At 66.7% G+C, this 922,746-nt stretch carries 730 protein-coding genes, 3 tRNA genes, 6 pseudogenes and 3 riboswitches (2 of these 742 only partly in view); of the genes and pseudogenes, 426 read left to right on the top strand and 313 right to left on the bottom strand.

The annotated features are described in order from the left end of the window. Nucleotides 1-1,549, top strand: the 3' portion of a protein-coding gene (locus V6Z91_RS28265; RefSeq protein ID WP_338764210.1) for a pectinesterase family protein. Its footprint begins 782 nt before the window's first position; 1,549 of the gene's 2,331 nt are visible here — the last part of the coding sequence; its start codon lies beyond the left edge, outside the window; the stop codon is at nucleotides 1,547-1,549. Here V6Z91_RS28265 and V6Z91_RS28260 read toward each other — a convergent pair. Further along, nucleotides 1,501-2,385 carry an MBL fold metallo-hydrolase gene (locus V6Z91_RS28260; RefSeq protein ID WP_338764208.1) on the bottom strand — a complete coding sequence of 295 codons (885 nt, stop codon included), beginning with the start codon at nucleotides 2,383-2,385 and terminating at the stop codon, nucleotides 1,501-1,503. The genes V6Z91_RS28265 and V6Z91_RS28260 overlap by 49 nt on opposite strands. Nucleotides 2,386-2,492: 107 nt before the next feature. Here V6Z91_RS28260 and V6Z91_RS28255 point away from each other — a divergent pair, with 107 nt between their 5' ends. From V6Z91_RS28255 to V6Z91_RS28240, 4 genes are all read left to right on the top strand, one after another. Continuing rightward, nucleotides 2,493-3,488, top strand: coding sequence for a helix-turn-helix domain-containing protein (locus V6Z91_RS28255; protein ID WP_338764205.1), 996 nt, complete (start codon nucleotides 2,493-2,495; stop codon nucleotides 3,486-3,488). A 34-nt stretch (nucleotides 3,489-3,522) separates the two neighbouring features. After that, nucleotides 3,523-4,164, top strand: a complete 642-nt coding sequence (locus tag V6Z91_RS28250; protein ID WP_338764203.1) for a glutathione S-transferase — start codon at nucleotides 3,523-3,525, stop codon at nucleotides 4,162-4,164. Nucleotides 4,165-4,313: 149 nt separating this feature from the next. After that, nucleotides 4,314-8,147, top strand: a complete 3,834-nt coding sequence (locus V6Z91_RS28245) for a beta-galactosidase (protein ID WP_338764201.1) — start codon at nucleotides 4,314-4,316, stop codon at nucleotides 8,145-8,147. Between the two features lie 278 nt (nucleotides 8,148-8,425). Continuing rightward, nucleotides 8,426-8,620 carry a hypothetical protein gene (locus tag V6Z91_RS28240; RefSeq protein ID WP_338764199.1) on the top strand — a complete coding sequence of 65 codons (195 nt, stop codon included), beginning with the start codon at nucleotides 8,426-8,428 and terminating at the stop codon, nucleotides 8,618-8,620. A gap of 61 nt (nucleotides 8,621-8,681) precedes the next feature. On the opposite strand, the gene V6Z91_RS28235 is transcribed toward V6Z91_RS28240, so the two are convergent. Continuing rightward, on the bottom strand, nucleotides 8,682-9,950 hold the full coding sequence (locus tag V6Z91_RS28235; RefSeq protein ID WP_338764196.1) for an SGNH/GDSL hydrolase family protein: 1,269 nt from the start codon (nucleotides 9,948-9,950) through the stop codon (nucleotides 8,682-8,684). 226 nt (nucleotides 9,951-10,176) lie between these two features. Between V6Z91_RS28235 and V6Z91_RS28230 the strand changes: the two genes are divergently transcribed. Both V6Z91_RS28230 and V6Z91_RS28225 read left to right on the top strand, forming a co-directional pair. Next, nucleotides 10,177-13,167, top strand: coding sequence for a TonB-dependent receptor (locus V6Z91_RS28230; protein ID WP_338764193.1), 2,991 nt, complete (start codon nucleotides 10,177-10,179; stop codon nucleotides 13,165-13,167). A gap of 70 nt (nucleotides 13,168-13,237) precedes the next feature. Then, a complete protein-coding gene (locus tag V6Z91_RS28225; protein ID WP_338764191.1) occupies nucleotides 13,238-16,345 on the top strand; it encodes a TonB-dependent receptor in 3,108 nt (1,035 codons plus the stop codon). A gap of 162 nt (nucleotides 16,346-16,507) precedes the next feature. Here the strand turns inward: V6Z91_RS28225 and V6Z91_RS28220 are convergent, their stop codons facing one another. From V6Z91_RS28220 to V6Z91_RS28210, 3 genes are all read right to left on the bottom strand, one after another. Next, complete coding sequence (locus tag V6Z91_RS28220; RefSeq protein WP_338764188.1) at nucleotides 16,508-17,350, bottom strand: arylamine N-acetyltransferase; 843 nt, start codon at nucleotides 17,348-17,350, stop codon at nucleotides 16,508-16,510. A gap of 84 nt (nucleotides 17,351-17,434) precedes the next feature. Continuing rightward, nucleotides 17,435-17,557: a hypothetical protein gene (locus V6Z91_RS28215; RefSeq protein WP_338764185.1), complete on the bottom strand. Its 123-nt coding sequence runs from the start codon at nucleotides 17,555-17,557 to the stop codon at nucleotides 17,435-17,437. Nucleotides 17,558-17,645: 88 nt separating this feature from the next. Then, nucleotides 17,646-18,746, bottom strand: coding sequence for an NADH:flavin oxidoreductase/NADH oxidase (locus V6Z91_RS28210; protein ID WP_338764182.1), 1,101 nt, complete (start codon nucleotides 18,744-18,746; stop codon nucleotides 17,646-17,648). A gap of 94 nt (nucleotides 18,747-18,840) precedes the next feature. On the opposite strand from V6Z91_RS28210, the gene V6Z91_RS28205 reads away from it, so the two are divergent. From V6Z91_RS28205 to V6Z91_RS28145, 13 genes are all read left to right on the top strand, one after another. Beyond that, nucleotides 18,841-19,764, top strand: coding sequence for a LysR family transcriptional regulator (locus V6Z91_RS28205; protein ID WP_338764180.1), 924 nt, complete (start codon nucleotides 18,841-18,843; stop codon nucleotides 19,762-19,764). Beyond that, nucleotides 19,757-20,530, top strand: a complete 774-nt coding sequence (gene hisN / locus V6Z91_RS28200) for a histidinol-phosphatase (RefSeq protein ID WP_338764178.1) — start codon at nucleotides 19,757-19,759, stop codon at nucleotides 20,528-20,530. Before V6Z91_RS28205 ends, hisN begins: the two co-directional genes overlap by 8 nt. A gap of 88 nt (nucleotides 20,531-20,618) precedes the next feature. Further along, nucleotides 20,619-21,227 carry an antitoxin Xre/MbcA/ParS toxin-binding domain-containing protein gene (locus V6Z91_RS28195; RefSeq protein WP_338764175.1) on the top strand — a complete coding sequence of 203 codons (609 nt, stop codon included), beginning with the start codon at nucleotides 20,619-20,621 and terminating at the stop codon, nucleotides 21,225-21,227. Next, a complete protein-coding gene (locus V6Z91_RS28190; protein WP_338764172.1) occupies nucleotides 21,224-21,679 on the top strand; it encodes an RES family NAD+ phosphorylase in 456 nt (151 codons plus the stop codon). Before V6Z91_RS28195 ends, V6Z91_RS28190 begins: the two co-directional genes overlap by 4 nt. 264 nt (nucleotides 21,680-21,943) lie before the next feature. Then, nucleotides 21,944-23,140: a DNA-binding transcriptional regulator gene (locus V6Z91_RS28185; RefSeq protein ID WP_338764169.1), complete on the top strand. Its 1,197-nt coding sequence runs from the start codon at nucleotides 21,944-21,946 to the stop codon at nucleotides 23,138-23,140. A 5-nt stretch (nucleotides 23,141-23,145) separates the two neighbouring features. Further along, nucleotides 23,146-24,180 (top strand): aldose epimerase family protein, encoded by a 1,035-nt coding sequence (locus V6Z91_RS28180; RefSeq protein WP_338764166.1) that lies wholly within the window; start codon nucleotides 23,146-23,148, stop codon nucleotides 24,178-24,180. Between the two features lie 122 nt (nucleotides 24,181-24,302). Further along, entirely contained in the window at nucleotides 24,303-27,644 is a 3,342-nt protein-coding gene (locus tag V6Z91_RS28175; protein WP_338764163.1) for a GDSL-type esterase/lipase family protein, read from the top strand. Further along, entirely contained in the window at nucleotides 27,641-30,001 is a 2,361-nt protein-coding gene (locus V6Z91_RS28170) for a glycoside hydrolase family 95 protein (protein ID WP_338764160.1), read from the top strand. The genes V6Z91_RS28175 and V6Z91_RS28170 overlap by 4 nt, the downstream gene beginning before the upstream one ends. Nucleotides 30,002-30,071: 70 nt before the next feature. Continuing rightward, entirely contained in the window at nucleotides 30,072-33,077 is a 3,006-nt protein-coding gene (locus V6Z91_RS28165) for a TonB-dependent receptor (RefSeq protein ID WP_338764158.1), read from the top strand. A 10-nt stretch (nucleotides 33,078-33,087) separates the two neighbouring features. Beyond that, nucleotides 33,088-34,758 carry a DUF5597 domain-containing protein gene (locus V6Z91_RS28160; RefSeq protein ID WP_338764155.1) on the top strand — a complete coding sequence of 557 codons (1,671 nt, stop codon included), beginning with the start codon at nucleotides 33,088-33,090 and terminating at the stop codon, nucleotides 34,756-34,758. A 5-nt stretch (nucleotides 34,759-34,763) separates the two neighbouring features. Beyond that, nucleotides 34,764-37,634: a TIM-barrel domain-containing protein gene (locus V6Z91_RS28155; protein WP_338764152.1), complete on the top strand. Its 2,871-nt coding sequence runs from the start codon at nucleotides 34,764-34,766 to the stop codon at nucleotides 37,632-37,634. Further along, on the top strand, nucleotides 37,634-39,808 hold the full coding sequence (locus V6Z91_RS28150) for a glycoside hydrolase family 3 C-terminal domain-containing protein (protein ID WP_338764149.1): 2,175 nt from the start codon (nucleotides 37,634-37,636) through the stop codon (nucleotides 39,806-39,808). Before V6Z91_RS28155 ends, V6Z91_RS28150 begins: the two co-directional genes overlap by 1 nt. Nucleotides 39,809-39,886: 78 nt before the next feature. Then, nucleotides 39,887-40,642, top strand: coding sequence for a ThuA domain-containing protein (locus V6Z91_RS28145; RefSeq protein WP_338764146.1), 756 nt, complete (start codon nucleotides 39,887-39,889; stop codon nucleotides 40,640-40,642). 151 nt (nucleotides 40,643-40,793) lie between these two features. On the opposite strand, the gene V6Z91_RS28140 is transcribed toward V6Z91_RS28145, so the two are convergent. The 5 genes from V6Z91_RS28140 to V6Z91_RS28120 form a co-directional block, all read right to left on the bottom strand. Then, nucleotides 40,794-41,882: a DUF4214 domain-containing protein gene (locus V6Z91_RS28140; RefSeq protein WP_338764143.1), complete on the bottom strand. Its 1,089-nt coding sequence runs from the start codon at nucleotides 41,880-41,882 to the stop codon at nucleotides 40,794-40,796. 98 nt (nucleotides 41,883-41,980) lie between these two features. Then, nucleotides 41,981-43,132 carry a matrixin family metalloprotease gene (locus V6Z91_RS28135; RefSeq protein WP_338764141.1) on the bottom strand — a complete coding sequence of 384 codons (1,152 nt, stop codon included), beginning with the start codon at nucleotides 43,130-43,132 and terminating at the stop codon, nucleotides 41,981-41,983. 117 nt (nucleotides 43,133-43,249) lie between these two features. Continuing rightward, a complete protein-coding gene (locus V6Z91_RS28130) occupies nucleotides 43,250-45,607 on the bottom strand; it encodes a beta-galactosidase (RefSeq protein ID WP_338764139.1) in 2,358 nt (785 codons plus the stop codon). Continuing rightward, nucleotides 45,604-46,977: an MFS transporter gene (locus V6Z91_RS28125; protein WP_338764136.1), complete on the bottom strand. Its 1,374-nt coding sequence runs from the start codon at nucleotides 46,975-46,977 to the stop codon at nucleotides 45,604-45,606. The genes V6Z91_RS28130 and V6Z91_RS28125 overlap by 4 nt, the downstream gene beginning before the upstream one ends. Then, nucleotides 46,974-47,990, bottom strand: coding sequence for a LacI family DNA-binding transcriptional regulator (locus V6Z91_RS28120; protein ID WP_338764133.1), 1,017 nt, complete (start codon nucleotides 47,988-47,990; stop codon nucleotides 46,974-46,976). The genes V6Z91_RS28125 and V6Z91_RS28120 overlap by 4 nt, the downstream gene beginning before the upstream one ends. Nucleotides 47,991-48,228: 238 nt before the next feature. On the opposite strand from V6Z91_RS28120, the gene V6Z91_RS28115 reads away from it, so the two are divergent. The 6 genes from V6Z91_RS28115 to V6Z91_RS28090 all read left to right on the top strand — a co-directional run bounded on the left by V6Z91_RS28115 (nucleotide 48,229) and on the right by V6Z91_RS28090 (nucleotide 56,712). Continuing rightward, the gene (locus tag V6Z91_RS28115; protein WP_338764130.1) at nucleotides 48,229-51,156 is read left to right on the top strand and encodes a TonB-dependent receptor; all 2,928 of its coding nucleotides are present in this window, start codon (nucleotides 48,229-48,231) and stop codon (nucleotides 51,154-51,156) included. Nucleotides 51,157-51,161: 5 nt separating this feature from the next. Continuing rightward, nucleotides 51,162-52,523 (top strand): BNR repeat-containing protein, encoded by a 1,362-nt coding sequence (locus V6Z91_RS28110; protein ID WP_338764127.1) that lies wholly within the window; start codon nucleotides 51,162-51,164, stop codon nucleotides 52,521-52,523. After that, nucleotides 52,520-53,683, top strand: coding sequence for a glycoside hydrolase family 88 protein (locus V6Z91_RS28105; RefSeq protein ID WP_338764124.1), 1,164 nt, complete (start codon nucleotides 52,520-52,522; stop codon nucleotides 53,681-53,683). The genes V6Z91_RS28110 and V6Z91_RS28105 overlap by 4 nt, the downstream gene beginning before the upstream one ends. Further along, nucleotides 53,683-54,951: a DUF2264 domain-containing protein gene (locus V6Z91_RS28100; protein WP_338764121.1), complete on the top strand. Its 1,269-nt coding sequence runs from the start codon at nucleotides 53,683-53,685 to the stop codon at nucleotides 54,949-54,951. The genes V6Z91_RS28105 and V6Z91_RS28100 overlap by 1 nt, the downstream gene beginning before the upstream one ends. A 184-nt stretch (nucleotides 54,952-55,135) precedes the next feature. Continuing rightward, complete coding sequence (locus V6Z91_RS28095) at nucleotides 55,136-56,239, top strand: branched-chain amino acid aminotransferase (RefSeq protein ID WP_338764118.1); 1,104 nt, start codon at nucleotides 55,136-55,138, stop codon at nucleotides 56,237-56,239. 86 nt (nucleotides 56,240-56,325) lie between these two features. Continuing rightward, nucleotides 56,326-56,712 carry a cupin domain-containing protein gene (locus V6Z91_RS28090; protein ID WP_338764115.1) on the top strand — a complete coding sequence of 129 codons (387 nt, stop codon included), beginning with the start codon at nucleotides 56,326-56,328 and terminating at the stop codon, nucleotides 56,710-56,712. A 208-nt stretch (nucleotides 56,713-56,920) separates the two neighbouring features. On the opposite strand, the gene V6Z91_RS28085 is transcribed toward V6Z91_RS28090, so the two are convergent. Further along, nucleotides 56,921-59,383 carry a glycoside hydrolase family 95 protein gene (locus V6Z91_RS28085; protein WP_338764112.1) on the bottom strand — a complete coding sequence of 821 codons (2,463 nt, stop codon included), beginning with the start codon at nucleotides 59,381-59,383 and terminating at the stop codon, nucleotides 56,921-56,923. Nucleotides 59,384-59,744: 361 nt separating this feature from the next. On the opposite strand from V6Z91_RS28085, the gene V6Z91_RS28080 reads away from it, so the two are divergent. Next, nucleotides 59,745-62,825, top strand: a complete 3,081-nt coding sequence (locus tag V6Z91_RS28080; protein ID WP_338764110.1) for a TonB-dependent receptor — start codon at nucleotides 59,745-59,747, stop codon at nucleotides 62,823-62,825. 287 nt (nucleotides 62,826-63,112) lie between these two features. On the opposite strand, the gene V6Z91_RS28075 is transcribed toward V6Z91_RS28080, so the two are convergent. Then, nucleotides 63,113-64,831, bottom strand: coding sequence for a pectinesterase family protein (locus V6Z91_RS28075; protein WP_338764108.1), 1,719 nt, complete (start codon nucleotides 64,829-64,831; stop codon nucleotides 63,113-63,115). Between the two features lie 122 nt (nucleotides 64,832-64,953). Between V6Z91_RS28075 and V6Z91_RS28070 the strand changes: the two genes are divergently transcribed. Beyond that, nucleotides 64,954-67,056, top strand: a complete 2,103-nt coding sequence (locus tag V6Z91_RS28070; protein WP_338764106.1) for a hypothetical protein — start codon at nucleotides 64,954-64,956, stop codon at nucleotides 67,054-67,056. A 49-nt stretch (nucleotides 67,057-67,105) separates the two neighbouring features. On the opposite strand, the gene V6Z91_RS28065 is transcribed toward V6Z91_RS28070, so the two are convergent. The 4 genes from V6Z91_RS28065 to V6Z91_RS28050 form a co-directional block, all read right to left on the bottom strand. Beyond that, complete coding sequence (locus tag V6Z91_RS28065; RefSeq protein WP_338764104.1) at nucleotides 67,106-68,572, bottom strand: aspartate aminotransferase family protein; 1,467 nt, start codon at nucleotides 68,570-68,572, stop codon at nucleotides 67,106-67,108. Nucleotides 68,573-68,645: 73 nt separating this feature from the next. Then, complete coding sequence (locus tag V6Z91_RS28060) at nucleotides 68,646-69,272, bottom strand: LysE family translocator (RefSeq protein ID WP_338764102.1); 627 nt, start codon at nucleotides 69,270-69,272, stop codon at nucleotides 68,646-68,648. Nucleotides 69,273-69,482: 210 nt separating this feature from the next. Beyond that, the gene (locus V6Z91_RS28055) at nucleotides 69,483-70,283 is read right to left on the bottom strand and encodes an HDOD domain-containing protein (protein WP_338764099.1); all 801 of its coding nucleotides are present in this window, start codon (nucleotides 70,281-70,283) and stop codon (nucleotides 69,483-69,485) included. Nucleotides 70,284-70,428: 145 nt separating this feature from the next. Next, nucleotides 70,429-71,751 carry a GGDEF domain-containing protein gene (locus V6Z91_RS28050; RefSeq protein ID WP_338764097.1) on the bottom strand — a complete coding sequence of 441 codons (1,323 nt, stop codon included), beginning with the start codon at nucleotides 71,749-71,751 and terminating at the stop codon, nucleotides 70,429-70,431. A 228-nt stretch (nucleotides 71,752-71,979) separates the two neighbouring features. On the opposite strand from V6Z91_RS28050, the gene V6Z91_RS28045 reads away from it, so the two are divergent. Next, complete coding sequence (locus V6Z91_RS28045; RefSeq protein ID WP_338764095.1) at nucleotides 71,980-73,416, top strand: M28 family peptidase; 1,437 nt, start codon at nucleotides 71,980-71,982, stop codon at nucleotides 73,414-73,416. 89 nt (nucleotides 73,417-73,505) lie between these two features. Here the strand turns inward: V6Z91_RS28045 and V6Z91_RS28040 are convergent, their stop codons facing one another. The 6 genes from V6Z91_RS28040 to V6Z91_RS28015 all read right to left on the bottom strand — a co-directional run bounded on the left by V6Z91_RS28040 (nucleotide 73,506) and on the right by V6Z91_RS28015 (nucleotide 84,743). After that, the gene (locus V6Z91_RS28040) at nucleotides 73,506-75,857 is read right to left on the bottom strand and encodes a DNA polymerase II (RefSeq protein WP_338772091.1); all 2,352 of its coding nucleotides are present in this window, start codon (nucleotides 75,855-75,857) and stop codon (nucleotides 73,506-73,508) included. A 94-nt stretch (nucleotides 75,858-75,951) separates the two neighbouring features. Beyond that, nucleotides 75,952-76,854 (bottom strand): diguanylate cyclase, encoded by a 903-nt coding sequence (locus tag V6Z91_RS28035; protein WP_338764093.1) that lies wholly within the window; start codon nucleotides 76,852-76,854, stop codon nucleotides 75,952-75,954. Then, nucleotides 76,851-80,324: a response regulator gene (locus V6Z91_RS28030; RefSeq protein WP_338764091.1), complete on the bottom strand. Its 3,474-nt coding sequence runs from the start codon at nucleotides 80,322-80,324 to the stop codon at nucleotides 76,851-76,853. The genes V6Z91_RS28035 and V6Z91_RS28030 overlap by 4 nt, the downstream gene beginning before the upstream one ends. 13 nt (nucleotides 80,325-80,337) lie before the next feature. Beyond that, nucleotides 80,338-81,693 carry an oxygenase MpaB family protein gene (locus V6Z91_RS28025; RefSeq protein WP_338764088.1) on the bottom strand — a complete coding sequence of 452 codons (1,356 nt, stop codon included), beginning with the start codon at nucleotides 81,691-81,693 and terminating at the stop codon, nucleotides 80,338-80,340. 2 nt (nucleotides 81,694-81,695) lie between these two features. Then, the gene (locus tag V6Z91_RS28020) at nucleotides 81,696-82,502 is read right to left on the bottom strand and encodes a carotenoid biosynthesis protein (RefSeq protein ID WP_338764086.1); all 807 of its coding nucleotides are present in this window, start codon (nucleotides 82,500-82,502) and stop codon (nucleotides 81,696-81,698) included. Between the two features lie 15 nt (nucleotides 82,503-82,517). Next, on the bottom strand, nucleotides 82,518-84,743 hold the full coding sequence (locus tag V6Z91_RS28015) for a TonB-dependent receptor (RefSeq protein ID WP_338764083.1): 2,226 nt from the start codon (nucleotides 84,741-84,743) through the stop codon (nucleotides 82,518-82,520). 249 nt (nucleotides 84,744-84,992) lie between these two features. Here V6Z91_RS28015 and V6Z91_RS28010 point away from each other — a divergent pair, with 249 nt between their 5' ends. Further along, nucleotides 84,993-87,224, top strand: a complete 2,232-nt coding sequence (locus V6Z91_RS28010; RefSeq protein WP_338764080.1) for a TonB-dependent receptor — start codon at nucleotides 84,993-84,995, stop codon at nucleotides 87,222-87,224. A 115-nt stretch (nucleotides 87,225-87,339) separates the two neighbouring features. Continuing rightward, on the top strand, nucleotides 87,340-87,723 hold the full coding sequence (locus V6Z91_RS28005) for a tautomerase family protein (protein ID WP_338764078.1): 384 nt from the start codon (nucleotides 87,340-87,342) through the stop codon (nucleotides 87,721-87,723). A gap of 7 nt (nucleotides 87,724-87,730) precedes the next feature. On the opposite strand, the gene V6Z91_RS28000 is transcribed toward V6Z91_RS28005, so the two are convergent. Beyond that, on the bottom strand, nucleotides 87,731-88,159 hold the full coding sequence (locus tag V6Z91_RS28000) for a group III truncated hemoglobin (RefSeq protein ID WP_338764076.1): 429 nt from the start codon (nucleotides 88,157-88,159) through the stop codon (nucleotides 87,731-87,733). An 80-nt stretch (nucleotides 88,160-88,239) separates the two neighbouring features. Between V6Z91_RS28000 and V6Z91_RS27995 the strand changes: the two genes are divergently transcribed. Then, complete coding sequence (locus V6Z91_RS27995; protein WP_338764074.1) at nucleotides 88,240-89,607, top strand: MATE family efflux transporter; 1,368 nt, start codon at nucleotides 88,240-88,242, stop codon at nucleotides 89,605-89,607. Between the two features lies 1 nt (nucleotide 89,608). Here the strand turns inward: V6Z91_RS27995 and V6Z91_RS27990 are convergent, their stop codons facing one another. Further along, a complete protein-coding gene (locus V6Z91_RS27990; RefSeq protein ID WP_338764071.1) occupies nucleotides 89,609-92,632 on the bottom strand; it encodes a TonB-dependent receptor in 3,024 nt (1,007 codons plus the stop codon). Between the two features lie 306 nt (nucleotides 92,633-92,938). Then, entirely contained in the window at nucleotides 92,939-95,254 is a 2,316-nt protein-coding gene (locus tag V6Z91_RS27985) for an ATP-binding protein (protein WP_338764069.1), read from the bottom strand. Between the two features lie 147 nt (nucleotides 95,255-95,401). Between V6Z91_RS27985 and prs the strand changes: the two genes are divergently transcribed. From prs to V6Z91_RS27970, 3 genes are all read left to right on the top strand, one after another. Then, nucleotides 95,402-96,370 carry a ribose-phosphate diphosphokinase gene (gene prs / locus V6Z91_RS27980; protein WP_338764066.1) on the top strand — a complete coding sequence of 323 codons (969 nt, stop codon included), beginning with the start codon at nucleotides 95,402-95,404 and terminating at the stop codon, nucleotides 96,368-96,370. Between the two features lie 81 nt (nucleotides 96,371-96,451). Further along, complete coding sequence (locus V6Z91_RS27975) at nucleotides 96,452-97,117, top strand: dienelactone hydrolase family protein (RefSeq protein WP_338764064.1); 666 nt, start codon at nucleotides 96,452-96,454, stop codon at nucleotides 97,115-97,117. A 69-nt stretch (nucleotides 97,118-97,186) separates the two neighbouring features. Then, on the top strand, nucleotides 97,187-98,683 hold the full coding sequence (locus V6Z91_RS27970) for an AMP nucleosidase (RefSeq protein WP_338764061.1): 1,497 nt from the start codon (nucleotides 97,187-97,189) through the stop codon (nucleotides 98,681-98,683). Between the two features lie 12 nt (nucleotides 98,684-98,695). On the opposite strand, the gene V6Z91_RS27965 is transcribed toward V6Z91_RS27970, so the two are convergent. The 3 genes from V6Z91_RS27965 to V6Z91_RS27955 form a co-directional block, all read right to left on the bottom strand. Further along, a complete protein-coding gene (locus V6Z91_RS27965) occupies nucleotides 98,696-99,031 on the bottom strand; it encodes a hypothetical protein (RefSeq protein WP_338764058.1) in 336 nt (111 codons plus the stop codon). A 7-nt stretch (nucleotides 99,032-99,038) separates the two neighbouring features. Then, on the bottom strand, nucleotides 99,039-102,017 hold the full coding sequence (locus V6Z91_RS27960) for a CHASE domain-containing protein (protein WP_338764056.1): 2,979 nt from the start codon (nucleotides 102,015-102,017) through the stop codon (nucleotides 99,039-99,041). Nucleotides 102,018-102,082: 65 nt separating this feature from the next. Then, a complete protein-coding gene (locus V6Z91_RS27955) occupies nucleotides 102,083-102,721 on the bottom strand; it encodes a response regulator transcription factor (RefSeq protein ID WP_338764054.1) in 639 nt (212 codons plus the stop codon). 181 nt (nucleotides 102,722-102,902) lie between these two features. On the opposite strand from V6Z91_RS27955, the gene V6Z91_RS27950 reads away from it, so the two are divergent. From V6Z91_RS27950 to V6Z91_RS27830, 25 genes are all read left to right on the top strand, one after another. Beyond that, nucleotides 102,903-104,249, top strand: coding sequence for a winged helix-turn-helix domain-containing protein (locus tag V6Z91_RS27950; protein ID WP_338764052.1), 1,347 nt, complete (start codon nucleotides 102,903-102,905; stop codon nucleotides 104,247-104,249). A 417-nt stretch (nucleotides 104,250-104,666) separates the two neighbouring features. Continuing rightward, complete coding sequence (locus tag V6Z91_RS27945; RefSeq protein ID WP_338764050.1) at nucleotides 104,667-106,022, top strand: glycoside-pentoside-hexuronide (GPH):cation symporter; 1,356 nt, start codon at nucleotides 104,667-104,669, stop codon at nucleotides 106,020-106,022. 24 nt (nucleotides 106,023-106,046) lie between these two features. After that, nucleotides 106,047-107,003 carry a glycoside hydrolase family 43 protein gene (locus V6Z91_RS27940; RefSeq protein WP_338764047.1) on the top strand — a complete coding sequence of 319 codons (957 nt, stop codon included), beginning with the start codon at nucleotides 106,047-106,049 and terminating at the stop codon, nucleotides 107,001-107,003. Between the two features lie 104 nt (nucleotides 107,004-107,107). Further along, nucleotides 107,108-108,091: a glycoside hydrolase family 43 protein gene (locus V6Z91_RS27935; RefSeq protein WP_338764044.1), complete on the top strand. Its 984-nt coding sequence runs from the start codon at nucleotides 107,108-107,110 to the stop codon at nucleotides 108,089-108,091. 20 nt (nucleotides 108,092-108,111) lie between these two features. Continuing rightward, entirely contained in the window at nucleotides 108,112-109,176 is a 1,065-nt protein-coding gene (locus tag V6Z91_RS27930) for an aldose epimerase family protein (RefSeq protein WP_338764042.1), read from the top strand. Between the two features lie 229 nt (nucleotides 109,177-109,405). Then, nucleotides 109,406-111,151: an IlvD/Edd family dehydratase gene (locus tag V6Z91_RS27925; protein ID WP_338764039.1), complete on the top strand. Its 1,746-nt coding sequence runs from the start codon at nucleotides 109,406-109,408 to the stop codon at nucleotides 111,149-111,151. A 117-nt stretch (nucleotides 111,152-111,268) separates the two neighbouring features. Next, nucleotides 111,269-112,249 carry an AraD1 family protein gene (araD1, locus tag V6Z91_RS27920; protein ID WP_338764036.1) on the top strand — a complete coding sequence of 327 codons (981 nt, stop codon included), beginning with the start codon at nucleotides 111,269-111,271 and terminating at the stop codon, nucleotides 112,247-112,249. Then, nucleotides 112,246-113,832 (top strand): aldehyde dehydrogenase (NADP(+)), encoded by a 1,587-nt coding sequence (locus V6Z91_RS27915; protein ID WP_338764033.1) that lies wholly within the window; start codon nucleotides 112,246-112,248, stop codon nucleotides 113,830-113,832. Before araD1 ends, V6Z91_RS27915 begins: the two co-directional genes overlap by 4 nt. 63 nt (nucleotides 113,833-113,895) lie before the next feature. Beyond that, nucleotides 113,896-114,675: an SDR family oxidoreductase gene (locus V6Z91_RS27910; protein ID WP_338764030.1), complete on the top strand. Its 780-nt coding sequence runs from the start codon at nucleotides 113,896-113,898 to the stop codon at nucleotides 114,673-114,675. Between the two features lie 252 nt (nucleotides 114,676-114,927). Further along, complete coding sequence (locus V6Z91_RS27905; protein ID WP_338764028.1) at nucleotides 114,928-116,841, top strand: glycoside hydrolase family 97 catalytic domain-containing protein; 1,914 nt, start codon at nucleotides 114,928-114,930, stop codon at nucleotides 116,839-116,841. A 22-nt stretch (nucleotides 116,842-116,863) separates the two neighbouring features. Further along, a complete protein-coding gene (locus V6Z91_RS27900) occupies nucleotides 116,864-118,411 on the top strand; it encodes an alpha-L-arabinofuranosidase C-terminal domain-containing protein (RefSeq protein WP_338764025.1) in 1,548 nt (515 codons plus the stop codon). A gap of 57 nt (nucleotides 118,412-118,468) precedes the next feature. After that, nucleotides 118,469-119,491: an arabinan endo-1,5-alpha-L-arabinosidase gene (locus tag V6Z91_RS27895; RefSeq protein WP_338764023.1), complete on the top strand. Its 1,023-nt coding sequence runs from the start codon at nucleotides 118,469-118,471 to the stop codon at nucleotides 119,489-119,491. A gap of 231 nt (nucleotides 119,492-119,722) precedes the next feature. Further along, nucleotides 119,723-122,065, top strand: coding sequence for a glycoside hydrolase family 127 protein (locus tag V6Z91_RS27890; protein WP_338764021.1), 2,343 nt, complete (start codon nucleotides 119,723-119,725; stop codon nucleotides 122,063-122,065). Nucleotides 122,066-122,201: 136 nt separating this feature from the next. Beyond that, a complete protein-coding gene (locus tag V6Z91_RS27885; RefSeq protein ID WP_338764019.1) occupies nucleotides 122,202-123,179 on the top strand; it encodes an ABC transporter substrate-binding protein in 978 nt (325 codons plus the stop codon). Nucleotides 123,180-123,181: 2 nt separating this feature from the next. Beyond that, a complete protein-coding gene (locus V6Z91_RS27880) occupies nucleotides 123,182-124,732 on the top strand; it encodes a sugar ABC transporter ATP-binding protein (protein WP_338764017.1) in 1,551 nt (516 codons plus the stop codon). Continuing rightward, entirely contained in the window at nucleotides 124,729-125,820 is a 1,092-nt protein-coding gene (locus V6Z91_RS27875; protein ID WP_338764015.1) for an ABC transporter permease, read from the top strand. Before V6Z91_RS27880 ends, V6Z91_RS27875 begins: the two co-directional genes overlap by 4 nt. After that, nucleotides 125,817-126,821 carry a galactofuranose ABC transporter, permease protein YjfF gene (gene yjfF / locus V6Z91_RS27870; RefSeq protein ID WP_338764012.1) on the top strand — a complete coding sequence of 335 codons (1,005 nt, stop codon included), beginning with the start codon at nucleotides 125,817-125,819 and terminating at the stop codon, nucleotides 126,819-126,821. The genes V6Z91_RS27875 and yjfF overlap by 4 nt, the downstream gene beginning before the upstream one ends. 9 nt (nucleotides 126,822-126,830) lie before the next feature. After that, nucleotides 126,831-127,811 (top strand): glycoside hydrolase family 43 protein, encoded by a 981-nt coding sequence (locus V6Z91_RS27865; RefSeq protein ID WP_338764010.1) that lies wholly within the window; start codon nucleotides 126,831-126,833, stop codon nucleotides 127,809-127,811. Nucleotides 127,812-127,873: 62 nt separating this feature from the next. Next, entirely contained in the window at nucleotides 127,874-128,839 is a 966-nt protein-coding gene (locus tag V6Z91_RS27860) for a glycoside hydrolase family 43 protein (protein ID WP_338764007.1), read from the top strand. Nucleotides 128,840-128,935: 96 nt separating this feature from the next. Further along, nucleotides 128,936-129,877 carry a LysR family transcriptional regulator gene (locus V6Z91_RS27855; protein ID WP_338764005.1) on the top strand — a complete coding sequence of 314 codons (942 nt, stop codon included), beginning with the start codon at nucleotides 128,936-128,938 and terminating at the stop codon, nucleotides 129,875-129,877. Beyond that, entirely contained in the window at nucleotides 129,877-131,166 is a 1,290-nt protein-coding gene (locus tag V6Z91_RS27850; RefSeq protein ID WP_338764002.1) for a DUF3422 domain-containing protein, read from the top strand. Before V6Z91_RS27855 ends, V6Z91_RS27850 begins: the two co-directional genes overlap by 1 nt. Nucleotides 131,167-131,391: 225 nt before the next feature. After that, nucleotides 131,392-132,531 carry an esterase-like activity of phytase family protein gene (locus V6Z91_RS27845; protein ID WP_338764000.1) on the top strand — a complete coding sequence of 380 codons (1,140 nt, stop codon included), beginning with the start codon at nucleotides 131,392-131,394 and terminating at the stop codon, nucleotides 132,529-132,531. Between the two features lie 68 nt (nucleotides 132,532-132,599). Continuing rightward, complete coding sequence (locus V6Z91_RS27840) at nucleotides 132,600-134,135, top strand: PAS domain S-box protein (protein WP_338763998.1); 1,536 nt, start codon at nucleotides 132,600-132,602, stop codon at nucleotides 134,133-134,135. Nucleotides 134,136-134,559: 424 nt separating this feature from the next. Then, the gene (locus V6Z91_RS27835) at nucleotides 134,560-136,968 is read left to right on the top strand and encodes a penicillin acylase family protein (RefSeq protein WP_338763996.1); all 2,409 of its coding nucleotides are present in this window, start codon (nucleotides 134,560-134,562) and stop codon (nucleotides 136,966-136,968) included. A 57-nt stretch (nucleotides 136,969-137,025) separates the two neighbouring features. After that, nucleotides 137,026-137,970 carry a sensor domain-containing diguanylate cyclase gene (locus V6Z91_RS27830; RefSeq protein WP_338763993.1) on the top strand — a complete coding sequence of 315 codons (945 nt, stop codon included), beginning with the start codon at nucleotides 137,026-137,028 and terminating at the stop codon, nucleotides 137,968-137,970. On the opposite strand, the gene V6Z91_RS27825 is transcribed toward V6Z91_RS27830, so the two are convergent. The 5 genes from V6Z91_RS27825 to V6Z91_RS27805 all read right to left on the bottom strand — a co-directional run bounded on the left by V6Z91_RS27825 (nucleotide 137,963) and on the right by V6Z91_RS27805 (nucleotide 144,023). Beyond that, entirely contained in the window at nucleotides 137,963-139,141 is a 1,179-nt protein-coding gene (locus tag V6Z91_RS27825) for an acyltransferase family protein (RefSeq protein WP_338763990.1), read from the bottom strand. The genes V6Z91_RS27830 and V6Z91_RS27825 overlap by 8 nt on opposite strands. A 140-nt stretch (nucleotides 139,142-139,281) precedes the next feature. Next, nucleotides 139,282-140,013, bottom strand: a complete 732-nt coding sequence (locus V6Z91_RS27820; RefSeq protein WP_338763987.1) for a LytTR family DNA-binding domain-containing protein — start codon at nucleotides 140,011-140,013, stop codon at nucleotides 139,282-139,284. Next, nucleotides 140,001-141,101: a histidine kinase gene (locus V6Z91_RS27815; protein WP_338763985.1), complete on the bottom strand. Its 1,101-nt coding sequence runs from the start codon at nucleotides 141,099-141,101 to the stop codon at nucleotides 140,001-140,003. The genes V6Z91_RS27820 and V6Z91_RS27815 overlap by 13 nt, the downstream gene beginning before the upstream one ends. Next, nucleotides 141,101-142,741, bottom strand: a complete 1,641-nt coding sequence (locus tag V6Z91_RS27810) for a Na+/H+ antiporter (RefSeq protein ID WP_338763983.1) — start codon at nucleotides 142,739-142,741, stop codon at nucleotides 141,101-141,103. Before V6Z91_RS27810 ends, V6Z91_RS27815 begins: the two co-directional genes overlap by 1 nt. Nucleotides 142,742-143,084: 343 nt before the next feature. After that, nucleotides 143,085-144,023 carry a PEP-CTERM sorting domain-containing protein gene (locus V6Z91_RS27805; RefSeq protein WP_338763981.1) on the bottom strand — a complete coding sequence of 313 codons (939 nt, stop codon included), beginning with the start codon at nucleotides 144,021-144,023 and terminating at the stop codon, nucleotides 143,085-143,087. A gap of 243 nt (nucleotides 144,024-144,266) precedes the next feature. On the opposite strand from V6Z91_RS27805, the gene V6Z91_RS27800 reads away from it, so the two are divergent. The 3 genes from V6Z91_RS27800 (at nucleotide 144,267) to V6Z91_RS27790 (ending at nucleotide 146,188) form a co-directional block, all read left to right on the top strand. After that, nucleotides 144,267-144,342, top strand: a tRNA-Gly gene (locus V6Z91_RS27800). A 188-nt stretch (nucleotides 144,343-144,530) separates the two neighbouring features. Further along, a complete protein-coding gene (locus tag V6Z91_RS27795; protein ID WP_338763979.1) occupies nucleotides 144,531-145,493 on the top strand; it encodes a chemotaxis protein in 963 nt (320 codons plus the stop codon). A 113-nt stretch (nucleotides 145,494-145,606) separates the two neighbouring features. Next, on the top strand, nucleotides 145,607-146,188 hold the full coding sequence (locus tag V6Z91_RS27790; protein ID WP_338763977.1) for a DJ-1/PfpI family protein: 582 nt from the start codon (nucleotides 145,607-145,609) through the stop codon (nucleotides 146,186-146,188). 2 nt (nucleotides 146,189-146,190) lie between these two features. Here V6Z91_RS27790 and fghA read toward each other — a convergent pair whose 3' ends face one another. After that, nucleotides 146,191-147,027: an S-formylglutathione hydrolase gene (gene fghA, locus V6Z91_RS27785; protein ID WP_338763975.1), complete on the bottom strand. Its 837-nt coding sequence runs from the start codon at nucleotides 147,025-147,027 to the stop codon at nucleotides 146,191-146,193. Nucleotides 147,028-147,222: 195 nt separating this feature from the next. Here fghA and V6Z91_RS27780 point away from each other — a divergent pair, with 195 nt between their 5' ends. Beyond that, a complete protein-coding gene (locus tag V6Z91_RS27780; RefSeq protein ID WP_338763972.1) occupies nucleotides 147,223-148,404 on the top strand; it encodes a cation:proton antiporter in 1,182 nt (393 codons plus the stop codon). A 3-nt stretch (nucleotides 148,405-148,407) separates the two neighbouring features. Then, nucleotides 148,408-149,529 (top strand): YbdK family carboxylate-amine ligase, encoded by a 1,122-nt coding sequence (locus V6Z91_RS27775; protein WP_338763969.1) that lies wholly within the window; start codon nucleotides 148,408-148,410, stop codon nucleotides 149,527-149,529. A 141-nt stretch (nucleotides 149,530-149,670) separates the two neighbouring features. On the opposite strand, the gene V6Z91_RS27770 is transcribed toward V6Z91_RS27775, so the two are convergent. Both V6Z91_RS27770 and V6Z91_RS27765 read right to left on the bottom strand, forming a co-directional pair. Further along, nucleotides 149,671-150,606: a type 1 glutamine amidotransferase gene (locus V6Z91_RS27770; protein WP_338763966.1), complete on the bottom strand. Its 936-nt coding sequence runs from the start codon at nucleotides 150,604-150,606 to the stop codon at nucleotides 149,671-149,673. Nucleotides 150,607-150,631: 25 nt separating this feature from the next. Beyond that, a complete protein-coding gene (locus V6Z91_RS27765; RefSeq protein WP_338763964.1) occupies nucleotides 150,632-151,141 on the bottom strand; it encodes a MarR family winged helix-turn-helix transcriptional regulator in 510 nt (169 codons plus the stop codon). A 243-nt stretch (nucleotides 151,142-151,384) separates the two neighbouring features. Between V6Z91_RS27765 and V6Z91_RS27760 the strand changes: the two genes are divergently transcribed. Continuing rightward, the gene (locus V6Z91_RS27760) at nucleotides 151,385-151,705 is read left to right on the top strand and encodes a hypothetical protein (RefSeq protein WP_338763962.1); all 321 of its coding nucleotides are present in this window, start codon (nucleotides 151,385-151,387) and stop codon (nucleotides 151,703-151,705) included. On the opposite strand, the gene V6Z91_RS27755 is transcribed toward V6Z91_RS27760, so the two are convergent. Then, on the bottom strand, nucleotides 151,683-153,215 hold the full coding sequence (locus V6Z91_RS27755) for an AMP-binding protein (protein ID WP_338763960.1): 1,533 nt from the start codon (nucleotides 153,213-153,215) through the stop codon (nucleotides 151,683-151,685). The two genes, V6Z91_RS27760 and V6Z91_RS27755, sit on opposite strands and share 23 nt — an antisense overlap. 201 nt (nucleotides 153,216-153,416) lie before the next feature. Between V6Z91_RS27755 and V6Z91_RS27750 the strand changes: the two genes are divergently transcribed. The 7 genes from V6Z91_RS27750 to V6Z91_RS27720 all read left to right on the top strand — a co-directional run bounded on the left by V6Z91_RS27750 (nucleotide 153,417) and on the right by V6Z91_RS27720 (nucleotide 165,576). Next, nucleotides 153,417-157,553 carry a CheR family methyltransferase gene (locus tag V6Z91_RS27750; RefSeq protein WP_338763958.1) on the top strand — a complete coding sequence of 1,379 codons (4,137 nt, stop codon included), beginning with the start codon at nucleotides 153,417-153,419 and terminating at the stop codon, nucleotides 157,551-157,553. A 70-nt stretch (nucleotides 157,554-157,623) separates the two neighbouring features. Then, the gene (locus V6Z91_RS27745) at nucleotides 157,624-158,670 is read left to right on the top strand and encodes a chemotaxis protein CheB (RefSeq protein WP_338763957.1); all 1,047 of its coding nucleotides are present in this window, start codon (nucleotides 157,624-157,626) and stop codon (nucleotides 158,668-158,670) included. 280 nt (nucleotides 158,671-158,950) lie between these two features. Further along, complete coding sequence (locus V6Z91_RS27740; protein ID WP_338763956.1) at nucleotides 158,951-159,922, top strand: manganese catalase family protein; 972 nt, start codon at nucleotides 158,951-158,953, stop codon at nucleotides 159,920-159,922. Between the two features lies 1 nt (nucleotide 159,923). Then, complete coding sequence (locus tag V6Z91_RS27735; RefSeq protein WP_338763954.1) at nucleotides 159,924-160,808, top strand: ZIP family metal transporter; 885 nt, start codon at nucleotides 159,924-159,926, stop codon at nucleotides 160,806-160,808. Nucleotides 160,809-160,950: 142 nt separating this feature from the next. Continuing rightward, on the top strand, nucleotides 160,951-163,095 hold the full coding sequence (locus V6Z91_RS27730; protein WP_338763952.1) for an ATP-binding protein: 2,145 nt from the start codon (nucleotides 160,951-160,953) through the stop codon (nucleotides 163,093-163,095). A 113-nt stretch (nucleotides 163,096-163,208) separates the two neighbouring features. Beyond that, nucleotides 163,209-164,012: an alpha/beta hydrolase gene (locus V6Z91_RS27725; RefSeq protein ID WP_338763950.1), complete on the top strand. Its 804-nt coding sequence runs from the start codon at nucleotides 163,209-163,211 to the stop codon at nucleotides 164,010-164,012. 4 nt (nucleotides 164,013-164,016) lie between these two features. After that, a complete protein-coding gene (locus tag V6Z91_RS27720; RefSeq protein WP_338763947.1) occupies nucleotides 164,017-165,576 on the top strand; it encodes an ATP-binding protein in 1,560 nt (519 codons plus the stop codon). A gap of 59 nt (nucleotides 165,577-165,635) precedes the next feature. Here V6Z91_RS27720 and V6Z91_RS27715 read toward each other — a convergent pair whose 3' ends face one another. Together V6Z91_RS27715 and V6Z91_RS27710 are read right to left on the bottom strand one after the other, a co-directional pair. Next, nucleotides 165,636-166,151 carry a ferritin-like domain-containing protein gene (locus V6Z91_RS27715; protein ID WP_338763944.1) on the bottom strand — a complete coding sequence of 172 codons (516 nt, stop codon included), beginning with the start codon at nucleotides 166,149-166,151 and terminating at the stop codon, nucleotides 165,636-165,638. Nucleotides 166,152-166,286: 135 nt separating this feature from the next. Then, nucleotides 166,287-166,925, bottom strand: a complete 639-nt coding sequence (locus V6Z91_RS27710) for a phosphoribosyltransferase family protein (RefSeq protein WP_338763942.1) — start codon at nucleotides 166,923-166,925, stop codon at nucleotides 166,287-166,289. A gap of 153 nt (nucleotides 166,926-167,078) precedes the next feature. Here V6Z91_RS27710 and V6Z91_RS27705 point away from each other — a divergent pair, with 153 nt between their 5' ends. Further along, complete coding sequence (locus V6Z91_RS27705) at nucleotides 167,079-167,498, top strand: hypothetical protein (protein WP_338763939.1); 420 nt, start codon at nucleotides 167,079-167,081, stop codon at nucleotides 167,496-167,498. Nucleotides 167,499-167,513: 15 nt separating this feature from the next. Here the strand turns inward: V6Z91_RS27705 and V6Z91_RS27700 are convergent, their stop codons facing one another. Next, nucleotides 167,514-169,214, bottom strand: a complete 1,701-nt coding sequence (locus tag V6Z91_RS27700) for a histidine kinase famiy protein (RefSeq protein WP_338763936.1) — start codon at nucleotides 169,212-169,214, stop codon at nucleotides 167,514-167,516. Between the two features lie 161 nt (nucleotides 169,215-169,375). Here V6Z91_RS27700 and V6Z91_RS27695 point away from each other — a divergent pair, with 161 nt between their 5' ends. Further along, nucleotides 169,376-170,233 carry a phytanoyl-CoA dioxygenase family protein gene (locus tag V6Z91_RS27695; protein ID WP_338763934.1) on the top strand — a complete coding sequence of 286 codons (858 nt, stop codon included), beginning with the start codon at nucleotides 169,376-169,378 and terminating at the stop codon, nucleotides 170,231-170,233. Nucleotides 170,234-170,243: 10 nt separating this feature from the next. On the opposite strand, the gene V6Z91_RS27690 is transcribed toward V6Z91_RS27695, so the two are convergent. Further along, nucleotides 170,244-170,927, bottom strand: a complete 684-nt coding sequence (locus V6Z91_RS27690; protein WP_338763931.1) for an HAD-IA family hydrolase — start codon at nucleotides 170,925-170,927, stop codon at nucleotides 170,244-170,246. 241 nt (nucleotides 170,928-171,168) lie between these two features. Then, nucleotides 171,169-171,519: a hypothetical protein gene (locus V6Z91_RS27685; RefSeq protein ID WP_338763928.1), complete on the bottom strand. Its 351-nt coding sequence runs from the start codon at nucleotides 171,517-171,519 to the stop codon at nucleotides 171,169-171,171. A gap of 513 nt (nucleotides 171,520-172,032) precedes the next feature. Between V6Z91_RS27685 and V6Z91_RS27680 the strand changes: the two genes are divergently transcribed. The 3 genes from V6Z91_RS27680 (at nucleotide 172,033) to V6Z91_RS27670 (ending at nucleotide 176,585) form a co-directional block, all read left to right on the top strand. Further along, nucleotides 172,033-173,220: a CocE/NonD family hydrolase gene (locus tag V6Z91_RS27680; protein ID WP_338763925.1), complete on the top strand. Its 1,188-nt coding sequence runs from the start codon at nucleotides 172,033-172,035 to the stop codon at nucleotides 173,218-173,220. A 123-nt stretch (nucleotides 173,221-173,343) separates the two neighbouring features. Next, nucleotides 173,344-174,042: an SOS response-associated peptidase gene (locus V6Z91_RS27675; protein WP_338763923.1), complete on the top strand. Its 699-nt coding sequence runs from the start codon at nucleotides 173,344-173,346 to the stop codon at nucleotides 174,040-174,042. Further along, nucleotides 174,039-176,585, top strand: coding sequence for an excinuclease ABC subunit UvrA (locus V6Z91_RS27670; RefSeq protein ID WP_338763920.1), 2,547 nt, complete (start codon nucleotides 174,039-174,041; stop codon nucleotides 176,583-176,585). Before V6Z91_RS27675 ends, V6Z91_RS27670 begins: the two co-directional genes overlap by 4 nt. On the opposite strand, the gene V6Z91_RS27665 is transcribed toward V6Z91_RS27670, so the two are convergent. Beyond that, a complete protein-coding gene (locus V6Z91_RS27665; protein ID WP_338763917.1) occupies nucleotides 176,570-177,001 on the bottom strand; it encodes a hypothetical protein in 432 nt (143 codons plus the stop codon). The two genes, V6Z91_RS27670 and V6Z91_RS27665, sit on opposite strands and share 16 nt — an antisense overlap. Before the next feature lie 347 nt (nucleotides 177,002-177,348). Here V6Z91_RS27665 and V6Z91_RS27660 point away from each other — a divergent pair, with 347 nt between their 5' ends. The 6 genes from V6Z91_RS27660 (at nucleotide 177,349) to V6Z91_RS27635 (ending at nucleotide 181,221) form a co-directional block, all read left to right on the top strand. Continuing rightward, nucleotides 177,349-177,942, top strand: coding sequence for a phasin family protein (locus V6Z91_RS27660; protein WP_338763914.1), 594 nt, complete (start codon nucleotides 177,349-177,351; stop codon nucleotides 177,940-177,942). Between the two features lie 219 nt (nucleotides 177,943-178,161). Continuing rightward, nucleotides 178,162-178,428 carry a hypothetical protein gene (locus V6Z91_RS27655; RefSeq protein WP_338763911.1) on the top strand — a complete coding sequence of 89 codons (267 nt, stop codon included), beginning with the start codon at nucleotides 178,162-178,164 and terminating at the stop codon, nucleotides 178,426-178,428. Further along, complete coding sequence (trxC, locus tag V6Z91_RS27650) at nucleotides 178,425-178,868, top strand: thioredoxin TrxC (protein ID WP_338763909.1); 444 nt, start codon at nucleotides 178,425-178,427, stop codon at nucleotides 178,866-178,868. The genes V6Z91_RS27655 and trxC overlap by 4 nt, the downstream gene beginning before the upstream one ends. Nucleotides 178,869-178,916: 48 nt before the next feature. Further along, nucleotides 178,917-180,125, top strand: coding sequence for an MFS transporter (locus tag V6Z91_RS27645; protein WP_338763907.1), 1,209 nt, complete (start codon nucleotides 178,917-178,919; stop codon nucleotides 180,123-180,125). Nucleotides 180,126-180,138: 13 nt separating this feature from the next. Further along, complete coding sequence (locus V6Z91_RS27640) at nucleotides 180,139-180,810, top strand: metalloregulator ArsR/SmtB family transcription factor (RefSeq protein ID WP_338763904.1); 672 nt, start codon at nucleotides 180,139-180,141, stop codon at nucleotides 180,808-180,810. Between the two features lie 150 nt (nucleotides 180,811-180,960). Beyond that, nucleotides 180,961-181,221: a hypothetical protein gene (locus V6Z91_RS27635; protein WP_338763901.1), complete on the top strand. Its 261-nt coding sequence runs from the start codon at nucleotides 180,961-180,963 to the stop codon at nucleotides 181,219-181,221. A 188-nt stretch (nucleotides 181,222-181,409) separates the two neighbouring features. On the opposite strand, the gene V6Z91_RS27630 is transcribed toward V6Z91_RS27635, so the two are convergent. Next, nucleotides 181,410-182,576 carry a multidrug effflux MFS transporter gene (locus V6Z91_RS27630; protein ID WP_338763898.1) on the bottom strand — a complete coding sequence of 389 codons (1,167 nt, stop codon included), beginning with the start codon at nucleotides 182,574-182,576 and terminating at the stop codon, nucleotides 181,410-181,412. 193 nt (nucleotides 182,577-182,769) lie between these two features. Here V6Z91_RS27630 and epsC point away from each other — a divergent pair, with 193 nt between their 5' ends. Further along, on the top strand, nucleotides 182,770-183,690 hold the full coding sequence (gene epsC, locus V6Z91_RS27625) for a serine O-acetyltransferase EpsC (RefSeq protein WP_338763895.1): 921 nt from the start codon (nucleotides 182,770-182,772) through the stop codon (nucleotides 183,688-183,690). Here the strand turns inward: epsC and V6Z91_RS27620 are convergent, their stop codons facing one another. From V6Z91_RS27620 to V6Z91_RS27585, 8 genes are all read right to left on the bottom strand, one after another. Then, nucleotides 183,691-183,960 (bottom strand): DUF2007 domain-containing protein, encoded by a 270-nt coding sequence (locus tag V6Z91_RS27620; RefSeq protein WP_338763892.1) that lies wholly within the window; start codon nucleotides 183,958-183,960, stop codon nucleotides 183,691-183,693. It abuts the gene before it with no gap. Between the two features lie 71 nt (nucleotides 183,961-184,031). Then, nucleotides 184,032-184,751: an ABC transporter ATP-binding protein gene (locus V6Z91_RS27615; protein ID WP_338763889.1), complete on the bottom strand. Its 720-nt coding sequence runs from the start codon at nucleotides 184,749-184,751 to the stop codon at nucleotides 184,032-184,034. Beyond that, nucleotides 184,748-185,599 (bottom strand): ABC transporter permease, encoded by an 852-nt coding sequence (locus V6Z91_RS27610; RefSeq protein WP_338763887.1) that lies wholly within the window; start codon nucleotides 185,597-185,599, stop codon nucleotides 184,748-184,750. The genes V6Z91_RS27615 and V6Z91_RS27610 overlap by 4 nt, the downstream gene beginning before the upstream one ends. A 14-nt stretch (nucleotides 185,600-185,613) precedes the next feature. Next, the gene (locus V6Z91_RS27605) at nucleotides 185,614-186,594 is read right to left on the bottom strand and encodes an aliphatic sulfonate ABC transporter substrate-binding protein (RefSeq protein ID WP_338763884.1); all 981 of its coding nucleotides are present in this window, start codon (nucleotides 186,592-186,594) and stop codon (nucleotides 185,614-185,616) included. 19 nt (nucleotides 186,595-186,613) lie between these two features. Continuing rightward, nucleotides 186,614-187,429, bottom strand: a complete 816-nt coding sequence (locus V6Z91_RS27600; RefSeq protein ID WP_338763882.1) for a MetQ/NlpA family ABC transporter substrate-binding protein — start codon at nucleotides 187,427-187,429, stop codon at nucleotides 186,614-186,616. An 11-nt stretch (nucleotides 187,430-187,440) separates the two neighbouring features. After that, entirely contained in the window at nucleotides 187,441-188,106 is a 666-nt protein-coding gene (locus V6Z91_RS27595) for a methionine ABC transporter permease (RefSeq protein ID WP_338763879.1), read from the bottom strand. After that, the gene (locus tag V6Z91_RS27590; protein WP_338763876.1) at nucleotides 188,099-188,887 is read right to left on the bottom strand and encodes an ATP-binding cassette domain-containing protein; all 789 of its coding nucleotides are present in this window, start codon (nucleotides 188,885-188,887) and stop codon (nucleotides 188,099-188,101) included. Before V6Z91_RS27590 ends, V6Z91_RS27595 begins: the two co-directional genes overlap by 8 nt. A gap of 9 nt (nucleotides 188,888-188,896) precedes the next feature. Then, nucleotides 188,897-190,084 (bottom strand): acyl-CoA dehydrogenase family protein, encoded by a 1,188-nt coding sequence (locus V6Z91_RS27585; RefSeq protein WP_338763873.1) that lies wholly within the window; start codon nucleotides 190,082-190,084, stop codon nucleotides 188,897-188,899. Between the two features lie 195 nt (nucleotides 190,085-190,279). Here V6Z91_RS27585 and ssuE point away from each other — a divergent pair, with 195 nt between their 5' ends. The 8 genes from ssuE to V6Z91_RS27545 all read left to right on the top strand — a co-directional run bounded on the left by ssuE (nucleotide 190,280) and on the right by V6Z91_RS27545 (nucleotide 197,859). Continuing rightward, on the top strand, nucleotides 190,280-190,873 hold the full coding sequence (ssuE, locus tag V6Z91_RS27580; RefSeq protein WP_338763870.1) for an NADPH-dependent FMN reductase: 594 nt from the start codon (nucleotides 190,280-190,282) through the stop codon (nucleotides 190,871-190,873). Beyond that, nucleotides 190,870-191,835: a sulfonate ABC transporter substrate-binding protein gene (locus tag V6Z91_RS27575; RefSeq protein ID WP_338763867.1), complete on the top strand. Its 966-nt coding sequence runs from the start codon at nucleotides 190,870-190,872 to the stop codon at nucleotides 191,833-191,835. Before ssuE ends, V6Z91_RS27575 begins: the two co-directional genes overlap by 4 nt. A 24-nt stretch (nucleotides 191,836-191,859) precedes the next feature. Continuing rightward, complete coding sequence (ssuD, locus tag V6Z91_RS27570) at nucleotides 191,860-193,002, top strand: FMNH2-dependent alkanesulfonate monooxygenase (protein ID WP_338772088.1); 1,143 nt, start codon at nucleotides 191,860-191,862, stop codon at nucleotides 193,000-193,002. A 1-nt stretch (nucleotide 193,003) separates the two neighbouring features. After that, nucleotides 193,004-193,816: an aliphatic sulfonate ABC transporter permease SsuC gene (gene ssuC, locus V6Z91_RS27565; protein WP_338763864.1), complete on the top strand. Its 813-nt coding sequence runs from the start codon at nucleotides 193,004-193,006 to the stop codon at nucleotides 193,814-193,816. A 20-nt stretch (nucleotides 193,817-193,836) separates the two neighbouring features. After that, nucleotides 193,837-194,637, top strand: coding sequence for an ATP-binding cassette domain-containing protein (locus V6Z91_RS27560; RefSeq protein WP_338763862.1), 801 nt, complete (start codon nucleotides 193,837-193,839; stop codon nucleotides 194,635-194,637). 392 nt (nucleotides 194,638-195,029) lie between these two features. Further along, nucleotides 195,030-195,596, top strand: coding sequence for a YceI family protein (locus V6Z91_RS27555; protein ID WP_338763859.1), 567 nt, complete (start codon nucleotides 195,030-195,032; stop codon nucleotides 195,594-195,596). An 80-nt stretch (nucleotides 195,597-195,676) separates the two neighbouring features. Beyond that, nucleotides 195,677-197,437 carry an amidohydrolase gene (locus V6Z91_RS27550; RefSeq protein ID WP_338763856.1) on the top strand — a complete coding sequence of 587 codons (1,761 nt, stop codon included), beginning with the start codon at nucleotides 195,677-195,679 and terminating at the stop codon, nucleotides 197,435-197,437. Between the two features lie 17 nt (nucleotides 197,438-197,454). Then, a complete protein-coding gene (locus tag V6Z91_RS27545) occupies nucleotides 197,455-197,859 on the top strand; it encodes a DoxX family protein (RefSeq protein WP_338763854.1) in 405 nt (134 codons plus the stop codon). A gap of 3 nt (nucleotides 197,860-197,862) precedes the next feature. Here V6Z91_RS27545 and V6Z91_RS27540 read toward each other — a convergent pair whose 3' ends face one another. From V6Z91_RS27540 to V6Z91_RS27490, 11 genes are all read right to left on the bottom strand, one after another. Beyond that, nucleotides 197,863-198,459: a chromate transporter gene (locus V6Z91_RS27540; RefSeq protein WP_338763852.1), complete on the bottom strand. Its 597-nt coding sequence runs from the start codon at nucleotides 198,457-198,459 to the stop codon at nucleotides 197,863-197,865. Then, on the bottom strand, nucleotides 198,456-199,019 hold the full coding sequence (locus tag V6Z91_RS27535) for a chromate transporter (protein ID WP_338763850.1): 564 nt from the start codon (nucleotides 199,017-199,019) through the stop codon (nucleotides 198,456-198,458). Before V6Z91_RS27535 ends, V6Z91_RS27540 begins: the two co-directional genes overlap by 4 nt. Before the next feature lie 72 nt (nucleotides 199,020-199,091). Continuing rightward, nucleotides 199,092-199,256, bottom strand: a complete 165-nt coding sequence (locus tag V6Z91_RS27530; RefSeq protein WP_338763848.1) for a hypothetical protein — start codon at nucleotides 199,254-199,256, stop codon at nucleotides 199,092-199,094. Nucleotides 199,257-199,699: 443 nt separating this feature from the next. Further along, nucleotides 199,700-200,416 carry a hypothetical protein gene (locus V6Z91_RS27525; RefSeq protein WP_338763847.1) on the bottom strand — a complete coding sequence of 239 codons (717 nt, stop codon included), beginning with the start codon at nucleotides 200,414-200,416 and terminating at the stop codon, nucleotides 199,700-199,702. Between the two features lie 355 nt (nucleotides 200,417-200,771). Next, nucleotides 200,772-201,362, bottom strand: a complete 591-nt coding sequence (locus V6Z91_RS27520; RefSeq protein ID WP_338772086.1) for a phosphohydrolase — start codon at nucleotides 201,360-201,362, stop codon at nucleotides 200,772-200,774. Between the two features lie 124 nt (nucleotides 201,363-201,486). Continuing rightward, entirely contained in the window at nucleotides 201,487-202,038 is a 552-nt protein-coding gene (locus tag V6Z91_RS27515; protein ID WP_338763844.1) for a YceI family protein, read from the bottom strand. Nucleotides 202,039-202,269: 231 nt separating this feature from the next. Beyond that, nucleotides 202,270-204,276, bottom strand: a complete 2,007-nt coding sequence (locus V6Z91_RS27510) for a Cache 3/Cache 2 fusion domain-containing protein (protein WP_338763842.1) — start codon at nucleotides 204,274-204,276, stop codon at nucleotides 202,270-202,272. 603 nt (nucleotides 204,277-204,879) lie between these two features. Continuing rightward, nucleotides 204,880-205,743 (bottom strand): CheR family methyltransferase, encoded by an 864-nt coding sequence (locus V6Z91_RS27505; RefSeq protein ID WP_338763839.1) that lies wholly within the window; start codon nucleotides 205,741-205,743, stop codon nucleotides 204,880-204,882. After that, a complete protein-coding gene (locus V6Z91_RS27500) occupies nucleotides 205,743-210,668 on the bottom strand; it encodes a HAMP domain-containing protein (RefSeq protein ID WP_338763837.1) in 4,926 nt (1,641 codons plus the stop codon). The genes V6Z91_RS27505 and V6Z91_RS27500 overlap by 1 nt, the downstream gene beginning before the upstream one ends. Before the next feature lie 10 nt (nucleotides 210,669-210,678). Next, on the bottom strand, nucleotides 210,679-212,547 hold the full coding sequence (locus tag V6Z91_RS27495; protein ID WP_338763835.1) for an EAL domain-containing protein: 1,869 nt from the start codon (nucleotides 212,545-212,547) through the stop codon (nucleotides 210,679-210,681). A gap of 243 nt (nucleotides 212,548-212,790) precedes the next feature. Then, on the bottom strand, nucleotides 212,791-214,848 hold the full coding sequence (locus V6Z91_RS27490; protein WP_338763832.1) for a prolyl oligopeptidase family serine peptidase: 2,058 nt from the start codon (nucleotides 214,846-214,848) through the stop codon (nucleotides 212,791-212,793). Nucleotides 214,849-214,980: 132 nt separating this feature from the next. Here V6Z91_RS27490 and xth point away from each other — a divergent pair, with 132 nt between their 5' ends. From xth to V6Z91_RS27470, 4 genes and pseudogenes are all read left to right on the top strand, one after another. Further along, entirely contained in the window at nucleotides 214,981-215,793 is an 813-nt protein-coding gene (gene xth / locus V6Z91_RS27485; protein WP_338763830.1) for an exodeoxyribonuclease III, read from the top strand. 215 nt (nucleotides 215,794-216,008) lie between these two features. Next, a complete protein-coding gene (locus V6Z91_RS27480; protein WP_338772084.1) occupies nucleotides 216,009-217,382 on the top strand; it encodes an NCS2 family permease in 1,374 nt (457 codons plus the stop codon). Nucleotides 217,383-217,727: 345 nt separating this feature from the next. Then, nucleotides 217,728-217,874: pseudogene (locus V6Z91_RS27475) on the top strand (transposase); the annotation flags it as partial. Between the two features lie 84 nt (nucleotides 217,875-217,958). Next, the gene (locus V6Z91_RS27470; protein ID WP_338763827.1) at nucleotides 217,959-218,480 is read left to right on the top strand and encodes a hypothetical protein; all 522 of its coding nucleotides are present in this window, start codon (nucleotides 217,959-217,961) and stop codon (nucleotides 218,478-218,480) included. Between the two features lie 206 nt (nucleotides 218,481-218,686). Here V6Z91_RS27470 and udk read toward each other — a convergent pair whose 3' ends face one another. The 5 genes from udk to V6Z91_RS27445 all read right to left on the bottom strand — a co-directional run bounded on the left by udk (nucleotide 218,687) and on the right by V6Z91_RS27445 (nucleotide 222,912). Next, nucleotides 218,687-219,328: a uridine kinase gene (gene udk, locus V6Z91_RS27465; protein WP_338763825.1), complete on the bottom strand. Its 642-nt coding sequence runs from the start codon at nucleotides 219,326-219,328 to the stop codon at nucleotides 218,687-218,689. Between the two features lie 161 nt (nucleotides 219,329-219,489). After that, nucleotides 219,490-220,161, bottom strand: coding sequence for an aquaporin (locus V6Z91_RS27460; protein ID WP_338763823.1), 672 nt, complete (start codon nucleotides 220,159-220,161; stop codon nucleotides 219,490-219,492). Nucleotides 220,162-220,284: 123 nt separating this feature from the next. Next, nucleotides 220,285-220,482: a hypothetical protein gene (locus V6Z91_RS27455; protein WP_338763821.1), complete on the bottom strand. Its 198-nt coding sequence runs from the start codon at nucleotides 220,480-220,482 to the stop codon at nucleotides 220,285-220,287. Between the two features lie 65 nt (nucleotides 220,483-220,547). After that, nucleotides 220,548-221,321: an MOSC domain-containing protein gene (locus V6Z91_RS27450; protein WP_338763819.1), complete on the bottom strand. Its 774-nt coding sequence runs from the start codon at nucleotides 221,319-221,321 to the stop codon at nucleotides 220,548-220,550. Between the two features lie 19 nt (nucleotides 221,322-221,340). Next, on the bottom strand, nucleotides 221,341-222,912 hold the full coding sequence (locus tag V6Z91_RS27445; RefSeq protein ID WP_338763817.1) for a phosphotransferase: 1,572 nt from the start codon (nucleotides 222,910-222,912) through the stop codon (nucleotides 221,341-221,343). A gap of 357 nt (nucleotides 222,913-223,269) precedes the next feature. Between V6Z91_RS27445 and V6Z91_RS27440 the strand changes: the two genes are divergently transcribed. From V6Z91_RS27440 to V6Z91_RS27415, 6 genes are all read left to right on the top strand, one after another. Then, a complete protein-coding gene (locus V6Z91_RS27440) occupies nucleotides 223,270-226,440 on the top strand; it encodes a CHASE domain-containing protein (RefSeq protein ID WP_338763815.1) in 3,171 nt (1,056 codons plus the stop codon). Nucleotides 226,441-226,528: 88 nt separating this feature from the next. Then, the gene (gene recC / locus V6Z91_RS27435) at nucleotides 226,529-229,906 is read left to right on the top strand and encodes an exodeoxyribonuclease V subunit gamma (RefSeq protein ID WP_338763813.1); all 3,378 of its coding nucleotides are present in this window, start codon (nucleotides 226,529-226,531) and stop codon (nucleotides 229,904-229,906) included. Beyond that, nucleotides 229,903-233,553 carry an exodeoxyribonuclease V subunit beta gene (gene recB, locus V6Z91_RS27430; protein ID WP_338763811.1) on the top strand — a complete coding sequence of 1,217 codons (3,651 nt, stop codon included), beginning with the start codon at nucleotides 229,903-229,905 and terminating at the stop codon, nucleotides 233,551-233,553. Before recC ends, recB begins: the two co-directional genes overlap by 4 nt. After that, on the top strand, nucleotides 233,550-235,493 hold the full coding sequence (recD, locus tag V6Z91_RS27425; protein ID WP_338763808.1) for an exodeoxyribonuclease V subunit alpha: 1,944 nt from the start codon (nucleotides 233,550-233,552) through the stop codon (nucleotides 235,491-235,493). The genes recB and recD overlap by 4 nt, the downstream gene beginning before the upstream one ends. A 318-nt stretch (nucleotides 235,494-235,811) precedes the next feature. After that, nucleotides 235,812-235,985, top strand: coding sequence for a hypothetical protein (locus tag V6Z91_RS27420; protein WP_338763805.1), 174 nt, complete (start codon nucleotides 235,812-235,814; stop codon nucleotides 235,983-235,985). Nucleotides 235,986-236,018: 33 nt separating this feature from the next. Then, nucleotides 236,019-236,312 carry an FxDxF family PEP-CTERM protein gene (locus tag V6Z91_RS27415; protein ID WP_338763803.1) on the top strand — a complete coding sequence of 98 codons (294 nt, stop codon included), beginning with the start codon at nucleotides 236,019-236,021 and terminating at the stop codon, nucleotides 236,310-236,312. Nucleotides 236,313-236,382: 70 nt separating this feature from the next. Here V6Z91_RS27415 and V6Z91_RS27410 read toward each other — a convergent pair whose 3' ends face one another. Further along, nucleotides 236,383-236,811, bottom strand: a complete 429-nt coding sequence (locus V6Z91_RS27410) for a VOC family protein (RefSeq protein ID WP_338763800.1) — start codon at nucleotides 236,809-236,811, stop codon at nucleotides 236,383-236,385. 227 nt (nucleotides 236,812-237,038) lie between these two features. On the opposite strand from V6Z91_RS27410, the gene V6Z91_RS27405 reads away from it, so the two are divergent. Further along, nucleotides 237,039-239,813, top strand: a complete 2,775-nt coding sequence (locus tag V6Z91_RS27405) for a glycosyl hydrolase (protein WP_338763797.1) — start codon at nucleotides 237,039-237,041, stop codon at nucleotides 239,811-239,813. A gap of 58 nt (nucleotides 239,814-239,871) precedes the next feature. Here V6Z91_RS27405 and V6Z91_RS27400 read toward each other — a convergent pair whose 3' ends face one another. Both V6Z91_RS27400 and V6Z91_RS27395 read right to left on the bottom strand, forming a co-directional pair. After that, nucleotides 239,872-240,831, bottom strand: coding sequence for a serine hydrolase (locus tag V6Z91_RS27400; protein WP_338763795.1), 960 nt, complete (start codon nucleotides 240,829-240,831; stop codon nucleotides 239,872-239,874). Between the two features lie 334 nt (nucleotides 240,832-241,165). Further along, the gene (locus V6Z91_RS27395; RefSeq protein WP_338772081.1) at nucleotides 241,166-242,113 is read right to left on the bottom strand and encodes a sulfate ABC transporter substrate-binding protein; all 948 of its coding nucleotides are present in this window, start codon (nucleotides 242,111-242,113) and stop codon (nucleotides 241,166-241,168) included. Nucleotides 242,114-242,391: 278 nt separating this feature from the next. On the opposite strand from V6Z91_RS27395, the gene V6Z91_RS27390 reads away from it, so the two are divergent. Then, on the top strand, nucleotides 242,392-242,913 hold the full coding sequence (locus tag V6Z91_RS27390) for a GNAT family N-acetyltransferase (RefSeq protein ID WP_338763793.1): 522 nt from the start codon (nucleotides 242,392-242,394) through the stop codon (nucleotides 242,911-242,913). A 5-nt stretch (nucleotides 242,914-242,918) separates the two neighbouring features. Here the strand turns inward: V6Z91_RS27390 and V6Z91_RS27385 are convergent, their stop codons facing one another. Together V6Z91_RS27385 and V6Z91_RS27380 are read right to left on the bottom strand one after the other, a co-directional pair. After that, complete coding sequence (locus V6Z91_RS27385; RefSeq protein WP_338763790.1) at nucleotides 242,919-243,785, bottom strand: protein phosphatase 2C domain-containing protein; 867 nt, start codon at nucleotides 243,783-243,785, stop codon at nucleotides 242,919-242,921. 91 nt (nucleotides 243,786-243,876) lie between these two features. Then, nucleotides 243,877-244,566 carry a class II glutamine amidotransferase gene (locus tag V6Z91_RS27380; protein ID WP_338763787.1) on the bottom strand — a complete coding sequence of 230 codons (690 nt, stop codon included), beginning with the start codon at nucleotides 244,564-244,566 and terminating at the stop codon, nucleotides 243,877-243,879. Between the two features lie 275 nt (nucleotides 244,567-244,841). Between V6Z91_RS27380 and V6Z91_RS27375 the strand changes: the two genes are divergently transcribed. Further along, nucleotides 244,842-245,666: an EAL domain-containing protein gene (locus tag V6Z91_RS27375; RefSeq protein ID WP_338763784.1), complete on the top strand. Its 825-nt coding sequence runs from the start codon at nucleotides 244,842-244,844 to the stop codon at nucleotides 245,664-245,666. Between the two features lie 143 nt (nucleotides 245,667-245,809). Further along, nucleotides 245,810-246,439, top strand: a complete 630-nt coding sequence (locus tag V6Z91_RS27370) for a DUF882 domain-containing protein (RefSeq protein WP_338763781.1) — start codon at nucleotides 245,810-245,812, stop codon at nucleotides 246,437-246,439. A gap of 382 nt (nucleotides 246,440-246,821) precedes the next feature. Here the strand turns inward: V6Z91_RS27370 and V6Z91_RS27365 are convergent, their stop codons facing one another. Next, nucleotides 246,822-247,010 (bottom strand): DUF3460 family protein, encoded by a 189-nt coding sequence (locus tag V6Z91_RS27365; RefSeq protein ID WP_338763779.1) that lies wholly within the window; start codon nucleotides 247,008-247,010, stop codon nucleotides 246,822-246,824. 67 nt (nucleotides 247,011-247,077) lie between these two features. On the opposite strand from V6Z91_RS27365, the gene V6Z91_RS27360 reads away from it, so the two are divergent. Both V6Z91_RS27360 and V6Z91_RS27355 read left to right on the top strand, forming a co-directional pair. Beyond that, complete coding sequence (locus V6Z91_RS27360; RefSeq protein WP_338763777.1) at nucleotides 247,078-247,482, top strand: hypothetical protein; 405 nt, start codon at nucleotides 247,078-247,080, stop codon at nucleotides 247,480-247,482. Between the two features lie 120 nt (nucleotides 247,483-247,602). Next, nucleotides 247,603-249,792 carry an EAL domain-containing protein gene (locus tag V6Z91_RS27355; protein ID WP_338763775.1) on the top strand — a complete coding sequence of 730 codons (2,190 nt, stop codon included), beginning with the start codon at nucleotides 247,603-247,605 and terminating at the stop codon, nucleotides 249,790-249,792. Nucleotides 249,793-249,935: 143 nt separating this feature from the next. Here the strand turns inward: V6Z91_RS27355 and V6Z91_RS27350 are convergent, their stop codons facing one another. The 12 genes from V6Z91_RS27350 to flgB all read right to left on the bottom strand — a co-directional run bounded on the left by V6Z91_RS27350 (nucleotide 249,936) and on the right by flgB (nucleotide 260,119). Further along, nucleotides 249,936-250,997 carry a hypothetical protein gene (locus V6Z91_RS27350; protein WP_338763772.1) on the bottom strand — a complete coding sequence of 354 codons (1,062 nt, stop codon included), beginning with the start codon at nucleotides 250,995-250,997 and terminating at the stop codon, nucleotides 249,936-249,938. Between the two features lie 37 nt (nucleotides 250,998-251,034). After that, complete coding sequence (gene flgL / locus V6Z91_RS27345) at nucleotides 251,035-251,931, bottom strand: flagellar hook-associated protein FlgL (RefSeq protein ID WP_338763769.1); 897 nt, start codon at nucleotides 251,929-251,931, stop codon at nucleotides 251,035-251,037. 10 nt (nucleotides 251,932-251,941) lie between these two features. After that, on the bottom strand, nucleotides 251,942-253,312 hold the full coding sequence (flgK, locus tag V6Z91_RS27340) for a flagellar hook-associated protein FlgK (protein WP_338763767.1): 1,371 nt from the start codon (nucleotides 253,310-253,312) through the stop codon (nucleotides 251,942-251,944). Between the two features lie 88 nt (nucleotides 253,313-253,400). Continuing rightward, the gene (locus V6Z91_RS27335) at nucleotides 253,401-253,805 is read right to left on the bottom strand and encodes a rod-binding protein (RefSeq protein WP_338763764.1); all 405 of its coding nucleotides are present in this window, start codon (nucleotides 253,803-253,805) and stop codon (nucleotides 253,401-253,403) included. Then, complete coding sequence (locus tag V6Z91_RS27330; RefSeq protein WP_338763761.1) at nucleotides 253,805-254,911, bottom strand: flagellar basal body P-ring protein FlgI; 1,107 nt, start codon at nucleotides 254,909-254,911, stop codon at nucleotides 253,805-253,807. The genes V6Z91_RS27335 and V6Z91_RS27330 overlap by 1 nt, the downstream gene beginning before the upstream one ends. 8 nt (nucleotides 254,912-254,919) lie before the next feature. Further along, nucleotides 254,920-255,585: a flagellar basal body L-ring protein FlgH gene (flgH, locus tag V6Z91_RS27325; RefSeq protein ID WP_338763759.1), complete on the bottom strand. Its 666-nt coding sequence runs from the start codon at nucleotides 255,583-255,585 to the stop codon at nucleotides 254,920-254,922. 32 nt (nucleotides 255,586-255,617) lie between these two features. Next, nucleotides 255,618-256,409: a flagellar basal-body rod protein FlgG gene (flgG, locus tag V6Z91_RS27320; protein WP_338763757.1), complete on the bottom strand. Its 792-nt coding sequence runs from the start codon at nucleotides 256,407-256,409 to the stop codon at nucleotides 255,618-255,620. Nucleotides 256,410-256,554: 145 nt separating this feature from the next. Then, complete coding sequence (gene flgF, locus V6Z91_RS27315; RefSeq protein ID WP_338763755.1) at nucleotides 256,555-257,286, bottom strand: flagellar basal body rod protein FlgF; 732 nt, start codon at nucleotides 257,284-257,286, stop codon at nucleotides 256,555-256,557. 12 nt (nucleotides 257,287-257,298) lie between these two features. Continuing rightward, nucleotides 257,299-258,501 (bottom strand): flagellar hook-basal body complex protein, encoded by a 1,203-nt coding sequence (locus V6Z91_RS27310; RefSeq protein WP_338763752.1) that lies wholly within the window; start codon nucleotides 258,499-258,501, stop codon nucleotides 257,299-257,301. 12 nt (nucleotides 258,502-258,513) lie between these two features. After that, nucleotides 258,514-259,227 (bottom strand): flagellar hook capping FlgD N-terminal domain-containing protein, encoded by a 714-nt coding sequence (locus V6Z91_RS27305; RefSeq protein WP_338763749.1) that lies wholly within the window; start codon nucleotides 259,225-259,227, stop codon nucleotides 258,514-258,516. 2 nt (nucleotides 259,228-259,229) lie between these two features. Then, nucleotides 259,230-259,646 (bottom strand): flagellar basal body rod protein FlgC, encoded by a 417-nt coding sequence (gene flgC, locus V6Z91_RS27300; RefSeq protein WP_338763746.1) that lies wholly within the window; start codon nucleotides 259,644-259,646, stop codon nucleotides 259,230-259,232. A 110-nt stretch (nucleotides 259,647-259,756) separates the two neighbouring features. Beyond that, on the bottom strand, nucleotides 259,757-260,119 hold the full coding sequence (flgB, locus tag V6Z91_RS27295; RefSeq protein WP_338763743.1) for a flagellar basal body rod protein FlgB: 363 nt from the start codon (nucleotides 260,117-260,119) through the stop codon (nucleotides 259,757-259,759). A 128-nt stretch (nucleotides 260,120-260,247) separates the two neighbouring features. Between flgB and flgA the strand changes: the two genes are divergently transcribed. Then, on the top strand, nucleotides 260,248-260,958 hold the full coding sequence (flgA, locus tag V6Z91_RS27290; protein ID WP_338763741.1) for a flagellar basal body P-ring formation chaperone FlgA: 711 nt from the start codon (nucleotides 260,248-260,250) through the stop codon (nucleotides 260,956-260,958). A 163-nt stretch (nucleotides 260,959-261,121) separates the two neighbouring features. Continuing rightward, entirely contained in the window at nucleotides 261,122-261,748 is a 627-nt protein-coding gene (locus V6Z91_RS27285; protein WP_338763739.1) for a PEP-CTERM sorting domain-containing protein, read from the top strand. Nucleotides 261,749-261,978: 230 nt separating this feature from the next. On the opposite strand, the gene V6Z91_RS27280 is transcribed toward V6Z91_RS27285, so the two are convergent. After that, on the bottom strand, nucleotides 261,979-262,431 hold the full coding sequence (locus tag V6Z91_RS27280; protein ID WP_338763737.1) for a nuclear transport factor 2 family protein: 453 nt from the start codon (nucleotides 262,429-262,431) through the stop codon (nucleotides 261,979-261,981). 80 nt (nucleotides 262,432-262,511) lie between these two features. On the opposite strand from V6Z91_RS27280, the gene V6Z91_RS27275 reads away from it, so the two are divergent. Together V6Z91_RS27275 and V6Z91_RS27270 are read left to right on the top strand one after the other, a co-directional pair. Next, nucleotides 262,512-262,847, top strand: coding sequence for a helix-turn-helix domain-containing protein (locus V6Z91_RS27275; RefSeq protein ID WP_338763734.1), 336 nt, complete (start codon nucleotides 262,512-262,514; stop codon nucleotides 262,845-262,847). Nucleotides 262,848-262,921: 74 nt separating this feature from the next. Continuing rightward, nucleotides 262,922-263,167, top strand: coding sequence for a hypothetical protein (locus V6Z91_RS27270; RefSeq protein WP_338763732.1), 246 nt, complete (start codon nucleotides 262,922-262,924; stop codon nucleotides 263,165-263,167). A 130-nt stretch (nucleotides 263,168-263,297) separates the two neighbouring features. Here V6Z91_RS27270 and V6Z91_RS27265 read toward each other — a convergent pair whose 3' ends face one another. From V6Z91_RS27265 to V6Z91_RS27185, 17 genes are all read right to left on the bottom strand, one after another. Next, complete coding sequence (locus V6Z91_RS27265) at nucleotides 263,298-264,056, bottom strand: glucosaminidase domain-containing protein (RefSeq protein ID WP_338763729.1); 759 nt, start codon at nucleotides 264,054-264,056, stop codon at nucleotides 263,298-263,300. A 1-nt stretch (nucleotide 264,057) separates the two neighbouring features. After that, nucleotides 264,058-264,459 carry a flagellar export chaperone FlgN gene (flgN, locus tag V6Z91_RS27260; RefSeq protein ID WP_338763726.1) on the bottom strand — a complete coding sequence of 134 codons (402 nt, stop codon included), beginning with the start codon at nucleotides 264,457-264,459 and terminating at the stop codon, nucleotides 264,058-264,060. Nucleotides 264,460-264,499: 40 nt separating this feature from the next. Then, complete coding sequence (gene flgM / locus V6Z91_RS27255) at nucleotides 264,500-264,769, bottom strand: flagellar biosynthesis anti-sigma factor FlgM (protein ID WP_338763723.1); 270 nt, start codon at nucleotides 264,767-264,769, stop codon at nucleotides 264,500-264,502. Between the two features lie 38 nt (nucleotides 264,770-264,807). Further along, nucleotides 264,808-265,782: a flagellar motor protein MotB gene (locus V6Z91_RS27250; protein ID WP_338763720.1), complete on the bottom strand. Its 975-nt coding sequence runs from the start codon at nucleotides 265,780-265,782 to the stop codon at nucleotides 264,808-264,810. Continuing rightward, nucleotides 265,766-266,659, bottom strand: coding sequence for a flagellar motor stator protein MotA (motA, locus tag V6Z91_RS27245; protein WP_338763718.1), 894 nt, complete (start codon nucleotides 266,657-266,659; stop codon nucleotides 265,766-265,768). Before motA ends, V6Z91_RS27250 begins: the two co-directional genes overlap by 17 nt. A 31-nt stretch (nucleotides 266,660-266,690) precedes the next feature. After that, nucleotides 266,691-267,362, bottom strand: a complete 672-nt coding sequence (locus V6Z91_RS27240; RefSeq protein ID WP_338772078.1) for a FliA/WhiG family RNA polymerase sigma factor — start codon at nucleotides 267,360-267,362, stop codon at nucleotides 266,691-266,693. 124 nt (nucleotides 267,363-267,486) lie between these two features. Further along, nucleotides 267,487-267,981: a flagellar basal body-associated FliL family protein gene (locus V6Z91_RS27235; protein WP_338763716.1), complete on the bottom strand. Its 495-nt coding sequence runs from the start codon at nucleotides 267,979-267,981 to the stop codon at nucleotides 267,487-267,489. A gap of 7 nt (nucleotides 267,982-267,988) precedes the next feature. Further along, nucleotides 267,989-269,176, bottom strand: a complete 1,188-nt coding sequence (locus V6Z91_RS27230; protein ID WP_338763713.1) for a flagellar hook-length control protein FliK — start codon at nucleotides 269,174-269,176, stop codon at nucleotides 267,989-267,991. Then, nucleotides 269,173-269,484 (bottom strand): hypothetical protein, encoded by a 312-nt coding sequence (locus V6Z91_RS27225; RefSeq protein WP_338763711.1) that lies wholly within the window; start codon nucleotides 269,482-269,484, stop codon nucleotides 269,173-269,175. Before V6Z91_RS27225 ends, V6Z91_RS27230 begins: the two co-directional genes overlap by 4 nt. Beyond that, complete coding sequence (fliS, locus tag V6Z91_RS27220) at nucleotides 269,477-269,866, bottom strand: flagellar export chaperone FliS (protein ID WP_338763708.1); 390 nt, start codon at nucleotides 269,864-269,866, stop codon at nucleotides 269,477-269,479. Before fliS ends, V6Z91_RS27225 begins: the two co-directional genes overlap by 8 nt. A gap of 29 nt (nucleotides 269,867-269,895) precedes the next feature. Further along, the gene (gene fliD, locus V6Z91_RS27215; protein ID WP_338763705.1) at nucleotides 269,896-271,284 is read right to left on the bottom strand and encodes a flagellar filament capping protein FliD; all 1,389 of its coding nucleotides are present in this window, start codon (nucleotides 271,282-271,284) and stop codon (nucleotides 269,896-269,898) included. 97 nt (nucleotides 271,285-271,381) lie between these two features. Further along, nucleotides 271,382-271,816, bottom strand: a complete 435-nt coding sequence (locus tag V6Z91_RS27210; RefSeq protein WP_338763702.1) for a flagellar export protein FliJ — start codon at nucleotides 271,814-271,816, stop codon at nucleotides 271,382-271,384. Next, a complete protein-coding gene (fliI, locus tag V6Z91_RS27205) occupies nucleotides 271,813-273,123 on the bottom strand; it encodes a flagellar protein export ATPase FliI (protein WP_338763699.1) in 1,311 nt (436 codons plus the stop codon). The genes V6Z91_RS27210 and fliI overlap by 4 nt, the downstream gene beginning before the upstream one ends. Continuing rightward, nucleotides 273,120-273,809, bottom strand: a complete 690-nt coding sequence (gene fliH / locus V6Z91_RS27200) for a flagellar assembly protein FliH (protein ID WP_338763696.1) — start codon at nucleotides 273,807-273,809, stop codon at nucleotides 273,120-273,122. Before fliH ends, fliI begins: the two co-directional genes overlap by 4 nt. Then, nucleotides 273,806-274,831, bottom strand: coding sequence for a flagellar motor switch protein FliG (locus V6Z91_RS27195; protein ID WP_338763693.1), 1,026 nt, complete (start codon nucleotides 274,829-274,831; stop codon nucleotides 273,806-273,808). The genes fliH and V6Z91_RS27195 overlap by 4 nt, the downstream gene beginning before the upstream one ends. A 1-nt stretch (nucleotide 274,832) precedes the next feature. Further along, nucleotides 274,833-276,617 carry a flagellar basal-body MS-ring/collar protein FliF gene (gene fliF, locus V6Z91_RS27190; RefSeq protein WP_338763690.1) on the bottom strand — a complete coding sequence of 595 codons (1,785 nt, stop codon included), beginning with the start codon at nucleotides 276,615-276,617 and terminating at the stop codon, nucleotides 274,833-274,835. Between the two features lie 60 nt (nucleotides 276,618-276,677). Beyond that, nucleotides 276,678-277,034 (bottom strand): flagellar hook-basal body complex protein FliE, encoded by a 357-nt coding sequence (locus V6Z91_RS27185; protein ID WP_338763687.1) that lies wholly within the window; start codon nucleotides 277,032-277,034, stop codon nucleotides 276,678-276,680. A gap of 555 nt (nucleotides 277,035-277,589) precedes the next feature. On the opposite strand from V6Z91_RS27185, the gene V6Z91_RS27180 reads away from it, so the two are divergent. Genes V6Z91_RS27180 through flhA form a run of 7 tightly spaced genes read left to right on the top strand, consistent with a single transcriptional unit; the run spans nucleotide 277,590 to nucleotide 283,976 of the window. Then, nucleotides 277,590-278,453, top strand: coding sequence for a FliM/FliN family flagellar motor switch protein (locus V6Z91_RS27180; RefSeq protein ID WP_338763684.1), 864 nt, complete (start codon nucleotides 277,590-277,592; stop codon nucleotides 278,451-278,453). Nucleotides 278,454-278,458: 5 nt separating this feature from the next. Further along, a complete protein-coding gene (locus V6Z91_RS27175) occupies nucleotides 278,459-278,839 on the top strand; it encodes a FliM/FliN family flagellar motor switch protein (RefSeq protein ID WP_338772075.1) in 381 nt (126 codons plus the stop codon). Next, nucleotides 278,839-279,669 (top strand): flagellar type III secretion system pore protein FliP, encoded by an 831-nt coding sequence (fliP, locus tag V6Z91_RS27170; RefSeq protein ID WP_338772072.1) that lies wholly within the window; start codon nucleotides 278,839-278,841, stop codon nucleotides 279,667-279,669. The genes V6Z91_RS27175 and fliP overlap by 1 nt, the downstream gene beginning before the upstream one ends. A gap of 17 nt (nucleotides 279,670-279,686) precedes the next feature. Then, entirely contained in the window at nucleotides 279,687-279,959 is a 273-nt protein-coding gene (gene fliQ / locus V6Z91_RS27165; protein WP_338763681.1) for a flagellar biosynthesis protein FliQ, read from the top strand. A gap of 9 nt (nucleotides 279,960-279,968) precedes the next feature. Further along, nucleotides 279,969-280,763 carry a flagellar biosynthetic protein FliR gene (gene fliR, locus V6Z91_RS27160; protein WP_338763678.1) on the top strand — a complete coding sequence of 265 codons (795 nt, stop codon included), beginning with the start codon at nucleotides 279,969-279,971 and terminating at the stop codon, nucleotides 280,761-280,763. Then, nucleotides 280,756-281,889: a flagellar type III secretion system protein FlhB gene (locus tag V6Z91_RS27155; RefSeq protein WP_338763675.1), complete on the top strand. Its 1,134-nt coding sequence runs from the start codon at nucleotides 280,756-280,758 to the stop codon at nucleotides 281,887-281,889. The genes fliR and V6Z91_RS27155 overlap by 8 nt, the downstream gene beginning before the upstream one ends. Further along, nucleotides 281,886-283,976, top strand: coding sequence for a flagellar biosynthesis protein FlhA (gene flhA, locus V6Z91_RS27150; protein WP_338763673.1), 2,091 nt, complete (start codon nucleotides 281,886-281,888; stop codon nucleotides 283,974-283,976). The genes V6Z91_RS27155 and flhA overlap by 4 nt, the downstream gene beginning before the upstream one ends. A gap of 219 nt (nucleotides 283,977-284,195) precedes the next feature. On the opposite strand, the gene V6Z91_RS27145 is transcribed toward flhA, so the two are convergent. From V6Z91_RS27145 to V6Z91_RS27060, 18 genes are all read right to left on the bottom strand, one after another. Further along, a complete protein-coding gene (locus V6Z91_RS27145) occupies nucleotides 284,196-285,113 on the bottom strand; it encodes a hypothetical protein (RefSeq protein WP_338763671.1) in 918 nt (305 codons plus the stop codon). Nucleotides 285,114-285,207: 94 nt separating this feature from the next. Then, the gene (locus V6Z91_RS27140; protein ID WP_338763669.1) at nucleotides 285,208-286,062 is read right to left on the bottom strand and encodes a flagellin; all 855 of its coding nucleotides are present in this window, start codon (nucleotides 286,060-286,062) and stop codon (nucleotides 285,208-285,210) included. Nucleotides 286,063-286,261: 199 nt separating this feature from the next. Beyond that, nucleotides 286,262-287,122 (bottom strand): flagellin, encoded by an 861-nt coding sequence (locus V6Z91_RS27135; protein ID WP_338763666.1) that lies wholly within the window; start codon nucleotides 287,120-287,122, stop codon nucleotides 286,262-286,264. A gap of 244 nt (nucleotides 287,123-287,366) precedes the next feature. Further along, a complete protein-coding gene (locus V6Z91_RS27130) occupies nucleotides 287,367-288,227 on the bottom strand; it encodes a flagellin (RefSeq protein WP_338763663.1) in 861 nt (286 codons plus the stop codon). A 221-nt stretch (nucleotides 288,228-288,448) separates the two neighbouring features. After that, nucleotides 288,449-289,309 carry a flagellin gene (locus V6Z91_RS27125; protein ID WP_338763660.1) on the bottom strand — a complete coding sequence of 287 codons (861 nt, stop codon included), beginning with the start codon at nucleotides 289,307-289,309 and terminating at the stop codon, nucleotides 288,449-288,451. Nucleotides 289,310-289,506: 197 nt separating this feature from the next. After that, entirely contained in the window at nucleotides 289,507-290,367 is an 861-nt protein-coding gene (locus tag V6Z91_RS27120; protein ID WP_338763657.1) for a flagellin, read from the bottom strand. Between the two features lie 103 nt (nucleotides 290,368-290,470). Then, nucleotides 290,471-293,284, bottom strand: coding sequence for a tetratricopeptide repeat protein (locus V6Z91_RS27115; RefSeq protein WP_338763654.1), 2,814 nt, complete (start codon nucleotides 293,282-293,284; stop codon nucleotides 290,471-290,473). 56 nt (nucleotides 293,285-293,340) lie between these two features. Further along, nucleotides 293,341-294,450, bottom strand: coding sequence for a class I SAM-dependent methyltransferase (locus V6Z91_RS27110; protein WP_338763651.1), 1,110 nt, complete (start codon nucleotides 294,448-294,450; stop codon nucleotides 293,341-293,343). Between the two features lie 59 nt (nucleotides 294,451-294,509). After that, the gene (locus tag V6Z91_RS27105; protein WP_338763648.1) at nucleotides 294,510-295,571 is read right to left on the bottom strand and encodes a fatty acid desaturase; all 1,062 of its coding nucleotides are present in this window, start codon (nucleotides 295,569-295,571) and stop codon (nucleotides 294,510-294,512) included. 6 nt (nucleotides 295,572-295,577) lie between these two features. Next, a complete protein-coding gene (locus V6Z91_RS27100; RefSeq protein WP_338763645.1) occupies nucleotides 295,578-296,309 on the bottom strand; it encodes a class I SAM-dependent methyltransferase in 732 nt (243 codons plus the stop codon). A 1-nt stretch (nucleotide 296,310) separates the two neighbouring features. Continuing rightward, nucleotides 296,311-297,414 (bottom strand): FkbM family methyltransferase, encoded by a 1,104-nt coding sequence (locus V6Z91_RS27095; RefSeq protein ID WP_338763643.1) that lies wholly within the window; start codon nucleotides 297,412-297,414, stop codon nucleotides 296,311-296,313. Continuing rightward, nucleotides 297,411-297,665, bottom strand: a complete 255-nt coding sequence (locus V6Z91_RS27090) for an acyl carrier protein (protein WP_338763641.1) — start codon at nucleotides 297,663-297,665, stop codon at nucleotides 297,411-297,413. The genes V6Z91_RS27095 and V6Z91_RS27090 overlap by 4 nt, the downstream gene beginning before the upstream one ends. Nucleotides 297,666-297,681: 16 nt before the next feature. Continuing rightward, nucleotides 297,682-298,839 (bottom strand): Gfo/Idh/MocA family oxidoreductase, encoded by a 1,158-nt coding sequence (locus V6Z91_RS27085; RefSeq protein ID WP_338763638.1) that lies wholly within the window; start codon nucleotides 298,837-298,839, stop codon nucleotides 297,682-297,684. Then, nucleotides 298,836-300,386: a class I adenylate-forming enzyme family protein gene (locus V6Z91_RS27080; protein ID WP_338763635.1), complete on the bottom strand. Its 1,551-nt coding sequence runs from the start codon at nucleotides 300,384-300,386 to the stop codon at nucleotides 298,836-298,838. Before V6Z91_RS27080 ends, V6Z91_RS27085 begins: the two co-directional genes overlap by 4 nt. Nucleotides 300,387-300,389: 3 nt before the next feature. Next, nucleotides 300,390-301,058 (bottom strand): acetyltransferase, encoded by a 669-nt coding sequence (locus tag V6Z91_RS27075; RefSeq protein WP_338763632.1) that lies wholly within the window; start codon nucleotides 301,056-301,058, stop codon nucleotides 300,390-300,392. Nucleotides 301,059-301,064: 6 nt separating this feature from the next. Continuing rightward, nucleotides 301,065-302,183: a DegT/DnrJ/EryC1/StrS family aminotransferase gene (locus V6Z91_RS27070; protein ID WP_338763629.1), complete on the bottom strand. Its 1,119-nt coding sequence runs from the start codon at nucleotides 302,181-302,183 to the stop codon at nucleotides 301,065-301,067. Between the two features lie 203 nt (nucleotides 302,184-302,386). Beyond that, a complete protein-coding gene (locus V6Z91_RS27065; RefSeq protein WP_338763625.1) occupies nucleotides 302,387-305,092 on the bottom strand; it encodes a tetratricopeptide repeat protein in 2,706 nt (901 codons plus the stop codon). Nucleotides 305,093-305,225: 133 nt separating this feature from the next. Next, nucleotides 305,226-306,893: an electron transfer flavoprotein-ubiquinone oxidoreductase gene (locus V6Z91_RS27060; protein WP_338763622.1), complete on the bottom strand. Its 1,668-nt coding sequence runs from the start codon at nucleotides 306,891-306,893 to the stop codon at nucleotides 305,226-305,228. A 182-nt stretch (nucleotides 306,894-307,075) separates the two neighbouring features. Between V6Z91_RS27060 and V6Z91_RS27055 the strand changes: the two genes are divergently transcribed. Further along, nucleotides 307,076-307,852: an SDR family oxidoreductase gene (locus tag V6Z91_RS27055; RefSeq protein WP_130188776.1), complete on the top strand. Its 777-nt coding sequence runs from the start codon at nucleotides 307,076-307,078 to the stop codon at nucleotides 307,850-307,852. 1,276 nt (nucleotides 307,853-309,128) lie between these two features. On the opposite strand, the gene V6Z91_RS27050 is transcribed toward V6Z91_RS27055, so the two are convergent. Beyond that, nucleotides 309,129-310,016 carry a LysR family transcriptional regulator gene (locus tag V6Z91_RS27050; protein ID WP_338763617.1) on the bottom strand — a complete coding sequence of 296 codons (888 nt, stop codon included), beginning with the start codon at nucleotides 310,014-310,016 and terminating at the stop codon, nucleotides 309,129-309,131. Between the two features lie 125 nt (nucleotides 310,017-310,141). On the opposite strand from V6Z91_RS27050, the gene V6Z91_RS27045 reads away from it, so the two are divergent. Further along, nucleotides 310,142-310,534: a Rid family hydrolase gene (locus V6Z91_RS27045; RefSeq protein ID WP_338763614.1), complete on the top strand. Its 393-nt coding sequence runs from the start codon at nucleotides 310,142-310,144 to the stop codon at nucleotides 310,532-310,534. 10 nt (nucleotides 310,535-310,544) lie between these two features. Here V6Z91_RS27045 and V6Z91_RS27040 read toward each other — a convergent pair whose 3' ends face one another. Further along, entirely contained in the window at nucleotides 310,545-311,105 is a 561-nt protein-coding gene (locus V6Z91_RS27040) for a PAS and helix-turn-helix domain-containing protein (RefSeq protein ID WP_338763612.1), read from the bottom strand. Between the two features lie 156 nt (nucleotides 311,106-311,261). Between V6Z91_RS27040 and V6Z91_RS27035 the strand changes: the two genes are divergently transcribed. Together V6Z91_RS27035 and V6Z91_RS27030 are read left to right on the top strand one after the other, a co-directional pair. Beyond that, nucleotides 311,262-311,960: a CoA transferase subunit A gene (locus tag V6Z91_RS27035; protein ID WP_338763610.1), complete on the top strand. Its 699-nt coding sequence runs from the start codon at nucleotides 311,262-311,264 to the stop codon at nucleotides 311,958-311,960. A gap of 10 nt (nucleotides 311,961-311,970) precedes the next feature. After that, a complete protein-coding gene (locus V6Z91_RS27030; RefSeq protein WP_338763608.1) occupies nucleotides 311,971-312,621 on the top strand; it encodes a CoA transferase subunit B in 651 nt (216 codons plus the stop codon). 89 nt (nucleotides 312,622-312,710) lie between these two features. Here V6Z91_RS27030 and V6Z91_RS27025 read toward each other — a convergent pair whose 3' ends face one another. Beyond that, nucleotides 312,711-313,598, bottom strand: a complete 888-nt coding sequence (locus tag V6Z91_RS27025) for a LysR substrate-binding domain-containing protein (RefSeq protein WP_338763605.1) — start codon at nucleotides 313,596-313,598, stop codon at nucleotides 312,711-312,713. Nucleotides 313,599-313,696: 98 nt separating this feature from the next. On the opposite strand from V6Z91_RS27025, the gene V6Z91_RS27020 reads away from it, so the two are divergent. Next, a complete protein-coding gene (locus V6Z91_RS27020; RefSeq protein ID WP_338763603.1) occupies nucleotides 313,697-314,416 on the top strand; it encodes a glutathione S-transferase N-terminal domain-containing protein in 720 nt (239 codons plus the stop codon). A gap of 48 nt (nucleotides 314,417-314,464) precedes the next feature. Here V6Z91_RS27020 and V6Z91_RS27015 read toward each other — a convergent pair whose 3' ends face one another. After that, entirely contained in the window at nucleotides 314,465-315,793 is a 1,329-nt protein-coding gene (locus V6Z91_RS27015) for a dicarboxylate/amino acid:cation symporter (protein WP_338763601.1), read from the bottom strand. 308 nt (nucleotides 315,794-316,101) lie between these two features. On the opposite strand from V6Z91_RS27015, the gene V6Z91_RS27010 reads away from it, so the two are divergent. Continuing rightward, on the top strand, nucleotides 316,102-318,279 hold the full coding sequence (locus V6Z91_RS27010; protein ID WP_338763599.1) for an ATP-binding protein: 2,178 nt from the start codon (nucleotides 316,102-316,104) through the stop codon (nucleotides 318,277-318,279). Between the two features lie 3 nt (nucleotides 318,280-318,282). Here the strand turns inward: V6Z91_RS27010 and V6Z91_RS27005 are convergent, their stop codons facing one another. Further along, nucleotides 318,283-319,065: a 3-hydroxybutyrate dehydrogenase gene (locus tag V6Z91_RS27005; protein WP_338772070.1), complete on the bottom strand. Its 783-nt coding sequence runs from the start codon at nucleotides 319,063-319,065 to the stop codon at nucleotides 318,283-318,285. Nucleotides 319,066-319,218: 153 nt separating this feature from the next. Here V6Z91_RS27005 and V6Z91_RS27000 point away from each other — a divergent pair, with 153 nt between their 5' ends. From V6Z91_RS27000 to V6Z91_RS26985, 4 genes are all read left to right on the top strand, one after another. Then, nucleotides 319,219-320,115, top strand: coding sequence for an alpha/beta hydrolase (locus V6Z91_RS27000; RefSeq protein WP_338763596.1), 897 nt, complete (start codon nucleotides 319,219-319,221; stop codon nucleotides 320,113-320,115). Between the two features lie 35 nt (nucleotides 320,116-320,150). Next, a complete protein-coding gene (locus V6Z91_RS26995; protein WP_338763594.1) occupies nucleotides 320,151-320,501 on the top strand; it encodes a RidA family protein in 351 nt (116 codons plus the stop codon). Between the two features lie 81 nt (nucleotides 320,502-320,582). Further along, nucleotides 320,583-322,826: a bifunctional (p)ppGpp synthetase/guanosine-3',5'-bis(diphosphate) 3'-pyrophosphohydrolase gene (locus tag V6Z91_RS26990; RefSeq protein WP_338763591.1), complete on the top strand. Its 2,244-nt coding sequence runs from the start codon at nucleotides 320,583-320,585 to the stop codon at nucleotides 322,824-322,826. Nucleotides 322,827-322,909: 83 nt separating this feature from the next. Continuing rightward, nucleotides 322,910-323,455: a hypothetical protein gene (locus V6Z91_RS26985; protein WP_338763588.1), complete on the top strand. Its 546-nt coding sequence runs from the start codon at nucleotides 322,910-322,912 to the stop codon at nucleotides 323,453-323,455. Nucleotides 323,456-323,464: 9 nt separating this feature from the next. Here the strand turns inward: V6Z91_RS26985 and V6Z91_RS26980 are convergent, their stop codons facing one another. After that, nucleotides 323,465-324,394 carry a cation diffusion facilitator family transporter gene (locus V6Z91_RS26980; protein ID WP_338763586.1) on the bottom strand — a complete coding sequence of 310 codons (930 nt, stop codon included), beginning with the start codon at nucleotides 324,392-324,394 and terminating at the stop codon, nucleotides 323,465-323,467. Between the two features lie 195 nt (nucleotides 324,395-324,589). Here V6Z91_RS26980 and V6Z91_RS26975 point away from each other — a divergent pair. The 13 genes from V6Z91_RS26975 (at nucleotide 324,590) to V6Z91_RS26915 (ending at nucleotide 337,085) form a co-directional block, all read left to right on the top strand. Next, nucleotides 324,590-324,666: transfer RNA gene (locus tag V6Z91_RS26975), tRNA-Val, on the top strand. 73 nt (nucleotides 324,667-324,739) lie between these two features. Continuing rightward, nucleotides 324,740-324,816, top strand: a tRNA-Val gene (locus tag V6Z91_RS26970). A 258-nt stretch (nucleotides 324,817-325,074) separates the two neighbouring features. After that, a complete protein-coding gene (thrS, locus tag V6Z91_RS26965) occupies nucleotides 325,075-326,982 on the top strand; it encodes a threonine--tRNA ligase (RefSeq protein WP_338772068.1) in 1,908 nt (635 codons plus the stop codon). Between the two features lie 108 nt (nucleotides 326,983-327,090). Continuing rightward, complete coding sequence (gene infC, locus V6Z91_RS26960) at nucleotides 327,091-327,561, top strand: translation initiation factor IF-3 (protein WP_338763583.1); 471 nt, start codon at nucleotides 327,091-327,093, stop codon at nucleotides 327,559-327,561. A 409-nt stretch (nucleotides 327,562-327,970) separates the two neighbouring features. After that, nucleotides 327,971-328,168, top strand: a complete 198-nt coding sequence (gene rpmI / locus V6Z91_RS26955; RefSeq protein WP_057262756.1) for a 50S ribosomal protein L35 — start codon at nucleotides 327,971-327,973, stop codon at nucleotides 328,166-328,168. Between the two features lie 24 nt (nucleotides 328,169-328,192). Next, the gene (rplT, locus tag V6Z91_RS26950) at nucleotides 328,193-328,552 is read left to right on the top strand and encodes a 50S ribosomal protein L20 (RefSeq protein WP_145873696.1); all 360 of its coding nucleotides are present in this window, start codon (nucleotides 328,193-328,195) and stop codon (nucleotides 328,550-328,552) included. A gap of 221 nt (nucleotides 328,553-328,773) precedes the next feature. Then, nucleotides 328,774-329,790 (top strand): phenylalanine--tRNA ligase subunit alpha, encoded by a 1,017-nt coding sequence (pheS, locus tag V6Z91_RS26945; RefSeq protein WP_338763540.1) that lies wholly within the window; start codon nucleotides 328,774-328,776, stop codon nucleotides 329,788-329,790. Between the two features lie 13 nt (nucleotides 329,791-329,803). After that, on the top strand, nucleotides 329,804-332,230 hold the full coding sequence (gene pheT / locus V6Z91_RS26940) for a phenylalanine--tRNA ligase subunit beta (protein WP_338763538.1): 2,427 nt from the start codon (nucleotides 329,804-329,806) through the stop codon (nucleotides 332,228-332,230). 392 nt (nucleotides 332,231-332,622) lie between these two features. Beyond that, on the top strand, nucleotides 332,623-332,970 hold the full coding sequence (locus V6Z91_RS26935) for an integration host factor subunit alpha (RefSeq protein WP_131149008.1): 348 nt from the start codon (nucleotides 332,623-332,625) through the stop codon (nucleotides 332,968-332,970). 12 nt (nucleotides 332,971-332,982) lie between these two features. Then, nucleotides 332,983-333,369 (top strand): MerR family transcriptional regulator, encoded by a 387-nt coding sequence (locus V6Z91_RS26930; protein WP_338763533.1) that lies wholly within the window; start codon nucleotides 332,983-332,985, stop codon nucleotides 333,367-333,369. A 228-nt stretch (nucleotides 333,370-333,597) separates the two neighbouring features. After that, complete coding sequence (locus V6Z91_RS26925; RefSeq protein WP_130188797.1) at nucleotides 333,598-334,230, top strand: response regulator transcription factor; 633 nt, start codon at nucleotides 333,598-333,600, stop codon at nucleotides 334,228-334,230. Nucleotides 334,231-334,386: 156 nt separating this feature from the next. Next, nucleotides 334,387-335,340, top strand: coding sequence for an IS1595 family transposase (locus tag V6Z91_RS26920; RefSeq protein WP_338763527.1), 954 nt, complete (start codon nucleotides 334,387-334,389; stop codon nucleotides 335,338-335,340). Nucleotides 335,341-335,561: 221 nt separating this feature from the next. Continuing rightward, nucleotides 335,562-337,085: a CHASE3 domain-containing protein gene (locus tag V6Z91_RS26915; protein WP_338763525.1), complete on the top strand. Its 1,524-nt coding sequence runs from the start codon at nucleotides 335,562-335,564 to the stop codon at nucleotides 337,083-337,085. Here V6Z91_RS26915 and V6Z91_RS26910 read toward each other — a convergent pair. Further along, nucleotides 336,982-337,770 carry a Crp/Fnr family transcriptional regulator gene (locus V6Z91_RS26910; protein ID WP_338763523.1) on the bottom strand — a complete coding sequence of 263 codons (789 nt, stop codon included), beginning with the start codon at nucleotides 337,768-337,770 and terminating at the stop codon, nucleotides 336,982-336,984. The two genes, V6Z91_RS26915 and V6Z91_RS26910, sit on opposite strands and share 104 nt — an antisense overlap. A gap of 610 nt (nucleotides 337,771-338,380) precedes the next feature. Between V6Z91_RS26910 and V6Z91_RS26905 the strand changes: the two genes are divergently transcribed. From V6Z91_RS26905 to V6Z91_RS26875, 7 genes are all read left to right on the top strand, one after another. Continuing rightward, complete coding sequence (locus V6Z91_RS26905; RefSeq protein ID WP_338763521.1) at nucleotides 338,381-338,803, top strand: type IV pilin protein; 423 nt, start codon at nucleotides 338,381-338,383, stop codon at nucleotides 338,801-338,803. 8 nt (nucleotides 338,804-338,811) lie between these two features. Beyond that, a complete protein-coding gene (locus V6Z91_RS26900) occupies nucleotides 338,812-339,414 on the top strand; it encodes a prepilin-type N-terminal cleavage/methylation domain-containing protein (RefSeq protein ID WP_338763519.1) in 603 nt (200 codons plus the stop codon). After that, nucleotides 339,411-339,821 carry a hypothetical protein gene (locus V6Z91_RS26895; RefSeq protein ID WP_338763517.1) on the top strand — a complete coding sequence of 137 codons (411 nt, stop codon included), beginning with the start codon at nucleotides 339,411-339,413 and terminating at the stop codon, nucleotides 339,819-339,821. The genes V6Z91_RS26900 and V6Z91_RS26895 overlap by 4 nt, the downstream gene beginning before the upstream one ends. A 4-nt stretch (nucleotides 339,822-339,825) precedes the next feature. After that, the gene (locus V6Z91_RS26890) at nucleotides 339,826-340,971 is read left to right on the top strand and encodes a PilW family protein (protein ID WP_338763515.1); all 1,146 of its coding nucleotides are present in this window, start codon (nucleotides 339,826-339,828) and stop codon (nucleotides 340,969-340,971) included. Next, complete coding sequence (locus V6Z91_RS26885; RefSeq protein WP_338763513.1) at nucleotides 340,968-341,555, top strand: hypothetical protein; 588 nt, start codon at nucleotides 340,968-340,970, stop codon at nucleotides 341,553-341,555. Before V6Z91_RS26890 ends, V6Z91_RS26885 begins: the two co-directional genes overlap by 4 nt. 4 nt (nucleotides 341,556-341,559) lie before the next feature. After that, nucleotides 341,560-346,152 (top strand): PilC/PilY family type IV pilus protein, encoded by a 4,593-nt coding sequence (locus tag V6Z91_RS26880; protein WP_338763511.1) that lies wholly within the window; start codon nucleotides 341,560-341,562, stop codon nucleotides 346,150-346,152. 254 nt (nucleotides 346,153-346,406) lie between these two features. Further along, nucleotides 346,407-348,083, top strand: coding sequence for a peptide chain release factor 3 (locus V6Z91_RS26875; RefSeq protein ID WP_338763509.1), 1,677 nt, complete (start codon nucleotides 346,407-346,409; stop codon nucleotides 348,081-348,083). A gap of 16 nt (nucleotides 348,084-348,099) precedes the next feature. Here V6Z91_RS26875 and V6Z91_RS26870 read toward each other — a convergent pair whose 3' ends face one another. The 5 genes from V6Z91_RS26870 to V6Z91_RS26850 form a co-directional block, all read right to left on the bottom strand. Continuing rightward, a complete protein-coding gene (locus V6Z91_RS26870) occupies nucleotides 348,100-349,425 on the bottom strand; it encodes a glycosyltransferase (RefSeq protein ID WP_338763506.1) in 1,326 nt (441 codons plus the stop codon). Between the two features lie 377 nt (nucleotides 349,426-349,802). Then, a complete protein-coding gene (locus V6Z91_RS26865; RefSeq protein WP_338772066.1) occupies nucleotides 349,803-350,195 on the bottom strand; it encodes a cupin domain-containing protein in 393 nt (130 codons plus the stop codon). Nucleotides 350,196-350,343: 148 nt separating this feature from the next. Continuing rightward, nucleotides 350,344-350,595: a hypothetical protein gene (locus tag V6Z91_RS26860; RefSeq protein WP_338763503.1), complete on the bottom strand. Its 252-nt coding sequence runs from the start codon at nucleotides 350,593-350,595 to the stop codon at nucleotides 350,344-350,346. A gap of 171 nt (nucleotides 350,596-350,766) precedes the next feature. Continuing rightward, nucleotides 350,767-350,922 carry a hypothetical protein gene (locus tag V6Z91_RS26855; RefSeq protein WP_338763500.1) on the bottom strand — a complete coding sequence of 52 codons (156 nt, stop codon included), beginning with the start codon at nucleotides 350,920-350,922 and terminating at the stop codon, nucleotides 350,767-350,769. Between the two features lie 5 nt (nucleotides 350,923-350,927). Further along, the gene (locus V6Z91_RS26850) at nucleotides 350,928-354,092 is read right to left on the bottom strand and encodes a winged helix-turn-helix domain-containing protein (protein ID WP_338763498.1); all 3,165 of its coding nucleotides are present in this window, start codon (nucleotides 354,090-354,092) and stop codon (nucleotides 350,928-350,930) included. A gap of 223 nt (nucleotides 354,093-354,315) precedes the next feature. Between V6Z91_RS26850 and V6Z91_RS26845 the strand changes: the two genes are divergently transcribed. Both V6Z91_RS26845 and V6Z91_RS26840 read left to right on the top strand, forming a co-directional pair. Next, on the top strand, nucleotides 354,316-355,032 hold the full coding sequence (locus V6Z91_RS26845) for a hypothetical protein (protein WP_338763496.1): 717 nt from the start codon (nucleotides 354,316-354,318) through the stop codon (nucleotides 355,030-355,032). Between the two features lie 10 nt (nucleotides 355,033-355,042). Beyond that, nucleotides 355,043-356,089 (top strand): hypothetical protein, encoded by a 1,047-nt coding sequence (locus V6Z91_RS26840; protein WP_338763494.1) that lies wholly within the window; start codon nucleotides 355,043-355,045, stop codon nucleotides 356,087-356,089. A gap of 241 nt (nucleotides 356,090-356,330) precedes the next feature. Here V6Z91_RS26840 and gcvP read toward each other — a convergent pair whose 3' ends face one another. From gcvP to V6Z91_RS26820, 4 genes are all read right to left on the bottom strand, one after another. After that, on the bottom strand, nucleotides 356,331-359,225 hold the full coding sequence (gene gcvP, locus V6Z91_RS26835) for an aminomethyl-transferring glycine dehydrogenase (RefSeq protein WP_338763492.1): 2,895 nt from the start codon (nucleotides 359,223-359,225) through the stop codon (nucleotides 356,331-356,333). Nucleotides 359,226-359,282: 57 nt separating this feature from the next. Next, a complete protein-coding gene (gene gcvH, locus V6Z91_RS26830; RefSeq protein WP_338763489.1) occupies nucleotides 359,283-359,666 on the bottom strand; it encodes a glycine cleavage system protein GcvH in 384 nt (127 codons plus the stop codon). 33 nt (nucleotides 359,667-359,699) lie between these two features. Continuing rightward, entirely contained in the window at nucleotides 359,700-360,833 is a 1,134-nt protein-coding gene (gene gcvT, locus V6Z91_RS26825) for a glycine cleavage system aminomethyltransferase GcvT (RefSeq protein WP_338763486.1), read from the bottom strand. An 84-nt stretch (nucleotides 360,834-360,917) separates the two neighbouring features. Next, nucleotides 360,918-361,038, bottom strand: a riboswitch (glycine riboswitch). A 9-nt stretch (nucleotides 361,039-361,047) separates the two neighbouring features. Then, a riboswitch (glycine riboswitch) is annotated at nucleotides 361,048-361,135 on the bottom strand. Nucleotides 361,136-361,308: 173 nt separating this feature from the next. Then, on the bottom strand, nucleotides 361,309-362,268 hold the full coding sequence (locus V6Z91_RS26820; RefSeq protein WP_338763483.1) for a LysR family transcriptional regulator: 960 nt from the start codon (nucleotides 362,266-362,268) through the stop codon (nucleotides 361,309-361,311). A gap of 110 nt (nucleotides 362,269-362,378) precedes the next feature. On the opposite strand from V6Z91_RS26820, the gene V6Z91_RS26815 reads away from it, so the two are divergent. The 6 genes from V6Z91_RS26815 to V6Z91_RS26790 all read left to right on the top strand — a co-directional run bounded on the left by V6Z91_RS26815 (nucleotide 362,379) and on the right by V6Z91_RS26790 (nucleotide 367,812). Continuing rightward, complete coding sequence (locus tag V6Z91_RS26815; RefSeq protein ID WP_338763480.1) at nucleotides 362,379-363,476, top strand: porin; 1,098 nt, start codon at nucleotides 362,379-362,381, stop codon at nucleotides 363,474-363,476. Between the two features lie 17 nt (nucleotides 363,477-363,493). Then, nucleotides 363,494-364,609 carry an aryl-sulfate sulfotransferase gene (locus tag V6Z91_RS26810; RefSeq protein ID WP_338763477.1) on the top strand — a complete coding sequence of 372 codons (1,116 nt, stop codon included), beginning with the start codon at nucleotides 363,494-363,496 and terminating at the stop codon, nucleotides 364,607-364,609. Nucleotides 364,610-364,611: 2 nt separating this feature from the next. Further along, nucleotides 364,612-365,574, top strand: coding sequence for an ABC transporter substrate-binding protein (locus tag V6Z91_RS26805; protein ID WP_338763474.1), 963 nt, complete (start codon nucleotides 364,612-364,614; stop codon nucleotides 365,572-365,574). After that, nucleotides 365,571-366,320: an ABC transporter ATP-binding protein gene (locus V6Z91_RS26800; protein WP_338763471.1), complete on the top strand. Its 750-nt coding sequence runs from the start codon at nucleotides 365,571-365,573 to the stop codon at nucleotides 366,318-366,320. The genes V6Z91_RS26805 and V6Z91_RS26800 overlap by 4 nt, the downstream gene beginning before the upstream one ends. Continuing rightward, nucleotides 366,320-367,117, top strand: a complete 798-nt coding sequence (locus V6Z91_RS26795) for an ABC transporter permease (protein ID WP_338763469.1) — start codon at nucleotides 366,320-366,322, stop codon at nucleotides 367,115-367,117. Before V6Z91_RS26800 ends, V6Z91_RS26795 begins: the two co-directional genes overlap by 1 nt. Before the next feature lie 134 nt (nucleotides 367,118-367,251). Then, the gene (locus tag V6Z91_RS26790) at nucleotides 367,252-367,812 is read left to right on the top strand and encodes an ATP-dependent Clp protease proteolytic subunit (RefSeq protein WP_338763466.1); all 561 of its coding nucleotides are present in this window, start codon (nucleotides 367,252-367,254) and stop codon (nucleotides 367,810-367,812) included. A 110-nt stretch (nucleotides 367,813-367,922) separates the two neighbouring features. On the opposite strand, the gene V6Z91_RS26785 is transcribed toward V6Z91_RS26790, so the two are convergent. After that, nucleotides 367,923-368,102 (bottom strand): hypothetical protein, encoded by a 180-nt coding sequence (locus tag V6Z91_RS26785; RefSeq protein ID WP_338763465.1) that lies wholly within the window; start codon nucleotides 368,100-368,102, stop codon nucleotides 367,923-367,925. A gap of 423 nt (nucleotides 368,103-368,525) precedes the next feature. On the opposite strand from V6Z91_RS26785, the gene V6Z91_RS26780 reads away from it, so the two are divergent. The 8 genes from V6Z91_RS26780 to V6Z91_RS26745 all read left to right on the top strand — a co-directional run bounded on the left by V6Z91_RS26780 (nucleotide 368,526) and on the right by V6Z91_RS26745 (nucleotide 381,289). Beyond that, nucleotides 368,526-369,170, top strand: a complete 645-nt coding sequence (locus V6Z91_RS26780) for a phosphatase PAP2 family protein (protein ID WP_338763463.1) — start codon at nucleotides 368,526-368,528, stop codon at nucleotides 369,168-369,170. Between the two features lie 163 nt (nucleotides 369,171-369,333). Next, nucleotides 369,334-372,858 carry a chromosome segregation protein SMC gene (gene smc / locus V6Z91_RS26775; RefSeq protein ID WP_338763461.1) on the top strand — a complete coding sequence of 1,175 codons (3,525 nt, stop codon included), beginning with the start codon at nucleotides 369,334-369,336 and terminating at the stop codon, nucleotides 372,856-372,858. After that, nucleotides 372,855-374,201 (top strand): cell division protein ZipA C-terminal FtsZ-binding domain-containing protein, encoded by a 1,347-nt coding sequence (locus V6Z91_RS26770; RefSeq protein ID WP_338763459.1) that lies wholly within the window; start codon nucleotides 372,855-372,857, stop codon nucleotides 374,199-374,201. Before smc ends, V6Z91_RS26770 begins: the two co-directional genes overlap by 4 nt. Nucleotides 374,202-374,214: 13 nt before the next feature. Next, nucleotides 374,215-376,557, top strand: coding sequence for an NAD-dependent DNA ligase LigA (gene ligA, locus V6Z91_RS26765; RefSeq protein ID WP_338763457.1), 2,343 nt, complete (start codon nucleotides 374,215-374,217; stop codon nucleotides 376,555-376,557). Nucleotides 376,558-376,729: 172 nt separating this feature from the next. After that, nucleotides 376,730-377,614: a UTP--glucose-1-phosphate uridylyltransferase GalU gene (gene galU, locus V6Z91_RS26760; RefSeq protein ID WP_338763455.1), complete on the top strand. Its 885-nt coding sequence runs from the start codon at nucleotides 376,730-376,732 to the stop codon at nucleotides 377,612-377,614. Next, nucleotides 377,611-378,147: a peptide deformylase gene (def, locus tag V6Z91_RS26755; RefSeq protein ID WP_338763453.1), complete on the top strand. Its 537-nt coding sequence runs from the start codon at nucleotides 377,611-377,613 to the stop codon at nucleotides 378,145-378,147. Before galU ends, def begins: the two co-directional genes overlap by 4 nt. 310 nt (nucleotides 378,148-378,457) lie before the next feature. After that, nucleotides 378,458-380,449 (top strand): oligopeptide transporter, OPT family, encoded by a 1,992-nt coding sequence (locus V6Z91_RS26750; RefSeq protein WP_338763451.1) that lies wholly within the window; start codon nucleotides 378,458-378,460, stop codon nucleotides 380,447-380,449. Nucleotides 380,450-380,458: 9 nt separating this feature from the next. Then, on the top strand, nucleotides 380,459-381,289 hold the full coding sequence (locus V6Z91_RS26745; RefSeq protein WP_338763449.1) for an aldo/keto reductase: 831 nt from the start codon (nucleotides 380,459-380,461) through the stop codon (nucleotides 381,287-381,289). A 174-nt stretch (nucleotides 381,290-381,463) separates the two neighbouring features. Here V6Z91_RS26745 and V6Z91_RS26740 read toward each other — a convergent pair whose 3' ends face one another. After that, nucleotides 381,464-382,237 carry a MipA/OmpV family protein gene (locus tag V6Z91_RS26740; RefSeq protein ID WP_338763446.1) on the bottom strand — a complete coding sequence of 258 codons (774 nt, stop codon included), beginning with the start codon at nucleotides 382,235-382,237 and terminating at the stop codon, nucleotides 381,464-381,466. A 130-nt stretch (nucleotides 382,238-382,367) separates the two neighbouring features. Here V6Z91_RS26740 and V6Z91_RS26735 point away from each other — a divergent pair, with 130 nt between their 5' ends. Both V6Z91_RS26735 and V6Z91_RS26730 read left to right on the top strand, forming a co-directional pair. Beyond that, nucleotides 382,368-383,036 (top strand): response regulator, encoded by a 669-nt coding sequence (locus V6Z91_RS26735; RefSeq protein ID WP_338763444.1) that lies wholly within the window; start codon nucleotides 382,368-382,370, stop codon nucleotides 383,034-383,036. After that, on the top strand, nucleotides 383,033-384,415 hold the full coding sequence (locus V6Z91_RS26730) for an ATP-binding protein (RefSeq protein ID WP_338763442.1): 1,383 nt from the start codon (nucleotides 383,033-383,035) through the stop codon (nucleotides 384,413-384,415). Before V6Z91_RS26735 ends, V6Z91_RS26730 begins: the two co-directional genes overlap by 4 nt. A 73-nt stretch (nucleotides 384,416-384,488) precedes the next feature. On the opposite strand, the gene V6Z91_RS26725 is transcribed toward V6Z91_RS26730, so the two are convergent. From V6Z91_RS26725 to V6Z91_RS26690, 8 genes are all read right to left on the bottom strand, one after another. After that, the gene (locus V6Z91_RS26725; RefSeq protein ID WP_338763440.1) at nucleotides 384,489-385,394 is read right to left on the bottom strand and encodes a PilZ domain-containing protein; all 906 of its coding nucleotides are present in this window, start codon (nucleotides 385,392-385,394) and stop codon (nucleotides 384,489-384,491) included. A gap of 103 nt (nucleotides 385,395-385,497) precedes the next feature. Beyond that, a complete protein-coding gene (locus V6Z91_RS26720; protein ID WP_338763438.1) occupies nucleotides 385,498-386,247 on the bottom strand; it encodes a pseudouridine synthase in 750 nt (249 codons plus the stop codon). A 7-nt stretch (nucleotides 386,248-386,254) separates the two neighbouring features. Beyond that, nucleotides 386,255-388,837 (bottom strand): [protein-PII] uridylyltransferase, encoded by a 2,583-nt coding sequence (locus tag V6Z91_RS26715; protein ID WP_338763436.1) that lies wholly within the window; start codon nucleotides 388,835-388,837, stop codon nucleotides 386,255-386,257. A gap of 4 nt (nucleotides 388,838-388,841) precedes the next feature. Next, nucleotides 388,842-389,660: a type I methionyl aminopeptidase gene (gene map / locus V6Z91_RS26710; RefSeq protein ID WP_338763434.1), complete on the bottom strand. Its 819-nt coding sequence runs from the start codon at nucleotides 389,658-389,660 to the stop codon at nucleotides 388,842-388,844. A gap of 241 nt (nucleotides 389,661-389,901) precedes the next feature. Then, nucleotides 389,902-391,248, bottom strand: coding sequence for a PHB depolymerase family esterase (locus V6Z91_RS26705; protein ID WP_338763432.1), 1,347 nt, complete (start codon nucleotides 391,246-391,248; stop codon nucleotides 389,902-389,904). Nucleotides 391,249-391,441: 193 nt separating this feature from the next. Next, nucleotides 391,442-391,849: a CopG family transcriptional regulator gene (locus V6Z91_RS26700; RefSeq protein WP_338763431.1), complete on the bottom strand. Its 408-nt coding sequence runs from the start codon at nucleotides 391,847-391,849 to the stop codon at nucleotides 391,442-391,444. Nucleotides 391,850-391,993: 144 nt separating this feature from the next. Next, nucleotides 391,994-392,740, bottom strand: a complete 747-nt coding sequence (locus tag V6Z91_RS26695) for a hypothetical protein (RefSeq protein ID WP_338763429.1) — start codon at nucleotides 392,738-392,740, stop codon at nucleotides 391,994-391,996. Between the two features lie 141 nt (nucleotides 392,741-392,881). Beyond that, nucleotides 392,882-393,205, bottom strand: coding sequence for a hypothetical protein (locus V6Z91_RS26690; RefSeq protein WP_338763427.1), 324 nt, complete (start codon nucleotides 393,203-393,205; stop codon nucleotides 392,882-392,884). A 179-nt stretch (nucleotides 393,206-393,384) separates the two neighbouring features. Here V6Z91_RS26690 and V6Z91_RS26685 point away from each other — a divergent pair, with 179 nt between their 5' ends. The 18 genes from V6Z91_RS26685 (at nucleotide 393,385) to V6Z91_RS26600 (ending at nucleotide 413,120) form a co-directional block, all read left to right on the top strand. Further along, nucleotides 393,385-395,499, top strand: coding sequence for a TonB-dependent siderophore receptor (locus tag V6Z91_RS26685; RefSeq protein ID WP_338763425.1), 2,115 nt, complete (start codon nucleotides 393,385-393,387; stop codon nucleotides 395,497-395,499). A gap of 488 nt (nucleotides 395,500-395,987) precedes the next feature. Next, the gene (gene rpsB / locus V6Z91_RS26680; RefSeq protein ID WP_338763423.1) at nucleotides 395,988-396,740 is read left to right on the top strand and encodes a 30S ribosomal protein S2; all 753 of its coding nucleotides are present in this window, start codon (nucleotides 395,988-395,990) and stop codon (nucleotides 396,738-396,740) included. Between the two features lie 155 nt (nucleotides 396,741-396,895). Further along, entirely contained in the window at nucleotides 396,896-397,810 is a 915-nt protein-coding gene (tsf, locus tag V6Z91_RS26675) for a translation elongation factor Ts (protein WP_338763421.1), read from the top strand. Between the two features lie 231 nt (nucleotides 397,811-398,041). Beyond that, nucleotides 398,042-398,758, top strand: coding sequence for a UMP kinase (gene pyrH, locus V6Z91_RS26670; RefSeq protein ID WP_338763418.1), 717 nt, complete (start codon nucleotides 398,042-398,044; stop codon nucleotides 398,756-398,758). Nucleotides 398,759-398,793: 35 nt separating this feature from the next. Then, nucleotides 398,794-399,354, top strand: a complete 561-nt coding sequence (gene frr / locus V6Z91_RS26665; protein WP_338763415.1) for a ribosome recycling factor — start codon at nucleotides 398,794-398,796, stop codon at nucleotides 399,352-399,354. Between the two features lie 316 nt (nucleotides 399,355-399,670). Next, nucleotides 399,671-400,414: a polyprenyl diphosphate synthase gene (gene uppS / locus V6Z91_RS26660; protein ID WP_338763413.1), complete on the top strand. Its 744-nt coding sequence runs from the start codon at nucleotides 399,671-399,673 to the stop codon at nucleotides 400,412-400,414. Nucleotides 400,415-400,420: 6 nt separating this feature from the next. After that, nucleotides 400,421-401,254 (top strand): phosphatidate cytidylyltransferase, encoded by an 834-nt coding sequence (locus V6Z91_RS26655; RefSeq protein ID WP_338763411.1) that lies wholly within the window; start codon nucleotides 400,421-400,423, stop codon nucleotides 401,252-401,254. A 14-nt stretch (nucleotides 401,255-401,268) separates the two neighbouring features. Beyond that, nucleotides 401,269-402,471 carry a 1-deoxy-D-xylulose-5-phosphate reductoisomerase gene (gene ispC / locus V6Z91_RS26650; protein WP_338763409.1) on the top strand — a complete coding sequence of 401 codons (1,203 nt, stop codon included), beginning with the start codon at nucleotides 401,269-401,271 and terminating at the stop codon, nucleotides 402,469-402,471. A gap of 25 nt (nucleotides 402,472-402,496) precedes the next feature. After that, nucleotides 402,497-403,855, top strand: a complete 1,359-nt coding sequence (gene rseP / locus V6Z91_RS26645; protein ID WP_338763407.1) for an RIP metalloprotease RseP — start codon at nucleotides 402,497-402,499, stop codon at nucleotides 403,853-403,855. Between the two features lie 120 nt (nucleotides 403,856-403,975). Next, on the top strand, nucleotides 403,976-406,309 hold the full coding sequence (gene bamA, locus V6Z91_RS26640) for an outer membrane protein assembly factor BamA (protein ID WP_338763404.1): 2,334 nt from the start codon (nucleotides 403,976-403,978) through the stop codon (nucleotides 406,307-406,309). Nucleotides 406,310-406,372: 63 nt separating this feature from the next. After that, a complete protein-coding gene (locus tag V6Z91_RS26635) occupies nucleotides 406,373-406,894 on the top strand; it encodes an OmpH family outer membrane protein (RefSeq protein ID WP_338763401.1) in 522 nt (173 codons plus the stop codon). 73 nt (nucleotides 406,895-406,967) lie between these two features. Then, a complete protein-coding gene (gene lpxD / locus V6Z91_RS26630; RefSeq protein ID WP_338763398.1) occupies nucleotides 406,968-408,038 on the top strand; it encodes a UDP-3-O-(3-hydroxymyristoyl)glucosamine N-acyltransferase in 1,071 nt (356 codons plus the stop codon). Then, entirely contained in the window at nucleotides 408,035-408,508 is a 474-nt protein-coding gene (fabZ, locus tag V6Z91_RS26625) for a 3-hydroxyacyl-ACP dehydratase FabZ (RefSeq protein ID WP_338763396.1), read from the top strand. The genes lpxD and fabZ overlap by 4 nt, the downstream gene beginning before the upstream one ends. Before the next feature lie 29 nt (nucleotides 408,509-408,537). Next, nucleotides 408,538-409,326: an acyl-ACP--UDP-N-acetylglucosamine O-acyltransferase gene (gene lpxA, locus V6Z91_RS26620; RefSeq protein ID WP_338763394.1), complete on the top strand. Its 789-nt coding sequence runs from the start codon at nucleotides 408,538-408,540 to the stop codon at nucleotides 409,324-409,326. Between the two features lie 67 nt (nucleotides 409,327-409,393). After that, entirely contained in the window at nucleotides 409,394-410,497 is a 1,104-nt protein-coding gene (lpxB, locus tag V6Z91_RS26615; RefSeq protein ID WP_338772064.1) for a lipid-A-disaccharide synthase, read from the top strand. Nucleotides 410,498-410,502: 5 nt separating this feature from the next. Further along, a complete protein-coding gene (gene rnhB, locus V6Z91_RS26610; protein WP_338772062.1) occupies nucleotides 410,503-411,114 on the top strand; it encodes a ribonuclease HII in 612 nt (203 codons plus the stop codon). Then, nucleotides 411,111-411,905: an RNA methyltransferase gene (locus V6Z91_RS26605; RefSeq protein ID WP_338763393.1), complete on the top strand. Its 795-nt coding sequence runs from the start codon at nucleotides 411,111-411,113 to the stop codon at nucleotides 411,903-411,905. Before rnhB ends, V6Z91_RS26605 begins: the two co-directional genes overlap by 4 nt. Nucleotides 411,906-411,917: 12 nt before the next feature. After that, nucleotides 411,918-413,120, top strand: a complete 1,203-nt coding sequence (locus V6Z91_RS26600) for an EAL domain-containing response regulator (RefSeq protein ID WP_338763391.1) — start codon at nucleotides 411,918-411,920, stop codon at nucleotides 413,118-413,120. 162 nt (nucleotides 413,121-413,282) lie between these two features. Here the strand turns inward: V6Z91_RS26600 and ggpS are convergent, their stop codons facing one another. The 3 genes from ggpS to V6Z91_RS26585 form a co-directional block, all read right to left on the bottom strand. Then, entirely contained in the window at nucleotides 413,283-415,592 is a 2,310-nt protein-coding gene (gene ggpS, locus V6Z91_RS26595; protein WP_338763389.1) for a glucosylglycerol-phosphate synthase, read from the bottom strand. Nucleotides 415,593-415,836: 244 nt separating this feature from the next. Next, a complete protein-coding gene (locus V6Z91_RS26590; protein WP_338763387.1) occupies nucleotides 415,837-416,964 on the bottom strand; it encodes a mechanosensitive ion channel family protein in 1,128 nt (375 codons plus the stop codon). Nucleotides 416,965-417,249: 285 nt separating this feature from the next. Beyond that, entirely contained in the window at nucleotides 417,250-418,149 is a 900-nt protein-coding gene (locus V6Z91_RS26585; protein WP_338763384.1) for an RNA polymerase sigma-70 factor, read from the bottom strand. A gap of 253 nt (nucleotides 418,150-418,402) precedes the next feature. On the opposite strand from V6Z91_RS26585, the gene V6Z91_RS26580 reads away from it, so the two are divergent. Beyond that, nucleotides 418,403-419,311 carry an SDR family oxidoreductase gene (locus tag V6Z91_RS26580; protein ID WP_338772060.1) on the top strand — a complete coding sequence of 303 codons (909 nt, stop codon included), beginning with the start codon at nucleotides 418,403-418,405 and terminating at the stop codon, nucleotides 419,309-419,311. A 137-nt stretch (nucleotides 419,312-419,448) separates the two neighbouring features. Here V6Z91_RS26580 and V6Z91_RS26575 read toward each other — a convergent pair whose 3' ends face one another. Together V6Z91_RS26575 and V6Z91_RS26570 are read right to left on the bottom strand one after the other, a co-directional pair. Continuing rightward, nucleotides 419,449-420,090 (bottom strand): hypothetical protein, encoded by a 642-nt coding sequence (locus V6Z91_RS26575; protein WP_338763381.1) that lies wholly within the window; start codon nucleotides 420,088-420,090, stop codon nucleotides 419,449-419,451. A gap of 193 nt (nucleotides 420,091-420,283) precedes the next feature. Then, on the bottom strand, nucleotides 420,284-421,123 hold the full coding sequence (locus tag V6Z91_RS26570) for a pyruvate, water dikinase regulatory protein (protein WP_338763379.1): 840 nt from the start codon (nucleotides 421,121-421,123) through the stop codon (nucleotides 420,284-420,286). Nucleotides 421,124-421,382: 259 nt separating this feature from the next. Between V6Z91_RS26570 and ppsA the strand changes: the two genes are divergently transcribed. The 5 genes from ppsA to V6Z91_RS26545 all read left to right on the top strand — a co-directional run bounded on the left by ppsA (nucleotide 421,383) and on the right by V6Z91_RS26545 (nucleotide 427,156). Next, nucleotides 421,383-423,743: a phosphoenolpyruvate synthase gene (gene ppsA / locus V6Z91_RS26565; protein ID WP_338772057.1), complete on the top strand. Its 2,361-nt coding sequence runs from the start codon at nucleotides 421,383-421,385 to the stop codon at nucleotides 423,741-423,743. A gap of 449 nt (nucleotides 423,744-424,192) precedes the next feature. Next, complete coding sequence (locus V6Z91_RS26560; RefSeq protein ID WP_338763376.1) at nucleotides 424,193-424,609, top strand: NfeD family protein; 417 nt, start codon at nucleotides 424,193-424,195, stop codon at nucleotides 424,607-424,609. Nucleotides 424,610-424,626: 17 nt separating this feature from the next. Then, on the top strand, nucleotides 424,627-425,574 hold the full coding sequence (locus tag V6Z91_RS26555) for a stomatin-like protein (RefSeq protein ID WP_338763374.1): 948 nt from the start codon (nucleotides 424,627-424,629) through the stop codon (nucleotides 425,572-425,574). Nucleotides 425,575-425,588: 14 nt separating this feature from the next. Continuing rightward, a complete protein-coding gene (locus tag V6Z91_RS26550; RefSeq protein ID WP_338763371.1) occupies nucleotides 425,589-426,011 on the top strand; it encodes a DUF4259 domain-containing protein in 423 nt (140 codons plus the stop codon). 8 nt (nucleotides 426,012-426,019) lie between these two features. After that, nucleotides 426,020-427,156, top strand: coding sequence for a hypothetical protein (locus tag V6Z91_RS26545; RefSeq protein WP_338763368.1), 1,137 nt, complete (start codon nucleotides 426,020-426,022; stop codon nucleotides 427,154-427,156). A 63-nt stretch (nucleotides 427,157-427,219) separates the two neighbouring features. On the opposite strand, the gene V6Z91_RS26540 is transcribed toward V6Z91_RS26545, so the two are convergent. The 4 genes from V6Z91_RS26540 to V6Z91_RS26525 form a co-directional block, all read right to left on the bottom strand. Further along, a complete protein-coding gene (locus tag V6Z91_RS26540) occupies nucleotides 427,220-427,891 on the bottom strand; it encodes a TorF family putative porin (RefSeq protein WP_338763366.1) in 672 nt (223 codons plus the stop codon). Nucleotides 427,892-427,971: 80 nt separating this feature from the next. Further along, nucleotides 427,972-429,207, bottom strand: a complete 1,236-nt coding sequence (locus tag V6Z91_RS26535) for a S8 family serine peptidase (RefSeq protein WP_338763364.1) — start codon at nucleotides 429,205-429,207, stop codon at nucleotides 427,972-427,974. Continuing rightward, nucleotides 429,204-429,848 carry a hypothetical protein gene (locus V6Z91_RS26530; protein ID WP_338763362.1) on the bottom strand — a complete coding sequence of 215 codons (645 nt, stop codon included), beginning with the start codon at nucleotides 429,846-429,848 and terminating at the stop codon, nucleotides 429,204-429,206. The genes V6Z91_RS26535 and V6Z91_RS26530 overlap by 4 nt, the downstream gene beginning before the upstream one ends. Beyond that, complete coding sequence (locus V6Z91_RS26525; RefSeq protein ID WP_338763359.1) at nucleotides 429,845-430,447, bottom strand: sigma-70 family RNA polymerase sigma factor; 603 nt, start codon at nucleotides 430,445-430,447, stop codon at nucleotides 429,845-429,847. The genes V6Z91_RS26530 and V6Z91_RS26525 overlap by 4 nt, the downstream gene beginning before the upstream one ends. Before the next feature lie 110 nt (nucleotides 430,448-430,557). On the opposite strand from V6Z91_RS26525, the gene V6Z91_RS26520 reads away from it, so the two are divergent. Then, nucleotides 430,558-431,388, top strand: coding sequence for an NAD-dependent protein deacetylase (locus V6Z91_RS26520; RefSeq protein WP_338763358.1), 831 nt, complete (start codon nucleotides 430,558-430,560; stop codon nucleotides 431,386-431,388). On the opposite strand, the gene V6Z91_RS26515 is transcribed toward V6Z91_RS26520, so the two are convergent. The 4 genes from V6Z91_RS26515 to smpB form a co-directional block, all read right to left on the bottom strand. Then, nucleotides 431,381-431,959 (bottom strand): DUF1349 domain-containing protein, encoded by a 579-nt coding sequence (locus tag V6Z91_RS26515; RefSeq protein WP_338763356.1) that lies wholly within the window; start codon nucleotides 431,957-431,959, stop codon nucleotides 431,381-431,383. The two genes, V6Z91_RS26520 and V6Z91_RS26515, sit on opposite strands and share 8 nt — an antisense overlap. A 51-nt stretch (nucleotides 431,960-432,010) precedes the next feature. Next, entirely contained in the window at nucleotides 432,011-432,559 is a 549-nt protein-coding gene (locus V6Z91_RS26510; protein ID WP_338763353.1) for a FlgO family outer membrane protein, read from the bottom strand. Then, a complete protein-coding gene (locus tag V6Z91_RS26505) occupies nucleotides 432,559-433,236 on the bottom strand; it encodes a hypothetical protein (RefSeq protein ID WP_338763351.1) in 678 nt (225 codons plus the stop codon). Before V6Z91_RS26505 ends, V6Z91_RS26510 begins: the two co-directional genes overlap by 1 nt. 338 nt (nucleotides 433,237-433,574) lie before the next feature. Then, the gene (gene smpB, locus V6Z91_RS26500; RefSeq protein ID WP_338763348.1) at nucleotides 433,575-434,024 is read right to left on the bottom strand and encodes an SsrA-binding protein SmpB; all 450 of its coding nucleotides are present in this window, start codon (nucleotides 434,022-434,024) and stop codon (nucleotides 433,575-433,577) included. A gap of 125 nt (nucleotides 434,025-434,149) precedes the next feature. Here smpB and V6Z91_RS26495 point away from each other — a divergent pair, with 125 nt between their 5' ends. Together V6Z91_RS26495 and V6Z91_RS26490 are read left to right on the top strand one after the other, a co-directional pair. Continuing rightward, nucleotides 434,150-434,581 (top strand): type II toxin-antitoxin system RatA family toxin, encoded by a 432-nt coding sequence (locus tag V6Z91_RS26495; RefSeq protein ID WP_338763345.1) that lies wholly within the window; start codon nucleotides 434,150-434,152, stop codon nucleotides 434,579-434,581. After that, entirely contained in the window at nucleotides 434,574-434,888 is a 315-nt protein-coding gene (locus V6Z91_RS26490) for an RnfH family protein (protein ID WP_338763342.1), read from the top strand. Before V6Z91_RS26495 ends, V6Z91_RS26490 begins: the two co-directional genes overlap by 8 nt. Here the strand turns inward: V6Z91_RS26490 and V6Z91_RS26485 are convergent. The 3 genes from V6Z91_RS26485 to V6Z91_RS26475 form a co-directional block, all read right to left on the bottom strand. Beyond that, on the bottom strand, nucleotides 434,819-435,691 hold the full coding sequence (locus V6Z91_RS26485) for a hypothetical protein (protein WP_338763339.1): 873 nt from the start codon (nucleotides 435,689-435,691) through the stop codon (nucleotides 434,819-434,821). The two genes, V6Z91_RS26490 and V6Z91_RS26485, sit on opposite strands and share 70 nt — an antisense overlap. Nucleotides 435,692-435,784: 93 nt before the next feature. Further along, complete coding sequence (locus V6Z91_RS26480) at nucleotides 435,785-436,117, bottom strand: helix-turn-helix transcriptional regulator (protein ID WP_338763336.1); 333 nt, start codon at nucleotides 436,115-436,117, stop codon at nucleotides 435,785-435,787. Between the two features lie 119 nt (nucleotides 436,118-436,236). Beyond that, complete coding sequence (locus tag V6Z91_RS26475) at nucleotides 436,237-436,740, bottom strand: DUF4124 domain-containing protein (protein WP_338763333.1); 504 nt, start codon at nucleotides 436,738-436,740, stop codon at nucleotides 436,237-436,239. A 146-nt stretch (nucleotides 436,741-436,886) separates the two neighbouring features. On the opposite strand from V6Z91_RS26475, the gene guaB reads away from it, so the two are divergent. The 4 genes and pseudogenes from guaB to V6Z91_RS26455 form a co-directional block, all read left to right on the top strand. Further along, nucleotides 436,887-438,347, top strand: a complete 1,461-nt coding sequence (guaB, locus tag V6Z91_RS26470; RefSeq protein ID WP_338763331.1) for an IMP dehydrogenase — start codon at nucleotides 436,887-436,889, stop codon at nucleotides 438,345-438,347. 76 nt (nucleotides 438,348-438,423) lie between these two features. After that, entirely contained in the window at nucleotides 438,424-440,034 is a 1,611-nt protein-coding gene (guaA, locus tag V6Z91_RS26465; protein ID WP_338763329.1) for a glutamine-hydrolyzing GMP synthase, read from the top strand. Nucleotides 440,035-440,583: 549 nt separating this feature from the next. Beyond that, nucleotides 440,584-441,135 (top strand): hypothetical protein, encoded by a 552-nt coding sequence (locus V6Z91_RS26460; protein WP_338763326.1) that lies wholly within the window; start codon nucleotides 440,584-440,586, stop codon nucleotides 441,133-441,135. Nucleotides 441,136-443,013: 1,878 nt separating this feature from the next. After that, nucleotides 443,014-443,214, top strand: a pseudogene (locus tag V6Z91_RS26455) (2Fe-2S iron-sulfur cluster-binding protein); the annotation flags it as partial. A 169-nt stretch (nucleotides 443,215-443,383) separates the two neighbouring features. Here V6Z91_RS26455 and V6Z91_RS26450 read toward each other — a convergent pair. Then, a pseudogene (locus tag V6Z91_RS26450) lies at nucleotides 443,384-444,189 on the bottom strand (IS3 family transposase); the annotation flags it as partial. 319 nt (nucleotides 444,190-444,508) lie between these two features. Between V6Z91_RS26450 and V6Z91_RS26445 the strand changes: the two are divergent. The 6 genes from V6Z91_RS26445 to V6Z91_RS26420 all read left to right on the top strand — a co-directional run bounded on the left by V6Z91_RS26445 (nucleotide 444,509) and on the right by V6Z91_RS26420 (nucleotide 449,041). Continuing rightward, nucleotides 444,509-445,564, top strand: a complete 1,056-nt coding sequence (locus V6Z91_RS26445; protein WP_338763323.1) for an NAD(P)-dependent alcohol dehydrogenase — start codon at nucleotides 444,509-444,511, stop codon at nucleotides 445,562-445,564. Continuing rightward, nucleotides 445,561-446,757, top strand: coding sequence for an MFS transporter (locus tag V6Z91_RS26440; protein ID WP_338763320.1), 1,197 nt, complete (start codon nucleotides 445,561-445,563; stop codon nucleotides 446,755-446,757). Before V6Z91_RS26445 ends, V6Z91_RS26440 begins: the two co-directional genes overlap by 4 nt. Before the next feature lie 36 nt (nucleotides 446,758-446,793). Then, the gene (locus tag V6Z91_RS26435; RefSeq protein WP_338763318.1) at nucleotides 446,794-447,687 is read left to right on the top strand and encodes a LysR family transcriptional regulator; all 894 of its coding nucleotides are present in this window, start codon (nucleotides 446,794-446,796) and stop codon (nucleotides 447,685-447,687) included. A gap of 178 nt (nucleotides 447,688-447,865) precedes the next feature. After that, nucleotides 447,866-448,219 (top strand): cyclophilin-like fold protein, encoded by a 354-nt coding sequence (locus V6Z91_RS26430; protein ID WP_338763316.1) that lies wholly within the window; start codon nucleotides 447,866-447,868, stop codon nucleotides 448,217-448,219. 9 nt (nucleotides 448,220-448,228) lie between these two features. After that, nucleotides 448,229-448,351, top strand: a complete 123-nt coding sequence (locus V6Z91_RS26425; protein ID WP_338763314.1) for a hypothetical protein — start codon at nucleotides 448,229-448,231, stop codon at nucleotides 448,349-448,351. Nucleotides 448,352-448,537: 186 nt separating this feature from the next. Continuing rightward, a complete protein-coding gene (locus V6Z91_RS26420; protein ID WP_338763312.1) occupies nucleotides 448,538-449,041 on the top strand; it encodes a cupin domain-containing protein in 504 nt (167 codons plus the stop codon). 188 nt (nucleotides 449,042-449,229) lie between these two features. On the opposite strand, the gene V6Z91_RS26415 is transcribed toward V6Z91_RS26420, so the two are convergent. Beyond that, on the bottom strand, nucleotides 449,230-449,655 hold the full coding sequence (locus V6Z91_RS26415; protein WP_338763309.1) for a cupin domain-containing protein: 426 nt from the start codon (nucleotides 449,653-449,655) through the stop codon (nucleotides 449,230-449,232). A gap of 125 nt (nucleotides 449,656-449,780) precedes the next feature. Here V6Z91_RS26415 and V6Z91_RS26410 point away from each other — a divergent pair, with 125 nt between their 5' ends. Continuing rightward, nucleotides 449,781-450,425 carry a response regulator transcription factor gene (locus V6Z91_RS26410; RefSeq protein ID WP_338763306.1) on the top strand — a complete coding sequence of 215 codons (645 nt, stop codon included), beginning with the start codon at nucleotides 449,781-449,783 and terminating at the stop codon, nucleotides 450,423-450,425. 36 nt (nucleotides 450,426-450,461) lie between these two features. On the opposite strand, the gene V6Z91_RS26405 is transcribed toward V6Z91_RS26410, so the two are convergent. Beyond that, nucleotides 450,462-451,430: an alpha/beta hydrolase gene (locus V6Z91_RS26405; protein WP_338763303.1), complete on the bottom strand. Its 969-nt coding sequence runs from the start codon at nucleotides 451,428-451,430 to the stop codon at nucleotides 450,462-450,464. 121 nt (nucleotides 451,431-451,551) lie between these two features. Next, nucleotides 451,552-455,070 carry a two-component regulator propeller domain-containing protein gene (locus V6Z91_RS26400; RefSeq protein WP_338763300.1) on the bottom strand — a complete coding sequence of 1,173 codons (3,519 nt, stop codon included), beginning with the start codon at nucleotides 455,068-455,070 and terminating at the stop codon, nucleotides 451,552-451,554. On the opposite strand from V6Z91_RS26400, the gene V6Z91_RS26395 reads away from it, so the two are divergent. From V6Z91_RS26395 to V6Z91_RS26385, 3 genes are all read left to right on the top strand, one after another. Then, entirely contained in the window at nucleotides 454,952-457,468 is a 2,517-nt protein-coding gene (locus tag V6Z91_RS26395; RefSeq protein ID WP_338772055.1) for a M1 family aminopeptidase, read from the top strand. The two genes, V6Z91_RS26400 and V6Z91_RS26395, sit on opposite strands and share 119 nt — an antisense overlap. Nucleotides 457,469-457,729: 261 nt before the next feature. Then, complete coding sequence (locus V6Z91_RS26390) at nucleotides 457,730-458,227, top strand: cupin domain-containing protein (protein WP_338763297.1); 498 nt, start codon at nucleotides 457,730-457,732, stop codon at nucleotides 458,225-458,227. A gap of 370 nt (nucleotides 458,228-458,597) precedes the next feature. Next, complete coding sequence (locus V6Z91_RS26385; RefSeq protein WP_338763294.1) at nucleotides 458,598-458,888, top strand: cytochrome o ubiquinol oxidase subunit IV; 291 nt, start codon at nucleotides 458,598-458,600, stop codon at nucleotides 458,886-458,888. A gap of 117 nt (nucleotides 458,889-459,005) precedes the next feature. Here the strand turns inward: V6Z91_RS26385 and V6Z91_RS26380 are convergent. Next, nucleotides 459,006-459,353, bottom strand: a pseudogene (locus V6Z91_RS26380) (efflux RND transporter permease subunit); the annotation flags it as partial. Between V6Z91_RS26380 and V6Z91_RS26375 the strand changes: the two are divergent. The 6 genes from V6Z91_RS26375 to V6Z91_RS26350 all read left to right on the top strand — a co-directional run bounded on the left by V6Z91_RS26375 (nucleotide 459,352) and on the right by V6Z91_RS26350 (nucleotide 467,637). Further along, on the top strand, nucleotides 459,352-460,542 hold the full coding sequence (locus V6Z91_RS26375; RefSeq protein WP_338763291.1) for a non-reducing end alpha-L-arabinofuranosidase family hydrolase: 1,191 nt from the start codon (nucleotides 459,352-459,354) through the stop codon (nucleotides 460,540-460,542). The pseudogene V6Z91_RS26380 and the gene V6Z91_RS26375 overlap by 2 nt on opposite strands. A gap of 111 nt (nucleotides 460,543-460,653) precedes the next feature. Further along, the gene (locus V6Z91_RS26370) at nucleotides 460,654-461,289 is read left to right on the top strand and encodes a flavin reductase family protein (protein WP_338763288.1); all 636 of its coding nucleotides are present in this window, start codon (nucleotides 460,654-460,656) and stop codon (nucleotides 461,287-461,289) included. A 430-nt stretch (nucleotides 461,290-461,719) separates the two neighbouring features. Continuing rightward, nucleotides 461,720-464,536, top strand: coding sequence for a TonB-dependent receptor (locus tag V6Z91_RS26365; protein WP_338763285.1), 2,817 nt, complete (start codon nucleotides 461,720-461,722; stop codon nucleotides 464,534-464,536). A gap of 68 nt (nucleotides 464,537-464,604) precedes the next feature. Then, nucleotides 464,605-466,146 (top strand): tryptophan halogenase family protein, encoded by a 1,542-nt coding sequence (locus V6Z91_RS26360; RefSeq protein ID WP_338763283.1) that lies wholly within the window; start codon nucleotides 464,605-464,607, stop codon nucleotides 466,144-466,146. 30 nt (nucleotides 466,147-466,176) lie between these two features. Next, nucleotides 466,177-466,890 carry a SapC family protein gene (locus V6Z91_RS26355; protein ID WP_338763280.1) on the top strand — a complete coding sequence of 238 codons (714 nt, stop codon included), beginning with the start codon at nucleotides 466,177-466,179 and terminating at the stop codon, nucleotides 466,888-466,890. Between the two features lie 3 nt (nucleotides 466,891-466,893). Then, nucleotides 466,894-467,637, top strand: a complete 744-nt coding sequence (locus tag V6Z91_RS26350) for a DUF6445 family protein (protein ID WP_338763278.1) — start codon at nucleotides 466,894-466,896, stop codon at nucleotides 467,635-467,637. 28 nt (nucleotides 467,638-467,665) lie between these two features. On the opposite strand, the gene V6Z91_RS26345 is transcribed toward V6Z91_RS26350, so the two are convergent. Both V6Z91_RS26345 and V6Z91_RS26340 read right to left on the bottom strand, forming a co-directional pair. Then, nucleotides 467,666-469,315, bottom strand: a complete 1,650-nt coding sequence (locus V6Z91_RS26345) for an alpha-L-fucosidase (protein ID WP_338763276.1) — start codon at nucleotides 469,313-469,315, stop codon at nucleotides 467,666-467,668. 277 nt (nucleotides 469,316-469,592) lie between these two features. Continuing rightward, nucleotides 469,593-470,756, bottom strand: coding sequence for a helix-turn-helix transcriptional regulator (locus V6Z91_RS26340; protein ID WP_338763274.1), 1,164 nt, complete (start codon nucleotides 470,754-470,756; stop codon nucleotides 469,593-469,595). A 477-nt stretch (nucleotides 470,757-471,233) separates the two neighbouring features. Here V6Z91_RS26340 and V6Z91_RS26335 point away from each other — a divergent pair, with 477 nt between their 5' ends. The 3 genes from V6Z91_RS26335 to V6Z91_RS26325 all read left to right on the top strand — a co-directional run bounded on the left by V6Z91_RS26335 (nucleotide 471,234) and on the right by V6Z91_RS26325 (nucleotide 477,187). Beyond that, a complete protein-coding gene (locus V6Z91_RS26335; protein WP_338763271.1) occupies nucleotides 471,234-473,699 on the top strand; it encodes a cellulose binding domain-containing protein in 2,466 nt (821 codons plus the stop codon). Nucleotides 473,700-473,756: 57 nt separating this feature from the next. After that, nucleotides 473,757-474,347 (top strand): PEP-CTERM sorting domain-containing protein, encoded by a 591-nt coding sequence (locus tag V6Z91_RS26330; protein WP_338763268.1) that lies wholly within the window; start codon nucleotides 473,757-473,759, stop codon nucleotides 474,345-474,347. Between the two features lie 62 nt (nucleotides 474,348-474,409). Further along, nucleotides 474,410-477,187 (top strand): glycoside hydrolase family 2 TIM barrel-domain containing protein, encoded by a 2,778-nt coding sequence (locus tag V6Z91_RS26325; RefSeq protein WP_338763265.1) that lies wholly within the window; start codon nucleotides 474,410-474,412, stop codon nucleotides 477,185-477,187. A gap of 37 nt (nucleotides 477,188-477,224) precedes the next feature. Here V6Z91_RS26325 and V6Z91_RS26320 read toward each other — a convergent pair whose 3' ends face one another. The 3 genes from V6Z91_RS26320 to V6Z91_RS26310 all read right to left on the bottom strand — a co-directional run bounded on the left by V6Z91_RS26320 (nucleotide 477,225) and on the right by V6Z91_RS26310 (nucleotide 482,849). After that, nucleotides 477,225-480,158 (bottom strand): TIM-barrel domain-containing protein, encoded by a 2,934-nt coding sequence (locus V6Z91_RS26320; RefSeq protein ID WP_338763262.1) that lies wholly within the window; start codon nucleotides 480,156-480,158, stop codon nucleotides 477,225-477,227. A gap of 11 nt (nucleotides 480,159-480,169) precedes the next feature. Then, nucleotides 480,170-482,077 (bottom strand): glycoside hydrolase family 97 N-terminal domain-containing protein, encoded by a 1,908-nt coding sequence (locus V6Z91_RS26315; protein ID WP_338763260.1) that lies wholly within the window; start codon nucleotides 482,075-482,077, stop codon nucleotides 480,170-480,172. Between the two features lie 64 nt (nucleotides 482,078-482,141). Next, a complete protein-coding gene (locus V6Z91_RS26310; protein ID WP_338763257.1) occupies nucleotides 482,142-482,849 on the bottom strand; it encodes a polysaccharide deacetylase family protein in 708 nt (235 codons plus the stop codon). A 474-nt stretch (nucleotides 482,850-483,323) separates the two neighbouring features. Here V6Z91_RS26310 and V6Z91_RS26305 point away from each other — a divergent pair, with 474 nt between their 5' ends. The 3 genes from V6Z91_RS26305 (at nucleotide 483,324) to V6Z91_RS26295 (ending at nucleotide 490,508) form a co-directional block, all read left to right on the top strand. After that, nucleotides 483,324-486,311: a TonB-dependent receptor gene (locus V6Z91_RS26305; protein WP_338763254.1), complete on the top strand. Its 2,988-nt coding sequence runs from the start codon at nucleotides 483,324-483,326 to the stop codon at nucleotides 486,309-486,311. Between the two features lie 64 nt (nucleotides 486,312-486,375). Continuing rightward, nucleotides 486,376-487,629 (top strand): glycoside hydrolase family 27 protein, encoded by a 1,254-nt coding sequence (locus V6Z91_RS26300; protein WP_338763251.1) that lies wholly within the window; start codon nucleotides 486,376-486,378, stop codon nucleotides 487,627-487,629. Between the two features lie 194 nt (nucleotides 487,630-487,823). Next, nucleotides 487,824-490,508, top strand: a complete 2,685-nt coding sequence (locus tag V6Z91_RS26295) for an EAL domain-containing protein (RefSeq protein WP_338763248.1) — start codon at nucleotides 487,824-487,826, stop codon at nucleotides 490,506-490,508. 81 nt (nucleotides 490,509-490,589) lie between these two features. Here the strand turns inward: V6Z91_RS26295 and V6Z91_RS26290 are convergent, their stop codons facing one another. Further along, a complete protein-coding gene (locus V6Z91_RS26290) occupies nucleotides 490,590-492,554 on the bottom strand; it encodes an NPCBM/NEW2 domain-containing protein (protein WP_338763245.1) in 1,965 nt (654 codons plus the stop codon). A gap of 376 nt (nucleotides 492,555-492,930) precedes the next feature. Here V6Z91_RS26290 and V6Z91_RS26285 point away from each other — a divergent pair, with 376 nt between their 5' ends. The 5 genes from V6Z91_RS26285 to agaR all read left to right on the top strand — a co-directional run bounded on the left by V6Z91_RS26285 (nucleotide 492,931) and on the right by agaR (nucleotide 498,256). Next, nucleotides 492,931-493,875 (top strand): DMT family transporter, encoded by a 945-nt coding sequence (locus V6Z91_RS26285; protein ID WP_338763242.1) that lies wholly within the window; start codon nucleotides 492,931-492,933, stop codon nucleotides 493,873-493,875. A 2-nt stretch (nucleotides 493,876-493,877) separates the two neighbouring features. After that, nucleotides 493,878-495,203: a D-tagatose-bisphosphate aldolase, class II, non-catalytic subunit gene (locus tag V6Z91_RS26280; RefSeq protein WP_338763239.1), complete on the top strand. Its 1,326-nt coding sequence runs from the start codon at nucleotides 493,878-493,880 to the stop codon at nucleotides 495,201-495,203. Beyond that, the gene (locus V6Z91_RS26275; protein WP_338763236.1) at nucleotides 495,191-496,387 is read left to right on the top strand and encodes an SIS domain-containing protein; all 1,197 of its coding nucleotides are present in this window, start codon (nucleotides 495,191-495,193) and stop codon (nucleotides 496,385-496,387) included. The genes V6Z91_RS26280 and V6Z91_RS26275 overlap by 13 nt, the downstream gene beginning before the upstream one ends. Next, a complete protein-coding gene (locus tag V6Z91_RS26270; protein ID WP_338763234.1) occupies nucleotides 496,371-497,339 on the top strand; it encodes a BadF/BadG/BcrA/BcrD ATPase family protein in 969 nt (322 codons plus the stop codon). Before V6Z91_RS26275 ends, V6Z91_RS26270 begins: the two co-directional genes overlap by 17 nt. 134 nt (nucleotides 497,340-497,473) lie before the next feature. Further along, complete coding sequence (gene agaR / locus V6Z91_RS26265) at nucleotides 497,474-498,256, top strand: transcriptional repressor AgaR (protein WP_338763231.1); 783 nt, start codon at nucleotides 497,474-497,476, stop codon at nucleotides 498,254-498,256. Between the two features lie 61 nt (nucleotides 498,257-498,317). Here the strand turns inward: agaR and V6Z91_RS26260 are convergent, their stop codons facing one another. Continuing rightward, the gene (locus V6Z91_RS26260; RefSeq protein WP_338763229.1) at nucleotides 498,318-499,745 is read right to left on the bottom strand and encodes a diguanylate cyclase; all 1,428 of its coding nucleotides are present in this window, start codon (nucleotides 499,743-499,745) and stop codon (nucleotides 498,318-498,320) included. 211 nt (nucleotides 499,746-499,956) lie between these two features. Between V6Z91_RS26260 and V6Z91_RS26255 the strand changes: the two genes are divergently transcribed. Continuing rightward, complete coding sequence (locus V6Z91_RS26255) at nucleotides 499,957-500,616, top strand: response regulator transcription factor (RefSeq protein ID WP_338763227.1); 660 nt, start codon at nucleotides 499,957-499,959, stop codon at nucleotides 500,614-500,616. After that, nucleotides 500,609-502,057, top strand: a complete 1,449-nt coding sequence (locus V6Z91_RS26250) for an amidase family protein (protein ID WP_338763225.1) — start codon at nucleotides 500,609-500,611, stop codon at nucleotides 502,055-502,057. Before V6Z91_RS26255 ends, V6Z91_RS26250 begins: the two co-directional genes overlap by 8 nt. 31 nt (nucleotides 502,058-502,088) lie before the next feature. Here V6Z91_RS26250 and V6Z91_RS26245 read toward each other — a convergent pair whose 3' ends face one another. From V6Z91_RS26245 to V6Z91_RS26215, 7 genes are all read right to left on the bottom strand, one after another. After that, the gene (locus tag V6Z91_RS26245) at nucleotides 502,089-505,025 is read right to left on the bottom strand and encodes a triple tyrosine motif-containing protein (protein ID WP_338763223.1); all 2,937 of its coding nucleotides are present in this window, start codon (nucleotides 505,023-505,025) and stop codon (nucleotides 502,089-502,091) included. Nucleotides 505,026-505,180: 155 nt separating this feature from the next. Then, nucleotides 505,181-507,865, bottom strand: coding sequence for an alpha-galactosidase (locus tag V6Z91_RS26240; protein WP_338763221.1), 2,685 nt, complete (start codon nucleotides 507,863-507,865; stop codon nucleotides 505,181-505,183). After that, a complete protein-coding gene (locus V6Z91_RS26235; RefSeq protein ID WP_338763219.1) occupies nucleotides 507,862-508,974 on the bottom strand; it encodes a hypothetical protein in 1,113 nt (370 codons plus the stop codon). The genes V6Z91_RS26240 and V6Z91_RS26235 overlap by 4 nt, the downstream gene beginning before the upstream one ends. A 25-nt stretch (nucleotides 508,975-508,999) precedes the next feature. Then, nucleotides 509,000-511,846, bottom strand: coding sequence for a TonB-dependent receptor (locus tag V6Z91_RS26230; protein ID WP_338763216.1), 2,847 nt, complete (start codon nucleotides 511,844-511,846; stop codon nucleotides 509,000-509,002). Between the two features lie 681 nt (nucleotides 511,847-512,527). Then, entirely contained in the window at nucleotides 512,528-514,210 is a 1,683-nt protein-coding gene (locus V6Z91_RS26225; protein ID WP_338763214.1) for an FAD-dependent monooxygenase, read from the bottom strand. Further along, nucleotides 514,207-514,710 (bottom strand): helix-turn-helix domain-containing protein, encoded by a 504-nt coding sequence (locus V6Z91_RS26220; RefSeq protein WP_338763211.1) that lies wholly within the window; start codon nucleotides 514,708-514,710, stop codon nucleotides 514,207-514,209. The genes V6Z91_RS26225 and V6Z91_RS26220 overlap by 4 nt, the downstream gene beginning before the upstream one ends. Before the next feature lie 81 nt (nucleotides 514,711-514,791). Next, nucleotides 514,792-516,786: a sialate O-acetylesterase gene (locus tag V6Z91_RS26215; RefSeq protein ID WP_338763208.1), complete on the bottom strand. Its 1,995-nt coding sequence runs from the start codon at nucleotides 516,784-516,786 to the stop codon at nucleotides 514,792-514,794. 269 nt (nucleotides 516,787-517,055) lie between these two features. Here V6Z91_RS26215 and V6Z91_RS26210 point away from each other — a divergent pair, with 269 nt between their 5' ends. Beyond that, entirely contained in the window at nucleotides 517,056-518,738 is a 1,683-nt protein-coding gene (locus tag V6Z91_RS26210; RefSeq protein ID WP_338763205.1) for a hypothetical protein, read from the top strand. Nucleotides 518,739-518,835: 97 nt separating this feature from the next. On the opposite strand, the gene ppc is transcribed toward V6Z91_RS26210, so the two are convergent. The 6 genes from ppc to V6Z91_RS26180 form a co-directional block, all read right to left on the bottom strand. Beyond that, the gene (gene ppc / locus V6Z91_RS26205) at nucleotides 518,836-521,679 is read right to left on the bottom strand and encodes a phosphoenolpyruvate carboxylase (protein ID WP_338763203.1); all 2,844 of its coding nucleotides are present in this window, start codon (nucleotides 521,677-521,679) and stop codon (nucleotides 518,836-518,838) included. A 737-nt stretch (nucleotides 521,680-522,416) separates the two neighbouring features. Next, entirely contained in the window at nucleotides 522,417-524,030 is a 1,614-nt protein-coding gene (locus V6Z91_RS26200; RefSeq protein WP_338763201.1) for a PQQ-binding-like beta-propeller repeat protein, read from the bottom strand. Between the two features lie 105 nt (nucleotides 524,031-524,135). Continuing rightward, nucleotides 524,136-525,428, bottom strand: coding sequence for a sorbosone dehydrogenase family protein (locus tag V6Z91_RS26195; RefSeq protein ID WP_338763198.1), 1,293 nt, complete (start codon nucleotides 525,426-525,428; stop codon nucleotides 524,136-524,138). Continuing rightward, entirely contained in the window at nucleotides 525,425-525,856 is a 432-nt protein-coding gene (locus V6Z91_RS26190; protein ID WP_338763195.1) for a DUF2231 domain-containing protein, read from the bottom strand. The genes V6Z91_RS26195 and V6Z91_RS26190 overlap by 4 nt, the downstream gene beginning before the upstream one ends. Nucleotides 525,857-525,995: 139 nt before the next feature. Continuing rightward, entirely contained in the window at nucleotides 525,996-527,441 is a 1,446-nt protein-coding gene (locus V6Z91_RS26185) for an NAD-dependent succinate-semialdehyde dehydrogenase (protein ID WP_338763192.1), read from the bottom strand. 70 nt (nucleotides 527,442-527,511) lie between these two features. Then, complete coding sequence (locus V6Z91_RS26180) at nucleotides 527,512-528,405, bottom strand: LysR family transcriptional regulator (RefSeq protein WP_338763189.1); 894 nt, start codon at nucleotides 528,403-528,405, stop codon at nucleotides 527,512-527,514. A 122-nt stretch (nucleotides 528,406-528,527) separates the two neighbouring features. Here V6Z91_RS26180 and V6Z91_RS26175 point away from each other — a divergent pair, with 122 nt between their 5' ends. Next, nucleotides 528,528-528,959, top strand: coding sequence for a PACE efflux transporter (locus tag V6Z91_RS26175; RefSeq protein WP_338763186.1), 432 nt, complete (start codon nucleotides 528,528-528,530; stop codon nucleotides 528,957-528,959). A 9-nt stretch (nucleotides 528,960-528,968) separates the two neighbouring features. Here V6Z91_RS26175 and V6Z91_RS26170 read toward each other — a convergent pair whose 3' ends face one another. Beyond that, nucleotides 528,969-530,120: an ATP-binding protein gene (locus V6Z91_RS26170; RefSeq protein ID WP_338763184.1), complete on the bottom strand. Its 1,152-nt coding sequence runs from the start codon at nucleotides 530,118-530,120 to the stop codon at nucleotides 528,969-528,971. A gap of 168 nt (nucleotides 530,121-530,288) precedes the next feature. Further along, nucleotides 530,289-530,516, bottom strand: a complete 228-nt coding sequence (locus tag V6Z91_RS26165) for a hypothetical protein (protein WP_338763181.1) — start codon at nucleotides 530,514-530,516, stop codon at nucleotides 530,289-530,291. A 616-nt stretch (nucleotides 530,517-531,132) separates the two neighbouring features. Between V6Z91_RS26165 and proV the strand changes: the two genes are divergently transcribed. Genes proV through proX form a run of 3 tightly spaced genes read left to right on the top strand, consistent with a single transcriptional unit; the run spans nucleotide 531,133 to nucleotide 534,518 of the window. Beyond that, on the top strand, nucleotides 531,133-532,368 hold the full coding sequence (gene proV, locus V6Z91_RS26160) for a glycine betaine/L-proline ABC transporter ATP-binding protein ProV (RefSeq protein WP_338763178.1): 1,236 nt from the start codon (nucleotides 531,133-531,135) through the stop codon (nucleotides 532,366-532,368). Then, nucleotides 532,365-533,453 (top strand): glycine betaine/L-proline ABC transporter permease ProW, encoded by a 1,089-nt coding sequence (gene proW, locus V6Z91_RS26155; RefSeq protein ID WP_338763176.1) that lies wholly within the window; start codon nucleotides 532,365-532,367, stop codon nucleotides 533,451-533,453. The genes proV and proW overlap by 4 nt, the downstream gene beginning before the upstream one ends. Nucleotides 533,454-533,468: 15 nt before the next feature. Continuing rightward, the gene (gene proX / locus V6Z91_RS26150; RefSeq protein ID WP_338763174.1) at nucleotides 533,469-534,518 is read left to right on the top strand and encodes a glycine betaine/L-proline ABC transporter substrate-binding protein ProX; all 1,050 of its coding nucleotides are present in this window, start codon (nucleotides 533,469-533,471) and stop codon (nucleotides 534,516-534,518) included. Nucleotides 534,519-534,547: 29 nt separating this feature from the next. Here proX and V6Z91_RS26145 read toward each other — a convergent pair whose 3' ends face one another. Next, a complete protein-coding gene (locus V6Z91_RS26145) occupies nucleotides 534,548-535,687 on the bottom strand; it encodes a GAF domain-containing protein (RefSeq protein ID WP_338763172.1) in 1,140 nt (379 codons plus the stop codon). A gap of 55 nt (nucleotides 535,688-535,742) precedes the next feature. Continuing rightward, nucleotides 535,743-536,669: a LysR family transcriptional regulator gene (locus V6Z91_RS26140; RefSeq protein ID WP_338763169.1), complete on the bottom strand. Its 927-nt coding sequence runs from the start codon at nucleotides 536,667-536,669 to the stop codon at nucleotides 535,743-535,745. A 102-nt stretch (nucleotides 536,670-536,771) separates the two neighbouring features. Between V6Z91_RS26140 and V6Z91_RS26135 the strand changes: the two genes are divergently transcribed. From V6Z91_RS26135 to V6Z91_RS26105, 7 genes are all read left to right on the top strand, one after another. Continuing rightward, the gene (locus tag V6Z91_RS26135) at nucleotides 536,772-537,098 is read left to right on the top strand and encodes a nuclear transport factor 2 family protein (protein WP_338763168.1); all 327 of its coding nucleotides are present in this window, start codon (nucleotides 536,772-536,774) and stop codon (nucleotides 537,096-537,098) included. 106 nt (nucleotides 537,099-537,204) lie between these two features. Next, nucleotides 537,205-537,354, top strand: a complete 150-nt coding sequence (locus V6Z91_RS26130; protein WP_338763165.1) for a hypothetical protein — start codon at nucleotides 537,205-537,207, stop codon at nucleotides 537,352-537,354. 176 nt (nucleotides 537,355-537,530) lie between these two features. Continuing rightward, nucleotides 537,531-539,144: a GMC family oxidoreductase N-terminal domain-containing protein gene (locus V6Z91_RS26125; RefSeq protein ID WP_338763163.1), complete on the top strand. Its 1,614-nt coding sequence runs from the start codon at nucleotides 537,531-537,533 to the stop codon at nucleotides 539,142-539,144. Between the two features lie 710 nt (nucleotides 539,145-539,854). Continuing rightward, a complete protein-coding gene (locus tag V6Z91_RS26120; protein ID WP_338763161.1) occupies nucleotides 539,855-542,821 on the top strand; it encodes a TonB-dependent receptor in 2,967 nt (988 codons plus the stop codon). Between the two features lie 81 nt (nucleotides 542,822-542,902). After that, nucleotides 542,903-544,087 (top strand): hypothetical protein, encoded by a 1,185-nt coding sequence (locus tag V6Z91_RS26115; protein ID WP_338763158.1) that lies wholly within the window; start codon nucleotides 542,903-542,905, stop codon nucleotides 544,085-544,087. 434 nt (nucleotides 544,088-544,521) lie between these two features. After that, on the top strand, nucleotides 544,522-545,259 hold the full coding sequence (locus V6Z91_RS26110) for a helix-turn-helix transcriptional regulator (protein ID WP_338763155.1): 738 nt from the start codon (nucleotides 544,522-544,524) through the stop codon (nucleotides 545,257-545,259). A gap of 39 nt (nucleotides 545,260-545,298) precedes the next feature. Beyond that, nucleotides 545,299-545,739 carry a VOC family protein gene (locus tag V6Z91_RS26105; protein WP_338763153.1) on the top strand — a complete coding sequence of 147 codons (441 nt, stop codon included), beginning with the start codon at nucleotides 545,299-545,301 and terminating at the stop codon, nucleotides 545,737-545,739. 47 nt (nucleotides 545,740-545,786) lie between these two features. Here V6Z91_RS26105 and V6Z91_RS26100 read toward each other — a convergent pair whose 3' ends face one another. Beyond that, nucleotides 545,787-546,380, bottom strand: a complete 594-nt coding sequence (locus tag V6Z91_RS26100; RefSeq protein ID WP_338763151.1) for a cyclase family protein — start codon at nucleotides 546,378-546,380, stop codon at nucleotides 545,787-545,789. A 6-nt stretch (nucleotides 546,381-546,386) separates the two neighbouring features. Beyond that, entirely contained in the window at nucleotides 546,387-546,761 is a 375-nt protein-coding gene (locus V6Z91_RS26095) for a hypothetical protein (protein ID WP_338763149.1), read from the bottom strand. Nucleotides 546,762-546,954: 193 nt separating this feature from the next. Between V6Z91_RS26095 and mrtJ the strand changes: the two genes are divergently transcribed. Genes mrtJ through dsbD form a run of 7 tightly spaced genes read left to right on the top strand, consistent with a single transcriptional unit; the run spans nucleotide 546,955 to nucleotide 554,141 of the window. Continuing rightward, nucleotides 546,955-547,326, top strand: a complete 372-nt coding sequence (mrtJ, locus tag V6Z91_RS26090) for a JDVT-CTERM system glutamic-type intramembrane protease (protein WP_338763146.1) — start codon at nucleotides 546,955-546,957, stop codon at nucleotides 547,324-547,326. Between the two features lie 15 nt (nucleotides 547,327-547,341). Then, on the top strand, nucleotides 547,342-549,510 hold the full coding sequence (locus V6Z91_RS26085) for a choice-of-anchor D domain-containing protein (RefSeq protein ID WP_338763143.1): 2,169 nt from the start codon (nucleotides 547,342-547,344) through the stop codon (nucleotides 549,508-549,510). Next, entirely contained in the window at nucleotides 549,507-550,010 is a 504-nt protein-coding gene (locus tag V6Z91_RS26080; RefSeq protein ID WP_338763139.1) for a TlpA disulfide reductase family protein, read from the top strand. Before V6Z91_RS26085 ends, V6Z91_RS26080 begins: the two co-directional genes overlap by 4 nt. Further along, nucleotides 550,007-550,222 (top strand): DUF4266 domain-containing protein, encoded by a 216-nt coding sequence (locus V6Z91_RS26075; protein ID WP_338763136.1) that lies wholly within the window; start codon nucleotides 550,007-550,009, stop codon nucleotides 550,220-550,222. Before V6Z91_RS26080 ends, V6Z91_RS26075 begins: the two co-directional genes overlap by 4 nt. Nucleotides 550,223-550,231: 9 nt before the next feature. Further along, complete coding sequence (locus V6Z91_RS26070) at nucleotides 550,232-551,395, top strand: DUF3570 domain-containing protein (RefSeq protein ID WP_338763133.1); 1,164 nt, start codon at nucleotides 550,232-550,234, stop codon at nucleotides 551,393-551,395. After that, the gene (locus V6Z91_RS26065; protein WP_338763130.1) at nucleotides 551,389-552,300 is read left to right on the top strand and encodes an FAD:protein FMN transferase; all 912 of its coding nucleotides are present in this window, start codon (nucleotides 551,389-551,391) and stop codon (nucleotides 552,298-552,300) included. Before V6Z91_RS26070 ends, V6Z91_RS26065 begins: the two co-directional genes overlap by 7 nt. After that, the gene (gene dsbD / locus V6Z91_RS26060) at nucleotides 552,297-554,141 is read left to right on the top strand and encodes a protein-disulfide reductase DsbD (RefSeq protein ID WP_338763127.1); all 1,845 of its coding nucleotides are present in this window, start codon (nucleotides 552,297-552,299) and stop codon (nucleotides 554,139-554,141) included. Before V6Z91_RS26065 ends, dsbD begins: the two co-directional genes overlap by 4 nt. Before the next feature lie 15 nt (nucleotides 554,142-554,156). Here dsbD and V6Z91_RS26055 read toward each other — a convergent pair whose 3' ends face one another. The 3 genes from V6Z91_RS26055 to phaP form a co-directional block, all read right to left on the bottom strand. Continuing rightward, entirely contained in the window at nucleotides 554,157-555,035 is an 879-nt protein-coding gene (locus V6Z91_RS26055; protein WP_338763125.1) for a MipA/OmpV family protein, read from the bottom strand. Between the two features lie 81 nt (nucleotides 555,036-555,116). Continuing rightward, entirely contained in the window at nucleotides 555,117-558,260 is a 3,144-nt protein-coding gene (pulA, locus tag V6Z91_RS26050; protein ID WP_338763123.1) for a pullulanase-type alpha-1,6-glucosidase, read from the bottom strand. A 362-nt stretch (nucleotides 558,261-558,622) separates the two neighbouring features. Then, complete coding sequence (gene phaP / locus V6Z91_RS26045) at nucleotides 558,623-559,234, bottom strand: TIGR01841 family phasin (protein ID WP_338763121.1); 612 nt, start codon at nucleotides 559,232-559,234, stop codon at nucleotides 558,623-558,625. A gap of 294 nt (nucleotides 559,235-559,528) precedes the next feature. Between phaP and V6Z91_RS26040 the strand changes: the two genes are divergently transcribed. Continuing rightward, a complete protein-coding gene (locus tag V6Z91_RS26040) occupies nucleotides 559,529-559,894 on the top strand; it encodes a nuclear transport factor 2 family protein (RefSeq protein WP_338763119.1) in 366 nt (121 codons plus the stop codon). A gap of 232 nt (nucleotides 559,895-560,126) precedes the next feature. After that, nucleotides 560,127-560,660 (top strand): hypothetical protein, encoded by a 534-nt coding sequence (locus tag V6Z91_RS26035; protein WP_338763117.1) that lies wholly within the window; start codon nucleotides 560,127-560,129, stop codon nucleotides 560,658-560,660. A 52-nt stretch (nucleotides 560,661-560,712) separates the two neighbouring features. Here the strand turns inward: V6Z91_RS26035 and V6Z91_RS26030 are convergent, their stop codons facing one another. Both V6Z91_RS26030 and V6Z91_RS26025 read right to left on the bottom strand, forming a co-directional pair. Then, complete coding sequence (locus V6Z91_RS26030) at nucleotides 560,713-566,325, bottom strand: YDG domain-containing protein (RefSeq protein ID WP_338763115.1); 5,613 nt, start codon at nucleotides 566,323-566,325, stop codon at nucleotides 560,713-560,715. Between the two features lie 50 nt (nucleotides 566,326-566,375). Continuing rightward, on the bottom strand, nucleotides 566,376-568,022 hold the full coding sequence (locus V6Z91_RS26025; protein ID WP_338763113.1) for a ShlB/FhaC/HecB family hemolysin secretion/activation protein: 1,647 nt from the start codon (nucleotides 568,020-568,022) through the stop codon (nucleotides 566,376-566,378). A gap of 561 nt (nucleotides 568,023-568,583) precedes the next feature. On the opposite strand from V6Z91_RS26025, the gene V6Z91_RS26020 reads away from it, so the two are divergent. Further along, entirely contained in the window at nucleotides 568,584-569,135 is a 552-nt protein-coding gene (locus V6Z91_RS26020) for an OmpA family protein (RefSeq protein ID WP_338763111.1), read from the top strand. Nucleotides 569,136-569,201: 66 nt separating this feature from the next. Here V6Z91_RS26020 and V6Z91_RS26015 read toward each other — a convergent pair whose 3' ends face one another. Then, nucleotides 569,202-571,115 (bottom strand): protein kinase, encoded by a 1,914-nt coding sequence (locus V6Z91_RS26015; protein WP_338763108.1) that lies wholly within the window; start codon nucleotides 571,113-571,115, stop codon nucleotides 569,202-569,204. Between the two features lie 770 nt (nucleotides 571,116-571,885). Between V6Z91_RS26015 and tssA the strand changes: the two genes are divergently transcribed. The 22 genes from tssA (at nucleotide 571,886) to V6Z91_RS25905 (ending at nucleotide 601,864) form a co-directional block, all read left to right on the top strand. Next, on the top strand, nucleotides 571,886-572,920 hold the full coding sequence (gene tssA / locus V6Z91_RS26010) for a type VI secretion system protein TssA (RefSeq protein WP_338763105.1): 1,035 nt from the start codon (nucleotides 571,886-571,888) through the stop codon (nucleotides 572,918-572,920). A 30-nt stretch (nucleotides 572,921-572,950) separates the two neighbouring features. Continuing rightward, entirely contained in the window at nucleotides 572,951-573,451 is a 501-nt protein-coding gene (tssB, locus tag V6Z91_RS26005; RefSeq protein ID WP_338763103.1) for a type VI secretion system contractile sheath small subunit, read from the top strand. A gap of 19 nt (nucleotides 573,452-573,470) precedes the next feature. Next, on the top strand, nucleotides 573,471-574,958 hold the full coding sequence (gene tssC / locus V6Z91_RS26000; protein WP_338763101.1) for a type VI secretion system contractile sheath large subunit: 1,488 nt from the start codon (nucleotides 573,471-573,473) through the stop codon (nucleotides 574,956-574,958). Between the two features lie 73 nt (nucleotides 574,959-575,031). After that, nucleotides 575,032-575,529: a type VI secretion system tube protein Hcp gene (locus V6Z91_RS25995; RefSeq protein ID WP_338763099.1), complete on the top strand. Its 498-nt coding sequence runs from the start codon at nucleotides 575,032-575,034 to the stop codon at nucleotides 575,527-575,529. 48 nt (nucleotides 575,530-575,577) lie between these two features. Next, nucleotides 575,578-576,366: a type VI secretion system accessory protein TagJ gene (locus V6Z91_RS25990; RefSeq protein WP_338763097.1), complete on the top strand. Its 789-nt coding sequence runs from the start codon at nucleotides 575,578-575,580 to the stop codon at nucleotides 576,364-576,366. Further along, complete coding sequence (gene tssE, locus V6Z91_RS25985) at nucleotides 576,359-576,862, top strand: type VI secretion system baseplate subunit TssE (RefSeq protein ID WP_338763095.1); 504 nt, start codon at nucleotides 576,359-576,361, stop codon at nucleotides 576,860-576,862. Before V6Z91_RS25990 ends, tssE begins: the two co-directional genes overlap by 8 nt. Next, on the top strand, nucleotides 576,859-578,760 hold the full coding sequence (tssF, locus tag V6Z91_RS25980) for a type VI secretion system baseplate subunit TssF (protein WP_338763093.1): 1,902 nt from the start codon (nucleotides 576,859-576,861) through the stop codon (nucleotides 578,758-578,760). Before tssE ends, tssF begins: the two co-directional genes overlap by 4 nt. Beyond that, on the top strand, nucleotides 578,745-579,752 hold the full coding sequence (gene tssG / locus V6Z91_RS25975) for a type VI secretion system baseplate subunit TssG (protein ID WP_338763090.1): 1,008 nt from the start codon (nucleotides 578,745-578,747) through the stop codon (nucleotides 579,750-579,752). The genes tssF and tssG overlap by 16 nt, the downstream gene beginning before the upstream one ends. 18 nt (nucleotides 579,753-579,770) lie before the next feature. Next, nucleotides 579,771-582,467: a type VI secretion system ATPase TssH gene (gene tssH, locus V6Z91_RS25970; protein ID WP_338763087.1), complete on the top strand. Its 2,697-nt coding sequence runs from the start codon at nucleotides 579,771-579,773 to the stop codon at nucleotides 582,465-582,467. Between the two features lie 28 nt (nucleotides 582,468-582,495). Then, a complete protein-coding gene (locus V6Z91_RS25965) occupies nucleotides 582,496-583,692 on the top strand; it encodes a hypothetical protein (protein ID WP_338763084.1) in 1,197 nt (398 codons plus the stop codon). Between the two features lie 79 nt (nucleotides 583,693-583,771). Further along, nucleotides 583,772-584,161 carry a DUF4280 domain-containing protein gene (locus V6Z91_RS25960; protein ID WP_338763081.1) on the top strand — a complete coding sequence of 130 codons (390 nt, stop codon included), beginning with the start codon at nucleotides 583,772-583,774 and terminating at the stop codon, nucleotides 584,159-584,161. Nucleotides 584,162-584,183: 22 nt separating this feature from the next. Further along, nucleotides 584,184-586,085 (top strand): type VI secretion system tip protein TssI/VgrG, encoded by a 1,902-nt coding sequence (gene tssI, locus V6Z91_RS25955; protein WP_338763078.1) that lies wholly within the window; start codon nucleotides 584,184-584,186, stop codon nucleotides 586,083-586,085. 17 nt (nucleotides 586,086-586,102) lie between these two features. Further along, nucleotides 586,103-587,755 carry a type VI secretion system-associated FHA domain protein TagH gene (tagH, locus tag V6Z91_RS25950; RefSeq protein WP_338763075.1) on the top strand — a complete coding sequence of 551 codons (1,653 nt, stop codon included), beginning with the start codon at nucleotides 586,103-586,105 and terminating at the stop codon, nucleotides 587,753-587,755. 24 nt (nucleotides 587,756-587,779) lie between these two features. Then, nucleotides 587,780-589,111, top strand: a complete 1,332-nt coding sequence (gene tssK / locus V6Z91_RS25945) for a type VI secretion system baseplate subunit TssK (protein WP_338772053.1) — start codon at nucleotides 587,780-587,782, stop codon at nucleotides 589,109-589,111. A gap of 30 nt (nucleotides 589,112-589,141) precedes the next feature. Then, nucleotides 589,142-590,488, top strand: coding sequence for a type IVB secretion system protein IcmH/DotU (gene icmH / locus V6Z91_RS25940; RefSeq protein WP_338763072.1), 1,347 nt, complete (start codon nucleotides 589,142-589,144; stop codon nucleotides 590,486-590,488). Then, complete coding sequence (tssM, locus tag V6Z91_RS25935; protein WP_338763069.1) at nucleotides 590,485-593,991, top strand: type VI secretion system membrane subunit TssM; 3,507 nt, start codon at nucleotides 590,485-590,487, stop codon at nucleotides 593,989-593,991. Before icmH ends, tssM begins: the two co-directional genes overlap by 4 nt. A gap of 188 nt (nucleotides 593,992-594,179) precedes the next feature. Next, the gene (locus tag V6Z91_RS25930; RefSeq protein WP_338763066.1) at nucleotides 594,180-595,061 is read left to right on the top strand and encodes an endonuclease/exonuclease/phosphatase family protein; all 882 of its coding nucleotides are present in this window, start codon (nucleotides 594,180-594,182) and stop codon (nucleotides 595,059-595,061) included. A 191-nt stretch (nucleotides 595,062-595,252) separates the two neighbouring features. Continuing rightward, nucleotides 595,253-596,143 carry an AraC family transcriptional regulator gene (locus V6Z91_RS25925; RefSeq protein WP_338763062.1) on the top strand — a complete coding sequence of 297 codons (891 nt, stop codon included), beginning with the start codon at nucleotides 595,253-595,255 and terminating at the stop codon, nucleotides 596,141-596,143. A 261-nt stretch (nucleotides 596,144-596,404) separates the two neighbouring features. Further along, a complete protein-coding gene (locus V6Z91_RS25920; RefSeq protein ID WP_338763059.1) occupies nucleotides 596,405-596,980 on the top strand; it encodes a PEP-CTERM sorting domain-containing protein in 576 nt (191 codons plus the stop codon). Nucleotides 596,981-597,037: 57 nt separating this feature from the next. Next, nucleotides 597,038-600,592 (top strand): pectinesterase family protein, encoded by a 3,555-nt coding sequence (locus tag V6Z91_RS25915; protein WP_338763057.1) that lies wholly within the window; start codon nucleotides 597,038-597,040, stop codon nucleotides 600,590-600,592. A gap of 78 nt (nucleotides 600,593-600,670) precedes the next feature. Beyond that, complete coding sequence (locus tag V6Z91_RS25910) at nucleotides 600,671-601,321, top strand: SGNH/GDSL hydrolase family protein (protein WP_338763054.1); 651 nt, start codon at nucleotides 600,671-600,673, stop codon at nucleotides 601,319-601,321. An 81-nt stretch (nucleotides 601,322-601,402) separates the two neighbouring features. Beyond that, nucleotides 601,403-601,864: a hypothetical protein gene (locus tag V6Z91_RS25905; protein ID WP_338763052.1), complete on the top strand. Its 462-nt coding sequence runs from the start codon at nucleotides 601,403-601,405 to the stop codon at nucleotides 601,862-601,864. On the opposite strand, the gene V6Z91_RS25900 is transcribed toward V6Z91_RS25905, so the two are convergent. The 3 genes from V6Z91_RS25900 to V6Z91_RS25890 all read right to left on the bottom strand — a co-directional run bounded on the left by V6Z91_RS25900 (nucleotide 601,861) and on the right by V6Z91_RS25890 (nucleotide 605,345). After that, entirely contained in the window at nucleotides 601,861-603,843 is a 1,983-nt protein-coding gene (locus V6Z91_RS25900) for an alkaline phosphatase family protein (RefSeq protein WP_338772051.1), read from the bottom strand. The two genes, V6Z91_RS25905 and V6Z91_RS25900, sit on opposite strands and share 4 nt — an antisense overlap. Before the next feature lie 83 nt (nucleotides 603,844-603,926). After that, entirely contained in the window at nucleotides 603,927-604,562 is a 636-nt protein-coding gene (locus tag V6Z91_RS25895; RefSeq protein ID WP_338763050.1) for a hypothetical protein, read from the bottom strand. A gap of 126 nt (nucleotides 604,563-604,688) precedes the next feature. Then, nucleotides 604,689-605,345: a PEP-CTERM sorting domain-containing protein gene (locus tag V6Z91_RS25890; RefSeq protein ID WP_338763048.1), complete on the bottom strand. Its 657-nt coding sequence runs from the start codon at nucleotides 605,343-605,345 to the stop codon at nucleotides 604,689-604,691. A gap of 276 nt (nucleotides 605,346-605,621) precedes the next feature. On the opposite strand from V6Z91_RS25890, the gene V6Z91_RS25885 reads away from it, so the two are divergent. The 4 genes and pseudogenes from V6Z91_RS25885 (at nucleotide 605,622) to V6Z91_RS25870 (ending at nucleotide 610,140) form a co-directional block, all read left to right on the top strand. Further along, a complete protein-coding gene (locus tag V6Z91_RS25885) occupies nucleotides 605,622-606,920 on the top strand; it encodes an alpha/beta hydrolase (RefSeq protein WP_338763046.1) in 1,299 nt (432 codons plus the stop codon). Nucleotides 606,921-607,083: 163 nt separating this feature from the next. Further along, complete coding sequence (locus V6Z91_RS25880; protein WP_338763043.1) at nucleotides 607,084-607,677, top strand: glycine zipper 2TM domain-containing protein; 594 nt, start codon at nucleotides 607,084-607,086, stop codon at nucleotides 607,675-607,677. Nucleotides 607,678-608,045: 368 nt separating this feature from the next. Beyond that, nucleotides 608,046-608,690, top strand: a complete 645-nt coding sequence (locus V6Z91_RS25875; protein ID WP_338763040.1) for a PEP-CTERM sorting domain-containing protein — start codon at nucleotides 608,046-608,048, stop codon at nucleotides 608,688-608,690. 254 nt (nucleotides 608,691-608,944) lie between these two features. Next, nucleotides 608,945-610,140: pseudogene (locus V6Z91_RS25870) on the top strand (IS256 family transposase). A gap of 106 nt (nucleotides 610,141-610,246) precedes the next feature. Here the strand turns inward: V6Z91_RS25870 and V6Z91_RS25865 are convergent. After that, on the bottom strand, nucleotides 610,247-610,705 hold the full coding sequence (locus V6Z91_RS25865; protein WP_338763038.1) for a hypothetical protein: 459 nt from the start codon (nucleotides 610,703-610,705) through the stop codon (nucleotides 610,247-610,249). Between the two features lie 475 nt (nucleotides 610,706-611,180). Next, nucleotides 611,181-612,587 (bottom strand): S41 family peptidase, encoded by a 1,407-nt coding sequence (locus V6Z91_RS25860; protein WP_338763035.1) that lies wholly within the window; start codon nucleotides 612,585-612,587, stop codon nucleotides 611,181-611,183. 483 nt (nucleotides 612,588-613,070) lie between these two features. Here V6Z91_RS25860 and V6Z91_RS25855 point away from each other — a divergent pair, with 483 nt between their 5' ends. From V6Z91_RS25855 to prfH, 9 genes are all read left to right on the top strand, one after another. Next, on the top strand, nucleotides 613,071-614,243 hold the full coding sequence (locus V6Z91_RS25855) for a prolyl oligopeptidase family serine peptidase (RefSeq protein WP_338763032.1): 1,173 nt from the start codon (nucleotides 613,071-613,073) through the stop codon (nucleotides 614,241-614,243). 142 nt (nucleotides 614,244-614,385) lie between these two features. Then, nucleotides 614,386-615,333 carry a VOC family protein gene (locus V6Z91_RS25850; protein WP_338763029.1) on the top strand — a complete coding sequence of 316 codons (948 nt, stop codon included), beginning with the start codon at nucleotides 614,386-614,388 and terminating at the stop codon, nucleotides 615,331-615,333. After that, nucleotides 615,333-615,689, top strand: coding sequence for a Rieske 2Fe-2S domain-containing protein (locus V6Z91_RS25845; RefSeq protein ID WP_338763026.1), 357 nt, complete (start codon nucleotides 615,333-615,335; stop codon nucleotides 615,687-615,689). The genes V6Z91_RS25850 and V6Z91_RS25845 overlap by 1 nt, the downstream gene beginning before the upstream one ends. Further along, a complete protein-coding gene (locus tag V6Z91_RS25840; RefSeq protein WP_338763023.1) occupies nucleotides 615,686-616,816 on the top strand; it encodes an FAD-dependent oxidoreductase in 1,131 nt (376 codons plus the stop codon). Before V6Z91_RS25845 ends, V6Z91_RS25840 begins: the two co-directional genes overlap by 4 nt. 21 nt (nucleotides 616,817-616,837) lie before the next feature. Next, on the top strand, nucleotides 616,838-617,824 hold the full coding sequence (locus tag V6Z91_RS25835; protein WP_338763021.1) for a fumarylacetoacetate hydrolase family protein: 987 nt from the start codon (nucleotides 616,838-616,840) through the stop codon (nucleotides 617,822-617,824). A 200-nt stretch (nucleotides 617,825-618,024) separates the two neighbouring features. Further along, nucleotides 618,025-618,834, top strand: a complete 810-nt coding sequence (locus V6Z91_RS25830) for a cyclase family protein (RefSeq protein ID WP_338763019.1) — start codon at nucleotides 618,025-618,027, stop codon at nucleotides 618,832-618,834. Between the two features lie 106 nt (nucleotides 618,835-618,940). Beyond that, nucleotides 618,941-621,055 carry a TonB-dependent receptor gene (locus V6Z91_RS25825; protein ID WP_338763017.1) on the top strand — a complete coding sequence of 705 codons (2,115 nt, stop codon included), beginning with the start codon at nucleotides 618,941-618,943 and terminating at the stop codon, nucleotides 621,053-621,055. A 316-nt stretch (nucleotides 621,056-621,371) separates the two neighbouring features. After that, nucleotides 621,372-622,562 carry an RNA ligase RtcB family protein gene (locus V6Z91_RS25820; RefSeq protein ID WP_338763015.1) on the top strand — a complete coding sequence of 397 codons (1,191 nt, stop codon included), beginning with the start codon at nucleotides 621,372-621,374 and terminating at the stop codon, nucleotides 622,560-622,562. Further along, the gene (gene prfH / locus V6Z91_RS25815) at nucleotides 622,562-623,224 is read left to right on the top strand and encodes a peptide chain release factor H (protein ID WP_338763012.1); all 663 of its coding nucleotides are present in this window, start codon (nucleotides 622,562-622,564) and stop codon (nucleotides 623,222-623,224) included. Before V6Z91_RS25820 ends, prfH begins: the two co-directional genes overlap by 1 nt. A gap of 3 nt (nucleotides 623,225-623,227) precedes the next feature. On the opposite strand, the pseudogene gudD (V6Z91_RS25810) reads toward prfH, so the two are convergent. The 4 genes and pseudogenes from gudD (V6Z91_RS25810) to V6Z91_RS25795 form a co-directional block, all read right to left on the bottom strand. Continuing rightward, nucleotides 623,228-623,368 (bottom strand): annotated as a pseudogene (gudD, locus tag V6Z91_RS25810) (glucarate dehydratase); the annotation flags it as partial. A gap of 29 nt (nucleotides 623,369-623,397) precedes the next feature. Next, nucleotides 623,398-624,474 (bottom strand): porin, encoded by a 1,077-nt coding sequence (locus V6Z91_RS25805; RefSeq protein ID WP_338763010.1) that lies wholly within the window; start codon nucleotides 624,472-624,474, stop codon nucleotides 623,398-623,400. Nucleotides 624,475-624,781: 307 nt separating this feature from the next. Next, on the bottom strand, nucleotides 624,782-625,957 hold the full coding sequence (locus tag V6Z91_RS25800) for a pyridoxal phosphate-dependent aminotransferase (protein ID WP_338763008.1): 1,176 nt from the start codon (nucleotides 625,955-625,957) through the stop codon (nucleotides 624,782-624,784). A 32-nt stretch (nucleotides 625,958-625,989) separates the two neighbouring features. Beyond that, a complete protein-coding gene (locus tag V6Z91_RS25795) occupies nucleotides 625,990-627,366 on the bottom strand; it encodes an MEDS domain-containing protein (protein ID WP_338763006.1) in 1,377 nt (458 codons plus the stop codon). 239 nt (nucleotides 627,367-627,605) lie between these two features. Between V6Z91_RS25795 and V6Z91_RS25790 the strand changes: the two genes are divergently transcribed. The 6 genes from V6Z91_RS25790 to zwf all read left to right on the top strand — a co-directional run bounded on the left by V6Z91_RS25790 (nucleotide 627,606) and on the right by zwf (nucleotide 636,424). Then, nucleotides 627,606-628,427 (top strand): TorF family putative porin, encoded by an 822-nt coding sequence (locus tag V6Z91_RS25790; protein WP_338763004.1) that lies wholly within the window; start codon nucleotides 627,606-627,608, stop codon nucleotides 628,425-628,427. 9 nt (nucleotides 628,428-628,436) lie between these two features. Next, on the top strand, nucleotides 628,437-630,374 hold the full coding sequence (locus V6Z91_RS25785) for a methyl-accepting chemotaxis protein (protein ID WP_338763001.1): 1,938 nt from the start codon (nucleotides 628,437-628,439) through the stop codon (nucleotides 630,372-630,374). A gap of 302 nt (nucleotides 630,375-630,676) precedes the next feature. Further along, nucleotides 630,677-632,182, top strand: coding sequence for a DUF5605 domain-containing protein (locus V6Z91_RS25780; protein WP_338762999.1), 1,506 nt, complete (start codon nucleotides 630,677-630,679; stop codon nucleotides 632,180-632,182). A 120-nt stretch (nucleotides 632,183-632,302) separates the two neighbouring features. Continuing rightward, nucleotides 632,303-633,478, top strand: a complete 1,176-nt coding sequence (gene pelA / locus V6Z91_RS25775) for a pectate lyase (protein ID WP_338762996.1) — start codon at nucleotides 632,303-632,305, stop codon at nucleotides 633,476-633,478. A 60-nt stretch (nucleotides 633,479-633,538) separates the two neighbouring features. Then, nucleotides 633,539-634,822 (top strand): DUF1593 domain-containing protein, encoded by a 1,284-nt coding sequence (locus V6Z91_RS25770; protein WP_338762994.1) that lies wholly within the window; start codon nucleotides 633,539-633,541, stop codon nucleotides 634,820-634,822. A 180-nt stretch (nucleotides 634,823-635,002) separates the two neighbouring features. Then, on the top strand, nucleotides 635,003-636,424 hold the full coding sequence (gene zwf / locus V6Z91_RS25765) for a glucose-6-phosphate dehydrogenase (protein ID WP_338772049.1): 1,422 nt from the start codon (nucleotides 635,003-635,005) through the stop codon (nucleotides 636,422-636,424). A 171-nt stretch (nucleotides 636,425-636,595) separates the two neighbouring features. Here zwf and lldD read toward each other — a convergent pair whose 3' ends face one another. The 3 genes from lldD to V6Z91_RS25750 form a co-directional block, all read right to left on the bottom strand. Further along, entirely contained in the window at nucleotides 636,596-637,729 is a 1,134-nt protein-coding gene (lldD, locus tag V6Z91_RS25760) for an FMN-dependent L-lactate dehydrogenase LldD (RefSeq protein WP_338762991.1), read from the bottom strand. A 178-nt stretch (nucleotides 637,730-637,907) separates the two neighbouring features. Beyond that, the gene (locus V6Z91_RS25755) at nucleotides 637,908-639,221 is read right to left on the bottom strand and encodes an MFS transporter (RefSeq protein WP_338762989.1); all 1,314 of its coding nucleotides are present in this window, start codon (nucleotides 639,219-639,221) and stop codon (nucleotides 637,908-637,910) included. A 74-nt stretch (nucleotides 639,222-639,295) separates the two neighbouring features. Continuing rightward, complete coding sequence (locus V6Z91_RS25750) at nucleotides 639,296-640,060, bottom strand: hypothetical protein (protein WP_338762987.1); 765 nt, start codon at nucleotides 640,058-640,060, stop codon at nucleotides 639,296-639,298. A gap of 222 nt (nucleotides 640,061-640,282) precedes the next feature. Beyond that, nucleotides 640,283-640,499, top strand: a riboswitch (cobalamin riboswitch). A 114-nt stretch (nucleotides 640,500-640,613) separates the two neighbouring features. Between V6Z91_RS25750 and V6Z91_RS25745 the strand changes: the two genes are divergently transcribed. Genes V6Z91_RS25745 through V6Z91_RS25670 form a run of 16 tightly spaced genes read left to right on the top strand, consistent with a single transcriptional unit; the run spans nucleotide 640,614 to nucleotide 653,046 of the window. Continuing rightward, nucleotides 640,614-641,294 (top strand): energy-coupling factor ABC transporter permease, encoded by a 681-nt coding sequence (locus tag V6Z91_RS25745; RefSeq protein ID WP_338762986.1) that lies wholly within the window; start codon nucleotides 640,614-640,616, stop codon nucleotides 641,292-641,294. Then, entirely contained in the window at nucleotides 641,291-641,626 is a 336-nt protein-coding gene (locus tag V6Z91_RS25740) for an energy-coupling factor ABC transporter substrate-binding protein (protein ID WP_338762984.1), read from the top strand. The genes V6Z91_RS25745 and V6Z91_RS25740 overlap by 4 nt, the downstream gene beginning before the upstream one ends. Further along, a complete protein-coding gene (cbiQ, locus tag V6Z91_RS25735; protein WP_338762981.1) occupies nucleotides 641,610-642,350 on the top strand; it encodes a cobalt ECF transporter T component CbiQ in 741 nt (246 codons plus the stop codon). The genes V6Z91_RS25740 and cbiQ overlap by 17 nt, the downstream gene beginning before the upstream one ends. Beyond that, complete coding sequence (locus V6Z91_RS25730) at nucleotides 642,347-643,288, top strand: ABC transporter ATP-binding protein (RefSeq protein ID WP_338762979.1); 942 nt, start codon at nucleotides 642,347-642,349, stop codon at nucleotides 643,286-643,288. Before cbiQ ends, V6Z91_RS25730 begins: the two co-directional genes overlap by 4 nt. Beyond that, nucleotides 643,285-644,088, top strand: coding sequence for a precorrin-4 C(11)-methyltransferase (gene cobM / locus V6Z91_RS25725; RefSeq protein ID WP_338762977.1), 804 nt, complete (start codon nucleotides 643,285-643,287; stop codon nucleotides 644,086-644,088). The genes V6Z91_RS25730 and cobM overlap by 4 nt, the downstream gene beginning before the upstream one ends. Further along, nucleotides 644,085-645,077 (top strand): sirohydrochlorin chelatase, encoded by a 993-nt coding sequence (locus tag V6Z91_RS25720; protein WP_338762975.1) that lies wholly within the window; start codon nucleotides 644,085-644,087, stop codon nucleotides 645,075-645,077. Before cobM ends, V6Z91_RS25720 begins: the two co-directional genes overlap by 4 nt. Next, nucleotides 645,074-645,757: a precorrin-8X methylmutase gene (locus V6Z91_RS25715; RefSeq protein ID WP_338762973.1), complete on the top strand. Its 684-nt coding sequence runs from the start codon at nucleotides 645,074-645,076 to the stop codon at nucleotides 645,755-645,757. The genes V6Z91_RS25720 and V6Z91_RS25715 overlap by 4 nt, the downstream gene beginning before the upstream one ends. Next, the gene (locus V6Z91_RS25710) at nucleotides 645,754-646,941 is read left to right on the top strand and encodes a cobalt-precorrin-5B (C(1))-methyltransferase (RefSeq protein WP_338762971.1); all 1,188 of its coding nucleotides are present in this window, start codon (nucleotides 645,754-645,756) and stop codon (nucleotides 646,939-646,941) included. Before V6Z91_RS25715 ends, V6Z91_RS25710 begins: the two co-directional genes overlap by 4 nt. Before the next feature lie 17 nt (nucleotides 646,942-646,958). Then, nucleotides 646,959-648,332, top strand: coding sequence for a precorrin-6y C5,15-methyltransferase (decarboxylating) subunit CbiE (gene cbiE / locus V6Z91_RS25705; RefSeq protein ID WP_338762969.1), 1,374 nt, complete (start codon nucleotides 646,959-646,961; stop codon nucleotides 648,330-648,332). Further along, entirely contained in the window at nucleotides 648,329-649,147 is an 819-nt protein-coding gene (gene cobI, locus V6Z91_RS25700; RefSeq protein ID WP_338762967.1) for a precorrin-2 C(20)-methyltransferase, read from the top strand. The genes cbiE and cobI overlap by 4 nt, the downstream gene beginning before the upstream one ends. Before the next feature lie 13 nt (nucleotides 649,148-649,160). Further along, nucleotides 649,161-649,916, top strand: a complete 756-nt coding sequence (locus V6Z91_RS25695; protein WP_338762964.1) for a cobalamin biosynthesis central domain-containing protein — start codon at nucleotides 649,161-649,163, stop codon at nucleotides 649,914-649,916. Next, nucleotides 649,913-650,317, top strand: a complete 405-nt coding sequence (locus V6Z91_RS25690) for a cobalamin biosynthesis protein (protein WP_338762961.1) — start codon at nucleotides 649,913-649,915, stop codon at nucleotides 650,315-650,317. The genes V6Z91_RS25695 and V6Z91_RS25690 overlap by 4 nt, the downstream gene beginning before the upstream one ends. After that, entirely contained in the window at nucleotides 650,314-651,336 is a 1,023-nt protein-coding gene (gene cobJ / locus V6Z91_RS25685; protein ID WP_338762960.1) for a precorrin-3B C(17)-methyltransferase, read from the top strand. The genes V6Z91_RS25690 and cobJ overlap by 4 nt, the downstream gene beginning before the upstream one ends. Continuing rightward, complete coding sequence (locus tag V6Z91_RS25680) at nucleotides 651,333-651,686, top strand: (2Fe-2S) ferredoxin domain-containing protein (protein WP_338762958.1); 354 nt, start codon at nucleotides 651,333-651,335, stop codon at nucleotides 651,684-651,686. Before cobJ ends, V6Z91_RS25680 begins: the two co-directional genes overlap by 4 nt. A gap of 54 nt (nucleotides 651,687-651,740) precedes the next feature. Next, nucleotides 651,741-652,139 (top strand): hypothetical protein, encoded by a 399-nt coding sequence (locus tag V6Z91_RS25675; protein ID WP_338762956.1) that lies wholly within the window; start codon nucleotides 651,741-651,743, stop codon nucleotides 652,137-652,139. Next, nucleotides 652,132-653,046, top strand: coding sequence for a hypothetical protein (locus tag V6Z91_RS25670; protein WP_338762954.1), 915 nt, complete (start codon nucleotides 652,132-652,134; stop codon nucleotides 653,044-653,046). The genes V6Z91_RS25675 and V6Z91_RS25670 overlap by 8 nt, the downstream gene beginning before the upstream one ends. A gap of 35 nt (nucleotides 653,047-653,081) precedes the next feature. On the opposite strand, the gene bluB is transcribed toward V6Z91_RS25670, so the two are convergent. Next, nucleotides 653,082-653,732, bottom strand: a complete 651-nt coding sequence (bluB, locus tag V6Z91_RS25665) for a 5,6-dimethylbenzimidazole synthase (protein WP_338762952.1) — start codon at nucleotides 653,730-653,732, stop codon at nucleotides 653,082-653,084. Between the two features lie 153 nt (nucleotides 653,733-653,885). On the opposite strand from bluB, the gene V6Z91_RS25660 reads away from it, so the two are divergent. The 8 genes from V6Z91_RS25660 (at nucleotide 653,886) to V6Z91_RS25625 (ending at nucleotide 661,177) form a co-directional block, all read left to right on the top strand. Beyond that, nucleotides 653,886-656,192: a TonB-dependent receptor gene (locus V6Z91_RS25660; RefSeq protein WP_338762949.1), complete on the top strand. Its 2,307-nt coding sequence runs from the start codon at nucleotides 653,886-653,888 to the stop codon at nucleotides 656,190-656,192. A 157-nt stretch (nucleotides 656,193-656,349) separates the two neighbouring features. Beyond that, nucleotides 656,350-657,456 carry an S-(hydroxymethyl)glutathione dehydrogenase/class III alcohol dehydrogenase gene (locus tag V6Z91_RS25655; protein ID WP_338762947.1) on the top strand — a complete coding sequence of 369 codons (1,107 nt, stop codon included), beginning with the start codon at nucleotides 656,350-656,352 and terminating at the stop codon, nucleotides 657,454-657,456. Between the two features lie 37 nt (nucleotides 657,457-657,493). After that, nucleotides 657,494-658,072 carry an S-(hydroxymethyl)glutathione synthase gene (gene gfa / locus V6Z91_RS25650; RefSeq protein WP_338762944.1) on the top strand — a complete coding sequence of 193 codons (579 nt, stop codon included), beginning with the start codon at nucleotides 657,494-657,496 and terminating at the stop codon, nucleotides 658,070-658,072. A 9-nt stretch (nucleotides 658,073-658,081) separates the two neighbouring features. Continuing rightward, nucleotides 658,082-658,477: a hypothetical protein gene (locus V6Z91_RS25645; protein ID WP_338762941.1), complete on the top strand. Its 396-nt coding sequence runs from the start codon at nucleotides 658,082-658,084 to the stop codon at nucleotides 658,475-658,477. A gap of 93 nt (nucleotides 658,478-658,570) precedes the next feature. Further along, complete coding sequence (locus tag V6Z91_RS25640; protein WP_338772048.1) at nucleotides 658,571-658,921, top strand: c-type cytochrome; 351 nt, start codon at nucleotides 658,571-658,573, stop codon at nucleotides 658,919-658,921. Next, nucleotides 658,918-659,778, top strand: coding sequence for a quinoprotein dehydrogenase-associated putative ABC transporter substrate-binding protein (locus tag V6Z91_RS25635; RefSeq protein ID WP_338762938.1), 861 nt, complete (start codon nucleotides 658,918-658,920; stop codon nucleotides 659,776-659,778). The genes V6Z91_RS25640 and V6Z91_RS25635 overlap by 4 nt, the downstream gene beginning before the upstream one ends. 39 nt (nucleotides 659,779-659,817) lie before the next feature. Beyond that, a complete protein-coding gene (locus V6Z91_RS25630) occupies nucleotides 659,818-660,783 on the top strand; it encodes an ATP-grasp domain-containing protein (protein WP_338762935.1) in 966 nt (321 codons plus the stop codon). 58 nt (nucleotides 660,784-660,841) lie between these two features. After that, nucleotides 660,842-661,177 (top strand): carboxymuconolactone decarboxylase family protein, encoded by a 336-nt coding sequence (locus tag V6Z91_RS25625; RefSeq protein ID WP_338762932.1) that lies wholly within the window; start codon nucleotides 660,842-660,844, stop codon nucleotides 661,175-661,177. A gap of 111 nt (nucleotides 661,178-661,288) precedes the next feature. Here V6Z91_RS25625 and V6Z91_RS25620 read toward each other — a convergent pair whose 3' ends face one another. The 3 genes from V6Z91_RS25620 to V6Z91_RS25610 all read right to left on the bottom strand — a co-directional run bounded on the left by V6Z91_RS25620 (nucleotide 661,289) and on the right by V6Z91_RS25610 (nucleotide 665,408). Beyond that, nucleotides 661,289-662,257: a hypothetical protein gene (locus tag V6Z91_RS25620; RefSeq protein WP_338762930.1), complete on the bottom strand. Its 969-nt coding sequence runs from the start codon at nucleotides 662,255-662,257 to the stop codon at nucleotides 661,289-661,291. A 109-nt stretch (nucleotides 662,258-662,366) separates the two neighbouring features. Further along, nucleotides 662,367-663,326 carry a beta-propeller fold lactonase family protein gene (locus tag V6Z91_RS25615; protein ID WP_338762928.1) on the bottom strand — a complete coding sequence of 320 codons (960 nt, stop codon included), beginning with the start codon at nucleotides 663,324-663,326 and terminating at the stop codon, nucleotides 662,367-662,369. A gap of 45 nt (nucleotides 663,327-663,371) precedes the next feature. Further along, nucleotides 663,372-665,408, bottom strand: a complete 2,037-nt coding sequence (locus tag V6Z91_RS25610; protein ID WP_338762926.1) for a sigma-54-dependent Fis family transcriptional regulator — start codon at nucleotides 665,406-665,408, stop codon at nucleotides 663,372-663,374. 355 nt (nucleotides 665,409-665,763) lie between these two features. Between V6Z91_RS25610 and V6Z91_RS25605 the strand changes: the two genes are divergently transcribed. After that, a complete protein-coding gene (locus V6Z91_RS25605) occupies nucleotides 665,764-667,626 on the top strand; it encodes a methanol/ethanol family PQQ-dependent dehydrogenase (RefSeq protein WP_338762922.1) in 1,863 nt (620 codons plus the stop codon). Nucleotides 667,627-667,679: 53 nt separating this feature from the next. Here V6Z91_RS25605 and V6Z91_RS25600 read toward each other — a convergent pair whose 3' ends face one another. Continuing rightward, entirely contained in the window at nucleotides 667,680-668,390 is a 711-nt protein-coding gene (locus V6Z91_RS25600) for a TrkA family potassium uptake protein (RefSeq protein WP_338762919.1), read from the bottom strand. Continuing rightward, nucleotides 668,380-669,711, bottom strand: a complete 1,332-nt coding sequence (locus tag V6Z91_RS25595) for a potassium transporter TrkG (RefSeq protein WP_338762916.1) — start codon at nucleotides 669,709-669,711, stop codon at nucleotides 668,380-668,382. Before V6Z91_RS25595 ends, V6Z91_RS25600 begins: the two co-directional genes overlap by 11 nt. Before the next feature lie 391 nt (nucleotides 669,712-670,102). Between V6Z91_RS25595 and V6Z91_RS25590 the strand changes: the two genes are divergently transcribed. Continuing rightward, a complete protein-coding gene (locus tag V6Z91_RS25590; RefSeq protein ID WP_338760468.1) occupies nucleotides 670,103-671,128 on the top strand; it encodes an IS110 family transposase in 1,026 nt (341 codons plus the stop codon). Between the two features lie 369 nt (nucleotides 671,129-671,497). Here the strand turns inward: V6Z91_RS25590 and V6Z91_RS25585 are convergent, their stop codons facing one another. After that, nucleotides 671,498-671,899, bottom strand: coding sequence for a TerB family tellurite resistance protein (locus tag V6Z91_RS25585; protein WP_338762913.1), 402 nt, complete (start codon nucleotides 671,897-671,899; stop codon nucleotides 671,498-671,500). 80 nt (nucleotides 671,900-671,979) lie between these two features. Further along, nucleotides 671,980-672,948 (bottom strand): TerC family protein, encoded by a 969-nt coding sequence (locus tag V6Z91_RS25580; RefSeq protein ID WP_338762911.1) that lies wholly within the window; start codon nucleotides 672,946-672,948, stop codon nucleotides 671,980-671,982. A 110-nt stretch (nucleotides 672,949-673,058) separates the two neighbouring features. Here V6Z91_RS25580 and nhaR point away from each other — a divergent pair, with 110 nt between their 5' ends. Then, a complete protein-coding gene (gene nhaR, locus V6Z91_RS25575; protein ID WP_338762908.1) occupies nucleotides 673,059-673,955 on the top strand; it encodes a transcriptional activator NhaR in 897 nt (298 codons plus the stop codon). A gap of 150 nt (nucleotides 673,956-674,105) precedes the next feature. Then, nucleotides 674,106-675,530: a methyl-accepting chemotaxis protein gene (locus V6Z91_RS25570; RefSeq protein ID WP_338762906.1), complete on the top strand. Its 1,425-nt coding sequence runs from the start codon at nucleotides 674,106-674,108 to the stop codon at nucleotides 675,528-675,530. Nucleotides 675,531-675,581: 51 nt separating this feature from the next. Here the strand turns inward: V6Z91_RS25570 and V6Z91_RS25565 are convergent, their stop codons facing one another. Both V6Z91_RS25565 and V6Z91_RS25560 read right to left on the bottom strand, forming a co-directional pair. Continuing rightward, nucleotides 675,582-677,846 (bottom strand): ATP-binding protein, encoded by a 2,265-nt coding sequence (locus V6Z91_RS25565; RefSeq protein ID WP_338762903.1) that lies wholly within the window; start codon nucleotides 677,844-677,846, stop codon nucleotides 675,582-675,584. Between the two features lie 165 nt (nucleotides 677,847-678,011). Next, nucleotides 678,012-679,856 (bottom strand): GGDEF and EAL domain-containing protein, encoded by a 1,845-nt coding sequence (locus V6Z91_RS25560; protein ID WP_338762901.1) that lies wholly within the window; start codon nucleotides 679,854-679,856, stop codon nucleotides 678,012-678,014. A 486-nt stretch (nucleotides 679,857-680,342) separates the two neighbouring features. Here V6Z91_RS25560 and V6Z91_RS25555 point away from each other — a divergent pair, with 486 nt between their 5' ends. Continuing rightward, nucleotides 680,343-680,726 carry a response regulator gene (locus V6Z91_RS25555; RefSeq protein ID WP_338762898.1) on the top strand — a complete coding sequence of 128 codons (384 nt, stop codon included), beginning with the start codon at nucleotides 680,343-680,345 and terminating at the stop codon, nucleotides 680,724-680,726. Between the two features lie 7 nt (nucleotides 680,727-680,733). On the opposite strand, the gene V6Z91_RS25550 is transcribed toward V6Z91_RS25555, so the two are convergent. Together V6Z91_RS25550 and V6Z91_RS25545 are read right to left on the bottom strand one after the other, a co-directional pair. Then, nucleotides 680,734-682,428: a diguanylate cyclase gene (locus V6Z91_RS25550; protein WP_338762895.1), complete on the bottom strand. Its 1,695-nt coding sequence runs from the start codon at nucleotides 682,426-682,428 to the stop codon at nucleotides 680,734-680,736. A 58-nt stretch (nucleotides 682,429-682,486) separates the two neighbouring features. Next, nucleotides 682,487-684,436 carry a methyl-accepting chemotaxis protein gene (locus V6Z91_RS25545; protein ID WP_338762893.1) on the bottom strand — a complete coding sequence of 650 codons (1,950 nt, stop codon included), beginning with the start codon at nucleotides 684,434-684,436 and terminating at the stop codon, nucleotides 682,487-682,489. Between the two features lie 273 nt (nucleotides 684,437-684,709). On the opposite strand from V6Z91_RS25545, the gene V6Z91_RS25540 reads away from it, so the two are divergent. Continuing rightward, nucleotides 684,710-685,303, top strand: coding sequence for a LysE family translocator (locus V6Z91_RS25540; RefSeq protein WP_338762891.1), 594 nt, complete (start codon nucleotides 684,710-684,712; stop codon nucleotides 685,301-685,303). Between the two features lie 160 nt (nucleotides 685,304-685,463). Here V6Z91_RS25540 and V6Z91_RS25535 read toward each other — a convergent pair whose 3' ends face one another. The 3 genes from V6Z91_RS25535 to V6Z91_RS25525 all read right to left on the bottom strand — a co-directional run bounded on the left by V6Z91_RS25535 (nucleotide 685,464) and on the right by V6Z91_RS25525 (nucleotide 688,380). Then, nucleotides 685,464-686,255, bottom strand: a complete 792-nt coding sequence (locus V6Z91_RS25535; RefSeq protein ID WP_338762888.1) for an AraC family transcriptional regulator — start codon at nucleotides 686,253-686,255, stop codon at nucleotides 685,464-685,466. A 4-nt stretch (nucleotides 686,256-686,259) separates the two neighbouring features. Then, the gene (locus V6Z91_RS25530; protein ID WP_338762885.1) at nucleotides 686,260-687,750 is read right to left on the bottom strand and encodes a class I SAM-dependent methyltransferase; all 1,491 of its coding nucleotides are present in this window, start codon (nucleotides 687,748-687,750) and stop codon (nucleotides 686,260-686,262) included. A 123-nt stretch (nucleotides 687,751-687,873) separates the two neighbouring features. Beyond that, nucleotides 687,874-688,380 carry a DMT family transporter gene (locus tag V6Z91_RS25525; protein ID WP_338762883.1) on the bottom strand — a complete coding sequence of 169 codons (507 nt, stop codon included), beginning with the start codon at nucleotides 688,378-688,380 and terminating at the stop codon, nucleotides 687,874-687,876. 113 nt (nucleotides 688,381-688,493) lie between these two features. Between V6Z91_RS25525 and V6Z91_RS25520 the strand changes: the two genes are divergently transcribed. Further along, on the top strand, nucleotides 688,494-689,402 hold the full coding sequence (locus tag V6Z91_RS25520) for a LysR family transcriptional regulator (protein ID WP_338762881.1): 909 nt from the start codon (nucleotides 688,494-688,496) through the stop codon (nucleotides 689,400-689,402). 121 nt (nucleotides 689,403-689,523) lie between these two features. Beyond that, nucleotides 689,524-692,229 carry a PAS domain-containing protein gene (locus V6Z91_RS25515; protein WP_338762879.1) on the top strand — a complete coding sequence of 902 codons (2,706 nt, stop codon included), beginning with the start codon at nucleotides 689,524-689,526 and terminating at the stop codon, nucleotides 692,227-692,229. A 157-nt stretch (nucleotides 692,230-692,386) separates the two neighbouring features. Here the strand turns inward: V6Z91_RS25515 and V6Z91_RS25510 are convergent, their stop codons facing one another. Beyond that, entirely contained in the window at nucleotides 692,387-696,742 is a 4,356-nt protein-coding gene (locus V6Z91_RS25510) for a DEAD/DEAH box helicase (RefSeq protein ID WP_338762876.1), read from the bottom strand. A 13-nt stretch (nucleotides 696,743-696,755) separates the two neighbouring features. Beyond that, entirely contained in the window at nucleotides 696,756-697,814 is a 1,059-nt protein-coding gene (locus tag V6Z91_RS25505; protein WP_338762874.1) for an AI-2E family transporter, read from the bottom strand. A 255-nt stretch (nucleotides 697,815-698,069) separates the two neighbouring features. Between V6Z91_RS25505 and V6Z91_RS25500 the strand changes: the two genes are divergently transcribed. Genes V6Z91_RS25500 through V6Z91_RS25490 form a run of 3 tightly spaced genes read left to right on the top strand, consistent with a single transcriptional unit; the run spans nucleotide 698,070 to nucleotide 701,519 of the window. Next, entirely contained in the window at nucleotides 698,070-699,332 is a 1,263-nt protein-coding gene (locus V6Z91_RS25500; protein WP_338762871.1) for a paraquat-inducible protein A, read from the top strand. Next, nucleotides 699,325-700,935 (top strand): MlaD family protein, encoded by a 1,611-nt coding sequence (locus V6Z91_RS25495; protein ID WP_338762868.1) that lies wholly within the window; start codon nucleotides 699,325-699,327, stop codon nucleotides 700,933-700,935. Before V6Z91_RS25500 ends, V6Z91_RS25495 begins: the two co-directional genes overlap by 8 nt. Continuing rightward, on the top strand, nucleotides 700,932-701,519 hold the full coding sequence (locus V6Z91_RS25490; protein ID WP_338762866.1) for a PqiC family protein: 588 nt from the start codon (nucleotides 700,932-700,934) through the stop codon (nucleotides 701,517-701,519). Before V6Z91_RS25495 ends, V6Z91_RS25490 begins: the two co-directional genes overlap by 4 nt. A 10-nt stretch (nucleotides 701,520-701,529) precedes the next feature. Here the strand turns inward: V6Z91_RS25490 and V6Z91_RS25485 are convergent, their stop codons facing one another. After that, on the bottom strand, nucleotides 701,530-701,781 hold the full coding sequence (locus V6Z91_RS25485; RefSeq protein ID WP_338762864.1) for a hypothetical protein: 252 nt from the start codon (nucleotides 701,779-701,781) through the stop codon (nucleotides 701,530-701,532). 168 nt (nucleotides 701,782-701,949) lie between these two features. Here V6Z91_RS25485 and V6Z91_RS25480 point away from each other — a divergent pair, with 168 nt between their 5' ends. The 6 genes from V6Z91_RS25480 to V6Z91_RS25455 all read left to right on the top strand — a co-directional run bounded on the left by V6Z91_RS25480 (nucleotide 701,950) and on the right by V6Z91_RS25455 (nucleotide 708,910). Next, nucleotides 701,950-703,350 carry a PLP-dependent aminotransferase family protein gene (locus V6Z91_RS25480; RefSeq protein WP_338762862.1) on the top strand — a complete coding sequence of 467 codons (1,401 nt, stop codon included), beginning with the start codon at nucleotides 701,950-701,952 and terminating at the stop codon, nucleotides 703,348-703,350. Nucleotides 703,351-703,470: 120 nt separating this feature from the next. Further along, on the top strand, nucleotides 703,471-703,854 hold the full coding sequence (locus V6Z91_RS25475; protein ID WP_338762859.1) for a nuclear transport factor 2 family protein: 384 nt from the start codon (nucleotides 703,471-703,473) through the stop codon (nucleotides 703,852-703,854). A gap of 251 nt (nucleotides 703,855-704,105) precedes the next feature. Then, nucleotides 704,106-704,978, top strand: coding sequence for an NmrA family NAD(P)-binding protein (locus V6Z91_RS25470; RefSeq protein ID WP_338762856.1), 873 nt, complete (start codon nucleotides 704,106-704,108; stop codon nucleotides 704,976-704,978). Between the two features lie 106 nt (nucleotides 704,979-705,084). Next, the gene (locus tag V6Z91_RS25465; RefSeq protein ID WP_338762853.1) at nucleotides 705,085-705,600 is read left to right on the top strand and encodes a 2Fe-2S iron-sulfur cluster-binding protein; all 516 of its coding nucleotides are present in this window, start codon (nucleotides 705,085-705,087) and stop codon (nucleotides 705,598-705,600) included. Beyond that, nucleotides 705,597-706,583 carry a xanthine dehydrogenase family protein subunit M gene (locus V6Z91_RS25460; RefSeq protein WP_338762850.1) on the top strand — a complete coding sequence of 329 codons (987 nt, stop codon included), beginning with the start codon at nucleotides 705,597-705,599 and terminating at the stop codon, nucleotides 706,581-706,583. The genes V6Z91_RS25465 and V6Z91_RS25460 overlap by 4 nt, the downstream gene beginning before the upstream one ends. A gap of 11 nt (nucleotides 706,584-706,594) precedes the next feature. Next, nucleotides 706,595-708,910 (top strand): xanthine dehydrogenase family protein molybdopterin-binding subunit, encoded by a 2,316-nt coding sequence (locus tag V6Z91_RS25455; RefSeq protein ID WP_338762847.1) that lies wholly within the window; start codon nucleotides 706,595-706,597, stop codon nucleotides 708,908-708,910. A gap of 3 nt (nucleotides 708,911-708,913) precedes the next feature. Here the strand turns inward: V6Z91_RS25455 and V6Z91_RS25450 are convergent, their stop codons facing one another. The 4 genes from V6Z91_RS25450 to hmgA form a co-directional block, all read right to left on the bottom strand. Next, nucleotides 708,914-709,612 carry a PAS domain-containing protein gene (locus V6Z91_RS25450; RefSeq protein ID WP_338762844.1) on the bottom strand — a complete coding sequence of 233 codons (699 nt, stop codon included), beginning with the start codon at nucleotides 709,610-709,612 and terminating at the stop codon, nucleotides 708,914-708,916. Nucleotides 709,613-709,615: 3 nt separating this feature from the next. Continuing rightward, on the bottom strand, nucleotides 709,616-710,425 hold the full coding sequence (locus V6Z91_RS25445; RefSeq protein WP_338762841.1) for an alpha/beta hydrolase: 810 nt from the start codon (nucleotides 710,423-710,425) through the stop codon (nucleotides 709,616-709,618). 111 nt (nucleotides 710,426-710,536) lie between these two features. Continuing rightward, nucleotides 710,537-711,850: a fumarylacetoacetase gene (gene fahA / locus V6Z91_RS25440; RefSeq protein WP_338772047.1), complete on the bottom strand. Its 1,314-nt coding sequence runs from the start codon at nucleotides 711,848-711,850 to the stop codon at nucleotides 710,537-710,539. Nucleotides 711,851-711,855: 5 nt separating this feature from the next. Beyond that, the gene (hmgA, locus tag V6Z91_RS25435; RefSeq protein ID WP_338762838.1) at nucleotides 711,856-713,148 is read right to left on the bottom strand and encodes a homogentisate 1,2-dioxygenase; all 1,293 of its coding nucleotides are present in this window, start codon (nucleotides 713,146-713,148) and stop codon (nucleotides 711,856-711,858) included. 104 nt (nucleotides 713,149-713,252) lie between these two features. Here hmgA and V6Z91_RS25430 point away from each other — a divergent pair, with 104 nt between their 5' ends. From V6Z91_RS25430 to V6Z91_RS25405, 6 genes are all read left to right on the top strand, one after another. After that, nucleotides 713,253-714,155 carry a LysR family transcriptional regulator gene (locus V6Z91_RS25430; protein ID WP_338762835.1) on the top strand — a complete coding sequence of 301 codons (903 nt, stop codon included), beginning with the start codon at nucleotides 713,253-713,255 and terminating at the stop codon, nucleotides 714,153-714,155. Nucleotides 714,156-714,198: 43 nt separating this feature from the next. Continuing rightward, entirely contained in the window at nucleotides 714,199-714,546 is a 348-nt protein-coding gene (locus V6Z91_RS25425) for a CidA/LrgA family protein (RefSeq protein ID WP_338762832.1), read from the top strand. Beyond that, nucleotides 714,539-715,279, top strand: coding sequence for an LrgB family protein (locus tag V6Z91_RS25420; RefSeq protein WP_338762829.1), 741 nt, complete (start codon nucleotides 714,539-714,541; stop codon nucleotides 715,277-715,279). The genes V6Z91_RS25425 and V6Z91_RS25420 overlap by 8 nt, the downstream gene beginning before the upstream one ends. An 86-nt stretch (nucleotides 715,280-715,365) precedes the next feature. Beyond that, nucleotides 715,366-715,494 carry a hypothetical protein gene (locus tag V6Z91_RS25415; RefSeq protein ID WP_338762826.1) on the top strand — a complete coding sequence of 43 codons (129 nt, stop codon included), beginning with the start codon at nucleotides 715,366-715,368 and terminating at the stop codon, nucleotides 715,492-715,494. Further along, on the top strand, nucleotides 715,491-716,198 hold the full coding sequence (locus V6Z91_RS25410; RefSeq protein WP_338762824.1) for a hypothetical protein: 708 nt from the start codon (nucleotides 715,491-715,493) through the stop codon (nucleotides 716,196-716,198). Before V6Z91_RS25415 ends, V6Z91_RS25410 begins: the two co-directional genes overlap by 4 nt. A gap of 50 nt (nucleotides 716,199-716,248) precedes the next feature. After that, complete coding sequence (locus V6Z91_RS25405; RefSeq protein WP_338762821.1) at nucleotides 716,249-717,940, top strand: diguanylate cyclase; 1,692 nt, start codon at nucleotides 716,249-716,251, stop codon at nucleotides 717,938-717,940. A 57-nt stretch (nucleotides 717,941-717,997) separates the two neighbouring features. Here the strand turns inward: V6Z91_RS25405 and V6Z91_RS25400 are convergent, their stop codons facing one another. The 6 genes from V6Z91_RS25400 to V6Z91_RS25375 form a co-directional block, all read right to left on the bottom strand. Then, the gene (locus V6Z91_RS25400) at nucleotides 717,998-719,380 is read right to left on the bottom strand and encodes a HAMP domain-containing sensor histidine kinase (RefSeq protein WP_338762819.1); all 1,383 of its coding nucleotides are present in this window, start codon (nucleotides 719,378-719,380) and stop codon (nucleotides 717,998-718,000) included. 10 nt (nucleotides 719,381-719,390) lie between these two features. Further along, nucleotides 719,391-720,071 carry a response regulator transcription factor gene (locus V6Z91_RS25395; RefSeq protein ID WP_338762816.1) on the bottom strand — a complete coding sequence of 227 codons (681 nt, stop codon included), beginning with the start codon at nucleotides 720,069-720,071 and terminating at the stop codon, nucleotides 719,391-719,393. Between the two features lie 154 nt (nucleotides 720,072-720,225). After that, a complete protein-coding gene (locus V6Z91_RS25390; protein ID WP_338762814.1) occupies nucleotides 720,226-721,668 on the bottom strand; it encodes an efflux transporter outer membrane subunit in 1,443 nt (480 codons plus the stop codon). Between the two features lie 8 nt (nucleotides 721,669-721,676). Continuing rightward, nucleotides 721,677-724,829 (bottom strand): efflux RND transporter permease subunit, encoded by a 3,153-nt coding sequence (locus tag V6Z91_RS25385; RefSeq protein ID WP_338762812.1) that lies wholly within the window; start codon nucleotides 724,827-724,829, stop codon nucleotides 721,677-721,679. An 11-nt stretch (nucleotides 724,830-724,840) separates the two neighbouring features. Beyond that, entirely contained in the window at nucleotides 724,841-726,055 is a 1,215-nt protein-coding gene (locus V6Z91_RS25380) for an efflux RND transporter periplasmic adaptor subunit (RefSeq protein WP_338762809.1), read from the bottom strand. Between the two features lie 83 nt (nucleotides 726,056-726,138). Continuing rightward, on the bottom strand, nucleotides 726,139-726,345 hold the full coding sequence (locus V6Z91_RS25375; protein ID WP_338762806.1) for a hypothetical protein: 207 nt from the start codon (nucleotides 726,343-726,345) through the stop codon (nucleotides 726,139-726,141). 438 nt (nucleotides 726,346-726,783) lie between these two features. Here V6Z91_RS25375 and V6Z91_RS25370 point away from each other — a divergent pair, with 438 nt between their 5' ends. Further along, the gene (locus tag V6Z91_RS25370) at nucleotides 726,784-729,372 is read left to right on the top strand and encodes a TonB-dependent receptor (protein ID WP_338762804.1); all 2,589 of its coding nucleotides are present in this window, start codon (nucleotides 726,784-726,786) and stop codon (nucleotides 729,370-729,372) included. 285 nt (nucleotides 729,373-729,657) lie between these two features. Here V6Z91_RS25370 and V6Z91_RS25365 read toward each other — a convergent pair whose 3' ends face one another. The 11 genes from V6Z91_RS25365 to V6Z91_RS25315 form a co-directional block, all read right to left on the bottom strand. Then, on the bottom strand, nucleotides 729,658-731,841 hold the full coding sequence (locus V6Z91_RS25365) for a TonB-dependent siderophore receptor (protein WP_338762802.1): 2,184 nt from the start codon (nucleotides 731,839-731,841) through the stop codon (nucleotides 729,658-729,660). A gap of 204 nt (nucleotides 731,842-732,045) precedes the next feature. Further along, complete coding sequence (locus V6Z91_RS25360) at nucleotides 732,046-732,681, bottom strand: CatB-related O-acetyltransferase (RefSeq protein ID WP_338762800.1); 636 nt, start codon at nucleotides 732,679-732,681, stop codon at nucleotides 732,046-732,048. A gap of 59 nt (nucleotides 732,682-732,740) precedes the next feature. Then, nucleotides 732,741-733,904 (bottom strand): Gfo/Idh/MocA family oxidoreductase, encoded by a 1,164-nt coding sequence (locus V6Z91_RS25355; RefSeq protein WP_338762798.1) that lies wholly within the window; start codon nucleotides 733,902-733,904, stop codon nucleotides 732,741-732,743. Beyond that, nucleotides 733,901-734,956 carry a sugar phosphate isomerase/epimerase gene (locus tag V6Z91_RS25350; protein ID WP_338762796.1) on the bottom strand — a complete coding sequence of 352 codons (1,056 nt, stop codon included), beginning with the start codon at nucleotides 734,954-734,956 and terminating at the stop codon, nucleotides 733,901-733,903. The genes V6Z91_RS25355 and V6Z91_RS25350 overlap by 4 nt, the downstream gene beginning before the upstream one ends. Before the next feature lie 10 nt (nucleotides 734,957-734,966). After that, on the bottom strand, nucleotides 734,967-735,914 hold the full coding sequence (locus tag V6Z91_RS25345) for a substrate-binding domain-containing protein (RefSeq protein ID WP_338762794.1): 948 nt from the start codon (nucleotides 735,912-735,914) through the stop codon (nucleotides 734,967-734,969). 19 nt (nucleotides 735,915-735,933) lie between these two features. Then, nucleotides 735,934-736,977, bottom strand: a complete 1,044-nt coding sequence (locus V6Z91_RS25340) for an ABC transporter permease (RefSeq protein WP_338762792.1) — start codon at nucleotides 736,975-736,977, stop codon at nucleotides 735,934-735,936. Beyond that, nucleotides 736,955-738,445 (bottom strand): sugar ABC transporter ATP-binding protein, encoded by a 1,491-nt coding sequence (locus V6Z91_RS25335; protein WP_338762790.1) that lies wholly within the window; start codon nucleotides 738,443-738,445, stop codon nucleotides 736,955-736,957. The genes V6Z91_RS25340 and V6Z91_RS25335 overlap by 23 nt, the downstream gene beginning before the upstream one ends. Beyond that, on the bottom strand, nucleotides 738,442-739,284 hold the full coding sequence (locus V6Z91_RS25330) for a sugar phosphate isomerase/epimerase (RefSeq protein ID WP_338762788.1): 843 nt from the start codon (nucleotides 739,282-739,284) through the stop codon (nucleotides 738,442-738,444). Before V6Z91_RS25330 ends, V6Z91_RS25335 begins: the two co-directional genes overlap by 4 nt. 19 nt (nucleotides 739,285-739,303) lie before the next feature. Beyond that, the gene (locus V6Z91_RS25325) at nucleotides 739,304-741,043 is read right to left on the bottom strand and encodes a GMC family oxidoreductase (RefSeq protein WP_338762787.1); all 1,740 of its coding nucleotides are present in this window, start codon (nucleotides 741,041-741,043) and stop codon (nucleotides 739,304-739,306) included. A 2-nt stretch (nucleotides 741,044-741,045) separates the two neighbouring features. Beyond that, the gene (locus V6Z91_RS25320) at nucleotides 741,046-741,639 is read right to left on the bottom strand and encodes a gluconate 2-dehydrogenase subunit 3 family protein (RefSeq protein ID WP_338762785.1); all 594 of its coding nucleotides are present in this window, start codon (nucleotides 741,637-741,639) and stop codon (nucleotides 741,046-741,048) included. 105 nt (nucleotides 741,640-741,744) lie between these two features. Then, nucleotides 741,745-742,611 carry an AraC family transcriptional regulator gene (locus V6Z91_RS25315; RefSeq protein ID WP_338762783.1) on the bottom strand — a complete coding sequence of 289 codons (867 nt, stop codon included), beginning with the start codon at nucleotides 742,609-742,611 and terminating at the stop codon, nucleotides 741,745-741,747. A 197-nt stretch (nucleotides 742,612-742,808) separates the two neighbouring features. Here V6Z91_RS25315 and V6Z91_RS25310 point away from each other — a divergent pair, with 197 nt between their 5' ends. Next, nucleotides 742,809-743,645: a DUF1080 domain-containing protein gene (locus V6Z91_RS25310; RefSeq protein ID WP_338762781.1), complete on the top strand. Its 837-nt coding sequence runs from the start codon at nucleotides 742,809-742,811 to the stop codon at nucleotides 743,643-743,645. 204 nt (nucleotides 743,646-743,849) lie between these two features. On the opposite strand, the gene V6Z91_RS25305 is transcribed toward V6Z91_RS25310, so the two are convergent. Next, a complete protein-coding gene (locus V6Z91_RS25305; protein WP_338762779.1) occupies nucleotides 743,850-744,767 on the bottom strand; it encodes a LysR family transcriptional regulator in 918 nt (305 codons plus the stop codon). Between the two features lie 101 nt (nucleotides 744,768-744,868). On the opposite strand from V6Z91_RS25305, the gene gcl reads away from it, so the two are divergent. From gcl to V6Z91_RS25275, 6 genes are all read left to right on the top strand, one after another. After that, on the top strand, nucleotides 744,869-746,650 hold the full coding sequence (gcl, locus tag V6Z91_RS25300) for a glyoxylate carboligase (RefSeq protein WP_338762777.1): 1,782 nt from the start codon (nucleotides 744,869-744,871) through the stop codon (nucleotides 746,648-746,650). A gap of 12 nt (nucleotides 746,651-746,662) precedes the next feature. Beyond that, a complete protein-coding gene (gene hyi, locus V6Z91_RS25295; protein WP_338762775.1) occupies nucleotides 746,663-747,439 on the top strand; it encodes a hydroxypyruvate isomerase in 777 nt (258 codons plus the stop codon). Between the two features lie 35 nt (nucleotides 747,440-747,474). Next, complete coding sequence (glxR, locus tag V6Z91_RS25290; protein WP_338762773.1) at nucleotides 747,475-748,377, top strand: 2-hydroxy-3-oxopropionate reductase; 903 nt, start codon at nucleotides 747,475-747,477, stop codon at nucleotides 748,375-748,377. Further along, complete coding sequence (locus V6Z91_RS25285; RefSeq protein ID WP_338762771.1) at nucleotides 748,374-749,636, top strand: glycerate kinase; 1,263 nt, start codon at nucleotides 748,374-748,376, stop codon at nucleotides 749,634-749,636. Before glxR ends, V6Z91_RS25285 begins: the two co-directional genes overlap by 4 nt. Before the next feature lie 37 nt (nucleotides 749,637-749,673). Then, the gene (pyk, locus tag V6Z91_RS25280) at nucleotides 749,674-751,089 is read left to right on the top strand and encodes a pyruvate kinase (protein ID WP_338762768.1); all 1,416 of its coding nucleotides are present in this window, start codon (nucleotides 749,674-749,676) and stop codon (nucleotides 751,087-751,089) included. Nucleotides 751,090-751,237: 148 nt separating this feature from the next. Then, nucleotides 751,238-752,212 (top strand): IS1595 family transposase, encoded by a 975-nt coding sequence (locus V6Z91_RS25275; RefSeq protein WP_338762765.1) that lies wholly within the window; start codon nucleotides 751,238-751,240, stop codon nucleotides 752,210-752,212. 77 nt (nucleotides 752,213-752,289) lie between these two features. Here the strand turns inward: V6Z91_RS25275 and V6Z91_RS25270 are convergent, their stop codons facing one another. Beyond that, on the bottom strand, nucleotides 752,290-752,811 hold the full coding sequence (locus tag V6Z91_RS25270) for a PEP-CTERM sorting domain-containing protein (protein WP_338762762.1): 522 nt from the start codon (nucleotides 752,809-752,811) through the stop codon (nucleotides 752,290-752,292). Nucleotides 752,812-753,197: 386 nt separating this feature from the next. On the opposite strand from V6Z91_RS25270, the gene V6Z91_RS25265 reads away from it, so the two are divergent. Next, nucleotides 753,198-753,692 (top strand): GNAT family N-acetyltransferase, encoded by a 495-nt coding sequence (locus V6Z91_RS25265; RefSeq protein WP_338762759.1) that lies wholly within the window; start codon nucleotides 753,198-753,200, stop codon nucleotides 753,690-753,692. Between the two features lie 67 nt (nucleotides 753,693-753,759). Here the strand turns inward: V6Z91_RS25265 and V6Z91_RS25260 are convergent, their stop codons facing one another. Beyond that, a complete protein-coding gene (locus tag V6Z91_RS25260; RefSeq protein WP_338762757.1) occupies nucleotides 753,760-753,981 on the bottom strand; it encodes a hypothetical protein in 222 nt (73 codons plus the stop codon). 187 nt (nucleotides 753,982-754,168) lie between these two features. Here V6Z91_RS25260 and V6Z91_RS25255 point away from each other — a divergent pair, with 187 nt between their 5' ends. Beyond that, the gene (locus V6Z91_RS25255) at nucleotides 754,169-754,582 is read left to right on the top strand and encodes a BLUF domain-containing protein (RefSeq protein ID WP_338762754.1); all 414 of its coding nucleotides are present in this window, start codon (nucleotides 754,169-754,171) and stop codon (nucleotides 754,580-754,582) included. A 39-nt stretch (nucleotides 754,583-754,621) separates the two neighbouring features. On the opposite strand, the gene V6Z91_RS25250 is transcribed toward V6Z91_RS25255, so the two are convergent. The 8 genes from V6Z91_RS25250 to V6Z91_RS25215 all read right to left on the bottom strand — a co-directional run bounded on the left by V6Z91_RS25250 (nucleotide 754,622) and on the right by V6Z91_RS25215 (nucleotide 761,937). Then, nucleotides 754,622-755,191 carry a hypothetical protein gene (locus V6Z91_RS25250; RefSeq protein WP_338762751.1) on the bottom strand — a complete coding sequence of 190 codons (570 nt, stop codon included), beginning with the start codon at nucleotides 755,189-755,191 and terminating at the stop codon, nucleotides 754,622-754,624. 81 nt (nucleotides 755,192-755,272) lie between these two features. Beyond that, nucleotides 755,273-755,629, bottom strand: coding sequence for a translation initiation factor Sui1 (locus tag V6Z91_RS25245; protein ID WP_338762748.1), 357 nt, complete (start codon nucleotides 755,627-755,629; stop codon nucleotides 755,273-755,275). A 69-nt stretch (nucleotides 755,630-755,698) separates the two neighbouring features. Continuing rightward, the gene (locus tag V6Z91_RS25240) at nucleotides 755,699-756,325 is read right to left on the bottom strand and encodes an FMN-binding negative transcriptional regulator (protein ID WP_338762745.1); all 627 of its coding nucleotides are present in this window, start codon (nucleotides 756,323-756,325) and stop codon (nucleotides 755,699-755,701) included. 120 nt (nucleotides 756,326-756,445) lie between these two features. Then, entirely contained in the window at nucleotides 756,446-757,054 is a 609-nt protein-coding gene (locus tag V6Z91_RS25235) for a PH domain-containing protein (protein WP_338762743.1), read from the bottom strand. A gap of 183 nt (nucleotides 757,055-757,237) precedes the next feature. Then, nucleotides 757,238-758,470 (bottom strand): ArgE/DapE family deacylase, encoded by a 1,233-nt coding sequence (locus V6Z91_RS25230; protein ID WP_338762741.1) that lies wholly within the window; start codon nucleotides 758,468-758,470, stop codon nucleotides 757,238-757,240. After that, nucleotides 758,467-760,242, bottom strand: a complete 1,776-nt coding sequence (uraD, locus tag V6Z91_RS25225; protein ID WP_338762739.1) for a 2-oxo-4-hydroxy-4-carboxy-5-ureidoimidazoline decarboxylase — start codon at nucleotides 760,240-760,242, stop codon at nucleotides 758,467-758,469. Before uraD ends, V6Z91_RS25230 begins: the two co-directional genes overlap by 4 nt. A 1-nt stretch (nucleotide 760,243) precedes the next feature. After that, on the bottom strand, nucleotides 760,244-761,191 hold the full coding sequence (gene puuE / locus V6Z91_RS25220; protein ID WP_338762736.1) for an allantoinase PuuE: 948 nt from the start codon (nucleotides 761,189-761,191) through the stop codon (nucleotides 760,244-760,246). Nucleotides 761,192-761,211: 20 nt separating this feature from the next. Then, complete coding sequence (locus tag V6Z91_RS25215; protein ID WP_338762732.1) at nucleotides 761,212-761,937, bottom strand: GntR family transcriptional regulator; 726 nt, start codon at nucleotides 761,935-761,937, stop codon at nucleotides 761,212-761,214. Between the two features lie 171 nt (nucleotides 761,938-762,108). Here V6Z91_RS25215 and uraH point away from each other — a divergent pair, with 171 nt between their 5' ends. The 3 genes from uraH (at nucleotide 762,109) to V6Z91_RS25200 (ending at nucleotide 765,508) form a co-directional block, all read left to right on the top strand. Continuing rightward, on the top strand, nucleotides 762,109-762,465 hold the full coding sequence (gene uraH / locus V6Z91_RS25210) for a hydroxyisourate hydrolase (protein WP_131145491.1): 357 nt from the start codon (nucleotides 762,109-762,111) through the stop codon (nucleotides 762,463-762,465). 196 nt (nucleotides 762,466-762,661) lie between these two features. Next, a complete protein-coding gene (locus V6Z91_RS25205) occupies nucleotides 762,662-763,900 on the top strand; it encodes a urate hydroxylase PuuD (protein WP_338762722.1) in 1,239 nt (412 codons plus the stop codon). 96 nt (nucleotides 763,901-763,996) lie between these two features. Beyond that, nucleotides 763,997-765,508 (top strand): nucleobase:cation symporter-2 family protein, encoded by a 1,512-nt coding sequence (locus V6Z91_RS25200; RefSeq protein WP_338762720.1) that lies wholly within the window; start codon nucleotides 763,997-763,999, stop codon nucleotides 765,506-765,508. A gap of 146 nt (nucleotides 765,509-765,654) precedes the next feature. Here V6Z91_RS25200 and V6Z91_RS25195 read toward each other — a convergent pair whose 3' ends face one another. From V6Z91_RS25195 to V6Z91_RS25180, 4 genes are all read right to left on the bottom strand, one after another. Beyond that, on the bottom strand, nucleotides 765,655-766,707 hold the full coding sequence (locus V6Z91_RS25195) for a porin (RefSeq protein ID WP_338762718.1): 1,053 nt from the start codon (nucleotides 766,705-766,707) through the stop codon (nucleotides 765,655-765,657). A gap of 105 nt (nucleotides 766,708-766,812) precedes the next feature. Beyond that, complete coding sequence (locus V6Z91_RS25190) at nucleotides 766,813-768,135, bottom strand: MFS transporter (RefSeq protein ID WP_338762716.1); 1,323 nt, start codon at nucleotides 768,133-768,135, stop codon at nucleotides 766,813-766,815. An 87-nt stretch (nucleotides 768,136-768,222) separates the two neighbouring features. Further along, complete coding sequence (locus V6Z91_RS25185) at nucleotides 768,223-769,221, bottom strand: transketolase family protein (protein WP_338762714.1); 999 nt, start codon at nucleotides 769,219-769,221, stop codon at nucleotides 768,223-768,225. Beyond that, nucleotides 769,221-770,078, bottom strand: a complete 858-nt coding sequence (locus V6Z91_RS25180; RefSeq protein ID WP_338762712.1) for a transketolase — start codon at nucleotides 770,076-770,078, stop codon at nucleotides 769,221-769,223. The genes V6Z91_RS25185 and V6Z91_RS25180 overlap by 1 nt, the downstream gene beginning before the upstream one ends. 91 nt (nucleotides 770,079-770,169) lie before the next feature. Between V6Z91_RS25180 and V6Z91_RS25175 the strand changes: the two genes are divergently transcribed. Next, complete coding sequence (locus V6Z91_RS25175; RefSeq protein WP_338762709.1) at nucleotides 770,170-771,117, top strand: LysR substrate-binding domain-containing protein; 948 nt, start codon at nucleotides 770,170-770,172, stop codon at nucleotides 771,115-771,117. A gap of 100 nt (nucleotides 771,118-771,217) precedes the next feature. Here the strand turns inward: V6Z91_RS25175 and V6Z91_RS25170 are convergent, their stop codons facing one another. Together V6Z91_RS25170 and V6Z91_RS25165 are read right to left on the bottom strand one after the other, a co-directional pair. After that, complete coding sequence (locus V6Z91_RS25170; protein WP_338762706.1) at nucleotides 771,218-771,967, bottom strand: SDR family NAD(P)-dependent oxidoreductase; 750 nt, start codon at nucleotides 771,965-771,967, stop codon at nucleotides 771,218-771,220. 110 nt (nucleotides 771,968-772,077) lie between these two features. Continuing rightward, a complete protein-coding gene (locus V6Z91_RS25165) occupies nucleotides 772,078-773,010 on the bottom strand; it encodes a family 43 glycosylhydrolase (protein WP_338762704.1) in 933 nt (310 codons plus the stop codon). A 113-nt stretch (nucleotides 773,011-773,123) separates the two neighbouring features. Here V6Z91_RS25165 and V6Z91_RS25160 point away from each other — a divergent pair, with 113 nt between their 5' ends. After that, complete coding sequence (locus tag V6Z91_RS25160) at nucleotides 773,124-773,297, top strand: lipoprotein (protein WP_338762702.1); 174 nt, start codon at nucleotides 773,124-773,126, stop codon at nucleotides 773,295-773,297. 79 nt (nucleotides 773,298-773,376) lie between these two features. After that, nucleotides 773,377-775,743 (top strand): glycoside hydrolase family 2 TIM barrel-domain containing protein, encoded by a 2,367-nt coding sequence (locus tag V6Z91_RS25155; RefSeq protein WP_338762700.1) that lies wholly within the window; start codon nucleotides 773,377-773,379, stop codon nucleotides 775,741-775,743. Between the two features lie 39 nt (nucleotides 775,744-775,782). On the opposite strand, the gene V6Z91_RS25150 is transcribed toward V6Z91_RS25155, so the two are convergent. Further along, nucleotides 775,783-776,526 carry an SDR family oxidoreductase gene (locus V6Z91_RS25150; protein ID WP_338762698.1) on the bottom strand — a complete coding sequence of 248 codons (744 nt, stop codon included), beginning with the start codon at nucleotides 776,524-776,526 and terminating at the stop codon, nucleotides 775,783-775,785. 108 nt (nucleotides 776,527-776,634) lie between these two features. Here V6Z91_RS25150 and V6Z91_RS25145 point away from each other — a divergent pair, with 108 nt between their 5' ends. From V6Z91_RS25145 to dmeF, 4 genes are all read left to right on the top strand, one after another. Beyond that, nucleotides 776,635-777,564: a LysR family transcriptional regulator gene (locus tag V6Z91_RS25145; RefSeq protein WP_338762696.1), complete on the top strand. Its 930-nt coding sequence runs from the start codon at nucleotides 776,635-776,637 to the stop codon at nucleotides 777,562-777,564. Between the two features lie 82 nt (nucleotides 777,565-777,646). Continuing rightward, entirely contained in the window at nucleotides 777,647-777,922 is a 276-nt protein-coding gene (locus V6Z91_RS25140; RefSeq protein WP_338762694.1) for a metal/formaldehyde-sensitive transcriptional repressor, read from the top strand. A gap of 5 nt (nucleotides 777,923-777,927) precedes the next feature. Continuing rightward, a complete protein-coding gene (locus V6Z91_RS25135; protein ID WP_338762692.1) occupies nucleotides 777,928-778,104 on the top strand; it encodes a DUF1289 domain-containing protein in 177 nt (58 codons plus the stop codon). 30 nt (nucleotides 778,105-778,134) lie between these two features. Continuing rightward, the gene (gene dmeF, locus V6Z91_RS25130) at nucleotides 778,135-779,091 is read left to right on the top strand and encodes a CDF family Co(II)/Ni(II) efflux transporter DmeF (protein WP_338762690.1); all 957 of its coding nucleotides are present in this window, start codon (nucleotides 778,135-778,137) and stop codon (nucleotides 779,089-779,091) included. Between the two features lie 214 nt (nucleotides 779,092-779,305). On the opposite strand, the gene V6Z91_RS25125 is transcribed toward dmeF, so the two are convergent. Further along, nucleotides 779,306-779,629, bottom strand: coding sequence for an SMI1/KNR4 family protein (locus tag V6Z91_RS25125; protein WP_338762688.1), 324 nt, complete (start codon nucleotides 779,627-779,629; stop codon nucleotides 779,306-779,308). A gap of 224 nt (nucleotides 779,630-779,853) precedes the next feature. Between V6Z91_RS25125 and V6Z91_RS25120 the strand changes: the two genes are divergently transcribed. Together V6Z91_RS25120 and V6Z91_RS25115 are read left to right on the top strand one after the other, a co-directional pair. Then, nucleotides 779,854-780,306, top strand: a complete 453-nt coding sequence (locus V6Z91_RS25120) for a DUF1801 domain-containing protein (protein WP_338762685.1) — start codon at nucleotides 779,854-779,856, stop codon at nucleotides 780,304-780,306. A 76-nt stretch (nucleotides 780,307-780,382) separates the two neighbouring features. Continuing rightward, the gene (locus V6Z91_RS25115) at nucleotides 780,383-782,356 is read left to right on the top strand and encodes a PEP-CTERM sorting domain-containing protein (protein WP_338762682.1); all 1,974 of its coding nucleotides are present in this window, start codon (nucleotides 780,383-780,385) and stop codon (nucleotides 782,354-782,356) included. A 116-nt stretch (nucleotides 782,357-782,472) separates the two neighbouring features. Here V6Z91_RS25115 and V6Z91_RS25110 read toward each other — a convergent pair whose 3' ends face one another. Together V6Z91_RS25110 and V6Z91_RS25105 are read right to left on the bottom strand one after the other, a co-directional pair. Continuing rightward, nucleotides 782,473-783,513: a glycoside hydrolase family 43 protein gene (locus V6Z91_RS25110; RefSeq protein WP_338762680.1), complete on the bottom strand. Its 1,041-nt coding sequence runs from the start codon at nucleotides 783,511-783,513 to the stop codon at nucleotides 782,473-782,475. A gap of 24 nt (nucleotides 783,514-783,537) precedes the next feature. Continuing rightward, on the bottom strand, nucleotides 783,538-785,025 hold the full coding sequence (locus tag V6Z91_RS25105) for a glycoside-pentoside-hexuronide (GPH):cation symporter (protein WP_338762678.1): 1,488 nt from the start codon (nucleotides 785,023-785,025) through the stop codon (nucleotides 783,538-783,540). Nucleotides 785,026-785,462: 437 nt separating this feature from the next. Between V6Z91_RS25105 and V6Z91_RS25100 the strand changes: the two genes are divergently transcribed. The 3 genes from V6Z91_RS25100 to gudD (V6Z91_RS25090) all read left to right on the top strand — a co-directional run bounded on the left by V6Z91_RS25100 (nucleotide 785,463) and on the right by gudD (V6Z91_RS25090) (nucleotide 789,284). Beyond that, nucleotides 785,463-786,347 (top strand): LysR family transcriptional regulator, encoded by an 885-nt coding sequence (locus tag V6Z91_RS25100; protein ID WP_338762675.1) that lies wholly within the window; start codon nucleotides 785,463-785,465, stop codon nucleotides 786,345-786,347. Between the two features lie 215 nt (nucleotides 786,348-786,562). Next, on the top strand, nucleotides 786,563-787,921 hold the full coding sequence (locus V6Z91_RS25095) for an MFS transporter (RefSeq protein WP_338762672.1): 1,359 nt from the start codon (nucleotides 786,563-786,565) through the stop codon (nucleotides 787,919-787,921). A gap of 22 nt (nucleotides 787,922-787,943) precedes the next feature. Beyond that, entirely contained in the window at nucleotides 787,944-789,284 is a 1,341-nt protein-coding gene (gene gudD, locus V6Z91_RS25090) for a glucarate dehydratase (protein WP_338762669.1), read from the top strand. A 336-nt stretch (nucleotides 789,285-789,620) separates the two neighbouring features. Here gudD (V6Z91_RS25090) and V6Z91_RS25085 read toward each other — a convergent pair whose 3' ends face one another. The 5 genes from V6Z91_RS25085 to V6Z91_RS25065 form a co-directional block, all read right to left on the bottom strand. Further along, nucleotides 789,621-790,487, bottom strand: coding sequence for a CPBP family intramembrane glutamic endopeptidase (locus V6Z91_RS25085; RefSeq protein ID WP_338762666.1), 867 nt, complete (start codon nucleotides 790,485-790,487; stop codon nucleotides 789,621-789,623). Between the two features lie 108 nt (nucleotides 790,488-790,595). After that, nucleotides 790,596-792,014: a pyruvate kinase gene (gene pyk, locus V6Z91_RS25080; protein ID WP_338762663.1), complete on the bottom strand. Its 1,419-nt coding sequence runs from the start codon at nucleotides 792,012-792,014 to the stop codon at nucleotides 790,596-790,598. A 2-nt stretch (nucleotides 792,015-792,016) separates the two neighbouring features. After that, a complete protein-coding gene (locus tag V6Z91_RS25075) occupies nucleotides 792,017-793,315 on the bottom strand; it encodes a glycerate kinase (RefSeq protein WP_338762660.1) in 1,299 nt (432 codons plus the stop codon). 51 nt (nucleotides 793,316-793,366) lie between these two features. Then, nucleotides 793,367-794,716: a dicarboxylate/amino acid:cation symporter gene (locus tag V6Z91_RS25070; RefSeq protein WP_338762657.1), complete on the bottom strand. Its 1,350-nt coding sequence runs from the start codon at nucleotides 794,714-794,716 to the stop codon at nucleotides 793,367-793,369. Nucleotides 794,717-794,915: 199 nt separating this feature from the next. Next, nucleotides 794,916-796,004, bottom strand: a complete 1,089-nt coding sequence (locus V6Z91_RS25065; protein ID WP_338762654.1) for a tartrate dehydrogenase — start codon at nucleotides 796,002-796,004, stop codon at nucleotides 794,916-794,918. Between the two features lie 102 nt (nucleotides 796,005-796,106). Here V6Z91_RS25065 and V6Z91_RS25060 point away from each other — a divergent pair, with 102 nt between their 5' ends. Further along, nucleotides 796,107-797,027 (top strand): LysR family transcriptional regulator, encoded by a 921-nt coding sequence (locus V6Z91_RS25060; RefSeq protein ID WP_338762651.1) that lies wholly within the window; start codon nucleotides 796,107-796,109, stop codon nucleotides 797,025-797,027. Between the two features lie 3 nt (nucleotides 797,028-797,030). Here the strand turns inward: V6Z91_RS25060 and V6Z91_RS25055 are convergent, their stop codons facing one another. Together V6Z91_RS25055 and V6Z91_RS25050 are read right to left on the bottom strand one after the other, a co-directional pair. Next, nucleotides 797,031-797,678: a PEP-CTERM sorting domain-containing protein gene (locus tag V6Z91_RS25055; RefSeq protein WP_338762648.1), complete on the bottom strand. Its 648-nt coding sequence runs from the start codon at nucleotides 797,676-797,678 to the stop codon at nucleotides 797,031-797,033. Between the two features lie 158 nt (nucleotides 797,679-797,836). Continuing rightward, a complete protein-coding gene (locus tag V6Z91_RS25050) occupies nucleotides 797,837-798,712 on the bottom strand; it encodes a LysR family transcriptional regulator (protein ID WP_338762646.1) in 876 nt (291 codons plus the stop codon). 133 nt (nucleotides 798,713-798,845) lie between these two features. Between V6Z91_RS25050 and V6Z91_RS25045 the strand changes: the two genes are divergently transcribed. The 6 genes from V6Z91_RS25045 to V6Z91_RS25020 all read left to right on the top strand — a co-directional run bounded on the left by V6Z91_RS25045 (nucleotide 798,846) and on the right by V6Z91_RS25020 (nucleotide 804,971). Beyond that, on the top strand, nucleotides 798,846-800,030 hold the full coding sequence (locus tag V6Z91_RS25045) for an acyl-CoA dehydrogenase (RefSeq protein WP_338762644.1): 1,185 nt from the start codon (nucleotides 798,846-798,848) through the stop codon (nucleotides 800,028-800,030). Nucleotides 800,031-800,034: 4 nt separating this feature from the next. Next, nucleotides 800,035-801,234: a CaiB/BaiF CoA-transferase family protein gene (locus tag V6Z91_RS25040; RefSeq protein ID WP_338762641.1), complete on the top strand. Its 1,200-nt coding sequence runs from the start codon at nucleotides 800,035-800,037 to the stop codon at nucleotides 801,232-801,234. A gap of 203 nt (nucleotides 801,235-801,437) precedes the next feature. Next, nucleotides 801,438-801,701, top strand: a complete 264-nt coding sequence (locus V6Z91_RS25035; protein WP_338762638.1) for a hypothetical protein — start codon at nucleotides 801,438-801,440, stop codon at nucleotides 801,699-801,701. Further along, nucleotides 801,698-803,263 carry an MFS transporter gene (locus V6Z91_RS25030; protein WP_338762636.1) on the top strand — a complete coding sequence of 522 codons (1,566 nt, stop codon included), beginning with the start codon at nucleotides 801,698-801,700 and terminating at the stop codon, nucleotides 803,261-803,263. Before V6Z91_RS25035 ends, V6Z91_RS25030 begins: the two co-directional genes overlap by 4 nt. A 15-nt stretch (nucleotides 803,264-803,278) precedes the next feature. After that, nucleotides 803,279-804,316, top strand: a complete 1,038-nt coding sequence (locus V6Z91_RS25025; protein WP_338762634.1) for an HlyD family secretion protein — start codon at nucleotides 803,279-803,281, stop codon at nucleotides 804,314-804,316. A gap of 22 nt (nucleotides 804,317-804,338) precedes the next feature. After that, a complete protein-coding gene (locus tag V6Z91_RS25020) occupies nucleotides 804,339-804,971 on the top strand; it encodes a TetR/AcrR family transcriptional regulator (protein WP_338762632.1) in 633 nt (210 codons plus the stop codon). A 141-nt stretch (nucleotides 804,972-805,112) separates the two neighbouring features. Here the strand turns inward: V6Z91_RS25020 and galB (V6Z91_RS25015) are convergent, their stop codons facing one another. Further along, a complete protein-coding gene (gene galB, locus V6Z91_RS25015) occupies nucleotides 805,113-807,632 on the bottom strand; it encodes a beta-galactosidase GalB (RefSeq protein WP_338762630.1) in 2,520 nt (839 codons plus the stop codon). Nucleotides 807,633-807,839: 207 nt separating this feature from the next. Between galB (V6Z91_RS25015) and V6Z91_RS25010 the strand changes: the two genes are divergently transcribed. Together V6Z91_RS25010 and V6Z91_RS25005 are read left to right on the top strand one after the other, a co-directional pair. Further along, nucleotides 807,840-809,936 (top strand): ATP-binding protein, encoded by a 2,097-nt coding sequence (locus tag V6Z91_RS25010; RefSeq protein ID WP_338762628.1) that lies wholly within the window; start codon nucleotides 807,840-807,842, stop codon nucleotides 809,934-809,936. 155 nt (nucleotides 809,937-810,091) lie between these two features. After that, nucleotides 810,092-812,173 (top strand): TonB-dependent receptor, encoded by a 2,082-nt coding sequence (locus V6Z91_RS25005; protein ID WP_338762626.1) that lies wholly within the window; start codon nucleotides 810,092-810,094, stop codon nucleotides 812,171-812,173. A gap of 47 nt (nucleotides 812,174-812,220) precedes the next feature. On the opposite strand, the gene V6Z91_RS25000 is transcribed toward V6Z91_RS25005, so the two are convergent. Further along, nucleotides 812,221-812,649 (bottom strand): transcriptional repressor, encoded by a 429-nt coding sequence (locus V6Z91_RS25000; RefSeq protein ID WP_338762624.1) that lies wholly within the window; start codon nucleotides 812,647-812,649, stop codon nucleotides 812,221-812,223. Nucleotides 812,650-812,856: 207 nt separating this feature from the next. On the opposite strand from V6Z91_RS25000, the gene V6Z91_RS24995 reads away from it, so the two are divergent. Further along, nucleotides 812,857-814,113 carry an amidohydrolase gene (locus V6Z91_RS24995; protein ID WP_338772046.1) on the top strand — a complete coding sequence of 419 codons (1,257 nt, stop codon included), beginning with the start codon at nucleotides 812,857-812,859 and terminating at the stop codon, nucleotides 814,111-814,113. 279 nt (nucleotides 814,114-814,392) lie between these two features. On the opposite strand, the gene V6Z91_RS24990 is transcribed toward V6Z91_RS24995, so the two are convergent. Both V6Z91_RS24990 and V6Z91_RS24985 read right to left on the bottom strand, forming a co-directional pair. Then, nucleotides 814,393-815,370, bottom strand: coding sequence for an aldo/keto reductase (locus tag V6Z91_RS24990; protein WP_338762622.1), 978 nt, complete (start codon nucleotides 815,368-815,370; stop codon nucleotides 814,393-814,395). 190 nt (nucleotides 815,371-815,560) lie between these two features. After that, nucleotides 815,561-818,584: a TonB-dependent receptor gene (locus tag V6Z91_RS24985; protein ID WP_338762619.1), complete on the bottom strand. Its 3,024-nt coding sequence runs from the start codon at nucleotides 818,582-818,584 to the stop codon at nucleotides 815,561-815,563. 385 nt (nucleotides 818,585-818,969) lie between these two features. Between V6Z91_RS24985 and V6Z91_RS24980 the strand changes: the two genes are divergently transcribed. The 5 genes from V6Z91_RS24980 (at nucleotide 818,970) to galK (ending at nucleotide 825,142) form a co-directional block, all read left to right on the top strand. Next, complete coding sequence (locus V6Z91_RS24980; protein WP_338762616.1) at nucleotides 818,970-819,989, top strand: SDR family oxidoreductase; 1,020 nt, start codon at nucleotides 818,970-818,972, stop codon at nucleotides 819,987-819,989. 127 nt (nucleotides 819,990-820,116) lie between these two features. After that, nucleotides 820,117-820,503 (top strand): response regulator, encoded by a 387-nt coding sequence (locus V6Z91_RS24975; RefSeq protein ID WP_338762613.1) that lies wholly within the window; start codon nucleotides 820,117-820,119, stop codon nucleotides 820,501-820,503. A gap of 561 nt (nucleotides 820,504-821,064) precedes the next feature. Further along, nucleotides 821,065-822,735 carry a sodium/solute symporter gene (locus tag V6Z91_RS24970; RefSeq protein WP_338762611.1) on the top strand — a complete coding sequence of 557 codons (1,671 nt, stop codon included), beginning with the start codon at nucleotides 821,065-821,067 and terminating at the stop codon, nucleotides 822,733-822,735. Nucleotides 822,736-822,911: 176 nt separating this feature from the next. After that, nucleotides 822,912-823,949, top strand: a complete 1,038-nt coding sequence (locus V6Z91_RS24965; protein WP_338762609.1) for a UDP-glucose--hexose-1-phosphate uridylyltransferase — start codon at nucleotides 822,912-822,914, stop codon at nucleotides 823,947-823,949. Nucleotides 823,950-823,978: 29 nt separating this feature from the next. Further along, nucleotides 823,979-825,142, top strand: a complete 1,164-nt coding sequence (gene galK, locus V6Z91_RS24960; RefSeq protein ID WP_338762607.1) for a galactokinase — start codon at nucleotides 823,979-823,981, stop codon at nucleotides 825,140-825,142. Between the two features lie 80 nt (nucleotides 825,143-825,222). Here the strand turns inward: galK and V6Z91_RS24955 are convergent, their stop codons facing one another. Next, nucleotides 825,223-825,441: a hypothetical protein gene (locus V6Z91_RS24955; RefSeq protein ID WP_338762605.1), complete on the bottom strand. Its 219-nt coding sequence runs from the start codon at nucleotides 825,439-825,441 to the stop codon at nucleotides 825,223-825,225. A gap of 188 nt (nucleotides 825,442-825,629) precedes the next feature. Between V6Z91_RS24955 and V6Z91_RS24950 the strand changes: the two genes are divergently transcribed. After that, nucleotides 825,630-826,163 (top strand): DUF488 domain-containing protein, encoded by a 534-nt coding sequence (locus V6Z91_RS24950; RefSeq protein ID WP_338762603.1) that lies wholly within the window; start codon nucleotides 825,630-825,632, stop codon nucleotides 826,161-826,163. A 63-nt stretch (nucleotides 826,164-826,226) separates the two neighbouring features. Here the strand turns inward: V6Z91_RS24950 and V6Z91_RS24945 are convergent, their stop codons facing one another. After that, complete coding sequence (locus tag V6Z91_RS24945; protein ID WP_338762601.1) at nucleotides 826,227-827,162, bottom strand: DMT family transporter; 936 nt, start codon at nucleotides 827,160-827,162, stop codon at nucleotides 826,227-826,229. A gap of 453 nt (nucleotides 827,163-827,615) precedes the next feature. Here V6Z91_RS24945 and rnk point away from each other — a divergent pair, with 453 nt between their 5' ends. Then, entirely contained in the window at nucleotides 827,616-828,023 is a 408-nt protein-coding gene (gene rnk / locus V6Z91_RS24940; RefSeq protein ID WP_338762598.1) for a nucleoside diphosphate kinase regulator, read from the top strand. Between the two features lie 136 nt (nucleotides 828,024-828,159). On the opposite strand, the gene V6Z91_RS24935 is transcribed toward rnk, so the two are convergent. After that, a complete protein-coding gene (locus V6Z91_RS24935; protein WP_338762595.1) occupies nucleotides 828,160-830,946 on the bottom strand; it encodes a glycosyl hydrolase 115 family protein in 2,787 nt (928 codons plus the stop codon). A 113-nt stretch (nucleotides 830,947-831,059) separates the two neighbouring features. Between V6Z91_RS24935 and V6Z91_RS24930 the strand changes: the two genes are divergently transcribed. Further along, on the top strand, nucleotides 831,060-831,647 hold the full coding sequence (locus V6Z91_RS24930; RefSeq protein ID WP_338762594.1) for a histidine phosphatase family protein: 588 nt from the start codon (nucleotides 831,060-831,062) through the stop codon (nucleotides 831,645-831,647). A 208-nt stretch (nucleotides 831,648-831,855) separates the two neighbouring features. On the opposite strand, the gene V6Z91_RS24925 is transcribed toward V6Z91_RS24930, so the two are convergent. Continuing rightward, nucleotides 831,856-834,033, bottom strand: coding sequence for a hypothetical protein (locus tag V6Z91_RS24925; protein WP_338762592.1), 2,178 nt, complete (start codon nucleotides 834,031-834,033; stop codon nucleotides 831,856-831,858). Nucleotides 834,034-834,111: 78 nt separating this feature from the next. Continuing rightward, complete coding sequence (gene galB, locus V6Z91_RS24920) at nucleotides 834,112-836,859, bottom strand: beta-galactosidase GalB (protein WP_338762589.1); 2,748 nt, start codon at nucleotides 836,857-836,859, stop codon at nucleotides 834,112-834,114. Between the two features lie 347 nt (nucleotides 836,860-837,206). On the opposite strand from galB (V6Z91_RS24920), the gene V6Z91_RS24915 reads away from it, so the two are divergent. From V6Z91_RS24915 to V6Z91_RS24885, 7 genes are read left to right on the top strand one after another with little or no spacing between them, the layout of a single operon-like run. After that, nucleotides 837,207-838,559, top strand: a complete 1,353-nt coding sequence (locus tag V6Z91_RS24915) for an LLM class flavin-dependent oxidoreductase (RefSeq protein WP_338772044.1) — start codon at nucleotides 837,207-837,209, stop codon at nucleotides 838,557-838,559. Beyond that, nucleotides 838,550-840,295 carry an ABC transporter ATP-binding protein gene (locus V6Z91_RS24910; RefSeq protein ID WP_338762587.1) on the top strand — a complete coding sequence of 582 codons (1,746 nt, stop codon included), beginning with the start codon at nucleotides 838,550-838,552 and terminating at the stop codon, nucleotides 840,293-840,295. Before V6Z91_RS24915 ends, V6Z91_RS24910 begins: the two co-directional genes overlap by 10 nt. Next, nucleotides 840,292-841,269 carry an ABC transporter permease gene (locus tag V6Z91_RS24905; protein ID WP_338762585.1) on the top strand — a complete coding sequence of 326 codons (978 nt, stop codon included), beginning with the start codon at nucleotides 840,292-840,294 and terminating at the stop codon, nucleotides 841,267-841,269. Before V6Z91_RS24910 ends, V6Z91_RS24905 begins: the two co-directional genes overlap by 4 nt. Then, nucleotides 841,266-842,075, top strand: coding sequence for an ABC transporter permease (locus tag V6Z91_RS24900; RefSeq protein ID WP_338762582.1), 810 nt, complete (start codon nucleotides 841,266-841,268; stop codon nucleotides 842,073-842,075). The genes V6Z91_RS24905 and V6Z91_RS24900 overlap by 4 nt, the downstream gene beginning before the upstream one ends. Nucleotides 842,076-842,085: 10 nt before the next feature. Further along, nucleotides 842,086-843,396 (top strand): SfnB family sulfur acquisition oxidoreductase, encoded by a 1,311-nt coding sequence (locus V6Z91_RS24895; protein WP_338762579.1) that lies wholly within the window; start codon nucleotides 842,086-842,088, stop codon nucleotides 843,394-843,396. 8 nt (nucleotides 843,397-843,404) lie between these two features. Next, nucleotides 843,405-845,024, top strand: coding sequence for an ABC transporter substrate-binding protein (locus V6Z91_RS24890; RefSeq protein ID WP_338762576.1), 1,620 nt, complete (start codon nucleotides 843,405-843,407; stop codon nucleotides 845,022-845,024). 8 nt (nucleotides 845,025-845,032) lie between these two features. After that, nucleotides 845,033-846,043, top strand: a complete 1,011-nt coding sequence (locus V6Z91_RS24885; RefSeq protein ID WP_338762573.1) for an aldo/keto reductase — start codon at nucleotides 845,033-845,035, stop codon at nucleotides 846,041-846,043. 182 nt (nucleotides 846,044-846,225) lie between these two features. On the opposite strand, the gene V6Z91_RS24880 is transcribed toward V6Z91_RS24885, so the two are convergent. Further along, nucleotides 846,226-847,131: a CysB family HTH-type transcriptional regulator gene (locus V6Z91_RS24880; protein ID WP_338762571.1), complete on the bottom strand. Its 906-nt coding sequence runs from the start codon at nucleotides 847,129-847,131 to the stop codon at nucleotides 846,226-846,228. Between the two features lie 318 nt (nucleotides 847,132-847,449). Between V6Z91_RS24880 and V6Z91_RS24875 the strand changes: the two genes are divergently transcribed. The 4 genes from V6Z91_RS24875 to V6Z91_RS24860 all read left to right on the top strand — a co-directional run bounded on the left by V6Z91_RS24875 (nucleotide 847,450) and on the right by V6Z91_RS24860 (nucleotide 851,752). After that, the gene (locus tag V6Z91_RS24875; RefSeq protein WP_338762568.1) at nucleotides 847,450-849,669 is read left to right on the top strand and encodes a TonB-dependent receptor; all 2,220 of its coding nucleotides are present in this window, start codon (nucleotides 847,450-847,452) and stop codon (nucleotides 849,667-849,669) included. 12 nt (nucleotides 849,670-849,681) lie between these two features. Continuing rightward, complete coding sequence (locus tag V6Z91_RS24870) at nucleotides 849,682-850,917, top strand: acyl-CoA dehydrogenase family protein (protein WP_338762565.1); 1,236 nt, start codon at nucleotides 849,682-849,684, stop codon at nucleotides 850,915-850,917. A 161-nt stretch (nucleotides 850,918-851,078) separates the two neighbouring features. Further along, the gene (locus tag V6Z91_RS24865) at nucleotides 851,079-851,510 is read left to right on the top strand and encodes a hypothetical protein (RefSeq protein ID WP_338762563.1); all 432 of its coding nucleotides are present in this window, start codon (nucleotides 851,079-851,081) and stop codon (nucleotides 851,508-851,510) included. A gap of 8 nt (nucleotides 851,511-851,518) precedes the next feature. Next, a complete protein-coding gene (locus V6Z91_RS24860) occupies nucleotides 851,519-851,752 on the top strand; it encodes a hypothetical protein (RefSeq protein WP_338762560.1) in 234 nt (77 codons plus the stop codon). Between the two features lie 73 nt (nucleotides 851,753-851,825). On the opposite strand, the gene V6Z91_RS24855 is transcribed toward V6Z91_RS24860, so the two are convergent. Continuing rightward, the gene (locus tag V6Z91_RS24855; RefSeq protein WP_338762558.1) at nucleotides 851,826-851,972 is read right to left on the bottom strand and encodes a hypothetical protein; all 147 of its coding nucleotides are present in this window, start codon (nucleotides 851,970-851,972) and stop codon (nucleotides 851,826-851,828) included. A gap of 412 nt (nucleotides 851,973-852,384) precedes the next feature. Here V6Z91_RS24855 and V6Z91_RS24850 point away from each other — a divergent pair, with 412 nt between their 5' ends. The 3 genes from V6Z91_RS24850 (at nucleotide 852,385) to V6Z91_RS24840 (ending at nucleotide 855,228) form a co-directional block, all read left to right on the top strand. Beyond that, a complete protein-coding gene (locus tag V6Z91_RS24850) occupies nucleotides 852,385-852,783 on the top strand; it encodes a KGG domain-containing protein (RefSeq protein WP_338762556.1) in 399 nt (132 codons plus the stop codon). A gap of 183 nt (nucleotides 852,784-852,966) precedes the next feature. Further along, nucleotides 852,967-854,346 carry a PQQ-dependent sugar dehydrogenase gene (locus tag V6Z91_RS24845; protein ID WP_338762554.1) on the top strand — a complete coding sequence of 460 codons (1,380 nt, stop codon included), beginning with the start codon at nucleotides 852,967-852,969 and terminating at the stop codon, nucleotides 854,344-854,346. A gap of 54 nt (nucleotides 854,347-854,400) precedes the next feature. After that, complete coding sequence (locus V6Z91_RS24840; RefSeq protein WP_338762551.1) at nucleotides 854,401-855,228, top strand: ferritin-like domain-containing protein; 828 nt, start codon at nucleotides 854,401-854,403, stop codon at nucleotides 855,226-855,228. A gap of 30 nt (nucleotides 855,229-855,258) precedes the next feature. Here V6Z91_RS24840 and V6Z91_RS24835 read toward each other — a convergent pair whose 3' ends face one another. Next, a complete protein-coding gene (locus V6Z91_RS24835; protein ID WP_338762549.1) occupies nucleotides 855,259-857,934 on the bottom strand; it encodes an EAL domain-containing protein in 2,676 nt (891 codons plus the stop codon). A gap of 248 nt (nucleotides 857,935-858,182) precedes the next feature. Here V6Z91_RS24835 and V6Z91_RS24830 point away from each other — a divergent pair, with 248 nt between their 5' ends. Next, complete coding sequence (locus V6Z91_RS24830; RefSeq protein ID WP_338762547.1) at nucleotides 858,183-859,481, top strand: sugar MFS transporter; 1,299 nt, start codon at nucleotides 858,183-858,185, stop codon at nucleotides 859,479-859,481. Between the two features lie 135 nt (nucleotides 859,482-859,616). Here V6Z91_RS24830 and V6Z91_RS24825 read toward each other — a convergent pair whose 3' ends face one another. The 6 genes from V6Z91_RS24825 to V6Z91_RS24800 all read right to left on the bottom strand — a co-directional run bounded on the left by V6Z91_RS24825 (nucleotide 859,617) and on the right by V6Z91_RS24800 (nucleotide 864,935). Further along, entirely contained in the window at nucleotides 859,617-860,768 is a 1,152-nt protein-coding gene (locus tag V6Z91_RS24825) for a heparan-alpha-glucosaminide N-acetyltransferase domain-containing protein (RefSeq protein ID WP_338762545.1), read from the bottom strand. Nucleotides 860,769-861,062: 294 nt separating this feature from the next. Continuing rightward, nucleotides 861,063-861,686: a response regulator transcription factor gene (locus tag V6Z91_RS24820; protein WP_338762543.1), complete on the bottom strand. Its 624-nt coding sequence runs from the start codon at nucleotides 861,684-861,686 to the stop codon at nucleotides 861,063-861,065. 1 nt (nucleotide 861,687) lies between these two features. Further along, nucleotides 861,688-862,386 carry a sensor histidine kinase gene (locus V6Z91_RS24815; RefSeq protein ID WP_338762541.1) on the bottom strand — a complete coding sequence of 233 codons (699 nt, stop codon included), beginning with the start codon at nucleotides 862,384-862,386 and terminating at the stop codon, nucleotides 861,688-861,690. Nucleotides 862,387-862,488: 102 nt separating this feature from the next. After that, nucleotides 862,489-862,869 carry a response regulator gene (locus tag V6Z91_RS24810; RefSeq protein ID WP_338762539.1) on the bottom strand — a complete coding sequence of 127 codons (381 nt, stop codon included), beginning with the start codon at nucleotides 862,867-862,869 and terminating at the stop codon, nucleotides 862,489-862,491. A 399-nt stretch (nucleotides 862,870-863,268) separates the two neighbouring features. Next, nucleotides 863,269-863,874: a response regulator transcription factor gene (locus V6Z91_RS24805; RefSeq protein WP_338762536.1), complete on the bottom strand. Its 606-nt coding sequence runs from the start codon at nucleotides 863,872-863,874 to the stop codon at nucleotides 863,269-863,271. Next, nucleotides 863,871-864,935: an ATP-binding protein gene (locus V6Z91_RS24800; RefSeq protein WP_338762534.1), complete on the bottom strand. Its 1,065-nt coding sequence runs from the start codon at nucleotides 864,933-864,935 to the stop codon at nucleotides 863,871-863,873. Before V6Z91_RS24800 ends, V6Z91_RS24805 begins: the two co-directional genes overlap by 4 nt. A gap of 161 nt (nucleotides 864,936-865,096) precedes the next feature. Between V6Z91_RS24800 and V6Z91_RS24795 the strand changes: the two genes are divergently transcribed. Beyond that, entirely contained in the window at nucleotides 865,097-865,684 is a 588-nt protein-coding gene (locus V6Z91_RS24795) for a flavin reductase family protein (RefSeq protein ID WP_338762532.1), read from the top strand. A gap of 112 nt (nucleotides 865,685-865,796) precedes the next feature. On the opposite strand, the gene V6Z91_RS24790 is transcribed toward V6Z91_RS24795, so the two are convergent. The 3 genes from V6Z91_RS24790 to V6Z91_RS24780 all read right to left on the bottom strand — a co-directional run bounded on the left by V6Z91_RS24790 (nucleotide 865,797) and on the right by V6Z91_RS24780 (nucleotide 871,031). Beyond that, a complete protein-coding gene (locus V6Z91_RS24790; RefSeq protein WP_338762530.1) occupies nucleotides 865,797-868,379 on the bottom strand; it encodes a sulfite reductase flavoprotein subunit alpha in 2,583 nt (860 codons plus the stop codon). A gap of 13 nt (nucleotides 868,380-868,392) precedes the next feature. Continuing rightward, nucleotides 868,393-870,498: a TonB-dependent siderophore receptor gene (locus tag V6Z91_RS24785; RefSeq protein WP_338762528.1), complete on the bottom strand. Its 2,106-nt coding sequence runs from the start codon at nucleotides 870,496-870,498 to the stop codon at nucleotides 868,393-868,395. A gap of 89 nt (nucleotides 870,499-870,587) precedes the next feature. Next, entirely contained in the window at nucleotides 870,588-871,031 is a 444-nt protein-coding gene (locus V6Z91_RS24780; RefSeq protein WP_338762526.1) for a DUF3224 domain-containing protein, read from the bottom strand. A gap of 55 nt (nucleotides 871,032-871,086) precedes the next feature. On the opposite strand from V6Z91_RS24780, the gene V6Z91_RS24775 reads away from it, so the two are divergent. The 6 genes from V6Z91_RS24775 to V6Z91_RS24750 all read left to right on the top strand — a co-directional run bounded on the left by V6Z91_RS24775 (nucleotide 871,087) and on the right by V6Z91_RS24750 (nucleotide 876,597). Beyond that, nucleotides 871,087-871,899: a helix-turn-helix domain-containing protein gene (locus V6Z91_RS24775; protein WP_338762524.1), complete on the top strand. Its 813-nt coding sequence runs from the start codon at nucleotides 871,087-871,089 to the stop codon at nucleotides 871,897-871,899. A gap of 58 nt (nucleotides 871,900-871,957) precedes the next feature. Next, nucleotides 871,958-874,156, top strand: a complete 2,199-nt coding sequence (locus tag V6Z91_RS24770) for an ATP-binding protein (RefSeq protein WP_338762521.1) — start codon at nucleotides 871,958-871,960, stop codon at nucleotides 874,154-874,156. A gap of 88 nt (nucleotides 874,157-874,244) precedes the next feature. Further along, the gene (locus V6Z91_RS24765; protein ID WP_338762519.1) at nucleotides 874,245-874,451 is read left to right on the top strand and encodes a hypothetical protein; all 207 of its coding nucleotides are present in this window, start codon (nucleotides 874,245-874,247) and stop codon (nucleotides 874,449-874,451) included. Between the two features lie 174 nt (nucleotides 874,452-874,625). Continuing rightward, nucleotides 874,626-874,874: a DUF378 domain-containing protein gene (locus V6Z91_RS24760; RefSeq protein WP_338762516.1), complete on the top strand. Its 249-nt coding sequence runs from the start codon at nucleotides 874,626-874,628 to the stop codon at nucleotides 874,872-874,874. Between the two features lie 281 nt (nucleotides 874,875-875,155). Then, a complete protein-coding gene (locus V6Z91_RS24755; RefSeq protein ID WP_338762513.1) occupies nucleotides 875,156-875,677 on the top strand; it encodes a sigma-70 family RNA polymerase sigma factor in 522 nt (173 codons plus the stop codon). Further along, nucleotides 875,674-876,597, top strand: a complete 924-nt coding sequence (locus V6Z91_RS24750) for a DUF4880 domain-containing protein (RefSeq protein ID WP_338762510.1) — start codon at nucleotides 875,674-875,676, stop codon at nucleotides 876,595-876,597. The genes V6Z91_RS24755 and V6Z91_RS24750 overlap by 4 nt, the downstream gene beginning before the upstream one ends. A 5-nt stretch (nucleotides 876,598-876,602) precedes the next feature. On the opposite strand, the gene V6Z91_RS24745 is transcribed toward V6Z91_RS24750, so the two are convergent. Beyond that, a complete protein-coding gene (locus tag V6Z91_RS24745; RefSeq protein ID WP_338762508.1) occupies nucleotides 876,603-877,076 on the bottom strand; it encodes a hypothetical protein in 474 nt (157 codons plus the stop codon). A 152-nt stretch (nucleotides 877,077-877,228) separates the two neighbouring features. Between V6Z91_RS24745 and V6Z91_RS24740 the strand changes: the two genes are divergently transcribed. The 5 genes from V6Z91_RS24740 (at nucleotide 877,229) to V6Z91_RS24720 (ending at nucleotide 886,807) form a co-directional block, all read left to right on the top strand. Further along, nucleotides 877,229-879,787: a TonB-dependent receptor gene (locus V6Z91_RS24740; RefSeq protein ID WP_338762505.1), complete on the top strand. Its 2,559-nt coding sequence runs from the start codon at nucleotides 877,229-877,231 to the stop codon at nucleotides 879,785-879,787. A 30-nt stretch (nucleotides 879,788-879,817) separates the two neighbouring features. After that, on the top strand, nucleotides 879,818-883,120 hold the full coding sequence (locus V6Z91_RS24735) for a DUF6250 domain-containing protein (protein WP_338762502.1): 3,303 nt from the start codon (nucleotides 879,818-879,820) through the stop codon (nucleotides 883,118-883,120). Nucleotides 883,121-883,372: 252 nt separating this feature from the next. Next, nucleotides 883,373-885,559 (top strand): NADP-dependent malic enzyme, encoded by a 2,187-nt coding sequence (locus tag V6Z91_RS24730; RefSeq protein ID WP_338762499.1) that lies wholly within the window; start codon nucleotides 883,373-883,375, stop codon nucleotides 885,557-885,559. A 128-nt stretch (nucleotides 885,560-885,687) separates the two neighbouring features. Then, nucleotides 885,688-886,302 carry an alpha/beta fold hydrolase gene (locus V6Z91_RS24725; RefSeq protein WP_338762496.1) on the top strand — a complete coding sequence of 205 codons (615 nt, stop codon included), beginning with the start codon at nucleotides 885,688-885,690 and terminating at the stop codon, nucleotides 886,300-886,302. 205 nt (nucleotides 886,303-886,507) lie between these two features. Beyond that, nucleotides 886,508-886,807, top strand: a complete 300-nt coding sequence (locus V6Z91_RS24720; protein ID WP_338762494.1) for a hypothetical protein — start codon at nucleotides 886,508-886,510, stop codon at nucleotides 886,805-886,807. A 164-nt stretch (nucleotides 886,808-886,971) separates the two neighbouring features. Here V6Z91_RS24720 and V6Z91_RS24715 read toward each other — a convergent pair whose 3' ends face one another. The 4 genes from V6Z91_RS24715 to V6Z91_RS24700 form a co-directional block, all read right to left on the bottom strand. Continuing rightward, nucleotides 886,972-887,487, bottom strand: a complete 516-nt coding sequence (locus V6Z91_RS24715) for a hypothetical protein (RefSeq protein WP_338762492.1) — start codon at nucleotides 887,485-887,487, stop codon at nucleotides 886,972-886,974. 8 nt (nucleotides 887,488-887,495) lie between these two features. Beyond that, nucleotides 887,496-888,680 carry a thiolase family protein gene (locus V6Z91_RS24710; protein ID WP_338762489.1) on the bottom strand — a complete coding sequence of 395 codons (1,185 nt, stop codon included), beginning with the start codon at nucleotides 888,678-888,680 and terminating at the stop codon, nucleotides 887,496-887,498. A gap of 79 nt (nucleotides 888,681-888,759) precedes the next feature. Next, nucleotides 888,760-889,731, bottom strand: a complete 972-nt coding sequence (locus V6Z91_RS24705; RefSeq protein ID WP_338762486.1) for an alpha/beta hydrolase — start codon at nucleotides 889,729-889,731, stop codon at nucleotides 888,760-888,762. After that, nucleotides 889,724-890,341: a TetR/AcrR family transcriptional regulator gene (locus tag V6Z91_RS24700; protein WP_338762484.1), complete on the bottom strand. Its 618-nt coding sequence runs from the start codon at nucleotides 890,339-890,341 to the stop codon at nucleotides 889,724-889,726. Before V6Z91_RS24700 ends, V6Z91_RS24705 begins: the two co-directional genes overlap by 8 nt. A 61-nt stretch (nucleotides 890,342-890,402) precedes the next feature. On the opposite strand from V6Z91_RS24700, the gene V6Z91_RS24695 reads away from it, so the two are divergent. The 10 genes from V6Z91_RS24695 to V6Z91_RS24650 all read left to right on the top strand — a co-directional run bounded on the left by V6Z91_RS24695 (nucleotide 890,403) and on the right by V6Z91_RS24650 (nucleotide 904,117). After that, nucleotides 890,403-890,900 carry a nuclear transport factor 2 family protein gene (locus V6Z91_RS24695; protein WP_338772042.1) on the top strand — a complete coding sequence of 166 codons (498 nt, stop codon included), beginning with the start codon at nucleotides 890,403-890,405 and terminating at the stop codon, nucleotides 890,898-890,900. Between the two features lie 175 nt (nucleotides 890,901-891,075). Then, nucleotides 891,076-891,765 (top strand): hypothetical protein, encoded by a 690-nt coding sequence (locus tag V6Z91_RS24690; protein WP_338762481.1) that lies wholly within the window; start codon nucleotides 891,076-891,078, stop codon nucleotides 891,763-891,765. A 322-nt stretch (nucleotides 891,766-892,087) separates the two neighbouring features. Continuing rightward, nucleotides 892,088-893,926, top strand: coding sequence for a family 43 glycosylhydrolase (locus tag V6Z91_RS24685; protein ID WP_338762478.1), 1,839 nt, complete (start codon nucleotides 892,088-892,090; stop codon nucleotides 893,924-893,926). 42 nt (nucleotides 893,927-893,968) lie between these two features. Further along, a complete protein-coding gene (locus tag V6Z91_RS24680) occupies nucleotides 893,969-895,954 on the top strand; it encodes a glycoside hydrolase family 2 TIM barrel-domain containing protein (RefSeq protein ID WP_338762476.1) in 1,986 nt (661 codons plus the stop codon). 124 nt (nucleotides 895,955-896,078) lie between these two features. Further along, nucleotides 896,079-897,314, top strand: coding sequence for an extracellular solute-binding protein (locus V6Z91_RS24675; RefSeq protein WP_338762475.1), 1,236 nt, complete (start codon nucleotides 896,079-896,081; stop codon nucleotides 897,312-897,314). 9 nt (nucleotides 897,315-897,323) lie between these two features. Further along, complete coding sequence (locus tag V6Z91_RS24670; protein ID WP_338762472.1) at nucleotides 897,324-898,193, top strand: sugar ABC transporter permease; 870 nt, start codon at nucleotides 897,324-897,326, stop codon at nucleotides 898,191-898,193. Beyond that, a complete protein-coding gene (locus tag V6Z91_RS24665; RefSeq protein WP_338762469.1) occupies nucleotides 898,190-899,020 on the top strand; it encodes a carbohydrate ABC transporter permease in 831 nt (276 codons plus the stop codon). The genes V6Z91_RS24670 and V6Z91_RS24665 overlap by 4 nt, the downstream gene beginning before the upstream one ends. Before the next feature lie 138 nt (nucleotides 899,021-899,158). Next, nucleotides 899,159-902,059: a TonB-dependent receptor gene (locus V6Z91_RS24660; protein WP_338762466.1), complete on the top strand. Its 2,901-nt coding sequence runs from the start codon at nucleotides 899,159-899,161 to the stop codon at nucleotides 902,057-902,059. Between the two features lie 17 nt (nucleotides 902,060-902,076). Further along, a complete protein-coding gene (locus V6Z91_RS24655) occupies nucleotides 902,077-903,027 on the top strand; it encodes a glycoside hydrolase family 43 protein (protein ID WP_338762464.1) in 951 nt (316 codons plus the stop codon). A 16-nt stretch (nucleotides 903,028-903,043) separates the two neighbouring features. Further along, nucleotides 903,044-904,117, top strand: a complete 1,074-nt coding sequence (locus tag V6Z91_RS24650) for an ATP-dependent 6-phosphofructokinase (protein ID WP_338762462.1) — start codon at nucleotides 903,044-903,046, stop codon at nucleotides 904,115-904,117. A 120-nt stretch (nucleotides 904,118-904,237) separates the two neighbouring features. On the opposite strand, the gene V6Z91_RS24645 is transcribed toward V6Z91_RS24650, so the two are convergent. After that, nucleotides 904,238-904,426 carry a hypothetical protein gene (locus V6Z91_RS24645; protein ID WP_338762460.1) on the bottom strand — a complete coding sequence of 63 codons (189 nt, stop codon included), beginning with the start codon at nucleotides 904,424-904,426 and terminating at the stop codon, nucleotides 904,238-904,240. A gap of 247 nt (nucleotides 904,427-904,673) precedes the next feature. Between V6Z91_RS24645 and V6Z91_RS24640 the strand changes: the two genes are divergently transcribed. The 3 genes from V6Z91_RS24640 to V6Z91_RS24630 all read left to right on the top strand — a co-directional run bounded on the left by V6Z91_RS24640 (nucleotide 904,674) and on the right by V6Z91_RS24630 (nucleotide 906,492). Next, entirely contained in the window at nucleotides 904,674-904,946 is a 273-nt protein-coding gene (locus V6Z91_RS24640) for a hypothetical protein (protein ID WP_338762458.1), read from the top strand. A 193-nt stretch (nucleotides 904,947-905,139) separates the two neighbouring features. Further along, nucleotides 905,140-905,466, top strand: a complete 327-nt coding sequence (locus tag V6Z91_RS24635; RefSeq protein WP_338762456.1) for a hypothetical protein — start codon at nucleotides 905,140-905,142, stop codon at nucleotides 905,464-905,466. 117 nt (nucleotides 905,467-905,583) lie between these two features. Further along, nucleotides 905,584-906,492, top strand: coding sequence for a DUF3616 domain-containing protein (locus V6Z91_RS24630; RefSeq protein ID WP_338762454.1), 909 nt, complete (start codon nucleotides 905,584-905,586; stop codon nucleotides 906,490-906,492). A gap of 110 nt (nucleotides 906,493-906,602) precedes the next feature. Here the strand turns inward: V6Z91_RS24630 and V6Z91_RS24625 are convergent, their stop codons facing one another. Then, a complete protein-coding gene (locus V6Z91_RS24625) occupies nucleotides 906,603-909,596 on the bottom strand; it encodes a TonB-dependent receptor (RefSeq protein WP_338762452.1) in 2,994 nt (997 codons plus the stop codon). A 168-nt stretch (nucleotides 909,597-909,764) separates the two neighbouring features. Here V6Z91_RS24625 and V6Z91_RS24620 point away from each other — a divergent pair, with 168 nt between their 5' ends. Together V6Z91_RS24620 and V6Z91_RS24615 are read left to right on the top strand one after the other, a co-directional pair. Then, on the top strand, nucleotides 909,765-910,682 hold the full coding sequence (locus tag V6Z91_RS24620) for an N-acetylmuramoyl-L-alanine amidase-like domain-containing protein (RefSeq protein WP_338762449.1): 918 nt from the start codon (nucleotides 909,765-909,767) through the stop codon (nucleotides 910,680-910,682). 237 nt (nucleotides 910,683-910,919) lie between these two features. Then, a complete protein-coding gene (locus V6Z91_RS24615; RefSeq protein ID WP_338762447.1) occupies nucleotides 910,920-913,700 on the top strand; it encodes a TonB-dependent receptor in 2,781 nt (926 codons plus the stop codon). A 168-nt stretch (nucleotides 913,701-913,868) separates the two neighbouring features. Here the strand turns inward: V6Z91_RS24615 and V6Z91_RS24610 are convergent, their stop codons facing one another. Continuing rightward, a complete protein-coding gene (locus V6Z91_RS24610) occupies nucleotides 913,869-915,266 on the bottom strand; it encodes an amino acid permease (RefSeq protein WP_338762445.1) in 1,398 nt (465 codons plus the stop codon). Between the two features lie 283 nt (nucleotides 915,267-915,549). Further along, complete coding sequence (locus tag V6Z91_RS24605) at nucleotides 915,550-915,750, bottom strand: hypothetical protein (protein WP_338762443.1); 201 nt, start codon at nucleotides 915,748-915,750, stop codon at nucleotides 915,550-915,552. 278 nt (nucleotides 915,751-916,028) lie between these two features. Between V6Z91_RS24605 and V6Z91_RS24600 the strand changes: the two genes are divergently transcribed. Beyond that, nucleotides 916,029-916,796 (top strand): Crp/Fnr family transcriptional regulator, encoded by a 768-nt coding sequence (locus V6Z91_RS24600; protein WP_338772040.1) that lies wholly within the window; start codon nucleotides 916,029-916,031, stop codon nucleotides 916,794-916,796. Nucleotides 916,797-916,802: 6 nt separating this feature from the next. Here V6Z91_RS24600 and V6Z91_RS24595 read toward each other — a convergent pair whose 3' ends face one another. The 3 genes from V6Z91_RS24595 to V6Z91_RS24585 form a co-directional block, all read right to left on the bottom strand. After that, a complete protein-coding gene (locus V6Z91_RS24595) occupies nucleotides 916,803-918,761 on the bottom strand; it encodes a PAS domain S-box protein (RefSeq protein WP_338762440.1) in 1,959 nt (652 codons plus the stop codon). A 171-nt stretch (nucleotides 918,762-918,932) separates the two neighbouring features. Continuing rightward, on the bottom strand, nucleotides 918,933-919,193 hold the full coding sequence (locus tag V6Z91_RS24590; protein WP_338762438.1) for a hypothetical protein: 261 nt from the start codon (nucleotides 919,191-919,193) through the stop codon (nucleotides 918,933-918,935). Nucleotides 919,194-919,297: 104 nt separating this feature from the next. Then, complete coding sequence (locus V6Z91_RS24585; protein WP_338762436.1) at nucleotides 919,298-921,454, bottom strand: EAL domain-containing protein; 2,157 nt, start codon at nucleotides 921,452-921,454, stop codon at nucleotides 919,298-919,300. 318 nt (nucleotides 921,455-921,772) lie between these two features. On the opposite strand from V6Z91_RS24585, the gene V6Z91_RS24580 reads away from it, so the two are divergent. Both V6Z91_RS24580 and V6Z91_RS24575 read left to right on the top strand, forming a co-directional pair. Further along, complete coding sequence (locus V6Z91_RS24580; RefSeq protein ID WP_338762434.1) at nucleotides 921,773-922,135, top strand: hypothetical protein; 363 nt, start codon at nucleotides 921,773-921,775, stop codon at nucleotides 922,133-922,135. Nucleotides 922,136-922,346: 211 nt separating this feature from the next. Continuing rightward, a protein-coding gene (locus V6Z91_RS24575) for a PAS domain S-box protein (protein WP_338762432.1) crosses the window boundary here: on the top strand, nucleotides 922,347-922,746 show its start. It continues 3,722 nt past the right edge of the window; only the first 400 of its 4,122 coding nucleotides appear in the window; its start codon is at nucleotides 922,347-922,349; its stop codon lies beyond the right edge, outside the window.

The raw sequence follows: 922,746 nt of genomic DNA, 5'->3' as shown, positions 1-922,746 counted from the left end.
TACCCCCGTGGCGCCCGGCGCCACGGCGGTCACCTTGAGGAGTCTCGACGATCCGAACGTCCAGTCGGTGTTCGACGTGCGGGTGGCGGAACGCAGGACGCCGGCCAAAGCGCCTTACCGGCTGGACGGCGGCGTGGCCCCGGCCATCGGCAAGCGCGACGTGCCGTACGACACACCGCTGCGGCTGCGCTTCGATGCGATGCCGAAGCTTGGCAAGGCGGGCGCGATCCGCGTGCACCGCAAGCGCGATGGCGCGGTGGCGGACACGGTCCACGTCGGCGGCGAACATGACCTGCTGGGCTACCCCGGCCAGGAATACCGCAGGGCCGTGCGCCGCCAGCCGATCGCCATCGAGGGCCGCAACGCCGTCATCCACCTGCACAGTGCGAAGTTGCGGCCGGGCGAGGAATACGTGGTGACCATCGATGACGGCGTGTTCGAGGGCAGCTTCGCCGGGCAGCGCTTCGCCGGCATCGGTATCGGGCACGGCTGGACGTTCCGGACCCGCGCCGCCGTCCCGCATGGCAGCAGGCTGGTGGTGGATGACGACGGCAGGGCGGACTTCCGCACAGTGCAGGGAGCATTGAACCACGCGATGGAGCACGCCGGGCGCACCGCGCCCGTCACCGTGGAAATCAGGAACGGCCGCTACCAGGAGCTGCTCTACCTGCGCGGCAAGGACAACGTGACGCTGCGTGGCCAGAGCCGCGACGGCGTGGTGATCGACGCGGAAAATGGCGACGGCCTCAACCCCGGCTCCGGCACGGCACAGGATGCGCAATCGCCCGGCATCAACGGCGGGCGTGCGCTCTTCCTCGTCGAGGATGCCGACATGCTCACGCTCGACACGCTCACCATGCGCAACAGCGTGCGGCGCAATGCGCCCACGGGCGGGCAGGCCGAAACGATCTTCTTCAACAGCGAAGGGCGGCTGGTCGCGAAGAACGCCAGCTTCTTCAGCGAGCAGGATACGATCCAGGTGCGCGGCTATTCCTGGTTCTACCGCACGCTCATTGCCGGGAACGTGGACTTCATCTGGGGGAACAACCGCGCCGCGCTGTTCGAGGACAGCGAGATCCGCACCGTGGGCGACAGCGCGAACTCGAAGAACGGCGGCTACCTGCTCCAGGCCCGCACCATGTCGGCCACCGACAAGGGATTCTTGTTCGTGAACAGCCGCCTGACGCACGGCCCCGGCCCGACCGGCAACGACGTGCCGGCCGGTGCCACCTGGCTGGCGCGCAGCCCCGGCTATGCCAATACCTGGGACCATATCGCGTTCATCGATTGCCGCATGGGCCCGCACATCGCGGCGGCCGGCTGGGCCGGGCCGAATGCCAGGCAGCCAGTGCCCAATCCCGCCGAGGCCTCCGCCACGGCGGGGTGGCGCGAGTTCGGCACCATGGATCTGGCCGGCAGGCCGCTCGACGTCAGCGGGCGTTTGCATGGCAAGGTGCTGGACGCGGCGGAGGCAAAGGCCGCCTACCCGTCGCGGGCGGCTTACTTCGCCGGGTTCGATGGCGGCAAGGGGTGGTCCCCGGAGCCGTAGCGGCTTGCCTGGAACCGGAACGCTTCGCCATCCTCCGGCACCAGCACGCGCTCGGCGATGTTGTGGGCGGCGGCGAACTCGCGCAGTTCGGCGCGCGTCTGGCTGGCGTGGTTCACGGCTTCCATGTGGATGCCGACCACGCGGGCCGCGGGCGCGAGCCGGGCGGCGCGCAGCAGGTCTTCCTTGCCCATGATGATCGCTCCCGGCAAGCCGGGAATCCTGGCATAGCCGGCGTTCAGGATGATCACGTCCGGCCGGTATGCCGTGATGGCCCGTTCGACCTCGGCGGTCCAGGTGGTGTCGCCGGCGATATACGTGGTCTGCCACCCAGGGCGACGGAACACGATGCCGGACACGTCGCCCAGCCGCTTGTCCAGGCCCATGGCCATCATCTCGTCCGTGCCGTGCTGGCCACCCGTCTTCGTCAGCCGCGTGCCATGGAACTCGCTGTCCTCGCCCAGCACGCGCACATCGGTAAAGCCATCCTTGCGGATGCTGGCGGCATCATGCTCATCCTGCGCGAACACCGGCATGTCCTTCGGGATCGCTCCTTTGGCCGCATCGTCCCAGTGGTCCATGTGCAGGTGGGTGACGATGATGGCGTCGGCCCTGATCACGTCGGCGAGCGGCAGCGGCAGCTCCACCAGCGGGTTGCGCAGGTGGCTGTTGACGGTGCCTTCGAAGCCGGGCCAGCCGCCTTGCGGCGCCAGCATCGGGTCGACGAGAAAGGTGGTGCCCGCATATTCCACCTTGATGGTGGCGTTGCGGATGTGCTGGAAGGCCACGGCCTGGGCGGTCGGAAGCATCGGGGCGAGGGCGGCGTCGCGGGTATTCATTCTTCGGTCTCCTGGTGATGGGCGCATGGGGCCCGGTGACGCCATTGTCGGCGGGGCAGCGGTTTGCCGACAGTGGCCCGAAGGCATTGTTCCGATATAATCGGGCCATGCCGCCAAAATCCGCCAACCCATTGAAAGTCGCCGTCGTCGCATTCGACGGCGTCACGCCATTCCACCTGTCGGTGCCGTGCCTGGTCTTCGGCGCGACCCTGGGCGCCAGCCTTGGGACCGGCGCGCCGCTGTTCGACGTGGAAGTATGCGCCGTCGGCAAGGGGCCGTTGCAGACGTCGGCCGGCTTCGCCATCGCCACCCGCCGCGGGCTCGCCGCCCTGAAGGACGCCGATATCGTGGTGATGCCGGCGTGGCACGACGATTGCCGGCCGGCGCCGGCGCCGTTGCTCGCCGCGCTCCGGCAGGCCCACGCGCGCGGTGCCCGGGTGGTGGGCCTGTGCCTGGGCGCGTTCCCGCTGGCCGAGGCGGGTCTGCTCGACGGCCGCTCCGTGGCCACGCATTGGGCCGCCGCAGGCGAGCTGGCGCGGCGCCACCCCCACGTGAACGTCAACGAGGAAGTGCTGTATGTGGACGAAGGCGACGTGCTCACGTCCGCCGGCGTGGCAGCCGGTCTCGACTGCTGCCTGCACCTGTTGCGGCAGCTCTGCGGCGCGGAGGTCGCGAACCGGGTCTCGCGGCGGCTGCTGGTCGCGCCACACCGCGACGGCGGGCAGGCGCAGTTCATCGAGCGGCCCGTGCCCGTGTCCGGCAGCGACGGGCGCTTCGCCCAGGTGCTCGACTGGGTGGCGCGGCATCCGCAGCGCGAGCACAGTATCGACGCGCTGGCCGAACGCGCCGCGATGAGCCGCCGCACGTTCACCCGGCACTTCCGCCAGGCCACCGGCACGTCGTTCAAGCAGTGGCTGCTGAACCAGCGCATGGCTCATGCGCGCAGCCTGCTGGAGAGCAGCAATGTGTCGGTCGAGGTGGTGGCCCAGGAGGCCGGCTTCGGCACGGCGCTGTCGCTGCGGCAGCACTTCCGAACCGCCTTGAAGACGTCGCCCTCGGCCTATCGGAAGTCGTTCAGGGCTGGTGTCGTCGCTCCGGCGTGATTATGATGGTGGGATGATAACCACCGGAGGATCCATGTACCGCCTGCACTGTTTTGGCCAATCGGGCAACGCTTTCAAGGTCGCGTTCATGCTGCGCGCGCTGGGCGAGCCGTTCGAACCCGTCTTCGTCGACTTCTTCACGGGCATCTCGCGCGATCCGGCCTGGCGCGAGGAGCACAACGAGATGGGCGAGGCCCCGATCCTGGAAGACGGCGACCTGCGCCTGACCCAGTCCGGCGCGATCCTGACCCACCTCGCCAACAAGCATGGGCGCTTCGGCGGCGCGACCGAACGCGACAAGCTCGAGGTGCTGCGCTGGATCCTGTTCGACAACCACAAGTTCACCAGCTACTTCGCCACCTACCGCTTCATGAAGTCGTTCGGTCCCGTGCAGCCCGATCCGGTGGTGATGAAATTCCTGCTGGGGCGCATCGAGGCCGCCTTCGGGATCGTCGACAAGCATCTCGCCACGCGCGAATGGATGGTGGGCGACGGTCCGACCATCGCCGACTTTTCGCTCTCCGGCTACATGTTCTACCCGATCGAGGAAAGCGGCATCGACGTGGCGGCGCGCTGGCCGCACATCGGCGCGTGGATCGAGCGCCTGAAGCGCGTGCCGGGCTGGGTGCCGCCGTACGAAGCCATGCCGGGAGAGCGCATCGCGCCGAAGTGGTGAGTCGCGCGGGCACGCAGCGGTCGCCAGGGCGCGGATGAGGCGAGGGGCGCCCTCGTGAAACGCTCAATTTGTTGATAATTGAGGGTCGTGTCTCGCGGGCAAAAGGCTTTATGATCAGACACCATTTGTCCGACCAACCAAGAAGCCCGATGCCCAAGATTCCTGCCTCGCCGCGCCGCAGCCACCTCGCCCATATCCTTCCGATCGCCCTGGCCGCCCTCGCGGCCGATGTCACCGCCCAGGAACTGGGCATCCCCCAGGCGTCCGACGCGCAGCAGCGGCAGGCGCAGGCGGGCCTCGTTGCGAACGCACCCGTCTTCCTGATGGCGGCCGTGCCGCTTTCAGCCGAGGGCAAGTTCAGCGTCTATTCGTCAAGCGATGGCGTTACCTTCACCACGCTGGCCTCCGAGGCGCATGCGCCGTCCGGTACCGCGCTGGCCGATCCCTCCATCGTGCGTCATGAGGGGCAGTACTACGCCGTGTATGCCCAGGGCGCCAACCTCGGGATCGCGCGGTCGCGGGATTTGCGCAAGTGGGAGACGGTGCACGCCGCCCCGCTGGCGCTGCCCGGCGGTGCCAGGGTGTCGGCACCGCGCTGGGTGCGGGAAAAGAGCGGCGCCTTGAAGGTGGTCCTGGCCGCCGGTGCGCAAACGTATTTGCTGGCGCCGGGGACGGATTTCGCGCAATGGTCGGCGCCGCAGGCCGTGCAGGGCCTGGCCGGCGGCGTAGCCATTGCCGCCACCGACAACGGCTACGCCGCGCTGGTCCGCAACGTATCCACCGGTGCGCTGGAAGTCGCGATGGCGCAAACGCTGCCTGGGCCCTGGACCGTTCAGCAGGGAACCGGTCCGGGCGCATCGTCCGGCGGCCAGTCGCTCGTCCGGCTGGCCGACGGCGGCTGGCGCGCCTATTTCGCCGACCCGGACAGCCGCGCGTACTGGTACTCGGACAGCCGCGACCTGCGGACCTGGGCACCGAAGGCGAAGGTGGGCGGCGTTTCGGGCATGATCGGTACCGCGTCCGTGATTCCGGAAGAGCGCATGGCCTTCGCGCAAGCCACGAAGCCGAAGGGCCAGCCGAAGAAGATTGCCTGGGACGAGCATTCGCTGCTGGTCGATGGAAAGCGCGTCGTCGTCTGGTCGGGCGAGGTGCATCCGTTCCGGCTGCCCAGCCCCTCGCTGTGGCGCGACGTGATCCAGAAGATGAAGGCGGTGGGCTTCAACGGCATCGCGTTCTACTTCGACTGGGGCTACCACTCGCCGGAACCGGGCGTGTACGACTTCAATGGCGTGCGCAACGTGGAGCGGGCGATCGAGATCGCCGAGGAGGAGGGCATGTACATCATCGCCCGCACCGGCCCCTACGTGAACGCGGAGCTGACGGGCGGCGGCTACCCGGGCTGGATGTTCCGCAATCGCGCCGAGGCACGTACCGACGACCCCGTGTACCTGGCCGCATCGGACGAGTGGATGACGCAGATTAATGCGATCATCGCGCGCCACCAGGCCACGGATGGCGGCGGCAACATCATCGCCTACCAGCTGGAAAACGAACTGGGCAAGGTGGAGCCGAAACATGTGCGCCAGATGGAGCACCTGGCGAAGAAAGCACGGGCGGACGGCATCACGGTGCCATTTTTCCACAATGCGGCCGGGCGTCTGCCCGACTGGGCGCCGAAGAACTCGGCGGCGCCGTGGGCCAACACCGGCCCGACCGATATCTATGCCTTCGACGGCTATCCGGGCGGCAGCTGCAATGTGTTCGCCGACCCGTCGGGGCCCAACAAGGCGCCGGACTGGGGGATGTACGCGCAGCCGGGCCCGAAGGCCGGCGCGCTGTCTTCGCCCGGCACGCCCGGCTTTGCCGCGGAACTGGGTGGCGGCTGGTTCGACTACTGGGGCTCGAACGGCACGTATGAGTGCACCGCCCAGCGGCAGGGCAAGGGTTACCAGCGCGTGTTCTATGGAACGAACCTGATCAACCGGATCACGATCCATAATGTGTACATGACGTTCGGCGGCACCTCGTGGGGCTGGCTCGGCGGCCCGGTCGTCTACACGTCCTACGACTACGGCGCGCCGATCTCGGAAGACCGCGGCCTGCGGCCGAAGGCGCTGGCACTGAAGCAGCAGGGCATGTTCGTGCAGGCGGCCGAGCAGGCGCTGGCGCAGATGGACAAGGGGCCGCCGATCAGGACATCGTCGGACAAGGTCAAGGTCTACCACAACGTCAATCCGAAGCTGGGCGCGCACGTGCTGCTGGCCGTGCACAGCCCGTCGGACTTGTTGACGGACGACAGCTTCACGTTCGACCTGGCGACGCGGGATGGCAGCTATCAGGTGCCGCTTCGGCTGAACGGGCAGGATGCGAAGATGCTGCTGGCCGCCTATCCGATGGAGCGGCAGCACCTGGTGTACTCCACTTCCGAACTGCAGACGCATTTCAACAATGGCGAGCGCGATATCGCGCTGCTGCACGGCCGCGATGGTGAGCCCGGCGAAACGGTGCTGCGGTTCGCGAGCGCGCCGAAGGTCGATGTCCTGTCCGGCAAGGTGGCATCGAGCTTCGACGCGGCGAAGGGCGACCTGAAGCTCGCGTACACCCATGACGGGTTGGCCCGCGTGCGCATCACGGGTGGCGGCCGCGCCCCGTTGCTGCTGCTGCTGGCGGACGAGAAGACCAGCCTGCAGTTCTGGACGCAGAAGACTGCTGCCGGCCAGGTGCTGCAACTGACGCCGGCGCTGGTGCGCGGCGCGACGCTGGCCGGCGGCAAGCTGGCTCTCACCGGCGACACCACGGCGGCCAGCGCGATAGAGATCTGGGGACCGGCCTTCACGGCCGCGACCTTCAACGGCGAAGCGCTGTCGCTGGCGGCCCAGCCGGACGGCAGCTTCAAGTCGAACGCCGTGAACGGGCCTGCCGCCATCAAGCTGCCGGACCTGGCCGCGCTGCCATGGACGCGCCGCGCCGACAGCCCCGAGGCGCAACCCGGCTTCGACGACGGCAAGTGGCTGAAGGCCGACCACCGGCCGTCCGCCGCGCAGACGTGGACGATGCCGGAACGCGGCCAGCCCACGCTGGCGATGAGCGACTACGGCTTCCACCATGGCGATGTGTGGTACCGCGGCCATGTCGACATCAAGGATGGCCGCGGTGACCAGGGTACCAACCGCCTCGAACTGTTCTACGGCGCGGGCGGCGCCGGCATGGCGCAGGTGTGGATCGACGGCCGCTTCGTCGGCCAGCACGAAATGGATACGGGCCGATCGTTCCCGGAAACGACCGACAGCGTGAAGCTGGCTCTCGGCGACCTGAAGCCGGGCAGGCACGTGATCGCCGTCATGGTGCGCAACAATTCGCATAACTGGAACCTGATGGCCGACGACTACCACCGCGAGGCGCGCGGCCTGATTTCGGCCTCGCTGACGTCGAAGGGCGGCAAGCGTTTCGCCGTGCCGATCGAATGGCGCATCCAGGGCCGCCGCGGCGGCGAAGCGCTGGCCGATGTGGCGCGCGGGCCGCTGAACAACGGCGGCCTGTATGGCGAGCGCGAGGGCTGGCACCTGCCATCGGCCGGCGCGCAAGCCGGCTGGAGGGCGGCCAAGCCGACCGACGCGCCGCCGGCCCCGGGCACGTACTGGCTGAAGACGAGCTTCGACCTCGACCTGCCGAAGGGCCACGACGTGCAACTGGGCCTGGCCTTCGGCGATACGGGCAAGCCGCGGTCGGAGCGCGAAAACCGCGCGCTGATCTTCGTGAACGGCTGGAACATGGGGCAGTTCATCGCCCACATCGGCCCGCAGCGCACGTTCGTGATCCCGCCGGGCATCCTGAACCCGAACGGCCGCAACACGATCGCGCTGGCGGTCACGACCGATGGCAGGAAGGAGAACGCGCTGGAGCCCGTCAAGCTCGTCAACCTGCGCACCGCGCGTGGCGGCGTGCCGGTGGAAGTCCTGGCGACACCGCAGGACGGGCGCTGATCAGCCGCCGGGCACTTGACCCACTGGTGTCGGACATCTTTTCCGGGGCATCATCCGGAAAAGGTGTGCGACACCGGTGTTCCCATGATGCATACGAGCTGACTGAGGCACAGGAAAACCGGTGTCGTACACATTTTCCGGAACGGCACCGGAAAATATGTCCGACACCAACCCGACACCAGCTCGCGACCGCCTTCCGGATGCCTTCCAAGGGTGCGCCAGCTAACGGACGGCGAACCACGATGGGTCCACCCTGTCGCTGAACGACGGGAGGACTCATGGAAGCAGGTTACGTAAAGCTGAACAATGACGCCGCGGTGGCCCAGCTGGTCACGCGTACCGACCCGGCGCTGGCCTGCTGGGCCGCGCTCGTGCAGGTGTGGGAAGGCATCGAAGGCACGCTCGACGAAACCGACCCGCCCGGCAGCGCCGAAAATGCCACGCCGATGACGGCCCTGCGGCCGTTCAGCTGATCTCTACAGCTGAGCACGTGTCTCGTGGGGTCAGACCCCAGTGACACGGACTCAGCGATGCTCACCGCGCAAAGATCTCCAGCGGTACCGCTTCGGCCATCGCGGCCATGCCGGCGTCGTTCGGGTGCAGGTGGTCGCCACTGTCGTACTTCGCCAACAGTTTCGACGGTTGCGCGGGGTCGCGCAGGGCGCGGTCGAAGTCGATCACGGAATCGAATTCGCGGCTTTCGCGTATCCACTTGTTGACGGCTTGCCGCACCGCTTCCTTCGGCGCCGTGTAATAGCCGGGGAACACCGTGCCTTCGAACGGCGTGAGCGTGGCGCCGTGGATGGAGATGCCGTGCGCGCGGGCGCGCGCGATCACCTGGCGGTAGCCGGCGATCAGGTCTTCGGCCGAAGGGCCTTCGGCGGCCGGCATCGAACCGGTGCCGGGATGGCCGATGTCGTTGATACCGATGAGGAGCACCACGTGGCGCACGCCGGCGGTGGCCAGCACGTCGCGGTCAAAGCGCGCCAGCACGGCGCGGCCGAACGGCGGCCACTCGCCGGGATCGCGCAGCAGCCGGTTGCCGCCGATGCCGCGATTGACGACGCCGAGTCGCAGGCCCGGCCGCGCCCCTTGCAGGCGCAGCGCCAGCACGTCGGGCCAGCGGCGGTTCGCGTCGGTCGTGGTGTTGGAGCCATCCGTGATCGAATCCCCCAGCGCGACGATCGTGCCCGCGCCGGGCGCCAGCACGTCCACCTCGGCCAGGAACGGCCACGAGCCGATCGTGCGCTGCACGGGGAAAGTGGCCGCGGCGGCGAAATTGCCCGGGCTCGACACGTAGCTGGTCTGGAAGGCATTGCCGTGCGCGGTCGTGGCCTGCGCTTCGCCCGGCAGGTGCAGGCTCACGGCCAGGTCGGCCTGGGCCGGCACCGCGAATTCCACCGGATCGGACAGCACCGGCGCGCCCGGCGGGATGACGGCGAAGGGCCGCCCGCCGAAGGTCAGCGCGTGGCTCGATGCCGGATCGATGTCCGCCCCGGCCCTGCGCAAGGCCACGTGCGCCGCGCCGATGCGCAGAGGCGCCTTGCCAAGCTCGTTCGACAGGCGGATGCGCACCTTCGTGCCGCCGATACTCGTGTGCACGACCAGCCTGAGCGTCTGGTCCTTGAACGTCTGCAGCGTCTTCGGAGCCGCGTCGGCCGGTGCGGCGCCCCAGGTGCCGGCCCAGCCGCGGCCCGCTTCGGATGCCCCATGGGCCAGCGGCGCGCCGGCCAGCGCGGCCAGCGCCAGCGTGGCGGCGAAGGCGCCGCCCAGGAAGCGGCGCCGCGCGAACGATGTCTTCAAGATGTTCTCCTCCTCGTGGTCTCCCGCCTGCCGGGGACAGGCGACACTGTAGCTCACCGCGTTGTTCAAAGCACACAGCATCGTGAACTTTTCCGTCCGAATGCGCCGGAACGGCTCAACTGCGTGAGTGATTGCCGCGTGTCCCTCCTTTAGCAAAAACAATCGTCCTAAGATCGAAACGACTCCGGCAAACGGAGCGTGACCATTACAAGAACGAGGAGGCAGCATGCAGCACATGGGTAAGCATCGGGGCCATGCGGGAAGGTTGACGGCGCTGGCCGTGGCGATCGCCACGCTGTCGGCGCAGGCACAGGCACAGGCTCAAACGCAGGCACCGGAAACGGCGCAGGCCGCACCGGACGCGAACGTGGTCGTGGTGACGGGCTTCCGGGCCAGCTTGAACAGCGCCCTGAACACGAAGAAGAACTCCGACGGCATCGTGGACGTGATCAAGGCCGAGGATATCGCCAAGTTCCCGGATGCGAACCTGGCCGAATCCCTGCAGCGCGTGCCCGGCGTGGCGCTGGCGCGCGGCGACGGCGGCGAGGGCAAGCAGATCACGGTGCGCGGCCTGAACGCGGGCTTTACGCGCGTGCGCATCAACGGCATCGAGGGCGTGGCGGCCACCGGCGCGTCGGACATCAACGGCAGCACGAACCGCGGCCGCGGCTTCGACTTTTCCGTGTTCGCCTCGGAGCTGTTCAACAGCCTGGAGGTGCGCAAGACGTCGGAAGCGGCGGTGGAAGAAGGCTCGCTGGGCGCCACCGTCGACCTGCGCACCGGCCGACCGTTCGACTTCAAGGGCCGCACGATCAGCCTGGGCGTGCAGGAGTACTACAACGACCTGTCCGAAAAGACGCAGCCGCGCGTGACAGCCCTGATCTCGGACCGCTGGGACACCCGCTACGGCAAGGTGGGCGCCCTGGTGTCGGCTGCCTGGTCGAAGCGCCGCGCGCTGGAAGAAGGCTATGAGGCCGTCGACCTGCTGGCCGCGAACGCCGACGGCGGCTTCTGCTCGCCGGCCGGCTTCGCGCCGCAGAACCCGGCGAACAATGCCGTCAAGGGCATCGATGCCGCCAACTGCGGCTTCGGCGAACCGCGCACGTCGAACCTGGCGGCGTGGAACGACGTGATGGGCCGTACCGACAACTACGGCGGCACCATCGCATCCCCGGCGGCCGGTTCCGGCGCCTTCCACCCGCGCATCCCGCGCTACCGCCGCTCGATGACCGACTACGAGCGCACCGGCATCACGGGCGCGTTGCAATGGAAGCCCTCGGCCGACACCGACGTGAACCTCGACCTCATGTACGGCAAGTTCGACAACCGCCGCTACGACAACTACATCTCGGCGATCTCCTTCGGCCGCACCCTCCAGACGGCGAACGGCAAGCCGCAGACCTCGATCGCCGACGCGCACTTCGATGGAAACGGCAGCTGGGACTACGGCAAGTTCAACGGCGTGGACATCCGCACCGAAGGTTTGCTGGACGTGTACACCACCACGTTCAAGCAGTACGTGTTCTCCGGCGGCCACCGCTTTTCCGACCGCTTCAAGGTCAATTTCCTGCACGGCACGTCGAACTCGGAACTGGACGAGCCGATGCGCGCGACGGTGCAGTTCGACTCGCCAAACGTGGATGGCTTCTCGTTCGACTTCCGCAACAACCGCAACGTACCGGCGCTGAACTTCGGCATCGACGTGGCCAACCCGAACAGCTTCACCTTCGGCCCGCAGGACACGGACGGCACGCTGCACGGCCAGTTCGTCGGGCGCTACCTGAACACCCGCAACAAGCTGAAGACGACGGAACTGAACGGTTCCTTCGACGTGAACGACCGCCTCACGCTGCGGGCCGGCTATTCGAACCGCAAGAACACGTGGAGCAACGTGGAGATCGGCTCGGGCGGCAACGGCCTGGCATTGCCCGCCGGGGTCACCGTGGCCGACATCTCCCAGCAGGTGTCCGGCTTCGGCAAGGGCCTGGGCGCGGCCGTGCCGTCGTCCTGGGCCGCGGTGGACCTGGACAAGCTGCGCGCCATCTACGACATCGAATGCCATTGCGACGCGGTGCCCGGTTCGCAGTACGCCTATCTCACGCAGGCGAACCGTGCGGTCGAGGAAAAGATCGATGCGCTGTACGGCATGGTCGACTTCAACTACGACTGGGGCGGCATCGGCTGGCGCGGCAATGTCGGCGTGCGCGGCGCGGAAACCAGGGCAACCTCGATGGCACTGATCAACGTGGCCGGCCAGCTGCGGCCGAACGTCGTCACGAAGAAGTACCGCGACTGGCTGCCGGCGTTCAACCTGACGGCGCAGCTGCCGAAGGATGTCTATCTGCGCTTCTCGGCCGGCAAGGTGCTGTCGCGGCCCGAGTACGTGGACCTGGCGCCGTCGGCCACCGTGTCCGGCCAGTCCGGCACCGTCGGCATCGGCAACGGCAACCTCGACCCGATCCGCGCCAAGACCTACGACTTGCAGGCCGAGTGGTACTACGACAAGAACGCGATGGTGTCGCTGGGCGTGTTCCGCAAGGAGATCGACAGCTTCATCCAGACCGTTTCCGAACGCGCCGTGTACAACACGCTGGGCCTGCCGAACGAGCTGCTGGTGTTCAACGGCTGCTCGATCACGGGCGGCACGCCGGGCTGTCCCACGTCGCCGACCGATTCGGTGGTGGTGAGCCGCAAGGTGAACACGCCGGGCGGCCCGTTGAACGGCGCGGAATTCAATCTGCAGGCACCGTTCAACTTCCTGCCGGGCGTGTGGAAGAACTTCGGGCTGCTGGCGAACTACACGTACGTGAAGTCGAAGATCACCTACATCACCCGGGTGGACAATCCGAACACCACCGCCAACGAGCAGTTGCAGGTGCAGGCCAACTTTACCGGCCTGTCGCCGCGCGCGCACAACCTCACGCTGTACTACGAGGATGCGAAATTCTCGGCGCGGGTGTCGAAGGCGCACCGGTCCTCGTACCTGCTGGCGGTGCTGGGCGACGTGCAGGGCCACGACTTCACTGTCGTCGACGGTTCCACCAATATCGACGCCAGCATCTCTTACCAGTTGACGCCGAACCTGCGCATTTCGCTGGAAGGGCAGAACCTCACCGACGAGCCGCTGCGCTATGGCCGCGACACGCAGCGCAACGACACGCTGCTGTACGTGCATTCGGGCCGCTCGGCCGTGCTCGGCCTGTCCTACAAGTTCTGACCCCGCCGTTCAAGCGTGCCCGCTACGGCGGGCACGGGGCACTCCTATAACAACGCAGAGAGGATGAGACATGCATAGACCGCAACCGAGGTTGATCGCGCTGGCAGCACTGGCTGTGTGTGCGATGGCCGCCCACGCCAATGCCCAGCAGGCGACGGGTGAGGCGGACCAGCTCGATGGACAGCAGGTGGCGCAGGCGGCAGCGGAAGCCGCCGCGCCGACAGCCCAGGATGCCGCACAGGCAAGCGGCCAGTCGGGCGCCCAGGGAAGCTCGGGTTCCTCTGGCCAGCCAGCCAGCCAGGGGAGCGGCGCGGAAGCCAACACGGTCGTCGTCACCGGCTTTCGCGCGAGCCTGAACAGCGCGCTGAACACGAAGAAGAATGCCGACGGCATCATCGACGTGATCAAGGCGGAAGACATCTCGAAGTTCCCGGACGCGAACCTGGCCGAGTCGCTGCAGCGCGTGCCCGGCGTGGCGCTGGAGCGGGGCGATGGCGGCGAGGGCCGGCAGATCACCGTGCGCGGCCTGAACTCCGGTTTCACGCGCGTACGCATCAACGGCATCGAGGGCGTGGCGGCCACCGGCGCGTCGGACATCAACGGCAGCACGAACCGCGGCCGCGGCTTCGACTTTTCCGTGTTCGCGTCCGAACTCTTCAACAGCCTGTCGGTGCGCAAGACGGCGGAGGCGGCGGTGGAAGAGGGCTCGCTGGGTGCCACCGTCGACCTGCGTACCGGCCGCCCGTTCGACTTCAAGGGCCGCACGATCAGCTTCGGCCTGCAGGAATCCTACCGGGAGATGGGCAAGAAGACACAGCCGCGCGTGACGGGGCTGATCTCCGACCGGTGGGAAACGCCATACGGCCGCTTCGGCGCGCTGGTCTCCGGCGCCTGGTCGAAGCGCCGCGCGCAGGAGGAGGGCTACGAGGCCGTCAGCATCGTGGCCGCCAATACCGATGGCGGTTTCTGCTCGCCTGTGGGCGTCACGCCGCAGACCCCGCCGAACGATCCAGCCAAGGGCGTGACAGCCACTTCGTGCGGCCCCGGTGCCGACCGCCTCACCGACGCCACCGCCTACAACGAGGTGTTCGGCCGCCGCGACGACTACGGCGGGCTGGTCGCCAATCCCGCCGCCGGCAACGGCGCCTTCCATCCGCGCATTCCCCGCTTCCGCCGCTCGATGACGGACTACGAGCGCCTCGGCCTGACGGGCGCGCTGCAATGGAAGCCGAGCGCGGACACGGACGTGAACCTGGACCTCATGTACGGCAAGTTCGACAACATCCGCTACGACAACTACATCTCGGCGATCTCGTTCGGCCGCACGATGGCGCAGGCGAACGGCAAGCCGCAAACCTCGATCGTGGAAGCGGAATTCAACGGCGACGGCCGCTGGCTCTACGGCAAGTTCAACGATGTCGACATTCGCACCGAAGGCCTGGTCGACGTGTACCAGACCATCTTCAAGCAGCACGTGCTCACGGTCGGCCATCGCTTCACCGACACGCTGCGGGCCAACTTCATGCACGGCGTATCCGATTCCGAGCTGGACGAACCGATGCGCGCCACCGTGCAGTTCGACGCGCCGAACGTGGATGGCTTCTCTTTCGACTTCCGCCAGAACCCCAATGTGCCGATCCTGAACTTCGGCATCGACGTCGCCAATCCGGACAACTTCACCTTCGGCCCGCAGGAGGCGAACGGCACGCTGCACGGCCAGTTCGTGGGCCGCTACCTGAACACGACAAACCGGCTGCAGACCACGCAGGCCGACGTCGAATGGGAAGTCAACGACAACATCACGTTCAAGACCGGCGTCTCGGCCCGCAAGAACCGCTGGGGCAACCTGGAGCTGGGATCGGGCGGCAATGGCCTGGCGCTGCCGGCCGGTACCACGGTGGGCGACTACACGCAGCAGATCACCGGCTTCGGCAAGAACCTGGGCGGCACCGGCGTGCCGGCATCGTGGGCGACAGTGGACCTGGACAAGTTGCGCGCCGTCTGGGATATCGAGTGCCATTGCGCGGCGGTGCCCGGCTCCGAATACAACTACCTCACGCAATCGAACCGCTGGGTCGAGGAGAAGATCAACGCCGTCTTCGCCAGCGTGGACTTCAAGTACGACGTGGGCCCCGTCACCCTGCGCGGCAACGTGGGCGTGCGCGGCGCGGAGACGAAGCTGAACTCGATGGCGCTCATCAACGTCAACAACCAGCTGCAGCCGAACTACGGCTACAAGAAGTACCGCGACTGGCTGCCGGCGCTGAACCTGACGGCGATCCTGCCGAAGGACATCTTCCTGCGCTTCTCGGCCGGCAAGGTGATGTCGCGTCCCGATTACGTGGGCCTGACGCCTTCGGTGTCCGTCAACACCACGGCGCAGTCGGTCTCGATCGGCAACCCGAACCTGGATCCGATCCGTGCCGACACGTTCGACCTGCAGGGCGAGTGGTACTACGCGAAGAACGCGATGGTGGGACTGGGCCTGTTCCGCAAGAACATGAAGTCGTTCATCCAGGGCGCCTCGGAGCAGGCGACCTATTCGTCGCTGGGCATTCCGCTCGAACTGCTGCTGACGCCGGCCGGCTGCTCGATCAGCGGCGGCACCCCGGCCTGCCCGACGCAGCCGGATACGCTCGTGACGGTGAGCCGCCAGGTCAACACCAGTGGCGGGCCGCTGAAGGGCATGGAATTCTCGTGGCAGACACCGTTCTCTTTCCTGCCGGGCCCCTGGTCGAACTTCGGCATGATGGCCAACGTGACGCGCGTGCACTCGAAGATCAAGTACCTGACGCGCCTCGACAACCCGCGCACGACGGCGAACGAGGAACTGTTCATGATCACGAACTTCACCGGCCTGTCGCCGCGCGCGAACAACCTCACGCTGTACTATGACGACGAGAAGTTCAGCGCCCGCGTGTCGCGCGCCTACCGCTCCACGTACTACCGGGGCATCCGCGGCAACGTGGACGGCCACGACTACCTGGTGGCGGACGGCTCGACCACGTACGACATGAGCACGTCGTACCAGGTTACGCCCAACCTGCGCATTTCGTTCGAGGCGCAGAATCTGTCGAACGAACCGACGCGGTACTACAACGACACGCAGCGGCAGGATACGCTGCTGTACGTGAAGTCGGGAAGGACGTTCGTGCTGGGGGCGAGCTACAAGTTCTGATTGCCGGCACCTGATGCTCTGGTGTCGCACACCTTTCCGGGCCTGCCCGGAAAGGTGTGCGACACCGGTTATCCGCCGAGGTCGCGGACTACCGTTGGGAAGACCGGTGTCGCACACCATTTCCCCGGCGGGGAAATGATGTCCGACACCGAAGCTCATGCGTTACGGATTGCCACTCGTGCCAACGATTCGCCCCAGCTTCGCTTCCAGCCCCGCCACCTCGCTCGCCGCCAGCCCGAACGTATTCTCCAGCAGGTGCACCAGCGCCGCCACGGTCGTGATCTCCTCCCTCGTTCCCGTCCCATCCGTCCCGTAAAACGAATACCGCCCGTTGTGCAGCACATGCCGCCCGTTGGCCACGGTGCGCACGGCGATCAGGTCGCGCGTGAAGTGCGAGGCGGGGTGGGTCGACACGAACCAGTTCGACATCTCGAAGTCGACCTGGTAGGCCGGCCGCGGCTCGAACGCGTACAGCGGCGCCCAGCCTTCGCCGGTTTCCGTCTCCAGCTGGTACTCGTCGCCCTCTTGCGTGAGGCGGTACACGCCGTGCGGCGTCTGCTGCGGCACGCCGGCGATCAGCCGCAGCGGGGCGGTGGGCGTCGCCTTGCCGAAGCCCGTGTCGGTAAGCACCCGCTCGCCATCCACGTCCACCAGCAGCAGCATGTGGGTGCGCGGCGTCACCGTTCCGGGCGCCACGTTCACGCGCACCCGCGCCAGCAGCGGCGTGGTGCGGTAACCGAGCGTTTCGAGCGCGTGGCGGTACAGCAGGTTGTGCTCGAAGCAGTAACCGCCGCGGCGGTGCGTGAACTTGTCCAGCAGCGCGGCAGTGTCGAGCGGCACGCGCAGGCCGGCAAGCGGGTTCAGGTTTTCGAAGGGAATGGCCAGGATGTGGCCTAACTGCAGGCGGGCCAGCGCGGCAAGCGAAGGTTTAGCGGTGCCGGGCTGGCCGATGAGATCGAAGTAGGGCGCCAGCGCGGCAGGCGCGGCATCGTCGGCATGAAGCACGGTTGTCTCCTGGTGATATGCACACCGCAAGAGTGTAACCGCAGCCGCGTCAACCCTGCATGGAGCCTTCCACGTTCTCGCTCGTCACCGGCGTGCGCTCAGCTTTTCCACGCGCATGCCGCGCATGGTCACGTGGCGCACCGGAGCCTCGCGTTCCGCCCTGATCAGGCAGAGGAATTTCGCCTCGCGCACCGTGATGTTGCTCACGTGCACACTTTCGATGGCAGTGAGGTGCGTCGGGCATCCGCCCCGCGGGCATTGGGCGGGGAATCGCTCAGCAGGTTGATTTATGTCGTCAGGACGCCATCGCGTAGCGCTCGAGCCAGTGCGCGTACGGCGCCGGCAGCACCCACGACGGGCGGGGCAGGCCCAGGTCCTTGGCGGCGCGATACGGGTAGTGCGGGTCGGCCAGCAGGGCGCGGCCCACCATCACCAGGTCCATCTGGCCGTCGGCGATGACGCGGTTGGCGTTGGCCGGCGCGTCGATGCCCCACGATGCCGCGACCGGCAGGCCCGCCTCGCGGCGCACGCGTTCGGCGACCGGCGCCAGGAAGGCCGGGCCCCATGGAATCGCCGTTTTCGGGATCGTGAAGCCGACCGACACGTTCAGCAGATCGAGGCCGCCTTCGCGCATCTTCTTCACCAGGGCAACGGATTCGGCGAGGGTTTCCTCGTCGCGGCCGTCGTATTCGATGACGCCGAAGCGGGCCGTCAGCGGCAGGTTCTCCGGCCACACCTCGCGCACGGCGGCCAGCGTCTCGAGCAGGAAGCGGCCGCGGTTCTCGGCATTGCCACCGTAGATGTCGTCGCGCTGGTTCGAATGCGCGGAGAAGAACGATTGCGCGAGGTAGCCATGGGCAAAATGAAGCTCCAGGTACTCGAAGCCGGCGTCGCGCGCGCGGCGGGCGGCCGCCACGAAGTCGGCCTTCACGCGCTCGATGTCGGCGATCGTCATCGCTTGCGGCACTTTGGGCAGGTTGGCGCCAAAGGCGACGGCGGAGGGGGCGATCGTCTGCCAGCCGCGCGGATCGCCCTCGGGGATGTGGTCATCGCCTTCCCAGGGGCGGTTGGCGCTGGCCTTGCGGCCGGCGTGGGCGATCTGGATGCCGGCCACCGCGCCGCCGGACTTGATCGCGGCGGCGATGCGCGCCATGCCCTCGGCCTGGGCATCGTTCCACAGGCCCGTGCAGCCCGGCGTGATGCGGCCTTCCGGCGACACGGCGGTCGCTTCCACGATCACCAGGCCGGCGCCGCCGCGGGCGATGCTGGTGTAGTGGGCCAGGTGCCAGTCGTTGGTGAAGCCGTCCACGGCGCTGTACTGGCACATCGGCGGCACCGCGATGCGGTTGCGCAGGGTGACGTCTTTCAGTTTGAATTCGGAAAAGAGTGCGGTCATGTCTTTCAGCTTGATAATGACGAGGGTGGCACTGTAAGCGCCGCTCGTCATCATGTAAACTGATGGTACCTTATCGTTCCCATTAGAGTTTGTTATGCATCCTCCACAGTGGCTGCAATCGTTCGCGGCCTTGGCCCATGCCGGCAGCTTTACCCGCGCGGCCGAAGCGCTGGGGCTCACCCAGGCCGCCGTCAGCCAGCACGTGCGGCAGCTGGAAGACCGGCTGGGGCCATTGCTGATCCGCCGGCCCCGCGCGATCGAGCTGACGCCGGCCGGCACGGCGCTGCTGCGCTACTGCGCCGAAATCGAAGAGGCGGACCGCCGCCTGGCCGCGCGGCTGGCCGACGAAGACGCCTGCCGTGGCGACGTGGGCGTGATCACGCCCGGCAGCGCGGGCCTGTTCCTGTATCCGCGGCTGCTCGACTTCCAGGCGGCGCACCCTGGCCTGGCGATCCGGCACCGCTTCGCGCCGGACCGGGAAACGCTGGCGCAGGTGCTGGACAAGCGCTACGACCTGGGCATCGTGGCGCTCAAGCCCGACGACGTGCGGCTGGCCGCCACCCCATTGGCCGAAGAGGCGCTGGAACTGGTGGTGCCTGCCGCAAGCGAGGTGCGCACCTGGGCCGACTTGCAGGCGCTTGGCTTCATCGACCACCCGGAAGGCCATGCGATGGCCACGCGCCTCCTGAGCCGCGCGTTTCCCGGCAATCCCGGCATCGCCAGCGTGCCCTCGCGCGGTTTCTCGAACCAGGTGGCCCTGCTGCTCGAACCCGTCGCGCGCGGGCTCGGCTTCACCGTGATTCCCACCCATGCCCGGCGCTGCTTCGCGCGCCAGGAGGCGATCCGCGTGATCGATGCCGCCACGCCCGTGGTGGCCACGCTGTGGCTGATCCACCGCGCCGAATGGCCGCTGCCGGCGCGCGCCCGGCGCGTGGCCGCTTATCTGCACGAGCAGCTGCGCGAACAACCGCGCGAACAACTGCGCGAACAACTCCCGACAAGGATGACACATGAATGACGAATACCTGGGCTTCCTTCGCGAACTGGCCGACGCGGCCGCCGCCGCGGCGCTGCCGCATTTCCGCACCCGCATGGCCGTGGAGAACAAGGAATCCGGCGGCTACGACCCGGTGACCGTGGCCGACAAGGCGGCCGAGCGGGCCATGCGCGATCTCATTCGCGCCCGCTACCCGGAGCACGGCATCGTCGGCGAAGAGGAGGGCAGCCTCGCCGGCAGCAGCCCGTATCACTGGGTGCTCGACCCGATCGACGGCACGCGCGCCTTCATCTGCGGCTTGCCGCTGTGGGGCACGCTGATCGCGCTGAACGACGGCACCCGGCCAGTCATTGGCGCGATGTACCAGCCGTTCACCCGGGAACTGTACACGGGAGGACCCGGCGGCGCCTGGCTGAACGGCACGCCGCTGCGCACGCGTGCCTGCGCCGATATCGGCTCGGCGCGGCTGATGGCCACCGCGCCATCGATCTTCCGCAAGCCGGAACAGCGCGCCGCCTTCGATGCGGTCGCGGCCGACGCGCAGCTGCTGCGCTACGGCGGCGACTGCTACGCGTACTGCATGGTGGCCGCGGGCCATGTCGACGCCGTCGTCGAGGCGAGCCTGCAGCCGTTCGACATCCAGGCGCTGATTCCCATCATCGAGGGCGCCGGCGGCGTGATCACCAGCTGGGATGGCGGCGACGCGCAGCACGGCGGCACGGTTGTCGCTTGCGGCGATCCCGTATTGCATGCCCGGCTCGTCGAACGGCTGCGCCACGCGGCTTGACGGCACCGGGTGCAAGCAGGCAATGCTCCACGGCGACCTTGCCAAGACCACTTTTTGGAGTACCATGAACTTCTAAATGGAGGTTTTCATGGCGTTCTCCCGATATGCATTGCAACAAGAGCAATTCGTCAAGGATGCAACGGCACTGGTGGCCGAGGCCGAGGCCCTGCTTGCGGCACCGGAGGTGCACGAACGGCGGGGCGAATACCTGGCCGCACTGAAAACAGCGCAAGAGGCGGTGTCCCGGCTCGAGGTGATCGCCAATCCCGTTCCTCCCGGCGAGCGCGCCAACGAGTTCGCGCGACTGCTGGAGCGGCTTGCCGGCAGCGATTTCGGCGCGGCCGAGGCCATCCGCGCCGGCTTTCCCGCCGCCATCATCAAGGATGCCGCGGCATACTTCGACGTGCCGGCGGCACGCATCCGCGCCATCGTCCGCCTGCCGGAAACCACGGCGCACACGCTGGCGAAGCGGGGTTCCTGCCTCGATGCGGCGCTTTCCGAGCGGATATGGCGGCTGGCCGATGTATTGGCCATGGCGCGGGAAGTGTTCGAGGAAGAGCGCGCGGCCCGGGCATGGCTGCTGGCCCCGAACCGCGCGTTCGGCGGCGCGGCGCCCATCGACCACCTCGACACGGAACCCGGTGCCACGGCGGTGCGGCAGGTGCTCAACGCCATCGCCACCGGCGGTGCCGCTTGAGGTTATGGCGCATCGTCCAGCGCAGGCATGCGCTGGACAAGCTGTGCCTTGGTGCCGCGCAGTTCGGTGGCCGCTGGAACCCGGTCGGCATGCCGGCCCTGTATTGCGGCACGTCGGTGGCGCTCTGCAGCCTCGAGAAATTCGTCCATGTCGGGGCCGGGCCGCTGCCGCCCATGGTGCTGGCGGCCGTCGATATTCCGGACGATACCGTCCTCCATGAACCCGCGGTGGCCGCGTTGCCGGCCGGCTGGGATGCGCTGCCCACTTCGAAAGCCGCCCAATCCTTCGGCGGCGCCTGGCTCGCCCGCGGCGCCGAACTGGGGATGAAAGTGCCGTCCGCCATCGTGCCCGAGGAAACGAACGTCATCCTCAATCCGCGCCATCCGGCGTACGGCGCGGTCGCGCTGAGTATCGTGCGGCCGTTCATGTTCGACGACCGGATGTTCAAGTAGGCGATGTTCCAACCATGATCCCAAGAAACGTTGTCAACGATTCGCAGCGGTCGTGCCCAGCAACGTGCGGCCGTTCACGGATGTTAAAAAAGGGGATGTCCCGGACGGTTGTCGTGAAAACGTTGTCAAGAATCGCAATGCCTCCCGTTGAAATTCGTAATTGCCGCCACTTGCCGGCGTGAGCAAAATGGCCATACGATCGCCCGTTGCGCTCTTTCAACTATTACAATGGCGCCACAAGACGAGCATGGGGAGACGAACGACATGCTGAGAACGCATCGCATCGCGCTGCTTTTCAACGCCAACAAGATTTTCGACCGCGAAGTCATCACCGGCATCGCCGCCTACCTGGCCAGCACCCGCACGGCGTGGGACCTGTTCCTGGAAGAGGATTTCCGGCTGCGCCTGGCCGGCATCGACGGCTGGCAGGGCGACGGCATCATTGCCGACTTCGACGATCCCATGGTGGCGCGCGCGCTGGCTGCCACGCGCGTGCCGATGGTTGCCGTGGGCGGTTCGTACCAGAACCCGGCCGACTATCCGGCCGCCGTGCCCTATGTGGCCACCGATAACTTCAAGCTCATCAAGCTGGCCTACGATCACCTGATCGAGGCCGGCCTGCGCCACATCGCCTGTTTCAGCCTGCCCGAGGCGCAGGAAAACCGCTGGGCGCAGGAGCGCGAGAAGGCGTATTGCAAGCTGCTGCTGCGCGACAGGCTGCAACCCGAGGTGTACCGGGGCCGCGCGACCAGTGCGCAGCACTGGACGGAGGCGGTAGAGCAACTGGTCGCCTGGCTGCAGAGCCTGCCGAAGCCGGTCGGCATCATTGCCGTGACCGATGCGCGGGCGCGCCAGCTGATGCAGGCGTGCGCGCTGGCCGGCATCGAGGTGCCGGAGCAGGTGGCCGTGATCGGCATCGACAATGACCCGCTGGCGCGCATGCTCACGCGCATTCCGATGAGTTCGGTGATCCAGGGCGCCCAGGAAATGGGCCGCACGGCGGCCCACCTGCTGGACCAGATGCTGCACGGCGTGCGCCTGCCCGATACGCGCATCCTGGTGCCGCCGGCCGGCATCAACGTGCTGGCCTCCAGCAAGCACGAGGCGGGCAAGCACCCGCACGTGATGCGCGCGCGCCACTTCATCCGCCAGTATGCGTGCCAGGGCATCAAGACCGACCAGGTGGCCCAGTACGTGGGCATCTCGCGCTCGTCGCTGGAAGCGCATTTCCGCGCGGAGCTGGGCCGCAGCGTGCACGACGAGATCCTGCGCCTGCGGCTGGAAGCGGCCACCGGCTACCTGGCGCGCGGCGGCTGTAACCTGGCCGACGTCGCCGTCCGCTGCGGCTTCACGTCGAGCCAATACATGCACTCGGTGTTCAAGCGGGAACTGGGGTGCACGCCGCGCGCCTGGCAGGAACGACAACGGAGCGCCGAAGCCGCCGGCGACGTGCGGGAATGATCATCATGCCGCCAATGGCCGTGTCGGCCGCCACGGCGCGGCGCTTCACGCTGACCAATGCCTGGGGCATGCGGGTGACGATCAGCGAGCGCGGCGCCGCGCTCGTCTCGTGGCTGGCGCCCGACCGGTACGGCCGCATGGCCGACATCCTGCTCGGCTACCCCGAAAACGAATACCTGCTACACCACCGTCATGCCTGGTTCGGCGCCATCCTCGGCCGCTGGGCCAACCGCATCGCGCGCGGCCGCTTCAAGCTCGATGGCCGCGTGGTGCAGGCCGACGTCAACGACCGCGGCAACCACCTGCACGGCGGCGATGCCGGCTTCCATGCGGCGCACTGGGATGGCGAGCTGGCGCACGGCGGGCTGGCGCTGTCCTATGTGTCGCCGGACGGGCAGGGCGGCTTTCCCGGCACCCTGGCCGTGCAGGTCTTCTACCAGCTGGACGACGACGGCAGCCTGACCATCGAATACCAGGCCACCTGCGACGCGCCCACGCCGGTCAACCTCACCTCGCACCCGTGTTTCAACCTGAATGGCGGCAGCGCCGACGTGGGCGACCACATGCTGCGCATCGATGCCGACTACTACCTGGAGATCGACGCCGTGGGCATCCCGATCGGCCGCGCCGCGGTGGCCGGCACGCCGTTCGACTTTCGCCAGCCCGCCGCGATCGGCCCACGCATGCGCTGGCCCGATCCGCAGATCCGCGTGGCGGGCGGCTTCGACCACTGCTACTGCCTGCCGTCGGACCCGCGCGAACGCGGCCGGCTGCGCAATGTGGCGCGGGTGGTCGACCCCGGCTCCGGCCGGCAACTGGACGTGGCCACCACGGAGGCGGGCCTGCAGTTCTACAGCGGCAACGGCCTGACCGGCGTGCGCGGCCGGAACGGCGTGATCTATTCGCGGCACGACGGCTTTTGCCTGGAAGCGGGCGCCTTTCCCAATCAATTGAACGGCAAGGGCGCGGCCGCCGTGATCCTGCGGCCAGGGCAGGTCTACCGGCAAACCACCGTATACCGAGTGTCGGTCCAAGGCTGAAATATTGTTCGGTCGGCTGGTGAATTTCGCAATTGAACCGCGCCGCCGTCCCCGTCCAGAATGCTGCCAGAACAGAATCCTGCCAGAACAGAATCCTGCCAGAACCATAACGACGAGACGCCATGCGCCATATCCTCCCGCTGCTTCTGCTGGCGGCCGCTTCCGCACACGCGGCAGCCGCCGGTGCGGCCGCATCGGACCCACTCACGCTCTTCAAGAACCGTCCGGGTGCCGGCTGGCAGGTGCGGGTGGCCGATCCGGAGAATGCCGTGCCGCTGGCCGGCGCGAGCGCCGTCGTTCCCAAATCCGAAAATCAGCCGCAGGCCGTCGTGCGCGGCACGGCCGGCAAGGTCGCGGGCCGCAACGCGCTCACGCTCGCCTGGCGCGATACCTGGTACGCGAGCCTGCGCTTCGAGAGCACGCCACGCGACCTGCGCCCCTACCTCGACAAGGGTGTCGTGGCATTCGACCTGAACGTTCGCGACCTGGGCAAGGGTGGCATCGACTTCAGGCTCGATTGCGGCGAAGGCTGCGAACGCAAGGTGCCCTACGTGCTGCCCGGCCGGGCCGCGGCGGGGCAGGGCTGGAAGAGCGTGTCCATCGCATTGAAGTGCTTCTACCGCGAAGGCGATGTTTTTGAAACGGTCATGAAACCGTTTTCAGTCGACGCGACGGGGCAGGGCGAAGTGGCCGTGGCCAACGTGCGCATCCTGAAGAGCGGCCAGCCCAATACCGCGTGCCCGGACTACCGCACCCGTTCCGTCACGCCCGAACCGCTGAACGAATCGTGGGCGATCGACTGGTGGATGCCGCGCCACGAGGAAAAGGTAAAAGACAACGCCGCGCGTCGCGTTGCCGGCAAACTGCCGCAACTCGTGTTCATCGGCGACTCGATCACCGAGGGCTGGGCGAAGGAGGGCAAGGAAGAATTCGCCCGGCGCTACGCCCGCTACCAGCCGATCAACCTGGGCTTTGGCGGCGACCGCACGGAAAACATCCTCTGGCGCATCCGGCATGGCGAAGTGGACGGCATCGACCCGAAGGTGGTGGTGCTGATGGCGGGCACCAACAACACGGGCAGCCGGCAGGAAGACCCGGCCACCACGGCCGCCGGCCTGCGGCGCGTGATCGACGAACTGCAACAGCGCCTTCCGAACGCGAAGATCCTGCTGCTGGGCGTGTTTCCGCGCGACGCGGCGGACAGCCAGTCGCGCCGCATCAACGACGCGATCAACGGGCGCATCGCGCAGTTTGCGGACAATCGCCGCGTGTTCTTCGCCGACATCGGCAGCGCCTTCCTCGACGAGCACGGCACGCTGTCGAAAGACATCATGCCCGACCTGCTGCACCCGAACGCGCGCGGCTACGAAATCTGGGCCCGGGCCATGGACCCGATCCTGCAACCGCTGCTGACCGGCTACCGCTGGGGCAGCGTGGCGATCGGCGGCGGCGGCTTCGTGTCGGCCGTGGTCCCGACGGCGGAGCAGGGCGTGGTATATGCCCGCACGGACGTCGGCGGCGCCTACAGGTGGACGGGCGATCGCTGGACGCCGCTGCTGGACTGGGTGTCGGAGGACCAGACGGGCTTGCTCGGCGTGGATTCGCTGGCGGTCGACCCGCGCGACCCGGCCAGGCTCTACCTGCTGGCAGGCATCGCGTATCACAACGGCGGCCGCACGGCGATCCTGCGCTCGCGCGACTACGGCAAGACGTTCGCCGTCACCGATGTGACGGCGCAGTTCAAGACCCACGGCAATGGCCCCGGCCGCAACAACGGCGAACGGCTGGCCGTCGATCCCGGCGCTTCCAACGTGCTGTACGTGGGCACGCGCGCCAATGGCCTGTTCCGCAGCGACGATTTCGGTGCGACGTGGCAGCACGTGCGGGGGCTGGACGTGGCGGCCACGCCGAACGGCGCCGGCATCGCCTTCGTGCTGCCCGATCCGGCCAGCGTGAAGGGTGGAAGGAGCGAGCGGCTGTTCGTCGGCGTGTCGCGCGCCGGCACCAATCTGTTTCGCAGCGACGACGGCGGCAGGACGTTCCAGCCCATGGATGCCACGCCCGGCGGCCTGATGCCGCAGCGCGCCGCGCTCGACGGCCTGGGCCACCTGTACGTGACCTTCGCCAACGGGGCCGGCCCGCACCCGCGCGGCGACGAAAAGATGGACAGCGGCGCCGTGCGCAAGTACGCCATCGCCTCCGGCGCCGGCCAGGACGTGACGCCGAAGGGCCCGCGCGCCGCTTACTCCGGCATCAGCGTCGACCGCGCCGATCCGCGCCGGCTGCTCGCTTCCACCATCAGCCTGTATGCGCGGCAAAGCGGCGAGAAGGGGGACGCGAAGGGCGACCGCTTCTACCTGTCCACCGATGGCGGCGCGAGCTGGACCGACCTCGTCGCGCGCGGCTTCCGGATGGACCATGCCGGCGTGCCCTGGGTGAAGGGCCATGCCATCCATTGGGCCAGCACGATCGCCTTCGATCCCTTCGACCCGCGGGCCGCCTGGGTCACGTCAGGCAACGGCGTGTTCAAGACGTCCAACCTCGACGCGGTTCCCACCGTCTGGCGCTTCGACGTCAAGGGCCTGGAGGAAACGGTGCCGCTGGGCCTCGTCAGCCGCGCCGGCGCGCCGCTGGTGTCCACGATCGGCGACTACGACGGTTTCATCCACACTGACCCGCGGAACTATGGCCGCATCCACGAGCCGCAGATGGGTACCACGTTCGGCCTGGCGTACGCCGGCATGCAGCCGCAGGTACTGGCGCGGGTGGGAAAGTCGATCTACGTCACGCGCCATGGGGGTGCGAAGTGGCGCCTGGCGCGGGGTATGAACGGCACCAAGGGACAGCTCGCGCTGTCGGCGGACGGCAAGGTGCTGCTGCATAGTCCCGAAAGGTCGCGCGTGACTTTCCGATCCACGGACGATGGCGATACCTGGACCACCGTGACCGGCCTGGATGGCGCGCGCCCCGTCGCGGACCCGGTCGACGGGAACCGCTTCTATGCCTACCAGGACGGCGCCTTCCTGGCCAGCGCCGACGCCGGCCGCACCTTCAGCGTGACGGCGCGGCTGCCGGAGGGGGGCTCGGATGTCGTGCGGGCCGTGCCCGGCCGCTCGGGCGACGTGTGGGTGGCCCTGAGGAACGGCGGCCTTGCCCGTTCCACGAATGGCGGCGCCACGTTCGCCGCGATCAGGGACGCGACGTACGCCGGTGCCGTCGGTTTCGGCAAGGCCGAACGGGAAGGCGGCTATCCGGCCGTCTACCTCTGGGGCACGATCGACGGCTTGCGCGGCATCTGGCGCTCCACCGACGAGGGCGCGAACTGGGTGCGCATCAACGACGACGCGCACCAGTATGGCGGGCCGGGCGACGGGCGCTTCATCGTGGGCGACATGAACGTGGTCGGCCGCGTCTACATGAGTACCGCCGGGCGCGGCATCGTGTACGGGGAGATGGCGCCATGATGCGGGTCCTTTTCGCCACGCTGTGCTTCACGGCCGCGGCCCACGCGGCGCCCGACCTCACGCTGCGCTACGACCGCCCGGCCACGGACAATGCCGACGGCTGGGAGCGCGAGGCGCTGCCCGTCGGGAATGGCCGCATCGGCGCCATGGTGTTCGGCCAGCCGGCGCGCGAGCATGTGCAATTCAACGACATCACGCTGTGGACGGGCGACGCGCAGTCGATGGGCGCCTTCCAGCCGTTCGGCGACCTGTACATCGACCTGCCGGGCCATGCCGCCGCCACGGGCTATGCGCGCACGCTGGACCTGGCGCGCGCGCTGCACACGGTCACCTATGTGCACAACGGGGTGCGCTACCGCCGCGAAACGATCGCCAGCCATCCGGCCGGCGTGATCGTGGTGCGCCTGACGGCCGACCGGCCGGGAGCCCACACGGGCGTGGTGCGCCTGACCGACCAGCACGGCGCGCACATCAACGCCTTCGGCAACCGCATCCACGCCACCGGTTCGCTGGCCGGCTTCGTGGTGCCGCGCGAGCGGGGCAACCAGTGGACGCCGGCGCACCAGCCGCTGACGTCGAACCAGATGGATTACGCGGCCCAGGTGCAAGTCATGAACGAGGGCGGCAAGCTGGTGATGGAAGGCGACACGGTCCGCTTCGAGCAGGCCGACGCCGTGACGCTCGTGCTGGGCGCCGGTACCAGCTACGCGCGTAATGGCGCGGCGAACTTCCAGGGCCCGCACCCGCTCCCGCGCGTGACCGAACAAGTGAGCCGCGCGGCGGCACGCCCATGGTCCGATTTGCAGGGCGAGCACGAAAACGATTTCAAGCGCCTGTTCGGCCGCCTGGAGCTCGACGTGGGCACGGCTGCGGTGGAGCGCCGCGCGCTGACGACGGACCGCCGCCTGGCCGAATACACGCGCCGGGGCAACGACCCGGAACTGGAAGCGCAAGTGTTCCAGTACGGCCGCTACCTGCTGATCGGCAGCTCGCGCGGGCCGCTGCCGGCCAACCTGCAAGGCCTGTGGAACAACAGCCTCACGCCGCCGTGGAATGCCGACTACCACACGAATATCAACATCCAGATGAATTACTGGCCGGCCGAGGTGGCGAACCTGTCGGAGCTAACCGAGCCCCTGTTCGGCTTCGTGGAAGCCATGGTGCCCTCGTACCGCCGCCTGGTGGCCGAGAGCGCGGCCAACCCGTCGCGCGATGCCGAGGATGGGCAGGTCGTGGAGACCTTCCTGCGCAAGGACGGCAAGCCGGTGCGCGGCTGGACGGTGCGCACCGAAACGAACCCGTTCGGCTACATGCAGTGGAAGTGGAACAAGACGGCCAACGCCTGGTATGCGCAGCACTTCTGGGAGCACTACGCGTTCACACGCGACAAGGCATTCCTGGAAAAGGTTGCGTATCCGCTGCTGAAGGAGGTGAGCCAGTTCTGGCTTGACTACCTGAAGGAACTCCCTGACCGCGGCGGCGGACCGGGAAGGCTCGTGGCGCCGAACGGCTGGTCGCCGGAACACGGCCCCGTCGAGGACGGCGTGTCGTACGACCAGCAGATCGTGTGGGACCTGTTCCAGAACACCGTGGAAGCGGCGGCCGAGCTGAAGACGGACGTGGCCTTCGCGGGGCAGGTGGCCGCCGCGCGCGACCGCCTGGCCGCGCCGAAGATCGGCAGCTGGGGCCAGTTGCTCGAATGGATGGAGGAAAAGCAGGACCCGATCCTCGACACGCCGAACGACAATCACCGCCACGTGTCGCACCTGTTCGGGGTGTTCCCCGGCCGGCAGATCACCCCGGGTCGCACGCCGGCGCTGGCGCAGGCCGCGCGCGTGTCGCTGGCCGCGCGCGGCGATGCCGGCACCGGCTGGTCGATGGCATGGAAGGCCGCGTTCTGGGCGCGCCTGGGCGACGGCGACAGGGCCCACGCGATGCTGCGCGGCGTGATCGCCACGCCCGGCGCCCGCACGCAAGAGCACAAGCCGGGAACCGAAGAGAACACGGCCGGCGGCATGTACCCGAACCTGCTGGACGCGCACCCGCCATTCCAGATCGACGGCAATTTCGGCACCACGGCGGCGATCTGCGAAATGCTGCTGCAATCGCACGACGGCGTGCTGCACCTGCTGCCGGCGTTGCCGGCGGCGTGGAAGAGCGGCTCGGTATCGGGCCTGCGGGCACGCGGAGGATACGAAGTGGACGTGACATGGCGCGACGGGAAAGTGACGTCGGCGACCGTCAGGGCGAAACCGGGCAACGGGGCCGGCACCGTGCGCGTGCGCGCGGATGCGAAGACCGTGATTCTGAAACTGAAGCTGGGTGAGGCGAGGGTGATCGGCGCACAACTGCGCTGAACGAAAGAGCGCCACCGCGACGCGCGGCGGCAACCCTGGCCCGGACAAATAAATTTTCAAGGAGATGCAGGTGAAACAGTTTAAGCTTACCGCGATGGCGCTGGCATCGGCGCAGATCGCCTTCCTGGCCGGCGCGGCCCACGCGCAGACGGCCGATGCCGGCAATCCCGGCGCCACCGCGACCGTGGTCGTGACGGGCCAGCGCGCCTCGCTCGAGAATGCGCAGAAGATCAAGCAGAATTCGGACGAGATCGTCGATTCCATCGTGGCCGCCGACATCGGCAAGCTGCCCGACAAGTCCGTGACCGAGGTGCTGCAGCGCGTGGTCGGCGTGACGATCGACCGCACGATGTCGCGCGGCGACCCGGAACACTATTCCGTCGAGGGTTCCGGTGTATCGATCCGCGGCCTGTCCTACGTGCGCTCCGAGCTCAATGGCCGCGATTCGTTTTCGGCCAATGGCGGCCGCTCGCTGAACTTCGAGGACGTGCCGCCCGAGCTGATGGCCGGCCTGGACATCTACAAGAACCCGTCCGCCGAGCAGATCGAAGGCGCCATCGGCGGCCTGGTCAACCTGCGCACCGCGCTGCCGTTCGACTTCAAGGGGCCGAAGGTGTCGCTGTCGGCATCCACCGCCTACTCGGAGCTCAAGCGCGGCAAGTGGTCGCCGTCGGCCTCGATCCTGCTGTCGAACCGCTGGAAGACCGGCATCGGCGAGGTGGGCGTGCTGGTCGACCTCGCCCACTCGGAGAGCAATACCCGCACCGATGCGTTCCAGGTCGAGCCATACTACCCGCGCGATAACGTGGTAGCCGGCCGGACCGTATGGATTCCGAAGGGCGCGCAATGGCGCACCCTGAACTTCAACCGCGAGCGCCAGGGCATGTACGGCGCGCTGCAATGGAAGAAGGATGCCAACCTGCGTTCGCACGTCACCTTCTTCAAGTCCAAATACCAGATGGATTGGGATGAGAATGCAATCTTCTCTTCCGCCGATGCGTACAAGATCACGGCAAGCCCGAACTCCACCTACGGCGCCAACGGCCAGTTCCTGACCGGCACGCTGGCCGCCCCGACCGAGAACGGCATCGACTTCGGCGCCGATACCCGGATCGCCAACCGCAAGTCGGACACGACCGACGTCTCCTGGAACCTGGAATGGCGCGCCAACGACCGCTGGACCTTCACGTCCGACCTGCAGCGCATCAAGGCGAAGTCGAACGGCTTCGATTCCACCGTGGCCACCGCGGTGAAGATGCCGAGCGAAACGCTGGACCTGACCGGTCGCCTGCCACGCCTGACCTTTACGGATGCCGACCGCGCCCACCTGGCCGACCCGAGCAAGTACTACTGGAACTTCACCCAGGAACACATGGACCGCAGCGAAGCGGAATCGAAGGCGTGGAAGGGCGACGCGAAGTATACGTTCGACCACCCGGTGCTGCGCGACCTGCGCTTCGGCGTGCGCTTCACCAAGCGCGACTCGATCAACGAGAATTCCAACCCGGACTACAACTGGGATGCGATCACGGCTTCCTGGATGGGCCACCTGAACGGCAACCTGGCCTATATGTCGGACCCGCGCTTCGCCGCGCCGACGATCCTGGGCACGTTCCCGAACTTCTTCAACGGCAAGGCCAGCGTGCCGGCCGTCGTGTTCCCTGGCGTGTCGCTGGCGACCGGCTACCCGCAAAGCTATGCGCAGCTGCACGAATTCTTCCAGATCCTGTGCCGCGAAAACCCGCCCGTCGACGGCAATTGCGCGGCCTGGAACCCGGCCAAGTTCGGCGGCAATCCGGCCGGCATCAACGAGCAGTCGGAAAAGACCAAGGCCTTCTACACGCAGCTGCGCTTCGGCTTCGACGACCTGAAGTACCCGGTCGACGGCAACATCGGCGTGCGCTACGTGAAGACGGACATGAACGCGCACGGCTACACGACGTTCAAGAACGACAGCCGGGACAGGATGTACCTGAACGGCAAGCCGGGCAGCGTGACCATCCCGGACATGCCGGCGTATGAAGCGGCGCGCGCCTACGACAATTCGTACAGCAACGTGCTGCCGAGCCTGAACCTGCGCCTGCAGGCGCGCCCCGACCTGCAATTCCGCTTCGCGCTCGCCAAGGCGATCTCGCGGCCGGACTTCTCGCAGCTGCAGGGCTACACCACGCTCACGCAGGGCGCCACCACGACGGGCGAGGGCCCCAGCCTGATCGTCAACAACGTGTCGCAGACGGGCGAAGGCAAGGGCAACCCGATGCTGCGGCCCATCAAGTCCGACCAGGTCGACCTGACCGGTGAATGGTACTTCGGCAAGTCCAGCTCGATCACCATGGCGATATTCCACAAGCGCCTGAAAGACGTGATCGTCAACCAGACCTACGGCTACGAGCTGGCGGACGTGAACGGCCAGCCGTACACGTTCAGCGTGACGGCACCCGTCAATGGGGCGCGCGGCCGTGCCACCGGCTACGAAATCGCCTACCAGCAGTACTTCGACAAGCTGCCGGGTGCATGGGCGGGCCTGGGCGTACAGGCGAACTACACGTATGTGAGCAGCAGCACCACGCTGTACAACGACAAGTTCACCGCCTACTGCGCGGTCGGCAATACGGCCGCCAACATCAACCTGAACCAGAACGGCTGCGACACCAACGGCCAGTCGTTCGGCAACCTGCCGCTGCAATACCTGTCGAAGAACTCGTACAACCTGGCGATCCTGTACGACTACGGCAAGTGGTCGGCGCGCGCGGCGTGGAGCTGGCGCTCGAAGAACCTGCAGGGCGTGAACGTGAACGGCACGCGCGGCGACAACGGCACGGATACCAACCCGAACAGCCCGACCCGCGGCGCCACCAATATCGGCTGGGCCCTGCCGACGTGGGTGGACGACTACGGCCAGCTCGACGCATCGATCTCCTACCAGATCAACGAGCGCACGCAGATCCTCGTCGACGGTACCAACCTGACCGATTCCAAGTACAAGCAGCTGATGCAGCAGGGGATCGGCATGATGGGCCGTGCCTGGTTCGTCTCCGGTCCGCGCTATTCGGCGCGCCTCAACTATTCGTTCTGACAGGGAGCCCATGAAAGCATTCGCCAAGCCGATGTTCAAGGCGGGTTTGCTGGCCGGTGCCTGCGCGATGATGGTGTCGGCGGCCATGGCCGCCGAGCTGCCGCGCGTCGTCACCAAGGATGGCCGCCATGCATTGCTCGTGGATGGCGCGCCTTACCTGATCCTGGGTGGCCAGGCGCACAACTCCAGCAACTACCCGAAGGCGCTGCCCGAGGTATGGGCCGCCATCGCCGATGCCCAGGCCAATACCCTCGAGATCCCCGTCGCCTGGGAGCAGGTCGAGCCGGTGGAAGGAAAGTTCGACTTCAGTTTCGTCGACACCCTGGTCAAGCAAGCCCGCGAGAAGGACGTGCGCCTGGTGCTGCTGTGGTTCGGCACCTGGAAGAACACGGCGCCCGCCTACCTGCCCGAATGGGTCAAGTTCGACAACAAGCGCTTCCCGCGCATGGTCGACGAGAAGGGCAAGAGCAGCTACAGCCATTCGCCCTTCGGCGGGGAGACCCTGAAAGCCGACCGGCGCGCCTTCGTCGAGTTCATGAAGCACCTGAAGCGGATCGATGGCGACCGCCAGACCGTGATCATGGTGCAGGTGCAGAACGAGGTGGGCACCTACGGCCTGGTGCGCGACCATGGCCCGGCCGCGCAACAGGCGTTCAACTCGCCGGTGCCGGCCGCCGTGGTGGCGAAGCAGAAGCCGCCCCGCGGTTCGGCCAATAACCTGGGAAAGGCCGGCGGCACGTGGAAGGAAGTGTACGGCGAGTACGCGGACCAGTATTTCCACACTTGGGCGGTGGCGAGCTACATCGAGGAGATCGCGAAAGCCGGCCGCGCGGTCTACGACCTGCCGATGTTCGTCAACAACGCGCTGCGCGACCCGGTGGAGCCGATGGCACCGTGGCGCGGCAATTTCGCCAGCGGCGGTCCGACCTACGACGTGCTCGGCATTTATGAAGCGGCCGCCCCGCACATCGACGTGGCAGGGCCGGATATCTACCTGCACGAATCCGACAAGATCGCCGCCACCCTGAAGCAGTTCCACACGAAGGACAATCCGCTGTTCGTGCCGGAGATCGGCAATTCGGAAGACTTCGCGCGCGTGGCCTATGCCGTGTTCGGGCAGGGCGGCATCGGCTTCGCGCCGTTCGGCATCGATTACTTCGAATTCAGCAACTACCCGCTGGGTGCGAAGGCGTGGGACAAGACGATGACCGAGCCGTTCGGCAAGGTGTACGGCGCGTTCCGCCCGATGATGCGCGAATGGGCCAGGTGGGGCTTCGAAGGCCGCACGCGCGGCGTGTTCGAACACGATGACCGCAAGCCGCAGGATATCGCGCTCGATGGCTGGAAGGCGACTGTCAGCTTCCGCCAGCGCCAGTTCGGGGATTCGATGGCGAAGAACGACCCGATCGAAGGCACGGACAAGCCGAACGGCGGCCTGGCCGTCGCGCAGGTCGGCGACAACGAATTCATCGTCGTCGCCCAGCACGCGCGCATCAAGTTCGACCCTGCCGGGCGCAATGCCGGCAAGTCGTCCATGTATGCGCGGGTCGAGGAAGGGCAATACGACGGCAAGGGCAATTGGGTCATGGAGCGCGTGTGGAATGGCGACCAGATCGACTACGGCCTCAATTTCGGCGCGACGCCGACGGTACTCAAGATCAAACTGGGGACTTACCAATGATGAAAATGCAGTTGAAGACAATCAGCCTGGCTTGCCTGATGGTGGCCGCCGGTGCGCCGGCCTGGGCCGGCACGTTCCAGCAGACCGCCACCGGCGTGACGATCGCGCCCGATAGCGGCGCAGCCAGGGAGATCCGGCTGCAGGTCATGGCCGACAATATCGTTCACGTGGTGAAGGTGGACCAGGCGGGCAAGGAATTGACGCCTTCCCTGATGACGATCGCCAAGCCGTGCGCCTGCACGTTCGACGTGAAGAAGACGGGCGACAGCTTGAGCCTGGCCACGAAAAAGCTGGTGGCCAACGTGTCGCTGAAGGATGGCCGCGTGCAGTTCGCCGACAAGGGCGGCGCCGTGTTCCTGAAGCAGGATGCCGAGGACATGCAGCCGGTGACCGTGGGCGGCAAGCCTTACCTCGCCGTGAAGCAGGGCTTCAACTTCGGCACGAAGGATGCGTTCTACGGCACCGGCCAGCACCAGAACAACCAGGTCAACCTGAATGGCGAGGATGTCGACCTGCTGCAGCACAATATGGATATCGCCATTCCCCTCGTGGTGTCGGACAAGAACTACGGCATCCTGTGGGATAACAACGGCATCACCCGCTTCGGCGACCCGCGCCCCTACGGCGCGATCAACCGCGACCTGAAGCTGACGGACGCGCAAGGCAAGGAAGGCGCGCTGACGGCCCGCTACTACATCGGCGGCAAGCTGGCGCTGGAGCGCCGCGAAGAGAAGATCAACTACCAGTACCTGAAGGACGTGGCCGAGTTCTGGCCGAAGGAACTGAAGCCGCTGAAGGACCTGAAGGATGTGAAGGTCGTGTGGGAAGGCAAGCTCGCCTCCGACAAGCCGGGCGTTCACAAGATGAAGCTGTACTCATCCGATTACGCCACGCTCACGATCGACGGCAAGCAGGTGATGGATGTGTGGCGCCAGGGCTGGAACCCGTGGTACCACAATTTCGAGGTGGATTTTGCCGCCAACAAGCCGGTGGACTTCAAGCTCGAGTGGAAGCCGGAAGGCGGCATGATCTACGTGGCGCACAACAACCCGCTGCCGAAACCGGAGCGGCATTCGCTGCAATTCTCGTCCGAGATCGCCGAAGGCCTGAACTACTACGTGATCCGCGGCACCAGTATCGACAATGTGATCGGCGGCTACCGCGTGCTGACGGGCGCCCAGCCGCTGATGCCGAAGTGGGCCTATGGCTTCTGGCAGTCGCGCCAGCGCTACGAGACGCAGGACCAGTTGCTCGACACGGTGAAGACCTACCGCCAGAACGGCTGGCCGCTCGACAACATCGTGCAGGACTGGTTCTACTGGCCCGAGAACGGCTGGGGCTCGCACGACTGGGACCCCAAGCGTTTCCCGAACCCGAAGGGCATGGTCGATGAAGTGCACAGGATGAATGCCCGGATCATGCTGTCCGTCTGGGGCAAGTTCTACGAGAACACGGAGAACTACCAGGAACTGAAGGCCAAGGGCCACATGTGGACCAAGAACGTCGAGGATGGCGCACTGGACTGGGTGGGCCCGGGCTACAAGAACAGCCACTATTCGCCGTACGCCAAGGAAGCGCGCGACATCTACTACCGCCAGATGAAGACCAAGCTGGTCGACCTGGGCTTCGATGCGTGGTGGCTGGACAATACGGAGCCGGACGTGCTGTCGAACAGCCGCCTGGAAGACTTCAAGCAGCTGATCGGGCCCACGATCTACGGCCCCGGCGAGATCACGTTCAACTCCTACAGCCTGCTGCAGACGCAGGCCCTGTACGACGGCCTGAAACGCGACCAGCCGAATAAACGGCAATTCATCCTGTCCCGTTCCGGCTTTGCCGGCGTGCAGCGCAACTACGTGGCGATCTGGAGCGGCGACACGGTGGGCCGCTGGAACAACCTGTATGACCAGATCTCGGCGGGCGTGGGCTCCACCATGTCCGGCATTCCGAACTGGACGCATGATATCGGCGGCTATGCGCAGGAAACCCGCTTCCAGAGCGGCGAGCTGGGCTCGGCGCAGGAAAACCGCGGCATCGGCGGCGCGCAGGTCAAGGAAGAAGACCTGAAGGAATGGCGCGAGCTGAACCTGCGCTGGTGGCAGTTCGGCTCGTTCACGCCGCTGTTCCGCTCGCACGGCGAAGTCGTGAAGCGCGAGATCCACCTGATCTCGCCGGAAGGCTCGCCGATGCGCGATTCCATGGTGTGGTACCTGAAGCTGCGCTATCGCCTGATGCCCTATATCTACGCGACCGCGTCGAGCACGTACTTCGACGAAGGCTCGATCATGCGCGGCCTGGTGATGGACTTCCCGAACGATCCGGGTTCGAAGGACGTGAAGGATGAATACCTGTTCGGCCATGCCTTCCTCGTCGCGCCGGTGTACGAGTACGGCGGCCGCGAGCGCAAGGTCTACCTGCCGAAGGGTGCGCAGTGGTACGACTACTACACGGGCGAACGCTTGCAGGGCGGCCGTACCGTGACGGCGGCGGCGCCGGAAACGCGCATGCCGCTGTTCGTGAAGGCCGGCTCGATCGTGCCGATGGGTCCCGTGACGCAGTACGTGGACGAGAAGCCGGATGCGCCGATCACGTTGAAGGTGTACACGGGCGCGAACGGCCAGTTCAGCTTCTACGAGGACGATGGCGTGACCGAGGACTACCAGCGCGGCAAGTACTCGCGTATTCCGTTGACCTGGAATGAGAAGGCTGGCACGCTCACGATCGGCCAGCGCTCCGGCGACGGCTACCAGGGCATGCTCGCGAAACGCACGTTCCGCGTGCACTTCGTGAAGCCAGGCGTCTCGAGCTCCGAGACGTTCGATGCTTCCGACAAGGAAGTCGTTTATGAAGGCAAACCAGTGACGGTGAAACTGTAATGGCATTGATGAAGAAAGTAGTGGCGGTCGCCCTGGCGGCGGCCTTTGCAAGCACTGCGCACGCCGCGCCCGATCCGGACCAGCGCGCCCGGGACACCGTGGCGCAGATGACGCAGGCGGAAAAGCTGCTCCTCGTGTTCGGCTATTTCGGTGCCGAGTTCCAGGGCGTGAAGCCGCCGAAGGAGGCGATACCGTACACGGCAGGCTATGTGCCCGGTATTCCCCGGCTGAACATCCCGCCGCAGTGGCAGACCGATGCGGGCCTGGGCGTGGCCACGCAGCCGTCGCCGGCGCCGCGCGAGCGCACGGCGCTGCCGGCGGGGCTGGCCACGGCCTCCAGCTGGAACACGAAGCTGGCGTACGAGGCGGGCGCGATGATCGGTCGCGAGGCGCGCCTGTCCGGCCACAACGTGATCCTGGGCGGCGCCGTGAACCTGCACCGCGATCCGCGCAACGGCCGCAATTTCGAGTATGCGGGCGAGGATCCGCTGCTGGCCGGCGTCATCACCGGTGAGCAGATCCGCGGCAACCAGTCGAACCATATCGTCGGCACGATCAAGCACTTCGCGTTCAACGACCAGGAAACGAACCGCAACACGATCGACGTGAAGATCGACGAGGCGGCCGGGCAGATGTCCGACCTGCTGGCGATGCGTATCGCGATCGAGCGGGGTGATCCCGGGTCGGTGATGTGCTCGTACAACCTCGTCAACGGCGTGTACGCGTGCGAGAGCGACTGGCTGCTGAACCAGGTGCTGAAGAAGGACTGGGGCTACAAGGGCTTCGTGATGTCCGACTGGGGCGCCACGCACTCGACCACGCAGGCGGCCAACGGGGGCCTGGACCAGCAATCTGGCTGGCCGTTCGACAAGTCGATGTACTTCGGCCCGGCGCTGAAGGAAGCCGTGGACAACGGCCACGTGCCGAAAGAGCGCCTGGACGACATGGCGCGCCGCATCCTGCGCGCCATGTACGCGAACGGCCTGATGGATGCGCCGCAGCCGAAGGTGGAGCCCGAGAAGATCGACTTCGCCGCGCACGCGAAGGTAACGCGCCAGGTGGCGGAAGAGGGCAGCGTGCTGCTGAAGAACGAAGGCAACGTGCTGCCGCTCGCCGCCGACGTGAAGTCCATCGTGATCATCGGCGGGCATGCCGACAAGGCCGTGATCTCGGGCGGCGGCGCCGCCCAGGTGCACCCGCACGGCGGCAGCGCCGTGAAGGGCGAGGGACCGAAGACCTTCCCGGGGCCGATCGTGTGGCTGCCGTCCTCGCCGATGAAGGCGCTGCAGGCGCGCACGAAAGCGCGCGTGACCTACGTCGACGGCAAGGATGCCGCTGCGGCTGCGCGAGCGGCCGCTTCTTCCGATCTTGCCATCGTGTTCGCCACGCAGTGGGCGGCCGAGAGCGTGGATGCGCCGTCGATGTCCCTGCCGGACAACCAGGACGCGCTGATCGCCGCCGTGGCGGGCGCCAACAAGCGCACGGTCGTCGTGCTGGAGACGGGCAACCCCGTCACCATGCCCTGGCTTAACAATGTGAGCGCCGTGCTGGCCGCCTGGTTCCCCGGCTCCGCCGGCGGCGAGGCGATCGCGCGGCTGCTGACGGGCGAGGTGAACCCCTCCGGCCGCCTGGCCGCCACCTTCCCCGCCTCGGAAGCGCAGCTGCCGCGGCCGAAGATCGACGGCAACCCGAACGACCGTGAAGGGCGCTACAGCACCGACTACAACATCGAGGGCGCGGCCGTCGGCTACAAGTGGTTCGAAAAGACCGGCAAGAAGCCCCTGTTCGCGTTCGGGCACGGGTTGTCGTACACCACATACGAATACGGCGACCTGAAAGCGCGCAACGATGGCGGCAAGGTCGTGCTGACCTTCACCGTGGCGAACACCGGCCAGCGCGCCGGGCAAGCCGTGCCGCAGGTCTACGTCGGCCCCGCCGGTTCGACTGCCAAGGCCGCCGGCTGGGAAGCCCCGCGCCGCCTCGCCGGCTGGGACAAGGTGGCCCTGCAACCGGGCGAGCGCAAGACCGTCAGCGTGACCGTCGACCCGCGCATCCTCGGCGTGTGGAGCGCCAGGACGCGCGACTGGCAACGCACCCCCGGCACCTACGAGTTCACCCTCGGCGGCGCCTCCGACGCCATCACCTCGCGCACCACGCTGGCCCTGCCGAAGTAGCGCCGCCACAACAAAAGCGTAGCGCTTCAACAACAGGGGACAGTCCCCGATTTTTTACAACATTACCTGGGAGCAATCATGGGAATATCACGGATCGCGCTTCTGGCAGTTTCATCCTTCGCGGCCATGCCGGCGATGGCGGCGCAGTTCGATGTGCTGGTGTTTTCGCGCACGGCGGGCTGGCATCACGAGTCGATCCACGAGGGCGTGGCGGCGCTGCGCGAGCTGGGGCGGCTGCATGATTTCAATGTGTTCTGGACCGAGGATGCGAACCGCGTCTTCAACGACAAGGAGCTGGCCAAGTACAAGGCCGTCGTGTTCCTGTCCACCACGGGCGACGTGCTGGACGACGAGCAGCAGCGCGCCTTCGAGCGCTATATCCGCGCCGGCAACGGCTTTGTCGGCGTGCACGCGGCGGCCGATACCGAATACGGCTGGCCGTGGTACCGCAAGCTCGTCGGCCACATGTTCGTCACGCATCCGGCCGTGCAGTCGGCCGTGCTGAAGGTGGAGGATGCGAACTTCCCCGGCATGGAGCGCTTCGCGCCGCGCACGCTGGTGACGGAGGAGTGGTACGAGTACGGCGCCGCCGAGTCGAAGGGCTTGCGTTACCTGCTGTCCGTCGATGAATCGACCTACCGTCCGGAGACCGGCAAGGGCAAGGGCATGGGCGCCTTCCACCCGATCAGCTGGTACCAGCAGTACGACGGTGGCCGCGCCTTCTACACGGCGCTCGGCCATTTGCCGGCCACCTATGGCGACCCGGTGTTCCGCCATCACCTGTATGGCGGCATCTACTGGGCCGCCACGGGGAGGGATCTCAAGGCGCGTTAAGCTGGAGAAATATTGCCAGAAAAGCGGTGCCTGTCACCGGTTTTCAGCCTCGACAAATGTTGCTCGAAAATCGGAGCCTGTCACCGGTCTTGTCAGAGGCACCCCAGCTCTTGCCGTTGGGGGAAATGGCACGGTGCCGCGCAAGCGTCGATCAAGCCCAGATCTGGTACGCCATCCCGTTCTGCATCACCCCCACCAGCTGGTCGAAATTCTCCTGGCTCTCGCTGAACGATGTCAGCACCCCGGCCACGTTGTCCTTCTGGTTATCCAGGACATCGAGCCAGTAGTTCATGCCGCCGACATCCGGTGCGCGGTTGAGCACGTGCTCGTAGAAGCCCGTGATGATGGTGGCATTGCTGGGATTGGTGCCGTAGACGCCTCGGAATTCCTCGGAGTTGACGAACCCGGCGGCCACCGAGTGCAGGCTGGCGCCGCTGTCCAGCTGATGGATCCAGAAGCCCAGGCCGCCCTCGTCCGGCATGCGGTCGAACGCGGCCTGGTACAGCCGGTAGGCTTCGCCGGCGGTGCCGTCCACGTCGAAGGCCAGTGCCACGTCTTCAAAGTCGAGCCGCTCGACGTCGACGAGCGTGTCCGCCCCATCCAGCCCCACGGCGTCGGTGACGAACAGCCGATGGCCGGCCGTGGTCACGTCGTACTCGGCCAGCCTGCCGGCGTACCAGGCCGTATCGATGCCGCTGCCGCCGTCGAGCAGGTCATTGCCGCCGCCGCCTTCGAGCAGGTCCCAGCCGCCGTGGCCGTACAGTGCGTCGTTGCCGGAAGTACCGGTGATGTCGTCGTCGTACTCCGTGCCGTGGCCGATCGCCAGCGGAATCGTGTCCAGGTCTTCCAGGATGGACAGCTCGACGTCGCTGTACGGCGGCGCTGCCTGTTCCCACGAGGCGTCCACGAAATATGTGCCGGAGTAGGGGGCGATGAAGCTCAGGCCGTCCTGGCCCACGGGGCCCCAGCCGTCGTCCTCGGCGATCGGCGCGCCATCCGCGTCGTACAGGACCAGGTTGTAGGGGTCGAACCAGCTCTCGGAGGTGATCGTGTACAGCCCGCCGGCGACGGCCGTGAAGCTGAAGATCGGGAAGGCGGCCTCGCCCGGCGTGGAGCTGGAGAACAGGGCGCCGTTCTCATAGCCATCGAAATTGTACGGCGCGAACGTCAGGTGATCCGCCGTGTCCATGTCGGCCTCGGACAGCGGCGGAAGGTAGGGCAAAGTCTGGTAAATGGCCATTGCAACCTCTCTTGTCGTGATGGCGACAGCATAATCCCGCCGCCCGTGCGCCGCGCGGCAGGATTACACTTTGTTGCAATGCGCCGCGGCCCGGCAGGTCAGGCCAGCTCGATGTGCGCGTGGTCGTGGTGGCCGATCAGCTGCACGTCGATATCGTCCGCCCCGCGCCACGCCGGTTCTTCCCCGCGCACCGGCGCCGCTTCCTTCGATTGCGCGACCTGCAGCATGGTGGCGAAGACGTCGGCCGAGCCGTCCGGCGCCTCCGATTTCGAAACCGGCGTCGTCAGTGCGAGCGTGCCCGTGGTCAGCGTGACCGTCGCGTCCGTAAAGCGCAGCAGCTCGATGTTCGACAGGGTGTCGCTGCCTTCCGCGCCGGAGACGTTCCAGCCGGTGCCGGTTCGGGTCACCGTGTAGGCGCTGCGCGCGCCGTTGTAGAACGCCGTGTCGGAGCCGGCGCCGCCGTTCAGGATGTCGTTGCCGCCGCCGCCTTCCAGCACGTCGTTGGCCGTGCCGGTCGTGAGCGTATTGGCCGCGCTCGTGCCGGTCAGCCAGCGGCCGCCCGCCAGGGAATTGACACCCAGGTTGCCGGCCAAGCCGTCGCCGCCGTACAGCCACTTCAGCGCCGCGATATCGTAGGGGCTGAACGTGGAGTGGATGCCGCCCGCGTGCGTGTACGACTCCAGCGTGTAGGCGGTATTGTCAGTGGCCGTCGGCAGCCTGATCGTGCCCTCGAACGGGTGCTTCAGGCCCAGCATGTGGCCGAGCTCGTGCAGCAGGGTTTCATAGCCCTGCGTGCCCTTCGTGAGGTTGGCATTCATGCCAGCCCATTCGGCATTGTCGAGGTAGACATACGACGCGGCCGTGAACTTGGTGATCACATTGCTGCTGTTGTACGAATAGCCGACGCGGTTGCTGTCGAGGCCCGCGGTGCCCGAGCCGGCCAGGTTGGCGTTCGCGAAGTGCACCTGCGCCAGGTTGGCGTCCGCCGTTTCCACGAACTTGATGCCGGTGAGGCTCGAGATGTACGACATCGCGCCGCGCGTGGCGGCTGCCTGCGAGGCGGTGAACGCCTGCGGAGCGCTCAGCAGCATCGAATTGCCGCTTTCGAGATTGCCGGCGACCGAGAACGAGTAGTACAGCGTGTTGGTGCCGGGGGTGACGTAGTTCCAGTTCGGCAGGTTGCCGAGCAGGGCGTCGATGTGGTTGTGGCCGGAGAGGGTGGTGCTGGTAGCTTGCGAGACGGTTGCCATGGATGCCGGGAGACCTTCAATGCATGTGGAATCCCGACAGTTTCGGCCGCGCGCCCGGCCGGGTCAACCGTGCGCGCGGTGAGTGTGCACTCCTGTCCAGAACGTCTATCCAGTCCTTCAAGCCTCTTCGGTAACGAGCTTGTCGCCGAGATAGACACGGTAGCGCCGGATGCGTCCCGTCACCCCGTCGGGCCCTTGCCGGGGCGTGTACCGCAGTCCTGCCACCTCGAAGGGGGCGCCCAGGTCGAGCACCAGCCGGTGCGGCGGCTCGGCCACCGTCTTGCTGTAGGCCGAGTGCCAGAAGTCGGTGTTCTGGCCATTGATCGCGTTCAGCGCCGTGCCGTCTTCCTTCGACGCTTCCTCGCTGCTGGCAAAGGCGATCGTCCACAGGGTCTGGTTCAGCGTCTTGCCATCCTTGCCCAGCAGGGCCAGTTCGGCGATGGCGGCGAACGGCTTGCCGTCGAACGCATCCAGCGCCTCGATGCACAATTGCTGGCCGGTGGCGGCTTGTGAAAACTGCACGTCCTGCGTGGCGCCGCCGGGCTGGAAGCGGCCCTCGTGCACGGGTTTCACGCCCTGCAGCGCAAGGCGCGCCGTGCTGGGCGGGCGCACCAGGTCGCGCTCCGGGCGCAGCCGGTCGAGCACCGGTTTCGGCACGCCGGCGATGCGGTTGTCCTGCGGGCCCGTGAGGTCGAGCACCACGACCTCGTTGCGGCCCGCCTTCAGCCATGGGCCGGGCAGGTACATCGTTTGCGTCGGGCCGATGCTCCAGTAGCGGCCCAGGCAGCGGCCGTTGATCCAGACGATGCCCTGGCCCCAGCTCGTCATGTCGAGGAAGGTGTCGGCGGTGTTGGCGGCGTCGAAGCTGCCGCGCCAGAACGCCGGGCCTTTCACCTTGCCGGCCTGCCAGTTCAGCGGCGGCAGCACGCCGTCTGCATCGAAGTCGATCGCGCGGATTTCCCAGTTCTCCAGCGCAACCGGGTCCTTGCCCTTGGCCCGCAGCGTGATGGGCCCATGCAAGCCCTTGCGGTCGTGGATCTCCACGCCGAAGTTCACGCGGGCGATCGTGTACAGCAGGATGTCCAGCGTCGTGCTCTTCGCGCGCGCCGGCAGGTTCACGCGGAAGCGCCGGTAACGCGTGTCCATCGTGCCCACTTCCTTGCCATCGATGGTCACCCAGGCCAGGTCGCGCACCTTGGCCGCTTCCAGCACGGCCGCCGGGCCGGGCGGCAAGGTGACGCGGTAGGCGATCAGGCCCCGGCTGATGTCGTACTGCTCGATCGGCCTGGGCGTCGCGTCGCGGATGACCCGCGCGGGCAGGTTGGCGAACACGGGCGCCGTCTCGGCCAGCGTGAACGCGGGGATCGTCATGACGGGCATGGGCGCCGGCGCCGGCGGCAGCTGCTCGCCCGCTCGCAGGTGCCGGCCGATGCCGGCGCGGTAGGCCTCGAACTTCTCGCCCACCCAGCCCGCCTCGCTGATCGGTGCGTCGTAGTCGTAGCTGGTGGTGTCGGGCCGGAACGGCCGGTCGCAGCCGCCCCACAGGCCGAACGACGTGCCGCCGTGCGCCATGTACAGGCTGAAGGAACCGTTCGCCGCCAGCATCGCCTCGATGTCGGCCACCGCCTTGGCGGGGCTGCCCGTGCGGTGCGGGGCGCCCCAGGTATCGAACCAGCCCGAGTAGTATTCGCCGCACATCAGCGGCGCCTTCTGCACCTTGGCCAGTTCCGCGAAGCCGCGCCCGGGATCGCTGCCGAAGTTGGCGACCGAGTACAGCTCGGGAATATGCGTCTTGGCGACCGCGTTGGTGGGATTGCACTGGAACAGCGGCACGTCGAAGCCGCCGTCCAGCAGTGCCTGGCGCATCACGCGCATGTATTCCAGGTCCTCGCCGAAAAAGCCGTATTCGTTCTCCACCTGCACCATGAGGATCGGGCCGCCATGGGTGACCTGCTGCGGCCCGAGCACGCGGCCCACCTCGCGCATCCAGCGACGTGCCGGCTGCACGAAGTTGTCGTCGCGTGTGCGGAGGAATGCGTCACCTGGGCTCTTCAGCAGCCACCACGGCAGGCCGCCCATTTCCCATTCGGCGCAGGCGTAGGGGCCGGGCCGCAGGATCACCCAAAGCCCCTCGGCCTGGGCCAGCCGGCAGAACTCGGCCGCGTCGTGCTGCCCGCTCCAGTCGTAGCGGCCTTCGCGCCACTCGTGGTAGTTCCAGAACAGGTAGGCGCACACGGCGTTCAGGCCCATCGCCTTGATCGCCTTCAGGCGGTGCCCCCAGTATTCGCGCGGCACGCGGGCGAAGTGGATCTCGCCGCAGCGCACCTGCAGCGGTTTGCCGTCCAGCAGGAAGTCGTTTTCGCCGATGGCGAAGCGATGCGCGGGAGCGGAGGTGGCGACGGCGGGGATCAGGGTGCTGCCGACGGCAGCGGCGGTGCCGAGCAGCACGCGCCGGCGGGATGGCATATTGGTCATGTCTGTCTGGTGGAGGTGGAAGGAAGGGCGCGCAGGCGCGCCATGCAGGCCAGGCACAGCGCCGAGAACACGGCACCGCAGCCCAGCGTCAAACGGTAGTCGTGCCCCGACAGGTCGAGCAGCGGGCCCTGCACGATGCCGACGACGATCATGCCGGCCACGACGGCGAAATCCTTGGTGGCATTGAACTGCACGAAGCGCTCGCGCGGGAACAGCGCCATCGGCATCGATGCCGCCGCCGTCCACCATGCGCCGGAAACGATCACGTGGCACAGGTACACGGCCTGGAACGTGGCCGCGTCATCGACGATCGCCGTGCCGAGCGCGGCCACCGCCAGGTATGCCGTCATGACGGCGGCGGAAACGCGCATCGCCCCGCAGCGGTCGACGAGCCAGCCGATGGCGAAGGCCGAACAGATCGATACCGCGTAGCCGGCCGCCGTGAGCATGCCCAGCGTGGCCTTCGGAACGGCGCTGGCATGGGCGAAGAACTGGTAGAAGGTGTTGAAGGGATTGAACGTGACGGCGGCGCACATGAACATGGCGATCGCCCACAGGATCGGCGCGGTGAACAGACCGGCGGGCAGGCGGGCGGGCACGCCGTGCGGCCGCCCGGCCGCGGGAGGCGGGACTGCCGGCTCGCGCACGCCCACGCACATGGCGAACAGGCAGCCGCCAAACACGAGCGCCGTGCCCACCAGGATCTCCGCCAGGTAATGGTCGGTCAGCGCGAAGACCCAGCTGTGGAAGGCGATGCCGGCGCCCAGCCCGACGATGCGGAACAGCGCGTAGAAGCGGCCCAGCCAGCCGAACGGCACCACGTCGTTGACGAGACCCGTGAACAGGGAGAGCGCGCACAGCGCCGCGCAGTCGAAGACGGTCCAGAACAGGCCGAACGCGATGAGGCGGCAAGGCTGCGGTCCCGGCGACCACCCGCCGAGCGCCGAGTCGAGCGCCACGCCCAGCGCCGGGGAGTACGCCAGGCCGGCCAGGGCGGCGCAGCCGGCCGGCCCGGCCACGAACAGATAGGGCCGGCGCCGTCCCCAGCGCCCGCGGTGCCGGTCGGAATGCCAGCCCACCAGCGGCACCACGACCATCGACAGCAGTGCGGGCACGGTGGACAGCAGCAGCGAGGTGGCCGTGTCGGAAGCGCCTGCCACGCGCAGCAGTTCCAGGCCCGAGGGCAGCGCGGCGCGGTCGCGCATCGCCAGTCCCAGGTCGCCCAGCAGCAGCCAGGCCAGCATGCCGGCCAGCGAGAGCAGCCCAACCCCGCCCGCCGCCCTCGCGCCCGCCGGACCGGCGGCCTTTTCGGCCATCTCGGCCATCTCGGCCGGGGAGGGCCGGGCGGTGGCGGCGGCGCGGGCCATCATTTGCCCGGTGCCGGTCCGGTCGATTGCCGGATCACGAGTTCCATCGGCAGCGCCACCTTCGCGGGGGGCAGGGTGCCGCCCTGGGCGAGCGTGACCACGTCGGCCACGGCGCGCGCCGCCAGGTCGTTGATCGGCTGGCGCATCGTCGTCAACGGTGGAAACACGTGGCTGGACAGGGGGATGTCGTCGAAGCCGATCACGGATATATCGGCCGGCACCTTCAGGCCGCGGCTGTGGATGGCGTCGATCGCGCCATAGGCCATCTCGTCGTTCGCCGCAAAGATCGCGGTGGGGGGACGTTTCAGGTCGAGCAGCTGCTGCGCGGCCGCGTTGCCGGCCGCCTGGTTGAACGCGCCGCCGGCGATCAGCGCGGCATCGACGCGGATGCCGGCGGCGCGCAGCGCATCCTTGTAGCCTTTTTCGCGCTCGGCGCTCTGGCCCGTCGCCGCCGTGCCGGCCAGGAAGGCGATGCGGCGGTGCCCGAGCCCGATCAGGTGCTCGACAGCCGTGCGCGCGCCGTTGCGGTTCTCCAGCGCCACCACGGGCAGGCCGACGTCGCGCGCATCGTAGGCGATCAGCACGCAGGGCATGCGGTGCTGGCCCAGTACGTCCAGGTAGCCGTCGGCGCCGTTCGGCATCACCAGCAGCAGGCCGTCGCACAGCTTGGAGAGCATGTCCACGGTGCCCGCGCGTTCCGGGCTGTCGAAGCGCTCGGCGTTGAACAGCAGGATGTCGTAGCCGCGCGCCCGCGCTTGCGCGCTGATCGCGCGCGTGACTTCGTGCAGCACGAGCGAGCCATAATTGTTGACGAACACGCCGATCAGGTTGCTCTTGTCGCCGCGCATGCGGCGTGCCAGCATGTCCGGCGTGTAGTTCAGCTGGGCGGCTGCTTCCATGATCCGGGCCCGCGCCGCCTCGGAAACGTAGCCGACCCCGCGGATCGCGCGCGACGCGGTGATCGGCGAGACGCCGGCGATCTTGGCCACTTCACTGAGCTTGCTGGTCTTGCGCATGGATCGTTCTGTCTGAATGTGGGACCCGACTGTACCAGAGCACACGCCGTTCGGGCGGGGATGTGGTCACGTTACCACATCGCCAAAAATACTCGGAGAAACTTTATTCAATGAACTCAAGGGTTTACGGATGAGGCGGCAAACCGCTCAATTTCGTGATCGGTTTGATGAAAAACGTCTGTGGTAACGTGACCATAACTCGAGGCAATCGAGACAACCTACAAAATCGGAGACGGAGATGAACAAGAAGCTTCTCGCCACCCTGCTGCCGCTGGCGCTGGCCGCCGCCTACGGCCCCCATGCCGGCGCCCAGGAGGCATCGGCCGCCGCGGACACCGGCATACCGCAAGCCAGTCCCTCGGGGGCGCAAACGAACCCCGCCAGCGCGACAAGCGCCGACACCGCGGCGGCCGCGCAGTCCGCTGACCCTGGCCCGGTGAGCACCGTGGTCGTGACGGGCTTCCGTTCCAGCCTGCAGAAGGCGCTGAACCTGAAGCAGCAGGCGATCGGCGTGCGCGATTCCATCGTGGCGGAAGACATCGGCAAATTCCCCGAGGCGAACGTGGCCGAGTCGCTGCAGCGCGTGCCGGGGGTGATCCTGAACCGCGACGAAAGCTCGGCCGAAGGCCAGCGCATCTCGATCCGCGGCCTGCCGACCGAATACTCGGTGACGACGCTGAACGGCGCGCCCGTCAACACCACATCCACCAGCACGATCGGCAGCGCGGCGCGGGGCTTCAACTACGATGTATTCGCTTCCGAACTGTTCGGCCGCGTGGACTTCTACAAGTCGCCGCTGGCCGAGCTCACCGAAGGCGGCCTGGGCGGCATCGTCGACCTGCAGACGCCGCGGCCGTTCGACAATCCCAAGCGCACCATCCGCTACGGGCTGACGGCCGGCTACAACACGATGTCCGAGCACACCGATCCTTCCGGCTTCGCGCTGTATTCGAACACCTGGGGCAACTGGGGCTTCCTGATCGGCGGCTCGCATTCGGGCAGCGTGAACAACCGCTCCGGCTTCGAAGCCACGGGCGGCTACAACAGCTCGTTCAACGGCAGCCAGAGCCCCGTGAAAGGCAACTTCGCGCTGGCGCTGGACTACGATTCGCCGCTCGCCAACCTCTCCGGCTACACGCGCGAGCAGGTCGACCGCGCGCTGCTGCCGCGCATCTACCGCTTCTACGGCTCGCAGAACGACCGCTCGCGCAACGGCCTGGTGTCTTCGCTGCAGTACAAGAACGGCCCGCTGAACATCAGCCTCGACACGCTGTACTCGAAGCTGGAGAACGAGCGCGACGAGATGTACTTCGGCATCCTGGTTCGCAACAGCCGCACCACCAACCGCAACGCGCCGGCCGGCCAGACGGGCAACAACGGCCTGATTCCCCTCGACGTGCGCATCGACCCGGGCTCGAACCTGCTGACCGGCACCTTCGGCAATACCTCGTACAGCAGCGGCGTGACCTATGCCAACGACGAAACCGAATTCGGTTATGGGGCCCTCAACCTGTCGTACAAGGCGAGCGACCGGCTGACGTTCACGGCCCAGGCCAGCGCCAACAACAGCAGCGCGCTGTCCTACCAGAGCACGCTCTCGGGGCAAATCTTCGGCATCACCTCGACGATCGACTATGGCGACGATCACGTCTACCCGTCGCTGTCCTCCCCGACCAGCTACACGGACCCGAACAATTTCCAGGGCTTCCAGATCGGCACGGGCTGGACGAAGGAGACCGACAAGGGCCGGCAGGTGCGCGCCGCCGCCGACTGGGACTACGACCTGCCGGGCGGCTGGAGGGGCCATATGAAGACCGGCTTCTCCTTCGTGGAAACCACCAAGGGCATCGACAAGCGCAACGGCACCTCGCTGGCCACCGCGCGCCTGAACCAGCTGGGCAACGCGGGCCTGCGCGCCGGCATGACGTCGAACCTGCCGATCTCGAACCTGGACATGGGCGGCGGCTGGCCGAACGCCTGGGGCACCTTCGACCGGGGCTATACCTACGCCACGTTCAACCCGCTGGAATACAACCCGAACTCCGCGTTCACGCCCGCGCAGAGCTTCACCGCGCAGGAAAAGGTGAGCACGGCCTTCGTCCAGTCCGACTTCCGCGGGGAAGTGTTCGGCCGCGAGCTGCGCCTCAATGCCGGCGTGCGCTACTCGGAGACGAAGACCTATATCGACAACTTCAAGCAGACGGGCGCCAACAATGCCTACGCGCCCAATGAGGAGCAGGGCAAGTACAGCAATGTGCTGCCGGCCGTGAGCGCCGCGTTCGACGTGACGGACACGCTGATGTGGCGCGCTTCGTGGGGCAAGACGATTTCCCGCGCCTCGCTGGGCATCATCGCCGCGCAGACCGTGATCCCGAACCAGTTCGACAACACGGCCACCGCCGGCAATCCGAACCTGAAGCCGCAGCAGTCGAAGAACTTCGACACGAGCCTGGAGTGGTACTTCAAGCCGGGCAGCCTGCTGTCGGCCGCGTATTTCCGCAAGACGCTGACGGATGCCACCGTATCGTCCACGCAGATCGTTACCTTCGGCTCGCTGGGCCTCCCCGACACGGCGCTGGGCCCCATCTTCCAGGATGCCAATGGCCGCGTCGATCCCAACCTGGCGATGACCCTGCGCACCTACTCGAACGCCGGCGAGCAGGTGCTCAAGGGCTACGAACTGGCTTACCAGCAGGCGTTCGACTTCCTCCCCGATCCGTTCAAGGGCTTCGGCGCGCTGGCCAGCTTTACCCACATCGACCCGTTCAACAGCCAGCGCTGGATCACCACCTCGGGCCGCGAGATCGAAGTCAATTCGGTGCCGAAATTCGCCTACAGCGCCACCGGCTACTACGAGCGCGGGCCGCTGGCAGTGCGCCTGTCCTGGAACTACAAGGGCCGCTCGCTGCATGGCGACAACCCGCGCAACAATGGCGATGACCTGATCCGCTGGCGCGCCGCCCGCGGCTACCTCGACGGCAATATCAGCTACAAGATCAGCGACAGGCTGGAACTGCGGATCGATGCGCTGAACCTGTCCAACACGCTGTCCTACGATTACTTCGAGGACGCCAACGGCGTATACGGCAGCGGCAAGAAGACCCGGATGGACTACGCGAAGTACGACGGCCGCACGATCAAGATCGGCATCCGCGGCAAGCTGTGATGTGGATGACGATACTGCGGCCGGGCGCGGCGCTCGCGCTGCTCGTCGCGGCGGGCGGCTGCGCGCACCTCGCCGGCCGCAGTGCCGTCGAACCTGCCGCCGGTCTTGGCGCCGACCTTGCCGATGTTCGCCTCGTCGACGTGGCGCCCGGGTGGGCGGACAACTCCGTGAACGCGGTGATCTTCCGCCGCCACGCGCTGGTCAGCGACGGCGCGATGCAGTTCATCGCGTTCTACGATGCCGAGGGGCGCGTGGTGCTGGGCAAGCGCAGGCTGGGCGCCTCGCAATGGGAACTGGCGCCCACACAGTACCGGGGCAATGTGCGCGACGCCCACAACAGCATCAGCATCGGGCTGGACGCCACCGGCGTGCTGCACGTGGCGTTCGACCACCACAACGGGCCGCTGCGCTATGCGCGGGGCGTGGCGCCCCATGCGCTCGCGCTGGGTGCCGAGGAGCCGATGACGGGCCGCGACGAACGTTCCGTCACCTATCCAGAGTTCCATCCGCTCGCCGGCGGCGCCATGCTGTTCCTGTACCGCGACGGTGGTTCCGGCCGGGGCAACCTGGTGGTGAACCGCTACGATCCGTCGTCGCGGCGATGGACGCGCTTGCACGACAACCTGATTTCCGGCGAAGGCAGGCGCAACGCCTACTGGCAGGCGGCCGTGGACGGGCAGGGCACGGTACACGTCTCCTGGACCTGGCGCGAATCGCCGGACGTGGCCAGCAACCACGACATCGCCTACGCCCGCTCGCGCGACGGCGGCGTGACGTGGGAAGACAGCACGGGGCGCCGGCTGGCGCTGCCGGTCACGGAAGCGACGGCCGAGGTGGCGGCGCGGGTGCCGCGGAACAGTGAGTTGATCAACCAGACCGCGATGGCCGCCGATGGCGCGGGCCGGCCGTACATCGCCACCTACTGGCGCAACGCGGGCGAGACCGTGCCGCAATACCGCATCGTGTACCGGGGCGATGCCGGCTGGGGCACGCTGGACCTGCCGTTCCGGCGCACCCTGTTCTCCCTGTCCGGCATGGGCACGAAAGCGATCCCCGTCTCGCGGCCGCAGCTCGTCGTCGACGAGCGGGGCGCCCATGCGCTGCTGCTGTTCCGGGACGAGGAGCGGGGCAGCCGTGTGTCGGCAGCGCTGGTCGACGTGGCGAAGGGCGGATGGACGGTGCGCGATCTCACCGAAGGGTCTGTGGGTGCTTGGGAACCGAACCTCGACCCGGAGCGCTGGCGGCGCGCCGGGGAATTGAACCTGTTCGTGCAGGAAGTGCGGCAGGCGGATGGCGAAGGACTGGCACGGGGCGCGCCGACGATGGTGCGCGTGCTGGAGTTCAAACCAAAGGAGTGGAATCGATGAAGCAAGTGGTGAAGAACCAATACGCAATGAGAGGCGTGCTGCTGGCGGCCGTGTTCGTGCTGGCCGGATGCGCCTCGCAACAAGCGGCGCACAAGCCGGAAGGCAGGGCGGAAGTGGTGGCCGTGATGGACAAGGTGAACGGCTATTGGCAAAAGACGACACCGGCGCGGGAGTGGCCGTTCTGGAACGTGGCCGCTTACCACACCGGCAATATGGAGGCGTGGAAGATCACGAAGAACCCCGCATACCTGCGCTATACGCAGGACTGGGCGGAGCACAACAAGTGGATGGGCGCGAAGTCCACCGACAAGGCCAAGTGGAAGTACACCTACGGCGAAACGGACGAGCACGTGCTGTTCGGCGACTGGCAGACATGCTTCCAGGTCTATGCGGACCTGTACAAGCTCTCGCCCGATCCCGTGAAGATCGCCCGCGCCCGCGAGGTAATGGAATACCAGATGAGCACGCCGAACGATGACTACTGGTGGTGGTCCGACGGGCTGTACATGGGCATGCCGGTGATGAGCCGCCTGTACAGCATTACCGGCAACCAGCAGTATCTGGCCAAGATGCACGCGTACTTCGCCCATGCGCGCAAGATCATGTACGACGAGGAGGCCAAGCTGTTCTACCGCGACGTGCGCTACGTCTACCCGAAGCACAAGAGCAGCAATGGCGGCAAGGACTTCTGGTCGCGCGGCGTGGGCTGGGTGTTCGCGGCGCTGCCGCGCGTGCTGGACGACCTGCCGAAGGACGACCCGCACCGCGCCGAGTATGAACAGGTGTTCCGCGACATGGCCGCCTCGCTGAAGAAGGCGCAGCATGCCGATGGCTACTGGACGCGCAGCCTGCTCGACCCGGCCCACGCGCCGGGGCCGGAAACCTCGGGCACGGCCTTCTTCACATACGGTTACCTGTGGGGCATCAATAACGGCCTGCTGGACCGGAGCGAATACCTGCCGACCGCGCAAAAGGGCTGGGCCTACCTGACCACGGTGGCGGTGCAGCCGGACGGCCGGCTGGGCTATGTGCAGCCGATCGGCGACCGGGCGATTCCCGGCCAGGTGGTGGACAGGAACTCGACCGCGCATTTCGGCGTGGGCGCCTTCCTGCTGGCGGGGGCGGAAATGGTGCGGCTGATCGACAAGGAGGCTCGCTGATGGAACGCCGACACTTCATGCGCGCGCTGGCCGCCGCGCCCGCCGCTTACACGGCCCCGGGCCTGCTGCCTGGGGGTGGCAATGCACTGGCCGCCGACACCGCGCCGGGCGATGCCCGCGCCTTCCAGCTCGGCCTGATGCAGAAGATGGCCGAGCCGGTGCTGGCGAACATGGCGAAGGGGCAGCTGAAAAAGACTTTCCAGCTGGAGGTGAGTCCCACATGGGATGGCCGCGATAAAAACGTCGCCTACCTCGAAGCGTTCGGCCGCCTGATCGCCGGCATGGCGCCGTGGCTGGAACTGCCGGACGACGGCACGGCCGAGGGCAAGGCCAGGAAGCGCCTGGCCAGCCTGGCGGTGCAGAGCTATGTGCACTCGGTCGATCCGAAGAGCCCCGATTACCTGACGTGGAAGGGGCATGGCCAGGCGCTCGTCGATTCGGCGTACTTCACGAACGCGCTGATGCGCGCGCCGAAGGCGTTGTGGGAACCGCTGGACGCGACGACGAAACGCCGCATCGTCGAGGTGGTCAAGGGCTTGCGCGTGATCGAGCCGCCGTACATCAACTGGCTGCTGTTCGCCGCGATGAACGAAGCCTTCCTGCTGTCGATCGGCGAGGAGCACGACCCGATGCGCATGAACGTGGCGATCCGCAAGGTCAACGAGTGGTACGTGGGCGACGGCTGGATCAAGGATGGCGAGACGTTCCACTTCGATTACTACAGCTCCTACGTGATGTACCCGATGCTGGTGGAGATCCTCGAAGTGCTGGCGAAGCACAAGGGCCCGTTCTGGAACGGCAAGCCGGAAGAGCTGCTGGTCCAGGCCTACCAGCGCATGGGCCGCTTCGGCGAACACCTGGAGCGCTTCATCTCGCCGCAGGGCACGTGGCCGCCGGTCGGCCGCTCGCTGACCTACCGCACTGCCGTGTTCCAGCCGCTGGCGCTGCTCGCATGGCGCAAGAAGCTGCCGAAGGCGCTTCCGGAAGGCCAGGTGCGCGCCGCGCTGGACGCCGCCCACCGCGCGATCTGGACCACGCCCTCGAATTTTACAAAGGATGGCTACCTGACGATCGGCTTCATGGGGCACCAGCCGGAGCTGGGCGACTGGTATTCGAACAACGGCAGCATGTACATTGCCTCGGCCGGCTTCCTCGCGCTCGGGCTACCGGCTTCGGACAGCTTCTGGACCACGCCGGCGCTGGACTGGACGCAGAAGAAGGCGTATTCCGGGGCGAAGTTCGCGAAGGATTATCCGGTGAACTATTGACCTGAAGTTGCTTCAAAAATGGGGACAGACCCCATTTTTCAGGAAACATTTCTTGGAAAATGGGGTCTGTCCCCATTTTTTCGCACTTGGGCCGACTCCGGCCGCCCGCCGGTGGGGTAAAGGCATGCGCCGGCCACGTGTTAAACTCCCCCGACGATCAACTCCGTTTTCCGCAGTTTTCGACATGTCCCTCGATACCACGTTCAAAATCACCCCTTCCACGAACCCCGCCTCCGACGCCGACCGCGAGCAGAAGCTCAAGGCCATCAAGTTCGGCCGCGTGTTCACCGACCACATGGCCGTCGTCAAGTACAGCAACGGTGCCTGGCACGATCCGGAAGTGAAGCCCTACGGCCCGCTGTCGCTCGATCCTTCGGCTTCCGTGCTGCACTATGGCCAGGCGATCTTCGAGGGCTTCAAGGCCTATCGCCAGCCGGACGGTTCGGTCAGCCTGTTCCGCCCCGAGCAGAACGGCGAGCGCTTCAACCGCAGCGCGCACCGCCTGGCGATGCCGGCCATTCCGAAGGAACTGTTCATCGGCGCGGCCGAGGCGCTGGTGAAGATCGACCAGGCGTGGGTGCCGTCCGGTTCGGGCGAGAGCCTGTACCTGCGGCCGTTCATGATCGCGACCGATCCGTTCCTGGGCGTGCGCCCGTCCGAGGAATACCTGTTCCTGCTGATCGCGTCGCCGGCCGGCGAGTACTTCCCGCAAGGCCTGAAGCCGGTCAGCGTGTGGGCCAGCAAGGAATACGTGCGCGCCGCGCCGGGCGGCACCGGTGAAGCCAAGTGCGCCGGGAACTACGCGGCCAGCCTGCTGGCGCAGGCCGAGGCGCAGGAGCACGGCTGCGACCAGGTGATCTGGCTGGACGCGATCGAGCGCGAGTACATCGAAGAGATGGGCGGCATGAACCTGTTCTTCGTGTACCAGAAGGATGGCAAGCCCGTCATCGTCACTCCGCAGCTGACCGGCACGCTGCTGCCCGGCATCACGCGCTCGACCCTGCTGCAACTGGCCGCCGACGTGGGCTATGCTGCCGAAGAGCGCCGCCTGTCGCTGACCGAAGTGCGCAAGGCCATCGAATCCGGAGAAATTTCCGAGGTGTTTGCGTGCGGCACCGCCGCCGTCATCACGCCGGTGGGCCTGATCAAGGGCCGCGGCTTCGAAGTCACCGTCAACAACAACGAGAATGGCCCGGTCGCCCTGGCCATGCGCGACGCGCTGCTGGGTATCCAGCGCGGTACCGCCGAGGACAAGCACGGCTGGCTGCACCAGGTCGCGCTGGCGTAATGCCGGCCGCGTCGGCGGTGGCCGCCGCCGACGCGAATCGCTCTAATGTGGTACAAAGCAATATTGGTAACCCAGAAGGAGCAATCATGGCCGGATTCAGCATCAACCTCGAAGAAAAGACCCTCTCCAACGAGTACTTCCGCGAAGTGCTGTTCACCACCAAGCAAAGCCAGCTCGTGGTGATGACCCTGCAGGCCGGCGAGGAGATCGGCGCCGAGCAGCACGACGACACCGACCAGTTCATCCGCGTGGAAGCGGGGCAGGGCAAGGCGATCCTCGACGGCGAGGAGCATGCGCTGGAAGACGGCGTGGGTGTTGTGATCCCGGCCGGCACGCATCACAACGTGATCAATACGGGCAGCGAGCCGCTGAAGCTGTACACGCTGTACACGCCGCCGGAACACCCCGACGGCACGATCCACAAGAACAAGGCCGAGGCGGACGCCTACGAGGCGGAGCATGGGCATCATTGAGTGATTCTCCGCGGCGCTTGCCTTGGTCGGCGGCGCCCGCGGCTCGGTGTCGGACATTTTTTTCTGGGTGCTTTTCCCAGAAAAAAGTGTGCGACACCGGTTCTATTCTGCGATCAAGGCAATGCAGAGGAAAACCGGTGTCGGACACTTTTCCGCATGAAGCGCGCGGAAAAGTGTCCGACACCAGATACTTCCCCCGACGGCGGTTCTACCGATAGCTTGCCCGGCCGTCCTGGCCGAGCGCCACCGTGACCAGCCGGTCGCGATATCTCACCTTCACCGACTGATTGGCCGGGCCGCGCAGCGCGGCGCGCACCAGCTGGCCATTCTGCCACGCGATATCGAGCTCGATGCCGCCGCGGGCGCGCACGCCGCGCAGCGCGCCGCCCGGCCAGGCGCGGGGCAGGGCGGGCAGCAGCCGGATCTCATCGCCCCACGATTGCACGATCATCTCCAGGATGCCGGCGGCGCCGCCGAAATTGCCGTCGACCTGGAACGGCGGATGGGCGTCGAACAGGTTCGGGTAGCTGCGCAGGGGCCCCATCAATCCCAGCAGGATCGCATGCGCGCGCTCGCCTTCGCCCATGCGTGCCCACAGGCACAGGCGCCAGGCCGTGGCCCAGCCCGTGGACAGGTCGCCGCGCGTGTCGAGCGTGTGCTTCGCGGCGGCGACCAGTTCCGGCGTGTCACGCACGTTGATCTGGTCGCTGGGATAGACGGCGTACAGGTGCGAGACGTGCCGGTGCTGCTGGTCGGGCGCGCGCGCATCCCAATCGTCCAGCCATTCCTGCAACTGGCCCTGGGCGCCGACGCGGTCGGCCGGCAGGCGCGCGCGGGCGGCGGCGACGGCTTTCGCGAAGTCCGCATCCGCCTCGCCCAGCAGCGCGTGGGCCCGCAGCGTGCGGGCGAACAGGTCGCGCAGGATCTGGCTGTCCATCGCCGGGCCGGCGCAAATCGACACGTCCGGCAGGTGCATGTTCTCCGGCGACATCGATGGCGACGTGACCAGGCCGCGCCCCTTCGGGTCTTCCACGAGCGTGTCGAGGAAGAACAGGCTGGCGCCCTTGAGCAGCGGGTAGATGCGCTTCAGGTAAGCCGGGTCGGGGTGGTATTCGTAGTGATCCCACAGCGACATGCACAGCCAGGCCCCGCCCATGGGCCAGGTGCCGTATTTTGCGCCGTCGATCGGGGCGGTTGAGCGCCACAGGTCGGTGTTGTGGTGCGCCGTCCAGCCGCGCGCGCCGTAGCTGTCGCGCGCCGTGGCGGCGCCTTTCACGGCCAGGTCCTCGACCATGCGCACCAGCGGCTCCATGCAGGTGCCGAGATTGGCGGGACCGGCGGGCCAGTAGTTCATCTCCGTGTTGATGTTGATCGTGTACTTCGAGCCCCACGGCGGGTTCGTGCCTTCGTTCCACAGGCCCTGCAGGTTCGCGGGCTGGCTGCCGGCGCGCGACGACGACAGCAGCAGATACCGCGCATATTGCACGTACAGTGCGGCCATCGCCGGATCGGGAGACGCATCGTGCCCACCCGCCAGCGCCACGATGCGTTCCTTCGTCGTGCGCTTCGGCAATGCCGGGCCGTCGATCCGCAATGACAGCGCGCGGAACAGGGCGCGGTGCGCGGCCAGGTGATCGGCCTTCAAGGTTTCGTAGGGCTTGCGCGCCGCCGCGTCGACCTGGCGCCGCACCTTGGCGACGGGGTTGCCGCTGACGTCCGCGAAGTTCACGTAGCTGGTGGCCATCGCGACCAGCAGCGTGACGCGCCTGGCGTTGCGCACCGCGATGCGCTCCCCATCGACGGCAATCTCGCCATCGCCCACCACCTTCACGCGCACGGCATAGCGCAGCGCGCCCTCGATGCCGAAGGCGGCGATATTGCGGCCTTCGACCAGCAGGCAGCCGTCGCCGTCGGCCCGGATCGACAGCGTAGTTGGGCGCGTGACGACGCGGTCGTCTTCCCGGTGGTCCCATGCGGCGCCGCCGGTATCCAGGCGCGTCACGGGGCCTTTGTGTTGGGTGGAGTCGTACTGCGCCTTGTCCGGATGCCGGTAGCCGACGTGGAAGGACATCGGCTTGTCCGCGCTGAACTGCGTGACGATCACCTGGTCGCTGGCGCTGGCGAAGGTTTCGCGCAGGTGCGCGTTGCCGCCGGTGCGCAGGCGCGTGCTCGCCACGGCGGAATCGATGTCCAGGTCGCGGCGGTACCCGGCGGGCGCGCCGGCACCTTCGAAGTCGATCAGCAGGTCGCCGGCCGCGCCATACGGCATCTGCCGGCTCGGCTTCGCCAGCAGCCGCTCCTCGGCGAGGTCGCTCGCTTCCTTGTACCGGCCCGCGTCGATCAGCGCGCGCACCTTCGGCAGCGCCGCGCGCATCGCCGGATTGTTCGGGTCGTGCGGGCCGCCGGCAAAGAGCGTGTCCTCGTTCAACTGCAAGCGCTCCTGCGCCACCCGGCCGAACACCATCGCGCCGATGCGGCCATTCCCGACCGGCAGCGCTTCGACCCAGGGGCCGGCAGGGCGGTCGTACCACAGTTCGAGGTCGTCTCGCGCGCCATCCGACCGCACGGCGCCTTGCGCGCCGGCCAGGCCGGGGAAGGCCAGCGCCAGGCCGGCGCCGAGCATGAATTCCCGGCGCGTCAACGCCGCCTGTCTCGATTCTTGTTCTGCCATCGTCACCTTTCGTCTCCGCAGCGGTTGCTTGCAGTGTCCAGTATATATAAAAAACCTAATTCGTTTGCTGCCAGGCGAGCGTTCGCCACGAAATTACCGATAATTAACGGGAGTGATATTTTTCATAATTGATATGCGCTACCAAATGGTTGCGCTAATTCCGCTCTCCTGATTACCGAGATTCCTGGCTTTCATAGTGTGTTTTGAGCAGACAAGAGTACACGTTGCGGGGATGGTAGCGCTTAACAAAGCATGGTAAAAAATGTTGACTTTGTTTCGTGCGACTTCTAAACTCGACTCCGCTGTGCTACTAAAAGGCAACAGATGGCACGGCAGTGCTGATAAAAACAGGAGACAGACCATGAAACATCGAACGACCGCCGGCCGGCGTGTCGCGCTCGGCTTGACCGCGATGGCGAGCCTGATCGCCCAGGCATACGCCCAGGACGCCACTAACGCCACTAACGTCGCCAGCCCCGCCGCTCCCGCGGCGGCCGAAGCGCCGATGCAGACCGTGCAGGTCACGGGTTATCGCAACAGCTTGCTTTCGTCGGCACGCGACAAGAAGGAAGCCGTGGGCTTCCAGGATTCGATCAACGCCGAAGACCTCGGCAAATTCCCGGACAAGAACATCGCCGAATCGCTGAGCCGCGTGCCCGGCGTGCAGGTGGCGCGCGACGTGACGGGCGAGGGCATGACGATCCAGATCCGCGGCCTCGGTTCCTCGTTCACGAAGATCCTCTTGAACAACTCGCCGATCGCGGTCGCATCGTCCGGCCCGATCGATGGCGCCAACACGAACCGCGAAGTCGACCTGGACCTGCTGCCGACCGACCTGTTCACCAAGCTTACCGTCAGCAAGAGCCCGACCGCCAGCCAGATCGAAGGCGGCGCCGCCGGCGTGGTGAACCTGCGCAGCGCGCGCCCGTTCGACAAGGAAGGCCGCCAGCTGTCGATGGGCCTGACGGGCACCAAGCAGCAGATCGCCGACAAGGCCGGCTTCCGCGGCAACGTCATCGCGTCCAATACGTGGGGCGGCAAGTTCGGCCTGCTGGGCGGCATCTCGTTCTCGCGCCAGCAGAACCGCGTGAGCGGCTTCGAGACCGTGGGCTGGACCAACCCGAACCTGACCACGGCGCAGAGCAATTCGCCGGCGCGCAACGCCACCGGCGGCGGCAACTGGACGATTCCGGCCACCGTGCCCGCCAACGCGGGCAATGGCCTGGTGCCGGGAACGGCGATCAACCAGGCATTCCTGCTGGCGCAGAATCCAGGCCTGACGATCGACCAGATCGACAACGCGATCGTGCCGCGCCTGGGCCGCACGATGGAGTACTACGGCACGCGCGACAAGATCTCGGCCGTGCTGGCGGGCGAATACCGCCCGACCGAGAACCTGCACTTCTACCTGGACACGATGTACAGCAAGAAGGACGACGACATGCAGCGCAACGCCTATACCTGGGCGGTGCGCAATAACGGGTCGATTCCGCTGAACATGACGGTCGACCGCAGCGACTGCGCCAACGGCTGCGTGGTCACCTCGGGCACGTTCGCCAACGCGCTGAACTTCATCGAGTTCGGCCCGCGCCGCGACAAGGTCGACCTGCTGGGCATCAACCCGGGCGTGGAATGGAAGATCACGCCCAAGCTCACCTTCGACGCGGCCGGCAACTGGAACCGCAGCCGCTTCACGCACGAGGCGCCGACGATCATGCCGATCACGGCACCGAACAGCGGCAACACGATCACGTATGAAAACAATGGCGGCGTGCCGTCCATCGTCTCGAACCTGGACTTGAACAATCCGGCCAGCTACCAGTGGGTGGGAGGCCGCGTCAACATCCAGAACGAGCTGCGCGAAACGGAAACCAAGGGCTTCCACACCAACCTGGCATGGGGCGACAAGAAGCTGACGATCCGCGGCGGCTTCGCCTGGGACGACATCAACCGCCGCATCCGCGCGCAGGACAATTCCGCCGCATGGCAGGCTGCCGTGTGCGGCAACAACCCGAGCGTGTTCCTGCAGGGCCCGAACGGCGCGCCGCCTTGCGACGGCGCCGTCACGCCGGGCGCCTCCGCCGCGGGCCTGTATCCGGGCTACGGCACGGGTTACACGGCGGGCCAGAACCAGGCCCTCACCTATGGCGGTTCGCTGATCCCGAATGCCGCGGTGCAGAACTACCTGGTGCCCGGCCCGTACGGCCGCCTGGCGCTGGACTGGGACCGCTTCCGCAAGGATTCGAATTACGACTACTTCAACAGCACGGCGCCCGATTCCGGTGGCTCGTCCACCGGCGCCAGCGCCGGCTACATCCGCGAGAAGTCGAAGGCGATCTATCTCGAAGCGAACGGCGAGCTGCAGCCGGCCGGGTACAACCTGCGCTGGAACGCCGGGGTGCGATACGTCCGTACCGAGCAGCTGGTCGGTTCGCTGAACTCGACGTCCGATCCGCGCAATGCCAGCCTGACACTGAACGGCAGCAAGTATCCGAACATCAGCCAGTGGGTCTACCAGAACACCGAGTACAGCAACACGCTGCCCTCCGGTACCGTGGCGCTGGACCTGACCAAGGACGTGGTGCTGCGCGCCGCCGCCTCGCGCAGCATGACCCGCGTGAATCCGAACGACCTGCGCCCGGGCATCAACTTCGGCGATGTCTCCGCGCAGGTCGGCACGATCGGCAACCCGGGCCTGAGCCCCTACCTGTCGGATAACATCGACCTGGGCGTGGACTGGTACACGGGCCGCGAAGGCTACCTGTCCGTGACCGCCTTCCAGAAGCGCCTGAATGGTTTCACCGTGAACGAGAACATCACCATGCCGTTCTCCGCGCTGGCGCAATACGGCATCAACTACAACACGCTGATTCCTAACCAGCAGGTGGCGATCGATTCGCGTGGCGGTCCGAACAACGCTACCGTGGTGATGACACGCCCGCGCAATGCCGACGGCATCCTGCGCATCCGCGGCCTGGAGATCGGCTGGGTGCAGCCGCTGGACAAGATCCTGCCGTGGCGCGGCTTCGGCATCAACGAAACGCTCACGCTGATCAACCAGAAGGCGAGCGGCGAGGGCTCGCAAGGCTTCATCGCGCTGGGTGTCCCGAAGCGCACCAACAACTTCGGCATCTACTACGAGAACCACGGCTACATGCTGCGCCTGTCGCACACGTACTCGAAGGGCAGCCAGGTGGCCTACGCCAACCAGAGCGGCATCACGCAAGCCGCCCTGTTCGGCCGCGACTACAAGCAGGCGGATTTCTCGTCGAGCTTCGAGTTGGACCAGATCTTCGATCGCGAAGGCTTGCCGATGCTCACCTTCGACATCGTCAACCTGAACAAGGCAAAGCGCAGCGGCTACTTCCAGTTCCCGAACGCCACGATGTCGCAGTACGAGCCGGGCCGCACCTTTGCCCTCGGCCTGCGCATGAAGTTCTGATGCGGGCCTGACGGCTGCTTGTCCAGGGGCCGTCGTTGCCTCGCATGGTCGGCGCCCATCCCGCAAGGGAGGGCGCCGATGTTGTTTGGCGCTGGCTTTGCCGATGCCGCCGATGCCGCCGATGTCGCTGGTGTCGCTGGTGTCGGACACCGGCTTCATGGTGTCGGACACCGGTTTTCGCATGCGCCGCCACTGCCTCGGAGGAAAACCGGTGTCCGACACCTTGCGGTGTCCGACACCAGTGCCGCCCACGCCGCCGGCCGTTACCAGCGACGCGGGCCACGCCTTCAGATACCGACGGCAACCGCCTCGCTGACGACCCGCCCGCTGCCGTTCGACACCTCGACCTTATACCTTCCGGGCTCGCCCGCCGGGATCGTGGCGCCGTTGCCGGCGACCGGCTTGCCGTCGCGATACCACCGGTACGACGGTTCCGGCACCCCGGCGGCGCGCACGCTGACCGTCCCCGTGCCGGCCACGGGCTGCGCCAGGATGATCGGCGCCAGCGCCGGCCGCCATCCTCCCAGCACGAAGGCGGGATCGCGGTATTGCGCGATCACGGCCGCGTCGCGCGTGGCATCGAGCTGCCGCGAGCGCGGGTGGCGCGCAGTCACGTCGACCGGTTTTCCGTCCACGCCACGAGAGTTGAACTCCCAGAACTTCACGTGCGTGGCGCCATCGCCAATGTCGGCCCAGCCGGCCTGGCTGATGCCGTCCAGCGTGGAATCGATCAGCACCGCCTCGGCATGCGGATAGTTCCTGCCCTTGTTATCCGGCAGGCGGGCGATCTCCGCGGGGCCGCCGACGGCCGTGAAGCGGCAACGGACGAACACGTTGCCGTGATTCGCTTCCGTGTTCCTGATCCACATGAAGGCGCTCTTCGACGCGATGTCGCAATCCTGGAAGAAGGCGGGGCCGCGGCCGAGGATCGTGTCGCCGTCGCCCGCCAGGCTGAAATGGCTGTAGTACGCGCTGCCGTTGGTCTGCAGCGCGTCGCCGGAACCACGCACCGTCACGTGCGTGACGATATTGCGCGCGCCGTTGAGCAGCAGGCCCTCGGCCTGGCCCTTGGCCGTCGTCTCGATCGTCAGGTTGACGAGCGCGATGTCCTGCACGTTGTCGGCCATGAAGGCGGCGCGGCGCGACGGGAAAGTGCCCGGCTGCTCGTTGGTGGCCACGTTCAGCGGATGCGGGTTGAACACTTCGTTGTTCGCGTAGTGGATGCGCACCCTGTTCCGATCCTCGCCCACGATCGCCAGGTTGCGCTTGTTGCGGAAGTAGACGATCTCCTCGTAGTCGCCATTCTTCACGAAGATCGTGGTGCGGCGTGCCGGCTGGTCGGGCACGTGGTCGAGCGCCCCCTGCACGGTCGAGAAGTCGCCGTCGCCCGAGGCGCTCACGGTGACCAGCGGCGCATCCTTCGACGGGGCGGCGGGCTTCGTGGTGAAGCGCCACGCCTTGCCCTGCACGCCCTGGAAGCCGTCGCCCTCGAGCACGCCCGCGTCGACCTGCACGTAATACGTCTTCCCGTACCCGAGCAGGTTGTGGTGGAGGGTGATCGTCGCCGTGTTGCCGCGCACCAGCAGCGGATGGAAGTGGAATCCTTCGGTGAAACCGCCGATGATCGTCAGCTGGTAGTCGCCCGGCGCGGCGACTGGGGCCGGCTCCACGCCGGGCGTCGGCGTGCCCGGCTTCGTGTCCGCATTGGTGCGGCGCGGCCCGCCGTAGGGATAGGGGTGGGCAAGGTAGGGCGCGCGCGGGGCGGTGCGCCGGGTGGCGGGGCCGGGCGGTATCGACAGGTCGAGCGTGTCGACGAGCCGGTCGTCGGCCGCGTCGTAGATGCGCACCTGGCCGCGCGTGCCCGGCACGGGCGCGCTGTCGAACACGAGGCGCAGCCGCGTATCCGGATTGATGCCGGCCGCGCCGCTTCTGGGCAGCAGCTCGACGGCATTCGCATGGCCCGTGAACGACAGGGCGATGGCAAGAGGCAGGGCGGCGCGCTTCATGAGACTCCTCTGGGTGTTTTCCCCATTGTAGAGCGGCAGGGCGGTCAATTGCGCTCAAGCTTCCGATCATCCTACGCGCATTCGTCATATACTGGCCGTCCGACCATTTCCGCCAGTAACCCATGATCACCAGCACGGAAACCGACTTCTGGAACGAGGCCATCCAGCAACCGACCGAGCGCCGGCACGGCGCGGCACCCGCCTTTCTCGCGGAGGCACTGGGTCACGAGCACGCCGGAGCTGCCCCATCCGGCGACGGCGGCGTCGACGCCGACCTGGGGGCCGCGCTGCGCGACCTGCCGCCGGCCGTGCTGGCGCGGCTGCACGTGAGCTGGCTCGGAGCGTACTTCGTCGAGGGCCTGGGGCGCGAAGCGCTGACCGACCTGGTGGTCTCGCCGGAAGGCGAATTCCTCGGCATCGTCACCTTGCTCGATGCCGGCGAGCTGGCCGATGCCACCGCGAACGGCTGGGCCAGCGCGCGGGCCAGCGCCATGTTTCCCGCCTCGCCGTCGCTGGTAGAAGTTTGCGTCGAGGATGATGCCGGCGACACGCGCGCCAACGCGCTGCGCCTGTTGCTGCTGCACGAGGCGGGCAAGGCGCTGGCGGCCGGCCGCAACTTCATCCCCGACTGGTGGCGCGCCGATGCGCAGGGCGAGTACTCGTTCCTGCCGCTGTCGTGGCAGGTGGGCGAGGAGGGCGCCGTGGTACCGGTGGACGACGCGTTGCGCCATGCGGAGGCCGATGCCGCGGCGGCATTCAAGGCCCTGGCGGGCACCGCCTTCCTGACGCCGTTCGGGGCGCAAAGCCCGGTCGACGACTTCGCCGAGGCGTTCGCGCTGTATGCGCACATCGTTCTCTCGCAGCGGCCGTGGTCCGCGCGCGTGTTCGATGGCGGCACGCCTGTCGAATACGCGCCGCGCTGGGACGAGCCGCGCCTGGCCGGCAAGCTGGCGCTGCTCTCGCGCTTCGTGCCGGACGTGTCGCACGAGGCCGACCCGCTGGTCGCCGCGGCCGCGCTGCCGTTCGCGCCGCTGATCGGCACGGCGCCGCTGATGCGCCGCGCCTTTAACAAGGAGGACATGGCGCCGGTCGCGCAGGCGCTGCTGGCGCGCGCGGAAGCCGACGCGCTCGACGCGAACGCCTTCCTCGATTTCTCCACCACGCTGCAACTGACCGGCGACCGTGACGTGGCGATGAACGTGCAGGCCGAGGCCGTGCGCATCCGCCCGCACTACACGCTGCCGGCGCGGCAGGGCGAGATGCTGCGCCTGCTGGTGATCATGGGCCTGGGCGACCTGATGGCGAACACGCCGGTCGAGTTCCTGCTGGAAGACTCGGACGTCACCCTGGAAATCCTGTACGTGACGGCCGAGGCGCCGTGGCCGGAAGTCGTGCCCGAACACGACGTGATGATGGTCTGCATGGGCGAGAACGACGCCAACCAGCCGCTGCTTGCGCGGCTGTCGGAATGGATCGCAGGCTGGCCGCGCCCCGTGGTCAACGGGCCGGACCGCATCGCCGTGCTGTCGCGCGACGGCGTGTGCAATGCGCTGGGCGCCATCGACGGCGTGGAGATGCCGCAAACGGTGCGCCTCGCACGGGAGCAGCTCGCCGCACTGGCTGCCGCACCGGAGACGCTGCCGTCGCTGCTGCCGGACGGCGTATTTCCGCTGATCGTGCGCCCGCTGGGTTCGCACGCAGGCCACGACCTGGACAAGATCGACACTCCGGCCGACCTGGCGGCCTACCTGGACCGGGTGCCGGCCGAGCGCTTCTACCTGTCGCGCTTCGTCGACTACCGCGGCGCCAATGGCCTGTTCGGCAAGTATCGCGTGGTGCTGATCGAGGGCACGCCGTATCTCGCGCACTTTGCCAGCTCCGAGCACTGGATGGTGCACTACCTCAATGCCGGGATGGGCGAGAGCGAAGCCAAGCGCGCGCTGGAAGCGGAGGCGATGGCGCAGTTCGACGTCACGTTCGCGGCGCGCCATCGCGCCGCGCTGGCCGAGATCGACCACCGCATCGGCCTGCCGTACGTGGGCATGGACTGCGCCGAGACGCCGGACGGACGGCTGCTCGTGTTCGAGGTGGATAACGCGATGATCGTGCACGCGATGGACGATGCGGCGCTGTACCCGTACAAGAAGCCGGCGATGGCGAAGATCTTCGCCGCGTTCAGGCAGATGCTGGAGAATGCGCGCGGCCACCGCGGCTCCGCCAGTTGACTGCAAGCAGCTGGTGTCTGACACTATCTCCCGCGCGCGGGAAATAGTGTCAGACACCGGTTTTCTCGTGAGTACTCCTCAACCTCCGCTCCGCCAACCGTTCCAACCCCTCCAGCATCGCATCGATATCCCTCCGCTCGCTGCGATGGTTCACGATGGCCACGCGAATGGCCACCTTCCCCCGCAGGGTGGTCAGCGAAGGTGCCGCGATCCCGGCTTCCTGCAGGTCGGCCACCAGCGCCGCATTGAAATCGTCGAGATCGCCCTCGGGCGCAAGGTGGCGGAAGCACACGATGTTCAGGCAGACGGGCGCCAGCAGTTCGAACGCGGGCCGCTTGCCCACTTCTCCTTCCAGGTAGCGCGCCAGCGCGCACGTGCCGGCGATGGCTTCGCCCATGCGGTCGGTGCCATAGGCCCGCAAGGTGAACCACGCCTTCAGTGCGCGGAAGGAGCGCGACAGGTCGGGGCCGAAGTCGCACGGCCACGGCGAGCCGCCGGCCATGCCGCGCGGCTCGCGCTTCAGGTAGCGCGGCGTGGCGGCGAAGGTTTGGCGGTGCAGTTCGCCGTCGCGCACCAGCACGAAGCCGGCGTCGTACGGCACCTGCGCCCACTTGTGGAAATCGAAGGCGATGGAATCGGCGTGTTCGATGCCCGCCAGCAGCGGCGCCAGCGCGGGCGACAGCATGGCCATCGCGCCGAACGCGCCATCCACGTGGAACCACAGGCCGTTCGCATGCGCGATCTCGGCCACGCGGCCCAGCGGGTCGATGGCGGCCGTGTCGACGGTGCCGGCGGTGGCGGCCACGAAGAAGGGGCGCAGGCCGCTTTGCACGTCGGCGGCGATCGCCTGTTCCAGCGCCTGCGTGTCCATGCGGAAGTCGGCGTCGACGGGGATCAGGCGCAGCGCCGCGCGGCCGATACCGGTGAGATCCATGGCCTGCGCAATGCAGTCGTGCGCCGCGGCGGACGTGTAGGCAACCAGGCCCTGTCCCATGGCCGCGAGGCCGGCGTCGCGCACTTCGGCACCGAGCGCGCGGCGGCGCGCCACCAGCACCGCGATCATATTGGCCATCGAGGTGCCGGTCACGAACACGCCGCTGGCCGTGTCCGGGAAGCGGAACAGTTCGGCCATCCAGCGCGCCACCTGCCGCTCCACCTCGACGGGAATCTGGTCGCGTCCGCCCACGTTGGCGTTCAGGCCCGCCGCCAGCATTTCGGCCAGCATGCCGACCGGCGTGCCGCCGCCATGCACCCAGCCGAAGAAGCATGGGTGCGCGTTGCCGACCGCGTAGGGCAGCATGTCTTCCATGAAGGCGCGATGCAGGTCGGCGATATCGCTGCCGGCGCGCGGCAGCGGCGCGCGCAAGCTCGCGCGCACCTCGGCCGGCGCCTGCTGCCACACGGGGCGCTCGCGCAGGTGCTCGAGGTAGTCGAACATGTCGTCGAGCATGCGGTGGCCCTGGGCGCGCAGGGCGGCCCAGTCGTCGGGATCGAGGGTGGTGCGGTGCTCGGCCATGGCGCTTCCTTTGAACTTCCGGGAAATGGCGGCACTATACTGCACCGACGTGCCCGGCAGGCGCGCCGCAGGATCAGCGCGAGACGATGAGCTTCAGGCCCAGCGCGATGAACACGGTACCGGCCACGCGGTCGAGCACCTTGCCGGCGCCGGGCCTGTTGGCGAGCCACTGGCCAATGGCGCCGGCGAAGTAACCGAGCAGGCCGAACAGCACCGCCGCCTGCAAGGTGAAGGTGACACCGAGCGCGGCCAGCTGCCAGCCCACGTCGCCCTGCGCTGCCACCACGAACTGCGGCAGGAACGACAGGAAGAACAGCACCACCTTCGGATTGATGGCGTTGGCCAGGCAGCCTTTCCAGAACAGCCGGGCGGGCGATTCGCCAGGGATGCCGGCAGCCGCCACGTTGACGGCGCCGGCGTGGCGCCACGCTCCCCAGCCCAGTTTGATGAGGTACAGGCCGCCGGCCACTTTCAGCACCGTGAACGCCGTCGGCGACGCAGCGATCAGCGCGCTGACGCCCACCACGGCCAGGACCGTGTGGCTGAGACAGCCGAATGCGCAACCCAGTCCGAAGGCGATGCCCTGTCTTCTTCCCTTCGACATGCCCATGCCGAGCACCATCAGGTTGTCGGGACCGGGGGAGGCCGTCAGTACGATGGCGGCCAGCAGGAAGGGGAAGAATTGGTCGGGGGTGAGCATGGGTGACTCGCGTTTTGGAAAACGCGAGTATATGCGACGGCGGGGCCGGCGGGGCTAGCCCTGGCCCAATGGCATGGCCGGCAAAAACCGGGGTCAGTCCCCTTGTAACGCCGCCAGCAAGCGCCGCAGCCAACACTTACCGGGGACAGACCCCTGCGCCCCCTGCGCCCCCTGTATGCAGGCGCAGCGCGCAACCTCGAGCCGGACGGCTCAATGCGCGGCCGAGAACGACTCGTGCGACGGGAATTTCGCCATCATCCATTCGCGGCGCAATTGCAGCGTATCGACGACCTCGGCGGGCAGCGTGCCGATGATTTCCGGGTCGTCGCTGGGCGTGTCGGCCAGCAGGCTGGCCAGGTGGATCACGCCGGCCAGCTGGCAGAACGGCTTCGTGGCGAGCGGGTCGCTCGAGCCTTCCAGGGCGCGCACGATCCGGGCGGGGAAGTTCCAGCGGCGGCCGAGTTCCGCCGTGATCTGGCCTTCGGAAAAGCCCAGCAGGCGTTGCTCGCGTTCCCAGCGGCCGCCCGGCAGGTGCGGCTGCTGTTCGATTTCCGCGAACTGGGCGGGGGCTACCTGCCAGATCAGCAGTTCGCCCAGGCGCAGCATCATGCCGGCCAGCCAGGCTTCGCCGCCATCGGTACCCAGGCCGGTCGCCAGCCATTTGGCATAACCGGCGCACGCCATGCTGCTCTTCCAGAATTCATCGGAATCCAGGCCTGGCAACTGCGGGAACGATTCGGCGAAGCAGGTGGCCAGCGCCAGCGTGCGGATGTGCGACATGCCGGCCAGGGCCACCGCGTCGTCCAGCGAGCTCACCCCGCGCGAAAAGCCGAAGCGGGCGCTGTTCGCCAGACGCATCAGCTTGGCGGTGAGTGCCGGGTCGCGGGCGATGATGGCGGCGATGCTTTTCGCCGAGGCGTCTTCATCGTCGAGGGTGGCGATCAGGGCGTGCGCGACTTCGGGGATCGTGGGCAGTTTAACGTCGGCAAAGAACTGGGTGAGCGTGGGCATGGGTGTCTCTCGTGCGGGTTTTTCGTGAACTGTGCGATTGCGCGCACTGGTTGCCCCAGTGTAATCCGCGAAATCGGGGGAACCGCCGAAAGATTGCATAAGATCAATGCAGAAATTGGCTGGGGTGTTGCGGAAACGCAAGCGTTCAATCGTAGTGCGCGCCTGCCGGCTCGGCTGACCAGTTCGTACCCGGCAGCGCGGTGGCCTCGGCCACCACCACGCAATCGCGGCCGGCCGCCTTGGCGGCGTACAGGGCGCCGTCGGCACGCTTGATCACCGCGCCGATATCCTCGTCGGGCGTGCGCGCCGCGATGCCGAACGAGGCGGTGACGCGCAGCCCGGCCGGCCAGGCGCCCACGCGCAACGCGGCACGCAGCTTCTCGGCCAGCTGCCGGGCCTGGTCAGCACCCGTGGCCGGGCACACGATCAGGAACTCCTCGCCGCCCCAGCGCACCAGCTTGTCGTTGGCGCGGATCTCGCCATGGATGACGGCGGCGAATTCGCGCAGCACGCCGTCGCCCACGTCGTGGCCGTGGCGGTCATTGATGCGCTTGAAGTGGTCGATATCGGCGAACACCACGGCCATCGGCGGCGCCAGCAGCGAGGAGGTGCTCATCAGCGCGGCGCGCAGGCCCTGGCGGTTCAGGGCGCCCGTCAGCGGGTCGGTGTTGGCCTGCTCGACCAGTTCGCGCGCTTCGAGCTGCAGCGCCGCGTTGATCTCGCCGAGCAGCGTGAGGCGGCGGCTGCTCTCGCCCAGTTCGCGGCGCAGGTGCAGCGACGTCAGCACCGGCCAGCTCACCGCGCACATGATCCATGCCGCCATCAGGCCCACGTACAGCTCGCCGCTCGTGACCCACTTTCCGTGCAGGCGCAGCGATCGCAACTCCACGACATGTTCCCCGGCCGCGCTGGTGGCGCCGGTGAGCACTTCCACGCTGGTGACGTTGTCGATGCGCATATCGGTCTCGTCGAGCGGCACCTTCATGTAGTCAATCCACCACGTCGCCGTGTGGAACACGTTCAGCGGCACGCGGATTTCGCCGTCGCCCGTGACCGGAAACTCCACTTCATTGACCTTGCGCGTCATCACTTCGCCCGGTTTCGAGATCGCGGGCTCGTAATTGAGCAGCATCACCCGCAAGGCATGCCGGCCCGGCCCCTCGTACTTCACGTCGAAGGTCACGGCATCGAATTCCGACAGGTCCATGCCGGCCGCCGTTTCCGAGATGAGGAACTGGTATTTGCAGGCAGGCCACTCGATGCTGCGAACCAGTTGGCAGCGCATCGTCAGCGCACCGTTCCCGCGTTCCAGCGACACGCTGCTGCGGCCACCCATCCAGCGGTCGTCCATTGCCTCGATGCGCACGTCGCGGCGCTGGGTGAGGTCGACCACGCGCTCCATGCCGAAGTGATGCCACACCAGCAAGCCGATGGTGATCACCATCAGGATCGCGATGGCACGATACATATAGCGATGGGCGCGCGCAGGGTTCAAGGGGCAAGAGGGAGAGCGGAGGGCAGGGGTAAACGATACGCGTATAATTTCTACCGGGCAATAAATATTTCAGAGACTGTTGCGCTGGCAGGACGGCAAAGCGTCACATTTTGCCGCGCCCGGCCGGACGGCCGCGCAGCATTGACTGGCCGACAACTCTCATGCGATATTGCATTTTCTTCCTGTTAAGAAAGCGATTTCATGCGTCAATCCCTCTCCGCCCTGACCCTGATGCTGGCCGCGGCCGGCGTTCATGCCCAGCCGGCCACCGATACCGTGGCGGCGCGCATATCGGCCGATTCGCTGCGCGGCCACCTGTCCTTCCTTGCCTCGGACCTGCTGGAAGGGCGCGGCACGCCGTCGCGCGGGCTGGACCTGGCGGCCGAATATATCGCCGCCCAGTTCCGCCGCGCCGGCCTGGAAGCGGCGGGGGATGACGGTTACTTCCAGACGGCGAAGTGGCAGCAGGCCAGCCGCGATCCGAAGGACTTCGCCTTCACCTTGCAGGCTGGCGGCAAGACCTTCACCGTCGCGCATACCGCCGCCACCGCCAACTTCGTGCAGCCGGTGGCGCTGGCCGCGACACCGGTGGTGCGCCTGACGTGGCAGGATGCCCAGCAGGCGGGCGCGGAAATCGATGGGAAGGTGCTGGTGGTGCCGGCTGCCCCGATGCTCGACGCCGCGGACGTGCTGCGCGCGGGGCTGAAGGCGCGCCCGGCGCTGGTGGTGCTGGTCGACCCGCGCGGCATGCACCGCAACCGCGGCGAAGGCTGGCTGATCGATCCGGAGCAGGTGGCCCCGGCCGGCGCGCCGCCCGTGATCCTGCTGCACGATGCGGCCGCCGCGGCCGCGCTGGAAGGCGAGGGCGCCACGGTGGCTGCCACCGTCGGCGTGCCGCAGCTGCGCGCGGTGAAACTGAAGAACGTGGTCGGCGTGCTGCGTGGCAGCGACCCGCAACTGAAGAACACCTATGTGCTGCTGACGGCGCACTACGACCACCTGGGCATCCGGAATGGCGAGATCCACAACGGCGCCAACGATGACGGCAGCGGCACGGTCGCCGTCATCGACATCGCGGCCGCGCTGGCCGCGGAAAAGACGCGCCCGCGCCGCAGCATCGTCTTCGTGGCGCTGTTCGGCGAGGAACTGGGCCTGCTTGGCTCGCGCTACTACGGCCGCCACCCTGTGTTCCCCCTGCAGGATACGGTCGCGCACCTGAACCTCGAACAGGTCGGCCGCACCGACGACAGCGAGGGCGCCCAGGTTGGCACGGCTACGCTGACGGGCTTCGATTATTCGACGGTGACCGATTACCTGAAGAAGGCGGGCGAGCGCACCGGCGTGCGGCTGTGGAAGCACGCCGCCAACAGCGACCGCTATTTCGCCCGCAGCGACAACCAGGCGCTGGCCGACGTGGGCGTGCCCGCCCATACCCTCGCCGTGGCCTTCGGCTTCCCCGACTACCACGGCAAGGACGACGACTGGGCGAAGCTCGACTACGACAACATGGCGCGCGTCACGCGCATGGTCGCGCTGGCGCTGCAGGACATGGCCAACGATGCCGTGCGGCCGAAGTGGACCGGGGTACCGAATGCGGCGCCGTATGCGGAGGCAGCACGGAAGTTGCTGGGGAAGTGACGGCCACCGGCGCCTGATGCCTCGGTGTCGCACATGATTTTCCGAAGGAAAATCGTGTGCGACACCAAGTGCAGAGATGGCCGCAGCGCCTAGAACAGCACCCGCTGCCTGCTGGTCAACCCCGTAAAACTATCTCCCAGGAACGGCAGGATCGCATCCGCGATCGGCTGCAGCTGCCGCTCCAGGTAATGCGCATAATCGATCGGCGCGCGCCGCGTCTCGAGCGGTTCGGGTCCGGCGGTCGTCATCAGGTAGCGGATCCAGCCGCGATTCTGGTATTGCAGCGGCCGGCCCTGGGCGGCATTGAATTCGTCGGCGATGCGGGCGGCGCGCACGTGCGGAGGGACGTTCTTCTCGTAGTCGTCCAGCGCGCGGCGCAGCCGCTTGCGGTAGACGAGCAATTCATCCAGTTCGCCGCGCAGCATGCGTTCCGTGTAGTCGCGCACGTACTCGCGGTGCGGCTCGCCGCGGAAGACCAGGCCGTACAGCGTCTGCTGGAATTGCTGGGCCAGCGGCGTCCAGTCCGTGCGCACCGTTTCCAGGCCCTTGAACACGATGTCGTCGCTGCCGTCGGCGCGCAGCACCAGGCCGGCGTAGCGCTTCTTGCTGCCTTCGTCGGAATCGCGCACGGTCGGCATCAGGAAGCGCCGGTAGTGCGTCTCGTACTGCAGCTCCAGCGCGCTCTCCAACCCGAATTCCGCGCGCAGCTGCGCGCGCCAGTAATCGTTGACGTGCGCCACGAGGGCGCGGCCGATATCGTCGGCCTCTTGCGTGCCATGGGCGCGGCCCAGCCAGACGAAGGTGGAGTCGGTGTCGCCGTAGATCACCTGGTAACCGCGTTCCTCGATCAGCGCGCGCGTGCGGTGCATGATCTCGTGCCCGCGCATCGTGATCGACGACGCCAGGCGCGGGTCGAAGAAGCGGCAGCCGGTGGAACCGAGCACGCCGTAGAACGCGTTCATGATGATCTTCAGCGCCTGCGACAGCGGGGCGTTCTTCTCGCGCTTGGCCGCCTCGCGGCCCTGCGAGATGCGCGTGACGATCGCCGGCAGGCAGTGCTTCGTGCGCGAGAAGCGCGCGCCGACGAAGCCCGGCACCGTGTTCGTCTCCACCTCGGCCTCCTCGACGCGCAAACCCTCGATGAGCCCTACGGGATCGATCAGGAAGGTGCGGATGATCGACGGGTACAGGCTTTTATAGTCGAGCACCAGCACCGAGTCGTACAGCCCCGAGCGCGAATCCATCACGAAGCCGCCCGGGCTGTTCTCGCCCCGCACGTCGCCCAGGTTCGGCGCCACGTAGCCGGCGCGGTGCATCAGCGGCATGTAGAGATGCTCGAAGGCGGCCACCGAACCGCCGCTGCGGTCGGCCGCCAGCCCCGTCACGCTGGCGCGCTCCAGCAGGAAGTCGAGGATGCCCGTCTTGGCGAAGATGCGCGTGACGAGTTCGCAGTCCTGCAGGTTGTAGCGGGCCAGGGCCGGCTTGTCCTCGGCGAACATGCGGTTGATCTCGTCCATGCGGTCGTAGGGATTGTCGATCGCCTTGCCTTCGCCCAGCAGCGTGCGCGCCACGTGCTCCAGGCTGAACGAGGTGAAGCTCCAGGTGGCCGAGCGCAGCGCCTCGATGCCGTCGATCAGCAGCCGGCCAGGCGCGGACGCGAAGAAATGCTGGCCGTTGGTGTGCTCGCGCCATTCCATGGGCGCGCCGCCGCGGCCCAGCAGCAGCGGCACGCCGTACCGGTCAGCATGCTTCTGCAGCACGCGCAGGTCGAACTGGATCACGCTCCAGCCGATGATCGCGTCGGGATCGTGCCGGGCCATCCACTCGTTCAGCCGTACCAGCAGTTCGGGGCGGTCGGCGCAATACGTGAGGGGAAAGTCGAGGGTGCCCGCGTCGCCGTTGGGCGGCCCCAGCATGTAGACGTCGCGCGCGCCACAGCCCTCGATGGCGATCGAATACAGTTCTCCATGCGCGGTGGTCTCGATGTCGAGCGAGGCCAGGCGCAGCTTCGGCCGGTAACCCTCGTCCGGCTTGAGCCGCGCGTTGACGATCACGTCGCCCTCGCCAGCTTCGTCGCCCTCGAACGTCACGGGGGCCGTGATGAAGCGCTCCATCAGGTAGCGCTCGGGCGGCCGCACGTCGGCCTCGTAGACGTCCACGCCATGCTCGCGCAGCCGCTTTTCCAGTTTCAGCAGCTGCCGGTAATGGCCGCAGTACAGGCCGACCACGGGGCGGTGCCGGAAGTCGCGCAGCGACAGCGCGCGCAGCTCCCAGCCCCGCTCCCTGGCCAGCACCTTTTCGGCGGCATCCTGCCACTCGGCGGGGATGAAGGCGACGGCCGGTTGCGGCGGCAGCCGCAGGCGGCGCGGGCCGGCGTCGGTGGCGACCCAGAATTCGACCTCGGTACCGGCGTCGGTATCGCGCCAGTGGCGGGTCAGCAGAAACCCGGGTTGAGAGTCTGCATGCCGGGAGGCTGCACGCCCGGAATCTGCTTGCCCGGCGGCTGCATGCTGGGAGTCGGGCTGGCGCACGGGATTACAGTGTGGCGCGCCACACCACGCGGTTGCGGCCGGCCTGCTTGGCGCGGTACAGGTGGGCGTCCGCGGCGGCGAACAGGGCGGTGGTGTCCTCGTCCGGCAGCAGCGTGGCGCCGCCCACGCTGGCGGTGAGCACCGGTGCCACGGGCGAGGCCAGGTGTTCGATTGCCAGCCGGTTCAGCGAATCGCGCAGCCGGTCCATCAGGGCGCGGGCGTGGGCGGCATCCGTTTCCGGCATCAGCAGCACCAGTTCCTCGCCGCCGTAGCGGGCCGCCAGGTCGCCGGGGCGCTGCACGGCGGCATTGGCCGTGCGTGCCACGGCGCGCAGCGCCCGGTCGCCGGCCGGGTGGCCGTAGTGGTCGTTGTATTGCTTGAAGGCGTCGATGTCGAGCAGCGCCAGCGACAGCGGCGTGCCGTTGCGGCGCGCGCGTTGCAGCTCCTGTTCGAACATTTCGTCGAAGCGGCGGCGGTTGGCCAGTTCGGTCAGGCCGTCCACGTGCGCCAGCCGTTCCAGCATGCGGCGCTGGCGCACCATCTGCAGGTGCAATGCCACGCGCGCCATCACCACGGTGGCGTTGAACGGCTTGGAGATATAGTCGGAAGCGCCCAGCTTCAGGCCTTGCGCCTCGTCCTCGGGCCGGCCCAGGCCGGAAACGAAGATCACGGCGATGTCGGCCGTGCGGGGGTCTTCGCGCAGCCGGCGCAGCACTTCGAAGCCATCCATGTCCGGCATCAGCACGTCGAGCAGGATCAGGTCCGGCACGTGCCGCGCGGCGCGGTCGAGCGTCTGCGCGCCATCCCTGGCAAGCAGCACCGTGTACTCGGGCTTGAGCAATTCGGCGAGCACCTCGCGGTTGATCGCGTCGTCGTCGGCCACCAGGACTTTTTGCATCGTGTTCATGCGGCTTCTTCGAGAGTGGTAGCCAGCGCCTGCGCCAGGCGGGCCAGCGGCTGGAGTGCCGCATGATACTCGATCTCGGCGACCGCCCGGCCGATCTCGGCCAGCAGGGCGCCGTGCGCCGCCGTGGCCGGCAACGCGCGCAGTTCGCGCAGCAGGTCTTCGGCCCGCGCATCGTCGTCTCGCAGGCAGGCGGCGAGTGCGCGCAGCAGCGCGTGCACGTCGGCCCCGGTGGCCGGTGCCGCGCGTAGCGCCGCCAGCGGCGCCAGGCCACCGAGCAGCGTATCGAGCATGGCGACCAGTTCCGGCACCGACGTGGCCAGCCGTTCCTGGCGTTCCTGGCGCAGGTCGAACTCGACGGCGCCGGCCAGCCGCGATACCGCCGTGGCGCCGATGTACACTGCGCTCGACTTCAGGTTATGCACCAGCACGCCCATCGACGCATGGTCGCCGGCCGCCAGCGCGGCGCGCAGGGCCGCCGGCGCCGTGGCGTACTCGCGCACGAAGCCTTCCAGGCGCTTTTGCAGGCGCGGGCGCCGGCCATCCACGCTGGCCAGCGCCGCTTCCCAGTCGACACCCGGCACGGCCGGGAGCGGTGGCGCCGGAAATTCTTCCGCCGCCACCGGCTCCGGCGCGGGCGGTGCCGGCGGCGTGCGGCCGGCCAGCCGGCCCGGCTCGATCCAGCGCAGCAGCGCGGCGAACAGCAGGTCCGGGTCGATCGGTTTCGTCACGTGGTCGTTCATGCCCGCCGCCAGGCTTTTCTCGCGGTCGCCCGCCAGCGCATGGGCCGTCATCGCCACGATGGGCAGGTTCGCGCAGGCCGGCATGGAACGGATGCGGCGCGTGGCCGCCAGGCCATCCATTTCCTGCATCTGGATATCCATCAGCACCAGGTCGTAGTCGCCGGCCTGCACCATGCGCACGGCTTCCAGGCCGTTGACAGCCACGTCCACCTGCATGCGCGCGGCCGCCATGAAGTCCAGCGCCACCTCGCGGTTGTTGGCATTGTCGTCCACCAGCAGCACGCGGGCGCCGTCCAGCCGCGCCAGGTCGAGGTCGCGCACCTGCACGCCCTGGGTCGCCGCCGCCGGGCCGGACATTTCCGGCCGCAGCACCTGCAGCAGGCTGTGGTAGAGCAGGGCGGGGCCTACCGGCTTGGTGAGGAAGCCGGACAGCGGCAACTCGCCGGCCTGTTGCAGCACCGCGTCCCGGGTGCACACCGTGAGCATGAGGATCGCCGGCGGTGCGGCGAAGCGCCGGTCCTCGCGGATCCGCTGGATCGTCTGCACGCCGTCCAGGTCCGGCATCAGGTAATCCATCAGCACGACATGGTAGGGCAGGCCGCCGTTCTCCGCCGCGTGCAGCATGGCCAGGCACTGTTCGCCGGAATCGGCGGTGTCCGCCGCGATGCCGAAGCCGCCCAGCATCTCGACGATGGCTTCGCGCGCGGTAGCGCTGTCATCGACCACCAGTACCCGCGCCTGCTGCGGCAGCGTGGCCGGCAACGGCAGCGCCTCGTCCGGGTTGCCGATGCCCACGTCCACCGTGAAGCTGAAGGTGCTGCCGGCGCCGGGCCGGCTGCGCACCGTGATCTGCCCGCCCATCAGCTGCACCAGCTGCTGCGAGATCGTCAGGCCCAGGCCGGTGCCGCCGTAGCGGCGCGTCATCGACGCGTCGCCCTGGCTGAAGGCGCGGAACAGGTTGGCCTGCTGCTCTTCGTTCATGCCGATGCCCGTGTCGCTGACGGTGAAGCGCAGGGTGACACCATCGGCCGCCTTGCCGGCACCCTTGTTGACCACGTCGACGGCGACCACCACTTCTCCCCGCTCGGTGAACTTGACGGCGTTGCCGGTCAGGTTCAGCAGTACCTGGCCGAGCCGCAGCGGGTCGCCGGTGAGCACGGCGGGCACGCCGCGGCCCACGCGGAACACCAGTTCCACCTTGCGCGCGTCCGACTTCAACGCCGTCAGGCTGGAAAGGTGGTCGAGCAGCGCGTCGACATTGAACGGCACGTTCTCGAGCGTCATCTTGCCCGCCTCGATCTTCGAGAAGTCGAGGATATCGTCGATGATGCCCAGCAGGTGCTCGCCCGCGCCGAGGATCTTGGACAGGTAATTGCGCAGCCGCGGGTCCGGCCCGGCCATCAGTGCCAGCCGGCTCATGCCGAGGATGGCGTTCATCGGCGTGCGGATCTCGTGGCTCATGTTGGCCATGAAGTCCGACTTCAGCCTGGCGGCGGCCTCGGCGCGCAGCATGGCCGTCTGCAAGCCCTGCGTGCGCAAGCCCAGGATGCGCATGTACAGCAGCATGTCGACCGCGTTGGCCAGCGCCAGCGCGTGCATCGTCCAGAACGTGGCTTCGACCTGGCCGGCGAAGACCTGGCCCAGCACCATGGCGCCGGCGAAACAGAAGAGCCAGCTGGTGGTGAAGTACCAGCCCACCGGGTCGCCGCGGCGCATCAGTCGGAAGGCGCCGGGCAGGCCGAACAGCTTGGGCGTGGCACCCAGCGTGGAGACCACCAGCAGCAGGCCGTTCATCGGCAGGATGTCGAGCGCATAGGTAACGGCCGTCAAGGCCATCAGCGCGGCGCAACCCTTCATCAGCAGGCTGAAACGCCGGTCCATGCCGCGCCGAGCCAGCACCTGTTCGACGAACAGGTAGGAACCGCAGGAAGCCACCATGGCAGCGATGCCGCCCATGTGCTCGATCATCCACGCATTGCCGGGCCACAGGTACTGCTGGCCGATGCCGAAGAAGTCGATCGTGTACAGGCCCAGGCCGAAGGTGCCGAGGGCGAACTTGCCGAACGTGTGGTCGCGCAGCGAGGCCCATTGCGCCAGGCTGTAGGCGAGCAGGCAGAGTGCCAGGCCGGCCAGCAGCCCCTGCGCCATCTGCTCGACCAGTTCCAGGCGGTGGAAGCGCGCCGCCTTCTCCAGCCGAACGGGCAGGATGATGGGGCCGCGCGCCTCGACGCGCATCAGCAGCGTGTGTTCGCCCTGCGGCAGGGTGAGCACGAAGGCGGGAACACGCGCACCGAGTTGCGGTTCGGGGGGCGGCAGGCGGTTGCCGCCCGCCATATGCCGGCCCAGCCGGCCGTCCCTGGCGAGCCACAGGTCCGCCCGGCCCAGCAGCGCGTAGTTCAGCGCCAGCACCCACTGGCCGTCGGCGCCCCGCGGCACCGTCACGGGGATGCGCAGCCACACCACGCGCTCATAGCGGCCGGTGGTGCCGCGCGCCGTGTCGGGCGGGTGGAAACGGTCCTGCGCGGCCAGGGCCGCGGCGGCGTCGAGCCGGCTGTCGGGGTCGGACAGCATCGTCATTGCCGACCAGGCATCGACCTCCTGCCGCGCGTCGTCCAGCACCACGGGGGCGGCTGCGGCGGCAGCCAATCCGGGCAGCAGCAGCGCCAGCAGCAGCGCGAGCAGGAGCGCCAGCGGCAGCGCCAGCGTCGGCGGCACCAGGGTTCTCGTCATGCGTGGCATCTCGTCATTGTCCTTCTGGTTTGCGGCCGGCCAGCCGCGCTTCGCACCGGTTCAGCCAGCCCGGCGCCTTCGGGTCCGTATGCCAGCAGTGCAGCGTGCAGCCGACCTGGTCGAGCAACGCATCCGGCAGGCGCAGCGGGCGGGTCTGGTCCATCAGCATGCGCGCCGTGAGGCGGTAGCCCAGCACGCGCGTGAACATGCGCGACAGCGAGAAATCCGGCACCGCCACGCGCACCACCGTATCGATGGCGCGGATGGTGCCCAGGCACGCCAGGAACAGCAGGCGCGCCGGCAGCGCCGAATGCCGCTTCAGGCCGAGCGCGCGCGCGGCCGTCTTGCCGCACAGGTAGCGGGTCAGCTGCAGCGGGAACGAGCGCAGCAGCGGCAGCGGGATATTGCGCTCCATCGTCGCCAGCAGCGCCGCCGCCAGCGCCGGCCGCGGGTCCGGCAGGCGGGGCTGGCGATCGCCCTCGGCCTGCAGCCGGTCGAACAGCGAGCGCGCTTCCTCCATCGTCCCGGCCATCAGTGCGCGCTCGATGCCGAGCACATGGCCGACCACGTTCCAGGCATGCAGGTAGGCCTCTTCCTGCGCCGGCGGCAGGCCCAGGCCGAGCTGGCGCAGCGCGCGCAGGAACACGTAGCTGAACGTGAGCAGCGTATACGCCAGTTCCTGCTGGTTGCAGGGCAGGCCGCGCGCGGCGGTATCCCAGCCCAGCGCGTGCAGCACGCCATGCATGCCGCGCCCGGCGGCGGGCAACGGCGGCACCGCCGCGGCGCCCAGCGCCTGTTCCGGGCTGCCGCGCAGCACCAGGTGGCGGATCGTGGCGTGGATCAGGCGTACTTTCAGCACCTGCGCCAAGCCGGCACCGGTGGCGTCGCACAGGCCGCCGCGCAGCATCACGGGGAAGATCATCGCCGCCGTCGAGCGCACGCGGTAATCGGTGTGCGCCTCCAGCTGGCCGGCCGCGTGCAGCACGTCGGCCAGGTCCGGCATCACATAGCATTCCGGCAGGCTGGCGCAGAACAGCAGCGTGCAGGACAGCATGCCGATATCCATGAAGGTGCGCTCGGCGCTTGCGATGCGCGCCGGGTCCGCCCAGCCGGGCAGCGCGTGCGCCTCGCGCACGAAATCCTCCAGCGCGGCGGCGATGGGTGCCGGCACGTCGGCGGCGGCGCGCCAGCCGGTCAGCACGGCGTTGTTCGTCCACGTGGCGATTTCGCGGTTGACGAGCGCGATCTCGTCGGCCGGCACGCCGTCGCCGCCGGCCGTGGCGAAGATGCGCGCCATCGTGGCGTCGGCCAGCGGGTCGGCCCGCAGCGTGGGCGATGTGGCGGCGCTCAGGCGGGAACCGTCGGGCATGGTCATTCCTCTCGGGGTTGGGGTTGCCAGCGGGCCAGGCCGCAGCAGGCGATCAGGAGCGGAATGCCGACCGCGAAGAACGCCACGGTGCGCAGCTCGACGGGTTGGGCCAGGAACACCTGGTAGGCGGTGCTGCCGGCGTAGACGCCCAGCGGTACCAGCACGTGCCGGCGCATGGCCGGCAGCGGCGGGCGGATGGGCGCGCGCCGCAGCGTGAGGCGGAAGCACAGCACGATGAAGAACGACACGGCCATCCAGCCCACGAAGCCCTGCAGCGTTTCACCGAACCACCAGCCATCCTTCTTTTCCATGATCCACGCCTTGAGTACGAAAACGAAGTAGGGATCGGCCGCCAGGTCCCAGGCCGTGACGATCATCGCGGTGACGAACGACAGCGCCAAGGTCCAGCGCAGGCCGGCGGCGCCGTCGACGGGCGCCTGCCACACGGCCAGGTTGGCGATCACGTAGGCGCCGTAGGTGAGCGCGAACCACATCAGCGGGATCACCACCGGCACGTCGCCCAGCGCCGGGCCCAGCACGTCGGTATAGGTGTAGCTGCCGAAGATCCAGCCGTAGGAGGAACCCAGCTGCTCGGCAACCCAGCCGGTGGGGACGGCGATCGCCACGAAGCGCAGCGTGGCGGGCCCGCCCAGCAGGTGCCAGGCGCTCGCCACGCTGGCGCCGAACATCAGCAGCGAGCTGGCGACCAGCAGGATGGTCGTCTCGGATTGGCCGCGCATCAGCAGCACGGCGAAGAAGCCGGCCAGCAGCATGCCGGCCAGCAGGGGCACCAGGCGCATCGCCTTCATCGATCGGCCTTCCGGTTACTGGTAGCGGTAATCGAAGCGCACGCCGTAGGTGCGCGGCGCGCCCGGCACCGACATGCCGAAGCTGTCGATCGTGGCCGGGGCGATCTTGTTGCCCAGGTTGTGGCCGTAGGCGGAGAGCGTCCACGGCGCATCGTCGGGGTGCCAGGCGAGCGTGGCGTCGACATTCGTCATCGCCGGCACGCGGTACTGCACCAGCTTCGACGGCACGCCGATCATGTAGGCGGCGCTGCGGCGCGCGTTCACGCCGGCGCGCACTTCGTGGCCCGGCAGCCGCAGGCGGCGCTCGTAGCCGGCCGACAGCACGTGTGATGGCGCGCGGTCGAGTTTCCTGTCGTTCCATGAGTGGATGCCGTCCGGCGTGTACGACACGTAGTGCGCATCGAGCAAGGTCAGGCCGTAGCTGAAGCGGTCGTCCGCGGTCGGTTGCACCTTGCCGTCCAGCTCGAGGCCGCGCACGCTGGCCACGCCCGCGTTCGTGGTGATGAAGCGGGGCGCGCCGGCGATGATGGCGTTGCCGGACAGTTGCAGGTTCGTGTAGTCGTACTTGAACGCGGCGGCGTTCAGGCTGGCGCGGTTGTTCCAGAAGCGCGTCTTGGCACCCAGTTCGAAGGCTTTCAATTCCTCCGGCTGGTAGTACAGGTAGCCGGGCGCGACGGTCGCGGCGGACGGGCAGGTTACGCCCAGCGTGGTGCCGGCCACACAGCCGTCGTTGAAGCCGCCTGCCTTGTAGCCGGTCGACACGGTGCCGTAGACGAAGGTGGACTTCGACACGTCGTAGTCCAGGCCCAGGCGCCAGGTGCGCTTGCCGGTCTCGATGCGTGCGGCATTGGGCAGTTGCAGGTCGGTCGCGGGGTTGTAGGCGGGGCCCTGCTGGAAGCTGGTGGCGCCCACGCGCGACTTCTCGTCCTGCGTGTAGCGCAGGCCGGCGGTGGCGCGCAGGCGGTCGGTGGCGCGGTAGGTGAGCTGGCCGAACACGGCGCGGCTCTTCGCCAGCACCGGATCGGTGGGGAAGACGTAGTACGGCGTCAGGCCGATCGGCGCGAGGTCGCGGAACACGTAGGTCGAACGCGATTTCTCGTCGAACCAGTACAGGCCCGCCTGCGCGGAAAACGCGCCGGTGCCATTCGTTGCCACGCGCACCTCATGCGAATCCTGGCGCTGCCCGCCGGTGAAATTCTGGCGCACGCCCAGGGTGGCACGGGGTGCCACCCGATAAATGTAGTTGGTGAGGAAGTCCAGGTCGAATTCGCGGTGCGAACCCAGGTAGGACAGCGTGGCCGGGCCCAGGTTCCAGGTGAATTCGGCGCTGATGCCGGACGTGCGGTTGCTGCCCCGGCCCTGTTCCGGCACCACGTTGCGCGGCACGAAGCGGTTCGTCAGGCGCTCGCCGGCCGGCGCCCCGTACCATACGGGATTGCCGCTGTCGGCATTGCGGAAGAAGTTGTTGTCGGAGACGAAGCTGTCCGGGTTGTAGTCGTTGCTGCTGTGGTCGAAGCGCACCAGCAGCGCCGCCGCGCCAAAGGTCGCCTTGGCCGACAGGCGGGCGGTGCGGATATCGGCATCCTGGCCCAGCGCGTGGCCGGTACCCTGGCCGTTGCGCAGGTAGGAGTCGTGCCGGTCCACGGCCACGGCGGCGCGCAGCGCCAGCCAGTCGGTGACGGGAACGTTCAGCATGCCGTTGGCCTTGCGGCTGCCGTAGTTGCCGGCATCGACGCCGAAGGCCGCTTCCAGCTTGCGCGTCGGCGCGTTCGTGATCACGTGCACGACGCCGGCCGTGGTGTTGCGGCCATACAGCGTGCCCTGCGGGCCGCGCAGCACCTCGATGCGGTCCACGTCCAGCAGCAGGGCGTTCTGGTTCTGCGGGCGGGCGATGTAGACGCCGTCCACCATGAAGGCGGCCGACGGGTCGCCCTTGTCGGTGGCGTCGGAGTTCGAGACGCCGCGGATCGTGATGCGCAAGCCGTCGGCGGCATTATCCAGGTGCACATTGGGCAGGCGCTTGGCCAGTTCGGCCGGCGTGTCGAAGCCCGCTTCGCGCAGGGCGTCTCCCGACAGCACGCTCATCGCCACCGGCGTCTTCGATTCCGGCGCGGCGGTGCGCTGGGCGGTAACGATCACCTCCTGCAACTGCCCTTCGGCGGTCTGGGCGTTGACGGAATGGGAACAGGCCGCAGCGACGAGCGCCGCCAGCAAAGTGGGAGAACCCCGACGATCTTGCATTACTTCTCTTTCAGGTAGGGCACCGCCTGAAGTGGTCGAATAGTTAATTTTTATTGCGGTGCAGTTAAAACAAGCCGGAAGTCTATCAGTTCAGGTTGCAGAGTTATAGTGAATTACAGTAGAGCAATTGCCGTCAGCGCCTTTCTGTCGCGCAATGACCACTTGCTGGCAGGCTGTCATGGCCGCGTCACATGGCGTCTTTACGATTCGGCATTCTTTTTATTTCGCCAACTTCACGAGAAAGACTTCATGCGCCAGCCTTCGTTCCGCCTTCGCCTGAAACCCCTGTGCCTGTCGCTGCTGGCGGCAATGCCGGCCCTTGCACACGCCGCCGACCCCGCGCCGGACCCGGCGGGGGCGCCGCCGATGGCCATCGTGGAAGTGACGGGCACCGGCCAGTCGCGCCAGGTGCAGAACATCACGCGTGCCGACTTGCAGCAGGCCACGCCCGGCACCAGCGCCTTGAAGACGCTGGAAAAGCTGCCCGGCGTGAGCTTCCAGTCGGCCGACCCGTTCGGCAGCTACGAATGGTCGACGCGCTTCTCGATCCGCGGCTTCAACCAGAACCAGCTGGGCTTCACGCTGGACGATATCCCGCTGGGCGACATGAGCTACGGGAACAACAACGGCCTGCACATCTCCCGTGCGATTTCGTCGGAGAACATCGGTCGGGTCGTGGTGTCGCAGGGGGCCGGCGCGATCGGCACGGCGTCGACCACGAACCTGGGCGGCACCGTGCAGTTCGTCACGCTCGGCCCCGCCGCCGAGCAGGGCATCACGGCGGCGCAGACGCTCGGCAGCGACGATACGGCGCGCACGTTCGTGCGCTTCGACAGCGGCGAATTCGCCGGCGGCACCAAGTTCTACGTCAGCGGCACGCGCATGCGTTCCGAGAAGTGGAAGGGTGCCGGCCCGCAGGACCAGGACCAGTTCAACAGCAAGGTGGAGCGCCGCATCGGCGAGCACACGCTTGCTGCCTTCTTCAATTATTCGGACCGCCGCGAGGTCGATTACCAGGACCTGTCGCACGAGATGGCGCGGCGCCTGGGCATGGACTGGGACAATTACTACCCCGACTGGCAGCGCGCCGTGAACGCGGCGAAAGGCATCTACAGCGGCGCCGTCAACAGCCTGGACGATGCCTACTACCTGGGCCAGGGCCTGCGCAAGGACAAGCTGGGCGGCGTGTCGGCCGAGCTGCAACTGACGCCCGCGCTGGCCGCGAAACTTACGGCCTACCACCATGGCAATGAGGGGCAGGGCCACTGGTACACGCCGTACACGCCGACGTCCGCCGAGGTGCCGATCTCGATCCGCACCACCGAATACACGATCAGCCGCAATGGCGTGCTGGGTGACCTGACGTGGGAACTGGGCATGCACACGCTGAACGCGGGTTTCTGGGCCGAACGCAACAAGCACATGCTGACCCGTAATTTCTATGCCGTCACCGACGGCCGCTACATCGACGATTTCCTGGTTAATCCGATGAGCACCGGCTTCCGGCAATCGTTCGTGACGGATACGCGCCAGTTCTACGTACAGGATACGATCTCGTTGATGGACGGGCGCCTGAAGGTCAATGCCGGCTTCAAGAGCCCGAAAGTGGAGATCGATGCGCACACCTTCGCGGGCGACCGGGCCGACGGTTCCATCACCGCGAAAAAGACCTTCCTGCCGCAGGCGGGCCTCACGTATCAGCTGTCGCGCAGCGACGAGCTGTTCGCCTCGGCCGCGAAGAACATGCGTTCGTACCAGCCGGGCGTGAATGGGCCGTTCTCGCAGACCCGCGCCGGCTATGCGCTGTCGATCGCCAGCCTGCGGCCGGAAACGTCGAAGACGTTCGATGCGGGTATCCGCTTCAAGCGCGACGCTGTGCAAGGTTCGGTCGCCGTCTACTACACGAAGTTCGACGACCGCCAGCTGGGCATTGCCACCTGCGCCGGCATCGTCGGCTGCGCCGGCACGATCGTCAACGTGGGCAAGGTGGAAACGCGCGGCCTGGAAGCGCTGGCGGTGTGGAAGATCGCCCGTTCGCTGTCCTGGCTCAACACCTTCACGTACAACGATTCGACCTACGAATCGAACTACACGGACAACGGCCAGCTGGTCGCGGTCAAGGGCAAGCAGGTCGTGGATGCGCCGAAGAAGATGTTCAACACCGAACTGGCGTACGAGGCCAACGGCTTCTTCGCCCGCCTGGGCGCCAAGTACACGGACAAGCGCTACTACACCTACCTGAACGACAATTCGGTGCCGTCGTACGTGGTGGCCAACCTGTCCGGCGGCTACCGCCTGGGCTCGGCCGGCATGCTGAAGGACCTGACCTTGCAGGTGAACGTGACGAACCTGTTCGACAAATCCTACTTCGGCACCATCGGCTCGAACGGCTTCTCCGCGTCCGACCCGCAGGGTACGTCGATGACGCTGCTGTCCGGCGCACCGCGGCAGGTGTTCTTCACCTTGTCGGGCAAGCTGTAAGGTACGGTCTTGCGCGGCATGGCAGCGCGGGGCCGCCGCCCCGCGGTGCGGCCGCATGCATGATGCAGCTTCCACCTTGCGCTATATTGAGAAGCCCCTCGACAAGGAGAAAGCCATGCCCCTGGTCCGCATCGATATCCGCAGGAATCCCGACCCGTCCTACGCCCGCAAGCTGGGCAACGTGGTGTATGAGGCGCTGAGAACCACGTTCGGCGTCCCCGAGCGCGACAACTTCCAGATCCTGAACGAGCATGACGGCGACCATTTCGTCTACGACCCGTCCTACCTGGGCATCGCGCGCACCGATGGCCTGGTCTATATCCAGCTCACCGTCAGCGAGGGCCGCAGCGTGGAGCAGAAGAAGGCGCTCTACAAGGCGATCGCCGAGGGCTTGAACGTGGAGGCGGGCGTGCGGCTGGAAGATGTGTTCATCAACCTGGTCGAGGTGAAGCCGGAGAACTGGTCGTTCGGGAACGGCGTCGCGCAGTATGTGAAGTGAACGGCTCTCAGGCATCCGGCCCGGCCACCTCGACCTTGCCGAAGAAGCCATATTGCAGGCTGGCGGCGATGCGTTTCGCCACCACCAGCAGCTCGTCGGCCACGGGTGGCGCGAACAGCCGGCGGGCGGTGGCGTCGAACAGGTTCAGCCAGCGCCGGAAGTGCTCGGGCGTCACGCCTTCCAGGGTCATGTGCTTGCCGTAGACATTGCCCTGGAATCCTGGCACACCGGCACTGCGTCCCAGCATCACGTCGCTCCAGAACGCCACCATGCGGTCGAGGTGGGCGTCCCAGTCGCCGCCGATGCGCGGCCCGAACACGGCCGCCAGCAGCGGGTCGCGCCGCACGTCGGCATAGAACTCGTGGACGAGGCGGGTGAGCGAGGCGGGATCGGGGGCGGAGTACATCGAGGCCGGGTTCAAGCGGGCGGAGTCCATGGTAGCGTAACCAAAAAATGCGCTGAAACGCTCATTTTAAGGCTCGGAACACGTACAATGGCGGATTCTTCGCCGCCGCCATGTCTCTTTCCAGCTCTTCCCGCCCCCACATCTTCACGCTCGCGTGGCCCCTGCTCGTCGAACTCGTCCTGGCCGTCGCCATCGGCGTGGCCGGCACGTGGCTGGCGTCGCACCTGTCCGACACGGCCGGTGCCGCCTTCGCGATCGCCCACAATATTTCGGTCACCCTGTTCCTGCTGTTCCGCATCATCGGTTCCGGCATCGGCGTGGTGATCACGCAAAGCCTGGGAGGAGGGCGGCGCGAGCGGGCCGACCGCGTGGCGCTGGCATCGGTGGGCGCCAGCTCCTGGCTGGGCGTATTTGCCGCGCTGGTGGCGCTGTTCGGCGCCGGGCCGCTGCTGAACCTGTTGCAAACGCCGAAGGATGTGTTCCCGCTGGCGTTCCCGTTCCTGATGGCGCTGGCGCCGGCGCTGCTGTTCGATGCGTGGAACGCGTCCATGGCGGCCGTGATGCGCGCCCACCTGCGCACCCGCGATACGCTGGTGGTGCTGGTGGCCATGCACACCACGCACCTGCTGCTGGCCGTGCCGCTGATGCACGGCTGGGGGCCGCTGCCGGCGCTGGGCCTGCCCGGCTTCGCGCTCGCGCTCACCATCAGCCGCGCGCTGGGCCTGGTGCTGCACCTGCTGCTGTGGCGCAGCCACCTGGGCATCGTCACCACGGCGCCCGACTGGTGGCGCCTGCCGCGCGAGGAGCTGGCCGAGGTGCTGCATATCGGCATCCCGGCGGCGGCCGAGAACATCGCCTGGCGGCTGTCGTTCATGGTGGCCATGGCGGCCGCGGGCACGCTGGGCGCGACGGCGCTGGCCACGCACGCCTATGTGCAGCAGATCGGCAGCATGGTGATCGTGTTCAGCCTGTCCACGGCGTTCGCCGTCGAGATCATGGTGGGCCACATGGTGGGCGCCGGCGAGTTGGGAGAAGCGCACCGGCTGGTGCGCAGCGCCCTGGGGCGCGGCCTTGTCATCAGCGGCGTGGTGTCGGCCGGCGTGGCGCTGGCCGGCGGCTGGCTGCTCGGCGTGTTCACGACGGACGCGGCGATCGTGGCCGAAGGGCGCAGGCTGCTGTGGATCGGCGTACTGGTGGAGCTGGGCCGCACGTTCAACCTCGTGGTCATCAACGCGCTGCGCGCCACCGGCGACGTGCGCTTCCCCGTGGCCGCCGGCGCGGCATCGATGGCGCTGGTGCTGGCCGGCGGCAGCTGGGTGCTGGGCATCCACTTCGGCTTCGGCCTGGCCGGCCTGTACATCGCGTTCGCGGCGGACGAGTGGATCCGCGGCCTGATCATGTGGCGCCGCTGGGCCGTGCACGCCTGGGTGCCGCATGCCCGCGCGGCGCGGCGCAAGCTGCGGCCGCGAATGGAGTAGGTCAGAAATTCACCCGCAGCTTGGCCGCATAGCGCGGCCCCGACGCGAACCACGCCCGGCCCTTCATGCCGATATGCTGCTGCATGACCTGCTTGAAGACCGAATCCGTCAGGTTGGTGCCTTCCAGGCCGAATGTCACGTGCTCGTTGATCTTGTAGAACAGCGAGGCGTCGACCTGGCCATACTGGTCGGTCCACACGGGCAGGGACCAGTTCAGGTTGCGCTGGCCGAACGTCGGGCTGGCGGGATTCGTGTCGAGCGCCTCGCCGCCGCGCGTGCCGCTGGCCGTCAACAGGCTTTTCGAACGCCATGACCATGCCACCCGCGCCGACCACGGTCCCCTGTCGTACATGAAGGCGAGATTGGCGGCGCGTTTCGACAAGCCTTCGAGCGGCAGGTTGCCGAAGGTGCGGCCATCGGTATCGCAGCCGTTCAGCGCCATGTTCAGGTTCGCCTGCGTGCTGCCGCCCGAGCAGTATTCCTGGAATACCGGGTTGTACAGGGTCTTTTCGCTGTCGACATAGGTGAAGTTGGCCTGCACGCCGAAGCCGGAAAGCCAGCCGGGCAGCATGTCGAAATATTGTTGATATGCCAGCTCGATGCCGCGCGCATGGCCCCTGGCGCCGTTGACCGGCGATTCGACGATGAATTCCTGCGGATTGCCCGCCACGTCGTTCACCTCGAAGCTCGAGAGCTGGTTGATGACGATGTCTTTCAGGTCCTTGTTGAACAGGGCGACCGTGAAGGAGCCGACCGGCGACCAGTAGTACTCGGCCGTCAAGTCCACCTGCCTGGACGACACGGGCTTCAGGTAGGGATTGCCGGACGCCTTGCCGGTCAGGTTATTGCTCGACACGATCAGCTGCTTCGTCACCGGGTCCTGGTCGGCGGTGACCGATTGGGACAAGCTCGTGTAGCCCTGGAGCTGCGAAAAGTCCGGGCGCGAAATACCCTTCGAGAATGCCAGGCGCAGTTGCAGCTTGTCCGTCACCTTCATGCGCAGGTTCAGGCTGGGCAGCACATTGCTGTAGCTGTTGTCGTAGCTGCGCGCCTCGGCATAGGCGGGGATGCGCGGCACGGCCGGGCCGACCACGGCATAGCCCTCGGGGATCAGGTTGGCGGGCGGCGTGAACGTGACGTAGCCGGCCGCGGTCATGTCCGTCTCCACGTAGCGGATGCCTACATTGCCGTCGATGGGGTACTTCAGGTCGTCCCAGCCGAAGCGCAGCTGCGTATAGAAGGCCTTGGTCTTTTCCTGCTGCCGGTTGACGCCGGCCGGGTCGGTGCCCCAGGCCGCCGGTTTCCACGGATCGCAGGTCGAGCCGAATTCGGCGCACAGGATCTGGTGGTATTCATGCAGCGCCGCGTAGCTGCCGGGATAGCCGGTGGTCAGTGCCACGTCCGGGAACAGCATCGGCGGCGGCGCCGGCGCATCGCCGTTGAAGTAGTTCGGGAAGGTGCGCACCGAAGCGCCGCCGGCGAAGCGCGGGTCGCCCAGGGAGGCCAGCCGGCCGATCTGCTGGCCCAGCATCCACGGTTCCGACACGGCGGCCCAGTTGTAGCTCGGGTTGGAATTGGTGTTGAGCGATTCGCGGTCGGTCAGCCGGATGCCGAAGCGCACGTCGCGCAGCACCGGGTGGTCGAACGTGTATTTCGCATCGGTGCGCCAGGCCGTCTGGTTGGCCACGCTGGCGTCGCGGTGCTCCATCGTGAAGTCCCAGAAGTAATTGTTCGGGTCCACGAGGAAGGCGCGGTCGCTGTCGTCGAACGTGATGCGCGGCACCTTGCCGGTCAGGTCCAGCCGCTCCTTCGGCACCAGGATGCCGGTGGCGATCGTGGAATCGAAGGCGGCGGTGCGGGCGCGGATGCGCTGCACGTCGGCCGACAGGGTCCACGCCTGGCTGGCACGCCATTCGGCATTCCAGGCAATGTCGGTCGTGGAGGAATCGCGGTCGGCCGAGCGGGTGTCGTTGCCGAAGTTGATGCCGGTGGAGTTCGGCGTCTCCAGGGTCCCAACCAGCATTACGCCATTGGCATCGTAGACGGTATCCGCGCTGGGCTTCACGCGATATGGCTCGGCGGAGGCAAACACCGCGTTTTCGTCCCAATGGATCTTGTACTTCGACTTGAAGTAGGTGAGGGAAGAGCGCAGGTCGTTGTTCAGCTTCCATTGCAGCGCGCCATACAGGCCGTCGCGCTCGCGGTCGTACGTCATGGTGCGCCACTGGGCCGCCTTCGGCACCCACACCCTGGCGCCGGGCTTCACATCGTCGCGCGGGAAATAGGCGTCGACCTGGAACCCATCCGTGCGCACCTTGCTGTTGGACGACGCCACGTCGACCAGCACGCCGATCTCGCCCAGCCCCGTCTTCCAGCGGTTCGATACCAGCAGCGAGCCGCTGGGCGAATCGCGCTCCTTGCGCAGCTCGGAATACGTGGTGTCCAGCGACGCGCCGAACTTGAAACCCTTGAAGTCGAACGGCATCGCCGTGCGCAGGTTGACCAGCCCGCCCACCGCGCCTTCGATCTGCTCGGCCGACGGGCTTTTATAGACGTCCACGCCGGCCATCAGCTCGGGCGGCACGTCCTCGAAATTCAAGACGCGGCCGCCATTGGCGGAAAACGAATCGCGCCCGTTCAGCTCCGAGCGCACGTAGTTCAGGCCGCGGATCGACACGCCCGAGCCTTCGACGGAGAAGTGCTCGTCGTCGCCCTTGGCCAGCATGCGGTCGACCGTCACGCCCGTCACGCGTTGCAGCACTTCGGTGACCGATTTGTCGGGCAGCTTGCCGATGTCTTCGGCCACGATCGAGTCCACGATCTCGTCGGCGTTCTGCTTGATCTTCTGGGCGGAGTTCAGCGCAGCGCGCTGGCCGGTCACGACCACGACCGAACTTCCTGGTGCCTCGTTGGTTGGCGGTGCTTCCTGCCCGGATGCGATGCCGCTCCAGGCCATGGCTGCTTGTGCCACGCCGACGGCGATGGCGGTTCTGTTCCGCTGCTTGCCCTGCGCTTGCTTACCCATGTGCGTCTCCGATTGTTGTTGTGTGCGGGCGCGGCGATCCTGAATGACTAGCTCGGTATGGAATTTATAAAAAGCCGCGCTGGGGAAATCATCTGGCGGTTTGCAAACGTTTTCAATTATGAGAATGATGAAGGGGGGTTATGAAATTGCAGGGTGGGAGGGAAAGGCTGGCGGGAGGTGCTGTACGAAACCGAGCCGCCTGGGACGCCGGACAAGGCTTCGCCCTGATTCGCCGATGTTTTGTTGCCGCAGCGCTTGCGTGGGCATTACCTTCGGTGAACCCGACGGATTCATCTTCCAGGGAATTCAGCCACTTGCCAGCGGCAACGCCACCCTGAACGTCGCCCCGCGCCCCGGCCCCTCGCTGGCGCACTCGATCGCCCCGCCATGCGCGGTGACGAGGCTGCGCGCCAGCGGCAATCCCAGACCCAGGCCGCCCTGCGACCGCGCGATGCTCTGGTCCGCCTGCGCGAAGACATCGAAGGCGCGCTCGAGGAAGTCGGCACTCATGCCCACCCCGTTATCGCGCACGGTGACCACGGCGGTACCCCCGGTCACGTCGAGCGACACGTCGATGCGGCCCCTATCGGGCGTGTACTTGGCCGCATTGTTGAGCAGGTTGGCCGCCACCTGCACCAGCCGTTTCTCGTCCCCGCCGACGAAAACCGCGGTGTCCGGCAGCGCCACCGACAACTGGTGGCCGCGCCGGTCGACCATCGGGCGCACCTGTTCGACCGCGGCGGCGATCACGGTTGCCATGTCGCAGCGGCGCTTCTCCAGCCGCACCAGGCCCCGCTTCACGCGCGAGACGTCGAGCAGGTCGTCGACCAGGCCGGCCATGTGCTTCACCTGCCGGCCGATCACGGCGCTTGCCATCGCCGTCCTGGCCGGGTCGATGCCTGCCACGGCCAGCACCTGGGCGGCCGCGCCGATCGGCGCCAGCGGGTTGCGCAGCTCGTGCGCCAGCATGGCCAGGAACTCGTCCTTGCGGGCATCGGCCTCGCGCAGCGCCTGCTCCGAGCGCTTGTGGGCCGTGATGTCGTACACGATGCCGAGCAGGCGCCAGCCGTTGCCGTCGTCGCTGTAGCGGCTGCCGTGGGTGGCCACCCAGCGCTCCTTGCCGTCGGCACCGAGCAGTCGGCATTCGTCGCGCCACGGCCGGTTGCCGTCCATCGCGGCGCGGAAGCTCCCGGCCAGCCGGGGCAGGTCATCCGGGTGGATGCGCGCAGCCACGGCGTCCACCTCCCATTCGCCGTCCTCCGCTTCGCAGTCCAGCAGGCGGGCGAGCCGCCCGGTGCCGCCGATGCGGCGGCGCGCCGGGTCGTACACGAAGTCGGCGATCTGCGCGGAATCCAGCGTGAATTGCAGGCGCGTGTTGGCGACGCGCAGTGCTTCCTGGGCATGACGGATATCGGTGACGTCCAGGCAGTTGCCGACCCATTCCACCGCCGTCGCGCAGGCGCGCACGGCGGCGCCGCGCGACAGCATGTGCCGGTATTCGCCATCGTGCCGGCGCAGCCGGTAGCTGGCTACATAGGGGTGGCCATGCGTGGCGGCCGATTGCCAGGCGGCCGCCGCGGCGGCCCGGTCCTGCGGGTGCAGCGCATCCATCCAGCCGAAGCCTTCGTATTCTTCCGGCAGCTGGCCGGTGAAGGCCGACCAGCTGGGGTTCTCGCCGGCGCGCATGCGGTCGCCATCCATGTGCCAGACCACGGCGGACATCGTCTCGACCAGCGTGCGGTAGCGCGCCTCCTTCGCCTGCAGCGTGCGGGCGATGCGGCCCCGTTCGATCGATTCCCAGCTGCGCTCGGCCACTGCCACCAGCAGCGAGACCTCGTCCGTGCGCCAGCGGCGCGGCGTGACGGCGTGCACGGCCATCGCGGCCACGAAGCGGTCATCCTTCCGCACCGGCACGCAGATCACCGCGCGGATATGCGTGGCCCCGTAGCTCGCCCCCGCGGCGCCGACGCGGGGATCGGCCATCGCATCTTCCACCACCCAGGGTTCGCCGCGGCGCATCGCCGCCAGGCAGGCGGCGCCGAACTGGGCGAAACGGTAGCGGCCCACGATGCTGGGCACGCCCGCCGTGTAGTCGCCGGTGAGGTTGAAGGTGTCCTCGTCGGCTTCCACGTCGGCGAACGCGCAGCGGTTCACGCGCAGGTGCCTGCCGAGCAGGCCGGCGGCGGCCAGCGCGATGTCGCGCGGGTCGTCCAGGTGGCGGAACGTGTCGTCGACCTGTTGCAGCAGGCGGTAGCGGGCGTTGCGGCGGGCCCGCACGCGGGCGCCGTTCACGGTGGCGAGGATGCGCGCGGCGAACGCCTCGGCCGTGCTGGCGGCCAGGTCGATTACGTCGTCGAACTCCACGCGGCCATCGTCGCAGGCGGGCGAAAGCGCCACCATGGCGCTGTCCTGCAGCGCCGGCAGCACGCGCAGGCCGGCCAGCAGCGCCGGGTCGGCGGCCGGCGCGCACAGGATCAGCCGCACGCCGTGCCAGGGCTGCTCGGCTGCCAGCTGGGCCTCGGTCGTGTCGCGCACGAGGCAGGGCAGCGCGCGCAGCCATTCGCGCGCCTGCGGCGCCTGGCCGAGGATCAGGATGTCGGTATCGCTTGTGTCGGCTGTCATGTCGCGCTTCGTGTGCCGGCGGGCTCCATGCGCCGCCGGAAAGCGCATGGTAACAAATCGCTTCCCCGGTGTTTGGTACGCCCACGCACCTTGGCGCCGCGACGCTTGCGCCTACAATGTGCACTATCACCACTTCCGCACGAGACGATGAACACACCCCTGCACCTGTTCGCGCTGGCTGGTAGCGCGCCGTTCGGCCAGCGCGTGGCCCGGCACCTGGGCATGCCGCTGACCGCCCATGACGAAAAGGATTTCGAGGATGGCGAATACGTGGTGCGTGCCCCGGAGGCCGTGCGCGGCTGCCATGCCTGCGTGATCCATTCGCTGGCCGGCGGACCGGAGCAGGGCAGCGGCGAGCGGCTGTGCCGGCTGCTGTTCTTCATCGGCGCGCTGAAGGATGCCGGCGCGGCGCGCGTCACGGCCGTGCTGCCCTACGTGGCCTTCGCCCGGCAGGACACGCGGCATGCGCCGGGCGATCCGCTCACCCTGCGCTACGTGGCGACACTGCTGGAAGCCGCCGGGGTCGACACGGTACTGGCGCTGGACGTGCACAATCTTTCCGCTTTCCAGAACGCCTTTCGCTGCCGTACCGAACACCTGGACGGCAGCGCGCTGTTCGCCGCCCACTTCGCCAGCGTGGCCGGTTCCGACGAAGTCTGCGTGGTGGCGACCGATGGCGGCGGCATCCGGCGGGCGGACGGGCTGCGGCAGGCGCTGGCGCGCGAGCTGGGCCGGCCGGTGTCGCTGGCCTTCGTGGAAAAGCACCGGCACGGCAGCGAATTGACGGGTGACCTGATGGCTGGCGATGTGTCCGGCAAGCTTGCCATCGTGTTCGACGACATCATCGGCACGGGCGGCACGATGGTGCGCGCCGTCAAGGCCAGCCGGGAACGCGGCGCGGCGCGCGTGATGGCGGCGGCCACCCATGCCGTGTTCGCCGGCGGCGCGGCCGGCAAGCTGGCCGCGGCCGGGCTGGACGGGGGCGCCGTGGCCGACACGGTGCAGGACGGCGATCGCGCCGGCGAACTGTTCACGGTACTCGACAGCGGCGTACTGTTCGCCCAGGCGATCCGCGCCCTGCAGGACGACGTGCCGCTGCCCGATCCGCTGCAGTAGGCATCCGCCCGGCACGATCGCGCCGCCCCTTTATTTGCGCGCGCCGGCGGCGGACAATGAGGCAAGCGTGAGGAGGATGCCATGAGCGATTCGCTGACAGGGGAGCGCGAGGTCGCCGTCGGTAGCGACCCGGCATTGCAGGGTGTGCTGGCCTTTCCGGCCGAGGCGCCGCGCGGCGTGGTGCTGTTCGCGCACGGCAGCGGCAGCAGCCGCCACAGCCCCCGTAACCAGTATGTTGCCGCGGCCTTACGGGAAGGCGGCTGCGCCACGCTGCTGCTCGACCTGCTGACCCCGGGCGAGGAACGCGATGCGGCGTTGCGCTTCGACACCGTGCTGCTGGCCGGCCGGCTCGACAGCGCGTGCGAATGGCTGCGCATGCAGCCGGAAACGGAGCAGCTGGCCATCGGCCTGTTCGGCGCCAGCACGGGCGCGGGCGCCGCGCTGCGGCTGGCGGCCGAGCGGCCCGGCGATATCGCCGCCGTGGTGTCGCGCGGCGGCCGGCCCGACCTGGCCGGCACCGCCGCGCTGGGCCGGGTCGCCGCGCCGGTGCTGCTGATCGTGGGCGGTCACGACGGCGAGGTGATCCGCCTGAACGAGGAGGCGGCGGCCGCCATGCGCTGCCCGCACGAGCTGGCGATCGTGCCCGGCGCCACCCACCTGTTCGAGGAAGCCGGTGCGCTGGAGCGTGTCGGCGTCCTCGCGCGCGACTGGTTCGCGCGCCACCTCACGCGGCTGCTGCCGCCATGACGCGACCTCGTCGTCGTCTTCGGGCGGGGCGTGATACGATCACAGCAAGAACAACAACAGGAGTCCAACGTGTCCACCCGCCCCTTCATAGCCCCCGAACGTTTCGACGATCCCGCTGCCGCGCTGGCCCGTGTGCGCGAGATCTACGACGGCAGTATCCGGCACCTGCGCGAACACCTGCAGCGTTTCGTGGAAGGCGAAACGCCGTCCCATGTGCGCGCCTGCTACCCGTTCGTGCGGATACAGACGGAAACCTTCGCCCGCGCCGACACGCGCCTGTCCTACGGCTTCGTGGAGGGCCCCGGCACCTATGAAACCACCTTGACGCGCCCGGACCTGTTCGCCCGCTACTACCACGAGCAGTTCCGGCTGCTGCTGAAGAACCACGGCCAGCAGCACGCGCAGATCGAGGTGGGCCTGTCGGCCCAGCCGATCCCGATCCATTTTTCGTTTGCCGAGCACGATCACATCGAGGGCAATATGACGCCCGAGCGCCGCGCCCTCATGCGCGACGTGTTCGACCTGCCGAACCTGGCGGCGATGGACGACGGCATCGCCAACGGCACCCATGACCCGGCGCCGGGCGAGGCCATGCCGCTGTCGCTGTTCACGGCGCCGCGCGTCGACTATTCGCTGCAGCGGCTGCGCCACTACACGGGCACGTCGCCGGAACACTTCCAGAAGTTCGTGCTGTTCACGAACTACCAGTTCTATATCGACGAGTTCGTGCGCCTCGGCCACGCGATCATGAGCCGGGAACCCGCCAGCGAGGAAGACAAGTACGTGGCCTTCGTGGAGCCGGGCAATCTCGTCACGCGCCGCGCCGGCCAGGATGCGCAGCCCGGCGACGCGCTGGGCGCACCGCCGCTGCGCCTGCCGCAGATGCCGGGCTACCACCTGGTGCGTGCCGACGGCAGCGGCATCAGCATGGTCAATATCGGCGTGGGCCCGGCGAACGCCAAGACGATCACCGACCACGTGGCCGTGCTGCGTCCGCACGCATGGCTGATGCTGGGCCACTGCGCCGGCCTGCGCACCACCCAGCAGCTGGGCGACTACGTGCTGGCGCACGGCTATGTGCGCGAAGATCACGTGCTCGACGAAGACCTGCCGCTGTGGGTGCCGATCCCGGCGCTGGCCGAGGTGCAGGTGGCGATCGAGGGCGCGGTGGCCGAGGTCACGCAGCTGACGGGCCACGACCTGAAACGCGTGATGCGCACGGGCACGGTGGCCAGCACCGACAACCGCAACTGGGAACTGCTGCCGCAGCGCACGCCCGAGCGGCGCTTCTCGCAGAGCCGCGCCGTGGCGCTGGACATGGAAAGCGCCACCATCGCCGCCAACGGCTTCCGCTTCCGCGTGCCGTACGGCACGCTGCTGTGCGTGTCCGACAAGCCGCTGCACGGCGAGATCAAGCTGCCCGGCATGGCCAACCAGTTCTACCGCGACCGCGTGGACCAGCACCTGCGCATCGGCATCCGCGCCCTGGAACTGCTGCGCGCGCTGGGCGTGGACCGGCTGCACAGCCGTAAGCTGAGGAGTTTTTCGGAGGTGGCGTTCCAGTAGAGCGGACCGGGGTCAGGGTGCGTCGCCCAGCCCCGCATGCCAATCCGCATACGGCGTGTTCTCCACCATCTTCCGGTTGTAGTCCGGCGCGCCGTCGGTCCACCACGCCGGCCCCCGTTCGCCCAGCGCCCGTTTGACCTCGTCGACGGCCGCGCGGGCCGCGCGTTCGGCGGCCGCGTCGCCGGCGCGCATGGCGATGCCGACCGCGCGGCGGGCCCGCATGAGGCGCTCGACCAGTTCCTGCCGCAGCCCGGGGGCGAGGGATGGATTGCTCATGCGCCACAGCCGGCCCTTCACGACGAAGTAGCGGCCATCCGGCGTTACGGGGTATTGCCGGGGGGAGGTCATGGGGCGTTCAATCCATCCCCGGCTCGCCGGGTTCCTGCCGCTGCAGCCGCAACTGGGCCAGGATCTCTTCCACGGCATCGATCCGGTACGGCTTGTAGAGCAGCCGCACGCCCGGCGGCAAGTCGTCGCCCAGCGCCCGCCCGCTGACGATCACGACGGGCAGGTCCGGATCGTCCTGCAGCCGGTGCGCCAGTTCCAGCCCGCTCATGCCGGGCAATTGCACATCCGTGAAGACGGCGCCGATGCCGCCGGCTGCCAGGGATTCGAGGGCCGCTTCCGCGCTGCCCACGCCCGTTGCCTGCCAGCCCAGCGCCATGATCATCTCGCACGTGAGCTCGCGCAGGTCGTCGTTGTCTTCCACCACCAGCACGCGCTCGGGGGGCGCCGGGGGAGCCCCGGGAGGCGGGATGGCACGCTCGTCGAGCACGGCGCGCACCTTGCGCGCGAGTTCGTCGCGGCGGTAGGGTTTCGACAGCAGGTGGGTGCCCGGTTCGAGCCGGCCGCCATGCTGGGCCGCTTCCGGCGTGTAGCCGGACGTGAACAGCACGCCGATGCCGGGGCGCAGGTGCCTGGCCAGCCGGGCCAGTTCGGAGACGGGCAGGGTGCCGGGCATCACGACGTCGGTGAACAGCAGGTCGACGGGCGTGTCGCCGCGCAGGGCGCGGATCGCCTCGTCCGCGTCGGCCGCTTCCAGCACCGTGTAGTGCAGGCTGCGCAGCATGGCCGCCACGGTGTCGCGCACGGCGGCGTCGTCGTCGACCAGCAGGATCGTCTCCGTGCCGCCGGCCGCCGGCGGAGCCTGGTCGGGCGGCGGGGCCGTCTCCGGCGCGCCCGAGCGGGGGAAGTACAGGCGCATCGTGGTGCCTACGCCCACCTCGCTGTACACGCGGATATGGCCCCCGGTCTGCCGCACGAAACCATACGCCATCGACAGGCCGAGGCCCGTGCCTTCGCCCTCGGGCTTGGTGGTGAAGAACGGTTCGAAGATCCGGTCCTGCACTTCGGGCGGCATGCCGCTGCCGTTGTCGGACACGGCCAGCATCACGTAGTCGCCGGGCACCGCGTCCGGCACCACGGCGGCGTAATGCTCGTCCAGGATCGCGTTCGCCAGCTCGATGGACAGGCGCCCGCGGCCATCCATCGCATCGCGCGCGTTGATCGCCAGGTTCAGCACCACGTTTTCCAGCTGGTTCGGGTCGACCAGCGTGTTCCACAATCCCGCTTCCACCCTGGTCGACAGTTCCACGCCTTCGCCCAGCGCGCGGTGCAGCAGGTCGTCGATATTGCGCAGCAGGCACGCCAGGTTGATCACCACGGGTTCGAGCGGCTGGCGCCGCGCGAATGCCAGCAACTGGCGCGACAGGTTCGCGCCGCGCTCGACGGCGGCCAGCGCGCTTTCCAGGCGGCGCGGCGCGTCCGGCGCGCGCGGCGCCATCGCCACCGCCTGCACATTGCCGTAGATGACTTGCAGCACATTGTTGAAATCGTGGGCGACGCCGCCCGTCAGCTTGCCCACCGCTTCCAGCTTCTGTGCGCGGTTCAGGGCTTGCTGCGCCTGCTGCAGGTCGCGCTGGCGTTCGGCCTCGCGGACGGCCGCCGCCTTTCGTGCCGACAGGTCCCGCATGAAGCCGTGCAGCACCGGTTCGCCCTCGGCCTCCTCCACCCGCGAACAGGACAGCTCGACAGGCACCGGCAAGCCCTCGCGCGTCGCGGCCGTCAGTTCCAGGCGCCGGCCGCGCCCGTTCTCGAAAGCGGCGTCGTCGAAGGCCAGCAGGCGGTCCAGTTCGGGCTGTTCGCCGGGGAACAGGTGGCGCAGCGGGCGCCCGCGCGCCTCGTGGGCGGTCCAGCCGAAGATGCGTTCGGCCTGCGCGTTCCAGTAGATGATGCGGCCGCCGGCATCGACGGCCACGAACGCGTCGTTGGCGTTCTCGAGGATGCTGACGAGGCGGCCGCGCTCCTGGCGCAGGGTGGTGTACGATTGCTGCAGGTCCGCGGTGATGTGGCGCGCCAGTTGCCGTGCCCGGTCGCGGCCCTGGGCCAGCAGCAGGACGAGCGTGGCCGACAGCATGCTGACGATGATGCCGGCCGCGCCGGCCCACCCTGCCTGCTGGGACGCCATGCGCCGCTCGAAGGCGGGATTGCTGCGCACTCGCAGCAGCCACCTGCGGCCGCCGATGTCGAGTGGGTGCAGCACGTCCAGGCGCGCGCTGCCCTGCGCCTGGGCGCAGCCATACATGCAGCTGCGCGGCTCGGCCACGGCGTCGTACACGGTTGCTTGCAGGTCTTCCTCGCGCTCGCCGTTCAGGCCGCCCATGAAATCGTGCATGCGGAAGGCGCCGTAGGCCCAGCCATACAGGCTGGCGCGGCGCTCGGCCACGGTCAACGGGGTGCCCCGGTACAGCGGCAGGTACATCAGGAAGCCGGGCTGCCCGGCGCCGCTGCCTTCCTGCACCAGCCGCACCTGGCCGGTGAGGGCGGCCGTGCCGGTGTCGCGGGCGCGCTCCATCGCCGCACGGCGCGCCGGCTCGGCGAACATGTCGTAGCCGAGGGCACGGCGGTTCATCACGTCGAGCGGCTCGATCATCACGACCGCGGTGGCCGCGCCGTCCACCGGCGCATCGGCCGCGCGTTCCAGCAGGGCGATGCCGATGCCCTGGATGCCCGGATAGTACTCGCGCAATTGCAGCGTTCCCACATAAGTGCGAAAGGCCGCGGAACCGGGCAGCGGTTGGGTGGCCAGCGCATAGGCTTGCGCGCCGCGCAGGACCTGCTGGTAGGTGGCCATGCGGCGGCCGATCCGCAGCTGCAGCTCGCGCACGCGGTAGTCGAACTCGGCCCGCAACTGGGCATCGTGGCTGGTGCGCAAACCGTTCCACACCCAGGCGGTTGCCACCAGCCCTGCGCACAGCGTGCCGGTCGCGAACAGCAGCGGCAGCAGGCGCGCCATGCGGCCGGGCGGCGGAGGCAGGTAGGAGGAAGTCGGCATGCCCGCCATGGTACTCCCCCGGCCGGCTCGTCAGCGCCCGTTTACTATTGATTCAGAGATGAATATTACGGTTCCAAAATTCCGCGGCGGATCGCTATCGTCACCGCATGCGTGCGGTCGCGCGCGCCCAGCTTGCCGAGCACCGTGCTCATATGGGCTTTCACGGTCTCCTCGGCGATGCCCAGCGCCTGGGCCACGCGCTTGTTGGAGTTGCCGTCCGCAACCAGGCTCAGGACTTCCGTTTCGCGGGCGGACAACGCATCGGCATCGATATGGGCCGCCAGCTCCACGGCGATCTCGGGCGGGATGTGGCGCTGGCCGGCGTGCACGCGGCCGATCGCCTCGGCCAGTTCGGTGCGCAGCATGCTTTTCAACAGATAGCCCATGGCCCCGGCCTTCAGCGCGCGCAGCACCTGCACGTCGCCCTTGTAAGTGGTGAGCACGATGATGCGCGCGTGCGGCGCGATCTCGCGGATCGCCACGATCGCATCGAGCCCGTTCATCACCGGCATCTGCAGGTCCATCAGCACCACGTCGGGCCGGTGGCGCACGTAGAGCTCGATCGCGGCCCGGCCGTCGCCCGCTTCGGCCACCAGTTCGAAGCGCCCGCCGATCGACAGCACGGCGGCGATACCTTCGCGCATCAACGGATGGTCGTCGACCACCATCACGCGCACCGGCGCGCCGTCCAAAGTGTCCCGCATGCTGTCGCTCCCGCTCGCGCCTGTAGACCAAAATCCGCATCTTACACGCGGTGCCGCGGGCTGGCAGCCCCTCGCGGCGGGTCTTCCCCTATCGGGGGATCGGCTTGCCGCCATATCGGGGCAGCGGCCCAGGCCCCTTTATGGGATGGGCCGCGGTGTCGCCGCCGCGTACGCTGCCGCCATGGAAAGCCACGACACATCCGTTACCGGTGCGATTGCGTTCGGACGCCACACGTTCGACCCGCAGCGCTGCGAGTTGCGCACCGCCGGCGGCCCGGCCGTGTCGCTGGGACAGCGTGCAGGCAGTCTGCTTCACGCGCTGATCGATGCGGGCGGCCGCGTGCTGAGCCGGGGCGACCTGCTGCGCCGCGCCTGGCCCGGCCAGGACATCGACGACGGCAACCTGCGCGTGCAGATCGCCGCGCTGCGCCGCGTGCTGGCGGAGGACAGGGCCCTGATCGGCACGGTGGCCGGGCGCGGCTACGTCTTCGCCGGAAGTGTGGAAGCCGGTGGTGCCGATCGGCCGCGTGTGCCGCCACCGGTCGCCACACTTGTCGGGCGCGCGGCCCTGGTCGATGCGGTCGTGGCCGGAGTGGCCGCGACCCGCTTCGTCACGCTGGCCGGCGCACCCGGCATCGGCAAGAGCGCGCTGGCGCTCGCGGCGGCGCACCGCCATGGCGGCGCGATGGCCTGGGCCGAACTCGATGCCGCCGCCACGGAGGAGGGCATGCTCGCCTGCGTGGCCGAAGCCCTGGGGCTGGAGGCGGGGCAGGGATGGACCGCGGGCGCCGCGCTGGCGCGCCGCCTGCCACGCCCGCCGCTGCTGCTCGTTCTGGACAACTGCGAGCACCTGGCCGAAGCGTGCAGCCGCCTGGCGGAAGTGCTGCTGGAAGCGTGGCCGCAACTGTGCGTGCTGGCCACCAGCCGGCAACCGCTGCTGGCCGCCGGGGAAGCGGTCGTGCGCGTGCCCACGCTCGACTTGCCAGCGCCGGATGAAACGGATGCCGCCCGGCTGGCCGGCAGCGCCGGCGTCGCGCTGTTCTTGGCGCGCGCGGCGGCGGCCGGCGCATCCTGCGCCCCCGCCAAGGCCGATCTCCCCCTGGTCGCGGCGATTTGCCGCAGGCTCGACGGCCTGCCGCTGGCGATCGAACTGGCGGCGGCCCAAGTGCCGGCACTGGGCCTGCGCGGGGTGGCGGCGGGGCTGGACGACATGGCTTGGCTGTTGCAGGCGGGCCGGCGCGCGGTCGCGCCGCGCCACCGCACGCTGCGCGCGGCACTGGACCGGAGCTTCGTCCTGCTGCCGCTGGCGGCGCAGGATGCCCTGCGCCGTATCGCCGCGCTGCCGTCGTGGTTCACGCTCGACGAGGCGGCCGCGCTGCTGCGGCCCGCGCAATCGTGCTACGACACCATCGACAGCCTGGCGACCCTGGCTGCGCACTCGCTCCTCGTCGTCGAGCATGGCCGCCAGGCCCGCTTCCGAGTCCTCGCCACGACACGGGCGTACGCCTTGTTGCTCGGCAGTTCATAATTATTGCTTTCTAAAAATTTTCCAGACACCTTAAAATGCTCACCGATCTGATCGGTTTGCGTCGTTCCTGCGCAAGCGATACCAAAATCGATATTGCAAATTGGTAAAATTTGATTGGATCGTTTTCGGCCCGGCGCCTAAGATCGGTCCAGGCCAGCAGTTCCATACTGCACAACCATAAAAGCAAAAGAAACGTCGGAGACTTGAAGCCCCTCTCCCGGGTGCCGGCATGCCTGGCCCACTTCTTCCATCCCGAACGTTTCCGCGTATCGCCGCCGGCCCGAGCCGGCACGGTCCGCCCATTGGTCCGCGCGCGCGGTCATGCCGCCGCGCGGTCGAAGTACCGGTGCCGCCCGGCGGCACCGCATGCCTGCGCGGGCCCGTGGTCCGCGCAGGCGTGTTATTGAAGAGGAAGACATGGAGACACAAAAACTATCCACGCTGGAGAAGGTCGGCTTCGGCGCCGGCGACATGGCGCTGAACGTCGTGATTTCGTCGATGCTGCTGTTCATCACGTTCTTCTACACCGACATCTACGGACTCCACCCGGTGGACATGGGCATCCTGTTCTTCGTGGTGAAGATCGTGGGCGCCTTCAGCGACCTGGCGATGGGCCAGATCACCGACCGCGTCACCACCCGTTTCGGCCGTTACCGCCCCTGGCTGGCTTGGCTGTCCGTGCCGTTCGGCGTGACCGTGTTCCTTGTCTTCAGCACCCCCGAATGGGGTTATACGGCCAAGCTGATCTGGGCCTACTGCGCGTATATCCTGATGACGCTGATCACCTCCGGAGTCGGCATTCCCTATATTTCGCTGCCCAGCGCGATCACCAGCGATCCGAAGGAGCGCCTGTCGGCGAACGGCTACCGCCTGTTCTTCGCCAAGATTGCCGGCTTCCTGGTGGTGGTCGGCGTGCCGCTGCTGGCCGAACGCTGGACCGTCAACGGCAACGTGGCCGGCGCCTACCAGTCCGCGATGGCCGTGATGGCCGCGCTCGGTGTGACGATGTTCCTGTTCTGCTATTTCACCACGAAGGAGCGCGTGCACCACGTGGTGGTGCGCCAGTCGCTGTGGAGCCAGGCCAAGCTGCTGTTCCAGAACGACCAGTGGTTGCTGCTGGCCGGTGCCTGCGTCGTGGGCACCATCGGCTACGTGGTGCGCAACGCGGTGGCGCTGCATTACGGCCAGTACTACATGGGCTTTGATTCCGTCACCCTGAAAGCCTTCATGGCGACCGGCGTCTCGGCCGCGATCTGCGCGATGGTGGTGTCCACGTGGATCACCAAGTACTACTGCAAGGTCAAGCTGTTCGCGTTCTCGCAGATCGCCGTGGCGATCATCAGCGTGCTGCTGTACGTGGGCGTGAAGCCGGGCGATACGGCGCTGGCCTTCATGCTGTACTTCCTGCTGTCGCTGGTGGTCGACCTGCACGCGCCGGTGTTCTGGTCCGCCATCGCCGAGACCATCGACTATGGCCACATCAAGAGCGGCAAGCGCGTCTCCGGCTTCGCCTACGGCGGCATCTCCGTGGGCCAGAAGATCGGCATGGGCGTGGGCGGCCTCATGGTGGGCATGCTGCTGGCCTATTTCGGCTACCAGCCGAACCAGCCGCAGACGGCATTCGCCATGACAGGCATCGCCATGATGCTGTCGGTGATCCCCGGCTTCTTCCACCTGTTGATGGGATTGCTGATGCTGAAGTACCGCATCAACGATTCCTACTATGTCGCGCTGAAGGCCGACATGCACAAGCTGGGCTATGCGGCCGGCTGATTCTGAACGAACGAAAGTAATATCATGACCGAAACTGTCGAAAAACTCGCCCCCCTGATCCTGCAGCGCGCCGACCCGCACATCTACCGCCACAGCGACGGCTATTACTACTTCACGGCCTCGGTGCCGCAGTACGACCGCATCGAGATCCGCCGCGCCACCACGATCGCCGGACTGGCCGAGGCCGAGCCGAAGGACGTGTGGACGAAGCCGGACAGCGGCCCGTACAGCGAGCTGCTGTGGGCGCCGGAACTGCACTTCAACGAAGGCGCCTGGTACGTGTACTTCGCCGCCGCGCCGAGCCGCGAGATCAAGGACGACCTGTTCCAGCACCGCATGTACTGCGTGCGCAACCAGAACGCCAATCCCCTGGAAGGGGAGTGGGAGTTCATGGGCCAGATCGACACGGGCATCGACACGTTCTGCCTGGACGCCACCACCTTCACGCACAAGGGCCAGCTGTACTACCTGTGGGCGCAGAAGGACAAGGAAATCCGCGGCAATTCGAACCTGTACATCGCGCCGATGAAGAATCCCTGGACGATCGCGGGCAAGCCCGTGATGCTCTCCAAGCCCGAATACGACTGGGAAATCGAGCGCTTCTGGGTCAACGAAGGCCCGTCTGTCGTGAAACGCAACGGCAAGATCTTCATCACGTATTCCGCGAGCGGCACGGGCATCGAATACGCGATGGGCCTGCTGTGGGCCGACGAGAACGCCGACCTGCTGGACCCGGCATCGTGGACGAAGTCGAAGGAGCCCGTGCTGCAAAGCTGCCTGGAACACGGCATCTACGGCCCCGGCCACAATTCCTTCACCGTCTCGGAAGACGGCGAAGGCGTGATGCTCGTCTACCACGCCCGCACCTACACGGAAATCATCGGCGACCCGCTGTGGAACCCGGACCGCCATACCTTCGTCAAGCCGCTGCGCTGGGACGAGAACGGCATGCCCATCTTCGGGCGGCCTTCGGTTGCCTGACGGTTCGGCTGATTGCCTGCATGCCGGCCGGCCCGCCAGCCAGGCCCCGGCGGCGATCCCTGGCTTCTTCTACCCCGATGGCACGACATGCGAAAGGCAAGACCATGTGGCAGGCTGAATTTCTGGAAATGGAGAATGAAGTGGGCGACCTCGTGGAACCGCTGATCGAGCAGCGCGCCGACCCCTATATCTATCGCCACACGGACGGCTATTACTACTTCACCGCGTCCGTGCCGCAGTACGACCGCATCGAACTGCGCCGCGCGAAGACGATCGAGGGGCTGGCTTCCGCGCAGACGCGCAGCGTGTGGCGCAAGCCGGCCGACGGTCCGTGCTCGGCGCTGATCTGGGCCCCCGAGATCCATTTCATCGGGGGCGCGTGGTACGTGTACTTCGCGGCGGCGCCGTCGCGCGAAATCCGGAACAAGCTGTTCCAGCACCGCATGTACGTGCTGCGCAATACCAACGCGAACCCGCTCGATGGGCCGTGGGAATTCCTGGGCCAGGTCGACACGGGCATGGACACGTTCTGCCTGGATGCCACCACCTTCACGCACAAGGGCCGGCTGTACTACCTGTGGGCGCAGAAGCACGAGGAGATCGAGGGCAATTCGAACCTGTATATCGCGCCGATGAAGACGCCCTGGCAGATCGACGGCGAGCCGGTCATGCTCAGCAAGCCGGAACACGACTGGGAATGCCGCGGCTTCCTCGTCAACGGGGGACCCTCGGTGCTGAAGAAGAACGGCAAGGTCTTCATCACCTACTCGGCCAGCGCCACGGACCATAACTACGCAATGGGCTTGCTCTGGGCCGACGAGGAAGCGGACCTGCTGGACCCCGCCACGTGGACGAAGTCGCGCGACCCGGTGCTGCAGACCTGCGCCGAACATCGCATCTACGGGCCGGGGCACAACAGTTTCACGGTGGCCGAGGATGGGGCAACCGTGCTCCTCGTGTACCATGCGCGGACTTATACTGAAATCGAAGGTGATCCGTTGTGGAATCCGGATCGCCATACCTTCGTCAAACCTCTGCGTTGGCGCGAGGATGGCGTCCCCGACTTCGGGCGCGCCTCCTTGCGGTGACGCCTTCATGGATGATACGAATGGAATTGAGCATTGAGCAGGAACCGTTCGGCACGGCGCCGAACGGCCAGTCGCTGAGCCTCTATACGCTGCGCAACCGCAGCGGCATGGTCGTCAAGATCACGAACTACGGCGGCATCATCACCGAGCTGCACGTGCCGGACAAGCACGGCAACCTGGCCGACGTCACCTTCGGTTTCAACGAGGCGGCGCCGTACTTCACGGACGAGGTGCCGTACTTCGGCGCGCTGATCGGCCGCTACGGCAACCGCATCGCCGGCGGGCGCTTCCAGCTCGACGGGCAAACCGTGCAGCTCGAGGTGAACAACGGCCCGAACCACCTGCACGGCGGTTCGCTCGGCTTCCACAAGCAGGTGTGGCACGCCGTCCCCTTGGTGACGGACCTGACGATCGGCCTGAAACTCACCCTCACGAGCCCGGACGGCGACCACGGCTACCCGGGCACCCTGGAGGTGACGGTCACGTATGAGCTGAACGACGCCAACGAGCTGCTGGTGAAATACCACGCAACGACCGACAAGGCCACGCCCGTCAACCTCACCCAACACGCCTACTTCAACCTGGCCGGCCGCGGTTCGATCCTGGACCACGAACTGGTGATCAACGCCGACCGCTACACGCCGATCGACGCGAACTCGATCCCGCTCGGCCCGCTGGCCTCGGTGGAAGGCACGCCGTTCGACTTTCGCACTCCGCGCACGATCGGCTCGGCCATCGACACGGTCGACGAGCAATTGAAGAACGGCCTGGGCTACGACCACAACTTCGTGCTGAACAAGCCCGAATCGAAAGTGCTGAGCCTGGCCGCCATCCTGCGCGACCCGGGCTCGGGCCGCGTGCTGGAACTGTATACGCAGGAACCGGGCGTGCAGTTCTACAGCGGCAACTTCCTGGACGGCACGCTGTTCGGCAAGGGCTGGCGCTACGGGCACCGGGAAGCGCTGTGCCTGGAGCCGCAACATTATCCGGATTCGCCGAATAAGCCCGAGTATCCGAATACGATCCTGCGGCCGGGGGAGACGTATTCGACGCGTTCGCTGTACCGGTTTACCGTTCAGCCCTGAATTTGTTGCATCAAAAATGGGGACGGACCCCATTTTTCGGGAAATATTTCCTGGAAAATGGGGTCCGTCCCCATTTTTTGTGCAACATTTTCTCCGCCGATACCTTTTTTCATATCGCTGACAGTTTTTTATTCATTGGAATAACATCATTCCCTTCTTTAACATTCGGAAACCAAAGCTCGACGAGGACTGCCAATTCGCCGGGCGCAGAACAACTCTGGAGAAGCGAATGTCTGAGACGAAAAAGAATGTGAAACTGCGGTCCGCCGAATGGTTCGGCACCCAGGACAAGAACGGCTTCATGTACCGCAGCTGGATGAAGAACCAGGGCATTCCCGACCATGAGTTCCAGGGCAAGCCCATCATCGGTATCTGCAACACCTGGTCGGAGCTGACCCCCTGCAACGCCCACTTCCGCAAGCTCGCCGAGCATGTCAAGAAGGGCATCATCGAAGCCGGCGGCTGGCCGGTGGAGTTCCCCGTCTTCTCGAACGGCGAGTCGAACCTGCGCCCGACCGCCATGCTGACCCGTAACCTGGCGTCGATGGACGTCGAGGAATCGATCCGCGGCAATCCGATGGATGCCGTCGTGCTGCTGGTCGGCTGCGACAAGACCACCCCGGCACTGCTGATGGGCGCCGCTTCCTGCGACGTGCCGGCGATCGTCGTTACCGGTGGCCCGATGTTGAACGGCAAGCTGAACGGCAAGTCGATCGGTTCCGGCACCGCCGTCTGGCAGCTGCACGAACAGGTGAAGGCCGGCGAAATCTCGATGCACGACTTCCTGGCCGCCGAGGCGGGCCACTCGCGCTCGGCCGGCACCTGCAACACGATGGGCACCGCTTCCACGATGGCGTGCATGGCCGAAGCGCTGGGCACGTCGCTGCCGCACAACGCCGCGATTCCGGCCGTGGACGCGCGCCGCTATGTGCTGGCCCACATGTCCGGCATGCGCATCGTCGAGATGGTGTGGGAAGACCTGCGCCTGTCCAAGATCCTGACCCGCGAAGCGTTTGAAAACGCGATCCGCGTGAACGCAGCCATCGGCGGTTCCACCAACGCCGTCATCCACCTGAAGGCGATCGCCGGCCGCATGGGCGTGGAGCTCGAGCTGGAAGACTGGACCCGCGTGGGCCGCGGCACGCCGACCGTCGTCGACCTGCTGCCGTCTGGCCGCTTCCTGATGGAAGAGTTCTACTACGCCGGCGGCCTGCCGGGCGTGCTGCGCCGCCTGGGCGAGAACGGCCTGCTGCCGAACCCGAACGCGCTGACCGCCAACGGCAAGACGATCTGGGAAAACAACAAGGAAGCGCCGATCTACGACGAGGAAGTGATCCGTCCGATCGATAACCCGCTGATCAAGGATGGCGGCATCTGCATCCTGCGCGGCAACCTGGCGCCGCGCGGCGCCGTGCTCAAGCCTTCCGCCGCCTCGCCGCACCTGATGCAGCACCGCGGCCGCGCCATCGTGTTCGAGGACTTCGACCACTACAAGTCGCGCATCATGGACCCGGACCTGGACGTCGATGAAAACTGCGTGCTGGTGATGAAGAACTGCGGCCCGAAGGGTTATCCGGGCATGGCGGAAGTGGGCAATATGGGCCTGCCGCCGAAGATCCTGGCCAAGGGCATCAAGGACATGGTGCGCATCTCCGACGCGCGCATGAGCGGCACAGCCTACGGTACCGTGGTGCTGCACGTGGCCCCCGAAGCCATGGCCGGCGGCCCGCTGGGCATCGTCAAGGATGGCGACATCGTGTCGCTGGACTGCGCCGGCGGCCGCCTCGATCTCGAGATCTCGGACGAAGAGATGGCCCAGCGCCTGGCCGCCCGCGCCGAGGAAGCGAAGAAGGACCTGCCGAAGTCCGGCTATGCCCAGCTGTACGTGGATCACGTGCTGCAGGCCGACGAAGGCTGCGACTTCGACTTCCTGGTCGGCACCCGCGGTGCCGCCGTGCCGAAGCACTCGCACTAAGCCCGGACCGTTCTCCGCCGGCGCCGCCGCCCACTCCCCCTCGTGGCGGCGCCGGCACCCACATTCAAACCAGACCACCGCGGCACGGCTCGCGGCAAGGCTTCAGGAGACCTCACTATGCTGCTCGTACAGTTCAAGAACAAAGAAGGCGCCCGCCAGATCGGCATCCTGGAAAACGACACGCTGCGCGTGATCGACGGCTACACCACCACCTACGCGCTGGCGCAAGCCGCGATCCGCAACAAGCAGGGCATCGCCGCGCTCGCCGAAGCCTCCGTCGGCTCGACCACCGTCGCCTACGCCGACGTGACCCCGCTGGCGCCACTGGACCATGAAGACGCCGCCCACACCTATGTCACCGGCACCGGCCTGACCCACCTGGGCTCGGCGGACGCGCGCGACGCGATGCACAAGAAGATCGGCGGCGACGTCGAGACCCTGTCCGACTCCATGAAGATGTTCCGCATGGGCGTGGAGGGCGGCAAGCCCGCGGCGGGCGAAGCCGGCGTGCAGCCGGAATGGTTCTACAAGGGCGACGGCTCGATCGTGGCCGCCACCGGCGAGCCGCTGGTGATGCCGGACTTCGCGCTCGACGGCGGTGAAGAGCCGGAAATCGCCGGCCTGTACGTGATCGGCGACGATGGCCAGCCTTACCGCCTGGGTTTTGCGATCGGCAACGAATTCTCCGACCACGTGACGGAACGCCAGAACTACCTGTACCTGGCGCACTCGAAGCTGCGCGTGTGCGGCGTGGGCCCGGCCCTGCTGGTGGGTGAGCTGCCGGCGCACATCGACGGCGTGTCGCGCGTGCTGGACATCGAAGGTAAAGTGCGCTGGGAAAAGGCGTTCGTCTCCGGCGAGAACAATATGTCGCACACCATCGCCAACCTGGAGCACCATCACTTCAAGTACCAGCTGTTCAAGCGCCCGGGCGACGTGCACATCCACTTCTTCGGCACCGCCACCTTGAGCTTCGCGGACAATATCTCGGTGCAGCCGGGCGAGTCCTTCGAAGTCGAAGCCCCGGCCTTTGGTCCGGCGCTGCGCAACAAGCTGGCCGTAGTGGAAACCCAGGTCGCGCAGGTCAAGGCCTTATGAGCCAGGAATACTGCGTCATCACCGGCGAGTCGCTGATCGGCGGCCTCGCCGTCAAGGGCACGGGCAGCGCGTTCAGGGCGTGGAACCCGAACGTCAATGGCCACATGGAGCCGGAGTTCCACACGGCCGAGGCGGGCCAGATCGATGAAGCCTGCCGCCTGGCCGGCGCCGCCTTCGACACCTTCCGCGCCACGACCGATGCCGAGCGCGCGACATTCCTCGATACGGTGGCCGAGCAGATCCTGGCCATCGGCGACGGCCTGATCGAGCGCGCGATGGCCGAGACGGGGCTGCCGCGCGCGCGCCTGGAAGGCGAGCGTGGGCGTACCGTCAATCAATTGAAGCTGTTCGGCGATCTGCTGCGCGAAGGTTCGTACCGCGACGTGCGCATCGACACGCCGCTGCCGGAGCGCGCGCCGCCGCGGCCGGACCTGCGCTATCGCCTGATCGGCGTCGGCCCCGTGGCCGTGTTCGGCGCATCGAATTTCCCGCTGGCGTTTTCCGTGGCCGGCGGCGATACGGCTTCCGCGTTCGCGGCCGGTTGCCCGGTCGTGCTGAAGGCGCACCCCGCGCATCCCGGCACCTCGGAGCTGGTCGGACGCGCGGTCGCCAGGGCCGTCGAACTGTGCGGCTTGCCGGCCGGCGTGTTCGCCCTGCTGACGGGCGTGGGCAACGAGATCGGCCAGAAAGTGGTCGCGCATCCCGACATCCAGGCGGTCGGCTTCACGGGTTCGCGCTTCGGCGGCCTGGCGCTGATGGCCGTGGCGGCGGCGCGTCCGCAGCCGATTCCCGTGTATGCGGAGATGAGCAGCATTAACCCGCTTTTCCTGCTGCCGGGCGCCCTGAAGGCGCGCGGTGCCGAGATCGCGCAGCAGTTCGCCGGCTCGCTCACGCTGGGCGTGGGCCAGTTCTGCACGAATCCCGGCCTGGTGCTCGGCATCGCCGGCCCGGAGTTCGACGCCTTTGCTCACGCGGCTGCCGCCGCGCTGGGTGGCGTCGCCGCGGGCCCGATGCTGACCGCGGGCATTGCCTCCGCGTACCAGCAGGGCGTGAAGGCGCTGGCTGGCCAGCAAAGCGTGAAGACGCTGGCACTGGCCGAGCAGGAAGAGGGCAGGGGCGGGGCGGCGTTGTTCGTCACCTCCGCCGATGCGTTCCTGGCGCAGAAGGCGCTGCATGGCGAGGTGTTCGGCCCGGCCTCGCTGCTGGTGGCCTGCCGCGACGTGGAAGAAATGCGCCGGGTGACGGATCACCTGGAAGGCCAGCTGACGGCCACGCTGCAGCTGGAAGAGAGCGACATCGAAGCGGCCGAAACGCTGCTGCCGGCGCTGGAACGCAAGGTCGGCCGCATCCTGGCCAACGGCTTCCCGACCGGCGTGGAAGTGTCGACGGCGATGGTGCACGGCGGGCCGTTCCCGGCCACGTCCGACGGGCGCAGCACCTCGGTGGGTACCGGTGCCATCCTGCGCTTCCTGCGCCCGGTGTGCTACCAGAACCTGCCGCAGCGGCTGCTGCCGGAAGCGCTGCGCGACGGGAACCCGCTGGGGATCTGGCGTCGCCGCGACGGCGTGCTGGGCAAGGAATGAACGGGTTCAAGAGTTGGACCATGAGGTTGGAACACAAGGTTGGAACAACAGGGAGACAAGAGCATGAGTGAATCGGCCAACAGCGCGGCCAAGTTCGGCAGCCTGCGCGGCAAGCGCGTTTTCGTCACCGGTGGCGGCACCGGCATCGGTGAGGCGATCGTCGCTTCCTACGCGGAGCAGGGCGCCGTCGTGGCGTTCGTCGACATCGCCAAGGAAGCGAGCCTGGCGCTGGTCGAGCGCATCAAGGCCGCCGGCCATCCGGCGCCGCTGTACCGCTACTGCGACATCACCGACATTCCCGCGCTGCAGAACACGATTGCCGAACTGGCGGCGGAGATTGGCGACTTCGACATCCTCGTCAACAACGCCGCGAACGACCAGCGCCACAAGCCGGAAGAGGTGACGCTGGAATACTGGAACGAGCGCATCGCGATCAACCAGCGGCCGATGTTCTTCACCTGCCAGTCCGTTCTCGAGGGCATGAAGAAGAAGGGCGGCGGCTCGATCATCAACATCAGCTCCATGTCGTGGCACGCCAAGAACGCCGGCTACCCCGTCTACGGCACCACCAAGGCCGCCGTGATCGGCCTGACGCGCTGCCTGGCGCGCGACTTCGGCCCGTACAACATCCGCGTCAACACCGTCACGCCCGGCTGGGTGATGACCCAGCGGCAGATCGACCTATGGGTCGACGCCGCCGGCGAAGCCGAGATCAAGCGCGCCCAATGCCTGCCGGGCAAGCTGATGCCGGAGCACGTGGCCGCCATGATCCTGTTCCTGGGCGCGGACGACAGCGCCATGTGCACCGGGCAGGAATTCATCGTCGACGCGGGCTGGGTTTAAGCCACTACAGCCGAGCTCGTGTCTCTTGGTGCCAGGCACCATGGGACACGAGCTCGGCAGTACTTATTGTTCAGGCTGTGTCACTGGGGTCTGACCCCACGAGACACGAGCTGATCGGTAGTAATGGCTGAGTTCGTATCTCGCAGTGCCAGGCACCGCGAGACACGGGCTCGGCTATAACCCATCAGTAGTTCCGATCGCAGCACGCCGCCTTCGGTGGCGCCTTTCATCGTTAACGACATGAAACCTGCCATGTTCCGGATTCTGGCGGCGTCGGCCCTTGCCGCGCCTGCCGTCGCTTTTGCCCAGCCGACCACGCAAACCCTCACCAGCCCCGACGGCAAGCTGGCCGTCACCGTCGCGCAGACGGATGATGGCGCGGTCACCTACAGGATCGCGCGCGGCGGCAAGCCGGTACTGCGCGAGTCGGCGCTCGGGCTGTCGTTCGATAACGCCGATTTCACGAGGCAGTTCGCGCAGCAGGACGTGTCGGCCGAGCGCGTGGTCAACGAAAGCTATGAGCTCGTCGCCGGCAAGCGCCGCAACGTTACCTACGCTGCCAACGAGCGCACGTGGCGCTACCTGAACGCCGACAAGCAGGCGCTCGAGATCACGTTCCGCGTGTCGAACGACGGCGTGGCGTTCCGCTACACGGCGCGCGCGCCGCAACTGAAGTTCAAGGAAGAGGCGACCAGCTTCGCCCTCCCGGCCACGGCACGCGCGTGGCTGCAGCCGATGTCCGTCGCGAAGACGGGCTTCGCGCGCACCAATCCTTCCTACGAGGAGCACTACCGGGTCGATATCCCGGTCGGCACGCCGTCGCCCCTGCCGGCGGGCTGGGTGTTCCCGGCGCTGTTCCGCACGGGGGACACGTACGTGGCCTTGACGGAGGCGAACCTGGACGGTTCCTTCCACGCCTCCCGCCTGCACGCGCAGTCGAAGGGCGGCGTGTACCGCATCGCCGGTCCGGCGCCCGCCGAGACCTTCACCGATGGCGCCTTGCTGCCCATCGCGACGGGCCAGATGACCACGCCGTGGCGCGTGCTGGCGATCGGCAGCCTCGGCACCGTCGTCGATTCCACGCTGGGTACCGACCTGGCGGCGCCGGCGACGGAGGGCATCCCCGAATGGGTCAAGCCCGGCCACTCCTCGTGGAGCTGGGCGATCCTGAAGGACGATTTCACGACCTTCGGTACGCAAAAGCAGTTCATCGACTACGCGGCCGACATGGGCTGGGAATACACGCTGATCGATGCCTACTGGGACCAGAAGATCGGCTATGAACAAGTCAAACAGCTCGTGGACTACGCGAAGCAAAAAAATGTCGGCATCCTCGTCTGGTACAACTCGGCCGGGGCGTGGAACGACACCGACATGACCCCGCGCGCCAAGCTGCTGACCGCCGCCGACCGCCGCGCCGAGTTCGCGAAGCTGCGCCAGATGGGCGTCAAGGGCATCAAGGTGGACTTCTTCGGCGGCGACGGCCAGTCGATGATCGACTACTACGTGGGCATCCTGCGCGACGCCTACGAAGCGCAACTGCTCGTCAACTTCCACGGTGCCACCCTGCCGCGCGGCTGGTCGCGCACCTGGCCGAACCTGGTGACGGCCGAAGCGGTGCGCGGCTTCGAATTCGGCACCTTCGAGCAGAAGGACCAGGACCCGATCGCCGGCCACGCCGCCATGCTGCCGTTCACGCGCAACCTGTTCGACCCGATGGACTTCACGCCGATGGTGTTCGCCGACATTCCGAAGATCGAGCGCAAGACGCGCAACGGCTTCGAACTGGCCGAATCCGTGCTGTTCGTCTCGGGCATCCAGCATTTCGCCGAAGTCCCGCAAGGCATGGCCACCGTGCCCGACTACGTGAAGGACTTCCTGCGCACCCTGCCGGCACGCTGGGACGACAGCCGCTTCATCGCCGGAGAACCGGGCAAGTATGCCGTCATCGCCCGCCAGGCCGGCGGCAAGTGGTATGTGGCCGGGTTCAACGGCACGGCGGAGGAGCGCACGGTGGCGCTGGACCTGTCGTTCATCGGCAAGCGCGGCACCATGATCACCGACGACAGGGCGGAGCGCGACTTCGCCAGGACGAGCATCGACGCAAGCAGGAAAACCAGCATCAAGCTGAAAGCACGGGGCGGCTTCGTGGCCGTCTTCGAATAAAAACCATATCAGGAGATCCCTCATGATCCGACGTACCATCCTCGCCCTCAGCGTAACCACTGCGTTGGCAGTCTGCGGCAGCGCCTTCGCGCAGGTCGCCGTGACGATCGACACGGCCAAGCCGGGCCCCGTCATCGACAAGAACGTCTACGGCCAGTTCGCCGAGCACCTGGGCACCGGCATCTACGAAGGCATGTGGGTCGGGCCGGACTCGAAGATCCCGAACACGAAGGGCTGGCGCAAGGACGTGGTGGGCGCCCTGAAGGAACTGCGCGTGCCGCTGGTGCGCTGGCCGGGCGGCTGCTTCGCCGACGAATACCATTGGCGCGACGGCATCGGCCCGCGCAGCAAGCGCCCGGTGAAGGTGAACACGAACTGGGGCAACGTCACCGAGGACAACGCGGTCGGTACCCATGAATTCTTCGACCTGGCCGAGCTGCTGGGCGCGCAGGTCTACATCAACGGCAACCTGGGCTCCGGCTCGGTGCAGGAGATGAGCGAGTGGATCGAGTACATGACGTCCCCCAGCAAGTCCACGCTGGCCGAGCTGCGCCGCAAGAACGGCCGTGACAAGCCGTGGAAGGTGGACTTCTTCGCCGTCGGTAACGAGATGTGGGGCTGCGGCGGCAACATGACCCCCGAGCACTACGCGAACCTGTACAAGAACACCACCACCTTCATCCGCGCGCCCAAGGAATTCAAGCCGCAGATCATCGCCAGCGGCGGCCACACCGACGACGTGAAGTGGGCCGACGTGCTGACGCGCGAGGTCAAGAACGACATGGCCGGCGTGAGCTTCCACTACTACACGATCCCGACCGGCAAATGGGAAGTGAAGGGCGCCGCCACGGGCTTCCCGGAAAACCAGTGGTTCTCGACGATGCAGAACACGCTGAAGATGGACAAGTTCATCCGCGACAACAAGGCTGTAATGGACAAGAACGACCCGGAAAAGAAAGTTGGCCTGTTCGTCGACGAGTGGGGCACCTGGTATGACGTGGAGCCGGGCACCAACGCCGGCTTCCTGTACCAGCAGAACAGCCTGCGCGACGCCGTCGTGGCCGCGCTGAACTTCAACATCTTCCACCAGCATGCCGACCGCGTGCGCATGACGAACATCGCGCAGATGGTCAACGTGCTGCAGGCGATGATCCTGACCGACAAGACGCGCATGGTGCTGACGCCGACCTACCACGCGTTCAAGATGTACGTGCCGTTCCAGGATGCCACCTCGCTGCCGGTCTCGCTGCAGAACAACACCACGTACAGCGTGGGCAGCGAATCGGTGCCGCAGGTGAGCGCCTCGGCCGCGCGTGCCAAGGACGGCAAGGTCTACCTCGCCCTCGTGAACACGGACCCGAACAAGGCGACCGAAGTCACCGTCAACGTGGGTAGCGCCGGTGCGGCGAAACTGACCGGCCAGGTGTTGACCGCGCCGAAGATGGATGCGCACAACACATTCGACGCGCCGAGCGCCGTCAAGCCGGCCGCGTACACGGCACAAGCCGCCGGTGGCAAGCTCACGATCCAGCTGCCGGCGAAATCCGTGCTCGTCGGCTCGGTCGAGTAAGCGTAGGAGGGCAGGGGCGCAAGCCCCTGCCACACGGTTCAGCATCAAGGAGTATTCATGAAGTTTCGATATTTCGCAGTGGCCGCCGCGCTGGTCGCCGGCATGGCCGCTGCGCAGGCGGCGCAGGTGGGCGTGCACGATCCGGTGATGGCCAAGGAAGGGAAGACGTACTACGTGTTCTCGACCGGGCCGGGCATCACGTTCTACAGCTCGCAGGACATGAAGCACTGGCGGCCCGAGGGCCGCGTGTTCGAGAAGGACCCCGTGTGGGCGAAGAAGGCCGCGCCCACGTTCGACGGCCATATCTGGGCGCCGGACATCGTGCAGCACAACGGCAAATACTATCTGTACTATTCCGTGTCCGGCTTCGGCAAGAACACGTCCGGCATGGGTGTCACCGTCAACAGGACGCTGGACCCGCGCTCGCCCGACTACAAGTGGGAAGACCAGGGCATGGTGATCCAGTCCGTGCCGGGCCGCGACCTGTGGAACGCGATCGACCCGGCCGTGATCGCCGACGAGAAGGGCAATGGCTGGATGGCGTTCGGTTCGTTCTGGATCGGCCTGAAGCTGTTCAAGCTGAACGCCGACTGGACCAGGCCCGCCGAGCCGCAGGAGTGGCACACGATTGCCCGCCGCGAGCGGCCCGCGTTCGAGCCGGACGAATCGGCCGCGCCGGCCGAGATCGAGGCGCCGTTCATCTTCCGCAAGAACGGCTACTACTACCTGTTCGCCTCCTGGGGCCTGTGCTGCCAGAAGGCCAAGAGCACCTACCACGTCGTCGTCGGCCGTTCCAGGACGGTCACGGGGCCGTACCTGGACAAGGAAGGCAAGGACATGGCCAAGGGCGGCGGTTCGCTCGTCATCCAGGGCAACCGCGACTGGATCGGCCTGGGCCACAACAGCGCCTACACGTTCGACGGCCGCGACGTGCTCGTCCTGCACGCCTATGAGAGCGCGGACGACTACCGGCAGAAGCTGAAGGTGCTCGACATGAAGTGGGACGCCGCCGGCTGGCCGGTCGTCGATCCGGCCCAGCTGAACAGCTATCAGAGCGTGCTGCTGCCGGCTGGGAAGTAACTGCGGATGAGCCTGTGTCATGGTGGCCTGACCCTATGACACAGGCTCATCGGTTCGGAATGGCTGAGTCCGTGTCACAGTGCCTGACCCCATGACACGCGATGCCGTCGAAACGTCACAATAACGCGCCGTTGCCAGCACACAGAGCAGGACCAGGTGCGCGGCAATAGATGAGCCCGTGTCAAGGTGCCTGACCCCTTGACACGGGCTGAACTGTAGGGGGAACCATCCATGCTGACCACCCGTCGCCTCGTCCTCGCTGCCGCCCTGGCGGCGTCGTTCTCCACCCAGGCCGCCGACCTGTTCCAGTTGCGCGACGTGCGCCTGGCGCCTGGCCCGTTCCTGGAAGCGCAGCAGACCGACTTGCGCTACCTGATGGCGCTCGATCCGGATCGGCTGCTGGCGCCGTTCCGCCGCGAGGCGGGGCTGCCGGCGGTGAAGCAGTCGTATGGGAACTGGGAGTCCAGCGGCCTCGATGGCCACATGGGCGGCCACTACCTGTCGGCACTGGCCCTGATGTACGCGGCGACCGGCGACCAGCAGGTGAAGCAGCGCCTCGACTACTTCGTGCGCGAGCTGCAACGCTGCCAGGAGGCGGGCGGCGACGGCTACCTGGGCGGCGTGCCGGGTGGGAAGGAGGCGTGGGCCAAGATCGCCCGGGGCGAACTGCACGCGGATAATTTCTCCGTCAATGGCAAGTGGGTGCCCTGGTACAACCTGCACAAGACCTTCGCCGGCTTGCGCGATGCGTACAAGATCGGCGGCAATGAAGAGGCGAAGGCGATGCTCGTCGCGTATGCCGACTGGGCGGGCAAGCTCACGTCGCAACTGAACGACCAGCAGATGCAGGCCATGCTGCGCGCCGAGCACGGCGGCATGAACGAGGTGCTGGCCGACGTGGCCGAGATGACGGGCGAGCGCAAGTACCTCGACCTGGCCCAGCGCTTCTCGCACCGCGCCGTGCTCGACCCGCTCACCCAGGGCAAGGATCGGTTGACCGGCCTGCACGCCAACACGCAGATCCCGAAAGTGATCGGCTTCGAGCGCATCGGCGCGATGACGAACGACCCGAAGATGCGCGAGGCGGCGCGCTTCTTCTGGCAGACCGTCGTGGAAAACCGCAGCGTCGCCATCGGCGGCAACAGCGTGCGCGAGCACTTCCACGACCACAAGGACTTCGGCCCCATGATCGACGACGTGGAAGGCCCGGAAACCTGCAACACCTACAATATGCTCAAGCTCACCGAGCTGCTGTTCGCCGCCAGGCCGCAGGCGCGCTACGGCGACTACTACGAGCGTGCGCTGTACAACCATATCCTCTCGTCGCAGCGCCCGGAAACGGGCGGCTTCGTCTACTTCACGCCCATGCGCCCGAACCACTACCGCGTCTACTCGCAGGTGGAGCAGGGCATGTGGTGCTGCGTGGGCTCCGGCATCGAGAGCCATGCGAAATACGGCCAGTTCATCTACGCGAGGGAGGCGAATGCGCTGTTCGTCAACCTGTTCATCCCCTCCGAGCTGACCTGGCAGGAAAAGGGCGTGCGCATCACCCAGGCGACCAGCTTCCCGGACGAGGACAGCACCCGCGTCACGGTCCACGGCGAGGGCAAGTTCGCCATGAAGCTGCGCCATCCCGCCTGGGTGGATAAGGGCGCGATGACGGTGAAGGTCAACGGCAAGCCGTTCAAGGCCCAGGCGGGCGACGACGGCTACGTGAGCATCGACCGCGCATGGCGCGACGGCGACACGGTGGAACTGAAGCTGCCGATGAAGACGCACCTGGAGCAGATGCCGGACAAGTCGAACTGGTACGCCGTGATGCACGGCCCCATCGTCCTGGCCGCCAAGACGGCACCCTTCAAGGACGAGAAGCTGAACGTCTTCGCCGACGACTCGCGCATGGGCCACATCGCCAAGGGCGAGATCTGCCCCCTCGGCGCGGCGCCCATGTTCGTCTCCGACGCCAAGGATTTCACCAGCAAGATCAGGCCCGTGAAAGGCCAGCCGCTGACGTTCACCGCCCCGGACCTGATCCGCGGCCCGAACGATGCACGCGGCCTGCAACTCATACCATTCTTCCGCCTGCACGATTCCCGCTACACGATGTACTGGCAGCGTTCGACACCGTCCGGCTACGCGGCGCTCCAGGAACGCACGGCGCAGGAGGAAAAGGAACGCCTGGCCCTGAACGCCCGCACGGTGGACCAGCTGGCTCCCGGCGAGCAGCAGCCGGAATCGGACCATGCCTTCCAGGGGGAGGGCGCCGACGCCGGCATCAACGCCGGCCGCCACTGGCGCCATGCCACCGGCTGGTTCAGCTATGTGCTGAACAACCCGAAAGGCGAGGGCAAGGTGCTGCGCCTGACGTTCGCATCCGGCGACGCCGGGCGCAAGTTCGACATCCTCGTCGACGGCAAGCTCCTGTCCCAGGTCGAACTGAAGAAAGAGGGCGAAGCGTTCTACACGCGCGACTTCACGCTGCCGGAAGACCTGGGCAAGAAGGTCGAGGTGAAGTTCGTTGCCCAGCCCGGCTCCATCGCCGGCGGCCTGTACGGTCTGAGGCTGCTGCGATAATAAAAAACATATGGCAGCGACGAAAAAATATATTGGTTCGGCATGGCAATTTCTTCTACCATAGCCGTAGAAGAATAATTGCATCCAATTCATTGGTTGCGTCCACAATCCGCAATACCACAGCACGGAGACACGCATGACTGTACAGCGCAGGACTTTCATCGCCGCGGCAGGCTCGGCCGCACTCGCACTGGCACTGGCCGGCACCACCATCCCCGCACTGGCGGCCAAGCCCCTCGTGATGGGCTTCTCGCAAGTCGGCGCCGAATCCGAATGGCGCACCGCGAACACCGTGTCGATCAAGGATGCAGCCAAGAAGGCGGGCGTGAACCTGAAGTTCGCCGATGCGCAGCAGCGCCAGGAAAACCAGGTGAAGGCGATCCGCTCCTTCATCGCCCAGAAAGTGGACGTGATCGCCTTCTCGCCGGTCGTTGAATCGGGCTGGGACACCGTGCTGCGCGAGGCGAAAGCCGCCAACATCCCCGTGATCCTGACGGACCGCGACGTGAACGTGGCCGACAAGTCGCTGTACGTGACGCTGATCGGCTCGGACTTCGTGGAAGAGGGCCGCCGCGCCGGCCGCTGGCTGAACGACTACGTGAAGAAGCAGCCGGGCAAGACGTTCAACATCGTCGAGCTCCAGGGCACCGTCGGCTCGGCGCCGGCCATCGACCGCAAGACCGGTTTCGAGGAAGTCACCAAGGGCAATACGCAACTGAAGCTGCTGCGCACGCAGACCGCCGAATTCACCCGCGCCAAGGGCAAGGAAGTGATGGAAGCGTTCCTGAAGGCGCACGGCAAGAACATCAACGTGCTGTACGCGCACAACGACGACATGGCGATCGGCGCGATCCAGGCGATCGAGGAAGCGGGCCTGAAGCCGGGCAAGGATATCGTCATCGTCTCCGTGGACGGCGTGCGCGGCGCGTTCGAGGCCATGATGCAGGGTAAGCTGAACGTGACCGTGGAATGCAACCCGCTGCTCGGCCCCCTGCTGATGCAGACCGCCAAGGACGTCAAGGCCGGCAAGCAGGTGCCGAAGCGCCTCGTCGTCGAGGAGCGCGTGTTCCCGGCCGAAGTGGCGCTGAAAGAATTCCCGAACCGTAAATACTGATCATGTCGGCGGTGAAGCAGCCGGTCCTCGAGCTGACCGGCATCCATAAAAGCTTCCCCGGCGTGAAGGCGCTGTCCAATGCCGGACTGCGCCTGTACCCGGGCGAGGTGCACACGCTGATGGGCCAGAACGGCGCGGGCAAGTCCACGCTGATCAAGGTGCTGACGGGCGTGTACACGCCGGACGAAGGCACCATCGTGCTGGACGGCCAGCGGGTGCAGCCCGATTCCACGCTGGAAGCGCAGGAACTGGGCATCTCCACCGTGTACCAGGAAGTCAATCTGTGCCCGAACCTGTCGGTCGCGGAAAACATCTTCATCGGGCGCTACCCGCGCACCTGGTTCGGCGTGGACTGGAAGAAGATGCGCGCGGACGCGGCCACGCTGCTGCGCCAGCTGGAAATCGATATCGACGTCACGCAGCCGCTGGCCCGCTACCCTCTGGCGATCCAGCAGATGGTGGCAATCTCGCGGGCGCTGAACATCTCGTCGAAGGTGCTGATCCTCGACGAACCCACGTCCAGCCTCGATGAGGCGGAAGTGCAGCTGCTGTTCCGCGTGCTGCGCCGCCTGCGCGAGCAGGGCATGGCGATCCTGTTCGTCACCCATTTCCTGGACCAGACCTACGCGATCTCGGACCGCATCACCGTGATGCGCAACGGCGAGCGCGAAGGCGAATACCCGGCCAGCGAACTTTCGCGCCTGGCGCTGGTGAACAAGATGATCGGCGCCCCGGCTCAGCAGGCCGAGGCAACGGCACCGAGCGCCATGGAGGCGCACCATGCCGGCGGCACCCTGATGACGATCGAGGGCCTGGGCCGCCGCGGCGCGCTCAAGCCCGTCGATGCCGAGATCAAACAGGGCGAAGTCATGGGCCTCGTGGGGCTCCTGGGTTCCGGCCGCACGGAGCTCGCCCGCCTGCTGTTCGGCGCCGACAAGGCCGATATGGGCAGCATCACGATCGGCGGCAAGACTGGCCGGTTCGATACGCCGCGCGAGGCCATCGCCGCCGGCATCGGCTTCTGCTCGGAAGACCGCAAGCACGAGGGGGCGATCTTGTCGCTGTCCGTGCGCGAGAACCTGATCCTGGCGATGCAGGCGCGTGCCGGCATGATGAAGGCGATTCCCATGAAGCTGCAGCAGGAGATCGCCGAGAACTACGTGAAATGGCTGGGCATCAAGACGGCCAGCATCGAAACGCCGATCGGCACCCTGTCCGGCGGCAACCAGCAAAAAGTGCTGCTGGCGCGCTGGCTGGCCACCGATCCGAAGCTGATGATCCTCGACGAACCCACGCGCGGCATCGACGTGCGGGCCAAGCAGGAAATCATGGATTACGTGACCACGCTGTGCAGGACGGGCATGTCGGTGCTGTTCATCTCGTCCGAGCTGCCGGAGGTGCTGCGCTGCAGCGACCGCATGGTGGTGCTGCGGGACCGCGAGAAATGCGGCGAATACGTGCGCGGCGACTTGAACGACGAGACCGTGCTGCAGGTGATCGCAGGCGAGACGGACGCAGTACGGGACGGTATATCGGAAGGAACACCGGCATGACCCAGGTAAATACGGCGCCCTCGGCGCCAAGCCCCGCGCCGGCGGGTTCCGCGCCCGCCAGGGTGGCGCCCGCGAAAGCTTCGCTGCTGTCGCATTCGCTGGCGAAACCGATCCTGGCGCTGGCCGCCCTGCTGGTGCTGGACATCATCTTCATCCCCGGCTTCCTGAACCTGGAAATCAAGGATGGCCACCTGTATGGCCCGCTGATCGACATCCTGAACCGCGCGGCGCCGCTGATGCTGGCGGCGCTGGGCATGACGCTGGTAATCGCCACGCGCGGCATCGATATTTCGGTGGGGGCGGTGGTAGCGCTCTCCGGCACAGTCGCCGCCATGCTGATCGGCGGCACGATGGTGATCAACAACGGCCAGCCGGAATACGTGGCCAATACGCCGATGCCGCTGGCGCTGGCCGCCGCGATGGGCATCGCGATCCTGTGCGGCATGTGGAACGGCGCGCTGGTGGCGGGCCTGAAGCTGCAGCCCATCGTTGCAACGCTGATCCTGATGGTGGCCGGCCGTGGCCTGGCCCAGCTGTTCACGGATGGCCAGATCGTCACCGTGTACTACGAACCGTTCTTCTTCCTGGGCAGCGGCTACCTGCTTGGCTTGCCCGTTTCGCTGTGGGTGGTGGCCGCGGTGCTGCTGGTGGTGGGCCTGCTGCTGAAGAAAACGGCGCTGGGCCTGTTCATCCAGTCCGTCGGCATCAATCCGGTCGCGGCGCGGCTGGCCGGCATCAAGACGGCCACGCTGATCTTCTTCACCTACGTGTTCTGCTCGGCCTGCGCCGGCCTGGCCGGCCTGATGATCAGCTCGAACATCAAGAGCGCGGACGCCAACAACGCCGGCCTGCTGCTGGAACTGGACGCAATCCTGGCCGTCACGCTGGGCGGTACCTCGCTGGCCGGCGGCAAGTTCAGCCTGATCGGTTCCATGATCGGCGCGCTGATCATCCAGACGCTGACGTGGACGATCTATTCGCTGGGCGTGCCGCCGGAAGTCAATATGGTCGTGAAAGCGATCGTCGTATTCATCGTATGCCTGTCGCAATCGACGGGTTTCCAGAAGCTGTGGAAGGGCCGTCAATGAACACCGCCGTCATGAACAGCCACGCCAGCGGCGCGGCGCGCCCCAACATCATGAGCGCGCCGTGGTTCACGTCGCTGGTCACCGTGATCCTGCTGGCCGTGCTGCTGGCCGCCGGCGGCTCTGCCTACGAAGGTTTCCTGTCCGGCCAGGTGCTGCTGAACCTCCTGATCGACAATGCGCACCTGCTGGTGATCGCGGTGGGCATGGGTTACGTGATCCTGGCCGGCGGCATCGACCTTTCCGTCGGTTCCGTGCTGGCGCTCACGACGATGATCGCCGCCGCGCTGCTTGCCAGGGGCTGGAACCCGCTGGCCGTGATCGCCCTCGTGCTGGCGTTCGGCGCCGTGTTCGGCGCCTTGCAGGGCGCGTTGATCCACTACTTCCAGCTGCAACCCTTCATCGTGACCCTGGCCGGCATGTTCCTGGCCCGCGGCCTGTGCTACCTGATCAGCATCGAGTCGATCACGATCGAGGACCCGCTGTTCGTGGCCGCGTCGCAGACGCAGTTGCCCTTCATTGGCGGCTTCATTTCGCCGAGCGCCGCCATAGCGCTGGCCGTGCTGGCGATCGCCATCTGGGCCTCGCGCCGCACCGCCTTCGGTCGCGCCGTCTACGCCATTGGCGGCAACGAGCAGTCGGCGCTGATGATGGGCCTGGACGTGGCGCGCACGAAGATCGGCGTGTACGCGTTCTCCGGCTTCTGCGCCGCGCTGGGCGGCGTGCTGTTCGCGTTCTACATGCTGTCCGGCTATGGCCAGCATGCGCAGGGCACGGAGCTCGACGCGATCGCCGCGGTCGTCATCGGCGGCACCTTGCTCACGGGCGGCTACGGCTACGTGGCCGGCGCGCTGTCCGGCGTGCTGGTGCTGGGCACGATCCAGACCTTGATCGCCTTCGACGGCACCTTGAGTTCCTGGTGGACGAAAATCGTCATCGGCGGCCTGCTGTTCCTGTTCTGCGTGGTGCAACGGCTGCTGTCCGTCCGCTCGCAACAATCCTGAGGAGATCCAATGAAACTGCAACACCTCGGCGCCCTGGCGCTCGCGGTGGCGGGCGCCTGCGCGTCCGTCCCGGCGCTCGCCGCCAACCCCCTGTTCGCCGACAAGTTCACGGCCGACCCGGCCGTGCTGGTCGACAATGGACGCCTGTATCTGTACGCCGGCCACGACGAGGCGCGTCCGAAGCCGCTGGACAAGGACTTCGTGATGAACGAGTGGCTGGTGTACTCGACCTGCGACATGAAGACCTGGAAGGCGCACGGCCCGGCGCTGCGCTACGACGTGTTCAAGTGGGCCGGCGGCTCGGCCTGGGCCAGCGACATCGCGAAGGTGGGCGGCAAGTACTACTTCTACGCGACCGTGCACGACAACAGCACCAACGCCAAGGGCATCGGCGTGGCCGTGGCGGACAGTCCGACCGGCCCGTTCCGCGACGCGATCGGCAAGGCGCTCGTCACCAACGACATGACGAAGGAAACGGACATCGCCTGGGATGACATCGACCCGGGAATCTTCGTGGACGACGACGGCACGCCGTGGCTGTTCTGGGGTAACCAGACCCTGAAGTTCGTGAAGCTGAAGAAGAACATGATCGAGATGGATGGCGACATCCAGACCACCAGCCTGCCGCACTACACGGAGGCACCGTACGTCCACAAGCGCAACGGCATCTATTACCTGTCCTATTCGCGTGAATTCCCGGAGCACACCGTGTACGCGACCGCGAAGAAGGTGACGGGCCCGTGGCACTACCGCGGCAAGATCATGGACCAGAACAAAAAGACGCCGACGATCCACCAGGCGATCGCCGATTTCAACGGCAAGTCCTACATCTTCTACCACAACGCCGAACTGCCGGAAGGCGACGAGTTCCGCCGCTCGGTGGCCGTGGAAGAGTTCAAGTACAACGCGGACGGCACCATCCCGTTCATCCCGCAGACGAAGGAAGGCCCGGCGGCCAATCCAACGCCGGCCTGCAAGCCGCAACAATAAAGTAGTGCGGCGCGGGCCGGATCGGCCCGCGACCGCATCGACGTTCCCGGATCGGAGACCTCATGCGCATTTGCATCAACATCAATCGTTTCACTGCTTCCGCACTCGCCATCCTGTGCGCCGCGCCAGCGCTGGCAGGCAATCCCCTCGTCAAGGACAAGTTCACCGCCGACCCGGCGGCGCTGGTCGACGGCGGCCGCGCCTACGTGTACATGGGCCGCGACGAGTCGCCCGACGACAAGGGTTACGTGATGAACGAATGGCTGGTGGTGTCCAGCTGCGACATGAAGAACTGGAAGGAGCACGGCACGGCGCTGCGCTACGATACGTTCAAGTGGGCCAAGGATTCCGCCTGGGCCAGCGATATCGTCAAGCACGGCGGCAAGTACTGGTTCTTCGCCACCGTGACCGAACGCGCGGCCGATGCCAAGGCGATCGGCGTGGCCGTGGCGGACAGCCCCACGGGCCCGTTCCGGGACGCCATCGGCAAGCCGCTGATCACCAATGCGATGACCTTGCAGACCGATATCGGCTGGGACGACATCGACCCCACGGTCTTCATCGACGACGACGGCACGCCGTACATGTACTGGGGGAACCAGGTGCTGAAGTACGCGAAGCTCAAGAAGAACATGACGGAACTCGACGGCCCGATCGTGACCGAAGGCCTGCCGCAATTCACCGAGGCGCCTTACCTGCACAAGCGCAACGGTATCTACTACCTGTCGTACTCGCGCGACTGGCCGGAATACAGCGTGTACGCGACGAGCGACAAGGCGACGGGCCCGTGGCGCTACCGCGGCAAGTTCATGGACGCGAACAGGAAGACGAAGACCGTGCACCACGCCTTCCTCGAATTCAACGGCAAGTCCTACGTGGTGTACCACAACGCCGACCTGCCGGCCGGCGGCGAGCACCGTCGCTCGGTGGCCGTGGAAGAGTTCAAGTACAACGCCGACGGCACGATCCCGTTCATTCCACAGACGGCGGAAGGTCCGCCTGCCAATCCGGCTCCGGGGTGCAAGTAAATTGGTTGTTTGGTAACGACAGCCGAGACTTGCAAAAGAGGCCCGTCAAAAGGCCCTTAATGCCGGAGTGAAACTCGGCAATGATATGATTCGCCGATGGATACACTCAATCCCAACTGGTTCCTGCGCGCGCGCCTGAAGACGCGACAGCTGCTGCTGCTGATCGCGCTGGACGAACAACGCAACATCCATCGCGCCGCCGAGACGCTGCACATGACGCAGCCGGCGGCGTCGAAGCAGATCAAGGACCTCGAAGAGATGCTCGACGTGAAGCTCTTCGAGCGCCTGCCGCGCGGCATGGAGCCCACGCTGTTCGGCGAAACGATGATCCGCCACGCGCGCATGGCCCTCACCAGCCTGTCGCTGGCGCATGACGACGTGCTGGCGCTGAAATCCGGCCTTGTCGGGCAGGTCGAGATTGGCGTGATCATGACGCCGGCCATGTCGCTGCTGCCCAAGGCGATCGCCAAGGTCAAGCAGCAGGCGCCGCTGCTGCGCATCGGCGTGCACATGGAGCCGTCCAACACGCTCCTGAACATGCTGGAGCGGGGCACGCTGGACTTCATGATCGGCCGCATCCTCGAACACGACACCAATTCGCGGCTCACCTACGAGGAGCTGACGGAGGAGCCGGCGTGCGCGGTGGCGCGCATCGGCCATCCGCTGGCCAGTGCGCCCAATCTCACGCTGAAGGATATCGCCGGCCACCCCTGGGTGTTGCCGCCGCAGGGCAGCATCCTGCGCCACCGCGTGGACATGATGTTCCGCCGCGCCGGGCTGGAGCCGCCCGCCAATACCGTCGACACGACCGCGCTGCTGCTGATCACGGCGCTGCTGCAACAGACCGACACGCTGCACGTGATGCCGGTGGACGTGGCGCGGTATTATCAATCGCTCAATGTGCTGACGATCCTGCCGATCGAGCTGCCGTTCAAGATGGATGCGTTCGGGATCATCCGGCAGCAGGACCACCTGCTGTCGCCCGGCGCGAACCTGCTGCTCACCGCCGTGCGCAGCACCGCCAAGGAGGTGTACTGATGTCGTTCGTGTTTTCGAGCCTGAACCACCCGCAAAGGGTGCCGCTGGCCGCCGAACTGCATTCGCGGCCGTTCCTGAAGCTGCGCGCGCCGGAGCGCATCTCCCACATCGCCGTGTTCGGGCATGGCCGCAACAACAACGCCCAGGCCCAGCACGACTTGCTGGCGGCCCTGTGCGCGCATTTCGGCGTGGCGGCGCCGGCGCGCGACGGCGGCTTCTTCTACCACGACTTCGGCCGCTTCCGGCTCAAGTGGGAACTGCACTCCGAGTTCGCCACCTACACGTTCGCCGAGCGCACCGAGGAAGCGGAAGACTTCGAGCGCATGCCGATCGGGCACATCCCGCAGGAGTGGCTCCTGTCGCTGAAGGGACGCATCCTGGTGGCGGCCCACGTCATCCTGCGCAAGGGCGGGGCGGGCGAGCACGCGCCGGTGCAGGACCTGTTCGAACACGTGTCGCTGGCCGCCAGCAGCGTGATGCAGGGCGGCGAGGTGTGCTCCGATTTCGCCATCCAGGCCGACGGTTTCTCGCGCTTCGTCATCAACGACGTGCGCATGCGCGAACAGCAGGCCGGGCGCCTGGTGCAGCGCGTGCTGGAAATCGAGACGTACCGGATGATGGCCCTGTATGGCCTGCCGGCCGCGCAGCGCGCCGTTCCGGAGCTGAACGCCGTCGAGAAGGAACTGGCCGAGGCGACCGAGGCGCTGCTGGCGTCCGACGGCACGACCGAACAGGCGCTGCTGCAGAAGATCACGCACCTGGCCGCGCGCATCGAGAAGCTGTCGCTCGATAACAGCTACCGCTTCGCCGCGTCGAAGGCTTACTTCAAGCTGGTGAACGCCCGCATCGACGAGTTGCGCGAGACGCGCATCGAAGGCGTGCCCACCGTCGCCGAATTCATGGAGCGGCGCCTGGCCCCGGCGATGAGCACCTGCGAGGCCGTGGCCGCGCGGCAGGAAGCGCTGGCGCGCCGCATCGCCAACAGCAACGACCTCTTGCGCACGCGCGTGGGCATCGTGCAGGAAACGCAGAACCGGCAGATCCTGCAATCGCTGAACGCCCGCGCCGCCCAGCAGCTGCGGCTGCAGCAGGCGGTGGAGGGGCTTTCCGTGGCGGCGATCTCGTATTACGTCGTCGGCCTGCTGGGCTACTCGATCAAGGGCGCCAAGGTGTTCGGCCTGGTACCGAACGCCGACGCGCTGATCGGCATCGCCGTCCCCCTCGTCGCCGGCGGCGTGTGGCTCACGCTGCGCAACATGCACAAGCGCCTGCACCGCGGCCACGCGTGACTGCCCAGCCCGCTGGTTGCAAAACAACACCAGGGACTGTCCCCGAATTTTTACAACACCGCAGCGGATGGACTGTCCCCGTCGTTGACGCGTGACTGCCCAGCCCGCTGGTTGTAAAACAACACCAGGGACTGTCCCCGCAGCGGGGGGACTGTCCCCGTTGTAGAAAGGCCACGGTGTGCCGGCTCTGCCATAATGTTGCGTTGACTGGACGTGTGGAGCGACATGAAGCGTTGGATCGGGCGGGCGGTGGCGGTGGGACTGGCCGGGGTGCTGGCGGGGTGCGCGGCGGGGCCGGCGGCCGAGCGGGGGGCGGCGGGGCTGCGCTTCATCGGCGAGCAGCGCATCCCGCTGAAGACGCGCTTCGCGGGCACCACGGTCGGTGGCCTGTCCGGCATCGACTACGACGCGGCGCGCGGCGACTGGGTGCTGGCCAGCGACGACCGCTCCGGCCATGAGCCGGCCCGCTTCTATCGCGCCAGGCTGCACTTCACGGCACGGTCCTTCGAGGCGGTCGAGCTGACTGCCGTGCAGTTCTTCCGCCAGCCCGACGGCAGCACCTACCCAGGCGTGAAGCAGCAGAAGGCGCAGGGCGGGGTGGTGGCCGATATCGAGTCGCTCCGCGTCGACCCGCACGATGGCACGATCTGGTACACCAGCGAAGGCGACCGCGGCCTCGGCCACGATCCCTTCGTGCGCCAGGCCGACGCGAACGGCGCCATGCGCGGCGAACTGCCACTGCCCGCGATATTGCGCGCCTGGCCCGACCGCGAGCGGGGCGTGCGCAACAACCTCAATCTCGAAGGCCTGTCCCTGGCGCCCGGCGGCGCGAGCCTGTGGTTGGCGCTGGAGGCGCCGCTGTACGAGGATGGCGAGCCGCCCACGCCGGAGCATGGCGCGTTCGCCCGCATCACGCAGCTGGACCGTGCCGGCCGCATGCTGGGCCAGTTCGCCTATCCGATCGATGCGATTCCCGCCGCGCCGGGCGAGGGCAAGCCGGCCGATAACGGCATCTCCGAGATCGTGACCACCGGCCCGCGCACGCTGCTGGTACTCGAGCGCGCGGCCGTGCAGGGGAACGATGGCCGCTACCGCAACTACATCCGCCTGTACGAAGCCGACCTCACGCATGCCAGCGACGTCGCGGCCATGCCCGCGCTGGCTGGCGCGCCAATCCGGCCGGCCGCCAAGCGCCTGGTGCTGGACTTCGCCACCCTCGGCCTGCCCGTGCTCGACAACGTGGAAGGCTTCGCGATCGGCCCGCGGCTGCCGAACGGCCACGCGACGATTGTGTTCGTCACGGACGATAACTTCAGCAAGAGCCAGGTCACCCAGCTGTTACTGTTCGAGCTGCTGCCGCCGTGAGCCGTGCTCGGTACTTCCTTGAAAATGGGTAAGCTGCTGCGAAGTCCCCGCTGTGGCGACCACGTACCATGAGAGACATCGATTTCGGCAAGCTGATCCTGGACGAAACGCCGGATGCGGTCATCGTCACCGCCACCGATGGCGCCGTCCTGTACTGGACCCGTGGCGCCGAGTCTGTGTTCGGCTACACGGCGCAGGAAGCGCTGGGCCGCACGCTGGGCGAGTTGATCGTGCCGCCGGCGATGCGCGACAGCGAGCGCGCGATCATGTTCGACACCCTGGCCAACGGCTCGGCCAACTACGAGTCGATGCGCCGTACCAAGGCCGGTGCGCTGATCTATATCGACAGTTCCAGCAAGGCCGTGCGCGGCATCGACGGCCGGCCCGACTGCATCCTGTGGACCAAGAAGGATGTCACGCCGCTGCGCGTGATGCGCGACGCCGCGCTGGTGGGCGCGCGCTTCGGCACGCTCCTCGCTTCCATGCCCGATGCGATCATCATGGCCAACGCGGCCGGCCGCATCGTGCTGGCCAACCGCCAGGCCGATGAATTGTTCGGCTACCCTTCGGGCGAACTGCCCGGCCAGCCGCTGGAGGTGCTGATCCCCGAGCGCTACCGCAGGGCGCACGTGGGCCATATGATGGCTTACTCGCTGGCGCCCTCCCAGCGGCCGATGGGGATCGGCCGCGAGCTGTATGGCCTGCGGCGCAGCGGCGAGGAATTCCCGGTCGAGATCAGCCTCTCGCCGCTGGCCACGGAAGAGGGCACGCTGGTGATGAGCGCGATCCGCGACATGAGCGAGCGCAAGCGCATCGAGCGCGCGCTGCAGGAAAAGAACGCCGAGCTGGCCGATGCCAGCCTGGCGAAGGACCGCTTCCTGTCCTCGATGTCGCATGAGCTGCGCACGCCGCTGAACGCCATCATCGGCTTCACGGGAACGCTGCTGATGCGCCTGCCCGGCCCCGTCAACGAGGAGCAGGAGCGGCAGCTGCGCACCATTCAGTCCAGCGCGCGCCACCTGCTGTCGCTGATCAACGATATCCTCGACATCACCAAGATCGCATCCGGCAAGGTGGACCTGAAAAGAGAGCTGTTCGATTGCCGTCGGCTGGTCAGGGACGTGGTGGACATGTTCGCCCCGATGGCGCAGGCGAAGGGGCTGGCGCTGCACGTGCGCCAGACCGACCGCGATGTCACCGTATGCACCGACCAGCGCGCGGTGCAGCAGATCGTCATCAACCTGATGAACAATGCGATCAAGTTCACCGAGCGGGGCGAGGTAAGGGTCGAGATCGATATCGACGAAGGTGGAAAGGACGACGGCACCGCGGTGCTGATCGACGTGATCGACACGGGCATCGGCATCGAGCGCGACAAGCTTGGCCTGCTCTTCAAGCCTTTCATGCAGATCGACCAGGGCAATACCCGGCAGTTCGAAGGCACCGGCCTCGGGCTGCATCTTTCGGAACGGCTGGCGAGCCTGATCGGCGCGCGCATCGCCGTGCGCAGCGAATTCGGACGCGGCAGCGTGTTCACGCTGCGGCTGCCGTATGCGCTGGAGCAGTGCGAGGTGCCGGAACCCCAGGCGGGCGCGCTGCGCTGATCCGCCGCCGCGTCCTCGATCACCGTGATTTCGTTCTTCAGGATGGTGTGGCCGCAGAACGAGTTGTCGCGGCTGGTCCGGCAGGTGGCACCCATGCCGGTCGCCGCCTCGAACCACTGGCGCTCGTCGTCGAGCAGCGTGATGAGGGCGATCGGCACGTCGAACTCCCTTGCGGCGAATTCGACGATACGGTCGAAGCGCTGCCCGGGCGGCGTGTCGGGCAACAGCAGGGCATACAGGGCGGCGAGGCGGGCTGCCTCGTTGTCGGGTTTGGGGGCAACCAGCATGGCGATACGGAAATGGTGGAACAGGGACACGCGCCCTGGCACTCTGCCATGCCGCTACCGTCCGCCTGTATTTTTTGCTCCCGTTCGCATTGGATTTCTGGCAAGATGCGCCGCAGAGTGACTTTGGGAGCAAGGGCATGGCAGCAGGACGGAAGCTTCCCAGGGGCCGCTGGGCCCGGCGCATCGGATGGGGCCTGCTGGCCCTGGTGGTCGTGGTGACGATGGCGCTATGGTTCTTCCTGCGCGGCAGCCTGGCCCAGGTCGACGGCAAGCTCACCGCGCCAGGCCTGGGCGCCGCCGTGACCGTGCAGCGCGACGCGCTCGGCGTGCCGTCGATCACCGGCGGCGACAGGCTCGACGTGGCGTATGCGACCGGCTTCGTGCATGCCCAGGACCGCTTCTTCCAGATGGACCTGCTGCGCCGCGTGGCGGCCGGCGAGCTGGCCGAGCTGTTCGGACCGAAGGCGCTCCCCACCGACCGCGAACACCGGCTGCACCGCTTCCGCGCCCGGGTCGCGCAAGCCTACCGGCTGCTTCCCGAGCCCGACCGGCGGTTGCTGGAACGTTATACGGCCGGCGTGAACGACGGCCTGAACGCGCTGGGCACGCGGCCGTTCGAATACGGCCTGCTGATGCAGGCGCCGCGCGCCTGGACTGCGCACGACACGCTGCTGGTGATCTGCGCCATGTACTTCGACCTGCAGGGTGCCGGGATGCGGCGCGAACTGTCGCGTGGTTGGCTGCGCGACAATGCCACGCCCGAACAGCTGGCCTTCCTGCTGCCGGACGCCTCGCGCTGGGATGCGCCGGTGGACGCGGGCGACATCGCGCTGGCGCACGCGCCGATCCCCGACAGTGCGCCCCCGTGGTGGGGCCAGCCGGGGCCGCGCGATGCCGCGCTGCTGGCCGCCGCCGAAACGCTCGATGCGATGGAGAGCAACGTCGGGAGCAATAACTGGGCCGTGGCGGGAGGGCGCAGCGCCACCGGCGCGGCCATCGTGGCCGACGACATGCACCTGGGGATCAAGCTGCCCAACACCTGGTATCGCGCGCTGCTGCAGGTACCGGACAGCAACGGCAGCACGCGCCGCATCGTCGGCGTCACGCTGCCGGGCACGCCCTTCCTGGTGGCGGGCAGCAACGGCCGCGTGGCCTGGGGTTTCACCAACAGCTATGGCGACTTCCTGGACCTGGTGCCGGCCGCCACCGATCCCGGCCGGCCAGGCCAGGTGCGGTTGAACGGCAAGTGGGAAATTCCGGTGTCGCACCAGGAGACGATCCTCGTCAAGGGCGCGCCGGCCGAAACGATGACGGTGCGCGAGAGCTCGCGCGGTCCGCTGTTCGACGGCGGCGGCCGCACGTATGCGCTGCACTGGATCGCCCACGAGAGCCGGCTGCTGAACGTGAACCTGCGCCGCCTGGAAACCGCCGGCACCCTGGACGAGGCGCTGGCGGTGGCCGCGGGCGCCGGCATGCCCGCGCAGAATTTCGTGGCCGGCGACGCGGCCGGCGATATCGGCTGGACCATCGCCGGCCCGTTGCCGCGCCGCGCCCGGCCCGCGGAGGATGCCACGTATCCGCTGGCCGATGGCATGGCCGGCTGGCAGGGCTGGCTGCGGCCGGAAGAATACCCGCGCGTGGTGAACCCGGCCGGCGGGCAGCTCGTGACCGCGAACAGCCGGCAGCTGGCGGGGCCGGGCGCGGCCCTGCTGGGCGACGGCGGCTACGACCTCGGGGCGCGCACCCGGCAGGCGCGCGACGCGCTGGCGGCCCTGGGCCAGCGCACCGACGAAAAGGGCGTCTACGGCGTGATGCTGGACGATCGGGCGCTGTTCCTGGCGCCGTGGCGCGAGCGCGCGCTGGCGCTGCTGGACGATGCGGCCGTGAAGGCCGATCCGCAGCGTGCGCAAGCCCTGCAGGCGCTGCGCGCCGGCTGGACCGGCCGGGCCAGCGTGGATGCGACCGGCTACCGCATCGCGCGCGGCTTCATGTGGAACCTGTACGACCTGCTGTACGGCGGCGTCAACATGCAGCTGAAGCAGTGGGACGGCAATGCCGCGCTGGCCGGCAAGCGCTGGCCCGACGTGCTGGACCGCCTGCTCGACGAGCAGCCGGCTGGCTGGCTGCCGCGCCAGTACGCCAGCTGGCGCGACCTGCAACTGGCCGCGCTGGACCGCACGATCGCCGACCTGTCGGCCGACGGCAAGCCGCTCAAGGAAGCGACCTGGGGCGCCTTCAACACGGCCGCCATCGCCCATCCGATCGCCGGCGCCGTGCCCGCGCTGCGCCGCTGGCTGAGCGTGCCGCCGGACCAGTTGCCCGGCGACAGCAACATGCCGCGCGTGGCCGGCGCCACATTCGGGCAATCCGAGCGCTTCACGGTCTCGCCCGGCAAGGAAGAGGCCGGCATCTTCAATATGCCCGGCGGGCAGAGCGGCCATCCGCTGTCGCCGTATTTCCTGGCCGGCCACGCAGACTGGGTGCAGGGTCGCGCCACGCCCCTGTTGCCGGGACCACCCCGGCACACTTTATCCCTCGTGCCGTGAATCCATCACTCTTTCGGTGCATAATGTGCCCGCGACATTAACACCGAAGAGGCGTGCATGATCAACGATTTCGCTGCCGCCGCGCAGGCCACGATGGCTTACCTGCGCCGCCGGCTGGGCTTGCAGTTGTGGATGGTGACGCGGACCGAGGGAGACGACTGGATCGTGCTCCAGGTCGAGCGCGCGGAGGGGGCGGACGCCGCCTTCGACGTGCAGCCGGGCCAGTCGTTCCGCTGGACGGACACCTACTGCTCGCGCATGGTGCTGGGCCATGGCCCCGGCATCGCCCCCTCCACCCACGACGTGCCGGCTTATGCGCACGCGCCGCTGTCGGAGCACCTGCCGGCCGGGGCTTACGTGGGCGTGCCGCTGCGCCGCTCCGACGGCTCGCTGTTCGGCACGCTGTGCGGCCTCGATCCCGCGCCGCAGCCCGACGCGATTCGCGACGAGATCGACACCCTGAACCTGATGGGCGATCTGCTGAGCCGTATCCTGGCCACCGAGCTCGACGCCGGCGGCGCGGCGCGGCGCGCGGACCGGGTGGACGTGGACGCCACGCGCGACGCGCTGACGGGCCTCGTCAACCGCCGCGGCTGGGAGATGCTGCTGCAGCGCGAGGAAGAGCGCTGCAAGCGCTACGGCCACTCGGCCTGCGTGGTGTCGATCGACCTGGACGACCTGCAGTTCACCAACGACACGCAAGGCAAGGCGGCCGGCGATGGCCTGTTGATCCGCGCCGCGCGGGCGCTCGAAGAGGTCACGCGCGGCACCGATACCGTCGCGCGGCTGGGTGGCGACGAGTTCGCGATGCTGATGGTCGAATGCGATTACTTCGACGCCCAGGCGCTGCTGCTGCGCGTGCAGGAAGCGCTGGCCGCCGCCGATGTGCGGGCCTCGCTGGGCATGGCACTGCGCAAGCCCGGCTACGACCTGGCCGAGGCGTTCGCGATGGCCGATGCCGAGATGGGCCGCGCCAAGCGCAGCCGCAAGGTTCTCAACTGACGGTGGGCGCGGCCGCCGCCGGCGGTGCGCGCCCCTCCAGCCGCTTCAAGCCGAACAGGGGCCGCAGCGCCGGCACGCGGCGCACGCCCTCGAAGATGCCGAAGCTGGCCGTCACGGTCATCGCCACCAGCACGATGCCTTCGATGGCCGGCGGCAGCGCGGCCGGGAGCAGGATGCGCGAGAAGCACACGATGAGCGTCTGGTGCAGGATGTAGACGGGGAATACCGCCTGCGTGAGGTATTGCCGCGCCGGGCCGTCGTGCGCCAGGTGGCGGCGCGCGAAACCGCAGGCGGCCACGATCGCACACCATTGGCAGGTGGCCCATACCGTCCGCGCGGCGGCGGGCCACACCTGTAGCGCTTCCGGTTGCAGGTAGTACGCCACGAGCGCCGCCCAGCAGGCCAGCGCGATGGCGAGCGCGCTGCGGCGCAGCCGTTCCAGTTCGCCCCAGAAGGCGGCCTGGTTGGCGAGCAGGGCGCCAACCAGGAACAGCGGCAGATACGTGGCGTGGTTGAACCAGTCGTCGACCAGCGCGTGCGTTTCCTCGAAATGGGGCTTCAGCAGGACGCGCATGAGCGCCAGCGCCGCCGCCGGCAGCGCGAGCGCCCGCCAGCCCGCGAGCAGGCGGGCCAGACGCATGCCGGCTCCTTCCAGCCTGGCCCGGCCCAGCGCCGCGAACAGCCCGGCCAATACCAGCGTGTAGGTCCACAGATAGGGCAGGTACCACAGGTGGTTCCAGGTGGGCAGCGAGAGGCAGTCGCCGTCCCTGCAAAAGCCGTCGTGCCCACCCAGGTACAGCCGCATGAAGTCGGCGTAGCTGCCGGCGTAGCCCAGCTTCTCCACGACCTCGAAATACGGCTGCGGCGGCACGACCACGAGCATGCCGAACAGCAGCGGCACCAGCAGCCGCGCGCTGCGCTCGCGCACGAGGCGCCCCGTGGCGAGCTTCCTCGCCAGGAAAGCCGTCGCCGCGCCGGAAACGAGGAACAGCAGCGACATCCGCCACGGCGAGGACAGCAGCATCAGCGGCTCGATCGCGTGCCCTGCGTGCGGGCTTTTCACGTGCCAGTCCCACGTCACGTAATACATGCCCGTGTGGTAGAGGATGAGGAGGAAGAAGGCGAGGATGCGCAGCCAGTCGAGGAAGTACAGGCGGTTGTCGTTTTGCATGGCGTCGTCGTGATGGGGGAATGACGGCAGCTTAGGCCGGCGCATGCCGGCGCGCGAGGGAAATGGGGCGAGGCGGAGCCGGCCGGGGCGAAGCGGAACTGCTGTGGCCGTGTCATGGTGCCTGGCCCCGTGACACGGGCTCAGCGGCTAGCAGGTGGTTGCGCGAGGGCGGCGAGGACGGTGGAGCGGTATTGCCGGCTCAGCGGCGCGGTCGTGCCGTCCGCCAGTTCGATGTGGCCGTCGCCCTTGTCGTTGGCGACGACGCGGGCGACCCAGGGCAGGTGGACGGCGGCGCGGCGGTGGCAGCGGGCGAACGCGGGGCCGAGGGTCGCCATCAGGCCGGCCAGCGTTTGCCGCAGCAGGGGCGCGCCGGTGCCGTCGTGCAGGGCAACGTAGTTGTCGGCCGTTTCCAGCCAACGGATGTCGGCGACGCGCACGATCCTTGTCACGCCCCGTTCGGTGACGAGCAACCGGTTCGGGAGCAGGCCGGCGGCCGGTGCCGGCACCGGCACGCGGCTGGCGAGCCGCTCGCGCAGCCGGGCCAGCGCCCGGGCCAGCCTGGCCGGGTCGCAGGGCTTGAGCAGGTAGTCGATGGCATTGGCGTCGAAGGCGCGCAGCGCGAACTCGTCGTGGGCGGTGACGAACACCACGTGCGGCGCCGGATCGGGCAGCGACGCGGCAACCTCCAGCCCGCCGATGCCGGGCATCTGGATGTCGAGCAGCAGCGCGTCCGGCTGGAATGCCGCCACCTTCGCCAGTGCTTCGATGCCGTCGCGGGCTTCGTCGACCGCGGCGATGCCCTCGTGCGCCGCCAGCAGCCGGTGCAGGCGGTCGCGTGCCGGGCGTTCGTCGTCCACGATCAGGATGCGCATGCGGCCTCCGCGCAGGGCAGCGCCAGTTCGGCGCGCACGCCGGCCGGGGCCAGCGCGGTCAACGTCAGTGTGGCGTTTTCTCCGTGCAGGGCGGCGAGGCGGGCCCGCAGGTTCGCCAGCGCGCTGCCCGTGCCGCCGGGAGCGGGCGGGCCGCCCAGGTTGCCGGCGTCATCCTCGACGACGAGCAGCAGGCGCGCGCCATCGCGCCTTGCCGAGATGGTTACGTGGACAGGCGCGGTGTGCCGTTCCACCGTATGGCGGAACACGTTCTCCAGCAACGGCTGCAGGCTCATGGCCGGCACCGGCAAGTCGTCCAGGCCGCTGGCCACGCGCCAGGCGATCGTCACGCGGTCGGCGAAGCGCTCGGCCATCAGCTCGGCATAGCCGCGCAGCAGCCGCAGCTCGTCCGCCAGCGGCACCTGCTGCGTGCCCGTGGCGAGCGATGCGCGCAGCAGTTCGGACAGGCGCACGAGCAGGGCATCGGCGCGCTCCACGTCTTCATGCATGACGGCGGCGACCGTGTTCAGCGCGTTGAACAGGAAATGCGGCTGCATGCGCTGCGTGAGCGCGTGCAGCTGGGCGGTGCGCAACTGGGTGGCCATGCGCTCGGCGCGCAGCCGTTCGCCCTGCAGCACCTGCCACGACAGCACGCCGAACGTGCAAACGACGAAGATGGCGAAGAAGATCGTCATCTTCACATTCTCGTAGACGAATACGCGCGGCCAGGAGGCATGCGGGTAGACGTCTCCCGCCAGCCCGTAGACCGCGTGGCGGATCCCGAACGCGAGCGGCACGAAGGCGGCCCAGTACAGCAGCAGCCAGGGGGCCTGGCGCGCGAACCAGGCGCGCGGGCGGATCACGAGGTGGTCGTGGCGCCGCGTGAAGCGGCGCTGCACCAGCAGCAGGACGGTGGCGGTGACGGCCGACGAGCCTTCCCACAGCAGCGGGCGCCACAGTGGCCCGTCGTCGTGGCGCAGGAAATCCTGCACCGCCGTCACCATCATGAGGATCCAGAACAGGATCCAGGCCCCGCCGATGACGAGGCGCATGCGCCGGCGCAGGTGAAGGTGAAGGCGCAGGTCTTCCATCAGTGCTTGTGCCGCGCCTCGACGAGGTCGATTTCGCGCACCAGCTTGCGCGAAATCTCGTCGGAAATGTGTTCGTGCCGCGCCAGGTTGAAGATGGTGCGGCGCTCGGCCTGCAAGGCGGCTAGCCGCAGCACGCGCTCGGCCGCGTCGAGCTTGCGGTAGCGGGCCACGTCCTCGTCGTCGACGGCGGCCGTGGTGTCCAGGCGGTGCTGGTAGAGCGCGATCACGCGCGCCGCCGCCTCCGGGTACATGTCGGCATCGCGGCCGCCCTGCAACTGCTCCATCTGCGCGCGTTCGACGGCCGCGATGGCGGCGCTGGCCGCCTCGCGCCGCGCCATGTCTTCTTCCTGCTGCTCGGCCGGTTCCTCCGGGAAGTGCATGCCGGCCAGCAGGCGCGGCAGGCCGATGCTGGCCATCACGAGCGAGATCAGGATCACCGCGGAGGCCAGGAAGATCGTCAGGTCGCGGGCCGGGAACGGCGCGCCGGACGGCAGTGTGAGGGGCAGCGTCATCACGCCGGCCAGCGTGATGGCGCCGCGCACGCCGGCCAGCGACGTGGCCAGCAACAGGCGCAGCGGCGGCTTCGGCGCATCCACGCCGCGCAGGCTTTTGCGGTAGATGGTCACGCGCAGCGTGGTCCAGACCCAGATGAAGCGCAGCGCCAGGAGGCCGAACGAGATCGCGAACGCGTACAGCACCAGCCACCACGGATTGAGGTGGCCGCTCTGGTCGAGCGACACGCGGGCGCCGTGCAGGATGTCGGGCAGCTGTTCGCCCAGCAGCACGAACATCACGCCGTTCAGCGCGAACTGCACCGTGTCCCATACGGCCGAGCGCTGGATGCGCGTGGTGGCCATCACCTGGCCGGACAGTTCCACAAAGCTCATCGTGACACCGGCCGACACGGCGGCCAGGATGCCGGAGGCATGGGTGTGCTCGGCCGCGAGGTAGGCGCCGAACGGGATCAGCAGGTTGACGAGGATGGGCGAGCCGGCCGGTTCGCCGAAATGCCGGAACAGCCAGCGCTGCGCCCACGTGACCAGCAGCGTGACGCCGACGCCGGCGGCGATGCCGCCGCCGACCAGCCAGACGAAGGTGAGCGATGCCTGCGTGAGCGAGAACGCGCCCGTCATCGCCGCGGCCACGGCGAAGCGGAAGCACACCAGGCCGCTGGCGTCGTTGAGCAGCGACTCGCCTTCCAGGATGTGCATCAGCCGCTTCGGGATCGGCGCCCGCGAGGCAATCGAGCCGACGGCAACCGGATCGGTCGGCGACACGATGGCCGCCAGCGCAAAGGCCACCGGCAAGGGCATTGCCGGGATCAGCCAATGGATCAGGAAACCGGCGCCGACCACGGTGAAGATGACGAGGCCGAACGCCAGCTCGAGGATGATGCCCTTGTCGCGGAACAGGCCGCTCTTGGGGATGCGCCAGCCGTCCAGGAACAGCAGCGGGGGCAGGAACAGCAGGAAGAACAGGGCGGGATCGAGTTGCACGCCATGCCCCGTGTAGCCGGCGATGGCGGCGCCGAGGCCGATCTGCACCAGCGGCAAGGGCAGCGATACCGGCAATACGCGCACGAGATAGGCGCTGGCCACCACGGCCAGCAGCATGGCCAGTACGATTTCGATTGAATCCATTGTTGCGAGACGCCCCTTACTTTGCTAGACCGCTGCAATTATAGGGGGCGCGATGGCGCGCCGTGATAGAGGCCGGGACGGCGCCCCGTGGTAGGGGGAGGAATGGCGCCCGTGGCAGGGGAGGAATCGTACGCGGTGGCAGGCGAGGAGTGGCACGCGGTGACAGGGGAGGAATGGCGTGCCCGTCACAGGGGGATGGTGCCGTGTCAGGGGGCGTGCCGTGACAGGGGGCGCGATGTCGCACCGTGGCAAAGGCGATTCGGGCAGCGGGAAAAAAAGGGGCCGCGGCGGGCGCCGCGGCCGGGAAGGCGAAGGTGCCCGCGCGGGGTGGCAGGCACGGTGCTCAGCCGCGCGGCTGGCCCGTGCTCTTGCGCAGGCGGCGGCCGAGCGTCATGGCGAACAGGCCGGCGCCCACGATCGCCAGCGAGCCCGGTTCCGGCACTTCCTGTTGCAGGGCGCTGACCAGCGTGTTGTGCTGCACCGTGATCTGGTAATCCCGGTTGGCCATCAGGAGCGGCGAGGTGGCGGCCATGTTGAAGATGGTGCCGCTTTCGTTGTACAGCGAAGTGCCGTTGTTGCCGTGCGTGCGGCTGACCGCGGCCATGCTGTTGAGCCGTGCCGGCGCGTATTCGAACACGGTCTCGCCCGTGGCGAGATCGACGATGTTCACGCTCCACGAGATGCGCGCGTTGGCGGTCGTGACGGGACGGCCCTCGGGCGAGGAGTACGCCATCGCGAACGGGGTGGCGTCGAACGACACCGTCATTGTGTCGCTGGCGCCGAGCCGGAACGACATCGTGTTCGAACTGCCGACCGAGGAATTGCTGTTGGCGAACTGCATATTGTAGGTAGTGGCCACGTCGGCGCGCGTTTGCGAGCGGGCGCCCGCCGCGGCGCCGTTGACCGAGATCGCCGAGCCCAGGAAATTCTGGTCGGCATAGCCGAAGTTGCCGCCCATCGGCGTCTTCGTGTTGAACGGCGTGAAGTTGTTCTCGCCGAACGCGGGGCAGGGCGAGCCGATGCACTGGTGCGCCACGTCCGGCCGCGGGCCGATCGACGACAGGCTTTTGTGGACGCCGTTCAGCGAGGCCGTGGCATGGGCATCGTTCACCCCGGTGAGCTTGGAAAAATCGGTGTTCCAGTACACGCTGCCGTTCGAGTGCGAGATCTTGAAGTTGTTGATGTCCAGGATCGCGGAGGCAAACGTGCCGGCGCTGGCCGATTGCATGCCGAAGGTCGCGGTGGCGGCCACGACGAGAAGACCCTTGCTGAAGTCGATCATTTTCTACCCCTAGAGATGGCTGGTTGGCGTTTCCCGGTCTGCGACCAGGTGCCTGTCTCCAGAGCATTTATAGTGCCAGGGAAATTTCTATTGCAATTTCAATGCCTTGGCCCAGCTGCGCATCCGCGCTGGCGGAAAGTGGAAAGAAGTCCGACGGCGGAATTCCCGTATCGGCGCTCCGGCAACTGCATGCATTTCATACTGGTATTTATCAAAACGATCTGGCATAATCATGCCTCTTCTGCGGGAGTAGCTCAGTTGGTAGAGCGCAACCTTGCCAAGGTTGAGGTCGAGAGTTCGAGACTCTTCTCCCGCTCCAGGATTCAAAAAAACGCCACCTTTCCGGTGGCGTTTTGCATTCCTGCGCTGCCAGGTTTCAGGGTGTTGTTTCCCGGCACTATTCCTCATTGCCTTAATGTACAGGAACGGGGGTGCCGCCAATTTTCTCGCCTATACTGCCCCAATCGACGCCGCATCGCGGCAGGCACTGACGACCGGGGAACACTGATGAAAAGCGTACAACAGGAAATCGACGAACGCACCAACCTCACCAATACGAACAAATTCGAGCTGCTGCTGTTCCGCCTCGGCGGCGACGAGAACGGTGACCGTTCCGAGCTGTACGGCATCAATGTATTCAAGATCCGCGAGATCGTGGCCATGCCGCCCGTGACGGCGGTGGCCGGCGCGCAGCCGCACATGCTGGGCGTGGTCAACCTGCGCGGCCAGATCATCCCCGTGATGGACTTGCCGGCCATCGTGGGCGTGAAGCCGAAGACGGGCCTGAACATCATGCTCGTCACGGAATTTGCACGCACCACGCAAGCCTTTGCCGTGGAATCGGTGGACGAGATCGTGCGCCTGGACTGGAGCCAGGTGCTGACCGCCGAGGGCAGCAACGCCACCGGCATGGTGACCTCGATCGCCCGCCTGGACGGCGACACGAACGGCACGCGCCTGGCGCAGGTGCTGGACGTGGAAACGATCCTGCGCCGCATGGTGCCGGCCGAAGGCAAGGAAGTGGACCCGGAAGCGATGCCGACCATCGCGCTGAAGCAGGGCTCCTTCATCCTGGCGGCGGACGACTCGGTCGTCGCGCGCAACCTGATCGAGCAGGGCCTGCAGGCGATGCACGCGCCGTTCGTGATGACGAAATCGGGCAAGGAAGCCTGGGACAAGCTGAACAGCATCGCCGTCGGCTGCAAGGCCGAGGGCATCGAAGTGTCGGACCGCGTCGCGCTCGTGCTGACCGACCTGGAAATGCCGGAGATGGATGGCTTCACGCTGACCCGCAAGATCAAGCAGGACCCGCGTTTCTCGAAGATCCCCGTGGTGATCCACTCCTCGCTGTCGGGCAAGACCAACGAGGACCACGTGAAGGGTGTCGGCGCCGACGCCTACGTGGCCAAGTTCGTCGCCGAGGACCTGGCGAACACCATCAAGACCGTGCTGCACAAGAAGGAAGCGTAAGCCGCCCGTACGCGGCGCAAACGAGGCCGGGCCGATGCCCGGCCTTTTTTTTCGATGCTATGATTGCCTTTCCAACAACCGAGCACCTTGGTGGTGTGTTCAAGGAGGCAAGCATGGCAGCAAAAACCATTCTGTTCCTGACCGGCGACTTCGCCGAAGACTATGAAACGATGGTGCCGTTCCAGGCATTGCAGGCGGTGGGCCACACGGTGCACGCGGTCTGCCCCGGCAAGAAGGCCGGCGATAAGATCAAGACGGCGATCCACGATTTCGAGGGCGACCAGACCTACACGGAAAAGCCGGGCCACCAGTTCACGCTCAATGCCGCGTTCGATGAAGTCGACACAGCGAAATATGACGCACTGGCGATCGCTGGCGGCCGCGCGCCCGAATACCTGCGCCTCGACCCGCGCGTGATCGAGATCGTCAGGGAATTCGCCGAGAGCGGCAAGCCGATCGCCGCCGTGTGCCACGGCGCGCAGCTGCTGGCCGCCGCGGACGTGATCCGCGGCCGGAAGATCTCGTGCTACCCGGCCTGTTCGCCGGAGGTGAAACTGGCGGGCGCGGAATTCGCCGACATCGCCGTCGATGCCGCCGTCACCGACGGCCAGTTCGTCACCGCGCCGGCCTGGCCGGCGCATCCTCAGTGGATCGCGCAGTTCCTGCAAAAACTCGGCACTGAAATCAAGCTGTAGCGCTACAGCTGCGGCGCGTGCCAGCGCAGGTGGTCTTCGATGAACGTGGTGATGAAGTAATACCCGTGGTCGTACCCGGCATGCCGCCGCAAGGTCAGCGGCTGGCCGGCGGCCGCGCACGCCGTTTCGAACAGCTCGGGTTTCAATTGCTCGTTCAGGAACTTGTCGGCCAGGCCCTGGTCGATCAGGATCCCGTGCGGGAAGGGCGCGCAGCGCTTCGACATCAGCGCCGTGGCGTCGTGGTCCGCCCACGCGAATTCGTCTTCGCCCAGGTAACCCGTGAATGCCTTGCGGCCCCATGGGCAGTGGATCGGCGCGGCGATCGGCGCGAAGGCGGAGACCGACTTGAACAGGTCGGGCCGGCGCAGCGCCAGCGTGAGCGCGCCGTGGCCGCCCATCGAGTGGCCGAAAATGCCGACCCGGGCGGTATCCACCGGCAGTTCGCGCGTCACCAGCTCGCGCAGCTCGTGGATGTAGCTCTCCATCCGGTAATGCTTCGCCCACGGCTCCTGCGTCGCATCGAGGTAGAAACCGGCACCCACGCCGAAATCCCACGCATCCGATTCGCCGGGCACGCCGGCGCCGCGCGGGCTCGTGTCCGGCGCCACCAGCACCAGGCCCAGCTCGGCCGCCACGCGCTGGGCGCCGGCCTTGATCATGAACGTCTCCTCGGTGCACGTCAGCCCGGCCAGGTAGAACAGGGCCGGCAGCCGCGCCCCGTCGGCATGGGGCGGGAGGAAGACGGAAAAGCGCATCGGCAGGCCGATCGCCTGCGAGTCGTGCTTGTAGAAGCGCTGCACGCCGCCGTGGCAGGCGTGTTCGCTGACCAGTTCGAGCATGGGGTCCCCTTGGTGTTTTGGCAAATGCCCGCATTGTACCGGACACGCGTGGTGTGCGACGCGGCGGGAAGTCTTGCTATATAGTCATCTATGGATGAGTTCTACTTGCACCACCGGACGATATCAACTACATTCGCGCAAATGTAGTTTTGCCGATCCTGCCCGGCTCAAGCAATCAACAATAGGAGGAACCCAATGCCAGATTTCCTGGTCATCTCGGCCGAATTAGCGTGGCCGCTCGCTGTACTGCTCGCATGGCTCGCCGGCGAGTTCATTCATCGCTGGACCCAGCTGCCCCGCATCAGCGTGTATGGTCTCGTCGGCTTCCTGTGTGCCCAGGCATTCCCGGACCTGTTCGCCACGGAAGCGGGCAGTCCCGTCGTCGTGCTGGCCAACGTGGCGTTCGGCCTGATCCTGTTCGAACTCGGTTACCGGGTCAATTTGAACTGGCTGCGCTACAACCCGTGGGTGTTCCTCAGCGGCCTGGCCGAATCCTTCGCCACGTTCGGTGTCGTGTACCTGATCGCCAGCGCCTGGGGCATGGAAGCGATGTCGGCGCTGCTGCTGGCGTCGCTGGCCATGTCGACCTCGCCGGCCGGCGTGCTGCGTGTCATCAACGAGCAGCGCAGCTCCGGCCAGGCCACCGAGCGCGTGCTGCACCTCGTGGCGATGAACTGCGTGCTGGCGGTACTGACCTTCAAGGTCATCGTCGGCTTCTGGGTCTTCAACACCTCGGGCAGCCTGACGCAGGCGATCTCGCTGTCCGTCATCGAGCTGGTCTCGTCGGCGCTGCTGGGCGCCGTGTGCGGCATGCTGGTTCCGGCCGTGCTGCGCCGCCTGGGCAACCTGGCGCGCGAGGGCACGCTGGCGTTCGCGCTGGTCGTCGTGATCCTCGTCGCCATCACGCATTCCTACGACCTGTCGCCCGTGCTGGCCACGCTGGCCTTCGGCCTGACCGCGCGGCACCGCCGCGTGGCGTTCACGCGCACGCAGCGCAACTTCGGCGCGATCGGCGAATTGCTGACCATCCTGCTGTTCGTGTTCGCCGTGTCCACGCTGTCCTGGGATAACGTCGTCAACGGCGGCATGCTCGCCTTCGTGCTGGTGATCGCCCGCTTCGCCGTGAAGACGATCGGCGTGACGGCGTTCTCGCACCTGTCGGGCATCCCGTGGCGCAAGGGCATCGCGACCGGCATGGCGCTCGCGCCCATGTCCGTGTTCGTCGTGCTGCTGCTCGAGCAAACGAAAAACTCCGGCGTCGTGCTCATCGACGAGCTGGCGGCCGTGGCGGCGATGACCGTCTTCATGGAAGTGCTCGGCCCCATCATCACCCAGCGCGCCCTGATCTGGGCCCGCGAAACGCCGAAGGAGGATTAAGCCATGGCACTGGAACCGTTCAAGGAATCGACGCCGCTGACGATGGGCGTGGAACTCGAGCTGCAGCTCGTGAGTTTTTCCGACTACGACCTCACGGCCTCGAGCCCCGACCTGCTGCACCTGCTGTCGAAGAAGCCGTTCCCCGGCCACGTGACGCCGGAGATCACGGAGAGCATGATCGAGATTAACAGCGACGTGCACACCAGGCACACGGAGCTGCTGGCCCAGCTGCACCTGGTGCGCGACACGCTGGTGGAAGCGGGCGAGAAACTCAATATCGGCATCTGCGGCGGCGGCACGCACCCGTTCCAGAAATGGGTGGACCGGCGCATCTTCGAAAAGCCCCGCTTCAAGGAAGTGTCCTCGCTGTACGGCTACCTGGCCAAGCAGTTCACCGTGTTCGGCCAGCACGTGCACATCGGCACGGGCAGCGGCGACAATGCGCTGTTCCTGCTGCACTCGCTGTCGCGCTACCTGCCGCACTTCATTGCGCTGTCGGCCTCGTCGCCCTTCGTGCAGGGCGGCGACACGCTGTTCAACTCCGCGCGCCTGAATTCCGTGTTCGCTTTCCCGATGAGCGGGCGCGCGCCGTTCATGCTGTCGTGGCAGGAATTCCAGGACAACTTCTTTGCGAAGATGGAGCACACCGGCGTCATCAAGAGCATGAAGGACTTTTACTGGGACCTGCGGCCCAAGCCCGAATACGGCACCATCGAGCTGCGCGTGTGCGACACGCCGCTGACGGTGGAGCGCGCCGCCGCGCTGGCTGCCTACCTGCAGGCGCTGTGCGCCTACCTGCTCGACCGCAAGGAAGAACCGCCGGCCGAGGACGACTACCTCGTCTACAACTACAACCGCTTCCAGGCCTGCCGCTTCGGCCTGGACGGCACCATCGTGCACCCGAAGACCTACGAGAGCCTGTCGCTGCGCGAAGACATCCTCACGACGCTGCGGCGCATGGACCCGTATGCCGAACGGCTGGGCGGCTCCGCGGCGCTGAATCACCTGATGCAGGTGACGCACGTGGGCAGCGACGCGCAGTACCTGCGCGATCAGTATGCGGCCAGCGGTAGCGTGGAGGGGATCGTGGATGCGGCGGTGCAGCGGTTCCGGGGAAGGCGCTGAGAGGGACTGGTGTCGGAGATGTTTTTCCCGGCTTTTCGGGAAAAACGTGTGCGACACCGGTTTTCCCATGAGGTGCCTCGAGAGAAAACCGGTGTCAGACACCTTTCTTCTGCGAAGAAAGGTGTCTGACACCATTGAAGCTCAAAACCGCGTTTCGCGCGCCACCCGCAGGAACGTATCCAGAATCCCCGTGCAGTCGAGCAGCTCCTGCCCACCCGCGCGGTGGAATTCCGGGTGCCATTGCAGCCCCATCACGAACGGCGCCTTGCGGTAGCGGATCGCCTCGATCATCCCGTCCGGCACCGACAGCGCTTCCACGTCCATGTCGCGGCCCAGCGTGCGCACGGCCTGGTGGTGGATCGAGTTCACCACGCCGCCCGCGCGTTCCTTGAACATTTTCGCCAGCGAAGAGCCGGGCGGGAAGGCGATCTCGTGGCGGTGGCGGTCGTAGTCGTCGTGCACGTGGGGCATGGCGTCCGGCACGTCGGTGGCGATGTCCTGGTACAGCGTGCCGCCGAAGGCCACGTTGATGAGCTGGCAGCCGCGGCAGATGCCCAGCACCGGCTTGCCCGCCTCCACGAATTCGTGCAGCAATTCCAGTTCATACATGTCGCGCGCGCGGTCGCCGCTCCATTCGGGGCGCGTGGGCGCTTCCGAATAGGTTTGCGGCGACACGTCGGCGCCGCCCTGCAGCACCAGGCCGTCGAGATGCTTGGCGTAGTCGCGCAGGCGGATGTTCGAGGGGTGCAGCAGGCCAGTCGTGTTCACCGTGGGGATCATGAACACCAGCACGTCGCGCGACATTACCCAGTGCGCGATCGACTCTTCCAGGTATTGCAGGTTCTTGCTGCGCAAGCCCGTGGCGCCGGGTTCGGGGTGGAAGATGCGTGCCGAGATGCCGATACGCAGCGGGCGCTGCATCACGTGCCGCGACAACGCGGCGGCGATGCGCTGGTAGCGCGCGCGGATCACCCGGCCCCACAGGGAGAATACCGAGTCGCCGGGGTCGAGGTAACGCGGGGTATCGTCCCTCCGGCGCGAATGTTCCCGTTCCGGTCCGCGCTGCTCGTCTTCCATGCCGCTCCTTTGCGTTAAAAATGCACTACATCGTGAAGGGCATCGGCTGCAGGCCGAACCCTTCGTCCAGGTCTTCGATCGAATCCAGCAAGCCTTGCAAGCCCGCGTTCAGGCTCGCCAGGTCGGCGCCGTCCAGCTTCGCCAGCGCTTCCGGCAGCAGGCCGCGCGCCGGTTTCGGCGCCGTGTCCAGCAAGGCGCGCCCCGCGTCGGACAGTGCCAGTTTTACCACACGTGCATCATCGAGGTCGCGCGTCTTGACGACGTAGCCCTTCCGTACCAACCCTTCGAGGAGGTTGCTCGTGGTGGCTTGGGCGATCGCCAGGCGCGCCGTGATCTGGCCCACGCGCAGCCCGGGCGTCTCCAGCAGCTCCTGCAGGATCCACAACTGGGCGCCGTTCACCCCGCACTGTTTCTCGACCCACAGCGAGTGCCGCTGGGCGGCGCGGATCACGATGCGCAGCTTCTGCAGCGCTGCCAGGTCGGGGGAAGGCGCATCGTCGCCCTCGCTGCTGCGGTGTTTCACGGTACTGCTCATGGCTTCGCTTCTCCCTTTTTGCGTGGCGCAAATACATTTTTAGGAATATAATTTTCGTTTTTCGCCCATTGGGCGCCCGCCCTGCTGGCCGTCTTACGGCCTGTGCAGGACGTTGGCAAGCAACGCGCGGGGATGCCGAATGGTTTACTCAGCCGCGCGCGAGCGTACCGCCCCGGCCGCATGCCGCGTGCGGCACCCGGCGCGCGCCACCACCTACCGTTGAAGAAACGCCGTGAAGAGTCGATGAAGGAGATCAGTCCTGCCTTGCGCAGCTTCGTGCTGACGCTGCCATCCGTCCCGTTCCTGGAAGCGCTGTTGCTGCTGCATGGCACGCCTGGCCAGATCTGGACCGCCGAAGCGATCGCGCAACGGCTTTACCTGCAATCGGTCGAACGCGGCCACGACATCGTGCGCGAGCTGGCCGCCCGCGGCTTTTGCGCCTGCACGCCGGATGGGCAGGTGATGTACCGGCCGGCCGACGCGGCGCAGCACCGCCTGATCGGCGAACTGGCCCGCGAGTACCAGCACCGGCTCATCGAGATCACGCACCTGGTGCACGGCTAGTGCCATCCGCCGCCATCTCCCGCAACCGGGCCTTCAGCACCTTGCCGGTGGGGCCGGCGGGCAGGGCATCGAGCACCACGATCCGGGCCGGCATCTTGTATGGCGCCAGCTGGCCGGCCAGCCAGCGCGCCAGCTCGGCGTCCAGGCGGTCTCCGGTGCCTTCCACGAAGGCGATTACTTCTTCCTCGCCGTCCGGCGCCGGGCGGCCGACGACGGCCGACTGCACCACCCGCGGGTGGGCGTTCAACAGGGTTTCCACTTCCAGCGGATAGACGTTGAAGCCGGACCGCACGATCACTTCCTTCGTGCGGCCCACGATGTGCAGGGCGCCATCGGCATCGAGCCGCGCCACGTCGCCCGTGTTCAGCCAGCCGTCCGGGTGCAGCACGCCGGCGGTTCCCGCCGGGTCGCGGTAGTAGCCCAGCATGACGTTCGGCCCGCGCACCCACAGCTCGCCTTGCGCGCCGCCGCCGGCGATGCGCAGTTCCACCCCGGGAATCGGATGGCCCGCCGAACCGTCGGCGCGGGGCGCATCGACGCGCGTCTGGCTGATCGTGGGCGCCATCTCCGTCATGCCGTAGCCATTGTGCAGCGGCAGGCCGAACGCCGCTTCCACGCGCGCCTTCAGCGGCGGCGTGAGCGGGGAGCCGCCCGCGTAGAGGAAGCGCAGCCGCGAGGCGACCGGGCCGCCAGCCGCGTCGAGCAGGCGCGCATACAGCGCCGGCACGCCCTGCAGGACCGTGATGCCGTCGTGCGCCAGCATGTGCAGCAGTCCGGCCGCCGTGAAGCGCGGAACCAGGTGCAAGCAGGCGCCCGCATGCAGGGTGCCCAGCAGGACCGACGCCAGCCCGTACACATGCGAGACCGGCAACACGCCGGCCACCCGGTCGGCCGGCCCCAGCCGGCGCAGCGTGGCCGACACCGCGGCCACGTACAGCAGGCTGCGGTGCGAGAGCATCACGCCTTTCGGCTGCCCCGTGGTGCCGCTCGTATACAGCAGCGCCGCGCACTGCCGGGCGCCGTCCGCATGGACGGGTTCCGGCCGCGCGCCGTCATCCAGCGGCCCGACCAGCCAGCGGCCGACGAGGGCCGGCGCCGGCACATGGCGCGCCCCGTGCCTTGCCCCATGGGCCGCCGCATCGGGAGAGACGTCGTCGGTGTAGAACACCAGGCGCGCGCCGCAGTGCGCGCGGATGACGTCGACCTCGCGCGCGGCCAGCCGCGCGTTGACGCAGGCGATCCACGCATCGCACAGCCCGGCCGCGAACAGCAGGCACACTTGCGCCAGCGAGTTCTCGGCAACGACCAGCACACGGTCGCCGGGGCGCACGCCGAAAGCCGTCAGTTGCGCGGCCGTGTCGCGCACGGCCTGCCACAGCCCGGCAAACGTGATGTCGCGGCCGTCCACGTGCAGCGCGGCCGCATCGGGTTGCAGGCATGCCCGCGCCGCGAGCAGGCCGGCCAGCCGGTCCGGCAGGCTGGCGGCAATCGATGAGAGGGGGAAGGTCATGTCCTGAACAGGAGCAAAGCGCGAAAAGCCGCGCAGTGTGCCGTGCGGGCACCTGGCTGTCAACTTTCCAGTTGCCAGCGCGGGACGGATCGCCGATGTTGTGGGCAAATGGACGCGGGAGGCGTGCCGTGCGCCGTCGCGCTTAACGCCGCCGGATGATTGGAGTAGACTTCAGTGCCTTTCCTACAACGAACAGCACACATGCCGCACTCCACATTGCCGGAACCCGAAGACACCGATCCGGTCGTCAGCGCTACCCACCTCCGGTTCCCCGTGGTCGGTATCGGCGCATCGGCCGGCGGCCTGCAGGCGCTGCTGCGCTTCCTCGAGTTGATGCCGCAAGGAAATGGCATGGCCTTCGTGGTGATCCTGCACCTGTCGCCCAAGCACCAGAGCTCGGCCGACAGCGTCTTGCAGCGCGTGACGCACATGCCCGTGGTGCAGGTGACCGAGCGGGTGCAGATCCGGCCCGAGCATGTGTACGTGATCGCGCCGAACCAGCAACTGTCGATGGACGATGGCAGCCTCGGCGTCTCGGAGCTCAAGCGCACGCCCGGCCAGCACGTGGCGATCGACGTGTTCTTCCGCACGCTGGCCGAGGCGCGCCGCGAGCGGGCGTTTGCCGTCGTGCTCTCCGGCACGGGCACCGATGGCGCCGTGGGCATCGAGCGGGTCAAGGAGCAGGGCGGCATCACGCTGGCCCAGGACCCGATCGACGCCGAGCATGACGGCATGCCGAAGGCCGCGATCAATACCGGCATGGTCGACTTCGTGCTGCCGGTTGCCGAGATGCCGGCCAAGCTGCTGGGGTTGTGGGAAACCGCGCGCCACATCCAGCTGCCGCCCACCGGCGATGGCGACGGCGCGATCGGCCCGGCGCCGGAGGAAGAGGAAAAGGTCGACGACGAGGAAGCGCTGCAGACCGTGATCGCCATGCTGTGCGCCCACACCGGCCACGACTTCCGCCACTACAAGCGCGCCACAGTGCTGCGCCGCATGGAACGCCGCCTGCAGGTGAAGGGCGTGACCTCGCTGCCCGAATATGCGCAGCTGCTCGAGCGCGAGCCGGCGGAGTTCAAGTCGCTGCTGGGCGACATGCTGATCGGCGTGACCAATTTCTTCCGCGACCGCGAGGCGTTCGAGGCGCTCGAGCGGGAAGTGATGCCGGAACTGTTCCGCGACAAGCTGCGCGGCGAACAGGTGCGCGTGTGGGTGGCCGCCTGCGCCACGGGGCAGGAAGCGTACTCGGTGACGATGCTGCTGGCCGACCAGGCCGCGCGAATGGACCGCCCGCCGGAGATCCAGGTGTTCGCCTCGGACATCGACGACCATGCGATCGGCGTGGCGCGCGCCGGCGTCTACCCGGCCTCGATCGTGATGGACGTGCCGCCCACGCGGCTGCGCCAGTTCTTCACGAAGGAGGACGACCGCTTCCGCATCCGCAAGACGATCCGCGACCGCATCCTGTTCGCCTCGCACAACCTGCTGCGCGATCCGCCGTTCTCGAAGCTGGACATGATCTCGTGCCGCAACCTGCTGATCTACCTGAACCGCGACGTGCAGCTGCGCGTGATGGAGATGTTCCATTCGGCGCTCAAGCCCAACGGCTTCCTGTTCCTCGGTTCTTCCGAGTCGGCGGACGCGGCGACCGAGTTCTTCGTGCCGTTCGACAAGAAGAACCGCATCTACCGCGCCCGGTCCCTGTCGCGCGCGGCGCGTTACGTGCCGGCCCTGTCGACGGCGCCCGTCAGCCGCGCGCAGGAGCTGGTGCAGGTGGGCGGCAATGTGCGCCGCCAGTTCTCGTATGCCGAGGTGCACCAGCGCGCGCTGTCGAAGTTCGCGCCGCCCAGCCTGATCGTGGACCGCGAATCGAATATCGTGCACATGTCCGACTCGGCCGGACGCTTCCTGCGCCATGTCGGCGGCGAGCCCTCGCGCAGTGCGCTGGCGCTGGTGCTGCCGGAGCTGCGGCTGGAATTGCGCACCGCGCTGTACCAGGCGCAGCAGACCGGCAGCAGCGTGGAAGCCCAGCGCGTGCTCGTCAAGCGCGACGACAACGCGTACTTCGTCAATATCGTGGTGCGCCCGTTCAACGACGAAGTCGCCAACATGGATTTCCTGCTGGTGCTGTTCGACGAGGCGGCGCAATCGCAGGGCGGCGAGCCGCCCGAGCTGGTCACGCACCACCAGGACCTGGTGCTGAACCAGCTCGAGGCCGAACTGCAACGCAGCAAGGAAAAGCTGCGGGAAACCATCGAGCATGCGGAAATCTCGAACGAGGAACTGCGCGCGTCGAACGAGGAATTGCAGGCCATCAACGAGGAATTGCGCTCGGCCAGCGAGGAACTGGAGACCTCGAAGGAAGAGCTGCAATCGGTCAACGAGGAGCTCATCACCGTCAACTACGAGCTGAAGGTGAAGGTCGAGGAAACGGGCAAGGCGAACGACGACCTGAACAACCTGATCGCCTCGACCGACATCGCCACGATCTTCGTCGACCGGGCCATGCGCATCAAGCGGTTCACGCCGCGCGCGGCGGACATCTTTTCCATCATTCCCACCGATATCGGCCGCTCGCTGCTCGACATCACGCACCGCCTCGACTACGACCAGTTGCCCAACGACGTGTCGTCCACCTTCGAGACGCTGCGCCTGGTCGAGCGCGAGGTGCGCAGCAACGAAGGGCGCTACTACATCGTGAGGCTGCTGCCCTACCGCACCACCGAGGACAAGATCGAAGGCGCCGTGATGACGTTCTTCGACATCACCGGCCGCCGCGAGGCGGAAGAAAAGGTGCGTGCCGGCGAAGTGTGGATGCGCCTGGTGGCGGAAAGTACCGACGACTACGCGATCATCACGATGGACAGTACGGGGCACGTGACGGGCTGGAACAAGGGTGCCGAGCGCAATTTCGGCTGGACCGAGGCGGAAGCCATGGGCCACAGCCTGGACATGATCTTCACGCCGGAAGACCTGGCCGCCGGCGCGCCCGAGGACGAGCGCCGCCGCGCGACGGACGATGGCCGCGCCGAGGACGAGCGCTGGCACGTGCGCAAGGATGGCTCGCGCTTCTACTGCGCCGGCGTGACGACGCCGCTGCACCACGGCCATTTCCAGGGCTTCGCGAAGATCGCCCGCGACCAGACGTCGCGCGCCCAGCAGGAGAGCCAGCGTGAGGCGGCGCTGACGTCCGAGCAGGCCGGCCGCACGGCGGCCGAGAGCGACAGCGCGATGAAGGACGAATTCCTGGCCGTGATGTCGCACGAGCTGCGCCACCCGCTGAACCTCATCTACATCAACGTGGAACTGATGTCGCGCCTGCCGGCCGTGCGCCAATCGCCGCCGGCGCTGCGCGCCGCCTCGATCATCCGCAATTCCGTGGCCAGCCAGGCCAAGATCATCGAAGACCTGATGGACATGTCGCGCGTGGCCACGGGCAAGCTGGCGCTGTCCTGCCGCGACGTGGACCTGGGCGATATCGCCGTGCGCCTGGTCGAGGTGATGCGCGCCGACCCCGTGGTGGAAGGCCTCACGCTGCGCCTGCTGCTGGCGGACGAGCCGCTGGTGGCCTCGGTCGACCCGGTGCGCATCGAGCAGGTGTTGCTCAACCTGCTCAGCAATGCCGTGAAGTTCACGCCTGCCGGCGGCACGGTGACGCTCAGGCTGTCGCGCGACGATGGCTTGGCGCGCATCGACGTGGAGGACACGGGCACCGGCATCGAGCCGGACCAGCTGGCGGACGTGTTCCGCATGTACCGCCAGACCGGCGCCCAGGCCATTCGCAGCAAGGCCGGCCTGGGCATCGGCCTGGCGCTAGTCCGCCAGCTGGTCGAACTCCATGGCGGCAGCGTCGAAGCGGCGTCGGAAGGCGCAGGCAAGGGCAGCCGCTTCACCGTCCGGCTGCCGCTGGCGACGGAATGGCATCCCGACGAGGCGCCCGGGGGCGACGCCGGGAAGGCCGTGCTGGCGGGGCGCAAGGTGCTGATCCTGGACGATACCGAGGAAACCGCCGAGACCTTCCAGGCGCTGCTGGAACTGGAAGGCGCCGACGTGCTGGTCGCTACCAGCGGCCGGTGCGCGCTGGAGCTGTTGGGCGAACACGTCGTGGACCTGGTGATTTCCGACCTGTCGATGCCGGACATGGATGGCTTCGAATTCATCCGCGCCGTGCGCGCCATCCCGGCGTTGCAGGGCCTGCCGGCCATCGCGCTCTCGGGCCTGGCCCGCGAGCAGGATGTGCAACGGGCGCGCGAGGCCGGCTTTTCCGACTTCATGACGAAGCCGGTGACGCTGGAGCTGCTCAGCGAGCGCGTCGACCGCCTGCTGCCGCGCGCGTAAAGGACGGCGGGACGGCGCCAGTGTGTCCTGGCGCACCGACCGGCCGCCCACCCGCAGGCAGGCTTGTGCCATGAACCAGTCCCCCATCTTCGCCGCGGACGACGCGGTCGTCGTCGGCACCTCGACCGGGGGCGTCGAAGCCCTGCGTGGCTTCGTTGCCGGCCTGCCGTCGCATTTCCCGGCCGCCGTGCTGGTGACGATGCACATCGGGCACTACGAGAGCATCCTGCCTTCGCTGCTGGCCGGCGCCACGCGGCTGCCGGTGCGCCACGCGCGCGACGGCGACGTGATCGAGCCGGGCCGCATCCTGGTCGCGCCGCCCGACCAGCACCTGATGGTGACGCGCGATCGGGCCTCTCCCGATTATCACTGCCGCGTGACGCTGTCGCGCGGGGCCCGCGAGAACCACGCGCGCCCGGCCATCGATCCGTTGTTCCGCTCCGCCGCGGCCGCGTTCGGCCCGCGCGCGATCGGCGTGATCCTGACGGGCATGCTGGACGACGGCACGGCCGGCCTGCAGGCAATCAAGGCATGCGGCGGCAGGGCGATCGTGCAGACGCCCGACGAGGCCCTGGCGGCCGACATGCCGGAGAGCGCCATCCGCAACGTCGAGATCGACCGCGTGCTCCGGCTGGCCGACATGGGGCCGGCGCTGGAGCAGATGGTGGAGGAAAGCCTGGCCGCCGCGCGCAAGGTGCCGCGCGATGTGCCGGAATGGGTAAGGCTGGAAAACCGCTTTGTCATAGAGGATGGCGGCATGGAGCAACTGTCACGCATGGGAACGCCGTCGACGTTCACCTGTCCCGAATGTCATGGTACGCTGTGGGAATTGCACGGCGCGGCGCCGAAACGCTTCCGTTGCCACACGGGCCACGCGTTCACCGAGCGCCACCTGAACGCGCAGCAGGGCGAAGCCGTCGAGGAATCGCTGTGGTCGGCCGTGCGCGCCCTGCAGGAAAAGGAGAAGCTGTTGCGGCAGATGGCCGACAGCGCGATTGCCATGGGCTATGCGCCGACGGCGGCGGAATACCTGGAGGGAGCCGCCGCGGCCCAGCGCGACGGCGAGGTGCTGCGGCGGCTGTTGACGGCGCAGGACCGCACCGAGCAATCCGCCTGAAGCGCGTTCTTGGTGGAACGAACACATGAGCCATATCCCAGCCAGCCAGTAGCGAGCAAAAATTACACGAACGACGCTGCAAGAGTGGTTACGAAGGCATGGCAGGGAGGCCGCGGCCGCGATCGGCAAAATGTTGCAAATCTGTCGGGTCTAGTCCTACAAGGGCTGCCGTTGCTTTCCTATACTTGCACTTTTTCTAAACGTTCATGATGTGCATGTCGATTTCACACGGCCACGGCCGTCTCGTGGTCGGCATCCATGAACCGATTAGGAGGGAGTAATGTTTGCACATAACAAGCGTTTGCAATACACCGTACGGGTCAGCGAACCGAATCCTGGCCTGGCGAACCTGATGCTGGAACAATTCGGCGGCCCGCAGGGCGAGCTCGCCGCGGCGATGCGCTACTTCACCCAGGCCGTTGCCGAGGACGATCCAGGCCGCAAGGACATGCTGTTCGATATCGCCACCGAGGAACTCAGCCACCTCGAAGTGATCGGTAACATCGTGTGCATGCTGAACAAGGGCGCCAAGGGCCGCCTGGCCGAGGCCGTCGACGAGGAAGGCGAAATGTATCGCCGCATCACCGGCGCGGGCAACGACAGCCACATCACGCAGGTGCTGTATGGCGCAGGAGCGCCGCTGACCAACTCGGCCGGCGTGCCGTGGACGGCCGCCTACATCGACTCGATCTCGGAACCGACCGCCGACCTGCGCTCGAACATCGCCGCCGAGGCGCGTGCCAAGATCGTCTACGAGCGCCTGATCGCGCTGACGCCCGACCCGGGCGTGCGCGAAGCGCTGGGCTTCCTGATGACGCGCGAGATCGCCCACCAGAAGTCGTTCGAGAAGGCGCTGTATTCGATCCAGCCGAACTTCCCTCCAGGGAAAACGGCCGGCCGTCCGGAATTCGCCAGCGTGTACTACAACATGTCGCAGGGCGGTCCTGAACTGAATGGTCCGTGGAACAGCGGAGAGAAGTGGCAGGTCGTCTCCGACCGCGACCAGCAGGTGGGCGTGGATGGCGGCGGCGGCGAATCGAGCGTTACCCTGTCGACCGAGGATGCCGAGCTGCTGAACCAGATGGCGCGCCGCACGATGTCCGACCCGAGCGCCGATCCGCTGACCGGCGCCGAACTGGGCATGACGGCCGATCCCGGTGCGATCGATTCCGCTTCGGCCGCCGGCGGCAAGATTCCGCCGACGCCGGACGGTTCCGTGCCGCACGCAACCCCTGGCCAGACCAGGCACTGACATGCCGCTGGCGCGCGTCCTCCCTGTCTGGCGCTATGCGCTCGGCGCCGCGATCTGCCTTGGCGGAGCGCTGGCGCTGTTGCATGAAATCGTCAGCGGCGTGCGGGCGTTCGACGCCAGCGTGCATGGCGCACTGCTGGGCGGCGCCACCGCCGCCCTGGCGACGGCACTCGGCACCTTGCCGGTGCTGCTGTCGCAGAATTTCTCGCAACGCACCTACGATGGTTTCCTCGGCTTCGGCGCCGGCGTGATGCTGGCCGCCACCGCGTTCTCGCTCGTGATTCCGTCCATCGCCGCGGCGCGCGGCCAGGGCGCCGGCTCGTTCGAAGCCAGCGCGATCGCCGGCGGCGGCATCCTGCTGGGCATGGGCCTGGTGCTGCTGCTGGACCGGCTGGTACGCCACCAGAATCTCCTCGAAGGCGTGGACACGGCGCGCAGCGATTCGCTCAAGCGTGCCTGGCTGTTCGTGGCCGCCGTGGCCATCCACAACCTGCCCGAAGGGCTGGCGATCGGTGTCGCCTATGCCGGCGTCGACATCACCAAGGCGCACAGCCTGGCCACCGGCATTTCCATCCAGGATGTGCCGGAAGGCCTGGTCGTGGCGCTGGCGCTGCGCACGGTCGGCTACGGCCGGCTGTTCTCCTGCGCCCTGGGCGTGGCGTCAGGCCTGATCGAGCCGGTGGCCGCCGTGGGCGGCGCCGTGCTGATCGAATACGCGCGGTGGATGCTGCCCTGGGGCCTGGCCCTGGCTGCCGGCGCGATGCTGTTCGTGATCGCCCACGACGTGATTCCCGAGGCGCACCGCAACGGCCATGGCAGGAGCGCGTCGTGCTCCGTGGTGGCCGGGTTCATCCTGATGATGGTGCTCGATACGGCGCTCGCGTAGCCTCGGGCACCCTGCCTGACAACACCGCTTCTCTCGTCAACCCCTGGATCCTTCGCGGGCCCAGGGGTTTTCGCATGCCGCGCGCGACACCTCGACAGGATTGGCATTAAGATAATCGATTTTCCCGACTGGACTTAGATCGATGAGCTTGACCTCGGAAGGCCTGCTGGATCTGCACGACTTGTGCAACAACGCAACGGTAGCCATGTTCGTCATGGACCACCGTCAACAATGCGTATATATGAATCCGGCAGCGGTGGCATTGACAGGTTATACGCTTGCCGAGGTGCAAGGTGCGCCCCTGCATGATTTCGTCCACCATACGCGGCCCGACGGCAGTCCGTATCCGCTTGCCGAGTGCCCGATCGACCGGGCGGCGCCCGCCAACATGCAGGAACGCGGCGAGGAAGTCTTCGTCCACAAGAATGGCACGTTGTATCCCGTGACGTTTACGGCGAGCCCGATCCACCGGAACGGGCGGGTCGTCGGTACCGTCATCGAGGTACAGGATGCGCGCGTGGCGATTGCCCAGGAGCGGGAGAGGGAAGCGCTGCACCGCATCGGGCTGCTCATCTTGCAGGAACTCGACCATGAAAAGATCGTCCAGGCGGTGACGGATACGGCGACCGCGCTCACCGGCGCGCAATTCGGTGCGTTCTTCTACAACGTGCGCAACGAGGCAGGCGAGTCGTACACGCTGTACACGATTTCAGGCGTGCCGAGGGAGCATTTCGCCAGGTTCCCGCTGCCCCGCAACACCCACCTGTTCGGTTCCACGTTCCGCGGCGAAGGCACGATTCGCAGCGACGATATCCGCCTCGATCCACGCTACGGCAAGATGGCGCCATACCACGGCATGCCGGAAGGGCACCTTCCGGTCCGCTCCTACCTGGCCGTGCCGGTGAAGCTGGGCGATGGCGAGGTGATCGGCGGACTGTTCTTCGGCCACGCCGAGCCGGGCGTGTTCCGGGAAGAGCACGAAAGGCTCGTCGAGACGCTTGCGGCCCAGGCAGCGGTCGGCCTGAACAAGGCCTCGCTGTACCAGGAAGCGCTGTTTGCCAGGCGCCGGGCCGAGCAGGAAGCGGCGGAGAAGCACCGGCTCTACGAGGAAGCTGCGCGTGCGAACGAAGCCAAGGACCAGTTCCTGGCCACCGTGTCGCACGAATTGCGCACGCCGCTGACATCGATACTGGGCTGGGCGCACATGCTTACCTCCGGCAAGCTCGATGCCTCGATGACCCGGCGCGCCATCGAAACCATCGAGCGCAATGCGCGGGCCCAGGCGCAGATCGTCGAGGACTTGCTGGATATCTCGCGCATCGTCAGCGGCAAGCTGCGGCTGAACGTCCAGTTGTTTTCTCCACAGCCAGCCGTCGAGGCTGCCGTTGAAGCGGTGCGGCCCGCCGCGATGGCGAAGTCCATCAACATCCAGATGGTCGTCGATCCGCTGGCCGGCCCCATTTCGGGCGACCCGGAACGTCTCCAGCAGATCGTCTGGAACCTGGTATCGAACGCCATCAAGTTCACGCCCAGGGAAGGGCGCGTGCACGTGTCCCTGCAACGGCATCATTCCAGCATCCATATCGCGGTGGCCGACAACGGCGCCGGTATTCCGCCGGATTACCTGCCGCGCATCTTCGATACCTTCACCCAGGTCGATGCGTCGTCCAGCCGCAAGCATGGCGGTCTCGGCCTGGGACTCGCGATCGTGCGGAAACTGGTCGAACTGCACGGCGGCACCGTCAGCGCGCACAGCGACGGCCTGGGCCGGGGTGCTTCGTTCACGGTCGTGCTGCCGGTGGCCCCGCTGGCCAGCCTGCAGGCGCATATCGCCATGCCGCAGGTCGCCGGCCATGCCGAGCAGACCTACCGGGCCATGGACCCGGAGACGTTCAACCTGGCCGGAGCGCTCGTGCTGCTGGTCGAGGACGACAACGATGCCCGCAACATGCTGGCCGCCGTGCTTGCCAGCGCCCATGCTGTCGTCGAAACGGCCGGCAGCGCGGAAGCGGCCCTGTTGTTGTGGGAAGGGATGCGGCCCGACATGATCGTCAGCGATATCGGCATGCCGGGCATGGATGGTTACGCCTTCATCTCCGAAGTGCGCCGACGCGAGAAGGAACGGGGCCGGCCGGCCATCCCGGCGGTGGCGCTGACCGCCTATGCGCGCGTGCACGATCGCATGCGCGCCTTGACGAGCGGTTTCCAGATGCATGTGGCGAAGCCGGTCGAGCCCGCCGAACTGCTGGCGGTGCTCTCCACGTTGCGTGCCTGGCGCGAAGGATGACCGCGCCCGGGACCGGTACGACCGTGAACCGTGCAGGCCTCCGGGCCTCGCGTTCACGTATAATCCGCGGTTGCCTTCCTTTCCATACAAGATCTTTCAATACGGGAACCATCATGTCCGTCAGAGACCGCAACAATGTCACGGTGGCCGGTAGCGGCGCCGCGACCATGGTGTTCGCGCACGGGTTCGGCTGCGACCAGACCATGTGGCGCTTCATGGCCCCCGCGTTCGGCGAGCGTTTTCGCACGATTTCGTATGACCTCGTCGGCAGCGGCAAGTCCGACCTGTCCGCCTACGACCGCGCCAGGTACGGTACTCTCCACGGCCATGCCGACGACCTGTTGGAAATCATCGAGGAGTTCGGTACCGGCCCGGTCGTCTTCGTCGGCCATTCCGTCAGCACGATGATCGGCCTGCTGGCGACGATCAAGGCGCCGGAACGGTTCGTCGCGCAGGTGATGGTGGGGCCCTCGCCGTGCTACATCAACGACGGCGACTATGTCGGAGGCTTCAGCCGGGAAGACATCGACGAGCTGCTGGACACCATGGATGCGAACTACCTGGGCTGGTCGAGCAATATGGCGCCGGCCATCATGGGCGCGCCCACGCAGCCGGAACTGGCCGAGGAACTGACCAGCAGCTTCTGCCGCAACGATCCGGAGATCGCCAGGCACTTCGCGCGGGTCACTTTCCTCTCCGACCACCGGGCCGACGTGCCCTGCTCGAACGTGCCCGCGCTGATCCTGCAATGCAGCGACGACCTGGTGGCGCCGATGGAAGTGGGGCATTACCTGCACCGCCACCTGCCCGCCAGTACGCTGCACGTGATCGACAACGTCGGCCATTGCCCGCACATGAGCGCGCCGGCTGCAAGCTCGCGCGCCATCGAGGCGTTCCTCGCGCAGACCTTGCGCTGATCCCGTGGACCAGCAGCTCTCCGGGGCCGAGTCGCTGTTCGAACAGGCCGCCTGCGCGCTGATTGTCACCGGTGCGGATGGCTTCATCCTGCGCGCCAATGGCACCGCCCGCGCCTGGCTCGGCTACCGCGAAGATGAGCTGGCCGGCAAGGTGCGCATGCGCGACCTGCTGCCGGTCGGCGCCCGGCTGTTCTACCACACGCATTGCCAGCCGATCCTCGAGGTGCAGGGATCGGTGGCGGAAATCCAGGTCGGGCTCGTCAACCGCCACAAGGAACGCCTGCCCGTGCTCATCAATATCAGACGCGATCGCGAAGGCGCGGCGGTGGTCGACCACTGGGCCCTGTTCAAGATGGCGGACCGCCATGCCTACGAGCGCGAACTGCTCGCCGCCCGCAGGGCCGCCGAGGCGGCACTGGAAGCGCGCCGCGAGGCCGAGGCGCGCCTGCAGGCGGCGAACGAGCAGCTGTCGCTGGCGGACCGGCGCAAGGACGAGTTCCTGGCCACGCTGTCGCACGAGTTGCGCAACCCGCTGGCGCCGATGCGCAGCGCGCTCGACGTGCTCAAGTTCAGGCTCGGCCCGGCCGCGGACCCGCGCCTGCTGGAGGCATTCGACCGGCAGCTGCGACACCTGACGCGGCTGGTCGACGACCTGATGGAGGTATCGCGCATCACGCAGGGGCGCATGCAGCTGAGCCGCGCGCCGGTCGAACTCGCGGCGCTGGTGCACGGCGCGGCGCACGACCTGGCGCCGTTGATGCAGGCCGCGCGGCACACCCTGCACGTGTCGACCGCGGAGCCGCCCGTGCTCGTCGACGGCGACGCTACCCGCCTGGCGCAGGTGGTGCTCAACCTGCTGACCAACGCGGCGAAGTACACGCCCGAGGGAGGCGAAATCGAACTGCACCTGGCGTGCACGCCGGGCGAAGCGGAAATCCGCGTGCGCGACAATGGCATCGGCATCCAGGCGGAGGCCCTGCCCACCGTGTTCGACATGTTTTCCCAGCTGGAACCGGCACTGGAACGGTCGCGGGGCGGTCTCGGCATCGGCCTTGCGCTGGTGCGCGGGATCGTCGAGCTGCATGGCGGCACGGTGGCCGCCGCGAGCGAGGGGCCAGGCCGGGGCAGCGAATTCACGGTCCGGCTGCCGTTGGCGGCCAGCGCAGCCTGTCCCGCAAGCGAGACCGTCGAACCCGTGCCAGCGGTGTCGCGCGTCCTCGTGGTGGACGACAACGAGGATGCGGCGGACATGCTGACGATGGCACTGGAAATGTTCGGCTGCGTCACCCGTACCGTCCATACGGCTGCCGACGCACTGGCGGCGGTTCGCGAGTTCGCGCCGGACGTGGCGCTGCTCGACATCGGGTTGCCGGACATCAACGGCTACGAACTGGCCCGGCAGGTGCGTGCCATGCCGGGCGGGGCCGGGATCACCCTGGTTGCGGTGACCGGTTGGGGGCAGCAGAAGGACCGCGAACAGGCGGTGGCCGCCGGGTTCGATCATCACCTGACCAAGCCGCTCGATATCGGTGTGCTGCGCCAGCTGCTGCCGGCGCGGCCGTGATCGGGCGGCGCCGGCCCCGCTGCGGCGCGCACGGCGGCGGGCGGCGCCGCGCCCTGTCGTCACACTTTCGCTTCCAGCCCCGGCATGGCCGACCGCGTCAGGAACGCATTCGTGGTACCCGGCAGGTGGTCGAGCACCCACTTGGCCATCGCCACTTCCTGCGCCAGGATCTGCCGGCACACGTCGCGCGTCTGCGTATCGCCGGCCTGCTCGGCGGCGGCGATCAGGATCGTGTAGCTGGCGATTTCCATGTTCTCGAAGATATAGCTCTGCATCGAATTCTTCACCACCTCGTCCTCGACCGCCATGCCCATGGCCGCCTGGCCGAACGCCATCATCTTCATCGACAGGTCCTTCAAGACGGACGGGCTGCCGCCCAGCCGCGTGATGCAGGCTTCCAGTTGCGCCTTCTGCCACTCCGTTTCTTCCAGGTGCTGCAGCACGCGCGCCTTCAGCGTGCCGTAGTGTTCGAGCCGCTCGGCCTGCGCCTTGAGCATCGTTTCGGCCTGCTGTTCCATGGCATGCGCGTCGCGCAGCCAGTCGAGCAGGTGTTCGCGTGGTTCCTTGGTTGCCATGTCGTTCTCCCGTGGTTCATCGAAAGGGTTGGACTGCGGAGTCGAACTGCGGGCCGGCGCGCCGGCCAATGCGCATGATGGCCGCGCACGATCGGGGACGATATAGGAAAGGCGCGCGGGCGCCTGTAGGACGAATCAGGCTACGCGGTCGAGCAGGCGGATCACCTCCGCTTCCTCGATCTGAGGGAAGACTTCGTAGTGCCGGCTGACGGACACGAAGTTGAACGGCGTGGCCAGCACTTCGACCTCGTCGCATAGCGGCTCGATCAGCTGCACCGCCTCGCCCGATGCAACCGGCACGCAGGCGACGAGCCTGCGCGGGTGGCGGCTCCTGAGCACGCGCAGGGCCGCCGCCATCGTCGAGCCCGTGGCCAGGCCGTCGTCGACCACGAGCACCACGCGGTCGCGCACGTCGGCGGAGGGGCCGTAGGCGGCACGGCGGCGCTTCATCAGGGCCACCTGTTCGCGCGCCTGCGCCTCGACCCACGCCATGCCGGTGCGGGTGCGATGGAAGTAGGGTGCCAGCTCGACGGTGCCGTGTTCGTCGACGGCGCCGACGGCCAGTTCGGGGTCGATCGCGGAAGGAATTTTGCGTACCATAACAACGTCGAGCTCGCCTTCGAGGCGGTCGGCGATGATGCGGCCCATCGGCACGGCGCCACGGGGGATCGCCAGTACCAGGGGCTTGCTGCCGCGCCAGCGCAGCAGGTGCTCGCCCAGCCATTCAGCTGCCTGGGCGCGATCGCGGAAGGGGAGTTTGACCGCTTCGTCCATTGCACCACCTCCGGATGGGGTCTGTTCAGGACAGCATAGCGCGATTTGCGCGAGCCGCGCGCGAATTAGGTCCGGCTCCGACGTTCCCACGAGGCGTGTGCCTACAGCGCCCGTCGCGGTCCATGCCAGAATCGCTTGCGTAAGGGGGAAGACATGACGACTGCAATGCTCATTACACCGTTCCGTCCGGGCGACCGGGTACTGGTGGCCTGCGGCGACCATGGGTTGGCCGAGGCACTGGCCCGCACCTTCGGCAGCGCGGGGTTTTCCGTGCGAATCGCCTTCGACGGCGTGGCCGCGCTCGACAAGGCGCGCGCGTTTTTCCCGACCGCGGCCGTGCTGGGCCTGGACCTGCGTTATCTCGACGGCTTCCAGCTGGCCCGCGCACTGCGAACCATTCCCGGCTGCGCGCGCATGCGCGTGCTGGCCATGCTGCCGCCGTCGATCGGCCTGCTCGACCGGCACCGCTGTTTCGACTACGTGCTGCGCACGCCGCGCACGGCCACGGGCGCGCGGCCGATGTGGGTCGTCGATACCGACACGCTGGGTATCCGGCCGACCCTCGTTCCCTGAGCGCGTTGCGCCGCCTTATACACTGGCCGGATGCGGGTGCCTGCCCTCGCCGCCCAGCGCATCGGCAATGCGCTCCAGCAGTTCGTGTTCCTTGTAGGGTTTCGGCAGGATGGGGAAGGCCGGCTGCCTGGCATCCGGCAACTGTTCCATGTAACCGGTCGCCAGCAGGATCGGCAGGCCGGGGCGCCGCCGGCTCGCTTCCTCGGCCAGCTGCAAGCCTGTCATCCCGCCCGGCATGATCACGTCCGAGAACAGCAGGCCGATGTCCGCGTGCTCGTCCAGCACGCGCAGGGCTTCCTCGCCGCTGGCGGCGGGCACGATGCCGTAGCCGTGCGCCTCCAGCATCGCCTGCGCGAGCACCCGCACGTCCTCGTTGTCCTCCACCAGCAGGATCGTCGCCTTGCCGGTTCTGGGTTTGCCGCGGCGTTCCACGGGCGCCGCGTGGTTGGTGGCGGCCTGGTCGGCGACCGGGAAGATCATCCGCACCGTGGTGCCCACGCCGGGCGCGCTTTCGATATCGAGCCGCCCGTGCGACTGCTGCACGAAGCCGTGCACCATTGCCAGGCCCAGGCCGGTACCCGGCCCCTTCGTGGTGAAGAACGGCTCGGTCGCGCGGCGCAGCACGTCCGGCGTCATGCCCGCGCCGCGGTCGACCACGCAGATCACCACGTATTGCCCGGGCGGCAGGTGGTGCACGGCCAGCCTGCGCACGTCGGTCAAGACCGACGTGCCCACGGTGACTTCGCCGCTGCCGCCGAGCGCGTCGCGCGCATTGATCAGCACATTGAGCAGCGCCATTTCCAGGTGCGTGGGGTCGAGCACGCAGGCGGGCAGGCCGGGGCGCAGGTCCAGGTGCAACTGCACCTCCTGGCCCAGCGTGCGCACCAGCATCTCGGAAAACTCCAGCACCAGCGCGTTGAGGTTGATGCGGCGCGGCTCCAGCCGCTGCTTGCGGGCGAAGGTCAGCAGTTGCTGGGTGAGCGTGCCACCCTTCATGGCCGCGCGCTGGGCCCGGCTGATCGCTTGCAGTGCCTGCGGCTTGTTGTCCAGCAGGCGCTGGGCGAGTTCCAGGTTGCCGTTCACCACCTGCAGCAGGTTGTTGAAGTCGTGCGCCAGGCCGGCCGTCAGCTGGCCGATCGCTTCCATCTTCTGCGCCTGCAGGTAGGATTGCTCGTGGATGCGGCGCTGCGTGATATCCATCTGCGAAGAGAAGTAATACAGCAGCTTGCCATCCTTGTCGAAGATCGGGCCGATGAACAGGGCATTCCAGAACGCCGTGCCGTCGGCCTTGTAGTTCAGGATGTCGACGGCTACCGCGCGCTCCCCGGCGAGCGCCTCGCGCACTTCGGCCAGCGTGCGCGGGTCCGTATCCGGCCCCTGCAGGAAGCGGCAGTTGCGACCCACCACCCGCGCTTCCTCGTACAGGGTAAGGTCGAGGAAGGCGCCGTTGACGAAGACGATAGGGTTGTCCGGCTGGTTCGGATCGGTAATCGCCATCGGCATGCGCGTCATCTCGACGGCGGCGAAGAAGATGTTGCCGCGGTCGCCCAGGTCGGCGCTGTCGAGGTAGGTGGCTTGCCAGTGGCGAATGCCGGGATTGCCGAGCGGCGAGACGGCATTGCCCTCCAGTTCGCCGCTGGCCAGCACGCCCACGACGCCGTCGCCGCGGTCCTCGATGGGTACGCTGTCGTCGTCCTTCGGCCGGCCGATCGTCATGGTTGCTCCTCCCCGAGCGTTTTTCCGTTTGCCATGCGGTGATGCTAGGAGCGGCACCGCGGCCTTGCTGTTCGCGCGCGCACATATCGGGCACGCGCGAAGCCTGCCGTGCCGCGCCCGCTGCCGCTTTTGCCTACAATGGGCACACTGGAGGATGACACATGGACACCAACCAAGACGAGCGCCGCGCAGCCGGCTACGACGTGGCGGCCATCATGGGCGCGCTGTACGGCGACGGCTTCACGGCACTGAAGGGCGCGTTCACGCGCGAGTGGGTACAGCACCTGCGCGAGGACATCGACGCGCTGTTCGCCGAGGCGCAACAGCGCCCGGGCGGCGCACTGCCGCGCGGGCCGAATCGCTACTATGTCGAGATCCACCCCGAGCGGCTGCGCGGTTTCATCGACATCATCACGCACCCGTGGGTCGTGGCCGTCTGTACGGCCATCCTGGGGCCGGACTACAAGGTCGTGGAAGCGGGCTTCGACGTGCCCGGCCCGGGCGCGCAGACGCAGCCCTGGCACCGCGACTTCCCGGCCCCGGAAGCGACGCTGGTGGGCCGCCGGCTCAATTCGCTGGCCTTCAATATCACCACCGTCGATGTGACGGAAGACATGGGGCCGTTCGAGATCGCTCCCGGCACGCAGTGGGACGACCTGGCCGGCGGCCACCCGATGTTCCCGGCGCAGGAGCTGTGGCCGCGCTACCAGGCGCGCGCACAGCGCAAGCTGGCGCAGATGGGCGATATCTCGGCCCGCTCGGCGCTGACGATCCACCGCGGCACCGCCAACCGCTCCGACAAGTCGCGCCCGGTGTTCGTGCTGGGCGTGGATGCGCCGGACGGCACCAATGCCGACAAGCACGACCTGCAGGTCACGCATGCCTACTGGGACAGCCTGCCGGAGGAGGTGCGCCGCCACCTGACCTGCCGCGTGGTCGACCAGCTGGAATTCATCGTGCAGGAGCACGCGATCGAGGGCTTGCTGAAGGGCGTGGACGAACCGACGATGGGCGGCTAGGCGGGGCGGGTCAACCGCCGGAACGCAGCCGTTCCACCAGGGCGGGCAATTCTTCCATCGCGCCGAAGACGACGGCGGCACCCGCTTCGCGCAGTTGCCGCGCCTGGTCCGCCGGGCTGTGTGCGCCGCCCGCGAAGCCCAGCACCGTGGCACCCGCGGCCACCGCCGCATGCACGCCCGTGACGCTGTCTTCGATGACGATGCAGCACGCCGGCGCGACGCCCATGCCGGCGGCGGCCGCCAGGTAGACGGCCGGGTCGGGTTTCGGCCGGCCGGCGATATCGGCCGTGTAGAGGCCGCCATCGAACAGCGGGGCCAGGCCGGTACGGCCGAGCAGGCCCTGCACGCGGACATGGCGGCTGTTGCTGGCCACCGCCCTGGTGAGGGGAATGGCGGCCAGCGCCTCGCGCACGCCCGGCACCGGCTGTGCCTTGCGATCGCATTCGCCTTCCACCACGGAACGCATCACCGCCAGGTCCGGCACCGTCGGTTCGGGCAAGCCCAGCTCGGCGCACACGCCCAGCACCAGCGCTTCCAGCTTCAGGCCCAGCCGCGGACGGATGCGGGCGACCAGCGCCTCGCGATCCGCATGCAGCGGTGCCAGGTAATCGGTGAGTGCTTGCAGGGCCACGGCTTCGCTGTCGATCAGCACGCCGTCGCAATCGGAAATCAAGTGGGTGAAGGTATCGGTCATGCCCGGATCGCTTGTTGGAAGTTCGGGCGATCATGCCATATCGGCACCGGGCGGGCCGTTCGTCTCGAATGCGGTGCGGCCCTAGTGTGGCGAGTCAAAAATTCGTTGAATAAATCCGACGAGAATCGCCCCAATACTGCGTTGAAAATGCCCGGAAAGGCCCCGGCCTTACCGGGCATTTCCGCCTTGTTTTGAGACGATTTCGTCAAATTTATAATCAACGAATTTCTGACTCACCACACTAGGCGCGGATATCGATGATGGTGCCGAGCCGCTCGTCGGCCGCCTGGATCAACTTGGCAGAGAGGTCGAAGCCGGCCTTGTAGACGAGGGAGTTGGTGAGCGAACTGGCGAACGCTGCGGCCGGGTCGGTGCCGGACGGCGCGCCGCCCACATCGGCGGCAGCCGCCGCGTCGCGCGCCGCGATCGACAGCGTGACGCCGGTGCCGGCCGGGCGCGCCTCGTTGAAGCTGGCCGCCTGCGGCGCGAAGTGGCTCGTTGCCATGTTGGCGGTGTTGTGCGCCTCCACGCCCAGCGCCTTCATATTGGCTTGCAGTCCCGTCAAGCCGATGCCCAATGCTGAAATCGCCACGCGCCCATCCCCAAGAAGAAGGATAAGTTTAGAGGAGAACTGCGTGAAGGAAGGCGGGACAATCACTGCATTGCGCCTTTGCCGCGCGGCCGTGTGGCGAAAAGTGGACGACCGTGGCAGTCCCGGCAACGACTTGGTGGAATGGCATGGCGACTCCGCAACAACGTTTTGTGCTGGCCGCTACGATCCTCGGGTCCCCGTATGCAGTTCGCTGGCCGGCTCGGCGCCATCGCCCCGCCGCCAGGGCTGGACCCGGCGCAGCGCGCCCAGGTACATGACGCCGTCCGTCACGCGTTCGTCGCCGGATTCCGCGAGGGTGTGTGGTGGTCGGCCGGCCTCGCGCTGGCCGGCGCGGCGTGCGCCTGGTCGACAATTTGGCGTTCCGGAAAGCAACAGAAATGACTCCTTGAGGGCTAAAAAGTTGCTCAGCTTAATCTTTTTGGATTGCAATATGCGGGGTTTGCCGCGAGAATCAGGACATTGCCTAACGCCAATTGTTCCTGAGAGAATCCCGTGTTTGCCCTGTCCAGACTTTGCCGGTTCATCGTTGCCGCCGTGTTCGCGAGCGCCGCGTTGGCCCCGTCCGCACATGCGCAGCAGCTGCCGCTGCCGCTGGATGCGCGCCTGAACGAGCAGATCGTGATGGTGCCGGCCGGCCCGCGGATGAACGTCAAGCTCGAAACTACGCTGTACAAGCCGAGCGGTCCCGGACCGTTCCCGCTGTTGATCATCAATCACGGTAAGTCGCCGGGCGATCCGCGCGCCCAGCCGCGCGACCGCTTCGTCTACATGGCCACGCAGTTCGTGCGCCGCGGCTACGCCGTGATGGTGCCGATGCGCACCGGCTTCGCCCACTCGGGCGGCACGTATTCCGACTTCGGCTGCAATATGAAGGCGAACGGCTACCAGCAGGCCGGCGACATCGCCGACGTGGTGGCGTACGCCCGCGAGCAAGGCTATATCGACCCGAACCGCATCGTGATCGCCGGCCAGTCGTACGGCGGCCTGGCCAGCATCGCGCTGTCCACCCAGGATTTGCCGGGCGTGCGCGGCATCATGAACTTCGCGGGCGGCCTGAAGGTGCACGGCGGCAGCTGCGACTGGCAGCAGTCGCTCGTCAGCGCGTTCGCCGAGTTCGGCCGCAAGAACCGCATCGAAACGCTGTGGATGTACGGCGCCAACGACAGCTACTTCGGCCCGGCGCTGGTGAACCGCATGTATGACGCCTTCTCCGCCAACGGCGGCAAGGTGCAGCTGGTGTCCTACGGGCCGTTCAAGCACGACGCGCACACGATGCTGGGCAGCCGCGACGGCCAGCAGGTCTGGCTGCCGGAGGTGGAGCGTTTCCTGCGCCAGGTGGGCATGCCGACCGAGCAGGTCTACGCGGTGGCCGAACCGGTACCGCAGCCGCGCACCAACTATGCTGCCGTCGACGACGTGCGCGCCGTGCCCTTCCTGCCGGAGAAGGGCCGCCAGCAGTACAAGGCTTTCCTGGGCAAGCAGACGCCGCGCGCGTTCGCCGTGTCGGCGTCGGGCGCTTGGGGCTGGGCGGAGGAAGGCGAGATGCCGAACGAACGCGCGCTGGCCGCCTGCCAGGCCGCCAGCCGCGAGCCATGCAAGCTGTACTCGGTGGACGACTACGTGGTCTGGGGCGAGGTGACCGAGCAGCCGAAGGACACGATGACGGGCCAGACCGACTGATCTTCCGATGAGCCCATGTCATGGGCCAGGGCAGAGTGATGCCATGCATGGCATCACCGCTGCGGCGGCGCCCCGCCGCCAGCGGTGCGCGGAGCGTGAACGCCATGCTGCTACCATGGCAACATGTGTGGACGTTTCGATCAAAACGATATCGCGCGGCGCTACGTGGCCGCCTTCGGCTGGGCCGACGCCGTCTATGACAGCGCGGCCCGGCCAACCTTCAACGCGGCGCCGGGCACCTACCGCCCGGTGTTGCACCTCGTCGACGGCAAGCTGCATGTCGACGATCTCCACTGGGGCTACCGCGCCTCCTGGGCGGCCGAGAAGCTGCCCGTCTGCGTCAACGCGCGCGTCGAAAAGATCACGAACAATTACTGGGGCCGGCTGCTGAAGTCGGGGCGCGCCGTCGTGCCCGCCAACGGCTGGTACGAGTGGACGGGCGAAAAGGGTCATCGCCAGCCCTGGCACATCCACCGCAAGGACCGCGAGCCGCTGTTCATGCTGGCGCTGGCGAACTTCGGACCCCTCAGGGACAACAACCCGGCGCACAAGGCCGAATCGGGCTTCGTGCTGGTGACGGCCGATGCCGCGGGCGGCATGGTGGACGTGCACGACCGCCGCCCGGTGGTGCTGAACGCGGCCGACGCAGCGACCTGGCTCGACCCGGAACTGTCGCGCGAGCAGGCCGAGATGCTGGCGCGCCAGATGGCCCTGGGGCCGGAAGCGTTCGAATGGTACCGCGTGAGTACCGAGGTCAATTACGCCGGGCGCGATGGCGAGCACCTGGCGACCCCGCTCCCCGCCGAGGGGGAGGAGGAATGACGGGCAAGGCGAGACCGGGCTACGTCACCGTCAAGGGCGCGCGCGAACACAATCTGAAGAACGTGGACGTGGAGATCCCGCGCGACGCGCTGGTCGTGTTCACGGGCGTCTCCGGCTCCGGCAAGTCGTCGCTCGCCTTCGGCACGCTGTATGCCGAGGCGCAGCGCCGCTATCTCGAATCGGTGTCGCCGTATGCGCGGCGGCTGTTCCACCAGATGCCGGTGCCGCAGGTGGACGAGATCGACGGCCTGCCGCCCGCCGTCGCCCTGCAGCAGCAGCGCGGCACGCCCACCACCCGTTCCTCGGTGGGCAGCGTGACCACGCTGTCGAACTCGCTGCGCATGCTGTACTCGCGCGCCGGCGACTATCCGCCCGGCCAGGAACTGCTGTACGCCGAATCGTTCTCCCCCAACACGCCGGAAGGCGCCTGCCCGCAATGCCACGGCCTCGGTCGGGTGTACGACGCCACGGAAGCCTCGATGGTGCCGGACGATTCGCTGACGATCCGCGAGCGCGCCGTGGCGGCCTGGCCCACCGCCTGGCATGGCCAGAACCTGCGCGACATCCTCGTCACGCTGGGCTACGACGTCGACACGCCGTGGCGCGACCTGCCGAAGAAAATCCGCGACTGGATCCTGTTCACCGACGAGCAGCCCACCGTGCCCGTGTATGCGGGACTCACGCCCGAAGAGACGCGCCGCGCGCTCAAGCGCAAGGACACGCCCAGCTACCAGGGCACCTTCACGGGGGCTCGCAAGTACGTGCTGCAGACGTTCGCGAACACGGAAAGCGCGTCGATGAAGAAGCGCGTGGCGCGCTATATGGTCAGCACCGAGTGCCCGGCCTGCCGCGGCAGGCGGTTGCGCCCGGAGGCGCTGTCCGTCACCTTCGCCGGCCATGACATCACGGAGCTGGCGCGCCTGCCGTTGAAACGCCTGGCCCGGACCATGGCGCCGTATGCCGACGGGACGGCGAAAACGAGCGCGAAGCAGCGCGCCGAGCACCCGGAGAAACTGATCGTCACGCAACGCATCGCGCAGGACGTGATGGCCCGCCTGGAGGTGCTGCTGGACCTGGGCCTTGGCTACCTGCAGCTCGACCGCGGCACGCCCACGCTGTCCCCCGGCGAATTGCAGCGCCTGCGGCTGGCCACGCAGGTGCGCTCGAACCTGTTCGGCGTGGTCTATGTGCTGGACGAGCCGTCGGCCGGGCTGCACCCGGCCGACACGGTGGCGCTGCTGCGCGCGATGGACCGCCTGAAGGCGTCCGGCAATTCGCTGTTCGTGGTCGAGCACGCGCTGGACGTGATCCGCCATGCCGACTGGCTGGTGGACGTAGGGCCGGCCGCCGGCGAAGGGGGCGGGCAGGTGCTGTACAGCGGCGCGCCGGAGGGGCTGCGGAAGGTGAGCGGTTCGCAGACGCGCCGCTACCTGTTCCCCGAAGCGCCGCCGCCGGCCCGCGCGCCGCGCGCGCCCCAAGGCTGGCTGAAGCTGGCCGGCGTCACGCGCAACAACCTGCACCGGCTGTCGTGCGCATTCCCGCTCGGCGTGCTGACGACGGTGACGGGGGTTTCCGGCTCCGGCAAGTCGACCCTCGTCAGCCAGGTGCTGGTGGAGCTGGTGACGCGGGCGCTGGGCATCGTGCCCGCCGCCGAGGCGGAGGAGGGCGAGGAGTTGGACCAGCAGCAGGAGCCGGCAGTGCTGGAAGGGCGCATCACCACCGGGCTGGAACAGGTGCGCCGGCTGGTGCGCGTGGACCAGAAGCCGATCGGGCGCACGCCGCGCTCGAACCTGGCCACCTATACGGGCCTGTTCGACCATGTGCGCAAGCTGTTCGCCGACACGAAGATGGCCAAGGCGCGCCGCTATGACGCGGGGCGCTTCTCTTTCAACGTGGCCAAGGGGCGCTGCGACAATTGCGAGGGCGAAGGTTTCGTGATGGTGGAGCTGCTGTTCCTGCCCAGCGTGTATGCGCCGTGCCCGGTGTGCCAGGGCGCGCGTTACAACGCGAAGACGCTCGAGGTGACTTACCGCGATCGCAACGTGGCCGAGGTGCTGGGCATGACGGTGGACGCGGCCTGGGAATTCTTCGCCGACGAGCCGCCGCTGCGCCGCGCGCTCGACGTGCTGCGCGACGTGGGGCTGGGTTACCTGCGGCTGGGCCAACCGGCAACCGAACTGTCGGGCGGCGAGGCGCAGCGCATCAAGCTGGCCACCGAACTGCAGCGCGCCGCGCGCGGCAGCATGCTGTACATCCTCGACGAACCGACGACGGGGCTGCACCCGGCGGATGTTGAACGGCTGCTCGCCCAGTTGCAGAAGCTCGTCGACGCCGGCAATACGGTGATCGCCGTCGAGCACGACATGCGCGTGGTGGCGGCCAGCGACTGGGTGATCGACATCGGTCCCGGCGCCGGCGAGGAGGGCGGGCGCATCGTCGCCGCCGGGCCGCCGGCGGTGGTGGCCGAGGTTGCGGAGAGCCGGACCGGCCCTTACCTGCGGCGCATGATGGACGGCGGCGCTGGGCGTCAGAACCAGCCGTGAATCGCGCCATAGGCGATCGACGCCAGCGCGGCGCTTGACCACACCATGGGCTGCACGGCGGCGCGCAGGTGGTACGCGATGACGGCGCTGGGCCGGTGCAGGCGCACCAGGGCCACCACGGCCAGCAGGTTCTGCACCGCCACCACGAGGTTCAGCAGGATGGCGATGCCGAGGCACCAGGTCACTGTGACGGCGCGCCGCTGCGTGTCGCCCGCTGCCAGCTCGGTACCGGCCAGCACCAGCACGGCGCCATGCGCCACCGCCAGCACGAGGCCGTGAACGCTGGTGTTGACGTAACGTCGCTTGAAATGTTTCGCGCGAAACTGCGGCACGAGCGCGAAGGCATGCACCGCGACCGCCAGTATCACGCCGGCTCGCAGCAGTCCCGCATACTGGGTCAGCAGGGTAGCATTCATTGCGCAACTCCCCGTTGCCCCGGTCTTGTTCTGGACGTCTCGCTCGGCAGCGGCCGCGCCCGCCCGCACAGCGCGGGGACGCGGCCCACGGATGGGGCACATTGCCCTGAACATAGCGACGTTCGCGGCAAATTGGCGCACGATAGCCGCCGATCCCGTTGTCGAGACACGCACGTTTGATCTAGATCATACTTCTCAGGCCGCCGCAGACGTAGCCTTGTCATTCGCATCACTTCGCGTGATGTCGCCCGGAGACAATGCCGAGCAATCGGCATCAGACAAGCAGCATTTTTTGCATCGTTGACTAAAACTGCTGCAATTACTGCAATCACCGACAAGAGGCAACCATGTTTCCTTTTTCCCAAAGCATCACGCCTGCCGCGAAGAACCACGTGCAGGCACAGGTTTCGTTCTTTAATGATATGTCCCGTTCGCTGTTCCAGATGGCCCAGCAGTTTAACGAAGTTAACCTGCAGCTGGCACAGAAGTGGCTGGAAGATGCCGCGTCCACCAGCCAGGCAATCATCACGGCTGACAAACCCACCGAGGTGTTTTCAGTCACGGCCGCGCGCGCCCAGCCGGCTGCCGACCGGTTCCGCGCCTGGCAGCAGCAATTGTCGAAGATCGCCGCCGATAGCCAGACGCGGCTGGTGCGCGTAGCCAGCGAACACGCCGATGAAACGGCGCGCGCCGCCCGCGAGTTCACCGACGAAGTCACGCGCGTGACCTCCGAGGAAACCGAGCGCACGCTGCGGCAGCAGCACGACACGATGCGCCAGCTGGCCAATCCGCTGGACAGCATGGTCGACAGCGCCACCCGCCAGGCACGGGCCGCGATGGGCAATGGCCACGACCTTGCCAGCCAGGCGACCCAGGCCGCGCAGGCGGCTGCCCGTGCCGCAACGGGCCAGCAGCAGCGCAAGGAAGGGCAGCCGTCCTGATGCGACGACCGGCCCGGCGCGGCGCCATGCCGGTCGGGCCGCGCGCCGGGTGCGATGCCCCGGCATTGCCTTCGCGGCACGCTCGTGCCGCATCCTCCGCCTGATCGACGTACCCCTGCCGCATCCTCGGCCTGATCGACGCACCCCTGCCGCCCCACCCCTGCCGAACGATCCATGCGCCGCGTTCGGCGGCCGGCCGCTACACTCGCCGTTCGACGGATGAGCAAGGAGCGCATGATGGGGGATTGGATCGATCTGTTGCAGTGGCCGGCCATGGCGGCGTCGCTGCTGGCGGCATGGCTGGTGGCATCGCAGCGTCCCGGCCGGCGCCTTTCCGGTTTCGTGGTTTTCCTGGTCAGCAATGCGATGTGGATCGCCTGGGGCTTCCATGACGACGCATGGGCCTTGATCGTATTAAACTGCTGCCTGGCCGCGACCAATGTCCGTGGCATCATCAAGAACCGGAACGCCCAGGAAAATCCATGACCACTCCGCTGCACATCGTTTGCCCCCATTGCGACGCCGTCAACCGTGTTCCTTCCGAGCGGCTGGGCGAGGGGCCCACGTGCGGCAAATGCCAGTTCGAGCTGTTCACCGGCAAGCCGGTGGACTTGTCGAGCGCGCGCTTCCTGAAACATGTCGAGCGCAGCGACATTCCCGTGCTGGTGGATTTCTGGGCGCCGTGGTGCGGCCCGTGCCGAACGATGGCGCCGTTCTACGCGCAAGCCACGCAGCGGCTGGAACCGCGCATCCGCGTGGTGAAAGTGGATACGGAAGCGAACCAGGACATCGGTGCACGCCACGCCATCCGCAGTATTCCCACGCTGGCCCTGTTCCGCGGCGGGCGCGAAGTGGCGCGCCAGGCGGGCGCGATGGATGCCAACAATATCCTCGCCTGGGTGCAGGGGCACCTGTCTCGACAATAAATAAATTGAAACGTTTACTTATTGTCGCGTTCGCCGTATAGTCGGCGCATGAACCATCTCCTCCTGCTTACGGCGGCATGCCTGCTGGCGTTGCTGTCCACCGTCGGGGCGTCGCTGCCGTACCCGATCCTGCCGCCGCTGTTCGCATCCGGCGTGGCCAATGGCCTCAACGTGTTCATGGGCTTGCCGCCGAAGCTGTTGTTCGGTATCGCGCTGACCGTCAACCCGCTGGGCCTGCTGATCGGCGCCACCTTGCTGGGGCCGCTCTCCGACCGCTACGGCCGCCGCCCGATGCTGCTGGCCACCGCGTTTGGCGCCGCCGCCGGCCACGCGCTGACGGCGTTCGCGCTGGTGCTGGAATCCTATCCGCTGTTCGTGCTGGCCCGCTTCGCCACCGGCCTCCTGGAGGGGAATGGCTCGATCTGCCGGGCGCTGATCGCCGAAAAGTTCACCGGGGCCGAGCGGGCGCGCGGGCTCTCGCTCGTCAATGGCGCTTTCCACCTGGGCTGGCTGGTAGGACCCTTGCTGGCCGGCCTTACGCTGGGCTTCGGCATCGTGGTGCCGTTCGCCGCCGCCATCGGCGCGCTGGTGCTGGCGGGCGTGCTGGCGGCACTGGCCTTGCCGCGCGAGCCGGCATCGGCGGAAACCACGTCCGTCTGGCACGTGGCGCGGCACCGCCATGCGCTCAACCTGCTGCGCCATGCCGAGCCGCGCACGCTGTTCTTCATCCAGCTTGCCGGCTTTTGCGGCGTGGCCGCGTTCTACGAGTTCTATCCGTTGTGGCTGGTGGAGGTAGGGCAGTATGATGCCGCCCGCATCGCCCTGATCAACATGGCGATGTGCGGCATCATGACGGCCGCCTCGGTCGTGGCGGGCCGCTATGCCGGTGGCGACTCGCTGCGCCGCGCCGGCTGGTTCGCCTGGGGCATCGCGCTGGCGGTCGGCTGCGTGGCGGTCGGCAACCTGTGGATGGGCCTGGCCGCCATCACGCTGTTCGGCATCCCGAATGCCTTCTTCAACGCCACCGTGCAGCCATGGGCGGCCGAGCGCTTCGCCGCCCATGGCCAGGGCGCGGTGATGGGCTTGATGTCGACCACCTTCTGCCTGGCCACGATCGTGATGGCGCTCGTCGGGTCGGTACTGGTGCTGATCGACACGCGGCTGGTGCTGGCGGTGGGCGCCGCGTCGAGCATCTGGGCCGGCTGGCGGCTGCATGGCTGGCGCCGCGAACTGGCGCCGGCGCTGGGAATACATTGAAAGGGTTTTACTGATGAACACGTCCGACCGCATCCTGTTCCTGCTGAAGACGCGCGGACCGAAGACGGCGCAGCAACTGGCCGAGTTGCTGGAACTGACGTCGATGGGCGCGCGGCGCCATCTCGAGGCGGCCGAGGAAAAAGGCCTCGTGGCATTCGAGGACGTTGCCGAGAAAGTGGGCCGCCCGGCGCGCCGCTGGCTGCTCACGGAAGCCGGCCATGCGCGTTTCCCGGACCGCCACGCCGATCTCACCGTCGCGCTGATCGACCAGGTGCGCACGCTGTTCGGCGACGAAGGCCTCGACAAGCTGATCGTCTCGCGCGAAGCCGCCAGCGAAGCGTTTTATCGCGACACCATCGGCACCGCCGCGGCGCTGCCCGAGCGGGTGGCCGCGCTGGCCCAGGCGCGCGACGTGGAAGGCTATATGGCCGAGGTGGAAGCGCAGCCGGACGGTAGCCTGTTGCTCGTCGAAAACCACTGCCCGATCTGCGCCGCCGCCCGCAGCTGCCAGCAATTCTGCCGCTCCGAGCTCGACGTCTTCCAGCGCGTACTCGGCCCCGCCTGCCAGGTCGAACGCACCGAACACCAGCTCGCCGGCGCCCGCCGCTGCGCCTACCGCATCGTACCCCTCCCCGAACCCCGGTGGCTTGATGGGGGTTTCGCGGAGCATGCTCGGCGCCCATGAAGCGGTGATGGCGTGCACGCCATCACTCCTCCCAGGCACCCGGTTTTTTGAAACATTTCTCGGAAACCGGTGCCTGTCACCGGTTGCTGTTATATAGCGACCGATTTCTCCGTCGTGGTGTACAGTAGCAAAAACACAACGGAGGTCAACATGCCACTGGAAGAAGAAGAGCGCCGCAAGTTCGTGGCGGAAGTCTGGAAACGCTTCGAGGAAGTGCAGAACTGGGCGATCGCCAACTGGCCGGATACGGAGCACCGGCTGTCCACCAGCGATTTCGTCGAAGGACGCAAGGAAATCCTCGGCCTGGGCCTGCCGCCCGACCAGAAGCTCAAGCAGGAGCCACAGTCAGCGCCGGAGCCGGAGCAGGGCGGCCCGCAATACCTGGACGTGACGCCCGCTCCATGGCCGTGATGGTCAATAGCGCTGGGCGGGCAACCAGCACAACAGGCTGACCAGCAAACAGCCCCGCGGTTTCCTTCTCTCTTACCGCAGGTGGGCTGGGCTGGATCAGACGCGTTGCGCGGGCAACCAGCACAGCAGGCTTACCACTAGACAGCCCCGCAGTTTCCTTCTTCTTACCGCAGGTGGGCTGGGCTGGATCAGACGCGTTGCGCGGGCAACCAGCACAGCAGGCTTACCACTAGACAGCCCAGCACACCGCAAGCCAGCTTGAACGCGCTGTCGAACAGCAGCGGCGCGACGAGCCCGGATACCAGCGCGAACAAGGTCATCTGGATGAACGATTGCATCGATGCCGCCAGCCCGCTGTTGTGCGGGAACAGGTTCATCGCCAGCAGCGACAGCGGCGGCATGGCCAGCGCCAGCGCCAGCGAGTAGAAGAACAGCGGCAGCACGGCCCACGGCACCTCGGCCGTGAAGAAATACGTGTAGGCCACATTGGCCACCGCCGCCAGCGCCATGCCGGCATAGCTGATCCAGATGAGCTCTACCTGGGAGTACGAGCGCGCCAGCTTGCCCGACAGCGCCGATCCCACCACCATGCCCGCCACCAGCGGAATGAACAGCCAGCCGAAAGCCGTCTCCGGCAGGTGCAGGATGTTCATGATGAAGTAGGCGGCCGAGCCGATGTACAGCGCGAAACCGCCGAAGGCCACGCCCAGCGCGGCCGACAGCAGCAGGAAGCGCGGGTTGCGCAGCACCTTCAGGTAGTTGCCGGCGATGAGCTTGACCTCGAACGGGTGCCGCTTCTCGCGCGGCAGGCTCTCCGGCAGCCAGCGCCACACGGCGAACAGCATCAGCACGCCGAACAGGGCGAGGAACCAGAAGATCGAGCGCCAGCCCAGCGATACCTGCAACCAGCCTCCCAGGATCGGCGCCAGCGCGGGCGCCAGGCCGAACACCATCATGATGTGGCCGAGGATGCGTTGCGCGTCGGCGCCCTCGAAGCGGTCCTGCACGATCGCGCGGCCCACCACTGTGCCGGCGCCCGACGACAAGCCCTGGAGCACGCGGCAGATGAGCAGGAATCCGAGCGATCCCGCCAGCGCGCCGCCCACCGAGGCCGCGATGTACAGCACCAGCGAGAACAGGATGACGGGGCGGCGGCCCAGCGTATCCGACAGCGTGCCGTAGAACAGCATCATGAGCGCGAAGCAGAACAGGAACAGCGACAGCGTCTGCTGGATCGCGATCGGCGTGGCGCCGAACTCCTGCGCGATGGCGGGGAACGAGGGCAGGTAGGTATCGATGGCCAGCGGCCCCACCATCGTCAGGCCGGCCAACAGCAGCGTCAGCAGAATATTCATGGAGAGAGTATCGTTATTGTTTTTGGGGCGCATATTGTACGCCAGCCGCATTTCGCCTGCCGGGGCCGCTTCCGTTCACAGACGTGCTCGTTCATTCTCATATCGATATGAACTTATTGCATAACCGGCCAGGCGCGGATGCTCGTAGAATGCGCGTGCGCGCAGCCTGCGCACCACATGAGTAGAGAAGAACATGACAATCGATACCTTCGACGGCACCGGCGTGAAGCCGGCCCATTGGGACCTGGATGCCGTGGTCGCCGCACTGCGCGTTTCGCGCGAGGCCACGCACAACATCCGCCACCAGCGCCGCGTGCGCGAACTGCCTTCGCGCGAGGCGCTGACCACCATCGTCAACGGCCTGTCGGCCGTGCTCTTCCCCACGCACTACGGCCGGCCGAACCTGACGGACGAGAGCATCGATTACTTCGTCGGCGACACGCTGAACACCACGCTGAACCGCCTCACCGAGCAGGTGCGGCGCGGCCTGCAATTCGCCGACGATGCCGAGCTGACGGAAGAGACGCTCACGCACAAGGCACACGAGATCACGCGCGCGTTCGCGGCCAGCCTGCCGGACATCCGCGCATTGCTCGTGTCCGACGTGCAGGCCGCCTATGCCGGCGACCCGGCCGCTACCTCGATCGCCGAGATCATGCTGTGCTATCCCGGCACGATCGCCATCCTGCACTATCGGCTTGCGCACCAGTTGCACAAGCTCGGCTCGCCGTTCATCGCGCGCATGATCTGCGACATCAGCCATACGCTGACGGGCATCGACATCCACCCGGCCGCGCAGATCGGCGCCAGCTTCTTCATCGACCACGGCACCGGCGTGGTGATCGGCGAAACGGCGATCCTGGGCGAGCGCGTACGGCTTTACCAGCACGTCACCCTCGGCGCGAAACGCTTCCCGGCCGATGAGTCGGGCATGTTGATCAAGGGCACGCCGCGCCACCCGATCGTCGAGGACGACGTGGTGATCTACGCCGGCGCCACCGTGCTGGGCCGCATCACGATCGGCGCCGGCTCCACCATCGGCGGCAATGTGTGGCTCACGCAGAGCGTGCCGCCGAACAGCAATGTATCGCAGGCGCAGAACCGCAGCGATTGATCATTCCGGCATCTCGCCGTCCCGCAACGCCAGGTCGCCGCGCTCGAACGCGGCGAGCACGTCCTTGGCGGCGGCCAGGTCGCGCTCGTGCACGAGCACGCGGGCGCCGCCCAGCGCGGGCGAGATCAGCTGGTCCACTTGCGAGTGGTGCTCGTCCATGACGGCGGCGCGGATGCCGGCCGCCTCCAGGCAGCCGCGCAGCACGTGCGCCTGCACGGGGTCGAGGCAACGGGCCGCGATCGCGTAGTCATCCTTGATGTCGGTGTCCATGGGCGTCTCCTGTTTCGGCCGCTTTTGATGGATTATGGCCGACCGGAACAGGGAAGGGCGCCCCGCTGGCTCTACAATGCGTGGGCGGCGTACAGCTCGTCCAGGATGCGGCCCTTCAATGCCGCCTGTCCCGGATCGTCGCGGCGGCGCGGGCCCGGCGGCGGCGTGTACGTGGCGCGCAGGGCGCCGCCGTCGAGCAGCACGATCCGGTCGCTGAGGAACAGGGCCTCGTCGAGGTCGTGCGTCACCATCAGGATCGTCAGAGCGTGCTCGCGCGCCACGCGTCGCAGCAGGTCCTGCAGCCGGATGCGGGTGAAGGCATCGACGGCCGAGAAGGGCTCGTCCAGCAGCAGCACGCGCGGGCGGTTGAACAGGCCGCGCGCGATCGCGGCGCGCTGCGCCTGCCCGCCGGACAGCTGGCGGGGAAGGCGCTCGCCCAAGCCGTCGAGGCCCACGTCGGCCAGCAGCGGCGCCGGGTCGGCAGCGCCGCCGAAGGCCACGTTCTGCGCCACCGTCAGCCAGGGGAACAGCCGCGGTTCCTGGAAAATCAGGCCGATGTCGGCCGACACGCCGTCGAGCGCCTTGCCGTCGAGCGTGACGCGCCCTTGCCAATCGCGGTCCAGCCCCGCCACGATGGTCAGCAGGCTGCTCTTGCCGCTGCCGCTGGCGCCGATCAGCGACACGAATTCGCCTTCAGCCAGCCGCAGCCGCAGGTCGCGCAGCACGACGCGGTCGCCGAAGGCCTTGCGCTGCACGTAAATGTCGAGAACCGGCGTTGCCACGATGCTCATGCCGCCCTCGCCAGGTCGTCGCGCCACGCCAGCAGCCGGGTCTCCAGGCGGCGCATCAGGGTGTCGCTGGCCTTGCCCAGCAGTGCCAGCAGCAGGATCGCCGCCAGCACGATGTCGGCGCGGCCCGTTTCGCGGCCATCGCTGAGCAGATAACCCAGCCCCTTGCTGGCGGCGATCAGCTCGGCCGCCACCATGAACATCCAGGCCAGCGACAGGCCGTTGCGCAAACCCGTCATCAGCGACGGCAGCGCGGCCGGCAGCAGTACCCGCCGCGCCAGCGCCGCGCCGCTCAGGCGGTAGAGCCTTCCCACCTCGACCAGCTTGCGGTCCACGCCGGCGATGCCCGAGGCGGCACCCATGTAGACGGGGAAGAAGGCGCCAATCGCGATCAGCACGAGCTTGGGCGCCTCGTCAATCCCCAGCCACAGCAGGAGGAGCGGCACCCAGGCCAGCGAGGGCACCGCGCGCAGCGCCTGGAACGTGGGATCGAGCAGGGTGGCGATCCGCGCGTCCAACCCCACCGCCGCGCCCACCGCGATGCCCAGCAGCCCGCCCGCCGCGTAGCCGGCGATGACGCGCAGCGAACTGGCGAGCACATGCCACAGCAAGTCCGCCTGCGCCAGCTGCGCCAGCGTGCCGGCAAGCTCGGAGGGCGGCGGCAGCAGGTGCGCGGGCACGGCGCCGGAGCGCACCAGTGCTTCGACGCCGGCGAGCGCCAGGGCCGGCACCAGCAAGCCCCAGGCCCGATGCGGCCGCGTGCGCGGGCGCGGCGCGGCCGGTGCCGGCGCGGGCGGCGCCGTGTCGTCGGCGGGCCGTGCGCCCACCAGCTCGATGGTCGAATGCAGCACGGGCGGCGCCATCGTCAAGCCTTCGTCAGCGCGCGGGCGAAGCGGGTGTCGACCAGCTCGTCAATCGTCTTGTCCAGGTTCGTGCCCGGCTTCACCAGCGCTTCCTGCTGCAGGATCGGCGCGGCCTGCCGCAGTGCGGCCACGTGCTCGTCGCCCGGCTGCGGCTGCGAGAAATCGGTGCGCAGCTTTACCTGCAGCAGCGCCACCGGCAACGAGACCTTCGCTTCCTCGGACAGGATGCGGGCCGCCTCGGAAGGATGGGCGATGATCCACTTGCGCGCCCGCTCATATGCGGCCAGCACGCGCGATACTTCTTCCGGCCGCTGCGCGAGGAACGCCTCGCGCACGTTCAGGAAGCCATAGGTGTTGAACGCCACGTTCCGGTAGACCAGCCGCGCGCCGCCTTCCAGCTCGCTGGCCGCCATGTGCGGATCGAGCCCGGCCCAGGCATCGACCCGGCCCTGCTCCAGCGCGGTGCGCCCGTCGGCATGCTGCAGGGCCACGTGTTCGATATCGCCGCGCTTCAGGCCGGCCTGCTTCAGGGAGCGCAGCAGGAACAGGTAGGGATCGGTGCCCTTCGTGGCCGCCACCTTCTTGCCCTTCAGGTCGGCCACCGAGCGGATCGGTGAATCCTTGCGCACCACGAGAGCCGTCCATTCCGGGCGCGAGTAGATATAGGGCGTGCGGATCGGATTGCCGTTCGCGCGCGCCAGCAGCGCCGCCAGGCCGGCCGAGGAACCGATGTCGATGCTGTTGCCGTTCAGGTACTCGAGCGCCCGGTTGCTGCCGGCCGACAGCACCCATTTCACCTCGGTGCCCGCCGGCTTGAACGCTTCCTCCAGCCAGCCGAAGCGTTTCAAGACGAGGCTCGGCGGCGAGTAATACGCGTAATCGAGCCGCAGCTCCTTCAACGGGGCGGCGGCGCGCGCCAGCGAGGGGATGGCCACGGCCGCGGCGGCACCGGCCATGGATTTCAACAAAGTACGGCGTTGCATCGTGTTCTTCCTTCGATTCTTATTTTGCGGCTTCCAGCGCGAGCTGGTAATCCGTCTTGGCATAGTCGGCAAAGTGCCGGTTGGTGACGGCCAGGAATTCGCGCGAGCGGTAGGCGGCGGCGATATCCCTGGCGAACTGCTTGTCCTTGTCGGCCGTCTTCACGGCGACCAGGTTCACATAGTTGGGCGAGATCTTTTCCGTCTTGAGCGCGTCGCGCAGCTTCAGGCCCGAGGCCAGCGCATAGTTCCCGTTGACGAAGGAGTAGTCGGTATCCTGCAGGGAGCGGGGCAGCTGGGCCGCCTCCAGCGGGACGAGCCGGATCTTCTTCACGTTCTGCGCCACGTCGCGCTCGGAAGCGCGCACCGGATCGACACCCGGCCGCAGCCTGATCCAGCCCAGCTGCTCCAGCATCACGAGAGCGCGCGCCTGGTTGGTCGGGTCGTTCGGCAGCGCGACGGTGCTGCCTTCCTTCACCTCGGCAAGGCTCCTGTGCTTCTTGCTGTAGATGGCGATCGGCGCGGTCGGCACCGTCACCAGGGGCGCGATGGCCAGCTTGTGCTCCGTGGCGAACTTGTTCAGGTAGACCACGTGCTGGAACACGTTGGCATCGAGCGAGCCTTCGGCCAGCGCGAAGTTGGGCTGGATATAGTCGTTGAATTCGACCAGCTTCACCTTGTAGCCCTGGCGCTCCAGGATCGGCTTGATGCCCAGCTTTACCTGGTCGGCATACGGGCCGGCGCTGGTGCCGATCACCAGTTCCTTCGGCTCCTTCGCGTGGGCCCCCAGCGAAGCGAGCAGCAGCGCGAACAGCAGCGCACGTCTTTGAAAGGTCATTGATAACACTCCTAGCGTTTGTCGAGGCGGCGCGCGAGGCGGCCGCCGGTGAATTGAATCAGTTGCACGATCAGCACCAGCAGCACCACGGTGGCGATCATCATCTCGGTCTCGAAGCGGTAGTAGCCGTAGCGGATGGCCAGGTCGCCGATGCCGCCGCCGCCCACCACGCCGGCCACGGCCGAATAGGACAGGAAGCTGATCGCGAGCACCGTCAGCGCGAGCACGAGGCCCGAACGCGCTTCCACCAGCAGCACGCGCAACACGATCTGCAGCTCGCTGGCGCCCATCGCGTGGGCCGCCTCGATCACGCCGCGCGGCACCTCGCGCAGGTTCTGTTCGACCAGCCGGGCGAAATAGGGGATGGCGGCGCAGGACAGCGGCACGCTGGCCGCCAGCGGCCCGATCGAGGTGCCGGCGATGAGGCGCGTGAGCGGCACCAGCGCCACCAGCAGGATGATGAACGGGAACGAGCGCACGGTATTGACGAACCAGCCCAGCACCGCGGCCGCGAAGCGGTTTTGCAGCGGCTGGCCGCGCGAGACGAGGAACAGCAGCACGCCCAGCGGGCCACCCAGCAGCACGGCGGCCGAGAGGCCGATGGCCAGCATCGTCAGCGTCTGCCCCAGCGCCGTCCACAGCTCGGGCAACAGATCCAGCCATTGTTGTTCAGGCATGGAGGCTCTCCCGGCTGGACGCATTGAACAGGCCAAGCAGCTCGCGGCCCAGCGCCGTGACCGCCTGGGGAGCATGGGGCCGTACGATTTCGGCCACCGCGCCATCCTCGATCACGGCCACGCGCTGGCACAGCGCGGCCAGCACGTCGAGCTCGTGGCTGACGATCACGATCGTCACGGCCAGCCGCGCGTTCACGTCGGCGAGCGTGGCCAGGATGCTGCGGGTGGTCTCGGCATCGAGGGCGGACGTGGGTTCGTCGCACAGCAGCACGGCCGGGCCGCTGGCCAGCGCGCGGGCGATCGCCACGCGCTGGCGCTGGCCGCCGGAAAGTTCAGCCGGGTAGGCGCCCGGCTTGTCTTCCAGGTGCACCAGCGCCAGGCAATCGGCCACGCGCCGCGCGATGTCGTCACGCGAACGGCCGCCGTGGATCTTCAGGGGAAAGGCCACGTTGTCGGCCACCGTGGCGTTCTGGAGCAGGTTGAAACCCTGGAAGATCATGCCGATGTTCTGGCGGGCCGCGCGCAGCGCGCGCTTGTCCAGGCGCGTGAGTTCCTGGCCGTCGACGGTGACCGTGCCGGCGTCCGGGCGTTCCAGCAGGTTGAACAGGCGCAGCAGCGTGGACTTGCCGGCGCCGCTGCGGCCGGCGATGCCGAAGATCTCGCCGGCGGCGATATCGAGCGATACGTCGCGCACGGCGGCCACGCGGCCACCGAAGGATTTCGATACGTTGCGCAGCCGGATCAGCGGACCGGCCGCCGGCAGGCCATGAATGGCATTCATCGCGTTCAATCAGGAATAGGGAGTGGGTTCGGGCAGCGTGCCGGACAGCGCATAGCGGCCCAGGTCACGGTACTTGTAGTCGACCGGGTCGTGCAGCGTGTGCACGCGGGCATTGCGCCAGTAGCGGTCCAGGCCGAAACGGGCCGACGTGGAACGGGCGCCCGTCAGCTCGAACAGCTGGCTGCCGATCTCGATGGCGGCGCGGTGCGCCAGCACCTTCGCCTCGGCACCGGCGATCGCGAGCTCGCCGCGCTCGCGCGCCGTCACGTCGCTCCCCAGCCGGAATACGCGCTCCAGTTCGCGCCCCGCGTGGTCGGCCAGCACCACGGCCGGGCGCAGCAGCGTCCACAGCTCGCCGTAGCGGTGCTGCACGAACGGGTCGTCCACGGCGCGCTCCACGCTTGAGGCGAACCAGGGCCGCGCCTCGCTGGCGGTATATTCGCGCGCCGCGTCGAACGCCCCTTCGGCGATGCCCAGGTACAGGTTCGTCATGATCAGTTGGGCGACCTGCGAGCGCACGGTGGACAGCGGGGTAGCGGCCTGGCCGGGTTGCTGCAGCACGAGGCCGATCGGCAGCAGTGTGCCGTGGAATTGCACGGTGCCGCTGTCGGTCTGCTTCTGGCCGAACGCGTCCCAGTCGGCGCGCACGTCCACGCCGTCCGCCCCTGTCGGCAGCACGCCGATCAGCGACGTCTGGGTGCTCTGGTGCCAGGCGGAGATCGTCAGCCAGTCCGAGCCCACCGAACCGGAGGCGAAGCTCTTGGTGCCGTTCAGCAGGTAGCCGCCCTTGGCGTCGGCCGCGACCAGCCGGCGATCCAGCGGGTTCAGCGCATTTCCCCAGAACAGTTTGTCGTCCACGGTCGCGTGCAGCAGGTGGCGTTGCTGTTGCTGCGTGCCGTAGAGCTGGATGCCGGCCAGCTGCAGGTGGTGGAAGGCGAACACGTGGGCTAGCGCGCTGTCGGCGCGGGCCAGGATGCGCACGGCCAGCAGGGTGGTGTCCCAGCCGGCGCCCTGGCCGCCGAAGTCCGTGGGGATCGACAGCGTGAGCAGGCCGGAGGCACGGATCAACTGGCGTTCGTGGCGCGCGTGGCCGCCGGCGGCATCGCGGGCGACGGCGGTGGCGGCGAGTTCCTCGGCCAGCGACGCGGCAATGGCCAGCGGGTCCGTCTGCCGCAGGGCGGGTTCTGGTGCGTTCATGGATGGTCCCGAGAGTGAAGACCCGCGCAGTATTGCGCCCGGCCCAAGCAACAGTCCACGAAGAAAACCACGCATCCATATGCGGGAAAATCATGCTTAAAAAATCACATATCGAAGTGCGAAAGCATTCGTTCTTTAATGGGTGACCGTGCCTTAGCCTTGCAGGCACTGAACTGTCATAACAAGGCGAACACCATGAGCATCCTTCTGATTTCCGGCAGCCCCGCGGTCCCGTCCACGTCCAGCCGGCTCCTGCATCACATCGGCGACAAGCTGGCCGTGCATGGCCACCGCAGCACCCGGCTGAACGTGCGCGACCTGCCCGCCCAGGCCCTGCTGGCGGCCGACGCGACCAATCCCGTGCTGCAGGCGGCGCTGGCCGAAGTCGCCGAAGCGCAAGCAGTGATCGTCGCCACACCCGTATACAAGGCAGCCTATTCGGGCGTCCTGAAAGCCTTCCTGGACCTGCTGCCGCAAAACGGCCTGGCCGGCAAGGTCGTGCTGCCGGTCGCCACGGGCGGCAGCCAGTCGCACCTGCTGGCCCTCGACTACGCGCTGCGCCCCGTGCTGCATGCGCTGGAAGCGGACCAGGTGCTGACCAGCATCTACGCCACCGCCCAGCAGGTGCAGTGGTCCGATCACGAAGGCGTGACGCTGGCACCGGAAATCGCCGCGCGCGTGGCGGCCGGCGTGGCCGCGCTGGACTGCGCGCTCGGTTACCGCCGCGCGGCCGGCGATGCGGCGCGCACACCCCAGGAACACGCTTTCGCGGCAAGGGCGGCAGCATGACGCAGCAAGGGAACCGCGCCGCCCGTCGCCGCACGCTGGGCCTGCTGGTAGCCACCGCCGTCGCGGGCGCATTCCAGCTCGCCCATGCGCAGGACAAGAAGGTCGTGCGCATCGGCTACCAGAAATACGGCACGCTCACGCTCCTCAAGGGCCGCGGCACGCTGGAAAAGCGCCTGGCGCCGCAGGGCGTGACGGTGCAGTGGACGGAATTCCCGGCCGGCCCGCAACTGCTCGAGGGCCTGAACGTGGGCTCGATCGATTTCGGCACCGTCGGCGAAGCGCCGCCCATCTTTGCCCAGGCGGCCGGCGCCAACCTGGTCTATGTCGGCAACGAGCCGCCGTCGCCGCACAGCGAGGCGATCGTCGTGCGGAAGGAGTCAAAGCTCCAGAGCGTGGCGCAGCTCAAGGGCAAGCGCGTGGCGCTGAACAAGGGCTCCAACGTGCACTACCTGCTGCTGCGCGCGCTGGAGCAGGCGGGCGTCGCGTACAAGGATATCCAGCCCGTGTACCTGCCGCCGGCAGATGCGCGCGCCGCATTCGAGCGCGGTTCCGTGGATGCCTGGGTGATCTGGGACCCGTTCTTCGCCGCGGCGCAGAAGCAGCTGGGCGCCCGCGTGCTCGTGGACGGCAAGGGCCTGGTGGCCAACCACCAGTTCTACCTGGCCTCGCGCGACTGGGCACGGCGCAATCCGGCCTTGCAGCAGGTGCTGCTGGAGGAGATCGCCAAGGTCGACGACTGGGGCCGCGACAACGCCAGGGAGGTATCGGCGATCCTGTCGGCGCAGACGGGACTCGACCCGAGCGTGGTCGAACTGGCCGCTTCGCGCTACAGCTATGGCGTGAAGCCCGTGTCGCCGGACGTGCTGCGCGAGCAGCAGAAGATCGCCGACGCTTTTGCCAAGCTGAAGTTGATCCCGAAACCCATCACCATCGCCGATGCCGTGCTGGCATCGGCCAAGTAAGCTCAATACGGAGTTGACATGTCGTTGAATTTGTTCTGGTTCATTCCCACCCACGGCGACAGCCGTTACCTGGGCACGTCGAAAGGCGCGCGCGCCGTCGATGCCGACTACCTCCGGCAGGTGGCCGTGGCGGCCGACACGCTGGGCTACGACGGCGTGCTGCTGCCCACCGGGCGCTCGTGCGAGGATGCCTGGGTAGTCGCGTCCTCGCTCATTCACGCGACGAAGAAGCTGAAATTCCTCGTCGCCGTCAGGCCGGGGCTATCCACCCCGGGCCTGGCGGTACGCATGGCTTCGACCTTCGACCGGCTGTCGAACGGCCGGCTGCTGATCAACGTGGTCACCGGCGGCGATCCCGCCGAACTGGCGGCGGACGGCCTGAGCGCCGACCACGCCACGCGCTACGAGATCTCGGATGAATTCATCCGCATCTGGCGCGGCGCGCTGTCCGGCGAGGGCGGCGACGCGGGCTTCGACTTCGAGGGCAAGCACCTGCAAGTGAAAGGCGCCAAGACGCTGTACCCGCCCGTGCAGAAACCGTATCCGCCGCTATACTTCGGCGGTTCGTCGGAAGCGGCACATGAACTGGCCGCCGAACAGATGGACGTGTACCTGACGTGGGGCGAGCCACCCGCCGCGGTGGCCGAGAAGATCGCCGACATCCGTTCGCGCGCCGCGGAACATGGCCGCACCGTGAAGTTCGGCATCCGCCTGCACGTGATCGTGCGCGAGACGAACGAAGAGGCGTGGCAGGCGGCCGAGAAGCTGATCTCGCACCTGGACGACGACGTGATCGCCAAGGCCCAGGCATCGTTCGCCCGCATGGATTCGGAAGGGCAGCGCCGCATGGCCGCGCTGCACGGCGGCCGGCGCGACAAGCTGGAAGTGTCGCCGAACCTGTGGGCCGGCGTGGGGCTGGTGCGCGGCGGAGCCGGCACGGCGCTGGTGGGCGATCCCGAAACGGTGGCCGCGCGCATCCGCGAATACGAGGCGCTGGGCATCGAGACCTTCATCTTCTCCGGCTATCCGCACCTGGAAGAGTCGTACCGCTTCGCGGAGCTCGTGTTCCCATTGCTGGGCAAAGGGAAGGGCCAGGGCGAAGTGTCGATCACGGGGCCGTTCGGCGAGGTGATGGCCACCGATATTGTGCCGAAGAAGGCGGCGTGACATGAATACCGCCGTCGCTACCAGCGTCACCGCCGCGCCGCGCTCGGGCGGCCTGACGCGCGCGAAGGCCGCGCTGGCGCCGTGGCTGCTGCCGATCGCGCTGCTGCTGGCGTGGGAAGTGTCGGCCCGCACGGGCTGGCTGTCGAGCCGCATCCTGCCCGAGCCGCTCGCCGTGGCGACGGCGTTCTGGACGCTCGCCGCCTCCGGCGAGCTGTGGGAACACCTGCGCACGAGCCTGTGGCGGGCCATGTCCGGCTTTGCCGCCGGCGCCGGCCTGGGCCTCGCGCTGGGCCTCCTGACGGGGAGCTTCCGCCGCGCCGAGACGCTGCTCGATACCACGCTGCAAATGGTGCGCAACATCCCGGCGCTGGCGCTGATTCCGCTCGTGATCCTGTGGTTCGGCATCGACGAGACCGCGAAACTGTTCCTGCTGGCCGTAGGCGTGTTCTTCCCCGTGTACCTGAACACGTTTCACGGCATCCGCGCCACGGATGCCGGGCTGATCGAGATGGCGAAGAGCTATGGCCTGAAGGGCTGGCCGCTGTACCGCGACGTGATCCTGCCGGGCGCGCTGCCGTCGATCCTCGTCGGCGTGCGCTTCTCGCTGGGCCTCGTATGGGTGCTCCTGATCGTGGCCGAGACGATTTCCGCCCAGGCGGGCATCGGCTACATGACGATGAATGCGCGCGAATTCCTGCAGACGGACGTGGTGCTGGTGGGGATCCTGCTGTACGCGATCCTCGGCAAGCTGGCCGACCTCGTCGCCCGCGCGCTGGAGCGCCGGCTACTGCGCTGGAACCCGAGTTATAGCTGAACCATCACTGAAAGACGAACATGCTGCACGCCACCTTACCCCTCGATAGCGAGCCCTTCGCCTTCACTCCCGAGCCGGCCGAGCCGTCGCCCGTGCGCCGGCCCTTGCGCCGGCAGGGCGTGGGCGTCCACCTGCAAGGCTTGACGAAATCGTTCGGCCAGCGCCGCGTGCTCGATGGCATCGGCCTGGAACTGAAGGCCGGCGAATTCGTCGCCATCGTGGGCCGCAGCGGCTGCGGCAAGAGCACGCTGCTGCGCGCGATCGCCGGGCTCGATCCCATCGACGATGGCCGCATCACCGTCGGCACGGCGGTGCGCCACGAAGAAGTGCCGCTGCGGATGATGTTCCAGGAAGCGCGGCTGTTGCCGTGGAAGACGGTGCTGGAAAACGTGGCGCTCGGCCTTCCGAATGGATTGCATGCGGCGGCCGGCGCGCTGGCTGCCGTAGGCCTGGCGGACCGCGCCGACGCGTGGCCCGCGCAACTGTCCGGCGGCCAGCGGCAGCGCGTGGCGCTCGCCCGCGCCCTCGTGCATGAACCGTCGCTGCTGCTGCTCGACGAGCCGCTCGGCGCCCTGGATGCGCTGACGCGCATCGAGATGCAGCAGCTGATCGAATCGCTGTGGCGCCAGCGCGGCTTCACCGCCGTGCTCGTCACGCACGATGTGCAGGAAGCGGTGGCGCTGGCCGACCGCGTGCTGCTGATCGAAGAGGGCCGCATCACCCTCGACCTCGCCATCGACCTGCCGCGCCCCCGCCACCGCGGCAACCCCGCCTTCGCCGCCCTCGAGGAAAAGCTGCTGGACCGCCTGCTGGCCCGCTGATCGCGTCGCAACTGCCGAGCTCGTGTCACCTTGGTGCCAGGCACCAGGGTGACACGAGCTCGACATTAACGCTTTGTTCAGTTCGTGGTCTCCGAGGAGTGCTGCCTTGCGAGGGGCAGCGTGACACGCCCTTACTGCTGAGCTTGTGTCCCTCGGTGCCTGGCACCAGGGTGACACGGGCTCATCCATTGCAGGGTGTTCCCCGGACGCGGGAGCGCCTTCTTTCCCCTTTGGCAGATACGCAATGGGTGCGTGGGCCGCTAAGATGCTCCCATTCCGGCGAGCATCACACTATCGATAATTTCGATAGCACAGCGGTAAATTTTCCGTTTTACACTCTTCCCGGGCGCGGACATAATGCCGCATCGATAACCCTATTGGAGAGAATACCCATGAAAAAACTGATCGCCCTCGTGCTGGCCGCCGGCTTTTCCAGCGTTGCCTTTGCTGCGCCGGAAACCTATGTGATCGACGACGCGCATACCTTCGCGCGCTTCTCGTACAGCCACCTGGGCTTCTCGACCCAGGAAAGCCGTTTCGACAAGACGAAAGGCAAGATCACGATCGACCGCGCCGCCAAGACCGGCTCGACGGAAATCACGATCGACACCAAGTCCGTCAACACGGGCAATGACCTGTTCAACAGCCACATCAAGGGCGCCGACTTCTTCGACGTCGAGAAATACCCCGCCATCACCTTCAAGTCGACCAAGTTCAACTTCAGCGGCGACGCGCTGGCGTCGGTGGACGGCAACCTGACCGTCAAGGGCGTGACCAAGCCGGTCACCCTGAAAGTGAATTCGTTCAAGTGCCAGCCGCACCCGATGGCGAAGAAGGATGCCTGCGGCGCCAACGCGACCGCCACGATCAAGCGTTCCGAGTTCAACGCCGGCAAGTACGCGCCGAACGTGAGCGATGAAGTCACGCTGACCATCGCCGTCGAAGCCATCAAGGAATAAGCGGCACGAGGCGGCAACTCCAGCCGCCAGCGGGCAGCGGTCGCCCGGCAAGTTTTCTGTAGTTTTACAAAGGAAGAAGCATGAAGCGACTGATGCTCGCTGCCGCAATCGCGGCGGCAGGGACCAACACATCCATGGCAACCGACCTGATCGTCACCAATGCAAAGGTGGCGACGATGGTCAGGGAAGGCCAGTTCGCCCAGGCCGTGGCGATCGACGGGGGCAAGATCACCGCCGTGGGCACGAATGCCCAGGTACTGAAGCGCAAGACGTCCGATACCCAGGTCATCGACGCAGGCGGGCGCACCGTCATCCCGGGCCTGAACGACTCCCACCTGCACATCATCCGCGAAGGCTTGAACTACAACGCCGAGCTGCGCTGGGACGGCGTCACCTCGCTCAAGCGCGCGCTGGCGATGTTGAAGGAGCAGGCCGCGCGCACGCCGCCGGGGCAATGGGTCAAGGTCGTCGGCGGATGGAACGAATACCAGTTCGAGGAAAAGCGCCTGCCCACGCTGGCCGAAATCAACGCAGCGGTGCCGGATAAGCCGGTCTTCCTGCTGTACCTGTACGGCCTGGGCTTCCTCAATCAGAAGGGCATCGAGACGCTCGGCTACGACGAGAACACGCAATACAAGGAAGGCGTCGTCGAGCTGGGCGCGGACGGCAAGCCCACCGGCCTGTTGATCGCCAAGCCGAACGCGCTGATCCTGTACTCCACGCTCGCCAAGACCGGCATGCTGCCGCGCGACCAGCAGCTGAACTCCACCTTGCAGTACTACCGCGAACTGAACCGCCTCGGCATCACCAGCGCGATCGATGCGGGTGGCGGGGGCCAGGCCTACCCGGACGACTACGCCGTCAGCCTGGAGCTGGCGAAGAACGGCAAGCTGACCGTGCGCACCTCGTACTACCTGTTCGCGCAAAAGCCCGGCAAGGAACTGGAAGACTACCAGCGCTGGCTGACGCAGACGAAGCCCGACAAGAACGACCACCTGTTCTACGCCAACGGCTACAACACCGAGGGCGGTGGCGAGAACCTGGTGTGGAGCGCGGCCGACTTCGAGAACTTCCTGGAGCCGCGCCCGGACATGCCGGAGCACATGGAAGGCGAGCTCGAAGCCGTGTTGAAACTGCTGGTGAAGAACCGCTGGCCGTTCCGCATCCACGCCACCTACGGCGAGTCCATCGAGCGCGACCTGGCCGTCATCGAGAAAGTCAACAAGGAAATCCCGCTGGACGGCCTGCGCTGGTTCTTCGACCACGCCGAAACGATTTCCGATGCGCAGCTGGCCCGCGTGAAAAAGCTGGGCGGCGGCGTGGCCGTTCAGAACCGCCTGTACTTCCAGGGGGAAGCCTACTGGAAGCGCTACGGCGCGCAGACGCGCCAGATGCCGCCGATCCGCACCATGCTGAAGATGGGCATCCCGGTCGGCCTGGGCACCGATGGCACCCGTGTTTCCAGCTATGGTCCATGGCCCTCGATCTACTGGGCCGTGACCGGCAAGACGGCCGGCGGCCTGCGGATCTGGCAGGAGGAGGACCGCCTGTCGCGTCATGAAGCCTTGCAGCTGATGACACGCGGCAGCGCCTGGATGAGCGGCGAGGAAAAGGTCAAGGGCACGCTGGCCGTGGGCCAGTACGCCGACCTGGTGATCCTCCCGCAGGATTACTTCACCATGTCGGAAGAGGGCATTCGTAACCTGGAAGCGGCGCTGACGATCGTCAACGGCAAGGTCGTGTATGCCGATGACACGTTCGGCAAGTACGCGGCACCGGCCCCGGCCGTGCTGCCCGAGTGGAGCCCAGTGAAGCATTACGGCGGCTACCAGAACAAATGAGCCAGGTGGAGGACAGGATGCTGAAGAAACTCATCGGTCCCTCCGCGCCGGACGCGGGCCTGCTGTTCGCCCGCCTGGCGGGCGCCGCGCTGCTGCTGTGGGTGCACGGCTTGCCGAAGCTGCTGCACTGGCAACAGGAGCTGGCGCGCATCGACGATCCGCTGCACCTGGGCCGCGGCCTGACGCTGGCGTGCGCGCTGTTCGCCGAGGTGCTGTGTCCGTTCCTGGTCGCTGCCGGGCTGTTCACGCGGCTGGCCTGCCTGCCCGTGCTGTTCCTGTTGCTGGTCTCGATGGTGCTGGTGCACGCCGACTGGAGCATCGAGCAGGGGCAGTTCGGCTGGCTGCTGGTGATTGTGTTCGGCACGATCGCGCTGGCCGGCGCGGGCCGCTGGTCGCTCGACCGCCGGCTTGCGGCGGCCTGACGGTCACAGCCAGCCCATCGCCCCGAGCAGCGCGCCGGCCGCCAGCAGCCACAGCAGGTGGATGCGGGTGCGCCAGATCAGCAGGGCGGCCGTCACCGATACCGCGTACAGCGGCCAGTCGGTGGCGAGGTTGCCGTTGGCGCTGCCGAGGATGATGCCGGTCGAGACGAGCATGGCGATCACCAGCGGCGCCATGCCCTGCTTGAAGGCGCGCACCAGGCGCAGCTCGCGGTTGCGGTGGGCCCAGCTGGCCGCCAGCAGCATCAGCACGCTGGAAGGAAGCAGGGCGCCGACCATCGTGACGATCACGCCCAGCACGGCAGCCGCATAGCTGCCCGCGTTCATGCCCACGTTCCACCCCATCAGCGCCACGAACAGCACGTTCGGGCCCGGCGCCGCCTGGGCGATCGCGATGGAATCGTTGAATTGCGCCTGCGTCAGCCAGCCGTGCTGTTCGACGAGGTAGCGGTGCATCTCCGCCGTGGTGGCAATCGTGCCGCCCACCGACATCAGCGAGATCACCAGGTAGTGGACGAACAGGTCCAGCCAGTCGTGCCACGCCAGCACAATCGGCATGATCGGCAATGGCTGGCCGCTCATGGCTTGAGCTTCCGCCACGTCAGCACGCAGCCGGTGCCGCCCAGCACGAGCAGGGCTGCGAGCATGGGCACCCGCAGCACCGCAAGCCCGATGACGCCGAGCGCCGCCAGCGGCAGCGTGACGGCCAGCGGCAGCGGGTGCTTGCGCAGCGTGGCGGCCATCTTGATGCCGGTGGCGGCGATCATGCCGGCCGCCACCGCGGCCATGCCGCGCAGGGCGCCGGCCACGCGCGGGTGGTCCGAGTAATGGGTGTAGACCGAGCCGACGGTGAGCACGACGAGGGCCGGCACCAGCAAGAGGCCCAGCAAGGCGGCCAGCGCGCCGCGCAAGCCGAAGAAGCGGTTGCCGATGACGAGCGACAGGTTGCAGACATTCGGGCCCGGCATCGTCTGCGCCACGGCCCACTCTTCCATGAAATCCTCTTGCGTCATCCAGCGCCGCCGTTCGACGATCTCGCGCTGCACGACGGGCAGCACGCCGCCGAAGCCCTGCAGGGCCAGCACGGTAAAGGCAATGAACAGTTCGGTGAGGGAACGCGGGCGGACGGGTGTTTCGGTCATGGGGCGCTATTATCCGCGCCCCCTTGCCCTGTGTCCACGCCGGGCACCACCGCGCCCGCTGTCAGCCCGCCTTCAGCCGCCGCCGATGCCCTCCTGGATGACACCGCTGCCGCCGCAATTCGGGCAGGACTTGCCGTCCGTCTGCTTGCCGCTGCCATGGCAGGCCGGGCATACGTCCTCGCCACTGCCTGGGGTGCCGGGTGCCGCTTCGTCGCCGGGATTCAATGGTTCGCTCATGGTGGTCTCCTTGGAAAGAGACCGCAGGATAGCCCCGATTCCCCGCGCGCACTGCGCGGCAGCTAACACTGCGGGGCCGCGCTGGCCTGCCGTTGCCTATCCTGGACAGCGCCGGGTCAAACCGCAGGGTTATGCACAAAAATTGAATAAAAGAATAACAGAGAAGATTTTTCGGCAGCCTGAAGAGGTTTCACCGATGGGCTCGCAAGTCCTTGATTTTATTGAGCGCCGGGTTTGCCTTTTGAACGGGCAGTTTAAGGAAAACGGCGTCATTACGGGCTGTTTGCGTTGTCAAGGGCGGCTTATCAACAAAGTTATCCCCAATCCGTGTGGATATTCGAAAAAAGGCTTCAGAATCCGCGACTTAGCACCAGGACTCAGGGCTAAGCCAACAATATGCCGGCATGTAGCCCGACATTGCCTGCAAGATGAATGCTGTATGCCTATACAGTTCCGTCCGCTTCCGGTGGCAGCTGCCCGGTCACCGTGAATTGCCCCGGTTCGGTTCCTGGCGCCACGTGCAAGCGCACCGGCACGGCCGAATCGCCCAAGCGGACTTCTCCGCTCCAGGTGCTTCCGGCGCGCACCGCGACATGGGCTTCCTCGGCAGGGCCGCGCACGGCGCGCAGCGCGGCCTCGGCACGCTCGATGCGCCGCTGCGCCTCGTACAGGCTGTGATAACCGCGCAGCGAGGCGATCACGGTGGTGAACAGCTTGCGGGTCGTCAAGTCGGTCTTGCACCAGAAATCGTTGATGTCGTAGTCCAGGATGATGCTGTGTTCCAGCGACTGGCCTGGTTGCCCGGTGCGCAGCACGATGCGCACCAGCGAATTGCCCAGTTCGTCTCGGACCCGCCGCGCGACCTTCAGGCCGGCATCCGCCGTTTCCATGATCACGTCCAGCAGCACGAGTGCCACGTCGTCATGGCTGCGCAGCACGGCCAAGGCTTCTTCCCCGCTGTACGCGTGCAGGAAGCACAGCCGGCGGCCCATGAAGTTCGCGTTGCTCAGAGAAAACTTGGTCACCACGTGCACGTCCACGTCGTCGTCGACGATCAGGACCTTCCATGGCACCGGCCCGGCATTTGCCTGCGGCTCGGGGGCGGGCATGTCGTCTTCTATCATCCAGCCGTTGCTGGCTTCATCGGTATCGGCTTGCATGATTCACTCTGCGCGGCTCGTTGTAAACGGTGGGGTGACACTATTCCTCGGCGGCATTTTTGTCAAAGGTCGGGCCTGACCCGAAGCGGGAGAGGAACCCTGCGGCCAGGGCCGAATTATTTTTTCACGGGCCCGCCGGCCTGCCGCCACTGGCCGCCGAACCAATCTGTAAGTGCTTGATTTTACTGACCTTGAATTTTGCCTCACAAATGGGCATTTTGTTGAAACCCGCGCCAGTACTGGCTCTCCGGCCTGTCAAGTCCCTCTTGTCCACATCGTTATCCACAACTGAAGTGGATAAGTGCAAAATAATCTTTAAAAACTGCCTCTTAGCAATTCGGCTTCGGGCCGTATCTCAGGTGCTGCACTCTTTCAACCTCTGCAATTCCCGCAAAAAACGTTCGCAGGCCAGGGCCGGCGGCCAGGGTTCCCAGGCCGTTCCGCCATACAGCGCGACCAGTGGATCGTCGCGCAGCGGCTGGACGCGGATTTTCAGCGTGCGGCGCACCTCGTCCGGTGTCCAGCCGACCACGTGGACCGCTTCGCTCGCGGCGGCCAGCCTGTCGGCGCGCTTGTGGGCCAGGTAGGCGGCGCTCGTCCACGCTGGCAGGCCGTAGCGGACGTAGATCGCCCTTTCAAGGCGCCGCGTCAGCTCGCGAAACGCCCCGCCCAGGAATGGTTTAAGGACGGAAATGCAGTCGAAGCCCAGCAAGCCTTCCTCGGCGTCGTGCAGCAGTTCGCGCAGCTCGGCTTCGGGGGTGGGGCGGGTCTTGGCAAGGCGGCGCAGTTGCAGCACCGTCAGCGAATGCTGGGCCACGGACAGGGGCAGCGGCCAGGCGGAGTGCCCGCCCCAGCGGTAGGTGCGGGCCAGGCCCAGCGCCAGGTCCGCGTCGTCCCAGTCGAATGGCGTGGGGTCGAGCAGGTCGAGGCGCCTGCCGGAGGGCATGCGCACCCAGGCGCGCGTTCCGGGTTTGGCTGCCGGCAGGGGAGCGGTGGCGATGTCCGCCCGGCGTGCCGGGCGCTCCGTCGTGGCATCCCCGTTCATGCCGTTCTGGTGGGATTGCATGGCGCTATCGTACCGCGTCCGGCGCAATAGGGCGAGCGGGCAAGATGAAACGTATCTCCAGCGCATCCTGCACGGCCAGCGCGCCGCCCATCACGGAAAACGGCGTGATGCCGAAATCGGTCTGCTTCAGCACCAGCGTGCCGCGCGCGGTAACGCCTTGCGCACTGGTGTCGAGTACCGTGGGAACGCTGTAGCTGCGCGTGACGCCATGCAGGGTGATGTCTGCCTGCAGTTGCCCCGGCTCGCCGGTGCGTCGCGCGCGCACCTCGACCAGCGGGTATTTTTCCGCGTCGAGCACCTTCGCCAGCATATTGACGCGGGTGCCGGCGATGGCATCGGGCGTAGGTTGTGTGGTCAGCCCCGCTTCCCGGCGCAGCGCCGTTTCGTCGACCGTCATCTCGTCGAGACGGAAACGCAGCACGGCCAGGCCGGCCGCCGGGTCGACGCGCCCGTCGATGCGGCGTACCGCCACCACGTGGTCGTGCCCGAGCCGGGCCAGGGCGCCCCCGCGCCGCACGGTGATGGCGATCAGCGCATCGTCGGCGATGCGCAGCATCGGGCCGCTCGAACGGCCCGCCAGCAAGGCTGCAAAGGGATCGGTGGCAGAAGGACCGGCGGGAGAAGCGGCCGGTGGAGGGGAAGAGGAAGGCGGCGCCGGCGGCTTGCCTGCGCAAGCGGCCAGCAGCAGCGCCGCAAGGCAGGAGGCCGCCGCCGCGCACCTCCCGCTGGTGCGGGGAGCGCGGGCGGCTATTTGGGGCCTCCTGTGCGGCGCGATGTCATTGCTCTGTCATACGGACGTGAGAAGATGGTCTTGCTCTTTCAAATCTCTCCCGATTTGAATCCTTTCACCCGCGTCCTGGACGCGGGTTTTTTTTGCCCGCGCCTCGTCGAGCTGGAACTGGCGCACCACGCGCGCCAGGCTGGCGGCTTCTTCCTGCATCGCCGCGGCCGCCGCGGCGGCCTGCTCGACGAGCGCGGCGTTCTGCTGCGTCACCTGGTCCATATTCGTGATCGCCATGTTCACCTGCTCGATGCCGGAGGACTGCTCCTCGCTGGCCACGCGGATCTCGGCCATGATATCAGTTACGCGGCGCACGCTGGCCACCACTTCCTGCATCGTGCTGCCGGCCTGCTCGACCAGCTTGCTGCCGGCCTCGACCTGGCTGACGGAATTGCCGATCAAGCCCTTGATCTCTTGCGCGGCCGCCGCGCTGCGCTGGGCCAGCGTGCGTACTTCGCCCGCCACCACGGCAAAGCCCCGGCCCTGTTCGCCGGCGCGGGCCGCTTCCACGGCCGCGTTCAGCGCCAGGATATTGGTCTGGAAGGCGATGCCGTCGATGACGCCGATGATGTCGACGATCTTGCGGGCCGAAGCGTCGATCGAACCCATCGTATCGACCACCTGCGACACCACGGCGCCCCCGCGGGCGGCCACGTCGGAAGCGTTTTGCGCCAGCTGGTTCGCCTGCCGCGCGTTTTCCGCGTTCTGGCGCACGGTAGCCGTCAATTCTTCCATCGAGCTGGCCGTCTCCTCCAGGTTGCCGGCCTGCTGCTCGGTGCGCGACGACAGGTCCTGGTTGCCGCTGGCAATCTCGCCGGATGCCAGCGCGATCTGGTCGGCACCGCCGCGCACCTGGCCGACCACGGCCGAGAGGTTGGCGCTGATGCCGTTCATCGCGCGCGTCAGGCCGGCGATTTCATCCTTGCCGTCGACGGCCAGCTGCACGGTCAGGTCGCCGGCGGCGATCCGGGTGGCGGCTTGCTCCACTTCGCGCAGCGGCTGGGTGATGTAGCGACGCACGCCGAAATACATGATCGCGGAGAATGCCGCCAGTGCCGCGAAGCCCGCCGCGATATACCAGTTGCGCAGGCGCGCCGCTTCGGCCGTGATTTCCTCGCGATAGGCGCCACCGGCGATCACCCAGTTCCAGCCCTTGAAGGTGGTGTAGGCCACGATCTTTTCACGCGGCGACGTCTCGTCCGGATTCAGCCACGGGTAGGTGATCACGCCTTCGCCTTTTTCCAGGATTTCGCGGATGAACGGGCGGCCGTCGGAATCCTTGGAATCGAGGATCACGTCGCCTTCGCGCTTCGGGTGCACGATCAGCTTGCCGAGGTTCGGGCCCGGCGTGGAGTCGAGCACGTAGAAGTAACCGGTGCTGCCCACCTTGATCGAGCCGATGCGTTCCTTCAGCGTCGCTATTTCATGCGAAATGTTCACGCCGACATAGAGCACGCCCACGATCTTGCCGGCAGCGTCGCGCACCGGATCGTAGCGGGTGATGAACGGCTTGCCGAACAGCGTGGCCATGCCCGTGTAGCTCTGGCCATTGCGGAGTACCGCGTAGCCCGGGTGCTTGTGGTCGAGGATGGTGCCGACCGCGCGGCTGCCATCTTCCTTCTTTGTAGTGGTCGACACGCGCACGAAATCTTCACCGGAGGCGACGAAGATCGTGGCGCCCGCGCCGCTCTTCTTGGTAAACGCATCGGGAATCGTGAAATCGTTATTGAGCACGCGGTCGCCGATCTTCAGTGCCGGCGTGCTCTTGCCGCCGACGTCGATCGTGGTAGCGGTATCGAGCGAGAATTGACCATCGAATTCGGAGGCCAGCATTTTCGCGAAGGCGTTGACGTCGCTGCTGACGGCCGTATTGAACAGGTCCACCATATTCTTCACGCCGGTAAGCTCTTGCTGGACGCTGGCGATGGCGCGATCTTCGAGCAACCGGCTGGTGCTGATACTGATGATTGCGATCAGGACGCCGAGCGTCAGCGCGAGCAGGCCGAAAGTCATGGCCGTGATACGCGAGCCGACGCTCCAGTTGCGAAGATTGAATGTGGTGTTGGGCATAAAAGTAAAAGTAGGTCGAATGGCAAATAAGACAACGTTGGAATAAACGCGTCTACCAGCGCGGCCCGGGTATTGCGACTGGAAAGCAGGAATACCCGAATACTTTGTATATTATCGGCGTGCTTTGAGGAAACTTAAACAAACATTTGCAAAATTGTTGTACCCCGACAAATACGTAGTAACCCGTACATCCTGTCGGGTTTGAAACATTGTCGAAGTTTCCTTAATGAAGTTCTAAGCCTGATGGCAGCCGATGATGGCAAAGTGTATCCCGTACCGCGCAATTGTCGAGCGCGGCAGGTTGCCGGATTCCTCAATCCGGCACGAATTCGCCGTCGGCGCCTCGAATGCTGTCATTAATACATCGACCCGGTGAAATTAATGCGGCGCCGGCAGCAAGGTTCAATCCCCGCGCTCTCGATAGAAAGCGTTTTAACCGGTCCCCTCCTCAGATTGCGGCCGGTTTTTTTTTTGCCTGTACGCATGGAGCTGGAACGGGCCGCGATTTTAAGAGTTTGCGCGCGGTAACGCAATGCGTGTGTGGATTCAAGCCATGCGCTTGTACCACGCCTGCCCGGCGACCAACTGGCAGTAATGGCCGGCGATGCATGCTTCGTCATCCAGTTCGCGGTCGATGCCCAGCACGCCGAGCACGGCCAGGCTGTCGCGGAACAGTTTCAGCACGCGCCGCCGCAGCAGCGGCCCGAAGTCGGGCAGGGCACGGCGGCACACGATCAGCTGGAATTCGTTGAACGACGAATCCGTGACGAGATTGTATTGCGCCCACGTGATTCGGTTTTTCAATTGCGGCACGGGCACGAGCCGGCCGTTTTCGAGATGGAAGTATTCGGACAGCCTGCCGCTGCCGCCGGCCTGTTCGTAGCGCTGCTGGTATGCGCTCATCTTCTCCAGCGGGATCGAGGCGGACAACGCTTCGTCCAGCAGTTCGTCGGAAGGCACGGTCGCGTAGATCTCCGTGCGCCACAACAGCTGGCGCTCGGCAAGCAGCACGGCCGCAGTCCATGCCTGCTCGGCGCCCGCGCAATCGGCCAGCCACACTTTCGGCAGCGGCGCGCCGGGCAGGCATTGCTCGGCCACGGCCAGCAGCTGGATTGCCTCTTCCGTATCATCGAACATCGACGCCGGCGCCACGCCCAGCGCGCGCAGCAGCGCTCCGGGCGTGGCCGCGTCGTGCAACACGCGGTCCTGCAACTGCGAGAGCGTGCCGAGGCCGCGCCGTGCCATCAGCGCATGCAGCTTGCGCTTGACCGCGGCCCGGTCATGGTTGCGGAAGTCGAAGCCGTAGCGCTGCGCCACCGCTTCGAGCAGCAGCGACAGTTCCAGCGCTTCCACTTCCGGGTCCGGTACGGGCCGGTGTTCCTCCATGGCGGCACCCATCTGCGCCGCCATTAGTGGAGCCAAACCCGCATCAGCGACAGCAGCTGGGCCACGTCCACCGGCTTGGTGATGTAGTCGGAGGCGCCCGCGGCGATGCATTTGTCGCGGTCGCCCTTCATCGCCTTGGCCGTCAGCGTGATGATGGGCAGCGACTTGAACTTCGGAATGCGGCGGATGGCCCGCATCGTGTCGTAGCCGTCCATCTCCGGCATCATGATATCCATCAGCACGATCTCGATCGTGGGGTCGCGCTCGAGCACTTCGATGCCGTCGCGGCCGTTCTCGGCGAACGACACCTGCATCTGCTCGCGCTCGAGCAGCGAGGACAGCGCGAAGATATTGCGCAAATCGTCGTCGACGATCAGCACCTTGCGCCCCGCCAGCCCGGAATCCTGCGCATGCACCTGTTCGAGCATGCGACGCTGCGGTTCCGGCAGGCTGGCCTGGGAACGGTGCAGGAACAGCGCCGTCTCGTCCAGCAGCCGCTCGGGCGAGCGGGCATCCTTGATCACGATGGTTTTCGCGTAACGTTTCAGTTTCGCCACCTCGCGGCGGTTCAGTTCCTTCGCCGTGTTGATCACCACTGGCAGGTCGCGCAGCGTCAGGTCCTTGCCGATCAGGTCGAGCAGGTCGAAGCCGGAAATGTCGGGCAGGGTCAGGTCCAGCACCATGCAGTCGAAGTGGCTGGTGCGCAGCGCCGCCAGCGCTTCCTCGCCCGTGCCCACGGCGGTGATGTCGACGTCCGTCGCGCCGATCAGGGCCACGATCGCGTCGCGCTGGCCGGCCTCGTCGTCGACGACGAGCAGGCTGCGCTTGCCGCCCAGCAGGAACTTCTGGATGCGTGCGAACTGTTCCTGCAACGCCTCCTTGCTGACCGGCTTGTTCATGAACGAGATGGCGCCCGAACGCAGCGCGCGCTCGCGCTCGCGCGAGGCCGACATCACGTGCACGGGGATATGGCGCGTCCCCGGATCGCGCTTCAGGCGGTCCAGCACGGTGAAACCGTCGATGTCCGGCAGGTCCAGGTCGAGCAGGATCGCCGACGGCACATAGTCGCGCGCCAGCGACAGCGCCGAGTCGCCGTGCACGGTGACGATGCCCTTGAAGTTCTTTTCGCGGGCGAATTCGAGCACGATCTTGGCAAAGCGTTCATCGTCCTCGATGATCAGCACCGACGGGTCGCCCGGCGCCGTCAGGCCCCGGTCGTCGAGGGTGGCGCCGTACACGCCATTGTCCGCATCCGCGTCGAGGGGCGTGGCCGTGCTGGCCGTGTCATCCGCCAGCTCCGGGCTTTCCACGGCCGGTGGCGGCGTGTAGATGACTTTCGGCGGCTGGGGCAGGGCGCGCTGCGAGGACGGGGAACGCGTGTATCCCGACTGGTCGTAGTTGATGAAGCCGGCGCGGTTGTACGGCAGGTACAGCGTGAAGGTGGACCCGCTGCCCACCGTCGATTCCACGCGGATCTCGCCGCCCAGCAGGCGCGCCAGCTCGCGCGAGATCGACAGGCCGAGGCCGGTGCCGCCGTACTTGCGCGCGGTGGAGCCGTCGGCCTGCTGGAACGCCTCGAAGATCAGCTGCAGCTTGTCCGCCGCGATGCCCACGCCGGTATCGTGCACGGAGAACGCCAGCACCGCGTCGGCATTGGCCAGGTTCGGATTGTCCGGACTCCAGCCGTGGTCGACCAGGCCGATCTCCAGCGAGACCTGGCCGTGCGAGGTGAACTTGAACGCGTTCGACAGCAGGTTCTTGAGCACCTGCTGCAGGCGCGTGGTGTCCGTCATCAGCGAGGCCGGCAAATTCTCTTTCAGCGCCACGGTGAAGCCCAGGTGCTTGGCCTCGGCCATGTGGCGGAACGTGCGGTCCACGTAGTTGCGCAGGTTCGCGAAGCGGTATTCCGAGACGTCCAGCGTGACGGTGCCCGATTCGATCTTCGACAGGTCGAGGATGTCGTTGATCAGCGTGAGCAGGTCGGAACCAGAGCCATGGATCGTCTTGGCGAATTCCACCTGCTTCGAGGACAGGTTGCCTTCCGGGTTGTCGCCCAGCTGCTGCGCCAGGATCAGCAGCGAGTTCAGCGGGGTGCGCAGCTCGTGCGACATATTGGCCAGGAACTCGGATTTATACTTCGACGACAGCGCCAGCTGCGTGGCCTTTTCCTCCAGCGCCAGCTTGGCCTGTTCCACCTCGCGGTTCTTGCGTTCCACCTCGATGTTCTGCTCGGAGAGCAGGCGCGCCTTTTCCGCCAGTTCCTGGTTGGTCTGCTGCAGTTCCTGGGCCAGCGACTGCGATTGCGTCAGCAGCGATTCGGTGCGGCTGTTCGCCTCGATCGTGTTCAGCACCACGCCGATCGATTCCATCAGCTGGTCGAGGAAGGAAAGGTGCGTTTCGGTGAAGCGGTCCAGCGAGGCGATCTCGATGACGGCCTTGACCTGCTGCTCGAACAGGATCGGCAGCACGACGATATTGGTCGGCGGTGCCGAGCCCAGCCCGGAAGAGACGACGATGTAGTCGCGCGGCACGTCCGTCAGCCAGATCCGCACCTTCTCCAGCGCGCACTGGCCCACCAGGCCTTCGCCCGGCAGGAAGGAGGTCGGCAGCTTGCGGCTGGAGCGATAGCCGTAGCTGGCGATCATGCGCAGCCGCGCGTCGTCGGTCTGCGAATCCATCATGTAAAACACGCCGTGATGGGCGGACACGAGCGGCGCCAGTTCCGACAGGATCAGCTTCGTCACCGCCTGCAGGTCGCGCTGGCCCTGCAGCAGGCGGGTGAAGCGCGCCAGGTTGGTCTTCAACCAGTCCTGCTGGGCGTTCTTCTGCGTCGTCTCCTTCAGGTTGCGGATCATCTCGTTGATGTTGTCCTTCAGGTACGACACTTCGCCGCGTGCCTCCACCTGGATGGAGCGGGACAGGTCGCCGCGCGTCACCGCCGTCGCCACCTCGCCGATCGCGCGCATCTGGTTGGTCAGGTTCGCGGCCAGCTGGTTCACGTTTTCCGTCAAGTCCTTCCACGTGCCGGCCACGCCGGGCACGTTCGCCTGGCCACCCAGCTTGCCTTCGGTACCCACTTCACGGGCCACGCGCGTCACTTCCGACGCGAACGAGGACAGCTGGTCCACCATCACGTTGATGGTGTCCTTCAGTTCCAGGATCTCGCCCTTCACGTCCACCGTGATCTTCTTCGACAGGTCGCCGCGCGCCACGGCGGTGGTCACCGCCGCGATGTTACGCACCTGGCCCGTGAGGTTCGATGCCATGAAGTTCACGTTGTCGGTCAAGTCCTTCCACGTGCCGCCCACGCCCGGCACATAGGCCTGCCCACCGAGCTTGCCTTCGGTACCCACCTCGCGGGCCACGCGCGTCACTTCCGATGCGAACGACGACAGCTGGTCCACCATCACGTTGATGGTGTTCTTCAGTTCGAGAATCTCGCCCTTGACGTCCACCGTGATCTTTTTCGACAGGTCGCCGTTCGCCACCGCGGTCGTCACCTCGGCGATGTTGCGCACCTGGCCGGTCAGGTTGCCGGCCAGCTGGTTGACGTTTTCCGTCAAGTCCTTCCAGGTGCCGGCCACGCCGGGCACGTTCGCCTGGCCGCCGAGCTTGCCCTCGGTACCCACCTCGCGGGCCACCCGCGTCACTTCCGAAGCGAAGGAGTTCAGCTGGTCCACCATCACGTTGATGGTGTTCTTCAGTTCGAGAATCTCGCCCTTCACGTCCACCGTGATCTTTTTCGACAGGTCGCCGTTCGCCACGGCCGTGGTCACGTCGGCGATGTTACGCACCTGGCCGGTCAGGTTGCCCGCCATCGAGTTCACCGAGTCGGTCAAGTCCTTCCACGTGCCCGCAACCCCCTTGACCTGTGCTTGCCCTCCGAGTTTTCCTTCAGTCCCCACTTCGCGGGCCACCCGCGTCACTTCCGATGCGAACGATGACAGCTGGTCCACCATCACGTTGATGGTGTTCTTCAGTTCGAGAATTTCGCCCTTCACGTCCACCGTGATCTTTTTCGACAGGTCGCCGTTCGCCACGGCGGTGGTCACGGCGGCGATGTTACGCACCTGGCCCGTCAGGTTCGACGCCATGAAGTTCACGTTGTCGGTCAAGTCCTTCCACGTGCCGCCCACGCCCGGCACGTAGGCCTGGCCACCGAGCTTTCCTTCGGTACCCACCTCGCGCGCCACGCGGGTCACCTCGGAGGCGAAGGAGCGCAGCTGGTCCACCATCACGTTGATCGTGTCCTTCAGCTGCAGGATCTCGCCGCGCACGTCCACCGTGATCTTCTTCGACAGGTCGCCGTTCGCCACGGCCGTGGTCACCTCGGCAATATTACGCACCTGCGAGGTGAGGTTGCCCGCCATGGAGTTCACGGAGTCGGTCAAGTCCTTCCACGTGCCGGCCACGCCCTTCACCTGCGCCTGTCCGCCCAGCTTGCCCTCGGTGCCCACCTCGCGCGCCACGCGCGTGACCTCGGAAGAGAACGACAGCAGCTGTTCCACCATCGTGTTCGCCGTGGTGGCGGCGCGCAGGTACTGGCCCTTCAGCGGGTGGCCGTCGACTTCCAGCGCCATCGTCTGCGACAGGTCGCCCTTCGCCACGGCGCCGATCACGCGCGCCATCTCGGTGGTGGGGCGCACCAGGTCGTCGATCAGCGTGTTCACGGCGCTGATGATGGTGGCCCACCCGCCGGAGACGTTGGTGACGGGCGCGCGCTGCGTCAGCCGGCCTTCGCGGCCCACCACGCGCGAGACTTCCGTCACGGACTTGACGATGCGGTCGTTGGTCTCGATGATGTCGTTCAGCGTATCGGCGATCTTGCCGGATACGCCGGTCCAGTCCGACGGCATGCGCGCCGAGAAATCGCCTTTTTTCAATGCCATCAGGGTTTGCAGGATCAGCTTCAGATCCAGCTCCTCGGGCAGTTCGGTCATGTCGTTCATCGACCAGTCCTCATTCGCTAAAGGTGTTTTGTTCAAGTAGGGTGAGCAGTTCAGGAGCGGCTTGCGGCGGGCAGAATAGCGTGCCTTGCCATTGATCGCAACCGAGCGTGGTCAGAACGGCAAGCTGGTGCTGCCGGTCGACGCCCGTGGCGGCGACTTCCATCGACAGCGCGCGCGCCAGGTGCACGATGGCGGCCACCAGGTCGGTGCCGCCGGCATCGTCGCCGATATTGCCCACGAACGCAGGATCGATCTTCAGGATGTCCAGCCCGAGCCGCTTGCAGGCGGCCAGGCTGGTGCCGGCGTGGCCGAAGTCGTCCAGCGCCAGCAGCACGCCGCCGGCCTGCAACTGCCGCAGCAGCGGTTCGAGCGCGGCATGGTGGGCGGTCAGCAGGGCCTCGGAAATCTCCAGCACGATCGCGCCGGCGGGCAGCTGCTGTCGCCGCACTTCGGCCAGCAGGCGGGCCGGCAGGTCCGGCCCCAGCGCCGGCGCGGCCAGGTTCAGCGCCACGCGAGCTTCGGCCAGCGACACATCGGCCGCGCGCCACGCGGCCGCTTGCGCGCACACGGTGGCCATCACCCAGGAATCGATGCGCTCGAGCAGGCCGCGATCCTGCACCGCGGGCAGGAAGGTGGCCGACTCGATGCGGCCCAGCCGCGGGTGTTGCCAATACAGCAGCGCTTCCACGCCGCGTACGGCGCCGCTGGCGAGGGCCAGTTGCGGCTGGTACAGCACGTCGAGCTGGCCGGCAGCCAGCGCGTGGCGCAGTTCGGCCGTCCATTGCTCGCGCTCCTGTTCGCGCACGTTCATCTCTTCATGGAAGAAGCGGATCTCGCCACCCTGGCCGGCGCCCTTGTTCCCCTGTTGCTCGCGCTCTTCCTTGGCGCGGTACATGGCCAGGTCGGCGCTCTTCATCAGCGACCGCGCATCGGCGCCGTCCTGCGGATAGACAGCGATGCCGATGCTGGTCGAGGTATGCACGCGGTGCTCGCCGATGGTGAAAGGCCGGGCATGCGCGTTGGCGATCTTGCGCGCCACGCGCGCCGCGTTCTCGCCGGGCGCCTTGCCTTCGATGAGCACCACGAATTCGTCGCCGCCCAGCCGCGCCACCACGTCCGACGCCCGCACGGCCGCGGACAGCCGCGCCGCCACCTGCCGCAGCAGCTCGTCGCCCACGTCGTGGCCGAAGCCGTCGTTGATCTGCTTGAAATCGTCGAGGTCGAGGAACAGCAGCGCGAACTGGCTGCGCCGGCGGTCGCTCGACGCCACCGCGTGCTCGAGATGCTGGATCAGCGAGCGCCGGTTGACCAGACCGGTCAGCGCGTCTTTCGTCGACAATTCGTGGGCCCGCTGCTCGGCCTGCTTGCGCTCGGCCACTTCCAGCTCCAGCTCGCGGTTGGCCATCTCCAGGTCCTGCAGGCGCTGCGAGCGCAGCTCGGCGTTGATGCGCCGGGTTTCCTCGGCCTGCGCGTGCAGGTGCAGGTGCTTGCGCGCCAGTTCCACGAAGGTTTGCACCTTGGCCTGCACCACCACGGGCGTCAGCGGCGCGTACAGGTAGTCGACGGCGCCGCTTTCATAGGCGCGCAGGCGGTGCGGCTCGTCCGCGTAGGAGGCGGTAACGAAGATCAGCGGCACGCTGGCCGAGCGCGGGTGGGAGCGGATGGCGGCGGCGGTATCGAAGCCGTCCATGTCCGGCATCTGCACGTCCAGCAGGATCGCCGCGAAGTCGTGGCGCAGCATCTCGCGCAACGCTTCATTGCCCGAACGTGCCTTGACGAGCTCGTAGCCGGCCATGTCGGCATGCGGGGCCAGCAGACTCTCCAGCGCCAGCAGGCTGGCGGGATCGTCGTTCACGAGGAGGACTTTGGGAATATGCACGACGACGTCACCCGGTTTTTTCGTTGTAAAACGATACGCTTGTGCGGGCGTGAGTCAAGGAAAAAAACTCAGGGAAAAGGTGGCTACGGCCCGACAGTCAATATAGCAAAAATGAAATACCGATGGGAAACGATTTGACGTACCGGACGCGGGTATTCGAAAACCTGTGGGTACGGGGAAGAAAACCTGTGTCGCACACCTTTTCCGGAAGAAGCGCCCCGAAAAGATGTCCGACACGGGAGCTTACTGTAGTTGATTCAGCAGGAAAGTATAGGTCAGCGCCCACATCTTCGCCTGCTGGTCGTTGTTGGCGGCGCCGGCGTGGCCGCCCTCGGTGTTTTCCCAGTACAGCACGTCGTGCCCCTGTTCGCGCATCTTGGCCACCATCTTGCGCGCGTGGCCGGGGTGCACGCGGTCGTCGCGGGTGGAGGTGGTGAACAGCACGCGCGGATAGTGCTTGTCCGGGAAAACGTTGTGGTACGGCGAGTATTCGGCGATGTAGCGCCATTGTTCCGGATCGTCCGGGTCGCCGTATTCGCCCATCCACGAGGCCCCGGCCAGCAGCTTGCTGTAGCGGCGCATGTCCAGCAGGGGCACCTGGCAGACGACGGCATTGAACAGGTCCGGCCGCTGGGTGAGGGCGGCGCCCACCAGCAGGCCGCCATTGCTGCCGCCCATGATGCCGAGGTGGCGCGGGCTGGTAATTTTCCGCTTGATCAAGTCCTGCGCGACGGCCAGGAAATCGTCGAAGCCGCGCTGCCGGTGTTCCTTCAGGGCCGCCTGGTGCCAGCGCGGGCCGAACTCGCCGCCGCCGCGGATATTGGCCAGCACGTACACGCCGCCGTGCTGCAGCCACGCTTCGCCCGTCACGCCGCTGTAGAACGGTTTCAGCGAAATCTCGAAGCCGCCGTAGCCGTACAGCACGGTCGGATTGCTGCCGTCCGCCTTCGCATCCTTGCGCTGCACGACGAAGTAGGGCACTTGCGTGCCATCCTTGGACGTTGCCTGGAACTGGTGCACTTCATAGGGCTTCGCGTCGAAGAAGCCGGGCAGGGACTTCAGCGGGGTGCGCTCGTCGCTGCCGGTGCGCGCCAGGTAGACGGTGGTCGGGGTCAGGAAGCCGGTAACGGTCAGGAAGTATTCGTCGGAGGCGATCGCATCGAGCGGCGCCACCTCCAGCGTGCCGAAGGAGGGCGCGTCGACATCGCGCCGCTGCCAGCGGCCATCGACATGGCGCAGCTCGACGAGGCGGTTCTTCACGTTGTCGAGCACATTGAGCAGCAGGGCGGAATGCGTCGAGGCCACGCCGTCGAGCGAGGTGGTGGGCGTGGGCGTGAACAGCACGTCGAATTGGCGCTCGCCGGCCATGAAGCGGCGGAAATCCGTTGCCAGCAGGGCCCCTTGCGGATAGACCTGGCCGGCGACCGTCCACTCGGAGCGCAGGTCGATGATCAGCTGGTCGCGCACCGTGTAGGCGTTGGCGTCGAGCGGCTTGTCCACCTTGGTGAGCCGGTCGCCTTCGCGCAGGAACAGCTCGCTGCTGTAGAAGCCGATCTGCCGCATCACGAACTGGAACTCGTGGCCGGGCGTAAAGTCGCGGTACGCGCCCACGCCCAGGTCGTCGTGCTGCGCCTCGTACACGGTGCGCGCGGCGGCCAGCGGCGTGCCACGCTTCCACTCTTTTACGATGCGGGCGTAACCGGAGGTCGTCATCGAGCCTGGGCCGAAGTCGGTGCCCACGAACAGCGTGTCGGCATCGATCCAGGCGATGTCGGTCTTCGCTTCCGCCAGGTTGAAGCCGTCGGCGACGAAGCTTCTCGAGGGCATGTCGAATTCACGCACGACGACCGCGTCGCCGCCGCCGCGCGACAGCGACAGCAGGAAGCGTTCACCCTTCGGATACAGCGACGACACGCCGCTCCACACCCAGTTCTCGTTCTCGTCGGCGGCCAGCTTGTCGAGGTCCAGCACGGTTTCCCAGTGCGGTTGGGGCAGCCGGTACTGTTCCGGCGTGGTGCGGCGCCAGATGCCGCGCACATGCTGCTCGTCGCGCCAGAAGTTGTACAGGTAGTCGCCATGCTTGCGCACGAAGGGGATGCGTTCCTGCGAGTTCAGGATGGTGCGCAGGCGCTCGTGGATGGGGGCATACTGCGGCCGCGCTTCCAGCTCGCCCAGCGCCACGTCGTTCTGTTGCCGGACCCAGGCCAGCGGCCGCTCGCCGCCGACATCTTCGAGCCATTGATGGGGATCGTCCGGCACATTGGTGTCAACGGGCTGCGCGGGGGATGAACTCGAACTCATGCTTGCTCCTGTTCCGATGGAAGGCGTACTCTACACCAACGTTGCCGCTCCGGTGGATGAGCGGCATTCGTGTGGCAAACCGCGTGCCGTGCTGTCACAATCGCAACCCATCAAGACCGAAAAGGAGTTCCCATGCGCATCGCCACCTTCAACATCAACGGTATCGGCGCCCGCCTGCCGGCCCTGCTGCAATGGCTGGAAGAGGCGCAGCCGGACGTGGCCTGCCTGCAGGAGTTGAAGGCGCCCCAGGAAAAATTCCCGGCGGCGGCGATCGAGGCCGCCGGCTACGGCGTGATCTGGCATGGCCAGAAAAGCTGGAACGGCGTGGCGATCCTGGCACGCGGCACGCAGCCGATCGAAGTGGGCCGCGGCCTGGCGGGCGACCCGTCCGACGAGCAGAGCCGCTATATCGAGGCGGTGGTGAACGATGTCGTGATCGCCGGGCTCTATTTGCCGAACGGCAACCCGGCGCCCGGGCCCAAGTTCGACTACAAGCTGAGCTGGATGGAACGGCTGATCTTGCGCGGCGAGCAGTTGCTGGCCACTGGGGCGCCGGTGGTGATGGCGGGCGACTTCAACGTGATCCCGACCGACCTCGACGTGTACAAGCCGGAGCGCTGGCTGGACGACGCGCTGTTCCGCCCCGAAACGCGCGAGGCGTTCGAGCGGCTGCTGGCGCAGGGCTGGACGGATTCGCTGCGCAAGCTGTATCCGGGCGAGAAGATCTATACGTTCTGGGACTATTTCCGCAATGCGTTCGGGCGCGACGCCGGCATCCGCATCGATCACCTGCTACTGAGCCCATCGCTGGCGCCGGCGCTGAAGGCGGCGGGCGTGGACCGCGATGTGCGGGCGCGCGAAAAGCCGAGCGATCACGCGCCGACGTGGATCGAACTCGATCCGGCGAAGATTCCGAAGGTGGCGAAGCCGAAAAATGTGCCCTGATCCGGGGCGGACGCGGGTGGGGCGGCGCCGCGAACCGCATCGCGGCGGACGATGCAATACGGATTGCGTAATGTCCACTATGCAAATATCAACATAACAAAAGGGGATTGTGGCTCTAAGCTCGCGTCGGATCATATAACGACGAGACACCCCGACGACGCCCCGCGGCAGAGTCGGCGGGCAAAAATACAGGAGCCGCAATGTCCCAGCCTCAGATGCAGCGCAACTTGCGCCAGAGCATTCCCACGTCGTCGCCCACGGCGACCGGCAAGATCGACCAGTATTTCCAGATTTCCGAACGGGGCAGCACGCCGCGCCGCGAGGTGGTGGCCGGTGTCACCACCTTCATGGCCATGGTGTATTCGGTGTTCGTCGTGCCGGGCATGCTGGGCAAGGCCGGCTTCGACGTCAGCGCCGTGTTCATCGCCGTGTGCCTGACGGCCGCCTTCGGCTCCCTGCTGATGGGATTGTGGGCCAGGCTGCCGATTGCCATCGGCTGCGCCATCTCGCTCTCCGCATTTACCGCGTTCGACCTGGTGCTGGGTAAAGGCTTGTCGCCCGCCGTCGCGCTGGGCGCCGTGTTCCTGATGGGTGTGATCTTCACCGCGATTTCGATCACCGGCGTGCGCTCGTGGATCCTGCAGAACCTGCCCGCCGGCGTGGCGCACGGCACCGGGGTCGGCATCGGCCTGTTCCTGCTGATGATCGCCTCGAATGACGTCGGCCTGGTGGTCAAGAATGCCCATGCCGGCCTGCCGGTCGCGCTGGGCAATATCACGTCGTTCCCGGTGGTGATGAGCATCCTGGGCCTGGCCGCCATCTTCGGCGTCGAGCAGCGCAAGGTACCGGGCGGCATCCTGCTGGTGGTGGTCGCCATTTCGGGCATCGGCCTGGCGTTCGATCCGAACGTGCGCTTTACCGGCGTGTTTTCCTGGCCGCAGCTGAGCGCGCCAGGGCAGGCTTCGCTGATCGGCGCGATGGATCTCCAGGGCGCGCTCGGCATGGCCGTGCTGCCCAGCGTGCTGGCACTCGTGATGACCGCCGTGTTCGACGCCACCGGCACCATCCGCGCCGTGGCGGGCCAGGCCGGCCAGGTCGATGCGAAGGGCCACATCCACAATGGCGGCAAGGCATTGACGGCCGATTCGGTGAGCTCGATCTTCTCCGGTCTGGTGGGCAGCGCGCCGGCCGCCGCGTATATCGAATCGGGTGTCGGCGCCGCCGCCGGCGCGCGCACCGGCCTGACGGCGGTCGTCGTCGGCCTGCTGTTCCTGGCACTGATCTTCTTCGCGCCGCTGGCCGGCCTGGTGCCGTCGTACGCCACCGCCCCGGCGCTGATGTACGTGGGCCTGCTGATGCTGGGCGGCGTGGCCCACATGGACATGAGCGACAAGATCGACATGCTGGCAGGCCTGGTGTGCGCCGTGTTCATCCTGCTGACCTGCAATATCGCCACGGGCATCATGCTCGGCTTCAACACCTTGGTGGTTGGACGCCTGCTGGCAGGGGAGTGGCGCAAGCTGAACGTGGGCACCGTGGCGATTGCCGTCGCGCTGGCCGCTTTCTATGCCGGGGGCTGGGCGATCTGAGTCATGGGGAGGGGCCGGAGGAGGGGATATCCCACCTCCACGGGGCCAGGCCCCGGAGCTCTCCATGAACCAGGGTATGAGAAAAGATTCGCGACGGGATAACCGAAACGCAGTTCCGAAACCCGACGATTTGACACGGCCGGCTTATGCCTGCCTTATCAATACGTTGGGGGAACGATGGATTATCGCGTCTGGCTGCTGGCCCTTGCCATCTTCTTTGCTGGTATCGATGAAAACGTCTTTATCGGCATCCTTCCGGGCGTGGCGTCCAGCCTCGCTGTCGGCCAGTCCAGCGCCGGCCAGTTGACGACCGTTTTCTCGTTTGCGTACGGGATTACGGCACTGATGGTGTCCTCGCTGCCGTATTATCCGATTGGCGATGGACGTGGCCGGGCGCCAGTCAGCCTGGAGCGTAAGCTGCGCATGTACATCGTCCAGCAGTGCTTTGGCTTGTCAGACGAAGGCAGCGAAGACGCCGTCTACGATAACCAGCCTTGATGCTCGCGACCGGGTCGATTATCCTGGAGAGGAGGGCAGGTATTTTGAAATCGGGGCGTGGGGGCGGGTCATAAATAAATGGGAACCTATTTCGCCGGTGTTCTTTTTAGCGCTGTGGCTACCTGTAGCGTTGCGGCGTCGTCCGCTGAGTACCATCAATGCGACCGTGTCGGGAAACAGCTTACTGTCAGAATATCTGCTGAGAACCGTATCATCAAAAATAAGAAAAGTGCTGCTCTGAAGATCACCATTGAAAATGTCAGCTCCGAGCCTGTTTCCTTGGAGCCTTTCATGGCAGCCGAGGACTACTGGTTACGATTCGAGGTTATTGGCCCTGATAAGAAAATCTCCCCATGGAGCGGGCCGGAAAAAAATTTCCGCGATGATGGCGAGCGGTTCACCTTGTACCCGGGTTACCATTGGGGGAGGGTGAGCGAAAATATCGCCATGCATTATGAGTTCTCGAAAAGTGGTGTTTACGCGGTTCGCGCGATTTATGGTATTGGTTGGGATGGCAAGTGCCCATACGGAAAATACTATTCAAACGTCGTCAAACTTGTAAAGAGCTCAAGCTCGAGTGAGCCCTTGGTGCACGAGTAATTAATCTCATCCATCAGCAAGAAATCAGCGCTTCCTTGTTGTTATTGGACGCGAGAAACAACGAGCACATTTCGTGTCGCACATGCGGCCGAGGCCTTGGCGCGCGATGTTTTTCGAGGCGCTAACACAACCGGATGGGTAGGTGACATTTTCGCTATCGTAAGCCCGAATTGGGATATCCAACGGAACCTGACGTGGCGCTTAGGTCAGGGCCGCTTCAACTGCCCGATAACGCTCGCCACCTTGGTTGTGATTACATCCACCGCCGGCACATTCGCCCCATGTGGCAAGATGACGTCGGCATGCCGCTTGGTCGGCTCGATGAATTGCTTGTGCATCGGGCGCACGGTATCGAGGTACTGGCCGACGATGCTTTCCAGCGAGCGCCCCCGTTCGGCGATATCGCGCTGCATGCGGCGGATGAAGCGGATGTCGGGTGCCGTGTCGACGAAAATGCGCAGCGACATCATGTCGCGCAGGTCGGCGTCGTACAGGGCGAACAGGCCCTCGATGACGATGACGGGGGCCGGCTTGACGGGGATGGTCTTGTCGGAGCGGTTGTCGATGGTGAAGTCGTACACCGGCATCTCGATCGCTTCGCCATTGCGCAACGCCTGCACGTGCTGGATCAGCAGCGGCCAGTCGAAGGCTTGCGGGTGGTCGTAGTTCTGCTTGCGGCGTACTTCGGGGGGAAGGTCGGACTGGTCGCGGTAGTAATCGTCCTGCATCACCACCGACACCATGTCGGCACCGAATGAAGACAGGACTTGCTGGGATACGGTGGATTTGCCACTGCCGCTTCCGCCGGCAACACCAATCACGAACGGAAGGTAAGAAATCTGATTCATCCCCGCATGATACCGGAGCGGCGGCGGGATCGACACACCGGTTTTCCGCAGAGGCATCCAATGCTTCATGAGAAACCGGTGTCGCACACTTTTTCCGGAAAAGCGCCCGGAAAAAATGTCCGACACCAAGGCGGCGCTGGTGGGAGGGAGAAGACAAACCGTCAGGTGCGCAATGAGCCCCGTGCCGGTCCGTGGAGCCAGGCGAAGAGGGCCGTCGCGGCGGCGCCGCCGGCCAGTTGCGCGAGCGCGAACGCCGGTGCGTCGGCCGGGCGCAGCGCCCCGGCCGCGCCGAACGCCTTGGCCAGCGTCAGCGCCGGGTTCATGAAGGCCGAGGAGGAACTGAACCAGCAGGCCGCCATCACGTAGGCCGACACGGCGAACGGCGCGATCACCGGGCGGGCGCGGCCGCAGCCGATGAACACGCACAGCAGGCCGAAGGTGGCGACGAATTCGCCCAGCCACTGGCCGCTGCCGGTGCGTGCCTGCTGCGCAGCCACCAGGAAATCCAGGCCGTACATGCCGTGCACGGCCGCCGCGCCGGCGACGGCGCCCGCGACCTGCACGGCGACGTAGGGCGCCACATGGTCGGCGGGCAGGTTGCCGCGCCACGCTTGCGCCAGGGTCAGCACGGGGTTGAACAGGCCGCCGGAGATGTTGCCGAAAGTGAGGATCAGCACGGCCAGCCCCATGGCGCCGACCAGCGCGCTGACGAGCAAGGCCATTGCCGCGTCCCCGCCCGCGAGGCGTTGCGCGGCAATGCCGGCGCCGCCGCCGATCGCCAGCAGCAGTGCGGTGCCGATGAATTCGGCTGCCAGACGTTTCGCCAAGGCCATGCAGAGTTTCCAGAATAAACGTTGAGAACGTGTACTCTAGAGCAAGGCGCGGTCGCGGAATATCGACGTCAGCGTATATTCATTCGGTATCGGCAAGCACTGGCGAACAGCCAGCCATTGCCGTCAGGCCAGCGCTTCCTTGGCCGCTTCTTCCGGCGTCAAGCCGTCATAGAACTGGTCCATGAACCATTCGACCTGTTCCTCGATATGGTCCTGGGCCTGCTGCACCGTGGCGCCACCGGCGACGAGAAACCCTTCCACTTCGATACACCACTGGATGAATGCCAGCGTTTCCTCATCCAGTTCTTCTTTCTTGGCCATCTTTGTCCTGTCGTGTTACGTCATCAGCGCAGATGCGCGATGTACACACGATTTTACCGCATCGATTATTCAGGCTCGCCGAACAATTCACGGCCATCCCACCGCGGCACATCCGACGCGCCATGCATCGACACTGCCGCATGGGCCAATCCCAGGCTGCGGGCCAGCCGGGGGAATGCGCGGCAGTATACGGTCTGAACGCCGGCCAGCCGTGCCAGCTGCCGGTAGTCGACGGCCATGCCGGCCGGCACGCGGGCAAGGATGGCGGTCACGCGCTCGCGCCAGTCGTCGGACCACGTGATGGGTGGCGCGCCGGCTGGATGCTCCGGCCCTCGGGACCCCTCCCACGGCACGATCGGATCGCCTGCCCGGATGATGCCCCCGGCAACCACACGCGCCAGCATGCCGCGCGCGCGGCCGATCCGCCCCGCCAGCCCCGGTGCATGTGCATCCAGGTAGCCACAGGCTTCGCAGGCAAAGGTCAGTTGCAGAACGACTTCGCACCCCACGCGCAGCAGCGTGCCGGATGCGAAGTCGGATGTATCGACATCGAGCAGCAGGTTTTCGCGCAGCGTGTGCGGTGCCAGCGCATGGCGGGCATAGGCCGGCGTGCCGGCCAGCAGCACCTGGCGCGGGGACAGCGGATCGGCGTGGATGTCGCCGGCCAGGCCGCTGCCGGCGACCGCCGCGGCCTCGGCCACGGCGCGGGGCGCTTCGCGCGAGCCGGGGCGCAGGGTGATGGCCCGGACGTTCCCGATGGCGCCAGCGCGCGGCAGGGAGAAGCAGGGTAGCGGCAGCGTGGCAGGCGAACAGTGCAAGGCGGCGGTCGTAACAGTCATGGCAACTCCGTCGAGTGTATCAGCGTTCCTGCTTGACCCAGATGGGCGCGGACCACAGCAGGCTGCCGTCGTCCTGCGTCAGCCGGGCGTAGTAGTAATGTTGGCCGGGGGAGGGCGCGAGCGTCACTCGCGTGGCCGCCAGTGTCATCGTCTCGGGTTCGCCCTCGCGGCCCGGTACGCCGGAAACGATGAGCAATTGCGCGGCGGCGCGGCCGGCGCCGCCTCCGTATTGCACGGCCAGCGTCAGCGTGCCCCGGTCGGTGATGCGCTGGCCCATCACGTGGCCGTTCGCCGTCAGCACAAGGGTCGCGGATTTGTCCGTGGTGGCGAAGACGCGCCGGGCGCGGATCGCATCGAGCAGCGTGCCGGCATTGAAGGGCGTGCGGCGCGGCAGCAGTACCCCCGTGCGGTTGGGTGCGGCGGCGCCCCAGTTGGCGCAGTGGTTGTCCTGGTTGCTGCTGAAGGCCACGTGCCAACCCGCCTCGAGGGCGCGCTGGCACGTGCTTTCGAAGGAACTCATGCGGCTTTCTCCTTCGTCGGTGCGGTTCGAGAAGGCGGCGCTGTTCGTCACCTCGCACAAGGCCATGGCTTCGTCCGCCTCGGGAACGTGGCCGAGCGGCTTGTCGCGCACGCGGAACTGCCGCGCGTTCGGGTGGTTGAATTGCCCCAGCCAGCCGCGCCGCGCCAGCAGCGAATACAATGCTTCGTAGTCGTGTTTGCCGGTGAACGTGTCGCCGATGACTTCGCCCACCTCGTTGCGTTCCCAGCCCAGCAGTTCGGGCGTGTCCAGGATGTTCAGGTGGCCGCCATTCGTGATCACGCCCCACTCGAGGCCGTGCAGCGCCACGAAGCCCGGGTGTTCGGCCGTGTATGCCGCCGCCTGCGCCAGCCCGCGCCGGTACAGCTGGCGCGCGGCTTCGGGGTCCGCTTCGGTATCGTTGCCCTCGGAACCATCATACATGTGGTTGTGCTCCGATGTCAGCAGGAAGTCCAATCCGTGCCGGTGCGCGAACGCGTAGGCTTCCCGCGGGCCGGCTGCCATCGTGCCCGGCTCGCTGGCACCCGTGCATTCGGCCACCGGCACGCCGCCGTCGCTGTGGCCGGTCTGGCTGTGCAGGTTGCCCAGGTAGATGTCCCACTCCGGGCGCGCCATGCCGCGCAGCACTGTGGGCGGCGCCGGCAGCGACGGAGCTGCCCCGATGGCGATCTGGCGCTCCTCCTCGGTCGCGGTGGCCGGCTCGCCATGCACCGCCGCCGTCATGCGCAGGCGGTAGATACCCGGCGCAGCGCGGCCAGGCCGCCAGGCGACTGCGTGCCGCGCTGTTCCGCTCGTCAACGGCGCGCTGCCGCGCCAGCGTTCGATCACGCGGCCGCCCGGCGCGCGCAGTTCCAGCCGCCAGTCCACGCGCCGGCCCGGCGGCGCTCCGGGGTATTCGAACGCCAGCGCGACGCGCCGGGCCGGCCCGCCATCGGCACGGAACGGGGCCTCCAGCCAGGCGGAGAATTCGGCGTGGTCCGGCTGCCCGGAGTGGGGCGCCGCGGTCGCCGGCCCGGCCAGCAGCGCCACGGCCACTGACAAGAGCAGCCACATCCATTGGAGTCGCCGGGCGCGGCCGTAAGCCGCTACCATTGCATCGAAGACAAGGGCGCTCGCGCCGCACCGTGGCGGGAAACCAACGCACTGCGATAGCGTGGAAGACAGTGTGTACGGCAGCGTGTGCGACAACGATGCCGGCCCACGTCGCGGGCAAGAATGGATCGTGACCATGGAGACCTCCTGCTCTTCCGTTCGACCCGCGCGCGGCCAGTCGGTTTCATCAGTATAGTTGCGCGTAATCAGAACGGTGCTTGCGGTGGCCGGCTGGGACCATTCAAGGTATGCTGCTGTATTGCAAGTAGTATTCAGTGAGTTTCAATGCGCAAATCCGCCGAATTCAGGAAGGCACTCGTGGGATCGCGTCTCCTGCACTGGGGCATCGGGCTGTCGCTGGCGGTCGCGGTGGGGCTGGCGCTGTTCGCTGCCACCCTGAAATCGGTCGAGGACAATGCGCGCGTGCGTTTCGATAACGCGGCCCGCGCCACGCAATACAGCATCGGCGCCAGCGTGAAGGCATACTCGGACGTCCTGCGCGGCCTGGTGGCGCTGTTCCAGGCATCGAGCGGTCTGTCGCGCGAGGAATTCAGCCAGTACGTGGCCAGCCTCGACGTGCCCCGGCACTTCCCGGCGATCGAAGCCATCAACTACGCGCCGGACGTGCGCGACGCCGACCGCGCCGCTTTTGTCGCCGCCGTGCGCGGCGACCGCAGCGTGGACCCGGCCGGCTATCCCCGCTTCGACATCCGCCCGCCGGGGCGCCGGCCCCGCTATGCGCCGCTGACCTGGCTCGAGCCGATGCTGAAGGAAAAAATGGGTGTCGACATTGCCGCCAACCCGGCGATCGCGCGGGCCATGGACCTGTCGCGCGATACCGGCCAGATCAGCGCCTCCGGCCAGCCGGTCCGGGTGCAGGGCCCGGTGCCGCACATCGGCCTGGGCATGCGGCTGCCCGTGTACCGCCGCGGCATGCCGATCGGCGACGTGGACGGGCGTCGCGCCGCCTACCTGGGCTCGGTGGGCATCGGCTTTTCCGTGTCCGCGCTCGTGCAGGGCGCCATCGACGAGCTGGCCGGCCAGAAGGTGCGGCTGCTCCTGTATTCGGACGGCAATACCGATCCGGACAAGCGCCGCCTCGAGATCGAGCCGGACGACCGCCTGCTGTACAACGATACCGGCGCGATCGACGCGCCGGCCACGCTGCCCGGCAATGTCGACGATTACTTCGTGGCCGTGCTGCCGATCGATTTCAACGGTGCGCTGTGGAAGGCGCGCTTCTACACGCCGAAGGAAGACATGATCAGCGGCTTCGACCGGCATCTGCCGTCGATTGCCCTGGCCACCGGTTTCGTGGGGACACTGCTGCTGTACGGCTATGTCTTCGTGCTGACATCGCAGCGCCGCAACGCCCAGGAACAGCGCCGGCTGCTGGACAGTGTGCTGGACAACGTGGATGCCCACGTCTACCTGAAGGATGCGGAGCGCCGCTTCATTTATGTCAATGCCCGCATGGCCCAGGTGATGGGCCGCTCCGCCGACGAGATCGTGGGCCGCACGGACCGCGAGCTGCTGCACAAGCGCGAGGCGACGCGGGACTGGCTGGAAGACCGGCAGGTGCTGGAAGACGGCATCAAGCGCACCAGCGAAGGCCAGTTCGTCGACGCCCAGGGCAATACGCGCCACCTGTGGACGGTGAAGGCGCCGGTGGAACTGGAGCGCGGGCCGGCGGTGATCACGCTGTCGACCGACGTGACAGAACTGCACGAGCTGAAGGAAGCCGCGCAGGCCGCCAGCCGGGCAAAGAGCGACTTCCTGTCGAACATGAGCCACGAGATCCGCACGCCGATGAACAGTGTGATCGGCATGTCGCACCTGGCCCTGAAATCGGCGGCCGACCCGAAGCAGCGCGATTACCTGAGGAAAATCTACCACTCCGGACAGCACCTGCTGGGCATCATCAACAATATCCTCGACTTTTCCAAGATCGAGGCGGGCAAGCTCGACCTGGAGATGCTGGATTTCCCGCTCGATGCGCTGTTCGGCAACGTCGCCACGCAGCTGGGCGAGGCGGCGGCGAAACGGGGCCTCGAGCTGGTGTTCGAAACCTGGCCGAACGTGCCGTCCCAGCTGCGCGGCGACCCGCTGCGGCTGGAACAGGTGCTGTTGAACTTCACCAGCAATGCCATCAAGTTCTCGGAGAAGGGCCGCATCCACCTGCGCGCGCGGGTGGTCGAGGAGCGCGACAACCAGTTGACCGTGCGCTTCGAGGTTCAGGACCGCGGCATCGGCATGACGCCGGCCCAGGTTGAAGGCTTGTTCCAGTCGTTCCACCAGGCCGACACGTCCACCACCCGCAATTACGGCGGCACCGGCCTGGGCCTCGTGATCAGCAAGCAGCTGGCCGAGCTGATGGGCGGCACCGTCGGGGTCGAGAGCGCGCCTGGCCTGGGCAGCACGTTCTGGTTCACGGCCCGGCTGGAGAAGGGCCTCGCCGTGCCGGCGGCGGAGGAGGAAGCGGGGCTGCGGGAGGAATTGCTGGCGCCGCTGCGCGGGGCCGCCATCCTGCTGGTCGAGGACAATGTGTTCAGCCAGCAGGTGGGCCAGGAACTGATCGAGGACGCCGGCGCCACGGTAGTGATCGCCAACAATGGCCGGGAAGCGATCGACCTCCTGCAGAAGGGCCACTTCGACTGCGTGCTGATGGACGTGCAGATGCCGGTCATGGATGGCTACGAAGCCACGCGCCGGATCAGGAGCCATCCCACGCTGTCCGGCACGCTGGTGATCGCCATGACGGCCAATGCCGGCCGCGAAGACCAGGTGCGCTGCCAGGAAGCGGGCATGGACGATTTCCTCACCAAGCCGATCGTGCCGAACTTGCTGTTCTCCACGCTGTCCAAGTGGCTGAGCCAGCGCGCGGTCGATGGCCGGGCGGCCCAGGTGCGCACCGTGTCCCCGGCCCGCGCCGCCGCGAACGCCGGCAGCGACGCTGCTGCCAACGCTGCTGCCAACGCTGCCGGGAACGTTGCTAACATCGTCGCTAACAGCGTCGCTAACAGCGTCGCTAACAGCGTCGCTGCCGGCGCCGGCGCCATGTCGGTCATGTCGGCCACGCCGGCACGCCGCGCGATGGACGTGATGCCGGCCGTTGCGGAACCGCCGCTGTTCGACCTGTCCGTGCTGGGCGCTACCTTCGGCAACAAGGCCGACAAGATGCGCAAGTACGCGCTGATGTTCCTGTCCTCGGGCCGGGATGGGTTGGCCGAGGTGGAGGTGGCGCTGGCGGCGGGCGACATGCGCCGGCTCTCCGAGCTGGGCCACCGTATCAAGTCGTCGGCCCGGGCTGTCGGCGCGCTGGGCTTTGCCGAGCTGTGCCTGGCTCTCGAACGCCTGAAACCGGACGACGATCCGGCGCAGGCTGCCCGCATCGTGGCCCACATGGGTCCGACGCTGGATCGCCTGAAACGCTATCTCGACGTGGAGCTGGAACCGCAGCTGCGCGAGCTCGGCGACCAGCCGGGGTAAATGGCGGTTCGATGAACTGCATCTTGCCGAACGGAACGATCGGCGCGGATCGGCGATAATAGCGCGGCATCCCTGAATAACAAGACTCATGGCAACTGGCATCGCTCCCGGCTTACTGATCCTGCACGGCAACCAGCTCGAACAGCTGCGTGCCGCCGTGTTCCAATGGCTGCGCGCCAATCCGCTGGCGCCGCTGGAAACCGACGTGCTGCTGGTGCAATCGAACGGCGTGGCCGAATGGCTCAAGATCGCGCTGGCCGAGGAAGCCGGCGTGTGCGCGGCCACGCGCGTGGCCCTGCCGGCGCGCTTCCTGTGGGAAGCCTACCGGGCCATGCTGGGGCGCGAGAACGTGCCACGCATTTCCGCCTTCGACAAGGGCCCGCTCACGTGGCGGCTGATGCGCCTGCTCCCCGGCCTGCTGCGCGACGACGCCTTCGAGCCGCTGCGCCATTTCCTGAAGGGAGGTTGCCAGGAACGGCGCCTGCAATTGGCCGAGCGGCTGTCCGACCTGTTCGACCAGTACCAGGTGTACCGCGCCGACTGGCTGGAAGACTGGGCAGCGGGGCGCGACCGCATGTGCTGCCCGCGCGGCGTGCACTACCCGCTGCCGGAAGGGCAGCGCTGGCAGGCCGCGCTGTGGCGCGCCATCATCGCCAGCGTGCCGGAGGAAGAGCGCACGCTGGGCCGTGCCGGCGTGCACACGCAATTCGTGCGCGCGGTGGAGAATGGCGCCCAGCCGGTCGGGCGCCTGCCGCGCCGCGTGGTGCTGTTCGGCGTATCCGCCTTGCCCTACCAGACCCTGCAGGCGCTGGCCGCCCTGGCCCGTTTCACCCAGGTGATCGTGGCCGTGCCGAACCCTTGCCGCTTCTACTGGGGCGACATCATCGACGGCCGCGACCTGCTCCGCGCGGCGCGCCGGCGTCACCCGCAGCGCAACGGCGTCGACCTGGCGCAGGTGCCGATCGAGGCGCTGCATGCGCACAGCCACCCGCTGCTGGCGAGCTGGGGCCGGCAGGGGCGCGACTATATCCGCATGCTCGACGAATTCGACGAGGCCTCCGCCGAGCATGACGCTCACCTGCGCGTGGACCTGTTCAGCGAAGGCGACGGCGACACGCTGCTGCAGCAATTGCAGGGCGCGGTGCGCGACATGCTGCCGCTCTCCGAACACCGCTTTCCGGTGCCGGACGCGGGCGACCGCTCGATCGTGTTCCACATCGCCCACAGCGTGCAGCGCGAGGTGGAAGTGCTGCACGACCAGTTGCTGGCGCAGTTCGCCGCCGACCCCACCCTGCGCCCGCGCGACGTGGTGGTGATGGTGCCGGACATCGACGTGTTCACGGCCGCCATCCATGCCGTGTTCGGCCAATACCGGAAAGGCGATGCACGCCACATCCCGTTCGCCATCGGCGACGTGAACGACCGCAGCGTGAACCCGCTGCTGGTGGCGCTGGACTGGCTGTTGCGGCTGCCGCAGCAGCGCTGCCGGCAAAGCGAGGTGCGCGACCTGCTCGACGTGCCGGCACTCTCGGCTCGCTTCGGCCTCGTCGAGGACGACCTGCCGATCCTCGGCCGCTGGATCGAGGGCGCCCACGTCCGCTGGGGCCTGGACCGCGAACACCGCGCCGGCCTGGGTCTGGGGCCGGTGGGCGAACAGAATGCGTGGATCTTCGGCATCCGCCGCATGCTGCTCGGCTATGCCAGCGGCGCCGGCGGCCCGTTCGGCGATATCGAACCGTATGGCGAAGTGGGCGGCCTCGATGCCGCGCTTGCCGGCTCGCTGGCGCAGCTGGTGGAAGCGCTGCTGGAATGGCGCGAGCGGCTCGCGCAGGCGCGCACGCCGTTCGAATGGGGCGAGCAGGCGCGCGCGCTGCTGGCCGCGTTCTTCGACCCGCGCGACGAGGCGGACCGGCTGACGATGAACGAATTGAACGAGTCGCTGGGTGCCTGGCTGGAAACCTGCGACGGCGCCGGCTTCGACGAACCGGTGCCGCTGGCCGTGCTGCGCGAGGCCTGGCTGGGCGCGCTGGACGAGCCTTCGCTGGAGCACCAGTTCGTCTCGGGCGGCGTGACGTTCTGCACCCTGATGCCGATGCGCGCCGTGCCGTTCCGCGTGGTGTGCCTGCTGGGCATGAACGACGGCGATTTCCCCCGCCGCGCAAGCCGGGCCGACTTCGACCTGCTGGCGCTGCCCGGCATGGCGCGCCCCGGCGACCGCTCGCGCCGCGACGACGATCGCTACCTGATGCTGGAAGCGGTACTGGCCGCGCGCGACGCGCTGTACGTGAGCTGGTGCGGCCGCAATGCGCGCGACAACAGCGAACAGCCGCCCTCGGTGCTGGTGGCGCAGCTGCTCGACTACCTGAAGGCCGGCTGGCACCTGGACCTGCACGAGCGCACCACCGAGCACGCCCTGCAGCCGTTCTCGCGTCGCTATTTCGAGCAGGGCGGCTTGCTGACGTTCGCGGCCGAATGGCGTTCCGCCCATGCCGCCACCACCGGGCCGGCACTGCCGCCCGACCTGCCGCCGTATGAACTGGACGAACGCTTCCGCCTGAAGCTGGCCGGCCTGGCGGCCTTCCTGCGCCAGCCCGTGAAGTACTTCTTCGCCCAGCGCCTCGGGGTGCGCTTCGCCGATTCGGCCCTGGTCGGCGAGGACGAGGAACCGTTCGTGCTCGACGCCCTGGACCGCTACTTCCTCGAAGACGAGATGCTGGACGACGACGGCGCCGAGGACGAGGAAAACGTGCGCCTGAGCCTGACGCAGCGGGCGGCCCGGCTGCAGCGCGAGGGTGTGCTGCCGATCGGCGTGATCGGCGACCGCGTGCGCGACAACCTCGTCGCCACCTTGCTGCCGGTACGGCGCGCCTGGCTGCAACTGCGCGGCGCCTATCCTGAAGCGGCACCCAAGCTGCCGGTCGGCCTGGAACTGCACGGGGTGGTGCTGGAAGACTGGATCGACGGCCTGCGCGCCGATGGCGCGGCCAAGGTGTGGCTGGCGCAGATGTCGTCCAAGGCCCTCGACAAGGCCGGCCAGCCGCGCGGCGACAAGCTCATTGTCGCGTGGCTGCGCCAGCTTGCGGCGGCGGCGCAGGGTGAAACGGTCACGGGCCTGCTGGTGGCGCGCGACGCCGTGCTGTCGATGCCGCCGCTCGATGGCGGCGACGCCCGCGCGGCACTGGCCGACCTCGTTGCCCTGTGGCGGCGCGGCATGGATGGGCCGCTGCCCGTGGCCAGCAAGACCGCGCTGGCCCTGGTGTCGGGCGGCGACCCGCGCGAAACGTATGAACACGGTTTCGACCGCCGCGGCGAGAAGGACGACCTGTGCCTGTACCGCCTGTGGCCCGAGTACGGCGACCTGGCGGCCGAACCGGACTTCGTGGCCACCGCCCACGCGCTGTATGGGCCGCTGGCGGCGTGGCTGGACACCGTCGAGGTGCAGCCGATCGAAGGGGACGAGGCATGAGCCGCCTGCTCGACCCGATGACCTTCCCGCTGCACGGCACCCGCCTGATCGAGGCCAGCGCCGGCACCGGCAAGACGTGGACCATCGCCGCCCTGTACCTGCGCCTGGTGCTGGGCCATGGCGGCACGGAGGCGTATGCGCGCCCGCTGCTGCCGGCCGATATCCTGGTGATGACGTTCACCAGGGCGGCGACGCGCGAACTGTCGAACCGCATCCGCGAACGGCTGGTCGAGGCGGCCGGGTGCTTTCGCGGCCAGGTCGAGGTGTGCGATCCTTACCTGGAAGGCTTGCTGCAAGCCTATCCGGACGAGACGTCGCGCCAGCGGGCCGCGCACCGCCTGATGCTGGCCGCCGAGACGATGGACGAGGCGGCGATCTTCACCATCGACGCCTGGTGCCAGCGCATGCTGCGCGAGCACGCGTTCGACAGCGGCAGCCTGTTCGACGAGGAACTCATCACCGACGAAGCGGCCCTGTTCGAGGACGCCGCCCACGATTACTGGCGCCAGCACGTGTACCCGTTGCGCGACCCGGCGCTGGGCGCGCTGCTCGAATGCTGGCCGGACGTGGAGCGGCTGAAATCCGCCCTGCGCGAACTGGTCAAGCGGGCCGAGGATGGCTGGCATGCCAATGAGCCGCTGGGCGTGCTGATCGCCCGTTCGCTGCGCGAGCGGCAGCAGCAGCTGGCCGCGCTGAAGGATGGCTGGGGCGAACGCGTCGACCGCATGGAACTGTGGATCGAACGGGCCCGGGCGGCCAGGCAGCTCGACGGGCGCAAGATGCGCGCCGACTGGGTGGCCGGCTGGCTGGGCACGCTGCGCGCCTGGGCCGCCGACCCGGAAATGGTCGAACTGGACCTGAAGGGCGGCTGGAAGCGCCTCGTGCCGTCGGGGATGGCCGAGGCATACAGCGGCACCGATCTCTTCGACGGCTTCGAAGCGCTGGCGCAACTGCGCGATGCGCTCGCCGCCTGTGAACCGCTGTCGCACCGCCTGTATCGGCATGCCGCCGGCATCATCAGCGCGCGCATGGCGGAACTGAAGGCGCAGCAGCGCCAATTCGGCTTCGCCGACATGCTGGTGCGCCTGCAGCACGCGCTGGAAGGCGAGAACGGCCAGGCGCTGCGCCAGCGCATCACCGAGCAGTATCCCGTGGCGCTGGTCGATGAATTCCAGGATACGGCGCCGGCCCAGTACCGCATCTTCGACCTGCTGTACCGCGTGGCCGACAACGACCCGCAACTGGGCCTGTTCCTGATCGGCGACCCGAAGCAGTCGATCTACGGCTTCCGCGGCGCCGACATCCACAGCTACCTGGCCGCGCGGCGCGCCACCGAAGGGCGGCATTACCAGCTGGGCACGAACTACCGGTCCACGCGCGACGTGGTGGAAGCGGTGAACCGCATCTTCCTGCACGCCGAGAGCGTGGCGGGCGGCAGCGGTTTCGCGCAGGGCGCGTTCCGCTTCCGTCGCGGTACCGTCAATCCCTTGCCGTTCGAGGCAGTCGATGCCAAGGGCCGCAGCGAACGGCTCGTCGGCGTGGATGGCCAGCTGCAGGCGCTGACGGTGTCGTGCAGCGAAGTGCTGGACCTGAAGGCGGACGATTACCGCGACTTCTTCGCGCACCACTGCGCCGAGCACATCGTGCAGCTGCTGAACCATCCGGGCACGGGCTTCGAGGGACCGGATGGTTTCCGCCGCCTGGAGCCGGCCGATATCGCGATCCTCGTGCGCGACCGGCGCGAGGCGACCGCCATCCGGCGCGCGCTGCAACAGCGGCGCGTGCCCAGCGTCTACCTGTCCGACAAGGATTCCGTGCTGGAGTCCGACGAGGCGAAGGACGTGCTGCGCTGGCTGGCCGCGCTGGCCAATCCGCTGGACGGCGCGCTGGCCCGTGCCGCCTTCGCCACCCGCACGGCCAACATCGAGCTGGCCGAACTGGCGCGCCTTTCTTCCGACGAGCTGGCGTGGGAACAGCGGGTCGAGCAATTGAAGGCGCTGCACACGGTGTGGCAGCGGCAGGGCGTGCTGGCGATGCTGCGCCGCTTCATCCACGAGCTGGGCTTGCCGGCCGCGCTGCTGGCCCGGCCGGGTGGCGAACGCAGCCTCACGAACCTGCTGCACCTGGCCGAACTGCTGCAAACGGCCAGCCGCCAGCTCGATGGCGAACAGGCGCTGATCCGCTGGATGGCCGAGCAGGTCGAAGGCGAGGGCGCTGCCGGCGACGAACAGGTGCTGCGGCTGGAATCGGACGCGGAGCTGGTGAAGGTCGTTACCGTGCATAAGTCCAAGGGCCTGGAATACCCGCTGGTCTACCTGCCGTTCGCCGTCACGGCACGCAAGGTCGACAAGCGCAACCGCAGCTTCTTCGAATACACCGATGGCGATGGCGTGCGGCGCATCGACATGAGCCTGACCGAGGAGGCGCAGGCGGCCGTGGAAGCGGCGCGCATCGAGGAAGACCTGCGCCTGCTGTATGTGGCGCTCACGCGCGCCCGCCACTTCCTGTGGCTGGGCGTGGCCGCGCTGCCGGCGCGCAAGGAAGGCAGCAACGTGCTGCATGAATCGGCGCTCGGCTACCTGCTGAACGGCGGGGAACACCTGCCGGCCGAAGCCTTGCAGGAGCGCTGGCGCGAACTGGCCGGCGGCTGCGGCGCGATCGGCATCGCCGCGCTGACTCATCCCGAGCGCGTGACCTTGCTCGACCGCGTGGAGCAGCGTCCCGCGCTGGTCGACACCCGGCCGTATGGCGCGCAGTTCGAACGGGACTGGTCGGTCGGCAGCTTTACGTCGCTGGCGCGCGGAACCCAGGCCGCCCCGCGCGACGCGCAGGAGGAAACGCTGCTGGAAGGCGAGGAAGCCGATGTGGCGCCCGGGCGGATCGACGAGGCGCCGTGGCACCGCTTCCCGCGCGGTTCCGTGCCCGGCAACTTCCTGCACGAACAGCTCGAATGGCTGGCCCAGGAAGGTTTCCATTGCGTGGACGACGCGGCCTGCGAGCAGCGCATGGCGCGCCGCATCGAGCGGGCCGGGTGGGGGCACCGGCTGGAGGATGCGATCGGCTGGTTGCGCGCCGCCGTCACGACGGCGCTGCCGCCGCTGGGTGCGCCGCTGCGCGATATCGGCACCGTGCTGCCGGAAATGGAATTCTGGTTCCCCAGCGAGCACCTGGCGACCGGCGCGCTCGACGCGCTGTGCCGGCGCCACCTGCTGGGCGGCATCCCGCGCCCGCCGCTGCCGCAGCGCGCGCTGCACGGCATGCTGAAAGGCTTTACGGACCTGGTCTTCGAACATGAAGGGCGCTACTGGGTGCTGGACTACAAATCGAATGCGCTGGGCGGCAACGACGCGGCCTATCACGCCAAGGCGCTGGCACTCGGCATGGCCGGGCACCGCTACGACGTGCAGGGCGCGATCTACCTGCTGGCGCTGCACCGGCTGCTGGCAAGCCGCATGGGCGACGCCTACGACCCGGCCGAGCACCTGGGCGGCGCGATCTTCTTCTTCCTGCGCGGGATCGGCAACGGCACGACGCGCGGCTGCCACGTGCTGGAACCGGACCCGGTCCTGCTCGACGGGCTGGACGAGCTGCTGCGGCGCGAAGCGGATGCCGACGGCGGCAATGATGATGAACGGACATGGCGATGACTGATACCGCGGCGCTCTTCGAGACGATCGAGCGCCTCACCGAAACCGGCAAGCTGCGCCGCCTGGCGGGCGCCTTCGCCCGTTTCGTGGCCACGCTGGGCCACACGCCGCCGCCCCTGCTGGTGGCGTGCGTGCTGCTGTCCGAACTGGAAGGGCGCGGCCACAGCTGCCTGGTGCTGGACGACCTGGCCGGCGACCCGTCGGCGCAACTGGGCTGGCTCGATGGCGAGTGGGCGGCGCTGCGTGCCGCCGCCGCGCCGATGCCGAGGAGCGCCAAGGGCTGGCGCACGGCGCTGCACGATTGCGAGCAGGTGTGGTCGGTGGGCGACCTGGATTTCAACCAGCCGCTCGTGCTGGACGGCGAACGGCTGTACCTGCGCCGCTACTGGCGCGATGAAACGACGGTGGCCGCCTCGGTGCGCTCGCGCGCCCAGGCCGGGCACGGCGTCGACACGGCCGCCGTGCGGCACTGGCTCGACCTGCTGTTCCACCACCCCGTGCGCGAGGGCGGCCCGGACTGGCAGAAGATCGCCTGCGCCGCCGCGCTGCGCGGGCAGCTCGCCGTGATCACGGGCGGCCCCGGCACCGGGAAGACGTACACGGTGGCGCGCCTCCTGGCCCTGCTGTTCGCGCTGGCGCCCGATCCGCAGGGCTTGCGCATCGCCCTGGCGGCGCCGACCGGCAAGGCCGCCGCCCGCCTGAAGCAGTCGATCGACACGGCGCTGGACGAGCTTGCCGCCAGGCTGGGCGCCGCGCTGCCGCTGCGCGAGCTGGCGGGCCGGATGGGCGGCGCGCGCACCCTGCACAGCCTGCTGGGCGCGCGGCCGGACACGCGCAGCTTCGCCTACAACGCCGGCAATCCGCTGGAAATCGACGTGCTGATCGTCGACGAAGCGTCGATGGTGCACCTGGAGATGATGGCGGCCCTGCTGGCCGCGCTGCCGCCGCATGCGCGGCTGATCCTCCTCGGCGACAAGGATCAACTCGCGTCCGTCGAGGCCGGCGCCGTGCTGGGCGACCTGTGCGCGCAGGCCGAGAGCGGCAACTACGATGCCGCCACGTGCGACTACGTGCTGGCCGCCACGGGCGAGACGATCCCCCCGGCGTTCCGCGAGCGCGACGGCGGCCCGCTGGCGCAACGCATCGTGATGCTGCGCCAGAGCCGGCGCTTCGGCGGCCCGATCGGCCAGCTGGCACTGGCCGTCAACCGCGGCGATGGCGACGCGGCGCGCGACGTGCTGCGCGGCGACAGCGAAGGCAGGCTGCGCTGGATCGAGGGCGCGCGCCCGAACGATGTGCTGGCGCTGGCCGTGCAGGGCCGGCCGGGTGCCGGCGCCGGCTACCGCGATTACCTGGAACTGGTGCAGGCCGGGCCGGACGGCGACTACGAAGGCTGGGTGCGCGACGTATTGAAACGCTTCGAGCAATTCCGGCTGCTGTGCGCCGTGCGCGCGGGCGAGTGGGGCGTCGCGGGCCTGAACGAAGCGATCGAACAAAAACTCGACAGCGCCAGGCTGATCCGCCGGCGCGGCGAGTGGTACGTGGGGCGGCCCGTGATGGTGACCCGCAACGATTACGCCACCGGCGTCTACAACGGCGACATCGGGCTGACCTTGCCCGATCCACAGCGCCCGGCCTCGCTGCGCGTGTGGTTCTCGGACGGCGAAGCGGTGCGCAGCGTGCTGGCGACGCGGCTGCGCAACGTCGAAACGGCGTTCGCGATGACCGTGCACAAATCGCAGGGTTCCGAATTCACGCATACCGCGATGGTGCTGCCGCCGCAGGCCAATGCCGTGCTGGCGCGCGAACTCGTCTACACGGGCATCACGCGGGCGCGCGAGTACTTCACGCTGGTGTCGCCGAATGCGGCCGTGCTGGCGCAGGCGATCGCGGAGCGCACGCAAAGGGCGAGCGGGCTGCGGGAAGCGCTTGGAACGTGACGGGAGACTGGCTGCGGCGGGTGCTTCGTTGCCGGCGGTGGGAAAAGCAGGAGGGGAAGATAAAGCGCCCGGCCGGACTCTCCTATAAAGTCCGGCCAGGCCTCGTTCACGGCGCGTGAACCAGCAAGGCTTTACGATATCCTTCGACGGGATGGACAAATAATACCGCAAGGAAAGTATTGTTTCAATCTGGAAGTCCCGAAAAACAACGGTTGGTCCTGAAGAAGTTTCTTTGTATTACCTTCAATTAAATATTTACAACACTATGTCGATCGTTTAACTTTCGTTATCGAAACGTTAAGTTAATATGGTCAATATATGAAACTGAAATCCTTCGTTATCGCCGCCCTCGCGGCTGGCACCGTCGGTGGCGCCTCGGCCAAGACCGTCGATATCACGCTGGCAGGCGGTCCGCAGACCTGGACGTCGTTCAAGGTGAGCGCGACGCACACCGCGGGTTCGTTCAGCGATACCTTTACGTTCAGCAATTAGACGTCGGCCGCAAGCGAGGTATCGGCAGCGCTCGTGAACACGGCCACGTTCTTCACTGATATCACTTTCACCGGCGCCACGCTGAACGGCGTCGACGTGCCGTTCTACAATGTGTGGCCGTTCTCCAGCGTGCTCTTCAAGGATGTCGACGTGACTGGTCCGCTGACCCTGGTCGTCAACGGCACCGTCACCACGCGCTTCGGCGGCACCGCCAGCTATGGCGGCATGTTCTCCGTGACCAGCGCCGTGCCGGAACCTGCGACGTACGGCATGCTCGCCGGCGGCCTGGCTGTGCTCGCGTTCGCCGCACGCCGCCGCAATCGGTAAGCTGCACGGTCCGGTATCATGCAAAAAGGGCGCCGCGGCGCCCTTTGGCGTATCCGGCCTTGCCGGCCTGTCACCACGTGATGTGCACGGACGGCGCGCTGCGCTTCGCCTCGCCGTGGAACACTGCCTCGATATTGTTGCCATCCGGGTCGATCGCAAAGGCCGCGTAATAGCCGGGGTGATAGGGCCGTTCGCCGGGCGCCCCGTTATCCTTGCCGCCTGCCGCCAGCGCCGCCTGGTAAAAGGCATCGACCATCGCGCGGTCGCGCGCCTGGAACGCCAGGTGGTGCCGGCCTGTCAATTGCCCCTGGGCCGTTTCGCTGTCCTGCGCCGAGACGAACAGTTCGTCGACCCAGAAATAGTCATCGGCGCTGCCGCCGATCGGAATGTCCAGCACTTCGAAGATTGCCGTATAAAACTTCCGCGATGCGGGCAAGTCCTTGACGACCAGCTGGATGTGGTCGATCAGGCGGCCGCGGTGCAGCTCTTGAGCTTCCATGCCGTGCTCCCGATGAAGTGGATGAACCGTGAAGTATCGCAGGTTTTGCGACCGGAAGTCGTGCGGGCGCAAGCGTGCACGGATGCGGCGAAGCGATCAATCGGCTGAGTATTCGGGTGTAAACGCCAGGTGCGCGTAGGAAAATTGGCGCGAGGTCATCATGATGACTGCCGGCGGCCTTGGCGCTGCCCGCTTTTGCGCGATGAACCATAAAGAGGAGACCGCTTATGCCCGAGCTGATGTACGACCGCCATGTTCGACCCACCCCGTCATCCCGGCGCCGCCTGCGCTGGTGCGCCATCGCCGCCGCGCTGCTGGCCGGCCTGGCCCAGGCGCAGGACCCGACGGTGTTCAACCGCATCGGCGACGTGGCGCAGCACCTGGCGGCACCGCCAGCCGATGCACGCCCGATGATGCGGTGGTGGTGGTTCGGCCCGGCCGTCGAGAAGCGGCAGCTTGCCGACGAGATCGAGCGGATGAAGTGGGGCGGTATCGGCGGCGTGGAAATCCAGGCCGTGTATCCGATGGCGCTGGACGACCCGTCGCGGGGCGTGAAGAACCTGCCGTTCCTGTCCCCGGACCACCTGGAAGCGCTGCGCTTCGCCAACGAGCAGGCGCGGGCGGCGGGCTTGCGCGTCGACCTCACGCTGGGCAGCGGCTGGCCGTTCGGCGGCCCGCACATCGGTATCGCGGACGCGATCGGCAAGATGCGCGTGGCGGCCGTCGAAGTGCCGGCGGGCGCCGCCAGCTACCCCGTGCCGTCCGTGACGGAAGGCGAGAAGATCGAGGCCGTGTTCATTGGTGCGGGCACGCCGAAGGAATACGATGCCACGGGCCTGAAACCCTTCGAGGAGAAGGCGGCCGGCAATGGCCGCGCCGGCGTGCGGCCGGCCGCCGAACCGCGCGTGGCCGTCTACTATATCGCCAGCCGCTCCGGCATGCAGGTCAAGCGCCCGGCGGTGGGGGGCGAGGGCTTCGTGCTCGACCACATGAGCCGCCGCGCCATCGACAACCACCTGAAGAACGTCGGGGAACCTTTGCTGAAGGCGTTCGGCGACAAGCCGCCGTATGCGATCTTCTCGGACAGCCTGGAAAGCTACGGCAGCGACTGGACCGGCGGCTTCCTCGACGAATTCCAGCGCCGGCGCGGCTACGACCTGAGGCCCTGGCTGCCGCTGGTCTTTTCCGGCCAGGGCGCCGCGGCGCCGGCATTGAAGCGCGACTGGGCGCTCACGCAGACCGAGCTGGTGGAAGATAACTACCTGAAACCCGTCACCGCGTGGGCGCGGCAACATGGCACGCGCTTCCGTTCGCAGACGTATGGCGAGCCGCCGGCATCGCTGTCGAGCTTCCGCCACCAGGACCTGTTCGAAGGCGAGGGGGCCCAGTACCGGCAATTCTCGTTCACGCGGCTGGCTTCCTCGGCGGCCCACCTGTACGGCGCGCCGGTCGTGTCAGCCGAGACGTGGACGTGGCTGCGCTCGCCGGCCCATACGGCCAGCCCGCTGGACATGAAGGCCGAGGCGGACCGCATGTTCGTGCAGGGCGTGACGCAGATCATCGGGCACGGCTGGCCCTACACGCCGCCGGATGCCCCGGAACCGGGCTACCAGCTGTATGCCGCGGCCGTGTTCAACCATCACCAGCCCTGGTACATGGTGATGCCGGAAATCTCCAGCTACCTCGCGCGCGTGAGCTACCTGCTGCGGCAGGGCGCGCCCGCGAACCAGGTGGCCGTGCTGCTGCCGAACGACGATGTGTATGCCGTCAACAGGCCGGGCAAGACGTCGCTGTCAGCCGAGATGCCGCGCTTTATCAAGCCCGAGCTGGTGCAGCAGATCATGGACAGCGGCCATAACCTCGACTACGTCGATGCGGAAGCCGTGCTGCGCGTCGGGCTGGACCGCTACCCGGTGCTGGTGATGCCGAACGTGACGCGCCTGGCGCCGGACGTGCTGGCCAGGCTCGATGCCTATGTGAAGAAGGGCGGGCGCATCATCGCCATCGGCGCCACGCCTTCGCTGGCGCCGGGCTTCAAGGATGCCGAACGGATCACCGCCGAGGTGAAGCGCGCTTCCGGCGCGCTGTTCTCGCGCGGGCGGGGCGTGACGAAGATCGCCGCCGAGGCGGACCTCGGGCGCGCGCTGCGGGCGGTGCTGCCCGGCGACGTGCAACTGTCCGCGGCCCAGAACCGCGTGAGCTTCGTGCGCCGCAAGCTGGCCGATGCCGACATCTATTTCATTGCCAACACGAGCAACGAACCCGTGTCCGCCACGCTGACGTTCCGCGAGCCGCGCCGCCATGCCGCCCGTATCGATCCGGATACGGGCAAGCTAGCGCAATCGGCACCAGCGCCGGCCTTGCGGCTCGCACCCTATGAATCGCTGGTCATCGTGCTGAGCGACGCGCCCTTGCCGGGTGCCGCGCCGGCCAGGCAGGCGGGCGAGGCGCTGGCCGTGGCCGACCTGTCCGCGGGCTGGGAAGTGCGCTTCCCGGGCCAGGCGCCGCTGAAGATGGACAAGCTCGTGTCCTGGGCCGACAGCGCAACGACCCGCTATTTTTCCGGCCAGGCGGTGTACGGCAAGAAGCTCGCGCTCACCGCCGGGCAACTGGACGGCAAGCGCCTGTCGCTCGATTTCGGCACCGGCACCGCGCTGCCCGATACCGGCGTGCACGCGCACCATTCGGGCATGCGGGCGATGTACGAGCCGGCGCTGCGCGATGCCGCGATCGTCACCGTGAACGGCCAGCGCGCCGGGGCGCTGTGGCATCCGCCCTATCGCATCGACGTCACGCCGTGGCTGAAGGCGGGCACGAACGAGATCGAGGTGAAGGTGGCGAACCTGGGCGTGAACACGCTGGCCGGGCGCGCGCTGCCGGACTTCACATTGCTGCGGCTGCGCTACGGCAACCGCTTCGAGTTGCAGGATACGGCGAAGATCGCGCCGCAACCGGCCGGGCTGCTGGGGCCCGTGACCCTGGTGGGCGAAGCGCTGCGCTGAGCGGCGGGGTGTAAACGACAAAGCCGGCGCAAGGCCGGCTTTGTCCTGGTCGAAACGCTTACGAGGCGGGGCGGCGCACGGGCTTCTTCCGGTCGACGGCCTTCTTGACCGTGACCTTCTTGGCCACGGGCTTCTTGGCGACGGCTTTGCGGACGACGGCGCTCTTGCGCGCGCTGCTCCGGGCGGCCTTGCGCACCTTTGCCGAGGCCTGCATAACGCGCGGCTCCGGGTCGTCCTTGCCGACGATCAGGCGGCGGATATTGAGCGCGTCGGAGATGCGCGCCGAGGAACCGCTGGCGTTGAGCAGCACCATCGTGGCGTTCTTGCCGGCGGCCTTGATGCGCATGATCAGGCAGCGGCCCGCTTCTTCGGTGTAGCCGGTCTTCGACAGGCCGATGTCCCAGCCTTTGGCGCCCACCAGGCGGTTGGTGTTGTGGTACTCCACCTTGCGACCCTTGATGTCCATGATGTCGCTCTTGTCGGTCGTCATGGCGGCGATCGTGGGGTAGCGGGCGGCGGCGGCGGCCATGCGCACGAGGTCGGCCGCGGTCGAGGTATTGTTCGGCGACAGGCCGGTGGGTTCCTCGATGCGCGTGCGCGTCATCTTCAGCGCGCGCAGCTTGGCGTCCACGGCAGCCTTGAACGCGGCCGGGCCGCCGGGGAAGGTGCGCGCCAGCGAGGCGGCGGCGCGGTTATCCGACGACATCAGCGCCAGGTGCAGCACGTCGGCGCGGGTCAGCGTGGTGCCGACCGGTACGCGGGAGGTGCTGTGCTTGAGCATGTCGACATCCTGCTGGTCGATGCTGATCTGTTCATCCATGTCGAGCCGGGCATCCAGGATGACCATTGCCGTCATCAGCTTGGTCAGCGAGGCGATGGGCACGATGGTGTCGGCATTCTTTTCGACGAGGACATTGCCCGTGTCGTCCACGACGAGCACGGATTGCGAACCGAGCGGCACGGCCAGCGCGGCTGCGGAAGCGGAAAGCAGCAGGGCGGCTGCAAGTTTCTTGATCATTTGTTCTTGGAGAAAGGCAAGCGGATGGAGCAGTGCTGTAGAGCAATGTCCGGGAGGCGAACGATAACATGGGCTTGACGGAACCGTCCAGCCTGTGTCAGGCGTGCGGGACGAAACAGTACAAAAAAGGGACCAATAAGGTCCCTTTTTTGTGCTGTTTCGGATCTGACTTTGCGTCGAGGGACCAATAAGGTCCCTTTTTTGTGCTGTTTCGGATCTGACTTTGCGTCGAGGGACCAATAAGGTCCCTTTTTTGTACTGTTTCGGATCTGACTTTGCGTCGAGGGACCAATAAGGTCCCTTTTTTGTGCTGTTTCGGATCTGACTTTGTTTCTTACTTGCTCGCGTAGATCTTGTCGAACTCGCCGCCATCGTCGAAGTGGCGCTTCTGCGCCGCGCGCCAGCCGCCGAACACTTCGTCGACGGTGAACAGCTTGATCGGCTTGAACTGCGCCGCATACTTCTTCAGCACCGTGGCCGAGCGCGGGCGCAGGTAGTGCTTGGCGATGATTTCCTGGCCCGCTTCCGAGTACAGGAAGTTCAGGTAGGCGGTGGCTTCCTTGCGGATGCCCTTCTTGTCCACCACCTTGTCCACGACCGCGACCGGCGATTCGGCCAGGATCGACACGGAAGGGTAGACGATGTCGAAATCACTGCCCATTTCGGCGCGCACCAGGTTCACTTCGTTCTCGAAGGTCACCAGCACGTCGCCGATTTGGCGCTGCGTGAACGTGGTGGTGGCCGCGCGGCCGCCGCCGTCGAGCACCGGCACGTTGCGGAAGATCTTCGTCACGAGGTCGCGTGCCTGCGCATCGTTGCCGCCGTTTTGCAGCACCGAGCCCCATGCCGCCAGGTACGTGTAGCGGCCATTGCCGGCCGTCTTCGGGTTCGGGATCACGACTTTCACGCCCGGCTTGGCCAGGTCGGCCCAGTCCTTTATGCCTTTTGGATTGCCCTTGCGCACCAGGTACACCATGGTCGAATACATCGGCGCGGCATTGTTCGGGAAGCGCTTGGCCCAGTCCTTCACCACCAGGCCGCGGTCGGCCAGCATGTCGATGTCGTTGGCCTGGTTCATCGTGACGACGGAAGCCTCCAGGCCGTCCGCCACCGAGCGCGCCTGCTTGGAGGAGCCGCCGTGCGACTGCTTGACCTCGATAGTCTTGCCGCTCTGCTGCCTGTACTGAGCCTCGAAGACGGGGTTGATGTCCTTGTACAGTTCGCGGGCCACGTCGTAGGAAACGTTCAGCAGCGTGACGTCGGCGGCAAAGGCCGGAGGCATGCCCAGTGCCGAGACGGCGATGGCCGATGCCAGGACGATGCGGCGGGTTGCGCTGAATCCTGTGCTGAATGCTGCGCTAAATGCGATTTTTTTATTTGCCATGGTGTGCTCGTGTAAAAAACAGATATGTATGGTCCGCCAGAACGCGGCTGGAACGAAACGATATTTTCGTAATTTGCTTAGATTCCAGTCGCGCGAAGGGTGCCGGCGGCATCCGGCTGACTCGTGTATAGTCCGCCTGTAATACCGCTGTCATGCCGCCGTTTTCACGAGTTCCCATGAGTTTCGAGATCCGCCCAGCAGTCCCACCCGATGCCGCCGCCGCCTGCCAGGTCCTGCGCCGTTCGATCGCCGAATGTTGCGCGCTCGACCACCGGAACGATCCGGCCATCCTGGCGGCATGGCTGGGCAACAAGCATCCCGCCATGGTCCGCTCGTGGTTCGAGTCGCCGACCAATTATTCGCTGGTGGCGGTGCAGGGCGATGAAGTCGTGGGTGTGTCGCTGCTGACGGGCGCCGGCAAGCTGGCGCTGTGCTACCTGCTGCCGGAAGCGCAGCGGCAGGGCGCCGGGACCGTGCTGCTGCGCCGGATGGAAGAGCGCGCGCTGGCCTCCGGCATGAAGGCGCTGTACCTGCACAGCACCGTCACCGCCGAGGGCTTCTTCGAAGCGGCCGGCTACCGGCGCGACGGCAATGTGCGTTCGCCCTACGGTGTCGATACCGTCCTGTTCTGGAAACCGCTGGTGCAGGGCGCGCAGCCCGACGGGCGCAAGCGGTTTTGCAACTGCAACTCGGCTTGACGCCGTTACACCGGCGGCGCGCGCCACAAGATGGCCGAGGCATCGTCGGCCCGCTTGACTGAATTTCCCACCGCCATTTCCGCCTCGTAGCCGCGCAGTGCGTGCAGTGCCGCCGCCAGTCCTCTTTGTTCGCAGGCTGTCATCAGCGATATCGGCGTGTGCAGGCCGTAAGGGTCGACCAGCCGGTAGAAGCCATCCGTCATGACGAGCAGCATGCTGCCACCCGGCGCCGGCACGACATGGCGGCGCGCGGCCAGGGCACCTGCCGGCCGCAGGCACAGGATGGCGGGGTTCGCGCTGCCGTTCTGCTCTTCGCGGCGGGCGCGCAGCAGCGGCAACAGGCGGGCGTAGCGGGCTGCAGGGTCGTCGATGCCGGCGGCGCTCAATCTGGCGATCTCCGCCCGCAGCACCGCCTCCTGCGGATTCACATACGGATCGAGGTCGACGACGGTGCCATCCGGCCGGGTCATCAGGGTGATGCAATCGCCCAGGCAATACAGGTGCAGGGCCTGGTCGCGGGCGGCGCGGACCCAGGTCATGGCGGCGATGGGCCAGGCGTATGGCGGCACCTCGGCGCCGCCGGCATGGCCGAGGTACTCGTCGCGCACCGCGCCGATTGCGCGCAGCACGGCCGGCTCCTGGTCCAGGCCGTCATGGATCGCCTGCTCCAGCGCCGCGCCGAAGCGGGCCACGAACCAGGCCACGTCGCCGGCTGGATCGATGTAGTCGTGGTCTGCCACCGAGGTTGCGCCATCCAGCACGATTAGGTCGGTGGCGGCCGGCGTCTCGACGACGATGACGTGGTCTTCGTTGTGGCCCGGGGACGCGCCCTGGGAGACGCGCTCGATGCGCGGATTGTTCAGCTCGTTCATGGCGCCGATTATAGCGGCGCCTTGTTGCCGGAATATGTCAGGGATGCAGGGTGCCGCTGCCGAATCAGCGATGCAGGGTGCCGCTGCAGGATCAGGGATGCAGCGTACCGCTGCCAAACGCCTTCAACTCGCCGGCCGCGAAGGCCACCCATCCGTCGTGCGTGTCGACCGGCTGGGTGGCGATCATCGCGCGGCCGTCGTCCAGGCGGTAGTGCAGGTGGGTCGAGCAGTGCGCGAACAGCGTCTCGCCATTCGACAGGATGAAATTGAAGGTGCCGTGCGCGGCGATCTCGGCGGCCACCTCGGCAAGCGCGTCGCGCAGCGCGTGGGTGGCCGGCTCGCCGTCCGGGAAGCGGCTCGCCAGGCGCGACAGCAGCAGGCAGAAGGCCGCCTCGCTGTCGGTGTCGCCCTGCGGCACGAACAGGCCGGGCGCCGGCGCGAACTCCTTCAGGTCGCCATTGTGAGCGAAGCACCAGGTGCGGCCCCACAGCGGGCGGGCGAACGGGTGCACGTTCTCGATGGCGATGCGGCCCTGCGTGGCCTTGCGGATGTGCGCCAGGATGTTGCGGGCCCGCAAAGGGCGGCGGCGGATGCGCGCCGCCAGCGGCGAATCGATGGCGGCCCGGTGGTCCGTGTACAGGCGGCAGCGCTTGCCGCTGTGGAAGGCAATCCCCCAGCCATCCTTGTGCTCATCGGTGCGGCCGCCCCGTTCGGCGAATACGTCGAAGAAGGGCCCGAGTCCGGCGGGTACGCTGCTGTTCAATCCGAGGAGCTGGCACATGGTGACATCGAAAATCGTTTAGTTGAGCCAACGATACCCGCGCACCGTTGAAGGGGAAACGAATCATTTTCAATATGCTTATGTGCTGAACGTGATGCTCGATGGAAACGCACCGGCTGTCCCTGTTGTAAAAAATCGGGGACAGTCCCCTGTTGTTCGGGAGCGACAGCGCCGGGATATGCACGGGCCGCATAACAATCGGTAAAACGATTCGTTTTGAAATGGCTGCCGTGGGCTTAGCCTTGTCGTATCGCATCTGCTTCAGAAAGGCTGCAATGAGTTTCCCCATCCTGCAACAATACCTGGCCCGGCTGGCCGATCCCGCCGCCGGCACCGCTTCCTCGCTCTGGCTGGACGCTTCCGGCCGTGCCCACGGCCGTTTCTTCAATTGCACGATGACGAGCGTGTTCCACCCGATCCGCAAGCTGGATTCGGGTGCCGCCGTGGCGTGCGAGGGCCTGGCGCGGGGGCTGTCGGCGGAGGACGAAGGGCTGTCGCTGTGGCGCCTGCTGGAGAATGCCGCGAGCGACGACGAATCCGTGGAACTCGACCGCCTGTGCCGGATGCTCCATGCCATCAATTTCTTCCGCCAGCCCGATGCCGAGCGGCTCGACCTGCACCTGAACGTGCACGGGCGGCTGCTGTCGGCAGTCAGTACCAACCACGGCCACGCCTTCCGCCGTATTCTCGACGCGCTCGAATTGCCGCTCGCCCAGGTGGTCCTGCAACTGCCGCAGACCACGCCGCAGCAGAACTGGCTGCTCGGCTACGTGGCCGACAATTACCGCCGCAACGGCTTCCGTTTCGCGGTGCATGCGGCCAGCGCGCAGGAGGGCCAGGCCTTGCTGGAGCGCGTGCGACCGGATGTGATCCGTATCGATGCGCGCATTGCGCGCGACTGGGATGGACTGGCGGGCTTGCTCATCGCAGCCGAGGCGCGCGGCAGCCGCGTCCTGTTCCATCATGCCGAAGGGGCGGCGGCGCTGTCGGCGCTGCACTCGATCGCCGGGCTTGCGGGCGTGCAGCCGCTGGCCCAGGGGCATGCGCTGGACATGCCGCGCGCCATCCTGCCGGGCCAGCCTGTGCAAGCAGCCGCGTGACCGCAACCGGGGCTTAAGCAAGCCTTAAATGTTGAGCCATAATAGATACAATTTAGGCCACACAGTTAAAGAGCTTTCTCAAGTCCCCCTGCTATCGGATATAGTGACGCTCGCATCCGCTTCACTGCATCAATGGGATAGCTATGGCAACGCGCAGAGATTTTCTACACAAGACACTGGGGGCAGCCGCCGCCAGCCTCATCGGGGCACCGCTGGTCGGCCTGGCGCCAGCGCGCGCACAGGATCTGGAACCGCCGCCCGATATTTTCGACGCCCAGGCGCTTGACCTGGAATTCTGGGTCAAGCCCCGCACGCTGACGATGACCCGGCCGCAGACAGGCGAAAAGACGTCGGTACTGTACTGGAAGGATGGTGAACTGATCGATTCAGCCTATCAGGAACTGTGCCATCTGCTTCGCGACGTGAACGGCAAGGCTTCGACCGCGATCGATCCGAAGCTGCTGGAAACGCTGTGGGGCGCGCAGGCGTTCGTGGCCCGCTACGGCATCAACAGCCCGATCGAGATCCTGTCCGGCTACCGAACGCCGGCCTCGAACCAGCGGCTGCGCGAGCAGGGCATTCCCGCCGCGCGGCAATCGCTGCACATGGAAGGCAAGGCGGCCGATATCCGCATCGCCAACCTGAACGAAGAAGTCGTAGGCGGCCTCATCAAGAGCTTCCGCCAGGGCGGCGTCGGCTTCTACTACCGCAGCGGACCGCGCGGCGGTTGGATCCATGCCGACACCGGCTTGAAAAGGACGTGGAAGGGGTGAGACGGGGAATTCGCGAAGCGCTGCTTCGCGCCCGTCGAACGGCCAAGCCTTGCAAGGCTTGGCCTCCAAAGCGCCACTTTTCGCGGAGCACTGCTCCGCGCCTGCGTCACGGCCAAGCCTTGCAAGGCTTGGACTGGGGAGAGGCACCACTAAAGCAATCGCGGAGCACTGCTCCGCGCGCGCTTTACGGCTCGGCCTTGCAAGGCCGAGACTGGGGGCCAGCGTACCACTGAAGATGTTTCGCGAAGCGCTGCTTCGCGCCCGTCGAACGGCCAAGCCTTGCAAGGCCGAGACTCGGACCCTGCGTACCCCGAAAGATGCATCGCGGAGCAGTGCCCCGCCCGCTTTCTCGCCCGGCCCTGAAGGCCGGGTCGACCCCTCGTCACCCGTAGTAATACGGCTTCGTCTCCACCGTATCCTGCCGCTGCCGGTCCATCGCGTCGAGGTCGAGCCGGTGATCCCACCAGATCTTCCACCCACGCCGCTGTTCGGCTTCCACGTTCGGGTGGTCTTCCTTGTACTTGTTCAGGAATTGCTCGAATTCCGATACATAGCGCTTGTATTTCATCATTCCTCCTGTTCTTCGGTTACACTGCCGGGCCGTGTCATCCGACTTGAAGCCGAATACCGAAACACCGATGCAGCACGATAATGACGAAGAGGCGAAACCACGGTTCCGCCCTGTGCCGTGGACGGCACTGGAAACCCCCGCCGACGCCGAACTGTGGATCGCCGAGCACGACCTGGCGTTGCAGGAACATGTCGGCAAGAACGAGACCGGCTATGGCGTGTGCTTCACGTTGGCCGCCGGAGGCGACATCTACATGCAGACTTCCGACGACGCCATTGTTCTCGATATTACGCCGGACGCCGAGTGGGTGGCGCCACTGATCTCCGCCGTGGCCCAGGCCGAGCCGCCGAAGGGCTCGATGTGGGTACTGCCGGCCGACAAGCTGGTGCAGCTGATCCTCGGCCTGTCCACGCTGGTCGCCAGTACCACGCTCGTGGTCGGCCACAACTTCGGCCGCCGCCGCGCCTGGTAAAGACCGGCCGGGGCGCGCGGCAGCGGGCCGCGCTCGACTTGTCAAAGCGTACATGCTAGGCTGGTTTCGACAGCGCTTCCGTGTCACGACAGTCGATTCTCATGAGGGTTTCATCACGCCATGGACAACCCCACGCCCGCGCCCAATTCCCTGCCAGTCGTCCGGCCGCCGGACGCGTCAGGCGCCTTCCTGCCTGGCCTGCCGGCCGAGCTGTCGCATGAAGGCTTGCTGGCCGCGCTGGGTGGCGGTGGCCTGTTCCCGCGGGTGCCGAACGGCGCCGGCGGGGAACGCGCCGGTTTCGACGACCTGTACCTGCTGGCGCCGGTGGGTGCCTTCCTCCTCGACCCCGATTCCACGATCCTGCAAATGAACCTGGTGGGTGCCGACCTGCTGGGCATCGACCGCGCAGCTGCCGGCCGCGAGCGCTTTCGCGCCTACGTGGCGCAGCGCTTCCTGGCCGACTTCGACGCATTCGCCGCGAAGGCGCTTGCCAGCCAGGAGCCGATCCGGTGCGGCGTGCAGCTGGAGCGGGACCGGGGCGACCGTGGCGTGCCGGTCACACTGCTGGGCTGCGCGGCGGCCGGTGCCTTGCGGCTGACGGTCGAGCCCGCCGAAGGGCGCCTGGCCGCGCTGGAAAAGAGCGAAGAGCGCTTCCGCCGCATCGTGCAGACCGCCCGTGAAGGCATCTGGGAATTCGACGCGCAAGCGCGCACCAGCTTCGTCAATCCGCGCATGGCCGAAATGCTGGGCTATCCGGTCGATGCGCTGGCCGGCCGCCCGCTGCTATCCTTCCTCGATGCGGAAGGGCGCTCGGTGTTGGAACGCAATATCGCGCGCCAGCAGGAAGGCATGCCGGGCCGGCACGAGCTGAAATTCATGCGCAGCGACGGCAGTGCCCTGTGGGTGCACCTGACCGCGAACCCGCTGTTCGATGCCGACGGCGGTTTCCTCGGTGCGCTGGTGCTCGCAACGGACATCACCGAGCACCGTGAATCGGCGGAACTGGCCTGGCAGCAAGCCAACTTTGACACGTTGACCGGCTTGCCGAACCGGAACATGTTCCAGGAAAGGCTGCGCCACGAGATGAAGAAGGCGCGCCGCGAACGCAGCTTCCTCGCGCTGCTGTTCATCGACCTCGACCAGTTCAAGCAGATCAACGACCGCTTCGGCCACCAGCAGGGCGACGCCCTGCTGGTGCAGGCCGCGGCCAGGCTGGGCGCCTGCATGCGCGCGACGGACACGCTGGCCCGCATCGGCGGCGACGAATTCGTGAGCATCCTGCCCGGCCTCGCGCACGTCCAGGACGCGGAGCGGGTGGCGCAGGACGTGATCGCGGTGTTGAACCGGCCGTTCGAGCTCGCCGGCGGCGAACAGGGGCATATCTCGGGCAGCGTGGGCATCGCGCTGTATCCTTCGGATGCGGCCGATGCGGAGGAATTGCTGCGCCATGCCGACCAGGCGATGTATGCCGCCAAGAACGGCGGCCGCAACCGCTACAGCTATTTCACCGAAGACATGCAGTCGGCTGCCCAGCAGCGCGCCCGGCTGGCGGCCGACCTGCGCCGGGCCACGGCAGGGCACGAGTTCGAGCTGTTCTACCAGCCCATCGTGAACCTGAAGACGGGCGTGGTCGAACGCGCCGAGGCGCTGCTGCGCTGGCGCCACCCCGAGCGGGGCTTGCTGAACCCGGCCGACTTCATCGCTGGCGCGGAATCATCCGGCGTGCTGCTCGAGATCGGCGACCGTGCCTTCCGTCAGGCCGCGGAGCAGGTGCTGGCGTGGCAGCGTGAACTGGGGCGGCCGTTCCAGGTCAGCATCAATCTCACGTCGGCGCAGTTGCGCGACGACGAGCACGACTGGCTTTCCTACGTGGAAAGCATGAAGCTCCCGCCGAAAAGCCTGGTCGTGGACGTTTCCGAGGACTTGCTGAACGAGCCGCCCAGCCACGTGTTCGAGCGGCTGGGCCTCCTGCATGCGATGGGCGTGCAGGTTGCGCTGGACGATTTCGGCACCGGCCACTCCGCGCTGGCGCAACTGAAGCAGTTCGAGATCGACTATCTGAAGATCGACCGCAGCTTCGTGGCAGGCCTGACGGGCGACACCGGCGACCTGGCGCTGTGCGAAGCAATCATCCTGCTGGCCCATAAGCTGGGGCTGGAAGTGGTGGCGGAAGGGGTGGAAACGACGGCGCAACTGGCCTTGCTGAAGGCCGCCGGGTGCGATCTGGCGCAGGGGTATGTATTTGCCAGGCCGGCGCCGGCGGATGAGTTGCTGGCGCTGGCGCGGCAGGGGAGGCTGGGGGTGGGGTGAACGCCTGGCAAACCGGTGCTCCTGGACAGTACCGGTGGTGCCTGAGAAAAGCGGTGTCGCTTGGGAAAACCGGTGTCAGACACCTTTTCCGGAAGGGCGCCGGAAAAGGTGTCTGACACCGAGGCGGCTCGGACCAAGGCAGCTCAGCGCAAGCTCAGCAGCGAAACGACGCGATCCCGGTTGATGCCCACCAGCGCCGACGTCAATGCCAGCAGCGACTGGTAGCCCGGCTCGTTGGCAATGCGGGCGAAGCGCGTGGCCAGGTCTTCCACGCCGGCCACTTCGATATCGGGCATCGAGCGTTCCGCGCGCTGCGTGGCCGTGTTCAGCTCGCCGCGCACCTTGGCCAGCGCCTGCTCCACATGCGACAGCGCCTGCATCACTTGCTGCAGCGTGTCGCGCATCGACTCGATATCCTCGACGCCCCAGTTCTCCGGCATCACGGCGGGCTGTTCCGGCTCCGCCTTCAGCCGGCTCAGCTGGCCGGTGGGAAAGCGGATGCCGCTGCCCTGCACGGCGATCGCATCGCGGACGCCGGGCCAGTTGGCTTCATCCGTGGCAAACACCAGGTCGCCATTCTCGTTCGCGGAAACGCGCACGCCGACGGGGCCGAGCGCCTGGTCGAAGCGGTTGACGATTTCCTTGTCGGACAGCCCGGGCGACAGGTGTACGGAGCGCAATCCCTGCGCGCCGCCACCGACGGAAATGGCCAGCGTTTCCCGTGCGCCGTTGCGCAGGTTCGCCAGCGACATGCCGCGCACGGTAAAGCGCTGGCTCGACGGCTCCGAGCCGCTGTACTTGAGCTGAGCATCGAGCGAGCCGCCGGATACTTCGCGGCGGTTGCGCCACGTGTCCGCAAACTGGCGCACCTGCTGTTCGAGCTGGCCGTCGCGCATCTGGCGCGAAGCGAGCTTGGCGGCAAGGTCCGTCTTCAGCGAGCGCAGCTGTGCTGCCGTTTGTTCAAGGAAATCCACCGCCTGCTGGGCGCTGGAGATATCGTTCTGCAGGGGCTGGTCCCAGTTGCTCAGCCCGCGCCGCACGGGCGCGGCCTGGGTGGGGGGCGCGGCCGGCGCCCCCGGCGCCGGCCCGTTGGCCGACGTTTTTCCCTGGGCAGCGCCTGCCAGGCCGGCCTGGTCCAGCCCGGTCGTCGAACCCGACGTATCCTTGCTGATTCCGGCAGTGCTGGAGCGCTGTATGATTTGCATTGCGATGTGTTAAGACTTGGTCGGTTGAACTAAGGGATTACAGGACGTTGAAAAGAGAAAGATTGCTGATCTTGGAATACGACTGATACGTCGCCTGCAGGGCCATATTGTAGCCGGATAGTTCCGTGGCTGCGACACCGTAATCGAGCTGCCCCAGCTCGGTCAGCGCCGTCTTGTTCGACAGGCTCACGTTGGCATGGTTATCGTCGAGCGTGGCGAGCACGTTCTGCGCGCCGCCCAGCTTGGCCACCTTGCCGGCCAGCTGGTCCTGCGTGCTGCTGACCATCGTCATCGTCTCGCCGATCAGTGTGCGCAGTGCCGGGTCGGACGACGTGGTGGTCGTGGTGCGCAGCGCGTCGATGGCCTGGTTCATCTTGTTCAGCAGCCCTTCCAGCCCGCCGACATTGACGTTGACCGTTTGCGTGATGCCATTGCCGACCACCACCTTTTGCTCGCCAGCATTGCCGGCGTAGGCGTACGTGGTGCCGGTCACCGTGATCGGCGCCGTATTGGTCAGCGTGCCGGAGAACAGGTATTTGCCTTCCTGGTCGCGCGTGTTCGCCGTGTAGGCAATGCTGTCGCGCAGCGCCACCAGGCTGTCGACCATCGCCTTCAGGTCGTCCGGCGTATTGCTGGCGTCGGCCGCCCACACCATGATGTCGTGGACTTCGGTCAGGTCGCCGATCATGCCGGACAGGTAGCCTTCGTTCTTCGACAGGCGGATCTTCACCGCGTCGATGTTTTCGCGGTACTGCCCGATGATCGACTCTTCGCGCATCAGGCGCGACATGCGCACCGTGGCGATGGGATCGTCGGACGGCAGCATGACACGGTCGCCGGACGCCATCTGCTGGGTCAGGCGGGATACCGACGTCTGGTTCAGCTCGAGCGAGCGGGTCAGCGTGGCGTGGAACTGGGTGCTGGCGATACGCATTGCTTACTCCTTAGCCGAACATCGACAGGGTTGCGTCGAACAGGCTGTTCGCGACCGCCACGACCTTCATGTTGGCCTGGTACATGTTCTGGAACTCGACGAGGTTCATGGCTTCCTCGTCGCGGTTGACGCCGGACGTTGCCGCCCAGTCGTCTTCCGCCTGGCGGCGGATCGTCGTCGCCGTGTTCAGCAGCGACTTGTTTTGCTGGCTGTCGATGCCCAGCTTGCCGACCATCTGCGTGTCGGCATCGCCGATGATCACGGAGCCCACGGAGGGCAGGGTGATGGTCTGGTTCTTGATATCGACCAGCAGTTGCAGGTTGCCGGAGTCGCCCGGCGTGCCGTCGGAAGACAGGGCCAGGTCGTCGGCGGTATAGCCGGCCGCGAGGGACAGGATGCCGGTGGCGCCGGTACTGCTGATGTCGAACATCGGCTTGCCGGCATTGCCGGCGCCGTCCTTGCCGGCGGCCAGCTGCGTATTGATCTTCGTGGCCAGCTGGTCGGCCATCGAGACGATCGAGTCCTGCAGCGGTTTCAGGATGTTCTTTTCGAAGGCGCCCAGGCCGCCCAGCTGGCCGCCGATTGCCGCGTCATCCACGCCGTACACGGAACGGGCGAACGTCACCTGCATCTTCGGCGTACCGCTCGTGGTGTCGATGCCGAGCGTGGCGGCCTGGTTGCCCACCACCAGCGGCTGGCCGGACTTGAGCGATACCGCGCGGCTGCCATCGGGCTGTTCCAGCACCTCGATCGCGGCCAGGTCGGCCAGGCTGTCGATGGCCTGGTCGCGCTCGTCGATCAGGGCGGATACGTTGGTGCCGGTGGCGCCGGCGGCCGTGATGCGCTGGTTCAGCGAGGCGATGTTCGCCGTCAGCGTGCTGAACTTCGGCAGGATCGCCTCGCGCTGCTGCTGCACGGAAAGCTGCTGGTTGCGCGTGACCTGGTAGATGCTGTTGAAGCTTTCCGCCAGCGCGCCGGCCTGGGCCACCACCTGGCCGCGCAGCGGGGCCGACGTGGGTTCTTCGCCGACCGCGTTCAGCGCCTGGAAGAATTTGTCGACGCTGTACGACAGGCTCGACTTGCTGTCGCCCATCACCTGCTCCAGCTGGGTCAGGTAGGGTTGCTGCGTCGAGTACCGGCCCAGCTCGGAGTTGGCGCGCCACAGCTGCTGCGTCTTGTACGAGTCCGAGATGCGCAGCAGCCCGGCGACTTCCACGCCATTGCCGGCCTGCTTCGTGCCGATGCCGGGCGCGACGGCGGCCAGCAGCACGCCCTGGCGCGTATAGCCCTTGGTTTGCAGGTTGGCCACGTTCTGGCTGGCCGCGTTGAGCGCGGCCTGGGCGGCGACAGCGCCGGACAATGCGTTATTAATGATGGTCATGACTGATCCGTTCGAAGTGGATCCGCCAGGCGGGGCCTGGCGGATGACTTTCCCTTAACTTCACAAGGCGACGGCGAACCGTCCGCCATTAAGTCTTCGAGGAAATTTTTTGTGCCGGGGTGACGGGCGCAGCGGGCGCCGGGGCGGCCGGCAGCAATTGGCGCAGGATTGCATCGGCGATGCCGAAGGCGCGCTGGTTCGCCATCTGGTCGGCCACCATGTTGTCGGCCATGTCCAGCATGTCGCTGTTGATCGAGCTCTTGTAGATGCTGTCCTCGCCTGCCAGTTCCTTGGTGGAGCTGCGCATCTGCTTGAGCATGTGGCCGATGAAGAAGCTCTCGAACTTCACGGCCGCTTCGGTGGCCTTCTTCTTCAGCGCGGCGTCGGCCGGATCGGTCGCGGCCGGCGCCACCACCTGCGGCAGCGTGGAGCTGGTTTCGTTCAGGCCAAGGGCGCCACCAGCGGTGGTGGGAGCGGTGAACCGGGTATCCATCAGATCACCACCAGTTCGCCTTCGATCGCGCCGGCCTGGTCGAGCGCCTGCAGGATCGCCATGATGTCGTCCGGCGTGGCGCCCAGGCTGTTGACCGTGTCCACGATCGTCTGCAGCTTGGCGCCCGGCGGCCACTGGAACATGGGCCGGCCGCTCTGGTCCACCGACACGTTCGATTGCGGCGTGACCGCGGTCTGGCCGCCCGCGAAGGCGTTCGGCTGGCTGACCTTGGAGCTTTCCGAGATCACCACTTTCAGCGAGCCGTGCGTGACGGCAGCCGCCTTGACGCGCAAGCCTTCGGCGATCACCACGGTGCCGGTGCGCGAATTGAAGACCACGCGCGCGTTTTGCTGGCCTGCCTCGATCGGGATGCCTTCCAGCTTGGCCATGAAGGCCACGCGCTGGGTCGGGTTTTCCGGCGCCACCACGGAAACGCTGGTTGCGTCTTCGGTCGTGGCGATGTTGCCGAATTTCTTGTTGATCGAGTCCACGATATTGGTCGCCGTCTCGAAGCTGGGGCGCTTCAGCGACAGGCGCACCGTGCCGTTGGTCGAAAAATCGGTCGGGATTTCGCGCTCGATCATGGCGCCGTTCGGAATGCGGCCGGCGGTCGGCGTGTTCACCGTCACCGAAGAACCGCTCTTGCCGGCGGCGGACAGGCCGCCCACCACCACATTGCCCTGGGCGAGCGCATACACTTCATTGTCGGCCGCGCGCAGGGGCGTCAGCAGCAGGGCGCCGCCGCGCAGCGACTTCGCATCGCCCAGCGAGGACACCGTGACATCGATCGGCTGGCCGCGGCGGTAGCCGGGCGGGAACACGGCCGACACCATCACGGCGGCCACGTTCTTGCTTTTCGCATCGGCACCGTCCGGCATCTTCACGCCGAACTGCTTGAGCATGTTGACGACCGACTGGCTGGCGAACTTCACCTGCGTGGAGTCGCCGCTGCCGTTCAGGCCGACCACGAGGCCGTAGCCGACCAGCGGGTTTTCCCGCACGCCTTCGATCGCCACCAGGTTGCGCAGGGACTGGGCCGCCTGCGCGGGCATCGCGGCCAGCACGAGGGCACCGGCAGCCATCAGCGAAGCAAACAGTTTTTTCATGGATGACCTCAGAACGGCATCAGGGGGCCGAGGAAGAAGCGCTGCAGCCAGCCCGGCGTGTTGGTGTCGGCCAGCGTGCCCTGCGCCGAGTAGGCGATGCGCGCGTTGGCGATGCGTTGCGACGACACCACGTTGTTGGCGTCGATGTCGGCGGCGCGCAGGTAGCCGCGCAGGCGAACGAATTCCTCGCCCTGGTTCAAGGTAAGCGCCTTTTCGCCGGCGACCTTCAACAGGCCGTTCGGCATCACTTCCTGTACCACCACGGTGATCGCGCCGGTCAGCGCGTTCTGCTGGGTGGATTGGGCGTCGCCCTGGAACGAGTGGCCGGCCGACAGGTCGATGCCGCCCTTGCCGAACGTCTTGCCCAACAGGCCAGGCGGCGTGACGGAAATGCCCGAGTCCTTGCCCAGCTTGGTGCCCGCGCTCTTCGATGCCTGGGTGGTTTCCTGCAGCATCACGGTCACCACGTCACCGACGCGGAAGGCGCGGCTGTCCGACGTGAGGGACAGCCCGCTGTCGACGGCGAACACGCCGCCGGCCGAGCCGCGCGGGGCGGCCGAACGCACCTGCGGCGGTTCGTCGAACGGACCGGGACGGACGGCGGGCGGGGCGAGGGAGGAGGCGCAACCGGCCAGCAGCATCGCGGCCATTGCGCACAGTTGCGCTTTGATCATCAGACTCGAAACCTTCGTGTAAGTGAAAGAAATCAACGGGCCGCGGCGGCCAGGTACTGCAGCATGTTGTCGGCGGCCGACAGCACCTTCGTGTTCATTTCGTAGGTACGCTGGGCGGCGATCATGTCGACCATCTCTTCGACGACCTGCACGTTCGAGGCTTCCAGCGCGCCCTGCTTGAGCTTGCCGAACTGGGCGTCGCCCGGGCGGCCTTCGGTCGGCGCGCCGGAAGAGGCGGTTTCGGCGAACAGGTTCTCGCCCAGCGCCTGCAGGCCGGCCGGGTTGATGAAGCTGGTCAGGGTCAGCTGGCCCAGTTCCGTCGGCTGCGTATTGCCGGGAATGGTGGCCGTGACGGTGCCGTTCTCGCCGATCGTGATCGCGGTGGCGTTGGGCGGCACGGTGATCTGCGGCACCAGCGGCAAGCCCTGCGCATTGATCAGCACGCCGTTCGCATCCAGGCCCAGCTGGCCGGCGCGGGTGAAGGCGGCTTCGCCGTTCGGGCGGCGTACCTGCATGAAGCCGTTGCCCATCACGGCCACGTCGTACTGGTTGCTGGTGATCTGGGTGCTGCCGGTGGTGAACACCTTCTGGGTGCCGACCATGTGGGTACCGTTACCCAGCTGCACGCCGGTCGGCGCCAGCGTGTTGTTGTCGGCGCGCTGCGCGCCCGGCTGGCCTTCGACCGAGTAGAACAGGTCTTCGAAGACCACGCGGTCCTTCTTGAAGCCGACCGTGTTCGCGTTGGCGAGGTTGTTGGCGATGGCTTGCAGCTTGGCATCCTGCGCCTGCACGCCGGTCTTGCTGATCCACATTGCTGGATTCATACGATACTCCTGGGTGGGGAATTCTTGGGAAAACCGGTGACAGGCACCTATTTTTTTGGAATGTTTCCGGACAACCGGTGCCTGTCACCGGTTTTTCTGGAATACGGCAATCCGCGCGGCAACTTTAGTGCCGCACGGAATTTATTTAGGCGCCGCCGACGAGGCGGTTGCCGGCCTGGGTCATGTCGTCCGCGGCCTTGAACAGTTTCATCTGCACTTCGAAGGTGCGGGTCAGGCTCATCGTGGCGACCATCTCTTCCACGGCCGACACGTTCGAGCCTTCCAGGTGGCCGGGGCGCACCTGGACCGTGTTGTCGGTCATCAGCGGCTGGCCGTCGCGCGAGACGATCAGGCCCGCTTCGTTCTTGGTCAACTCGCTCGCTTCGGCGCGGACCAGCTTGAGCTTGTCGATGACCTGCATCTCGCCGCGGCCGCCCGGGCTCTGGATCGACACGGTGCCGTCCTGGCCGATCTCGACCTTGCTGTGGATCGGCAGCGTGATCGGGCCGCCTTCGCCCAGGATCGCCATGCCGTTGACGGTCATGGTGCCATCCTGGTCCAGCGTGATCGCGCCGGCACGGGTGTAGGCTTCACCGGTCGGGCCTTCGACGGCGAAGTAGCCGCCGCCCGAAATCGCCACGTCCAGCTCGCGGCCGGTGGGGCGCAGCGTGCCTTGCTTGCCCGAGATCGCGTTGGCCTGCAAGGTGGCCATGTGGCGATCGTCGTAGCCGTAGCCGGGAGCGGCCTGGGCGGTCGCCAGTTCCAGGTTGGCCCTGAAACCGGTCGTGTCCATGTTCGCGAGGTTGTTGGCGTGTACCTGCTGGCCCCGCAGGGCCCGCTCGGCACCGCTCATCGCGGTATAGATCAGCGCATCCATTCAGCTCTGCCCTTACATTGCCTGCATCAGCGACTGCAGCATCTGGTTCTCGGTGGTGATCACCTTCGAGTTCGCCTGGTAATTGCGCTGCGAACCCATCAGGCCTACCAGCTCCGACGTGATATCCACGTTCGAGCCTTCCAGGGTGGCGGTCGACAGGGCGCCGGCCACGCTCGCGCCCGGGTTGTCCAGGCTCACGGTGCCGACGTCGGCGCCGTTCGCGGTCCAGCTGGTGTCGCTCACCGGGATCAGCGCATCCTCGTTGGAGAACGTGGCCAGCTTGATCTGGCCCACGGCCTGCTGTTCGCCGTTCGAATACTTGGCAATCACCTTGCCGTCCGACGCCAGTTCCACGCCCACGTACTGGCCGGTCGTGTAGCCGTCGGCGATGTTGACCGACGTGGTGGCTTCGCCGGCCTGGAAGGTCGTGCCTTCATAGTCGAGCTTGATGGCCACCTCGGCGGCCGGGGCCGGCGTGAAGCGCATGTCCAGCGTGGCCGGGTTGTTCAGCAGCTTGCCGGCGGAATCGAAGTTGAGCTCGATGTTGGTGCCCGAGGTCGGGGCCTGGCCGTCGACCAGCGTGTACACCCTCACATTGTTCTGCGCGTCGTCGCTACGGGCGAAGTACTGGCTCACGGTGTGGCTCTTGCCCTGGCTGTCATAGGCCAGCGTCACCTTCGTCATGTTGTAGCTGGCCGGATCCGGATTGGTCGGATCGAACGCCACGGCCGGCTTCTTCCAGTCGGCCGACAGGTTGGCCGAGAAGTCGATCGCGGTCGTCGCCTTCGCTTGCAGCGTCTGGGTCGGCACCTTGATGTCGCCCGGCACGCCGTCCGATTCCACGCCCGGGGTCAGCTGGTTGCCCTGCACGCGGCGGCCGGCGCTGTCGACCAGGTAGTCCGAGCCGTCCTTCGTGAAGATGCCCACGCGGCTGTACACGGTTTCGCCCGAGCCGGTCTTGCTGACGAAGAAGCCGCGGCCGTTGATCGACGCATCCAGCGAACGGCCGGTGGACAGCACGCCGCCCGTCAGGCCGATGTTCTGCGTGGTCGAGCCGACCTGCACGCCGGTCGCCTGGGTGCCGGCGTACATCGACGCGAAGTTGGCGCGCTGGGCCTTGTAGCCGTAGGTGCTGGCGTTGGCGATGTTGTTCGAAATGCTGTTCAGCTGCTCGTTGACGGCCTGGATGCCGGACAGTGCGATATTGAAGCTCATGACGGGTCCTTGTTACAAAGTGGAGGTGGCGGCGCCGGCAGCGGCGACAGCGGTGGAGTTGGATTTACCGTTGAATGCGGTAATTGCGCTCGGTGCCACTTCGCCCACGTTGGCGATGTTCAGCACAATGCTGCCGTTCGAGCCCAGGCGCACACTGTTCAGGCGGCCGGCGATATCGACCGGCGGGTTTTCGCCCGAAGAAGTGACGACCTGCATCTTGTAGTTACCCGCCGGCAAGCCCATCGCCGTCGGATCGATCGAGAATGGCGTGCTGCCCGCGGCAAACGGGCCCATCGCCAGTTCATGGGCGACGCCGTCGGCGCCGGTCAGCACCAGCGTCGTCTTGCTGCTGTTCGCGCCCAGCGTGACCGCGCCATTGACCTTGGCGCCGTCGAGCTGCACCGAGGTGGCGCTCGTCATCACTTCCGAGCCCACCTGGGCGCCCAGGCCCAGCACCTGCATGCTTTGCAGCACGCTGGCATTGTTGCTGGTCAGCGAAGCCAGGTTCTGCAGCGCTTCCGTCTGCGACAGCTGGGTCAGCTGCTGCACGAACTGCGACGGGTCGGACGGCGACAGCGGATCCTGGTTCTGGATCTGCGCCACCAGGAGCTTGGTGAACATCTCCTGGCTTTCGCTGCCTTTGGCGCCATTCGCCGCCGGGGTGCCACCGGTGGCAGCAGTATTGGCCGCCGCGCTGGCCGGGGTGGTAAAGAGGTTGGTTTCCATGATCAGCCTTCGCCCAGTTTCAACAGGGATTGCTGCATGCCGCGGATACGGCCCAGCACTTCGACATTCGTTTCAAAGGCGCGCGAGGCGGACATCATGTCCGTCATCTCCGCCACCTGGTTGACGTTCGGGTAGAACACCATGCCGTCGGCATTGGCCAGGGGATTGTCCGGCTCGAACACCTTGCGCAGCGGTTCGGCGCTCTCGACCACGTCGAGCACTTGCACGCGGCCGGCGGCTTCGGCGTTCGGGCCTTCGTTCATCACGGCGGCAAACACGGGTTTGCGCGCGCGGTAGGTATCGTTTTCGTTGCCGGAAACGGAATCGGCGTTGGCCAGGTTCGATGCGACCGTATTCAGGCGCACCGTCTGTGCGGCCATCGCGGAACCTGCAATCTGGGAAATGTCCTTGAAACTCATTGATGCTCCTGCTGGGCTGACTGGGCGGTTATCGACGCGCCGCTGGCTTTCTGAATGACAAACTCACCATTACTGGCGGAAATTTTCTTCAACCGTGCCAATCGGCCGCATTACTGACCGTTGATCGCCTTGGCCAGGCCGCGCAGCTTCATGTTGACGAAGGTGAGGCTGGTCTGGAAATCGGTCGCGTTCTGCGAGAAGGCGGCCTGCTCGACGCCGATTTCGACGGTGTTGCCGTCCGTCGTCGGGTGGAAGGGCACGCGGTACAGCGGGTCGCTGTCGCTCAGCAACGAGAGGCCGCCCTGGTCTTCCGACTGCCGCTGCGCCATCGAGGCGGCGAAGTCGATATCCTGGGCCTGGAAGCCCGGCGTGTTTTCGTTGGCGATGTTCGAGGCGAGGATGCGGGTACGTTCCGCCCGCAGGTGAAGCGCGTCGGCGCTGGCGCCCAGTGCTTCCTTGAAGTTGATTCCCATTGATTCCTCCTGTGAGACGAGCCGCCTTACGCGGCGGCGGCGGGGCTGCCCATGTAAAATGGCGGCCGGCTGGCATGAAACATTGCAGCCACCTTCATCGAATGAAACCAAAGCTTGAGGTGTTGCCCATGTTCAACAAACGCATTGTAACCCGGATCGTCTCGCTGTTGCTCATCGGCACCATCAAGTTTTCGGCGGCAGCAACAGTGACGCCCGAGCGGCTTGTCGCCCAGGTACAACAGGCGGCACAGGAACAGTTGAAAAGGCATGCCGAGCTGGCAAATTGGGCCGAGCCCCAATTCACGGTCGAGGTTGTGCGAAATACCAGGCCCATCGGTCCCTGCGCGCAGCCGCCCAGAGTGGAGCCGGCCGATGTGCGCACCCCGGCGCGCATGCGCTTCGTGGCGATTTGTCCAGACCAGGGAGGCTGGCGTTATGAATTCGTCACGCGCGCGAAGATTTCCGCGAAGGTGGCCGTTGCGGCAAATGACTTGTCAACAGGTAAGATTCTCTCCGCCGAGGATGTGTTGCTGGAGCGCCACGATATCAGCGGCATGCCGGACAGTTTCTCGGATTTGACGGCCGTGCAGGACATGGCAACGCGCCGCACCATCCGTGCCGGCGACGTGCTCCGGCAAAACATGCTCGTCGCACCCACGCTCGTGAAACGGGGCGACGCGGTGCGCATCGTGGCCAAGTCCGACCAGATCGAAGTGAGCATGGCCGGCGAAGCGCTCGACGGCGGAGGGCGGGGCGCCACGATCCGGGTCAAGAATGCCAGCGGCGTGACGATTCGCGCCCGCGTGACGGAAATGGGCCAGGTCGAGCCGGCCGATTGATTGCGCATTCGAAAGTCATATTTCCCTTGTAGAACAGTGGCTTGGAGCGAGGTCAAGCCTGCTTCCGGTAGGGCTTTTGCTCAGCGGTTCGCCTGCTAAGTTGGATGCGAATGCCGTAGCGATCGCAGCCGCGGTTCCGGCATCGACTTTCGGGGAGAACCACATGAAATCGCTCACACAGCGACTGGCCGCGGCGGCGGCCATCCTTGTCTTTGCCGTGTCCTTCAACGCCCATGCCGCCATCGGCGACGCCAGCGTGGACGATGTCACGCTCGACGGCCAGCCAGCCGACGCTTTTGCCTACCAGGCTGGCTGGAACCCGCATGCCGGGCCGAACGGGGACACGAGCGGCTTCGGCACCACGTTCGATGCCTATGGCACGGGCGAATTCGAATTGCTCGACAGGGCCGACCTGAATGAGGGCTTCGCCAACACGGGTACCCTGACCTTCACGATCACGGGCACCGATGGCGACGGCGGCCAATGGACCGTCACCAACACGAGCGCCCTGGATATCATCACGCTCGACCTCGTGTTCGCGCTGCATGCCGGCAACCAGGGTGGCGCGTGGCTGTTCGACAACCAAATCATCATGCCCGGCGAAACGTTGCAAGGGGATTGGCGCATCGAGTGGACGGTGGGGGCGGGCAACACGCCGGATTACTCGAACGTGACGATCTTCGGGCGCGATATCGTGACGACGCCGATTCCGGAGCCGGGCACCTACGCGATGCTGCTGGCGGGGCTGTTCGTCACGGGTGCGGCAATGCGGTGGAAGGGCCGCGCCTGATCAACGGAGCTTGGCGGCGGAGGGCCATGCTTCGCCGCCAGGCGCCAGAGTGAGTTAGCCGCCCGACCGGGGAATTGCATGTACCCTGGGTTTTCTTCCATCGCTTCTGGCCAAGTATCGCCATTCGGATCGCGCCAAAAATGATTCCGTCGGATCCGAATAATGCCGAGCGGCTGCTCCCGCCACGATCGCTGCCGTTCAGTCCACGGCATACGCGGCTTACAGCGTCCTCAACCTTCATCATTGAGCGCCACTGCCGCAGACAAGTTCTCCAGCACGCCCAGCTGCGCAAAAAGAACCGAAGCCAGGTTATAGCAACGGAACAGGGCAACCTTGCCTTCCTCGATGACAAACACATCGCAGCACGGCACTTCGATCTTGCGATGGGTGGGCGCAATCCGGCCGTGGGATAACACCAGCTCGCCCTCGTGCGTCCCGTTCAGAGTCAGCTCGACAACGATGGTATTGCCGTGTTCGATGAAGCGCCCCAGTTCCCGGTGCATGTCCGGAAATGCCGCGGCATAGAGTGCGACAGGCTTGCCGGTGTCCTTGCCCCTGAAGGTGGCACCGGACGACATGTCCACGAAAAGCCCGTCATCGCCGAACAGATCGGCAAACGCGGCAAAGTCCTTGTCCTCGGCTACCTGGTACAGCCTGCGGATGATGCGTTCATTTTCGCTCATGAGATTCCTCCTGAAAACAGCCATTCTAGGGTGGTGCTTTCGGATAGACTAGTACCTACCTAAAGGTAAGTGGAGTCGTGATGGAACCGATTTGCGGCCTCGATGTGGCCCTGCATTACGTTGGCGGAAAATGGAAACCGATCCTGCTGTTTCACCTGCATTCGGCGCCGCGCCGGTTCGGTGAGCTCAAGCGCCTGGTGGACGGTATCAGCGAGAAGGTACTGATCCAGCAACTGCGCGACCTGGTGCAGCACGGGATCGTGACACGGCACGACTTCCAGGAAGTGCCGCCCAGGGTGGAATATACGATTACCGATTTCGGCCAAAGCTTGGCACTGGCACTGCAGCCATTGTGTGACTGGGGCAATGCCAACCGTGTCCCCCGCGGCGAACTGGATCGCGTCCTACACCCGTAGCCGCTCCAGGACTATCGTTGAAAGACTGCTGCCCATCTACCATTGCCCCATGGTTCATCACAACGGAGGACAGCATGTCGATGCAAAGCGAAAGCAAGGACGACAAGGGACGTAATCAGCAGAGCACGGGTGACGGGACGAGGGACGGTACCGCCGGCGCTGGCACCGATGGCACCGGCGATATCGGCGCCACGGTGGGGCAGGGCGTGAACCAGGGCAGCCAGCAGTCCGGCCAGCAATCGAGCCAGCAGAGCACGATGCCGCCCAGCGAGACCGATGACGACCAGTATGACCAGGGCACCGTGCAGCAAGCGCGCTGAGCGGACCCATTGAAAAGGCGCTGACAGCGACCGGATCCAGAAGTTCCGTGATTAGGGGAAGCCTAGCGTCCGCGAACAGCGCCATTAAAAAAGCGGGCCTCGGCCCGCTTCCTGTCGAGACGTTACCGCCTCAATACTCGGTCCGCGCAATCTTCGCGGCCAGCTGCGTCAGCTTCTGCGCATAGGCCGGGTCGGTGGCATAACCGCCGCGCGCCAGGCCGGTGGCGAACGCGTGCGCATCGCTGCCGGCGTTCAAGGCCTTCTGGTAGCGCGGGTTAGAAGCCAGCAGTTCGGCATAGTCGCGGAAGGCGGTGGCCTGGTCCGGATAGCTGCGGAACTTCTCGACCTTCTTCACGGCCGCGCCATGCTCGTACTCGGTGGTGAGGTTGGCGGCGACATCGCCCTGCCAGGAACCGCCCGCCTTGATGCCGAACAGGTTGTTGGTGTCCACCGTGCCGTTGCGCAAGGGGCGCTGGCCCCAGCCCGATTCCAGCGCGGCGTGGGCGGCCACGATGTCCGGCGAGACGCCCAGCCGGGCGGCGGCCGCTTCGGCATGGGGGCGGATCGTGGCGAGGAAACGCTGCTGGGCATCGCCGTCGATGCCGTTGCCGTCGTCGACGGCGGTACCCGCTTCCGTCCCGCCGATCGCCTGGCTGGCCAGGCGGGCACGCAGCGCGGCGCCGTCGGCGGTGAGGGGCGTGTCCGGACCGGACAGCGACGCGCCGCCACCTTGGGCGATGAAGGTCGCCACGTCGGCCTGCACGGACTGGAAGGCCGCCGAGAAGCCGCTGCCGCCGCTCGAAAACGCGGCGGGCAAGGCCGGGCGCGTCGCCGTCATGTTCGACACGGTCGGCGCGGTGGCCTGGGTGGGCAGGGTGGAGAACGTCATGTCAGGCCGGCTCGTAGGTCTGGTTGTCGCCATGCAGCACGCGCTGCATGATCGTGTATTGTTCGGCGAGCAATTCGCCATTGCGTTTGCCGGCATCCTTTGCCGCCAGCACCATGCGCTCGAGCGCCTGCCAGTCCGCTTCCAGGCGGGTGCGCGCTTCCGGGCGCAGCAGCGCGAACACTTGCGTCATCGACGGGTTCGCGCCCGTCAACCGCGTGGCGAGTTCCACGCGCGCGGCGCGCCGCGTTTCCATCGTGTCGACCAGCGCGCCGATCTCGGCAGCCAGCTGGCCCAGCTCTTCCTGCTGGTGGCGGATCGCCGCGTAAAACTGCCGTTCCAGCAGGTCGAGCAGGGTGCGGTAAGCCGCCATGTCGTCGGCCACGCCCTGCAGCAATTGCGTCATCGCCTGCTGCCGGCTGGCACTACGTACCGCTGCATCCACTTCATTGACCCCCGTGGAAGCGCTGGATCACGCCGGCCAGCTTGCCGGCGTTGAACGGCAGCTCGCCCTTGGCGAGCGCGTCGCGCAGCATCGCCACCTTTTCGTGGTCGAAGTCGGGCAACTCCTTCATCGCCTGCATGGCAGGCTGGAGCACCGAGGATTGCAGGGCTGCGCTGGCCGCCGGGGCGGCAGCCTTCGGCGCCTCCGCCGCGGCGGTTTCCGTGACGGTCTGGACGGGCATCACGCCCGGGGTCCCACTGGAGATTCGCATACGTTGGCCTCTTGCCTTGGTTTGAATTGCCATGTCCGTTACCTTCCGCCCGGCAGCATCTGCTCGCGCAGCCGCTTCAATTCGCTCGTATCCGGCATTTCCGCTTCGACTTGCGGAGCGATCGACTCGGTATTGCCCGGCATGCCGAACATGGAAGCGACCGCGCTGGCCTGGTTGCTCGTCAGGATCAGCAGTTCGATGCGGCGGTTCACGCCAGCCGTGGCATGCTTCTTGTCGAGTGGTGCGCGGTCGGCCATGCCGACCACCTGCAGCACGCTGTCGGCCGGCATGCTGCCGGCGAGCAGTTGAGCCCGCGCGGACATGGCGCGGTTCGACGACAGGTTCCAGTTGGAGAAGGCGGCGTGGCTCGTGTCCTGGTACTGCAACGAGTCCGTGTGCCCCACGATCAGCATCTGGTTCTTCATGCGTGCAAACAAGGGTCCCATTTTACGCATTAGCGACTGGAATTTCCCGGTTGGAATCGCACTGCCGCGCACAAACATGCCTTGCTTGTCGGTATCGTGCAACATGACACGAAGGCCATACGGCGTGATCACCGACTGCAGATTGCTCTTCAGTCCAGCATCCTGGCTCATCTGTTGCAGCGCCTTGGCGAGCTGGGCCAGGTCATCGCGCGTTTCGTAGGCCACCTTCGACGGCGCCTGTTGCGGATTCTGCTGGGTGCTTTGCTCTTCCTTGCCCTGCACGTCGGAATTGCCGGTGCGGGGCATGGGGAAGCGTTCGATCAGGCTGCCGCGCGGACCGCCGACCTGTTCCGGCATCACGCCCTTGCCCTGGTCGGTCTTGTTGCCGTCGGCCTGGGTGAGGATCTGTTGCAGGCTCTCGGTGTTGCGCGCCGCCATCAGCCACAGCACCAGGAACAGGCACATCAGCGCCAGGCAGAAGTCCGCGAAGGCCACCTTCCACGCGCCGCCATGGTCGTCGTGCGCGTGCTTGCCGCCGCCACGCTTGACGATGGTGGTTTCATGGTGCTTGTCATGCGGCTTTTGCACGGCCACCTCCGCTTTCACCGCTTTCCATCGCATTGATCCAGCTTTCCAGCTGGGCAAAGCTCGGCTTCGTGTTCAGTTGCACCAGGCGGCGGCCGGCGTCGATCGCCAGCAGGGCCGGTTTGCCTGCCACGTGGGTCACCAGCACCACCTTCACCGATTCCAGCGCGCCCGCTTCCTCGCCCACCAGCTGCTTGAGCATATTGCAGATCGGGTCGATCAGGCCGTAGCACAGGAAGATGCCGATGAAGGTACCCACCATGGCGGCGCCGACCTTCTCGGCGATCTCGCCCGAGGAGGCGCCGCCGCCCACGGTACCCATCGTGATCACGATGCCCAGCACGGCCGCCAGAATGCCGAAGCCCGGCATCGCCTCGCCGATCTTGCCCAGCGACTTGGCCGGCTGCGTCAATTCCTCGTGGATCAGTTCCAGTTCCTGGTCCAGCACGCCTTCCAGCTCGTGCGCGTTGATCTTGCCCATGGCCATCAGGCGGAAGTTGTCGACGATGAACGCCAGCAGCTTCGGCTCTTCCAGCACGGCCGGGTAGCGCTGGAAGATCGGGCTGTCCTTCGGTGCTTCCACGTGCGCGTCCAGCGCCTTCAGGCCGCCGGCCGCCAGTTGCAGCAGTTCGTACATCAGCAGCAGCAGCTGGCGCTGGAATTCCGAATCGTACTTCTTGCGCACGATGATTTTCTTCAGCTGGTGCGACAGTTCGTGCAGGATGTGGCCGGGATTGCCCAGCACCAGCGCGCCGGCGCCGGCGCCCGCGATCACCAGGATCTCGATCGGGTGCCAGATGGCGGCGAACGTGCCGCCCATCAGCATGTAGCCGCCGAACACGCTGCCGAAAATAATGATGAGGCCAACGATTTGCTGCATGGTGTATTCCCTTTCTTGTGGTGCCGGCGGGTTAACCCTGCAGCACGGCTTTCATCTTGTTCAGTGCCGCCTTGTTCAGCTGGCACACACGCGCATCCGTCAGGTCCAGCACGGCGGCGATTTCCTTGTAGCTGAGCTCGAATTCGTAGTACATCTGCACCACGCGCTGCTCGCGTTCGTTCAAGCCGTTCAAGGCCTGTTCCAGGCTGCGCCGCACCATCAGCTGCTCTTCCGGGCTCGGTGCGCTGCCGGCGCTGCCTTCGGCGGCGCCTTCCTGCAGCATGTCGTCGAAACTGGCCATCACCTCGGCGTTTTCATCGAGCTGGTAAGCCATGTATTCCTCGGCCGTGATGCCCAGGCTGGCGGCGGCCTCGGCTTCGGTCGGCTCGCGGCCCAGCTTGCGGGTGAGGGCACGCACGCCGTCGCGCAGCTTGTGGCTTTGCTGGCGCACCGCACGCGGGCGCCAATCCTGCCGGCGCAGCTCGTCCAGGATCGCCCCGCGTACGCGCAGACTGGCGAAACTGCCGAACGCCGCATCCGGTTCGCCGTAGCGCCGCAGCGCTTCGAGCAGGCCCATCAGGCCGATCTGTTCCATGTCTTCGCGGTCGATCGCGCCGCCGACCTGCGAATTGAGCTGGCGCACGATGCGCTTGACCAGCGGCGCATACGCGGTCAGGTGCTTTTGCTCGTCCTTGGCGGACATGGGCTGCGCGCCGGCCCGCACTTCATAACTTTCGCCATAGCTTTCGCCGTAGCTCTCGGCATAGCCGCCGCCGTAATTCCCGGCGGAGGATTCGGTTGCTGCATATACCATGGGGCTGGCTTCCTTATTCCAGGATCAGCTTGCCGATCATGACTTCCTTGAACGGCTGCTCGCGCTCGTCTTTTTCGTACTCTTCCTCGAACGCCTTGTTCAGCGCCTCGGCGTATTCATCGATCGTCATCGCCTGCGCCTTGTCCATCGGCAGCGAAGACAGCGTGCGCACGGCCACGCTGCGCAGCAGCGGCAGGTGCTCCTTGGCATCTTTCTCCTTCTTCACCGGCACGGCCACCACGAGGTCGGCGGACAGGTAGTGCGGCACCGTCTCGTTGGGCGAGCGGCGCAGCATCACGATGACCTTTTCGACCGTCAGGTACTTCATCGGGCCGGCTTCTTCCTCGTCGTCTTCCTTCTTCTTTTTCTTGGTTTTCTTGTCGCCATCGTGCTTGTCGGCCTCCGCAGCCTCGCCCTTCGGCGGTGCCAGGAAGTACACGGCGGCCCCCGCGCCGCCGGCGCAGATGAGGGCCACGGCCACGATGATGATGATCAGCTTCTTGTTCATTTACGTCTTACTCCCGCAGCATGGCGAAGGTGGTGTTGGTTTCATCGCCCTCGTTCAGCGCGCGGCCGGGGCCGCGTTGCTCAGCTTCCCGCTCGGGCTGGCGGCCGCGGCCTTCGCTGTCGGCGAAGGAGCGCGATGAAGCTTGCGAAACCGTCACCGCCACATCGCCGTACTGGCGCTGCGACAGGTCCTGGCGCATCGAATCGCCCACCGCGTTCAGCTGGCGCACGACTTCGCCGTGCGTGGCCGACATGCTGACGTGCAGCGCGCCGGCGGTCTGGCGGATCGAGATCTCGATGCTGCCCAAGTTGGGCGGCTCAAGGCGGATAACGGCTTGATCGTTCCCTTTCTGAAGGGTAACTTGCAAACGATCGCCCAACGCCGCGCGCAGCGGTTGCTGCCACTGCTCCGGCGCGCCGGCCAGCTTCACCGTATCGGCCGGCGCGGCCGCACCGGCGACCGGCGCCGAGGCAGCCATCACGCCGCGGAACGTTGCGCCATTGTCGCCTTGCGGCTGGCTGCCCTGGCCATCGGTGCCGGCCTGGGTGGAGCCATCCTGCGCGGCCAGCAGGGTTGCCGTCGCGGCCGCCTGCGTGGCCGTGCCGCCAGCGGCATTGCCGGCCGTGGGCGCAGCCTGGCGCACGTCGGCGCCGGCCTTCGGCAGCGCGGCTTCGCCGGCCGCGGGCAGCATGCCCTGCAGCAGGCGCGCGGCCAGCGGCGTGGCGGCGACATTCGCCGTGATGGCGTCGGCGGCGGCCTGGCGCGCGCCGGCGGCATCCGCGACGAGGAACGCTGCCCCGCGCGGTTGCGCAGCAGCCTCGGCCTGGGCGGTGCCCTTGGCCACGGCCAGCGCGGCCGGGGCCTGCGCCACAGCGAAATGCACGACCGGCATCATGGCGGCCAGCCCCATGTCGACAGGCTGCGCACCCGACTGCCCGGCCGCTTCACCGTCCAGCGCCTCGCCGGTGGCGGCCGGGGCAGCCGTTTCGGCAGCCGCACCGGTGGGCACGGCCAGGCCGGCAACGTCCAGCAGCTGGGAGAACAGCGCGGGCATGCCCGCGCCGTCGGCCGTGACACCAGGCGTACCTTCCGCGGCGGAAGAGGAAGCAATGGCGGCGCCGCCCATGGCAGCGCCAGGCAGCGCGTTTTGCGCCGCGGCCGCGCCACCCGGCGCGGAAGGGATATTGATCATCATGAATTGGTTCCAGCGAAATCATTGTCGAGGGCGTAAGCGAGCCAGCCCTCTTTATGCGTATTCATCTGCTGCAGCTGCTTGCCCAGTTCGCAGTTGGCCGCGCGCACTTTCTGCATGGCGTCCCGGTGCTGCTGGCGCAGGGCAACCAGGGCCGAGCGTTCGCCCGCCGTCCAGATGCCCTGGGCGGCCAGTACGGGCAGGATGGCAGCCAGCTGCGCATCGAGCGCACCCAGCTCCTTCCAGTCGGCCGCGGCCGTGGCGGCCGCGACCTGCTGCGCCAGGCGCAGCAACTGCTGTTGCCTAGCCATGCTTGGCCTGTACGCCAAGCCAGCCTTGCTTGATCGTCGTCAGCAGGGCGACGACTTCGTCGATGATGGTGGGGTCCAGATCCATCCCGGCGCGGTACAGCCGCGCCACGCAATAGTCGTACAGGCGGCCCAGGTTGGCGACGACTTCGCCGCCATTGTCGAAGTCCAGCGAACTGGACAGGCCGTTGATGATTTGCGTGCACTTGTCCAGGCTGATCGCTTTCTGCTCATAGCGCCGCCCGACGATATGGCCGCGCGCGCGCGCCAGCTCTTCCAGCAAGCCATCGGTCAACACGAGCACCAGCTCGACCGGCGAGGCACGCGCGGTTTGCGCATCCAGGTTGGTCGCGTGGTATTCGCCATAAGCATCGAGATTCATCATGTGGTCACCATAAAGACTGTTGGGGCCCGTCAGTCGTCGTCCTTGGACAGCAGGGCATCGAAAATATTGGAATTGCCTTCCATCTGCGACTGCAGCGCCTGCAGGTTCGAGAACTGGTTCAGGTAGCGCATGTAAGCCGATTCATACTGCTGGTCGAGGCGCGCCTGGCGCACCAGCAGGGAACTCTGCAGGTCCGCCACCACCTCGCGGCGCTTGGCGATCTGGCCGTCGGTCGAGTCGGTCCAGACGTTGAGCAGCTTGTCCAGGTCGCCCATGACGCCGCTCGGCGCGGAAAGGCTGTTGTTGCCCATGATCGCGTCCAGCGCGTCCGGGCTCTTGGCCAGCATCTTGTTCAGGCGCGTCGTGTCCAGCGACAGCGTGCCGTCGCGGTTGCCAGTGATGCCGAAGTGCACCAGCGACACGCCGCCCACTTCCTGGCGCAGCATCGCCTGCATGCGCGTGCGCAGGGCGGTAATGCCCGAGTCCGCATGGAACACGCCCGGTTCGGTGCCGTCGGTCACGCTGCCGGAAGCCGTCAGCGTCTTCAGCGTGTTGACGAGCTTGTTCCAGCCGTCCACGAAGCTCTGCAGGTTGGCGGCGGTGCCGCCATTGTCGGACGCCACCGTCAGGGTCACCGGTGCTTCGCCGGGGGCCTGCGCCTTGGTGAACGTCATCGACACGCCATCGACGGCCGTGTACGTATTGGACGCCTGCTGCATCTTGGTGCCGGTTGCCTTGTCGCCCAGATAGATGACGGCGTCCTGCGCGGTCACCAGGTCCTTGCGCTTGGTCGGGTCGGAGAGGGCGGTGCGCAGCGCGCCCGCCGGCAGGCCGCTGGCATCGATCGACACCGTGTTGGTGGCACCCGTCTCGTTGGCCGACATGACCAGCGTCGGCACGCCGCCGATCGTCATCGTCGACGCCGTGACCTTCGAGGTATTGCCGCTGGCGGCATTGATCGCGCCGGCCAGTTCCTTCACGGACAGGATGCCGTCGCCGCTCTTGTCGGCCTGGGTCAGGTCGACGGCGAAGGTGGTGCTGCCCACGGTCACGTTCATCGTGCCGGCTTCCGACATCGGCGTCGTGTCGGCGATCCCGCTGTACTGCGCCTGGTTGGCGGTGGCCAGCTTCTCGACGTAGAACGAGTAGCTGCCCGCCGTCGCAGTGGCGCTGGCCGTTGCCGTGCCTACGGCCCCGCTGAACGTGGCGGTCGTGGCCAGCACCGTCTTTTTCGTCGACAGGCTCGACATCACGGTCTCGAATGCCGACATGGCCGACTTCAGCGTCGTCAGCCCCTTGTCCGTCGCGGTCGCGGTGGCATTTTGCTGCGTGAGCATGGACTGGCGATCCTGGATCGAAATCGTCGCCAGCTGGGTCGCGGTGGTCTTCGGGTCGTACGTCGGGAAATTGAGCGCCATTTTAATGCTCCTGGGAAATTATGGACAGTGTACTTGGGTACAGGCGACCAAAGTACGTTCGCCATGAAATTTATTTCCGTATGGATCTATTTTTCGCTCAATTTTGGGACCGAAGCCACACTTGCGTTGCCAGGTCATCATGCACTTTGCGTTCTTGCACCGCGCCCTTGTGTGCCAGCGCCTGCTTGTTCTTTTCCAGCACTTGGCCCAGCACCTCGCATTTCACGTAAGCCTGGTTCAGCGCCTTTTGCGAGACGGCCATGTCGGCCTCGTGCATGGTGAGGTCGAGCCGGTGGCTGTCGGCCATCGCCAGCACGGCCTGCTTGTAGTTGCCGCAATTGGCGGCCAGCGCGATCGGCAGGCTGCCGGAGGCGCCGCTGTTGACCGCCAGGCTGTGCAGGCGGTCGAGGTTTTTCTTGTAACGCTCGGCCGTTGCCTGCTTTTCCGCCTGCGCGGCCTGCAGCTTTTCCAGTTGGGTATTGCGCAGTGCCACGAGCGAGGTCAGGTTCTGGATCAGCAGCCGGTCGGTCATTTCATCAGCCTTTCAAGATTTTCCACGCAGCCGGTATACGGCGCGTCTTCCTTCGTGCCCTGGCACAGGAATGCTTCGATATGCGGGTGCAACTGCACGGCGCGGTCGGTCACCGGATCGGCGCCCGGCACGTAGGCGCCCAGCGGGATCAGGTCGCGCACGCGGTCGTGCTTGGCCATCGCGGCCTTCAGCGCGCGCGCCGCCTGCATGTGGTCCTTCGTGATGATGCCGTTCATGCAGCGGCTGATCGACTGGCCGATATCGATGGCCGGGTAGTGGCCGCGTTCGGCCAGCGCGCGCGTCAGCACGATATGGCCATCCAGGATCGCCCGCGCCGTGTCGACGACGGGGTCCTGCTGGTCGTCGCCCTCGGCCAGCACGGTATAGATCGCGCTCATCGAGCCTTCCTCGTGTTCGCCGTTGCCGGCCGATTCGACCAGCTGCGGCAGGTTCGAGAACACCGATGGCGGATAGCCCTTGGTGGCCGGCGGCTCGCCCAGGGCGAGGGCCACCTCGCGCAGCGCCATCGCATAGCGCGTCAGCGAGTCCACCAGCAGCAGCACGTTCTTGCCCTGGTCGCGGTAATGGGCCGCGATGGTATGGCACAGCTCGGTTGCCATCACGCGCATCATCGGCGATTCGTCCGCCGGCGCGATCACCAGCACGGCTTTCTTCAAGCCCTCGGCGCCCAGCGACAGGTCGATGAACTCGCGCACCTCGCGCGAACGTTCGCCGATCAGGCCCACCACGACCACGTCGGCCACGGTCTGCCGCGTCATGATGCCCAGCAGCACCGACTTGCCGACGCCGGAACCGGCCATCAGGCCCACGCGCTGGCCCTTGCCCAGCGTGAGCATGGAGTTGATGGCACGCACGCCCACGTCCAGCGGTTCGTGCACGGGCTTTTTCTTCAACGGATTGACGTAGGGCGGATGCATGTCCAGCTCGTGCTCGCCGGTCAGCTTGCCCTTGCCGTCGATCGGTTCGCCCAGGCCGTTGACCATGCGGCCCAGCCAGCCCGTGCCGATCTTCAGCGTGGCCTTTTCCTGCGAGGGCAGCACGCGGGCGCCGGTCTGCAGGCCGGTCGCCTTCTTGAACGGCATCAGGTAGGACACCTTGTCGCGAAAGCCCACCACCTGGCCTTCCAGCCACTGCCCGTCCACCGTTTCGATGCGGGCGCGCTGGCCCGTGTGCAGCGGGCAACCGACCACTTCGAGCAGCAGCCCGGAGGCACCGACCAGCCGGCCGGTGGGCGTGGCCATCGGCACGGCATCCAGTTCCAGCTTGCGCAGTGCGTCTGCAATCATTCGTCGGTCTCGTCTTCATCGCCGCCATCGGCGGCCTGCAATTGTCGATCCACCTGTTCCATCACGGCGGCCAGGCGCTGCGTGCAGCCGGCGTCGACTTCGTTGTCGCCGGCGCGGATGCGGCATTCGCCCGCATCCAGGCTGGCATCGGCGATCAGGTTCCAGCGCTTGGCGCGCTTCGGATCCAGTTCCGACACCCGCTTCAATTCTTCCGGGTTCAGGTAGACATCGATGTCTTCGCGCGTCGGCGGCATCGAAGCGATCGTTTCATCGACCAGCGCCATGATCTGCACGGGCTGCAGTGCCAGCTCGGCGCGGATCACGGAACGGGCCACCTTCGCGACCAGGTCCACCACTTCCTTGCGCTGCGCGGCGCGGTAGTCGCTGCGCAGTTTCTTCAGGCTCTTCAGCATCGCGTCGATCGGGCGGGCCAGTTCGTCCAGCGCCACCGCGGTTTCGGCGCGGCCTTCCTCGCGGCCGGTGGCGATGCCCTGCACGCGCCCGGCCTCGTAGCCTTCCTCCTGGCCGCGCTGCAGGCCGATCTCGTAGCCGTCGCGCTGGCCCTGTTCGAACCCCTCGCTGATCGAGGCTTGCCACGCCGCCGGATCGGGCGTCGTGCCGTTACCATGCGCCGGCGGCGTATGGTGCGACAGCGGCGGGAACCGATAAGGGCGGAATTGCTTCATTCGACCACCGTCTCGGCGAACAGCTGCACCTCGACTTCGCCGGAATCGGCCAGTGCCTTGACGGTGGCCATGATTTCCGAACGGGCCGCCTCGATGCGCGACATCGGCACCGGGCCGGCGCGGCGCATCATGTCCTCGAATGCCTGCGCCTGGCGCTTCGGCATCGTCCTGAGCACCGCGTCGCGGATCGACGGCTCGGCACCCTTCAGGGCGATGGCCCACTGCTCCAGCGGCACTTCCTCGATCAGGCGCGACAGCACGGCTTCGGTCTGCGAGGCCAGGATCAGGAAGTCGTACATCGACAGTTCGATCTGTTCCACGATCGACGGATCGTGGGCACGCAGCAGCTCCACCACCTGGGCGCGGTTGCCTGGCAGGCGGTTCAGGATCTCGGCCACCTGCTTGACGCCTTCGATGCTGGTGCTCTGCATGTCGAACGAGGCCAGGCAACGGTCCACCAGCTCATCGAGCTCGGCCAGCAGATCGCGGTCGATCTCGTCCAGGCGCGCCAGGGAGAGCAGCACCAGGTCGCGGCCCTCGACGGGCAGGCCGTCGACGATCTGGCCGGCCAGCGCCGGCGGCAGGAAGGACAGGAATACGGCCTGGATGCGCACGTGCTCGTTGGCGATGTAGTCGGCCAGCCACTTCGGCGAGGCCCACTGCAGGCGCGCCATTTTCGGGCGCAGCTCGTCGCCGTAGATATTGTTCAGCACCGTGTTGGCGATGTCGCCGCCCAGGGCCAGGTCCAGCGAGCGCTTCAGGTACTGGCGCGAGGCGCCGTGCACGCCCGACTGCTGGCGGTAGTCGTCGAAGAAGGTCTGGATCGCGCTCTTCACGGCTTCGACCTTGATGCCGCTCATGCGCGACATGACCTGGGTCACTTCCAGCAATTCCTCGCGGGACAGGCAGCGCAGCACGGCCGCCGCCTGTTCCTCGCCGATCGACAGCAGCACGATGGCGGCTTGCTCGACCGGGGTCAGCGTTGCACCCTCGGGTGCCAGATCGTTCAGATTCACGTTCATGTTATTGAGCTCGGCCATTTTTCTGCATCCACTGTTTGACGACTTCCGCAACACGCTCCGGCTCTTTCTCGGCCAGAACCTTCAGGTGATCGACCATCACATCGACCGGCGAACCGGCGGGCGGCAGATCATAGTTTTCCAGCAGGGGCTGGACGGCGATGCCGGTGGCATTCACTGGGGTAACGGCATTCGTTGCCGTACCATTAGCGAGCTCGGCCGTGGTACCCAGTGCCGCCGGGGTGGCGCCGCCGGCCGGCAGGGCTTCGGCGGTGCCCGGCAGGGCGGCTGCGTCGCCGCGGCGGTCCTTGCCGCTGCGGGTATCCAGCGCCAGCGGTGCCGGAGCGGCCGGGGCCAGGCTGTTCGTCAGCAGCTTCAGCAGCGGACGCAGGATCAGGAAGTAACCCAGCAGTGCGGCCAGCGCGTAGCTCACCCAGCCGCCGATGTCGACGATGTTGTCACGCTCTTCCCACCACTGCACCGGAGCCGCCTTGGCCGGGAACCGCATCGCGGAGACCACCAGCGAATCGCCGCGCTCGGCGTTGATGCCCAGGCCGTTGCGCAGCACCTTGTCGATATTGGCCAGCTCGGCGGCGGTCCAGCCCGTCTTCGGGTCGGCAGCGGCGGACTGGGCCAGCACGATTGCCACGTTCTGGCGCTCCAGGCGGCCACGGGCACGCTTGGTCTGTACGATACTGCGATCGTAGGCGTACTGGCGCGTGGTTGCATTCTTGCGGGCGCTACCGTCGGGCATCTGGCCCGGTGCGGCGGCGCCATCGGCGGCCGGGGCGCCCGGCGCGGCTGGCGTCTCCTCGGCGGCAGCAGCCGGCGGGCGGTTCGACAGCGTGCCCGGCACACCCATCGCCATGCGGTTGCGGTCCTGCTCTTCACGCGTAGCTTCGCTGGTCACTTTCGGAGCTTCGCCATACTTCTCGACGGTTTCCTCGACCTTGTCGTTGTCGACCGCGGCGGTGACGCTCACCTTGAAGTTGTCTTCGCCGACGATCGGGCCCAGCAGGCCGCGGATATTGCCCTTGATTTCGTCCTGGATGCGCTTCTGGCCTTCGTTGCCGGCCGCGTTGGCATCGAAGCCATCGGACAGGTCGACGTGCGAGGACAGCAGGTTGCCGGCCTGGTCCACCAGGCTGACGCGGGTCGGGTCCAGGCTGGCGACCGAGCCGGCCACCATGTTGATCACGGCGGCGATGTGTTCCGGCGCCAGGTTGCGGCCGGGTTTCAGACCCACCACCACGGCAGCCGACGATTTCTCGCCGTCCGACGACACGAACGAGGTCGACTTGGCGATCGACAGGTGCACCCGCGCCGACGCGATGGCGTCCAGCGTCATGATGCTCTGTGCCAGCTCGCCTTCCAGGCCGCGGCGGAAGCGCACGTCCTGCACGAACTGCGACACGCCCAGCGGATCGTTCTTGTCCATCAGTTCCAGGCCTTGCGGCAGCTGCGCGGTCACGCCTTTCGACGCCAGCAGCATGCGCACCTTGCCCAGTTCCGATTCCGGCACCAGGACCTGGCCGCTGTCCGGGTGGATGCGGTAGGGGATCTGTTCGCCGTCCAGCACGGTCATCATGTCGGCCGCGACGACCTTTTCGCGGGCACCGAACACGGCCTTGTAGCCGGACTGGTCTTTCCAGAGGAACATCAGCACGACAGCCGTCAGGCCGACGGCCAGCATCAGCATCGGGTACAGGTTCTTGACGAGGGCAGGGGGCATGGCGGGAGCGCCATTGCCGCGCCAGCGCCCAAAAGCGGACTTAAGGGTGTTGATCACGTCGGACTTTCAGCAGAGAAAAAGAAATGCGGGAAAAGAAGCGGCTGGCAACTGCGAGAATTACAGCGGCAGCTTGATGAGTTCGTCGACGGCGCCCATCACTTTGTTACGGACCTGCATCAGCATCGAGAACGAGAGGCTGGCTTCCTGGCTGGCCAGCATGGCCCCCACCAGGTCGTCGCTGCGGCCGGCGTCGACATCGGCCATTTTTTCACCCGCGGCCTTGTCGGCTGCGTTGACGCTGGAGACGGCATTCATCATCGCTTGCGCGAAGCCGCCGGATTGCCCGCCCTGATTGTCGAACTGCGCGAACTGGGCGGCAGGCGCGATCGTGCCTGCTTGCGTGGCCAGGTCGGAAGCGGCATTGGTGAGTGCCGCGAGGTCCGCCTTGATCATGCCGGCCATATCATTTGCCATAAGTCTCTCCATGGATACAACGTTGAACTTCGTCCGGCCGGCAGTGCCGAGAATCAGTGTCTAAATCAGTGTCTGGAATTACTACACGTCAATGATTCTTGCTGCCTGCTTGCTTGTGGGTATCGGTCGCCAGCGCCGCAACTTGATACTCGCAAAGAAAAACTTCCGATTTTTCTTGTGCCGCTTTCGCGGTAAAAAAAGCATGGCCGTATTAATGTGGTCACGCGGTAGTTATTGGCCAGGTACGATTGGTTGCGCTGCGTTGCTTCTTATGAAAGAAACTTGAAATCGTTGCAAAACTCTTTAAGAATCATGCACTAAGCATCAATTGAGAAATTGCTGCGGTATTTCTCCGTGGCAGCGGCAATTGATGTACGACGGAATGAAGCTTACCGCGAGGCAACAGCACTGTAAAGGGGATTTTCAATCGTGCGGGGGTATTGTTGCATGGCAATATCAGCGGAATTGCGGTATCCTAGAATGTCTGGATCGTCCCCTTCGTAGGAATCGCGCGCATTTGCGCTACGATGTGGCGTGCAGAGGGAAAACAACACAATGACCACGCTAACCACCACAGCCCCGCCCCAGGTACTGGACCCGACCCTGCTGGGCCGGCCGGTCCACCGGCTGCCGCACTTTGCCGCCCAGCTGCGCGACGAGCTTGTCGCCGCGCTGCGCCAGCCCGCGAGCCGGCGCTACTGGGGCGGCACCGAGGTCGAACATGTCGGGTTCTCGCAATTGACGGGCGAGGAGCCGCGCATGCGCTGGCAATACTTCGCCGCGGGCAGCGGCGTGATCGGTTTCGCGATCGAACGGGCCGTGCTGCTGTCGGCGCTCGACCAGCGCTATGGTGCCGGGAAGGGGGCCGCCATGCCGGTCGACGAAGGCAAGGTGCGCGTCACGGCCACCGAGGAACGCCTGGGTGTTGCGCTCGGACAACAGTTGAGCCATGTCGTGGCGTCGCGTATCGCTGCCGGCGTACCCGACGGCCAGCGGCCGGTGGCGCCTCTCGCGATCGCGCCGGCGGTGCCCGGAAAGCAGCCAGGCAAGGGGACCTGGATCATTACGATGAACCTGCGCGCCGGAGATATCGCGGGCAAGGTATGGTTCGCATTGGACAAGCACTTGATGTCCGACGTATTGCGCTCCCTGGTGCCCGAGCGCGAGGCCGGCCGGAATGCGGCCAGGTCGGCCAAGCCCGTGGCGCCGCTGGCGCAGCGGCTGCAGGTGACCCTCGCCGGGCGCCTGGTGAGCAAGGAAGTCACCCTGGGCGCCCTGTTCGACTTGAGGATTGGAGATGTGATTCCCATCAGCCTGCACAGGGCGGATGTGATGCTCGAGGACTCCCGGCTGTACACGGCCGCGGTCACGGAGCACAAGGGAAAACTGTGCCTGACCTCTTTTGAAGACATCGAATGACTATGATGAACGTGAACGCAAACGGCAACAGCGATGCGCTGCTCGACGACATTACCGACGAAATGATGGTGGAACCGGTCGCCAGCGACCTGGCCGACGATTTTTCCGCCGTGCAGCGTGCCCCGCGGCGCGACCTGCCGCAGATGATGCGCAAGATCCCCGTGACCCTCACCCTCGAGGTGGGTTCGGCACGGATCTCGCTGCAGGACCTGATGAACATCGGTCCCGACAGCGTGGTGGAACTGGACGCGCTGGCCGGCGAGCCGCTGGTGATCAAGGTCAACGGCACCGCGATCGGCCGCGCCGAGGTGGTGGTGGCGGGCGAGAACTACGGCTTGAAAGTGATCGACCTGGACGGGCTCAACCTGGACATGATGACTTCATGATGGCCCCCCGCGCGACGGCAGCCGGCGCTGTCGGAACGACGGCGCACCAGTCGCTCGCATGGAAGGCCGCCGCGCTTCGGCTCGGCTTGCTGGGCCTGCTGGCGCTGCCATTGCTCGCGCTGCCCCTGCTGGCCCTGGCCCAGCAGGGTACGGATACGCCCGACCTGCTGGCCGGCGTGGTGCCGGGCGCGCGCACCGACCTGTCGGTGAAGATGCAGATTCTCGTCGTCATGACGCTGCTGGGCCTGTTGCCCATGCTGGTCATGATGATGACGAGCTTCACCCGTTTCGTCATCGTCCTGTCGCTGCTGCGCTCGGCGCTGGGTCTGCAGCAGGGCTTGCCGAACCGTATCATCACGGGCATCGCCCTGATCCTCACGCTGCTGGTGATGAAGCCGATCGGCGACCAGATCTGGCGCGACGCCTTCGTGCCCTATGACCAGGACCGGATCGGCCTGCAGGATGCGCTGCGCATCGCCGAGCAACCGGTGTCCCGTTTCATGCTGGCCCAGACCAGCAAGGCCGCGCTGCGCCAGATCGCCACGCTGGCCGGCGAGCAGAACGTCACCAATCCCATGCAGCACGGCTTCCCGGTGAAGCTGGCCGCCTTCGTGCTTTCCGAGCTGAAGACGGCGTTCCAGATCGGCTGCATGCTGTTCATTCCCTTCCTGATCATCGACCTCGTCGTATCGTCGGTGCTGATGGCCATGGGCATGATGATGCTCTCGCCGCTCGTGATTTCGCTGCCGTTCAAGTTGCTGCTGTTCGTGCTGGTGGATGGCTGGACCCTGACCGTGAACACGCTGGTCACCAGTATCCAGGCTTATTAGATGACCAAGGTGATGCCGTGCTGACTCCCGACGTGGCCGTCGACCTGGTGGTCGAGGCCTTGCATATGACGATGGTGCTGGTGCTGGTCCTGGTCGTGCCGGGCCTGGCCGCGGGCCTCGTCGTGGCGCTGTTCCAGGCCGCCACCCAGATCAACGAGCAGACGCTGTCCTTCCTGCCCAAGCTCCTCATCACGCTGCTGGCGATCATCGTCACCGGGCGCTGGATGGCGGGCTACCTGATGGATTACTGCGTCTCGATCTTCACTCGCGCGGCCACGCTGGTCGGCTGATCCGCCAGGATGGAACAGGTCCTCGCCAACCTGCTGCCCCTGCTGAACGCGCTGTGGTGGCCCTTCGTGCGTTCGATGGCGCTGCTGTCGGCCGCGCCCGTGCTGGGCGAAGCGATGGTGCCGGTGACGATCCGCGTGCTCGTATCGGTGATGCTCGCCGTGATGATGCTGCCGGTGACGGACCGTGTTCAGCTGGTACAGGATCCGTTCACGCTGGCGATGGTGGTGGCGACGATCGAACAGGCCATCATCGGTTTCGTGCTGGGGCTGGCCTTTTATTTCGCCGTGGCGGCGATCGGAATCCTGGGCTACATCGTCTCGTCGCAGATCGGCTTTTCGATGGCGGTGATGAACGATCCGCTGAACGGCACCTCGTCGGACGTCGTCTCCGGCCTGCTCACGATGCTGTCGATCATCGTCTTCTTCGCCATCGACGGCCACCTCGTCATCTTCAACGTGATCGGCGCCAGCTTCAAGGCCTGGCCGCCCGGCGGCGGCTACGGCCCGCTGCTGTTGCAGACGGTGGCCTGGAACGTCGCCTGGGTCTTCTCGGCGGCGATGCTGCTGGCCATTCCCGTGGTGTTCGCGACGGTGGTGGTGCAGATCGGCTTCGGCTTCCTGAACCGCGTGGCGCCGTCGCTGAACCTGTTCTCGCTGGGCTTTTCGGTGATCACGCTGTTCGGCCTGCTGATGCTGGGGCAGGTGGTGCGCTTCATTCCCGATCATTACACGCGCATGTCGGCGCAGGTGCTGGAAATGATCCGGCAGCAGATGACGGCACAGGAGGCGCGGCGCAATGGCTGAAGGCGGCGACAAGACCGAGAAGGCGTCACAGCAGAAGCTGAGGAAGGCGCGCGAGGAAGGGCAGGTCACCCGTTCCAGGGATCTGGCCACCGCGATCGGCATCCTGGTGAGCCTGCGCCTGTTCGTGTTCCTGCTGCCCGATTACCTGGAGCATTTCCGCACCATCTTCGCCGCCAGCTTCGTCGACCTGAGCGGTGGCGACGTGCTGATGAACGCGATGGCCGACGTGTTCTACGAAGCGAGCCTGCTGCTGGTGAAGATGGTGGCGCCGCTGTTCGTGGTGCCGCTGTTCGTCGTGCTGGGTTCCATGCTGCCGGGCGGCTGGGTCTTCAGCACCAAGAACCTGATGCCGAAGTTCTCGAAGATGAATCCGGTGTCGAACCTGGGCCGCCTGTTCGCGGGCAAGGCCATGTTCGAGCTGGCCACGTCCATCGCCAAGGCGTCGATCCTGATTGCGGTGCTGGTGCACATGGCCCGTTCCACGGTGTTCCAGTACACGCAGCTGCAGTCGATGCCGATGCAGAAGGCGCTGGCCGATGGCGCCGCGCTGATGCTCGACGGCGTGATGTCGCTGGTGGCGATCTTCATCCTGTTCGCCGTGATCGACGTGCCGGCGCAGGCCTTCTTCTTCGCCCGCGGCCAGCGCATGAGCAAGCAGGACGTGAAGGAAGAGCACAAGAGCAGCGAAGGGCGCCCGGAAGTGAAGGGGCGCATCCGCCAGCTGCAGCGCGCGATGGCGCAGCGGGCCGCGCGCAAGACCGTGCCCGGCGCCGACGTGGTCGTCGTCAACCCCGAACACTATGCGGTGGCCCTGAAATACGACGAGACGCGCGCCGAGGCGCCATTCGTGGTCGCCAAGGGGGTCGATGAACTGGCCCAGTACATCCGCCTGATCGCCGAGGAACACGGCATCGAGGTGTTGCGGCTGGCCCCGCTCGCGCGCGCCATCTACAATACCAGCCAGGTCAACCAGCAGATTCCCGTGCCCCTGTACCAGGCGGTCTCGCAGGTGCTGCACTACGTGTTCCAGCTGAAGGCGTTCCGCAGCGGCGGCCGCACCGCGCGCCCCGATTTCCCCGACCAGATTGTGGTACCAACATCGATGAGTGAGGCTTCCGAAACATGAATTTCCTGAACTCCCTGGTGGCCGAACTGCGCCGCCACAAGTTCGCCACGCCGCTGTTCGTGATGTCCATCCTCGCGATGATCATCCTGCCGCTGCCGCCGATCCTGCTGGACGTGCTGTTCACGTTCAATATCGTGCTGGCGCTGGTGGTGATCCTCGTGTCCGTGCAGGCCAAGCGCCCGCTGGACTTTTCCGTCTTCCCCACGGTGATCCTGGCCACCACGATGCTCAGGCTGACGCTGAACGTGGCGTCCACCCGCGTGGTGCTGCTGCACGGCCACGAAGGCACGCACGCCGCCGGCCGCGTGGTGGAGGCGTTCGGTAACGTCGTCATCGGCGGCAACTTCGTCGTCGGCCTGGTGGTGTTCGTGATCCTGATGATCATCAACTTCGCGGTGGTCACGAAGGGGGCGGAGCGCATCTCCGAAGTGTCGGCGCGCTTCACCCTCGATGCCTTGCCCGGCAAGCAGATGGCCATCGACGCCGACCTGAACGCAGGCCTGATCAATCAGGAAAAGGCCCAGGTGCGCCGCAAGGAAGTGGCGATGGAAGCCGACTTCTACGGCGCCATGGACGGCGCCTCGAAGTTCGTGCGCGGCGACGCGGTCGCCTCGATCCTGATCCTCATCATCAACCTGGTCGGCGGCGTGGCGATCGGCTCGATCATGCAGGGCATGAGCTTCGGCGACGCCTTCCGCCAGTATGCGCTGCTGACGATCGGCGACGGCCTCGTCGCGCAGATCCCGGCCCTGCTGCTGTCGGCGGCGGCGGCCATCATCGTCACCCGCGTGTCTGACGCGGGCGACTTCGAAGAGCAGGTCGGCACCCAGCTGCTGGCCAACCCGAGCGTGCTGTATTCGGCCGCCGGCCTGATGATCATCCTCGGCATCGTGCCCGGCATGCCGTGGCTGCCGTTCCTGTCGTTCGCCGGCGCGCTGGGCTACGTGGGCTGGCGCATGCAGCAGCGCGGCGTGGCGCCGCCCGATACTAGGCAGATCGAGGCCATCGAGGCCGTGCTGCGCGAGGACAAGACGCCGGAACTGGAGTGGCAAAGCCTGCCCGTGGTGCAGCCCCTGCAGGTGCTGCTGGGCTACAAACTCGTGGGCATGGTCGACAAGGCGCAGGGCGAGGTGCTCACCAAGCGCGTTCGCGGGGTGCGGCAAAGCCTGTCCGAGGCGATGGGCATGGTGCTGCCCAATATCGGCGTGCGCGACGACCTGGCGCTCAAGCCTTCCCAGTATTCGGTGGTGCTGGGCGGCGCCGTGATCGCCCAGGCCGAGGTGTTCCCGGACCGGCTGATGGCGATCCCGTCGCCGAACCTGTACGGCCAGATCGACGGCATACCCGGTGTCGAACCGGCCTACGGCATGCCGGTGGTGTGGATCGAGCCGGGCGACAAGGCGCAGGCGCTGGGACTGGGCTACCAGGTCGTGGAAGCGCCCAGCGCGATCGCCACGCACCTCTCCAAGCTGATCCGCGAATACCTGCCCGAACTGTTCCGGCACGACGACGTGGCGGCGTTGATGGAGCGCCTGAATGCACTGGCGCCGAAGTTGGGTTCCGCGCTGGACAAGTCGCTGTCCCACACGCAGCTGCTGCGCGTATTCCGCGTGCTGCTGGCCGAGAACGTGTCGCTGAAGGATATCGTGCCGATCGCGACCACCTTGCTCGACAGCGCCGAGACCACGAAGGACCCGATCCTGCTGGCGGCCGAAGTGCGCTGCGCGCTGCGGCGCCAGATCGTGTCGGCGCTGTTCGGCCAAAGGAAGGAATTGCTGGCATTTAACCTGGGCGGCGAACTGGAGAACATGCTGCTGGGTTCACTGAACCAGGCACGCCAGTCCGGGAAGGTGGTACTGGACAACTACCCGATCGACCCGCACCTGCTGGCCCAGCTGCAGGTGAACATGCCGGTAGCGCGCGAGCAGATGAAGCAGCAGGGCACGCCGCCATTGCTGCTCGTGCTGCCGCAGATCCGCCCGCTGCTGGCCCGCTACGCCCGGCTGTTCGCTCCGGGCCTGCACGTGCTGTCGTATAACGAAGTGCCGGAAAACCGCGAAGTCTCCATCATCGGCACTGTCGGATGATTTCTGGTGTCGTACATTTTTTCCGGCACGGAAAAAGTGTACGACACCGGTCTTCCCGGCCGGAGTCGGCAAGATCCGTCGAACCCGGCCTCTTCGTGAGAAAACCGGTGTCGGACACCCATTCCTCGGGAATGGATGTCCGACACCAGCACGCTGCCTGGTGTCGTACATTTTTTCCGGCACGGAAAAAGTGTACGATACCGGTTTTCCCCACCACCGTCACGGCTCGTAGAACGCCTCATCCCCACGCCGCGGCTGCGCCAGCAACACCGCCCATTCCGCCATGAGCTTGAACAGGGGCGGCGTCAGCATCGCGATCTGCATGCGGCCGGGCTGGCCCAGGCCGGCGCCCGACAGTTCGCGCATCAGGCGCACGCGCAGGATCTGCACGCCGCAGCGCCGCGCGATCGCGCCGAGTTCCGGCAACCTGGCACGCATATGCGCCATGGCGTCGGCTTGCACGGCGCCGATCTCCAGCACCACGCCGCCCGCCGCCGGCTCCAGTTGCAGCACCACCTTGCCCAGTTGCGGCAGGTGCAGTTCGAGGCGCAGTGCCACGCGCGCCTGCCGGCGCGGCTGTGGCGCCTTGCCGTCGGCGTCATCGTCGCGCGTCACGACACGCAGCACGAGCTTCTCGGCCCCCCATCCCTGGACGGCAAAGCGCCATGCATCGAGTTCGGCCACCAGCTGGGCGGGCAGGCGGCCGTCGCGCAGCACCTGAGGGGCTTCGCCCGAGAGGAACAGGCTGGCGGGCACGTGCCTGCCATGCGCCTGTGCCAGCAGCGCATTGCGCTGTTCGGCATGGGTGCGGATCATCGCCATCCACGACAACGCCATGGCCGACGGTTCAGGGGTATGCATCACGACCTGCCGCGCCATGAACAGCTGGTTCGGCTGCATCGACGTCGCGCCCAGCAGACTTTCAAGGGCAAGCTTGCCGGCCGCGGCTGCCGCCACCGTGTCGCCATTCATGGCGTCGAGGAGCGCGCCGATACCGCCGGGCGCCGTTGGGCTGCCGACCTGCTGGCCTGGCGCAGCCAGCCGGGCATGCGGCAGCTGTCCGCCCGGCCGGTCGCGAGCCACGCGGTCCGGGATGCTCATTACCGTGGTGGAAGGCACTACTCGGTCGATGTTCATTACGCCAGCCTATCATGCATGGGTAAAAAAAAGCCAGCCGACGATCGGCTGGCCTGTGTGCGCGTTGCGCGGCCGGCGGCCGCGGCGCATGCGATTACTGCAGCAGGGACATGACCATCGAGGACATGCTGTTGGACTGCTTCAGCATCGCGGTGCCGGCTTGCAGCAGCATCTGGTTCGACGTCATGTTGGCGCTTTCGGTGGCGAAGTCGACGTCCATGATGCGGCCGGTAGCGGCCTTGGTGTTGGTGCTGATGTTGCCCAGGTTGGCGTTCACGTGATCCAGGCGGTTGGCGGCGGCACCGATCGAGGAGCGCACGGCGCTGACCTTGTCGATGGCGGTCGTCAGGTTGGTGATCGCGGTCGTTGCGGCGGAGGTCAGTTCGGTACCCGAACCGGCCGGCGTGGCGTACTTGGCGGTGGCGGTGCTGACAGCCGACGTCAGGGCGGTCAGCTGGGCGCTGGCGTCGAACGTCATCTGTTCGCTGGCGCTGGCGCCGATCTGGAACGTCATCGACGAAGCCAGCGTGCCGCCCACCAGCAGGTTCGTGCCGCCGAACTTGGTGTTGTTCAGGACGTTGCTCAGTTCCTTGCCCAGTGCGTCGAATTCCGACTGCATGGCGGTCTTGTCGTCGGCGCTCGACGATGCGTCGGCAGCCTGCGTGGCCAGGTCCTTCATGCGCACCAGCATGTTGGTTACTTCGTCGAACGCGCCGTCGGCGGTCTGCAGCAGCGACTTGCTGTTCTGGGTGTTGGTCATGGCCACAGCCATGCCGCTCGTTTGCGCTTTCAGGCGGGTAGCGATCTGCAGGCCGGCGGCGTCGTCCATCGACGAGTTGATGCGGTAGCCGGTGGACAGGCGGGTCATCGACGTCGACAGGCTGTTCTGGGTGCGCGACAGGGCGTTTTGTGCGGACAGCGCGGCGTTGTTGGTGTGAAGGCTCAGCATGATTTCATTCCTTGAATTTGGTGTCAGGGGCATGCTCATCACGCCCTCATCAATACAAGGCGACGGGCTTCATCACTTAATTAAGTGCCGTACGGAAAATTTTTGGTGTTTTCTGGAGGAACTCGAACAAGTCTGCGTAAACGACAAAAGCCAACCGCGAGGTTGGCTTTTTGCTGTTACTGAACGACGCGAAGATCGATTACTGCAGCAGCGACATGACCATCGAGGACATGCTGTTCGACTGCTTCAGCATGGCGGTGCCGGCCTGCAGCAGCATCTGGTTCGACGTCATGTTGGCGCTTTCGGTGGCGAAGTCGACGTCCATGATGCGGCCGGTGGCGGCCTTGGTGTTGGTGCTGATGTTGCCCAGGTTGGCGTTCACGTGGTCCAGGCGGTTGGCGGCGGCACCGATCGAGGAGCGCACGGCGCTGACCTTGTCGATGGCGGTCGTCAGGTTCGTGATGGCGGTGCTGGCGGCAGCCGTCAGTTCCGTGCCGGCGGCGGTGCCGGTCGGTGCTGCGTACTTGGCGGTGGCGCTGCCGACAGCCGTGGTCAGGGCGGTCAGCTGGGTGCTCGCGTCGAACGTCATCTGCTCGCTGGCGCTGGCGCCGATCTGGAACGTCATCGACGAAGCCAGCGTGCCGCCCACCAGCAGCGAGGTACCGCCGAACTTGGTGTTCTGCAGGACGTTGTTCAGTTCCTTGCCCAGTGCGTCGAATTCCGACTGCATGGCCGTCTTGTCGTCGGCGCTGGACGATGCGTCGGCCGCTTGCGTGGCCAGGTCCTTCATGCGCACCAGCATATTGGTCACTTCGTCGAACGCGCCGTCGGCGGTCTGCAGCAGCGACTTGCTGTTCTGGGTGTTGGTCATGGCGATAGCCATGCCGCTCGTTTGCGCTTTCAGGCGGGTAGCGATCTGCAGGCCGGCGGCGTCGTCCATCGACGAGTTGATGCGGTAGCCGGTGGACAGGCGCGTCATCGACGTCGACAGGCTGTTCTGGGTGCGCGACAGGGCGTTCTGGGCGGACAGGGCGGCGTTGTTGGTGTGCAGGCTCAGCATGGGAAACTCCGGATCGGTTGGTTATTGTGGCGTGCTCAGCACGCGTTCATGAATACAAGGCGACAAGGCCGGCGCATTCATTAAGTGCCGTGCGGAAAATTTTTTTCAATCGGCGGACTTGGCGGCCGGTGCCGCCCAAGCCGGGCCGAAGCGAGGCCGAAAACACGCTGAAAAAAACAGCCGTAAAACGCAAAAAGCCAACCGCGAGGTTGGCTTTTTGCTACGGCCGTGAAGCGGTGGCCGATTACTGCAGCAGGGACATGACCATCGAGGACATGCTGTTGGACTGCTTCAGCATGGCGGTGCCGGCTTGCAGCAGCATCTGGTTCGACGTCATGTTGGCGCTCTCGGTGGCGAAGTCGACGTCCATGATGCGGCCGGTGGCGGCCTTGGTGTTGGTGCTGATGTTGCCCAGGTTGGCGTTCACGTGATCCAGGCGGTTGGCGGCGGCACCGATCGAGGAGCGCACGGCGCTGACCTTGTCGATGGCGGTCGTCAGGTTCGTGATGGCGGTGCTGGCGGCAGCCGTCAGTTCCGTGCCGGCCGTGGTGCCGGTCGGTGCTGCGTACTTGGCGGTGGCGCTGCCGACGGCCGTGGTCAGGGCGGTCAGCTGGGTGCTGGCGTCGAACGTCATCTGCTCGCTGGCGCTGGCGCCGATCTGGAACGTCATCGAGGAAGCCAGCTTGCCGCCGACGAGCAGCGACGAGCCACCGAACTTGGTGTTGTTCAGGACGTTGTTCAGTTCCTTGCCCAGTGCGTCGAATTCCGACTGCATGGCGGTCTTGTCGTCGGCGCTGGACGATGCGTCGGCCGCTTGCGTGGCCAGGTCCTTCATGCGCACCAGCATGTTGGTCACTTCGTCGAACGCGCCGTCGGCGGTTTGCAGCAGCGACTTGCTGTTCTGGGTGTTGGTCATGGCGACAGCCATGCCGCTCGTTTGCGCTTTCAGGCGGGTAGCGATCTGCAGGCCGGCGGCGTCGTCCATCGACGAGTTGATGCGGTAGCCAGTGGACAGGCGCGTCATCGACGTCGACAGGCTGTCTTGGGTACGCGACAGGGCGTTCTGGGCGGACAGGGAGGCGTTGTTGGTGTGAAGGCTCAGCATGATAAGAAAATCCTTGAATGGGTCACTGGGGCATGCTTCTCACGCCCTCATCATTACAAGGCGACGGCCCCGGCGCATTCATTAAATGCCGTACGGCAAAATTTTTTACTTTTTTTTGTGGGCGGCGGAAACCGTGGCCGGGCCGCGGGACTACCCGGCCCGATAACGCAAAAAGCCAACCGCGAGGTTGGCTTTTTGCTGTGACTACGAGCCGAAACGGATTACTGCAGCAGCGACATGACCATCGAGGACATGCTGTTCGACTGCTTCAGCATGGCGGTGCCGGCCTGCAGCAGCATCTGGTTCGACGTCATGTTCGCGCTTTCGGTGGCGAAGTCGACGTCCATGATGCGGCCGGTCGCGGCCTTGGTGTTGGTGCTGATGTTGCCCAGGTTGGCGTTCACGTGATCCAGGCGGTTGGCGGCGGCACCGATCGAGGAGCGCACGGCGCTGACCTTGTCGATGGCGGTCGTCAGGTTCGTGATCGCGGTCGTGGCGGCGCCCGTCAGTTCGGTGCCGGCCGTGGTGCTGGTCGGCGCCGTGTACTTGGAGGTGGCGGTGCTGACGGCCGTGGTCAGGGCGGTCAGCTGGATGCTCGCGTCGAACGTCATCTGCTCGCTGGCGCTGGCGCCGATCTGGAACGTCATCGACGCACCCAGCGTGCCGCCGTCCAGCAGCGTGGTGCCGCCGAACTTGGTGTTCTTCAGGATGTTGTTCAGTTCCTTGCCCAGCGCGTCGAATTCCGACTGCATGGCCGTCTTGTCGTCGGCGCTGGACGATGCGTCGGCAGCCTGCGTGGCCAGGTCCTTCATGCGCACCAGCATGTTGGTCACTTCGTCGAACGCGCCGTCGGCGGTCTGCAGCAGCGACTTGCTGTTCTGGGTGTTGGTCATGGCGACAGCCATGCCGCTCGTTTGCGCTTTCAGGCGGGTAGCGATCTGCAGGCCGGCGGCGTCGTCCATCGACGAGTTGATGCGGTAGCCGGTGGACAGGCGGGTCATCGACGTCGACAGGCTGTTCTGGGTGCGCGACAGGGCGTTTTGTGCGGACAGCGCGGCGTTGTTGGTGTGAAGGCTCAGCATGAAAAATCCTTGAAGTTGGTCACTGGGGCATGCTTCTCACGCCCTCATCAATACAAGGCGACGCGGCGCGGACGCTTATTAAATGCCGTGCGGCAAAAACTCTTTTACTTTCCCGGTGTGAGCGCGCGAGGACGCCAAAAAAGCGAAAAGCCAACCGCGAGGTTGGCTTTTCGTTACGGCTGCGAGACGGATGTGGATTACTGCAGCAGCGACATGACCATCGAGGACATGCTGTTGGACTGCTTCAGCATGGCGGTGCCAGCTTGCAGCAGCATCTGGTTCGACGTCATGTTCGCGCTTTCGGTGGCGAAGTCGACATCCATGATGCGGCCGGTGGCGGCCTTGGTGTTGGTGCTGATGTTGCCCAGGTTGGCGTTCACGTGATCCAGGCGGTTGGCGGCGGCACCGATCGAGGAGCGCACGGCGCTGACCTTGTCGATGGCGGTCGTCAGGTTCGTGATGGCGGTGCTGGCGGCAGCCGTCAGTTCCGTGCCGGCCGTGGTGCCGGTCGGTGCTGCGTACTTGGCGGTGGCGCTGCCGACAGCCGTGGTCAGGGCGGTCAGCTGCGTGCTGGCGTCGAACGTCATCTGTTCGCTGGCGCTGGCGCCGATCTGGAACGTCATCGACGAAGCCAGCGTGCCGCCCACCAGCAGCGAGGTACCGCCGAACTTGGTGTTCTGCAGGACGTTGTTCAGTTCCTTGCCCAGTGCGTCGAATTCCGACTGCATGGCCGTCTTGTCGTCGGCGCTGGACGATGCATCGGCCGCTTGCGTGGCCAGGTCCTTCATGCGCACCAGCATATTGGTCACTTCGTCGAACGCGCCGTCGGCGGTCTGCAGCAGCGACTTGCTGTTCTGGGTGTTGGTCATGGCGACAGCCATGCCGCTCGTTTGCGCTTTCAGGCGGGTTGCGATCTGCAGGCCGGCCGCGTCGTCCATCGACGAGTTGATGCGGTAGCCGGTAGACAGGCGCGTCATCGACGTCGACAGGCTGTTCTGCGTGCGCGACAGGGCGTTCTGGGCGGACAGGGCGGCGTTGTTGGTGTGCAGGCTCAGCATGGAAAACTCCGGATCGGTTGGTGTCTGGGGCGTGCTTTGCACGCGTTCATCAGTACAAGGCGACCCATCCGGAGGAAAATTAATGCCGCGTGGAAAAAAATTTTCAGAGCGCGCGCGCCAGCTCGGCGGCATGCACCTCCGCGTTGGTGGCCGGGGTGATCTCGTACTCGATCTCGAACGTCTCCGGCTGCTCGCCGGCGCACCAGCGGTGCCACATATGGCGCACCGCACCTTCCAGCGCGGTCGCCACCACGTCCGGCCGGCTCATGGGCGCCAGGCTGAGGAGGGCGCGCATGTGCTGGCGCAGGTCGGCCAGCAGGTCCAGGCGGGCCGTTACCGCCAGGCCGCGTTCCACGAAGGTGTCTTCGCTGTCGGCCACGAAAGCGTGCAGGTTCAACTGCTCGAGCACGCCGGCCGAGCTGCGCCCCGCCAGCGTCGGGCCGGCCAGGGTCAGCAGGGGAATGCCCATCCATAACGATTGCAGCGTGGTGGTGCCGCCGGTGTACGGGAAGGTATCCAGGCACAGGTCCACCTTGTGATGCAGGAATGCGTATTCGTACAGGGACACGCGGGGCTGGAAATCGATGCGCGCCAGGTCGATGCCCTCTTCGGTGAACCACTCCGGCAAGTGGCCGTAGTTGCCGTCCGTCGGCAGGCCGGCCAGCATCAGGCGCGAGGTCGGCTGGGCGCGCAGCAGCTTCGACCACAGCGCAATGACCGGCCGGCGCAACTTGTTGATGCGGTTGAAACTGCCGTACGTGATATAGCCATTCGTGGCCGCCGGCAGCGGATTGACCGGCGGCAGGTCGTTCCTGGGCCGGAACACGGCGCACGAGGGCAGGTAGGCAAAGCGTTCGGTGAACTGCGGCGCCATCTCCGGCAGCAGGGTATGGCGATCGTGCAGAATATAGTCCATGGCCTTCAGCCCGGTCGTGCCCGGGTAGCCGATCCAGGTCGCCTGCACCGGCGCCGGCTTGCGGGCGAACACACCGAGCCGGTTGCGGTTGGTGTGGCCGGACAGGTCGATCAGCACATCGATACCGTCCTTGCGGATCAGCGCGGCGAGCGCCTCATCGCTCATCTTCGGCACGCAATGCCAGGTGCTGAAGAATGGCCGCAACTCCTCCGTTACCGGGTCTTCCAGCTCATTGTTGTAGTAGGCATAGAGGCGCACGCGGTCGGAATGGCGCAGCCGTTCCAGGATCGGCGAAAAGAAGTTGTGCAAGGCGTGGTTGTTGAAGTCGCCCGAGACAAAGCCCAGCCGTATCACACGGTCGGGATTCCGGTCGTTCGGGTGCTCTTCCCAGGCGATTCCCTCGGCGTGCGACCCGAAGCGGAAATGCTCGGCCGCGAGCTCTTCGGCGGAAACATTGTCCGAATGCGACAGGCAAAACAGCAGGTTGCCGGTCAGCTCCAGGTTACCCGGCAATATTTCCAGCGCGGCGCGGCTGTTGGCGATCGCTTCCGCCAGCAAGCCCTGCTCGGCCAGCACGGCGGACATGCTGAGCATTGCCCCCTTGTGGCCGGGCTGCAGTTCCAGCACCCGGCGGAACTGCTCCAGCGCTTCGGCCGGCCGCAGCATGTGGGTCAGGCAAGTGCCCAGGTTCTGGTGCGCGTCGACAAACGTGGGGTCGGCCGCGATCGCCGCGCGGTAATGCACGCAGGCCTGGTCGTAATCCTTCTCGCCTTCGTAGATCACGCCGAGATTGCCCTGGATGATGGCCTGGTTGGGGTCGAGTTCCAGCAGGCGCTGGTAGACGCGCTTTGCATCGTCCGGCGCGCCGACGAACTGCAAGCCGACACCGATCTCGACCAGCAGGTCCACATGGTCGCCGCACAGCGCCTCGGCGCGGCGGTAGGCTTCGGCCGCTTCGTCCATGTTCTCCAGGTTGCGCTGGCCGTGGCCATGCCGCAGCCACGCCACCGGGTCGTGGGAAGCCTTGTCGAGCACCGACCGGTACAGGTCGGCAGCCTCGGCATGCCGGCCCAGCGCTCCCAGGACGTTGGCAAGCGTACTGGCGATGTCGAGGTCGTCGGGTGCCAGCGCCAATGCATGCCGGTACGTTTTTGCGGCATCCTCCAGGCGCTCCAGCGCCGCTTCGCAACTGCCGAGATTCAGGTAGGCCAACAGGTAATCGTGCCGCAGCCGGCAAGCCTGGCGGAAGCTGTCGACAGCCGCTTCCAGGTCGTCGCTGGCCACCTGGGCGCTGCCGAGATTGCACCACGCTTCCGGCAAGTCGGGCGCCAGTGCCAGCGCGCGCCGGTAAGTCGCGATGGCGGCGACGTACTGCTGGGCACCCTGTTGCGCATTGCCGAGGCCGACGAGGTTTTCCGCATCGTCCGGCGACAGCCGGGCCGCCTCTTCCAGCACGGCCAGCGCTTCCTTGCCCTGGACCTGCAAGATGGTGCCGAGCATGCCCCATAACATGCCGGAGGTGGGATAACGCCCGATCAGTGCGCGTACCGCCGCTTCGGCGCCGGCGTAGTCGCCCGCACCGAACAATTGCGCGACGGCTTGCGTGTCTTCCGGTGCGGGCCGCGTCGCCAGTTCGCTGGCGACACGTGCCTGCAATGCGTGCAGCTGTGGGCCGTCCAGGCCGCGCGCCTGCGCGCCTGCCAGCAGGTCGCGCGCTTCGGCGGGCTTGCCGGCACGCAGCAAGCCTTCGGCGTAGGACAGCCAGAACTGACCTTCGTCCGGATTCACGGACCAAGCCTGGCGCAGGTACGGCAAGCCTTCGGCGGCGCGCTCCTGCTGCCACATCAGCATGCCCAGGTTGTGGTTCGCCAGCGGGTGATACGGGCGGCGCGCCAGCACTTCCCGGTAGGCGCTCTCGGCCTCGTCGAGGCGTCCCGCCTGGTGGTGCGCGATGGCGGCGGAAAGGGTGGGGTCGTCCAGTTGGGTTTCGGAGGTGGTCATGGTGAAGTGGTTCGAAGTCTTGCTGATTCGGAAGCGGGGCGGCGAGGGCGCCGCGGTCAGGCCGGCACGGCCAGTTGCACGAACAGTGCGGTGCCGATGACGAACGCGCTGGCGATGCGCGCGGCGTGCTCGCGCAGGAAGTCGTCGCCGGCGCGCTGCGGGCCGTCGCCATAGGGCCACACATAGTCGTCCACCACCAGCCAGCCGCCCGGCACGATGAATTCGGACCACTGGCGCACGTCCTGGCTCGCCGACTCGTAGCTGTGGTTGCCATCGACATGCAGCAGCGCGATGCCGCCCTGGTAGCGCGTCTGGCCGAAGGTGGGCGACTCGACGGGGGTGCCGGCACGGTACAGTTCCACCGCTTCGAACGAGGGCATGCGCAGGTAGTTGACGTCGCCATCGCTGTACGGCAGCAGGTTGATCTCGAACACCCGCAAGGCCTGGTCGTAGTCGTACTTTTCGCGGCAGCTGTCGACCAGCCCGCCGTCATCGTTCTGCACCACGAACTCCGGTTGCCACGGGTCGATGCAGAGCAACTTGCCGAGCCGGTAGTGGCGCGCCAGGTTCGCGAGCACGAAGGCCGACTTGCCGAAAGCGGTGCCGATTTCCACGAGGTCGCCAGGCGGGCAGCGGCGCGCGATTTCGTACAGCGCGCCGATCTTCTCGTTGTCGCTCATGCCGGGGATCACGTTGGCATGGCGGAACAGCGCGGCCAGCGCGCGCGGGTGCATGGCAGGCTGCTCGACGTGATCGTGCGCGAGCGCGAGGCCGTTCGCCGCCAGCTCGCCGGCGCGTTCTTCCGCCGCCACGTAGCCGGCCAGCTCTTCCGAGACGGGCCAGGCATTGAGCAGTTTCACTCCAGGGCTGATGCTGGGCAGGTGCTCGTTCAGGAAGCTCCACACGACCGGGTTCGGCGTGTAGATCCCCGCGATGCCGCGCGCTTCGATGAGCGCGGCCAGTTCGGCCGGAAAGTCGGCGGCGTTCACGAAGGGCAGGTGCGCCCATTCGGGATACAGGGGCTTGGCCACGTCATAGGCGAGCGACGACGAGCCGATCGCGTGCCGGCCCTCGCGCTGGCAACGGGCCAGATAGTCGAGCGAACGGGGCATGCCGGCCGGGAAAATGAGGATGGGCTTGTCGTCGGACGGGGATTGCATGTTCATACTGTTGTCCAGGTAATGCGCACAATGCGCGCCACGGCAGCGGCGGCGGGCGCGCGAAGTCAGTCGCGTTGTTCGGAAAATCTGCGCGGGGCGCCGGGCAGCGAGGCACGCGCCAGCCGGCCGGACCGGATCTCGGCCACGATGCCGCGCAGGCCCACGGTCGGCGCCGGCAGGTCGTTCGCGATGGCGTCGCGCAGGCGCCCGAGCTGGTGAAACGGCACCGCCGGATACATATGATGCTCGATGTGGTAATTCATCTGCCAGTACAGCCAGGCGCACGCCGGGTGCAGCAGCACGGTGCGGCTGTTGCGGCGAAAATCGGCGACGTTCGGCTCCATGCCGTAATGCTGCGCCAGCGCCAGCAGCTTGCTCGGCCAGTCGCCCACGAAGGGCGCCAGCGTCACCAGCAGCAGCAGCTCCCAGTTGCCCGTGGCAAGGAAACCCGCCGCGAGCACGATGTGGCCGCCGAGCGTGCGCCGGGCCGTGCGCACGAGGTCGCGGCGCGGGGCGCCGGCCCGGTCGGCGAACAGCAATTGCCCGGCCGGCCCCTTCACCACGTCGCGGCTGTTCTCGACCACGATGCGCACGGCGCGCACCATCGCCGGCACGTTGAACGTGCAAGCCCAGAGCCAGTCGCCCCGGCGCGTGGTCTGCGGCAGCCGCACTTCGAAATCCTCGCCGTCATGGACCGTCTTCTGGTGATGGCGCGCATGGCTGGCGCGGAAGTACACCGGATTGTTCCAGGTCAGGAACGCGAACAGCGCGAGGAAGGCATCGTTCAGGCGCCGGCTCGCGAACACCGTGCGGTGGCTCAGTTCATGGCCGGCCCCGGCCCAGCCGAGGAAGCCGTAGCAGCCGCCATGCACGAGCAGCGCCACGAGCGCCGCCGCGTAGTGGCCGTGGCGGAACAGCGCGAGCGTGAGCGTGCCCGTGGCCAGCAACAGCAGCAGATGGCCGCCCGCCTGCAACCAGCCGCGCAGGTTGCTGCGCCGGCTGAGCGCGGCCAGTTCGTCGCGCGCGAGCGGCGAGCGGTACCAGGCCGGCGTACGGGCCGCGCTTTGGGCCGCGCCGTGGGCCGCATCGTGGGCTGCCGCTGGGGCGGATGAGACGTGGTCGGTCATCAGGGCTCAGTCCGGAAGCAGGTTGGCGAAACGCCCCGTCAGCATGAAGGCGATCATCGTGTTCTGCACGTGCACCAGCTGGGCCGGCGCATCGTAGCCGTCCAGGAAGCGCGTCACGTCCTGGTGGATCGCCGACCGGTAGTCATGCCAGGCGATGACCGCGTCGGGCCGCGCCAGTTGCAGGGCGACGGCCGTATCGCTGGCGATCGTGTCGTAGTCGTGGCCGCCGTCGATGAAGATGAAGTCGAAACGGCCGGCCAGGCCCTGCGCCACCGGGTCGATCGTGCGCGTGTCCTGCAGCAGGCGCGTCACCTTCGCCTGGATGGCGGCGGGCGCGCGGTCGATGCAGGCGCCGCCCTTGGCGGCGAATTCGCGGCGCAGGAAATTGTCGTTGGCCGTATCGTCCTGCAACACGAGCGCGGCGTCGTCCGCCGCCGCCGTGTCGATGGCTTCGGGCGGCAGGTCCACCGTCGTCACGTGGGCGGAGTCCGGCGAGTTGGTGGCCAGCAGCAGCGTGGTCGCACCCATGTAGGTGCCGAATTCGAAGAACGACTGCGCGCCCGTCAGCCTGGCCAGGCTGACCAGCACGGCGCTTTCCAGCAGCGTGGCGCCGCCGATCGCGCTGCTGGGGATGTTCACGGAGAACGTGGGATTCGACTCCGGGTGCATCGCCTCGATCAGCTGGAACAGCACCTTGGGGCGGATGTCGCGGACGGTTGAGCGGGAAGCAGTAGGCATGCTATTGATCCTGTAGGGTGTCGCGCCGCGTACGCGGCACGAAGAACATGACGGTTTCCGACCAGCCCTCGGAGTAATGGCGCAGGTATACGGCATAGTCGTCGCGCAGGCCGAGGATGTAGGCGGGAATGTGCCGGAAATCGGCCGCGCTGTGGTACACCGCGATCGCCAGTTTCGGATGGTCGGCGCGGATATGGCGCGCGGCACCGGCCAGCGCGCGCATTTCCCAGCCTTCCAGGTCCATCTTGATGAAGCTGACCGGTTCGCTGACGGCCTCGTCGATCGTCGTCACCGCAATGGACACGGTACCCGACGAGCTGACGGCGCTGGCCGACCCGGCATGCGGGTCGAAGGAGAGCGTTCCCGGCGCATCCGACACGCCCATCTCCTCGAAGCGGATGTTCGGCCGGCCGGCCAGGCGCTCCCGGGCCCGGGCGATGTTCGCGCCCGAGGGCTCGAACAGGATCACGCCGCGGTAGGCCGGGTCGCGCCGGCAGAACTGTTCGGTGGTGTCGCCATCGAAGCCGCCAGCGTCCACGAACGTCTCGCCGTGCAGCGGCATGAAGGGCTCGAAATACTGTTCGTCGAAGCGCACGGTGTAGCCCGCCATGTGGCGCGGATGGGCGCTGCCGCGATAGGCGACCAGGTCGCGCAGCACGGCGCGCGAAGCGTCGTCGGCCAGCCGTTCGGCCAGCGCCGCCCATTCGTTCGCGTGGGCGGCCAGGTCGGCGCGCATCTCGGCGACGAACGGGGGCGCCGGCACCAGGTCCGGGCGCGCCTCCAGCAGGTCGGCGTAATGCAGCGGCGCGAAACCGAGCGCGGCGAGCCGGCGGGCGGCCGATACCGGGCTGATCGACATCGAGCAGTTCACCGCCAGCGCCGGCGCCGCTACCTGCTCGCCGCGCAGCACGGGTTTGCCGCGCCACGCGGGTTCCGTGGCGCGGTCGTCGATGATGCCGTCGACCAGCGCGGCGATGGCCGGAATGTCCAGCAGCGCGGCGGCATGCTCGTTGCGGCCGAGCAGATAGCGCCCCACCGCCTGTCCCGGCGCGAGAAAGGCATCCGCCGCCGCGGCCGGCGAAGCGAATTGCGGGTGCTTACTCATAGGGGGGCATTGGGGCGCTTGCCGCCGACGAGCGCCGTCAGGCCCGCCACGGTGCGGAAGGCCGGCGATTCGATGTCTTCGTCCGTCAATTCGATGTCGAACGCCTTTTCCAGGTCGACGATGAACTTGACGATGGCGAGCGAATCCACGATGCCTTCATCGATATAGTCGGTGTCGTCGGTAAAGCCGGGCGGCAGGCCGCCCTTGCGTTGCAGTAGCGCCAGGATGCGCTGGCGAATCGGCTCGTTCAAGATGATCCCTTTGTTGTCAGCGTTGCACGGCTACCCAGCCGCGCGATTGCGTGGAGCGCACCATCGCTTCCAGGAAGTGCAGGCCTTCCAGCGCCAGCTCGGCGCTGAACACTTCGGCCGACTGCCACGTGCCGGTGGCGCGATACTGCTGCAGGCAGTCCGCCAGGTCGCCATACAGGTTGGCGAAGGCTTCCAGGAAGCCGGCCGGGTGGCCGGCCTTGAAGCGGTTGTAGCGGCGCGCGGTGGCGACGTCGCACGCGCCGGCCCGGTCGAGCAGCTCGCGGCGGCCGTCGCGGTGCGACACGAGCAATTCCTCGGGCGACAGCTGGTACCACTCGGCCGACGCGAGGTCGCCATAGATGCGGATGCGCAAGCCGTTGCGGTGGCCGAGCGCGGACTTGCTGAACCAGAACTGGCCCTGGATGTCGCCGCTGTAGCGGGCCAGGCAGCTGGAATTGTCGACCACGCCGTCGAACCAGCCATAGTGGTTCTGGTCCGCCACCAGGTCGAGCGGGCGTTCGCCGGTGAGGTAATGCACGATCTGGTGCAGGTGCGTGCCCAGGTCCAGGTGCAGGGTCGGCACCGCGCCGTCGGCCAGGCGCCAGGGCTGCGGCGACGGCTTGTTGCCGCGGCCGTCGGTGCGCACGAAGCCTTCCTGCGGCATCTCGGCCTGGAAGTGCAGGATACGGCCCAGCTGCCCCGAACGGACCTTGCGCGCCAGTTCGCGCAGCATCGGGTAGCCGGTGTAGTTGTACGTGATGCCGAGGAAGGCGCCGAGCTCGTCGCGCAGCTGGAGCAGCGCGCGCGCCTCTTCCGGCGTGCCGGCCAGCGCCTTTTCGCAGATGACGGGAATGCCCGCGCGCATGCAGCCGGCCACCATGTCGTGATGCGCCGGAATCGGCGTGAGGATCGCGACGGCGTCGATGCGGCCGCGCTCGGCTGCCACCAGGTCCGGCCAGCTCGCATACAGGCGATCGGCGGGAATGCCATAGGCGGCCGCCGTCTCGCGGTTGTCCTCTTCCTGCGTGCTGAAGCAGCCGGCCACCAGTTCCCAGCGGCGGTCCATGGTGCTGGCGACGAAATGCGAATAGCCCACGGCGGAGTTGACGGCGCCGCCGATGAAGGCGATGCGCAGGGGCGTGGTGGGCATCGTGCCGGATTGCGTGCTCATCATTGCGCGGCCGCCGTGGCGGATTTGCCGAACTGCCTGACAAGCTCGAATTTCATGATCTTTCCCATCGGATTTTTCGGTAGTGCTTCGACAACGAAATAGTGGCGTGGCTGCTGGAAGTCGGCGAGCCGCTCGGCGCACAGCATGCGCAGGGCACGCAGGTTGAAGGCCGCCGGGTCCTCGCACACGAGGGCCACGCCGACGACCTCGCCCAGCCTTTCATCGGCTACGGCAAAAGCCGCGCATTCTTTAATGGTTGGCAGGGTGGCCACGACCGCCTCCACATCGACCGGATAGACATTCACGCCACCCGTGATGATCAGGTCCTTGGCGCGGCCGCGGTAGTACAGGAAGCCGTCCTCGTCGAGACAGCCCAGGTCGCCGGTGCGGAAGTACTCGCCCCACATGGCGGCAGCGGTCAAATCCGGCCGGTGGTAGTAGCCGCCGAACAGCATCGGGGTCTTGCAGACGATCTCGCCATCGGCGCCAGGCGGCAGTTCGACGTCGCCAGGCCCCAGGATACGGATATCCACGCCGGGCGCCGGGCAGCCGACCGAGGCCAGCTTGCCGGCCGCGCTGGAACTGTCGAGATTGCTGGCGATGGCGATCTCGGACGTGCCATAGCATTCGTGAAAGGCGCAATCCATGCGCGCCAGCAGCTCGTCCTTCGTGGCGTTGTCGAGCGCGGCGGACGACGACACCACGCACCGCAGGCTCGTGAGGTCGTGGCTGCCGGGCGTCCGCAACTCGGTGACGATCTGCCGCAACTGCGACGACACGGCGATCGTGAACGTCACGCGCTGCTGCGCCACGCAGCGCAGCCAGGCGGCGGTGGAAAAGCGCGCCATCACGACCGACGTCGCGCCATGCATGAATGCCATCAGGACCAGGCGCTCGGCCAGCGAGTGATACAGCGGCGTGGCCGCCAGGATGACGTCATCGGCATGCACGCCATACATCTCGACCGCGGCCGCCGCCCGGTTCACCTTGGTGCGCTGGGGCAACACGATCGGCTTCGGATCGCCGGTCGAACCGGACGTCATCGTGAGGATCAGTGCATGCTCCGGCTTGCCGAGGTCGCGCGGCGGCACGTCGGCCGCGACCGCCGCGATGAGTTCGTCCAACGTCACCGCGCCGGGCACGGCGGCGTCGACCGACACCTGCAAGCCGGGCACGGCGGGCTGGGCGGACCCTTCCGCCAGCGCTTCCAGCTGGCCGGCGCCGGCCACCAGGTGCCGCACTTCGGTGGCGGCAAACGCGCGCCGCACCGCGTCCGGCGTGAGCGACGTGTTCAGCGGAACGAGGCTGGCGCCCAGATCGGCCGCCACGACCAGCAGCGCGGCGAATTCGATGCTGTTGGGGAGCAGCACGCCGATCTGTTCGCCGGGCTGCACGCCGCGCTCGGCCAGCGCATACGACCAGCGCCGCACGAGGGCCGACAGCCCGGCGTACGTGGCCGTGCGGCCGTCGCACCAGATGGCCAGCTTGTCCGGGTGCGCCGCGGCATGCGCGAAGAAGGGCGGGGCGACGCGGCTGTCGTTGATGCTCATCTGTTATCCCAGCATTTTCGAGAATTTGAGGAAGGCGCGGCTTTTCAACCTGAACAGCTGTGCCGGCTCCGGCAGCCAGACCTGGTCGTCCGCCGTATCGTTCGAGATCAAGGTGTTGGCGCCGATGAAGTTGCGCGCGCCGATGGTCTTGCCGTGCGCGGCGCTGGCGTTCACCCCGAAGAAGCAGCTTTCCCCCACCACGCAGCCGCCGGCCAGCGCGATGCCCGAGTTGATGAAGTTGAAGCGCCCGATCCGGCAGTCGTGGCCGAGGTTGACATTGCTGGAGATGAACGTGCCGTCGCCGATCGTGCAGCCGGGGTGGATGGACACGTGGTCGAGGATGATGCAGTTCTCGCCGATGGTCACGCCGTCGTGCCGGAACACGGATGGGTGGACATAGCTGGCCAGGCGATAGCCGCGTTCGGCCAGGTCGGCGTGGCGGCGCGCGCGCAAGCCGTTCATGTCGATGAAGCCGATGGCGACGATCGCCGCGTGCTCGGCCGGCGGGAAATGCCGTTCCAGCGCGCTGAAGGGCACCAGGGGCAGGCCCAGGAACGTATCGCCTTCGACATACGCGTCGTCGGCCGTGAAGCCGACGATGTCCATGCTGTGCCGTGCATAGGAGTGGAGCAGGCGGGCCGTCGCGCCGTTGCCGAAAATGATGGTTTTCATGGAGCCTTACACTGAAAGGATCAGCTCGATCAGCGCGTCCTGCCGCTCGGCGGGAAGGTCCGGATAGATCGGCAGGCACAGCACCTGCAGCGACAGCCGCATGGCGACCGGCAGGTTGTCGCGCCGCGCCGACGGCATGCCCCGGTACATGGGGAATTCGCTGATCAGCGGATAGAAATAGCGCCGCGCATAGAAGCCGGCGGCCCGCAGTTTTTCATACAGTTCGTCGCGGGTGAGCGGATAGCCAGGCTGCACCAGGATCGGGAAATACGAGTGGTTCGGGTGCGTTTCCTCGGGCACTTGCGGGCATTCGATGCCCGGCACGTCGCGCAGGCCGGTGCGGTAGCGCCGGTCCACCGCGGCCCGGGCCGCCAGCACGGCATCGATGCCCTTGAGCTGGAGCAGGCCGAACGCCGCGTTCACCTCGCTCATCTTGCCGTTGATGCCCGGCGCGACGACGGTCACTTCGTCGGCGAAGCCGAAGTTCTTCAGGTGGTCGATGTGGCGCTTGGTGCGGGCATCCTTGCAGATGATGGCGCCGCCCTCGAAGGTATTGAACACCTTGGTCGCATGGAAGCTCAGCACCGACAGGTCGCCGTGGTTGAGCACGCTGCTGCCGCGGTGCTGCACGCCGAACGCATGGGCGGCATCGTAGATGACCTTCAGGCCATAGTTGGCGGCAATCTCTTCGATCTCTTCCACGTTGCAGGGGCGGCCATAGCAGTGCACGGGCAGGATCGCCGTCGTTTGCGGGGTGATGGCCGCCTCGATCTGGCGCGGGTCGATGTTGAACGTATCGGGCTCGATATCGACGAACACGGGCTTGATGCCGTTCCACAGCAGCGAGTGGGCCGTGGCGACGAACGAATAGGGCGTCGTGATGACTTCGCCGGTGATGCGCAGCGATTGCATGGCCGTCATCAGCGCCAGCGTGCCGTTCGAGAACAGCGACAGATGCGGCACGCCCAGGTAACGGGCGAGTTCCTGCTCCAGCTGCTGGTGGAACGGGCCGCCGTTGGTCAGGATCTTGTTGTCCCAGATCTGTTGCAGGTAGGGGATGAATTCTTCCAGCGGCGCCAAAGCCGGCTGCGTGACATAGACGGGGGAGCGAGGTGCCTCTTTCATTGCGCGTTCCTCCCGCCCGCCGCCGGGACGGAGGCTACGGCCGGCGCATTGCGGCACGCCGTGCAGATGTTGTTTTTCATTCTGGCATCCTCATGACGTTAATGCTCGACCGCCTCGACATGCGGTCGGCGATGCCGCCCGATGTTGATGCGCGGCAATTGTAACCCGTGACCTCCCTGTCCGCAAAACAAGCCGTGCACTGCTCATTCCTCGAGCGCGGCCGGGGGCTGGCCGGCCGGCTCCAGGTAGAGGGTGTCGGCCGGCATGCCGCTGCACCAGCGGTGCCACATGAGCCGCACCATCGCGCTCAGGTTGGCGGCGAGCCGGTCGGGGCGGGCCAGGGCCGATTGCTCCAGGCGCTCGCGCAGCGCGGCGCGCAAAGCGGCGAGTTCCTCCGTCCTGCCGGCCCAGCCGGCGGCAGCGCGCACGAATTGCTCCGGCGTTTCCGCGATGAAGTCGTTCAGCCCCAGGTGGCTCAGGATCGCCGCGCTGGTGCGGCCGGACGTCGTCGCCCCCGCCAGCGTGACGATCGGCACGCCCATCCACAATCCGTGCAGGGTCGTCGTGCCGCCCGTATAGGGGAAGGTGTCGAGGCACAGGTCGACCTGGTGGTGCAGGGCCAGGTAATCGCGCATGCTCCCACGTTCATGGAATACCAGGCGCTCGCCGCCGATCCCGGCGGCCTGGAACTGCTCGCGCATTGCCGCCTTCTGGCCGTCGCTCGTCAGGGCACCCAGCAGCAGGCGCGAATCCGGCACAGCCGCCAGGACCTTGGCCCACAATTGCACGACCCCGGCATGGATCTTGTTGGCGCGGTTGAAGCTGCCGAACGTGAGGTGGCCGTTGTGCAGGGCGGGCAACGGGTTGACGTCCACCTGCTCGTCGGCGGGCTGGAACACGGCAGACGCGGGCAGGTAGGCGATGCGTTCGCTGTAGTGGTCGTCGAAGCGGCCCGGCGGCAACAGGTGCGGGTCGGTCAGGAAATAATCGACCGCGCGCAGCCCGGTCGTGCCGGGATAGCCGATCCACGTTACCTGCACCGGTGCGGGCTTGCGGGCCAGCACGTGCAGCCGGTTGAAGCCGGTGTGGCCCGACAGGTCGACGAGCACATCGATGCGGTCGGCGCGGATCAGGGCTTCCAGAGCGTCGTCCGCAAGATCGCTGACGTCGCGCCACAACGGCACGCTGGCGCGCAGCGCCGCGTTCACGCTGTCGTTCACGGTGTTGGTGTAGTAGATCACCAGCTCGAGCGATGGATCGTGGCGCAGCTGTTCCAGCACCGGGCGGATGAAATTGGCCACGGCGTGGTGGTAGAGGTCGCCCGAGATGAAGGCCAGCCGGATGCGCCGGTCGGGGTCGTTGTCCGTCTCGTGCCGCCCGATCCAGCGGTCCTGGCGCTCGAACTGCTTCGCGTAGGTCTCGTGCGCGGCCCGCGACGCCGCGATGTCGGCATCGCCATGGGCCAGGTAGAACAGCAGGTTCGAATGGGCGCCGGTGAACGCCGGATCGAGCGCGATCGCTTGCCGGCTCATCTCGATGGCCGCCGCGGTGTCGCCGGCCACGCTCAGGTAATGCGCGAGGTTCGAGCGGATGTTGGCCGCCTTCGGATCGAGCCGCGCGGCCTTGCGCAGGTGGGCGATCGACCGGTCGAGCTGGCCCATCGCGGCCTGCGCATTGGCGAGGTTGAGAAGCAGCTCGGCATCGTCGGGCGCCAGGGCCATCGCGACCACGCTGTTCTCGAACGATTCGCGGTGCCGGCCCAGCTGGCTGAGCACGACGGACAGGTTGCGATAGGCATCGATGAAGCCCGGGTCCGCGCCGATCGCCGCACGGAAGTAGTCGACCGCGGTGTCGCGCTGGCCCAGCGTATGCAAGGCCGTGCCCAGATTGTTCAAGGCAAAGGCATAGTCGGGCTTGATCTCGAGCGCCTGGCGCAACAGGGGAACGGCCTCGGCGTGGCGCCCCAGTTCCACCAGCAGGCCGCCGAGGTTGCCCGCCGCGAGCCAGGACTGCGGATCGATGCGCAGCGCGTCCCGCAGGTGGGCCAGCGCTTCGTCGTCGAGCCCGAGCTGGTGCAGCACCGCGGCGAAGTCGATGTGCGCCTGCACATTGTGCGGGTCGCCCAGCAGGGCCTTGCCGAAATTGAGCGCGCTGTCGCGCGTCTTGCCCAGCGCCATCTGCAGCGACGCCAGCTGCTGCAGCGCGGCCGGATCGTCCGGCACTAGCTTGACGGCCCGCTCGCTGGCGTTGAGGGCTTCCCCCAGCCGGCCCCAGGCGCGCAGCGACTCGGCGCGCCCGTAGTGGTACAGGGCATCGTCGCCAAGGAGCCGCAGTGCCTTCGACCACGCCGCGCTGGCTTCCTCGTAGCGGCCCAGCGCGTGCAGGCCCGAGGCCAGCGAAGGATAGAGTTGGTGCAGCTTGGGAGCCAGTTTCAGGGCGAGCTGGTAGCACTCGACGGCCACGCCGTGGTTGCCCATGCCCTGTTCGACGCTGCCGAGTTCGACGAGCGCTTCGAGGTTAGCGGGATCGGCGCTCAGCGCATGGCGGTAGCTGTTGCTCGCGGCAGCGAGCTCGCCATGGTCTTGCAGGGCGTGGCCCAGTTGAAGGTGTGCGGTGGAATTGCCGGGATCGCTTTCGACCCAGCGGACGAGCTCCGGCAGCGGGTCGCCTCCTTGCGCCTGGACGGCTTCGGCGAGGAGTCGCCACAGATCCGATGACTGCGCGGGCGACAGCGCGGCCGATGGCGCTTGAAGGTCGGCCAGCGGACGCAGCAGTGACAGGGCGGTGACATGGTCGCCACGGGCCAGCGCGGCCGCCGCCTGCTCCAGTGCGAGGGAGGGGGCGAGGGAGGGCGACGAGGAGGGCGCTCCATCGCCGCTGGATGCTGCAAGGTCGCTGGTATTCTTCATTCGCTACGGGTCGAGTGGCTATGCCGCATTGTACGGCGGCAATTTCCGCTCCGAACCGTCGAACAGAGCGGGAATACCCCATCATACCCCTGGCGTTCGCATGCCCGCGCCCGGCATGCTTGCGCTCCCGAACCTACATGTTCGGGTAGTTCGGCCCGCCGCCACCCTCTGGCGTCACCCACACGATGTTCTGCGTGGGATCCTTGATGTCGCAGGTCTTGCAGTGCACGCAGTTCTGCGCGTTGATCTGCAGGCGATCCGTGCCTTCGTCGGTCTTCACGTATTCGTACACGCCGGCCGGGCAGTAGCGCTGTTCCGGGCCCGCGTACTTGGACAGGTTGACATCGACCGGCACCGACGGGTTCTTCAAGGTCAGGTGGATCGGCTGGTCTTCGGCGTGGTTCGTGTTCGAGATGAACACGGAGGACAGCTTGTCGAAGGTGAGCTTGCCGTCCGGCTTCGGGTACACGATCGGCTGGTAATTGGCCGCCGGCTTCAGGCAGGCGTGATCCGGCTCGTTGTGGCGCAGGGTCCAGGGTGCCTTGCCGCGGAAGACGATCTGGTCGATGCCCGTCATGATCGTGCCGAACACGAGGCCCTTGTTCAGGTATTGCTTCACATTGCGCGCGACGTGCAGTTCCTCATGCAGCCAGGACTGCTCGAAGGCGGTCGGGTAGGCCGACAGTTCATCGTGCTGGCGGCTGGCGCCCAGCGCATCGACGAGCGCCTCGGCGGCCAGCATGCCGGACTTGATGGCGGCGTGGCTGCCCTTGATGCGGCTCATGTTCAGGAAGCCGGCGTCGCAACCGATCAGGCAACCGCCCGGGAACACCAGCTTCGGCAGCGATTGCAGGCCACCCGACGTGATCGCGCGCGCGCCATACGAGATGCGCTTGCCGCCTTCGAAGTAGCCGCGGATCGCCGGGTGCGTCTTGTAGCGCTGGAACTCCTCGTACGGCGAAATATATGGGTTGTGGTAGTTCAGGCCGACCACGTAGCCGACGGCGACCTGGTTGTTTTCCAGGTGATACAGGAACGAGCCGCCATACACGTCGTGCGCCAGCGGCCAGCCGGACGTGTGGATCACCAGGCCGGGCTGGTGCTTGGCCGGATCGATTTCCCACAGTTCCTTGATGCCGATGCCGTAGGCTTGCGGGTCCTTGCCCTTGTTCAGGTCGTACTTGGCCATCAGCTGCTTGCCCAGGTGGCCGCGCGAGCCTTCGGCGAACAGCGTGTATTTGCCGTGCAGCTCCATGCCGAGCTGGAAATCGGGGCCCGGTTCGCCGTCGCGCTTGACACCCATATTGCCGGTGGCGACACCTTTCACGGAGCCATCCTCGTTGTACAGGATCTCGGCGGCCGGGAAGCCGGGGAAGATCTCCACACCCAGGCTTTCCGCCTGCTGGCCCAGCCAGCGCACCACGTTGCCCAGCGAAATCACGTAGTTGCCATGGTTTTCCAGGCACTTCGGCACCATGAAGTTCGGCGTCTTGTACGCTTTCGTTTCAGTCAGGAACAGCACCCGGTCTTCGCTCACGGGCGTGTTCAGCGGCGCGCCTTTTTCCTTCCAGTCGGGAATCAGCTCGTTCAGCGCGCGCGGGTCCATCACGGCACCGGACAGGATATGCGCACCCAGCTCGCCGCCTTTTTCCAGCACCACCACCGAGATTTCCTGGTTCTTTTCCTGCGCGAGCTGCTTGATGCGGATCGCGGCGGACAGCCCGGCCGGGCCACCGCCGACGATCACCACGTCATACTCCATCGCTTCGCGTGGGCCGTACTGTTCAACGAGATTCGTCATAAGATTTTTATAGGTGTGTGAATTCGGGAAAAATTAGCACGAGTGTGCTCTTTTTCCGCCCCAAATGCAACGGCATTGTAGTAGATGTTCCCGTCTAATTTGCCCGATTGTGTAAGATAGGCACCACTCGCACAGCACAAACGCTGCCGCACCGGGCGGCGCACTCTTGGGAGGAGGAAGACGTGGGTATCGAAGTCAATTTTGAAGGCAAGATCGCGCTCGTGACGGGCGCTTCCAGCGGCCTGGGGGCGCGGTTCGCGAAAGTGCTGGCCAGCGCCGGCGCGCAGGTGGTGCTGGCGTCACGGCGCGTGGAACGCCTGAAGGAATTGCGTGCCGAAATCGAAGCCGATGGCGGCGCGGCCCACGTGGTGGCGCTGGACGTGACGGACTACGCCAGCATCAAGTCGGCCATTGCCCACGCCGAGACGGAAGCGGGGCCGATCGATATCCTCGTCAACAATTCCGGCGTGTCCACCACGCAGCGGCTGGTGGACGTGACGCCGGAAGACTACAACTTCGTGATGGACACGAACCTGCGCGGCGCCTTCTTCGTGGCGCAGGAAGCGGCCAAGCGCATGATCGCCCGCGCCAAGGGCGACCCGAAGAAGCAGCACCGTATCATCAACATCGCCTCCGTCGCCGGCCAGCGCGTGCTGCCGCAGATCGGCGTGTACTGCATGAGCAAGGCCGGCGTGATCCACATGACGAAGGCAATGGCGGTGGAGTGGGGCCGCCACGGCATCAACACCAACGCGATCTGCCCAGGGTACATCTCGACCGAGATCAACGAGGATTATTTTGCCAGCGAGCAGGGGCGGCGGTTGATCGAGATGCTGCCCAGGAAGCGGCCGGGGAAGCCGGAGGATCTTGATGGGTTGCTGTTGCTGCTGGCGGGGGAGGATGCGCATTTCATCAACGGGGCCGTGATTTCGGCTGACGATGGGATGACGGCGCAGTAGGACCGGCGTTGTAAACGCTGGCCGCATTGCACAGCAGCAGCTTAAGGCTGTGAAAAGACCTACATCACACCTTCCATAGTCGTGCATGTTCCTCGGGCGTCCGCTCGGAGGAAACTGGACTCGTTCTTAGGCGGCGCGGGCAATCAAGCTAGGGAAGCGCTGATTTATTGCTGGTGGATGAGATTGGTCCTGAAAAACGTGTCCAGCAAGACGCAAATGGTCCGTCATACCGAGGTATGGCGGGCCATTTGTGCCGCAGCTGGGCGCGTTTTCTCAGGGCCAAGATCGCCGCCATGAATAAATCAGCGCTTCCCTAGCGACTTCCTTCCGGCTGGGACTCCTTTCATTGAAGTAGGAGGCGGGATGTCGCGTGTTCTTGGTGGAGCTTACTCTGTAGAGTATGGTTCTGAACTCCAGGTGCTGGCGTTTCCCAGCCACGTATGGCTGGGCGAATAATGAAAAAGACTTGGCGACAGTTAGTAAGAGAATCCTTCACAAAAACACGCGACGATCGATACGCGGAAATGTCCAGATATGAAAAACTTGGCTATTTAGTCTTCGGATTCGTAGTGCTTTTGATAATGCTGCTAGTTTGGAACTCAGCCTAGCATTCAGACACGGCCTCGGCTATAGCGGCGGGCAACCTACTCGCGGCTGCTGGCAGGCGGGTTTTCGCATGCCTCAACTGAGCCTATTTGGATCACCCCGAGGAACACCGCTATTTTTGCAAAATGCTCATTGCAGGAGCCATCTTCTGTGCTTATGTATGTTTGTTATGACAGTTTTCGGAAGTTGGTAGAGGTGGTGCGATGAGGCGCTTCCCGCCTCAGATCTGTGAGTTCATGTTGTTTGCCGTCATCGGTGGAGACGTTCTAGCCTTGTCCTGCCATGGTCAGCTTGAGGTGTACTGTCAATAAAGGACACCCTTGTTTTAGGATGGCTGTGGCTGCCTGATGAATTGTTCAGCAAGCCGGGCAGGTAGGATGTAGCCCAGCCGCGAGTGCCGCCGCTGCAGGTTGTAAGAGTTTTAGATGTATTCCTGTATTGCGGGGCGCGCGTCGGCATGGGTCACGTAGCCATGGTGGTGCATCGGTTCATTTTTCAGGCTTCCCCAGAAGCTGATGTGTACTGGTATTACGATCGGGGTGATCGATACATGGGAAATGAGAGGCATGCAATGCTGAGCGCAGAAGATGGCTTCCTCCCAAACTGGGAGGCGCAGTAAGCGGGTTCATGCTGCTGCCGCGGAACGGTGAGCTCCGGCGCCCGCCGGCTCTCATGCCATCAGCTCAACAACCCAATCGATGAACAGGCGCACCTTGCGGCTCAGGTGCCGATTCGACGGATAAGCAATCCACATCGGCATGGGATCGATACGCCAGTCCGTGAACAGCGGCACCAGCGCCCCGCTGGCGACATGGGGCCGCGCCATGTAATCGGGCAGCCACAAGATCCCCAGGCCAGCGAGGCCGGCGGCCAGGTAGGCATTGCCGTCATCGGTGCGCAGCACGTGCTTTCCCGCTACCTTCACGCTGGCGCCATCGCGCCGCATCTCATATGGGAGGCCGCTGCCGGACCAGCGGAACGCCACGATGCGATGGCCGGAATCGTGCAGTGCTTCAGGGTGCTCTGGCGTGCCTGCTCGGCCCAGATACGATGGCGCCGCATACACGCCCAACTCCAGGTCCGCCAGGCGCCGCGCCGCCAGCGACCCATCGGTCAACTCGCCACCGCGAATCACGCAATCGACATTCTCGCCGATGATGTCCACCTTCCGATCGCTCGCGCCCAGGTCCAGCACGATATCCGGATAGCGTTCATGGAACCGCGGCAGTGCCGGCACCAGGACGAGCGCCGCAAAGGGGCTGGGGACGTCGACGCGCAGCGTCCCCGCGGGTGCCGCGGCGGCACCGGGCAGGCCCGCTTCCAGGTCCTCGAATTCGGCGAGGAGGGCGCTGGCGCGCTCGTAATAGGCGGCGCCGTCGGCGGTCACGTTCACGCGCCGCGTTGTGCGGTTCAAGAGCTTCACGCGCAGCCGCGCTTCCAGCTGCTGCACGAGTTGCGTGACCGTCGTCCGGCTCACGTGCAGCGTTTCCGCCGCCTTCGTGAAGCTGCCCGCCTCGACGACGCGCACGAACGCCTTCATCGCGTCGAACCGGTCCATCCGTACTCCTGGGTCTGTTGAGATTGTTTGGATTATACAAACAGTCTTGAAGGCGATTGCCCGTTTATCGGCAGTGCAGGGGCCGGTACAGTGCTCGTCATTCCAACCCATTCATGGAGAACAAGATGAGCAAGCGTGACGTGGTCTTTCCTGCCGGCCGCCAGGCCCTGTACGACATCAACCGCTATTCGCCGGCCGTGCGCTCGGGCGGCTTCCTGTTCGTGTCCGGCCAGGTCGGCAGCCGCGAAGACGGCTCGCCGGAACCGGAACTCGATGCGCAGGTGCGGCGCGCGTTCGCCAACCTGAATGCCGTGCTGGCCGCCGCCGGCTGCACGTTCGAGGACGTGGTGGACGTGAGCCTGTTCATCGTCGACCCGCAACCGCGCTTCCAGCGCATCTGGGACGTGGCACGGGAATTCTGGGGCGAGGCGCCGTACCCCACGGTGACGGCAGTCGGCGTCACCTGGCTGTACGGCTTCGACTTCGAGATCAAGGTGATCGCGAAGCTGCCGGAGTAACAGGGGCGCGCTAGCGCGTCATCCCCACCAGCTTGTGCACCAGCTCGGAAGAAGTGGCGGCGCCGAACTTGCGCATCAGCTTCGCGCGGTGCATTTCCACGGTGCGCGGGGACAGGTCGGTCTCGCGCGCGATCATCTTGCTCGTCTTGCCCTCGACGAGGAAGGCGGCGATCTCCCGCTCGCGCGGCGTGAGCTCGGCCGACACGGGGCGCTTTTCCGATACGTCCTCGAACGTCCACACGCCGGGGCCCAGCGGGTCGGCGCAGTCGAGCGCGCGGCCCGTCACGTGGCACCAGAACAGTTCGCCATTGGACCGGCGCATGATGCGCTCATCCGAATAGCGGCCGCGCGCGTTCATGATGGGGATGATGCGGTGGCCCGTGCGCAGGAATTCATCCATCGTCGGGTACAGCACGCAGAACGACTGGCCGTCCAGCGAGCCGTGGGGATAGCCGAACATGTGCGTGAGCGCGTCGTTGCTGGACTGGATCACGCGATTCACGGAAATGCACATGCCCACCGGCGCAAACCGGAAGATGGTCTCATAATCGATCTCGTACGGGGCATTCATCGCGTGTCTCGTGCTTTCTTATGTGCAGTACCTAACGGTATGGGTGCGGCGGTGCCGTCGCAGTGTCGTCGCAGTGCCGTATTTCTACCGTATTGTACTTTCCCTGCTGGTAACCTATTCTCCAGCGCTAGCTTATCAAAAATGGAAGGGGGCACAATGAATAAAGTTTATCCGGACGCGCAGTCCGCCCTGGCCGGCGTCGTACAGGATGGGCAAACGATCGCCGTCGGCGGTTTCGGCCTGTGCGGCATTCCCGAAGCTTTGATCCTCGCGCTGCGCGATTCGGGCGTGAAGAACCTGACGGCGATCTCGAACAACGCGGGCGTGGACGGCTTCGGCCTCGGCCAGCTGCTCGAGACGCGCCAGATCAGGAAGATGATTGCCTCCTACGTGGGCGAGAACAAGGAATTCGCGCGCCAGTACCTGGCCGGCGAACTCGAACTGGAATTCACGCCGCAAGGCACGCTGGCCGAGAAGCTGCGCGCCGGTGGTGCCGGCATTCCGGCCTTCTTCACCAAGACCGGCGTGGGGACGATCGTCGCGGAAGGCAAGGAAATCCGCGAATTCGATGGCGAGCAATACGTGATGGAGAAGAGCCTCGTCGCCGACGTGGCGCTGGTGAAAGCGTGGAAGGCCGACAAGGCGGGCAACCTCATCTTCCGCAAGACGGCGCGCAACTTCAATCCGAACGTGGCAGCTTCCGGCAAGGTGACGATCGTCGAGGTGGAGCAGCTGGTGGAAGTGGGCGAGATCGATCCGGACGCCGTGCATACCCCCGGCATCTTCGTGCACCGCATCGTGCACAACCCGAATCCGGAAAAACGCATCGAACAGCGCACCGTGCGCGCCGCCTGAGGAGAAGAACATGGCATGGACTCGTGATCAAATGGCCGCGCGCGCGGCGAAGGAACTGCAGGACGGCTTCTACGTCAACCTGGGCATCGGCCTGCCCACGCTGGTGGCCAACTACGTGCCGTCGGATATCGAAGTGTTCCTGCAATCGGAGAACGGCCTGCTCGGCATCGGCCCGTTCCCGACCGAGGAAGAAGTCGATGCGGACCTGATCAACGCCGGCAAGCAGACCGTGACGGCGCTGCCCGGCTCGGCGTACTTCAGCTCCGCCGATTCGTTCGGTATGATCCGTGGCGGCAAGATCAACCTCGCCATCCTGGGTGCCATGCAGGTCTCCGAGAAGGGCGACCTGGCCAACTGGATGATTCCCGGGAAAATGGTGAAGGGCATGGGCGGCGCGATGGACCTCGTCGCCGGCGTGAAGAAGGTCGTGGTGCTGATGGAGCACGTCGCCACCGCCAAGGACGGCACCACGTCGCACAAGATCCTCAAATCATGCGACCTGCCGCTGACGGGTGTCGGCGTTGTCGACCTGATCATCACCGACCTTGGCGTGATGGAAGTAACGGACCAGGGCCTGAAGGTGACCGAACTGGCACCCGGCGTGACGAAGGAACAGATCGCCGCCGCATCGGGCGTGGAACTGGATTTGTCGGCCGTCTGACCCGCCGCCGACCACTTTCGCAAAGCCTTCCGGGTGCGAGCCCGGAAGGCTTTTTGTTTGGCGCCGTCAAGGCAAGGCACGCCTGCGCCTTATTCCGCGGCCACGTGGCTGGCGATCCGGTCCGCCACCACGCGCACCGATGGCAGCTGGCCGCGGCGGCTGGGCAGCAGGAGCGTCGTCGTCACATGGCCCGCGGTCCAGCCATCGAGGACGCGCACCACGCTGCCCGCGCTTAGTGCATCGATGCACAGGCGCCGTGGCAGGCACGCGATGCCGAGCCCGGCGCCAGCCGCGTCCAGCAGCACGGTCGATTCGTCGGCGTACAGCACGGGCGACGGCCGGGCCTCGTAGTGCTCGCCGTGCCCGGCTTCCAGCGTCCATGGCGCGGCGGAGACCATCGCGCCGTCATGGCTGTCGAGGTCGCGCGGATGAGCTGGTACGCCCCGGGCCGCCAGGTAGGCGGGGGCCGCGACCAGGAATACCGGGTCGGTGGCGATGCGCCGCTGCACGAGATTCGAATCCGGCAGCGGCGCGAAGTGGTCGCGCACGGCGATGTCGAACCCTTCCTGCACGATATCGACGAAGCGGTCGGTCGCATGCAGCGACACGCGCAGGCGCGGATAGTCGCGCGCCAGTTGCACCAGCGGCGCCCGCAGCACGGTCTGCGCCGTGGGGATCGACGCCGTGATGCGCACGATGCCGCTCGGCTCGGCCAGCCGGCCCTGCACCACGTCCTCGGCCGCTTCCGCCTCGATCACCATCGCCGCGGCGTGCCGGTAGAACTCCTGTCCCACTTCCGTCACCGTGAAACGGCGCGACGAACGCTGGATCAACCGCACGTCCAGCATGCGTTCGAGTTCGGACACGCGTTTGGCCAGCGTCGATTTCGGTATGCCGAGACGGCGCGACGCGGCCGCGAATCCGCCGTGATCGATCACGCGCACGAAGTAGTGCAGATCATTGAGGTTCAATTTCATCGTCCACACCTGTGGACGATGCATCCATATTTACCCATATTCTCCTTCAGCGTCCACGAAGCTAATATGCAGCTCATCGTAACCCCAAAGGAGAAACAATGGAACCGGTACTGTTTTATGGCGTTCCCAGCGGCTGCTCGCTGGCCAGCATCGTGGCCCTCGAATGGCTTGGACAACCATATCGCCTCGCCCGGGTGGAGATGCTGGAACAGCCGTGGGACGCGGCCTACGCTCGCGTGAACCCGAAGATGAAAACGCCCGCGCTGCTGCTGGAGGACGGCACCCCGCTGACGGAAAGCCTGGCGATCCTGCAGCACATCGCGCGGCGCGCCGACGCGAGCCGTCGTGGCCCACGCCACGACGCGGACGCGCTGGCCGAGACGCTGTCTTACCTTGTGACGGATCTGTTCAGCGCGTTCGCGCCTTTATGGGCCGCGTACGAGAAGGGCGACGAGCACCCCGACTGGGTGCCGGTCCTGCGCCAGTTCGGCCAGGCCGCGGTGGAGCGCGAGTTCGCCTATCTGGAGACGCGCCTGAAGGGGAGGGACTGGCTGCTGGGCGGCGAGCAGCCGTCCGTGGCCGACGCCTACCTGTTCGCGGTGGCCCGCTGGGCGGATTACCACCAGCTGTTCGACACGGCGGAGCGCTTTCCGGCAGTAGCGCGCGTGCTGGGCAGGCTGCGCGACGATCCTGCCGTGCGTTTCGCGCTGGCCGTGGAGCAGGGGGAAGATGGCAAAGGGGCCAAAGGGGGCAAGGGGGACAGCGCCTGCCTCGGCCACGTGCCCTTGCAGGACGCGCTCGGCCGCGCGCAGGGGTAAAAAAAAGCACCGGCGGGGCCGGTGCTTTCTTCAACGAACGTGTAGCGATCAGGCTTGCTTGACCGCGGCCACAGCCGGCATGTCTTCGCCGTGCTTGGTCTCTTCCAGCGGCTCGTGCGGTGCCGACGGGTTGGCCAGTTCGCGCTTCAGGGTGTCCATGTTCAGCTCGCCTTCCCACTTGGCGACCACCAGGGCTGCCACGCCGTTGCCCACGAAGTTGGTCAGGGCGCGGGCTTCGCTCATGAAGCGGTCGATGCCCAGGATCAGCGCCATGCCGGCCACCGGGATCGTCGGCACCACGGCCAGTGTCGCGGCCAGCGTGATGAAGCCGGCGCCGGTGATGCCCGATGCGCCCTTCGAGGTCAGCATCGCCACGCCCAGGATGGTCAATTCCTGCATCAGCGTCAGTTCCGTGTTGGTAGCTTGCGCCACGAACAGGGCGGCCATCGTCATGTAGATGTTGGTGCCGTCCAGGTTGAACGAGTAGCCGGTCGGAACCACCAGGCCCACGACGGGTTTCGACGCGCCCAGCTTTTCCAGCTTCTTCATCAGCGACGGCAGCGCGCTTTCCGAGGAGCTGGTGCCCAGCACGATCAGCAGTTCTTCCTTGATGTAGGCGATGAAGCGGCCGATCGAGAAGCCCGTGAACTTGGCGATGGCGCCCAGCACGATGAACACGAACAGGAAGCAGGTGAGGTAGAACGAACCCATCAGCTTGGCCAGCGGCAGCAGCGAATCGATGCCGTATTTGCCGATGGTGAATGCCATGGCGCCGAACGCACCGATCGGGGCGGCCTTCATGATGATGTTGACCATGCCGAAGATCACGGCGCCGGCCTCGTCGATGATGTTCAGCAGCGGCTTGCCGCGTTCACCCAGCAGCGACAGGGCGAAGCCGAACAGCACCGAGATCAGCAGCACTTGCAGGATGTCGCCCTTGGCGAACGCGTCGACAACCGTGTTCGGGATGATGTGCAGGACGAAGTCCACGGTGGACTGGTGGGAAGCCTTCTCGGTATATTGCGCGATGGCCTTGGTGTCGAGCGTGGCGGGATCGGCGTTGAAACCGGCGCCCGGCTTGACGATGTTGGCGACGAACAGGCCGATCACCAGCGCGAAGGTCGACACGATCTCGAAGTAGAGCAGCGCCTTGCCGCCCACGCGGCCGATCTTCTTCACGTCCTGCATGCCGGCGATGCCGGAAACGATGGTGCAGAAGATCACCGGTGCGATGATCATCTTGATCAGCTTGATGAAGCCGTCGCCCAGCGGTTTCATCGCCACGGCGTCGGTCGGCAGGTAGATGCCCAGCAGCACGCCGACGAAGATGGCGAACAGCACCTGCACGTACAGGATTTTGTAGAACGGTTTTTTCATGATCGGAGTCTCCCCAATTGGCTTCCCAGTGCTCCCATCATGTCAAACGATCTCTGATATCACCATTGTGATTATCCGCATTGTGGTTTCCCCTATGAGGGCTAGCCACATTGGGGTTTCTACGTAGCATTGCGAGTGTGAACCGTCGGTGCGGACCGCGCTGTTATAATCGCCCGCGCTGCATCTGGACGGGCGCAGTCACCTCCCGCTTCTCCCCGGGAGCTGCCCGTCTGTCATGGAAAGTGAGCCTTATGTCTACCAGTACCCCTATACCGGCACGGGAGGACTCGCACGAAGGAAGTCACTTTGTGCGGTTCTACCAGGATGATGCGGTCCTGCTTGCCGAGGTCGCAGAGTTCCTCGACCGTGGCCTGCGCGGCGGCGGCACCGCGATCGTCATCGCGACCCCGGCGCACCTGGCGGAACTGCGCCAGCACTTGGCGGGATTCGGCGCCCCGCAAGGGCAACGCCACTGGTTCCCGGGCGAACTGATCATGCTCGACGCGGCCGAGGCCCTGGCCCGATTCATGGTGGATGGCTGGCCCGACGAGCGCCGCTTCGACGCGGCCATCGGCAAGGTCGTGCGCGCTGCCTGCGACACTGGGAATACCGTGCATGCATTCGGTGAAATGGTCGCCCTGCTGTGCGCGGAAGGTTTGTACGACGCCGCCGTGCGGCTCGAACAGTTATGGAACGACCTGGCGCGCACTTGCCGCTTTTCACTGTTCTGCGCCTACCCGTGGCAGCATTTTCCCTCCGAGCACCAAGCCAGCGCCTTCCAGCAGATTTGCCACGAGCACGACCACGTGTGCTCGGCCGGCCATGCGCCGGGCGAGGCGCCGCGCGATGTCAATCTCCGGCTCGCGCTGCTTGAGCAGCAGGCGCTGGCGCTGCGCGGCGAAGTAGCGCGCCTGAAAGAAGTCGAGGAAACGCTCAGGTACCGCGAGCGGGAGCTGGCCGATTTCGTGGAGGGCGCCGCCGAAGGACTGCATCGCGTGGGGCCGGACGGTACCATTCTCTGGGCCAACAAGGCCGAACTGGCGATGCTGGGCTATCGCTGGGAAGAATACGTGGGCCGCCATATCGCCGAGTTCCATGCCGACGCGGACGTCATCGGCGATATCCTGCGCCGCCTGGGCGCCGGGGAAACCCTGTACGACGTGCCGGTGCGCCTGCGCTGCCGGGACGGTTCCATCAAGCATGCCCTCGTGCATTCCAACGGCTGTTTCGAGAATGGCCAGCTGCGCTACACCCGCTGCTTCACGCGCGACTCCACGGAGCGGCACCTGCTCCAGATCGCGCACCGGGAGCGGGAGGCGCTGGTGGCAGAGCTGTCGCGCAGCAATCGCGCCAAGGACGAGTTCCTGGCCATGCTGGCACACGAACTGCGCAATCCGCTTGCCCCGATCAGCTCGGCCGCCCAGCTGCTGGCACTGGCGGCGGATGATCCACACCGGGTGCGCGCTGCGGCCGCCGTCATCACGCGGCAGGTCGGGCACATGGTGGGATTGGTCGACGACCTGCTCGATGTCGCGCGGGTGACGCGCGGCCTGGTCGTGCTGGCCAGGGAGGCCCTCGACCTGCGCGACGTCGTGGCCGAGGCAACCGAACAGGCGGGGCCGCACGTGCGCGCGCGCGGCCAGCAGCTGGCGCTGGACGTATCCGCCGAGGCCGCATGGGTCAACGGCGATCGCAAGCGCATCATCCAGGTCGCCGTCAATCTCATTACCAATGCGAGCAAGTTCGCCCCGGAAGGAAGCAATATCGAGATCGGGGTGCGGGTCGGCGTGGACGATGTGGAACTGACGGTGGCCGACGAAGGCATCGGCATGGATGCCGAGCTCGTGCCCCGGGTATTCGATATGTTCGTCCAGGGCCACCGCAGCCTCGACCGCGCGCAGGGTGGCCTGGGTATCGGCCTGGCGCTGGCCAGGAGCCTCGTGGAATCGCACGGCGGTTCCATCACGGCGCACAGCGACGGGCATGGCAAGGGGAGCCTGTTCACCGTACGGCTGCCGCGCTGGCGGCAGGAAGCCGACATCCGGCCGCCAGGCACCGTCGACGCGATGCCGCGGCAGGGCGGGCAAGCGCTGCGCGTGCTTGTCGTGGACGACAACCGGGACGCGGCCGACGCACTGGCCAGCCTGCTCGCGGCGCTGGGCCACGAGGCCGACGCCGTGTATTCAAGCAGCGCGGCGCTGGAAGCCGCGGCGGCGCGCTGCCCGCACGTGTTCCTGCTCGATATCGGCCTGCCGGACATCGATGGCATTGCCCTCGCGCGCCGCCTGCGTGCGCTCCCGGCCGCCAGCGGCGCGGTGCTCGTGGCTGTGACCGGCTACGGGCGGGAACAGGACAGGGCGGACACGCAGGCCGCCGGGTTCCAGCACCACCTGGTCAAGCCCGTCGACACCGCCGCGCTGGCGGCGATCCTGAACCGGCTCGCCGTCCTTGGGCCGGGCGGCGGCGCGGCATCGGCGAGCGTCTAGCGCTTACTGCGCCACCCAGCCGCCATCCACGTTCCACGCGGCGCCGCGCACCTGGCTGGCGACGTCGCTGCACAGGAATACGGCCAGCCCGCCCAGCTGCTCGGGCGTGACGAAGTCCCCGGACGGCTGCTTGTCGGCCAGCAGGGCGCGCTTGGCTTCCTCGTTGGTGAGGCCGTCGCGCGCGGCACGGTCGTCGACCTGTTTCTGCACCAGCGGCGTCAGTACGAAGCCCGGGCAAATCGCGTTGGCGGTCACCCCCGTCTGCGCCGTTTCCAGCGCGGTCACCTTGGTCAGGCCCACGAGGCCATGCTTGGCCGCCACGTAGGCCGACTTGCCGGCCGAGCCCACCAGGCCGTGCGCCGAGGCAAGATTGATGATGCGGCCCCAGTTCTGCTGCCGCATGCGCGGCAAGGCAAGGCGCGTAGTGTGGAAGGCCGAGGTGAGGTTGATGGCGATGATCGCATCCCACCGTTCAACTGGAAAATCTTCCACATTGGCCACGTACTGGATGCCGGCATTGTTGACGAGCACATCCACGCCGCCGAATTTCTCCGCCGCGAACGCAAACAGCGCCTCGATCTCCGCCGGCTTGCTCATGTCCGCGTTGTGGTGTACGGTCTGCACGCCGAATTCCTGGGCGGTCGAGGAGAGCAGGGTGGCGATGTCGTCGGCATTGCCGAAACCGTTGAACACGATGTTCGCGCCCTGCGCCGCCAGGGCGCGTGCGATGCCCAGGCCGATGCCGGACGTGGACCCCGTCACGAGGGCCGTTTTGCCGGACAGGATCTGCCCGTTCGAAGGTGTGCTGCTCATGGTTCACTCCATAGTTGGTGGTTGCCGTTCGGGGTAGTGCCAGGCGCTGCGCTAAACTTGCCGAGGATTTTAGACGCAACGCACGGTAGAATGTAGCCCAAAAACCAATACCCGGCAGGAGGCTGGATGACCGAAGCAGCGACCAACGAGCCAGTAATCAAGTCCGTGCAGTGCATCTCGCCCGCGGGCTTGCACCGGATGGCCTACAAGGAATGGGGAGATTTGTCCAACCCGAAGGTATTGGTGTGCGTGCACGGCGTGACCCGCGTTGCCGACGACTTCGACGACCTGGCGCGCGCGCTGGCCGGCCACTACCGCGTCGTGTGCCCCGACGTGGTGGGCCGCGGCCGTTCGGGCCGTCTGCGCAATCCCGACCTGTACCGGATTCCACAATACGTGAGCGACATGGTCACGCTGCTGGCGCGCGTGCTGCCCGACGGCGATGGGCGCCAGGTGGCTTGGTTCGGCACGTCGATGGGCGGGCTGATCGGCATGGCCCTGGCTTCATTGCCCGGCAATCCGATCGGGCGCCTGGTGCTGAACGACATCGGCCCGGTGCTCGACCCGGCGGCGCTGCGCCGCATCGGCGACTACATCGGCCAGGACGTGCGCTTCGCGACCTTCGAGGAAGGGGCGCGCTTCGTGCGCGACATTTCCGCCTCGTTCGGCCCGCACAGCGAGGCGCAATGGGAAAAGATGGCGCGCGACGTGCTGCGCCAGGATGCCGACGGCAGCTGGATCCGCCATTACGACCTGGCACTGGCGCAGCCGTTCAGGGCGGCCACGCCCGAATCGGTGGCGGCGGACGAACACATGCTGTGGGCGGCCTACGATGCGATCCGCTGCCCCACGCTGGTGGTGCGCGGCGCGCAATCGGACCTGCTGTCGCACGCGACGGCGCAGATGATGACGCAGCGCGGCCCGCGCGCGCGGCTGGCGGAAATCGATGGCGTGGGCCATGCGCCCACCTTCGTGCAGCCGGACCAGATCGCGCTGGCGAAGGAGTTCCTGCTGGAGCTGTAACGATTTTTTTGTTGACCATGTAGAAAAGAGAAGAGATGGAAATCAAACGACTGCACGTGGGCAAGCGCCTGTCCGAAGTGGCGATCCACAACAACACCGTGTACCTGGCCGGCCAGATCGCGGGCGACACGAGCGCCGACATCAAGGGCCAGACCCGCGAGGTGCTGGGCCACATCGACCGCCTGCTGGCCGAGGCGGGCAGCGACAAGACCTGCATCCTGTCGACGCAGATCTTCATCACCGACATGGCCCTGTTCCCGGCCATGAACGAAGTATGGGAAGAGTGGGTCGCGCAGGGCCACACGCCGCCGCGCGCCACGGTCGAAGCCAAGCTGGCGAACCCGGCTTGCCTGATCGAGCTGGTGGTCGTCGCCGCCCAGCGTTGATGGCGGCATTGCCGTAACACGCAAGACGGAAGCCGCGTTGCGGCTTCCGCTATTTCAGAAGCAAGTAGCAAGGGTTTTGTCATGGTATCCATCGCGGCGCTGAACAGCGCAACGTCCGACCAGCTGGTCATGGGCTTGTCCAAGGAAGACGGCGAGCGGGTGCTGGCCGCGCTCGATTTCGCCGGCGACGCGTATACCGGCAGGCTGTGCACGAGCGGCCAGCCGGCCTTCGACTTCGCCGTGGGCGTGGCCAGCACGCTGGCGCTGCTTAATACCGACGCGGCCACGCGCATCGCCGGCCTGTTGTTCGAGCTGTGCCTGCTCGACCCTGCCCAGGGCATCGCGATCGAACCGAAGTTCGGCAAGGAAGTGGCCGATCTCGTCACCGGCGTGCACCAGCTGATCCGGCTGCGCGAGCTGACGCAGGCCACGCCGAGCGCCGCGCGCGGCAAGAACGCGGCCCAGCAGGCCGTGGCGCAGATGGAAACGCTGCGCAAGATGCTGCTGGCCATGGCCAGCGACATGCGCGTGGTGCTGGTGCGGCTGGCCTCGTGCTGCAGCACGTTGCGCTGGTTCGCCGACCAGAAACTGTTCAACGACATGACGCGCGCCTACGGCCGCGAAACGCTCGACCTGTACGCTCCGCTGGCCAACCGCCTCGGCATCTGGCAGATCAAGTGGGAACTGGAAGACCTGTCGTTCCGCTTCATCGAACCGGAACACTACAAGCGCATCGCCAAGATGCTCGAAGAAAAGCGCATGATGCGCGAAAGCTTCGTCACGCAATCGATCGCGCGGTTGCAATCGGAGCTGGCCGGCGCCGGCATCAAGGCCGAGGTGTTCGGCCGGCCGAAGCACATCTACAGCATCTGGAACAAGATGCGCGGCAAGGAGCTCGACTTCACGGAACTGTACGACGTGCGCGCCTTCCGCGTGATCGTGGCGGACGTGAAGACATGCTACACCGTGCTCGGCGTGGTCCACAATATCTGGACGCCGATCCCGAAGGAATTCGACGACTACATCTCGCGCCCGAAGCCGAACGGCTACCAGTCGCTGCACACGGTGGTGACGGCGGACGATGGCCGGCCGCTCGAGGTGCAGATCCGCACGCAGGAAATGCACAGCTTCGCCGAGTACGGCGTGGCTGCGCACTGGCGCTACAAGGAAGAGGGCAATTCCAGCTTCCAGGGCCAGAAGTACGATGAAAAGATCGCCTGGCTGCGCCAGCTGCTGGCGTGGAAGACCGACGTGGCCGACGCCGTCGTGGGCCAGGAGGAATTGCAGCGCGAATGGGTGGAAAAGCTCAAGGAAGCGGCGCTGGACGACCGCATCTTTGTCCTGACTCCTCAAGCGCGCGTGCTGGAACTGCCGGTGGGCGCCACGCCCATCGACTTCGCCTACCACCTGCACAGCGACGTGGGCCACCGCTGCCGCGGCGCGCGCGTGGATGGCGTGATGGTGCCGCTCAACACACCGTTGAAGAGCGGGCAGACCTGCGAAATCATCACCGCGAAGGGCGCGCCCGGCGCGGCCGGCCCGTCGCGCGACTGGCTGAGCCCCGGCTATGCGGTGAGCAACCGCACGCGCGCCAAGGTGCGCGCCTGGTTCCATGCGATCGACATGCAGGAAACGCTGTCGCACGGGCGCTCGCTGGTGGAAAAATCCCTGCAACGCGAGGGCAAGACGGCCGTGAACCTGGAAGCGCTGGCGCAGAAGCTGGGCTTCGCCAAGGTGGACGACCTGTTCCTGGCAGTCGGCAAGGATGAATTCTCGCTGCGCCACGTGGAGCATGCGCTGCACGACAACGCCGAACCGGCGCCGCCGGAAGACGCGGTGGTGCTGAACAAGAGCCGCGCCTCGTCGACCGAGCAGGGCGCCAAGTCCGGCGTGCTGGTGGTGGGCACGGAAGGGCTGATGACGCAGCTGGCCAAGTGCTGCAAGCCGGCACCGCCGGACCCGATCGTGGGCTTCGTCACGCGCGGCAAGGGCGTGTCGATCCACCGGCTGTCGTGCAAGAACTTCGCCGAGATGCGCATGAAGGCGCCCGAGCGCGTGATCGTCACGGAATGGGGTAATGCGCGCGGCGATACCGTCTACCCCGTGGACCTGTTCGTGCTGGCGGGCGACCGCCAGGGCCTGCTGCGCGATATCTCCGAGGTGTTTTCGCGCGAAAAAATCAACGTGATCGGCGTGAACACGCAAAGCGCGAAAGGGCAGGCGCGCATGACCTTTACCGCGGAGATCGGTTCGACGGCCCAGGTGCACAAGGCACTGGCCGCGATCTCGGAAGTGACGGGCGTGCTGGAGGCGCGGCGCGCCTGAGCCAGGGCGTGACAATGCGTGAATCTTGGAGCCGTATCGCCGTGCTATCCTGCGGGCCGCTCATCATTATCAGGAGACCGGCCGTGCGTACTTTGCTGCTTGCCATGCTGACGCTGTTCGCGCTGCGCCCGCAGCCGGCCCAGGCAGCGGACGCCGAATGCGCCTTCGATCGCGCTGCCATGCTGGCCCAGGACCTGGCCAGTTTCGATCAAGGCCCGGACGGATGGCGCAAGCTGGAGCGCAAGCCCGCGTGCGTCGGGGTCGCCGCCGACCTGATCGCCGATTATCGCAGCGCGCATCCGGAACTGCGCCAGCACTTCGATGCCTACCTGCTCTACTGGCACGAAGGGCAGGTGCGGGCAGTCGTCGGACAGTACGCGCAGGCCGAGCCATTGTTCGCCAAGTCGCGCCTGCCTCAGGAGCCGATGTTCCAGGCATGGAACCTGTATGTCGACGGCACGCTGGCCTTCCTGCGCAAGGATGGCGATGCGCTGCGGCGTGCCCGCGACGGCGTAGCCTCGCTTGCGCAACCTCTGAACCTCGATGTACTCGACGGCTTGCTGCGCTGTCTCGACAAGTCCTACAGCGAAGCCTACGGCCCCTGCCGCGCATCCCGGTCCGCGCAGTAATCGGATTCGCTACAGATCGAGCTCGCTGCGTCGCCCCTGCCGGCCCGCCACTTCGGCCTGCAGGGTCACGTGGTCGATGCCATGCTTCTCGACCAGCATGGCGCGGATCGCCTTCAGCGTGGCAGGCCAATGCTGCAGGTCATGCACTTCCACGTGGCCGATCAGCGCCGGCTGGCCGGGAGCCATGTCCCAGACGTGCAGGTCGTGCACGGAAGCGACGCCATCGACGCCTTCCAGGTCGTCGCCCACTTTCTCGTAATCGATATCGGCCGGCACGCCTTCCATCAGGTGGTGGCCCGATTCGCGCAGGATGCCGATGGTCGATTTCAACAGCAGCAGCGATACCAGCAGCGACAGCAGCGGGTCGATCTGCATCCAGCCCGTGTAATAGATGACGATGCCGGCGGCCAGCGCGGCCACCGAGCCCAGCATGTCGCCGAGAACGTGCACGAGCGCCGCGCGCGTGTTCATGCTTTCCTTGTCCTTCGACAGCACGAGCGCGACGAGCACATTGACGACCAGCCCGATCGCGGCGACGCCAGCCACGGTGCCGCCCTGCACGGCCTGCGGCTGCGCGAAGCGGTGCACGGCCTCGAACACGATCCAGCCGATCACGAGCAGCATCACCATACCGTTGACGAAGGCGGCCAGCGCCTCGGCGCGGCCGAAGCCGAACGAGTAACGGGAGGAGGGCGGGCGCTTGGCGATCAGTTGCGCGAACAGTGCCAGGCCCAGCGAGGCGGCATCGGTGACCATGTGGCCGGCATCGGAAATCAGCGCGAGCGAATTGGCCATGAAGCCGGCCACGACCTCGACGGTGGCGAAGACGAGGGTGAGGCCCACGGCCCAGGCCAGGATGGCCAGGCTGCGGTCGGCGCGCTGGTGCTTGTACTTGGCGTCGCCCTTCAGGTGGGCGTGAAGGTGGCTGGTGGCGTTCATTGTTCTGTTATTGTCGGAGTCGGCAAAAATATAGCATGCGTGCCGGCGGCGCATGCTCTCGACCCTGCTGCGGAATCAGGGGGGCTGGAAGGAGCGCGTGCTTTGCTGCTGGGGTTGCTTCTACCCGCTCGTCATTTCCACCTTCCAAACTAGCCCTTGTCTTATCCGCCCCACATCACTATAATGCTCGGCATTGGGCGGTTAGTTCAGCTGGTTAGAATACTTGGTCGACATCCAAGGGGTCGGGGATTCGAATTCCTCACCGCCCACCAGAATACGAAGCATCAACGAAGAGCGGGCGCGGCAATGCGCCTGCTCATCGACAGAGCAGCAGGCAGTAAAAACGGGCGGTTAGTTCAGCTGGTTAGAATACTTGGTCGACATCCAAGGGGTCGGGGATTCGAATTCCTCACCGCCCACCAGAATACGAAGGGTCGGCACCTGGCGGTGCCTCCGTCACCCGGAGCCATGCAGTGCATGGCTCCATCATGTAAGAGCGAGAAAGGCATCCCGGTTATGACACCGCGAACTACCACCGCTGGTTTTACTCAGTGACGCTGGTCGATCGGCTTTCTCTTGCTTTGCATTCTTGAAGAAAACGCGGCTGGCCCGCGTTTTTTTTCGTCCATACTTTCCCTTTATCTGTTTTTGTCCGGCCCCGCGCCGATTGGAGATCAATGATGGTATCAGTCCGACTTCCCGATGGATCCGTGCGCCAGTTCGATGCGCCGGTCACCGTGGCCCAGGTGGCCTCCAATATCAGCACGAGCCTGGGCAAGGCGGCGCTGGCAGGCAAGGTCGACGGCAAGGTGGTCGACACGTCCTTCCTCATCGAGCAGGATGCCGACGTGGCCATCGTGACCGACAAGGACCCCGAAGGCCTGGACGTGATCCGTCACTCGACGGCCCACCTGCTGGCCTACGCCGTCAAGGAACTGTTCCCCGAGGCGCAGGTGACGATCGGCCCGGTCATCGAAAACGGCTTCTACTACGACTTCTCGTACAAGCGCCCGTTCACCCCGGGCGACCTGGTGGCGATCGAAAAGAAGATGGCCGAGCTGGCCAAGAGGGACGAGCCCGTGACCCGCAAGGTGCTGCCGCGCGACGAGGCCGTGGCGTACTTCAAGTCGATCGGCGAAAACTACAAGGCCGAGATCATTGCCTCGATCCCGGCGAACGAAGACGTGTCGCTGTACAGCGAGGGCAAGTTCACCGACCTGTGCCGCGGCCCGCACGTGCCGTCGACGGGCAAGCTGAAGGTATTCAAGCTGATGAAGCTGGCAGGCGCCTACTGGCGCGGCGACTCCAAGAACGAGATGCTGCAGCGCGTGTACGGCACCGCCTGGGCCAGGAAGGAGGAGCAGGAGCAGTACCTGCACATGCTGGAAGAGGCGGAAAAGCGCGACCACCGCAAACTCGGCAAGCAGCTGGACTTCTTCCACTTCCAGGACGAGGCGCCCGGCCTGGTGTTCTGGCACCCGAAGGGCTGGACGATCTGGCAGCAGGTCGAGCAATACATGCGCAAGAAGTACCAGGACAACGGCTACCAGGAAGTGAAGGCGCCACAGATCCTGGATGCGAGCCTGTGGGGCAAGACGGGCCACTGGGACAACTACCGTGAAAACATGTTCGTCACGGAATCGGAAAACCGCCAGTACGCGCTGAAGCCGATGAACTGCCCGGGCCACGTGCAGATCTTCAACAGCGACCTGCGTTCTTACCGCGACCTGCCGCTGCGCTACGGCGAGTTCGGCCAGTGCCACCGCAACGAGCCGTCCGGCGCGCTGCACGGCATCATGCGCGTGCGCGGCTTCACGCAGGACGATGGCCACATCTTCTGCACGCACGAGCAGATCGAGCCGGAAGTGGTGGCTTTCCACCAGCAGGCGATGGAAGTCTATGCCGACTTCGATTTCACCAATATCGAGGTGAAGCTGGCGCTGCGCCCGGATAACCGCATCGGCACCGACGAAATCTGGAACGACGCCGAAGAGGCGCTGCGCCAGGGCCTGCGCGCCTGCGGCGTGACGTGGACGGAACTGCCGGGCGAGGGTGCGTTCTACGGCCCGAAGATCGAGTACCACCTGAAGGATTCGCTGGGCCGCCCATGGCAGGTCGGAACGATGCAGGTCGACTTCTTCATGCCGGAGCGCCTGGGTGCGCAATACGTGGCCGAAGACAACACGAAGAAGACGCCAGTCATGCTGCACCGTGCAATCGTGGGCTCGATGGAGCGCTTCATCGGCATCCTGATCGAGAACTATGCGGGTGCGCTGCCGATGTGGCTTGCACCGGTGCAGGTTTCCATTTTGAACATTTCGGAAGGGCAGGCCGCCTATGCCACCGAACTGGCGGCGAAGCTGCGCAAGCTGGGCTTCCGCGTCACGGCTGATTTGCGCAACGAGAAGATCACGTATAAAATACGTGAACATTCCGTCCAAAAAATGCCTTACATCCTTGTCATCGGGGATAAAGAACGGGATGCCAATACCGTGGCCGTGCGTGCGCGGGGCAATGTCGATCTGGGCGTGATGTCCATCGATGCCCTGGTTGAGCGACTCCAGCAGGATGTTGCCAACAAAGCCTGACGGGATTCTTGAATCCCGTAACCGGCCAGACCAATCAAATTTTTAAAGGAAACTGCAATAGCTACTGACAAGTCGCATCGCATCAATGGCGAAATCACGGCACCGGAAATGCGCCTGTCCGGCGTCAACAATGAGCCGCTGGGCATCGTGAGCCTGGCCGAAGCCTTCCGCCTGGCGGAAGAGGCAAACGTCGACCTGGTGGAAATCGCGCCTACCGCGAATCCCCCGGTCTGCCGTCTGATGGATTACGGTAAGTTCAAGTATTCCGAGCAGAAGAAGGCGCACGAAGCCAAATTGAAGCAAAAAGTCATCTCCGTGAAGGAAGTCAAATTCCGTCCCGGTACCGATGAAGGCGACTACAACATCAAGCTGCGCAACCTGATCAAGTTCCTGGAAGACGGCGACAAGACGAAGATCACCCTTCGCTTCCGCGGCCGCGAAATGGCCCACCAGGACATCGGCATGCGCATGCTGGAGCGTCTGAAGGCTGACCTGGAGGAGCATGGCCAGGTCGAGCAGTTCCCGAAGATGGAAGGGCGCCAGATGATCATGGTCATTGCCCCGCGCAAGAAAAAATAAAATAGGCGTCGGCAAACCCGCACAGCGGGCGCATTTCGGGTCCACCGTGCTTCGCAGCGGCGGACCGATCGTACTAAAGTACGATTCCGCGCGCTGGACCCGAACTGCATCCCGCTGTGCAGGTTTTCCGAGGCCTATTTCCAACTATGCCTCGAGCAGTTCTGGTGCGCAGTTGGGAAATCGGGTTATAATTGCCGGCTGCCGATCCGCTGGTGTCGGGCACCTTCAGGTGCGCGACACCGGTTTTCGTCAACGAAGTCGGCAAACAAGAATTTGCGGGATCAAATCCGCAACATGTAGTGGCCCCGCTGCCGCTGCATCAACAAGTGAAAGCAGGCACCCAAGTGCAACGTGTTGTTGCCACCTGCAATCCTGTTACTTTGGAGCTGCCCGCGAGGGCAGATGTGTTATGCCAAAAATGAAAACCAAAAGCTCCGCGAAGAAGCGTTTTCGCGTGCGTCCGGGTGGTACCGTCAAATCGGGTATGGCGTTCAAGCGTCACATTCTGACCAAGAAGACCACCAAAAACAAGCGTCAGCTGCGTGGCACCCGTAACATCAATGCGTCGGACGTAACGAGCGTCCTGCGTATGATGCCGTCCGCTTAATCTCACACTCATTAAGGAGCTACTATGCCTCGAGTAAAACGTGGGGTTACCGCGCGTGCCCGTCATAAAAAAGTACTGAACCTGGCCAAGGGTTACCGCGGTCGTCGCAGCAAGGTTTACCGTATTGCCAAGCAAGCAGTCATGCGCGCTGGCCAGTACGCCTACCGCGACCGTCGTAACAAGAAGCGCGTCTTCCGCGCCCTGTGGATCACCCGTATCAACGCGGCTTCCCGCGAGCACGGTCTGACCTACAGCGTCTTCATGAATGGCCTGAAGAAAGCCGCTATTGAACTGGACCGTAAAGTCCTGGCCGATATGGCTGTGGCGGACAAGCCGGCGTTTGCCGCGATTGTCAACGCCGTGAAAGCAAAGATCGCTGCCTAATTCCAGCGTATCGATGTTGCGTCCCGACAGGGGCGCAAAAATCGCGAGAACCGTCGCGAGCGGCACCAGTTCCGGCCGAGACGCGCAACCGTACTGAGGTACGGTGAGCATCGAAGGCTGGAAATGGAACGCGCAGCAGGTTCATCGCGATTTTTAAGAGCGGGGCACGGGATAACGACCGATGCCCCGTTTTACATTTCCAGCATAGGAAAATCAGTCGGATGAACTCCCTCGAACAAATCGTCTCCGCAGCGCAGGCTGACTTTCTCGCCGCCGCGGACGCCGCCGCACTAGAAAACGCCAAAGCACAATATCTCGGCAAGACCGGCCAGATTACCGAACTGATGAAGGGCCTGGGCAAGCTGGCGCCCGAGGAAAAGAAGGCGCAGGGCGCCCTGATCAATGCTGCCAAGCAGCAGATCGAAGCCGCGCTGACGGCGCGCCGCGATGCGCTGGCCGAAGCCCAGCTGCAGCAGCGCCTGAACGCCGAAGCCATCGACGTTACCTTGCCCGGCCGCGGCCGCGCTCCCGGCGGCCTCCACCCGGTGATGCGCACGTGGGAACGGGTCGAAGCGATCTTCCGCTCGATCGGCTTCGACGTGGCCGGCGGCCCCGAGATCGAAACCGACTGGACCAATTTCACCGCGCTGAACAGCCCGGAAAACCACCCGGCCCGCTCGATGCAGGACACGTTCTACATCGAAGGCAACGACAGCACCGGCAAGGCGCTGCTGCTGCGCACGCACACCAGCCCGATGCAGGTGCGCTACGCCCGCAGCCACCAGCCGCCCATCAAGGTGATCGCTCCTGGCCGCACCTACCGCGTCGACAGCGACGCCACCCACTCGCCGATGTTCCACCAGGTCGAAGGCCTGTGGATCGCCGAGAACATCAGCTTTGCCGACCTGAAGGGCGTGTACCTGAACTTCGTGAAGGCATTCTTCGAGACGGACGACCTGCAGGTCCGCTTCCGCCCCTCCTACTTCCCGTTTACGGAACCGTCGGCCGAGATCGACATCGCCTTCGGTTCCGGCCCGCTCAAGGGCCGCTGGCTGGAAGTGTCCGGTTCGGGCCAGGTGCACCCGACCGTCGTGCGCAATTTCGGGCTGGACCCGGAAAAATACATCGGCTTCGCGTTCGGCTCCGGCCTCGAGCGCCTGACGATGCTGCGCTACGGCGTGAACGACCTGCGCCTGTTCTACGAAGGCGACCTGCGCTTCCTGAAACAATTCAACTAAGAAGAAGCTGATCATGCAATTCTCCGAAAACTGGCTCCGCACGATGGTCGATCCGAAGATGAATTCGGATGAGCTGTCGCACCTGCTGACGATGTCCGGCCTCGAAGTGGAAGAGGTCGAAGCCGTCGCGCCGCCGTTCACCCACGTGGTGGTCGGCCACGTGCGCGAAGTACAGAAACACCCGAACGCCGACCGCCTGAACGTGTGCCAGGTCGACGTGGGTACCGGCACCATGCTGAACATCGTGTGCGGCGCGCCGAACGTGCGCCAGGGCCTGAAAGTGGCGTGCGCCACGGCCGGCGCCGTGCTGCCGCCGGGTGCCGACGGCAAGCCATTTGTCATCAAAGTGGGCCAGCTGCGCGGCGTCGAGTCGCAGGGCATGCTGTGCTCCGCGCGCGAACTGAAGCTGTCCGAAGACCATGGCGGGCTGCTGGAACTGCCGGACGATGCGCCCGTCGGCCAGAACTTCCGCGACTACTACGCGCTGAACGACCTGAAATTCACGATCAAGCTCACGCCGAACAAGGCCGATTGCCTGTCCGTGCTGGGCGTGGCACGCGAAGTGGCCGCGCTCACGGGCTCGCCGCTGAATGCGCCGCAGAGCGCACCCGCGGCCGTCAACCTGGATGAGAAACTGCCTGTAAAGATCAGCGCGCCGGACCTGTGCGGCCGCTTTGCCGGCCGTGTCATCCGCAACCTGAACGCCAAGGCGGCAACGCCGGACTGGATGAAGCGGCGCCTGGAGCGCAGCGGCCAGCGTTCGCTGTCGGCCCTGGTCGACATCTCGAACTATGTGATGCTGGAGCTGGGCCGTCCGTCGCACGTGTTCGACCTGGACAAGATCCATGGCGGCCTGGAAGTGCGCTGGGGCAAAGCCGGCGAATCCCTGAAGCTCTTGAACGGCAACACGGTTTCCGTCGATGAGTGGGTGGGCGTGGTGGCCGACGACCAGCAGGTCGAATCGCTGGCCGGCATCATGGGCGGCGACGCCACGGCCGTGTCGCTGGACACGACGAATGTGTACGTGGAAGCGGCGTTCTGGTGGCCGAACGCCATCCAGGGCCGTGCCCGCAAGTACAACTTCTCGACCGATGCGGCGCACCGCTTCGAGCGCGGCGTCGATTACGCGACGATTCCCGAGCACATCGAGCGCATTACCGCGCTGATCCTGGAAATCTGCGGCACGCCGGAAACGCAGGTCGGCGCCATCGACGACCAGGTCGTCAACCTGCCCGAGCGCAAGCCCGTGCAACTGCGCACGGCGCGCGCCCAGAAGGTGATCGGCGTGCCGCTGACCGATGAAGTCGTCGCTGACATCTTCACGCGCCTGGCGCTGCCATTTACCCTCGAGAATGGCGTGTTCAGCGTGACGGCGCCGAGCTACCGCTTCGACATCGAGATCGAGGAAGACCTGATCGAGGAAGTGGCGCGCGTGTACGGCTTCGAGAACATCCCGGCCAAGCCGCCGGTGGCCGAGAACACGATGCACATCGCGCCGGAAAACGAGCGTTCCATCTTCGCCGTGCGCCACCAGCTGGCCGACCTGGGCTACCAGGAAGTGGTGAACATGAGCTTCGTGGAAGCGCAGTGGGAACAGGACTTCAACGGCAACGACAATCCGATCAAGCTGCAGAATCCAATCGCCAGCCAGCTGTCCGTGATGCGCTCGTCGCTGATCGGCAGCCTGGTCGCGAACGTGCGCTACAACGTCAACCGCAAGGCGCCGCGCGTGCGCGTATTCGAGGTGGGCGCCGTGTACAAGCGCGATGCGGCCGTGCAGGATGGTCCGCTGACGGTCGCCGGCTATGACCAGCCGCAGCGCATCGGCGCGATCGCCTATGGCCCGCAGGCGGACGAGCAGTGGGGCTTGCCGACGCGCGACGCCGACTTCTTCGACGTGAAGGCCGACCTGGAAGCGCTGTTCGCCCCGGCGCACCTGCGCTTCGCCAAGCTGGAGCACCCGGCGCTGCACCCGGGCCGCGCTGCTTCCGTGTCGCTGGACGGCAAGGTGATCGGTTTCATCGGCGAGCTGCATCCGCGCTGGCTGCAAAAATACGACCTGCCGAAGGCGCCGGTCGTGTTCGAGGTCGATGCCGTTGCGTTGCAACAACGTGCAGTGCCGGCTTACACGGAAATTTCCAAGTTTCCGGGCACCAGCCGCGACCTCGCCCTGGTGGTGCCGCAGGCCGTGGCAGCCCAGCAATTGCTGGATGTCTTCGCGGCCGCGGTCGCTGCCAGCGATCACGCGCGCATCGTGCAAGCCATTGTTTTGTTTGACGAATACCGTGGCGTTGGCCTCGCGTCGGACGAGAAATCGCTTGCTTTCCGCTTTAGCTTGCAAGATACTCAAACAACCCTGCAGGACGAAATCGTCGATGCATTGATGGGTTCGCTGGCTGATGCGGCAACGCAAAAGCTGGGCGCGAAAGTGCGCAAGTAACAGGTGGGTGCCGGCAGCGGAAAAGCTGCCGGGCGGTGCGCGGCGAGGTAGAGGCGTGTTGCACCTTGCACCTTGCACCTTGCACCAGGCATGCGGGGTGTAGCGGGTGCCTGTCGTGGTAACTTGTGTCTTACCGGGTCGTGGCTGGGTTGTGCCTGCGTTGTAGCTGAGCTGTAACTGAGCTGTAACTTAGGTAGGGCTTAAGCTCGGCAGTAAGTACCGTGTAACCCTTCCGTGCACTGCAGCATTCATTCAGAATAGACAACAATCGGTTCAAACAAGCGGGTCCGGCAATGCCGGACCCACGTACTTTGTAAAGGCAGGGCAGCAAAATTAACAACAACGACACCGCGGTTTTGCAATCAGCGCTGGATGCCGAGTTGCACAGCGCCATGCAGGTTGCAAAGGTACGCAAGGAAGCTGAAAAGAGTTTGCCGACGCTGACGAAAGCCGAACTGGCCGAACTGCTGTTCGAACAGGTGGGCTTGAACAAGCGCGAGGCAAAGGATATGGTCGAAACCTTCTTCGACGAGATCCGCAACGCGCTCGAGCGGGGCGAAGCGGTCAAATTGTCCGGTTTCGGCAATTTCCAGCTGCGCGACAAGCCGCAGCGCCCGGGCCGTAACCCGAAGACCGGCGAAGAAATCCCCATCACGGCGCGCCGCGTCGTGACCTTCCATGCCAGCCAGAAGCTCAAGGGCATGGTGGAAGAAAGTGCCGCCTTGGCACGCGCGGCCTGATAAAGGGTGGGCATGAACGATCGCCTCAGCAAGACCGAACTGGTCAGCTTACCGCCGATTCCGGCCAAGCGTTATTTCACGATCGGCGAGGTCAGCGAGCTGTGCGGCGTGAAGCCGCACGTGCTGCGTTATTGGGAACAGGAATTCACTCAACTCAAGCCGGTCAAGCGGCGCGGTAACCGCCGCTATTACCAGCATCACGAAGTGTTGTTGATCCGTCGTATCCGTGAGCTGCTGTACGAGCAGGGCTTCACGATCAGTGGCGCACGCAATAAGCTCGACAGTCGTGGTGTTGCCGCCCAGGAGGCGTATGATAACGATATGCCCCCGGCGCCGCCTCCGCTCGACCGGGAAATGATCCGCAACGAATTGCTGGCGATCCAGGCTCTGCTGAAGTAAACCCTCGGCGAGCGGGCCGGCAACGATAGAAAACAAGTGCAGCGCCACACGGCTCGCCCGGTATCTTTTTTTTTGCAACCATCGTCCCCATATGTAGGCGCGACAGTGGGTCAGAACGTTAAATGATTGGTGTTACAATATCAACGTTATAATTCTGCTAGTGAAAAAAACTGACGCCAGGCGAGATCCAGGGCCACTTTCCCAAGCCAGGGATATACGAGGGAAACAATGATACGCGTTGCCATTTGTGACGATCACCAGATAGTACGAGCAGGCTTCAAGCAGATCTTTTCGCAATCCGACGAGTTTTCGGTCGTGGCGGAAGGCAGTACCGGGCGCGAGGCACTCGATATCGCGCGCCGCGAGATCTGCGACGTCCTGCTGCTCGATATCGCCATGCCCGACCAGAGTGGTATCGACACGCTGCGCACGATCCGCCAGGGCCAGCCCGATTTGCCGGTGCTGATCCTGTCCGGCTACCCTGCGCAACAATATGCGCTGAACCTGTTCAAGATGGGCGCCAACGGTTACCTGAACAAGGAATGCGAGGCGGATGAACTCATCACCGCCGTGCGCACCGTTTTCCAGGGCCGCCGTTACGTCAGCTCTCAGGTCGGCGAACTGCTGGCGCAGAGCTTCGACCGCGACCCGAACACGGCACTGCACACCGAATTGTCGGACCGCGAATTCCAGGTGTTCCTGCGCCTGGCGCGCGGCGCCACCGTGTCCGACATCGGCACGGCGCTCTCGCTCAGCATCAAGACCGTGAGCACCTATCGCACCCGCATCATGGAGAAGATGGGACTGCAGTCCAACAGCGACCTGACCTACTACGCAATGAAGAACAACCTGCTGGATTGACGGCGGGACGTTTTCTTCTCGGCCGCCAGCGCTGGTCCTTAGGGGCCGGTCCTGGCGGTTTTGTTTTGGCGCTGTTCGTCAATGCTTGGGGAACTTCCGCCGCGCAACCCTGTCTGACCTCCTGTTGAGCTACTTCATGCATATCAGGAGGCCGAAATGGGGACTGCGGATTTCCAGGTGGTGTTCAAGGCGTTGTCCCAGCTCCAGCTGGCAGCGGGAGAAGTAGCGACCTTGCGGGAATTCCTGGCCACCATCACGCACCCTGGCCAGTGCCTTGCCCTGATCGAGGCGGCGGCGGGAAGACCTCCTTGCCCGCATTGCGCCTGCTCCCATTGCCATCGCAGCGGTAAGGCCAACGGCTTGCAGCGCTATCGGTGCATGGGATGCAGGAGCAGTTATAACGGGTTGACCGGCACCCCGCTGGCCCACCTCAAGCGGCGTGACAAATGGCTGGCGTACCTGCAATGCCTGATCGAATCGACGACGGTGCGCACGGCGGCCAAGCGCGTGGCGGTGGCGAAGTCGACCAGTTTTCGATGGCGGCACCGGTTCATTGCCACCGTGCGGCAAGAGCGGCGCCCCAAGCTGTCAACAATCGTCGAGGCCGACGAAACCTATCACCTGGAATCGCAGAAGGGATCGCGCCACTTGGGTCGCCCGGCCCGCAAGCGGGGCGGCAAGGCGACCCGGCGCGGCATCAGCCGCGAGCTCGACTGCATTCTCGTCGCCCGCGACCGCAACAAGCTCACGTACGACTTCGTGACCGGGCGCGGACCGGTCAGCGAGGGGCAACTGGCCAGGCACCTGCTGCCCGTACTGGCGCGTGACGTCATTCTTATCAGCGATGGCGCCAATGCTTACCAGGCGTTCGCGCGGCAGGCCGGCATCACGCACGAATCGGTCAACGTGCAGCGCGGCGAGAGGGTTCGAGAGGCCATCCACATTCAAAATGTTAACGGCTGGCATAGCCGCTTCAAGACGTGGCTGCGCCGGTTCAACGGTGTAGCCAGCCGGTACCTGGCCAATTACACCGGCTGGCAACGCGTGCTGGACGCTGCCGCGCTCACCACGCCGTCGCACTGGCTGCGCGTCGGGGTGGCGCCGGGCTAGCAAGGCTCAGGCCGCTACTGACAGCGACCGGATCCAGAAGTTCCGTGATTAGGGGAAAGCATAGCGTCCGCGAACAGCGCCTTTGTTTTGGCGCTATCGCCTGCGATAGTGTTGTTCCGTACGGCAATATTACTGTAACGAAGCGTTTCCGAAAGGCATTAAATCGCTGGCCCGGCTATAATGGCCCGACCGCCGACCGCGCCAGCGAAGGATGCTTCAGGATGTATTTCACCGTGAAGGCAGCGTCACACCACCGTCTGCCCCTCTACAAGACCGTATTGTGCGTGACGTGCGCGCTGATCCTCGTCGTCAACGGCCTGTTTCTTTTTCACAACCTCGATGCGCTGAAAAGCGCCAATGCGCAGGTGCTGCAAAGCTCGCGCGTGGCCGAACGGCTCCAGTACCTGGATGTGCTGGTGCAGGATGCCGAAAGCAGCATGCGCGGCTATTTCATCTCCGGCAACGATGTCTATCTTGGCCCGGCGCGCTCCGTCTTCACCAAGACCGAAGCGGAAGTGCGCCAGCTGCAGACGCTGCTGGCCGACAATCCCGCCCAGCTGAAGAACCTTGCCCAGCTGAACACGCTGATCCGCCGCAAGCTGGCGATGCTCAACCAGGCGATCGACGTGTATCACCATGGCGGGCTCGACGAGATCGTCACCATTTCCCGCTACGGCGACGACCGCGGCGGCATGGATGAAATCCGGCTGCAAACCGTGATCATGATCCAGGAGCAGAACGAAACGCTGGCCGCCCGCAGCGCGCGCTTCTACGAGCAGTACCAGAACGCCCTGGCGCTGGGCGTGGCGATCAATGCCGTGGCGATCGTCGTGCTCGTGATGTTCTATCGCCTCGTGCGCCGCAGCTATTTCCGCCAGGCGGCCGTGGAGCACGAATTGCAGCAGTCGAACGAGAACCTGGAAGCGATGGTGGCGCAGCGCACCGAGCAGCTGTCCGTGCTGTCGCGGCACCTGATCAGCATCAGCGAGGATGAGAAATCGCGGCTGTCGCGCGAGCTGCACGACGAAATGGGCGCGAACCTTACATCCATCAGCATGGACATCGGCGCGGTCCTCCTGCAGGTGCAGAAAACGCAGCCGGAACTGGCAGCGCAGCTGAAGCGGGCACGTGCCACCTTGGTGGAAACCGTGGAACTGAAGCGCCGCATTATCGAAGACCTGCGGCCGAGCCTGCTGGACAACCTGGGCCTGTGCGCCGCGATCGACAGCTATACCGACGATTTCACACGCATGACCAAGCTGCCTTGCGACACCGAGATCGGCCCGGAGATCGACGGCATCGTGCGCGAAGGCGACAGCAGCCTGTCGATCGCGCTGTTCCGCATCGTGCAGGAGTCGCTGACCAATATCCGCAAATACGCCAAGGCCAGCCGGGTTTCGGTCACGCTGACGCGGACGAAGGAGGGGATCGTGCTGCGCATCATCGACGACGGCATCGGCATCGCGACCGATACGCTGGCCAAGCCGATGTCGCACGGCATCCTGGGGATGCGGGAGAGGGCACTGCTGCTGGGCGGCACGCTGACGCTTCGTCGCGGCCGGGGTGACAAGGGGACATGCATCGAAGCGCGGATTCCGCTGAAGAACCGCGCTCCGGAAGGCGAGAGGGAAGAAGTGGTGGTCAGCAGCCCGCTACGTCAACGAGCAGACGATCATATTCCGTCTTTGCCACCTTATAGCACTCGCCCGCATAGCGTTCCAGTCCCGCACGATCCAGTACAGTGATGTTGCCGCGGCGGTAGGTGATCAGGCCGTCTTCCTGCAGCTTGCCGGCGGCGGCCGTGATGCTTTCGCGGCGCACACCCAGCATGATCGAGATCATTTCCTGGGTCACCTTCAGCTCGTTCGTCGGCGAACGGTCCAGGCGGTCGAGCAACCAGCGGCACAGCTTCTGTTCGATGGAGCTGTGGCGGCCGCCGACGGCGTTCTGCGCCATCTGGGCGAACAGCGCCGTGTTGTAGCGCATCAGCAGCTGGGGCAGGGCGCCGCCCTGGTTGAACGCATCGCGCAGCGCCTGGGCCTTCAGGCGGTAGCCGTAGCCGGCGCTTTGCACGACGGCGGTGCACATCGCACGTTCGCCGGGGAACATCGACACACCGACCACGCCTTCATGGCCGACGACAGCGATCTCGGTGGTCGCGCCGTCCTCCATCACGTACAGCAGCGAAACAATGGCCGTGGTGGGGAAATACACGTTTTCGAGCTTGCTGCCATACTCGAACAGTTCTTTGCCAAAGGGCAGTTGCACCAGTTCCAGGTGCTCGAACAACGACTCCAGCACGTGCCGCGGCAGGGCGGCCAGCAGCTCGTTCTGCTGCGTGCCGCTGTAGCTGATCACCGGCTTCGTGGCTTCCCGGCCGCTCAGCGGCATCGAGGTTTTTTCGGAAACGCCAAGTTGAGTGTTGTTCATATTGTCCTCACGAGCTTAAGTACAGGAAATCGTCGGCTGCTTCGATTTCGACCAAGATGCATCGATTGCGACTTTCAGTTAGATGCCGCACGGCGCCGATCGCGTTGGTAGTACTTTAAGTTCGTATGTAGGTAACGAACATAAGACGGGTTTCCGCTAGGGTGTAGGCTCGTAAGATGATCAGTTGTCAGCCTAGTCCTACGGAAACTATCTATTTTCCTAGCATAAGACTTCAAGGGCTAGCGCACGATTGCTCGTGCTGCGGGGCCGACAGGCCGGAACGCGAGGCCACGCCTCATTTTCGCCGTTTTTGTGGTTATCCGTACGGTATCGAACATTGCTTCTGGAAACATCCTGCAAGCGTCTGCCCATAGGCCCCGCCGAGCACGCGCGCCTGCGCAATACGAGCCGATGCGGCGTATTCCTACAAAGGGTTGAAGTCGTAACTCTGCGTTACAGGAGCGCAGGCTGATACGTTCGACTGCATCCTTGCAGCGTTTCCACAACAAAGTGACGCCCACCGCGTCGCTGCCCATTTTTCCCTCAAGAAACCTCAATATCTGCCGTAAAATTGCTGTACATCAATGTTCGTTAAGCAGTTGAGGCCGCAATGAAACACCGTCAACAAGGTTTCACCCTGATGGAAGTGCTGATCACCGTCGTGATCGTCGGCATCCTGTCGGCGGTGGCAATCCCTGCCTACACGGACCACGTCACGCGCTCGCGCACTGCCGAGGCCTTCACGGCCCTGGGCGCCGCGCAGGCGAACGCCGAGCAGTTCTGGAACAACAATCGCACCTACGACGGATACAGCGGCGCAAGCGCCTTCCCCGCCGCAACCCCGAATTTCACCTACGCGCTGAGCAACGCCACGGCGTCGACGTTCACGATCACGGCCACCGGCCGCGCGAAGATGACGGGCTTTACATACACGATCGACCAGAACGGCACCCGCGCCACGACCGCCACCCCGTCCTGGGGCACGAACGCGGCATGCTGGGTCGACAAGAAGGGCGGCCAATGCTCCAGCTGAGATGCCGGATGAAAGGCTATACGCTGATCGAGGTCATGGTGGGCATCGCCATCCTCGGCACGCTGCTGGCCGCCGGCATCCCGAACATGACGCACTGGATCGTGGCCAACAAGGCCAGGGCTGCGTCGGAGTTCTACCTGGAAGGACTGTCGATGGCGCGGCGCCAGGCGGTGTCGCACAATGCGCGCAGCCGCTTCGTGCTCACGCCCGGCACCAACGGGCAGTTCGACTGGCAGGTGGACCTGTGCTTCCCGGCGCCGGGCGCGCCGTGCACGGACACCACGGGCAATTGGTCGACGACGACCGTGGCCGCGGCGGGCGATCCGGAAGGGGCAGGGGGATTCAAGTCCGTGTTCCGCGCCGCGGTATCGCTGCCGCCTTCGAACGTGCTGATCCCGGCCGTGACGGCGGAAGGGGCCGACTCCGTCTATTTCACCGAGCTGGGCTGGGTCGACACGTCGATCGAAGGTCGCCTCGCCATGCTGCGCCTCGACCCGTCCGCGGCCCTGGCCGGTGACGTGCGCGCCGCCGCGGTGGCCGTCACGCTGGCGGGCATCGCGTCGAAATGCGACCCGGCCGTCGCCGCACCCGATTCGCGGGCCTGCCCATGACCGCGCGCCTCCACACACAACAAGGTATCGCGCTGCTCGAGGCCCTGGTCGCCGTCGTCATCCTGGCGCTCGGCCTGCTCGGCACGATCGGCCTGCAGGCACGCTCGTACTCCGCGCTGGCCGATTCGACGATGCGGGCGGAAGCCACGCTCGCGGCCGACCGCCTCGTCGGCATCATGAATAACGACACCGCGAACCTGGCGGCTTATCAGGTGGCGCTGGACGCCACGCCCCCCGCGGCGCTGGCACCCTGGGCGGCGGAAACGTCGGCCGCCATCCCCGGCGCGCGCATCGGCGTGGCCGTCGTGCCGGAAGCGCAGCGCACGCGCGTGGACATCGAGATCCACTGGCGCCGCAAGCAGGGCGACGACGACAGCCGCCACCTCGTCACGGCCTACATCCGGTGAACACATGAGACAGCAAGGCTTCTCCATCGTCGAACTCATGGTGTCCGTCGTGATCGGCCTGCTCGCCGTCATGTTCGCCACGCGCCTGATGGTCAACGGCGAGCAAAGCAAGGCTGCCTCGGTTGGCGGGTCGGACGCCATGCAGAACGGCATGCTGGCGCTGTTCTCGATCAACAACGATGCGGCGCAGGCCGGCTGGGGCTTGAACGACGACCTCGTCAACGGCTGCAACACGCGCATGACGGATACGCAAGGGTTTGCGTTGGCCGAGGCCGTGCGCAACGGCGCGGCGATCACGCCGCTGGCGCCGGCCGTGATCGCCGATGGCGGCCAGGGCTCCGATACCGTCACGCTGTATTCCGGCAGCGGGCTGGCCGGCGTCGGTTCCACGCGGGTCTGGCAGAACTACATCGGCGGCACGTCGATCGGCGTCGACAGCGTGGCGCCGTTCGGATTCAACGCGGGCGACGTGATCGTGGTCGCGCCGGAACCCGCCGGTGGCGATTGCACACTGGCCCAGCTCTCCAGCGCGCCGGCCGCCAGTACCCTGCAAATTGCCGCCGGCGCGGCATGGCGCTACAACACCGGGAACCTCGGCATTCTCTACAACGGCGGCCAGGCCCGCGTGTTCAACCTCGGGCCGGCCGAAAAGCTGTCGTTCCACACCTGGTCGGTGTCGAACGGCGTGCTGCGACTGCGGGCGACCGACCTGGCCGGCACGGGCGGGATGCCACAGGCCGTGGTCGGCAACATTGTCGCAGTGAAGGCGCAGTACGGGTTCGATACGCGGGCCGGCAGTGCGTTCACTCCGAAGTCGGGCTTGCGGGTCGGGCGCTGGAGCGCCGCCATGATCGACGCGGACGGCGACGGCAGCACCGGCGCGCCGGGCGACTGGCAGCGCATCGCCGCCTTGCGCATCGCCGTGGTGGCCCGTGGCGCGGTGCCGGAGCGCCCCGCTGCGCGGCAGGGCACGTGCACTGCGACCACCGCGCCGCTGACCGTGTTCGGCACCGCTGCGCCGGCCGGGGTGGCGGCCGCCCCGGTACAGGTGGCGCTCGCCATACCGAACGACACGGTCAGCTGGACCTGCTACCGTTACCGCGTGTTCGAGACGATCGTTCCGATCCGCAATGCCGGGTGGAAGCCATGAGGAAGGCACTACAACGCGGCCTGGCGCTGCCGGTGATGCTGATCATGCTCGTGGTGATGATGGTCAGCAGCATCTACCTGCTGCGCTCCACCAATTCCACCGCGCTGACCACGTCGAACCTCGCACACGAGGATGCGCTGTCGAAGGCGGCCGACCTGGGCATCCATGCGGCCCACGAGTGGCTGGGCAGCCTGCCGGACAAGAACGTGCTGTACAACGACATCCCCGCCGCCGGCTACGTGGCCACGATCAATCCCGGAGCAGGGCAGGGCGTGTCCAATCCCGAATTCTGGCGCGGCGCCAGGAAAGTGTGGGACGCGAACCGCCGCAACGAGGTCGAGTACGTGATCCACCGCATGTGCCAGTTCCCCGGCGCCTACAACGCCGCCAGCCCGGCCAACAACTGCACGCTGACCGCGGCGCGGCAGAACGTGCAGGCGAAGACCCGCGCGGGCGACAGCCTGTCTTCCGACGCGCCGGCCTACCAGGGCAAGCCGCAGCTGCACTACCTGATCACCGCGCGCATCGCCGGCGCGCGCGGCGCCAATGTAATGAACCAGGCCGTCGTCATGATGGGCCCGTGACAAGATGATGAATTCCCTGATCCGCTGGACGCTGGCACTGCTGGCCTGGATGCCCGGCCTGCTGCTGGCCGCCACCACCAATATCGCGCAAGTGCCGTTGCTGAACATCGCCGGCACCGGCACCGTCAAGCCGAACCTGATGCTGCTGTTCGATAACTCCGGCTCGATGGACCAGACCTACACGCCGGACTATGTGAACGACAATATCTGCCGCTCCCGGCAAACGCTCGTCAATGGCGTGATGGCGTGCAGCGTCGGGCACCCCCCGTTCATGAGTCCTGACTTCAACCGCCAGTACTACAACCCGCGCATCCGCTACCAGGCGCCGATCATGTGGGATGGCACGTACTACCCGGACATGACCGCCGCGCAGACCGCGAACTGGACCAACGTGCCCAGCGACGGCTTCGGCCGCAGCAACACGAACCTGTACGGCGCGGGCGACAGCGCCATCAACCTGGTCACCGAATTTCCCGACCTGCAGTGGTGCAGCGGCAGCGACGAGGGCGATTGCCGCATCAACACCGCCACCTACACGTATCCCGACAATACCTACTACAACGCGGCCGCCATCCAGGGCGGCCCGTACTACTTCAACATCGCCGTCTCGGAATACTGCCGCGACGAGCGGCTGACCTCTTGCACGTCGGTGGCCGCCGGCGCCGCCGCGCCGGTGGGCTACCCGGTGCCGGCCACCGTGCGCTGGTGCAGCGACCGCGCGCTGTCGTCCTGCCAGGCCAAGCGCGTGGGCACCTATATCTATCCGAAGTATTCGTCGCCGCCGTCCACCGCCATCGCCCATGGCACGATCACGATCGGCGCCAGCCTGTCCACGTCGTCGATGCAAATTGCCGGGGTCACCGTGATCAATCCCGCCGCGCCGAATTCGCCGGTAACGATCACCAATGGCGCGGTCACCGCGTCGGCGGGCACGAACACGGCGGCGAAGCAGCAGGCCCTGGCCACGCAGGTGGCGGCCGGCATCATCGCCCGCACGGGCCTGGGCGCGAACTCCTACTGGGCCTGCGTGCGCACGCCCGTGAGTTCGGCCACGGTGCCGGCCTGCTCGTCCCTGGGCATCACGCTCACCTCGGACAATGTGGTGGCTGTCATCCCGATCAACTGCGCCAGCAGCACCAAATCGCTGACCAATTGCAGCACGATCCGCGAGGATTCGACGCTCAACACGCGGCAGGGCTGGGGCCTGGAAGTGGATGCGCCGGCCGTGCAGACCACGCCGGCGACGACCGGCCAGCCGCCCACCGGGCTGCTGCGTATCGGCGGCAGCGGCAGCATGCGCCGCGATGGCAGCATCAGCAACATCAAGCTGGGCACCACGCAGATCACCGGCACGGTCGCACTGAAGAACATGTCGCAGGAACAGGCGGCGGTGGCGATCGTGGCGGCCATCAATGCCTACGGCACCCGTGCCACGCACCGCGCCTACCTGGGCGGCGACGCCACCACGGGGGTGTGCGCCAACGAACCGTCCACCACCGTCTGCATCGTCAACGTGAACGCCACCGCGAACGGCGCGGTGCTCTCGGGCACGGTCGCGAACAGCGGCAACGTCACCTTCACCCCGGTGGCCGCCACCAGCATCGTCGAGGGCGTGCCGGCGACGACCACCGCGCTGTCGTCCCTGCCCAGCGCGTTTTCGCGCGTGAACGTCGTGCCCGGCCGTACGTACCCGAAGGCGTCGGCCCGCGGCGATTGCGTGGCGCAGGCGGCGGTGTGCACCTATGAGGAGGAGATGACCAACTTCGCCAACTGGTATGCATACTACAAGAACCGCCTGCAGATGATGAAGACGTCGGTCGGCATCGCCTTCGCCGCCATCAACGCCAACTACCGGGTGGGCTTCGTGCGCCTGTCGCAGGCGGGTGCCGCCGGCGCCATCGACATGAAGCCGGCCGATTTCACCGGCACGGCACGCAGCACGTGGTATTCCACGCTGTACGGCGTGACGACCAGCGGGGCCACGCCGATCCGCACCGCGATGGACAACGTGGGCCGCATGTTCGCCAACCTGTCGCCGTACAACTACGCGAGCGGGTCGGAGGTGGTGCAGTTCCCCTGCCAGCAGAACTTCCTGATCCTCACCACGGACGGCTACTGGAACGGCAGCTCGACCGCCAACGTGACCAGCAACGACAACCAGGAAAACGCGTCCCGCTTCTGCACCTGGTCGCGCGGCTGCGTGGACGCGCGCGGCCAGTCGCAACCCTCGATCGCCGACGTGGCGCTGCACTGGTATAACGGCGGCTCGTCGACCGGCACCGTGTCGCTGCGCCCCGACCTGGAGCCGGACATGACGAAGCCCGGCCAGGTACCGGCCGCCGACGGCGAAAACACGCACCTGCACATGAACACCTACACGCTGGGCCTGGGCATGGATGGCGTGATGACCTACGAGCCGAACTACGACACGGCGCCGAAGCCGGGCGGCGACTTCTACAACCTGATCACGCGCGCGCAGACCGGCTGCCCATGGAACAACAACGGCCCCTATGTGTGGCCGAATCCGGACGTGACGAACACCGGCAACACCGTGCAGGAGCGGGTGGACGACCTGTGGCACGCGGCCATCAACGGCCACGGCAAGTACTTCAGCGCCAATGAGCCGCGCGAGGTGGTGCAGGGCCTGTCCGCGGCGCTGGCGAACATGCAGATGACGCTGGGCGCCGCCTCGGCCGCCGCCACGTCCACGCCGAACATCTCGCTGCAGGACAACGACATCTTCTCGGATACCTTCACCACCGTGAAATGGTATGGCGAACTGTCGGACCGCAAGATCGATCCCACCACTGGCATCGTCGGCAACAACACGGTCTGGACGTCGTCCGACACCGTCGGCACCAAGGTGGCCGCCGCCAGCGATACGCGCAGCATCTACATGCTGGGTACCGGCGCATTGAAACCGTTCCGCTACGACCAGATGACGGCGCAGGAGAAAGCGTGGTTCACCAGCCAGTGCCCGAACTTGCCGCAATGCACGCTGCTGTCGACGGCCGACCGCGCGCTCGTCAACAGCGGCGAGAACATGGTGAACTGGCTGCGCGGCCAGCAGCAGTACGCGAACGACACCATCTTCCGCGCCTACACGATGAGTGGCGACACGCCGGCGGTGCCCATCGTGCTGGGCGATATCGCCTCGTCCAAGCCGGCCTATGTGCGCGACCCGCGCAAGGCCTATACGGACAACGGCTACCCGGCATTCCGCGATGCGCAGACGGCGGCGCGGCCGGTGGCGACCGTGTACACGGCGGCCAACGACGGCATGCTGCACGCGTTCTCCGCCGACAATGGCGAGGAAGTGTGGGCCTACGCGCCCCGCATCACGATGAAGAAGCTGCCGGCGCTGGCCAGCACCACGTACGCGACGAACCACCAGTTCACCACCGACGGCTCGCCCGAGGTGGCGGACGTCTACATCAACGGCGCGTGGCGCACGGTGCTGGTGGCCGGGCTGAATGCCGGCGGGCGCGGCTACTATGCGCTGGACATCACCGACCCGCGCCAGCCGAAGCAGTTGTGGGAACTGTGCGCCGACGCGGCCGTGTGCGCGAACGCCGTGCCGAACCTGGGCCTGTCGTTCGGCAATCCGCAGTTCGGCACGTGGAAGGACGGTTCCGGTGCCGCACGCTGGGTGGTGTTCCTCACGTCCGGCTACAACAATGTGCCGGGCGTGGATGGCGTCGATACGGGCGACGGCAAGGGCTACCTGTTCATCGTCGACGTGGCCACCGGTGCCGTGCTCAAGTCGGTGACCACGAACAGCGGCGACGTCGTCACGCCATCTGGCCTGGCGAAGATCACGGCGATCACGCCCGACCCGAACGGCGACCCGCTGGTGACCTACATCTACGGCGGCGACAACCAGGGCCAGATGTGGCGCTTCGACCTGACGGCCGCCGACGGCAGCGTGGGCGTGCTGAAGATGGGCGATGCCGGCGCGGCGCAGCCGATCACCACGCGGCCGGACGTGACGCTGTGCGCCGTCGACAACAGCGCCGAGCCGCAGCGCGTGGTGCTGTTCGGCACCGGCCGGCTGCTGGACGTGCCGGATACGACGAGCACCGATGTGCAAAGCCTGTATGCGGTGAAGGACACCGGCGTGTTCGTCAATGTGCGCGGCGCGGCGATGGAACAGCAGACGCTCGACAGCGTGGGCGGCAGCAATACGGCGGCATTCCAGATTGCCGACACCGCGGCCGACCTGAAGCAGAAGAGCGGCTGGTTCTTCGACTGGCGCCTGAATCCGGGCGAGCGGATGAACATCGACCCGAAGATCGTCAGCGGCGTGGCCAACGTGGTGACGAACCTGCCGACCTCGTCGTCATCCTGCTCGGTGGGCGGCACCAGCAACGCCTACGCGCTCGACGTGTGCCGCGGCACCGGCGTCAACGGGCTCCTGGTCGGCGGCACGCTGTCGAACACCTCGGCCGCCGTGGGTTTCATCATCGTGCGCCTGCCCAGCGGTCAATTGAAGATGATCGCCACCACGGCCAAGGGCGAGACCCTGACGCGGCCGATTGTCGAGCTCGGTTCCGAGGATGCGCACCCGGTCGGCTGGCGGCGCGTGAAGGGCGACTGATAGCCGAGCTCGTGTCCCCCTGGTGCCAGGCACCAGGGGGACACGAGCTCGGCTATGGGCACGCAGTAATTTGCAGACGAACACCGGTGTCGTACACCTTTTCTGGATGGTTCACCCGGAAAAGGTGTACGACACCGGTTCTCCCGTGCCAACTTGTTGCCGCGTACGTCCCTGTATCGTCAATTTGGCCCGGCCACACCCAAAAAACGGTAAAATCCACGGTTTTCCGTCGAGCCGTACCGTTGGCCGCCACCATGTCCGAAGAATCCCAGATCACCGACCAAACCCCCGAGCAAGCCGCCGAGCAGGATGCCGCTATCGCCAGCGCCAAGCCCGCGGCCCTGATCGCGCGCGAAGTGCAGCGCCGCCGCACGTTCGGCATCATTTCCCACCCCGACGCGGGCAAGACGACGCTGACCGAGAAGCTGCTGCTGTTCTCGGGCGCGATCCAGATGGCCGGCACGGTGAAGGCGCGCAAGAGCGCCCGCCACGCCACGTCCGACTGGATGGAGATCGAGAAGCAGCGCGGCATTTCCGTTGCCTCGTCGGTGATGCAGTTCGAATTCCGCGACCACATCATCAACCTGCTCGACACGCCGGGCCACCAGGACTTCTCGGAAGACACCTACCGCGTGCTGACGGCCGTCGACTCGGCGCTGATGGTGATCGATGCCGCCAAGGGCGTCGAGGCGCAGACGATCAAGCTGCTGGACGTTTGCCGCATGCGCAACACGCCGATCGTCACGTTCATGAACAAGATGGACCGCGAAACGCGCGATCCGCTCGAACTGCTCGATGAACTGGAATCGGTGCTGAAGATCCAGTGCGCGCCGGTGACGTGGCCGATCGGCATGGGCAAGAACTTCCGCGGCGTGTATCACCTGCTGCGCGACGAGGTGCTGCTGTTCCGCGCCGGCGAGGAAAGCGCCAACCAGACCTTCGAGGTCGTCAAGGGCATCGACAATCCGAAGCTGCAGGAGATGTTCCCGCTCGAGATGGACCAGCTGAGGATGGAAGTGGAGCTCGTCCACGGCGCCTCGCACCCGTTCAACCTGGAAGAGTTCCTGGCCGGTATCCAGACGCCGGTATTCTTCGGTTCCGCGATCAACAACTTCGGCGTGCGCGAAATCCTGTCGGCGCTGGTCGATTGGGCGCCGCCGCCGCGCGAGCGCGACGCGACCGTGCGTTCCGTGGCGCCCACCGAGCAGCCGTTCTCCGGCTTCGTGTTCAAGATCCAGGCGAACATGGACCCGGCGCACCGCGACCGCATCGCCTTCCTGCGCGTGTGCTCCGGCCGTTTCGAGCGCGGCATGAAAGTCAAGCACCTGCGCCTGGGCCGTGAAGTAAAGGTGTCGTCCGTGGTCACCTTCATGGCATCGTCGCGCGAGCAGGTCGAAGAGGCGTACGCCGGCGACATCATCGGCCTGCCGAACCACGGCAATATGCAGATCGGCGACAGCTTCTCGGAAGGCGAGATGCTGCAGTTCACGGGCATTCCGTACTTCGCGCCGGACTTCTTCCGCCAGGTGCGCATTCGCAACCCGCTGAAGATCAAGCAGCTGCATAAAGGCTTGCAGCAGCTGGGCGAGGAGGGCGCCGTGCAGGTGTTCAAGCCCGTGCAGGGCGGTGAGCTGGTGCTGGGCGCCGTGGGCGTGCTGCAGTTCGAGGTCGTGGCCTCGCGCCTGATGAACGAATACGGCGTGGACGCGGTATTCGAAGGCACCAGCATCAGCAGCGCGCGCTGGGTGTCGTCCGACGACAAGAAGGCCCTTGCCGACTTCGAGGCGGCCCTCGGCCACAACGTGGCCTACGACGCGGCTGGCAACCTGGCCTACCTGGCCACCTCGGGCGTGAACCTGCGCCTCACGCAGGAACGCTGGCCGAAGCTGACATTCCACGCGACCCGCGAGCACGCCACCAAGCTGTCCTGACGGCTGCCGGGCGGAGTCAGCGCGCCGCGGCGCGCGGCTCCGCCTTTCCAAAAACGCGGCCGATCAGATCGACCGCCGTTGCCACCCCATTTTCCTTGCGCATCGCCGTGCCCACGGCCGCGGCGGCATCCGCCATGGCCGGGGTGCCGCGCACCTGCCGGATCAGCTTTGCCAGGTTGGCTGCCGTCGCCTTGCGGCGGTGAACCGGCTTGCCGGCCATGCCGAGCCGGTGCAGCTCGCGTCCCCAATGTTCCTGTTCGCTGATATGGGCGACCACGATGGATGGCTTGCCGGCCAGCGTGGCCGATTGCGTGGTGCCCGCGCCGCCATGGTGCAGCACGGCGCAGCAGTGCGGGAACACCGCCTGGTGCGGCGCCGCCTGCACGTACAGCACTTGCGCCGATGACGTGAAACCGCAGCCTGCCGCGTCGGCGCTCTGGATGATCGCCCGGCAGCCCGCCAGCCGCGCCGCCTCGGTCAACAGTTCGAGCGTCTGGCGCTGCCAGCCGGGATCGGCCGGCATCCAGCTGCCCAGCGTCATGTAGACGGGCGGTTCGCCCGCGGCCAGGAAGGCTTGCAGGTCCGGCGGTACGGTGCCCTCCATGGCGAGATTGGGCATGTCGAGGAAACCGGTCAAGCGCACGGCGGGCGGCCAGTCGGGCTGCTGCACCGCGATGCTCGGGCTCACCGCCACCAGCGTCAACTCTCGTGACAGCCATACGTCATCGATCATGTCCCGCACCGGCGGCAAGCCCACGCGCTGGCGCAGCGCGTTCGTGTCGGCTTTCAGGGCGCGGTTGATGGCCAGCCGCGTCACCCACCACAGCAGGCGCTTGCCCAGGGACGCTGGCCCCAGGCTGCTCATCGGGTGGTCATGGGCGCTGGGGATGCCGCCGTGCGACAGCATCACGCTGGCATAAGGGCGCCCGGCCAGCTCGGCCGCGGCGCGCAGCGGATGCATGAAGAAGTGCCCGATCAGGAGGTCGCACTCCGCGCACAGGCGCTGGGCGGCGGCGAACATCGGCTCCTCGACGGGCGTGAAGCACAGCCGCAGGATCTTCGCCATCTGCTTCATCGGGTCGGACGTATCGAACACCGTGGCGCCGACTTTGCCGGCATCCTTCGGGCCGAGCACCGGCGACGCCACGACGCGGATATCCAGCCCGGCACGCGGGGCAATATGCGCATACGCATCGCTGTCGACGCAGGTGATAACCAGCACCACGTCATGCCCGGCACCGCGCAGCCCTTCGGCCAGCGCCAGGAAAGGGCGCACATCACCGTGGCTGCCCCAGGTTTGCAAGCCGATCCGCATCGCTTCCCCCTGTCGAGTTCGTATCACGCGATTATCGCCGGCTTTGCCGAAATGTTTCCAAAAACCGGGGCAGAGCAGGGGCGCCTGCGTAGCGGGTCTCGGCGCAATCGCACCTTCCCCAGCCCCCCGCTTCAAGGAAACATTCCTCGCAATCGGGGTAGGAGTACGGCCATGCATGGCTCAACCGCTGCGCCGGCAAGGAGCGGTGCTCCTTGAAACCCCGGCTACGCCCCCGGTTTTTGCAAAAAGTGTTGTAAAAATTCGGGGACTGTCCCTGTTGTGTTGTGTTGTAAAAATTCGGGGACTGTCCCTGTTGTGTTTTTGTAACCGGCGCGGCGTGGTTTCTCTTGTATCTGACCGTTGACATCCAATCGCCTTCCCGGCCGGCCGCATGGCGACCTGAGCTACTTGGCCGGCGTGGCCAGCGGCTGGCCCTTCTCCACGACGTATACGCCGACCAGCTTCGTCGTGGTGGTGCCGGCATTGCGCGCGTCGTGCACCACGCCGGCCGGAATGATGATCGCTTCGCCGGCCTTCACGCGCCGTGGCGGCGCGCCATCGATCAGCAGCTCGCCCTCGCCATCGAGGAAATAGCTGATTTCATCGCCGGGATGGGTATGGCGCCCGGCGGTGGCGCCGGGCGCCAGTTCGACGTGGGCGACGACGGCTTCGCGGTTCGGCACCGAGATGTCGCCGCGGGTGATGACGGTGCGCTTGATGCCGCCGGGCTGCGCCAGGGCATCGGAGCAGGGCAGGGCAAGCAGGGCAAGTGAAACTGCGGACGAAATGGCGGCCATTGCGGCCGTAACGTGGCGTGTCATCGTCTCCTCCGTGGTGATGGTGCACGGGCGTGCATGGCGATGGTACGCCGGTCGGCGCCGCCGCTCAACCGCGGGAAACGGAAGCCGCCCTCGGCCAGCATGCAACCGCCGCCCGCTGACGCGGTCAGCCTTGCGTCTTCGGATCGCTACCGGATTCGGGAACGAGCATGGTACGAGCTTCAGGCTGGAGAGTAGGCGGCATACCGAAATCGAAGCAGGCAGCGTCTGTTTCGTCAAATGTCCAGTAGCCGGTATCCGTGCCGATGGCTGGGAAATCGCAACCGGAAGAGGCCGGTTCGAAATCGGACCAGTTCGAGGAGGCGGTTGCCGCTACCGTGCCAGAGGTGGTAACGGTTGCCGACATGCCGATCAACATTGTCGCGATGATGCGATAGATGCGCAGTTCAAGCTTCTTTCTAGTCTAGTTTTGGTGATTTTATGTTTTTGCTGGCAAAGTTCGTATCGAACGCCGCTCGGCGTAGCGCTTAAGTTAGTGCGGGAGAAGATCCCGAACGCTACGCGTGCAATGCCGTGGCCTGCCGAATGATCAGCCGTGCGTCTTCGGATCGTTACCTGATTCAGGAACCAACATGGCAGATACCTCCCCTGGCGCGGTCGGCGTCGTCTCGGTTGGTTGCGGCACAGGGGCTTTCTTGGTTTCCGATTCCGTCTTCTCCGGCGTGGCTTTGGTGTTGTCGGTCATTGCTATTACTCCAGTCGTGGTTGGTCAAAAGATAGATGTTGCAAAAAGCCTGGATCGCGAAACTTCATATCGAGTAGTCGCTGCCTCTCGAGGTGCGCCAGCTCCCCGGTGCCCATGCAGTCATGCGCTTGCACGATGCCGGAAAGGATGAAATATTCGGAACCGGTCTGCCGCATTGGTTCCATGATGGAGGCCGCCTCGCGGCAGGCCAATTCCGCTTGCTTTTCCTGGTCGCGCGCACGCAGGATATCGGCACGTGCCAGCAGTGTGTTGGCGAGTACGACGCGAACCGAAATGTCCTTTGTTGACGCGGGTGTCATGGAGCGAAGTCTGTCGAGAACGGGATCCAGCACATGTGCAGCCTTGTCGAAATCTCTCATGCGGATAAGGATGTTGGCGATATAAACGTCTACCTGCGCAGCCAAACGGCTCAGCTCGGCCTGCGATGAGTCAGCCGCATGTAGATTCGCCACGGCCTGCCGCAGGCGCTTGAGTTGCGCCAGAGCGTTCGATGGCGCGGTAAAAGACGACAGATACGCCGATTTGACCGCGATGACGTACAAATGGCGCTTCCACGCCAAATTGCTGGGGTCCATCTCGGCGAAAGTCGACATGATTTTCAGTGCGTCATGCCATGTGTCCAGGCTGCTTGACATGCCGAGGGCCTGCTCCATCTCGGCAACGTGCGACGAGGCAGAGGCAAGACGGACTCCCCATGCCGCATTCGCGCGATTGCGCTCCAGTACTTCACTGATCAGCTGCCGCTCGGTCTCATACAAGTTCCTCGCCTCTTCCAGCTTGCCACTGTAAGCGGTGGCGGAAGCCAGCCATGAAAAACTGTTGGCAAGACTCATCACTCGAGAATCGTCGCCTGGCTGCATGTCAATCGCAGCGCGCTTCATTCGAATCGATTCCTTGAATGCTGTACTGGCGCCTGTGAAATCCCGCAGTCCCATCAAAACGGTACCGATGCCATTATGTGCGTAGGACAGCTCGAGCCGAGATGCCACGTCCGCCGGGGCAAGCTCCACAAGCTTCTGGCTCAACGCCCGATATTGCTGCAAATATTCCAGCGCGGCGGCCCATTCGTCCCGGTTGCGATGAATCTCGCCCAGCCAGAACGCTACGGCGCCCTGCGCCTTCAGCGCGGCCCTGTCGTCCGGCGCCTGCCGAAGCAGTCGCTCGAGGATGCCCCGCGCCGCCACCAGCGCCGTTCTTGCCTCATCGGGCTTGCCCCGCGCGATGTCGACCTCGGCGATGACCTGCAGCGCCTTGGCCCGCTGGAGCGCGGCCTGCGAATGCCCGTCATCCCGGTCATCGGCCAGATAGGCGAGGGCCCGCTTGCTGACATCATCGAGCAATTCGAGCCGCCCCAGCGGCCGCAGCTTGTCGGCGAAGTCGCCGAGCATGAAGCCCATCAAGCCTTCGGCATCGGCGCGGCGCTGCTCGGCCTCCTGTTGCGCCGAGCGGGCCAGCGAACCCAGTCCCGCGGCCAGTACCGCCAGCATCCCGATCACGGCCATGACGCCCAGGCGTATCCGCTCGCCCAGCCTCGCCCGGCTCACGGAGCGCTCGACGTACTCGCGTGCGACCGGGGACAGCGTCACCTCGCTGGCCGCCAGCAGGCCGCGCGCCGCATTGACCTGGCTGCCGGGCGGCAGCAGCAGGTCCTTCGGCCTGCCGCCGGCCGCCCAGCGCTCGGCCTGCGCCGTCAGCCGGGTACGCAGTTGCAGATCCTGCCGGTGCCGCTCGATCCAGTCGGCGACGCGCGGCCACCGCCGCAGCAAGGCTTCATGCGTTACGCCGAAGCTGGCCACCTCGCCACTCAGTTCGCTGACGAACAGGCGGGCTTCGACCAGCGCCCGCACCAGGTCGCGCGCGGCCTCGGTGGCCAGCGCCGACCAGGCCGGGCGCCGCGCGGTGACGGCGTTCTGCTCGTCGCCCACGGCCACCAGCAGCGACAGCACGTTCGGCAGCGCGGCCTGCTGCGCGGCCGGCAGCGCCGCCACGACCTGCTCGGCACGCACGCCCAGCGCGCCTTCGATGCCGCCAAGCCGGCGGAAGACGTCGAAGCGCAGCAAGCCTTCCTCGCCGCGCTGGCGATACAGCTCGTCCAGGCAGTATTGCAGCAGCGGCAGCGCATCCGGGCTCGCGCGGGCGGCGTCGCACAGCACGTCGTCCAGGCCCGCGCCGCTTTCCGCATCGCGCTCGAAGACGAGCCGGGCGGCGCGCGCCGGTTCGCGCACCATCTGCGCGATGGCGGCGCCGTCGGGCGGCTCCACGTCGAAATGGCCGCCGCGCGTCTTCAACGCCATCATCTCCGGCACGGCCATCAGTTCGGGATAAAAATCGTTGCGGCAGGCCAGCACCACCAGCACATTGGCGCGGGCCAGCCGGTCCAGCGCGTGGAAGAATGCCGCCCGTTCGGCAGCCGTGTCGGCGGCGCGGAACACCGCTTCCAGGCGGTCGACGAACACGGCCAGCCGGGCGGGCCCGTGCACGGCGAGCTGCGCCGCGATGGCGGCCGGCTCTTCGCGCAAGCGCCGGCCCAGGGAGGCGGCGTCCGCGCCGTCGAACAGCAGCACGGCATCGCGCTCGGCATCGAGCAGCACGGCGGCGAGCGCGCCGAGCAGGCCGCTGCCGCCCAAGTCTGCGCAATCCATGTGCAATGTGCAGTCAAGGGCGACCAGGCCGCCGTTCGGGACCGTCAACTGCGGCAGCAGGCCGGCGCGCACCAGCGACGTCTTTCCGGAACCCGAAGCGCCCAGCACCAGGGCCATGGCGCAGCCGCCGCTCACCTGGTCCAGCACCGTCTGGCGCAGCCGGGTGGCTGCCTGGAGGCGCCCGAAGAAGATCGCGGCATGGTGTTCCTCGAACGCGGCCAGGCCCCGGAACGGCGAGCCGTCTTCCCAGGCGCCTGGGGGCGCTTCCTCTTCCACCACCTCGGCGATGGCCCGGTAGCCGCGCTTGCGCACCGTTTCGATATATCGTGGATCAGTGCTGGAATCGCCAAGCGCCTTGCGCAATTGCGCGATCGCCTTGTGCACCGGGTTGTCTCCCAGCTCGGCGGTGCCCCAGCATTTTTGGAGGATTTCCTCGGGCGGAATCACGGCATGGGGGTGCCGGCAGAGGTAGCGCAGCACGTCCATGGCACGGGGTTCGAGCGGCACGCGCGTCTCCCCCATGCGCAGGGCATTGCCTGCCACCTCCACTTGCCAGTCGCCGAAGCGAAACCCGCGGTGATTCATCCGATCGCCACCCCAAAATTATTTTTCTATGCGAATCAACGACTTGAGTATTCCGGAAGGTTTCCGGAAGGCGCCCGAAGCACGCCTTGGATACAGTTTTGCCAATTGATCGACATCAATCTTAACATTTCTTCAAATCAAATAGATGGCAAAATTTAACTCGCTCGTTGACGCTGAGGAATTCTCGCGACGCTACTTGAAGCCGCTGCTGGTGGATGCCTTGCAGGTGCGTCTCGACGCCTGGCCGGTCGCGCTGGCACTGCCGCAAGGAGCGATCGTCGATCCTTCCGGCTGCGAATGCGAGCGGTCCGGGGCGGCGGACGAGCCCCGTTTCGTGTCCACGGCGCGCGGCTGGAGCTGGCGCGATCACCAGCTGGTGACGTGGCAAACGGAAGGAGAGGTGGCCCACCGCCGCTCCTCCGAACTGGAACACCGGTACGACGTGATCGTGTCCGAACAGCCGGACATGGCCGGGGTGCCGCGCCTGACCGTCGACCTGCACGCCGTGCAGACGCGCTGCGAGCGCGACGCGGTTTCCGAAGCCGCCTGCGACCTGGGCACCGGCTGGGCCAGGCTGACGCTGCGCTGGTCACTGCGCCTGCAACTGGTGGTCACCGCCGCCGGCCGGGCGAACTTGATCACCCGCGCAAACCGCATGCCGCCCCGAGCCGACGACGGCCGCACCGGCCCCTATATCAGTGCCGATCCCCTGGGACGCCTGCTGGATGTGCGCCGCGTCACGCGCGAATGGGACCGCGGCGGCGCGAGCCTCGCGGCGGTGCAAGACCAGCTGGTGAGCCGCCTGGCCGCGGCGATCGAACCGCCACTGGCCCAGCATTGCGCGCAGTTAGCATATATGTAACAGTGCGGCGATGGCAAACCTGTTCCTGTATGCCGGCGCAACGGCGCGCCGGCCGCTGTTCATCGTCCGCGGCGCGGCGGGCGAGCCGCTGCTCGCCGGCGTCGACCGGTCCGGGCGCCTGCGCCTGGTACAACGCCAGGGCGCCGCGGCATGGCACGATGCCGACCTGACGGAAGCCTTGCCCGGCGGCGGCACGTCTCATTGCGCCGATGTGCGCCAGGCTCCGGATGGGACGATTGCCGTCGCCCTGTCGGTACGCAATGCGGCAGGGGCGAGCACCCTGCATTGCGGTACCGGCCTGCCGGCCGGGCACGACATGGCTGGCTGGGCGGAAACGCTCCGGCACCTGCCGGCCGCTCCCGGCCTGCCCTCGAACGCGGGCGTGAAGCGGCTCAAGTTCGGCCTGTTGCAGGCCGGTGCGCCGCCGCTGCTGCTGATCGAAACGGCGGCCGCGCAGGGTGTACAGAACTGGTACTGCAACGCCGCCGCGCCGGGCACGCTGCGGGCGCTGCGGCTGCCGCCCGGTGCCGCGCACGCGATCGGCAGCTTCCGGCAGCCGGGCGTGTGGAGCCTGCATGCCGAAGGCAAGGCCAGTACGTTGCGCTTCACGCCGCTGCGCGATCCCTTCGGCTGGGGCGTGGACCTGGGCTATCGGGACCTGCCGCCGCACACGCGCAGCGTGCTGCTGGCACCCGGCACGATGCCGAACGTGCCCGACCTGTATGTGGCGGGCGAGGGCATCGTCGTGTACCGCGGCGGGAACACGCTGCCGCAGCCCGTGGCGCCGGTGGCCGGCGCGCGCCTGCTGTGGAGCCATGCGCGCGACGGCGCGGAGTACCTGGCCTGCGCCGATGGCGAAGGGGCGCTGTGGATGATCGCGCGGCCGCGGCGCGGCGCCTGGAGCGCGCCGGTCCGGCTGACCCGGCGCCGCGCGGTGCTGGCGGTGGCCGGGCAGTTCATCTACGCCGCCGCCGTCGAAGAGGGCAACCTGGAAGTGCAGCGCTTCACGATGGATGGGCGGCTGTACGACAGCGAGACCGCGGCGCGGGGTTGGTAAACGGAAAACGCCGCCCAACTCCCGGTGGACGGCGCTCAGGGTTCGAGGCCCCAGTAGCGCAGGCGTTCTGGTGTCGGACCGCTGCAGCGGGCGGACTTTCAGGTGTCGGACACCGCTTTTCGGTAGACGCGACCTCGGAGGAAAACCGGTGTCGGACACCGAAAATCCGGTGTCCGACACCAGCGGCGACACCAGCGGCGCGGGGGTTGCGGTTCTTGCCCCGTCCGCCAACGGCCCTGGCCTACTCGTAAGCGCTGATCGGCGCGCAGCCGCAGAACAGGTTGCGGTCGCCGTACACGTTATCGGCGCGGCCCACCGGCGGCCAGTACTTCTGCTTGCGCAGCGACGGCACCGGGTAGGCGGCCACTTCGCGGCTGTACTGGCGGTCCCAGTTGTCGGCCACCAGCACCTCGGCCGTGTGCGGCGCGAACTTCAGCGGGTTGTTCGCCTTGTCGAATTCGCCGCTTTCCACCTTGGCGATTTCGGCGCGGATGGCGATCATCGCATCGATGAAACGGTCCAGCTCCGCCTTCGCTTCCGATTCGGTCGGCTCGATCATCAAGGTGCCCGGCACCGGGAAGCTCATGGTCGGCGCGTGGAAGCCGAAGTCCATCAGGCGCTTGGCCACGTCTTCGTTGCTGATGCCGGTGGCATCGGTCAGCGGGCGCAGGTCGATGATGCACTCGTGCGCCACCAGGCCGTCGTGGCCCGAGTACAGCACCGGGTAGTGCGGCGCCAGGCGGCGCGCCACGTAGTTCGCGTTCAGGATCGCGGTCTCGGTGGCCGCGGTCAGGCCCTCGGCGCCCATCATGGCAATGTACATCCACGAGATCGGCAGGATCGACGCGGAACCGTAGGCTGCGGCGGACACGGCGCCGATGCCGGTCTCGCTGCGCTGGTAGCCGGTGGAGCGCTGGTTCGGCAGGAACGGCGCCAGGTGCGCGCCCACGCCGATGGGGCCTACGCCCGGGCCGCCGCCGCCGTGCGGGATGCAGAACGTCTTGTGCAGGTTCAGGTGCGACACGTCGCCGCCGAATGCGCCCGGCGCGGCCACGCCGACCAGGGCGTTCATGTTGGCGCCGTCGATGTACACCTGGCCGCCGTGCGCGTGTACGATGTCGCACAGTTCGCGAATGCCTTCCTCGAACACGCCGTGCGTGGACGGGTAGGTGACCATCACGCAAGCCAGGTTCTTGCTGTGCTGCTCGGCCTTGGCCTTCAGGTCGGCCAGGTCCACGTTGCCGTTCTCGTCGCAGGCGGTCACGACCACCTGCATGCCGACCATGCTGGCGGACGCCGGGTTGGTACCGTGCGCCGACGATGGAATCAGGCAGATGTTGCGATGCCCCTCGCCGCGCGACTGGTGGTACTTCTGGATCACCAGCAAGCCCGCGTATTCACCCTGCGAACCCGCGTTCGGCTGCAGCGACACGGCGGCATAGCCGGTCACCGCGCACAGCATTTCTTCCAGCTGGCCGATCATTTCGCGGTAGCCCACGGTCTGTTCTTGCGGCGCGAACGGGTGGATGTTCGAGAATTCCGGCCACGTCACCGGGATCATTTCGCTGGTGGCGTTCAGCTTCATCGTGCACGAACCCAGCGGGATCATGGTGCGGTCCAGCGCCAGGTCCTTGTCGGCCAGCGAACGCAGGTAGCGCAGCATTTCGGTCTCGCTGTGGTAGCGGTTGAAGACCGGGTGGGCCAGGTATTCCGAGGTCCGTGCCAGTTCGGCGGGGAAGGCGTCTTCGCCGTTTTCTTCGAGAGCGCCGAAGTCCGGGGCGGCCGGCGCATTCGCCACGCCGGTCGAGAACACGGTCCACAGGGCGGCCAGCGTGTCGCGATCGCTCGTCTCGTCGAGCGACACGCCGACGTGGCGCGCATCGATGCGGCGCAGGTTGATGCCGTTGGCCACCGCGGCGGCGTGCAGCGCATCGGCGCGGTCGGTGACGATGGTCAGCGTGTCGAAGAACGTGCTGTTGGCCAGCTGGTAGCCCAGCGCGCGGAGGTGGCCGGCCAGGATGCCGGTGTAGCGGTGCACGCGGGTGGCGATGTTCGCCAGGCCCTGCGGGCCGTGGTAGACGGCATACATCGAGGCGATCACGGCCAGCAGCACCTGCGCGGTGCAGATGTTCGAAGTCGCTTTTTCGCGGCGGATGTGCTGCTCGCGCGTCTGCAGCGCCAGGCGGTAGGCCGTTTTGCCCTGCTGGTCGACCGTGACGCCGACCAGGCGCCCCGGCATCGAGCGCTTGTATTCGTCGCGCGTCGCCATGTAGCCGGCGTGCGGGCCGCCGAAGCCCAGCGGCACGCCGAAGCGCTGGCTGTTGCCCACGACGACATCCGCGCCCCATTCGCCCGGCGGCGTGAGCAAGGTCAGCGCCAGCAGGTCGGCGGCCACGACGACCATGGCGCCCGTGGCCTTCACTTTCTCCACGTCGGCGCGGTAGTCGCGCACGGCGCCATCCACGCCCGGGTATTGCAACAGCACGCCGAAGGCGTCCGTCACGCCCGCCAGTTCCAGCGGATTGAAGGTGCGCACCTCGATGCCCAGCGGCTCGGCGCGGGTCTGGATCACTTCCAGCGTCTGCGGCAGCACGTCATTGGCCACATAGAAGAGCTTCGACTTGGATTTGCCGACACGCTGGATCAGCGTCATCGCTTCGGCGGCCGAGGTGCCTTCGTCCAGCATCGACGCGTTGGCGATGCCCATGCCCGTCAGGTCGGTGATCGCCTGCTGGAAGTTCAGGATCGCTTCCAGGCGGCCTTGCGAGATTTCCGGCTGGTAGGGCGTATAGGCGGTGTACCAGGCCGGGTTTTCAAAGATATTGCGCAGCACCACACCCGGGGTGTAGGTGCCGTAATAACCCTGGCCAATCAGCGACTTCAAGACCTTGTTCTTGCCGGCGATGCCCTTCAGCTTGGCCAGCGCAGCCTGTTCCGGCAGCGGCTCGGCGAACTGGCCGAGGGGCAGGGCGCCACGGTTGCGGATGTTCTCGGGAACGATCGCATCGATCAGCGCGGCGCGCGACGGATAGCCGAGCACGTCGAGCATCTGCTGCTGTTCTGCGGCATCCGGGCCGATGTGGCGGGCGATGAAGGCGTCACGCGCCTCGAGGGAAGTCAGGCTGGTACGGGTCATGAGGATCTCTTGTGGCCAAGGGGAGGGCCGGCAGCGCCGGCCCGGGTACTGCGGGAATTAAGAGGCGGTGTTCTTGCCGTAGGCGTCGGCGTCGAGCAGGCCGTCGATGGCCGAGGCGTCGCTCGGCTTCATCTTGAACAGCCATGCGTCATAGGCGTTGGCGTTGATCGATTCCGGCGAGCCGGCCACCGCGTCGTTGACTGCGACGACTTCGCCCGACACCGGAGCATAGATGTCGGAAGCGGCTTTCACCGATTCCACCACGGCGGCGTCGTCGCCGGCCGTGTAGCTGTTGCCGACCTTCGGCAGCTCGACGAACACGATGTCGCCCAGCGCGTCCTGCGCGAATTCGGTGATGCCGACCGTGATCGTGCCGTCGGACTCCTTGCGCACCCATTCGTGGGACTCGGTGTACTTCAGCTCTGCGGGGATGTTGCTCATGTGTTGCTCCAGATTGGTGATGTTATAGGGAGGTCAGGCGACGAGGATTTTACCGTTCCGCACGAAAGGCAGCTTCACGACCGTGGCCGCGAGCTTCTTGTCGCGGATTTCCACGTGCACCGTATCGCCGACCTGCACGCTCGCAGTTCCATTCATCTGCACACGCGCCAGCGCGATCGCCTGCTGCATGGTGGGGCTGAAGGTGCCGGAGGTGATTTCTCCCGTCTCGCCCGTTGGAGCGATGACTTTCTGGTGCGCGCGCAGCACGCCGCCTTTTTCGCGCAGGATCAGGCCCACGAACTGGGCGTTCTGCCCCTTGGTCTGCAGGGCGCTCTTGCCGACGAAGTCGCGCTCGGACACCAGGTCGATGGTCCAGGCCAGGCCCGCGTCCAGCGGGTTCACGGTTTCATCCATGTCCTGGCCATACAGGTTCATGCCCGCTTCCAGGCGCAGCGTATCCCGCGCGCCCAGGCCGGCGGGCTTCACGCCGGCAACGGCCAGCGCATTCCACAGCGCCTCGGCCTGCGTGGCGGCCACGCCGATCTCGAAACCGTCTTCGCCGGTGTAGCCGGTGCGTGCCACCATCGCTTCGCCGAACGCCGTATCCTTCACGATCGCCACGTTGAACGGCTTCATCTCAACCGTCGCATCCTTCGTTTGCGGGAGCACTTCCCACACCTTGGCGCGGGCGTTCGGACCCTGCACGGCGATCAGCGCCATGGCGTTCGCGGGATCGTCGCGGCGCTGCGTGATGGCGAGGCCGGCGTTCCACTCGTCGCTCTTCGCCTTCATCCACGCCACGTCCTTCTCGGCGGTACCGGCGTTCACGACCAGGCGGAACCAGTTTTCGGAGAAGAAATAGACGATCAGGTCGTCGATGACGCCGCCCTCGGGGTTCAGCATGCACGAGTAGAGCGCCTTGCCGGAAGTCTTCAGCTTGTCGACATTGTTGGCCAGCAGGCGGCGCAGGAAGCCGCGCACGTCGTTGCCTTCGATGTCGACCACGCACATGTGGGCCACGTCGAACATGCCCACGTCGCTGCGCACGGCATGGTGTTCCTCGATCTGCGAACCGTAGTTGACGGGCATGTCCCAGCCGCCGAAATCGACCATGCGGGCGCCGAGGGCGCGATGGGCTGCATTGAGTGGGGTGGTTTTGAGCGTCATGGGTCCTCGGACATCGGTTGGGGTGGCAACACAACAGGGCGCACAAGGCACGGAAGAAGCGGACAGCACTTTTCCACTGTTGTTCGTTACCCCTCTGTCCTCGGTACCTGAGAGATAGCGGCTCGATGGTTCGACTCCGCACGCCCCTTCGGTGGGCAAGCTTACCGGTTACGGTAGAAGCGTGCCGCTCTCCAGAGTTTTGGCCGCCGTTGGCGACCCCTGACCGGTCCTTGTTGCCTGAGAGTTTTTGGGTGATGCCCCTTCGGCGGCAGCGTGGCGCTGCGCTCTCCCGGTCGAGGATCGGGACTATAAGTTAAGTACAAGGGGGTGTCAATGCGGCAGTGGAGGGAGCGGGCACTCGCGGTGTGCCAGCCGCCCGTGCCGGGCGCCGCAAGCGTGACCGTGGGGGAGCCGCTCATCAATACTTCCTGTCCGGCCGCGCTCGGCCGGGGTACGGGATACGGTCGGGAACGGCCTACACGGCGAAATTGACGGGCTCGATCAGCGCGCCCGGCACCTCGTCGAACCGGGCACGCACGGCCTCGATCACCTCATCCATGGCCGCAATGAACACGCCCATCACGGCCGTGGTGCTGTACCCCGTGCGCTGGTACAGGCAGGAATGCAGCAGGGCGCCGGCGTCGAGCAGCGGCGTCCAGCTCAGTGCTTTTGCGGCCACTTCCCGTGCCACGTTCTCGGGGATCAGGAACGCCACGGCTTGGCCACGCTCCACCAGCGAGCGTGCCATGGCCACCGAACTGGTTTCCACCACGGGCCGCAGCTCGCCGTGCAATCGTGGCTCGATCAGGCGCGCCATGCTGGACAGTTCCATGTCCTGCGCCATCAGCACCAGCGGGTGGCCGAGGCAGTCGCGCAACCGGACTGTCTTGCCGGCCTGCGCCAGCGGATGGTCCGGCGCCGTCACGACGCCGAGCCGTTGCGGCCACGCCCGCACTTCCTCCACGCCCGGCGGCGGCAGAGCGCGGCGCAGGCAATAAGCGACATCCACCTCGCCGTTCGCGACCCAGCGCAGCAGTGTCGCGCCATTGCCCGAGCGCACGTTGTAGGTGACGCCGGGATGGCTTGCCATCAGTTTTCCGATCACTTCCGGAATGAGGTTTTCCGCCGACGAGTGGGAAACGCCCAGGTTCACATGACCGCGCCGCACATCGCGGAATTCCTCGACCTGCGCGAGCGCATTGTCGAAGTCGCGCTGGCCGCGTCGCACGGCGGCCAGCATGATGTCGCCGGCCGTGGTGAGCTGCATGCCGCGCGGCAGCCGGTCGAACAGCGGGACGCCCACGGTTCTTTCGAGATTGAGGATCTGCTGGTTGACGGCGGCGGCCGTGAGATGCAGCGTTTCGGCGGCCTTGCGTACGGAACCGCGCCGGGCCACTTCATCGAAGCACCGGAACGCCTGGGAGATGGCTGGCATGACTGTAAGATTTTCTTTGACGCTCCATCATAAATTATCAGCTATTCCAGACGCAATGCCCTCCCTAGAATGCCTCCCATCCGCAAGGCGGCAACCAAGAGGGAGAGAGCGTGGGTTCATTACGAGGAGTGGCCATTGCGATGGTGGCCGTGCTGGCGCTGCCGGCCATGGCGCAATCGCAGGTGACGGTGTTCGGGCTGGTCGATGCGGGCGTGGCAGTCAACAAGCTGGCCGGCAGCGGTGTGCGCAAGGTCTATGTGACGAGCGGGTCCATGACGACCTCGCAGTTCGGCATTCGCGGTGTCGAAGACCTGGGCGGCGGTGGCAAGGCGTACTTCGAGCTGAGTTCCTTCTTCAGCATGAAGACCGGCGCGATCATCGGCGGCGCCAGCCAGCAGAGCCTGTTCGGCCGCAGCGCCTTCGTCGGCATCTCGTCGCCGTCGCTGGGCGCCATCGACATCGGTCGCGGCAACAATCCATCGTTCCTGCCCACGCTGCAATTCAATGCCTTCGGCAATTCCGGTGGATGGGGGCCACTGTGGCACGCGACGTATTTCAATTTCACGCAGTACCCGTCCTTTGCCGGTGTCGACGGTCTGATCCACGATACGGCCTGGGATGGGCAAGTGCACTACACGTCGCCCAAGTTCGCGGGCGCCGTCATCAACCTGCACTACGCGCCGGGCGAGATCGCCGGCCGCGGCGGGGTGGCCAACTGGGGCGCGAACATCCTGTATCACAACGGCCCGCTGGGGCTGGCGGCGTATTACCAGAACACCGAGGTGCACAGCACGGGCGGCGCCACGGCCGACTGGTACAGCAAGCCTTTTGACGCCGGGAACGTGCGGGTACCGGCGAATGCGCCGACGCGCAGCCGGTTCGCCGGCGCCAGCTACGACTTCGGCGTGCTGAAGGCCTTCGTGACGTGGCAGCGCAGCCTCCAGGAGATCTCGCGCATCGGCGCGCGCACCGCGCAGGCCAGCGTGGCGATTCCCGTCGCCGGCGGCCGGATCCTTGCCGAGTATGCACACACCCGCTATGCCGGCCCCGGCGCGCCCGCCGAGACGCTGTTGCAGGAGGCCGTGATCGGCTACGACTACCACCTGTCGCGCCGCACCGACGTCTACGCCAACTACCTGCGCAGCAGGAATTCGCAATCGCGCCCGGACGGCTACACGGCCGGCGTGGGCATCCGCCATCAATTCTGACACTGGAGAAAACACACATGACGACCACCGTCGACCAGATCACCCAGCGCCGCCGCGGCGTTGGCCTGATCGCCCACGATCCCGCGCTGAGCGCCGGGGGCTACACCCTTATCGCGCCCCAAACGGCCGATGGCAATGTGTACCTGATCGATATCGAGGGCAAGGTTGCCCACCAATGGAAGCTGCCGGTGCGACCAGGCCGTGCCGCCGTGATCCTGCCCAACGGGAACCTGGGCTACAACGGCAACCACGCGAAGTCGCCCGAGCGCTATGGCGCGTGGTCGCTGTGGCACGGTGGCGACTTCTACGAAGCCACGCCGGCCGGCGACATCGTCTGGCGCTACGAGGATGACAGCCACCACCACGATGCGCGCTGGCTGCCCAACGGGCACCTGTTGTATGCGGGTTGCGCGCCGCTGCCGCCCGGTTTCGCCCGGCGCATTCCCGGCGGCACGGCCAAGGGCGCCGACGAAATGACCTACGGCGACGTGATACGGGAGGTGAACCGCGCCGGAGAGATCGTGTGGGAATGGAAGGCATGGGAACACCTCGAACCGGAAGCGTTCCCGATCGCGGCGGGCTTCGGCCGCCACCACTGGCCGCTCGTAAATGGCCTGGACGTGACGGCCGAAGGCCTGGTGCTGATGAGTCTTCGCACCACCAGCGGCATCATCGGCGTGGACAGGGCGAGCGGCAAGGTGAAGCTGCATATCGGCCCTGAAGTGGTATCGCACCAGCATGCGCCGGTGGCCCTGGAGAACGGCAATATCCTTGCCTTCGACAACGGCAACTTTCGGAAGGGCCAGCACGTGGTGTTTTCGCGCGTGCTGGAAATCGAGCCGCGCACGCAACGCATCGTCTGGTCGTACCAGGATGAACTGGTCAATGCGTTCTACACGGCCTACATGGGCAGCGCGCAGCGCCTGCCGAACGGGAATACGCACGTGACCGAATCGGCCACGGGGCGCCTCTTCGAAGTCACGCCGGCCGGCGAATTGGTGTGGGAATACATCATCCCGTGGTTCGCCGAATACCCGGACGAGGCAGCGCGCAGCTACGTCCCGGGGCGCCAGAACAGCGTATTCCAGACGTTCCGCTACAGCCGCGCTCAACTGCCCTGGCTGGAGGGTTGAGCATGCGCTTCGCCAATGTCGTGAAGGGAGCGGTGTCCACCGCATTGCTGGCCGGGGCAGCGCTGGCCCAGGCCGCGGAGCCGGTGCCGGTACGCATCCTGCTGAACTGGTTCGCGCAACCGGACCAGGCCGGCTATTGGCAGGCGCAGCAGGGCAAGCTGGGCCGCGATGCCGGCGTCGCCATCGCCGTGCAGCAGGGCGGCCCCCGCATCCAGACGATTCCTCAGGTGGCCTCCGGCCAGGCCGAATTCGGCATCGCCAATGCGGACGACCTGCTGCTGGCGCGGGCCCGCGGAGCCCCGGTGCGCGCGGTGCTGGCGCACCTCGATCACGTGCCGTACACGCTCGTATACCACCGCGACCCGGCCGTGAAATCGATCCGCGACCTGCGCGGCCGCACCTTTGCCGTCAACCTGGGCAGCGCATACTGGGAATGGCTGCGGCACCACTACCGCCTCGATGGCGCGCGCACAATCCCTGTCAGCGGCGACCTGAGCCTGTTCCGTAACGACCCGAGCATGGTGCAGCAGGGTTATTCGCTGTACCTGCCGGCGCGCATGGCTGCGGCGGGGCTGGCCGTGCAGCAGATCACACTGGCATCGCTGGGTTACCGTTCGTATGGCGTGCTGTTCACCACGGACGACATGATTCGCACCAAGCCGGCCGTGGTGCGCGCCACGGTAGCCGCCGTTCGCCAGGGCTGGCGCAGCTACGCGGCGAACCCGGCCGCGCTGCGCCCACTGCTGACCACCATGAACCAGCAGATCCCCCCGGCGCTGTACGACACCGCCAGCCGCGAGCTGATCGATACGCAACTGGCTGGCGATCCTGCCCGCTTCGGCTGCATGAGCGCGGCGCGCTGGCGCGAGCTGGCGGCCCAGCTGCAGTCCGTGAAGTTCCTGCCGGCCGGCTTCGATGAAAAGACGGCATTCGACAACACTTTGATTCCGGGTTGCGGTCCATGAGCGAAAGAGCAGGGGTGACGCTGGAGGGAGTGACGAAGCGTTACGACAATGGCTTGCAGGCACTGGACGCGGTCGACCTGGCGCTGCCGGCAGGCTCATTCACGTCCCTGGTCGGTCAGTCCGGCTGCGGCAAGTCCACGCTGCTCAGGATCATCGCCGGCCTGGTCGCACCGAGCACGGGCGGGTGCCGGCGCGGCGGCGGCACCCCGGCCTTCGTGTTCCAGGAACCGGCGCTGCTGCCGTGGCGTACGGTCGACGGCAATGCGCAGTTGCTGATGGAGCTGGAGGATTGGACGCCGGCGGCACGCCGGGCTCGCGCCGCCGAAGTGCTGACGCAAGTGGGGCTGGCTGGCTTTGGCCATGCCTACCCGCATGAACTGTCGGGCGGCATGCGGATGCGGCTGTCGCTGGCCCGCGCGCTCGCGCTGCGGCCCGACCTGCTGTTGCTGGACGAGCCGCTGGCGGCCGTCGACGAGCTTACCCGCGACCTGCTGCAGGAACAGCTGTCGCAGCTGTGGCAGGACGCGGGTTTCACTGGCGTGCTCGTCACGCATAATGTGCACGAAGCCCTGTTCCTGTCCCAACGGGTGGTGGTGATGGCACCGCGTCCTGGGCGTGTCGTGCAGGTCTTCGATGTGCCGTTTCCCTTCCCGCGCGCGCCAGAACTGCGCGCCAGCCCCGCGTTCGCGGCACTGGCGGGCCAGGTCAGCGCCACGCTGCGTGCATCCACCATATTGAGGTCCTGATGGCTGAACGTTCTCTTTCCTTTTACCGGTTCGCCGCGCAGGCAGTTCCCGCACCGGCGCTGGCCTTGCTGGCGATCGCCGCCTGGCAGGCACTTTGCCTGACGGTCTACCAGGGCAAGGGCTATCTCTTGCCGTCGCCGCTGGAGGTCGCATCGGCCACCGCCGGCAATGCCGGGCTGCTGGCCGCCTCCGCCCTGACCACACTGCGCGAGGCGGTGCTCGGCTATGCCTCGGCAGCGGTGCTGGGCATCGCCCTGGCGGCCGCCATGAGCCAGGCGCGCCTGCTGGAGCGCTGCCTGTATCCGTACGCGGTGCTGCTGCAAACCGTGCCCGTGGTCGCCGTCGCGCCCCTGATCGTGCTGTGGAGCGGCTACAACGAGCGGTCGGTGGTGCTGATCGCGCTGATCATGGCGCTGTTCCCGATCGTGAACAACACCTTGCTGGGCTTGCGCTCCACACCGCAACAACTTCTCGAGCTGTTCGCCCTGCACCGCGCTGGCCGCTGGCGCACTTTCATCCGCCTGCGGCTGCCCGCCGCGCTGCCGCATACGCTGGCCGGACTGCGAATTTCCGCAGGCCTGTCGGTGATCGGCGCCATCGTGGGCGAATTCATCATCGGTGCGGGGAACTCCGGCGGCGGGCTGGGTGTGCAGATCGTGTTCGCCCAAGGGCGGATGGATACGGCCTTGCTGTTTGCCGAGGTGATTGCCGCGACGATGCTGGGCTTTGCGCTGTTTGCCGCGGCGAGTGGGGTAGGGGCAGTATTGTTGCGCAGGTGGCATGAGTCCGCGCGCTAGGGTGACTTTGCCATGCATCAGGTTCCCTTGATCGAGGGCAATCCCCAACAACACCCCTGCCACCCGGTCGTGCGTCCCCAAAACAGGGCGTGCGCTAGAATAAGCCACACCGTTTTTTAGGGGTAAGAAAAACCATGAGCGAGGATAAGCAAAAACTCAACGGGGCAGCCTGGTTTACGTTGTCGGGCGACGTCAACAGCGATATGGTGCACCGCGTGTTCGAGGCGGTGGCGGACATGACGGAAGATGGCGTGGAAACCGCGCACATCCTGCTGCAATCGAACGGCGGTTACGTGAGCGATGGCCTGTGCCTGTACAACTACCTGTCGAACCTGCCGATCAAGATCGTCATGTACAACGGCGGGGCGGTGGCGTCGATCGCGGTGATCCTGTTCCTGTCGGGCCAGGAACGCTACGCGAGCGAGACAGGGCGCTTCATGGTGCACAAGTCGCACGCCAGTGCGCCGTCCGGGGCGCGGCCCGATGCGCTGCGCATCATCGTCGAAGGCTTGCAGGCCGACGATGCCCGCACGGAATCGATCCTGCGCCAGCACGTGCAACTCTCCGAAGAGCACTGGCTGGTCCACGCCCATGCCGACCTGCACCTGACGGCACGCGAAGCGGCCAAGGTCGGGCTGGTCAACGAAGTGCGCGATTTCCGCCCGCCGAAGGGCAAGCGCGTCACCAATATCTGAATTGCGGGCATGAGAAAAGAGCTTGGAACGGCGCTACCTTTCCAAGCTCTTCTCATGATGAGGCATCCGCAGGCGGATGCCCGTCGCGCACGACGGTATAACTTCCGGAATTACTTTTTCGAGCCCGACTTCTTGCCATCGTTCTTGTGGCTCTGGCGGCCGGCTTCGGCGTGCTGCTCCGGCGTGCCGCCCTGGGTGCCACCCGAACGGGAGCCCTGGTTGCCGGACTGCTTCGAGCTGCCGGATGAAGAACCTTGCTTGTTGCCACCGCTTTTCTGATTCGAAGCCATTTTGCTTTCCTTTCAATGGAGTGGGGAACGTGCACCGAAGACGCTTCCGTGTGCCGCCGCATTGAATGCGTGGTGGATGCGTTTCCGGTAGCGAAATGATGCGTTTTTGATCAGTGGGCGGATATCGGAGTTTGCCGTCAGGCCCTGTAGGACTAGCGCTTGTAGCGCGAGCATAAAGCTCATCAATACAAGGACTTATGTACGCTATCGAACACACGTGCGGACGAGTGCGCTAACGTGATGCCCGAGGCTGTCTGTTATCCCCGCAGGTCCGGCTTGTCTTGTGAGTAAATCGACAAGCTTAAGAAGAACCTAATATATTGGCTCTACGCTGCCGAGCTGGCCACGAAACGCTGCTGCAATTGCCCGATGGCAATTTCTTATGGTATAACCGCGTGGTGCAGGCAATCAAGGGACCTATCGATGACGTTGTTGTGGATGGCGCTTTCCGCGCTGGGCAGTATGAGTGTAACGGGGCCGCTGGGCGTGGCTGTGGCCGTGTGGCTGCTGGCCGGGCGCACGTGGCGCCTGTCGCTGTCGTGGTGCCTGCTGTTCGGAATCGGCCTGCTGCTCGTCGTGGTGACCAAGGTCGCCTGGTATGGCTGGGGCATCGGCATCCCTGAATGGAAGTTCGCCGGCCTGTCCGGCCATGCGATGCGCGCGTGTGCCGTGTATCCCGTCGTGTTCTATCTGCTGTTCCTGAAGGCTCCGTCGCTGACGCGCCACGTTGCCCTGGCCGCCGGCATCCTGCTCGCGGCGCTGGTCAGCCTTTCCCGTGTGCCGGTGCTGGCCCATTCGCTGTCGGAAGTGGTGCTGGGCGGCGCCGTCGGGCTGGCGGTGGCGGCGGCGTTCATCATGACGGCGCGCAGCGAACAGCCGGCCGGCTTTACCCGGGCCCTGGCCGCCCTGTGCGTGCCGCTGGTGCTCGTCATGCCGTTCACCAAGCCCATGCCGGCCGAGCGGTGGGTGCGGGACGTGGCCATGTACCTGTCCGGCTCCGATCCGGTCGAGCGTGCGTGGAAGCTGGGCCCCGAGGGCAAGCGATACAAGGCGCACCGCGAGAGCTAGAAAACCGCCGGCTGCTTGCCGGCGCTGGTTTCCTGTCCCTGGCCTGCTGCCGCCAGCGCAATAGTGCGATTTTGTCCAGCCCCCTGGCGGGCGATGGTATGATAACCACCTTTGCAACCAGCCTGCCGGGCGAACAACAGTCGGGCAAGATACATTCCTCTACGTGCGTCTATCATCCATTAAATTGTCGGGATTTAAGTCGTTCGTCGATCCCACCAATTTCCAGGTGCCCGGGCAGCTGGTAGGCGTGGTGGGGCCGAACGGCTGCGGCAAGTCGAACATCATCGACGCGGTGCGCTGGGTGCTGGGCGAATCGAAGGCGTCCGAGCTGCGCGGCGAGTCGATGCAGGATGTGATCTTCAACGGCTCCACCCATCGCAAGCCTGCCGGCCGCGCGTCCGTCGAACTCGTGTTCGACAATCACGACGGCAAGGCATCCGGCCAATGGGGCCAGTATGCCGAGATCGCCGTCAAGCGCACGCTCACGCGCGACGGCACGTCCACCTACTACATCAACGGCCAGCCGGTGCGCCGGCGCGATATCCAGGACATCTTCCTGGGCACCGGCCTGGGGCCGCGCGCCTACGCCATCATCGGCCAGGGCATGATCGCCCGCATCATCGAGTCGCGGCCCGAGGAATTGCGCGTGTTCCTCGAGGAAGCCGCCGGCGTCTCGAAGTACAAGGAGCGCCGCCGCGAGACGGAGAATCGCCTGCACGACACGCGCGACAACCTGCTGCGCGTGGAAGACATCCTGCGCGAGCTTTCCGGCAACCTGGAAAAGCTCGAAGGCCAGGCGGCGATCGCCACCCGGTTCCACCAGCTGCAGGCGGAACAGGATGAAAAGCAGAAGCTCCTGTGGCTGCTGCGGCGCAACGAGGCACAGGCCGAGCAAGCGCGCTGGTTTGGCGAGATGCTGCAGGCGCAGACCGATCTCGAAGAGCAGACCGCCAGGCTGCGCAATGTGGAACTGTCGCTGGAGCAGATGCGCCAGGCGCACTTCGCCGTTGGTGACCGCCTGCACACCGCCCAAGGGGCGCTGTACCAGACCAACGCGGAAATCGGCAGCCTGGAAGCGCAGATCAAGTTCGTGGTCGAATCGCGCACGCGCCTGCAGCAGCAGCTCGGCACACTGGCCGCGCAGCGCGACCAGTGGCAGCAGCAGGCCGAGGAATACCGCGGCCAGCTGGAGGAGGCGGATTTCAACCTCGAGGAACTGGCGGCCAAGGTCGAGGAATCGCGCATGCTGGCCGAACAGAAGGCCGAGCTGCTGCCGCTGCTCGAAGGCGAATGGCGCGCAGCCCAGGAAAAATCCACCGAGTCGCGCGCCCGCATCATGGGGATGCAGCAGCAGCTGGAGCTGGAATCGGCGCACCAGCGCAATGCGTCGAACATCCTCGCCAGCCTGGCCACGCGGCGCGAGCGGCTGCAGCAGGAGCGCAATGGCCTGGCGATGCCGGATGCGTCGCACCTGGAAAACCTGCGCTACCAGCTCGAGGAAAAGCAGCAGGCGCTGGAAGAAACCGGCATGCAGCTGGACGAGGCGCTGGAACAGCAGCCGCGCCTGGAAGAGGAGCGCCGTGCCGCGCAAGCCGCGGTGCAAGGCGAAACGGCCGCCAGCGCCCAGCTGGAAGCGCGCCTGACGGCGCTGCGCCAGTTGCAGGAGCGGGTGCAAACCCAGGGCAAGGTCACGCCATGGCTCAAGAAGCATGGGCTGGACGAGTTGCCGCGCCTGTGGCAGCAGCTGGCCATCGAGCCGGGCTGGGAAGCCGCGGTGGAATCCGTGCTGCGCGAGCGCGCCGGCGCGCTGCAGGTCTCGAACCTCGACTGGGCCAAGCATTTCATCGGCGATGCGCCGCCGGCCAAGCTGGCGCTGTTCGCGCCGCTCACCGCGGCGCCGGCACCGGCCGCCCCGGTGGGCTTCAAGCCGCTGCTCGACCTGCTGAAACTGAACGACCCGGGCTTGCGCGGTGTGCTGCAGGACTGGCTGCACCAGGTCTTCGTGGCCGAGGATACGGCGCAGGCATTCTCGAACCGCGGCCACCTGCCGGCCGGCGCGTCCTTCGTCACGCGCCAGGGCCATATCGTGACGCAGTCGAGCGTGCGCTTCCATGCCGCCGACTCCGAGCAGGAAGGCATGCTGGGGCGCCAGCAGGAGATCGACAATATCGGCAAGCAGCTGCGCGCCCAGGCCATGCTGGCCGAGGAAGCGCGCGCCCGCGCCGTGCGCGCCGAGGCGGCGGTAACGAACCACGGCCGCGTCGTCGCCGAGCTGCGGCAGAAAAACCAGTCGCTCACGTCGTCCGTGCACGCCTTGCAGCTGGAAGTGGTGAAGCTGTCCGAGATCGAGGCGCGCTTCAACCAGCGCAGCACGCAGATCGAAACCGATCTCGCCGAGATCGCCGCGCAGGAAGCGGAGCAGATGCAGGCCAAGCTGGAATCGGAAGAGAAATTCGAACAGCTCGACATGGCGCTGGCCGAATTGCAGGGCGAGCACGAGGAAGGGCAGGAGGGCTACCTGCGCATCGAGGCGCGGCTGGCTGATGCCCGCGAGGCACTGCGTGACCTGGAGCGCCGCGCGCAGGAAGCGGAATTCGCCGAGAAGTCGGCGCGTAATCGTATCGACGAACTGCGCCGCAACATCGCCACCGCCAGCACGCAGGCGGCCCAGGTGGTCGAGAGCCTGCGCGCGGGCGAGCTGGAACTGGCCGGCCTGGAAGCCGGTACCGCGCACGAAGGCTTGCAGGACTTGCTCGACCGCCGCACGCAGCAGGAACGCGCGCTGGCCGACGCGCGTCACGAGCTCGACCAGATCACGCAGCAGTTACGCCACGCCGAGGAAGCGCGCATGAGCGGCGAACGCAGCCTGCAACCGCAGCGCGACCGCATCACGGAGATCCAGCTGAAGGAGCAGGCCGCGCGCCTGAATCAGGAGCAGTTCGCCCAGCAGCTGGCCGAGGTGCAGGCCGACGAAGCTACGCTCTCGGCCAAGCTGCAGCCGGACATGAAGGCGCAATACCTGCAAGCCGAAGTGACGCGGCTGACCAATGCGATCGCCGCGCTGGGCGCCGTCAACCTGGCCGCCCTCGACGAGCTGGCGCAGGCTTCCGAGCGCAAGAATTTCCTGGACGCGCAAAACCGCGACCTGCTGGAAGCGATCGCCACGCTGGAAGACGCGATCGCCAAGATCGACAAGGAAACGCGCGACCTGTTGCAGGAAACGTTCGACCGCGTGAACGGCCACTTCTCCGAACTGTTCCCGATCCTGTTTGGTGGCGGGCAGGCTAAACTGATCATGACGGGCGACGAGATCCTCGATTCCGGCGTGCAGGTGATGGCCCAGCCGCCGGGCAAGAAGAATGCGACGATCCACCTGCTGTCCGGCGGTGAAAAGGCGCTGACGGCAACGGCCCTCGTGTTCTCCATGTTCCGCCTGAATCCGGCGCCGTTCTGCCTGCTCGACGAAGTCGACGCGCCGCTGGACGACGCAAACACGGAACGTTTCTGCAAGATGGTGAAACGCATGTCGGACCAGACCCAATTCCTCTTCATCTCGCACAACAAGATCGCGATGGAGATGGCCACTCAACTGATCGGTGTGACGATGCAGGAGCAGGGCGTATCGCGCATCGTGGCGGTGGATATCGAAGCCGCCGCCCATTTCGCTACCGAGGCACAAGCAGCATGACAGATTTCCAGACCAGTTTGATCGCAGCTGCCGGCGTATTCGTCGCCGGCGTATTCATCTACAACAAGTGGCAGGAGCACAAGGCCAAGAAGAGCGTCGAACGGGCCTTCGCGTCCGAGCATGACGACGTGCTGATGCGCCGCAGCGACGAGCCTGGCCTCGACATCACGGCCGATGCCGCCGCCGATGGCGTCGCGGCGCGGGCGGAACCCAGCTTCTCGCTGGGCGATGTGCCCATGGTCGATGCCGGCTCCGGCGCCTACGGCAAGCCGCCCCACGACGATATCGTGGCGCCCAGCGTGGTCGCAGACGACGTGCAACATGCCGAACCCGAGGTGAAGGTTCCCGCCGAGCCCACGCTGGACATTCCTGCGGCCGCTCCGGTTGCCGCTGCCGAACCCGTCACCGCGGCGCCGGTCGCAGCTCCCGCACCCTCCGCGGCTCCGGCCCCGGCGCCCCCGCCGGCTGCTGCCCCGGCACCCGCGCCGATCGTCGAGCCGCCGGTTCCGGTGCGCAGCGCCGACGCAGCCGTGCCGCCATCCGAGCTGGCCACCGCCCTCGTCGATCCGCTGATCGATTGCCTGCTGCCGCTGGAGATGGCCGCGCCGATGCGCGGTGAGAAGCTGCTGCCGGCCTTGCAGAAGCTGCGCCTGGTCGGCAACAAGCCGGTGCATTACGTGGGCCTGGCCGTTTCCGGCGACTGGCTGCCGATCCAGCACGGCATCGTGTACACGAAATTGCAGGGTGGGGTGCAGCTGGCCAGCCGCACCACGGCCCTGAACGAACTCGAATACTCAGAACTGGTGACGCGCCTGCGCACCGTGGCCGACGAGATCGGCGCCGAACCGCAGATTCCCGACATGATGGAAGTGATGGCCGAGGCGAAGAACCTGCACCGCTTCGTGGCCAACCACGACGCCCAGCTGGGCGTGAACCTGGCCGCCAACGGCGCGCCGTGGGATGTGACCACGCTGGTCGGCGCGCTGGAAAAGCAGGGCTTCGACCTGCGTCCGGACGGTCGCTTCGTGATGGCGGACGGCGAGGGCGGCCAGCTCTTCACGCTGTCGACCAATGTGTCGCCGGCCGAGGAAACGACGGGGCGCCTTACCCTGCTGCTGGACGTGCCCTGCGTGGCGCCGGCGCGCGACGGCTTCGGCGCCATGATCGCCTGCGCGAAGTCGCTGGTGCAGCGGCTAGACGCGATCATCGTCGACGACTACAACCAGCCGCTCTCCGACGCCTCGATCGCCGAGATCGCCGGGCAGGTGAAGGAGTTCTATGCCGACATGGAAGCTTCCGATATCCCCGCCGGCTCCACGCGCGCGTTGCGGCTGTTCAACTGATTCCTGGTACTAAATGAGCCAAGACCTCCAGAGCCCCGCCGAACGCGCCGCATGGCTGACGTCGGAGCTGAACCGTCACCTGCATGCCTACCACGTGCTGGATGCGCCAACGATCCCCGACGCCGAGTACGACAAGCTGTTCGCCGAGCTGCAGCAGCTCGAGGCGCGGCATCCGGAACTGGCCTTGCCCGATTCGCCCACGCAGCGCGTGGGCGCGCCGCCGGGCGAGCAGTTCGCGGCCGTGACGCACGCGGTGCCGATGCTGTCGCTGAACAACGGTTTTACCGACGAGGACATCGAAAACTTCGACCGCCGCGTGCGTGAAGGACTCGACGCGGTGCAGGTCGACTATGCGGCCGAGCTGAAATTCGACGGCCTGGCCATCAACCTGCGCTACGAGAACGGCGTGTTCGTGCAGGCCGCCACGCGCGGCGACGGCTATACGGGCGAGGACGTGTCGACCAACATCCGCACGATCAAGTCGATTCCGCTGCGCCTGCACGGGAACGACCTGCCGGAAGTGCTCGAGGTGCGCGGCGAAGTACTGATGTTCAAGGCCGATTTCGCCGCCATGAACGAGCGCCAGCGCGCGGCCGGGCAGAAGGAATTCGTCAACCCGCGCAATGCCGCCGCCGGTGCGCTGCGCCAGCTCGATTCGCGCATTACCGCCCAGCGCAAGCTGCGCTTCTTCGCCTACGGCATCGGCGAACTCGTGGGCGCGGACATGCCCGCGACCCATTCCGGCCTGCTGGACTGGTACGCGGAACTGGGCCTGCCGGTGGCGAAGGAACGCGCCGTGGTGACGGGCAAGGATGGCCTGCTCGAGTTTTACGCACGGATCGGCAAGGCCCGGCCGGCGATGCCGTACGAGATCGATGGCGTCGTCTACAAGGTCAACCGCGTGGAAGACCAGCGCGCCCTTGGCTTCGTCTCGCGCGCGCCGCGCTTCGCGCTGGCCCATAAGTTCCCGGCCGAAGAGGCGCTGACCACGGTGCAGGCGATCGAGGTGCAGGTGGGCCGCACCGGCGCCATCACGCCGGTGGCGCGGCTGGTGCCCGTGTTCGTGGGCGGCGTGACCGTCACCAACGCCACGCTGCACAACGAGGACGAGGTGCGCCGCAAGGATGTGCGCGTGGGCGATACCGTCATCGTGCGCCGTGCCGGCGACGTGATCCCCGAGGTGCTGGCGGTGGTGCTGGACAAGCGGCCCACGCCGGAGCCGGCGGCCTATGTGCTGCCGAATACCTGCCCCGTGTGCGGCTCGCACGTGGTGCGCGAGGAAGGCGAGGCGGTGGCGCGCTGCTCCGGCGGCCTGACGTGCGCGGCCCAGCGCAAGGAAGCGATCCGCCACTTCGCCGGCCGCCGCATGATGGATATCGAAGGCCTGGGCGACCGCTACATCGACAGCCTCGTCGAATGCAACCTGGTGCATGGCGTGGCGGACCTGTACAAGCTGACGCTGGACGACCTGCTGCGCATGAAGCTGGCGGCCGACGAGCGCGACGGCACCACGCCGGAGACGGTCAAGCAGGGCAAGGTGGCGACCAAGTGGGCCGACAACCTGCTGGCCGCGATCGAGGCCAGCAAGAAGCCGCCGCTGGAACGGCTGCTGTTTGCGCTGGGCATCCGGCACGTGGGCGAATCGACGGGCAAGACGCTGGCCGACTGGCTCGGCAAGTTCGAGCTGGTGCGCCGCGCCCCGGCCGCGCTGCTGCGGGTGCTGCCGGACATCGGCGGCACGGTGGCCGAATCGATCGCCGACTTCTTCGCGGAAGAGAAGAACCAGCAGGCCATCGACGCGCTGCTCGCCGCCGGCGTGACGCCGCAGGGCGAGCATGCGCCGAAGGCGCAGCTGCGCGAGAAGCTCGACGAAGTGAAGCTGCTCGCCGCCCTGGGCATCCCGAAGCTCACCGAGCCGCGCGCAAGGCAGTTGCTGGCCGATGGCATGACCTTGGAAAAGCTGGCGTTCCAGAAGGTGTTCGGCGTGTATGGCCTGCCGGCCAACGTCGTCGCTTCGCTCGAGGAGTGGATGGCATCGCAGGCGAACCGGGACATGCTGATGTCGCTCTCCGCGCTGCGTACCGAGCTGCTCGAACAGCTGCCGGACACGGCCGCCGTCGAAGAAGGGCCGCTGGCGGGCAAGACCTTCGTGCTGACCGGCACGCTGCCGACCCTGTCGCGCGACGCCGCCGGCGCCATGATCGAAGCGGCGGGCGGCAAGGTTTCCGGTTCCGTCTCGAAGAAAACCTCGTACGTGGTCGCCGGCGCCGAAGCCGGCAGCAAGCTCGCGAAAGCCGAGGAACTCGGCGTCACGATCCTGGACGAAGCAGCCCTGCTGGCGCTGCTGGGCAAATAGTTGCACCAAAACCGGTGGTGGAGCAGGGGTTTCGCAGAGCATGCTCTGCGCCTGCGGAACGAATGATGGCTTGCAAGCCATCATCCAGCCCAGGCACCGGTTTCTTTGCAACATTTCCTGGAAAACGGTGCCTGTCACCGGTTTTTCTGCAAGATTTCTGGCGAGAACAAAGATGAACGCAATCCGCAAAGCCGTTTTCCCCGTCGCCGGCCTGGGCAGCCGTTTCCTCCCCGCCACCAAGGCGCAGCCAAAGGAGATGCTGCCCATCGTCGACAAGCCGCTCATCCAGTATGCCGTGGAGGAGGCGGTGGCGGCGGGCATTACCGACCTGGTCTTCATCACCGGCCGCAACAAGCGCGCCATCGAAGACCATTTCGACAAGGCCTACGAGCTGGAAGCGGAACTGGAGGCGGCAAACAAGCAGCAGTTGCTGGAACTGGTGCAGAACGTGATTCCCAAGCACGTGAACTGCATCTACATCCGCCAGTCCGCGCCGCTGGGCCTGGGCCACGCGGTGCTGTGCGCGCGGCCCATCGTCGGCGACGAACCGTTTGCGGTGCTGCTGGCGGACGATTTCATGGATACGCCCGAGGACGTGCGGCCAGTGCTGGCGCAGATGACGGAACGCTACGACTTCGAGCGCGCCAGCCTGCTGGCCGTGCAGGAAGTGCCGCGCGAGCAGACGCGCCAGTACGGCATCGTCAGCGCCTCGCCGTATCGCGACAGGCTCGAGCTGGTATCGGGCATCGTCGAGAAACCGAAACCCGAGGAGGCGCCGTCCACGCTCGCCGTGGTGGGCCGCTACGTGTTGTCGGCGCGCATCTTCGATTTCCTCGAGCAGGTCGGCATGGGCGCCGGCGGCGAGATCCAGCTGACCGACGGCATCGCCGCGCTGCTGCAGCACGAGCGCGTACTGGCCTACCGCTACGAAGGCCAGCGCTATGACTGCGGCTCCAAGCTGGGCTACCTGAAAGCTACCGTGGCGATGGGCTTGAAGCACCCGGAAACGGGTGCCGCCTTCGCCGAATTCGTGGCGCAAACCAGGGAGACGCTGTGACCGTCCGTGAAATCCTCAAGATGGGCGATGCCCGCCTGTTGCGGCAGGCCGACCCGGTGCGCGACTTCGGCACGCCCGCGCTGCATGCGCTGATCGCCGACATGTTCGACACGATGCACGCCGCCAATGGCGCCGGCCTGGCCGCGCCGCAGATCGGCGTGAACCTGCAGGTGATGATCTTCGGCTTCAAGTCGAACCCGCGCTACCCCGATGCGCCGCAAGTGCCGGAGACGGTGCTGATCAACCCGGTGCTCACGCCCTTGTCGGAAGAGAAGGAAGAGGGCTTCGAAGGCTGCCTGTCCGTGCCCGGCCTGCGCGGCAGCGTGCCGCGCTACACGCGGCTGCATTACGAAGGCTTCGACCAGCACGGTAACCGCATTTCGCGCGATGCCGAGGGCTTCCATGCGCGGGTCGTGCAGCACGAGGTGGATCATCTGCACGGCATCCTGTATCCGAGCCGGATCGTCGATTTCAGCAAGTTCGGCTTCACCAGCGTGATGTTTCCGGAGCTGGACCCGAACGACGACGATTGAGGCTGGCGCGGCGCCGCACGTCCTGCACCCAACGGCAGGGACCGGGTCCGACCCGGCGGGTCGGACCCCGGCATCCGCCGCGGGGTATACGCGCTGGTGTCGCACACTTTTTCCGGGCCTTTCCCGGAAAAAGTGTGCGACACCGGTTTTCTCATCCCACAGCCCGCAAACACTGCATTTCGATATGCGCCAGCAATCATTGGCGCCGCACCAAATCTGTCGTAATATCCCGCCCAGCATTGACCACCCTCATTGACCATACGATAACAATCCTGGATCACAAATCCGGGGGCTACCGGGAGAAACCAGGATGAGCCAACCCTCTTCGTCCAATCCACTTGAATTTTCGGCGCGGGGGATCATCCTCGGCATCCTCATCACGCTCGTCTTCACGGCCGCCCAAGTCTATCTCGGCCTGAGAGTCGGCCTTACCTTCGCCACGTCGATTCCTGCCGCCGTCATCTCGATGGCGCTGCTGTCGGCGTTCAAGGACGCAACGATCCAGGAAAACAATATCGTGCAGACGATCGCCTCGGCCGCCGGCACGCTGGCTTCGGTGATCTTCGTGCTGCCCGGCCTCCTGATGGTCGGCTGGTGGGCCGAGATCCCGTTCTGGCCCACCTTCGGTGCTTGTGCCATCGGCGGCGTGCTGGGCGTGATGTACACGATCCCGCTGCGCCGCGCCCTTGTCGCGGAATCGAAGCTGCCGTACCCGGAAGGCGTGGCCGCGGCCGAGGTGCTGAAGGTGGGCACGCAGTCGCGCGCCGGTGCCCAGGAAGGGAAGGCGGGCCTGAAGGCCGTGATCCTGGGCACGCTCGCTTCGGCCGGCTTCGCCGCATTGGCCGGTGCCAAGCTGGTATCCCACGAGGTGGCGTATTACTTCCGCTTCGGCGGCGGCACCGCCGCCACGGGCCTGGGCGCTTCCACGTCGCTCGCGCTGGTCGGCGCCGGTCACCTGATGGGCATCACGGTCGGCATTGCCATGCTGGTCGGCCTCGTGATCGCCTGGGGCATCCTGGTGCCGATCCTCACGGCGGTCACGCCGATGGCCGCCGGCGCATCGGTCGCCGACCACGCGCTGGGCGTGTGGAGCACCCAGGTACGCATGATGGGCGCGGGCACGATCGGTGCCGCGGCCATCGTCACGCTGGCAACGCTGGCCAAGCCCGTGCTGGGCGGCCTGAAGTCGGCGCTGGCCGCGTCACGCGCGGCGAAACACGGCGGCGCCGAAGTGCCGCGCGTGGAGCGCGATGTGCCGATCTTCATCGTCGGCCTCGTCACGCTGATCGCCATGGTGCCGGCGGGCTGGCTGCTGTCGGCCTTCCTTCAAGGCGGCGTGCTCGCATCGGTCGCCACGCCGCTGGTGGCCGTCGGCATCGGCTACATCCTCGTGGCCGGCCTGCTGGCCGCTGCCGTATGCGGCTACATGGCAGGCCTGATCGGTTCCTCGAATTCGCCCGTCTCCGGCATCGCGATCCTGACGATCCTCGGCGCCGCCACCTCGGTCGGTTTTGTCGGCCGCGAACTGATGGGCCCCGATGTCGCCAAGGCGCTGATCGCGTTCTCGCTGTTCGTCACCACGGTGGTGCTGGCGGTGGCCGTGATCGGCAACGACAATTTGCAAGACCTGAAGACCGGCCAGCTGGTCGGCGCCACGCCGTGGAAGCAGCAGGTGGCGCTGGTCATCGGCGTGTTCGCGGGTTCCTGCGTGGTGCCCTTCGTGCTGGACCTGCTGAACGAGGCCTACGGCTTCGCCGGCGCGCCGAACCAGAACGCCATCTCGAACCAGCCGCTGGCGGCGCCGCAAGCCACGCTGATTTCCACGCTGGCGCGCGGCGTCATCTCCCACGACCTGCCGTGGGGCCTGATCGGCTGGGGCGCCCTCATCGGCCTGATACTGGTGGCGATCGATTTCGTGCTGAAGAAATCGAGCCACGGCAAATACAGCCTGCCACCGCTGGGTGTCGGCCTGGCCGTGTACCTGCCTTCCTCCGTGACCGCGCCGGTCGTGGTGGGCGCCGTCGCCGGCTACTATTTCGAGAAGTCGATGCGCGGCAAGACGTATGGCGAAGCCGCCTCGCGCGTGGGCGTGCTCGTGATGTCGGGCTTCATCGTCGGCGAAAGCCTGTTCAACGTGGCGCTCGCCGCGCTGATCGTGCTCACCGGCGATGCGGAGCCGCTGGCCCTGGGCGGCGGTGTCGACGAATCGACCGGCATGCTGATCGCCCTGGCCGTCGGCGCCGCGATCCTTGTCACGCTGTATCGTTGGGCCGCGAATTCCGCACGCAGGATCGAGGTATAAGGAGGGCAAATGAACCCCATTGCGCAGCACCGGCTGGGTCAGGGCACGTGGTACATGGGCGAAGACCCCGCCCACCAGGACGAAGAGGTACGCGCGCTGCAACTGGGCCTGGACCTCGGCATCACGCTGGTCGACACGGCCGAGATGTACGGCGAAGGCGGCGCGGAGCGCGTGGTCGGCGCCGCGATTGCCGGCCGGCGCGACGAGGTCACGCTCGTCAGCAAGGTGTACCCGCACAACGCCGGGCGCAGCGAGGTGCAGCGGGCGTGCGAACGCAGCCTGGCCCGGCTTGGCACCGACCGCATCGACCTGTACCTGCTGCACTGGCGCGGCGGCGTGCCGCTGGCCGAAACGCTGGAAGGCTTCGAGAAACTGCGCGCGGCTGGCAAGATACTCGCCTACGGCGTCAGCAATTTCGATACGGCCGACATGCAGGAAGCCTTGCGCGCGCCGGGCGGCAAGGCGATCGCCGCCAACCAGGTGATGTACAACCTGCGCCGGCGCGGCATCGAGTTCGACTTGCTGCCGTGGTGCCGCGAACACGGCATTCCCGTGATGGCGTACTCGCCTCTCGAGTCGGACCGGCGCGAGCAACAACGGCTGTTCGCCGACCCCGCGCTGCGGCAGGTCGCCGCCCGGCATGGCGCCACGCCCGCGCAGATCGCCCTGGCCTTCCTGTTCGCGCAGGATGGCGTGTGCGCGATCCCGAAAGCTGTCCAGCCCGACCACGTGCGCGCCAACCGCGCCGCGCTGGATATCGTGCTGACGCCCGAAGACCTCGCGACCCTGGACGCCGCTTTCCCCGCCCCGAAGCGGAAAGTGGCGCTGGATATCCTGTAAACCGGTACAGGCACCGATCTCGCCGAATGTTGCAAGAAAACCGGTGACAGGCACCGGTCTTCGGGAAATATTTCAAAAAAGGCGGTGCCTGTCACCGGTTTTCGGGAAATGTTCCGAAAAAGGCGGTGCCTGTCACCGGTTTTGTCACCGATTTTGGCTACCGCTCTGCGGTGCTTAGAAGCTGTACGTCGCGTAGACGGCGCCTGCCGCGGAGCGGGGGCGTTTCGTGATCGGGCTGTTGGCGGCGTCGCGGGTCAGGGCGACGGCGCTCAGGGTGCCGGTCACGCCCCAGCGCGTGTCGATCATGTGCTTCCACGTCATCCCCAGTTCGACCTCGTACAGGCCGCCCTTCGGCCGATACTGCCGATAGCCGGAGCGGGCCGATTGCGTGGCCGTCACCCCGTAATACGTCTGCATGTAGTCGCGGTCGGCGATGTTCGCGGCGAGGCTCAGCGTGACGTGGTCGCGGGCCTGCTGGTACAGCGTGCCGGTCAGGCCGACGCCGATCTGGCGTCCGTTCTCGCGCTTGCTGACGGGCAGCTCGGCGTGCCATTCCAGCGCCAGGCCATCGACGATGTCCCAGCTGGCGCCGAGCACTGCGGTGGCGCTGCCTTTCACGTCGCCCATGCCGCGCAGCGCCGGGCTGCCGCTGGCGCCGCCGATGCCGCTGCGGTCCTTCTCGGAGCGTTCGCCGCGGTACCCCAATGCGGCCGACAGATAGACCGGTCCTACCGCGCCGCCATAGCCGATGCCGCGCAAGGTGCTTGCGTAGAAGCCGTTGGCCATCTGGTAGTCGATCGCCAGCAGCGGCCCGATCACGTAGTCGTCGGCGCCCGAATAGCGCGCCGCGCCGGCAATGCCGGCACCGAAGGTGAGCACGTTGTCCTCGGCCTGCGCGCAGGCTGCGCACGCCAGCAGGACGATGGCGGCCAGGTTGTTCTTGTTCATCGCATATCCCTGTGAGTTCTGGAGCGCACAGTGTCGGGGGCGCGCATGAAGGAAACCTGAGCCGATCATGAAGATTGCATGAAGATAAATCTTCACACTTTCTTCACGTGGCGATGGTGTAATACGCCTCATGAAAATTCTGCTCATCGAAGACGACCTGGATCTCGGCAACGGCGTGCGCATCGCGCTGGCCGACCAGGGCATGGATGTCATCTGGGTGCGCCACATGGCCGCCGCCGACGAATACCTGGATGGGGAGCGCTGCGACCTGGTGCTGCTGGACCTGGGCCTGCCCGATGGCGACGGCCTGCACCTGCTCGCGAAACTGCGCCGCAACCGCAGCGGCGTGCCGGTGCTGATCCTGTCGGCGCGCGACGCCTTGCCGGACCGCCTGCAGGGCCTGGACACGGGCGCCGACGATTACCTGGTGAAACCGTTCGAGCTGGCCGAATTGCTGTCGCGTGTGCGCGCGCTGGCCCGCCGCAGCTATGGCTTCGACGGCGCCACGCTGGAACTGCGCGGCCTGTGCCTGCACCTGCCCACGCGCCGCGTCGCGGTGCAGGGCAGGCCCGTGGACCTGACGGCCAGCGAGTACGAGCTGCTGAAAACGCTGATGATGCGCGCCGATCGCGTGGTCACGCGCCGCAGCCTGGAAGAAAGCGCGCTGCCGGGTGCCCAGGCCAATGCCAGCAATTCGCTGGATGTGCACATGGCGAACCTGCGCCGCAAGATCGGCGAGGGTTACATCCGCACCGTGCGCGGCGTGGGCTACGTGATCGACCAGGAACCGGCCCGATGACCCGCCTGATGCGCCGCATTCTCGAGCCGAGCCTGATGCGCCGCCTGCTGCTGGCGCAGATGCTCTTGCTGGCCCTGTTGTGGACGCTCAGCGCCGCCTTCGTGGTGTATGAGAGCGGCAGGGATGACTCGGGCCTGAAGCAGGAAGCGGTGTTCGACGCCATGCTGCTGGTGGCCGATCAGCTGACCGGCTCCCCGGCGCAGCAGCGCGAGACGTTCCGGTATATCGAACGCGCCCTGGCCGAGGATGTGGAAGGGGACATGGCGCCGCGCATGCTGGTCGAGCGGGATGGCCGTGTCCTGTACCGGAGCGCCGACCTGCCCGCCGGCGTGGGCACCCGGCAAACCGATTCGATCGAAACCCTGGCGTTCAACGGCAAGCGCTGGCGTGCGCGCACGAAGGTATCGCCACGCAGCGGCCTGCGCCTGACCTTGATCGTGGCGGCGGACCCGATGAATATCTTCCTCACGCTCAACTCCAAGGGCTTCTATCTGCTGCCCCTGATGATCAGCATCCCTTTCCTGGCCTTGCCTGCGTGGCTGTCGATCCGCCTCGCCTTGCGGCCGTGGAACGCCGTGGCGCGCGAGGTGGGCTCGCGTGGCCCGCACGACCTTGCGCCGCTGTCGTTCCGGCCACGCCACCGCGAATTGCGCGCGATGGTCGACAGCATCGATACGTTGATGCGCCGATTGAAGGAAGCGACCGCCCGCGAGCGCGCCTTCATCGCCGATGCGGCGCACGAGCTGCGCACGCCGCTGGCTGCGATGCGCATCAATGTGGAAGCGCTGCAGGCGCAGGCCTCCGGGCCGCGCCAGCGCGAACTGCTGGCCGGGGTCGTCAGCAGCGTGGCCCGCGCTGGCCGGCTCGTCGGCCAGCTGTTGAACCTGATGCGCAGCGATGCCGCGGCGGTCGAGCAAGCCGAGGCGGTGGCGCTCGACGCGCTGCTCCAGGACCGGATGGCGGCATTGTCCGCCATCGCCGATGCGCGTGGCGTGGAGATGGCGCTGGACGCGGAGCCGGGGCTGGCGGTGCGTGGCTGGCGCGAGAGCCTCACGTCGCTGATCGACAACCTCGTCGACAACGCCATCAAGTACGGCCCGGAGCGGGGTACGGTCGACGTGCGGCTGCAACGGGAAGGCGATCATGCGCTGCTGACGGTGACGGACGAAGGGCCCGGCATCGCACCTGCGCTGCGCGAGCGCGTGTTCGACCGGTTCTTCCGGGACCCGGCGCAGGCGCAGGGCGGCAGCGGGCTGGGTTTGGCGATCGCGCTGGCGGCCGTGGAGCGGCACGGCGGCGAGATCGGGCTGGAGGGGAAGGAAGAGGGAAGCGGGTTGCGGGCTTGGGTGAAGTTGCCGGCAATGGAGGTTGTTCGTTGATGCATCAGGGGAGAACCGGTGTCGGACACCTTTTTCCGGATGAGGCCCGGAAAAAGATGTCCGACACCGAGGCTCATCGGCGCCCCATCGCCATCTTCTTGATCGCCCTGTCCACCTCTTCCTGCATCTGCGGCGACAGGTTGACGAAGCGGCAGCCGATCTGCATCTGTTCGCCCAGCAGGAAGGAGCGGAAGCGGCGCGACAGCCGCACTTCGAGGTCGCAGATCACGACCGTCTCGCCCAGTTCCAGCCGCACGCGCTGGAGCTTGCGGCCGGTGTGCAGGCCGGGTGCGTCGCGCGGGGCGCAGCGCATGCCGATGCCGCCGGTGGCCACGTCGTACAGCTGCAGCTCGAACGGGGTGCCGAACAGCACGAAGGAAGCGGTGTAGTTGCCCGCCAGCGGCGTTTCCAGGCGCGCGGCACTGCGGCGGTTCAGTACTTGGCAATGCTCGGGGAATGGCGCCGGCACCAGGTCGACCGTGCCGGGGAGCGGCGTCCAGTCGTCCGTGAGTTCGAACTGGCAGCGCGCCGATTCGAGACGGCTCACGAACGTGCAGCGACCCGGCGGCAGTACCACGCCGTCGTTCAGTTGCAGTGTGAAGCGGGGCTCGGCGGCATCCACGGCCAGGATGCGGGCCAGTTGCGGACCCAGCGTGGCGTCGGCCGTGTAGAGCGTGACCGCGTCGCCGCGGTCGCAGATGGTCTGCAGCGCGTCGCGGATCGCGGCCGCGTCGGAAACGTCGTGGGTTGGTGCTCCAAGGGGAATACGGTCGATGATGTCGGCCGCGCGGGGCTGCCCAGTACGGCGCGGTGGCAGGCCCGGCATCAGCAGGTGGCCGGCAGCCTCCGTGCGCACATATTCCTTCACGCCGGCATCGGCTGGCGGCAGGGCGGCGCCTTTCGGCCGCAGTTGCGCACTGAAGCGCCGAACGGCAGGCGAATGCAGCCATGCCAGGTGATCGCGGAGGTTTTTAGGCATGAAAGTCAGGGCATGATCGGCGGTTGAATTCCAAGGATACCAGTATTGATTTGATCCGAGGCAACATTATTGCCGTACAGCTAGCTCCAGCGAGATTCTGTGGCTAAAAACGCTCATCCGGTCCGAGATAGCGCCACTGTCCAGTGGGCAGTTCGCCAAGCTTGACGCGGCCGATCCGCACGCGCTTCAATCCGATCACCTTCAGCCCCACCATCTCGCACATGCGGCGGATCTGGCGCTTCTTGCCTTCCCTTAGCGTAAACGACAGCTGATCGTCGTTCTGCCAGCGCACCTTGGCCGGCAGCAGCGGTTTGCCATCCATCCACAGGCCGTGGTTAAGCTTCTTCAGGTCCGCGTCCGGCAGCTTGCCGGGCTTCGTGTACTGTACGCGCACCAGGTATTCCTTGTCGATGTCCGTGTCGTGGCCGATCAGGTGCTTGGCAACGCGGCCATCCTGCGTGAGCACCAGCAGGCCGACGGAGTCGATGTCCAGCCGCCCCGCTGGCACGAGGCTGCGCAGCTGGGTGGGGTGGAACTGCTCGGGCGAGGTGTCGCCGCTCCAGCGGTTTTCCGGCTTGACCAGGGTGACGGCCGGCTGGTAGCCATCCTCGGCCTGGCCGCTCACATAGCCCATCGGCTTGTTGATGAGGATCGTCACGCGCTTGCTCTGCTCGGCGGCGGCCTGCCGCTCGACGGTGACTTTCTGGCTCGGGTAGACCTTCGTGCCCAGTTCGGAGACGACCTTGCCGTCCACCCGCACCCAGCCCTTGGCGATCCATTCGTCGGCTTCGCGGCGCGAGCACAACCCCAGTTCGGACATGCGTTTCGATAAACGCAAAAGTTCTTCGGACATTACAAAATCAGACTTTCAAGGCTTCCAATAAATCGGTTTCAAGCTGCAATTGCGTGCGCGCGTTCGACAGCGTGGGGCCGTCGACGATGAACACGTCTTCCACGCGCTCGCCCAGGGTCATCACCTTGGCGGTGTGCAGGTTCACGCGGTATTTCACGAGCACGTTGGCGATCGAGTACAGCAGGCCGGTGCGGTCGTTCGCGGTGACGGACAGCAGGTAGTACTGGCCCCGCTCGTCGGGCCGCAGGTCCACGGTCGGCTGGATCGGGAACGTGCGTGACAGCCGCGACAGGCGCCCGCGCACCGGCGGCTGCATGGGGGCCTGCGATTGCAGCAGGTCGCACAGCTCGTGCTCGATCAGGTTGATGATGTCGCGGTAGCTCTTGGCGAAGCTCTGCTCCGTGACGAGGAAGGTGTCGAGCGCGTAGCCGTGCTTCGTCGTGTGGATCTTCGCATCGAGGATCGAGAAGTTCTTGCGGTCGAAGTAGCCGCAGATGCGCGCGAACAGGTCCGGCTGGTCCTTTACATACACGGCAATCTGCAGGCCTTCGCCGATCGGCGCCAGGCGGCATTTCACCACGGGCGTCGGGCTGTCCAGGCGCTCGTACAGCGCGCGCGTCTGCCAGGCGATGTCGGAGGCGTCGTGGCGCAGGAAGTAGGCCATGTCCAGCTGCTTCCACAGCGCCTCGTGCGCCGTCGGCGGCAGGCCGTACAGGCGCAGCGTGGCCAGCGCTTCCTGCTGGCGGTTCTTCAGCTCGCGGTCGGCCGAATGCGGCTCGCCGCCCAGCACGCGCAGCGTCATCTTGTACAGGTCTTCCAGCAGCTTGGCCTTCCAGGCGTTCCACACCTTCGGGCTCGTGCCGCGGATATCGGCCACCGTGAGCAGGTACAGGCCGGTGAGATGGCGCTCGTCGCGCACCGTCCTGGCAAAGGCTTCGATCACGTCCGGATCGGACAGGTCCTGCTTCTGCGCCACCGTCGACATCAGGAGGTGCTGCTCGACGAGGAAGGCGACGAGCTCCGTCTCGTCCGCGCTCATGCCGTGGTCCTGGCAGAACTGCACGGCATCGGCCACGCCCAGCTTGGAATGGTCGCCGCCGCGGCCCTTGGCGATGTCGTGGAACAGCGCGGCCACGTACAGCAGCCAGTGCTGCGGGTAGTTCGCCATCAGCTGGCTGCAGAACGGGTATTCGTGCGCGTGCTCCGTCATCGTGAAGCGGCGCATGTTGCGCACCACCATCAGGATATGCTGGTCCACCGTGTAGACGTGGAACAGGTCGTGCTGCATCTGCCCCACGATCTTGCGGAAGTTCGGCAGGTAGCGTCCCAGGATCGACAGCTCGTTCATGCGCCGCAGCGCGTGGATGATGCCGGAAGGGGCCTGCAGGATGCGCAGGAAGTAGGCGCGGTTGACGGGATCGGCGCGGAATGCCGAATCGATCTTGAACCGCTCGTGCCACAGCGCGCGCGTGGCGCGGGCCGTGATGCCTTTCAATGCCGGGCGTTCCGTCATCAGCACGAACAGCTCCAGGATCGCCGAGGGCGTGCGCTCGAACACGTCGTCGGCGGCGATGTCGATGAAGCCGTTCACCTCGTTGAAGCGCTCGTTGATGGGCCGCGGCTCGCCGCCCTGCGGGAACAGCATCGCTTCGATGTTCTGCAGCAGGATCGTGTTCAGCTGCACCACGGCTTTTGCGGCCCAGTAGTAGCGCTGCATCAGGTATTCGCTGGCGCGGCGCATGTGCACGCCGTCGCCGGTGGTCTGAAAGCCCAGGCTCTCGGCGATCGCCGTCTGCACGTCGAACACGAGGCGGTCTTCGCGGCGGCCGGCGTGCAGGTGCAGGCGCACGCGGATATCCTTGAAGGCGCGCTCCTTTTCCATCAGCTGGCGCGCCTCGGTTTGCGTGATCAGGCCGCGCGTGGCCAGCGTGCGCCATGAACTGGCCAGGCCGGCGGCCTTGGCCACCCACAGGATCACCTGCAGGTCGCGCAGGCCGCCGGGGCTTTCCTTGCAGTTCGGCTCGAGCGAGAAGGCCGTATCCTCGTACTTCGCGTGGCGCTGGCGCATCTCGCTCGTCTTCGCGTGGAAGAACGCCTGCGGGTCCATCGCCGCATCGTATTCGCGCTGCAGTCGCTCGAACACTTCATGGCTGCCGGTGACGAGGCGCGCTTCGAGCAGGCTCGTTTGCACGGTGATGTCCGCCTCGGATTCGGCCAGGCACTCCTCGACCGTGCGGATCGAGGAACCGATTTCCAGGCCCAGGTCCCACAGCAGCTGCACGAATTCCTCGAGCCGGCGGCGGGTTTCCTCGCCCGGGCTCTTGTGCAGCAGGATCAGCACGTCCACGTCGGAGCAGGGGAACAGCTCGCCGCGGCCATAGCCGCCCACGCCCACGAGCGCCGATTCGGGTGGCAGGCCCGCCGCTTCCCACGCTTGCGTGAGCACCTCGTCCACGCTCTGGCGCAGGCTGCGCAGCAGTTTTTCCGGCTTGCCGTCTTCACGGAAGGTGGCGATCACCACCTGCCGATCCGATTTCAGCCTTCCCTTGAGCTGCTCGCGCAGCTCCTTCTGCGTCGCGTGGGCCAGCATGGGATCAGACCGCAGCTTTTTCGGTGATGAAGGCGGGGGGCGGCGGCGAACCGGCGGACAGGGTCAGCACCTCGTAGCCGGTCTCGGTCACCAGTACCATGTGTTCCCACTGGGCCGAGAGGCTGCGGTCCTTCGTCTTGATCGTCCAGCCGTCGCCCATTTCGCGGATCTCGCGGCGGCCGGCGTTGATCATCGGCTCGATCGTGAAGATCATGCCCGGCTTCATTTCCTCGCCGGTGCCCGGCTTGCCGTAGTGGAGCACCTGGGGCTCTTCATGGAAACCCTTGCCGATGCCGTGGCCGCAGAACTCGCGCACCACGCTGTAGCCGGCCTTCTCGGCATGCTGCTGGATCGCGTGGCCGATGTCGCCGAAGTGGCCGCCCGGGCGCACCTGGGCGATGCCCAGCCACATGCACTCATAGGTGATCTCAGTCAGGCGCTTGGCCAGGATCGTCGGCTGGCCGATGTAGAACATGCGGCTGTTGTCGCCGTGGTAGCCGTCCTTGGTGATGACGGTGATATCCAGGTTCACCACGTCGCCGGCCTTGAGCACCTTGTCGCCCGGGATACCGTGGCAGATCACGTCGTTGACGGACGTGCAGATCGCCTTCGGATACGGCGGGTAGCCGGGCGGCGCATAGTTCAGCGGCGCCGGCACCGTGCCTTGCACATTGGTCATGTACTCGTGGCACAGGCGGTCCAGCTCGCCGGTGGTCACGCCGGGTTTCACGAAGGGAGTGATGTAGTCGAGGACTTCGGCGCCGAGGCGGCCGGCAAGGCGCATGCCTTCGATGTCTTCGGGGGTCTTGATCTGGATTGCCATGTTTCTTGATCTTTGCGGACGACAAACCGAGATTATAAACGAGGGTTGTGGTGGCGGTTGCGGCCGGTCTTTTCAGCCAATAGCCCCCGTGCCTGGTGTTGGACACTATTTTCTGGGGGCCTCATCCAGAAAATGGTGCGACCGCTGCGGCGGACCGACTGGTGTTCGGTTGGACTCGCGACCTCTGGGGAAAACCGGTGTCGCACACCTAAAGGTGTCCGACACCAGCTGGCCCAGCGGATCAAGCGCCGGCCACCTGGCTGAAGAACCTCACCATTTCCCGGCTTGCATCCGGCCCCGTCGGGTCGGTATAGCTCCCGCTGGCGCTTCCGCCAGCCCAGGCGTGCCCGGCGCCATGCAATTCCCAGTGCTCGGCAAGCACCCGTCCATCGGCCGCCCGGTGCACGGTGCGCGTGTACTTGCGCCCCGCGTCGGCCTTGCCCCGCTGAACCTCCGCCGCGCCTGCCTGCCCGACGAGACCGTGTGCCAGCACATCGCTGCCATTCTTCGGATGCACGGTCCGGTCCTTGTCGCCGTGGAAGACAATCAGCGGCGGGCTTGCTACCGGGCGGGACCCGGACGAAGAGCCCTTCTGCATGGCCTGCAAGGCCGAGGGCAAATCCGTCGCACACCCGAACGGCAAGCCGGAATGCACGCCAACCGCCTTGAAGAGCTCGGGGTACAGCGACCCGACCACGACCGCCATGGCGCCGCCGGCCGACAGCCCGGCGATGCCCACCCGCGCCGTGTCTACCTTGTACTCGGCCATCACCTGCCGGGCAATCCCGGCAATGATGGCCGGCTCGCCCTGATCGCGCCGCTGGTCAGCGGCGCTGAACCAGTTCCAGCATTTCGAACTGTTGGCCTGCTGCGATTGCGCCGGGTAAGCGACCAGGCAGCCCGTTTCCTCCGCCACCTGGTTCATGCGGGTGCCGGCGGCGAAATCGTCCGGGTCCTGCGTGCAACCGTGCAGCATTACCACCAGCGACACCGGCTGGCCGTCGCATTTATAGGTGCTCGGCACGTAGAGCTTGTAGCCGCGCGTGCCCGCGGAGCAGGTGTAGCTGGCGCTGTCGAAGCGCGCGCCGTCCGGCAGCGGGGGAGGTGGCGGGCGCTTGCGGCCACCCGGCAGATTGGCATTCTTCAACGCTTCCGGCAGGTTGTCCAGCAGGCCTTCGGGCAGTTTGCCCTGCCATTCGCCTTGCAGGCCGCCCTTGAATTTTTCCTTGAAGCTGTCTGCGAACCCTTCGGGCAGCGTGATGCCGGCCTTGGCCAGCATGTCCGCCATGTCCGGGATGCCGCTCTTCGGACCGGGCTGCTCTTGCGTTGCTCCCTGCGGTGGCGGATCATCGGCGCGCGCCGCCTTGCGGCCCCATGGGGCACGGCGGGGCTGCGGTTTTTCCGGCGGCGGATTCAGATCCTTCATCGTCGCGCCGGGCTGCGCGCCTTTCGTAGGCGGCTCGGCTGCCGGGGCATCATCGCCTGCCAGCGCACGCTGGATCGCGGCGGTGGCGGACAGCGGGCCGTCCTTCATCAAGTCTTGCGTGGCTGCTTGCAAGCGGGCCATCAGTGCGGAATCGAATTTCATATAAAGCCTTTTCGGTTGGCTGTGTGTCTGGGTAACGGAGTGCACCTCGGTGCAAGCTGCCGGGCCAGGGAGGGATGCTCCTTGCAGGGCAGCATCGCCACGCCGGCAAGGAGCTTTGCTCAAATTTCCGGCTACGCCTCGCGGGCGCTGCTCCGGCGCTTGCCGTTGGGGTGCCTCATGCGCTTGGCGGTCTTTAGCTGATCCGTCCAGCCAGCGCCGCCTTCACCGCCGGGCTCGCATGCAGCGCGCCGAGCACGGTGATCGATTGGATGGTGGCGGCGGCCAGCTCGGGCAATACATCCGGCGCGATCGACGCGAGGCCGAGCACGCGGATATTGAGCATCTCGCCGGCCGCTTGCACCGCTTCCAGGTCGACCCGCGAAAATTGCTGCAAGCCGAGGACGAACTGGTTGCGCTCGACGGTCTGGCGCACGACGTCCGCGTGCTGGTTGAGCTGGTTGCGAATTGCCGTGCGGATCAGGTCCGACCGGTTGGCATAAAAACCCTGCTGTACGAGCAGGTCGATCTGGCCCAGGTCGACCGGGAAAAGGTTGATCGTGATCTTTTCCGAATCGGAAGGGCGGAGCTTAAGGTCTGGCATCTTTATCATCCTATTACCATCCAAGTGGATGGTATATGGAGGATTGTACCGGTCTTTCAAGACCGCGCTCCGGTTTTTTTCGTGCAGGGGTGATGCGCCCAAATTGCCTGAGACAGGGCCATCACCTGGGGCGGTCGGATATGCTCAAGAAATTGCGCCGTGCTGCCGCTCGCGTCTGCTGTCGCAGTCGCACAGCACACACGCTCCTGGCGTGCATGGGGGCGCGTCACTTGACCGGGCGTTTCTTCGGAGGGGGCGGCGGGACCGGCTTTGCCTTCGCGGTGGCCTGCCCAGGTGCGCGAAAGCCGGCCTTCCTGGCCGGCGCTTTTCCGGGGCTCGCGGTGACAGGACCGCCTGCCTTGTTCGGGCCGGCCTTGCTTGCCGGCTGCTTTGCGGTGGCCGCCTTCTGCTCGGCTTCGGCGCAGGCGCGGCCACGATCCGCTCTGCCTCGAACATCGCGCCACCCCACAGCAGCACCATTTGGCGCGGATTGCGGATATACACATCCGTACACCCAAGCTCGACCATGATTGCCGGGCTCGGCAAACGTAGCCGTTCCGCGCTCGTGTGCAGCTTTTCCTGGATGTGGGGTTCCGGCATGATGCGCTCTGCCCAGAACTCGGGCGCAGCGCAGATTTCCTCGTCCACTTTCACGCTCGACGCCGTGATCGTCACGTATTTACCCAGCAGCGTTTTCGCTTCCGCTTCGTCCAGCGAGGCGATCGAGGCCATGTCGAGCAGCGACACCAGCTTCCATTTGCCGATGACGCTGCGCTCGCGGAATTCAGCGCCGGCGAGGGCGTGCGCGGCCTGCGAGAGGAGGAGGGCGGCGGCCAGTGCCAATAGCCGGGCTGGCGCGTGGCGTATCCGGAGGCGGGGCGGGGTGAACATGATTGCTCCTGGGAATTGAACTGAGGAGCAAAGTAGCGAATCCGGGGTGGCAGGCGTTGAGCTGCGTTAAGCAGGCCGGCATTGGCGGCGTAGCGGGACAGGCGCTGGGTTGGCGGCGACTGTCCCTGTGGCGCCTGAACGTCAGTGTCTGGGACCGTCCACCGGCACGCCGTCCGTCGCGGTCAGGTAGCCTTCATCCGCGGCCAGCTGTGCTTCCGGCGGCAGTGCTTCGTGTGCCCGCGCGCGATCCAGCAGCACGTGCACCGTATCGATCTTGTGGCGGATCGCTTCGGCCAGCGAGGCGAGCGTCAGCGGCTCGGGCAGCATCAGTTCGCATTCCTCCGCGGCGCGCGCGGCCGGGTGGCTGGTGGCGATTTCTCCTTGCGCGCCCGTTTCGTCGCGCTCGACGAGTTGCAGTGCATTGCGTAGCCCCTGTTCCAGTTGTTCCAGTCGGCTCGATTGCATCTCTCCCTCCTTTCGCTGTCATCCGATCGAAGGCCGAGCATACGCCGGGCAAGCGTGCGATGCCGCGCGTTTCGCAACGGACCGCCTGCCACACATTGCCACAAATTGCACATCATGCAATAATGTTGAATGATAATAATTCGCATTCACGTCTGAATGCTCCGTCGAGAGAAAAAGAGATGACCCTGAAAAAGACCCCGCTCGCGCTGGCCGCAGCCTTGTTCGTCCACGCGCATACCCTCGCAGCAGCCGCGGATGAGCCGCAAGCCGTCGTGACGATCAGCGGCACGCGTGCCGACAGCCCCGCCTACAACGTGCCGACATCGACCAGCGCGATGAAGATCGATGCGCCGCTGCGCGATATCCCGCAAACCGTCAACGTGATTCCCGAGCAGCTGCTGCGCGACCAGGCCGTGCTGTCGATGGAAGACGCGATGAAGTCGGTGCCCGGCGTGGGCCTGTCGCATGGCGACGGCCAGCGCGACCAGGTGACGCTGCGCGGGTTTTCCGCCATCTCCGACCAGTTCGTGGACGGTTTCCGCGACGACGCGCTGTATTTCCGCGACATGTCGAACGTGGAGCGCATCGAGGTGCTGAAGGGACCGGCAGCCGTGCTGTACGGCCGGGGCTCATCCGGCGGGCTCATCAACCGGGTGACGAAGCGCCCCGGCACCAACCTCAGCGAGGTCGCGGTACGCGTGGGCAGCCACAACCAGCGGCGCGGCGAAGTGGACCTGGCGCGCACGATCGGCGAAAACGGCATGGCATTCCGTGTCACGGGCGCCATCGAACGGGCCGACGGCTACCGCGACCAGCAATTCCTGGAACGCGACGCCATCGCGCCGTCGCTGTTCGTGCCGCTCGGGTCCTCCACGGGCCTGTTGCTGCAAGCCGAACACCTGTCCGACCGCCGCGTCACCGATTTCGGCATCCCGTCCTACCAGGGACGCCCTGTCGACGTGCCGGCCGGCACCTACTACGGTGCCGCCAACGCGCGCGATGTCGACTTCTCGCACGCCGAAGTCTTCGCCGGCGGCTTCACGCTGGAACATCGTTTCAGCGAGCGCCTGAGCCTGCGCAACGGCTTCCGCAAATACGACTACACGCTGGCGCGGAACAATACGCTGGTCGGTTCCGTCAACGAGACGGCACGCACGGCCTCGCTGAACCGCACGAACCTGCGCCGCGAGGAAGATGGCTGGTTCAACCAGACCGAACTGACGCAGATCGCCTCGCTGGCCGGCATGAAGCACCAGCTGCTGTACGGCGTGGAATTTGGCAAGCAGGACAAGGACCAGGTGAACCGCTCGCGCAGCAACGTGGCGACCGTGACGCTGTTCAATCCCGTGCTGCCGGTGCTGCCGCTGGCGCTGGACGTGGCGCCGGCCACCGACAACCGCGGCATCTTCACTACACGCGGCGCCTACGTGCAGGATCTCGTGGAACTGGCGCCGGGCTGGAAGGCGCTGGCCGGCGTGCGCTACGACCGCTTCGAGCAGGAAACGCGCGAACGCAGGGCAGGGCAATCGAACCTGCAACGCGTGGACGCCGACTGGAGTCCACGCGCCGGCCTCGTCTGGCAGCCTTCGGCTACGCAGTCTTACTACGTGTCGTTCAGCCGTTCGTTCCAGCCATCCGCCGAGAACTTCCCGCTGGCTGCCAACAATGCGCAGATCGCGCCGGAAGAGACGACGAACAAGGAAGTCGGCGGCAAGTTCGATTTCTTCGGTGGCGCGCTGTCTGCGACTGCCGCGCTGTTCCGGCTGGAGCGTACCAACGTCAAGTTCACCGATCCGGTGACCAACTTGCTGGTGCCGGTCGGTACCCAGCGTTCCGACGGCCTGGAGCTGACCCTTGCGGGGCAACTGGCGGGTGGCTGGCAGGTATGGTCGGGCTATTCGTTCCTGGATACGGAGGTGGTCTCGTCGCCGGCGCTCGACAGCAGCGACAACGTGATCAAGCGCGTGCCGGTGCAGGGGAAGCGCGCCACGCTCACGCCGCGGCATAGCGGCAACCTGTGGGTGTCGAAGTCGTTTGGGTCTTCGTTACGCGCCGGGCTCGGTGTTGTTGCGGTCAGCGAGCGGTTTGCCAATCCGGGTAATACCGTGAAATTGCCGGGATTCGCCACTGTCGATGCGATGGTGGGGTATCGGCTTGGCGCGGTTGACTTGCAGTTGAACGTGAATAATCTGCTGGATCGGGACTATATCGTGTCGGGGCATGGGAGTGCGCCGAACCTGAACATGCCGGGGGCGCCACTGGGGGCGAGGTTGACGGCGCGATACCGGTTTTAAGATCGGCTGAGTGCTCGCGTGCTGTATTGAAGCGCCTTGCCTCATTGGACGTGCTTTATGTCAACAACACTGCGCGCGAATTCCCTAGCCGTTGGTGCCTTCACACTGGGGTGGACTCGGCCGGTGAGCAGGGAGGCGTGCGGTTCTGACTTGGACGTAATCCCCACGGTCGTCAGCTTTAAGGAGCCCCAGGCCTGCGCAACCCCCGCATGTATCGCTCCACTGATTTGCGGAAACCGTAATTTAAGTACGTGTTGACATATTGGCAATATTATTTGCGGATCGATAGTGACAGCGGGGGCGCCACGTTGCCGGACGGACAGGGCATGCCTTGCCCTGACGGCGAGATCAGGCTAAAATCTCGGGTTGCTTGGACTCGCTCCCTGCAATGTTGTAAAAATCCTACTTTTTAATAAACTCGAACCCGCCCTGCAAGGGTGCCCGCAAGGGTGACTGGGCAGGTTCCAGACCCAACCCTGGAGTAAAAAATGTCTGTAACGATGCGTGAAATGCTGGAAGCCGGCGTCCACTTCGGCCACCAAACCCGATTCTGGAACCCAAAGATGGCTCCGTTCATCTTCGGCCACCGCAACAAGATTCACATCATCAACCTGGAAAAGACCATGGCGCTGTACCAGGAGGCGATGAAGACCGTTCGCCAACTGTCCGCCAACCGTGGCACGATCCTGATGGTGGGCACCAAGCGCCAGGCACGCGACATCATCGCTGCTGAAGCACAGCGCGCTGGCGTTCCTTACGTCGACCAGCGCTGGCTGGGCGGCATGCTGACCAACTTCAAGACCATCAAGACCTCGATCAAGCGCCTGAAGGACATGGAAGCGCAAGTCGAAGACGGCTCCGTCGAGAAGCTGACCAAGAAGGATGCACTGCTGTTCCGTCGCGAAATGGAAAAGCTGCAGAAATCCATCGGCGGTATCAAGGATATGGGCGGTATTCCTGACGCGATCTTCGTGGTCGACGTCGGCTACCACAAAGGCGCCATCACCGAAGCCCAGAAGCTGGGTATTCCGGTCATCGGCGTGGTTGACACCAACCACTCGCCGGAAGGCGTGACCCACGTTATCCCGGGTAACGACGATTCGTCCAAAGCGATCACCCTGTACGCCCGCGGCGTGGCAGACGCGATCCTGGAAGGCCGTGCCAACGCCTCCGCCGACGTGCTGGAGTCGATCAAGACGGCGGCCGGCGACGAGTTCGTGGAAGTCAACGAGCAGGCGTAATCGGCTCGCGTCCGCCCTCGGCGGACATCAGCACTAAATATTAGGCTGTTAAAAAGGGGTGGCTTCCAGCTCCCCTTTTTTTTAACAACGTGCTGGATGAGCAGGCTGCCGCGAGGCGCCGCCCCGGCAACCCCACCGAATAACAGGAGAAACATATGGCAGCGATTACCGCAGCAATGGTCGGCGAACTGCGCGCAAAGACCGACGCACCGATGATGGAATGCAAGAAGGCCCTGACCGAAGCGGCCGGCGACATGGACAAGGCAGAAGAGATCCTGCGCGTTAAGCTGGGCGGCAAGGCTGCCAAGGCTTCCGCGCGTATCACCGCCGAAGGCGTGGTGGCAGCATTCATCTCGGGCAACGTGGGCGCCCTGGTCGAAGTGAACTCCGAAACCGACTTCGTCGCCAAGAACGACGACTTCCTGGCCCTGGCCAACACCGCTGCAAAGCTGGCCGCCGAGAAGAACCCGGCCGACGTGGCAGCCCTGTTGGCACTGCCGACCGAATCCGGCCAGACGCTGGACGAAGTGCGTTCCGCCCTGGTTGGCAAGATCGGCGAAAACATGTCGATCCGCCGCTTCCAGCGTTTCGAAACGACCGGCAAGCTGGCTTCCTACCTGCACGGCACCAAGATCGGCGTGATCGTCGACTTCGAGGGCGCCGACGACCAGGTTGGTAAAGACGTGGCAATGCACATCGCCGCAATGAAGCCGGTGTCGCTGTCCTCCGACCAGGTGCCTGCTGAACTGATCGAAAAAGAGCGCTCGGTTGCCCAGGCTAAAGCCGACGAAGACGCAGCCAAGGCCGCCGCCGAAGGCAAGCCGGCCCAGTCGCCGGACATCGTCGCCAAGCGCCTGGAAGGTTCCGTGCAGAAGTACCTGAAGGAAGTGTCGCTGCTGAACCAGGCCTTCGTGAAGAACGACAAGCAGTCCGTCGAGCAGATGCTGAAAGCCGCCGGCGCGACCGTGAAGGGCTTCACCATGTACGTGGTGGGCGAAGGCATCGAGAAGAAAGTCGACGACTTCGCTGCTGAAGTGGCAGCCCAGATGGCTGCTTCCAAGGGAGCGTAATCAAGAAACGGGCCGAAAGGCCCGTTTTTTTAGGCGGGTTGCGGCCGAAGGCCGGGGAGGGTGATGGGATCTGCCAACATCCTCGCCGCGAACAAACGCAACACAGAATGCAACATCCACCCGTCCCCGAACGGGGTCGCACGGTTGGAGTATCACCCGGCGCAGGAAGCCATCGAGGCTATCATTGCCGCCGGAATGTCACCGAATACATTTACTTAGGAGCCCCAGCTCATGTCAAAACCAGCCTACAAGCGCGTCCTCCTCAAATTGTCCGGTGAGGCCCTGATGGGCGATGACCCGTATGGCATCAATCGCGGCACGATCGAGCGCATGGTCGCGGACGTGGCCGAGGTCGCAAAAATGGGCGTGGAACTGGCGGTCGTGATCGGCGGCGGCAACATCTTCCGCGGCGTGGCGCCCGGCGCCCAGGGCATGGACCGTGCCACTGCCGACTACATGGGCATGCTGGCCACCGTGATGAACGCGCTGGCCCTGGCCGACGCGATGCGCCATGTGGGCGTGACTGCCCGCGTGATGTCGGCGATCGGCATCGAGCAGGTCGTGGAACCGTATGTGCGCCCGAAAGCGCTGCAGTACCTGGAAGAAGGCAAGGTCGTGATCTTCGCGGCCGGCACCGGCAACCCGTTCTTCACCACCGACACCGCTGCCGCGCTGCGCGGTTCGGAAGTCTCGGCCGAGATCGTGCTGAAGGCCACCAAGGTCGACGGCGTCTACAGCGCCGACCCGAAGAAGGACCCGAACGCCACGCTGTACAGCACCATCAGTTTCGACGACGCGATCGCCAAGCATCTGCAGGTGATGGACGCCACCGCCTTTGCGCTGTGCCGCGACCAGAAGCTGCCCATCAAGGTCTTCTCGATCACCAAGCCAGGCGCTATGATGCGCGTGATCATGGGTGAGGACGAAGGCACCTTGGTACACGTCTAAAATACGAACCTCAAGAGAAACAACAGGAGAGCAGCATGTCTACCGCTGACATCAAGAAGAACGCCCAGGACAAGATGGCGAAATCGCTGGAAACGCTGAAGGCCGACCTGGCCAAGGTGCGTACCGGCCGTGCCCACGCAGGCATCCTGGACCACGTGACCGTGGACTATTACGGCAACCCCACGCCGATCAACCAGGTGGCCAACCTGACCCTGATCGATGCCCGCACGATCGGCGTGACGCCGTTCGAGAAGAAGATGGCCGGCGCCATCGAAAAGGCGATCCGCGATTCCGACCTGGGCCTAAACCCGTCCGCCCAGGGCGACACGATCCGCGTACCGACCCCGCCGCTGACCGAAGAGCGCCGCAAGGAAATGGTCAAGCTGTGCAAGAGCGAAGCCGAGGATGCGAAGATCGCCGTGCGCAATATCCGCCGCGATGCCAACGAACAGTTGAAGCGCCTGACGAAGGACAAGGCGATCTCGGAAGACGAAGAGCGCCGCGCTTCGGACGACGTGCAGAAGCTGACCGACAAGGCGATTGTCGATATCGACAAGATCGTGGCCGAGAAAGAGAAGGAAGTGCTGACGGTATAAAGCCGGAAGTCACTTCGAACGTGCAGGGCCTGGTGTCTGACACATTTTCGGGCTTGCCCGAAAATGTGTCAGACACCGGTTTTCTGCGCCGGAGTCAGTGACCGGGTTTTCGGAAAACCGGTGTCGGACACCGAAAATCCGGTGTCCGACACCAAGCCGCACGCGCTGCCGGTGAAATTGCGTCAGCGGCGCGCACCCTCAGCCAGTTCCGCCCACACCCGGGACAGCCCTATTATCAGGAAAATATTTCTTGAAAATAGGTGCCTGTCCCCGGTTTTTTTTGTACAGTTCATCTTTTGGCATTAAAGCGTTACTAATGAGATATACGAGTTCGACGACCGCGGTGCCCGACGTACGGAATGTGCCGCGCCACGTGGCGATCATCATGGACGGCAACGGCCGTTGGGCCACGAAGCGCTTCCTGCCCCGCGTGGCGGGTCACGTCAAGGGCGTGGAGGCGGTACGCACCGTCGTCGAAGCCTGCGTCAACCGCGGCATCGAGTACCTGACGGTGTTCGCCTTCAGTTCCGAGAACTGGCGCCGCCCGGAAGAGGAAGTGTCGCTGCTGATGCGCCTGTTCGTCACCGCGCTCGAGCGTGAAGTGGCGAAGATGCACGCGAATAACATTCGCCTGAAAGTGGTCGGCGATCTGTCCCGTTTCGACGCCAAGCTCCAGGAAATGATCGCCAACGCCGAGCGCAAGACGGCGAACAATACCCGCCTCACCGTCACCGTGTGCGCCAACTATGGCGGCCGCTGGGATATCATGCAGGCAATTGGCAAGATGGTATCGGCCCATCCGGGCGCCACCGACTTTTCCGAGGAGCAGTTGGCACCGCACCTGGCGATGGCCTATGCGCCGGAGCCGGACCTGTTCATCCGCACCGGCGGCGAAGAGCGCATCTCGAACTTCCTGCTGTGGCAGCTCGCCTATACGGAGCTGTATTTCACGGACACGTACTGGCCCGATTTCACCGCCGAGAAGCTGGACGAAGCGATCGCGTCCTACCAGCACCGGGAGCGCCGCTTCGGCCGCACCGGTGAACAACTGAAAAAATAACAACTCATGCTGAAGACCCGGATCATTACCGCCGTCATCCTGTTCGTGGTGCTGGTGGCCGTGCTGTTTTCCGGCTCGCTGCCGGCTGTCCAGGCGCTCGTGGCGGTGGCGTTTTTCGCCGTCACCTGGGAAGCGTTCCGCCTGTTCAAGCTGCGCGTGCCCGTCGTGATCGCCGCCTGCTGGACGGCGGCCTTTCTCTATACCTTCTTCCTGAACACCGGGCTGGAGCAGGCCCGCTTCTGGCTCGCGCTGGGCGCCGCCATCTGGCTGCTGCGCTTCCTGCCATCGCTGAAGGTCGGCCTGCCGCCCATGGAAGGGTTCGGCAATACGCTGCTGTCGATGGTCTATGCCGCCACGCTGGTGTCGTGCTTCGTCGCGATCCTCGTGCTGTTCCAGGTTTCTCCACTGTACCTGGTGTCCGTGATGGCGGTCGTGTTCATCGCCGACATCGGCGCCTACTTCTCGGGCAAGAAATTCGGCAAGCGCAAGCTGGCGCCCACGATTTCGCCGGGCAAATCCGTCGAAGGCGCCGTGGGCGGCTGGATCGCCGTGCTGGTGCTGGCCACGATCACGATCCTTGCCGCGCCTCACCAGCCGTGGCTGCAGGATACCTTCGCCGTGCGCATGCAGGCGAAACTGGGCTGGGGCGTTGCCCTGGCCACGCTCTCCGTCATGGTGGCCGCGTCGATCGCCGGCGACCTGTTCGAATCCCAGCTCAAGCGCCGCGCCGGCTTCAAGGACAGCAGCAACCTGCTGCCCGGCCATGGCGGCGTGCTCGACCGCATCGACGCATTGGTACCCGTATTGCCGATCGCAGCGCTCATCGGCGGCTGGCTGTAATTTAAGGCACTCTCATGCAAAGCATCACCATCCTTGGCGCCACCGGCTCCATCGGCGTCTCCACGCTCGACGTCATTGCCCGCCATCCCGACCGTTACACCGTGTATGCGCTGTCCGCGCACAGCCGTGTCGAGGAGCTGGCCGCCCAGTGCCGGCAGTTCCGGCCGAAGGTCGCCGTCGTCGGCAGTGCGGACGCGGCCGACCAGCTGGCCGCGCTGCTGCGCGCGATGAATGTCGAAACGCAGGTGGGGTGGGGCGAGCAAGCCCTGTGCGACGTGGCGGCGGGCAGCGAGACCGATGCGGTGATGGCCGCCATCGTGGGCGCCGCCGGCCTGGCGCCCACGCTGGCCGCGGCCCGCGCCGGCAAGAAGGTCATGCTGGCGAACAAGGAAGCGCTGGTGATGTCCGGCCAGCTGTTCATGGATGCGGTAGCCGAGTCCGGCGCCACCTTGCTGCCGATCGATTCCGAGCACAACGCCATCTTCCAGTGCCTGCCGGCGAACTACCGCCGCGTACCGAAGGCGGCGGGTGTCACGAAGATCCTGCTGACGGCTTCCGGCGGCCCGTTCCTGAAGCGCGCCGTCGAAACGCTCGACACCGTCACGCCGGCCGAGGCGTGCAAGCACCCGAAATGGTCGATGGGCCGCAAGATCTCGGTCGACTCGGCCACGATGATGAACAAGGGCCTCGAAGTGATCGAGGCGCACTGGCTGTTCGGCGCGCCGGCCGCGCAAATCGAGGTAGTGATCCACCCGCAATCGGTGATCCATTCGATGGTGTCGTATGCCGACGGTTCCGTGATCGCCGAGCTGGGCAATCCGGACATGCGCACGCCCATCGCCAACGCGCTGGCCTACCCGGAGCGCATCGAATCGGGCGTCGCCCAGCTGGACCTCACGCAGGTGGGTACCCTGCAATTCGAGCAGCCCGACTTCAACCGTTTCCCCTGCCTGGCGCTCGCGTACGACGCGCTCAATGCCGGCGGCACGGCGCCGGCCCTCCTGAATGCGGCCAACGAAGTGGCGGTGCAAGCCTTCCTCGAGGAGCGCATCGGCTTCCGCCAGATCGACCGCGTGATCGCCGGCGTGATGGATTCGCTGCCGCACGGCCCGGCCTCGTCGATCGAGGCGGTGATGGCGCAGGATGCGGCGGCGCGCGCCGCGGCCGAGCGGGCGATCGCCGCGCTGGGCCATCCGCTGAAGGCGGCCAACGCCTGACGGCGCGGATTGCGAGGGGCTTACCATGAACCTGCTGCAGACACTGCTTGCCTTCATCGTTGCCCTGGGCACGCTCGTGATCATCCACGAGCTGGGCCACTACCTGGTGGCGCGCTGGTGCGGCGTGAAGGTGCTGCGCTTTTCGGTCGGCATGGGCCGCGTGGTGTGGTCGCGCCGTTTCGGGCCGGACCAGACCGAGTGGGCCGTTTCCGCCTTGCCGCTGGGCGGCTACGTGAAAATGCTGGACGCCCGCGAGCAGGACGCGAAGGATATCCCGCCCGACGACCTGCCGCGCGAATTCACGCGCCAGAACGTGTGGAAGCGCATCGCCATCGTCGCCGCCGGCCCCATCGCCAATTTCCTGCTGGCGATCGCGCTGTACGCCGGCCTGTACATGCACGGCATCGAGGAGCCGGCCACGCGCATCGCGGAGCCGGCGGCGCGAACGCCCGCGTCGATCGCCGGCCTGGATCGCGACGACGTGGTGCGCGCCGTCAACGGCAATCCCGTCCAGGGTTGGTCCGAGCTGCGCTGGGAGCTGATCGAAGCGGTGGTCGAGGCGAAGGATGGCACGCCCGCCCAGGTCGAGCTGGAGCGGCCCGGGCGCGGCCGCTTCACGTTCACGCTGCCGGCGGAAGCGCTGCGCGCGGTCGACCTCGACGATGACGTGCCGGGCGCACTGGGCTTTGCCATCTGGCTGCCCGCGCCCGTGCTGGGCAAGGTCGATCCGGCGGGTGCCGGCGCGCGCGCCGGCCTGCGCAGCGGCGACCAGGTGGTGGCGATGGACGGCAAGCCGGTCGTCGATATCGGTGCGTTCAGCGGCGCGATCCGCAAGGCCGCGGGCCGCACGGTGCAGCTCGACGTGCGGCGCGGCGGCGAGATCGTGCAGGTGCCCGTGGTGCCGGACGCGGAGACGGGTAAAGACGGTGTAACAGTCGGTAAGATCAAGGTCGAACTGCTGGGGCGGCCGGATATGATCGTCGTCGCGGATGGTCCGCTCGCCGCGCTGGCCAAGTCCGCGCGCAAGGTGTGGGACACCAGCGTACTCACCGTGCGCATGATCGGCAGGATGATCGTCGGCGAAGTCTCGTGGAAGAACGTGACCGGTCCCATCACGATCGCCGATTACGCGGGCCAGAGTTCGCGCATCGGGCTGGCCAGCTATCTGTCGTTCATGGCGGTCGTCAGCATCAGCCTCGGGGTAATGAATTTGCTCCCGATACCGGTTCTGGATGGCGGCCATTTGCTGTATTATTCGCTGGAAGTTTTGACTGGGCGCCCGGTGCCGGAGCGTTTTGGGGAGATTGCACAGCGGCTGGGTGTCGGGTTGTTGGTGACCTTGATGGCGCTCGCTGTATTCAACGATGTCGCGCGGTTGCTGTAATCCGCTTGGCCGCGTGTGCAGTCTCGTATTCGGGAAGCTGGTTCGGAATGATTGCGGAAATGGTGTCGCAAGACGCTGCCGGATTATCGCGAAGCGGCTTTCACGCCTTTAATTTTGCCAATGAAATTCATTTCTGACCGCTTTGCCTCGCCTTCGTTTCGCCGCACGCTGATCGGTGCCGCCGTCCTGGCGTTCTGCTCCGGCAGCGCCTTCGCCATCCAACCCTTCGTCGTCAAGGATATCCGCGTCGAAGGCATCCAGCGCACCGAGGCGGGCACCGTGTTCAGCTACCTGCCGGTGCGCGTGGGTGAAACGTTCAGCGACGATAAATCCGTCTCCACGATCAAGGCGCTGTACGCGACCGGCATCTTCAAGGACGTGCGGCTGGAAAAAGATGGCGACGTGCTGGTGGTGATCGTCGAGGAACGCCCCGCGATCGCCAAGGTCGACTTTACCGGCACCCAGGAATTCGAGAAGGACATGCTCGTCAACGCGCTGAAGGACATCGGCGTGGGCGAAGCGAAGACCTTCGACAAGGCGACCGTCGACCGCGCCGAGCAGGAATTGAAGCGCCAGTACCTGTCGCGCGGCCTGTACGGCGTGAAGGTCACCACCACCGTCACGCCGATGGAGCGCAACCGCGTGTCCATCATGTTCAATGTCGATGAAGGCGAGATCGCCCGCATCAAGCAGATCAACATCGTCGGCAACAAGGTGTTCTCCGACAAGGAGCTGCGCAAGGAACTGTCGCTGAACACGTCGGGCTGGTTCAGCTGGTACACGAAGGCCGACCAGTATTCGAAGACGAAGCTGACCGGCGACCTGGAAGCGCTGAAGTCGTTCTACCTGGACCGCGGCTACGTGGAGATGAACGTCGATTCCACCCAGGTCTCGATCACGCCGGACAAGAAGGACATCTACCTCACCATCAACATCACCGAAGGCGAGAAGTACACGGTCTCCGACATCAAGTTCGAAGGCGAGATGTTCGGCCGCGAGGACGAGCTGCGTTCCCTGGTACTGCTGAAGAAGGGTGAAACGTATTCCGGCGCGCGCCTGACCGCGACCAACAAGCTGATCACCGACCGCCTGGGCACCTTCGGCTTCGCGTTCGCCAACGTGAACGCCAACCCGGAGATCAACCGCGAGAAGCGCGAAGTCGCCTTCACCTTCTTCATCGATCCGGGCAAGCGCGCCTATGTGCGCCACATGAACATCCAGGGCAATACCACCACACGCGACGAGGTGATCCGCCGCGAATTCCGCCAGTTCGAATCGAGCTGGTACGACGCGAACAAGGTCAAGCTCTCGCGCGACCGTGTCGACCGCCTGGGCTACTTCAAGGACGTGACGGTGGACACGCCGGAAGCGCAGGGCACCAACGACCAGGTGGACGTGAACCTGACCGTGGTCGAAAAGCCGACCGGCAACTTCCAGATCGGCGGCGCGTTCTCGCAGGCTGAGAAGTTCAGCCTGTCCGCCTCGATCCAGCAGGCGAACTTCGCCGGCTCGGGCAACACGGTGGGCATCGAACTGAACACCAGCAAATACAGCCGCACGATCGCGTTCTCGCAAACGAACCCGTACTACACGGACGACGGCGTGTCGCAGAGCTACGAGCTGTACCTGCGCACGTTCGACCCGCCGGCCGTGAACATCGGCGGCTACTCGATCCGCCAGACCGGCGGCCGCGTGAGCTGGGGCGTGCCGTTCTCCGAAGTCGATACCGTGTTCTTCGGCATCGGCCTGGAACGCGCGACCGTGAAGACGGACTTCACCAGCCCCACGTACTTCAAGCAGTATGTGCGCGACCTGGGCGGCCCGGCCAGCGGCGAGGGCACCGTGTCGTCGAACTCCGTGCCGCTGACGGTGGCCTGGGGCCGCGACAGCCGCGACAGCGCGGTGACGCCGACGATCGGCCGCTACCAGCGCGCCAACCTGGAACTGGACCTGATCGGCGATTCGAAGTACTTCCGCGCGGTGTACGAGCACCAGTGGTACCGTCCGCTCACTTCCTGGGCCACGCTGGCGCTGAAGGGCGAGTTCGACTACGGCCACGGCATCGGCGACCGCCCATACCCGGTGTTCAAGAACTTCTACGCGGGCGGCATCGGCTCGGTGCGCGGCTACTACAGCTCCTCGCTGGGTTACCTCGACACCAACGGCGACGCGCTGGGCGGCGCCTCGCGCCTGATCGGCAATGCCGAGGTGCAGTTCCCGTTCCCGGGGCAGGGCAAGGACCGTAGCCTGCGCTGGTTCGCGTTCTTCGACGGCGGCCAGGTTTACCAGGAAGGGGCGAAGATGCGCCTGTCCGAGCTGCGCTTCTCGACCGGTCTGGGGGTGAGCTGGATTTCCCCGGTGGGCCCCCTGAAGTTGAGTTATGCTAAGCCTATTAATCCGATGTACGGCGACCGCCTGGAACGCTTCCAGTTCCAGATGGGTACCGGTTTCTGAGGCCGGATTCCGAGGCTGAACCCGGACGAACTGGGCAATATGGGGAATGAGCAGAGGAGAATCATGTTGAAGACCGCAACTGCTACGCTTGGCAGGATGTTTGCCGTCGTGGCGCTGGGCTGGCTGGCGCTGGGAACCGCGTACGCGCAGGCCCAGTCCTCGCGGATCGCCTGGCTCAGCCCCGAGCGCATCTATAACGAATCGAAGCTGGCCCGGCTGGCCGGCGACAAGCTGAAGGAAGAGTTCTCGCCACGGGAAAAGGCGATGAACGAACTGGGTGCGCGCCTGAAGGCGGCCACCGAGAAATACACGAAGGACGAGCCCACGCTGAGCGAGGCCGACCGTATCAAGCGCCAGCGCGAGGTGGTCGAGCTGGACAAGGACTTCCAGCGCCGCCAGCGCGAGTTCCGCGAAGACCTGTCCCAGCGCACCAACGAGGAGCGCGCGGCGATCGCCGAGAAGGCCACGCGCATCATCAAGCAACTGGCGCTGACCGAAGGCTTCGACATCGTGCTGCAGGATGCGGTGTGGGCCAACCCGCGCATCGACATCACCGACAAGGTGCTGGCGGCACTCGACAAGTAATCACGAAAAACGCCGGCCGCAGCTGCGCGATGTGCAGCCGCGGCCGGCTTTTCCACTTTTGATTGGATAGTTCATGGGCATTCGACTGGGAGACCTGGTCGAGCGCTTCGGCGGAGAGTTGATCGGCGACCCCAACCTGCAGGTGGTGGGGATCGCGCCGTTGACGGACGCCGGCGTTTCACACATCAGCTTTCTCTCCAACAGCAAGTTCCGCGCGCAGGCCGGGCAAAGCCGTGCGGCGGCACTGATCCTGTCGCCGAACGATGACGCGCTCGTGGCGCAAACCTACTCCGGGGCGCGCATCGTCACGAAGAATCCCTACGCGTACTTCGCGCGCGCCGCGCAGTACTTCGAGGCGCTGACGGCGCACGTGCCGCCGCCGGGCATCCACCCGACCGCATATGTGGACCCGACCGCGCGCGTGGACGCCAGCGCCCACATCGGCCCGCACGTGACCGTGGAGGCCGGCGCAGAAATCAAGGCCAACGCCGTGATCGATGCCGGCTGCTTCATCGGCCGCGAAGCGGTGGTGGGCGAGGGCACGCACTTCTTCGCCAACGTCACCTTCCACGCGCGCTGCGTGATCGGCGCGCGCGGCATCCTGCACTCGGGCGCCGTGATCGGCACCGACGGCTTCGGCTTCGCCAACGAGGGCGGCGTCTACATCAAGATCCCGCAGGTGGGCCGCGTGGTGATCGGCGACGATGTCGACATCGGCGCCAACACCACGGTCGACCGCGGCGCGCTGGCCGACACGGTCATCGAGGATGGGGTGAAGCTGGACAACCAGATCCAGATCGGCCACAACTGCCACATCGGCGCGCACACGGCCATGGCCGGCTGCGTGGGCGTGGCCGGCAGCGCGAAGATCGGCAAGTACTGCACGTTCGGCGGCGCGGCCATGGTGCTGGGCCACCTGACGATCGCCGACCACGTGCACGTCTCGTCGGGCAGCATGGTGTCGCGCTCGCTGCCCGAGCCGGGGCATTACACAGGCTTCTACCCGCTGGCCAAGAACAGCGAATGGGAAAAGTCCGCCGCGATCGTGCGCAATCTTTCCACGATGCGCGAGAAAATCCGGGCACTGGAAAAAGCCCTGAAAAACACGACAACGAACACAACGAAACAAGAAGACGAATCATGACCACCACTGCAGAAAACAAGACCCTGTGCATCAACCAGATCAAGGAACTGCTGCCGCACCGCTATCCGCTGCTGCTGGTTGACCGGGTGCTGAACTGGGAAGCGAACAAGACGATCACCGCCATCAAGAACGTGACCGTCAACGAGGAATTCTTCAACGGCCACTTCCCGCACAAGCCCGTGATGCCGGGCGTGCTGATGATCGAGGCGATGGCGCAAACGGCTGCCATCCTGTCGTTCCTGACGATGGGCGTGAAGCCCGACGAGAACTCGGTGGTCTACTTCGTGGGCATCGACAACGCGCGCTTCAAGCGCCCGGTGGGCCCCGGCGACCAGCTGAAGATGGACGTGGAAATCCTGCGCGTGTCGCGCGGCATCTGGAAGTACAAGGCGGTGGGCAGCGTCGATGGCCAGACGGCTGTCGAGGCGGAACTGATGTGCACCATCCGTAACACCGCCGAAGCACAGTAAGGGTGGGGAAACAGAAGGGAGGCAGCAGCATGGCGACCATACATCCTACCGCGATCGTCGATCCGAAGGCACAGCTGGGCGAAGGTGTCGAGATCGGCGCGTATTCGATCGTGGGCCCTGACGTCGTCATCGGCGACCGCACCTGGGTCGGCCCGCACGTGGTCATCGAAGGGCACACGACGATCGGCAGCGACAACAAGTTCTTCCAGTTCTCGTCCATCGGCGCGCCGCCGCAGGACAAGAAGTGGAAGGGCGAGCCGACCCGCCTCGAAGTGGGCGACCGCAACACGATCCGCGAATTCTGCACGTTCAACCTGGGCACGGTGCAGGACAAGGGCGTGACGAAACTGGGCAACGACAACTGGATTTCCGCCTACGTGCACCTGGCGCACGACTGCGTGGTGGGCAATAACACGATCTTCTCGAACAATGCGCAGATGGCGGGCCACGTGGAGATCGGCGACTGGGTCATCATGAGCGGCTACGCCAACGTGCACCAGTTCTGCAAGATCGGCGCGCATGCCTTCGTGGGCATGAGCACCAGCCTCACGCAGGACGTGCCGCCGTTCGTGCTCCTGAACGGCAACCCGGCGCAGGCCCACGGCATCAATATCGAAGGCCTGAAGCGTCGCGGGTTTACGCGCGAGCAGATCAACGCGCTGCGCCAGTCGTACAAGATCCTGTACCGCTCCGGCCATACGCTGGAAGAGGCCAAGGCGGCGTTGCTGGAACAGGAGAACGGCACGCCGGACGCCGCGGAGCACATCCGCGCCTTCCGCACCTTCCTCGATACCGCGAACCGTGGCATCGTCCGCTGAACTGTCCGCCGCCCCGGCGGCCGGGCAGCCCTCCATCGCCATCGTCGCCGGCGAACCGTCCGGCGACATGCTTGCCGCGCGGCTGCTGGCCGGCCTGCGTCCGCACCTGCCCGGTGCGCGCTTCCACGGAATTGGCGGGCCGGCGATGATCGCCCAGGGTTTCGAAACCGACGTGCCACTGGAAACGATGACGGTGCGCGGCCTGTTCGAGATCATTCCGCGCTACCGCGAACTGAAACGCATCCAGAACCGGCTGCGCGACCGGCTGCTGGCCGACAGGCCGGCCGTGTTCATCGGCGCCGACTACCCGGGCTTCAACCTGGGCCTGGAAGGCGAGCTGAAGGCGGCGGGCATCCCGACCATGCACTACATCGGGCCGCAGATCTGGGCCTGGCGCGGCGGGCGCATCAAGAAGATCATCAGGAACGTGTCGCACATGCTGGTGATCTTCCCGTTCGAGGAAGAGATCTATCGGAAGGCCGGCGTGCCCTGCACCTATGTGGGGCATCCGCTGGCCGAGCTGATCCCGCTGGCGCCGGACGTGACGGCGGCGCGCCGCCACCTCGGCCTGGCCGACGACGCGAAGGTCGTCGCCATCATGCCGGGCAGCCGGATGGGGGAGCTGAAGTACAACACCACCGCCTTCATCGGCGCGGCGAAGCTGCTGCGCCAGCGCGAGCCCTCGCTGCATTTCGTGGTGCCCATGGCGGGCGACAAGCAGAAGGAGTACTTCCAGAAGCTGGTACGCGAGGCGGGACTGGATGACGTGCCCTTGCAGCTGCTCGATGGCGAAAGCCACATGGCGATCTGCGCGGCCGACGCGGTGCTGGTCGCCTCGGGCACCGCTTCGCTGGAAGTGGCGCTGTACAAGAAGCCGATGGTGATCGCCTACAGGATGATGCGCGCGTCGTGGGAAATCATGCGCCACATGGGGTACCAGCCGTGGATCGGCTTGCCGAACATCCTGGCGCGGGAATTCCTCGTGCCCGAGCTGTTGCAACACCACGCCAGCGCCGAGGCGTTGGCCGAACACATGTGGAAGCAATTGACGGACGAGCCGCACCGTGCCAATCTGGTACGGCGCTTCACCGACATGCACCACAGCCTGCTGCGCAATTCCGCCGAGGCGAGCGCGCAGGCGGTATTGAAAGTCATGGGAAGAAATTCGTGAACACTATGCAGACGGGCCTGTTCGACGACCTGCCATATTCGCTCGAGGAAATCATCTGCGGCGTGGATGAAGCGGGCCGCGGCCCGCTGGCCGGGCCCGTATACGCGGCCGCCGTCATCCTGCACCGCGAGCGGCCCATCGCGGGCCTGAAGGATTCGAAGAAGCTGACCGAGGCAAAGCGCGAGGAACTGGCGCCGCTGATCAAGCGCGACTGCGTGGCCTGGGCGATCGCCAAGGCTTCCGAGGCGGAGATCGACAAGCTGAACATCCTGCAGGCGTCGATGCTGGCGATGAAGCGGGCCGTGCACGCGCTGGAGACGATTCCCACGCTGGCCCTCATCGACGGCAACAAGTGCCCCGTGATGAAGATCCAGACCATCGCCATCGTCGATGGCGACGACAAGATCGAATCGATTTCCGCCGCCTCGATCCTGGCCAAGACGGCGCGCGACGAAGCGCTGCGCAAGCTGCACAAGAAGTATCCGCAGTACGGCTTCGACCAGCACAAGGGCTACGGCACCGCCCAGCACCTGGAGGCGCTGCGGCTGCATGGCGTGACGCCCGTGCACCGGCGCTCCTTCGCCCCCGTGCGCGAGCTGCTGGAGGCCGCGTTTTGAAGTCGATCACTTCGCGCGACAACGCGCAGTACAAGGAACTGAAACACCTGGCCACCAGCGCGCATGCGCTGCGCAAGGCCGGCCGCACGCTGCTCGACGGCGTGCACCTGTGCGAGACGTGGCTGCAACTGCGCGGCCAGCCGGAGCAGTGCATCGTCAGCGAGAGCGGCTTGCGCCATCCCGAAGTGGTGGCCCTGGTCGCGAAGCTGGAAGCGCACCACGGCCGCGTGCTGCAACTGCCCGACGCGCTGTACGAGCCGCTGTCGCAGGTGGAGCATGGCGTGGGCATCCTGTTCCTGGTCGAGATGCCGCGGCAGGCCGTGCCCGCCGCGCTGGCCACGAACGCCGTCCTGCTCGACAATGTGCAGGACCCCGGCAACGTGGGCTCGATCCTGCGCAGCGCGGCGGCCGCCGGCATTCGCGAAGTCTATTGCAGCCCCGGCACCGCGTTCTGCTGGTCGCCGAAGGTGCTGCGCGCCGCCATGGGTGCGCACTTCGTGCTCGATATCCACGAAAATGTGCCTCTGGCACCGCTGCTGGCCGGCGCGAAGATCGCCACGCTGGCCACCAGCGGCTATGCGAAGCAGAAGCTGTACGACATCGACCTGAAGCGCCCGGTGGCCTGGGTGTTCGGCCACGAGGGGCAGGGCGTATCGGATGAGCTGCTGTCGCTGGCGAAACACCAGGTGGTGATCCCGCACCTGGGCCAGGTGGAATCGCTGAACGTGGCCGCGTGCGCGGCCGTGTGTTTCTTCGAACAGGTGAGGCAAAGCCAGGCGCGAGCCGGCTGACACGGAGGAGTCATGGACATCGCCGCATTGCAGTTCCTGGTGGCCGAGAGCGAACCGGTGCAGCGCGAGCTGTTGTCAGGACTGCTGCGCAGCGCCGGCGCCCAGCACGTGCACACGGCGCCCGACGGCCATGCGGCGCTGCGCGTGCTCGATGGCGCAGGGACAAACATCGCGGGCATCGACATCATCGTCCTCGACCTGTCGCTGACCGGCATGGATGGGCTGGAACTGATCCGGCGGCTGGGCGAGGACAAGTGCCGCTCCGGCGTGATCGTGGTGGGAGCGCAGAGCGGGGATATCCTGTTTTCGGTGGAGACGATGGCACTGGCCTACGGCGTCGATTTGCTGGGTGCCGTCGCCAAGCCGGTCTCCGCGCAGCGCCTGCAATCGCTCGTCGCCAACTATGCGCGGCCGGCCGGTTCCGCGGCCGCTCCCGCGGCGCCGGCGTTCACATTCGCCGAAGTGGGCAAAGGCTTGCAGGCGCGCGAATTCGATCCCTTCTTCCAGCCGAAGATCGAGCTGGAAACGGGGCAGGTGAAGGGCCTGGAAATGTTCGCGCGCTGGCGGCATCCGGTGCACGGCATGCTCGGGCCGTCCGCCTTCGTGCCGGTGCTGGAAGAAGCCGGGCGCATCGACTTCCTCGACTGGAGCATGATCGAGAAATCGGTAGCCGCCTGCCGCACGCTGCACGACCAGGGTATTCCGATCTCGTTCTCGGTCAACGTCGATCCCGGCACGCTGTCGCACCCGCAATTCATCGCCCAGATCGGCGCCTGCCTGGAGCGGCACCGCATCCTGCCCGGCTACATCACCTTCGAGATCACCGAATCGTCGGTGCTGCAGACGGACCCGCACTTCCTCGAACGCCTGCTGCGCCTGCGCATGATGGGCTTTGGCCTTGCCATCGACGACTACGGTACCGGGCGCTCGAACCTGCAGCTGCTCGCATCGATCCCGTTCTCCGAATTGAAGATCGACCGCAGCTTCGTCGACGGCGCCTCGAAGAAGCGCGCCATCGGCACCGTACTGAAATCCTGCCTCGGGCTGGCCCGGAGCCTGGACCGCATGTCCTGCGCCGTGGGCGTGGAGACCAAGCAGGACTGGGATTTCCTGCAGGGGCTGGGGTGCACGTATGCGCAGGGCTACTACATTGCGAGCCCGATGCCGGTCGACGAGTTCCCGAAGTGGCTGGTGGAGTGGCGGCAGTTTTTCTGACTGCCGCCCGCGGCGATCGATGCATTCGGTGTCGTACACCATTCCCCCCAGGGAAATGGTGTACGACACCGGTTTTCTTGAAGCCCAGTCCGACCGCATGAGAAAACCGGTGTCGCACACCTTTTTCCTGCGGAAAAAGATGTCCGACACCAAAGGTCGCTCTTACGCCGCTTGCAGTTCGTCGTCGCCGCTGCCGCGCATGACGGCGGCCAGGAAGTCGTCACCCCAGCGTGTCACGTCGTGTTCTGCAGCGATCATCGCCATGCGCGCGGTGCGGTAGGAGCGTTCCTCGGCGCCCATCGTCAGCGCCTGGTGCAAGGTCGCCGTCATCGACTTGGCGTCGTACGGATTGGTCAACAGCGCACCATGCAGTTCGACGGCGGCGCCGGCGAATTCCGAGAGGATCAGCACGCCGGACTTGCCGGCCGCTCGCCGCGCCGCCACGTATTCCTTGGCCACCAGGTTCAGGCCGTCGCGCAGCGGCGTGATCCACGCCACGCCGCAGGCGGCGTAATGGGCGATCACTTCATCGAACGGCAGCGAGCGGTAGAAGTAGCGCACCGGCACCCAGTCCAGCGTGGAGAAGCGGCCGTTGATGCGGCCGACGGCGCGGTCGACTTCCACGCGCAGGCTGTCGTAGATTTCCATGCCCGGCGCGGCCGGCGTGATGATGTTCAGCAACGTGACGTTGCCGATGTGCTCCGGGTGCTGTTCCAGCAGCCGTTCGAACGCCTGCAGCTTTTCCAGCGACCCTTTCACATAGTCGAGCCGCTCGATCGACACGATGCCCGTCGTGCCGCCCAGGTATTCCTCGATTGCCGCGGTTTTGTCCGCTACGCCAGGCTGGGCGACGAGTTTTTCGATCAGCGCCACGTCCGTGCCCACGGGGTGGGCGCCCAGCGTCACGGTGCGGCCGCCGGCTTCGATCGAGGTCGTCATCGTGTCGACGCCGAGCGCGCAGCCGTAGGTGAGGAAGCGCGGCGCGCACGGCACCGCCGGGCCCATTTCCACCGGCGCGAACGAGCGCACCGCGTCGACGAAGTTCTCGACATAGCGGGGGATGTGGAAGCCCACGTAGTCGCACTGCAGCAGGCTGCCGATGATGTCGCGGCGCCATGGCAGGATGTTGAACACGTCGCTGGACGGGAAGGCCGTGTGGTGGAAGAACGCGATGCGCAGGTCCGGCCGCAGCGGGCGCAGGAAGGCGGGCACCATCCACAGGTTGTAGTCGTGTACCCACACCACGGCACCCTCGGCCGCCTCGCGCGCCGTCTGTTCGGCGAACAGCCGGTTCACTTCCAGGAAGCGTTCCCAGTGCGCCGCACTGAACTCGGCCTTGTCGGGGAACGAGAAAATGATGGGCCAGAACGCTTCCTTGGAAAACTTCTTGTAGAACAGGTCCACGTCTTCGCTTGTCAGCGGGATGCGCGCCGCGCGCAGGCGCGGATACGCCGCCTCGTCGACCGTGACGTGCGTCTCGAAATCCTCGGGCTCGCGGCTGTCCTGCTGCGACCACGCTACCCATGAGCCCTTGCGGCTGCCGGCGAAGAAGCGCAGCAGCGTGGGAATGATGCCGTTCGGGCTTTTCGGAGGGCGGCGGGTCGTCACGCCGCCCTCCGTGACTTCGTCGAAGGGCAGGCGGTGGTAGACCATCACCAGGTCGGCATCGCCATGCGCGCCGATCACGGGCGCGCTCCGGCCGGTGCGCGGCAGGGCGCCGTGGTGGACGAGGCCTTCCAGGATGCCGTCGCAACCCTCGCCGGTGGCGATGTACACGGAGGGGCGGCGGCGCAGCTTTTGCACCAGGGCCGGTTCGGCGCCCCCGACCACGATGCCGGCAAGCCCGGTCTCGAACATCGACAGGTCGTTGAGCGTGTCGCCGGCCACCACGATGGCGCTACGGTCGATGCCCACCGCCTCGGCCAGCCGGAGCAGCGCCGGGCCCTTGCCGACGCCGCGCGGCAGCACGTCGAGGTAGCAGCCGGCCGACATCAGGAGGTCGCAGCCCAGCGCGTCGACGGCGGCGCGCAGGGCCGGCGTCACGTCGGCCTCGCTGGCCACGAACGAGCAGCGGCGCTCCTGCGGCACGCTCTGGCGGCGCAGGCGCGGGAAGTCCGCCAGCGCCTTCAGCACGGCCTGCGAGCCGGGCCAGCGGTCGGCGATTTCCTGCTGCAGGTTGTCCACCGGCTGCAGGTCGGCGCCATGCACGATGGTGGCCCCCACGTCGGCGATGATGTAGTCGGGGACGGGAATCGTGGGATCGGAAAGCAGCGGCAGGATCGATTCGAGGCCGCGGCCCGTCACGAAGGCCAGCTTGGCGTTGCGCGGTGCGGCGGTGAACAGCTCGCGCACGCGGCGGCGCGCCTCGGCCGAGCCGGCGAGCAGGGTGCCATCGAGGTCGGTGGCGAGCAGGAAGTGTCCAGGGGTGATCGAAGGTACGGCGTTGGTGATGCGGGACTGCAATACTTGCATGGCGATTCATCCTTTAACAGCGATGCGTCGGGCGCTTGGCAGGTGCGCCGAACTGGATTGAGCGTGTGCAACCACGATCGCGGTTACCGTTCACGCGGACGGATGCAAGGCTGGCGACGGCCAGCCGTTGCGAGGGAAGGAAAGCGGCGGAAAGGTGCCGCCCGCAGACAGGAGGGCGGCGCCGCATTCCGGAAAATGCGGCCTATTGTACTATGATTTTGCTAATACATTTGGCCAAATGGAATTAGTGTGCGCCGGGCCGGGGCACCGGTGCCGGGCGGCGCCGCTCCTCGCCTTCATACGCCTCGTTGGCCGCCTCGCCGCGCAGCACTTCCGGGTTCGACAGCTTCACGGTCTGCGTCGGGTAGGCGAACTCGATGCCGGCGCGGTTGAAGCGGCGGAACAGTTCGAAGTTGATGGCCTGCTGGGTGTCCATGAAGACGCCGTAGTCGGGTGTCTGCATGATGTACACCACTTCGAAGTCCAGCGACGAGGCGCCGAAGGCCTTGAAGTGGGCCCGGTCGAACTTCACGTTTTCCTTGCTCGCGACGATTTCCTTCAGCATGGCGGGGATGCTTTCCAGCTGTTCCTCGCTTACGTCGTAGGTCACGCCCACGGTGAACACCACGCGGCGCGACTCCATGCGGCGGATATTGTGGATGCGGCTCTTGAGCAGGTCGCTGTTCGAGAACACGATCTCTTCGCCGTTCAGGCTGCGGATGCGCGTGGTCTTCAGGCCCACGTATTGTACGGTGCCGGCGAGGTCGTCCACGGTGATGAAGTCGCCCACCACGAAGGGCTTGTCGAGCAGGATCGACAGCGACGAGAACAGGTCGCCCAGGATATTCTGCACAGCCAGCGCCACGGCGATGCCGCCGATGCCCAAGCTGGCCACGAGCGTGGTGATGTTGACGCCGAAGTTATCGAGGATCATCAGCACGATGACCGCCCACAGGGCCGTGCGCACCACGAAGGTAAGGGCGGCGGTGGACGTGGTCGCGGCCACGTCGGTGGCGCCGCGCTTCTTGCGATAGAAGTCGATCCAGCCGCGCACCCCCACGTCCAGCCAGCGGGCGATCTGCAGCAGCAGGATCGCCACCGCGAGGTTGCGCAGCAGCGTCTCCGCCTTCGGCGAGAGCAGCAGCCATTGCGTGCCCGCATAGATACCCATGACCACGATGAACGCCGTGCTGGTTTTCTTCAGCACGCGCACGGCCATGTCGTCGATGTGGGTCGCGGTGTTCCCCGCGAAGGAGCCGATGCGGCGAACGAGGAATTTGTTGGCGCCGTACAGTGCCATGCTGACGGCGGCGGCGATGCCGATGGCGATCATCCAGGTGGTCAGGTCGTTACCCAGCAAAACATAGTCCATGTCTTCTCCTTTGTTGGACGGGATGGATGGCAGGGCGGGGCCTGCGCTTGGAAGCTTCGCACCGCGGCGCGAGGCGAGGAGAAGACGGGCGCGCGATGGCAAACGGGCGCCCGCCCTTTTTGATGGGAAGATGGTAGCGGTAATTGACGGATGAGTCGGTTAGTGGGCGCACATTCCGCGGCGTCCGACGTTTGGTGTCGCACACCTTTTCCGGCTGCGCCGGAAAAGGTGTACGACACCGGTTGTCCCCGCCGGAGTCGGTACGATCTTGGCCCACGCCGATACTTACGACAGCGGCGCAATCCCACGCAGCTTGTCCGGATTGCGAATCGCATACACGGCAACGATCTTGCCGCCCTCGATGATGAACGCCTGCGCCGACTCCACCACGCCGTCCACATAGCGCACCAGCCCCGGCTCGCCGTTCACGCGCGCCATGCGGTACGTGATCTTGCCGGGATACGCATGTTCGACGGACCAATAGACGCCGGCGATGCGCGCCGCGCCCACCAGGATCTTGCCGAACGAGGGCACCTTGCCGCCGCCATCGGATATCAGCCGCACGTCGTCGGCAAGGAAAGTCTTCATCGCCGCACGGTCGGCACTGGCGGCGGCCTGCATGAAGCGGGACAGCAGTTCCCGGTGGGCATCCTTCGACACGGCGAAGCGCGGCTTTTCCTGCTGCACCCTGGCCTGCGCGCGCGACACGAGCTGGCGGCAGGCCGCCTCGCTTTTGCCCAGCGCGGTGGCTACGTCGGCGTAATCCTGGTCGAACACCTGTCGCATCAGGAAAGCGGCGCGCTCCTCGGGCGCCAGCCGTTCCAGCACCCACAGCATGGCCACGGAAACGTCGCTCGCCAGCTCGGCCGCCGATTCGGGCGTGCGCTCGTCCAGTTCCACCAGCGGTTCGGGCAGCCACCAGCCCACATAGCTCTCGCGCTCGGCCTTGCGCTCGCGCAGCCGGTCGAGGGCCAGGCGGGTGGTCACCGTCACCAGCCATGCCTCGGCCGACTGCACGGCGCCGTGGTCGGTGCCGGCCCAGCGCAGCCAGGCATCCTGCACCACGTCTTCGGCGTCGGCGCGGGTGCCAAGCATGCGGTAGGCGATCGAGAACAGGCGGGGGCGCAGCGTGGCGAACGGGGCGAGGGTTTCTTCGGTCATGATCGGGATGGCTTGAATGGTCATTCCCCTGAAGACGCGCGAGCCGCCAAGGTTGTGACAGCTTTCCGGAGGCAAAGGTGTGGCATGCAATCGTTTTCTTGTCTAGATTGTCACCCCGGCAGTTTACCCAACTTTTACCGAACCCCAGGAGAGTCTTTCGATGGATCCGAACGACCAGCAAGTGACACAGCAGGAAGAGAACATGCAACCATCGCGCCGCCGTTTCGTCGGCGCCGTGGCAACCGGCCTCGCGGCGGCCGGCGCGGCGGGCAGCGTGATGGCCCAGCAGCCGGCCGGCACCACCCGGACCGCCACCAGGCGCCCGCCGAAATACCCGCGGCCCCCGTTCCCGCGCCAGCAGCAGGAATGGCCGGCGCTGGCCGCCAAGATGACGCCGCGGCCCGACCACGGCGAACTGACCTACCAGGGCAGCGGGCGGCTGGCCAACCGCAAGGCCCTGATCACAGGCGGCGACTCCGGCATCGGCCGCGCGGCCGCCATCGCTTATGCGCGCGAGGGTGCCGACGTGGCGATCAATTACCTGCCGTTCGAGGAGCAGGACGCGCAGGAAGTGAAGGCGCTGATCGAGAAGGCGGGGCGCAAGGCCGTGCTGCTGCCGGGCGATATCCGCGACGAAGGATTCTGCAAGAAGCTGGTCGACGACGCTGCACGCCAGCTGGGCGGCCTCGATATCGTGGTCAGCAACGCGGCGCGGCAGCAATCCGTCGAGTCGATCCTCGATTTGACCACCGAGCAGTTCGACTGGACGATGAAGACGAATATCTACGCCAATTTCTGGATCTGCAAGGCCGCCGTGCCGCACATGGCCAATGGCGGGGCGATCATCGTCACGGCTTCCGTGCAGGCCTATGACCCGTCGGAAAACCTGCTCGACTACGCGCAGACGAAGGCAGCCCAGGTGGCGTTCACGAAATCGCTGGCCAAGCAGCTGGCCGCCAGGAATATCCGCGTGAACGCGGTGGCGCCGGGCCCGATCTGGACGCCGCTGCAGGTGTGCGGCGGCCAGGAGCCCGATGCGCTGGTCAACTTCGGCGGCGATACGCCGATGAAGCGCCCCGGCCAGCCCGCCGAGCTGGCCGCCACCTTCGTCACGCTGGCGTCCGACGAATCGAGCTACACCACCGGCCAGGTGTATGGCGTGGCTGGCGGGCGGGGCAATCCGTAAGTCCGGTTTCACGCAATACGGCAGAGTTTTCTAAAACCGGGGTCTGGAAGGAGTGCGGGCATGGCAGCCCGCACCGGTTTGCAGGCGGCCCCGCTTCACCCCCCCGCTTCAGGAAGTTTTGCTGGGGTGCCGGGAACTCAGGCCGTCAGGCGCCACCGGTTGCCCGGGTTCTTGAGGTCGCCCGGCTCGCCGCCCCATTCCACATTGGCCAGCACGCCGAGGTCGCACAGCCGCTTCAGCGCCGCCACCAGTTCCGGGCCGGAAAGGCCGGTCTCGGAAGCGATGTCGGCGGAAGAGGGGGCCAGTTCGCTGTAGGCATGCGTGGCGCGAGTGGCCAGCGTGCCGACGGCGCGGGCGACGGCCAGCGCATCGTCGTCCTGCCGCGGCGTCAGCGCGATGAGCTTGGTCCAGAACGCCTTCAGCGCGTCGGCCGCGTGCGGTACGTCGGCTGGATTCGGCCGGTCGGTGGCGATGAACGTGGCCACCAGGCCGGCGATGGGGAAGAAGCTTTCCTTGAACGATCCGGTGACGTCGAAGGCCACGGACTGGCCTTCTTCCGCGCCGTGCAGGGGGCGCGGCTGCCGGGTGGCGGGATCGACCGCGGTCACGCGGCCAGCGGCTTCCTCACTGTCGAGGACGGTCAGCAGGAGGCTGGTGGCAGCCTCGAACTGCGTTTCGTCCATGCGGCCGACGACGTCGTCGACCACCGCCGGTTCCAGGCCGGCTTCCTTCAATGCTGCGGGTACTAGTTGATCGGGTAAATAAGCGGACTGGACCATGATGACACCTCCGGTGGAGATGCGGGTCATCATACTCGCTTCATATTGACGAGCGGCGGCTCACTACGGCTTCAACGAACACCGGGATGCCTCTGGAGAAAACCGGTGTCGTACACCTTTCTTCTGCGGAGAAAGGTGTACGACACCAGAGGCGATCCTTCACTGCCGGTGATCCGGTTCCCCTTCAACGTTGCTAGTACTCGCGCCGGTTCGGCTTGATCTCCTGGAGGATCGTCGTGGAGATCTCCTCGATCGACTTGGTGGTCGAGGACAGCCAGCGGATGCCTTCGCGCTTCATCATGTTTTCCGCTTCATTGACCTCGTAGCGGCAGTTCTCGATCGACGCGTACTTGCTGCCGGCGCGCCGTTCGTTGCGGATCTCCGTCAGGCGCTCCGGCGTGATCGTGAGCCCGAAGATCTTCGGCTTGTAGGCATACAGCGCCGAGGGCAGCTTGCCGCGCTCGAAGTCGTCCGGGATCAGCGGGTAGTTGGCGGCCTTGATCCCGTATTGCATGGCGAGGTAGAGCGAAGTCGGCGTCTTGCCCGAGCGGGACACGCCCACCAGGATCACGTCCGCCTCGGCCAGGTTCTTGTGCGACTGGCCGTCGTCGTGGGCCAGGCTGAAATTGATTGCCTCGATGCGGTTGCGGTATTCCTCGCTGTCGACGATGTTGTGCGAGCGGCCGATCGTGTGCGTCGATTTCACGCCCAGTTCTTCCTCCAGCGGCGCGACGAAACTCTGGAACAGGTCCATGTGCAGGCCGGTGCACTGGCGCAGCACGGACGACAGTTCGGCCTGCACGAGCGTGCTGAAAATGATGGGGCGCTGGCCGTCCGCAATCGCCGCCTCGTTGATCTTGCGCGCCGCCTCGCGCGCCTTGTCCACCGTGTCGATGAAGGGCAGGCGGATCTGCCGGAAGCGCATCTCGAACTGGGTGAGCACGGAGTGGCCGAAGGTCTCGGCGGTGATGCCGGTGCCGTCGGAAACGAAGAACACGGTGCGGGCGGAGGTGGGGCGTTGCTCGGAGGTCATTGTTGTTGGGACTTTTGATTGTGAACTGTCAATTTTCGCCGCAGGCTGTAAAATGGCCGGCATCGGTCGGATTGCGCTGCGCGACGCCAAGAATAACACCAAGATGTCCGCAAGCCTCGGGGCAACCCATGGAAGGCCAACAGATTCCCATCATCAGTAAGGTGTCATCATGACCAACTTGTTCAACGCAGCACTCAGTATCCCCGCACAGGAGCAGAGCGGCACGCCCGTTTACGTGGCGTCGTTCGAGCACCTGCGCATGACGGATGTCGAATCCGTGGGCGGCAAAAACGCCTCGCTCGGCGAGATGATCAGCCAGCTCGCGGAAGCGGGCGTGCGTGTTCCCGGCGGCTTCGCCACCACCGCGCAGGCGTTCCGCGACTTCCTGTCGCATTCGATCGACGGCGGCAAGTCGCTGGCCGACCGCATCGCCGACCGCCTGTCCGACCTGAACATCGACGACGTGCGTTCGCTGGCCCAGGCCGGCGCCGAGATCCGCCAGTGGATCGTCGACACGCCGTTCCAGCCGCGCCTGGAGCAGGAAATCCGCGCGTACTACGACAAGCTGGTGGCCGAATCGGATGCCGAAGTGTCGTTCGCCGTGCGTTCCTCCGCCACCGCCGAAGACTTGCCGGATGCCTCGTTCGCCGGCCAGCAGGAAACCTTCCTGAACGTGGTCGGCATCGACAACGTGCTGGACGCGATGAAGCACGTGTTCGCATCGCTGTACAACGACCGCGCCATTTCCTACCGCGTGCACAAGGGCTTCACGCATGCCGAGGTAGCGCTCTCTGCCGGCGTGCAGCGCATGGTGCGTTCGGATACCGGCGCGGCCGGCGTGATGTTCACGATCGATACCGAATCGGGCTTCAAGGACGTGGTGTTCATCACCTCCAGCTACGGCCTGGGCGAGACGGTGGTGCAGGGTGCCGTGAACCCCGATGAATTCTATGTGCACAAGCCGATGCTGGAGCAGGGCAAGTCGCCCGTCATCCGACGCAATATCGGCTCGAAGCTGATCAAGATGGAATTCACCAACGAAGCCAAGGCCGGCCGCTCGGTGAAGACCGTGGACGTGCCGATCGAGCTGCGCAACCGCTACTCGCTGACCGATGCCGAAGTGGTCGAACTGGCGAAATACGCCGTGATCATCGAGCGCCACTACGGCCGCCCGATGGACATCGAGTGGGGCAAGGACGGCCGCGACGGCAAGCTGTTCATCCTGCAGGCGCGCCCGGAAACGGTGAAGTCGCAGCAGAAGCCCACCGACGCGCAGCAGCGCTTCAAGTTGAAGTCGACCGGCACCGTGCTGACCTCGGGCCGCGCGATCGGCCAGAAGATCGGCGCCGGGCCCGTGCGCGTGATCACCGACCCGTCGGAAATGGAACGCGTGCAGCCGGGCGACGTGCTGGTGGCCGACATGACCGACCCGAACTGGGAACCGGTGATGAAGCGCGCCTCGGCGATCGTGACGAACCGCGGCGGCCGTACCTGCCACGCGGCGATCATCGCCCGCGAACTGGGCGTGCCGGCCGTCGTCGGCTGCGGCGACGCGACCGAAGTGCTGAAGGATGGCACGTTCGTGACCGTGTCGTGCGCGGAAGGCGACGAGGGCAAGATCTACGACGGCCTGCTGGAAACGGAAGTGTCGGAAGTCTCGCGCGGCGAGCTGCCCAAGCTGCCGACCAAGATCATGCTGAACGTGGGTAACCCGCAGCTGGCCTTCGACTTCCAGCAGGTGCCGAACGCCGGCGTGGGCCTGGCCCGCCTGGAGTTCATCATCAACAACAATATCGGCGTGCACCCCAAGGCGATCCTGGAATACCCGAACATCGACCCGGACCTGAAAAAGGCCGTGGAATCGGTGGCGCGCGGCCACGCGTCGCCGAGGGCGTTCTACGTGGACAAGCTGGCCGAAGGCGTGGCGACGATTGCCGCCGCGTTCTGGCCGAAGCCGGTGATCGTGCGCCTCTCCGACTTCAAGTCGAACGAGTACAAGAAGCTGATCGGCGGTTCCCGCTACGAGCCGGACGAGGAAAACCCGATGCTGGGCTTCCGCGGCGCCGCGCGCTACATCGCCGAGGACTTTGCCGAGTCGTTCAACATGGAATGCCAGGCCATGAAGCGCGTGCGCGAAGACATGGGCCTGACCAACGTGGAACTGATGGTGCCGTTCGTGCGCACGCTGGGCCAGGCGAAGAAGGTCGTCGAGCTGCTGGCGAAAAATGGCCTGAAGCGCGGCGAGAACGGTCTGCGCCTGATCATGATGTGCGAAGTGCCGTCCAACGCCGTGCTGGCCGAGCAGTTCCTGGAATACTTCGACGGCTTCTCGATCGGCTCGAACGACCTCACCCAGCTCACGCTCGGCCTGGACCGCGACTCCGGCATGGAACTGCTGGCCGCCGACTTCGACGAACGCGACCCGGCCGTGAAGGCACTGCTGTCGATGGCAATCTCCGCCTGCCGCAAGCAGGGCAAGTACATCGGCATCTGCGGCCAGGGCCCTTCGGACCACCCGGACCTCGCCGAATGGCTGATGGAGCAGGGCATCGAGTCGATGTCGCTGAATCCGGACTCGGTGGTGGATACATGGCAGAAGCTGGCTGCGTTGCAGAAGTAATCCCGCTCCGCGGCTTCCGGTGCGCTGGTGTCGGACACCCAACGGGTGTCCGACACCGGTTGTCGGCGGATGTAACCGCGACCTCCGAGGTATAGGGGTCCGTCCCCGGCAACAGGCAGCCCATGCCCTGTTGCCGGCGTTTCCGAGGGGACTGACCCCAGCCTTTGGCCTGCGTTCCAGCGGAGCCAGCCGAAGGCTGGGGTCAGTCCCCTCGACACGATGGCAGCAAGCGCATAAGCCAACCCTTACCGGGAACAGACCCCTGCGGATCAGCCGCTCTTTGCAACATCCACCTCCCGCGCGCCGGGATAGCCCCCTGCGGATCAGCCGCTCCTTGCGGCATCCACCGCCCGCTCTACCCAATAGCCCCAAATTGCTCTATCGTTACGCCAACCCTCGCCGCGCTTACCAGGGCCGCGAGGGTTTTCATTCGATAGGAGACGATTCCGATGCCTGACTGGGTCATGTGGCTCATCGCCGCCGGCGTGCTGGTGGCGCTGGAACTGTTCAGCGGCACCTTTTATTTGCTGATGGTGGCGCTCGGCGCGCTGGCCGGGGCGCTGGTGGCGGCGTTGCGCGTCGACCTGCCGGGCCAGATGCTGGCGGCGGCCGTGGTGGCCATCATCGCCACCGTGCTGCTGCGCCGGCGCCGCCGCAACGAGCCGGCCACGGTGCCCGCCACGCGCGATCCGAACGTGAACCTCGATATCGGCCAGCAGGTGCAGGTGGCCCACTGGGAGGGCCACACGGCCCGCGTGATGTACCGCGGCGCGCTGTGGGACGTCGAGCTGGCGCCGGGAGCCGCGCCGCACACGGGCACTTTCACGATCCGCGAAGTACGCGGCAGTACGCTGATCGTCGGCTGAACAAGAACGGAGAATCAATGGAAATCACCTTCGGCACCGTCGCCCTCGTCATCCTGTTCGTGGCGCTGGTCTTCGTGTTCAAGACTATCAACGTGGTGCCGCAGCAGCACGCCTGGGTGGTCGAGCGGCTCGGCAAGTACCATTCCACGCTGGCGCCCGGCCTGAATATCGTGGTGCCGTTCGTCGACCGCGTGGCCTACAAGCACATCCTGAAGGAGATCCCGCTCGACGTGCCTTCGCAGGTCTGCATCACGAAGGACAACACGCAATTGCAGGTGGACGGCATCCTGTACTTCCAGGTGACCGATCCGATGCGCGCCTCGTACGGTTCGTCGAACTACATTGCCGCGATCACGCAGCTGGCGCAGACGACGCTGCGTTCCGTCATCGGCCGCATGGAACTCGATAAAACGTTCGAGGAGCGCGACCACATCAACACCACCGTGGTGAACGCGATCGACGAATCGGCCGCCAACTGGGGCGTGAAGGTGCTGCGCTACGAGATCAAGGACCTGACGCCGCCGGCCGACATCCTGCACGCCATGCAGGCGCAGATCACGGCCGAGCGCAACAAGCGCGCGCTGATCGCCGCTTCGGAAGGGCGCAAGCAGGAACAGATCAATATCGCCACGGGCGAGCGCGAGGCGGCCATTGCCCGTTCCGAGGGCGAGCGGCAAGCCGCCATCAACCGCGCGCAGGGCGAGGCTAACGCCATCGTGGCGATCGCCGAAGCCACCGCCGAGGCGCTGCGCCAGGTGGGCTCCGCGATCGAGCAACCGGGTGGCGAAGAGGCGATGAACCTGAAGGTGGCCGAGCAATACGTGGACGCGTTCCGCGAACTGGCCAAGACCAACAACACGCTCATCGTGCCGGCCAACCTGGGCGATATGAGCAGCCTGATCGCAACCGCGATGCAGGTCGTCAAGACGCAGGACAAGGGGCGCGTGGTGCGCGCCCCGTCATAACACAAGGAGGAAGCATGGGGACGTGGGCAACGGGACCGTTCGGCAACGACTTCGCGCAGGACTGGGCCGAAGACCTGCATGAATCGAACGACCTGTACTTCATCGGCGACACGCTCGACAACGTGCTGTCGCCTGACAACGCCGATTATCTGGAGGCGCCGTTCGGCGCGGAGGGGCTGGCGGCCGTGGAAACGCTGCTGCGGCTGGAAGGGCGCGGCGGCGTGGAAGACGATGACTCGGCCGCGATCGACGAATGGGTCGACATCGTCAAGGACAAGTACAAGCCGCGCGCCGACCTGCTGGACAAGGCCGGGCGCGCGCTCGACCTGATTCTTTCCGCGCGCTCCGAACTCTTCGAGCTGTGGCAGGATAGCGAGCACTTCGAGGCATGGCGCGCCTCCGTGGAAGACCAGAAGGCGCGCCTGCGGGGCAAATAAGGAAACTCATGGCGGTATTGAAGAAGGCCGTGGCGGCGGCGCTGCTGGCCATGGCATCGGTGGCGGCGGCGGCCACGCCGGAACAGGAAACGCTCGATCGTATCGCGAAGATGCGCGCGATGTCGGCGTCGGCGGCGGCGTCGGCGGGACAGGAGGCGCAGCAGCAGCGCCGCGAACTCGATGCCGCGTGGCGCTGGTTCGGCAATCACAAGTCGGTTGCCTTGCCGGTACTGCGGCGCGAACTGGCCGCGGAGCTCAAGAAGGCGAAGCCGAACCAGCTCGTGCTGCTCGATGTCGGTTACTTCTTGCGTGCGCTGGGCGAGCCCGCCGACCGGGCATTGTCGATGCAGGCGCTGCTGGCGATCGATCCGGCGGGTGCCGCCGTACAAACCCAGAACCAGCAACTGTTCCGCTTCGTGCACGCCAGCGCGGCGGACCGCGATCCCCGCCTGTTCCCCCTGATCGACAAGGTGTTCCTGCGCGGCGACGTCACCGTGCTGGTACCCCAGCATGGCTACACGGTCGACGCCACCTCCGTCTGCATCTACCTGTATGGGCAGTACGGCGCATTGGCCGAGCGGCACCTGCGCGGACTGCTGGGGGACGCATCCGTCGTCAACCGCGTGCTGGAAGTGCTGATGTGGGTCGGCTCGCCGGAAAGCGTGCCGGCCGTGTCGGCGGTGCTGGCCACGAAGGAGGCCGACACGTTCGCGCGCGCCGTCACATTCATGCTGCGCGCCGGCGGCCCGCAGGGCAGGGATGCGCTGCTGGCCTTCGACCCGCGCGGCCTGGAAGGCAAGGCGCGCGATTTTTATCTGCAAACGCGGCCGCAACTGACGGCGATGAATTTCAATGCGCTGGCCCAGCAATTGTCGGACTCTCCGCCATCCGAAAAGGCGCCGGCCCCGCGGCGGCTCGACGAGGCGGCCACGCGGCAGGTGCTGGCGGTGCTGCACGCGACGTACGGCAGCTATGAAGGCATCCAGCCGACCGAGCTGGCCCTCTCCGCCATGCCGGCGAACGCGCTGATCGAGGAGCTGCTGCGCGTGCGCGAACGCAGCCTGCTGCGCGTTTCCGGCGAGGCGCTGGCGGATATCGATACGACCAATACGTTGATCAACACGCTGCGGTTCCGGGGGCGTTGAGGCGGCAGCCCTCTGCCATCGCCGCTGTCGGCGAGCGGCTCGCGCGCTGGATGCTCCCTGCTATCAAAACCCCCGGCTGACGGAGACGATCACCGCATCCCGCGACGGCGGCGCCGTGTAACCGTAATAACCCGGATACGACACCGCATAACCCCCGCGATGATTGTTCCGGTCATACGCCACCTGCACACCGAATTCGCCGACCCGTGCCGACAATCCCACCCGCACGTCCGCCCGCTGCGGCACGCGGGGGCCGGACAAGGCATGCAGCAAGCCGGCGTGGAAGAACGCATCGATCCTGTCGCTCACGGCGGTGCCGGCATCGAGCTCCGCATACAGGGTGCGCGCATCGCCGCCGGCATAACGGGGCGACCATGACAGGCGCGCCGACATGCTGCCGGCGGCCCCGCCGCGCCACAGTCCCGTGTACACCTCGTTGTAGCCGCCATAGGCGCCGTTCGTGGTGCGCACGGTGCTGATGCCGGCATCCCACGACATGCCATTCGCGAGGCGGCCCGCACGGCCCGCGTACAGCAGCCATTGCGCGCCGCGGCGCCCATACCAGCGCGTGCCCGCCGCGAACCCGCCCGCATACCAGCCGCCGGCGTCGTAGGCCACGCCCGCCTGTACCGACGGCTTGCCTTCGCTGAGCGCATTGCCCCGATAGCGGTATTCGGACAGGGCGGCAACGCTGCCGGACCATTGGGCGTACGCCGTGGCGGGGTGCAGGACCACGAAGCAGAGCAGGACCGCAAAAAGCGCCCTTGCGGCCGCGAATGGCGCCCCGGCGGCCGGGAAGCCTGAGGGTGGAAAAACTAGGGGCGGGCAGCGGTCGCAGGCATGCATGAGCAGGCACAGGCGCCCGTGACGCGGGCGATGGTGGCACATGCATCGATGGTAGCAGTGTTCGGCGCGGCGGTGGGCGCCAGCGCGCGGCGCAGGCCGGCGGGCCGCTCGCCCGGCTTCAGTTCCGCAAGCAGGGCGGCCAGGCCGGCCACGTGGGCGGCGGCGAACGAGCTGCCCGAAACGAAGGTCCAGCGGGCGCCGGGAACGGTGGCGGGAACGTCGCGGCCCGGCGCGCGCAGGATGGCCGCACCGGCGGACGCGCGTTGCGGGTCCTCGAGGCTGGCCACGGCGAGCACGCCGGGGTGGTCGGCGGGGAAGGCGGGGCCGCGCGGATCGGCCGCACCCACGATCGCAATATTCTTTGCCAGCGCGGCATCGAGCAGCGTGGCCAGCAGGCGGTCCGGCGGGCCGCCGACGGACAGGTTGATCACGCGCGGCTCGTGCAGCAGCGCGTAATTGAGTGCCTTGCCAAGCGTAAAAGTGTCGCAGCGGGTGTCCGCCGCCTCCTGCCAGCAGGCGCGCAGCGCCATCACCCGCGCGCCGGGCGCCACGCCGAGAATACCGGCGCCGTTGCCGCCGCGCGCCGCGATGATGCCCGCCACCGCCGTGCCGTGCGATTCGGGCCGGTATGGCGTGGCGGCGAAATTGCGCGTCTCGGCGACCTGGCCGGCGAGATCGGGATGTGCCGGGTCGACGCCGCTGTCGATCACCGCCACGGTCACGCCGCGGCCGGTGGCGCTGCGGTGCAGTTCGGCCACGTGCCAGTAGCGGCCGCCCGGCTGGGCCGGATACAGCGTGTCGGCGGTGCCCACCGCCATGCCGGAGAACTGCTGCACGCGCTGCACCCATGCCACGCGCGGGTCCTGCTCCAGCTGCGCCGCCGCGGCTTCCGGCGAGGCGCTGGGCGGCACTTCGAGCACATAGCAATCGATGCCGATGGCCGGCATCGCCCAGCCATCCTTCAGCACCAGGCCGTGGCGCTGCGCCAGGGCGGCGGCGATCCGGCGGCGGGCGGCGCTGCCGGCGTCGGCATCGTAGCGGCCGGCGTACGTGACGTCGGGCCGGAAATGCGGGGGAGCCATGCGCAGCATCAGCAGCAGGCGCGCGGCCGGGGCGGGCGTTGGGGCCGCGGTTGCGTCGGGCTCGGTGGCGCGCGCGCCCAGGCATGCCATGCTCAAGGACAGGCAGGCGAGCAGGGCTTTCACCGCGGCTCCGGCGCGTCGAGCGGTTCGGCCATCAGCACGGCCGATTCGGCGCGCAGCCGCTCCAGCGCCGCCGCACGCTGGCCGGGCGCGATCTCCAGCACGTAGGCCCCGGCGGCGGTGGGGCCGTGAACCGCCCCGGCCCCGGCGGCGGCAAGGATGCGGCGCACTTCGCCCGCGCCCGTGTCGGGCCGGAACACCACGGTCGTGTTGCCCGCCGCTTCCGGGATCGGCCCGAGGCCCCGGTAGCCCGTGACCGGGTCAGGCTGCCGCACCACGAAAAGGGCGACCAGCATCATCGCGAGGGCGGCCGGCACGAGCGGCGTGCTGCGCAGCCAGGCGAACAGGGCGGCCAGCATGCCGGGAGCCCGAGGCTGGCGCCGTTCGGCGTCCACGGGTTCGTCCAGGCGGGGCAGCAGGCGTGCCAGCGCCGCATCCGCATCCGGGATGGGCACATCCTGGCCGGCCTGTGCTGCCGCGCCATGCAGGCGGCGTTGCCAGGCCAGCTCGGCCTGGCAGGTGGCGCAATGGCGCAGGTGCGCCGCCACCAGTGCTTCGTCGGTGCCGGCCAACCGGCCTGTCGCATGCCAGGGCAGCAGCGGCCAGGCCGCGGCGTGCTCGTCGTTCTCAAGGGTGTCCATCACTCTTCCTCCTCGCCGGCCAGCAGTTCCTTCAGCCGGCGCCGCGCATGGAACATGCGCGTCTTGACCGTGCCCACCGGGCATTCGGCAATGTCGGCGATCTCCGCGTAGTCCATGCCGTGGAAATACGTCAGCACCACGGCCAGCCGCTGCGGCCAGGGCAGCGATTCCACGGCCGCGGCCAGTCGCCGCGCCAGCTGGTCCGCCAGTGCCCGCTGCTCGGGCGAAGGAAACTCGTCCGGATAAGCGGCGTCGTCCGATGCCACGGGCTCGTCCACCATCGACAGGGCTTTCTTCGCCTTGCGCCAGGCGATGCCGAACACCCACGTCGAAACCTTGCTGCTGCCATCATAGCTCCCCGCCCGCCGCCACACGACGAGCATCGTGTCGTTGATGATTTCCTCGACCAGCGGAGCGCTGTGCGTCATGCGGCCGAGAAAGCGCGCGAGGCGGGGAAAATAGCCGCGGTACAGGCGCTCGAAGGCCTGGCGGTTGCCCTGTGCCACCTGGGCCAGCCATCGCGCTTCTTCCGTGTCCGCCCGCGCCGGCCCGGGCCGCGCCCCGGCGGCCGAGGCCAGGCCGCCTGCTATTGTTTGCTGCATCCGCGCTCCCATATGTAGCGACTCGCCATTACCGCGGTCCACCGTATATTCCGGATTCCGCGCGAACGGTTCAAACCAGGGTCAATATTGACAGGTGTAGCATACCCTCCATGAATGAACAGATCGATCGATTGGCCGAGTTTCTCGACCGCCACCGCAACGTACTCGTGCTGACGGGCGCCGGCTTGTCCACCGCCTCGGGCATCCCAGGCTACCGCGACGAGGATGGCGTGCGCCGCGGCAAGCCGCCCGTGCAGGGGCCGGAATTTCGCAGCAGCGACGCGCTGCGCCGCCGCTACTGGGCGCGCAGCATGGTGGGCTGGCCGACGCTGGCCGGTGCCGAGCCGAACGCCGGGCACCGCGCGCTTGCGCGGCTTGAAACGGCCGGTCATATTGGCCAGGTGATCACGCAAAACGTGGATGGCCTGCACCAGCGCGCCGGCAGCGTGCGGCTGATCGAATTGCACGGCAATATCCACACCGTGCGCTGCCTGGCGTGCGAGCGGCGGCAGCACCGGGCCGAGCTCCAGCAGCGCCTGTTGCGCGACAATCCCGCGCTGGGCAGCGTGCTGGCCCAGCCGCTGCCGGACGGCGACGCGCACCTGGAGCCTGAATCGCTGGAGGAATTCATCGTGCCGCAGTGCGAAGCCTGCGGCGGGGTATTGCAGCCGGACGTGGTGTTCTTCGGCGATAACATCCCGGCCGAGCGCACGCGGCAGGCGCTGCAATGGATGGACGAAGCCGATGCCCTGCTGGTCGTCGGCTCTTCGCTGATGGTGTTTTCGGGTTTCCGCTTCTGCAAGATCGCGGCAGCGGAAGGCAAGCCGATCGCCGCCATCAACGCCGGCAAGACGCGCGCCGACGAGCTGATCGGTCTGAAGCTGGCGCTGCCGGCGCAGGAAGTGCTGCCGGCCGTGGCTGGGCTCCTCGGTGTTACGTGAGGTCGTGCAGGTCCTTGCCCAGCGCGGGACCGACAGTGAAGTCGGAAAAGCGCGCGTCGAGGCCTGCACGCTGCGGCGTGCAGCACATCGGGCCGACCAGGTAATGCTCGGCTTCGGGAAACGGCGCAAGGCGCAGCAGCGGCCATACGCAGCCATCGGCCGAGTACTGCACGCGGATTGCGCCACCGTCGACCGTGACGCGCAGCCAGAAGCCATCGGGCAGGGCCGGCGCGGGCATGGTTGCCCAGTCGGACCGTTCGTTGGTCAGCACGGTGCTGAGCATCGGCTGCCCGTCGGAAAACTCCACGCCGGCCTTGAGCCAGCGGTGCGCATCGATGCGCACCATCAGGCCGGCCTGGTCGTACAGCGTGGTGAAGTCGGCATGCACGAGCACCTGGGCCGTGAAGGACCCTTCCACGCGCCCGGCGAGGAAGTGGCCGTTGTCATGGATGAAGCCGTAGCTGGTGATGCGCCAGAAGTCGGTCTGGTCGCCGGTGACGACGTGCAGCGTGCCGCCGTCGTCGATGCGGTGGGAGGGCGGCTCGTTGAGCCAGGTGCAGCGGTCGAACATGGCCGGCTTTCGTTGTCGAAAGCGCCACTATATCCGCGCCTGGCAGGGTTGTCAGCGCTGCAGCAGCATCGAGCGCACGATGCCTTCCTTGGCCAGCACGTAGTCGTGGCCGGCCAGCACGAAGTTGCTCTGCGGCTGGACGACTTTCACGTTGATGAACACCATGTCGCTCGTCTCGGCGTAGGAACCGACGACGACGGCCTGGGCGCTGTGCGTCTGCGCCACTTCGCCGATCTCTCGTGTAAGCATGAGTTCGCCCTGGTTGCGCTTCAGGTAAACCGAATTGCGCAGCTTCATTTCCAGCATCTTCACGCCGCCCTGGGCCATGCGGGTCGAGATCTGCTCGGAGATCAGGCGGCCCAGCGTGGAAGTCTGGTCCAGCGCGTCGATGTTGACGATGGTGGCCATGATTAGCGGCTTGTCGGCCGCCAGCTTGCCGTTCAGCTGGGACAGCAGCGCTTCGGCCGCCTTGTAGTTGGCGTTGACGAACTGGTTCGACGAGACCGTGGCGTAATTCGCTTCATCCTTCGGCGGCGTGCTGGAGCAGCCTGCCAGCAGCGCGGTGGCCAGGGCAATGGCGAGGGCGGCAAGGGTGCGCATCAACGGCCCCCCTGTACCTGGAATACCTTGGTCAATTGCGTGTCCTCTTCCTTGATGCCGTACAGCGCACGGTCGGTATCGGCCACGTAGTAGGCCGATGTCGAACGGGCATAGTAGCGGAACTGGTCGCCGACCGACAGCGTGACGATGAGTTCCGTCTTCGGCGTTGCTCCGCCGGCAAACTGGCTGTGGAACCACCGGAAGGCGTCGGCCGCGCCAGCCAGCGACACGAGGCCGACGGCCGGGTCGATGTCGGACAGCACCCAGGCGCCGGTGGCGAGCGCCGTGTGCGCGCCGGAATAGCGGTATTGCGGGCGGTTCGGCGTGAACGTCACGGCCTGGATGTCCAGCTCCACGTTCCAGGCACCGGCCGGCGTGCGCGACACCACGAAGCCATCCTTGACGAGCGAGGTCACGATCTGGTTCGTGACGGCGCGCTTGAACGGCGACGCATCCTTGTCCGCGGCGATGTAGAACGGCCGCTGCGGATGCTTCTTCATCTCCGTGACCACGCGCTGCTCGATATGGTCGGCCACCGCATTCCAGTGCGAGGCGGCCTGCAGCTTTTCCTGGCGCGCGGCCGGGAAGTTCGCGGCGATCGGCGCGGGCGAGTACGGTACGGCGCAGCCGGCCAGGGCGGCTGCGAGGGCGGTAGCGGTGGCGACTTTGAAGAACATGGGCGGGACCGGTGTAAGGAGTCCCGGGAGTGTAGCACGCACTCATTGCCACACGGAAATGAAGCATGCCGCAGCGTGGTGCACGCGCGACGTGCAAAAGTGCCAACGCCAAGACCGCTAGCCGAGCCTGGTGTCGCACATTTTTTCCCGCTCTTGCGGGAAAAAAAGTGTGCGACACCGGTCTTCCCGTGCGCTAGCCCGGGAACGACCTTCTCTCATGCGGACACGCGAATACGCGGCTGCCGCCGACGCCGGTTGGGAACACCGGTGTCGCACACCTTTTCCGGGTGAGGCGCCCGGAAAAGATGTGCGACACCAACCGGCGATGCAATTGCGTCTTACCTGCGATGCTGCTTCATCGCCGCCTGCGCCTCGCGCTTGGCGTCGTGATCCCGCTCGGCGGCGCGCTTGTCGTGCTGTTTTTTACCCTTGGCAAGCCCGATCTCGCACTTGATCCGCCCGCCCTTGAAGTGCAGGTTGAGCGGCACGAGCGTGTAGCCGGAGCGTTCCACCTTCCCGATCAGCTTGTCGATTTCCTGGCGGTGCAGCAGCAGCTTGCGGGTGCGCACGGCCTGCGGGTGGATGTGGGTGGAAGCGGTGGGCAGTGCGCTGATGTGCGCGCCAAACAGGTACAGTTCGTTATCGCGGATCGTAACGTATGCTTCCTTGATCTGGACGCGCGCATCGCGGATTGCCTTCACTTCCCAGCCTTCGAGCGCGATGCCCGCTTCGTAGCGGTCTTCGATGAAGTAGTCGTGGAAGGCTTTGCGGTTATCTGCAATGGTCATGTGAATTCTTTGTCGTAACGTGCATTGCGGTGCACTGAGCGCGGGTCGGTTAAACTGCGGTCTTCATTCGCGCCGGGGCGCGATTTGTCCAACATGATATCAAACGACTAAAAAACGGTTAAAAAATGGCGGTAGTACACAAATCGGTATTCCTTGGATACAGCGCGCAGCAGATGTTCGACCTGGTGGACAGGGTCGAGGATTATCCCAAATTCCTGCCCTGGTGTGGCGGCGTGGAAGTGCGCGAACGGGGCGAGAACTCCGTGGTGGCCTCGGTGGGCATCAATTTCCACGGCGTCAAGCAAAGCTTTACCACGTCGAACGTGAATACGCCACCAACGGCCATCAAGATGAACCTGGTCGACGGCCCGTTCAAGACGCTGCACGGCACGTGGACCTTCAAGCCGCTGCGCGAGGATGCGTGCAAAGTGGAACTGGACCTGCAATACGAATTCTCCAGCCGGCTGCTGGAACAGGTGATCGGTCCCGTGTTCGGCATGATCGCCAACAGCATGGTCGACTCGTTCTGCAAGCGCGCGGAAACGGTATATGGCTGAGCGCATCAAGGTCTCGCTGAGCTACGCCCGCCCGCCGGGCGCGGACTCGCAGGACAACCCGCTGCCGATCCTGCGCGCGCTCGATGTGGACGCCGGCACGACGATCGGCCAGGCGATCGAGCAATCCGGCATCCTGCAGGAGGCGCCGGAAATCAACCTCGTCACGATGCCGGTGGGGATCTACGGCAAGAAGAAGACGCTGGACACGGTCTTGCAGCCGCGCGACCGCATCGAGATCTACCGGCCGCTGATCGCCGACCCGAAGGATGCGCGCCGGCGGCGGGCAAAGCGCGACAGCGCCGCATAGCCGCCGAGTCGCCGGCTCGCGCAGCCCGCGAGCACCAGAAGCCCCACTCCCAGCATCGGCAGCATGCCGGGTTCCGGCACGGCCGTAATGGATTCCACCTGCACATCCGCGCCGAAGCGCAACGTGCCGCCCTGGTCGAAGCCCGTGCCGTTCTCCAGGGCCACGGAAAGGAAGCCTGCGCCATCGGGCGCATGGTTCAGCCAGCGCACTTCGTCATAGCCGCCCCCGAGCCCCTCGACGCCCAGCCAGACCGCCGCCATGCCCGCTTCGAGCCGTTCGCCGGCACCGGGCGGCGGCTCGGTGGAAAGCGCGACATCGTATGGCACGCTGAACAGCACCCTCGTGTTGGCGGATAATGTGAAAGCTGTGGCCCCCGTGTCGCCGGCGAGCCGGCTGAGTGCATGCAGGCCGGGCGCGGCGTCCAGCACCTGCGTGGTCACCGCCGCGGCCAGCAGCGCACCCGTCGGGGACTCCCGGCCGGTCAAGCTGAACGTCCCCGTGGCGTTCAGCTGCGCGGTACCACGCTCGATCTCGTGCTGGATCGGCCTGGAATCCGTCCAGGTGGGGAGATCCGTTTGCGTCAACGGCCCGTCAAGGGCGATGAAGCTGGCCGCCGTCGGCGCCGCGGCGCTTCCCGAACTGCCGCTCAATGTCAGCGAAGGACTGATGCCATCCGCGGGGTCGAGGTCGACAAGGATGAATGTGAGGGGGCCGAGCGATGCACTGGCTTGCGCGGCCAGCGCGGCCGCGGGCGCGGCACCGAACAGCGCCGCGGCAAGGCAAAACAAGAAACCGGGCTTCATGATGGTCTCGCTGCTCGTTGCTGTCGTTCCAGCTTAGCACGCCCGGCGCCACTTGCCAGGTGCGCCGTGAGACCGTTGCGGGAAGCGCCAGCCTTACAGGTCGAGCAGCCTGGGCGCGATGCCCATTGCGTGGGCGATCCGCTCGCGGGTCGTGCGGCGCGGCCGCAAGCCCACTTCCTGCTGCGCATAGGCGGGCTGGCTGATGCCCATGCGCGTGGCCACTTCCAGCTGGGTGAGACCCAGGTATTCGCGCCATGCGCGCGCCGGCGTCCACGCGTTTTCGGCGATCATGCCAACCACCTGGTGCGGCACGTCCGTGTCGCGGTGGCGCGACTGCGTCTGCATATAGGTGGAGTAGGGGATGACGACATACACGGGCTCCCCGTTGGGCCCGTTGATGATCTGCACATTCGTGAAAGCGTTCATGGATTGGCTCGCTGGTAGGTTCAACGGATAAGGCTTCGCGTAGTTTGGCTTATATCGTTGAGGCGGCCGCGGCAATGATCGCGAGGCTTGCGCGTGGTCAAATGAAATTGCCCGAAGTGTTACTTACAGTGCGACGCCAATGCTTCACGGTTGCGCCGCACCTGCTCGGCCTTCTGCGTTTCATCCAGAAAGGCCGGCTCGCCCGCGGCATTGGCGGTCGCCACGCGAATGCCCGATTCCAGCACGCGAAGATTGGCCCGCGCATTCTCGCACGCGGCGGCATCGGCGGCCCTGTTGCGCGCCTCCTGTGCCGCGCGCCTGCCCTGTTCCTGCGCCTCGGCACGATGCTGCTCGTATGCCGCATTGCGGCCGGCCATGCCCGCCGGGGCCTTGCCGCCCACCGCGGGAATGTCGGTGGTGGCCGGCTGCGCCGCCAGTTCCTTGCGCAAGTCCGGCAACTGGCCCTTCGGTGCCCGGAAGATGCGCGATGCCGGCACGGACGCCGGCGGTGGCTGGTCGGAAAAATGCCGTACATTGTTCGCATCGCGCCATCCCCACTGCGCGCCGGCCAACGAACAGCATGCGCCCAGCAGTGCGCCGACAACCCATTGCTTATATTTCATCAGTCTTATTTCCTTGCAGAACCATCGGACATTGGACCGCGACCGGGCGCCGAAGTCAATCGCCGAACCATCATCTTTTCCCCAATGCAAGGACTTATTGCGCGAACTTCTGTATAATTCACTTTTGCGCCGATAGGAAATCTACCATGCGTCTTCTTCAAAAAGCACTCACGTTCGATGACGTGCTCCTCGTTCCAGCCTACTCGAACGTTCTGCCTGCCGAAACGTCCCTCCGCACCAAGCTGACCCGCAATATCTCGCTGAACATCCCGCTGCTGTCGGCCGCGATGGATACCGTCACCGAGGCTCGCCTGGCGATCGCGATGGCGCAGGAAGGCGGCATCGGCATCATCCACAAGAACCTGCGCCCGGCCGACCAGGCCCGCGAGGTGGCAAAAGTAAAACGTTTCGAAGCGGGCGTGCTGCGCGATCCGATCACGATCCCGCCGGACATGAAGATCCGCGACGTCATCAAGCTGACGGAACAGCATGGCATCAGCGGTTTCCCGGTGGTGGAAGGCAAGCAGGTGGTGGGCATCATCACGAACCGCGACCTGCGTTTCGAAGAAGAGCTGGATGCGGAAGTGCGCGCGAAGATGACGCCGCGCGAAAAGCTGGTCACGGTGAGCGAAACGGCCGACACGGCCGAAGCCAAGCGCCTGATGAACAAGCACCGCCTGGAGCGCGTGATCGTCGTGAACGAAGCCTTCGAGCTGCGCGGCCTGATCACCGTGAAGGATATCCAGAAGTCCACCGAACACCCGAACGCGTCGAAGGACCAGCATGGCAAGCTGCTGGTGGGCGCGGCCGTGGGCGTGGGCGCGAAGGATGAGGAACGCATCGACCTGCTGGTGCAAGCCGGCGTCGACGTGCTGGTGGTGGATACGGCGCACGGCCACTCCCAGGGCATCCTCGACCGCGTGAAATACATCAAGACCAAGTACCCGCACGTGGACGTCATCGGCGGCAACATCGCCACCGCGGCGGCAGCGAAGGCGCTCGTCGAATACGGCGCGGACGCGGTGAAGGTCGGCATCGGCCCCGGCTCCATCTGCACCACCCGTATCGTGGCCGGCGTGGGCGTGCCGCAGATCACCGCGATCTCGAACGTGGCGCAGGCGCTGGAAGGCACGGGCGTGCCCTGCATCGCCGACGGCGGCATCCGCTTCTCCGGCGACATCTCGAAGGCACTGGCAGCCGGCGCGTCGACCGTGATGATGGGTTCCATGTTCGCGGGCACCGAAGAAGCGCCGGGCGAAGTGATCCTGTTCCAGGGCCGTTCCTATAAATCCTACCGCGGCATGGGCTCGCTGGGCGCGATGGCCGAAGGTTCCGCCGACCGCTACTTCCAGGAAGCTTCCGCGAAGGCCGACAAGTTCGTGCCCGAAGGCATCGAAGGCCGCGTGGCATACAAGGGCTCGGTGCTGGCGATCATCTTCCAGCTCGTGGGCGGCGTGCGCCAGTCGATGGGCTACTGCGGTTGCTCGACGATCGACGAGCTGCGCGAGAAGGCCGAATTCGTCGAGATCACGTCGGCCGGCATGCGCGAATCGCACGTGCACGACGTGCAGATCACCAAGGAAGCGCCGAACTACCGTTCGGAATAAGCGCCTCTCATGAAACGCCGGCGCCGCCGGCGTTTTCTATTTGTCCCGGTTTCCCAAGTTCAGTAAAGCCTATTACATGCACTCCAAGATCCTCATCATCGATTTCGGTTCCCAGGTGACCCAGCTGATCGCGCGCCGCGTGCGCGACGCCGGCGTGTTCTCCGAGGTGTATCCGTACGACGTGTCCGACGAATTCGTCCGCAACTACGGCGCCTCCGGCGTGATCCTCTCCGGCAGCCACAGTTCCACGCTGGAGGGCGATGCACCGCGCGCCCCGCAAGCCGTGTTCGAACTGGGCGTGCCGGTGCTGGGCATCTGCTACGGCATGCAGACGATGGCCGCGCAGCTGGGCGGTAAAGTCGAGAATGGCCTGGTGCGCGAATTCGGCTACGCCGAGGTGCGCGCCCGCGGCCATACCAGCCTGCTGAACGGCATCAACGACTTCGTCACGCACGAAGGCCACGGCATGCTGAAGGTGTGGATGAGCCACGGCGACAAGGTGCTGGACATGCCGCCGGGCTTCAAGCTGATGGCATCGACGGAAAGCTGCCCGATCGCCGGCATGGCCGACGAAGACCGCAAGTTCTTCGCCGTGCAATGGCACCCGGAAGTGACGCACACGGTGCAGGGCAAGGCCATGCTGGGCCGCTTCGTGCACGAGATCTGCGGCTGCAAGTCCGACTGGAACATGCCGGACTACATCAGCGAAGCGGTCGAGAAGATCCGCGCGCAGGTGGGCACCGATGAAGTGATCCTGGGGCTGTCCGGCGGCGTCGATTCGTCCGTGGCGGCAGCGCTGATCCACCGCGCCATCGGCGACCAGCTGACCTGCGTGTTCGTCGACCATGGCCTCTTGCGCCTGAACGAAGGCGAGATGGTGATGGACATGTTCGCCAAGAACCTGGGCGTGAAGGTCATCCGCATCGACGCGGTCGACCAGTTCATGGGCCACCTGGCCGGCGTGACCGACCCGGAGCAGAAGCGCAAGATCATCGGCCGCGAATTCGTCGAAGTCTTCAATGCCGAATCGGCGAAGCTGACGAACGCGAAATGGCTGGCGCAGGGCACGATCTACCCGGACGTGATCGAATCGGCTGGCAAGGGCAAGAAGGGCCAGACGATCAAGAGCCACCACAACGTGGGCGGCCTGCCGGAACACATGAAGCTGCAGCTACTGGAACCGCTGCGCGAACTGTTCAAGGACGAAGTGCGCAAGCTGGGCGTCGCGCTCGGCCTGCCGTACGAGATGGTCTACCGCCACCCGTTCCCGGGCCCGGGCCTGGGCGTGCGCATCCTCGGCGAAGTGAAGAAGGAATACGCGGATCTGCTGCGCCAGGCCGACGCGATCTTCATCGAGGAACTGCGCAAGACGCCGTACGAAGCGGTGACGATGCCGGGCTTCGACCAGGATGGCGTGCCGCGCAACTGGTACGAAGCGACGTCGCAGGCGTTTGCCGTGTTCCTGCCGGTGAAGTCGGTGGGCGTGATGGGCGATGGGCGCACGTATGATTATGTGGTGGCGCTGCGGGCCGTGCAGACGCAGGATTTCATGACGGCGCATTGGGCGCATCTGCCGCATGATTTGCTGGGGCGCGTGTCCAACCGCATCATCAACGAGGTGCGCGGGCTCAACCGCGTCGTGTATGACATTTCCGGGAAGCCGCCGGCGACCATTGAGTGGGAATGATCAGCCTGCTTGAAAACTTAGGCATTACCAGGCAGTGCAGTTAAACCAGGCCCCTGATTTCAGGGGCTTTTTTTATGGCCGAGCTTGCCAGGACTGGCAAAAACTCACGGTCCCGAGCAGATCCGTTTGATGGCAAGCATGCTGGGATCAGATTCTCTCAATATTGCTGCTCAGCAAACAGTACCATCAGCGTAGGGCAAGTTCAACAGAATTGCATGGTATCCATCTTGGCTTAAGTATCTGATTTCAAACCGAAAATTCAGCCAGGTGATGGTGCCGGAACTTTGATGGTATTGTGCGCTCAAAAACGTGTATTCGCGCGGTTTCCCTGATCACGGATTGTATTTTAACCCGTTGATTACATTAGTATTTTCCGCGTTTTGATGGTGACGAAAGGTGGCCTTAATGCTGACTGATGCAAAGCTGCGCAGCCTGAAGCCCGCCGAGCGCGCGTACAAGGTGGCGGACCGGGACGGCTGTATGTGGTGGTGAGCCCATCCGGTGGGATCTCGTTCTGTTACAACTACCAACGGGCGCGAGGAGACGCTCGTGCTGGGCAGCTATGGTCCGGACGGGTTAAGTCTCGCGGTCGCCCGTGAGCAGCTCATGAAGGCCCGCAAGCAGGTGGCAGAGGGCGTTTCGCCGGCCCGACTGAAAGCTGAAACGATTGGCTTTCGAAAGGAACAGCTGCGTTTCGGCGAGTGGGCCGAGGAATGGCTCGAGAAATTCAAGATGGCCGAGTCCACCCGGGACGCTCGCCGTTTCGTTTTCGAACACGACTTGCGCAGGCCGTTCGGCTCGCTGCTCCTGCACGAGATCACGGAGCAGGCGTTGCGTCAGCTATGCGATCGTATCGTCGCGCGTGTCGCCCCCGCCGTGGCCGTCCACGCGCGCGAGATCGTCATGCTGGTGTTCCGCTGTGCGGCCCAGCGGGGTGAAAGACATTCGAACCCGGCCGATGGTGTCCCTCCGGCGTCCATTGCGAAGTTCGAACTGCGCGATCGCACGTTGAAGCCACACGAGATCAGGCAGTCTATCGTTATCTGGACCGAACTAACGAATGCGACGTGGTCCGAGATCGATTTCGCCGACAAGGTCTGAACCATCCCGGGCGTCCGCATAAAGCGCCGCAATCCGCACAATGTGTACCGCGAGTTCGTGTTCGATCGCATAGTGGTCGCTCGCGTCGGCCATAATCATTTGATGGCCTCGCGAAAGGCCCCGAAGACCGTCATCTGCGAGCACGTTCACGACGTGCATACGTATGGAGCTCAGGCCTACTTAGTGCACGTTCTCAAACCGTTCCCGAACATTGCCTGGAAGGGTATAGCTGGGGAAGCCAATGCAATCTCCTCGAAACTGCACGAAACCACATCCTACTGCCCTCTTACGAGCCTTCTGGGGACGGAAGTGGGGTAGGACGCGCTCACTGACTCTACCCAACTTTCCGTCCGGTATCGACAAGGGAAACACATTTTGATGTACCTGGCGTTGCGCTACCATATGTTTGGAGCGATCAATCGTCATTTGCATCTCGGTAATTTTCTGTTGGTGTATCGTCACTGGCCAGTCATCCGCAAAGAAATTACCCTCGTTTGTAGTGGCAGTCTCGAAGCGGTCGGAATCTAAATCATTTTTCTTCTCGCGTTATACTTCCATGTACACCTCGCCAATCAAATGTGGATATGCTCTGAATACAGTATCCTTATCGGTCAAATTTTCACCAGTAACAAACGAAAGTGGAGATAGATTCGGACATTTGCTCCTGAGCGAGCGCACGTAGCCGACAAGAAAAGAGCGTTTGGCTTCGTCAGTACGATTACGGACGACGCACATTCAATACCAAGTCATGGCGGAAGGTGAACAATGCTGAGCTCTTCCATGACCTCCACACTGAAATAGCAACTGAAGCACCGGAATTGGTCACGCTGGAATGGGCTCTTGGTCCAACGATCACGGACTTCACGAAACCGGTCGGTCTTATACTATTGACTAAGGTCGAGGCGAACTAACACGAACAACTGAGAGGTCGAGCCATTCAGGCTTGACTCGCGCAAACCGGCCTGCACGAGCCCGATTCGGTCCAATGCAGCGAACCCTACAAAACTGACAAGAGGGCAAAGTGGATGGCTTTGCGACCTCATGCATTGCCCACGCCTGTTGCGTCTGTAACGGGGCTAAGGTTGCTCTTTCGCTTTTGCAATGACAAATCGGTTCCCCAAGTCGATAACGATCTTCCATTAGCCCAGGGTGCCCAGTCGCCACACCGAATTGTGGCGCCCGATCAGACTCCCTTGGGAGTCGAGCACTGGCCCGCTTGAGTGGGCCAGAGTCCTGTCACTATTAAATCGGAACTCTCAGGCTATCGCTGGCGTTAGTTTCCAAATGCATCTATTCAGCCGAGGACTGCTGCGCGGATAATACGAATTTCTGCTTGCATTGCCAACATTTCATGCATTAAAATCAAATCGCCTCGTTGAGGTTTACTCATCCTTGTTCGAACTATCTTTTTTAAGGTGGGAAGATGCGATTATTTCGTGGAGTTTTGGCAGGCGTTGGCCTGATGGGCGCAATTTATGCGGCGACGGCGTTTGCAGCGCCGGCAGAGACAGAGACCATTCGCTACTATGATGATAACGGTGTATTGGTTGGCATGTCAGAGCAAGGATGCACCGGTCGTACGGTCTATGTGGGCATCATTACCGACAATTACACAATCGAAAATCACTCGTGCGGAAATCCGCCCCCGTATGTGCCACCGCCTTTTCCTGAAATCCGATAGTTTTACGGCTGAATAGCCATTAACCTGCTGCCGAAACTCGACGAGTTATCGACAGCGGGTTGATTGCCACTCCAGCATGGCGCCGCAAACGTTTTCCCGGCATTAGATTCGGTAGCTGTACATCGATGACGGGCGTTTCCACGCCAGTCCTTCCCACCGCCCGCCGAAAGGAAACGCCGTCGCCAGCCCCGCCTGCAGTGTCGACCGTCGCGACACCCGCCGTTACCGTCAACTGCACCGACGTTCCGGTACCCACCGATCCGCGCGTCTCGCTGCTCGACCTGCTGCGCGAACACGTGCACCTGATCGGCACGAAGAAGGGCTGCGGCCAGGAGGCCTGCGGCGCCTCGACAGTGCTGGTCGACGGCGAGCGCCGCATCCTGTCCTGTCTCGCACTCATGACACTCTTGGGGAGATCCTCATCGCTTCTGGCAGCGCTACGCAAGACGTGGCCAGAAATGGACTGATGGAGCGCCGATACTGATTGGTGTCGTGGATACGCTTCACCGTACTACCTCCGCGTGACCTTAGCTGCACTTCCACCAGTTCGGTAGACAAATCCCAACCTCACATTGAGGCGCGTTCAAAGCCCTCAGGGCTGACATGCCCCAGATGGGTATGGCGCCTGGTTCGACTGTAAAAGGCTTCGATGTAGTCGAAGATGTCGGCCCGGGCCAAATCGCGGGTTTTATAGATGCGTTTGCGAATCCGTTCCTTCTTCAAGGTGCTGAAGAACGATTTAGCTACCGCATTGTCGCTAACGCATTGTCCCAACAATTTCCTCGCCGGCCCATGCTTGGTTCCAAATTGTTGGCTTTGCAAAAGCGCCGTCAATCATCGCTGCCATACTGACTGCCCTGGTCTGAATGGACCATCACGGTTTGCTTGGGCTTGCGCCGCCAAACCGCCATCAGCAAAGCATCGATCGCCAGCTCGCGTGACAAGGTTGGCTTCATCGACCAGCCAACAACCTTGGGTGCAAAAAGATCGACCACCACGGCGAGATAAAGCCAGCCCTGCCATGTCCGGATATAGGTAATGTCGGTTACCCAAGCCTGATCTGGCGCGTCAACGGTAAATTCGCGGTTCAGGCGGTTGGGAGCGATGATCGAAGGCATTCCAGCAACCCGCCTGGGAGCCTTGTATCCACGAACAGCCTTCATTTTATTGGCCTGCATGAGCCGCGCCACTCGGTTGCGGCCGCAGGTCTCCCCGGCTTCGCGCAGATCGCCAAAAACGCGATTTGCTCCGTAGACTCCGCCGCTAGCCGAATAGGAATCCCGGATCACTTCAAGCAACCGTGCGTCTTCTCTGGCGCGCTCTGACTCGGGCTGATGGAGCCACTGGTAAGAACCGGCCCTGGCTACAGAGATAGAAATTCGACGCGAAGGCTCTGCGCAGGGTGATCAAATCCTGCTCGCATCGCGGCTACCTCGACTAATAATCAGCAGCAATGCTCCAATCGGCTACCGCCCCGGACGGATCGGTTGCCACGTGGTCAGCGCCTGCCTATCCGATGACCATCCAGATACAAAAGAACTGGTCATTCATGAGCGTGGCTCATAAGGCCAAGCAATCCGCAACCCATGCCATCGCCGTGCCAACGGCTACCATAACGTCAATGCATCAGTTCCGCGTACAACTTCCGCACCGGGGCCATCCCGCGCAGTACACAATATCGAAAGTATCCCCATGACAGTCAAAGCCATCGGCGCCCATGCCGCCGACAAAGCCCTGGAAGCAATGGACATCGTGCGCCGCGCGCCGGGCCAGCATGACGTGCAGATCGACATCGCATTTTGCGGCGTCTGCCACTCCGACCTGCACACGGTGCGCGGCGAGTGGGCAGGTACCCTGTTCCCATGCGTGCCGGGCCACGAAATCGTCGGCCGCGTCTCCGCGGTAGGTCCGCACGTGCGCGGATTCCAGGTCGGCGACCTTGTCGGGGTCGGCTGCATGGTCAACAGCTGCCGGCACTGCGCCGACTGTGGCGAAGGCCTGGAAAATTATTGCGACGGCATGGTGGGCACCTATAACGGCAAGACGCCCGACGCACCCGGCCACACGCTGGGCGGCTACTCGGAACGGATCGTTGTACACGAACGCTATGTATTGCACGTGCGCCACCAGCCCGAACAGTTGGCCGCGGTCGCGCCGCTGCTGTGCGCCGGCATTACCACATATTCGCCGCTGCGCCACTGGAATACCGGCACGGGCAAGCGTGTCGGCATCGTCGGCATCGGCGGCCTTGGCCACATGGGCATCAAGCTGGCCCGGGCGATGGGTGCCCACGTGGTGGCCTTCACCACTTCTGCAGCGAAGCGCGCCGACGCGGAGGGGCTGGGTGCGCATGAAGTGGTTGTCTCGCGCGATGCCGATGCGATGGCCGCGCAGGCCGGCTCGCTTCACCTGATCATCGATACGGTGGCTGCCCCGCACGACCTCGACGCGTACCTGTCGCTGCTGCGCCGCGACGGAACGATGGTGCTGGTCGGCGCGCCGGCCACGCCGCATCCGTCGCCCCAGGTATTCAACCTGATCATGAAACGCCGCGCGCTGGCGGGCTCGATGATCGGCGGAATTCCCGAGACCCAGGAAATGCTCGACTTTTGCGCGGCGCACGGCATTGTTGCGGACATCGAGATGATCCGGGCCGACGAGATCAACGAGTCCTACGAACGCATGCTTGCGGGCGACGTCAAGTACCGCTTCGTGATCGACAGCGCAACCCTGCGAGGTGGCCGATGAACCGGCACGGTTCAACGGCTGCATTGCCTGCCGCTGGCACGCCAGCGGCCTGGGGCGGTGTCTTTGCCCTGGCGCTCGGTGCCTTTGTGCTGGTGTCCTCGGAATTCATGCCCGTTAGCCTGCTGACCCCGGTAGCGACGGACCTCCATGTCAGCGAAGGCCAGGCTGGGCTGTCGATCGCCGTCTCCGGCGCCTTCGCCCTCGTGACGAGCCTGTTCATCTCGTCGCTGGCGGGCGAACTCGACCGCAAGCTGCTCCTGCTCGCGCTGACCCTGCTGATGATCGTTTCCGCATCGATCGCGGCGTTCGCCCCGAACTATGCGAGCTTCATGATCGGCCGTGCCTTCATCGGCGTCGCCATCGGCGGATTCTGGTCCATGTCCGCCGCGACGGCAATGCGGCTCGTACCGCTCGACAAGGTGCCGAAGGCGCTCGCCATTGTCAATGGCGGCAATGCGCTGGCAACCGTCATCGCCGCCCCGCTGGGCAGCTTTCTCGGCGCAATGGTCGGTTGGCGAGGTGCGTTCTTTTGCGTGGTTCCGGTCGCCGTGGCCGCGCTGGCGTGGAAGCTGGCCAGCCTGCCGCCGATGCCTGCCGGGCGCCAGCAGGGGACGGGCAATCTCTTCTCGCTGTTGAAGCGCCCGCCGGTCGCACTGGGCATGATCGCGTCGAGCCTGTTCTTCATGGGCCAGTTCGCGCTGTTCACCTACCTGCGGCCGTTCCTGGAAACGGTGACGACGCTCGACGCGGCCGCGCTGTCGCTCATGCTGCTGCTGGTCGGTGCCAGCGGCTTCGCGGGCACCATCCTGATCGGCTCGTTCATCAAGGGCGGCCGGCTGCAACGCACGCTCGTCGTGATCCCCCTGCTGATGGCGGCGGTGGCGCTTGCGCTGATCGCGGGCGGGGCCTCAACCGGCGTTACCGCGCTGCTTCTTGCGCTGTGGGGATTGCTCGGTACTTCGGCGCCGGTCGGCTGGTGGACCTGGGTGGCGCGGACGCTGCCGGAAGATGCGGAAGCCGGCGGCGGACTGCTCGTCGCCGTCGTGCAGCTGGCCATCGCGGCCGGCGCCACCGCCGGTGGTATCCTGTTCGATGGCCACGGCTACCGGGCGACGTTCGGCGCCAGCGCGGCGATCCTCGTCGTCGCCGCCGGCTTCGCGCAGCTGGCTGCACGAGCGGCGCGGTCGAAATAAAGCGATCCTCGATACAGCAGACGACGTCGGAGGCTCATGGCACGCGAAAACATCAACGACATTCTGGTATTCCTTGCCGTGGCAAGGGAGCGCAGCTTCACCAGGGCGGCGGGCAAGCTGGGCATGACCCAGTCGGCGCTCAGCCATATCATCCGCGGCCTGGAGGCGCGGCTTGGCGTACGCCTGCTCACCCGGACCACGCGCAGCGTCTCGCCAACCGAGGCGGGCGAAAGGCTGCTGCAGAACGTGGGGCCCCGGCTGGAGGAGATCGAAGCCGAGATCGCCGCCGTCAGCGATCTTGGCGACAAGCCCGCGGGCACGATCCGGATCACCGCCATCGATCACGTGATCGACAAGATCGTATGGCCACGGCTGTCACCGGTGCTTGCCCAGTATCCCGACATCCACCTGGAATTATGCGGCGACTATCGGATGGTCGATATTGCGGCGGAGCGGTTCGACATCGGCATACGCTTCGGCGACCAGGTGGAGAAGGACATGATCGCAGTACGGATGACCCCGGACCTGCGGCTCATGATCGTCGGATCGCCGGCATATTTCTCGCGCCGCCCGATACCGGCGTCGTTGAAGGACCTTCACAAGCACAACTGCATCGGCTTGCGACTGGCAAGCAGCGGCGGCATCTACGCGTGGGAACTCCGGCACGAAGGCGCGGACGTGGAACTGCGCCCGCATGCGCAGATCGTGTGCAGCAGCGCCTATCAGATGGTCAACGCCGCGCTCAGCGGCAACGGCCTGGCGTTCGTTACGGAAGACCTGGCCGCCGACCATGTGCGGGCAGGGCGCCTGGTGAGCGTGATGGAAGACTGGTGCGGCGCCTTCCCCGGCCTGCATGCCTATTACCCGAGCCGCCGCCACGCGTCGCGCGCCCTGGCGCTGGTGATCGATGCCCTGCGCCGCAAGGACTGACGGCGATGGCGCCAGCCGCGCAGTTACGGCTTCCTGCCCCAGGCGCAGGCTGAACCGAGGAGAAACGATGAGCATCGAGCGAGCCATCAGGTTTGCTGTGGCAGCGATCTTCGTCGCCGTTCCGGCATTGCACGCCGCACCGGCAACGGATTTGCCAGCGACAAAGGAAAGTAATCTCATGAAGGTACGGATCGACATCGATGGCACGTCCGTCACGGCCAGCCTCGACGACAACCGGACAGCGCGGGATTTCGTCGCGCTGCTGCCCCTGAAGCTCACGCTGGAAGACTACGGCAACAAGGAAAAGATCGGTTACCTGCCGAGGAAGCTGGCAACCGACGACGCGCCGGACGGCACGGAACCGTCGTCCGGCGACGTTACCTACTATGCGCCGTGGGGCAATCTCGCCATCTTCCACGGCGATTTCCGGCACTCGACGGGCCTGGTCAAGCTGGGCCGGATCGATGCGGGCATCGACGTGTTCCGTCGCCGCGGACCCGTTAACGTGACGATCAGCGTCGCGAGCGACTGAAGCAAGCGCATGGTGAATCCCATCGTGCTCGGCACGATGACATTCGGCGAACTGACCGACGGGGCGAGCAGCTTGCGCAGCATGGATGAAGCCGTCGACGCCGGAATCAACCTGTTCGACGTGCGCCGGTAGCTGGTGCCTGCCCGGCGGCCTTGCCAATTGATTAGCCACCTTCATGAGGCTATGGTTGCCAGTTCATCAAATCCTTTGGTCGTGCGCCCTATACTGCATCCAGCCAGCGGTCCCCTGGCGCCGTCGCGGCGTTCCCCGGTTTGGACCAGGCTGGCGAAACCGCCGTAACCCGCACCAGGAGATTCAATGAAGCATTCGCTGTTTTCGCCATCCGTCATCCCGAAAGGAATCCTGATTGGTGCCGCGCTGATCGCCCTGCAGTATGGCAGTGCCGCGGCGCAGGACAACGCGCAGTCGATCGCCCGCGCCGGTTCACAGACGGCATCGGCCGGCCCCGCGGAAAACTTCACCGGCCAGGTCCGCGTCGAGCCGCTGTGGCCCAGCAGCGCCGGCATCAGCGCCTCGGGCGCCTACGTCACGTTCGAGCCCGGCGCGCGGTCGGCATGGCACGTGCATCCATCCGGGCAGCGGCTGGTCGTGACCGCCGGGCACGGCCTTACGCAGGAATGGGGCAAGCCCGTGCAGCAGCTGTACGCAGGTGACGTGGTCTGGTGCCCACCAGGCATCAAGCACTGGCACGGCGCTGCCCCTGGTGCGAGCATGACCCACCTGGCCGTGACCGGCATGGCCGACGGCAAGGGAGTGAACTGGCTGGAGAAGGTCAGCGATGAACAATATCGGGGGCGTTGAGCCAGCCCGCCCCAAGCGACCGTGGCGCGCGGGAATCGATACCGGCCGGCGAAGCACTGCCGGCGGGAGCATGGACCCGGTCGAGTTCGCCATCCTGAACGATACCCAGGTCGATCCGGAAAAGCCCGAGCGGCCGTTCGCGCAGCGCCACCTGGTCGAACGCCCACGGCTTCCTGCCGGCCGTAGCGTCACTCGGCGAGAACGACCACAGGCTTGCTCTTCTCGACGATATACGTCGCCAGTTCCGCCGTGACACCGGAAGAGACGTTCTTCGCGGAGTGCACCGCGCCCGCCGGGATATGCAGCGATTCTCCTGCCTGGAGCGTGATCGTCTTGCCGTCCAGTTCGTACTCGATCTTGCCGCTCAATACATACGCGATTTCCACGCCAGGGTGGGAATGCTTGGGAAACGACGCGCCAGGGGCGAAGTCGACCCGTACCTGTATCGCTTCCCGGTTGCCGTCGAAATCGCGCCGCACGGTCTCCGTGCGGGCAATGCCCTGCGCATCGAACTTCGGCTTGGCAACCGATTGCGCAAGCGCGTGCGGCGTGGCCTGCACACAGAGAAACGCCGCGAGCACGGCAGCCTTGAAATGACGGGTGGTGGGTTTCATCGTTTTCCTTTCATGATGGGTGAATGAACATATCGGCGGTTCGTTGAACCGCCTGGAGCAATGGATTGCAGCAAGGATCGGACGTGTAATAAACTTCGCTTCATCCTGTACTCCGGAGTATTGATTTGCGCGCTTCCGCCTCCTGCAACATGCCGCCCATCCGCGTCCTGGTGGTCGACGACCATCCCATCGTTCGGGCTGGCCTCGTCGACACGATCGGCGGGCAGTCCGACATGGCAGTGGTCGCGGAACTCGAGGATGCGGTGCGCCTGCGGGAGTCATACGAGGCCTTGCGACCGCATGTCACGATCATGGACATCGCCATGCCCGAAGTCGACGGTATCCAGGCCCTGGAAGCACTGCGCAGCCAGCATGACAACGCGCGCGTGATCATGCTGACGGCACTCGCCGGCGACCATCAGCTGCGCCGCGCCATGGAACTCGGCGCTTCCGGCATCCTGATGAAGAGCAGCATCCGCCAGGATCTGCTCGATGCCATCCGCGCCGTGCACGCCGGGCGGCGCTGGATTCCGGCCGACGTGGCGCGGGCGCTGGTCGAACATCTCGGGCAGCCACACCTGAGCGAGCGGGAGATAGCGGTGCTGCGCAGTGCGGCCGCCGGCAATGGGAACAAGCAGATCGGCGTACGGCTTGGCATCGCGGAAGATACGGTCAAGACGCACATGCGTACCATTCTGCAGAAGCTGGACGCACGTGACCGGACGCACGCGGTGGCGATCGCCGTCAAGCGTGGCATCATCTCCCTCTGACCCTGCCGTGTCGCCGCGTGGTCCGATTCACAAGGGTCAGGCAAGGCCTTTCTTGAGGAAGGCCAGCAAACCGTTGTTCACCTGGTCCTTGTGGGTATCCGTCAAGCCGTGCGGCGCGCCCGGATACACCAGCAGCCTGGCGTGCTTGACGATGCCGGCGGAGGCGCGGCCCGAGGAATCGACCGGCACGATCTGGTCGTCGTCACCGTGGATGATCAGTGTCGGCTTGTCGAACTTTTTCAGATCGTTACGGAAATCGGTTTCCGAGAAAGCCTTGATCGAGTCGAAGGTATTCTTGTGGCCAGCCATCATGCCTTGCATCCACCAGCTGTCGATCAAGGCTTGCGATACCTTGGCACCGGGGCGATTGAAACCGAAGAACGGGCCGCCGGCGATATCCTTGTAGAGCTGGGAACGGTTGGCGACCGACCCGGCGCGGATGCCGTCGAACACCTCGCGCGGCAGGCCGCCCGGATTGTCGGCGGTCTTCAGCATGAGCGGTGGAACGGCTGACACCAGTACGAGCCCGGCCGTCCGCTTCGTGCCATGGCGGCCGACATAGCGCGCCACTTCGCCACCACCGGTCGAGAAGCCGACCAGCACGGCATTCTTCAGGTCCAGCGTCTCGATCAGGTGCGCCAGGTCGTCGGCGTAATGGTCCATGTCGTTGCCGTCCCAAGGCTGGCTGGAGCGGCCATGCCCCCGGCGATCATGGGCAATGCACCGGTATCCCTGGTTCGCCAGGAAGAACATCTGCGATTCCCAGCTATCCGAGTTCAGCGGCCACCCGTGCGAGAACACGACGGGCTGGCCATTCTTCGGGCCCCAGTCCTTGTAGTAGAGCGTGACGCCGTCGCGCGTCACAAGCCTGGCCGTTTCGCGTGCCGGCGTGGCCGCAGCCGTGGCATTGAGCGAGACACCCGCCGCGGCGGCGCCTGCGGCGGCGGTGGCTGCACTCATCAGTACGTTGCGGCGCAACGGGTTCGGGGAAACGTGATTGGTCATATCTTCTCTCTTCGGTTAATGGCTGACATCGTTTTCAGACCAGCACAGCTTACCGGTGGAGTTTCCCGCCGTATTCGTCACCCCGAGCGCATTGCCGCTCACTCTTTCGAGCGGCCGCCGCCTATGCCGTCGAGGCTGGTGCGCGCCCCCGTGCGCGCAAACGGCGAAACAGGGTTGCCGAGCGACGCCCCGGATAAGCCATTTCGCCTTCGATGTCCAGATGAACCGTCGTGCCCTCTCCGGGCAGGGATTCGATGCTGCACGCGGCGCCGATCGCCGCCGCGCGCTCCCGCATGCCGGCGATGCCGAAGTGCCCGGGCCGTCCGCCCGCCTCCTGTATGGCGGGTGGCATGCCGCACCCATCGTCGCGCACCACCACGACCAGCCTGTCCGACCGGTAATCGACGATGAGCTCGACCCGGTTTGCGCCGGCATGGCGCGAAGCGTTGAACAGCGCTTCGCGTACGATGGCCGACAGCTCGGTGCGGACCCTGGGGGCTACTGCCCGGGGCTTGCCATGGATCCGCGATGCAAATTGCTCCGGCATCAGTACCTGGCCGTACTGCGCCAGCGAATCGCCCAGTTCGGCCGGTTCGCTGGCGGCGCGCAAGTCGGTGATGCAGTCGCGTCCTTCGCGCATCAAGGCATCGGCCAGGTCCAGCGTCTGTTCGAGCTTGCCTCGCTCCTCCGAGCCGATGGGCAGCTTGCGGACCTGCTGGTCGAACAGCATGATCAGCCCCTGCACGCTTTGCAGCAAGGTGTCATGCAGGCCCCGTGCGATGCGCTCGCGCTCCGCCAGCCTCGTATGCATCAAGTCCACCATCCTGGCGGTCAGCCTGCGTACACGCAACAGGTACAGTGCCGCCAGCAGCACCAGACCCAGCAGCACCATCAGCACGCGGAACCAGGCGGTTTCCACGAAAGCCGGCGGCAGGACGAGATCCAGCGTTGCGCCTCCTTCGTTCCATACGCCATCTTCGTTCGCAGCCGTGACGTGGAAGCGGTAGTTGCCGGGCGGGAGATGCGTATAGATCGCCTCGCGCCGCGAGCCGGCATCACGCCAGCTTTCATCGACTCCTTCCAGCTTGTAGCGGAAGCGTACCCGCTCGGGAATGGCGAGGCTCAATGCCGTATAACGGATCTGCAGGTCACGCCGGCCGATGGGCAGGCGCATACCATCTTCCACCGGATACGCGACGTCTCCGGAACGAACCGACAGCAGCTGTACCGGTGGGGCAAGGCCGTTGCGAGGGATGCGGGCAGGGTCGAGGGTGGCGACTTCACTGGCGGTCGCAAACCACAGCCGGCCGTCGCTGCTTCGCGCCAGGGAAGGCAATGGCCGCAACTGCTCGGCGCTGCCTACCAGCCCATCGAGGGCGTCGAATCGCTCGTACGGCAATGGCCAGGCGGGGGAACGAAACAGCCGCTCGAGGTCTTCCGCAGCGATGCGGCTGATGCCATCGGAGCCATGCAGCCACAGGTCGCCCCCGGGCGTGCGTACAATACCCGAGATGCCACGCAACGGCTGGTCGCCAGCCGGCGTCACGGCATGCCACCTTTGCCCGTCGTACCACGCCAGGCCGTGTTGGCCGCCCGCCCAGATCCGCGTTCCGTCGACCAGCAGGGCTAGTACATTCCCGAGCGCCAATCCAGCCTTCGCATCGAAGACCTGAACCCTGTCGCCATCGATCATGGCAATCCGGTTGCGCAGGTAAGCGGCCCAGATGCGGCCTGCCGGATCGGCCACCAACGCCAGGGCAAGGCCATCCGGCAGGCCGCTCAGGCCGCCGTTCCTGGTCCACACATCGCCCTCGACACGGAACAGGCCGACAAGTGACATCGATACCCACATCCGCCCCTGGCGATCGTTCACCATTGCCTGAGTGTCGTAACCCGCCACATGTTTTGGATGCGGGAACCGTACCGACGCCCCCGACAAGGTCCGATACCAGCGCGCCTGGTTGTTGGCCAGCCAGAGCTTGCCATCGGGTGCCCGGTATGCCGCGCTCAATTCCATGGGGCCCAGCGTTTCGCGTACTCCGTTCGCATCGTAGCGACGCAGCGGCTGGCGGTTGTCTCCGATAAGAATACCTCCGCGATCATCCGCGACGATCCCCGGGCGGTCGAACGCCTGGGCGACGGATACCGATCGCAGCCGGGTGCGCCGCAGGCGGTCGAGGCCAGCTGAAGTGCCCACCCAGATATTGCCTTCCCGGTCCTCGAAAATGGTCTGGATCAGAGGACCGCTCAGGCCGTTTACACGTGTCAGTTGCTGTGCCCCCGACTCCAGGCCGGCGTAAGGCGCCTTGCGCCGCTCCAACGCGTCGACTTTCAGAATCCACATATTGCCTTCGCGGTCGAACATCGCGCCGTTACCCCCCAATTCGGCGCGCGGCTGCGGATTGCCCGGTGGTGGGCCGGTCAGCACGCGGTAGTGCTTGTCGATCCCGTCCGATCCCCAGATTGTCCCATCCGGAGCTTCGGCCATTGCCATCAGGTCGATGTAGGGCCATGCCCGCCGGTAGTGTGACGATCCTGGGTTCCGGTAGTACATTCCGCCCTCGACCGAGACCCACTGGCGCCCATCCCGGCCATAGAGGATCTGGCGCGTACGCGTCACCGGCAATCCCTCGGCCGCGCCAATGCGGCGAAAGCGCGAGGCACCTTTTGGCAGGTGCCCGAGGCCACTGCTGGTCGCGACCCAGACACTGCCGTCCGGCCCCTCCGTCATGGTCATCACTGCCCCAGCAGGCAGGCCGTCAGACTGGTCGAACTCGCGCGCCTCGTTTGCGGAGAACACACTGATTCCACCAAAGCGCCCGCCGACCCATAACCGGCCGTCACGCGTGACCAGCAGTGCCAACGTATTGGTCGAGTGCAGGGGATGGCCCCACACTTTATCCGTTCGTTCGAAATCAAGACCGTCGAAGCGAAACAGGCCGTGGGGCGAGCTGACCCATAGCCATCCGTCGGGAGTCTGCGCAAACTGCACGACATCGGCCGGCGCGCCTCGCTGTCCATGCCACGCCGTATGCGCATACTCCGTCAGAAGGTGCGCACTGGCTTTTGTCATTGGCGAAAAAAAGAGCAGCGTAAGGAAAAGCCACCAGACCTTGCGGCAGAAAATAGTAGGGACCATGCTGCGAAACGTTGGGAACAATGCGATTGCTAACTCATCCATTTTAATCCCGGTCGCTTTACCGTCTCCAGTGCGAAAGACTTTTCTGCCGAAGATTCGACCGGGTGTCACCTGGAAAGAGCGGCGATAAGCCACGGGAGCGTTCGATTTCGGTGCGTCGCGATCACTCTTTTTAGCGATCCACATATAACAGGATGGACTTAGCATTGGCGCTTTCACCGAGGAGCGCGTAATGCGCATCAGTCTGTTGAGCTTGGCCGTGGCCCTATCCATGGCATCTATATCGCAACCAACCCTGGCACAATCGACCGCGCCAGCCGTATTTGAATTCGCCAGCGCGCCTGGCCGGCTGCCGAAGAACGTCGTGCCGATCCGGTACGACATCCAGCTCACCCCGAATGCCGCAGCGCGAACCCTGTCCGGCCGCGAAAAAATCGTGCTCGCCATCACTTCGCCCACCGCTACCATCCAGTTCAATTCGCTGAACCAGAAGCTGACCAATGTCCTCTTCGACGGCAAGCCCGTGAAGTCGGTGGAATCCAGCGACGAGAAGCAGCTCACCACCGTTACGCTGAACGCGCCGGCGCTGCGAGGGCGCCACACCCTCACGTTCGATTACACCGGCAAGATCGAAACCAAGCCGGTGGGCCTGTTCGCCCAGCCGTACAAGACACCCGACGGAATCGACGGAGAATTGCTCAGCACGATGTTCCAGGCGACCGATGCGCGCCGCATGTTCCCATGCTGGGATGAACCGGCCTTTCGCGCCGTGTTCACGCTGACGGTAACGACCCCCGCCAGTTGGGCGGTGTACTCGAACATGCCGCAAGCCTCGCGCACGGTCGCTGGCGAACTGGCCACCACCAGTTTCGAGCCGACGCCCAAAATGCCGACCTACCTGCTCGAATTCACTGGTGGAAACCTCGGGGAAATCAGCGCCGAACATAACGGCACGCACTTCAACGTGGTCGCAGTCAAGGGCCAGGAGGAGGGCGGCAGGGTGGCGCTCGAGACAGCGCAGCAGATCCTTGACGATTACAACGATTACTTCGGCGTGAAGTATCCGCTCCCAAAGCTGACATCGATCGCGGTGCCGGGCGGTTTCAGCGGCGGCATGGAAAACTGGGGCGCGATCACCTACAACGACCAGGTACTGCTCGTTACGCCGTCCAGTACGCTGGCCGCCCGCCAAAAGGTCTTCTCGATCCAGGCGCACGAGATGGCGCATCAGTGGTTCGGCGACCTCGTGACGATGGGATGGTGGGACGAAATCTGGCTGAACGAAAGCTTCGCGTCCTGGATGGCCGCGCGCGAGACCGACCTGCGCAATCCCGACTGGAAGTGGTGGGAACAGCAGGACGAAAGCAAGGAAAAAGCGATGGCCGCGGATGCGCGGGCCAGCGTGCAACCGATCCTCAAGCACGTGGTCAGCGAGCTCGATGCAATGAGCTCATTCGACCCGGCCATTGTCTATAACAAGGGACAGTCGGTGCTGCGCATGCTGGAGCACTACATGGGGCCGGACTCTTTCCGCCTGGGCATCCGCAACTACATGAAGAAGCATGCTTACTCGAATACGCTTGGAGGCGACCTGTGGAAGGCATTGGACGCCGTCAGCAAGAAAGGTCGCACGGGCGGCAAGATCAGCGCCCTCGCCACCTCGTGGACGACGCAGCCGGGCTTCCCGCTCGTGTCGGTGACGGCGAGCTGCGACGCGGACGGCAAGCGCACCGTTGCAATGACGCAGCAGCGCTTCCTGCTGCAAGGCCTCGGTACCGGCAAGGGCAGCTGGCAGGTGCCGCTGCAGGTGCGCAGCGGCAGCGGCGTGGCGAAGCCGGTGCTTCTGACCGGGGCGAAGCAGCAGATCGAAGCGGGGAGTTGCGGGGAGACGCTCACTGTCAATGCGGACGCCATCGGCTACTTCCGCGCGGCCTACGACCCGGCGACGCTGGCGCTGAACACTCGCCACTTCGCCACCCTGACGGACGGTGACCGTATCGCCATGCTGGACGACCAGTGGGCACTGGCGCAGGCTGGCGCGGCTCCACTGGAAAGCTATCTGGCGTTGGCTTCCGCCATGGGAAGCATACATAACCAGCGCTCCTGGGACCAGGTTACCGGTGTGCTGGGTACGATCGAGGCTTACCAGCGTGGCGCGCCGGGCCATGCCGCGTTCAAGGCATACGCCCGCAACCTCGTCAAGCCGTTGGTGCAGCAGCTCGGCTGGGATGCCCGCCCGGACGACACGCCCGGCATCCAGAAGCTGCGGCGCACGGTGCTCGGCCAGTCTGGCCTATGGGGCGATGACGCGACGATCGCCGAAGCGCGCAGGCGCTTTGCCGCCTTCCTCGCGGACCGCGGGGCCATTGGTCCGGACGACCAGGTCATGGTGCTGTCGATCGTCGCGGCAGTTGCCACGCCCGCCGAGTTCGAGCAGTTGCATGCGATCGCGAAGAGCGCGGTGAACGAGACGGAATTACGGCGCTTCTACCAGGCGCTGACGCTGGTGCGCGATCCGGCACTGGCAGCCAAGGTGGGCGCCATTATCGTATCGGACGAGATTCCAAAGCAGGCCGGCACGGCGCGCCTGCCGCTGCTGGCAAGGCTGGTGGAGGAGCACCCGGAACTGGCGTGGGATCTCTTCACGAAGAACGTCGATGCGCTGCTGGAACCTTACGAGCCTTTCGGACTGACGTTCCTTGTCCAGGAGGCTCCGGAACTGTTCTGGCGTGCCGCGCCGCCGGACCAGCTGGAAGCGTGGATCAAGGCAAAGGCGCCGGCGGAGATGGCGCCGCAACTGGCGCGCAGCATGGAGACGGTCCGCTCGAAACACGCGCAACAAGGCCTGATGCGCAAGGCCGCTGACGCCGCAGTGTCCGCGGAAGCGACCGCACGCTGAGGTCTGCGTGCCACGCCCCGGTTGACAGCGCCCCGTCCAAGGCCCGTCGCCGACTGGCAACGAGAAGCCGCTCGCGTTCGATGTAGTGCTTCCCGTCCAAAAAATTGCGGCGAGTCGTCGGGTTTGAGGATACTGTCTCAGTGAAGAGGCACGCTACCGGGACACCCTGGCCGGCGCCTACCTCGCAATAGTGGTGGCTGGGCATATGGAACACCGACCCGTAGCCACCGGAACCATAGCCTACTGACCTGCCAGACATCCATGACGCTCCAAACTGAACCGGAAGATCTCATCTCCCTCTTGTCGCTGATACCTCATCCGGAAGGCGGCCATTTCAGGGAAACTTACCGAAGCCAGAACCGCGTGACCAGGGAGGGGAGCGGGATCACCCGCTCCGCCTCGACTGCGATCTATTACCTCCTGCGCGGAAGGGAGCGGTCGACATGGCACCGGATTCGATCGGACGAGATGTGGCATTTCTACGCAGGCGTGGCGATCCGCATCTACGTGCTGGAGCCGGATGGAGGGCTCGACATTGTCCTGTTGGGTAATCCGTTGCAGCATGAGGGCGCGAATTTCCAGGCGCTGGTACCGGCCGGCCACTGGTTCGCTGCTGAATGCGCGGAGCCCGAGGGCCACAGTCTGGTGGGGTGTACGGTTGCACCGGGTTTCGAGTTTGAAGAATTCGAGATTGCCGACGAGGGGCTGCTCGAACAGCGTTGGCCCGAGCATCGCGAACTGATAGCACGCCTCGCATAAAAAGATGTGACCGAGCAGGCCTGCGTGGGGTCGGCATGGACCTTGCGCAGACCGTTATATTGCGCGCATCGAACGCGCCCCGTTTCCGCCGCGTCTGACGCGCACTCACCGGGGAAGCGTCCCCCCGCGCCAGCCGCACCGGGAAGTGTCATCTTGCATGGCAGCCAACTGGGACATTTTGCCTCATTGCATGGAAGTTGCTTTCAAGTAGCATGCGCCAGTATGTGAGGCAATGCTAGTTACTCATAGGCATGCACTCACTCCCTGTTCGATGTCTTTTGTCAGGATCATCGAGTGCCCCTGTGCTGGTGGCAGGTCGCGCCCTGATCTGGACTGGCAACTTCACCACCGTTTATTCCCTGGATTTCGTATGACCACGCGCGCAACCATTTCTTCTTCGTCTCACGGCAGCATCGGCCGCTATGCGATCCGCCTGGGGTTGTCTCTCCTGCTGGCCGTCGGACCGTTGGCCGCGGTCATGGCCGGTTTCGTGCCGCGCGAAGTTCGCCTGCCCGCCATCGTCGTGCTGTGCGCAGGTCACCTGCTGATGCAGCTCGTGTGGTTCTGGCACCCAGGTACGCGCAAGGACCACCGCGAGAACACCGCGAACTTCGTCGGCATCGGCCTGGTGATGGCGGCCATGCTCGCGGATTTGCTGTAGGCGATGCATGGCGCGAACGCCTGTATGATGCCGATTCCGATCACTTCGCAGGCCGCACGCCTTCGTGACTGATCATTATCGCGCATGTCATCCGTCCTTCAGTTGTCCCGACATGGTCATGCCCACCTTGAATAAGACATCGTTCGGCAAGCCCCGTACCAGCACCGCCGCGACCGCGCCCAGCAGGCCGAGCAGAACGACCAGCATGACGGCCCCCGGAATCGACCAGCTCTCGTACAGCGCCGCGAGGACCAGGAACACGACCAGCATCGACAAGGCCATCAGCATCGGCGCCTCGGACGCCGACCGGCCCTCCTGCAGCGACTGCCCCGTCCAGGCCAGCGCGAATAAAGGCACGAATTGTTCAACTATTTGCAGTTTGTGAACAACTTCCACAGGCGAGCTATCAGCCGGTCCGCCAGTTCTTCTAGCCTGAGCGTTTTCCACGACTCCAGAGAAGACCATGAAGCTGTTGTCCACGCCAGGCGCGCCCCTGGAAACCAGATTGTCCGTCGGGTGCGGCGGCACCGCGGCGCCCGCACTTCCGACCCCGCCCGACCGCCGGCACCGTCCTTCCCGCGCCACGATGAAATCGACTGGCCGATTCCGGATAATGACCGTGCTCCCGTTCCTGCTCTTCTCCGCGGGTGCGGGCGCGGCGGACAAGGCAGTACCGGAGAGAGCGGCCTCGTTCAAATGGATGTCCAGTGCGCCCTTGATCGCTCCGGGTGCGGATCAAGCCGGCCTGTACGGATTGAAGGACCCGTCCATCGTCCGTGTCGATGGCAGGTACCATGTGTTCATGACGACCGCCGGGGAAAAGGGCTGGGGTGTCGCCTACACCAGTTTCAAGAACTGGGCCGATGCCGGCACGTCGCCCGTCTTTCCGCTGGAACGATCGGCGATGGGGCCCGGCTATCGTGCCGCACCACAGGTCTACTACTTCGCCCCGCAGCAATTGTGGTACCTGGTGTACCAGGGTGGAGATCCCTTGTATTCGACCACGCGGACACTGGGCGATCCGAGCTCATGGAGCGTACCCAAGCCATTTTTCAACACCGCCCCGGCAATCGTCAGGCAGCGAACCGGACACGCGGAATGGCTCGATTTCTGGAATATCTGTGACGAGAAGAAGTGCTACCTGTTCTTCACGGACGACCAGGGAAAGTTTTTCCGGTCCGAGACCGCCATTGCCGACTTCCCACACGGCTTCTCCGATCCGGTCCTGGTCATGAAAGCCGACAAGCGTGACGACATGTTCGAGGCCAGCAATACCTACAAAGTGGCCGGCGCGGATGCCTACATCACCCTCATCGAGGCAATGGGCCCGAAAGGGCGTTATTTTCGAGCCTGGAAGAGCAGGGCGCTGGACGGGGAATGGACGCCCCTGACCGGCGACAAGATGAACGTATTCGCCAGCGCCGACAACGTGACATACCGTGGCCAAGCCTGGTCTGAAGGCGTTTCCCACGGTGAACTGATCCGTTCCAGTAACGACCAGACCCTCACCATCGATCCTTGCAAACCCTTGGAGTTCCTTTATCAAGGCCTGCTTGCAGGAAGCAATGAAAAAGATTATCTCAAGCTACCATACCGCCTGGCCGTGATTACAGCCGATGGGCCGAACCCGATCAGCGCGATGTGCGTGAGGTGAATGACCGGTAGTGACCGGCGTACATGCGGGCGAGCGCCCTGCCCACCTGCCGCTATCATTCCAGTCAAGCTGGCGGCCCGACGCGGCGGCAGCCCTTTTACCGGAGAACATGTGAACGACGACTACCATTTTTACGAACCCACGCGCGGCCATGGCCTGCCGCACGATCCTTTCAATGCCATCATCGGTCCGCGCCCCATCGGCTGGATCTCGACACGCGGCGCAGACGGCGTGCTCAACCTGGCACCGTACAGCTTCTTCAATGCCTTTAACTACGTGCCGCCCATCATCGGGTTCTCCAGCCAGGGCCGCAAGGACACGCTGCGCAATATCGAGGCAAGCGGGGAGTTCGTGTGGAACCTGGCGACGCGCCCATTGGCCGAGGCGATGAACCTGAGCTGCGCGCCCGCGCCGCCAGAGATCGACGAATTCATGCTGGCTGGCCTGACGCCGGCACCCTCGAGCGTCATCGACACACCGCGCGTGGCCGAGTCACCGGTGGCATTCGAATGCCGTACGACGCAGATTATCGCCCTGCAATCGACTAGCGGCGCCGCGACCGGCAACTGGCTGGTGCTGGGCGAGGTGGTGGGCGTGCACATCGCGCGGCACCTGCTCAAGGATGGCATCTACGACACCGCCGGTGCACGGCCGATCCTGCGCGGAGGAGGGCCGGCTGACTACTTCGAGATCACTCCCGAGCAGTTGTTCCGCATGCGCCGGCCGGACTACCCGATCGGGCAATAATCCATCCATGCCGCGCTCCGTCGAATCGGCGAGCGCGAGCTTGAGCCTCACCCAACAGTGTAGTAAAACTAAGCAGGTGTTAGCGAGGCATCTCGGGATGCGTGCGTCTCCTGCATCGCCGGCGGCTGGCAGGTGAGACGGCGACTTGCAAGTTGTACTCCGACCTCATGCTCAGACAATGGGTACCCCACGGAGGAGTTGTGGTGGCATTTATCACAACTTCGCTGGAAAAGGAATCTGCTGTACCAAAACTACATCATCCCCCGAATTCCCGTTCCATAAGCTTGCAGTATTGACATACCATCGCTCTTCACCGGCATGTGGCGCGCGTGTCACCTTCCTGTCCCTGCCGGCCTGCTCTGCTCGCGCCACCCACGGCGCGAGAGTCTTCCCCCCTGACATAAAAATCAACAAGGAGTAGAGGAGCGACATGAGAAAAAATAGAAACGTTTCCAATGCCGTCCTGGCGTTGACGGCAATGCTGGCGGCGGCGCACAACAGCGCGGCCCAGGAGGCCGCGCCCCCTGGGACCGCCGAGGGCGCAAGCAACGCAGGCAGCACTACGGTGGTCGTCAAGGGCATCCGGCGCAGCCTGATCAACTCGCTCGACACGAAGCGCGAAGGCAACGGCATCGTCGACGCCATTTCGGCCGAAGACATCGGCAAGTTCCCCGACCAGAACCTGGCCGAATCGCTGCAGCGCATCACCGGTGTATCGATCGACCGCTCCGGCGGCGAGGGCAGGCAGGTCACCGTGCGCGGCTTCGGGCCGGACTTCAACACCGTGCTGGTCAACGGCCGCCAGGTCGCCTCGGAGAACGAGAACCGCGCCTTCAACTTCGATACCGTCTCGGCCGACCTGGTCAACAGCATCAACGTCTTCAAGACGGGAACGGCGACCCAGCAGTCCGGCGGCATCGGCTCGACCATCAACATCACCACGGCCAGGCCGCTGAGCCTCGGCGGCTTCAGGGTAGCCGGTACGGTCAAGGCGCTGCACGACGACAATAGCAGCGAGACGACGCCCGAATATTCGCTGCTGGTCAGCGATACCTTTGCGCAGGGCAAATTCGGCGCCTTGCTGGCGGTGTCGCGCAAGAAGGCCAGGACGCGCCTGAACCAGGCGCAAACGGATGGCTGGCTGACCAATGCGGGTATCCCCACGGCCGAATTGAACGGCGGCGCCGGCTTCGCGGGCGCCGTGTTTTCGCCCCGTAACTACGACACCAAGGTCACGTTCGAGGAACGCACCCGCACCAATGCCAACCTGGTGCTGCAATACCGGCCATCGAGTGCCCTCACGCTGACGGCCGACGCGCTGTATTCCGACTTCGACATCAAGACCGATGCCACGTCCTACGGCCACTGGTTCACCGCGCCGAACGTGCAGCGTGCCCGCACCGATGGCAACGGCACGATCACGGACCTGTACCAGGAACTGGGGCTGGCGACGGACTTCCATGCGAAAAAGTTCGACCGGCTCACCAGCACCAAGTCGTTCGGCCTGCAAGCGGACTGGAAGATTTCGAACAAGCTCAATTTTGTCTTCGATGCGTGGAAATCCGATGCGAAGCGCGAGCCCAACAACGGCGGTGGCGACCAGCTGTCGCTGATCGGCTACAAGAACCGCGCGCGCTTCCAGTCCGATTCGGCCACGCTGCCCTGGGTGAGCGAATTCGCCGAGCCGGCGACGGGGCTAGTGTACGAATACGATGCGCAGGGACGGCCGATCACCCACGCCGTCTCGAATTACCTCGATCCGGCCAACGCGCGGCCGCACGTGATGCTGCGGCGCGGCTGGGCCGTCGACGACGCGATCCGGCAGTACAAGGTCGACGGCGTGTGGAAGGAGGGCAGCAGCGAAGGCCTCGTCTCGGCCCGCTTCGGCCTGCAGCGCTCGCAGGAGACCAAGGCACTGACCCGCTGGGACAACGAAGGCGTCGGCATCCACTGCACGTACTGCGGCTATCCGGACTCCCCGGCTATCCCCGCCGGGACGCTCAGCGTGTTCAACGCGGGCAGCGACTTCCTGAGTGGCGTCAGCGGCAGCGGCCGCACGCCGACGTCGTGGCTGCGCCATGACGGCGAGAAGCAGTTCGCCTTCGTCGAGCAGCAGAGCGGGAAAAACTTCGACGCGGTAGTGCGCGACAACTCCTATGCGGTCGAAGAGAAAACCACTTCGGCCTACCTGGAACTGGCGTTCGGCGGCACGCTGGCCGGCAGGCCCGTGCAGATGACGGCCGGCGCGCGGGTGGAACACACGGACATCAAGGTCTCGGGCACCCAGGGCAATATCGAGCGGCTGAACGTGCTCGATGCCACGGAGCTCAGTGCCGTGTATGGCGCCAAGTCGGCCATCAACGTCAGCAATTCGTACTACTCGGTGCTGCCGAACCTGAACGCGAACATCGAACTAACGGACACGCTGGTGGCGCGCGTGGCCGCCTACCGGTCGCTGACGCGGCCGCGCCTGGACGACCTGTCGCCTGCCACCAATATCGTCACGACGCGCCCCGGCACGCTGACCGCCAGCTCCGGCGATCCCACGCTGAAACCCTTCGAGGCGAACAACCTCGACCTGTCGCTGGAGTGGTACTACAAGCCGGCCAGCTACCTGTCGGGCGGCTTCTTCTGGAAGGACGTGAGCAATTTCATCGTGTCCAGCAACACGACCCGGCAATTCAACACGAGCACCGGCGTGCTGACCGACCCCAGCACGGGCACCGACAGGCTCGCGCCCGATCCGGCCGACAGCCCGGCCGTGTTCACCCTGACCCGGCCGAGCAATGGGCCGTCGGCGGTGGTGCACGGCTTCGAGCTGGCCGTGCAGCACACGTTCGACAACGGCTTCGGCTTCATCGTCAACGGTACGATCGTGCGCAGCGACTCCGACCTGAACCCGGCCGACATCAACCAGAAGTTCGCGGTGACCGGCATCAGCGATTCGGCCAATGTCGTCGGCTTCTACGAACGCGGGCCGGTCCAGCTGCGCGTGGCCTACAACTGGCGCGACAAGTTCCTGCAATCGCTCACCCAGCAGAACGGCGACGGCGTGACACAGGTGGCGGCCTACGGCCAGTGGGACCTGAGCGGCAGCTACGAGCTGTCGAAGAACCTGTCGCTGGTGTTCGAGGCAACCAACCTGAACGAAGCGGTGGTCAAGAAATACGGCCGCTACACCAATCAGTTCCTGCTGGCGGAAGACAGCGGCCGGCGTTTCGCGCTCGGACTGATCGCGAAGTTCTGACGTGAGGGGAGGGACGCCGACTTCGCGCCGGCGCCCCTCGCTTGCAACCGCTTCAATCAGAGGCAGACATGAACCAGCATATCAAACACATCGTCATCGTCGGCGGCGGCGCGGCCGGCTGGATCACGGCGGGGCGCATCGCGGCGAAGCATGCGCGGCCGGACAGCGGCGTCACCGTCACGCTGGTCGAATCGCCCTCCATCGGCCCGATCGGCGTGGGCGAGGGGACCTGGCCCACGATGCGCAGCACGCTGATGAAAATGGGGATTTCGGAAACGGACTTCATGCGCGAATGCGACGCGACGTTCAAGCAGGGCGCCAAATTCGCGCGCTGGGTCGACGGCAGCGCGGACGATTCCTACTACCACCCGCTGATGCTGCCGCAAGGCTTCGGCCAGCTCGACCTGGTGCCTTACTGGCAGACGGCCTGCGCCGGCCGCTCGTTTTCCGACACCGTATGCCTGCAGGAGCAGGTCTGCGAGCACGGACTGGCGCCGAAGATGATCACGACGCCCGAATACGCGTCGGTGGCCAACTACGCCTACCACCTCGATGCCGGCAAGTTCGTCGGCTTCCTGACGCGCCATTGCACGGCAAAGCTCGGGGTGACGCACGTCCTGGCCGACGTCACCGCAGTGAAGAGCGCGCCGAACGGCGATATCGCGGCGATCGTCACCGCGCAGCAGGGCGAGATTGCGGGCGACCTCTTCATCGACTGCACGGGTTTTTCGTCGCTCCTGCTGGGCAGGCACCTGGACGTGCCTTTCGTCGACCGCAGCGATGTGCTGTTCATCGACAGGGCCATTGCCGCCCAGGTGCCATACGATCGGCCGGACGCGCCGATCGCCACGCACACCATCTCGACCGGCCAGGCGGCCGGCTGGATCTGGGATATCGGCCTGGTGACCCGGCGCGGCATCGGCTATGTCTATTCCAGCCGGCACACGAGCGACGACGAGGCGGAAGCCGCGCTGCGCAAGTACATCGGGCCGGCGGGCAAGACGTTCGCCACGCGCCGCATTCCGATCCGTTCCGGCCATCGCCAGCTGTTCTGGAAAAACAATTGCGTGGCGGTGGGGCTGGCCGCCGGCTTCCTGGAACCGCTGGAAGCATCCGCCCTGGTGCTGGTGGAACTGTCGGCCGACATGATCGCCGAGCAGTTGCCGGCCAGCCGGGACATCGTGGACATCGTCGCCCGCCGCTTCAACGACACCTTCTTGTACCGCTGGGAGCGGATCATCGACTTCCTGAAGCTGCACTACATCCTCAGCAAGCGCACCGACAACGCATTCTGGACCGATAACCGGGCGCCGGAAACCATTCCCGACAGCCTTCAGGACCTGATGCGCCTGTGGCGCTACCGCCCGCCCGGCAACTGCGACTTCACCAGCAATAACGAGGTGTTCCCGGCCGCCAGCTACCAGTACGTGCTGTACGGCATGGGCTTCAGGACCGACCCGGAATTTCTTCGGCCGTCGGCCGGCGAGCAGCGCGCCGCGCAGGAACTGCTGGCGCAGAACGGCGCGGCCGTCAGGAAGGCGCTGAAAATGCTGCCGGCTCACCGCGACCTGATCGCGAAAATCCACGCGTACGGCTTGCCGACGGTCTAAGCGCCCCACACAAGAACAAAGGAGACAGGCATGGCACATCTGGTTGCACTGGACAACAAGGCGCATCGGCAGGTTCGCGTGAACGGCGCGCGGGCGGAGGCGGCCGGTGCCGGCCTGAACATGGTGCCCGTGGTGGTGAGCGAGTTCCTCAAGCTTGTCGTCCAATACCCGATCGCGTTTACGAAGGACAAGGACACGGGCCGCTTCGCCTGCGTCGCGCTGTTCGGCTTTCACGACGGCGAAAACCTGTTCGTGGATGAAGGACGATGGGACGCGATCTACGTGCCGCTTCAGGTCGCGCGGCAGCCGTTCTTCCTCGGGAAGGCCGGGGAAGGCGAGCACTTCGTCGTGTGCATCGACACCGGGCACGCCGGCATCGGCGACGACGGCGAGCGGATCTTCGATGCCGACGGCCAGGAAACGGCGTATCTCGAGGAAGCCAAGGGGCGGCTGGCCGAACTGCTCGATGGCGAAGCGCCGACCCGGCAATTCATCGACACGCTCGTCCACCTCGAGCTGCTGGTGCCCATGCAGCTGGAAATCACGTTCGGGAACGGCGACACGACGCAGGTGCAGGGCTTGTACACGATCGACGAAGCCCGCCTGGCACAACTCGATGGGGACGCGGTCGCCACGCTGCACGCGCAGGGTTTGCTCGGCCCGATCTACACGATGCTGGCGTCGCTCGGCCACATCTACGCGATGATCGACCGGCGCAACAAGCGCCTGGCGCGGGAGGCGTAATCGATGGACGCGGCCCTGACCCGACTGTTTGCGCTCCACCCATCCCCCGCTCACCAGGTGCTCCACGTTGGCCAGGACCGGGAGCCCGTGCTCATCGTCGACGGCCTGTTGCTGGACCCTGAAGCGATCCTTCTCTGGGCGGAAACCGGCGCGGCGTTCCAGCGACAGGAGGGGGATTTTTATCCGGGCATCCGCAAGCCGCTGGACCTGGCGTATGCGAGCGCGGTGTATGCGCACCTGCGCGAGCTCTTGCTCGCCACCTTCGGCGTCGCCGGCGATGCGCCGATTACGCCGCTGTCGAGCGTGCTGTCGCTGGCCACGACGCCGCAGGAAGCACTGCGGCCGATCCAGAGCGTGCCGCATTTCGACAGCGTCGAGCGCAAGCGGATCGCCAGCGTGCATTACCTGTGCGATGAAAAGTTCGGTGGCACCTCGTTCTACCGCCATCGAAGTACCGGTTTCGAGAGCATGGACGCGCAGCGTCTCGCCGACTATGCGCCATGCCTGAAACAGGAGGTCATGGAGGAAGCAAGGCGGCAGGGATTACGCACCTTCGCCTACATCCGCGGCGACACGGCGCTGTTCGAACGCACGGGGAGCGTCGCCGCCAGGTTTAACCGCGCCGTTTTCTACCGCAGCAACCTGCTGCATTCCGGCGACATCGCGGTCGAGGCTGGGCTGTCGGCCGCGCCCCGCAGTGGGCGCCTCACCGCCAATACGCTGGCGGCGATCGGCGCGTCCGGCTGAGTGCCAGCGCGGCACTTCCGCCGGCTGGTCAGGCGATCTTGAGGACCAGCGGGCTGCCGGCTTCCAGCGCCCGAGCCGGCAACCCCACCGTCAATGCGTCCGCCGCCTGCACGAACGATGGCGCATCGCCATGGCCAAGGATTTCCACCTTCGTGACGGGCCTGGCGAGATGGGAAGCGCTGCTGCCCATGCTGCCGATGCGGATCCTGTCCGCATCCGGCCTGGCCATCACGAATGCATACACATGGCCCGCGCGTGTCGTGAAGCGCAGGTCGCTGCCGGTATAGGGCTTGTTCTTGCCCTCGTTGAAGCCCGGCCCTTCGAGCGGCGCGGCGCCTTCGACCGAGGGGCCCTCGCCGAACACGGCCCACGGGCGGGAGTCGTAGATCGCCTCGCCGTTGACGGCCAGCCAGCGGCCGATCTCTTCCACGATGGCCCGTTCCAGCTCGTCGATGGTGCCGTCGGCGCGCACGGGCACGCTCAGCAGCAGGTTGCCGTTCTTGCTCACCACGTCGGCCAGCGTCTGGATGACGGTCGTCGCGCTCTTGTAGCCCTTGCGCTGGTAGATGCGGCGATCGTAGTGCCAGTCGCCCAGGCATGTGCAGGTCTGCCACGGGTACGGTTCGATGCGGCCGCTCTGGCCGCGCTCGACGTCCCACACCAGGCACTTGCGCTGCTCCTCGTCGAGGATCTTGCCGTTGATGACCGCTTCGACGCGGCCATGCCGCGCGACGCTGCGGTTGTACATGTGCGCGGCGATCTTCAGTCCCACGTCGCTGACCGGCCAGAGCGGCAGCACGGTATCGTCGAAATACACCATGTCCGGCTCGTAGCGGTCGAGCAGGTCGATCGTGCGCCGGTAGAACTTGTCGCAGTAGGCCGCCGACGGGATCGAGGCGCCATTGTTCCAGTTCCACTGGTTCCAGATGGCCTTCAGCTTGCCGGCATCCGTGCTGCGCGGGTGGTCCTGTTCGTACAGCGCCTGCGGGTCGAGGCCGTCCCACCACGTGCCGCGGCCCTGCGTGCGCTTGAGCTTTCCATCATACTGCACGCCCATCAGGGGGCCGTCGCGGTCCGCGTTGCGTGATGCCTCGAGCCACGTCCAGGCATGCGCCGCGTGCACGCTCACGCCGAACGGCAGGCCGGCGGCTTGGGCCGCCCTGCGCCAGCCGCCCACGATGTCCTTGCGCGGTCCCATCCTGACGCTGTTCCACTGCGGCTGGTGGCGGCTGTCGTACAGGTCGAAGTTGTCGTGATGGTTCGCCATCGCCATGAAGTAGCGCGCGCCGCAGCGCTTGTACAGCGCCACCAGCTCGTCGGGATTCCAGCGCGCGGCCTTCCAGCGACGGATGATGTCCTTGAAGCCCACCTTCGACGGGTGGCCGTAGGTCGCCACATGGTGGCGGTAGGTGTCGGTCTCCTGGAAATACATTAGGCGCGCGTACCAGTCGCCGAACTCCGGTTCGCACTGGGGCCCCCAGTGGGCCCAGATGCCGAACTTGGCGTTGCGGAACCAGTCGGGCGCCCGGTACTGCGCGAGCGACTGCCAGTCGGGCGAGAAGGGGCCGGCCGCGTTCGGGCCGGGCGCGGCGGCGTGCCCGGCACGGGCGGCCCTTGCGGCAAGCATGCCGGCGGGCAGGGCGGCCAGCGCGTGCCGCAGCAGGGTTCGTCGTTTCATCCGTTCCTTCAGATCAAAAAGACGGACCACCTTGCGTGCCGGCCGGGCCGGCGCCGCAGGTGGTCCCGAAAGTACCCGAAGCGAGACGGGCACCGGAGGAGCCACGGACGGCCGCGTCCCCCGCGGCGCCCAGGCCGCTCGCGACCGTCGACGTGGTTGCAGCGAGACAGCAGCTTACCGGTCAGGCGCCGCGCCCGTTATCGCTGCGGGCCCGAGTCATGCAACCGTGCGGGAATTTGCAGCAAGAAGGCAGATTTTGCTACCGCGCGGCGCGCCCTCAGGCGGCGGGCGCCTGCGCTTCCTTCTTGCACACTTCGCGGAAGGCCTTGGGTGTGCACTGGTACTCTTCCTTGAAGAGCTTGTTGAAGTAGGAGGAATTCTTGTAGCCGACCGAGTAGGCGATCTCGGCGATGCTGGCGCTGCCGTTTTCCACCAGCAGGCGGGCCGCCTCGGTCAGGCGCAGCTTGTTCAGGTAGCCGGTGAAGGTGTAGCCCATTTCCGCCTTCAGGATTTCGTTGACCTTGTTGCGGTTGATGCCGGTCTGCGACACCACCGTTTCCAGGTCCAGCTCCGAATCGGCGTAGCGGGTCGCCAGCAGCTTCAACAGCGCCGACTTTTCCTTCTCGCGGTGCGGCTCGATGGCCAGCTGCTGGTAAGCCACCAGCGGCAGGTCCTTCTGCATGCGCGCGCGCAGGTCGCTCGCCAGCGCCGCGGCGTACTGCCTGAAGAACCAGAACCCGAAGCCGCCCCATGCCACGGCCAGGAAGGCGCCCAGGAAGTACAGGTAGCCGTATTCGCGGTCATGCAGCTCGATGGCCGCGATTTCCACGCGCGATGGCGTGCCGGCCTGGCTGCGCGTGCTGGTGCCGAATTCGATCTGCGCCACCTTGGCCAGCGAATAGCCCATGTCCGACGGCTTGAGCTTGTGCATGTCGATCCACCACTGGGGAACCGCCAGCCGGGCCAGGTCGAGCTCGATACGGGCTCCGTCCGGGTCGCAGTCCACGAAGGCGGCGGGCGTGCGGTAGGTCAGCATATCGCCCGGCTTGGAAAGCTTGTCGTCGAACGAGGGCAGGGCGATGCGGATCGTATTAGCCGGGAAGCAGCGCGCCTCGAAACTGAGCTTGTCGAAGCCGGTCCAGTCGCGCATCTTCGGCTTGCCCTGGCGGTCGGTGAAGAACAGGGCGGTGGACGCATTCGGGAAGGAGTTGCTGCCCGACAGCGAGAACTCCATGATCAGGCGCCCAGTCTCGACTTTCGCATCCAGTCTGGTCGTGCCATCGCTGCTGTTATGCCAATTGTGCAGCTGCCAGCCGAAATCCTCCTGCCCGAACAGCGGTTCGCGGTGATAGCTCCTGGCTACGCACAGGTACCCGAGCAGGATGCTCGCGCCGAGCAGCAGGACCAGCCGTAACAGTGCCTTGGTATAAAACGCTCGCATAAATAATGCACGCTCGCATGAATGATGAAGTCGTGTCGCCGGCGGTGACAAATGCACGGGACCGGGCACGCCCGGCCGCCAGGGCAGGCAATGTACAGCATGGCATGCTGCATGTCACTGCACTGTTGTTGCAGAGTATAAGCGCAGAGGCAGGCCGAGAGCAAAACCGGAAAAACCTGCACGGGCGGCGCCCGGGATCGTGCATTTTTTGTTATCGGACCTCGCCCACCCCGGCCCTGCCGCGACGCCGCCGCACCGGGGCAGGGCCGCCGATGAAAGTCCCGGCACGTTCGATAGCAATTTCCGCATCTTCCTAACATCTTCACCTCCCGCGCTACTGGGCGGCGCGCCCACCGGCCTATCCTGCTGCCGCGGTATCACCGCGACACGCATCCGGCATCCTTCACCGCGCTGCCGGCCTGCGAGGACAACGATCACACCGGGGCGGGCGCCCCATCCCAAGGAGGAGACATGAAGGTGAAACAAGCAGTCGCGCTGCTGGCAGCCGCGCTGATCGCATGCGGGACGCATGCCGAGAATTACCAGTGGGACACCGTGGCGATGGGCGGAGGAGGCTACGTGACGGGTATCGTCACCAGCAAGGCGGAGCGCGGCGTCGTCTACGCGCGGACCGACGTGGGCGGTGCCTACCGCTGGGATGCCCGGCGCAGCCGCTGGATCGCCCTGCTGGACTGGGTCGGCGAACAGCAGGTCGGTTTCCAGGGCATCGAAGCCCTGGCCGTGGACCCGAAGAATGCCGCCAACGTCTACATGCTGGCCGGCATTTCCTACCTCAACAACGGCAAGACCGCGATCCTGCGCTCCTCCGATTACGGCAAGACGTTCACGGTGCACGACGTGACGGCCCAGTTCAAGGCACACGGCAACGGCCAGGGGCGCGCCACGGGCGAAAAGCTGCAGGTCGACCCCGGTTCCTCGAATATCCTGTACGTGGGCACCCGCTCCGGCCAGCTGTTCCGCAGCCTCGATTCGGGCGCCACCTGGAGCCGGCTGGCATCGTTCGCCGTCGGCACCACGTCGGAAAACGGCGTGAACTTCGTGCTGCTCGACCCGGCCAGCGTGCGCGACGGCCGGGCCCAGCGGATCTACGTGGGCGTGTCGCGCCCCGGCGCGAGCGGGGCGAACCTGTATTACAGCTTCGACGGCGGCGCGACCTTTGCCGAAGTGAAGGGCGGTCCGGCCACGCTGTCGCCGCAGCGCGCCGTGCTGTCGTCCACCGGCAAGCTGTACATCGCCTATGCCGATGGCATCGGCCCCACCGCCAGCGACGCCGGCCCGCTCTCGACCGGCGCGATCTACGAGTACAACGCGGTCGGCGGCAACTGGACCAATATCTCGCCGCTCGGGCGCAACCACCCGTTCGGCGGCATCAGCATCGACCCGGCCGATCCGAAGCACCTGGTTGCCTCGTCGATCAATACCTGGTGGTCGCAGGGCCAACACGGCTGGGGCGACCGCATCTACACCTCGCGCGACGCCGGGCGCACCTGGGTCGACGTGCTGGCGGGCGGCACGCAGGTCGACAACAACGGCGCGGCGTACATCGACGACAAGGCGATCCACTGGACCGGCTCGATCGAATTCGACCCGTTCGACACGGCCAGCGTGCTGGTCACGTCCGGCAATGGCCTGTTCCGCACGGCGAACATCGATGCCGCGACACCGGTGTGGGATTTCAACGTCGAGGGACTGGAAGAAACCGTGCCGCTGAACGCGCTCAGCGTGCCGAGCGGGCCGCTGATGTCGGTCATCGGCGACTACGACGGCTTTGCCAATGCCGACCCGGCCACGTACGGGGTGCAGCACACGCCGACGATGGGCACCACCACCGGCCTGGCGATGGCCGGCAGCAATCCCGGCGTGCTGGCGCGCGCCGGCCGGCAGCTGTACACGAGCACCAACGGCGGCGCCAGCTGGACCCAGGCGCCGGTCATCAACGGCAGCGCCGGCCAGGTCGCGCTGTCCGCCGACGGCAATATCCTGCTGCACAGCCCCGCCGGCGCCACGACCAGCTACCGCTCCCAGGATGCCGGCGCCAGCTGGACGGCCATCGGCGGGCTGGCCGTCGAGTCCGCGTATCCGGTCGGCGACCCGGTCAACCCGGCCCGGTTCTACGCCTACGACGCCCCCAACGGCCGCCTGCTGGCCAGTACCGACGGCGGCGCCTCTTTCGTCGCGCGCGCCGCGCTGCCGGCCTGGGGCAGCAAGCTGATCCGGGCCACGCCGGGCCGCGAGGGCCACCTGTGGGCCTGCGCGGACGGCTTGCGCCACTCCGACAACGCCGGGGCCAGCTTCACGAAGGTCGCCGCGGTCGCCAGCTGCTCGGCGGTCGGCCTGGGCAAGGCGGCGCCCGGTGCCGATTACCCGGCCATCTACATCTGGGGCACGGTGGGCACGTCGCACGGCGTGCTGCGCTCGACCGACCGCGGCGCGACGTGGGTCCGTGTCAACGACGACGCCCACCAGTACGGCGGGCCCGGCAACGGCCAGTTCGTGATCGGCGACATGAACACCTACGGCACGGTCTACATGAGCAGCAACGGCCGCGGCATCGTCTACGGCAAGGTCGATGGAGCCGGCGATGTCCCTGTCACCCCCGCCGTTCCGGGCGGCGGCAGCGAAGCCGTGAACAGCTGTGCCTATGTGAAGACGTCGGACTGGGGCAGCGGCCATAACGCGGCGATCCGCATCACCAACAACGGCACCGCCACGCAGAACGGCTGGAAGGTCGTGTGGACGTATCCCGACAACAGTTCGGTCGGCACGTTCTGGAATGCGGCCGTGAGCGGCAACCCGCCCACGTACAGCGCTGTCCCCAACCAGAGCTGGAATACCGCCATTCCGCCCGCGGGCACGGTCGAATTCGGCATAACGGTGTCCGGCGCCGGCGTTCCCACGTTCGACAAGGCATTTTGCCGGTAAAGCACCGGCAGCCCGGCCCCTTCGCCGGGCTGCCGCACTCAAGCCAACAGGATAGACATGAAAGCATCGACGACACGACTGGCCGCCGCGGCGGCCTTTTTCTTCTCCCTGCATGCCCACGCAAGCCTCATCTCCTTCGACGACCTGCGGGCCGATGGCAACCTCGTCAGCCTGGAAGAGCAGGGCAGCCATGCCGGCTTCGCCTGGAGCCGGTGGTACCTGGGCGACACCGCCGTGGAAGGCTACGGCAACGCAGCCCGCTCCGGCGCGAACTACATAATGAACGGCTATGGCGTGGACGCGCTCGAAATCGCCCACGCGACCGCGTTCGACTTCACCGGCGCCTGGTTCGCCGCGCCGGGCATCAACGGCGCGCGGGCGGGGTGGGTCCAGGTCGATGGGTACGACCTGGCCGGCGCACTGGTCGGCAGCACCGGGCACGTCGCCATCGATGGCGTCCACCGCTGGGTTGCCGCCGGCTTCGCCGGCGTGCACCGCCTGGTGGTCACGCGCGACGAAGGGTTCTTCGTCATGGATGACTTCACCTTCGCGCAAGCCAGCCCGGTACCCGAACCGGGAACGCTGGCACTGTTCGCCATCGGCGCGGCGGCGATAGCGCTGCGGCGCCACGGCAAGGCCCCGCGCTGAGATAATCGAGCCGGCGGCCTCTTGCGCCGCCTCCTTCGCGATCCAATGATGAGAGACCACACATGCCGCAAGCGATCATGGCCATTCTGGCGGGCTGCACCCTGCTCACCGCGCTCGCCCACGCGCAGCCGACCGCCGTCCAGTACCTGAGCGGTACCGGCAAGGACCAGCGCGTCGATTGGGAGTTCCGCGTCAACGGCGGGCGCAATGCCAACCAGTGGAGCAGGATCCCCGTCCCGTCGAACTGGGAGATGGAAGGCTTCGGCACCTACCGCTACTACGACGACTGGTCCACCGACCCGGCGCCGGACAGCACCGGGGAGTACCGCCACCGCTTCACGGTGCCCGCCGCCTGGCAGGGCAGGAAGATCGAGATCGTGTTCGGCGGCGCCATGACGGACACGCATGTGCGCATTAACGGCCAGCCGGCGGGACCGGTGCACCGCGGCGGCTTCTATGAATTCCGGCACGACGTCTCCGCGCTGGTACGGCCGGGGCGGGACAATCTGCTCGAAGTGACCGTGCAGCGGTACTCGGCCGACCCGGCCGTAAACCGCGCGGAGCGCCAGGCCGACTACTGGCTGTTTTCCGGCATCTACCGGCCCGTGTGGCTGGAAGCCCGGCCCATGGTGTCGATCGACCGCGTGGCGCTCGATGCGCGCCACGACGGACAGTTCGGCGCCGAAGTCGAGGTCGCGGGCGGCACCGGGATCGTCACGGCCACGCTCACCACGATGGCGGGAAAACCCGTTGGGCGACCCTTGCTGGCAGCGGTGACCGGCGGCCGCGCCACCCTGGCCGGCCGCTTCGCCGGCATTCGCCCGTGGTCGGCCGAGGACCCGCAACGCTACCGGCTGGAGCTCGCCTACCTGGAGAAGAACCGGCCAGTGCACGAGGTCACGCGCACGGTCGGCTTCCGGACCGTGCAGTTGCGGCCACGCGACGGGCTGTACGTGAACGGGGCCAGGGTGCGCCTGAAGGGATCGAACCGCCACAGCATCTGGCCCGACTCCGGCCGCACGACCAGCGCGGCATTGAGCGCCGCCGACGCGCGGCTGATGAAGGACATGAACATGAACGCCGTGCGCATGTCCCACTACCCGCCGGACCCCCACTTCCTGGACGCGGCCGACGAGCTGGGGCTGTACGTCATCGACGAACTGGCAGGGTGGCAGAAGAGCTATTCGACGGCGGCCGGACGCCCGCTGGTGAAGGAAACGGTGCAGCGCGACCAGCACCATCCGTCGGTGATCCTGTGGGCCAACGGCAACGAAGGAGGCTTCAACCTCGAACTGGACGACGAGTTTGCGCGGTGGGACATGCAGCGCCGCCCGGTCATCCACCCGTGGGCGAACTTCGGCGGCATCGACACCATGCATTATCCGGCGTACGGCTGCTGCGCCGCCTCGCTGTTCCAGGGGCGCGACGTGTTCATGCCGACCGAATTCCTGCACGGCCTGTATGACGGCGGCGCCGGCGCGGGCCTGGACGACTGGTGGAACGCGATGCTGCGCCATCCGCTGTCCGCCGGCGGCTTCATCTGGGCCTTCGCCGACGAAGGGATCGTCCGCGCCGACCGGGGCGGCGCGATCGACACGGCCGGCAACAACGCGCCCGACGGCATCCTCGGCCCCTACCGCGAGAAGGAGGGCAGCTTTTATGCGATCCGGCAGATCTGGTCGCCCGTCTACCTGCCGCTGGCCGAACTGGCGCACCTGCCCGCCACGTTCGATGGCCGCATGGCGGTCGAGAACCGCTACGACCACAGCAGCTTGCGGAACGTGGCGCTGCGCTGGAAACTGGCGCGCTTCGGCAGCGGACCGGGCCACGAAGTGACGGCGCGGGGCACGGCACGCCTGCCCGACATCGGCCCCGGCCTGCGCGGGCACGTGAACCTGGGACTGCCGCGCGACCGCGCCGGCAGCGACGCGCTGTACGTGACGGCGGTCGACGCGCATGGGCGCGAGATCCATACCTGGTCGTGGATGCTGGCCAGTGCCGACAGCGTGGCACGGCGCATGCATGATGGCCGCGGGCAGGAGGCCGGCACCGTGGAGCTCGACGATTCGGGGGACGCCTATCGGCTGCGCGCCGGCGAGGTCGCCGTGGCGATCGACAAGGCGAGCGGCATGCTGGGGGAATTGCGCAAGGGGGATACGGTCGTACCGCTGGCGCGCGGCCCGCGCCTGGTGCACGGCAGCGCCACGCTGACGGCGATCCGCGCGGAACGGCAGGGAACCGATGTGGTGGTGCAGGCGACGTACAGCGGCAACCTGCGGCAGGTCGGCTGGCGCCTGGCACCATCGGGCAAGCTGACGGTGAATTACGCCTACGGCATCGAGAACGGCAAGCAGGCCGATGCGCTCGGCGTCACCTTCGACTTTCCGGAGGCCCAGGTGCGCGCCATGCGCTGGCTGGGCAGGGGACCGTACCGCGTGTGGAAGAACCGCACGCAGGGCGTGGGGTTCGACGTGTGGGAGAAGCGCTACAACGACGGCATCACGGGACAGTCATGGCAATACCCCGAGTTCAAGGGTTTGCACGACAAGGTCTACTGGGCGCGCTTCGCGACCGATGCGGGGGCGCTCACGTTCGTGAGTCACAGCGACGACCTGGCGCTACGCGTGTTCACGCCGCGCGACCCGGCCGGCGAGGGCGCCGACCCGAAGGATACGCGCGTGGCCTGGCCGCCGGGCGACATCTCCTTCCTCGATACGCTGATCCCGATCGGCACCAAGTTCCGTCCCGCGGCCGACACGGGGCCCAGCGGGCAGCGGAACCGGACACCCAATCTGGGGTTCTTCGCCGCGCACACGATCGACATCCTGGTCGGCGAATAGGCGCGCTCGCGGAAACTGCCCGCGCGCGGGCGGTTCCCTAGCGTTCCAATGTCACCTTGACTGCCTTGCCGTCGTAGCGCACGGCTTGCGTGGTGGCTGCGTTGCCGATGCCCCCGGTGCTGCCCGGTTGCACCAGCACCAGGTTGAACTGGCGTTCCATCGCCATCCCGGGATAGCTGCCCTCGCGCGCACCGATCGACAGCACGCCTTCGCGGTCGTTCCAGTCCAGGCGGATGCGGGACGATTCGCCGCGTTCATAGGCATAGGTTTCGTTGTCGTCGTCATACAGCGTGAAACTGCCGTCGGCGCCGGGGTAGATGCGAATCTCCAGCGGCGCATCCGGCCGCTCGGTGGCGTACTGCATCACGGGGCCCATCGGCAGGATCGATCCGGCGCGCACATACAGCGGCACGATCGCCAGCGGCGTGTCGCGTGCCACGACCTGCCCGCCGTCGTGCCGCTCGCCGGTCCAGAAGTCGTACCAGGCGGTTCCGCGTGGCAGATAAGTGCGCATCGTCGTGTCCCGCGCCGGCTTGTCGGTCGAAAGCGCGCGCAAGGCCGCCGGCGTGCGCCAGGCCAACCGCAGGCTGCGTTCGGCGGTGGCCTGGTAGTACTCCAGCGTTACCGGCACGCGCTGGCCGCGCCGCAGCGTCATCCGCGTGGTGCCCAGGCGCTTGCCGCCATTGGCCCAGCTCTCGATGACGCGCTTGCCGTCCAGGTAGAGGCGGTAGCCGTCGTCGCCCTCGACGCCGATCTCGTACTCGCCATCTTCCGGCGCGACGAGGAAGCCTTTCCAGCGCGCGGAAAAATCGTCCAGCGAGGCGAGGCCGGCCGGGAGCGTGGCCAGCGGCGGCGCCGGCCAGGCGTGGTCGATGGTACGGTCGACCACCTTGCCCCTGGGCGTGGCGAAGTCGCGCCCCGCGAAATACTGGCCGGCGAGGCCGCTCCGGCCGTCCGGCGTGCGCAGGGAATCGGCCGGGATGGTTGCCGGCGGCGGCGGCTCGATGCGCAGCATCGGGCGGGTGACCGGATGCACCAGCAGGGCCCGGCCGAACATGAAGGCATCGTCGATCGCGTGGGTGGCGACGTCGTCTGGAAAGTCCATCGGCAAGGCACGCATCATCGTATCGTGCTCGCTCGTCACCCGCGCGCCCAGGCCGTAGATGTAGGGGAGCAGGCGGTAGCGCAGGTGCACCGTGTCCAGCAGCGACCGGTACACCTCGGGATCGAGCGTCTTGAAGAGGTAGGGTTCGCGCTCGATGTCGGTACCGTGCACGCGCATGATCGGATTGAAGGCGCCGTACTGGAACCAGCGCGCGAACAGCTCGCGGTAGGCCGGGCTCTGTTCGCCGGCCGGGAAGTCGCGACGTACGAAGAAGCCGCCGATATCCTGCGTCCAGTAGGGGTTGCCCGTGATGGTGACGTTGACGCCGCCGCTCACCTGCTTGCGCAGCGTTTCCCAGCTGGCGAAGATGTCGCCGGACCATGACGCGGCGGCCGTGCGCTGGGCGCCGGCCCACGCGGAGCGGGTCAGCGTGAACACACGCCGGTCGCTGGTGGCGCGCCGGCCCTCGTACGTGCCCTGCGTGGTCAGCAGCGAGTAGGGATTGAGGTAGCGCGTGAAGTCGCCCAGGGCGTTGCGGCCCAGCCCCTTGATGTCGGCCTCGTTCTTCGCCATGTCCCAGGCGGCCGAGCCGACTTCGACTTCGGTGCCGTCCATCCACAGCGCATCGACGCCGTTGTCGAACAGGCCGGACTTCACATGCTTGAAGTAGATCTGCCGGCCTTTCGGGCTGTAGGCGTCGTAGATGCGCGCCTTCTGCGAGATCCAGTGCAGCGGGGCGAAGCGCAGGCCGTGCCGGTCGAGTTCCCTGGCCAGCGCCGTATCGTTGCCGACCGAGGGCCAGATCGATACCATCAGCTTCAGGTGCATGGCGTGAAGCTGGTCGGCCATGCCGCGCGGATCGGGAAAGCGCACCGGGTCCCAGATCATGCCGCTCCACGTGCCATCCTTGTCGCCGCCCCAGTACTGCCAGTCCTGCACGATGTAGTCGAGCGGGAAGCGCTCCCTGCGGAAGGTCTCGGCCACCTCGAGGAGCCGCTGCCGGGTGGGATAGCGCTCCTTGCTCATGAACAGGCCGAACGCCTGCTTCGGGTACATCGGCGCGGCGCCCGTCAGGCGGCGGTAGGCGCCGACCACGCCGTCCATCGAGGTGCCGCCCATGAAGTAATAATCGACTCCGCCGGGCGCGCTTTCGGCCCACAGGCTGGCGCCCTGCGGCCCATCCCTGAAGCGCATCTTCGAATAGGTGTCCCACAGGATGCCGTAGCGACGCGACGAGACCATCACGGGAATGATGATCCCCAGGTTCGTCTGCACCAGCTGCAGCTCCCCATGGCGCCGGTTCACCTTGTCGCTGTCGGTATAGCCGAAGCCGAAGATGGCTTCGTCGGCCTGGAGCGCCAGGCGGTTTTCCACTTCATAGCTGGGGCTGCCGGCGATCTCGACCTTGCGGACCATTTGCGGCTGGCTCGCCTCGCGCGTGTACAGCCGGCCCGCGCCATCGGAAAATGCGAGCGCGCCGCTGGAACGGTCGATGGCGATGCGCAGGCGTTCGCTCGCGATGACCAGGCTATCGGCGGTTTCCTCCAGCGTGAAGTCGACCGGACCGGGCCGGTCCACCACCACCAGGCTGGGGCTGGTCCAGTAGCTGGTGCCCAGGTTGGCGGTGACGCGTACCGTGTCGGGCGCGTAGAAGATCACGTTCTTGGTCACCCCGCCGAGGCGGAACTGCACGCCGTGCTCCAGGCGCACGAGGCTGAAGCCTTCGCGCGGCGGCGCGGCGGAGGCCAGGTGGCCATGGCTGTCCAGGCCGCTGGGGAAGGGCGGGGTGGTGGCGGCGGCGGCGGTGGCGGGCCACGCGGCAAGGGCCAGGCAGGCAGCCAGCAGGGCGGTGTCGGGTCTTTTCATGATCGGCCTCCCTAGCGGAAGACAGCGACGAAACCACCGCGCGGCTGCACGGTGACCGTGGCCTTGCCGGCCGCGAGTTCGGCGCGGCTGAATTCGCGCTGGCGCGCGCCGTCGGTGATCAGGACTCCCTTGCGGTTGCCGAGGAACGACAGGTCCAGTTCCAGCGTGCGCGGGGCCCCGTCGGCATTGATGCCCGCGACATACCAGCTTTCACCGGCCTTGCGCGCGATGGCCACGTGCGACCCCGGCACCCCGGCGAGGAAACGGCTGTCGTCCCAGCGGCGCGGCAGCTCGCGCAGGAACGCTTTCACGTACTCGGGCGCGGTGGCCATGCCTTGCGGGATTTCCGCGAAATGCTGGATGCCCGACAGGAACAGCACCGACTGCGCCAGCTCGAAGCCGTTGCGGGTAACGCGCTTGATGCCGGGCATGTCGCCGAACACCATGGGGGTGAAGTCCATCGGGTCGAACAGGTTGCGGATCATGGCGGCATTCACGGCATGGGCCGGCACGGCATCCTCGCCTTCCTGGTTGAAGGTGGCGAATTCCAGGCCGCGGATGGCCTCGGCCGTCATCAGGTTCGGGTAGGTGCGCTGCAGGCCGCGCGGCAGGGTGGCGCCGTGGAAGTTCACCAGCAGGCCGGCGTCGGCGGCATCCTTCAGGATGTCCACGTAGTAGCGCAGCATCGAGGCGCCGTCGCCGCCGAAGAAGTCGATCTTCACCCCCTTGATGCCCATGGCGCGCAGGCGCGCGAATTCCTTGACCCGCGCTTCACGGGTGAGCAGCTTGCCGCGCGGTGTCTGCGGAGCGTCGTTCCAGTCGCCGGCCGAGTTGTACCAGGCCAGCAGGCCGACGCCGCGGCCGGCGGCGTAGCGCGCCAGCTCGGCCATCTTCTCGTAGCCGATGCGGCGGTCCCACTCCGCGTCGACCAGCGTGTAGTCCCATTGCATGTCGTGCGCGTAATCGATGAAGCGCTTCTGCACGTCGAACACGGTCTGTTCGTCCTTGAGCAGCGGCCAGCTCCAGGAGGCGTGGCCCGGCTGCACCAGCTTGCCGTCGAACGCGATGGCGGGCGCGGCCAGGTCGGTGCCGAGGGTGGAGTCCATCACGGTCGCCAGCGACCCGATGGCCGCCACGCGCCAGGGCGTGACGAGGGAGCCGCGGCTTTCCGCCAGCAACTGGCCCTTGGCGAACACTTCCGGCGCGGTCGGCCCGGCGACGCGGTACATGCCGGCCGGCGCGGCGGTGGCCAGGCGCGACGCATGGAAGCCGCCCTCCATGCCCGCTTCGGTGAGCGCCACCCAGGTGTCGCCGCTGCGGAACAGCGCGGGAAATACCCAGCCCGACTTGAGCGGCGCCGGCTGGCCGACCGGCACGTCCACCTGGTAATACTCCTCATATGAAGGATTGGTCTTGCCCCAGCCGGTCCGGGCCTGTGCCATCGGCTGCAGGAAGGCGCGGGCCTTCGTGTCGAAGGCGAAGCCGGTGGCCTCGGCGACGAAGCGCTTGACGGGCAGGCCCGCGTCGGCAACCGTGTAGCGGAAGGCGATGCCGTCGTCGGAAACGCGGAACGTCACGTCCATCTTCTGGCCGGCGGCGTTCACGACCGACCAGACCTGCTCGTTGGCCCGGTAGTGGATGTTGCTGCGCTTGCCGACCGCCATCGTGTACCGGTCGGACACTTCCCTGACCGGCGAGGTGCCGGCCAGCTCCAGCCGGCGGGCGAAGTCGGCGCCCGCCAGGGTCAGGCCCAGCGGCGAGGGCAGCAGCACGGGCTGGCCATTGCGCTTGACGCTGTACGAGAGGGTCTTGTCCGGCCGCACTTCGACCGTTACTTCCAGTTGCCTGTTCGGGCTGTGCAGCGCGAATGCCGCGCCACAAGCCATCATCAATCCTGCCGACACGCATGCCTTGATCATCGTTTGCTCGTTTCCTGTCAGTGAGGGGAGGGAACGCCCGTGCCGGTGGCGCGGGCGCGGGAAATCATCGGGTCGGCGCCGCGGCGTCGTCCCAGCGCAGGTGCACCACCTTGTAGCCCTTGTCCTTGATGGTCTTGAGGAGGGTCGGCAGGGCGTCGGCCGTGGCGGCGTTGGCGTCGTGCATGAGCACGATGCCGCCGCCGGTCTCGTCGAGCTGCTGCGCCAGCCGGCCGGCCAGCGCGGCCATGCTCATGTCGTTCGGTGCGTAGTCGAGGATGCCGAGGTCGACCGAGGCAACCGTCATCCGCCTTTCCCGTAGCGCGGCCAGCATCGTGGGGGTTTCTTGCAGGAACGGAAAGCGGTACGCGGCCGGGAGCGTACCGAATACCGACGCGAAAGCCTGCATGCCCCGTTCCAGGTCGGCCAGTTGTTCGGCGGGCGGCAGCGACCCCAGCGCTGGATGGGCAAAGCTGTGCAGCGCGGGCGTGTGGCCGGCGGCAGCGACGCGCTGGCCGAGCGCGGGATGGCGGGCCAGGTTCGCACCCGTCATGAAGAATGTCGCCTTGACGCACTCCGCCGCCAGCGTGGCAAGTACCCGGTCCACCGTGGCGGGTTCGGGCCCGTCGTCGAAGGTCAGCACCACTTCGCCGGGGCGCAGCGGCAATGGACCGTACTGTGCGCGGCCATAGCCGGCCGCCTCGCGCTGGAGCGTGAGCGTGCGCACCGTGCCGAGGGCATCCGGTGCGCAGCCGGCGCGTGCCGTGTCTGCCATGGCGGCCGTGCAGGACAGGAGAAGACATAGGAACGCCGAAATCGTTTTCATCGTTTTGCCTGTGAAGGTTGGGGAGAGCGCTGCCGCACCGTGGGCCATGGTCGGGCAGCGGGCCGAGTGTATAGTAAATATGAGAAACATTTCCACTTCCACTCCTGCGTCACCCCGTCGCGGCAGCTGTTCCCGGCGAGGATTCGCGCACTTTCTGCACGCTCCCCTCCGGGGAATGTGCAAATAGTGTTATCGCGGACCGCCACCCGGCACCTCCCGGCCTCCCCGAAGCGGTTTTTGCCCCGCCGCATGCAAGCAATCGCAGCATCGTTGCAACTATTTGCACCCTTGAAACATCTTCCCGGTTTGCGTTATCGGGCCGTCCGCCGCCTTCGTATTCTTGCCTTGCCCGGCCACGGGCGAACACAAGCAAAAGAGCATCCCCCGCGCAAGCCTGCCGGGGAGAAGACCAACGGAGACGATATGAAGCCATTCCAGAAGACGGCGATCGCGGTCGCCATCGCCATGCTCGCCGGTACGCCGGCGGCGCATGGGCAGGAGAGCGAGGGAAATAACAAGGCAGTCGTGGTGGTGTCGGGCCAGCGCGCGGCGCTGCAAAGCGCGCAAAAGATCAAGCAGGATGCGGACGAGGTGGTCGACTCGATCGTGGCCGAAGACATCGGCAAGCTGCCCGACCGGTCCGTCACGGAGGTGCTGCAAAGAGTCGTGGGCATCAGCATCGACCGGCAGGGGAAGGGCGACTACGAGCGCTTCTCGGTCGAAGGCTCGGGCGTGAATGTGCGGGGACTCAGCTATGTGCGCTCGGAGCTGAACGGGCGCGAGGCGTTTGCCGCGAATGGCGGCCGTTCCCTCAGCTGGGGCGATGTGCCGCCCGAACTGATGGCGGCCGTCGACGTCTACAAGAATCCGTCGGCCGAACAGACCGAGGGCGGCATCTCGGGACTGGTCAACCTGCGCACGGCGCTGCCGTTCGACTTCAAGGGCACGCGCGGCGCGGCTTCGCTGGAAAAGACGTATTCGACGCTGAAGAAGGGCAAGGCCGATACGTCCGGCTCGGCTCTCGTCTCGACCCGCTGGCCAAGCCGGTTCGGCGAATGGGGGGTGCTGTTCAACCTGGCCAGCTCCGACAGTTCCACCCGCACCGATACCTTCCAGTTCGAGCCGTTCTATCCACGCACCGACCTGGAGCCCGGCCGCACGGTCTGGGTACCGAAGGGGGCGCAATGGCGCACCTACGAATACGAGCGCGAGCGCAAGGGCGCCTATGGTGCGCTGCAATGGAAACTGGGCAATGTGCGCAGCCACTTGACCGCCTTCCAGTCGCGTTACCGCGACAGTTCCCAGGAGCAGTCGATCTTCTCGTCCGCCAGTGCGTATGACCTGAAGGTGGCGGACGCCACGTACGATGACAAGGGCGCCTTCGTCAGCGGTACGATCAGCGACACGCGCAACGGCGGCATCCCGTTCAGCAACGCGGGCGGATTCAACAAGGGCAACTCCAAGACCACCGACGTGGCCTGGAACCTGCAATGGCGCGTGGCGGCCAACTGGCACCTGGGCAGCGACCTGCAATACGTGAAGTCCGCCGCCGACGCGTTCTCGTCGGCCGTCGGCCTGGGCATGCTGATGCCGAGCCAGCGCCTCGACTACCGCGGTTCGCTGCCGCGCATCGATTTCACGGACGACCAGCGCGCCTTCCTGGCCAACCCCGCCAACTATTATTGGGGCACCACGATGGAGCACCTGCACCGCAATACGGGCAGGATGAAGGCCTGGAAGGGCGATGCCCGCTACACCTTCGACCATGCCGTGTTGCGCGACGTGCGCTTCGGCCTGCGGCTGACGGACCGCGAGGCGGTGACGGTCAACTCCGATCCCTTGTATAACTGGGCCGCCGTGTCGCAGCCCTGGCAGCTCGGCTGGAACATCAGCAAGCTGGCCTACCTGAGCGATCCGCGCTTCACGTCGCCCTACGTGGTCAACCGTTTCCCGAATTTCTTCAATGGCGACGTCAGCGTGCCTGCCGTCGTGTTCCCGGCGCCGAGCGTGGCCAGCGGCTATCCCGATTCCTATGCGCAGCTGCATTCCTATCACGACATCCTGTGCGCCGAGGTGTCCACCAGCTGCGCGAAGTGGAAGCCGGCGCGGTTTTCCGGCGATAACCCGGCCGGCACCAATGACCAGCACGAAAGGACCCGCGCGCTCTACACCCAGGTGCGCTTCGGCTTCGACGACCTGGCCTGGCCGGTGGACGGCAACGTCGGCCTGCGCTACGTCGACACGCGCTCCCGCTCGCGCGGGTACACGTCGTTCCGTCCCAGCGTGAACATTCCGGCCGGCTTCCAGGCGACCGGCGTGCCGATCCCGAACATTCCGGCGTACGAGAAGGCGAGCGATGTCGGTCACTCGTATGACAATCTGCTGCCCAGCCTGAATTTGCGCCTGAAGGCCAGCGACAAGCTGCAATTCCGCCTGGCCTTCGGCACTTCCATGTCACGGCCCGAGTTCAGCCAGCTCCAGGCCTATACGACCATGAGCCAGAATGTGTCGTCGACGTCGAACGAAACCGGCAAGACGGTCAACGTCACCGCCGTCGATCACACCGGCGAGGCGCGTGGCAATCCGCTGCTCAAGCCGATCACGTCCCGGCAGCTCGACCTGACGGCGGAATGGTACTTCGCCCCGGGCGGCTCGCTCACCCTCGCCGTGTTCGGCAAGCGCCTGAAGGACGTCATCCTCGACCAGACCATCGCCTACGAGCTGCCGGACGTGCAGGGCCGGATGCAGCAGTTCCAGGTCACCTCGCCCGTCAACGGCGCGCGCGGCAGCGTGAAAGGCGCCGAGCTGGCCTACCAGCAGTACTACGACCGGCTGCCGCCCTGGCTGAAGGGGCTGGGCCTGTCGGCGAACTACACGTGGGTCGACACGAAGCGCACGCTGTACCACCCGGTGTACAGCCCTTACTGCTCGGGCAACAGCACCGGCGCGGGCAACCTGAACCTGAACCTGAACGGCTGCGACCTGGACGGCCGCACCTTCGGCAACATGCCCTTGCCGAACATGTCGAAGAATGCCTACAACATCGCCATCCTATATGACCGGGGGCCGTGGTCGGCGCGCGTGGCGCACAACTGGCGTTCCCGCTACCTGCTCAGTACCAACGCCAACGGCACGCGCGGCGACAACGGCACCGATACGAATCCGGCCAGCCCGACCTTCGGGCAGCGCAATGTCGCCTGGGGCCTGCCGCTGTGGGCCGACGACTACGGCCAGGTCGACGGCGGCGTCTCCTATAAATTCAGCGACAGCCTGAAGCTGGACTTCCAGGCGCAGAACCTGGGTGACGCGCGCTACTCCCAGACCATGCAGCAGGGGATCGGCGACAAGAAGCGCGCCTTCTTCGTTTCCGGGCCGCGCTACAGCCTGCGCGTGGGTTATTCATTCCAGTAATCTCATTCACGATGGCGGGAGCCGCTCGAGGCCCCGCCGCATCACCTCGGATGGAATCATCAAGATGAAAGCATTGTCATTGCCGCTGCTGCTCGGCGCGGTCTTCTTCACCCACGAGGCGCGGGCCCAGGCCAGCGTCAAGCCAGCCGCCGCCGCGCCGGCCAAGTTCGAACAACTGGCCCGTACCCCGCAGATGGGCTGGAACACCTGGAATACCTTTGCCTGCGATATCGACGAAAAGCTGATCCGGCAGGCGGCCGATGCACTCGTGGCGAGCGGCATGCGCGATGCCGGCTACGTATACCTGAACATCGACGATTGCTGGCACGGCGAGCGCGACGCGAAAGGGTTCATCCAGCCCGATCCGCGGCGCTTCCCGTCGGGCATGAAGGCGCTCGCCGATTACGTGCACGCGCGTGGGCTGAAGCTGGGCATCTACTCCGACGCCGGCGCGCACACCTGCGCGGGCCGCCCCGGCAGCCGCGGGCACGAATACCAGGATGCGCTCACCTATGCCGAATGGGGCGTCGATTACCTGAAATACGACTGGTGCGATACCGAGGGGCTCAGCGCTCCAGGCGCGTACACGACGATGCGCGACGCACTGCGCGCGGCCGGGCGGCCGATCCTGTTTTCCCTCTGCGAATGGGGCAACAACAAGCCCTGGGAATGGGCGAAGGATGTCGGCCACTCCTGGCGCACCACGGGCGATATCTACCCCTGCTGGGATTGCGAGTTCAATCGGGGTACCTGGGCTTCGCTGGGAGTGCTGCCGATCCTGGACAAGCAGGCCAACCTGCGCAAGTATTCCGGCCCCGGCCGCTGCAACGACATGGACATGCTCGAAGTAGGGAAGGGCATGAGCGAGGACGAAGACAAGGCGCACTTCTCCATCTGGGCGATGCTCAATTCCCCGCTGATCGCCGGTAACGACATCCGGTCGATGTCCGCGGCCACGCGCAAGATCCTGACCAACCGCGCCATCATCGCGCTCAACCAGGATGAACGGGGCATCCAGGCCTGGCGCTTCATGAACGACGGGCAGCTGGACATGTACGCCAAGCCGCTGGCAGGCGGCGAGTGGGCGCTGATGTTCCTCAACCGCGACGACAAGCCGCGGCGCTACACGTTCGACTGGAACGCGCACCACATCGTGGACGAGATCAGCGGCAGCCAGGTGCACTTCGGCAAGCAGCGCCACGGCTACACCGACCTGTGGAGCGGCGCGACCGGCGATACTGCCAGGCCCGCGGCGCTGACGGTGCCGGCACACGGGGTCGTGGTACTGCGGCTGCAGCACCAGGCGAGCGGCAGCTAGCCCCCCGGTTGTCCGATTCGCTGGCTAATCGGGTACACTGGTTACCCTTCCTGCAAGATCGTCTTGCCCGGGCATGTGCGCTGGCACGGCGCGAGGCTCCCGTGGTGCGCGCCGCCGAGCCGTGCTGTTGGCGACCCAGGTACGGCCCGTCGACGGGCAGGAAGCCGTGGATACCCGACCATGCGCGAAGGTTTATGGACATCAGACCCGGAATCGCCTTTGTTGCCCGCAGTTCGAAGCTCATCCTGCTCTGGCCGATCCTGTCATTGAGCATCGCGGCGCTCGGCTGGGCCTCCATCCTCGATACGCTGGAGCGGGAGCACCGCGCGCGCGAAGAGGATGCGCTGCGGGACGCCGCCACCGTGGCGCGGGGGTACGCCGAACACCTGGCGCGCACCTTCCACATGGTCGACCAGATCCTGCAGCACGTGCGCTTCGAATGGGCGCTCAGCGAACGCCGCCTGCGGCTGGAAGGCCCGAGCGCGCCCGGGCTATTCCCCTCGACCCCCGTTTTCAATGTCGGCATCGTGGGGCCGGACGGGAAACTGATCACCAATACGCTGCCGGTAGCGGCTGAAGATGTGGCCGACCGGATGTATTTCCGGTTCCAGAAAGCGCAGGTGGCGGACACCCTGTATGTCGGCGAAGCGGCCATCGGCAGGTCGACCGGCCGCAGCGTCGTTCATTTTTCCCGGCGGCTGACGGGCGCCGACGGCGATTTCGGCGGCGTGGTGCGCGCCGCGGTCGCGCCGGCATATCTCACGGCCAGCTATGACCGGGTCGCGCTCGGCGGCAACGGGCTGCTGGCGATCGTGGGCAGCGACGGTGCGATCCGCGCCAGCCGGGTCGGCGAAACCACCTATGCGTCCTATACGAGTCCCTTTGCCGAGGCGGCCCTGACGGCCCTGACATCTCGCGACGGGCTGCGGGCGCGGCCCGGAGGCAGCGTGCTGGTCGATGGCCCGGCATGGTTCGACGACCGGCGCAGCCGTTACCTCGGCTGGCAGCAGGTGCCGGGATATCCCGTCATTGCCATAGCGGGTGTCGACCAGCAGGAAGCGTTCGCCGCCTTCGCGAAGGTCAGGGCCAACACGCTCACGCGCGCGACCGTGAACAGCGTGGTCCTGGCCATCTTCACGCTGATCGCCATGGCGCTGTCGCTGCGCCTCGGCTGGCGCAAATACCAGATGGAACTCACCCGCGAAGCGTACCGGCTCGCCACGGAGGAGGGGACGGAAGGGTTCTATATCTGCCGCGCGATCCGGGACCGCAACGGATTCGTCGTCGACTTCGAGGTCGTCGACTGCAACCGGACCGGGGCCGAGCTGTATGGCCGGCCACGCCAGGCCATGGTCGGCGCCAGGATGTCGAAGCTTCACCAGGCCGACAGCAGCGACTGGCGCGCCAGGCTGCTGCGCCGGTTCATCGTCGCCGTCGAACGCGGCGTCTTCGAGGACGACATCGAAGTGCCGTTCAAGGGGGGGCCGGAAAAGTGGTACCGCCTGAAGATGGTGCATTCGAACGGCCTGCTGTCGGTGACCGCGTGGGACATCACCGAGAGCAAGCGGCACATGTTCGAGCTGGAGCGGCGCGGCAACGAAGACCCCTTGACGGGGCTGCCCAACCGCCACTGGATGACCGCCTACCTGCCGGCCGCGCTGGAGCGCGCCGCCGCCAGGAACGGCATGGTGGCGCTGCTGTTCGTCGACCTCGACGGCTTCAAGAACGTGAACGACACCGCCGGCCACCACGCAGGGGACGAACTGCTGCGCAATGTCTCCAAACGGCTGAAACTGGCGGTGCGGCCGGCTGACCATGTCGTGCGCGTCGGAGGCGACGAGTTCATCGTGATCATCGAGCAGGCGCAGGACCGCGCCGCCGTGGCCCACATCGCGGAACGCGTGCTGCAGGCATTCCGGGAACGGTTCCACGTGGCCGAGGGGCGCTATCCCGTCGGCGCCTCGATCGGCATCAGCGTCTTTCCCGAGGACGGCACGGACACGCAGGAACTTCTCACGCATGCCGACGCCGCCATGTATGCCGTCAAGACCAGCGGCAAGATGAACTACCGCTTCTTCGATCGGAAATACTACGAGGCGGTGCGCGCGAAGATCGATCGCAACGCCGAGTTGCGGCACGCGCTCGACAGCGACCAGCTGATCCTCTATTACCAGCCTCGGGTCGAGGTGGCGACGGGCGAAACCTGCAGCCTGGAGGCCCTGGTCCGGTGGGCCCATCCAACGCGTGGCGTCCTCGGGCCGATCGATTTCATTCCCCTTGCGGAGGAAACCGGATTGATCGTGCAGCTGGGCGAAGTCGTGATCGACAAGGTCTGCGCCCAGATCGCTCACTGGTCGGCGCACGGACAACAGGTCGTCCCGGTCTCCATCAACGTGTCTCCACGGCAGTTCAACGAATCCGACGTGTGCGAAGTCTTGCGCAAGGCGTTGCTGCGCCATGGCGTCAGGCCCGAACTAGTCGAGATCGAGCTGACGGAATCGTCGATGACTGCCGACAGCGCACATGTCGCGGAATCGCTGGAAAACATGCAGCAGCTGGGGATTGCCCTGGCGGTGGACGATTTCGGCACCGGCTACTCGTCGCTGTCGCAACTGCAGCGCCTCGATTTCGATGTGCTCAAGGTGGACAAGGCCTTCACGGCCGAACTGGAAAGGACCCGGGAGGGAAGCGTGTTCTTCACCGCCATCATCACCATGGCGCACGCGCTGGGCATGCGGGTCGTGGCCGAGGGCGTCGAAACGGCCGGGCAGGCCCGGCAACTGAAGCAACTCGAATGCGACGAGTTGCAGGGCTACTTCGTTTCGATGCCGCTGCCGGCGGCGGACAGGCAGCCTGTCCTTCCGCGCTGCGTGTTGTAACACGCGGGAACCCTGTCCGCGCTGCCGGCCGGCCTGTTTGCCGCCGCCGCGCCGGATTTCTTGCGTGCACGGCCGGCGTGTTCAGGTGCCGTCATCGGCATGACGCAGCAGCCGGGCATCGCCCCAGGTTGCCACCGCTAGCCCGGCATTGCCCGAACGCGATCCGCGCACCACCAGCTCGATGACCTTGACGCCCCGGATGTCCGCCTGCAATCGATGCGCGCCGGCTCCAAACACCAGCGGCGGACTTTCCGCCAGCAGCCTTCCATCGCCATAGACATGGAAGCGCAAGGGCTGCCGGGTGTCTTCGGTCGAGTCATCCACGCCCACCGAGGCCATCAAGAGTGCATGGTGGCCGTCATTCTTCACCTGGAGCCGCGAGTTGGCCAGTATGCCGATGCCCGAATCGAAGCCCTGGCCGGCCACCTGCAAGGCCTGGCCGAAGGGTGTCGCGTCCGCCTGCGCGCCACCCCAGCCGGCGTACTGAGGGCGCGAGCCGCCGGAGCGCGTGTTCGACCACGGATCGATCATCCGGTGGATCGTCGGATCGGGTTGCGGTTGCCGGGTACCGTCGGTGGCGACGTTGATCGCACCGGGAATCTCCGAAAGATACACGCCATTCGCCAATTGCCGCCTGCCGGTCGCTTCGAAAACCAGGGTCTCATGCGGTGCCAGCACGAACGCCTTCTCGCCGGTGAACGTGGCGCTTTCCTTCGACCACAGGTCGCGCAGCGTGACGGGCGCGCCGGGTGACAGCTTCATGTGCCGCGCGAGCAGGGTGACCGGCGCGGGCGAGGCACCCCGGTTGAACAGGGCGACCGCCTTGCGCTGGCCGTCGCCCAGCGTCTTGACGATGATTTGCGCATCGTCCGAATCATAGGCAACCACGCCCTGGTGCCCCGCCTTGTCCTGGTTCAGGCCCACCACTTCCGCATTGCCCAACACGGCGAGCAGCGACGCCGGGCCGTTGCGCAGGTCGTAGCTGACCAGCAGCGGCGCGTTGATCATCGCCCACAGCGAGAAATGCGCGCGCACTTCGACGGGGTGGGCGGCATCGAACGCTCCGTGGCCGATGTGCAGGATATCGGGATCGTTCCAGTGGCCGGGGCCCGCATACAGCGCGCGTTTCGCCGCGCTGTCGAAGTTGTGCAGCATGCTTGTCCAGCTCGGCGTGATGTCGGCGCTGGTGCGCCACAGATTGCCCACATCCTTGCCCCACGTTCGTACGTTGGCCATGCCCCAGGCGCAGATCGACAGGGTGTAGCCGTTGTCCGGCCGCGTCGCCTTGAGCGCGGCCGCCACTTCCTCGTAGCGCCTGCGCACCGCGCCGATATCGGTGCGGTTGATCGAGCCGCGTTCGATCAGCGGTGCCAGCGCCCGGTAGTCATGCTGTTTCACCAGTGCCGAACCGGGCACGAAATCGGCCAGCCCGCACGCGTCGATCTTGATGTAGTCGAAGCCCCATTGCCGGAAATACAGGTCGATGTCCTGCGCGACGTGGCCGTCCAGCCCCACTTCGCGCTCCGCGGCCGTACCCGCCGGCAGGTTCGGCGAATGCAGGTCGTAGGCCTGCGAACAGGCGTTGCGGCCGATGTCCGTGTAGATGCCGGCCTTCAGGCCCATCGCGTGGAGCCTGTCGGTGAAGGGCTTGAAGCTGGTGCCGTCCGGGCCGCCCGTGGCCGCCGACGGGAAGATGCCGGTGCGGATCTGCAGGCGCCCGTCGCCGGCGCGGCGCTTCTGCCACCAGCCGTCGTCGAGGTTGACGTGGATATAGCCGAGTCTGGCGAGCCCGCTGTCGACCAGCACGCGCGCGGCGCCCATCACCTTGTCTTCGTCGACTTCCGTCCGGAACGCATTCCAGCTGTTCCAGCCCATCGGCGGCGTGCTGGCGTTGCCGTTCGTGTTCGCTTCCCAGCGGCCGGTCGGGGCCACCGGATCGGTTGCCGGGCTGGTGCTGGCCTGTGCGGTGAATGATGCGATTGCGCTCGCGACGGCGAGGCACGCATGCCTCGCCTGCCAACTCATGGTGGACATGCCATCGGCCATGCGGATCTCCTGTCTGGTCTGGTTGTCGTGGTAGCAGCTTCGGTCGAATGTTCGCCTCCCGCGGGTTTGGCGCCGGCGTCGCCCTCCCGGCCGAATTCGAAAGGCGCCGTGCCCCTGCCCACGGGCCGGCGAGGACGACGAACCTCAGCCGGCAAACCTCAGCTGGGATAGTAAGCGAAAGTAATCGAAAAGGAAAGTCACGGTGGGGCACGCAGAAAAACCACAAAACGAAAATAAATCGAAAGGCAATTGCATTTCGTTCGATACCCCACTACTATCGGAACAGTTGCTAACGCAAGCACCCACGGTGGCACCGGCCCGGCGCATTGCGCGAAACCGCGCGGCCGGCGCGAATGTAAAACCCTGAAGGAGCATCATGGAGAAGACGATGCCGCATGAACCAGGTACAAGCGGGACGGCCAGGCCGCGCTGGCTCGGCTATGCGCTGGCAACCGCGCTGCTGTGGGGTGTATGGGGTGCCTTCGCCGGCCTGCCCAGCCAGCACGGCTTTCCCGAGACGCTGGTGTACGTGGTCTGGGCGCTGACGATGGTGCCGCCGGCGCTGTTCGTGCTGGCGCGGGCGGGGTGGCGCGTGCGACGGGACCGGATCGCGGTGGCCTATGGCCTGGCCATCGGCCTGCTCGGCGCCGGTGGACAGATGGTGCTGTTCTATGCGGTGAAGGCCGGGCCGGCTTACCTGATCTTCCCCCTGATTTCGCTGTCGCCGGTCATCACGATCGTGCTGTCGTACGTGTTCCTCCATGAACGCACCGGTGCGATGGGCATGACCGGCATCGTGCTGGCCGTGTGCGCGCTGCCGCTGTTCGACTTCAATCCGGGCGGGGCACCCCGGCAGTACGGACTGTGGTTCGTGCTGGCGCTCGCGGTGCTCGTCGCCTGGGGCCTGCAAGCCTACTTCATCAAGCTGGCCAATGCCCGCATGGATGCCGAGAGCATCTTCTTCTACATGACCGCCAGCGCGCTGCTGTGCATCCCGGTGGCGCTGGCGATGACCGATTTTTCGCAGCCGATCAACTATGGCCCATCCGGGCCGCTGCTGGCCGCCGTTACCCAGGTCCTGAACGCCGTCGGTGCGCTGACGCTGGTGTATGCCTTCCGGCACGGCAAGGCGCTGACGGTATCGCCGCTCGTGAACGCCGGCGCGCCGCTCCTGACGACCGTGATCGCGATGGCGCTGGCCGCGACGGTGCCGGGCGGCTACCGGCTGGCCGGCATCGGCCTGTCGCTGGCGGCCGCGCTGTTTCTCGCGCTGCAGGCGGACGACGGCGCCGCACCCCAAGAATCAACCCAAGGAGCGTGACAATGGAATACATGTTGAATCTGGTGCGCCGCCACAAGGCCGGTGAACCGGTCGGCATCCACGCGGTGTGCTCGGCGCATCCGCTGGTGATCGAGGCGGCGATGGAAGTGGCGGCCGCGGCAGGGCAGCCGGTGCTGATCGAGGCCACGTCGAACCAGGTGAACCAGGATGGCGGATACACCGGCATGACGCCGGGCGCCTTCCACGCTTTCGTGCATGGCATCGCCGACCGCGTGGGCCTCGCGCGCGAGCGCGTGCTGCTCGGTGGCGACCACCTGGGGCCCAATGCGTGGCAGGACCAGAGCGCCGGCGAGGCGATGGCGAAGGCCGACGTGCTGATCGAACAGTACGTGACGGCGGGTTTCCGCAAGATCCACCTGGATTGCTCGATGTCGTGCGCCGGCGATCCCGTGCCGCTGCGCGACGACGTCGTGGCGGCGCGGGCCGCGCGGCTGTGCACCGTCGCCGAGCGGGCCTGGCAGGCCGCGGGCGGCGAAGCGCCGGTCTACGTGGTCGGCACCGAAGTGCCGGTGCCCGGCGGCGCCCACGAAGACCTGGAGGAACTGAGCGTCACGACACCGGAAGCGGCGGCCAGGACGATGGCTTCGCACAGGAGCGCGTTCGCCGCGGCGGGGCTCGACGCCGCGTGGCCGCGCGTGGTCGGCCTGGTGGTCCAGCCCGGCGTCGAGTTCGACCATCACAAGGTGATCGATTTCCAGCCGGAGCGGGCCGTGGGCCTGAGCCGCATGATCGAAGGCGTGCCCACGCTCGTCTACGAAGCCCACTCGACCGATTACCAGACGCCGGCCAACCTGGCCGCGCTGGTGGCCGGCCATTTCGCGATCCTGAAGGTGGGACCCGGCGCGACCTTCGCGCTGCGCGAAACGCTGTGGGCGCTGGCCGATATCGAAGCGGCGATGGCCGGCGACGGCAAGGGGTGCGGCTTCAAGGACACCGTGCTGGACGTGATGCGCGCCGAACCCGAATACTGGCGCAAGTACTACGACAACGATCCGCGCCGTGCCCGGTTCGACCAGCAGTACAGCCTGAGCGACCGGATCCGCTATTACTGGCCGCATCCGGCCATTCAGGCCGCGCAGGCGCGCCTGCTGGCGAGCCTGGAACGGGAAGCGCCGCCGCTCACGCTGCTCAGCCAGTACCTGCCGGCGCAGTACGAAGCGGTGCGCGAAGGCCGGGTGCGCAACCGGCCGGTCGATCTGCTGAAGGAAGGCGTGGCCAGGGTGCTGCGCCAATACATGAACGCTTGTACCACGGACGCCTGCACGGCGGGCGCCGCAACGAGGGAGTTGGAAGCATGCCAGTCGTAGACCGCAGCAAATTCACGAACATCCTGGGCCTTGCGGCGGAGCGGCTCGACGCCGCCGGCGCCGGCCTCACGGCGCGCGAAATCGCGCAGCAGCCGGCCATCTGGCCCGCGATCGAGGCATTGGTCGCGGGCCAGCGCCCGGCGCTCGACGCATTCCTCGGACCGCTGCTGGCGCGCGGCGACCTGCGCATCGTGCTGACGGGTGCCGGCACCTCGGCGTTCATCGGCGAGTGCCTCGTGCCCGCGCTGCTCGGCGCCGGGCGGCGCGCGGAAGCCGTGCCGACCACCGACCTGGTATCCGGCCCGCAGCAGTTCCTGCAGCCGAAGGTGCCGACGCTGCTGGTGTCGTTCGGCCGCTCGGGCAGCAGTCCGGAAAGCGTGGCTGCCGTCGCGCTGGCCGACCAGCTCGTGGAGGAGGTCCATCATCTCTTCATCACCTGCAATCCCGACGGCGAACTGTGCCGGATGGCGCAGGGCAGGGCCAATGTCCACGCGATCCTGCTGCCGGACGCCACGCACGACCGTGGCTTCGCCATGACCACCAGCTTCACGTCGATGCTGCTGGCCGCGGCATGTGCGTTCGGGGTGCTGCCGGAGAACGCCGTCGATGCCCCTGCCGCCGCCGCGGTCCGCGTGCTGGACGAGATGCAGCCGCTGCTGGAAGCGCTGGTGGCGCGCCGTTTCCGCCGCGTGGTCTACCTCGGCAGCAACGCCTTGCGCGGCCTGGCCCGCGAAGCGTCGCTCAAGCTGCTGGAGCTGACCGACGGGCAGGTGGTGGCGCTGTTCGATTCGCCGCTCGGATTCCGCCACGGTCCGAAGACGATCATCGATGCCGATACGCTGGTCGTGGTGCTGCTGTCGAACGACGCGCAGGCCCGGCGCTACGACCTGGATCTGTTGCGCGAGCTGCGCAACGATGGGCGCGCCGGCCGGGTGCTGGCACTGAGCGGCCGCGCCGAACCGGAACTGGGAGGCGACTGCGTGACGCTGCACGCCGTCGACCGGGCGGGCGACCTGGCGCTCGCGCTGCCGTACATCGTGTTCTGCCAGGCCTACGCACTGTTGCAGTCGCTGGCGCTGGGGCTGCGGCCGGACACGCCGAGCGTGTCGGGCACCGTCAACCGCGTGGTGCGCGGCGTCACCATCTATCCGCTGGAAGGAGACGGCCATGTTCCTCGGGGTTGATGGCGGCGGCACCAAGACCGCGTTCGCGCTGGTCGACAGCCAGGGACGCGTGCTCGCGCGACAGGAGGAGAGCAGTGCCTACTATCTCGAAGTCGGCATGGATGGCGCGGCCGCCGTGCTGGCGCGCGGCTGTGCGGCACTGTTCGCGGCCGCCGGCGTCGGCGCGGGCGATATCGAATTCGCCTTTTTCGGCCTGCCTGCCCATGGCGAAGACCGGGCGGCCCAGCCGGAGCTCGACGCGCTGCCGCGCGCCGTGCTGGGCCACGGGCGCTACCTGTGCGGCAACGACATGGTGTGCAGCTGGGCCGGATCGCTGGCATGCGCCGACGGCATCAGCGTCATTGCCGGCACCGGCTCGATGGCGTATGGCGAGATCGGCGGGCGACGTGCGCGGGCCGGCGGCTGGGGGGAGCTGTTCAGCGACGAAGGCTCGGCCTACTGGATCGCCCGCGCGGGACTGGCGCTGTTTTCCAGGATGAGCGATGGCCGCGCGCCGCGTGGACCGCTGCATGCGCTGCTGCGCGAACGCCTGGCGCTGCGTGACGATCTCGACCTGTGCCAGGTCGTCTATGGCGAATTGAAAGGGGAGCGCAGCAAGGTGGCCGCGCTGTCGCGGCTCGTCTCCGAAGCGGCCGCGCAGGGCGATCGGCAGGCGGCGGCGATCCTCGACGCCGCCGCCGCCGAAATCGCCGCGCTGGTCGATGCGGTGCGTGGCCAGCTCGGGGTCGGTCCAGAGATGGAACTGGCCGTGTCCTATTCCGGCGGCCTGTTCGGCGCGGAAGGGCCGCTGCGCACGCCGTTCGGGCAGGCGCTGGCCGCCTCCGGCAAGGGCGCGTACCGGCTGGCGACACCGCGCCTGCCTCCCGTGCTCGGTGCCGCGCTGTATGCGGCGCGCTGCGCCGGCACGCCGCTGGACGCCGCGGCGCTCGAACGCCTGGAAGCCTCGCGCTGACGCGGCGCCTGCCGCCACCGCCACGGGTGCCGCGCCGCCATCGCACCGCATGGCGGCCGGCACCGCCCCAGCGGTAGTGCCGCCCCTGCTGCAATCTGGTAAGCTGCTGTTTTATCAAAATTATTCGTCCGACCATGGGACAAACCGGGCAACGCCGCGAAGCCATCCTGAAAGCACTCACTGAACGCACCTCGGTACAAGTCAGCGAACTTGTGAAACAGCTGAACGTGTCGGCGGTAACGATCCGCAGCGATCTCAGTGCACTCGAGGCGCAAGGTCTTGCCATCCGCAGCCATGGTGGCGCTACGCTGGCACGCATGCCGCCCACCGAACAGACGGTATCGCAGAAGGACGCGCTCAATCACGAACAGAAGGAGCGCATCGGTGCCCTGGCGGCGAGCCTGGTGAAGCCGGGCGAGAACATCATCATCGATTCCGGCACCACCACGCTTTCGCTCGCGCGCCATCTGCGCGAGGCCCATAACGTGACGGTCATGACCAACGGGCTCAATATCGCTTGGGAACTGGTGAACGCGCCGGGTGTGGACCTGATCCTGACCGGCGGCCTGCTGCGCAAGCAGTCGCTGTCGATCCAGGGCATGCAGGCCGAGGCCTGCCTGCAGGCCTACAGCTTCGACAAGCTGTTCCTCGGTGTCGACGGCCTGGACCTGCAGTTCGGCGTGACGACCCACCACGAGGCGGAAGCGAGCCTGAACCACAAGATGGTGGAACGGGCCAGGAAAGTCATCGTGCTCGCGGACTCCTCGAAGTTCGGCTACATCAGCCTGCACCGCATCGTCCAGCTGGACCGTGTCCATACCATCATCACCGACGCCGACATCAGCGCCCAGTATCGGGATGGCCTGCGGGACGCCGGCATCGAATTGCTGATTGCCGGTCAGGACTTCCCGGGATAGGGTTCTGCTGTCCGAAGCACGATGAGGCTCCGCGCTCGGGCAGGCACCGATCGCGCGTCACTCAGGCGCTGCGAACGAACCGGTTGCGGCCTGACTTCTTGGCGGCGTATAGCGCCGAATCAGCGGCGCCGAGCATGGCCTCGATGGAAATGGATGGCTTATTCCAGCATGCCACGCCGATACTGACGGTGGAGTGCAGCGGCGCGTCGCCGCCCACCGCTACCGGATGGGCGGCAAAGGCGTCGCAGATGCGCTGGGCGATCGCGCAGGCGGCTTCCGGACTGCATCCGGGTAGTAAAACCGCAAATTCCTCGCCGCCCAGCCGACCCAACAGATCACCCCTGCGCAGGCAGCTCTGGGCTACGCTCGCGAAGCTGGCCAGGACGACATCGCCCGCCGCATGACCATGGTTGTCATTGACCGCCTTGAAAAAATCGATATCCATCATCAGGACGGCAACCGGCTGGCGCGTTACCTTGGGCGTGGCCAGCACGGCTTCAGCACTGGTCATGAAGCCGCCGCGGTTGAGCGCGTGCGTCAGCGAGTCGTGAGAGGCGACGTGCATCAGTCGGGCCAGCAGCGCATTGCGCGCTGCCATCACGCTTGCCACTGTCAATGGGGCCAGTGCCGTGAAGATCACGCCGACGCGCAGAGACATGACCGCCTGCTCGCTATCGAAACTGACGCCGATCGGCAGGGTGCCGCTGGAAATGGCGATCAAGGTCCACATCGAAAAGAACAGGGTGATACAAGCCGTGACGAACGGACCATACGTGAGGGCGCACCAGAGCATGGCAGGGACCGGGTATGGAATGACGCCCGGACCGCCAAGCTGCGTGCCCAGCCACAGGCTGGCGGCGAAAGCTGCCAGCGGTGCGATTTCTTCAACGCGCCAGCTGGGCCAGTCGTCGCGGCGCTTGTACCTGGCCAGCCCACGCGGCAGGGCGGGCATGGTCAGCATCACGGGCAGCATGGCGATGTAATTGACCAGTTCCGTGGAGAACCAGAAGGCAAAGCCCTCGGTTGGCGTGCCGCCATACAGCCGGGGATGGATAAAGAAGCCGGCCACGCCAGCGGCGGCGGCACCGCAGACAACCGCCAGGACGAAGCGCACCATTGAGCCGGGATTACGCAAGCCCCGGTGTTCCTCGCCCGTACGGGACAGCAGTACATAGCAGACCGACACCCCCGTCATGTTTGCCCAGGTGAGCATGACGGTCTTGGGCCAGCTTTGCAGCGTTTCGGCGTCGCCCAGCACGTAGCCAACGACGGCGGCCACCCAGTGCGCCGGTGTCGGAGGATGAGCCTTCCTGAGCAGCAGACCGACCATTACCGCGTTGCTGGGCCAGAATCCCGCCAGCGTGTCCGACTGCGCCGTATAAATGCCGAAGATCGTGCAGGCGTAGACGATCACACCGACCATCAGCGCGTCTTTCAAATCCATGCTTGCGATTGAACGCCTGACAACGGCAGTCCGGTTCATGCTCATGCAGTGCCTCCTCAATAGGCACATTGTGCGTAGCGCATTTACGCAAGTCAATTGAATATTGTCTTGCGGAAACTCATACAACTCACTTCATACCACGATGGGGGGAGTGGATTACCGTCGTTTCGTACTATGAACGGAGGCGGCTAATGTACGTGGTACGTGCAGCGCCGGCGGTGCATGATGGCAGTCTTGCTTTCAAGAATACGACACCATGCAGGAAAAACCCCTACCCATATACGTGGTGCATCCGGATGCGCTGGTTGCCGCTGGCATAGGCGCGCTTCTGGCGGCGCGTGCAGAGTTCGACGTTGTTGCCTCAACGGGGTGTGCCTCGGCATGCCTTTCCCGGCCCTGCGTGGTGGTGAGCGACTATGCTGGGGGTATTCAGCTTGCGAAGGTGCAGGCGGCCGCTGGCGCTGCGATACCCCGCATCCTGATCGTTACCCATCACCACAAGGAAGCGCACGTACGTGAAGCACTCGACCAGGGCGCTTATGGGTACCTGCTTCACGATTGCACGGCCGACGAGCTGTATGACGCAGTCAGGAATCTCGCCAACGGCATGCGGTACTTGACCGAGAAAGTATCGAAATCGATCGCCGATAGCATCAGCCGCACCTTGCTGACCCGCCGCGAGTCAGATGTGCTTCATCTGCTTGCAGGCGGACATTGCAACAAGTTGATCGCCAGGGAATTGGGTATCGGTGTCGGAACGGTCAAAACGCATATCAAGGGACTGCTGACGAAACTGGACGCGAAAGCGCGGACGCATGCGGTCGTGATCGCAGCCGAGCGCGGGCTGGTGGACCCGGGTGTCTCCAGCGGGTTGCCGATAAGGGCTCGCAACCAGGGGGTACTGGTAAATGCCTGACCTCACGACGATTCTTCGGTCCGGCACGGCGCTGGAACTGGGCGCTGCAATCGCCAATGGCAGGCTTACCTCGGTGGAAGCCACCAGGTGGTACCTGGAGCGTATCGAGAAACTGGACGCAGGCACCGCTGGCCTCAACTGTGTGCGCAGTATTTCTCCTCTTGCCCTGCATTGCGCTAGCCGGGCGGATGCGGAACTTGAGGCCGGGTACAACCGCGGACCGCTGCATGGGGTGCCGTACCTCGTGAAAGATAACATCTTCACTTCGGACGGCGCTTTTGCATCGGCGGGCAGCAGGGCGTTGGCAGAGTTTGTTCCTCCCTATGAGGCAACCCTGGTCGCGCGCTTGCGCGAGGCCGGAGCCGTACTGCTCGGCAAGACGAACATGACGGAATTCGCCGACTTCGTGTCCGACGTCATGCCTTCCGAATTCAGCGGTGCGGGAGGAGTCGTCCGGCATCCCTTCGGCTTGCGTTATGGACGGGGACTCGGATCGAGTGTTGGTTCAGCGGCGGCGGTAGCGGCCAGGTTATGCGCCTTCGCGATCGGCACCGAGACACAGAATTCCATCCAGGCGCCGGCAATACATTCTTCGATCGTGGGATTCAAGCCGACGGTCGGGCGCGTCAGTCGTCACGGCGTTATCCCTCTGGTGCCGAGCCAGGATTCGCCGGGTCCGTTGACGACGACGGTCGCGGATGCCGTCGCGGTCTTCGAAGCGATTCGCGGTCCGGATATCAATGACAGCGCAACGTTGACCGGCCCGTCGCACACGATCAGTCGAGAACGATCGTTGCGAGGGCTGCGAATAGGAATACCACGCCGGTGCATGGCAGATGCAGTGGCCGGCGAGAGCAGAAGCACTGCTTTCGGCAAAGTCCTCGACTCCCTGTCACGTGCGGGAGCGGCAATCATCGATCCGTGCGACCTGCCCAGCGCCGAGCAGTTGAGCGAAGTCCGTTCGAGCGTGTTTCGTACGGAGTTCAAGGACAGCCTCAACCGGCTGCTGCAGGATCTCGAACCATGCGGCATGGCGTCCATGAGCGACATCATTGCATGGAACCGCTCCCATCCCGAAGCAATTCCATATGGGCAGTCCTTGCTGGAGGCCGCAGACGGTGCGGCTGGCGTCTCATCGCTCCAGTACATCGCCGACCGACGCCGCGATCTCGTGCTGAGCCTCGACGCAGGCATCCAGGCGGCGCTCAAGGCCGGTGCCGCCGACGTGTTGCTGGTTCCGATGGCGGTCGCGGCAAAATGCACGGGTAAGGCAGGAGCGCCGGTTGTCGCGATACCCGCCGGCAGGGATGAGGACGATCAGCCGTTCGGCGTCACCGTCTTTGCCGAACCGGGCAGTGATGATCTGTTGCTCGATGTGGCGGCCGCGATCGAAACCGCGATGCGCCACCAGCCGGGGCGTTCCGTGCAGGCGCCCGGTTGAAAGGGCGCGCCGCGAAGAGACACCATGGGGACTAGACCTTGAATACGGATCGCGCAGGGATCGAAAATGCCACCGTGGTTCCGGCACCGGCTTTGCTGTCGATCGTCAGCGTTCCGCCACTGCGATGGACTCGCTCGCGCATTCCGGTCAGGCCCCAGTGCCCGATTTTCCCCTTCTCGATCATGCCGGGCTCCATGCCCGAACCATTGTCGCTGACCGAGGCGTATACGCCATCGTCCGTGACATCAACGGCTACGCGGATCAGCTGTGCGCCGGAATGCCGTACGCTGTTGGTAATCGCTTCCTGCAGGATGTAGAAAATCTCCGTGGCGGAGCCAGCGTCGAGACGATCGAGGCGACCTGTCAATTCCAGCTTTACGGGGTCTGCATCCCGTCCCAACTGGGCGAGCAATTCCTGCAACCTGTCCTCCAGATGAAGCTGTGCCGATTCGCCCCGCAGGTCCATCACCTCGTCGCGCGTCTCCTCGATCAGCCGGTCAGCCCTGGCCAGCACCTCGCCCAGCTTCTGTTCCTCCGGAGTACCCGCTTGCATCCGCATCAGGACGGCGTGGCAGTTCAGGATCAGGCCTTGCACGCCTTGCAACAGGTTGTCATGCAGATTGCGGGCGATACGCTCGCGCTCTTCCATGCGCGCCGCCGTTCGTTCCGCCGCGCGCCGGGCCACGGCGGCAATGCGCCAGCGGTACAGGACCACGCCCAGCAAAAGGATCAGCACGATAGCGATGGCACGGAACCAGCCGGTCTGCCACACCCTGGGGGCGATCGAAAACTCCGCTATCGCACCGGTATCGTTCCACACTCCATCTTCGTTCGCCGCAATGACCTGGAAGCGGTAAGCGCCCGGAGCGAGATTCGTGTATCGCGCCGCGCGCTCGCGTCCGGGTTGTTGCCAGCCCTCGTCCACGCCTGCCAGGCGGTAGCGAAACCGGACCCGCTCGGGGATCGACAATGCCGTGGCAGCGAAGCGGATCTCCACGCCGGTCGTTCCGGCGGGCAGCTCCATGCGGGGCGTGCCGGGAAGGCTGGCCCCACCGGCGAGCAGCGACGTGACGAGTACCGTCGGGGCGCGCGGATTGCGGCGAATCGCCGCAGGATCGATCCAGCCGACTTGGGCCGACGTCGCGTAATAGACCCGGCCATCATTGGCCATGCTCAGCGAAGGCAGCGGCCGGATCTGGCTGACCTGGCCGCGCAACCCGTCTTCATGATTGAAGACTTCCCACTGCACCGGGCTGGACTGGCCCGCCAGGAATTGCTTCAGTTCCTCGGCAGGCACGCGGATGAGGCCTTTTGGCCCGTGCAGCCAGAGTGAGCCTGCGTGATCGGCCGCCATCCCGGAAATTCCCGCGAATGCGGCCATTCCGTGCGGTCGCAAGGGAATGGCCTTCCCGCCATACAGCCGGGCGACCCCACGATCGCCACCCGCGAACAGGTGCCCATCGATCTCCCACAGGCTGAGGATGGTGCCGACCGGGTCGGCCAGCGCGGTCGAGATAACGCGGATGCCGTCAGGCGTCAGTTCGGCGAGCCGCCCCGCGGTATAGCCGAGATAAATTCGCCCGGAGGGAGTCGCGACCATGCAAACCGGGGTGTCGTTTGCCACACTGCCTGCAGCCACGACCCTGGACCATCGACCGTCGAGCAAGCGATACACGCCATTGCGCACGATGGACACGAAGACGGTTCCCGCCTGGTCCGTGACGATGCTCTGGACAGCCAGCGCCACTCCCAGCTCGCCCGGCAGGGGCCAGTGTTCGATCCCGCGGCTGGTAAGGTGCACCACGCCCGAGGAGCCGCCGAGCCACACGCTGTCCGCATTCTCCCGGTGCATGGCTGAAACGCCAGTCACGCCCGGAAGCGTCATCATCCGGCCCGCGGCAAGGCGCTGCACCGGGCCCTCGTCGCGATTCGTCACGAGCATATCGTCCCCAAGGCCACGGCCCACGTGAAGATCCAGCGCAACGTACGGAAACCGAAGGGAATGCAATCGGTAAACGCGGTACCGCTCGACACCTTCGGGAGTGGTGATCCACAGATTGTTCTCGCGATCCACCAGCGTGCGCATCACCATCCTGCCCTGTACGCCACCACCCTCGAAATCCTGAGCAATCCGAAATGCGCGATCGTCCCCGGAATGCAGGAACGTCGTTCCACCCTTGAGCCACGCCCACCATGTGCCATCCGGCCCCTCGAACGGACTGTCTTTCAATCCTTCGTGCGCTTCCAGTCGAAAAACGACAGGTGGCCGGTCCAGTGATAGCTCCACCAGCCGTCCCTGGCCGGCATAAGCGACAAGTTTGCCTCGGATGATGGAAGGGAACGATTGCTGGAATATGCTGGCAACCAGGCGGAATGAAGAGTGCCCCTGCCGCACCGCATACACGGATGCGTCCGTAGCGGCCCAGAGCGTGCCCGCGTCATCGACGTCGATCCAGCGTATGGGCATCTTTTCCATTGCCGCGACATCCAGTTGCGTCCATTTGCCCGAGTGGTCAGCGAGCCTCGCCACGCCTGTGCTCGTATTGGCATACAGTGTTCCCGTCTTGTCCGCGGCCAGAGTTTTTACCGCGCCGGAAGGAAGGCCCTCCCTGGCACCGTAGTTCCATGCCGCGCCGCGAGTGAAGACGGAGACGCCGCCGAATTGGTAGCTGACGGCCAGGCCGTCAGGTATTGCGACGGCCGCTATGAGATTGTTCGATTGCAGGGCGTTTCCGTAAACGGCGTCGACCTGCGCGAAGCGCTCTCCATCGAATTGGTAGAGACCACTTACTGTCGGAAACCACAATATTCCGTCGCCATCCTGCGCGACCCCATACGCGGCTTGCGGCGCGCCCTCGGCCTGGCCCCACGTCTTCCGGTCGAAGGAGGGCGTGGCGGCGATGACAGCACCTGCGTGCAGGAATTGCCAAAATAAAACTACGCAAGACAGGACGATACGGCAGTCCACTATTTTTCTCCCTCATCAGCAAGCCGGCAGTGTAACTGCTGCGAGGTGAATCCTGAAAATCCTCCGGCCGCGTGCAAGGTCCATCCTCCCTTTGCTGGCTTGCACATTGTGCCGAGGCGGGCGCCCGCCGGCACGGCGGGCGTGCGCAGGCGTTGTCAAGCGGCGGCACGCAGGCGGCCGAAGGCGGCCGGCACATGGAAGTCCGGCGTGGCGGTGCCGGTAGGGCTCCACGCCGAAAAGACGCGGCCCTTCCCGGCGCCTTCCCGGCCTTCCACGCGGAAAAGGTTGAGGCGCCAGCCGTCTTCGGCGCCGCGCATCGGCACGGCCAGCTCGGCGGTCCATACCTTGTTGCGCGCATCGATGTGCGTCCTGGCGCGGCTCTCGCCCACGATGCGGCGCTTGCCCGACACCTCGACGGCGACATCCAGCAGCAGCCCGTTGGGCGCCACTTCCACCTCGCGGTAGCTCTTCAGGCCAGCGCGTTCCGGCGGTTGCAGGAAGACCTCGACCACGTCGCGCTCCCACAGCGGCCAGACATCGGTAGTCGAGGCGGCGCGATCGAAGGTATGCAGCGACTCGAACTTGCAGAGGAAGCGCAGGTACAGATGGCCGGCCCCGCGCAGCAGTTGCACACGGGTCGATTGCGCGCCGGCGAGCGGGTTGCCTTGCCAGTCGTGGCGGAAGAAGGTCGCCGGCGCGTCGGCCCACTGCGATGCGCGCGGAAAACCGTCCGCGCCCACGCCGGCGATGCTGGCGGCGAAGGCGACCGGCAGCGCATCGGGAAGATCGGGCCGCACCTCGACGAGCAGGCTGTGGACGAAGCGCACGGCCAGCGCGGGCTGCGCGGCCGTCACCGTGCCGAGGGACGTGCCGGTCAACGCGTCGCGCACCGTCCAGGTGCCCGGGCCGAGGCCGCGCAGTACGACCGTGCCGTCCCAGCGCGGGGCGTAGAACGCATAGTGCAGCGCGCCACCTTGCTCGACGACGTGGGTTTCCGGCTTGTCGAAGGCCAGGTCGTACAGGTCGCCGCGGTAGCGCCCTTCGGCGAGACGCTGCTTGTTGTACAGGTCGACCCACTGCCGCCAGTGCGCTTCCCGCTTGGGCGTCAGCAGGAAGGAGTCCTTGGGCTTGGGATCTTCCGGCCAGGTGAACTTGGTGGCCACCACGGCGCCGATGCCCACGCTGGAGGCGAAGTCCTGCCCGCCGGTGCTCAGCTCCACGTGGTCGCCCGCATAGGCCGACCACGGGCCCATCAGCGCCTTCAGCGTCTTGCCCTTGTGGCGCACCTGCCAGCTCGACAGCGGATCGGACGCGGGTGCCTGGTCCATGAACGGCATGTTGTGGAAGGCGTAGCTCGTGCCGCAGGGGCACACCTCGACCACCGCTTCCGGGTTGACCGCATGCGCCACGTCATGCATCACCTTGTAGAAGTCCGCGACCGCCTCGACGGATTCTTCCGGCCGCGCGTGCCGGTGCTTCGGATTGAAGCAGGGCGCCACGCCGTTCAGGTGCTGGCCGTCGACCTTCAGCCCGTCGAAGCCCCAGTCACCGATGATCATGCGGATCGTCGCCGCCAGGCGCGCCTGCGTCTTGTCGTAGGCCGGGCACAGGTAGAAGCAGTTCCACCACGTCACGTCCTGCGCCGCGCCGTCCTTGTCGAGCAGCAGCAGGTCGGTGTGGTCGTGCAGCTCGTCGCTGCCGGGGGCCACGGCCAGGGGCGCGATCCACAGCCGCGCCTTCATGCCACGCGCGTGGATGTCGGCAACGAGCGCCTTCATGTCGGCCGCGCCGCGCGGGAACTTGGCGAGGTCCGGCGTCCAGTCACCCGTCTTCACCTGCCAGCCGTCGTCGAGCACGGCCCACTTGAAGCCCAGCTCCTGCACCTTGGGCAGCGTGGCGCGCACGTAGTCGAGCGAAAAGTCGCGCTCGTAGCCCCAGGCGCACCACTGCGCCTCGTAGGCGCTTGGCGGCGGCTCGGGCGCGGCCAGGCCCTGGGCGGCCATCAGGCGGCGGTAGCGGTCCAGCGGCACGTAGAAGTCGCCGCGGTGCACGGCAATGAAGGTGGGCGGCGTGGCCAGCACGGCGCCGGGGGCCAGCGTTTGCGGCACGTCGCCGCGCAGCGCAACGTCGACCTGGTCGCCGGCCGCCTTCACGGGTAGCGAGACGAGCAGCGGCTGCAGGGCCAGGTGGCCGATGGCCAGCCCGGCGTCGCGCCGCCAGACGTCGACGACCGGCGTGCCGCCGCCGTAGTCCGACGCATTCATCCCCATGAAATTGCGCTGCTCGAAGCCGCGCTTGACGGGCTGCACCCAGTCGCGCCGGTCGGCGTGGCTGGCGCCGGAATACGTCCAGTAGCCGCCCGCATGGCGCGGCGCGGCGGCCAGGCGGTGCGCGCCGTTCACCCAGGCGTCGACGGAAAGCGGCGTGCCGCCCGTGTTCACGTAGCTCACCTCCAGCAGGGCAACGCCCGGATGTTCGTCCAGCAGCGTCACGGTCATGCGCTTCTCGAGGCCCTCGCTCGAACCGCCCACGAGGCGCAGTGCCTGCCCGGCGCCGAAGGGCGTGGTGGTGCGCGCCGGCTCGGCCGTGCGCACCGCAAACCGGCCCAGCGGCTTGCCGCCGGCGACGAGGTACTCGCTGGTGTCGAAGCCGGTCAGCGCGACAGGCTGCCGGCCCGCCAGGCTGACGATGCGGCAACGCATCCGCCCGTCGAACTGCAGCGACACGGCGCCATCCTGCACGCGCACATGGCCCTTGCCTTCGGCGGCGCGGGCGAACGGCATCCGCGTCGCCAGCGGCGCGGCGCCGAGCCACTGGAGGAACGCACGGCGCGCGGTCATGGCCGGTCCTCCCAGGCTCCCGGGAAGGCGCGTTCGGCATTGATGCGATAGAGCTTGTCCACCACCTGGCGCGGCAGGGCGAGGCCCTGGATGGGGGCGTCGAGATCGGCCACCTTGAAGGTCTCGGCGGTGTTGAAGTAGCGCCAGTGCATGCGCCAGACGTCGCCGGCCTCGCGGCCCAGCGCGGCGCCGTCCTGGCCGGGGGCTTGCGCGATGTCGCTGCCATACAGGATGCGGTCCTGGTACTTGATGAAGAAGCGGCGCACGTGCTCGCGGTCCTTCTGGCTCTGGTGCTGTACCTGGCCGATGCGCGCGGCGATGTCCACCACGGCGGCCGGGAAACGGTCGAGGAACGCGGCCAGCTCGTCCACGTCGCGCTCCAGCGAGGCGAGGTGCACGCCGATGAAGCGCAGCTTCGGGTGCGCCGCCACCATGCGGTCGCGCGCGGCCATCTGCGCCTCCCAGCTGGGCATCTCGGGATGCAGGTGCATATGGTACTGGGGATGCGCCTTGAAGTATTCGCGGTCGTTATTGACCGTCATCTTCTCGAGCGGCAGCCAGCAGTTGTGCGGCTCGCCCTGGTGGCCCAGCAAGGCAATACCCTGGCGGGCGAAGTCCTCGAACAGCGGGGCGAAGCGGGCATCGTCGATCATGACCAGCTGCCGGTCCTTGTCGCGCAGGCTCATGCCGATGTTCTTCCACACCTTCACGCCCACGGCGCCGGCCGCCATCGAGGCGGCGATGCGCCGGCGCGTGGCCGGCAGCCAGCCCGGCCGGTCCGAGCCGTCGACCGGGAAACTGGCCACCCATGCCACGTCGCGCGGGAACTGCTTCTTCAGCGCGATGGCCACACGCTGCTGTTCGTCGAGCGGCGGGAAGTCGGGATAGTCGACGTTGATCGTCAGGGCCTTGAAGTTCTGGGCCCTGGCCGCCTCCATGAAGGCGGGGGCAGCGTCGTGCAGGTGCAGGTGCGCATCGATCTTCACCACGCGGGCATAGTCTGCCATCGTGTAGCCCGGTTCGGCGGCCGCGTGCGGGCAAAACAATACAGCGCCGGAGAGCAGGGCGGCAAGGGAGGAGAGGACAGGTCGCATTGAAATGGGTCGCATCAGGATTCCGGTTGTCGAGTGGGCATCAGAACTTCAGGCTCGCGCCCAGGGTAATGGAGCGGCCGTAGCGGTAATAGCCGTTGGGAAGGCTGATCGTGCCGTTGGTCAGCTGCGGCGCCTGCTCCGCATCGGTCAGGTTGTTGCCTTCGATGCTGATGCGCAGCGACTTGTTCACCTGGTAGGCCAGCTGGGCCGTCAGCCACGTCACCGAGTTCGCGACCTCGTTGAAGCCGGCACCGATCACATTGGTGGCGGTCACGAACCCGTCGGTGTGGTCGGCCGTGGCGCTCATGCTCAACGGGCCCTTCTCGTAAAGCACGCCGAACGACGCGGTCGCCGGCGCGATGCCCTCGAGCGGGCGTTCGATGCCGTTCACCCAGCTGCTCGACAGGTTGCGCGTGTATTGCGCCCGCACCCCGAAGCCGTTCTGGAACAGGTGCTGCAGGCCGATCTCCATGCCGCGCGCCTTGGCGCTGTCGCCGTTGACGGGCCGCTGCACGTTGAACAGGCGGCCGCCGGGCGCGCCGATGTCCTGGCCCGTCAGCCAGAGGGTGGTGATCTGGTTCTTGATGTTCTTCTGGTAGACGGCGAAGGTCAGCGCGGAATCCTTGGCGTAATACCACTCCAGCGAGATGTCGGCCTGGCGGGCGCTGTACGGCTTGAGTTCGGCGTTGCCGCCGAAGATCTGCGTGAAATCGCCCCAGGAGATGCTGGCGGTGGTGCTGGATGGCGCGAGCTTGTCCACCGACGGGCGCGCCATCGTCTTGGCGGCGCCCAGGCGCAGCTGCAGCGTGTCCGTGATCGCGTAGGTGAAGTTGGCCGACGGCAGCCCGAACGTGTAGCTCGCTTCCTGGCGCACCGCGGTCGGATCGGCGTAGACGGCGGTGTAGTTGAAGGCGCCGTTCTCGATGATGTCGTTGATCTTCGCATCCCAGGCCTGCGCGGTGGTCTTGGTGTGTACGAGGCGCACGCCCACGTCCGCGCTCCAGCGCTCGCCGGCCAGGTCGGCCTGCACGAAGGCCGCCGTGGTCTTCTCGGTCACGCGGTAGCTTTCCAGCGGGTTCCAGGCAGGGGCCGACAGGGCCGAGCTGTACACGCCGCCGCTCGGCCGCGGCTTGCCGTCGAAGCCTTTCAGCGCTTGCGCATAGTTGGCCACGTCGAAGCCCAGGAAGCTGCGCGGGAAATTGCCGCCGACGCCCGACAGGAACTTGTCCGGGCTGAACGTGCGGTCGATGACGTTGCCGCCAAGCGCCCCGACGTTGATCGCGTCCTGGTTCGAATAATGATCCTGGCCGGCATTGAACGCGTTGTTGATCATGTCCCGCGTCTTCTTGCGGTTCGTCTGGCTGATGCCGAAATTGAGCCGTTCGACATGGAAGCGGTCCACCTTCCATTCGGCATTGACCGCCGCGCCGGCGATGCGGTCGTCGATATTGTCGCCCGCGCGGCTGTAGAAGTGGGTGTTGAAGTCGCTGGCCCTGAACTGGCCCTGGGCGAGCCCGCCCTGCAGGTCGCGGCCGTCGGCGAAGGTCGTCGTCACGTCCGGCACGGCTGCGCCTGTAAGCCGGATGCGCGTCACATTGGGCTGGTTCATGCGCAGCACCACGTAGCTGTCCTTGCCGCCGGAGTCGCGCCTGGACGTGGACAGGTACACGTCGCCGCTCACCTTCAGGCTCGGCGAGACTTTCCAGTCCGCCCTGGCGCCCACCATCGCGGTATCGACGACCCGGTATTCGGTCCTGTTCAGGACCTCGGGATTGAGCCGCAGTTCAGGGTCGGTGCTCGACAAGGTCAAGTCGTTCACGACGCCGTTGGCGACGCTCATGTTCGACCATCGGCCCGGCGCGTACAGCGGGTAGAACGACAGCTGGTAGCCGACCTGCGGCGAGTCGAGCCGGGTCGCGAAACCGTCGACGACGACTTTCAGGTCGCGGTTGGGGCGCCATTCAACCTTGCCCGAGACCGCCACGCGCTCCTTCTTTTCCATGATGGAGCCGAAGCGGAACTGGCCCGGGCCGATCAGGCCTTCCTCGTCGGCGTCGAGGATGCCGTTGCCGTTGGGATCGATGGCGCCGCCCCAGGTATTGCCGAACTCCCAGAACTGGGCCGGGTCGCTGGGGATCGGGTTGCGCGACCAGCCGCCATCGTTGCCTGCCGTGTCGGTGCGCACGTCGCGCCTGGCGTACACGACGCCGAGCAGCACGCCGACCCGGTCGCCGAACGTATTGCTGTAGGTACCCGACAGCTTCTTGCCGTTCAGGTCGCTCATCTGGTTGCGATCGGCTTCCACGCGCAGCAGGCCTCGCTGGCCTTTCTGTTCGAACGGGCTGGCCGAGCGCAGGTTGACGAGGCCGCCGATGGCGCCTTCGATCAATTGCGCCTGGGTCGACTTGACGACATCGGCACCGCTGATGACGTCCGCCGGCAGCACATCGTAGGCGAAATAGCGGCCCGCGCTGTCGGTACCCAGCAGGCGCCCATTGAAGGTGGTGATCGTGTAGTCCGGTCCCAGCCCGCGAATGCTGACCTTCTGCCCTTCGCCGCCAGCGGTGCGCGAGATGGAAACACCGGTGATGTGGCTGAGCGAGTCGGCCACGTTGTTGTCGGGGAAGCGGCCGAGCTCGGTCGCGCTGATGCTGTCCTGCACGACGGCGGCGTTGCGCTTGAGCGCCAGCGACTGCTGCAGGCTGGCGCGGTTGCCGGTCACGATGACCTGCTCGAGCTTTGCGCCATCGGGCGAGGCGGCATCCTCCTGGGCGTGGGCAGGCACCGCGAAGCTGGCCAGCGCAAGCAGGCAGGCGGCAATGAGGGGTTTCAGCACGAAGCGAGGATGACGGCCGGCGTGCGGGCGGCGTTGCGGATGGGAACTCATAAAACGCTTCCTTTTATCAGTTATCGGAGCAGTACCGGCATGCCGAAAACGCAGGGGCTCGCCGCTTGCGGTCACCGGTGCCGCCAGCCGGGGCTCGGGCCGGCTGGCGTCAGCTGGTACTTTCGTTTACTTTCACATTCACCCGTTCTCCGTTGCGGAAACTTCGGTCGAAAGCGCGCGGCGAGCACCATGCAACCAGTGAAATCGAGTCTATAGCGAAAAGCGAGGGATGACAAAACATCTTTCGAACTTTCGTATTGCTTGTTGTATTTCTGCTTTTTACGAAATAAGGCTTTCGTTCGAAAGAGTGGCGTCGCCCCTCCGCCGGCCGGATGCCGATGAGCCAGGGCAGGCGCCGATCGGCAAACGATGCGGCCAACGCGGTGCGGGAAGGTCGGCAGGTGACGTGCTTTCCTGCCTTCGGCAACGACGACTCTGCCTGGAAGTACGTCACCGATGAGGCAAGCTCGCGAGGTAAATGCCGCGACCGCCGATGCCGGGCGAGGATTGCCGGCACGTGCCGGGCCCGTGGCATGGGTGCTGCGAACGGGGCGCGTGCGGCGTGCGGCCGGCCGGGCCGGCCTGCAAGCGCTGCGGTTCGATCGCGACAGGCCGCAGGGGAATGGAATCTCGAAGCGCCCGCGCCCCCGCGAAGGCGCAGCGGGCCCTGGGCACGGTGAGTCAGGCGAACAGTTTCGTGCAGTAGCTGGCCAGCAGGTCCGCCCGCCCGGCTGGCGCACGGAAGGCGATATGGCCGTCCGGACGAATCAGCACGAGCGCCGGTTTGCCTTCCATGCCGAAGGCGGCATGCGCCACGCCATCGAGGTCCGACAATGCCGTTGGATCGTCCGGCTGCGCGATGGCGGCGCCCAGCACCAGCCGTGGCCGGATGCATGGCCAGGGCGAGGCGGCGGCGATCGCCGTGCGTAGCCGGGGCAGGGCGTCCGCCTGCTGCCCGTCGAAGGCAAGCAGCGCCCATCCCCAGCTTTGCCCGTCAGGGTTGTAGATGTGCGCGAACAGCGTCGTGGACGATCCGTCCGGCGCGATCACGTCCGCATCCGGAGCGCGGTCGCCGGGATGCGGCACGCGGCGGTGCAGCAGCTCGCGCAAGCCGCCCAGGTGATCTTCATTCAGCGGGCTTTCGGGGTAAGCGACCGTCAATTGCTGCAAGTCGTCCGTACCCTGGATCAGCTCGCCGATATTGGGCAGGAAGCTGGCGGCGACACCCATCGCCGCGTCCGTCAACGGACCGCGATAGACGCTGTTGCGGAATCCTTTTTCCTGTTGCCTGTCGAGGCGCCGGTGTTCGCCGCCACGCTCGGCATCATAGGAATCGAGGACCACGGGTTGCCCCGCGCCGTGCAGCACCATGGCGAGGCGCCATGCGACGCCGATCGCATCATGCAGGCCGGCATTCATTCCCTGGCCGCCGGCCGGCAGCGTGAGGTGGCCCGCGTCGCCGACCAGGAGCACCCGTCCCTTCGCATAGCCGCTGGATACGCCGTGCTGGAACCTGCTGTGGGTCAGCCAGATCGGATCGGAAAGCGTCAGCGTTTCATCCTGCGTGACTTCGCGGGCGATCGCCTGCATTTCCTCCAGCGTCGGGTCGCGGTCCGGGAGGCCCGTGTCGTCGGACAGGAAGAACAGGCGGTGATATCCCTCCCAGACGGGCAGCACGCCGCAAAAGCCGCGCGGATAGTAGAAGAACCAGAGATGGTCGAAATCGGTGGAACGCCGCCAGCTCAGTTTTGCATCGACCTGCCGGTTCATGCAGGCCGGCAGTTTCTCGGGCTCGAAATCGAGGCCCAGCGCCTTGCGCACGAAGCCTTCGTGGCCGTCGGCGCCTACCACATAGCGGCAGCGCAGCCGTTCCGTCGGGCCCTCGGTCTCGTGCTTGTCCGTTTCGCTGACGGTCGCGAGCGTGACCGTCACCCCGTCGGCATCCTGCTCCAGCCCGACGACCTTGCGGCCGCGCTCGACAGTGCCGCCCCTGGCTCGTACCTGTTCGGCGAGGATGGTCTCGATGACGTCCTGGCCGCTGTAGAGGACATCCGGGTAGGGACTCGCGACATCGGCGATGGCGATGGGCTCGACGGTTTTTCCATTGAGCAGGGTGTTGATCTGCGTGATCCGGTAGGCGCGCCCGGCGAGGGCGTCGCGTATGCCGATGCTGGCCAGCAGTTCCTGGGGGCGTGCCCACAGGTTGTTGGCGCGGGAATTCGGCTTCGGCTCGCGCCGCTGTTCGAAGAGGCGGAAAGCCACGCCGTGATGGGCCAGCGCACAGGCCGTGGTCAATCCGATCGGACCGCCGCCGATCACGATGACATCGGTGTCGAAGCCGGCATGCCTGGAGCTGTTCGTCATTCTTCATCCTTTCCCTGTGAGTTTCCTGCAAGGTTAGAATCCGGCGGCAGGCCGAGGACCTGCACCAGCACCTCCCTCAACTCGGCCAGGACGGCGCTCGCGATGGCGACCCGGTCGGCGCCGATGCGCTCGAGCGCCATGCGATCGACCGCCGCGGCCGCCGATTCGGCCGCCGTCAGGGCCGCGCGCCCGTGCCGCGTGATTACCACCAGCTTTGCCCGCTGATGGTGCGGGTTCGGTTCCAGCGTGACGAACCCGCGTTCGGCCAGCAGTTCGACGACCCGCTGTACCGCCTGCCGCGTGAGGCCCATGTTGCGTGCGATGTGCGCCACGGGGAGCGGGACGGGGGAATACCCCAGGGCTCCCAGCACCTGCCACCACGCCGTCGTCAGGCCGATGCCGTGGACCAGTTTGTTACCCGAGTCCACCAGGCGGCCATTCGTCGCGAACACGTTCAGGACGAGTTCGCGGATCGGTTGAGGGTTGTTTTCACTAGACATGCAGCATCCTGGCAATTTGACAGCATGCTGTCAATTGTGTGGAAGCCCGGCCGGAGGGAAAAGCGGGACGATGGCGGGTCGCTACTTCACCTCCATCTCGAAACCGTCGGCCGGCAGATCGTCCTGGCCGAACAGGTTCACGAAGGGCGCGTCGGCCCAGGCATAGCGCACCTTCGTCACGCCGGGCGTGGCCGCGTCCTTCAGCCTGACCGTGTCGCCACTGGCGGTGGCGCGAACGTAGCGGCAGGCGTCGCGTTCGCACGCTTCGAAGCCGATGGCGCTATCGGACGCGTAGGTGCGCAACCCTCCCTCGGCGCGCGCGAAACGCACCAGCAGGTCCTTGCCGTCGCGGGTGACGGTCTCGGCGCGCGGCCCGCCCGCCGCGATAGTGTCGCCGTAAGCCACGGCGCGCGCCGCCCGCGCCAGGCGTTCGCCGACGACGGCTTTCTGGCTCGGATGGATGTCGGTACGGTCGCCGTGATCGAACGTGACGGCCAGCCCGGCGTGGGGATCGTCGCGTACCGCGATCGATTGCGCCTGGCGCAGCTCGGCCCAGCCCGAGTTGCCCGGAGCGGCCGGGACCTTGCCGAATGCCGCCAGCTGGGCGACCAGGAAGGGCAGGTCGGGCTGGCCAAATGCGCGGCGCCAGTCGGCGAACAGCATGGGCAGCAAGGTGCGGTATTCCTGCGCGGCGCCAGCGTTGGATTCTCCCTGGTACCAGGCGACGGCCTTGAAGCGGTAGCCTTGCAGCGGGGCGATCATGCCGTTGTACAGCGTGGCCAGGCTGGTCGGCGGCTGCCACGGGTCCCCGGCCTGCTTCGCGCTGAGGGCCGATCCGGCCTGGAACTTCCAGCGCGTGGGGAGGGCAATTTTCTCGCCGTCCGCCGTGCGCAGCGCGCGCGCGTCGGCCGCGCCGAGCAGGCCGCCGCCATTCTCGTCGCCCAGCACGCGCACCGCGATCACGTTGCGGCCTTCCTTCAGCGTGCCCTTCGGCAGCGCGTATTCGCGCGACATCCACCACGTATCGCCCGCGCCGACGCGCACGCCGTTGACCCACGCGGTGTCGGCCGCGGCTACCTGGCCGAGCAGCAGGTGACTTCCCGCCGCGGCCTGCCGTGCCGTCAGATCGACGGTGGTGCGGAACCAGGCGACGCCGCGGTGCTCGCGCAGCGGGCCGGCATCGGACTCGTTCCAGCGCTTGCCGAGTTCGATGTCGGCCCAGCGGCTGTCGTCGAAGCGCGGCGATGCCCAGGCGCGCTGGGCGGCGGCCTTCGGATCGGTCTTGTCCCACCAGGCTTCCTGGCGACGCTCCTCCACTTTCAGGCCCTTGCCCATGTCGGCACCGTAGGCGGCCAGCACGTCGATCGATTCGCGATAGGCGGGCAGGGTGCGCAGCGAGGCTGCGCCGATCCAGCCCTGGATCGTGGTGCCGCCCCAGCTGGCATTGATGAAGCCCACCGGTACGCCGTACTGGCGCTGCAGCGCGCGCGCCATGTAATAGCAGACCGCCGAAGCCTTGGCGGTCGTCTCCGGGCCGGTGACCTGCCACTGGGGCACCGTGGCGAAATCGTCCCGGCGCAGCGCGGAACTGTCCTTGGCGACGTTGGCGAAGCGGATATTGCGGTTGGCGGAGGTGCCGATCGTCATCTCCGCATTGGTCGCATTCGCCACGTTCAGTTCCATGTTGGACTGGCCGCTGCACAGGAAGACGTCGCCGACCATGATGTCGTTCAGCGTCGTGCTGGCGCCGTTCACCGTGGCGCGCAGCGCGTGCGGGCCGCCGGCCTGCATGGCCGGCAGGGTTGCGCGCCATGCGCCGGTGCCATCGGCCGTTGCCTGGGCGGTCGCGCCCGCGAGCTGCACGGTGACGGTGGCACGGGGAGCCGCCTTGCCCCACACGGTGATCGGCGCGTCGCGCTGCACTACCGCGTGGTCGTTGAAGATGCTTGCGAATGTCGGCGCGGTGTCCGCGGCGCGGACATATGGCGTCGCGATGGCTGCTGCGGCAAATACGGCCAGCACCATGGCCTGCGCGCGTGTACGGGACTTCCTGCTGGGATGCGGATTCGATGGCATGCTCGGTCAATCCTTGTTGGTTGAGTTATCGTCGCGCCGCTTCCCGTCGGCAGCACGCGGGCGGCAAGGCCCGCGCTGCTGTCGGTCTCCACGAGATGGCGGCGAAACCGCAGCTTACCGGGGAAATGTTGTTAGCGCTACCGCCAGCGATGGTTGTAACATGGCGCGGTTTGATCTCAATTCGCTATCGCAGCAGCGAAAATCGTGATTGGTCCCGCAGTGCCGTTTCACCTAGACTCGGCCGCATAACAATATCCGGAGACCCGAACATGAAGAACCTCTTTGCCGGCGCCGTCCTGGCCGCCGGCCTGCTGCCCCTCGCCGCGCCCGCCGCCCCGGCATCCGCCACGGTCAAGCTGACCGTCGACACCCGCGCCGAGACCGGGCCCATGACGCCGCTGTGGGCCTGGTTCGGCTACGACGAACCGAACTACACGACGACGCCGAACGGCAAGAAGCTGCTGTCCGAGCTGGCGGACCTGAGCCCCGTGCCCGTGTACGTGCGCGCGCATAACCTGATGACGTCGGGGGACGGCAGCCACGCGCTCAAGTGGGGTTCGACCGGCATGTACAGCGAGGACGCCGACGGCAAGCCGGTGTACAACTGGAAGATCGTCGATGCCATCTTCGACGCCTACGTCGAGCGCGGCATGAAACCGCTGGCGCAGATCGGCTTCATGCCCGAGGCGCTGTCGCCCAAGCCGCAGCCCTACCAGCACCAGTGGAAGCCGGGCGTGCGCTACGAGGAGATCATGACCGGGTGGGCTTATCCACCGAAGGATTACGCCAGGTGGTCGGAGCTGATCTACCAGTGGGTGCGCCATTGCGTCGAGCGGTATGGCCAGCAGGAGGTCGAGAGCTGGTACTGGGAAGTGTGGAACGAGCCGGACGGACACTACCTGATCGCGCCGGACCGCCGCCAGGCCTACTTGAAGATGTACGACCATGCCGCCGACGCGGTCAAGCGGGCCTTGCCCACCGCGCGCTTCGGAGGACCGCACACGGCCGTGGCAGCGGACTTCATGGAGGAATTCCTGCAGCATGCCCTGCACGGCACGAATTACGCCACCGGCAAACGCGGTTCGCCGCTCGACTTCGTCGCGTGGCATGCCAAGGGTGCGCCGAAGGTCGTCGATGGCGTCGTCCGCATGGGCATGGACACGCACTTCCGCAATCTCGACCGCGGCTTCGCGATGGTGGCCAGGTATCCGGAGCTGAAGGGCATCCCCGTGATCATCGGCGAGTCGGACCCGGAGGGCTGCGCGGCCTGCGGCATGCAGACCAACCCGGAGAACGCCTACCGCAACGGCACGCTGTATGCCAGCTATACCGCCGCCTCCGTGGCACGCCTGTACGACCTGGCCGACCGCCGCGGCACGAACCTGATCGGCGCCGTGAACTGGTCGTTCCTGTTCGAGGACCAGCCGTGGTTCGCCGGCTACCGCGACCTGGCGACCAACGGTGTCGACAAGCCGGTGCTGAACGTGTTCCGCATGCTGGGCATGATGCGCGGCTCAAGGCTGAAGGTCGGCGGCGACCGGGCGTACGACGCCGACCGCATCCAGCGCGAAGGCGTGCGCGGCGAGCGCACGGATATCGATGCGCTGGCCAGCCGCAGTGGACGGGAGGTCGCCGTGCTGGTCTGGAACTACCACGACGACGACATCATCGACGCCGGCTCGCCGGTCGAAGTGGCGCTGACCGGTATCCCGGCAAAGAGTGGCTCCGTGCGGCACTATCGGATCGACCAGGAGCATGGCAATTCGTACGCGGAATGGAAGCGGATGGGATCGCCGGCCAGCCCGACTGCCGCGCAGGTTGCGCAATTGCAGAAGGCGAGTGGATTGGCGCAACTGGCCGAACCGTCCACGGTGGACGTGCGGGACGGTGTCGCGACGCTGAAGATGCAGTTGCCTCGCCAGGCGGTGTCGCTGCTGGTGCTGTCCTACTGAGCGAGCCCCCGGGCGCGACCGGTGGCGCGGCGCTCGCGGTGGCTGCGCGGCGGGTAGCCGATCATGCGCACCACCGCTTCCCGTGCCGGCGCCGCCGTCAGCCGGTATTGCGCAAGCCGGCGGCCACGCCGTTGATCGACAGGTGGATGCCGCGATGCACGCGGTTGTGCCGGTCTTCCGGCGCGGCCGGGTGGGCGCGGTGGCGGCCGATCAGCTCCACCTGCAGGTGATTCAGCGGGTCGAGGTACGGGAAGCGGTTGCGGATCGAGCGCGCCAGGGCCGGGTTGTGCACCAGGCGCTCGCTGTTGCCGGTGATCTGCTCCAGGCACCGCACGGTGGCGGCATGCTCGCCGGTGATGCGCCCGTAGATGCGCTGGCGCAGCGCTTCGTCCGGCACCAGCGCGGCGTAGCGCGAGGCGATCGCCAGGTCGGTCTTGGCCAGCACCATGTCCATGTTCGACAGCAGGGTGGCGAAGAAGGGCCAGTCGCGCGCCATCGCCTGCAGCGTGGCCAGCCGCTGGGCACGATCGCCCCCGCCGAGCCAGCCGGCGACGGCGCTGCCGAAGCCATACCAGCCGGGCAGCAGCACGCGGCACTGGCCCCAGGAAAAGCCCCACGGGATCGCGCGCAGGTCTTCGATGCGCCGCGTGGCCTTGCGCGAGGCCGGGCGGGAGCCCAGGTTCAGTTCGGCGATCTCGGCGATCGGCGTGGAGGCGAAGAAGTAGTCCGTGAAGCCGGGCGTGTCATACACCAGGTCCCGGTACGCGCGGTAGGCGCGCTGCGACAGTTCCGCCATCACCGCTTCGAAATGGCCGAGCCGCGGCGCGTCCGCCGGGCCAGCGGCCGGCAGCAATCCCGCTTCCAGCGTGGCAGCCACCAGCAGTTCGAGATTGCGGCGCCCGATCTCGGCGTTCGAGAACTTCGAGGCGATGATCTCGCCCTGCTCGGTCAGGCGAATCTGGCCGTTGACGGTGCCCGGCGGTTGGGCCAGGATCGCCTCGTAGCTCGGGCCGCCACCGCGGCCGACCGTGCCGCCGCGGCCATGGAACAGGCGCAGGCGCACGCCCGCGCTCGCGAACACGTCGACGAGCTTCAGCTCCGCCTGGTACAGCTCCCAGTTCGAGGTGAGGAAGCCGCCATCCTTGTTCGAATCCGAGTACCCCAGCATGACTTCCTGCAGGCCGCCCTGGTGGGCGATGAGCCGTGCCACCGGCGCCAGCGCCATCCATTGCGCCATGATGTCGGCGGCGCGCTGCAGGTCGGGAATGGTTTCGAACAGGGGGACCACCATGACCGTGCCGTGCATGTCGTCCTGCCGCAGCAGCCCGGTCTCCTTTTGCAGCACCAGCACTTCGAGCAAGTCGGACACGGTCTCGGTGTGCGAGATGATGTAATGGCGGATGGCGCGGGTGCCATAGCGCTGGCGCAGCTCGCGGGCGGCGCGGAACACTTCCAGCTCGCCCGCCGTGGTGGCGGAGTAGTCGATGTACGGCGAGTACAGCAGGCGCGGGCGCGCCAGCTCGGCGAGCAGCAGCGCCACCTTGGCTTCCTCGTCGAGCGCCGCATAGTCGGGTGCCACGCCGCCCCTGGCGAACAGTTCGGCGAGCACGGCCTCGTGCACGTCCGACCCCTGGCGCATGTCGAGCGAAGCGAGGTGGAAGCCGAAGATGCGCACGGCCCGCAGCAAGCCGTCGAGGCGCGGTTCCGCGAGGATCGCGCCATTGTTGGCGGCGAGCGAATCGGCCAGGATGGCCAGTTCGCCGTGCAGTTCTTCCGCAGCGCGATAGGGCAGGGCAGTGCCGCCATCCTGGCCGGCGATGTCGGCAAGACCGAACGCGCGCGCCGTGGCGGCCAGCCGGGCGCCGATGCCGATCAGGGCGCGGCGGTAGGGTTCGTCGCTGCGGTGCGGCGACGCGTCGGGCGATTGCCGGGTCAGCGCCAGCAGTGCCTCGCTGGCCGGCACCAGCAGCGTGGATGCGGACAGCTCGGTGCCGAGCGCGCGCACCTCGTCGAGGTAATGGGCGATGACGGTGGCGGACTGGCGCAGCAGCGCGTGGCGCATGGTGTGCGCATCGACGTTCGGATTGCCGTCACGGTCGCCGCCGATCCAGCTGCCCATTTGCAGGAAGTCGGCATCGGCCAGGTCCGCGGCGGGATCGGGCGCGCCGCCGAACGCATGGGCGATCTCGCGTTCGACATCGTCGTACACCGCCGGCAGCTCGCGCAGGAAGGTGGTGCGGTAGTAGGACAGGGCATTCTCGATTTCGTCGGCAACCGTCAGTTTTTCATAGCGCAGCATGCGGGTCTGCCACAGCGTGGCGATGCGCGCCTGCAGCAGGCGCACGTTGCGCTCGCGCTCGTGCGGCGTGAGCGGCAGGTCGCGCTCGGCGAGCAAGCCGGCGATCGCGTGCCCGGTGTCGAGGATGCTCTTGCGCTGTGCTTCGGTCGGGTGGGCGGTCAGCACCGGAGAAATGAGTGCGCCACGCAGGAATGCAGCAATTGCGTCCCGCCCCACGCCGGCCTCCTCGAGCCGGCCCATCGCGAAGGCGACCGAGGACGGCTGTGCCGGCGACCCGGCCAGCAGGTGGGCCCGGCGGCGGCGGATATGGTGCCGGTCCTCGGCGATATTGGCCAGGTGCGAGAAGTAGGAAAACGCCCGCACCACGGCATTGGTCTGCTCCGGCGCGAGGCCGGCCAGCAGTGCCGCCAGTTCGGCGGCCGCCGCGCCGTCGTCTTCGCGGCGGAAGCGCACGGCACTCTGGCGGATCGCCTCGACAACCTCGAACACGGCATCGCCCTCCTGTTCGCGGATCACGTTGCCCAGCAGGCGGCCGAGCAGGCGGATATCTTCCTTCAGCGGAGCATCCTTGTCATGGTCGGGGAGTTGTACGGGATCCGGGAAGACGGGTGAGTTGGATTCGTGGACGTCGTGGTTGAGCATGTCGATGAGGTACGAATGATGGTGAACTTGACCGCACGGTTCTGCGGCACGAGACTTTACTAAAACTACAGAGCAAATTAAGCAGTAGGCCAGCTGATGAGTGCAGCGGCACCCGCACGTCGAGCTGCCGACGACTCGTTATCTACCAAGCTGTGACAGCATTGCAAGAGCCCATCAGCTGCTTCTCTCCCTTAGCTTTGCTGATATTGCCGTACTGGCAAGCCCGGCGTCAACCGATTTGTAGCAAGTTTCACGAAAATATTCAAATTTGGGTTAATTTACTACATGTAGTGAAACTACTACGTATGATGATGGGATCGGCCTTACGTGGTAGCCTGTCCCGGGCCGGAGGCGCGGGGTCGCGGGGTGTCGTGGCAGCGTGCCGCGCCGCATATGCGGATTCTCTCGATGGCGTAGATTCCGAAACCGGCCAGCCTGAAGGCGTTCGGGATGGTGGGGGGTGACGAAGGGGAGGCGGGAGACTCCCTTCAGGTGGGAGCGGGCCGTGTCGTTTTCACGAGCGCGGCAAGGAGATGCCACCGGTTGGTCGGGGCAGGCAACGTGCAGGGCGTGCTTCTACGTCTGTTGGAACATGCGGGCGATCGTGAGAACCCAGCGCGCAGTTGCTGCGGCAGGCGGTGCCGATGCTCGTGGTGTCGGACCGAAAAAATCCCGGGCGGGGACGAGTGCGCTCGTCCTGCGCGCAAGGCGGGCCGCCTGATTGGCGGCCCGTTTTCTTACTTCAGGTTGACCGCCACCAGCCCATCCGGAGTCTGGATGTACAGCACGCCGTTCGCGCTGATCGCCAGGTGCCCCGGTGCCGGATAGCTCCACACGACCTTCTGGGACCGCAGGTCGAGCGCGTAAGTGACTTTGTTCGTGCTGAAGAACAGCATGTTCTTCGTCACGACCGGCGCGCCATGGAACTTCGTCTCGACGTTTTGCTGGGGCGTCCAGGCCCACAGCAGCGCGCCCGTCTCTTCCGAGCGCGCTTCCACACGCAACGGCGCCGTGTTCGGCGCATACAGCACGCCGTTGGCATAGGCTGGTGTCACCGGATACGCACCCGCCACGCGCCAGTCGACGTAGCCATTCACGGTATCGAAGCGCGTCAGGCTGTTGCGGCCGCCATAGCTGTTAGCGCTTGCGTACGCCGCCGCGTACACGCCCTTGGCGCCGATGACCGGGGCTCCGCCGATCGCGTACACATAGCTGCTGGATGCGTTGTCCCGGATGGTCTTGAGCTTGGCGCCCGTGCGCGGGTCGAATATCGTCAGCGCGTCGCCCGTATAGGCGTAGATGCCTTTTTCATCGCCCGCCGGCGTCCATGTCGTCGTCTGGGACAGGCTGGCGTTCATCAGGCTATCGCCCGTGAGCGTGTAGCCGAGGAGCGCGCCGTAGCCACCGGCCGTGAACACTCCGCCACTCTGGACAATTGGAGGCATGTAATCGCTCCAGTACGAAGACATCGGCGTACGGAATACGACATTGCCCGTGGCGGCCTGGAATGCGTAGAGATACGGCGAGGATTGCCCCGCCGCCATATAGACGACGCCGTTGTCCACCGCAGGCGGATTCACGGAAGGGTACGAGGTATCGCCCATGTCACGGCTCCACACGGTGCCGCCATCCTGTTCGCGGTAGGCCACGAGCTTCAGGTCGCCGCTGGCGAAGAGCAGTCCGCCCGACGTGACGAGCGGCGATGGCGGGGCGTCGCTGTCGGTCGCGCTGGTGTTGACGGAACCGCGCTTCCAGCGCAGGCGGAAGCGGTCGGGCGAGAGCTCCGCCGGAACATAGCCCGTATGGGCGTTATTGCCCTGGAACGTGGCCCAGTCCGAGGCACCGGCAAGCGGAGCCAGCGCACTCAGGTTGTCGCCCGGCCAGGCGCTGCCAGCGGACAGGACAGTCAGCTCGTACGCCACGCTGATGGACGGTACCGCCTGTGCCGTCGTGCACGCCTGGTCGGCGCACAGCTTCAGCGTGAGGGTGCCCTCGTGGCGGCCGGCCGGGAGCATGGCCGAGTCGAGCGAGAACGTGTAGGTATCGCCGGCGGCCGTCACCTGGACAGGCACTTGCAGCAAACCGGCCGGATCATTTGCAACGGCGTACAGCGTACCCTTCGGGGTAAAGTTGCTGGCGCGTGCGGTAACGTCGACATGGACACCTGTACCGCTGGCAACCACGCGTGCTACGGTACCCGACTCGACCGTCATGACGGCCGGCGCCGGTGCCGGTGCCGGGGCTGGTGCCGGCACCGACGTGGGCGGTGGCGGAGGCGCGTCGCTACCGCCACCCCCGCCGCAACCCGCCAGCAATACGCCCACCAGACCGGCTGTCCATCGAAGATTCATCTCTACCCTTTTATTGGATTTATAAAAGGGCAATTGTATGGCTGGTATGTAATTTCTTGCAAGCAGCAAGTATTGCCGTGGGTGTTGTTACCCGTCCACAAACAGTTATTGGCGGCGTGACACTCTCCATACCGTATTCGACAGGTCATCCGCGACGATCAAGGCGCCGCGCGGAGCGACCGTCACGCCCACCGGCCGCCCGCGCGTCTTGCCGTCGGGATCGCGAAAGCCGGTGACGAAGTCCACCGGCTGGCCTGCCGGACGCCCGTTGGCGAACGGCACGAAAACCACCTTGTACCCGACCGGCTGCTTGCGGTTCCAGCTGCCGTGCTCGCCGACGAATGCACCGTTGGCGAACGCGTTGCCCATCTGGGGCACGGAGAAGGACACGCCGAGCGCGGCGACGTGGGAGCCGAGCGCATAGTCCGGCTTGACGGCGGACGCCACCTTGTCCGGGTCCCCCGGCTTGACGCGCGGGTCGACGTTCTGGCCCCAGTAGCTGTACGGCCAGCCGTAGAACGCGCCCTCGCGCACCGAGGTCAGGTAGTCCGGCACGAGGTCCGGCCCCAATTCATCGCGTTCGTTGACGACCGCCCACAGCTGCCGCGTCTCCGGATGGATCGCCAGCGCCGTCGGGTTACGCAGGCCCGTCGCATACGGCTTGTAGGCGCCGGTTTCGGCATCGACCTGCCATACCATGGCCCGGTCGCGTTCCGCTTCCATGCCACGCTCCGTAATATTGCTGTTCGAGCCGATCCCCACGTACAGGAAGCGGCCGTCGGGGCTGATCGCCAGCGCTTTGGTCCAGTGGTGATTGATTTCGGCAGGCAGCTTGGCGACGCTGGTAGGCTTGCCCCCCGCCCTGGTCTGGCCCTCTTGGTAGTCGAAGCGCACCAGTTCGTCCTGGTTGGCCACGTAGAGCTTGCCGTCGTGATAGGCCAGGCCGTAGGGTGCGTTCAAGTCTTCCGCGAAGACGGTCTTGAGTTCGTAGCGGCCGTCGCCGTCGGCGTCGCGCAGCAGTGTCAGGCGATCGCCGCTCTCGACCTTCGTGGTGCCCTTGGCCTTGATATAGCCGGCGATCACGTCCTTGGGCTTGAGCTTGGGCGCGCTGCCGCCGCGGCCCTCGGCAACGAGGATATCGCCGTTCGGCAGCACGAGCGTCTGGCGCGGGATCTTCAGGTCGGTGGCGATGGCGCTGATCGTATAGCCCTGCGGGACTACCGGCTTGTTTTCGCCCCACGCGGCCGGCTCGGCGATCTTCATGCTGGGCAGCAGGCCGCCCTGCGGTTCGGGCAGCTTCGGGTCCGCGCCCAGCGCCTGCGATCCGCCGCCATCGTCGCCGCAGGCGGCCAGCATCAGGGCCGCGCACGAGGCGGCCAGTGGAGTCCAGCGTTTCATCGCGCACCTCCCGCACGGGTATCCAGTCCCCGCCACGCCGCGATGCAGGCGAGCACGGTGACGACGATCGACAGGTACAGGCCCGCCGGCATGGCGGCCCAGGCATCCTTGGCGTGTACGAAGGCGTTGATCAGGCCGACCACGAAAGTGGCCAGCAGGAGCAGCAACTGCACGGGTTCGCGCCCGGTCGTGCGCGTGGCGCGGATCAGGTGGATCACCGCGTAGAGAAGGGCCAATCCGCAGAACAGCAAGCCGCCGGCGATGAGCCAGGAGGCGAAATTGCTCCACTGGATGTGGTAAGTCTCGTAGTAGGCTAGGTCGCTCAGCAGGGCGCCCAGGAACAGGGGAACGGTTCCCGCGAGCAGGATGGCATGGAGAGGTGCCGGGGGCTGCCGGAGGGCTGGACTGGCCGTGGTCGGGGTTGACATCGCATGGTCCTCGTTGTTTCGCCAGGTTTGATCCTAGCGGTATCAGGATTGCGATGGCGCATGGTTGAGCTTGCCGGCAGCGACCACGGCCGGATCGGGGAACGCTGCGCTGCGGCGCACCCCGACCCGCGAAGTCGCCTTACACGCCCACCATCGAGATGGCCTTGGTGTTCAGGTACGACTCCAGCGCCTCCGGACCGCCTTCGGAGCCATAACCGGAATCCTTCACGCCGCCGAACGGCAGCTCGGCGCTCGGCGTGGCCGGCTGGTTAATCCACAGCATGCCGACTTCCACGCGATTCATCAGCAGCTGGGCATTCTTGATCGAGCGGGTGAAGGCGTAGCCGGCCAGACCGTAGGGCAGGCGGTTGGCCTCGCGGATCGCGTCTTCCAGGCTGTCGAAGCCGCGGATGCCGGCGACCGGGCCAAAGGGTTCGTCGTTGAAGATGCTGGCTTCCAGCGGAACGTCGGCAAGGATCGTCGGCGCGAAGAAGTTGCCCGCATCGCCGACGCGGCTGCCGCCGGTCGCGACGATGGCGCCCTTGGCCCTCGCATCTTCCACGACCTGGGCCATGGCGCTGACGCGGCGCGCGTTGGCCAGCGGGCCCAGCGTGGTGCCTTCGGCCAGGCCGTCACCGATCTTCAGGCCTTCGGCGTGCTGCACGAGCGCGCGCGTGAATTCTTCCTTGATCGCGTTGTGCACGAGGAAGCGGGTCGGCGAGATGCATACCTGGCCGGCATTGCGGAACTTGGCCGCGCCGGAAGCCTTCACGGCCAGCGCGACATCGGCGTCCTCGGCCACGATCACGGGGGCATGGCCGCCCAGCTCCATCGTCACGCGCTTCATGTGCGCGCCGGCCAGGGCGGCGAGCTGCTTGCCCACCGGCGTGGAACCGGTGAAGGTGACCTTGCGGATGACCGGATGCGGGATCAGGTAGCCGGAAATCTCGGCCGGGTTGCCGAACACCAGGCCGACCACGCCCGGCGGCAGGCCCGCGTCGACGAAGCATTGCAGCAGCGCCGCCGGCGAAGCCGGCGTTTCTTCCGGCGCCTTGCACAGGAAGGAACAGCCGGTCGTCAGCGCGGCGGACAGCTTGCGCACGATCTGGTTGATGGGGAAGTTCCAGGGCGTGAAGGCGGCCACGGGGCCGACGGGTTCCTTCAGCACGAGCTGCTGCGCGGCCGGGTTGCGCGACGGGACGATGCGGCCATACACGCGCATGCCTTCGGCGGCGAACCAGTCGATGATTTCGGCGCCGGCCAGCGCTTCGCCTTTCGCTTCGGCCAGCGGCTTGCCCTGTTCCTGGGTGAGCAGGCGGGCGATGTCGTCGGCGCGCTCGCGCAGCAGCGTGGCGGCACGGCGCATGATGGCCGCGCGTTCGGCCGCCGGCACGGCGCGCCACGTCTCGAAGCCCTGCTGGGCGGCGGCGAGCGCGCGGTCCAGGTCGGCCACGCTGGCGTGGGCCACGGTGCCGATCGGCTGGCCGGTGGCCGGATTGATCACGGGGAGGGTCTTGCCGCCGGTGGCGTCTTGCCATTCGTTGGCGATGAGAAGGCGGGTGTCGGGATAGCTTGGCGTCGTCATGATGAAGGATCTCTTTGTGGGGAAGGCAATGTTACTCCTTGCACCAAATCCTTGCAGCGCCCGTCGCGGCTCAATGACCCGTCGCCCGGTAATCGGCGAACACCCGTTCCACGAAATCGACCACGGCGCGCACCCGCGCGCTGCGGCGCAGGCCGCCATGCATCGACAGCCAGATCTCCTGGTCGAGCTGGGGAATATGGGGAATCGCGCCCACCAGGTCCGGCAGGTCGCCGGCGAGAAAGGTCGCCAGCACCCCCAGGCCGGCGCCGTGGGAAACGCCGTCGAGGATGCCCAGCCCGTAGCTGCACCGCATCCACGGCACCGGCGCGCCGGGTAGCGCGCGCAGCCAGCGGTCGGACTGGAACTCCGAGCGTGGCTCGTCGAAACCCACGAAGGGCACGCTCGCCCATTCCCCGCTCGCGATGGCGGCAGCATGGCGCGCCGCGACATCGCGCCGGCAATACAGCCCGAAGGACAGGGTGCCGATGCGGCGCGCCACGAGGTCGAGCTGCTCCGGGCGGTAAGGGCGGATCGCGATATCGGCTTCGCGCCGTGCCAGGCTGTACGGCCGGTGCGACGTCACGATCTCCACTTCGACATTCGGGTAGGCGTCGTGGAAGGGGGCGAAGCGTGTCGTGAGGAAGTAAGACAGCCATTCGTCAGTATTGATGCGCACCACGCCGGACGTGGCCTGGGCGTCCCGCTGGTCGCGCGTGCGTTCGACTTCCAGCGCGATTTCGCCCATCTGGCCGGCCAGGGCGATGACGCTGGCGCCGAAAGGCGTGGCGGTGCAGCCGCCCTGGAACCGCTCGACGAGCTTCTGGCCCATCGCGTCTTCCAGCTCGTCGAGCCGGCGCGCCAGGGTTGCCGCGCTCAAGCCAGCCTTGCGGCCGGCGCCCCGCAACGTTCCTTCCTGTGCGATGAACAGCAGCAGCCGGAGGTCATCCCAGTTCAGGTGCTTCATATCTGGAGCGTCATGTCTCGATTTTGCCTGTATGCATACATTTATCGAGTATGCGATCATGTTGCCCCTGAGTCAATGGCCGGGCCTGTGCCTGGCCGGCAAGCAAGAGAAAGAGAAACACCATGCGTACATTCGGCGACCGTGTGCGGCACGCGCTCCTGTTCGAGGCCGTGGCCCTGGCCATCTTCATTCCCGGGTCGGCGGCGATCTTCGGACACCCGGTCGGCGACATGGGTGTCATCGGCATCGCGTCGGCGACCATCGCCACGCTGTGGAACTTCGTGTTCAACGTGCTGTTCGACCGCGCCATGCTGGCCATGCGTGGCAGCGTGCACAAGACCCTGGCGCACCGGGTCGCGCACACCTTCCTGTTCGAAGCTGGCCTGGTCGTGATGCTGATCCCGCTGATCGCGTGGTATCTGGGCATCGGGCTGTGGGAGGCGCTGCTGATGGACGTGGCGATCGTGTTTTTCTACCTGGTGTACGGCTTCCTGTTCAATCTCGCCTACGACCGCCTGTTTCCCGTCGCCGCTGGCGCGGCGCGGCCGGCCTGAAGCCGGGTCTCACCGGCCGGCGGATGCGCCGGCCCCGACCGGCAACGTGAAGACCACGGTGGTGCCGGTGCCGGGCCCGCGGCTGCGGGCATGGACGGCTCCGCCGTGGGCTTCGGCCACGCACCTGGCGACCCACAAGCCCATCCCGCCAGCCGGGTTGGCCTTGCCGACCGCCGTGTCGAAGCTCTTGAAGGGCTCGAAGATCTGCCGCAGCCGGCCCGGCTCGATGCCCGCGCCATCGTCGGATACCCGCACATGGAAGTCCTTGCCGGCGAGCTGCGCATCCAGCCGGATCCGCGCGCCGTCCGGCGAGTGTTCGATCGCATTGAGCAAGGCATTGCCCAAGGCCTGGGCAATGCGCTCGGGGTCGCAGCGCAATGGTGCGGCCCGGTCCTGAACCGAGAGCGACAGGGTCTGGCCACGCGCGCGCGCGGCCGCGGCAACGACATCCACGGCCAGATCCACCACCTCGCCGACGTTGCTGTCGCGGATCACGACGGGCACTTCGGGCGCGTCGTGCAGCCGCGTCGCGCTCACCAGATCGTTGATGAAGCGGACAAGCTGGCGGGCCTGGCGATCGACGATGTCGGCCATGCGCGTAACGATGGGATCCCCGCACATCTTGCGCATGGCGCCGGCGGCACTCATGATGGGCGCGAGCGGGTTGCGCAGCTCGTGGGCGAGCATCGACAGGAAGACGACGCGGTCCTCGTCGGCCGCCCGGGCCTCGCTTTCGAGGCGGCGGCGCTCGCTCACGTCGGTGAGCGCGCACAGCGCGCCGGCGCGGCGGCCCTCGTTGTCGAGCAGCGGGCGGGCGTGGAAGACGACACGGCGCGATTCGCCGTCGAGGGATTCGGCCAGCAGTTCCGTGGGCGGTACCTCGGCGCCGCCCGCGGCCAGCGCGGCTGGCGACGCCCAGGGCTCGACGGGGGTCCCGTCGGGCAGCCACAGCGCCACGAAGCCACTCCACCGGCCGGCGTCGCCGGGCGGCTGGCCACCCCACAGCCGCTCCGCCGCGGCATTCTGGAATACGATCGCCCCCTGTTCGTCGCACCGGAAGGCAGGGCAGGGCATCTGGGCAAGTGCCCAGTCCCAGGCCGCATCCCAGTGCGGGCCCGCGGGCCATGGGCACAGCAGGGCATGTTCGAAATGGCGAGTCATTTGGGTATCTCGGGCGAGCAGGAACCGCTGTAGGTCCGATGCGGATCGATTATGGCTTGCGCGCAAAAGAAGCGGCGTAGGAATCTGTCTCCCAGGCCTGTCGGCGTCGGGCGCATTGGTGCCGCGGCCGAAAGCACCGGGCGCGAACGTGGCGCTGAACTGTCCTGGTCAGGTATCGGGGACGCAGGTCGGCTCGAATGCCGTGTACGGGCACGAGCGCGTGCGCGCCCCGGTGGACAGGACACGGTCGATCACCGCCTGCGGCAAACGTTCCGATTCCAGTACGGCAGTGGCAGTCGATGTCCCGTGGCTTCGCTGGATGGCGATTGCCGCCTGGACCATGGCGGCCTGTATGTAGTTCACCCGGCGGCACGTGACGAGGTCGTAGTGGTGCATCGCGTCTCCTCCTCGCTCTTCAATCGTAAGCGACGGGGACGTTTTGCACAGGACAATTTGGGGGTGTTTGATATGGATCAATCAGTGGTTCGGTAAGTCTTGCAAATCGTGGCAAGCGCGAGTTCCGACTACGGCAAAGGACGACCGCAGAAGCGCCCGTCGGTCCGGGAACGCGCACACGTGCATTCCGTTTGGGAATGCAACTGGACAGTTACATCACGTTACGTTATAATTGGCGGACATTCACAACAGTTAGCTCCGCAGCGCTCCTGCTGCAAGCTGTTTCCACGCCACGCGTGCGAAACGCATCCCGGGCTCCGCGCCCACATCCGACAGTCGTTCGGCACGTCGCCGGCGGCTACCCGGTGCCTGGCGCTTGCGCCGCACCCGCGTGCTCGAAAGTCCTGAAGCCCAGCCTCTTTCGATGCGCACCACTGATACGCAAAGCAATCCCGGCGCCTCGCACCGCCCGCCGGACCCGCGTATCTCGCCCTGTCCACCGCTCGTATGCGCCGTTGCGCTGCCGTAGTCCCGTGGCACAGGGTTCGCCGATTCCCGTCCAAGGCTCTTCGCCCAGGGTTTCATGTCATTCGCGAAATCGAAGGAGAACCACAACGTGGCAAAACAAATCCGCATCGAACATGTCTTCAAGGTCTTCGGCGACCAGCCCGACGAGGCGCTGGCGCTGGTCAAGCAGGGCGCCGGCAAGCAGGACATCCTGGCCCGGACCGGCTGCACCATCGGCGTGTTCGACGCCACCTTCACCATCGAGGCAGGCGAGATCTTCGTCATCATGGGCCTGTCCGGCTCGGGCAAGTCGACGCTGGTGCGCATGCTCAACCGCCTCATCGAGCCCACCGCCGGCCGCATCCTGGTCGACGGCGAAGACATCAATGCCCTGCCGGACGCGCAGCTGCGCGCCCTGCGCCGCAAGGACATCAGCATGGTGTTCCAGTCGTTCGCGCTGCTGCCGCATATCAGCGTGCTCGACAACACGGCCTTCGGCATGGAACTGGCCGGTATGCCGAAGGCCGAGCGCCATGCGCTGGCCCGGCAGGCGCTGGAGCAGGTGGGCCTCGCCGCCTATGCCGGCAGCTATCCGGACGAACTGTCCGGCGGCATGCAGCAGCGCGTGGGCCTGGCCCGGGCGCTCGCCTGCGACCCATCGATCCTGCTGATGGACGAGGCGTTTTCCGCGCTCGATCCGCTCATGCGCACGGAGATGCAGTCCGAGCTGCTGCGGCTGCAGCAGATCAAGCGCCGCACCATCGTCTTCATCTCGCACGACCTCGACGAAGCCATGCGCATCGGCGACCGCATCGCCCTCATGAAGGATGGGCACGTGGTGCAGGTGGGCACGCCGGAAGAAATCCTGCGCAAGCCCGCCAACGACTGGGTGCGCAACTTCGTGCGCGGCGTCGATACGGCGGCCGTGTTCAAGGCCGGCGACATCGCCCGCAAGAGCCAGATCGTGGTGTCGGAATCGCCGACCCGCGGCGCGCGAGCGGCGCTGTCGATGCTGGAAGAGCAGGACAGGGCGTACGCCTATGTCGTCAACCCCAAGCGCGAATTCCTCGGCGTGGTGTCGGCCGATTCGCTGCGCAGCGCGCTCGACGGCCACACGGGGCCGCTGGGCCTGCAACATGCCTATCTGCCGGAAGTGCGGTGCATCGATGCCGACGAACCCGTGGCCGGCCTGTTCGGCCAGGTGGCGCAATTGCCGTACGCGGTTCCCGTGGTGGCCGGCGACGGCAGCTTCCGCGGCGCCATCAGCAAGACCACCTTGCTGAAGTTCCTCGACCGCGACACGCCTCCCATTGCCGAGGCCCCAACACAGAAAGGACATGTATGAATCCGAGTACCATGACTCCACCGGAAATGGCGGCAGAACAGCCTGCCCAGGCCAACCCCTGGCTGCCGACGCCGCCAGGCGATACGTCCTGGCTCGACGCCGTTCCACCAACTGCCGCGCCGGCGCACGGCAGCCAATCCCTGCTGGGGCAACTCCTTGACGGCTCGCTGCCGCTGCAGGCGTGGATCAACGACGGCCTGGGCTGGGTCGTTGCGCATTGCCGGCCGTTCTTCCAGGCCGTGCGCGCCCCGATCGACGCGACCTTGACCGGCATGGGCGACGTGCTGCTGGCCGCCCCGTCGGCCGTGGTGATCGCCATCATCGGCTTGCTGGCCTGGCAATTCACCACCAGCGCCCTGGCCGCCGGCACCGTACTGGCGCTGCTGGCCGTGTCGATGCTGGGCGTCTGGCCGGAAGCGATGATCACGCTGTCGCTGGTGCTCACGTCGCTGGCCTTCTGCCTGGCAATCGGCTTGCCGCTGGGAATTTTCCTGGCCAGCAGCGACCGCGCTCAAAACTTGCTGCGCCCGCTGCTGGATGCGATGCAGACCACGCCGGCCTTCGTCTACCTGGTGCCGGTCGTCATGCTGTTCGGCATCGGCAATGCGCCCGGCGTGATCGTGACGATCATCTTCGCCCTGGCGCCGCTGGTGCGCCTCACCAACCTGGGTATCCGCCAGGTGCGGCCCGACCTCGTCGAGGCGGCGCGCGCCTATGGTGCCTCGCGCTGGCAATTGCTGACGCGCGTGCAGGTACCGCTGGCCATGCCGTCCATCATGGCCGGCATCAACCAGTCGCTGATGCTGTCGCTGTCGATGGTGGTGATCGCCTCGATGATCGCGGTCGGCGGACTGGGCCAGATGGTATTGCGCGGCATCGGCCGCCTGGACATGGGCCTGGCCACCGTGGGCGGCCTCGGCATCGTGCTGCTGGCGATCACGCTGGACCGCCTCACGCAGGCCATGGGCCAGCCGCGCCGCGGCGTGCGCCACTGGTACCAGACGGGGCCTGCCGGCTTCATCCTGCGCCTGGTGCGCGGCGCTCCCGCCCGCGGCGAAGCGGCCGCGCCGGCCGCCGCACGATAAACAGAAAGGAATCCAATGCATCACATCGAACACTTCAAGGACACGTACAAGACGCAGCGCCGCTTCCGGTGGCTGTCGGCCCTTGCGCTGGCCGCGCTGACGCTGACCACCAGTCTGGCCATGGCGCAGGCGCCGGATGCCGGCCTGCCCGGCAAGGGCAGCAAGGTGCAGGCGCTGCAAAGCCCGATCGCCGAGGAAACCTTCCAGACCATGCTGGTCGATGCGGCCCTGGAAAGACTGGGCTACGAGCCGGAACCGGTCAAGGAAGTCGACTACCCGGCCGCGCACATTGCCATCGCCAACGGCGACGCCACATTCCTCGCGGTGCACTGGGACCCCTTGCACAAGGACTATTTCGACAACGCGGGCGGCGACGCGAAGCTGCTGCGCACCGGCCACTATGCCGGGCCGGCCGCGCAGGGCTACCTGATCGACAAGGCCAGCGCCGAGAAATACCGCATCACGAATATCGCCCAGCTGCGCGACCCGGAACTGGCCAAGGTATTCGACCATGACGGCGACGGCAAGGCCGACCTGGCCGGTTGCAATCCCGGCTGGGGCTGCGAGGCGATGATCGAGAACCACCTGGACGCCTACGGGCTGCGCGCGACGGTGAAGCACGTGCAGGGCAGTTATCCGGCGCTGATCGCCGATATGATCGGCCGCTACCGGCGCGGGGAACCGGTGCTGTACTACACATGGACGCCTTACTGGGTGAGCGGGGTGCTGGTGCCGGGCAAGGACGTGGTGTGGCTGCAGGCGCCGTTCTCGTCGAACCCGAGCAAGGCCGACACCCGCCTGGCCGACGGCAGCGACTACGGCTTTTCCGTGAACACCACGCGCATCGTGGTGAACCGCGCCTGGGCCGAGAAGAACCCCGCGGCCGTGAAACTGTTCGAAGTGATGCGCCTGCCGATCGCCGATATCAACGCCCAGAACGAGCGCATGCGCCAGGGCGAGAACACGCAGGACGATATCGCGCGGCACGTGGCCGGCTGGATCCTGCACCACAAGGCGCTGTTCGACGCGTGGATCGCGCAGGCGCTGGCGGCGGCCAAGTCCTGAGTCGAGGAGAGCAAGAAGGTGCGAAAGCACTACAGGGCTTGTTTGCGCCTTGCCGCGGCCCGTATCGCCCGGCCGACTTCATGGGAAGCCTGCCGCGCCAGGCGGGCCAGGATCTGGATGCCTTCCGGGCCCAGCTTGCGCGGTTTCGTGTCGATGACGCACAGGGAGCCGAGGGCGAATCCGAAGTCGTCGCGAATCGGCGCGCCGGCGTAGTAGCGGAAATGCGGCGCGGCGGCGACCGCCGGGTTGTCGGCGAAGCGCGGGTCGGCGTCCAGTTCGGAGAATTCCTGCACGCCATCCTGCAGCAGCGTGTAATTGCAGAAGGCCCAGCTGCGCTCCGTCTCGCTCAGCTCGAGGCCCACCCGGGCCTTGAACCACTGCTTGTCCTCGCTGATGACGCTGATGAGCGCTACCGGCATGCCGAGGCTCAGCGCCGCAAGCTGGGCGATATTGTCCATCGCTTCTTCCTGGGCACTGTAGAGGAGGCCCGAGCGGTGCACGGCGGCGAGGCGGCGCGCTTCATTGGCGCCGACCGGGAATGGCGCCTGGTGCAAGGCCGGCGGCAAAGGCGGCACCGTGGCGGGCTTGATGGGGGAATGTTGCGCCAGTTGCCGCGTCAGTTGCTGCGTCAGTTGCTGCGGTAATTCCCGCGGTGCCCGTTCGGGCAGGTCTTGGAGCGGGATCACGGTGTGGTGCAGGCCGGAGCCCAGCAAGGCGTCGACCTCCACGGCCGGCAAGCTGGTCGCGATCACGATCCGTAGCCGGGCGAGCACGGGAACGCCGCGCAGCCTGGCGAGAAAGCCCGGCATGTGCTCGTCGAGGGCTTCCAGGTGCACCACCAGCATGTCCGGCACCGTGGCCCCGAGCGTCACGGCGGCGGCCACGGGGTCGTCCAGGCAGGTGACGGCGTCGACATCCATGGCCGCGAACGCCTCGAGCCAGGCTGCGTGGTGGCGCGCAGGTGCCAGCACGAGCACTTCCCACCCGGCCGGCTGGATGGTATTGCCCCGCTCCAGCGCCGCCAGCACATCGCTCTCGTACATGCGCCGGTGCCCGCCGGGCGTCTTCCAGGAAGGAATCACGCCGCTTTCGACCCAGAGTTGCGCCGTGCGCGCCGAAACACCCAGGATCTTCGCTGCCTGCGCGGTGGTGATGATGGAGCTCTTCATGGCCGGGAGTATAGCCGAAGCCCCGCGAGCGTCCGGCGCCGGGAGGCAGGCGAAGTCACGGTGGCATCGCGTCGAGCACACCTTCGCCCGCCAGCAGCGATGCCTGCTCGATCAGGGCCCGGATCTTGGACTGGTGCTGGCTGCGCATGGGGAAGTACAGGTAGAGGCCGGAGGTTCGCGGCACATGGGGCGACAGCGTGCGCACCAGGCGCCCGCTCGCCAGATCGTCTTCGATCTCGATGTCGGGCAGGTAGGCGATGCCGAGGCCCTTGCGGGCCAGCTCGGCGATCATGCCCGTGTCATTCGCGCACAGGGCCGCGTTGGTATCGAGCTGGATTGCCGCTTCGCCGTCCCGGCCCGCCGTGAAGCGCCAGGGCGGCAGCACGCCGGAGGTGGGGAAGCGGTAGCGGATGGTGGCGCGGCGCAGCAGGTCGCGCGGCGTCTCGGGCTGTCCGTGCCGCGCGAAGTAGCCGGGCGACGCCACCAGCGACCATGCCAGTGGCCGGCTGAGGGCGATCGCCACCATGTCCTGCGCGATCGACTGCCCCAGCCGCACGCCCGCGTCGAAGCCAGCGGCCACCAGGTCGACCAGTCCATCGTCGAGCGACAGGTCGAACGTGATGTCGGGGTATTTCTCCCGCATGCGCGGCACCAGGTGCCGCGCCAGCAGGAAGCCGAAGGCGCGCGGCGCGGTCACGCGCAGGTGGCCCGAAGGACGGTGCTGGAAGCGGCCCAATTCCGCGAATGCGCCGTCGATCTGGTCCACGGCCGGTTTCAGGACTTCCAGCAGGGCGGCGCCCGCATCGGTCAGCGCCACGCTGCGCGTATTACGCACGAACAGGGGAACGCCGTGCCGGCCTTCCAGCGCCCGCACGCCCTTGCTGACAGCGGTGGGACTCACATTCAGGCGCCGGGCCGCCAGCGTGAAGCTGCGCTGCTCGGCCACGGCGAGGAAAAGGCGGATCAGTTCGAGAGAGCTCATGTCGTCCATTATGAACCGTGGGTTCATGGAGCTTAGCGCTTTGATGGCTTTTTCGCCAGGGATCACGGGCCTACACTGCCGCAACACCTCAAGGAGAAAGCCATGATCGAACTACCCCAGCTGGTCGCCGCCTATGTCGCGGCGGCAAACGACGGTGACGCCGAGCGCGTCGCCCGCTGCTTCATCGCGGACGCAACCGTGCGCGACGAAGGCACCACCCGGCGCGGTACCGCCGCCATCGCCGCCTGGGCCGAGGAGGCCACGTCGCGCTACCAGGCGACCATCGTGCCGGCCGGCCTGGCCGGCACGGATGCAGGTTGCCGGCTGACGGCCACCGTCTCGGGCAATTTCCCCGGCAGTCCGGCCACGCTGCAATTCAATTTCGTACTGCGGCCCGACGGCATCGCCGCGTTGGAGATCGGGCCATGAGCACGTATCGCTTCCATGGCTTCACCGAGACCAGCGGCGCCCAGGCCTTCGTCGGGCGGATGGCCGCGCAGCGCGGCGGCGGCGAGGAGAGGCGAGGGCGGCGCTGATGGACTCGCCCGGTAGCATCCCCATCATCGGCCGGCCCGGCAAACCGGCGCATGTGGCCGAGCTGGTCGCCTTCCTGCTTTTGCCGCTTGCCGCCGCCATCCATGGCGCCGGGCTGGTGAGCGATGGTGGAACGACCCCGACCGTTTGATTGCCGTGTTGGCGAGCCGCCGCCACGGCAACGCCGGGAAGCATTCGTGACCATCGCGGCCCGAAAGAATAAATCGGCAAAATCGGCAAAAACGATATAATCGGCAATACATGCAAATAATGCATGCAACGCCAGCCGCGGGCGCGAGCGCCGCGGCAATTCATGAGAGCATGAACATGTCCAGCACGACTCCAGAAGAGCGCGACCTTGCACAGGCCGTGCCCGCCAACCAGCTTCACTTGTCCCGGAGCGAGAACACCCGCTTCGATTTCATCGTCTGTGGCGCCGGCTCCGGCGGTTCCGTCGTGGCGGCGCGGCTCGCCGAAAATCCGGCGGTCAGCGTGCTGCTGCTCGAAGCGGGCGGCAGTGACGAAGTCGCCAGCGTGATCGACCCGGCACAGTGGCCGCTCAACCTCGGTTCCGAACGCGACTGGGGATTCACGGCCGAGCCGAACGAGCACCTGAACGGGCGTGCCATTCCCATGAACATGGGCAAGGTCCTCGGTGGCGGCTCCAGCATCAATGTGATGGTGTGGGCGCGCGGACACCGCGCCGACTGGAACTATTTCGCCGCCGAGGCCGGCGACGATCGGTGGAACTATCAGTCCGTGCTCGAGCTCTATCGCCGTATCGAGGATTGGCACGGCCCGTCCGACCCCGCCCGCAGGGGCAGCGGCGGGCCGGTCTACCTAGCCCCGGCGCAGGCGCCCAAGCCCGCCGCCACCCTGATGCTGGAAGCGGCCCGCTCGCTCGGGGTCCCGACGTTCGACAGCCCGAACGGCGCCATGATGGAAGCCGCCGGCGGCGCGGCCATCAACGACCTGCGCATCCGCGACGGCAAGCGGCTGTCCATCTTCCGGTCCTATACGTATCCGCGCATGGCGCAGCCGAACCTCACGGTGCTGACCGGTGCGCTGGTGTCCCGGCTGACCTTCGACGGCACCCGGGTGACCGGTGTCGAAGTCGTGCAGGACGGCCGCGTGCGCACCTTCCAGGCCGCGCGCGAAGTCGTGCTCTCCCTCGGCGCGGTCAACACGCCGAAGGTCCTCATGCAGTCGGGCATCGGGCCGGAACGGGAATTGCGGCGCCATGGCATCCCGGTACGCCAGCACTTGCCCGGCGTGGGCCAGAACCACCAGGACCACGTGTCGTTCGGATGCATCTGGGAATATGCCGAGCCGCAGGAAGTGGGCAACGGCGGCTCGGAGGCCACGCTGTACTGGAAGAGCGATCCATCCCTCGACGCGCCGGACATGCTGCATTGCCAGGTCGAGTTTCCCGTGCCGAGCGCGGAGAATGCCGCGCTCGGCGTGCCGCAGCACGGCTGGACCATGTTCGCCGGCCTGGCGCAGCCGAAAAGCCGCGGCGAGCTGCTGCTTTCCGGGCCGGGCGTGCACGATGCGATGATCATCCGCGCCAATACGCTGGCCGATCCGGAGGATATCGAGGCGGCCCTGGCCAGCGTGCGGATGTGCCGCGAGCTGGGCAATGCAAGCGCGTTTCGCGGCCTCGTGACGGGCGAGCGCATGCCCGGCAACCTGGGCCGCGCGGACATGGAACGCTACCTGCGCAATGGCGCGGTGACCTACTGGCACCAGTCGTGCACGGCAAAGATGGGCCGCGACGCGATGTCGGTGGTGAACGGGAAGCTCGAGGTGTACGGGGTCGAGGGTTTGCGCATCGCCGACGCGTCGATCATGCCGCGCATCACGACCGGCAATACGATGGCGCCATGCGTCGTGATCGGCGAGCAGGCGGCGAGCGCGATCAGGGCGAAGCACGGCATCTGACGGCCTGCCCGTGCCGCCGCAAAGGGGCGGCGGGCGTTGCATACTTCCGACAAACACGCTGGCCGGCACGCCGTGCCGGTCGGCGCCCAGCCCGTTCGCTCCTCTGCGAACGGACTAGCGATACCGTTTGTGGTATCGATTCCAATCGAAAAGTAATTGGTTGGCCGCTGGTCGCTGTCGTACATTGGCCTCGCACCCGGCGCCGCCATGGCACCGGGCGCACGCCAGGCGCCGCAGAGCGCTTTCCACCAGAACCAATAAGTCATCGGGTACCGGCCGAACGGCCGAAGGGTACCTTCATGAACCAGCACATCCTGTGCGGGGCAGGCCGGCGTGTCGGCCTGCCCGAATACGCCATGCGGCCTTCGCTGCCGCATGCCGGCGCCGGCGCGCGCCCTGGCCGTGCGCCAGCAGTGACAGACAGAACCCACGGTGCACACCCTGGGGTCGGACCCGCCGGGTCCGCACCGGGCTTCCTCCGTTGGGGTGGAAGTCAGCACTGCTGCTTTGCGTGCGGCAAGCACCGACCGGGAAGCATCCACGACGGTACCCCCGATCCGGAATCATCCATCCGCGGCTGATACACGAAAGCCATGCCCCGCAGGCTGCGCGACGCGACGTCGTGTCCGCACAGCGCAGGCGCGGCCGGCGAGCCCCGGCATCCGGCCAACCGCACAGACGGCGCCATTCACGACAAAAACGGAGACAACATGCATTCACCATTCCAGCGCACCTTGATCAACCTCGCCGTGGCCGGCGCCTGCGGCATGCAGGCCCTTGCCGCCCATGCGCAACAGGCCCGGCCCGAAACGGCGGCCGCCCCCGCCCGCGACGACGCGCAGGCGGTCGGCCCGGCCGCCGCACCGGTCCAGGCCGAACCGGCGGGTCCGTCGGCGACCGTGGTCGTCTCCGGCTCGCGCATCGCGGCGCGCGGTTTCTCGCAGCCGATTCCCACGACGACGCTGACGGCGGCCGACCTCGACAAGGCCGCCAAGCCCAACCTGTTCGACACGCTGGTCGAGCTCCCCGCGCTGCAGGGCAGCACGGGCCGCACCACGAACACCTACAGCACGTCGAGCGGCATCCAGGGCCTGTCCTCGCTGTCGCTGCGCGGCCTGGGCACGATCCGCACGCTGACCTTGCTGGACGGCCAGCGCGTGGTGGGCGCCAATGTCACCGGCATCACCGATGTGAGCCAGTTTCCGCAACTGCTGGTCAAGCGCGTCGACGTGGTGACCGGCGGCGCCTCGGCGTCGTACGGGTCGGACGCGATCGGCGGCGTGGTCAACTTCATCACCGACAAGAAATTCACCGGCTTCAAGACCAATCTTTCCGGCGGCATGACGAAGTACGACGACGACAAGGGCGCCACCGCGCAGGCGGCATGGGGCAGGGGCTTCCTCGATGGCCGGCTGCACGTGACGCTGAGCGGCGAGTTCACGAAGCAGAACGGCATCGATTCGCCGGGCTTCGGCGAGGTGGGCGCGAACGGGCGCACCTGGTACAACAATCCCGCGCTGCAGGAATCGACGCGGGAGATGCAGGCGGCCGGCTATCCGCGCTACCGCAGCATCGTGCATGCCCAGCATATCCAGTACGCGAAGTACGGCCTGATCACGAATGGGCCGTTGCGCGGCACCGCGTTCGGCCCCGGCGGCACGCCATACCCGTTCGAGTACGGCACCGATTGCGTGGGCAATTTCTGCATCGGCGGCGACCGCTCCGGCAGCGTGGGCGCCGGCACCAACCTGGCCATGAACTTCAAGCGGCAGGTCGCCTACGGCCGCGTGTCGTGGAACCTCGATCCGGACAATGAAATCTACATGACCGCGAACTGGGCGCAGGTCAGGTCGCAGTTCTCGCCCAACCCCGGCGCGGCCAAGCAGGGCAACCTGTCGATCCGCTGCGACAACGCCTACCTGCCCGCGTCGGTGGCCGCCGGCTGCGCGGCGGGCTATCCGACGGGCGTGATGTCGGTCGGGACCGCCAATGCGCAGTTCCCGGCCAACATCAACGTGCATCCGACCCGCACCCAGCGCCGCTTCGTGCTGGGCGCGAACGGCAAGTTCGCCCTGTTCGGCAAGGACTGGTCGTACGACGCCTATGCCGAGCATGGCGAGAACACCACGGTGATCGACGTGCGCGACATCACGCTGAACCGGCGCTACAACTTCGCCATCGACGCGGTGCGGGACCCGGCCACGGGCCAGGTGGTGTGCCGCAGTCCCGAGGCGCGCGCCGCCGGCTGCCAGCCCATCAACATCTTCGGCGACGTGCCGATCAATCCGGCGGGCTGGGACTATATCGCACCGCGCAGGGGGCCGCGGCAGCACACCGATTCGAGCCAGAACGTGGCCAGCGTCAACGTCAACGGCGAGGTATGGGAAGGCTGGGCCGGTCCCGTGTCGATGGCCTTCGGCGCGGAGTACCGGCGCGAGAAATACGCCGTCGTCGGCGACCCCTATGGCGCCGGGGTGAGCGACCAGTCTCCCTACAACGACGCCTGGCCGCTGGACCCCACGCTGTCGGCAACGGGCGACAACTGGTTCGCCGGGAACTACCACAACGGCCAGGGCAGCTTCAACGTGAAGGAAGCCTACGTGGAACTGAACATTCCGTTCCTGAAGTCCGCCACGTTCGGCGAAGCGAACCTGAACATCGCCGACCGCGAGGAAAAATACAGCACCGCCGGCCACGCCAGCGCGTGGAAGATCGGCGCCACGTGGAAGACGCCGGTCGACGGCCTGCGGCTGCGCGCCGTCAGTTCGAAGGATGTGCGGGCGCCGAACCTTTCCGAGCTGTTCGCGGCCATGACGGTGACGAACCAGGCAGTCAACAATGCGCAGGGATCGTCCGTGCAGATCCAGCAGCGCAACGTGGGCAATCCGAACCTGAAGCCGGAAATCGCCCGCAACAACTCGTTCGGCGTGGTGCTGAGCCAGCCGGGCTGGGCGCGCAACTTCAACTTCTCGATCGACTACTACGACATCAAGGTGCGCAATGTGATCAGTTCCCTGAACCCGCAGCAGGAGGTCGACCTGTGCTACGCGGGGTACCAGGAAGTGTGCGCCGCCGTGTCCATCGACGGCCCGGCGGGCACGAACTACGTGCTGGCGCAGAGCTTCAATTTTGCCTCGCTGCACACGCGCGGCGTCGACTTCGAAGGGGCCTGGCGCAAGAACCTGGCCGACTGGGGCCTGCCCGGCGCGCTCACGCTGCGCGGCCTGGCCACGCGCACGATCCATTCGATCTCCGACCCCGGCGTGCCGGGCACGACGCCCAGCGAGGGCGCGGGCAATATGACCGGGGCCACGCCGAAGTGGAAGGCGCTGCTGTCGCAGTCGTGGGAAGGTGCCCGCTTCGGCCTGACGCTGACCGAGCGCTGGGTCAGCGCGGGTGTGCTCAACAACGAGTACATCGAGTGCCGCGCGAACTGCCCGCTGCCGACGGCGGCCCACCCGACGATCTACGACAACCACCTGCCGGGTGCCGTTTACCTCGACCTGGGCGGCACGTGGAACATCAACCGGCAGGTAACCGCGTACTTCAAGATCGACAACCTGGCCGACCGCGATCCCGTGCTGGTGCCGCAGACGAATCTCAGCCTGGCGCTGAATCCGGCGATCTACGACGCGGTCGGGCGTACCTGGCGGGTCGGGGTGCGCGCGACGTTCTGACTGGTGGCAAGGCAGGCGGGACGTTGAGTCCCGCCCCGTCGGCGTGCTAGAGTTGCCGTATTGACATCAAGGAATGCGAGCATGTTCGATTCGGAAACGCTGGAAGTCGGCATCGGGATGGTGTTCCTGTTCCTGATGATGTCCTTGATCTGCACCGGGATCAGGGAATTCATCGAGGGCATCCTGAAATGGCGCGCGATGAACCTGGAGCGTGCCGTGCGAACCCTGCTGGACGACAGGGATGGCAGCCTGGCTGCCTTCTTCTTCGCGCACCCGCTCATCTCGTCCCTGTACCAGGGCGGCTACGATCCGTCCAGGCTCGGTGGCAGCAGCGGGGAGGGCGGCAGGTTATTCCGCGACGCGGCCGCCCCGGCTCCGGCGCTGCCTGCCGCGAGCAATCCGCCCAGCCCGGGAAGCGACGCCCGGAACATGCCGTGGTCGGCGCGGCGCAACCTGCCTTCGTATATTCCGTCGGAACTGTTCGCCAAGGCCGTCATCGACCTCGTGGCCCGCGGCCCTGTCGATACCGGCAGTAGCGGCGCGGCGCAACCGCTGACGATGGCCCTGCTGCAGGAACGCGCCGCTTCGCTTGCCTCGCCGTTCCTGCGGCGCGCCGTGCAGAGCGCGATCGATCATTCCGGCGGCAGCCTGGAGCGGATGAAGCTCAATCTCCAGCAATGGTTCGACGGGGCGATGGACCGCGCCGCAGGCTGGTACAAGCGCCGCACCCAGGTCGTGCTCTTCGTGCTCGGCCTGGCAACCGCGATCGTGCTCAACGTCGATGCGCTGTACGTCCTGGGCCGGCTGACGACCGACAAGCTCCTGCGCGACACCGTGGTGGCCGCGGCCGGGCACATGCGCGAACCCTTGCCAGCCGGCGCCAGCGACGGCGGAGCGCGCGCGGCGGGCGGCCTCGATACCAGCGGCCTCGTGGCCGCCCGGAAAGCGCGCGACGAGCTCAATGCGATCGGCATGCCCATGGGCTGGAGCGATATCGGCGGCGGCGACCGCACGATGATCCGTCCGATCCAGGCCTGCCAGGCCCGCAACTTCGCGGCGTGCGACGGGGCCCTGAGCCCTTACCAGGGTTTCCTGATGGTGGTGGGCTGGCTGATCACGGCGATCGGCGTCATGCTGGGCGCGCCGTTTTGGTTCGATATCCTGAACAAGTTCATGGTGATCCGCGCCACCGTCAAGCCGCATGAGAAATCGCCGGAGGAGGGCAGCGAGGACCGGAAGGGGGCGCCGCCGCCGCGCGCCCCCTGACCCGTGCCGGAGGCCCCGCGGGCCATGGCAATGCGTGGACGCACAGACGCGGCTGCCCGCTACGTGCACCCTACGCGCACCCTGCCGGGTCTCCGGTCCGGAAGGCCCGCATGAACGACACCAGCCCCGACGGCGCAGCCGGCGCCGCCGCCCACGATCGAGCGCCGCCGCCGGATGGGGCGGCGCGCAAGGCGTCGCAAAAAGTCATCTACGTTCGAAGCCGCGGCGCTGCGGGCGGCGTTGCACTGACGCCGTCGCGGCATGGTCCTGGCGGCGTGGTAAAGTGGGCTCCCCACCCCTGTCAGCCGCGCCGCGATGCATGTGATCCTCCCGCGCCCCGCCCTGCGGCCGTTCATCGGCCAGCTATGGGCATCGACCGCCATGGGCCAGCAGCCGGGCACGCGCGAGCACGTGCTGCCACCGGCCAGATGCACATGGTGTTTCGCCTCGCGGGAGAGCCGTTGCGGGTGTACGACGGTGCCGGCGGCACGGCCCGGAGCCGTATCGCCGGGCCCGTGCTGGGCGGCGCCCGGTCCGCCTTCTACGCGAAGGAAGCGGCCGGTCCCGTCGAGTCGGTGGGCGTGCAGCTGCTGCCCGGCGCCGCGCTGGCGCTGTTCGGGGTAAGCGCGGCCGAGCTGGCCGGGCGGCACACGCCGCTCGCCGAGCTGTGGGGACAGGCGGCCGACAGCGTGTTGCAACAGCTGGCTGAAGAAACCGATGCGCGCCGCCGCCTGCTGCGGCTGGAGGCGCTGCTGGTCGCACGGCTGCCGGAAAGGCCCCTGCTGCATCCCGCGGTGGCGCAGGCCCTTGCCGGCTGTGCGCAAGCAGGCCGCATCGACGCGCTGGTGCGGGAAAGCCGCTACAGCCACCGCGCCTTCATCGCCCTGTTCAGGCAAGCCACCGGCATGAGCCCGAAGCGCTATGCGCGGCTGCTACGCTTCCAGGCCGTGCTCGCAGCCATGCGCGCCGATCCGGCGCTGTCGCTGGGCGAACTGGCCTACGGCGCCGGGTACGCCGACCAGGCCCACATGACGCGCGAGTTCCGCGAATGCACGGGCATCACCCCTTCGCACTATCGCCTGCTGGCGCCCGCCGCGGCCCACCACGTGGTGCTGGCCGGGCCGGCGGCAGGTCAAATTCGTTCAAGACAGGCGGGCGGGGCGCAGGCATAGTACCCGCAAGGTATCCCTTTCAACGACCGGGAGGAAGTCATGATCCATGAACTGTTTGCTTACCTGTGTGTAAACGATGCCGCGGCGGCGATCGATTTCTACGGCAAGGCATTCGGCGCCGTCGAAAAATTCCGGCTGAGCGAGCCGGGCGGCCGGATCGGCCATGCCGAGCTCGATTTCAACGGCGTCACGCTGATGCTCGCGGACGAGTATCCCGAATACGGCATCCTCGGCCCGGACCCGGCCGCGTCCACGCCCGTGACGATCCACCTGCACGTGGATGATGCGGACGAGGTGGTGGCGCGCGCCGTGGACGCCGGTGCCCGCATCGAGCGGCCGGTGCAGGACGAGTTCTACGGCGAACGCGGCGGCGTGGTGCGCGACCCGTTCGGGCACCGCTGGAACATCGGCCACAGCATCGAGGAGCTCACGGCCGAGGAGATGCAGCGCCGCTACACGGCGCTCATGGAGGGGCAATAAGCAGGGGCAATAAGCAGGGGTAACAGGGCCGGCGGGCGGGCCGGCGTTCACACCTTCGCCCGCACCATCACCCGCGCCGGCGAGCCGCTGACCCCCACGAGGCGCAAGGGCATGGCGACGATGTCGCCGGCCGCGGGCAGGGCGCCCACATCCTCCAGCGTATCTTCGGCAAGGAATTTGCCGGCCTGCGCCACGCGCCGGTGGAACCACAGCGGATCGCCGTGCGCGACCTTCAGGTTGCCGACCATGACGATCATGGGCGGCGGCAGGGCCAGCAGCGCATCGACGGCCGCGGTGGCGGCGGGGATCGGTGCGCGCGCATCGAGCAGCAGGTGCGATTCGCCGGCCCAGGCGACGCGAAAGCACGGAGCGGCCAGATTTTCCGCCGTGACCAGGCGATACGTCCCCAGGCAGTCCTCGGGAGCCAGCGCTTCCAGCGTGGCGCCGCCGTCGGCGAAGTGGCAGGGCGCGTCGATATGGGTGCCCGTCTGCGTGCCCATGGCCAGGCGCCACACCTCGAAGCCCGCAGTGTCCCGTTCTGCCCAGCGCTCGACCAGCAGCGGCGGATCGGCGTAGTCGCCGTCCTGGTAGATCCACAGGTGCTCGTCCAGCGGGCGGGTCAGGTCGATCCAGCAGCCCATCCCGCCTCAATCCCGGACGTGCTGCTCATCGGGATCATGCAGGAGCTTTTTCTTGAATTGCCCGACCGTGGACTCGTCGTGGGCATAGCTGACGATACGGTACACCTCGCGGGCGACATTGCCGCCGCCGACGTTGCAGATGATGGTGCCATTGGACGACCGGAAGTCCGGCGCGTGTTCACTGAGCCAGTCGTGGTTCTCGATCGTGGTCTCGATCCTGCAGTTGCGCGGGATGTCGATACCCAACCTCTTCAGGAAGCCGCGCGAGTCGCCCAGGAATTTCAGGTATTCGTCCGGCGTGCATTCCCAGAAGTGCACGTGGAACGGTTCGTCCCGGATGATCTCCGAGCGGGCGGACAGATCGACGATTTTGGTAGGCATGGCTTCCTCCTGACGTTGGCGAACAGGCACGCGGCTTCGGCGCTCATGGCAGTACTCCCCGGTGGGGGAATTCCCAATATAGAACATGGGCACGCCGTTGCCTACCCATGAATTCGCACCGTGATTGAACCGCCACGCCGCAGGCCGGGATTAACGGGCGTCGTCCACCACCCGGCCCGCCAAGGTCGCTGCCATGCCCCTGCTCGCCCTCCATGCCGGATCGCTCATCTGTGGCACGCAGCTGGCCGCGCCCGACACGGCCACCCTTGCCCGCCTGCTGCTGGTGGCGCCGTTGCTGGAGGAGTGGGTGATGCGCGCCGGCTTGCAGGAATGGCTGATCCGGCGCCGGCCTTGCCCGGCTGGGCCGGGTAGCCTGGCCCCGCCCGTGTGGTCGGCCGCCGCCTTCGGCCTGCTGCATCTCGGCTCGGGATGGCTCGCGGCACTGCTGGTGCTGCCACCCGGGCTGGTGCTGGCCTTGCTCTACCAGCGTACGCGCGACTGGCGGGCGTGCGCGCTGCTGCACTGCGGTTTCAACGCACTGGCCATTGGTGGCTGTGCGCCCTAGACATCGAGGAGGCATATGAACGGCTTGCATCGCAGTCTCACATCCTGGCCCGGCTGGCTGCGCATCCATCCCATCCCGCTGCTGGCATTGCTCGCATTGCCGGCATGGCTGGCCGCCGTCGTGCCCGCGCACGCGGCCGATGCGCTGAACGGCAAGAACCTGTACCTGAACGGGCCGACCGGCGGCGGCACTTCCTGCACGACCTGCCACGGTCCCTCGCCGGCGAACAATGTGAGCGGCATCCTGGCGGCGGCGAACAATCCCGGCGTGATCAGCGCGGCCATCGCCGCCAACCGGGGCGGCATGGGCACGCTGTACAACGGGCGCTTCACGGCCGCCCAGATCGAGGACCTGGCGGCGTTCATCGGCAACCCGAACGTGACGGCAAGCCCGGTGGCCTCGGTGAATCCGGCCGCGCTGAGCTTCGCGGCCACCGCGGTGGGCCAGGCCGCCAGTCCGCTTGCGGCCACGCTGTCCAATACCGGCACCGCGGCCTTGAACATCGGCACGCTGTCGCTCTCCGGCACTGCGGCGGGCGACTATGCGATCAGCGGTGGCACGTGCGCCAATGGCGCCGCGGTCGCCGCGGGGGCCAGCTGCACGATCCAGGTCGGGTTCCAGCCCTCCGCGACGGGTGCGCGCAATGCCTCGCTCGTCATCACGCACAACGCCACCGGGGGCTCCAGTTCCGTCGCACTCACCGGCACCGGCAACGCGGTGGCACAGGGTTCCATCGCGCTGTCGGCCAATGCCGTCGACTTCGGGGCGCTCGTCTCCGGTGTCGCGTCGCCCGCGCGCACGATCACCGTCACCAACACCGGCGCGGCCGCCGTGGCTTTCACCGCGATTGCGGTCGGCGGTGCCAACCCGGGCGTGTTCACCCTGGGCGGCACCTGCGGCGCGGCGTCGCCCGTGCCGGCCGGCGGCAGCTGCACGGTAACCGTCACCGCGACCGCCACGGCGGCCGGTCCCTTCAGCGGCACGCTTTCGCTTGCCTCGAACGCATCGAACGGCACCGTGTCGGTTGCCCTCGGCGGCACCGTCGCGGCACCGGCGCCGGCGATCGCCGCCAATCCTTCCGCGGTGGCGTTCGGTGCGCAAACCATCGGGGGCCCGGCCGCGCGCCAGGCCGTCACGCTGGCCAACACGGGCAATGTGACGCTCACCCTGAACAGCATCGGCGTCACCGGTGCGCCATCCGTGACCATCGCGGATCAGACCTGCGGCGCCACGCTGGCCGTGGCCGCCAGTTGCACCGTCACCCTGGCCTTCGCGCCGGCCACGGAAGGCGCGGTGGCGGCGACACTGGCCGTGGCGTCGAACGCGGCCGCGATGCAGGTGGCCGTCAGCGGCAGCGGCACGACCGCGCCGATGGCGCAACCGGCGCTCTCCGAAGCGGGACCGATCGCTTTCGCCGATACGCGGGTCGGGCAAGCTTCCGCCATCCATACCCTCACATTGGCCAACAACGGCACGGCCGCATTGAAGGTCGCCTCGCTGGTGCTCGATGGCGCCGCCGCCGACTTCGCGCTGGCCGGCAACTGCGGAGCCAACGTGACGGTCAGTCCGGGTGCCGGATGCACCATCGAGATCGCCTTCCGCCCGGCCGCGGCCGGCCAGCGCGCCGCGACCCTGATGCTCGTCACCGATGGCGGCAAGCAGTTCACCGTGGCGTTGGCGGGTACCGGGGTGGCCGTGCCGGTGCCGATGCTGACGGTGAATCCGCAAAGCCTCGAGTTCGGCGGCGCCGACGTCAACGGCACGGCCCCGACGCGCCGCATCACCGTCACGAACGGCGGCGGCAATCCCGCCGTGCTGACGGCAGCGGCCTTCACTGGCCCGTTCTCGCTGCAGCCCGACAGCGGCGCGTGCGCGGCATTCCCGTTCACCTTGCAACCCGGCGCGGCCTGCGAACTGGTGGTGCGCTTCGCGCCCGCCACCGCTGGCGACGCCGGCGGCGCCATGGAGCTGGCCGCGGAGGGCGGCACACCATTGACCGTGGCGCTCAGCGGCAGGGGCAACGTGCCCGCGGTGCCGGTGCCGGCAACGCCGCAGAACAACGGCGGCAGCGGGTGCTCCGCGGCCAGCAGCGGCAACGACCCGGTGCTGGCCCTGCTCGTCGCCCTGTCGATCGCCGTGCTCGCATGGCGCAGGTTTTCCCGCAAACAGGAGGTGCAGTCATGAGATGGATCGTGAAGTGGAAGCTGAGCGCCGCGTTGGCGCTGGGGCTGGCGAGCAGCGGCGCCTGGGCGCTGGAGCCGGGTGCCCCGGCGCCGCAATTCGAGCTGGCGGGCAAGGATGGCCCGGTGCAGCTGGGCAGGTACCGGGGCAAGGTGGTGTACGTGGATTTCTGGGCATCCTGGTGCGGTCCGTGCCGCCAGTCCTTCCCCTGGATGAACGAGATGCAGGCGCGCTACGGCGCGCGCGGCCTGCAGGTCGTCGGCGTGAACCTCGACGCGAAGGCGGACGACGCCCGGCGCTTCCTGGCCGAAAACCCGGCGCAATTCCCGATCGCGTTCGACCCGGCCGGTGCGACGCCGCGCGCCTACGGCATCAAGGGGATGCCCAGCAGCGTGCTGGTGGGGCCGGACGGCAAGGTGCTGTTCGAGCATGCCGGCTTCAAGGCGGCCGACCGCGCCGAGCTGGAAAAACGCATCGTGGCGGCGCTGGGAGAAGGCAAATGAAAGCGCCGGCCGCGCTCGCGTTGTGCGCGGGGCTCGCCGCGCTGTCCGGCTGCGGCACCGTGCAGCCGTGGGAAAAGGGCAAGCTGGCCAGGCCGGAAATGACCTTCGGCGGCGACCTGCTCGAGACCCGCTACGCCGAGCATATCTATACCAGCCGCGAAGCCGCTTCCGGCGGCAGCGGCGTGGGTGGTGGCGGCTGCGGCTGCAATTGAGGAGGGGACATGACGACACCTCTCCAGCCTTCCCGCGAGCCCGATTCCGTGGCCGATTCCCTGGCCACATCGCTGCTCGCCGCCGCGCTGCTGCTGCCCGGCGTGCACGCGCAGGCGCAGACGCCGCCCGAACACGGCAGCGTGAGCCTGCGCTATCTCGACTATGCGGACCGCCAGCCCGGCTTCGACCGCGTGCGCGTGCACGCGCCCTCGATCGCCGTGGTGGCACCGATCGCCGGCGACTGGTCGGTTGAAGGCACGCTGACGGCGGACGACGTCTCGGGCGCCACGCCGCGCTACCACACCGCCGTCTCGGGCGCCTCGCGCATGAGCGACTACCGCAAGGCGGGCGATGCCAGCGTCACGCGTTACTTCCGGCGCGGCACGCTGACGGCCGGCGCCGCCTATTCGACGGAGCACGACTACGTGTCGCGCGCGCTGTCGCTGAACGGCACCGTGTCCAGCGAGGATAACAACACCACGTGGGCATTCGGCCTGGCGGGCAGCCGCGACCGCATCGATCCGGTCAACCGCATCGTCGAGCGCGAGCGCAAGCGCACCGTCAGCGTGCTGGCCGGGGTGACGCGGGTGCTGACGCCGAACGACATCGGCCAGCTCACGCTCACGCGCACCAACGGCAGCGGCTACTACAGCGATCCCTATAAACTGTTCGACAACCGGCCGCGCTCGCGGCGGCAGAATACCGTGCTGCTGCGCTGGAACCACTTCCTGGACGGCACCGGCGGCACCAGCCGCCTGAGCTACCGGTACTACAGCGATTCCTTCGACATCCGCGCGCACACGCTGGGCGCCGAGTACGTGCAACCGATCGGCAGCGACTGGACGGTGGTGCCGGAACTGCGGCTGTACACGCAGCGGGCGGCGTCGTTCTACTACGACCCCGTCTACGACAGCGTGCTGGGCGAGCCGCTGCCGCCCGGTTTCGCCGCCAACCCCGGCCGCTTCTCGTCGGCCGACCAGCGCCTGGCCGGCTTTGGCGCCGTGACCGTTGGCCTGAAGGTGGCGCGCAGGATCGGCAAGCTGTGGACCGTCGACTTGAAGGTCGAGGCCTACGAACAGCGCGGCGCCTGGCGCGTGTTCGGCCACGGCAGCCCGGGCCTGGCGCCATATCGCGCCCGCACGATCCAGCTTGGAGTGACACGGCAATGGTAGCGCCGGTCTATCGCTTTCCCTTCCGCGCCATGGCCAGCCCCTGCGAGATCAGGCTGGCTGCGCCGGACGCGCATATCGCCGGGCAGGTGGCGCGCGAGGCCATCGCCGATGTGCAGGGCATCGAGGCGGACTATTCGCGCTACCGTGCCGACAGCATCGTCAGCCGCATCAACGCGGCTGCCGGCCGCGACTTCGTCGAGTGCGACGACGTGGCCTGCCAGCTGCTCGCCTATGCGGATCACCTGTACCGCACGAGCGATGGGCTGTTCGACATCACTTCGGGCGTGCTGCGGCGCGCCTGGGATTTCCGCCAGCCGCGGCTGCCCGATCCGGCGGTGCTGGCGGCCACGCGCGCGCTGGTGGACTGGCCGTCGGTGCGCCGTGTCGGCCGGCACGTGATGCTGCCGCGTGCCGGCATGGAAATCGACTTCGGCGGCTTCGGCAAGGAGTATGCGGCCGATCGCGCCGCCGCGCTGCTGCTGCGCAGGGGGATACGCCACGGCTATGTGAACCTGGGCGGCGACATGCGCTTCCTCGGCCCGCAGCCTGACGGGCAGCCCTGGCAGATCGGCATCCAGGACCCGCGCGATCCGGAAGGCATCGCCGCCAGCATCGCCGTAAGCCAGGGCGCGCTGGCGACGAGTGGCGACTACGAGCGCTACATCGAGGTCGGCGGGCGGCGCTATTGCCACATCCTGAACCCGCGCACGGGGATGCCGGTGTCACACTGGCGGTCCGTCAGCGTGCTCGCGCCGCTGGCCGTGCTGGCCGGCAGCGTGTCCACGATCGCCATGCTGAAGGAGGAGGGCGCCTTGCCCTTCCTGGCCGCCAGCGGCGCGAGCTGGTTCGCGATCGACGGCGCGGGAGCAACCTATCACCACAAGGTATCGGGAGAATATGCATGAAGCACTTGTCACGATGGCTGATGCTGGCGCTCCTGCTGCTGTGCGGCGCCTGGCGTGCGGCGACCGGCGCCGACACGTTCCTGCCGCCGGAGCAGGCATTCCGGCTCGGCGCGGAACTGCGCGCCGACCGCACCGTGCGGCTCACGTGGATCATCGCGCCGGGCTACCACCTGTACCGCGACCGTCTCGTCTTCGACAGCGAACACACGGGGCAGCCGATCCTCCCGAACGGGCAGCGCAAGTTCGACAGCAACTTCAACAAGGTGATGGAAACCTACGGCGGCCGCCTGGTGGCGGACCTGCCCTTGCGCGCGGCGCAGGCGCCATTCACGCTGCGCATCGGCTACCAGGGTTGCGCGGACAAGGGCCTGTGCTACCAGCCGGCGGAGGCGGCGTTCCGCGTCGACCCGGCGGCGCCGGGCGCATTGGCTCCCGTGGACCCTGCCCCGGCCCCCGCCATCGCGGGGGCCACCCCGGCCGATGCAGTCCAAGCCCGCGTTGTGCAAGCCTCCGCGGCGCCGGAAGACGACAGTTCGCTCGCCCAGCGCACGCTGCAAAGCGGCAGCGCGTGGCGCATCGGCCTGGCCTTCCTGGCGTTCGGCCTGCTGCTCTCGTTCACGCCCTGCGTGCTGCCGATGGTGCCCATCCTTTCATCGATCATCGTCGGCGGCGGCGATGCGGCCGGCGGCCGCATCTCGCGCGGCAGGGGATTTTCCCTGGCGCTGGCCTACAGCCTGGGCATGGCGGCCGTGTACACGGCGCTCGGCGTGGCGGCGGGCCTGGCCGGCGAAGGGCTGGCGGGCGCCTTGCAGAAGCCCTGGGTGCTGCTGCTCTTCGGCGGCCTGCTCGTGGCGCTGGCGCTATCCATGTTCGACGTGTACCAGTTGCAGCTGCCAGCGGCCTTGCAGAGCCGCTTCAGCGAGACCAGCAACCGCTTCCGGGGCGGGCGCTATGCCGGGGTGTTCGCCATGGGCGCGGTGTCGGCCCTCATCGTCGGCCCGTGCGTGGCCGGGCCGCTGGCCGGTGCGCTGCTGTACATCAGCCAGACGCGCGACGTATGGACAGGCGGCTGGGCGCTGTTCTCGATGGCCGCCGGCATGAGCGTGCCGCTGCTGCTCACCGGCCTCTCCGCCGGCAGCCTGCTGCCGCGCGCGGGCCCGTGGATGAACGCCGTCAAGCGGGTGTTCGGGCTGCTGCTGATCGCGGTGGCGATCTGGATGGTGTCGCCGGTGTTCCCGGTCACGGTCGCCATGGCGCTGTGGGGCGCCTTCGCCGTGCTGTGCGCCGTTTTCCTGCGCGTGTTCGAGCCGGTAGCCGCGGGCGCCGGCTTGCGCAGCTACCTGGGCCGCACGCTGGGGCTGGTGCTGTTCACGCTGGGACTGTTCGAGCTGCTGGGCGCCGCCAGCGCGGGACGGGACGTGCTGCAGCCGCTGGCCCACCTGCGCGGCGGGCCCGTCGCGGCAGTGGCGGCCGAGACGGGCGAGGACCAGCGCTTCCAGCGCATCCGCAGCGTGGCGGAACTGGAAGAGGTGCTGGCGGCGAATCCCGGCCCGGTGATGCTGGACTTCTATGCCGACTGGTGCGTCTCCTGCAAGGAGATGGAACGCTTTACCTTTTCGGCGCCGCAGGTCGCCGCGCGGATGCGGCAGGTGCGCCTGCTGCAGGTGGACGTGACGGCCAACAGCCAGGAGGACCGCGCCCTGATGAAGCGCTTCGGCCTGTTCGGACCGCCCGGCATCATCCTGTTCAGGGAAGGCAAGGAAGTGCCGCGGGGGCGCGTGATCGGCTTCATGGAGGCGGAGGCGTTCGCGCGGCACCTGGCGCGGCACTTTGCCTCGTAACGGCGACCCTGCCGCCTATTCCCAGGCCCGCGCCGCCGAGCGGTAGCCGGTCCAGGTAAAACCGATTCCGGCCGACAGCCCGCTGTTCTTGCGGAACAATGGGCTGTCGCGGTTCGCCGAGTGGCTGAGATTCTCATAGCGGGTGAATCCGAAGACGCGCCAGTCGGCATTGATGCGCCGCGACAGGCTCAGGCCGAAGCGCGTCATCATCAGGCCGCCATCGGCCTGGTACACCGGCCGGGTGGCGGTGGCGTATTGCGGCGCCACGCCGTAGAAGTAATCGTTCAGGCGGGCATTGCCGAACACGGCACCTGCGCTCGCATCGGCCTGCCACTTGCCCGTGCCGTCGCCGATCTCGTAGACCACGCGCGGTTCGAACACGAGGCCCTGGCGCGCGAAGCCGTTGCCCAGTTCGAGGGGCACGCGCAGCGGCAATTCCAGCCTGGCGCGGCTGGTGGCGGTGGGCTCGGCCAGCAGCACCTTCAGGCGCGGCCCGAATTCGAGCAGCGAATGCAGGTCCGGCATGCCTTCGCGCGCGGCCACGTCGTCGGAGCGGGCCGGCAGCGACAGGGCGAAGCCCAGGTCCAGCTCCACCCGGTCGCTGTTGATCAGGCGCGCCGCGATGCCGGAGCGGTCGGCGCGCACGATCTTGCCGCGATAGATCACCATCGGCAGCACGAGGGCGCGGGTGGAACGGTCGTCCGAACCCGGATAGGCGGGGGTGGTGGCGGCGCCACCGAACAGGCCAAGTTCCCACAGCGGCAGGTTGGGCGCCGGTTCCGGCGCCTTCAGCTGGGCAGTAGCCGGTACCGTCGTGGCCAGCAGGGCGATGCAGGTCCACCTGCGCGGGTTCGTCAGTGCGCTCATGGGTGCGGGAAGGGGATGGCGAAGCATGATCCTCTCTTTCGGTACGGGGCATGGTAAGTCTTGCAACCTTACCACGGCCTTCGCCCATCCCCCAAGGCTTGCTCGACGTCAGTCGTTCCCGTGCTGCACGAACACCGCCGTGGTGCGCGCGGGGATCGTGAACGCACCCGTGCCTGCGTCATAGGCCGAGGACTTCACGACCGGATCGCTGCCCGCGCGCTGGATCGGGTGCAGTTGCAGCCTGCGGCCGCGCAGTTCCGGGATGGTGACGGTGTTGGCCTTCCTGTCCACGTTGAACACCGCGATTACCGCCTTGTACTTCGCGCCGGGGTACTTGCTCGGTTCCGTTCCCGAAATGCTCATGGCGACCACGCCCGGCACCTGGGCGGGTCCCGTGTTGTGGAACTTCAGGCGGTCGATCACGTCCTGTGCGGTGCGCAGGCGGAACAGCGTGCTGTCCTGGCGGATCGCCAGCAGTTCCTCGAAGCCGGCCTTCGCCGCCAGGATCGCGCGGCGGTCCGGGTTGACCAGCGGGTTGGCCAGCACCGGCGCCATGATGGGCCAGCTTTCCTCGTTCTTCTCCGCCAGCGGCAGGCCGACGCCGAAGTTGTTCGACGCGTAGCCGTAGTCGAGCCGGTTGAACCAGTCGCCCGCGTTGTAGCTGTCGCGGTCCAGCGACTTCGAACGCAGGATCTCCTGACCGGCGTGGAAGAACGGGATGCCTTGCGCCAGCACGTTGATGGCGGTGCCCAGCGTCTGCGCGCGCACGCGGTCGGCCAGCGTGGTGCCTTGCGGGAGCTTCAGCGCGTTGACGTCGAACAGCGTCTGGTTGTCGTGCGCCTCGATGTAGTTGATGGTCTCCGCCGGCTGGCCGGCGAAGCCCGCCTGCTGGCCGAAGTAGTCGATCTCGGCGTTGCTGCGCACGTTGCCGAAACGGTCGGTGAAGCGATAGTCGCGCAGCGTGCCGGAAAGAGCGACGCGCACCAGGTCGGCCAGGCGCAGCGCGTCGTCGCGCGTCTGGCTGGACTTGCCGTTCGGATCGAACCACACGCCGTTGGCGAAGCCCTGCTGGTCCACCAGCGCGCCGCCGGTATCGCAGCAGCCGCCGCCGCGCACCGTGTCGCGGATGCGGTCGTTGAAGGAGCCGATGCCGGTGCCGGCCATATTCGCCTGGCGCGCCTGCACGAAGCGGGCGTCATTGCCCACCGCGCCGAAGTTCCATGCCTCGCCGTACAGGTAGATGTGGCGGCCCGCCGCCGCGTTGGCGGCGGCCTGCACGCGCTTCATCAGGTCGAGCGGCGTGAAGCCCATGATGTCGAAGCGGAAGCTGTCTATCTTGTACTGCTCCGTCCACAGCGCCACGGAATCGATCATCAGCTTGGCCATCATGGCGTTTTCCTGGGCCGTGTCGGCGCAGCAGCTGTCGTTCAGGATGTTGCCTTCGGCGCCCAGGCGGTAGTAATACGCGGGCACGATGCGGTCCAGCACCGACAGCGGCCCTTGCTGCGACTGGCTGGTGTGGTTGTACACCACGTCCAGCGTCACGCGCAGCCCCGCTTCGTGCAGCGACTGCACCATGGCGCGGAATTCGCGCACGCGCACCGCGCCGTCCGTCGCGTCGGTGGCGTAACTGCCTTCCGGCGTGTTGTAGTGCACCGGGTCGTAGCCCCAGTTGAAGCAGTCGCTGTCGCGGGTGCCGGCTACCGCTGCCTGCTGGGTGGTGCCATCGGCAGCGCCGTTCGGAATGGCGGGGGTCACGCAGGCCAATTCGTCGACGCTGGAAAAGTCATAGCTGGGCAGCAGGTGCACGTGCGTCATGCCGGCCTTCTGCAGCGACTTCAGGTGGCGCATCGGCGCGCTCTCGGTGTGCGTGAAGGCCAGGTACTTGCCGCGGTGGGCGGCGGGCACCGTGTCGTCCGACGCGGAAAAGTCGCGGATGTGCAGTTCGTACAGGGCGATGTCGGTGGGCGCGGCCAGGTGTGGAATGCGCTGGTCGTCCCAGCCGGCCGGCTTCAGTTGCGCGCTGTCCAGGTTGGCGATGAAGCTGCGCTTGCTGTTGGCGGAAACGCTCGGCGAATACGGGTCGGTGACCGTGTTCGTCACCACCTTGTTGTTCGCCCAGCGCGACAGGACCTGCACCGTGTAGGTGTAGTAGGAACGATTGGTCCACTCGGCGCTCGGCGCCGTGTACGACCACACGCCGCTGGCGGGATCGCGCACCATCGGCGCGGACTTGCCCTTGGCCGCGTTGGCGTCGCGGTAGATGTCCAGGTTCACGGCCTTCGCCGTCGGCGCCCAGACGCGGAAGGTGGGTACGCCCTGGCGGTCGAAGGTCACGCCGAGTTGCGCCTGGCTGGCGCGGGCGGCGAAGACGTCGTCGAGCATGCCGGCCTGTTGCAGCGAAGTGACCTGCACCAGCGTGCCGTCGGCATTGAACTGGGCGATGGCGAATTGGGCGCTGGCGAGGCTCGCCGCCCTGGCGGCGTCGGCACCCGAGAGCCGCAGCCCCGTGGCGCCGGCGAGGTGGGGGAACTTCTGGCGCAGCGCATCGGGCAGGGCGGCCGCTTGCAGTGCGAAGCTGCCGTCGGCGCCGGCCAGGCCGGTGGCCGCGTCGGCCGCCGGCGCCAGCCCGCCATTGTTCGCGTAGTACAGCTTGTAGGTGGCGCCGGCCGGCGCGCCGGGCCAGGCCAGCGCGGTGGCCGACAGCCAGTGCGCCTTGGCATTGCCCAGGTTCCCGAAGGTGAGGGCCGGTTCCTGGGCGTACACGGTGCAGTCGCCTTCCAGCATCCACACTTCCTGGCCATTGGCCATCACGTCGGCCGCCAGGTCGGCGCGCTGGTCGGCGCCGCAATTCTTGGTGCCGCTGCCGTCGGTGACGAGGAAACTGATGGCGCTCTTGCCGGCCGCGAGCGGAATGTCCACGTAGCCGCCGAACGCGTCGCGCCCCGTAAACATGAAGCGGTCCGTGATCCACGCCTGGCTGGGCTGTTGTGGGCCATCCCACGAATACACGCCCCAATTGGTTTCGTCGCCCTGGATGCGGCGGAAATGCATGCGGATATTGCCGGGGGCGACCGGGGTGGCGGCCGCAGCCGCGGATTTGATTGCGCCGGACAGCCGCACCGGTGCGAGGGAGGCCTGCTGCTGCTGCTGGCCCGTTTCGCCTTCGCCGCTGCCGCCGCAGGCTGCCAAGGTGGTGGCCAGGATCAGTCCCACGCCAAGCCGTGAAACCAAACTACTTTCTGTATTCATGGTGTCTCCACGTAGTTTTTATACTTTCCCGCGTGAATCGCGCACCGTGCGCGGGTCCGCGAGCGTGGCTGTAATAATACTACTCGCACGAGCTTGTATGTATGACATCCGATGAGCGTTGTTTTATTTTCACTACAAACGTTTCCTGAAACCGGGGTCGGACTCCAATCCCAGGAAGTCTTTCTCAAAATCGGGGTCAGACCCCGGTTTGAAGAAACATTGCTCGAACGGGGTCCGCTCCGGTTGGAAAAATAGTCCGCGCGTTACGCGCCAAAAAAAGCGCCGGCGCGCCGGGAGACCGGTGCGCCGGCGCTACATTGGCCGGCTGGCGGCCGGCGGTGCCGGCCACTCGAGGGATAACGTCAGGCGTTCTTGCCGCTGCGCGCCGCCGGTTCCTGCGCGGCTTGGGCGGCGTGGCCACCCTGCACATTGCCCTTGAACTGGGCGCCGGCATCCTGGCCGTTGCCGGCCGATTGCATGGTGCCCTGATAGCTGCCGCCGTTGCCGCGGAATGCGCCGGAGATTTCGAACGGATCGCGGAAGTTTTTCAGGGCCTCTTCCTGGTGGCGCACATTGCGGTCGGTTTCCTCGGCCGCGGCGCGGGCGACCTGATCGGCCAGCTCACGTGCGGTGCGCGAGGTTTCCTGCACGTGCTGCTCGGCGACGCGCGCGAAATCCACTTGCGCGTCGGCGGCAACGCGCGAGATGTGCTGCTGGTAGGCACGGAGCTTTTCGGTTGCTGGTTGGGCGCGCTGTGCGGCCACAGCGATCAGGTCATTGGGGCGATCGGTCGACAGGATCTGGTGGCCGGCGATCGTGCTTTCCTCGAGCAAGGTCTGGCTCAGCTGGATATTCAGCTGGCACAGGTTCTGGAAGGAACGCGACAGCGACTTCGACATATCGTTCAGGAAGGCGGCCTGGGCATTCAGGTGAGAGCGCACTGCGGGGGTGACGGCGGGGGAAAACGGGAACATGGCATACCTCGTAAAAGTGATGGGTCAATGAGATGGATCACATGCGAGAGCACGTCGGACGCCGACCGGCATCCGACGGGCCAAAGAGAGACAGCCTGTTGTGGCCGTCCCGGCGGGCCTCCGTTCAGCCCGCGAGTCCATACGGTAGAAGCCTTTTGTGACAGGCGTTTGACACGCGGTGCGCGCGGCCGGTCTGTCGGGACCGGTACAATTGCCGACGCGCGAATCCGCGGCAGCCGCGCGCCCGCTTCGCTACGATCCTGTCCACTTGAAAGTCACTCAAAGGAGAATCCGATGTCTGAACAAAACAAGGCGGTATTACGGCAAGCGAATGCGGCGGTCGCCGCCGGGGATAACGAAGGCTTCCTGTCCTTCTGTGCGGACGACATCGTGTGGTCCACGGTCGGTGGCGAAACCCTGCGCGGCAAGGAGGCCGTGCGCGCGTGGATGGTGAAGGGGTATGCGGAGCCGCCGAAGTTCAACGTGCGCGAGCTGGTCGCGGAGGGAAACATGGTCGTTGCGATTGGCGAGATCGAGAGCAGGGACGGGGAGGGCAGGCCCGTGCCGAACGCCTACTGCGATGTCTGGCGCTTTCGCGATGGGAAGATGGTGGAGCTGAGGGCGTTTGTCGTCGAGACGGGTGGTGCGCCAGAGGCATGAGGCCTGCGCTTGCAGCGCCGCGTCAATGACCCGATATCGACGCGGCGTGCGGCACGCGACCGCACAGGAAATCCGGCGCGATTGCTGAGTTGCTATTTCGCCAAACGGCTGGCTGGCGTGTTGTGAAATGCGGCAGCCGGCGTAAGCTGAAGGCATGGGCCGTACGGTGAGGGCCGCGGGGAACCGGGGCAGCCAGCCGAACAGGAAGCGGCACACCATCATGGAGGTCGACATGGCTGCCTACCCAAAGATTCCCAAGCTCGTACCGCGCGACTTCTCCCGTACGCGCGATGGCTTCGAACGCTTCATGATGCCGTACCTGCGCCGCGTGTGGCTTGCCGACTATCGCGCCCGAACGCCGGACCATGAGATCGTGCAGATCGACCTGTCCGGCTATTCCTATCTGTTCGACATTGTCCACGCGCGCCTGATCGCCGCATGGGTCGTGAGCAATGGGCCCGTCGCGCACAAACGGGACAGCTCACGGATGAAAGGTCACCCGCTCACGTCGAAGGCCGGCTATCACCGGGGCCACGTCATTCCGCACCAATTGGGCGGCCTGTGCGACATCAACCTGGTCGACCAGCGCGGCGCGCTGAACGTCGGCGAGTTCCGGCGCCTGGAGCGGCTGGCCGTGGCGTCGCCGGGCTCCCTCTACTTCACCTACTGGCAGTACGGCTCGCCCAGGGACCAGATACCGGCATTCGTCGACCAGGGGCTGCTCGTTCCCGGGCTGGCCGCCGATATCGTCACGCACAGGAATTGATCGGACGGCGCGCACCCCGACTCGCGCATCGAGGTTGACCCGTACGGGCCTGTCACCGCAATTCGAACAGATAATCCCCGCCCGCCTGGTGCCCCGCCGCCGTCACCGAACCATACTTCGGCGTTTGCGGGAATTCCTTCTTCACGCCCGCCTGCACATCGTTGAACAAGGTACTGCCGGGCTTCCAGGCCGACACCGAGCGCATCGCTTCCATCAGGTTCCAGGCGAAGATCGAGTGGCCGGCCTTGCCTTCGTCGGCCACCGGTTCGTCGCCGCCCGACGAGATCACCACGACCGAGCGCTTGGACAGCACGCCTTCGGGCGTGACGTCGCGGCCCACGGCGTCCATGCCGTCGCGCGCGAAGGCGCCGGAATAACAGCTGTCCGAGATCAGCACCATCTGGCTGGAGCGGATGCCCGACAGCAGCTTCGCCACGTCGTTGTTCGATATCCAGCGGCTGGGGTCGCTGGAGGCCGCGTCGGCCGGCAGCCAGTAGCCGGTGCCGTTCTTCTCCAGCGAGAAGCCGTGGCCGGCGTAGTAGATCACCACGCTGTCGGTACTGTTGATCTCGACCTGCAGTGCATTGAGGGTGCGGATGATGTCGGCCTTGCTCGGGTTGCGCACCACGCGCACTTCGTAGCCCAGCTTGTCGGCCAGCAGGGCCGATACCGCGTCCACGTCCGGCAAGGCGTTTTCCAGCCGCGGAATGGTCTTGTCGGCGTATTCGTTGATGCCGAACAGCACGGCGATCTTGCGTTCGATCTGCGGCACGTGCGCCGTCGCGGCGCGCTTCGCCGGCGCGAGTGCCGCCGACGGGTCCGCCGACCCGCCCGACGTCTCCACTTTCGCGCCCAGTGCAGCCAGCGCGGCCAGCCGTGTATCGGGCGTCATGCGTTCGAGCTGGTTCGGCGGGATGCGGCACGCGCCGGTGCCCGCCTCGAGGACGGTGGTGCAGGCGCGCACGTCGGCCAGGCTCGGGTCCAGCTCGAGCTTGTAGATCGCATCGGCGAACAGCTTGCGCTTGAAGTCGCGGCGCTGTTCGATCATCCGTGCCAGCTCGTTCTGCGACATCCCACCGATATTGACGGCGCCGTAGGTCCGGCCGGCGCCGGGGCCGGACATGTCCAGCACGCCGCTGCCGATGCGGGGCGGATCCATCGCCGGCAGTGCGGTCTGCACCGCCGATGCAATGGCTGCGACGCTCGATTCACGCGCCCGCTGCGGCGGCGCGGCGGGGGCGTTCCCTGGCGTCAGCTGCAGCGCCACCTCGTTGCCGGGCGCCTGGACCAGCACATAGTTCAGGGCGGACAGGCCCGAACCGATGACCGGGTACAGCCCCGGGCTCGCCGAGGTGGACGAGGTCTGCCACACCAGCACGCCGGTGGTGGCGGAGGCGAGGGTATCGGCACCCTTGAAGCCGGTCACCGTGCCCGTGAGGCCGTCGATCGGCGTGCCGGCGTCGCGCTGCGCCGGGGTGGCCGTGTAGAACAGGGTGGCCGGCGTGATGGTGCCCACGGCACCGGTGGCGGTTGCCGTGATCGTGTTGCTGGCGCTGGTGAGGTTGATGTCGCCAACCCGGTAGTTGAAGGCATCCGCTCCCGTGATCTGGAAGACGCCGGTGGCGGTGACGGTCTTGCCCTGGCCCACATTGGGCGTATCGAAATTACCCTGCACGGGGCCGCCGACGCTGACGGCATCGCCCTGGATGACGCCATCGAGTACGAACTGGCCGGCGCCAAGGCTGGCGGCCGTGGTGGCGTCGTACTCCCTGGCGACCTGGCCGGCGATGGCGATCGTCACGGGCCGGGGCGCGATGGTGGCGCGCGTGGTGGTGCCGCCTTCCAGCACGTAATTGGCGGCGTCCGCACCGGTCAAGTTGCCGCCCGCCACGCTGACTGCCTTGCCGGTGCCCACGTTCTTGTCGTCGAACTGGCCGGTCGCGCCGGTGAGCGATACGTCGTCGCCCGACAGCACTTCCGACAGGCTGCCGGACAGGGCTGCGATACGGGTGCCGTCGTAGACCTTGTCGGCCGCCGTGATCCCGCTGGCGCTGATCGCGAGGGGGAAGATGTCGGCAGTGGCGATGCCGCCGCCGATGATCGCGTAGTTATCCTTGTCGGCGCCCGCCAGCGTGCCGCCCGTGATGGTGACGGTCTTGTCGCTTCCCGCGTTCTCGTCGCTGAACTGGCCCACTGCGCCGGCGAGCGTGACATCGTCGCCTTCGACGATGCCCGCGAGCGTGCCCGTCAACGTCGCGGCAGGCGTGGTGTCATATACCTTGTCCTGGGCGAGCAGGCCCGAGAGGGTGATCTGTTTCGCGGTGATATCGGCGACATAGGAATGGGTGGCGTCGTACACCCGCGCGCCGTTCGGGGCACGGACTTCGAAGTAATCGGCCTCGCCCAGATAGCGGACCGGTTTGCCGGTGCCGACGTTCTTGTTGTCGAATTCGCCGAGGGCCACCGGGTTGCCCTCGGGCGCGGTTGCCGTGAACCCCGTCGGGGCGTTGTGCGACACGGCATTGGTGAATGCGGCCCTGGTTGTGCCGTCGTACTGGCGCGAGGCATCGACCCGGAACTGGAGGTCGAGCGGCGCCGTCATCAGCACGCCATGGGCACCAGGGACACCGTCGAACCGCGCCGCCGTGTCCTCGGGGACATTGTATTGCACGAATGTGTAGTCGAGGCCGGCCAGTGCCGCCGCGGGGAAGGTCGTCTGGCTGGGGCCGAAATACACCAGCCAGCGGCCCGCGGGTGTTGACAGCTGGCTTCCCGTGTTCTCGAGGCTCTCGGTTCCAATGTAAAGCGCGTCAAACGGTCCCGTTCCGGTCAGTTTGGCGTGATCCAGCCTGGTAGTCCTGGAGCCGATCACTACGCGGTTGGCAAGCACCTGGGTCTGGTTGCTCGGGTTCGAAATGGATGTCGAGTAGCCGGAGAAAAAGACGTCACCATATGAGTCGACATCGAGGTCGGTCGCATCGATAGTGTCGGCGTTAATGCTCATCACTCCTAGAACGCCCTGTTCATACACAGGCCGCAGCCTGACATTGCGCAGTATCGCGCTGCCGTCCCTCGCGTCCGTGCGGGCCCTCAATACCATGGAACCGAACCGGGTTCCCAGCTCTGTAGTCGCCACCTCCATCTTATCGGCCGTCAACACGATCGTGTCGGCGCCGAAGTCGCTTAGCGCTATGTCGATCAGCGGCGCCGTCAGCCTGATGTCAGAGCTTGCGCCCATTTCCGCGCCAACGAGCGCGATGTGCTCCGCGGTGCCCAGGATGGACAGGCCCGATAGTTGGACATCGCGCATTTCAATGGTGGGAGCGGAAAGGTTGATGTCCGCGTCGCTGGCAAGGCGCGAATTGCGCGCATCGAGCGCATCGCCGGTGATCGAAATCCCCGTGGCCGGCAATTCGCCGTCGGACGTGTTGCTCAGCAAGACATTGCCTAGCGCGGCCCGGCCTTCGCCTTCAGCAGTGGTGGCCCGCAACGCGATACCGCCCCCGGCGCCGATATCCACGCCTTGTAGCGTCATGTTCCCGGCGTCGAGCCGGACATTCCCGGTCGCGCGCGCGCTGGTATCCGTCATGTCCAGCTGAACGGCCGCGATATCGATGGCCTCGACTTCCTCCCGGCCGAAGCCGGCGTCCAGGCTGGCAGTGTTCAGCGAGACGATGCCGGCAGCTTCCAGGCCCCTCGACCGGATGCCGATGCTGCCCTCGGTTGCCAGCAATGTCGAGCGATCGACCGTCACGGCATCGGCGAGTATCCCCACGTCGCCGCCGGTCACGCTGCTGTTGCCGACGATATCGACGCGATTGGCCTCCAGGCCGACGGGGCCGCCCCGCGCATCGAGCGTGGCGTTATCGAGCCGGATGCCGTCGCCCGTGCGGTTGCCCAGGTTCGCCGCGGTGAGGCGGATTTCGCCGCCCAGCGTGGCGATCCCCGAGCCCGGGTTCAACACGATGCGGCCGCCGTTGTTGCCATCGCGGTCGGCGGTGAGCGTCACCGGCATCGGCACGGAGCTGGAGCCGATGCGGACGTTCGGCCCCAGGATGATATCGTTGTGTGCCTCGAGCGTCAGCCCCATGCCGTGCCCATCCGCGGACACTTCGATGCTGGATTCCACAGTGATATTGCCTTGCTGCGTGGTGTTGTCGCCGCCCCCGGTGCGGACCACGACGTTGTTCTGCTGCTGGAGCCAATTTCTGATTTGCTCGACGAGGATGTAGGAATCGTCGCGGAACGACGTGAAGGTTATGTCGAGCGAATCGTCGAACTCGTAGCCGCCGGGCGAGCAGCAGTTGCCGATCGTGATATCCCCCGGATCGAGCAGCCACGTCCCTGCCTTGCCGCCATGCGACCGGACATCGATGCCTTTCGGCCGCGCATCCAGGTAGCGTCCCGAAGTCTCCACCAGCCCGCCGTCGCCGCCGCCAGGCCCGCCGTGCGCTTCCAGCGTGCCGAAGGCGCGCGTGGCGCGGTCGCCCCACAGGATCACCTTGCCGCCATCGCCGCGCGCCGTGGCGTTGGCCCGAAGGGCCGCGTCCGGCCCCAGATAGCTCGCCTCGGCATTGCGCACGGCTGGATTGCTGCCCTGGTAATCGCCGCCGACCAGGATGTCGTCGGCGCCCGTGGCGCCGGACACATCGACCTGCGCCGCGCCGTGCACACCCACGTGCTTGCCCAGCAGGTGGATACTGCCCCCGCTGCCGGCGGCGCTGGTGGCCGCCACGTCGCCCTGCACCAGCGTGGCGCCATCGACCGATTCGGCCAGCACCTTGCCACCCGATCCTGCGCCGGCTGCGCTGGCGCTGGTCATGCTGCCGGCCGCCAGCCGCACGTCGCCCTGCGCCTTCATCACGATGCGGCCGGCCGGGTCGGTGCCGATGCTGTCGGCGCGCACGATGCCCTGCTGGTTGACGATCCCGCCATGCACGTCGATTCTGCCGCTGCCCGGCGCCAGCAGGGTGCCCAGGTTCACGGCCTCGTTTTCCGGCGCGGTGATGCGCACCGTCACGTTGGGCATGCCCGAATCGACGAGCTCGATGCTCTTGCCGGCGGCCAGCACGATCTGGCCGCCAGGGCTATGGATCAGGCCTTCGTTGCGCACCGAGTCGCCCATCAGCCACACGCGCCCGCCGAAGCTGGTGTGGATCTCGCCCTGGTTCAGCACCTGGCCGCCGGGCAGGCCGGCGCCATCGAAGCGGAAGCGGCCGGCGCGGAAATCGTCGTTCGAGATGGGCAGCGTGGTGGCGACCAGGCCCGCGACATCGATGCGGGCATTGCTGCCGAACAGCACGCCGTGCGGATTGACGAGCCATACGCCGCCGTTCGACGACAGGGTGCCCAGGATCGCCGATGGATCGTTGCCGACCACGCGGTTCAACACCTGGCTGGCGGCGCTTTGCTGGGCGAAATGCACGCCGTTGCGCGCCCCCACGGAGAACGACTGCCAGTCCAGCACCGTGCCGGGGCTGTTGGTGACCGTCATGCGCGCGCCATCGGTGGCGATGACGGCGCTGCCGTGCGCCACGGCGCCGCCGGTGGGCAGTTGGGCCCAGGCGGCAGTGCCGAATGCGGCGGCGACGGCGGTCGCGATGGCGCGCCTTGCCAGGCCGGCAGGCCGGCCCCCGGCCGCGATGGAATCGATCGGCTGCTTCATGTTGTGTCCCCCGTGAAACCGGCGGGCGCCGACGAACGGCGGCAGGCCCGTCAAAAAATCAGGTTGAGCGCAATGTGCGCGCGGACATCGCCCGGCGATGTGTTCACGCCGCGTTCCAGGGCCCGGCCGATATCGAGGCTGGCACTGGCTTTGCGGCCCAGGCTGAAGCGGGCGCCGATGCCCACGGCCGTGAGCTTGCACGACGTTTCATCGGGCCCGCGGCAGGGCAGGTCCTTGTGGTTCACGATACGGCCGTGGTCCACGAACAGGTAGGGCCGCACGCGGATATCGTGCGGCAGCTCAAGTGCCGGCCGCGATGCTTCAATGCGGACGAGGAAACCCATGTCCCCGGCCATCTCCCGCTCGGCATAGCCGCGCACGCTGTTGGCGCCGCCGATACCGAAGCGTTCGCCGGCGATCAGCGCGTGCGGGCTGTATTGCAGGTCGAGGCGGCCGTTGAGCGAGAAGCGCCCTTGCCAGGCGCGGTCGACGAAGCCGGCCGCCCGTGCGATTGCATAGCTGCGCCGCCCGCCCGGGCGCGCCGCCTCGAACGTGCGGCGCCCACTGCCGCCGGCATTGACCGACAGCCCGGCGCTGACGCCGTAGGCCAGCTGCGGGCCCTGTTTCTGGCCCGTGTACGCCACGCTGACGGGCACCGTGGTCACGTCCACCGCGACGGCGCCGCATCCTGCGGCGCCCCACTCGCCGAGCGAGCAGTCGTCCTCGTAGTCGCGCCAGTCCAGGCCGAGCGTCACGTGATGGTCGTATTCGCCGATGCGGTCGAGATTGCGGTTCACGCGCAGGCCGGCCACGGTACCGCGGCCCGTGAACGACAGCGGCCCGGCCGTCGTGCTCGTGGTGCCGTTGCTGACGCTGGAATGGGCCACGAAGGCGTCGAGCGACAGCGCGTGCGCATACAGCGGCACGCGGTAGCCGGCGCTGAATATCTTCACGCGGCCCGGATCCTCGGGCGAGGTCTGGAACTGCAACGTGCCCACATGGTCGCGGCCGAGCAGGTTCGCGTGCTGGATGCCCACGCTGACGCGGTGCCTGCCGGTGACACGGGTGCCGGTGTTGTTGTAGCCGACCAGGTATTGCAGGGGATCGCTGTCGGTCACGGCGACATCGGCATCGATCTCGCCGGGGCGCTGTCCCGCCGTCAGTGTGACTCTCACGTTCTTCGCGGGATTGTCGTTGCTCAGCTGGATGTCCCGGTCGACCTGGCCCACGCGCGGCGTGGCGCCTTCGCGCAGGCCCGGCAAGCCGGCGCGCACGTTTTGCGTGTCGAAGTAGCGGTTCCCCGTGACGCGCACATTGGCCAGCTTGCCTTCGACCACGCGCACCACGATGTCGCCGGTCGACACATCCTGCTCGGGAAGATAGGCGACCACGCCGCCATAGCCGGCGTCGCGGTACGCATCCTGCACGCGCGCGGCGGCCGCCTCCAGCTCCGCCACCGTGCGTTCGCTTCCGGCCAGGCCGGCGGTGAGCGCGCGCAGCGTGTGCTCCGGCAGCAGCGTGTTGCCCTCCACGCGCACGGCGCGCACCGGTGTCTTGCGCGGCTCCTCGGGCGCGGGGGCCTGGGCGCACGCGGCGCCCATCTGCAGGCCCAACGCGATGCAGCAGGCCGGCAGCGCCGGCGCGGCAAGGCGTGGACGTGCCAGCAGCAGTGCCAGGCGAGACAAGCGGACGACCATGACGTTTCTCCTTAGCTCGTGCCGGTTTCTCCCGGCGGCGGCCACTGCTGCATTGCGCCGGAGCGCCGATCCCACGCGTGCCTTCAATCCGCCGAGCGCTTCAATGAATGGCGCCGCGATGGCCAAACGTTTCCCCCGGCGCATTCAAATATGTTGTGCGCCGAAATAATCCGAAAAAACCGATGCCGGGTCGATGCCGATCGTTTTCTGACCGGGTAACAAAAATATCGGCTGGCGAAACGATTTAAATACGGGCGGCGGCGGTTATGCCGCCCGGTAATTCGTTTACGGAAGAGCTGATAATCTGCCGAGGCCGTCTGCCGTGAAAGCGGTAAAAAACAGTATAGTCGAAATCTCGTATATTCCATCCCGCGTGGTGCCGCCGCAACAGCTTGGGGAATGCTTGCTCCGGCCAATCCACGCGGCTATGATCGAACCGGCATTCAGATAACAATATCCGCGCTTGCGAATTCATTGTCGAGAATCTTTCCGGATTCATCGGGGCCACGCTTTGCCTCTTCCGCATTCCTTGCACAGAGTTCCTACCTTTGGGAGTCCGAAATGAACGGATATACCTTGTTTACCGCCCTCGTGCTGGCGCTGGCGCCGCCCGTATTCGGGCAGGAAAATCCTGCGGCGGGGCAGGGCGCGCCGGTGCTGGATGAAGGGCAGGTCACGGAAAAAGCCCTGGTCGACGCGCTGGCGCCGATCCGCACGCGCAGCATCGTGGTGCGTCGCGACGACGAAGCTGGCGGCCCCGCGGCCAAGCCGGCCAGCGCATCCCTGTTGATCACGTTCGAAACCAATTCCGCCAGGCTCACCGCGGCGGCCCGCCGTTCGCTCGATGTGGTGGGCAAGGCGCTGGGCTCGGAAAGGCTGGCCGCCGCCCGCTTCGCGATCGAAGGGCATGCCGATCCGCGCGGCGTGCCCGAGGCGAACCTGAAACTGTCGCAGGCGCGGGCCGAATCGGTGCGCGACTACCTGGTCGGCAGTGCGCATATCGATGCCGGCCGGCTCGATCCGGTGGGAAAGGGCGACCGCGAACCCATGAACAAGGCGAACCCGGCCGCCGCCGAAAACCGGCGCGTGACGATCGTCAACCTGTCGCGCTGAGTTTCCGGCTGACTTTGCCGCTAATTTTCCCGCTCACTTTCCCACTAACTGTGGCGGCGGGCGCCGTCACTCCACTTCCGTGATCGTGAACGCGGCGGCCCCGTAAGCCTGGGAACAGGCCGCGCCCGGGCAGTCGGCCAGGCCCGCGAACAGCGGAGCCTTGCCGGCATGGGCGCGTTGCAGCCGTGCCGCATGATCGATGGGAAACTCCGCGAAGACGTCCCCCTGGACGAGACCGGCGCCATCGAAGCGGCGCGGCACGTCCGACACCATCACGACCAGGTGATCGGTGCCTGGCGGGCCGCCGGCATCCATGCGCCAGCGGCCCGTGCCGCTGGCCGAGGCCGGCAGTTCCACGGTTTCCCCCGCCGCGATCGCATTGTCGCGGGCGATCGCATTGGGGAACAGCAGCCAGAAATTGTTGCGGTCGCTGCCGACCATGAACACGTAGACATGGCCGGCGTGCGAGGAACGCACCGAGAAGCGCAGCGCATCCTGGCCGATCCTGACCCTGGCCGTGTGTACCTGGACAGCCACGTTGCGGCCGGGGCTGGCACCGGCGACGATGTCGGCCAGCGCGGCGGTTGGCTCGAACGGATGGCTTGCAGGCAGGGCGGCCGGGGCGCGGGAGGGAGCCGTGCTTGCGGCCAACGGCTGGGCGGGCCCGGTCACCGCAGGCGCTGGAGGGGGCACGTCGTGGCCCGACAGCAGGTAGCCGATACCCGCCATGACCAGCGCGACGGCGCCGGCGCCGGCATACATCGGCGCACGCGAACGCGTCGGCACCGCGGTGGCCGGCGCCATCGGAGCCGCGGGCGCGAGCGGCGGTAAGGCTTCCAGGTCCGCGGGCGGCCGCGGCGGCATGACAGGCGGAGCTGCCGGCGGCAAAGGCGCGGGCGCATCGACACGCGGCGGCGGCGGGGCAAGCCCATCGACGGGCGGCGCGATCGACGCGGGCGCGCCGGCCGCGGGCGGCAAGGGCGCGGACCGGCTGGCGGGCGTGACCGCCGGCCACATGACCGTCGCCCCGCTGTCGTCCAGCAGGGCGCGCAGGGCCGCCACGCTTTGCGGGCGCTGTTCCGGTTTCACGGCGAGCGCCTGGTCGATGGCAGCAAGAAATGCCGCACCGTAGCGGCCGGCGTAGCGGCTTGCGAGCGGCACATACGGGTCGGCAACGACGCGGGCCACGGAAGGGGGCGGCGGGCGGCCCTCGATCGCGTAGTGCACCACGGATGCCAGCGCATACAGGTCGGTCCAGGCGCCCTGGTGCATGCCAGGAACCTCGGCATATTGCTCGATCGGCGCATAGCCCTGCTTGAGGATCACCGTGAACGCCTGCGTCAAGCCTTCGATGGCGCGCCGCGCCGCGCCAAAGTCGAGCAGCATGGGCCGCGTGTCGTCCAGCATGAGGATATTGTCGGGGGCGATATCGCGATGGAAACAGCGCTGGGCATGGATCAGCTCCAGCGCGTCCAGGAGCTGCGCCAGCAGCCTTCTCAGCCACGTTTCATCCGGTGGCGCAGTGCGTTCGCGCAACACCTGCTTGAGCGTCCTGCCATGGTAGTAGGGCATCACCATGTAGGCGGTGCCGTTTGCTTCCCAGAACTGGTACACCTTGACGAGCGCCGGGTGGTCGAAGTGGGCCAGCATGCGCGCTTCGTTGATGAAGCTGCGGAGACCAGCCTGGAACATTTCCGCATGCCGCTCCGACGTGACATGCACCCGCTCCTGCGTGCGCGAGGCCAGGGCGGAAGGCATGTATTCCTTCAAGGCAACGTCGCGGTCGAGGAAATTGTCGTGAGCGCGGTAGACGATGCCAAAGCCGCCTACCCCCAGCACCCCGGCAATCTCGAAGTCGCCCAGCCGCGTGCCGTTGGGCAGCACATTGGCGGCATGGTCCGGTTGCCCAGCCGTGGGCGGCGCGGCGCCGGGCGCGCTGATGGCCAGTTCGTTGTGCTCGTCGTCTCGGGGCTGGTTCATGCGCGCAAGGCTCCCGCCAGGCTGCCGGTGGTTATGTCGAGGGCCGCTCCTGCCAGCCGGCGCCTGGTGCCGCATCGCCAAATACGTGCGCAAGCAAGATTAACACGGCGCATTGGACAGGGCATCCATTATTAAGAGGGGATGCTTCAGGAGGGAGAGGGCGCGCAACACGCGTCGAAACTCGGCCGTAATGACCGACCGGGAAATGATTATTAATTGTTGGACATACTTCGCGCCCGCAAATGGCGCCCGCCCGCTCTGGCGACGGCGAGATAGGGATATTTGAACCAGTTATTTTAGTAATAAACGGGTTTGCGGCTGGTGGCGCTATCACCGTCGTTTCAACCGGGGCTCGTCTCATATTCCGGACAACGCTCAAAAATTTCTTATTTAGCGTCCGGCGGCGGCAGTATAGTAAACCCATCGCCGCGGTAGAAAAACGTTAAAACGAACCCTGCCATCCGCGAAATCCCTGGTCCACCGGCCGGGGTGAAAAAATACAAGAAATAACACCAAGCACACTAGGCTTTTGCTGAAAGACCGCCCGATGGTCCCAATGGGAGCGCGGCGGAATCGGATGGGGATTCAATTGACAGAGACTCGACCGTAAAAGTACGGTGACCCGAATTCACGCGGCTGCTGGCAGCCGTGCACCACTATCGCGATGAATATCCACCGGTTAATTCATTCAGGATTAGCCTGTTGAGCCGACTCGTCCGCTATTTTCGTTATTTCATATTGAACGACCTGATCGGAGTATCTGGCGCGCCATGGAAATGATCGATACAGGATTGCTGGGGCAGCCCATCGCGGGCGACGAGCCCTGCGGCCCGAACTTGGAATACGACCCTGCATTCCAGGAATTCGAGCGCAGCCTCGAAGGCAAGCCGGAGGTGCAGTACGGCGACACCATCACGCCAGCCGTGCCGCCGGACTGGAAGGTGGTGCGGCGGCAGGCCCTGGCATTGCTGGGCCGGACCCGCGACCTGCGCGTGGCGGTCCCGCTGGCGCGTGCCCTGCTGGCGCTCGACGGCCTGGCCGGTTTCGCCGGCGGCCTGCGCGCCATCGAGGACATGCTCGAGTCGCAGTGGGAGGGGGTGCATCCGCGCCTCGATCCGGACGAGGACAACGACCCCACGCTGCGCATCAACAGCCTGGCAGCGCTGGCCGATGGCGTGACCGTGCTGCGCGAGTTGAACGATACCGCGTTCGTGCAGTTGCCCGGTCTGGGACCGCTGTCCCTGCGCCAGCTGGAGTACGCGACCGGCGAGGTGCCGCTGCCGCAGGGGCAAACGGCGCTGGCGCTGTCGTCGATCGAGCAGGCCTTCCTTGCCATGCCGCCGGAAGCGCTCCAGTCGGCCATGGCGGCAGCCAGCACGGCCCATGCGAGCGTGATGAACATCGAGGCGGGGCTCGTGCGCCGGGTCGGCAATGCGCAGGCCCTGAACCTGGCGCCGCTGGCCAAGCCGCTGGCACGTATCACCGCGGCGCTGCAGCCTTATGTGAAGGCCGAAGCGGCACCGGCAGCCGAAGCAGCGCCGGCGGCCAACGGCAATGGTGCTGCGGCCCAGGAAGCCCAGGCCGCGGCGGGCATCTCCGGCGAGATCCGCGACCGCGAGGAGGTCATCAAGGCGCTCGACAAGCTGCTTGCCTACTACCAGCGGCACGAGCCGTCGTCTCCCGTGCCCCTGTTGCTCGAGCGTGCCCGGCGGCTCGTGCCCAAAACGTTCATGGAAGCCCTGGAAGACCTGGCGCCCGAGGGCGTCAACCAGTTGCTCGTCATCCGCGGGCCAGTACCCGAGTAGCCGGCCGGCATTCAACCTGAGGAGGAAATCGTGGCCAAGGAAAGCAGTCAGAAGTTCATCGCACGCAACCGCGCGCCGCGGGTGCAGATCGAGTACGACGTCGAGGTATACGGCGCGGAAAAGAAGGTCCAGCTGCCCTTCGTGATGGGCGTGCTGGCCGACCTGTCGGGCCAGCCGGCCGAGCCCTTGGCGCCGGTGGCCGACCGCAAGTTCCTCGAAATCGATGTCGACAATTTCGACGAGCGGCTCAAGGCCATGAAACCGCGCGTGGCCGTGCAGGTGCCCAACACGCTCACCGGCGAAGGCAATGTGGCAGTCGATCTCACCTTCGAGAGCATGGACGACTTCAATCCCGCGGCGATCGCGCGCAAGGTCGAACCGCTGCGCAAGCTGCTGGAAGCGCGCGGGCAGCTGGCCAACCTGATGACCTATATGGATGGCAAGACCGGCGCCGAGGAACTGATCGCGAAACTGCTGGCCGAACCGGCCCTGATGCAGTCGCTCACCGCGGCACCCAAGCCGACCGAATGATCCATAAGGGGAGAAGACCATGGCAGAAGCATCGGCAGCAATCAAGGAACAGGGCACCACCCTGGAGGCAACGGATTTCAGCGCGCTGTTGCAGAAGGAATTCAAGCCGCAGTCGGACAAGGCGCGCGAGTCGGTGGAAACGGCCGTGCGCACGCTGGCCGAACAGGCGCTCGCGGGCACCACCCTCGTTTCCGGGGACGTGCTGGGCACCATCGAGAGCCTGATCGCCGCGCTGGACAAGAAGCTTACCGAACAGGTGAACCTGATCCTGCACACGGAACAGTTCCAGGCAGTGGAAAGCGCCTGGCGGGGCCTGCATTACCTCGTCAACAATACCGAGACGGACGAGATGCTGAAGATCCGCGTGATGAATATCTCGAAGAACGACCTGGGCAAGACCCTGAAGAAGTTCAAGGGCACGGCCTGGGACCAGAGCCCGATCTTCAAGAAGATGTACGAACAGGAATTCGGCCAGTTCGGCGGCGAACCGTTCGGCTGCATCGTGGCCGACTATTACTTCGACAACAGCGCGCCGGACGTGGAACTGCTGACATCGATGGCCAAGGTGGCCGCGGCCGCGCACGCGCCCTTCATCGCGGGCGCCGCCCCGTCCGTGATGCTGATGGAATCGTGGAACGAGCTGGCCAATCCGCGCGACCTTACCAAGATCTTCCAGACGCCGGAACACGCCGCATGGCGCTCGCTGCGCGAATCCGAGGACTCGCGCTACGTGGGCCTGGCCATGCCGCGCTTCCTGGCCCGCCCGCCCTACGGCGCGAAGACCGATCCGGTGGCCGAGTTCGATTTCGAGGAAGATACCAGCGCGCCCGGCAGCAAGAACTACACATGGGCCAACGCGGCCTATGCGATGGCCGTCAATATCAACCGCTCGTTCAAGCTGTATGGCTGGTGCTCGCGCATCCGCGGCATCGAATCGGGGGGTGCCGTGGAAGGCTTGCCGGTGCATACCTTCCCGACCGACGACGGCGGGGTCGACATGCAATGCCCGACCGAGATCGCGATCTCGGACCGCCGCGAGGCGGAACTCGCGGCCAATGGCTTCATGCCGCTGGTGCACAAGAAGAACACCGACTTCGCCGCCTTCATCGGCGCGCAATCGCTGCACAAACCGGCCGAATACGACGATCCCGACGCCACCGCCAACGCCAACCTGGCCGCGCGGCTGCCCTACCTGTTCGCCACGTGCCGCTTCGCCCACTACCTGAAGTGCATCGTGCGCGACAAGATCGGCTCGTTCAAGGAACGCGACGCGATGGAGCGCTGGCTGTCGAAATGGATCATGCAATACGTCGATGGCGACCCGGTCAACTCCAGCGAGGCATACAAGGCCCGCAAGCCGCTGGCGGCCGCGGAAGTGGTGCTCGAGGATGTCGAAGGCAATCCCGGCTACTACACGTCGAAGTTCTATCTGCGCCCTCATTACCAGCTGGAGGGCTTGACCGTTTCATTGCGGCTGGTATCGAAGCTGCCTTCGGCGAAAGCCTGAGGCGCGAACACTTCACAGCGTTTGTTTGAACCACCGCCAAGGCGTTTGGCCGCGGCACAACCGGAGAATCAAAATGGCCGTAGACATGTTCATCAATATGGGCGACAGCATCAAGGGCGAAACCACCGACAAGGTGCGCAAGGAGAAGAACGATATCGACGTGCTGGCGTGGAGCTGGGGCATGAGCCAGTCGGGTACCACGCACATGGGCGGCGGGGGGGGATCGGGCAAGGCGAGCTTCCAGGACCTGTCGTTCACGAAGTATGTCGACAGCGCGAGCAATGCGCTGATGTTCGCGCTGGCGCGCGGGACCCACGTGCCCAAGGCGGAGCTGCTGGTACGCAAGGCGGGCGAGGGGCAGGCTCCCTATATCACCATCACGATGGAAGAAGTGATCGTGACCTCGATTTCGACCGGCGGCAGCGGCGGTGAAGACCGGCTGACGGAGAACGTCACGCTCAACTTCGCCAAGGTCAACTTCGTCTACAAGGCGCAGGACGAAAAAGGCAAGATGCTCGGCGACAAGGCATTTACGTGGAATATCGCTGAATCCGACGGCAACGTGACCTGACGCGCACGGCCCGCCCCGGCGGGCCTCTTCATCGAAACTGGAGGCAATATGCAGGCAGAACAACTGGTGCGCGATTGCGACCTGGCAGGCGGGCTGGAAGCGTTGCAACAGGCGATCCGGCAAGACAGCGCCGACGTCAAGCTGCGCACCTTCCTGTTCCAGCTGCTGGCCGTGCAGGGCCAGTGGCAGCGCGCCCTCACGCAGCTGAACGTGGCCGGCGAACTCGATGCCGCAACGTTACCGATGGTGCAGACCTACCGCGAGGCGATCCGCTGCGAAGCGTTTCGCAAGGCGGTCTTCTCGGGCGAGCGCGCGCCCCTGATCTTCGGCGAACCGGAGAGCTGGATCGGCCTGCTCGTCGAGGCGCTGAGGGTGGACCGCGCATCGCCGGGCGCGGCGGCGGGACTGCGCGAACAGGCGTTCGACCTCGCCACCGCGACGGCCGGCACGATCGACGGCAATCCGTTCGAATGGCTGGCGGACGCCGACCAGCGGCTCGGCCCCGTGCTCGAGGCGATCATCGATGGCCGCTATTTCTGGATGCCGTTCACGCGGCTGGCCGCCATCGAGATCGAAGCCCCGGCCGACCTGCGCGACACCGTCTGGGCCGCCGCCAGCTTCACCTTCGCGAACGGCGCGCAATCGGTGGGATTGATCCCCACGCGCTATGCGGGAACGGTGGAAGAGGGCGACGACGCGTTGAAACTGGCGCGCCGCACGCAGTGGGATGGGCCGCGCGGCCTGGGCCAGCGCATGTTCGTGAGCGACAGCGGCGACTACGCGCTGCTCGCGACGCGCAGCATCGTCTTCGACGGTCACGAGAGCCGCAATGGCTGAGCTGTCGCCCCGCGAGCGCCTGCAGCCTTCGCTGCTGGACCGCTTGACCGACCACGAACCCGATTCCGCCGTGGAGCCGCGCGAGCGGCGGGTGCTGTCGGCCAAGGCGTTGCGCGAGGGCGTGCTGCGCGACCTCGGCTGGCTGTTCAACGCCACCAACCTGCTGTCCGTGACGGATGCGCCGGCACTGCCGCACGTATCCTCCTCGGTACTCAACTACGGCATGCCCGATATTTCCGGTGCCTCGCTGGCCAATATGCAGCTGGCCGACCTGGAGCGGTCGATCCGCCAGGCGATCTGGGATTTCGAGCCGCGCCTGAACCGCTCCTCGGTCACCGTGCGCGCCGTGCCCACCGACAGCATCGCCAAGCTGGTCTTCGAGATCGAGGGCGACCTGTGGGCCCAGCCATATCCGGAACGCCTGTACCTGCGCACCGAGCTCGATCTCGACGTGGCTCACGTGACCGTGGCCGAACAGGCCGGAGGAACGCGATGACTTCGCCACGCTTCCTGCACTACTACAGCCAGGAATTGCAGCACCTGCGCGAGATGGGGGGCGAATTCGCGGCCCGCTATCCGAAGATCGCCGGGCGGCTCGGCCTGGAAGGCTTCGATTGCGCCGACCCTTACGTGGAGCGGCTGCTGGAAGGCTTTTCCTTCCTGACGGCGCGCGTGCAGATGAAGATCGACGCGGAATTCCCCCGCTTCACGCAGCACCTCGCCGAACTCGTCTATCCGGATTTCCTCGCGCCCACGCCGTCGATGGCGGTCGTGCAGTTGCAGCCCGACCCCGCCAGCCCGGCGCTGGCCGGCGGCTTCGCGGTCCCGGCCGGCACCACGATGCGCAGCCTGCTCGGCAAGGATGACCTGACGGCCTGCGAATACCGCAGCGCCCACGCGGTGACGTTGTGGCCGGTCGAGCTGGCGGAAGCGAAGTTCTTCACGCACACCGGCAGCATCGCCGGCCTGGCGGAGGGCGACCGCGCGCTGCCGCCGGGTATCAAGGCCGGCTTGCGCCTGCGCCTGAGTACCACCCACGGCGCGCCGTTCAATACGCTGGCGCTCGACACGCTCGCGCTGTACCTGCGCGGCGGCGATGCGCTGCCGGCGCAGATCTATGAGCGCGCGCTCGCCAGCGTGGCTGGCGTGCTCGTGATGCCGCCCCAGCGCGGAGGGCGGCCGCCCTGGTACCGTTTGCTGCCCCGCACCGCGTTGCGGCCGGGCGGCTTCTCCCCGGAGGAAGCGCTGCTGCCCGGCTCCCGCCGCGGCTTCCAGGGCTACCGGCTGCTGCAGGAGTATTTTGCGTTCGCGCCGCGCTTCCTGTTCCTGGAAGTGGCCGGCCTGCGCGAGGCGGTGGCCTGCTGCACCGGGCCGGAACTGGATATCGTGCTGCTGCTCGACCAGGGCGATGCGCGGCTGGAGCAGATGCTCGATGCCGGGCATTTCTCGCTGAACTGCACGCCGGTCGTCAACCTGTTCCCACGCCGCGCCGACCGCATCGACCTCTCCGGCGACCAGTTCGAACACCATGTGCTGGTCGACCGCACGCGGCCCATGGACTTCGAGGTGCACAGCATCGCCGATGTGGTGGGCTATGGCAGCGGCGCCGAGGCCGAGCAGCGCTTCACCCCCCTGTATGGCGCTGCCGACCTGGGTGGGCCGACGGGCGCCTACTACCAGGTGCGCCGCGAACCGCGCCTGCTGTCGCAGCGCCAGCGCGAGCGCGGCCCGCGCTCCTCGTACATCGGCAGCGAAACCTTCCTGAGCCTGGTCGATGCCGGCGAGGCGCCATACCGGCACACGTTGCGGCAGTTGGGCGTGACGGTGCTGTGCACCAACCGCGACTTGCCGCTGGCCATGCCCCTGGGTGTCGGCAAGACCGATTTCATCCTCGAAGGGGGCGCGCCGGTGCAAGCGGTACGCGTGGTGGCGGGCCCGAGCCGGCCCTTGCCGTCGTTCGCCGAGGGCGCGGTGGCATGGCGGTTGATCAACCAGCTGTCCCTGAATTACCTGTCGCTGGCCGATATCGATCCAACGGCCGGCCGTGGCGAGGGCGCCGTGGCGCTGCGCGAATTGCTGGCCCTGTACTGCCACCGCGACGATCCGATTGCGCTGCGCCAGGTGGAAGGGGTACGCTCGGTACAGGCCCGCCCCGTCACGCGGCGCATGCCCACCCCCGGCCCGATCACGTTCGGCCGCGGGCTGGAAGTGGCGGTCACACTGGACGAAGCGGCCTTCGAAGGTGCCGGTGCCTTCCTGCTGGGGGCCGTGCTGAGCCACTTCTTCGCGCAATACGCCAGCATCAATACCTTCTGCGAAACGCAGGTACGCACGGTGGGGCGCGGCCCCATCATGCGGTGGCCGGCACGGGAGGGCGCATGCGCGACCCTGTAGACGTGGAACGCCAGCTGGCCGAACGGGCCAGGCGCATGGATTTCGTGCAGGCCCTGCGCCTGCTGGAAAACGCTCATCCGAACCTGCCGCGCATCGGCGCGGCGCTGCGACCGCGCGACGAAGCCGCGCGGTTCGGCCAGGACCCGTCGCTCGGATTCGAACCACATGCCCTGCGGGCGTTCGCGCCGGCCGAAGGCGCGCGCAAGCCACGGCTATCCGTGAATTTCACGGGGCTGCTCGGGCCGAACGGGCCGCTGCCGCGGCACCTGACCGAATATGTGCGCGAGCGCGTCCGCAACCATGGTGATGGCACGCTGGTCGCGTTCCTCGACATCTTCCACCACCGCGTGCTGTCGCTGTTCTACCGGGCGCGGGCCTGCGCCGAGCCGGCCATCAGCCTGGACCGGCCGGCGGACGACCGCTTCGGCGACCACGTGGGCAGCCTGTGCGGCATCGGCAGCCCGGCGCTGAAGGAGCGCGACGAGATCGGCGATTTCGCCCGGCTGCATTTCGCCGGCCTGCTGGCGAACGGCCGCCGGCCGGCCAGCGGCCTGGCCACCATCCTGCACGCGTACTACGGGCTGCCCGTGCGCGTGGAGCAATTCGTCGGGCACTGGATGCCGATTCCCGCCGATGGCCAGACCCGCATCGGCGTGCGCGACCTCGGCAACCGCCTGGGCACGTCGGCCGTGCTGGGCCGGAAGGTGTGGGATTGCCAGCACCGCTTCCGCCTCGTGTTCGGCCCGCTCGACTATGCGGATTACCAGCGCCTGCTGCCCGGCGCGCCCGGCATGTGCCGGCTGCAGGCATGGGTCAGCCACTACGCCGGACTGGCGCTCGACTGGGACGTGCGGCTGGTGCTGAAGAAGGAACAGGTACCGGGCTTGCGGCTGGGCGCGCGGCGGCTGGGCTGGACGACGTACCTGGCCAGCGCGCCCGCGGCGCGCGACGCCAATCAATTGACCCTCAGGGGCGCCGCCGGCGCTGCCTGACAGAGACAGGAGAACGACATGGCCGATATCAGCCGCGTGGCATTGTTTGGCAAGCTCGATGCGCTGTGCTACCGGGCGATCGAAAGCAGCACCGTATTCTGCAAGTTGCGCGGCAACCCGTATGTGGAGCTGATCCACTGGTTGCACCAGATCCTGCAACTGCAGGATTCCGACCTGCACCGCATCGTGCGCCAGTACGAGCTCGATGGCGCCGTGCTGGCGCGCGACCTGACGGCGGCGCTGGACCGCCTGCCGCGTGGCGCCACCTCCGTCACGGACCTGTCGTCGCACGTGGAGGAACTGGTCGAACGCGCCTGGGTGTACGCCACGCTGATGTTCGGCGAGAGCGCCGTGCGCAGCGGGCACCTGGTCGTGGCCGCGCTGAAGACGGCGAACCTGCGCAACGCGCTGTTCGCCATCAGCCGGCAGTTCGAGCGCATCAAGCCCGACGACCTGTCCGACCGTTTCAGCTTCCTGCTGAAGGGGTCGCCGGAGGCGAAGATGGGCGCCAACGACGGCTTTGCCATGGCGGCGCCGGGTGAAACCAGCGGCGCGGTGGCGCCGGCGGCGATGGGCAAGCAGGAGGCGCTGAAGAAATTCACCGTCGACCTGACCGAGCAGGCACGCGGCGAAGGGCCCGGCGGCAAGGTTGCGAAGATGGACCCGATCGTGGGGCGTGACGAGGAAATCCGCCAGCTGGTCGATATCCTGATGCGGCGCCGGCAGAACAACCCGATCCTGATCGGTGAAGCTGGCGTGGGCAAGACGGCCGTGGTGGAAGGCTTCGCCCAGCGCATCGCGCGCGGCGACGTGCCACCGGCGCTGAAGGACGTACGGCTGCTGGCGCTGGACGTGGGCCTGCTGCAGGCCGGCGCCAGCATGAAGGGCGAGTTCGAGCAGCGGCTGCGTTCCGTGATCGACGAGGTACAGGCCAGCGCGCGGCCCATCATCCTGTTCATCGACGAGACCCATACGCTGGTCGGCGCGGGCGGCGCCGAGGGCACCGGCGATGCCGCCAACCTGCTGAAGCCGGCGCTGGCGCGCGGCACCCTGCGCACCATCGGCGCGACCACGTTTGCCGAATACAAGAAACACATCGAGAAGGACCCGGCGCTGACGCGGCGCTTCCAGAGCATCCAGGTCGACGAGCCGGACGAGGCGCGCGCCATCCTCATGATGCGCGGCGTGGCCGGCACGATGGAAAAGCACCACAAGGTGCAGATCCTGGACGAGGCGCTGGAAGCGGCCGTGAAGCTGTCGCATCGCTACATTCCGGGCCGGCAGCTGCCCGACAAGTCGGTCAGCCTGCTGGACACCGCGAGCGCCCGCGTGGCCGTCAGCCTGCACGCGACGCCGGCCGAGGTGGACGACAGCCGCAAGCGCATCGACGCGCTGACGACGGAGCTGGAAATCATCCGGCGCGAGGAAGCGATCGGCATCGACACCGCGCAGCGCGCCGCCGCGGCGCAGTCGGCGCTGGCCGACGAGAAGGCCAGGCTGGAAGGGCTGGAAGGCCGCTGGCGCGACGAGCGCGTGCTGGTGGACGAACTGCTGGCGCTGCGCGCCCGCCTGCGCGATGGCGGCAAGCCGGTCGACGGCTCAGCGGTCAGCGACGGCGACCACGAGCGCGCCGGCCTGAAAGAGCAGCTGAAGGGCGTGCAAGCCAGGCTCGCGGCGCGGCAGGGCGAACGGCCGCTGATCCTGCCCACGGTCGACTACCAGGCCGTTGCCGCCGTGGTCGGCGACTGGACCGGCATCCCGGTGGGCCGCATGGCGAAGAACGAGGTGGAAAACATCCTCAACATCGCCAGGGTGCTGGCGCAGCGCGTGGTGGGGCAGGACCATGCGATGGACATGATCGCCAAGCGCATCCAGACCTCCCGGGCCGGGCTGGACAATCCGGGCAAGCCGGTCGGCGTGTTCCTGCTGGCCGGCACCTCGGGCGTGGGCAAGACGGAGACGGCGCTGGCGCTGGCGGAAGCGCTGTACGGCGGCGAGCAGAATCTCATCACCATCAATATGAGCGAGTACCAGGAGGCGCACACGGTTTCGACGCTGAAGGGCGCGCCGCCGGGCTATGTGGGCTATGGCGAGGGCGGCGTGCTGACGGAAGCCGTGCGCCGCAAGCCGTATTCGGTGGTGCTGCTGGACGAAGTGGAGAAGGCCCACCCGGATGTGCATGAAATCTTCTACCAGGTGTTCGACAAGGGCTTCATGGAAGACGGCGAGGGGCGCTTCATCGACTTCAAGAATACGCTGATCATCCTGACCACCAACGCGGGCACCGACCTGATCGCCGGCCTGTGCAAGGACCCGGACCTGATGCCCGACCCGGAAGGCATGGCGAAGGCGCTGCGCCCGGCGCTGCTGAAGGTATTCCCGCCCGCGCTGCTGGGCCGGCTGGTGACGATCCCGTACTACCCGCTGTCGGACCAGATGCTGGGGCAGATCGTGCGGCTGCAGCTGGACCGCATCAAGCGGCGCGTCGAGGCGCGCTACGGCATTCCGTTCGAATACGGCGAGGACGTGGTGAAGCTGGTCGTGTCGCGCTGCACCGAGAGCGAGTCGGGCGGGCGGATGATCGATGCCATTCTGACCAATACGATGTTGCCGGATATCAGCCGCGAATTTCTCTGGCGCAGCGCTCAACGGGCACAGGCTGCCGCGGTGCAGGTCGACGTGCTCGAGGGCACGTTCCACTATGTTTTCGCCTAGGCGCGCACATCGAAACAAGGAGACTTACATGACTTTCCTGCTTGCCGATGAAACGGTTATCGAAAAGCATTGCAAGGATTTCCGCAGCCGCCTGGCCAAATTCGTCAGACCCGGCGGGATTGGAGGGAAAAAGATCGTGTCCGCCGAAGATCTGCCGACCCTGGTGCTGGGAATCTGCCAAATGCTCGATGAGCATTTCCTTGTCCAGAAGCACCCGGTGCCCGTCAAGGCGTTCCTAAACCTCGGCACCGAAGGTACGATGGCCTGCTTCCAGCCCGGCCTGTGGCAGGTGAGCCTGAACGATGTCCTGGCGCTGAGCAAGGAGGACGTGCCGCAGGTGTACGCCCCTGTCATCTTCAACAGCATCTATCACGAGTACCGGCACGCGGAGCAGTTCTGTCTGATGATACGTTATGTCTGGGCTCTGCATCCAGCCTGGCTGCATTACCAGGACCTGCTGTACAACCGCGAACGCAATGCCTTCGTGCCGCCGAGCGTGCAGGTCAAGGACTCCGCGGTCCGCGCCGCGTGGGCCGACTGGCAGATGGCGGTCAAGTCGATGAGCGACGACGCGCTCGCGGCGATGATCCGGCAGTACCTGACTACCGTGGGCGGCGCCCAGGTGGCGTTGCGCGCGGTCCGGGCGCTGGCCACCCAGCCGCTAAGCTTGGCGGCTGGCTGCGCCGACCCGATAGTCAAGCATGCGGCAACGTGGTTCCAGAGCCGCTTTCGCACCTGGGCGGAAGAATACGGCGGACGCGCCCGACTGTTTGACCCGGGACGGATGTTCGATGCGGATGAAACCACGGCAGCGAATATCGCCATGGGCGACTCAAGCGTCAAGGAAGCCGTCGTCGATGCGGAACTAAAGGAATGGAACGCGCGCAAGCCGACAGCCTACCCTCACTGGCCCATTTCGGCCTCGACGCAAGAAGGGCAAACGGTGATCGACATGATGCGCCAGCGAAAACCCTTCGATATCAACGCGATGCGCGCACTGTTCGACTACTTGCGGGTTCGCCGCGAGGCCACCATGGCGATGGCTTCGCACGTGTACCGCTGGTATACCACCGTCCCGTTGGAACAGGACACGCACGATCTCGAGAAGAAGGTGACGAAGTCCCTGCGCCTCAAGGAGGGACACGTCGACTCGGTCGCCAGGTCGGCAGGCGTGTTGCAGCAGAATTTCCTTCCCAAACCGGTCGACTGGACGGTGCAGTCATGAGGACACGTCGGCCATCCCGCTGGGCCCCGGCAAATCTCGTGCAGCTGGAGTCCGCATCCCGCCACTCGAGGGGGTAATCATGCCGAACCAAGTCTCGATGGGCGCCATGATGACCTGCTCGATGGGCGTCGCTCCATCGTCGCTGGTCGTCCTGCCCAAGAACAAGGTCCTGTGCGAGGGGCCGCCCGCGGCCAACATCATGGATCACGTGCCGATGGTGAACATCCTGCCGTTCGGCATGTGCATGTCCCCCGCCAATCCCACGGTGGCCGCGGCCACGGCGGCGGCCATGGGCGTGCTCACGCCGATGCCGTGCATTCCCGCCACCGCCGCGCCGTGGGTGACGGGAGCGCCGACCGTGCTGCTGGCGAACATGCCCACGCTCGACAACGTGTCGAAGTGCATGTGCAACTGGGGCGGCGTGATCCAGTTCGCCACCTCCGGCACGGTCAAGACCCAAGTACCCTGAACAAAGGTCAGCGATGCCGATCATGCAACCCACCCAGTCCCACCGTCCCGTCACCGTCACGACCGCCCTCGGGCCGGACGTGCTGCTGTTTCGCGGCATGCAATGCAGCGAGGCGCTGGGGCGGCTGTTCGAGTTCCGCGTGCAGCTCGCCTCCACCCGCGGCGATATCGCCACGGCCGACGTGCTCGGCAAGGAGCTTGCGGTCACGCTCGACCTGGAAGCGGAGGGCAAGCGCCACTTCCACGGCATCGTCACGCGGTGGGCCAGCCTTGGCTGGAACGAAGGCATGCCCGCCTGGGAGGCGGTCGTGCACCCGGCGCTGTGGCTGCTCACGCGCTCGTCCGACTGCCGCATTTTCCAGGAAAAGACGGCCATCGAGATCGTCAAGGCCGTCTGCGCCGACGGCGCCTACGGCGGCCTGGTGAAGATCGATGCGGGTAAGCTGTCGGCCACGCCGGCGAAACGCGAGTTCTGCGTGCAGTACCGCGAATCGGACTTCGACTTCGTCAGCCGCCTGCTGGAAGAAGAGGGCATCTATTACTACTTCCGCCACGAGGCCGACGCTCACACGATGGTGCTGGCGGACGGGTATGGCGCCCACGCGGCCGCCGCCGGCTATGCCACGTTGCCGTTCTGGGACGAGCGCGAAGGCCGCCGTGCGCCGGAAAAGGCGGTCACGCGCATGTGGCCGGCCGGCGCCGTGCAGGCGGCCGAATATGCGCTCAACGACTACGACTTCGAGCAGCCCTCGGCCATCCGCAGCGGCGGCCTGCTGGTGAAATCGGCCATCGCGGCACCTTTCATCGGCCAGCGCTTCCGGCAATACGACTACCCGGGCCGCTACAAGGCCGCGTCAGGCGGCGAGTCGCTGGCGCGCGGCCGCATGGAAGCCCTCCACGGGCAGGGCGAACAGGTCGATGGCACCACGAATGCGCGCGGCCTGGGCGCCGGGGCCCTGTTCAAGCTGGCGGAGCACCCGCGCGCCGACCTGAACCGGGAGTTCCTCGTCACCGCCACGGAGATCGCGTTCTCCAGTTCCGCCTATGCCAGCGGCGACGCCAGAGGCGCCTTCGAATACGTGTGCGCCTTCGAGGCAGTGGGCAAGGAGCACTGCTACCGGCCGCCGCGCATTGCCGGCAAGCCTGTCGTGCGGGGACCGCAGACGGCGCTCGTGGTCGGCAAGGCGGGCGAGGAAGTGTGGACCGACAAGCATGGCCGCATCAAGGTGCAGTTCCACTGGGAGCGCGAGCGCAAGGATGACGAAACCAGTTCCTGCTGGGTGCGCGTGCAGCAGGGCTGGGCCGGCAAGGGCTGGGGCACGATGTTCATTCCTCGCATCGGCATGGAAGTGGTGGTCAGTTTCCTGGAGGGCGATCCGGACCAGCCGCTGGTCACGGGTTGCGTCTACAACGCCGACACCACGGTTCCCTACAAGCTGCCCGCGAACGGGACGCGCTCGACGATCAAGACCAACAGTTCGAAGGGCGGCGGCGGCTGGAACGAGCTGCGCTTCGAGGACAAAAAGGGCGCCGAGGAACTGTACATCCAGGCCGAGAAGGATTGCAACCGGGTGGTGAAGAACAACGACACGCTGAAGGTGGGCTTCGAGAAGAAGGACCCGGGCGACCAGGCCATCGACATCCACAACGACCAGCGCACCGATATCGGCAACGACCGCAACCTGCACGTGGCGAACAACGACACGGTGAAGGTGGATGCCGACCAGAAGGTCAATGTCGGCAAGACTGTCGTGATCGAAGCGGGCACCTCGATCGAACTGGTGGTGGGCGGCAGCAGCGTGAAGATCGAGCCGACGAAGATCACGATGAAGTCGGCGCAGATCGCCATCGAGGCCGATGGCATGATGTCCATCAAGGCCGGCGGCGTGCTCACCGTCGAAGGTGCGCTCGTGAAGATCAACTAGCATTCATGGGACTTGCGATGCCGATCATCCTGAACGTGCAAGCCTACCGGGGCGTCGCGCCGGAACCGCCGCTCGCGCGCCGCTTCGAACGCGGCGGCGGCGTGGTGGGGCGGGGCGCAGGCAGCGACCTGGTGCTCGACGATCCCACCAAGTACATCTCGCGCGCCCATGCCCGCGTGGAGCTGCGCGACGGCGGCTGGTTCCTTGTCGCCCTCGGCAGCAATCCCACGCTCGTCAACGGGCAGCCGCTGGGGGATGCCTGCGAGATCAGGCTGGCCGGCGGCGAACGCATCGATATCGGTGACTATACGCTGGCGGCCGCCCTGGAGCCGGAGGTCTCGCTGGCGCCGCCGCGCTTGGAACCTGTTCCGGCAGTGCAGCCGGTCCCCGCCCCGGCGGCGGCCGTGCCGTCGTTCAGCCCCGGCGGCGATTCGCTGGCCGAAGCAAGCATCCTGCACCTGGGCGGCTCCTTCGCGGCGGGCTTCGATCCGGGCGCCGATCCCCTCGGGCTCAATCTCGCGCCAGCCGCGCCGCGCGCGCCGGGCCCGGCATATCGCGGCGCGGAAAGCGACCATGCGCCGCCCGAACAGGCGGCGTTCGTGCTGCCTCCGGCGGCCGCCAGGCCGGCCCCGGCGATCCCGGACGATTACGATCCGCTGGCCGACCTGCTGCCCCCGCCCGCGTGGCCCCGGCCCGCGCCCGCGCATGCCGGGCCACCAGCGGTTGCGCGGCATCCGATGGCGCAGGAACCGGCTGCGCCACAGCCGGTCGCAGCACAGCCGCTCGCAGCACAGCCGGTCGCACCACAGCCGGTCGCAGCACAGCCGCTCGCACCACAGCCGCTCGCAGCACAGCCACCTGCAGCACGGCAGGTCAGGCCGGAACCGCCCGTGCCTCTGCCGGTCGTACCGCAGCCCGCGCCGCCAAAGGCGCCCGTGCAGGAGAGGCCGGTACCGGAGCCGGGGCAGGCACCCGACGGACACACCGTCCTGCGGCCGCAAGCGGGGCCAAAGCCATTCGCGGTGCCCGCCAGCGCACCCGCCAGCACAGCCGCGCCGGCGCTGCCGGCCGACGACAGCCGCGTGCTACAAGCGCTGTTGCGGGGCCTGCGCCTGCCCGAGTTGCACAGCCGCCTGGCGCCGGAAGAGCTGGCCGAGCTGGCCGGAGCAATGCTGCGCGAGGCCACTGCCGGCACCATCGGCGCGCTGATGGCGCGTGCGCTGACCAAGCGCGAGAGCCGCGTGGAAATGACGATGATGGCCCCGCAGGCCAACAACCCGTTGAAGTTCTTCCCCGACGCGGCGACGGCGCTGGCGCACATGCTGCAAGGGCCCGTGCCCGGCTATGTGGCCCCCGAGCGCGCGTTCGCCGGCGCCTTCGTCGACCTGCGCGCCCACGAACTGGCCGTGATGGCCGGCACGCGCGCCGCGCTGGCCGGGGTGCTGCGCCGCTTCGACCCGAAGGCGATCGAGGACCGGTTGCAGGAACCCGGCATGCTCGACAGGGTGTTCACGTCGGGCCGCAAGACGAAGCTGTGGGACCGCATGGTGGAGCTGTACGACCAGATGGCGCTGGAGGCGGACGAAGACTTCCAGCGCCTGTTCGGCGCGGCGTTCGCGGTGGCATACGAGGAACAGGTGCGGCGGCTGAAGGAAGCCGGCCATGGATGAACAACTTACCTGGCGTGGGGAATGATGTCCTGGAATCGTAAAGTGGTGTGGTCCGAAGGCATGCTGCTGCAGCCGCAGCACCTGCAACAGCATGACCGCTACCTGCACGGCGTGATCGAGGCGCGCGTGGCCGGCGTGCGCGCCTATTCCTGGGGTTTCACGGCGCTCGACATCGACGAAGCCCTGCTGACGCAGGGCAAGCTGGCGCTGCGCGGATGCAGCGCGGTACTGCCGGACGGTACCCCGCTGGTGCTGCCGCAGGACGATGCGCTCCCTGCGCCGCTGGACATTCCCGAGGATGCGCGCGACGCGCTGGTGGTGCTGGCCTTGCCGCTGCGCCGGCCGGGTATCGCGGAGACTTGCAATGGCCAGGCCGACGCGGATACTGCCCGCTACCGCACCGTGGAATACGAGGCGATGGACAGCAACGGCCTCGATAACGCGGCGCTGATGCAGGTGGGCAGCTTGCGGCTGCGGCTGGCGCTGGCGCGCGACGTGGCCAATGCCTTCACTGTGCTCGGCGTGGCGCGCGTTGTCGAACGGCGGCCCGATGGCCGCGTGGTCCTCGACGCCGCTTATTGCCCCCCTTGCCTGGACTATCGCGCGGCGGCGCGCCTGGGTGCCTTCGCCGATGAACTGGTGGGCATGCTGGGGCAGCGCGCGCAAGCGCTGGCCGCGCGCCTCTCCCAGCCCGGCACGGGTGGCGCCGCGGAGATCGCCGACTTCCTCATGCTCCAGCTGTTGAACCGCAGCCTGCCGCTGTTCACGCACCTGGCCGGCATGACGGGGCTGCATCCGGAGGCGCTGTATGCCGAACTGGCGCGGCTGGCCGGGGAACTGGCCACGTTCAGCCGGCCGGACAAGCTGGCCACCGGCTACCCCGTCTACCGGCACGACCGGCTGGCCGAGAGCTTCCAGCCGGTGCTGGACGACCTGCGGGCCGCCCTGTCGCAGGTGATCGACCCGCATGCCGTGGCGCTGAAACTGGAAGAGCGCCAGTTCGGCCTGCGCGTGGCCGTGGTGCCCGATCCCGAGCTGCTGCGCTCGGCCACCTTCGTGCTGGCGGTGAATGCGCACGTGCCACCCGAGGCCGTGCGCAGCGGCTTCCCGGCCATGGTCAAGATCGGGTCGGTCGAGAAGATCCGCGACCTGGTCAACCTGCAACTGCCCGGCATTGCACTGCGCCCGCTGCCAGTGGCGCCGCGCCAGCTGCCGTTCCACGCCGGCTACACGTATTTCGAGCTGGACCGCAACAGCGATTACTGGCGCCCCCTGTTGACGTCGGCCGGGTTCGGGTTGCACGTGCCGAACGAGTATCCGGGGCTGCAAATGGAATTCTGGGCGATCCGCAAGTAGCGGCCGCCATGACCCGACGGGAGCGAAACCGTGAGTGCCACTGATCCCGATCAACCGATGCAGGACGGCGATCGCACCATGCTGGTGCCGCGGCCCGGCAATCGTCCACCGGCGGCCCAGCCGCCGTCGCTGCTGCCGCGCGAGCCGGCGCCACCGCCACCGGCACCGGCGGCGCCCTCCGGCGACCCCGTCCACCTCCATGGCCTGGGGCTCAACCCGCTGGTGCGCGCGGCCAATCCGCTGCTGGACCTGGTGCTGCCGCTGCGGCGCATGGCCAGCCATCCCGATGTGGAGGGCTTACGCATCGGGCTCGTGCAAGCCATGCGCAACTTCGAACAGGCGGCGCGGGCGGCGCAGGTCGAGCACGACCTGATCGCGGCGGCGCGCTACGCGCTGTGCACGCTGCTCGATGAAACCATCGCCTCCACCCCTTGGGGCGGCAACACCTGGCCCAGCCGCAGCCTGCTGGTGACCTTCCATAACGAGGCGTTCGGCGGCGAAAAATTCTTCCTGATCCTGCAGAAGCTGAGCCAGAATCCGCAAGCCGGCCTGCCGGCGCTGGAACTGATGTATGTGTGCCTGGCATTGGGCTTCGAGGGGCGCTACCGCGTGATGGAAAACGGCCGCAGCCAGCTCGACACCCTACGGGACCGCTTGCTGCAACTGATCGAACGGCAGCGCGGCACGGCCGGACCGGAACTGTCGGTGCACTGGCAGGGGCAGGGCGGCAAGGGCGAACCGCTGTGGCGCGCCGTGCCCGTGTGGATCGTGGCTGCCGCCGGCGCCGTGCTGCTGCTGGCGCTGCAACTGGTGCTGTCGTACCGGCTGGGGCAGGCGTCCGATCCCGGGTTCGCCAACCTGCTGTCGCTGAAGGCGGCGCGGCCGCCTGCCGCGGCGCCCGCGCCGCCACCGGCCACCGCCAGGCCGCCGCACCTGGCCACTTTCCTTGCACCGGAAATCGCCGAGGGCCTCGTCAGCGTGGTGGACCGGGACGGGCGCTCGACGATCACGCTGCGCGGCGACGGCGTGTTCGCCTCGGGCAGCGGCGAAGTGGCACCCGCCCACCTTCCGCTGCTGGGCCGCATCGGCGCGGCGCTGGCTACGGTACCCGGCAGGGTGCTGGTAGTGGGGCATACGGACAATGTGCGGCCCGGCCTTTCGGCACGCTTCCCGTCGAATTATGAATTGTCGCGCGCCCGCGCCGCGACGGTGCGCGACCTGCTGGCACTGAAGGCCGGCCCGCCGGCGCGCTACGACGTGGAAGGCCATGGCGAGGCGGAACCGCTGGCACCGAACGACACGCCGGCCAACCGGGCACGCAACCGGCGCGTGGAAATCATCGTGGCCACGCCCACGCCCGAGGGAGGCGCGCGATGAAGAAGCTGTTCCACTGGCTGGTCAAGCCGCCCGTGCTGGCCCTGCTGGGCGTGCTGCTGCTGTCGCTCGTGATCTGGTTCGAGGCGCCGCTGCTGTCCTTCGACGGCCATGCGCCGTTCGCCGCGGAACGGGTGCGCTGGTACTGGATCGTCGCGCTGCTGCTCGCGTGGGCTCTCTGGTTCGGCGGCAGGATGCTGGCCGTGAAGCTGGCCAACCTGAAGTTGATGGAAAGCCTGGCGGCCCAGCACAAGTCGGCGGACCCGGGGGCCAGCCCCGAGAAGCAAGCGGAGATGGCCGAGCTCAATGTCCGCATGCGCGAGGCGCTGGCGATCCTGCGCAAGTCGCGCACGGGCGGGCGGGGCGGGCTTTACCAGCTGCCCTGGTACATGATCATCGGCGCGCCCGGCACGGGCAAGACGACGGCGCTCACGCGCTCCGGCCTGAAATTTCCGCTGGCAGGCAGCATGGGCAATGGCGCGATCGGCGGCATCGGCGGCACCCGATACTGCGACTGGTGGTTCACCGACGAAGCGGTGCTGCTCGATACGGCCGGCCGCTACACGACGCAGGACAGCAATGCCGACGCCGACAGCGCCGCCTGGACCGGCTTCCTGCAACTGCTGCGCCGGCACCGCCGGCGCCGCCCCATCAACGGCGTGATTGTGGCCATGTCGCTCACCGACCTGCTGCGCCACGACGGCGCGCAGCGCGCCGCGCACGTGGCCGCGCTGCGCGCGCGCCTGAAGGAATTGCACGAGCAGCTGGGGCTGCGCTTTCCCGTCTATGTGCTCGTCACCAAGTGCGATCTGCTGGCCGGTTTCGTGGAATTCTTCGACAACCTCAGTCGCGAAGAGCGGGGGCAGGTCTGGGGCGTGACCTTCCCGCCCAAGGACGTGCAGGCGGCGCTGGCCGCGTTTCCCGCGGAATTCGACCTGCTGGAGCAGCGCCTGCAATCGCGCGTGCTGGCGCGCATGCAGCAGGAGCGCGATCCCGAGCGGCGCGCGCTGGTCTACCGTTTCCCGCAGCAGTTCGCCGCCATCCGCGACGTGCTCGATACTTTCCTGAAGGAGGTGTTCGAGCCGAACCGCTACGAGCAGCAGGCGCTGCTGCGCGGCGTGTACTTCAGTAGCGGCACCCAGGAAGGCACGCCGCTGGACCGGGTGATGAGCGCGCTCGCCGCCTCGTTCGGCGTCGACCGGCAGGTGCTGGCGCCGCACGGCGCGGGCGGACCCGACGGCTTGGAAGGCCGCAGCTACTTCCTCACCCGCGTGCTGCGCGACGTGATGTTCCCCGAGGCGGAACTGGCGGGCGTGAACGCGGCGCTGGAGCGGCGGCGCCGCTGGCTGCAATGGGGCGCGCTGGCCGGCGTGGTGCTGCTGTTCCTGCTCACGGCGGCCGGCATGATTGGCAGCTACCTGCGCAACGGCGCCTACGTGAAGGAGATGGCGGCACGCACCGCGGAGCTGGCCCGGCGCGTGGCGGCCGGCGGCCCGATCCTGCCGGTGCTGGACGCGGCACGCGCGCTGCCCGGCGGCTACGCGGAGCGCGAGGCATCGCCGCCCTGGTCGATGCGCTTCGGCCTGTACCAGGGCGACAAGCTGGGCGAGGCGGCGCGCATCGCCTACCGGCGGCTGTTGCAGGAAAGCCTGCTGCCGCGCGTGCAGCAGCGCATGGAGGAACGGCTGCGCATCGGTAACGCCGGCGATGCCGACACGCTGTATGAAACGCTGCGCGTCTACCTGATGCTGGGCGATCCGGGCCACTTCGATACCGGGTCGGTGGCCGGCTGGCTGGCATGGGACAACACGCAGGCGCAGCCGGACCTGGGCGAGGAGGGCTTGCGCGCGCTGTCGGCCCACCAGGAAGCCTTGCTGGAGAGCGTGCGCGAGGGCCAGACGCAGACCCAGATCGATGGCGAGCTGGTGAACTCGACGCGCCTGGCACTGGCGCAGATGCCCCTCGAGCAGCGCGTCTATGCGGGCTTGAAGCGGCAAGTGATGGCGAGCGGCCTGCCGGAATTCTCGGCCGTCAGCGCCGGCGGCCCGGCGGCGTCCACGGTGCTGGCACGCCGCAGCGGCGCGCCCCTCACGCGCGGCGTGGACGGCATGTTCACCGTGGCAGGCTACAAGCGCTTCCTTGAGGCGAGCAAGGAGGCGCTGAACGGCGTTGCCGCCGAGCGCTGGGTGCTGGCGCGGCAGGAAGCGGCCACGGTCGATGCCGCCGCCATGCGCGCCGCGGTGCTGCGCCTGTACTACGACGATTACATCGCCGCCTGGGACGCCTTGCTGGCCGACGTGGCGGTGCGTCCATTCGGGACGATGGAGCAGGGCGCACGTGTCGCCAACCTGCTGGGTAGCGCGGATTCGCCGCTGAAGAAGTTCCTCGTCGCCGCCAGCCGCGAGACCACGCTGGGCGGCACGGACAAGCCGGCCGCGCCGCCCGCCGCCGGCGGTGTCGCGGCGAAGCTGGGCACCTACACGAAGCGCCTGCAAGGGGTGCTGGGGAGTGCGGCCGCACCGGCCGCCGCACCGGCGGTGCACCCCGTCGATGCGCATTTCGAACCGCTCCACCAGCTCACGGCGGGCACGCCGCCACCGCTGGACACCACGCTGGCACTGCTGAAGGATGTCGCGGTCTATCTCGACGCGGCCGCGGGCGCCAAGCGAACGGGCGCGCCACCGCCACCTGCCGACGCGCTGGCGCGCGTGCGGCTCGAAGCGGACGGCAAGCCCGAGCCGCTGGCCGGCGTGCTGAAAACCGTGGACAGCGCGGGCGCCGGCCTGGCGTCGGGCAGCGAGCGCGAGCGGCTGAACGCGCTGTGGCGCGCCGGGCCGGCCACGTTCTGCCGGCAGGCCGTGGCGGGGCGCTATCCGATCGTGCGCCGATCCGCGCTCGACATCCCCGCCGAGGACTTCGGCAAGCTGTTCGCGCCGGGCGGCCTGATCGACGACTTCTTCCAGAAGAACCTGGCGCAATACGTGGACATGGCCGGTGGCCAATGGCGCTGGCGGCCGACCGCCGCCAATGCGGCGCTGGGCATTTCGCAGTCGACGCTCGACGAGTTCCAGCGCGCCGCGCGCATCCGCGATGCGTGGTTCGGTGGGGGCGGGCAGCTTGCTTCCATGCGTTTTGCACTGAAACCTGTGTCGCTCGATCCGGGCATCACAAAGCTTGTGCTCGATATCGATGGACAGCAACTTTCTCTGGTACCTGGCGCAATGGCAGGTGCGACGTTCCAGGTGCCGAGCGGGAAGGGCACGGGGCAAGTAGTGCTGGATCTTGTGCCGCCGGGGCCACAGGGGACACTGCGCAAGGAGGGACCTTGGGCCTGGCTGCGCATGCTCGATACCGGAACCGTGGAAACGACCGCGCAGAGCGAACGATACCGTATAACCTTCGACGCGAACGGTAGGAAGGCCGTTTTTGAAATGACTGCCAGCAGCGTGGTCAACCCCTTCAGGCGGAGCGGGCTGGAGGGCTTCAGGTGCCTGGACGGGCTGTGAATAATCGATAGAAGTGCGTGTTCTTTTGATGTAATACCATGTTGCCGCTTACAGCAGACAAGAGGGTATTGTCAGAGGAACCGGCTGTAGTCGATTAGTTCAGCTCGCTGCTGACGCAAGGAGGCGGCGCAAGAAAATACGATGCCAATAAGCATTCCGAAAGTAAGACCATACTTGACGAGGAAGAGATGGTAACGAAAACGATAGCATTCTGGAACGTTGGAGGTATGTCTGATAGTTCGGGCAAACTAGCCGTGTTCACTGCATGGCGAAATGCGCATACGCCAGATATTCTCTTTTTAGAGGAGGCCGGTAAGAATCTTACAGTTGGGAACCTTGTAGGAGCAGGCCAGAACTCAATGACTGCTGAAATGGCTGACAAGAATGGCGGCGCAAGCACAAAGAATCTCGCAGTTATTTTTCCAAACAACCTCGGCTTAGAGGCGACCGCCAAGAGGATGTGGAGCCAACGCGCAGTGGCGAACAACCGGCTAAACTCGGGCATTTCTGCTGGAAGTCCTCAAAGGCGAGACATTCTATACCTTGTGGGCAAAATACAAGGTCAAAAACATCATATTTACGGGATGCACGCAAATGCTTCTTATAGCGGCGGAAACACAGCGTTCGATTGTGCAGAGCAGGAACTCGAAAATAACACCAGGGAGGCGGCGATCGTTGGTGGTGATTTCAATAGTGTAAAAGATAGCGATTCAAATCGGGTGCGTAAAATACTTCCTCTTGATTACAATGGTGATGAGCTGCCATTCACCCAGTGGGCCAAGACAGGAAAGCGCGCCCAGTTCATGGGGCCAGGCTTAACCAACGCGACAAACCTCCAGGACTACAATGAGTATCTTGAGTCTATCAGACTGCCGCCAAACTATGTGCCGCATGCGAATTGGCTATACGAAGTGCAACCTCATGGCCTTATCGATTTTGTTCTTTCGAATGCGGTGACAGATGCAGCGGACTTGATTGCGCTTCCCAATTGTACGGATAGCGACGAGTGGTTTAATGTACTTAAAGAATTTGACCATTGCCCGGTATTGTACGAACTGACCGTTGATTGAAGCGGGCGATGCTCGCCACCCCGAAAACCCGAATTAATCTTGGTTGCTGGCGCGAGTGGCCCTCGCTGGCGCAATGCCGTACCTTGCGCTGTACCGCGCGTGCCTGGGGCGTTGAACCGCCGGGGATGTCCCATCGGCAAGCTTTTCGCTACAATCGCCGGCTGATCGCAACGTCTCCCGCGAAGGTTCCGATGATCGACAAGCTTGCCCACATCCTCGCCCGCCATGCGGGTGCCGACGGCGCGCAACCGACCGCGCTGCCGCGCCTGCACATCCTCCGTTCGACGACGCCGACGGACCCGATCCCCGTACTGCACCAGCCGGCCGTCTGCTTCGTGGCCCAGGGCCGCAAGCAGACCATGCTGGGCGACCGTGTCCACCCCTACGCGCCCCCGCAGTTCCTGATCGTGAGCGCCGAAGTGCCGATCACGGGCCAGGTCACGCAGGCGTCCCCAGAAGAGCCTTACCTGTGCCTGCGGCTGGACCTCGACCCGGCCACGATCAACGTCGTCATTCAGGATGCTTTCCCGGACGGCCTGGCCAACGACACGCCGGCCAGTGCCGTCGACGTCAGCACGGCGCCACCGGCCTTGCTCGATGCCGTCGTCCGCATGGCGGCGCTGCTCGACGTGCCGGAGGCGGAGCAGCGCTTCCTCGCGCCGCTGGCAGAGCGCGAAATCCTGTACCGGCTGCTGGTGGGCGAGCAGGGCGACCGGCTGCGGCAGATCGCCTTCGCCGACAGCAAGCTCTCGCGCATCAGCCGGGCCATCGCCTGGATCAAGGCCAATTACGCGCAGGCCGTGAAGGTGGAGGAGATCGCGGCGCTGGTGAACATGAGTTCTTCGTCGTTCCACGAGCACTTCCGCACCGTTACCTCGATGAGCCCGCTCCAATACCAGAAGCAGATCCGCCTGCAGGAGGCGCGGCGGCTGATGCTCGCGCAGGCCGTCGACGCGGCCACGGCCGGCTTCAAGGTGGGTTACGAGAGCCCGTCGCAATTCTCGCGCGACTATTCGCGGCGCTTCGGGTTGCCGCCGAAACGGGATATCGAAAAGATCCGCGGCATGCCGGTCTTTGCCTGAAACACAACAGGGCGGTTGCCATACTGGCCTGACCAATCTAGAATAGGCCTGACCGCATTTGCTGACCCGTTTGCCATACCTTCGGCAAGTGCCGGCCGCAGCACGCAGCATGCAGAAGTACCACGCAGCACGCACGATCGACCGCCTTCGACCACGGCCCATGCGGGTCTTCCTCGAAGCGGCACGGGATACGCGAGGTGTCCCATTGCGTTCGCGCCCGCGAGCGCTTCCGACATCACAATAACCAAATCGGAGACACGCTTGACTATCAAACACCTTGCCGGTGCCCTGGCGCTTGCCGCCCTGGGGACCGCCGGCGCGCATGCCGCGCCGATATCTCTGCAACACGCCATCATCACGGCCACCTACAACGGCGAGGCGGCCGCCATGCTGGGCCTCGACCACGGCTTTGCCGCCGAACCGGGTTCGAATACCACGGCGCTCGACCCCACCGGTACGGGCGTCGAATTCCTCACCGCGGATTTCCAGTTCGGTATCGACTTCACCGCCGACGGCGCGCTGACCGTGATCGCCAACGGCGCCATTCCCACCGGCGCCTACAGCATGCGCTTCGACTTCGGGTCGAGCCTCGCCGCGCCCATCGGCGCATTCACCTTCCTTGGCAACAGCGGCAGCAGCGGCAATCCGGCGCTGTCCATCGTCGACGATCACACGATCTCGCTCGACCTCAGTGCCGTGCAGTGGACGGAGTTCGGCTCCGTGACCGCGCAGATCGGCACGGCCGCGGCGGTGCCGGAGCCGTCCAGTGTGGCGCTCCTGGTTGCCGGCCTCATGGGCCTGGCGTTCGCGTGGCGCCCGCGACGCGAACGCCACTGAGCACGTCATAGCGCAGCGGGGCACTCCCCGCGCCAATCCATTTCCACAGGAGACAGCATGCGACATCTTGCAGTCAAGGCGGCGCTGTGCGCCGCGTTTGCGCTCGCGGCGGCATTCGGCCATGCCACGGCAGCGACCGACCCGGCTCGCCAGGCGGCCCCGGCGGACGGCTGGGCCAGCCAGGCAGGCGGCACGCAGGGCGGTGCCGCCGCCCCAAGCGAGCACGTTTACACGGTGGCCAATCGCGCCCAGTTGCTGGCGGCGATCTACAACGGCGGGAACAACGCCAAGATCATCAAGCTGGCCGGCCCCATCGACATGAGCGAGGGCCAGCCCTACACGAGCAGCGCCGACCAGGCCGCGCGCGGCGCCATTCGCCTCAAGAGCAACACCACGCTGATCGGCGGCGGCGCGAATGCCGGCATCGTCAACGGCCATATCCTCGTCTCGAACGTCTCGCAGGTCATCATCCGCAATCTCAAGATGGTCAACCCGTGCGACGTCGGTCCCATGTGGGACCCGAACGACGGTTCGACCGGCAACTGGAACGCCGCGTTCGACGCCATCGGCATTTCCGGCGCCGACCACGTGTGGGTCGACCACGTGAGCTTCACGGATGCGCCGGTGACCGATGATTTCCTGCCCGTCGAGAACGGCCACGTGAAGCAATGCCACGACGGCGCGCTGGACATCACCAACGGTTCCGATTACGTGACGGTGTCCTACAACGTTTTTGAGAAGCACAACAAGAACAACCTGGTCGGCGGCAGCGACGGCGCCACCGGCGACGAGGGCAAGCTGCGCGTCACCTTCAGCAACAATGTGTTCCGCGACGTGGCCAGCCGCGCGCCGCGCGTACGCTACGGCCAGGTCCACCTGTTCAACAATTATTTCGCCGGCTCGAAGTCGCATCCGGTCTACCCGGTCAGCTACAGCGTGGGCGTGGGCCATGCGGCGAAGATCCTGTCGAACAACAACGTGTTCGAGGTAACGGGAGCGCGCGCCTGTGCCGACGTGGTGCGCGACTTCGGCGGCAGCGTGCCGGGCGCGTTCAAGGATAGCGGCTCGCTGCTGAACGCGGCCGCGCTGGGCGCCTGCGCGGTGCCGGCCAGCGTCGCCTGGACGCCGCCTTACGCCTACACCCCCCGCCCGCCCGCGCTCGTGAAGGCCAATGCGCTGGCGCAGGCCGGGGGCGGCAAGCTGTCCACGTCCGTCACCGGCACCGGCAGCACCACGGTCGACACGGGCCCGAGTCTCGCTTGCCCGGCCAGCGGCCTGTATTTCTGCGACGATTTCCAGAACGGCAGCGCGGCGAAATGGAACCTGCTGCCGGTGCCCGGCCCTAACGGCAGCTTCAGGGTGCAGGATGAAGTCTCCGGCAGCGCCAACAAGGTGCTGCAGTACACGGCCGCCACGACGGGCGGCGTGCTGGCCCTCATCAAGCCGGAAGCCCTGGCGAATGTGCCTTCAGCGGATTACTACGTCGAGGCGCGCATCCGCCCGATGACGAACGGCACCACCGGGAACAAGCAGCTGTACCTCGTCACGCGCTACGTGGATGCCAACAACTGGTACGGCGGCGGCCTGAACGTGCAGAACAGCACCGCCAGCACCCGGGTCGAAATCGCCAGGATGGCCGCGGGTTCGCTGAGCCGGCCGGTGCAGGCAGCCAAGCCGATCGCGATGGATGGCCCGTTCTACACCGTGCGTTTCGAACTGGTCGGCGGTACGCTGACGATCTACCTGGACGGCGAACGTCTCGGCTCGTTTACCGACAGCGAGTTCGCCGCCCGTGGCCTGGTGGGCCTGTACACGGCCAATAAATCGTTCCAGATCGACGATGTGCGCATCGGCGACCCGGCGCTGAAGCCCTCGCAACTATCGCTCGACCCCGGCGCGACGACGTATGCGGCCGAGGCGGGGGACGCGCCGTACCAGCTGAGGGTGACGGCGGTCGCCCCGGACGGCACCCCGGACACCTTCACGGCGGTCTCCAGCAACCCGGCGGTGGCGAGCGTCGCGCTGGACGGCGGCATCGCAACCATTACCCCCGTGGCGCAGGGGGCGGCGAACATCACGTTCAAGTCCGGCTCCGATCCGCTGTTGACGCGCACGATCGCCGCCACGATCGCGCCGCGCTTCGTCCAGCCCACGCAGACGTACCCACTCGACAACGCCGCGTATCCGGCCGCGCGCGCCGAGGCGCAGCCGGTCGACGTGTCGCTCAAGCTCGTGTTCGACAACCCGCCGGCCCTGGGCAGCGGCGGCACGATCCGCGTGTTCCGCAGGGGCGACGATGCGCTGGTCGACGTGGTGCGCCTCACGGGCGAAATGGACGCGCTGGGCTATCCCGGCCAGGCCCAGGTGCGCAAGGTGAACACCCGACCGGTCCGCATCGACGGCAACAGCGTGACGATCGACCTGCACGCGAACAAGCTCGATTACGGCACCGAGTACTACGTGGCCATTTCCGATGGCGTGTTCACCGGCGCCACGCTGGGCGGCGTGCCGTTCGCCGGCATCGGCAAGGCGGGGGACTGGTCGTTCACGACACGCACGGCGGCGCCGGCGGGCGACACGGTCACGGTCGACGACGACGGCCAGGCCGACTTCCGCACCGTGCAGGGCGCCTTGAGCCATGCGATGCAGCATTTCGGCAAGGCCGATCCCGTCACGATCAACGTGAAGAACGGCACGTACGAGGAGCTGCTGTTCCTGCGCGAAAAGGACAATGTGCGCATCGTCGGCGAAAGCCGCAACGGCGTGGTCATCCGCTACACGAACAACGACAGCCTCAATCCGGGCACGGGCGGGAGCCAGAACGCCGCGAGCACGGCCGCCCCGACCGGCGGGCGCGCGATCATGCTGGTGGAAGCTGCGGACATGCTGAGCCTCGAGACGCTCACCTTCAACAACACGACCATCCGGTCCCCGTCGATTTCCGCGCAGGCGGAAACGCTGTACTTCAACAGCGACGGCGGCCGGCTGGTGGCGAAGAACGCCGCCTTCCACAGCGAGCAGGACACGCTGAACCTGAAGGGCTATGCCTGGTTCTGGCGCACGCTGGTGGCGGGCAATGTGGACTTCATCTGGGGCAGCGCCCGCGCGGCGCTGTTCGAAGAAAGCGAGATCCGCTCGGTGGGCGACTCCAATAACGCCAGCAGCGGCGGCTACGTGCTCCAGGCGCGCGTGCCCCTCGCCACCGACAAGGGCTTCGTCTTCCTCAACAGCAGCCTGACGCATGGCCCCGGCCCCGGCCCGCTGCACGGCGACGTGCCGGCCGGCGCGACGTACCTGGCGCGCAGCCCGGGCGGCACCGCGAGCTGGGACAATATTGCCTTCATCAACTGCCGCATGGACAAGCACGTGGCGGCGGCGGGTTGGGCGGGCCTGGGCGTCAACGGCCAGCCGGCGCCCAACCCCGTCGAGCCCAACGCGACTTCCGGCTGGCGCGAGTATGGCACGACCGACCTGGCCGGCACGCCGGTCGACCTGGCGGCCCGGGTGGGCGGCTTCCAGCTGAGCGCCAGCGACGTGGAAGCGGGCTTCGCCACCCGCGCCAGGGTGTTCGCGGCCTTCGGCGGCGGCGCGGGCTGGAATCCGCAGCCCTGAAGCCGGGCCGGGCGCCAAGGCGGCGCGCCGGGGGCCGCCGCTGTGCCACCATGCCCTTTTCACTTGCGGGAGGGGGCCATGGCACATGTGGTCTTGATCGGCGATTCGGTATTCGACAACGCGCGCTATGTACCGAAAGGCACCGAGGTGGCGGCCCAGTTGCGGCAGCGCCTCGGCGCGGTGCACCGGGTGTCGCTGCTGGCCGTGGACGGCGCCGTGCTGGCCAACGTTCCGGCCCAGCTGCGGGGGATCAGGGGCCTGCCGCAGCCGCCCAGCCATATCGTGGTGAGCGCCGGCGGCAACGACGTGCTGGGACTCGTCTCGAGCATGCAGACACCCGCCCGCACCGTGCTGGCGGCGGCCGAGCTGCTCACCGCCTGGCAGGCGGAATTCCGCCGCAACTACCTCGCCATGCTCGACGCCGTGCGCGGACTCGGCACACCGTATGCCGTCTCCACGATCTATGACGGCGTGCCGAACCTGGCGCCGGGCCTGCGCGGCGCGCTGTCGTTCTTCAACGACGTCATCATCCGCGAAGCCGTCACGCGGCGCGTGCCGGTGCTGGACATGCGGCTCATCTGCAACAAGCCCGCCGATTATTCCAGTACGTCCCCGATCGAACCGTCGGCCGAAGGCGGGCGAAAGATCACGGCGGCCATCGGCGAGCTGGCGCTCGCGCACGATCCGTGCACGCTGCGCACCGTCATCTTCGGGGGTGCAGCGGCTTGACGCCATGCTGTTAATATTCGCGATAGCGTTCCAACGGCCATCCTCGGGAGTACACAAATTCTACGTTTTCTAGTCAAGGCGGTGATACGCAAGCCGAAGCTGTCGCTCGCCGTTGGGTTGTCGGTGCTGGCCGTGCTGGCCGGCACCATGACCTACACCGGTTACCTCGTCATCGGCGTCCTGGCCGATCACCTTGACACGGGCCGATTCACGGCCGGGCTCCTTCTTGGCGTGGTCTTTGCCAGATTCCCGTGGATAAGCAAAGGCAAGCTGCGCCTCGTCGGGCTATTGCCGAAGCCAGTCCGTCGACCGCTGATCGTGGGCCTGCTCGCACTGTGCTCGCTGGACTTCCTGTCGCGCGGTGACTACGTGCCCGCGGGCTTTACCGCTTTCGCAACGGCCTTCGTGCTCGGTTTTCCCTGGCTGCGACGGGCGATGTTTGACCGGATGCTGTCATCCGTCTTCAACTTCACGGGCCAGAATGCCCGCAAAGGCGCCGACGACATGGTGATCGACGGTGAGTTCAGGGAAAAGAAGGATTAGTGCTTCCTCAAGGGCTGCTCGGCAGCCGCCGTGGCAGGGACGTCCTGTTCCGGCACCTGGAACCGGGTCGAGGGCCGGCCATCGGCGTTGTGCTGCATGATGCGCACCGGCCGTCCCTGGGCGTCGAGCCATACCTGGCCGATGCCGGCGCCGTTCCACACCCGCTCGCCGCTCTTGCGCAAGTCCGGCAGGCGCGGCGTGATGGCGAGTTCGCGGCGCTGCGTAAACCAGTTCAGCGGCGAGCGTGGTGAATACAGCCAGCGATTGAGCCGGTCGAGCCAGTCGAGCAGGCGGCGCGGGAATTCGTTCTTGATGCCGCTGCTGGTGATCTGCCAGATGTGCGGTGTCTCGTCCGATTCGCGCACTTCCACATCGTAGGCGAACGAATAGTGCACGTCGCCCGACAGGATCACGTAATTGGCCGGGGTGCGCGAGTGGCGGAAGATATTGATCATGCTGCTGCCGGCGCCGCGATGCGCCATCCAGTTCTCGGCATCGACGGTCAATGCCTGGCCGACGAAGGTGGCGAGCCTTTGCACCACCTCGATCAGCTTGACCCCGAACATGGGCGTCGCCGACACGATGACGGCGGCCGTTTCGTCCAGCAGCTGGTGCTGCAGCTCGGTGAGCGATTCCCAGTCCATCAGGCCCGACGGAAAACCGGGGCGGCGCCGGTTGCGCCAGCGCCGGGTGCGGGTGTCGAGCACGATGATCGTGGGCTGCGTCCGTATCACGAAATCCCACTGGCGGAACGAAAGCAGGCGCCGGATCAGCGCGTCCTGGACCGGCGCGTCCAGCCGATTGTCGGCATCCGGCGCGGCCGTGGCGGCCAGCACGGTCATCTCGTCCAGAGCCGGCTTGAACACCTCCGGGCGGTTGCCCCAGCCCTGGCACAGCATATAGGAGATCAGCGCATTGCCGACGATGCGGCGCGAGAACGGGTTGCCGTAGGCGGCGGTTTCCCACTTGGCCGACAGGTTCCAGTCATCGGTGACGTCATGGTCGTCGAAGATCATCAGGGTCTGCACGTGGGCCAGCAGCCGCGCGGCCTGCGGCAGGGCGCCGCAAAAGCCCGCCAGAGTCTTCGACTCTCGCCGCCAGCGCTCCGCATGCCTGGGCGCCAGCGCGGGCGCCGGCGCATCCGCCACCAGTTGCCACGGAACAGGCGACCAGACCAGCAGGTACATGGCCATCATCTCGGCCAGTGTCACGAGGTGGTTATGCGCATTGGCGGTGGTGAAGATCGGCTTTTTCTTGCCGCGGAAGAAGCGGTCGCGCAACGCATCGTTGGAGTCGAACGCGGGCAGCAGTTCTTCGCGCCGGTAGTAGCTGGCCGGATGGCGGTACAGCTCCTCGCTGTCGGCGACCACGGCGCCTTCCAGGCATTCGGCATACAGGCCCAGGCGCCGGATCAGCGCGTGGATCGCCGCCAGCATCGGGCCGGCCACGTCGTCGGCATACACCTGGTCGCCGCACAGGATAAGCATGGCGGGCCGCTCGTCGGCCCGTTCCACCTGGTCGGCCAGCAAGGCGTCGGCGCGCGCCAGGCCGTCGGGCGCGGGATGATGCGGTTTGCGGCACGAGCCGAACAGGATATTGTCGCTGCGGCTGCGCAGCACCATGCTTGGGCGCGCGGCGCCGGCATGCAGCAGGTGCGGCGCCCAATCCGCGATGCCGCCCGCCTTGCCATCGCCGAGTTCGACGAGCAGGTCGTATTCGACGATCGTGTCCTGCGGCAGCGGCTCGGGCAGCGCGACATCGATCAGGTGTACGCAGGCGTGGCGGCCGACACGGACCACGCGGCAGGAATGCTCGTCCAGGGGCAAGCTTCGCGGCACGCCTGCCTTGGGCACTAGCACCAGCGTCAGGTCCAGTGGCGCGCTGCCGACCAGCCATAGCACCAGGCGCCCCGGCTCGAGGCGGCGCAGGATGGGACCGGCAAGTACGGGCGGCAGGCTCTCGGAGGCGGGACTCTGGATCAATCGGATGCGCTATCGGGTTGAAATGAACAGCGCAGTGTAGCAGACGCGCGGGCGGACCCCGGCACGCCGACGGCTCATCCTTACGCGCGCGATGGCGGCTGGCCTGGAAGAACGCCTTGTTGGCTGGATGGCTGCGTCGCCAACCCGTTGAGAGCCGCCTTCAAGGCGCGCCAGTGCCAGATCGAGTCGTCGATCGGCACTGCCGATGCGGCGTCGGCCTGAAGCCGGATGACCGTGGCAATCCCTTCGCGAAGCAGCATCGCTTGCGCATGAGAAAGCGTACTCTTCTTTCCCGTGAGCCAATCGGATGACGCCGGTGAAACGAGCATCATTGCCTGCGCCAGCGAACACTCCAGTTTCTGCCGGAGCCGGATAACTGCCATCTTGGCGTCGCGGCCGAAATCAGGCCCCAGCACGTAGTGCATATCCCCCGCGGCGGCGGCATCGTACTTATCTTCGAGGTACTGCTCGACACTCTGGCCGCTGCCGACGGTTTCGATCCGGCCCGTGGCCGTATCGACGAGATGCGCATTCGCGCCGACGTAGCAGCGCTCCCGCATGCCGCGGACGACGAAGTCTTCACTGTTGACGCGGATGACCCAGTAATCACCGCGTTCGGACAGTGCGCAGGACTGAACAGTAAAGCGCTCGGTGCCTCCGTAGGAGCCTTCGGAGCGGCGAAGGATCAATGCCTTCGCCTGGTCTGCATCGATCATTGCATGCCTGAAAACGAAAAAACGTTCCGCCAGTCTAACTCAGCGGGGCAACTGCTGGGGCTTGCGTCTCACGGCGGTGCGCGAGGGAGGCAGCCCCACGCTCGCGATGGGGGGCGGCAGGGTATATCAGCCGCGCCGCCTGCGCAGCAATACCAGCACGCCCAGGCCGGCCGCGAACATGCCATACGTCGCCGGCTCGGGGATGGCCGGCGCAAACGTCGCGAAAGTGGGCGATATCGATCCGCTTTCCTCGGTCGTCAGGTCGTAGAGCCCCGTGCGGGCATACGCCGTGGCGTCTGTGTCGAGCAGCAGGAAGTAGCTGCTGGCGCCTGCTTCGAGTGCGTCGACGTCTGGCGCTTCGAACAGGAAATTTACGCCATTGGTGGGCGCGGAGAACAGGCGCGCATTATAGGCGGGCGTATCGCCAAGACCGTCCACGGCCCAGTTGGCGTCGTAGACCGATGTCAGGAAATCGCCGATGCGCAGTGCTGTGATGGCGCCCGCCGAGCCGGCATCGTTGATGACCCGCCAGTAGAAGTCGAGCGTGCCGTCGATATCCGAACGGACCACTCTCGACTGCACGGTGCCGGTGACGAGTCCACCGTAGGCGCTGAAGGAGAACTCCTGCACATCGTCCACCAGCACGACCCCGGCAAGCTCTGGTTGCTCGGCCACCGTCGTGCCGGGCAAAGGCGTGACCACATCGGGCGTGAGCACGACGGCACTGGCGGTCCCTGCCAACGCAAGCAAACATGCGGTGGCGATTGTCTTGAGCTTTCTCATGGGTGTCTCCTTTCCATGTGTGGGCAACATGTGTGGGCAACAACAGCGGAAGTATAGGCAGCCCCAGGCGATAGGCAACTAGCTTTTTGACAGCAAGGGGAGGGTGTTGGACGGGTGAGACAGACGCGCCGCGGCACTTTGTTGGACGGTGCGGCGGATACCGGCGGATGTTCCCGCCGTGTTATCGTCATCGCACGCGATCCTCGACAGGGCGGCGCCCTGCTGGCCATCCAATGGAAGAGGCACGACATGTTGCAGACCTGGCGCGTCATTCGAATGCTTACGATAACCCTCGCAGCAGCTCTTGCAGGCTGCGGCAGCGGCGACCAGGGCGAGCAGGGGCCGCCCGGCCCCCCGGGCGTCAATGCCGACGCCATCGCCACCATCGGCGAGGGCGCCATCATCATCGATGGCGCTGCGGGCGGCGATCCGCAGGAAAGCATTTATGTCCGCAAGGCTGGCCATGGCCCGAAGACCATCGTCCTCGTCCCCGGCAATAACACATCGGGGGCCGCGTTCGACGGCATGATGGGCGTCTTGCGCGCCGTCGATTCGCTCAACGACGCTTATACCGTCTACACCTTCGATTACCGCGGCAGCGGCAAGTCGAGCTACAACAGGAAGATCACGTCGCTGAAGGATTTCGCCGCGGATTTCGAAAAGGTGATGAACAAGATCGGCAATTTCCCGACCTCCGGCGTGACACTGGTGGGCTACTCGATGGGCTTCGGCGTCGCACTGGAGATGGTCATCGCCAATCCGGGGCGGTATGCCAATGTCGTCAGCCTGGCGGGCATAGGCACCCGCGGCATCCGGGTCGGTTTCAATGCGAGCCAGGCTGGCACCGATCCGGCCGGCCGCGCGTGGGCGAACGGCGACTGGGTCACCGTCGCCAACGATGCCGCCGGCATCGCCGGCACCGCGTTCCAGCAGCGTTCGTGGCAGGGCGAGCAGCGCACCTACGCCAACGTGCAGGCCACCTGGGATGCGGTGGTCTATAACGATGTCCTCAAGTACGACATCGGCAAGGCCTTCACACCGGCGGCCGTGACCGATCCCACGTTCCGCGCTTCGCCGAACTACATCAACTCGCTTCTCGACGGTTTCACGATCCAGTACATGCCCGAGTCGCTGTACTACGCGCACAAGTTCAACGTCTCGCCCGTCAGCGTGGTCAAGCCCGCGCCCAATGCCGACGGCAGCGTGGTCACCATCCGGGGCGATGGCCGCCTGGGCGCGCTGTTCAACGGCAAGCGCGCCATGCTGGTGAAGGCCACCACCGATTTCGCCACCTGGCGTGGCGACCAGGTCATCTACGACAACTACACGGCCACCTCGAAATACGACCTCAAGCGCGCAGGCGCCAATGTGACCGCCGTGATGATCAATCCAAACCAGGGCTTCGATCACGGCTTTCCGATCGCGCGGCCGCTGGAGACGGTGCGGCTGATCGATGCGTTCATCAGGGGCGAGATGTCGGCACCCAGTGCCGTGGAGGCCCTGGGCGGCGCCGGCGTGGCTGTGTATCCGAATGAAGAAACGGCATGGGAGACCGATACCTTTACCGGCTTGTGAAGCGCAGCAGGTCCCGGCGATTGCCGGCGCGTGGTTCATCGCATGCGAATCCGGCGCCGTCTTTACAAGTGGTAACGAGTGATACAGGTCAACGTATAGCCGCGGCACATCTCAACGATTAATCTACTTCTGCAGGCCAATCGATGGCCATCAGGAGAAAATCATGGAAAAGAACGCTATTACGAGCCGTATCCACCCACTGTTCGCCGCCGCGGCCGTATCGGTCATCGCCCTGAGCGCAACCGGTATCGCGGCCCTGACTGGCGTGCTGCCATCCACCAAGGCCGAACCGGCCGCGCAGGCCGTCCCTGAGAGCCTGGCGGCACAGCAACCCATCGGTGCCCTCCAGCCAGTCGAACCGCAGCAACTGGCGGCGGCGCAACTGGCCGCCCAACGGGCCGCATTGCAAGCGCCGCAGCCGGTAGCCGTGCCGACGCCGGCGCCCGCCCCGGCTGTGCAGGCTGCGCCCGAGCGCAAGGTTGTTCGCGAGATCGTGTACCGTGAACCGACACCGCGCAAGCCGGTGCGGGAAGCACCGGCCGAGAGCTACGAAGCGCGGCACCAGGCACCGGTGCAGGCCCAGGCGCCGGCCGCGCAGGAAACCAAGCCGAACTATGTGGCGATCGGTACCGGCGCTGTCATCGGCGGCTTGATCGGCAACCAGATCGGCGGTGGCAATGGCAAGAAAGTGGCAACGCTGGCCGGCATCATTGGTGGCGGCTATGTCGGCAACGAGATTGCCAATCGCGACAAGTAAAGGGGCGACCGGCACGGTGGCCAACGCCAGCCGCGCTTTCCTGTACACCTGACGGGTTTCGACAGTAGTCGAGCCTTTCGGACCGACAAAACGCCGCCCGCCGCATCTCGAATGTCCCGTCATACCTTGGTCTGGCGGGACATTTGCGTCGTGCCCCACGTATTTCAAGACCAATCTCATCCATCAGGAATGAATCGGTGCTTTCCTGGACTGCGAGCCTGAAATTTGCGCCTGGATATATTCCGCGGCATCGAGGATCGCGGCAGTGGGCTCCGGGTTTGGAGCACGGTCCTTGCATCTCGCTAGTGTTGCACCCCGGTAACAGCGCGTCGTGAATTTATTATAATAAAAATAGTATCAAAATTATAATGAACACGGCCTCGATCCGGGGCATCACTTTCACGAGACAGGAAAAAATCATGATCCTCAAGCTTATCAGCGGCGCCTTGCTGGCAGCCGTTGGAACACTGACGCACGCCGCCACAGTGGCGCCTACGCAATGGGAATTCACATGGAAGGGCTTTAGCGTCTACGAAGAATGGATTGGCGGTCACTATGAGCCGGACCTGACCATCACCGGCAGATTCGCGGGTATCGACGCGAACGGAGATGGCGTCCTGGAAAAGACCGAAGTCACATCGCTGACGATCGACCGCAGCTTTTATGACTACGCGGCATGCCCGGCGCAGTCGCCGGAATTCCGGTGCGGCCTGTGGTCATTCACTTACAGCGCAGCCGGCGGCCTGGAATTCACCGCGGGCCACACCAGCTATGATGGGGTGCCCGGCCAGGATGACTGGTGGACCGCGCACAGCGTTTCCTACGACACGTCGTCCGGTATCTATGAAAAGTCCTATGGGTACCAGTGGCCGGGCGAGGAATATTCGCTGTCCTTCACCGATTCCACCGTGAAGACCGTCAAGCAGATTTCTCCGGTTCCCGAACCGGCGACCTATGCGATGCTGGCCAGCGGCTTGCTGCTGCTGGGCGCGGCGCGGCGCCGGCGCAAGTGAATTGCGTGGGCTCGCATGATTGACTCTCCGAATACTTGACGAGCCTTTTCGACGGAAAAGCCGGGAATTTCTAAGTTGCTGATTCGCGGCTTTTTGTCGCCATGGCGAGATTGAGGACGGATTGTGTCCCGCAGTGTGGTGTATGAAGAGTTCGCCAGAATTGGCGTTAGGAAGGCGGCCTGAAGGGCGGCCATTGTGATTCTTGAGGTAATGTTGGGTTTGCGAAGACCTTAACGAAACCATACGGAGTCACAATGACCGACGCCACTATCGCATTATCCGAGCTCGCCGAAAAGGGGGCAGATGCAGATTTCATCCGTCAAACGCTGCAGCACGCCCTGCAGCGGCTCATGGAGATGGATGTCGAGGCGCTTTGCCAAGCCGCATACGGCCAGCGCAGCGACGACCGCATTAACAGCCGCAACGGCTACCGCGACCGGGCTTTCGAAACCCGAGCCGGCAAGGTGGATCTGAAGATTCCGAAGCTGCGTAGCGGCAGCTACTTCCCCGCTTCCTTAAACCACGGCGTACCGCCGAAAAAGCACTAACAGCAGTCATCCAGGAAGCCTACATTCAGGGAATTTCGACGCGCTCGGTTGATGAGCTGGTCAAGGCAATGGGCATGAGCGGCGTTTCGAAGAGCCAGGTTTCACGTCTGTGCGAGGAAATCGATGAGCGGGTGCAAACGTTCCTGAACCGGCCGATCGAAGGCGACTGGCCCTATCTGTGGATCGACGCCACGTACGTGAAATCGCGCCAGGCCGGACGAGTCGTCTCCGTGGCCGTGATAATCGCTGTGGCCGTCAATACTGATGGCGTGCGCGAGATTCTTGGTGTCGCAACCGGGCCCTCCGAGGCCGAACCGTTCTGGACCGACTTCCTGCGTGGCCTAACGCGTCGCGGCCTGCGCGGAGTAAAGCTGGTTATTTCTGACGCCCACGAAGGACTCAAGGCTGCTGCCAGCAAAGTGCTCAAGACATCGTGGCAGCGCTGCCGGGTCCACTTCATCCGCAATGCCTTGGCCCATGCAGGGAAAGGTCAGCGCCAAGCCGTTCTCGCCATGATCAACACGATCTTCGTGCAGGAAACCGCGGAAGCAGCCAGCGTCCAGTGGCGCATTGTCGCCGACCAGCTGCGGACAAAATTCCCCAAGCTCGCTGCCATGATGGACGACGCAGAGCATGAGGTGCTCACTTTCATGACCTTCCCGAAAGCCCATCGAACCCAAATCCACAGCACTAATCCACTTGAACGATTGAACGCCGAGGTGAAACGCAGAACCAACGTCATCGGCATATTCCCCAACGACGGAGCCATTATCCGGCTGGTCGGAGCTATGATGCTCGAACAGAATGACGAGTGGTCCCTGCAACGCCGCTATATGCAGCTTGAAGGATTACAGTCCTTGAGCGACAATCAGCCCGCACGGCTCTCCGCCGTGTTTAACTGATCGGGGACCCAGCCCCTCGAGAACACATCTCATACACCACGCCTGGGGACACAATCTTGAGGACGTCTTGTAAGGTCTGCTCTCGCCCTGGAGCTGACGTCGAAGGCTACCCGAGGTTATCGTGTTTGCACCACGTTCGGCTATCTGCCGCGTAAGTCAGAAACGGCGTGTGCTCAGAGTTTTCAGGTGTGATATGTGCCGGGAGTCCTAGAGCCCCAGCCAGATTCTCGACAAATGACAACACTTCCTCATGCTCCAACGGGCTAGTAATTTCACGCGGCGAAATGTCGAGTTCTAACTGCTCGGCAATGAAGAAGTGGCAGCAGATTTCAACCGGGCCGTCCAACAAAATCGACAACCCATGCACTCCTTCGCGATTTCCCAAAACGCTGTGCGATCCCGGGAAGGGGGCCGCCACTCCGTCAAAACTGTACGAGTATATGTATTGGCTGAGCAGTTGGTCGAAGCGATTCCAGTGGACAGCCGCCATATCCTGCACGTAGATGTCCCGAAGTGATCCATCGCGTTCCCATAATCCTTCTATCTCGTGGAAGTCTGGTCTCATGCTGGTAGATGATCGACTGGTAGAAATTGGCATAAAACGGCCGCTTCTGGCCGATATCAGCCGGTCGCAATGACGCAGTGTACGGTGTTGTTGCTATCAGGACAACCCCGGTTTGTCAGGCGTTCCAAAGCCCGGCTCGTGTATTACGCGGCTAACAGCGTCCTCGCCCTCGATCATCCAGCGCCAGTGCGGCGGCCAAGTTTTTGAGCACGCGTCGTCGATGAAGTCGAAAGCTCCTAATCCTCGACAACCACAATGCACCGGTCTCCGGCCTGCCCAACGCTGATATATGGAAGAATGTGCTTCATCAAGCTCCTCGATGCAGGAAGGTTCCGAATGCCGCTCCTGGCTGAACTCGGCCGTTCGCGGCAGCATGGCAGGTTCGCGAACTGCAAATTCCCGCGCTATACCGACGGGCCGCTCTCGGCCCGAAGCTGTCCTGAACTAACGTGCGCTGATCGATCCAGCTTGCTGTTCAACGCAGGACGTCCAGCACTGCGGCGCGGACAGCCCGATCGTTATTGAAATCGATGTTCAGTTCGACGTGAGGAACGAGCGCTTCGCCGTCGCCGCGTACGCGGTTACGCCAGACCTTCATCGGCATGAAAAGCACATTCCCACTCGGCAGTGGCACGGCGGCACGTTCGAGGTAGACGGTGTCCGAGGCGGTCGTACGTCCGAGGTGTAATGAGCCGGGAACAAGGCGTATCAGGTCCACAAAGTCGAGGCAGGCGCTGGCGCAGTCGCTGTCCGTGATAACGGCAACTTTACCGGCAAAACGACGAAGCCAGCCACCACGCGAAGCGACCTCGGCGCGCGTCAACCGGGGCATTCCCGCCGTGTCGACCCAAGTATTGCCCACATGCCTGCCGTCGCGCAATTTGTCCAAGAGTTTTTTTGTCTCTTGTGTGCGTGCGTGGTTGGGGCCATGGCGTTTCGACATTTCATCGACGTAGTGAGCCACTCCGGAAATGGAAATATCGGAAACCCGCCATTGGGCGAACACCACCGGCAGGCGGTCGAGTCCAGTCGTATTGAACACAAGGCCCCCTGTGGCTGCGGCGAAAATTCGCTGACCAATCACACTCTCTCCGCCGGCATTTCCGCGCGTATCGAATACGATCGAACGCACGTCACGCAGGGCCGCAATCTCCTTCAACATGACGTCCAGCTCCTTCGCCTCGTCAGGACCAGGCATGAAATTGGCGGCCCGAATCCAAAGGACGTTATCCACGACGTCATAACGGTTGCGGCGGGCAGGAGAATGAGCGCCGACACTGCGCAGGCTCTTCCACACATCCATTGTCCGCACGCTGCGATACACGACTTTCAGGGCAATCGTCTTGCCATCGGGTCGGATAAACGTGCATTGCTTCAGTTCCTGGCCACTCAGTCTCAGGGAACCAATTTCCGGAAACATGCCATTGCGCAGTGACCGTGAGTTACGCCGATCGAAGTACGGAACCTGATCCTCGGCGACGATCGCTTCGGGTGTCCGACCGTCGCAATCCTGCAAAGTCGCGCCAACCGGAGGCAAAGGGTCGCTCCACCCGGGCATGACGGCCGTGACGACTGCCTTGCCATGTTGCTCATCCACCCGCCAACCGTTGACGATTTCGTGGAAGTCGCCACTGCGAACGTTGTCCGAGTAAGCGAGATGACCATCCTGGAATCCCGAAACGTAATAGCGCACTGCCGACATCATCGTATCGTAATTGACGACCCGCGGAATCAGTGCTTGCGCTTCACGGTAGCCTTGCTCGCTCCATGCCCGCACACCGGGATTGTCGGGATCGATATAGCCGGGGTGCGCGTCGATAATGGCGGTATGGACCGCCCTCAGGTCTGCAAGCGCGATAGCCTGCCATTGCTCTGCGGGCATGTCTGGTGGAGGCGTTCGATGGGCCTCGCAACCGGCCAATGTAGCGACGCATCCAAGGGCTACGGAAAGCGTCGCCAGAACGCGACCAGAAGCAAACGATCGGCGAAATTTCCAATGCATAGGGCTCGAGCGGTGCGATCAAAGAGCATGAGCTTAGCGAAAATCCATGCGCGAATGTGCGTGCATTCCCACGCTTTTCACTTTTCCCCTGCCAGAAGGTGTATCCAGCCAGACGCGTTTTACAACAAGTCGTTCCCGATCCAGGCCCATCCCAGCCGGCCGGCAATCCCACGCTGCGCGCGTGACTTCCAGGCTTGACCAGCACACCGGTGGAACCAGCCAGCGCGGCATGCCGCGCGAGCGCGCACCAACGAAGTCCCCAGCTATCGGTTCCATGGATGCCTCCCATGGAAATAATCCATTTTTCGCCCGCGCGGTCCTTCTTTATATTGCCGCTATACCAATCAAAAGAGGGACACCAGCATGTTCAAGTACTTCCCGACCAACTATGTGTGGAACCTGTCGGTCGACCTGGCGATCGAGATGGGCGCCAGGATGGGCGAGATCGAGGAGATGTGCGCGCCGCTGCAGGAAGCGGCGCGGCAGCCCGATGCCGAGGGCACGCGCGCGTTCCGCCAGACCTGGGCGGACATGGCCGACAAGCTGTGCGGCCTCGCCGAGGAAGACGAGCGGCGTGGCCGCCTGATCTCGGCCGGCGACAAGTACGGCCGCGCCGCCACCTACTACCTGACCGCCGAGCGGCTGCAAGCCCATGGCGCGCCGGGCCGCCTGGAACTTTATAAACGCTTCCTCGACGTTTTCAAGCGCGGCATCCAGCTGGCCGGAGAGAACTGCGAGCGCGTCGAGATCCCGTACGGCGACGCGCACATTTCCGGCCTGTTTGTCCGCGCCGAAGGGGTGACCGGACCGGCCCCGATCCTCGTGCAGGTCAACGGCCTCGATTCGACGAAGGAGATGAAATACCGCGTCGGCCTTCCGCAATGGCTGGCGAAGCGCGGCGTCTCGTCGCTGATCATCGATCAGCCGGGCACCGGCGAAGCCCTGCGCCTGCATGGCATGCACGCCGTGTACGACAGCGAGCGCTGGGCCTCGAAGGTGGTCGACTGGCTGGAATCGGACCCAGAGCGGCGCGCGGACGTCGATCCGAAGCGCATCGGGCTGGAAGGCGTGTCGCTGGGCGGCTATTACTGCCCGCGCGCCGTCGCCTTCGAACCGCGCTTCGCGTGCGGCGTGGTATGGGGCGCCAATCACGACTGGCGCGACGTGCAGAAGAAACGCCTCGCAAAAGAGGGCAGCTTCCCCGTGCCGCACTACTGGGAACATGTGCGCTGGGTGTGGGGCGCCAAGGACATGGACGACTTCATGCGCATCGCCGAGAACGTTCACCTCGACGGCGTGCTCGATCGGATCAAAGTGCCGTTCCTCGTCACGCACGGCGAAAAGGATTCACAGATTCCGCTGCACTGGGCACAGCGCACCTATGACCAGCTGGTCAACAGCCCGAAACGCGAGCTGAAGATTTTTACGGCCCGCGAGGGTGGTGTGCAGCACTCCAGTTTCGACAATTCCGCCAATGCGGGCGCCTATATCGCCGACTGGGTCGCCGAGACGCTGGGCGGGCGGACCGCGCTCTAGAACGCTTGCGAGCCGAAACGCTTGCATTTACCCCGACAGCAAGGTCTGGGGTCGGACCGCCGCGTCCGACCCCGGGTTCTGCACCTGGGGTTGATCCTTTCGGAGGTGCCACCCGCACTTCCATACATCACCAGGAGACATCATGAACATCATCGGACCGGACGCGCTGGTCTTCGGCGTGGACGACGTGGCCGCCTGTGCGCAATATCTCACCGACTACGGCTTGAAGCCCGTCGGCGACGGCCGCTTCGAAGCGCTGGATGGCACGGCCATCGTGCTGGCAGCGAAGGACGATCCGTCGCTGCCGCCGCCCATGCAGACGGCCAGCATGCTGCGCAAGACCGTGTATGGCGTGGCGGACGAGAAAACTCTCGGTGCCATCGCCGAGGAGCTGGGCCGCGACCGCGAAGTGAAGCGGCTGGCCGACGGCAGCATCGAGGCGGCGGACGACATGGGCTTCGTGCTCGGCTTCCAGGTGACCGTGCGCCGCCCGCTGGACCTGCCTGCGGAAGCGGTGAACGCGCCGGGTGCGCCGCCGCAGCGCCAGCCGAACCACGTGGCCGTCGACGAAGCGGCGCCCGCGCTGCCGCGCACGCTGTCGCACGTGGTGTACTTCGTGCCCGACCTGGCGAAGGCGGAAGCGTTCTATGTCGAGCGGCTGGGCTTCAAGTGCACCGACCGCCTGGTTGGGGCCGGTCCCTTCCTGCGCCCGGCCGGCACGCTGGATCACCACACGCTGTTCCTGATCCAGACGCCGCCGTTCATGAAGGGCATCGAGCACTTCACCTTCCACATGGGCGGCCCGACCGAGGTGATGCTGGCCGGTACGCGCTTCGTGAACAAGGGCTACCAGTCGTTCTGGGGCCCCGGCCGTCACAGGTTCGGTTCGAACTGGTTCTGGTATTTCAACAGCCCGCTGGGCTGCCACGTGGAATACGACGCCGACATGGACCTGCACGACGAGGCGTGGGTGGCCCGCGAAACGCCGATGGGGGCGGACGCTTCCCAGCTGTTCCTGTTCCAGCAGCGCGACAAGTGGGCGCCGGGCGGCCCGCCGCCGGGTGCCGCCGGCGCCGCCGAGCGGCATTGATGGACAAATTCCTGTGCCGCCTGGAAGACATCCAGGACGGCGCCTCGCGCGGCTTCGACCCGTGGGGCGAGGGCAGGGACACGGTGCTGGTGGTGCGGCAGGGCGGCCGCGTGCACGGCTGGCGCGACGCCTGCCCGCATTACGGCGACACGCCGATGGCCTGGCGCAAGGACGCGTACCTGAACGCCGATGGCACGCGCATCGTGTGCGCTGCCCACGGTGCCCAGTTCGACGTCGTCACCGGCATCTGCACCCTCGGCCCCTGCCTTGGGCAGGGCTTGCAACCGGTGGCGCTGGCGGTGACTTCCGAAAACGATATTTACATTCCGTGGGAAGACGGAAGGAGACAACCATGAACAAGGCAGTCAACAAGGTGCTGGTCGTCGGCGGCGGTTTTTCCGCCATGGCCGCCGCCATCGAGCTGCGAAAGCGAACCATCGGGGTCGACCTGGTCGAGATCGACGCCGGCTGGCGCTCCTACGGGGCCGGCATCAGCCTGGGCGGCGCCACGTTGCGCGCCTTCCTCACCCTCGGCGTGCTGGATGAATTCCTGCGCCGCGGCGATGCGCACGACAACGTGGACATCCACACGGCGGGCAATCACCACCTGGCCACGCTGCCCACGCCGCGCATCGCCGCGCCCGACGTGCCGGGCGGCGGCGCCATCATGCGTCCCGTGCTGGCCGCGATCCTGGCCGAAGCCACCCGTGCCAGCGGTACCGACGTGCGCCTCGGTTGCACGTTCAAGTCCATCGTGCAGGATGCCGACTGCGTCGACGTGACCTTCACCGACGGCGACAAGGCCTGCTACGACCTGGTGATCGGCGCGGACGGCCTTTATTCGACGGTGCGCGAAGTGCTGTTCCCCGAGGCGCCCGCGCCGAGGTACACGGGCCAGGGCGTGTGGCGCGCCGTGCTGCCCAGGGCTCCGGAAATCAACACCGCCAGCATGTGGCTGGGGCCGAAGATCAAGGCTGGCGTGGCGCCCGTCTCAAGCACCGAGATGTACCTGTACGTGACCGAGGATCGCGCCGAACGCGCCTTCATCGATCCGGCCCGTTTCACCACGCTGCTGAAGGACTTGCTGGCGCCGTTCGACGTGCCGGTGCTGCAGCGCATCCGCGATCAGCTTGGCGAGCACTCGCAGGTCATCTACCGGCCGCTGGAAGGCTTGCTGCTGCCGCGACCCTGGCACAAAGGCCGCGTCGTGCTGATCGGCGACACCGTTCATGCGACGACACCGCACCTGGCCTCCGGCGCCTGCATCGGCATCGAGGACGCGATCGTGCTGGCCGAGGAAATCGGGCGGCATGCCGACGTCGATACGGCCTTGAACGCCTTCGAGGAGCGGCGCTGGGAGCGCTGCCGCATGGTCGTCGAGAATTCCGGCCGGTTGGGCGAGATCGAGATCACCGGCGGCGACAAGGCCGAGCATGGCCGCATCATGCGCGAGACGCTGGTCGCCCTCGCGAACCCGATCTGATGCAACTATCGAGGAGGAAGAATGAAATTTGCCACACTGAGATCGGATCACCCTGACGGCACGCTCGTTGTCGTCTCGCGCGATCTCGCACGGGCCACGCCCGCCGGCAGCATCGCCGCCAGCCTGCTCGATGCCGTCGAGCGTTGGGACGCGGTCCAGGCACCGCTGCAAAGCTTGTACGACCGGCTGAGCGCCGGCGAAGTGGAAAGCTTCGCCTTCGACCCCGCGGCCTGCACCGCCCCGTTGCCGCGCACCTGGCAATGGTGCGACGCCTCGGCGTTCCTGAACCACGGCCGGCTGATGGAGCGCGCGTTCAACACGGAGCCGATCCCGGATTTCGAGACGATTCCCGTGATGTACCAGGGCGCCTCCGACGATTTCCTCGGCCCGCGCGACGACGTGCCCATGCCGGACGAGGCGCTGGGCATCGACTTCGAGGGCGAGTTCGGCGTGATCACCGGGCCGGTACCGATGGGCGCCAGCCCCCAGGCCGCGCTGGCGCAGGTTCGCCTGCTGGTGCAGATCAACGACTGGAGCCTGCGCAAGCTGGGCCCGCGCGAGATGAAGACGGGCTTCGGCTTCTTCCAGTGCAAGCCGTCGACGAGCTTCGCGCCGGTGGCGGTCACGCCCGATGAACTGGGCGATGCATGGTCCGGCGGCAGGGTAAAGCTGGACCTGCACGTGCGCTGGAACGACAGCTGGTTCGGCAATCCGAACGGCCGGGAGATGAATTACGGTTTCGGCGAACTGCTGGCGCATGCGGCGCGTACACGGCGCCTGTCCGCCGGTACCGTGCTGGGTTCCGGCACCGTGTCGAACGAGGACCGTTCCGTGGGCTCGGCCTGCATCGCCGAGCGCCGCGTTATCGAGATCATCGAGCACGGCGAACCGCGCACGGAATTCATGCGATTCGGCGACCGCGTGTGGATGGCTGCGCGCGACGCCGCCGGCAATACCCCGTTCGGCGTGATCGACCAGCGCGTTGTCGCCGCGCGGCTGCCGGAGTAGAGGCGGCATGCATGAGCAGCGCGGTGCCGGCAAATAACCACGCCTCTCGCGATGCGCGTTATCGGCGCCGCCGTGCCCTGCGCCCGCGCGCCTGCCGCCGGGCCGGCTATCAATCCCGCCGATGCCTGGCATCCATGGAATCGGCTTCCCCCACACGGCGCCAGGCGCTACGCTGCGCCCACAAACCACAGGAGACCCGCATGCCGCGCCGCTTCATCGACCTTTCCATCTACCTCGAAAACGAAGTACTGTCCGACCCGCCGCCGCTGGCGCCGAAGATCACTTACCAGAAGCACACGGACACGCTGCACGAATTCATGGCCATGATCCCCGGTACGAACGCCGACGATTATCCGGATGGCGAAGCTGCCGCCGCCGAGTGGGTGACGATGACGACGCACAGCGGCACCCACCTGGACGCGCCATACCACTTCCATTCGACGATGGATGCGAAGACCGGCGAAAAGAAGCCGTCGATCACGATCGACGAGGTGCCGCTGGAATGGTGCTTCCAGCCCGGAGTAAAGCTCGATTTCCGCCATTTCCCCGATGGCTACGTGGCCACCGCGGGGGACGTGGAAGCGGAGCTGGCCCGCATCGGCCACATGTTGCAACCGCTGGACATCGTGGTCGTGAACACCCGTGCAGGCAGCCGCTACGGCCACAACGACTTCGTCTCCGCCGGTTGCGGCATGGGGTATGAAGCCACGATGTACCTGCTCGAGCGCGGCGTGCGACTGACCGGCACCGATGCCTGGAGCTGGGATGCGCCGTTCTCGTACACGGCGAAGAAGATCGCGGAAACCGGCGACAAGTCGCTGATCTGGGAAGGCCACAAGGCCGGCCGCGACATCGGCTACTGCCACCTCGAGAAGCTGCACAACCTCGAAGCGCTGCCGCCGCACGGATTCTTCATCAGCTGCTTCCCGCACAAGGTGCGGCGCGGTTCGGCCGGCTGGACGCGGGCCGTGGCGATCGTCGACGACGGGCTGCTGGCGTTGCCGCGCTGAAGCGCCCGGCTGCCAGGTTGCCCGGCTGAGAACGGCCGGGCCATTCCCGAAGGCTTGTCCTTATGATAAGATCATTTGATAATGATTCTCATTCACTAGGGAGCCCATGGAAGCAACGTTCAGTCAAGTCATCGCCTTCGCGGCGCTGGCGGCGGGGAGTGGGGCTTATGCCCAGCCCGCCACGCCGGCCGAGGAAACCCTGCCGCAGGTCACGGTCAGCGCCGCGCGCGAGGACAGCCATGCCGGCGGCCAGCTGGCGCGCACCGCGCGGGCCGGCATGCTCGGCGACGTGGACGTGGCGATGGCGCCCTTCAGCGTCACCAGCTACACCGCGCAGGCCATCGCCGACCAGCAGGCCGTCGCGGTGGCCGACGTGCTGGCGCGCGATCCCTCGGTGCGCGCCACCGGCCAGGCCGGCGGCATCCTCGATGCCTTCTTCATCCGCGGCTTCGCGATCGGCGAGGGCAATGTGGGCGAGATCGCGCTGGACGGGCAATACGGCGTGGCGCCGAATTACCGCGTGTTCGCCGACTACGCGGAGCGCATCGAAGTCATCAAGGGCCCGGCGGCGCTGCTGTACGGCATGTCGCCGAACAGCGGCATCGGCGGCGTTGTCAATATCGTGCCCAAGCGGGCGGGCGAGCGTGACCTGGCGCGCGTAAGCTTCGAATATGCCTCCGACACGCAGGCCGGCGTGCACGCCGATGTGGGCAAGCGCTTCGGTGCCGCGCGCCAGTTCGGCGTGCGCGTAAACGGCAGCCACCGCCAGGGCGACACGCCGCTCGACCGCCAGCACCGCAATGCCGACGTTGGCGCGCTGGCGCTCGACTACCAGGGCGAGCGGCTGCGGGTGACGCTCGACGCGCTGGCGCAGACGGAGCGCTTCGACGCGCCTTCGCGCCCCTTCCTGGCCGCGGCCGGCGTGGCCGTGCCGGCCGCGCCGGCAGGGCGGCGCAACGTCACCCAGGCCTGGGAGTGGTCGCGGATCGAAGACCGCTCCGTGCTGCTGCGGGGAGAGTACCGCGTCGCCGACCATCTCACCGTGTTTGCCAGCGCGGGCGGCGCACGCACCCGCGTAGCGCGCCTGTTCGGCACGCCGACCATCCTCGACGCGGCGGGCAATACGCGTGTCACGCCCGATAACTTCCGGTTGCGCGTGGAGCGCTCGACCGTCGACGGCGGCCTGCGCACCGCCTTCGCCACCGGTACCGTGCGGCATGCGGTGACGCTGCAGGCCAGCCGCTACGACGACGAGCTGGATCGTGCCTCCGTCAGCGGCACGCCGATGTTCTCCAACCTGTACTCGCCGCGCGAGCAGCCGGCGCAAGCCGTGGCCGCACCCGCGACCGTGCCCAGGATTTCGGCGACGACGCTGTCCGGCGCGGCGCTGGCCGACACGATGACGGCGCTGGACGGCCGCCTGCTCGTGATGCTCGGCGTGCGCCGCCAGCAGGTCGAGTCGGAAAACTTCAGCGCGGCAGGGGCCACGACCGCGCGCTACGACCGCCGTGCCACCACGCCGATGGCCGGCGCCGCGTTCCGGGCCTTGCCCTGGCTGTCCGTCTACGCCAACCGTATCGAGGGCTTGAGCAAGGGCGATACGGCGCCGCCGACCGCGAGCAACGCGGGCGAGATGTTCGCGCCGTACCGGTCGCGGCAGAACGAAGTCGGCGTGAAGCTGGAGCGTGGCGGCCTGGCCGGCACGGTGAGCGCCTTCCGCATCGAGAAGCCCAGCGGGCAATTGACCGGTACCGTCTATGGCGTGGATGGCGAACAGCGTAACCGGGGCCTGGAGCTGGCGCTGTTCGGCGAAGGCGCGGCGGGCCTGCGCCTCACGGGCGGCGCCACCTTCATCGACGCCGAGCTGACGCGCACCAATAGCGCGGCGACGCGCGGCAAGCGGCCCGTCGGCGTACCGGCCGCGCAAGCCAATCTGGGCGTCGAGTGGGATGCCGGCGTGCCGGCGCTGACGTTGACGGGCAGCGTGGCGCGAACCGGCCGGCAGTACGTGAACCAGGCCAACACGAAAGACATTCCGGCCTGGACCCGCATCGACCTGGGGGCGCGTTACCGCACCGCGTTTGCCGGCAGGAACATGACGCTGCGCGCCGCGATGCTCAATGTGGCGGACCGGCGCTTCTGGTCGGGCGTGGCGTCGTACGGGGCCATCGTGCAGGGCGCGCCGCGCACTGTCATGCTGTCGGCTGCTGTCGACCTGTGAGCACAGGCGCCGGGCGGCGCTTGTGTTCCCGATATAAAGTTGTTATCCTTCGCGTCCCACCAACCACTGACCCACGAAAGGAGGCAAACATGCAGTTCGCACCCAAGCACCAAGCCTTTGCACTCCGGGTCGGTGTCGTCGCGCACTAAGAGCGCCTAACAAAACCCCCATGGCTGCGTTGCAGCGTCTCGCCGTACAGGTGTACTGTCTTCGACGCCGCGCCTTGCCCTGCGGGTTTTGTTAGGCGCTCTAAGTCGCCAACAGCACTTTCGCGTTCGTCCCGCTCCCGGTATTCCGATATGAATACGGGAAATCCATGGTAAATAACATCTCGACGGTTGCCGAGCGCGCAACCGTCATCGCCTCTCCACGCCTCTGGCTGGAAGGGGCGGCCATCCAGCAACTGATCAAGACTACGCAACTGCCCGGCATGGTCCGCGCGGTCGGCATGCCCGACCTGCATCCGGGCCGCGGCTATCCGGTCGGCGCGGCGTTCTTCAGCGCCGGGCACTTCTATCCCGCGCTGGTGGGTAACGATATCGGCTGCGGCGTGTCCGTGTGGAGCACGGACCTGCCAACCGCGAAAATCAAGCTGGACAAGCTGGATCGCCAGATCGGCAACCTCGACGGCGTGGTCGACGATGCCGAACATGCCAGGATCGCCGACGCGTTCCCGGCCATCGCCGCGCAGCGCGATGCCGTCGAGGCGGCCCTTGCCGCCGCCGGGCTCGATACGCGGCACATGCGCTCGGCCGGCACGATCGGCCGGGGTAACCACTTCGCCGAATTGCAGCGCGTGGAGCGCGTGGTGGACGGTGACGCGCCCGCCGCGCTGGCCGACCCGAAGCGCCTCAACCTCGTCGTGCACAGCGGGTCACGCGGGCTGGGCGAAAGCATCCTGCGCGAACACGTCGACGCCTTTGGCCATGCCGGGCTGGCGGAAGGCAGCCCCGCCGCGCAAGCCTACCTGGCCCGCCATGCGGCAGCGGTGGCGTTCGCGGAACTGAACCGTTGCCTCATCGCGGCGCGCATCTGCGTGCGGCTCGGAGCGAGCGCCGTCCGCGAGCTGGACGTCAATCACAATACGGTCACCTTCGAATCCTTCGACGGTACGGCCGGCTGGACCCACCGGAAAGGGGCGACGCCGATGGCCGGTGCGGCGATCCTGATCCCCGGCTCGCGCGATGCGCTGAGCTACCTCGTCGCCCCCGTCGCCGGGGCGGCCGCTGCGAGCCTCGGTTCGCTGGCGCATGGCGCGGGGCGCAAGTGGCAGCGCGCCGATTGCCGCGGGCGCCTGGAAAAGACGGGCATGCTGAAGGACCCCGCGAAGGGGGCGCTCGGCAGCCGCGTCATCTGCCGGGACAAGGAGCTGGTCTTCGAGGAAGCGGGAGCGGCCTACAAACCGATCGATACCGTCATCGACAGCCTGGCGGGCGCCGGCCTCGTGCGCGTGCTTGCCGAGTATCGGCCGGTGCTCACCTACAAGACGCGCGGGGAGTGCTGCTGATGGCCATGCTGATCCAGATTTCCGCCAATACGGGCCCCGCCGAATGCTGCCTCGGCGTCGTCAAGATGCTGGCCCATGTCGATGCGGCGGCCCGGCACGCGGGTCTTTCGACCGCCGTCGTCGACGAAGTGGCTGGGGAGGGCGGCACGCTGAAGTCGTTGCTGCAGTCGGTGCTGCTGTCGGTTGATGGCGACGACGCGGCGGTGCGCCGCTTCGCCGAGGCCCAGGCCGGCACCGTGCTGTGGGTGTGCGCCTGTCCCTTCCGGCCACGCCACCCTCGCAAGAACTGGTTTCTCGACGTGGCCGTGTTCGCGCCTCCCGCCGGCGAATTCGAGCGCGAAGTCGTTTTCGACACGATGCGCGCTTCCGGGCCTGGTGGGCAGCACGTGAACAAGACGGAAACGGCGGTGCGCGCGACGCACGTGGCGAGCGGCCTGTCGGTGAAGGTGGGCGAGTCGCGCAGCCAGCGCGCCAACAAGGCCGCCGCGCTGGCGCTGCTGTACGCGAAGCTGCAGGAACAGCTGGAAGGCGGCGTGGCGCGCGACCGGGCCGAACGCCGTGCGCGGCACGCGGTGCGGCCCGGCGGGGAAGCGATCCAGCGTTTCGTCGGACCACGGTTCATCGAGGAGGCGTATGCGCGATCTTCAGTGGCTCCTTCGTGAGCCGCTGTCCGTCAGGATCACGATATCGCGGGTGAGCCAGGCGCCCTGCGCGCCGGAGAGGTCGGGCAGCATGCTGTCTTGGCCCGCGACGGGCACGGCGCGCATGTCGGTGACGATGGGGGCGCCGGAAACATGGGCGGTCATGCTGTTTCCCGTGATGAGTAGTGCATGGTTCAGAAGGTGTGGCGGATGCCGAGGTTCCAGCCCGTATGGCCGGAGCCCGGCTCGGTGTTGTTGGCCACCGTGTAGCCGGCGCCGTTGCGGTTGTCGATGTGTGCGTAGGCCGCATACAGGCCGGTGCGCCTGGACAGCGCATACAGGTAGCCGACGCCCCAGGAGTTCGCATCCTGGTTGAAGGCGGTGCGGTCATCCTTGTGCATGGCCGAGAACATCAGCGTGCCGCCGGCCAGCGGCGCGGAGAAGCCGAGCAGGGCCGAGCGGCCGTCGGTGGATGGAGTGGGGCGCACGCCGCTGTAAGGGTTGTTGGCATTGCCGAGCGGGGTGCTGTTGTCGCCCTTGTCGATGCCGTAGGCGCCGTATAGCTTGGCCCAGCCCAGGTCGTAGTTCGCCGCGAGCAGCGTGTTGCGGCCCAGGCCGCGGTTGACCGCGGCCGCGGTCGCGGTGGCCGCCGTGTCGGTGTTCTTGTTGTTGTACGCCAGCCGCACGGTGAGCGGGCCTCGTGCGTAGCCCACGGCGCCGCCGAACTGGCGGCCGGTCGACGAATCGCTCTGCTCGCCGGCGCTGTAGGCCAGCTCGAAGTCGAAGCCGCGGCTCGCGGGGGCGGCGTAGGTGAGCGTGTTGCTGGTGCGGATATTGGCGCCGAAGTCCGGGAACAGGTTCTTCGCCGTGCCCGCGTAGCCGGTGCCGAACGGGTCGCCGATCCTTGCCAGCGTGTTGTGCCATGGGGTGTACTGGCGGCCGAGGGCGACCGAGCCGAACATGCCCTTCAGGCCCACGAACGCCTGGCGGTTGAAGATCGTGCCGGCCGAGTCGATGTCGCCGGTGTCGATCTTCGACCCCGTTTCGAGCGTGAAGAAGGCCGACAGGCCGTTTCCCAGGTCTTCGGTGCCGCGAAAGCCGATGCGCGAGGCGGAGGCAGCGCCGCTCGTCACCTTCGTGACGTTCCCCGCCGCGCCGCCCCGTTCGCCGACGATGGCGGCATCGACGATGCCGTAGATGGATACCGAGCTTTGGGCGTGGGCGGCGGTGGCGCCGGCGAGGGCAAAAATGAATGCTGCCGAGTGTTTCAATGTCGTCTCCGGTGAGTTGTGTCGTTATGGAGACGATCATAGGTGCTGATCAATTCACGAACAAACCAAAGTGTGACTTGATCTATTCACGATCAGTATAGATAGAAGGCGGGACCGATCCGCTGATGTGATTGGGCGGGCGCACGTGAATGCGCTGGTGTCGGACACCCTTCGGGTGTCGGACACCGGTTTTCTTGTGCGCTGGCCCAGGCGGGGGAAAACCGGTGTCGCACACTTTTTTCGGAAGAAGCGCCCGAAAAAAATGTTCGACACCTGGGCTGCGCCGCCGACTGGGTTCCTGTCTGCCTCAGCGCGCGAGCCGCTGCATGAACTCGCCGAGCCGCCGGATGGCTTCCTGCAGCTGCGCGGCGCTGGCCGCATACGACAGGCGCACATAGGTATCGGCCCCGCAATCGCCGAAATCCTTCCCCGGCGTGAGGGCGACGTGCGCCTCCTGCAGCACCCGTTCGCAGAACTGCCACGACGTCATTCCCGTCCCGCTCACGTCGAAGTAGACGTAGAAGGCGCCATCCGGCGGCACCGGTACCGGCAGGCCGATGCCGGCCAGGCCTTCGAGCACCAGCCGGCGGCGCCGGCCGAACTCCTGCCGCCGCTCCTCGCACACGGCCAGCGACTCGGGCGTGAAGCAGGCCAGCCCGGCCTGCTGGGCGATCGTGGACGGGCAGATATAGTAGTTCTGCGCCAGCCGTTCCAGCGTCGGCACCAGCTCCTCGGGCACCACGCACCAGCCGAGGCGCCAGCCTGTCATGCCGAAGTATTTCGAGAAGCTGTTGATGACGATCGCGCTGTTGTCCACCGCCAGCACCGTCTGCGGCGGCCGGCCTTCGGCGTCGCGGTCGCCCAGGTTCAGGTAGATCTCGTCGACGATGCGCCAGGCGCCGTGGCTGCGCGCCCAGTCGCAGATGGCGGCCAGTTCGGCCGGCGGCACCGAGGTGCCCGTGGGGTTCGACGGCGTGGCGATCATCACCCCGCGCGTCGCGCCGGTCCAGTTGGCGCGCACGCTGGCCGCGTCCAGCTGGAAGCGGCTCTCGGGGCCGGTCGCCACCAGTTTGACATCGGCGCCGAAGCTATCGAGGAAGCGGCGGTTGCACGGGTACGAAGGGTCGCCGACGATCACCTCGTCGCCAGCGTCGACCAGGGCCGCCGTCACCAGCAACAGGGCGGCCGAGGCGCCGGCCGTGATGACGATGCGCTCCGGCGAGATGGCGATGCCGTGCTCGCTCTGGTAGAACCCGGCCACCGCCTCGCGCAGCGCGGGCAGGCCAAGCGCCGCCGTGTAGGGCAGGGGACCTCGCGCCGCGGCGGCGGCGGCTTCCAGCACGGCGGGCGGCGCGCCGAAGTCGGGCTCGCCCAGGCTGAGGCGGATCACGTCGTGACCTTCGCCGGCCAGGGCGGCGGCGCGCTTGCCGAATTCCATGGCGAAGAACGGGGCGATCGATCGGGCGCGTTGGGAGATTTTCATGTGCAGTCGAATATGGGAAAAGCGGGCCGCGCTCAGGCGGTTGCGGCGGCCGGGGCCCGGCCGAGCGTGACACGGAATTCGCTGCCCCGCTCCGGGCCGTCGCTATGGGCGCTGATGGTGCCGCCGTGCGCCTCGACGACGCGCCGCGCGAGTGTCAGGCCGATGCCAAGGCCGCCGTCGGACCTGGCGAGCGAGCGGGGCAATTGGCGGAACAGCTCGAAGATGTGGTCCAGCTGGTCGGCGGGAATGCCGGAACCATTGTCCCTGACCGAAATCACCACGTTGCCGCCATCGCCGTCGGCACGGATGGCCACGTGGCCGCCCTCCGCCGTGTATTTTGCGGCGTTGTGCAGCAGGTTGCCAAGTACCTGGGCAAGGCGGGTCGGGTCGACATTCACGATCAGCTCAGGCGCGGGCAGCGCCGCGTCGAAACGGTGGCGGCGTTGTTCGATAAATGGCTGCACCTGCTCGATCGCCATCTGCATCACCTCGGCAAGCGCGACGTCGCGTGTGGCAATCTGGACATGACCTTGCGTGATGCGCGCCACGTCGAGCAGATCGTCCACCAGGCGCGACAGGTGCGAGACCTGCCGCGCCAGGATCGTCGAGCTCCGGTGCACTGGTGAGTCGGCCGGCATGATGCGATGAATGTACTCCGTGGCCGTGCGGATCGGCGCCAGCGGATTGCGCAACTCATGGCCCAGCATGGCCAGGAATTCGTCGCGCGCGCGCACTGCCGCGGCAAGTTCCGAGGTGCGCTCGGCCACCCGCTGCTCGAGTTCAACGTTCGCCCGCACCAGGGCCTCCTTCGCCATCTTGAGCGAGGAGCTTTCCATCAGATGCCATCGGCCTTCGCGCCGCGCCAGCGCAAACTCGTGGTGGCTGCAGACGTCCATCGCATCGCTGGCCGTGCAACTGCCGGCATGGTAGGTGCACAGGGCCACCAGCCGCAGGCTGCGGAAGGCGCCGTTGACCTTGCGCTCGTAATCCATGAAATCGTTCCAGCCGGAGCGCTCCACCCAGATCGTGTCGCCGGTCAGCCGCAAGCCTTCGAAGCCGCGCTCGCGCGCCAGGCGCTCGCGTGCGATCCAGCCCGCCAGCACGGCGTCGGCGTCGAACACATCGCCCGGAGCGTACCACTGGCTGATCGGCACGATCTCCAGCTGGCCGCTGGCCAGGCGCCGGGCGAGATCGGGCACGGCGCCCTGCAACAGCGCCCGCGCCCGGCTGGCGTCCAGGGAGTCGGAGGTGATCCACAGGCAGGCTTCGTTCGCCTCCAACCCCGCCTTGAAGAATGGGATCAGCGTTTCCGCCAGATCGTCTTCGTCCTCGTAGAACTGGCAGAAGTGGGCGCCCCAGGGGATGCTGCCGACCGCCGGAATGCCCGAATCCCTGTGTGTGTAGTGCATGGCTTTCTTTCATGAATGGCCGCTTGTCATGCGGCACCAGCAGTCATTTTAATGTTCAGAACGCAATTTGTCGCGAAGCGTGCCCATCCCGGGGCGCCTGCGTTCGATTTGTTGCAGGCAAGTCGCACTGCGCCAACAAATGCATGAGCATAAGTTCACGATTCGGCTTTCCCGCCGCAATCCGCCAGTATGATTGCTGCACGGATACATTTCTTGCGGCATTCGTCGCCACCACCATCATGATCAACGCCCATCGTTCGCGCCACCCCGTGCTCCTGTCTTGCCTCGTCCTTTGCGCCAGCGCAGCCTCCGTCCAGGCGGCCGAACCCGCCGTGCCCGCGCAGGAGCCGGCCGCCGCGGCACCCGTGGCGCAGTGGACCGCCAACGCCGGCGTCGTCTCGCAATACGTTTCGCGCGGTATCCGCAACAGCTGGGGCAAGCCGGCCGTGCAGGGCGGCGTCGACTACGTGCACCCGAGCGGCTGGTCGGCCGGCACCTGGGCTTCCACGGTCAGCGACCGCTTCATTGAACAGGGCAAGGTCGAGTGGGACCTGTACGGCGGCTACAGCGGCAGCACCGGCGACTTCGGCTATAGCGTGATGGCCTATGTCTACCGCTACCCGGGCGCGGTGATGAGCGCCACGGATACGAAATTCGACTACAGCGAGGTGGCCCTTGGCGTGACGTGGCGCACCGCGTCGGCGAAGTACTACCGCACCGTGAGCAGCATGTTCTTCGGCATTCCCGATTCGCGCGGCACGGGCTACCTGGACTTTACCTTCAACCCGGAGCTGGGCAATGGCTGGACGCTGAACCTGCATGCCGGCGACGGCCGCGTGGCCGGAAATGGCAACGACATCTGGGACTGGCGCGACGCGAAAGCGGGCGTCACGAAGAGCCTGGGCGGCGGCTGGAGCGCTTCGTTCGCCGTAACGCGCGCCTGGGGCCGCACCGGCATCTACAAAACCTACACGACGGGCGTGCCGGATGCTTCCGGCAGGCTGCACTTCGCCGACGTGGCGAAGGCCACCGTGATCGTCGGCGTGAACCGCACTTTCTAAGGAAACCGCATGCAATTTTTGCGTAATCGATCCCTGAATGCCCGCATCGGCATCGCCGCGACCACGCTCGTGATCCTGAGCCTGGCGCTGACGGCGGCCGTCACGGGTATCCGCAATCGCGACAGCGCCGCAAGCGCGGCCATGGAACTGGCCCGCACGTCCGCCGCCGTGGCCGCCGCCGAGCTGACTGGCCGTATCGAAGCCAATTTCGCGCCGGTCGAAACGCTGGCCCGCTCGCTCGCCGCGACCATCGCCGCGGGCCGGCCGATCAGCCGCGACCAGGCCGACGATGCCTCGGTGGCGGTGCTGCGCGGCTCGAACGACCTGCTGGGCGTTTCGGTGACGATGGAGCCGAACGCGCTCGACGGCCGCGATGCCGAATTCGCCGGCAAGGGGCCGCGCCACGACGCGGCGGGCCGTTACCTGCCGTATTTCACGCGCAAGCCCGATGGCGGCGTCCTTGTCGAACCGATCCAGTTCACCACCACGCCGGGCGCCAACGACTGGTACGACATCCCGGTGAAGACGGGCAAGCGCCTGTTCACCGAACCGACCGTCTACCCCGTGAACGGCAAGGACGTGCAGATGGCCTCGATGGTCGCGCCGATCATGGTGGGCGGCCAGGTGAAAGGCGTGATCAGCGGCGACTTCATGCTCACCAAGCTGGGCGACATCCTGGCCGGCATGACGACTGTCGAACAGGGCAAGCTTGCACTGGTGTCGAACCTGGGCCTGTACGCCAGCCACCCGGACGCCGCGCGCAATATGAAGAAGGCCGAAGACATGCCGGCCGCCGCGCTCGAAGCGGTCCGCTCCGGCCAGCCGTTCCAGTACGAGGCCGAGGGTGTCGTGCACGTGCTCCGACCAGTGCAGCTCCAGGGCGAAGCGGCGCCGTGGGCGGTTCGCCTGTCGTTCCCGAAAGACGTGGCGACCGCGCCGGCGCGCGAACTGCTGATGTACACGGCCCTGGCCTCCGCCATCTGCGCGCTGGTCGCCGCCTTCGCGATGGTCTTTGCGCTGCGCCGCCTGATGCGGCCCGTGCGCAAGCTGGCCGACACGATGACCCAGCTCGCAAGCGGCAACGCGGACCTGACGCAGCGCCTGACGGTGAAAGGCAGCGACGAGCTGGCCGTGATCGGCCAGGGCTTCAATACCTTCGTGGCCAAGATCGAGAACGTGCTCTCGCGCGTGCGCGACAGCTCGGCCAGCGTGGCCACGGCCAGCGGCGAGATCAGCCAGGGCAATGCCGACCTGTCGGCCCGCACCGAGCAGCAGGCCAGCGCCCTGGAAGAGACCGCGGCGTCGATGGAAGAGCTGTCCAGCACCGTGAAACAGAACTCGGACAACGCGGCGCAGGCACGCCAGCTGGCCGCCAACGCCTCGGAAGTCGCCGTGCGTGGCGGCGCCGTGGTGGCCGAGGTGGTGGACACGATGGCGGCCATCGACGCCTCGTCGCACAAGGTCGCCGACATCATCACGGTGATCGACGGCATCGCCTTCCAGACCAATATCCTGGCGTTGAACGCGGCCGTGGAAGCGGCGCGCGCCGGCGAGCAGGGCCGCGGCTTTGCCGTGGTGGCCAGCGAGGTGCGCAACCTGGCGCAGCGCAGCGCAAGCGCGGCGAAGGAAATCAAGGCGCTGATCGGCGACTCCACCGCCCAGGTCGAGCGCGGCAGCGTGCTGGTGAAGGATGCCGGCGCGACGATGCGGGAAGTCGTGGACAGCGTGCGCGGCGTGGCCGACATCGTTGCGGCGATTGCCGCCGCCAGCGTCGAGCAGAGCGCCGGCATCGGCCAGATCACGCAGGCGGTTGGCCAGATGGATGGCGTCACGCAGCAGAACGCCGCGCTCGTGGAAGAAGCGGCCGCCGCGGCCGAGAGCCTGAAGCACCAGGCGGCCGTGCTGGTCGCCCTGGTCAACGAATTCCGCATCGCCGACGCGGCGTAAGCGCGGCGCCGGCGGCCGTGCCACGCCGGCGTTTGTCTCCTTGAGTTATTGGATCACGTCTGTTAGGGTGATCCGACATCGTACAACTAAGGTTGAGCGGTGTCCGAACAATAAGACAGGGAGACACACCAGGCATGGCACGTCGCGTATCACTGCGCGGGACCCCGCGCGCGCCCCGAATATCCCGTATTCCGCTCAACGGGCTGATTATTTTCCTGCTCGCCTTCCTCGCCGCCGCGGTTGGCGCGTGCGGTTCGGCCGCAGCCCGGGAACATGCAGAAAAGTATGGGTTGTACGAAGTCATGCTGAAAGGCAAGGACGCCGGCAACCCCTTCATCGACCTTGAACTGACCGCCACCTTCACCCAGGGCGCGCAGCGTTACACGCCGGACGGCTTCTACGACGGGGACGGCACATACCGCGTACGCTTCATGCCGCCGACGGCTGGCGAGTGGACGTACACGACGCACAGCAACCACCCCGACCTCGATGGAAAAACGGGCTCCTTCACCGCCGTCGAGGGCGGCAACAGGGGACCGGTACGCGTTGCCAACGTCCATCATTTCGCCCATGCGGACGGTACGCCGTTCTACCCGTTCGGCACCACGATCTACGAGTGGGCGTTCCAGCCGGAGGCAAGGAAGCTCGAAACCCTGGCCACGCTGAAGAAGGGACCGTTCAACAAGGCGCGCATGCTGGCCGTGCCGCCCTACAAGCCGAACTACATCGACGGGCCGGGCAAGCTGACCGACTTCCCGTTCGTCGGCACGTCGCGCGACGACTTCGACTTCTCGCGCTTCAATCCCGCATACTTCAGGAGCCTGGAGCGGGACGTAAAGCGCCTGTCCGACCTGGGCATCCAGGTCGACCTGATCCTGTTCCGGCCCTACGACAAGGGCAAGTGGGGCTTCGACACGACGAGCGACGCCGTCAACCAGCGCTTCGTGCGCTACATGGTGGCGCGCTTCGCGGCGTTCCAGAACATCTGGTGGAGCCTGGCCAACGAGAACAGCTACATCAGGCATCTCTCGGACGAAGACTTCGACCGCTACTTCCAGATCGTGCAGCAGTACGACCCCTACAACCATCTGCGCTCGATCCACAACGCCGACCGCATCTACGACTACAACAAGCCGTGGGTCACGCATGTGAGCCTGCAGTACTACAACGCGGTGAAGGTGTTCGGCGTGTCGCCGCTGCTGCGCGACATCTACCGCAAGCCCATCGTGCACGACGAGATCAACTACGAAGGCAATTCGGCGAGCCGCTGGGGCCAGCTGTCCGGCGAGGAATTGTCGCACCGGTTCTGGATCGCGCTCGTCGGGGGCGCCTATGCCACGCATGGCGAAGTGTTGGAGAATGGCTGGATCAGCGGCGGCGGCCACCTGGCCGGTACCAGCCCCGCACGCATCGGCTTCCTGCGCCAGATCGTCGAGGCGGGGCCGGAAGGCGGCCTGAAACCGATCGACCAGCTGTTCGTGATGAACGCCGCCGGCAAGGCGGGCGATTATTACCTGTACTACTTCGGCGAGGATAGGCCCACCGAGTGGCCGTTCGTGCTGCCGGTGGCCGGGCTGCGCAAGGGCATGCGGTTCAGGGCCGACATCATCGACACGTGGAACATGACGGTCGTGCCCGTGCCCGGCACGTTCGAGATCGGCGAACTGCCGCGCTACCGCGCGGCGGACGTGAAGAACCGTTCCATCAAGCTGCCCGGCAAGCCGTACATGGCGCTGCGCATCCAGCGCGTGGGCGAAATTCCACATGGCCCGACGGCGGCTACGCCGGGTGCGGCGGCGGACGACTGATCAACCGTGTATCACCGGCGCCGCCGCCACGCGACGAGGCGGCGCCGTGGCCGTGCCTGCCGGCACGGCATCCGTCGCACCAACCCATCCGGAGCACCTATGAAAAGTGGCAGCAGAAAAATGGGAAACAAAAGACGCGCAACACTGAAACTGATCACGATGTCCGCCATGCTGGCCGCGCTCGGCCCGGGCGGCACGGGCCTGGCCCGCGCCGCCTCGACGCGCTCGGTCATTCTCGACCAGGCGAGCAACCCGGTGTATGGATTGCTGAACAATTACAGGAGCTGGCTGAGCAAGCTGGCCGACCCTGCCGCCGCGCTGGCCGCCGACCGCGCCAAGGCCGACAATATCGTCACGTGGCAGATGCCGCACGGCGGCTTCTACAAGGACCCGTCGTGGTATGCCGCACCGTGGAACGGCTCGGCGAAGCGCTCCGGCTGGACGGGCGCGAACGGCGTGGAACTGGGCACGATCGACAACCAGGCCACCGTGAGCGAGATCATGTTCCTGGCCGACGTGTATCGCCGCAGCGGCGCCACGAAGTATCGGGACAGTGCCCGCAAGGCGCTCGACTTCCTGCTGACGATGCAGTACGCGTCCGGCGGCTTCCCGCAGGTCCATCCCGCGCGCACGGGCACCACGTATTCGAACCACGTGACGTTCAACGACGACGCGATGGTGCGCGTGCTGGTGCTGTTCGACCAGGCGAACAAGCGCAAGGCGCCGCTCGACGGCAGCGTGTTCAGCAGCACGCAGCTGACGAAGCTGGAACCGGCGATCGAAAAGGCGGTGGGCTTCATCCTGAAGGCGCAGATCGTGCAGGGCGGCCTGCCCACCGTGTGGTGCGCGCAGCATGACCCGGTCAGCTACGTGCCGCGCGGCGCCCGCTCCTATGAGCTGCCTTCCAAGAGCGGCTCCGAGTCGGCGCGCATCGTGCAGTTCCTGATGACCCGTCCGCAGACTCCCGCCGTGGAAACGGCCGTGCGGGCCGCGCTCGACTGGTACCGCAATCCCCGCACGCAGATCTTCGACACGATCTACGACCGGAGCGGGGCGCAGGCCACCAACACGTCGCCGTTCGTGCAGAAGATCGGCGCGCCGCCGCTCTGGTACCGCTTCTACGACCTCGATGTTGACCGTGGCTTCTTCAGCGGCCGCCTGCCCACCGACAATCCGCCGGGTACCGGCAAGCAGTACGACATCATGCTGGTCGAGCCGGAACGGCGCTACGGCTACCAGTGGGCCGGCGAGTATGGCAAGGCGCTGCTCGCCTATGCCGCCCAGGTAGGGTACTGACGCTTCAATGAGCGGCGCCGGCCGGCACCGGCGCCCCTTGCGCTTTCGACGGAGTACACCATGACGTATCGCCTGAAAAACCTGCTCATGTTCCTGTGCGCGGCTGCCGCGCTGCTGCACGCGGCGCCGCCTGCCACGGCGCAGGAAACGCGGCACCGCATCATCGTCTCGACCGATATCGGCGGAACCGATCCGGACGACGACCAGTCGATGGTGCATCTGCTGGCCTATGCCGACCTGTTCGACATCGAGGCGCTGGTTTCCTCGCCGTTCGAATCCGATGGCGGCCGCGCCAGCGACATCCTGGAGGTGATCGCCGAGTATGAAAAGGATTATCCGCGGTTCAAGCGCCACTCGCCGCGCTACCCCGCGCCGGCCGCGCTGCACGCGATCACGAAGCAGGGCGAGACCGGCTCGACGGGCCTGCGCGGCTGGGGCGTACCGACCGCAGGATCGCAGGCCATCGTGGCGGCGGCGCGGCGCGACGATCCGCGGCCCCTCTGGGTACTCGCCTGGGGCAATATCAGCGACGTGGCGCAGGCCCTGCACGACGCGCCCGACATCAAGGCAAGATTGCGCGTGCACTGGATCGGCGGCCCGAACAAGAAGTGGGGCCCGGCCGCCTACGACTACATCGCGCGCGAACACCCGGACCTGTGGATCATCGAATCGAATTCCACATACCGCGGCTGGTTCGTGGGCGGCAACCAGCAGGGCGACCTGGGCAACACGGCCTTCGTCGCGCGCCACCTGAAGGGCCATGGCGCGCTGGGCGACTACTTTGCCGGCCACCTCGAGGGCACGATCAAGATGGGCGACACGCCTTCCGTGACCTACCTGCTGGGCGACGCTCCGCTCGATCCCGGCCGCGATTCCTGGGGCGGGCGCTACGTGCGCGCCTGGGAACGCCAGCGCACCACGTTCGACCGTCCCACGAGCGCGGCGGACAAGGTGGAAGCGTTTTCCGTCGTGGAATTCAAGCTGGCCAGGGACGCGCTGCCGGTGGCCACGAGCAAGCTCTTCATCGACGGGCAGTCGTTTCCCGGTCACCGCCACGAGGATGGCACGTGGCGCTTCCTGTTCTCGCCGAAGGAGGCGAAGACGTTCGTCTACGAGATCCGCAGCGACAAGCCCGGCGTGGCGCCCATTGCCGGGGCGTTCACGGCGGTGATGCCGGCTGCGGGCAGGGCGCCGTCGCCGAAGTACCCGAACTGGTGGACGGACGATCCCGACCCGCGCGTGGCCGAAGGCGTGCACCAGGGGGCGAAGACGGTGAGCCGCTGGCGCGAGGCGTACCTGGCCGACTTTGCCAGGCGGATCGCCCGTGCCGGCGAGCGGCGGTGACTACAAAAATGTAGGAACACGTGTAGCTGATCGATGTATTAATATTGTCGGTCTGCTCCTGAACCGGATAACACGATGACCGAAACGAACTCGACTGCCCAGAACAAGCAAGCCAGCAACCAGGCCGGTAACCAGGCCAACAACCAGGCCAACAGCCAGGCCAACAATACGCCCCTCGACATGATCATCTTCGGCGGGATGGGCGACCTGGCCATGCGCAAGCTGCTGCCGGCGCTGTACATGGCCCATCTGCACGGCAACCTGCCGCCCGCCACCCGCATCATCTCGACCGGGCGCCAGAGCTTCGACCGCGCCGCCTACCTGAACTTCGTCGAGGAACACTCGCGGTCCTTCATCAGCGGCGGCAACTTCACGGAAGAGGCATGGCGCGGTTTCCTGCAGCTGCTCGAGTTCGTTCGTGTCGACGTGCAGCAGGATGACCTGTCCGCCCTGGCCGCCGCCTCGCGCGCCGGCGCCGAGCGCGTGTTCTACCTGTCCACCGCGCCGTCGCTGTTCACGACCATCTGCGAAAAGCTGGCCGCCGCCGGCCTCGTTGACAGCCAGGCGCGCGTGGTGCTGGAAAAGCCGCTGGGCAGCGACCTGGCCTCGGCCGTGGAGATCAACGAAGCGGTGGGCAAGTACTTCGCCGAATCGCAGATCTACCGCATCGACCATTACCTGGGCAAGGAAACCGTGCAGAACCTGATGGTGCTGCGCTTCGGTAACTCGATCCTGGAACCGCTGTGGCGCGCGCCGAACATTTCCAGCGTGCAGATCACGGTGGCGGAGGAAGTGGGCGTGGGCAGCCGCGCCGGCTTCTACGACGGCACCGGCGCGATGCGCGACATGGTGCAGAACCACCTGCTGCAACTGCTGTGCATCGTAGCGATGGAACCGCCGGCCTCGCTGGCGCCGGACGCGGTACGCGATGAAAAGCTGAAAGTGCTGCGCTCGCTGCGCCGCTTCAACCTTGCCACGATCGCGCGCGACACCGTGCGCGGCCAGTACATCCGGGGCGCCAGCGGCAACCAGGAAGTGCCCGGCTACCTGGAGGAGAAGAACGTGCCGCCGGACAGCAGTACGGAAACCTTCGTGGCGCTGCGCACCTATGTCGACACGTGGCGCTGGTCCAAGGTGCCCTTCTACCTGCGCACCGGCAAGCGCATGGAGCGCCGCTCGTCGAAGATCGTGGTGGAATTCGCCAACCCGCCGTTCCCGCTGTTCCCGGAAACTACCGGCGGCGTGGCCAACCGGCTCGTGATCGAGCTGCAGCCGGAAGAGGCGATCAAGCTGCAGGTGATGGCCAAGCAGCCCGGCAGCGGCATGAACATGCAGCAGGTGGCGCTGAACCTCGACCTGCACTCGGCCTTCACGGAGCGCCGCGCGGAAGCCTACGAGCGCCTGCTGATCGACGTGGTGCGCGGCCGCCTCACCCACTTCATGCGCCGCGACGAGCTGGAAGCGGCCTGGGAATGGGCCGACCCGATCATCGACGGCTGGGCCACGCTGGCCGAGAAGCCGCGGCCGTACGCTGCCGGCACGATGGGCCCGGCGGAATCGTTCGCGCTGCTGGCGCGGGATGGGTTCTCCTGGGTGGCATGACCCGACGGTGCCCGCCGGCGTAGTCGTCGGTGTCGGACACCATTTCCGCGGGAAATGGTGTCCGACACCGGTTTTCCTCTGCGCTTGCCGACTTCGGCCGGGAAAACCGGTGTCAGACATCAGGAAACGGTGTCCGACACCAGCGCGCTGGCGCCGCTGACTCTTTCGTACTCACCGCGCCAGCAGGTGCGGCCCCACTTCGCGCAGCGACTTCACGCCGGTCAGCACCATATTGGTCCGGATATCCTTCTCCATGATGGCCAGCAGCTTCGCGATGCCGGCTTCGCCCTGCACCGCCAGCGCGTAAACGAAGGCGCGTCCCAGCAGCACGCCGTCCGCCCCCAGCGCGAGCAGCCGGAACACGTCGGTGCCGGTGCGCGCGCCGCCGTCGGCGAAGATCGTCATTTTCCCCTTTACCGCCTCGGCGATGGCCGGCAGTGCCCTGGCCGTCGACAGCGCGCCGTCGAGCTGGCGGCCGCCGTGGTTCGACACCACCACGCCATCGGCACCGAAGGCCAGCGCGTCGCGCGCGTCGTCCGGCTCCAGGATGCCCTTGATGATCATCGGGCCTTCCCACTCGTCGCGGATCCATTGCAGGTCCTGCCAGCCGATCGCCGGGTCGAAGTTGGCACCCAGCCAGCCGATATAGTCCGCCAGCCCGGTCGGATTGCCCCGGTAGGCGGAGATATTGCCCAGGTCGTGGGGGCGGCCGAACAGGCCCACGTCCCAGGCCCAGCGCGGGTGCGTGATGGCCTGCAGCATGCGGCGCAGCGGGCCGTTCGGGCCGCTCATGCCGCTGTGGGCGTCGCGGTAGCGCGCGCCCGGTACCGGCATGTCCACGGTGAATACGAGGGTCGAGGCGCCGAGCGCCTTGGCGCGCTGCAGAACGTCGCGCATGAATGCGCGGTCCTTCAGCACGTACAGCTGGAACCAGATCGGCTTGTCGGCGGCGGCCGCCACCTCCGCGAGCGGGCAGACGGACACGGTGGACTGGATGAACGGGATATGCCGCTTGCACGCGGCGCGCGCCGCCTGCACCTCGCCGCGCCGCGCATACATGCCGGTCAAGCCCACCGGGGCGAGGGCGATCGGCAGCCCATAGCGCTTGCCGAACCATTCCGTGGACAGGTCGAGCTCCTCGGAACCCTTCAGCACGCGCTGGCGCAATTTCACCTGCTGGAGGTCGGCCACGTTGGCCGCCAGCGTCTGCTCGGCGCCGGCGCCGCCATCGAGGTAGTGGAACAGGAAGGGCGGCAGGCGGCGGCGCGCCGCCTCGCGGAAATCGGTTGCTGAAGAGATGATCATGTGGTCTGCGATTGTGGATGGCGGTGGCGAGCGGACGCGGCGCGCCGTTTCACCGAACCGTCAATTGTAGTGCTGCAGCGGGAGAAGAGCGGTCAAAAAGATGATCGTTGCGGCAGCCTGGCCGCCCCGGCGCGGCACGTGTGAAACGGTCATGCGGCCGGCCGGCGCGCCGCCGCGGTCAGCCCGCGCGCGGCGGGTCCTCGATGAACAGCGCCGTCGTCGCGCCCACGGCGCACAGCATCATCACGTACCACGCCGGCGCCAGCGGCTGCGTCTTCAGCAGCAGCGTGACCATCACGGGCGTAAGGCCGCCGAAGACGGCGTACGACAGGTTGTACGAGAACGACAGGCCGGAAAACCGCACGGCGGCCGGGAAGGCGCGCACCATCACGGCCGGCACGGCGCCGACCACGCCGACGGCAAAGCCCAGCAGCGCATACAGCGGCAGCAGCAGTTCGGGGCTGGCGCGCAGCGTGGTGTAGAACGCGTAGGTGCAGGCGGCCAGCAGCGCCGCGCCGCCGAGCAGCACGCGGCGCGCACCCAGCCGGTCCGCCAGCGCGCCGGCCACCACGCAGCCCAGCGCCAGGCACAGCGTGGCCACCGTGTTGGCGGACAGCGCGGTGGGCGCGTCGAAGCCGTAGACCTTCTGCAGCAGGGCAGGGGTCATCAGGATCACGACCACGATGCCGGCCGAGAGCATCCACGTCAGCAGCATCGAGACCGCCACGGCGCGGCGGTGGCCGCGCAGCACGGCTTTCAACGGCAGCTCGGCGGCCAGCGCCTTGCGCCGCTGCAGCTCCGTGAACACGGGCGTCTCATGCAGCCAGCGGCGCAGGAACATCGCGCCCAGGCCGAACACGCCGCCCAGCAGGAAGGGGATGCGCCAGGCGAACTGCGTTACCTGCTCGGGCGTGAAGGCGCTGTTGATGGCGGTGGCCATCAGGGAGCCGAGCAGGATGCCACACGTGAGGCCCGCGGTCAGCGTGCCGCAGGCGAAGCCGATGCGCCGTTCCGGCACGTGCTCGGAGACGAATACCCAGGCGCCGGGCACCTCACCGCCCACGGCCGCGCCCTGCAGCACGCGCATCAGGAGGAGCAGCAGCGGCGCGGCCAGGCCGGCGGCGGCATAGGTGGGCAGCAGGCCGATGGCCAGCGTGGGCAGGGCCATCAGCAGGATCGACAGGTTGAACATCTTCTTGCGGCCCAGCAGGTCGCCGAAGTGCGCCATGACCATGCCGCCCAGCGGGCGCACGATGTAGCCGGCGGCGAAGATGCCGAAGGTCTGGAACAGCCGCAGCCAGTCCGGCATGGCGGGCGGGAAGAACAGCGCGCCGATGGTGGTGGCGAAGAAGACGAAGATGATGAAATCGTAGAATTCCAGCGCGCCGCCCAGGGCGGCCAGGGACAGGGTCTTGTAGTCCTGGCGTGTCAGTGAGCGGCTGGCCGGGCTTGCGGTGCCGATTGGCGCGGCGGCCGTTTCATGTGCTTGCATCGTTGCTGGTCTCGTGGTGTCGGACCCGGCATATTATAGGGGCAAGGTATAGGGGAAAGGCAGGGCGGCCGGCGTCAGGGCCGCGGGGCCATCCCTTCGGTGGGATATTTCTCCAGAAAATCGCGGAAGCGGCGGCCCGCGAACGCCGCGCCGGCCACGCGGTCGAAGCGGGCGATAGTGTCCCGGTCGGCTTTCGCCGAATACAGCATGAAGAACGAACGCGGCGGCATCGGCAGGCGCAGTACGCGCATGGGCAGGCCCATGGTCTGGACGTAGTAGCGCGGCGAGTAGCCGTTCTCGAAGTAGGCCGCGTCGATGGCGCCGGTCTGCACCAGCCGCAGGGCGTGCACCTGCCAGTTCGCCCCTTCGATCCGGCGCCAGCGCGCGCCTGACCTGAGCAAGCCGCCGGAGATGGCCGGACCGGCGATCCAGGCGATTTCGAGGCCGGCGAGCTGGTCGAGCGAGCGCACGGCCCGCAGTGGCGCGTCGTCGCGCAGTGCGAGATGAGGCTGGGAGTGCAGGTAGGTCCAGGTGGACGCCCTCGTGCCCGGTTCGCGCAGGGCGTCGCCGCTGGCCACGAGCATCACGTCGAGCGAACCGTTACGCAGGCCGCCCACCGCCTCGTGTACCGACATTGCGGGCATCCACCGCAGCGGCACGCCGGCCGGCACGACTTCCCGCTCCAGGTAGTCGCGCAGGGCGCCGCGTATCGGCCGGTCCCGGTCGCCCAGTACCAGCGGCGCCACGACGAAGCCGCCGACGCGCAGCGGCGCGGCGGCGAGGCTGGCGCAGGCGGCGGCCAGCAGGACAACGATGCAGCTCGAGAGCGGGCGGAACATTGTCGCATTGTAGTCCTGCCCGGCCCATGGACCGGCGCCCGATTGATGGTAGCGCTACGGCCCAGCATGGCGGGATGCGCCGGCTTGACTGCGAAATTTGCAACTAACCGAATGTCCTCGACGAAGCGGCTCACGGCAACGGTCAACGAAGGATCGCGCGCCCGGCTTGCAGGGCAGGGCGCGCGGCCTGCAAGGAAACACTTCCGCCCGTCCTTGCCTTTGGGTTAAGATGCGCGCCTGGGTGCGTTCTTCCCCCCTCGGGGAAGACGTTAAACGGGAAACCGGTGACACCGCGACAAGCGGTCATTCCGGTGCAGCCCCCGCTGCTGTAAGCCTGACGGACTCCGCCAACAATGCCACTGCGATGTCGCCATCGCGGGAAGGCGCGGACGAAGAATGACGGCGAGCCAGAATACCGGCCCGGAAATGCCAGCATCGTTCCCCGGGGTGACGGGAAGCCGCTGTCGAAGCGGCGTGCCGTCCCCGGCCCCGTCTCGACCGTCCATCCATCCCCCGCCGATGCTCTTATCGACCATTCGACGGGAGGATTCGAATGCACATCATGGAAGGATTCCTGCCGCCCGCGCACGCGCTGGGCTGGACGGCGGTTTCCGCGACTTTCCTGGCCTGGGGCCTGCGCGCGATGGCGCGCGACCTGCGCGCTTACCCGCAGCGCCGCATGCTGTTCGGCGTGGCCGCCGCCTTTGCCTTCCTGCTGTCCGCGCTCAAGCTGCCATCGGTCACGGGCAGCTGTTCGCACCCCACCGGCGTGGGGCTGGGCGCGCTGCTGTTCGGGCCCGCCGCGATGGTGCCGGTCGGCTTCGTGGTGCTGCTGTTCCAGGCGCTGTTGCTGGCCCATGGCGGCTTGACGACGCTGGGCGCCAACGTATTTTCGATGGCCGTCGTCGGCCCCTTCGCGGCGTATGCCGTGTTCCGCGTGGCCGCCACCCTGGGCCTGTCGCGCTCGATCGCCGTGTTCGCGGCGGCTTGCCTGGGCGACCTCGCCACCTATGCCACCACGTCGCTGCAACTGGCGTGGGCTTTTCCCGATCCGGTCGGCGGCATCGGCGCGTCGTTGGCGCGCTTTGCCGGCATCTTCGCGCTGACACAGGTGCCGATCGCCATCAGCGAAGGCTTGCTGACGGTGCTCGTGGTGAACGCGATCGCCCGCTTCGAAGGCGATGAGCTGCGTGCCGCGCCGGTGTTCGCGCATGGTACGAAGGAGGCCGCATGAAAGCGCGCACCGCGGTGCTGTGGCTGGCGATCGTGCTGCTGACGGTGCTGCCACTGTGGCTGGCCGGCGGCGCCGCGTTCGGCGGTGCCGACGACCTGGCGCGCCAGGCGGTCGGCGCGCTGGCGCCCGGCTACGAGCCGTGGTTCGCGCCCGTGTTCGAGCCGGCCAGCGGCGAGATCGCCTCGCTGCTGTTCGCCCTGCAGGCCGCGCTGGGCGCGGGCGTGATCGGCTACTGGCTCGGGCTGTCGGTGGGCCGCGAGCGCGCCGGCGCGCAGCGGCGGATCGATGTTGGTAGCGATGTTGGTAGCGATGTGGATGGCGATGCGGATTGAAATGGCGGCCTACGCCAGCCGTTGGCGCGCTGTCGCGCCGTCGGCCAAGGCACTGTTCGCGCTGGCCGCCATCGTCGCTGCCGGGCTGGCGCGCACGCCGGTAGTGCTGGCCATGCTGGTCGCGGTGCCTGTCCTCGCCGCGCTGCTGGGTGCGCGCATACCGCCGCGCGCATTCCTCGCCGCGGCGGCGGCGCCGCTCGGCTTCCTCGTGCTCGCCTGCGCCACGACGCCGCTCGGCCCCGATGCCCATGGCCGCTGGCAGTGGAACGCCGCCATGCTGCCGGCGGTCGGCCACGTGGCGCTGCGTTCGCTGGCCGCGCTGGCGGCCTCCCTCGGCTTCGTCATGGCCACGCCGCTGCCGGACCTGCTGGCACTGCTGCGCCGCCTGCACACCCCCGAACTGCTGCTCGACCTGATGGCGCTGTGCTACCGCATGCTGTTCGTGCTGCGCCAGGCCTGGAGCGAGGGCGTGGCCGCGCAAGCCGCACGGCTGGGTCACCACGGCTGGCGCCAGGCCTGGCGCTCGACAGCGATGCTGGCGGGCCACATGGCGCAGCAGTCGTGGCAGCGCGCGGCGGCGCTGCAGGCGGCGGCGGACTCCCGCTCGTACACGGGCACGCTGCGTTTCCTGCCGGCCGCGTTCCCCCATGAGCGCCGCCAGAACGCGCTGGCCCTGCTGGCGGGCGCCGCGATGGTCGCGCTGGCCTTGGGAGACCGCTGGTGAGCGGGGTTCCGATCCTCGCGCTGGCTGGCGTCGACCATGTCTACCCGGGTGGCGGCGGGCTGCGCGAATGCAGCCTGGCCTTCGCGCGCGGCCGCCGGCATGCACTGCTGGGCGCCAACGGCGCGGGGAAATCCACCGTGTTGCGGCACCTGAACGGCCTGCTGCGGCCGACCGCCGGCGAGTTGCGCCTGGATGGCAGGGCCGTCGCCCACGATCGCGCCGGGCTGGCCGCGCTGCGCCGCCGGGTCGGCCTCGTGTTCCAGGACCCCGACCGCCAGCTGTTCGCCGCCCATGTCGGGGAAGACGTGTCGTTCGGCCCCCTCAACCTGGGCCTGGACGAGGCCACGGTGCGCGCCCGCGTGGAGGCGGCGCTCGACGCGGTCGGCATGCGCGAACACGCCGACCGTGCCGTGCACCACCTGAGTTTCGGCCAGAAGAAGCGCGTGTGCATCGCCGGCGTGCTGGCGATGGAGCCGGGCGTGCTGCTGCTGGATGAGCCGATGGCCGGGCTGGACGCGGCCATGCAGGCTGGCCTGGCCGCGCTGCTCGACCGGCTGGCGGCGCGCGAGGTGACGGTGGTGCTGTCCACCCACGACGTCGATTTTGCTTTCGGCTGGGCCGACGAGATCCACCTGCTGGCCGGGGGCCGCTGCATCGTCTCCGGCGCCGCGGCGGAGCTGGCCGCGCGTGCCGACCTGCTCGAAGCGGCCGGCCACCGCCCACCGCTGGCGGCCGCCTTGCACGCCGAACTGGCGGCGCGTGGCCTGCTTGCCGCCCACCCGCTGTCCAGGACCGTGCCGGCGCTGCTTGCGGCACTGCGCGCACCGCAGGGACCAACTACGCGGGGAGCAACGACGCAGGGAGCAACGAGGCAGGGAGCAACCACGCAGGGAGCAGCTACGCAAGGACCAAATACGCAAGGAGTAACAACGACATGACGAACGCCGAATCGGGCAACAACATGGGCAAGGTCTGGTTCGTGGGCGCCGGCCCCGGCGACCCCGAACTCATCACGGTCAAGGGCCGCCGGCTGCTGGCGGAGGCGGGCGCCGTGCTGTTTGCCGGCTCGCTGGTCGACCGCGCGGTCACCCTGTACGCGCCGCCCGGCTGCGCGATCCGTGACTCGAAGGACATGACGCTGGAAGAAATGACGGCCTGGCTGGTCGAGCAGGCGGCCAGGCACGGCACCGTGGTGCGCCTGCAGACGGGCGACCCCGGCCTGTATGGCGCGCTGATCGAGCTGGCGCGGCCGCTGGCCGCCGCCGGCATCGGCTGGGCGGTGGTGCCGGGCGTGTCGTCGGCGATGGCGTCCATGGCCGCGGCTGGCGAATCGCTCACGCTGCCCGAGGTGACGCAGAGCGTGATCTTCACCCGCGTGGAAGGGCGCACGCCGATGCCGGAGGGCGAAGACCTGGCCAGCCTGGCGGCGCACCGCACCACGCTGTGCATCTTCCTGTCGATCACGCTGCTGCACAAGGTCGAGACGGCGCTGCGCGCGGCCGGCTGGCCGGAGGACGCGCCGATGCTGGTGGTGCACAAGGCCAGCTGGCCCGGCGAGGAAAAGATCCTGCGCGGCACGCTGGCCGACATCAAGGCGCGCTGCCGCGCCGCCGGCGTCGCCAGCCAGGCCATGATCGTGGCCAGCCCCACGCTGGGCGCGCTGCACTGGGAAACGCTGGCCCGCTCGAAACTGTACGACCCCACCTTCACCCATCGATTCAGAAAGGCAAGCGCATGAACGCACCCATCCCGATCCAGCCGGCCACGAGCCCGGCGGACGACATCATCCTCATCGTGGGCCACGGCTCGCGCGAGGAATCGGGCAACCGCGAGATCCGCGAGTTCGCCGACCAGTGGCGTGTCCGCCAGCCGGGCTGGCGCATCGAGCTGTGCTTCATCGAATTCGCGCCGCCCGAGCTGAACGCCGCGCTGCTGGCCGCCGCCCGCCAGGCGCGCCGCGTGCTGGTCGTGCCCCTGGTCCTGAACGCCGCCGGCCATGTGAAGATGGAAATCCCCGAGGCGATCGAAGGCGCGCGCGCTGCCTGCCCGCAGGCCGAAATCCTGCTCGCGCCGCACCTGGGCGCCAGCGACCCGGTGCTGGCCGTGCTGAAGCGGCGCCTGCGCGGCGCCATGAAGGCGCTGGACATGCCCGACCCCACCACGACCGGCGTCGTGCTGCTGGGCCGTGGCTCCTCGGACCGCGCGGCGAACGGCGAGATGGCGAAGATGGCGCGCTGGCTGCTGGAAGAGGGCGACCATGAACTGGTCGACCTGGCGTTCACCGGCATCACCTGGCCACGGCTGGAAAAGGCCGTGCAGCGGCAGGTGCTGCTGGGCATGCGGCAGGTCGTCGTGCTGCCGTATTACCTGTACACGGGCACCCTGATGCAGCGCATCCACCGGCAGGTGGAGCACCTGCGCGCGCAATATCCCCAGGTGCGCTTCGCCTGCACCGAGCATTTCGGCTTCGAACCGGAAATCTTCGCGCTGATGGAACAGCGCGTGGCGGACCTGCGCGCGGGCCGGCCGGACAGCCGCCTGCCGTGCGACGGTTGCAGCTACCGCGAGATCGCCCACGACCTCGGCCACGGCCACTCGCATGCGCACACGCACGAGCATCACCACGATCACGCTCACGCTCACGACCACGATCACAATCACGACCACAATCACGCTCACGCTCACGCTCACGCTCACGCTCACGGGCACGCGGAGGTGCCGGCATGAGCACGGTGAACACCGTCACCGAGCAGCTCACGCGTGCCGGCCAGGTCATCGAGCACGACAGCTTCGCCATCATCGACGCGGAGGCGGGCGAGCATGCGTACACGGCCGCCCAGTGGCCCATCGTGCGCCGCATGATCCATGCGAACGCCGACTTCGACTTCAACGGCTTGACCCACTTTCATCCGGACGCGGTGGAGGCGGGCATCCGCGCCATGCTGGCCGGCGGCACGCCCGTGGTGGCCGATGTCGAGATGATCTGCTCGGGCCTGTCCCGCCCGCGCCTGGCGCACTTCGGCATGCACACGTACCAGTTCATCAGCGATGCCGACGTGATCGACGCGGCCAGGCGGGAAGACACCACGCGAGCGGTGCAGGCGATGCGCAAGGCGCACCGCCTGGGCCTGATGGACCGCGCGATCGTCGGCATCGGCAACGCGCCCACGGCGCTCATCGAACTGGTGCGGCTGATCCGCGAGGAGGGCGTGCGGCCGGCCCTGGTCGTCGGCATGCCGGTCGGCTTCGTATCCGCGGCCGAGTCGAAGGATCTCATGGCCGAGGTCAATGAGGTGCCGTGGATCGTCATCCTCGGCCGGAAGGGCGGGTCCACGCTCGTGGTCGCGGCGCTGCACGCGCTGCTGGCACTGGCCGAGGCGCGGCAGAAGTCGCAGGAGCTGGCGTGAAAGACAAGGCCGCGGAACGGGGCACGCGCACGGGATTCACCACCGGGGCATGTACCGCCGCGGCCGCGCGCGCCGCCGTGCTCGGCCTGGTGACTGGCCGCGTTCCCGAACAGGTGGAAGCGCTGCTGCCCAACGGCAGCCGCGTCGTCTTCACCGTGCACGACGGACGTTGCGGCGACGGCCGCGCCCATGCGATGGTAATCAAGTTCGCCGGCGACGATCCGGATTGCACCGATGGCGCCCATCTCACCGTCGACCTGCGGCTGCTGCCCGGCGAGGCCGGCGCCGTCACCTACATGGCGGGCGACGGCGTGGGCACCGTCACGATGAAGGGCCTGGGCCTGGAAGTGGGCGGTCCCGCGATCAATCCGGTGCCGCGCACGAATATCGCCGACAACCTGCGCGAGGCGGCACCCGCGCTGCTGGCCGCGCACGGCGTCGAAGTCACGGTCAGCGTGCCGGACGGGCAAACGATGGCGAAGAAGACGACCAATGCGCGGCTGGGCATCCTGGGCGGCATCAGCATCCTGGGTACCACCGGCATCGTCAAGCCTTATTCGACGGCCGCCTGGCGCGCCAGCGTCGTGCAGGGCGTGCAGGTGGCGGCCACCGCCGGCCATGGGCTGGTGGCGCTGACCACCGGCGGCCGCACCGAAACGTTCGCCATGGCGACCCTGCGCGGCGAGCGCCCCGAACTGCCGTCGGCCTCCTTCGTGCAGATGGGCGATTTCCTGCGCTACGCCCTTGATGAGGCGGTCGCGCAGGGCATCGGCCTCGTGGTGCTGGCCGTCATGGTCGGCAAGCTCACCAAGATCGCCCAGGGCGAGACGATCACCCATGCGAACCGCAGCGAAGTCGATACCGACCTGGTGGCCGAGATCGGCCGGCGCATCGGTGCCAGCGCGGAGGATTGCGCTGCCATGGCCGCTGCCGAGACGGCGCGCTTCGGCGCCGAGCTGATGGTCGAGCGCGGCCTCGGCGACGCCTTCCACCGCGCGCTGGCGCAGGCGGCCATCGATACCCTGACCGCGCCGGACCGCTATGGCCACGCTTTTCAATTGCGCGTGCTGGTCTGCGATTTCGCCGGCCAGCTGGTGGCCGACGTCTGGTCCGACCCGGCGCTGCCCCGCGAACGCCCGGCCAGTGCCGGCCGCACCGGCGTGGCCCACATCGCCGACACCTGATCACTATGAGTCCCCGAATGGATACTGTTACCAAAGACCCGAACCCCTGCCGTGTCATCGGCGTGCTCGACGACGGCGCGGCCAGCCTCAGCCCGGCAGCGCTGGCGCACGTGCGCAGCGCCGACGTGGTGATCGGCGGCGCCCGCACACTGGCGCTGCTGGAGGCGGAATTGAAAAGCGCCAGCGTGCGGCACGACCTGACGGGGCGCCTGAAGCAGGTGCCCGACTGGGTGCGCGCCGCGCGCGCCGACCACCTGCACTGCGTGGTGCTGGCCACCGGCGACCCGCTGTGCCACGGCATCGCTCCCTACCTGGCGCAGCACCTGTGCGTGCAGGCGTTGGACATCCTGCCCAACCTGTCGACCCTGCAACTGGCCTGTGCCCGCATCGGCCTGGCCTGGCACGATGCGCGCATCGTCTCCGTGCATGCGAAGGATGCCGGCGAGTGGCGGCGCGGCGCCGCGCCCGGCCACGGCCTGTACGGCCTGGCGCAGGCGCTTCGCGCCGAAGCGCGGCTGCTGGTGCTGACGAGCCCAGACAACAGCCCCGATCGCATCGCCCGCCTGCTGCTGGCCGAGGGCCTCGGCGAGGAGTTCCTGATGGCGGTGGCGGAGAACCTGCTGCAGCCGGAAGAGCGCGTGCTGGCCGAACTGACGCCGCAGGAGGCGGCGGGCATGCGCTTCGCCGCGCTGAACGTCGTGCTGCTGTGGCGCGTGGCGCCGGTTGCGCGCCCGGTGCGCTTCGGCCTGGCCGACAGCGCCTTCGCGCAACGCCAGCCCGAGAAGGGCTTGATCACCAAGCAGGAAGTGCGCGCCGTGAGCCTGGCGCGCCTCCAGCTGCGCGACGACAGCGTGGTTTGGGATATCGGCGCCGGCTCCGGCTCCGTGGGGCTGGAAGCGGCGCGCCTGTGCCCGCGCGGCCACGTCTTCGCGATCGAGAAGAACGAGGCGGACCACGCGATCGCCGCGCACAACCACGCCGCCTTCGGCGTCAGCAACTACACGCTCATCCACGGCAAGGCGCCGGATGGACTGGATGCCTGGCCCGACCCGGACGCCGTGTTCATCGGCGGCTCCGGCGGCGAACTGGCCGCGCTGATCGCCCAGGTGCTGGACCGCCTGCGGCCCGGCGGCAACCTGGTGATGAATTTCGTGACCTTGGAAAACCTGGCCACGGCCACCGCCGCCTTGCAGGCACTCAAAGCGTCGCCAGAAAACGAGAACGGCTCAGCTTGTGTCTCGTGGGGTCAGACCCCAGGGACACGAGCTCAACAGGAGGTGACTTGGGACGTGCTGCAACTGCAGGCGGCCCGCAGCAAGCCGATCCTGCACATGCACCGCATGGCGGCCGAGAATCCCGTCTGGATCGTCTGCGCGCGGAGGGTGGCATGAGTGTGGACAAGAGCGCGGACAAGAACGCGGGCACCCTGTGGGGCATCTCGCTGGGCCCCGGCGATCCCGGCCTGATCACCCGCGCCGCCTGGGCGGCGCTGGAGCGGCGCGATGCCGTGTGGGTCTACCCGGCCCGCAGCGGCAAGACGCCCAGCTACGCGCTCGACATCGTGACCCGTGCCGGGCTGGCGCCGCCGGAAGAGCACGCGCTGCTGCTGTTCCCGATGACGCATGACGGCGAAAAGCTGGCGCGCGCCTGGTTGCGCGCCGCCGAGACCGTGCTGCCGTGGCTGCGTGCCGGGCGCGACGTGCTGTTCCTCGTCGAAGGCGACGCCAGCACCTATGCCACGTTCGGCCACCTGGCGCGCACCGTGCGCGCCCTCGACCCGGCCATCCCCATGCAGGTGATCGCCGGCGTGAACGCGTTCACGGCCGCCTGCGCCGCGGCGGACACGCCGTTCGCCGAGCAGGACGACACGGTGGCCATCGTGCCGGCCGCCTACGGCGTGAGCGCCGTCGACCGCCTGCTGCCCGACTTCGACACGCTCGTGCTGATGAAGGTAAAACCCATCCTGGACGAGTTGATCGACTGGCTGGAACGGCGCGGCCTGCTGGCCGGCGCCCATTTCATCGAGCGCGTGGGCGCGCCGGACGAGCGGCGCATCGGCGGCGAGGGCATCCTCGCGCTGCGCGGCGCGAAGGTCAGCTACCTGTCGCTGCTGCTGGTGCGCCACCCGCACCGCATCCGCGGCGAACGCATCAAGGGTTGCCTGCGCAAGGGCAGCCCGTTCCCATCAACCACGGAGGAAGCATGACCAAGGAGGAAACATGAACCAATGCGCCGACACCACCCCGCGCCTGTGCCTGGTGGCGATCACGAAACACGGCGCCGCGCAGGCCGCGCGCCTGGCTGCCGAGCTGCCCGAAGCCGATATCTGCGCGGCCGCGAAGTTCGCCGCCGCGTTCGACGGCCTGCCGAACCGGCTGCGCAGCTATGACGGCGCGATGCGCGACGAGATCGGCCCGCTGTTCGCCGGCTATGACCAGATCGTATTCTTCGTTTCGCTGGGCGCCGTCGTGCGCCTGATCGCACCGCACTTGCGCAGCAAGGATGAAGACCCGGGCGTGATCGTGGTTGACGATGCGGGCCAATACGTGATCCCGGTGCTGTCGGGCCACGTGGGCGGCGCGAACGAATGGAGCGAGCGCGTGGCCGCATTGCTCGGCGCGGCACCGGTGCTGACCACCGCGTCCGACGTGGGCCGTACCATCCCCGTCGACATCCTGGGCCGCCACCTGGGCTGGAGGGTGGAGGCGCCGAAGATCAACGTCACCCGCGTGTCGGCGCACGTGGTGAACGGCGAGCCGATCGCCTTCGTGCAGGAAGCGGGCAGCCCCGACTGGTGGACCCGCCCGACGCCGCTGCCGGACAACATCCACCGCTACAGCCGCCTGACCGACGTGCCGCTGGATCGCTATGCGGCCTTGCTGTGGGTCACGCATGCCGACGTGCCGGCAGAGCGCTGGCAGGCGCTGCATGAGCGGCTCGTGGTCTACCGCCCGCCGGTGGAGGGCACGCAGTGAAGCTGTACACCGTGGGCCTGGGTTGCGACCGCGGCGCGGCCCTGGAAACCGTGCGCGAAGCCGTGCACGCCGCGCTGGCCGAAGCGGGCGCCACGCCCGGCCAAGTGCTGGCCGCGGCCACCATCGTCATCAAGCAGGACGAGGCGGCGCTGCTGGCCATCGCCCGCGAACTTGACTGGCCGCTGCGCTTCTACGCGGCCCACGAGCTGGCCGCCGTGCCCGTGCCGCATCCGTCGGAGACCGTGCTGCGCCATACGGGCACGCCGTCGGTCAGCGAGGCGGCCGCGCTGCTGGCCGCCGGGCCGGGCACACCGATGTCGGCGCTCGTCGTCGAAAAATACAAATACCGGGGCGCGGATGGCCGTCATGCCACCGTCTCGATCGCCAGGAAGGAACCATGAACGATTCATTGCAGACAGCAGCGCAGGCACCAGCGCAGGCACAAACACAAGCCGGCAAGATCATGCTGGTCGGCATAGGCCCCGGCAGCGTGGACCACATGACCGCCCGCGCCCGCGCCGCCATTGCCGAAGCGGACGTCGTGATCGGCTACGTCACCTACATCAAGCTGGTGGTCGATCTCCTCGAAGGCAAGGAAATCATCCGCAAGTCGATGACCGAGGAACTCGACCGCGCCGTCAGCGCCCTGGAAGCGGCGCGCGCGGGCAAGAAGGTGGCACTGATCTCGTCGGGCGACGCGGGCGTGTACGGCATGGCCGGCCCCACCTACGAGGTCCTGTTCCAGTCGGGGTGGACGCCGGACGACCCGGTGCAGGTGGAAATCGTGCCCGGCGCCTCGGCGCTGAACAGCTGCGCGGCCCTCGTCGGCGCGCCGCTGACGCACGACTTCTGCGCCATTTCCCTGTCCGACCTGCTGACGCCGTGGCCGACGATCGCGCGCCGGCTGGACGCCGTGGCGATGGCCGACTTCGTGGTGGCACTGTACAACCCGAAGAGCGGCCGGCGCACGCGCCAGATCGTCGAGGCGCAGCGCCTGTTCCTGCGCCACCGCCGGGCGGACACGCCGGTGGCGATCGTGAAAAGCGCCTACCGGCGCCGCGAGAACATCGTCTTCACCACGCTGGACAGCATGGCCGATGCCGATATCGGCATGCTCAGCACCGTCCTGATCGGCAACAGCAATACCTTCGTGCGCAATGGCCTGATGGTCACGCCGCGCGGCTATGCCAATAAATACGACATGGAAGAGGGCGGCACCACCCGCGAAGGCGAGAAGGCGGGGCGTTCGCTGTCCACCGGCCTGCTGGGCTGGCTGGACACGCTGCAAGCCGAGCACGCGGCCGGCGCCAGCGTGGAAGCGCTGGCGCAAAGCCACCGCCTGCCCGCCGACTACATCCGCGCCACGCTCGCCGAACCGTGGCAGGACGAGGCCACCGATACCGTGGAGGGCGAAGCATGAGCGAGGCAGTCGTGAAACCGAAGATCGGCAGCTACCACCGCCACCTGCTGGTGTGCACCGGCCCCCGCTGCAGCGCCGACGGTGCCTCGCAGGCGCTGTTCGACAGCCTGGGCGAGAAGTTGAAGGCCGCCGGGCTGGCGGCCGGCGACCTGCGCGTCAAGCGCAGCCGCGTCAGCTGCTTTGCCGCCTGCAAGGGCGGCCCCATCGTCTGCGTCCAGCCGGATGGCACGTGGTACTACAATGTCACGGAACAGAACATGGACCGTATCATCGAGGAACACCTGTGCCAGGGAAGGAAGGTCGGGGAGCTGGTGTTTCATCAGCACGGCCAGCCATGCGCGGATTCATGATCGCAACGGTCAATTATCGTTGAGTGCAAGGCCAAGCCTACGGGGGAGAAAAGAATGCCAAAGAAAACCGGGAAGACGGCCGCCGGGGGCGTGAGCTGGCATCGGCTGGCATGGTGGCTGATCGGCGCGCTGGTTGTCATCGTGCTGGGCATCTTTGCGCTGTCGCGCGGCGGCAAGGTCAGCCTGACGCCGAAGAAGGTCGAGATCACCACGACCGCACCGAAGGCGACAGCGACGCCTGAGCCGGACGTGGCGCAGACGGCGCGGGCGACAGGCGACAAGGCGCGTGCCGCAAATGCAGCAGGGAACATCAATGAAGGCCAGTCCGCGGCACGCACCGCCGGGGACAAAGCGGACAGCAAACCGGCGAATGGAAAGGTTCGCCAGGAAGCGGTCGCCAGCGGCACCGGCAGTGAAGCCCTCAATGCCGGCGGCAACATCAACCTTGAATAAGATGCGCCTGCGCACTGCCTTCGCCGCAATTCTTGGCCTGCATGGCGCCGTCGCGCTTGCCCAGCAGGCGCCACCTCAACCGTCGCAATCGGCAATTGCCAGTGGCGCTCGATCCCAGGCCTACAATGCAGGGCGCGACATTACGTTCAACAATGTGTATTTGAACGAGCCTCGGAAATCCTCGCTCGAGGTCGTTGGGTCGAAAGTGGCGATCACTTCCGCTTACCTTGTCCCTTCGATGCATTTCTATGGACAGTTGGAAACGGTGCAGGGCAGGCCGACGGCGCCAGATTTTCGCGACGGTGCTTTTCTTTGCGTCGAGGTAGCAAATATCAGTTCGCAGCCTTTGCTCGTGACCGCGGTGAAGCTGGACGTGATTTCGCCGCAGCAGGTGCGCAGCAAGCTGCGTCACTGGGGGAGCTGCCCTGGTGAGGACGTCAATTCGGTATCTCCTGAATGCATGCTGCAGCCGGGCCAGCGCAAGAAGTGGTTGCTTGAGAAAGGCATCACGATTCCCGGCATGACGGAATTTCTGAAGCGGCAGGGCGACGAGTTTATTTTTGACCACTTTAGACCCCGGCTTACCAGCAATGACTTCGTCATCGAGCGCTTCAACCAATTCCTGCGGACGGTTGGAGAAAAAACCACACTGAAGGTAAGTATCTTCGAGCTCAACTATAAGCCAATCCTGCTTGGCCACTTTCAACTTGCCAGCGGCAAGGATCTTTTCCATTCGGCGCCGACACTGAAAAAGGGTGGCAGGCACGGCGACATGCTTGTCTACCCGCTGCAGCACGACGCGTTTCTCGGTGAAGCACTCAGCCAGCTGAAAGCGGACAAGACAGAGACGCCAAGCACATCGTGCACGACTTCGACGGAAACGGCATCCGGAACGCGCGAACAATAGGTATCAACGACCGCAGAGGCAAGTGGCGGGCCAGGTCACCGCGTGCCCCAGGCATTCTCATACACGATCTCCCCCAGCTCGCGCCGGCGGTCCCACCGCTCCATCTGCAGCATCGGCTCCGGATAAAACTCCTCCACATGCCCCACGCACAGCAGCGCGATGGGGCGGCTCCCCTCCGGCATGCCGCACAGCGTGCGCACGTGCTCCGGATCGAACAGCGACACCCACCCCGCGCCGATCCCCTCCGCGCGGGCGGCGAGCCAGAAGTTCTGGATCGCGCACGCGGCCGAGGCCAGGTCCATTTCCGGCATCGTGCGGCGCCCGAACACGTAGCGCTCGCGACCGTCAACGAGGCCGACCACGAGCAGCTCGCCGCAGGACAGGATGCCTTCCACCTTGAGCCGCATGAATTCGTCGGCCCGCTCGCCCATCGCCTCGGCCGTCAGCGCGCGCTCGGCGTCGACGTGGGCGTGCAGGGCGCCGCGCAGCGCCGTGTCGGTGATGCGCAGGAAGCGCCATGGCTGCATGTAGCCGACGCTGGGCGCGCAGTGGGCGGCCTCGATGAAGCGCGCCAGTTGCGCGGGCTCGATCGGGTCGGGGCGGAAGTGGCGCATGTCGCGGCGTTCGCGGATCGCGCGGTAGACGCCGTCGATGGCGGCCTGGTCGTATCGGTGCGGATGGGTCATCTGTCACATGGAACAAGTGGTGGGCGGCGGGCTGTACCGTGCTGGCGCAACTGTAACGGAAACGGCGCAGTTCCGCCTCCCTGATCCACGCAAGCAGCATGGCACGCGATTTGCTATGAAGAATTGTTCGGTACTCTTCACAGCGAGGCGATCTTGAATACATTCCGTGCCCGATCCGTGGCCTTTCATCTCGCATGGCCGCGCACACCGATCGCGGCGGCCGCCATGGTGCTCGCCCCGGCGGCATGGGCCGGCGCGCCGGACTTCCCGCTGGGGCCGCTGCCAGTCGTGGAAATCGTCGGCATCGCCCCACAGTCGGCCGCGGCGATCTCGCGCGACCGCCTGCCGTATGCCATCCAGCGCGCCACCGACCGGGATGTCACCCAGGCGCGCGCGGACACGCTGCCCGACTACCTCGCGCGCCACGCGGCCGGCATCAACGTGAACGACATTTCGGGCAGCCCGTTCCAGACCGACGTCACGTTCCGCGGCTACCGCGCCTCGCCGGTGCTGGGCTCCAGCCAGGGCTTGTCGGTGTACCTGGACGGAGTGCGCGTCAACGAACCCTTCGGCGACGTGATCAACTGGGACATGGTGCCGGAAGCGGCCATCGGCGGCGTGCTGCTGGTGCCGGGCTCGAACCCGCTGTACGGCTTGAACACGCTGGGCGGGGCGCTGGCGCTGACGACGAAGTCGGGCCGCAGCCACCCCGGCCTGATGGCCGAAGCCAGCATCGGCAGCGGCGCGCGGCGCCGGTTCGACCTGTCGTATGGCGCCGTGGCCGGCGAATGGCACACGCTGCTGGCCGCCACGGCCTTCGACGAGGATGGCTGGCGCGACCATTCGGAAGGACGCCTCGGCAATGTGTTCCTGAAGGTGGGCCGCACCGCCGGCGGCACCGACTGGAACGTGGCACTGCTGGGCGGCCGCAGCCGGCTGCTGGGCAATGGCCTGCTGCCGGGCGGCATCGAGGACGCGCCCGGCCTGTACGACCTGGACCGTCGCGCCGTCTACACCTACCCGGACCGGACCCGCAACCGGCTGGGGCAGGCGACGTTCAATCTGCGCAGCGAGCTGTCGGGCGGCGTCGAGCTGACGGCCACCGCCTATGTGCGGCACAGCCGTCGCGATACGGTCAACGGCGACGTGAACGACGATGCCGGGGAACCTTGCGAGGACGACGACGAGTGCGCGGCGGCCGTGCATCCCGCGGTGCTCAATACCACCAGCTCGCGGCAGCACGGCGAAGGCGGCAGCGTGCAACTGGCCGTCGCGCGCGGCGATCACCAGCTGAGCGCAGGGCTGTCGTTCGACCGCAACCGCATCCGCTTCGCGCAGTTCGAGCAGGAGGGCTTCTTCACGGAAGACCGCGGCGTGCTGGGCGACCCGGAGGAGGAGCGGGAGCCGTCGTCCTCGGTCACCGGGCGGGCGCGCACGGCGGGGCTGTACGCGAGCGACACGTGGCAGCTGGCGCCCGGCACCTGGGCCACGCTCTCGGCGCGCTACAACCATGCGAAGGTGGCGAACACGCTCACCACCGAGCGCGGGGTGCAGCCGCGCGAAGCCTTCAGCTATCGCAAGCTCAATCCCTCGCTGGGCCTGGCCCGGCAGGTGAACGCCGCGTGGACGGTGTTTGCCAACGTGGCGCAGAGCAACCGCGTGCCCACCGTGATCGAACTGGGGTGCGCCGACCCCGAGCAGCCTTGCCGCCTGCCGGTCGGCTTGCAAGCCGATCCCTGGCTGGCGCAGGTCGTGTCGCGCACCGTCGAGGCGGGAGCGCGCTGGCACGCGGAAGCGGGCGAGGCGACCCTGTCGCTGTACCGCACGGTCAACCGCGACGACATCCTGTTCCACAGCGCCGGCACCAGCCAGCAGGGCTACTTCGCGAACTTCGACCGCACGCGCCATGCGGGCATCGATGCCGCCGGCCGCCTGCGGACCGGCAACGTCACGCTACGCGCCAGCTACAGCTACCTGGCGGCCGTCTACGCCGCCGACGGCGAACTGTTCACTGGCGCCCGCAATGTGCGGGTGACGAAGGGCACGCGCCTGCCCGGCCTGCCGCGCCACACGCTCAAGCTGGGTGCCGACTGGGAGCCCGCTCCGGGCTGGAGCGTCGGGGCCGACGCCGTCGCCGTCTCGAACCTGGCCACGCAGGGCAACGAGGATGGCCTGGTCGAGGACCCCGAGGACGGCGAGCCGGAGCGCCGGGCCGACTGGCGCATCCGCGGCCACGCCTTGCTGCACCTGCGCGCCTCCTGGCACCCGGCGCCCGGCTGGGAAGTGTTCGCCCGCGTGAACAATGTGTTCGACCGCCGCTACGAGAGCTATGGCACGGTGGCGGAAGACGTCTTCCCCGGCGGGCGGCCGCTGGCGCCCGGTGCCGACGATGAACCGGCACGCTTCGTCGCGCCCGGCGCGCCGCGCACCTTCGTGGCGGGACTGCGCTACCGTTTCTGAGCGCTCCGGAATCGGAACAGCCCTGGGCAGCGGTGATCCAATCCTGCACAACGGCGGCACCGTACCGCCCTGCGCAGCCCCGGCGAGCCGATGGCACGCGATTTGCGATGACCGATCATGCGGCCGCCCTGGTGCCGCGCCAAGGCTGGGAGACGAGATGAAGACGAAAGCTGCGATTGCATGGAAGGCGGGCGAACCGCTGACGATCGAGACGGTGGACCTGGCGCCGCCGCGCGCCGGCGAGGTGCTGGTCGAGGTGAAGGCCACCGGCATCTGCCACACGGATTACTACACCTTGTCCGGTGCCGACCCGGAAGGCCTGTTCCCCGCGATCCTCGGCCACGAGGGCGCCGGCGTGGTGCTGGAAACCGGCGCGGGCGTGACTTCCGTGCGGGCCGGCGACCATGTGATCCCGCTGTACACGCCGGAATGCCGGCAATGCAAGTTCTGCCTGTCCCGCAAGACCAACCTGTGCCAGTCGATCCGCGCCACGCAGGGCCGCGGGCTGATGCCCGACGGGACCAGCCGCTTCTCGCTCGACGGCAAGCCCATCCTGCACTACATGGGCACCTCGACCTTTGCAAACCATATCGTGGTGCCCGAGATCGCCCTGGCGAAGATTCGCGCCGATGCGCCGTTCGACAAGGCGTGCTACATCGGCTGCGGCGTCACGACCGGCGTGGGCGCGGTATTGTTCTCGGCCAAGGTCGAAGCGGGCGCCAACGTGGCCGTGTTCGGCCTGGGCGGCATCGGGCTGAACGTCATCCAGGCCGCGAAGATGGTGGGGGCCGACAAGATCATCGGCATCGATATCAACCCGGCGCGCCAGGACATCGCCCGCAAGTTCGGCATGACCCACTTCATCAACCCGAAGGAAGTCGACAACGTGGTCGATGCGATCGTGCAGCTGACCGACGGCGGCGCCGACTACAGCTTCGAGTGCGTCGGCAACACCGGCCTGATGCGCCAGGCGCTCGAGTGCACGCACAAGGGATGGGGCAAGAGCTTCATCATCGGCGTGGCGGCGGCGGGCCAGGAAATCTCCACCCGGCCGTTCCAGCTGGTGACGGGCCGCGAATGGAAGGGTTCCGCGTTCGGCGGCGCGCGCGGCCGCACCGACGTGCCGAAGATCGTCGACTGGTACATGGACGGCAAGATCAATATCGACGACCTGATCACGCACACCCTGCCGCTCGAGCGCATCAACGAAGGCTTCGACCTGATGAAGCGGGGCGAATCGATCCGCTCCGTGGTGCTGTACTAAGCCACCATACCAACCATACCAACCAAAGGAGACAGGCATGGCCATGCATATCCACCCCGCCGTCGACGCGGGCATCCCGCCGGAACAGGCCGGCTTTGCGGGCGGAACGCTCACGTGCCGCTGCGCGACCGATCCGGTCACCGTGCGCGTCGGTGCCCAGGTCTCCCACAACCATGTGTGCGGCTGCACGAAGTGCTGGAAGCCCGAGGGCGCGCTGTTCTCGCAGATCGCCGTGGTCGGCCGCGACAAGGTGGAGGTCACCGCCAACGGCCGCAAGCTGAAGGTGGTCGATCCCACGGCCACCATCCAGCGCTACGCCTGCACGGGTTGCGGCGTGCACCTGTACGGCCGCATCGAGAACGACAGGCACGCCTTCCACGGGCTCGATTTCGTGCATACGGAACTGTCGGGCGAGCCGGGCTGGGCGCCGCCCACGTTCGCCGCCTTCGTGTCGTCCATCATCGAGTCGGGGGCCGACCCGGCGCGCATGGGCGAGGTGCGGGGCCGGCTCGAGGAACTGGGCCTGCCACCCTACGACGCCCTGTCGCCGCCACTGATGGATGCACTGGCCGTCCAGGCCGCGAAGCTGGCCGGCACGTTGTACAAGGGTTCGTAAGGAGGCGGCATGGCACGCTTGCCGCCGACACTGGCCCTGCTGCTGATGGCAGTGGCGCTGGCCGCGCCACTTTCCGGTCCTGCGCTGGCCGCGCCACTGACCGGTCCTGCGCTGGCCGCGCCGGCCAGCGGTTTCCCCACCGTCGCCCGGGTCGAATACGTGCTCGAGTGCATGAACAGCCACGGCGGCAAGCAGGAAAGCCTCTACAAATGCGCTTGCGTGATCGACCGGATCGGCGCCGCGCTGGCCTACGACGATTACGTGACCATGTCCACGGCGCTGCGCTACCAGACGCTGGAAGGGGAGCGCGGCGCGGAATTTCGCGACCCGCCCGGCGTGAAGGCCATGGCGGCGAAGTACAAGGCGCTCCGCGAGGAAGCGGAACGGGCATGCATGCTGCGCTAGCGCGGCATTGACCAACAGGAGTGCGATGTGAGCAAACCGAATTTCCTTCGTTTCAGTATTTCCGCCGCGCGCTGCGCCGCCCTGGCGCTGTGCATGGTCGGCCCGGCCGCGCTGGCCGACGCCACCCCCTACCAGGTGGTGGAAGGCAACAAGGTCGACGCCGGCACCCTGAGCGGCTGGCGCACGTGGCGCGCGCTGGCGTGCGAGCGCTGCCATGGCGCCCAGCAGGAAGGGGCGGTCGGCCCGGCGCTGACCAGCAGCCTGAAGGCGCTGTCCAAGGACGAGTTCAAGAACGTGGTGCTGCATGGCCGCATCGACAAGGGCATGCCGAACTTCGACGGCAGCAAGATGGTCGTCGACAATATCGACAACCTGTACGCCTACCTGAAGGGCCGCGCCGACGGGGCCATTGCGCCCGGTAAGCTCCAGGAGGCAGGCAAATGAAGGCCGCGGTGCTGCTGGGGGCCGCCGTGCTGGCACTCGCGGCGCCGGTCCAGGCCGAAGAGAGCGGCGCGCGGCCCGTGCTGCGCGTGTGCCAGGACCCGAACAACCTGCCGTTCTCGCGCCGCGACCTGGATGGCTTCGAGAACCGCATCGCCGCGCTGTTCGCCCAGGAACTGGGCTGGGACATCGCCTACACCTGGTTCCCGCAGCGCATGGGCTTCGTGCGCAATACGCTGCGCGCGAAGGAACCGGGCACCGACCGCTACAAGTGCGACCTGATCACGGGCGTGGCGAAGGGGTTCGACCTGGGCGCCACCACCCAGCCGTACTATCACTCGACGTACGCGATGGCGTACGTCAGGGGCAGCGGCCTCGACGGGGTGCGCACGCTGGACGACCTGCTGGCGCTGCCGGCGCAGCAGCGCGCGCGCCTGAAGCTGGGCGTGTTCGGCGGCTCGCCGGTGGCGGACTGGCTGCTCGCGCATGGCCTGATGGGGCAGATCGTCTCCTACCAGGCGCAATCGGGCGATGCGGAAGAGTATCCCGGCCAGATCGTCGAGCGCGACCTGGCGCGTGGCGCCATCGACATCGCCTTCGTCTGGGGACCGATCGCCGGTTACTTCGCCAGCCGGGCGCCGGACCACCGCATCGTGGCCATGCCGCTGGCCTCGCAGCCGGGGGTGCGCCTCGACTTCGAGATCGCCATGGCGGTGCGTTTCGGCGACCGAGAACTGAAGGAGAAGATCGACGCGCTGATCGCACGCAACCGGCCCCGCATCGACGCCATCCTGCGCGAGTACGGCGTGCCGCTGGTGGATGAACAGGGCCGGCTTGCCGGTACGGGCCCGGCGCGGTGATGCGCGCCGGGCAGCGGGCTACGGAGGCGGGCGATGGACATGCTGAAAGTCTTCGCATTCGACCATGGCGGGACCGGGCGCGCCAGTGGTGCGCGGCCGCCGGCCGCCCGGCGCCAGGACGATGCGCTGATGCTGCGCGCGCTATGCGCCGACCTGCGCCTGCTGCCCGGAGTGGAATTGCTCACCCTCGACGGGGCCGTGGCGGGTGAGACACGCCAGCCGTTCCATATTCGCTTCGGCGCCTGCGTGCATGCCGCCGACGCCGTGTGGCCGCTGGCGCCGGTGGGCGGCGGCACGCTCGAATGGCTGTCGCGCGAAGTCCTGCGCCACGGTCGCATCCTGCTGGGCAGCGCCCCGGATGCCGTGCAGGTCGCCGCGAGCAAGACGAAGACCTGCGCCGCCCTGGCGCGTGCCGCGCTGCCCACCGTCGCCACGTTCGGCGCCGGGGATGTCTTGCCTGCCGGCCCCGGCGCCTGGGTGGTGAAGCCCGACGATGGCGCCGGCAGCCATGGCACCCGGCTGTTCCAGGACAGCGCGGCGGCACAAGCCTGGGCCGCCGCGCAGCATGGTTCGGGCCTCGTGCTGCAGCCGTTCGTCGCCGGCCGCGTCGGCAGCCTCTCGCTGCTGTGCCGCGACGGCAGGGCGCGCCTGCTGGCCTGCAACGAGCAGCGCATGGCCGTGGAAGACAACCGGTTCCGATGCCTCGGCGCGACCGTCAACGGGCTGGCCGACCTGGCGCAGCGGCTGGAACCGCTGGGCCAGGCCGTGGCCGCCGCGCTGCCGGGCCTGTGGGGGTATGCCGCCGTGGATTTCATCCTTGCCGCCGAGGGGCCCGTGCTGCTGGGCGTACATCCGCGGCTGACGATTTCCTATGCAGGCCTGCGCACGTCGACGGGAGTGAACCCGGCCGAAGCGGTGCTGGCGCTGTTGCAGGGCGCCTTGCCCGGCGCGCCGGCGCCGCGCACCCCGGCCAGGGTGGACGTGGCGGCGTTCGGGCCCAGGTAGCCGGGGAATTATCTTGTCATCGCCATCCCGGCGGTGACTTCACCAAGGAGGTAAGACAATGATCCAGGACTGGAATGCCTATCGCAGCGCGCTCGTGGGGCGCGTGGGAGATCTCGCAAAGCTGAGCCCCGACGCGATCCGCGGCTGGCAAACGCTCGACGGCGCCGCCGCCACCACCGGCAAGCTCGAACCGAAGACCCATGAACTGATCGCGCTGGCGGTCGCGGTGACCACCCGCTGCGACGGCTGCATTACCGTGCATGCGAAGGCCGCGCTCGAAGCCGGCGCCACGCGCGAGGAAATCGCCGAGGCGCTGAGCGTGGCGATCGCGATGAATGCCGGCGCCGCGGTCGTGTACTCGGCCCGGGTGCTGGACGCCGTAGACGGGCTGTAGCGGCCGGGCCTTCCAACTTGCCCAAAGAGGCTCAGGAACAGGTTCGTGGACTGGTTGCCGCGAGGTAGACCAGTCAGGCGCTGTGGCACTGTCCGCTGGCCCGGCATGGCCCTACCTTCGAAAGCGTTTGGCCACTGCCCCCGCCAGTTTTTTTGTCAACGCTACCAGCTCACCGAACTCGTCGTCACCTCTCTGCTGCCTAGCTCCAAGAAATGTCGAGTAATCTTTGAACAGGCCGCGCAAACTCGCGATTGGCAATATCAGGCCTTGCGCCGTGGCGATGGCGCATTTGACGGGGGCATCGTCTCCAGTGCCGACGGCATTGTTCAGGACTTGGATGTACGCACATATCTCGACAAAGGAAGCGCCTTGGTCGCTGGTCGTCCACACTGCACGCAATGAGGTGCCCACGCGGGAGAAAGGAAAAGCGTCCTGAAAGTAAGTCTTGTGTTGCTCTACTGCATTCTTCGCCGCGTTCTTCGCTGCGGATTTTTTCTTCTCCAAACAGTCCCGGTCCGCCTCATATTCCGCCAACCTTGCCTTATAGCCGGGGGCGGATGAATCCAGCTCATTGACGAGCTTGGTCAACTCTCCGTCCTTGGTCACCAACCCCTGCCATTCGTTGCAAAACTGAACATGCTTGACGATATCGTAGTAAGGCAGGGATTCCATCGTTAGAGTGCGAGCTTGCGCCTGCTCGGCGCGATCCATGTTCGCATACAAGAATCGGTGGCAGCGTCGCGACAGGGTCAAGAAACTCTGATGTTCGGTATTGGCATAATCGAATTCTTCGATGAAGGCCCACATCGGTTTAGTTCTGTCCTTGATAGCCGCCCCTAAGTCACGCTTGAACTCGAACAGAAAAAACCGGTCCTCATGGGATGTCAGCGCATCCCCCGTCCGGGTTTCGGCAATGTCGTCGAATTTGAGCAAGGGTGGGGGAAGCGACATCGCAGGGCTGGCGCTTCCTGCCTGCTTTTGCCTTTCCTGCAGCAGCTGCCATTGCATGTCGCGTACCGCAATGATGAGCGTATCTTCCCACGGGGAATAAGGACTTTTCTGTGGTTCCTGCGAGGTCATAGCGGTATCGGCAAAGATGATTGGAAGGACAAGTGCAGGAGGACGAGACGGCCCGGCTGCGCTTGTGCACCATGCGGGACGGCGCCTTGCCGCTATGCTAAACCGGCAGTCAGCGCACCACCACGCCCCACGGCAGCTTGCCGACGGTGATATCGCGCAGCTTCTCGTTGCGCGCCGTGTCGATCACGGACACGGTGCCCGAGCGGCCGTTGGCCACGTACAGCTTGGCGCCGTCCGGCGTCAGCGCCATGTTCCACGGGCGCTGGCCGACCGGCACGGTCGCCACGACCGTATTGGTCTTCGTGTCGATGACCGACACGCTGGCCGCGCCGCCATTGGACACGTAGACCCGGCTGCCGTCCGGGTGCACGGCCACGCCGTTGGCGCGCAATCCCGCCGGGATGCGCGCGACGGTGGCGTGCCTGGCCGTGTCGATGACGAAGACTTCGTTGGCATTCTCGGCCGCGACATAGGCGCGGCTGCCGTCGGGCAGGAAGCCGATGCCGCGCGGCCGGGCGCCCACTTTTACCTGGGCGACCTGCTTGCGCGCGGCCATGTCGATGATGTCCACCGCGTCGCCGTTCTCGGCGCTCACGAAGAGCTGCCTGCCGTCCGGACTGAACACGGCATGTTCGGGATTCTCGCCCTTTACCGGAATGGCAAAGGCGCGCTGCTTGCTGCGCGTGTCGACGACGACGATCTCGTGATTTTCCTCGACGGCCGCGACCACCCAGCGGCCGTCCGGCGACAGGGCCACCCCTTCGGGCGACTTGCCCAGCGCCACCGAGCCGGCCGGCGCGCGGCGTTCCAGGTCGACGATCCGCAGGCTGCTGTCCGGCTGGTCGCTGACGTACAGCCAGCGCGCATCGCCGCTGACGGCCAGTCCGCGCGGCTTGCCGCCGCCAGGCATCTCGGCAACCACTTGGTCAGTGGCCGTATCGATCACGGAAATGGTGCCCGACCCTTCGTTGGGGACGTAGGCGAACGGCGCGGCTTCGGCCACCAGGGCCGAGGTGAGGAGAACGGCGGCGATGGCGGACAGCAGGAGACGGCGTTGCAGCGGCGTCATAACGTTCCTTTCAGTGAAGTCGGATAGCGCTCACACGGCGGACGTTCAATTGCCCGCCCGGGCGGGATGGCGGATATGCAGGCGCTGCACCTTGCGGTACAGCGTGTTGCGGCTCATGCCCAGCTGGCGCGCCACGGTCGAGATGTTCCAGTGATGGCGTTCGAGTTCGCGCAGCAGCGCGTCGCGCTCGGCGTTTTCGAGCGGATTGAGCGCTTCGTCCTGCGGCGCTTCCGCCGCTTCGCCGTCGTCGGCCACCGCTTCTTCCGCCGCGGGGATGCCCGTGCAGTATTCGGGCGGCAGGTCGTGCACCGTCAGGTGGTCCGATTCGCGCAGCGCGATCATGGCGCGCAGCAGGTGCCGCAATTGGCGCAGGTTGCCCGGCCAGCGCTGGCGCTCCAGCGCCGCCAGCAGCGTCTCGTCCAGCGACAGCGGCGCCTCGTCCTCGCTTTCCTCGGCCACGATGTGGCGGATGAGGGCGCGCACGTCGCCCCGTTCGCGCAGTGGCGGCAGGCGCAGCGTGATTCCCTGCAGGCGGTAGAACAGGTCTTCGCGGAACGTGCCGTCGGCGATCTTCTGTTGCAGGTCGCAGTGCGTGGCGCTCGTCACGTGGATGTCGAGCGCCACGGGCGTGCCGCCGCCGAGCGGCACGATGGTGCGCTCTTCCAGCACGCGCAGCAGCCGCGCCTGCAGGGGAAAGGGCATGTCGCCGATCTCGTCGAGGAACAGCGTGCCGCCGTTTGCCTGCACCAGCTTGCCGTGCTGGCCTTCCTTGCTGGCGCCCGTGAAGGCGCCGGCCCGGTAGCCGAACAGCTCGCTCTCGATCAGGGTTTCCGGGATCGCCGCGCAGTTGATCGCCACGAAGGGCTTGCCGGCGCGGCTGCCCGAGCGGTGCAGGGCACGCGCGAACACTTCCTTGCCGGTGCCGGTCTCGCCCAGCAGCATGATCGCCACATTGCGTTCGACGACGCGGCTGGCGATGCTGACGTTGCGGGCCATCGCCGGGTCGCCGAAGTGCACGCTGTCCAGCAACGTGCCTGCCAGGGGCGCGGCGGCATCGCGCACCACCGGTAGCGCGGCGCGCACCGGCGGCAGCATCACGCCGAAGAAGCGCGCGCCGTGGCGGATGCCGAAGATCGGCACGGCGTGGAAGGCCTTGCGCAGCGTGCTGTCCACCAGGCCGGGGAAGGTGCTGTTGAAGAGTTCCGTGATGTCGCGCCCAGTGATCTCGGCCGGGCTCGTGAAGCCCAGCTGGTACAGCGCGCAGCGCGTGGCCGCCAGCACCTTGCCGGTCGGGTCCAGCGCGATCGCGCCTTCGCTCAGCGTGCCGATGAATTCCGGGCGGTTGTGGAAGCGCAGGATGTAGTCGTGCCGGAACCGGTCGAGGAAGACGCGGTTCTCGATCATCTGCACGGACATCGTCACCAGCGCCAGGGTGTGCTGCTGGGCCAGGCGCGATTCGCCGGAAGCGTCGAGCGCGGCCACGATATTGCCCTCGTGGTCGAAGATCGGCGCGCCGGCGCAGCTCAGGCCCACGTGCCGCACCAGGTAGTGCTCGTCCTGGTGCACGCTGACGGGGCGCCGCTCCACCAGGCAGGTGCCGATGCCGTTGGTGCCCTGCGCCCGCTCGCTCCACACGGCGCCGGGCATCAGGCCCGAGCGCGATGCGGCGTGCGTGAAGCCGGGGTCGCCGAAATAATCGAGCAGCACGCCGTCGGCATCGGTGAGCACGATGGCGTAGCCCGAGCCGGCCAGTTGCTGGTACAGGTTGGCCATCTCGACCTTGGCGACGGCCTGCACGCCGGCCACGGCTTCGCGGCGCGCGGCCAGGTCGGCGACCACGTCGGGCTCCTCGCGGCGGCCGGGGTCGAGCTGGTAGTCATGCAGGCAGCGGACCCATGAGCGGGTAATGGGGTTGCCCGTCTCGGCCGCTTCGGCGGGATCGTGGTTGCGCACGATCGAACGTACGCGCCTCGCATGGGCGAAGGCATGGTCGATGCATTGGCCACTGAGTTGACTACCAAGTGATCCATTGAGCTGACCACCGAGCTGGTCGCCAGCATGGACGACGGCAAAATCGGACATTCTGTCTCCTCCGCCGCTGGTGGTGGCCTGGCCGGCCATCCTGCCGCGGCTTATCGTGAACACGCGGTGCATGTTGTTCCAGATAGTACGCTGCTGAACAACACAATTGGTAAAAAAATATGGGGTGCGGCAAGCATGCGACATTTTTCGGTGCGATTGCCACGGAAGCGGCACAGCGGCCACGCGCGGCTGTACCGGGAGTTGAACATCAACTGTCGGTTGCGTCCTTGCACGCCACGGGGGCGGCCCTGGCACGGTCCATGCAGTTTGCCTCCGGTGCAATGACCGTCATTGCCGGCGCCGGCCAAATGCAGCCACCTGCGGCCGCGCCCGGCCACACAACAAGGAGACCGACATGTACCTGTATGAGAGTGTCACCCACCGCGGCGCGCGCCGCTGGTTGCCGTGCCTGGCACTGGCCGCCCTGCCGCTGATCGCGCAAGCCGCTTCCGATGTCGAACAGCTGACCAAGGACCCGAAGAACTGGGCCATGCAGGCCGGTAACCTGGCGAACCACCGCTACAGCGAACTGAAACAGATCAACGCCGGCAATGCCAACCAGCTGACCGTGGCATGGACCTTCTCGACCGGCGTGCTGCGCGGCCACGAGGGCGGGCCGCTCGTCATCGGCGACACCCTGTACGTGCACAGCCCGTTCCCGAACAAGGTCTACGCGCTGTCGCTGGAAGACCAGAGCATCAAGTGGAAGTACGAGCCCAAGCAGGACCCGGCCGTGATTCCCGTGATGTGCTGCGACGTCGTCAACCGCGGCGTGGCCTATGCGAACGGCAAGATCTTCCTGCAGCAGGCCGACACCACGCTGGTGGCGCTCGACGCGAAGACGGGCCAGGAAATCTGGAAGGTCAAGACGGGCGACCCGAAGAAGGGCGAGACGACGACCAATACGCCGCACGTGTTCAAGGACAAGGTGCTGACGGGCGTCTCCGGCGGCGAATTCGGCGTGCGCGGCCGTATCACCGCCTACGACCTCGAGACCGGCAAGGAAGTGTGGAAGGCCTACAGCACCGGCCCGGACAATGAAATGCTGATCGATCCGGCGAAGACGATGGCGTGGGCCGACGGCAAGATGCGCCCGGTCGGCAAGGACTCGTCGCTCAAGAGCTGGAAGGGCGACCAGTGGAAGCTGGGCGGCGGCACCACGTGGGGCTGGTACAGCTACGATCCGGAACTGAACCTCGTGTACTACGGCACCGGCAACCCGAGCACGTGGAACCCCAGCCAGCGCCCCGGCGACAACAAATGGTCGATGACGATCTTCGCGCGCGACCTCGACACGGGCGTGGCGAAGTGGGCGTTCCAGATGACGCCGCACGACGAATGGGACTACGACGGCGTGAACGAGATGATCCTGGCCGACATCAAGGTGAAGGGCAAGATGCGCAAGGCCCTCGTGCACCTGGACCGCAATGGCTTCGGCTACACGATGGATCGCGTGACCGGCGAGCTGCTGCTGGCCGAGAAATTCGACCCGGCCGTCAACTGGGCCACCCACGTGGACATGAAGACGGGGCGACCGCAAGTGGTGGCGAAATACAGCACCAGCAAGAACGGCGAGGACTTCAACACGAAGGGCGTGTGCCCGGCCGCGCTGGGCTCGAAGGACCAGCAGCCGGCCACCTATTCGCCCAAGACGGGCCTGTTCTATGTGCCCACCAACCACGTGTGCATGGATTATGAACCGTTCAAGGTCGAGTACACGGCCGGCCAGCCGTATGTCGGCGCGACGCTGGAAATGTATCCGGCGCCGAACAGCCATGGCGGCCTGGGCAACTTCATCGCCTGGGATGCCGGCACGGGCAAGATCGTCTGGTCGATCCCGGAAAAATTCTCGGTGTGGAGCGGCGCCCTGGCGACCGCGGGCGACGTGGTGTTCTACGGCACGCTGGAGGGTTACCTGAAGGCCATCGACCACAACGGCAAGGAACTCTGGAAGTTCAAGACCCCGTCCGGCATCATCGGCAACATCAACACGTGGGAAAACAAGGGCCGGCAGTACGTGGGCGTGTTGTCGGGCATCGGCGGCTGGGCCGGCATCGGCCTGGCGGCCGGGCTGACGAAGAGCACGGACGGCCTGGGCGCGGCCGGCGGCTACAAGGACCTGGCCAAGTACACGGAGCTGGGCGGCGTGCTGACGGTGTTCGCCTTGCCCAACACGGCACCGCCGGCCGGCGAGCGGACGGCCGCGGCGGACAAGTAGCGGGGAGCCGGGCGGGGCCGGGCAGGGCCGGGCAGCAGCGCGCCGCCCGGCATTCACGCCTTCTTGCCCTTGGCCCTGTTCTCGGCGGCGAACAGCTCGATCTTCTTCGTCGGCCCCGACACGATCAGCAGGTCGGCGGGCAGGATGCGCGTCTCGGGGCGCGCGTGCTGGAAGTCTTCGTTGGCGCGCTTGACGCCGACGATCGTGACGCCGAAGCGGGTGCGCACATGGGATTCGGCCAGCGTGAGGTGGTGCGTCTCGGCGGGCGCGTGGATCTTGGCGATCGCGAAGCCATCCTCGAACTCGATGAAGTCCATCATGCGGCCCGTGATCAGGTGCGCCACGCGCTCGCCCATGTCCGCCTCGGGATAGACCACGTGGTGCGCGCCGATCCGGGTGGCGATCTGGCCGTGCTCGGGCGTCAGGGCCTTCACCCAGATATCCTTGATGCCCAGTTCCGTCAGCACCATCAGGGTCATCAGGCTGGCGGCGAGATCGGACCCGATCGCCACGATGGCATGCGAAAAATCGGCGACACCCAGTTGCAGCATCACGTTCTCGTTCGTCGAATCGGCCTGCACCGCATGCGTAAGGCGGTCGCCCCACAGCTGCACCAGGTCTTCCTTCTTGTCCACGCCCATCACGTCGTGGCCCAGGTGCATCAGCGACTGCGCCACGGCGCCGCCGAAGCGCCCCAGGCCGATGACGATGACGCTGTCGCTGGCCGAAAACGCGAACTGCTCGGTGAAAATCCTACCCCACAATTGGATGCTCCTCAGGATAACGGTAAGGCATGCGCCGCTCGCCGATGATCAGCGAGGTCGCAAGCGTGATGGTGCCGACCCGCCCGAAGAACATCAGGAGGGCCAGCACGAATTGCCCGGCCGGCGGCAGGTCGTCCGTGATGCCGGTGGACAGGCCGGCGCTGCCGAAGGCGGCGATGACTTCGAAGATCACCTGGTCGGTCGGGAAGTGCGACACGCGCAGCAGCGCCACGGTGCCGATCGCCACGATGGCGCTGCCGACGACCAGCACGGTGATGGCCTGCCGCTGGGCGGAAATGCCGACGCGGCGGCCGAATGCCTCGGTGTCGGCATGGCCGCGCGCCTCGGCCAGCACGAGCAGCACGAGGATCATCACCGTGCCCACCTTCACGCCGCCGGCAGTGCCGGCGCTGCCCGCGCCGATGAACATCAGCAGGTAGTGCAGGGCCCAGGTTTCCGGCGCGAGCGCGGCGATGTCGACGGTATTGAACCCGACGGTGCGCGACGCCACCGACATGAACAGGCCGTTCAGCAGCTTGTCCGCCACCGTCATCGGGCCGAAGGTTTTCGCGTTGTCCCACTCCAGCGCCAGGATGGCAAGGCAGCCGCCGACGACGAGGGCCAGCGAGCCGATGAGCGTGAGCTTGGTGTGCAGCGACCAATGGCGCGGATCGCGGCAGCGGTGGCGCAGGTCGTTGATGACGGGGAAGCCGATGCCGCCGACCAACGCCGCGACCATGGCCGGCAGCAGGATCAGTGCATCGCCGGCAAAGCGCATGAAACTGTCGGGGTGGATCGAGAAGCCGGCATTGTTGAACGCCGACACCGCGTGGAAGAAGCCGCTCCAGGTGGCGTCGCCCCACGCCATGTCGTAGCCGTAGCGCAGCCGCAGCGTGAGGATGGCGGCAATGACGAGTTGCGAGAACACGGTCACGCCCAGCACCAGCTTGGCCACGCTGGAGATATCGCCGACCCACAGCGAGCGGGTTTCGGTCTGCGTGACCAGCAGCGTGCGCAGGCGCGGCGAGCGGTTGACCATCAGGCCGAGCAGCGTGGCCGCCGTCATCATGCCGAAGCCGCCCAGCTGGAACAGCACCATGATCGCCGACTGCCCGAACGTGGACCAGTAGCTGCCCGTGTCGACGATGACCAGGCCGGTCACGCACACGGCCGACACGGCGGTGAAGAACGCCACCATCGGCGGTGCCGGCTCGCCGGTGGCGCTCGCCACCGGCAACATCAGCAGCAGCGTGCCGATGGCGATCGCCAGGGCGAAGCCCAGGATGACGGTGCGCGCGGGGTGGAGGACTTTCTTTTTCAAGGCAAGGCGGCGGCGGGTGGCGGGATCGACATGTTAACCGATGCCGGCCGGCTGGGACCAGTTGGCGCCCGAGTCCCCGGTGTCGGACGTTTTTTCCCGGGCTTTATCGGGAAAAAGTGTGCGACACCGGTGTTCGGTGGCGTACACCTTACCGGGTGCCTCATGGGAGAGCCGGTGTCGGCACCCGGAGCCTGTGCGCCTGAGTGTTGGTGTCGGACATTTTTTCCCGGGCTTTATCGGGAAAAAGTGTGCGACACCGGTGTTTGGTGGCGTACACCTTACTGGGTGCCTCATGGGAAAACCAATGGGATGGACGCCCCCACCCTGAGACGGCATCGATGTGCCAAAGTGGAGCTGTCGAAGTTTCACTTAACCAGAGAGGGGCGTCACCATGAAGATTACGACATGCAGTATGGATCTGGCAAAGGAAGTTTTCCAATTCCATGGCGTTAATGCGAGCGGCAAGGTCGAGATGCGATGCCAGCTCCGGCGTGGCAAGGTGATGAGGTTTTTCTCCAACATGCCGCCGTGTCTAATTGGGATGGAGGCGTGTGGCAGCGCGCATTACTGGGCACGGCAGTTGCAGAGCCTGGGCCACACGGTCAAGCTGATAGCTCCGCAGTTCGTCAAGCCATACGTGAAGACCAACAAGCACGATGCAGCCGATGCCGAGGCAATCTGCGAGGCAGTGCAAAGGCCAAACATGCGCTTTGTGCCGATCAAGACTATTGAGCAGCAGGCGATTATCGCTGTTCACACGGCGCGTAGTGGGTTCGTCAAGCAGCGTACTGCTCAGGCCAACCAGATTCGCGGCCTGCTGGCGGAGTTTGGCCTCGTTGTCCCGAAGGGTTTGGCCGTGCTCAGGGAGCGAGTACCGGCACTGCTCGACGAAGCGAAGGATGAGTTGCCCGGCATTTTTCGCCAGACCATTCTGGAACTTCTCGATCACTTAAAGGTGCTGGATAGAAGAGTCAACGAATTCGAGCTGGAAATTCTGAAATGGCACCGCTCGAACCCGATGTCCAAACGGTTGGAGAAGATACCCGGCATAGGACCGATCACAGCCAGCGCTTTGGTCGCGGCGATCGGTAACGCGAGGAACTTCGCCAATGGCAGGCAACTCGCAGCGTGGATCGGCCTAGTACCCAAGCAGCATTCGACAGGCGGTCGCACGAATCTTCTGGGCATCAGCAAAAGGGGCGATACGTACCTGCGTACTTTGCTCATTCATGGAGCCCGAGCGGTGATCCAGCATGCAGTCAAAAAGGATCCAAGCAAGAGCGGCTGGCTTCACTCACTGCTTGGGCGACGGCACAAGAACGTTGCGGCAGTAGCATTGGCCAACAAGAATGCAAGGACTGTCTGGGCCCTATTGGCTCATGACAGAGAGTTCCGAGCCGATTACGCTGCCGCGTAATCGGCTCGGCTGAGGGCCTTCGCGGAGGGTAGCGGACAGTTTTTTGGAAGCGGAGCAGTACATTCCACCGATTGCACAAGCGATCAAGAAGTGATGGCAAACCAGGTAAGACCGTGGTCGGCTTAGCCCGCGCGACACCAAGCACCTTGAGTGCGTTAAACCGAGGGGGCGTCGACCAGCAAATCCCATCAGGGACAGTGGCATCAGCCACATCAAAGTCCGAATGTACGGGTGCAATCTTTACCTACAAACCATCACGAAAAGAAAGCTTGGCATACCGGGGGCGTCCATGTACGGTGTCGCACACCATTTCCGGAAAAACCCGGAAATGATGTCCGACACCAGGCAAGCGCAGATGGTTGCTTCGCCTTACGCCGCCTGCGCCACACCCTCCGGCGCCCAGCACTTGCCCGCCCGGCTCACCAGCAGCCGCTCGGCGCGCGCCACGCGGGCGTCGGCCACGACGATGTTCAGCATCGCGGCCAGCAGCTTGCGCTGCAGCGCCGGGTCGGTGATCTCGGCCAGCAGCTCGTCCTGCAGGTCGGGGCCGATTTCGATCGCGCCGTCGCGCACGGTACCGCCCAGCATGTCCTCGCACAGTTCGTCGAGCACGGCGGTGAACAGGGTCCAGTCGATGCCCAGCTCGCGCAGCGCCGGCACGTCGTCCAGCACCTGCAGTTCGGACGGCGCCAGGTGGCCATCGACCACCATCGCCAGTGCCAGCAGGCGGGCGCTGGCTTCGGGGCTGTTGGTGTCATACGTACGCATCATCGATTCCTTTTGAATTAGGTTGAAAAACCGCGCGGTACCCGGGTCAAGGCAGGGGCCAAGGCACGGGCCGCGCGGCAAGCTTACTTCTCTTCGGTCTTCTTCGGCGGCAGCAGCAGGCTGGCCACCACACTGGCGCCGATCAGGAAGGCCACCACCGTCAGCGAAGCCTGCACTGGCATGTGGTACCACGGCATGATCAGCATCTTGGTACCGATGAACGCCAGCACCAGGGCCAGGCCGTACTTGAGCAGGTGGAAGCGGTCGGCAATGTCGGCCAGCAGGAAATACAGCGCCCGCAAGCCCAGGATCGCGAACAGGTTCGACGTGAACACGATGAACGGGTCGGTCGTGATCGCGAAGATCGCCGGGATCGAGTCCACCGCGAAGATCAGGTCCGTCACCTCGATCAGGATCAGCACCAGGAACAGCGGCGTCACGTACAGCAGGTTGTTACGGCGCACGAAGAACTTCTCGCCATGCTCGTCCTCGGCCACGCGCAGGTGGCGCTTGGCGAACTTCAGCACCGGGTTCTGCGTCACGTCCGGCTCCTGCTCGGAAGCCATCAGCATCTTGATACCCGTGAACAGCAGGAACGCGCCGAACAGGTACAGCACCCAGCTGAACTCCTTCACGACCCAGGCACCGGCCAGGATCATGATCGCGCGCATCACGATCGCGCCCAGCACGCCGTAGATCAGCACGCGGCGTTGGTACTGCGGCGGAATCTGGAAGGCACCGAAGATCAGCAGGAACACGAACACGTTGTCGACGGACAGCGCCTTCTCGATCAGGTAGCCGGACAGGAATTCCAGCGCCTTCTGGTCGGCCACCGCTTCGCCCATGCTGCCCTTCAGGTACCACCACAGGCCGAAGTTGAACAGCAGCGCCAGCGTTACCCACAGCGCGGACCAGCCGGCCGCTTCCTTGACGCTGACCTTGTGGGCCTTGTTGCCGCCAAAGACAAACAGGTCCAGTGCCAGCATCACCAGCACGAAACCCACGAAGCCAGCCCACATTCCGGGCGTGGCGATGTTTTCAAGTCCAGTCATCTCGACCACCCTTTAAGCAATATCAATACGCGCAGCTTAATGGCGTACGATTGAAAGGACAAATCGAATATACTTGCCCAATAGATCGAAAAAACCGAGGTATCTCGTCCATGAGCCTGAACTACAAGCATTTACGCTACTTCTGGATGGTCGCGCGCACGGGCACCATCGCCCGCGCGGCCGAACAATTGCACCTCACGCCCCAGTCGATTTCCGGCCAGCTGACGGAATTCGCCGAAGCGCTGGGCGTGGAACTGTTCCGCAAGTCCGGCCGCACGCTGGAGCTGACCGAGGCTGGCACGCGCGTGCTCGGTTATGCCGACACGATCTTCCGCACCGGCGATGAATTGCTCGAAGCGTTGCACGACGAATCCGCGCATGCCACGCGCTTCCTCGTCGGTTGCGCCGACTCGGTCTCGAAGATGGTGGCCAGCCAGGTGCTGGCGCCGGCGCTGGCCTTGCCGCAGCCGGTGCGCCTGGTGTGCCGGGAAGGGCGGCTGGCCGCGCTGCTCGGCGAGCTGGCCGTGCACCGGCTGGACCTGATCATCGCCGACCGGCCCATGCCGCCGCATCTTTCCGTGCGCGGTTTCTCGCACCTGCTGGGGGAAAGCGCGCTGAAGGTGTTCGGCGCGCCCGCATTGCGCGCGCGGCTGCACGGGCCGTTCCCGCAATGCCTGGACAAGATGCCGATGCTGCTGCCGGGCGAGGATTTCGCCACCCGGCCGCGCGTGCTCAAGTGGCTCGAAGACCACCACGTGCGGCCGCGCATCGTGGGCGAATTCGACGACAGCGCCATGATGAAGGCGTTCGGCCGCGCCGGGGCGGGGCTATTCTTCGCACCCGGCTTCCTGGCCGGCTACATCATGGCGCAGTACGAGGTGGAAGTGTTCGGCGAGGCGGCGGAGGTGATGGATCAGGTATATGCAATCACCACCGAGCGCCGGCTCAGCCACCCCGCCACCGTGGCGATCAGCCAGGAGGCGAGGAAGCAGCTGTTCGCGGGCTAGCGGTGATGCATCCGCGCCACGGCCGATGTTTCCATGTGGAATTTTATTCGGGACGCTGCTATCCTTCGTGAAGCCAGTGCCGCCCAATCCCGCGCCTGGTCCGATCCGGCCGCACCCCCGCCTCACGACTCAAGCCATCACGGGGGAACCATGGCCCACAAGCATCCACTCAACAGCATCCATACCGTCGCCGACCGGATCATGCTCGGCATCGTCTGGGCCTTGATGGCCTACGCGCTGGCGCTTGCGGGTATCCGCGGCACGTTCGGCATCGCCATGGCCGTCGGCTTGCCCGCCGCGCTGGCGGCAACGGCCCTGGTGGCCCTCGCCCCCGGCGCGTGGCTCACGCGCCTGCTCATCGCCGTCATCACGATGGTGTTCGCGGCCCTGCACATCCACCAGATGGCAGGCCAGAACGAATACCATTTCGGCGTCTTCGTGCTGCTGGCCTTCCTGCTGTGCTACCGCGACTGGACCGTTATCGTCGCTGCGGCCGCCACGATCGCCGTCCACCACGTGACCTTCAACTACCTGCAGCAGCTGGGCGTGAACGCCCTGTGCCTGACCGAGCCTTCGTGGCCGGAGGTGTTCCTCCATGCCGGCTACGTGGTCGCCGAAACGGCGGTGCTGTGCTTTCTGGCGGCGATGCTGTACCGTGACGCAATGCGCACGGTCGAACTGAAGGAGATCGTGACCCGCTTCACGGAGGGGCCGGCCGGTACGCTCGACCTGCGCGCCGGCGAAGCGCCGGCCATCAGCGGGTCCGCCAGGGCACTGAACGGCGGCATCGGCGCCTTGCATGGCGCGGTCGTGGCCGTGATGGACGGCGTCGGACGCATGGCGGCCGCCACCGGCGAGATCGCCCGGGCGAACCGTACCGCAGTGGCACGCACGGAAGCCCAGGCCGATGCGCTGCAACGCACGGCGCAGGCGCTCGATGACCTGACGGTCACGGTGAACACGAATCACGAGCGGGCGGCTGGCGCCAATGAGCTGGCCGCCGCTGCCGCCAGCGTGGCCGGGCGCGGCGGCGCCGTCGTCACGGAAATGGTGTCGACGATGGACCGCATCAACGGTTCCTCGCGGCAGATCGTCGAGATCATCGGCGCGATCGACGGCATCGCGTTCCAGACCAATATCCTGGCACTGAACGCCGCCGTCGAGGCGGCGCGGGCGGGCGAACAGGGCCGGGGCTTTGCGGTGGTCGCCTCGGAAGTGCGCACGCTCGCCCAGCGGTCCGCCGCCGCGGCGCGCGAGATTAAGGCGCTGATCGAAGCGTCGGTCGGCGAGATCGGCGCCGGCCACCGCCTGGCGGGCGAGGTGGGCGGCACGATGGCCGAGATCGTCCAGCGCATCGACGCGGTGCACGGCATCATGGCTGGCATCGTCGAGGTGTCGCGTGCCCAGGCGGGCCAGATCGGTACCGTGCACGAGGCCCAGGCGCAGTTGCGGCAAGTGACCGAGGACTGCATGACGCTGATCGGCGGTGCCGCCAGCGTGGCCGATGGTTTGCAGCACGAAACGGCGACGCTGGCCGGCACCGTCACGCGGTTCACCGTCGCGCGCGAATCCTAGCCACGCACACCGGGCGGTGCGCGCAACCCGACGCCGCGCGGCCGGGCGCTGTCAATCCGCGCTGGCCGCCGGCTGGGCCGCCACGGCCAGCGCCCCCAGCAGCTCTTCAGGCGACACGGGCTTGACGAAATGCCGGTCGAAACCCGCTTCCGCGGCCATGGCCTGGTCTTCGGCCCGGCCATAGCCGCTCAGCGCGAACAGCACGACGTCCGGCCCGGCGATCGCACGGATTTCGCGGGCCAGCATGTAGCCATCCATGCCGGGCAGCCCGATGTCGAGGATGCAGGCGTCGGGCACGGCCTCGCGCACCGCGCGCAGGGCCGCTTCGGCGTCGTACACGGCGGAGCAAGCGTGGCCGGCGCCGCGCAGCAGGATGGCCAGCGTGTCGGCCGCATCGCGGTTGTCGTCGACCACCAGCAGCGCCAGCGCGGCGCGCGGTACCTCGGCGCGCCGCGGCGGCGCCGGTGCTTCGCCGAGTTCGGCAGCGGGCAGCGTGACGGTGAAGCAGGCGCCCGTGCCGGGGCCATCGCTGCTGGCCTCCACGGTGCCGCCGTGCAGCGCGACGAGGCCGGAGACGATCGCCAGGCCGATGCCGAGCCCGCCCTGCGAGCGGTCGGCGCCCCGTTCGCCCTGCGTGAACAGGCCGAAGACATGGGGCAGCAGGTCGGCGGCGATGCCACAGCCATTGTCGCTGACGGTCAGCCGGTGGCTGGCGCCGGATGGCGCCAGCATGACGGCGATATCGCCGCCGGCGGGCGAGAAGCGGGCGGCATTGCTGAGCAGGTTGGCGACCACCTGCGTCAGCCGGGCCCGGTCGCCATGCACGCCGGCCGCCGCCGCCGGCAGCGACAGTTGCAGGCGATGCCCCTTCGACTCCAGCATCGGCTGCACCTGTTCGAGCGCGTCGCGCACCGCGTCGCGCAGGTCGAAGGGCTGGCGCACCAGTTCGATCTTGCCGCGGCTGATGCGGGCGGCGTCCAGCAGGTCGTCCACCAGGCGCGACAGGTGGGCCGCCTGCCGTGCCACGATCGCCGCCGCCATCGACACCTGGGCCGGCTGCGCGATGCCGCGCTGCAGCAGCGTGGCCGCCGCGCTGATCGGCGCCAGCGGGTTGCGCAGCTCATGGGCCAGCATGGCCAGGAATTCGTCCTTGCGCCGCTCGGCGGCGCGCAGCGCCTGCTCGGCCACTTCGCGTGCCGTCACGTCCAGTGTCACCCCGCGCAGCTTGTGCACCACGCCGTCGGGGCCGACGATGCAGCGTCCGCGCAGGTCGAGCCACAGCAACGCGCCATCGTCGGCGCGGCGGGCGCGCACGATGCGCTGGTAATCGCCGCGCCGGGCGATGGCGGCCGCGCGCGCCTCCAGCAGGCCCGGCAGATCGTCCGGGTGGACCAGGTGCCAGGGCGAGCGCAGCGTTTCCAGCGAAGCGCCGAACAGGACCACGGCGCTGTCCGAGAACGTCACTTCGTTGCGCGCCAGGTCGAATTCCCACACGGCCATGCGCGCCGCCATCAAGCCTTCCTTCAGCCGTTCCTCGTTGAGCAGCAGCGCGTCGCGGGCGCGCCGCGCCTCGCTCACGTCCACGCCCGACAGGAACACGCCGGTCGGGCGGCCATCGTTGACGATGGGCTGCAGCGCAAAGTCGATGTAGTGGAGCGTGTCCGCGGGGCTGGCGCCGCCGCCCACGTGAACCGGCGTCTCGCGCGCCGCGTACGAGGCGCCGCTGCTGTAGGCCGCGTCGAGCTGGGCGACCAGGTGCGGCGAAGCCAGTTCCGGCACGGCGGTGGCGAATGGCGTGCCGACCAGCCCGCCGCGCCCCACCAGCTCGTCGAAATCGTTGTTGGTGAGCTCGATCAAGTGGCCAGGGCCGCGCAGGATCGCCACGAAGCCTGGAGCTTGCAGCAGCAGTCGGTACAGGTGGTCGCGCTGCGCTTCGCTGAGCGCCACGCGCTCGTCGGCCAGCGCTTGCTCGGCGCGCAGCGCGCGCCCCGCGTAGATGCGGCCCAGCCCGCCCAGGTAGATCGACAGGAAGCCCAGCAGCGCGAAGGAGGCGATGGTGGCAGGCTCGCTGCCTTCCCAGCCGGGCAGCGCGCCGTTGTTAATCAGCATCCACGAGCCGGCGGCGAGCCCGGTGAAGAACACGAGCAGGGCCGGCCCGCGGTCGAACGCGGCGGCAGCGAACACGAGGCAAGGGCTGAATACGAGGAAGGGCGTGCGGCCGCCGTCGAAGCGCCACTGCAGGGCCTGCAGCGTCACGGCGAGCACGGCCAGCAGGGCGGCACCGCCCCAACGCGCACCCGCGCTGAGCGAGGCCATCCTGCGTACAACGCGAACGTCTCCGAACATTGTGGTCTTATCGATAGAGCGCGAAAGGGCGGCAAGCCATCGGCGCAACGGGAAAGTTGGGTCAACTCTGCCAGTCGCCAGTGTAGCAACGCCTGCGGCCGGATCGCGCACGTCACGCAGGCAACGCCAGGGCGCTCAGTGCCGGAACACCGATTCCGCCGGCCCGGGGCGGCCGAACAGGTAACCCTGCATTTCGCGGCAGCCTGCCGCCTTGAGGACATCGGCCTGCGCCTCGGTTTCCACGCCCTCGGCAATGGTGCCGATGCCAAGGTCCTCGGCGATGCCGACGATGCCGCGCAGGATCGCGCGGGCGGCCGGACTGCCTGCCAGGTCGGTCACGAACGCCTTGTCGATCTTGAGCTTGTCGACCGGCAGCCGCTTCAGCCAGGCGAGGCTGGAGTAGCCGGTGCCGAAGTCGTCGATGCTGAGCGTGACGCCGATCTCCTTCAGCCGGCGCATGGTGGCGATGGCGCCTTCGAGGTCGTGCACGGCCACCGACTCCGTCAATTCCAGCTCCAGCATCGCGGCCGGCACGCCATAGCGCGACAGCATGTCGTCCACCACGGTCGCGATATCGCCGTGCAGGAACTGGCGTGGCGAAATGTTCACCGCCACGGTGGGTCCGTCGCGCCCGCTCTGCCGCCAGCGCGATGCCTGCCGGCATGCCTGTTCCAGCGTCCATTCGCCGAGCTGCACGATGATTGCGCTCTCTTCGGCGACGGGAATGAACTCGGCCGGGCCCACCAGGCCGAGCTGCGGGTGGCGCCAGCGCACCAGCGCCTCCACCCCGGTGGGAATGCCCGTGCGCGCATCGATCTTGGCCTGGTATGCCATGAACAGCTGGTTGCCGCGCAACGCGGCGCGCAGCTCGTGTTCCAGGGCCCGGCCGTTCAGGCGCGAAGGCGGGCGGTCGAACACGCGCATCATCCCGTGCCCGCGCAGCTTGGCCGCCCCGACCGCCTCGATGGCGTGGTTCAGCAGCGCCCCGGGGCCGGGCCAGTCCCGGCCCGCCAGCACATAGCCGGTGGTCACGCTGCCGTGCAGATCCCCATGGTCGAGCGCCAGTACCCGGTTCAGGTCGCGGTGGATCGCCGCGATGCGGGCAGTGCCGGCCGCTTCCTCCCCGAACGGCCCAAGCAGCAGGGCGAACATGTCGCCGCCGATGCGCGCAATCGTGTCGCCGGGCTGCGCCAGCTGGCGCAGCCGGTTCGCCATTTCCCTGAGGAAGCGGTCGCCCACGCCGTGGCCGGCGCGCTCATTGATGGCGGCGAGATTGTCGATGTCGACCACGGCCAGCAGCGCGTGCCCGCCGGCCCGCACCCAGCCCGGGACGTGGTCGGCCAGCGCCGATTCGATTGCCTGGCGCGTCGGCAGGCCGGTGAGCAGGTCGCGCGTGACCATATTGCGCAACACCTGCACCTCGCGGCTTTCCCGCGCGCTGGCCTGGGCGCTCCAGGTATTGAGCAGGTTCACCGAGCGCATGGCTGCTTCGCGCACGTAGATCAGGTCTTCCACCGTACGGGCCAGCGTGGCGAGCAATTGCAGGTCGTCGGCCGACAGGGCGCGCGGCTGCGTGTCGATCACGCACAAGGTGCCGATGTTCCTGTTCGCGGCGCGTATCGGCATGCCGGCATAAAAACGGATGTGGGGATCGCCCGTGACGAGCGGATTGCCAGCGAAACGGCCGTCATCGAGTGCATTTTCGACAATGAATGCTTCGTCGTTCAGGATCGCATGGCCGCAAAACGAAATATCGCGGTCCGTTTCCTTCGCGGCAAGCCCGCAGCTGGCCTTGAACCACTGGCGCGACTCGTCGACGAGCGAAACGAGGCTGATGGGCACGTTCAGCGAGGCGCAGGCGACACGCGTGATGCGGTCGAATAATTCCTCGGGCTGGGAATCGAGCAGTTGCGTGGCCCGCAGTGCATCGAGCCGGGCTTGCTCGTCCGCCGGACGAGCCGGCACTGCATATCGTTCCATGATTACCGGGCAATCGCCAGAAAAAAGAATGACACGATCGAATCTCGAAACCGAAATGAATCCGCATCATACTTCGATTGGAGGCGCCGGGCGTTTTGTGGTGTCGATAAAACGAATTGTCCTGGGCAATTATCCGGTGCTGACCCACCGGTAAATCAGGGTGGAATAAAACCGCAGGAAATGCCGGTATGTTTCGATTGGAACCGAGCCATGTCGGCTCCCCGGAAGTGCCGTGAAATCCGCCGGGCCCACCGCCAGGGCCGGATATGCACGAAGTACCTCAACAGGAAGCAAGACAGGCTTGCCGGCGGAAATTCACCCGGTTTGCGCGAACAGCGCCATACATTTTCCGGTGGCACCGTTTTCCTGTCGCACCTCGTGCTAGAATTGACGCACGGAAATCCAGATTGTCGCTTTCCGCCATTCCCCGGCCGAGCCAACGCCGCAACGATGCCGTTCTTACGGCGCCGCAAAGGACGATTGGCCATGACGCTTTCACCACCACGCATTTTCGTTGTCGACGACAACCACGACTCGGCGGATATTCTTGCCGAGATTCTCCGATTCAAGGGTTTCGACGTGCATGTCGCCTACGACGGCACGCAGGCCATCGCCATGGCGAACGGCATACCGCCCGATGTCGTGTTCCTCGACCTCGGCATGCCGGGGTTGGACGGCTACGCGGTCGCCCGTGCGCTGCGTGCACGGCACGGGCCGTACGTCCACATCGTCGCACTGACGGCCTGGAGCGATGCGGCCACGCTGGCGAAGGTGGATGAAGCGGGCTTCGACAGGCACCTGGCCAAGCCCTCGAACCTCGACACGATCGTCGCCATCATCGCCGCGAGCATGCCGGCCCGGCGCGCCTGAGCGCAAATCAGACGAGTTGGCCCGTGGTGGCCACCGGCGCCACGTCGACCCGGTCCCGGCCGCCGTGCTTGGCACGATACATGGCCGCATCGGCTGCCTGCAGCAGCGCTTCGGCACTGTCGCCATGGTGAGGATAGGCCGCCACGCCGAACGAGGCCGAGGCGCTCAGCACGTCCTTGTTCACGGTGAGGTTCAGGTTGCGGATCGCCTGCCGCATGCGTTCGGCACGGGCGATGGCGGTTTCCAGCGAACAGTCGGGCAGCAGGACGACCAGTTCCTCGCCGCCGTAGCGGCAGGCCACGTCGCTGCCGCGTATCGACTGCAGCAGCACGCGGCCGACGTTGCGCAGCAGCAGGTCGCCCGCTTCATGGCCGAACGTGTCGTTCACGCGCTTGAAATGGTCGAGGTCGAGCATGATCACGGCCAGCGGCGTGCCGCGCCGCGCGGCGCGGGAGAGTTCGCGCTTCAGGGTCTCGTCGAGGTAGCGGCGGTTGTAGAGCTGGGTCAGCGGATCGATCACCGACTGGTGGCGCAGCGACACGCGCAGCTGCACGTTCGCCAGCGCCAACGCCACCTGTTCGCCCAGTTGCATGATCCAGGTGCGTTCGATTGACCCGTCTCCCTGCGCCAGTTGCGCACCCTCGACGGTGATAAAGCCGATCACGTTGCCCTGCGTCACGAGCGGCAGGCAAATGCGCGGAATCCGCGCGTCCTCCGCGCTGGTATGGCGGCAGGCGAGGGCGCTCTCGCGGCCGTCCGTGAAATGCTGGGCGCCCTTGCGCAATGCCCAGCAATCGAGCGGTTCCACCACCTCGGGGTCGTGCGCGCCGCCCCAGGTGGCCTTGCGTTCGAGGATGTCGCGCGAATGCCGGTACAGGTACATCGAGCCGGACAGGCCAGGCAGCAGCTGCCCGAAATACAGCGCGACGATGTGCGCGCCTTCATCCAGCGTTTCGGCCAGTTCCAGCGCGTGCAGCATCTCGCCGCCGCTTTGCAGCTGCACATTGCGCCGCTCGGCCAGGCTGGCGGTCTGGCGCAGCTCGCGCGAGACGTCGTTCGCGCGCTGCTCGGCCTTGCGGCGCTGCGCCAGCGTCTTGTTGCCCGCCAGTCCCATGCCGATCAGCAGCAGGATGTTGAGCGCGGTGGCCACGCTCGACACATTGGCGGCCAGGCTCGAGCGCTCGGCCAGTTCCTCGCGCAGTGTGGCCCGGTAGCGCGCCAGCGATTCCGCCTGCGTGCCGATGCGCTGCCGCAGCTGGTCCATGTAGTGCTTGCCCCGCCCCGTATCGACGAGGGCGCGCGCCGCGTCGGCTCCCTGTTCCGAACGCACCCGCACGACTTCGCGCATGTAGTTGACCTTGGCTTCGGTCAACCGGGCGATATCGTCGAGGGCCTGGTGTTCGGCGACCGGAATGCCCTCGGCCGTCAGCGACCGGCGCAGCGCGGGCAGGGCCTTCAGCGCTTCGTAGTACGGCTCGAGGAATTCCTGACGGCCCGTGATCACGTAGCCGCGCTGCGCGGCTTCCGCGTCGGTCAGGTAACGGAGCAGGTTGCCGTACTCGCGCTCCCGGGTCGCCGTGTCGTCCAGCCGCGTCATCGCACCGCTCACGTCGGCTTCCAGCGCGTGGGGCACGAGCGCGACTGCCGACATGACGACGATGATGCAGGCGGCGGCGTATTGAAGCTTGGTCTCTACTTTCATGTAACGAGTGGTCGAGGCTCGCCCGAGGCGCAAGCCGACACTCTAGCAGCTCGCCCGCCTAGGCGGCGATCCGGAACTCGGCCACCAGCGCCACCAGCATGGCTGCCTGGTCCTTCAGGCTCTCGGCCGCCGCCGCCGCTTCCTCGACGAGGGCGGCGTTCTGCTGGGTTACGCCATCCATCTGCCCGATGGCGCCGTTCACCTGGCCGATGCCGGCACTCTGTTCGGCGCCCGCCGCCGCGATCTCGGCGATGATGCCGGCCACCTGCTGCACGCTGGCCACCACCTCGTCCATCGTGCTGCCGGCGTCCTTCACCAGCGCGCTGCCGCGCTGCACTTGCGCCGCCGAGTCGCCGATCAGGGCCTTGATCTCCTTCGCCGCCGAGGCGCTGCGCTGCGCCAGCGTCCGCACTTCGGAGGCCACCACGGCGAAGCCGCGGCCCTGCTCGCCGGCCCGTGCCGCTTCCACGGCCGCGTTCAGTGCCAGGATATTGGTCTGGAAGGCAATCCCGTCGATCACCGAGATGATGTCGACGACTTTCGTGGACGAGGCATCGATGGCCGCCATCGTATCGACCACCTGCGCCACCACGACGCCGCCGCGGCGCGCCACATCCGAGGCGCCGGCCGCCAGCCGCTGCGCCTGGGCCGCGTTGTCGGAATTGTTGCGCACGCTGCCGGTGAGCTGTTCCATCGACGCGGCCGTTTCCTCCAGCGCGCTGGCCTGCTGCTCGGTGCGGGCCGACAGGTCGGCATTGCCCTGGCTGATTTCGGAGCTTGCCTGCGCCACGCTGGCCGAGCTGTCGCGCACCCTGGCCAGCACGTGCTCGATCTTGGCCACGAAGTCGTTGAAGCCGCGCGCGATCACGGCCAGTTCGTCGCTGCCCTGTGCCTTCAGGCGGGCCGACAGGTCGGCGTTGCCGCCGGCCAGCTGCGTCATCGTGCGGGCCAGTTCGCGCAACGGCCGCGTGAGGCGCCGCAGCACGGCCACCATGGCAACGGCGGCGACGACGGCGCACAGGAACGAGACCAGCAGCGTGTACTTCAACTGGCTTCGGGCCGCCGCGGTCGCCACGTCCTCGGGGAACGACAGGCGCACGGCCCATGGCGCGATATCGTCGTGCAGGCGCAGCGGGTACAGCAGGTGCACGGCACCGTCCGCCGTGTATTCATGAGTCTTGCCGGCACGCACGGCAGCCAGCGCCTCGGCCGGCATGTCGTCGGCCGGCTTGCCGTTGCGCGCGGCCACCGGGTGGCTGGCGTACAGGCCGCCGTTCGACACCAGCGAGAGCCGGCCGCCGTCCAGCGTGGGCAAGTCGGCCAGGATGGTGCTCAGCTTGGTCAGCATGAAGTCGCCGGTCACCACGCCGCGCACCTGGCCGTTCACGGCGATCGGCACCACGAGCGACGCCATCAGCACGTCCTTGCCGTTGACGGGATAGGTGTACGGTTCGGTAAAGAAGCGCTTGCCGGTCTTCTTCGGCACGTCGTACCAGTCGTTCGCGCCGGGCGCGGTACCGAACACGATCGGCTCCACGTGCAGGCCACCGCTCGCCGCGCGAGAAAAATACGGCATGTGGCGGCCGGTCGCGTCGAAACGCGGGGCCTTGCCGGCATACTCCGCATCCTTGCCGTCCAGCGCGTCCGGCTCCATCGTGGTGGAGACGCCCACCAGGTCCTCGGTGCCGAGCAGCACGGCCTTGCTGAGGTTGTCGACCTGTTCGCGGCTCATGGCGGGGCCGTCCGCGAGCGTGTGGCGCACGGCGCCCGCGGCCGTCGCCACGGCGGCAAGGTTCGACACGATCCGGCCCTGCAGCGCATCGGCCGCCTCGGCCGTCACCGTGCGCGCCAGCCGCATCGAAGCGTCCTGCGCCATATCGCGGTTGCGGATGCCGGTCACCGTGGCGGTGATGGCCAGGCTGACGACGACGAGCGCCGTGGCCGCGAGGGTGATGCGGGCGTTCAGCGACAGGCCGCGCGGGATGGATTTGAAGGTTGCCAGGTTCATCGGGAGCTCCGGTCGGCCGGATGGAATGTAGTCACGCGGCAATGGTAGCGCCGGACGTACCCGGATTCCACGGGCGCACGATACCGCCACATGCATTTCGATAGCGAGTGCGTCGCCGCCGCAACAGATCCGGCCCCTGGCGTTGATGCGGCAACAAGGTCTTGTCAGGTGGTCAGCAAGGCCCGGCCCGGGCCGCGCAGGGCAATTTCGTTCAATACACGCGGGGGCGGGCCGCCTATCCTGTGCGCGTCCACCTAGACAGGAGCACCTTGCATGACCTTGTACTTGTCGATGGCCGCCTTCGCGCTGGCCTCTTCCATTTCCCCCGGCCCCGTCAACATCGTCGCCCTGGGCGCGGGCGCCCGCCACGGCCTGGCCGCCAGCGTGCGCCACGTGAGCGGGGCCACGCTCGGCTTCACCCTGCTGTTGCTGCTCACCGGCCTGGGCCTTTACGAGGCGCTGGAACGCTGGCCGCAGCTGGTGGGCCTGGTGCGCTGGGCCGGCATCGGCTTCCTGCTGTACCTGGCCTGGAAGCTGGCGGCCGACAACGGCGAGCTGCCGCTGGACACCGAGGGCGCCGCCGCCGGGCCATCCCTGCTGACCGGCGCGGCGATGCAGTGGCTCAACCCAAAGGCGTGGCTGGCCGCCGTCTCGGGCATGGGCGCCTTCGCCGCCGATGGCGATACCCGGATTGTCTGGGAATTCGCCGCGATCTACTTCGTGGTGTGCTGGCTGTCGATCTTCTGCTGGGCGTGGGCGGGTGCCGCCCTGCGCGGCTACCTGTCGGACCCCGCGCGCATGCGCGTGTTCAACCGCGCGATGGCGCTGCTGCTGGCGGTCAGCGCCGCCTGGCTGCTGATGGGCTAGGGAAGCACTGATTTATTGCTGGTGGATGAGATTGGTCCTGAAAAACGAGTCCAGCAAGACGCAAAAGGCTCGTCATACCGGGGTATGGCGGGCCTTTTGTGCCGCAGCTGGGCACGTTTTTCGGGGCCAAGATCGCCGCCATGAATAAATCAGTGCTTCCCTAGGTCTTGCGGTACTGGCCCGGCGTGGCGGCCACGTGCCGCTTGAAGGCGCGTTGCAGGTGCGCCTGGTCGGCGAAGCCGGCCGCCTGCGCCACGTCGGCGATGGCCCGGCCGCGGCGCAGCAGTTCGCGGCAGTACTGGATGCGGCAGTTGACGAGCCAGGCGTGCGGCGTCATGCCGTAGCGGGCCTTGAAGGCGCGGATCAGGTACGACGGCGACAGGCCGCAGGCGGCGCACAGCTCGTCGAGCTTCACGGCGGCGGGGAGGTTGTCGCGCAGGTATTCGGCCGCGCGGCGCACCTGGTGGTCCGGCAGCGTGGCAGCGGATGCCGGCTGCAGCGTATCGTGCATGAAGGTGAAGAAGTCGATGGCGGCAACCTGCTTTTGCAGCGCATCGGCTGCCGGGTCGACGCAGGTGGCGTACAGCGCTTCGAGCCGCGCGAACAGGCCGGGCGCGCGGCTGGCGACCGGCACATAGGGCCGCATCTCGCCCCCCTCGCCCTGGACGCCGGCCAGCCAGCCGCTATCCACGTGGAACATGCGGTACGACCACGGTTCCTCGCCCAGCGGGTTGCAGGCATGAACGTCGCCGGGGTTCATCAGCACCACGGCGCCGGCCCGCACGTGCTCGCGCGCGCGGCCGTTCAGGTACTCGCTGGCGCCGCCGGTGATGGACCCGATCGAGAAGGTTTCGTGCGAGTGCTTCGCGTAGCACACGCCGCGGCCGTCGGCGATCGAACGGGCTTCGAGGAAGGGCAGGGCGGCGTCGCGCCAGAACGTGGGGGTGCTCATGGCGTCAGTCTATCACCGCCAGTGCCCGCAGCACGCCGAGGCGGCGTTGCAGGAAGGCCGTGGCCTGCCGCTCGACCACCGCCGCCTCCGTCCCGCCGCCGCGGGCCAGCGCGAACGCCACGAGCTCGCCCACGTTCTGGTGGCCGCGCGCGAGGCCGAGCAGGAACAGCTGGTGCACGTGGGGTACCGGAATGCCCCCGCCGGTGACCGGCGAGGCCAGGTAATGGATGCCGGGTCCATGTTCGGCCAGGCCGACCAGGTGCGCGTTCAGCCGCCCGCAGGCGGCGCGGGCGCGGCCGGCGACGGTTTCGTCCTGCGCCGGCTGCACCTGCTGCGTGCCGGCCAGCAGGAAGACGGCCTGCAGCACTTGCACCGAGGAGAGCCCGGCGGCCGCGCAGCTGTCCTGCAACTCGCCGATCGTACGCGGCCGATGGTCGGCCAGCGCCTCGACCACGGGCCGGTGCAGCGCTTCGTTCAAGCCCACCTCGATCTGCCCGGCCTTGACGGTATAGGCCACGTCTTCGGGCGACATCGCCAGCACCACGCGCTGCTGCCGCAGCAATCGGGCGCGTTCGAGCGGCGCGAGGCGGCGCGCGCCGCGCACCCAGTAATCGCGGCGGAACTGCTGGTTGATCATGAAGTCGAACGCCATCTGCCGCAGGCACGGGTCCGTTACCTCCTTCAGGAAAGCGGCCTGTTCGGGTGTAACGACGGCGCTGTCGATGTGCTCGATATACGTGGCGGGGCAGGCGAATTCCACCTTCGCGGGGGCGAGCCATTCGGCCACGGCGGGGAACGACATCGGCTGCCAGTCGCGGTTGAAATACTCGTGCGCGAGATAGGCGCTGTCGGCCTCCTTCAGCAAGGCCATGCGGGCGGGTACCGTGGGGTTGGCTTGCACGAAGCCCGGATTGGTGCCCAGCAGCCGGTCGGCGAAATCGACGGCCTCGGCGATCCTCTGGCCGGTGCCCGCGCTGGGTACCGTCATCGTCGCGAAATGCCGCGTCATCAGCTCGCGCACGGGGCACAGTGCCGCCCAGCCGGGCTGCGTGTTGTAGCTCACGTACAGCACGCCGCCCACCTTCAGCTTGCGGCGCACGAAATCGACGAGCAGGCGCCGGTTCTCGTCCGACACCCAGCTCCACACGCCATGCATGCCGATGAAGTCGAAGTCGGGCAGGTCGGGGCGCGCGCAGAACTCGGCGAACGATGCATCCGACAGCCGGGCGTCGGCACCGGATGCCGCCGCCAGTTCGCGGGCAAAGCCGGCCTGAGCGGGATTGAAGTCGGTGCCGTGCCATTCGCTGCCCGTCGCCGCGGCGTGCACGTTCACGCTGACACCCTGGCCGAAACCGAGCTCGCACGCGCACCCGCCTTCGGGTGGCACCAGGCCGGCGTTGAGGAAGGCCAGGCGCATGCGCACGGGACCCAGTTCCGCGTAGACGCCGTAGGTATAGCCGATGTCGGAAACGTAGCCTGCGGACCAGTCGGGCATGATGGGCTTTCGGGGTGGCGACAGGCGACAGTGTAAGGCAAGCGGGCTGCATTGCCTGTTTGTTACCAGTCGCCCGGCCCATGCCGTCCGCCGCGACGTGGCGGTGGCATGGATGAGAGGGCGTCAGGCGGTAGCCGAGCGCGCCGGCGCTCCCGACTCGGCTGTCGTGCTGCCCTGGGCGCAGAACACGCCGATCAAGATCAGCGCGACACCAACGACGCGGTGCAGCGACACCGGTTTCGCTTCCAGCCCCATCAGGCCGAAATGGTCGACGATCAGCGCCGTCACCATCTGCCCGGCCACCACCCAGGCGAGGAAGCCGCCGGCGCCGAGCTTGGGCGTGACCGCCGCCGCGCTGCCCAGGTACAGCGCACCCAGCAAGCCGCCCAGCCACAGCCACCAGGGGCCTGCCATGGCCCGGCCCAGTGCGGGCCCCGGCACCCGCAGCAGCAGCGCGACTGCGAGCGTGATGATGACGCTGACGGTCAGCGAGGCAAGCGCGCCCCATGCCGGGTGGCCGAGCTCGCGGCCGAGGGCGGCGTTACCGGCGGCCTGGAACGGCAGCGCGGCGCCGGCCAGCACGGCGACGCCGGTGGGAAGGATGGCCAGGAGTGCGGTCTTGCTGAACATGATGAGCCTTTCGGATGGGATGGTCCCATCATCGTTCATTCGACGCTTCAATGGAAATCGTCATTGCGCACGTGTATTATTCGTGACATGGATAAACATCATGGATAGTCGAGATGGATGAGCTGCGGCGTATCGACCTGAACCTGCTGCTCACGCTGCACGCGCTGCTGGCGGAAAAGCACGTGACCCGCGCCGCCCTGCGGCTGCACAAGAGCCAGCCGGCAGTGAGCCACGCGCTGGCGCAGCTGCGCGACCATTTCGACGATCCGCTGCTGGTGCGCCGCGAGGGCCGCATGGCGCTCACTGGCCGTGCGCAGGCGCTGATCGACCCGCTCGCCGAGGCGCTGGGCACCCTGAACGGCCTGCTGAGCGCCCGGCAGTTCGATCCGGCGGCGGAGCGCCGTCGCTTCCGGCTCACGCTGTCGGACTATTCGTCGCGCATCATCCTGCCCCCGCTCGTGCGTTACGTGCGCCGCCATGCGCCGGGCATCGACCTGGCGATCAGCCAGGCCAGCCGCGACGCCATGCTGGCCCAGCTGGTCGACGGCGAGGTGGACGTGGCGCTCGGCATCTTCCCGGACCGGCCGGAAACCATTCACGTGCAAGACCTGTTTTCCGAGGAATTCGTGAGCCTGGCCGACCGGGCCACGCTGCCGGCCAAGGGCGGCCTGACGCTGGAGCAATTCCTGGCGCGGCCGCACGTGAAGCTGGCCCTGCGCCCCGACTCCTACGACGAGATCGAGAAGGCACTGGGGGAGCTGGGCCTGCAGCGGCATATCGCCGTGGCACTGCCGCACTGGAGCGCGGCGGTGGAGCTCATCGCCGGGACCGACCTGATTCTCACCGCCGCCAGCCGCACCACGGGAGCGATGCAGCCGCACAAGGCGCTGCGGCGCTTCAAGCCGCCGTTCGCGCTGCCCAGTTTTTCTTACCAGCAAGCTTGGCATGCACGGCGCGAGGACGATCCCGGCCACCGGTGGTTGCGCGGCGTGATCCGCGCCTGCAGCGAGCCCGGCGCGTAGCCGGCGCGAGGAACTGTTGCTGCTCGGTTCGCTTTTTCACATTGCCGCGACGGGCCTCGTGATATAACGGCCATTTTCATCCCAACAGCCGCCGGCCCGTGCCATGGCCCGAGAAGCAACGATGTCGACCCAAGCACCGTCAACCCTGCTCGCCCCCGCGCTGGGCTGGCAATTGTTCGAAAGCAGCCCGGATTGCATGAAGCTGCTCGATGCCGCGGGCTGCGTGCTGGCCATGAACGGCAACGGCCTGCGGGCGATGGAGATCGGCGATTTCTCCAGCGTGGCCGGGCTGGCGTGGAAGTCCCTGTGGCCCGCGGCCAGCCATGCCGATATCGACGCGGCCATCGCCACGGCGCGCGATGGCGGCACCGGCCAGTTCCAGGGCATGTGCCCGACCGCCGCGGGCACGCCGAAGTGGTGGGACGTGCGGATCGCGCCCGTCGTGAATCCCGGCGACGGCGGCCATTGCCTGCTCGTCATTTCCCGCAACATCACCGAGACGCGGCAAGCCGAGCGCGAGCTGCGCGCGGCCAACGCGCGCATGAACGAGATCTTCCGCCAGGCGCCGGCCGTGATCTGCGTGCTGGGCGGTCCCGAGCACGTGGTGGAACTGGTCAACGACCGCTACCTGCGGCTGGTCGGCAACCGCGACCCGGTCGGGCAGCCGATCCGTCGGGCGCTGCCGGAAATCGAAGGCCAAGGGTATTTCGAACTGCTCGACACCGTGTATCGCACCGGCGAACCGTTCGCCGGTGCCGACATGCCGGTGTTGCTGCAACGGCACCCCGGCATGCCCCTCGAGAGGCGCTACGTCGACATCGTCTATACCCCGCTGCGCGACGCCGACGGGCAGGTGACCGGCATCCTGGCCAATGCGGTCGACGTCACGCCGCGCAAGCAAGCCGAGCTGGCGCTGTACGAAAGCCGCGAGCGGTTCGAGAAGATCGTCAGCCAGGCCGCCACCGGGGTCGTCGAGATGGATGTGATGGGCAATATCGTGTTCGTCAACCGCAAGTATCGCGACATGCTGGGTTACGAGGGCGATGAGCTCATCGGCCGCAACGTGGTCGAAGTGACGGCGCCCGGTTCGCTGGAAGCCACGCTCGACGCCATGTCCCGCCTGCTGCACGACGGCGTGGGCGTGGTGATCGACAAGCACTACCGGCGCAGGGATGGCACGCTGATGCCCGCCACCAGCAGCGTGAACGCCTTGCGCGATCAGAACGGCAAGATCCATGGCCTGGTGGCGATCGTGCTCGATACCACCGAGCGCGAGCGGGTCGCGCAGGAACTGCGCGCGAGCGAGGAGCGCTACCGCACGCTGTTCGAATCGATGGACCAGGGCTTCTGCATCATCGAGATGATCGCCGGGCCCGATGGCCGCTACGCCGATTACCGCTTCCTCGAGATGAACCGCATGTTCGAGGAACACACGGGGCTGAAGGGCGCGGCCGGGTGCACGGCGAAGCAATTGGTGCCCGGCCTGGACGAGTTCTGGGTCGACACCTACGGCCAGGTGGCGCGCACCGGCAAGCCGGTGCGCTTCGAAAGCGAGGCGGCGGCGATGCAGCGGTGGTTCGACGTGTACGCCACCCCCAGCGGCGGGCCCGGCAGCGGCCGCGTGGCGCTGCTGTTCACCGACATCACGGCGCGCAAGGCGGCCGACGAACACCTGCGCCGGCTGGCGGCCGACCTCTCCGAGGCGGACCGCCACAAGACCGAATTCCTGGCCACGCTGGCGCACGAGCTGCGCAATCCGCTGGCGCCGATCCGCAGCGGCCTGGGCGTGATGCGCCTGTCGAACGACAGCGGCCCGGCCGTGCGGAAGGTGCGCGAGATGATGGAGCGCCAGGTGGAGCACATGGTGCACCTGATCGACGACCTGCTCGACGTGGCGCGCATCAGCGGTGGCAAGCTGAAGTTGAAGAAGACCCGCGCCGACCTGCGCCAGGTGCTGGCCGGCGCGGTGGAGACGAGCCTTCCGGCCATCGAGGCGGGCCGCCATGCGTTGACGGTGGACATGGCCGAGGAGCCGCTGGAAGCGGAGGTCGACGTGGTTCGCATCGCCCAGGTCGTGGCCAACCTGCTCAACAACGCCGCCAAGTACACGCCGCCAGGCGGCGCGATCCGACTATCGGCGGTGCGCGACGGCGGCATGGCCGTGATCACGGTGGCCGACAGCGGGGTGGGCCTGGCGCCCGAATCGATCGGCAAGCTGTTTGAGATGTTCAGCCAGATCGGCCGCAACCTCGACCTGGCGCAGGGCGGCCTGGGCATCGGCTTGTCGCTGGTGCGGCGGCTGGTGGAAAAGCACGGCGGCCAGGTGAGCGCCAGCAGCGCCGGAATTGGCGCCGGCAGCCAGTTCGTGGTGCGCCTGCCGCTGCTGGGCGGCGCCGGGACCGCCGCGCCGGCGGAGGACGTGCCCGCCGACGGCGCGATGCCCGACGCGTCGACACTGAACGTGCTGGTGGTGGACGACAACGTCGATGCCGCCACCGCGCTGGCGATGCTGCTGGAGCTCGACGGCCACGCCGTCCGCATCGCCCACGGCGGGCTGGCCGCGATGGAGACCGTGCGCGGCTTCACGCCGGACATCGCCTTCCTCGATATCGGCATGCCGGGCATGAACGGCTACGAGACGGCGCGGGCGATGCGCGCGCTGCCGCGCCTCGCGGGCATCCGTCTCGTCGCGCTCACCGGCTGGGGCACCGAGACCGACCGCGGCCGGTCGAGCGAGGCGGGCTTCGACCATCATCTCACCAAGCCGGCGCAGATCGCCGAGGTGCGGGCAATCCTGGCCGGCATGGCGCGCAATCGGCGTGCCTAGTGTGCTGAATCAGAAATTCGTTGAATAAATTCGACGAAAATCGCCTCAACACTGCGTTGAAAATGCACGGAAAGGCCCCGGCCTTACCGCGCATTTCCGTCTTGTCTTGAGACGATTTCGTCAAATTTATTAGTCAACGACTCTCTGTTTCACCACACTAGCGCGGCGCCACCAGCCGCGCGTGCAGCGCCTCGCGCTCGGCCGGCGCGGGCGAACCGAGGTAGTGGAACTTGCCCGCGACGAGCGTGGCCACCGGCGTTCCGTCGCGGTACAGCAAGCGGTTGCCGGCCAGCGCGGGCACTTTTTCGCCCGGCAGCACGATGCCGGCGAGGTTCAGCGGATCGACGCCGGAGACCAGTACCAGGCTGGCGTCGTGCGGCCGCTTGCGCATGTCGCGCAGGAGCGGGATCGCCTCGGGCAGTGCGAACTGTTCGCCCGACAGGCCAGCCACGAAGCGCCCGCCGCGGATCTCGCCGCGCGCCTCCAGGCGGTGATAGACCGGCAGCAGCTCGCGCCAGGCGGGCATCCAGGCCGCTTCCCGCTCCAGCAGGTGCCAGAACATCACGCCGTAGCGGCGCAGCAAGGTCATGGCGATGTGTTCCAGGGTGGCCGGTTCGGTGCGCGGCCGGCGGCCGGACGCGGGACGGCTGGCGATATCGCCGGGCGCCTGCGCGCCGCGCTCGGTGATGGTCACGCCCTCGGCGCGGCGCACCAGCGCCCAGCGGCCCGCTTCCTCCATCGTCGGCCCGGCGCCGCGGCGGCGCTTGCGGTCCATCGCATTGCGTTTGTTCGCCGGCACCAGCATGGCGCGCAGGCCGGCGAAGCTGTCCGCGTTCACGAGACCCGTGGCCACCAGTTCGCCCAGCGTGTCTTCCAGTTCGGCCGGTAGCAGGCGCGCTTCCATCGTCAGCTCGTCGAAGAACATGGCGCCGTGGGCGCGCAAGGCATCGAGCACGCGCGCGCCGCGCGATGAGACCTGCACCTCGCTGGCCACCGCCGGCAGCGCATGCCACAGCGCGAGCTGCCGGCGCGGCAGCAGCACCAGCGGGGTGGCGCGCACCGGGCCGCCGCTGGCGCTGGGCGGCGCGCCCACGCGCGTCCACACGATGCGGCCGGACCGGCACAGCTCGTCGAGCCACAGCATCGAGTATTCCTTCACCCGTGCGGCAAGCAGGTCGCTTTCCCAGGCGCCCGCTGCCGCCTCGTACCCTTCCAGCTGCGCCAGCGCCTGCGGCAGCGCGTCGGCGCCTTGCAGCCGCGTCTCCTCGCCGACGTGCTGCCAGTCGAACAGGAAGCGCATGAAATCCTGCCGCTCCACCGGTTCGATCTCGCGCCGCAGGTGGCGGATCGTGTAGCGATGGATGCGCGCCAGCAGGTGCCTTTCGCACCACTCCTCGCCGGCCGCGCCGGGCGTGAAGCGGCCGCGCATCACATAGCCTTCGCTTTCCAGCCCGGCAAGCGCGATAGTGACCGTGCTTTCCGGCAGGGCGAGCGCCGCGGCGATGGCGGCCACGCCCTGCGGGCCGAAGCCGGACAGGCGCGCGCGCAGCAGTTCCACCAGTGCCGCGTCGCGCGTCCATGGCTCGTCGGTCTCCAGCCGCGCTGGAATCGCCAGCGCCGGCTGCGCCACCGCATCGGGATAGGCGGCCCGCAGGCAGGCCAGCCGTTCCAGCGCCACCCACGCGTCGAACCCGCCGCCGGAGAGCCGCGTGGCGCGGCCGCTTTTCACGAGGGCGGCCAGCCAGTCGTTCCAGCCATCGTTGGCCGCCGCCTCGCCGCGCGTTACGCACGCGAGCGCGACGAGCGCCTCGTGCATTTCATCGGCGTTGCGCACGCGCGGCCAGGCTTCCTCCGCCACCGCCTCGATTGCGCCGGAATCGAGGGCGCCCATGTCGTCCGTCGATGCCGGATCGGTCCAGCGCCGGTTCAGCACCGCCTGCGTGCGGCGCTCTTCCAGGGGCGCATCGTCGAGGAAGGCGTAGGGGCGGGCATTGAGGATTTCCATGGCCAGCGGCGAGGGCGCGGGCAGGTCGCGCGCCAGCAGCCGGACCTCGCCCGCCTCCATGCGGCGCAGCAGCGCCAGCCAGCCTTCCGCATCCATCGCCTCGTGCAGGCAGTCGTCCAGCGTCTGGTCCGCCAGCGGGTGGTCGGGCAATTCCCGCTCGCCCACGATGTTTTCCAGGCACGCCGCCTGGTCGGGGAACACGGAGGCCAGCATGTCGTCGCTCTTCATGCGCATCAGCTGCGGCGCCACCTTGCGCCCGCCGGCGAAGCGGGGCAGGGCCAGGGCGGTCGTTGCGTTCCAGCGCCAGCGCACGTTGAACAGCGGTGCGTCGAGCAGCGCCTGGACCAGGATGTGCTCGGCGCTGGTGGAGCGCAGGTAGCGCCACACTTCGTCCAGCGGGAAGCTGTGGCTTTCGGACAGCGACAGCACGATCGCATCCTCGGTGGCCGCCGCCTGCAGCTCGAAGTTGAAGGTGCGGCAGAAGCGCTTGCGCAGGGCCAGACCCCAGGCCCGGTTGACGCGGCTGCCGTAGGGCGCGTGCAGCACGAGCTGCATGCCGCCCGATTCGTCGAAGAAGCGCTCCATCACCAGCGTATCGCGCGTGGGCAGGGCGGCGAGCGCGGCGCGCGCCCGCGCCAGGTACTCGACGATCTGCCGCGCCGCCTCGTCGGCCAGGCCTAGGTGCTCGAACAGCCAGTCGATCGCATGCTCGATGGCCGCCGCGCCGTCGTCGCGTTCGCCCAGCAGGCGGTCGATCTCGCCGCGCAGCCGCGCGACACCAAAGGACAGCTCGTCGCTGCGGCCCGGCGCTTCGCCCAGCCAGAACGGGATGTTCGGCGCCGCGCCGTGCGCATCCTCCACGCGCACCTTGCCCGCCTCCACACGCATGATGCGGTACGACGTGTTCCCGAGCTGGAACACGTCGCCGGCCAGGCTCTCCACGGCGAAGTCCTCGTGCACGGTGCCCACGTTCTGCCCGCCCGGTTCGAGCACCACGGTGAAGTCGGCGTTATCGGGAATCGCGCCGCCCGAGGTGACGGCCGTCAGCCGCCCGCCGCGCCGGCCGCGCACCGTGCCGCTGACGGCGTCGCGGTGCAGGTAGGCGCCGCGCACGCCTTGGCGGCTGTTGAAGCCTTCCGTCAGCATGCGCAGCACGGCATCGAAGCGCTCGCGCGGCAATGCCGCGTAGGGCATCGCCTGCCGCACCAGCGCGAACAGCGCATCCTCGTGCCATTCGCGGCTTCCCACTTCGGCCACGATCTGCTGGGCCAGCACGTCGAGCGGGGCGTTCGGGATGTGCAGCGTGTCCAGCTCGTCGCGCCGCACGCAGTCGAGCAGCGCGGCGCATTCCACGAGGTCGTCGCGCGAGGTGGGGAACAGCCGGCCCTTCGGCATGCCGCCCACCTGGTGGCCGGAGCGGCCCACCCGCTGCAGGAAGGCGGCGATGCTGCGCGGTGAACCGATCTGGCACACGAGGTCCACGTCGCCGATATCGATGCCCAGTTCCAGCGAGGCGGTGGCGATCAGCATGCGCAGCTCGCCCCGTTTCAGGCGCTGCTCCGCGTCGAGCCGGAATTCCTTGGCGAGGCTGCCGTGGTGGGCCGCCACGTGCCCGGCGCCGAGGCGGTCGGCCAGATGGCGCGCCATGCGTTCGGCCATGCGCCGTGTGTTGACGAACACCAGCGTGGTCTTGTGCAGGGCCGCCAGCTCGGCCAGCCGGTCGTACACCCGTTCCCACACCTCGTTCGGCATCACCGCCTCCAGCGGCACGGGCGGCAGTTCCAGGCCCAGGTCGCGGGCGCGCACGTGGCCGACGTCGACGATCGCGCAGTCGCGGCCGGCCCCCGCCAGGAATTGCGCGACCAGCGAGATCGGCTTTTGCGTGGCCGACAGGCCGACGCGCACCGGGGCTGACTTGCACAGCGCCTCCAGCCGCTCCAGGCTCAGGGCCAGGTGGCTGCCGCGCTTGCTGCCGGCCACCGCGTGGATCTCGTCGACGATCACCGTGCGCACGGTCGACAGCATGGCACGGCCACTGTCCGAGCCGAGCAGCACGTACAGCGATTCCGGCGTGGAGACGAGGATGTGCGGCGGGCGCTTGCGCGCCGCATTGCGCTCGGCCTGCGGCGTGTCGCCGGTGCGCACGGCGCTGCGGATGCCGTGCGGCGGCAGGCCGAGCGCCACCAGTTCACGGTCGATGCCTTCGAGCGGTGCCAGCAGGTTGACGCGGATATCGTTCGACAGCGCCTTCAGCGGCGACACGTACAGCACCCGCGTTTCGTCCGGCAGCGGCGACGCCACGCTTTCGCGCACCAGGGCGTCGATGGCGGCCAGGAAGGCCGTCAAGGTCTTGCCCGAGCCGGTCGGCGCGGCGACCAGCACCGCCCTGCCGGCCTGGATCAGTGGCCAGGCGCGGCGCTGCGCCTCGGTGGCCGACGGGAAGCTGGCGGCGAACCAGGCCGCCACGGCAGGATGGAAATCGTGCCCTGGGCGGGAACGGATGTCCATCGCCGCGCGGCCCTTACTCGCCGTGGAACTCGTCCGCGTTCGAGAACAGGTCCCACGCGGCGATGAAGAGGGCGGCGATCACCGGCCCGATCACGAAGCCGTTCAGCCCGAACAGGGCCATGCCGCCGATGGTCGACAGCAGCACGATGTAGTCGGGCAGCTTGGTGTCCTTGCCCACCAGGACGGGGCGCAGCAGGTTGTCGACCAGGCCGATCACCAGCACGCCGTATGCCGCAAGTACCACGCCCTGCCACACCGATCCCGTGACGAGGAAATAGATCGCCACCGGTCCCCAGATGATCGCGGCGCCCACGGCGGGCAGCAGCGACAGGAAGGCCATGATCACGGCCCACAGCAGCGGACCGGGCACGTCCAGCAGCCAGAAGATCAGGCCGCCCAGCGCGCCCTGAGCCATGGCCACCAGCACATTGCCCTTCACGGTGGCGCGGATCACGGTCGTGAAATTGTCGAACAGCGGCTTCTTGTAGCGCGAGGCCAGCGGCACGGCGCGCTTGATGCGCGCCGCCAGCGTGCGGCCGTCGCGGAACAGGAAGAACAGCAGGTACAGCATGACGGTGGTGCTGACGAGGAAGTCGAACGCGTTGCGGCCGAAGTCGATCGCATAGCGCGCCGTGGTCTGGCTGATCTGCGCGGCGGCCGCGGTCAGCTTGGCTTGCAGCGACGCCATATTGGTCAGCTCGAAGCGGTCCAGCAGGGTCACGGCCCAGCCGGGGAGGCCATTGATCACCTGCTGGAACATGCGGCCGAAGTCGATCTGGCCGGACTCGATCATCAGGTAGACGCCGCTCGCCTGATCGACGAGCGAGGCCGTGATCATCGCCAGCGGCATGAGCACCATCAGGATGATGACGAGCAGCGACAGCAGGGCGGCGGAGTTCGGCCGGTTGCCCACGGCATTGAGGATCTGCGCATACAGCGGCGCGAACACGATCGAGAACACGACGCCCCAGAACACGGCGCCGGAGAACGGCAGCAGGATCCAGAAAAAGGCCAGCGTGACGAGGCCGAGCAGGAACAGGAACGAGGATTGCGGCAGGGTATAGCGCTTCATTATTGGTATTGTTCAAGTGAGCTCACGATGTGAGCCATCATAGCCGAACGGGCAATGTTTCCGCCAAACGGAGTCGTGCGGCATGCGCCGCGTTGCCGCTTGCCAGCCAATCGTGCGCATCCGCACGGTATCATCTGGCCATAATGACAAGTCCGCCGTCCGCGCCACCATCCGGGAACCGATGCCGCTCCGTTTCGCCGACCACGATCCTTTCATGCCCGCCCGTGCCGCCGGCCCGGCGGCGGGGAGGCGCGCGTGACCGAGGGCGAACCGATCGGCTGCCACGACTGCGGCGCGCTGCACCGCTGGCATGCGCTGTCGGACGGGCAGCGGGCGCGCTGCACGCGCTGCGCCAGCGTGCTGTACAAATGGTATGCCACCGGCCCCGCGCCGACGCCGGCCTCGATGGTGGCCATCACGCTGGGCGCCGTGCTCACCTACCTGATCGCCCAGTGCTTTCCCATCGTGGAGCTGGAATTGAACGGCCTGACGTCCGGCGTGACGCTGCTGCAAGCCGTGGGCGTGCTGTGGAACGAGCGCATGGAGGTGATCGCGGCCATGGTGTTCTTCTTCGCCATCGCCTTCCCGGCGCTGGAGCTGGGGGCCTTGCTGTACGTGTCGCTCGGCTTGCTGAAGGGGCGGCTCGTGCCGGGGTTCCACCTGCTGCTGCGGGTGGTGCAGGGCGCGCGGCACTGGGCGATGACGGAAGTGCTCATGGTCGGCATTCTCATCACCGCCATCAAGATGACGGGCCTGGCGCGCGTGATTCCCCATCCGGGCCTGTTCGCCTTCGCCGCGCTGACGATCCTGGGCGCGGTGGTGCTGCGCTACGAGCCGCGCGCGCTGTGGACGCTGGGCGACCGGTTCATGCCGCCGCGCCCTCCGGTCACGTTGGCGGCGGACGCGCACCCGCTCGAATGCCGCAGCTGCGGCCTCGTCAACCAGGATCGCCCCGAAGGCGGGCATTGCTGCCGCTGCGGCGCCGTGCTGCACCACCGCGTGCCGAACAGCATCACCTGGACGTGGGCGTTGCTCGCCGCGGCGACGCTGCTCTACGTGCCGGCCAATATCCTGCCTGTGATGTACACGGAATCGATCGGCGGCACGGAAGGCGACACGATCACGAGCGGGGTGCTGCTGTTCTGGAACACCGGCTCGCCGGGGCTGGCGATCGTGATCTTCGTGGCGAGCGTGCTGGTGCCCGTGTCGAAGCTGGTGGCCCTGGCCGTGCTGGCCGGAACGGCGCAGTGGCGCTCGCGCTGGGCGCCGGCCGGGCGCACGCGCGTCTATCGCATGGTGGAATTCATCGGGCGCTGGTCGATGCTCGATATCTTCGTGGTCACGCTGACCGTGGCGCTGGTGCGCTTCCAGGCCCTGGCCGTGATCACCGCCGGCCCCGGCGCGCTCGCCTTCGGCTGCGTGGTGATCCTGACGATGATCGCCTCCGCGCTGTTCGACCCGCGCCTGATCTGGGACCCCATCGATAATGAAGCAATGAGCGGAGCAAAGCATGACTGACCTTCCACCTCCCGCCGTCGATCGGCCCAGCCGGTGGCTGCCATCGCTGATCTGGCTGATTCCCGTGGTTGCCGCGATCATCGGCGCCACGCAGGTCGTGAACTGGATGACCAGCCGCGGCCCCACGGTCACCGTCAGCTTCGCCACCGGCGAAGGGCTGGAGGCGGGCAAGACCAAGGTGAAGTACAAGGATGTCGACATCGGCGAAGTGGTCGCCGTCACCCTGGCCGAGGATGGCGACCGGGTGCTGGCGAAGATCCAGATGGCGCGCGAAGCCCGGCGCTTCGCGGCCGAGGATACGCGCTTCTGGGTGGTGCGGCCGCAGATCGGCGCGAGCGGCGTGTCCGGCCTGGGCACGCTGCTGTCCGGCCCCTACATCGGCGCCGCGCCGGGCACGAAGGACGCGACGGCGACCGATTTCGTCGGCCTGGACCGGCCCCCGGCCGTGCCCCCGGGCCTGAAGGGGCGCGAATACCGGCTGCATGCGGACAGCCTGGGGTCGGTGAGCATCGGCTCGCCCGTGTATTACCGGCGCGTGCGCGTGGGGCAGGTGGCCGCCTTCGAGCTCGATCGCGAAGGCGACGGCATCGACATGTCGGTATTCATCGAGGATCGCTACGTGGGCTTCGTGGGCGTCGACACGCGCTGGTGGCATGCCAGCGGCGTCGACCTGCGGCTCGACGCGGCCGGCTTCAAACTGAACACCCAGTCGCTGGCGGCACTGGCCACCGGCGGCATCGCCTTCGAATCCGGCAACGGCCGCAAGCCGGCGCAGGCGGCACCGGCGGGCACGCGCTTCATCCTGGCCGACGACCGCGCGGCGGCGCTGCGGGCACCGGACGGCCCGGCCGTGGCGGCGGTGCTGTACTTCGACCAGTCGCTGCGCGGCCTGGTGCCGGGCGCGCCGGTCGACTTCCGCGGCATCGTGCTGGGCGAGGTGCGCGCAGTGGGCGTGGAATTCGACCGCAAGCGCCGGGCATTCCGCATGCCGGTGACGATCGACCTGTATCCAGGCCGCCTCGGCAAGCGCTTCCTGGACGCCTATTCCGGCGACATGCAGGCCGGGCACGACACGATGGCGCGCATGATCGGCCGCGGCCTGCGCGGCCAGCTGCGCACCGGCAGCCTGCTGACGAACCAGCTCTACGTCGCGCTGGACTTCTTCCCGGATGCGCCGAAGGCGGAGCTGGTGGTGGAACCGGACCGCCTGGTGCTGCCCACGGTCCCGGGCTCGCTGGACGAGCTGCAAAGCCAGCTGCAGAGCATCGCCCGCAAGCTCGACAAGGTGCCGTTCGACGAGATCGGCACGAACCTGAACCGCACGCTGGTGCAGGCCAACGGCACGCTGGCCGAACTCACCACCACGCTGGAGCGGGTCGATGGCGAAGTGCTGCCGGAAGTGAAGGACACGCTGGCGGCCGCCCGCAAGACCTTCGCGAGCGCGGAAAACCTGCTGGCGCAGGATGCGCCGCTGCAATCGGACCTGCGGCAAGCCTTGCAGGAAGTGACGCGCACCATGCAGTCGGTGGAAGCGCTGGCCGACTACCTCGAGCGGCACCCGGAATCGCTGATCCGCGGCAAACCCCAGGAGAAGAAGAAATGAATCGATGCCTCATGCTCGCTGCCGCCGTGCTGCTGGCCGGTTGCGCCGCGCCGCCCACCGAGCGTTTCTATACGCTGGCGGCCGGCGCCGCGCCGGCTGCACCGGCTGCACCTGCGCCGCTGTACATCGAAATGCTGGCGGTGAGCGTGCCGGCCCAGGTGCGCCGCGAACAGCTCGTGGTCGGTGCCGGCGCAGGGCGCGTCGAGGTGCTGGACCAGCACCGCTGGGCCGGTCCGCTGGCCGACGAGATCGGCACTGCGCTGTCGCAGGGTGTCACCGCACGGCTGGGCGCGATCGACGTCTACCGCTCGCCCGTACCCGAGGGCGCGACCGTGTACCGGATCAGTACGAATGTGCAGCGCTTCGAGTCCGTGCCCGGTTCCCATGCACTCGTCGACGCGGTGTGGAGCGTGCGGCGGGTCGGAGAAAGTACAGTGCTCACTTGCCGCAGTGTGCAGCGGGAAGATGTGGGAATGGGCTACGAGGCGCTGGTGGCCGGCCACCGGGCCGCGCTGGGCCAGTTGGCGAAGGAAATTGCGCGGGCCGTCGGCGATCGCCAGGCGGGGAAAGCGGGAGCGTGCTGACCGTCTGCCATCAAGGCAGGGTCATCATGACGCCCAGGCCGAACGTCTTCATCAGGAAGAAGGTGAAGAGCCCCAGGCCCACGAGCGACAACGTGAAGATGGCGGCAACCTTGCCGCCCGCGATGAGCACCGCGCGCGTGCCTTTCTCGTGCTGCTTGTTCTTCTTCTTCCCCTGGTCGTAGTGCCATTTGACGGCGAAGAACATGCCGATGGCCAGCACGAGGATTTTGAATGTGAAGGCGACTGTGGGGAACCATTCCATGATTTCGGGTATTTCCGGCTGTTGATGGGCATTGTGTGGCGTTGAGAGCAGTGCGAAGAACTCGCCGTCTTGATCCGCCGGAGCTTCGGTGCAATGCTCTGCAAGTATGGTCGTGCTGCACGTCTTGTCGCATACTACGTGAAAGCAATCTCCATACATTGAGACATAATGTCCCAGTTGAAATCCATACAAGATGACGATTTGCCAGCCTGGCTGCCGCGCTTGACGGCGCGTGGCGGGCCGCGTTTCCTGCAAATTGCCGATGCGCTCCAGGCGGCCGTCGCGGCCGGAGCGCTGAAAGCGGGCGACCGCCTGCCTCCGCAGCGCCAGCTGGCCGCGCACCTGCATGTCGACCTGACGACGGTCACCCGCGCCTATGACGAGGCCCGGCGCCGCAACCTGCTGGAGGGCCGCGGCGCGCGCGGCACATATGTTGCCGCGCCGAAAGTCGAGTTGACGTCCGTTCTCGACTTGAGCATGAATACCCCGCCGCCGCCGGAGGGCCTGGACTTCGACGACATGCTGAAACAGGGACTGTCGCAGGTCCTGATGGGGGCAGACAATGGTTTGCTGATGACCTACCACCTGGGCGGAGGCAGCGATTCCGACCGCAAGGCGGGTGCCACGTGGCTCGAACCGATGTTCGGGCGACTGGATCATGGGCAGCTCGTCGTCTGCCCTGGCGCGCAGGCAGCGATTGCCGCATTGATGCTTGCGCTGACCGAGCCCGGCGGCGTCATCCTTGCCGAGCCAATGAGTTATCCCGGCTTGCGCGCCGCGGCGACGCAGTTCGGCCGGCACATCGTTGCGGTGGGAGCGGACAGGCACGGAATGGTGCCCGAGTTGCTCGAGGAAGCCTGCCGCGCACACAAGCCGGAGCTGGTCTACCTCAATCCGACCTTGCAGAACCCGACCGCAATGACCGTTCCGGAGCGCCGTCGAAAGGAACTCGCCGCCATTGCGAAGCGCTGCAACGTGCGCATCGTCGAAGACGATCCGTACTGGCTTCTTGCCGAAGGCCCGCCGCCGCCCATCGCCACCCTGGCCCCGGACCATGTCTATTACATCTCGACGCTGGCGAAATGCCTGACGCCCGGCTTGCGGGTCGCCTTCGTGCTGGTGCGCGATGCACAGGTACGGGAGCGTTTCCTGGCCGCGCTGCGATCGTTCGCCCTGATGACCGCTCCGCTGACGGCCGCGCTGGCCACGCAATGGATACTCGACGGTTCGGCATTCAGATTGATGGAGGGCGTGCGCAGCGAGGTGCGCCTGCGCCATCGGATGGCGCGCGATGTTCTTGCCGGGCGCTGCACCGGCGCTGGCGACGGGCTGCACGTATGGATCGAGTTGCCGGCGTATTGGAACTCCTCCCAGCTTGCGCGGGCGGCCGGCAGCGAGGGCGTGGCGGTCACGGCGGCGGAGGCATTCGCCATTGACGGTGGTTCCGTGAATGCGATCAGGATTTCCTTGGGCAGCATCAAGGATCGTGGGCAATTGCGGGCAGGGCTCCAGCGGCTTTCCCAGCTGCTGGCGCGACGGCCGGACGCATTCAGTGGTGCCGTGGTGTAGCTGATGAGGCTGTTTGGATCGCGGCCTTACTGGAGTCTACTCTGGACACCGGGCAGCTGAAGATTGCAAGCATGTCATCACGCTGATATCGTTAGGCCATCAATTCTTCGAGGGACAGATATGCAGGCAAACGAGCACACCCGGGTGATCCAGAAATACATCGCTGCCTACAATGCGTTCGACGTCGAGGGCATGCTGGCGCTGCTGTCGCCGGACGTGCGCTTCGAAAACTGGTCAGGCAATCAGCTCACTGCCGAGGCTTCGGGCATCGACGAGTTCAGACAGCTCGCGGAACAGGCCAGGGCGATGTTCTCCGAACGCGAACAGCGCATCACTGCCGTCAAGGAAAGCCAGGCCGCCGTCATCGTGAGCATTGCCTACCGCGGCATGCTTGCCGTGGATATACCGGACGGGCCATGTGCTGGAACAGTGCTTGACCTGGCCGGCGAATCCGAATTCGCCTTCGATGGCGGCCGGATATCCAGGATCGTCGACCGGAGCTGAGGCGGACAGTCGGCCGAAACCGGTCTGCCGGACCTCATGCTCGCCCCTCGGTACGGGCAGTTGCTGTGTTGCGCACTGCTGCGTCGGCATGAAACTGAATGGCAACTCCCTCCTCTGATCGAGCGGTGTTGTAAGCTGAGCGCAACACTAGCAATGTGCAAGCGCCGTGGATGACGGATTGAACGCTCCTGCCGCGAACTGTCAGGAGGGCTGGACTACCATCTGCCTCTCACCAAGCAGAAGGAGGCGCTATGTTTGTCATCATGGGAGCATCTGGCCACGTGGGTGCGGAAGTGGCCAATGTCCTGACCGGACAGGGTCACGACATCATCGCTGTCACGCACGATCCGCAACAGGCCGGGCGCTGGCGATCCGCCGGAAGAAACGCGGCCGTGGCGGACGTCAACGATCCGGAGAGCTTGCGGGCAGTGTTCCGGCAGGGCCGGCGCGCATTCCTGCTGAACCCGCCGGCGCCGGTCGGCCAGGATACGGATACGGCCGAACGAGAGAGTGTGGCGTGCATCCTGAATGCGCTCGCCTTGTGCGGCCTTGAAAAAGTGGTTGCCGCGTCCACGGGAGGTGCCCGGCCCGGCGAACGGCTCGGCGACCTGAACGTTCTGTGGGAGCTGGAGGAAGGGCTGCGCCGCGGTCCGATCCCGGCGGCCTTCAATCGTGCCGGCTTCTACATGAGCAATTGGGACGGCCAGCTGGAAGCGATCCGCGAAACCGGTACGCTGACATCGTTTTTCCCGGCCGACTTGCGTTTGCCGATGGTTGCGCCCCGCGACCTCGGCGAGGCCGCCGCGCGGCGCCTGCTGTCGTCGGTCGACGATACCGGGGTGATGTACGTCGAGGGCCCCGAGCGCTACAGTGCAAACGACGTGGCGGCCGCCTTTGCCGAGGCGCTGCAACGCCAGGTTCGCGTAGAGGTGGTGCCGCGCGACCAATGGGTGGATACGTTCCGCTCGCTCGGCTTCTCGCGGCCTGCCGCCGAATCGTACGCCCGCATGACCGGCATCTCGCTGGACAGCCTCGACATGCCCGACGACGCGATCCGTGGCCGCATCACGATCGACGCCTACATTCGCGAACTGGTGGACCGCGAGATGCCAGCGGCCCCGTGATCCCAACGCGGCGCCGCAAACGTTTTCGCAAGCTTACACTTGGTAGCTGTCCATCGCCAGCCGGTCACAAACCGGTCCTTTCCACGCCTTTCAAAAGGATATGCCGATGTCAGCCACCATCACCATCAATGGCGCCCCGGTGCCATTGCCTGCCGACCCGCGCGTGTCGCTGCTCGACATGCTGCGGGAGACCCTGCACCTTTCCGGTACCAAGAAGGGCTGCAACCAGGGCGCCTGCGGCGCCTGCACCGTGCTCGTCGATGGCGAGCAGCGCATTCTCTCCTGCCTCGCGCTCGCCGTGCAGTACGAAGGCCGGGCGATCACGTCGATCGAGGGGCTGGCCGCCGATGGCGCGCTGCACCCGTTGCAGCAGGCGTTCATCGCGCACGACGGCTTCCAGTGCGGCTATTGCACGCCCGGCCAGATCTGCTCGGCGCTGGGCATGGCGGCCGAGCTGCGGCGTGGCGTGCCCAGCTACGTGACCGAGGACCTGGCCGCCGAAACGGTCGAGCTCAACCATGACGAGGTGCGCGAGCGCATGAGCGGCAACCTGTGCCGCTGCGGCGCCTACAACGGCATCGTCGATGCCGTCACCGAACACCACGGCAAGGAGGCGCCATGACGCCCTTTACCTTTGCGCGCGCCGCCACGCCCGGCGACGCCGTACTGCGCGGGACGGCGCCGGGCACCAAATACCTGGGCGGCGGCACCAACCTGATCGACCTGATGCGCGAGACCGTCGAGCATCCCGTCGCGCTGGTCGACGTGACGGGCCTGTCCGCCGCGATCGAGGAACGGCCGGACGGCGGCCTGCTCATCGGTGCCGCGGCGAAGAACACGGCGGTGGCCGAGCACCGGGCCGTGCGCACCTGCTTCCCGCTGCTGACGCGGGCGATCACGGCCGGCGCCTCCGCGCAGATCCGCAATATGGCGACGGTGGGCGGCAACCTGCTGCAGCGCACCCGCTGCGGCTATTTCTATGACAACGACGGTTCCCGCTGCAACAAGCGCGAACCGGGGCAGGGCTGCGACGCGCTGCACGGCTTCAACCGCATGCATGCGATCCTCGGAGCCTCCGGGCATTGCGTGGCCACGCATCCGTCCGACATGGCGGTGGCGCTGGCGGCGCTCGATGCAACCGTCCACTTGCAGGGCACCGGCGGCGCGCGCACCGTCGCGCTGAACGATTTCCACCTGCTGCCGGAAGACCACCCTGAACGCGAAACGGTCCTGCAACCAGGGGAACTGATTACCGCCATCGAGATTCCGCCGCTGGCCTTCGCCGCGCGCTCGGCCTACCGCAAGGTGCGCGACCGGGCCAGCTATGCATTCGCCCTGGTGTCCGTGGCCGCCGCGCTCGACGTGCATGATGGCGTGGTGCGCGACGTGCGCGTGGCGCTGGGGGGCGTGGCGCACAAGCCGTGGCGCGCCTGGACGGCCGAGCGGATGCTCAAGGGCCGGCCCGCCACCGAAGACCTGTTCAACGCCGCCGCCGCCGCCGAGCTGGCGGACGCCCGCCCGCTGCGCGACAACGCCTTCAAGGTCGACCTGGCGCAGCGCAGCATCGTGGCCGTGCTGAGCGGCCTGGTCGATACCCGTTCCTGAAGGAGCCGCCGATGAATATCGTGCAGAAAGCCGTGCAGACGGCGATGCAGAAGGCCGTCGAACTCGCGCCGGATGCGTTGATTCCCGGCGGCACGCCAGACCCGCTGATCGATGCGGGGCATGAACTGATCGGCGCGCCCGTGCCGCGCGTCGATGGCACCGTGAAAGTGCGCGGCGCCGCCCCGTTCGCCGCGGAGTTCGCCCTCGACCGCATGGCCTACGCGGCCCTCGTCTACAGCACCATCGCCAAAGGGCGCATTGCCACGCTCGACACCGCCGCGGCGCAAGCGGCGCCCGGCGTCGTGCTCGTGATGACGTACAAGAACGCGCCGCGCATGAACCCGGTGCCGATGATCTTCACGAAGCCCAAGGCGGCGCATCCCGACGACCTGCCCGTCTTCCAGGACGATGGCGTGCACTGGAACGGCCAGCCTGTGGCGCTGGTGCTGGCGGAAACGCAGGAGCAGGCCGACCATGCCAAGTCGCTGGTGCGCGTCACGTACCACGAGGAGCCGGGCGTCACCTCGCTCGCCGAGGCGAAGGCGAACGGGCTCGAGGACACGTCTTTCCAGGGCGAGCCCCAGCACGTGGAGATTGGCGATGCCGAAGCCGCGCTCGCCGCGTCGGCATATCGAACCGACGCCGTCTACCACACGCCCCGCCTGAACCATAACGCAATCGAACTGCACGGCGTGACGGTGGCATGGCATGGCGACGAACTGCGCCTGCACGACGCTTCGCAGGCGGTAACGAATACCGCCTGGTCGCTGGCGCAGGCGTTCGGCATCGAGGAAAAGCAGGTGCATGTGACGTCGCCCTTCGTCGGCGGCGGCTTCGGCGGCAAGCTGCTGTGGCAGCACCAGGTGCTGGCCGCGGCGGCGGCGAAGCTGGCCGGCCGGCCGGTGCGCCTGGCGCTGTCGCGCGAGGGCGTGTACCGCATCGTGGGCGGCCGCACGCTGACGGAACAGCGCGTGGCCATCGGTGCCGATGCGGACGGACGCTTCACGGCGCTGATCCAGGAAGGCGTGGTGGCGATGACGCCGCATAACGGCATGGCCGAACCGTTCATCATGCCGGCCAGGTCGCTGTACGCGGCGGGCAGCTTCCGGCTGAACGTGCAGGCCGTGCGCATGAACATGGTGGCCAACACCTTCATGCGCGCACCCGGCGAGGCGCCCGGCTCGTTCGCGCTGGAATGCGCGATCGACGAGCTGGCCGAAAAGCTCGATATCGACCCGGTGGAGCTGCGCCGCCGCAACGACCCCGAAAAAGACCCCACCACGGGCATGCCGTTCTCCTCGCACCACCTGGTGGAAGCCTACCGGATGGGCGCCGAGCGCTTCGGCTGGGCGCAACGGCACGCGCGCCCGCGCATGCGCCGCGAGGGGGAATGGCTGGTGGGCCTGGGCTGCGCCACGGCCACGTATCCGTACTACCGCATGTCCGGCGGGGCGGCCCGCATCACGATCACGCGCGAGGCGAAAGTGCGCGTGGAGGTGGCGGCGCACGAGATGGGCATGGGAACGGCCACCGTGCAGGCCCAGGTGGTGGCCGCACGGCTCGGCGTACCGCTGCCGAACGTGACGGTGGCCTACGGCGATTCGGCCTTTCCCGGCACCATCCTGGCCGGCGGATCGCAGCAGACGGCGTCCATCGGCCGCGGCGTCGTGGCGGCACTGCGCGGCCTGCTGACGGACCTGCTGCGGCTGGGCGGCAAGGGTACCCTGATCGAAGGCCTGTACTTCGACCAGGTGCGCGGTGTGAACGGCGGCTTGTGCAAGGCCGACGACCCGGCGCGCTTCGCCAGCTATGCCGAGCTGCTCGCGCGCGCGGGCGTGGACGAGCTGCAGGTCGAAGGCCAGGCGCCGCCGCCGCTGGAACTGCGCCACTGGTCGATGCACTCGACGGGGGCGATCTTCTGCGAGGCGCGCGTGAACGCGGTGACGGGCGAGCCGCGCGTGGCCCGCCTGCTGGGGTCGTTCGACTGCGGCCGCATCCTGAACGCGAAGACGGCAGCGAGCCAGTTCCGCGGCGGCATGATCATGGGCATGGGCATGGCGCTGATGGAAGAAACGCAGTTCGACGAGCGCAATGGCCGCGTGATGAACCCGAACCTGTCGGACTACCACGTGCCTGTCCACCTGGACGTGCCCCCGATCGACGTGATGTGGACGGATATTCCCGATCCGCACGCGCCGGCCGGCGCGCGCGGCATCGGCGAGATCGGCATCACCGGTACGGCGGCGGCGGTCGCGAATGCGATCTACAACGCCTGCGGGGTGCGGGTGCGCGACCTGCCGATCACGCTCGACAAGCTGCTGCGGTAGGCTTTACTTCCGCGTGTACCGCGCCGTTTCGGCCAGCTCGTCGATGGCGCGTACCAGCTGGCGCAACTGGCGGTCGAAAATCGCCACGAAGCGGGCCGCCGGGTGTTCCGGCGGCAGCGTGGCTTTCATGAGGTCGACCCCGCTGCGCATCGGGGCCAGCGGATTGCGCAGGTCGTGGCAGAGCGTGAGCAGGAAGTCGGCGCGGCGCTGTTCCGCCGTCGACAGCTCGCGGATCGCCGTGCGCAGCTTTTCCTCGACATCTTCCCTGGCGGCCAGTGCCGCGTGGGCTTCGGCCCGCACGCGCTGCAATTCGCGTTCGTACGCGCGCCGGTCGCCGGCCACGAAGATCGCCACCTGGTCGAGCAACCCCGCTTCGAAACGTTGCCGGGCCACGTTGAGCAGGGCCGGCACGCGGGTGCCGTCGCGCCGCACCAGGTCGATCTGTACCTCGCTGACCGACTGCTGCAGCTGCAGCAGCGGCAGGCAGTGACTCTGGTAATACACGCCGCCGCCGATGCTGAACAGCTCCAGCAGGTCCATGCCGCCCACCAGCTCCCGCTCGGAATAGCCGAGCCAGGCCACGGCCGTGGCGTTGACGCGCAGGATCGCGCCTTCCGTGTCCGTGAGCAGCAAGGCGCACGGCGCGTGGACGAACAGGTCGCCCGAGGCGGGCAGCGTCAGGGGTTCGGGAGTGTCGGACATGGTTCAGCCGATCGCGTGCCGCAGGAAAACCCCGATGGCGTCGGCACTCGCACGTGGCGCGCTCATGTGAGGACAATGGCCGATATTGTCGATCATGCGCAGCACGCTTCCCGCCAGCGCCCCGTGCATGTACTGGCCAACCGAGGGCGGCGCGATCAGGTCTTCGGTGCATTGGAGGATCAGGGAGGGCGTGGCCGAACGCGGCAGGTCGGCCCGGTGATCCGACAGGAAGGTGACGCGGGCGAAATGCGCGGCGATGGTCGGGTCGGCGCGGCAGAAGCTGTCGGCCAGTTCGCTGCCCAGTTCAGGGTGATCCGGCGCGCCCATGATGGCCGGCGCCGCGGCGCGGGCCCAGGCAACGTAATTGTCGGTGATCGTCTGCAGCATGTCTTCGATGTCGAGCAGCGAAAAGCCACCGTGGTAGTCGCCATCGTTGAGGTAGCAGGGTGAAGGGCTCACCATCACCTGGCCCGCGAAACGGTCGGGCCGCTCGATCGTGGCCAGCAAGCCGATCATCGATGCCACCGAGTGGCCAACGAACACGACAGGGCCAGCAGCGAATGCGTCGGCGATTTCCAGCACGTCCCGGGCGTAGCCGTGCAGCGAACCGTACTTGTGCCGGTCATAGGCGCTCCAGTCCGAGCCTCCGCAGCCGACCGCGTCGAACAGCACGATGCGGTAGCGGTCCTGGAAGGCGGGCACGAGGAAGCGCCACATCGACTGGTCGCAGCCGAAACCGTGTGCGAAGAGCAGTGTGGCGGGGCCGCTGCCCCATGCCTTTATATTGTTGCGTTGCTGTACGCTCGTCTCCATATTCCACCACCTTCCGATGAGGTTGCGGAGAATCCGGGCAATGCCAGCCCGGATGGTATAGATGTGAGTGTAGCAGGGTTGCGCTCGCGCCGCGTGGCCGGGCGCGCGCTTTCAGCGGGCTGGCAACACCGTGCCGGCCGCCTCGCCGAAGCCGATGCGCGGCAGGCCCGGGCGCACGGCGCGGCCGCGCAGCACGACCGTGTCGCCGTCTTCCAGGAAGGTGCGCTGTTCGCCGTTCGGCAGCGTCAGCGCGGCCTTGCCACCGCCGGACAGTTCGAGCAGCGAGCCGGCAGCTTCGGGCTCGGGCCCGGACTGGGTGCCCGAACCCAGCAGGTCGCCCGGCCGCAGGCCGCAACCGTTCACCGTGTGGTGCGCCACCATCTGCGCCACGCTCCAGTAGGAATCGCGGAAGTTCGAGCGCGAGATGGAGACTGCCGGCTGGCCATTTTCTCGCATGGCCGCGGTACGCAGCAGCACCTCGAGCTCGATGTCGAAGGCACCCGAGTCGCGCAGTGCCGGATAGTCGAGGTAGGGCAGCGGCTGGGGATCGGCCGCGTCGCGCTTCCAGGCTGCGCGGTAAGGGGCGAGCGCCTCGGTCGTCACGATCCACGGCGAGATGGTCGTCGCAAAATTCTTGGCCAGGAAAGGTCCCAGCGGCTGGTATTCCCAGGCCTGCAGGTCGCGCGCCGACCAGTCGTTCAGCAGGCACAGGCCGAACACGTGCGCGTCGGCGTCCGCCACGGCGATCGGCTCGCCATCGGCATTGCCGCTGCCGATGAAGATGCCGACTTCCAGCTCGTAGTCGAGCCGGCGGCTGGGCCCGAAGTGGGGCTCGCTGCCGCCCGTGGTCGGGCGCGTCTGGCCTTTCGGGCGCGGGAAGGCCTGGCCGGATACGCCGATCGACGAGGCTCGGCCGTGGTAGCCGATCGGTACCCACTTGTAGTTCGGCAGCAGTGGCTCATCGGGGCGGAACAGGCGGCCGACGGCGGTGGCATGGTGGATCGACGTGTAGAAGTCCGTGTAGTCGCCGATGCGCGCCGGTAACGTGAACTCCGCGCCCGCCTGGGGCACCAGCGCCTGCGGCAGCTCGGACGCGCCGCTGCGCAACAGCCGCGACAGCGCCAGGCGCAGCGCCGACCACGCCGCCGGGCCGGCCGCCATGAAGTCGTTCAGCGTGTCGCGGGCGGCCAGTGCCAGGGCGGCGCGGGCTTCCTCGCCAAAGGCCAAAGCCGCGTCGCCGAGCGCCGCCAGGTCCAGCACCTGGTCGCCGATCGCCACGCCGCCACGAAAGGCTTCGTTGCTGCCGGCGCGCCGGAACACGGCGAAGGGCAGGTTCTGGATCGGGAAGTCGCCGGCGGGATCGTTCGCCGATGCAACCCAGCTGGTCAGCGACGGGTCGTGGGTCTCGTTCAAGGTCATGGTCATGTGCGTCATGCTTTCGATGCGTTGAAGTGTTTGCGGATGCCGGCCCAGCATTCATGGTAGTTCGATTGCAGCTGCGGCGACGCCAGCGCGTACGCGGTAGGGCGGATCACGTCGCGCGTCTCGAACATGAACGCCATCGTGGCATCGACCTTGTGGGGCTTGCTCGTATCGGCCGCGCTGGCTTTCTCGAACGTGGCGGCGTCCGGCCCGTGACCGCTCATGCAGTTGTGCAGGCTGGCGCCGCCGGGGCGGAAACCCTCGGCCTTGGCGTCGTATTCGCCGGCGATCAGGCCCATGAATTCACTGGCCACGTTGCGGTGGAACCAGGGCGGGCGGAAAGTGTTCTCGGCGGCCAGCCAGCGGGGCGGGAAAATCACGAAGTCCAGCGTATCGACGCCCGGCGTGTCGCTCGGCGCCTGCAGCACGAGGAAGATCGACGGGTCGGGGTGGTCGTAGCTGATCGAGCCGATCGTGTTGAAGTGGCGCAAGTCGTATTTGTAGGGCGCGTAGTTGCCGTGCCAAGCGACCACGTCGAGCGGCGAGTGCTTGACGTCGGCACGCCACAGGTTGCCCGCGAACTTGGCGACCAGCTCGAAGTCGCCCTCGCGGTCTTCATAGGCGGCCTGGGGCGTCAGGAAATCGCGCGGATTGGCCAGGCCGTTTGAACCGATCGGACCCAGGTCGGGCAATTGGAGCAGGGCGCCGAAGTTCTCGCAGAGGTAGCCGCGCGCCGCGCCGTCGGGCAAGGTGACCTGGAAGCGCACGCCGCGCGGGATCACGGCGATTTCCTGCGGTTCCACGTCGACGATGCCGAATTCGGTGGCGATGCGCAGCCGGCCTTCCTGGGGCACGATCAGCAATTCGCCGTCGGCATCGTAGAAGTAGCGGCCTTCCATCGGCTTGTTCGCCGCGTAGAGGTGGATCGCCACGCCGGCATTGCCGGCCATCGTCACCCAGCCGTCGATGAAGTCGGTGGGCGCGACGGGCGGCGGCAGCGGGTCCCAGCGCAGCTGGTTCGGCGGCACGGGCACTTCGTCGAACCGGCTCACGATGCGGCCGTTGTCGGTGCGGGTGAAGGGTTGATGGACGGCGGCCGGGCGGATGCGATACAGCCAGCTGCGGCGGTTGTGCGCGCGCGGAGCCGTGAAGGCCGTGCCCGACAATTGCTCGGCATACAGGCCGTAGGCGGCGCGCTGGGGCGAGTTGCGGTGGGGCGGCAGGGCACCGGGTAGCGCCTCGGTGGCGAATTCGTTGCCAAAGCCGGACAGGTAACCGGGGTGCAGGTCGGTCGTGTTCACGTCGTCTCCTGGGATTGGAATGCGTGAACGGCACTGTAGACCATTTGCGCGGTGAATGAGAAAATGCGCTTTATTTACGATATCAATAGAGCGGCAACCCCACGATGGAATTGCGCGAGCTGGACCTGAACCTGCTGCTGGTGTTCCAGGAAGTGTTCCGCGAGCGGCAGATCTCGGCCGCGGCGCGGCGACTGCGCCTGACGCAATCGGCGGTCAGCAATGCACTGGCGCGCCTGCGCCGCGCCACCGGCGACGAACTGTTCGTGCGCACCGCGACCGGCATGCAGCCGACCCCCTATGCCGAACGCATGGCCGAACCGGTGGCCGCGGCCCTGTCGCACCTGGAACAGGCGCTGGCACCGGCGCAGGCCTTCGACCCGGCGGGCAGCCGCCGCCGCTTCACGATCGCGATGACGGACGTGGGCGAGGTGTACTTCATGCCCCGCCTCATCGAGTTGTGCGGCGCTGTCGCGCCGGGCGTGCAGATCGCCTCCGTGCGGGTGGGCACGGCGGTCTTGCGTGCCGAGATGGAGGCGGGCCGCATCGACCTGGCCATCGGCGCCTTCGACGACGCGCCCGGCGCGCTGTATCAGCGCCGCCTGTTCCGGCAGGAGTACGTGAGCCTGTTCCGGACCGGCCACCCGCTGGCGGCGGAACCGCTGACGATGAAGCGTTTCACCGCCGCGCGGCATCTGGTCGTGGCGGCGCTGGAAAGCCCTTACGACCGCATCAACACCGCATTGCAAAAGGCGGGCATCCTCGCCTCCGCCAGCTTTTCGGTGCCGCATTTCTCGGCCGCGCCCTATATCGTGAGCACCACGGACCTGGTGGTGACGGTGCCGCAGAAACTGGCCGAGCGGGCCGCCGCCCCGTTCGGCCTCGTGTACGTGAAGTCGCCGCTGCGGCTGGCGGCGCTGCAAACGAACGTGTTCTGGCACCGGCGCTACAACCAGGACGAAGGCAACCGCTGGCTGCGCACGCTGGTGGCGGACGCGTTCGGCGAATAGATTTTGCTACGCTCGTCATACTTGAGATCTGGAAGGAAGACCAATGCTCGTCAGTTTCACCATCCTGCTGCTGTTCCAGTGCCTGGGGGAGGGCATCGTCTATGTGCTGCACCTGCCCATTCCCGGCCCGGTGGCCGGCATGCTGCTGCTGTTCGGGGCGCTGGTGGCCTCGCCGGCCCTGCTGGAGCGCATCGAGAGGGATGCCAACGAATTGCTGCGCCACCTGTCGCTGCTGTTCGTGCCGGCCGGCGTGGGCATCGTGGCGGCGGCATCGTCCAGCAGCGGCCACTGGCTGGCACTGCTGGCGGGCCTGGCGGGCAGCACGCTGCTGACGCTGGCCGTAACGGCCCTCGTGCTGCGCGCGCTGATGCCGAAGGACCGCGATGTTTGAGCTGGCCGAACTGCGTTCCTTCTGGGTCTACCTCAGCGCCTCGCCGCTGCTGGGGCTTACGCTGACCTTGTGCGCCTACGCGGTGGCGCAAGCCATCTACGCGCGCTGCAAGTTCTCGCCGCTGGCAAACCCCGTGGCGATCGCCATCGCCTTCGTTTGCGCGGCCCTGTGGCTGTCCGGCATGTCGTACGAGCGCTACTTTGCCGGCGCCCAGTTCGTGCACTTCCTGCTCGGCCCCGCCACCGTGGCGCTGGCCGTGCCGCTGGTGCGCCAGTTGCCGCGCCTGCGGCGCGCCTTCGCGCCGCTGTCGGTGGCACTGCTGTGCGGTTCCGTCACGGCCATCGCATCGGCCGTGTGCATCACCGTGGCGCTGGGCGGCTCCGCGCAACTGGCCCGCTCGATCGGCCCGAAGTCGGCCACCACGCCGATCGCCATGGCCGTCTCGGAACGGCTGGGCGGCCTGCCGTCGCTGACGGCCGTGCTGGTGATCGGCACGGGCATCTTCGGCGCGGTCACGGCGCGCTTCCTGTTCGGCTGGATGAAGATCGCCTCGCACGAGGTGCGCGGCTTCGCGCTGGGCGTGGCGTCGCACGGCATCGGCACCGCGAGAGCCTTCCAGGTCAGTGCGGAGATGGGCGCGTTTGCCGGGCTGGGGATGGGGTTGAACGGGGTGGTGACGGCCTTGCTGGCACCGGGCTTGATCCCGCTGCTGCTGCGATGGCTGGGCGTTTAGCGCGAGGGCGTCGCCAGGGCACCGTTTTGAGAAGTTCTGCTGGGCAGTATATGATCGACAACAATCCCATCGGAAGGAGAAATTTCTTGCTCGACCTGATTCTGCAAATCGCCGGTCCACTGGTGATGAAACGATACCGCGCCATGCGCATGGCCGCTGGCGCGCTCCTCGTTGCCGGCATTGCCATCGTCGCGTTCGCGGTGGTCGGCCGATGACTTCCCCACCCAGCCGGACCGACCGGTTCTTCAACTTCATCAGGCGTTTGAACAGCGTTGTCCTGTCGCTGCTGTTATTGGCCGGCGCGGGTTTCATGGCGTTCTTGTGGTGGGAAAGTCGCCCGAGCGCGCCGACCGGTCCCACCGCGCCGCCCCAGGTCGTGGATACTGCGGCCGGAGAGAGCGAGACGGTGGACCTGGACTTCACCGACGCCGAGCGCATCGAATCGGCGCGGACCGACATGCTCCGGCTGATCACCAGCACAGGTTCGGTGGGCAGCTATGGCAGCCGGCGAAAGGACGTTGCACGCAACGTTCTGTTTATCAGCGATGGTGAGACCACGGGCCGGTGGCTGTTCAAGGACCACAAGAACATCGTGCATGCACTGCATGAACTGCCGGAAGCGAGCCGCGATGCCAACGACTCGGAAACGCTGGCGATCTATGTCGAATTCAACGCCATTCGGGCCGGCAGCCAATCGGCAACGCATGGCGGCCCGGTCGACGTGGGGCTGGCCCGGCCCGACGGCAAGGAGCTGACGACCGTGCTGCGCGGCGTGCGCGTACTGTCCCGCCGCGTTGCCGACGGGCGGCTGCACATCACGTTCCAGCGCGACGCCGCGGTATGGCAAGCGGAAATCGCGCTTGCCGATTTCCGGGAGAGCGGGAAACGGCAAGTCGCCAAGGTCCCCCAGAGCCTCTGAGGCTTCGTCATGCCAGGCCGGCAACGGATGTCCGGTTGTTGGTGTTGCCAATGGGATACAATGGTTTCCTGCCGCATTGCCGCGCCCGGCAGCCATGCTATCCTGCCGGCTGGACGGCCGAAAAAACGCCGAAATCATCGTTCAGCCTTTATTTCGCCGCCGTGTCCCACTCGATCAGCTTGCCTGCCAAGTCCCATGCCGTTCCTGCCGCCGCCCTGGGCTACGCTCCGAAGCCGAGCTCCGCGGCGGCACGGGCGACCGTGTCGATCCTGTGTGCGGTCACGTTCTTCTTCACTGTCATCGAAACCTGGAGCCGCTACACGGCATGGAAAAGCCAGCTGGGCCAGAGCGCGGTGGCCGTGGAAAACATCGCGCTGGCGGCCGACGAGCATGCCGAAGGTACCCTGAACACCGTTTCGTGGCTGATCGACGGCCTCGTCGAACGCGTCGAGACAGATGGCATTGCCGAAGCGGCGGAGCGGATCCGGCTTCGCGACTACATGCGGACCCGGCTGGGGAAGAAGAACTCGGCGCTGCACGGCATGTTCGTGTACGGCGCGCGTGGGGAACTGCTGATTTCTTCCGACAAGCGCCCGGCGTGGCACGTCACCATCGGCGACCGGCCCTATTTCGCCCATCACCGCGAGCACGCGACTCGCGAGGTGCACGTCGGGCCGCCGATCGTCAGCCGGACCGACGGCGAATGGGAGGTCACGCTGTCGCGCCGCTTCGATGACCGTAACGGCAACTTCGCGGGGATCGTACTGGCCACCATTCCGGTGAGTTACTTCGAGCGCTATTTCCGCCGCTTCGCCGTCGGCAAACAAGGCGCCATGCTCCTGGCGATGAAGGACGGCACGGTGGTGATCGGGAGCCGCTCCGGGAAGGACCGCGTGGGCACTTCCGTGGCGAACTCGCCGCTGTTCGAGCACATGCGGCAGACCGGCAGCGCGCGCGATACGGTGATGCTGGCGACAGACTTCGACGGCGCCGAACGCATGATCAGCTATCGCCGCCTGGCCGATTACCCGGTCGTCGTGGTGGCCGCGCTGGCCAAGGATGAGATCCTGGCCGACTGGTGGACGGTCACGCGGCAGGAAGCGGCCGCCATCGTCTTCATGCTGGCCACGTTGTACGCACTGGGTGGCTGGCTGCTGGCGCACATCCGCCACAAGCAGCAACTGGAAATGCGCTTGCGGCTCGCCCAGGCGGACCTGGAAGCCAAGAATGCGGCGCTGGACCGCATGGCCCACAGCGACGCCCTGACGGGCCTGGCGAACCGCCGCAGCCTGGACGAGCGCCTGGCGTCCGAGGTGGGGCGCGCGGCGCGGGAAGGCGGCAGCGTCGCCCTCGTGATGATCGACGTGGATTTCTTCAAGCGCTACAACGACTCGCTCGGCCACGCGGCTGGTGACGATTGCCTGCGCCGGGTCGCGGCCGCGATCGCGACGGCCGTCCACCGGCCGGCCGACCTCGCCGCGCGGTTCGGGGGCGAGGAGTTCGCGATCGTGCTGCCGGACACCGACAGGGCGGGTGCCCGGCAGGTCGCCGAGGCAGCCCGCGCCGCCGTCGGCGCGCTGGCGCTGCCGCATCCGGCGAACGGCAAGGGCATCGTCACGATCAGCGCCGGCGTGGCATCGTTCCGGCCCGGGCCGGCCGAATCGGCGCGACTGCTGGTCGAAGCCGCCGATGCAGCGCTGTATCGGGCGAAGGAAGAGGGGCGGGACAGGGTCGCGGACTGAAGGCAGCCTGCCTGGCTACCGCCGCACTGCCGCCAGCCAAAGTAGCGGCAGCGCCGCCTAACACTGCATCCCACCAGCCGGGCTGACCGCCACCTGCAAGGTGGCACGCAAGCCCGGCCGGTTATCGGCCAGCAGCAGCGCGCCGCCATGCAGCCGGGCGACGGCCGAAACCACGCTCAGGCCCAGTCCGACGCCCGGCGTGCCCCGGCTCACATCGCCGCGATAGAAGCGCTCGACTACGCGGGGCCGCTCGTCTTCCTGGATGCCGGGGCCATTGTCGGCCACCACGATCTCCAACACGTCGCGCTGCGCCTTGTGCGCCGAGACGCCGATCGTGCCCCCTTCGGGTGCGAACTTCAGCGCATTTTCGACCAGGTTGCCCAGTGCCTGCGCGAGGAGGACCGGGTCGCCCACGGCCTGCAACGGCTTGCCCGGCGCGAAGCCCAGCGTGATGTTCTTCAGCTCCGCGACCGGCGTGTAGAACTCGACCACTTCGGCCGCCAGGCTCGTCACGTCCACCTGCTTGAACCCGTTGCGCCGGCTGCCGCTGTCGATTTCGGCCAGGCGCAGCAGTGCGTTGAAGATGTTCATCACGCGGTCGACGTCGTCGATCGCGGCATCGATCTCGGCGAACGTCTCCTCTTCGTTCGGGCGCGTGACGGCCAGTTCCTCGAGCCGGGCACGCAGCTCCGACAGGGGCGTGCGCAGGTCGTGCGCGATGGCGTTCGACACGTCCTGCACGCCCGTCACGAGGTGCTCGATCTGGTCCAGCATGCGGTTCACGGTGCGCGTGAGCAATTGCAGCTCGTCGCCATCGTGCGGCTCGGCGAGCCGGCGCGACAGCTTGCCTTCGATGATGGCGGCCGTCGTCTGGCTGATGCCCTGCACGCGCGCGAGCAGGGCGCGGCGGATCATCACGCCCCCCAGCGCTGCCCCGGCCAGCACGGTGAACGCGCACGCCAGCAGGCCAAACACGAACAGGCGCTCCAGCTCGTCGAAGCGGTTCAGGTTGCTGGCGATGAGCAGGCGGTGGCCGCTGGCGAAGGTCACCCGTACCAGCTCGATGCGGCGCGGCACGCCGTCGAGGTGGATCGTGGCCGAGCCGGCGCCGTCGCGTTCCGGCAAGCCGTCCGGCCAGCCGGGCAGGTTGCCGGCCAGTTTCACGCCGTTCGGCGCCGTGAACAGCATGATCTTGCGTACACCGTCGTTGACGCCCACCACCTGGCTCTCGATGGCGGCGGCCAGCGCCAACGGGCCGTTGCGGTTGAACAGGTTGGCCAGGCGCTGCGCATCGGAGTTCAGCAACCCGGTGCGCACTTCCTGGATATTCGTATGCCACGCGTGCCACAGCGGGCCGGCGAACATGGCCAGCACCAGCAGGCTCACGAGCGCGTAGCCGATCGCGATCGTGCGGGCGGAAAAGCCGGGCAGCCTCAGCATCGCGGCAAGCTCACGGCTGGTCGGTCAGCATGTAGCCGGCATTGCGCACGGTGCGCAGCAGCGGCTTGTCGAAGCCCGCGTCGATCTTCTGGCGCAGCTTGCTGATGTGGACGTCGATCACATTGGTCTGCGGGTCGAAGTGGTAGTCCCACACATTCTCCAGCAGCATGGTGCGCGTGACGACCTGGTTGGCGTGGCGGATCAGGTATTCGAGCAGCTTGAATTCGCGCGGCTGCAGGGCGACCGGCTTGCCGGCGCGCGTGACCTTGTGGGCGAGCATGTCGACGGTAAGGTCGTCCACGGTGATCGACGTTTCCACCGCCTGGTGCTGCGACCGGCGCAGCAGCGCGTCCAGGCGGGCGAGCAGCTCGCCGAACGCGAACGGTTTCACCAGGTAGTCGTCGCCGCCGCTTTTCAGGCCGAGGATGCGGTCATCGACGCCGTCGAGCGCCGAAAGGATCAGGATCGGCACACGGTTGCCCTGCTGGCGCAGCGCTTCCACGATGGCCAGGCCGTCGATCCCGCCTGGCAGCATGCGGTCCATCACGATCGCATCATAGGGTTCGCTCACGGCGTGGTACATGCCATCGCGGCCGTTATCGGCGTGGTCGACCGTGTGGCCGGCTTCGGCCAGGCCTTTCTTGACGAAGCGGGCGACGCGCTCGTTGTCTTCGACGAGGAGGAGTTTCATCTTGTTCGGGGTTCTTCAGGGGAAAACCGGTGTCGTACACCTTTTCCGGATGAAGCCCCGGAAAAGGTGTACGACACCAAAGCAGCCGCCCCTGGTGTCGCACACCATTTCGCTCTGGCGAAATGGTGTGCGACACCGGTTTTCGGTGGATGTCTCAGCTGGCGGGAATGACTACGCCGGCATCCGCCCGCGCCGGCGTCTCGCCGGTGCGTTCGAGCCACCCGCCGCCCAGTGCGCGGTACAGGCCCACGAGGGCCGCGAGCTGGTTCTGCCGCGCGGCGATCAGCGCAATGCGCGCATTGTACAGGTCCGTCTTCGCCGTCAGCACGCCGAGGTAGTCGCCGGTGCCGCTCGAATACAGCAGCTCGGCCAGTTCCAGCCGGCGCTGCTGGGCGGCCACGTCGCGGCGGCGGGCTTCTAGCTCGGTGCCGTAGGTGCCGCGCGCCGCCAGGCCGTCCGCCACTTCGCGGAACGCGACCTGTACCGACTGCCGGTACTGGGCCACGCCGATGTCGCGCGCGAGGCGGGCATTTTCCAGGTTCGCCTGCCGCGCGCCGCCGTCGAACAGAGGCAGCACCAGGCTGGGCGCGAACGACCATACGCCGGTGCCCGCGTCGAACAGCCTGCTCAAGGCGGCGCTGGCGGTGCCCGCGCTGGCCGTCAGTTGGATGGACGGGAAGAACGCCGCGCGCGCCGCGCCAATGTTCGCGTACCCGGCGCGCAGCAGCGCCTCGGCTTGCAGCACGTCCGGCCGGCGCAGCAGCAGGTCGGAGGGCAGGCCGGCCGGCACGTCGGCCAGCAGCGGCAGCCGGTCCAGCGGCGTCGCGGGGCCGCTGGCCGGCGGCAGCGGCTGGCCCAGCAACTGCACCAGCGCGTTTTCCGCCTGGGCGCGCAGCCGCTGCTGCGCCGCGTGGTTCGCGAGCGCCTGTTCCACCGTGCCGCGCGCCAGCGTCTCATCGAGCTCCGAGACGGTGCCGGTATCGAATTGCAGCTTGACGATGCGGTACGACTCGCGCGCCGTCGCCAGCGTTTCGCCGGTCACGGCCAGCTGTTCCTCGTAGGCCAGCATGGCCAGGTATTGCTCGGCCACCTGCGCCACGAGCAGGATGTGCGCGGCTTGCCGGCCGTAGGCCGTGGCCAGGTACTGTTCGCGCGCCGCATCGGTGAGGCTTTGCAGCCGGCCGAACAGGTCGACTTCCCACGCCGCACCCAGGCCGGCGAAATTGCCGTGGGTCGCGTTGCCCGTGGTTGCGCTCTTGCCGCGGGTGCCGGAAGCTTCCACGTCCACCTGGGGCAGGGCGGCGCTGCGCTGCAATTGCAGCTGCGTGCGCGCCTGGCCGACGCGCACCAGGGCAATTTGCAAGTCCTGGTTGTTGGCCAGCGCGATGCCCACCAGCTGGCGCAGGCGTTCATCGACGAGGAAATCGCGCCAGCCCGTGTCGGCGGCAGCCGTCGTGTTGGCCGTGTTGGCCGAAGCATAGGCCGGTCCCGTCGGGTAGGCGGCGGGTGCCGCGTCGGCGGGCCGCTCGTAGGCCGGTTGCAGTGCGCAGCCGGAGGCAAGCGCGGCGGTGACGGCGATGCACGTCAGTTTCGTCATGCGGATCATCAATTCACCTCCTGGCCGATGGTCGCGGTCACGGCCGGTTGGTGCGTGCGCCGCCTTTCCCTGAACTTGCCGGCGATGAGCACGAAGAACAGCGGGATCATGAAGGTGGCCAGGAAGGTGGCCGTGAGCATGCCGCCGATCACGCCGATGCCCAGCGCGTTCTGGCTGCCGGCGCCGGCGCCGCTGGCGAGCGCCAGCGGCAGCACGCCGAGCATGAAGGCCATCGACGTCATCAGGATTGGCCGCAGGCGCAGCTTGGCCGCTTCCATCGCCGCTTCCATCACGCCTTTTCCTTCCATCTGCAGTTCGCGGGCGAATTCCACGATCAGGATCGCGTTCTTGGCCGACAGGCCGATGGTCGTCAGCAGGCCGACCTGGAAGAACACATCGTTTTCCAGCCCGAACAGCGTGGCCGCGCCGAGCGCGCCCAGCACGCCGATCGGCACCACCATGATGACCGAGATGGGGATCGCCCAGCTTTCATACAGCGCCGCAAGGCACAGGAACACGACGAGGATCGACAAGCCGTACAGCAGCGGTGCCTGCGCGCCGGCCTGCGATTCCTGCAGCGAGATGCCGCTCCATTCGTAGCCGATCCCCTCCGGCAGTTCTCCCATCAGGCGTTCCATGATCTTCATCGCCTCGCCCGTGCTGTGGCCGGGCGCCGGCTGGCCGAGGATCTCGGCCGAGGCGATGCCGTTGTAGCGCTGCACGGCCGGCGCGCCCCAGGTCCAGCGCGCGCTGGCGAAGGCGGAGAAGGGCACCATGGTGCCGGCCGCGTTGCGCACGTGCAGGTAGCGGATATCTTCCGGGTTCATGCGGTACTGCGCATCGGCCATCACGTACACGCGCTTGATGCGGTTGTCGGTATCGAGGAAGTTGTTGATGTAGCGCGAGCCCCAGGCCGTGGAGAAGGTCTGGTCCACGTCCGTCAGCGAAACGCCCAGTGCCGCGGCCTTTTCGCGGTCGATGTCGATCTTGTACGTCGCGTTGTCGGCCTGGCCGGAGAAGCGCACGCGGGCCAGCGCCGGCTCGTTCTTCGCCAGCTCCAGCAGCTGGTCGCGGGCCTTGGCCAGCGCCTCGTGGCCGAGGCCGCCGCGGTCCTGCATCTGCAGCGAAAACCCGGTGGCCGAACCCAGGCCGCGGATCGGCGGCGGCTCCACTGCCGTCACCTGGGCGCCCTGGTAATCGCCGTAGCGCGCCGAGATGCGCGCGGAGAGGGCGCCCACCGAAAGGTCGTCGGCCGTGCGCTCGTCCCAGGGCTTGAGCCGCACGAACAGGCGGCCCTGGTTCTGGCCCCGGTTCGGCTGGCTGGCGCCGATGGTGGCGAAGGTGGAATCGACCATCGCCTTTTCCTCGTTCAGCAGGTACTGGTTGATTTCCTCCAGCACCTTGCCGGTGGTTTCCAGCGTGTTGCCCGGCTGGGTCTGCACCTGCACGAACATATAACCTTGGTCTTCCTTCGGCAGGAAGCCGCCGGGCAGGCGCAGGAACAGGAAGGCGACCGCGCCGATCAGCACGGCGTACAGCGCCATCCACAGCCAGCGCCGGCGCACGACGGCGGCAACGCCGCCCAGGTAGCGGTCGCGGCTCGCATCGAAGCCGCGGTTGAACCAGCCGAAGAAGCCGCCTTTCTCGTAGTGATCCGGGTCCGGGCGCTTGAGCAGCGTGGCGCACAGCGCGGGGGTGAGCGTCAGCGCGATGAATACGGACAGCAGCATGGAGGCCACGACGGTGAGCGAGAATTCGCGGTAGATCGCGCCCACGGTGCCGCTGGAGAAGGCCACCGGCACGAACACCGCCGAGATCACGAGAGCCACGCCCACCAGCGCGCTGGTGATCTGGCTCATCGCCTTTTCCGTGGCTTCATACGGCTCCAGGCCTTCCTCGTGCATCACGCGCTCGACATTCTCGACGACCACGATTGCATCGTCGACCAGCAGGCCGATGGCCAGCACGAGGCCGAACATCGACAGCGTGTTCACGGTGAAGCCCAGCGCCGACATGATGCCGAAGGTACCGAGCAGCACGACCGGCACGGTGATCGACGGGATCAGCGTGGCGCGCAAATTCTGCAGGAACAGGTACATCACGAGGAACACCAGCGCGATGCCCTCGAACAGCGTCACCACCACTTCATGGATCGACACTTCGATGAACGGCGTCACGTCGTTCGGGTACACGACCTTCAGGCCGTGCGGGAAGAATTCCGAGAGCTCGGCAAGACGCGCGCGTACGGCGTCGGCCGTCGTCAGCGCATTCGCGTTGGGACCCAGCTGGATGCCGATGCCCGAAGCGGGCTTGCCGCTGTAGCGCACGTCCACGTTGTAGTTCTCCGGCCCCAGGGCCACGCGCGCCACGTCGCCGATACGCACCGCCGAACCATCCGGCTGCACCTTCAGCAGGATGCGGCGGAATTCCTCGGGCGTGCGCAGCAGGCTGGCCTGGTTGATCGTGGCGGACAGCGTCTGGCCGGCCACCGCGGGCGAGCCGCCCAGCTGGCCGCCGGAAATCTGCACGTTCTGGGCCTGGATCGCGCGGTTCACGTCCAGCGGCGTAAGCGCGTAGCTCGTCAACTTGACGGGATCGAGCCAGATGCGCATCGCGTACTGCGTGCCGAACACGTTCATGCTGCCCACGCCGGGAATGCGCGACAGCGGGTCCTGGATGTTCGAGGCCACGTAGTTGGCGATATCGAACTTGGTCATGCTGTTGTCTTCGGAAACGAAGGCGGCCACCATCAGGAAGTCGCTCGTCGATTTCGTCACGCGCAGGCCCGACTGCTGCACCTCGCTGGGCAGGCGCGGTTCGGCCGAGCGCAGCTTGTTCTGCACCTGCACCTGGGCGATGTCCGGATCGGTGCCGGGCGCGAACGTGAGGGTGGTAGTGGACTGGCCCGTGTCGTCGGTGGTCGAGGTCATGTACAGCAGGTTGTCGATCGCCGTCATCTGCTGCTCGATCACCTGCACCACGGTGTTGGCCATCGTCTCGGCCGAGGCGCCGGGGAAGGTGGCCTGGATCTGCACCGCGGGCGGCGAGACGGGCGGATACTGCTCGACCGGCATCTTGTACAGCGCGATGCCGCCCACCAGCATGATCAGCAGCGAAATCACGATCGCGAAGATCGGCCGCTGGATGAAGAATTTAGCCATGCGTCGTCACCTCAGCGCGCTGGAGCGGGGCTGGTGGCCGCGGGTGCCGCGGCCATGCTCGAGGCCGGCACGGTGCGCGGCATGACGACGATGCCCGGTTTCAGCTTCTGCACCCCGCTCACGATCAGCCGTTCGCCATCCTTCAGGCCATGCTCCACGAGCCAGTGGCCGTCGACCAGGGAACTCGCCTGCACGGTGCGCACCTGCGTCCTGTTGTCGGCGCCGACCAGCATCACGGTCGCCTCGCCCTGCGGGGTGCGCGTCACGGCCGGCGCGGGCACGCGCACCACGCCCTGCCGCACCCCCTGGTCCACGCTGGCGCGCACGAACATGCCGGGCAGCAGCAGCTTGTCCGGGTTCGGGAAGCGGGCCCGAAGGGTCACCGAGCCCGTGTCCCGGTCCACCGTGACGCCGCTGTACTCCAGCACGCCGGGGTGTTCGTAGGTGCTGCCGTCTTCCAGCTTCAGGCGCACCCGGGCCTTGCCGGTCCCTTCCAGCTTCAGGCTGCCGTTGGCGATGTCGCGCCGCAGCGCCAGGCCTTCGGCGCTCGACTGCTGCAAGTCCACGTACATGGGATCGAGCTGCTGGATCGTCGTCAGCAGCGTGGCCGAGCCGCCCTGCACGTAGGCGCCCTGCGTGACCTGCGATACGCTGCTGCGCCCGCTGATCGGCGCCGTGACGCTGGTATAGCCCAGGTTGATGCGGGCCGTGGTCACGGCCGCCTCGGCGGCGGCCACGTCGGCGGCCGCCTGCAATTGCGCCGCCTGGGCATTGTCGAACGCCTGCTTGCTGACGGCATTGCCGCCCACCAGCACCTTGTAGCGCTCCAGTTGAGCGGTGGTACTGACCACGTTCGCCTTGGCGCGCTGCAGCGTGGCCTGGGCGCTCGCCAGTTCCGCGCGGTACGGGGCTGGATCGATCAGGTACAGCGGATCGCCCTTGCGCACATCCGCGCCCTCGACGAAGCGGCGATCCTGCACGATGCCGTCGACCCGCGCGCGCACCTCGGCCAGAAGGAACGGCGCGGTGCGGCCGGGCAGTTCGAGCGCGAGCGGCACGCTGCTGCGCTCGACGGTGACGGTGGAAACGACGGGCGCGGCGGACGCCTTCTTGGGCGGCGAGTCGGCGCCGCAGCCGGACAGGGCGGCCGCGACGAACGTAATGGACGTAACAAGCGCGCCCGTGGCAACCAGGCCGGCGGGGCGCAGCAGGGATGGAAATGGCATAACGGTCCAGGTGACAAATTAACGATGGATCCTCGAAGCCTGCACTATGCCCGGCGGCGGCTAAACGGAGGATGTCTGAATCATTAATTATCGTTAATCTTCGGCGCAGGCGTGTTTTCCTTGGCGGGCGAGGCATTGCGGAGATTCCTGCGCCGCTGCGCCTCGCCGGCCAGCACCCGCGCGATCACCGCCTCGGGCAGCGCTTCGCGGCGCAGCAGGCGTTCGGCGCGGCATGTGCCGACCTGGTCGGCGATGGCGATGGCGGCCTGCACCATGACCGCCTTGGTCACCGTCGACGGCGCGATAAATTGTGGCGAAATCGAGACGCGAATGACTACTCAATCGCTAGTGACGTGCGCTGCTCGGCGGTTAAAACAAGGCAGGCATAGCGATGTGATTGCGCAACCAATGCTGGCATCGTTTGCAGGCGCGCCGCGTGACTACTCGGCCGAAACACCCCGGAAACTGCAGGGTTGACCATTTGATATGCGCTAACGCCGCAGACCCTGCAGGGCCCCTCAGGCGGAAGCAAACGATGCGGATGCTGATGTCGATTTTGATATCGAAAACGGGAAAAATTTGATTGGATGCGTAATTTCCCGAAGCTAATATGGGTTCGCAGCATCACAAAATCGTTGCCAAAGGCGACGAACAAAAAAATGACAGACAACTGGAGACGCAGCATGAAATCAACTGAAACCGCTTCGGTTCGCCCATCCGTTCGCCCAATGAAAATGAAGATGTCGGTTGCCGTGCTGGCCGGCGCGGGCATCCTGTCCGGTGCGTCGGTATGGGCGCAGGACGCGCAGGTGGCGGCCGAACAGCAGGCCGCCAACGCCACCACGGTGGTCGTGACCGGCGTGCGCCGCGCGGCCCAGAGCGCGCAGGCCATCAAGCGCAATTCCGACGAGGTGGTCGACTCGATCGTCGCCGAGGAAGCCGGCAAGTTCCCCGACAAGAACGTGGCCGAGATCCTTGGCCGCGTGTCGGGCGTGCAGATCCGCCGCGAGTATGGCGAGGCATCGAACGTGGTCATTCGCGGCCTGACGGGGCTCGTCACGCTGCTGAACGGCCGCGAAGTCTACACCTCGCGCGATCGCAGCCTGTACCTGGCCGATATCCCGACCACGATGCTGCAGCGCGTGGACGTGTACAAGACGCAGGGCGCCGAGATGGTGGAGGGCGGCACGGCCGGCGTGATCGACGTGCGCACCGCGCGGCCCTTCGACTTCGCCGGTTTCAACGCCAACGTGCAGGCACGCGTGGAAAACCGCGACAAGTCCAAGACCAACGACCCGCAGGCATCCGGCACGATCAGCAACCGCTGGAAAGGCGAGTTCGGCGAGTTCGGCGCGCTGCTGGGCCTGTCCTACCAGAAGGGGAACTATCACGACGAGGTGACGTGGAATTCGCCGCCGGCCGCGGTGCTGGGCGCCGGTTCGCCGGTGACCGGCCCGTTCGACCTGGGCCACGTGCTGTACCAGGGCAAGCGCGAGCGCACGGCCGCCAACTGGGCCTTCCAGTGGCGCCCGAACCGCGCCCTCGAGATGTTCGCCGAAGGCTGGTCTACCCGCATCGACCACGATGCCCAGCGCCAGTTCTTCGTGGCCAACCAGGGCTGGGGCCCGACTTCGCAATACACGCTGATCCCGGGTACCAATCAGGTGGCCACCGTGACGAGCCCGAATTCCAATCCTTTCACGCTGTCCTCCACGCAGGCGCCGAACGACGATTCGGAAACCCACCAGGGCGCCATCGGCGCACGCTGGAAAGTGAACGACGACTGGACCATCACTACCGAGCTGGCACGCACGAACAGCAAGTGGAAGCAGGACTACCCGATTCTCGACCTGCTGACATCGCCGCCAACCGTGTCCGGCGAGACCTACCGCAACGGCGGCGGCTACTTCACGTATCCGGGCTACGACATGGCGAATGCGGCGAACTATCGCCTGCACACACTCTTCGACAACTGGAGCAATGCGCGCGGCCAGTCGAACGACTGGCGCGTGGATGCCACCTGGAATCCCGGCACGGACGGCTTCCTGAAGGAGATCAGCTTCGGCGTGCGCCTGGCCGAGCGCAAGGCGCAGTACCAGCACGAGAGCAATGGCCAGATCGGCGCTCCGGCGGGACTGCCTTCGCCGACTTCGCTGCAGGGCTTCGCCTGCCAGTCGATGGAGATGGCGAACGACTACGGCCTGGCCAGCTGGATCACGCCGTGCGCCAGCTTCATGCACTCGAACATCGACCAGTTGCGCCAACTGTACGGCCGCCCTGCCGGCAAGGGCGCGCCCGACCCGTATTCGCTGTACACGAACCAGGAAGACACCAGCGCCGTCTACGCCAAGACGAAGTTCGGCTTCACCGTCGCCGGCATGCCCGTCGAAGGCACGGCCGGCGTGCGCGTGGTGCGCACGGAGCTGGACGTGAACGGCTTCAACGGCATCTGGACGAACGGCGTGCTGAACCCGGTGGCCGTCAACAAGAAGACCACCAGCACCGACGCGCTGCCGAACCTGACCTTGAAGGCCCACGCCACGGACGAAGTCATCCTGCGCCTGAACGCCGGCAAGGCGATCCAGCGTCCGGCCTTCGCCGACTTCAACCCGGGCACCACGTACAACGCGGGCGGCGGCGGCACGGTGGACCCGAACGGCAACGGCGGCAACCCGGACCTGAAGCCAATCGAAGGCACCAATGTCGACGTGGCGGCCGAATGGTATTTCGCCCCGACTGGCAGCGTGACGGCCACCGTGTTCAACCACGATTTCAAGAACTACGTGATCCGCCGCCAGGACTTCGAATCGGTGAATGGTGTGCGCTATCTAGTGGAACGGCCGCGCAATATGGAAGGGGGCAGGCTGAAGGGCATCGAACTGTCCTACCGACAGTTCTACGACTTCCTGCCCGGGTGGCTGGGCGGGTTCGGGCTGGAGGCGAACTACACGTACATGGAAGGGCACCTGGAAGACCGCGGCGTGCAAAGCCCGTTCGTGAACATGTCCAAGAACGCCTACAACATCGTGGCACTGTACGAGCGCGGCCCGTGGTCCGGCCGCCTCGCCTACAACTGGCGCTCGAAGTTCGTCGACACGTACAACTACCGCGGCCTGGGCTTCGACCTGATCGTCGATCCGATCAAGACCGCCGACGCGTCGATCACCTACAAGGTGAACGACAAGGTCGGTATCACGCTGGACGTGGAAAACCTGAATGACCGCAAGTACCACGACTACCACGGCATCGCCAGCAATCCGCGCGATATCCGGCGTTATGACCGGGTGATTGGCCTGTCGATGCGCTGGAAGCTGTAAGGTTTTTTGTCGTTGGGGGATTTGGCGCGTTGCCGGCTTGCCGGCGACGCGTTTTTTTTTACAGAGTCCGCGGCGCGCGCTGGTGGCTGCGGCGCATGCTGGTGTCGAACATTTTTGCCGGGCGGGTTTCCCGGGAAAAGTGTGCGACACCGGTTTTCCTCGGAGGTTGCGACCGGTATTCCTCGCAGGTCGCGGCAGGTGCATGAGAACACCGGTGTCGCACACGATTTTCGGGCAAACGGCTCCCGAAAATCATGTCCGACACCAGGCGCGCTGGCAGCTGGATCAGAACCGGTACCGCAGCACGGCCGACACGCTGCGCGGCGCCTGGTAGGTGATGGCGTTGAAGGCGGCAAACATGGCGTAATGCTTCTTGTCGAAGGCGTTGTCGATGTTCAGCTGGGCCGACAGGCGGTCGTTGATGTCGTAGCGGGCCATCAGGTTGACGAGGGCGAAGGAATCCTGCTCGATCCGGCCGTTCGTGTTGGCGGGAGCGGTCGGATCGGCCGTCCACGTGCTGCCTTCCCAGTTGGCGCCGCCGCCCACCGTCAGCTTGCTCCACGCGGCCGGGAAGCGATACGTGGTGAACACGCGAAGCGTCTTGCGCGGGTAGATGCTGTTGAACTCCTTGCCGTTGGCTTCTTCGGCCTTGAACCAGGCAAATCCCGCGGTGGCATTCCAACCGCGTGCAAGCTCGCCGGACAGTTCAGCCTCGAACCCCTTGCTTTCCGCGCCTTCCGCGGCGCGGTAGTAGGGCTGGGGCAGGGCGGCGGTGCCGCGCGTGCCCGCTTCCACGCCCAGCTTGTCCTGCTGGATGCGGAACACCGAGAATTGTGCGTTCAGGCGATTGTCCAGGAAGGCGCCCTTGATGCCCGCTTCGTAGCTCTTGCCGACGATCGGGTCCAGCAGGTTGCCGTTGACATCCTTCAGGTTCTGCGGCTGGAAGATGTCGGTGTAGCTGGCGTAGGCCGACCAGTTGCGGTCGATGTCGTACACGATGCCGGCGTAGGGCGTCACCTCGCGGTCGACCTTGATCGCGTAGGGAGCGTCTCCGACACTGTCGCCAACTTTCTCGTAGTTGCTGACACGTGCGCCAACGATCACCTTCAGTGGATCGGCCAGCGAGAAGCGCATCACGCCATACAAGCCTTCCTGCTTCGTTTCGTTGTTTTCATACCAGGTGCGTGGACCCCAGCTCGGCTCCGGATAGGCGCCGGGATTGAAGTTGTTGAAGTCACCCACGGCGGAGCTCACACCGCCGAAGTTCGCCGCGCGGTTGTCGGACCTGAATACCTGCTTGGAGTGCAGGTAGCCGAACGCCGCTTCGTGCTGGCGGCCGCCGAGCGCGAACGAGCCGCTGGCGTGCAGGCTGAGGTCGTCCTGCTTCACGCGGGTGTTGTATGAACCGGAAAAATCATTCATGCCAAGACCGGTTGCGCGGTTCGGCGTGCCCCACAAATACAGCAGGTAAGTGTCGCCACGGCGGTCGCCGCTGCTATACGAGCCGCGCACCGTCCAGCCATTGGCGAACTGGTGCTCGAGGTTGATGAAGGCGTTGTTGTAGCTGCTGCTCCACGTCGTCCAGTCGGCTGCGGTGGTCTTCGACACATCCCAGTCGGTGCGCGTGCCATCGGTATAGTAGAACGGCAGGCCGCCCCACATCGACCCTTTCGGATCGGTTTCCTGGCGGCTGATGCCCGCCGACAGCAGCGTGCCGGGCGCCAGGTCGGCCTCCACGGTGGCGTACAACGTCTTGTCCTTGTTCTTCAGGTAGTCCACCCAGCTGTCGGCCTTGCGGTATTCGCCGACCACACGGGCGCGCACGCTGCCCGAGGCGTTCAGTCCCGTCGACACGTCCACCATGGCGCGGCGCTCGTTCCAGCGGCCGATCTCCAGCTCCGCCGTGCCGGTGAGTTCCTTGCTGGTGGCGCGCTTGCGGATCAGGTTGATCGCAGCCGATGGATTGCCGGCACCCGTCATCAGGCCGGTGGCGCCGCGCACGATTTCCACGCGCTCGTACAAGGCAAGGCTGCCCAGCGTTTCGCCGGCGCTCCACGACTGTTCCCAGGTGGTCGGAATGCCATCGATCTGCAGGTTCGTGATGTCGAAGCCGCGCGCCGTGAAGCCCGCCCGGTGGGTTTCATACTGGTTGACCGAGACGCCGGTGGCGTTGTTCACCACGTCCGTGATCGTGGCCAGGCCCTGGTCTTGAATGCGCTCGCGGGTGATCACGGAAACGGCTTGCGGGGTTTCGCGGATCGACATGTTCAGCGGCGTGGCCGTGCCGGTGACGCGGGTCGTGTAGCCGGCGTCGGTTTCGCGCTGCGCCTGCACCTCGACCGTCTGCATCACGGCTTGCGGTTCCTCGGCGGGCTGGGCCAGGGCGGCCAGCGGCATGGCCAGGCCGGCGGCGATCGCCAGCTTGCGCCCCGGGGTGCGCCCGGCGGCGGGGCGGGTGTTCTTCTTCATGTTGTTGTCCAATCGGTGATCAAGGCCCGCCGTGCGGGGCGCAGGCAGGGCCCAGTGTAAAGAGAACATGAATGATAACGATTCGCATTTAATTGTCAATGCAAAGCTTGTAACAGGACAATATGGCGACGGCGAAAGCGGAGGGGGGCGGCGGGAGAAAGGGGACCGGGACGGCACCGCTCGTCCCGGAAGAAATGCGCGAGGTCAGCCGGCGGCGCGCTCCAGCGCGTCGACATCGCCGCCCCGGATCAGGCCGAGGTGCGCGGTGACCCAGTCCGCCGGCCGGTCCCACCACGCGATGGCGGCAAGCCTGCGCACGGTGGCGGCATCGAAGCGCTCGCGGACCACGCGTGCCGGATTGCCGCCGACGATTGCGTACGGCGGCACATCCGACGTCACGACGGAGCGGGCTGCCACGATGGCGCCGTCGCCGATCCTCACCCCGGGCATGATCAGCGCATCGTAGCCGATCCACACATCGTTGCCGATCACGGTGTCGCCCTTGTACGGCAGGTCGCCCGGTGCCGGCATTGCCGATTCCCAGCCATTGGCGAAGATGAAGAAAGGATAGGTGGAGATGCCGTTCATCTGGTGGTTGGCGCCGTTCATGATGAACCGCACGCCCCGCGCTAGCGCACAGAACTTGCCGATCCTTAGCTTGTCGCCAACGAAAGGGTAGTGGTACAGCACATTGCGCTTGAACTGCTCGGGGCCGTCCGGGTCGTCGTAGTACGTGTAGTCGCCGATCTCGATGTGCGGGTCGTCGATCACGTTCTTCAGGTAGCAGACTTGCGGAAAGCCCGGCATCGGGAACGGGTTGGCGGGATCGGGGCCGTGCATCGTGTCTTCTCCTGTTCGGCGAAAACGGCAAGCTTACCCGATCCGCCCGACCCGCTCCATCAGCCGGCCAGCCCGGTCCAGCGCGATCCCGCCTTGTGGCTTGCCAGCACCGCATCGATGAAGCGCATGCCGGCCACGCCATCTTCCACGGTCGGCAGGGCCGTGGTCTCGGCCGGCAGCGGCCGGCCGGCGTTCACCGCGTGGATGCGCGCCGCGGCATCGCGGTACAACTGCGCGAACGCTTCCAGGTAGCCCTCCGGGTGCCCGGACGGGATGCGCGTCGCATATTCCGCCGCCGTGCCCCGTACCCGGCCACGCGTCAGCCGCTGGGCGCTGCCGCCCTGCGGCGTGAGCCAAAGCTCGTTCGGGTTTTCCTGGTCGAATGCCAGGGCGGCCTTCGTGCCGAACACGCGCAGCTTCAGCGCATTCTCGCAGCCGGTCGCCATCTGGCTCGACCACAGCATGCCGCGCGCGCCGTTCGGGTAGCGCAGCATTACCTGCACGTGGTCGTCCAGCACGCGGTTCGGCGTGAACGCGTGCAGCTCGGCCAGCAGTTCATTGGGCTGGATGCCGCTGACGAAACCGGCGAGATGGAACGCGTGCGTGCCGATATCGCTGGTGCAGCCGGTGGGGCCGGCGCGCTCCGGGTCGTTGTGCCAGTTGGTGCGCTGGAATTGCTCGCTCTGCGGGCCCGCCTCGGCCATCCAGTCCTGCGCGTACTCCACCTGGATCAGCCGAACATCGCCGATCGCGCCGGAGGCAACCAGTTCGCGGGCGTGGCGCACCATCGGGTAGCCGGTGTACGTATGCGTCAAGGCGAAGACGCGGTTTTTCTCGCGCGCCAGGGCGGCCAGCGCCTCGCCCTCGGCGGTCGAGATGCCCAGCGGCTTGTCGCAGATCACGTGGATGCCCGCTTCGAGGAAGTCGGTGGCCACCGGCGCGTGCAGGTGGTTCGGCGTGACGATGGCGACGGCATCGATACCGTCGTCGCGCGCCGCCTCGGCGCGCGCCATTTCGCGGAAATCGGTGTAGCAGCGCGCCGGGTCGAGGCGGATCGCCGCGCCGCTGGCCAGCGCGCGTTCCCGATTGCTGGACAACGCGCCGGCCACCACTTCATAGCAGTCGTCCAGCCGGGCCGCGATGCGGTGCACGGCGCCGATGAAGGCGCCATCGCCGCCACCCACCATGCCCAGGCGAAGTTTGCGAGGTACCGTGTTCGTCATGCTCCAATCCCCATCAGGTTGCGCAGCGCGCCGCGATCGGCGCCGCTGCCGGCGAAATCGTCGAAGGCCCGTTCGGCCACGCGGATGATATGGCGGCGGATGAACTCGGCGCCTTCGCGCGCGCCATCCTCCGGGTGCTTCAGGCAGCACTCCCACTCGAGCACGGCCCAGCCGGCGTAGTCGTACTGCGCCAGCTTGGAGAAGATCGACGTGAAATCGATCTGCCCGTCACCGAGCGAGCGGAAGCGGCCGGCCCGTTCCACCCAGCCGTTGTAGCCGCCGTACACGCCTTGCCGCCCGTCGGGCCGGAACTCGGCATCCTTCACGTGGAATGCCTTGATGCGCTCATGATAGATGTCGATGAAGGCCAGATAGTCGAGCTGCTGGAGCATGAAATGGCTAGGGTCGTACAGGATGTTGGCGCGCGGGTGGTTGCCCACGGCGGCCAGGAAGCGCTCGAAGGTCACGCCGTCGTGCAGGTCTTCGCCAGGGTGGAGCTCGTAGCACACGTCCACGCCGGCATCGTCGAACACGTCGAGGATCGGCTTCCAGCGCTTCGCCAGCTCGCCGAACGCTTCCTCGACGAGGCCGGCCGGGCGCTGCGGCCACGGGTACAGGTAGGGCCAGGCCAGCGCGCCGGAAAAGCTCGCGTGTGTATTCAAGCCCAAGCGGCGCGACGCCTGCGCGGCCGCCTTCACCTGGCCGACGGCCCATTCCTGCCGTGCCTGCGCATTGCCGCGCACGTGCGGCGCGGCGAAACCGTCGAACAACTGGTCATACGCCGGGTGCACGGCCACCAGCTGGCCTTGCAGGTGGGTGGACAGCTCCGTGATCTTCAAACCGTGCTCGGCTAGCACGCCGGTGATCTCGTCGCAATACGTCTGGCTGTCGGCGGCCTTGTCCAGGTCGATCAGGCGCGGGTCGGTCGGCAGCTGCACGGCTTCGTAGCCCAGGCTTTTCGCCCAGCCGGCCAGGCCGGCCAGCGTGTCGAACGGCGCTTCGCTGCCCATGAACTGGGCCAGGAAGATCGCCGGTCCCTTGATGGTCTTCATGCTGGTCCTCTTAATAGGGAGAGTTCGGGTAGTAGAACTGGCTGGCGTTCTCTTTCGTGATGAGCACCGAGGGAATGATCGTCTTGGCCGGCAGCGCTTCGCCCTTCAGCCGGGCGGTGGCCGTCATCTTGATGGCGTCGTAGATGAACTTCGGCGAATACGACACATTGGCCTGCACCAGCTTGTCGCCGTCGATCACTTTCTTGACGGCGAACTTGGCGCCGGCGCCGCCGAACACTTCCTTGATGTCGGTCCGTTTTGCCTGCTCGATCGCCTTCAGCGCGCCGATGGCCATGTCGTCGTCGGCCGCCCACACGGCGTCGATCCCCTTGAATCGTGTCAGGTAGTCCTGCATGACCTTGAAGGCATCGTCGCGGTTCCAGTTGCCGTATTTCGCATCGAGCACCTTGATGCCGGGGTGTTTCTTGATCTCGGCATTGAAGGCATTTACGCGCTCGTTGTCGATCGTGCTCGGCATGCCGCGCAGCACCACGATATTGCCCTTGCCGTTCAGTTTTTTCGCCAGGTACTCGGCCGGCAGGCGGCCGAAGGCCGTGTTGTCGCCGGCTACGTAGGCGTTCTGCGCGTTGGGGCTGGTGAGCCCGCGGTCGACGACCGTCACGTACACGCCCTTGTTCTTCACCTGCGCCACGGGCTGGGTGAGCGAGGCCGATTCCAGCGGCAGGATCACCAGCGCGTTCATCTTGTTCACCACCAGCAGGTCCTGCACCTGGTTGGCCTGTTCCGGCGTGCTGCCGGCCGTCTTGACGATCACCTTCAGGTTCGGGTTGGCCGCTTCCAGTTCCTTCTTGGCCTGGTTGGCCCACCACACGATGCCGCCCGTGAAACCGTGCGTGGCGGTAGGGATGGCGACGCCGATCGTGACGTTCTGTGCCGCGATGGCGTGGCCGGCGCCGGCCAGCAGGCAGGCGACGGTGATGTTCTTCAGCAGATGCATATTGTCCTCTTTCTGGAAACTAGCGGCGGCCGCGCTGCAGGTAGGCCACGGTAATGATCACCACACCCTGCACGGCGGCGTTCAGGTACACGCTGATGATGCTGGTGAGGTTCAGGATATTGCCGATCACGGACAGCAGAATGGCGCCCACGACGGTGCCCATGATGCGCCCGGCGCCGCCTTTCAGCGACGTGCCGCCCACCACGACGGCGGCGATCGCCTCCAGCTCCCACAGGATGCCGGTGGTCGGCGTGGCCGAGCCCAGGCGCGGCACGTACAGGATGGTGGCAATCGCCACGCAGACGCCCAGCAGCAGGTAAGTCAGTGTCTTGACGCGGTCGACGCGGATCGATGCGTAGCGTGCCACCTGCTCGTTCGAGCCGATGGCCTGCACGTGCTGCCCGAACGGTGTGCGGTTCAGGATCACCACGCCGGCGACGGCGACCAGGGCGAAGATCCAGACGGGAATCGGCACGCCCAGCACGCTCTGGTAATACACTGGGCCATAGCTCTCGGAGAGGTTGTAGTCGAGCGTGATCGCACCGCCGTCGGACAGCCAGGTGAGCACCGCGCGGAAGATGCCCAGCGTGCCCAGCGTGACGATGAATGGCTCGATGCGGCCGTGCGTGACGAGGAAGCCGTGCGCGAAGCCCGCCGATGCGCCGAACGCGAGCGCCAGGGCGATGCCGAGGACGACGGTGGCCACGGGAGAGGGCGGTGACGGCCCGAGGGCGAGGGCGTTCATCGCCACGATCATCACGCCGGCGATCAGGGCCGCCATGGAGCCGACCGACAGGTCGATGCCGCCGGAAGCGATCACGAACGTCATGCCTACGGCGATGATGCCGATGAAGGCGGTGCGGGTCAGCACGTTCATCAGGTTGTCGAACGTGGCGAATTCCGGATTGAGCAAGGCGCCGGCGATGCACAGCAGGACCAGGGCGACGACGGGCCCCGCGCCCTTCAGGCGCAAAGCCGGGAAACCCGTGCCCGCAGCGCGGGTGGACGTGGGCGGGGACGGGGGGGAGAGCTCGCCCCGATCAGTGGTGGGTGTTGGTTGCATGGGAGATCAGGTTTTCTTCGGTGAGTTGGTCGGCGCCGAGCACGGCGTTCAGGCGCCCGCCGTGCAGCACGGCCACGCGGTGGCACAGGCCGATCAGTTCGATCAGCTCGGAAGAGATGACAACCACGGCGCGCCCCTCGGCGGCCAGGCGGTGGATCAGCGCATAGATGTCGCGCTTGGCGCCCACGTCCACCCCGCGCGTGGGTTCGTCCAGCACGATCACGCGCGGGCCGGGGCGCAGGTATTTCGCCAGCGCCAGCTTTTGCTGGTTGCCGCCCGAGAGCGAGCGGGCGGCGCATTCGGGGTCGCGCAGGCGGATGCCGAAATCGGCGATCGCCTCATCCAGCGCCGCGCGGCCGGCCTTCGGATCGACCCAGGGTTTCGCATCGCGCTCCAGCGTCATCATCGTCAGGTTCTCGCGCAGGCCCAGGTCCATGTGCAGGCCCTTGCCCTTGCGGTCTTCGCTCAGGTAGGTGAGGCCATGGTGCATGGCGTCGCGCGGGCTGCGGATCTTCACTTCCTTGCCGGCGATGGCGATGGTGCCGCCGCTCCTGGCGCGCAGGCCGACGATGGCTTCGAACGCCTCCGTGCGCCCGGCGCCCACCAGCCCGGCGAAGCCGAGGATTTCGCCGGCGCGCACGTCGAAGCCGAGGTTCTCGACCCAGCCCGGCACGGTGAGCCCATGCACGCCCAGCAGCACCGGGGCATTGGCCGCCGCCGGTTCCTTGGCCAGGAACATGTCCGACACGTCGCGCCCGACCATCAGGTTGGCCATCTGCTGCCGGTTCACGTCGGCCGTATTGGCGCGGGTGACGAATTTACCGTCGCGCATGATCACCACTTCATCGGTATGCGCTTCCATCTCGTCGAGCTTGTGCGAGATGTAGACGATGGTCACGCCTTCGCTCTTCAGGCGCGCCATCAGCGCGAACAGTTTTTCCGTTTCGCCCGGCGACAGCGTGGCGGTCGGCTCGTCCATGATCAGGAGGCGCGCCTTGCGCGACAGCGCCTTGGCGATTTCGACGAGCTGCTTCTCGGCGACGATCAGCTCGGAAACGGGCGTTTCCGGATCGGCCTTCAAGCCCACCTGGGCGAGATAGTGCGCGGCTTCGGCCGCCATGGCGCGGCGGTCCAGCAGCCAGCCGCGCGTCTTTTCGTGGCCAAGGAAGATGTTCTGGGCGATCGTCAGGTGCTCGGCCAGGTTGAATTCCTGGTGGATCAGCGCGATGCCCAGGGCCTCCGCCTCGCGGGCGCTGGCGAAGCGGCGTTCCTCGCCATCGACGACCAATTGCCCGGCGGTAGGGCGCTCGTAGCCGGCGAGGATTTTCATCAGGGTCGACTTGCCGGCGCCATTCTCGCCGAGAAGGCCCACCACGCGGCCCGCCTCGAGCGCGAAGTCGACGCCGTGCAGCACCCGCACGGGGCCGAATTCCTTGACGACGTGGTGGAAGCGAACGGCCAGGCTCATGGCTTGGGCAGCTTGGCGAGCACGGCCTGCAAGCCCTTCAGCGATGCGGCGACCGATTCCAGCTGGCCCATGCCGTTCGGGTATTCCTCCTGCTCGATGATGATCCAGTCGGTGCCGCCCACCTGCCCGACGGCGCGCGCCAGGCCCGCCCAGTCGGTCTTGTCCTGCCCGATGATGGGCGTGCCGGCCGTGCCTTCGGCCAGCTTGGCCTTGAAGTGCGTGCTGACGGTGCGGCCCGGATAGGCCTTCACGTACGCAACCGGGTCCTTGCCGGCATACGTCGTCCAGCCCACGTCCTGCTGCATGATCGAGGCTTTCGGCGTGTTCTTCGCGATGACGTCCCATGGCGTGCTGCCCACCGCGCCGGCAAATTCCTCCGCGTGGTTGTGGTAGCCGATGCGCATGCCCTTGCCGGCCAGCTTGCCGGAAAGGGCGGTCAGCTGCTTGCTCATCTCCGTGCTGCCCTCGACGGTCTTGCCGCGCGCATCCATCGAGATCACGAGGTTCGAGCAGCCCAGCACCTTGTAGAAGGCGGTGGTGGCTTCGAAGCGCTCGTCGGCCAGCGCGTCGAAATGCATGTGGGCGCCCGCGCATTGCAGCTTGTTCTTGTCCAGGAACGCTTTCAGGCCGCCAGGATCGTTCTTGTAAGGGCCGAACTCGCCGGCGAATTCCACGCCCTGGAAGCCCAGCTTGCCGATCTTCGCGAGCGTGCCTTCGAAGTCCTGCTTGATCTCGTCCTTGACGGACCACAATTGCACACCCAGCTTCGGTTGCGCCGCCTGCGCGAGCGAGGCTGCGCCGAGGAGGGCCAGCAGTGCCGTGAGTTTGATCGTTTTCATCTCGTCTCCTGTTGGTTGGTCAGATGCGGCCGGCCTTCAGCTCGTTCACCGCGTAGGCACATGCCCGCGCCGTCATCGCCATGAACGTCAGCGACGGGTTTTGCCAGGCGCACGACGCCATGGCGGCACCGTCCGTCACGAACAGGTTCGGCACGTCGTGCGCCTGGTTGAACCCGTTCAGGACGGACGTCTTGGGGTCGCGCCCCATGCGTGCCGTGCCCATTTCGTGGATCGACAGGCCGGGCGGCCAGTCTTCCGGCGAAGAGACATGCTTCTTCACATCCTTCAGGCCCAGGTCTTCGAGGATATTGGCCGCCGTATCGGCGATATCCTGCAGCATCCGCCGGTCGTTGTCCGAATAGGTGCAGTCGATGTGCAGCAGCGGCATGCCCCACTTGTCCTTTTTCGTCGGGTGCAGGCTCACCATGTTCTCGTAGCGGGGCAGCATCTCCCCCTGGCCGCCCAGGCCGAAGCGCCAGGGCCCGGGCTTCCTGATCATGGCCTTGAAGTCCTTGCCGAAGCCGGGCTTGTAGGCGGCCGACGTCCAGCCCTCGCGTCCGGCGCCGCCCGACAGCGCATAGCCGCGCAGGAACTGCGGATGCTTCTCCAGCACGTTGCGAAAGCGCGGAATGTACGGCCCCGTCGGGCGGCGGCCCTGGTAGTAATCGTTCTCGAATCCTTCCACGCGGCCGTTGGCGCCCGCCCCGAACAGGTGGTCCATCAGGTAGTGCCCCAGCACGCCTGACGAGTTGGCCAGGCCGTTCGGGAAGGTTTCCGACGTGGAGTTCAGCAGGATCGCCGTCGATGCCAGCGTGGATGCGCACAGCACCACGACCTTGGCATGGAATTCGCGCATCTCCAGCGTGTGGGCATCGATGATGCGCACACCGGTCGCGCGGTTCGTCTTCGGATCGTGGATCACGCTGTGGACGATGCTGTCGGTGGCGATGCGCAGGCGGCCGGTCGCCGCCGCTGCCGGCAGCGTGGAACTCTGCGTCGAGAAATACGCGCCGAACGAGCAGCCGCGGTGGCACTGGCTGCGCGCCTGGCACTGGCCGCGGCCTTGCGCGAGCTGCGTTTCGCCGGGCGTGCGCAGGTTCGCCGTGCGGCCCATGATCATGCGGGCCGGCGCGTACTTCGCATCGAACTTCCGCTTGAGCGCCGCTTCCACCGTGTTGAAATCGAAGGCGGGCAGGAATTCGCTGTCCGGCAGCACCGCGAGGCCTTCCTTGCTGCCGCTGATGCCGACGTGGCGTTCCACGTGGCTGTACCACGGCGCCAGGTCGGCATAGCGGATCGGCCAGTCGACCCCGTGGCCATCCTTCAGGTTTGCCTCGAAGTCGAGGTCGCTCCAGCGGTAGGATTGGCGCGCCCACATCAGCGACTTGCCGCCGAGCTGGTTGCCTCGTATCCAGCTGAACGGCCGTCCCTCGGGTGTGGAGTACGGCATGTCGCGGTCGTTGTTGAAGAATTGCTGCGTGTGCTCGTCGAAGGCGTAGCACATCTTCTGGTTGAAGTACTGTTCCTCGGCCACTTTCGCGTCGACCTTGCCGCGGTTCGGCATCTCCCACGGGGCCTTGTTTTCGCCGATGTAGTCGACACCGTGTTCGACCGGGCGGCCGCGCTCGACCATCAGCGTCTTCAGGCCGCGTTCGGTGAGTTCCTTGGCGGCCCAGCCGCCCGTGATGCCGGAGCCGACGACGATCGCGTCGAACGTTTCCGGGCTGGTCTTGATGTAAAACGACGAGACAGGTTCCATGTTCACAGTGCCCAGGTACGCGTGGAGCGGTTGATTTTGACGTTGCCGGTGAAGCCGCCCGGGACGGGCAGGTAGGCCAGTTCCTTCGAGGCGCCCGCTTCGGACGTGTAGTAGGCGAACGCCACATAGCCCTTCAGCTGGCGGAAGAAGCGCTGGTCTTCGCCGTTGAACGGCGCGGCGCCATTGTCGAGGTTCGTGAGCAGGGCGACCTGGCGCGCATGGGGCAGGGCGGTGAAACGCTTGCCGGCGCTGGACCGGGCCACGTCGTCGATGCGCGCCAGCCCCGCGCGGAACGCCGCCTGCTCGGGCTCGAGCACGCAAGCTTTCAGCAGGTGGTCGATGGTGCGGTGCGCGCCAACGGCCAGGGCGCCCGGCGTATCCGTCTGCGGGATGATCAGCTCGGCCAGCACGCCCGTCAGCGCCAGTTCGTCGGCGCTCAGCAGTTCCAGCTTCGCGCCTTTCGGCGCGGCGACGGCGGCCAGGATATCGCCCGACAGGGCGAGCCCGCACAGCGCTCCCAATGCTCCGATATGCAGCAGGGCGGAGCGGCGTGCGCCGTCGGGCTCTCGCGGCCCTTCGTCTCCACGGTTCAACATGGGTCTCCTCCAAAAAGACAAACGAATGAATCAAGACAACAAATCAAGACAACGATTTCAAGCCAGTCTTGCAGGCCGCTCGGGCGGCTCTTGGGTAATCGGCGGTCAGGCGGGGGCGGGGCGGGGCCGGCGCGCATTGGCGCCGCGGCCGGCCAGCGACAGCTGGTATTGCTTGGGCGTGATGCCCACCACGGTGCGGAACTGCTTCGTGAAATAGCTTTGCCCGCCAAAACCCGTTTCCGCCGCCACGCGGGCGATATTGTTCATCTGCGGCAGCAGGCGGCAGGCTTCGTGCACCTTCAGGTGCAGGATGTACTGTTTCGGCGTGAGGGAAAAGTGCTGCTTGAACTTGCGCTCGAACGTGGACAGCGACATGCACGACAGCCGCGCCAGGTGCTCGATATTGATGTTTTCCATCAGGTGCGCCTGCACGTATTCGATGCAGGCGCGGAATTCATGGAAGGGCGCGATCACGTCCTGCGAGCGCTTGGCGTCGCGCGAGAAGCCTTCGATGCCCACGATCTCGCCATGGCGATCGCGGATCGGCGCCTTGGTGGTGAACAGCCAGGTGAGTTCGCCGCTGGCGCTGCCCAGCACCTCGAGCTTGTTCTTGACGGTGACGCCCCGTTCCATCACGGAGAGGTCGTCGGCGCGAATACGGTCGGCGATGTCGCGCCGGAAGAAATCGTGGTCCGTCTTGCCGAGGATGTCGTTCACGTTCCCCAGGTCATGCTGGTCCTGGAGCAGGCGGTTGCCCCATACGAACTGGCCGGCCCGGTTCTTGGCGAAGTAGTGCATGTCCGGCAGCGTGTCGAACAGCGCGCTGGGCGTGGAGATGCCGTGATCGGCAAAAAAATTGGCACATTCCGCCTGCGTGGCGATGCCCGTGCGGGCCGGCCCCTGGCGCTCGTTGCGCTCCTCGCGGCCCCCCTGGGATACGACTACCCCCCTGCCAATGACAATGGTGCTCATCGTGGCTGTCTCCGTTTTGTTATGTCGGGAATAGTAGCATTCGGTAAATTCCGGGAGTGGTAGAAAATCGGAAAAATTTATAACGAAATCGGCAGGCATGCGCTGGCGCGGCCCGCGCGGAAAGATGCCGATTCCGTGATAGCCAGCGCGCTTCCGCCACGGTAGGATTGCGCTACCATCCCATCATAGCCGACGACATGACCATCCTTCGTAACGCCCGCCTGGGCCTGCTCACCGCCGCCATCGCCCTCGGTGCCTCCGCCTCCGCCTTCGCCGCCGACGGCGAATGGAAATCCCTCTTCAATGGCAAGGACCTGGGTGGCTGGACGACGTGGGTCAGCATGCAGCCGACGTCCGACAACATGAAGGTGCCGACCTCGGTGCGCGGCGCGAACAACGACCCGAAGAAGGTGTTTTCGGTCGTCGATGGCATGCTGCGCGTATCGGGCGAGGAGTGGGGCGCCGTCTCTACCACCGGCGAGTACGACAACTTTCATCTCAAATTCGACGTGAAGTGGGGCGAGAAAAAATGGTCGCCGCGGCTGCAGGCGCCGCGCGACAGCGGCTTGCTGTACTACGCCGTGGGCCCGGAGGGCGCGCAGAGCGGGCACTGGATGCGCAGCCATGAATTCCAGATCCAGGAAGGCGATTGCGGCGACTACCACAGTCTCGATGGCGTAACGGTCGACGCGCGCGTGGGCGACGCGAACCAGGGGGACTGGAAGTTCTTCCGGTATGAGCCCTCGCTGCCCTTGCGCACGGGCTTGGCGGCCCGCATCCTGAAGAAGGGGAATCACGAGAAGCCGACCGGGGAGTGGAACACGATGGAAGTGATCGCCGACGGGAAGACGCTCATTCACATCGTCAATGGGCACGAGGTGTTCCGGGGCGAGAATTCCTTGCAGAAGGTGGATGGGAAGGCGGTGCCGCTCGCGCGCGGGAAGTTTTCGATCCAGTCGGAGGGAGCCGAGACGTTTTATCGGAATATCGTCGTGAAGCGGCTGGAGGGGCCGGCGGCTGTCGCGAAGTTTTGATATGTGGCGAGCTCTAGAGAAAACCGGTGTCGGACACTTTTTCGCTGCGCGAAAAAATGTGCGACACCACTCCTCACGCGGCGCGGAAGTATCGGTGTCTGACATCATTTCCTCCGGAAATGGTGTCAGACACCGGTTTTCCCGAAGCCTGGTCCGCGACCACAGCGTTCCATCCTCCCAAGCCCCGGTCCGCGACCATCCACGTCACCCCTTCCGCGCCTTCTCCCAATACCCCGGCGCGTTATACACCTGCTTCAGGTGATCGATGAAATGCCGTATCTTCGCCGGCAGATACCGCTGCTGCGGATATACCGCCTGGATCGGATAGCTCGGCACCGCATATTCATCCAATACGGTCACCAGTTCCCCCCGTTTCAGCTCGGCCTGGATTTCCCACGTGGAGCGCCAGCCGATGCCCAGCCCCTGCTTGACCCAGTCGAACAGCAGTTCGCCATCGTTGCATGACAGGTCGCCGTCCACGCGCACGGCGAATGGCTTGCCTTCGTTCTGAAAGGTCCAGCCGCGCTGCTGGCCACCCTGCAGGTTGAACGCCAGGCAGTTGTGGCGCACCAGGTCTTCGGGCGTGCGCGGAATGCCGTGGCGTTCGAAATATTGCGTGGTGCCGCAGACCACGCGGCGGTTCGGGAACAGCGGCACCGCCACGTAGTTAGGATCGGTGACTTCGCCGATGCGGATACCCATGTCGTAGCCCTCGCGCACCAGGTCGACCACGCTGTCGGTCAGGTTGAACGACATCTTGAGCTCCGGGTGGCTGGCCTGGAAGCCAGGCGCGTGCGGCGCCACGTGCGAGCGGCCGAAGGCCGCGGGCGCGGAAACCACCAGGTGGCCCCGCACGGTGGCGCGGCCGGCGCTGATGCTGTTCTCGGCGATGTCGAAATCGCGCAACAGTTGCCGGCAGGGTTCGATGAATTGCTCGCCCAGCGCGGTGAGCGTGAGGCCGCGCGTGGAGCGGTGCATCAGGCGCACGCCGAGGCGGCGTTCGAGGGCGTCCAGGCGGCGCCCCATCACGACGGGTGTGACTCCCTCGGCCACGGCGGCGGCGGCGAAGCTGCCTTTTTCGGTCACGAGGATAAAGCTGCGAATTTCAGTATAGCGGTCCATCCAGTACTCCAAGTATCGACTGATCGAATACTAGCAGCAATTCAATACCTGTGGGCATCTCCGTATGCTGGACCCATTGACATGAACCCCAGGAGACGAGCATGGCCCGCATGAGAGCGATCGATGCAGCAGCAGCAGTGTTGCGCAAGGAAGGTGTATCCACGGTGTTTGGTGTGCCGGGAGCGGCAATCAACCCATTCTACTCGGCGATGAAGAAGGACGGCGGCTTCAAGCACGTGCTGGCACGGCACGTGGAAGGCGCCTCGCACATGGCCGAGGGCTACACCCGCGCCAAGGCCGGCAATATCGGCGTGTGCATCGGCACCTCCGGCCCGGCCGGTACCGACATGATCACCGGCCTGTATTCCGCATCGGCCGATTCGATACCTATCCTCTGTATTACCGGCCAGGCTCCTCGGTCTCGCCTGTACAAGGAAGACTTCCAGGCAGTCGATATCGAATCGATCGCAAAACCGGTCACCAAGTGGGCCGTGACGGTGCGCGAGCCGGCGCTGGTGCCGCGCGTGTTCCAGCAAGCCTTCCACATCATGCGTTCCGGCCGCCCTGGCCCGGTGCTGATCGACCTGCCGTTCGACGTGCAGATGGCCGAGATCGAATTCGATATCGAGACCTACGAAAGCCTGCCGCTGTACAAGCCGGCGGCGACCCGCGCCCAGGCTGAAAAGGCGCTGGAAATGCTGAACGCGGCCAAGCGCCCGGTCATCGTGTGCGGCGGCGGCGTGATCAATGCCGACGCGGCGGCCAAGCTGCAGGAATTCGCCGAAATCGTCAACGTGCCGGTCATCCCCACGCTGATGGGGTGGGGCGCGCTGCCGGACGACCACCCGCTGATGGCGGGCATGGCCGGCTTGCAGACCTCGCACCGCTACGGCAATGCGACGATCCTGGAATCGGACTTCGTGATCGGCATCGGCAACCGCTGGGCCAACCGCCACACCGGCTCGGTGGACGTGTACACGGAAGGCCGCAAGTTCGTGCACATCGACATCGAACCGACACAGATCGGCCGCGTGTTCGGCCCGGACTACGGCATCGTCTCCGACGCGGGCGCCGCGCTGGACCAGCTGATCAACGTGGCCTGCGGCCTGGACGCGCTGGGCGCGCTGCCGGACCGTTCGCAGTGGGTTTCCGAGTGCCAGGAGCGCAAGCGCACCATGCTGCGCAAGACGCACTTCGACAACGAGCCGATCAAGCCGCAGCGCGTGTATGAAGAGATGAACAAGGCATTCGGCCACGATACCTGCTACGTCAGCACGATCGGCCTGTCGCAGATCGCCGCCGCGCAGTTCCTGCACGTGTACAAGCCGCGCAACTGGATCAACTGCGGCCAGGCCGGCCCGCTGGGCTGGACTATCTCGGCTGCCCTGGGCGTGTGCGCCGCCGATCCGGAACGCCAGGTCGTGGCGATCTCGGGCGACTACGACTTCCAGTTCATGATCGAGGAACTGGCCGTGGGCGCGCAATTCAACCTGCCGTACCTGCACGTCGTGGTCAACAACGCCTACCTGGGCCTGATCCGCCAGGCGCAACGCAACTTCGACATCGACTACTGCGTGCAACTGGCGTTCGAGAACGTCAACGCGCCGGAACTGGGCGTGTACGGCGTGGACCACGTGGCCGTCGTCGAAGGCCTGGGCTGCAAGGCGATCCGCGTTCGCGAAATCGCCGAGATCCAGCCGGCCTTCGAAAAGGCCCGTGCCCTGATGCGCGAATTCCGCGTGCCGGTGGTCGTCGAAATCATCCTGGAGCGCGTGACGAATATCGCGATGGGCACGGAGATCAACGCCATCAACGAATTCGAGGCGCTGGCCACCGAAGAAGGCGACGCACCGACCGCCGTTGCCAAGCGCAACCTGAAATAAGAGGAGAAAGTTATGCCACGTTTCGCAGCCAACCTGACCATGCTCTTCAACGAGCTGCCCTTCCTGGAACGCTTCAAGGCCGCGGCCGACGCGGGCTTCAAGGGAGTGGAGTACCTGTTCCCTTACCCGTTCGCCAAGGAAGAACTGGCGGCGCAGCTGGAACAGCACGGCCTCACGCAGGTGTTGCACAACCTGCCGGCCGGTAATTGGGAAAAAGGCGAGCGTGGCATCGCTTGCCACCCGGACCGCGTGCAGGAATTCCGCGAAGGCGTGGACCGCGCGATCGAATACGCCACCGCGCTGCGCTGCCGCACCGTGAACTGCCTGGTCGGCATCGCGCCGGCCGGCGTTTCGGAGGAAGTCCTGCGCCGGACCGTGGTGGACAACCTGTCGTACGCCGCCGCGAAACTGAAGGAAGCGGGCATCCGCCTGCTGGTCGAGCCGATCAACACCTACGACATCCCCGGCTTCTACCTGAACCGCACGGAGCAGGCGCTGCGCCTGCTGGATGAAGTGGGTTCCGACAACCTGTTCGTGCAGTACGACGTGTACCACGCCCAGCGCACGGAAGGGGAGCTGGGTGCCACGCTGGCACGGCACCTGGGCCGCATCGGCCACATCCAGGTGGCGGACAACCCGGGCCGCAACGAACCGGGTACGGGCGAGATCAACTACGCCTGGCTGTTCCGCCACATCGACAAGATCGGCTACGACGGCTGGATCGGCTGCGAGTACAAGCCTGCCGGCGATACCCGCGAGGGCCTGGCCTGGCTGGAAAACGTTAAGTAATTCACACGACTGAAGAGAACACAGAGGAGAACATCATGGCAAATATCGGTTTCATCGGCCTGGGCATCATGGGCGCCCCGATGGCGAAACACCTGGCGGACAACGGCCATAAACTGTTCACGTACTCGCAGACCCCGACCCCGTCGAACCTGATCGAAGCCGGCGCCAGCGTGGCAGCCTGCAGCACCGACGTGGCCAAGGCCGCCGACATCATCTTCGTCATGGTGCCGGATACCCCGCACGTGGAAGACGTGCTGTTCGGCGAACACGGCGTGGCGAAGGGCCTGACCGCCGGCAAGATCGTGGTCGACATGAGCTCGATCTCGCCGGTCGCCACGAAGGATTTCGCCAGGCGCATCAACGCGCTGGGCTGCGAATACCTGGATGCGCCCGTGTCCGGCGGCGAAGTGGGCGCGAAAGCCGCTTCGCTGACGATCATGGTGGGCGGCAGCGAGAAGGCGTTCGAAACCGTCAAGCCGCTGTTCCAGCTGATGGGCAAGAACATCACGCTGGTGGGCGGCAACGGCGACGGCCAGATCACCAAGGTGGCGAACCAGATCATCGTGGCGCTGACCATCGAAGCCGTGGGCGAGGCGCTGCTGCTGGCCGCCAAGGCCGGCGCCGATCCGGCACGCGTGCGTGAAGCCCTGATGGGCGGCTTCGCTTCCTCGCGCATCCTGGAAGTGCATGGCGAACGCATGATCAAGCGCACCTTCGATCCGGGCTTCCGCATCGACCTGCACCGCAAGGACCTGAACCTGGCCCTGACCACCGCGCGCCAGCTGAACATGTCGCTGCCGAACACCGCGACCGCGCAGGAACTGTTCAACGCCTGCGCAGCGCGCGACGGCGGCGCCTGGGACCACTCCGCCATGGTGCGGGCCCTGGAAGTGATGGCGAACTTCGAGATCGGCCAGCAGGCAGGGAACTCGAAATGATCAGCGCGCCGCGTGAACTGCTGCAGGCCATGTTTACCGCCGCGGTGAACGCGGCGCAGCCATCGCTGACCATCGGTCGCTACCTGCCTCCCGCGCCGAAGGGCCGCACGATCGTCATCGGCGCCGGCAAGGCGTCGGCGGCCATGGCCCAGGCGCTGGAACAGCACTGGAAGGGGCCGATCGAGGGCGTCGTCGTCACGCGCTACGGCTATGCCGTGCCATGTGAGCGCATCGAGATCCTCGAGGCGGCGCATCCGGTGCCGGACGCCGCCGGCCGCCAGGCCGCCGAACGCATCCTGCAAACCGTGCAGGGGCTCACGAGCGACGACCTGGTGATCTGCCTGATCTCCGGCGGCGGCTCTTCGCTGCTTCCGCTTCCGGGCGAGGGCGTGACGCTGGAGGACAAGCAGGCGATCAACCGCGCGCTGCTGGCCTCGGGCGCCACGATCACCGAAATGAACTGCGTGCGCCGTCACCTGTCCGCCATCAAGGGCGGCCGGCTGGCCGCGGCCTGCTATCCGGCGCGCGTGGTCAACCTCTTGATTTCCGACGTGCCGGGCGACCACCCGGCCGACATCGCCTCCGGCCCGACCGTGGCCGACGCGACGACCTGCGCCGATGCGCTGGCCATCGTCAAGCGCTACGGCATCGAGCTGCCGGCCGGCGCGCGCCGCCTGCTGGAGTCCGGCGACGGCGAAACGGTCAAGCCGGGCGACCGCCGCCTGGAAAACGTCACCACCCACATGATCGCCTCGCCGCAGCAGGCACTGGAAGCGGCAGCCGCCGTGGCGCTGGACGCCGGCGTGACGCCGATGATCCTGGGCGACAGCATCGAGGGCGAGGCGCGAGAAGTGGCGCGCGTGATGGCCGGTATCGCCTTGCAGGTCCAGCGTCATGGCCAGCCGATCAAGCCGCCGTGCGTGCTGCTGTCCGGCGGTGAAACCACCGTGACCGTGCGCGGCAAAGGCCGGGGAGGGCGCAATGTCGAATTCCTGCTGGCCCTCGCCGTTGCGCTCGATGGCGCGCCGGACCTGCATGCCGTGGCGGCCGACACCGACGGCGTCGACGGCGCCGAGGAAGTGGCCGGTGCCTTCATCGGCCCGGACACGCTGGCACGGGCATGGGCGCACGGCATCCGCCCGCGCGACAGCCTGGACAACAACGACGGGCACGGTTTCTTCGGCGCGCTGGGCGACGCACTGATCACCGGACCCACACTCACCAATGTGAACGATTTCCGGGCGATCCTGCTGCTCTGATCTCTGCCGCATCAAAACTAGAACATTTGGAGAACGCATGCTGCGCAAGCGCCGCTCACGGATCCTGGCGACCCTCGGGCCGTCCAGCTCCACGTATCAATCGATTCACGCGCTGGCCAAGGCCGGCGCCGACGTGTTCCGCCTGAACTTCAGCCACGGCAGCCATGCCGACCACGCGGAGCGTTACCGCACGATCCGCGAGGTGGAAAAGGAAGTCGGCCGCCCGATCGGCATCCTGATGGACCTGCAAGGGCCGAAGCTGCGCATCGGCCGGCTCGCCGGCGGCAAGGTGCAGCTCGTCGAGGGAAAGAAATTCCGCCTCGACCTGAATCCGGCCGAAGGCGATGCGGCGCGGGCCTGCCTGCCGCACCCGGAAATCTTCGCCGCCCTGGTGCCGGGCACCGACCTGCTGCTGGACGACGGCAAGCTGCGCCTGCGCGTGGATGCGTGCAGCCCCGAACACGCGGATACGACCGTGCTGACGGGCGGCGTGCTGTCCGACCGCAAGGGCGTGAACGTGCCGGGCGTGGTGCTGCCCATTTCTCCCCTCACGGAGAAAGACCGCGCCGACCTGGCCTTCGGCCTGGAACTGGGCGTGGACTGGGTGGCGCTGTCGTTCGTGCAGCGTCCCGAAGACCTGGTGGAAGCCCGCGCGCTGGTCGGCGACAAGGCATGGATCATGGCCAAGCTGGAAAAGCCGGCCGCGATCGACGCGCTGGAAGGGATTGTGGCCCAGTCCGACGGCATCATGGTGGCACGGGGCGACCTGGGCGTGGAACTCCCGGCGCACCAGGTGCCGGTGCTGCAGCGCCGCATCGTGCATGCTGCCCGGGCTGCCGGCAAACCGGTGGTGGTGGCGACGCAGATGCTGGAATCGATGATTGCCTCGCCGGTGCCGACGCGCGCCGAAGTCTCCGACGTGGCGACCGCGATCTACCAGGGCGCCGACGCGGTGATGCTGTCCGCCGAATCCGCGTCCGGCCAGTTCCCGACCGAGGCGGTGGCCGTGATGGACAATGTGATCACGGAAGTGGAGCAGGACCCGCTGTGGCGCAGCGGCCTCGATGCGAGCCACTCGCCCGCGACCGCGACGACCGCCGATGCGATCTGCTGCGCGCTGCGCCGCGTCGACCGCTTGCTGAACCCGGCCGCCACGGTGACGTACACGATGTCCGGTGCGAGCTGCCTGCGCGCCAGCCGCGAGCGGCCGAACACGCCGATCCTGGCGCTGACGCCGCACGTGACGATCGCCCGCCGGCTGGCCATGGCCTGGGGCGTGCATCCGATGCAGTTCGACGAAGCGACGACGCTGGGCGGCATGATCGCCGACGCGCCGAACGTCGCGATCAAACGTGGGCTTGCCACGCTTGGCGACGACGTGGTGGTGATCGCCGGCTATCCGTCCGGATCGGCCGGAAAGACCAACCTGCTGCACGTGGTGCGCGTGGAGTGAGGAGTTTTTTGCTGTAGATGGGGGAGAAAGGACAGGCGTGGGGCCTGTCCTTTTTTTTCGGCGCTGTTCGCCAATGCTTGGGGAACTTCCACCGCGAAACCCTGTCTGATCTCCTGTTGAGCTACTTCATGCATATCAGGAGGCCGAAATGGGGACTGCGGATTTCCGGGTGGTGTTTAAGGCGTTGTCCCAGCTCCAGCTGGCAGCGGGAGAAGTAGCGACCTTGCGGGAATTCCTGGCCACCGTCACACACCCTGGCCAGTGCGTCGCCCTGATCGAGGCGGCGGCGGGGAGACCCCCTTGCCCGCATTGCGCCTGCTCTCATTGCCATCGCAGCGGCAAGGCCAACGGCCTGCAACGCTATCGGTGCATGGGATGCCGGAGCAGTTATAACGCGTTGACCGGCACGCCCCTGGCCCACCTCAAGCGGCGCGACAAATGGCTGGCGTACCTGCAATGCCTGATCGAATCAACGACAGTGCGCACGGCGGCCAAACGCGTGGCGGTGGCGAAGTCGACCAGTTTTCGATGGCGGCACCGGTTCATTGCCGCCGTCCGGCGGGAGCGGCGCCCCGAATTGTCAACGGTCGTGGAGACCGATGAAACTTATCATTTGGAATCGCAGAAGGGATCGCGCCACTTGGACCGCCCGGCCCGCAAGCGCGGCGGCAAGGCGACCCGGCGCGGCACCAGCCGCGAGCTCGACTGCATTCTCGTCGCCCGCGACCGCAACAAGCTCACGTACGACTTCGTGACCGGGCGCGGACCGGTCAGCGCGGGGCAACTGGCCAAGCACCTGTTGCCCGTAATGGCGCGGGACGTCATTCTCATCAGCGATGGCGCCATTGCCTACCAGGCGTTCGCGCGGCAGGCCGGCATCACGCACGAATCAGTCAACGTGCAGCGCGGCGAGAGGGTTCGAGAGGCCATCCACATTCAAAATGTTAACGGCTGGCATAGCCGCTTTAAGACATGGCTGCGCCGGTTCAACGGTGTAGCCAGCCGCTACCTGGCCAATTACACCGGCTGGCAACGCGTGCTGGACGCTGGCGCGCCCACCACGCCGTCGCACTGGCTGGCCGTCGGGGTGGCGCCGGGCAAGCAAGGCTCAGGCCGCTACTGACAGCGACCGGATTCAGAAGTTCCGTGATTACGGGAAAGCCTAGCGTCCGCGAACAGCGCCTTTTTTTTCGCCGGCGATCAGCCCCGGCGGCGCTTCAGGGCGGCGAGGATGCCCAAGCCGGCGATCAGCATGCCGAACGTCTCGGGTTCCGGTACCGGCGAGGTGACGCCCGACAGCGTCGTCGTGCCGAGGCGCACGGTGCAGCAGTCGGTCTGCTCGGTGGTGAGGACCACCTGGCCGTCGGCGAAGATGTCCAGTTCCGCGCCCGTGAATTCATAGCTCCAGGCTTCCGGGCCCGTCGTCCAGCAGAACGCGGTCTTGTCGGAGCAGCTGGCGACCAGGATGCCGTCCGCGAACACGGAGTGCACCGACGTGGAGCTGACGAGGCTGTTCCCGAACGTGCCATCGATGCGCGCGGAAGTGACGGCCTGGCCGGCGAGGTCGAAGGTGAACACGCCGACGGTTTGCACGGTGTTCGCGCCGGAGCCGGAAAACTGCGGCAACGTGTCGGAGAAAGTGCCCGCATGGCTTGCCGAGGCCACGACGCAGCCGGCAAGGGCGGCCGCGATCCGGCCGACCAGTTTCTGTTGTTTGGTCATTTCCATTCCTGGTTTGTTTTGGTTTCGAGGGAAAGTCAGGTTGCGGCCACACCCAGCAGGTGTGCCTGGCAGTCCACGGGAGAGCAGGCAGCACCGTCGGCCGCGCTTGCTGTCGATTCGACATGCAAACTCGACAATATTAACGGGCTTTTAACGGCTTATCAAACAGTTATTGTGCCTGTCGGTTTCATCCCCCCTGGGCGCCGGTGCGACCCTTCCGCGCAACCAGCATGGCAGGGTAAGCCTGCGGCCGCTTCGTTCTCGTTTAGAATCCACGGCCCAGCTATAAGAATCCGGACTGACAACCTTCGCCCTGTCGATATCGTCCGGTCCCGAGCCGTATGCGCAATGCCACTATCTTTTGTCCCGCGACCGAGGCGCCGCGCATGCTTCGGCGCGACGACCTGCCGGCCCTGCTGCACATCCAGAGAGCCTGCTACGACGCCGCTTTCATCGAAAGCGGGGAGGTCTACGCGCGCCGCCTGGCCAGCCCGGCCAATTGTTCGCTCGTGATCGAGCGCGATGGCCGGGTGTGCGGCTACCTGGCTGCATACCGGTCGTCGCTCGGCAAGGTGACCCCGCTGCACGGCGATTTCGAGCGTACCGACGGGGTGCCCGATACGCTCTACCTGCACGACATGGCGGTGCTGCCGGCGTTTGCCGGCCAGGGACTGGCGCGGGCATTGCTCGAAGCGCTATGGGAGGGAGGAAGAGCGTGGGGATTGCGCCATACCGCGCTGGTTTCCGTGCAGGATTCCAGCGACTACTGGGCCAGGCACGGGTATGCGCCGCGGCCGGTGCCTGATGCACGGCAGCTTTCCCGGCTGGCCAGCTATGGCGATCGTGCGGTCTACATGGTGCGCGCGCTGGATCATTGCTGACACCCGGTTTTCGCCGGCCATCGTTCACGCCGCTATCCAGCGCAATCGCTGCCGGGCCACGGGCCGGTCATTCGTCGGCGTGGAAGAACGCGCAGATCGAACGGAACCCGGCCCAGCCACCCATCAGGATGACGAATGTCAGCAGCAACGTCCCCAGCAGCCCGATGCGATGGTCCCCGACCCCAGCCGGCGGCATGAGGTAACGCAATGGCAGCCAGAGCAGGCAGGCAATGCAGACGGCCCAGGCAACCACCGCCAGGACGTGAAATGTTCGACACCGCGCGTTCACGCACCTTCTCCCCGATCCATCGATGCGCCAAGCATAGTGCAAGGCGCGTTAAGGAGGCGTTATGCAGGCGGGCCGGCGGGGCGTCGCGCCGGGCCAACGGTATCGCATGTTTCTCCCACGCGCCGATCTGAAGTGAGATATATTCCACACGGAAACAATTTTGCTCCTAACTTCAGCACCCTTCATCATGTCACTGCACCAACTCGTCTACCTCAGCCAGTCGAACGGCAAGATGCCCAAAGAAGAATTGGCCGCCATCTGGAAGCAGGCCAAGGCCAACAACGCCACGAAGGACGTCACGGGCAGCCTGTTCTACAACGGCGGCTGGTTCATGCAAGTCCTCGAAGGTCCCGCGTCGACGCTCGATGCGCTGTACGCCAGGATCGCGAAGGACCCGCGCCACCATGACCTGCGTCTGCTCTACAACCAGCCGGCGGCGGCCCGTACCTTCGTGCGCTGGACAATGAACATGACGAACCTGGAAGAGCGGCAGGCGGACAAGTACGAGGAACTGGTCGAGATCATCGAGGCGGCCAAGGTTGGGCGGAAGATCCACGCGCTTGCCCCGGCCGTGATGCTGTTGAAGATCTTCAGCAGCTGAAGCATCCGGCAACGCGGCTAGCGCCGCCGCGCGTGATGTTCACTTGATGGCTGCGGCCAGCTTCGCCCACACGGCGTCGCCTACGTCCTGCCGCCCATCCGGAGCACGGAAGGCGAGGTAGAACACTTCGTTCTTCCTGCCGGTCGCCATGTACATGAAGTAGGCCGGCTGGCCGGTCGTCCGGCTGACCATCGATACCAGCACGGCGGGATGCTTCGCGTCCTTGAACGGCTTGACCTGGATATTGGTGGCGGCCGATTTCATCTTGGTCAGCGAACCCGGATCGTCGATGCCGTAGAACACGCGGTGGCGCGCGTCATACGTGACAGCGGTGGCCATCGAGCCATACATGTAGCCGTTCCGGCTTGGGAGGTTGTCGGCGCTCGCCGTCGCGGCGTCCGCCGGGCGCATCCAGTAGGAATAGCCGATCTTCTGGATCTTCGCCGGCCCGTATTCGACCGGCACGGGAACATTCAGCGCGATCGGCAGGGGCAGGCGGTTGCCCATGAACTGGTTGACCGGCACGTCGCGCGTCTGCACGGGGGCTGCCGGCGCGGCCATTGCGGGCACGCCGATCGCTGCCGCCGCTGCGAGGAAGATCATTTTCATCTGGGACCCTGTTTCCTTGTCGGTTTCGGGAAGGCCCTGTGCCTTCCTGCCGCCGGCAATTGTAGCCGGTCCCCCAGCGACTCAGCCACCGACGCGTTTCGGCTGGTGGCCAAGCTTCTTCAGCGCCTCGATCACCGTGTCGCAGTGGTCGCCTTGCACCTCGATCACGCCATCCTTGACGGTGCCGCCGGAACCGCACGCGGTGCGCAACTGCTTGCCCAGCACGGCCAGCGCGGTGGCGTCGAGCGCCAATCCCTTGACGACGGTTACCGTCTTGCCGCCCCGGCCCTTCGTCAGGCGCGAGACCTTGACCACGCCGTCGCCCAGGATGGCGGGCATGGCCTTGCAGGCGCACGCCGCCACGGGTTGCCGGCAATCGGGGCACATGCGCCCGGTTTCGGTGGAGTAGACGAGGCCGCTGTTCGAACTGCTTTTCATGGTCTTGCTCAGGTGATTCGCGATGAGGTCCGCAAGTGTATCAGTAGCGGGCTGCGCGGACGCCCGCGATCAGCAGCGCGCTTCATCCATCAGGCCGATCATCGCGGCGGCGGTGCCTTCGGCGCGCATGCCTTCGATCACGCCCATGCGGTCCGCGGGCGTTCGGTTCTGGCTGAGCTTGTACTTGCCTTCGATCGCCTCGATTGGGATCTCGATGCCGGCAAGTCCCCCGATCAGGGCCGTGGTGAAGGCCGCCGGCGCATCGGCAACCGTCCAGGGGTGCTCGCGAGCGTTTTCGTGATTGCCCGTCAGCTCTTCCAGCTGCGTGCGAATCCACGCCGGGTCGTCGATGACCCGCGCTTTGCCGCGCACCTGCACCATGGTGAAATTCCAGGTTGGCACGACCTTGCCATGTTCCGCCTTCGATGCATACCACGCCGGCGATACATAGGATTCGGGGCCCTGGAAGATGACCAGCACCGCGGCGCCCTCGCGCAACGCCTCGACCTGGCGGTTGCTCCAGCCGAGGTGGGCCCGCAGGGTACCGTGCTCGCCGCCGGCGTGCAGCGAGAACGGAACGAGATTCGCCATCAGGCCGCCGCTGCCGGAGGTCACCAAGGTCGCGAGCGGATGGGCGCGGATCAGGCCGTGGAGGATTTCCAGGCGCTCTTCGCGGAAGTGGCTGGGGCAGTGCACGGTGTTCCTTTCCGGTTGCGGGAAGGCCCATTGTTGCCCGATCGCGCCATGGGTTGAAGAGCCAGTGGGGCGGGAAAGGGGGGAGCCACCAGCCGGTCGCGGTGGCCCTTCCCGGACGGTTCAGTTGTGGATGTATTTCGCGAACACATCGCTGAAATCGCGCTTCGTATGCGTATCGAGCACCGCGGTATTGAGCGCCGCCAGCAGCGCGTTGAACTGGCTGGTGAGCGTGCCGCCATCGGGGGCGATATTGAGCTTGTGCACCGACGCGGTCGCCTCCAGCGCCTGCAAGGCGTTTTCGCGGCACACCTCGTCGCGCCGTTGCTGCTTGCCGATCGTGACCAGGGCCTTGTAGACATCCTTGAGCTGTTCGATGAAGCTCTTCTTCACGTCGATGGAGAACTCCAGGTCGTCCACACTGAACTTCAGCTCGATATCCATGTCGATCGTGCCGGCGGTCTCGATGGTGACGTCCGAAATGCGGTGCGACGCGTACTCGTAGCGCTTGATCGAACGCTTCGACGACACGGCCGAGTCGCCGTCCACGTGGATCAGCGCCAGGTTCGTGAAGCAGTATTCATCCTTCTTGCTCTTGATGAGGAAGAAGATCTTTTCGCCATCCTCGGTGAACAGGTAATCGTCCGCGTCGACCTTGTTGTAGTCGGCGGGCCCGACGATGACGCCGATATCGCTGATGCCGAGGGCTTCGGCGGCAAATTTCTTGAACATGGTGGCTCCCACGTGGTGAAAAGTGCAACATTAACACCAATCCTCAACGAAGAACACGTCTCCGTACCGCCTGCGCGTGCTTGCAAATCGCATCTCACCAACTCACATCGGGGCGAGCCGCATGAAAAAAGCCCGCCCTCTCGCGAGGCCGGGCTTTCCATCATCACGCTAACTGAAAGAAGCTCAGTCCAGCAGATCGAACAGCGAGCGCGCCACGACCTTGGTCGCGCGGCGCAGGTCTTCCAGCACGATGTGCTCGTCGCCGCGCTTGGCGTTCGATTCCGAGACGGTGCGCGGGCCGGCGCCGTACAGCACGGCCGGCACGCCGGCTTCGCCGAACAGGCGGGCATCCGTGTACAGCGGGGTGCCGGCGGCGCCGATTTCCTCGTCGAACACGGCGGTGGCGTGGCGCGACAGGGCGTCCACCAGCGGCACGTTGCCGTCCAGCGGTTTCAGCGCATTGGCCAGCAGCATGCGGCGGATCTCGATCGTCACGCCCTGGCAGTCCGCCACGGCTTCCTTCATCACCTTGTGCAGCGCCGCTTCGACTTCCAGCGGGTTCTCTTCCGGGATCATGCGGCGGTCGACCTTCATGACGACCTTGCCCGGCACCACGTTGGTGTTCGTGCCGCCTTCGATCAGGCCGATGTTCACGTAAGGGTGGTTGATGCCCTTCACGTTGCTGCGCACTTCCTTGTACTGGCGATTCTGGTCGTACAGCGCGTTCAGCACCCTGGTGGCGGCTTGCAGCGCATCGACGCCCGTTTCCGGCACGGCCGCGTGGCCGGACTTGCCGTGGATCGTGACTTCCATCTGCAGGCAGCCGTTATGGGCCGTGACGACCTGGTAGCTGAAGCCGGCGGCGATCAGCAGGTCGGGCTTGACCAGCTTGTTCTCGAGCAGGAAGCCCGGGCCCAGTTCGCCGCCGAATTCCTCGTCGTACGTGAAGTACAGTTCCACGCCGCCCCTGAGCGGCTTGCCCAGCGATTCCAGCGCGCGGGTGGCGAACGTGAAGGTGGCGAAGTCGCACTTGGACACGGCGGCGGCGCGGCCATACAGCTTGCCGTCGACGACGTTGCCGCCGTACGGGTCCTGCGTCCAGCCTTCGCCCGGCGGCACCACGTCGCCGTGGGCGTTGAGGCCCACGGTGCGGCCCTCACCGTATTTGCGGCGCACGACCAGGTTGGTGATCGTTTCCAGGCCGGCGGCGCGGGTGCGCTCTGCCGGCACGGCGTGCTGCTCGGCCTCGAAGCCGAAGGCCTTCAGCAGCTCGGCGGTGCGCTCGGCGTGCGGCGCGTTGTTGCCCGGCGGGGTGTCGGTCGGCACGCGCACCAGCTCCTGCAGGAAGCGCACTTCCTCGTCGAAATGGGCGTCGATCCAGGCGTCGAGCGAAGCGTAGGGATTGGAAGTGGTCATGTCAGGTCCGTTGCGAGTTGATTGAGAAGGTTCTGGAATGCGCGCACGCACAGTTCCGTGTCGTCATTCGTGATGGATTCCAGCGGGTTGTGGCTGATGCCGGCGTTCAGGCCGCGCAGGAACAGCATGGCTTGCGGCATCACGCGGTGCAGCATCATGGCGTCGTGGCCCGCACCGCTCGGCATGCGGAAGACCGGCAGGCCCAGCGCCTCGACGGCGCTTTCCCAGCGCGCGCGCCAGTCGGGTGCGCACGGCGCGGCATCGGCCTGCATCGTTTCTTCCAGCGTGTATTGCAGGCCGCGGCGGTCGCAGATGGCCTTCAGTTCGTTGCGGATGTCTTCCGCGGCCGCGTCGCGCACCTCGTTCGTGGTGGCGCGCACGTCCAGGCTGAAGCGGCAGCGGCCCGGCACCACGTTGATCGAGCCGTTCGGCACTTCCAGCATGCCCACCGTTGCCACCAGGTCTTCCACGGCACCGCCGCGCTTCTCCGTGTACAGCACCAGCTCGGCTGCGGCGGCCGCGGCATCGCGGCGCATCGTCATCGGCGTGGTGCCCGCATGGCTAGCCATGCCGGTGATCTGGCCCACGTAGCGCACGCTGCCGTTGATCGACGTGACGATGCCCAGCGGCAGGTCGAGGGCGTTCAGCACCGGGCCCTGCTCGATGTGCACTTCCACGAAGCCCAGGTAGCGCGACACGTCGCGCTGCAGCGCATCGATGGCGGAGATGTCGAGGTCCGCGTTCGCGATAGCGTCGCGCATCGGCACGCCGGCGGCATCGACCTGGTCGAGCCAGGTCTTGTCGAACTGGCCGCACAGGGCGCCGGAACCGAGGAAGGTGGCCTTGTAGCGCTGGCCTTCCTCTTCGGCGAAGCCCACCACCTCGATGCCGTAGGGCAGGCGGCGGCCGGCGCGGTGCAGTTCGCGCACGCAGGCCATCGGCACGAAGATGCCCAGGCGGCCGTCGTACTTGCCGCCGTTGCGCACGGTATCGTAGTGAGAGCCGGTCAGCAGGCGCTTCGCCTGCGGGTCGCTGCCATGGTAGACGCCGACCACGTTGCCCACGGCATCGATCGACACTTCATCGAAGCCGCATTCCTCGCGCATGCGGGTCGCCAGCTCGCGGGCGGCGGCGCGGTGCGCATCGGTCAGATACGTCACGCACAGTTCGCCGCGCTCGGCATAGCCGGGTTCCGTGTGCCTGGCCAGTTCCTCGTGCCAGTCCCACACCAGGTTGCCCAAGGTCGGCTCGGTGGCGAACTTGTCGTTCAGGCGGATTTCGGCGATGCGGTGGATGTTGCGCAACGCTTCGTCGAATTCGAATTCCGGTCCGTTATTCAGGCGGCGCGCGAAGGTGGCGATGATCTCGTGGCGGTCCAGGCCCAGGCCGCGCGGACCCCGCACGGCGAGGATGAAGGGGAAGCCGAACTTGGCGTTGTAGTCGGCATTCAGCTGCTGGATGCGCTGGAACTCCTCCGGCGTGCAATCGGTCAGGCCGGCCTTGCTTTGTTCATTCGTGGACTCCGCGGTCAGCGATTTCGTGACCATCGCCTTGCCGGCCAGCTCCGGGTGGGCCTTGATCAGGCCCAGGCGGGCTTCGCGCGGCGCGTTGCGCAGCGTTTCGATCAGCGCGCGCTTCAGGCCGGCGAGGCTGGCGAACGGGCGGGCGTGCCACGTGTGCTCGGCGATCCACGGCGAGTGTTCATAGACGCCGTCGAGCAGGGCCGTGAATTCGGCCTGCGAGGCATCGTTCAATTGTTCCAGGGTCAGCATATCAGTCCCAAGCGAAAGCGGTATCAGGGTTGAATGGGTGCGCCTCTTTCCAGTGGCGCGCGATGTCGACGCGGCGGGCGACCCACACGTGGTCATGCTGGCCGATATAGTCGAGGAAGCGTTGCAGCGACTTCAGGCGGCCCGGCCGGCCCAGCAGGCGGCAGTGCATGCCGATGCTCATCATCGTCGGTGTCTCGGCCCCTTCCTCGTAGTGCACGTCGAACGCGTCCTTCAGGTAGTGGAAGAACGGGTCGCCGTGCGAGAAGCCCTGGGGCAGGGCAAAGCGCATGTCGTTGCAGTCGAGCGTGTAGGGCACCACCAGTTGCGGCGCGCGCGTGCCGTCGGTCTTGCGCACGTTCAGCCAGAACGGCAGGTCGTCGCCGTAGTAATCGCTGTCGTATTCGAAGCCGCCATAGTCGGCGACCAGGCGGCGCGTGTTCGGGCTGTCGCGGCCCGTGTACCAGCCGAGCGGACGCTCGCCGGTCAGGCGCTTGATCGCTTCCATGCCGAGCGCCATGTGTTCGCGCTCGGTGGCTTCGTCCACGTTCTGGTAGCTGATCCAGCGCCAGCCGTGGCAGGCGATCTCATGGCCCAGCTCCACGAAGGCGGCCGTCACCTCGGGGCAGCGTTCGAGCGCCATGCCCACGCCGAAGATCGTCAGCGGCAGGCCGCGCTTCTCGAACTCGCGCAGGATGCGCCACACGCCCACGCGCGAACCGTATTCGTAGATGCCTTCCATCGACAGGTGGCGGGCCGGGAAGGCGGCCGGATTGAACATCTCGGAGAGGAATTGCTCGCTGCCGGCATCGCCGTGCAGGATGGAATTCTCGCCGCCTTCTTCATAGTTCAGCACGAACTGCACGGCCACGCGGGCGCCGCCCGGCCAGTTCGCCTGCGGCCGGTCGCGGCCATACCCTTTCAGGTCGCGCGGGTAAATGGGATTCGTCATTGTTGTTTTACCGCTTTCTCTTACCGATTGAGGATTTCCGCCAAGTCCACCTGCTGCGGATCCAGGTTCAGATTGTGTTGCACGTTGACGAGGTGCTTGCCTACCAGCCGCACGGCCGCCTTCACGTCGCGCCGCTCGAACGCGTCCACGATCGCCACGTGTTCGCTGTGCGACTCGCCGGCCGAATGGGAAGACTGGTGCATCAGCGCGATCAGCGACGAGCGGGTGAGCAGTTCGCTCAGCATCTGCGTCAGTACCTCGTTGCCGAGCATGCGCGCCAGCACGAGGTGGAAGTCGGCCAGCAGGCGCGTGCGCCCCGGCACCGCGGCATCGTTCACTGCCGCTTCCTCGAGCGCGAGGTGCTCGCGCAGCTGGCGGATCTGCTCGTCCGTGATGGTGGCGCACAGCCGCTTCGTGACGGCCGTCTCGAGGATGCTGCGCATTTCGAATACATCGCGCGCTTCCTCGGCGGTGGGGGTGGCGACGAACGCGCCGCGCGCCGGTTCCAGCACCACGAGCCGATCCCGGCTCAGCTGGTTGAAGGCTTGCCGGACGACGGTGCGCGACACCTCGAAGATGTCGCCGATCTTCTGTTCCGACAGCTTGGTGCCCGGCATCAGCCGGCGCTCGGCGATCGCGGCGGTGATGGAATCGACGATGCGCTGGGTGGCGCCCGCCGCCGGCGCGTGCGCATCCGGTGCCAGCGTGGCGGGAACGATTTTCAGTTGGGTGCGGGTTCTAGCCATGAATCGTAGTGATCAGAACATAAACTGGTTGACATCGGAAACAGAGTGTATACACTTTTCAAAAAAAGGAAAGTATAAAAACGCAAAAAGTGTATGCAATCCTGCTTGTACAATATTGCATATGCAATCACCTCGGCAATCCCGCCGACCATTCTTGAGAAAAGGAGCCCCATGGGACACTTGAGTACCCACGTTCTGGACACGATGCACGGCTGCCCGGCCGCCGGCATGCGTGTGCAGCTGCAACGGATCGATGGCGACACCGTCACCACGATCAAGAGCCTGACGCTGAACGCCGACGGCCGCAACGACGGCGGACCGCTGCTCAACGCCGAAACGATGGCCGTCGGCCGCTACCGCCTGGTGTTCTCGGTGGCCGAATACTTCCGCGGCCGCGACGTGCGCCTGCCGGAACCGGCCTTCCTCGACGAAGTGCCGCTGGACTTCGGCATCGCCGACGCCGCCGGCCACTACCACGTGCCGCTGCTGGTCAGCCCGTGGTCGTATTCGACTTACCGTGGCTCGTGAGCCACAAGCACAAATAAGTTAGACGACGTATATCCAGCAAAGACTGGATCGTATACAGTTGTTAGTGTCGCCGCGGAGCACACCGGTACCGCCCAACAGCAGTGCCGATGGTTGCGATGATTTGCCCCACACAGAGCCCGCTGTGGTGAGGGGACAGTACGGTGAATTCCGTGCTTCTCTGTTTGTTTGAGGCTCTATGGATATGTATCTGATGGACTGGGTCAACCTGCTTCTGCGCTGGACCCACGTCATTACCGCGATCGCCTGGATCGGCGCTTCGTTCTACTTTGTCTTCCTCGATAACAGCCTGACCAAGCCCACCGCGCCGGATCTCGTCGCCAAGGGCGTCGACGGCGAGCTGTGGGCCGTCCACGGCGGCGGTTTCTACCACCCGCAAAAGTACCTGGTCGCTCCCAAGTCCATGCCGGATCACCTGCACTGGTTCTACTGGGAGAGCTATGCCACCTGGCTGTCCGGCTTCGGGCTGTTCACGGTGCTGTACCTGTTCAACGCCGGTACCTTCATGGTCGACAAGACCGTGTACGACTGGCCCGCGCAGTCGGCAGTGATCGGCGCGCTGGCCTTCCTGGTCGTGTTCTGGCTAATCTACGATACCATCTGCCGTTCCCTGGGCCGCACCAAGAACGGCGACCTGAAGGTCGGCCTGATCGTGTTCGGCTTCGTGGTGTTCGCTTCCTGGCTGGCTTGCCAGCTGTTCGCCGGCCGTGCCGCCTTCCTGCTGGTGGGCGCGATGATGGCGACCGCGATGAGCGCCAACGTGTTCTTCTGGATCATTCCTGGCCAGCGCAAGGTCGTCAAGCAGCTGAAGGCCGGTGAACCGGTCGACCCGATCTACGGCTGGCGCGCCAAGCAGCGTTCGGTGCACAACACCTACTTCACGCTGCCCGTGCTGTTCGCGATGCTGTCGAACCACTACGGCTTCCTGTACTCGGGTGAGCACAACTGGATCGTGCTGGTCCTGATGATGATGACCGGCGCCCTGATCCGCCACAGCTTCGTGGCCCGCCACAAGGCCCTGGTGCATGGCAAGCGCGTTCCCTGGGAACACGCCTTCGGCGGTACCGCCGCGATGGTTGCCCTGATCATCTGGCTGGTACCCGCACCGCAGGCCGACGTGCCGGCCGTGGCGGAAGCCCCCGCGGCCGCCGCCGGTGCCACCGCAGGTGCCGAGCAAAGCCCGTTCGCCAAGGTGAAGGCCGTGGTCGACCAGCGCTGCGTGATGTGCCACTCGGCTGCGATGGCGAGCAAGGGCATCCGCCTCGATTCCACCGACGAGATCAAGCGCCATGCCCAGGCCCTGTACCAGCAGTCCGTGGTCATGAAGCTGATGCCCCTCAATAACGCCACCAACATCACGCAGGGCGAACGCGACCTGCTGAAGAAGTGGTACGAGGACGGCGCCAAGGTCGAGTAAGCCCTCATGAAGTAACAGCCAGGCAGTAACAGGTGCCGGGTCCGGCCCATCGGCAGCATGCATTCTGAAGTTAAATAAAACAACCAGGAGACAAGCATGAAGCAACAGATGTTGGACCCGGCCCGGCCGGGATTGGAAGCGCACGTCGATCCCGTCGACGAACGCCTGCCGCTGGGGCGGCTCTCCGCCCTCGGCCTGCAGCATGTGCTGGTGATGTATGCCGGCGCGATCGCCGTGCCGCTGATCGTGGGCCGCGCCCTGCAACTGTCGCCTGAACAGGTGACGATGCTGATCTCGGCCGACCTGTTCTGCTGCGGGCTGGTGACCCTGATCCAGTCCCTCGGCCTGACCAGGCACTTCGGCATCCGGCTGCCCGTGATGATGGGAGTCACGTTCGCCGCCGTCGGCCCGATGGTGGCGATCGCCAACGGGCTGCCGGGTGTCGATGGTGCCCGGGCCATCTTCGGCGCCGGCATCGGCGCCGGCATACTCTCGCTGCTGCTGGCTCCGCTGATGAGCCGGATGCTGCGCTTCTTCCCGCCGGTCGTCACCGGCACCATCATCCTCGTCATCGGCATTACCCTGATGCGCGTGGGCGTGGGCTGGGCAATGGGCGGCCCCGAATCCGCCGCCCGTGCCGTCGACGTGCCCACCCTGGTGACGATGGTCGACCAGATGAAGGCCGACGCGGCGGCCTCCGCCGCGCCGCTGGCCAGCAAGCTGCCTGGCCCGGTTCCCACGGTCGCCAACCCGAACTACGGGGCACTCGACAATCTCGCGATCGCCACCTTCGTCCTGCTGTTCATCGTGGTGACGGTGCGCTACGCGAAAGGCTTCCTCTGCAATATTTCCGTCCTGCTCGGCATCGTTGCCGGCTGCGCCGTCGCTTACTCGATGGGCAAGATGAACTTCAGTAAAGTGGCCAACGCGAGCTGGTTCGAGCTCGTCACGCCGTTCGCCTTCGGCATGCCGACCTTCGACATCGTGATGATTGCCACGCTTACCGTGGTGATGATCGTGGTGATGATCGAGTCAGCCGGCATGTTCCTCGCGCTGGCGGAAATGACGGGCTCGAAAGTCGACCAGAAGAAGCTGGCGGCGGGCCTGCGCACCGACGGCCTGGGCACGCTGATCGGCGGCATCTTCAACACCTTCCCGCACACGAGCTTCTCGCAGAACGTGGGGCTGGTGGCGGTAACGGGCGTCAAGAGCCGCTGGGTATGCGTGGCCGGCGGCGTGATCATGATCGTGCTGGGCATGCTGCCCAAGCTGGCCGCGCTGGTCGAGGCGATCCCCCAGTTCGTGCTGGGCGGCGCCGGCCTCGTGATGTTCGGCATGGTGGCCGCGGCCGGCATCCGCATCCTGAACCGCGTGGACTTCCGCACCAACCGCTTCAACCTCTACATCGTGGCGCTGTCGATCGGCTTCGGCCTGATCCCGCTGGTCGCCCCGCACTGGGCGCAGCAGATGGCGCACAGCCTGCATCCGCTGCTGGAATCGGGGATCCTGCTGACGGCCGTGGCGGCCGTGGTGCTGAACCTGTTCTTCAATGGCTCCGGCGTCAAGGATGCCGAGGGGCAGGAGGAGGGGCATTTGTCGCACGCGTGATGAGGTGTTGGCGCATGCGACCTGGTGTCGGACACCCTTGGGTGTCCGACACCGGTTTTCCTCCGCGCTTGCCGACTCCGGTGAAGAAAACCGGTGTCCGACACCCGATGGGTGTCCGACACCAGTCCTCAAGCACCGGCTGTGTGCTAAAACCGATGCTGCATCCCCACCGTCACGCTCTTCTGGTTCGACCCGCTCCCCACCTCATCCCGCGCCAGGCTGACCAGCGCCCCATGCTTCGCCTTCGCATACGCGGCCGTGACGTACAAATCGGTGCGCTTCGACAGCGCATACCGTACGCGCCCGACCACCATCACCGGATCGGCTTCGACCGCCCCGTGCCGCACGTCCTGGTAGTACACGACGCCGGCGACAGTGACGGCCGGCGTGGCCAGCACGGTCGTCCCCGCCCAATACAGCCGGCCGCGCGTTTCGGCAGCACCGCCAGCCTCCTGCCGGTAATCGCGCATCGCTGCCTGCAACTTCACCTTGCCGACCGTGTACAGCGCACCGAGGTGCCATGACGTCGTGTCCCCGCGCGTGCCGGTGGTGGCATCGGGCATGCCATTGACCCGCTCGTACGTGGCCACGGCGGACCATGGCCCCACGGCATAGTTGACGGCCAGCGCCCCCTTGGCGCCATCGCCCGAGGAAGCGCCTTCGCCCGCGCCGTAGCTGGCCCCGTAGCTCCAGTTCCCGGTCTTGCCGGCATACTTGATCATATTGTCGAACGCGAACGTCATGCCGTACTTGCTGGCGCCGCTCGCATTGCCGGCCGGCGCCCACGAGTACTGCGGCGCATAGCCCATCGGGTCGTAGGGCAGCACGAAGTCGTAGACGGTGGTGAAGGCGCGGCCCAGCAGCAGGGTGCCGTAGCGGCCTTCGAGGCCGACGGTGGCCTGGCGCTTGAACAGCGGCGTGTCGGCCACGCCGGTATCGGCGGCGATGCCCATCTCCAGCTGGAACAGGGCTTTCAGGCCGCCGCCCAGGTCCTCGCTGCCGAGGAAGCCGAGGCGCGAGGTGTTCATGCCGCCGGAATTCACGCGCCACGTGGTGCCGCGGTCGGCGCCGGCATTCGTGGTGGCGCCGACGTTCATGTCGACCAGACCATACATGGTCAAATGCGAGGCCACGTTGGATTGGGCCGCGGCACTGCCGCAGGCGAGGACGCCGATGGCCCAGGCGAGCTTGCGTTTCATGGTGTCTCCGTTTTACAGGGGTGCGCAGGGTCCTTGCCGGCCCGGCGTCATGGTGGAACTTGGGGGAAGGGCGGCTTGCGGAGAGCCCCGCAAGCCGCGGGTGGATCAGCGGTCGACCGCCGCCTTCGGCACGAGGGCGATCAGCAGGGCGCCCAGCAGAAGCATGCCGGAGGTGAGGAACAGGCCGGCACCCTGCTTGCCCGTGAAGTCGTTCAGCCAGCCGACGAGCGAGGGCGAGAAGAAGCCGGCCAGGTTGGCGATGCAATTGATGGTGGCGATGCCCGCCGCCGCCGTCATGCCGCCCAGGAAGGCCGTGGGCAGTGCCCAGAACTGCGAGGTGCCGCACAGGGCGCCGGCCGCCGCCACGCTGAGCAGGGCCAGCGCGGTGCCCACGCCATCGGTGAACGGCAGGGCGAACAGGGCGGCGGCCGCGAACAGCATGGGCACGCCGCAGTGCAGGCGCCGGGCGCGGGTGCGGTCCGAGTTCCGGCCGACCAGCGGCAGGCAGACCAGGGCCACGGCATACGGGATGGCCGCCAGCAGGCCCACCATCTCCACGCCGTTCACGCCGGCGTTCTTCACGATCGTGGGCAGCCAGAACGTGAGGCCGTACTGGCCCATCACGATGCAGAAGTAGATCGCCGTCAGCAGCCACAGGCGCTTGTCGGCCAGGAAGTCCCACAGCGTGCTGTGGGCCACCTTGCCGCTGTTCTCCGCCGCGATATCGCGTTGGACGACCGCCTTTTCCTCGGCCGTCAGCCACTTCGCGCCGTCCACGCTGTCGTCCAGGTAGAACAGGATCGCCAGGCCCAGTACCAGCGAGGGCAGCGCCTCGAGGGCGAACAGCCATTGCCAGCCACGCAGGCCGTGCACGCCGGCGAAGGTTTCCATGATCCAGCCCGACAGTGGCGCGCCCACGATGGAAGCGAGCGGGATCGCCATGAAGAACAGGCCCATCACCTTGGCCCGCCGCGCCGACGGGAACCAGTACGTGATGTAGAGGATCACGCCCGGCGCGAAGCCCGCCTCCGCCACGCCGAGCAGGAAACGCAGCACGTAGAACATCGTGGGTGAGCTGACAAAGGCGAAGCTGGCCGAAATCATCGCCCAGGTGATCATGATGCGGGCCAGCCAGCGGCGGGCGCCGAAGCGGTGCAGGATCATATTGCTGGGCACTTCGAACAGGAAGTAGCCGATGAAGAACACGCCGGCGCCCAGGCCGTAGACGGTGTCGCTCCAGCGCAGGTCGGACAGCATCTGCAGCTTGGCGAAGCCCACGTTGACGCGGTCCAGGTAGGCGCCGAGGTAGCACAGCATGAGGAAGGGAACCAGCCGGCGCGTAACCTTGGCGTAGGCGCGCGTCTCGACATCGCTGGCTGAGGACTGCAAGGCGGCACCTGCCGCGGGTGTGACAGTGGTACTTTTCATGGTTGTCTCCAAATTGTCATCGCGCCGGAGGTCTTGCCGCCTCCTCGCGCGCCGGTATCCGTAAAGAGGCGTTCAGCGCAGCCAGGCTCAGTGCAGCCACGCCCTGATGCTGGCCACCATCGCCTCCGTCGAGATGCCGTAGCGATCGTGCAGCGTGGGCAGGGCGCCCGCGTCCAGGAAGGCGTCCGGCAGCGCGATCTGGCGGAAGGCCGGCGCCACGCCGGCGCGCAGCAGCGTGCCCGCGACCGCCTCGCCCAGCCCGCCGACGACGGAATGGTTCTCCGCCACCACCACCAGCCGGCCGCTGCGCGACGCTTCGCGCACGATCGTTTCCGTGTCGAGCGGCTTGATGGTGGGGGCGTGCAGCACGGCGACGCCCACATTATCCGCTGCCAGGGCGTTCGCCACCTCCAGCGCCCGCATCGTCATGATGCCGCTGGAAATCACCAGCACGTCGCGCCCGTCGCGCAGCAGCTTGGCCTTGCCCAGTTCGAACTTGTAGTCGTATTCGTCGAGCACGAGCGGCACCTTGCCGCGCAGCAGGCGCATGTAGACGGGACCCTTGTGCTCGGCCATTGCAGCCACCGCCTGTTCCGTGTCCAGCGCATCGCAGGGATCGACGATCGTCAGGCCCGGCACGCCGCGGAAGATGGCCACGTCCTCGGTGGCCTGGTGGCTGGGGCCGTAGCCGGTGGTCAGACCCGGCAGCGCGCAGCAGATCTTCACGTTCAGGTTTTCCTCGGCGATCACCTGGTGGATGAAGTCGTAGGCGCGGCGCGATGCGAACACGGCATACGTGGTCACGAACGGCGTAAAGCCTTCCTTGGCCATGCCGCCGGCGGCGCCCATCAGCAGCTGTTCGGCCATGCCCATCTGGAAGAAGCGCTCCGGGTACTCCTTTGCGAACAGGTGCAGGTCCGTGTATTTTGCCAGGTCGGCGCTCATGCCCACGATATCGGGGCGGTTGCGGGCCAGTTCCACGAGGGCGGTGCCGAACGGCGCGGCCTGCGTGCGCTGGCCCTCGGCGGCGATCGAGGCGATCATGGCCGACGTGGTCAGGCGGGGCTTGGTCATCGGGGCGTTCATCAGTTGTTTCCTTGCTGCTTGTTCTGTTCGTCCAGGATCGCGATGGCCTGCTGCCATTCGTCGGCCTCGACGCGGATGAAATGATTCTTGTCGCGCTGCTCGAGGAACGGTACGCCGGAACCCATCAGCGTGTCGAACAGGATCACCCGCGGCTGCGGGGCCGGGTGATGGCGGGCGGCGTCGAAGGCGGCCAGCACGGCGGCAATGTCGTTGCCTTTCACGCGCTGCACATGCCAGCCGAACGCTTCCCATTTTTGCGCCAGCGGTTCGAAGCCGAGGATCTTCGTGGACGGACCGTCGGCCTGCTGGTTGTTGATGTCCACCAGCGTGATCAGGTTGCCCAGCCCGAAGTGGGCGGCCGACAGCGCCGCTTCCCACGTGGAGCCTTCATCGAGCTCGCCATCGGACATCGAGTTGTAGACGAAAGCCGGATTGTTCTTCTGGCGCAGGCCCAAGGCCATGCCGACGGCGATGGTGAGGCCCTGGCCGAGCGAGCCGCCGGAGATCTCCATGCCCGGGGTGTAGGTGGCCATGCCGGACATCGGCAGGCGGGAATCGTCGCTGCCATAGGTTTCCAGCTCTTCCTCGGGCAGGATGCCCGCTTCGAGCAGCGCGGCATACAGGGCGATGGCGTAATGGCCGTGCGACAGCAGGAAACGGTCGCGGCCTTCCCATTCCGGCTCATCGGCACGATAATGCAGCGCGTGGCGGTAGGCGACGGCGAGAATGTCGGCCATGCCGAGCGCCTGGCCCACGTAGCCCTGGCCCTGCACCTCGCCCATCCGTAGCGCGTAGCGGCGGATGCGGTAGGCAGCGTGTTTCAATGCGCTCAACTGGTCGGGTAAATCGAGTTTCATTGGTGTCTCCGGTGGCGAATCATTGGTCTTGTCACGAAAGCAGTGTAAGAATCGGCAGACGGACCGTATAGCGAGTAATACTTGGCAATACATGAAACCAGTTCAGCGATACCGCGCCCTGCGCAAGGCATCCCTCAAGGGCTTGCAGGCTTTCGAGGCCGCCTACATGCACCGTTCCTTCGCCGCCGCGGCCCAGGAACTGTCGATCACGGCATCGGCCGTCAGCCATTCGATCCAGACGCTGGAAGAAGCCCTGGGCACGCTGCTGTTCGAGCGCGCGCGCCGTGGCGTCGTGCCGACGGAAGAGGGCGCCCGGCTGTATGACGTGATCCGCCGCTCGTTCAACGACATCGACGACGAGCTGCGTACCATCCTCGACCGGGGAAGCAAGCAGCAGGTGGTGACGATCCAATGCGCGCCGAGCTTCGCGGCGATCTGGGTCATGCCGCAGCTGCCGGCCTTCCTGCGCGCCCATCCGGACATCGACGTGCGGTTGTGGGCGGTGCACCAGCCGCCCGATTTTTCCAGCAGCGGCGTGGATGTTGCCGTGCTGTACGGCCGGCCCACCGCCTCGGCGGGCGTGCACGTGGAACCGATCTCCGAGCACGAGCGCTATGTGCCCGTGTGCAGCCCAAAGCTGGTCGATGGCTGGACCTTGCCGCTGCCGCCGGGCGACATCGAGAATTTCTACCTGATCCAGAACGATGTGTCGCTCACGTCATGGGACGAATGGATCGAGCGCTTCGCGCCCGAGTGCCGGCACCCGATCCGCGGGCTGCGGCTGGACCGCGCGTTCATGACTCTGAGCGCGGCCGAGAACGGGCTCGGCATGTGCATCGAGAGCACGGTGCTGGTGCAGGATTACCTGAAGGAGGGGCGCCTCGTTTGCCCGTTCGGCGAACTGGCGATCGAGGCGCGGGGGCACTACCTGGCCGTGCCGAAGAGCCGGGAAGGCTTGCAGGCCGTGCGCACGGTGGCGGACTGGATACGGGGATTTGTCGACGATGGCGACGCGGCGCCACCGTCCGGCAAGGCTTAGAGCGCCTAACACAACCCCCATGGCTGCGTTGCAGCGTCTCGCCGTACAGGTGTACTGTCTTCGACGCCGCGCCTTGCCCTGCGGGTTTTGTCAGGCGCTCTTAGTGGATCAGCATGCCGCCGTTGACGTCCAGGGTCACGCCGGTGCAGTAGGCCGACAGGTCGCTGGCCAGGAACACGACAGCGCCGGCGATATCGTCGGCCTTGCCCAGCCGCGCCAGCGGGATGTCGTTGGCGATCTCGCCCTTGCGCTCTTCGGTGAGCTTGCCCTTGATGATGTCGGTGGCGATCAGGCCCGGCGTGATGGCGTTCACGCGAATGCCCTCTGGTCCGAACTCGCGCGCCATCGCCCGCATCAGGCCCAGCACGCCCGCCTTGGCGGCCGAGTAATGCGGCCCGCCCAGGATGCCGCCGCCGCGCTGCGCGGAAACGGACGAGGTGCAGACGATGCTGCCGCTCTTCTGCCGCTGCATGGCTGGCAGCACGGCCTGCGCCATCAGCAGCGTGCCGCGCAGGCTCACGTCCAGCACCGCGTCGTAGTCGGCGGCGGAAATGTCCAGCGTCTTGCGCGGCTGCGTGATGCCGGCATTGGCGAACAGCACGTCGATGCGGCCGTAGCGCTCCAGCACGGCCTGCGCGGCCGCGTCGCACTGTTCCTTGTCCGTCACGTCCGCCACCAGACCCAGGTGGCCCTCGCCCAGCTCGGCCGCCGCGCCCGCCGGGTTCGCGCCCGCCAGGTCGGTAATGACCACCTTGGCGCCGTGCGCCGCCAGCATGCGCGCCGTCGCGAAGCCCAGGCCATTGATGCCGGCACCGCCGGTCACGATTGCCACACGATCTTTCAGTAACATTTGCGTCTCCTCGTTGATGGGTACATGATATGGCGCCATGTTCGCCGACGGCCGGCACGAGCACAAACGAGGAAAACTCAGGGGAGGGCGAATTGGATTCAGCCCTGGTGCTATCTCGCGTGCAGCGGCACCTGCCGGATCCTCCCATCCGACTCATACTCCAGTGGCGCGATCGCGATCGACCGCCGATGGCTGCCCCCGCCCGGCAGCAGGCTGTCGTGATAGAACAGCCAGCTCTTGCCACCGTGCTCGACGATCGCCTGGTGATTCGTCGAAATCTTCAGGTAATCGAGCACCACCCCCCGATAAGCGAACGGCCCGAGCGGCGACGAGCCGGTGGCGTACACGATCTGCCCCGGCCAGCCGGTGGAAAACGTGAAGTAGTACGTGCCCTTGCGCTCGTGCAGGAATGGCGCCTCGCCGTATTTCTTCTTCGGGTCGGAGGGCGGCAAGTCCTCGAGCGCGACATCGAGGATCGGCCCGTCGAGCGAGATCATGTCGGCCTTCAGCTTCACCACCTTCGGCACGCGCGTGCCGAAGTACAGGTAAGCCTGGCCATCCTTGTCGACGAACACGGCGGGGTCGATCGGCTCGTCGCCCGCGTTGGCGTCGCGCGCCTTGTCGACCAGCGGCGTGCCTCGCGCATCCGCGAAGCCGCCATCCGGGCGATCGGAGATGGCCACGCCGATCTTGTCGCCGCCCACCGGCGCGTAGAAGTAATACCTGCCATTGCGCTGGACGGCTTCCGGCGCCCACGCTTTCGCATCGGCGCGGGCCCACTTGAACACGGTCACGTCCAGCGGAATGCCGGTGTCCGTCCACGTCTTCATGTCCGGCGACGTGTACAGGCGCCAGCTCGTGGAATCCCAGTATTTCCCGGAGTTGCTGGCGTCGTCGGTTGCATACAGGTAGAACTTGCCGCCGTGCTGCGTCGTGAAGTAGTGGGGCGAGGGATCGGCATTGAAGCGTTGCGCGATCGGCTGGCCGGCCTGGGTAGCAGCGGGGAGGGCGAGCGCGAGCAGCGCCGCGGCGAGATAGTGCATGAGGTCTCCGGAAATATGGCTCCGGCAGATGATTGCGGCTGTTTTATACTTGTGTCAACATGACGGCAATCAGCTTGCCGAGTAATTGATGCCCCATGAATAAGGAGACCCCAGTGCGCAAGACCCTGCTGTTCATCACCCTCGCGTTCGGCCTGGCCGGCTGCAAAAACCTGCCGCGCGACGATACCCGTTCCTGCGACAAGCTGATGGACTGGAACGACCGCAAGGCGTGCAAGGAAAAGGTGGCGGCCGAACAAAGGGATTGGGAGAAGCGCGACAAGAAATAAGCCTTGCGAAGGCGATCGTTGTGTGTCGTACAATCACGGGCCGACCCGGATCGGCCCCAACAACCACACATCGAGACGCATGACCACTTTCCGCAACCTCGCATTTTGCTCCCCCAATTTCGCCCCGCGCCACCTGGCGCGCACGACGCTGGCCACGACGTTGGCAATCACGCTGGCGCTCGCAGCCAATGCCCACGCCGCCACCGCCAGCCTGAACGACGCCTGGCAGTTTTATCGCGACGAAGCCAGGACCATCGCCGGCGCCGAGCAGGTGCCGGCCGGCGCCTGGTCCACCGTGAATCTGCCGCACGCCGCCAAGATCGAGCCGCGCGTGCCCACGGCGCCGTGGCAGGGTACCGTCTTCTACAAGAAAACCTTCGACGCGGCGCTGCAGCCGGGCGAGCGGGCGATCCTGCGGTTCGAGGCGGTCATGAACGTGGCCGACGTCTGGCTGAACGGCAAGCACCTGGGCCAACACCTGGGCGGCTACCTGCCCTTCGCGTTCGACGTGACCGAGTTGTTGAAGGCGGGCGAAAAGAACGAAGTCATCGTTCGCGCGAACAACGAAGATAACGCTATCACCGGCCCCAAGCCGCTGAAGGACCTCGACTACATCCAGCATGGCGGCATGTACCGCGGCGTGAGCCTGATCACCAAGCCGGCCGTGCACATCACCGATGAAATGCTGGCGGCCACGCCGGCCGGCGGCGGCGTGTTCGTCACCTTCCCGCAGGTGGACAAGGCGCAGGCCACGGTTCAGGTGAAGAGCGAAGTCAGGAACACGTCAAAGACTGCGCGTACTGTCACGGTGCGCAACACGCTGGCGTGGCAGGGCAAGGAAATCGCCCGGTCCGAACAGAAGGTCACCCTGAAGGCGGACGAACGCCGCCACGTGACGATGCCGCTGAAGGTGGCCCAGCCGAACCTGTGGTCGCCGCAGGCGCCGAACCTGCACGAGCTCGTAACCGCTGTCGTCGGGGAAGGCGCCGGCGACGCCGTGAAAACCCGCATCGGCATCCGCCGTTTGGCCTTCGACAGGAACCACAAGCTGCTGCTGAACGGCGAGCCGCTGCAGCTGCGCGGCGTGAATCGCCACCAGGAATACCCGCACGTCGGCTACGCGCTGTCCCCGCAGGCCGAGTACCGCGACGCGCTGTTGATCAAGAAGTACGGCTTCGACTACATCCGTCTTTCGCACTACCCGCAGTCGCCCGCGTTCATGGACGCGGCCGATGAACTGGGCCTGCTGGTCATCCCGGGGGTGCCGGGCTGGCAGTTCTTCAACAAGGACCCGGCATTCGCGAAGCAGGTGATCAAGACCTGCGAGGACATGATCCGCCGCGACCGCAACCACGCCAGCGTGCTGGCCTGGGAATGCTCGCTGAACGAAACGGCCATGCCGGACGCCTTCGTCGACACGCTGCACAAGACCGTGCACAAGGAATATCCGGGCGAGGGCGTGTATTCGGTGGGCTGGCTGCCCCGTGCCTACGACATCTACATGCAGGCGCGCCAGCACCGGATCGGCGACAAGCATCCGCTGCCACGCAAGCCGCTGATCGTCTCCGAATACGGCGACTGGGAATACTACGCGATGAACGCGGGCTTCAACCAGGGCGCCTGGGCCGACCTGAAGCCGGCCGACCGATCCAGCCGCCAGCTGCTGGGGCAGGGCGAAAAGCACCTGCTGCAGCAGGCCACCAACGTGGCCGAGGCGCACGACGACAATTTCAACACCCCGGCCTTCGCCGACGGCTACTGGGTGATGTTCGACTACACGCGCGGCTATGCGCCGGACCTGGAAGCTTCGGGCGTGATGAGCATCGACCGCCTCCCGAAGTTCGCGGCCGAGTTCTTCCGTTCTCAACGCGACGCGAACCAGGCTTCCGCGCCATGGGGCGGCGGCCCGATGGTCTTCATCGCCAGTTACTGGACGCCCGAATCGTCGCCACGCGTGCGCGTGTACACGAACGCCGAGGAAGTGGAACTGCGCCTGAACGGCAAGACGGTGGCGCGGCAAAAGGCTGCGCCGTCGCGCACGCATCCGAACCTGAAGCACCCGCCGGTGGAATTCGATACCGGCCGCTTCGAGGCCGGCGAACTGGCCGCCATCGCCTACACGGGCGGCAAGCCCGTGGCCGAGCACAAGGTGCGCACGCCGGGCGAGCCGGTGAAGCTGGACGTGGCGCTGGACGACATGGGCGTGCCCCCAACCGTGGGCGACCTGCTGTTCGCGCGCGCCCGCTTCGTGGACGCCAACGGCACCACGGTGCCCACCAACGGCCAGGCCGTCACCTTCACGGCCGATCCGGGCTATGAAGTGATTCACAGTCCGCAGGCCACGTCCGAAGCGGGCATCGCCAGCGTGCTGGTGCGCGTGGTGCAGCCGAACGGTACGCTGTCGGCCGGCGCCGGCAAGTTGCAGGGCGCGCTGGCGCCCCGTTGAGCGTCGGTGAAGCGCCGGTCGGGTCGGCGCTTCACCGCGCTAGGCCGCGAAACCGCCGTCGATCAGCAGGTCGGCGCCGGTGACGAAGGCCGCTTCCGGGCCGGCCAGCCATGCGATCAGCGCGGCCACCTCGTCCGGCTGGCCGTGCCGCTGCAGCGCCATCATGCCGTGCAGCGTTTCCGCAAAAGCGCTGGTGGCGGGATTCATGTCGGTATCGATCGGCCCCGGCTGCACATTGTTGACGGTAATGCCGCGCGGCCCCAGGTCGCGCGCCAGGCCCTTGGCCAGGCCGGTCAACGCCGACTTGCTCATCGCGTAGGGCGCGAAACCGGCGAACGGCACGCGCAGCGCGACGTTGCTGCTGACGTTGATGATGCGTCCGCCCTCGCGCATGTGCCGCGCCGCGGCCTTCGCGGCGACGAATACGGCGCGCACATTGACCGCTAGTGTCCGGTCGAAATCCTCGAGCGTGAATTCCTCCACGCCGGCCGCCTGGAACACGCCGGCGCTGTTGACCAGGATATCGAGGCGCCCGAACCTTTCGGCCACGGCATCGACCGCGCGTGCCAGCGCTGCCGCATCGGTGGCATCCGCATGGATCGCCAGCGCGGTGCCGCCGGCGCCCTCGATGTCGGCGGCCAATGCCCCGGCGGCCGCCTCGGACGCTGCATAGCCGATCGCCACGCGCGCCCCGTCCCGCGCCAGCCGGCGTGCGGTGGCGGCGCCGATGCCGCGCGAACCGCCGTTGATGAAGGCAATTTTCCCCTGTAATACCTTGTGCATGGTGCTGTCCTTTCGTCAATGGGATGGGCACAGTATCGCAACGGCGATTCGGTAGCGGTAGCCAAAGAATGCGCAGTCCAGTTTCAACCGGCGGTATAAAATAGTTGCGTGGATACCGAACTGAGCAGCTACCTGGACGCCTTCCTGGCCGCCGCCGACGAGCGCGGCTTTTCCGCCGCCGCGCGGCGCCTCGGGGTCACGCCGGCGGCGGTAAGCAAGAGCGTGGCGCGCCTGGAAGCGCGGCTCGGGGTGCGCCTGTTCCAGCGCAGCACGCGCAGCCTTGCGCTGACCACCGATGGCGCGCGCCTGTATGACCAGGTGCGCCAGCCGTGGAGCGAGATCGGCGATGCGCTCGCCGGGCTGCGCCAGGGGGCCGGCAAGCCGGCCGGCACGCTGAAGGTGTCGCTCGCCTACGGGGTGGGGCACCGCTACTTCGTGCCCCTAATCGATGAATTCGTGCGGCGTTTTCCCGCCGTGCTGCCCGACCTGCACTTCGACAACCGCCAGGTCGACCTGGTGGCCGAAGGCTACGATGTGGCGATCGGTGGCGGCATCGAGCTGAGCGAGGCGGTGATCGCGCGCGAACTGGCGCAGGTGGCCATTGTGCTGGCCGCCGCGCCAGCCTATCTGCGCGACTATCCGGCACCAGCCACGCCCGCCGACCTGGCCCGGCACCGTGGCGTGTTGCGACGTGCGCTGGGGTCGGGCCGGCTCCTTCCCTGGCGCCTGCGCAACGCCGCCGGCGATGAAGCGATGGCCGCCGTGCGCGCGACGGCCGTGCTGGACGATCCGGATGCCATGGCGCGTGCCGCCGCGTACGGCATGGGCATCGCGCTGCTGCCGCTGCCGCACGCGCTGCCGCTGCTCGATAGCGGCGACCTGGTGCGCGTGCTGCCGGACTGGCACGCGCCGCCACGCCCCCTGTCCATCTATTACTCGAGCCGCCGGCTGGTGCCGGCAAAGGTGCGCGCGTTCGTCGACTTCATCGTCGCGCAGTTCCGCACCGGACCTCTCCGAGGCCGCTTCGAAAGCGCCTGACGTAGCGCTTCCTGGGCGGTTAGCTGGCCGGCAGGCGTCAGGTCTGATAACATACCCCCTTACCCTATATCGAAAGTATCCGTTGTCCCACACCGCGAAAGAAAAAGCGAAGCTGCTGGCCCGCGTGCGGCGCCTGCGCGGCCAGGTCGAGGCCGTCGAGCGCGCCCTCGAGGCGGAAGCCGGCTGCGCCGAGGTGCTGCACCTCCTGGCCGCCAGCCGCGGCGCGATGAACGGGCTGGTGGCCGAGATCATCGGCGACCACGTGCGCGAGCACGTCGCGGCACACGACCTGTCCGAGACCGCCCGTGCCGAGGGCGCCGGGCAATTGCTGGAAGTGATCCGCACGTATATGAAGTAGGCATCATGGCTGTGAAATCCCCCTGCATCGAACTGTGCCGCTTCGACGGCAAGACCGGCTTCTGCACCGGCTGCATGCGCACCCTTGCCGAGGCGCGCGAGTGGAAGAAGATGACCGACCACCGCAAGCACCAGGTCATCAACGACCGCGCCCGGCGCGAACGCAAGCTGGCCACGCCCTGACGCCGCGCACGACAACACCCTGGAACCGCCATGCAAGACCTGACCCATCACCCGCGCGGCCACAAGCTGGCGCACGACCACGTTTACGATTCCAGCAGCCATGCGGCGGAACGGGGCACCCGGCTCGTCATGTGGATCACCGCCGCCATGATGGTCGTCGAGATCGCCGCGGGCTGGTGGTTCAACTCGATGGCGCTGCTGGCCGACGGCTGGCACATGAGTTCCCACGCGCTGGCGATCGGCCTTTCCGCCTTCGCCTACGCGGCGGCGCGCAAGTATGCGCGCGATCCGCGGTTCGCCTTCGGCACGTGGAAGATCGAGATCCTGGCCGGCCACACGAGCGCGGTGTTCCTGCTGGGGATCGCGGCGCTGATGGCGATCGGTTCGGTCGAGCGCATCTTCGCGCCGGAACCGATCCATTACCAGGAGGCGATCGTGATCGCCGCGATCGGCCTCGTCGTCAACATCGTGTGTGCCGTCATCCTGGGCGGCGCCCACCATCACCACGGCCATGACCACGGCCACCATCATCATGGGCACGATCACGGCCATCACCATCACCACGACCTGAACCTGAAGGCCGCCTATGTGCACGTGATCGCGGATGCCGCGACCTCCGCGCTGGCAATCGGCGCGCTGGCAGGCGGTTGGGCCTTCGGCTGGTCGTGGCTCGACCCGGCCATGGGCATCGTGGGCGCCGTGCTGGTGGCCGTGTGGGCGAAGAACCTGATCGTCGAGACGGGCAAGGTATTGCTCGACCGGGAGATGGATGCGCCCGTGGTTCAGGAGATCCGCGAAGTGGTGGCCGAAGCGGGGCGTGCGCAGCTTACCGACCTGCACGTCTGGCGCGTTGGCAAGGAGTTCTATTCATGCGCGCTGACGGTGGTGACCGACGACCCGGCGCTCACGCCTGCCCGGCTGCGGGAAATGTTGAGCATTCATGAAGAGATCGTGCACTCCACGATCGAAGTGCACCACGGCCGATAGGCTGGCCGTTGCTCGGGCTACTTTTCAATGATCGCTTCCGGCCGCTTCCGGCCGGTCGAGCTGGCATACGATACGCTACGGTGAAACCGCGGGCGCACCGAAAAGTGTAATTTCGGTTGCTCTTGGGCGATCTCGGCCGTTGGCTGGAGCATAGCAGGTTGCCACGCTGGAAAGGTCGCGGCATGTCACAAAGGCAGCTTCCGCCCCATTGCGGTCATTCAGCGTCCAGTTCGAACGTTCCGGCGAACTCGGCGAACGAGTGAGCAATTTTGATGGCCTGCTCCGCTTCCATGCCGATCAACGAGATCATGTAGACAGCACCATTTGCATCGAAGGCGAATACCTCACCACCACCATTTCCTGCAAAGGCAAGGAAACCAGGCGCGTAGACGTCCATTTCGATTGCTTTGTTTTCCTGGGGGATGTCCATAATGGCCCAAAGTTCGACATAGCCTGGACTATCGTTACGGGTGAACCCTTCGAACAATCCGTACTCGGCAATGAAGTGTTTCAAATCGTCTGGGAGGGTGACAGTCATAGTTAGCGGAAAAATTTGAACGGCCGCTTCTGGCCGAAAGCAGCCAGTCGGATTGCCAAAGTGTACGAGAATGTTGCTCCATGGACAAGCGCGAGGTCGTGGAACGCGTTCGAAGCCACATGCACCTTCGCGGTGTGGCTCGCCCCCGCCTGGGGAGCAGTCCTCCCTTTGCATGACGCCACCATTGCGCTAATCTTGCCATTCGACACTCGGGGGAGCACGCGATGGCTGATAAACGATCTGCAAGGCCGCCAGCGCCGGCCACCGATCCGGCGCAGCCCGTGTTGCTTTCCGGTGGCAATCCACAGATCCCGAAGGGCGACGGCGACGGCCCCGTGCAAGCCTACATCGCCGCGATGCCCGGCTGGAAAAGCGCGGTCGGCAAGCAACTCGATACGCTGATCGAGCGCACCGTGCCCGGCGTGCGCAAGGCGGTGAAATGGAACTCGCCGCTGTATGGCGTCGACGGCCGCAGTTTCTTCCTCGGGTATCACTGCTTCGCGCGCTATATCAAGGTGTCGTTCTTCCAGGGGGCGTCGCTGGACCCGCTGCCGCCGGTGGCGTCGAAGAGCCCGGGCGTGCGGTATTACCACATCCACGAGGACGATGCGCTGGACGAAGCCTTGCTGGCCGCGTGGATACGCCAGGCAGCGGCCTTGCCGGGCTGGGTGCCATAGAAGCAAGGGGTGGGTGTCACACGGTTGTCATTTTGGTAGTTTAACTTTGACAACTATTATTTTCCGGAGCCCACCGATGTCCCCTTCCTCGAAACTTTGCAGCCGTACCGGCCTGCCGTTCAACGCCATGATGCTGGCCGTCGCGCTGGCGAGCCCCGCGCTGGCGAGCGCCGCCTCGTTTACCATCGCAACGGGCAGCACCACGGCGCAGACACTGGGCCCCGGCAGCGGCCAGGTGGGCGTGGTGGGAGCGGCGGGCTCGCTGACGGTCGGCGGCTCCGCAGTGGCCTTGGCCGTGACCGGCGATAGCGCCACGCTGAACAACCTGGGCACGATCGCGCAAACCGGTAGCGGCCGTGCCGTGCGCGCCAGCGGCGCCGTGCAGGAGTTCGTGATCAACAACGGCAGCGCGACGAATGCCACGGCGCTGATCCGTACCGCGGATGCGGACGTAGTGCAGCTCAATGCGCCCGCTTCCTCCGTTACGCTGAACAATTACGGCTCGCTGGTCTCGCTGAACGCCTCGGCGGGCGGCGCGCAGGCCGTCGACTTCAACGCCGTCACGGGCGCGAACACGATCAACAACTACGCGGGCGGCCTGCTGCTGGCCAACGAGGCCGATGCCGTGCGCCCCGGTGCAAATGGCGTGGTGTTCAACGCCGGCACGATCCGCTCGGTGACGGCGACGGGAGCCAGCAGCGACGGCATCGATGGCCAGGAGCACAGCGGCATCCGCGTCACCAATGCGGCGACGGGGCTGATCGATGCGGGCCGGCATGGCATCACGTTCGAGCAGAAGAACGCCAACACCGCTTCGACGCTGGACCTGACGAACCTGGCCGGCGGCATCGTGCGCGGCAACGACGGCTCGGGCATCAATGTGGACGGCTTCAACGGCCGGCAAGTGGTCACGATCGTCAACGCCGGGCTGATTTCCGGGAATGGCGTGACTGGTGACGGCGACGGCGTCGACGTCGACGGCCTGGTGAACATCGTCAACAGCGGCACGATCCGTTCCCTGAACGCGGTGGAAGCGTCCGGCACGGCCTTCAGCGAGGGTATCTCGGCGGGCGGTGGCACCATCGTCAACACGGGCACCATCGAAGGGCTGGTCGCTGCCGGCAACGCGAACGCGGTGGGCCGCGGCATCACGCTGGCCGGCAACGATATCGAGAACGGCCCGCTGGCCGGCACGCGCGAAGGCCTGTATGGCAACGCGGCGATCGTCAATCACGCCGGCGGCGTGATCCGCGGGCAAGGCGATTCGGCCATCGCTGTCACCGGCGGCGCGGCCAGCGGCTACACGGTCGCCATCGACAACCGGGCCGGCGGCACGATCCGCGGCGGCGGTTCGGCGAGCGCGGCAATCGTCACCAATGCCGACGACGCCTTCATCACGAATGCCGGCACCATCGACGGGGCCAGCAGCGGCCGCGCCATCGCCTTCGGCGGCGGCGACGACACGCTGTTGATCAGTGGCGGCAATGCCGTGGTGCTGGGGAGCGTCGATGGCGGCGGCGGCACCAATGCGTTCGTGACCGATGCGGGCGCCGGCAACGCCTTTGCCTACGCCGGCGCGATCGCGAACTTTGCGCGCGTCGAACTCAAGAGCGGAACGCTGACCCTGAGTGGCGCGGGCGTGACCGGCGCGAATACGGCGCTGGTGCTGGCCGGCGGCACGCTGGACTTGACCGGCGCGGCCGCGCAGACCTTCGCCAGCCTGTCGCTGGCCGACAGCTCGGCCATCGTGCTCGGCGGCGGCGCCCTGACGTTCAATGGGCTGGGCGCGATTGCCGGCGGCGAGACGCTGGCCATCACGCACGAAGGCGGCGGCTATACGCTGCGCTTCCTGGGTGACTACGTGGGAGATGCGGCCTTCATGCAATTGATGGGCGCGACGACGATCGACAGCCTGGCGGTCACGTACGGCTTCGATGGCACGTACACGAATGTGAGCGCGGTGCCGGAGCCGGGGATGGCGGGGATGATGCTGGGCGGGCTGGGGATCCTGGCCGCGGTGGCGCGGCGGAGGAAATCCCTGGTGGCTTGATTTTGCCACCGACGCATGAGAAAACCTGTGTCTGACACCATTTTCCGCAGGAAAATGGTGCCAGACACAGATGCTCAGCGGCTGGCGGCCGCCGAGCTCGACGTGCCGAGGACCCGTCAGGCGATATCGACGTCCTGGTTCGCTTCCCCATACGGATACAGCGTGACGATCTTCCCTTCGTCGTCATAGCGCAGCTCCGCTACCTTCACCGAGCGCAGGTGCGTGACCCCGCCGGACAGGCTGCTGTCGTGGTAGAACAGGAACCAGCGGCCATCGACTTCCACGATCGAGTGGTGCGTGGTCCAGCCGATCACCGGCGTGAGGATCTTGCCCTGGTACGTGAACGGGCCATAGGGATTGTCGGCGGTTGCGTAGCACAGGAAGTGCGTGTCGCCGGTGGAGTACGAGAAGTAGTACTTGCCGTCGTACTTGTGCATCCACGGCCCTTCGAAGTAGCGGCGGTCGTGGTCGCCGGCCAGCAGTTCCTTGCCGTCTTCGTCGAGGATGACGACGGGGCGGGGCGCTTCGGCGAACTGCTTCATGTCCGCCGAGAGGCGCGCCACGCGCGCGGTCAGCGCCGGTTCATGGTCGGCCGGTTCCTCATTGCCCGCGTCGAAGCGGTTGTCGCGGTACTTCTGCAACTGGCCGCCCCAGATGCCGCCGAAGTACATATAGTGTTCGCCCCCATCCTCGAACACGCACGGGTCGATCGAGTAGGAACCCTCGATCGGCGCTGCTTCCGGCGTGAACGGGCCGGTCGGGCTGCCTGATACCGCCACGCCGATCTGGAAGATGCCGTCGGCGCGCTTGGCGGGGAAGTACAGGTAGTACTTGCCGTCCTTGCGGGCAGCGTCCGGCGCCCACATCTGGCGCGCCGCCCACGGCACGTCCTTCACGTGCAGCGCCACGCCGTGGTCCGTCACCTCGCCATCGGGCCGGTCCATCGAGAAGACGTGGTAGTCCTCCATGGCGAAATGGTCGCCGTTGTCGTTGAAGGGAATGCCCGCCTCGATATCGTGCGACGGGTAGATATAGATGCGGCCGTCGAACACGTGGGCCGACGGGTCGGCCGTGTAGAGGTGCGTGACGAGCGGTTGCGAGATCGCGCTGCCTTTCAGCTGTTCCACGCGGTCCAGGGTTTCCTTATTGTCTGCCATGTCGTTCTTGTGTGATGGTGATAGTTATTGCTGGGCGGCGGCGCGGCGCAGGCCCAGTTCCTGTTCGATCGTGCGCTCGGTCGATTTCCTGATTTCGTAGAATGCCAGGCTGCCGACCGCGATCAGGAAGGGAATCGCGGCGTACAGGCTGACGGACAGGCGGATGCCGTCGGCCACAGCCGGCGCCTGTGCCGCCTGGGTCGCGTCGTAGCCGACCACCGACAGCAGGGCGGCCACCAGCGCGCCGCCGATCGACAGGCCCGCCTTCAGGCCGAAGATCATGGCCGAGAACAGCAGCGCGGTGGCGCGGCGGTTGTTCTTCCATTCCGAGTAGTCGGCCACGTCGGCGATCATGGCCCACAGCAGCGGGATCGTGATGCCGTAGAAGAAGCCGTGCAGCAGCTGCGACACGAATACCAGGCCGATCGACGTGGGCGCGTAGAAGTAGAACGCCAGCATGAACAGCGTGGAGATGAACAGGGCGACGCCGAACACCTCGCGCTTGCCGAACCGGTCGGCGAGCGGGCGCGAGAAGCCGATACCGACGATCATCATCACGATGCCGATCGCATTGAACACGCTGAAGGCGGAGGTGGGCGCGTCTTCGGGCCACTGGAAGGCAGTGAGTCCCATGCCGGCCAGCACGGCGTTCAGGCCGGCGATGAAGCCGTTGAAGCCCACATCCTGCAGGAAGGTGGCCAGGTGCGCGCTCGAAAGGTAGCTGCGGAAGTAATAGATGTACATGCCGCCCTTCAGGGCCAGCGTGATGAATACGAGGATCGTCACCGTCAGCATCACCATCCAGGGGCGATTGCGCAGCAGGTCCGTGATGTCCTGGCCGATGCTGGAACGCTGCGCCGCCGTCGGCACGATACGCTCGCGCGTCGTGAAGAACGTGATGAGGAAGCAGATGGTGCCGGCGATCGCGAAGATCACCATGGTGTTGCGGAAGCCGACGACCTTGTCGCCGTCGCCCAGGATCAGCACCAGCGGCAGCAGCAGCACCTGGATGATGAACTGCGCCACCATCACGGCCACGAAGCGATAGGCCGACAGGCTGTTACGCTCCGACATGCTGCCGGTGAGGACGCCGGACAGCGCCGAGTAGGGCAGGTTGTTGGCCGAGTACACCAGCATCAGCAGCACGTAGGTGAGGGAGGCGTAGATGATCTTGCCGTCCGGGCCCAGGTCGGGCGTGCTGAACGCGAGGATGGCGATCAGGCCGAACGGGATCGACGTCCACAGGATCCACGGGCGGAACTTGCCCCAGCGGGTCACCGTGCGGTCGGCGATCAGCCCCATCAGCGGATTGAAGCAGGCGCCCACGATGCCGCCGGCGAAGATGATCGTGGCAGCGGCGTTGGCCGATACCTTGAACACGTCGGTATAGAAGAAGGCGATGAAGGTGAGCAGGGTCTGGAAGATCAGGTTCGCGGCCAGGTCGCCCAGGCAGTAACCGACCTTTTCCACCACCGAGAGGCGGCCGGCGACAGGGTGTTGCACGTTGGTCATGATGTCTCGCTTTATCGTTATGAGGTTGTAACACTCGCGTTATCGCAAATGAATAGCGCAACCATTACTCTATGTTAGCCGATAAAAACTTATCGTTGGAATATTTTTGGTTGCGCTACCGATCACGCGTCTGTTAAAAGCAGGACAGTTATTCACGGAACTTATCTGTGTCATGCGGGAAATAAAGTGGCGGGATGGCTTGGGGCATGGGAAGATGCACCCGTCTCCTCCAATCTCTCCGAGAATTGGAATTCGCCGGCCCCGAGCCGGCATTTTTTTTGCCTGAATGTTGCCTTGAAAATGGGGACGTACCCCATTTTCCGGGAAAGATTGCCGCGAAAATGGGGGCTGTCCCCATTTTTCCGGCAACATTGCGGGTTGCGGCGGCGGGCGCGCCAGACGAGAATGGCGGCTTCGCAGCGCTCCCCTACATCGATATGTTCGAAATTAGCCAGCTCCGCTGCTTTGTCGCCGTGGCCGAAGAATTGCACTTCAGCCGGGCCGCCGAGCGCCTGAACATGACGCAGCCGCCGCTGTCGCGCCAGATCCGCCTGCTCGAGCACCACGTGGGCGCGCAACTGCTGGAGCGGAACAGCCGCACCGTGCGGCTGACGGCGGCGGGCCGGGCGTTCTTTCCCGAGGCGGCGCGCATCCTGCGCATGGCCGAGGAGGCCGCGTTCACCGCGCGGCGCGCGGCGAAGGGCGACCAGGGCACCCTGGCGGTCGGCTTCACGTCCGCGTCCGGCTACAACCTGCTGCCGGAAGTGGTGCGCCGCCTGCGCGACCGGGCGCCCGGCATCTCGCTGACGCTGAAGGAACTGGTCAGCACCACGCAGGTGGAGATGCTGAACGCGGGCCAGCTCGACCTGGGCCTGATGCGCCCCCACCCGATCAATGCGGAACTGACCAGCAAGCGCATCGCCACCGAATCGCTGATGCTGGCGATCCCCGAAGCCGAGGCGGCGCTGTGGCCGGAGCACCCCACGCTGGCCGACCTGCACGGCAAGCCGTTCATCATGTATTCCCCCTACGAGGCGCGGCCGTTCCACCAGATGCTGACCGAGCGCTTCGCGCGCGAAGGCGTGGTGCCCGACATCGTGGAGCACATCGGCCAGGTGCACACGATGCTGGCGCTGGTGCGCGCCGGCATGGGCGTGGCGCTGATCGCGGCCGGCGCCGCGCGGCTCCATTTCGAAAGCATCGTGCTGCGCGAGGTGGCGACCGAACCCGTCGAGATGGTGTGCACCTACCGGCGCAGCAACGACAACCCGGTGCTGCAACTGTTCCTGCACGACGTGCTGCCCACCTTCGCCGACGCATGAGACAGCGATGCCTGTCCTGACTCGATCACGCACGCGATCGACGTGCCGTACGGGTTTTCACGTAGGGAAAGCGTAAATATCCCGGCTGACGGGCAGTACCCTGGCCGGGATCAGTAATACAAAATGTGAATAGGTGTCATCACACATTGGTTTGTTGGCCGGGCCCGGCGCGCATATGATCGTGCGGTGCAATCAGACCAACCATAGGAGACACCATGGATCACGCACCAACCGCGACCGTTGCCGCCGCGACCCAGACCCGCACCCGCACGCGCTGGACCATCCTGGCGATGCTGTTCGCCGTCACCACCATCAACTATGCCGACCGCGCGACGATCTCGATCGCCGGCCCGAACCTGAAGGCCGATCTCGGCCTGTCGGCCGTGGAGATGGGCTATGTCTTCTCGGCGTTCGCGTGGTCCTATGTGCTGGCCCAGCTGCCGGGCGGCTGGCTGCTGGACCGCTTCGGTTCGCGCATCACGTATTTCTTCAGTATCTTCCTGTGGTCGCTGTTCACGATGCTGACGGGTGCCGTCGGCTTCTTCACGGGCGGTGCCGCCGTGGCGCTGCTGTTCGCGCTGCGCCTGCTCGTCGGCGCTGCCGAGGCGCCTTCGTTCCCCGGCAACAGCCGCATCGCCTCGTCGTGGTTTCCCACCAATGAACGGGCCCTGGCCGCCGCCATCTTCAACTCGGCGCAGTATTTCGCCACCGTGCTGTTCGCCCCGATCATGGGCTGGCTGGTGCACACGTATGACTGGCACAGCGTGTTCTATGTGATGGGCGCGCTGGGTATCGGCCTGTCGTTCGTCTGGCTGAAGGTCATCCACGGCCCGCGCCAGCACCCTTCGATCAACGCGGCGGAGCTCCAGTACATCAAGGAAGGCGGCGCGCTGGTCGACCTGGAAACGGGCAAGCATGGCGCCGAGCCGAGCAAGGTCGACGTGTTCGCCGCCATCAAGGAATTGCTGGGCAACCGCATGCTGCTGGGCGTCTACGTGGCGCAGTACTGCATCACGACGCTGACCTACTTCTTCCTCACCTGGTTCCCCGTCTACCTCGTGCAGGAACGCGGCATGACGATCCTGAAGGCGGGCTTCGTGGCCTCGATGCCGGCGATCGCCGGTTTCCTGGGCGGCATCGTCGGCGGCTGGATGTCCGACCGCCTGGCCAGGTCGGGCTGCTCGCTGTCCGTCTCGCGCAAGGTGCCGATCGTGCTGGGCATGCTGCTGTCGATGAGCATGATCGGCTGTAACTACATCGAGACCGACATGCTGGTGGTGGCCGTGATGTCGCTGGCCTTCTTCGGCAAGGGCATCGGCGCGCTGGGCTGGGCCGTGGTGTCCGACACGTCGCCAAAGGAGGCGGGTGGCCTGTCCGGCGCGCTGTTCAACACCTTCGGCAATACCGCCGGCATCACCACGCCGATCGTCATCGGCTACATTGTGCAGAACACGGGTTCGTTCGCCGGCGCGCTGGTTTTCGTCGGCGCCAATGCCGCGGTCGCGATCTTCAGCTACCTGTTCATCGTGGGCGATATCAAGCGCGTCACGCTGACCAAATCCCTCGTCAAATAACCGTCCAATCAAGAGTACCAATATGACTACCTACATTTCCGGCGCCCCCATCGTCACCGACATGCGCGTGGTGCCCGTCGCGGGCCAGGACAGCATGCTGCTCAACCTCTCCGGCGCGCACGGCGCCTGGTTCACCCGCAATATCGTGATCCTGACGGACAGCGCGGGTAACACGGGCCTCGGCGAAGTGCCGGGCGGCGAGAAGATCCGCCAGACGCTGGAAGATGCCCGCGCGCTGGTGATCGGCAAGAGCCTGGGCGAATACAACAACATCCTGAACACGATGCGAAGCGTGTTCGCCGAGCGCGACTCCGCGGGCCGCGGCCTGCAGACCTTCGACCTGCGCATCACGATCCACGCCGTGACGGCGATGGAATCGGCGCTGCTCGACCTGCTGGGCCAGTTCATGAACGTGCCCGTGGCGGCGCTGCTGGGCGAAGGCCAGCAGCGCGACAAGGTCGAGATGCTCGGCTACCTTTTCTATGTCGGCGACCGCCGGAAGACGACGCTCGACTACCGCGCCGAACCCGATGCGGACGACGCCTGGTTCCGCGTGCGCAACGAAGAAGCACTCACGCCGGAAACGGTGGTGCGGCTGGCCGAGGCGGCACGCGAACGCTACGGCTTCAACGATTTCAAGCTGAAGGGCGGCGTGCTGAGCGCGGACGCCGAGATGGAAGCGATCGTCGCGTTGCACGAGCGCTTCCCGCAGGCGCGCGTGACCCTGGACCCGAATGGCGCCTGGTCGCTCCAGGAAGCGATCCGCGTGTGCCGCGACAAGCACGGCATCCTGGCCTACGCGGAAGACCCGTGCGGCGCCGAGAACGGTTTCTCCGGCCGCGAAGTGATGGCGGAATTCCGCCGCGCCACCGGGCTGCCGACGGCGACCAATATGATCGCCACCGACTGGCGTCAGATGGCCCACTCGATCCAGCTGCAATCGGTGGACATTCCGCTGGCCGACCCGCACTTCTGGACGATGCAGGGTTCCGTGCGCGTGGCCCAGTTGTGCCAGATGTTCGGCCTGACCTGGGGTTCGCACTCGAACAACCACTTCGACATTTCGCTGGCGATGTTCACGCACGTGGGCGCCGCGGCGCCGGGCAAGGTGACGGCAATCGACACGCACTGGATCTGGCAGGATGGCCAGCGCCTGACGAAGGAGCCCATGAAAATCGAGGGCGGTTTCGTCGCCATCCCGCAAAAGCCGGGCCTGGGCATCGAGCTCGATCCGGTGGAGCTGGAAAAGGCCCACCAGGCGTATAAGAACATGGGCCTGGGCGCGCGCGACGACGCGGCCGCCATGCAGTTCCTCGTGCCGGGCTGGAAATTCGATAACAAGAAGCCTTGCCTGGTGCGGTGATTGCGCCGGGCCATTATTCATGAGATTGATGGGCGCTATGCGGGAAATAAAGTGGCGCGATATCGCGCCGGATGAGATGATGTTTCCGTCTCCTCCAATCTCTACTTGAATTGGAATTTGCCGGCCTTGAGCCGGCATTTTTTTTGCGCTGCCCGCCAATCATTCACTGGCCTGATGGGAGGTATGCGGGAAATAAAGTAGCGCGATACCCGTTCGGATGAGATGATTCACCTGTCTCCTCCAATCTCTCTCCGAGAATTGGAATTTGCCGGCCCCGCGCCGGCATTTTTTTTGCCCGCGCGGCTTATTTGCTCACTTATCCGCTCACTTATCCGCTCACTTCAGCGCCGGATAGGTCAGCAGCACGAAGCGCCCCGCGTTCACGGCGAAATGCGTGAGGACCGCCGCTTCGATGCCGCCGCGGCGCCATGCGAGACCGTAGCCGATGCCGGCCAGCGTCGCGAGCGCGGCGAGTACCGGACCGCCGCCCAGGTGGGCGATCCCGAACAGCACCGAAGCCAGCGCCAGTGCGAGGGTGGCGCCATGCCGCCGGTCGCGCAGTGCATGTTCGAGGCGCCCCTGCACCAGCGCGCGGAAGAAGGCTTCCTCGGCCAGGCAGGTGACGAACAGGTTAAGCACCAGGAAGACGGGCGCTTCGGCCAGCCACTTCGGCTCGACAGCCGTGAAGCCGACGGCGACGCCGGTGCCGAGCACCACGACGGGTGTCAGCACGATCACGGGCCACGCGGTGCCGACGCGGCGCCAGGCGAGGGCTTCGCGCGCCGGCGCCGCGAAGGTGGCGCACAGCAGGATGCCGGCGGCCGCCTTGTCCAGGTTCAGGTACAGCGACACCGGCGCCGCGCCGGGGCTTACCTGCACGTCCTTGAACAGCAGGGGATTGGCGAAGCCCGGCACCGCGTGCAGGGCGAGGGCGAGCGAGAGAACGGCTATCGCCACCAGCAACACGCCCTGGACCACCCCTCCGTGCTGGCGCTGCCAGCCGAGGCACAGCGCCGCCAGTACCAGCACGGTTGCCGCACCAGCGGGGAGCAGGGCACCAACGACGAGCCCGACGAGGCAGGCGAGGAAAAGGCAGGGTGCCCAGGCTGGCCACCTTGCGGCGGGCGAGGGGAGCCACAGGGAGAGCGCGGCAAGCAGCCAGGCGGCGGCCAGGAAACAGGTCGGGGCAGGAATCGCGGTCATCTTGTCGGAATCACAATGGCGGGAGCGCCATGGTAGCCGGGAAGACCGCCTCGGTCCAGGCAAGCCCGGGCGTCGACCGAGGGTCGGGTTCGTGTCTCTGCCGCCCCGTCAATCCACCTGCGCGATGCGCATCAGGTTCGTCGTGCCCGGCACCGCGAACGGCACGCCGGCGGAGATGACGATCGTATCGCCCGGCTGCGCCACGTCCTCGCGCCGCACCACCTCGCAGGCGCGCTCGCTCATCTCGGTCACGTCGTTCACCTCCGGGCACAGCACCGGGTGCACGCCCCAGGCGAGGGCGAGGCGCCGCGCCGTCGCGACGGAAGGCGTCATGCCCACGATCGGCGCGCGCGGCCGCTCGCGCGCCATGCGCAGCGCCGAGTAGCCGGAGCAGGTGTAGGCGACGACGGCGGCCACGCGCAGCGCCTCGGTAACGCTGCGCACGGCGATGCCGATGCCGTCGGAAGCCAGCGTGGCCGCCGCGCCGCCGGCGATTGCCAGTTCCTCGCGGTAGTACGGGTCCGCCTCCGTCTGCGCGATGATCGAGTTCATGATGCGCACCGCGTCGCGCGGGTACTGGCCGGATGCCGATTCGGCCGACAGCATCACGGCGTCGGCGCCGTCGTAGATGGCGGTGGCCACGTCCGACGCTTCGGCCCGGGTGGGAACCGGTGCCGACACCATCGATTCGAGCATCTGCGTGGCCACGATCACGGGCGTGCCCACCTTGCGGCAGGCACGCACGATGCGCTTCTGGATCGCCGGCACCTGTTCCGGCGGCATCTCCACGCCCAGGTCGCCGCGCGCGACCATCACCGCGTCGGCCTCCCCCACGATGGCATCGAGGCTGTGGATCGCGGCGGGCTTTTCCAGCTTGGCGACGATGCCCGCGTGGTGGCCGACGATCGCGCGGATCTCGGCGATGTCCTCGGGGCGCTGCACGAATGACAGGGCCACCCAGTCGATACCCAGCTTCAGGCCGAAGTCCAGGTCCTGCCGGTCCTTCTCGGTGAGGGCGGAGAGCGGCAGTACCACGCCCGGCACGTTGACGCCCTTGCGGTCGGACACGCGCCCGCCGGTCACCACCGTCGTTTCGGCGAAATCCGCCCCGCAGCGCTCGACCCGCAGCCGCACGCGCCCGTCGTCGATCAGCAGGTCGGTGCCGGGCACCAGCGCGGCGAAGATTTCCGGATGCGGCAGCGGCGCGCGTAGCTGGTCGCCCGGCCTGTCGCGGTCCAGGTCGAGGCGAAATGGCGCGCCCGCCTCGAGCACGACGGCGCCATCGGCGAAGGTGCCGAGGCGCAGCTTCGGTCCCTGCAGGTCGAGCAGCACGCCGATCGGGCGGCCCGTCTCCGCCTCGATGGCGCGGATCGTCTCCAGGCGCTGCCGGTGATCGGCATGACTGCCGTGGCTGAAGTTCAGGCGGAACACGTCCGCCCCGGCGGCGAACAGGGCGCGTATGGTCACCGGATCGGAGCTGGCCGGGCCGAGCGTGGCGACGATCTTGGCGTTGCGGTTGCGATGCATGCTTACTCCTGTTCTTTGTGCTGTCCCGTGCGCGCCGGCAGGACCAGCAGCGCGCGAAAATCGTTGACATTGGTGAGGGTGGGGCCGGTGACGACGCTGTCGCCCAGCGCGCCGAAGAAGCCGTGGCCGTCGTTGTCGTCCAGGCTGTCGTTCGGGCGCAGGCCGGCGGCCCAGGCCCGTTCCAGCGTGTCCGGGCCGATGACGGCACCGGCGATTTCCTCCTGGCCGTCCACGCCGTCCGTGTCGGCCGCCAGGCCGTACACGCCGGGTTCGCCGCGCAGCGCGAGCGCGCAGGACAGCAAGAATTCCACATTGCGCCCGCCGCGGCCCTTGCCGCGCACGGTCACCGTCGTTTCCCCACCGGACAGCAGCACGCACGGCGGGGCGAACGGCTGGCCGCGCCGCGCCGCCTGCAACGCGATGCCGGCCAGCACCTTGCCGACGTCGCGCGCTTCGCCTTCCAGGCTGTCGCCGAGGATGTGGGGGGCGATGCCGGCATCCCGCGCCACGCGGGCCGCCGCTTCCAGCGCCATCTGCGGCGTGGCGATCATGCGCACCTCGGCGCGCGCCAGCCGCGGGTCGCCCGGCTTGACCGATTCGCCGCGGCCGCTGCGCAGCACGTCCATCACGCGCTCGGGCAGCGCGATGCCGTAGCGGCGGACGATGGCCAGCGCATCCTCGCAGGTGCCGGGATCGGCCACGGTCGGGCCGGAAGCGATGTCGCGCGGGTCGTCGCCGGGTACGTCCGAGATCAGGAGCGTCACCACCTTCGCCGGGTGGCAGGCGGCACCCAGCCTGCCTCCCTTGATGGCCGAGAGGTGCTGCCGCACGCAGTTCATTTCACTGATCGTGGCGCCGGACTTGAGCAGAGCCGCATTGACCTGCTGCTTGTCTTCCAGCGTGATGCCCTCGAGCGGCAGCGGCAGCAGCGAGGAGCCGCCGCCCGAGATCAGGCACAGTACCGTGTCGTCTTCCGACAGGCCCCGCACCAGGTCCAGCATGCGCCGGGCCGCCCCGTGGCCGGCGGCGTCCGGCACCGGGTGCGCGGCTTCGACGATCTCGATCCGCTCGCACGGCACCGCATAGCCGTAGCGCGTGACGACCAGGCCTTCCAGCGGGCCGCTCCAGTTGCGCTCGACGGCCCGGGCCATCTCGGCCGACGCCTTGCCGGCGCCGATCACGATCGTCCGGCCCTTCGGCGGTTCCGGCAGCAGGCCGGGAATGCACAATGCCGGCTGGGAGGCGGCAATCGCCGCGTCGAGCATGCGCCGCAGCAGCGCGCGCGCGTCGGTGTCCTTCATCCGCGTCTCCATGGTTCTCTTTATATGGATAGTATAGGGGCATACTACCGGTCAGGCCGATGCCTTGTGAACCTGCACGAGCTCCGGTGCGCTCCCTTGCGCATGGTCGTCCTGCTCGTACAGCGCGCGCAGCTCTTCGGCGGACGATTTGCCGTCCAGCACGCGGTCCATCTGCTTGCGGTCCAGCGCACCCACCCACTGGGCGATGGCCATCGTGCCCACGGCATTGCCGATCGTGTTCGTGATGGCGCGCGCCTCGGACATGAAGCGGTCCACGCCCAGCAGCAGCACCATGCCCTCGACGGGAATCTTGCCCATCGAGGCCAGCGTGGCCGCCAGCGTGATGAAGCCGGAACCGGTCACGCCCGCCGAACCTTTCGAGGTGACCATGAGCACGCCCAGCACCACCAGCTGGTCCGTCAGGGACAACGGCGTGTTGGTGGCCTGGGCGATGAAGATCGCCGCCATCGTGTAGTAGATGCACTGGCCGTCGGGGTTGAACGTGACGCCGGAGGGTATCACCAGGCCCACGACGGGCTTGGACACGCCCACGTGCTCCAGCTTGCGCATCAGCTGGGGCACCACGGACTCGGAAGAGCTGGTGCCCAGCACCGTGAACAGCTCTTCCTTGATATAGCGGAGAAACTTCCACAGGCTGAAGCCGGCCAGGCGCGCCACCAGGCCCAGCACCGCCACCACGAAGGCCACGCAGGTCAGGTACATGCAGGCCATCAGGTAGCCCAGCGAGACCAGCGAACCGAGCCCGTACTTGCCGACCGTGAAGCCGATCGCGCCGAACGCGGCCAACGGCGCCACGCGCATGATCATGCCGACCACGATGAACATGCTGTTGCTGAACGCTTCCAGGAAGTCGACGACCGGTTTCGCGCGCTGGCCCATGTGCGACAGCGCCACGCCGAACATCGTGGCAAAGACGAGGATCTGCAGGATATCGTTCTTGGCCAGCGCGTCGATCACGCTGGTGGGGATCATGTGCAGCAGGAAATCGACGAAGCCGCCGGAGTGGCCAGCGGCGGCGGTGTAGTTCTTGATGCCGGAAGTGTCCAGTGCGGCGACGTCGACGTTCATGCCCACGCCCGGCTTGGCAAGGTTGACCACGACGAGACCGAGCGCCAGCGCGAAGGTGGACATGATCTCGAAGTAGATGAGCGCGCGGGCGCCCACGCGCCCCAGTTCCTTCATATTGTCCATCTTGGCGATGCCCAATACCACCATCGCGAAGATCACGGGCGCGAACACCATCTTGATCAGCCGGATGAACGCATCGCCCAGCGGCTTCAGGTCGGCCGCGAAGTGCGGGTACAGCACGCCGAGGATGCCGCCGGCAAGCACGCCGATCAGGACCTGGAGGTACAGCTTTCCAAAGAATCGTTTTGACATGGGTGTCTCCTATTGTGGGGTGCTGCGACGCGCTGTTCCCGCCGTGCTCTTGGCGGCCGGTCGGGAACTGCGGACTTAGAGCGCCTAACAAAACCCCCATGGCTGCGTTGCAGCGTCTCGCCGTACAGGTGTACTGTCTTCGACGCCGCGCCTTGCCCTGCGGGTTTTGTTAGGCGCTCTTAGGCAAGCTTAGGCAAGCTTAGGCAGCCTTGCGGTCCTCATCCTGCGACAGGAACGCGCACACCGCCCGCGTCACGTCCGCCGTCGTGGCCTTGCCACCCAGGTCGCCCGTGTGCAAGGCCCCGTTGGCGGTGACGTGCTCGATGGCGGCCATCACCCGTGCCGCGGCTTCGTGCTCGCCCAGGTGTTCGAGCAGCATGACCACCGACCAGAACGTGGCCACCGGATTGGCGAGGCCCTTGCCCATGATGTCGAAGGCGGAGCCGTGGATCGGTTCGAACATCGACGGGTAGCGGCGTTCCGGGTCGATGTTGCCGGTGGGGGCGATCCCCAGGCTGCCGGCCAGCGCGGCCGCCAGGTCCGACAGGATGTCGGCGTGCAGGTTGGTGGCCACGATCGTGTCCAGCGTGGCGGGGCGGTTCACCATGCGGGCGGTGGCGGCATCGACCAGTTCCTTGTCCCATTTCACGTCCGGGAATTCCTTCGATACCTGGAGCGCGATCTCGTCCCACATCACCATGGCATGGCGCTGCGCGTTGCTCTTCGTGATCACGGTCAGCTGCTTGCGGGGGCGCGACTGGGCCAGCCGGAACGCGAAGCGCAGGATGCGCTCGACGCCCACGCGGGTCATCACCGACACGTCGGTCGCGGCTTCGATCGGGTGGCCCTGGTGCACGCGGCCACCGACGCCCGAGTACTCGCCCTCGGAGTTTTCACGCACGATCACCCAGTTCAGGTCTTCCGGGGCGCAGCGCTTGAGCGGCGCGTCGATGCCCGGCAGGATGCGCGTCGGGCGCACGTTGGCGTACTGGTCGAAGCCCTGGCAGATCTTCAGGCGCAGGCCCCACAGCGTGATGTGGTCGGGAATATCCGGGTCGCCGGCGGAACCGAACAGGATCGCATCCTTGCCGCGCAGCGCGTCGAGGCCGTTCCCCGGCATCATCACGCCGTGCTGGCGGTAATAGTCGCCGCCCCAGTCGAAGTCCTCGAATTCGAACTTGAACGAGCCCGAGCCGGCCGCCAGCGTGGCCAGCACTTCGCGGCCGGCCGGCACGACTTCCTTGCCGATGCCGTCGCCGGGAATGGTTGCGATCTGGTACGTCTTCATGGTGTCTCCTGGTGAATGGATTGAAAGTGAGGCTACTGTAGCGGGTGGACCGGCGCGAAAATCGCGGCTAAACTCAATCCGTTGTTAACCTGGAGGTTGAGAATGGAAGTGGGATTGCAGCCGGCGGAATTGACGTTCGTGGTGACCCTGGCCACCAGCGGCAGCCTGAGCGCGGCCGCGCGCGAGATGGGCATCACCACCTCGGCAGTCAGCAAGCGGCTGGCGCTGCTGGAGGGGCGCATCGGCGTGCCGCTGGTGAACCGCACCACGCGGCGCATGAGTCTCACGCCGGAAGGGGAAGTGCTGCTGGAGCATGCCCAGCGCATCCTGCAGGAGATCGCCGACCTGGAGCAGATGCTCACGAAGTCGAAGGGCACGCCGAAAGGGCAGTTGCGCGTGAATGCCACGCTGGGCTTCGGCAGGCTGCACATCGCCCCGGCAATCTCGCAGTACGTGCTGCGCTACCCGGAGGTGGACGTGCAGCTGCAACTGTCGGTCGACCCGCCCCCGCTGGCCGACGACCAGTTCGATGTCTGCATCCGCTTCGGGGCGCCGGCCGATACGCGCGTGATCGCCCGGCGTCTGGCGGCCAACCGCCGCCTGCTGTGCGCCTCGCCGAAATACCTGGCACGGCATGGGGAACCGAAGACGCCGGCGGAGCTGGGGCGGCACAACTGCATCGCCATCCGGCAGGGCGACGAGGCCTACGGTGTGTGGAGGCTGTTCAGCGGCAGGGATGCCGAACGCGATGCGACCGCCGTGAAAGTACGCGGCAACCTGACGACGAACGATGGCGAGATCGCCGTGAACTGGGCGCTGGACGGGCACGGCATCCTGATGCGCGCCGAGTGGGATATCGAACGTTACCTGCACAGCGGGCGGCTGGTGCAGGTGCTGCCGGGCTACCGCACGCCGGATGCGGACGTGTATGCGGTGTATCCGCACCGGCATCAGCTGTCGGCGCGGATCAGGACGTTCGTGGATTTCCTGGTGGGGAGGTTTGAACGGTTCGACGCGCAGTGAAACTTACGCGCGGCGCCAGCGCTTCGTCATCGCGAGCGCGGCCAGGCCGAGGCCCAGCATGGCGTAGGTGGAGGGCTCGGGCACCGGGGGCGGCAGGTCGGACAGCGTCAGCGACGTGATCGTGGCCTCGGCATTCACGGAGTCGAAATCGGCGCCGCGCAGGAAGTTGTACGAGACCGACGCATACTCGAAGGCGTTCAAGTCCAGGCTCGCCGGCAGCGCGGTGCCGGACAGCGCCGTGCCATCGAAGTCGCTGAAGTAGAAGCTGCCGGTTTCCAGGTCGGCATCGGCATCGTAGGTGACGAGCTGCACCGAATCGCTGCCTGCGCCAGGCTGGGAATCCAGCACAAAGACCTGTGGCAGGGGCTCGACCAGCTTCGAGTCGAACAGCAGGCCGGTGCTCGTGTCCTGGATGAACGAGGCGACATAGCCGAACGACTGATCGGTGTCGTAGAAGAAGGCACCGGTCCACGTATCGCCGAGCGAGATCGTGGGACCGGCCAGGCTGCTGGAGTCGACGTCCTCGTAGGTGACGGCTCCCCTGACTTCGTGCATCCGGGTGACAGTGGCGGTGAATTGATACTGGACGATGGCGGCGTGGGCGGGGACCGCCGCGACAGCGGCCAGGACGAGTGCAGCAAATACGCGCATGGTGCAGCTCCCGAGGTTGAAAATTGCATTATTTGCATCGGTCGCACCCGGCGTCAACGATTTCATGCGTGGCAATCCGATCGTCGGACCGGCCCGGTAATTCCGCCGTGTGCGTATCGGGTGCAGATGCCTCGCCACATTACTGTGGCGTCCAAGCATCACCCCCCGGCCACGACCTGGCGCGCCAGCCAGTCCCGGAACGCGGCCAGCGGCGGATAGTCCGCCTTGCGCTCCGGGTACAACAGCCGGTACGACCGGTCGCTGCGGTAGCTGTGTGCCGTGACCGTGGCGAGCACGCCGCGCGCCAGCTCATCCTCGACCAGCATGCGCGGCACCAGCCCGATTCCCATGCCGTGCACGGCCGCCTCCGCCACCATCGAGAACAGTTCGAAGCGCGGGCCGGCCATGTCGCGTTCCACGATCAAGCCGAGGGAGCGGAACCACTCGCGCCACAGGTAGGGACGTGTCCCGATCTGAAGCAGTCGCTGCGCCTGCCACTCATGCGCATTGCGCAGCGTCGGGCTGCACACGGCAACGAGGTCCTCATGCATGAGCAGGATGCCTTCGGTGCCGGGCCAGAACGCCTCGCCGGCATGGATGGCCGCATCGAACGGCGTTTCGTCGAACAGGAAGGGGCGGGCACGGGCGGACAGGTTGACCGTGATGCCCGGATGGCGCGAGAGGAAATCCGGCAGCCGCGGCAGCAGCCACTTGGTGGCGAAGGTGGGCACCACCCCCAACTCGAGCGTGCCGCCGCTACTACCGCCGGCCATCAGTTCCACCGTGTCGCGTTCCACGTCGTCCAGCCGCGCCGTCACCTTGCGGCTGTAGGCCAGGCCGGCCTCGGTGAGCGCGACGCCGCGTCGCCCCCTGCGGAACAGTTTCACGCCGAGGAAATCCTCGAGGGCGCCAATCTGGCGGCAGATGGCGCTTTGCGTGACGGCCAGCTCGTCGGCCGCTTTCGTGAAGCTCTGGTGGCGCGCCGCCGATTCGAAGGCGGCGAGGGCGAGCGTGGAGGGGATTTTTCGGCGCATATCATCAAAAAAAGCGTCAATCAAAAGCGTCCCGGAGTGCGTAAAGCGCACAGTTCAGTGCGAATAAAACGTTTGCCGCACGATTGGCGCGATTGTACATTGCAGGAATGTCCAACCTGCCCGAGATGATGAAATGAATTCCAAGCACAAGACTGCCTTCCATTGGGACGATCCGTTGCTGCTCAACCAGCAGCTCACCGACGAGGAGCGCATGGTGCGCGATTCCGCCGCCACTTATTGCCAGGACCGGCTGGCGCCGCGCGTGCTGGAAGCGTTCCGCAACGAGAAGACCGATGTCGAGATCTTCCGCGAAATGGGCGAGCTGGGCCTGCTGGGCGTGACGATTCCGGAGACCTATGGCGGTGCCGGCCTGAACTACGTCAGCTATGGGCTGGTGGCGCGCGAGGTGGAGCGCGTCGATTCCGGCTACCGCTCGATGATGAGCGTGCAATCCTCGCTGGTGATGGTGCCGATCTTCGAATTCGGCAATGAGCCGACGAAGCTGAAATACCTGCCGAAGCTGGCCAGCGGCGAGTGGATCGGGTGCTTCGGCCTGACGGAGCCGAACCACGGGTCCGACCCGGGCAGCATGATCACCCGCGCGAAGAAGGTCGACGGCGGCTACCGGCTCACCGGCAGCAAGATGTGGATCACCAACAGCCCGGTCGCCGACGTGTTCGTGGTATGGGCCAAGGACGACGAGGGCGCGATCCGCGGCTTCGTGCTGGAGAAGGGCTGGCAGGGCCTGTCCGCGCCGGCGATCCACGGCAAGGTGGGCTTGCGTGCCTCGATCACGGGCGAGATCGTGATGGACGAGGTGTTCTGCCCCGAGGAAAACGCATTCCCCGAGGTGCGCGGCCTGAAGGGCCCGTTCACCTGCCTGAACAGCGCCCGCTACGGCATCGCCTGGGGCGCGCTGGGGGCCGCCGAGGATTGCTGGCACCGCGCCCGCCAGTACGTACTGGACCGCAAGCAGTTCGGCAAGCCGCTCGCGGCGAACCAGCTGGTGCAGAAGAAGCTGGCCGACATGCAGACGGAAATCACGCTGGGCCTGCAAGGCTGCCTGCGCCTGGGCCGCATGAAGGACGAGGGCACCGCCGCCGTCGAGATCACCTCGATCATGAAGCGCAATTCCTGCGGCAAGGCGTTGGACATCGCGCGCCTGGCGCGCGACATGATGGGCGGAAACGGCATCAGCGACGAATTCGGCGTCGCGCGCCACCTCGTCAACCTGGAGGTGGTGAATACCTACGAAGGCACGCACGACATCCACGCGCTGATCCTCGGCCGCGCGATGACGGGCATCGCGGCCTTCTGACGCCATGGCGGGCACTGTGAACAAGGGCGCGCTGGCGGGCCTGAAGGTGCTCGACCTGTCGCGCGTGCTGGCCGGGCCGTGGGCCGGCCAGCTGCTGGCGGACCTGGGCGCCGACGTGGTGAAGGTCGAACGGCCCGGCAGCGGCGACGATACGCGGGCCTGGGGGCCGCCGTGGCTGGCCGACGGGGAAGGCCAGCCCACCGGCGAGTCGGCCTACTACCTGAGCGCCAACCGCAACAAGCGGTCGGTGGCGATCGATATCGCCACGCCGGAAGGCCAGGCGCTCGTGCGCCGCCTGGCGGAGCGGGCCGATGTGGTGCTGGAAAACTTCAAGGTCGGCGGGCTGAAACAATACGGGCTCGATTACGCGAGCCTGCAGCCGGTCAATCCGCGGCTGATCTACTGTTCCATCACGGGCTTCGGGCAGGACGGCCCCTACGCGCAGCGCGCCGGCTACGACTTCCTGATCCAGGGCATGGGCGGGCTGATGAGCCTGACCGGGCGCCCGGACGGCGAGCCGGGCGGCGGCCCGATGAAAGTGGGCGTGGCGCTGACCGATGTGATGACGGGGCTGTACGCGTCGAACGCCGTGCTGGCCGCGCTGGCGTACCGCGAACGCACCGGCGAAGGTCAGCATATCGACCTGGCGCTGCTGGACGTGCAGGTCGCGGTGCTGGCGAACCAGGCGTCGAACTACCTGGTCGGCGGCAAGGCGCCAGGCCGGATGGGCAACGCGCACCCGAACATCGTGCCCTACCAGGAGTTCGCCACGGCCGATGGCTACATGATCGTCGCCGTCGGCAACGATGGGCAATTCCGCAAGCTGTGCGAGGTGCTGGGCCGGCCCGAGTGGGGCAGCGACGAACGGTTCGCCACGAACCCCCAGCGCGTGCGGCACCGCGCGGAACTGGTCGGGGACATGCACCGCATCACCGTCACGCGCACGACAGCCGAGTGGGTGGCGCTGATGGAGGGCGCCGGCGTGCCCTGCGGCCCGATCAACACCGTGGACAAGGTGTTCGACGACCCGCAGGTGCAGGCGCGCGGCCTGCGCATCGAGATGCCGCACCCCGTCGCCGGCACCGTGCCGCTGGTGGCGAACCCGATCCGCCTGTCCGCCACCCCCGTCGCCTACCACCGGCCGCCACCGCTGCTGGGCGAGCATACCGAGGAGGTATTGGCCGACTGGCTGGAGAACCGGTGACTGGAGAACCGGTGACTGGAGAACCGGTGACAGGCACCGGTTTCCGCTTCGCCTCCGACCCGTCTGGTGTCGGACATTTTTTCCGGGGCATCATCCCCGTCTGGTGTACGACACCGATCCCGGGTGCTTCATAAGTAAAATACCGCTTGAACTTCAGATACCGGTCAGTATAATTGATGCCTTTCATCAATTCCTGACCGCCAATGCCCGACTGGCACCCCTCCGACGAATTCGAGCTGCCCCTGTGGGTATGCGATCTCGACGACGCGATCTACAGCGTGGCGCACCGCCGCCTGTGCGTCTGGCCGGACGAGTTCGACGGCCGCTGGCACTGGGAAATCCAGACCTATGAGACAGGCGGCGTAGCCGACAGCGGCATCTGCGCCACGCTGGAGGAGGCCAGGCACGCCGCGGTCGCGGCCGCACGCCGGCTGGCCGTCGACGCGAAGCGGACGGATCGACGATGACCGCGCAACTGTCCGCGGCGGCCCCGGCATCCCCGGCGGCGCCCGTTTCCGCCCCCGCCGTCCATCCGTTCGGCCCGCGCCTGCTGACCGGTGTCGTCGGCGTTTTCGTGGCCGCGATGATGTCCGGCCTGAACAGCCGCATCGGCACCCTGGCGCTGGGCGATATCCGCGCCGTGTACGGCATGGGCGTCGATGACGGCAGCTGGATCTCGAGCCTGTATGCCGCCTTCGAGCTGGCGGCGATGCCGTTCTCGGCATGGTTCGCCATCACGTTCTCGTTCCGCCGCTACCACATGGCCGTGGTGGCGATCTTTACCTCGCTGGGCTTGCTCACGCCGCTGGCGCCCGATACCACCACGCTGTTGCTGTTGCGCTGCCTGCAAGGCTTTTTCGGCGGCCTGCTGATCCCGGTGCTGATGGCCGCGGCGCTGCGCTTCTTTCCCACCCCGATCCGGCTGTACGGCCTGGCGCTGTATGCGATGACGGCGACGTTCGCGCCGAACGTCGCCACCTGGCTGTCCGCCACGTGGACCGATGGCGTGATGGACTGGCGCCTGATGTTCTGGCAGACCGTGCCGATGGCGCTGTTTTCGCTGGCCGCGGTCGGGTGGGGCATCCCGCAGGACCCGGTGCGGCTGGAGCGCTTCAGGCAGATCGACCTGCCCGGCCTCGTGACGGGCCTGGCGGGCCTCGTCATGATCGGCATCGGCCTGACGCAGGGCGAGCGGCTGGACTGGTTCAACAGCGCTCTGGTGTGCCGGCTGTTCGGCGGCGGCCTGGCGCTGCTGGCGATCTTCCTGGTCTGCGAGTGGTTTCACCCCATGCCCTTCATCAAGCTGCAACTGCTGCACCGGCGCAACCTCGGCCTGGGCTTCACGGTCTTCGTCGGCATGCTGGTCGTGCTGCTTTCCGGCTCCCTGCTGCCGGCCGACTACCTGGGCCACGCCTGGCATTTCCGCACGCCGCAGCTGGCCGTGATCGGCTTGCAGGTAGGCCTGCCGCAGTTCATCCTGGGCCCGATGGTGTCGTGGCTGCTATACAAGAAATGGATCGATGCGCGCCACGTGTTCGTGGTGGGCCTGCTGCTGATCGCCTGCGCCTGCTGGGTGGCCTCGCGCGTGACGCCCGAATGGATGGCGGCCGAATTCGCGTTGGCGCAGGCGCTGCACGCGTTCGGCCAGCCCATGGCGGTCATTGCGCTGCTGTTCCTGGCCACCAGCGTGGTCCAGCCGATGGAGGGGCCGCAGGTCTCCGGCATCGTCAACACGCTGCGCGCCTTCGGCACCATGTTCGGCAGCGCGCTCGTCGGCCGCCTGCTGGCCGTGCGCGAAGCCACCCATGCCAATGTGCTGCTCGACGGCGCGGCCAATATGCGGCGCAGCGCCGGGGCGGTGCAGCCAGGCGAGCTGGCCGGCCTGGCCGACCGCGTCTCGCACCAGGCCTTCGTGCTGTCGATCGCCGACGGCTACCTCGTGCTGGGCGGGCTGGCGCTGGCCTTGATTCCGCTGGTGCTGTCGCTGCAATACATTGCGCCGCCGGCGCTGGCGCCCAAAAAACAATAGCTTTTCGAGGATACGATGTCCCTTCCCAACTCCGCAAAGATCGTGATCGGCCTGCTGGTGGCCGCCCTGGCGGCCGGCAGCGCCTGGTCGTTGACCCATACCGAAGGCGGCGCGACCCGCCAGAGCACGGATGACGCCTACGTGACGGCCGACTTCACGCTGGTGGCGCCGCAGGTGGCCGGCAAGGTGGTCGACGTGCTGGTCGAGGATCACCAGGCCGTGCGCAAGGGCCAGCTGCTGGCCCGCATCGACGACCGCGACTTCGTGGCGGCCGTGGACATGGCGCGCGCCGACCTGGCGAAGGCCGAGGCCGACCTCGTGCGCGCCCGCGCCGCCATCGCGCAGCAGGGCAGCACGATCAGGCGCGCCGCCGCCGCGATCGACGCCGGGGCGGCCACGCTGAAGTATGCCAAGGCCAACGCGCAGCGCTACCGCGACCTGGCGTCGGACGGTTCCGCGTCGGTGCAGGACCGCCAGCAGGCCGAGTCGCAGACCGATGCCGCCGCCGCCAACCACGCGGCCGACGTCGCCGCGCTGGCCGCCGCGAAGCAGGAACTGGCCGTGCTGGGCGCCCAGGTGGAACAGGCCGACGCCCAGGTGGCGCGCGCCCGGGCCGCGCTGGCGGCGGCGGAGCTGAACCTGTCGTACACGCGCATCGAGGCGCCGATCGACGGCGTGGTGGGCCAGCGCGCCGTGCGCGTGGGGGCCTATGCACAGGTGGGCGCCGCGCTGCTCGCGATCGTGCCGCTGCAGCAGGCGTATATCGAAGCAAACTTCCGCGAAACCCAGCTGGCCCACGTGCGCGCCGGCCAGCGCGTTACAATCGCGGTCGACATGCTGCCGGGCACCACGCTGACCGGCCATGTCGCCAGCCTCGCCCCCGCCAGCAGCGTGTCGTTCTCGCCGATCGCGCCGGACAATGCCACCGGCAACTTCACGAAGGTGGTGCAGCGGCTGCCCGTGAAGATCGTCATCGATCCGGGCCAGCGTGCCGCGCAACTGCTGAAGGTGGGCATGTCCGTCACGCCGACCGTGCTGGTCGACGCGGGCTGAGGCAGCTCACGAAACGAGGACCATGACCGACAGCATCGACAACGCCATCACGGCCCCGCGGCCCGCGCGCCTCACGCGCGAACAAAGCCGCGCCCGCACCCGCGAGCGCCTGCTGGCCTCGGCCGCGGTGGTGTTTACACGCGAGGGCTATGCCGGCGCGTCGATCGACCGCATCGCCGAGGAAGCCGGATATTCGAAGGGCGCCATGTATTCGAACTTCGCGTCGAAGGATGAGCTGTTCTTCGCCATGTTCGACTTCTACGCGCTGCGGGCGGCCAATGAGCTGTGCCAGCGCCTGGACGCGGTGGATGGCCCGGATGCCGTCATCGACACGGTCTGCGCCTGGGCCGACGGCTTGCGCCACGAGCCCGACCTGCGCCTGCTTGTGGTCGACATGGCCCGGCTGGCCCGTGCCGACGCGAGGGTGGCCGCGCGCCACACGAAGATGTTCGACGACGAGTGGCGCCAGGTGGGTTCGCGGCTCGTGAAGATATTCCCCGGCGGGCAGTCGCCCGTGCCGGTGCTGCGGCTCGGGGCGCTGGTGATGGATATCGCCTACGGGAACGCGACCCAGCTGCATGCCGGGTTGACGGCCGGTGACCTGATCGGGCTGGCGTTGCGGGCCCTGCGCGACGCTTACGGGCGAGGAAACTAGCAGCGCTCGCGTACTCGGTGTCGGACACCGGCTTTTCGCTGCCGGAGTTCGTTGCCTCGCGAGAAAACCGGTGTCGGACAGCATTTCCCCTCGGGAAATGCTGTCCGACACCTGGAGTAGTAGCGGCGCGTGCCGCCTTGCTTACTTGTCGCGGCTCTCCAGCGTCACCTGCGCGCTTTGCAACCCGTCGGCAGTCGCCGTCAACACCATCTTCCCGGCCTGTCCGGCCCTGGTGCGCACGATGGCGAGGGCCAGCCCGTTGAATGCCTTGCGCTCGGGCGACTGGAACGACTCGAAGCTCGTGGGATCGCCGTTGTCGGTCGCGACGATTTCGCCGGGGCCCGACAGCGTGAAGCTGATACGGTTCGACGTGCGCGGCACCGGCCGGCCATCCTTGTCGGCGATCGTCACGGTGACGAAGGACAGGTCGTCGCCATCGGCGCGCAGCGTGGCGCGGTCCGCCGACAGTTGCAGCCGTGCCGCCGGCCCGGCGGTGTGCACGGTATCCTCCGCCCAGCGCTTGCCATCCTTGTACGTCACCGCCTGCAAGGTGCCGGGCTGGTACACCACGTCGTCCCAGCGCAGCCGGTAGTCGCGCGGGCCGCGCTTCTTGCGGCCCAGGGAACGGCCGTTGAGGAACAGCTCGGCCTCGTCGCCGGACGTGTACAGGTGCACCGGCGTCACCTGGCCCACGCGCTCCGGCCAGGTCCAGTGGGGCAGCAGGTGCGCCATCGGCAGCTCCGGGCGCCAGCGCGCCTGGTAGATGTAGAAGCGGTCCTTCTTGAAGCCGGCGAGGTCGACGATGCCGAAGTAGGAGCTGCGCGACGGCACGGCAATCTTCTTCAGGTCCTGCAATTGCTGCGCCATGCGCTGCTGTTGCGCCGGGTCCGTGAAATTGAGCAGGTTCGTCGTGTCGCTGTTGTAGGGCGTGGGTTCGCCCAGGTAGTCGAAGCCCGTCCACACGAATTCGCCGGCCACGAACGCGTTGTCGTCCTGCCCGCGGAACTCGGCGTCTGGCGGGGTGGCCCAGGGCGGCGCGGAGAGGTCGTAGCTGCTGACGTGGAAGTTGGCCAGCCCCTTGGACTTGTCGTCGCTGACGGGGAAGAAGTACTCGCCGCGCGAACTGACCGTCGATGCCGTCTCGCTGCCCAGCAGCGGAACGTGCGGCGCGTGCTCGTGGAACTTGCCGTATTCCTGCGGCTTGTAGTTGTAGCCGAACACGTCGACGGCGTTCTGGAAGCCGTTGTAGGCCGAGCCGACATGGTTGAACGCGGCCGTGGTCGGGCGGGTGCGGTCCTCGCCGCGGGCAATCTCCGAGAGGTGCGCCGCCACCTTCCAGCCTTCGCGCGCCCCCTGTTCGACGATCTCGTTGCCGATGCTCCAGGCGATCACGCTGGGGTGGTTGCGGTCGCGCCGGATCATGCCGCGCAAGTCCTTTTCGTGCCACTCCTTGTAGTGCAGGTGGTAGTCGTTCGGGTTCTTCTTCTCGCCCCAAATGTCGAATGCCTCGGCCACCACCACGAAGCCCACGCGGTCGGCCAGGTCGAGCAGCTCCGGCGCCGGCGGGTTATGGCTGGTGCGGATGGCGTTCACGCCCATCTCGCGCAGGATCTCGAGCTGGCGTTCCAGCGCGCGCACATTGATGGCCGCGCCCAGCGCGCCCAGGTCGTGGTGCTGGCACACGCCGTTGATCGGCAGGCGGGTGCCGTTCAGCAGGAAGCCGCGCCTGGCGTCGAAGGCGATGGTGCGGATGCCGAACGGCGTCTCGACCACGTCGACCACGCGGCCCCTGGCCGTGACCGTGGTGACGGCCACGTAGCGCCGCGGCGTGGCGGGGCTCCACAGGCGCGGATTGGGCACGATCAGGGCCTGGCTCGCCTGGGCCTGGCGGTCGGCCGGCGCCCAGACGGGCGACGACGCTTCCTTGCGCGCCACCGGCGTGCCGGTGCGGCGCCCGGTCTCGTCCAGCAAGTAGATGTCGGTCGCGATGCGCACGTCGGTCTGCGGGCCGTGGTTGTCGACAGTGACCTCGACATTCACGGTGGCCGATTCCTTCGTCACCTGCGGCGTGGTCACGAAGGTGCCGTACTGCGCCACGTGCACGGGCGCCGTCTTCACCAGCCACACATTGCGGTAGATGCCGCCGCCCGGATACCAGCGCGACGAGGCTTCCGGATTGTCCAGGCGGATGGCGAGCACGTTGTCGCCGCCCGGTTTCACGTATGGCGTGAGGTCCACGCGCCAGGAGGCATACCCATACGGCCAGCCGCCGACATTGCGGCCATTGATCCATACCTGCGCGTTCGACATCGCCCCGTCGACATCGAGGTAGATGCGGCGCCCCGCGTCGGCGGCCGGCAGCGTGAAGTGCTTGCGGTACCACGCCTTGCCCCACCATGGCAGCTTGCCCGTGTCGTTCGGGTACTCCTGCCGGAACGGGCCCTCGATGCCCCAGTCGTGCGGCAGGCGGAGCGGGCGCCACGTCTTGTCGTCGAAGTCCGGCTGCGCGAAGGTCTCGCCGGGTTCCCACGTGCCCGCGGCGAGCTTGTGGAAGCGCCAGTCTGTGTTGAAGGAGATCCGTTCCCGGACCGGGGTTTCGGCGGCGTGGGCGGAAAGGGCGACTACGCCGCAGGCGAGGAGGGGAAGGAGGTGTCTCGGCATTGCACGTTGTTCTTATGATGGGGAAGCAAAAAGTCTAGCCGGGAATGCAACGCCGTTGTTATTCCAATTATGGTCCGCGCTATCCGGAAGTGGCATAGCGCCAGGGCTGGGCACCAGCCCGGCTGTCCCGGACAAGAGGCCGACGTCTTGTCGGACGGCATGGTATCGTTGCGCCATCCTGTCCCCCGTCCATTGCCGTTCCCGCCCATGCCACATCTTCACCCTTCCGCAGTTTCGGCCATCCCCCCATTCGACTGGGGGGCGACGCCGTTCGGCGATGCCGCCACGTGGCCGCGGGCGCTGCGCACGGCGGCCGGCATGGTGCTGCATTCGCTGCAGCCGATGAGCGTGATGTGGGGGAGCGAGCTGCGCCTGCTGTTCAACGACGGCTACCGCACCTTGCTGGGCGGGCGCGCCAACGAGGCCGGCGGCATGATGGGCCAGCCGTTCCGCGCCGTGTGGCCGGAGCTGGCCGACGTGGTCGGCCCCGTGTTCGACGCGGCCCTGCGCGGCCACGCCACCGGCGCCCTGGAAGACCAGCCCTTCACCGTGCTGCGCAACGGCTACCCGGAGCAGGTCCATGTCTCGTTCTTCACGAGTCCCATCCATGACGACGCGGGCGCCATCGCCGGACTGCTGCTGACCTGCGTGGAAACGACCGCCAGGGTCGCCTCGCGCCATGAGCGCGACGCGGCGATGGAGCGGCTGCGCCTGCTGGACGAGATCGGCGAGGCCACCCGGGTGGCCAGCGATCCGCGCGCCATCATGAGCGAAGCCACGCGGCTGCTGGGCGAGCACCTGCGCGTCACGCGGGTTGCCTATGCCGACCTGGAGCCGGACAACGACCGGTTCACGATCCGGCACGACTGGCGCGTGCCCGGCGCGATCAGCACGGTGGGCGTGTATTCGCTCGACCTGTTCGGCTCGCAGGCCACGTCGAACCTGCGCGTGGGCCGCACGCTCGTCATCAACGATGTGGACGGGGAGCTGGCCCCGGGCGATGGCGACGGCATGTTCAACAGCATCGGCATCAAGGCCATCATCTGCTGCCCGCTGGTGAAGGGCGGCCACCTGGTGGCGATGATGGCCGTGCACCAGGAGCACCCGCGCCGCTGGACGTCGCAGGAGCTGGCGCTGGTCGAAGCCGTGGTGGAACGCTGCTGGGCGCACATCGAGCGCGTGCGGTCGGTGGATGCGCTGCGCGAGGCGGACCGGCACAAGTCCGAGTTCCTGGCCGTGCTGGCCCACGAACTGCGCAATCCGCTGGCGCCGATCCGCAACGGCCTGGAGCTGCTGCGCCTCTCCGCCGGCAGCCCGGAGGCGGTGGCAAAAGTGAGCGGCATGATGGACCGCCAGCTGAGTCACATGACGCACCTGATCAACGACCTGCTCGACATTGCCCGCGTATCGAGCGGGAAGATCGTGCTGCATCGGGAAGTGGCGGACCTGAACGGCATCGTGGCCACGGCCATCGAGGCGAGCATGCCCGCGCTCGAGGCGGCGGGCCACGACCTGGCGGTCGACCTGCCCGAGGGTCCGCTGCCGGTGGAGGCCGATCCCGTCCGCATCGCCCAGGTGATCGGCAACCTGTTGACGAACGCGGCGAAGTACACGCCGCGGCACGGCAAGATCCGCGTCACCGCGTGGGCGGAGGAGGGCATGGCTGTCGTCGCCGTGGCGGACAACGGTATCGGCATCGCCGCCGAGTCCCTCGATGCCGTGTTCGACATGTTCACGCAGGTGGCGCGGCACGTGGAGCGCTCCAACGGCGGCCTGGGCATCGGTCTTTCGCTGGTGCGGCGGTTGCTTGACCTGCACGGCGGCAGCGTGACGGCCGCGAGCGCCGGTCCGGGGCAGGGCAGCACGTTCACGGTCCGCCTGCCGCTGGCGGCGGCCGTGCGGCAGTCCGGCCCGGCACGCGCGGCATCGGCGCCAGCCCCCAGCCGGCGCCTGCGCGTGTTGATCGCGGACGACAACGTCGATGCCGCCCATTCGCTGGCCGACCTGCTGGCACTGGAAGGGCACGATACGCGCGTGGCGGCCGACGGGCCGGGCGCGCTCGCGCTCGCCGAGGCCTTCCGGCCGGAAGTGGTGTTCCTCGATATCGGCATGCCCGGGATGGATGGCTACGAGACCGCGCGGCGCCTGCGCCAGCTGCCGGGCCTTGCCGCCGTGCCGCTGGCCGCGCTCACCGGCTGGGGCGCGGCGGAAGACCGCGCGCGCACGCGCGCCGCAGGCTTCGATCACCACCTGCTCAAGCCCGCCGTGCCGGCCGAGGTGGATGCGGTGCTGGCCACCGCCTGAATCCGCCGGTTCGGCGGCGGGCGGCGACCGCCGCGCGCATGCAATTTCGTCACTTACCCTCTATTAATGATAATGACTTATCATTATAATCTGTGGCCTGTGCCGCCGGCATGCCCGGTGGCGCGCATGACACCACTACAGAGAGGATTGCATTCATGTCTTACACACGCACCCCGCTGGCGCTGGCCATCGCGCTGGCCTTTGCGCAGTTCACCGGTTTTGCATCGACCGCCCAAGCCCAGGGGCAGGGGCCCCGCCACGGCGGCGATCCGGACAGCATTCCCACCGTGCTGGTGTCCGCCAGCGCGCTGGGTATTCTGTCGGACGACATGATCACGCCGGCCACCACGCTCTCCGGCGACGAACTCGTGCGGGTGCGCGAATCGACACTGGGCGAGACGCTGGGCCGCCTGCCGGGCATCACGTCCAGCCACTTCGGCGCCGGTGCCAGCCGGCCCGTGATCCGCGGCATGGATGGCCCGCGCGTGAAGATCCTGGCCGACGGCGCGGAAGTACAGGATGCGTCGACGATCAGTCCCGATCACGCGGTGGGCTTCGAGCCGCTGCTGGCCGAGCGCATCGAAGTGCTGCGTGGGCCGTCGGCGCTGGCCTATGGCGGCGGCGCCGTGGGCGGCGTGGTCAATATCATCGACCGCAAGATTCCCACCAGCCTGCCGGGCAAGCAGGTGGAAGGCAGCGCCGAGGTGCGGGCCAGCTCGGCCGCGCGGGAAAAGGCGGGAGCCTTCGAGATGACGGCAAAGGCGGGCAGCGTGGCCTTCCATGCCGAAGGCGTGAAGCGCGACGCCAACGATTACCGCGTCGGCGAGGACTGGAGCGAGGGCCGCCGCGTGGGCGGCAGCTACAAGGACACGGAATCGGGCACCGTGGGCTTGTCGTGGATCGGTGCGCGCGGCTACCTGGGCGCGGCGTACACGAAGGAACGTACCGAGTACGGCATTCCCGGCCACAACCACGAATTCGAGGGCTGCCACCCGCACGGCGATCACCTGCACTGCGGCAGCCACGAGGAAGAAGAAGGCGACGAGCACGACCACGGCCACGAGCACGAGGAAGGCGCCATCCCCTACGTGAAGCTGGACAGCGACCGCTGGGACGTGCGCGGCGAATACCGCGACCCGTTTGCCGGCTTCTCGAAGGTGCGCCTGCGTGCCTCGTACACGGACTACCGCCACGACGAGATCGAGGGCGCCGAAGTCGCCACCACGTTCACCAGCAAGGCGCACGATGCGCGCCTGGAATTCGAACACCAGCCGGTGGGCGGCTGGCGCGGCGTGGTCGGTCTGCAAACCACGCGGCGCGACTTCGCGGCCCTGGGCGAGGAAGCCTATGTGCCGGCCACGGTGACGAAGAAGCACGCCGCCTTCGCGACGGAGGAATACCGGATCGCCGACTGGCGCTTCGAGGCTGGCCTGCGCCATGAATGGCAGGACATCGAAGTCGACGGCGCGCGCGACCGCGATCGCGACGCTCGCGGCACCTCGTTCGCGCTCGGCGCTGTGTGGAAATTCGCGCCGCAGTACTCGCTGCGCGCCGCCGTGTCGCGCAGCCACCGGCTGCCCAGCGCGGAAGAGCTGTATGCCGACGGCATCCACCTCGCCACCAGCACCTGGGAAGTCGGCAACGAGAACCTGACGAAGGAAACCTCGAACAATGTCGACATCACGCTGCGCAAGTTCGCCGGCCCCACCACGTTCTCCGTGAGCGCGTTCCGCAACCGCATCGACAACTATATCTACGCGCGCACGCTGGACAACCACGAAGGCTTCCAGCTGGTGGACTATGCGCAGCAGGACGCCACCTTCACCGGCATCGAGGGCGAGGTGCGGCAGGAACTGACGGCGAACCTGGAAGCCACGCTGTTCGGCGACTACGTGCGCGCCAGACTGCGCGACGGCGGCGGCAATATTCCCCGCATCCCGGCGGGGCGCATCGGCGTGAAGCTCGATGGCGAATGGCGCGGCTGGCACGGCATGGTCGAGGCCTACCGCGTCGCCACGCAGGACGACCTGGCATCGTACGAGTCGCGCACGGACGGCTACAACATGCTGAACCTGGGTACGCACTACAACACCCGGATCGCCGGCCAGCCTGTGCAATTCTATGCGCGGTTGAACAATGTGACGGACGAACTGGCGTTCAGCCACACCTCGTTCATCAAGGCAGCCGCGCCGCTGCCGGGGCGGAACCTGACGGCGGGGGTGCGGGTGACGTTCTGACCTGACCCACGGGCTACGCCTTCGGGCTGATCGCCGTCACGAGGTATTCAATGCTTGTGCGGGCGCGCGGGCCGCTTGGCGGCCGGCGCGCCCTTGCGCTTGGCGGCGCACTCGGCGCATTCGCCGTACAGCGTGAGCTCGTGGCGGTCGATCGTGAAGCCTTCCGGCGCCAGGTCGTCCATCTGGCCCGGGCAGCCTTCCACCTCGAACACGCGGTCGCAGGGGATGCAGTGGAAGTGGTGGTGGTGATGGTGGGCCAGATGCGCCGTTTCGTAGCGCGGGTTCTCGCCCGGCAGCGTGACGGTCTGGATCTCGCCTTCGCCCAGCAGCAGCTTCAGGTTGCGGTAGATGGTCGCGATGCCGATTTCAGGAACGGTCACGCGCACGGCGTCGTGGATTTCCTGGGGGCTGAGCGGTCGCGCGGCGGCTTCGATCGCCGCGCGAATCGCGGTGCGCTGGCGGGTTGAGCGTTCCATGGCGATGCGTTTCGGGTAAAGCGTCATTATCCCACAACCGCGGCTGCAATAGCGCGAGGGCGCGGCGCCGCACTGGCGGGCGTGTCCCCGGCCATATTGTCGGCTATAGTTGGCGTTCCGGCACCATGCCGCCACCGGGAGACCCGCTTGAAATCCACGTTCGCCCTATGCGCGCTCGCCGCCGCGCTGTCCTGCCCTGTCGCCGCGCTGGCCCAGCCGGCCGCCCCGCTGAAGGGCGATGTGCGCGCGCGCGTCGACGCCATGTATCCCTGGCTCGACGGCATCTACAAGGACCTGCATGCCCACCCGGAGCTGGCGTTCCAGGAAGTGCGCACCGCCGGCAAGCTGGCCGCCGAGATGCGCAAGCTGGGTTTCGAGGTGACGGAAAAGGTGGGCAGGACGGGCATCGTGGCCGTGCTGCGCAATGGCGCCGGCCCCACGGTACTGGTGCGCACGGACCTCGACGGCTTGCCGATGGAAGAGAAGACGGGGCTGCCGTACGCCAGCCGCGCCAGGGCGCAGAGCGACGGGCGCGAAACCTACGTCATGCACAGCTGCGGGCACGACGTGCACATGGCCAGCTGGCTGGGGACGGCGCGCACGCTGGTGGAGCTGAAGCAGCGCTGGCAGGGTACCCTGGTCTTCATCGGCCAGCCGGCCGAGGAAATCACGTCCGGCGCGAAGGCGATGCTGGACGACGGCCTGTTCAAGCGCTTCCCCCGGCCCGACCACGCGTTCGCGCTGCATACCTGGCCGCTGGCGCACGGCACGGTGGGCTTCGAGGAGGGACCGGTGTCCTCCAATTCCGACGGACTGGACATCGTGTTCAAGGGCCGCGGCGGCCACGGCTCGGCGCCGGACAAGACCGTGGACCCCGTCACCATCGCCGCCCGCTTCGTGGTCGACGTGCAGACCGTCATCAGCCGCGAGAAGGATCCCAAGGAATTCGGCGTGGTGACGATCGGCGCGATCAATGGCGGCACGGTCGGCAATATCATCCCGGACAGCGTGGAAGTGCACGGCACCATCCGTTCCTACAGCCCCCAGGTGCGCGAAAAATTGCTGGACGGCGTGCGCCGCGTGGCCAACGCCTCGGCCGCCATGGCCGGCGCGCCGGCGCCCGACGTGAAGCTGAGAGCCGGCGGCCAGGCCATCGTCAACAACGCGGCGCTGGTGCGCAGCACGGAAGCCGTGTTCAAGGACGCGTTCGGCGACGCGAATGCGCAGCGCATGCCGGCGATGACGGCCAGCGAGGATTTCTCGCTGTTCGTCAACCAGGGCATCCCGTCGATGTTCTTCTTCACGGGCGTGTACGATCCGAAGGACGTGGCCGAGGCGCAGCGGCCGGGCGGCAAGCCGGTGGCGTTCAACCATTCGCCGTTCTATGCGCCGGTGCCGGAGCCGTCGATCAAGACGGCGGCGGTGGCGATGAGTCTCGCGGTGCTGGGGGTGGTGGGCAGATAGGAAAGGCAGAGCAGCTGGTGTCGGACATTTTTTCCGGGTGCTTCATCCGGAAAAAGTGTGCGGAAGGAGTGATGGCATGCATGCCATCACCGCTTGGCAGGCGCGGAGCATGCTCCGCGAAATCCCTGCCAAGCCACCGGTTTTCCCTTGAGGTCGCGACTGGCGGTAAGGAAAACCGGTGTCGTACACCATTTCCGATGGAAATGGTGTACGACACCAACGCTCAATGGCTAACGCTCAATGGCCAACGCTCAATGGTCAACGCTCAATGGCCAAGGCTCAGTACGGCCCGCGAATATGGTCGCGCACCTGCTGCACGTACACCTCGGCCAGCGCGGCGCGCAGCGTGGCGGGCAGCGGCGGGACGCCGGCGGCGGCCACGTTGGCGGTGACCTGCGCGGGCGAGCTGGCGCCGGGAATCACCACGGAGACGGCGTCGTGGTCGAGGATCCAGCGCAGCGCCATCTGCGCCATCGTCATGCCCGGCGGGACGAGGGCGGCCACCTGTTCGGCGGCGGCGATGCCGCGCTCCAGCTCCAGGCCCGCGAAGGTTTCGCCCACGTTGAAATGCTGGCCGTCGCGGTTGAAGTGGCGGTGGTCGTCCTGGCGGAACACGGTCTCCCGCGTGATCTTCCCGCCCAGCAGGCCGCTGGCCAGCGGCAGGCGCACGATGATGCCCACGTTTTGCGCCTTCGCGCGCGGCAGCAATTGTTCCGCCGGCTTCTGGCGGAAGATGTTGAAGATCACCTGCAGCGAGGCCAGGCCATCCTGCTCCAGGCAGATCATGCCTTCCTCGACCGATTCCACGCTGGCGCCCCAGCGGCGGATCAGCCCTTCCTGCTGCAGCTCGCGCAGCCAGTCGAAGACGTGGCCCTGGCGAAGCACGTCGGTGGGCACGCAGTGCAGCTGCGTGAGGTCCAGCGCTTGCACGCCGAGCCGCTCGATCGAGCGCAGCGTGGCTTCGCGCAGCGATGTGCGCGTGTAGCCGTCCGGATAGATGCCGGCGCGGCCGAGCTTCGTGGCCACGACGAGGGAAGGGTCCTGGTGGGTCGCGAGGAAGCTGCCGATCGAGCGCTCGCTGGCGCCGTCGCCGTAGACGTCGGCCGTGTCGATGAAGCGCACGCCGGCGTCGTACGCGGTGGCCAGCGTCTGCTGCGCTACCGCGTCATCCCAGTCGTCGCGCCAGCCGCCCCCCAGCTGCCAGCAGCCGAGACCGATTTCGGGGACGGTGAAGTTGGCGAGTTGTCGTGTTTGCATGGAGTTCCTTGTTGATGAATCGGGTGAGATGATAGTGAAAAGCTGCCTGCTTGTCCGCGCGCTTGCCGTGGCCGCCGGCACAAAAGAACCGGTGCCAGGCACCATTTCCCAGGGGAAATGGCGTCTGACACCGGTGTTCGGCGGCCAATCGCCAGCGCATCTCGCGAGGTGCGCTGGCGAGAAACTGCCGTCAGAAGTTGTAGCTCGCCTGAACCGCGTACCGCGGCCCCGTCACGAACCATGCATGCCCGAACGTGCCGGCATGTTGCTGCATCGTCTGCTTCGAGCGCGCGTCGTTCAGGTTCTGCCCTTCCAGGCCGATGCGCAGCTTGTCCGTGACGTTCCAGAAGATCGACGCGTCCACCTGGCCGTAGTCTTCCTGCCACAGCGGCAGGCCCCAGGCCACGTTGTTCTGGCCGAAGGTCGGGCTGGCCGGGTTGGTGTCCTTGCCGTTCGTGTCGCGCGTGCCCCACTGGTTCACGCCGGCCAGGTAGCGCGAGCGCCAGTTGTAGGCCACCCGTGCCGAGATCGGGCCGCGTTCGTACATCAGGGCGAAGTTCACGGTGCGCTTCGACAGGCCCTGCATCGGCAGGTTGCCGAAGGTGCGGCCGTCGGTGTCGCAGCCGTTGATGTACAGGTTCAGGTTGGAGGCGCCGTCGCCGCCCGAGCAATATTCGGCGCTCACCGGGTTATCCAGCTTGCGCTCGCTGTCCACGTAGGTGAAGCTGGCCTGCACGCCCAGGCCTTTCAGGTAGCCCGGCAGCCAGTCGTAGTACTGCTGGTAGGCCAGCTCAAAGCCGCGCGCGAAGCCGTGCGCGCCGTTGACCGGGCCCGTTACCGCGAAGTTCTGCACGCGGCCGTTCACGTCCGTGACTTCGTAGTTGTACAGCTGGTTGACGATCACGTTCTTCAGGTCCTTGTTGAACACCGCGGCGGTCAGCGAGCCGGCCTTGGCGAAGTACCATTCGGCCGTCACGTCCACCGAGGTGGCGGTAATGGGGCGCAGGTTCGGGTTGCCATCGGCGGTGCCGGTCAGCGAGGCGTTGGTGACAGTCGTCGCGCCGTTGGTCGTGATGGTGGTCGCCGTCTGCGACAGTGGCGTGTAGGCCTTCATCTGCGAGAAGTCCGGGCGCGACATCGCCCGCGCGACCGCCATCCTGAATTGCAGCTCGTCGCTGTACTTCAAGCGCAGGTTGAGGCTTGGCAGCCAGTGGCCGTAGTCGTTTTCGTAGTCGCGGCGCTCAGCGATCGGAGCGATGTTGGCGATCTTGTCCCGGCCCGCGGCGTTGGGGTTGTTCTGGAGGTCGCGAATGCTCACGCTCGGGGTATAGGTCGTGTAGCCGTAGGCGGTGGACTTCGTCTTCACGTAGCGCATGCCGATATTGCCGTCCACCGGGTAGCGCAGGTTGTCCCAGCCGAAGCGCAGCTGCGTGTAGAGCGCGCGCGTCTTCTCTTCCTGGTAGTTGGTGCCGGCCGGCTCCTCGTTGAACGTCGCCCTCGGCCATGGCGTGCACGTGGAACCCTTCTCTGCGCACAGGATCTCGCGGTAGGTGTGCAGCTTGGCATAGCTGTCCGGATAGCCGCGTGCCATCGCGTCGTCCGGGAACATGATCGCCGGCACCTGCGCGTCGCCGCCGAAGAAGTTGTCGAAGGTGCGCAGCGTGGCGCCGCCGGCGAACTTCGGATCGTCCAGCGTGGCCAGGCGATCGATCTGGTTGCCCAGCATCCAGGGCTGGCTGACGGCCTGCCAGTTGTAGCTGGGGTTCGTGTTCTGGTTGCGTGAGTTGCGGTTCTGCAGGCGCACGCCAAAGCGCAGGTCGCGCAGTACCGCATGGTCGAAGTCGTACTTGACGTCCGTCTTCCAGGCCTTGCTCTCGGCCTTCGAACGGTCCTTGTGCTCCATCGTGTAGCCCCAGTAGTAATTCGCCGGGTTCGACAGGTAGGCCAGGTCGGCGGCATCGAAGGTGATGCGCGGAATGTCGCCGGACAGGTCCAGCGTTTCCTTCTGCATGCGGATGCCGGTCGCCACGTCGGAATCGAGTGCCTCGGTGCTGGCACGGATGACCTGGAAGTCGGTCGTCGCACTCCAGGCCGGCGCGATGCGCCATTTCAGGTTCAGGCCCAGATCGCGCGTGGCGGAGCGGCGGTCGGAGACACGGCGGTCCGAATTCAGGTTGATGCCGCCGTTGGCCGGGTTCGAGATCACGCCGGAGATGAAGGCACCGTTCTTGTCGAACACGCCGTTCGTCACCTGGATGCCGTAGGGTCGGTCGCCGGTCTCCTGCGAGATAAGCGCCTGTTCCGACCAGCCTTCCTTGTACTTCGACTGGAAGTAGGTGAGCGATGCCGTCAGGTCGCGGTTCGGCCGCCACTGGAACGCCGCGTACTGGCCCTTGCGGTCGCGTTCCCAGTTCATCGAGCGCCACTGCGCGCCGCGCGGCACCCACACCGTGCGGCCCGGTTCCACGTTCGCGTTCGGGTAGTAGGCTTCGATGAACAGCTCGTCGGTGCGGGTATGGCTGACCGAGGAAGCCAGGTCGACGAGGGCACCGAACTCGCCGAAACGCGTGTTCCAGCGGTCCGACAGCAGCAACGAGCCGGTCGGCTTGGGCTGCCCCTTGCGCAGTTCGGACCACGCATACGAGCCCGAGATGGAGCCCTTGAACCCCTTGAAGTCGAACGGCATGGCCGTGCGCAGATTGACGAGGCCGGAGATGCCGCCCTCGATCTGCTCGGCGGACGGGTTCTTGTAGACGTCCACCCCAGCCATCAGTTCCGGCGGCACGTCGGTGAAGCTGAGCGAGCGGCCGCCGTTGGCGGAGAACGATTCGCGCCCGTTCATTTCCGAGCGCACGTAGGTCAGGCCACGGATCGCGATGCCGGAGCCTTCCACTGCGTAGTGCTGCGGGTCACCCGCCATGCTGCGGTCCATGGTCACGCCCACCACGCGGCTCAGTACTTCCGTGATGGACCGGTCCGGCAGCTTGCCGATATCCTCGGCCACGACCGAGTCGACGACTTCGTCGGCATCCTGTTTCAGCTTTTGCGCCGACTGCAGGGCGGACCGCTGCCCACTGACGACGACGACGGCGCCGTTGCCGGCTGCGGGGGCGTTCGTGTTAGCGCTAACTTCCTGACCCGACGCTGCGCCATGGGTCCAGAATGAAAGTTGAGCGATGGCAACGGCGAGCGCCGTTTTCTGAAGGTGTCTCACTTTTGTCTCCTGTGTTTTTTATATATTCCGGCCGGTCTGCCCTCTGGCGCATGCTGTCCCGAAGCCGCGGCAGGTGGTCTGGGTCTACTGGTTATGAAACCGTTTTCACCTGTCCAGGCCCGACTTTAGTCGAACTCGGCAATACCGGCAATCGTTCGCTTGCGACGCGTTGTTGTTCCGTCAGTACACTGAACCACAAGCTTGCCAACTCGGAGTTTTGGTGATCTAACATTTTTTGGTTGCGCAACCATACGTCCGGCCCGCATCATATCGTAGCCAGACGGAATCAGGTTGTGCACTGCACCATTGGGACGCGCATTTGCAGCCTGGGGCGAACTCGGCAACCATGTCCGCACTGTCCCGTCATTTGATCCGAAAGGCATCCATGAAACCGATCGAAGAACAAGTTGTGGTGATCACCGGCGCATCGAGCGGCATCGGCCGCGCGGTTGCGCTGGGCTTCGCGCGCCGCCGCGCCTCCCTCGTGCTGGCCGCGCGCAACGAAGCCGCGCTGGACGAGGTCGTGCGCGAAGTGGAGCGGCTCGGCGGCCGCGCGCTAGCCGTGCGCACCGACGTCTCCGAGTGGCAGCAGGTGAAGCGGCTGGCCGACGCGGCCGAGGCCCGCTTCGGCCGCATCGATACCTGGATCAACAATGCCGGCATCAACGAGCACGCCACGGTGGCGGACATGACGATCGAGGAAATCGAGCGCATCATCCAGGTCGACCTGATGGGCTATATCTACGGCATGAAGGCGGCGCTCGAACCGATGCGGCGGCGGCGGCAGGGGGCCATCATCAATGTGGCGTCGATCGTTTCGCTACGCGCCGCGCCGCTGCATGCGCCCTATGTCGCGTCCAAGCACGGTATCGCCGGGTTCACCGAGGCGCTGCGCATGGAACTAGTGCACGAAAAGATGCCGATCCGGCTGACGATGGTGATGCCGAGCTTCATCGATACGCCGCTGTTCCTGAACTCGCGCTCCCGCCTGGGCGTGCAGCCACGCCCGGTACCGCCCGTGTACTCGCCGGAAACGGTGGTGGAGTCCGTGCTGTTCGCCGCCGAGCACCCGCGGCGCGACATCATCGTGGGCGGGCAGGGCGCGCTGGTCGCCTTGTTGCAGCGCATCAGCCCCGCCTTGCTGGACCGCCTGATGGTTGCCGGCGGCCTGATGTTCCGCACCCAGAAAACGGACAAGCCGGACAACGGTTACGACAATCTGTACCAGCCGACGCCGGGCACCGGGTCCGTAACGGGCGCGTGGACCGACGAATCGCTGTCGTACAGTTGGTACACCCGGCACATCGAGCACTATCCGCACCGCAAGCTGTTGCTGCTGGGTGCGCTTGGCGCCGCCGCCTGCCTGGCACTGCGGCCACGCCCGGCGAGGCTTGATGGTTTGTAACAATCGATTCTGCCCATAAAGTTGCGTCAAGTCCGGTTCCGACATGCTGCCGGGATACTGTCCTACAAGTTTCCTGATGATAAGGAGTAATGTCTCGGACGGGAGCGTGACGGGGCATGGGCGACGGATGATGAGTTTGAAGAGCGAAAGTGGCGCCGGGCGGCGCATTTTGATAGTCGATGACAACTGCGATGCGGCGGAATTGCTCGCCGAACTCGTGCGCCTTTCCGGTCACGAAGTGTCGGTGGCGTTCAGCGGCAGGACGGCATTGCAGGAGGCGGACGTGTTCCATCCCGACGTGGTTCTGCTCGACATCGGCATGCCCGGCATGAATGGCTACGAGGTGGCCGCAGCCCTGCGCGCCCGGCCGGAATACGCCGCCCTGCGCATCATCGCGCTCACCGCCTGGGGCGACGCCGAGGCGCGCGCCCGCACGGCCGCCTCGGGGTTCAACCTGCATCTGACGAAGCCGGCGCCGCTGCCGGCGCTGCTGGGCGCGCTGGAGGCGGGGTAACGTCCAAAGGGCGTCCGCCGATGCCCTGATTTCGGGTCGCCATCCGAACATATACTACGGTTCCGAGCACGAGCGATGCACCGTGCCAGGCCCTCCGTCGGCAAACCGCGCATCCGCGCCATGCGGCGTGTGCCCGGTGCGCGCCTGATTTTGCACCCCTTGACAAACAGTTCCAATCGAGAGCGACTGGATTGCCACGCGCATCGCTTGAGAATCACCAGTTGCCGTAGTAATTTTTCATGCCGACGCGCTTACCCAACCAACCAAAGCGCTTTCGACTACATCTTTTGACTCTGCAATGTAGTTGCACATGGTATAGTTAGCGCTATCGCAACATGAGCCGAAACGCATCACGGTAATCAACCTGCTGAGCGTTTCCGGTGGCGATCGCCGATGGGGCACCGCCTGGTGCATCCTGTCGCGGCATGGGGACGAGTCCCGGACATGGCCATAAGCGGAGGCCGGGCCGGGACTTCCTACAAAAAAGAAAGAAAAGAAGCAGAAGAAACAGAAGCAGGGCGGCCAACCGCCTATTACAGAGACACACTCAATCACATTCCGATGAATCAATTTTCCACGCTAGACACGCTTGTCTTCCTGTTTTACTTCATCGTCATCACCGGCTACGGCATCTGGATTTACCGCCGCAAGAAAAGCACATCCGGCCAGGCATCGCATGACTATTTCCTGGCCGAAGGGTCGCTGACCTGGTGGGCCATCGGCGCCTCGCTGATCGCTTCCAATATCTCGGCCGAGCAGTTCATCGGCATGAGCGGTTCCGGTTTCAAGATCGGCATGGCCATCGCCGTGTATGAACTGATGGCCGCCGCCACCTTGATCATCGTGGCGGTGTTCTTCATGCCCGTGTACCTGAAGAACCGCATCTACACGATGCCTCAGTTCCTCGAACAGCGCTACGGCAAGGCCGTGGCCACGACGATGGCGCTGTTCTGGCTGGGCCTGTACGTGGTGGTGAACCTGACGTCCATCCTGTACCTCGGCGCGCTGGCCATTTCCTCGGTGGCGGGCATCAATGTGTTCGCCTGCATGATCTTCCTGGCCGTGTTCGCCGCCGTGATCACGCTGGGCGGCATGAAGGTGATCGGTTATACCGACGTGATCCAGGTGCTGTGCCTGGTCGTCGGTGGCCTGGTCACCACGTGGATTGCGTTGGACCTGGTGGCCGCGCTGGGCGGCAAGAGCGGCTCGATGGCGGGCGCCAGCGAACTGTTCGTGCGTGCCGGCGAGCACTTCGACATGGTGCTCGACCGCGGCAACCCGAACTACATGGACTTGCCGGGCTTGACCACGCTGATCGGCGGCATGTGGATCGTGAACCTGAACTACTGGGGCTGCAACCAGTACATCACGCAGCGCGCACTGGGCGCCGACCTGAAGACCGCCCGCAAGGGCCTGCTGTTCGCGGCCTTCCTGAAGCTGTTGATGCCGGTGATCGTGGTACTGCCGGGTATCGCCGCCTTCGCGCTGGACAAGTCCGGCATGCTGGGCGACTCGATGCGGGTGGGCGGTGAACTGAACCCCGACCGCGCCTACCCGACCCTGCTGGCCATGCTGCCGGCCGGTATCAAGGGCATTGCCTTCGCCGCGCTGACCGCGGCCGTGGTGGCGTCGCTGGCCGGCAAGGCCAACAGTATCGCCACGATCTTCACGCTGGACATCTACAAGCAGCACTTCAACAAGACCGCCACCGAACAGAAGCAGGTATGGGTCGGCCGCCTGACGGTGGTGGTCTCGATCGCGGCTGCCGCGCTGATCGCGCCGTTCCTGGGCATCGACAAGAAGGGCGGCTTCGCCTTCATCCAGGAATACACGGGCTTCGTGTCGCCGGGCATCCTGGCGATGTTCCTGCTGGGCTTCTTCTGGAAGAAGACCACGCACGCCGCGGCCATGTTCGCCACCATCGGCGGCCTGGTACTGTCGATCATCCTGAAGTTCCTGCCCGGCATGATGGACCTGTCCTTCCTGGCCCCGATCGGCTTCGCCGTCGACAATGGCACGGGCGTCTACGAGATCCCGTTCCTGGACCGCATGTTCATCGTGTTCTGGGTCGTCGTCGCCGGCATGGTCCTGATCAGCAAGACGGCCGCTGTCTCGGGCGAGGCCAAGCGCATGATCGTCGATACCCACATGTTCCGCGTCGAGAAGAGCTTCGCGGTCGGTTCGGCCGTCATCTGCGCACTGCTGATCGCCGTCTACGGGGCATGGTGGTAAGCCCGGTGGTAAGCTAAACCCCGCGCACGCATCGCGCGGCCCGGCTTCACGATCGCGCGCAAGGCGCTATCATGCCGGGTCGCGCCCGGTTTTCCGGATGGGCTCCTCTGGCCCGCCTGACGGCGGGCGGGGCGGCGCACGCCGGTTGACCGCCAGTCAATAAATAGAGGAGCCGTATGTTCAATCCCACAGACCATCCCCATCGTCGTTTCAACCCCCTCATCGGCGAGTGGGTGCTGGTTTCGCCGCACCGCGCCAAGCGTCCCTGGCAAGGCCAGCAGGAAGCCGTCGACAATTCCCCGAAACCGTCGCACGACCCGCACTGCTACCTGTGCGCCGGCAATACGCGTGTCAACGGTGAAAAGAATCCCGACTACAAGGGCACGTTTGTCTTCGACAACGACTTCGCCGCGCTGATGGCGGATACGCCGGACGCCCCGGCCAGCAGCGACCCGCTGTTCCAGAACACCACGGCGCGCGGCACCAGCCGCGTGATCTGCTTCTCGCCGGACCACGGCAAGTCGCTGCCGGAAATGACCTTGCCGGCGCTGGAGCAGGTGGTCGACACCTGGTGCGCGCAGGCCGAGGAACTGGGCAAGACCTACCCGTGGGTGCAGGTGTTCGAGAACAAGGGCCAGGCCATGGGTTGCTCGAATCCGCACCCGCACGGCCAGGTGTGGGCCAACAGCTTCATCCCGAATTCCCCGGCCAAGGAAGACGTGCAGCAGCGCGCCTACCTGGCCGAACATGGCCGCCCGATGCTGCTCGACTATGTGGAACGCGAAGCGGCCGCCGGCGAGCGCGTGGTGGTGCAGACCGAATACTGGCTGGCCGTGGTGCCGTACTGGGCCAGCTGGCCGTTCGAGACGCTGCTGCTGCCGCGCTTCGCGGTGAAGCGCCTGGAAGAGCTGACGAAGGAGCAGCGTGCCGACCTGGCCGCCATCCTGAAGGCGCTCACGATCAAGTACGACAACCTGTTCCAGACCTCGTTCCCCTATTCGATGGGCTGGCACGGCGCGCCCTACAATGCCGACGACACGGCCGCGTGGCAGCTGCATGCCCACTTCTACCCGCCGCTGCTGCGCTCGGCCTCGGTGCGCAAATTCATGGTCGGCTACGAAATGCTGGCCGAGGCGCAACGCGACCTGACGCCGGAACAGGCGGCCGCGCGCCTGCGCGAACTGCCGGATGTACACTACCTGCAACGCCAATAATCGATTTACGCCAAGAAGAAGAGATCCTGATGAGCGATACGCTGATTAACCATACCCGCACCGCGTTCGAGAACAAGTTCGGTGCAGCGCCCGAAGTGGTGGTGCAGGCCCCCGGCCGCGTCAACCTGATCGGCGAGCACACCGACTACAACGACGGCTTCGTGCTGCCGGCCGCGATCGACTACATGACCGTGATCGCGGCACGCCGCCGTGGCGACCGCGTCATCCATATCGTGGCCGCCGACTATGCCGGCGCGGAAGACCAGTTCGCGCTGGACGCGCCGATCGAGCGCCGCGACGAGCCGATGTGGGCGAACTACGTGCGCGGCGTGATCCGCGACATGGTGGAACGGGGCCTGCCGCTGCAGGGCTTCGACATGGTGGTGTCCGGCAACGTGCCGCAGGGCGCCGGCCTGTCCTCGTCGGCGTCGCTGACGGTGGCCATCGGCCGCCTGTTCGCCACGCTGCCGGGCTTCGAGGACTTCTCGCCGATCGACATCGCCCTGACGGCGCAGCGCGCCGAGAACAACTTCGTGGGCACCAAGTGCGGCAACATGGACCAGATCATTTCCGCCTCCGGCGTGGAAGGTCACGCACTGATGATCGATTGCCGCTCGCTGGAAACCCAGCCCGTGCCGATCCCGGCCGGCGCGGCGATCATGATCTTCAACTCGAACGTGCAGCGCGGCCTGGTGGACAGCGAGTACAACACGCGCCGCAAGCAGTGCGAGGAAGTGGCGCGCCACTTCGGCGTGAAGGCATTGCGCGACGTGGACCAGGCCATGCTCGATGCGCGCGGCGGCGAGCTCGATGCCGTGGCGCTGAAGCGCGCCCGCCACGTGGTGACCGAGGATGCCCGCGTGCTGGCCGCCAACGAGGCGCTGGGCAAGGGCGACCTGCGCCGCATGGGCGAGCTGATGGCCGCCTCGCACGCCTCGATGCGCGACGACTTCGAGATCACCGTGCCGCTGATCGACCAGCTGGTGGACATCGTGAAGAACGTCATCGGCGAGCAGGGTGGCGTGCGAATGACCGGTGGCGGCTTCGGCGGCTGCGTGGTGGCGCTGGTGCCGGAGGCGCTGGTCGCGCCGGTGCGCGCGGCGGTGGAAAAGGAGTACCCGGGCCCGAACGGCCAGGGCGCCACGATCTACGTGTGCAAGGCGTCGGCCGGCGCGGGTGTCGTGTCGGCCTGAATCGTCCGTTCGCTCAGAAGAGCCGCGCAGGCTGCCAGGGCCCGCGCGGCTCTTTTTTTGTGCAACGCAAAAGCGGCCGGTCATGCCCGGCGCGAAACGCCCGATGCCGGCATTGCCGCCCGCCGGCGGCGCTGCGCACCGGAGTCGAGGTCCAGCACACGGCGTATCGCATTCGGCGAAAGGCCGATTTGCACGAGATGCGACCACGCTTTCAGCGTGCCTTCCAGGTGTTCGATCGAGATGGCGCGGTCGATCTCCCGCGCCATGTCGCTGTCGCGTCGGCGGTCGAGCGGTTGCATGGGTTTTCTCCGTCTGACATGGTGCATGGCAGCATGGAAGATTATTAATCAAAAGTCAATGACGAATTGGTATTATTGGTGTTCCGGGTAACCGAGGCGGGAAGGCGGATCGCCGAGACGAAGCCGGCGCCCCTGCTCGCGCGGCTGCGCGACAATGGAGACCCTTCCAGTCACGTTATTGTCGCGGCATGCAACCGGTCTTCACCATTGGCCATTCGACCCGGCCCGTCGAGGAATTCATCGCGCTCCTGAAGGAGCATGGCGTGCAGCGCCTGCTCGACATCCGCACCGTGCCGAAATCGCGGCACAACCCGCAGTTCGGGCAGGACCAGCTGCCCGCCTCGCTGGCCGCGGCCGGCATCGCCTACCAGTACATCGCCGCGCTGGGCGGGCTGCGGCACCCGCGCAAGGATTCCCCTAACGCCGGATGGCACAACAAGTCCTTCCGCGGCTATGCGGACTACATGCAGGGCGAGGAATTCGGGCGCGGCGTGGACGAGGTGGCGCGGCTGGCCGCCGGCGAGCGCTGCGCACTGATGTGCGCGGAAGCGGTGCCGTGGCGCTGCCACCGCTCGATGGTGGCCGACGCGCTCACGGTGCGCGGCATTCCCGTCGAGCACATCATCAATCCGGGCAAGACGCGCCCGCATACGCTCACGCGCTTCGCGCACGTGGAAGGCACGCGCATCCTTTATCCGCCCGAGGAAGCCGGCCCCGCCTGACGGCGAGGTGCTGCCCCCACAGCCAGTTGGCGAGCGACTCGGCACCGCGGGCGTGGCCGCGCTTCACTTCGGTGCACGCGTCACCAGCCGGATGCCGGCGCACACCAGCGCCAGCGCCGCCAGGTTCTTCCACTCGAGGATGCTTTCGTGCAGGAACAGCGCCGACAGCGCGGCGCCGAACACGGGAATCAGGAAGGCATACATGCTGATCGTGCCGACCGGGTTGTGCTTCAGGAGCAGGCTCCACAGCGTGAAGGCGGCGGCCGACAGCAGCGAGAGATAGCCGAGCAGCAGCGCCGGCGCGAACGACATATTGCCCACCGTGCCGCCCGTGGCATAGCCGCCCGCCAGCAGGGCCAGGCCGCCGATGGCCAGCTGCCAGCCCGTCATGACCATCGCATCCATGCCGTTCGACACCTGCTTGCCGTAGATCGAGGCGGCCGACAGTACCAGGGCGGCGATGACGATGAAGCCTTCGCCATGCAGCGTGAAGGCGAAGTCCAGCGTTGCCCCGCCCAGGTTCACGGCCAGCACGCCGGCAAAGCCGAGCAGGCAGCCGGCCGCCTTGCGCGGCGACAGCCGGTCATTGCGGTAAATGAAGTGCGCCAGCAGTACGGAAAAGAACGTGGTGGTGGCGTTCAGGATCGAGGCGCGCACGCCGGTCGTGTACGCGAGGCCGATGTAGAAGAACACGTACTGCAGGCCTGTCTGCGCCAGTCCCAGCACGGTCAGCTGGCGCAACTGGCGGCCCGTCAGCGCCAGGGCTGGCCTCTTCAGCAGCAGGGCCAGCACGACGAGGCACAGGCCTGCGATCAGGAAGCGGTAGCCGGCGAAGATCAGCTTCGACGGCACGTCGTGCTGGGCAATACCCAGCAGTGCATAGCCGGTCTTGATCGAGGGATAGGAGCTGCCCCACAGCAGGCAGCACAGCGTGGCCACCGCCAGCACGGCGCGGGGTCGGGCGAAGAACGGGCGGGAGTCGGGTATGGGTACGGACATCTGGGCTGCGGTGGCAAGGCGACAAAAGGCGCGATGATACGGGAGATTGCGCTATCGCGCCGGGACAGCCCGCTGCTGGGCAGGGATGGATGTGTATAATCCGGCACGAACGCCAATCCGCGGGCGCCAATCCCATGCCGACCACGATTCGATCACGTCACTGCCTGTGCCATGGTTCGTCCCTGAACAAGGGAGGCGCCATGCCTTCCGCGGCCTGTCCGCGGTGCGCGCGCGTGCCCGTCTCGATACCGGACGCGCCCCTCGTTTCGCGCAGCCTCGCCCGGCTTTTCACTGCTCGGTGAGGAGCGCAAGGCCGGCCGCCCGCCGAGCCATCCTCCCGAGCTTCTCCGCTGTCTACCCGTTCTTTGACCGTTCTTGCCCGCTTTCGCCGCGCCGGCGAATCCCATTGAATCCGCCCGGCCGCCGGCCGGGCCAACATTGCAGAGGTTGATCATGAAACCGCAAATCGTCGTATCGTCGCTGGACCTGGAACGCCTGGAAGCCTTGCTGGACTCCTTGCCCGACGCCCAGGCGCGCGCGCAGGATGCGCTGTTCGAGGAACTGTCGCGCGCCGACGTCGTGGAGCCGGCCGACATGCCGCCAAACGTGGTGACGATGAACTCGCGCGTGCGCTTCGTCATCGGCGACACCGCCGAGGAATTCGACATGGCGCTGGCCTACCCGAAGGACATCGATGGCGGCGCCGCCAAGCTGTCGATCCTCACGCCGGTCGGCAGCGCCTTGCTGGGCCTGAAGGTGGGCGACAGCATCGACTGGACGCGGCCCGACGGCGCCACGTTCGCCGTCACCGTGCGCGATGTCGTCTACCAGCCGGAGCGGGCAGGAGAGCTGCACCGCTGAAGCGGCGGGCGGCTGCCAGCGCCGGCTCCGGTGCGCGCAGCAGGACGGGTGGAATCGTTCGCCGTCCAACGGCAGCGTGCCGTGCGCCGGGCGCGAGGATGGCCGCTGCGCGGTGGCGCAGCCGCGTGCCGGCCTTTCAGTGCGGGGGCGCGCCGTAGTGCTCGGCCGCCCCATCGAACACGATCTCGATCCGGTCCAGCACGAAGCCCGGATCGAGGGCATGCACGCGCAGCCGGTGCGCGCCGGGCTTCAGGTCCGGCAGCGCCAGCGTGCGCAAGGCGGTGTTCGACAGCACATTGCGCTTCCATTCGTCGCTGCGGCCCACGGTGCCGAAGTCCAGCGTGACGGGCGGCGCGCCGTCGAGGGACACGGCAATGCGCAGGCGGTTGGCGGAGGTGAGCGCGTGCACCGGCACGGCCACGATGTTCAAGCGCGCGGCGGCCTTCGTGTGGCTGTGGAAGGCATAGTCCAGCGCGGGAGCGCCTGCCGCGTCGTCGCGCGACGGCAGCGCCAGGTCGGCGCGCTGCGCGGTGCCCAGGCTGCCCATGTCGACGGTGCTCCAGCCGGCCCCCGAGGCCGCGCTGGCCGGCAGCGTGATGATGCGTTCGCGCTCGGTCGGCAACGGCGCGCCGGGCGCGATCCCTACCCGCACCGCCAGGCGCTTGTCGCCGCAACCGACCTCCAGGCCGCCCGTCGCGCCATCGCCGTCATAGTGCACGGCGATGCGCTGCTCGTAGCCGTTGCCGGCATCGAGCGTGCCGTCCGCAGGCGACAGGCGCAGGCCGGCCGGCACCTTGCCCGCCGACCAGCGCAGCGGCGTGGCGCCATGCTGGACGACGGTCAGCGTCTTCGTCTCCGGCACGCCGCGCGTGAACCACAGTGCGCCGGCCTGAGACGACAGCGGGGCGGGATAGGCCAGCGCGCAGTCGCCGCCCGCCGGCATGCCGTATGACGGGTACACGGGCTCGATGAACACGGGCAGGCGCCGTGGCGCCGCGTCCATCATGCCGCGCCACTTGCCGCCGGCCAGCGCGTTGTAGCGCGCGGTGTCGGCGGCGATCGCCTGCTGCGCGGCTTTCGCCTGTTGCGCATGCCGTTGCGCGGAAGGCCGTCCCATGCGCGCGTACTGCGCCGCCAGGTCCAGCTTCAGGATGCGCGTGTTCAGGTTGGCGCTCGCGCGCACCGGGTACAGCACGAGCTGGAAGAAGGCGTCCTTGCGGTCGGCCGGCAAGGCGTCGCCGATGGCCTCGGCGCGCCCGGCCAGTGCGGCGTAGCGCGCGAGGCGCCGTTCGGCTTCCTCGCCGCCCGATCGCAGGTAGTCGGTCTGGCGCGTGGGCGTCGTCGGCTCGGTTTGCGAAAAGCCCATGTACTCGGGCTTGCGTTCCCATGCCAGCGCGTAGTATTCGCGCATGATGTCCGCGATGGCGGGCGCATGCTGTTCCCCGAACTGTTCCGCGTACCAGGCGCGCATGTGCTCCCGCGCCGGGCGCTCGAGCTGGCGCTTGTCGAACGCGGCGTCCAGGAAGTACTGGGTCAGGTACTCGGCCGGTTTGATATCGCCCACGTTGGCCACCCACACGCGGTCGGTGCCGGTGGCGATGGCCCGTTGCAGCTGGTCGCGCACAAGGCCGGGCGCGGTGGTCGCCAGCCACAGGTAGTCGTGCGGCCGGCCCCAGTAGGACAGGTGGTAGTACAGGCCCGTGCCGCCACCGCGCGCGGCTTCCTTCGGGGTGCTGAGCTGGTGCAGGTAGCCGTAGTTATCGTCGGGCCAGACGAGCGTGACGTCGTCCGGCACATCCAGACCGCTGTTGTAGATGTCGAGCACTTCCTTGTACACGGTCAGCGCCTGGGGGATTTGCGCCAGCGGCTTGCGGTGGACATCGGCCAGCAGCGTGCGCTGCGCGCCGACCGCCGCGGCGACGCCGGCGCGGGCTTCGTCGATCGTGTTCGCGCCTTCCATGGCCGAATCGTGCACGCCGCGGATGCCCATCGAATAGAAGGCTTCGGTGCCGCGGGTTTCCTCGACCCGGCTTTTCCAGTAGCGCATGATGGCGTCGCGGTTCGTGAAGAAGTTGAACGGACCGTCGCTCTTCTTCCATTCGCGCACGTTATTGCGCATCATCGGTTCGGCGTGCGAGGTGCCCACGATAATGGCGTAGTCCTTCGCCACCTGCGCGTTGCCGGGCATCGCGTAGAACGGCTGCGTGGAATCGTGCATGGCCGGCCAGATCAGGTTTGCCTTCAGGCGCCACAGCAGCTCGAAGATGCGCGCATACGTGGCCGGGCCGATGTCCCGCGCCGGGTCGAAGGTCTTCGCGGCCCACGGTTGCAGGCCCCAGTCCTCGTCGTTCAGGAAGATGCCGCGGTAGCGCACCGATGGGGCCGCGGAGACGATCCGTTCGCCGCGCACGGCGACGCGTTCGCGCACGGCAGGGTGCACGTCCGCCCACCATTCCCAGGCGGAGACGCCCAGCTCGCGCGTCAGGTCGACGGCGCCGTAGACGGCACCGCGCGCGTCGGATCCCGCGATCACCAGCAGCCGCGTGCCGGGCCGCGCGCGCGAAACGATCCCGACGCGCTGGTATCTTTCCCATTGGCCGGCCAGCGCGGCAAAGTCGAGTCCTTCGGTACTGGCGATCTCGCGCAGCAGCGGCGAATCGTGGCGGCCGATGACGATGCAGACATCGCGGCAATCGGCCAGCCTGCCGGCGCGCGGCACCTCGGCGCCGCCGACGGCGCGCAGGTCGCGCCGCACCAGGTCCGCGGCCAGGCGCATCGTGGGCTGGTCCTCGGCCAGCACGGCGGCGTTCTTCAGGTCGAAGTCGCCGGCGTGGGCGGCGCTGGCACTCGGCGGCGAAAACGCGAGGGAAAAGACGAGGGAGAAGGCGAGGGAGAAGGCGAGGGCGAGTCGGCGGGTTGTCATGTGCGGCGGCGGAGGTTGGCGGAGCGCTGATATATTACTTGCCGGGGCGCGCTGTAAAACACGCGTTTCGCTCATCATGGTGAGCGTTCGTCGATCACATCGGGAGGTGGTTCATGTCAATCGGATTGCGCAGGGTGGCGATCGGCCTGCTGGCCGCGTCGGCCTTTCAAGGCTCGTCCGCGCTGGCCGACGAAGCCGGGCTGTGGAACCGGCTCGCGGCCGGCGGGCATGTCGTGCTGCTGCGTCACGCGCAGACCACGCCGGGCGTCGGCGACCCGCCCGGCTTCAGGCTGGGCGATTGCAAGACCCAGCGGAACCTGTCGCCGGAGGGCCGGGCCGATGCAAAGGCGATCGGCGCCGCCTTCGAACGGCGCAAGGTGCCCGTGGGCCGCGTGCTGACGAGCCGCTATTGCCGCTGCCGGGACACCGTCGAACTCGCGTTCGGCCGCGCCGAGCCGGCCGAGATGGTCGACTCGAACTGGCGGCAGGACGACGCGACGATCGCCCGCAAGCTGGCCGCCGTGCGCACGCTCGCCGCCACGTACCGCGAGCCCGGCAACCTCGTGCTGGTGACGCACGACGTCAACATCCGCGCGCTGTCCGGCCGCAGCGTGTCGCAGGGCGAGATGGTCGTGGCGCAAGCAAGACCCGACGGCACGCTGGAAGTCGTCGGCACGCTGGACGTGCCCGAAAACCAGTGACAGGCACCGCCTTTTCCGAAACATTGTTGGCAACTCGTTGTTTTGCAACCAGCTCAGCCACGGCGCCCCAGGTCATAACTCTCTGATTTTGCTGGCTGTTGCTAAAAATCGGGGACAGTCCCCTTCCTTGACTGTTGCTAAAAATTGGGGACAGTCCCCTTCCTTGCAGCAGCAATAGTTGAGAGGCGGAGCCTGTCACCGGTTCTGGTTACTGGTGCTGAAGGGACGTGGGTGGCGGGCATGCCAGCGACGTATCGGCCGGTGTGAAGGCTTCGCGCCGGACGGCGACGCCGCGTGCCGACGAGCCGTCGATGAAGGCGAGCGCGCGACGCCATTCGCGGGCCAGCAGCTCGCGCGGGTCGGAAGGGCCGTTCCCGCACAGCACGGTGGCCATGCGCGTGCGGCTTGCCGCGCTCAGGAACCAGCTCATGGGAGGATCATCGTCCAGCAGGCCGGCGGCGGGATGGCCGGACCGGTTGCGGTCCGCCTCCGGGTAGCGCAGCTCGACCACCTTGCCGGCCGCGCAGCCGCCCAGCAGGCGGATCGTTTCCGCTTCCATGGCATGCGCGCGGGCGCTCCGCGTCTGGTAGAGCGCATAGGGCGGCGCGCTGACCTCCATCGCGACGGGGAGGCGGCGCGAACGCGGCTGCGGCTTCGGGTCGCAGATCCATTGCGCGCTGCCGGCCGGGTCGTTCTCGATGACGATGACGACGATCTGCCGCGCCAGCGCCCGCTGCGCCGGGCTGCCATCCTGCAGCGTGCCGATCATCGCGTTCAGCGCGGCCACGCCGGAATTCTCGAAATAGCCGCCGTCGACCACGTAGTCCCACATGCGGTCGCTGCCCGCGTGCCGGATTGCCGCCGCCGGGCTCACATAGGTGAAACGCGCGGAATTGTGCACGGCACCGGCCCGGGTCAGCCGCGCCGTGCCCAGCGCGGCGTCGAAGATGTCGTAGGCATCGGTGGGCACGAAGCGCACGTCCGATTGCACGACGAGGCGGCCGTCGCCGACCGTGGTGGTATTGAAGATCATGCGCGGCACCGCGCTCGGCCCCGGCGTGGCCGCGCGCAGCGGTTGCGTGAACCAGTGCGGCTGCGCACGGCTGTGGTGTTCCCAGTCGCGCGCCCAGGCTTCCTCGAGCCCGCGCGAGCGGTCGCAGGCCAGGCATGGCCACGGCAGGAAGCGGGCGATCGTGTCGCTGTACAGCATCTGGCCGACGGCCGGGGCAAGGAAGTCGCGTGCCAGGAAGTCCGTCGGGCGCGGGGCGAGCGGGCCCCTGCCGTCGGCCGCCGTTTCGCGCTCCGCCGCCAGCGCGGCCACGAAGCCCGCCAGCCCGAGGCTGCCGCCGGAGACGCCGCTCACCGCATAGATATTGCCGGCGAACTCGCGGCCCCGCAGGCGCGCCTGGTTTTCCAGGTTCGTCAGCACCACGCCGGTCCAGTAGGCGGCGCGCGACGCGCCGCCGGCGGCCGCCACCAGGTAGATCGGATCGCCGGCGCGCGCGCCACGGGCGGCGTTCCAGGCTTCCAGGTCGCCTGGGAATGCGGACCGCTGCCCGGCGCCGGCCGCGGCACCGTGCCCGGCCACGAAGTGGTTCTCGTTGAAGAAGGACAGGACGAGGGCCGCGCCGAACGGCAGCAGCGCCAGCGACGGCCAGCGGGCACTGCGCGGCCAGTAGGTGAGCACGACGCTGCCGAACAGCGTCCAGGAGCCGAGCGCGATCAGCACGAGGGCCGGCGAGCCGATCGCGCGCGCGGCCGCCTCTCGCCCGAACAGCGTGGCCAGCAGCACGCCGAATGAAATGACGAACATGGCCAGCACGGTGGCGATGGCGCCGCGGCTGAGGACGTCGAAGCGGGGGAAGGGGTCGTAGTCCCGCCGGCTCCAGCCTACGTGCGCGGCGGGCAACTGGCGCCGGAACACCACGAAGGCGAGGAAGGCGATGGCCACGGCAGCCAGCGCGGCCCAGTAGCGCGGCGATGGGGTGGCCAGCATGAAGAACACCGTGATCGGCACCACGCCCAGCAGGCCGAGGATGCGCGGCAGCCAGCGCGCCGCGAGGTCGGCGAAGCGGTCGTCGATGCAGGGCAGCAGCCGGTCGCGCGGGAAGCGCTTGCCCAGCATGATACGGGCGCAGTACCAGCTGGCGAAGGCCCAGTAGGCCAGCGCCGTGACGAACAGCGCATAGCCGGGCGATTGCAGCGGGTCGGCGCTGCCGGTGCCTTCGTCGCCAAAGGCCATCAGCGTTTCACGCGCCTGTTCGAGGCCGAGCAGGATGCCGTTGCCGGCCAGCGTCATCAGCACCGGGTACAGGCACAGGTTCAGCGCGCCGGCCAGGAAGGCCGTGCGGGTCAGTCGGGTGGTGGTGGTGGCGTCGTCTGTCATGAGGTTCCCGGCGGCGGGCGAGGGCGCCGCGGGAACAGCATGACAAAACGTGGCGGAAAATACAACGGTGTGGAGGTCTCAGCGCCCCGTACCGCGCAGCGCGACACTCGTACCCTGCAAGCCTTCGGCCGATACGCGCACCGTGATCGGTCCTTTCGCGCCCGCCTTCGCGCGCACGATGCCCAGCACCAGGCCGTTGAACGCGGCGCGCTCGGGCGACTGAAACGATTCGAAGCTGGTCGGGTCGCCGTTGTCGGTGGCCACCAGCTCCGCCGGCCCGTCGATGGCGAAACGCACGCGGTTGTTCGCGCGCGGTGCCGTGAGCCCGGCCTTGTCCGTCACGCGCACCGTGATGAACGACAGGTCGCGGCCGTCGCCGGCGATCGTGGCGCGGTCGGCCGCTGCGTGCACGGCGGCGGGCGCGCCGGCCGTCTTCACGGACGAGCGGGCCCATTCCTTGCCATCCTTGTACGCCACCACCTCGACCGTACCGGGTTCATAGGTGACGAAGTCCCAGCGCAGGCGATAGGCGTAGGGCGCCTTCTTCAACCGCCCCTGCGACTTGCCGTTGACGAACAGCTCGGCCTCGTCGCCGGAGGTGAACACGTGCACGGGCGTGACCTCGCCGACGCGCTCCGGCCATGTCCAGTGCGGCAGGATGTGCGCCATCGGCAGGCCGGGACGCCAGCGCGCCTGGTACAGGTAGAAGCGGTCCTTCCTGAAGCCGGCCAGGTCGACGATGCCGGAATAGGAGCTGCGCGCGCCGTAGTACGGTGTCGGTTCGCCCAGGTAGTCGAAGCCGGTCCAGACGAATTCGCCGGCCGTGTAGGGGTTCTGGTCCAGCGAGGCGAAGGCGCGGTCGGCCGAGCTGCCGAAGTCCGCCGCGAACAGTTCATAGGCCGACACCTGCTGCGTCTTCGGGTCGCCGCCGGCGCCGGGCCGCACGGAAGCGCTCAGCACACCCGGCACCGGGAACTGGTATTCGCCGCGGGAGGACAGGGCCGAGGCGCTTTCCGTGTGCAGGATCGCCTTGTCGGGGAATTTCTCGTGGAATGCGGGGAACTGCCCCGGCAGCGTGCGGATGCCCGCGCCCTGGTAGTTCAGGCTGATCACGTCCATCGTGCCCGGCAGCGGCATGTCGGGCTTGGCCCAGTTCATCGCCGTGGTCGCGGGCCGGCCCGGGTCTTCCTCGTGCACGATGCCCACCAGCTTGCGGCCGATGGCGGCGCCGTGCTCGCCCGTGTACTGCTCGCCCACCTCGTTCCCCACGCTCCACATCACGATGGATGGATGATTGCGGTCGCGGCGCAGCATGGCACGCAGGTCCTGCTCGTGCCAATCCGGGAAGATCAGGTGGAAGTCGAGCGGCGTCTTCTTGCGCTCCCAGGAGTCGAACACCTCGTTCTGCACCATCAGGCCCAGGCGGTCCGTCAGTTCCAGCAATTGCGGATCGGGCGGATTGTGGCTCATGCGCACCGCGTTGATGCCCATCTCCATCAGGATCTCGAGCTGGCGTTCGGCCGCGCGAACGTTGAAGGCGGCGCCCAGCGCGCCCAGGTCGTGGTGGTTGTTCACGCCGCGGATCGGCACGTGCTCGCCGTTGACGAACAAGCCCTTGTTACCGTCGAAGCGCACGTCGCGGATGCCGAACGGCGTTTCATAACGGTCGACCACGCGGCCATCCTGGCGCACCGTCGTCACGGCCGTGTAGCGGTGCGGCTTCTGCGTCGGCACCGGGCCCCACAAGCGGGGGTTCTGCACGGTAGCCGACCCGCTCACGACGGCGCTGGCGCCCGGCGCGATCGCGGTCCGCGGCGATACGACGGTGGCAACCGCCTTGCCCGCGATGCCGCCCCTGTCATCGAGCGCATACAGCTGCGTGGTCACTTCGGCGGTGGCGGGCGCGCTGCCGGCATTGTCCAGTGTGACATTCCACGCCACCTCGGCCGACTCCTTCGACACCCGCGGCGTGCGCACCTGCACGCCCCACTGGCCCACGTGCAGGGGCGCGACCTTGGTCAGCCATACGTTGCGGTACAGGCCCGCGCCCGGATACCAGCGCGCCGATTCGGGCGTGTTGTCCAGGCGGATCGCCAGCTGGTTCTCGCCCGGCTCCAGGTACTTCGTCAGGTCGACGCGGTAGGAGTTGTAGCCGTAGGGCCAGCCGCCGGCGAGCCGGCCGTTGATCCATACGGACGAGTAGGCCATCGCGCCGTCGATGTCGAGGAAGATGGACTTCCCCGCGTCGCCGGGCGTCACGCTGATCTTGTTGCGATACCAGGCCGGGCCCCACGTCTTCAGCCTTCCCATGCCGCCGTACGGACCGGTCTCGAGGAACGGGCCTTCGATGGCCCAGTCGTGCGGCAGCGTGACCGCGCGCCAGGCAGTGTCGTTGAAATCCGCCTTGGTGAAGGGCGCATCGAGCGCCGGTTCCCGCGCGGGCCGCGGGTGGCGCTTTGCCGGGTCCTTGATGAAGGCATTACCGGTCGGGAGGATCCACGGCTTCAGGACGGGCACGTTGCCGCGGGCGATGCGCGCGGCCTCCTCGGGCATGGCATCGGCCACCTTCCCGTCGGCCGACTCTTTCACTTCGGGGCGGATATCGTACAGATAGGGCGCCGAGTTGCCATCCGGGTCGCCGAGGTGGAAGCGCCACCCCTCGTTGAAGGCAATCCGCTGGCGAGCCGATTGCTGCCCGGCCGCCTGTGCCTTGGCGGGCAGGAGCGTCGTGGCCACCATGGCCGGCGCCATCGCCGCGATGAGTGCCGCCAGCAACGGCCGTGCCAACACTGCGGCCACCGGCCGCGCCTGATGCGTTTGCTTCACGTCTCCTCCAAGGTCTGGGTGCGCGCGGCTGCGTGGTAGCGTATATCAACACTGTCGACCACCGCTTCTGTGGGGCGCCGGTGCCATGTTTTCGCTTCCTCCGGCCTGGTATTTGTTAGCGCAACCACAAGGAGTGTAGGGAAATCACGGCGCCGAGTCAATCAGGCAACATCGTTAATCGCATTTCCTGCTTTGCTTATGACGCCGGCCCGCATGAGCAAATGCGAATTCGTTCGTTTCGATCCGCCAGCCGCACTGTTACGCTGCCTCGTGGCTGGGCGCTGGGTCCGGCCACGGATGAGTCGGAGAAGACATTGACGAAGCAGATCCGCCTGAACGCGTTCAACATGAATTGCGTGGGCCATATCCACCACGGCCTGTGGAAGCACCCGCGCGACAATTCCGTCGACTACAAGAAGCCCGAATACTGGATCGAGCTGGCGAAACTGCTGGAGAAGGGCTTGTTCGATGCCGTGTTCCTGGCCGATATCGTGGGTGTGTACGACGTGCTGGGCGACGGGATCGAGGTGACGGCGCGCGAGGCCGTGCAACTGCCGGTCAACGATCCGGGCTACGTGGTGCCGCTGATGGCGCAGGCGACGACCCACCTGGGGTTCGGCGTGACGGCCAACCTCACGTATGAACACCCGTACCTGTTCGCGCGGCGCTTCGCCACGCTCGACCACCTGACGAACGGCCGCATCGGCTGGAACATCGTCACCGGTTACCTCGACAGCGCGGCGCGCGGCGTGGGCCTGAAGCAGCAGATCGACCACGATGACCGCTACGACCGCGGCGACGACTTCATGGACGCGTTCTACAAGCTGCTCGAAGGCAGCTGGGAAGACGATGCCGTCGTCAACGACCGCGAGCGGGGCATCTACGCCGACCCGGCGAAGATCCACCGGGTCAACCACGCGGGCCCGTTCTACCGGATCGACAACGTCTACAACCTCACCGAGCCTTCGCCGCAGCGCACGCCGGTGCTGTACCAGGCCGGCGCCTCGCAGCGGGGCAACCGGTTCGCCGGCCGGCACGCGGAATGCGTGTTCACGGGCGGGCCGGACCGGGCGGCGCTGGCCAAGATCGTCGCGACGATCCGTGGCCAGGCCGTGGAGGCCGGGCGCGCATCCGGCGACATAAAGATCCTGTCCGGCCTGTCGGTCGTCGTCGACACGAACGAGAAGGCGGCGCGCGAAAAATACGAGGAGTACCGCCGCCATGCCAGCCCGGCAGGCGCGCTGGCGCACATGGTCAGCGGCACCGGCGTCGACCTGGAGCGTTTCGGGCTGGACGAAGAGATCACCGAAGACAAGCTGGCCGCCCTGTATCCCGACCGGCTGCGCCGCGTCGGCGAAGCCCGCGCGGGGCGCTTCCCGGAAGGCACCACGCGCCGCAAGCTGCTCGAGGCCCGCCGTTTCGGTGCGCAGCAGGCGCCGCTGGTCGGCACGCCTTCGCAGGTCGCCGACGAGATCGAACGGCTCATCGCCGAGACCGATCTGGATGGCTTCAACCTCACGCGCACCGTGGCGCCGGAAAGCTACCGCGATTTCATCGAGCTGGTGATTCCGGAATTGCAGACGCGCGGCCTGTACAAGACGGCATACGCGGAAGGCACGCTGCGCGAAAAACTGTTTGGTGCTGGCCGCGCGCGGCTGCCCGCCAATCACCCTGGCGCGAGGTTCCGCACATGGAAATGACGGCACCCTGGCCCCCGGCCGCGCCGCTGCTGCAAGTGAAACAGCTGGACGTGTGGTACCCGAACGGTGCGGCGGTGCAAGGCTTCGACCTGGATGTGCGGCGCAACGAGGTGGTGGCGCTGGTCGGCGAATCCGGTTGCGGCAAGTCGACGGTGGCCGGTGCGATCGCCGCCCTGCTGCCGCCCAAGGCACGCGTCGACGGCAGCGTCCTGTTCGAGGGCCGGGATTTGCTGGCCGCGCCGGAGAGCGCCCTGCGCGACCTGCGCGGCAATGCCATCGGCATGATTTTCCAGGAACCGATGACGTCGCTGAACCCGGTGCTGACCGTCGGCACGCAGATCGGCGAAGTGCTGCGCCGCCACCGCGGCCTGGGTGCCGCGGCGGCGCGCGCCCGTGCCATCGAGCTGCTGGACCTGGTGCGCATCCCCGAGCCGCAGCGCCGTGTCGACGATTATCCGCACCACCTTTCCGGCGGCCAGCGCCAGCGCGTGATGATCGCCATCGCCGTGGCATGCGAACCGCGCCTGCTGATCGCCGATGAACCGACCACCGCGCTGGATGTGACGATCCAGGCCCAGGTGCTTGAATTGCTCGCCAGCCTGCGGCGCGAACTGTCGATGTCGCTGCTGTTGATCACGCACGACCTGGCCGTGGTCGGCCAGTGGGCCGACCGGGTGGCCGTGATGCAGGACGGGCGCAAGGTGGAGGAGGGCACGCGCGACGAGCTGTTCTTCGCGCCGCGCCACCGGTACAGCCAGGGCCTGCTGGCGTCGTCCCTGCATGTCGATGCCGCTTGCCATTACAGCCGCGTGAAGCTGGCCGAGATCCGCAATGGCGTCGATGACGCGGGCCGGCGCAGCTTCAGCTTCACGCGGCAGGAGCGCCGCGACCCGGAACCGTGCCATGCCACGGTCAACCAGCCGGCCGCGCCCGTGCTCGACGTGCGCCACCTGGTGGCGCAGTACTCTTCGCGCTACGGCACGATTTCCGCCGTGAAGGATGTGTCGTTCCACATCGGCCGGGGCGAGACACTGGGCCTTGTGGGCGAATCCGGATGCGGCAAGTCCACGCTGTCGAAGACCATCGTGGGCCTGAACCGGGCGGTGGCGGGACAGGTGATACTCGACGGTACCGATATTGCCCCGCTGTCGGGCCGCGCCCTGCGCCCTCACCGCGCCAACGTGCAAATGGTGTTCCAGGACCCCTATGCCTCGCTCGACCCGCGCCAGCGCATCGGCGACGCGCTGGAAGAAGTGCTGGTCGTCCAGAAGGTGCGCGACCGCGCCGAGCGGGCGCGCCGCGTGGCGAAGATGCTCGACGCGGTGGGCCTGCCCGCGGCGGCCGCGCGCCGCTATCCGCACGAATTCTCCGGGGGGCAGCGGCAGCGTATCGGCATTGCCCGGGCGCTGATCCTGCGGCCCAAGCTGCTCATCTGCGACGAGCCGGTTTCGGCGCTGGATATGTCGGTGCGGGCGCAGATCCTGAACCTGTTCGTCGACCTGAAGGCCGAATTCGGGCTTTCCTACCTGTTCATCTCGCACGACCTGTCGGTGATCAACTACATCGCCGACCGCGTGATGGTGATGCAGAAGGGCGAGGTGGTCGAGACGCTGCCGCGCGACGAACTCTTCGCGAACGCGCGCCATCCCTACACGCGCGCGCTGCTGGCCGCCACCCCGGCGTGGCCGGCGGCGCCCGCCCATCTCGCCGACGAACGCCGGCAGGTGGCGCGATGAAAGGCTACCTGAAACGGCGGCTGCTGCAGTTCGTGCCCATCATCCTAGGCATCTGCGTACTGAACTTCGCCCTGCTGCAACTGGTGCCCGGCGACCTGGCCGAAGTGATGGCCAGCGAGTCGGCGGCCGACACGGTCGACGGCGGCGAGGAAAAGCTGGCCCACCTGAGGCAGGCGTTCGGGCTGGACGCACCGCTGCACGTGCGGCTGCTCGATTACGTGAAACGGCTGCTGACGTTCGACCTGGGCTACTCGCACCGTTACAGCGCACCCGTGGCGGAACTGATCGCGGAACGGATCGGCGCCACGGCACTGCTCGGCCTGACGAGCCTCGCCCTGTCGGTCTCGGTCGGCGTGCTGCTGGGCGTGCTGTGCGCGCGCCGGCGCGGCGGCAGGCTCGATCGCGCCGTTTCCGCACTGATGGCGCTGTGCTATTCGGTACCCGTGTTCTGGCTGGCGCTGATGATGGTGGTGCTGTTCGGCGTCACGCTGCAATGGTTCCCGATCGGCGGCATGCGCGAGGTGGGCAGCGAAGGCTGGGCCGGCGTGCGCGACGTGCTGTGGCACCTGGTGCTGCCGGTCGCCACGCTCTCCGTGTACTCGACCGCCGTGTATGCCCGCTTCACCCGCGCCTCCATGATCGATGCATTGCAGGAGGACTACATCCGCACCGCCCGCTCGAAGGGGCTGTCCGGGCGCGTGGTGGTGTTCCGGCACGCGCTGCGCAATGCGATCCTGCCGGTGCTGACCCTGGTCGCGGCGAACTTCGGCGAGCTGCTGGCCGGCAGCATCGTCATCGAAACCGTGTTTTCCTGGCCCGGCATCGGCCGGCTGATCTTCAACGCCGTCGTCGCCCGCGATACGAGCCTGCTGCTATCCATCCTCTTCCTCAGCTCCCTGCTGGTGATGGCCACCAGCCTGCTGCTGGACGTCGTCTACGCCAGGCTCGACCCCCGTATCGAACTCGCCGCATGATGACATCACTGCCCGTACGCCTCAGCGCCGTCATCCTCGCGCTGGTCATCCTGGTCGCCCTGCTGGCGCCGTTACTGTATCCCGCCGACCCGTTCGACATGGTCGCCGCGCCTTACCTGTGGCCCGGCCAGGACTGGGCCCATCCGCTGGGCTCCGACCTGATGGGCCGCGACATCGCCGCGGGCGTGGCGCACGGCGCCCGCGTCTCGCTGCTGGTCGGCTTCAGCGCGGCCGGCCTGACACTGCTGATCGGCGTGGCCGTCGGCACGCTGGCCGGTTATTGCGGCGGCTGGGCGGACAACCTGCTGATGCGCGTGACGGATTTCTTCCAGATCGTGCCGCGCTTCCTGCTGGTGATGATCCTGGTGGCCGTGCTGGAACCTTCGGTCGAGGTCGTGGTGCTGGCCCTGGGCCTGACGTCGTGGACGCATCCGGCACGCGTGGTGCGCGGCCAGGTCCTGGCGCTCCGTCAGCGCGAGTACGTGCAAGCCGGCCTGGCAGCAGGCATGGGCCACGGCCGCGTCATCGTGCGGCACATCCTGCCGAATGCGTTGACGCCCATCCTCGTCAGCGTGTCGGTCGTGGTGACCGGCTGCATCCTGGCCGAATCCAGCCTGGCCTTCCTGGGCCTGGGCGATCCGAACGCCATCAGCTGGGGCGCCATGATCGGCACGGGCCGCGAGGCCATCCGCACCGGCTGGTACATGATCGCCATCCCCGGCGTGGCCGTGATGGCCACCGTGTGGGCGCTGAACGTGCTGGGCGACTCGCTGAACGAATACTTCAACCCGAAACTGAGGAACTGAAAGAGCGACCATGAGCAATGATGCAGCACATTCCGCCATTACCCCGATCGGCCAGGGCCGCGTGCACGTGATCCGCGACGATGCCGAGGCACTGGCCGTCGCGGCGGCGCTGGCCGCCGACTTCGCGCCGGGCGCCCAGGTGCGCGACCGCGAACGCCGCCTGCCCGTCGCCGAGCTGCGGCAGGTGCGCCAGAGCGGCCTGTGGGGTATCACCGTGCCGCGCGAGTACGGCGGCGCCGGCGTGTCGTACGCCACGCTGGCCAGGGTATTCGCGATCCTGTCGGCGGCGGATGCGTCGATCGGCCAGATCCCGCAAAACCATTATTTCATCCTCGAGATCATCCGCCACGAGGGCAGCGAGGAACAGAAGCGGTTCTTCTTCGAGCGCGTGCTGGCCGGCGACCATTTCGGCAACGCGCTCGTGGAACCGGACGTGCGCAAGCCCGAAGACCGCAAGGCCAGCCTGGCGCCGGATGGCGAAGGCTACCGCGTCAATGTGCGCAAGTACTATTCGACCGGGGCGCTGTTCGCCGACTGGGTGCCGGTTGCCGTGGCCGACGGGGCGAAGCGCCACTTCCTGGCGATCTACCCGCGCACGGCCCAGGGCTTGCGCATCGTCGACGACTGGGCCTCGTTCGGCCAGCGCACCACGGCCAGCGGTACCGTCATCGTCGAGAATGCGTACCTGAAGCCGGAGTGGCTGGTGCCGCACCCGATCGATGCGGACCACGTGAAACCGGTCGGGCCGGTCGGGCAGGTGATGCACGCGGCCATCGACACGGGCATCGCCCGCGCGGCCTTCGAGGCGACGATCGCTTTCATCCGCAAGCGCAATCCGAAGGCCGATGACGACGCGGTGTGGGAAGAAGACCAGCTGAGCGTGCGCGAGATCGGCGACCTGGCGGTGGCGTTGCACGGCACCGAGGCGCTGCTGGAGCGTGCCGGCCTGGCGATCGACAAGGCGTCTGCGAGCGGGCTTGCCGACGACTGGACCCGCGCCGCGGTGGCCGTGTCGGAGGTGCGCGCGGCCAGCACGCACAGTGCGCTGCTGGCCACCAACAAGCTGTTCGAGCTGGCCGGGACCCGCGCGACGGCGCCGGAGCACGGCCTCGACCGGCTGTGGCGCGACGCACGCACGCACACGCTGCACGACCCGGTGCGCTGGCGCCTGTTCGATGTCGGCAATTACTACGTGAACGACAAGGTGCCGTTGCGCCGGCCGAAATGGGCCGAGCAGGCGCCGAAGGCGAAGGCGATGCCGGAAGGCCCCGAACCGCTGGCCGGCGAGCCGCCGCAACCGCGGCTGGCGGCAGGGCTGTGAGGGCGGGCATGGCATTCACGAATCCCGTTTTCGATGCCTTGCCCGATCCCGGGCGGCGCCGGCTGTTGCGCCTGGGCGGCGCGGCGCTGGCCGGAGGCTCGCTGCCGCTTCTGGCCGGCGCGGCGGACACGCCGGTGCGCGGCGGCACGCTGGTGGCGATTGCCCACCCGGAACCATCCACGCTGGCCACGCACGTGAACGGCGCGAATCCGATTTCCATCGTGACCTCGAAGATCTACGATCGCCTGTTCACCGAAGGGAACGACTACGCGCTCCTGCCTCGGCTGGGCCTGGGCATCGAGACGTCGGCCGATGGCCTGGACTGGACCATCCGGCTGCGCAAGGGCGTGCGCTGGCACGACGGCCACCCGTTCGATGCGGGCGACGTGAAGTTTTCCATCGAGCAGATCTGGCCGACCTACCACAGCGCGGTCACGAACGTGATCGCCAAGGTCAGTACGCCCGATGCGCACACCGTGGTATTGCGGCTGAAGGAGAAGTGGCCGATTCTCGTGCGGCACCTCGGCGTCAGCGCCGGGCAGATCCTGCCGCAACACCTGTTCGAGGGCACCGACATCCTCACGAACCCGTACAACAACAAGCCGGTGGGAACGGGGCCGTTCCGGTTCAAGGAATGGCAGCGGGGCAGCCATATCGTCCTGGAGCGCAACCCCGACTACTACCTGCCCGGCCTGCCGCACCTGGACCGCATCGTGTGGAAAGTGATCAACGACTCGGCCAGCCGCGCCGCCGCGCTGGAGACGGGCGCCGCGCACTATGCGGCGCGCAACCCGATCACGTTCAGCGACGCGGCCCGGCTGAAGGGCAACCCGAACCTGGCGATCGACACGCAGCAGTACGAGCCGAACAGCTACTGGCTCGAATTCAACCTGCGCGATCCCGTCATCGGCAAGCTGGCCGTGCGCCAGGCGATCGCCCATGCGATCGACCGCGCGGCGCTGGTGAAGACCGTGTGGGGTGGCTACGGGGCGCCGCTCGATGCGCCCGTGCCGTCCGGCGTGCCCGAGTATTTCACGAAAGATGTGCCGACCTACCCGTTCGACCCGAAACGCGCCGAACAGTTGCTCGATGCGGCGGGCTTGCCGCGCAAGGCCGGCGGGTGGCGCTTCAGGCTGACGCACGACTTCATCCCCTTCGGCGACGATTACCGCCGCACCGGCGAGTTCGTGCGGCAGGCGCTGCGCCGCGTGGGCATCGACGTGTCGCTGGGCGCGAAGGACCTGTCGACCTGGACGCGCGACGTGTTCACGAAACGCGACTTCCAGGTCATCAGCACCTGGGGTGGCTGGACGCGCGACCCGCAGAACAACCTCGAGATCCGCTTCGGCGCCCGCGGCGACAAGCGCGGCGTGCCGTGGTACAAGGTATCCGGTTATGCGAACCGGGAAGTGGAGGCATTGCTGGCACCGACGCGCTCCGGCGCCGACCCGGCGCTGCGCAAGACGAATTACCGGCGCGTCCAGCAGCTCGTGCAGGCCGAATTGCCCGTGCTGCCGCTGCTGGAAGTGTATTTCTTTTCCGTTTTCAACAAGCGGGTCCGCAACGTGAACGAACTTCCGTACCAGACCCGCAACAACTGGGCCAACGTCTGGCTGGCCAAGGCATAAGGAGCAGCATGAGCAACTACCAACTTCTCGGGCGCAGCGGGCTGCGCGTATCGCCGCTGTGCCTGGGCACGATGATGTTCGGCGGCGTGACGGACGAGGCCGACGCGCGCGCCATCATCGACGATGCGCACGAACACGGCATCAACTTCATCGACACGGCCGACGTGTACAACGGCGGCGAGTCCGAGCGTGTCGTGGGCCGCGCCATTGCCGCGCGGCGCGACAAGTGGATCCTGGCGACCAAGGTCGGCAACAAGACGGGCGACTGGCCGAACGAGGCCGGCCTGTCGCGGCGGCGCGTGCTGCAGGCGGCCGAGCAAAGCCTGGCGCGGCTGGGAACCGACCATATCGACATCTATTACCTGCACCGGCCCGACCCGCTGACGCCGCTGGAGGAAACGCTGCGCGCGCTGGGCGATCTGCTCGCCCAGGGCAAGATCCGCTATTACGGCCTGTCGAACTTCCCGGCCTGGCAGATCGCCGAGGTGGCGCACCTGGCGCGCCAGCTGGGCATCGCGCCGCCGGTCGTCACGCAGCCTTACTACAACGCGGCCAATCGCATGCCGGAAGTCGAACACCTGCCCGCGGCCGCGCACCACGGCCTGGGCGTGGTGCCCTACAGCCCGCTGGCCCGGGGCGTTTTGACCGGCAAGTACCGCCCCGGCGCCGCGCCGGAGGAGGGCAGCCGCATCGCCCGCAACGATGCCCGCGCGCTGCAGACGGAATGGCGCCCGGAATCGCTGGCGCTGGCGCAGGCCATCGGCGAGGAGGCGCGGGCACGCGGCATCTCGACCGCCGAATTCGCCTTCGCCTGGGTGCTGAACAACCGGCACGTCTCGTCGGTGATCGGCGGCCCGCGCACGCTCGCGCAGTGGCGCAACTACCGCGCCGCGCTGGACTACCGCTTCACCGCCGAGGATGAGGCGCTGTTCGACCGCCTGGTGTCGCCGGGGCACCCGAGCACGCCCGGGTACACGGACCCCGCGTATCCGGTCACGGGGCGCGTGCCGCGCGGGTGACCTGCCCAGCCGGCGACACCGGTTTTCCTGCGAGGTCTCGACTGCGGTAGGAAAAACCGGTGGCTCGGAAAATGTGTGCGACACCGGTATTCCCATCCGCAGCCGAGACCTCGAAAGAACACCGGTGTCGTACACTTTTTCCGGATAAAGCGCCCGGAAAAAATGTCCGACACCTTAGCGTCCTACTGCGGCGCCACCTTCAGCCCCGGCGCGAACATCTCGATGAAGCGGTAGGCGAAGCTGGGCAGGAACACGCCGTTGCGCACGCCCAGCATCGTCGTGCACGTGCCGAACAGTTCGCCGTCCGTTTCCAGCACCCGCAGGCCGCGTGCCTCGCTGTCCTCCAGCGCCATCTCGGCCACGATGCCCACGCCCAGGCCGCGCCGCACATAGGTCTTGATCACGTCGGCATCCATCGCCGTCAGCCGCAGGTCGGGCACCAGGCCGGCCTGGCTGAACGCGGCATCCACGCACTTGCGGCCGGTGAACTGCTCGTTGTAGGTCACCAGCGGATGGGCGGCGATGTCGGCCAGCGTGACCGGTGCCTTGCCCAGCAGCGCATGGCCTTCCGGCACCACCACGCGGTGGCTCCATGTAAAACAGGGATAAGCTTGCACGTCGGCCGCGCCGTCCAGCGCCTCGGTGGCGATGCCGATGTCCGCCTCGCCATCGCTGACCATGGCGGCGATCTGGCGCGGCGTGCCCTGGTGCAGCTCCAGCGTGACCTTCGGGTAGGCGCGGTTGAATTCCTCCACCACCCTGGGCAGCGTGTAGCGCGCCTGCGTGTGCGTGGCCGCGATGACGAGGCGGCCGCTGTCCACGCCCGCGTACTGGCTCGCGTAGCGGCGCAGGTTCTCCGTCTCCTGCAGGATGCGGCCGACGATCTGCACGGCGCCGTCGCCGGCGCGCGTGAGCGCCGTCAGGCGCTTGCCGGAACGGACGAACAGCTCGATGCCCAGTTCATCCTCGAGGTCCTTGATCTGCTTGCTCACGCCCGATTGCGACGTGTACAGCACGGCCGCCACCTCGGTCAGGTTCAGGTTGTTGCGCACCGCTTCGCGCACGAAGCGCAGCTGCTGGAAATTCATTGTCGCTCCATGTCAGTCACACGCGACCATGATAGTTATCCATGGCGCTTTGACAACGAAGGGTTTTGAATATGGATATCGAAAACGTGCGCGAGCGCTTTTGCAAAGGGCCGCCGGCCGCGCATGGCTTCCACGGCGCGCGGCACATCCATATATCGATTCCGGTCATATCGTTTCCACTTTTGATTGTTTGTGCAATGCGGCATGGTTCGGTAACTTGCCGCTCACTATTCCCATCGCAAACACCGAAAGAGAGAACGGCACGTGTATCCCCAGTTCGAGCAGCAACCGATCTTCCCAGTTCATCGCCGGCGCGCCATGACGGCAACCGCGGCGGCGGCCGCGCTGCTGTGCGCGACGGCGGCCCATGCCGCCTCGATCGCCGCCGCCGTCGCCGCCATCGAGGCGACACCGGCGCTGGCCGTGGCCGCGGCCGGCCAGGCCGAAGTGGCCGGCGCGGCCGCCACCACGAGCGCCGTCGATGCCGGCAGCAGCATCACGATGGCGGGCACCGTGCATGTGACGGGCAGGTTCAACGGCGTGGACCGTGCCAGGCTGCGCCTGGAAGAAGTGCCGGGCGGCGTGAGCGTCGTCAGCCAGGAACAGGTGGAAAAAGGGCGCGTGTTCACCAATGAAGACGTGCTGGCCTTCCAGCCCGGGGTGTACGCGCAGGCGGCCGGCGGCACGGACGGTATCAAGATCTCGATCCGCGGCTCGGCCATCAACCGCGGCACCAACTTCTTCCGCTCCGGCACGCTGTTCCTGTTCGACGGACTGCCCGTCACGGGGCCGGGCGGCACGCCATATGAGTTGTTCGAGCCCCTCGGCCTGTCGCGCACGGAAATCCTGCGCGGTGCCAATGCGTTCGACGCCGGCGCGCTGATGCTGGGCGGCGCCATCAATTACGTGACGCGCACCGGTCGCGACGCCGCACCGTTCGAAGTGCGCGTGGAAGGCGGCAGCTACGGCTACAAGAAGGTGGCGGCCAGTTCCGGCCAGGTGATCGGCAACTGGGATTACTACGTGGCCACGATCGGCTCCGAGCGGGACGGCTACCAGGCGCTGTCGCAGGGCAAGTCGCGCGCCTTCATCGGCAACCTGGGCTACCGCTTCGATCCGAAGCTGGAGACGCGTTTTTACTTCCGCTACCGGAAAACCGACAATTACCAACCCGGCGCGCTGACTGTGGCGCAGATCGAGCAGGACCCTCGCCAGGCCAACCCGGTCGCCGTGTCGCAGAACGCGCACCGCAACCAGCCGGGTTCGCGCTGGCTGGCCAACAAGACCACCTGGATTATCGACGATGACTCGTCGCTGGAACTGGGCGTGGTGGTGCACGATTATCCGATCGACCAGCAGCTGGCCGTGAACGTGGGCAGCTGGGGATTCTCCGACGCGTCGTACTCGCTGCAGTACGCGCGGCGCGGCACGCTGTTCGGCAGGCGCAGCGAAACGAAGGTGGGCGTGCTGTCGACGAACCACCTGAACCATGCCTGGCTCGATACCCGCGTGCGCATCCCCGCCGCCGCCACGGCCCAACTGCCGGTGGGTACGCTGATCCGCCGCGCCGAGTACGATGGCGAAGACCACGTGCTGCACGCCGGGAGCGACCTGGAGGTGGCGACGAACCTGTGGCTGACGACCGGGGTATCCGCCATCAAGACCAGGCGCTACACGGAAGTCGTGTATCCCGTCACGAACGAGCCCTATCGGCGCAGCACCACGGCGCTGGCGCCGCGGGCCGGCCTGCGCTACACGTTCGACAACGAGATCCAGGTGTTCGGCAACATCAGCCGCTCGGTGGAACCGCCGAATACCTGGGCCTTCCTGACGATTCCCCCCACCTTCACGTCCGGCCCGGCCACCGGGCTGTCGCGGCGCGGCCTCGATTTGAAGGACCAGAAGGCCAACACGGTGGAGATTGGCACGCGGGGCAGGGCGTTCGACTCGAACTGGAGCCTGTCCGTCTACCGGGCCCTGGTGAAGAACGAGCTCCTGTCCGTGGAAGTGATTCCCGCATCGGCCACGTCGGCCGCCATCACGGCTGAATCGAATGCCACGCCGACCGTCCACCAGGGCATCGAGGCGGGTCTGGAATCGCAGCTGTGGGACGGCGGCGCGGCCGGCAAGGTCTCGGCGCGCCAGTCGTTTACGCTGAACGACTTCTACTTCCGCAACGATCGCCGCTTCGGCCGCAACACGCTGCCGGGTATTCCGAAGCGCTTCTACCAGGGCGAGCTGCAATACGAGCATCCGGGCGGGTTCTACGCCGGCCTGTCGGTGCAGGCCGCGTCGCCGATCGATGTCGACTATGCCAATTCGTTCCGCACCCACGGCTATGGCCTCGTCAACGCCAGCTTCGGCTACGATCACCCGACGGCCGGCTGGAAGCTGTTCCTCGACCTGCGCAACCTGGCCAACAAGCACTATGTGTCCAGCGTGGCGCCGGCATACGACGACGCCGGGACCGACCAGCGGCGCTCGGCGCCGGGGGAGGGCTTCGGCGTGTACGCCGGCATCCAGTACGCATTCCGTTGAAGGGGAGGAGCGATGAGCGATATCCACGCCACGCCGGATGCCGGGCCGGCTTTCACGGACGAGCAGTTGCGCGCGCGCTTCCAGCCGATCTTCGACCGCATCGCCGCCGGCGCGGTCGAGCGGGAGCGGGAGCGCCGGTTGCCGTTCGACGAAGTGAGGCAATTGCGCGAGGCCGGCTTCGGCGCGCTGCGCGTGCCGCGCCGCTACGGCGGCCTGGGCGCCACGCTGCCGCAATTTTTCGCCCTGCTGCTGGAGCTGGCGACCGCCGATTCGAACATCTCGCATCTGTTGCGCGGGCATTTCTCCTTCCTGGAGAGCCGCCTGACCCATGAGGACGAGGCAACCCGCGTTTTCTGGTTCCCGAAGGTCGTCGACGGCGCCCTGATCGGCTACGCGATGGCCGAGCAGGCCGCCAGCACGACGATCGGTACCACGATCGCCCGGGTCAGTGACGCCGCGGGGGAGGGCTGGCTGTTGAACGGCAAGAAGTTCTACAGCACGGGCACCATCTACGCCGACTGGATCGTGGCGACGGCCCTGGATGGGGAACAGCTGGCCAGCCTGGCTTTCCCCGCCAGCCTGCCGGGCATCACGCGGCTCGACGACTGGGACGGCTTCGGCCAGCGCATGACGGGTAGCGGCACCACCGTGTTCGACAATGTGCGCCTGTCCGAGGTGCACGTGGTGCGCCGCTTCGACGGCGCCGTGCCGGCGTCGTACAACAAGGCCTTCCTGCAACTGGTCCTGCTTGCCAGCATGGCCGGCGCGGCCCGCGCCGGGCTGCGCGAGGCGATCGCCTTTGTCCAGGGCAAGACCCGGGCCTTCGATGTGCCGGGCGAATCGAGCCCGCGCCACGACCCGCTGGTGCAGCGCGTGGTGGGGCGGCTGGCCAGCCTGTCGTACGCGGCCGACAGCCTGGTCGACAATGTGGCGCGTGCGCTGGAAGATACGTGGCAGCGCGCCCGGGCGGGTACGGCGGACGACGCCCTGTATGCCGCGACCGACATCCGCGCATTCCAGGCCCAGCAGGTGGTGATCGACCTGGTGCTGCAGGCGAGCACGCTGCTGTTCGAGGTGGGGGGCGCCTCGGCCACCAGCGAGGCGCGCCGGCTCGACCGGCACTGGCGCAACGCCCGCACGGCCGCGTCGCACAACCCGGCCATCTTGCGCGAGCGGATGATCGGCGACTACCACCTGAACGGCACGATACCGCCGCGCACGCCCGCGGCCGAACCGGCCCGCCATTGAGCCAGGTCCAAAAGCGTGCAGTAACGGTTACAATCAGTGACAGTTTTTTATCTGCCAGACGCTACCATGTTGGACACATCCCGGCGGTCGCCTTCGCGCCCGCCGGCGAACGGCGTAACCAGCCGTCCTTGGGTAGTTCAACAAACCACATAGGCGCGCAGATGACTCCCTTCCTGTTCATGTACCTGGCCCCGCAGTTCCATTTTCCCTTCAGCGGCGCCGTTTCCCAGGCCATCGATCCCGATGTGACCTGGTTCCAGAACCTGATACGGCCCGGTGCCGGCAATGCGCGCATCGAACGACGCGCGTTCGAGGAAGTGGCGTCCTATGGCAAGCAACTGGGAGTGATCACCGAGGTATTGCTGCAGCAGGTGGCGCAGACGGCGGGGCCGGATTCCGAGGCCTTGCGCAAGCTGCGTGCCATCCAGCTTCAGATCGAGGGAATCAAGGCCCAGGAGTACGGGCTCGCGGACCAGGCCCTGGTCGCGCGGGTGATCCAGGCCTTGCAGGACGGCGGCCCCGAGCTGGCCGTGCTGGCAAGGCAGACGATTCCGGCCATCGAACCGGAATCCCAACAACAGGTGGAGCGATGAAGCGTCAAATGAGAAAAAACAGCGAGTTGGAAGCCGTGGTGCGCCAGGGACTGGTGGTGGATGCCCAGCGCGGCGCGGCGAATGCCTGGGTGTATATGGCGGCGCAGGGCGTGCCGCGCAACGTGATCACGCGAGTGCTGTCGACGCCGGGCCACCGGCGCGACGGCGACCGCTTCGCCGTCGAATCGACGCGCTATCCCGCACCGGCGGTGCGGACGAGAGCCCCAAGGCACGCGCACTGACGGCGGCTGCCCTTTCTTCCCCATCAACAAAAAAGCCTCCTTGCGGAGGCTTTTGCATGTAGGGTGCCCTGATTTACAGCGGCGGCAGCGGGCCGTTCACGTAGGGCGCGCCGGCCAGCTCGAGGGCGCGGCGCAGTTCCCGCTTGAAGGTGGCGAGGAAGCGGCCGAAGGCCGAGGTTTCGGTGCGCGCTTCGTAGCGTGGTGCGGTCGTGGTCGTCATGGTCAGCTCCTGAATTCGTCTTGCGTTGTGCGATGGTTGAATCGTACGCGTCACCAAGATATAAAGCCAATTCTCATTTCCCATGCCGGCGATTAGCCTTGTGTATATCTGCGTCCAGGTCTCATCACGGCTGGTTTGCCTTGCCATGCGCCGAGCTTATTTCTCTTCGACATCGGAGTTTCCTGAGCGGAAAAAGTGGCCGTGGGCGGGTTGCGCGCGGGTACACATCCGTTGCGGCGGCTGAGTGAACGCTCCGACCCGGCCGTGGGGCACACTCCTACGCTACCGTAAGGACTGGACTTATAAAAAAACCATGGGTGCCGGCCTACCATGGCGACTCCTTCACGTGACTTGGCAACCCCAGTCGCATAAAGGATGTGCAGTGTTCAACTTAAATTTTAAGGAGATCGTCATGGCATCGAACCGTTCGAACAACAACAACCCGCAAGGCAACAACCAGTTCACCAAAGGTAACAGCCAGTCGGGCAACCGCGGCAACAGCCAATCCGCCAACAACGGCGGCACCAGCAACCGCGGCTTCGCATCGATGGACCCGGAACGCCAGCGCGAAATCGCCTCCGAAGGCGGCCGCGCCGCCCACGCTTCGGGCAATGCCCACGAGTTCACGTCCGAAGAAGCACGCCGCGCCGGCTCGATGAGCCACAAGAACGACGGCAACCGCCAGAGCTCGTCCTCGGGCAACAGCCAGTCGGGCAACCGCGGCAACAGCCAGTCGGGTAACTCCACCCGCGGCGGCACGCCGGAGCAGCACGCCAACGCCGGCCGCCAGAGCCACAAGAACGACCGCTGATCGGCAGTAGCCGCGGACGATGAAAGCCACCTTCGGGTGGCTTTTTTGCAAGTCGTTGATGTTCGAGGGGCGTCAGCCGGTCGCGCCGCGCACCGGGCCGCAGATGGTGCTTGTAGCGTTACCAATTGAAGCGCATGATCTTTTGGCACCACTTCGATTCCACCTACAACGACGGAGACCGCCATGCCACGCACTTCGATTCGCCCGTTGTACCAGCTCGCTCTCGCCACGGCACTTGCCACCCTTCCCGCCGCCGCGCTGGCCCAGAACGTACCGCTTCCCGACCCCATCCCCGGCATACTGCCGACGAGTACGGTCAATGTTTCGCTGCGCCCGCTCCTGGCGCAGCTGACGGCGCCGGTCGCCGGTGCCGTGGCGCCGGGCGAACCGAACCGCCTGTACATCGTCGACCAGGTCGGCAAGATCTGGAAGGCGGCCGTGCGCGGCCCCGGCCGGAAGGGAGGCGCCGCGTTGTTCCTGGACGTGGCCGACCGCCTCGTTCCGCTGAACGAGCGCGACGAGCGGGGCTTGCTGGGCCTGGCCTTCCACCCGGACTATGCGGCCAACGGCCGCCTCTACCTGTTCACCTCCGAGCCCGCGCAGGGCGCCGCCGACTTCTCGACCCAGCCGCCGGGCGTGGCTGCCGTGAACCACAGCGTGATCTCGGAATGGCGCGTCGCGAACCCCGGCAGCGCCGACCCGGTCGTCGACCCGGCCAGCGTGCGTGTGCTGATGCGCGTCGACAAGCCGCAGGCCAACCACAACGGCGGCGCGCTCGCGTTCGGCCCCGACCGCATGCTGTACATCGCGCTGGGCGACGGCGGCGCCGGCGACGACCAGGGGCCCGGCCATGCGCTGGAGGGCAATGCCCAGAGCCTGGCGCCGGCCAATGTGCTCGGCAAGATCCTGCGCATCGACCCGCTGGGCGGCAACGCGGCCAACGGTGCCTACGGCATCCCGGCCGACAACCCCTTCGTGGGCAGGGAGGGCGCCGACGAGATCTTCGCCTATGGCTTGCGCAACCCGTTCCGCATGGCCTTCGACAGCGCCGGCAACCTGTGGGCCGGCGACGTGGGGCAGGGGGCCATCGAGGAAGTGAACCTCATCGTCGCCGGAGGCAACTATGGCTGGCGCGTCAAGGAGGGCAGCTTCCTGTTCGATGCCAACGGCACCAATCCCGGCTTCGTCCATGCGGCCAGCCCAGGCGTGCCGGCCGGCCTGGTCGATCCCATCGCCGAATACGACCATCGCGACGCCGCCGGCGAACCGCCGGTCAGGCAGGCGGTGATCGGCGGCTATGTGTACACGGGCACGGCCATCCCGGCGCTGCGCGGCCAGTACGTGTTCGCCGACTATGTGGGCAGGGACGGTACCGGCAAGCTGCTGACCCTGGGCGTGCGCAACCGGGTGGAGCGCCTGGTCGCGCCGAGGCGCGAGCCGCTCGGCATCCCGGTGCTGGGCATGGCGCAGGACGCGGCCGGCGAGATCTACGTGCTGGGCAATGCGGACGGCACCACGCGCGGCAACACCGGCCTGGTGCTGCGCCTCGGCCCGGCGCGCTGACCACGGGCCCCGGGCGTTTGCTACACTGCGGCCTTTTGCTTGCAAAGGTCCGCCATGGCTTCAACGCCCGAACTGCGCGCATGGGCGCAACGCTGCCTGAAGGGTACCGATCCCGTGGCGAAGACGGACGAGGTGGCGCGCATGGCCGCCGCCCATGCGGCTGGCGCGTGCACGCTCGACGCCGGCGCCGCGCTGCCCGATTCGGCCGCCATCCCCGGCCGGCCGGCGCGCCCGGAGCTGGTGTCGCCGAAACGCGTCGGCCGCCGGTCGATGGTCACGCCGGAAGGGCGGGCGATGCTGATCCACGCGCTCGCCCATATCGAATTCAATGCGGTCAACCTGGCGCTGGACGCGCTGTGGCGTTTCCCCGGCATGCCGCCGCAATACTATGCCGACTGGCTGCGCGTGGCGAACGAGGAAGCGACGCACTTCCGCCTGCTGGCGGCCCACCTGGCCACGCTGGGCCATGCCTACGGCGACTTCCCGGGCCACGACAGCCTGTGGGAAATGGTGCACAAGACGCGCGGCGACGTGACCGCGCGCATGGCCCTCGTGCCGCGCACGCTGGAAGCGCGCGGCCTGGACGCGGTGCCGCCGCTGCGCGCCAAGCTGGCCCAGGCCGGCGACCTGGCGGCGGCGGCCATCCTCGACATCATCCTGCGCGACGAGGTGGGCCACGTGGAGATCGGTAACCGCTGGTACCGCTGGCTGTGCGAGCGGCAGGGGCTGGAACCGTACGCGACCTACGACGAACTCGTGGTGCGCTACGAGGCGCCGCAGTCGAAGGGGCCGTTCAACCTCGCTGCCCGGCGGCTGGCGGGCTTCACCGAGCAAGAACTGGCGCGCCTGGCCGGGCCGGGCACGCCGCCTGCCGGCGCGTAGGAAGGGCCGGCGCCGCGTGGGACCAGCGGTTCACGCCGCCTGCCGGCGCATGATTTCCCGCTGCACCGAGGCCGCGTCGAGCGGCGTGGCGATGTAATAGCCCTGCAGCTCGTCGCACTGCAGGCGCGACAGCGCAACGGCCTGCTCGGGCCGTTCCACGCCCTCGGCCACCACCTTCATGCCCAGCGCGTGGGCCATCGTGATGATGGCCGTGAACAGGATCTCGCCCTGGCCGTCGTGCCCCAGCCGCTGCGTGAACGACTTGTCGACCTTCAGCAGGTCGAAGTCGAGCTGCTGCAGCATCGACAGCGAGGAATAGCCGGTGCCGAAGTCGTCGACGAGAAAGCGGATGCCCAGCGCGTGCATCGCGTGCAGGTGCTCGGACGTGCGCTCGGGATCGCGGATCATGGTCGATTCCGTCAGCTCGATTTCCACGCGGTCGGCCGGAATGCCGTGGCGTTCCAGCGAGTGCAGGAAGAGCGCGTGCATGTCGCGCTCGTTGAACTGGCGGCTCGACACGTTCACCGAAACCGGCAGCGGCGGGCGGCCTTCGCGCGACCAGGCGGCGATCTGGGCGCACACATTGTCCACCACCAGTTCGCCGAGCGGGACGATCATGCCGGTTTCCTCGGCCAGCGGAATGAATTCGTCCGGATACAGCAGGCCGGCGGTGGGGTGGTTCCAGCGCACCAGGGCCTCCAGGCTCACCACCTGCTGGGTGGCGGCGGCCACGCGCACCTGGTAATGCAGCACGAACTGGTTGCCGGCGATGGCGCTCTGCAGCTCGCGCTCGCGCAGCTTGCGCTGGAGCATGGCGCCGTAGAAGGCCGGGTCGAAGAACTGGTAGCCGTTCTTGCCGCTCGTCTTGACCTCGTACATGGCGATATCGGCGTGGCGCAGCAACGTGTCGACATCGTCCGCGTCGCCGGGGCACATGCTGATGCCGATCGACGCCCCCACGCTGGCCGTGCCGGCGCCGATCGCCACGCTGGCGTGGAAGGCCTGCAGCACGCGGGCCGCCACCTGGGCCGCCTCGCCGGTGCCGTTCAGGTGTTCGAGGATCACGATGAACTCGTCGCCGCCGAGCCGGGCCACGCGGTCACCGGGGCGCACGGCCACCTTCAGCCGGCGCGCCACGATCTGCAGCAACTCGTCGCCGGCCGCATGGCCGAAGGTGTCGTTGACGGCCTTGAAGCCGTCGAGGTCGATGAACAGCACGGCAAGCAGCTTGCCGCCCGCCTGGGCGCGCTCGACGGCTTCCGGCAGGCACTTGCCGACCCAGGCGCGGTTCGGCAGGCCGGTCAGCGCATCCTCGTAGTTCTTGCGTTCCAGGTTCGACAGGTGGGCGCGTTCCATCGTCACGTCGCGCAGGGTAACGGCCAGCACATCGCCCGAACGGCGTATCTTCACGCGCACATGCAGCATCTCGCCGGCGTGCGCCCATTCGAGGTCGCCTTCGGCGCTGCCCTGGGCCATGGCCTGGGCAAGCAGGGTGACGCCCGGTCCGGTGGGCAGGTCCTCCGCCAGTTCCGACACGCGCTTGCCGATCAGCTGCTCGCGGGTCCTGTTCGCCAGTGCCGCACCCTGCTCGTTGCAGTCGACCGTCATGTAGTCGACGGTCCCGCCGCCGGCGCTGAACACCGGTGCCACGATGAAGAAACCCTCGGTGCTGGCCTCGGTGGCCTTGCGGTAGGCATCTTGCGCCACGGTCAGGCGGTAGCGCTGCATGGCCAGCCGGCCGGACAGGCCCATGCCGGCAAGCACGAAGATCAGCAGGGCGATCGAGGCGCCGACGGCGGTCTGGCGCGAGGCCCGTTCGCGTTCGCGGACCACGGCCAGTGCATGCGGCTGGTCCGCGCCGGCCAGCACCATGAGCGGAAAACCCTCGACGGTCTGCCAGCTGACATAGCGCGCCACGCCATCGCCGAATTCCGTGCCGGCGATGAAGCTGCTGCCGCTGTTGTTCGCCAGGGCCAGTCGCAGCGAGGGGGGCAGCAATTCGATCTGCCGGAACGCCTTGCCGAGCTTGAAGCCGCGCACCATGCCGTCGCTGCCGACGGCGGCCAGGAAACCTTGCGGGCCGAGCCTGGCCTGGTCGTACTGGGCGATCAGGTTGTCCGGGTCGACCGAAATCACGGCGACGCCGGCGAAGTCGCCGTGCTCGTCGAGCAACTTGCGGGAAAAGCGCACGATGTAGCCGGAGCGCGACGCGCCGGCGAGCGGCATGCCGATGAACATGTCGTCCGCGGCGCGCAGGCGCTGGGAGGCGAAGAAGGCCAGTTCCTCCACCTTGTCCAGTTCCTCGCGCGTCCACAGGCCATTGGAATTGGTCATGCGCAGCCGGCCTGCTCCATCGAATACGCTGATGCGCAGCGGCACGCCGGCCGGGTCCGTCATCTTCGCGAATTGCTTCAGCTTGACAGCCCCGCCCAGCGCCTGCCACTGGACCCGGATCACGGTCAGCAGCTGGTCGATCATGGCCAGGTTCGCGCGGGTTTGCATGGCGCCGTCCTCGGCGATGTTCAGGGTGGCGGCCAGTGCCTGGCGCTCGGCCGCGTCACGCTCGCGGTGGAAATTCCCTATGAGAAAAAGCCAGGACGCGCCGGCGATCAACAACCCGGCGACCGGCCAGAGCAGGATGAAGACCAGGTAAGGGCGCAGCGCCGCCAAGGGGGGCGGACGCAGGCTGGCGAGCGAAAAGCGCATGGCAGAGTACGCTGTGTCGGGCGCCGCCACGGTTGGCTGGCGCGATGGTAGTGAGCATACTCCCGACGGGCGGCCGCACGGCAGGCTGGCAGGACGGGACGCAACAGCCGGAGCGCGGCGTATTGTGTGACATCGTTGCCGCGTGGGAGAGATATCATTTTTTGATATAGCTGACATCGTTTTCGGAATTGGTCATTTGGCAAGCCCGGCTCTACGATGAGCGTTTCATTTCCGACAAAGGATCAATCGTGGCCGGGCCAATCATTTCCACAGGCGCCACGCTGGACACGCGCGCACAGTCGCCTGCCAGCTACAAGTCGGCGCTCTCGCTGCTGGCGAGCCTGTTCTTCATCTGGGGCTTCATTACCGTCATCAACAACACGCTGCTGCCGCACCTGCGCAGCGTGTTCGAACTGAGCTATACGCAGACGACGCTGATCGAATCGGTCTGGTTCATTGCGTATTTCGTCGCGTCGATCCCGTCGGCCCGGCTGATCGAGCGGGTCGGCTACAAGAAAGCGATGGTGATCGGCCTGTGCATCATGGCCGCTGGCGCGCTGGGCATGATTCCGGCCGCGCGCCTGCCGTCCTATGCCGTCACACTGGTCGCGCTGTTCGTGATCGCCTGCGGCATCACGCTGCTGCAGGTGGCCGCCAATCCCTACGTCGCCGTGGTCGGCCCGCCGCAAACGGCCTCGGCACGCCTGAACCTGGTGCAGGCGTTCAATTCGCTGGGCACCACGTTCGCGCCGCTGTTCGGCGGCTACCTGATCCTGGGCCGTTCCACCAGCGGCACCGCCGAGGCGGGCCAGGTGCTGAGCCAGGCCGAGCGCCTGGCCGATGCGCAGGCCGTGCAGCTGCCCTACCTGATCGTGGCCGCCGTGCTGGTGCTGCTGGCCGTGATCATCGCCCGCTACCCGCTGCCGGCGATCGGTTCGCGCCGCGTGTCGAAGGACGAGCGGGGCTCCCATTCGCTGTGGCGTCACCGCAACCTGGTCTTCGGCATTCCCGCCATCTTCATCTACCTGATCGCGGAGATCGGCGTGGCGAACCTGTTCATCAACTTCGTGTCGCAGCCGGACATCGGCAACGTCACGCACGAGCAGGCCTCGCACTACCTGTTCCTGCTGTGGGGCGGCATGATGGTGGGGCGCTTCGTGGGCAGCATGCTGATGCGCTCGATCTCCGCCGAGCGCGTGCTGGGCGGTGCGGCGATCGGCGCCTTCGCCGTGATGCTGGTGGCCACGTTCGCCGGCGGCCCGACGGCCATGTGGGCGCTGATCGCCGTCGGCGTGTTCCACTCGGTGATGTTCCCCACCATCTTCACGCTGGGCATTCGCGGCCTGGGCCCGCTGACCGAGGAGGGTGCCGGCCTGCTGATCATGGCGATCGCGGGCGGCGCGCTGGTGGTGGTGCAGGGCTGGCTGGCCGATATCTACGGCCTGCAGACGTCGTTCCTGCTGACCGTGGTGTGCGAGCTGTACATCCTGTTCTACGCGGCATGGGGGGCGAAGCCGACCAATGCGTTCCCGGACCAGCAGGCTTGACAAAGCTGCCCCGGCCAGCTGGGGCGACGGGCGGCCGGATCTCAGCCGTTCGCTCCCGCAGACTTCGCGATCGCCTTGACGACGAGCTTGTGCAGTGCACGTGTGCTGAAAAGCCTTGCATAAGCTTGTGCCATGTCAGAAGTATTTCACCCACGCCTTGCCGCTGGTGCGCTTGTACCGGCCGAACCACCGCGTCGGCCAGTACAGCGCGGCGGCCAGCAGCAACGTGATCAGCCAGACCTGCCACACGTGGTTGACATCGGCACGCGGTACCCCGAGCGCGAAACCGGCGATCCGTTGCAGGGCCAGCAGCGCGTACAGATGCAGCAGGTAATAGAACATCGGCGCGCCGCCGAACACGGCCGGGATCGCCGTCCACCGCATCGGGCGCTCGACGAGGGCCAGCACGATCAATCCGGCACCCAGCGTCAGCAGGATGAAATCGAGCGAGGGCGGGTACTTCGTGAAGTTCAGGAATGACATCGCGGTTCGCAGCGCATCGTCGTGCACTGCCCAGGAAACCGGCTCGCCATACACGTTCGTACCGCGCAGCACCGCCAGCAGCGCCAGGCTGGCGATGCCGATGCGCAGCAGCCAGCGGCGGCGCAGCGCCGGCGAGGTGGCGCGCGCGTACAGCGGCCCGGCGGCATAGCCGAGCAGGATCACGCCGATCCACGCCAGCAGCGGATAGCTGATCTTCACGCGCAGCGGGTCTTCCAGCAGGAAGCCGCGCTGCTCGAGGATCGTCCATGCGGCCGCCGCGAAGGTGCCCGGTTCGGGATGAAACTGCAAGGCATTGTGACCGGCCACGATCGCCGTGCCCAGCACCCCCAGCAAGGGCAGCGGCAGCTTGTGCAGCAGGGCCAGCGCCAGCATGGACAGCCCGATCGCCCAGATTACCTGCAGGTAGAGCGTCGAGGGTGTGAAGCTACCGGTCCAGGCGAAGTTGACGAGCGTGAGTTCCAGGCCGACCAGCAGGAGGCCGCGCCTGGCGAGAAAGCCTGTCGCATCGCGCGGGCCGTTGGCCGGGTGCGCGTACAGCCAGGCCGACAAGCCCGTGAGGAAGACGAACATGGGCGCGCAGAAGTGGGCGGCCAGCCGCGAGAAGAACAGCGCCGGCTCGGTGGCCGCGACGGCCATTGGATCGCTGACCTGGTGTTGCAGGTAGAAGGTCTCGCGCACGTGGTCGACGGTCATCAGGAGCATGACGAGGCCGCGCGCGATGTCGATCGATGCGATCCGGTTGGCGAGGTGCAGGGCGGCGGGTGCCGAGGGCAGTCGGGACATAATAATGAGAAGCTATTATCAAGAAGCCCGGATTGTAGCCGATGGCCCGCTCATCCCGCAACGAAGCCACCGATGCGGCGCAGGGTGTTACTGCCGGGTTCGTGTTTCGTGGAACGGACCTCGATCGCGCTTGCCCTGACCCACCGTGCAAGATCCGTGGTGGAAAACCGGTGACAGGCACCGGCTTTCGGGAAACATTTCAAAAAGCCGGGTGCCTGTCACCGCTTTTGATGGATGCCCATGGTCGCGTATCGGGGACGCTGGCTCGACAGCAGCAGCTGTCGCCGGGGCTGCTCAGTGGACGATATCGACGATGCCGCGCCGCACCGCTTCGCGCAGCACCTCGGTGCGGCATGAGGCGTTCAGCTTGGCCATGATGTTCTTCACGTGGTACTTCACGGTGCCGGGCGCGATGCCGGCGGCGCGGGCGATCAGCTTGTTCGACAGGCCCTGGGAGAGGAAGCGCAGCACATCGAGTTCGCGCCCCGTCAGCGCATCGTTGTCGAGACGGGCCGCGAGGCGCGAGGCCACGTCGGGCGGCACGTAGCGGCGGCCGGCCGCCACGGCGTGCAGGCATTCGGCCAGCTGCGCTTCCGGCGCATCCTTGAGCAGGTAGGCGCGGGCGCCGGCGTGCAGGGCGCGGTAGACGTGTTCCTCGCCGTCCGAGCCGGAGACGATCACCACCCGCGCGTCGGGATGGAATTCGCGGATCGCGGCCAGCGCCTCCAGGCCGCCGACGCGCGGCATCATCAGGTCCATCAGCACCACGTCGGGCCGCACGCGGCGGTACTGTTCGACCGCGTCGAACCCGTCGGCCGCCTCCGCGGTGACGGTGTAGCCGGGCTGGCGGGCCACGACGCCGGCCATGCCGAGGCGCACGAGGGGATGGTCGTCGACGAGCATCACGGATATGGACATGTCATTCTCCTGCATCGAGTGGAAGGGAAAGGAAGACGGTCGTGCCGCGCCCCAGGGCGCTGTCGACCTGCAGGGCCGCGCCGGCCAGCGCGGCCCGTTCGTGCATGCCGCCCACGCCGAAGCCGGCGCGCGGCTGGTGGGGATCGAAACCGGTGCCGTCGTCGCGCACCTGCACCTGCACCCGGCCGGCGCGCACGCGCAGGCGGCAGCCGATGGTGCGCGCCCGCGCATGCTTGGCGGCGTTGCCGACGGCTTCGCGCACGATCATCGCCACCTGCTCGCAGGCGAAGTGGGGCAGCGCCGCATCGTCGTCCAGTTGCAGGCGTAGTTTCGTGCCGGTGGCCAGCGGCTGGTGATCGAGCGCCGCCCGAATCGCATCGGCCATGCTCGCGGTGGCTGGCCTGGCGGGCGCCGCGTCGCGCAGCCGGCGCACGAAGTCGCGCGCACTGGCCAGGCCCTGTTCGGCCGCCTGCGTGGCGACGGCGAGGCAGGCCGCCACCTGGGCGGGATCGGCGCTGCCGCTCGCCGCGCGCAGTTGCAGCAGCACGGCGGTCATGTCCTGCAGCACGATGTCGTGCACGTCGCGGGCGCAGCGCAGGCGCTCGGCGCGGCGGGCTTCATCGACGTCGGGGCCGGACTCGGTGGTCTCGTGCATCGGTCCCTGGGGGAATGCGGGACGCGGGATCGTCAGCTGTCTCATGGTCACTCGGGGTTTCGGAGTTGATCGGCGATGCCGGCAGCATCATGTTCGTGCCGCCGTTCATCGTGAGGAAAGCATAAGGCGCCGCGCGGGCGCCGCAAATCATACGTGCGTATGACCGGACCCCAGCGCGCGCTCGATGCAGCCGACGAGGGCGTCTGCATGGAAAGGCTTGCCGAGCACGCAGGCGGCGCCGGCCTGAATGGCGCGGCCCTTCACGCCGTCCTGCAGGAAGGCAGTGACGACGATGAAGGGGACGCGGTCGGCCCGCCCGCGCAGCAGCTCGAGCAGGTCGATGCCGCTCATGCCGGGCATCTGGAGATCGGAGATCACCAGGTCCGGCGCGCCGCCGGCGGCGAGAAATTCTTCCGCCGACGCGAACAGCCGGGCGCGCAAGCCCAGCGACCGTACCAGGCTGCCGACAGCGGTACGCACGGACGCATCGTCGTCGACGATGCAGACTTCCTGATCTGTAAGGGACACTGTGGCTCCTCGTGGTGCAATCGCCAGGAGCTTACCGGCCAGCGCTTGGGGCGGCCATCATACGTCGGTATAGGCAAGATTTCCCGGCGGTGCTTGCGGCTCTGGTGTCGGACACCTTCAGGTGTCGGACACCGGTTCTCCCGCCCGGAGTCGGTTGCCTCTGGGGAAAACCGGTGTCGGACACCGAAAAGCCGGTGTCCGACACCAGCACGCAGGACCGGTGGGCCGCCGCGATCCTCGGCTCTGGTGTCGGACACCTTCAGGTGTCGGACACCGGTTCTCCCGCCCGGAGTCGGTTGCCTCTGGGGAAGACCGGTGTCGGACACCGAAAAGCCGGTGTCCGACACCAGCACGCAGGATCGGTGGCCGCCGCGATCGTCGCAAGAAAAACGGAGCCTGTCACCGGTTTTCGAGGGCCTCGGCCATGCGCACGAGGTCGGCGAAGGTCTTGGCCTGCATTTTCTTCATGGCCTGGCCGCGGTGGATCTTGACGGTGATTTCGCTGGTGCCGACTTCGGCGGCGATCTGCTTGTTCATCAGGCCGCGGGCGGCCAGGGCCATGATCTCGCGTTCGCGCGGGGTCAGCGTGGCGTAGCGGCGGCGCAGGTCGGCGCGCGCGGCGTCCTCGCTGCGGCTCGCCGCGTCGCGGGCCAGCGCCTGGCCGACCGCTTCCAGCAGCTCTTCCACGCGCACGGGCTTGGCGAGGAAATCGACGGCGCCGGCCTTCATCGCCCGTACCGACATGGGAATATCGCCGAAGCCCGTCATGAACACCACCGGCAGGTGGCAACCCTGCGCCTTCAGGTCGGCGTGCAAGTCCATGCCGCTGTGGCCGCCCAGGCGCACGTCCAGCAGCAGGCAGCTGTTGCGGTCGTCGCGGCAGTGGGCGGCGAAGTCGGCCACGCTGCCGAACGTCGCCACGTCCATGTCCGCCGAGCGCAGCAGGCTGGCCAGCGCATCGCGCAGCGCCGCGTCGTCGTCGACGATATAGACCAGCGGCTTCATGCCGCCTCCCGGCTGGCCGGCAGTGTGATCTCGATGGTGGCGCCGCGGCGGTCGGGCCGGGACGGCAGGGCGGCGATGCGGCCGCCGTGGGCGTCGACGATCGAGCGGCAGATCGGCAGGCCCATGCCCATGCCGTCGGGCTTGGTGCTGTAGAAGGGCTCGAACAGGCGGCCGGCCTGGTCATCCGGGATGCCAGGCCCTTCGTCGCTGACGGCGATGCGCAGGCCGTCTCCCTGCCGTCCCGCCGCGAGGGTGAGCGTGCCGCCGCGCGGCGCCATCGCCTGCATCCCGTTCATCAGCAGGTTGATCAGCACCTGCTGCAATTGCACCCGGTCGCCGCCGACCGGCGGCAAGCCATCGGCGATGTCCAGCACGAGGGTCGCGCCGTGGCTGGCCAGCTCGCGCTGCAGCAGCGCGGCGCAATCGCGCACCATGTCCGTCACGTCGACCGGTGCGAAGCTGGCGTCGCCCTTGCGGGCCAGCGCGCGGATGCGGCGGATCACCTCGCTGGCGCGGCACGTGTCCGACAGCATCCGCTGCAGCGCGTGTTCCACTTCCCGCGGCTCGGGCTGCGGCCGGCGCAGCCAGCGCAGCGCCGCCTCGCCATTGGCGGAGATCGCGGCGAGCGGCTGGTTCACCTCGTGCGCGATCGAGGCGGCCAGTTCGCCCAGCGTCGTCACGCGCGTCACGTGCGCCAGCTGCTGGCGCGACAGGCGCAGCGACTCCTCGCGTTGCAGCAACCGGGCCGTGGCCCGCGCGCCCACGTGCGCGAGATAGCCGCTGGTGCCGATCGCCGCCAGGCTGACGGCGCAACGCGCCAGCGAGGAATTGACGACCCCGAACCAGCCGGTGATGAAGTGCGCCGCCAGCGTGAGGCCCAGGCACAGTCCGGTCACCGCCAGGATGTGGCGGGGCCACAGGTGGGCAGTGGCCAGCACGACGGTGACGTACATGACGGCGATGGCGCTGTCGAGCGGGGTGAAGGCATCGATCGCGAAGATGGCGACCGTCAGCAGCACGATCACTGTCTTTTGCAGTGTGGCGCGCAGGGAACCGGGCATGGCGGAATCATCACTGGTTATTGGTTGCCCGGAGTATATGACGGAGAGTCGGCCAGGCAGCACATCCGCCCCGGCGCTTCCCTCCAAAGAGGGAGGGTGCGCTAGCGGCATGGGGGCAGCCGGCCCACGCGGCGGCGTCATCGGTGCTATCCTCGCGCACCATGGACACGCTCACCGATCCCCACATTCTTCCCGTCGAGCTCACCAAGGCCTATCGGCTGTTGAACCATGGCCCCACCGTGCTCGTCTCCGCCCGCCACGGCGGCGTCGACAACGTCATGGCCGCGGCCTGGGCCTGCGCGCTCGATTTCAATCCACCGAAAGTCACCGTGGTGCTGGACAAGGCCGTGAAGACCCGCGCCCTCGTCGAGGCGAGCGGCATGTTCGTGCTGCAGGTGCCGAACGCTGCCCAGGTCGACCTCGTGCACGCCGTGGGCACGCACAGTCTGGCCGACGAGCCGGACAAGCTGGCCCGCTTCGGCGTGCAACTGTTCGACGCGCCGGAAATCGACGCGCCGCTGGTCGCCGGCTGCTCGGCATGGCTGGCGTGCCGCAGGGTGGCCGAGCCACACAACGAGCAGGCCTACGACCTGTTCATCGGCGAAGTCGTCGCCGCCTGGGCCGACAGCCGCGTGTTCCGTGACGGCCACTGGCATTTCGAGGACGCCGACCCGCGCTGGCGCAGCCTGCACTACATCGCGGGCGGGCAGTTCTATGCCATCGGCGAATCGCTGCGCGCGGCTGACTGATCGACAGGGAAGGTAGTTCCGCCCAAGCCGGCGACCGGCGGCCGAGGCGCTGTCCACGAGGCCAGCGCCGGCTCGATGGCGCTGTTCGTCGATGTCCGCGAACGGCGCCGGTTCAATAGACGTCGCGGCGGATGCGGCCCTCGGCCGCCAGCAGGTCCACCGTGTCGCGGCCCAGCAGGTCCGCCAGCGCCGCGTCGACGCCGCCGGCCATGCCGTGCAGGCTGCCGCAGACAAAGACCACGGCGCCGTCGGCGATCCAGGCCCGCAGCAGTTCGCCCCGTGCGCGCAGCCGGTCCTGCACATAGCCGTCCCCATCGCGCGAGAACACGAGATCGCATTCCGGCAGCCAGCCGGTGTCGGCCCAGGCTTGCAGCTCGGCGGCGCACACGCTGTCGAAAGCGCGCTGGCGTTCGCCGAACAGCAGCCAGTTGCGGCGGCGGCCGGCCGCCACCCGCGCGCGCAGGTGGCCGCGCAAGCCGGCCAGGCCGGAGCCGTTGCCGATGAAGAGGCACGGCACATCTTCCTCCACGGGGGCGAAGCCGGGATTGGGCAGCAGGCGAGCGCGCACCGCGGTGCCAAGCGGCGCGTGCGCCGTGAGCCAGCCCGAGGCGAGACCCAGCCCCTGTTCATGGCGTACCTGGCGCACCAGCATTTCCACCGCGCCGTCGGCCGACAGCGAAGCGATCGAATAGCGGCGCGGCGCCAGCGGTTTCAGGGCGGCGGCGCAATCGCGCGCCGAAGCGAAGCGGTGGCTTGCATCGGGCAGTTCGCTCGCGGCCAGCAGCTCGGCCAGCGTGGCCTCGCCGACGGCAGCCTTGCCATCCAGGCCGGTCGCGCGCAGCCAATCGGCCACTACCGCGTCCGCATGGCGCGCCTCGATCTCGATGAGTGCACCGGGCAGCCAGCCGTCGGAACGGCCTTCCAGCCGCACTTCGACCAGCGGCGCGCCCAGGCTGCCGGGGTTGAGCAGGGTGCGCCCGGCGAGCGTCCACGTTTCCCATGGCGCTTCGTCGGTCACCGGGGCGGCCGCCAGCGGCGTGGCGCCCAGGCAGGCCAGGGCGGCCGACCAGCGCGCCACCGCCGCCTCGTCGCCGCTGTCCACTTCGATGGGCGCGAACAGCCGGGTGGCGCCGAGTCCGCCGAGGCGCTCGTCGAGCGCGCGGCCGAACCCGCAGAAGTGCGCATAGTGCCGGTCGCCCAGCGCCAGCACGGCGTAGCGCAATTCCGGCAGGCGTGGGCCGCCCTCCATCAGCAGGCGGGCGAAGCGCCGCGCGCCATCGGGCGGTTCGCCTTCGCCGTAGCTGCTCGCCACGAACAGCGCGTCGCGGTAGCGCAACAGGTCGTCCGGCGCCAGCGTGGCGACGGCGCGCACATCGGCCGGGGTACCGGCCGCCTGCAAGGCCGCCGCGGTGCGCAGCGCCAGCCGTTCGGCCTGGCCCGTCTGGCTGGCGTAGGCAACCAGCACCGGATCGACGCCGGTCGCCGCCATCGAATCGCCCGGCGCAAGCAGGGCGCGCTCGGCGCGCGCCGCCCGCGCCAGCCGCCGGCGCTTCAGGTACAGCATCCAGCCGGTGACGGCAAAGCCGGGCAGGGCCAGGCTGGCCAGCAGCATGGCGATCTGGCCCGGCAAGCCGAAGTAGGTGCCGATGTGCAGCGGATAGAAGGTGGTCAGCGCGCGGGCGGCGACCGACTTGGCGGCGTACGGCTCGTTCTTCGTGAGTGTGCCGTCGGGCGCGATCGTCATCGCGCTGCGGGCGCGCGGGTGGGATGCGTCGGCCGGCAGCCAGGCGACCTGGATCGGGGCGTTCGGCTTGTCCGTGAAGCGCAGGAAGGCCATCTGCCAGCCCGGCGCGTTGTGCGTGAAGGTGTTCCACGCCGGCGTGAGGTCGACCGGGGTGGGGCGGGCGCCCTTGCTGCCCTGCGCCGCCGGTTTTGCGGGCGCCTCGCGCGGCGGCCGTTTCACGCCGGCCCAGCCGTCGACCGTGTCGCGCAGCGCGTCGAACGCCCAGTAAGCGCCCGTCAGCGTGAAGATCACATAGGCGACCAGGGCCCAGGTGCCCGCCACCGCATGCAGGGCATACAGGAAGGAGCGGTCCCTGAGCCGCGTGTCGAAGGTCAGCCAGGTGCGCCAGTTGCCGGCGTTCCGCGGCCAGCGCAGGTACAGGCCGGACAGCGCAAGGCCCAGCAGGCACAGGGCCAGCGTGCCGGTGACGGGCTTGCCCGCTTCGCGCCCTAGCAGGAGCCAGCGGTGCAGGTGCTCGATCCATTCGAAGGCCGCCTCGCCGGCCAGTTCCGGCTGCATGGTGCCGTTATACGGGTGCACATACACGGTTTCGCCGCGCGGCTGGCCCGGCAGCGCGGCCAGGCCTACGCGCGCCGCCGCCCCCGGGGCGGCGTATACGGTGACCGAGGCCACGCGGCGGTCCGGGTGCGCGGCGCGCGCCACCGCGGCGACCTGCTGCGGCGTGAGCAGGGGCGCGTTCTGCACCGGCACGTTGCGCACGCCGGGGTTGACGAGGTCCAGCATCTCGTCCTTGAACACCAGCAGGGCGCCCGACAGCCCGATCACGACGAGCACGGTGCCGGCGGTGATACCGAAGAACCAGTGCAGCCGGAACCACGCCTGTTTCAGGGTCGGCAGGACGGGGCGGCGCGGCGCCGGGGTAACGCTGGCGGGAAGGGGATCGCGTTTCATGGAGCGCGGCTTTCTACAGTTCGGTCTTGACGGAGAGCTTGATCACGCGCGGCATGCCGGCCGACAGCCGCGTGCCGGCGCCGGCCCAGTAGCGCTTGTCCGCAGCGTTGTCCACGTTCAGCTGCCACGTGGTGCGGCGGCCGAACAGCGGCGCCACGAAGCGCGCGCCGGCGGAAAACAGCGTGGTGCCGCCCAGGAAGGCCTGGTTCAGGTCGTTGACCGGGCGGCGGCCCGTGAAGTACGCGCCGGCATTGACGGACAGGCCCGGCACGCCGGCCAGCGCGTAGGACAGGAAGGTACTGGCGGTGCGGCGCGCGGCATTTTCCGGCAGCTTGCCGTCATACGCCGCGCCGATGTTCTGGAATTCTGGATCGAGCGCCTGCGCCGATGCCTGCCAGGACAGGTCGCGCGCCAGCTTTCCCTGCGCCTGCACCTCGATACCGCGGTAGCGCTGCCGGCCGTCGGCCGTGAACACATTGGCGGCATTGGTGTAGTAGCCGGGGCGGCGGATGTCGAACAGCGCCAGTTGCAGCAGCGTGCCGGGCGCCCCGCCGATGCGCCAGCGCATGCCCAATTCCTTCTGCCGGCTCACGCCCGGTGCCAGCCGCTCGCCCTCGTTGGCGCTGCCGCTGGGTGCCGTCTCGCCTTCCTCCAGGCCCTGGGCGGCGGAAGCGTAGAACGACAGGTCGGCATCGACCTGGTAGATGAGCGCCCCCAGCGGCGTGGTCTTCGACACGTCGTAGCGGTTGGCGCCCTGGTCGCTGCGGAACTGCACGGCGCGCACGCCGGCCACCGCCTGCCAGCGCTCGGAAAGCGTGAGGCGGTCGACCGCATAGACGCCTTCGTCGCGGCTCTCCAGCGCTGCCGTGGTCGGCGCGGTGGGCACGGCGCCGAACGTGGCGTTCGCGACCGGCACCGGGTCGTACAGGTTTTGCGCCGGGATCGTGTAGTTGGCCTGGTAGACCGGGCCCTGCCCCTTGTCGGTGCGGGCCATGCCGAACGTGACGTCGTGGCCGATGGCGCCCATGGCGAAACGCCCGGCCAGCTCGGCGCGCAGCATGTCGGAATCGACCCCGAGGTGCTGCGAGTTGCCGGTGATGCGGCCGGCGCCCGTCGCCACCGTGGCGGCGCTGGTGAAGCGGAAGATCGGCAGGTTGCGCTCGCGCTCCGTGCGGGCGCGGCCCGCCTCGACGGTGAGGGCCCAGTCGTCGGCCAGCGCGTAGTCGGCGCGCAGCTGCGCGTTCATCGTCTCGGTACGGAACAGCGCCCAGTCGGGCCCGACCAGGCGCCGTGGGTCGACGGCGCGCGGCAGTTCGATCGCGCCCTTCACGGCGGCCGGCAACGTGACGCCGGCCTGTTCCGTTACCCGGCGGCGGTCGTATTCGAGGTCGGCTTTCAGGCGCAGGCGGCGGTCCACCTGCCAGTCCAGCGCCGCCGAGGCGAACGCGCGGTTGCCGTTGCCTGCTCCGTCGAGGTGCGAGCCGAGGGTGCCGCCGGCCGCGTTGACGCGCACGCCGACCTGGCCGCGCTCGCCGAAGCGGCGCGCCACGTCGGCGCTGGCCACGGCGCTGCCGTTGTCGTCGACGGACAGGCCCAGGGTCGTCACCGGGGCGCTGCCGGCGCGGCGCGTGACGAAGTTCACCACGCCGGCCGGCGACGTGAAGCCGTAGTACAGCGCGGTGGCGCCCTTCAGCACTTCGACGCGTTCCTTGTTCTCGAGCGCGACCTGGGAAAAATTCATGATCGGCAGCGAGCCGTTGAGCCGGTAGTTGGTGCGGTTCTCGACGGCGATGCCGCGGATCACCAGCTGGTCCCACGTGTCGCCGCCATTCTGCTGGCGCGTGACGCCGGCCGTGTTGCGGACCGCGTCGTACAGCCCGCCGGCGGCCTGCAGCTCCAGCACCTCGCGCGTGATCACGTTGACGGTGGAGGGCACCGACATGATGTCCGACCCGCGGAACGTACCCGCTTCGACCGTGTAAGGCACGAAGCCCTGGGCGCGCGCGGCCGTCACCAGCACCGACGGCACCGCCTCGGCGGTGGGGGCTTCCTGCTGGGCGAGCGCGGCGACGGGAAAGGCAAGGGACAGCGCAAGCGCCAGCGGACGGGGGGAGAACATAGGGTGACGGCGGTGGTTCGAATGACGGGCATTATAGTCGGAAACCACCGGTAATGAGAATCATTCCTGTCTGCTGCCTGCCCGCCGCGCTACGGCAGGGTATAGCGCACCGTGTAGTAGTGCTTGCCGCCTTCGATGGCGATCGCCGCCGTGCCGGCGATGCCGGCCAGTTCGCCCGTGCCGGAGCCGGGCGAGATGACGATCGCCAGCTCCTGGCGCCCGCCAGCCATGGTGCCCGAGTGCTGCATCACGAAGCTGCCGCGGCGCCCATCCAGGGTGCCCGTGAAGCGCTCCAGTGCCACGTAGCCGGCCGTGCCGGTGGCGGGCGCACCGGCCGTGAGCATTTCGCCTTCGCTGGTGCCGGCCAGCGCACCCTGGAAAGTCTTCGTGAAGGTCATGCGCCCGCGCGTATCGTCGGCGGCTGCCCGCTGGGCGGGTACCGGCGTGACTTTCACGTCGAACGTTCCCGTCACTTCGGTTGCGGCCGCGAGCACGGGTGCGAAAGCGAGGGCGAGGGCTGGGAAGGTATGCATGGTGTTCTCCATGGTCGATAATGCCTCCACTTTAATGACTGGCCGGGGAGCTGGATTGGAAAAAAGCGACACGCCGAAAGGCATACTCGACCCGCGCTCGATGGCGCAGCGCTTCGACCTGCGGCGCTTCCCCGTTCCGCCGGTGCTGGCGCCTTTCGTCGAGTACCTGTGGCGCGTCGCATGGGACCTGGGCGACCGGCCGGCCCAGGTGCAGCGCGTGCTTCCTTACCCGAACGTGCACCTGGTATTCGAGGCCGGCACCACCGCGCTGCACGGCGTGGTGCGGGGGCCGTTCGACAAGACGCTGGCGGGCAGGGGCCGGGCGCTGGGTCTGCGGTTCCGGCCCGGCGGCCTGCACCCCTGGCATGCCGGGCCGGTGGCGGCACTCACCGGCCGCGTCGTAGCGCTCGATGCGGTGTTCGGGATCGATTCCGCCGCCGCCGAACGGCAGGTGTTGGGCGCGGGCGACGATGCCGCCATGGTCGCGGCGGCAGTGGCGCTGCTGGCTCCGCGCGCCGCCGAGGCGCGGCCGAACCCGCGAGCCGGGTTGGCCGAGCGCGCCGTCGCGCGGGCGGCGGCCGACGCCGGCCCGGTCTCCGTGGCGGCGCTGGCCGCGGCGGCCGGCTTGCCGGAACGGGGCCTGCAGCGGCTGTTCCGGGACCATGTGGGCGTGCCCCCGAAGTGGGTCGTGCAACGGTTCCGCCTGCAGGAAGCGGCGGCGCTGCTGGCGGCACCTGCCTGCCCGGAGCTGGCGGTGCTCGCCCAGCAGCTGGGGTTCTTCGACCAGGCCCACTTCACCCGGGCCTTCACGGCCCTGGTGGGCCGCTCGCCGCACGAGTACCGGCGCAGCCAGGCGCCAGCCTTCTAGTAATACCGCACTGCAAGAGGCCCGCTATAATCAGTGCTTTCCATAGCCAGGCCCACCCATGCGCGACCGCGCCATCTCCCTGAGCTTGCGCCACCTGTTGCTCCTGTTGACGGCGATCGGCTTCCTGCCGCTCGCCCTGCTGGGCACCTGGGGGCTGATGACCGCCGCGGACGTGCAGCGGCGCGAGCAGGACCGATCCATGCTCGAGCTGGCGCGGGCGCTGTCCTCGGCCGTCGACGCCGAACACGATGGCGCCGCCGCCGCGCTGGAGGCCATGGCGCGTACGCCGGCCCTGCAGGCCGGGGACCTGCGGGGCTTCCATGACCTGGCCCGGCGGCAGGCGGCGGCCCAGCCGCAGTGGCTGGGCGTGATCCTTTCCGACGCCGGCGGACACACCCTGTTCCGCACGATGGCGCCGTTCGGCATGGCGGCCGCGCCGGTGGCCGATCCGCCGAGCCTGGCGCGCGCCGTCGCGTCGCGCGGGCCCGTAGTCGGCAGCCTGATGCGCGGCAAGGGCGGACGCATGGCTTTTCCGATACGCATCCCTGTCGAGCTGCCCGACGGCCGGCGCCATGTCCTCACGGCCGTGATCGCGCCGGACCGCATCGTGAACGTGATCCAGCGCCAGCGCGCGCCCGGCGACTGGGTGATCGCGGTGATGGATGGCGACGGCCGGCGCGTGGCGCGCTCGCGCGACCAGGACCGGTTCCTGGGCGGGATGGGCAGCCCCGGCCTGCAGCGCCTGATGCGCAGCGGCCCGGAAGGGACGGGCGATTCGACGACGATCGAGAACGTGCCCGTGCGCACCGCCTACACGAAGTCGCCCCGCTGGGGCTGGACGGTGGTCGTCAGCGCGCCCACCGCCTCCCTGCGCTGGCCCTTGCTGCAAGGCGCGCTGGTGTACGCGGCCGGCCTGGCGCTGACGCTGGCAGCCTGCATCGGGCTCGCCCTGCTGGTGGCGCGGCGCATCGTGAAGAGCTTCGACGGCCTGGCACAGGGGGCCGCCGCGCTGGGCGCCGGCGGCGCGGTGGCGGTGACGCCGTCGGGCGTGCGGGAAATCGACCAGATGGGGCAGGCGCTGGCCGCGGCGGCCGCGGCGCGCGACCGGCACGAGGAAGAGCGCTCGGAGCTGCTTGCCACGCTGGAACGGGCCGTGGCGTCCCAGGAAGGGGCGCTGGCGGAAGCGCGCGAGGCGGGGCGGGCCAAGGATGAGTTCCTGGCCGTGCTGGGCCACGAGCTGCGCAATCCGCTCAGCCCCATCGTGGCGTCGCTGGACTTGATGGATCTGCGCGGCGATCCCGGCGCCCAGCGCGAGCGCGCCGTGCTGCGGCGCCAGGTGACGCACTTGAAGCGGCTGGTGGACGACCTGCTGGACGTGTCGCGCATCGCTTCGGGCAAGCTGGAACTGGACGTGCGGCCCGTGGACCTGGCGGACGTCGCGCGCCAGGCCGTGGCCGCGGCCGCCGGCATGAAGGTCACCCTGGACGCTCCGGACACGCTGTGGGTGATGGGCGACGACAGCCGGCTGGCCCAGGTGCTGGGCAACCTGCTGTCGAACGCGGGGCGCTTCGGCGGCGGCGAGGCGGCCGTGGTGCTGTCGGTGGAGGGGAACATGGCCAGGCTGGCCGTCAGCGACCGCGGCGCCGGCATGGCGCCCGACCTGCTGGCGCGGGTGTTCGAGCCGTTCTACCAGGCGCCGCAACAGCTGGCCCGCCGCACCGGCGGCCTGGGGCTCGGCCTGGCGATCGTGCGCAAGATCGTCGAGCTGCATGGCGGCCGGGTGTCCGCGCACAGTGCCGGGCCGGGCCAGGGCAGCACGTTCGAGGTGCTGTTGCCGATGGCGCGCCAGTGCGCCGCGGTGGTGCCGGAACCCGGTGTGCCGGTTCCCCATGGCCTGCGCGTGCTGCTGGTGGACGACAACGAGGATGCGGCACGGGCCAGCGCCCTGATGCTGCGCCACATCGGGCTCGACGTGCGGGTGGCGCATACCGCGCGCGAGGCGCTGGCCGCTTACGGAAGCGCGCCGGTCGACGCGGCGCTGCTGGACATCGGCCTGCCCGACATGGATGGCTATGCGCTGGCCGCGGCCCTGCGCGAGGCAGCCGGCGGACGCGCGTTGCGGCTGGTGGCGCTGACCGGCTATGGCCAGAAGGGCGACGTGGAGCGGGCCGCGCAGGCCGGCTTCGACCTGCACCTGACGAAACCGGCTTCGCTGGACGAGCTGCGGCGCGCCCTGGCGGCCGGGGTGGCGGCCTGAGCTTTGGTTTTTTTTGCAAGAAAACGCGTGCCGCGCATGCGCGCCTTCGTGTACCATTACCGGTTTCTCGGAGACAGGGCAGGGCATCATGGCGGAACGCGGCACCAGGAGATCGCGCGCTGACGCAAATACGGCGGCGCGCGTCGATGACGCATTGAAAATCGTTGCATCCGACGGCATCCATCCGGCGCTCGAATACATGCAGCGAGCCGGGGTGCCGCGCGAAATCGCGCTGCGCGTGCTGTGCGCGCCTCAGTTTCACCGCCAGGGCGAGCGCCGCCGCAATCCCCGTTGAGCCCGTATTTCGCGGCCGGGCCGCTGCCCGGCTCACTTGCATTTCCAATCTGAATCTAGGCCGATTCCTACGTTGTGCGGGCGAGCACTCCGACTGCGACCGGCAATCGTCCAGCCTAAAATGAGGTCGGCTCGCGTCAAGCGGGTTCCCTGAACCTTACTCAAGGAGAGGCATATGGCAACGATGAATACCGGCTCGGCCGACGTGGTCGCGCACAAGGCGATGAATGCCGTGGACTGGATCGCGATGGTGTTGTTGATCGTTGGTGGCTTGAACTGGGGCCTGGTCGGCCTGTTCCAGGTCGACCTGGTCGCCCAGATCTTCGGTGAGCAGACGACCGCTTCGCGTATCGTGTACGCGCTGGTGGGCTTGTCCGCGCTGTACGGCATCTACCTGGCGGCGAAGAAGCTGCCGAATCACTAAGGTCGAGATAGCGGCGCGACAGCCGTTCCCGCGCCAGCCGGGGCCGCGACTTTGTCGCCGCCCCGGTTTTTCATTGGGCGCTGCGGCTGACCGCGCTCAGCGCGCTTTCCGGCGCCGTGCGATGGCCGCGGTGGCCAGCAGGCCGGCGCCCAGCATGCCCCAGCTGCGATACCCATGCGATTTGCAAGCAAGCATAGTCGGAATGCTTCGTTTGGTTTCCTTGCAGCTTTGTCTATATTGGCAGCTCGGCCGACATGCCGTGCCTCTTGCCGATACCGACGATGACCGCCGCACCACGACAAAGCAATCTCCTGGCCATGCGCAATGCGTGGCTGGGCAGCGAATTCAAGCGCAGCCATGGCTGGCTGACCGCCACCGTGCAGCGGCTGGTGGGATGCCGCGACGATGCGGAAGACCTGGCCGCCTCCACCTTCACCGAACTGGCCACCCTCGACGACGTGAGCCATATCCGCCAGCCGCGCGCCATGCTCACGACGATCGCGCGGCGGCTCACGTTCGAGTTCTGGCGCCGCCGCGACCTGGAACGCGCCTACCTGGCCGAGCTGGCCCTGCGGCCGGAAAGCCATGCCGCCTCCGCCGAGGATATCTGCATGACGGTGGAGGAAATTTTGCGGCTCGACGCGGCATTGGCGAGGCTGCCGGCGAAGGCGCGCGAAGCGTTCATCCTCAGCCAGTTCGAGGACCTGGGCTATGCGGAGATCGCCGCCCGTCTCGGCGTATCCGTCAGCATGGTCCGCAAATACATGGCGCGGGCGCTGGCCGCCTGCTGGCCGGCCGCGTGACGGCCGCGCGCAGCCGCGCCGAGCGCGCCGCCATCGCCTGGGAAGTGCGGCTGCGCGACCCGGCCGCGGACGAGCCGGCGCTGCACGCCTTCCGCGCCTGGCACGACGGCGCGCCGGAACATGCGGCCGCCTGGGCTTCCTTGCAGCGGCGCCTCGGCAGCATCGGCCCGCGCGCGCGCGGCGATGCCCATGCCGTCGCACGGGCCTTGCGGCACCCCATCGAGGAGCGCCGCCGGGCCCTGCGCGCCGCGTTCGGCATGGCCGTGCTGGGCCTGTCGGGCGCCGGCGGCTGGAAGGCAGCCCATGAACTGGGCTACGACGCGACGTGGCGCAGCGGCATCGGCGAACAGGGAGACGCCATCCTGGCGGACGGGTCGTCGCTGCGCTTCGACGCCGCTTCCCGCATCGACCTTGCCGAAGGACCTGTCCCCGCGCGGATCGCGATACGGCAAGGGCAGGTGCTCGTCCAGTTGCGCGATCGGCTGTCCATCGCCGTCGCCGGCGCGGACATAGCGTGCGAGGGTGGGGAGGTATGCGCGGCGCGCCTGGGGCGGCGCGGCATCGTTGCCGTACGCGGGGCGGGGGCGACACTGCGGCTTCCCGGCCGGTCGCCGGTCGCGCTGGCATCCGGCGACACCTTGTGCTTCGATCCCGACGGCGTACGCGCGTCGCCGCTGTCGTTCAACGCGGCCGCCGCCTGGACACGCGGCATGCTGGTGGCCGACCGCCTGCCGCTGCCGGACCTGGCGGAGGCGTTCGGCCGGCACCACCACGACATCGTGCGCGTGGACGGCGCCGCCAGGCGCCACGTGATCAGCGGCGTCTTCAAGCTGGGCGACCTGGAAGGCGCCCTCCGGCAGATCGCCGGCGCGCTGCCCGTGCGGGTGGCGCGCTACGGCCTGCTGACGATGGTTGCGTAGCAACGTTACGGCTGCTCGCCCCGCGTCGACAGCGCCACGATGGCGGCGCCCGCGGCGACGATCAGCGCATCCTCGATCAAGCCGCTTTTTGTCTGGCCGATCGCCGCGATCGCGCGCTTGCGGCCGGCCAGCGTGAGGTAGGCCAGCGGCACGGCGGTGGCCACGGCGAGCGCCGCGCCGGCCTTTTCCTCGCCGCGCGGCGCCAGCGCGGCACCGGCGATGCCGGCACTCATCACACGCGCGAGCAGGCCGAGGAACACCGTGCGGTCCGGCGCGCTTTTCATCTTGTCCCCCAGTAGTTCGCCGGCGCCCATCGCCAGCGCGCCGTACTTGAACAGCGGGCGATCGAGCAGGAACAGTTCACCGGGGGTGTGGCGGTCGGCCAGCCGTGCGGTGGCGAGGGTGGCCATCGGCGTCATCGAGCGGGCGCTCGCGACGGCGCCGATCAGGATGGACGAGAGCAGGCTGCGGATTTCCATGTGTTGGGGCTCCTTGTGGCGAAAGTCTTGGCTCGACTGTACCGGTCCGGCCGCGCGCGTGTCGCCACCGACAGAATATTTTCGTTTCACGCTGACGCTTTTTGCATCTCGCCGCACAAGGGGATTACCAACGACTTCCATGAGGCATTCCCTTGCAAAAGCATTTCATCACGCTGGCCGTGCTGGCCACGCTCCCCGCACTGCACGCGCACGCGCAAGCCGAACGGCAGGATTACCGATTGCCCGCAGCCCCGCTCGAACAGACGCTCCTCCAGATCGCCGCCGACTCCGGCGTTGCGCTGGCCTACGATCCGCGCCTGCTGGGCGGCACCCGCTCGGCTCCCGTCGTCGGCCGCTACAGCGCGGCCGAGGCGATCGCCCGCGCACTCGACGGCAGCGGCTTCGAGCTGGCGGCTGGCGACGGCGGGGCGCTCACGGTCCGGCTCGCCATCCCGAAACCGGCATCCCAAGCCGCGCCCCGGCACCTGAAAGTGTCGGCGGCAGCGCCCGCCATGCCCATGATCGCCGCCGCCGCGCCGCCCGCCGCGATGGCGACGGTGACGATCAGCGGCAGCCGCGAGGCCGGCGGCGCCAGCCTGGACGACGATCCGCGTCGCGCGCCGACCTCGTCGTACCGCGTCGGCGGCGCCGAGCTGGAAGAACAGAACGTCACCACGCTGGAGGAATTGCAGCAGCTCGTGCCCGGCCTGAACATCCAGAGCACCGACCCGTCCGACATGCAGGTCACCATCCGCGGCGTGGGCGACGGCGGCGGGCAGGCCAGCGGCGACTCGAACATCGGCATGCCCAGCAGCGTGGCGGTCTACGTCGACGGCGTGTACCTGGCCCGGCCGGGCATGCTGTCCAGCCTGGGCGACATCGCCTATGCCGAAGTGCTGGGCGGCGCGCAGGGGACGATGTTCGGCGCCAACGCCACGGGCGGCGTGGTGAACATCACGACGAAATCTCCTACCTTCGTGCCGGAGGCATCGCTTGCCGTATCGGCCGGCCAGCATGGCTACCAGCGCGTGCGCGGCGTCGTCTCCGGGCCACTGTCCGAGCGCTGGGCCGGCCGGCTGAACGTGGTACGCAGCGCGTCCGACGGCGCCGTTACCAATATCCGCACGGGCAACAGGTTGAATGGCGGTTCGTCGAACGGGGCGCGCGGCCAGCTGCTGTACCGCGGCGGCGAGCGCTTCACGCTGCGCCTGGCGGCCGACTACAACAACAGCAACAGCGAACCGACCCCCGTGCTGGTGGCCACGCATGCCGTGAACGGCCGCGACACTTTCCTCAGCCATTCCGCCGCCGCCGGGCACAATGTGGTGTTCGGTCCGAACGTGGACCTGGACGATGAAAACCGCATCCACGTGGTGCAGGGAGGCGTGTCCGCGCTGGCCGAATGGCAGCTCGACAGCGGCTGGCGCCTGCGCTCCGTCACGTCGCTGCGCTACTTCCATTCGCAGCCGACGATGGCCGACGGGCTGTCCGTGCGCGTGTATTCGGATACGGGCACCGAGGTCCGCGACAAGACCTGGTCGCAGGAGTTGCGGGCCGATTCGCCGCAGGGCCGCCCCCTCGAATACGCATTCGGTCTCACTTACCTCGGGCAGCACCTGGAAACGCTGGCGCACACCCGCTACGCGAACACCACGGTGCCGGCGCGATGGCTGGACAGCACGGCTTTCCGCAACCTCGACGTGATCCGCCTCGGCCTGCTGCGCGACCGCATGCTGTCGCCGTTCGCCCAGGGTACCCTGCATGTGGACGACAGCATCGACATCACGGCGGGCGTGCGCGCCAATGTGCAGGAAAAGGGCGGCAGCTTCATTCGCTACAACCGCGTGCCGTTCAATTCCGGCTACCTGGTGGAAAACCACACGCTGCCTTCCGGCACGCTGGCGGCCACGTGGCGCACGGCCCCCGGCTGGAGCACCTATGCCGCCGTGTCGTATGGCGAAAAGTCCGGCGGCCTGAACATCTCGGCCGGCGCCGCGCGCCAGGCCGGCCTGGATTCGCTGTACATCAAGCCGGAAAAGACCAGGAGTGGCGAGGTGGGCGTGAAGGCCAGCCTGGCCGGCGACCGGCTGGCGGTCAAGGCCGACCTGTTCGCAACCGAGATCAGCGACTTCCAGACGCAGGGCTACAACCCGGAAGACCAGCAGGTCTACCTGCTCAATGCGGGAACCTTCATCTCGCGCGGCGCCGAAGCGAGCGTGCGCTGGGCGGCGGACCGGCACTGGCGCGTGGACGCGGCCGCCGTGTGGAACGACACGTACTACACGCACTACGACAACGCCCGCTGCCCGCCCGAGGTGACGCTGGCGCCGAACCCGCCGCCGTCCTGCAACCTGACGGGCTCGCGCGTCTTCAACGCGCCGAAGCTGACGGCCAATGCCAGCGTGCGTTACGGCTGGACGGCGGATAACGGCCTGCGTTCCTTCATCTCGGCGCGTTATGCATACCGCAGCTGGATGTTCGGCACCGTCGACACGTCCGCCTTCACGCGCGTGCCGGGCTATGGCCTGGCATCGTTCGCCGCCGGCACCGAGGGCAAGGCGGGGCCGGGCGAATGGAGCGCATCGGTGTTCCTGAACAATGCCTTCGACAAGACCTATTACAAGCGCCTCGGCAGCGGCGAATACGGTTCGGTGTCCGGCTGGCTGGGGGAACGTCGTACACTGGGCGTCTCGCTTGCCTATCGTTACTGACACTTTACGTTACAAAACAGAAGGAGACCGATGGACCGACGCCAACTGCTCAAACTCTCCGCGCTGCTGGCCGGCGCGCCGGCGCTGCCCGTGCACGGCGCCGCTGCCGCCGATGCCCGCGGCACCGCACCGCTCGGGCCGACCACGCTGCGCTGGCTCGACGGCGCGGCGCCCGCCAGTTTTACCGGCGCCACGTTCGGCGTACCCTGGCCGCAGGGCCTGGTGCCGCGCGGAAGCGGCTTCACGGTGCGGGCGAGCGGCGTCAAGGCGCCGCCGCTGTTGCAGTCCTGGCCGCTGGCTTTCTGGCCGGACGGCTCGGTGAAGTGGAGCGCCCATGCGATCGGCGCCGGGACGCCGGCGGCCAGCTACGACGTGCAGCCGGGGCCGGGCGTCCCGCCGGCGCAACCCGGCATGGTGTCGCGCGAATCGGGCGGCATCCTCGTCGACACGGGCCGGCTGCGCGCCCGGGTTCCCGGCAAGGGGGACAAGGTGTTCGCCGGCGTCGCGCTGGCCGGGCATGCCTTGCTGCGCGACGCGGAGCTGGTGCTGCTGACGGACGCGGTGAACGACAGCGAGGAGGGTGCCGGCGTGCGCCGGCGCTGGCGTGGCGATATCAACGGCGTGGAAGTCGAGCAGGACGGCCCGGTGCGCGCCGTGCTGAAGCTGAGCGGCACGCACCGGGCGGACGATGGCGCGGCCTTGCTGCCGTTCACGCTGCGCCTGGAATTCCACCAGGGCAGCGATGCGATCCGCGTGCTGCACACCTCCGTCGTCGATGTCGATCCGGCGAAGGTGGACGTGCGCGGCCTCGGCCTGCGCTTCGGCGCGAACCTCGACGGCGCCCCGCACGACCGGCACGTGCGCTTCACGTCCGCCGCCGGCGGCGTGTTCGGCGAAAGCGTGCGCAGCCTTACGGGCCTGCGGCGCGACGTGGGCGAGGAGAATGCCGCGGCCCAGGTGGCCGGCCTGCCGCTGCCACCCGTGGACCGCTTGCCCGGGGCGGTGCGCGACGGCTTGAACTACGTTCCGGCCTTCGGCGACTACCGGCTGGTGCAGCCGAATGCCGACGGCTTCACCATCGCCAAGCGCACGGCGAAGGGCCACGGCTGGGTGCCGGCCGGTGGCGGCACGCGCGCCGGCGGCACCGCCTACCTCGGCGGCGCGAAGGGCGGCGTGGCCTTCGGCGTGCGCAACTTCTGGCAGAGTTACCCGGGCCAGATTGACATCACCGGCGCGGCCGGCGATGCGGCCTCCGTCACGCTGTGGCTGTGGGCGCCGGAAGCGCCGCCCATGCAGCTGCGCTTCTTCCATGACGGCCTTGGGGCCGACACGCACGAGAAGCAGCGCGCCGCGCTGGACATCACCTACGAGGATTACGAGCCCGGCTTCGGCACCCCGCACGGCATCGCGCGCACCAGTGAGCTCGAACTCCAGCTGCTGCCGGCCACGCCGTCCGCCGAAGCGCTGGCGGCCATCGGCGCGCGCATTGCCCAGCCGCCCCGGCTGGTACCGACCCCGGAGCGTCTGTACGCGGCCGAAGTGTTCAGCGAATACTGGGCGCCGCAGGGGCGCGGCGGCGCGCGGGCAAAGCCGCTCGAAGCGCGTCTTGCGCAGCTGTTCGACTACTACAAGGGCCAGGTGGAGCAGCGGCGCTGGTACGGCTTCTGGGATTACGGCGACGTGATGCACACCTACGACCCGCGCCGCCACCAGTGGCGCTACGACGTGGGCGGCTTCGCCTGGGACAATTCGGAACTGTCGACCGACATCTGGCTGTGGCACTACTTCCTCCATTCCGGCCGGGCCGATGCGTTCCGGCTGGCCGAGGCGATGACGCGCCACACGGGCGAGGTCGACGTCCACCATATCGGGCCCTTCAGCCCGCTGGGCACGCGGCATGGCGTGCAGCACTGGGGCGACAGCGCTAAGCAGCTGCGCATCTCCACGGCGATCAACCGCCGCTTCATGTATTACCTGACGGCGGACGAACGCATCGGCGACCTGCTCACGGAACAGCAGGATGCCGCAAGGCGCCTGCGTGATATCGCGCCGGGCCGCAAGATCGGCCAGCAGAAGGCGACCGGCGCCAACGAGGCGAGCGTGGGCTTCGGCACCGACTGGGGCGCGGTCGCCGGCGCCTGGTTCACGGCCTGGGAACGCACCGGCGACAAGGCCTGGCGCGACAGGCTGCTGGCCAGCATGCGCACGATCGCCGCCCAGCCGCACGGCTTCTTCACCGGCAGCGGCGTCATGGACCTGGACACGGGCGCGTTCCGCATCGGGGACTCGAAGAAGATCTCCGTGTCGCACCTGTCCGCCGTGTTCGGGCTGGCGGAAATCTGCTCGGAACTGCTGCGCACCCTGCCGGAACCGGCGTTCCGTGCCGCGTGGCTGCAATACTGCCGGCTGTACAACGCCACGCCGGAAGCGCAGGAGGCCGCCCTGGGCCAGGACCTTGGCAAGCTGAACCTGTCGCAGGGCCATGCCCGGCTGCTGGGTTTTGCGGCAGCCCAGGATCGCAGGCCGGACGAGATGAGGGAAGCCTGCCGCCTGTTCGAGGCGGGCAAGGCGGGGCTGCGGGACGCCGACTTCGCGATCCGCCCCGTGCGCCGCCCGGCGGTGCTGAACGATATCGACGAGGCGCCGCGCATCTCCACCAACGGCGCCGCACAGTGGGGCCTGGGCGCGCTCGGCCTGCTGGCCCTCGATGCGCACGCCGCGCCGCCGGGCCGGCTGCTGGTGCGGGACACCTTCGAGAGCTTCGATACGCGGCGCTGGCGCGTGGAGGCGGAGCAGGGCGATCCGCGCCAGGTCGTCACCGCGAAGGACGGCGCGCTGCTGCTCGATACCCGCGGCGGGCTGACCGTGTGGCTCACGCAGCCGCTGGACGGTCACTACGAGATCGCCTACACGTGCACGGTGCTGGACGAGGGCCACCCCGGCGACCGGGTGTCGGACATGAACATGTTCTGGCAGGCGAAGATGGACAAGCCGCTGTCCGGCAAGCTGGCCGACTACGACCGCGTGCCGATGTTCTACGCCGGCATCGGCGGCAACCACAACGCCACCACGCGTTTTCGCCGCTACGACGGCACGGGCGAGCGCATCCTGCTGCAGGAGTACACGGACAAGGCATACATGCTCCGCCCCAACCACCCTTACCGTGTACGCATCGTGGTCGATGCTGCCGGTACCCGGCTGTATGTGGACAATGTGCAGTACTTCGCTTCGCGCGAGCGGGTGGGCGGCGGCTTCTTCGGGATACGGACCACGCTGTCGCGGCAACGGGTGTCGGACTTTGCCGTCTACAGGCTGCCCGAGCGGCGCGCATGAAATAAAGGAACGGTCGTGCCGAAAAGTGCGACTACACACTGCGCTGTAGTTCAGGGTAATATTGACGGTTCAGCACACCTAGATCGTCTGACATCGCCCGCACGCATATGCGCATCGCACTGCGGCGGCCAGCTTGCGGAGCGTGACCCACACGGCGCGCGGCCGCGGCGCGATGCGCGAACACGTGCACCGATTACTATCAATAAGCCTGCGGCGCCCGTGTGCGCGCCCGCCCGGCCTGAAGGAGAAAGCATGACCAACGAGTACAACGAAGAGCGCCGCGACGAGCAACTGCGCGCGGACGCCCTGGAATACCACCGCCTGCCCACGCGCGGCAAGATCGAAGTCGTGCCGACCAAGCCGCTGTCGAACCAGCGCGACCTGTCGCTGGCCTATTCGCCGGGCGTGGCCTATGCGTGCGAGGAAATCGCCGCCAACCCGGCCGCCGCGGCCGAGTACACGTCGCGCGCCAACCTGGTGGCCGTGATCTCGAACGGCACCGCCGTGCTGGGCCTGGGCAATATCGGCCCGCTGGCATCGAAGCCCGTCATGGAAGGCAAGGGCTGCCTGTTCAAGCAGTTTGCCGGGGTGGACGTGTTCGACATCGAACTGGCCGAGAACGATCCGGACAAGCTGGTGGAAGCCATTGCGATGCTGGAACCGACGGTTGGCGGCATCAACCTGGAAGACATCAAGGCGCCGGAGTGCTTCTACATCGAGCAGAAGCTGCGCGAGCGCATGAACATTCCCGTCTTCCACGACGACCAGCACGGCACGGCGATCATCTCCAGCGCCGCGCTGCTGAACGCGCTGAAGGTCGCGGGCAAGCGCATCGGCGACATCAAGCTGGTCGCCTCCGGCGCCGGCGCGGCGGCGATCGCCTGCCTGGACATGATGGTGGGCCTGGGCGTGCGCCGCGAGAATGTGTACGTGACGGACTCGCGCGGCGTGATCTGGCAGGGCCGCGAAGCGAACATGGAAGCGAACAAGGCGCGCTACGCGCAGGACACGGCAGCGCGCACGCTGGCCGACATCGTCGCCGGTGCCGACGTGTTCCTGGGCTGCTCGACCGCCGGCGTGCTGACCGGCGACATGGTCAAGACGATGGCCGACCGCCCGATCATCCTGGCGCTGGCCAACCCGGAACCGGAAATCCGCCCGGAAGTGGCGCGCGCCGCGCGGCCGGACGTGATCATCGCCACCGGCCGTTCGGATTACCCGAACCAGGTCAACAACGTCCTGTGCTTCCCGTACATCTTCCGCGGCGCGCTGGACTGCGGCGCCACGCGCATCACCGAGCAGATGAAGCAGGCTTGCGTGGTGGCGATCGCCGAGCTGGCCGAGGCGGAAGTGTCGGAAACCGTGGCCGCCGCCTACGCGGGCCAGACGCTGGCCTTCGGCCCCGACTACATCATTCCGAAGCCGTTCGACCAGCGCCTGATCGCAGCGATCGCGCCGGCCGTGGCGAAGGCCGCTGCCGAATCGGGCGTTGCGACACAGCCGATCGCCGACCTGGCCGCCTATCGCGCGCAACTGCAGCAGCAGGTGTACCACACGGGGCTGGTGATGAAGCCGCTGTTCACGGCCGCCAAGGCCGCGCAGAAACGCGTGGCCTACGCCGAGGGCGATGAAGAGCGCGTGCTGCGCGCCGTGCAGACCATCGTCGACGAAGGCCTGGCCAAGCCGGTGCTGGTCGGCGACGCGGCCAAGGTCGAAGCGGCGATCGCCGCGGCCGGCCTGCGCCTGAAGCGCGGCACCGACTACACGATCGCAGAACCAGGCAACGTGGACACGACCGACCATGCGCTGGCGCTGCTGAAATCCGGCGAAGCCGACGCCGTCATCTGCGGCCTGCGCGGCAGCATCGACACGCACCTGGACCAGGTGCGCGAAACCATCGGCCTGGCGCCTGGCGCCGAGGTGATGGCGACGATGAACGCGCTGGTGCTGGAGAAGCACACGCTGTTCGTGGCCGACACGCACGTGAACGACGACCCGACCGCCGAGGAACTGGCCGCGATCGCCCGCCTGGCCGCCGAGCAGGTGCGCCACTTCGGCCTGGAACCGCGCGTGGCGCTGCTGTCGCACTCCACGGCCGGCTCGTCCGAGCGCCCCTCGGCCCGCAAGATGCGCGACGCGCGCGCGCTGCTGGCGCATTCGTCGCCGGACCTGCCGGTGATCGGCGAAGTGCAGGGTGACGTGGCGCTGGTCGGCGGCGTGGTGCCCGGCTTCACGGGCGAAGCCAATGTGCTGGTGATGCCGTCGCTGGACGCCGCCAACATCGCCTTCAACCTGCTGAAGGTGACGGGCGGGAAGGGCGTGACCGTCGGCCCCGTGCTGCTGGGCGCCGCCAAGCCGGTGCACGTGCTCGGCCCGGGCGCCACGGTGCGCCGTATCGTCAACATGACTGCCGTGGCGGTTGCCGAAGCGGTGCGTTGATGCCTTGACCCGCTGACGGGTTGATACCCAGGAGGCCCGGGACGCGGAGTCTGACCGCGGCCCGGGCCTTTCATTTTCCGCTCGCAGGATGCAGCCCCATCCCGCCGGAACCATTTCGATAGCCGATCATGCAAAGACCATCCAAGATCTTTTTCCTGCCCGGCGCACTGGGCCGGCCGGAGTTCTGGCAGCCGATTGCCAGCCTGCTGCATCATCCGGCCCGGAAGGTCCATGTGACCTGGCCTGGCTTCAGCGGCATCCCACCCGACCCGGGTATACGCGGCATCGAAGACCTGGTCGAGCGGATCGTTGCCGGCATCGATGAGCCGAGCGCGCTGATTGCGCAGTCGATGGGCGGCGTGGTCGCCGTGCTGGCGGCGCTGCGGAAGCCCGATCTCGTCACGCACCTGGTCCTTTCGGTGACTTCGGGCGGAATGGACATGGCCGCCCTCGATGCGCAAGACTGGCGCCCGGCACTGCGCGTCGCCCATCCTGGCTTGCCGGACTGGTTCACCGGCTACCGGGAAGACCTGTCGCAGAGATTGCCGGGATTGCGCATGCCGACGCTGCTGTTGTGGGGCGATGCGGACCCCATCAGTCCCGTGAAGGTCGGCGAGCGGCTCGCCGCGTTGCTGCCGCGCGCGGCGCTGCATGTGCTTCCGGGTGGGGACCACGACCTCGGTTGCGCGATGGCGAACGCGGTCGCGCCGTTGATCGATCGGCATCTTTCCGGATACAACTGAAATTGTCTCGCCACGGCGGCTTTGGCAGGTCCCCAGGGAGCTGGCTTTGACATCGCCGTCTGCGCAGTTCTGCCGCAGTGCGGAGACGGGGCAAGTCCAGACCGGCGAGCTTCAGAACGCCTGGCAAAACCGGCCCCCTGTCCGGAGGGTAACGACATCGTAGACTGAGCGATTGCCGCAGGCCGGTTTCGGCCAGAAGCTGACCTTGGGGCAGCGCCGCTTTTCTGCACTGAAAACTGAGGATGACATGGTGTACTTAGCACTATCCCAACAAGGCCTGCGAGACATTTTGAATGCCTCGGAAGCGGCGAACGCTCCGATATGGTGCAGCGCTGATGCGTTGTCGGAAGCAGAATTTGAGAAGCTGGAGCGCGGTAATGTCACTCGCTTCACCTGTTCTCTTGCGGATGCCGACACCGCGACAATTCAGGATGTACTTGCGACTATCGAAGAGCATCACCCAGGCGAACGGATTTGGATTGAAGGCGCCGTTTTCGCGACCTGATCGATGTTGCGACAGTCCACGTTGGGGCAGGAGCTGCCTGTCGTGACAGCCTATGATTTTTCCGTTCGACGACCTATCATACTGCGGCGAACGGCCGAGTTTGGCCAGATACGGCCGTGCACGGCGCAAACGGCTGTCCAGAATTCTGCTCAATGTGCGTCAATCTACGCTTGGTAGTCCGGGATATGGTGGGCGAACCAGGATAGCGCGGCATAGCCACGAACCTGCATCACATCGGCGGCGTTAGGACGGTAAATCCGGCTGGGTGCTTCATCGAAGACCGCGAGCAGGCAGTCTTGAGTTTGCATCCGCCTGCCGTATCCCGCTGGGCCCTGGTTCCAGATGCCGATGCGGGGCGTATCGACACCGGGCAGGCGGCGCAGGAAAGTGACGCCGCATTGCCAATCCAGGAGGACGCATTCGCTGTGCTTGCCCCCGCCCGCAATAGTTGCGTCCCCTTCCCGATGCGCATGGGTCAGCACCGAGTAGCCCGAAAAGGCGAAAGCAGCCGCAAAGAACGCCACCTCGCCTTCGCTACCGGTAGCAGGATCGTATGCGATGGATATCGCCGCGCGATTACCTCCCTTGTCGGCCAGGTACAGCCACGCCGGCAGCGGAGCCCGTCCCTCGACAGGGACGAGAACTCGCGACTTTTGGAACATGGCCGTCTCTTGCTTCATGGCTGCCGTCAAATCTTCTCGATCGCCAGTGCGATACCCTGGCCGCCGCCAATGCACAGGGTCACAATGCCGCGTTGTGCTAGCCCGCGCCGCATGGCATGGAGCAGTCGTACTATGAGGATTGCACCCGTGGCGCCGATCGGGTGCCCATGCGCAACCGCGCCACCTTCGACATTGATGACGTCCGCGGGCAGCGAAAGCCGGCGTGCAACGGCCAGTGGGACGGCGGCGAAGGCTTCGTTGATTTCGTAGCGATCCACGTCGGACAGCGTCCAGCCTGCGCGTTCGAGCGCCCTGTGGACGGCCGGAACCGGGCCCAGGCCGAACTGGCCTGGCGCCACGCCGGCGACGCCTGTCGCCACGAGGCGTGCCAGCGGTTGCAGGCCCAGCGCATCGGCGGCGCGGCGCTCCGCGACCAGGACGGCAGCGGCGCCGCTGTTCAGGCCCGGTGCATTGCCTGCCGTGATCGTTCCATCCGGCCGGAACGCTGGCCGGAGCTTGGCGAGCGACTCTACAGTCGTATCCGGACGATTGGATTCGTCGGCGACGAACAGCCGCGTTCCAGCCTTGCCCTTGAGGGTGACCGCCGCGATCTCGTCGCCGAACGCGCCGGCCGCCTGCGCTGCCGAAAAGCGTTGCTGGGAGAGCGCCGCCCAGCGATCCTGGGCGTCCCGGCTGATATCGCAGTCGCGCACGAGATCCTCCGTGTGCCACCCGGAGTGTTCCGACGAAAACGCATCGACCAGGCCATCGCGCAACAGACTGTCGAGGATCCGCGCATGGCCCATCCTCATGCCCCACCGGCCTTCCGGCAGCAGGTACGGGGCCTGGTCCATGTTTTCCATGCCGCCCGCGAGCACGACGCTTGCCGCCCCCGCCAGTATTTCGAAGGCAGCGGAAGCGATCGCTTGGGCACCCGAGCCGCAGACGCGATTCAGCGTCATCGCTGGTACCTCGACCGGCAGGCCCGCATGGATCGCCGCCTGGCGCGCGGGGTTCATACCGTTTCCTGCCTGGACTACATTGCCCATCAGGACCGCATCGACGTGTTGCGGATCGATGCCAGAACGTTCGACGGTCGCGCGCAGGGCAGTCGCCCCGAGCTCCACTGCACTGGTACCTTTGAGCGAGCCGTTGAACGTGCCTATTGCCGTTCGCACGGGAGCGCACAGGACGATTTCTCGATGAGACACGATGGATCCTTTCAAAATGCCGCGGGATGCGGCGTGGTGTGGGAACTGCCGGGCCAGGTGCGCCCGGCCCGCGCACATATCACTGCAAGCTGGGCTGGAGCACGTGCGCTTGCCGGAGAAAGTCGAGTAACACCCGGTTGACTGCATGGGCGGCTTCCTGTTGCACCCAGTGACCGGCCCCGGGCACGATAGTCGTGCCGAGATGGCCCGGCACGGTGCGCGGCAGCGCGTCGACAAGCGGCTTCACGAGGGGATAGATCGGGTCCCGCTCGCCTGTGATGAACCACGCCGGCTGGCGGATGGCGCAATGCTGGAATGGCGCAGTCAACTCCCAGTTGCGATCGATGTTGCGATACCAGTTCAGGGCTCCCGTGAAACCCGATGCGGCGAACGCAGCGGCATAGACGGCCAGGTCTTCGGTTCCCAGCCAGTGCATCGGCCCTGTCGGTTCCGACAGGGCGTCGAGTGCGCCGCCGGTTCCGATCATGCCGCTCCACGGTGCCTCCGGTCCCGCGGACAACGTCCACATCATGCGGCGAACGGTCGCGCCGATGTCCGCGTTGAAATCCCGTTCCGCCACACCGGGTTGCTGGAAATAGAGCTGGTAGAACGCGTGCCGCCCGGCACGGCGCGTAGCTTCCAGGCTGCTTGCCGGTCCACGCGGCGCGAAAGGGACGCACATGCCAGTGACGCTGGTGAAAACGTCCGGCCGCATCTGCGCCGCCGTCCAGGCAACAGGAGCCCCCCAGTCGTGGCCAACGATATCGGCCTGCCGCACCTCCAGCGCGTCGAGCAGCCCGACCATGTCGCCGACCAGGTGGAAGATCGTGTATCGATCCGGCTGCGGCGGCGCGTCGGTTCGGCCATATCCGCGCATGTCCGGAGCAATCGCCCGATAACCCGTGTCCGCCAGTGCCCTGATCTGGTGGCGCCACGAATGGGCAAGTTCTGGGAACCCGTGGCATAGCAGCACGGCGGGACCGCTGCCCGCTTCCATCACATGCTGATGGATGCCGTTGGCGACGACCTGATATTGCCTGAACTCACTCACCGGAAGCCCCTCCGCTGCATGGTACCGAGTGGCCGATAGACTGGCCGAGCGTCCTGGCTGCGACGGCACCGGCCTGCAAAATGGCCGGAATCCGGGCCGGATGTGCTGTACGCGCCAGCTGAATGGTGCCAACCATCGATGCGAACACGGCTCTTGCCGCTGCCACAGGATCGCCGCTCACCCCGGGAATCGCGTCGGCGATCGTCGCTACGATACGTTCAATCGCGTCGTCGATGGCCAGGCGGGTAGATTCCGGCCGGCGTGCCAGTTCCGGCCCCAGCGCAGCAATGGCGCAGCCATGTTCAGGGTGCGCGACGTGCTGTGGATCGAGGTAATGGAAGATGACGGCCTCCAGAGCTTGCCCGGCCGGAGCCTGTTCGATCTTTGTGGCCATCGCAGCCCGCGTGTGCGCCAGTGCGCTAACGACCGCTTCAGCAACAAGCGCTTCCTTCGAATCGAAATGCGCGTAGAAGGCGCCATTCGTCAGCCCCGCCTCGGCCATCAGGCCGGCCACCCCGGCTGCGGCGATGCCATCCCGGCGCAATACGCGCGCTGCGGTCTCGACCATCTTCATCCTCGTCGCCTGCTTTCGGTCGGCCTCGTATCTCATGCATCCTCCTGCGTTATAGTATTATGATCGTAATACAATCAATCGGAGAAAGCTAGTGGCGATGGAATTGGAGCAAACAAGCGACGGAAAACAGTGGCCGGTCAGCGCCGAGGAACGCAGCGCGGTAATCGATGCCGTGAACCGCCTGAACATGGCGTTCGACGACTGGGACATCGAAGCGATGGTGGCGGCGTTCACCGAGGAAGGCATCGTCCATCATGCGCGAGGCGAAGTAAGAGGGCATGCGGAGCTGCGCCGGTTCTACGACGCCTACAAGCCCCTGACCCTCGGCGTGCGCCGCCATGCGCTCAACCATGTCGTCGACAAGGTAGCCGACGGCACCCTGCGGGTTACCAGCTATAACCTGCTGGTCCGCGTCGCGCCGGCTGATGAGCATGAACAGGCACGCCGGCAGATGGTATCCGAATATGACCACCTTCCTGGCCTGTTCGTCCACGCGGTCATGGTCGATACGTTGCGCAGGGATGAAGCAGGCGGATGGCGGATCTGCGAGCGTTTCGCGGGCAATAATTCGCTGAATCGCACGATGCGAACATGAGGTGGCGATGCGGCGAGGGGCAAGTGTCACATGATCCGGTGCCTCTGTCCGCTTAGGGGCGAGAGCTGCCTGTCGGGACAGTAAGCGCGTGCTTCCCCGGCGAACGAAACCGACCTCGGTTACCCGGCGGTGATCACTTGGTTTCTGGGGTGCTGACATCAATCGATAATAAGGAATGAACACCATCAATCCACGCCGCGTGCACGAGCTCATGAAGGCTAACTTTCCAAACGTCGACGTGGCAAAGTCCAGCTGGATTAATGTGCTTGAGAGCGACGGGACTGTTCGGAGCGAGGCCCTCTTCGGGTTGATGGACAGATTCGTGCATGCCGACGAGCTGCTCGCGGAGGCGTGCCGCAAGACAGGTGGGCTTGTCCGTCGGCGCGAGCTCGCTTCATACGTACAGAAGCATGTCGGGCGAGGGGACATCAGGCTCGCGGACATGGCCTTCCACGGATACGTGATGATCCTGCGCAATGGTGTGGCGACAGGCGGCCGCTGTCGGCAAGACGCGCGCCACGAAATGAGTCGATCCCTGCGTATGGAAGAGGATTTACTCATTCGAGCCATGCTTCGGGACGTGGCGGATGAGGAGTGGTTACTCAACGAGATCGAGCATGCTCGAGTCTGCGACATGGACAATGGCGCAATGCGCAGTCTGCGATTTGCAGGCGATGACCGCCGGTCGCTGGGTCCGCGCCTTGTCGAGGCGGAGTATGTCGATAGCGATGGAGTCCTGGTATCTCTCGCCTTGAATGTGGACAAAGATGGACGCCTTTATGAGCTCGATATCTGGAAGGTCGACTTTTCGCCACTTCGGGAGTATCCGACTGGCGATCGTATCGTCATCAGGACTTCCACATGAGGGGAGAACTCATTCAAGCTAAGGAGTATTTTTACGACCTGCTTTGCTTCATGTATTGAGCTGCGGGTCAATCCCAGCAGGCGTGCTTAGGCCATGGGATCAATGACGCGCGTGGAGACCCTTCCGTTCCCGCGCCCTGCAGCTCCTAAAATATGCAACTAACCGAACTGCAGTGCACAATCGCCCACCTCCACGTCCACCACAACTTCACACATTGCCACCACGACTGGCGGGCGCGGGGCCGTGCCAGACTCCACCACCCGTGCACCACCCCAGGGCGGCTCATGCTACCTTCCGCCTTTTGGCGAAAAAGGAGCAGCCAGTGCGGTCATGCCTGTTTCTCCTGGCGGCAGCCCTCCACGGCGCCGCCGCTGGGCAAGCGCAAGCCCAGGCGACGTCCACCTACCACAACCCGCTGCCCGTGAAGCTGGCCAGCGGCGAGCTCGCGCAGAACTGCGCCGACCCGGCCGTGCTGCGCGATCCACGGGCGGCGCGGCCGACGTGGTATATGTACTGCACGACCGACCCGGTCAGCCGCAGCGAAAGGGAAGGAGACGGCTACCGCTTCCGCTTCCTGCCCGTCTACCGCTCGACGGACCTGGTGCACTGGGACTGGGTGAACGATTCCTTCGCCGACCGCCCGCCGCCCGCCGCGTCGAAGTCCTGGCTGTGGGCGCCCGAGCCGCAATACCACGCGGGCCGCTACTGGCTCTACTACACGATCACCGACACCGACGACGCGCACAGCCCGGAACCCGGCTGCGGCAACGATAGTTCAATCGGCGTGGCCAGCAGCGTCTCGCCCACCGGGCCGTGGCAGGCCAGCGGCAAGCCGGTGGTGCCGCCGCGCCGCGCGGGACCAGGCTGCGACTTTCAATGGACGTTCGACCCCGACGTCGTGGTCGACGACACGGGGGCAAGGTGGCTGTACTACGGCAGCTATGGCGGCGGCGTCTTCGTGCAGCGCCTGTCGGCGGACGGCTTGGCCGTGGAAGGCGAACCGCGCAAAGTCGGCGCGTCCGGCCAGTATGAGGGGGCGGAAGTGGTGCGCCACGACGGCTGGTATTACCTGTTCGCCTCGGCCACCGATTGCTGCGCCGGTCCGCTGACGGGGTATGCATTGCATGTGGGCCGCGCCACGACTCCGCTGGGGCCATTCCTGGATCGCCAGGGCAACGACATGGCAGCGGCGCGGGCGGGCGGCACCCCCGTGCTGGCGCAGAACGGCAACCGCTGGGTCGGTGCCGGCCACAACTCGGTGCTCCAGGATGCCGCGGGGCAGTGGTGGACGATCTACCACGCGGTCGACCTGAACGACCCGGTGTTCGCCCCCGGCCTCACGCGCCGGCCCGCGCTGCTCGACCGCGTGGACTGGATCGGCGGCTGGCCGGTCGTCGCGCAAGGCGAGGGCCCATCCGACCGCGAGCTGCCGGCACCGGCCGTCACGGCCAATGGATCGCGCCCGCCCCCGCAATTCGCCGGCACGGGCGCCGACGTACGCCTGCTGTGGCGCGAGGATTTCGGCAAGCCGCCGGCCGCGCCCTGGCGCTGGACCCGCCAGCCCGGCACCTGGCGCCCAAGCCCCGAAGGGCTCCAGGGCGCCACGCAGCCCGGCGACCTGTACATCGACCGTAACGGCGCGCCCGTGCTGGCCCGGCCGCTGCCGGCCGGTGACCTGCGTATCGAAACCCGCGTGCGGCTCGACGCGCCGGACCCTTGCTGCACCCCGCAGGCCCAGGCCGGCATCGTGGCCATGCGCGACGAGGACAACTACGTGAAGCTGGCGGTGCGCGCCGCGGACGGCCTGCACCAGGTTGAATTCGGCAAGGAACAGAAACCCGTGCCGGCGCACCACCCCCGCTACGGCAACACGGTGGCCGGCACCCCTGCCGCGGGCGGGCAATGGACTTGGCTGCGCCTCGACGTCAGGCGCGACGCGAACGGCGAGCGCTGGACCGCCTGGTCCAGCCAGGATGGCCGCGACTGGGTCGGCGGCGGCACGTGGACGCACCGGCTCGGCCCGGCTGTGCGGATCGGGCTGGTGGCGATGGGCGAGGGCGCCCGTGCCGTGACCTTCGGCCCGCTGTCGGTCAGCACGTTGCGCGTATCCAACGCGGCAGTACAGGGAAAGGCCGTGCGCACCGCGCCCGCTCAACCGTAACGCGCCGCCGCGCATAAACCACTTATCATAAGGACAAACGTGATGAGAGAGCTGCCCAAGGAGAATGACATCGTGGATCACCCCAGGCCGCAGCTGCGGCGCCCGCAATGGTTGAACCTGGATGGACCATGGCAGGCGATGCTGGATGACGAAGCAGTGCACCATGAACCGGCCAGCGTGCCGTTCGACCGCACGATCATCGTGCCGTACCCGCCCGAGGCGGTGGCCAGCGGCGTGAACGATCGGGGCTTCCGCCGCCGCGTCTGGTATCGGCGCGTGGTGGGGCTGGACGACAACCTGCTGCCTTCCCCGGACGAGCGCCTGAAGCTGCACTTCGGCGCCGTCAACCACCGCGCCCGGGTGTGGATCAACGGCCGTTTCGCGGTCCAGCACAAGGGCGGCCACGGACCGTTCTCGGTGGACGTGACGCGCTTCCTCGACGGCCGCTGCATGGAAATCGTCGTGCAGGCCGACGACGACCCGCACGACATGCACAAGGTGCGCGGCAAGATGGACTGGGAGCTGGAACCGCACTCGATCTGGTACCCGCGCACCACCGGCATCTGGCGCACCGTCTGGCTGGAAAAGGTGACCCGCTCGCATGTGGCGCACCTGCGCTGGACGGCCGACGTGTTCACGTGGCAGATCCGCCTCGATGCCGACATCGCCCACCACGAGCCGGGCAGCACCGTCAACGTGGTGCTGCGGCTGGGCGACCGGGTGCTCGTCTCGGACCGCTGCATGCTGACGGAAGGACGCCTGTCCCGGCTGTTCCAGCTGCCCGACCCCGGCATCGACGATGCCCGCGCCCACTGGATGTGGAGCCCCGAAAGCCCGCAGCTGATCGACGCGGAAATCTCGCTGCACGCGGCCGACGGCCTGGTGGTCGACCATGTGATCAGCTACACGGCGCTGCGCACGGTCTCGGTCGACGGCGACCGCTTCCTGCTCAACAGCCGGCCGTACTACCTGCGCATGGTGCTCGACCAGGGCTACTGGCCCGAGAGCCTGATGGTGGCGTCGGCAGAACAGCTGCGGCAGGACGTGGTGCTGATCAAGCGGCTCGGCTTCAACGGCGTGCGCAAGCACCAGAAGTCGGAAGACCCGCGCTGGCTGTACTGGTGCGACGTGATGGGACTGTGCGTGTGGGCCGAGATGCCGTCCGCCTACGGCTTTTCCAGCGAGACCGTGCACGGCGTGATGGAGGAGTGGAAGGAACTCGTCGAGCGCGACATCTCGCACCCCTGCATCGTCGCCTGGGTGCCGACGAACGAATCTTGGGGCGTGCCGGAATTGATGCACGACCGGCGCCAGGTCGATTTCGTGCGCGCCATGTACCACATGACGCGCGCGCTGGACGGCACCCGCCCGGTGGTCGGCAACGATGGCTGGGAAATGCCGTGCGGCGACTTCGTCAACATCCACGATTATCACTACGACCCGGAAGAACTGCTGTCCCGCTACGGTACCCGCGAAGGCTTGAAGTACACGTTCGAGCACGTGCGCCCGGCACGCCGCCGCCTCGTCATCGACGGTTTCGACGGCATCGGCAAGCCGCTGTTCCTCTCGGAGTTCGGCGGCATCGCGTGCATGGACGACCAGGACCCGAAAGGCTGGGGTTACTCGGTGGCGCGCGACGGCGACGAGCTGCTGGAACGCTACCGCCGGCTGATGGAAGCGATCCACCGCTGCCGGCCGCTGTCCGGGTTCTGCTATACCCAGCTGACGGACACGTTCCATGAAAAGAACGGCCTGCTGACGGAGCACCGCGTGCCGAAGGCGCCCATCGCGGCGCTGGCCGAAGCGACGCGCGGGCCGGATGCCCGGCTGCACGACTGGTACACCGACCCGCTGGGCCACAGCGAACTGTGGCGCGGCAAGCGGGCACCGGAGCCGGCGCCGATGGGCGGCCAGGCGGCCGACCTGCCGGCCACGCCGGAAACCACGCATGCGGGAGCGGGACCGGAAGACCAGCCGGGCATGGCGGCGCCGGAACCGGGCTACCGTCTGCCCAGCGAGGCGGCTTGACACGGGTATAAGACAGGGTCACGACAAGAACGATGACGGAGACGAAATGAGGCGAGCCGCAAGGCCCGGCGCCGCGCGGCGGAGCGTCGCATGCTTAGGCCTGCTGCTGTGCTGCACGGCGGGCATGGCGCAAGCCGACGTGCAGGTGGTGCAGATGTGGACGCTGCTGTCCGGCGGCGACGGCGCCCGCATGCGCGCGCTGATCGACGGGTTCAACGCCGCGCAGAACGAGGTGCGGGTGGAAAGCACCACGCTGCGCTGGGGCGAGCCGTTCTACACGAAGCTGATCACGGCGAGCGTGGCCGGGGCCGGGCCCGACCTGGCGACGATTCACCTCTCCCGCCTGCCGAACCTGGCCGGCGGCGGCGTGCTGCGGCCCGTCACCGCCGCCGAGTTGGAGGCGGCCGGGCTGCGGGGCGCCGACTTCCTGCCGCGCCAGTGGGCCCGGTCGCAGTACGAGGGGCGCGCCTATGCGGTGCCGCTCGACATGCATCCGCTGGTCCTCTATTACAACAAGGACCTGGCCGGCCAGGCCGGGCTGCTCGATGCCGGCGGCCGGCTGAAACCCATCGTCGGCATGGACGCGCTGACGAACGCGTTCCGCGCCGTGAAGGAACGCACGGGCAAGGATGGCATGACGATGGAGGCGGCGCAAAGCACGTATGCGATCTGGCGCCTGTGGCTGTCGCTGCTGGCCCAGCAGGGCCACCCGGTGGTGGAGGGCGGGCGCTTCGCTTACGGTGCCGCCGGCGAGCGGACGCTGGCGGCCATCGCGAGCTGGTTCCGCGCCGGCTACGCGAGAGCGGGACAGGATTATCCCGCCTCCACGAGCCAGTTCATGGCCGGCAACGCGGGCTTCATGATCAACGGCGTGTGGGAAGTGCCGGAACTGGTGCGCGGCACCCGGGCGGGCACGATCCGCTTCAAGTACGGCATCGCGCCGCTGCCGCAACTGTACGGCAACGCCAGCACATGGGCCGATTCGCACGGCTTCGCCATTCCCGCCAGCGAGGGCCGGCCGATGCGGCCCGAGAAGCTGCGCGCCGTGCTGAAGTTCGTCGCCTATGTCAGCCAGCACTCGTTCGGCTGGGCCGAGGGCGGCCACATTCCCGCCTACCGCCCCGTGGCCGAGTCGGCTGCCGTGCGCGCGCTGATGCCGAACGCGGAATACGCGGCGGCCGCGGCCAATGTCGTGTACGACCCACCCGGCTGGTACATGGGCGCGGCCGGGCCGCTGGAAGCGATCGCCTCGAAATTCCTGCCCGCGCCGCTGGCCGGCCAGCTGACCCCGGCCGACGCGCTGCGCCGCTTCGAATCGGAGGCGCAGCGGCTGCTGAAGAAGCGCCCGCCGCGTTACTGAGGAGATGCGATGAAACGCAAGCGCCGCACCGAAGCGCTGTCCGCCGCCCTGCTGCTGGCGCCGTTCATGGCGGCGTACGCGCTGTTCTTCCTGCTCCCGGCGGTGCAGACGCTGTACCTGTCGCTGACCGAGAGCAGCCTCACGCGCACCAGCGCGTTCGTCGGCCTGGCCAACTACGACACGCTGATCCACGATCCGTCGTTCTGGTCATCGCTGGGCAACACCTTCCATTTCTCGCTGCTGACGGTGATCCCGCTGACGGCGCTGGGCCTCGTGATGGCGCTGCTGGTCGACCATTTCACGGGTGGTGGGAAACGCGCGGGTTCCTGGCTGCAGGGGGCCTTCTTCCTGCCCTACGTGCTGCCGATCTCCGTGATGACGCTGATCGCCGACTGGATGCTGCAACCCTCGTCCGGCATCGTCAATCGCCTGCTGGGCATCCAGCGCGCCTGGTTCTCGGACCTGGACTGGGCGATGCCGGTCGTGGCGATCGCCACGATCTGGTGGACCGTCGGCTTCAACATGCTGATGTTCCTGGCCGGCCTGCGCAACATCCCGCGCGAGCAGTACGAGGCGGCCGCGCTGGACGGCGCGCGCGGCTTCGCCGTGTTCCGCCACATTACGTGGCCGGCCCTGCTGCCGGTGACCATCACCGCCCTGGTCTTGCAACTGATCGCCTCGCTCAAGGTGTTCGGCCAGACCTACATCATGACGACCGGCGGGCCGTTCAACACCACGCGCGTCACGCTGCACTATATGTACGAGACGGCGTTCACGCAGAGCGACGCTGGCTACGCGGCCGCGGTGGCGATGGCCTTCATGGCCGTCGTCGTCGCGCTCGGGCTCCTGCAAGCCGTGCTGCTGAGGAAACGGAAATGAAGCACACGCCCTGGCACTGGACCGTGATCGCCGTGGCCACCGCCCTGTCGCTGGCCATGCTGTGGGTGGCGCCGCTGCTGTGGGCACTGTCGACCTCGCTGCGGCCCGAGTATGAAACCATCCTGCCCACGCTGCATCTGCTGCCGCGGGAGTGGACGGTGGCGGCGTACACGAAGACGCTGGCCGCCGGCAACGTGCCGCGCTGGCTGTTCAACAGCGCGCTGGTGGCGCTGCTGGTGACCGTGGTGACGATGGCGATCAGCCTGATGGCCGCGTTCGCGTTCTCGCAGCTGCGCTTCCGGGGCCGCGACCTGCTGTTCGGCGTCGCGATGCTGGCGCTGCTCCTGCCCTTCGAGGCGCTGCTGGTGCCGCTGTTCCGCACGATCAACGGACTGGGCCTGATCAATACCTATGCCGGGATCGTGCTGCCGCAGGTGGTCTCCCCCGTGGTGATCTACGTGTTCCGCCAGTTCTTCGACGCGGTGCCGAACGACTTCCGCGACGCGGCCCTGCTCGATGGTGCCTCGCCCTTGCGGGTGCTGTGGAGCGTGTACCTGCCAATGTCCGGCAACATCGTGTGGGCGATGGCGATCGTCACTTTCATCGCGGCGTGGAACAACTTCCTGTGGCCCTTCATCATCGTCACGTCGAACGACATGATGACGATTCCGCTCGGGCTCACGCAAACCTACGACGCGTTCGGCGTGCGCTACGCGCAGCTGATGGCGGCCGCGCTGATCGGCGCCTTCCCGGTGGCGCTGGCCTACCTCGTGTTCCAGCGCCGCGTCACGCAGGGGCTGCTCGCCGCGACCGGCCTGAAAGGCTGACTGGCACGAAGCGTCGCGCCGGCGCAACCGAACGGGCCTAGCGCGTTGGCATCGAATTTAGTCTGTGTCTATGATCGGGAAGCTCACCCAGGCGGAGCCACGAGCCTGGCACGAATTTTCACGACATCGGAGACAGCCATGCGTTCAACCAACAATACCGCCATGCGCCGGGCGATTGCAGCCGCCATGTGCATGCTGGCCGCCGGCGCAACCAATGCGCAGCAGGGCGCCACATCCACCTCCACCACGCAACCGGCAACCCAGGCGGATATGCCGGTTCAGGCCACGCCGCCGTCCGCCGACCCGGCGCCCGCCGCGCAGTCCACGGATGCCGCACCGGCCGATACTTCCGGCCAGAGCGCGCCCACCCAGGGCACGGGCAGCGGCGCCAGCGTGCAGGGCGGCCCGATCGCCACGGTGGAAGTGACGGGTATCCGCCGCAGCATCCGTTCGGCCGAACAGATCAAGCGCGATGCCGCCCAGGTGGTCGATTCGATCAATGCCGAGGATATCGGCAAGTTTCCCGACCGCGCCGCCGGCGACGCCCTGCAGCGCATCGCCGGCGTGCAGGTGGGGCGTGACCGGGGTGAGACGTCGACCGTGACGATCCGCGGCCTGCCGGACGTGCTCACCTCGCTGGACGGCAACGACATCTTCACCGGACGCGGGCGCCGCCTGCAATACCAGGATTTACCGGTGCAATCGATCGCCGGGTTGGACGTGTACAAGTCCGCCACGGCGGACCAGCCGGAAGGCGGCATGGCCGGCGCGGTCAACATCCGCCTGCGCGCGCCATTCGATACCAAGGGGCGGACGATGACCGCCTACCTCGAGAACCGCCGGCAGCAGATCAACGGCAGTACGGCCGCGGAAACCCGCAACAGTCCGGGCGGCGGCGCCCTGTACAGCAACCGCTGGAATTCGGGTGCCGGCGAAATGGGCGTGCTGTTCGACGTCGCCTACAACAAGGAGCGGTGGGGTTACCCGGTGCAATGGGTGGATCGGCCCGACCGTATCTTCTCCGTCAGCCCCGACGGCACGGCGGTCCGCCTGAACGATGACCAGCCGCTGGCGCCGCTCAATCCCGGCGACCGGCTCGGCAACCTGCCCCAGGTCGGCGGCATCTACAACGGCGGCGATCGCGAACGTTTCTCCGGCCACGGCGCATTTCAGTGGAAAATCAACCCCAAGCTGGAATTCACCACCCAATACCTGGGCACCGGCTACCGTGCGCGCAGCGAGGTCGACTACATCCTGGCGATCGTCGGCTGGGCGCCCCGGCTCTCCAACGTGGTGCTGGGCGAGCGCGGCTGCGAAACGCGGGACGGCCAGATCTGCCCGATCCTGTCTGCCGTCGCTCCACCCGCCCAGTTCAGTCCCAATCCCTACGACTGGGACCCGTACGTCGCCACCAGCGCGTGGGGTGTAAAGGAGCGCACCAACACGCATTACCTGAACCTCAACCTGCGCTTCCGCGACGGACCGTGGGATGTCACGTCCGGCCTGGCGTTCACGCACTCGAAATTCATCCAGGACAGGGTGATCGTCGACCAGCAGATACCGAATGCGACCGTGGACGTCTACACGTACGGCGCCGATGGCCACGGCGGCTACAATGCCGTGACGACACCGACCAGCGCCGCGCCGCTGCGCGATCCCAACGCCTTCGTGCTGCGCGGTCTGGTGCAGAACTGGGAAGAGTCGCTGGGCAAGCAGACCCAGTGGCGCACCGATGCCTCGTACAAGCTGGGCTCCGGCTTCGTGCGCGCGATCAAGGCCGGCTTGCGCCTGTCGTCGCGCTCGACCAAATACAACTCGGCTGAACTGGTGAGTGACGTGGACCGCACGAACCGTCCCAACCCGGTGGCTGTGTTCGGGTCCGGCTTCGAAAGCCTCGTCCCCGGTGTGGACCGGCTGGGCGGCCAGTACTACGTGCCGTCGCGCGACTTCCTGATCGACGAGGCCGATCGGGTGCGCGCCGCCTACGGCGTGCCGGCCGGCCGCGTGCCGGACGACCCGAACCGCGTGTTCGAGCAGCGTGAACGCTCGACGGGCGCGTACGTCAGCGCGCGCTGGCAGACCACGGTCGGCGGCGTCGATGTCAGCGGCGATGCCGGGGTGCGCGTGATCCACGTGAAGCGCAAGCTGGAGGGCACTAGCCGGGTCGGCGATGTGATTACGCCGATCGACTTGTCGACCTCCGAGAACAACTACCTGCCCAATATCTCGGCCCTCGTCGGCTGGCGCAACAACCTGCAGTCGCACTTCTCGGCCGGCAAGACCCTGTCGCGGCCGGAATTCCTGCGCCTGAACCCGGCGCTGTCGCTCATTCCGCCAACGGTCAATGCCCCCGGCACGGGCAGTGCCGGCAACGCCAACCTGGCGCCGACGAAGTCGACCAACCTGGATGCGACGCTCGAGTACTATTTCACGGGCAACGGCTATGCGCAGCTGGCCCTGTTCCACCGCGATTTCACCGGCTACCTGCAGAACTACACGCAGGACGAAATCATCAACGGGCAACGCTACCGCGTGGAGCGGCCGCAGAACTCCGGCCAGGGGACCCTGAAGGGGTTCGAGTTCGGCACGCAGAAATTCTTCGATTTCCTGCCCGGGATCTGGAAAGGCTTTGGTGCGCAATACAACTTCACGTGGATTCGCGACGAGAACGAAACCCGGCTCGACGTCAATTCGCCTGTGCTCACCAAGACCCGCATGGTCGACGTGGCACGCAAGAGCCACAATTTCACGCTGCTGTACGAAGCCCATGGCTTGACGGGCCGGCTGGCGGCGACGCGGCGCGGCGACTACGTGGAACAGGTCGCCGAGCCGCGCTTCCTGCAGGATAGGATCGTCAAGGCTGCCACCTATGTCGACTTGTCGCTGTCCTACGAGCTGACGAAGAACATCTCGGTGCAGTTCGACGCGATCAACCTCACGCGGGAAAAATACGAGAGCTACGTAGGCGACCCTGCGCGCCCGCGCGATATCCGCTACACGCCTACCACCTATGGCCTGGGCCTGCGCTTTAAGCTGTGACCGACGAAAGGAAATGCATGTCCGAGTACGTGAACCCGGTCTACCCGGCCACCTTCGCCGACCCGTTCGTGCTGCGCCATGGCGGCTTCTACTACGCCTACGGCACGGCGCCGGGCGGGGCGGACGGGCGCGCGTTCCCGGTGCTGCGTTCGCCCGACCTGGTGAACTGGGAATCGCTCGGCTACGCGCTGGTGCCGCCGGGCGGGCACGATTTCTGGGCGCCCGAGGTGGCCTACGATAACGGCACGTTCTACATGTATTACTCGGCGCAGGGCATCGAGGGGCGCGACCACCAGCTGCGTGTGGCCACCAGCGCCGACCCGGCCGGGCCGTTCATCGACGCTGGCGTGGTTCTCGTGCCCGAGCAGCCGTTCTCGATCGACGCCCACCCGTTCAAGGACGACGACGGCCAGTGGTACCTGTTCTACTGCGTGGACTTTCTCGAGCTGGAGGACGATCATCGCGTCGGCACCGGCATCGTGGTCGACCGCCTGCTGGACATGAAGACGCTGGAAGGCAAGCCGCGCATGGTGCACCGGCCGCACGAGGACTGGCACCTGTTCCTGAACGGGCGCACGATGTATGGCAATGTCTACGACTGGCACACGGTCGAGGGCGCGGCCGTGCTGAAGCATGATGGCCTGTATTACTGCTTCTACAGCGGCGGCGCCTGGGAGCGCGAGAACTACGGCGTGAGCTGGGTGGTGGCCGACCACCCGCTCGGCCCCTACCGCCGGCCGGAAGAGGGCGGTCGGGCACTCCTCATGAGCACCCTCGCGGGCCAGCTGATCGGCCCGGGGCACAACTCCTTCGTGGCCTCGCCGAGCGGCAACGAGACATGGATCGTGTACCACGCCTGGGGCCCGGACCGGGCCGGCCGCCGCATGTGCATCGACCGGCTGCGCTGGGAGCATGGCAGGCCGGCCACGGACGGGCCCAGCGCGACGCCGCAGCCGGCGCCGGCGTGACGACGGGAGCAACGCCATGCAACGCATCGCCGTGATGACGGGCGGCGGCGACGCTCCCGGCCTGAACGCCGCGCTGCGCGCGGTGGCGCTGGCGGCGCACGGCCGGGGCTGGGAATGCCTCGGCGTGCGTGCCTCCTTCAACGGCTTGCTGGACAACGGCGGTGGCGGCGTCGTGCCGCTGCCTCCGGACGCCGTGCAGGGCATCGGCCACCTCGGTGGCACGATCCTGGGCACCACCAACCGCGCCGACCCGTTCCGCTGGCCGCCGCCGGGCGGCCGCGGGGAAATCGACCGCTCGGACGACGTGCTGGCCGCCTGCGCGCGGCACGGCATCGAGGCGCTGGTGATGATCGGCGGCGACGGAACGCTGCGCATCGCCGCGGGCCTGCACCGCAAGGGCTTGCCCGTTGTAGGCGTGCCCAAGACGATCGACGGCGACGTGGCCGGCGCCGGCGTGACGCTCGGCTTCGCCTCGGCCGTGGCCTTCGCGACCGAGGCGATCGACCGGCTCCATTGCAGCGCGCAGAGCCACCGGCGCGTGATGGTGGTCGAAGTGATGGGCCGCTATGCCGGCTGGATCGCCCTGCATGCCGGGCTGGCCGGCGGCGCCCACGCGATCCTGCTGCCCGAGATCCCGTTCGACCTGGCGGCGGTGACCCGCCTGCTGGCGGAGCGCGACGCGCGCAACCGGCCGGACGATATCGTGGTCGTCGCCGAAGGCGCGCGCCCGGTGCGCGGCCAGCTCTTCGTAGCCGATCCCGCCGTGCCGGGACGCAGCGAGCGCCTGGGCGGCGTGGGTGCCCACGTGGCGCGCCAGCTGGAACTCCTGACAGGCAAGGAAAGCCGGGCCGTGGTGCTGGGCCACCTGCTGCGCGGCGGCAGCCCGGTCGCCGCGGACCGCGTGGCCGCGCTGCGGCTGGGCGACGCGGCCGTGCAGGCGCTGGCCGAAGGCCGGGCCGGGGTGATGATGACCTTGAACGGGGACGTGCCGGGCGCGATACCGCTGGAGGAGGTGAGTACGTGGCGGGTGCCGGTGGATCATCCGCTGCTGCGGACAGCGCGGTCGCTGGGGGTGTGCCTGGGAGAGTAAGAAAGTAGCTGCGGCTCAGAAGAATCGGTGTCGTACATCCTTTTCACGCAGTGAAAATGGTGTACGACACCGATATTCGTGTGCCGCCAGCCACAGGAGACGGCATCGTCTGACTCGAACTTACGAAAAATCCCGCCGCTCGCCCGGGCACGCCAGCACGCGCTTGATCACGGAAGGCTTGATGCGTTTGCGGGTGAGGAACATGTGCGCATCCTTCAAGCCGGTCGACTGCTGCAGCAGCAAGGCGCGGTTGATGATCAGCTCGGTTTCGATATCGGTGCGGGAATAGGCGCGGCGGACTTTGTACATCGTGTCTCTCCTTGGAGGCTCGTTGCGGGGCGTTATCTGATGGCTTCATCGTAATGCGCCGGGCGCGGCCGTACCGTGCGCCAGTTCACGTAGTGCTGAACGGATGAGCCGGGATGAGCCGGGATGAGCCACCTCACGCGCGCCGGTGGGCCGGGCCGAACAGCGCCGCCACGAGCGGGTCCCGGCGCACCGCCGGCGCCGCCTGCCGCAGCGGCGACGGGGCGTCGTCGCACAAGCGATGGAGCCGGTGCCCGTCAGGGCTCGTGAAGACGGCGATGCGGCCGCTCGGCAACGGCTCGAAGGACGGTTTTCGCAGGCGCAGCGTCGTCATCGCGCCACTCCCGGAAGTGCCGCGAGCTGGCGCACCGTCGGTACGCCGCCGGCCGCACGCGCGCCCCGCACCAGGCATGGCGCCGCGCTGGTGGTGGCTGGCGCGGGCTGGGCGGTGGCATTCGGCCTGTTCGTGCTGGCTTACCGGCCACGCCTGTGCGCAGCGCGGCTCGACGGCAAGCCGGGTTGAGGCGGCGTTGGGACAAGGCCTTTGCAACAAAGCCACAGCGCTTGTAAATATTCCTCAAAAGAATTGCTAGCGGGCAAAAAAGCCTGCAATATGACAGGTGTTCCCAGCCCCCGAGCAAACATAGACCGTAGCTTTGTCCCGAATGCGACGAAGGTGGCCGCCCCGCGTGCCCCCGTCCGTAATGGAGTTCCAGATGAAACCCGATTCCCCGCAAGTGCTCGCCCATGTCATGTCCGACGAGGAGGCGCTGACCTATAACCCGAACCGCCTGCTCGATGCGCTGATCGACATCATGGGGCTCAAGAACGACGCCGCGCTGGCCCGTTCCCTCGAAGTGGCGCCGCCCGTGATCAGCAAGATCCGGCACCTCAAGCTGCCCGTGGGCGCCTCGCTGCTGATACGCATGCATGAAGTGAGCGAACTGTCGATCCGCGACCTGCGCTACCTGATGGGCGACCGCCGGCAGAAATTCCGCATCAGCCCCGTGCACTTCAAGCCGGAAGCCGCGGCCGCCGAGTAAGCCCGGCGGCCGCCGGCAACCTCGTTGTCGCTTTTGCATGAGTCCAGGCATACTGTGTGTGCCTGGCCGGCGCCGTATCGCGGCGCCGGCGCGCAACACGACAAGGAGACCCTGGCCATGCCGCATCCCGACGCGCATTTCACCCACTACCGCATCTGCGACGCCTCCGCGGCCGTGCCGCTGGACGACGCGCATTTCCTCGCCGCCGACGACGAGTCGAACGTGCTGCACGTGTATCGCTACGACGCCGGGCCGCCCGTGCGCGAATGCGACCTGACGGCCTTCCTGGAGACGGAGGACGCCGGCGAAGCCGATATCGAAGGCGCGGCCGAGCTGGGCGAGCGGATCTGGTGGATCACTTCGCACGGCTGCGACAGGAAGGGCCGGCCCAGCGCGACGCGGCGCCAGCTGTTCGCCACCGACCGGCAGGGCCGGCCGGTGGGCAAGCCCTACCGGCGCCTGCTCGACGATCTGACCGGGCATCCGTTGCTCGCGCATTTCGACCTCGGCAAGGCGGCCCGCAAGGCACCGAAGGACCCCGGCGGACTGTGCATCGAAGGCCTCGCCGCCACGCCGGGCGGCGGCCTGCTGGTGGGCTTCCGCAATCCGATCCCGCACGGCTGGGCACTGCTGGTGCCGCTGGCCGACCCGGCCCCACTGCTGGAAGGCGGGGGCGCCCGCGCCGTCATCGGCGCGCCCATCCTGCTCGACCTGCAGGGGCATGGCATCCGTGCGATCGAATGGCATGGCGACGCCTACTTCATCGCCGCCGGCCCGCCAGCCGGTGGCGACGACTACGCGCTGTACCGCTGGTCGGGCCGCGCCGGCGAACAGCCGGTGCCCATCGACGTGCCCGGCCTGGCCGGGCTGCACCCGGAATCGCTGTTCTTCGATGCACGGGGCACGATGCACGTGCTGTCCGACGACGGCAAGGCGCAGCCGGGCGGGCGCAAGTGCAAGGAGCTGGCGCCGGAGGAGCGGACGTTCAGGCGGTTGTCGCTGCCGCGCGAGGAGTGGAATAAGTAGGCGCCAAGATGGTGTCGGACACGGTTTCCCCTTGGGGAAACCGTGTCCGACACCGGTTTTCCTTGGAGGTCGCAGATGCCTCTTGACACCAGGCGCATCGGGCGGTGCGGTCAGAACCGGTACTTCAACTGCACATGCACCTGCCGCCCGGACACATCCAGCTTCTGCTGCTCCTCCTCGCTGTAGCGGTATTGCGCGCGCTTCGTGTTCGTCAGGTTGGTGGCGTCGACCGCGACGATCAGCTTGTCGGTCAGGTGGTAGTTCACCGACGCGGCCAGCGTGGCCACGCCCTTGGCCATCGTCGGCGCCGTCGGCATGGCGATGCCGTTGATCACGCTCTGGCCCTGGCTGTTGGCCGTGGGGGAGGGCGCCGTGGTGCTGCTCACGTACTTGCCGCGGTAGTTCCACACCACGCGCGCGCTCACGCGGTCATTCTCGAAGTAGCCACCGAGGTTGCCGGCCCATTCCGAGGCGCCCACCATCGGCCGGCCATCGTCGACCTTCGTCCTGGCCCGGCTGACGTTGCCCGTGAAGCCGAAGCTGCCCCACAGCGGCTGCTCGTAGGACAGCTCGATGCCGCGGATGCGCGCGCCCTGTTGCGACGAGGAGTTCACGAAGAACGTCTTCACCGTGTTGTCGCGCGGGTCGACGAGCTGCACGGTCTCGCCCTGCGTCACGGTGCCCGTCTTCACATAGCCGTCGATCTTCGAGTGGAACAGGTCGACGGCCACCAGCGAGCGGGGCGCGAAGTACCAGGACCAGGAAACGTCCACATTGTCGGAAGTGAGCGGGCGCAGGCCGGGATTCGGCCCCGTCACCGTGCAACCGTTCGCGTTGCAGGAAGGCGTGCCGAAGCCGGAGCCCAGCACATTGTAGTTCTGCCGGCCGATCGTGCGGCTGGCGCCGAAGCGCAGGTACATATCCTCCTTCACTTCGTAGCGCACGTTCACGCTGGGCAGCCAGTTGTCGAAGCTGCGGTCGGTCGGCGTCTTGTAGTAGATCAGGCCCCCGCTCGGGTCGAACGGCTGGCCATCGTAATAGCTGCTGCCGTCGCCGGCCGTGGTGATGGCGGTCGGATAGGCGGCGCAGGGCACGGCGGGCCGGCCCGGTTCCGTCTTCTGGCACGCGCCGGGCGGCACCGGGGTGACGATGTCGGCATTGATGCGGGTGCGCACGAAGCGCACGCCGAAGTCGCCCGACCATTTGTCGCGCTCGAAGCCTTGCATCAGGTAGAACGCGTATTGGCGCTCGCGCATGTCGATCTCGTTGACCACGCGCCGCTCCCATTCGGGCGTGGTGGCCTTGGTCGCGCCGGCAATGTAGTCCTTCAGCGCATCGGGCGTGAAGTAGAAGCCGGTGTTGTCGAAGTCGCCGTCCAGGTCGGCGCCGAAGTCGGACGGGTAGGCCACGTAGCCGGCCGGGCTGGACGTGAGCGTGCCGCTGCGGAAGGTGGGCGCCCAGCGGTTCGAGTTGCGGCGGTGGTCGGCATAGCGTACGCCCGTCTCGAACGTTGTGAAGATCCAGCGATCGAGCCTGTACTCGGCATCGAATTGCGCGCTGCTTTCCCGGTCCACGGTCTTGATCGACGAGGCGGTCTGGCCGACCATGGCGTAGCCGCTGCCGTCGGGGTTGCGGCCGGGGCGGTTCTCCCCGGCGCCGTAGTACTGCACGAAGGGTGCATCGTCCACGTCGCCCAGCCGGTAGGCGACGCCGGTGCCGTAGCGCGCCCACGTGGTGCCCTGGTCGCGCGCCGTCTTGCCCACGCCGCGCGTGGTCGACAGCAGCGCCTTCAGGCGCAGGTCGTCGTTCACCCGGTAATTCGCGTCCAGGTCGAGAAAGGCGCTTTCGGCCGTGGCGCCGTCGCGGTAGAACGCTTCCGAGTTGCCCACGTATTGAGGGGTGGTCCCGTCCGGGAACACGATCTCCGCGGATTTGAGCACCTTGAGCGGGTGCCCGTACATCGTGGTCTCGTCGACGATGACCGGGTTGCGGATGGAGGCGTACACGCGCTGGCCGTTCGAGCTCGTGTTGGCGTGGGTTGCCGCCACGCCGCCCAGCGGGTCGGCCTTCCCGAGCAGCATGCTGTACATGGCGCCCGATGTGAGCCGGCCATAGTTGTTCGCCTTCATGCGCGAATAGAAGCCCGTCATCGTCACGTCCAGGTCCTTGTCCGGCTTGTATTGCAGCGACAGCAGTCCGCCCTTGCGGTCGCGCACGCCCTCGACGAATTCCGAGCTCATCGAGCCGGGCATGCGCACGCCGTTCAGGTCCGCCGCCGTGTAGCCGGTGCCGGCCAGCGAGGCGTCGGTGATGCCCGGCATGGTGCCGGTGTTGATCACGTCCCAGCCCGACGAGGCGCCGTAGGCGAGCCGCGACACCGAATCGCGCCGCACGTGGCGCTTTTCGGCGAAGACCTGGGCGATCACGCCGAGGGTGTTCGCATCGTTCTTCCAGTTGATGCTGGCGTTCACGTCCGGCGCCGACTTGCCGGGCAGGTCGGTGTAGGTGACGCCGCCCTGGATCACGCCCGAGATCTTCTCCTTCTGCGCCAGGGGCTTTCGCGTGGTGACATTGATGGTGCCCGCCAGGCCGCCGTCGACGAGATTGGCGTGCGAAGTCTTGTGGACGATGGCCTGGTTCAGCACCGACGAGGGCACCAGCGACAGGCTGGTGCTGCGCGACGACGAGCCCTGGTCGGCAACGTACCAGTCCGCCGTGCTGACGGCATGGCCGTTGAAGATGATGAGCGACATGTCCGGGTTGGTGCCGCGCATGGATACCTTTTCGGCCTCGTCGTAGTCGGTGCGCACGGCCACGCCGGCCAGGCGTTGCAGCGAATCGGCCAGGTTCCTGTCCGGCATCTTGCCGATATCCTCGGCCGTCACGACTTCCACGTTGCCGGTCGCATTCTTCTTCACGTTCAGCGACTTGGCCAGCGAGGCGCGGATGCCCGTGACTTCGACTTTCTGCATCTCGCCTTCGGCACCTGGCGTTCGATCCTGCTCCTGCGCCCCGGCACCCTGTGCCAGCGCGAGCAGCGCCGCCATCACCGCGGCGGCCAGCGGCTTTTTCCGTCCCGGTACACCTTGCCCGACATTCGTCATGTTCTCTCCCTGTGTGCGATACCGATCTGATACCGGTTTTACCGCAGTATTCGGCACACGTGTTTAAAAAGACAATGACAAACATTGGCGCGTCCATAGCCTGGCGGAATACCTCCTTGCGCGCGTCCGCCTCAACGCGCTAAGGTAGCGCTTTTTGCCGGAGACCCGATGCGACCGACCGCCGCGCTCATCCTCGCCGCCGCCCTCGTCGCGAGCGGCTGCACGAAGTCGCCCACGCCGCCGCTGACGGCGCAGCAGCTGGAGAAGATTCCGCTGTACGCGATGACCCCGCAGCAGGTGGACCGCTACATCGCCCACGTGCATGCCACGGTGCCCGAGCTGCGCCGGCGCATCGCGCTGATCGGCCGCCAGAACATCGGCCAGCCGTATGTGCTGAACCTGCTGGGCGAATTCCCCTACCAGGTGCACGACACGCTGCCCATGTTCAGCCTTACGCACAGCGATTGCGTGGTATTCGCCGAACACACGTATGCGATGGCGCTGTCGCGCAACTGGGAAGAGTTCTTCTGGATGCTGCAGCGCATCCGCTACAAGGATGGGGTGGTGGGCGTCGCCACGCGCAACCACTACACGGAGCAGGACTGGAACGTGAACAATGCCTGGCTGGTGAAGGACATCAGCGCCGAACTGGCCGGGCCGCATGTGGCTTCCTACCAGCTGAAAGTGGACCGCGCGCGCTTCCTGCGCACCCGCCACAATACGCGGGCGGACTTGCCGGTCACGACGAGCACGGAGCGTTATGTGCCGGCCGAACGGGTGCACGAGGTGCTGGGCCGGCTCGCCGACGGCGATTTCGTGAACGTGATCTCGACCCGCAACGGCGAGTACTGGGCGTCGCACGTCGGCCTCGTGGTGACCGCGCCAGACGGCAGCAGGCAATTCCTCAATTCGGCCGAGCCCAAGGTACGCGAGGAAAGCTTCGCGGCCTTCATCGCCCGTACCGCCGAGCGGGCGGCGCGGCAGGCGAAGCAGGGCAAGCCGGTGCAGCGGCTTGCCGGGTTCAAGTTCCTGCGCCTGAACGAACCGGTCGTGGTGCCACCCGCGCTGCCGCAGCCGCGGCCCTGATCAAGGGGTGACGTTGTAGCGTTTTTGCAACGAATCGCCCGCCCTCCCACCCGGCCGTTTCCTCTACGGCCACCGCAGCTATCCCGAAACGGCATAGCAAAAACACAAAAAGTTATAGATAAGCCATCAATTCGCAAGTGTAGGATCGGCAATGGTAACGTTGCCATATATCTGTCACATCGGGAGGGCGGCGTTACCGGTAAGCCATAACCCATAACAATATGGAGACCGATAACAATGCAAATACATCGCATGCGCAAGACCGTGCTGGCGGCCCTCATCGCCGAAATGCTGGTACCGATGACCGTCCTCGCGCAATCCGCCCAGGGCAATACCGAGACGGCAGCGGGGGAGAACGCCGCTACCGTCGTCGTCACCGGCATCCGTGCCTCGCTGTCCTCGTCCCTGAACACCAAGCGGATGCAGGAAGGCGTGGTGGACGCCGTGTCCGCCGAGGATGCCGGCAAGTTCCCCGACACGAATATCGCCGAATCGCTGCAGCGGGTGACGGGCGTGCAGATCCAGCGCAATAACGGCGAGGGCCGGTATATCTCGGTGCGCGGCCTGGGCCCGGAGTTCAACAACGTGCTGGTCAACGGCCGTACGCTGACCAGCGACACGGGCGGGCGCGAATTCTCGTTCGACCTGCTGTCTTCCGACCTGATTTCCAAGGTCCTCGTGTACAAGACCTCGCAGCCATTCCTCCCCGAGGGCGGCATAGGTTCCACGGTGGACGTGCAGACGGCGCGGCCGCTGTCCGGCAAGACGGGGCACTCGTCGGTCGTCAACGTGTCGCACTCCTATGACGACAACTCGAAGGAGCACACGCCCAACCTGGCGGGCATGTACACGTTCGTCAACGCGGCACGCAATTTCGGTGTCACCGGTTCGGTGTCCTATACCGACCGGGCGTCGAAGCAGAACAAGGCAGTGACGGATGCGTGGCAGCTGAGGGACGTGCAGATCATCAATGGCGACCTGAATTCGCGCGGCCTGACGACGGCCGACGTGACGACGAAGCGGCTGTACATGCCGCAAAGCTTCGGCTTCCAGGTCGAGGACGAATCGCGCAAGCGCCTCGTCGGAAACCTGACCGTGCAGTACAACCCGTCGCCGGACTGGAAGCTGTCGGCCGACGCGCTGTATTCCCGGCTGGACCAGCGCAACAACGTGATCGCCTTCAGCGACTGGCTCAATCCCGTGCAGGTGGGCGTGCAGTACGACAGCAATAACCAGGTGACGTCGCTGCTGCGCCCCGGCTCGAACTTCTATGCGAACAACCCTGCCATCGTCGGCGAAGGCCTGCCGCTGACGGAGGCAAACTCGAACGACATGATCGTCAAGGGCGGGGACCGGCTGTCCGAAACCAAGGCATTCGGCCTGAATTCGAAATGGAACCTTGCGCCGGACTGGAAGCTGGAGGGCGACATCTCGACGTCGCGCACGACGTCACAGACACCCGACCAGTGGATCGTGGCCGGCATGGTGCCACGCAATGGCGACGTGCTGACCTTCGGCAGCGCGCCCACGGTGACCTTTGGCGACAACATCGCCGACCCGACGGCCGTGCGCGCCCACGCGGTGTCGAACGGCGAAGTGAGCAACTTCGACAAGCTGCACGAGGGCCGTCTGGCGCTGTCCTGGAGCCGTGAAGCGGGGCCATTCCGGGGGATCGACACCGGTCTTGCGTATTCGCAGCGCCAGGTGGGACGCCAGGAATACGAGGCCGATTCGTGGAACGCCTTCAGCGGCTATCACGTGGCGCTGCCCGCGTCGCTGTTCACGGTGACGCCGATGGACGATTTCTTCGGCAGCGGCGGGCAGGTACCGAAGGCATTCCTGCGCTTCGATCCGTACGAATACATGGCTTACCTGAACCAGCCGTCACTGCTGGGGCAGAGCAACGATCCGGCCCTGTACTCCGATCCCACGAAGTATCCGAACGGACCGATGGGCATCAATTACGCGGCACCCGCGTCGATGTGGCGCGTGAAGGAAAAGGTGGCGTCCATCTTCTTCGACTCGAAATGGGAAGGCGAACGGTGGTCGGCCAATGCCGGGGTGCGCGTGGTGCACGTGAAATCGCGCTCGACCGGTTTCTCGCGCGAGCTGCTGTCGGCCGTGAAGAGCCCGAACGACACCACCTACATCCTGAACTGGGGGCCGCGCGTGGCGAAGAGCGTGGACAACAGCTATAACAGCTACCTGCCTTCGGCCAACATCAAGTTCGACCTGACGAAGGACATGCTGCTGCGCCTGGCGGCCTCGAAGACCGAGACGCGGCCCACGCTGTCGCAGATGGGCGTGGACAACTGGTATGGAGGCCGCTACGGCGACGTGCAGACCGGCGGCGGCAATCCTTTCCTGAACCCGATGAAGTCGAAGAACCTGGACCTGTCCTGGGAATGGTACTTGTCGAAGACGAACTACGTGAGCGGGGCGCTGTTCTACAAGAAGGTATCGGATTTCCTGGAAACGCAGCTGGTGGACATGCGCATCCCGCAGTACGACGAGGTTGTGCATGACAGTCGCGTGCGTAACGGGCAGAAGGGCAAGATCAAGGGCGCGGAAATCGCCGCGCAGTACGCGTTCGACGATGGCATGCCGTGGCTGCGCGGCTTCGGTGTGGCAGCGAACTACACGTACGTCGATGCCAGCGCGGAGCGCGCCGGCCAGGCAGCCGACCTCGTGTGCGGCTATCCGGGGCTGTCGAAGCAGTCGTACAACGCTTCGGTGTTCTACGAGCAGGGCAACTTCCAGGCGCGCGTGAGCTACAACTGGCGCAACCACTTCTCGATCGATTGCGGCGGCGGCAGCACGCAGCCGCGCAACCGCGCCGCGTACGGGCAGACGGACGCCAGCCTGCGCTACAACCTGACGCCGACGATCGCGATCTATGCGGACGCCATCAACGTATCGAACCAGAATGCGCGCGAGTACGCCAACAACGAAGGGCAGTTCCTGATGCTGGAGGACGTGGGCCGGCGCGTGAACGTGGGGGTGAGGGTGGCGTTCTAGAAAGCGCAAGGCAATCCGCGGCGCTGAAGCACTGGTGTCGGACACCATTCGCTCGCGAATGGTTGTGCGACACCGTTTTTCGCCAGATCTCGCCGACTCCGGCGAAGAAAACCGGTGTCCGACACTTTTTCCGGAAAAAGCCCCGGAAAAAATGTCCGACACCAGTGGCTACTTCTGCTTGTTCAGCACCGAATGATGCCGCGCATACGTGAAGTAGATGACCAGCCCGATGACCAGCCAGATGCCGAACGCCAGCCAGGTGTGCCAGGACAGGTAAGCCATCAAGGTGACGCAGAAGGCCACGGCCAGCAGGGGCACCACGGGCACGCCCGGGCAGCGGAAGGCGCGGTGCAGGTCGGGGCGCTGCTTGCGCAGGATGATGATGGCGATGGCGACCAGCGAGAACGCGGCCAGCGTGCCGATATTGATCAATTCGGTCAGCACGTCCAGCGGGATCAGCGCGGCGAGCAGGCCGAACACGATACCGACCATCCAGGTGGCGAAGTAGGGCGTTCCGTGCGTCGGGTGGATCGAGGACAGCCGCTTGGGCAAGAGGCCGTCGCGCGACATGGCGAAGATGATGCGCGTCTGGCCGTAGGACATCACCAGGATCACGGTCGTCATGCCGAGGATCGCGCCCAGGTCGACGAAGCCGGCCACCCAGTTCTCACCGGCATATTTCAGCGCCAGCGACACGGGGTGGTCGACACCCTTGAATTCCATGAAGGGCACGATGCCCGTCATGATGGCCGAGACGACCACGTACAGGATCGTGCAGCCGGCCAGCGAGCCGATGATGCCGATCGGCAGGTCGCGCTCGGGGCGCTTGACTTCCTCGGCGGCCGAGGTGACCGCGTCGAAACCGATGAAGGCGAAGAACACGATGGCGGCGGCGGACAGCACGCCGGTGTGACCGAACGGCATGAACGGCTGCCAGTTGGCCGGCTGCACGTGGCGCGCGCCGACGACGATGAACAGCAGCACGACGCCGACCTTGATCGCCACCATGATGTTGTTCATGCGCGCCGACTCGCGAATGCCCCAGGACAGCATCATGGTCAGCACCATCATGATCAGGAAGGCCGGCAGGTTGAAGTAGGAGACCACGCCCGGTACGGCGCCCGGCGCCGCCGTCAGCGCGGCCGGCAGCTTCAGGCCGAAGCCGGCGATCAGCGACTGGAAATAGCCGGACCAGCCGACCGAGACGGCCGATGCCGCCAGGCCGTATTCCAGCAGCAGGTCCCAGCCGATCATCCAGGCGACCAGTTCGCCCAGCGTGGCATAGCTGTAGGTATAGATGGAGCCGGCCACCGGCACGGTGGATGCGAATTCCGCGTAGCACATCGCCGCGAAGCCGCAGGCGAGGGCGGCAACGATGAAGGAGATCGGGAGCGCGGGCCCCGCCGTCAGCGCGCCGGTACCCGTGAGGACGAAGATGCCGGTGCCGACAATGGCGCCGATGCCCATCAGGACGAGGTCGAAGGGGCCCAGGACTTTCTTCAAACCGCCGGGCGTGCGACTGGCCGCGACCATGTCGTCAAGGTTTTTGGTTCTGAAAATGCTCACTGCTTCTCCAAGGTGTGTTGGGTTGTCTCCGCGCCACGCGTGGCCGGGTAGGCCCGCAGCGGTCATGTATACGGCAACGAGCCCGTGAGGGCTCGCGCCGCCGCATACTAGCACACGGGGAGAAGCGCAAGAAAGTATTAAAAGGGTGATAACTGAGTGGTCACCGCGTCATCGACGGGGCTGGATTGCGGCTGCCGGGTAAATTGATTGCCTGGCAAGATCGAACGATAGCGAGCGAGAGCAGACAGTGCGGGGGCCGCGCGACGGGCGCCGCGGGGGCGGATCAGTGCAGGAAGCGACCGCGGCTGTCGATGTAGCGGCTCGTTTCAGCCATCTTGTCCAGACGGGCCTGCACCAGGCGGTGCCACGCATCGACCCACTTCGAGGCTGCCACGCTTTCTTCCGCCGAGCTGGCGTACAGCGTGCGCTCGACAGCGCGTTGTTGGCGTTGCAGGGCATAGGACACTTTGAAGATGCTGTTCATGGGCGCTTTCATCAGGTTGCGGGATACGTTTGCCGATGAAGCCTATTTTCCGCCGATCGCCCGCGCTTGAATGTGCGCCAGTTCACGTAGGACTGAGATTACATGCCCTCATGTCTCAGTACTACATCGTGTCCTACAGTAGTCCGACTCTCAAAAACGTGGCTCAACCATAAAGTGGAGGAAATGACAACGAAACGACATAACCAATAAAGACTACGCAGAGGACAACGACAATGTTTAAGACAACGCACACCGAATCCACTTCCCTGCCCCCATCGATGATCAACTTGTCCACGACGGTTGCGAAGGCGCCGCGTGGCAAGGCCGCGCCGCAGGGCATCAGCATGACGGGCGTCCAGCAGAACGAATTGCTGCGTGCGCTGCCGCTGGACGAACTGGAGCGCCTGCTCCCCGAGCTGGAATTGGTGGCGATGCCTGTCGGTAAGCATCTGTACGACTTCGGCGAGAAAATCGAATACAGCTACTTCCCCACCACGTCGATCGTGTCGCTGCAATATGTGAACGAGGATGGGGTGACGACCGAAATCGCCGTCGTGGGCCGCGAAGGCGTGGCCGGCGTGACGATGTACAAGGGTGAACGGGCCAGCAACACGGCCGTGGTGCAGGCCGCGGGCTACGGCTACCGCATGCGCACCGATGCGCTGCGCGCGCTGTTCGCCGAGGGCGGCATGCTGGCCCAGCAGCTGATGCGCTACACCAGCTGCCTGTTCGCGCAGCTGGCGCAGAACGTGGTCAGCAGCCGCCACAGCAGCATCGAGCAGAAGCTGTGCCGCTGGCTGCTCGAGCGCCTGGACCGTTCGCCGTCCAATGAATTGAAGGTGACGCAGGAATCGATCGCCAACCTGCTGGGCGTGCGCCGCGAAAGCATCACGGCCGCCGCCGGCAAGCTGGCCGCCGAAGGCATGATCCAGTGCCGCCGCGGCATGGTGGTGGTGCTGGACCGCGAAAGCCTGGAGCGTTGCGCCGGCGCCTGCTACTTCGCCGCCCGTGCCACCGCGGCGCAGGCGATGAACGCCAGCCACTGAGCCCGGCTATTCCCCTTCGGCGCCGGGGCGGATGCTGCCCCGGCCCGCTTCCTTCGCCAGGTACATCTGGCGATCCGCTTCCCGCAGCAGCTCGCCCGCCGAGCGGGAATCGCCGCCGTGGTGCAGCGCAATCCCGATGCTGGCGCCCACCTGCGCCGTATCCTCGCCTACCGCAACGGGCCGCGCCAGCGCGGCAATGAGCTTGGCCGCCACCGTGCGCGCCTGGCCGAGCGTGTAGTGTTCGCCCTCCAGCACCACGATGAATTCGTCGCCCGCCAGCCGCAGCACGCTGTCGTTCTCCCGCACCGAGTCGCGCAGGCGCCGTGCCACCTCGCGCAGCAGGGCATCGCCCGCGTCATGCCCGAGCCGGTCATTGACGGCCTTGAAGCCGTCCAGGTCGATGAACAGCACGGCAAACGTGATGCCGTGCCGCCGCGCGCGGGCTTGCGCCTGCGGCAACAACTCTTCCAGCGCACGCCGGTTCAGCAGGCCCGTCAGCGGATCGTGCCGGATATCGTGTTCGCGCTGCGCTTCGGCCCGCTTGCGGGCGGAAATGTCATGGAGGAAGGCGGAAAACGTCACCCGGCCCTCGATATCGGTGGCGTGGATCCGGATCTCGACCGTCAGCGTACTGCCATCCTTGCGCACGGCCGGCAATTCCAGCCGTTTGCCCAGCACCGCCGCGTGACCAGAGCTGAGGTAGCGCGCCATCCCTTTCCCGTGCTGGGCGCGCAGCTCGGCCGGGATGATCAACTCTTCCAGCAGCCGGCCTGCCGCCTCCTCGGCCGTCCAGCCGAAGGTTCGCTCGGCCTGGCGGTTCCAGGCAGTGATGCGGCCGTGCTCGTCAGCGCCAATATACGCATCGTTCGCATACTCGAGGATGCTGGACAGCTCCGCCTCGCGCCCCCGCAGCGCAGCCTCCGCCTGGCGCTGGCGGCCGATGGCTTCGGTGAGGTGGCGGTTGGCGTCCAGCAGCTCGCGGGTGCGCTCGGCCACCCGCGCCTCCAGCTGGCCATGCAGCACGGCCAGCTGGTGCTCGGCCGTCTTTTGCGCCTGGATATCGATGACGGCGACGATGAAGTACTCCGGGCGCCCATCCTCGTCGCGCTTGAGGCTGACATTCGTGTGCACCCACACGGGGCTGCCGTCATGGCGCAGGTAGCGTTTCTGGCGCTCGTACTGGGTGATCCGGCCTGCCAGCAGCTCGCGGATCAGCGCCATGTCGCCGGGCAGGTCGTCGGGATGCGTGATCTGGCGATAGGTGAGCCGGCGGAACTCCTCCTCCGTGTAGCCGAGGATGCCGCCGGCCGCCGCGTTGACGGCGAGCCAGCTGCCGTCGGCCGCGTCGATCAGGGCGATACCGAAGCTGGCAAGGTCGAAAATGGAGCGCAGCCGCGCCTCGGTGCCGCGCATGGCCGCGTCAGCCTCCTGCACGTGCTCGCGCACCAGGGTGAGCTGCTCGCGCCGGTGCACCTCGTCGGCCACGACGCCCGCCAGGTCCTCGAAGGCGGCCCGTTCGTCCGGCGCGAGCTCGCGCGGCCGCGTGTCCAGCGCGCACAGCGTGCCGATCGGATGCCCGTCCCGCGTGCGGATCGGCACGCCTGCATAAAAACGCACCTGGGGTTCGCCCCGCACGAGCGGATTGCCGGCGAAGCGTGGGTCGAGCAGGGTATCGTTCACCACCAGCGGTTCGTACCGCAGGATCGCATGGGCACAGAACGAGATGTTGCGCGGCGTCTCCCGCAAGTCGGTGCCGGCGCGCGACTTGAACCACTGGCGGTCCCGGTCGACCAGCGAGAACAGCGCGATCGGCACGTTCAGCAAGCGGCTGGCGAGCCGTGTGATCCGGTCGAACACGGGCTCGGGCGTGGAATCGAGCAGTTGCAGGGCATGCAGCAGCGCCAGCCGGCCGGCTTCGTCGGGGTGCGGGACGGGCGCGGTGAAGTCAATGGGCGGTGCGGTCATGGCCCATTGTAGCGGCTGCGCTGGATGGTAGTAAGGAGTGACTCGCGAATTGACTTAACGGCGCGACTTAACGGCGCGGATCAATGGTGCGAATCAACGGCGTGAATCAACGGCGTGAATCAACGGCGTGAATCAATGGCGCGGATCAACGGCGGGCAGGGCCGCCGGAGCTCAACACCGGAACGGTGCGCCGTCGACCATGCCGGGGCCGTTGCGGCGCGGCGGCGGGCCGCCGGCCGGCGCCTGCAGCACACGCAGGATCGTTTCGGGCGACACGCCATGCTGCGCCAGGTAAGCCCAGGCGAGTGCCGCGCCGCGTTCCTTGTCGAAGCGGATACCCTGGTCGACGACGGCCGCAAGAGCGGCATTGTTGCGCCGGTCTTCACTGTTGCCGCGGCCATCGCGCTTGCCGTTGCCCTTCGCGTCGCTCATCCGTGCTCTCCATCGGGTCCGCTTCACAGCATCCGCTGTTGCAAACCGCAAGTCAAGCTGGCTCATGTATTTTTTGTTGCAGAGCTTAGGTTGCAAGATGCAAGTCAAGCCACCGCGTAGCGCCGCTCGAATTCGCCGATCGGCAGCGGTGGTGCGAACAGGAAGCCCTGGTAGGCGTCGCATTCGTGCTCGCGCAGGAAGGCGAACTGGTGTTCGTTCTCCACGCCCTCGGCGATCACCTTCAGGCCCAGGGTCTTGCCGAGCGATACGATCAGCTCGGCGATCGCCCCCGCATTCGCCACATGTTCCACATCGCTGACGAAGGAGCGGTCCACCTTCAGGGCGGACAGGGGGAACTGCTTCAGGTAGCTGAGCGAGGAATAGCCGGTGCCGAAATCGTCCAGCGAGAACAGCACGCCGTGCGCGCGCAGGCGCGTCATCTTGGCGATCACGTCGTCCACGTCGCGCGCGAAGGCGCTTTCGGTCAGCTCCAGCGACAGCCGGGAGGGCGGCGCTCCCGTTTCCGCCAGAACGGCCAGCACCCGTTCCGGAAAATCGGGCTGCTGCAACTGGCAGGCGCTGACGTTGACGGCCAGCGTCAGCTCTGCAAGGCCGGGGATGTGCGACCACCGTTCCAGGCACAGGCAGGCATCGCGCAGCGCCTGCAGGCCGATGCCCACGATCAGCCCGGTGCTTTCGGCCAGGCCGATGAAGTCGGCCGGCCCCACCAGGCCGCGCCGCGGATGCTGCCAGCGCAGCAGCACTTCGCCGCCCACCACGCGGCCGTCGGCCCCGAATTGCGGCTGGCAGTGGAGCGGGAAGCTGTGCGCGCGCAAGCCCTCGCGCAGGTCCGCCTCCATCGCGCTGCGCGCGTCGATGGCGGCCTGCATGGCCGGGTCGAAGAAGCGCACCGTGTCGCGGCCCGCGCTCTTGGCGTGGTACATCGCGATATCGGCCTGGCGCAGCGCCGCCTCGACGCTGCCGCGCTGGTGGCCGAACAGGGCCACGCCGATGGACGGGGTGATCGTGCAGCTGCGCCCGCCCGCGTGCCGGCCCAGCGGGTGCGGGCGCGCCAGCACGGCGAGAATCTTGTGCGCCACTTTCCCGGCCTCGACCGCCGCCTCGTCCGCGGTCGTGCCCAGATCTTCCAGCGCCACGATGAATTCGTCGCCGCCCAGCCGGGCCAGCAGGTCCGTCTCGCGCACGGCGTGGCGCAGCCGTTCGGCCACCTGGCGCAGCATCAGGTCGCCGGCCGCATGCCCTAGGGTGTCGTTGATCTGCTTGAAGTTGTCGAGGTCGATGAACAGCAGGGCGCCGATGGTGGGCACGCGCGAGGCGCGGCTGGCGAGGCGCTGCATCTGCTCGAGCAGGTGGCGGCGGTTCGGCAAGCCGGTCAGCTGGTCGAAGTAGGCCAGCTCGTAGATGCGCCGTTCCGCCTCCTTGCGTTCGGTAAGGTCGGTGTTGGTGCCCGAGACGCGCAGGGCACGGCCGCTTTCGTCGCGCAGCACGTAGCCGCGCGCCAGCACCGGCACGTAGTGCCCGTCGCGGTGGGCCAGGCGGAATTCGATCGAATAGGTGCGCTCGTGGCCCTTCAGCAACGCTTGCAGGAAGCTGTCGACGACGGGCAGGTCGTCCGGGTGCATGAAGTGGCGCCAGCTGTCGTTGCTGGTCGCGACCGTGTCGGACGGGTAGCCGAGCATGTCCCACCAGCGGCCGGAATAGTAGACCCCGCCGGTGCGCAGGTCGATGTCCCAGGTCGCGTCGTTGGAGCCCAGCAGCACGAGACGCAGCCGCTCCTCGGACTTGCGCAGCTGTTCCTCAGTGCGCTTGAGTTCGGTGCAATCGGTGAAGCACACGACGGCTTCCTGCACTTTCCCGGCCGGGTCGAAAACCGGGTAGCCGTTGCACAGCAACCAGCTGATTTCATTCTCGTCTTGACGCTTGACGCCGACGACGCAATCGGCGACGTCGGTGCGCCGCGTGAGCACGCGCCACACGGGGTAGAGCTGTTCGGGAAGCGGCTCGCCATGCCGGTCCAGCAGCCCCCATTCGATACTCGATGCCGTCAGGCCCACCATCTTGCCGGCGTCGCGGCCCAGCAATCGCGCGGCCGCGTGGTTCGCCGACACCACCACGCCGCCAGCGTCGAGCACGACGACGCCCGCGGGCAGGTGGTCGAGCAATTCGGGCAGCCGGTCGCCCGCCAGCGCCCGCACGGCGGGAACCGGGGGATCCTGCGCTTCACGCCCTTCAGGTCCCATCGCGATCTCCTCGTATCGTTTTGCACCCATCCTAACGCCGCGCGCGTTCGCGCGGCGCGGCGCTGGATGCGATTGCGAAAAAACTACAGTTGCGATGACGATTGCATATAAAGAATTTTTCGTGCAATATGGGAACACTCCGCCGCCCCTAAACTCCTGCCGCGCGGACCGAGTTCCCTTCCGCACCTCCGCGGGGACGCCGCTCCTGGCGCATCTCACACCACCGGTAACGACAGCGACGCCCATCCGCGGCCTTCGCCCGCATACCGGCCGACAAAGCCCGATCCGGGCCGTGAATTGCAAACTCTGGAGAACGTTATGACGACCTTTACCACCGCCGCCGGCACCACCACCAACCACATTGCCGCCGCCAACACCAGCGCGAAGAACGATGACCCGCTGCTGAACTACGACCCGAACCGCCTGCTGGACCACCTGATCGACCGCCTGGACCTGAAGAACGACGCTGCGCTGGCCCGCCTCCTGGACGTGGCTCCACCCGTGATCAGCAAGATCCGCCACTACCGCCTCGCAATCGGCGCGTCCCTGCTGATCCGCATGCACGAAGTATCCGACATCGCGATCGGCGACCTGCGCATCCTGATGGGCGACCGCCGCGGCAAGTTCCGCGTGGCATTCTCGCAGAACGACGTGCCGGCGATGGGCCTGCGCGCCGCCTGATGCCCCGGCCGAGGCGCGTCGAGGAGTGATGCGCCAAGGCAACATCCGAGGTCGATCCGACCGCAAAAAATGGCCCGCGGCGCCCGTTCGCGGCGCCAGCCGGGTTACACTGGCGATTCCCGCCGCCCGTCCCCGCGACGCGCGGCCGCCAGTCATTTTGCGAACCCCCGCCCCCGGTTCCTGAGCCTTATCACTATTTCAGGAAGCACCGATGTTTCGTTCTCCGGGGAGCGCCACCCCCTCCATCATTACGCGGCTGTTGCCGCGCCGCCGTCTCGGCAGTTACCTGTCGTGGTGGCTGGCGTTGTCCGCGCTGCTGTCGACCACCGTTCTCGTGGTGCTGCTTGGCGACCTGGCGACGGACGAACTGAAGCGCTCGGTCGGCGCCGGACTGGCCGACCGCGCCGCCTACGCCGCCCAGCAGCTCGACAGCACGATGCACGAGCGCTACCGCGAGGTAAGGCTGCTGGCGTCGCGCCGCGAATTCGCCGCGCCGGAAACGCCACTGGCGGACAAGCGCCGCATCGTGGAAAACCTGCAGGCGAGCTATCCGCTGTACGCCTGGATCGGCCTGGCCGGCGTCGACGGCAAGGTGAGCGTCGCGACGGGCG

Origin of the sequence: Massilia sp. METH4 (assembly GCF_037094685.1) — a bacterium.
GTDB lineage: Bacteria > Pseudomonadota > Gammaproteobacteria > Burkholderiales > Burkholderiaceae_D > Rugamonas.
Note: the sequence above shows the minus strand (reverse complement) of the source record. Positions and strands in the feature narration are given on the sequence as shown.

Excerpts from the sequence above, each read along its gene's own strand:
- V6Z91_RS26845 (WP_338763496.1), top strand. The coding sequence starts at position 354,316 with ATGGCAAAATTTAACTCGCTCGTTGACGCTGAGGAATTCTCGCGACGC.
- V6Z91_RS28210 (WP_338764182.1), bottom strand. The coding sequence starts at position 18,746 with ATGACCGCACTCTTTTCCGAATTCAAACTGAAAGACGTCACCCTGCGC.
- V6Z91_RS26215 (WP_338763208.1), bottom strand. The coding sequence starts at position 516,786 with ATGCCATCGAATCCGCATCCCAGCAGGAAGTCCCGTACACGCGCGCAG.
- V6Z91_RS24955 (WP_338762605.1), bottom strand. The coding sequence starts at position 825,441 with ATGCAACCGCTCGACCGCCGACGCGACAGCGACATGGCGCGGGAGATC.
- V6Z91_RS27045 (WP_338763614.1), top strand. The coding sequence starts at position 310,142 with ATGAGCAAGCGTGACGTGGTCTTTCCTGCCGGCCGCCAGGCCCTGTAC.
- V6Z91_RS27380 (WP_338763787.1), bottom strand. The coding sequence starts at position 244,566 with ATGTGCCAGCTCCTCGGATTGAACAGCAGCGTACCCGCCGGACTCGGG.
- cobI (WP_338762967.1), top strand. The coding sequence starts at position 648,329 with ATGAGTGTGGACAAGAGCGCGGACAAGAACGCGGGCACCCTGTGGGGC.
- V6Z91_RS25120 (WP_338762685.1), top strand. The coding sequence starts at position 779,854 with ATGGCTGATAAACGATCTGCAAGGCCGCCAGCGCCGGCCACCGATCCG.
- nhaR (WP_338762908.1), top strand. The coding sequence starts at position 673,059 with ATGAGCCTGAACTACAAGCATTTACGCTACTTCTGGATGGTCGCGCGC.
- V6Z91_RS27715 (WP_338763944.1), bottom strand. The coding sequence starts at position 166,151 with ATGGCAACCAAGGAACCACGCGAACACCTGCTCGACTGGCTGCGCGAC.
- V6Z91_RS25170 (WP_338762706.1), bottom strand. The coding sequence starts at position 771,967 with ATGTTACTGAAAGATCGTGTGGCAATCGTGACCGGCGGTGCCGGCATC.
- V6Z91_RS26560 (WP_338763376.1), top strand. The coding sequence starts at position 424,193 with ATGCCTGACTGGGTCATGTGGCTCATCGCCGCCGGCGTGCTGGTGGCG.
- V6Z91_RS24945 (WP_338762601.1), bottom strand. The coding sequence starts at position 827,162 with ATGTCCGTACCCATACCCGACTCCCGCCCGTTCTTCGCCCGACCCCGC.
- V6Z91_RS25755 (WP_338762989.1), bottom strand. The coding sequence starts at position 639,221 with ATGCAAGCACATGAAACGGCCGCCGCGCCAATCGGCACCGCAAGCCCG.
- V6Z91_RS27770 (WP_338763966.1), bottom strand. The coding sequence starts at position 150,606 with ATGGAAGACGAGCAGCGCGGACCGGAACGGGAACATTCGCGCCGGAGG.
- V6Z91_RS26575 (WP_338763381.1), bottom strand. The coding sequence starts at position 420,090 with ATGGTCCAGTCCGCTTATTTACCCGATCAACTAGTACCCGCAGCATTG.
- V6Z91_RS28100 (WP_338764121.1), top strand. The coding sequence starts at position 53,683 with ATGGAACGCCGACACTTCATGCGCGCGCTGGCCGCCGCGCCCGCCGCT.
- V6Z91_RS26990 (WP_338763591.1), top strand. The coding sequence starts at position 320,583 with ATGGTATCCATCGCGGCGCTGAACAGCGCAACGTCCGACCAGCTGGTC.
- V6Z91_RS27555 (WP_338763859.1), top strand. The coding sequence starts at position 195,030 with ATGAAAAAACTGATCGCCCTCGTGCTGGCCGCCGGCTTTTCCAGCGTT.
- V6Z91_RS27125 (WP_338763660.1), bottom strand. The coding sequence starts at position 289,309 with ATGCTGAGCCTTCACACCAACAACGCCGCGCTGTCCGCACAAAACGCC.
- V6Z91_RS27890 (WP_338764021.1), top strand. The coding sequence starts at position 119,723 with ATGCTGACCACCCGTCGCCTCGTCCTCGCTGCCGCCCTGGCGGCGTCG.
- V6Z91_RS24635 (WP_338762456.1), top strand. The coding sequence starts at position 905,140 with ATGAAACCCGATTCCCCGCAAGTGCTCGCCCATGTCATGTCCGACGAG.
- V6Z91_RS28015 (WP_338764083.1), bottom strand. The coding sequence starts at position 84,743 with ATGCAAGATCGTCGGGGTTCTCCCACTTTGCTGGCGGCGCTCGTCGCT.
- V6Z91_RS27930 (WP_338764042.1), top strand. The coding sequence starts at position 108,112 with ATGGAATTGAGCATTGAGCAGGAACCGTTCGGCACGGCGCCGAACGGC.
- V6Z91_RS27225 (WP_338763711.1), bottom strand. The coding sequence starts at position 269,484 with ATGGCTAGGCAACAGCAGTTGCTGCGCCTGGCGCAGCAGGTCGCGGCC.
- flgF (WP_338763755.1), bottom strand. The coding sequence starts at position 257,286 with ATGGATGCGCTGATCTATACCGCGATGAGCGGTGCCGAGCGGGCCCTG.
- fliD (WP_338763705.1), bottom strand. The coding sequence starts at position 271,284 with ATGGCGCTCAATTTCCCGACGTACGACCCGAAGACCACCGCGACCCAG.
- V6Z91_RS27240 (WP_338772078.1), bottom strand. The coding sequence starts at position 267,362 with ATGTCCGCCAAGGACGAGCAAAAGCACCTGACCGCGTATGCGCCGCTG.
- V6Z91_RS27155 (WP_338763675.1), top strand. The coding sequence starts at position 280,756 with ATGGCTGAAGGCGGCGACAAGACCGAGAAGGCGTCACAGCAGAAGCTG.
- tssM (WP_338763069.1), top strand. The coding sequence starts at position 590,485 with ATGAAGAAGCTGTTCCACTGGCTGGTCAAGCCGCCCGTGCTGGCCCTG.
- V6Z91_RS27350 (WP_338763772.1), bottom strand. The coding sequence starts at position 250,997 with ATGCAAATCATACAGCGCTCCAGCACTGCCGGAATCAGCAAGGATACG.
- V6Z91_RS26375 (WP_338763291.1), top strand. The coding sequence starts at position 459,352 with ATGAAGCTGTTGTCCACGCCAGGCGCGCCCCTGGAAACCAGATTGTCC.
- V6Z91_RS25420 (WP_338762829.1), top strand. The coding sequence starts at position 714,539 with ATGTTTGAGCTGGCCGAACTGCGTTCCTTCTGGGTCTACCTCAGCGCC.
- V6Z91_RS28060 (WP_338764102.1), bottom strand. The coding sequence starts at position 69,272 with ATGCTCACCCCCGACCAATTCTTCCCCTTCCTGCTGGCCGCCATCGTA.
- V6Z91_RS25305 (WP_338762779.1), bottom strand. The coding sequence starts at position 744,767 with ATGGACCGCTATACTGAAATTCGCAGCTTTATCCTCGTGACCGAAAAA.
- V6Z91_RS27730 (WP_338763952.1), top strand. The coding sequence starts at position 160,951 with ATGAGCTTGACCTCGGAAGGCCTGCTGGATCTGCACGACTTGTGCAAC.
- V6Z91_RS25990 (WP_338763097.1), top strand. The coding sequence starts at position 575,578 with ATGCAGGCAGAACAACTGGTGCGCGATTGCGACCTGGCAGGCGGGCTG.
- V6Z91_RS25335 (WP_338762790.1), bottom strand. The coding sequence starts at position 738,445 with ATGAGCCTGGCCGTTCGCTTCCACCACGTCGTCAAGGAATTCGGCCCC.
- V6Z91_RS25930 (WP_338763066.1), top strand. The coding sequence starts at position 594,180 with ATGGTAACGAAAACGATAGCATTCTGGAACGTTGGAGGTATGTCTGAT.
- V6Z91_RS26405 (WP_338763303.1), bottom strand. The coding sequence starts at position 451,430 with ATGACCAATCACGTTTCCCCGAACCCGTTGCGCCGCAACGTACTGATG.
- V6Z91_RS26810 (WP_338763477.1), top strand. The coding sequence starts at position 363,494 with ATGACGACCACCGTCGACCAGATCACCCAGCGCCGCCGCGGCGTTGGC.
- V6Z91_RS27705 (WP_338763939.1), top strand. The coding sequence starts at position 167,079 with ATGACGACTGCAATGCTCATTACACCGTTCCGTCCGGGCGACCGGGTA.
- V6Z91_RS26415 (WP_338763309.1), bottom strand. The coding sequence starts at position 449,655 with ATGAAACCCACCACCCGTCATTTCAAGGCTGCCGTGCTCGCGGCGTTT.
- V6Z91_RS25530 (WP_338762885.1), bottom strand. The coding sequence starts at position 687,750 with ATGCCCGACTGGTCCGCAGGCTACGTTTCCGACATCGGCTATACCTAC.
- V6Z91_RS25180 (WP_338762712.1), bottom strand. The coding sequence starts at position 770,078 with ATGAAACTCGATTTACCCGACCAGTTGAGCGCATTGAAACACGCTGCC.
- V6Z91_RS26125 (WP_338763163.1), top strand. The coding sequence starts at position 537,531 with ATGTCCAGCACGACTCCAGAAGAGCGCGACCTTGCACAGGCCGTGCCC.
- V6Z91_RS25390 (WP_338762814.1), bottom strand. The coding sequence starts at position 721,668 with ATGACGAAACTGACGTGCATCGCCGTCACCGCCGCGCTTGCCTCCGGC.
- V6Z91_RS26360 (WP_338763283.1), top strand. The coding sequence starts at position 464,605 with ATGAACCAGCATATCAAACACATCGTCATCGTCGGCGGCGGCGCGGCC.
- hisN (WP_338764178.1), top strand. The coding sequence starts at position 19,757 with ATGAATGACGAATACCTGGGCTTCCTTCGCGAACTGGCCGACGCGGCC.
- V6Z91_RS24900 (WP_338762582.1), top strand. The coding sequence starts at position 841,266 with ATGATGACATCACTGCCCGTACGCCTCAGCGCCGTCATCCTCGCGCTG.
- V6Z91_RS26785 (WP_338763465.1), bottom strand. The coding sequence starts at position 368,102 with ATGGCTTCGAATCAGAAAAGCGGTGGCAACAAGCAAGGTTCTTCATCC.
- V6Z91_RS25165 (WP_338762704.1), bottom strand. The coding sequence starts at position 773,010 with ATGCACTATCTCGCCGCGGCGCTGCTCGCGCTCGCCCTCCCCGCTGCT.
- rnk (WP_338762598.1), top strand. The coding sequence starts at position 827,616 with ATGAAACCGCAAATCGTCGTATCGTCGCTGGACCTGGAACGCCTGGAA.
- V6Z91_RS26425 (WP_338763314.1), top strand. The coding sequence starts at position 448,229 with ATGGTGAATCCCATCGTGCTCGGCACGATGACATTCGGCGAACTGACC.
- tssC (WP_338763101.1), top strand. The coding sequence starts at position 573,471 with ATGGCAGAAGCATCGGCAGCAATCAAGGAACAGGGCACCACCCTGGAG.
- V6Z91_RS24755 (WP_338762513.1), top strand. The coding sequence starts at position 875,156 with ATGACCGCCGCACCACGACAAAGCAATCTCCTGGCCATGCGCAATGCG.
- V6Z91_RS25275 (WP_338762765.1), top strand. The coding sequence starts at position 751,238 with ATGGGGACTGCGGATTTCCGGGTGGTGTTTAAGGCGTTGTCCCAGCTC.
- V6Z91_RS25855 (WP_338763032.1), top strand. The coding sequence starts at position 613,071 with ATGTTCAAGTACTTCCCGACCAACTATGTGTGGAACCTGTCGGTCGAC.
- V6Z91_RS25720 (WP_338762975.1), top strand. The coding sequence starts at position 644,085 with ATGAACGCACCCATCCCGATCCAGCCGGCCACGAGCCCGGCGGACGAC.
- pheS (WP_338763540.1), top strand. The coding sequence starts at position 328,774 with ATGAACTCCCTCGAACAAATCGTCTCCGCAGCGCAGGCTGACTTTCTC.
- V6Z91_RS27525 (WP_338763847.1), bottom strand. The coding sequence starts at position 200,416 with ATGCAAGCCGATACCGATGAAGCCAGCAACGGCTGGATGATAGAAGAC.
- galB (WP_338762630.1), bottom strand. The coding sequence starts at position 807,632 with ATGCCGAGACACCTCCTTCCCCTCCTCGCCTGCGGCGTAGTCGCCCTT.
- V6Z91_RS27895 (WP_338764023.1), top strand. The coding sequence starts at position 118,469 with ATGAAGTTTCGATATTTCGCAGTGGCCGCCGCGCTGGTCGCCGGCATG.
- V6Z91_RS26175 (WP_338763186.1), top strand. The coding sequence starts at position 528,528 with ATGCGTACATTCGGCGACCGTGTGCGGCACGCGCTCCTGTTCGAGGCC.
- V6Z91_RS28255 (WP_338764205.1), top strand. The coding sequence starts at position 2,493 with ATGCCGCCAAAATCCGCCAACCCATTGAAAGTCGCCGTCGTCGCATTC.
- V6Z91_RS28175 (WP_338764163.1), top strand. The coding sequence starts at position 24,303 with ATGCGCCATATCCTCCCGCTGCTTCTGCTGGCGGCCGCTTCCGCACAC.
- V6Z91_RS25115 (WP_338762682.1), top strand. The coding sequence starts at position 780,383 with ATGTCCCCTTCCTCGAAACTTTGCAGCCGTACCGGCCTGCCGTTCAAC.
- V6Z91_RS26195 (WP_338763198.1), bottom strand. The coding sequence starts at position 525,428 with ATGAAACGCTGGACTCCACTGGCCGCCTCGTGCGCGGCCCTGATGCTG.
- V6Z91_RS28150 (WP_338764149.1), top strand. The coding sequence starts at position 37,634 with ATGGCATTGATGAAGAAAGTAGTGGCGGTCGCCCTGGCGGCGGCCTTT.
- V6Z91_RS28180 (WP_338764166.1), top strand. The coding sequence starts at position 23,146 with ATGCCGCCAATGGCCGTGTCGGCCGCCACGGCGCGGCGCTTCACGCTG.
- V6Z91_RS26070 (WP_338763133.1), top strand. The coding sequence starts at position 550,232 with ATGACGACACCTCTCCAGCCTTCCCGCGAGCCCGATTCCGTGGCCGAT.
- V6Z91_RS25865 (WP_338763038.1), bottom strand. The coding sequence starts at position 610,705 with ATGAGACCAGACTTCCACGAGATAGAAGGATTATGGGAACGCGATGGA.
- V6Z91_RS25040 (WP_338762641.1), top strand. The coding sequence starts at position 800,035 with ATGGCGGGCACTGTGAACAAGGGCGCGCTGGCGGGCCTGAAGGTGCTC.
- V6Z91_RS27845 (WP_338764000.1), top strand. The coding sequence starts at position 131,392 with ATGAAGCGTTGGATCGGGCGGGCGGTGGCGGTGGGACTGGCCGGGGTG.
- V6Z91_RS27965 (WP_338764058.1), bottom strand. The coding sequence starts at position 99,031 with ATGACCTCCCCCCGGCAATACCCCGTAACGCCGGATGGCCGCTACTTC.
- V6Z91_RS27280 (WP_338763737.1), bottom strand. The coding sequence starts at position 262,431 with ATGAGCGAAAATGAACGCATCATCCGCAGGCTGTACCAGGTAGCCGAG.
- V6Z91_RS25525 (WP_338762883.1), bottom strand. The coding sequence starts at position 688,380 with ATGTTCAGCAAGACCGCACTCCTGGCCATCCTTCCCACCGGCGTCGCC.
- V6Z91_RS25555 (WP_338762898.1), top strand. The coding sequence starts at position 680,343 with ATGACGCTTTCACCACCACGCATTTTCGTTGTCGACGACAACCACGAC.
- V6Z91_RS26235 (WP_338763219.1), bottom strand. The coding sequence starts at position 508,974 with ATGCGACCCATTTCAATGCGACCTGTCCTCTCCTCCCTTGCCGCCCTG.
- V6Z91_RS24950 (WP_338762603.1), top strand. The coding sequence starts at position 825,630 with ATGCAACCGGTCTTCACCATTGGCCATTCGACCCGGCCCGTCGAGGAA.
- V6Z91_RS25780 (WP_338762999.1), top strand. The coding sequence starts at position 630,677 with ATGCTGAAAGGCAAGGACGCCGGCAACCCCTTCATCGACCTTGAACTG.
- V6Z91_RS25580 (WP_338762911.1), bottom strand. The coding sequence starts at position 672,948 with ATGACTGGACTTGAAAACATCGCCACGCCCGGAATGTGGGCTGGCTTC.
- V6Z91_RS26020 (WP_338763111.1), top strand. The coding sequence starts at position 568,584 with ATGAACGGATATACCTTGTTTACCGCCCTCGTGCTGGCGCTGGCGCCG.
- V6Z91_RS27460 (WP_338763823.1), bottom strand. The coding sequence starts at position 220,161 with ATGGCCTTGGCGAAACGTCTGGCAGCCGAATTCATCGGCACCGCACTG.
- V6Z91_RS25515 (WP_338762879.1), top strand. The coding sequence starts at position 689,524 with ATGTCGACCCAAGCACCGTCAACCCTGCTCGCCCCCGCGCTGGGCTGG.
- V6Z91_RS26520 (WP_338763358.1), top strand. The coding sequence starts at position 430,558 with ATGAATGAACAGATCGATCGATTGGCCGAGTTTCTCGACCGCCACCGC.
- V6Z91_RS27600 (WP_338763882.1), bottom strand. The coding sequence starts at position 187,429 with ATGACCTTTCAAAGACGTGCGCTGCTGTTCGCGCTGCTGCTCGCTTCG.
- V6Z91_RS27410 (WP_338763800.1), bottom strand. The coding sequence starts at position 236,811 with ATGGAAGCTCAAGAGCTGCACCGCGGCCGCCTGATCGACCACATCCAG.
- V6Z91_RS25550 (WP_338762895.1), bottom strand. The coding sequence starts at position 682,428 with ATGAAAGTAGAGACCAAGCTTCAATACGCCGCCGCCTGCATCATCGTC.
- V6Z91_RS25770 (WP_338762994.1), top strand. The coding sequence starts at position 633,539 with ATGACGTATCGCCTGAAAAACCTGCTCATGTTCCTGTGCGCGGCTGCC.
- V6Z91_RS24815 (WP_338762541.1), bottom strand. The coding sequence starts at position 862,386 with ATGAGACAGCTGACGATCCCGCGTCCCGCATTCCCCCAGGGACCGATG.
- V6Z91_RS28225 (WP_338764191.1), top strand. The coding sequence starts at position 13,238 with ATGCATAGACCGCAACCGAGGTTGATCGCGCTGGCAGCACTGGCTGTG.
- glxR (WP_338762773.1), top strand. The coding sequence starts at position 747,475 with ATGGCAAATATCGGTTTCATCGGCCTGGGCATCATGGGCGCCCCGATG.
- V6Z91_RS27120 (WP_338763657.1), bottom strand. The coding sequence starts at position 290,367 with ATGCTGAGCCTGCACACCAACAACGCCGCCCTGTCCGCCCAGAACGCC.
- V6Z91_RS27455 (WP_338763821.1), bottom strand. The coding sequence starts at position 220,482 with ATGGCCAAGAAAGAAGAACTGGATGAGGAAACGCTGGCATTCATCCAG.
- V6Z91_RS25430 (WP_338762835.1), top strand. The coding sequence starts at position 713,253 with ATGGAATTGCGCGAGCTGGACCTGAACCTGCTGCTGGTGTTCCAGGAA.
- V6Z91_RS27140 (WP_338763669.1), bottom strand. The coding sequence starts at position 286,062 with ATGCTGAGCCTTCACACCAACAACGCCGCGCTGTCCGCACAAAACGCC.
- V6Z91_RS25030 (WP_338762636.1), top strand. The coding sequence starts at position 801,698 with ATGACCGCGCAACTGTCCGCGGCGGCCCCGGCATCCCCGGCGGCGCCC.
- V6Z91_RS28070 (WP_338764106.1), top strand. The coding sequence starts at position 64,954 with ATGATCACCAGCACGGAAACCGACTTCTGGAACGAGGCCATCCAGCAA.
- V6Z91_RS26695 (WP_338763429.1), bottom strand. The coding sequence starts at position 392,740 with ATGTTCACCCCGCCCCGCCTCCGGATACGCCACGCGCCAGCCCGGCTA.
- V6Z91_RS27105 (WP_338763648.1), bottom strand. The coding sequence starts at position 295,571 with ATGACCGACCACGTCTCATCCGCCCCAGCGGCAGCCCACGATGCGGCC.
- V6Z91_RS24970 (WP_338762611.1), top strand. The coding sequence starts at position 821,065 with ATGAATCAATTTTCCACGCTAGACACGCTTGTCTTCCTGTTTTACTTC.
- V6Z91_RS26935 (WP_131149008.1), top strand. The coding sequence starts at position 332,623 with ATGCAGGTTGCAAAGGTACGCAAGGAAGCTGAAAAGAGTTTGCCGACG.
- V6Z91_RS27040 (WP_338763612.1), bottom strand. The coding sequence starts at position 311,105 with ATGAATGCCCCGTACGAGATCGATTATGAGACCATCTTCCGGTTTGCG.
- V6Z91_RS25405 (WP_338762821.1), top strand. The coding sequence starts at position 716,249 with ATGGGATACAATGGTTTCCTGCCGCATTGCCGCGCCCGGCAGCCATGC.
- V6Z91_RS27490 (WP_338763832.1), bottom strand. The coding sequence starts at position 214,848 with ATGAGTTCGAGTTCATCCCCCGCGCAGCCCGTTGACACCAATGTGCCG.
- V6Z91_RS27095 (WP_338763643.1), bottom strand. The coding sequence starts at position 297,414 with ATGAGTAAGCACCCGCAATTCGCTTCGCCGGCCGCGGCGGCGGATGCC.
- V6Z91_RS25175 (WP_338762709.1), top strand. The coding sequence starts at position 770,170 with ATGAAACCAGTTCAGCGATACCGCGCCCTGCGCAAGGCATCCCTCAAG.
- V6Z91_RS24660 (WP_338762466.1), top strand. The coding sequence starts at position 899,159 with ATGCGTTCAACCAACAATACCGCCATGCGCCGGGCGATTGCAGCCGCC.
- V6Z91_RS27945 (WP_338764050.1), top strand. The coding sequence starts at position 104,667 with ATGGAGACACAAAAACTATCCACGCTGGAGAAGGTCGGCTTCGGCGCC.
- V6Z91_RS26780 (WP_338763463.1), top strand. The coding sequence starts at position 368,526 with ATGACGTTGTTGTGGATGGCGCTTTCCGCGCTGGGCAGTATGAGTGTA.
- V6Z91_RS25565 (WP_338762903.1), bottom strand. The coding sequence starts at position 677,846 with ATGGCCTCGCTCAGCGCGGGTGCGCGTTGGGGCGGTGCCGCCCTGCTG.
- V6Z91_RS28120 (WP_338764133.1), bottom strand. The coding sequence starts at position 47,990 with ATGCGCAAGACCAGCAAGCTCAGTGAAGTGGCCAAGATCGCCGGCGTC.
- gcvP (WP_338763492.1), bottom strand. The coding sequence starts at position 359,225 with ATGACCCGTACCAGCCTGACTTCCCTCGAGGCGCGTGACGCCTTCATC.
- V6Z91_RS25560 (WP_338762901.1), bottom strand. The coding sequence starts at position 679,856 with ATGGAACGATATGCAGTGCCGGCTCGTCCGGCGGACGAGCAAGCCCGG.
- V6Z91_RS27175 (WP_338772075.1), top strand. The coding sequence starts at position 278,459 with ATGAACGTGAACGCAAACGGCAACAGCGATGCGCTGCTCGACGACATT.
- V6Z91_RS25345 (WP_338762794.1), bottom strand. The coding sequence starts at position 735,914 with ATGCATCTGCTGAAGAACATCACCGTCGCCTGCCTGCTGGCCGGCGCC.
- V6Z91_RS27275 (WP_338763734.1), top strand. The coding sequence starts at position 262,512 with ATGGAACCGATTTGCGGCCTCGATGTGGCCCTGCATTACGTTGGCGGA.
- V6Z91_RS27850 (WP_338764002.1), top strand. The coding sequence starts at position 129,877 with ATGTCGTTCGTGTTTTCGAGCCTGAACCACCCGCAAAGGGTGCCGCTG.
- rseP (WP_338763407.1), top strand. The coding sequence starts at position 402,497 with ATGAACCTGCTGCAGACACTGCTTGCCTTCATCGTTGCCCTGGGCACG.
- V6Z91_RS24645 (WP_338762460.1), bottom strand. The coding sequence starts at position 904,426 with ATGTACAAAGTCCGCCGCGCCTATTCCCGCACCGATATCGAAACCGAG.
- V6Z91_RS27500 (WP_338763837.1), bottom strand. The coding sequence starts at position 210,668 with ATGAACGACATGACCGAACTGCCCGAGGAGCTGGATCTGAAGCTGATC.
- V6Z91_RS26930 (WP_338763533.1), top strand. The coding sequence starts at position 332,983 with ATGAACGATCGCCTCAGCAAGACCGAACTGGTCAGCTTACCGCCGATT.
- V6Z91_RS27750 (WP_338763958.1), top strand. The coding sequence starts at position 153,417 with ATGCCGCACTCCACATTGCCGGAACCCGAAGACACCGATCCGGTCGTC.
- V6Z91_RS25630 (WP_338762935.1), top strand. The coding sequence starts at position 659,818 with ATGCTGAAAGTCTTCGCATTCGACCATGGCGGGACCGGGCGCGCCAGT.
- V6Z91_RS25875 (WP_338763040.1), top strand. The coding sequence starts at position 608,046 with ATGAACACGGCCTCGATCCGGGGCATCACTTTCACGAGACAGGAAAAA.
- V6Z91_RS27645 (WP_338763907.1), top strand. The coding sequence starts at position 178,917 with ATGAACCATCTCCTCCTGCTTACGGCGGCATGCCTGCTGGCGTTGCTG.
- V6Z91_RS27655 (WP_338763911.1), top strand. The coding sequence starts at position 178,162 with ATGAGCAAGGAGCGCATGATGGGGGATTGGATCGATCTGTTGCAGTGG.
- V6Z91_RS26080 (WP_338763139.1), top strand. The coding sequence starts at position 549,507 with ATGAGATGGATCGTGAAGTGGAAGCTGAGCGCCGCGTTGGCGCTGGGG.
- V6Z91_RS28045 (WP_338764095.1), top strand. The coding sequence starts at position 71,980 with ATGCGTCAATCCCTCTCCGCCCTGACCCTGATGCTGGCCGCGGCCGGC.
- cobJ (WP_338762960.1), top strand. The coding sequence starts at position 650,314 with ATGAACGATTCATTGCAGACAGCAGCGCAGGCACCAGCGCAGGCACAA.
- V6Z91_RS24930 (WP_338762594.1), top strand. The coding sequence starts at position 831,060 with ATGTCAATCGGATTGCGCAGGGTGGCGATCGGCCTGCTGGCCGCGTCG.
- V6Z91_RS27520 (WP_338772086.1), bottom strand. The coding sequence starts at position 201,362 with ATGCCCTCCGGCAGGCGCCTCGACCTGCTCGACCCCACGCCATTCGAC.
- V6Z91_RS26890 (WP_338763515.1), top strand. The coding sequence starts at position 339,826 with ATGAGACAGCAAGGCTTCTCCATCGTCGAACTCATGGTGTCCGTCGTG.
- V6Z91_RS25035 (WP_338762638.1), top strand. The coding sequence starts at position 801,438 with ATGCCCGACTGGCACCCCTCCGACGAATTCGAGCTGCCCCTGTGGGTA.
- V6Z91_RS27370 (WP_338763781.1), top strand. The coding sequence starts at position 245,810 with ATGGCAACGCGCAGAGATTTTCTACACAAGACACTGGGGGCAGCCGCC.
- V6Z91_RS28155 (WP_338764152.1), top strand. The coding sequence starts at position 34,764 with ATGCAGTTGAAGACAATCAGCCTGGCTTGCCTGATGGTGGCCGCCGGT.
- cobM (WP_338762977.1), top strand. The coding sequence starts at position 643,285 with ATGACGAACGCCGAATCGGGCAACAACATGGGCAAGGTCTGGTTCGTG.
- flgB (WP_338763743.1), bottom strand. The coding sequence starts at position 260,119 with ATGGGAATCAACTTCAAGGAAGCACTGGGCGCCAGCGCCGACGCGCTT.
- V6Z91_RS28260 (WP_338764208.1), bottom strand. The coding sequence starts at position 2,385 with ATGAATACCCGCGACGCCGCCCTCGCCCCGATGCTTCCGACCGCCCAG.
- V6Z91_RS27825 (WP_338763990.1), bottom strand. The coding sequence starts at position 139,141 with ATGCAAAACGACAACCGCCTGTACTTCCTCGACTGGCTGCGCATCCTC.
- recC (WP_338763813.1), top strand. The coding sequence starts at position 226,529 with ATGGCAACTGGCATCGCTCCCGGCTTACTGATCCTGCACGGCAACCAG.
- V6Z91_RS27975 (WP_338764064.1), top strand. The coding sequence starts at position 96,452 with ATGAGCGATTCGCTGACAGGGGAGCGCGAGGTCGCCGTCGGTAGCGAC.
- rnhB (WP_338772062.1), top strand. The coding sequence starts at position 410,503 with ATGCAGACGGGCCTGTTCGACGACCTGCCATATTCGCTCGAGGAAATC.
- V6Z91_RS24870 (WP_338762565.1), top strand. The coding sequence starts at position 849,682 with ATGAGCGATATCCACGCCACGCCGGATGCCGGGCCGGCTTTCACGGAC.
- V6Z91_RS26795 (WP_338763469.1), top strand. The coding sequence starts at position 366,320 with ATGGCTGAACGTTCTCTTTCCTTTTACCGGTTCGCCGCGCAGGCAGTT.
- V6Z91_RS26430 (WP_338763316.1), top strand. The coding sequence starts at position 447,866 with ATGAAGGTACGGATCGACATCGATGGCACGTCCGTCACGGCCAGCCTC.
- V6Z91_RS26745 (WP_338763449.1), top strand. The coding sequence starts at position 380,459 with ATGAACCCCATTGCGCAGCACCGGCTGGGTCAGGGCACGTGGTACATG.
- V6Z91_RS27035 (WP_338763610.1), top strand. The coding sequence starts at position 311,262 with ATGAATAAAGTTTATCCGGACGCGCAGTCCGCCCTGGCCGGCGTCGTA.
- V6Z91_RS26220 (WP_338763211.1), bottom strand. The coding sequence starts at position 514,710 with ATGTCTAGTGAAAACAACCCTCAACCGATCCGCGAACTCGTCCTGAAC.
- V6Z91_RS26705 (WP_338763432.1), bottom strand. The coding sequence starts at position 391,248 with ATGAAATTCGATTCCGCACTGATGGCCCGCTTGCAAGCAGCCACGCAA.
- V6Z91_RS26600 (WP_338763391.1), top strand. The coding sequence starts at position 411,918 with ATGGACATCGCCGCATTGCAGTTCCTGGTGGCCGAGAGCGAACCGGTG.
- V6Z91_RS28010 (WP_338764080.1), top strand. The coding sequence starts at position 84,993 with ATGCGCCAGCCTTCGTTCCGCCTTCGCCTGAAACCCCTGTGCCTGTCG.
- pyrH (WP_338763418.1), top strand. The coding sequence starts at position 398,042 with ATGTCAAAACCAGCCTACAAGCGCGTCCTCCTCAAATTGTCCGGTGAG.
- V6Z91_RS28075 (WP_338764108.1), bottom strand. The coding sequence starts at position 64,831 with ATGAAGCGCGCCGCCCTGCCTCTTGCCATCGCCCTGTCGTTCACGGGC.
- V6Z91_RS24915 (WP_338772044.1), top strand. The coding sequence starts at position 837,207 with ATGAATTGCGTGGGCCATATCCACCACGGCCTGTGGAAGCACCCGCGC.
- V6Z91_RS27905 (WP_338764028.1), top strand. The coding sequence starts at position 114,928 with ATGTTCCGGATTCTGGCGGCGTCGGCCCTTGCCGCGCCTGCCGTCGCT.
- V6Z91_RS27660 (WP_338763914.1), top strand. The coding sequence starts at position 177,349 with ATGTTTCCTTTTTCCCAAAGCATCACGCCTGCCGCGAAGAACCACGTG.
- V6Z91_RS28050 (WP_338764097.1), bottom strand. The coding sequence starts at position 71,751 with ATGTATCGTGCCATCGCGATCCTGATGGTGATCACCATCGGCTTGCTG.
- V6Z91_RS28160 (WP_338764155.1), top strand. The coding sequence starts at position 33,088 with ATGAAAGCATTCGCCAAGCCGATGTTCAAGGCGGGTTTGCTGGCCGGT.
- V6Z91_RS25195 (WP_338762718.1), bottom strand. The coding sequence starts at position 766,707 with ATGAAACGCAAGCTCGCCTGGGCCATCGGCGTCCTCGCCTGCGGCAGT.
- V6Z91_RS24795 (WP_338762532.1), top strand. The coding sequence starts at position 865,097 with ATGGACACGCTCACCGATCCCCACATTCTTCCCGTCGAGCTCACCAAG.
- proX (WP_338763174.1), top strand. The coding sequence starts at position 533,469 with ATGCATCACATCGAACACTTCAAGGACACGTACAAGACGCAGCGCCGC.
- V6Z91_RS25800 (WP_338763008.1), bottom strand. The coding sequence starts at position 625,957 with ATGAAAATCTCCCAACGCGCCCGATCGATCGCCCCGTTCTTCGCCATG.
- V6Z91_RS26035 (WP_338763117.1), top strand. The coding sequence starts at position 560,127 with ATGGCTGCCTACCCAAAGATTCCCAAGCTCGTACCGCGCGACTTCTCC.
- V6Z91_RS25045 (WP_338762644.1), top strand. The coding sequence starts at position 798,846 with ATGAATTCCAAGCACAAGACTGCCTTCCATTGGGACGATCCGTTGCTG.
- V6Z91_RS26260 (WP_338763229.1), bottom strand. The coding sequence starts at position 499,745 with ATGAGCATGAACCGGACTGCCGTTGTCAGGCGTTCAATCGCAAGCATG.
- V6Z91_RS27470 (WP_338763827.1), top strand. The coding sequence starts at position 217,959 with ATGGGAACCTATTTCGCCGGTGTTCTTTTTAGCGCTGTGGCTACCTGT.
- V6Z91_RS27735 (WP_338763954.1), top strand. The coding sequence starts at position 159,924 with ATGCCGCTGGCGCGCGTCCTCCCTGTCTGGCGCTATGCGCTCGGCGCC.
- V6Z91_RS26730 (WP_338763442.1), top strand. The coding sequence starts at position 383,033 with ATGACCCGCCTGATGCGCCGCATTCTCGAGCCGAGCCTGATGCGCCGC.
- trxC (WP_338763909.1), top strand. The coding sequence starts at position 178,425 with ATGACCACTCCGCTGCACATCGTTTGCCCCCATTGCGACGCCGTCAAC.
- flgH (WP_338763759.1), bottom strand. The coding sequence starts at position 255,585 with ATGATCAAAGCGCAACTGTGCGCAATGGCCGCGATGCTGCTGGCCGGT.
- lldD (WP_338762991.1), bottom strand. The coding sequence starts at position 637,729 with ATGATCATCTCTTCAGCAACCGATTTCCGCGAGGCGGCGCGCCGCCGC.
- V6Z91_RS25825 (WP_338763017.1), top strand. The coding sequence starts at position 618,941 with ATGGAAGCAACGTTCAGTCAAGTCATCGCCTTCGCGGCGCTGGCGGCG.
- V6Z91_RS24965 (WP_338762609.1), top strand. The coding sequence starts at position 822,912 with ATGTTCAATCCCACAGACCATCCCCATCGTCGTTTCAACCCCCTCATC.
- V6Z91_RS25540 (WP_338762891.1), top strand. The coding sequence starts at position 684,710 with ATGACCTTGTACTTGTCGATGGCCGCCTTCGCGCTGGCCTCTTCCATT.
- flgM (WP_338763723.1), bottom strand. The coding sequence starts at position 264,769 with ATGCGAATCTCCAGTGGGACCCCGGGCGTGATGCCCGTCCAGACCGTC.
- flgK (WP_338763767.1), bottom strand. The coding sequence starts at position 253,312 with ATGACCATCATTAATAACGCATTGTCCGGCGCTGTCGCCGCCCAGGCC.
- flhA (WP_338763673.1), top strand. The coding sequence starts at position 281,886 with ATGAATTTCCTGAACTCCCTGGTGGCCGAACTGCGCCGCCACAAGTTC.
- V6Z91_RS26585 (WP_338763384.1), bottom strand. The coding sequence starts at position 418,149 with ATGACCATTCAAGCCATCCCGATCATGACCGAAGAAACCCTCGCCCCG.
- V6Z91_RS26480 (WP_338763336.1), bottom strand. The coding sequence starts at position 436,117 with ATGAACGCTTTCACGAATGTGCAGATCATCAACGGGCCCAACGGGGAG.
- V6Z91_RS25475 (WP_338762859.1), top strand. The coding sequence starts at position 703,471 with ATGCAGGCAAACGAGCACACCCGGGTGATCCAGAAATACATCGCTGCC.
- V6Z91_RS26310 (WP_338763257.1), bottom strand. The coding sequence starts at position 482,849 with ATGGCAGACACGGCACGCGCCGGCTGCGCACCGGATGCCCTCGGCACG.
- V6Z91_RS25350 (WP_338762796.1), bottom strand. The coding sequence starts at position 734,956 with ATGAAGACCATCAAGGGACCGGCGATCTTCCTGGCCCAGTTCATGGGC.
- V6Z91_RS27810 (WP_338763983.1), bottom strand. The coding sequence starts at position 142,741 with ATGGATTCAATCGAAATCGTACTGGCCATGCTGCTGGCCGTGGTGGCC.
- V6Z91_RS24655 (WP_338762464.1), top strand. The coding sequence starts at position 902,077 with ATGTCCGAGTACGTGAACCCGGTCTACCCGGCCACCTTCGCCGACCCG.
- V6Z91_RS25480 (WP_338762862.1), top strand. The coding sequence starts at position 701,950 with ATGTCCCAGTTGAAATCCATACAAGATGACGATTTGCCAGCCTGGCTG.
- V6Z91_RS28135 (WP_338764141.1), bottom strand. The coding sequence starts at position 43,132 with ATGGCAACCGTCTCGCAAGCTACCAGCACCACCCTCTCCGGCCACAAC.
- V6Z91_RS26385 (WP_338763294.1), top strand. The coding sequence starts at position 458,598 with ATGACCACGCGCGCAACCATTTCTTCTTCGTCTCACGGCAGCATCGGC.
- V6Z91_RS27075 (WP_338763632.1), bottom strand. The coding sequence starts at position 301,058 with ATGAAAACCATCATTTTCGGCAACGGCGCGACGGCCCGCCTGCTCCAC.
- V6Z91_RS26435 (WP_338763318.1), top strand. The coding sequence starts at position 446,794 with ATGGCACGCGAAAACATCAACGACATTCTGGTATTCCTTGCCGTGGCA.
- V6Z91_RS25190 (WP_338762716.1), bottom strand. The coding sequence starts at position 768,135 with ATGAAAAGTACCACTGTCACACCCGCGGCAGGTGCCGCCTTGCAGTCC.
- ppc (WP_338763203.1), bottom strand. The coding sequence starts at position 521,679 with ATGCTCAACCACGACGTCCACGAATCCAACTCACCCGTCTTCCCGGAT.
- V6Z91_RS27950 (WP_338764052.1), top strand. The coding sequence starts at position 102,903 with ATGGAAAGCCACGACACATCCGTTACCGGTGCGATTGCGTTCGGACGC.
- V6Z91_RS27110 (WP_338763651.1), bottom strand. The coding sequence starts at position 294,450 with ATGAACATGCAATCCCCGTCCGACGACAAGCCCATCCTCATTTTCCCG.
- V6Z91_RS28130 (WP_338764139.1), bottom strand. The coding sequence starts at position 45,607 with ATGACCAATATGCCATCCCGCCGGCGCGTGCTGCTCGGCACCGCCGCT.
- flgA (WP_338763741.1), top strand. The coding sequence starts at position 260,248 with ATGTTCAACAAACGCATTGTAACCCGGATCGTCTCGCTGTTGCTCATC.
- tssA (WP_338763105.1), top strand. The coding sequence starts at position 571,886 with ATGGAAATGATCGATACAGGATTGCTGGGGCAGCCCATCGCGGGCGAC.
- V6Z91_RS28020 (WP_338764086.1), bottom strand. The coding sequence starts at position 82,502 with ATGAAGGCGATGCGCCTGGTGCCCCTGCTGGCCGGCATGCTGCTGGCC.
- V6Z91_RS24780 (WP_338762526.1), bottom strand. The coding sequence starts at position 871,031 with ATGCATACCTTCCCAGCCCTCGCCCTCGCTTTCGCACCCGTGCTCGCG.
- V6Z91_RS25325 (WP_338762787.1), bottom strand. The coding sequence starts at position 741,043 with ATGGAACCTGTCTCGTCGTTTTACATCAAGACCAGCCCGGAAACGTTC.
- V6Z91_RS25840 (WP_338763023.1), top strand. The coding sequence starts at position 615,686 with ATGAACAAGGCAGTCAACAAGGTGCTGGTCGTCGGCGGCGGTTTTTCC.
- V6Z91_RS25005 (WP_338762626.1), top strand. The coding sequence starts at position 810,092 with ATGTCTTACACACGCACCCCGCTGGCGCTGGCCATCGCGCTGGCCTTT.
- fliI (WP_338763699.1), bottom strand. The coding sequence starts at position 273,123 with ATGATTGCAGACGCACTGCGCAAGCTGGAACTGGATGCCGTGCCGATG.
- V6Z91_RS27115 (WP_338763654.1), bottom strand. The coding sequence starts at position 293,284 with ATGACCACCTCCGAAACCCAACTGGACGACCCCACCCTTTCCGCCGCC.
- V6Z91_RS24790 (WP_338762530.1), bottom strand. The coding sequence starts at position 868,379 with ATGAAACGCGATCCCCTTCCCGCCAGCGTTACCCCGGCGCCGCGCCGC.
- hyi (WP_338762775.1), top strand. The coding sequence starts at position 746,663 with ATGCCACGTTTCGCAGCCAACCTGACCATGCTCTTCAACGAGCTGCCC.
- V6Z91_RS27480 (WP_338772084.1), top strand. The coding sequence starts at position 216,009 with ATGCAGCGCAACTTGCGCCAGAGCATTCCCACGTCGTCGCCCACGGCG.
- udk (WP_338763825.1), bottom strand. The coding sequence starts at position 219,328 with ATGAATCAGATTTCTTACCTTCCGTTCGTGATTGGTGTTGCCGGCGGA.
- V6Z91_RS27405 (WP_338763797.1), top strand. The coding sequence starts at position 237,039 with ATGCCCGAGCTGATGTACGACCGCCATGTTCGACCCACCCCGTCATCC.
- V6Z91_RS24785 (WP_338762528.1), bottom strand. The coding sequence starts at position 870,498 with ATGTTCTCCCCCCGTCCGCTGGCGCTTGCGCTGTCCCTTGCCTTTCCC.
- V6Z91_RS27955 (WP_338764054.1), bottom strand. The coding sequence starts at position 102,721 with ATGCGGGACACTTTGGACGGCGCGCCGGTGCGCGTGATGGTGGTCGAC.
- V6Z91_RS27020 (WP_338763603.1), top strand. The coding sequence starts at position 313,697 with ATGGAACCGGTACTGTTTTATGGCGTTCCCAGCGGCTGCTCGCTGGCC.
- V6Z91_RS28110 (WP_338764127.1), top strand. The coding sequence starts at position 51,162 with ATGACGATACTGCGGCCGGGCGCGGCGCTCGCGCTGCTCGTCGCGGCG.
- V6Z91_RS25460 (WP_338762850.1), top strand. The coding sequence starts at position 705,597 with ATGACGCCCTTTACCTTTGCGCGCGCCGCCACGCCCGGCGACGCCGTA.
- V6Z91_RS25340 (WP_338762792.1), bottom strand. The coding sequence starts at position 736,977 with ATGCAACCAACACCCACCACTGATCGGGGCGAGCTCTCCCCCCCGTCC.
- V6Z91_RS25410 (WP_338762824.1), top strand. The coding sequence starts at position 715,491 with ATGACTTCCCCACCCAGCCGGACCGACCGGTTCTTCAACTTCATCAGG.
- V6Z91_RS25380 (WP_338762809.1), bottom strand. The coding sequence starts at position 726,055 with ATGCCATTTCCATCCCTGCTGCGCCCCGCCGGCCTGGTTGCCACGGGC.
- V6Z91_RS27990 (WP_338764071.1), bottom strand. The coding sequence starts at position 92,632 with ATGGGTAAGCAAGCGCAGGGCAAGCAGCGGAACAGAACCGCCATCGCC.
- V6Z91_RS26860 (WP_338763503.1), bottom strand. The coding sequence starts at position 350,595 with ATGTTGATCGGCATGTCGGCAACCGTTACCACCTCTGGCACGGTAGCG.
- V6Z91_RS24585 (WP_338762436.1), bottom strand. The coding sequence starts at position 921,454 with ATGGGACCTGAAGGGCGTGAAGCGCAGGATCCCCCGGTTCCCGCCGTG.
- V6Z91_RS25485 (WP_338762864.1), bottom strand. The coding sequence starts at position 701,781 with ATGGAATGGTTCCCCACAGTCGCCTTCACATTCAAAATCCTCGTGCTG.
- V6Z91_RS26190 (WP_338763195.1), bottom strand. The coding sequence starts at position 525,856 with ATGTCAACCCCGACCACGGCCAGTCCAGCCCTCCGGCAGCCCCCGGCA.
- prfH (WP_338763012.1), top strand. The coding sequence starts at position 622,562 with ATGGCCATGCTGATCCAGATTTCCGCCAATACGGGCCCCGCCGAATGC.
- V6Z91_RS24590 (WP_338762438.1), bottom strand. The coding sequence starts at position 919,193 with ATGAGCGACGCGAAGGGCAACGGCAAGCGCGATGGCCGCGGCAACAGT.
- V6Z91_RS24975 (WP_338762613.1), top strand. The coding sequence starts at position 820,117 with ATGATGAGTTTGAAGAGCGAAAGTGGCGCCGGGCGGCGCATTTTGATA.
- V6Z91_RS26865 (WP_338772066.1), bottom strand. The coding sequence starts at position 350,195 with ATGGCCGCCATTTCGTCCGCAGTTTCACTTGCCCTGCTTGCCCTGCCC.
- V6Z91_RS26165 (WP_338763181.1), bottom strand. The coding sequence starts at position 530,516 with ATGCACCACTACGACCTCGTCACGTGCCGCCGGGTGAACTACATACAG.
- uraD (WP_338762739.1), bottom strand. The coding sequence starts at position 760,242 with ATGCTGACCCTGGAACAATTGAACGATGCCTCGCAGGCCGAATTCACG.
- V6Z91_RS25615 (WP_338762928.1), bottom strand. The coding sequence starts at position 663,326 with ATGACGCCGCTGCAACGCCGTCTCCTGCTGTCCGCCATCGCCGCCGTT.
- V6Z91_RS27400 (WP_338763795.1), bottom strand. The coding sequence starts at position 240,831 with ATGATCAAGAAACTTGCAGCCGCCCTGCTGCTTTCCGCTTCCGCAGCC.
- V6Z91_RS25000 (WP_338762624.1), bottom strand. The coding sequence starts at position 812,649 with ATGGAACGCTCAACCCGCCAGCGCACCGCGATTCGCGCGGCGATCGAA.
- V6Z91_RS27790 (WP_338763977.1), top strand. The coding sequence starts at position 145,607 with ATGGCAGCAAAAACCATTCTGTTCCTGACCGGCGACTTCGCCGAAGAC.
- V6Z91_RS26270 (WP_338763234.1), top strand. The coding sequence starts at position 496,371 with ATGTTCCTCGGGGTTGATGGCGGCGGCACCAAGACCGCGTTCGCGCTG.
- V6Z91_RS25885 (WP_338763046.1), top strand. The coding sequence starts at position 605,622 with ATGCTTACGATAACCCTCGCAGCAGCTCTTGCAGGCTGCGGCAGCGGC.
- V6Z91_RS25055 (WP_338762648.1), bottom strand. The coding sequence starts at position 797,678 with ATGCGCGTATTTGCTGCACTCGTCCTGGCCGCTGTCGCGGCGGTCCCC.
- V6Z91_RS25860 (WP_338763035.1), bottom strand. The coding sequence starts at position 612,587 with ATGCCCGCAGAGCAATGGCAGGCTATCGCGCTTGCAGACCTGAGGGCG.
- V6Z91_RS26225 (WP_338763214.1), bottom strand. The coding sequence starts at position 514,210 with ATGACGAACAGCTCCAGGCATGCCGGCTTCGACACCGATGTCATCGTG.
- V6Z91_RS25510 (WP_338762876.1), bottom strand. The coding sequence starts at position 696,742 with ATGGACATCCGTTCCCGCCCAGGGCACGATTTCCATCCTGCCGTGGCG.
- V6Z91_RS24905 (WP_338762585.1), top strand. The coding sequence starts at position 840,292 with ATGAAAGGCTACCTGAAACGGCGGCTGCTGCAGTTCGTGCCCATCATC.
- V6Z91_RS28115 (WP_338764130.1), top strand. The coding sequence starts at position 48,229 with ATGAACAAGAAGCTTCTCGCCACCCTGCTGCCGCTGGCGCTGGCCGCC.
- V6Z91_RS27515 (WP_338763844.1), bottom strand. The coding sequence starts at position 202,038 with ATGCTGCGCATCGCCGACGATGCGCTGATCGCCATCACCGTGCGGCGC.
- V6Z91_RS25270 (WP_338762762.1), bottom strand. The coding sequence starts at position 752,811 with ATGACCAAACAACAGAAACTGGTCGGCCGGATCGCGGCCGCCCTTGCC.
- galK (WP_338762607.1), top strand. The coding sequence starts at position 823,979 with ATGAGCGATACGCTGATTAACCATACCCGCACCGCGTTCGAGAACAAG.
- V6Z91_RS26880 (WP_338763511.1), top strand. The coding sequence starts at position 341,560 with ATGATGAATTCCCTGATCCGCTGGACGCTGGCACTGCTGGCCTGGATG.
- V6Z91_RS25640 (WP_338772048.1), top strand. The coding sequence starts at position 658,571 with ATGGTCGGCCCGGCCGCGCTGGCCGACGCCACCCCCTACCAGGTGGTG.
- gudD (WP_338762669.1), top strand. The coding sequence starts at position 787,944 with ATGACTACCTACATTTCCGGCGCCCCCATCGTCACCGACATGCGCGTG.
- flgN (WP_338763726.1), bottom strand. The coding sequence starts at position 264,459 with ATGACGCAATTGCTGCAGGGCGTGGCCGACGACATGGCGGCTTACCGC.
- V6Z91_RS25620 (WP_338762930.1), bottom strand. The coding sequence starts at position 662,257 with ATGACCTCGCAGGAACCACAGAAAAGTCCTTATTCCCCGTGGGAAGAT.
- V6Z91_RS24860 (WP_338762560.1), top strand. The coding sequence starts at position 851,519 with ATGAGAAAAAACAGCGAGTTGGAAGCCGTGGTGCGCCAGGGACTGGTG.
- rplT (WP_145873696.1), top strand. The coding sequence starts at position 328,193 with ATGCCTCGAGTAAAACGTGGGGTTACCGCGCGTGCCCGTCATAAAAAA.
- cbiQ (WP_338762981.1), top strand. The coding sequence starts at position 641,610 with ATGGCGATGCGGATTGAAATGGCGGCCTACGCCAGCCGTTGGCGCGCT.
- V6Z91_RS26030 (WP_338763115.1), bottom strand. The coding sequence starts at position 566,325 with ATGAAGCAGCCGATCGATTCCATCGCGGCCGGGGGCCGGCCTGCCGGC.
- V6Z91_RS25680 (WP_338762958.1), top strand. The coding sequence starts at position 651,333 with ATGAGCGAGGCAGTCGTGAAACCGAAGATCGGCAGCTACCACCGCCAC.
- V6Z91_RS26655 (WP_338763411.1), top strand. The coding sequence starts at position 400,421 with ATGCTGAAGACCCGGATCATTACCGCCGTCATCCTGTTCGTGGTGCTG.
- V6Z91_RS27605 (WP_338763884.1), bottom strand. The coding sequence starts at position 186,594 with ATGCAACGCCGTACTTTGTTGAAATCCATGGCCGGTGCCGCCGCGGCC.
- V6Z91_RS27745 (WP_338763957.1), top strand. The coding sequence starts at position 157,624 with ATGAACCAGTCCCCCATCTTCGCCGCGGACGACGCGGTCGTCGTCGGC.
- V6Z91_RS24725 (WP_338762496.1), top strand. The coding sequence starts at position 885,688 with ATGCAAAGACCATCCAAGATCTTTTTCCTGCCCGGCGCACTGGGCCGG.
- V6Z91_RS24625 (WP_338762452.1), bottom strand. The coding sequence starts at position 909,596 with ATGACGAATGTCGGGCAAGGTGTACCGGGACGGAAAAAGCCGCTGGCC.
- V6Z91_RS27795 (WP_338763979.1), top strand. The coding sequence starts at position 144,531 with ATGAAAAGCGTACAACAGGAAATCGACGAACGCACCAACCTCACCAAT.
- V6Z91_RS25895 (WP_338763050.1), bottom strand. The coding sequence starts at position 604,562 with ATGATCGATGCAGACCAGGCGAAGGCATTGATCCTTCGCCGCTCCGAA.
- tsf (WP_338763421.1), top strand. The coding sequence starts at position 396,896 with ATGGCAGCGATTACCGCAGCAATGGTCGGCGAACTGCGCGCAAAGACC.
- galU (WP_338763455.1), top strand. The coding sequence starts at position 376,730 with ATGAACGCAATCCGCAAAGCCGTTTTCCCCGTCGCCGGCCTGGGCAGC.
- V6Z91_RS27310 (WP_338763752.1), bottom strand. The coding sequence starts at position 258,501 with ATGAGCTTCAATATCGCACTGTCCGGCATCCAGGCCGTCAACGAGCAG.
- lpxB (WP_338772064.1), top strand. The coding sequence starts at position 409,394 with ATGCTTGCCGCGCGGCTGCTGGCCGGCCTGCGTCCGCACCTGCCCGGT.
- V6Z91_RS24605 (WP_338762443.1), bottom strand. The coding sequence starts at position 915,750 with ATGAACAGCATCTTCAAAGTGTCCTATGCCCTGCAACGCCAACAACGC.
- V6Z91_RS27700 (WP_338763936.1), bottom strand. The coding sequence starts at position 169,214 with ATGACGATCGGCCGGCCGAAGGACGACGACAGCGTACCCATCGAGGAC.
- dsbD (WP_338763127.1), top strand. The coding sequence starts at position 552,297 with ATGAAGCACTTGTCACGATGGCTGATGCTGGCGCTCCTGCTGCTGTGC.
- V6Z91_RS27910 (WP_338764030.1), top strand. The coding sequence starts at position 113,896 with ATGAGTGAATCGGCCAACAGCGCGGCCAAGTTCGGCAGCCTGCGCGGC.
- V6Z91_RS28030 (WP_338764091.1), bottom strand. The coding sequence starts at position 80,324 with ATGACGAGAACCCTGGTGCCGCCGACGCTGGCGCTGCCGCTGGCGCTC.
- V6Z91_RS25695 (WP_338762964.1), top strand. The coding sequence starts at position 649,161 with ATGAACCAATGCGCCGACACCACCCCGCGCCTGTGCCTGGTGGCGATC.
- V6Z91_RS25205 (WP_338762722.1), top strand. The coding sequence starts at position 762,662 with ATGGATATGTATCTGATGGACTGGGTCAACCTGCTTCTGCGCTGGACC.
- V6Z91_RS26345 (WP_338763276.1), bottom strand. The coding sequence starts at position 469,315 with ATGAAACGACGAACCCTGCTGCGGCACGCGCTGGCCGCCCTGCCCGCC.
- tagH (WP_338763075.1), top strand. The coding sequence starts at position 586,103 with ATGCCGATCATCCTGAACGTGCAAGCCTACCGGGGCGTCGCGCCGGAA.
- V6Z91_RS27015 (WP_338763601.1), bottom strand. The coding sequence starts at position 315,793 with ATGAAAAAACCGTTCTACAAAATCCTGTACGTGCAGGTGCTGTTCGCC.
- fliR (WP_338763678.1), top strand. The coding sequence starts at position 279,969 with ATGGAACAGGTCCTCGCCAACCTGCTGCCCCTGCTGAACGCGCTGTGG.
- tssH (WP_338763087.1), top strand. The coding sequence starts at position 579,771 with ATGGCCGATATCAGCCGCGTGGCATTGTTTGGCAAGCTCGATGCGCTG.
- V6Z91_RS26065 (WP_338763130.1), top strand. The coding sequence starts at position 551,389 with ATGGTAGCGCCGGTCTATCGCTTTCCCTTCCGCGCCATGGCCAGCCCC.
- V6Z91_RS26275 (WP_338763236.1), top strand. The coding sequence starts at position 495,191 with ATGCCAGTCGTAGACCGCAGCAAATTCACGAACATCCTGGGCCTTGCG.
- V6Z91_RS26300 (WP_338763251.1), top strand. The coding sequence starts at position 486,376 with ATGAAAGCATTGTCATTGCCGCTGCTGCTCGGCGCGGTCTTCTTCACC.
- V6Z91_RS24665 (WP_338762469.1), top strand. The coding sequence starts at position 898,190 with ATGAAGCACACGCCCTGGCACTGGACCGTGATCGCCGTGGCCACCGCC.
- guaB (WP_338763331.1), top strand. The coding sequence starts at position 436,887 with ATGCGTCTTCTTCAAAAAGCACTCACGTTCGATGACGTGCTCCTCGTT.
- V6Z91_RS24730 (WP_338762499.1), top strand. The coding sequence starts at position 883,373 with ATGACCAACGAGTACAACGAAGAGCGCCGCGACGAGCAACTGCGCGCG.
- V6Z91_RS24700 (WP_338762484.1), bottom strand. The coding sequence starts at position 890,341 with ATGAGATACGAGGCCGACCGAAAGCAGGCGACGAGGATGAAGATGGTC.
- V6Z91_RS28125 (WP_338764136.1), bottom strand. The coding sequence starts at position 46,977 with ATGATGGCCCGCGCCGCCGCCACCGCCCGGCCCTCCCCGGCCGAGATG.
- V6Z91_RS26015 (WP_338763108.1), bottom strand. The coding sequence starts at position 571,115 with ATGAACCAGCCCCGAGACGACGAGCACAACGAACTGGCCATCAGCGCG.
- V6Z91_RS27185 (WP_338763687.1), bottom strand. The coding sequence starts at position 277,034 with ATGGCAAATGATATGGCCGGCATGATCAAGGCGGACCTCGCGGCACTC.
- V6Z91_RS27630 (WP_338763898.1), bottom strand. The coding sequence starts at position 182,576 with ATGAATATTCTGCTGACGCTGCTGTTGGCCGGCCTGACGATGGTGGGG.
- V6Z91_RS27365 (WP_338763779.1), bottom strand. The coding sequence starts at position 247,010 with ATGATGAAATACAAGCGCTATGTATCGGAATTCGAGCAATTCCTGAAC.
- V6Z91_RS27935 (WP_338764044.1), top strand. The coding sequence starts at position 107,108 with ATGTGGCAGGCTGAATTTCTGGAAATGGAGAATGAAGTGGGCGACCTC.
- V6Z91_RS25925 (WP_338763062.1), top strand. The coding sequence starts at position 595,253 with ATGATCGACAAGCTTGCCCACATCCTCGCCCGCCATGCGGGTGCCGAC.
- gcvT (WP_338763486.1), bottom strand. The coding sequence starts at position 360,833 with ATGACGCTCAAAACCACCCCACTCAATGCAGCCCATCGCGCCCTCGGC.
- V6Z91_RS27765 (WP_338763964.1), bottom strand. The coding sequence starts at position 151,141 with ATGAGCAGTACCGTGAAACACCGCAGCAGCGAGGGCGACGATGCGCCT.
- V6Z91_RS27665 (WP_338763917.1), bottom strand. The coding sequence starts at position 177,001 with ATGAATGCTACCCTGCTGACCCAGTATGCGGGACTGCTGCGAGCCGGC.
- V6Z91_RS25150 (WP_338762698.1), bottom strand. The coding sequence starts at position 776,526 with ATGCACAAGGTATTACAGGGGAAAATTGCCTTCATCAACGGCGGTTCG.
- tssK (WP_338772053.1), top strand. The coding sequence starts at position 587,780 with ATGTCCTGGAATCGTAAAGTGGTGTGGTCCGAAGGCATGCTGCTGCAG.
- V6Z91_RS26635 (WP_338763401.1), top strand. The coding sequence starts at position 406,373 with ATGTTGAAGACCGCAACTGCTACGCTTGGCAGGATGTTTGCCGTCGTG.
- frr (WP_338763415.1), top strand. The coding sequence starts at position 398,794 with ATGTCTACCGCTGACATCAAGAAGAACGCCCAGGACAAGATGGCGAAA.
- V6Z91_RS28195 (WP_338764175.1), top strand. The coding sequence starts at position 20,619 with ATGGCGTTCTCCCGATATGCATTGCAACAAGAGCAATTCGTCAAGGAT.
- V6Z91_RS25445 (WP_338762841.1), bottom strand. The coding sequence starts at position 710,425 with ATGGAGACGAGCGTACAGCAACGCAACAATATAAAGGCATGGGGCAGC.
- V6Z91_RS26440 (WP_338763320.1), top strand. The coding sequence starts at position 445,561 with ATGAACCGGCACGGTTCAACGGCTGCATTGCCTGCCGCTGGCACGCCA.
- V6Z91_RS25355 (WP_338762798.1), bottom strand. The coding sequence starts at position 733,904 with ATGACGAACACGGTACCTCGCAAACTTCGCCTGGGCATGGTGGGTGGC.
- V6Z91_RS27590 (WP_338763876.1), bottom strand. The coding sequence starts at position 188,887 with ATGAATGCCATTCATGGCCTGCCGGCGGCCGGTCCGCTGATCCGGCTG.
- fabZ (WP_338763396.1), top strand. The coding sequence starts at position 408,035 with ATGACCACCACTGCAGAAAACAAGACCCTGTGCATCAACCAGATCAAG.
- flgC (WP_338763746.1), bottom strand. The coding sequence starts at position 259,646 with ATGAGTTTCAAGGACATTTCCCAGATTGCAGGTTCCGCGATGGCCGCA.
- V6Z91_RS27835 (WP_338763996.1), top strand. The coding sequence starts at position 134,560 with ATGGCAGCAGGACGGAAGCTTCCCAGGGGCCGCTGGGCCCGGCGCATC.
- ggpS (WP_338763389.1), bottom strand. The coding sequence starts at position 415,592 with ATGCAAGTATTGCAGTCCCGCATCACCAACGCCGTACCTTCGATCACC.
- V6Z91_RS26170 (WP_338763184.1), bottom strand. The coding sequence starts at position 530,120 with ATGACTCGCCATTTCGAACATGCCCTGCTGTGCCCATGGCCCGCGGGC.
- V6Z91_RS26095 (WP_338763149.1), bottom strand. The coding sequence starts at position 546,761 with ATGCCTACCAAAATCGTCGATCTGTCCGCCCGCTCGGAGATCATCCGG.
- V6Z91_RS26555 (WP_338763374.1), top strand. The coding sequence starts at position 424,627 with ATGGAAATCACCTTCGGCACCGTCGCCCTCGTCATCCTGTTCGTGGCG.
- V6Z91_RS26545 (WP_338763368.1), top strand. The coding sequence starts at position 426,020 with ATGGCGGTATTGAAGAAGGCCGTGGCGGCGGCGCTGCTGGCCATGGCA.
- V6Z91_RS25200 (WP_338762720.1), top strand. The coding sequence starts at position 763,997 with ATGAAGCAACAGATGTTGGACCCGGCCCGGCCGGGATTGGAAGCGCAC.
- V6Z91_RS27780 (WP_338763972.1), top strand. The coding sequence starts at position 147,223 with ATGCCAGATTTCCTGGTCATCTCGGCCGAATTAGCGTGGCCGCTCGCT.
- V6Z91_RS26295 (WP_338763248.1), top strand. The coding sequence starts at position 487,824 with ATGGACATCAGACCCGGAATCGCCTTTGTTGCCCGCAGTTCGAAGCTC.
- V6Z91_RS26550 (WP_338763371.1), top strand. The coding sequence starts at position 425,589 with ATGGGGACGTGGGCAACGGGACCGTTCGGCAACGACTTCGCGCAGGAC.
- V6Z91_RS24925 (WP_338762592.1), bottom strand. The coding sequence starts at position 834,033 with ATGACAGACGACGCCACCACCACCACCCGACTGACCCGCACGGCCTTC.
- pelA (WP_338762996.1), top strand. The coding sequence starts at position 632,303 with ATGGGAAACAAAAGACGCGCAACACTGAAACTGATCACGATGTCCGCC.
- V6Z91_RS26230 (WP_338763216.1), bottom strand. The coding sequence starts at position 511,846 with ATGAGTTCCCATCCGCAACGCCGCCCGCACGCCGGCCGTCATCCTCGC.
- V6Z91_RS24595 (WP_338762440.1), bottom strand. The coding sequence starts at position 918,761 with ATGACCGCACCGCCCATTGACTTCACCGCGCCCGTCCCGCACCCCGAC.
- rpmI (WP_057262756.1), top strand. The coding sequence starts at position 327,971 with ATGCCAAAAATGAAAACCAAAAGCTCCGCGAAGAAGCGTTTTCGCGTG.
- V6Z91_RS25910 (WP_338763054.1), top strand. The coding sequence starts at position 600,671 with ATGGCACATGTGGTCTTGATCGGCGATTCGGTATTCGACAACGCGCGC.
- V6Z91_RS26715 (WP_338763436.1), bottom strand. The coding sequence starts at position 388,837 with ATGCTGGCCCACGCGACGCAGAAGGAGCTGCGCGAGCAGCTCAAGGGA.
- V6Z91_RS27130 (WP_338763663.1), bottom strand. The coding sequence starts at position 288,227 with ATGCTGAGCCTTCACACCAACAACGCCTCCCTGTCCGCCCAGAACGCC.
- V6Z91_RS25605 (WP_338762922.1), top strand. The coding sequence starts at position 665,764 with ATGTACCTGTATGAGAGTGTCACCCACCGCGGCGCGCGCCGCTGGTTG.
- zwf (WP_338772049.1), top strand. The coding sequence starts at position 635,003 with ATGATCATCTTCGGCGGGATGGGCGACCTGGCCATGCGCAAGCTGCTG.
- V6Z91_RS27270 (WP_338763732.1), top strand. The coding sequence starts at position 262,922 with ATGTCGATGCAAAGCGAAAGCAAGGACGACAAGGGACGTAATCAGCAG.
- V6Z91_RS25820 (WP_338763015.1), top strand. The coding sequence starts at position 621,372 with ATGGTAAATAACATCTCGACGGTTGCCGAGCGCGCAACCGTCATCGCC.
- V6Z91_RS27450 (WP_338763819.1), bottom strand. The coding sequence starts at position 221,321 with ATGACTGTTACGACCGCCGCCTTGCACTGTTCGCCTGCCACGCTGCCG.
- V6Z91_RS26920 (WP_338763527.1), top strand. The coding sequence starts at position 334,387 with ATGGGGACTGCGGATTTCCAGGTGGTGTTCAAGGCGTTGTCCCAGCTC.
- V6Z91_RS26210 (WP_338763205.1), top strand. The coding sequence starts at position 517,056 with ATGAAGAACCTCTTTGCCGGCGCCGTCCTGGCCGCCGGCCTGCTGCCC.
- V6Z91_RS24890 (WP_338762576.1), top strand. The coding sequence starts at position 843,405 with ATGGCATTCACGAATCCCGTTTTCGATGCCTTGCCCGATCCCGGGCGG.
- V6Z91_RS24770 (WP_338762521.1), top strand. The coding sequence starts at position 871,958 with ATGCGCGACCGCGCCATCTCCCTGAGCTTGCGCCACCTGTTGCTCCTG.
- V6Z91_RS25385 (WP_338762812.1), bottom strand. The coding sequence starts at position 724,829 with ATGGCTAAATTCTTCATCCAGCGGCCGATCTTCGCGATCGTGATTTCG.
- V6Z91_RS26995 (WP_338763594.1), top strand. The coding sequence starts at position 320,151 with ATGGAAATCAAACGACTGCACGTGGGCAAGCGCCTGTCCGAAGTGGCG.
- V6Z91_RS27805 (WP_338763981.1), bottom strand. The coding sequence starts at position 144,023 with ATGATCGACTTCAGCAAGGGTCTTCTCGTCGTGGCCGCCACCGCGACC.
- V6Z91_RS24980 (WP_338762616.1), top strand. The coding sequence starts at position 818,970 with ATGAAACCGATCGAAGAACAAGTTGTGGTGATCACCGGCGCATCGAGC.
- V6Z91_RS26770 (WP_338763459.1), top strand. The coding sequence starts at position 372,855 with ATGACAGATTTCCAGACCAGTTTGATCGCAGCTGCCGGCGTATTCGTC.
- dmeF (WP_338762690.1), top strand. The coding sequence starts at position 778,135 with ATGCAAGACCTGACCCATCACCCGCGCGGCCACAAGCTGGCGCACGAC.
- V6Z91_RS27085 (WP_338763638.1), bottom strand. The coding sequence starts at position 298,839 with ATGATGAGCACGCAATCCGGCACGATGCCCACCACGCCCCTGCGCATC.
- V6Z91_RS25740 (WP_338762984.1), top strand. The coding sequence starts at position 641,291 with ATGAAAGCGCGCACCGCGGTGCTGTGGCTGGCGATCGTGCTGCTGACG.
- V6Z91_RS27180 (WP_338763684.1), top strand. The coding sequence starts at position 277,590 with ATGACCACGCTAACCACCACAGCCCCGCCCCAGGTACTGGACCCGACC.
- V6Z91_RS25020 (WP_338762632.1), top strand. The coding sequence starts at position 804,339 with ATGACCGACAGCATCGACAACGCCATCACGGCCCCGCGGCCCGCGCGC.
- puuE (WP_338762736.1), bottom strand. The coding sequence starts at position 761,191 with ATGACGAATCCCATTTACCCGCGCGACCTGAAAGGGTATGGCCGCGAC.
- fahA (WP_338772047.1), bottom strand. The coding sequence starts at position 711,850 with ATGACCATGACCTTGAACGAGACCCACGACCCGTCGCTGACCAGCTGG.
- V6Z91_RS28250 (WP_338764203.1), top strand. The coding sequence starts at position 3,523 with ATGTACCGCCTGCACTGTTTTGGCCAATCGGGCAACGCTTTCAAGGTC.
- V6Z91_RS27385 (WP_338763790.1), bottom strand. The coding sequence starts at position 243,785 with ATGAACGAGCTGAACAATCCGCGCATCGAGCGCGTCTCCCAGGGCGCG.
- V6Z91_RS27880 (WP_338764017.1), top strand. The coding sequence starts at position 123,182 with ATGTCGGCGGTGAAGCAGCCGGTCCTCGAGCTGACCGGCATCCATAAA.
- V6Z91_RS27505 (WP_338763839.1), bottom strand. The coding sequence starts at position 205,743 with ATGGCGGCGCAGATGGGTGCCGCCATGGAGGAACACCGGCCCGTACCG.
- smpB (WP_338763348.1), bottom strand. The coding sequence starts at position 434,024 with ATGACCATTGCAGATAACCGCAAAGCCTTCCACGACTACTTCATCGAA.
- guaA (WP_338763329.1), top strand. The coding sequence starts at position 438,424 with ATGCACTCCAAGATCCTCATCATCGATTTCGGTTCCCAGGTGACCCAG.
- V6Z91_RS26040 (WP_338763119.1), top strand. The coding sequence starts at position 559,529 with ATGTCTGAACAAAACAAGGCGGTATTACGGCAAGCGAATGCGGCGGTC.
- V6Z91_RS25310 (WP_338762781.1), top strand. The coding sequence starts at position 742,809 with ATGACCATCCTTCGTAACGCCCGCCTGGGCCTGCTCACCGCCGCCATC.
- V6Z91_RS25590 (WP_338760468.1), top strand. The coding sequence starts at position 670,103 with ATGAAGATTACGACATGCAGTATGGATCTGGCAAAGGAAGTTTTCCAA.
- V6Z91_RS24620 (WP_338762449.1), top strand. The coding sequence starts at position 909,765 with ATGCGACCGACCGCCGCGCTCATCCTCGCCGCCGCCCTCGTCGCGAGC.
- V6Z91_RS24690 (WP_338762481.1), top strand. The coding sequence starts at position 891,076 with ATGAACACCATCAATCCACGCCGCGTGCACGAGCTCATGAAGGCTAAC.
- V6Z91_RS26145 (WP_338763172.1), bottom strand. The coding sequence starts at position 535,687 with ATGAAGAGCTCCATCATCACCACCGCGCAGGCAGCGAAGATCCTGGGT.
- V6Z91_RS25070 (WP_338762657.1), bottom strand. The coding sequence starts at position 794,716 with ATGTCAAAACGATTCTTTGGAAAGCTGTACCTCCAGGTCCTGATCGGC.
- V6Z91_RS28095 (WP_338764118.1), top strand. The coding sequence starts at position 55,136 with ATGTCCCTCGATACCACGTTCAAAATCACCCCTTCCACGAACCCCGCC.
- V6Z91_RS26510 (WP_338763353.1), bottom strand. The coding sequence starts at position 432,559 with ATGCGCACCCTTGCCGCCCTCGCCATTGCCCTGGCCACCGCGCTGCTG.
- bamA (WP_338763404.1), top strand. The coding sequence starts at position 403,976 with ATGAAATTCATTTCTGACCGCTTTGCCTCGCCTTCGTTTCGCCGCACG.
- prs (WP_338764066.1), top strand. The coding sequence starts at position 95,402 with ATGAACACACCCCTGCACCTGTTCGCGCTGGCTGGTAGCGCGCCGTTC.
- V6Z91_RS26590 (WP_338763387.1), bottom strand. The coding sequence starts at position 416,964 with ATGGACTATGTTTTGCTGGGTAACGACCTGACCACCTGGATGATCGCC.
- V6Z91_RS27545 (WP_338763854.1), top strand. The coding sequence starts at position 197,455 with ATGCTGAAGAAACTCATCGGTCCCTCCGCGCCGGACGCGGGCCTGCTG.
- V6Z91_RS27585 (WP_338763873.1), bottom strand. The coding sequence starts at position 190,084 with ATGAACGCACCAGAACCCGCCCTGCGGCAGACGGACCCGCTGGCCATT.
- V6Z91_RS25715 (WP_338762973.1), top strand. The coding sequence starts at position 645,074 with ATGAGCACGGTGAACACCGTCACCGAGCAGCTCACGCGTGCCGGCCAG.
- V6Z91_RS25750 (WP_338762987.1), bottom strand. The coding sequence starts at position 640,060 with ATGTTCCGCCCGCTCTCGAGCTGCATCGTTGTCCTGCTGGCCGCCGCC.
- V6Z91_RS26735 (WP_338763444.1), top strand. The coding sequence starts at position 382,368 with ATGAAAATTCTGCTCATCGAAGACGACCTGGATCTCGGCAACGGCGTG.
- epsC (WP_338763895.1), top strand. The coding sequence starts at position 182,770 with ATGACAATCGATACCTTCGACGGCACCGGCGTGAAGCCGGCCCATTGG.
- V6Z91_RS27445 (WP_338763817.1), bottom strand. The coding sequence starts at position 222,912 with ATGTGGCTGCTCTTGTCAGTGGCCGTGGCGCTGCTGGCCGGGCCGGCG.
- V6Z91_RS25250 (WP_338762751.1), bottom strand. The coding sequence starts at position 755,191 with ATGAAAATGATCTTCCTCGCAGCGGCGGCAGCGATCGGCGTGCCCGCA.
- V6Z91_RS25105 (WP_338762678.1), bottom strand. The coding sequence starts at position 785,025 with ATGACCAACGTGCAACACCCTGTCGCCGGCCGCCTCTCGGTGGTGGAA.
- V6Z91_RS27775 (WP_338763969.1), top strand. The coding sequence starts at position 148,408 with ATGGCACTGGAACCGTTCAAGGAATCGACGCCGCTGACGATGGGCGTG.
- V6Z91_RS24840 (WP_338762551.1), top strand. The coding sequence starts at position 854,401 with ATGGCTTCAACGCCCGAACTGCGCGCATGGGCGCAACGCTGCCTGAAG.
- V6Z91_RS26355 (WP_338763280.1), top strand. The coding sequence starts at position 466,177 with ATGGCACATCTGGTTGCACTGGACAACAAGGCGCATCGGCAGGTTCGC.
- V6Z91_RS26325 (WP_338763265.1), top strand. The coding sequence starts at position 474,410 with ATGCCGCAAGCGATCATGGCCATTCTGGCGGGCTGCACCCTGCTCACC.
- V6Z91_RS25830 (WP_338763019.1), top strand. The coding sequence starts at position 618,025 with ATGCCGCGCCGCTTCATCGACCTTTCCATCTACCTCGAAAACGAAGTA.
- thrS (WP_338772068.1), top strand. The coding sequence starts at position 325,075 with ATGGTATCAGTCCGACTTCCCGATGGATCCGTGCGCCAGTTCGATGCG.
- V6Z91_RS27620 (WP_338763892.1), bottom strand. The coding sequence starts at position 183,960 with ATGGACACCGACATCAAGGATGACTACGCGATCGCGGCCCGTTGCCTC.
- V6Z91_RS24805 (WP_338762536.1), bottom strand. The coding sequence starts at position 863,874 with ATGAAGCCGCTGGTCTATATCGTCGACGACGACGCGGCGCTGCGCGAT.
- rpsB (WP_338763423.1), top strand. The coding sequence starts at position 395,988 with ATGTCTGTAACGATGCGTGAAATGCTGGAAGCCGGCGTCCACTTCGGC.
- V6Z91_RS25110 (WP_338762680.1), bottom strand. The coding sequence starts at position 783,513 with ATGGCAGACAATAAGGAAACCCTGGACCGCGTGGAACAGCTGAAAGGC.
- flgL (WP_338763769.1), bottom strand. The coding sequence starts at position 251,931 with ATGCGTATCGCCAGCACCCAGTTCCACGCCACGCTGACCCGCTCGCTC.
- V6Z91_RS25850 (WP_338763029.1), top strand. The coding sequence starts at position 614,386 with ATGAACATCATCGGACCGGACGCGCTGGTCTTCGGCGTGGACGACGTG.
- V6Z91_RS27420 (WP_338763805.1), top strand. The coding sequence starts at position 235,812 with ATGAAACTGAAATCCTTCGTTATCGCCGCCCTCGCGGCTGGCACCGTC.
- V6Z91_RS26570 (WP_338763379.1), bottom strand. The coding sequence starts at position 421,123 with ATGACCTCCGAGCAACGCCCCACCTCCGCCCGCACCGTGTTCTTCGTT.
- V6Z91_RS27830 (WP_338763993.1), top strand. The coding sequence starts at position 137,026 with ATGATCAACGATTTCGCTGCCGCCGCGCAGGCCACGATGGCTTACCTG.
- V6Z91_RS27395 (WP_338772081.1), bottom strand. The coding sequence starts at position 242,113 with ATGCCTCCGGCCTTTGCCGCCGACGTCACGCTGCTGAACGTTTCCTAC.
- V6Z91_RS24680 (WP_338762476.1), top strand. The coding sequence starts at position 893,969 with ATGAGAGAGCTGCCCAAGGAGAATGACATCGTGGATCACCCCAGGCCG.
- V6Z91_RS24835 (WP_338762549.1), bottom strand. The coding sequence starts at position 857,934 with ATGCGCTTTTCGCTCGCCAGCCTGCGTCCGCCCCCCTTGGCGGCGCTG.
- recB (WP_338763811.1), top strand. The coding sequence starts at position 229,903 with ATGAGCCGCCTGCTCGACCCGATGACCTTCCCGCTGCACGGCACCCGC.
- V6Z91_RS27390 (WP_338763793.1), top strand. The coding sequence starts at position 242,392 with ATGAGTTTCGAGATCCGCCCAGCAGTCCCACCCGATGCCGCCGCCGCC.
- V6Z91_RS25835 (WP_338763021.1), top strand. The coding sequence starts at position 616,838 with ATGAAATTTGCCACACTGAGATCGGATCACCCTGACGGCACGCTCGTT.
- V6Z91_RS26885 (WP_338763513.1), top strand. The coding sequence starts at position 340,968 with ATGAGGAAGGCACTACAACGCGGCCTGGCGCTGCCGGTGATGCTGATC.
- V6Z91_RS26120 (WP_338763161.1), top strand. The coding sequence starts at position 539,855 with ATGCATTCACCATTCCAGCGCACCTTGATCAACCTCGCCGTGGCCGGC.
- V6Z91_RS24845 (WP_338762554.1), top strand. The coding sequence starts at position 852,967 with ATGCCACGCACTTCGATTCGCCCGTTGTACCAGCTCGCTCTCGCCACG.
- V6Z91_RS27940 (WP_338764047.1), top strand. The coding sequence starts at position 106,047 with ATGACCGAAACTGTCGAAAAACTCGCCCCCCTGATCCTGCAGCGCGCC.
- V6Z91_RS28035 (WP_338764093.1), bottom strand. The coding sequence starts at position 76,854 with ATGAACACGATGCAAAAAGTCCTGGTGGCCGACGACGACGCGATCAAC.
- V6Z91_RS27995 (WP_338764074.1), top strand. The coding sequence starts at position 88,240 with ATGTCTCTTTCCAGCTCTTCCCGCCCCCACATCTTCACGCTCGCGTGG.
- V6Z91_RS27065 (WP_338763625.1), bottom strand. The coding sequence starts at position 305,092 with ATGAAGAATACCAGCGACCTTGCAGCATCCAGCGGCGATGGAGCGCCC.
- V6Z91_RS24875 (WP_338762568.1), top strand. The coding sequence starts at position 847,450 with ATGACGGCAACCGCGGCGGCGGCCGCGCTGCTGTGCGCGACGGCGGCC.
- V6Z91_RS27330 (WP_338763761.1), bottom strand. The coding sequence starts at position 254,911 with ATGAAAAAACTGTTTGCTTCGCTGATGGCTGCCGGTGCCCTCGTGCTG.
- V6Z91_RS27235 (WP_338763716.1), bottom strand. The coding sequence starts at position 267,981 with ATGAACAAGAAGCTGATCATCATCATCGTGGCCGTGGCCCTCATCTGC.
- V6Z91_RS25545 (WP_338762893.1), bottom strand. The coding sequence starts at position 684,436 with ATGAACCTGGCAACCTTCAAATCCATCCCGCGCGGCCTGTCGCTGAAC.
- V6Z91_RS25645 (WP_338762941.1), top strand. The coding sequence starts at position 658,082 with ATGGCACGCTTGCCGCCGACACTGGCCCTGCTGCTGATGGCAGTGGCG.
- V6Z91_RS27145 (WP_338763671.1), bottom strand. The coding sequence starts at position 285,113 with ATGAACATCGACCGAGTAGTGCCTTCCACCACGGTAATGAGCATCCCG.
- V6Z91_RS27925 (WP_338764039.1), top strand. The coding sequence starts at position 109,406 with ATGTCTGAGACGAAAAAGAATGTGAAACTGCGGTCCGCCGAATGGTTC.
- V6Z91_RS27070 (WP_338763629.1), bottom strand. The coding sequence starts at position 302,183 with ATGAAAGAGGCACCTCGCTCCCCCGTCTATGTCACGCAGCCGGCTTTG.
- V6Z91_RS28230 (WP_338764193.1), top strand. The coding sequence starts at position 10,177 with ATGCAGCACATGGGTAAGCATCGGGGCCATGCGGGAAGGTTGACGGCG.
- V6Z91_RS26315 (WP_338763260.1), bottom strand. The coding sequence starts at position 482,077 with ATGATCAAGGCATGCGTGTCGGCAGGATTGATGATGGCTTGTGGCGCG.
- V6Z91_RS27900 (WP_338764025.1), top strand. The coding sequence starts at position 116,864 with ATGATCCGACGTACCATCCTCGCCCTCAGCGTAACCACTGCGTTGGCA.
- V6Z91_RS26475 (WP_338763333.1), bottom strand. The coding sequence starts at position 436,740 with ATGAAATATAAGCAATGGGTTGTCGGCGCACTGCTGGGCGCATGCTGT.
- V6Z91_RS27675 (WP_338763923.1), top strand. The coding sequence starts at position 173,344 with ATGTGTGGACGTTTCGATCAAAACGATATCGCGCGGCGCTACGTGGCC.
- V6Z91_RS27985 (WP_338764069.1), bottom strand. The coding sequence starts at position 95,254 with ATGACAGCCGACACAAGCGATACCGACATCCTGATCCTCGGCCAGGCG.
- recD (WP_338763808.1), top strand. The coding sequence starts at position 233,550 with ATGACTGATACCGCGGCGCTCTTCGAGACGATCGAGCGCCTCACCGAA.
- V6Z91_RS28005 (WP_338764078.1), top strand. The coding sequence starts at position 87,340 with ATGCCCCTGGTCCGCATCGATATCCGCAGGAATCCCGACCCGTCCTAC.
- V6Z91_RS28205 (WP_338764180.1), top strand. The coding sequence starts at position 18,841 with ATGCATCCTCCACAGTGGCTGCAATCGTTCGCGGCCTTGGCCCATGCC.
- V6Z91_RS25915 (WP_338763057.1), top strand. The coding sequence starts at position 597,038 with ATGCGACATCTTGCAGTCAAGGCGGCGCTGTGCGCCGCGTTTGCGCTC.
- V6Z91_RS26820 (WP_338763483.1), bottom strand. The coding sequence starts at position 362,268 with ATGCCAGCCATCTCCCAGGCGTTCCGGTGCTTCGATGAAGTGGCCCGG.
- V6Z91_RS25155 (WP_338762700.1), top strand. The coding sequence starts at position 773,377 with ATGACCACTTTCCGCAACCTCGCATTTTGCTCCCCCAATTTCGCCCCG.
- V6Z91_RS26855 (WP_338763500.1), bottom strand. The coding sequence starts at position 350,922 with ATGACCGACAACACCAAAGCCACGCCGGAGAAGACGGAATCGGAAACC.
- V6Z91_RS26180 (WP_338763189.1), bottom strand. The coding sequence starts at position 528,405 with ATGAAGCACCTGAACTGGGATGACCTCCGGCTGCTGCTGTTCATCGCA.
- V6Z91_RS24760 (WP_338762516.1), top strand. The coding sequence starts at position 874,626 with ATGGCAACGATGAATACCGGCTCGGCCGACGTGGTCGCGCACAAGGCG.
- V6Z91_RS27815 (WP_338763985.1), bottom strand. The coding sequence starts at position 141,101 with ATGGAAGACCTGCGCCTTCACCTTCACCTGCGCCGGCGCATGCGCCTC.
- V6Z91_RS24695 (WP_338772042.1), top strand. The coding sequence starts at position 890,403 with ATGGAATTGGAGCAAACAAGCGACGGAAAACAGTGGCCGGTCAGCGCC.
- V6Z91_RS25095 (WP_338762672.1), top strand. The coding sequence starts at position 786,563 with ATGGATCACGCACCAACCGCGACCGTTGCCGCCGCGACCCAGACCCGC.
- V6Z91_RS26285 (WP_338763242.1), top strand. The coding sequence starts at position 492,931 with ATGGAGAAGACGATGCCGCATGAACCAGGTACAAGCGGGACGGCCAGG.
- V6Z91_RS26980 (WP_338763586.1), bottom strand. The coding sequence starts at position 324,394 with ATGAACGCCACCAGCCACCTTCACGCCCACCTGAAGGGCGACGCCAAG.
- V6Z91_RS28085 (WP_338764112.1), bottom strand. The coding sequence starts at position 59,383 with ATGGCAGAACAAGAATCGAGACAGGCGGCGTTGACGCGCCGGGAATTC.
- V6Z91_RS25360 (WP_338762800.1), bottom strand. The coding sequence starts at position 732,681 with ATGCACGGCCCCGATCCCGCCAACCCGTTCCCGATGCCGGGCTTTCCG.
- V6Z91_RS25450 (WP_338762844.1), bottom strand. The coding sequence starts at position 709,612 with ATGTCCGACACTCCCGAACCCCTGACGCTGCCCGCCTCGGGCGACCTG.
- V6Z91_RS25490 (WP_338762866.1), top strand. The coding sequence starts at position 700,932 with ATGAATCGATGCCTCATGCTCGCTGCCGCCGTGCTGCTGGCCGGTTGC.
- V6Z91_RS26495 (WP_338763345.1), top strand. The coding sequence starts at position 434,150 with ATGGCGGTAGTACACAAATCGGTATTCCTTGGATACAGCGCGCAGCAG.
- V6Z91_RS27885 (WP_338764019.1), top strand. The coding sequence starts at position 122,202 with ATGACTGTACAGCGCAGGACTTTCATCGCCGCGGCAGGCTCGGCCGCA.
- bluB (WP_338762952.1), bottom strand. The coding sequence starts at position 653,732 with ATGACCCATCCGCACCGATACGACCAGGCCGCCATCGACGGCGTCTAC.
- V6Z91_RS25520 (WP_338762881.1), top strand. The coding sequence starts at position 688,494 with ATGGATGAGCTGCGGCGTATCGACCTGAACCTGCTGCTCACGCTGCAC.
- V6Z91_RS26875 (WP_338763509.1), top strand. The coding sequence starts at position 346,407 with ATGTCCGAAGAATCCCAGATCACCGACCAAACCCCCGAGCAAGCCGCC.
- V6Z91_RS25100 (WP_338762675.1), top strand. The coding sequence starts at position 785,463 with ATGTTCGAAATTAGCCAGCTCCGCTGCTTTGTCGCCGTGGCCGAAGAA.
- V6Z91_RS27135 (WP_338763666.1), bottom strand. The coding sequence starts at position 287,122 with ATGCTGAGCCTGCACACCAACAACGCCGCCCTGTCCGCCCAGAACGCC.
- V6Z91_RS28025 (WP_338764088.1), bottom strand. The coding sequence starts at position 81,693 with ATGCCCGACGGTTCCCGCCTGAGCGCCGCCACATCGCCCACGCTGCGG.
- V6Z91_RS28090 (WP_338764115.1), top strand. The coding sequence starts at position 56,326 with ATGGCCGGATTCAGCATCAACCTCGAAGAAAAGACCCTCTCCAACGAG.
- ispC (WP_338763409.1), top strand. The coding sequence starts at position 401,269 with ATGCAAAGCATCACCATCCTTGGCGCCACCGGCTCCATCGGCGTCTCC.
- V6Z91_RS28140 (WP_338764143.1), bottom strand. The coding sequence starts at position 41,882 with ATGGCCATTTACCAGACTTTGCCCTACCTTCCGCCGCTGTCCGAGGCC.
- V6Z91_RS25230 (WP_338762741.1), bottom strand. The coding sequence starts at position 758,470 with ATGACCACTTCCAATCCCTACGCTTCGCTCGACGCCTGGATCGACGCC.
- V6Z91_RS25185 (WP_338762714.1), bottom strand. The coding sequence starts at position 769,221 with ATGAACGCCCCGATGACCAAGCCCCGCCTGACCACGTCGGCCATGATC.
- V6Z91_RS27335 (WP_338763764.1), bottom strand. The coding sequence starts at position 253,805 with ATGGATACCCGGTTCACCGCTCCCACCACCGCTGGTGGCGCCCTTGGC.
- V6Z91_RS25795 (WP_338763006.1), bottom strand. The coding sequence starts at position 627,366 with ATGCACTACACACACAGGGATTCGGGCATTCCGGCGGTCGGCAGCATC.
- V6Z91_RS28065 (WP_338764104.1), bottom strand. The coding sequence starts at position 68,572 with ATGGCCGAGCACCGCACCACCCTCGATCCCGACGACTGGGCCGCCCTG.
- V6Z91_RS26790 (WP_338763466.1), top strand. The coding sequence starts at position 367,252 with ATGAGCGAGGATAAGCAAAAACTCAACGGGGCAGCCTGGTTTACGTTG.
- V6Z91_RS24850 (WP_338762556.1), top strand. The coding sequence starts at position 852,385 with ATGGCATCGAACCGTTCGAACAACAACAACCCGCAAGGCAACAACCAG.
- pulA (WP_338763123.1), bottom strand. The coding sequence starts at position 558,260 with ATGAATACAGAAAGTAGTTTGGTTTCACGGCTTGGCGTGGGACTGATC.
- V6Z91_RS26720 (WP_338763438.1), bottom strand. The coding sequence starts at position 386,247 with ATGTCCGAAGAACTTTTGCGTTTATCGAAACGCATGTCCGAACTGGGG.
- V6Z91_RS25010 (WP_338762628.1), top strand. The coding sequence starts at position 807,840 with ATGCCACATCTTCACCCTTCCGCAGTTTCGGCCATCCCCCCATTCGAC.
- V6Z91_RS24765 (WP_338762519.1), top strand. The coding sequence starts at position 874,245 with ATGGCGGAACGCGGCACCAGGAGATCGCGCGCTGACGCAAATACGGCG.
- V6Z91_RS27510 (WP_338763842.1), bottom strand. The coding sequence starts at position 204,276 with ATGACTTTCGGCCTGCTCGCGCTGACGCTCGGCGTCCTGATCGCAATC.
- V6Z91_RS26840 (WP_338763494.1), top strand. The coding sequence starts at position 355,043 with ATGGCAAACCTGTTCCTGTATGCCGGCGCAACGGCGCGCCGGCCGCTG.
- V6Z91_RS27560 (WP_338763862.1), top strand. The coding sequence starts at position 193,837 with ATGCTGCACGCCACCTTACCCCTCGATAGCGAGCCCTTCGCCTTCACT.
- tssE (WP_338763095.1), top strand. The coding sequence starts at position 576,359 with ATGGCTGAGCTGTCGCCCCGCGAGCGCCTGCAGCCTTCGCTGCTGGAC.
- V6Z91_RS24910 (WP_338762587.1), top strand. The coding sequence starts at position 838,550 with ATGGAAATGACGGCACCCTGGCCCCCGGCCGCGCCGCTGCTGCAAGTG.
- V6Z91_RS27855 (WP_338764005.1), top strand. The coding sequence starts at position 128,936 with ATGGATACACTCAATCCCAACTGGTTCCTGCGCGCGCGCCTGAAGACG.
- V6Z91_RS24735 (WP_338762502.1), top strand. The coding sequence starts at position 879,818 with ATGGACCGACGCCAACTGCTCAAACTCTCCGCGCTGCTGGCCGGCGCG.
- phaP (WP_338763121.1), bottom strand. The coding sequence starts at position 559,234 with ATGTTCCCGTTTTCCCCCGCCGTCACCCCCGCAGTGCGCTCTCACCTG.
- V6Z91_RS26925 (WP_130188797.1), top strand. The coding sequence starts at position 333,598 with ATGATACGCGTTGCCATTTGTGACGATCACCAGATAGTACGAGCAGGC.
- V6Z91_RS25570 (WP_338762906.1), top strand. The coding sequence starts at position 674,106 with ATGGCCCACAAGCATCCACTCAACAGCATCCATACCGTCGCCGACCGG.
- lpxA (WP_338763394.1), top strand. The coding sequence starts at position 408,538 with ATGGCGACCATACATCCTACCGCGATCGTCGATCCGAAGGCACAGCTG.
- fliS (WP_338763708.1), bottom strand. The coding sequence starts at position 269,866 with ATGATGAATCTCGATGCTTATGGCGAATACCACGCGACCAACCTGGAT.
- V6Z91_RS27355 (WP_338763775.1), top strand. The coding sequence starts at position 247,603 with ATGGACAACCCCACGCCCGCGCCCAATTCCCTGCCAGTCGTCCGGCCG.
- V6Z91_RS27640 (WP_338763904.1), top strand. The coding sequence starts at position 180,139 with ATGAACACGTCCGACCGCATCCTGTTCCTGCTGAAGACGCGCGGACCG.
- V6Z91_RS25085 (WP_338762666.1), bottom strand. The coding sequence starts at position 790,487 with ATGACCGCGATTCCTGCCCCGACCTGTTTCCTGGCCGCCGCCTGGCTG.
- V6Z91_RS28170 (WP_338764160.1), top strand. The coding sequence starts at position 27,641 with ATGATGCGGGTCCTTTTCGCCACGCTGTGCTTCACGGCCGCGGCCCAC.
- V6Z91_RS25265 (WP_338762759.1), top strand. The coding sequence starts at position 753,198 with ATGCTTCGGCGCGACGACCTGCCGGCCCTGCTGCACATCCAGAGAGCC.
- V6Z91_RS24715 (WP_338762492.1), bottom strand. The coding sequence starts at position 887,487 with ATGAAGCAAGAGACGGCCATGTTCCAAAAGTCGCGAGTTCTCGTCCCT.
- V6Z91_RS25745 (WP_338762986.1), top strand. The coding sequence starts at position 640,614 with ATGCACATCATGGAAGGATTCCTGCCGCCCGCGCACGCGCTGGGCTGG.
- V6Z91_RS25320 (WP_338762785.1), bottom strand. The coding sequence starts at position 741,639 with ATGTTGAACCGTGGAGACGAAGGGCCGCGAGAGCCCGACGGCGCACGC.
- yjfF (WP_338764012.1), top strand. The coding sequence starts at position 125,817 with ATGAACACCGCCGTCATGAACAGCCACGCCAGCGGCGCGGCGCGCCCC.
- V6Z91_RS26895 (WP_338763517.1), top strand. The coding sequence starts at position 339,411 with ATGACCGCGCGCCTCCACACACAACAAGGTATCGCGCTGCTCGAGGCC.
- V6Z91_RS26200 (WP_338763201.1), bottom strand. The coding sequence starts at position 524,030 with ATGAATCTTCGATGGACAGCCGGTCTGGTGGGCGTATTGCTGGCGGGT.
- V6Z91_RS26085 (WP_338763143.1), top strand. The coding sequence starts at position 547,342 with ATGAACGGCTTGCATCGCAGTCTCACATCCTGGCCCGGCTGGCTGCGC.
- V6Z91_RS26490 (WP_338763342.1), top strand. The coding sequence starts at position 434,574 with ATGGCTGAGCGCATCAAGGTCTCGCTGAGCTACGCCCGCCCGCCGGGC.
- V6Z91_RS24800 (WP_338762534.1), bottom strand. The coding sequence starts at position 864,935 with ATGCCCGGTTCCCTGCGCGCCACACTGCAAAAGACAGTGATCGTGCTG.
- V6Z91_RS24580 (WP_338762434.1), top strand. The coding sequence starts at position 921,773 with ATGACGACCTTTACCACCGCCGCCGGCACCACCACCAACCACATTGCC.
- V6Z91_RS27635 (WP_338763901.1), top strand. The coding sequence starts at position 180,961 with ATGCCACTGGAAGAAGAAGAGCGCCGCAAGTTCGTGGCGGAAGTCTGG.
- V6Z91_RS27670 (WP_338763920.1), top strand. The coding sequence starts at position 174,039 with ATGACGGGCAAGGCGAGACCGGGCTACGTCACCGTCAAGGGCGCGCGC.
- V6Z91_RS26805 (WP_338763474.1), top strand. The coding sequence starts at position 364,612 with ATGCGCTTCGCCAATGTCGTGAAGGGAGCGGTGTCCACCGCATTGCTG.
- V6Z91_RS25425 (WP_338762832.1), top strand. The coding sequence starts at position 714,199 with ATGCTCGTCAGTTTCACCATCCTGCTGCTGTTCCAGTGCCTGGGGGAG.
- V6Z91_RS26320 (WP_338763262.1), bottom strand. The coding sequence starts at position 480,158 with ATGAAAAGACCCGACACCGCCCTGCTGGCTGCCTGCCTGGCCCTTGCC.
- V6Z91_RS27535 (WP_338763850.1), bottom strand. The coding sequence starts at position 199,019 with ATGACCGAAACACCCGTCCGCCCGCGTTCCCTCACCGAACTGTTCATT.
- V6Z91_RS27305 (WP_338763749.1), bottom strand. The coding sequence starts at position 259,227 with ATGGAAACCAACCTCTTTACCACCCCGGCCAGCGCGGCGGCCAATACT.
- lpxD (WP_338763398.1), top strand. The coding sequence starts at position 406,968 with ATGGGCATTCGACTGGGAGACCTGGTCGAGCGCTTCGGCGGAGAGTTG.
- V6Z91_RS26055 (WP_338763125.1), bottom strand. The coding sequence starts at position 555,035 with ATGCTTCGCCATCCCCTTCCCGCACCCATGAGCGCACTGACGAACCCG.
- V6Z91_RS27755 (WP_338763960.1), bottom strand. The coding sequence starts at position 153,215 with ATGACCTTCCCCCTCTCATCGATTGCCGCCAGCCTGCCGGACCGGCTG.
- V6Z91_RS27865 (WP_338764010.1), top strand. The coding sequence starts at position 126,831 with ATGAAACTGCAACACCTCGGCGCCCTGGCGCTCGCGGTGGCGGGCGCC.
- V6Z91_RS26905 (WP_338763521.1), top strand. The coding sequence starts at position 338,381 with ATGAAACACCGTCAACAAGGTTTCACCCTGATGGAAGTGCTGATCACC.
- V6Z91_RS26185 (WP_338763192.1), bottom strand. The coding sequence starts at position 527,441 with ATGACGACGCCAAGCTATCCCGACACCCGCCTTCTCATCGCCAACGAA.
- V6Z91_RS26140 (WP_338763169.1), bottom strand. The coding sequence starts at position 536,669 with ATGAGCTCTCTCGAACTGATCCGCCTTTTCCTCGCCGTGGCCGAGCAG.
- V6Z91_RS25050 (WP_338762646.1), bottom strand. The coding sequence starts at position 798,712 with ATGCGCCGAAAAATCCCCTCCACGCTCGCCCTCGCCGCCTTCGAATCG.
- motA (WP_338763718.1), bottom strand. The coding sequence starts at position 266,659 with ATGCAGCAAATCGTTGGCCTCATCATTATTTTCGGCAGCGTGTTCGGC.
- V6Z91_RS26025 (WP_338763113.1), bottom strand. The coding sequence starts at position 568,022 with ATGGTCGTCCGCTTGTCTCGCCTGGCACTGCTGCTGGCACGTCCACGC.
- pheT (WP_338763538.1), top strand. The coding sequence starts at position 329,804 with ATGCAATTCTCCGAAAACTGGCTCCGCACGATGGTCGATCCGAAGATG.
- uppS (WP_338763413.1), top strand. The coding sequence starts at position 399,671 with ATGAGATATACGAGTTCGACGACCGCGGTGCCCGACGTACGGAATGTG.
- V6Z91_RS27550 (WP_338763856.1), top strand. The coding sequence starts at position 195,677 with ATGAAGCGACTGATGCTCGCTGCCGCAATCGCGGCGGCAGGGACCAAC.
- V6Z91_RS26740 (WP_338763446.1), bottom strand. The coding sequence starts at position 382,237 with ATGAACAAGAACAACCTGGCCGCCATCGTCCTGCTGGCGTGCGCAGCC.
- V6Z91_RS25060 (WP_338762651.1), top strand. The coding sequence starts at position 796,107 with ATGGAAGTGGGATTGCAGCCGGCGGAATTGACGTTCGTGGTGACCCTG.
- V6Z91_RS28245 (WP_338764201.1), top strand. The coding sequence starts at position 4,314 with ATGCCCAAGATTCCTGCCTCGCCGCGCCGCAGCCACCTCGCCCATATC.
- V6Z91_RS25655 (WP_338762947.1), top strand. The coding sequence starts at position 656,350 with ATGAAGACGAAAGCTGCGATTGCATGGAAGGCGGGCGAACCGCTGACG.
- V6Z91_RS26365 (WP_338763285.1), top strand. The coding sequence starts at position 461,720 with ATGAGAAAAAATAGAAACGTTTCCAATGCCGTCCTGGCGTTGACGGCA.
- V6Z91_RS25330 (WP_338762788.1), bottom strand. The coding sequence starts at position 739,284 with ATGAAAACGATCAAACTCACGGCACTGCTGGCCCTCCTCGGCGCAGCC.
- mrtJ (WP_338763146.1), top strand. The coding sequence starts at position 546,955 with ATGCCCCTGCTCGCCCTCCATGCCGGATCGCTCATCTGTGGCACGCAG.
- V6Z91_RS26725 (WP_338763440.1), bottom strand. The coding sequence starts at position 385,394 with ATGCCTAAAAACCTCCGCGATCACCTGGCATGGCTGCATTCGCCTGCC.
- map (WP_338763434.1), bottom strand. The coding sequence starts at position 389,660 with ATGGCAATCCAGATCAAGACCCCCGAAGACATCGAAGGCATGCGCCTT.
- V6Z91_RS25535 (WP_338762888.1), bottom strand. The coding sequence starts at position 686,255 with ATGAGCACCCCCACGTTCTGGCGCGACGCCGCCCTGCCCTTCCTCGAA.
- V6Z91_RS27080 (WP_338763635.1), bottom strand. The coding sequence starts at position 300,386 with ATGAGCATCAACGACAGCCGCGTCGCCCCGCCCTTCTTCGCGCATGCC.
- infC (WP_338763583.1), top strand. The coding sequence starts at position 327,091 with ATGCGCCTGTCCGGCGTCAACAATGAGCCGCTGGGCATCGTGAGCCTG.
- fghA (WP_338763975.1), bottom strand. The coding sequence starts at position 147,027 with ATGCTCGAACTGGTCAGCGAACACGCCTGCCACGGCGGCGTGCAGCGC.
- V6Z91_RS28145 (WP_338764146.1), top strand. The coding sequence starts at position 39,887 with ATGGGAATATCACGGATCGCGCTTCTGGCAGTTTCATCCTTCGCGGCC.
- pyk (WP_338762663.1), bottom strand. The coding sequence starts at position 792,014 with ATGCATCGCAACCGCAACGCCAAGATCGTCGCCACGCTCGGCCCGGCC.
- gcl (WP_338762777.1), top strand. The coding sequence starts at position 744,869 with ATGGCCCGCATGAGAGCGATCGATGCAGCAGCAGCAGTGTTGCGCAAG.
- V6Z91_RS26350 (WP_338763278.1), top strand. The coding sequence starts at position 466,894 with ATGGACGCGGCCCTGACCCGACTGTTTGCGCTCCACCCATCCCCCGCT.
- V6Z91_RS27860 (WP_338764007.1), top strand. The coding sequence starts at position 127,874 with ATGCGCATTTGCATCAACATCAATCGTTTCACTGCTTCCGCACTCGCC.
- V6Z91_RS26525 (WP_338763359.1), bottom strand. The coding sequence starts at position 430,447 with ATGCAGCAAACAATAGCAGGCGGCCTGGCCTCGGCCGCCGGGGCGCGG.
- V6Z91_RS28055 (WP_338764099.1), bottom strand. The coding sequence starts at position 70,283 with ATGCCCACGCTCACCCAGTTCTTTGCCGACGTTAAACTGCCCACGATC.
- V6Z91_RS28185 (WP_338764169.1), top strand. The coding sequence starts at position 21,944 with ATGCTGAGAACGCATCGCATCGCGCTGCTTTTCAACGCCAACAAGATT.
- V6Z91_RS27690 (WP_338763931.1), bottom strand. The coding sequence starts at position 170,927 with ATGACCGATACCTTCACCCACTTGATTTCCGATTGCGACGGCGTGCTG.
- V6Z91_RS24670 (WP_338762472.1), top strand. The coding sequence starts at position 897,324 with ATGAAACGCAAGCGCCGCACCGAAGCGCTGTCCGCCGCCCTGCTGCTG.
- uraH (WP_131145491.1), top strand. The coding sequence starts at position 762,109 with ATGGGACACTTGAGTACCCACGTTCTGGACACGATGCACGGCTGCCCG.
- V6Z91_RS26250 (WP_338763225.1), top strand. The coding sequence starts at position 500,609 with ATGCCTGACCTCACGACGATTCTTCGGTCCGGCACGGCGCTGGAACTG.
- V6Z91_RS25625 (WP_338762932.1), top strand. The coding sequence starts at position 660,842 with ATGATCCAGGACTGGAATGCCTATCGCAGCGCGCTCGTGGGGCGCGTG.
- V6Z91_RS27740 (WP_338763956.1), top strand. The coding sequence starts at position 158,951 with ATGTTTGCACATAACAAGCGTTTGCAATACACCGTACGGGTCAGCGAA.
- V6Z91_RS26135 (WP_338763168.1), top strand. The coding sequence starts at position 536,772 with ATGATCGAACTACCCCAGCTGGTCGCCGCCTATGTCGCGGCGGCAAAC.
- V6Z91_RS26305 (WP_338763254.1), top strand. The coding sequence starts at position 483,324 with ATGAAGCCATTCCAGAAGACGGCGATCGCGGTCGCCATCGCCATGCTC.
- V6Z91_RS26115 (WP_338763158.1), top strand. The coding sequence starts at position 542,903 with ATGTTCGATTCGGAAACGCTGGAAGTCGGCATCGGGATGGTGTTCCTG.
- V6Z91_RS26800 (WP_338763471.1), top strand. The coding sequence starts at position 365,571 with ATGAGCGAAAGAGCAGGGGTGACGCTGGAGGGAGTGACGAAGCGTTAC.
- pyk (WP_338762768.1), top strand. The coding sequence starts at position 749,674 with ATGCTGCGCAAGCGCCGCTCACGGATCCTGGCGACCCTCGGGCCGTCC.
- V6Z91_RS26515 (WP_338763356.1), bottom strand. The coding sequence starts at position 431,959 with ATGTTCGACCGCTGCACCTGGCTCAACGAGCCGCCCTCCCACCGCATC.
- V6Z91_RS25965 (WP_338763084.1), top strand. The coding sequence starts at position 582,496 with ATGACTTTCCTGCTTGCCGATGAAACGGTTATCGAAAAGCATTGCAAG.
- V6Z91_RS25585 (WP_338762913.1), bottom strand. The coding sequence starts at position 671,899 with ATGATGCGTACGTATGACACCAACAGCCCCGAAGCCAGCGCCCGCCTG.
- V6Z91_RS25455 (WP_338762847.1), top strand. The coding sequence starts at position 706,595 with ATGAATATCGTGCAGAAAGCCGTGCAGACGGCGATGCAGAAGGCCGTC.
- ligA (WP_338763457.1), top strand. The coding sequence starts at position 374,215 with ATGAGCCAAGACCTCCAGAGCCCCGCCGAACGCGCCGCATGGCTGACG.
- V6Z91_RS25960 (WP_338763081.1), top strand. The coding sequence starts at position 583,772 with ATGCCGAACCAAGTCTCGATGGGCGCCATGATGACCTGCTCGATGGGC.
- V6Z91_RS24615 (WP_338762447.1), top strand. The coding sequence starts at position 910,920 with ATGCAAATACATCGCATGCGCAAGACCGTGCTGGCGGCCCTCATCGCC.
- V6Z91_RS25890 (WP_338763048.1), bottom strand. The coding sequence starts at position 605,345 with ATGAGAAAGCTCAAGACAATCGCCACCGCATGTTTGCTTGCGTTGGCA.
- V6Z91_RS25370 (WP_338762804.1), top strand. The coding sequence starts at position 726,784 with ATGAAAATGAAGATGTCGGTTGCCGTGCTGGCCGGCGCGGGCATCCTG.
- V6Z91_RS27595 (WP_338763879.1), bottom strand. The coding sequence starts at position 188,106 with ATGCCTGAACAACAATGGCTGGATCTGTTGCCCGAGCTGTGGACGGCG.
- ssuC (WP_338763864.1), top strand. The coding sequence starts at position 193,004 with ATGAATACCGCCGTCGCTACCAGCGTCACCGCCGCGCCGCGCTCGGGC.
- V6Z91_RS25400 (WP_338762819.1), bottom strand. The coding sequence starts at position 719,380 with ATGCTGAGGCTGCCCGGCTTTTCCGCCCGCACGATCGCGATCGGCTAC.
- V6Z91_RS25235 (WP_338762743.1), bottom strand. The coding sequence starts at position 757,054 with ATGTTCAAGAAATTTGCCGCCGAAGCCCTCGGCATCAGCGATATCGGC.
- V6Z91_RS26700 (WP_338763431.1), bottom strand. The coding sequence starts at position 391,849 with ATGCCAGACCTTAAGCTCCGCCCTTCCGATTCGGAAAAGATCACGATC.
- V6Z91_RS26900 (WP_338763519.1), top strand. The coding sequence starts at position 338,812 with ATGAAAGGCTATACGCTGATCGAGGTCATGGTGGGCATCGCCATCCTC.
- V6Z91_RS24990 (WP_338762622.1), bottom strand. The coding sequence starts at position 815,370 with ATGCAAACACGACAACTCGCCAACTTCACCGTCCCCGAAATCGGTCTC.
- V6Z91_RS27000 (WP_338763596.1), top strand. The coding sequence starts at position 319,219 with ATGACCGAAGCAGCGACCAACGAGCCAGTAATCAAGTCCGTGCAGTGC.
- V6Z91_RS27360 (WP_338763777.1), top strand. The coding sequence starts at position 247,078 with ATGCAGCACGATAATGACGAAGAGGCGAAACCACGGTTCCGCCCTGTG.
- V6Z91_RS25135 (WP_338762692.1), top strand. The coding sequence starts at position 777,928 with ATGGCTGTGAAATCCCCCTGCATCGAACTGTGCCGCTTCGACGGCAAG.
- V6Z91_RS26915 (WP_338763525.1), top strand. The coding sequence starts at position 335,562 with ATGTATTTCACCGTGAAGGCAGCGTCACACCACCGTCTGCCCCTCTAC.
- V6Z91_RS27530 (WP_338763848.1), bottom strand. The coding sequence starts at position 199,256 with ATGAGCGAACCATTGAATCCCGGCGACGAAGCGGCACCCGGCACCCCA.
- V6Z91_RS27030 (WP_338763608.1), top strand. The coding sequence starts at position 311,971 with ATGGCATGGACTCGTGATCAAATGGCCGCGCGCGCGGCGAAGGAACTG.
- V6Z91_RS24630 (WP_338762454.1), top strand. The coding sequence starts at position 905,584 with ATGCCGCATCCCGACGCGCATTTCACCCACTACCGCATCTGCGACGCC.
- V6Z91_RS26390 (WP_338763297.1), top strand. The coding sequence starts at position 457,730 with ATGACGCTCCAAACTGAACCGGAAGATCTCATCTCCCTCTTGTCGCTG.
- V6Z91_RS25315 (WP_338762783.1), bottom strand. The coding sequence starts at position 742,611 with ATGAGCACCATTGTCATTGGCAGGGGGGTAGTCGTATCCCAGGGGGGC.
- V6Z91_RS27100 (WP_338763645.1), bottom strand. The coding sequence starts at position 296,309 with ATGCCTACTGCTTCCCGCTCAACCGTCCGCGACATCCGCCCCAAGGTG.
- V6Z91_RS26255 (WP_338763227.1), top strand. The coding sequence starts at position 499,957 with ATGCAGGAAAAACCCCTACCCATATACGTGGTGCATCCGGATGCGCTG.
- V6Z91_RS27575 (WP_338763867.1), top strand. The coding sequence starts at position 190,870 with ATGACGCAGCAAGGGAACCGCGCCGCCCGTCGCCGCACGCTGGGCCTG.
- V6Z91_RS24865 (WP_338762563.1), top strand. The coding sequence starts at position 851,079 with ATGACTCCCTTCCTGTTCATGTACCTGGCCCCGCAGTTCCATTTTCCC.
- V6Z91_RS28240 (WP_338764199.1), top strand. The coding sequence starts at position 8,426 with ATGGAAGCAGGTTACGTAAAGCTGAACAATGACGCCGCGGTGGCCCAG.
- V6Z91_RS26580 (WP_338772060.1), top strand. The coding sequence starts at position 418,403 with ATGGCCCAGCAGCCGGCCGGCACCACCCGGACCGCCACCAGGCGCCCG.
- tssF (WP_338763093.1), top strand. The coding sequence starts at position 576,859 with ATGACTTCGCCACGCTTCCTGCACTACTACAGCCAGGAATTGCAGCAC.
- V6Z91_RS25845 (WP_338763026.1), top strand. The coding sequence starts at position 615,333 with ATGGACAAATTCCTGTGCCGCCTGGAAGACATCCAGGACGGCGCCTCG.
- V6Z91_RS25470 (WP_338762856.1), top strand. The coding sequence starts at position 704,106 with ATGTTTGTCATCATGGGAGCATCTGGCCACGTGGGTGCGGAAGTGGCC.
- V6Z91_RS26485 (WP_338763339.1), bottom strand. The coding sequence starts at position 435,691 with ATGAAGCCCGGTTTCTTGTTTTGCCTTGCCGCGGCGCTGTTCGGTGCC.
- V6Z91_RS24895 (WP_338762579.1), top strand. The coding sequence starts at position 842,086 with ATGAGCAATGATGCAGCACATTCCGCCATTACCCCGATCGGCCAGGGC.
- proW (WP_338763176.1), top strand. The coding sequence starts at position 532,365 with ATGAATCCGAGTACCATGACTCCACCGGAAATGGCGGCAGAACAGCCT.
- V6Z91_RS26130 (WP_338763165.1), top strand. The coding sequence starts at position 537,205 with ATGGACTCGCCCGGTAGCATCCCCATCATCGGCCGGCCCGGCAAACCG.
- V6Z91_RS27820 (WP_338763987.1), bottom strand. The coding sequence starts at position 140,013 with ATGCGCATCCTGATCGTGGACGACGAACGCCCGGCACGCGACCGCCTG.
- V6Z91_RS26290 (WP_338763245.1), bottom strand. The coding sequence starts at position 492,554 with ATGGCCGATGGCATGTCCACCATGAGTTGGCAGGCGAGGCATGCGTGC.
- V6Z91_RS27025 (WP_338763605.1), bottom strand. The coding sequence starts at position 313,598 with ATGAAATTGAACCTCAATGATCTGCACTACTTCGTGCGCGTGATCGAT.
- V6Z91_RS26445 (WP_338763323.1), top strand. The coding sequence starts at position 444,509 with ATGACAGTCAAAGCCATCGGCGCCCATGCCGCCGACAAAGCCCTGGAA.
- V6Z91_RS25245 (WP_338762748.1), bottom strand. The coding sequence starts at position 755,629 with ATGAAAAGCAGTTCGAACAGCGGCCTCGTCTACTCCACCGAAACCGGG.
- V6Z91_RS25635 (WP_338762938.1), top strand. The coding sequence starts at position 658,918 with ATGAAGGCCGCGGTGCTGCTGGGGGCCGCCGTGCTGGCACTCGCGGCG.
- gcvH (WP_338763489.1), bottom strand. The coding sequence starts at position 359,666 with ATGAGCAACATCCCCGCAGAGCTGAAGTACACCGAGTCCCACGAATGG.
- cbiE (WP_338762969.1), top strand. The coding sequence starts at position 646,959 with ATGGATACTGTTACCAAAGACCCGAACCCCTGCCGTGTCATCGGCGTG.
- V6Z91_RS27375 (WP_338763784.1), top strand. The coding sequence starts at position 244,842 with ATGAGTTTCCCCATCCTGCAACAATACCTGGCCCGGCTGGCCGATCCC.
- fliP (WP_338772072.1), top strand. The coding sequence starts at position 278,839 with ATGGCCCCCCGCGCGACGGCAGCCGGCGCTGTCGGAACGACGGCGCAC.
- V6Z91_RS27915 (WP_338764033.1), top strand. The coding sequence starts at position 112,246 with ATGAGCCAGGAATACTGCGTCATCACCGGCGAGTCGCTGATCGGCGGC.
- V6Z91_RS25255 (WP_338762754.1), top strand. The coding sequence starts at position 754,169 with ATGTCACTGCACCAACTCGTCTACCTCAGCCAGTCGAACGGCAAGATG.
- V6Z91_RS27615 (WP_338763889.1), bottom strand. The coding sequence starts at position 184,751 with ATGAGCATCGTGGCAACGCCGGTTCTCGACATTTACGTGCAGCGCAAG.
- V6Z91_RS26750 (WP_338763451.1), top strand. The coding sequence starts at position 378,458 with ATGAGCCAACCCTCTTCGTCCAATCCACTTGAATTTTCGGCGCGGGGG.
- V6Z91_RS27195 (WP_338763693.1), bottom strand. The coding sequence starts at position 274,831 with ATGAACGTGAATCTGAACGATCTGGCACCCGAGGGTGCAACGCTGACC.
- fliH (WP_338763696.1), bottom strand. The coding sequence starts at position 273,809 with ATGAAGCAATTCCGCCCTTATCGGTTCCCGCCGCTGTCGCACCATACG.
- V6Z91_RS26110 (WP_338763155.1), top strand. The coding sequence starts at position 544,522 with ATGGTGTTTCGCCTCGCGGGAGAGCCGTTGCGGGTGTACGACGGTGCC.
- V6Z91_RS25125 (WP_338762688.1), bottom strand. The coding sequence starts at position 779,629 with ATGACTGTCACCCTCCCAGACGATTTGAAACACTTCATTGCCGAGTAC.
- V6Z91_RS26685 (WP_338763425.1), top strand. The coding sequence starts at position 393,385 with ATGACCCTGAAAAAGACCCCGCTCGCGCTGGCCGCAGCCTTGTTCGTC.
- V6Z91_RS26690 (WP_338763427.1), bottom strand. The coding sequence starts at position 393,205 with ATGCAATCGAGCCGACTGGAACAACTGGAACAGGGGCTACGCAATGCA.
- V6Z91_RS24745 (WP_338762508.1), bottom strand. The coding sequence starts at position 877,076 with ATGGAAATCCGCAGCCTGCTCTCGTCCATCCTGATCGGCGCCGTCGCG.
- V6Z91_RS27540 (WP_338763852.1), bottom strand. The coding sequence starts at position 198,459 with ATGAGCGGCCAGCCATTGCCGATCATGCCGATTGTGCTGGCGTGGCAC.
- V6Z91_RS26330 (WP_338763268.1), top strand. The coding sequence starts at position 473,757 with ATGAAAGCATCGACGACACGACTGGCCGCCGCGGCGGCCTTTTTCTTC.
- V6Z91_RS27060 (WP_338763622.1), bottom strand. The coding sequence starts at position 306,893 with ATGACGAATCTCGTTGAACAGTACGGCCCACGCGAAGCGATGGAGTAT.
- gfa (WP_338762944.1), top strand. The coding sequence starts at position 657,494 with ATGGCCATGCATATCCACCCCGCCGTCGACGCGGGCATCCCGCCGGAA.
- V6Z91_RS26420 (WP_338763312.1), top strand. The coding sequence starts at position 448,538 with ATGAAGCATTCGCTGTTTTCGCCATCCGTCATCCCGAAAGGAATCCTG.
- V6Z91_RS25505 (WP_338762874.1), bottom strand. The coding sequence starts at position 697,814 with ATGAAGCGCTATACCCTGCCGCAATCCTCGTTCCTGTTCCTGCTCGGC.
- V6Z91_RS25790 (WP_338763004.1), top strand. The coding sequence starts at position 627,606 with ATGATCAACGCCCATCGTTCGCGCCACCCCGTGCTCCTGTCTTGCCTC.
- flgG (WP_338763757.1), bottom strand. The coding sequence starts at position 256,409 with ATGAATCCAGCAATGTGGATCAGCAAGACCGGCGTGCAGGCGCAGGAT.
- V6Z91_RS27230 (WP_338763713.1), bottom strand. The coding sequence starts at position 269,176 with ATGATGATCAATATCCCTTCCGCGCCGGGTGGCGCGGCCGCGGCGCAA.
- V6Z91_RS25465 (WP_338762853.1), top strand. The coding sequence starts at position 705,085 with ATGTCAGCCACCATCACCATCAATGGCGCCCCGGTGCCATTGCCTGCC.
- V6Z91_RS24600 (WP_338772040.1), top strand. The coding sequence starts at position 916,029 with ATGATCAACTTGTCCACGACGGTTGCGAAGGCGCCGCGTGGCAAGGCC.
- V6Z91_RS26910 (WP_338763523.1), bottom strand. The coding sequence starts at position 337,770 with ATGAACAACACTCAACTTGGCGTTTCCGAAAAAACCTCGATGCCGCTG.
- V6Z91_RS27050 (WP_338763617.1), bottom strand. The coding sequence starts at position 310,016 with ATGGACCGGTTCGACGCGATGAAGGCGTTCGTGCGCGTCGTCGAGGCG.
- V6Z91_RS25025 (WP_338762634.1), top strand. The coding sequence starts at position 803,279 with ATGTCCCTTCCCAACTCCGCAAAGATCGTGATCGGCCTGCTGGTGGCC.
- V6Z91_RS27265 (WP_338763729.1), bottom strand. The coding sequence starts at position 264,056 with ATGACGTTCTCCACCCTGCCCACCCAGGCCACCGCGCCGACCGTGTCG.
- V6Z91_RS26100 (WP_338763151.1), bottom strand. The coding sequence starts at position 546,380 with ATGGGCTGCTGGATCGACCTGACCCGCCCGCTGGACGAGCACCTGTGG.
- V6Z91_RS28105 (WP_338764124.1), top strand. The coding sequence starts at position 52,520 with ATGAAGCAAGTGGTGAAGAACCAATACGCAATGAGAGGCGTGCTGCTG.
- V6Z91_RS25610 (WP_338762926.1), bottom strand. The coding sequence starts at position 665,408 with ATGTCCGATTTTGCCGTCGTCCATGCTGGCGACCAGCTCGGTGGTCAG.
- V6Z91_RS25880 (WP_338763043.1), top strand. The coding sequence starts at position 607,084 with ATGGAAAAGAACGCTATTACGAGCCGTATCCACCCACTGTTCGCCGCC.
- V6Z91_RS27695 (WP_338763934.1), top strand. The coding sequence starts at position 169,376 with ATGGACACCAACCAAGACGAGCGCCGCGCAGCCGGCTACGACGTGGCG.
- tssI (WP_338763078.1), top strand. The coding sequence starts at position 584,184 with ATGCAACCCACCCAGTCCCACCGTCCCGTCACCGTCACGACCGCCCTC.
- V6Z91_RS25075 (WP_338762660.1), bottom strand. The coding sequence starts at position 793,315 with ATGAAGGACACCGACGCGCGCGCGCTGCTGCGGCGCATGCTCGACGCG.
- V6Z91_RS26340 (WP_338763274.1), bottom strand. The coding sequence starts at position 470,756 with ATGCGAGCGTTTTATACCAAGGCACTGTTACGGCTGGTCCTGCTGCTC.
- V6Z91_RS24885 (WP_338762573.1), top strand. The coding sequence starts at position 845,033 with ATGAGCAACTACCAACTTCTCGGGCGCAGCGGGCTGCGCGTATCGCCG.
- V6Z91_RS25675 (WP_338762956.1), top strand. The coding sequence starts at position 651,741 with ATGCCAAAGAAAACCGGGAAGACGGCCGCCGGGGGCGTGAGCTGGCAT.
- V6Z91_RS25785 (WP_338763001.1), top strand. The coding sequence starts at position 628,437 with ATGCAATTTTTGCGTAATCGATCCCTGAATGCCCGCATCGGCATCGCC.
- agaR (WP_338763231.1), top strand. The coding sequence starts at position 497,474 with ATGGGACAAACCGGGCAACGCCGCGAAGCCATCCTGAAAGCACTCACT.
- V6Z91_RS27960 (WP_338764056.1), bottom strand. The coding sequence starts at position 102,017 with ATGCCGACTTCCTCCTACCTGCCTCCGCCGCCCGGCCGCATGGCGCGC.
- araD1 (WP_338764036.1), top strand. The coding sequence starts at position 111,269 with ATGCTGCTCGTACAGTTCAAGAACAAAGAAGGCGCCCGCCAGATCGGC.
- V6Z91_RS27760 (WP_338763962.1), top strand. The coding sequence starts at position 151,385 with ATGAAGGAGATCAGTCCTGCCTTGCGCAGCTTCGTGCTGACGCTGCCA.
- V6Z91_RS24825 (WP_338762545.1), bottom strand. The coding sequence starts at position 860,768 with ATGTCCCGACTGCCCTCGGCACCCGCCGCCCTGCACCTCGCCAACCGG.
- V6Z91_RS24880 (WP_338762571.1), bottom strand. The coding sequence starts at position 847,131 with ATGAATTTCCAGCAGCTGCGCTTCGTGCGCGAAGCGGTGCGCAACAAC.
- V6Z91_RS25065 (WP_338762654.1), bottom strand. The coding sequence starts at position 796,004 with ATGAAGACGTACCAGATCGCAACCATTCCCGGCGACGGCATCGGCAAG.
- xth (WP_338763830.1), top strand. The coding sequence starts at position 214,981 with ATGCGCATCGCCACCTTCAACATCAACGGTATCGGCGCCCGCCTGCCG.
- V6Z91_RS24935 (WP_338762595.1), bottom strand. The coding sequence starts at position 830,946 with ATGACAACCCGCCGACTCGCCCTCGCCTTCTCCCTCGCCTTCTCCCTC.
- ppsA (WP_338772057.1), top strand. The coding sequence starts at position 421,383 with ATGACGGATGTCGAATCCGTGGGCGGCAAAAACGCCTCGCTCGGCGAG.
- V6Z91_RS27840 (WP_338763998.1), top strand. The coding sequence starts at position 132,600 with ATGAGAGACATCGATTTCGGCAAGCTGATCCTGGACGAAACGCCGGAT.
- V6Z91_RS26105 (WP_338763153.1), top strand. The coding sequence starts at position 545,299 with ATGATCCATGAACTGTTTGCTTACCTGTGTGTAAACGATGCCGCGGCG.
- tssG (WP_338763090.1), top strand. The coding sequence starts at position 578,745 with ATGCGCGACCCTGTAGACGTGGAACGCCAGCTGGCCGAACGGGCCAGG.
- V6Z91_RS27285 (WP_338763739.1), top strand. The coding sequence starts at position 261,122 with ATGAAATCGCTCACACAGCGACTGGCCGCGGCGGCGGCCATCCTTGTC.
- ssuE (WP_338763870.1), top strand. The coding sequence starts at position 190,280 with ATGAGCATCCTTCTGATTTCCGGCAGCCCCGCGGTCCCGTCCACGTCC.
- V6Z91_RS28000 (WP_338764076.1), bottom strand. The coding sequence starts at position 88,159 with ATGGACTCCGCCCGCTTGAACCCGGCCTCGATGTACTCCGCCCCCGAT.
- V6Z91_RS24820 (WP_338762543.1), bottom strand. The coding sequence starts at position 861,686 with ATGTCCATATCCGTGATGCTCGTCGACGACCATCCCCTCGTGCGCCTC.
- V6Z91_RS26280 (WP_338763239.1), top strand. The coding sequence starts at position 493,878 with ATGGAATACATGTTGAATCTGGTGCGCCGCCACAAGGCCGGTGAACCG.
- V6Z91_RS27725 (WP_338763950.1), top strand. The coding sequence starts at position 163,209 with ATGTCCGTCAGAGACCGCAACAATGTCACGGTGGCCGGTAGCGGCGCC.
- V6Z91_RS25215 (WP_338762732.1), bottom strand. The coding sequence starts at position 761,937 with ATGGCTAGAACCCGCACCCAACTGAAAATCGTTCCCGCCACGCTGGCA.
- V6Z91_RS28080 (WP_338764110.1), top strand. The coding sequence starts at position 59,745 with ATGAAACATCGAACGACCGCCGGCCGGCGTGTCGCGCTCGGCTTGACC.
- V6Z91_RS26505 (WP_338763351.1), bottom strand. The coding sequence starts at position 433,236 with ATGTTCTTCAAAGTCGCCACCGCTACCGCCCTCGCAGCCGCCCTGGCC.
- V6Z91_RS26240 (WP_338763221.1), bottom strand. The coding sequence starts at position 507,865 with ATGACCGCGCGCCGTGCGTTCCTCCAGTGGCTCGGCGCCGCGCCGCTG.
- V6Z91_RS24675 (WP_338762475.1), top strand. The coding sequence starts at position 896,079 with ATGGCGCAAGCCGACGTGCAGGTGGTGCAGATGTGGACGCTGCTGTCC.
- V6Z91_RS27710 (WP_338763942.1), bottom strand. The coding sequence starts at position 166,925 with ATGGACGAAGCGGTCAAACTCCCCTTCCGCGATCGCGCCCAGGCAGCT.
- V6Z91_RS25365 (WP_338762802.1), bottom strand. The coding sequence starts at position 731,841 with ATGAAGAAGAACACCCGCCCCGCCGCCGGGCGCACCCCGGGGCGCAAG.
- V6Z91_RS24650 (WP_338762462.1), top strand. The coding sequence starts at position 903,044 with ATGCAACGCATCGCCGTGATGACGGGCGGCGGCGACGCTCCCGGCCTG.
- V6Z91_RS27875 (WP_338764015.1), top strand. The coding sequence starts at position 124,729 with ATGACCCAGGTAAATACGGCGCCCTCGGCGCCAAGCCCCGCGCCGGCG.
- V6Z91_RS25995 (WP_338763099.1), top strand. The coding sequence starts at position 575,032 with ATGGCCGTAGACATGTTCATCAATATGGGCGACAGCATCAAGGGCGAA.
- V6Z91_RS25395 (WP_338762816.1), bottom strand. The coding sequence starts at position 720,071 with ATGAAACTCCTCCTCGTCGAAGACAACGAGCGCGTCGCCCGCTTCGTC.
- V6Z91_RS27210 (WP_338763702.1), bottom strand. The coding sequence starts at position 271,816 with ATGACCGACCGGCTGCTGATCCAGAACCTGACCTCGCTCGTGGCACTG.
- V6Z91_RS24855 (WP_338762558.1), bottom strand. The coding sequence starts at position 851,972 with ATGACGACCACGACCGCACCACGCTACGAAGCGCGCACCGAAACCTCG.
- V6Z91_RS26075 (WP_338763136.1), top strand. The coding sequence starts at position 550,007 with ATGAAAGCGCCGGCCGCGCTCGCGTTGTGCGCGGGGCTCGCCGCGCTG.
- V6Z91_RS25495 (WP_338762868.1), top strand. The coding sequence starts at position 699,325 with ATGACTGACCTTCCACCTCCCGCCGTCGATCGGCCCAGCCGGTGGCTG.
- V6Z91_RS25285 (WP_338762771.1), top strand. The coding sequence starts at position 748,374 with ATGATCAGCGCGCCGCGTGAACTGCTGCAGGCCATGTTTACCGCCGCG.